This is a genomic window from Bacteroides sp. Marseille-P8574, from assembly GCF_902825465.1.
Lineage (GTDB): Bacteria > Bacteroidota > Bacteroidia > Bacteroidales > Bacteroidaceae > Bacteroides > Bacteroides uniformis.
The window spans coordinates 1-922,746 of record NZ_CADEBE010000001.1 but is presented as its reverse complement, the minus strand read 5'-3'; the positions used below and the strand labels follow the sequence as shown (position 1 = coordinate 922,746).

768 protein-coding genes, 16 tRNA genes, 24 pseudogenes and 3 riboswitches (1 of these 811 only partly in view) are annotated in these 922,746 nt (G+C 45.8%); of the genes and pseudogenes, 398 read left to right on the top strand and 410 right to left on the bottom strand.

What is annotated here, in order from left to right; genetic code table 11:
• Positions 1-459: the 5' portion of a pyruvate:ferredoxin (flavodoxin) oxidoreductase gene (gene nifJ / locus HUX74_RS03995; protein WP_117601443.1), read on the bottom strand. It extends 3,099 nt beyond the left edge of the window; the window shows 459 of its 3,558 coding nt (coding positions 1-459); it begins with the start codon at positions 457-459; its stop codon lies off the left edge, out of view.
• Between the two features lie 41 nt (positions 460-500).
• On the bottom strand, positions 501-1,679 hold the full coding sequence (locus HUX74_RS03990) for an ATP-binding protein (RefSeq protein ID WP_117965112.1): 1,179 nt from the start codon (positions 1,677-1,679) through the stop codon (positions 501-503).
• Between the two features lie 128 nt (positions 1,680-1,807).
• Here HUX74_RS03990 and HUX74_RS03985 point away from each other — a divergent pair, with 128 nt between their 5' ends.
• Positions 1,808-3,016 carry a hypothetical protein gene (locus HUX74_RS03985; RefSeq protein WP_117601445.1) on the top strand — a complete coding sequence of 403 codons (1,209 nt, stop codon included), beginning with the start codon at positions 1,808-1,810 and terminating at the stop codon, positions 3,014-3,016.
• Here HUX74_RS03985 and HUX74_RS03980 read toward each other — a convergent pair.
• A complete protein-coding gene (locus tag HUX74_RS03980) occupies positions 3,000-4,457 on the bottom strand; it encodes a glycoside hydrolase family 10 protein (RefSeq protein WP_254592826.1) in 1,458 nt (485 codons plus the stop codon). The two genes, HUX74_RS03985 and HUX74_RS03980, sit on opposite strands and share 17 nt — an antisense overlap.
• 122 nt (positions 4,458-4,579) lie before the next feature.
• Here HUX74_RS03980 and HUX74_RS03975 point away from each other — a divergent pair, with 122 nt between their 5' ends.
• From HUX74_RS03975 to HUX74_RS03960, 4 genes are all read left to right on the top strand, one after another.
• Positions 4,580-6,010 (top strand): carbon starvation protein A, encoded by a 1,431-nt coding sequence (locus HUX74_RS03975; protein WP_117601447.1) that lies wholly within the window; start codon positions 4,580-4,582, stop codon positions 6,008-6,010.
• The gene (locus HUX74_RS03970; protein WP_005826297.1) at positions 6,010-6,231 is read left to right on the top strand and encodes a hypothetical protein; all 222 of its coding nucleotides are present in this window, start codon (positions 6,010-6,012) and stop codon (positions 6,229-6,231) included. Before HUX74_RS03975 ends, HUX74_RS03970 begins: the two co-directional genes overlap by 1 nt.
• Positions 6,232-6,256: 25 nt before the next feature.
• A complete protein-coding gene (locus HUX74_RS03965; RefSeq protein WP_117601448.1) occupies positions 6,257-6,745 on the top strand; it encodes an outer membrane beta-barrel protein in 489 nt (162 codons plus the stop codon).
• 469 nt (positions 6,746-7,214) lie between these two features.
• Positions 7,215-8,393, top strand: a complete 1,179-nt coding sequence (locus tag HUX74_RS03960; protein ID WP_119961627.1) for an energy transducer TonB — start codon at positions 7,215-7,217, stop codon at positions 8,391-8,393.
• 100 nt (positions 8,394-8,493) lie between these two features.
• Here HUX74_RS03960 and uvrA (HUX74_RS03955) read toward each other — a convergent pair whose 3' ends face one another.
• On the bottom strand, positions 8,494-11,277 hold the full coding sequence (gene uvrA, locus HUX74_RS03955; protein WP_174646241.1) for an excinuclease ABC subunit UvrA: 2,784 nt from the start codon (positions 11,275-11,277) through the stop codon (positions 8,494-8,496).
• A 202-nt stretch (positions 11,278-11,479) separates the two neighbouring features.
• On the opposite strand from uvrA (HUX74_RS03955), the gene HUX74_RS03950 reads away from it, so the two are divergent.
• The gene (locus HUX74_RS03950; protein WP_174646240.1) at positions 11,480-12,994 is read left to right on the top strand and encodes a glycoside hydrolase family 10 protein; all 1,515 of its coding nucleotides are present in this window, start codon (positions 11,480-11,482) and stop codon (positions 12,992-12,994) included.
• 63 nt (positions 12,995-13,057) lie between these two features.
• Here the strand turns inward: HUX74_RS03950 and HUX74_RS03945 are convergent, their stop codons facing one another.
• From HUX74_RS03945 to HUX74_RS03920, 6 genes and pseudogenes are all read right to left on the bottom strand, one after another.
• On the bottom strand, positions 13,058-13,606 hold the full coding sequence (locus HUX74_RS03945; protein WP_117601452.1) for a chromate transporter: 549 nt from the start codon (positions 13,604-13,606) through the stop codon (positions 13,058-13,060).
• Positions 13,607-13,654: 48 nt separating this feature from the next.
• A complete protein-coding gene (locus tag HUX74_RS03940; RefSeq protein ID WP_117601453.1) occupies positions 13,655-14,218 on the bottom strand; it encodes a chromate transporter in 564 nt (187 codons plus the stop codon).
• An 845-nt stretch (positions 14,219-15,063) separates the two neighbouring features.
• Positions 15,064-15,375 (bottom strand): helix-turn-helix domain-containing protein, encoded by a 312-nt coding sequence (locus tag HUX74_RS03935; RefSeq protein WP_004295270.1) that lies wholly within the window; start codon positions 15,373-15,375, stop codon positions 15,064-15,066.
• Positions 15,376-15,383: 8 nt separating this feature from the next.
• Positions 15,384-15,848, bottom strand: coding sequence for an IS5 family transposase (locus tag HUX74_RS21000; RefSeq protein WP_005650024.1), 465 nt, complete (start codon positions 15,846-15,848; stop codon positions 15,384-15,386).
• Positions 15,802-16,173, bottom strand: a complete 372-nt coding sequence (locus HUX74_RS03925) for a transposase family protein (protein ID WP_005641938.1) — start codon at positions 16,171-16,173, stop codon at positions 15,802-15,804. Before HUX74_RS03925 ends, HUX74_RS21000 begins: the two co-directional genes overlap by 47 nt.
• Positions 16,174-16,397: 224 nt before the next feature.
• Positions 16,398-16,714 (bottom strand): annotated as a pseudogene (locus HUX74_RS03920) (helix-turn-helix domain-containing protein).
• Between the two features lie 73 nt (positions 16,715-16,787).
• On the opposite strand from HUX74_RS03920, the pseudogene HUX74_RS03915 reads away from it, so the two are divergent.
• Both HUX74_RS03915 and HUX74_RS03910 read left to right on the top strand, forming a co-directional pair.
• A pseudogene (locus HUX74_RS03915) lies at positions 16,788-16,964 on the top strand (Ppx/GppA family phosphatase); the annotation flags it as partial.
• 128 nt (positions 16,965-17,092) lie between these two features.
• Positions 17,093-17,221: pseudogene (locus HUX74_RS03910) on the top strand (transposase); the annotation flags it as partial.
• 210 nt (positions 17,222-17,431) lie between these two features.
• Here the strand turns inward: HUX74_RS03910 and HUX74_RS03905 are convergent.
• From HUX74_RS03905 to HUX74_RS03845, 15 genes and pseudogenes are all read right to left on the bottom strand, one after another.
• Positions 17,432-17,968: a methylglyoxal synthase gene (locus HUX74_RS03905; protein WP_004295275.1), complete on the bottom strand. Its 537-nt coding sequence runs from the start codon at positions 17,966-17,968 to the stop codon at positions 17,432-17,434.
• Positions 17,969-18,022: 54 nt separating this feature from the next.
• Positions 18,023-18,832 carry an arginase family protein gene (locus tag HUX74_RS03900; protein ID WP_004295276.1) on the bottom strand — a complete coding sequence of 270 codons (810 nt, stop codon included), beginning with the start codon at positions 18,830-18,832 and terminating at the stop codon, positions 18,023-18,025.
• 16 nt (positions 18,833-18,848) lie between these two features.
• Positions 18,849-21,407, bottom strand: a complete 2,559-nt coding sequence (gene glgP / locus HUX74_RS03895) for an alpha-glucan family phosphorylase (RefSeq protein WP_004295277.1) — start codon at positions 21,405-21,407, stop codon at positions 18,849-18,851.
• Positions 21,408-21,428: 21 nt separating this feature from the next.
• Positions 21,429-23,675, bottom strand: coding sequence for a cation:proton antiporter (locus tag HUX74_RS03890; protein ID WP_005835662.1), 2,247 nt, complete (start codon positions 23,673-23,675; stop codon positions 21,429-21,431).
• A gap of 13 nt (positions 23,676-23,688) precedes the next feature.
• Positions 23,689-24,672: a 6-phosphofructokinase gene (gene pfkA / locus HUX74_RS03885; RefSeq protein ID WP_004295279.1), complete on the bottom strand. Its 984-nt coding sequence runs from the start codon at positions 24,670-24,672 to the stop codon at positions 23,689-23,691.
• A 25-nt stretch (positions 24,673-24,697) separates the two neighbouring features.
• Positions 24,698-24,772 (bottom strand): annotated as a pseudogene (locus tag HUX74_RS20650) (RNA polymerase sigma factor); the annotation flags it as partial.
• Complete coding sequence (locus HUX74_RS03880) at positions 24,738-25,193, bottom strand: RNA polymerase sigma factor (RefSeq protein ID WP_005641942.1); 456 nt, start codon at positions 25,191-25,193, stop codon at positions 24,738-24,740. The pseudogene HUX74_RS20650 and the gene HUX74_RS03880, both read right to left, overlap by 35 nt.
• A gap of 85 nt (positions 25,194-25,278) precedes the next feature.
• Entirely contained in the window at positions 25,279-25,707 is a 429-nt protein-coding gene (locus HUX74_RS03875) for an Hsp20/alpha crystallin family protein (RefSeq protein ID WP_004295281.1), read from the bottom strand.
• Between the two features lie 73 nt (positions 25,708-25,780).
• On the bottom strand, positions 25,781-26,530 hold the full coding sequence (gene gpmA / locus HUX74_RS03870; RefSeq protein ID WP_004295282.1) for a 2,3-diphosphoglycerate-dependent phosphoglycerate mutase: 750 nt from the start codon (positions 26,528-26,530) through the stop codon (positions 25,781-25,783).
• Between the two features lie 13 nt (positions 26,531-26,543).
• Positions 26,544-27,593, bottom strand: a complete 1,050-nt coding sequence (locus tag HUX74_RS03865) for a class I fructose-bisphosphate aldolase (RefSeq protein WP_004295283.1) — start codon at positions 27,591-27,593, stop codon at positions 26,544-26,546.
• Positions 27,594-27,621: 28 nt separating this feature from the next.
• On the bottom strand, positions 27,622-28,104 hold the full coding sequence (locus HUX74_RS03860; RefSeq protein WP_004295284.1) for a ferritin: 483 nt from the start codon (positions 28,102-28,104) through the stop codon (positions 27,622-27,624).
• Between the two features lie 50 nt (positions 28,105-28,154).
• Positions 28,155-28,802 carry a MarC family protein gene (locus tag HUX74_RS03855; RefSeq protein WP_174646239.1) on the bottom strand — a complete coding sequence of 216 codons (648 nt, stop codon included), beginning with the start codon at positions 28,800-28,802 and terminating at the stop codon, positions 28,155-28,157.
• Between the two features lie 102 nt (positions 28,803-28,904).
• Positions 28,905-29,357 (bottom strand): ferritin-like domain-containing protein, encoded by a 453-nt coding sequence (locus tag HUX74_RS03850; RefSeq protein WP_005641945.1) that lies wholly within the window; start codon positions 29,355-29,357, stop codon positions 28,905-28,907.
• Between the two features lie 161 nt (positions 29,358-29,518).
• Positions 29,519-29,728 carry a hypothetical protein gene (locus tag HUX74_RS20995; RefSeq protein ID WP_004295287.1) on the bottom strand — a complete coding sequence of 70 codons (210 nt, stop codon included), beginning with the start codon at positions 29,726-29,728 and terminating at the stop codon, positions 29,519-29,521.
• Between the two features lie 446 nt (positions 29,729-30,174).
• Entirely contained in the window at positions 30,175-31,152 is a 978-nt protein-coding gene (locus HUX74_RS03845) for an IS30 family transposase (RefSeq protein WP_117681738.1), read from the bottom strand.
• Positions 31,153-32,258: 1,106 nt separating this feature from the next.
• Here HUX74_RS03845 and HUX74_RS03840 point away from each other — a divergent pair.
• Positions 32,259-33,281 (top strand): annotated as a pseudogene (locus tag HUX74_RS03840) (site-specific integrase); the annotation flags it as partial.
• Positions 33,282-33,349: 68 nt separating this feature from the next.
• On the opposite strand, the gene HUX74_RS03835 reads toward HUX74_RS03840, so the two are convergent.
• The 9 genes from HUX74_RS03835 to HUX74_RS03795 all read right to left on the bottom strand — a co-directional run bounded on the left by HUX74_RS03835 (position 33,350) and on the right by HUX74_RS03795 (position 45,581).
• A complete protein-coding gene (locus HUX74_RS03835) occupies positions 33,350-33,889 on the bottom strand; it encodes a flavodoxin (protein ID WP_004295290.1) in 540 nt (179 codons plus the stop codon).
• 42 nt (positions 33,890-33,931) lie between these two features.
• Positions 33,932-34,963, bottom strand: a complete 1,032-nt coding sequence (locus HUX74_RS03830) for an alpha/beta fold hydrolase (protein WP_005641952.1) — start codon at positions 34,961-34,963, stop codon at positions 33,932-33,934.
• Positions 34,964-34,970: 7 nt separating this feature from the next.
• Positions 34,971-36,143, bottom strand: coding sequence for an aldo/keto reductase (locus tag HUX74_RS03825; RefSeq protein ID WP_004295292.1), 1,173 nt, complete (start codon positions 36,141-36,143; stop codon positions 34,971-34,973).
• Positions 36,144-36,269: 126 nt separating this feature from the next.
• Entirely contained in the window at positions 36,270-36,827 is a 558-nt protein-coding gene (locus HUX74_RS03820; protein ID WP_005641953.1) for a PPC domain-containing DNA-binding protein, read from the bottom strand.
• Positions 36,828-36,924: 97 nt separating this feature from the next.
• The gene (locus tag HUX74_RS03815; protein WP_016270714.1) at positions 36,925-37,290 is read right to left on the bottom strand and encodes a Crp/Fnr family transcriptional regulator; all 366 of its coding nucleotides are present in this window, start codon (positions 37,288-37,290) and stop codon (positions 36,925-36,927) included.
• A 9-nt stretch (positions 37,291-37,299) separates the two neighbouring features.
• Positions 37,300-38,916 carry a RagB/SusD family nutrient uptake outer membrane protein gene (locus HUX74_RS03810; protein WP_005641955.1) on the bottom strand — a complete coding sequence of 539 codons (1,617 nt, stop codon included), beginning with the start codon at positions 38,914-38,916 and terminating at the stop codon, positions 37,300-37,302.
• Positions 38,917-38,928: 12 nt separating this feature from the next.
• Positions 38,929-41,625 (bottom strand): SusC/RagA family TonB-linked outer membrane protein, encoded by a 2,697-nt coding sequence (locus HUX74_RS03805; protein ID WP_016270713.1) that lies wholly within the window; start codon positions 41,623-41,625, stop codon positions 38,929-38,931.
• Positions 41,626-42,794: 1,169 nt separating this feature from the next.
• Positions 42,795-44,402: a carboxymuconolactone decarboxylase family protein gene (locus HUX74_RS03800; RefSeq protein ID WP_008765338.1), complete on the bottom strand. Its 1,608-nt coding sequence runs from the start codon at positions 44,400-44,402 to the stop codon at positions 42,795-42,797.
• A gap of 24 nt (positions 44,403-44,426) precedes the next feature.
• Complete coding sequence (locus HUX74_RS03795; RefSeq protein ID WP_016270711.1) at positions 44,427-45,581, bottom strand: lactonase family protein; 1,155 nt, start codon at positions 45,579-45,581, stop codon at positions 44,427-44,429.
• A 279-nt stretch (positions 45,582-45,860) separates the two neighbouring features.
• On the opposite strand from HUX74_RS03795, the gene HUX74_RS03790 reads away from it, so the two are divergent.
• Entirely contained in the window at positions 45,861-46,781 is a 921-nt protein-coding gene (locus HUX74_RS03790; RefSeq protein WP_128576956.1) for an AraC family transcriptional regulator, read from the top strand.
• Positions 46,782-46,849: 68 nt separating this feature from the next.
• Here HUX74_RS03790 and HUX74_RS03785 read toward each other — a convergent pair whose 3' ends face one another.
• The 5 genes and pseudogenes from HUX74_RS03785 to HUX74_RS03765 all read right to left on the bottom strand — a co-directional run bounded on the left by HUX74_RS03785 (position 46,850) and on the right by HUX74_RS03765 (position 50,592).
• Positions 46,850-47,776, bottom strand: a complete 927-nt coding sequence (locus tag HUX74_RS03785; protein WP_005641960.1) for a site-specific integrase — start codon at positions 47,774-47,776, stop codon at positions 46,850-46,852.
• 7 nt (positions 47,777-47,783) lie between these two features.
• Positions 47,784-48,531, bottom strand: a pseudogene (locus HUX74_RS03780) (hypothetical protein).
• Positions 48,532-48,560: 29 nt separating this feature from the next.
• Positions 48,561-49,481, bottom strand: coding sequence for a relaxase/mobilization nuclease domain-containing protein (locus HUX74_RS03775; RefSeq protein WP_174646238.1), 921 nt, complete (start codon positions 49,479-49,481; stop codon positions 48,561-48,563).
• A 4-nt stretch (positions 49,482-49,485) separates the two neighbouring features.
• Positions 49,486-49,857, bottom strand: coding sequence for a plasmid mobilization relaxosome protein MobC (mobC, locus tag HUX74_RS03770; protein WP_005650044.1), 372 nt, complete (start codon positions 49,855-49,857; stop codon positions 49,486-49,488).
• A 231-nt stretch (positions 49,858-50,088) separates the two neighbouring features.
• Positions 50,089-50,592: a DUF3408 domain-containing protein gene (locus tag HUX74_RS03765; protein WP_004320813.1), complete on the bottom strand. Its 504-nt coding sequence runs from the start codon at positions 50,590-50,592 to the stop codon at positions 50,089-50,091.
• 477 nt (positions 50,593-51,069) lie between these two features.
• Between HUX74_RS03765 and HUX74_RS03760 the strand changes: the two genes are divergently transcribed.
• Both HUX74_RS03760 and HUX74_RS03755 read left to right on the top strand, forming a co-directional pair.
• The gene (locus HUX74_RS03760) at positions 51,070-51,381 is read left to right on the top strand and encodes a DNA-binding protein (RefSeq protein WP_174646237.1); all 312 of its coding nucleotides are present in this window, start codon (positions 51,070-51,072) and stop codon (positions 51,379-51,381) included.
• A gap of 43 nt (positions 51,382-51,424) precedes the next feature.
• Positions 51,425-51,748, top strand: a complete 324-nt coding sequence (locus tag HUX74_RS03755; protein WP_004295308.1) for a helix-turn-helix domain-containing protein — start codon at positions 51,425-51,427, stop codon at positions 51,746-51,748.
• 340 nt (positions 51,749-52,088) lie between these two features.
• Here HUX74_RS03755 and HUX74_RS03750 read toward each other — a convergent pair whose 3' ends face one another.
• From HUX74_RS03750 to HUX74_RS03705, 10 genes are all read right to left on the bottom strand, one after another.
• On the bottom strand, positions 52,089-52,268 hold the full coding sequence (locus HUX74_RS03750) for a hypothetical protein (protein WP_174646236.1): 180 nt from the start codon (positions 52,266-52,268) through the stop codon (positions 52,089-52,091).
• Between the two features lie 4 nt (positions 52,269-52,272).
• On the bottom strand, positions 52,273-52,665 hold the full coding sequence (locus tag HUX74_RS03745; RefSeq protein WP_004295310.1) for a hypothetical protein: 393 nt from the start codon (positions 52,663-52,665) through the stop codon (positions 52,273-52,275).
• Between the two features lie 31 nt (positions 52,666-52,696).
• Positions 52,697-53,257, bottom strand: a complete 561-nt coding sequence (locus tag HUX74_RS03740; protein ID WP_004295311.1) for a sigma-70 family RNA polymerase sigma factor — start codon at positions 53,255-53,257, stop codon at positions 52,697-52,699.
• Positions 53,258-54,202: 945 nt separating this feature from the next.
• The gene (locus HUX74_RS03735) at positions 54,203-54,802 is read right to left on the bottom strand and encodes a GNAT family N-acetyltransferase (RefSeq protein WP_004295313.1); all 600 of its coding nucleotides are present in this window, start codon (positions 54,800-54,802) and stop codon (positions 54,203-54,205) included.
• Positions 54,803-54,807: 5 nt separating this feature from the next.
• Positions 54,808-54,975 (bottom strand): hypothetical protein, encoded by a 168-nt coding sequence (locus HUX74_RS03730; RefSeq protein WP_004295314.1) that lies wholly within the window; start codon positions 54,973-54,975, stop codon positions 54,808-54,810.
• Between the two features lie 33 nt (positions 54,976-55,008).
• Complete coding sequence (locus HUX74_RS03725) at positions 55,009-55,476, bottom strand: hypothetical protein (protein WP_004295315.1); 468 nt, start codon at positions 55,474-55,476, stop codon at positions 55,009-55,011.
• A 4-nt stretch (positions 55,477-55,480) separates the two neighbouring features.
• The gene (locus tag HUX74_RS03720) at positions 55,481-56,728 is read right to left on the bottom strand and encodes a site-specific integrase (protein ID WP_174646235.1); all 1,248 of its coding nucleotides are present in this window, start codon (positions 56,726-56,728) and stop codon (positions 55,481-55,483) included.
• Positions 56,729-56,984: 256 nt separating this feature from the next.
• The gene (locus HUX74_RS03715) at positions 56,985-61,028 is read right to left on the bottom strand and encodes a two-component regulator propeller domain-containing protein (protein WP_174646234.1); all 4,044 of its coding nucleotides are present in this window, start codon (positions 61,026-61,028) and stop codon (positions 56,985-56,987) included.
• 172 nt (positions 61,029-61,200) lie between these two features.
• Positions 61,201-64,905, bottom strand: a complete 3,705-nt coding sequence (gene purL, locus HUX74_RS03710; protein ID WP_174646233.1) for a phosphoribosylformylglycinamidine synthase — start codon at positions 64,903-64,905, stop codon at positions 61,201-61,203.
• Positions 64,906-65,092: 187 nt separating this feature from the next.
• Positions 65,093-67,345, bottom strand: coding sequence for a family 20 glycosylhydrolase (locus HUX74_RS03705; RefSeq protein WP_174646232.1), 2,253 nt, complete (start codon positions 67,343-67,345; stop codon positions 65,093-65,095).
• Between the two features lie 140 nt (positions 67,346-67,485).
• Between HUX74_RS03705 and HUX74_RS03700 the strand changes: the two genes are divergently transcribed.
• The 14 genes and pseudogenes from HUX74_RS03700 (at position 67,486) to HUX74_RS03635 (ending at position 83,884) form a co-directional block, all read left to right on the top strand.
• On the top strand, positions 67,486-68,139 hold the full coding sequence (locus tag HUX74_RS03700; protein WP_035449560.1) for a LysE family translocator: 654 nt from the start codon (positions 67,486-67,488) through the stop codon (positions 68,137-68,139).
• A 69-nt stretch (positions 68,140-68,208) separates the two neighbouring features.
• On the top strand, positions 68,209-68,754 hold the full coding sequence (locus tag HUX74_RS03695; RefSeq protein WP_035449558.1) for a DUF4924 family protein: 546 nt from the start codon (positions 68,209-68,211) through the stop codon (positions 68,752-68,754).
• A gap of 74 nt (positions 68,755-68,828) precedes the next feature.
• Positions 68,829-69,683 carry a dTDP-4-dehydrorhamnose reductase gene (gene rfbD, locus HUX74_RS03690; protein ID WP_174646231.1) on the top strand — a complete coding sequence of 285 codons (855 nt, stop codon included), beginning with the start codon at positions 68,829-68,831 and terminating at the stop codon, positions 69,681-69,683.
• 21 nt (positions 69,684-69,704) lie between these two features.
• Complete coding sequence (locus HUX74_RS03685; protein ID WP_035449555.1) at positions 69,705-71,279, top strand: peptide chain release factor 3; 1,575 nt, start codon at positions 69,705-69,707, stop codon at positions 71,277-71,279.
• Positions 71,280-71,494: 215 nt separating this feature from the next.
• Positions 71,495-72,475, top strand: a complete 981-nt coding sequence (locus HUX74_RS03680) for a hypothetical protein (protein WP_174646230.1) — start codon at positions 71,495-71,497, stop codon at positions 72,473-72,475.
• Between the two features lie 221 nt (positions 72,476-72,696).
• The gene (locus HUX74_RS03675; RefSeq protein ID WP_174646229.1) at positions 72,697-73,023 is read left to right on the top strand and encodes a hypothetical protein; all 327 of its coding nucleotides are present in this window, start codon (positions 72,697-72,699) and stop codon (positions 73,021-73,023) included.
• Positions 73,024-73,686: 663 nt separating this feature from the next.
• Positions 73,687-73,899, top strand: a pseudogene (locus HUX74_RS03670) (type III restriction endonuclease subunit R); the annotation flags it as partial.
• 36 nt (positions 73,900-73,935) lie between these two features.
• A pseudogene (locus HUX74_RS03665) lies at positions 73,936-75,803 on the top strand (site-specific DNA-methyltransferase).
• Between the two features lie 7 nt (positions 75,804-75,810).
• Positions 75,811-76,344: a RhuM family protein gene (rhuM, locus tag HUX74_RS03660; RefSeq protein ID WP_117966268.1), complete on the top strand. Its 534-nt coding sequence runs from the start codon at positions 75,811-75,813 to the stop codon at positions 76,342-76,344.
• Positions 76,341-79,385, top strand: coding sequence for a DEAD/DEAH box helicase family protein (locus HUX74_RS03655; protein ID WP_117945448.1), 3,045 nt, complete (start codon positions 76,341-76,343; stop codon positions 79,383-79,385). Before rhuM (HUX74_RS03660) ends, HUX74_RS03655 begins: the two co-directional genes overlap by 4 nt.
• Before the next feature lie 451 nt (positions 79,386-79,836).
• A complete protein-coding gene (locus HUX74_RS03650; protein WP_035449543.1) occupies positions 79,837-80,319 on the top strand; it encodes an HU family DNA-binding protein in 483 nt (160 codons plus the stop codon).
• A gap of 194 nt (positions 80,320-80,513) precedes the next feature.
• Entirely contained in the window at positions 80,514-80,771 is a 258-nt protein-coding gene (locus HUX74_RS03645; protein WP_035449540.1) for an OadG family protein, read from the top strand.
• A gap of 39 nt (positions 80,772-80,810) precedes the next feature.
• Positions 80,811-82,649 (top strand): biotin/lipoyl-containing protein, encoded by a 1,839-nt coding sequence (locus HUX74_RS03640; RefSeq protein ID WP_117601165.1) that lies wholly within the window; start codon positions 80,811-80,813, stop codon positions 82,647-82,649.
• Positions 82,649-83,884, top strand: a complete 1,236-nt coding sequence (locus tag HUX74_RS03635; protein ID WP_117601166.1) for a sodium ion-translocating decarboxylase subunit beta — start codon at positions 82,649-82,651, stop codon at positions 83,882-83,884. The genes HUX74_RS03640 and HUX74_RS03635 overlap by 1 nt, the downstream gene beginning before the upstream one ends.
• Positions 83,885-83,974: 90 nt before the next feature.
• Here HUX74_RS03635 and HUX74_RS03630 read toward each other — a convergent pair.
• The 6 genes and pseudogenes from HUX74_RS03630 to HUX74_RS03605 all read right to left on the bottom strand — a co-directional run bounded on the left by HUX74_RS03630 (position 83,975) and on the right by HUX74_RS03605 (position 94,417).
• Positions 83,975-85,248 (bottom strand): annotated as a pseudogene (locus tag HUX74_RS03630) (TolC family protein).
• Positions 85,249-85,282: 34 nt separating this feature from the next.
• The gene (locus HUX74_RS03625) at positions 85,283-88,312 is read right to left on the bottom strand and encodes an efflux RND transporter permease subunit (protein ID WP_174646228.1); all 3,030 of its coding nucleotides are present in this window, start codon (positions 88,310-88,312) and stop codon (positions 85,283-85,285) included.
• Between the two features lie 5 nt (positions 88,313-88,317).
• Positions 88,318-89,370: an efflux RND transporter periplasmic adaptor subunit gene (locus HUX74_RS03620; RefSeq protein WP_174646227.1), complete on the bottom strand. Its 1,053-nt coding sequence runs from the start codon at positions 89,368-89,370 to the stop codon at positions 88,318-88,320.
• Between the two features lie 118 nt (positions 89,371-89,488).
• Positions 89,489-91,801: a family 65 glycosyl hydrolase domain-containing protein gene (locus HUX74_RS03615; RefSeq protein ID WP_174646226.1), complete on the bottom strand. Its 2,313-nt coding sequence runs from the start codon at positions 91,799-91,801 to the stop codon at positions 89,489-89,491.
• Positions 91,802-92,019: 218 nt separating this feature from the next.
• Positions 92,020-93,393 carry an MFS transporter gene (locus tag HUX74_RS03610; protein ID WP_174646225.1) on the bottom strand — a complete coding sequence of 458 codons (1,374 nt, stop codon included), beginning with the start codon at positions 93,391-93,393 and terminating at the stop codon, positions 92,020-92,022.
• 19 nt (positions 93,394-93,412) lie between these two features.
• Positions 93,413-94,417 (bottom strand): LacI family DNA-binding transcriptional regulator, encoded by a 1,005-nt coding sequence (locus HUX74_RS03605; protein WP_117601172.1) that lies wholly within the window; start codon positions 94,415-94,417, stop codon positions 93,413-93,415.
• A gap of 215 nt (positions 94,418-94,632) precedes the next feature.
• Between HUX74_RS03605 and HUX74_RS03600 the strand changes: the two genes are divergently transcribed.
• The 10 genes and pseudogenes from HUX74_RS03600 (at position 94,633) to HUX74_RS03555 (ending at position 112,440) form a co-directional block, all read left to right on the top strand.
• Positions 94,633-95,808: a glycosyl hydrolase 53 family protein gene (locus HUX74_RS03600; protein WP_174646224.1), complete on the top strand. Its 1,176-nt coding sequence runs from the start codon at positions 94,633-94,635 to the stop codon at positions 95,806-95,808.
• A gap of 28 nt (positions 95,809-95,836) precedes the next feature.
• Positions 95,837-98,313, top strand: a pseudogene (locus HUX74_RS03595) (glycoside hydrolase family 2 TIM barrel-domain containing protein).
• A gap of 586 nt (positions 98,314-98,899) precedes the next feature.
• Positions 98,900-101,893, top strand: coding sequence for a TonB-dependent receptor (locus HUX74_RS03590; RefSeq protein WP_174646223.1), 2,994 nt, complete (start codon positions 98,900-98,902; stop codon positions 101,891-101,893).
• 20 nt (positions 101,894-101,913) lie between these two features.
• Entirely contained in the window at positions 101,914-103,548 is a 1,635-nt protein-coding gene (locus HUX74_RS03585; protein WP_174646222.1) for a RagB/SusD family nutrient uptake outer membrane protein, read from the top strand.
• Between the two features lie 39 nt (positions 103,549-103,587).
• Positions 103,588-104,700: a SusE domain-containing protein gene (locus tag HUX74_RS03580; RefSeq protein WP_117601176.1), complete on the top strand. Its 1,113-nt coding sequence runs from the start codon at positions 103,588-103,590 to the stop codon at positions 104,698-104,700.
• A 30-nt stretch (positions 104,701-104,730) separates the two neighbouring features.
• A complete protein-coding gene (locus tag HUX74_RS03575) occupies positions 104,731-106,683 on the top strand; it encodes a SusF/SusE family outer membrane protein (RefSeq protein ID WP_174646221.1) in 1,953 nt (650 codons plus the stop codon).
• A gap of 170 nt (positions 106,684-106,853) precedes the next feature.
• A complete protein-coding gene (locus tag HUX74_RS03570) occupies positions 106,854-108,143 on the top strand; it encodes a histidine-type phosphatase (RefSeq protein ID WP_117601178.1) in 1,290 nt (429 codons plus the stop codon).
• Between the two features lie 17 nt (positions 108,144-108,160).
• Positions 108,161-109,066 (top strand): alpha/beta hydrolase, encoded by a 906-nt coding sequence (locus HUX74_RS03565; protein WP_117601179.1) that lies wholly within the window; start codon positions 108,161-108,163, stop codon positions 109,064-109,066.
• Positions 109,067-109,101: 35 nt separating this feature from the next.
• On the top strand, positions 109,102-110,247 hold the full coding sequence (locus tag HUX74_RS03560) for a ChaN family lipoprotein (RefSeq protein ID WP_165853593.1): 1,146 nt from the start codon (positions 109,102-109,104) through the stop codon (positions 110,245-110,247).
• A 120-nt stretch (positions 110,248-110,367) separates the two neighbouring features.
• Entirely contained in the window at positions 110,368-112,440 is a 2,073-nt protein-coding gene (locus HUX74_RS03555; protein ID WP_117601180.1) for an alpha-amylase family glycosyl hydrolase, read from the top strand.
• An 8-nt stretch (positions 112,441-112,448) separates the two neighbouring features.
• On the opposite strand, the gene HUX74_RS03550 is transcribed toward HUX74_RS03555, so the two are convergent.
• Positions 112,449-113,432, bottom strand: a complete 984-nt coding sequence (locus HUX74_RS03550) for a GNAT family N-acetyltransferase (protein WP_117966283.1) — start codon at positions 113,430-113,432, stop codon at positions 112,449-112,451.
• A gap of 102 nt (positions 113,433-113,534) precedes the next feature.
• Here HUX74_RS03550 and HUX74_RS03545 point away from each other — a divergent pair, with 102 nt between their 5' ends.
• The 6 genes from HUX74_RS03545 (at position 113,535) to HUX74_RS03520 (ending at position 117,823) form a co-directional block, all read left to right on the top strand.
• On the top strand, positions 113,535-114,815 hold the full coding sequence (locus HUX74_RS03545; protein ID WP_174646220.1) for a DUF4026 domain-containing protein: 1,281 nt from the start codon (positions 113,535-113,537) through the stop codon (positions 114,813-114,815).
• Between the two features lie 93 nt (positions 114,816-114,908).
• Positions 114,909-115,445 (top strand): nitroreductase family protein, encoded by a 537-nt coding sequence (locus tag HUX74_RS03540; RefSeq protein ID WP_005826354.1) that lies wholly within the window; start codon positions 114,909-114,911, stop codon positions 115,443-115,445.
• Between the two features lie 2 nt (positions 115,446-115,447).
• A complete protein-coding gene (locus HUX74_RS03535; RefSeq protein WP_022401668.1) occupies positions 115,448-115,783 on the top strand; it encodes a hypothetical protein in 336 nt (111 codons plus the stop codon).
• A 4-nt stretch (positions 115,784-115,787) separates the two neighbouring features.
• A complete protein-coding gene (locus HUX74_RS03530; protein WP_174646219.1) occupies positions 115,788-116,585 on the top strand; it encodes a Rossmann-like and DUF2520 domain-containing protein in 798 nt (265 codons plus the stop codon).
• Positions 116,586-116,664: 79 nt separating this feature from the next.
• A complete protein-coding gene (locus HUX74_RS03525) occupies positions 116,665-117,195 on the top strand; it encodes an HAD family hydrolase (protein WP_005826358.1) in 531 nt (176 codons plus the stop codon).
• 46 nt (positions 117,196-117,241) lie between these two features.
• Positions 117,242-117,823: a Maf-like protein gene (locus HUX74_RS03520; protein WP_005835770.1), complete on the top strand. Its 582-nt coding sequence runs from the start codon at positions 117,242-117,244 to the stop codon at positions 117,821-117,823.
• Here the strand turns inward: HUX74_RS03520 and HUX74_RS03515 are convergent.
• From HUX74_RS03515 to pheS, 6 genes are all read right to left on the bottom strand, one after another.
• Positions 117,820-120,012, bottom strand: coding sequence for a tetratricopeptide repeat protein (locus HUX74_RS03515; RefSeq protein ID WP_138344754.1), 2,193 nt, complete (start codon positions 120,010-120,012; stop codon positions 117,820-117,822). The two genes, HUX74_RS03520 and HUX74_RS03515, sit on opposite strands and share 4 nt — an antisense overlap.
• An 81-nt stretch (positions 120,013-120,093) precedes the next feature.
• Positions 120,094-121,119, bottom strand: coding sequence for a porin (locus HUX74_RS03510; RefSeq protein WP_022401664.1), 1,026 nt, complete (start codon positions 121,117-121,119; stop codon positions 120,094-120,096).
• A 76-nt stretch (positions 121,120-121,195) separates the two neighbouring features.
• Entirely contained in the window at positions 121,196-122,455 is a 1,260-nt protein-coding gene (pgk, locus tag HUX74_RS03505; protein ID WP_117601185.1) for a phosphoglycerate kinase, read from the bottom strand.
• Between the two features lie 88 nt (positions 122,456-122,543).
• Entirely contained in the window at positions 122,544-123,218 is a 675-nt protein-coding gene (nth, locus tag HUX74_RS03500) for an endonuclease III (protein WP_174646218.1), read from the bottom strand.
• Positions 123,215-124,411: an MFS transporter gene (locus HUX74_RS03495; RefSeq protein ID WP_005826370.1), complete on the bottom strand. Its 1,197-nt coding sequence runs from the start codon at positions 124,409-124,411 to the stop codon at positions 123,215-123,217. The genes nth and HUX74_RS03495 overlap by 4 nt, the downstream gene beginning before the upstream one ends.
• Before the next feature lie 106 nt (positions 124,412-124,517).
• Positions 124,518-125,552, bottom strand: a complete 1,035-nt coding sequence (gene pheS, locus HUX74_RS03490; RefSeq protein WP_022401660.1) for a phenylalanine--tRNA ligase subunit alpha — start codon at positions 125,550-125,552, stop codon at positions 124,518-124,520.
• Positions 125,553-125,907: 355 nt separating this feature from the next.
• Here pheS and HUX74_RS03485 point away from each other — a divergent pair, with 355 nt between their 5' ends.
• The 11 genes from HUX74_RS03485 to HUX74_RS03435 all read left to right on the top strand — a co-directional run bounded on the left by HUX74_RS03485 (position 125,908) and on the right by HUX74_RS03435 (position 146,757).
• On the top strand, positions 125,908-128,553 hold the full coding sequence (locus HUX74_RS03485) for a zinc-dependent metalloprotease (RefSeq protein WP_117601199.1): 2,646 nt from the start codon (positions 125,908-125,910) through the stop codon (positions 128,551-128,553).
• A gap of 95 nt (positions 128,554-128,648) precedes the next feature.
• Positions 128,649-131,942 carry a SusC/RagA family TonB-linked outer membrane protein gene (locus HUX74_RS03480; RefSeq protein ID WP_117601186.1) on the top strand — a complete coding sequence of 1,098 codons (3,294 nt, stop codon included), beginning with the start codon at positions 128,649-128,651 and terminating at the stop codon, positions 131,940-131,942.
• Between the two features lie 19 nt (positions 131,943-131,961).
• Entirely contained in the window at positions 131,962-133,299 is a 1,338-nt protein-coding gene (locus HUX74_RS03475) for a RagB/SusD family nutrient uptake outer membrane protein (RefSeq protein ID WP_174646217.1), read from the top strand.
• 136 nt (positions 133,300-133,435) lie between these two features.
• The gene (locus HUX74_RS03470; RefSeq protein ID WP_117601188.1) at positions 133,436-134,632 is read left to right on the top strand and encodes an MFS transporter; all 1,197 of its coding nucleotides are present in this window, start codon (positions 133,436-133,438) and stop codon (positions 134,630-134,632) included.
• Positions 134,633-135,771: 1,139 nt separating this feature from the next.
• On the top strand, positions 135,772-136,980 hold the full coding sequence (locus HUX74_RS03465; RefSeq protein ID WP_117966224.1) for a site-specific integrase: 1,209 nt from the start codon (positions 135,772-135,774) through the stop codon (positions 136,978-136,980).
• A gap of 544 nt (positions 136,981-137,524) precedes the next feature.
• Entirely contained in the window at positions 137,525-138,787 is a 1,263-nt protein-coding gene (locus HUX74_RS03460; RefSeq protein WP_138344758.1) for a DUF3575 domain-containing protein, read from the top strand.
• A gap of 14 nt (positions 138,788-138,801) precedes the next feature.
• Entirely contained in the window at positions 138,802-139,788 is a 987-nt protein-coding gene (locus HUX74_RS03455; RefSeq protein ID WP_252195242.1) for a DUF5119 domain-containing protein, read from the top strand.
• 21 nt (positions 139,789-139,809) lie between these two features.
• A complete protein-coding gene (locus HUX74_RS03450) occupies positions 139,810-141,021 on the top strand; it encodes a fimbrillin family protein (RefSeq protein WP_117601192.1) in 1,212 nt (403 codons plus the stop codon).
• 117 nt (positions 141,022-141,138) lie between these two features.
• Positions 141,139-142,101 carry a fimbrillin family protein gene (locus HUX74_RS03445; RefSeq protein ID WP_174646215.1) on the top strand — a complete coding sequence of 321 codons (963 nt, stop codon included), beginning with the start codon at positions 141,139-141,141 and terminating at the stop codon, positions 142,099-142,101.
• A 24-nt stretch (positions 142,102-142,125) separates the two neighbouring features.
• Positions 142,126-143,397, top strand: coding sequence for a FimB/Mfa2 family fimbrial subunit (locus HUX74_RS03440; RefSeq protein WP_117966218.1), 1,272 nt, complete (start codon positions 142,126-142,128; stop codon positions 143,395-143,397).
• 30 nt (positions 143,398-143,427) lie between these two features.
• Complete coding sequence (locus HUX74_RS03435) at positions 143,428-146,757, top strand: DUF4906 domain-containing protein (RefSeq protein WP_226791131.1); 3,330 nt, start codon at positions 143,428-143,430, stop codon at positions 146,755-146,757.
• 1,050 nt (positions 146,758-147,807) lie between these two features.
• Here HUX74_RS03435 and HUX74_RS03430 read toward each other — a convergent pair.
• Both HUX74_RS03430 and HUX74_RS03425 read right to left on the bottom strand, forming a co-directional pair.
• Entirely contained in the window at positions 147,808-148,035 is a 228-nt protein-coding gene (locus tag HUX74_RS03430; RefSeq protein WP_117601196.1) for a hypothetical protein, read from the bottom strand.
• 65 nt (positions 148,036-148,100) lie between these two features.
• Positions 148,101-148,174: transfer RNA gene (locus HUX74_RS03425), tRNA-Ala, on the bottom strand.
• A 103-nt stretch (positions 148,175-148,277) separates the two neighbouring features.
• On the opposite strand from HUX74_RS03425, the gene HUX74_RS03420 reads away from it, so the two are divergent.
• The 7 genes from HUX74_RS03420 (at position 148,278) to HUX74_RS03390 (ending at position 156,157) form a co-directional block, all read left to right on the top strand.
• A complete protein-coding gene (locus tag HUX74_RS03420; RefSeq protein WP_005826379.1) occupies positions 148,278-148,583 on the top strand; it encodes a DUF4286 family protein in 306 nt (101 codons plus the stop codon).
• On the top strand, positions 148,580-149,149 hold the full coding sequence (gene ruvC / locus HUX74_RS03415; protein ID WP_005826381.1) for a crossover junction endodeoxyribonuclease RuvC: 570 nt from the start codon (positions 148,580-148,582) through the stop codon (positions 149,147-149,149). The genes HUX74_RS03420 and ruvC overlap by 4 nt, the downstream gene beginning before the upstream one ends.
• A 34-nt stretch (positions 149,150-149,183) precedes the next feature.
• The gene (pulA, locus tag HUX74_RS03410; RefSeq protein ID WP_174646214.1) at positions 149,184-151,181 is read left to right on the top strand and encodes a type I pullulanase; all 1,998 of its coding nucleotides are present in this window, start codon (positions 149,184-149,186) and stop codon (positions 151,179-151,181) included.
• 10 nt (positions 151,182-151,191) lie between these two features.
• Positions 151,192-152,664, top strand: a complete 1,473-nt coding sequence (locus HUX74_RS03405) for an ATP-binding cassette domain-containing protein (protein ID WP_174646737.1) — start codon at positions 151,192-151,194, stop codon at positions 152,662-152,664.
• A gap of 103 nt (positions 152,665-152,767) precedes the next feature.
• Entirely contained in the window at positions 152,768-153,424 is a 657-nt protein-coding gene (gene fsa / locus HUX74_RS03400) for a fructose-6-phosphate aldolase (protein ID WP_005835793.1), read from the top strand.
• Between the two features lie 115 nt (positions 153,425-153,539).
• The gene (locus HUX74_RS03395; protein WP_005835796.1) at positions 153,540-155,438 is read left to right on the top strand and encodes an LTA synthase family protein; all 1,899 of its coding nucleotides are present in this window, start codon (positions 153,540-153,542) and stop codon (positions 155,436-155,438) included.
• Between the two features lie 32 nt (positions 155,439-155,470).
• Positions 155,471-156,157, top strand: coding sequence for a phosphatase PAP2 family protein (locus tag HUX74_RS03390; protein ID WP_117866962.1), 687 nt, complete (start codon positions 155,471-155,473; stop codon positions 156,155-156,157).
• Here HUX74_RS03390 and HUX74_RS03385 read toward each other — a convergent pair.
• Both HUX74_RS03385 and HUX74_RS03380 read right to left on the bottom strand, forming a co-directional pair.
• Complete coding sequence (locus HUX74_RS03385) at positions 156,148-158,685, bottom strand: carboxypeptidase-like regulatory domain-containing protein (RefSeq protein WP_174646213.1); 2,538 nt, start codon at positions 158,683-158,685, stop codon at positions 156,148-156,150. The genes HUX74_RS03390 and HUX74_RS03385 overlap by 10 nt on opposite strands.
• A 217-nt stretch (positions 158,686-158,902) precedes the next feature.
• Complete coding sequence (locus HUX74_RS03380; RefSeq protein WP_005835802.1) at positions 158,903-159,766, bottom strand: GLPGLI family protein; 864 nt, start codon at positions 159,764-159,766, stop codon at positions 158,903-158,905.
• 215 nt (positions 159,767-159,981) lie between these two features.
• Between HUX74_RS03380 and HUX74_RS03375 the strand changes: the two genes are divergently transcribed.
• From HUX74_RS03375 to HUX74_RS03365, 3 genes are read left to right on the top strand one after another with little or no spacing between them, the layout of a single operon-like run.
• Entirely contained in the window at positions 159,982-161,517 is a 1,536-nt protein-coding gene (locus HUX74_RS03375) for a sensor histidine kinase KdpD (protein ID WP_005835804.1), read from the top strand.
• Between the two features lie 45 nt (positions 161,518-161,562).
• Positions 161,563-162,246: a response regulator transcription factor gene (locus tag HUX74_RS03370; RefSeq protein WP_005835806.1), complete on the top strand. Its 684-nt coding sequence runs from the start codon at positions 161,563-161,565 to the stop codon at positions 162,244-162,246.
• A gap of 58 nt (positions 162,247-162,304) precedes the next feature.
• Positions 162,305-163,474, top strand: coding sequence for a mechanosensitive ion channel family protein (locus tag HUX74_RS03365; protein WP_016273209.1), 1,170 nt, complete (start codon positions 162,305-162,307; stop codon positions 163,472-163,474).
• A gap of 169 nt (positions 163,475-163,643) precedes the next feature.
• On the opposite strand, the gene HUX74_RS03360 is transcribed toward HUX74_RS03365, so the two are convergent.
• Positions 163,644-164,702: an endonuclease/exonuclease/phosphatase family protein gene (locus tag HUX74_RS03360; protein ID WP_174646212.1), complete on the bottom strand. Its 1,059-nt coding sequence runs from the start codon at positions 164,700-164,702 to the stop codon at positions 163,644-163,646.
• 39 nt (positions 164,703-164,741) lie between these two features.
• Positions 164,742-166,199, bottom strand: coding sequence for an aminoacyl-histidine dipeptidase (locus HUX74_RS03355; protein WP_174646211.1), 1,458 nt, complete (start codon positions 166,197-166,199; stop codon positions 164,742-164,744).
• A 238-nt stretch (positions 166,200-166,437) separates the two neighbouring features.
• Between HUX74_RS03355 and HUX74_RS03350 the strand changes: the two genes are divergently transcribed.
• Both HUX74_RS03350 and HUX74_RS03345 read left to right on the top strand, forming a co-directional pair.
• Entirely contained in the window at positions 166,438-166,671 is a 234-nt protein-coding gene (locus HUX74_RS03350; RefSeq protein ID WP_005835814.1) for a hypothetical protein, read from the top strand.
• Positions 166,672-166,696: 25 nt separating this feature from the next.
• Positions 166,697-167,299: an OmpH family outer membrane protein gene (locus HUX74_RS03345; protein WP_005835815.1), complete on the top strand. Its 603-nt coding sequence runs from the start codon at positions 166,697-166,699 to the stop codon at positions 167,297-167,299.
• Positions 167,300-167,374: 75 nt separating this feature from the next.
• Here the strand turns inward: HUX74_RS03345 and HUX74_RS03340 are convergent, their stop codons facing one another.
• From HUX74_RS03340 to HUX74_RS03325, 4 genes are all read right to left on the bottom strand, one after another.
• Entirely contained in the window at positions 167,375-168,145 is a 771-nt protein-coding gene (locus tag HUX74_RS03340; protein ID WP_174646210.1) for a copper homeostasis protein CutC, read from the bottom strand.
• A gap of 85 nt (positions 168,146-168,230) precedes the next feature.
• Complete coding sequence (gene rny, locus HUX74_RS03335) at positions 168,231-169,769, bottom strand: ribonuclease Y (RefSeq protein ID WP_005835816.1); 1,539 nt, start codon at positions 169,767-169,769, stop codon at positions 168,231-168,233.
• 125 nt (positions 169,770-169,894) lie between these two features.
• Complete coding sequence (locus HUX74_RS03330; protein WP_005826408.1) at positions 169,895-170,185, bottom strand: cell division protein ZapA; 291 nt, start codon at positions 170,183-170,185, stop codon at positions 169,895-169,897.
• A 14-nt stretch (positions 170,186-170,199) separates the two neighbouring features.
• On the bottom strand, positions 170,200-170,514 hold the full coding sequence (locus tag HUX74_RS03325; protein ID WP_005835817.1) for a hypothetical protein: 315 nt from the start codon (positions 170,512-170,514) through the stop codon (positions 170,200-170,202).
• A 463-nt stretch (positions 170,515-170,977) separates the two neighbouring features.
• Between HUX74_RS03325 and HUX74_RS03320 the strand changes: the two genes are divergently transcribed.
• Both HUX74_RS03320 and HUX74_RS03315 read left to right on the top strand, forming a co-directional pair.
• On the top strand, positions 170,978-171,352 hold the full coding sequence (locus HUX74_RS03320; protein WP_129643865.1) for a DUF2141 domain-containing protein: 375 nt from the start codon (positions 170,978-170,980) through the stop codon (positions 171,350-171,352).
• A gap of 12 nt (positions 171,353-171,364) precedes the next feature.
• Positions 171,365-171,949, top strand: a complete 585-nt coding sequence (locus tag HUX74_RS03315) for a hypothetical protein (protein WP_005826414.1) — start codon at positions 171,365-171,367, stop codon at positions 171,947-171,949.
• Between the two features lie 185 nt (positions 171,950-172,134).
• Here HUX74_RS03315 and HUX74_RS03310 read toward each other — a convergent pair whose 3' ends face one another.
• Complete coding sequence (locus HUX74_RS03310; protein WP_008657074.1) at positions 172,135-173,196, bottom strand: IS5-like element IS1169 family transposase; 1,062 nt, start codon at positions 173,194-173,196, stop codon at positions 172,135-172,137.
• Positions 173,197-173,283: 87 nt separating this feature from the next.
• Here HUX74_RS03310 and HUX74_RS03305 point away from each other — a divergent pair, with 87 nt between their 5' ends.
• Entirely contained in the window at positions 173,284-173,574 is a 291-nt protein-coding gene (locus HUX74_RS03305) for a transcriptional regulator (RefSeq protein WP_005826416.1), read from the top strand.
• Between the two features lie 158 nt (positions 173,575-173,732).
• Complete coding sequence (locus HUX74_RS03300) at positions 173,733-174,311, top strand: MTA/SAH nucleosidase (RefSeq protein ID WP_005826419.1); 579 nt, start codon at positions 173,733-173,735, stop codon at positions 174,309-174,311.
• A gap of 109 nt (positions 174,312-174,420) precedes the next feature.
• Here the strand turns inward: HUX74_RS03300 and HUX74_RS03295 are convergent, their stop codons facing one another.
• Positions 174,421-174,780: a YbaN family protein gene (locus HUX74_RS03295; protein WP_174646208.1), complete on the bottom strand. Its 360-nt coding sequence runs from the start codon at positions 174,778-174,780 to the stop codon at positions 174,421-174,423.
• A 35-nt stretch (positions 174,781-174,815) separates the two neighbouring features.
• Between HUX74_RS03295 and HUX74_RS03290 the strand changes: the two genes are divergently transcribed.
• The 4 genes from HUX74_RS03290 (at position 174,816) to HUX74_RS03275 (ending at position 177,507) form a co-directional block, all read left to right on the top strand.
• Entirely contained in the window at positions 174,816-175,688 is an 873-nt protein-coding gene (locus tag HUX74_RS03290; RefSeq protein ID WP_005826422.1) for a pyridoxamine kinase, read from the top strand.
• Positions 175,689-175,703: 15 nt separating this feature from the next.
• The gene (locus HUX74_RS03285; RefSeq protein WP_008663824.1) at positions 175,704-176,537 is read left to right on the top strand and encodes a phosphodiester glycosidase family protein; all 834 of its coding nucleotides are present in this window, start codon (positions 175,704-175,706) and stop codon (positions 176,535-176,537) included.
• Between the two features lie 105 nt (positions 176,538-176,642).
• On the top strand, positions 176,643-176,975 hold the full coding sequence (gene queD / locus HUX74_RS03280; RefSeq protein WP_005826426.1) for a 6-carboxytetrahydropterin synthase QueD: 333 nt from the start codon (positions 176,643-176,645) through the stop codon (positions 176,973-176,975).
• Positions 176,962-177,507 (top strand): radical SAM protein, encoded by a 546-nt coding sequence (locus HUX74_RS03275; RefSeq protein WP_117600677.1) that lies wholly within the window; start codon positions 176,962-176,964, stop codon positions 177,505-177,507. Before queD ends, HUX74_RS03275 begins: the two co-directional genes overlap by 14 nt.
• A gap of 57 nt (positions 177,508-177,564) precedes the next feature.
• Here HUX74_RS03275 and HUX74_RS03270 read toward each other — a convergent pair.
• From HUX74_RS03270 to HUX74_RS03245, 6 genes and pseudogenes are all read right to left on the bottom strand, one after another.
• A tRNA-Trp gene (locus tag HUX74_RS03270) sits at positions 177,565-177,637 on the bottom strand.
• Positions 177,638-177,712: 75 nt separating this feature from the next.
• On the bottom strand, positions 177,713-178,288 hold the full coding sequence (locus HUX74_RS03265; protein WP_016273281.1) for a uracil-DNA glycosylase family protein: 576 nt from the start codon (positions 178,286-178,288) through the stop codon (positions 177,713-177,715).
• A 54-nt stretch (positions 178,289-178,342) separates the two neighbouring features.
• A complete protein-coding gene (locus tag HUX74_RS03260; protein ID WP_174646207.1) occupies positions 178,343-180,433 on the bottom strand; it encodes a KamA family radical SAM protein in 2,091 nt (696 codons plus the stop codon).
• A 163-nt stretch (positions 180,434-180,596) separates the two neighbouring features.
• The gene (locus HUX74_RS03255) at positions 180,597-181,223 is read right to left on the bottom strand and encodes a hypothetical protein (RefSeq protein WP_005826441.1); all 627 of its coding nucleotides are present in this window, start codon (positions 181,221-181,223) and stop codon (positions 180,597-180,599) included.
• Between the two features lie 86 nt (positions 181,224-181,309).
• Positions 181,310-181,450, bottom strand: a pseudogene (locus HUX74_RS03250) (sodium:alanine symporter); the annotation flags it as partial.
• A gap of 291 nt (positions 181,451-181,741) precedes the next feature.
• Entirely contained in the window at positions 181,742-182,383 is a 642-nt protein-coding gene (locus tag HUX74_RS03245) for a helix-turn-helix domain-containing protein (protein ID WP_025834754.1), read from the bottom strand.
• Positions 182,384-182,532: 149 nt separating this feature from the next.
• Here HUX74_RS03245 and HUX74_RS03240 point away from each other — a divergent pair, with 149 nt between their 5' ends.
• The 3 genes from HUX74_RS03240 to HUX74_RS03230 all read left to right on the top strand — a co-directional run bounded on the left by HUX74_RS03240 (position 182,533) and on the right by HUX74_RS03230 (position 184,839).
• Positions 182,533-182,709, top strand: a complete 177-nt coding sequence (locus HUX74_RS03240) for a histone H1 (RefSeq protein WP_005826447.1) — start codon at positions 182,533-182,535, stop codon at positions 182,707-182,709.
• Between the two features lie 94 nt (positions 182,710-182,803).
• Positions 182,804-184,069 (top strand): putative DNA modification/repair radical SAM protein, encoded by a 1,266-nt coding sequence (locus tag HUX74_RS03235; protein ID WP_174646206.1) that lies wholly within the window; start codon positions 182,804-182,806, stop codon positions 184,067-184,069.
• Positions 184,066-184,839, top strand: a complete 774-nt coding sequence (locus HUX74_RS03230; RefSeq protein ID WP_117966192.1) for a TIGR03915 family putative DNA repair protein — start codon at positions 184,066-184,068, stop codon at positions 184,837-184,839. Before HUX74_RS03235 ends, HUX74_RS03230 begins: the two co-directional genes overlap by 4 nt.
• A gap of 83 nt (positions 184,840-184,922) precedes the next feature.
• On the opposite strand, the gene HUX74_RS03225 is transcribed toward HUX74_RS03230, so the two are convergent.
• Genes HUX74_RS03225 through HUX74_RS03210 form a run of 4 tightly spaced genes read right to left on the bottom strand, consistent with a single transcriptional unit; the run spans position 184,923 to position 188,990 of the window.
• Positions 184,923-185,903 carry a lytic transglycosylase domain-containing protein gene (locus HUX74_RS03225; RefSeq protein ID WP_174646205.1) on the bottom strand — a complete coding sequence of 327 codons (981 nt, stop codon included), beginning with the start codon at positions 185,901-185,903 and terminating at the stop codon, positions 184,923-184,925.
• Between the two features lie 42 nt (positions 185,904-185,945).
• Positions 185,946-186,671, bottom strand: coding sequence for an SDR family oxidoreductase (locus HUX74_RS03220; protein WP_117966186.1), 726 nt, complete (start codon positions 186,669-186,671; stop codon positions 185,946-185,948).
• A gap of 12 nt (positions 186,672-186,683) precedes the next feature.
• The gene (locus HUX74_RS03215; protein ID WP_117966183.1) at positions 186,684-187,094 is read right to left on the bottom strand and encodes a secondary thiamine-phosphate synthase enzyme YjbQ; all 411 of its coding nucleotides are present in this window, start codon (positions 187,092-187,094) and stop codon (positions 186,684-186,686) included.
• Positions 187,095-187,097: 3 nt separating this feature from the next.
• Complete coding sequence (locus HUX74_RS03210) at positions 187,098-188,990, bottom strand: PAS domain-containing sensor histidine kinase (RefSeq protein WP_119961598.1); 1,893 nt, start codon at positions 188,988-188,990, stop codon at positions 187,098-187,100.
• A gap of 212 nt (positions 188,991-189,202) precedes the next feature.
• On the opposite strand from HUX74_RS03210, the gene HUX74_RS03205 reads away from it, so the two are divergent.
• Genes HUX74_RS03205 through HUX74_RS20645 form a run of 3 tightly spaced genes read left to right on the top strand, consistent with a single transcriptional unit; the run spans position 189,203 to position 190,645 of the window.
• Entirely contained in the window at positions 189,203-189,949 is a 747-nt protein-coding gene (locus tag HUX74_RS03205; RefSeq protein ID WP_117600685.1) for an SGNH/GDSL hydrolase family protein, read from the top strand.
• A gap of 22 nt (positions 189,950-189,971) precedes the next feature.
• The gene (locus tag HUX74_RS03200) at positions 189,972-190,436 is read left to right on the top strand and encodes a MaoC family dehydratase (protein WP_005826461.1); all 465 of its coding nucleotides are present in this window, start codon (positions 189,972-189,974) and stop codon (positions 190,434-190,436) included.
• Between the two features lie 2 nt (positions 190,437-190,438).
• Positions 190,439-190,645, top strand: coding sequence for a hypothetical protein (locus tag HUX74_RS20645; RefSeq protein ID WP_009036627.1), 207 nt, complete (start codon positions 190,439-190,441; stop codon positions 190,643-190,645).
• Here the strand turns inward: HUX74_RS20645 and HUX74_RS03195 are convergent.
• The 3 genes from HUX74_RS03195 to HUX74_RS03185 are packed head-to-tail and all read right to left on the bottom strand — an operon-like array spanning position 190,591 to position 191,723.
• Positions 190,591-190,947: a nitrous oxide-stimulated promoter family protein gene (locus HUX74_RS03195; RefSeq protein WP_117600686.1), complete on the bottom strand. Its 357-nt coding sequence runs from the start codon at positions 190,945-190,947 to the stop codon at positions 190,591-190,593. The genes HUX74_RS20645 and HUX74_RS03195 overlap by 55 nt on opposite strands.
• 2 nt (positions 190,948-190,949) lie before the next feature.
• The gene (locus HUX74_RS03190; RefSeq protein ID WP_174646204.1) at positions 190,950-191,228 is read right to left on the bottom strand and encodes a zinc ribbon domain-containing protein; all 279 of its coding nucleotides are present in this window, start codon (positions 191,226-191,228) and stop codon (positions 190,950-190,952) included.
• A 36-nt stretch (positions 191,229-191,264) separates the two neighbouring features.
• Positions 191,265-191,723, bottom strand: a complete 459-nt coding sequence (locus HUX74_RS03185; RefSeq protein ID WP_005835863.1) for a GNAT family N-acetyltransferase — start codon at positions 191,721-191,723, stop codon at positions 191,265-191,267.
• Positions 191,724-191,868: 145 nt separating this feature from the next.
• Between HUX74_RS03185 and HUX74_RS03180 the strand changes: the two genes are divergently transcribed.
• Genes HUX74_RS03180 through nfo form a run of 3 tightly spaced genes read left to right on the top strand, consistent with a single transcriptional unit; the run spans position 191,869 to position 193,574 of the window.
• On the top strand, positions 191,869-192,351 hold the full coding sequence (locus tag HUX74_RS03180) for a PepSY-like domain-containing protein (protein ID WP_005835865.1): 483 nt from the start codon (positions 191,869-191,871) through the stop codon (positions 192,349-192,351).
• A gap of 58 nt (positions 192,352-192,409) precedes the next feature.
• Positions 192,410-192,727 carry an MGMT family protein gene (locus HUX74_RS03175; protein ID WP_174646203.1) on the top strand — a complete coding sequence of 106 codons (318 nt, stop codon included), beginning with the start codon at positions 192,410-192,412 and terminating at the stop codon, positions 192,725-192,727.
• A gap of 4 nt (positions 192,728-192,731) precedes the next feature.
• On the top strand, positions 192,732-193,574 hold the full coding sequence (gene nfo, locus HUX74_RS03170) for a deoxyribonuclease IV (protein ID WP_005835868.1): 843 nt from the start codon (positions 192,732-192,734) through the stop codon (positions 193,572-193,574).
• Between the two features lie 4 nt (positions 193,575-193,578).
• Here the strand turns inward: nfo and HUX74_RS03165 are convergent, their stop codons facing one another.
• The 10 genes from HUX74_RS03165 to HUX74_RS03120 all read right to left on the bottom strand — a co-directional run bounded on the left by HUX74_RS03165 (position 193,579) and on the right by HUX74_RS03120 (position 203,506).
• Positions 193,579-193,968, bottom strand: coding sequence for a VOC family protein (locus HUX74_RS03165; protein ID WP_117600690.1), 390 nt, complete (start codon positions 193,966-193,968; stop codon positions 193,579-193,581).
• Between the two features lie 71 nt (positions 193,969-194,039).
• On the bottom strand, positions 194,040-195,668 hold the full coding sequence (locus tag HUX74_RS03160; RefSeq protein WP_174646202.1) for an RluA family pseudouridine synthase: 1,629 nt from the start codon (positions 195,666-195,668) through the stop codon (positions 194,040-194,042).
• Between the two features lie 71 nt (positions 195,669-195,739).
• Complete coding sequence (gene aat / locus HUX74_RS03155; protein ID WP_174646201.1) at positions 195,740-196,390, bottom strand: leucyl/phenylalanyl-tRNA--protein transferase; 651 nt, start codon at positions 196,388-196,390, stop codon at positions 195,740-195,742.
• Between the two features lie 4 nt (positions 196,391-196,394).
• Positions 196,395-198,635, bottom strand: coding sequence for an AAA family ATPase (locus tag HUX74_RS03150; protein WP_174646200.1), 2,241 nt, complete (start codon positions 198,633-198,635; stop codon positions 196,395-196,397).
• A 12-nt stretch (positions 198,636-198,647) separates the two neighbouring features.
• On the bottom strand, positions 198,648-198,959 hold the full coding sequence (locus HUX74_RS03145) for an ATP-dependent Clp protease adaptor ClpS (RefSeq protein WP_005826483.1): 312 nt from the start codon (positions 198,957-198,959) through the stop codon (positions 198,648-198,650).
• Positions 198,960-198,991: 32 nt separating this feature from the next.
• Complete coding sequence (locus tag HUX74_RS03140) at positions 198,992-199,681, bottom strand: glycine zipper family protein (RefSeq protein WP_174646199.1); 690 nt, start codon at positions 199,679-199,681, stop codon at positions 198,992-198,994.
• 42 nt (positions 199,682-199,723) lie between these two features.
• A complete protein-coding gene (locus HUX74_RS03135; protein ID WP_005835885.1) occupies positions 199,724-200,581 on the bottom strand; it encodes an SDR family NAD(P)-dependent oxidoreductase in 858 nt (285 codons plus the stop codon).
• Positions 200,582-201,094: 513 nt separating this feature from the next.
• Positions 201,095-201,529, bottom strand: coding sequence for a DUF6078 family protein (locus HUX74_RS03130; RefSeq protein ID WP_174646198.1), 435 nt, complete (start codon positions 201,527-201,529; stop codon positions 201,095-201,097).
• Between the two features lie 160 nt (positions 201,530-201,689).
• Positions 201,690-202,169 carry a copper resistance protein NlpE N-terminal domain-containing protein gene (locus tag HUX74_RS03125; RefSeq protein WP_117600695.1) on the bottom strand — a complete coding sequence of 160 codons (480 nt, stop codon included), beginning with the start codon at positions 202,167-202,169 and terminating at the stop codon, positions 201,690-201,692.
• 44 nt (positions 202,170-202,213) lie between these two features.
• Complete coding sequence (locus HUX74_RS03120; RefSeq protein WP_117600696.1) at positions 202,214-203,506, bottom strand: hemolysin family protein; 1,293 nt, start codon at positions 203,504-203,506, stop codon at positions 202,214-202,216.
• A 94-nt stretch (positions 203,507-203,600) separates the two neighbouring features.
• On the opposite strand from HUX74_RS03120, the gene HUX74_RS03115 reads away from it, so the two are divergent.
• The gene (locus tag HUX74_RS03115) at positions 203,601-204,413 is read left to right on the top strand and encodes an alpha/beta hydrolase family protein (RefSeq protein WP_117600697.1); all 813 of its coding nucleotides are present in this window, start codon (positions 203,601-203,603) and stop codon (positions 204,411-204,413) included.
• An 8-nt stretch (positions 204,414-204,421) separates the two neighbouring features.
• On the opposite strand, the gene HUX74_RS03110 is transcribed toward HUX74_RS03115, so the two are convergent.
• Together HUX74_RS03110 and HUX74_RS03105 are read right to left on the bottom strand one after the other, a co-directional pair.
• Positions 204,422-205,327 carry a DUF4595 domain-containing protein gene (locus tag HUX74_RS03110; RefSeq protein ID WP_174646197.1) on the bottom strand — a complete coding sequence of 302 codons (906 nt, stop codon included), beginning with the start codon at positions 205,325-205,327 and terminating at the stop codon, positions 204,422-204,424.
• 13 nt (positions 205,328-205,340) lie between these two features.
• Positions 205,341-206,762, bottom strand: coding sequence for a S41 family peptidase (locus HUX74_RS03105; RefSeq protein WP_138344794.1), 1,422 nt, complete (start codon positions 206,760-206,762; stop codon positions 205,341-205,343).
• 184 nt (positions 206,763-206,946) lie between these two features.
• Between HUX74_RS03105 and HUX74_RS03100 the strand changes: the two genes are divergently transcribed.
• Both HUX74_RS03100 and mnmA read left to right on the top strand, forming a co-directional pair.
• Positions 206,947-208,233: an O-acetylhomoserine aminocarboxypropyltransferase/cysteine synthase family protein gene (locus tag HUX74_RS03100; protein WP_117966811.1), complete on the top strand. Its 1,287-nt coding sequence runs from the start codon at positions 206,947-206,949 to the stop codon at positions 208,231-208,233.
• A 14-nt stretch (positions 208,234-208,247) separates the two neighbouring features.
• Entirely contained in the window at positions 208,248-209,312 is a 1,065-nt protein-coding gene (gene mnmA / locus HUX74_RS03095) for a tRNA 2-thiouridine(34) synthase MnmA (protein ID WP_117966808.1), read from the top strand.
• On the opposite strand, the gene HUX74_RS03090 is transcribed toward mnmA, so the two are convergent.
• From HUX74_RS03090 to HUX74_RS03075, 4 genes are all read right to left on the bottom strand, one after another.
• The gene (locus tag HUX74_RS03090) at positions 209,303-209,965 is read right to left on the bottom strand and encodes a response regulator transcription factor (RefSeq protein WP_117600701.1); all 663 of its coding nucleotides are present in this window, start codon (positions 209,963-209,965) and stop codon (positions 209,303-209,305) included. The genes mnmA and HUX74_RS03090 overlap by 10 nt on opposite strands.
• 91 nt (positions 209,966-210,056) lie before the next feature.
• Positions 210,057-210,647, bottom strand: a complete 591-nt coding sequence (locus tag HUX74_RS03085; RefSeq protein ID WP_117966805.1) for a DUF4251 domain-containing protein — start codon at positions 210,645-210,647, stop codon at positions 210,057-210,059.
• A gap of 65 nt (positions 210,648-210,712) precedes the next feature.
• On the bottom strand, positions 210,713-212,149 hold the full coding sequence (nhaC, locus tag HUX74_RS03080) for a Na+/H+ antiporter NhaC (RefSeq protein WP_174646196.1): 1,437 nt from the start codon (positions 212,147-212,149) through the stop codon (positions 210,713-210,715).
• A 168-nt stretch (positions 212,150-212,317) separates the two neighbouring features.
• Positions 212,318-213,493 (bottom strand): MFS transporter, encoded by a 1,176-nt coding sequence (locus HUX74_RS03075; protein WP_174646195.1) that lies wholly within the window; start codon positions 213,491-213,493, stop codon positions 212,318-212,320.
• Positions 213,494-214,316: 823 nt separating this feature from the next.
• On the opposite strand from HUX74_RS03075, the gene HUX74_RS20640 reads away from it, so the two are divergent.
• On the top strand, positions 214,317-214,619 hold the full coding sequence (locus HUX74_RS20640) for a hypothetical protein (protein ID WP_226791135.1): 303 nt from the start codon (positions 214,317-214,319) through the stop codon (positions 214,617-214,619).
• Between the two features lie 382 nt (positions 214,620-215,001).
• Positions 215,002-215,268, top strand: coding sequence for a helix-turn-helix domain-containing protein (locus tag HUX74_RS20635; protein WP_226791137.1), 267 nt, complete (start codon positions 215,002-215,004; stop codon positions 215,266-215,268).
• Positions 215,269-215,588: 320 nt separating this feature from the next.
• Here the strand turns inward: HUX74_RS20635 and HUX74_RS03065 are convergent, their stop codons facing one another.
• Complete coding sequence (locus HUX74_RS03065; protein ID WP_117966796.1) at positions 215,589-216,599, bottom strand: kinase; 1,011 nt, start codon at positions 216,597-216,599, stop codon at positions 215,589-215,591.
• An 844-nt stretch (positions 216,600-217,443) separates the two neighbouring features.
• On the opposite strand from HUX74_RS03065, the gene HUX74_RS03060 reads away from it, so the two are divergent.
• The 4 genes from HUX74_RS03060 (at position 217,444) to HUX74_RS03045 (ending at position 219,281) form a co-directional block, all read left to right on the top strand.
• Positions 217,444-217,650 (top strand): helix-turn-helix transcriptional regulator, encoded by a 207-nt coding sequence (locus HUX74_RS03060; RefSeq protein ID WP_018666066.1) that lies wholly within the window; start codon positions 217,444-217,446, stop codon positions 217,648-217,650.
• Positions 217,647-217,985, top strand: coding sequence for a HipA N-terminal domain-containing protein (locus HUX74_RS03055; protein ID WP_118363838.1), 339 nt, complete (start codon positions 217,647-217,649; stop codon positions 217,983-217,985). The genes HUX74_RS03060 and HUX74_RS03055 overlap by 4 nt, the downstream gene beginning before the upstream one ends.
• Positions 217,978-218,928 (top strand): HipA domain-containing protein, encoded by a 951-nt coding sequence (locus tag HUX74_RS03050; RefSeq protein ID WP_174646194.1) that lies wholly within the window; start codon positions 217,978-217,980, stop codon positions 218,926-218,928. The genes HUX74_RS03055 and HUX74_RS03050 overlap by 8 nt, the downstream gene beginning before the upstream one ends.
• A 77-nt stretch (positions 218,929-219,005) precedes the next feature.
• Positions 219,006-219,281, top strand: coding sequence for a hypothetical protein (locus tag HUX74_RS03045; RefSeq protein ID WP_174646193.1), 276 nt, complete (start codon positions 219,006-219,008; stop codon positions 219,279-219,281).
• 78 nt (positions 219,282-219,359) lie between these two features.
• On the opposite strand, the gene HUX74_RS03040 is transcribed toward HUX74_RS03045, so the two are convergent.
• The 3 genes from HUX74_RS03040 to HUX74_RS03030 are packed head-to-tail and all read right to left on the bottom strand — an operon-like array spanning position 219,360 to position 221,747.
• Positions 219,360-219,872, bottom strand: a complete 513-nt coding sequence (locus HUX74_RS03040; RefSeq protein ID WP_174646192.1) for a DUF6155 family protein — start codon at positions 219,870-219,872, stop codon at positions 219,360-219,362.
• Positions 219,873-219,909: 37 nt separating this feature from the next.
• Complete coding sequence (gene rhuM, locus HUX74_RS03035; RefSeq protein WP_174646191.1) at positions 219,910-221,292, bottom strand: RhuM family protein; 1,383 nt, start codon at positions 221,290-221,292, stop codon at positions 219,910-219,912.
• A 29-nt stretch (positions 221,293-221,321) separates the two neighbouring features.
• Positions 221,322-221,747 (bottom strand): YdeI family protein, encoded by a 426-nt coding sequence (locus tag HUX74_RS03030; protein ID WP_174646190.1) that lies wholly within the window; start codon positions 221,745-221,747, stop codon positions 221,322-221,324.
• Positions 221,748-221,908: 161 nt separating this feature from the next.
• On the opposite strand from HUX74_RS03030, the gene HUX74_RS03025 reads away from it, so the two are divergent.
• Entirely contained in the window at positions 221,909-222,112 is a 204-nt protein-coding gene (locus tag HUX74_RS03025; protein ID WP_118363826.1) for a helix-turn-helix domain-containing protein, read from the top strand.
• A gap of 121 nt (positions 222,113-222,233) precedes the next feature.
• Positions 222,234-222,461 (top strand): hypothetical protein, encoded by a 228-nt coding sequence (locus HUX74_RS03020; protein WP_174646189.1) that lies wholly within the window; start codon positions 222,234-222,236, stop codon positions 222,459-222,461.
• A 113-nt stretch (positions 222,462-222,574) separates the two neighbouring features.
• Here HUX74_RS03020 and HUX74_RS03015 read toward each other — a convergent pair whose 3' ends face one another.
• Positions 222,575-223,636: an IS5-like element IS1169 family transposase gene (locus HUX74_RS03015; protein WP_008657074.1), complete on the bottom strand. Its 1,062-nt coding sequence runs from the start codon at positions 223,634-223,636 to the stop codon at positions 222,575-222,577.
• A 237-nt stretch (positions 223,637-223,873) separates the two neighbouring features.
• Here HUX74_RS03015 and HUX74_RS03010 point away from each other — a divergent pair, with 237 nt between their 5' ends.
• Genes HUX74_RS03010 through HUX74_RS02995 form a run of 4 tightly spaced genes read left to right on the top strand, consistent with a single transcriptional unit; the run spans position 223,874 to position 234,878 of the window.
• Positions 223,874-226,498, top strand: coding sequence for a hypothetical protein (locus tag HUX74_RS03010; protein WP_174646188.1), 2,625 nt, complete (start codon positions 223,874-223,876; stop codon positions 226,496-226,498).
• Between the two features lie 14 nt (positions 226,499-226,512).
• Complete coding sequence (locus HUX74_RS03005; protein WP_174646187.1) at positions 226,513-232,671, top strand: DEAD/DEAH box helicase; 6,159 nt, start codon at positions 226,513-226,515, stop codon at positions 232,669-232,671.
• Positions 232,637-233,758, top strand: coding sequence for a PD-(D/E)XK nuclease family protein (locus tag HUX74_RS03000; RefSeq protein ID WP_174646186.1), 1,122 nt, complete (start codon positions 232,637-232,639; stop codon positions 233,756-233,758). Before HUX74_RS03005 ends, HUX74_RS03000 begins: the two co-directional genes overlap by 35 nt.
• Positions 233,745-234,878 (top strand): DNA cytosine methyltransferase, encoded by a 1,134-nt coding sequence (locus tag HUX74_RS02995; protein WP_118363820.1) that lies wholly within the window; start codon positions 233,745-233,747, stop codon positions 234,876-234,878. The genes HUX74_RS03000 and HUX74_RS02995 overlap by 14 nt, the downstream gene beginning before the upstream one ends.
• 104 nt (positions 234,879-234,982) lie before the next feature.
• Here HUX74_RS02995 and HUX74_RS02990 read toward each other — a convergent pair whose 3' ends face one another.
• The 6 genes from HUX74_RS02990 to HUX74_RS02965 all read right to left on the bottom strand — a co-directional run bounded on the left by HUX74_RS02990 (position 234,983) and on the right by HUX74_RS02965 (position 239,704).
• Positions 234,983-235,381, bottom strand: a complete 399-nt coding sequence (locus tag HUX74_RS02990) for a hypothetical protein (protein WP_174646185.1) — start codon at positions 235,379-235,381, stop codon at positions 234,983-234,985.
• A gap of 34 nt (positions 235,382-235,415) precedes the next feature.
• Positions 235,416-236,357: a relaxase/mobilization nuclease domain-containing protein gene (locus HUX74_RS02985; RefSeq protein WP_174646184.1), complete on the bottom strand. Its 942-nt coding sequence runs from the start codon at positions 236,355-236,357 to the stop codon at positions 235,416-235,418.
• Entirely contained in the window at positions 236,347-236,655 is a 309-nt protein-coding gene (locus HUX74_RS02980; protein ID WP_174646183.1) for a MobC family plasmid mobilization relaxosome protein, read from the bottom strand. Before HUX74_RS02980 ends, HUX74_RS02985 begins: the two co-directional genes overlap by 11 nt.
• A 138-nt stretch (positions 236,656-236,793) precedes the next feature.
• Positions 236,794-237,873 (bottom strand): DUF6371 domain-containing protein, encoded by a 1,080-nt coding sequence (locus HUX74_RS02975; RefSeq protein ID WP_174646182.1) that lies wholly within the window; start codon positions 237,871-237,873, stop codon positions 236,794-236,796.
• A gap of 77 nt (positions 237,874-237,950) precedes the next feature.
• A complete protein-coding gene (locus HUX74_RS02970) occupies positions 237,951-239,327 on the bottom strand; it encodes a DUF3987 domain-containing protein (protein WP_174646181.1) in 1,377 nt (458 codons plus the stop codon).
• Positions 239,328-239,338: 11 nt separating this feature from the next.
• Positions 239,339-239,704: a helix-turn-helix domain-containing protein gene (locus tag HUX74_RS02965; RefSeq protein ID WP_174646180.1), complete on the bottom strand. Its 366-nt coding sequence runs from the start codon at positions 239,702-239,704 to the stop codon at positions 239,339-239,341.
• 285 nt (positions 239,705-239,989) lie between these two features.
• On the opposite strand from HUX74_RS02965, the gene HUX74_RS02960 reads away from it, so the two are divergent.
• Complete coding sequence (locus HUX74_RS02960; protein WP_174646179.1) at positions 239,990-240,490, top strand: hypothetical protein; 501 nt, start codon at positions 239,990-239,992, stop codon at positions 240,488-240,490.
• Between the two features lie 19 nt (positions 240,491-240,509).
• Here HUX74_RS02960 and HUX74_RS02955 read toward each other — a convergent pair whose 3' ends face one another.
• The 9 genes from HUX74_RS02955 to HUX74_RS02915 form a co-directional block, all read right to left on the bottom strand.
• Complete coding sequence (locus HUX74_RS02955; RefSeq protein ID WP_174646178.1) at positions 240,510-241,397, bottom strand: mobilization protein; 888 nt, start codon at positions 241,395-241,397, stop codon at positions 240,510-240,512.
• A 182-nt stretch (positions 241,398-241,579) separates the two neighbouring features.
• Positions 241,580-241,942 carry a lipofamily protein gene (locus tag HUX74_RS02950; RefSeq protein ID WP_174646177.1) on the bottom strand — a complete coding sequence of 121 codons (363 nt, stop codon included), beginning with the start codon at positions 241,940-241,942 and terminating at the stop codon, positions 241,580-241,582.
• Between the two features lie 8 nt (positions 241,943-241,950).
• Positions 241,951-243,057 carry a site-specific integrase gene (locus HUX74_RS02945; protein WP_174646176.1) on the bottom strand — a complete coding sequence of 369 codons (1,107 nt, stop codon included), beginning with the start codon at positions 243,055-243,057 and terminating at the stop codon, positions 241,951-241,953.
• Between the two features lie 84 nt (positions 243,058-243,141).
• Positions 243,142-244,047, bottom strand: a complete 906-nt coding sequence (locus tag HUX74_RS02940; RefSeq protein WP_174646175.1) for a helix-turn-helix domain-containing protein — start codon at positions 244,045-244,047, stop codon at positions 243,142-243,144.
• Positions 244,048-244,297: 250 nt separating this feature from the next.
• Complete coding sequence (mnmE, locus tag HUX74_RS02935; RefSeq protein WP_117967084.1) at positions 244,298-245,692, bottom strand: tRNA uridine-5-carboxymethylaminomethyl(34) synthesis GTPase MnmE; 1,395 nt, start codon at positions 245,690-245,692, stop codon at positions 244,298-244,300.
• Between the two features lie 262 nt (positions 245,693-245,954).
• Positions 245,955-246,833, bottom strand: coding sequence for a nucleoside phosphorylase (locus HUX74_RS02930; protein WP_174646174.1), 879 nt, complete (start codon positions 246,831-246,833; stop codon positions 245,955-245,957).
• Positions 246,834-246,927: 94 nt separating this feature from the next.
• Entirely contained in the window at positions 246,928-247,929 is a 1,002-nt protein-coding gene (gene floA / locus HUX74_RS02925) for a flotillin-like protein FloA (RefSeq protein ID WP_005826863.1), read from the bottom strand.
• Between the two features lie 48 nt (positions 247,930-247,977).
• Entirely contained in the window at positions 247,978-248,448 is a 471-nt protein-coding gene (locus tag HUX74_RS02920; protein WP_117600719.1) for an NfeD family protein, read from the bottom strand.
• Between the two features lie 8 nt (positions 248,449-248,456).
• A complete protein-coding gene (locus tag HUX74_RS02915) occupies positions 248,457-249,887 on the bottom strand; it encodes a M48 family metallopeptidase (protein WP_119962060.1) in 1,431 nt (476 codons plus the stop codon).
• 201 nt (positions 249,888-250,088) lie between these two features.
• On the opposite strand from HUX74_RS02915, the gene HUX74_RS02910 reads away from it, so the two are divergent.
• Positions 250,089-250,838, top strand: a complete 750-nt coding sequence (locus HUX74_RS02910; RefSeq protein WP_119962051.1) for an ATP-binding protein — start codon at positions 250,089-250,091, stop codon at positions 250,836-250,838.
• Between the two features lie 21 nt (positions 250,839-250,859).
• Positions 250,860-251,228 carry a DMT family protein gene (locus tag HUX74_RS02905; protein ID WP_005826856.1) on the top strand — a complete coding sequence of 123 codons (369 nt, stop codon included), beginning with the start codon at positions 250,860-250,862 and terminating at the stop codon, positions 251,226-251,228.
• A 21-nt stretch (positions 251,229-251,249) separates the two neighbouring features.
• On the opposite strand, the gene HUX74_RS02900 is transcribed toward HUX74_RS02905, so the two are convergent.
• The 7 genes from HUX74_RS02900 to HUX74_RS02870 all read right to left on the bottom strand — a co-directional run bounded on the left by HUX74_RS02900 (position 251,250) and on the right by HUX74_RS02870 (position 255,878).
• Entirely contained in the window at positions 251,250-252,266 is a 1,017-nt protein-coding gene (locus HUX74_RS02900) for an FAD:protein FMN transferase (RefSeq protein WP_119962050.1), read from the bottom strand.
• Positions 252,267-252,294: 28 nt separating this feature from the next.
• Positions 252,295-252,873 (bottom strand): manganese efflux pump MntP family protein, encoded by a 579-nt coding sequence (locus HUX74_RS02895; RefSeq protein ID WP_174646173.1) that lies wholly within the window; start codon positions 252,871-252,873, stop codon positions 252,295-252,297.
• Positions 252,874-252,880: 7 nt separating this feature from the next.
• On the bottom strand, positions 252,881-253,648 hold the full coding sequence (locus HUX74_RS02890) for a DUF6048 family protein (RefSeq protein ID WP_119962048.1): 768 nt from the start codon (positions 253,646-253,648) through the stop codon (positions 252,881-252,883).
• Entirely contained in the window at positions 253,617-254,102 is a 486-nt protein-coding gene (locus HUX74_RS02885) for a DUF6452 family protein (RefSeq protein WP_057088046.1), read from the bottom strand. Before HUX74_RS02885 ends, HUX74_RS02890 begins: the two co-directional genes overlap by 32 nt.
• Before the next feature lie 2 nt (positions 254,103-254,104).
• Positions 254,105-255,058, bottom strand: coding sequence for a glycosyltransferase family 2 protein (locus tag HUX74_RS02880; protein WP_016273343.1), 954 nt, complete (start codon positions 255,056-255,058; stop codon positions 254,105-254,107).
• 55 nt (positions 255,059-255,113) lie between these two features.
• Positions 255,114-255,659: a DUF4199 domain-containing protein gene (locus HUX74_RS02875; RefSeq protein WP_174646172.1), complete on the bottom strand. Its 546-nt coding sequence runs from the start codon at positions 255,657-255,659 to the stop codon at positions 255,114-255,116.
• Positions 255,660-255,804: 145 nt separating this feature from the next.
• Positions 255,805-255,878: transfer RNA gene (locus HUX74_RS02870), tRNA-Thr, on the bottom strand.
• Positions 255,879-256,415: 537 nt separating this feature from the next.
• Here HUX74_RS02870 and HUX74_RS02865 point away from each other — a divergent pair.
• The 7 genes from HUX74_RS02865 to bglX all read left to right on the top strand — a co-directional run bounded on the left by HUX74_RS02865 (position 256,416) and on the right by bglX (position 270,946).
• Complete coding sequence (locus tag HUX74_RS02865; RefSeq protein ID WP_174646171.1) at positions 256,416-259,307, top strand: triple tyrosine motif-containing protein; 2,892 nt, start codon at positions 256,416-256,418, stop codon at positions 259,305-259,307.
• 291 nt (positions 259,308-259,598) lie between these two features.
• Positions 259,599-262,802, top strand: a complete 3,204-nt coding sequence (locus HUX74_RS02860; protein WP_174646170.1) for a TonB-dependent receptor — start codon at positions 259,599-259,601, stop codon at positions 262,800-262,802.
• Between the two features lie 20 nt (positions 262,803-262,822).
• Positions 262,823-264,412: a RagB/SusD family nutrient uptake outer membrane protein gene (locus HUX74_RS02855; RefSeq protein WP_174646169.1), complete on the top strand. Its 1,590-nt coding sequence runs from the start codon at positions 262,823-262,825 to the stop codon at positions 264,410-264,412.
• Between the two features lie 31 nt (positions 264,413-264,443).
• Entirely contained in the window at positions 264,444-265,817 is a 1,374-nt protein-coding gene (locus HUX74_RS02850; protein WP_117600727.1) for a hypothetical protein, read from the top strand.
• A 137-nt stretch (positions 265,818-265,954) separates the two neighbouring features.
• The gene (locus HUX74_RS02845) at positions 265,955-267,316 is read left to right on the top strand and encodes a family 16 glycosylhydrolase (RefSeq protein ID WP_174646168.1); all 1,362 of its coding nucleotides are present in this window, start codon (positions 265,955-265,957) and stop codon (positions 267,314-267,316) included.
• An 88-nt stretch (positions 267,317-267,404) separates the two neighbouring features.
• The gene (locus HUX74_RS02840; protein WP_174646167.1) at positions 267,405-268,691 is read left to right on the top strand and encodes a glycoside hydrolase family 2 TIM barrel-domain containing protein; all 1,287 of its coding nucleotides are present in this window, start codon (positions 267,405-267,407) and stop codon (positions 268,689-268,691) included.
• Between the two features lie 2 nt (positions 268,692-268,693).
• Positions 268,694-270,946, top strand: coding sequence for a beta-glucosidase BglX (gene bglX / locus HUX74_RS02835; RefSeq protein WP_117600730.1), 2,253 nt, complete (start codon positions 268,694-268,696; stop codon positions 270,944-270,946).
• A 119-nt stretch (positions 270,947-271,065) separates the two neighbouring features.
• Here the strand turns inward: bglX and eno are convergent, their stop codons facing one another.
• Both eno and crcB read right to left on the bottom strand, forming a co-directional pair.
• Entirely contained in the window at positions 271,066-272,355 is a 1,290-nt protein-coding gene (eno, locus tag HUX74_RS02830) for a phosphopyruvate hydratase (protein ID WP_117600731.1), read from the bottom strand.
• Positions 272,356-272,643: 288 nt separating this feature from the next.
• Positions 272,644-273,021, bottom strand: a complete 378-nt coding sequence (crcB, locus tag HUX74_RS02825; protein ID WP_117600732.1) for a fluoride efflux transporter CrcB — start codon at positions 273,019-273,021, stop codon at positions 272,644-272,646.
• A 340-nt stretch (positions 273,022-273,361) separates the two neighbouring features.
• Between crcB and HUX74_RS02820 the strand changes: the two genes are divergently transcribed.
• Both HUX74_RS02820 and HUX74_RS02815 read left to right on the top strand, forming a co-directional pair.
• A complete protein-coding gene (locus HUX74_RS02820) occupies positions 273,362-275,524 on the top strand; it encodes a glycoside hydrolase family 97 protein (RefSeq protein WP_174646166.1) in 2,163 nt (720 codons plus the stop codon).
• A 205-nt stretch (positions 275,525-275,729) separates the two neighbouring features.
• Positions 275,730-276,677 carry an EFR1 family ferrodoxin gene (locus tag HUX74_RS02815; protein ID WP_174646165.1) on the top strand — a complete coding sequence of 316 codons (948 nt, stop codon included), beginning with the start codon at positions 275,730-275,732 and terminating at the stop codon, positions 276,675-276,677.
• On the opposite strand, the gene HUX74_RS02810 is transcribed toward HUX74_RS02815, so the two are convergent.
• Positions 276,674-277,480: a helix-turn-helix domain-containing protein gene (locus tag HUX74_RS02810; protein ID WP_174646164.1), complete on the bottom strand. Its 807-nt coding sequence runs from the start codon at positions 277,478-277,480 to the stop codon at positions 276,674-276,676. The two genes, HUX74_RS02815 and HUX74_RS02810, sit on opposite strands and share 4 nt — an antisense overlap.
• A 171-nt stretch (positions 277,481-277,651) precedes the next feature.
• Here HUX74_RS02810 and HUX74_RS02805 point away from each other — a divergent pair, with 171 nt between their 5' ends.
• The 3 genes from HUX74_RS02805 (at position 277,652) to gcvT (ending at position 281,604) form a co-directional block, all read left to right on the top strand.
• A complete protein-coding gene (locus tag HUX74_RS02805; RefSeq protein ID WP_174646163.1) occupies positions 277,652-279,064 on the top strand; it encodes an amidophosphoribosyltransferase in 1,413 nt (470 codons plus the stop codon).
• A gap of 196 nt (positions 279,065-279,260) precedes the next feature.
• Complete coding sequence (gene pepT / locus HUX74_RS02800; protein ID WP_174646162.1) at positions 279,261-280,484, top strand: peptidase T; 1,224 nt, start codon at positions 279,261-279,263, stop codon at positions 280,482-280,484.
• 31 nt (positions 280,485-280,515) lie between these two features.
• Positions 280,516-281,604 carry a glycine cleavage system aminomethyltransferase GcvT gene (gene gcvT / locus HUX74_RS02795; protein WP_174646161.1) on the top strand — a complete coding sequence of 363 codons (1,089 nt, stop codon included), beginning with the start codon at positions 280,516-280,518 and terminating at the stop codon, positions 281,602-281,604.
• A gap of 91 nt (positions 281,605-281,695) precedes the next feature.
• On the opposite strand, the gene HUX74_RS02790 is transcribed toward gcvT, so the two are convergent.
• Both HUX74_RS02790 and HUX74_RS02785 read right to left on the bottom strand, forming a co-directional pair.
• Entirely contained in the window at positions 281,696-283,222 is a 1,527-nt protein-coding gene (locus HUX74_RS02790; protein WP_174646160.1) for a M48 family metallopeptidase, read from the bottom strand.
• 181 nt (positions 283,223-283,403) lie between these two features.
• Complete coding sequence (locus HUX74_RS02785; protein WP_005835945.1) at positions 283,404-283,655, bottom strand: type B 50S ribosomal protein L31; 252 nt, start codon at positions 283,653-283,655, stop codon at positions 283,404-283,406.
• Positions 283,656-283,843: 188 nt separating this feature from the next.
• Here HUX74_RS02785 and HUX74_RS02780 point away from each other — a divergent pair, with 188 nt between their 5' ends.
• Positions 283,844-284,851 carry an endonuclease gene (locus HUX74_RS02780; RefSeq protein WP_005835947.1) on the top strand — a complete coding sequence of 336 codons (1,008 nt, stop codon included), beginning with the start codon at positions 283,844-283,846 and terminating at the stop codon, positions 284,849-284,851.
• 282 nt (positions 284,852-285,133) lie between these two features.
• Entirely contained in the window at positions 285,134-286,144 is a 1,011-nt protein-coding gene (locus tag HUX74_RS02775; protein ID WP_005826798.1) for a class II fructose-bisphosphate aldolase, read from the top strand.
• Between the two features lie 467 nt (positions 286,145-286,611).
• On the opposite strand, the gene HUX74_RS02770 is transcribed toward HUX74_RS02775, so the two are convergent.
• The 7 genes from HUX74_RS02770 to mce form a co-directional block, all read right to left on the bottom strand.
• Positions 286,612-288,462, bottom strand: coding sequence for a glycoside hydrolase family 13 protein (locus tag HUX74_RS02770; protein ID WP_174646159.1), 1,851 nt, complete (start codon positions 288,460-288,462; stop codon positions 286,612-286,614).
• 110 nt (positions 288,463-288,572) lie between these two features.
• Entirely contained in the window at positions 288,573-289,925 is a 1,353-nt protein-coding gene (locus tag HUX74_RS02765; protein WP_174646158.1) for a lipopolysaccharide assembly protein LapB, read from the bottom strand.
• A 172-nt stretch (positions 289,926-290,097) separates the two neighbouring features.
• Positions 290,098-291,258, bottom strand: coding sequence for a sodium ion-translocating decarboxylase subunit beta (locus tag HUX74_RS02760; RefSeq protein ID WP_005826789.1), 1,161 nt, complete (start codon positions 291,256-291,258; stop codon positions 290,098-290,100).
• Position 291,259: 1 nt separating this feature from the next.
• Positions 291,260-291,694 (bottom strand): biotin/lipoyl-containing protein, encoded by a 435-nt coding sequence (locus HUX74_RS02755; RefSeq protein ID WP_005826788.1) that lies wholly within the window; start codon positions 291,692-291,694, stop codon positions 291,260-291,262.
• A gap of 23 nt (positions 291,695-291,717) precedes the next feature.
• Positions 291,718-292,650: an OadG family transporter subunit gene (locus tag HUX74_RS02750; protein WP_008663742.1), complete on the bottom strand. Its 933-nt coding sequence runs from the start codon at positions 292,648-292,650 to the stop codon at positions 291,718-291,720.
• A 31-nt stretch (positions 292,651-292,681) separates the two neighbouring features.
• Positions 292,682-294,235 carry an acyl-CoA carboxylase subunit beta gene (locus tag HUX74_RS02745; RefSeq protein ID WP_117965501.1) on the bottom strand — a complete coding sequence of 518 codons (1,554 nt, stop codon included), beginning with the start codon at positions 294,233-294,235 and terminating at the stop codon, positions 292,682-292,684.
• Between the two features lie 58 nt (positions 294,236-294,293).
• Positions 294,294-294,710: a methylmalonyl-CoA epimerase gene (gene mce / locus HUX74_RS02740; protein WP_009036790.1), complete on the bottom strand. Its 417-nt coding sequence runs from the start codon at positions 294,708-294,710 to the stop codon at positions 294,294-294,296.
• Positions 294,711-294,999: 289 nt separating this feature from the next.
• Here mce and HUX74_RS02735 point away from each other — a divergent pair, with 289 nt between their 5' ends.
• The 3 genes from HUX74_RS02735 to HUX74_RS02725 all read left to right on the top strand — a co-directional run bounded on the left by HUX74_RS02735 (position 295,000) and on the right by HUX74_RS02725 (position 299,296).
• Entirely contained in the window at positions 295,000-296,487 is a 1,488-nt protein-coding gene (locus tag HUX74_RS02735; RefSeq protein ID WP_138344831.1) for a TolC family protein, read from the top strand.
• Positions 296,488-296,630: 143 nt separating this feature from the next.
• Positions 296,631-297,992: a sigma-54 dependent transcriptional regulator gene (locus tag HUX74_RS02730; protein WP_138344833.1), complete on the top strand. Its 1,362-nt coding sequence runs from the start codon at positions 296,631-296,633 to the stop codon at positions 297,990-297,992.
• On the top strand, positions 297,983-299,296 hold the full coding sequence (locus tag HUX74_RS02725; protein WP_138344835.1) for a PAS domain-containing sensor histidine kinase: 1,314 nt from the start codon (positions 297,983-297,985) through the stop codon (positions 299,294-299,296). Before HUX74_RS02730 ends, HUX74_RS02725 begins: the two co-directional genes overlap by 10 nt.
• A 26-nt stretch (positions 299,297-299,322) precedes the next feature.
• On the opposite strand, the gene aspD is transcribed toward HUX74_RS02725, so the two are convergent.
• Together aspD and aspT are read right to left on the bottom strand one after the other, a co-directional pair.
• Positions 299,323-300,942: an aspartate 4-decarboxylase gene (gene aspD, locus HUX74_RS02720; protein ID WP_119962035.1), complete on the bottom strand. Its 1,620-nt coding sequence runs from the start codon at positions 300,940-300,942 to the stop codon at positions 299,323-299,325.
• Positions 300,943-301,218: 276 nt separating this feature from the next.
• Positions 301,219-302,913, bottom strand: coding sequence for an aspartate-alanine antiporter (gene aspT / locus HUX74_RS02715; protein ID WP_174646157.1), 1,695 nt, complete (start codon positions 302,911-302,913; stop codon positions 301,219-301,221).
• A 188-nt stretch (positions 302,914-303,101) separates the two neighbouring features.
• Between aspT and HUX74_RS02710 the strand changes: the two genes are divergently transcribed.
• The 7 genes from HUX74_RS02710 to HUX74_RS02680 all read left to right on the top strand — a co-directional run bounded on the left by HUX74_RS02710 (position 303,102) and on the right by HUX74_RS02680 (position 310,913).
• On the top strand, positions 303,102-305,639 hold the full coding sequence (locus HUX74_RS02710) for a DUF5686 and carboxypeptidase-like regulatory domain-containing protein (protein ID WP_174646156.1): 2,538 nt from the start codon (positions 303,102-303,104) through the stop codon (positions 305,637-305,639).
• A gap of 107 nt (positions 305,640-305,746) precedes the next feature.
• Positions 305,747-307,036: an inositol-3-phosphate synthase gene (locus HUX74_RS02705; RefSeq protein WP_117965522.1), complete on the top strand. Its 1,290-nt coding sequence runs from the start codon at positions 305,747-305,749 to the stop codon at positions 307,034-307,036.
• A 138-nt stretch (positions 307,037-307,174) separates the two neighbouring features.
• Positions 307,175-307,648 (top strand): phosphatidylglycerophosphatase A, encoded by a 474-nt coding sequence (locus HUX74_RS02700; protein WP_138344839.1) that lies wholly within the window; start codon positions 307,175-307,177, stop codon positions 307,646-307,648.
• On the top strand, positions 307,633-308,160 hold the full coding sequence (locus HUX74_RS02695; protein WP_174646155.1) for a GtrA family protein: 528 nt from the start codon (positions 307,633-307,635) through the stop codon (positions 308,158-308,160). Before HUX74_RS02700 ends, HUX74_RS02695 begins: the two co-directional genes overlap by 16 nt.
• Positions 308,150-308,803, top strand: a complete 654-nt coding sequence (locus HUX74_RS02690; RefSeq protein WP_005826758.1) for a CDP-alcohol phosphatidyltransferase family protein — start codon at positions 308,150-308,152, stop codon at positions 308,801-308,803. Before HUX74_RS02695 ends, HUX74_RS02690 begins: the two co-directional genes overlap by 11 nt.
• Positions 308,800-309,732: a phosphatase PAP2 family protein gene (locus tag HUX74_RS02685; protein ID WP_174646154.1), complete on the top strand. Its 933-nt coding sequence runs from the start codon at positions 308,800-308,802 to the stop codon at positions 309,730-309,732. The genes HUX74_RS02690 and HUX74_RS02685 overlap by 4 nt, the downstream gene beginning before the upstream one ends.
• A gap of 8 nt (positions 309,733-309,740) precedes the next feature.
• Positions 309,741-310,913, top strand: coding sequence for an iron-containing alcohol dehydrogenase (locus tag HUX74_RS02680; protein ID WP_174646153.1), 1,173 nt, complete (start codon positions 309,741-309,743; stop codon positions 310,911-310,913).
• Between the two features lie 80 nt (positions 310,914-310,993).
• Here HUX74_RS02680 and HUX74_RS02675 read toward each other — a convergent pair whose 3' ends face one another.
• Positions 310,994-312,568, bottom strand: coding sequence for an Rne/Rng family ribonuclease (locus HUX74_RS02675; protein ID WP_005826752.1), 1,575 nt, complete (start codon positions 312,566-312,568; stop codon positions 310,994-310,996).
• Positions 312,569-312,803: 235 nt separating this feature from the next.
• Entirely contained in the window at positions 312,804-313,079 is a 276-nt protein-coding gene (locus HUX74_RS02670; protein WP_005826750.1) for an HU family DNA-binding protein, read from the bottom strand.
• 157 nt (positions 313,080-313,236) lie between these two features.
• On the opposite strand from HUX74_RS02670, the gene mutY reads away from it, so the two are divergent.
• The 4 genes from mutY (at position 313,237) to HUX74_RS02650 (ending at position 316,818) form a co-directional block, all read left to right on the top strand.
• Positions 313,237-314,277, top strand: coding sequence for an A/G-specific adenine glycosylase (mutY, locus tag HUX74_RS02665; RefSeq protein ID WP_117867022.1), 1,041 nt, complete (start codon positions 313,237-313,239; stop codon positions 314,275-314,277).
• Positions 314,278-314,349: 72 nt separating this feature from the next.
• Entirely contained in the window at positions 314,350-314,808 is a 459-nt protein-coding gene (locus HUX74_RS02660) for a single-stranded DNA-binding protein (RefSeq protein WP_117965486.1), read from the top strand.
• 23 nt (positions 314,809-314,831) lie between these two features.
• The gene (gene gldE, locus HUX74_RS02655) at positions 314,832-316,178 is read left to right on the top strand and encodes a gliding motility-associated protein GldE (protein ID WP_174646152.1); all 1,347 of its coding nucleotides are present in this window, start codon (positions 314,832-314,834) and stop codon (positions 316,176-316,178) included.
• A gap of 10 nt (positions 316,179-316,188) precedes the next feature.
• Positions 316,189-316,818 carry a 4'-phosphopantetheinyl transferase superfamily protein gene (locus tag HUX74_RS02650; RefSeq protein ID WP_117962593.1) on the top strand — a complete coding sequence of 210 codons (630 nt, stop codon included), beginning with the start codon at positions 316,189-316,191 and terminating at the stop codon, positions 316,816-316,818.
• Positions 316,819-316,823: 5 nt separating this feature from the next.
• Here the strand turns inward: HUX74_RS02650 and HUX74_RS02645 are convergent, their stop codons facing one another.
• The 3 genes from HUX74_RS02645 to HUX74_RS02635 all read right to left on the bottom strand — a co-directional run bounded on the left by HUX74_RS02645 (position 316,824) and on the right by HUX74_RS02635 (position 321,456).
• Complete coding sequence (locus HUX74_RS02645; protein ID WP_117962595.1) at positions 316,824-318,197, bottom strand: tryptophanase; 1,374 nt, start codon at positions 318,195-318,197, stop codon at positions 316,824-316,826.
• A 272-nt stretch (positions 318,198-318,469) separates the two neighbouring features.
• Positions 318,470-318,671: riboswitch (cobalamin riboswitch) on the bottom strand.
• Between the two features lie 327 nt (positions 318,672-318,998).
• Entirely contained in the window at positions 318,999-320,792 is a 1,794-nt protein-coding gene (locus tag HUX74_RS02640) for an ATP-binding protein (protein WP_117965482.1), read from the bottom strand.
• A complete protein-coding gene (locus HUX74_RS02635; protein WP_005826729.1) occupies positions 320,767-321,456 on the bottom strand; it encodes a response regulator transcription factor in 690 nt (229 codons plus the stop codon). Before HUX74_RS02635 ends, HUX74_RS02640 begins: the two co-directional genes overlap by 26 nt.
• Positions 321,457-321,743: 287 nt before the next feature.
• Between HUX74_RS02635 and HUX74_RS02630 the strand changes: the two genes are divergently transcribed.
• The 4 genes from HUX74_RS02630 (at position 321,744) to HUX74_RS02615 (ending at position 327,317) form a co-directional block, all read left to right on the top strand.
• A complete protein-coding gene (locus HUX74_RS02630) occupies positions 321,744-322,940 on the top strand; it encodes a hypothetical protein (protein ID WP_131225972.1) in 1,197 nt (398 codons plus the stop codon).
• Positions 322,941-323,669: 729 nt separating this feature from the next.
• Positions 323,670-324,476 carry a DUF3805 domain-containing protein gene (locus HUX74_RS02625; RefSeq protein WP_174646151.1) on the top strand — a complete coding sequence of 269 codons (807 nt, stop codon included), beginning with the start codon at positions 323,670-323,672 and terminating at the stop codon, positions 324,474-324,476.
• A 63-nt stretch (positions 324,477-324,539) separates the two neighbouring features.
• Positions 324,540-326,429 carry an ABC-F family ATP-binding cassette domain-containing protein gene (locus HUX74_RS02620; RefSeq protein ID WP_117600747.1) on the top strand — a complete coding sequence of 630 codons (1,890 nt, stop codon included), beginning with the start codon at positions 324,540-324,542 and terminating at the stop codon, positions 326,427-326,429.
• Positions 326,430-326,474: 45 nt separating this feature from the next.
• Positions 326,475-327,317, top strand: a complete 843-nt coding sequence (locus HUX74_RS02615) for a histidinol-phosphatase (protein ID WP_174646150.1) — start codon at positions 326,475-326,477, stop codon at positions 327,315-327,317.
• Positions 327,318-327,390: 73 nt separating this feature from the next.
• On the opposite strand, the gene HUX74_RS02610 is transcribed toward HUX74_RS02615, so the two are convergent.
• The 5 genes from HUX74_RS02610 to HUX74_RS02590 all read right to left on the bottom strand — a co-directional run bounded on the left by HUX74_RS02610 (position 327,391) and on the right by HUX74_RS02590 (position 333,949).
• Positions 327,391-327,819: a co-chaperone YbbN gene (locus HUX74_RS02610; RefSeq protein WP_174646149.1), complete on the bottom strand. Its 429-nt coding sequence runs from the start codon at positions 327,817-327,819 to the stop codon at positions 327,391-327,393.
• Between the two features lie 9 nt (positions 327,820-327,828).
• Entirely contained in the window at positions 327,829-328,125 is a 297-nt protein-coding gene (gene trxA / locus HUX74_RS02605; RefSeq protein ID WP_005826711.1) for a thioredoxin, read from the bottom strand.
• A gap of 71 nt (positions 328,126-328,196) precedes the next feature.
• A complete protein-coding gene (locus HUX74_RS02600) occupies positions 328,197-330,356 on the bottom strand; it encodes a S46 family peptidase (RefSeq protein ID WP_174646148.1) in 2,160 nt (719 codons plus the stop codon).
• Positions 330,357-330,495: 139 nt separating this feature from the next.
• Positions 330,496-332,661: a S46 family peptidase gene (locus tag HUX74_RS02595; protein ID WP_174646147.1), complete on the bottom strand. Its 2,166-nt coding sequence runs from the start codon at positions 332,659-332,661 to the stop codon at positions 330,496-330,498.
• Between the two features lie 52 nt (positions 332,662-332,713).
• Positions 332,714-333,949, bottom strand: a complete 1,236-nt coding sequence (locus HUX74_RS02590) for an anaerobic sulfatase-maturation protein (protein ID WP_174646146.1) — start codon at positions 333,947-333,949, stop codon at positions 332,714-332,716.
• A gap of 133 nt (positions 333,950-334,082) precedes the next feature.
• Here HUX74_RS02590 and HUX74_RS02585 point away from each other — a divergent pair, with 133 nt between their 5' ends.
• Positions 334,083-334,832 carry a DUF4369 domain-containing protein gene (locus HUX74_RS02585; protein ID WP_174646145.1) on the top strand — a complete coding sequence of 250 codons (750 nt, stop codon included), beginning with the start codon at positions 334,083-334,085 and terminating at the stop codon, positions 334,830-334,832.
• 83 nt (positions 334,833-334,915) lie between these two features.
• Here HUX74_RS02585 and HUX74_RS02580 read toward each other — a convergent pair whose 3' ends face one another.
• The 7 genes from HUX74_RS02580 to HUX74_RS02550 form a co-directional block, all read right to left on the bottom strand.
• Positions 334,916-335,674 (bottom strand): 1-acyl-sn-glycerol-3-phosphate acyltransferase, encoded by a 759-nt coding sequence (locus HUX74_RS02580; RefSeq protein ID WP_009036804.1) that lies wholly within the window; start codon positions 335,672-335,674, stop codon positions 334,916-334,918.
• 49 nt (positions 335,675-335,723) lie between these two features.
• Positions 335,724-336,899 carry a metallophosphoesterase gene (locus HUX74_RS02575; RefSeq protein ID WP_117600752.1) on the bottom strand — a complete coding sequence of 392 codons (1,176 nt, stop codon included), beginning with the start codon at positions 336,897-336,899 and terminating at the stop codon, positions 335,724-335,726.
• Positions 336,887-337,513, bottom strand: a complete 627-nt coding sequence (locus HUX74_RS02570; RefSeq protein WP_005836003.1) for a hypothetical protein — start codon at positions 337,511-337,513, stop codon at positions 336,887-336,889. The genes HUX74_RS02575 and HUX74_RS02570 overlap by 13 nt, the downstream gene beginning before the upstream one ends.
• A gap of 4 nt (positions 337,514-337,517) precedes the next feature.
• The gene (locus HUX74_RS02565) at positions 337,518-338,003 is read right to left on the bottom strand and encodes an RNA polymerase sigma factor (RefSeq protein WP_057088092.1); all 486 of its coding nucleotides are present in this window, start codon (positions 338,001-338,003) and stop codon (positions 337,518-337,520) included.
• A gap of 213 nt (positions 338,004-338,216) precedes the next feature.
• Positions 338,217-339,143, bottom strand: coding sequence for a vitamin B12 dependent-methionine synthase activation domain-containing protein (locus HUX74_RS02560; protein WP_117887543.1), 927 nt, complete (start codon positions 339,141-339,143; stop codon positions 338,217-338,219).
• Positions 339,144-339,176: 33 nt separating this feature from the next.
• Complete coding sequence (locus HUX74_RS02555; protein ID WP_117887544.1) at positions 339,177-340,523, bottom strand: dihydroorotase; 1,347 nt, start codon at positions 340,521-340,523, stop codon at positions 339,177-339,179.
• Positions 340,524-340,567: 44 nt separating this feature from the next.
• The gene (locus HUX74_RS02550) at positions 340,568-341,323 is read right to left on the bottom strand and encodes a polyprenol monophosphomannose synthase (protein WP_174646144.1); all 756 of its coding nucleotides are present in this window, start codon (positions 341,321-341,323) and stop codon (positions 340,568-340,570) included.
• A gap of 653 nt (positions 341,324-341,976) precedes the next feature.
• On the opposite strand from HUX74_RS02550, the gene mfd reads away from it, so the two are divergent.
• On the top strand, positions 341,977-345,366 hold the full coding sequence (gene mfd, locus HUX74_RS02545; RefSeq protein ID WP_174646143.1) for a transcription-repair coupling factor: 3,390 nt from the start codon (positions 341,977-341,979) through the stop codon (positions 345,364-345,366).
• A gap of 18 nt (positions 345,367-345,384) precedes the next feature.
• Here mfd and HUX74_RS02540 read toward each other — a convergent pair whose 3' ends face one another.
• The 5 genes from HUX74_RS02540 to HUX74_RS02520 all read right to left on the bottom strand — a co-directional run bounded on the left by HUX74_RS02540 (position 345,385) and on the right by HUX74_RS02520 (position 351,474).
• The gene (locus HUX74_RS02540) at positions 345,385-346,026 is read right to left on the bottom strand and encodes a hypothetical protein (RefSeq protein ID WP_117600954.1); all 642 of its coding nucleotides are present in this window, start codon (positions 346,024-346,026) and stop codon (positions 345,385-345,387) included.
• Positions 346,027-346,061: 35 nt separating this feature from the next.
• On the bottom strand, positions 346,062-347,897 hold the full coding sequence (locus HUX74_RS02535; RefSeq protein ID WP_138345731.1) for a YgiQ family radical SAM protein: 1,836 nt from the start codon (positions 347,895-347,897) through the stop codon (positions 346,062-346,064).
• Positions 347,897-348,112 carry a sulfurtransferase TusA family protein gene (locus tag HUX74_RS02530; RefSeq protein ID WP_117600952.1) on the bottom strand — a complete coding sequence of 72 codons (216 nt, stop codon included), beginning with the start codon at positions 348,110-348,112 and terminating at the stop codon, positions 347,897-347,899. Before HUX74_RS02530 ends, HUX74_RS02535 begins: the two co-directional genes overlap by 1 nt.
• Positions 348,113-348,433, bottom strand: a complete 321-nt coding sequence (locus tag HUX74_RS02525; RefSeq protein ID WP_117600951.1) for a hypothetical protein — start codon at positions 348,431-348,433, stop codon at positions 348,113-348,115.
• A gap of 119 nt (positions 348,434-348,552) precedes the next feature.
• The gene (locus HUX74_RS02520) at positions 348,553-351,474 is read right to left on the bottom strand and encodes a xanthan lyase (RefSeq protein WP_174646142.1); all 2,922 of its coding nucleotides are present in this window, start codon (positions 351,472-351,474) and stop codon (positions 348,553-348,555) included.
• A 140-nt stretch (positions 351,475-351,614) separates the two neighbouring features.
• Here HUX74_RS02520 and HUX74_RS02515 point away from each other — a divergent pair, with 140 nt between their 5' ends.
• Positions 351,615-353,426 (top strand): glycoside hydrolase family 2 protein, encoded by a 1,812-nt coding sequence (locus tag HUX74_RS02515; RefSeq protein ID WP_174646141.1) that lies wholly within the window; start codon positions 351,615-351,617, stop codon positions 353,424-353,426.
• 89 nt (positions 353,427-353,515) lie between these two features.
• Here HUX74_RS02515 and HUX74_RS02510 read toward each other — a convergent pair whose 3' ends face one another.
• Positions 353,516-355,507, bottom strand: a complete 1,992-nt coding sequence (locus tag HUX74_RS02510; RefSeq protein WP_117600948.1) for a glucosamine-6-phosphate deaminase — start codon at positions 355,505-355,507, stop codon at positions 353,516-353,518.
• A gap of 498 nt (positions 355,508-356,005) precedes the next feature.
• On the opposite strand from HUX74_RS02510, the gene HUX74_RS02505 reads away from it, so the two are divergent.
• Entirely contained in the window at positions 356,006-356,707 is a 702-nt protein-coding gene (locus HUX74_RS02505; RefSeq protein WP_117600947.1) for an SIMPL domain-containing protein, read from the top strand.
• On the opposite strand, the gene HUX74_RS02500 is transcribed toward HUX74_RS02505, so the two are convergent.
• Genes HUX74_RS02500 through HUX74_RS02490 form a run of 3 tightly spaced genes read right to left on the bottom strand, consistent with a single transcriptional unit; the run spans position 356,679 to position 358,333 of the window.
• Positions 356,679-357,485, bottom strand: a complete 807-nt coding sequence (locus tag HUX74_RS02500) for an amidohydrolase (protein ID WP_117600946.1) — start codon at positions 357,483-357,485, stop codon at positions 356,679-356,681. The two genes, HUX74_RS02505 and HUX74_RS02500, sit on opposite strands and share 29 nt — an antisense overlap.
• Positions 357,486-357,507: 22 nt before the next feature.
• Complete coding sequence (locus tag HUX74_RS02495; RefSeq protein ID WP_117965468.1) at positions 357,508-358,062, bottom strand: 1-acyl-sn-glycerol-3-phosphate acyltransferase; 555 nt, start codon at positions 358,060-358,062, stop codon at positions 357,508-357,510.
• A gap of 1 nt (position 358,063) precedes the next feature.
• Positions 358,064-358,333, bottom strand: coding sequence for a hypothetical protein (locus HUX74_RS02490; protein WP_117600944.1), 270 nt, complete (start codon positions 358,331-358,333; stop codon positions 358,064-358,066).
• Positions 358,334-358,636: 303 nt separating this feature from the next.
• On the opposite strand from HUX74_RS02490, the gene HUX74_RS02485 reads away from it, so the two are divergent.
• From HUX74_RS02485 to HUX74_RS02475, 3 genes are read left to right on the top strand one after another with little or no spacing between them, the layout of a single operon-like run.
• Positions 358,637-359,911 (top strand): efflux RND transporter periplasmic adaptor subunit, encoded by a 1,275-nt coding sequence (locus HUX74_RS02485; protein ID WP_117600943.1) that lies wholly within the window; start codon positions 358,637-358,639, stop codon positions 359,909-359,911.
• A gap of 7 nt (positions 359,912-359,918) precedes the next feature.
• Positions 359,919-363,029 carry an efflux RND transporter permease subunit gene (locus HUX74_RS02480; protein ID WP_117965466.1) on the top strand — a complete coding sequence of 1,037 codons (3,111 nt, stop codon included), beginning with the start codon at positions 359,919-359,921 and terminating at the stop codon, positions 363,027-363,029.
• Positions 363,030-363,046: 17 nt separating this feature from the next.
• Positions 363,047-364,423, top strand: coding sequence for an efflux transporter outer membrane subunit (locus HUX74_RS02475; RefSeq protein ID WP_117600941.1), 1,377 nt, complete (start codon positions 363,047-363,049; stop codon positions 364,421-364,423).
• 81 nt (positions 364,424-364,504) lie between these two features.
• Here HUX74_RS02475 and HUX74_RS02470 read toward each other — a convergent pair whose 3' ends face one another.
• Entirely contained in the window at positions 364,505-365,011 is a 507-nt protein-coding gene (locus tag HUX74_RS02470; RefSeq protein ID WP_119961975.1) for a cold-shock protein, read from the bottom strand.
• A gap of 79 nt (positions 365,012-365,090) precedes the next feature.
• Entirely contained in the window at positions 365,091-365,393 is a 303-nt protein-coding gene (locus tag HUX74_RS02465; protein ID WP_174646140.1) for an RNA-binding protein, read from the bottom strand.
• Between the two features lie 307 nt (positions 365,394-365,700).
• On the opposite strand from HUX74_RS02465, the gene HUX74_RS02460 reads away from it, so the two are divergent.
• Both HUX74_RS02460 and HUX74_RS02455 read left to right on the top strand, forming a co-directional pair.
• A complete protein-coding gene (locus tag HUX74_RS02460; protein ID WP_174646139.1) occupies positions 365,701-367,347 on the top strand; it encodes a diphosphate--fructose-6-phosphate 1-phosphotransferase in 1,647 nt (548 codons plus the stop codon).
• Positions 367,348-367,416: 69 nt separating this feature from the next.
• Positions 367,417-368,289, top strand: a complete 873-nt coding sequence (locus HUX74_RS02455; protein WP_174646138.1) for a glycoside hydrolase family 25 protein — start codon at positions 367,417-367,419, stop codon at positions 368,287-368,289.
• A 54-nt stretch (positions 368,290-368,343) separates the two neighbouring features.
• On the opposite strand, the gene prmA is transcribed toward HUX74_RS02455, so the two are convergent.
• Positions 368,344-369,186 (bottom strand): 50S ribosomal protein L11 methyltransferase, encoded by an 843-nt coding sequence (gene prmA, locus HUX74_RS02450; protein WP_174646137.1) that lies wholly within the window; start codon positions 369,184-369,186, stop codon positions 368,344-368,346.
• Between the two features lie 281 nt (positions 369,187-369,467).
• Here prmA and HUX74_RS02445 point away from each other — a divergent pair, with 281 nt between their 5' ends.
• Both HUX74_RS02445 and HUX74_RS02440 read left to right on the top strand, forming a co-directional pair.
• Positions 369,468-370,841 carry a hypothetical protein gene (locus HUX74_RS02445; protein WP_174646136.1) on the top strand — a complete coding sequence of 458 codons (1,374 nt, stop codon included), beginning with the start codon at positions 369,468-369,470 and terminating at the stop codon, positions 370,839-370,841.
• A gap of 33 nt (positions 370,842-370,874) precedes the next feature.
• Complete coding sequence (locus HUX74_RS02440) at positions 370,875-372,563, top strand: OmpP1/FadL family transporter (RefSeq protein WP_174646135.1); 1,689 nt, start codon at positions 370,875-370,877, stop codon at positions 372,561-372,563.
• Between the two features lie 112 nt (positions 372,564-372,675).
• Here HUX74_RS02440 and HUX74_RS02435 read toward each other — a convergent pair whose 3' ends face one another.
• From HUX74_RS02435 to HUX74_RS02410, 6 genes are all read right to left on the bottom strand, one after another.
• A complete protein-coding gene (locus HUX74_RS02435) occupies positions 372,676-373,581 on the bottom strand; it encodes a hypothetical protein (protein ID WP_118264264.1) in 906 nt (301 codons plus the stop codon).
• Positions 373,582-373,601: 20 nt separating this feature from the next.
• Entirely contained in the window at positions 373,602-374,072 is a 471-nt protein-coding gene (locus tag HUX74_RS02430; protein WP_174646134.1) for a DUF4252 domain-containing protein, read from the bottom strand.
• 12 nt (positions 374,073-374,084) lie between these two features.
• Complete coding sequence (locus tag HUX74_RS02425) at positions 374,085-374,543, bottom strand: hypothetical protein (protein ID WP_117965459.1); 459 nt, start codon at positions 374,541-374,543, stop codon at positions 374,085-374,087.
• Entirely contained in the window at positions 374,540-375,064 is a 525-nt protein-coding gene (locus HUX74_RS02420) for an RNA polymerase sigma factor (RefSeq protein ID WP_117965457.1), read from the bottom strand. The genes HUX74_RS02425 and HUX74_RS02420 overlap by 4 nt, the downstream gene beginning before the upstream one ends.
• A gap of 124 nt (positions 375,065-375,188) precedes the next feature.
• Positions 375,189-375,746, bottom strand: coding sequence for an NADH peroxidase (locus HUX74_RS02415; RefSeq protein ID WP_117887551.1), 558 nt, complete (start codon positions 375,744-375,746; stop codon positions 375,189-375,191).
• A 13-nt stretch (positions 375,747-375,759) separates the two neighbouring features.
• Positions 375,760-376,197, bottom strand: coding sequence for a Fur family transcriptional regulator (locus tag HUX74_RS02410; protein WP_117965455.1), 438 nt, complete (start codon positions 376,195-376,197; stop codon positions 375,760-375,762).
• 296 nt (positions 376,198-376,493) lie between these two features.
• Between HUX74_RS02410 and HUX74_RS02405 the strand changes: the two genes are divergently transcribed.
• A complete protein-coding gene (locus HUX74_RS02405; protein WP_174646133.1) occupies positions 376,494-378,419 on the top strand; it encodes an NAD(+) synthase in 1,926 nt (641 codons plus the stop codon).
• Positions 378,420-378,692: 273 nt separating this feature from the next.
• Here the strand turns inward: HUX74_RS02405 and HUX74_RS02400 are convergent, their stop codons facing one another.
• The 20 genes from HUX74_RS02400 to HUX74_RS02305 all read right to left on the bottom strand — a co-directional run bounded on the left by HUX74_RS02400 (position 378,693) and on the right by HUX74_RS02305 (position 401,115).
• Complete coding sequence (locus HUX74_RS02400; RefSeq protein ID WP_174646132.1) at positions 378,693-379,523, bottom strand: transporter substrate-binding domain-containing protein; 831 nt, start codon at positions 379,521-379,523, stop codon at positions 378,693-378,695.
• Between the two features lie 11 nt (positions 379,524-379,534).
• Positions 379,535-381,745: a putative porin gene (locus HUX74_RS02395; RefSeq protein WP_117878056.1), complete on the bottom strand. Its 2,211-nt coding sequence runs from the start codon at positions 381,743-381,745 to the stop codon at positions 379,535-379,537.
• Between the two features lie 254 nt (positions 381,746-381,999).
• The gene (locus HUX74_RS02390; protein WP_005826606.1) at positions 382,000-382,545 is read right to left on the bottom strand and encodes a 2-oxoacid:acceptor oxidoreductase family protein; all 546 of its coding nucleotides are present in this window, start codon (positions 382,543-382,545) and stop codon (positions 382,000-382,002) included.
• A 22-nt stretch (positions 382,546-382,567) separates the two neighbouring features.
• Positions 382,568-383,329 (bottom strand): thiamine pyrophosphate-dependent enzyme, encoded by a 762-nt coding sequence (locus HUX74_RS02385; protein WP_117600927.1) that lies wholly within the window; start codon positions 383,327-383,329, stop codon positions 382,568-382,570.
• Positions 383,330-383,341: 12 nt separating this feature from the next.
• Positions 383,342-383,515, bottom strand: coding sequence for a hypothetical protein (locus HUX74_RS02380; RefSeq protein WP_005826603.1), 174 nt, complete (start codon positions 383,513-383,515; stop codon positions 383,342-383,344).
• Positions 383,512-384,597 carry a 3-methyl-2-oxobutanoate dehydrogenase subunit VorB gene (locus tag HUX74_RS02375; protein ID WP_117600926.1) on the bottom strand — a complete coding sequence of 362 codons (1,086 nt, stop codon included), beginning with the start codon at positions 384,595-384,597 and terminating at the stop codon, positions 383,512-383,514. The genes HUX74_RS02380 and HUX74_RS02375 overlap by 4 nt, the downstream gene beginning before the upstream one ends.
• Positions 384,598-384,616: 19 nt before the next feature.
• Positions 384,617-384,844, bottom strand: a complete 228-nt coding sequence (locus HUX74_RS02370) for a ferredoxin family protein (RefSeq protein WP_005826600.1) — start codon at positions 384,842-384,844, stop codon at positions 384,617-384,619.
• 16 nt (positions 384,845-384,860) lie between these two features.
• Positions 384,861-385,136 (bottom strand): tetratricopeptide repeat protein, encoded by a 276-nt coding sequence (locus tag HUX74_RS02365; protein WP_005826598.1) that lies wholly within the window; start codon positions 385,134-385,136, stop codon positions 384,861-384,863.
• A 175-nt stretch (positions 385,137-385,311) separates the two neighbouring features.
• Positions 385,312-385,749 (bottom strand): ribose 5-phosphate isomerase B, encoded by a 438-nt coding sequence (gene rpiB / locus HUX74_RS02360; RefSeq protein ID WP_117600925.1) that lies wholly within the window; start codon positions 385,747-385,749, stop codon positions 385,312-385,314.
• Between the two features lie 90 nt (positions 385,750-385,839).
• Positions 385,840-387,849: a transketolase gene (locus HUX74_RS02355; RefSeq protein WP_117600924.1), complete on the bottom strand. Its 2,010-nt coding sequence runs from the start codon at positions 387,847-387,849 to the stop codon at positions 385,840-385,842.
• Between the two features lie 190 nt (positions 387,850-388,039).
• Positions 388,040-389,584, bottom strand: a complete 1,545-nt coding sequence (locus HUX74_RS02350; protein WP_057252641.1) for an alpha-N-arabinofuranosidase — start codon at positions 389,582-389,584, stop codon at positions 388,040-388,042.
• Positions 389,585-389,607: 23 nt separating this feature from the next.
• Positions 389,608-391,206, bottom strand: coding sequence for a xylulokinase (locus tag HUX74_RS02345; protein ID WP_174646131.1), 1,599 nt, complete (start codon positions 391,204-391,206; stop codon positions 389,608-389,610).
• A 110-nt stretch (positions 391,207-391,316) separates the two neighbouring features.
• Complete coding sequence (gene araA / locus HUX74_RS02340; protein ID WP_117600922.1) at positions 391,317-392,825, bottom strand: L-arabinose isomerase; 1,509 nt, start codon at positions 392,823-392,825, stop codon at positions 391,317-391,319.
• A 38-nt stretch (positions 392,826-392,863) separates the two neighbouring features.
• Entirely contained in the window at positions 392,864-393,550 is a 687-nt protein-coding gene (locus HUX74_RS02335) for an L-ribulose-5-phosphate 4-epimerase (protein WP_005826585.1), read from the bottom strand.
• 42 nt (positions 393,551-393,592) lie between these two features.
• Positions 393,593-394,270, bottom strand: a complete 678-nt coding sequence (locus HUX74_RS02330) for an NUDIX domain-containing protein (RefSeq protein WP_117600921.1) — start codon at positions 394,268-394,270, stop codon at positions 393,593-393,595.
• 59 nt (positions 394,271-394,329) lie between these two features.
• On the bottom strand, positions 394,330-396,024 hold the full coding sequence (locus HUX74_RS02325; RefSeq protein ID WP_174646130.1) for a sodium:solute symporter: 1,695 nt from the start codon (positions 396,022-396,024) through the stop codon (positions 394,330-394,332).
• A gap of 27 nt (positions 396,025-396,051) precedes the next feature.
• On the bottom strand, positions 396,052-397,191 hold the full coding sequence (locus HUX74_RS02320; protein ID WP_117965438.1) for an aldose epimerase family protein: 1,140 nt from the start codon (positions 397,189-397,191) through the stop codon (positions 396,052-396,054).
• A gap of 269 nt (positions 397,192-397,460) precedes the next feature.
• Positions 397,461-398,615: a galactokinase gene (gene galK, locus HUX74_RS02315; protein ID WP_174646129.1), complete on the bottom strand. Its 1,155-nt coding sequence runs from the start codon at positions 398,613-398,615 to the stop codon at positions 397,461-397,463.
• Positions 398,616-398,664: 49 nt separating this feature from the next.
• On the bottom strand, positions 398,665-399,975 hold the full coding sequence (locus HUX74_RS02310) for a sugar MFS transporter (RefSeq protein WP_005826573.1): 1,311 nt from the start codon (positions 399,973-399,975) through the stop codon (positions 398,665-398,667).
• A gap of 42 nt (positions 399,976-400,017) precedes the next feature.
• Positions 400,018-401,115 carry an aldose epimerase family protein gene (locus HUX74_RS02305; protein ID WP_174646736.1) on the bottom strand — a complete coding sequence of 366 codons (1,098 nt, stop codon included), beginning with the start codon at positions 401,113-401,115 and terminating at the stop codon, positions 400,018-400,020.
• 197 nt (positions 401,116-401,312) lie between these two features.
• Here HUX74_RS02305 and HUX74_RS02300 point away from each other — a divergent pair, with 197 nt between their 5' ends.
• Positions 401,313-402,284, top strand: a complete 972-nt coding sequence (locus HUX74_RS02300) for a type I phosphomannose isomerase catalytic subunit (protein WP_117965436.1) — start codon at positions 401,313-401,315, stop codon at positions 402,282-402,284.
• A gap of 75 nt (positions 402,285-402,359) precedes the next feature.
• Here the strand turns inward: HUX74_RS02300 and HUX74_RS02295 are convergent, their stop codons facing one another.
• The 4 genes from HUX74_RS02295 to HUX74_RS02280 all read right to left on the bottom strand — a co-directional run bounded on the left by HUX74_RS02295 (position 402,360) and on the right by HUX74_RS02280 (position 404,586).
• The gene (locus HUX74_RS02295) at positions 402,360-402,620 is read right to left on the bottom strand and encodes a hypothetical protein (protein ID WP_005826570.1); all 261 of its coding nucleotides are present in this window, start codon (positions 402,618-402,620) and stop codon (positions 402,360-402,362) included.
• A 12-nt stretch (positions 402,621-402,632) separates the two neighbouring features.
• The gene (locus HUX74_RS02290; RefSeq protein ID WP_005826569.1) at positions 402,633-402,986 is read right to left on the bottom strand and encodes a phage holin family protein; all 354 of its coding nucleotides are present in this window, start codon (positions 402,984-402,986) and stop codon (positions 402,633-402,635) included.
• A gap of 19 nt (positions 402,987-403,005) precedes the next feature.
• Entirely contained in the window at positions 403,006-403,215 is a 210-nt protein-coding gene (locus HUX74_RS02285; RefSeq protein WP_005826568.1) for a YtxH domain-containing protein, read from the bottom strand.
• A gap of 93 nt (positions 403,216-403,308) precedes the next feature.
• Positions 403,309-404,586 (bottom strand): DEAD/DEAH box helicase, encoded by a 1,278-nt coding sequence (locus HUX74_RS02280; RefSeq protein WP_117600916.1) that lies wholly within the window; start codon positions 404,584-404,586, stop codon positions 403,309-403,311.
• 174 nt (positions 404,587-404,760) lie between these two features.
• Here HUX74_RS02280 and HUX74_RS02275 point away from each other — a divergent pair, with 174 nt between their 5' ends.
• From HUX74_RS02275 to HUX74_RS02235, 9 genes are all read left to right on the top strand, one after another.
• The gene (locus tag HUX74_RS02275) at positions 404,761-405,165 is read left to right on the top strand and encodes a lipocalin-like domain-containing protein (RefSeq protein ID WP_174646735.1); all 405 of its coding nucleotides are present in this window, start codon (positions 404,761-404,763) and stop codon (positions 405,163-405,165) included.
• A 47-nt stretch (positions 405,166-405,212) separates the two neighbouring features.
• Positions 405,213-405,713, top strand: a complete 501-nt coding sequence (locus HUX74_RS02270) for an SPOR domain-containing protein (RefSeq protein ID WP_117600914.1) — start codon at positions 405,213-405,215, stop codon at positions 405,711-405,713.
• A 535-nt stretch (positions 405,714-406,248) separates the two neighbouring features.
• Positions 406,249-407,073 carry a 3'(2'),5'-bisphosphate nucleotidase CysQ gene (gene cysQ / locus HUX74_RS02265; protein WP_174646128.1) on the top strand — a complete coding sequence of 275 codons (825 nt, stop codon included), beginning with the start codon at positions 406,249-406,251 and terminating at the stop codon, positions 407,071-407,073.
• 7 nt (positions 407,074-407,080) lie between these two features.
• Positions 407,081-408,634 carry an SLC13 family permease gene (locus tag HUX74_RS02260; RefSeq protein ID WP_117600912.1) on the top strand — a complete coding sequence of 518 codons (1,554 nt, stop codon included), beginning with the start codon at positions 407,081-407,083 and terminating at the stop codon, positions 408,632-408,634.
• Between the two features lie 20 nt (positions 408,635-408,654).
• Complete coding sequence (gene cysC, locus HUX74_RS02255) at positions 408,655-409,260, top strand: adenylyl-sulfate kinase (protein WP_117600911.1); 606 nt, start codon at positions 408,655-408,657, stop codon at positions 409,258-409,260.
• Positions 409,261-409,266: 6 nt separating this feature from the next.
• Positions 409,267-410,178, top strand: coding sequence for a sulfate adenylyltransferase subunit CysD (gene cysD, locus HUX74_RS02250; RefSeq protein WP_005826557.1), 912 nt, complete (start codon positions 409,267-409,269; stop codon positions 410,176-410,178).
• A 39-nt stretch (positions 410,179-410,217) separates the two neighbouring features.
• Positions 410,218-411,681, top strand: coding sequence for a sulfate adenylyltransferase subunit CysN (gene cysN / locus HUX74_RS02245; protein WP_117965428.1), 1,464 nt, complete (start codon positions 410,218-410,220; stop codon positions 411,679-411,681).
• 55 nt (positions 411,682-411,736) lie between these two features.
• Positions 411,737-412,843 carry a sulfotransferase gene (locus HUX74_RS02240; RefSeq protein ID WP_005826550.1) on the top strand — a complete coding sequence of 369 codons (1,107 nt, stop codon included), beginning with the start codon at positions 411,737-411,739 and terminating at the stop codon, positions 412,841-412,843.
• 25 nt (positions 412,844-412,868) lie between these two features.
• Positions 412,869-413,834 carry a PCMD domain-containing protein gene (locus tag HUX74_RS02235; RefSeq protein ID WP_034525516.1) on the top strand — a complete coding sequence of 322 codons (966 nt, stop codon included), beginning with the start codon at positions 412,869-412,871 and terminating at the stop codon, positions 413,832-413,834.
• A 74-nt stretch (positions 413,835-413,908) separates the two neighbouring features.
• On the opposite strand, the gene HUX74_RS02230 is transcribed toward HUX74_RS02235, so the two are convergent.
• From HUX74_RS02230 to HUX74_RS02210, 5 genes and pseudogenes are all read right to left on the bottom strand, one after another.
• Positions 413,909-414,661, bottom strand: a complete 753-nt coding sequence (locus tag HUX74_RS02230; RefSeq protein WP_057256766.1) for a YjbH domain-containing protein — start codon at positions 414,659-414,661, stop codon at positions 413,909-413,911.
• A gap of 127 nt (positions 414,662-414,788) precedes the next feature.
• Complete coding sequence (locus HUX74_RS02225) at positions 414,789-415,913, bottom strand: OmpA family protein (RefSeq protein ID WP_117589371.1); 1,125 nt, start codon at positions 415,911-415,913, stop codon at positions 414,789-414,791.
• A gap of 208 nt (positions 415,914-416,121) precedes the next feature.
• Positions 416,122-417,183 (bottom strand): IS5-like element IS1169 family transposase, encoded by a 1,062-nt coding sequence (locus HUX74_RS02220; protein ID WP_008657074.1) that lies wholly within the window; start codon positions 417,181-417,183, stop codon positions 416,122-416,124.
• A gap of 90 nt (positions 417,184-417,273) precedes the next feature.
• Entirely contained in the window at positions 417,274-418,191 is a 918-nt protein-coding gene (locus tag HUX74_RS02215) for a DUF3869 domain-containing protein (RefSeq protein WP_005827850.1), read from the bottom strand.
• Between the two features lie 13 nt (positions 418,192-418,204).
• Positions 418,205-419,188: pseudogene (locus HUX74_RS02210) on the bottom strand (hypothetical protein); the annotation flags it as partial.
• Positions 419,189-420,052: 864 nt separating this feature from the next.
• On the opposite strand from HUX74_RS02210, the gene HUX74_RS02205 reads away from it, so the two are divergent.
• Positions 420,053-421,093 (top strand): site-specific integrase, encoded by a 1,041-nt coding sequence (locus tag HUX74_RS02205; RefSeq protein WP_254592825.1) that lies wholly within the window; start codon positions 420,053-420,055, stop codon positions 421,091-421,093.
• A 267-nt stretch (positions 421,094-421,360) separates the two neighbouring features.
• Here the strand turns inward: HUX74_RS02205 and HUX74_RS02200 are convergent, their stop codons facing one another.
• From HUX74_RS02200 to HUX74_RS02150, 11 genes are all read right to left on the bottom strand, one after another.
• Positions 421,361-422,116, bottom strand: coding sequence for a S1C family serine protease (locus tag HUX74_RS02200; protein ID WP_011966157.1), 756 nt, complete (start codon positions 422,114-422,116; stop codon positions 421,361-421,363).
• Positions 422,103-422,735 (bottom strand): membrane protein, encoded by a 633-nt coding sequence (locus HUX74_RS02195; RefSeq protein ID WP_011966156.1) that lies wholly within the window; start codon positions 422,733-422,735, stop codon positions 422,103-422,105. The genes HUX74_RS02200 and HUX74_RS02195 overlap by 14 nt, the downstream gene beginning before the upstream one ends.
• Before the next feature lie 2 nt (positions 422,736-422,737).
• Positions 422,738-424,366 carry a hypothetical protein gene (locus tag HUX74_RS02190; protein WP_011966155.1) on the bottom strand — a complete coding sequence of 543 codons (1,629 nt, stop codon included), beginning with the start codon at positions 424,364-424,366 and terminating at the stop codon, positions 422,738-422,740.
• 9 nt (positions 424,367-424,375) lie between these two features.
• Positions 424,376-425,299, bottom strand: a complete 924-nt coding sequence (locus HUX74_RS02185) for a hypothetical protein (protein ID WP_011966154.1) — start codon at positions 425,297-425,299, stop codon at positions 424,376-424,378.
• A gap of 6 nt (positions 425,300-425,305) precedes the next feature.
• Positions 425,306-428,698 carry a cell division protein FtsA gene (locus HUX74_RS02180; RefSeq protein WP_011966153.1) on the bottom strand — a complete coding sequence of 1,131 codons (3,393 nt, stop codon included), beginning with the start codon at positions 428,696-428,698 and terminating at the stop codon, positions 425,306-425,308.
• A 7-nt stretch (positions 428,699-428,705) separates the two neighbouring features.
• A complete protein-coding gene (locus HUX74_RS02175) occupies positions 428,706-430,100 on the bottom strand; it encodes a hypothetical protein (protein ID WP_011966152.1) in 1,395 nt (464 codons plus the stop codon).
• 11 nt (positions 430,101-430,111) lie between these two features.
• The gene (locus tag HUX74_RS02170; RefSeq protein WP_011966151.1) at positions 430,112-430,570 is read right to left on the bottom strand and encodes a hypothetical protein; all 459 of its coding nucleotides are present in this window, start codon (positions 430,568-430,570) and stop codon (positions 430,112-430,114) included.
• Positions 430,571-430,573: 3 nt separating this feature from the next.
• Positions 430,574-431,761, bottom strand: coding sequence for a hypothetical protein (locus HUX74_RS02165; protein WP_174646127.1), 1,188 nt, complete (start codon positions 431,759-431,761; stop codon positions 430,574-430,576).
• Positions 431,762-432,020: 259 nt separating this feature from the next.
• Complete coding sequence (locus HUX74_RS02160; protein ID WP_011966149.1) at positions 432,021-433,229, bottom strand: site-specific integrase; 1,209 nt, start codon at positions 433,227-433,229, stop codon at positions 432,021-432,023.
• 1 nt (position 433,230) lies between these two features.
• Positions 433,231-433,653 carry a conjugal transfer protein MobA gene (gene mobA, locus HUX74_RS02155; RefSeq protein WP_011966148.1) on the bottom strand — a complete coding sequence of 141 codons (423 nt, stop codon included), beginning with the start codon at positions 433,651-433,653 and terminating at the stop codon, positions 433,231-433,233.
• 280 nt (positions 433,654-433,933) lie between these two features.
• Entirely contained in the window at positions 433,934-434,401 is a 468-nt protein-coding gene (locus HUX74_RS02150; protein ID WP_174646126.1) for a DUF3408 domain-containing protein, read from the bottom strand.
• 453 nt (positions 434,402-434,854) lie between these two features.
• Between HUX74_RS02150 and HUX74_RS02145 the strand changes: the two genes are divergently transcribed.
• Complete coding sequence (locus HUX74_RS02145; protein WP_011966145.1) at positions 434,855-435,166, top strand: helix-turn-helix domain-containing protein; 312 nt, start codon at positions 434,855-434,857, stop codon at positions 435,164-435,166.
• A 39-nt stretch (positions 435,167-435,205) separates the two neighbouring features.
• The gene (locus tag HUX74_RS02140) at positions 435,206-435,499 is read left to right on the top strand and encodes a helix-turn-helix domain-containing protein (protein ID WP_011966144.1); all 294 of its coding nucleotides are present in this window, start codon (positions 435,206-435,208) and stop codon (positions 435,497-435,499) included.
• A 232-nt stretch (positions 435,500-435,731) separates the two neighbouring features.
• Here the strand turns inward: HUX74_RS02140 and HUX74_RS02135 are convergent, their stop codons facing one another.
• Genes HUX74_RS02135 through HUX74_RS02125 form a run of 3 tightly spaced genes read right to left on the bottom strand, consistent with a single transcriptional unit; the run spans position 435,732 to position 438,589 of the window.
• Positions 435,732-436,106, bottom strand: coding sequence for a hypothetical protein (locus HUX74_RS02135; protein WP_011966142.1), 375 nt, complete (start codon positions 436,104-436,106; stop codon positions 435,732-435,734).
• A gap of 28 nt (positions 436,107-436,134) precedes the next feature.
• A complete protein-coding gene (locus HUX74_RS02130) occupies positions 436,135-437,346 on the bottom strand; it encodes a site-specific integrase (RefSeq protein ID WP_011966141.1) in 1,212 nt (403 codons plus the stop codon).
• A gap of 13 nt (positions 437,347-437,359) precedes the next feature.
• Entirely contained in the window at positions 437,360-438,589 is a 1,230-nt protein-coding gene (locus HUX74_RS02125) for a site-specific integrase (protein ID WP_174646125.1), read from the bottom strand.
• A 284-nt stretch (positions 438,590-438,873) separates the two neighbouring features.
• Between HUX74_RS02125 and HUX74_RS20630 the strand changes: the two are divergent.
• The 12 genes and pseudogenes from HUX74_RS20630 to rplT all read left to right on the top strand — a co-directional run.
• Positions 438,874-439,044: pseudogene (locus HUX74_RS20630) on the top strand (tyrosine-type recombinase/integrase); the annotation flags it as partial.
• Between the two features lie 342 nt (positions 439,045-439,386).
• Positions 439,387-440,634, top strand: coding sequence for a hypothetical protein (locus HUX74_RS02115; protein ID WP_174646124.1), 1,248 nt, complete (start codon positions 439,387-439,389; stop codon positions 440,632-440,634).
• A gap of 13 nt (positions 440,635-440,647) precedes the next feature.
• The gene (locus tag HUX74_RS02110; RefSeq protein WP_174646123.1) at positions 440,648-441,526 is read left to right on the top strand and encodes a DUF3869 domain-containing protein; all 879 of its coding nucleotides are present in this window, start codon (positions 440,648-440,650) and stop codon (positions 441,524-441,526) included.
• Between the two features lie 40 nt (positions 441,527-441,566).
• Positions 441,567-442,706 carry an OmpA family protein gene (locus tag HUX74_RS02105; protein WP_005836065.1) on the top strand — a complete coding sequence of 380 codons (1,140 nt, stop codon included), beginning with the start codon at positions 441,567-441,569 and terminating at the stop codon, positions 442,704-442,706.
• Between the two features lie 127 nt (positions 442,707-442,833).
• Positions 442,834-443,586 carry a YjbH domain-containing protein gene (locus HUX74_RS02100; RefSeq protein ID WP_174646122.1) on the top strand — a complete coding sequence of 251 codons (753 nt, stop codon included), beginning with the start codon at positions 442,834-442,836 and terminating at the stop codon, positions 443,584-443,586.
• A 116-nt stretch (positions 443,587-443,702) separates the two neighbouring features.
• Positions 443,703-444,128 (top strand): Holliday junction resolvase RuvX, encoded by a 426-nt coding sequence (gene ruvX / locus HUX74_RS02095; protein ID WP_005827870.1) that lies wholly within the window; start codon positions 443,703-443,705, stop codon positions 444,126-444,128.
• Positions 444,129-444,171: 43 nt separating this feature from the next.
• Entirely contained in the window at positions 444,172-444,729 is a 558-nt protein-coding gene (def, locus tag HUX74_RS02090) for a peptide deformylase (RefSeq protein WP_022402114.1), read from the top strand.
• Between the two features lie 116 nt (positions 444,730-444,845).
• Positions 444,846-446,906, top strand: coding sequence for a tetratricopeptide repeat protein (locus HUX74_RS02085; protein WP_117601460.1), 2,061 nt, complete (start codon positions 444,846-444,848; stop codon positions 446,904-446,906).
• Positions 446,907-446,985: 79 nt separating this feature from the next.
• Complete coding sequence (gene thrS / locus HUX74_RS02080; protein ID WP_005836068.1) at positions 446,986-448,926, top strand: threonine--tRNA ligase; 1,941 nt, start codon at positions 446,986-446,988, stop codon at positions 448,924-448,926.
• Between the two features lie 121 nt (positions 448,927-449,047).
• Complete coding sequence (gene infC, locus HUX74_RS02075; protein ID WP_119961672.1) at positions 449,048-449,650, top strand: translation initiation factor IF-3; 603 nt, start codon at positions 449,048-449,050, stop codon at positions 449,648-449,650.
• Between the two features lie 65 nt (positions 449,651-449,715).
• On the top strand, positions 449,716-449,913 hold the full coding sequence (rpmI, locus tag HUX74_RS02070) for a 50S ribosomal protein L35 (RefSeq protein WP_005827880.1): 198 nt from the start codon (positions 449,716-449,718) through the stop codon (positions 449,911-449,913).
• A 100-nt stretch (positions 449,914-450,013) separates the two neighbouring features.
• A complete protein-coding gene (gene rplT, locus HUX74_RS02065; RefSeq protein WP_004289896.1) occupies positions 450,014-450,364 on the top strand; it encodes a 50S ribosomal protein L20 in 351 nt (116 codons plus the stop codon).
• Between the two features lie 546 nt (positions 450,365-450,910).
• On the opposite strand, the gene HUX74_RS02060 is transcribed toward rplT, so the two are convergent.
• The 7 genes from HUX74_RS02060 to HUX74_RS02030 all read right to left on the bottom strand — a co-directional run bounded on the left by HUX74_RS02060 (position 450,911) and on the right by HUX74_RS02030 (position 458,645).
• Entirely contained in the window at positions 450,911-452,218 is a 1,308-nt protein-coding gene (locus HUX74_RS02060; protein ID WP_138346209.1) for a phenylacetate--CoA ligase family protein, read from the bottom strand.
• Positions 452,219-452,248: 30 nt separating this feature from the next.
• Complete coding sequence (locus HUX74_RS02055) at positions 452,249-452,830, bottom strand: indolepyruvate oxidoreductase subunit beta (protein ID WP_117601463.1); 582 nt, start codon at positions 452,828-452,830, stop codon at positions 452,249-452,251.
• Between the two features lie 4 nt (positions 452,831-452,834).
• Positions 452,835-454,427, bottom strand: a complete 1,593-nt coding sequence (locus HUX74_RS02050; protein ID WP_117966620.1) for a thiamine pyrophosphate-dependent enzyme — start codon at positions 454,425-454,427, stop codon at positions 452,835-452,837.
• Positions 454,428-454,503: 76 nt separating this feature from the next.
• Positions 454,504-455,541, bottom strand: coding sequence for an endolytic transglycosylase MltG (mltG, locus tag HUX74_RS02045; protein WP_174646121.1), 1,038 nt, complete (start codon positions 455,539-455,541; stop codon positions 454,504-454,506).
• Between the two features lie 66 nt (positions 455,542-455,607).
• Positions 455,608-456,519, bottom strand: coding sequence for a PD40 domain-containing protein (locus HUX74_RS02040; protein ID WP_174646120.1), 912 nt, complete (start codon positions 456,517-456,519; stop codon positions 455,608-455,610).
• 168 nt (positions 456,520-456,687) lie between these two features.
• On the bottom strand, positions 456,688-458,199 hold the full coding sequence (locus HUX74_RS02035) for a glycoside hydrolase family 43 protein (protein WP_119961675.1): 1,512 nt from the start codon (positions 458,197-458,199) through the stop codon (positions 456,688-456,690).
• A gap of 373 nt (positions 458,200-458,572) precedes the next feature.
• Positions 458,573-458,645, bottom strand: a tRNA-Thr gene (locus tag HUX74_RS02030).
• Positions 458,646-458,843: 198 nt separating this feature from the next.
• On the opposite strand from HUX74_RS02030, the gene HUX74_RS02025 reads away from it, so the two are divergent.
• The 5 genes from HUX74_RS02025 (at position 458,844) to HUX74_RS02005 (ending at position 465,024) form a co-directional block, all read left to right on the top strand.
• The gene (locus tag HUX74_RS02025; RefSeq protein WP_117966615.1) at positions 458,844-460,544 is read left to right on the top strand and encodes an SDR family NAD(P)-dependent oxidoreductase; all 1,701 of its coding nucleotides are present in this window, start codon (positions 458,844-458,846) and stop codon (positions 460,542-460,544) included.
• A gap of 112 nt (positions 460,545-460,656) precedes the next feature.
• Positions 460,657-463,125, top strand: coding sequence for an SLBB domain-containing protein (locus tag HUX74_RS02020; RefSeq protein ID WP_117601469.1), 2,469 nt, complete (start codon positions 460,657-460,659; stop codon positions 463,123-463,125).
• Positions 463,126-463,133: 8 nt separating this feature from the next.
• A complete protein-coding gene (locus HUX74_RS02015) occupies positions 463,134-464,240 on the top strand; it encodes a Wzz/FepE/Etk N-terminal domain-containing protein (protein WP_005836078.1) in 1,107 nt (368 codons plus the stop codon).
• On the top strand, positions 464,219-464,566 hold the full coding sequence (locus HUX74_RS02010; protein ID WP_005836079.1) for a UpxY family transcription antiterminator: 348 nt from the start codon (positions 464,219-464,221) through the stop codon (positions 464,564-464,566). The genes HUX74_RS02015 and HUX74_RS02010 overlap by 22 nt, the downstream gene beginning before the upstream one ends.
• A complete protein-coding gene (locus HUX74_RS02005) occupies positions 464,566-465,024 on the top strand; it encodes a WbuC family cupin fold metalloprotein (protein WP_034523374.1) in 459 nt (152 codons plus the stop codon). The genes HUX74_RS02010 and HUX74_RS02005 overlap by 1 nt, the downstream gene beginning before the upstream one ends.
• A gap of 74 nt (positions 465,025-465,098) precedes the next feature.
• Here the strand turns inward: HUX74_RS02005 and dnaJ are convergent, their stop codons facing one another.
• Positions 465,099-466,271: a molecular chaperone DnaJ gene (gene dnaJ, locus HUX74_RS02000; protein ID WP_117966609.1), complete on the bottom strand. Its 1,173-nt coding sequence runs from the start codon at positions 466,269-466,271 to the stop codon at positions 465,099-465,101.
• A gap of 11 nt (positions 466,272-466,282) precedes the next feature.
• A complete protein-coding gene (locus tag HUX74_RS01995; protein ID WP_117601472.1) occupies positions 466,283-466,915 on the bottom strand; it encodes a nucleotide exchange factor GrpE in 633 nt (210 codons plus the stop codon).
• Positions 466,916-467,136: 221 nt separating this feature from the next.
• Here HUX74_RS01995 and HUX74_RS01990 point away from each other — a divergent pair, with 221 nt between their 5' ends.
• Complete coding sequence (locus HUX74_RS01990) at positions 467,137-468,756, top strand: ABC-F family ATP-binding cassette domain-containing protein (protein ID WP_005827934.1); 1,620 nt, start codon at positions 467,137-467,139, stop codon at positions 468,754-468,756.
• Between the two features lie 280 nt (positions 468,757-469,036).
• On the opposite strand, the gene HUX74_RS01985 is transcribed toward HUX74_RS01990, so the two are convergent.
• On the bottom strand, positions 469,037-470,089 hold the full coding sequence (locus HUX74_RS01985) for a leucine-rich repeat domain-containing protein (protein WP_174646119.1): 1,053 nt from the start codon (positions 470,087-470,089) through the stop codon (positions 469,037-469,039).
• A 113-nt stretch (positions 470,090-470,202) separates the two neighbouring features.
• On the opposite strand from HUX74_RS01985, the gene HUX74_RS01980 reads away from it, so the two are divergent.
• Positions 470,203-471,099: a CPBP family intramembrane glutamic endopeptidase gene (locus HUX74_RS01980; protein ID WP_117601474.1), complete on the top strand. Its 897-nt coding sequence runs from the start codon at positions 470,203-470,205 to the stop codon at positions 471,097-471,099.
• 39 nt (positions 471,100-471,138) lie between these two features.
• Here the strand turns inward: HUX74_RS01980 and HUX74_RS01975 are convergent, their stop codons facing one another.
• Positions 471,139-473,274, bottom strand: a complete 2,136-nt coding sequence (locus tag HUX74_RS01975; RefSeq protein ID WP_117966607.1) for a Tex family protein — start codon at positions 473,272-473,274, stop codon at positions 471,139-471,141.
• Between the two features lie 121 nt (positions 473,275-473,395).
• On the opposite strand from HUX74_RS01975, the gene HUX74_RS01970 reads away from it, so the two are divergent.
• The 6 genes from HUX74_RS01970 to HUX74_RS01945 all read left to right on the top strand — a co-directional run bounded on the left by HUX74_RS01970 (position 473,396) and on the right by HUX74_RS01945 (position 481,714).
• Positions 473,396-475,306 carry a HAMP domain-containing sensor histidine kinase gene (locus tag HUX74_RS01970; protein WP_117601476.1) on the top strand — a complete coding sequence of 637 codons (1,911 nt, stop codon included), beginning with the start codon at positions 473,396-473,398 and terminating at the stop codon, positions 475,304-475,306.
• A 26-nt stretch (positions 475,307-475,332) separates the two neighbouring features.
• Positions 475,333-477,078 (top strand): bifunctional UDP-sugar hydrolase/5'-nucleotidase, encoded by a 1,746-nt coding sequence (locus HUX74_RS01965; RefSeq protein WP_138346217.1) that lies wholly within the window; start codon positions 475,333-475,335, stop codon positions 477,076-477,078.
• A gap of 44 nt (positions 477,079-477,122) precedes the next feature.
• Complete coding sequence (locus tag HUX74_RS01960) at positions 477,123-477,461, top strand: hypothetical protein (RefSeq protein ID WP_174646118.1); 339 nt, start codon at positions 477,123-477,125, stop codon at positions 477,459-477,461.
• 151 nt (positions 477,462-477,612) lie between these two features.
• Entirely contained in the window at positions 477,613-479,937 is a 2,325-nt protein-coding gene (locus tag HUX74_RS01955) for a TonB-dependent receptor (RefSeq protein WP_174646117.1), read from the top strand.
• Positions 479,938-480,011: 74 nt separating this feature from the next.
• The gene (locus HUX74_RS01950) at positions 480,012-480,890 is read left to right on the top strand and encodes an AraC family transcriptional regulator (RefSeq protein ID WP_005827957.1); all 879 of its coding nucleotides are present in this window, start codon (positions 480,012-480,014) and stop codon (positions 480,888-480,890) included.
• 62 nt (positions 480,891-480,952) lie between these two features.
• Entirely contained in the window at positions 480,953-481,714 is a 762-nt protein-coding gene (locus HUX74_RS01945) for a creatininase family protein (protein WP_174646116.1), read from the top strand.
• A 187-nt stretch (positions 481,715-481,901) separates the two neighbouring features.
• Here HUX74_RS01945 and HUX74_RS01940 read toward each other — a convergent pair whose 3' ends face one another.
• The 27 genes and pseudogenes from HUX74_RS01940 to HUX74_RS01810 form a co-directional block, all read right to left on the bottom strand.
• Complete coding sequence (locus HUX74_RS01940; RefSeq protein WP_117601479.1) at positions 481,902-482,324, bottom strand: BT0820 family HAD-type phosphatase; 423 nt, start codon at positions 482,322-482,324, stop codon at positions 481,902-481,904.
• A gap of 39 nt (positions 482,325-482,363) precedes the next feature.
• Positions 482,364-483,668, bottom strand: coding sequence for a carboxypeptidase-like regulatory domain-containing protein (locus tag HUX74_RS01935; RefSeq protein ID WP_174646115.1), 1,305 nt, complete (start codon positions 483,666-483,668; stop codon positions 482,364-482,366).
• Positions 483,669-483,709: 41 nt separating this feature from the next.
• Positions 483,710-484,957, bottom strand: coding sequence for a YjbH domain-containing protein (locus tag HUX74_RS01930; RefSeq protein WP_174646114.1), 1,248 nt, complete (start codon positions 484,955-484,957; stop codon positions 483,710-483,712).
• A 34-nt stretch (positions 484,958-484,991) separates the two neighbouring features.
• Positions 484,992-485,702: a YjbH domain-containing protein gene (locus HUX74_RS01925; protein WP_174646113.1), complete on the bottom strand. Its 711-nt coding sequence runs from the start codon at positions 485,700-485,702 to the stop codon at positions 484,992-484,994.
• Positions 485,696-486,802, bottom strand: a complete 1,107-nt coding sequence (gene gmd / locus HUX74_RS01920) for a GDP-mannose 4,6-dehydratase (protein WP_174646112.1) — start codon at positions 486,800-486,802, stop codon at positions 485,696-485,698. Before gmd (HUX74_RS01920) ends, HUX74_RS01925 begins: the two co-directional genes overlap by 7 nt.
• Positions 486,803-486,834: 32 nt before the next feature.
• Positions 486,835-487,554 carry a WecB/TagA/CpsF family glycosyltransferase gene (locus HUX74_RS01915; protein ID WP_117962887.1) on the bottom strand — a complete coding sequence of 240 codons (720 nt, stop codon included), beginning with the start codon at positions 487,552-487,554 and terminating at the stop codon, positions 486,835-486,837.
• A 153-nt stretch (positions 487,555-487,707) separates the two neighbouring features.
• Positions 487,708-488,808 (bottom strand): GDP-L-fucose synthase, encoded by a 1,101-nt coding sequence (locus HUX74_RS01910; RefSeq protein ID WP_174646111.1) that lies wholly within the window; start codon positions 488,806-488,808, stop codon positions 487,708-487,710.
• Positions 488,809-488,844: 36 nt separating this feature from the next.
• Positions 488,845-489,954, bottom strand: coding sequence for a glycosyltransferase family 4 protein (locus HUX74_RS01905; RefSeq protein ID WP_254592824.1), 1,110 nt, complete (start codon positions 489,952-489,954; stop codon positions 488,845-488,847).
• Positions 489,955-490,079: 125 nt separating this feature from the next.
• The gene (locus tag HUX74_RS01900) at positions 490,080-491,036 is read right to left on the bottom strand and encodes a glycosyltransferase family 2 protein (protein ID WP_174646110.1); all 957 of its coding nucleotides are present in this window, start codon (positions 491,034-491,036) and stop codon (positions 490,080-490,082) included.
• A gap of 6 nt (positions 491,037-491,042) precedes the next feature.
• Positions 491,043-492,167: a polysaccharide pyruvyl transferase family protein gene (locus HUX74_RS01895; RefSeq protein ID WP_035448100.1), complete on the bottom strand. Its 1,125-nt coding sequence runs from the start codon at positions 492,165-492,167 to the stop codon at positions 491,043-491,045.
• A 5-nt stretch (positions 492,168-492,172) separates the two neighbouring features.
• Entirely contained in the window at positions 492,173-493,276 is a 1,104-nt protein-coding gene (locus HUX74_RS01890; protein ID WP_081030710.1) for a Coenzyme F420 hydrogenase/dehydrogenase, beta subunit C-terminal domain, read from the bottom strand.
• A complete protein-coding gene (locus HUX74_RS01885; RefSeq protein ID WP_057281823.1) occupies positions 493,273-494,472 on the bottom strand; it encodes a glycosyltransferase family 4 protein in 1,200 nt (399 codons plus the stop codon). Before HUX74_RS01885 ends, HUX74_RS01890 begins: the two co-directional genes overlap by 4 nt.
• Position 494,473: 1 nt before the next feature.
• The gene (locus HUX74_RS20990) at positions 494,474-495,445 is read right to left on the bottom strand and encodes an acyltransferase family protein (protein ID WP_174646109.1); all 972 of its coding nucleotides are present in this window, start codon (positions 495,443-495,445) and stop codon (positions 494,474-494,476) included.
• On the bottom strand, positions 495,442-496,440 hold the full coding sequence (locus tag HUX74_RS01875) for an acyltransferase (protein WP_035448107.1): 999 nt from the start codon (positions 496,438-496,440) through the stop codon (positions 495,442-495,444). The genes HUX74_RS20990 and HUX74_RS01875 overlap by 4 nt, the downstream gene beginning before the upstream one ends.
• Positions 496,437-497,639 (bottom strand): O-antigen ligase, encoded by a 1,203-nt coding sequence (locus tag HUX74_RS01870; RefSeq protein ID WP_174646108.1) that lies wholly within the window; start codon positions 497,637-497,639, stop codon positions 496,437-496,439. The genes HUX74_RS01875 and HUX74_RS01870 overlap by 4 nt, the downstream gene beginning before the upstream one ends.
• Before the next feature lie 40 nt (positions 497,640-497,679).
• Positions 497,680-498,699 carry a glycosyltransferase family 2 protein gene (locus HUX74_RS01865; RefSeq protein WP_051642913.1) on the bottom strand — a complete coding sequence of 340 codons (1,020 nt, stop codon included), beginning with the start codon at positions 498,697-498,699 and terminating at the stop codon, positions 497,680-497,682.
• Between the two features lie 3 nt (positions 498,700-498,702).
• On the bottom strand, positions 498,703-499,806 hold the full coding sequence (locus HUX74_RS01860) for a polysaccharide pyruvyl transferase family protein (RefSeq protein WP_057281826.1): 1,104 nt from the start codon (positions 499,804-499,806) through the stop codon (positions 498,703-498,705).
• On the bottom strand, positions 499,806-500,960 hold the full coding sequence (locus HUX74_RS01855) for a Coenzyme F420 hydrogenase/dehydrogenase, beta subunit C-terminal domain (protein WP_174646107.1): 1,155 nt from the start codon (positions 500,958-500,960) through the stop codon (positions 499,806-499,808). The genes HUX74_RS01860 and HUX74_RS01855 overlap by 1 nt, the downstream gene beginning before the upstream one ends.
• A 4-nt stretch (positions 500,961-500,964) precedes the next feature.
• The gene (locus tag HUX74_RS01850) at positions 500,965-502,008 is read right to left on the bottom strand and encodes a hypothetical protein (RefSeq protein WP_174646106.1); all 1,044 of its coding nucleotides are present in this window, start codon (positions 502,006-502,008) and stop codon (positions 500,965-500,967) included.
• Complete coding sequence (locus HUX74_RS01845) at positions 501,999-502,847, bottom strand: hypothetical protein (RefSeq protein ID WP_174646105.1); 849 nt, start codon at positions 502,845-502,847, stop codon at positions 501,999-502,001. Before HUX74_RS01845 ends, HUX74_RS01850 begins: the two co-directional genes overlap by 10 nt.
• A gap of 298 nt (positions 502,848-503,145) precedes the next feature.
• The gene (locus HUX74_RS01840) at positions 503,146-504,027 is read right to left on the bottom strand and encodes a hypothetical protein (protein WP_051642915.1); all 882 of its coding nucleotides are present in this window, start codon (positions 504,025-504,027) and stop codon (positions 503,146-503,148) included.
• 196 nt (positions 504,028-504,223) lie between these two features.
• Positions 504,224-506,095, bottom strand: a complete 1,872-nt coding sequence (locus HUX74_RS01835) for a PIG-L family deacetylase (RefSeq protein ID WP_174646104.1) — start codon at positions 506,093-506,095, stop codon at positions 504,224-504,226.
• 3 nt (positions 506,096-506,098) lie between these two features.
• Complete coding sequence (locus tag HUX74_RS01830; RefSeq protein ID WP_174646103.1) at positions 506,099-506,707, bottom strand: acyltransferase; 609 nt, start codon at positions 506,705-506,707, stop codon at positions 506,099-506,101.
• 74 nt (positions 506,708-506,781) lie between these two features.
• Entirely contained in the window at positions 506,782-507,681 is a 900-nt protein-coding gene (locus HUX74_RS01825; protein ID WP_174646102.1) for an acyltransferase, read from the bottom strand.
• Entirely contained in the window at positions 507,681-509,219 is a 1,539-nt protein-coding gene (locus HUX74_RS01820; RefSeq protein ID WP_174646101.1) for a lipopolysaccharide biosynthesis protein, read from the bottom strand. Before HUX74_RS01820 ends, HUX74_RS01825 begins: the two co-directional genes overlap by 1 nt.
• 148 nt (positions 509,220-509,367) lie before the next feature.
• Positions 509,368-510,641 (bottom strand): annotated as a pseudogene (locus HUX74_RS01815) (AAA family ATPase).
• Between the two features lie 397 nt (positions 510,642-511,038).
• The gene (locus tag HUX74_RS01810; protein ID WP_172685026.1) at positions 511,039-511,194 is read right to left on the bottom strand and encodes a hypothetical protein; all 156 of its coding nucleotides are present in this window, start codon (positions 511,192-511,194) and stop codon (positions 511,039-511,041) included.
• Between the two features lie 138 nt (positions 511,195-511,332).
• Here HUX74_RS01810 and HUX74_RS01805 point away from each other — a divergent pair, with 138 nt between their 5' ends.
• Positions 511,333-513,426 carry a BT4734/BF3469 family protein gene (locus HUX74_RS01805; protein ID WP_174646100.1) on the top strand — a complete coding sequence of 698 codons (2,094 nt, stop codon included), beginning with the start codon at positions 511,333-511,335 and terminating at the stop codon, positions 513,424-513,426.
• 58 nt (positions 513,427-513,484) lie between these two features.
• On the opposite strand, the gene HUX74_RS01800 is transcribed toward HUX74_RS01805, so the two are convergent.
• Complete coding sequence (locus HUX74_RS01800) at positions 513,485-513,736, bottom strand: DUF4248 domain-containing protein (RefSeq protein ID WP_057088277.1); 252 nt, start codon at positions 513,734-513,736, stop codon at positions 513,485-513,487.
• A 282-nt stretch (positions 513,737-514,018) separates the two neighbouring features.
• Between HUX74_RS01800 and HUX74_RS01795 the strand changes: the two genes are divergently transcribed.
• From HUX74_RS01795 to HUX74_RS01785, 3 genes are all read left to right on the top strand, one after another.
• Positions 514,019-514,558 carry a DNA-binding protein gene (locus HUX74_RS01795; protein WP_174646099.1) on the top strand — a complete coding sequence of 180 codons (540 nt, stop codon included), beginning with the start codon at positions 514,019-514,021 and terminating at the stop codon, positions 514,556-514,558.
• A gap of 91 nt (positions 514,559-514,649) precedes the next feature.
• Positions 514,650-514,763 carry a smalltalk protein gene (locus HUX74_RS01790; protein ID WP_005828021.1) on the top strand — a complete coding sequence of 38 codons (114 nt, stop codon included), beginning with the start codon at positions 514,650-514,652 and terminating at the stop codon, positions 514,761-514,763.
• 4 nt (positions 514,764-514,767) lie between these two features.
• Positions 514,768-515,217 carry an N-acetylmuramoyl-L-alanine amidase gene (locus HUX74_RS01785; RefSeq protein ID WP_174646098.1) on the top strand — a complete coding sequence of 150 codons (450 nt, stop codon included), beginning with the start codon at positions 514,768-514,770 and terminating at the stop codon, positions 515,215-515,217.
• On the opposite strand, the gene HUX74_RS01780 is transcribed toward HUX74_RS01785, so the two are convergent.
• The 7 genes from HUX74_RS01780 to HUX74_RS01750 all read right to left on the bottom strand — a co-directional run bounded on the left by HUX74_RS01780 (position 515,207) and on the right by HUX74_RS01750 (position 524,229).
• Positions 515,207-515,743: a UpxY family transcription antiterminator gene (locus HUX74_RS01780; protein WP_174646097.1), complete on the bottom strand. Its 537-nt coding sequence runs from the start codon at positions 515,741-515,743 to the stop codon at positions 515,207-515,209. The genes HUX74_RS01785 and HUX74_RS01780 overlap by 11 nt on opposite strands.
• A gap of 190 nt (positions 515,744-515,933) precedes the next feature.
• Positions 515,934-518,327, bottom strand: a complete 2,394-nt coding sequence (locus HUX74_RS01775) for a polysaccharide biosynthesis tyrosine autokinase (protein WP_174646096.1) — start codon at positions 518,325-518,327, stop codon at positions 515,934-515,936.
• Between the two features lie 35 nt (positions 518,328-518,362).
• Positions 518,363-519,187 carry a polysaccharide biosynthesis/export family protein gene (locus HUX74_RS01770; RefSeq protein WP_174646095.1) on the bottom strand — a complete coding sequence of 275 codons (825 nt, stop codon included), beginning with the start codon at positions 519,185-519,187 and terminating at the stop codon, positions 518,363-518,365.
• 53 nt (positions 519,188-519,240) lie between these two features.
• Positions 519,241-520,644 (bottom strand): undecaprenyl-phosphate glucose phosphotransferase, encoded by a 1,404-nt coding sequence (locus HUX74_RS01765; protein WP_174646094.1) that lies wholly within the window; start codon positions 520,642-520,644, stop codon positions 519,241-519,243.
• A 492-nt stretch (positions 520,645-521,136) separates the two neighbouring features.
• Positions 521,137-522,063 carry a site-specific integrase gene (locus tag HUX74_RS01760; RefSeq protein WP_174646093.1) on the bottom strand — a complete coding sequence of 309 codons (927 nt, stop codon included), beginning with the start codon at positions 522,061-522,063 and terminating at the stop codon, positions 521,137-521,139.
• 144 nt (positions 522,064-522,207) lie between these two features.
• Complete coding sequence (locus HUX74_RS01755) at positions 522,208-522,792, bottom strand: Crp/Fnr family transcriptional regulator (protein WP_117966598.1); 585 nt, start codon at positions 522,790-522,792, stop codon at positions 522,208-522,210.
• A gap of 87 nt (positions 522,793-522,879) precedes the next feature.
• Positions 522,880-524,229, bottom strand: a complete 1,350-nt coding sequence (locus HUX74_RS01750; protein ID WP_174646092.1) for an MATE family efflux transporter — start codon at positions 524,227-524,229, stop codon at positions 522,880-522,882.
• A gap of 228 nt (positions 524,230-524,457) precedes the next feature.
• Here HUX74_RS01750 and HUX74_RS01745 point away from each other — a divergent pair.
• The 9 genes from HUX74_RS01745 to HUX74_RS01705 all read left to right on the top strand — a co-directional run bounded on the left by HUX74_RS01745 (position 524,458) and on the right by HUX74_RS01705 (position 531,000).
• Positions 524,458-524,547: transfer RNA gene (locus HUX74_RS01745), tRNA-Ser, on the top strand.
• A 3-nt stretch (positions 524,548-524,550) separates the two neighbouring features.
• Positions 524,551-524,623 (top strand) — tRNA-Lys (locus HUX74_RS01740).
• Between the two features lie 15 nt (positions 524,624-524,638).
• A tRNA-Glu gene (locus tag HUX74_RS01735) sits at positions 524,639-524,710 on the top strand.
• 99 nt (positions 524,711-524,809) lie between these two features.
• The gene (locus tag HUX74_RS01730; RefSeq protein WP_174646091.1) at positions 524,810-525,223 is read left to right on the top strand and encodes a hypothetical protein; all 414 of its coding nucleotides are present in this window, start codon (positions 524,810-524,812) and stop codon (positions 525,221-525,223) included.
• Positions 525,224-525,349: 126 nt separating this feature from the next.
• On the top strand, positions 525,350-525,490 hold the full coding sequence (locus HUX74_RS01725; RefSeq protein ID WP_254592865.1) for a hypothetical protein: 141 nt from the start codon (positions 525,350-525,352) through the stop codon (positions 525,488-525,490).
• Between the two features lie 28 nt (positions 525,491-525,518).
• Positions 525,519-526,166, top strand: a complete 648-nt coding sequence (locus HUX74_RS01720) for a DUF47 domain-containing protein (RefSeq protein ID WP_005828040.1) — start codon at positions 525,519-525,521, stop codon at positions 526,164-526,166.
• A 12-nt stretch (positions 526,167-526,178) separates the two neighbouring features.
• Positions 526,179-527,192, top strand: coding sequence for an inorganic phosphate transporter (locus HUX74_RS01715; protein WP_005828041.1), 1,014 nt, complete (start codon positions 526,179-526,181; stop codon positions 527,190-527,192).
• 93 nt (positions 527,193-527,285) lie between these two features.
• Positions 527,286-528,956, top strand: coding sequence for a putative transporter (locus tag HUX74_RS01710; RefSeq protein WP_174646089.1), 1,671 nt, complete (start codon positions 527,286-527,288; stop codon positions 528,954-528,956).
• A gap of 55 nt (positions 528,957-529,011) precedes the next feature.
• Positions 529,012-531,000, top strand: coding sequence for a fructose-1,6-bisphosphatase (locus HUX74_RS01705; protein WP_005828043.1), 1,989 nt, complete (start codon positions 529,012-529,014; stop codon positions 530,998-531,000).
• Position 531,001: 1 nt separating this feature from the next.
• On the opposite strand, the gene HUX74_RS01700 is transcribed toward HUX74_RS01705, so the two are convergent.
• The 6 genes from HUX74_RS01700 to HUX74_RS01675 form a co-directional block, all read right to left on the bottom strand.
• Positions 531,002-532,288, bottom strand: coding sequence for an LA_2272 family surface repeat-containing protein (locus HUX74_RS01700; RefSeq protein ID WP_174646088.1), 1,287 nt, complete (start codon positions 532,286-532,288; stop codon positions 531,002-531,004).
• A 21-nt stretch (positions 532,289-532,309) separates the two neighbouring features.
• Positions 532,310-533,968 carry a long-chain fatty acid--CoA ligase gene (locus tag HUX74_RS01695; protein ID WP_131226041.1) on the bottom strand — a complete coding sequence of 553 codons (1,659 nt, stop codon included), beginning with the start codon at positions 533,966-533,968 and terminating at the stop codon, positions 532,310-532,312.
• 101 nt (positions 533,969-534,069) lie between these two features.
• Positions 534,070-536,484, bottom strand: a complete 2,415-nt coding sequence (locus HUX74_RS01690) for a TonB-dependent receptor (RefSeq protein WP_174646087.1) — start codon at positions 536,482-536,484, stop codon at positions 534,070-534,072.
• A gap of 20 nt (positions 536,485-536,504) precedes the next feature.
• Complete coding sequence (locus HUX74_RS01685) at positions 536,505-537,581, bottom strand: GDP-L-fucose synthase (RefSeq protein ID WP_131226044.1); 1,077 nt, start codon at positions 537,579-537,581, stop codon at positions 536,505-536,507.
• Positions 537,582-537,607: 26 nt separating this feature from the next.
• Complete coding sequence (gene gmd / locus HUX74_RS01680; RefSeq protein ID WP_131226046.1) at positions 537,608-538,684, bottom strand: GDP-mannose 4,6-dehydratase; 1,077 nt, start codon at positions 538,682-538,684, stop codon at positions 537,608-537,610.
• A 74-nt stretch (positions 538,685-538,758) separates the two neighbouring features.
• On the bottom strand, positions 538,759-539,919 hold the full coding sequence (locus HUX74_RS01675) for a dicarboxylate/amino acid:cation symporter (protein ID WP_174646086.1): 1,161 nt from the start codon (positions 539,917-539,919) through the stop codon (positions 538,759-538,761).
• 128 nt (positions 539,920-540,047) lie between these two features.
• Here HUX74_RS01675 and gnd point away from each other — a divergent pair, with 128 nt between their 5' ends.
• The 3 genes from gnd to pgl are packed head-to-tail and all read left to right on the top strand — an operon-like array spanning position 540,048 to position 543,749.
• The gene (gnd, locus tag HUX74_RS01670; protein WP_131226050.1) at positions 540,048-541,523 is read left to right on the top strand and encodes a decarboxylating NADP(+)-dependent phosphogluconate dehydrogenase; all 1,476 of its coding nucleotides are present in this window, start codon (positions 540,048-540,050) and stop codon (positions 541,521-541,523) included.
• A gap of 16 nt (positions 541,524-541,539) precedes the next feature.
• The gene (zwf, locus tag HUX74_RS01665; RefSeq protein ID WP_131226439.1) at positions 541,540-543,036 is read left to right on the top strand and encodes a glucose-6-phosphate dehydrogenase; all 1,497 of its coding nucleotides are present in this window, start codon (positions 541,540-541,542) and stop codon (positions 543,034-543,036) included.
• Complete coding sequence (gene pgl, locus HUX74_RS01660; RefSeq protein ID WP_117966574.1) at positions 543,033-543,749, top strand: 6-phosphogluconolactonase; 717 nt, start codon at positions 543,033-543,035, stop codon at positions 543,747-543,749. Before zwf ends, pgl begins: the two co-directional genes overlap by 4 nt.
• Here pgl and HUX74_RS01655 read toward each other — a convergent pair.
• The 3 genes from HUX74_RS01655 to HUX74_RS01645 form a co-directional block, all read right to left on the bottom strand.
• Complete coding sequence (locus HUX74_RS01655) at positions 543,742-544,785, bottom strand: DUF2776 family protein (RefSeq protein ID WP_131226051.1); 1,044 nt, start codon at positions 544,783-544,785, stop codon at positions 543,742-543,744. The genes pgl and HUX74_RS01655 overlap by 8 nt on opposite strands.
• 99 nt (positions 544,786-544,884) lie before the next feature.
• Positions 544,885-545,529: a pyridoxamine 5'-phosphate oxidase gene (gene pdxH, locus HUX74_RS01650; protein ID WP_117601492.1), complete on the bottom strand. Its 645-nt coding sequence runs from the start codon at positions 545,527-545,529 to the stop codon at positions 544,885-544,887.
• A 212-nt stretch (positions 545,530-545,741) separates the two neighbouring features.
• Positions 545,742-546,428, bottom strand: a complete 687-nt coding sequence (locus HUX74_RS01645) for an energy transducer TonB (RefSeq protein ID WP_117966565.1) — start codon at positions 546,426-546,428, stop codon at positions 545,742-545,744.
• A 437-nt stretch (positions 546,429-546,865) separates the two neighbouring features.
• Between HUX74_RS01645 and HUX74_RS01640 the strand changes: the two genes are divergently transcribed.
• From HUX74_RS01640 to HUX74_RS01630, 3 genes are all read left to right on the top strand, one after another.
• The gene (locus HUX74_RS01640; RefSeq protein ID WP_117601494.1) at positions 546,866-547,714 is read left to right on the top strand and encodes a mechanosensitive ion channel family protein; all 849 of its coding nucleotides are present in this window, start codon (positions 546,866-546,868) and stop codon (positions 547,712-547,714) included.
• Between the two features lie 313 nt (positions 547,715-548,027).
• Positions 548,028-548,666, top strand: coding sequence for a porin family protein (locus HUX74_RS01635; RefSeq protein WP_117601499.1), 639 nt, complete (start codon positions 548,028-548,030; stop codon positions 548,664-548,666).
• Between the two features lie 110 nt (positions 548,667-548,776).
• On the top strand, positions 548,777-549,292 hold the full coding sequence (locus HUX74_RS01630; protein WP_174646085.1) for a porin family protein: 516 nt from the start codon (positions 548,777-548,779) through the stop codon (positions 549,290-549,292).
• Between the two features lie 107 nt (positions 549,293-549,399).
• Here the strand turns inward: HUX74_RS01630 and HUX74_RS01625 are convergent, their stop codons facing one another.
• Both HUX74_RS01625 and HUX74_RS01620 read right to left on the bottom strand, forming a co-directional pair.
• Positions 549,400-549,939, bottom strand: coding sequence for a hypothetical protein (locus HUX74_RS01625; RefSeq protein WP_174646084.1), 540 nt, complete (start codon positions 549,937-549,939; stop codon positions 549,400-549,402).
• Complete coding sequence (locus HUX74_RS01620) at positions 549,936-550,187, bottom strand: YtxH domain-containing protein (RefSeq protein ID WP_174646083.1); 252 nt, start codon at positions 550,185-550,187, stop codon at positions 549,936-549,938. The genes HUX74_RS01625 and HUX74_RS01620 overlap by 4 nt, the downstream gene beginning before the upstream one ends.
• 1,053 nt (positions 550,188-551,240) lie before the next feature.
• Here HUX74_RS01620 and HUX74_RS01615 point away from each other — a divergent pair.
• From HUX74_RS01615 to HUX74_RS01590, 6 genes are all read left to right on the top strand, one after another.
• Entirely contained in the window at positions 551,241-554,198 is a 2,958-nt protein-coding gene (locus HUX74_RS01615) for an AsmA-like C-terminal region-containing protein (RefSeq protein ID WP_174646082.1), read from the top strand.
• A 23-nt stretch (positions 554,199-554,221) separates the two neighbouring features.
• Positions 554,222-554,359 carry a hypothetical protein gene (locus HUX74_RS01610; RefSeq protein ID WP_158562861.1) on the top strand — a complete coding sequence of 46 codons (138 nt, stop codon included), beginning with the start codon at positions 554,222-554,224 and terminating at the stop codon, positions 554,357-554,359.
• 665 nt (positions 554,360-555,024) lie between these two features.
• Positions 555,025-555,351 (top strand): hypothetical protein, encoded by a 327-nt coding sequence (locus HUX74_RS01605; RefSeq protein WP_117600670.1) that lies wholly within the window; start codon positions 555,025-555,027, stop codon positions 555,349-555,351.
• Between the two features lie 635 nt (positions 555,352-555,986).
• Positions 555,987-556,268, top strand: coding sequence for a hypothetical protein (locus HUX74_RS01600; protein ID WP_117966556.1), 282 nt, complete (start codon positions 555,987-555,989; stop codon positions 556,266-556,268).
• Between the two features lie 1,181 nt (positions 556,269-557,449).
• Entirely contained in the window at positions 557,450-557,632 is a 183-nt protein-coding gene (locus tag HUX74_RS01595; protein ID WP_117600658.1) for a hypothetical protein, read from the top strand.
• Between the two features lie 19 nt (positions 557,633-557,651).
• The gene (locus HUX74_RS01590) at positions 557,652-557,894 is read left to right on the top strand and encodes a hypothetical protein (protein WP_117600657.1); all 243 of its coding nucleotides are present in this window, start codon (positions 557,652-557,654) and stop codon (positions 557,892-557,894) included.
• 732 nt (positions 557,895-558,626) lie between these two features.
• Here the strand turns inward: HUX74_RS01590 and HUX74_RS01585 are convergent.
• From HUX74_RS01585 to HUX74_RS01560, 6 genes are all read right to left on the bottom strand, one after another.
• A complete protein-coding gene (locus tag HUX74_RS01585; RefSeq protein ID WP_117600602.1) occupies positions 558,627-559,328 on the bottom strand; it encodes a LytTR family DNA-binding domain-containing protein in 702 nt (233 codons plus the stop codon).
• Positions 559,325-560,392, bottom strand: coding sequence for a sensor histidine kinase (locus HUX74_RS01580; RefSeq protein WP_138345535.1), 1,068 nt, complete (start codon positions 560,390-560,392; stop codon positions 559,325-559,327). Before HUX74_RS01580 ends, HUX74_RS01585 begins: the two co-directional genes overlap by 4 nt.
• Before the next feature lie 268 nt (positions 560,393-560,660).
• The gene (locus HUX74_RS01575; RefSeq protein ID WP_117966550.1) at positions 560,661-561,881 is read right to left on the bottom strand and encodes an ABC transporter permease; all 1,221 of its coding nucleotides are present in this window, start codon (positions 561,879-561,881) and stop codon (positions 560,661-560,663) included.
• A 53-nt stretch (positions 561,882-561,934) separates the two neighbouring features.
• Entirely contained in the window at positions 561,935-562,681 is a 747-nt protein-coding gene (locus HUX74_RS01570) for an ABC transporter ATP-binding protein (protein ID WP_005828066.1), read from the bottom strand.
• 16 nt (positions 562,682-562,697) lie between these two features.
• Complete coding sequence (locus HUX74_RS01565) at positions 562,698-563,927, bottom strand: efflux RND transporter periplasmic adaptor subunit (RefSeq protein WP_117966547.1); 1,230 nt, start codon at positions 563,925-563,927, stop codon at positions 562,698-562,700.
• Positions 563,928-563,939: 12 nt separating this feature from the next.
• Positions 563,940-565,340, bottom strand: coding sequence for a TolC family protein (locus HUX74_RS01560; RefSeq protein WP_117966544.1), 1,401 nt, complete (start codon positions 565,338-565,340; stop codon positions 563,940-563,942).
• A 210-nt stretch (positions 565,341-565,550) separates the two neighbouring features.
• On the opposite strand from HUX74_RS01560, the gene HUX74_RS01555 reads away from it, so the two are divergent.
• The 3 genes from HUX74_RS01555 to HUX74_RS01545 all read left to right on the top strand — a co-directional run bounded on the left by HUX74_RS01555 (position 565,551) and on the right by HUX74_RS01545 (position 568,726).
• Entirely contained in the window at positions 565,551-565,772 is a 222-nt protein-coding gene (locus tag HUX74_RS01555) for a DUF4492 domain-containing protein (RefSeq protein ID WP_117600597.1), read from the top strand.
• 132 nt (positions 565,773-565,904) lie between these two features.
• Positions 565,905-567,467 carry a cytochrome ubiquinol oxidase subunit I gene (locus HUX74_RS01550; RefSeq protein WP_035449218.1) on the top strand — a complete coding sequence of 521 codons (1,563 nt, stop codon included), beginning with the start codon at positions 565,905-565,907 and terminating at the stop codon, positions 567,465-567,467.
• A 110-nt stretch (positions 567,468-567,577) separates the two neighbouring features.
• Complete coding sequence (locus HUX74_RS01545) at positions 567,578-568,726, top strand: cytochrome d ubiquinol oxidase subunit II (RefSeq protein WP_117600596.1); 1,149 nt, start codon at positions 567,578-567,580, stop codon at positions 568,724-568,726.
• A 109-nt stretch (positions 568,727-568,835) separates the two neighbouring features.
• On the opposite strand, the gene mtgA is transcribed toward HUX74_RS01545, so the two are convergent.
• The 7 genes from mtgA to HUX74_RS01510 form a co-directional block, all read right to left on the bottom strand.
• Positions 568,836-569,540: a monofunctional biosynthetic peptidoglycan transglycosylase gene (mtgA, locus tag HUX74_RS01540; protein WP_117600595.1), complete on the bottom strand. Its 705-nt coding sequence runs from the start codon at positions 569,538-569,540 to the stop codon at positions 568,836-568,838.
• Between the two features lie 97 nt (positions 569,541-569,637).
• Positions 569,638-570,312, bottom strand: a complete 675-nt coding sequence (locus HUX74_RS01535; RefSeq protein WP_117600594.1) for an OmpA family protein — start codon at positions 570,310-570,312, stop codon at positions 569,638-569,640.
• Positions 570,313-570,412: 100 nt separating this feature from the next.
• Positions 570,413-571,741: an MATE family efflux transporter gene (locus HUX74_RS01530; RefSeq protein ID WP_117600593.1), complete on the bottom strand. Its 1,329-nt coding sequence runs from the start codon at positions 571,739-571,741 to the stop codon at positions 570,413-570,415.
• Between the two features lie 32 nt (positions 571,742-571,773).
• On the bottom strand, positions 571,774-573,111 hold the full coding sequence (locus HUX74_RS01525) for an ABC transporter substrate-binding protein (protein WP_171030431.1): 1,338 nt from the start codon (positions 573,109-573,111) through the stop codon (positions 571,774-571,776).
• 44 nt (positions 573,112-573,155) lie between these two features.
• Positions 573,156-573,947, bottom strand: a complete 792-nt coding sequence (locus HUX74_RS01520; RefSeq protein ID WP_005828082.1) for an ABC transporter permease — start codon at positions 573,945-573,947, stop codon at positions 573,156-573,158.
• Complete coding sequence (locus HUX74_RS01515) at positions 573,944-574,717, bottom strand: ABC transporter permease (protein ID WP_117964504.1); 774 nt, start codon at positions 574,715-574,717, stop codon at positions 573,944-573,946. The genes HUX74_RS01520 and HUX74_RS01515 overlap by 4 nt, the downstream gene beginning before the upstream one ends.
• A gap of 122 nt (positions 574,718-574,839) precedes the next feature.
• Positions 574,840-576,219, bottom strand: a complete 1,380-nt coding sequence (locus HUX74_RS01510) for an ABC transporter ATP-binding protein (protein ID WP_174646081.1) — start codon at positions 576,217-576,219, stop codon at positions 574,840-574,842.
• A gap of 343 nt (positions 576,220-576,562) precedes the next feature.
• Here HUX74_RS01510 and HUX74_RS20625 point away from each other — a divergent pair.
• The 5 genes and pseudogenes from HUX74_RS20625 to HUX74_RS01485 form a co-directional block, all read left to right on the top strand.
• Positions 576,563-576,715 (top strand): annotated as a pseudogene (locus HUX74_RS20625) (mobilization protein); the annotation flags it as partial.
• A 274-nt stretch (positions 576,716-576,989) separates the two neighbouring features.
• A complete protein-coding gene (locus tag HUX74_RS01500; protein WP_117600587.1) occupies positions 576,990-577,880 on the top strand; it encodes a DUF4377 domain-containing protein in 891 nt (296 codons plus the stop codon).
• A 99-nt stretch (positions 577,881-577,979) separates the two neighbouring features.
• A complete protein-coding gene (locus tag HUX74_RS01495) occupies positions 577,980-579,110 on the top strand; it encodes a DUF4852 domain-containing protein (RefSeq protein ID WP_229135093.1) in 1,131 nt (376 codons plus the stop codon).
• Positions 579,111-579,492: 382 nt separating this feature from the next.
• Positions 579,493-580,254, top strand: coding sequence for an SDR family oxidoreductase (locus HUX74_RS01490; RefSeq protein ID WP_117600585.1), 762 nt, complete (start codon positions 579,493-579,495; stop codon positions 580,252-580,254).
• 100 nt (positions 580,255-580,354) lie between these two features.
• On the top strand, positions 580,355-582,559 hold the full coding sequence (locus tag HUX74_RS01485; RefSeq protein WP_174646080.1) for an alpha-galactosidase: 2,205 nt from the start codon (positions 580,355-580,357) through the stop codon (positions 582,557-582,559).
• A 324-nt stretch (positions 582,560-582,883) separates the two neighbouring features.
• Here the strand turns inward: HUX74_RS01485 and HUX74_RS01480 are convergent.
• A tRNA-Lys gene (locus tag HUX74_RS01480) sits at positions 582,884-582,956 on the bottom strand.
• A gap of 139 nt (positions 582,957-583,095) precedes the next feature.
• Between HUX74_RS01480 and ettA the strand changes: the two genes are divergently transcribed.
• From ettA to HUX74_RS01420, 12 genes are all read left to right on the top strand, one after another.
• Positions 583,096-584,793 carry an energy-dependent translational throttle protein EttA gene (gene ettA, locus HUX74_RS01475; protein ID WP_005828098.1) on the top strand — a complete coding sequence of 566 codons (1,698 nt, stop codon included), beginning with the start codon at positions 583,096-583,098 and terminating at the stop codon, positions 584,791-584,793.
• Between the two features lie 224 nt (positions 584,794-585,017).
• A complete protein-coding gene (locus HUX74_RS01470; RefSeq protein ID WP_005828100.1) occupies positions 585,018-587,765 on the top strand; it encodes a TonB-dependent receptor in 2,748 nt (915 codons plus the stop codon).
• Between the two features lie 12 nt (positions 587,766-587,777).
• A complete protein-coding gene (locus HUX74_RS01465) occupies positions 587,778-590,270 on the top strand; it encodes a choice-of-anchor J domain-containing protein (protein ID WP_254592823.1) in 2,493 nt (830 codons plus the stop codon).
• A 97-nt stretch (positions 590,271-590,367) separates the two neighbouring features.
• The gene (locus tag HUX74_RS01460) at positions 590,368-591,657 is read left to right on the top strand and encodes a DNA/RNA non-specific endonuclease (protein WP_035448193.1); all 1,290 of its coding nucleotides are present in this window, start codon (positions 590,368-590,370) and stop codon (positions 591,655-591,657) included.
• Positions 591,658-591,813: 156 nt separating this feature from the next.
• Positions 591,814-593,151, top strand: coding sequence for a DEAD/DEAH box helicase (locus HUX74_RS01455; RefSeq protein WP_174646079.1), 1,338 nt, complete (start codon positions 591,814-591,816; stop codon positions 593,149-593,151).
• Positions 593,152-593,425: 274 nt separating this feature from the next.
• Positions 593,426-594,493 (top strand): 3-phosphoserine/phosphohydroxythreonine transaminase, encoded by a 1,068-nt coding sequence (serC, locus tag HUX74_RS01450; protein ID WP_005828105.1) that lies wholly within the window; start codon positions 593,426-593,428, stop codon positions 594,491-594,493.
• Positions 594,494-594,603: 110 nt separating this feature from the next.
• On the top strand, positions 594,604-595,527 hold the full coding sequence (locus HUX74_RS01445) for an NAD(P)-dependent oxidoreductase (RefSeq protein ID WP_117600581.1): 924 nt from the start codon (positions 594,604-594,606) through the stop codon (positions 595,525-595,527).
• 47 nt (positions 595,528-595,574) lie between these two features.
• A complete protein-coding gene (locus tag HUX74_RS01440; RefSeq protein WP_174646078.1) occupies positions 595,575-596,822 on the top strand; it encodes a DUF1015 domain-containing protein in 1,248 nt (415 codons plus the stop codon).
• Between the two features lie 130 nt (positions 596,823-596,952).
• The gene (locus HUX74_RS01435; RefSeq protein WP_174646077.1) at positions 596,953-597,528 is read left to right on the top strand and encodes a flavodoxin family protein; all 576 of its coding nucleotides are present in this window, start codon (positions 596,953-596,955) and stop codon (positions 597,526-597,528) included.
• A gap of 18 nt (positions 597,529-597,546) precedes the next feature.
• The gene (locus tag HUX74_RS01430) at positions 597,547-597,948 is read left to right on the top strand and encodes an FKBP-type peptidyl-prolyl cis-trans isomerase (RefSeq protein ID WP_016273512.1); all 402 of its coding nucleotides are present in this window, start codon (positions 597,547-597,549) and stop codon (positions 597,946-597,948) included.
• Between the two features lie 64 nt (positions 597,949-598,012).
• Positions 598,013-598,195, top strand: a complete 183-nt coding sequence (locus HUX74_RS01425; RefSeq protein WP_005828120.1) for a hypothetical protein — start codon at positions 598,013-598,015, stop codon at positions 598,193-598,195.
• Positions 598,196-598,304: 109 nt separating this feature from the next.
• Positions 598,305-599,654 (top strand): MATE family efflux transporter, encoded by a 1,350-nt coding sequence (locus HUX74_RS01420; protein WP_174646076.1) that lies wholly within the window; start codon positions 598,305-598,307, stop codon positions 599,652-599,654.
• Here HUX74_RS01420 and HUX74_RS01415 read toward each other — a convergent pair.
• Complete coding sequence (locus HUX74_RS01415) at positions 599,644-600,795, bottom strand: glycerate kinase (RefSeq protein ID WP_174646075.1); 1,152 nt, start codon at positions 600,793-600,795, stop codon at positions 599,644-599,646. The genes HUX74_RS01420 and HUX74_RS01415 overlap by 11 nt on opposite strands.
• 130 nt (positions 600,796-600,925) lie before the next feature.
• On the opposite strand from HUX74_RS01415, the gene HUX74_RS01410 reads away from it, so the two are divergent.
• The 3 genes from HUX74_RS01410 to HUX74_RS01400 all read left to right on the top strand — a co-directional run bounded on the left by HUX74_RS01410 (position 600,926) and on the right by HUX74_RS01400 (position 603,435).
• A complete protein-coding gene (locus HUX74_RS01410; protein WP_174646074.1) occupies positions 600,926-601,522 on the top strand; it encodes a YigZ family protein in 597 nt (198 codons plus the stop codon).
• 157 nt (positions 601,523-601,679) lie between these two features.
• Positions 601,680-602,804, top strand: a complete 1,125-nt coding sequence (locus HUX74_RS01405; protein WP_120382018.1) for an HpaII family restriction endonuclease — start codon at positions 601,680-601,682, stop codon at positions 602,802-602,804.
• Between the two features lie 67 nt (positions 602,805-602,871).
• Entirely contained in the window at positions 602,872-603,435 is a 564-nt protein-coding gene (locus HUX74_RS01400; protein ID WP_174646073.1) for a nitroreductase, read from the top strand.
• Between the two features lie 111 nt (positions 603,436-603,546).
• Here the strand turns inward: HUX74_RS01400 and HUX74_RS01395 are convergent, their stop codons facing one another.
• The 9 genes from HUX74_RS01395 to HUX74_RS01355 all read right to left on the bottom strand — a co-directional run bounded on the left by HUX74_RS01395 (position 603,547) and on the right by HUX74_RS01355 (position 613,954).
• A complete protein-coding gene (locus tag HUX74_RS01395; RefSeq protein WP_117600577.1) occupies positions 603,547-605,877 on the bottom strand; it encodes a TonB-dependent receptor in 2,331 nt (776 codons plus the stop codon).
• Positions 605,878-606,107: 230 nt separating this feature from the next.
• Positions 606,108-606,476 (bottom strand): GntR family transcriptional regulator, encoded by a 369-nt coding sequence (locus HUX74_RS01390; protein WP_009036896.1) that lies wholly within the window; start codon positions 606,474-606,476, stop codon positions 606,108-606,110.
• 3 nt (positions 606,477-606,479) lie between these two features.
• Positions 606,480-607,274, bottom strand: a complete 795-nt coding sequence (locus HUX74_RS01385; RefSeq protein WP_081027275.1) for a hypothetical protein — start codon at positions 607,272-607,274, stop codon at positions 606,480-606,482.
• Positions 607,271-608,095, bottom strand: a complete 825-nt coding sequence (locus HUX74_RS01380; RefSeq protein WP_174646072.1) for an ABC transporter ATP-binding protein — start codon at positions 608,093-608,095, stop codon at positions 607,271-607,273. The genes HUX74_RS01385 and HUX74_RS01380 overlap by 4 nt, the downstream gene beginning before the upstream one ends.
• A 117-nt stretch (positions 608,096-608,212) precedes the next feature.
• Positions 608,213-608,896, bottom strand: coding sequence for a hemolysin III family protein (locus HUX74_RS01375; RefSeq protein WP_117600575.1), 684 nt, complete (start codon positions 608,894-608,896; stop codon positions 608,213-608,215).
• Complete coding sequence (gcvP, locus tag HUX74_RS01370) at positions 608,875-611,724, bottom strand: aminomethyl-transferring glycine dehydrogenase (protein ID WP_174646071.1); 2,850 nt, start codon at positions 611,722-611,724, stop codon at positions 608,875-608,877. Before gcvP ends, HUX74_RS01375 begins: the two co-directional genes overlap by 22 nt.
• A 31-nt stretch (positions 611,725-611,755) precedes the next feature.
• Positions 611,756-612,394, bottom strand: coding sequence for an MBL fold metallo-hydrolase (locus tag HUX74_RS01365; RefSeq protein WP_117600573.1), 639 nt, complete (start codon positions 612,392-612,394; stop codon positions 611,756-611,758).
• 35 nt (positions 612,395-612,429) lie between these two features.
• A complete protein-coding gene (gene rsmG / locus HUX74_RS01360; RefSeq protein ID WP_117600572.1) occupies positions 612,430-613,050 on the bottom strand; it encodes a 16S rRNA (guanine(527)-N(7))-methyltransferase RsmG in 621 nt (206 codons plus the stop codon).
• A 37-nt stretch (positions 613,051-613,087) separates the two neighbouring features.
• Positions 613,088-613,954: a DUF3298 and DUF4163 domain-containing protein gene (locus tag HUX74_RS01355; protein ID WP_119992825.1), complete on the bottom strand. Its 867-nt coding sequence runs from the start codon at positions 613,952-613,954 to the stop codon at positions 613,088-613,090.
• A gap of 138 nt (positions 613,955-614,092) precedes the next feature.
• Between HUX74_RS01355 and HUX74_RS01350 the strand changes: the two genes are divergently transcribed.
• The 4 genes from HUX74_RS01350 (at position 614,093) to HUX74_RS01335 (ending at position 618,896) form a co-directional block, all read left to right on the top strand.
• A complete protein-coding gene (locus HUX74_RS01350) occupies positions 614,093-614,491 on the top strand; it encodes a hypothetical protein (protein ID WP_057253292.1) in 399 nt (132 codons plus the stop codon).
• 83 nt (positions 614,492-614,574) lie between these two features.
• Positions 614,575-616,791 (top strand): TonB-dependent receptor domain-containing protein, encoded by a 2,217-nt coding sequence (locus tag HUX74_RS01345; RefSeq protein WP_174646070.1) that lies wholly within the window; start codon positions 614,575-614,577, stop codon positions 616,789-616,791.
• A 28-nt stretch (positions 616,792-616,819) separates the two neighbouring features.
• The gene (locus HUX74_RS01340) at positions 616,820-617,131 is read left to right on the top strand and encodes a heavy-metal-associated domain-containing protein (protein WP_119992822.1); all 312 of its coding nucleotides are present in this window, start codon (positions 616,820-616,822) and stop codon (positions 617,129-617,131) included.
• Positions 617,132-617,201: 70 nt separating this feature from the next.
• Positions 617,202-618,896 carry a heavy metal translocating P-type ATPase gene (locus HUX74_RS01335; protein ID WP_174646069.1) on the top strand — a complete coding sequence of 565 codons (1,695 nt, stop codon included), beginning with the start codon at positions 617,202-617,204 and terminating at the stop codon, positions 618,894-618,896.
• A gap of 5 nt (positions 618,897-618,901) precedes the next feature.
• On the opposite strand, the gene HUX74_RS01330 is transcribed toward HUX74_RS01335, so the two are convergent.
• Positions 618,902-619,735, bottom strand: a complete 834-nt coding sequence (locus tag HUX74_RS01330) for an AraC family transcriptional regulator (protein WP_119961861.1) — start codon at positions 619,733-619,735, stop codon at positions 618,902-618,904.
• A 111-nt stretch (positions 619,736-619,846) separates the two neighbouring features.
• Between HUX74_RS01330 and lipB the strand changes: the two genes are divergently transcribed.
• Both lipB and HUX74_RS01320 read left to right on the top strand, forming a co-directional pair.
• Complete coding sequence (gene lipB / locus HUX74_RS01325; RefSeq protein WP_371808700.1) at positions 619,847-620,518, top strand: lipoyl(octanoyl) transferase LipB; 672 nt, start codon at positions 619,847-619,849, stop codon at positions 620,516-620,518.
• Entirely contained in the window at positions 620,515-621,111 is a 597-nt protein-coding gene (locus HUX74_RS01320; RefSeq protein WP_057097939.1) for an ACP phosphodiesterase, read from the top strand. The genes lipB and HUX74_RS01320 overlap by 4 nt, the downstream gene beginning before the upstream one ends.
• 127 nt (positions 621,112-621,238) lie before the next feature.
• Here the strand turns inward: HUX74_RS01320 and HUX74_RS01315 are convergent, their stop codons facing one another.
• A complete protein-coding gene (locus HUX74_RS01315) occupies positions 621,239-622,063 on the bottom strand; it encodes a DUF4373 domain-containing protein (RefSeq protein WP_174646067.1) in 825 nt (274 codons plus the stop codon).
• A 40-nt stretch (positions 622,064-622,103) separates the two neighbouring features.
• Complete coding sequence (locus tag HUX74_RS01310) at positions 622,104-622,451, bottom strand: SH3 beta-barrel fold-containing protein (RefSeq protein ID WP_022401485.1); 348 nt, start codon at positions 622,449-622,451, stop codon at positions 622,104-622,106.
• 1,162 nt (positions 622,452-623,613) lie between these two features.
• On the opposite strand from HUX74_RS01310, the gene HUX74_RS01305 reads away from it, so the two are divergent.
• The 34 genes and pseudogenes from HUX74_RS01305 to HUX74_RS01135 all read left to right on the top strand — a co-directional run bounded on the left by HUX74_RS01305 (position 623,614) and on the right by HUX74_RS01135 (position 660,583).
• Positions 623,614-624,150, top strand: a complete 537-nt coding sequence (locus HUX74_RS01305; protein ID WP_008663192.1) for a UpxY family transcription antiterminator — start codon at positions 623,614-623,616, stop codon at positions 624,148-624,150.
• Between the two features lie 37 nt (positions 624,151-624,187).
• Positions 624,188-624,676, top strand: coding sequence for a UpxZ family transcription anti-terminator antagonist (locus tag HUX74_RS01300; RefSeq protein WP_120172769.1), 489 nt, complete (start codon positions 624,188-624,190; stop codon positions 624,674-624,676).
• Between the two features lie 35 nt (positions 624,677-624,711).
• A complete protein-coding gene (locus HUX74_RS01295) occupies positions 624,712-625,323 on the top strand; it encodes an N-acetylmuramidase family protein (protein ID WP_254592822.1) in 612 nt (203 codons plus the stop codon).
• A 173-nt stretch (positions 625,324-625,496) separates the two neighbouring features.
• Positions 625,497-626,249: a cytidylyltransferase domain-containing protein gene (locus HUX74_RS01290; protein WP_174646065.1), complete on the top strand. Its 753-nt coding sequence runs from the start codon at positions 625,497-625,499 to the stop codon at positions 626,247-626,249.
• A complete protein-coding gene (locus tag HUX74_RS01285; protein WP_120172768.1) occupies positions 626,249-627,289 on the top strand; it encodes an N-acetylneuraminate synthase family protein in 1,041 nt (346 codons plus the stop codon). Before HUX74_RS01290 ends, HUX74_RS01285 begins: the two co-directional genes overlap by 1 nt.
• 2 nt (positions 627,290-627,291) lie before the next feature.
• Positions 627,292-627,867, top strand: coding sequence for a serine O-acetyltransferase (locus tag HUX74_RS01280; protein ID WP_174646064.1), 576 nt, complete (start codon positions 627,292-627,294; stop codon positions 627,865-627,867).
• The gene (locus tag HUX74_RS01275; RefSeq protein WP_120137058.1) at positions 627,868-628,374 is read left to right on the top strand and encodes an HAD family hydrolase; all 507 of its coding nucleotides are present in this window, start codon (positions 627,868-627,870) and stop codon (positions 628,372-628,374) included. It abuts the gene before it with no gap.
• A 5-nt stretch (positions 628,375-628,379) separates the two neighbouring features.
• Complete coding sequence (locus HUX74_RS01270; RefSeq protein ID WP_174646063.1) at positions 628,380-629,669, top strand: DUF4910 domain-containing protein; 1,290 nt, start codon at positions 628,380-628,382, stop codon at positions 629,667-629,669.
• Positions 629,670-629,835: 166 nt separating this feature from the next.
• Positions 629,836-630,960, top strand: a complete 1,125-nt coding sequence (locus HUX74_RS01265) for a hypothetical protein (protein WP_165852957.1) — start codon at positions 629,836-629,838, stop codon at positions 630,958-630,960.
• Between the two features lie 19 nt (positions 630,961-630,979).
• A complete protein-coding gene (locus HUX74_RS01260; RefSeq protein ID WP_120137061.1) occupies positions 630,980-632,380 on the top strand; it encodes a lipopolysaccharide biosynthesis protein in 1,401 nt (466 codons plus the stop codon).
• 320 nt (positions 632,381-632,700) lie between these two features.
• Positions 632,701-633,225 (top strand): acyltransferase, encoded by a 525-nt coding sequence (locus HUX74_RS01255; protein WP_120137062.1) that lies wholly within the window; start codon positions 632,701-632,703, stop codon positions 633,223-633,225.
• Positions 633,226-633,239: 14 nt separating this feature from the next.
• The gene (locus tag HUX74_RS01250; RefSeq protein WP_174646062.1) at positions 633,240-634,553 is read left to right on the top strand and encodes a UDP-glucose/GDP-mannose dehydrogenase family protein; all 1,314 of its coding nucleotides are present in this window, start codon (positions 633,240-633,242) and stop codon (positions 634,551-634,553) included.
• 926 nt (positions 634,554-635,479) lie between these two features.
• Positions 635,480-636,373, top strand: coding sequence for a glycosyltransferase family 2 protein (locus HUX74_RS01240; RefSeq protein ID WP_120172656.1), 894 nt, complete (start codon positions 635,480-635,482; stop codon positions 636,371-636,373).
• Positions 636,339-637,640 carry a hypothetical protein gene (locus tag HUX74_RS01235; protein WP_174646060.1) on the top strand — a complete coding sequence of 434 codons (1,302 nt, stop codon included), beginning with the start codon at positions 636,339-636,341 and terminating at the stop codon, positions 637,638-637,640. The genes HUX74_RS01240 and HUX74_RS01235 overlap by 35 nt, the downstream gene beginning before the upstream one ends.
• The gene (locus tag HUX74_RS01230) at positions 637,637-638,740 is read left to right on the top strand and encodes a glycosyltransferase (RefSeq protein ID WP_174646059.1); all 1,104 of its coding nucleotides are present in this window, start codon (positions 637,637-637,639) and stop codon (positions 638,738-638,740) included. Before HUX74_RS01235 ends, HUX74_RS01230 begins: the two co-directional genes overlap by 4 nt.
• A pseudogene (locus tag HUX74_RS20985) lies at positions 638,628-639,242 on the top strand (hypothetical protein); the annotation flags it as partial. The gene HUX74_RS01230 and the pseudogene HUX74_RS20985, both read left to right, overlap by 113 nt.
• 57 nt (positions 639,243-639,299) lie before the next feature.
• Positions 639,300-640,394, top strand: coding sequence for a glycosyltransferase (locus HUX74_RS01220; RefSeq protein WP_174646058.1), 1,095 nt, complete (start codon positions 639,300-639,302; stop codon positions 640,392-640,394).
• Positions 640,391-641,542, top strand: coding sequence for a glycosyltransferase (locus HUX74_RS01215; protein WP_174646057.1), 1,152 nt, complete (start codon positions 640,391-640,393; stop codon positions 641,540-641,542). The genes HUX74_RS01220 and HUX74_RS01215 overlap by 4 nt, the downstream gene beginning before the upstream one ends.
• A 2-nt stretch (positions 641,543-641,544) precedes the next feature.
• Positions 641,545-641,820, top strand: a complete 276-nt coding sequence (locus tag HUX74_RS01210) for a hypothetical protein (protein WP_174645966.1) — start codon at positions 641,545-641,547, stop codon at positions 641,818-641,820.
• A gap of 62 nt (positions 641,821-641,882) precedes the next feature.
• Positions 641,883-642,878 carry an NAD-dependent epimerase/dehydratase family protein gene (locus HUX74_RS01205; RefSeq protein WP_174646056.1) on the top strand — a complete coding sequence of 332 codons (996 nt, stop codon included), beginning with the start codon at positions 641,883-641,885 and terminating at the stop codon, positions 642,876-642,878.
• Between the two features lie 23 nt (positions 642,879-642,901).
• Positions 642,902-643,852 (top strand): glycosyltransferase family 4 protein, encoded by a 951-nt coding sequence (locus HUX74_RS01200; RefSeq protein ID WP_174646055.1) that lies wholly within the window; start codon positions 642,902-642,904, stop codon positions 643,850-643,852.
• A gap of 206 nt (positions 643,853-644,058) precedes the next feature.
• On the top strand, positions 644,059-644,559 hold the full coding sequence (locus HUX74_RS01195; RefSeq protein WP_016273556.1) for an HU family DNA-binding protein: 501 nt from the start codon (positions 644,059-644,061) through the stop codon (positions 644,557-644,559).
• A gap of 32 nt (positions 644,560-644,591) precedes the next feature.
• Complete coding sequence (locus HUX74_RS01190; protein WP_005828262.1) at positions 644,592-644,687, top strand: smalltalk protein; 96 nt, start codon at positions 644,592-644,594, stop codon at positions 644,685-644,687.
• 152 nt (positions 644,688-644,839) lie between these two features.
• Positions 644,840-647,302 (top strand): phenylalanine--tRNA ligase subunit beta, encoded by a 2,463-nt coding sequence (gene pheT / locus HUX74_RS01185; protein ID WP_174646054.1) that lies wholly within the window; start codon positions 644,840-644,842, stop codon positions 647,300-647,302.
• 45 nt (positions 647,303-647,347) lie between these two features.
• Entirely contained in the window at positions 647,348-648,085 is a 738-nt protein-coding gene (locus HUX74_RS01180; protein WP_174646053.1) for a YebC/PmpR family DNA-binding transcriptional regulator, read from the top strand.
• Positions 648,085-648,330 carry a TIGR03905 family TSCPD domain-containing protein gene (locus HUX74_RS01175; RefSeq protein WP_005828266.1) on the top strand — a complete coding sequence of 82 codons (246 nt, stop codon included), beginning with the start codon at positions 648,085-648,087 and terminating at the stop codon, positions 648,328-648,330. Before HUX74_RS01180 ends, HUX74_RS01175 begins: the two co-directional genes overlap by 1 nt.
• A gap of 126 nt (positions 648,331-648,456) precedes the next feature.
• Positions 648,457-649,722: an Nramp family divalent metal transporter gene (locus tag HUX74_RS01170; RefSeq protein WP_174646052.1), complete on the top strand. Its 1,266-nt coding sequence runs from the start codon at positions 648,457-648,459 to the stop codon at positions 649,720-649,722.
• Between the two features lie 32 nt (positions 649,723-649,754).
• On the top strand, positions 649,755-650,519 hold the full coding sequence (locus HUX74_RS01165) for an exodeoxyribonuclease III (protein ID WP_005828268.1): 765 nt from the start codon (positions 649,755-649,757) through the stop codon (positions 650,517-650,519).
• Entirely contained in the window at positions 650,519-650,989 is a 471-nt protein-coding gene (locus HUX74_RS01160) for a C-GCAxxG-C-C family protein (protein WP_034532774.1), read from the top strand. The genes HUX74_RS01165 and HUX74_RS01160 overlap by 1 nt, the downstream gene beginning before the upstream one ends.
• Before the next feature lie 150 nt (positions 650,990-651,139).
• On the top strand, positions 651,140-651,340 hold the full coding sequence (locus HUX74_RS01155; RefSeq protein ID WP_005828272.1) for a winged helix-turn-helix domain-containing protein: 201 nt from the start codon (positions 651,140-651,142) through the stop codon (positions 651,338-651,340).
• A gap of 124 nt (positions 651,341-651,464) precedes the next feature.
• Positions 651,465-653,246 carry a translation elongation factor 4 gene (lepA, locus tag HUX74_RS01150; RefSeq protein WP_174646051.1) on the top strand — a complete coding sequence of 594 codons (1,782 nt, stop codon included), beginning with the start codon at positions 651,465-651,467 and terminating at the stop codon, positions 653,244-653,246.
• Positions 653,247-653,285: 39 nt separating this feature from the next.
• Complete coding sequence (gene nhaA, locus HUX74_RS01145) at positions 653,286-654,605, top strand: Na+/H+ antiporter NhaA (protein ID WP_117600557.1); 1,320 nt, start codon at positions 653,286-653,288, stop codon at positions 654,603-654,605.
• Positions 654,606-654,796: 191 nt separating this feature from the next.
• Positions 654,797-657,073 carry a PAS domain-containing sensor histidine kinase gene (locus HUX74_RS01140; RefSeq protein ID WP_174646050.1) on the top strand — a complete coding sequence of 759 codons (2,277 nt, stop codon included), beginning with the start codon at positions 654,797-654,799 and terminating at the stop codon, positions 657,071-657,073.
• Between the two features lie 108 nt (positions 657,074-657,181).
• Positions 657,182-660,583: a TonB-dependent receptor gene (locus HUX74_RS01135; protein ID WP_138345494.1), complete on the top strand. Its 3,402-nt coding sequence runs from the start codon at positions 657,182-657,184 to the stop codon at positions 660,581-660,583.
• Between the two features lie 99 nt (positions 660,584-660,682).
• Here the strand turns inward: HUX74_RS01135 and HUX74_RS01130 are convergent, their stop codons facing one another.
• The 5 genes from HUX74_RS01130 to HUX74_RS01110 all read right to left on the bottom strand — a co-directional run bounded on the left by HUX74_RS01130 (position 660,683) and on the right by HUX74_RS01110 (position 668,162).
• Positions 660,683-661,765 carry an endonuclease/exonuclease/phosphatase family protein gene (locus HUX74_RS01130; protein WP_174646049.1) on the bottom strand — a complete coding sequence of 361 codons (1,083 nt, stop codon included), beginning with the start codon at positions 661,763-661,765 and terminating at the stop codon, positions 660,683-660,685.
• A 100-nt stretch (positions 661,766-661,865) separates the two neighbouring features.
• Complete coding sequence (locus HUX74_RS01125) at positions 661,866-662,822, bottom strand: D-2-hydroxyacid dehydrogenase (RefSeq protein ID WP_117964449.1); 957 nt, start codon at positions 662,820-662,822, stop codon at positions 661,866-661,868.
• Positions 662,823-662,898: 76 nt separating this feature from the next.
• Positions 662,899-664,170, bottom strand: coding sequence for a replication-associated recombination protein A (locus tag HUX74_RS01120; RefSeq protein WP_117600552.1), 1,272 nt, complete (start codon positions 664,168-664,170; stop codon positions 662,899-662,901).
• 12 nt (positions 664,171-664,182) lie between these two features.
• Positions 664,183-666,768 carry a DUF5686 and carboxypeptidase-like regulatory domain-containing protein gene (locus tag HUX74_RS01115; RefSeq protein ID WP_117600551.1) on the bottom strand — a complete coding sequence of 862 codons (2,586 nt, stop codon included), beginning with the start codon at positions 666,766-666,768 and terminating at the stop codon, positions 664,183-664,185.
• Between the two features lie 299 nt (positions 666,769-667,067).
• Positions 667,068-668,162: a UDP-N-acetyl glucosamine 2-epimerase gene (locus HUX74_RS01110; RefSeq protein ID WP_117600550.1), complete on the bottom strand. Its 1,095-nt coding sequence runs from the start codon at positions 668,160-668,162 to the stop codon at positions 667,068-667,070.
• Positions 668,163-668,351: 189 nt separating this feature from the next.
• On the opposite strand from HUX74_RS01110, the gene HUX74_RS01105 reads away from it, so the two are divergent.
• Positions 668,352-668,978 (top strand): trimeric intracellular cation channel family protein, encoded by a 627-nt coding sequence (locus HUX74_RS01105; RefSeq protein ID WP_034528739.1) that lies wholly within the window; start codon positions 668,352-668,354, stop codon positions 668,976-668,978.
• Positions 668,979-669,169: 191 nt separating this feature from the next.
• Here the strand turns inward: HUX74_RS01105 and HUX74_RS01100 are convergent, their stop codons facing one another.
• Entirely contained in the window at positions 669,170-672,073 is a 2,904-nt protein-coding gene (locus tag HUX74_RS01100; RefSeq protein ID WP_117964446.1) for a pitrilysin family protein, read from the bottom strand.
• 271 nt (positions 672,074-672,344) lie between these two features.
• On the opposite strand from HUX74_RS01100, the gene HUX74_RS01095 reads away from it, so the two are divergent.
• Both HUX74_RS01095 and HUX74_RS01090 read left to right on the top strand, forming a co-directional pair.
• The gene (locus tag HUX74_RS01095; RefSeq protein ID WP_117600548.1) at positions 672,345-672,848 is read left to right on the top strand and encodes an RNA polymerase sigma factor; all 504 of its coding nucleotides are present in this window, start codon (positions 672,345-672,347) and stop codon (positions 672,846-672,848) included.
• A gap of 145 nt (positions 672,849-672,993) precedes the next feature.
• Positions 672,994-674,769 (top strand): biotin/lipoyl-binding protein, encoded by a 1,776-nt coding sequence (locus HUX74_RS01090; RefSeq protein ID WP_117600662.1) that lies wholly within the window; start codon positions 672,994-672,996, stop codon positions 674,767-674,769.
• A gap of 89 nt (positions 674,770-674,858) precedes the next feature.
• On the opposite strand, the gene HUX74_RS01085 is transcribed toward HUX74_RS01090, so the two are convergent.
• From HUX74_RS01085 to HUX74_RS01075, 3 genes are all read right to left on the bottom strand, one after another.
• Positions 674,859-677,549: an ATP-binding protein gene (locus HUX74_RS01085; RefSeq protein WP_117964445.1), complete on the bottom strand. Its 2,691-nt coding sequence runs from the start codon at positions 677,547-677,549 to the stop codon at positions 674,859-674,861.
• A 16-nt stretch (positions 677,550-677,565) separates the two neighbouring features.
• On the bottom strand, positions 677,566-678,756 hold the full coding sequence (locus HUX74_RS01080; protein ID WP_174646048.1) for a glycosyltransferase family 2 protein: 1,191 nt from the start codon (positions 678,754-678,756) through the stop codon (positions 677,566-677,568).
• Between the two features lie 204 nt (positions 678,757-678,960).
• Complete coding sequence (locus HUX74_RS01075) at positions 678,961-680,163, bottom strand: BamA/TamA family outer membrane protein (protein ID WP_174646047.1); 1,203 nt, start codon at positions 680,161-680,163, stop codon at positions 678,961-678,963.
• Positions 680,164-680,322: 159 nt separating this feature from the next.
• Here HUX74_RS01075 and HUX74_RS01070 point away from each other — a divergent pair, with 159 nt between their 5' ends.
• The 7 genes from HUX74_RS01070 (at position 680,323) to nqrF (ending at position 687,896) form a co-directional block, all read left to right on the top strand.
• Entirely contained in the window at positions 680,323-681,723 is a 1,401-nt protein-coding gene (locus HUX74_RS01070; protein ID WP_117600544.1) for a C1 family peptidase, read from the top strand.
• A 221-nt stretch (positions 681,724-681,944) separates the two neighbouring features.
• Positions 681,945-683,294 (top strand): Na(+)-translocating NADH-quinone reductase subunit A, encoded by a 1,350-nt coding sequence (locus HUX74_RS01065; protein WP_117600543.1) that lies wholly within the window; start codon positions 681,945-681,947, stop codon positions 683,292-683,294.
• Between the two features lie 53 nt (positions 683,295-683,347).
• The gene (locus tag HUX74_RS01060; protein WP_117600542.1) at positions 683,348-684,517 is read left to right on the top strand and encodes an NADH:ubiquinone reductase (Na(+)-transporting) subunit B; all 1,170 of its coding nucleotides are present in this window, start codon (positions 683,348-683,350) and stop codon (positions 684,515-684,517) included.
• 14 nt (positions 684,518-684,531) lie between these two features.
• Positions 684,532-685,221 (top strand): Na(+)-translocating NADH-quinone reductase subunit C, encoded by a 690-nt coding sequence (locus HUX74_RS01055; protein WP_174646046.1) that lies wholly within the window; start codon positions 684,532-684,534, stop codon positions 685,219-685,221.
• Between the two features lie 4 nt (positions 685,222-685,225).
• Complete coding sequence (locus tag HUX74_RS01050) at positions 685,226-685,864, top strand: NADH:ubiquinone reductase (Na(+)-transporting) subunit D (RefSeq protein WP_117600540.1); 639 nt, start codon at positions 685,226-685,228, stop codon at positions 685,862-685,864.
• Positions 685,865-685,977: 113 nt separating this feature from the next.
• Positions 685,978-686,604, top strand: a complete 627-nt coding sequence (nqrE, locus tag HUX74_RS01045; RefSeq protein ID WP_005828321.1) for an NADH:ubiquinone reductase (Na(+)-transporting) subunit E — start codon at positions 685,978-685,980, stop codon at positions 686,602-686,604.
• 17 nt (positions 686,605-686,621) lie between these two features.
• Positions 686,622-687,896, top strand: a complete 1,275-nt coding sequence (gene nqrF / locus HUX74_RS01040) for an NADH:ubiquinone reductase (Na(+)-transporting) subunit F (protein WP_117600539.1) — start codon at positions 686,622-686,624, stop codon at positions 687,894-687,896.
• Positions 687,897-688,023: 127 nt separating this feature from the next.
• Here the strand turns inward: nqrF and HUX74_RS01035 are convergent, their stop codons facing one another.
• The 7 genes from HUX74_RS01035 to HUX74_RS01005 all read right to left on the bottom strand — a co-directional run bounded on the left by HUX74_RS01035 (position 688,024) and on the right by HUX74_RS01005 (position 697,468).
• Positions 688,024-689,358: a nucleobase:cation symporter-2 family protein gene (locus HUX74_RS01035; protein WP_174646045.1), complete on the bottom strand. Its 1,335-nt coding sequence runs from the start codon at positions 689,356-689,358 to the stop codon at positions 688,024-688,026.
• 12 nt (positions 689,359-689,370) lie between these two features.
• Positions 689,371-689,937, bottom strand: a complete 567-nt coding sequence (xpt, locus tag HUX74_RS01030) for a xanthine phosphoribosyltransferase (RefSeq protein ID WP_117600538.1) — start codon at positions 689,935-689,937, stop codon at positions 689,371-689,373.
• 13 nt (positions 689,938-689,950) lie between these two features.
• Positions 689,951-691,183 carry a DNA recombination protein RmuC gene (locus HUX74_RS01025; protein WP_174646044.1) on the bottom strand — a complete coding sequence of 411 codons (1,233 nt, stop codon included), beginning with the start codon at positions 691,181-691,183 and terminating at the stop codon, positions 689,951-689,953.
• A 21-nt stretch (positions 691,184-691,204) separates the two neighbouring features.
• The gene (map, locus tag HUX74_RS01020; RefSeq protein ID WP_174646043.1) at positions 691,205-692,059 is read right to left on the bottom strand and encodes a type I methionyl aminopeptidase; all 855 of its coding nucleotides are present in this window, start codon (positions 692,057-692,059) and stop codon (positions 691,205-691,207) included.
• Positions 692,060-692,161: 102 nt separating this feature from the next.
• A complete protein-coding gene (locus HUX74_RS01015; RefSeq protein ID WP_174646042.1) occupies positions 692,162-695,584 on the bottom strand; it encodes an AAA family ATPase in 3,423 nt (1,140 codons plus the stop codon).
• A 15-nt stretch (positions 695,585-695,599) separates the two neighbouring features.
• Positions 695,600-696,811 carry an exonuclease SbcCD subunit D C-terminal domain-containing protein gene (locus tag HUX74_RS01010; RefSeq protein WP_174646041.1) on the bottom strand — a complete coding sequence of 404 codons (1,212 nt, stop codon included), beginning with the start codon at positions 696,809-696,811 and terminating at the stop codon, positions 695,600-695,602.
• Positions 696,812-696,838: 27 nt separating this feature from the next.
• The gene (locus HUX74_RS01005; protein ID WP_005836463.1) at positions 696,839-697,468 is read right to left on the bottom strand and encodes an HU family DNA-binding protein; all 630 of its coding nucleotides are present in this window, start codon (positions 697,466-697,468) and stop codon (positions 696,839-696,841) included.
• Between the two features lie 270 nt (positions 697,469-697,738).
• On the opposite strand from HUX74_RS01005, the gene HUX74_RS01000 reads away from it, so the two are divergent.
• The 6 genes from HUX74_RS01000 to HUX74_RS00975 all read left to right on the top strand — a co-directional run bounded on the left by HUX74_RS01000 (position 697,739) and on the right by HUX74_RS00975 (position 702,264).
• Positions 697,739-698,821, top strand: a complete 1,083-nt coding sequence (locus tag HUX74_RS01000) for a hypothetical protein (protein WP_138345474.1) — start codon at positions 697,739-697,741, stop codon at positions 698,819-698,821.
• 93 nt (positions 698,822-698,914) lie between these two features.
• The gene (locus HUX74_RS00995; RefSeq protein WP_119961875.1) at positions 698,915-699,244 is read left to right on the top strand and encodes a PAS domain-containing protein; all 330 of its coding nucleotides are present in this window, start codon (positions 698,915-698,917) and stop codon (positions 699,242-699,244) included.
• Positions 699,245-699,260: 16 nt separating this feature from the next.
• Entirely contained in the window at positions 699,261-700,130 is an 870-nt protein-coding gene (locus HUX74_RS00990; RefSeq protein WP_174646040.1) for an aldose 1-epimerase family protein, read from the top strand.
• A 104-nt stretch (positions 700,131-700,234) separates the two neighbouring features.
• Positions 700,235-701,377: an MFS transporter AraJ gene (gene araJ / locus HUX74_RS00985; RefSeq protein ID WP_119961876.1), complete on the top strand. Its 1,143-nt coding sequence runs from the start codon at positions 700,235-700,237 to the stop codon at positions 701,375-701,377.
• Positions 701,378-701,434: 57 nt separating this feature from the next.
• Positions 701,435-701,854, top strand: coding sequence for a hypothetical protein (locus tag HUX74_RS00980; protein ID WP_174646039.1), 420 nt, complete (start codon positions 701,435-701,437; stop codon positions 701,852-701,854).
• A 5-nt stretch (positions 701,855-701,859) separates the two neighbouring features.
• Complete coding sequence (locus tag HUX74_RS00975) at positions 701,860-702,264, top strand: hypothetical protein (protein WP_131226110.1); 405 nt, start codon at positions 701,860-701,862, stop codon at positions 702,262-702,264.
• Positions 702,265-702,330: 66 nt separating this feature from the next.
• Here HUX74_RS00975 and HUX74_RS00970 read toward each other — a convergent pair whose 3' ends face one another.
• Both HUX74_RS00970 and rlmD read right to left on the bottom strand, forming a co-directional pair.
• Entirely contained in the window at positions 702,331-703,242 is a 912-nt protein-coding gene (locus tag HUX74_RS00970) for an RluA family pseudouridine synthase (protein ID WP_174646038.1), read from the bottom strand.
• 60 nt (positions 703,243-703,302) lie between these two features.
• Positions 703,303-704,724, bottom strand: a complete 1,422-nt coding sequence (rlmD, locus tag HUX74_RS00965; RefSeq protein ID WP_174646037.1) for a 23S rRNA (uracil(1939)-C(5))-methyltransferase RlmD — start codon at positions 704,722-704,724, stop codon at positions 703,303-703,305.
• A gap of 204 nt (positions 704,725-704,928) precedes the next feature.
• Between rlmD and ppdK the strand changes: the two genes are divergently transcribed.
• Together ppdK and HUX74_RS00955 are read left to right on the top strand one after the other, a co-directional pair.
• A complete protein-coding gene (gene ppdK, locus HUX74_RS00960) occupies positions 704,929-707,649 on the top strand; it encodes a pyruvate, phosphate dikinase (RefSeq protein ID WP_117964434.1) in 2,721 nt (906 codons plus the stop codon).
• A 200-nt stretch (positions 707,650-707,849) separates the two neighbouring features.
• A complete protein-coding gene (locus HUX74_RS00955) occupies positions 707,850-708,095 on the top strand; it encodes a hypothetical protein (protein WP_226791151.1) in 246 nt (81 codons plus the stop codon).
• Between the two features lie 186 nt (positions 708,096-708,281).
• Here HUX74_RS00955 and HUX74_RS00950 read toward each other — a convergent pair whose 3' ends face one another.
• The 3 genes from HUX74_RS00950 to HUX74_RS00940 all read right to left on the bottom strand — a co-directional run bounded on the left by HUX74_RS00950 (position 708,282) and on the right by HUX74_RS00940 (position 710,252).
• A complete protein-coding gene (locus HUX74_RS00950) occupies positions 708,282-709,064 on the bottom strand; it encodes a hypothetical protein (RefSeq protein ID WP_117600528.1) in 783 nt (260 codons plus the stop codon).
• A complete protein-coding gene (locus tag HUX74_RS00945; RefSeq protein ID WP_117600527.1) occupies positions 709,037-709,249 on the bottom strand; it encodes a hypothetical protein in 213 nt (70 codons plus the stop codon). The genes HUX74_RS00950 and HUX74_RS00945 overlap by 28 nt, the downstream gene beginning before the upstream one ends.
• A gap of 163 nt (positions 709,250-709,412) precedes the next feature.
• Entirely contained in the window at positions 709,413-710,252 is an 840-nt protein-coding gene (locus HUX74_RS00940; protein WP_174646036.1) for an ADP-ribosylglycohydrolase family protein, read from the bottom strand.
• Positions 710,253-710,986: 734 nt separating this feature from the next.
• Between HUX74_RS00940 and HUX74_RS00935 the strand changes: the two are divergent.
• From HUX74_RS00935 to HUX74_RS00920, 4 genes and pseudogenes are all read left to right on the top strand, one after another.
• Positions 710,987-711,381 (top strand): annotated as a pseudogene (locus tag HUX74_RS00935) (hypothetical protein).
• A gap of 53 nt (positions 711,382-711,434) precedes the next feature.
• Positions 711,435-712,899 (top strand): annotated as a pseudogene (locus HUX74_RS00930) (relaxase/mobilization nuclease domain-containing protein).
• A 209-nt stretch (positions 712,900-713,108) separates the two neighbouring features.
• Positions 713,109-713,401 (top strand): annotated as a pseudogene (locus tag HUX74_RS00925) (AAA family ATPase); the annotation flags it as partial.
• A 57-nt stretch (positions 713,402-713,458) separates the two neighbouring features.
• Entirely contained in the window at positions 713,459-713,923 is a 465-nt protein-coding gene (locus HUX74_RS00920) for a hypothetical protein (protein WP_254592821.1), read from the top strand.
• 166 nt (positions 713,924-714,089) lie between these two features.
• On the opposite strand, the gene brxL is transcribed toward HUX74_RS00920, so the two are convergent.
• From brxL to HUX74_RS00875, 10 genes are all read right to left on the bottom strand, one after another.
• Positions 714,090-716,240: a BREX system Lon protease-like protein BrxL gene (gene brxL / locus HUX74_RS00915; RefSeq protein ID WP_174646035.1), complete on the bottom strand. Its 2,151-nt coding sequence runs from the start codon at positions 716,238-716,240 to the stop codon at positions 714,090-714,092.
• A gap of 3 nt (positions 716,241-716,243) precedes the next feature.
• Positions 716,244-718,724, bottom strand: coding sequence for a PglZ domain-containing protein (locus HUX74_RS00910; RefSeq protein ID WP_174646034.1), 2,481 nt, complete (start codon positions 718,722-718,724; stop codon positions 716,244-716,246).
• Between the two features lie 14 nt (positions 718,725-718,738).
• Positions 718,739-720,748 (bottom strand): BREX-1 system adenine-specific DNA-methyltransferase PglX, encoded by a 2,010-nt coding sequence (locus tag HUX74_RS20620; protein WP_254592820.1) that lies wholly within the window; start codon positions 720,746-720,748, stop codon positions 718,739-718,741.
• A complete protein-coding gene (locus HUX74_RS20615) occupies positions 720,717-722,645 on the bottom strand; it encodes a BREX-1 system adenine-specific DNA-methyltransferase PglX (RefSeq protein WP_254592819.1) in 1,929 nt (642 codons plus the stop codon). The genes HUX74_RS20620 and HUX74_RS20615 overlap by 32 nt, the downstream gene beginning before the upstream one ends.
• A 15-nt stretch (positions 722,646-722,660) precedes the next feature.
• Entirely contained in the window at positions 722,661-726,308 is a 3,648-nt protein-coding gene (brxC, locus tag HUX74_RS00900) for a BREX system P-loop protein BrxC (protein ID WP_174646033.1), read from the bottom strand.
• 3 nt (positions 726,309-726,311) lie between these two features.
• Positions 726,312-726,872 (bottom strand): DUF1788 domain-containing protein, encoded by a 561-nt coding sequence (locus tag HUX74_RS00895; protein WP_117964424.1) that lies wholly within the window; start codon positions 726,870-726,872, stop codon positions 726,312-726,314.
• Complete coding sequence (locus HUX74_RS00890; protein ID WP_117964423.1) at positions 726,859-727,623, bottom strand: BrxA family protein; 765 nt, start codon at positions 727,621-727,623, stop codon at positions 726,859-726,861. The genes HUX74_RS00895 and HUX74_RS00890 overlap by 14 nt, the downstream gene beginning before the upstream one ends.
• A complete protein-coding gene (locus HUX74_RS00885; protein WP_117964422.1) occupies positions 727,623-728,093 on the bottom strand; it encodes a BrxE family protein in 471 nt (156 codons plus the stop codon). Before HUX74_RS00885 ends, HUX74_RS00890 begins: the two co-directional genes overlap by 1 nt.
• A gap of 7 nt (positions 728,094-728,100) precedes the next feature.
• Positions 728,101-728,307 carry a helix-turn-helix transcriptional regulator gene (locus tag HUX74_RS00880; protein ID WP_117964421.1) on the bottom strand — a complete coding sequence of 69 codons (207 nt, stop codon included), beginning with the start codon at positions 728,305-728,307 and terminating at the stop codon, positions 728,101-728,103.
• Between the two features lie 205 nt (positions 728,308-728,512).
• Complete coding sequence (locus HUX74_RS00875) at positions 728,513-728,689, bottom strand: hypothetical protein (RefSeq protein WP_158562828.1); 177 nt, start codon at positions 728,687-728,689, stop codon at positions 728,513-728,515.
• Between the two features lie 420 nt (positions 728,690-729,109).
• Between HUX74_RS00875 and HUX74_RS00870 the strand changes: the two are divergent.
• Both HUX74_RS00870 and HUX74_RS00865 read left to right on the top strand, forming a co-directional pair.
• A pseudogene (locus tag HUX74_RS00870) lies at positions 729,110-729,472 on the top strand (hypothetical protein).
• A 90-nt stretch (positions 729,473-729,562) separates the two neighbouring features.
• Positions 729,563-729,910 carry a hypothetical protein gene (locus tag HUX74_RS00865; RefSeq protein WP_252195245.1) on the top strand — a complete coding sequence of 116 codons (348 nt, stop codon included), beginning with the start codon at positions 729,563-729,565 and terminating at the stop codon, positions 729,908-729,910.
• Here HUX74_RS00865 and HUX74_RS00860 read toward each other — a convergent pair.
• The 4 genes and pseudogenes from HUX74_RS00860 to HUX74_RS20980 form a co-directional block, all read right to left on the bottom strand.
• Positions 729,850-730,086 carry a helix-turn-helix domain-containing protein gene (locus tag HUX74_RS00860; protein ID WP_174646731.1) on the bottom strand — a complete coding sequence of 79 codons (237 nt, stop codon included), beginning with the start codon at positions 730,084-730,086 and terminating at the stop codon, positions 729,850-729,852. The genes HUX74_RS00865 and HUX74_RS00860 overlap by 61 nt on opposite strands.
• A gap of 214 nt (positions 730,087-730,300) precedes the next feature.
• On the bottom strand, positions 730,301-730,549 hold the full coding sequence (locus HUX74_RS00855; RefSeq protein ID WP_118696417.1) for a hypothetical protein: 249 nt from the start codon (positions 730,547-730,549) through the stop codon (positions 730,301-730,303).
• A 42-nt stretch (positions 730,550-730,591) separates the two neighbouring features.
• A pseudogene (locus tag HUX74_RS00850) lies at positions 730,592-732,131 on the bottom strand (toprim domain-containing protein); the annotation flags it as partial.
• Between the two features lie 63 nt (positions 732,132-732,194).
• Positions 732,195-732,383 (bottom strand): annotated as a pseudogene (locus tag HUX74_RS20980) (hypothetical protein); the annotation flags it as partial.
• Positions 732,384-732,389: 6 nt separating this feature from the next.
• Here HUX74_RS20980 and HUX74_RS20975 point away from each other — a divergent pair.
• Positions 732,390-732,683 (top strand): hypothetical protein, encoded by a 294-nt coding sequence (locus tag HUX74_RS20975; protein ID WP_370293226.1) that lies wholly within the window; start codon positions 732,390-732,392, stop codon positions 732,681-732,683.
• 199 nt (positions 732,684-732,882) lie between these two features.
• Here the strand turns inward: HUX74_RS20975 and HUX74_RS00845 are convergent.
• Positions 732,883-733,200: pseudogene (locus HUX74_RS00845) on the bottom strand (hypothetical protein).
• A gap of 16 nt (positions 733,201-733,216) precedes the next feature.
• Complete coding sequence (locus HUX74_RS20610; protein WP_131226126.1) at positions 733,217-733,408, bottom strand: hypothetical protein; 192 nt, start codon at positions 733,406-733,408, stop codon at positions 733,217-733,219.
• A gap of 137 nt (positions 733,409-733,545) precedes the next feature.
• On the opposite strand from HUX74_RS20610, the gene HUX74_RS00840 reads away from it, so the two are divergent.
• Together HUX74_RS00840 and HUX74_RS00835 are read left to right on the top strand one after the other, a co-directional pair.
• Positions 733,546-733,995: a transcriptional regulator gene (locus HUX74_RS00840; RefSeq protein ID WP_131226128.1), complete on the top strand. Its 450-nt coding sequence runs from the start codon at positions 733,546-733,548 to the stop codon at positions 733,993-733,995.
• 434 nt (positions 733,996-734,429) lie between these two features.
• Positions 734,430-735,314 (top strand): sensor histidine kinase KdpD, encoded by an 885-nt coding sequence (locus HUX74_RS00835; RefSeq protein WP_117599467.1) that lies wholly within the window; start codon positions 734,430-734,432, stop codon positions 735,312-735,314.
• Between the two features lie 13 nt (positions 735,315-735,327).
• Here HUX74_RS00835 and HUX74_RS00830 read toward each other — a convergent pair whose 3' ends face one another.
• Both HUX74_RS00830 and HUX74_RS00825 read right to left on the bottom strand, forming a co-directional pair.
• The gene (locus HUX74_RS00830) at positions 735,328-735,936 is read right to left on the bottom strand and encodes a thiamine phosphate synthase (protein ID WP_117599468.1); all 609 of its coding nucleotides are present in this window, start codon (positions 735,934-735,936) and stop codon (positions 735,328-735,330) included.
• Positions 735,937-736,104: 168 nt separating this feature from the next.
• Complete coding sequence (locus HUX74_RS00825; protein WP_117599469.1) at positions 736,105-736,725, bottom strand: superoxide dismutase; 621 nt, start codon at positions 736,723-736,725, stop codon at positions 736,105-736,107.
• 144 nt (positions 736,726-736,869) lie between these two features.
• On the opposite strand from HUX74_RS00825, the gene HUX74_RS00820 reads away from it, so the two are divergent.
• The 8 genes from HUX74_RS00820 (at position 736,870) to HUX74_RS00785 (ending at position 741,233) form a co-directional block, all read left to right on the top strand.
• Positions 736,870-739,224 carry an ATP-dependent helicase gene (locus HUX74_RS00820; protein WP_119961883.1) on the top strand — a complete coding sequence of 785 codons (2,355 nt, stop codon included), beginning with the start codon at positions 736,870-736,872 and terminating at the stop codon, positions 739,222-739,224.
• A 141-nt stretch (positions 739,225-739,365) separates the two neighbouring features.
• Positions 739,366-740,511 (top strand): carboxynorspermidine decarboxylase, encoded by a 1,146-nt coding sequence (gene nspC / locus HUX74_RS00815; RefSeq protein ID WP_035448315.1) that lies wholly within the window; start codon positions 739,366-739,368, stop codon positions 740,509-740,511.
• A gap of 111 nt (positions 740,512-740,622) precedes the next feature.
• Positions 740,623-740,695 (top strand) — tRNA-Gly (locus HUX74_RS00810).
• Positions 740,696-740,723: 28 nt separating this feature from the next.
• Positions 740,724-740,808 (top strand) — tRNA-Leu (locus tag HUX74_RS00805).
• Positions 740,809-740,848: 40 nt separating this feature from the next.
• Positions 740,849-740,932 (top strand) — tRNA-Leu (locus tag HUX74_RS00800).
• Between the two features lie 14 nt (positions 740,933-740,946).
• Positions 740,947-741,019, top strand: a tRNA-Gly gene (locus HUX74_RS00795).
• 27 nt (positions 741,020-741,046) lie between these two features.
• Positions 741,047-741,128 (top strand) — tRNA-Leu (locus tag HUX74_RS00790).
• Positions 741,129-741,160: 32 nt separating this feature from the next.
• Positions 741,161-741,233: transfer RNA gene (locus HUX74_RS00785), tRNA-Gly, on the top strand.
• A gap of 72 nt (positions 741,234-741,305) precedes the next feature.
• Here the strand turns inward: HUX74_RS00785 and HUX74_RS00780 are convergent.
• Both HUX74_RS00780 and yihA read right to left on the bottom strand, forming a co-directional pair.
• Positions 741,306-741,902: a DUF4923 family protein gene (locus HUX74_RS00780; protein ID WP_044468698.1), complete on the bottom strand. Its 597-nt coding sequence runs from the start codon at positions 741,900-741,902 to the stop codon at positions 741,306-741,308.
• Positions 741,903-741,913: 11 nt separating this feature from the next.
• On the bottom strand, positions 741,914-742,522 hold the full coding sequence (gene yihA / locus HUX74_RS00775; RefSeq protein ID WP_009036961.1) for a ribosome biogenesis GTP-binding protein YihA/YsxC: 609 nt from the start codon (positions 742,520-742,522) through the stop codon (positions 741,914-741,916).
• A 175-nt stretch (positions 742,523-742,697) separates the two neighbouring features.
• Here yihA and recR point away from each other — a divergent pair, with 175 nt between their 5' ends.
• Genes recR through HUX74_RS00760 form a run of 3 tightly spaced genes read left to right on the top strand, consistent with a single transcriptional unit; the run spans position 742,698 to position 744,373 of the window.
• Positions 742,698-743,315 carry a recombination mediator RecR gene (gene recR / locus HUX74_RS00770; RefSeq protein WP_035448317.1) on the top strand — a complete coding sequence of 206 codons (618 nt, stop codon included), beginning with the start codon at positions 742,698-742,700 and terminating at the stop codon, positions 743,313-743,315.
• Between the two features lie 49 nt (positions 743,316-743,364).
• On the top strand, positions 743,365-743,823 hold the full coding sequence (locus tag HUX74_RS00765) for a hypothetical protein (protein WP_117599473.1): 459 nt from the start codon (positions 743,365-743,367) through the stop codon (positions 743,821-743,823).
• A 13-nt stretch (positions 743,824-743,836) separates the two neighbouring features.
• Positions 743,837-744,373 (top strand): GNAT family N-acetyltransferase, encoded by a 537-nt coding sequence (locus HUX74_RS00760; protein ID WP_117599474.1) that lies wholly within the window; start codon positions 743,837-743,839, stop codon positions 744,371-744,373.
• Here HUX74_RS00760 and HUX74_RS00755 read toward each other — a convergent pair.
• Entirely contained in the window at positions 744,366-744,959 is a 594-nt protein-coding gene (locus HUX74_RS00755) for a YqgE/AlgH family protein (RefSeq protein WP_165491398.1), read from the bottom strand. The two genes, HUX74_RS00760 and HUX74_RS00755, sit on opposite strands and share 8 nt — an antisense overlap.
• 139 nt (positions 744,960-745,098) lie before the next feature.
• Between HUX74_RS00755 and HUX74_RS00750 the strand changes: the two genes are divergently transcribed.
• The gene (locus HUX74_RS00750; RefSeq protein WP_138346067.1) at positions 745,099-748,206 is read left to right on the top strand and encodes a SusC/RagA family TonB-linked outer membrane protein; all 3,108 of its coding nucleotides are present in this window, start codon (positions 745,099-745,101) and stop codon (positions 748,204-748,206) included.
• A gap of 20 nt (positions 748,207-748,226) precedes the next feature.
• Positions 748,227-749,807 carry a SusD/RagB family nutrient-binding outer membrane lipoprotein gene (locus tag HUX74_RS00745; protein WP_119961884.1) on the top strand — a complete coding sequence of 527 codons (1,581 nt, stop codon included), beginning with the start codon at positions 748,227-748,229 and terminating at the stop codon, positions 749,805-749,807.
• Positions 749,808-749,835: 28 nt separating this feature from the next.
• On the opposite strand, the gene HUX74_RS00740 is transcribed toward HUX74_RS00745, so the two are convergent.
• Positions 749,836-751,152, bottom strand: coding sequence for a pyridoxal phosphate-dependent aminotransferase (locus tag HUX74_RS00740; protein ID WP_117599478.1), 1,317 nt, complete (start codon positions 751,150-751,152; stop codon positions 749,836-749,838).
• A 165-nt stretch (positions 751,153-751,317) separates the two neighbouring features.
• Here HUX74_RS00740 and HUX74_RS00735 point away from each other — a divergent pair.
• The 6 genes from HUX74_RS00735 (at position 751,318) to HUX74_RS00710 (ending at position 756,110) form a co-directional block, all read left to right on the top strand.
• Positions 751,318-751,391, top strand: a tRNA-Asp gene (locus tag HUX74_RS00735).
• A 275-nt stretch (positions 751,392-751,666) separates the two neighbouring features.
• On the top strand, positions 751,667-752,662 hold the full coding sequence (locus HUX74_RS00730) for a flavin reductase (protein ID WP_138346065.1): 996 nt from the start codon (positions 751,667-751,669) through the stop codon (positions 752,660-752,662).
• A gap of 11 nt (positions 752,663-752,673) precedes the next feature.
• Positions 752,674-753,489 carry a carboxymuconolactone decarboxylase family protein gene (locus tag HUX74_RS00725; RefSeq protein WP_117599480.1) on the top strand — a complete coding sequence of 272 codons (816 nt, stop codon included), beginning with the start codon at positions 752,674-752,676 and terminating at the stop codon, positions 753,487-753,489.
• 8 nt (positions 753,490-753,497) lie between these two features.
• Complete coding sequence (locus HUX74_RS00720) at positions 753,498-754,061, top strand: sugar O-acetyltransferase (RefSeq protein ID WP_117964407.1); 564 nt, start codon at positions 753,498-753,500, stop codon at positions 754,059-754,061.
• A 16-nt stretch (positions 754,062-754,077) separates the two neighbouring features.
• Positions 754,078-754,944: a DUF3737 family protein gene (locus HUX74_RS00715; RefSeq protein WP_117964406.1), complete on the top strand. Its 867-nt coding sequence runs from the start codon at positions 754,078-754,080 to the stop codon at positions 754,942-754,944.
• Positions 754,941-756,110 (top strand): MalY/PatB family protein, encoded by a 1,170-nt coding sequence (locus HUX74_RS00710; RefSeq protein WP_117599483.1) that lies wholly within the window; start codon positions 754,941-754,943, stop codon positions 756,108-756,110. Before HUX74_RS00715 ends, HUX74_RS00710 begins: the two co-directional genes overlap by 4 nt.
• Here HUX74_RS00710 and HUX74_RS00705 read toward each other — a convergent pair.
• The gene (locus tag HUX74_RS00705) at positions 756,087-756,506 is read right to left on the bottom strand and encodes a pyridoxamine 5'-phosphate oxidase family protein (RefSeq protein ID WP_117599484.1); all 420 of its coding nucleotides are present in this window, start codon (positions 756,504-756,506) and stop codon (positions 756,087-756,089) included. The genes HUX74_RS00710 and HUX74_RS00705 overlap by 24 nt on opposite strands.
• A gap of 93 nt (positions 756,507-756,599) precedes the next feature.
• Positions 756,600-757,484 carry an AraC family transcriptional regulator gene (locus tag HUX74_RS00700; protein WP_117599485.1) on the bottom strand — a complete coding sequence of 295 codons (885 nt, stop codon included), beginning with the start codon at positions 757,482-757,484 and terminating at the stop codon, positions 756,600-756,602.
• Positions 757,485-757,637: 153 nt separating this feature from the next.
• Here HUX74_RS00700 and HUX74_RS00695 point away from each other — a divergent pair, with 153 nt between their 5' ends.
• Complete coding sequence (locus HUX74_RS00695; protein ID WP_117599486.1) at positions 757,638-758,855, top strand: sugar MFS transporter; 1,218 nt, start codon at positions 757,638-757,640, stop codon at positions 758,853-758,855.
• On the opposite strand, the gene HUX74_RS00690 is transcribed toward HUX74_RS00695, so the two are convergent.
• A complete protein-coding gene (locus tag HUX74_RS00690; protein WP_117599487.1) occupies positions 758,847-759,371 on the bottom strand; it encodes a chromate transporter in 525 nt (174 codons plus the stop codon). The two genes, HUX74_RS00695 and HUX74_RS00690, sit on opposite strands and share 9 nt — an antisense overlap.
• Positions 759,368-759,919, bottom strand: a complete 552-nt coding sequence (locus HUX74_RS00685) for a chromate transporter (RefSeq protein WP_174646032.1) — start codon at positions 759,917-759,919, stop codon at positions 759,368-759,370. Before HUX74_RS00685 ends, HUX74_RS00690 begins: the two co-directional genes overlap by 4 nt.
• Before the next feature lie 167 nt (positions 759,920-760,086).
• Here HUX74_RS00685 and HUX74_RS00680 point away from each other — a divergent pair, with 167 nt between their 5' ends.
• The 6 genes from HUX74_RS00680 (at position 760,087) to HUX74_RS00655 (ending at position 765,917) form a co-directional block, all read left to right on the top strand.
• Positions 760,087-761,148 carry an IS5-like element IS1169 family transposase gene (locus tag HUX74_RS00680; RefSeq protein ID WP_008657074.1) on the top strand — a complete coding sequence of 354 codons (1,062 nt, stop codon included), beginning with the start codon at positions 760,087-760,089 and terminating at the stop codon, positions 761,146-761,148.
• A gap of 284 nt (positions 761,149-761,432) precedes the next feature.
• A complete protein-coding gene (locus HUX74_RS00675; RefSeq protein ID WP_117599489.1) occupies positions 761,433-761,828 on the top strand; it encodes a hypothetical protein in 396 nt (131 codons plus the stop codon).
• A gap of 2 nt (positions 761,829-761,830) precedes the next feature.
• Complete coding sequence (locus HUX74_RS00670; RefSeq protein WP_087332529.1) at positions 761,831-763,120, top strand: DUF3440 domain-containing protein; 1,290 nt, start codon at positions 761,831-761,833, stop codon at positions 763,118-763,120.
• Positions 763,117-763,650, top strand: coding sequence for a ParB/RepB/Spo0J family partition protein (locus tag HUX74_RS00665; RefSeq protein WP_117599490.1), 534 nt, complete (start codon positions 763,117-763,119; stop codon positions 763,648-763,650). The genes HUX74_RS00670 and HUX74_RS00665 overlap by 4 nt, the downstream gene beginning before the upstream one ends.
• Before the next feature lie 165 nt (positions 763,651-763,815).
• Positions 763,816-764,751: a UDP-glucuronic acid decarboxylase family protein gene (locus HUX74_RS00660; protein ID WP_117964401.1), complete on the top strand. Its 936-nt coding sequence runs from the start codon at positions 763,816-763,818 to the stop codon at positions 764,749-764,751.
• Positions 764,752-764,792: 41 nt separating this feature from the next.
• Positions 764,793-765,917 (top strand): response regulator, encoded by a 1,125-nt coding sequence (locus HUX74_RS00655; protein ID WP_117599492.1) that lies wholly within the window; start codon positions 764,793-764,795, stop codon positions 765,915-765,917.
• A 102-nt stretch (positions 765,918-766,019) separates the two neighbouring features.
• Here HUX74_RS00655 and HUX74_RS00650 read toward each other — a convergent pair whose 3' ends face one another.
• The 12 genes from HUX74_RS00650 to HUX74_RS00595 all read right to left on the bottom strand — a co-directional run bounded on the left by HUX74_RS00650 (position 766,020) and on the right by HUX74_RS00595 (position 787,050).
• Complete coding sequence (locus HUX74_RS00650; protein ID WP_174646031.1) at positions 766,020-768,914, bottom strand: PD-(D/E)XK nuclease family protein; 2,895 nt, start codon at positions 768,912-768,914, stop codon at positions 766,020-766,022.
• A 44-nt stretch (positions 768,915-768,958) separates the two neighbouring features.
• Entirely contained in the window at positions 768,959-772,300 is a 3,342-nt protein-coding gene (locus tag HUX74_RS00645) for an exodeoxyribonuclease V subunit beta (RefSeq protein WP_174646030.1), read from the bottom strand.
• 133 nt (positions 772,301-772,433) lie between these two features.
• The gene (locus HUX74_RS00640) at positions 772,434-773,489 is read right to left on the bottom strand and encodes a linear amide C-N hydrolase (protein ID WP_117599726.1); all 1,056 of its coding nucleotides are present in this window, start codon (positions 773,487-773,489) and stop codon (positions 772,434-772,436) included.
• A gap of 86 nt (positions 773,490-773,575) precedes the next feature.
• Positions 773,576-775,636: an excinuclease ABC subunit UvrB gene (uvrB, locus tag HUX74_RS00635; RefSeq protein ID WP_117964397.1), complete on the bottom strand. Its 2,061-nt coding sequence runs from the start codon at positions 775,634-775,636 to the stop codon at positions 773,576-773,578.
• Between the two features lie 316 nt (positions 775,637-775,952).
• Positions 775,953-776,762 (bottom strand): hypothetical protein, encoded by an 810-nt coding sequence (locus HUX74_RS00630; protein WP_117678478.1) that lies wholly within the window; start codon positions 776,760-776,762, stop codon positions 775,953-775,955.
• 1 nt (position 776,763) lies between these two features.
• Positions 776,764-777,924, bottom strand: a complete 1,161-nt coding sequence (locus HUX74_RS00625; RefSeq protein ID WP_018697426.1) for a hypothetical protein — start codon at positions 777,922-777,924, stop codon at positions 776,764-776,766.
• Positions 777,925-777,946: 22 nt separating this feature from the next.
• Positions 777,947-780,832, bottom strand: coding sequence for a PD-(D/E)XK nuclease family protein (locus HUX74_RS00620; protein WP_174646029.1), 2,886 nt, complete (start codon positions 780,830-780,832; stop codon positions 777,947-777,949).
• A 284-nt stretch (positions 780,833-781,116) separates the two neighbouring features.
• On the bottom strand, positions 781,117-782,424 hold the full coding sequence (mobV, locus tag HUX74_RS00615; protein WP_018697421.1) for a MobV family relaxase: 1,308 nt from the start codon (positions 782,422-782,424) through the stop codon (positions 781,117-781,119).
• A 266-nt stretch (positions 782,425-782,690) separates the two neighbouring features.
• Complete coding sequence (locus HUX74_RS00610) at positions 782,691-783,662, bottom strand: toprim domain-containing protein (RefSeq protein ID WP_174646028.1); 972 nt, start codon at positions 783,660-783,662, stop codon at positions 782,691-782,693.
• Between the two features lie 252 nt (positions 783,663-783,914).
• Positions 783,915-785,156, bottom strand: coding sequence for a primase-helicase family protein (locus HUX74_RS00605; RefSeq protein ID WP_174646027.1), 1,242 nt, complete (start codon positions 785,154-785,156; stop codon positions 783,915-783,917).
• Positions 785,157-785,433: 277 nt separating this feature from the next.
• The gene (locus tag HUX74_RS00600) at positions 785,434-785,817 is read right to left on the bottom strand and encodes a hypothetical protein (protein WP_008672343.1); all 384 of its coding nucleotides are present in this window, start codon (positions 785,815-785,817) and stop codon (positions 785,434-785,436) included.
• A 12-nt stretch (positions 785,818-785,829) separates the two neighbouring features.
• Positions 785,830-787,050: a site-specific integrase gene (locus HUX74_RS00595; protein ID WP_174646026.1), complete on the bottom strand. Its 1,221-nt coding sequence runs from the start codon at positions 787,048-787,050 to the stop codon at positions 785,830-785,832.
• 323 nt (positions 787,051-787,373) lie between these two features.
• On the opposite strand from HUX74_RS00595, the gene HUX74_RS00590 reads away from it, so the two are divergent.
• The 5 genes from HUX74_RS00590 to HUX74_RS00570 all read left to right on the top strand — a co-directional run bounded on the left by HUX74_RS00590 (position 787,374) and on the right by HUX74_RS00570 (position 790,978).
• The gene (locus HUX74_RS00590) at positions 787,374-788,672 is read left to right on the top strand and encodes a phenylacetate--CoA ligase family protein (protein ID WP_174646025.1); all 1,299 of its coding nucleotides are present in this window, start codon (positions 787,374-787,376) and stop codon (positions 788,670-788,672) included.
• 44 nt (positions 788,673-788,716) lie between these two features.
• A complete protein-coding gene (locus tag HUX74_RS00585) occupies positions 788,717-789,142 on the top strand; it encodes an amino acid-binding protein (RefSeq protein WP_057098070.1) in 426 nt (141 codons plus the stop codon).
• Positions 789,143-789,338: 196 nt separating this feature from the next.
• A complete protein-coding gene (locus tag HUX74_RS00580; protein ID WP_009038614.1) occupies positions 789,339-790,157 on the top strand; it encodes an outer membrane protein assembly factor BamD in 819 nt (272 codons plus the stop codon).
• 24 nt (positions 790,158-790,181) lie between these two features.
• Positions 790,182-790,517 carry a DNA-directed RNA polymerase subunit omega gene (locus HUX74_RS00575; RefSeq protein WP_005825356.1) on the top strand — a complete coding sequence of 112 codons (336 nt, stop codon included), beginning with the start codon at positions 790,182-790,184 and terminating at the stop codon, positions 790,515-790,517.
• Positions 790,517-790,978 (top strand): DUF4293 domain-containing protein, encoded by a 462-nt coding sequence (locus HUX74_RS00570; protein WP_005825355.1) that lies wholly within the window; start codon positions 790,517-790,519, stop codon positions 790,976-790,978. Before HUX74_RS00575 ends, HUX74_RS00570 begins: the two co-directional genes overlap by 1 nt.
• 169 nt (positions 790,979-791,147) lie before the next feature.
• Here the strand turns inward: HUX74_RS00570 and HUX74_RS00565 are convergent, their stop codons facing one another.
• Both HUX74_RS00565 and HUX74_RS00560 read right to left on the bottom strand, forming a co-directional pair.
• Positions 791,148-791,849, bottom strand: coding sequence for a porin family protein (locus tag HUX74_RS00565; protein WP_008663316.1), 702 nt, complete (start codon positions 791,847-791,849; stop codon positions 791,148-791,150).
• A gap of 73 nt (positions 791,850-791,922) precedes the next feature.
• The gene (locus tag HUX74_RS00560; RefSeq protein ID WP_117599497.1) at positions 791,923-793,713 is read right to left on the bottom strand and encodes a LysM peptidoglycan-binding domain-containing protein; all 1,791 of its coding nucleotides are present in this window, start codon (positions 793,711-793,713) and stop codon (positions 791,923-791,925) included.
• A gap of 189 nt (positions 793,714-793,902) precedes the next feature.
• Here HUX74_RS00560 and uvrA (HUX74_RS00555) point away from each other — a divergent pair, with 189 nt between their 5' ends.
• The 3 genes from uvrA (HUX74_RS00555) to HUX74_RS00545 all read left to right on the top strand — a co-directional run bounded on the left by uvrA (HUX74_RS00555) (position 793,903) and on the right by HUX74_RS00545 (position 798,877).
• Positions 793,903-796,734: an excinuclease ABC subunit UvrA gene (gene uvrA / locus HUX74_RS00555; RefSeq protein ID WP_174646024.1), complete on the top strand. Its 2,832-nt coding sequence runs from the start codon at positions 793,903-793,905 to the stop codon at positions 796,732-796,734.
• 25 nt (positions 796,735-796,759) lie between these two features.
• Positions 796,760-797,239: a Cys-tRNA(Pro) deacylase gene (gene ybaK, locus HUX74_RS00550; protein WP_005825350.1), complete on the top strand. Its 480-nt coding sequence runs from the start codon at positions 796,760-796,762 to the stop codon at positions 797,237-797,239.
• Between the two features lie 117 nt (positions 797,240-797,356).
• Entirely contained in the window at positions 797,357-798,877 is a 1,521-nt protein-coding gene (locus HUX74_RS00545) for a peptide MFS transporter (RefSeq protein WP_005825349.1), read from the top strand.
• Between the two features lie 89 nt (positions 798,878-798,966).
• Here HUX74_RS00545 and HUX74_RS00540 read toward each other — a convergent pair whose 3' ends face one another.
• Positions 798,967-799,464: a GNAT family N-acetyltransferase gene (locus tag HUX74_RS00540; protein ID WP_022400709.1), complete on the bottom strand. Its 498-nt coding sequence runs from the start codon at positions 799,462-799,464 to the stop codon at positions 798,967-798,969.
• Positions 799,465-799,571: 107 nt separating this feature from the next.
• On the opposite strand from HUX74_RS00540, the gene HUX74_RS00535 reads away from it, so the two are divergent.
• The 15 genes from HUX74_RS00535 (at position 799,572) to pseI (ending at position 815,055) form a co-directional block, all read left to right on the top strand.
• Positions 799,572-801,032: a monomeric [FeFe] hydrogenase gene (locus HUX74_RS00535; RefSeq protein ID WP_005825346.1), complete on the top strand. Its 1,461-nt coding sequence runs from the start codon at positions 799,572-799,574 to the stop codon at positions 801,030-801,032.
• Positions 801,033-801,048: 16 nt separating this feature from the next.
• Positions 801,049-802,107: a [FeFe] hydrogenase H-cluster radical SAM maturase HydE gene (gene hydE / locus HUX74_RS00530; protein ID WP_174646023.1), complete on the top strand. Its 1,059-nt coding sequence runs from the start codon at positions 801,049-801,051 to the stop codon at positions 802,105-802,107.
• 52 nt (positions 802,108-802,159) lie between these two features.
• Positions 802,160-803,578, top strand: a complete 1,419-nt coding sequence (gene hydG / locus HUX74_RS00525) for a [FeFe] hydrogenase H-cluster radical SAM maturase HydG (protein WP_174646022.1) — start codon at positions 802,160-802,162, stop codon at positions 803,576-803,578.
• An 11-nt stretch (positions 803,579-803,589) separates the two neighbouring features.
• A complete protein-coding gene (gene hydF / locus HUX74_RS00520) occupies positions 803,590-804,780 on the top strand; it encodes a [FeFe] hydrogenase H-cluster maturation GTPase HydF (protein WP_174646021.1) in 1,191 nt (396 codons plus the stop codon).
• Between the two features lie 215 nt (positions 804,781-804,995).
• Entirely contained in the window at positions 804,996-805,322 is a 327-nt protein-coding gene (locus tag HUX74_RS00515; RefSeq protein WP_005825341.1) for a PadR family transcriptional regulator, read from the top strand.
• 76 nt (positions 805,323-805,398) lie between these two features.
• Positions 805,399-806,508, top strand: a complete 1,110-nt coding sequence (locus HUX74_RS00510; RefSeq protein ID WP_005825340.1) for a PspC domain-containing protein — start codon at positions 805,399-805,401, stop codon at positions 806,506-806,508.
• 542 nt (positions 806,509-807,050) lie between these two features.
• Entirely contained in the window at positions 807,051-807,587 is a 537-nt protein-coding gene (locus HUX74_RS00505; RefSeq protein WP_005825336.1) for a UpxY family transcription antiterminator, read from the top strand.
• Positions 807,588-807,622: 35 nt separating this feature from the next.
• A complete protein-coding gene (locus tag HUX74_RS00500) occupies positions 807,623-808,111 on the top strand; it encodes a UpxZ family transcription anti-terminator antagonist (protein ID WP_005829506.1) in 489 nt (162 codons plus the stop codon).
• A gap of 13 nt (positions 808,112-808,124) precedes the next feature.
• Complete coding sequence (gene pseB, locus HUX74_RS00495; protein WP_005836599.1) at positions 808,125-809,147, top strand: UDP-N-acetylglucosamine 4,6-dehydratase (inverting); 1,023 nt, start codon at positions 808,125-808,127, stop codon at positions 809,145-809,147.
• Entirely contained in the window at positions 809,144-810,307 is a 1,164-nt protein-coding gene (gene pseC / locus HUX74_RS00490) for a UDP-4-amino-4,6-dideoxy-N-acetyl-beta-L-altrosamine transaminase (protein ID WP_005829502.1), read from the top strand. The genes pseB and pseC overlap by 4 nt, the downstream gene beginning before the upstream one ends.
• Positions 810,304-810,987: a pseudaminic acid cytidylyltransferase gene (gene pseF, locus HUX74_RS00485; RefSeq protein WP_005829500.1), complete on the top strand. Its 684-nt coding sequence runs from the start codon at positions 810,304-810,306 to the stop codon at positions 810,985-810,987. The genes pseC and pseF overlap by 4 nt, the downstream gene beginning before the upstream one ends.
• 4 nt (positions 810,988-810,991) lie before the next feature.
• Positions 810,992-811,969: a UDP-2,4-diacetamido-2,4,6-trideoxy-beta-L-altropyranose hydrolase gene (pseG, locus tag HUX74_RS00480; protein ID WP_174646020.1), complete on the top strand. Its 978-nt coding sequence runs from the start codon at positions 810,992-810,994 to the stop codon at positions 811,967-811,969.
• Positions 811,960-812,895, top strand: coding sequence for a hypothetical protein (locus HUX74_RS20605; protein ID WP_254592818.1), 936 nt, complete (start codon positions 811,960-811,962; stop codon positions 812,893-812,895). Before pseG ends, HUX74_RS20605 begins: the two co-directional genes overlap by 10 nt.
• Positions 812,892-814,031, top strand: coding sequence for an ATP-grasp domain-containing protein (locus HUX74_RS00470; protein WP_005829494.1), 1,140 nt, complete (start codon positions 812,892-812,894; stop codon positions 814,029-814,031). The genes HUX74_RS20605 and HUX74_RS00470 overlap by 4 nt, the downstream gene beginning before the upstream one ends.
• Before the next feature lie 7 nt (positions 814,032-814,038).
• The gene (gene pseI, locus HUX74_RS00465) at positions 814,039-815,055 is read left to right on the top strand and encodes a pseudaminic acid synthase (protein ID WP_174646019.1); all 1,017 of its coding nucleotides are present in this window, start codon (positions 814,039-814,041) and stop codon (positions 815,053-815,055) included.
• Positions 815,056-815,192: 137 nt separating this feature from the next.
• On the opposite strand, the gene HUX74_RS00460 is transcribed toward pseI, so the two are convergent.
• The 3 genes from HUX74_RS00460 to HUX74_RS00450 are packed head-to-tail and all read right to left on the bottom strand — an operon-like array spanning position 815,193 to position 816,241.
• Positions 815,193-815,606 (bottom strand): N-acetylmuramoyl-L-alanine amidase, encoded by a 414-nt coding sequence (locus HUX74_RS00460; RefSeq protein WP_034525799.1) that lies wholly within the window; start codon positions 815,604-815,606, stop codon positions 815,193-815,195.
• A 2-nt stretch (positions 815,607-815,608) separates the two neighbouring features.
• Positions 815,609-815,716 (bottom strand): smalltalk protein, encoded by a 108-nt coding sequence (locus HUX74_RS00455; protein WP_005829485.1) that lies wholly within the window; start codon positions 815,714-815,716, stop codon positions 815,609-815,611.
• A gap of 39 nt (positions 815,717-815,755) precedes the next feature.
• The gene (locus tag HUX74_RS00450; protein ID WP_005829481.1) at positions 815,756-816,241 is read right to left on the bottom strand and encodes a DNA-binding protein; all 486 of its coding nucleotides are present in this window, start codon (positions 816,239-816,241) and stop codon (positions 815,756-815,758) included.
• A 208-nt stretch (positions 816,242-816,449) separates the two neighbouring features.
• Between HUX74_RS00450 and HUX74_RS00445 the strand changes: the two genes are divergently transcribed.
• A complete protein-coding gene (locus HUX74_RS00445) occupies positions 816,450-816,668 on the top strand; it encodes a DUF4248 domain-containing protein (protein WP_174646018.1) in 219 nt (72 codons plus the stop codon).
• Positions 816,669-816,792: 124 nt separating this feature from the next.
• Here the strand turns inward: HUX74_RS00445 and HUX74_RS00440 are convergent, their stop codons facing one another.
• Together HUX74_RS00440 and HUX74_RS00435 are read right to left on the bottom strand one after the other, a co-directional pair.
• Positions 816,793-818,568, bottom strand: a complete 1,776-nt coding sequence (locus HUX74_RS00440; protein WP_174646017.1) for a DUF3987 domain-containing protein — start codon at positions 818,566-818,568, stop codon at positions 816,793-816,795.
• Positions 818,569-818,619: 51 nt separating this feature from the next.
• The gene (locus HUX74_RS00435; protein ID WP_174646016.1) at positions 818,620-819,252 is read right to left on the bottom strand and encodes a BT4734/BF3469 family protein; all 633 of its coding nucleotides are present in this window, start codon (positions 819,250-819,252) and stop codon (positions 818,620-818,622) included.
• 289 nt (positions 819,253-819,541) lie between these two features.
• Here HUX74_RS00435 and HUX74_RS20895 point away from each other — a divergent pair, with 289 nt between their 5' ends.
• From HUX74_RS20895 to HUX74_RS00345, 19 genes are all read left to right on the top strand, one after another.
• Positions 819,542-819,664: a hypothetical protein gene (locus tag HUX74_RS20895; protein WP_255343536.1), complete on the top strand. Its 123-nt coding sequence runs from the start codon at positions 819,542-819,544 to the stop codon at positions 819,662-819,664.
• A 321-nt stretch (positions 819,665-819,985) separates the two neighbouring features.
• Entirely contained in the window at positions 819,986-820,183 is a 198-nt protein-coding gene (locus tag HUX74_RS00430; protein ID WP_342673096.1) for a glycosyltransferase family 2 protein, read from the top strand.
• A complete protein-coding gene (locus HUX74_RS00425) occupies positions 820,180-820,425 on the top strand; it encodes a glycosyltransferase (RefSeq protein WP_174646014.1) in 246 nt (81 codons plus the stop codon). The genes HUX74_RS00430 and HUX74_RS00425 overlap by 4 nt, the downstream gene beginning before the upstream one ends.
• Positions 820,426-820,973: 548 nt before the next feature.
• Entirely contained in the window at positions 820,974-821,747 is a 774-nt protein-coding gene (gene rfbF / locus HUX74_RS00420) for a glucose-1-phosphate cytidylyltransferase (RefSeq protein WP_174646729.1), read from the top strand.
• Between the two features lie 18 nt (positions 821,748-821,765).
• Entirely contained in the window at positions 821,766-822,866 is a 1,101-nt protein-coding gene (rfbG, locus tag HUX74_RS00415; protein ID WP_174646013.1) for a CDP-glucose 4,6-dehydratase, read from the top strand.
• Position 822,867: 1 nt separating this feature from the next.
• On the top strand, positions 822,868-823,296 hold the full coding sequence (locus tag HUX74_RS00410) for a dTDP-4-dehydrorhamnose 3,5-epimerase (protein ID WP_174646012.1): 429 nt from the start codon (positions 822,868-822,870) through the stop codon (positions 823,294-823,296).
• A 15-nt stretch (positions 823,297-823,311) separates the two neighbouring features.
• A complete protein-coding gene (locus HUX74_RS00405; RefSeq protein ID WP_174646011.1) occupies positions 823,312-824,220 on the top strand; it encodes an NAD(P)-dependent oxidoreductase in 909 nt (302 codons plus the stop codon).
• A gap of 1 nt (position 824,221) precedes the next feature.
• Entirely contained in the window at positions 824,222-825,469 is a 1,248-nt protein-coding gene (locus tag HUX74_RS00400; protein ID WP_174646010.1) for a hypothetical protein, read from the top strand.
• Complete coding sequence (locus tag HUX74_RS00395; RefSeq protein WP_174646009.1) at positions 825,459-827,003, top strand: hypothetical protein; 1,545 nt, start codon at positions 825,459-825,461, stop codon at positions 827,001-827,003. Before HUX74_RS00400 ends, HUX74_RS00395 begins: the two co-directional genes overlap by 11 nt.
• A gap of 20 nt (positions 827,004-827,023) precedes the next feature.
• The gene (locus tag HUX74_RS00390) at positions 827,024-828,250 is read left to right on the top strand and encodes a glycosyltransferase (protein WP_174646008.1); all 1,227 of its coding nucleotides are present in this window, start codon (positions 827,024-827,026) and stop codon (positions 828,248-828,250) included.
• 7 nt (positions 828,251-828,257) lie between these two features.
• The gene (locus HUX74_RS00385; RefSeq protein WP_174646007.1) at positions 828,258-829,199 is read left to right on the top strand and encodes an NAD-dependent epimerase/dehydratase family protein; all 942 of its coding nucleotides are present in this window, start codon (positions 828,258-828,260) and stop codon (positions 829,197-829,199) included.
• Entirely contained in the window at positions 829,180-830,082 is a 903-nt protein-coding gene (locus HUX74_RS00380) for a glycosyltransferase (RefSeq protein WP_174646006.1), read from the top strand. Before HUX74_RS00385 ends, HUX74_RS00380 begins: the two co-directional genes overlap by 20 nt.
• Positions 830,079-831,266 carry a hypothetical protein gene (locus HUX74_RS00375; RefSeq protein ID WP_174646005.1) on the top strand — a complete coding sequence of 396 codons (1,188 nt, stop codon included), beginning with the start codon at positions 830,079-830,081 and terminating at the stop codon, positions 831,264-831,266. The genes HUX74_RS00380 and HUX74_RS00375 overlap by 4 nt, the downstream gene beginning before the upstream one ends.
• 1,238 nt (positions 831,267-832,504) lie before the next feature.
• Complete coding sequence (locus HUX74_RS00370; RefSeq protein ID WP_174646004.1) at positions 832,505-833,575, top strand: glycosyltransferase; 1,071 nt, start codon at positions 832,505-832,507, stop codon at positions 833,573-833,575.
• A gap of 124 nt (positions 833,576-833,699) precedes the next feature.
• Complete coding sequence (locus tag HUX74_RS00365) at positions 833,700-834,824, top strand: glycosyltransferase family 1 protein (RefSeq protein WP_057255932.1); 1,125 nt, start codon at positions 833,700-833,702, stop codon at positions 834,822-834,824.
• Between the two features lie 310 nt (positions 834,825-835,134).
• Entirely contained in the window at positions 835,135-835,881 is a 747-nt protein-coding gene (locus tag HUX74_RS00360; RefSeq protein ID WP_117713517.1) for a glycosyltransferase, read from the top strand.
• 312 nt (positions 835,882-836,193) lie between these two features.
• On the top strand, positions 836,194-837,180 hold the full coding sequence (locus tag HUX74_RS00355; protein ID WP_174646003.1) for an NAD-dependent epimerase/dehydratase family protein: 987 nt from the start codon (positions 836,194-836,196) through the stop codon (positions 837,178-837,180).
• Between the two features lie 23 nt (positions 837,181-837,203).
• The gene (locus HUX74_RS00350) at positions 837,204-838,154 is read left to right on the top strand and encodes a glycosyltransferase family 4 protein (RefSeq protein WP_174646002.1); all 951 of its coding nucleotides are present in this window, start codon (positions 837,204-837,206) and stop codon (positions 838,152-838,154) included.
• Between the two features lie 128 nt (positions 838,155-838,282).
• On the top strand, positions 838,283-839,845 hold the full coding sequence (locus HUX74_RS00345) for an ATP-binding protein (protein ID WP_120137728.1): 1,563 nt from the start codon (positions 838,283-838,285) through the stop codon (positions 839,843-839,845).
• A 78-nt stretch (positions 839,846-839,923) separates the two neighbouring features.
• Here the strand turns inward: HUX74_RS00345 and HUX74_RS00340 are convergent, their stop codons facing one another.
• The 6 genes from HUX74_RS00340 to HUX74_RS00315 all read right to left on the bottom strand — a co-directional run bounded on the left by HUX74_RS00340 (position 839,924) and on the right by HUX74_RS00315 (position 848,314).
• On the bottom strand, positions 839,924-840,712 hold the full coding sequence (locus HUX74_RS00340; RefSeq protein ID WP_174646001.1) for an N-acetylmuramoyl-L-alanine amidase-like domain-containing protein: 789 nt from the start codon (positions 840,710-840,712) through the stop codon (positions 839,924-839,926).
• A gap of 97 nt (positions 840,713-840,809) precedes the next feature.
• Positions 840,810-844,031, bottom strand: coding sequence for a glycoside hydrolase family 2 TIM barrel-domain containing protein (locus tag HUX74_RS00335; protein WP_174646000.1), 3,222 nt, complete (start codon positions 844,029-844,031; stop codon positions 840,810-840,812).
• Between the two features lie 8 nt (positions 844,032-844,039).
• Positions 844,040-844,927, bottom strand: coding sequence for an alpha/beta hydrolase (locus HUX74_RS00330; protein WP_119961900.1), 888 nt, complete (start codon positions 844,925-844,927; stop codon positions 844,040-844,042).
• Between the two features lie 18 nt (positions 844,928-844,945).
• Complete coding sequence (locus HUX74_RS00325) at positions 844,946-846,937, bottom strand: OPT family oligopeptide transporter (RefSeq protein ID WP_117599522.1); 1,992 nt, start codon at positions 846,935-846,937, stop codon at positions 844,946-844,948.
• 182 nt (positions 846,938-847,119) lie between these two features.
• Positions 847,120-847,515, bottom strand: coding sequence for a DUF1573 domain-containing protein (locus HUX74_RS00320; protein WP_117599729.1), 396 nt, complete (start codon positions 847,513-847,515; stop codon positions 847,120-847,122).
• A 91-nt stretch (positions 847,516-847,606) separates the two neighbouring features.
• Positions 847,607-848,314, bottom strand: a complete 708-nt coding sequence (locus tag HUX74_RS00315; RefSeq protein WP_174645999.1) for a precorrin-2 C(20)-methyltransferase — start codon at positions 848,312-848,314, stop codon at positions 847,607-847,609.
• A 123-nt stretch (positions 848,315-848,437) separates the two neighbouring features.
• Between HUX74_RS00315 and HUX74_RS00310 the strand changes: the two genes are divergently transcribed.
• The 6 genes from HUX74_RS00310 (at position 848,438) to HUX74_RS00285 (ending at position 854,779) form a co-directional block, all read left to right on the top strand.
• The gene (locus HUX74_RS00310; RefSeq protein ID WP_174645998.1) at positions 848,438-849,274 is read left to right on the top strand and encodes a helix-turn-helix domain-containing protein; all 837 of its coding nucleotides are present in this window, start codon (positions 848,438-848,440) and stop codon (positions 849,272-849,274) included.
• A 111-nt stretch (positions 849,275-849,385) separates the two neighbouring features.
• Positions 849,386-849,976 (top strand): DUF417 family protein, encoded by a 591-nt coding sequence (locus HUX74_RS00305; protein ID WP_174645997.1) that lies wholly within the window; start codon positions 849,386-849,388, stop codon positions 849,974-849,976.
• Positions 849,977-850,190: 214 nt separating this feature from the next.
• A complete protein-coding gene (locus tag HUX74_RS00300) occupies positions 850,191-851,360 on the top strand; it encodes an ABC transporter substrate-binding protein (RefSeq protein WP_138346179.1) in 1,170 nt (389 codons plus the stop codon).
• Positions 851,360-852,397, top strand: coding sequence for an iron ABC transporter permease (locus tag HUX74_RS00295; protein ID WP_174646728.1), 1,038 nt, complete (start codon positions 851,360-851,362; stop codon positions 852,395-852,397). The genes HUX74_RS00300 and HUX74_RS00295 overlap by 1 nt, the downstream gene beginning before the upstream one ends.
• Entirely contained in the window at positions 852,390-853,409 is a 1,020-nt protein-coding gene (locus HUX74_RS00290) for an ABC transporter ATP-binding protein (RefSeq protein ID WP_174645996.1), read from the top strand. Before HUX74_RS00295 ends, HUX74_RS00290 begins: the two co-directional genes overlap by 8 nt.
• Positions 853,406-854,779 carry an MATE family efflux transporter gene (locus tag HUX74_RS00285; RefSeq protein WP_174645995.1) on the top strand — a complete coding sequence of 458 codons (1,374 nt, stop codon included), beginning with the start codon at positions 853,406-853,408 and terminating at the stop codon, positions 854,777-854,779. Before HUX74_RS00290 ends, HUX74_RS00285 begins: the two co-directional genes overlap by 4 nt.
• Before the next feature lie 81 nt (positions 854,780-854,860).
• On the opposite strand, the gene HUX74_RS00280 is transcribed toward HUX74_RS00285, so the two are convergent.
• From HUX74_RS00280 to HUX74_RS00205, 16 genes are all read right to left on the bottom strand, one after another.
• On the bottom strand, positions 854,861-855,541 hold the full coding sequence (locus tag HUX74_RS00280; protein ID WP_117599528.1) for an outer membrane beta-barrel protein: 681 nt from the start codon (positions 855,539-855,541) through the stop codon (positions 854,861-854,863).
• Complete coding sequence (gene cbiD, locus HUX74_RS00275; protein WP_174645994.1) at positions 855,538-857,433, bottom strand: cobalt-precorrin-5B (C(1))-methyltransferase CbiD; 1,896 nt, start codon at positions 857,431-857,433, stop codon at positions 855,538-855,540. The genes HUX74_RS00280 and cbiD overlap by 4 nt, the downstream gene beginning before the upstream one ends.
• Before the next feature lie 32 nt (positions 857,434-857,465).
• Positions 857,466-859,319, bottom strand: a complete 1,854-nt coding sequence (gene cobM, locus HUX74_RS00270) for a precorrin-4 C(11)-methyltransferase (RefSeq protein ID WP_174645993.1) — start codon at positions 859,317-859,319, stop codon at positions 857,466-857,468.
• An 11-nt stretch (positions 859,320-859,330) separates the two neighbouring features.
• Positions 859,331-860,599: a precorrin-6y C5,15-methyltransferase (decarboxylating) subunit CbiE gene (cbiE, locus tag HUX74_RS00265; RefSeq protein ID WP_174645992.1), complete on the bottom strand. Its 1,269-nt coding sequence runs from the start codon at positions 860,597-860,599 to the stop codon at positions 859,331-859,333.
• Positions 860,600-860,698: 99 nt separating this feature from the next.
• Entirely contained in the window at positions 860,699-862,108 is a 1,410-nt protein-coding gene (gene cobJ, locus HUX74_RS00260) for a precorrin-3B C(17)-methyltransferase (protein WP_174645991.1), read from the bottom strand.
• Positions 862,109-862,207: 99 nt separating this feature from the next.
• On the bottom strand, positions 862,208-863,107 hold the full coding sequence (locus HUX74_RS00255) for an AraC family transcriptional regulator (RefSeq protein WP_117599531.1): 900 nt from the start codon (positions 863,105-863,107) through the stop codon (positions 862,208-862,210).
• Between the two features lie 209 nt (positions 863,108-863,316).
• Positions 863,317-864,141, bottom strand: a complete 825-nt coding sequence (locus tag HUX74_RS00250) for a sirohydrochlorin cobaltochelatase (protein WP_174645990.1) — start codon at positions 864,139-864,141, stop codon at positions 863,317-863,319.
• Positions 864,142-864,175: 34 nt separating this feature from the next.
• Positions 864,176-866,245: a TonB-dependent siderophore receptor gene (locus HUX74_RS00245; RefSeq protein WP_174645989.1), complete on the bottom strand. Its 2,070-nt coding sequence runs from the start codon at positions 866,243-866,245 to the stop codon at positions 864,176-864,178.
• A 115-nt stretch (positions 866,246-866,360) separates the two neighbouring features.
• The gene (locus HUX74_RS00240; protein ID WP_005836672.1) at positions 866,361-866,693 is read right to left on the bottom strand and encodes a DUF2149 domain-containing protein; all 333 of its coding nucleotides are present in this window, start codon (positions 866,691-866,693) and stop codon (positions 866,361-866,363) included.
• A 21-nt stretch (positions 866,694-866,714) separates the two neighbouring features.
• On the bottom strand, positions 866,715-867,320 hold the full coding sequence (locus HUX74_RS00235; RefSeq protein ID WP_117588807.1) for a MotA/TolQ/ExbB proton channel family protein: 606 nt from the start codon (positions 867,318-867,320) through the stop codon (positions 866,715-866,717).
• 33 nt (positions 867,321-867,353) lie between these two features.
• Positions 867,354-867,911, bottom strand: a complete 558-nt coding sequence (locus HUX74_RS00230) for a hypothetical protein (RefSeq protein ID WP_117599535.1) — start codon at positions 867,909-867,911, stop codon at positions 867,354-867,356.
• 13 nt (positions 867,912-867,924) lie between these two features.
• Positions 867,925-871,836 (bottom strand): cobaltochelatase subunit CobN, encoded by a 3,912-nt coding sequence (locus HUX74_RS00225; RefSeq protein ID WP_174645988.1) that lies wholly within the window; start codon positions 871,834-871,836, stop codon positions 867,925-867,927.
• Positions 871,837-871,851: 15 nt separating this feature from the next.
• Positions 871,852-873,366 (bottom strand): PepSY domain-containing protein, encoded by a 1,515-nt coding sequence (locus HUX74_RS00220; protein ID WP_174645987.1) that lies wholly within the window; start codon positions 873,364-873,366, stop codon positions 871,852-871,854.
• 69 nt (positions 873,367-873,435) lie between these two features.
• Positions 873,436-874,383, bottom strand: a complete 948-nt coding sequence (locus HUX74_RS00215) for a sirohydrochlorin cobaltochelatase (RefSeq protein ID WP_119961912.1) — start codon at positions 874,381-874,383, stop codon at positions 873,436-873,438.
• Between the two features lie 3 nt (positions 874,384-874,386).
• Positions 874,387-875,676 carry a hypothetical protein gene (locus HUX74_RS00210; RefSeq protein ID WP_174645986.1) on the bottom strand — a complete coding sequence of 430 codons (1,290 nt, stop codon included), beginning with the start codon at positions 875,674-875,676 and terminating at the stop codon, positions 874,387-874,389.
• 15 nt (positions 875,677-875,691) lie between these two features.
• A complete protein-coding gene (locus HUX74_RS00205) occupies positions 875,692-878,052 on the bottom strand; it encodes a TonB-dependent receptor (RefSeq protein WP_174645985.1) in 2,361 nt (786 codons plus the stop codon).
• A 123-nt stretch (positions 878,053-878,175) separates the two neighbouring features.
• A riboswitch (cobalamin riboswitch) is annotated at positions 878,176-878,384 on the bottom strand.
• A gap of 42 nt (positions 878,385-878,426) precedes the next feature.
• Positions 878,427-878,632: riboswitch (cobalamin riboswitch) on the top strand.
• A gap of 134 nt (positions 878,633-878,766) precedes the next feature.
• On the opposite strand from HUX74_RS00205, the gene accC reads away from it, so the two are divergent.
• From accC to HUX74_RS00180, 5 genes are all read left to right on the top strand, one after another.
• Positions 878,767-880,278 (top strand): acetyl-CoA carboxylase biotin carboxylase subunit, encoded by a 1,512-nt coding sequence (accC, locus tag HUX74_RS00200; protein WP_117748818.1) that lies wholly within the window; start codon positions 878,767-878,769, stop codon positions 880,276-880,278.
• Between the two features lie 31 nt (positions 880,279-880,309).
• Positions 880,310-880,825: a biotin/lipoyl-containing protein gene (locus HUX74_RS00195; RefSeq protein ID WP_005836686.1), complete on the top strand. Its 516-nt coding sequence runs from the start codon at positions 880,310-880,312 to the stop codon at positions 880,823-880,825.
• Positions 880,826-880,879: 54 nt separating this feature from the next.
• Positions 880,880-882,412 carry an acyl-CoA carboxylase subunit beta gene (locus HUX74_RS00190; RefSeq protein WP_022401007.1) on the top strand — a complete coding sequence of 511 codons (1,533 nt, stop codon included), beginning with the start codon at positions 880,880-880,882 and terminating at the stop codon, positions 882,410-882,412.
• A gap of 222 nt (positions 882,413-882,634) precedes the next feature.
• On the top strand, positions 882,635-883,696 hold the full coding sequence (locus HUX74_RS00185; protein WP_174645984.1) for an IS5-like element IS1169 family transposase: 1,062 nt from the start codon (positions 882,635-882,637) through the stop codon (positions 883,694-883,696).
• A 155-nt stretch (positions 883,697-883,851) separates the two neighbouring features.
• Positions 883,852-885,540 carry a putative transporter gene (locus HUX74_RS00180; RefSeq protein WP_174646727.1) on the top strand — a complete coding sequence of 563 codons (1,689 nt, stop codon included), beginning with the start codon at positions 883,852-883,854 and terminating at the stop codon, positions 885,538-885,540.
• Between the two features lie 107 nt (positions 885,541-885,647).
• Here the strand turns inward: HUX74_RS00180 and HUX74_RS00175 are convergent, their stop codons facing one another.
• Both HUX74_RS00175 and HUX74_RS00170 read right to left on the bottom strand, forming a co-directional pair.
• Complete coding sequence (locus HUX74_RS00175; RefSeq protein WP_174645983.1) at positions 885,648-886,388, bottom strand: nucleotidyltransferase family protein; 741 nt, start codon at positions 886,386-886,388, stop codon at positions 885,648-885,650.
• A 25-nt stretch (positions 886,389-886,413) separates the two neighbouring features.
• Complete coding sequence (locus HUX74_RS00170) at positions 886,414-887,844, bottom strand: phosphotransferase (protein ID WP_174645982.1); 1,431 nt, start codon at positions 887,842-887,844, stop codon at positions 886,414-886,416.
• Between the two features lie 94 nt (positions 887,845-887,938).
• On the opposite strand from HUX74_RS00170, the gene HUX74_RS00165 reads away from it, so the two are divergent.
• Positions 887,939-889,390: a cobyrinate a,c-diamide synthase gene (locus HUX74_RS00165; RefSeq protein ID WP_174645981.1), complete on the top strand. Its 1,452-nt coding sequence runs from the start codon at positions 887,939-887,941 to the stop codon at positions 889,388-889,390.
• Between the two features lie 147 nt (positions 889,391-889,537).
• The gene (locus HUX74_RS00160) at positions 889,538-890,107 is read left to right on the top strand and encodes a cob(I)yrinic acid a,c-diamide adenosyltransferase (RefSeq protein ID WP_022401002.1); all 570 of its coding nucleotides are present in this window, start codon (positions 889,538-889,540) and stop codon (positions 890,105-890,107) included.
• 31 nt (positions 890,108-890,138) lie between these two features.
• Here the strand turns inward: HUX74_RS00160 and pncB are convergent, their stop codons facing one another.
• From pncB to HUX74_RS00140, 4 genes are all read right to left on the bottom strand, one after another.
• Positions 890,139-891,323 carry a nicotinate phosphoribosyltransferase gene (gene pncB / locus HUX74_RS00155; RefSeq protein ID WP_174645980.1) on the bottom strand — a complete coding sequence of 395 codons (1,185 nt, stop codon included), beginning with the start codon at positions 891,321-891,323 and terminating at the stop codon, positions 890,139-890,141.
• A 240-nt stretch (positions 891,324-891,563) separates the two neighbouring features.
• Complete coding sequence (locus HUX74_RS00150; RefSeq protein WP_174645979.1) at positions 891,564-893,954, bottom strand: ABC transporter permease; 2,391 nt, start codon at positions 893,952-893,954, stop codon at positions 891,564-891,566.
• Entirely contained in the window at positions 893,951-894,946 is a 996-nt protein-coding gene (locus HUX74_RS00145; protein ID WP_174645978.1) for an HlyD family secretion protein, read from the bottom strand. The genes HUX74_RS00150 and HUX74_RS00145 overlap by 4 nt, the downstream gene beginning before the upstream one ends.
• Positions 894,947-894,954: 8 nt before the next feature.
• Positions 894,955-896,382, bottom strand: a complete 1,428-nt coding sequence (locus HUX74_RS00140; protein WP_117599550.1) for a TolC family protein — start codon at positions 896,380-896,382, stop codon at positions 894,955-894,957.
• A gap of 177 nt (positions 896,383-896,559) precedes the next feature.
• Here HUX74_RS00140 and HUX74_RS00135 point away from each other — a divergent pair, with 177 nt between their 5' ends.
• The 5 genes from HUX74_RS00135 (at position 896,560) to HUX74_RS00115 (ending at position 904,023) form a co-directional block, all read left to right on the top strand.
• The gene (locus tag HUX74_RS00135; RefSeq protein WP_174645977.1) at positions 896,560-898,077 is read left to right on the top strand and encodes a cobyric acid synthase; all 1,518 of its coding nucleotides are present in this window, start codon (positions 896,560-896,562) and stop codon (positions 898,075-898,077) included.
• Positions 898,070-899,104: a threonine-phosphate decarboxylase gene (locus HUX74_RS00130; RefSeq protein WP_057258550.1), complete on the top strand. Its 1,035-nt coding sequence runs from the start codon at positions 898,070-898,072 to the stop codon at positions 899,102-899,104. The genes HUX74_RS00135 and HUX74_RS00130 overlap by 8 nt, the downstream gene beginning before the upstream one ends.
• Before the next feature lie 3 nt (positions 899,105-899,107).
• Positions 899,108-900,076: an adenosylcobinamide-phosphate synthase CbiB gene (gene cbiB / locus HUX74_RS00125; protein WP_009038530.1), complete on the top strand. Its 969-nt coding sequence runs from the start codon at positions 899,108-899,110 to the stop codon at positions 900,074-900,076.
• 108 nt (positions 900,077-900,184) lie between these two features.
• Entirely contained in the window at positions 900,185-902,065 is a 1,881-nt protein-coding gene (locus tag HUX74_RS00120; RefSeq protein ID WP_119961920.1) for an ATP-binding protein, read from the top strand.
• The gene (locus tag HUX74_RS00115) at positions 902,062-904,023 is read left to right on the top strand and encodes a sensor histidine kinase KdpD (protein ID WP_117599555.1); all 1,962 of its coding nucleotides are present in this window, start codon (positions 902,062-902,064) and stop codon (positions 904,021-904,023) included. The genes HUX74_RS00120 and HUX74_RS00115 overlap by 4 nt, the downstream gene beginning before the upstream one ends.
• On the opposite strand, the gene cobC is transcribed toward HUX74_RS00115, so the two are convergent.
• Genes cobC through cobU form a run of 4 tightly spaced genes read right to left on the bottom strand, consistent with a single transcriptional unit; the run spans position 904,004 to position 906,894 of the window.
• Entirely contained in the window at positions 904,004-904,543 is a 540-nt protein-coding gene (gene cobC / locus HUX74_RS00110) for an alpha-ribazole phosphatase (protein ID WP_057252470.1), read from the bottom strand. The two genes, HUX74_RS00115 and cobC, sit on opposite strands and share 20 nt — an antisense overlap.
• Before the next feature lie 16 nt (positions 904,544-904,559).
• A complete protein-coding gene (gene cobS / locus HUX74_RS00105) occupies positions 904,560-905,303 on the bottom strand; it encodes an adenosylcobinamide-GDP ribazoletransferase (protein ID WP_061412619.1) in 744 nt (247 codons plus the stop codon).
• Between the two features lies 1 nt (position 905,304).
• Positions 905,305-906,342, bottom strand: a complete 1,038-nt coding sequence (gene cobT / locus HUX74_RS00100) for a nicotinate-nucleotide--dimethylbenzimidazole phosphoribosyltransferase (RefSeq protein WP_174645976.1) — start codon at positions 906,340-906,342, stop codon at positions 905,305-905,307.
• Positions 906,343-906,372: 30 nt separating this feature from the next.
• A complete protein-coding gene (gene cobU / locus HUX74_RS00095) occupies positions 906,373-906,894 on the bottom strand; it encodes a bifunctional adenosylcobinamide kinase/adenosylcobinamide-phosphate guanylyltransferase (RefSeq protein WP_174645975.1) in 522 nt (173 codons plus the stop codon).
• Positions 906,895-907,035: 141 nt separating this feature from the next.
• Here cobU and HUX74_RS00090 point away from each other — a divergent pair.
• Positions 907,036-907,108 (top strand) — tRNA-Gly (locus HUX74_RS00090).
• A 115-nt stretch (positions 907,109-907,223) separates the two neighbouring features.
• On the top strand, positions 907,224-908,717 hold the full coding sequence (proS, locus tag HUX74_RS00085) for a proline--tRNA ligase (protein WP_005829226.1): 1,494 nt from the start codon (positions 907,224-907,226) through the stop codon (positions 908,715-908,717).
• Positions 908,718-908,986: 269 nt separating this feature from the next.
• Here proS and HUX74_RS20970 read toward each other — a convergent pair whose 3' ends face one another.
• Positions 908,987-909,220, bottom strand: a complete 234-nt coding sequence (locus HUX74_RS20970; RefSeq protein ID WP_229095583.1) for a type II toxin-antitoxin system RelE/ParE family toxin — start codon at positions 909,218-909,220, stop codon at positions 908,987-908,989.
• Entirely contained in the window at positions 909,211-909,444 is a 234-nt protein-coding gene (locus tag HUX74_RS00080; RefSeq protein WP_174645974.1) for a hypothetical protein, read from the bottom strand. The genes HUX74_RS20970 and HUX74_RS00080 overlap by 10 nt, the downstream gene beginning before the upstream one ends.
• Positions 909,445-909,620: 176 nt before the next feature.
• Here HUX74_RS00080 and HUX74_RS00075 point away from each other — a divergent pair, with 176 nt between their 5' ends.
• Both HUX74_RS00075 and HUX74_RS00070 read left to right on the top strand, forming a co-directional pair.
• Positions 909,621-909,803 carry a hypothetical protein gene (locus HUX74_RS00075; RefSeq protein WP_005829223.1) on the top strand — a complete coding sequence of 61 codons (183 nt, stop codon included), beginning with the start codon at positions 909,621-909,623 and terminating at the stop codon, positions 909,801-909,803.
• Between the two features lie 229 nt (positions 909,804-910,032).
• Positions 910,033-911,163 (top strand): glycosyltransferase family protein, encoded by a 1,131-nt coding sequence (locus tag HUX74_RS00070; protein WP_174645973.1) that lies wholly within the window; start codon positions 910,033-910,035, stop codon positions 911,161-911,163.
• Here HUX74_RS00070 and HUX74_RS00065 read toward each other — a convergent pair.
• Positions 911,160-911,261 (bottom strand): smalltalk protein, encoded by a 102-nt coding sequence (locus HUX74_RS00065; protein WP_005829220.1) that lies wholly within the window; start codon positions 911,259-911,261, stop codon positions 911,160-911,162. The genes HUX74_RS00070 and HUX74_RS00065 overlap by 4 nt on opposite strands.
• Before the next feature lie 54 nt (positions 911,262-911,315).
• The gene (locus HUX74_RS00060; RefSeq protein WP_005829218.1) at positions 911,316-911,825 is read right to left on the bottom strand and encodes an HU family DNA-binding protein; all 510 of its coding nucleotides are present in this window, start codon (positions 911,823-911,825) and stop codon (positions 911,316-911,318) included.
• Positions 911,826-912,100: 275 nt separating this feature from the next.
• On the opposite strand from HUX74_RS00060, the gene HUX74_RS00055 reads away from it, so the two are divergent.
• On the top strand, positions 912,101-912,361 hold the full coding sequence (locus tag HUX74_RS00055) for a DUF4248 domain-containing protein (protein WP_005829216.1): 261 nt from the start codon (positions 912,101-912,103) through the stop codon (positions 912,359-912,361).
• A gap of 129 nt (positions 912,362-912,490) precedes the next feature.
• Here HUX74_RS00055 and HUX74_RS00050 read toward each other — a convergent pair whose 3' ends face one another.
• Complete coding sequence (locus tag HUX74_RS00050; protein WP_138346202.1) at positions 912,491-914,620, bottom strand: VapE domain-containing protein; 2,130 nt, start codon at positions 914,618-914,620, stop codon at positions 912,491-912,493.
• Between the two features lie 106 nt (positions 914,621-914,726).
• Here HUX74_RS00050 and HUX74_RS00045 point away from each other — a divergent pair.
• From HUX74_RS00045 to HUX74_RS00005, 9 genes and pseudogenes are all read left to right on the top strand, one after another.
• Positions 914,727-914,882 (top strand): annotated as a pseudogene (locus HUX74_RS00045) (transcriptional regulator); the annotation flags it as partial.
• 15 nt (positions 914,883-914,897) lie between these two features.
• Entirely contained in the window at positions 914,898-916,343 is a 1,446-nt protein-coding gene (locus HUX74_RS00040; protein ID WP_117713501.1) for a lipopolysaccharide biosynthesis protein, read from the top strand.
• A 26-nt stretch (positions 916,344-916,369) separates the two neighbouring features.
• Positions 916,370-917,479 (top strand): DegT/DnrJ/EryC1/StrS aminotransferase family protein, encoded by a 1,110-nt coding sequence (locus HUX74_RS00035; RefSeq protein ID WP_117713502.1) that lies wholly within the window; start codon positions 916,370-916,372, stop codon positions 917,477-917,479.
• Positions 917,476-918,165, top strand: a complete 690-nt coding sequence (locus HUX74_RS00030; protein WP_016273684.1) for a WbqC family protein — start codon at positions 917,476-917,478, stop codon at positions 918,163-918,165. Before HUX74_RS00035 ends, HUX74_RS00030 begins: the two co-directional genes overlap by 4 nt.
• The gene (locus HUX74_RS00025) at positions 918,162-919,127 is read left to right on the top strand and encodes a hypothetical protein (protein WP_117713503.1); all 966 of its coding nucleotides are present in this window, start codon (positions 918,162-918,164) and stop codon (positions 919,125-919,127) included. Before HUX74_RS00030 ends, HUX74_RS00025 begins: the two co-directional genes overlap by 4 nt.
• On the top strand, positions 919,124-920,119 hold the full coding sequence (locus tag HUX74_RS00020) for an NAD(P)-dependent oxidoreductase (RefSeq protein WP_016273686.1): 996 nt from the start codon (positions 919,124-919,126) through the stop codon (positions 920,117-920,119). The genes HUX74_RS00025 and HUX74_RS00020 overlap by 4 nt, the downstream gene beginning before the upstream one ends.
• The gene (locus tag HUX74_RS00015) at positions 920,120-920,989 is read left to right on the top strand and encodes a glycosyltransferase family 2 protein (RefSeq protein ID WP_174645972.1); all 870 of its coding nucleotides are present in this window, start codon (positions 920,120-920,122) and stop codon (positions 920,987-920,989) included. It abuts the gene before it with no gap.
• Positions 920,990-920,993: 4 nt separating this feature from the next.
• The gene (locus tag HUX74_RS00010; RefSeq protein WP_174645971.1) at positions 920,994-922,163 is read left to right on the top strand and encodes a glycosyltransferase family 4 protein; all 1,170 of its coding nucleotides are present in this window, start codon (positions 920,994-920,996) and stop codon (positions 922,161-922,163) included.
• A 21-nt stretch (positions 922,164-922,184) separates the two neighbouring features.
• On the top strand, positions 922,185-922,746 hold a 562-nt coding region (locus HUX74_RS00005), incomplete at its 3' end, for a hypothetical protein (RefSeq protein ID WP_174645970.1).

The window sequence follows — 922,746 nt, the reverse complement described above, 5'->3', positions numbered from 1 at the left end:
GTCCATAACTTCCTGTACAGAGCCTTCGGCCAACATGGCAAAACCGGTCTGACGGGTAGACATTACGTCCTGGTGGTCACCGAAGATACACAGTGCATGGCTTGCCAATGTACGTGCTGATACGTGGAATACACAAGGCAGGAATTCACCGGCAATCTTGTACATGTTAGGGATCATCAGCAACAGACCTTGTGAAGCTGTGTAAGTGGTAGTCAGCGCACCAGCTTGCAGAGAGCCGTGAACGGCACCTGCAGCACCGCCTTCTGACTGCATTTCCTGTACCAATACTGTTTCGCCGAAGATGTTCTTGCGACCTGCGGCAGCCCATTCGTCTACGTATTCAGCCATCGTAGAAGAGGGGGTGATGGGGTAGATGGCAGCTACTTCGGAGAACATATACGAGATATGTGCAGCAGCCTGGTTACCATCACAAGTAATGAATTTCTTCTGTTTAGTCATAACTAAATTGAATTATTTATTTAAGTGAAAAAATCTCTCTCTTAATACAAGAAACCGAATAACCAGAGAGGTATTTGGTTGCCTCGGCCTATTTCCGCCTTATGCAGTACATAAGTAACTCCCGGATTATTCTTTATCTTTGTTCCTTCCGGACAAATCTTGAAAGGCATCACCTCATCTACCATGAATGAGATGTTCTTGTCGCCCTTGTTCACTTTGTGGTCCTTCCACATTGTGTTGGCAAAGAAAGTGTCCAATACGTCTTGTTCTTCCACCTTGACGGGATAGATGGAATACATCAGATTTGAATTGTGCATCATTATCTTCGACGGCTTCTTGGGGAATTCTTCTCCCTTAGGATAGACCATATTGATGAGCCGTGCGTCTGCCAGATACTTGATGTAATTCATTACTGTGGCGCGGGAGGTCTGTATGTCGTTTGCCAGTTGGCTGACATTCGGCGCTTTCGGCCCGTCCACGGCCAACAAATATAGTAATTTCTTTATCTTCGAAAGGTATTTCAGCTCAATTTGTTTGATAAGCAGGATGTCTACTTCCACCATCATGTTCATCGTCTTGAGCAGATTCTCCGAAAAGTTACGCTTTTCAAGGAAGAATGGGTAGAAGCCGTGGTGCATATAGTCTTGCATGTAGTCCAATGGACGTACTTTGGAGAGGATGCCTTTGGCTATCTGTTCGTGGTTGCTCAGAATTTCTTCCAGCGGATAGGCATGGAACTTCATGCCCGTCTGCAAGTTCAGGTATTCGCGAAAGGAGAAGCCGCGCAGGTTGTAGCTTTTCACAATGTCGCGCAACTCCAGATTCTCTTCTTTCAGGCGCATTACGGAGGAACCGGTGAATACGATTTTCAAGTTGGGGAAACGGTCGTAGCATATGCGCAGCTCCTTGCTCCACTCCGGGTATTTGAATACTTGGTCTATCAACAGCACTTTTCCTCCGCGGCGCTGGAATTCGGCGGCGAACTCCACGATGCCATGTCCGGAGAAGTAGAAGTTGTTCATGTTGATGAAGAGGCAGGAGCGGTCTGTGCCGAATTTCTCTTTGGCATATTGCAGCAAGAAAGTAGTCTTACCTACGCCTCTTGTGCCTTTGATACCGATAAGACGGTCATTCCAGTCTATTTCGTCCATTAGGTCGCGGCGTACGGGGGCATTGGTATGCTCTACGAGATAAGCGTGTGTACGGTAAAATGCTTCCATGCTTTAAATTCGGTTTATCGGGCGACAAATATACGGCTTTTTTATAGATTTGCAAAGTAGAGATGGCAAAATATTATATAACTTTGCACTCTCATACAAAACGTGAGTAATTGGTTAACATTTGAAAGATGAAACTTTATGTGTTCAATCCTGATGCAGATATGGCATTGGGAAATAATGAAGAAAATTATATGGCGCCCGCTACCATCCGCCGTATGGCTGAAGACCTGGCTTTGTTACCGATTTGGTATGCCCGGCCGGGTAGTGGGGTACTGGCCCCTTCCGCCTATAATGCAGATTATCTGAAACAGATGCAACAGTTGTTCCGGCTGGATGTACATTTGGTGACAGAGCCGGAGCTGCCCGATTATGCTGATGTGCGGGTAATGCCTTGGGGATGGAATCCCGCTATCCGTAAACGGATGTTGAAAGGCGGTGTTCTGGAAAGGAATCTTCCTACGCCGGATGCTTTGGATAAATATCGTATGAAGGCTGCCCGTAGTAACGCTTTGGCTTTTCGTGCACTTTTCTATTCCAATAAAATAGATTATACTTGTGGTGACGGTTGTTGCTTGGTGGAGGCTGATGGTGGAACTACGGCTATCTCTCTGGATATTATTGGTCGTTACAAAGAGGGATGTGTGTTTAAATCACTTTGGTCGGGAAGTGGGAAGGGATTGTGTTGGTGCCGTCATGGCTTTACGAAAAATGTTTCCGATTGGTGTAGTAGGGCGCTGAAAGAAAATGGAGGTTTTGTGATGGAGCCTATATTTGATAAGGTGGAAGATTTTGCCATGGAATTTTATTCGGATGGCCGGGGAAAGCTTCTTTTTGTCGGCTATTCCCGTTTTGTTACGGATGACAAGGGGGCTTATCGTGGTAATATCCTTACTTCAGATGGGCAAGTGGAGGAATGGATTCAGCAATATGTGCCCTTTGAAGCATTTGTGCGCATACGCAATATGATGCAGAAGGCATTGGAAACGGGTTATGCTACATCTTATACGGGTTTTTTGGGTGTGGACATGATGGTCTGCCGTCAGAAGGAAGGGCATCCGTATGCCATCAACCCCCATGTCGAAATAAATCTACGGATGAATATGGGAATCGTTTCCCATGTGCTTAGTGATCATTTCATTGTCCCCGGTGGGGAGGGACGTTTCTCCATCGATTGCTTTCCGACCCATGAAGCTTTGATGGAGCGGCATGAGCAGGATGCGCAAAGTTATCCGCTGGTGGTGAAGGACGGCAGGGTTGTTTCCGGCTATCTGCCTCTGGTTCCGGTCACTCCGAAGAGCCGTTACCGGGCTTTTGTCTGTGTCACTGCTGCTGAATAGCTTTGCTTTCGTTTCCGCAACGGTCTATGGCTGTCACGGCAAAATATTTTCGGGCAGTCCACGGGCGGATGGGGGCATAGGTATATTCCGTGCCTTGTACTCGTTGTGCCAGGATATTCTCCGGATTGGAGGTATCTACGGGATAGGTGTCCGAACCGTAGATTACATACATCGGAACATTCCGCTTGTCATTATCCGTGGCGGGTTGCCAGCTTAGTTTCCAATAGCCGTTTTCCGGTGTTTCCACCGTGAGTCCGGCGGGAGGTGTAGGAGCTACATTGTCTATCCACGGCATGGCGGGCTGCAGGGCCGGGGCGGTATAGAAGTCTTCTTCCAGCGCATCATAAAGCCCTTGCGTATTGTCCATCAGATACTTCACGCGGTAGTGTGCCTCGCCCGCCAGACCGTGGGCGCGGATAAAGTGTATCTGCCGTTCAATCTCGTCCAGCGTCCAGTTCCCTTCGCTGGGGTCGAGGAAGTAGATGCCCAGACCGGGAATGATTTGGCGTCCGTTACTTTGTTCCTGCCAGTCAAGGGCAAAGGGATAGAAATGATTGCCACGGAAATAGAGCATCGGATAAATCTGGTCCTGGATGCCCTCGCCCAGCCAACCCTGCACGTCCTGATAGACGGTGTGGAAGGCATTCCAGCCACGGGAAGGGTAGCGGGAAGTGTCTTTGTATTTTCCTACCGGGCAGGTGCTGACTTTTACCCAGGGTTTCATGGCTTTTACACCTTTATATATATAGCGCACTATTTCCGTCAGGTTGTCTCTGCGCCATTGGGCAAGGCTGCGTCCTTTGCTGTATTTGCGGTAGTCGTAGCTGTCGGGAAAACGGGGGGCGTTTTCCGGATAGCGCAGGTAGTCGAAGTGTACCCCGTCTACATCGTAGCGTTCCACCACTTCGCGGACAAGGCTCATCAGGTACTCTTTGGTTTGCGGATGTCCGGGATTCAAGAAGTATTCGCGTTTGTAGGGTACGCAGATGGCGCGTTTCTTTTTGGTGACGGACTCTTTACCGAGGGCGGCCACATGCTTGCGGTTGCCCAGAGGAATGGTCACCATCCAGGCATGGCACTCCATGCCGCGCTTGTGGCATTCGGCTATGGCAAAAGCCAGCGGGTCGTAGCCGGGGTCGCCGCCTACCTTTCCGGTCAGTATGGAGTTGTAGGGCTCGATGCCCGATTTGTAGAGGACATCTCCCCGTGTACGGGTCTGGAACAGTACGGTGTTGAAGTTGGCGGCTTTCAGTCTGTCCAATATTTCAATCAGTTCGGCCTGCTGCTTGCGGATGCTTTCGGGCGAAGTGGCGCGTGTCTGCGGCCAGTCCAGCCCATAGACGGCGGTTATCCAGGCGGCACGTACTTCATGTTTGGGCGGTTGTGCGGCAAGCGGCAGCAAGATGGCTATATATAGTAAAATGGAAATAATTCGTTTCATTTTTCTCTTTTCTTCTTTATTTCTATCATTTTTCTCGGCGAAGATAAGCAAAACACCCGATTATTTTGTGCTGTTTACTTGGAAACTGTTACATTTGCATAGATTAAAGATATTAACACGCCATGATTACATTTACGCTTTGCCTGCTGGCGTTGATAGCCGGCTATTTTATCTATGGACGCTTTATAGAACGCGTCTTCGGTCCCGATGACCGCAAAACACCTGCCCTTACAAGAGCCGATGGTGTGGATTACATTCCACTGCCTACTTGGAAGATTTTCATGATACAGTTTCTTAATATAGCCGGACTGGGACCTATCTTCGGCGCCATCATGGGAGCCAAGTTCGGCACGGCATCCTATCTGTGGATTGTACTTGGCAGTATCTTTGCCGGTGCAGTGCACGACTATCTTGCCGGTATGCTCTCCTTGCGGCATGACGGGGAAAGCCTGCCGGAAATCATCGGACGTTATTTGGGGTTGACCACTAAGCAGGTGATGCGTGGCTTCACCGTTGTCCTGATGATATTGGTGGGAGCTGTCTTTGTGGCAGGCCCTGCCGGACTGCTTGCCAAGCTGACCCCCGACAGCTTGGATACCACTTTCTGGATTATTGTAGTATTTGCTTATTATATTCTGGCTACCTTGTTGCCAGTAGATAAGATTATCGGCAAGATATATCCGTTGTTTGCCATAGCCTTGCTGTTTATGGCTGTCGGTATTTTGGTGATGCTCTATGTCAACCATCCCGAGTTGCCTGAAATATGGAACGGCTTGCAGAATACACATCCCAATGCGGCTTTGTTGCCTATCTTCCCTATTATGTTTGTCAGTATAGCTTGTGGTGCAATCAGTGGCTTTCATGCTACTCAAAGCCCTCTCATGGCACGCTGCATGACAAGTGAACGCCACGGACGTCCCGTCTTCTACGGAGCCATGATAACCGAAGGCATTGTAGCTTTGATTTGGGCTGCCGCCGCCACTTACTTTTTCCATCAGAATGGCATGGAAGAGACGAATGCCTCCATTATTGTAGATGCCATTACAAAAGACTGGCTGGGCGCCGTAGGTGGAGTATTGGCTATTCTGGGTGTCATTGCCGCCCCTATTACCAGTGGTGATACGGCTTTCCGTTCGGCACGTCTTATCGTGGCTGATTTCTTGGGAATGGAACAAAAATCCATGCGTAGTCGTTTATATATCTGCATACCGATGTTCCTGGTGGCCATCGGGTTGTTGCTTTACAGCCTGCGCGACAAGGATGGCTTTGATATGATTTGGCGCTATTTTGCTTGGGCCAACCAGACTTTGTCTGTTTTCACCTTGTGGGCAATTACCGTTTATCTGGTGCGTGAGAAAAAAGGGCATTATTTTTATATCACCTATTTTCCCGCATTGTTCATGACGGCTGTATGCACCACTTATATTTGCATTGCTCCCGAAGGACTCGGACTTCAGCCGCAGTATGCGCTGCCGATAGCTCTTTTGGCTGCTGTATTGGCCGGCTTCTGGTTTAATATCTGGTATTTCAAGACGACTAAAAAACTTTGGTAATGAAAAAAATAAAGAAATCTACCGGGCTTACGTTGGCCCTGCTTATTTACGTTTCTGCTACTGCCGCTTATTTCCTTCCCCGCAATACGGAAATCAGCGATACTGAGAAGTATGTCACTGTAGCTGCCTCGTATCTCATTGTATTTGTGTTGTGGCTGGTACTTCGCAAGAAGGAGGCGCTGCAACGCAAACGATTCGAAGAAGACAATAAACAACATTGATTATTCACTCAAAAAACAGAACAAGATGAAAAAACTGGCATTATTCGTTTGCTTGCTTGTTGTCACAGTGGCAGCTCAGGCACAGTTTGAAAAAGGTAAGTGGATTTTGAATCCGTCCATCACCGGTTTGGAATTCTCTCATGACACGGGAACCGACAAGACAAGTTTCGGGCTTGAAGCCAAAGGAGGTGCTTTCCTGCTCGACAATGTGGCTTTGCTGGTGCATGCCGGAGCTGCTTGGAATTCCGGAGGGTCTGACCTCGATGTCTATACGTTGGGTGTAGGCGGACGTTATTATTTCGACAAGATTGGCGTGTATCTGGGTGCCGATGTCAATGTAGACCGTTGGGACTGGGGACATGATTTGGATGATACCAAGTTCTCTTTCGGTCTGGAAGCCGGTTATGCTTTTTTCCTGACGCGTACGGTGACCATCGAACCTGCCGCTTATTGGAATATTAACGACGACCGTTCTAAATTCGGCCTGAAGGTAGGTTTCGGATTCTATTTCTAATCTCATTTTGCTACTCCTCCACAGAGTTTGTTTTTGCAAAACATCTGTCATGCTATCACGCGAGGGGGGGTATTCGCCTGACTACAAATGGCTTGTCGCGTGATAGATGGGTGTGATAGATAAATATTCTTACAAGTATCTATCACGCCCATTTTCGTTCCCATTCCGATTGTACTGCATACGTCTTTCATTGATGCTATTATCTTAGTTATCAGCTCTTTCTTACTGCAAAGTCCTGCCAACTTTTTGCAATGCCACTGCAAAGGTGTTGCAGTATCACTGCAAAAGGAATGCAGTGACTTTGCAGTGGCGATACAGTGCCGATTTAGCCGTTATCTTTCCTTTTCTCATGCCGCTATTGCATGTATTCCTTCTATAGTCTTACGAAATTAGGAGTTTTCTTTTTGATTGTGATTGCAGGAATGAGTATATTTGTATCTGATGCTATGAACTTGAAATACAAAATGCCATGAACAGAGTTTGTTTTCTCCTATTGCTTTGCTGCTTGTCATCTTGCCGAATGAATAAAACGGAACGTGTGGAAACGCTTGAAGATTCCGTAGGTACAGTAAGGATAGGCCAATGGATGGGAGAAAAAATAGTGAGCGATAGCCTCAAGATAGGGATTGCGGATGATGGTGACTGCTTGCAAAGGCAATTGCTTGCCATTCACGAAGAACTAGGAAAAAGATTGAATAATACACCATATATACACATTCAGAGGAATGTGACCGGATATGGGGTGGGGTTGCATTGCATCGATATAGATTTGATGGTGAATACTCCCGAGCGGCGGAAAGAGTTCCGGGAGAAAATAATGGACTCCCCCGTTTTCTGTTTTCATGGTGTAGAAGTCCCCGTCATCAACGAGAGAGTAGGCAGGAATCATATTCGTGGCATCCATATCCGTCCCGAATATCCGGTCTTTTCAACGAAAGCGACTCAGGCGACATTCATCCTCAGCAATCACAGCGGCGGAGATTTGACCTGCGGCGAGCATTACTACCTGACGTTCGAAGACGAAAAAGGTACCTGGCGGGAATTGCAGATAAACGCTGCCTTTTGGGACATCGCCTATGTGCTGCGGGATGGGGAGGAAAGGGTTATGAAAGCCTCCCTTTATCCGGATGTGCATCCCAACAAGCCGGGACGCTACCGTTACTTTTATGAGATAACCATCAGGAGGAAACCTGTCTTGATGATGGCTGAGTTTAGACTGACGGACAATGAGGAAGAATGGAGAACGGCGGAAAAGACATCTCTTCCTCCTTATGTCTCGGATGCAGGGAAGGGCGGGAGCCCACAATTGATAACGGAAGAGCCAATGGAAGAACCGGTCTATAAAGTAGTGGAAGTGATGCCCGAGTTTCCGGGAGGCATGAAAGCCTTGATGGATTTTATTCAAAAGAATGTCCGTTATCCGGAAGAAGCCCATAAGAATGGCATTCAGGGGAGAGTTATTGTCAGCGTGGTGATTGACGAGAATGGTCGTGTGGTGGACCCCGTTATTATGCGCAGCAGGTATCCTGCCTTGGATGAGGAAGCATTACGGATTGTAGGATTGATGCCACAATGGAAGCCGGGGATGCAGCAAGGTAAAGCCGTGAAGGTGGAATTTACTTTTCCGGTTACTTTTAAATTGGAGTAGTGGCACCCGGTAAGATTAAGCACAAAGACACGGAGGCATGGAGTTTTATTCTTTTTCCTTGAATTTAATATCTCTGTGTCTCCGTGCCTCTGTGTTCTATTTAAGGAAGAGAGGGGTGTAATTTCTCTTGCAAGAACTGCCCCGTATAGCTTGCCGCACACTTCGCCACTTCCTCCGGTGTACCGGTAGCTACGATGTTTCCTCCTTTGTCCCCTCCTTCGGGTCCCAGGTCTATCACATGGTCCGCACATTTCACCACATCCAGATTATGTTCGATGATGACAATGCTGTGCCCGCGGCGTATCAGGGCATCGAAGGCTTCGAGCAGTTTCTTGATGTCATGGAAGTGTAGTCCGGTAGTCGGTTCATCGAAGATGAACATGGTCGGGTCCGCTTTCTCCTGGCTGAGGTAGAAGGCGAGTTTCACGCGCTGGTTCTCTCCACCGGAGAGGGTGGAGGAGGCTTGCCCCAGTTTGATATATCCCAAACCTACATCCTGCAAGGGTTGCAGCTTCTTCACAATCTTTTTCTGTCCGTGTTGCGTAAAGAATTCGATGGCTTGGTTTACGGTCATCTCCAGTACGTCGTAGATATTCATGTTGTGGAACTTCACTTCCAGCGTGTCCGCCTTGAAGCGTTTGCCGTGGCAGGATTCGCATTCCAGTACAAGGTCTGCCATGAATTGCATCTCCACAGTGATGGTGCCTTCACCCTTGCACTCCTCGCAACGGCCACCTTCGCTGTTGAAGCTGAAGTATCCGGCACTGTATCCCATCTGCTTGGCAAGTGGCTGGTCTGCCCATAGTTTACGGATTTCGTCGTAGGCCTTGATGTAGGTCACGGGATTGCTTCGCGATGACTTCCCGATAGGATTCTGGTCTACAAACTCTACATTGCGCAGGTTCTGCAAATCTCCTCCGATGGAGGTGAACTCGCCCGGGCGTTCGCTGCATTCGTCCAGCTCGCGTTTCAGGGCGCGGTAGAAGATGTCGCGCACCAGCGTACTCTTGCCCGAACCGCTGACACCGGTCACCACGGTCATTACATTCAGCGGGAAGCGTGCCTCCACACCTTTCAGGTTGTTTTCGCGGGCCCCCTTTATTTCTATATAGTTGTTCCACGGGCGACGGTGTTCCGGCAGTAGGATTGTCTCTTCCCCCAGCAGATAGCGCACGGTATAACTGTCACTGTTTTTCTGAAGGTCTTTCATGTCTCCCTGATAGACCACCTCTCCTCCCAAGCGGCCTGCCCGGGGACCGATGTCGATGATATAGTCGGCAGCACGGATAATCTCTTCATCGTGTTCCACTACCACTACCGTATTGCCCAACTGTTGCAGCTGGCGGAGCACGTGTATCAGTTTGTCCGTATCGCGGCTATGCAGGCCGATACTCGGTTCGTCAAGAATATACAGGCTGCCCACCAGACTACTTCCCAGCGAGGTGGCTAGGTTGATTCGCTGGCTTTCACCGCCGGAGAGCGAGTTGCTGAGGCGGTTCAGCGTGAGGTATCCCAAACCGACATCCAATAGGAACTGGATGCGGCTGTTGATTTCTGTCAGGATGCGGCGGGCTATGTCGGCGTCATGTGGGTCTAGCTGCAGGTTGTCGAAGAAGAGCTTCAACTCAGTGATGGGCAAATCTACCAGTTCGGAGATGTTGCGTCCTCCCACGCGTACGTAGTTTGCTTCGGGTTTCAGGCGGGTGCCGTGACATTTGGGGCAGAGCGTCTTTCCGCGGTAGCGTGCCAGCATCACACGGTATTGTATCTTGTACTGGTTTTCCTGCACCATCTTGAAGAAGGCGTTGATGCCCTCAAAGTAGGGTGTCCCTTCCCACAGCATCCGGCGTTGCTCGTCGGTCAGTTCATAATAGGGAGTGAAGATGGGGAAGTCGGCTTTCTCGGCTCCGTGTATCACCATATCCCTCCATTCGCCCATCTTTTCGCCCCGCCAGCATACTACAGCGCCGTCATAGACGGACAAGGAGCGGTCGGGTATCACGAGATGCTCGTCGATGCCGATGACTTTCCCGAATCCCTCGCATACGGGGCATGCGCCGATGGGAGAGTTGAAGGAGAACATCTGGTCGTTCGGTTCTTCGAAGGTGATGCCGTCTGCTTCGAACTTGGTGCTGAAACGATAGAGGCAGGTACTCCCGTCAGGCTGGTAGAAACGCAGTAGGCAGGCACCGTCTCCTTCGTACATGGCTGTTTCGGCCGAGTCGGTGAGGCGGCTGACGGAATCCTTTTCTGAAGAGGCTGTCATACGGTCAATCAACAGAAAAACTGTGTCTCCGGCTTTCGGCTTGTATTCGTCGATGCGCATCATTTCACCATTCACTTCCAGACGGGTGAAACCTTGCTTCATGTCTATCTCCAGTTGTTGTTGCAGCGTGCGGTCTTCGCGCAGCAATATCGGGGCGAGTACGGTATATCTGGTTCCTTCCGGATATTCCAGCATGCACTTCACGATGTCTTCCGCCGAGTGCTTCTTCACTTCCAGTCCGCTGACCGGGCTGAAGGTTTTCCCTACGCGTGCGTAGAGCAACCGCAGATATTCGTATATTTCGGTGGAGGTGCCAACGGTGGACCGCGGATTGCGGCTGCTTACTTTCTGCTCAATGGCAATGGCAGGTGGAATCCCTTTGATGAAATCGCATTCAGGCTTGCTCATACGTCCCAGAAACTGGCGGGCATAACTGCTCAAGCTCTCCACGTAGCGGCGTTGCCCTTCGGCATATAATGTATCGAAAGCAAGTGAGGATTTTCCGGAACCGGACAGTCCGGTGATGACTACGAGTTTGTTACGGGGAATCTCTACGTCAATGTTCTTGAGGTTATTGACACGGGCCCCTTTTATGATAATCGATGTATTTTCTGCCATATCTGTAGGTTGGTTCGGTGGTTTACAGAATGCAAAGATAATGTTTGCTATCCGAATTGTAACAATCAGGCAAGGCAAAAGTGGATTTATTGGGGAGGAAAGATACCCTTGGTTAAGATTTGTTATACTTTCCGCTTTTTACCGGTATACTTAGGACAAAAGAATTAATTTCGCTTTTTTAATAAAAGCTATTGACCGGAATATGAGAATAAAATCCATTTTATGCCTATGTCTTTTGTCACTGATGGTGGCAGGAGGGGCATTTGCGCAAGTGCAGACCGGGTCTGCCTATCCTAAACGTGAATTTCGTGCAGCATGGATACAGTCAGTAAACGGACAGTTCCGTGGAATGCCGACCGAAAAGCTAAAGCAGAATCTGATCGGGCAGTTGAATTCCTTGCAGAAGGCAGGAATCAACGCCATAATTTTCCAGGTACGTCCCGAAGCGGATGCTCTGTATGCTCCCAGACTGGAACCGTGGAGTCGTTTCCTTACCGGAGTGCAGGGTAAAGCGCCCGAACCTTATTGGGACCCTATGCAGTTTATGATTGATGAATGCCATAAACGTGGCATGGAGTTTCATGCATGGATTAATCCGTATCGCACGAAGACGACCTTGAAGAGTGAGTTGGCTCCCAATCATGTGTACAATATCCATCCGGAATGGTTTGTCACTTATGGCGACCAGTTGTATTTTGACCCGGCACTGCCTGAGAGCCGCCGACACATCTGCATGGTGGTGAGCGACATTGTTTCCCGTTATGATGTGGATGCTATCCATATGGACGATTACTTTTATCCTTATCCCATTAAGGGAAAGGATTTCCCCGACGATGCAAGTTTTGCACGTTTTGGTGGAGGATTCAGCAATAAAGGAGACTGGCGCCGGAGCAACGTGAATGTGCTGATTAAAAAACTGCATGAAACTATCCGTGAAATCAAGCCGTGGGTGAAGTTCGGGATTTCTCCGTTTGGTATTTACCGGAACGAAAGCAGTGACCCGCTTGGCAGTAAGACCAAAGGCCTGCAAAACTACGATGACCTTTATGCGGATGTACTGCTATGGGCCCGTGAAGGTTGGATAGACTATAATATTCCGCAGATTTATTGGCATATAGGACATCCGGTTGCCGACTATGAGACACTGGTGAAGTGGTGGGCTAGGAATACGGAAAACCGTCCCTTGTTTATCGGTCAGTCCGTAATGAATACAGTGCAGAATGCTGACCCCAAGAACCCCTCAATAAATCAGCTTCCCCGCAAGATGGCCTTGCAGCGAGCTTATCAAACCATCGGTGGCAGTTGCCAGTGGCCCGCCAGTGCAGTGATTGAGAATGCGGGCAAGTATCGCGATGCTTTGATTGCCGAATATCATAAATATCCGGCATTGCCTCCCGTTTTCGATTTTATGGATAACGAAGCTCCAGGAAAGGTGCGTAAGATGAAACCGATATGGACGGAAGACGGATATATTCTTTTTTGGACAGCACCCAAGTATAAAGAGGAGATGAATCGTGCTGTCCAGTATGTAGTTTATCGTTTTGATGCCAAAGAGAAAGTGAATATAGACGATCCTTCCCATATTGTAGCCATCACGCGTGATAATTTCTATAAACTTCCTTATGAAGACGGAAAGACAAAGTACCGCTATGTGGTGACAGCCTTGGACCGTCTGCATAATGAATCGAAATCCGTTGGAAAGAAGATTAAACTTTAAAAAGAAAATTAAGGATTAGGGATTAACGTCTAATCCTTAATCCCTAATCCTTAATTTCCCTCCTTAATAAAGTATCAACCCTGCTATTCCACAGGCTACAATCATTCCTATCGGGTTCAGTTTATATTTTTTGGTGCCTACAAATGCCACGAGGAAAATGAGGCAGCTGATGACGAAGGAATATGTGTCTTCTTTGGGAGAACTGAAGTTTTCCGAATTCATCAATACCAGCGCGGCTGAGGCCAGCAGACCGACCACTGCCGGGCGGAGCCCGCTGAATACCGCTTCCACGGAAGGATGTTTCTGGTATTTCAGAAAGAATTTGCTGATGGTCAGCATCAGTAGGAAAGAGGGGAGCACTACGGCAAAAGTGGCGGTAATAGATCCCCATACACTACCGGTGACAGTAAAACCTACATAGGTTGCCGAATTGATACCTATCGGACCGGGTGTCATTTGGCTGATTGCCACGATATCAGTAAACTCTTGAGGGGAAAGCCAGCCATAACGGGTGACTACTTCGCCTTGTATCATAGACAGCATGGCATATCCGCCGCCAAAGCCGAAAAGGCCGATTTTAAAGAATGTATAGAATAGCTGTAAGAAAATCATGGTTAGTGATTAATGGTTAGTGATTAATGATTAGTGTTATTGCACCTTTCATTTTTTAATTCTTTCATTTTTAATTCTTCGATGTTTCCGACGTCCGAAGGCATATCCCCCTGCACCTGCTGCAATGATAATCCAGATGGGGGAGAAGTCCAGCAGCCAGATGAGCAGTGCTGAAACCACCGGTATCCATATATTGTATCGGTTTATCCGGGCCGATTTGGCCATGCTGAATGTAGGGGCGGCAATCAATGCAACCACTGCCGGGCGGATGCCTTTGAATATACGTTCCACAATGGTGTTGTTCTTGAAGTTGTGAAAGAACAACGCTATGGCGAGGATGATGAGAAACGAAGGAAGTATGGTTCCCAATGCAGTGATTATGCTCCCTCGTATTCCCCGTAGCCGGTACCCTATAAAAATGGATATATTGACGGCAAGAATGCCCGGAGCGGACTGTGATATAGCAAGCAGGTCAATGAAATCTTCTTTGGCTATCCAGTTTCGTTTGGTTACGATTTCGTTTTCTATCAGTGGTACCATGGCATAACCGCCGCCGATGGTAAAGGCTCCTATCTTAAAGAATATGGAGAATGCTTCAAGATATATATTCATATTCAAAATGTTGTAATTTACTTTAAATTCTTATCAATTTGATGGATTAATTTGAAAGACAAACGCTTATGGAAGTTCTGAAAAGTCTAAGGTAACGATTTGGAGATTGTGCTAATTTCAGTACTTTACAGTCTCATACTTATGAACAACTTTTATAGGACAAAGATACTATTTTTTTTGAATAAGAGAATAATTTCACAGGAAAAATAGAAATTTTATGGGGAAGTGTTCTGATAGCATGTCGTTGTAGATTGTAGGGAGGGGATGTAAAACGGCAGGCACATAGAATTTCCGATATTCAGAAAGCCGTATTCCCAAAATAGAGATTATTTTTGAAAGAATCACATAATCCGCTAAGAATAAAAGTTTATGCGGATCATCAAAAAACGAGGTAACGAGTTGGCAACCGTTCTGGTTTCTACATACTTGCATCAATTGCGTTGATGTGCAACTCACTTTATGTAAAGGTACGATTTTTTACGGAACATGCAAAACACCTTTGATTTTTCTTTTTTAGCAACCGTCAAAAACAATCTTTCGGTTTCATATCCCGGTCACAAAGGCGGTACAGTCTCTTTATGAAAAGTAAACAAAGGTCAGGCAGGATTGAAACAGACTGTTACGAGAACAGTCAGAAAAGGATTGCATACAGGAATTACAGTCTGATACCGGGCAGGGGACGACTTTGTGCCAAAGTCCAAAAAGAGGTTCTTTTTCCAGACGGCAAACTCCCTCACCTCTAAAAAACAGTCTGTGGCTGGCGCACGCAAACGTCCAGCCTTTATGCGGACAGTCTTAATGCCCGCAGCCTGTACAAGTGCGTAAAAAACAGGTAAATGGAATCTTCATCCGCTTCCCCGCGCCTTGCCGACACTCCTATATTCCCGTTCCAACACCTGCTCGATCTCGCTCCTCTTGTACAAGACCTTGCCACCAAGTACATAGTAAGGCAGCGTGCCGTTGCTCCGATACTCGCCCAATGTCCTGCGGCTGACTTTCAGCATACACGCCACCTCACTGTCGCACAGGTACACGTCTTCTTTTGGCGGAACCGCGCCATCTCCGAAAATGCCGTCAATCATCGCCGACAGCCGGTCGATACGCTCGTGGATGGACTGCATCCACGCATCGTCTTTCGTTTTCAATTCATTAAACATTATATAGATTAATTTGTTATATGACTCATTTTGTGACTGATTCTGAAGTTGTGTAATCCACAAGCAATAAGAATCACCATATCTTCGAAACCGAATTTATGGCATCTGAATCGTTCTTTGACAATACGGCATTTTTTCATACCACCTATGGCATGCTCCACTTTAATCCTAACTCCGGAAATCCGCTTGTTCTCTTGTTTTTCAACACAAGTAAGCTCTTTCCCTTTAGGTTTCTTTTTGGGCATGCATATTTCAACTCCATCCGGTTTGTGTCCGATGAAACCTGTATCCTGCCAGAGCCTAATACCTTTGGGAAGTAGAAGAGGTTCTTCATCACAAATCTTTTTGTCATGGACATGACCTTTGTATGTGGAGCTCAACCATACAATCCGAAGATTGTTAGTACATAACAGGTTATTCTTTATGCTATGAGTTTTTTTTACCACTATAGCATGCAGACTGCCAGTCTTCATCCAAAGGACGCTGAATAGGTCGCTCGGTTCCGTCCAACAAGACTTCTTCGCACCCTTGAAGAATGTGTATCAGACGTTTGGAGTTACGGTCAGGCAATTCACCAAGCGTTTTCAATGTACGCCGGAGAATCTCAGAAAGAAGGTGAATCCATCTATTGGCCTGGGGCTGGGTCATCTCAAACTGAATAGCATGGAGTTCCTGAAGGGGATTGGTCTTCAGATATACCAATATGAAGAACATTTTGTCCTGAATCAGAGACAACACTGTTGTAAGATATACGTTGGCGCACTTTACCTTCCAAGGTAAAATGGCTGTAATATTCATCCCAATGGTACTTGAAAGTTATTAGCAAAGCGTCAAACTCAGCAGGAGTTAATCCTGTCGCAGCAAGCACTTGGCTATGACGGTGGCGAATCTTGTCGTAATACATCAATTGAACTTTTTAGATCACAAAGATAAATCAAAGAACGCTTTAATCAATTATTCGATATAAACTCTATTATACATACTGCTCATTTGTCTTTTGTTGATACTTCAGTTCAATTCCTTCAAATGGTGTGCCCCCTGTAGCGTGCATCCTTGCGTCTGTCCTCCACTTTCGTGACGATACGCTCCACGTCTTCCGGCAGGTAATAGGTACGGTTGCCTATCTTGGTATAGGCGAGCGTGCCGTTATCCCGCAAGGTCTGCAAGGTGCGCTTGCTGATTTTCAGCTTCAGGCAGACATCCTGGTGGTCGAGCCAGCCAGCCGTCCTCTTCACGCCTTTCAAATCCAGATGGGGATTCCCTCCACCCTATGTATGAACCGTTCGATTTTCATGGCAAATTCCTCGAACGCCTTCCTTTCAAAACATACGGTTTCCATAACAATCCGATTTTATGTTGATACTTCAAATTCATACCATCCGGAGAAACGGTCACTCGTGGTGCCGGTATAACAGCGCATGGAAGAATTTAATCTGAAAACTGACCGTGCAGATGTTATTGTTCCCGCCGCTGAGATATTTCTGATAATTGCAGGTATTGTCAAAGCTGAGTATATCCATGTTCCGGTCATTGGCTTAGCAGATGGTATTATTGACAATTTGTATGCCATATACCTGAAAACGGAATAAAAGGAATTGTGCATAGCTGTTTTAACTAGGGGATATTCAGTAAATCCTATAAAATTAGCCAACTAATTCATACTAAAAGTATTGCGAATTAGTTGGCTTTTTGTATCTTTAGGTATTTCCCCTAAAATTTTGAAGAACGATTGACAAATGCTTCAGCGGAGTCGTTCAATGCTAAAATCAAAGCTCTTCGAAGCCAGTTTAGAGGGGTGGCTGATCTGAAATTCTTCATGTTCAGACTGGCTAGGCTATACGCTTAAAGGAAAGCTTGCCAACCGGAAAAATCCGCTGCCCCTGGAAAAAGCAGCATAGCCAAAAGAAAATATAGCAGAACTGTAAAATATAAAAGAGTTTGTGCCAACGTTTTGACACAAACTTAGCAGATTACTATTCAGCTGATACCTATTCTGAAAGATGTAAACAACTTGTTTCTTAGATAGCCTTATAAATATTCTACTACTTATTACAGTTCATTTAGAAATGTTATTCTCACTTTTATTCCTCCGCTTTTTCACTTGCTCCACTGCTTCAGATATGATTCCCTTGTTTTCAAAACGCTGCGTGTAATTGGTGTAATCCGGGTGAATACGTTCGTAAGTTGGGTCAGTGAATAAGGGACTCGTAATAATGTGGTCCGCAGTCGAACGGTTACAGCAGAAAACAATATTTTCAACTCCAGCCAGTCTGGTCAATGCTTTCACATCCGTATCATGCGGCTGTAGTGTCATCGGATCTGTAAAAAAGAACAGATAGTCTATTTCTCCTTCTACGATCCGCGAACCAATTTGCTGGTCACCTCCTAAAGGACCAGATTTCAGGATTGTGATATCCCATTTGATTTCAGGATGTTTTTCTTCAAGGGCTTTTTTAATTAGTGTACCGGTTGTACCCGTACAATAGAATTTATGTCCTATCAGACGTTCCGAGTTCCAGAGAACCCACTCTATCATGTCTTTTTTCATTGCATCGTGTGCAACAAGTCCAATTCTACGAACAATTGTTTCCATAAAGCTAAATTATTTTATTTTTATATGATAATTATAATAACAAAAAAACTAATTCTATTGAAGGCCGGAGGATGACCGGATAAATCTGAGCAATTCTTTGTTTGCCTGGCTATCCATGACGGTTTCCCGTTTTTCTTCAAAAAGATTGAGTGTTGTGGAGCATTCCCCACAGATGTCAATGCCTACTACCTGTTCTTTCTGAAGAATAACAGCCAGCAGTTTCTCCAATTCCCATAAGCTGAGAGAACCTTGATCCCAGTTTGTTGCTGCCGAAGCCGGATTCAAGACATCCTTGTCTATGGAAATGTAAACCGGTCCGTTGATATGTCCGGAAGAAAAGTTCTGCCAACCCTCTTCGTGCATGAGCGTAGTTTCACTGTAAAACCGAACTTGTCTTTCATATCCTTTCGGCACAGCCTGTATCAGTTTGTCTGAAGAACCTACGATAATTACTTTCTTGCAGTTGTTGTTATGGTCCAATATATCCTTTACCCAACTTCCGCAAGAAAGTATGTTGTCAAACAACGGTGGCTGCATATCGGGATGGTGGTCGAACACAATCAGCGAAAACGGAGTTTCAAGTTTGTCTGTCCAGAATTTAGTCAAATAATGATAATTGCCTGAATCAATGAAATGGACTCCCTCCGCCGGATAATCAGCAATCATCCCCTTCAAAGCCAAAGCCCCCTCCCTGTCACAGTAGCCATCTGTACCATAAAGATGACGACAATCCAGCCATATAAATTTATTGTTCCGGGCAAACGCCTCGTAGTCATACACTCCCGTGAAGTTCATGATGATGATCGGCCATGCTATCCGTTTATCTGTTTTTTGATTTTGCCCGCTCATACGTTGTTTTTGCATATCCTTTTACTGTTCATTAAAACCATCGTACATAACAGAAATCTTGTCGGTGAGGTAACAAAGCATTCTTGGGATACATACGGAAGGCCTGCTTGAAGCTTCCAGCGTTGAAAATGCCGGATGTCGCCTTAAAGGTATATAAATTCCCATTCTTGGAAACCGGCAAAAGGGGAATAACCTCATATATGTGATCCTGACCGTCTTCACGCCTGATAATGACCGATTCTATTCCGATTGCGTCATCCAGGCCTTTCTCATCAACGACAACCGTCACCTCATATTCCTTTCCGGCTTCAACCGTGGCATTCAGCCCATTCCCTGCCTCTATGGATTTGATTTCTATGGCATCCCATCTGCTTCGGACGTTTGCTTTCCAGTCAGCCATCATTTTCGCCTTCGCAAAGTTGTCGGCTGCCAGAATGTGGAAATGCTCTGACAGTTTGTTATAGAACCTGTCATAGTAGTCGTCCAACTGTCTTTTCATGGTAAAATGGGGAGCGATTTGTGCGATTGAGTTCTTGATATACTTGACCCAGTCTTCCGAATAGTTCTTCCCCCCATGCTCGTAATACAGTGGCAGGATGTCATGCTCCAACAAATAATAGATGGCTTCGGCATCCAGCTGGTTTTGGTACTGTTCATTCTGATAAGTCCTTTTATCAGTCAGTGCCCATCCAGCATCCTTACGGTATCCTTCATACCACCAACCGTCCAGCACGGAGAAATTAAGCACACCGTTCATCAATGCCTTCTCGCCCGACGTACCCGAAGCTTCTGCCAACCGCGTAGGGGTGTTCATCCAAATATCCACCCCCGAGATAAGATGGCGTGCCAGGTCCATGTCGTAATTCTCCAAGAATATGATTTTACCTAAAAATTCCGGACGCCGGGATATTTCCACGATTTGCTTGATCAGCCCCTGCCCGGCACCGTCATTGGGATGGGCTTTGCCTGCAAAGATGAACTGTACCGGATATTTCGGATTATTCACAATCCTGGCAAGTCGGTCTATATCCGTGAACAGAAGATGAGCCCTCTTATATGTAGCAAAACGGCGTCCGAAGCCTATTAGAAGAGCATCGGGATTGAATCTCTCAAAAATGGAAACGCTCAATGCCGGATCAATCTGACTCCTGAGCCAGTCCTTGCTGCATTTGCTTTTGATATAGTCCAGCAATTTTGCTTTCTGTTTTAACCGGGTATTCCATATCTCTTCATCCGGGATGCCATAGACGGCCTCCCAGATTTTCTGATTGGACTGGTCGCAGAAAAAATTCTCATCAAAATTGTCCTTGAAAAGCTTTTTCCATTCTGCCGCACACCAGGTAGGCAGATGTACCCCGTTGGTTACATAACCCACATGGTTCTCTTCCGGGAAGTATCCCTTCCAGATCGGCGCAAACATTTGCTGGGATACCGATTTATGCAACTTGCTGACACCGTTTACCTCCTGGCAGGTCTTGCAGGCGAAGACAGACATGCAGAAACGTTCCTCCTTGTCTCCCGGATTGTGACGCCCGAGATCCATCAGGTTATCCCAGGTTATACCCAACTTGCCAGGATATCCCTTCATATATTTATTGAAAAGCCCTTCGTCAAAATAATCATGACCAGCGGGTACGGGAGTATGTACGGTATAAAGTGAGGAAGCACGTACCAGCTCCATGGCCTGCCCGAAATTCAAGCCGCCATTTATGTAATCACAAAGCCGCTGGATATTGATCAGTGCGGCATGCCCCTCATTACAGTGATATACATCTTTCGTTATACCTAAAGCTCTCAGCGTTATCATCCCGCCTATGCCAAGCAGTATTTCCTGTTTTAGCCGATTCTCCCAGTCGCCTCCATACAGATGGTGAGTGATAGGGCGGTCAAACTCGCTGTTGAGTTCATTGTCCGTATCCAGCAGATAAAGGGGAATACGCCCCACACTGGCTTTCCAGACATTGGCATGTACCACAAAACTGTCGGCATAGGGGACGTGGATTACCAGTTGTTTCCCATCCGGTTGCATTACCTTTTCAATCGGGAGCTGCCCGAAATTCTGCGCTTTATAATTGACTGTCTGCTGGCCGTCCATGGAAAGCGACTGGTCAAAATAACCGTAACGGTACAAAAGTCCTATGGCACAAAGGTCCACATTGCTGTCCGACGCCTCTTTCAGGTAATCCCCCGCCAACATTCCCAAACCGCCGGAATATATCTTAAGGACTTCATCCAAGCCGTATTCCATGCTGAAATAAGCTATTGACGGGCGCTGGTGATCCGGTTCCACATCTACGTATTTTTTGAAGGCGGAATAGACGGCATCCATTTTATAGACAAAGTTCTCATCATGTGCCAGCGCTACAAGCTTCTCATAATTTATCCGCTCCAGAAACAATACCGGATTCTGTTCCACCTCTTTCCAAAGTTCCGAATCCAAATCACAATACAGTTTCTTTGCGTCATCATTCCATGTCCACCAGAGATTATGTGCGATTTCTGCAAGTTTTCGCAGTTCTGCAGGAAGATGTGAACCTACTGTAATCTCCCTCCACTGAGGGGTATTTACATTATAACTTGAATATTCCATGACATTTTAATTAAATAAGTCCTAATCTTTATTCAGTCCTTTTATTATTTTTCGTTTACCGACAATCCATACCGTATCATTCTCCTTGAAAATTGTATCAGGGTCTGGATTCATAATATTCACGGTACTCCTCTCTATTCCGATAATGATGCTATCCGATATGTCTGCCTCCCGGATCGTCTTTCCGATCAATGGTGAACCTCCTTCGACAGGAAATTGCCCTATTTCCATCTCATCCTGCGAGGATGTTCCGTTCCCGTTCCTTTCTACCTTCTTTTGCTCCATGGATGTCCGGAAGCTTTCCAACTGTCGGTCCGTACCTACGACCGTAACCTTGTCATATGGATAGAGATGTTCTTCCCCTTGTGGTATATCTAGGCGTTTTTCTCCACGGGTGATTGAAATCACATTTATCTGAAACAAGGTGCGCAAGCTGCTTTCTTTTAATGTTCTGCCCACATATATGGAATCAGGGGATACTGTGAAATCCGCCAAATGTAATTCCTTGAACGGGATATTGCTGCCAAAGGTGGAGCCTGTATCACTTTCTGTAGAAAGTCCATTCCCGTCCGTCCCCTGAAAGTTTGCCATAAATTGTCTCTCTATAGTCAGCGACCGTTTCTTGATCCGCTTGGAAAAATAAATGACGGCAATGATAATGGAAGAGACTACCAACCCGGCTCCCAAGGCAACATTGAAAAGATGGGTAATGATACTCATCATGATAATCGTGCAGATCAGTATTTTGACAAGTACTATTGATACCAAAGGCCCTCTGTTGAACTTGTTGTCCGTCCAGAGTTTACGGAACTCGGTTGAATTGTTCCTTTTCATGATGATGGCCCATAGAAACGGGGATATGACAAGAAAGATGATGATGAAGCCCAACAAGTTCCCTTCCATTCCCGGCAGACTTTTCCTAATCAAAGGATGCACATAGGAAAAATATAAAGTGATGAAAAAAACGCATACGACCAGATAGAGTGTGACAGACACCAGCATAGACCGGATCAGTTTATGCCAAGTACCCTGGTGTTTTACAGTCATTGCCCCGGACGTATAGTGTACGAGATAATCTTTCAGGGATTCAGGCATGTGGATGTCTATAAACCGGTATGCTGGTTCCGAAAGCCGTATCATATAGGGGGTAAGAAAAGTCGTTATGACAGATACTGCCACTATGACCGGATAGAGATACTTGTCCGTAACATTCAGACTGACGCCTAAAGATGCGATGATGAATGCGAATTCACCGACCTGTGTCAGTGAAAAGCCGGACTGTATGGCAATTTTCAACGGCTGGCCGGAAAGCAAGACACCAAAGCTCCCGAACAGTACCTGACCGGACAGTACCAGCAATGTCAGGATGAGAATAGGGACGGCATATTCCCACATCATGGCAGGATCGATCATCATTCCTACCGACACGAAAAATATGGAAGCGAACAGGTCTTTTACCGGCTGTACGATATGTACGATTTTTTCCGCTTCAACGGTCTCTGCCAGCAGGGACCCCATGACAAAGGCTCCCAATGCGGCAGAAAATCCCGCTTTTGTCGCAATCATCACCATTCCCAGGCAAAGTCCCAGAGAGGTTATCAATAAAATCTCGTTGCTGGTGAAACGGCGTATCTTCTTCAGCAGGGTAGGTATCAGATAGATACCCAATGCCGACCAGAAAATCAGGAAAGCGGCCAGCTTCAATATACTTTCCAGCATCTCCTTCCCTTCAAAATGTTTGCCTACCGCCAACGTGGAAAGAACAACCATCATCACTACAGCCACCAGATCTTCGATAACAAGAATCCCCAAGACAATGCCAGTGAATTTCTGTTGGAGAAGTCCCATGTCATTGAAGGCCTTGAATACGATGGCCGTGGACGACATGGACAACATTCCACCCAGAAAAATACTGCTCATGTGGGAGAACCCCATTGCATTCCCCGCTGTATAACCTATGAACATCATGCCACATACAATAGTGACAGTGGCAACGATAGCCGTAATGCCCACATTTATCAATTTCTTGAACGAAAAGTCCAGTCCCATCGCGAACAGCAGAAAAATGACACCGATGTCCGCCCATATTTTGATATTGGCAGGATCGGAAACAGTCGGGACCAGAGAAACGGAAGGACCCGCCATAATACCGGCTACAATGTAGCCCAATATGACCGGTTGCTTCAGCCACTTGAAAATGACGGTTACAATACCGGCAATAATCAGAATTATGGCAAGATCCGATATTAAAGGAGCAACTTCTGACATATTAACGGTTATTTTAGATCGATAATTCGTTAAGGACCCGGATCAGGCTTTTGTCAATAGGCTTGTCCTTTTTGATTGCCTGGACAAAAGGAACATAAACAATCTCGTTGTTCCGTATGCCTATCATAACATTTCGCTGGCCTTCCATTAAGGCCTGGATTGCGGCTTCACCCAGCCGGCTTGCCAGTATACGGTCATTGGCACTCGGAGCACCACCCCGTTGCAGATGGCCCAGGATAGAAACCCTGACATCATACCCGGGATATTCCTTCTTTACCCGGTCGGCGTAATATATGGCACCTCCATTCTTGTTTTCAGGACTTTCGGTCACAATTACGATGCTGCTGTTTTTCGTCTTTCTGAATCCGCGCCCGATGAATGTTTCCAACTGGTCCACGTCCGTCCTGTCCTCCGGGATGATGGCCGCTTCAGCACCGGAAGCTATTGCGCTGTTTTGTGCCAGGAAGCCCGCATCACGCCCCATCACTTCGACAAAGAAGATACGGTCATGGGAGGTTGCCGTGTCCCTGATTTTATCCACGCATTCCACAATGGTGTTCAATGCCGTATCATATCCTATGGTAAAATCGGTACCATATAGGTCATTGTCAATGGTGCCGGGCAATCCTATGCACGTCACATCATACTCCTCCGCAAAGATACGGGCTCCCGTCAGGGAACCGTCTCCACCGATAATTATCAAAGCATTGATGTTCTCTTTCTGTATGACCTTATAAGCTTTCTTGCGTCCTTCGGGAGTGGTGAAAGTCTCGGAGCGAGCTGTTTTCAGTATGGTGCCTCCCCTCTGGATAATGCTACTTACATCTTCCGTCGTGAGTTCTTTCACTTCACCGGCAATCAGCCCCTCGTAACCTCTATAAATTCCTTTCACTTTAAATCCGTTAAAAATGGCGGCGCGGGTCACGGCACGGATAGCCGCGTTCATTCCTGAAGCATCCCCTCCGGAAGTCAGAATTCCAATATACTTGTTATCCATAATTTGTTTTTTATATTTTAATTAATCAGGCAAAATTAGAAAGCAACTGTTTTAGCCTTTTTCTGCTATAAAAGATACGGCTTTTTATCGTACTCAGTGACACTCCTATCTTTGCGGCTATTTCCCGATATTTGACTCCGGTACAACATAAAAACGACATAATGTGCTTTAGGCAATGTTTTAAGGGCTTCCCTTATCTCTTTTGCATCATGCCCGTTATCCACGAAAATGAAAGAGTCGTCCCTTAACAGGAAATGATATTCAGGTTCTGATAATACATATAAATTCCCTCGTATTTTCTTTGTCCGGCAATTATTGATAAATGCATTGCGCATGATGGTATACATCCAGCCTTTAAAATTCGTACCGGAATCAAACTTATCCTTATTATCCAACGTCCTCAACATTGTTTCCTGCAACAAGTTTTCTGCTTCATCCTTGTCAGCAGTCAGTTTATATGCAAAACAATGCAGTTCATTCTGAAGGGCTACCAGCGCTTTATCGAAATCAAATCCTCTCATTATATTTATTTTGGAATTCAAATATCCGGGTGAAGGCATTCCCTGATAATAAGAAATGCCTTCTGTAGAGTCTCATCAAGATATCTTATTTGACATCAATAGTTTTGGTGGTTTCCTGAACCTTCTTATCTACGACTTTGGGAATATCGATAAACAGGACCCCGTGTTCCACTTTGGCCGAAATTTTATCTTTTTCCACATTATCCGGCAGCAGGATACTCTGCTGGAATCGGGAATAGGAGAATTCACGGCGCAAGTATTTTCCGTCTTTCTTCTCCTCCTTTTTCTCGTCCTTTTTTTCCATGCAGATTACCAGATTGTTGCTTTCATCCACACTTACCTTAAAATCATTCTTGGTCATTCCCGGAGCTGCCAGTTCTACCTTGTAGTCCTTTTCATTCTCAATCACATTGATGGCTGGAGCCGTAGCGTTTGCTCTTGCCATCCATTCATTGTCAAAGAAATCGTTAAAAATACTCGGTAACCAATTCTGGTTTGTTTTTACAGGTACCATTTTTACCTCCTCTTTAAATTTAAAAGTTAATAATTAAAACTTAAAAAAAAGCATCTGCTTGATAGACAGATTTTTATTTTTTAGCCATCCCTTGTTTGGCCACAGCTTCTGCCCGTTTCCGTATCTCTTCCGGGTTTCCAAGGTAGTAGTCCTTGACAAGAACCAGCCTGTCGTCAAATTCAAAGACATAAGGAACTGCCGTAGGCAGGTTCAGGTTGGAAATATCCGTATCGGAAATTCCTTTGAGATGCTTGATGATTCCGCGCAGGCTGTTACCATGGGCGACTACCAGCAGGCTGTCCTTATACATCAATGCGGGAAAGATGATGCATTTCCAGTAAGGCATGACACGCCCAATAGTATCTTTCAGGGATTCCGTACGGGGAAGTTCGCTATCTGGTACACCGGCATAGCGGATATCCATGCCCGGATTACGGGGATCATCTTTGCCTACCGGAGCGGGAGCCACGTCATAGCTTCTTCGCCAGATGTGTACTTGTTCTTCACCATATTGGACCGCTGTTTCACTCTTATTCAGTCCCTGAAGCATGCCGTAATGCTTCTCGTTCAGCCGCCAGGTCTTTTCAACCGGAATCCAGTCTTTATCCAGCCGGTCCAAGACACAGTTCAACGTTTTTACGGCACGTTTCAAGTAAGAAGTGTAAGCTGCCTCAAAAGAAAATCCAGCCTCCCGTAATGCATCGCCTGCCTTGCAGGCTTCTTCAACTCCTTTCTCGCTTAAATCCACGTCCGTCCATCCAGTAAAACGGTTTTCTTTGTTCCATAGACTTTCGCCATGACGTAATAACACTATTCTTTTCATGGATACTTCTTCTTTATGCAATGGTTATTGAAGAATCCAGATATACGTCCTGAATGGTGTTCAGAAGTTGAATTCCGTCTTTCATCGGTTTCTGGAAAGCCTTACGACCGCTGATCAGCCCCATACCACCTGCACGCTTATTTACTACTGCCGTTACGACAGCATCATGCAGGTCGGATTCCCCATGGGATTCACCGCCCGAGTTAATCAATCCGACACGTCCCATATAGCCATTCGCCACCTGATAACGGCAAAGGTCTATCGGATGGTCAGTGGTCAGTTCCGAATACATACACTCGTTTGTCTTTCCGAATCCGATAGCCTTGAAACCGCCGTTATTGGATGGAAGCTTCTGCTTCACGATATCGGCTTTAATGGTAACCCCGATATGGTTGGCTTGTCCTGTCAAGTCGGCAGCGGCATGATAGTCGGTACCATCCTTTTTGAAGCTGCTGTTTCTCAAATAGCACCACAGAATAGTAGCCATTCCCAGTTCGTGGGCATATTCAAAAGCCTGTGACACTTCCACTATCTGGCGGCGGCTTTGTTCCGAACCGAAATAAATGGTAGCACCGACAGCTACGGCTCCCATGTTCCATGCCTCTTTCACCGTACCGAACATTACCTGGTCGTAGCTGTTCGGATAAGTCAGCAACTCATTATGGTTCAGCTTGACGATAAAAGGTATCTTGTGTGCATATTTGCGTGCCACGGCGCCCAACACACCGAATGTGGATGCCACGGCATTACACCCTCCTTCAATGGCCAGCTTTATGATGTTTTCGGGATCGAAATAAAGCGGATTGGGGGCGAAAGACGCTCCTGCAGAATGTTCTATGCCCTGGTCTACAGGCAGAATGGATACATAGCCCGTATTGGCCAGACGTCCATGTCCGTATAAAGCCTGCAAACTTTCCAATGTACGGATATTCCTGTCGGAATTCATCCATACCTTATCTATCATATCCGGTCCCGGAATATGGATAAGTTGTTTGTCTATCGTCTTACATGTATGGTTCAGGTAGTACTCAGCCTTTCCTCCCAATAAATCTACTATTTTCATTTTATTTATTTTTATTGATTATTCTGGTTTATGACTCCCGTTCACCCAGTTTTGCATCCATAAAAAGGATAGCACAGTCTCCGGCTTTCCTCAGATGACTAACAATATTGAGTACATTCGCTTCATCTTCTACTTGCTCACGAACAAATTGCCACAAGAAGTCCTGAGTGGCATTGTCTTTCTCTTCGGATGCTACCTGTACCAACTCATCAATCAGTTTGGAAACATGTTTTTCATGCTCCAAAGCATGCTCGAATACTTCAACAGGGTTACCCCAACCTTGTGGAACCACATCGACCTTGTCTACTTTCGGGGTTGCCTCACGCTTAATCATGTACCCGGCAATGGCATATGCATGCCCGGTCTCTTCTGCAGACTGTTTCTGCATCCAGCGAGCCATTCCGGAAAAGCCCTCTCTTTCCAGATAAAAAGACATTGATAAATACAGGTTGGCAGACCATAATTCTGCTGTGATTTGCTCATTCAGAGCATTTTGCAATTTTTCAGTCATGATGAATCAAACTTTTAATGTTAATAATAAATCCAAATTATCTCTCTTCTTTAAGAACAAGCATGGGCTTGTTTCAAGATTTCAATTAATACCGGACGTATCCCGCTGATAAAACATTCCACGGCGATCACCATTAGAATAAGTCCCATCAGTCTCATCATCACATTGTTTCCCGTCTCTCCCAAGATTTTTAAAAGCTGGGTGGACGCGCACAGAATAAAGAAGGAAAGAATGCAGACCAAAGCGATTACGCCAAGCAATACTATTTTGAAAGTATATTCCGAAGCATCTTCCATCAATGTTATTCCACTGGAAATCGCTCCCGGACCGCATAACATCGGAATGGCAAGAGGTGTGATGGTTATATCTTTGGAATATTCTTTTCGTTCAGTTTCATTCAGTTTCACATGGGTAAAATGTGCCTGCAACATATCATATCCGATTTTAAAGATGATGATACCTCCCACAATCCGGAATCCGTTTGTTGAGATGCCGAAAAAATGAAACAGAAACCTGCCCGATAATGTAAAAAGGACTAATATGATAAATGCAATGGTACATGCTTTCAAGGCGATATATCTGCGTTCTTTCGTATCCATTCCATTAGTCATTTGCAGGAATACCGGCATCACTCCAAGAGGGTCCATCAAGGTGAATAGCGAAGTGAAACACAATGTTAAATATACAAATATATCCATGATGACATATAGTTTATTATCGATTATTATATCGCAAAAAACATACCAGATAGCATTCTGCAATATTAAATTTTGCATAACATCAATCTTAAATCCATACCGTCAAAAATAAGGTAGTTTCCGTTCGTTTTCCTTGGCGAGGATACGTAACAATTCCATAAATGCCGTACTTACATATATACGGTCTGCATACAGCCCGCTGATGAAAGAATGGAAGGACATGCTTACATTCCAGCATAATATGAGAAATGTGTTTACCTGACGTGATATGTACTGCTCATGTTCAAGCAATTCATTCAAGGCATTCAATGGCGTTGTCCATTCATGTGTATCCCGTTTCATTTCATTGATTACAACACATCCTCCATCATGGCATATCCGATTCATCATCTGATAAACCTTGTTCATATTGTCCTGTGCTTGGGAGTTCAGCCAGGAGCTAAGTATTGGAAGCCGTTCATCTTCAAAATAAACCTGCAATGACAGGTATAAACCGGTTGACCATATTTCTGTATTGATCAACTCATTCATGGCGTTTTCTATTCGTTTATCCATTATCACTCTGAATATTGAAAATCCATTACTAATATCATGTGTTATTCTCAGTATATAAAAATTCCATTCGATTGTGGGTAACCCATAAAACGGAATTCTTAAACGAGGCTTAAATAATAGGATAACTTATCGGCGTAGACAAATTGTCATAAAAAATAGCACTATGATGTCTTTTTGTCTTGCCTCCCTTGCAGAATATCCAATAAGACATCCAGTTCTCTTTCTATTCCTTCAATCTTATCGGAAATACAGTCCAAAGTATTATGGTGCAGACTAGCTTTACACTCCTGCAACTCTCTTGACAGAGAAAGTATCTGTAACCAAAGTTCTTCCTCTATGTGATAGGGGGAGTTACTATTATCTAGTACCATAGCAGGAGAAGGCAGAAAAGTGCTTTGGCATGTAATTTGTATGATAATGAACGGTATGTTCCGAAAGAGACAGGAATGGAAATGAAAGGATAGAATATTCCACAAAAGACAGTAACAAACAAAGGGGGAAAGTCGTTGGAGACAGTTGTCTCGCTTTTAAAACAAGTTGCTTTCATAATGTTTATTATAAGCCAACCCTGTTCCCTGGAGTTGTGTTTATATAAAGTTAAGCGTGGGAACTTTGGTATTACCGTTCAGAAGTATCCCCATACTCAACAACATATAATACACAAAGCCCCACGCCTATATATAACAAAAATCCATATAGATAGAACGTGGAGCGTCCAATGTATTATCCAATTGTTGTTTCGAAATTGGGGATTTCCTGAACTTGGATAATGCCTTAACGCTTTACTATAAATCTTCTATTTTCAAAAGAGCTGAATTCAACTTGCAAATGCAACTGAATTCTGGTTAATAATTTGTTTAAATTTTTCATTTGGTGTGAGGTATCCAAGTCTTTTACGAGGTCGATTATTGAGGATATTTTCTATCCTTTTAATCTGCTTATTGGTTATCTCACTAAAGTCCGTACCCTTTGGAATGTATTGCCTAATTAGTCCGTTAGTATTCTCATTAGCACCTCTCTCCCAAGAATGATATGGCTTACAAAAGTAGAAATCTAGTTCTAACTTTTGTGCTATTTCCTCGTGTTTTGCAAATTCTTTTCCATTATCAGCCGTAATAGTATAAATTAAGTTCTTTACTTTTCGTAGAGCCCAAGCGGTTACTTTAGCTACTGGGATGGCTTCTTTCCCTTGTAGTTTTCGTATCCAAACCCTACCTGTTAGTCTATCATTAATGGTAAGAATTGCACCCTTGTGATTCTTACCTATTATTGTATCTATCTCTAAATCTCCAAATCTCTCTTTGTTATCAACCACATTTGGACGCTCATCAATATCTACTCTGTTAGGGATAAATCCACGTCCTGCGTTCTTTGAGCCACGTTTAGCATACTTACGTCCCTGCCGCCTTAGATACTTGTGTAACGTGCCACCTTTTCGCTTCTCCTCCCATATCCAGCGATAAATAGTTTCGTGAGAGACCATTGGCTTATCCTCATTCTTGCTCCTACCTGCAATCTGTTCAGGGCTAAAACCTCTTTTTAAGAGCTTCTTAACCCTACGCTGCATCTGTAAGGTAAATAGCTCTTTACGTCTCTTATCTGCCTTGCGTTTATCTGCTTTGCGCTGTGCTAAATCCATAATATACTTACCACTACGCATATCACAATTACGCCTTAACTCTCGGCTTACAGTACTTTTATCTACTTCGATAGTCTTTGCTATCTCTATTTGTGTATAACCTATTTGCAACATCGCAAAAATGGTATATCTTTGTTCTACGGTTAAATGTTTCATATCTGCAACTAAATCTTTGGACGGACACAGGCGAAGATAGTAATATTTATCCATTCAGCAAAGCGAAGGAGAGTAACTCTCTCTTTCCTCTCTGAAAAAATATTGTATCTATTCCTATGCAACAATCATAAATTAAAAGTTGCATTTACAAGTTGAACTCAAGAGACTAATACAAATGTAATAAAAGAAATGAATTCTTTGAAAGGAAATATCTCTTTTTTTTAAGGGGTGGCTTAATTTTTCTTTATTTAAAGTCTTAGAATTACTGCCCACCAAAGCCCGTCACGAATGTTTTGAAATCCTCAAGCTGTACATTAAGCTCTATATAGTATAGCAGAATAGCAGAAAAACAGACCATGATACCGCAGGTATATAGGTCATAACCCACTCTTCCGTAAGTATCTTATCTATTTGACAATAATAAAAATGTAAAGGAGGATAATGACATGGACAATATTCGTATCCCAATACATATAGGTTAACATATAAGGGAGAATGGTCACGGAGTCCACAAACCATAGAATGAAAAAATATATTTCCATCGTGTACGGTTTATGTCTCTATCCGGATATTTGACCGGTGCCGCAAATGCGCAATGCATACTCCACAAAAAAACACCAGGGAGGAAAAATAAGTCATACTGAATAACGCCTGTCTGTAATGGGCCATGGATACAAATGAACTACAGATAATAGCTGCAATAGATATAACGATACAAGCACAAAATAATGTACGAACGTGTCCATCAGTTGCATTTGGATGAAACAGTACCACTTTATGCAATGTTTGGTTAGATTGAGTCTGAACATAGGACCTTAAAAATTAGACGGATATAAATTTACTAAAAATCTGTGGAAAAGAGGAATAGAAAGGCGGAAATGTTTTTAAAACGGCTATGAATAAAGCGTTTGTGAGGACAAATGAGGACAAAGGCATAAAACGAGGTAACGCAAAAAAAAGTAAATTTATGAAGTAGAAAGGTTGCTAAATCATTACCCCGTGAAAGGTGGTTTTTGATACTCCGTGCTGAATTTTTCTCCGTATGGCTTCGGTTGGTTTACAAGGCATAACTCATTGATACTTAATTTTAAACTTAAAAAACGAGTATGGCAAGAAGTACATTCAAAGTGCTGTTCTACGTGAACGGCAACAAGGAGAAAAACGATATTGTCCGCATCATAGGACGGGTAACGATTAACGGGATTGTGACGCAGTTCAGCTATAAGTAGAGTATCCCGAAAACGCTTTGGGACGTGAAAGGGAACAGGGCGAAAGGCAAGAGTGCGGAAGTACGTGATATCAACCTTGCCCTTGACAACATCAAGGCTCAAATCATCAAGCACTACCTGCGTATATTCGACCGTGAAGCGTTCGTGACGGCTGAAATGGTGAGCAATGCTTATCAGGGTATCGGCAGTGAGTATGAGACACTGCTCAAAGCGTCCGGACGTGAGAACGAAGTATTCAAGAAGCGTGTCGGAAAAGACAGGGTAATGGCAACCACCGTTCACGGGTGGTGGCAAGAAACCATGTGGCAGCGTTCATCAAGTCTTTTTACAGACGGACGGATATGTTCATGCTGGAGATTAAGCCCGACTTCATCAAGGGGTTTGCAGCCTACCTATCAACGAAAGCGGGACTTCACAACGGGACGATATGGGAAAAATGCATGTGGCTGAAAGGCGTTGTCATGTGTGTGCACTTTAACGGACTAATACCGAAAAAAACGTTTGCCCAATTCCACATCAGCCCTAATGTGACGGAACGTGAGTTCCTGACGGAAGATGAACTGAAAACGTTGATGACGCACGAGTTGGGGATGTCCAACTGTTCTATATTCGTGACATTTTTGTTTTCGCCAGCTTCACTGCCCTCTCTTTCGTGGACATCAAGGAACTAACCAATAGCAACATCGTAGAAGTGAATGGTGAGAAGTGGATATTGTCCAAACGGTACAAGACAAAAGTGCCGTTCCAAGTGAAACTGTTGGATACTCCTTTGCAGATTATCGAGCGTTACCGACCCTGTCAGGAAGACAATCTCATATTCCCTAATCTCAACTACTGGTCTATCTGCAAATCTCTGAAAAAGGGGATGAAAGAGTGCGGATAACAAAGGATATTTCATTTCAGTATTAAAACTATTAAACGGGCGTAATTTAATTCGACAGAAAATCCGGCTTCTGACAGCCATTTTTTCACTTCATTCCGAGAGTTTGCAGTTTGACTGCCATAAACAGCAATATTTCAGCATGGGGACATAGTTTGCGGATATTATCCACACTTTGTGCTGTTCCGCTTCCTCCATGTGTACAGAATGGGAGTATCTTTTTCCCGGACAAATCATAACCGGACAGGAAACTTTTTACAGGAGAAGACAGAAGACCACCCCAAATAGGACTACCGATAATCAATGTATCATAATCATCCATATTCTCTACTTTTGTACGCAGAGCTGGAAGAATATGATTGTCTCTTTCATTTTTGAAACGGTCAACCACTTCATTATATTCATCAGAATAGGGTTCTTCCGGTTCAATCTCCACCATGTCGCATCCAATAAGTTCATGGATAATGTTGGCTACAGTTTGCGTATGTCCGCTCCATGAGAAATAGACTATCAATGTTTTCCCCGGCTCTGAGTGAGGCAACGAATCTATCTTATCTTCAACAGCCGGAGTGTTGCTGCACGAAAGGAAGGTTAAGAGCAGCATTGCCAATAAGCACTTCAGTTTCATAACTATTTTTATTTAGGTTTTGGGGTTATCCTCTGTTAATTTCTATCTGTCCAGCTGTTTCTCATACAGCCACTTCGACAGCAGGTCAGCTACTTCCACATTGTTCAAATCCGACATCGGGAAGTGCGTATTCCCATGCAGACCGACATCGGGCAGATGAATGACCGTCACGTCACCGCCCAGCTTATTGAGCATTTCGGCCCACTTGCGCATGAGATGCAGACGGCGTGTCCATTCGTAAAGTTCCGGATGTTCGTCTGTTTCGGGCAGGTTATCCCCATAGTAAATGATGATGGGAATTTCCATGTATCTCTTGAAAACTGCCATAGGGACTTCTATTCCTTCTGTTTTTTTAGACCGTGTCAAGACTTTGCCTTCTTCGGGAACTTGACCGGTTGGGAAGGGTACACTTCCACCGGGTTCGTATGCTACAATGGCTTTGATGTTCTTCGTTTTGAGCAAAGTAAACCAACCCACCGGACCGCCTTGTGAATGAGTGACAAATATGGCCGGACCGATTTTGTCAAAAAGAGCAGCATAGGCATCGGAATAGACATCGAAGTCCAAAGGTCCGATGGTCGGCGTCATCTGCCGGAAGTACTGGTTTAAGGCTTCCCGGTCGCGACTGAACTGTACACCCTCGAAATAATCAGGATAGATTCCCACACGGAAACGGTTGAACCATTCTTCTTCATCGAATACCGGTTCCAGTGTGACAGCTTCCGTACTCCGTCCGGCATTTCCCCGGCGAGGCTGGTCGACAAGATAGGTGGAGAAACCTTTGCGAAGAAATATATTCTGAAACCCTTCGCGTCCGTCAGGAGTGGTCTCCCATGTTTTGGAAAACTGGCCGACACCATGTGCAAAAACAAGCGGATATTTCCGTGCATCAACCGGTTTCTGATAAAATACATAAGCATGGTCGCCGTGGTATTTGTGTCCCAATGAATCGGTCAGTACGGTGCCACCTACGGCAAAACTGCCTTGTTCCTCTATTTGCAGAATATTCCCTTTGTAACAATTACAGCCCGACAGTAAAGCGATGAACGTCATGTAAAATATCTGTTTCTTCATACACGGATTATTTTGGGATTTTAGACTCCTGCAAGGCATCGTAGCGGCTACCCACCACAGGAATGGCAGCTACGGCTGTTTCCAGTTCTTCTATCTCTTCTGCCGTGAAACGGATGTCGCAGGCACGAAGGTTCTCTTCCAGATGAGAGAGTTTGGTGGTGCCCGGAATAGGCACGATAAAAGGCTTCTTGTTCATCAGCCAGGCCAAAGCTATCTGTGCCGGGGTAATGCCTCTTGTACGGCCGAAAGCGTTAAGAACTTCCACAATACGATAGTTGGCGCGTATGGCTTCGGGCTGGAAGCGTGGCAAGGTCTGCCGGTTGTCGTTGGTAACATCAAACTTGGTATATTCATTGATCATACCGCCCAAAAAACCACGGTTCAGCGGACTGTATGGAACGAAACCGATGCCCAAATCCTCGCACAGCTCCAACACTCCGTTCGTCTCTACCATGCGGTGCATCAAGTGATATTCGCTTTGGATTGCCGTAACCGGACATATCTTGTGCGCACGGCGGATGGTATCAACGTTTACTTCACACATGCCCCAATGCAGGATTTTACCTTCCTTGATGAGTTTGCTGCATGTTTCAGCCACCGCTTCAATCGGTGTGTTCGGGTCTATGCGGTGCTGGTAGAACATGCCCAATGTTTCAACTCCGAGATTGCGCAACGAGTTTTCACAAACCCGGCGGATGTTGGCCGGAGTGCTGTCCTCTTCGGTTTTAATCTGCACACCGTTTACAAACTTATGTCCGAACTTCGATGACACAAATACCCGGTCGGTATATCCTTTCAAGGCTTCGCCGACCAATTTTTCATTGATGTGGTAGCCGTAGCTTTCGGCTGTATCGAAAAGGGTCACCCCACGTTCAACAGCTTCATGCACCAGGGCGATTTCTTTTTCCCTGCTCGGGTACTGGCTGCGGTTATGGTTCAAGCCCATACAGCCATATCCCATTGCAGAAACAGTGAATGCCGTATTTCCGTGTCCCAATGTTCGCCGAGTGCGCACCGCCGCCATGCCTGCAGGGATGTTGTTTGCAACTTGTTGTTTCCCCATCCATACCCGTTCTGCTGCCGTTACCTTGTTCAAGGTAGGCCCGACACACATGGCAGCTCCTGTCAATGCCGCCATTTTAAGGAATCTCCGGCGGCTCATATCCTTGTCTTTATCCATATTTGATAGTCTTTAAATTATTTCTGTTGCAAAGTTAACGTGACAGAATTGATAAACTTTTTTTGATATATATCATCTAAGCTGAATGATGTATTATCCTGTATTCCAAGCGATATTTATAGGCAACTATCTTTCAAAATCGTATATATTCAGTCCTAAATCCGGATTATATGTGCGACTTATCCGCTCGCTATAATCTTCCACCACGAACTCCCCTGCACCATTCTGTATTGCGGAAAGTAGATGTCCGGCTAAAGCGGAATAGTCGCTCCTGCCGACGGTTATATGCAAATGAAGATATACCTGCTCATTCATAGATGATATATTCCCTGTAAGGTTGGATATTTCCATTTGCTCCCGGAATGTCTTATCATCATATGCTTTTGTCTTGGGATTGAAGAAACGGAGGGTCAGCTCTCCGATAGCACCAATCCCGTTGATAGAACCCGACAGAATTCCTTTCTCCTTGCAGAAAGCATTCAGGGCTTTCACAATTTCAGTATGATTGTTAATGCTGACAATATACTTGTTGCCAATTTTCTTGTACGAATACATATTCTTTTCGTTTTGTGCGTTTGCCGGAGCAATCAGTACCCCGACAAACAGCAAGATAAACAATAATTTCTTTATAAAATGCCCCATCAGTACACTTATGACTGTCTCTGTTTTGATTAATCTTACCATAATAGATAAAATTATCCCACATCAGTGCTTTCCACTTTTGTTTTTAATCTGCACACCGTTTACGAACGTTACCTTGTTCAAAGTTGGCTCTTCCTTCTTATTTTCCATATTCTTCCATTATATCACGCGGAATTTCCCATAAAACACTGTTTTCTACAGCATCCATCATAAGATGTGTTGGCTCTCGGTTAAAATAGCTGTCAATACACCAGACAACATCTTTTTCACATGCTAAATGTTCTATCACATCCTTATCATGCTTTAGGTAGTGCTGTCTAATAAATCCCTTTTCTATATAAAATAGGCAATTACAGATATCACCTTCATTTAGAATTATATCACCTTTTTGATATTTCTTAGGCTGAATAATATCTGCAAAAAGGCGAATATTCTCCAACTTAAGTTTGCGATTAGGGCATGTTTCAGCTATAATCTGTTTTGCAATGTCAAATTGAATACTCATAGGCTAAAGTTATTTATATCCAACATTTTGTTTCAATTTTGGGTTCAAGTCTATACTTTTTTGTGGAATAGGAAAAACTGTGGTATACCCATTTTTCTCATCAGCCAGTTGGACTCGCTGATCGTATGATTTGTGATAAACTCCAAAACGCACCATATCTTGTCGTCGCCAGCCTTCCCATACTAACTCCAACAAACGCTCTTTCAATATGTTCTCAAGCGTAGCTTCTCGATATGGCATACCAACACGACCTCGGACTTCGTTCAACTCCAACGAGCCATCCTCACCATTACGTACCTTTGCCTCGGACTTCATCAGGAGAGCATCGGCATAGCGGAATAGCACGATGTCGTTATCCGGTTGTCTACCGTCGGAATGTGAGGTCCTATCAACCTCATATTTTGCCATACGAGCACCAGCTGTCTTGACATAGGAGCTTCCCGTAAGATTCAACTTTAGCTCCAATGGGAAATACTCCAACTGCTGTCCATTGTCCATCATTACAGGCTTTCCATCAACCTCTACGATGCCGGCATAGAAGTTCTTTTCAAAGCGAGCATCTACATCATCTGTGCCGTATCCGTTGGCTAAGACTGTTGAGATATTGGCACTGGTACCATTTTCCGATGAGCCACCCAACGCACCGCCATGGTTGTAGTGTCGTGATCGGAAGAGATACCAGAACTGCGCAGCATAGAGGTTCTTATCCAACGGAATGGTGAATATGTTTTCGTTGGAGTTCTCGTTATGCACAGAGAAATTATAGCTATAATCGTCCTCCAACCGATAACCTACCTCGGCAAGTTTATTGCAATATTTGATACAGGTCTGCCAAGCGTTGAGTTTCTCACCATCGACGGTGAAAAATATCTCTTTACCGTTCCGTGGAACGCCATCAGTCCAATTATCATCACAATATATCTCGGCATTAAGAGCCAACTTAGCCAAAAGGAAATTAGCTACAGGTGTTGTTATACGACCATAGTAGTTACCCATCTTATTACTACGCTCATTTGGCAACAACTCGGCAACCTCCTGCAACTCATTCACGATAAAACGGAAAACCTCGCTACGCTCGCTCTGCACAACTTCATCCTGCGGTTGTTCATAGGATGTTACGATGGGCACTCTGCCATACATATCCATAATGTAGTAGTAGAAAAGTGCTCTCAGAGCTCGCACCTCAGCTTCGTAGGCCACTCTCTGCTCCTCAGATAGGTTATGGCTATACTTATCGATGATATGCAGAGATTTGTTCGATAACACAACAACCTTGTAGAGGTATTTCCAAGTATTGTAGAGTGGTAAATCATTAGGACTCCACTTATGCTGATACATATTCGTCCACAAACCTCCATCGTACCAGTCGCCACCACGAATAGGTATCATGGCTTCGTCTGTAGTAAGTGTGTTATAGTCATAAATCCCACGACAGGTCCCCTGTAAACCCTCACTGTCTGCACTGCCACCAATGTAATTGTAGAGCACAGCCACTGCATTAATATATATGTTGTTGGCATTGTTGTAAATGTCTTCTTCATAAAGTTGATCTCTAGGGTCTTCAGTAAGACAAGAGGTCATCATCGTTGCCAAAGCAACCATCAATATGTTTATATATCTTTTCATAACTGTAAGCGGTTAGAATTGAATACTAAGACCTAACGAATAGGTACGATATAAAGGATAGGTGCGTTTGTCGTCAATGCCCAAAGTGTTGCTTACTACATAACTGTTTATCATTGGAGTAAGACCGCTATAGCCTGTGATTGTTGCAAGGTTGCTAATGCCTGCCGAAAGACGCAATGACTTCACAGCCTTGGATTTCATTGGAATATTGTAGCCTATGGTAATATGTTCAATATTTACATAGTCACCTTTTTCCAACCAATAGTCTGAAACATTCTGATCAATAATATTTTTTTCAGGAGCACCCTTCAATACATTGTAGTCAGGGAATATAGACATATTGGTATAAGCCAAGCCCGTGCCATTGAATATCTTATGACCGAAAGCACCATTTATCTGCATGGCAATATCAAAGGACTTGTAACGGAAACTGATGTTTGATCCAATAGTTACCTTGGGGGTTGCCTGACCTGCTATATACCTGTCTCCGCCATCGCTAAAATCAATCTCGCCATCATCATTCAAATCTTCAATATCGTAACTGTAGCCACCAAGTTCATTTTCTTTAAGCCCTTTGCAGTGAGGTAGATAGAATACCCCCAATGGCTGACCTACAATCTGATATACTACATTATTGTCTCCACCGTTCTGACCTGCACCATAAAGCGAGCCAATCGGAGTAATATCTGAAGCTGTCATATGCATACCATTATACTCTCCACTAAGCGAAAGTAACTTATTCTTCTGGTAGGACATATTGAAGTTGATATTCATCTCCATATCCTTTCGTTGAATGGGAACTACCGAGATTCCTAGTTCGACACCCTGGTTAGACATCGAGCCGATATTTGCCATCAGTTTATCGAACGCAAAGGTCGGAACGGGAACATCATACTCATAGAGCATATCCGTTGTCTTTGAGTAATATAATTCCGAGGTAAGCATCAACCGATTATCCCATATACCTAAGTCAAAACCGATATTAAATGTTGAACGAGTCTCCCACTTAAGGTCCGGATTCGTGTTGCGTATACTTCCCATTGTTACGGTAGGTGCACCGTTGATGGATACGATACCATTCTCCTTTACGGTATTAAGTGTTGTATAGGATGTTATACCTCCAAGATTTCCTGACCGACCATATCCGGTTCTTAGTTTCAACATTGTTATAAAGTCAGTATCAGAGAGGAAGCCTTCTTTTTTTACATCCCAACCCAGTGATACTGATGGGAAGAATCCGAAAGTATTGTTATCGCTTACCATTGAAGAGCCATCTCCACGGAGTGCTGCCGCAATAGAATATCTATCCTTGTAACTATATGTGACACTACCCATTATTGAAGCAAGTGACGGGTCTTCATAGCTACTGCTCGTACCACCGAAAGGACGCGATGATGTTGCTCCGATGTTATTATAGGAGAAATCATTTGTTGTTATTCCTTTTGCCTGCACCCATAAACCAGTCCTTACCTGTTTAAGATATTCTGCGCCAACAACAGCATCAAGGTGTGAGTCTCCCCAAGCATTGTTATATGAGAGGGACACATTTGTAAAGTAGTCTTCACCCTTGAACTCTCCACGATAAACATTGCCTTGCGCCCACACCCATGTAGGACAAAATTGAGCATTTCCCGTAGATGAATATGAATAAGAGCCGAAAGCCGACAATATCAAATTGTCAAGGATATTAAATTTCAGCCCCAAATGTGTATTGAAATTCCGTTCTTCGGAGTCATTTTTCTCATAGAGGAGTGCTCCGGGGTGGTTGATGTGTGATGCAGCCGAGTTCTTCACCCAGTTGCCATTAACATCAGTTCCTGCTGGATATGTAGGATTCTGTGCAGCTGCCGAGTAAAACAGTATTCGTGTATCGAAAATGTCGTGTATCTTTGACGAGTAGCCATATACACCAAAATCGCCAACTAAGCGACCATCGAAAGCCTTTTGTGTAGCATCAAGTTTTACCACTAAATTTCGGTAATCGTTAACTTTGACAATTGTATTATGATCCATAAAACCGAACGATGCTCGATAGTTTGAGTTTTCCGAACCACCGCTAAAAGCCAAGTGATGCTGATGTATCAAGCCCGTACGAGTAATTACATCGTGAAAATTGGTGTTGTAGCCACCATTATTGTAATCTAATCCAAGTGCCTCTGCTGTAGCTATATACTCCGGGCCGTTGAGCATTTGCAGATGTTTATACATTGACTCGAATCCGTAGTTGCCATCATATGATATTTCGAAACCTCGCCCCGTTCCTTTCTTGGTCTTAATCTCAATTACACCTGAAGCACCACGGGAACCGTACATTGCCGTTTCGGTAGCATTCTTCAAAATAGTGAAACTCTCGATGTCTGCGGGATATATGGTAGATAGCGTAGCGATGTCAGATGTCACTCCGTCAATAATTACTAACGGGTCATTGCCACCCATAATGGATGTGGTACCACGCACACGGATACTATTCAGCATAGCGAGCCTGTCAGTCCCATTAGTGGTGACGTTCACACCGGCAGACTGACCACTCAATACATCCAAAGCATTATTCAATGGTCCCTTCTTGATATTCTCGGGCCTGATATGCTCTAATGATTTAGTCGCCGAAATGGTATCTTGTTTCTCTCTGATATTCTGTACTTGTGCATCAATTTTTTGAGCACTACAGATGAAGAACATTATGACAAGACAAAGACTGACTCTTCCCATCTTGATTCGTTAAATCTCTGTAGATTCCCCAGACCAGACAGTTAATAAATCTTATACGCAATGTATTATAAAGAGGGGGATTGGGAATCTGTACTATTTCCCTGCCTGTCCGTCCGCTTAGCCATTGTATATTTTTTTTTGTTATTTCATATCAGTGATGCTGATAATCCAAACAAGAACAGAGTAAACATCTACCTCTTTTATACATAAATCCTTTCCAAGGACTTTATAAGCGCAACCATTAACTACATTACATTACAAATGTAACAATAATTTGTCATTTGAAGAAATTTAGAAAAAAGAAAAAGTCATTATGCGTGATATTTTTTATTTAATTACGACATTTATCAAATACAAAAAATCATAGAAGGACAAAAATCTTTAAATGATTTGATTATAAACAAACTTTAAATAGTTAAATTGCAATAATACTATACCATGGTTGTTCTTTACCTTAATGTAATACTACTGTTATATATCTGGTCATTTATCTCCTTTTGTCGGATGCAAAGGTTGCCAAACCTCTTTTAGAAAACGAAAAGTTCAAGCGGTAAACCATTTGGAGCAGTTTCGTCCTCCGTTGGAGAGTAAACAGCTCCAAAACCTTTTCTTATTCATCGGCTTGGCTGAAAACTGCATCCGGCAACGGAGATAAACGACTGACGAAATAATAGCATAAAACAGCATAGCCCCCCCTTAATAAGGCAATTTTATCAATGCTGTTTTCATTCTTTTCAGAGGACTATTATTTTCGACAGAGAGAAATTTGGCAAGCGGCAGATTTCACTCCCTCAAAAATAATAGATTTGAATTGCTGTCCTCTTGCCTTTATTGGAAATTGTAGTACCTTTGTAGTGGCTTGTGCGAACGAGCCAAGCAATGTGGAAAGATGGGAACATCGAACCATCAATAAAGTACCGAAAAGAGGGAAAATACCCTCTACCACCGCTCTTTGAGTGTTAAGAAATAATAAAAAGGTTAAATCTTCACCTTTTAGAATGTACCCCTAAAGGTTATGCCCATATTTCTGACTTATAACTCACAAAATATTGAGTAATAACTGGTTGCAAATACTATAATCTTTAAATTGTTTCTGTTGCAAAGTTACCCTCCTGCGTATTCGCTTTGCTGTATCATAATCACGGATAGCATTACCATTTTCATCTGAATTACCGCAAAGCATACCAGAAGAATTCCGAAATTTTTTCGAACGGTATCTTATCCATCCGGTCATACAAGTCTACATGATTGGCTCCGGGAACGATATACAGTTCTTTCGGTTCGCTGGCTTCTTGATAGGCATCCTCACTGAAATAGCGCGAATGTGCATGCTCGCCTGCAATGAATAGCACGGGGCGTGGTGAAATCTCTTTAATCATGGCAAACGGATAGAAGTTCATCAATGCCGCCTGACTGGTAAAGCGTATACCTTGATAGCGCGGATGATAGCCACGCAAGGGGTTGCGATAGTAATCGAAAAACTCCTTCTGCACGGCATTGGCATTTCCCAGCAGTTTCTCCGGTGTGCCAAAGCGGATACGTGCTTCTCCCGTTTCTGCTTCCTTCCAACGTTGTTCGGCAACTTCATCCAACAGTTTGCGTCTTTGTTCATCCGTCATCGAATCCCCCAAACCGTTACGGGTGGCACGCCCCATATCATACATGCTCACGGTTGCCAATGCCTTGATGCGGGGGTCGAGAGAAGCCGCACAGACAGAGAACCCGCCGCTTCCGCAGATGCCAATCACACCGATACGGTTGCGGTCAATAAACGGTTGTAGTCCGAGCCAGTCTACAGAAGCACTGAAGTCTTCCACCAATGCGTCGGGCGATACCGTGTGACGCGGTTCTCCTCCACTTTCGCCTTGATAGGAAGCATCAAAAGCCAGAGTCACGTAGCCTCGCCGTGCCATTTCCTGTGCATAGAGTCCGCTACACTGTTCTTTCACAGCCCCGAACGGGTGTCCGATGATGAGGGCTGCATAGTGTTGCGCTTCATTGAAATCCTTCGGGAGGTACATTTCGGCGCAAAGCATGATATCATACCTGTTTTTATAAAAGACCTTACGGACAGTAATTGTCGGATCTGTTTGAAAAGTCTTTGCCGGTTCATCGGATTCAGAAAGCACCATTCCGTTCCGACAGCGTGCCGCCATGATAAGTACTTCGTCTATCTGAGCCTGTGTCACGCCGTTGTGCTTGGCATGGGCAATGTGAGTATTCAACTCATTCTTCACGCCGTCCAACACCGACAAGGCAGCCACAGTAGACAGTTCACGGGTACGCCAGTCGAGATTGTCACGGCTGAATATGTCACCGAACAGATGAGCTTTCAGAAATTGGTCCAATGCCGGAGCAAATGTCAGCACTTCTCCTAGTGCCGGACGACCGAACAGTTTCAGCTGGTTTTGTCCACCGACAACAAACATATCCGAACTCTTTACCGGAGAAGGCTCCCGTCCGGCTTCATCCTTTATGCCTTGTGCTGCACGCTCTTTGGTGAGATTCATCAGCGTAACCAATGCACCCATGCTGCGTGGAAAGCCGCAATAGGCATAGAGCTGGGTAAGTACTTCTTTTTCTTCGCTCACGGTCAGCCCACAGTCAAGTCCTCTGGCAAGGATCACTTTGAGGCTGTCCTGATTGCCACGTGCGGCATACATACTGATGGCGGCAATACTTTGTTCTTTCTTGCTTAACATATTGTTCTTGTTTTGTGCCTGCGTATAAACGATACAGCATATCAGGCAGGCGATGGTTGTAATTAACTTGTTCATATTGCTTTCTGTTTAGTGATGAATTTATAAGAACTTGACAAACGCCGGTCTTTCCAGTCGGATATTTTTTCCCGTATTCTTCAGTAACCCCGTATTTCGGTTTCTTTCGAATATCTGTATGCAGTTGGCATCCCTGCAAACCACTGCCAAATAGCAACCATCCGGAGAGATGGCAAAACTTCGCGGATAAAGACCTGTTGGCTGAAATCCTATTTGAACCAATGTTCCTTTTTGGGAATCAATGGAATAAACAATTATGCCATCTTCTTTCAAGTGCTTGGAAGCATAGAGGAATTTGCCATCGGATGAAACATGGATATCTGCATTTCCCTCTGCAACGAAAGGGTCGCAGACAATTGTTTGTAAACGTTCCAACTTGCCTTCATTATAGGAGAATACAGTTATTTTACCCGAGAGTTCACTGATGAGATAAGCAAATCTGCCATTCGGGTGAAAACATATATGTCGAGGTCCTGAGCCGGAATCCATCTGTATGCGGACTACTCTTGATTCATCCAACAGAGAATGAGCCTTACCTGCTTCCGGTCGTTTGCCTATCGGAAACAGATAGATACAATCTGTTCCCAAATCGGTAGCAAGAAGGAATTTGCCATCAGGTGTAAAGGTCACGCAATGCAGATGCGATTGTTCCTGCCTTTTTTTATTCGGCCCATTTCCAGCAAAACGAATTATTTTTGTATCACGTTGCAACTTTCCTTTCTTATCCTGTGAGAATACCGTGATGCTGCCACCCTTATAATTTGCTGTCAGAACAAAGTATTCCTTTGGACTGAGAGTAATATAAATAGGAAGTTCACCGTCTGTAGATTGCGAGTTAAGCAGAGACAGCAGACCACTTTCCTTATCAAAAAGCAAAGCATTGGCAGTCGAACTTTTCCCTTCATCATCGCCTATGGCATAAATTCGATTACCAGTGCTATCAGATGTAAGGAAAGCAGGATTTGAAATCCCTCTCAGCCCACACGGATAGTCGACATCGGCAGTTTGTCCGTCAAACCGGTACATTCTGACACCTTCTTCGTCTGACTTCATATAACATCCTACCAACAGAAATTTTGCATAAGTTCCCTTATCCGGGACATCTTCGGTTGACCGCGCTTGAATCGTAGTGAAGCTAAGCCATAAGATTAACATGACAAATAAAGCTTTTGGTTTCATCTTATTTACCTTTTTGGTTTCACTTGCAAAATTACAGCATTCACATACTGAAGATTAGACCTCAATCACTGATAAAATTACCACTTTCATCGGGCTTGGACCGGGTTAAATGTTATCTGTGAAAATGGTAAGACAGTCTGTGATTAGGGTTATATGTTCGTTGATTGAATGAACTAACTTTGTCGTCATGGAATAAAATAAATAAGGGATAGAAAAGAAACAGCTGTTCCTCAGACAGCAATGTCAATATAAATACTTATTTTTGTAAAAAACAAAAGGATGGTTATGGGAGATATAACAAGAATAGATACAGTTCAGCAGTACTGCGACCTTTTCGAAGTCGAAGCTCTGCACCCGTTGGTCAGCGTTGTGAATTGTTACGAGGTGCAGCCCATCAGACACTCAAAGAAACTGTACAACATTTATGCTGTGTTGCTGAAAGATACTGACTGCGGTACGATGAATTATGGACGGAGCCTCTATGACTATGAAAAAGGCTCCATGCTGTTTATCGCTCCGGGGCAGGTAATGGGTTCTGACGATGATGGCAGTCTGCACCAGCCGGCCGGATGGGCCCTGATGTTCCATCCCGAACTATTGCGCGGTACTTCCCTTGCACATATAATAAAAGAGTATTCTTATTTCTCATATAATGCCAACGAAGCACTGCACCTGTCAGAACAGGAGCGCAAAGTAGTCATTGAATGTATAAACAATGTAGCAGAAGAATTGAGGCATCCTATTGACAAGCACAGCCGTTCTTTGATTATTGATACCATGAAGCTTCTCTTTGACCGCTGCATCCGCTTTTATGACCGCCAGTTCATTACAAGGGAAAATGCCAACAACGATTTGTTGGCGCGTTTTGAATTGTTGCTCAATAATTACTATCATTCTGCCTTGCCAACGAGTAAAGGTATTCCGACGGTACAGTATTGCGCTGACCAACTGTGTCTTTCCACCAATTATTTCAGTGACCTGGTAAAAAAGGAAACCGGTATGTCAGCAATCAAGCATATCCAGCAAAAAATTATGGATATAGCCAAAGAGCGCATCATGAACACGCAAAAAAGTATCAGTCAAATCTCAGATGAAATGGGTTTCCAATACCCGCAACATTTCACACGTTGGTTCAAGAAGATGGAAGGTTGCACACCGAACGAATATCGCAATGAAATTATAAAACAAGCGATAAACTAACTGGTCTTATCATCATTTATTCGTAGAGTCTCTTACAAATAATACTCTGGATATAACCAACAAAGCAATTAATGAACAACTTTGAAATCTTGAACCGATAAACAAAAAAGTTTGATGATCTCCTGCATACACTTTTCCCATCGGATGAACAGCTGTTGTCCGGTCTTTTTCCTGCGGTAAGTCAGGATTCCGTTCGCAATGTCTCCCTTTTTCAGATAAGCCATGTCCACAAAGGACATCCCCCGTGTGTAAAAGCAGAACAGGAACATGTCACGTGCGAAATCAAGGTGGGGTTTCAGGGACAAGTCCAGTCTTTTGATACGCCTGATATCATTTAAATGAATGGCCCGTTTCAAGGTCTTTTCCACACCTGTATAAACAGACTTGAACAGGTTCCGCTGTCCGGTCAGTCCGTTCTCCACCGCACGGTTGTAGACCGCTTTCAGAATGCGCATGTAGAACGAGATTGTATTGGGTGAGTTCCCCCTGTTTTTCAGATAAGCCTCGTATTCCATGAGCAAGTCAGAGCTAAGTTCGCCAAACAGTATATCGCTACCTTTCATAAAACTGCTGAAACTTTTGAGCGCGGCTGTATAGGTTTCAGAGGTCCGTATCTTTCCCAAACGTTTCAGCCTTACTATCTGTTGCCGGATATAGTCGTTAAACGAAGGTTCTTGTCCGCTGTCATGGAAACGTATGACGATATCATCCGCTGTAAACGGACCGGATTGGCTTAATGTCCTGATAGCCTTTTCCAGTCGGATTTTGTCCCGTCTTATCCGTTCCCCTACCGATAGAAGATAATTGTCCCGTTCCATCCCTGCAGGATGTTGACAGGGAATGACCGCTTCGGAACGTTGGTCCCATTCCGAAGCGAAAAGTTTGTATCCGGTACTGATCTGCCTGACCACACGGTTATGAATCACCTGATAATACAGTGCGCCCTCCCTGCCTTCCGCGGACGAGGACCTGAATTTGGTTCTGATTGTTGCCATAGTGCAGTCATTTTGAATTGGGATTGTCCAGTTGCTTCCTGATTTCCTGTGCCTCCCTGAACAGCCGGTGCGCCAGACTGTCCTTGTAGGCTGCCATTTCATGGTTACGGATGCGGTTCCTGACCGAGTCCTCAAAAGCGGTCACCAGCCTTTCCACACGCCGGATCTTTTCCTCGTCCCGCTTGATGGTGAAATGCTTCTCAAGGAAGGCGATGTCGGGATCATCCCCCGGCAGGCAGATCCTGATGGCTCGGTATTTCAAATCGGCATCTTTCAAAAGCCGGTTCGTGCGGTACTGGTTGCAGTTGGTCCAGACGGAAATGATCAGTGCCAGGATCAGTGCTGAAGCTGTCGTTACCACTGCCTTGGATGCGCTTTCCAGACGGTAGGTCACCAGTCTGCGCTCCGGTTCCTTTTTCAGCAGGACCATTCTCTCATCCAGCCTTTACAGCTTGGCAGTCTTGACTCAGGCAGTATCTAATCTTTTCCATCTCCCCGGCAAACGTTTCGGCAGACAACGGCCAGCCTTCCGACAACCGGACGGTATGGTTACGTACCGCTGCTATTTCCAAGCCGTTTTTCTCCACCGCGGATTGCAGGCGTTCCAGACGGATTTTCAGTTCCGCAATCCCTTCCGGGGAACTGGTCCGGTTTCCAACTGCGGGGCTTGTGCCTTCCACGGGCAGCGTCTCCACTTTCTTCTCGATCCTTTCAAGGCATCCGTAGATGCCTTCCAGATAATTTTCCTCTTTCATCTTTCAAAGTTTTTTGTTATACATATGGTTCACAAACTCCTTCCTTTCCTGCGCTTCTTCTTTCTCCGCAGGCGTTCCGCCTCTTTCTCGTCCTCCGTCGGTGCCACCGACGGCATGAACACGCCACCCGTACCGGTGACTTCGACCAGGTTATCAATAACAGAACCATGACTTTGTTCATGGTACGGTTGCTTTTGGGAAACGTCATTTTCCAGGGACGTGACATGGTTATGGTCCAATGCCGCATCCAGCCTTGACCAGCTGAAACTGCGGTCAATCCCACTTCCCTTGAATGACAGACCGTTCTTTATAAAGCGGATGCCCTGCACTTCATTAGTGTTTTCCTTGTACTTGAATTCCATTTCCACGCCCATTTTTAAGAGCTTATTTTGAAATTCTTTCCATGTATCTGCACTCCTCAAAGCTTCCTTGACCGCACGGTATATTTCGTATTTCACCTTTTCGGAAGCATGCAGCTTTTCCGTTTTAACGGACTGTTTGCCTTCGGAATAGGTGAGCGAATACTTGTCCTTAAGCATTTTTGTCACTTTCTCGTTGCGCTTGAAATCGTTGCTGTCGGAAATCACCTTCCCGTCGAAGTTCACCCGGTTGAAGACGATGTGGCAGTGCGGGTTGTCCGTCCCGTGATGCCTCACCACGATGACCTGCGTGTTCCGTATCCCCATCAGCTCCAGGTATTCCTCCGCCAGCCTTGCCATGAACGCGTCGGTCAGCCTCGGTGCGTCCTCCGGCTTGAAGCTGAGCGCAATGTGCCCCACCGGTTTCGCCACGTCCGGATTCAGCAGGCATTGCCACCGGAAACTGCGTGCCGTCTCCTCCACCGTTCCCAGCAGCACGCCTTCCGAGGCGATGATTTTTGCGTCGTCCTTCTGCGTCACGTAGCGTATGCAGCCGCTGAACGAGCGGCCTTTCCTGATCTTCCCTATCATGAGGCTATCCTCCTTTCGGCCTGTAATCATCCATGATCCGCTTCAGCTTTCCCAGCAGCCCCTCTATCAGCAGCCTTGTCCTGTAAAAGCCGGTCTGGTGCGAGAGCTTTGTCAGCTGGTTCAGGTTGTTCGCCATTCCCGCCAGGCTGCGCAACAGTGCGTTCTCCTCCGGTGTATGCCTTGCCGTAACGGTGGCCGCCAGTGCTGCCTCCCTGATATAGACCGCCAGACTCCGGCCGGACTTCCCTGCCCTGAACCTGAGAGCCTCGTAGCTGACGGGGGAGAACTTCACCGTCACGCCTCTGGTCAATTTACGCGTCCTGCCCAGTGCCGGACGGCCACATTTTTTCTTCATCCCATTCACATCGTTTGTCATATGTTTTTTCTTTTTCGTCCGTACTTCTTTCATTCCAAAATCTGCGACCGGCGGGAGCGGATTTGCCCTCCCAGCAACCGCCGGGCGCGGGGAGCAAGGGTTTTCGGGAATCCGGAAACATACCCTTGCTCCCCCCACAGAAAAATCCCCCCCCCCGCATTTTCCACATTGAAGCGGGTATACAGGGAACAGTGCATACATCGGGTATACTCCACGCCCGGTAACAGGCTGTCAGATTTTTCTCCACTGCTCGATGTCCCCACGGTAGGCGGCAAGATGCTCCCTGGCAAGGTTCTCCAGCAGTCCGGAAACGCTCATGCCACGCCCGCCGAGCCTGCGGACGACGGCGTCCAGTTCGTCCCTCACATCCTCACTGACGAACACCGTCTTGCGGTTCCTGATCTTCGGGACGGTGAGGTACGTTTCCCGGTACTCCTCCAGCGAGGCCCTGCGTTGCCTGCCGCTCGTTCTTCTTCTCACGGGGTCTTCCGGTTCCGGCGGGGTGTCCTTTCTTCTCGCCTCCCCGGATACCTCCTCCGCAACGAGCCCGGATGGAATCATCGATTCCGTCACGGAAGCATCCGTACCGGCGGATTCCCCCGGACCGGGTTCCATCATGAGTCTTTCCCACCACTCGTCGTGGCCGGCTCCGGGACTACGGCCGTTCTTTCTGTCTGCGGTTTCGGATACCGCCATTTTCTTCCCTTTCGTTTTTTCAGTCGGTTCACTTTTCATTGTACATGGATTTTAGATGGTTGATACTGTGGGCACGGTCTACCCGTTTGCCCGATTGTCGGAAGCAAATAAAACGATAATAACAAGTGCTGTGAAACGGACGGGTCCGATTGGCGGGGTTTGCCGTGTTATTCATATTGTTGGATCAGTCTGACGGTGATGACTTCACAAATATACGCACCGGAAATTTCCCACTCTTCGGGAACGGATCTGAACGTCTGTTTACTAAAAGCAAATGAATATTAAAATCCGATTTCCATGACATCTGATGACATATAATGACATCTGATGAAGGGGCGGAACCATATCCGGGAACAATCATTTACTTTGCAGATGAAACAAGTACGCATATGGTGTCAAAGGTAGTCATCCTGTCTTGAAATTCAGGACGTTCCGCCGGGATTCACTAAATTGCGGAACGGAATCCGGATCCGAAAAGAGAATGAAACAGATGTCAAACCTGAAATTACAGTGATTATGGAAATAGTGAACATTGAGGCAAGGACCTTCGAGGCGATGCTCTCGGCCTTCCGGACGTTTGCGGACCGGCTGGACACCCTCTGCCGGCTGTACGGCGACATGGAGGAGAAGAAATGGCTGGACAACCAGGAGGTGTGCCTGCTGCTGAAGGTCAGCCCGAGACCCCGGCAGACCCTCCGTGACACCGGCACGCTGGCATACACACAGAGCTGCCACAAGACATATTACAAGCCCGGTGACGTGGAAAGTATCATCCGGATAGTGGAGGAGCGCCGCAAGCGGGCTGAAAGTATGGGAAGGTCGATCTGAAAGGCCATGAAAAACGAATGTCGAACAAAAAAAAGATCAAGTCATGATGAATACCGATAACCGTCTGCTCACCCGTGAGAGCAGCGAGCATATAAGAGAGTTCTTCTCCACCGTCGAACGTCTCTCCGTTTCCATGGAGCGTCTCTTTGCCGGCAGGTCACCGGCGATGGCGGGCGAGAACTTCTATACGGACCGCGAACTGGCTGAAAAGCTGAAAGTGAGCCGCCGCAGCCTGCAACAGTACCGTGACAGCGGTCTGCTTGCCTTCACCCGGCTGGGCGGCAAGATACTGTACCGTTCTTCCGACATCGAGAAGCTGCTTGACGGCTGCTACCGGGAGGCGAGAACCAGGCCGGAGGAACTTTAGAAAAGTTCCGTACGGGATCGTGAATGAAGGGGCGGTCGGTTGTCATACCGGTCGCTCCTTCATTTTCTTTCCACCGGATGAACGACTTTAATTTGCTCGTAAAATACTTATACACAGAGTGTTTTTTTCTTTATGAATTATGATCCGGTGACAACATTGGCATAACATGGCGGGACATGGAAACATTTTTCCGATATGGCAATAAGATACGGGGATTCCATTATAAAAAAAGACTCTTATTTTATTATGTCATTATGTTATTCTGAAATTGGGGCGGGCCGTTCGTGTACCGGTGGGACGATCCGTTTCCGTAATGGCGGCACATTCCGTACTGGTATCATTATCCTCCGGCAATGCCGTTTCCCGGTCTTTTCGGAGTGACCTTATGCCGGCCGGTGACAACCGCATGTCCGTGTGTAAACATGGTGGCGCATAAAAACAGGCACATCCTCCGGGCTCCTGTCCCGTCGGATGCACCTGTCTCCGTCATGTCATATACAGCCGGACTCCTCCGGCCCATGCCTCTATCTGAGTATCGGATTCGAGAGCAGTATCTTGTAATAGGCCACTCCGCCAATCTCTACCGGCATCCTCGCCATCATGAACTGCACGCTCTTCCTCTCCACCTTCGCCTGCCGCATGAGTCTCTGCACGATAAACCCCGCCGAGAACCTTGCGCATCTTTTATCCTTCCAGACAATGAACCCCTCGCTGTCATCGGCCCGGCAGATGTACCAGTCATCCGTCTCGTCGTCGTGGGCGAAGTTCACCCGTCCGCCACCGAGGATTCCCAATTCGATTGACATCGTCTTTGACAGATAGACGGTCCCCCTGCTGTCAAGGTTGATGGTCCGCTTTCCCTTGTATGTGACTTCCTGCGGACGGGAGTTTTCCCTGTTGTATACTATCAGTGCCATAACTTTCTTACTTTTCCGTTAAACAATTTTTTCAATACATGAAGCTTTCCACCGCCAGCATCTGACTTCTCCATGCGAAACCGCTGTGGGTACGTACCGCGTCCACTATCCTGCATACTTTCTGCGATATGGCCGATGCCGAGATACCCATGCATTCCGCCAGTGCCTTGAACGAGAACTGCGCCTCATAGAACCTGAGCATGAACATCCGGTACTCCTCGTAGGAGAACTTCTGCCTTACGAAACGCAGTATGTCTCTTACCAGCCGCTCGCACCCGTTCAGGTCGTCCTCGGAAAGGAATTTTGCCTCTTCGCCACATCGGAGGAAGAAATCATCTTCAGGGTGTGCATACCGATTCTCCCTTTTAATCTTTACCAGGGCCGCCTTTTTGTAGCATCCGATGAAATACGCGTCATAGTCCGTTATGTCCTTTCCGGGAACCAGCACCTGCCTTCTTACAAAAAGGTAGGTGTCATGGAAATTGTCCTCGTCCAGCATTCCGTACCGGCGTAACGTCCCTCTCAACCTGTCATAGGATGCAGTGAACCACTCGTTGAACAGTCTTTCCTTTTCTGCGCTCTTGTCTGCCATAGCTTTATATTTTTTTGAGTTATACATGGCCTACACGGGTAGGCATTCTTATTTCTTGTGCTTCCTCCAGTTTGTTTTTCGGCGGTCTCCGGCAAGGCTTGCCGTGAAAAAATACGCTCACGCGAAGCGTGAGGAAGATTTTTTCACGTGCAACCAGCCCGAAGGGCCGCCTTGCGGGACCGGCCTGAAAAACAACTATTTTTGCCGCAAGAAATGAGGATGATGGATTCCTTCCTTCTATCTATTGTCTGTCCGGTGAGAATTTAGATTCCATGCAGCTTTTCTGTCTTTGGTATGTTTGGAGAAATATTCAAGGATATGAAATGAGAACGGCAATACGTGATGTTGCGGAAGGAGCAGATATGGGATTGGAAACAGGAAGCGTGCCCGGGCTTTCATGCAGTTTATACGGCGGTGTTGATTTTGGGGAGGATTACAGGGAAGTGACAGGAAAGTCGGCCGTTCCGGAGAAATTGTATGTGTACGTTGTTCCTTCCGAAATACGGAGTCTTTTAAAATCATGGAAGACCTCATTCGGGAGTGTGTCTCGATATTTGCCTGAGACAAAATTATAAGTCGCCTATTCATGGATAAGTATTTGGAATATATCAACGACATGCTACGATGCAATAAAGAGAATCGGAACGGCAGACTGAAACTCGCAATCTGCTGATAATGCGGACTATTCTAAAACAAGTGTGGAAAACTTGAAGACATCCGACGGAAAACCTTGGAAAAAGAAGAACCGGACAAAGTCTCCGCCTTCAAAATAATGCTCTATTATGCCACAGGTGCGGCATTACTTGTCATTCCGGATTGGCTTCCCATGAAATCCACCGCCCGCCATCAAGAAAACGGCCGGTGCCATATGGCAGGTAATCGTAGCGACAGCCTGTCTTTGGAACCCGTTGTCACCCTAAAGGATTTTACTGATATATTATTATGTCAGTCCTTTTTCAAATCAAAATACAGCAAACGGGTTTTCAAAGGTTCATCTTGCGGAATATCATAATATTGCTTTTCTATCACGTCTGTTTTATAGAGTGGAACGAAACCGTTTCTTTCATAATACCTGAGAATCTTTTCCTCATTGTATGCATCCACCACGATAAAACGGCATCCTGTCTTGTTGTCCTCATGACGGAACCAGTCTTTTATGAAAGCCATCAGTTGCCGTCCTACGTGGCTTGATGTACCCTGATATTCCAGGTTGACCCCCAGTCTTCCTATCAGCACGGCCGGATAGCTGCGTCCACGTTTAGGATTTACAATATTGCGTTGCAGCCTGTTTTTATCATTGGGGGATATTAATCTGGTCTTGATACTGTCATTGGACAAGGTAAACAAGGCCACAATACGATGCGGGATTTCAGTCGTCACCCAACAATATGTTTTCCCAAGGAGTTCATCCGCATACAGATCGGCATCATTGAGAAAAAAATCATCAAGGTCATTCTCGCCACAAGTGAAAGGAAGGCAATTCCTCCGTACTTCCTTGTTATAGGCAAGCATGACACAATCATCATATAAAGAAATACCGTCCATTGCTGTTAATTGAACCGGAATGAACGGGATTTCTCCAATACTTTTCGCAACCGTTTCTTTGCCTCCACTGATAACCGGGGTGTTACCTTTGCGGCGTTCTTGTCTGCACTGCGTACGAAATCTTCCGCCGTAACGCCCTCCAAAACCGGAATGTTCTTGATAGTTATAGCCATAATATTATTTTTTGCAAAAATACAACTTTGTTGTTATACAGCCAAATAATAGCCCGTCTTCCACTCTTTTTTCCGGAATGTTCCTCCATATCCGGAAAAGTCTGTGTCACGCCACCCGTTGCGGTAAGCCGTTTTTCTCAAGGAAAGGGCAGGCAATACCGGCGGACGTGGATATGGGCAAAACAACCCGCATATGCAATGCAGAGGGAGCAGGAGAGCCTTCACCACAGCCGGAGAGAAAAGTGGTTTCATGCCGGGGTACGGCATGAAAAGGGGCTCCCGGACAGTTCTTTTCCTTGTCGCACATGCACTACGTCGGTCGCAGTTTTCGCCTTCTGAATCCCTCTTACGTCCGTCCCTGCGCTTTCGGAGCGTTTTTCCGGCAGAAAATTTCGCCGTACGGAAATTTTCTGCCGGAAACCGAAGGGAAAACGCGGAGTCCCGCAGGGACGGACGAACTTTGATGAGGAAGGGGAAAATCATCCGTTTCATAAATACCATTTCCTCAGATGGCATCGCATATTTCCTTCTCCATCTTTTCCAGCTTATGGGACAGGATTTCCATGTCGCTGCTGATCTTCTGGTTGGTTATCCGGGCATATATCTGGGTGGTTTTCAAATCCGTATGCCCCAAAAGACGGCTTACGGTCTCGATGGGTACACCGTGCGAGAGCAGCACGGTGGTGGCGTTCGTATGCCGGGCCACATGATAGGTCAGCCGTATCTTGAAACCGCACTGCCTGCCAAGTTCCTTCAATATGGTGTTGCATCTGCCGTTGCTCGGTACCGGAAATACATGACCGTCCTTGGACAGTCCCTTATACTTCTCTATGATGCGCTTGGGCACGTCCAGCAGGCGGATGTTGGACTCGGTGTTTGTCTTGCGACGGCGGGTGATGATCCAGAGGTTGCCGTCGAAGAAGGTCTGGAGCCGGTCGGTCGTCAGTGCCTTCACGTCCGCGTATGCCAGTCCGGTGAACACAGAGAAGATGAAGAGGTCGCGTACCAGTTCGCAGGTCCCGCTTTTCACCGGGGTCTCCATCAACGTCTGTATCTCACGCTCCGTCAGGTAGCCTCGGTCAACGCTCTCGGGGGAATTGATGTACCCGGCGAAGGGGTTGAAGGGAAGCGCACCGCTGTTGCGGGCGATGGAGATGACGTGCTTGAGCCCGATCATGTAACCCCATACGGTATTGGGGCGGCATTTCTTCTCCGTACGCAGGAAATACTCGAAGTTGTTGATGAAGGTCAGGTTGAGTTCCTTCAGGGGGATGTCGTCACGGCGGTATATTTTCGGGACGTACTCGCAAAGGTGCCTGTTTATTGTACGGTAGCGGTTGTATGTTCCCTGCACGCGGCTGTGTCCCACTTTCTTGATGAACTCCTCGTTGTGCTGCTCGAAGAGCTTCAGCAGCGTCTCGCGTTTCACGCCCAGCCCGAGGCAGGCGTCCCTCAGCCTGGCGGCGGTGACATAGCCGTCGGACTGCATCAGTTCCTGGTAACGGCGGTTCACGTCCACGCGTATCCGGTCAACCGCCGCATTGATTTTCTGCGCCTCGGCGCTCTTGCCCGTGGCACGTGCCGTTTTCACGTCCCAAAGTTTCGGGGGCACGTCCAGCTTGCAGCTGAACTGCTTGATTTCGCCGTCTACCGTAAGACGGCACATCCGGGGGAGATAGCCGTTGGCTCTCTCGCTGCCCTTCTTCACGTAGAAGAGGATTTTGAAGGTCGATCTGCTCATACTCGTTTTCATACTTTTTTGATCGTTACAAAGTTAATATCAAGCGAGTTGTCCTCAGGTATGAAAAACTGTGCAAATTACTGAAATAGAATCTGTTGTGCCGTTTCTTGTTCCTGTTATATCAGTAACGATATGGGAACTGAAGTCTTTCGCAGCTTTTATCGGACCTCCTTTTTCAGCTTATGCAGTATTATGAGTTAAACACCTAACCACTTAATAGACTGCATTTTTGCTGTATTATCATCAACCTTGCTTTTTCTTTCTGCGTTTACTTTATTTCTTTATCATCTTTCCCTTCTTTCCCTCTCTTGGCATATTGGCTTGGGCTCATATCGAAATGTTTCTTGAATACTTCACGGAAATATTTCGCATCACTGAAACCGGTCAGCTCTGAAATCTCGGTGATGGTATGCTTTTGTTCTTTCAGAAGTTGGGCGGCATGTTTCAGTCGAATCAGCCGGATGTAGTCAGCCGGAGCTTGGTCGGTCAGTGCCTTTATCTTGTTGTAGAAGCTGGTTCTACTCATATTCAGCAGGTTGCAGAGCACGTCGACGTTGAAGCTTGGGTTGTCCATATTGTCTTCGACACTCTTTTTGACGGTTGCAATGAATTTCCAGTCCAAGTCGTTGGAGCAGTTGATGCAATCCGTATTGTTTTTCTCGTCGTTCAGGTCCAGGCTGGCATATTTGTGGCGCAACAGTGTCCGGTTAGTCAGTAAGTTGGCAATGTTTGCCCGCAATATACCGATATTGAAGGGTTTCACAATATATTCATCTGCTCCGCTTTGCAGTCCCTCGATGATATTCTTGTCGGTATTCAGTGCTGTGAGCAGGATGATGGGGATATGTGATGTCTCGATGTCGTTCTTCAGGATATGGCACAACTCGTCTCCTCTCATTTCCGGCATCATGATGTCTGAAATGACTAGGTTAGGCATATACTCCTTGACAATGATCAGTGCCTCTTTTCCATTGGAGCATACTTGTATGTTGTACTGTTCAGACAATGTTCTGCGCAGATATTCCCTTAATTCGTCATTGTCCTCTACAATAAGAATTTTCTGGTGGCTACTGTTGTTTTGCGACTGTTGCTGCGTCTTGTCGTAGATGCCGCTGGAAGCAGGGGACGGTGTGGCGGAGGCATTGATGGGCACTCCGGAAGCCGAATAAACAATCCGTTCGTTTTGGGGTTGAGGGCGTTGGATTGCCTTGCGGAAATGCTTGTTCCCTTTGGGGAACGTGATTTTGATGCAAGAGCCTTTTCCTTCCATACTGCTGAAGTTGAGCTTTCCTTTATGTAAGCGTACAAGTTTCCCAACCAAGAGTAGTCCGATGCCGCTGCCGGTAACTTTGGAATTGATAGCATTGCTGCCGCGGAAATGCATCTTGAACAGCTTTTTTTGTTCCGAGGCCGGAATTCCGATACCGGTATCTTTCACCTCAATACTCCAGGTATCTTCCGTCTCGGAAGTAAAGACATGTACATTGCCGCCGTCCGGTGTATATTTCAATGCGTTGGATATGATATTCTTCAAAATGGAATCCATCTTGTCCTTGTCCAACCATACGTTCAGATAACGGAAACTGCTTTCGTAGGTCAGGTTGATGTGTTTTATGTTTGCGTATGGACGGAATGCATCGATTGTCTCCTCCATATATGTGCTCAGTTCGTATTCGGATACGTATAGACTTCCGGAATAGGTGTCTGCTCGTTCGAAATTAATAAGATTGGTGGTCAGGCGCAACAAGGCATTTACGTTTCGCAGAGCTGTGTTGATGTTGCTCTGTCCGCTGGAAGTCAGTTGTTCGCGTTCGGTGATTTCTTCCAAGGGTGCTTTGATGAGCGTCAGTGGAGTACGTATATCATGTGCCGTGTTGACGAAAAAGCGTATTTTCTCGTCGGATTCTTTCCGCTGTTTTCTCAAGGCTATGATTCGCAGGGCGATGCTTGCAATGGATATGATAATCACTGCATAGAGTATTAATGCCCAAAAACTGAGCCAGATGGGTTGTTCGATAGTGATGTTCATACTACGTTCCTCCAGGACAATACGGCGGTCTTCGTTGGGGATGGCACGTACGCGGAGGGTATAGTTACCCGGACTCAGATTGGTAAAACGAATGACATTTTCCTGTCCCGGGCGGCTCCAGCCCTCATAGAATCCTTCCAGCTTCCAAGAGTACAGAATCAGGGAAGGGTAGTCATAGTTTATATCGGAAACTTGCAATGAGAAGATGTTCTGGTTGTACTTCAAACGCAAGGTTTCTGTCTCGTCTATATCCTGAATAAGTGGGGAACCTTCATCTTTGGGATAAACGGTCTGATAGAAAACCCGCAGGTCGCTGAATACCATTTTGAATTTATAGTCACGTGGCAGGACCATGTCCTTATCGAACTCTATGGCTCCGTCCGTACTGCCGAAAATGAAATTGCCGTTTCCTCTTAAGGTGCCTGAAGCTGCATTGAAATGATCTGACTTCAGTCCTTGTTCTTTGGTCCAGTTATGGAATGTCTCTTCGGCAGGATAGAAGGTGGACAGACCGTGTTCTGTACTCAGAAAGATATTTCCTTTTCCATCAGACAATAGTGTATAGATATTATTGGAAATCAAGGCACAGTTGTCTCTATGATAGTGTCTGAATGTATTTTTGGCCGTATCATATACCAGTAAACCGGCATTGTTGGTACCGATGTACAACATTCCGTCAGAGGTCTGGCATAGAGAGTAGATATAGTATGATTCTACTGGCATTCGGATATAGGTGTACTTGCCGGTTGCTTTTTCTAATAAGTATAGGCCGGTTGCAGTGCCTATCCACATATGTGTGGAGTCTTTTTCTATAATGGCGGTAATGCCGTTCAGACCGGGGAAATGCCGTATGCTTTTGCTGGAATAGTCTATTTCCTTCAAGTTATAATACCCTCCGGACCAGATGTTTCCTGAAGAGTCTTTCATGATAGAACGGATATACTTGTCCGGCCGGATATTGAGGTTGCTGAATAAGGATGGAGTGAAGAAATCTACGGACTGTTGCTTCTTGTTTATCTGATAGATGCCTGAACTGTAACCTCCGGCCCAGATGATACCAGGCTCAACCTCGCATAGTGAGATAAAGGTGTGGTTTTTACTGTGGCTTGCAGGATCGAAGGTACTGAGAAAAGAATGCCATTGGTTTGTTTTACTATTATAAAGGCTGATGCCGTTGTTGGTGGCAAACCATAAATCTCCGTCATGATCTTCGATGATGGCATTTACTTGGTCATTGATGAGTGACTGTTTATTACCGATAGAGTGTTTTATCCATTGGTAATCGGCATATCGGTTGTCGCGTACGGTGATACCGATGGGATAATTGGCTATCCAGATGCGTTGTTCGCTGTCAATGTAGATGTCGTTGATGGTATTCCCGTTCATAGAGTTGTGCCGGTTGTAGTCGGCAACAATGTATGGTACGGACTCATAAGTAGCAGCGTTCATTTTGTAGATGCCGGCTCCGTCTGTTGCAATGAGAATTTCATTGTCAGTGTAGGCACGGATGCAGTTGATGCTGACATCCATCAGGCCGGACGGTATATGCATGACTTTATGTTTGTTCAAGTCATAGACAAATATTCCTCGTTGAAAAGTACCGATAAAAACCTTACGGGACGGTTTGTGATAGTATAATTCGTTGATTTGTACCTTTAAGGTATCCAATTGGTCGCAGGGACTCAAGGTGAGTACATTGTTTTCCAATTCGGCATAATGTATGCCGATGTCGGTTCCGATAAAGAAATGAGTTGAGTCAATCTGTACGATGTCCGTGATTCGTTCTTTTATTTCATTTTGAATGAAGGTCACTTTTTGAGTATTACTGTCGTACAGATATAGGGCATCTTCATTGCAAAGCCATATTACGCTGTTGGCATCCACAAAACCATAGCTGATGGGAGTAGGACGTCCTTTTACTTCATTTTCGGGTAGCTTGTATACTAAGACAAAACGGTCGTGTCTTGTGTCGTAGCGGAACACACGTCCTTTTTTGCCTATTTCCCATATGGTTCCTTTAGGATCCACATAGAGCCAGTTCAGATTCATCATGGAATTTACTTCTTCATCTCCGTCCATCAGTTTGTAAGACTTGAAATCTTTTCCGCTATATCGGTCGATGCCGTCGTGGGTGAGAAACCACATGTAACCTTTGGGGCCCTTTTGAATGGCATATACCCGTCTGTTGCTCAAACCGTCTTCCACATCGATGTACTTGTATGTTTGCGCAATGCCTATAATTGGCAATAATAGTAGTATGTAGAAAAAGAAGTACTTTTTCATAATTGTCGAACGGTTTTTGAATGTTGTACTGAGGGAGAGTTGAAAATAAACACAAAAGTAGTGCTTTTGTTCGAGAAAAGCAAAAGGAAGGCAAAGAATGGAAAAAATGAACAAGCGCGGATTTATTTGTCAACCCGCGCTTGTCACATTTCTATTAAGAAGGAAGTTCTGTTTATTTTTTATTGGCTTCCACCCACTTGCGTGCATTGACAAACGCTTCTATCCAAGGAGTGATTTGGTCGCTGTTTACGCGGTCTGCGGGGTAGCAACCATTTTGCCAGGGGAAGATAGCACGTTCCAAGTGGGGCATCATGGCCAGATGACGTCCGTCGGCACTTGCCAATCCGGCTATGGAATAATTCGAACCGTTGGGGTTGGCAGGGTATTCGTCGTATGAGTATTTCAGCACAACGTTGTATTTGTCCTCATCGTACGGCAAAGAGAATTTGCCTTCGCCGTGGGCCACCCAGATACCCAGTTTACTGCCGCTCAAAGACCCGAGCATTACACTGCGGTTAGTGGGAACGGTAACACCGAGGTATCTGGATTCGAATTTGTGGGAATCGTTGTGCAACATCTTGCCTTTCTTTTCAAGCTCGGGATTGATAAGGTTGAGTTCCATCATAAGCTGGCAACCGTTGCAGACGCCTAGCGAAAGCGTATCCTTGCGTGCATAGTACTTATCGAGCGCTTCTTTGGCTTTCGGATTGAAAAGGAAGGCACCGGCCCAACCCTTAGCAGAACCAAGCACGTCGGAATTGGAGAAACCACCGCAGTAAACAATCATGTTTACATCTTCCAGCGTCTCGCGGCCGCTGATAAGGTCGGTCATTGTAACATCTTTCACATCGAAGCCTGCCAAATAGAGCGAGTAGGCCATTTCGCGTTCGCCGTTAGTCCCTTTTTCACGGATGATTGCAGCGCGTATACCGGAAGGTGTGCGGCGGTCCGGGGTAATGCCGTATTGTGAGAACTTGCCTTTGAAGTCCGGCATGAAGGCGAATTCCACCGGTTGCATCTTGTAGTTCTCGAAACGCTTCTTGGCACAGCCGTTCATGGACTGTTTACGATCAAGGAGATAAGAAGTGGAGTACCATACATCACGCATATAGTCGATGCCGAACTGATAAGTAGCATCGCCTTTTGATACAAGAATATGGCGTTCGTCTGTCGGTTTACCGAGTTTCACATAACCTACGCCTGCATCTTCCAGGATTTGCTTTACTGTTTCCTTATGCTTGTCACTCACCTGAATAACGATACCCGGATTCTCTGCAAACAGAATCTTGATAAGGTCTTGCTCCTTGATTTTATCCAGGTTGATTTCCATACCGCCCTCCACATTGGCAAAGCACATTTCAAGCAGTGTAGTGATAAGGCCACCGGCAGAAATATCATGTCCGGCAAGAATCAGTCCCTTGTTGACCAGCTCCTGCACGGCAAGGAAAGCATCGCGGAAGTATTCGGCATCCTGCACGCTGGGAACTTCGTCACCCACTTTGCCCAGGGTTTGGGCGAAGGCGGAACCACCGAGTTTCAGGTTGTCGAAACTGAAGTCTATATGATAAATGGTAGTTTTTTCATTGTTGACCAGCACTGGAGAAACGACCTTCTTGACATCGGAAACTTCTCCACCGGCAGAAACAATTACCGTGCCCGGAGAAATGACTTTGCTGCCGTCGGGGTATTTCTGTGTCATGGAAAGAGAGTCTTTACCAGTCGGTACATTGATTTGCAGGGAACAGCAGAAGTCGCTCAATGCCTTTACTGCCGTGTACAGACGGGCATCTTCACCTTCTTGCGAACGACAAGGCCACATCCAGTTGGCAGAAAGGGAAACGCTGTCCAGACCTTCGGCAAGCGGTGCCCAAACCAAGTTGGTCAAGGCTTCGCTGACGGAAAGAACGGAGCCGGCTGCCGGGTCGGCAAGTGCCGCCTGGGGAGCATGGCCCAGAGAGGTTGCGATACCCTTTTCGCCGCGATAGTCCAAAGCTACCACACCACAATCGCTCAGAGGCAACTGCAATTCACCCTGGCACTGCTGGCGAGCAATCTTGCCTGTTACAGAACGGTCTACCTTGTTTGTCAACCAGTCTTTACAAGCCACAGCTTCCAGTTGGAGCACATTGGTGAGGTATTCATGTAGTTGGGAAAGTTCGTATTGGGGCATTTTGTAATGACGTTCCACGGTCTTGTCCACCATATAGGTCTTGGGGGAAGAGCCGAACATCTGTTCTACGGCGAGGTCGAACGGACGTACACCGTCAGCTTGCTGGAAGGCAAAGCGATGGTCACCGGTGGTTTCACCTACTACGTACATCGGAGCGCGTTCGCGTTCGGCTACCTTGCGTACATGTTCGATGGCCTCTTCCTGAATCAGCAAGCCCATGCGTTCCTGGCTTTCGTTGGCTATGATTTCCTTGGCAGACAGCGTGGTGTCACCGATGGGTAACTTGCTCATGTCAATCAGGCCGCCGCATTCCTCTACCAATTCAGACAGACAGTTAACATGTCCGGCAGAGCCGTGGTCGTGGATGGAGACAACCGGATTGGTCTCTTCCTCACAAAGTGCGCGTACCACGTTGTAGGCACGTTTTTGCATTTCGGCGTTGGCGCGTTGCACGGCATTCAGCTCGATGCCACTGCTGTAGCGTCCGGTATCTACGGAAGATACGGAGCCGCCGCCCAGACCGATGCGGTAATTGTCTCCACCGATAACAACCACTTTGTTTCCGGCTTCCGGTGTACCTTTCAAACAGTCGCGTTGGGTACCGTAGCCTACGCCTCCAGCAAGCATAATCACTTTGTCGTAACCATAGACTTCATCATTTTCCTTATGTTCGAAAGTGAGCACGGAACCGCAGATTAGCGGTTGACCGAATTTGTTTCCGAAATCACTGGCACCATTGGAGGCCTTGATCAGTATTTGTTCGGGAGTCTGATACAGCCATTTGCGTACCGGCAGAATCTCTTCCCAAGGACGTCCTTCTTCCGTACGGGGGTAGGAGGTCATATAGACGGCTGTTCCGGCAATCGGCCAAGAGCCCTTACCGCCGCCCATACGGTCGCGGATTTCACCGCCCGTACCGGTAGATGCACCGTTGAACGGTTCTACGGTAGTGGGAAAGTTATGTGTTTCCGCTTTCAGGGAGATGACACTCTTGATGTCTTTTACTTGGAAATAGTCGGGCTTGGAGTGGTCTGCCGGAGCAAACTGTTCGATAACCGGACCTTCGGCAAAGGCCACATTGTCTTTGTAGGCAGAGATAATCTTATTGGGATTCTCTTGTGTGGTCTTCTTTATCATTTGGAAGAGTGAAGATTCCTGTTCTACTCCATCGATGATGAATGTCCCGCCGAAGATTTTGTGACGGCAGTGCTCGGAGTTGATTTGCGCAAAACCGAATACTTCGGAGTCCGTCAGAGGGCGCCCAAGATCTTTTTCTACCTTCTTGAGGTAGTCCATTTCCTCTTTGGAAAGTGCCAGCCCTTCCTTCTCATTGTATTCCTCCAGGTCTTCGATGTGTACAATCGGTTCCGGTTGCCGGTTGGTTGTAAATACATTCTGGTCCAGCCCCTTGTACATACGTTGCAGCATCGGGTCATGGTCTGCATTCTCATCTTTTACGGGGAAATACTCCTCGATGCGGATAATGCCGTCCAGTCCCATGTTCTGGGTGATTTCTACGGCGTTTGTACTCCACGGAGTAATCATCTCGCGGCGCGGGCCGACGAAATGTCCTTTCAGGTTGTCTTCACTTTCGGGGGTGGCTTCTCCAAAAAGCCAGCAGAGTTTGTCGCTGTCTGCCTGGGGGAGTTCATGATTACATTCTACGGCAATCACACTCTTGGATGGTGTTCTGAAAAAAAGAATCATAGTTATATTTACGATTTTACGATTTACGATTTTACGATTGAAGTTACTTCTTTGAATATCTTCATCTTTTCTTCTTGGGGACAAAGATACGCAAAATCGGTGGGGAGGAGAAAAAAAGGAAAACAAAAAACGCATGCAATTTTACTTGTATGCGTTTTTTATTCTGTTTTATAAAGCCGGATGTATATTATTGTATGACGATTTCATCCGTAAATAAGAATTGTTTCTTCCCTTGTATGGCGTGGAAGCGTACATACCGTGCTTTAGTAGGGGTGCCGGTCCATCCGAAATTTCTGAAAATCACGTCTTTTCCGGCATCCTCCTCGCTGCAAGTATCACTGCCCAGCAGGGAGAATTCTTTGCCGTCCACTGATGCCCACACTTCTACTTTGGCTGGAAGAAAAACCTGCGGGGTACGGATTTGCATGAAGTTGGCCATGACCCGCTGTATAGCGGTCACTTCGCCCAAGTCGATGGTGGCATCCAAATCATTGGGGCAGAATCCCTGCCAACGCCCGTCCATGTAGCTTTTACCGCCGCGAAGTCCGTCGAGGAGACCGGTGTCACCGCCGCCTTTGTATACTTCTTTATGCTGATAGTATCCGCCGCCCGGTGCATAGGTTATCTTTTTGCCTATGCCTTTGTGATAGTCGGTGCGCAGGTGAAGGCTTTTTCCGATAGGCTTTTCTCCATCGAAAAGACGTGCGGTCAGCAATATGGAGTCTTTTACGGCAAACGGTTTCTTGTATAACTTGGAAGACGCAGTCGGTTCGGAACCGTCCGTTGTGTAGCGGATGTCAATCGGATGTTTTTCGGAGGTGAGGGACAGCATGATTCTTTTCTTGGCATAGTCAACGGTCTGGCTGGTCTGCACTAGTTCCGACAAGGTGAACGGGTTGTAGCCTATTGCTTTGATATGGCGTATTTCGTTGTTGATACGTCTCTTGAAACTTTCCGGATGCTTGTTCTTCATGGGAGTCCATCCTACTTCTGCCAGAGCGATGATGCGCGGGTATATCATATATTCGGCATGTTCGTAAGTGGGCAGATATTCGGCCCATACATTGCCTTGCACGCCTAATATGTATTTGCAGATATCACTTTCCAATGAGTCGGGAGCCGGGTCGTAGGAGTAGGTCTGTCCGATGGGGACGCAGGCGCCGAACGCCAGCGGCTGTGTCTCGGGGTCATCCTGGTAGTGGTCCAGATAACAGTGGCTCTCCGGTGTCATGATGGCGTAATGCCCCATGCGGGCGGCGGCAATGCCACCTTCCGTACCCCGCCACGACATGACGGTTGCGTTGGGGGCCAGGCCTCCGTCCAGTATCTCATCCCAGCCGATGATTTCACGCCCTTTGTCGTTGAGGTACTTCTCTATGCGGGCTATCATATAGCTTTGCAACTCACTTTCATCTTTGAGCCCTTCTTCCTTCATGCGCTTCTGGCATTTGGGGCATGCCTTCCAGTGGCGTCTGCTGGCTTCATCACCTCCAATATGGATATACCGGGAAGGGAACAGCCGTATCACTTCATCCAGCACATCTTCGAAGAACTTGAAGGTCTCTTCGTTTCCGATACAGACTTCACCGGATGTATAAGGCTTGCCGGTACAGGACAGCTGTGGATAGGCTGCCAGTACTTCTCCCGAGTGTCCCGGCATTTCTATTTCGGGGATAACGGTGACATGCCTCAAGCGGGCATATTCCAGAACCTCACGTACATCCGCTTCCGTATAGTAGCCTCCATAGGCTCCTTCTTCATCCTTCTCGCAGAAGTGATGGTCATATTTCCCCCAATCCTGCAGATTGGCGGCTTTTCTCCAGGCTGCGAATTCTGTCAGGCGGGGATAGCCCGGAATCTCCAGCCGCCATCCGGCACCGTCGGTCAGATGCCAATGCAGGCGGTTAATTTTGTAGGTGGCTACCAGGTCTATTTGTTTCTTGACATAGTTCGTGTTAAAGAAGTGCCTTGAAACATCCAGGTGCAGCCCACGGTAGGGGAATCTGGGTTCGTCCTTGATGGTCGTGACTGGCAGTTCCTTCCCGTTACGGGCAAGTTGTGCCAAGGTTTGCAGTCCATAGAAGGCACCTGCTGCGGAGGAGGCCTGAATATTTACACCTTGTTTGCTGACTGTCAGGTTGTAGCCTTCGGCGGCGATTGGATTGTCCGTCTCGTCCGTTATTTTTATCGTTACAAAAGGATTCTTGTCGACAAGCTTCATGGGGATGGCAAAGTCCGGCAGATAGGCCAGCAAGTCATTCATGTCGGATTTCGCCAGATTGGTCGAGAAGGTTACCGTAGATGGCAGTTCGACTGTTTTTGACGTAGTTTGGGCATACTGCGGATATGGAATCACACCGAGTTCCTTGGGAGCTTCGCATGCCGTCAGTAGTAAGACGGTCATGGAAACGAGTGCTAGAGTTTTTTTTATTCGTTTCATTAGGGGGTATTGTTAAGTTCGGAGGTAAATATACGGAATAATATGTAAAATGGATAATCTTTACTTCTTAAAATCCTTTTCCGTCGAAAAAACGTTAACACTATTCGTTCGTCTCATAAAAAAGTCCGATATTTGCAACCATGATTCAGATAGAGACCATATTTGACATATTGTGGAAGGGGTTCATTATCGGCGTCATTGTGTCCGCGCCATTGGGTCCTGTAGGAGTATTGTGTATTCAGCGTACTTTGAATAAAGGACGGTGGTATGGTTTCGTAACGGGGATAGGAGCTTCGCTGAGCGATATTGCATATGCCTTGCTGACGGGCTACGGGATGAGTTTCGTTTTTGATTATGTCAACAAGAACATCTTTTACCTGCAGCTTTTCGGAAGCATTCTTCTGTTGGCATTTGGCATTTATACGTTCCGCAGCAATCCGGTACAGTCCATCCGGCCGGTATCCACCAATAAGGGTTCCTATTTCCATAACTTCATAACGGCGTTTGCCGTTACACTTTCCAATCCACTGATTATTTTCCTTTTTGTAGGCCTTTTCGCCCGCTTCGCTTTTGTAAGTGAGGGCGTGCTGGTGTTTGAGGCTGTCACCGGATACCTGGCCATCGCATTGGGTGCTTTGGCTTGGTGGTTTGGCATAACCTTTTTTGTCAATAAGGTCCGTACACAATTCAACCTGCGAGGTATCTGGATACTGAACCGTATTATCGGGAGCATTGTCATTGTGGTGTCTGTGATGGGACTGGTGTTTACGCTGATGGGTGAATCGCTGTATTAATGGATAATCGATAGTGGATAAATTGATAATGAAGTCATAAATCTAAGGTTATAAATCATACATTTTATCGTGAAGATTGCGCAACAACTGAAAGAGAAGAATATAGCCGAATACCTTATATATATGTGGCAGGTGGAGGACTTGCTCCGTGCCAACGGCTGTGACATAGACCGGATACGCCAGAACATCATCTTGCGCTATCCGGAGGAGGAACGGCCTGCGCTGGAAGAATGGTATGGAAACCTGGCAGATATGATGCGTGCGGAAGGCGTAACGGAAAAAGGGCATCTGCAAATCAACCGTAATGTCATTCTGAATCTGACGGAACTGCATGGCGAATTGCTGGCTTCTACGAAATATCCGTTCTATAATGCGGCTTATTTCAAGGCACTGCCTTTTATCGTGGAACTGCGTCAGAAGAACGGCCGGAAAGAGGAGTCTGAGGTAGACACTTGTTTCGAGGCGCTTTATGGAGTGTTGCTGTTACGCTTGCAGAAGAAGGAAATCAGTCAGGGCACGGCAAAGGCTATGGAGGCCATCAGTGGTTTCATCTCGTTGCTTGCCAACTATTATGACAAGGAGAAGCGGGGAGAACTGGAGTTGATGGATAATTGATAGTGGATGATTGATAATTATGAAGGAAAATATTGTTCATCGTAACATTCTATATATAAGTGTAACTTTATTAAATGAATATTCTGATAACCGGTGCCAACGGTCAACTTGGCAATGAAATGCGAGTGTTGTCGAAAGAAAACGGACAACATGTTTATTTTTTCACTGATGTGCAGGAATTGGACATTTGCGACGAACAAGCTGTGCACAGGTTTGTGAAGGGTAACCGGATAGATGTGATTGTGAATTGCGCTGCTTATACGGCGGTGGACAAGGCGGAGGACAATCAGGAACTTTGCGACAAGCTGAACCATGTCGCTCCTGGCTATCTGGCTGCCGCTGCCGAAGCTTGCGGTGCTGCCTTGATACAAGTGTCCACCGATTATGTTTTCGACGGAACCGGACACACTCCTTATACGGAAGAGGCGGCCACTTGCCCCAATTCGGTATATGGCTCTACTAAACTGGCAGGTGAGCAGGCGGTGATGAAGCATTGCAGCCGTGCCATGATTATCCGTACAGCATGGCTCTATTCCATTTACGGGAATAATTTTGTGAAGACGATGCTTCGTCTGGGGCGTGAGCGAGAGACGCTGGGGGTTGTCTTCGACCAGATAGGTACGCCGACATATGCCAATGATTTGGCACGTGCCATTTTTGCGGCTGTCAACCGGGGGATTGTTCCCGGTATCTATCATTTCAGCAACGAGGGTGTGTGCTCGTGGTATGATTTCACGTTGGCTATCCATCGCCTGGCCGGCATAAAGACCTGCAAAGTAAACCCACTACATACGGACGAATTCCCTGCCAAGGCGCCGCGTCCGCATTATTCCGTACTGGACAAGACAAAGATAAAGAAGACATTCGGCATCGATATACCCCATTGGGAGGAGAGCCTTGCTGTCTGCATGAAGAATTTGGAAGAGTGATTATTACTGACTAATTGATATATGGCCAATAACAACGAAATAGAAAGACGGAGAACGTTTGCGATTATCGCGCATCCGGATGCCGGTAAGACGTCATTGACCGAGAAGCTGTTGCTTTTTGGTGGACAAATCCAGGTGGCGGGTGCCGTAAAGAGCAATAAGATAAAGAAGACGGCAACGTCGGACTGGATGGATATTGAAAAACAGCGTGGTATTTCCGTCACCACTTCTGTAATGGAGTTTGACTACCATGACTACAAGGTCAACATCCTCGATACTCCGGGTCACCAGGATTTTGCCGAAGATACCTACCGCACGCTGACGGCTGTGGACAGCGTTATTATCGTGGTGGACGGTGCGAAAGGTGTGGAAACGCAGACACGCAAGCTGATGGAGGTCTGCCGTATGCGTAATACGCCGGTGATTATCTTCATCAACAAGATGGACCGTGAAGCCAAAGACCCGTTCGACCTGCTGGACGAGCTGGAGGAGGAACTGCACATCCACGTGCGCCCTTTGACGTGGCCTATCGAGAGCGGTGTCCGTTTCAAGGGTGTCTACAACATCTACGAGCATAATCTTAACCTCTACCAGCCCAGCAAGCAGGTGGTGACAGAGAAGGTGGAAGTGGACATCCATACCGAGGAGCTGGACAACCGGATTGGTGCCCAGCTGGCCGACAAGCTGCGCGGAGAATTGGAACTGATAGACGGTGTTTACCCCGAATTTGATAAGGAGGAATATTTGAAAGGGGAGCTTGCTCCCGTATTCTTCGGTTCGGCACTGAATAATTTCGGTGTGCAGGAACTGCTGGATTGCTTTGTGGAGATTGCTCCCAGTCCCCGTCCCGTGAAGGCGGAAGAACGTGAGGTGGAGCCGGAAGAGCCTAAATTTACCGGATTCATCTTCAAGATAACCGCCAACATCGACCCGAATCACCGTTCATGTATCGCTTTCTGCAAAATCTGCTCCGGGAAGTTTGTACGCAATGCCCCGTACTTGCACGTACGTCATGGTAAGACGATGCGTTTCTCGTCACCTACGCAGTTCATGGCACAGCGCAAGACGACTGTCGATGAGGCTTGGGCGGGAGATATTATCGGTCTGCCGGATAATGGTACGTTCAAGATTGGCGATACGCTGACCGAAGGCGAGGTGCTCCACTTCAAGGGACTTCCAAGTTTCTCGCCGGAGATGTTCAAGTACATTGAGAATGCCGACCCGATGAAGCAGAAACAGCTTGCCAAGGGTATCGACCAGTTGATGGACGAAGGTGTGGCTCAGTTGTTCGTCAACCAGTTTAACGGGCGTAAGATTATCGGTACGGTGGGGCAGTTGCAGTTCGAGGTCATCCAGTATCGTCTGGAGAACGAATACAGTGCGAAGTGCCGTTGGGAGCCGCTCAGTCTGTATAAGGCCTGCTGGATTGAGAGCGATGATGCGGCGGAGCTGGAAGCCTTCAAGAAGCGCAAATACCAGTACATGGCCAAAGACCGCGAGGGTAGGGATGTGTTCCTGGCCGACAGCGGATATGTGTTGCAGATGGCGCAGATGGACTTCAAGCATATCAAGTTCCACTTTACGAGTGAGTTCTAAGCTATACGATTTTTGCTGACTCACGGCTGTAAATGATGCAGGTTGAAGAAAAAGAGGAGGTACAAAGTAATAAAAAACTTTGTACCTCTTTATTTATTGTGGGAAGAAAGTGTTACCTTTGTTTCTATTAATATGCATTGATTATGAAGACACTTGAAGTAAGCTCGTTCCTTACCGACTTTACACCTTACTTATTATAAACACAAAATTTCAAGATGAAACATACCTTCCTTTTTCTCCTGCTGACCTTCCTTTTAGGGCTGACAGCCTGCTCGAAACCTGCCGGTAGAACTTTGATGAACTACGAACAGGCCCTTTCTCATGCTGACTCGTTGGTGCAATGCGGTGCTGTCGACAGTGCCCGGGCCGTCCGCCTGATTTCCGGTTTGCACCGTGAATACAGTCAGATAAAGGAGCTTTCCGATGGCAGGCATGTGCGGCTGAAGCCGGTCAGTGGTTACGAACGTTTTTTCTGGGGAGTGTTTTCTGTGATTATGTTCAGCATTTCCGGTGCTATGCTGTTCAGCCTTGTCCGGTTCAAGAAAGAGCGCCACCACCGCAACTACCTTATCACCTTGAGCGAAAACGAACAGCGCTTGCGCAACAATGAACGCGAGCGCGAGGAACTGGAAGAATGCCTGAAGGAGATGTCGCTGACCGACGAAGAGCGCGAAGAAGTGCATAGCTCGCTGACGAACCTCATGGAACATGGCAGCCGTCTGGATAAGGAAAACGAGTCACTCCGCGCCCGTCTCAAGGAGTATGAAGACAACCCCGTGCCCCGCGAACTGGAACTGTTGAGGAAAGAGGGCGAGCGTGTCCGGATGCTCGACGGGCAGGTGCAGGCGCTTGCTTCCGCCATGATAGACGCAGACGAAGTGGTGAAGCAGTTGCGCATCCAGCCCAAATTCCTTGCGGACAGCCAGTGGGACTACTTGCAGAAACTTACTGACAGAGTATATAAGGGCGCTTCCAAACGCCTTGTCATGCGCTTTCCCCAGCTTACGCCTGCCGACAGCCAGCTTTGCATGCTTATCCGCTTGCATTTCAGCAATGCACAGATTGCCACGCTCATTGCCGTGTCTCCCGCTTCCGTGTCCCAGCAGAAATTCCGCCTGAAGAAGCGGATGATGCAGGCGGATGGTGGACTGTTTGCTGATGGAGAGACGCTGGATACAGTAGTGTGCCATGTCTGAAATTTCGGATTGCAAGACAACAGTGACAAGGGTATGAAACTATTAGGTGGCATTAAGATAAATTAGGCCCGTAATTTCTTTACGGAAATCCTTTTCCGTATCTTCAAGTGGGATTTGTCAAGTCCGGCTAATTATGAGTTCATAAAAACGCTATCAAAGACGGTATCATAAAAAATGGTATTGTATATGGACCGAACGGATCGGGTAAAACAAACTTCAGTTTGGCCTTATTCGATATTGAGAACCATTTGTCGCCCAAATGGAAGAAGATAGATTATTATGTGAATTTTATTTATGCTGTAAAGAAAGAGGGAGTAGTCGGGTTCGAATATACATTTAGGTTTGAGAACGGGACAGTTGTCTATGCCTATTCTAAAAATGCCGGTGGTATATTAGTGTCCGAATCGCTTCGGGTGGACGATAATTTGGTTTTTGAACGGAAGAATGGTTCTTTTTGCATAAACAAGCAACAGTTTCCTATGGAAGAAACCATAGAGAATAACCTCGGAAGTAATGCAAATAACGGGTCGATAGTCAATTTCTTATAGACTTCCTACCCGTTGGGCAAAGAACACTGCTTGATTCCGATATTTTTATATGATTATTTTAGGGATATAGCCAATTTGTGTTGATTTATTAGGACAAAAAGTCGGTGATTTCCCTTGTTCTCAATCTGTTTTGCTACTAATATAACCTCGGTCTTATACTGAACCCTATTCAGTCGTATACTGAATGCCATTCAGTCTTATATTGAATCCTATTTAGTCGTATACTGAATTACCCCCACTTCAGAAGGTGTTCTGGGAGGGGATGGACTGTGACGGTTTGATGGCTTGAAACGGATGCTTTTGGGATTTGAAATGTTGTTACAAAATGAAATAAGAAACTGATTGGTGACTTAAAAAATATTGTTATTCCTTGTTATTTCAATAGTTCGCTTTCTATTGGACTGCTAAAGTGTTGAATTGATTACGGATGAGAGCATAGAATCAAATTGCTCCATAATTAAAAATATCCCTCCAAAAGAAGTGAGTTTACCGGATTTTATGCTTATTTTTGTCATGCTTGTTGAGGATTTCTTGTGCTTTTTTTGCAGCACTAATTTAAGTGAATCTTCTGACATGGCAAAGTACTGGGCAATATTTTATTGCTCAGTATTTTAAATAATTGTTTTGTAAAGTGCCGCGGAACTAAGGTCTGATAGAACGAGGATGAAACATTCCAAATTAATAAACAATATAAACGAACGTGTAGTGGATGACATCAAAGGACGGTTATCCAAAGGTACTTTTGTGTCTATTGCTGCGGCTTCATTCTCCATCTATGCCTACGAAGCATTGAAAGAAGAATTGGAGCAAGTGGAACAATTGCGTTTCATTTTCACGTCTCCTACTTTCATCAAGGACAAATCAAAGAAAGAGAAACTTAAAACATTAGAAAACAATTAAGAAACAAGATATATGACTGACATATTAAAACATTTGGATTTGAACTCCGCAGACGGAACGCAACTCAATCTTGATGCGCTCTATCAGATAGCACCTTCGGCATTTACCGAAGTACGTGATGACAAGACTGGTGAAATCTCCCGAAAGGTAAACTTCGAGGTGCTTCGCCGGTTGCTTGGCGACTATGTCACAGACGGCGATGGCGAGATGTATCAGTTTACATGGGTAGGTAAGAATGCCGCTCGTGCGGAGGCTGCCAAACCAACCGATAAGACATTACGCCCGGTGGTGGAAGATTCCGTGGATTGGGACAATACGAAGAATATCTATATCGAAGGTGATAACCTGGAAGTGCTCAAACTCTTGCAACGCTCATATATGGGTAAGGTGAAGATGATTTATATCGACCCACCCTATAATACTGGCAATGACTTTGTGTATCATGACGATTTGCTCTCACTGCTGCCGAAGAGGATTTCAAAGCCGGCAATGTGGACGAGTTGGGCTATCGCTTCAGGAAGAATTCCGATACGAATGGTAAGTTTCATTCGGATTGGTGCAGTATGATTTATAGTCGTCTGCTGGTGGCTCGTTCTCTGCTCACGGAGGATGGAGTTATCTTTATTTCGATAGGTGATGATGAGAATGCAAATCTCATCAAAATATGTGATGAAGTCTTTGGCGAGCATAATTTCATTGCTGATATTTGCCATAAGCATAGAGCCTCTGTTTCTAATGATAGAATAATATCTGAAAATCACAATCACATTGCGTTTTATGCCAAAGAAATAAATGAGGTGTTTGCTCAACAAAAGAATATAGGAGAAGACCCAGTATTAGACGGATTTGATCGAGAAGACGATAAGGGAAAATATAAATTGGCACCTGTAGATGGTCCTGGTGGAGCAAAGAAAGGTAATCCTTTTTACGAATTTATGGGTGTTGAAGGATATTGGAGATATTCAAAAGAGACCATGCAGAAACTGTATGATAATGGACTGCTTATTGTCACAGAGAACAATCTCCAGAAGAAGTATTACGAAGAACAGGCTCGACAATCAAGAAAAAAAGTTACGACTTGGTGGGATACAGATTTCTTAACTTCTTCCGCAACTTCATATCTTCAGAAATTAATGGGCTGCAAAGCATTCGACAATCCCAAAAGTATAAATCTCTTGATAAGGATGCTCAAGATGATGACTCATTTTGATAAAGATGCACTTATTCTCGATTTCTTCTCAGGCTCTGCCACCACTGCCCATGCTGTAATGCAACTCAACGCCGAAGACGGAGGTAACAGAAAATATATCTGCGTTCAGCTTCCCGAAAAAACACCAGAAGATAGCGAAGCACGTAAGGCAGGCTACGCCACTATCCCTGAGATAGCCAAAGAACGCATCCGTCGTTCCGGTGCAAAAATAAAAGCAGATTCCTCGCTTACTACCCAAAACCTCGACACTGGTTTCCGTGTCTACCGCCTTGACGAAAGCAACTACGAGAAAGTATCACTTTCACCCAAGGAATACAAGCAAGACCAGCTTGACCTCTTTGCCTATAATATCAAGCGCGATCGTACTGACCTTGACCTACTCTATGGTTCGATGTTGGCATGGGGTGTTCGCTTGGATTTGCCCTTGCAGACAGAAACCATGGACGGTTGTACCATCTATACTGTCAACGAAGGTGAACTTGTGGCTTGCTTTTCCGAGGGCATTACCGATAAGGTAGTAACTGCGATGGCCGACAAGAGTCCCTTGCGTGTACTTTTCCGTGATGCCTGCTTCAAGGAAGATGCTCAGAAAATCAATATTTATGAGCAGTTCAAGCAATCCTTGGATTGGTCGGATAATGATGCGTTTAATAATATCAGAGTAATTTGACGTGTCCATGGAAGAGAACAACAAAATACTAATCTATACAGACAATGGCGGTCTGACAAAGATAGATGTGAAACTTGAGGAAGATCCTTTATGGCTTACTCAAGCGCAGATGTGCGAGCTGTATCATACGAGTAAATCAAATGTAAGTGAGCATATTAAGCACATTTTCGAAGAAGGCGAACTACAAGAGGACTCAGTTGTTCGGAAATGCCGAACAACTGCCACAGATGGTAAGTCATACATGACAACCTTCTATAATCTTGATATGATTATCGCTTTACTTGATTTCGCAGAAAGCCAAGCCGAGAAAGAGCAACCCATGACCATGAACGATTGGGCAAACTATCTGGATCGCATACTCACCTCAACTGGAGAACAACTCCTACTGGATGGAGGCCTAGTATCCCATCAAGAAGCGATGGATCATGCCGCTACTGAGTATCGTAAATATAAACAGCGCACACTCAGCGATGTGGAGCAAGATTATTTGAACGCTATCAAGGCGATTAGTGACAAAAGTAAGAAAGGAGGCAAAAAGTGAAAATAAGATATAAACATCAACGCTTTCAAGCGGAAGCCGCCAAATGCGTGAGCGATGTGTTTCAGGGGCAACCCAAACACGATGGCAGCCGCACCTTCTTGAACAAGTTTGGTGCGCTCAACTTCGACGGTTTCGGCAATTTTCCCCTTGTACTTGACAATGAAAGCATTTGCGAGAATGTGCGTGGCATACAGATGGCAGAAGGATTGAATCCCGTGGAGCATCTGGAGGGAGACGGACGTACCTTTACCATCGAGATGGAAACAGGTACGGGTAAGACCTATACCTACATCAAGACCATGTATGAGCTGAACGCCCGCTATGGTTGGTCGAAATTTGTGATTGTAGTGCCCAGTATTGCCATCCGCGAAGGCGTGTTCAAGAGTTTTGAGAGTATGGCAGAGCACTTTGCTGGAGAATATGGTAAGCGCATGCAATACTTCATCTACAACTCGAAGCAGCTCGCTAAGATTGATGCCTTTGCTTCGGATAACGGCATTCATGCAATGATTATCAATACGCAGGCTTTCAATGCTTCGCTTAACGAGGATAAAAACAAGGAAGGTCGCGCAGGTGATTCCGCAGCCCGTATCATCTTCTCACGTCGTGATGAGTTCGGTTCGCGAAAGCCTATTGACATCTTGGCAAAAACGAATCCCATCCTAATTATTGACGAGCCGCAAAGCGTGTTGGGAACGGATAAAAGTAATGCCACACGAAAAGGTATCAAACTGTTTAACCCGCTCTTTACCTTACTTTATAGTGCCACGCACCGTGAAATATTCAACCAAGTATATCGCCTCGATGCCATCGACGCTTACAACAAGAAGCTGGTGAAAAAAATAGAGGTACGCAGTGTGCATCAAGTGGGTTCTACAGCTACCAATAGCTATGTCTATCTGGATGAAATCGTCATTAGCAAAGGCAATCCACAAGCTCGATTGGGCTTCGATGTCAAGACTGCCAATGGCACACGCCAGACCATTCGCTTGGTCGGCGAAGGGTTCGATCTTAAAGAGCAAAGCGGTGGTTTGCAGGAGTATGCCAATAACTTTAAAGTGGAATGTATAGACGGATTGACCAATACCGTGCATTTCCTCAACGGACTGACGCTTCATCCCGGTGAGGTGGTGGGCAGCGTGAATGAGGATATTCTCCGTCGCCACCAGATACGTGAAACCATCAAGACTCATTTGGAACGTGAACGCCAACTTTTTGCTCGCGGCATCAAGGTGCTTTCGCTCTTCTTTATCGATCATGTGGATAGTTACCGCATCTACGGTAAGGACACGGCAGAGAAGGGGAAATTTGCACGGATGTTTGAAGAGGAATACCAACGTGCCTTGCAAGAGCTTATGTCTACCTTTAAGGATACCGCCTACACTCGCTTCCTTTCCAATCCGAAGAATGCGCCCGAAAACATTCACGATGGTTACTTTTCTATTGATAAAAAAGGGAAGAACGTGGAATCGAAGAATAAGGAAGGCGAAAACGAAGAACGTGGTTTCGACCTTATCATGAAGGATAAGGAACGCTTACTTAGCCAAAGTTGCCCCATTCGCTTCATCTTCTCTCACTCGGCCTTGAAGGAAGGTTGGGACAATCCTAATGTGTTCCAGATTTGTACGTTGAAAGATACCTCCAACGAAATCAAGAAACGTCAGGAGGTGGGTCGTGGTATGCGCCTATGCGTCAACGATAAGGGCGAACGTCAAGATGCCGACGTATTGGGTGACCATGTGTTCGACACCAATATCCTGACCGTTATTGCCAGCGAGAGCTATGACGACTTTGCCAAGAAGCTGCAAACCGATATGGCAGAAGCCTGTGCCAGCCGTCCGGTAGTGGTGACAGCCACACTGTTTGCCGACCAACTGGCACAGACACAAGATGGACACAGCATAAAGATTACGACCGAACAGGCCGTGGAAATCCACGAAGAACTGATAGTCCAAGGTTACATCAAGAAGGGCAAGCTCACGCAAAAGTACTTTGACGAAAAGAAAGCCGATTCGCTCCAGTTTGGTGAGGTGGAAAATCTACATTCGTTTATCATCAAACAGTTGGATAAAGTGTTCAATCCCGATGCCTTCAAACCAGCCAATGGACGTAATAAAACGGAGGCTCACTTAGTGAAAGACAACTTCAACAAAAAAGAGTGGCAAGAGTTGTGGCGGCGCATCAATACACGTACCTACTATAACGTGAGTTTTGAAACGTCAAAACTCATCAAGAGTGCCATTGATGCACTCGACAAGCACCTGAATGTGACAGAAATCCGTATTGTAGTGGAGAGTGGCGGTATGGAAAGCATCCGTGACCGCGAAGAATTGGAAGCCGGAGCAGCCATGAGTGCCGCTACAGTGAAAACCATTCGGGTAACGGAAGTTATTGGAGCAGAAGTAACTTACGACTTGGTAGGTGAACTCGTGCAATCCACCGGTCTAACTCGCCGCACCATTGTAGAAATGCTGAAAGGCGTTAATCATGCGACTTTCCATCAGTTCAAGCTGAATCCAGAAGAGTTCATCATCAAAGCCGGTCGCATCATCAACGATTGTAAGGCTATCTCGCTCATCCAACACATCCAGTATGAGAAATGTGCTGGAACTTTTGGTACTGGCATCTTTGAGGAAGCTACGCTGCGTGGTACACTTGGCAAGAATGCTATCGAAAGTACCAAGTCGCTTTACGATCTTGTAGTGGTAGATAGTGAAGGTATCGAAAAGAGTTTTGCCGAGTCGCTGGAAGCTGAGGATGATGTGGTGGTATATAGCAAACTGCCCGGTGGATTCTACATCAACACTCCGATGGGCAAATATAATCCCGACTGGGCTGTAGCTTTTCGAGAAGATTCCGTGAAGCACGTCTATTTCGTGGCAGAAACCAAAGGCAACGACATCGAAGTATCACAACTTCGCCGTGCCGAGGATGCCAAGATAGAGTGCGCCCGTCGCCACTTTGCAGCTATCAGCACTGGCGATGTGGCGTATAGTGTGGTGAAAACCTACCAGGATTTGTATAATGCAGTAACAAAGTAAAATCAGCCAAACACGTAGAGAGGCACATTCTCTCTATGTGTGCATTCTTTCTTTTCACTGGCATAAACTCTAAATGATGTCATATTGCAAAGAATAGCTTATAGTAACTATCTTGTAGAGACCGGAAGATATAGGTGCCTTCATTATCAGAAGTTTGCGTGTATAGCTTGTAGAGATTATCACCTTATTCTTCTTATTTCAGCTTTATTTCCCCCTTCTTCTTGTAGAGATGTTATTTTTGTAATTGTTTGTATTTGAGTGATTTATGAAAATTGGTTGTAGATGCCATTTTCTTGTTTTCCCTTGTTTCCCGCCCTAACTTTGCAACATCGAATTTGAGAAAAGCAGACGGCTGAATCGTTGAGGCCTCACGATGAAAACTTCTGCTTCTCGGGTGAGACAAGAGAAACCGGATATACATTATTAATTAATCATTTAAAACATTACGATTATGGCATTTTTTAAAAGAGTTCAGAAAAAAGTAAACGATTTGTGGTATCCTCAATCAGTAACCTGGGGCAAGGCGGTTACTACCCGTGAAGTGGCAGACGAGCTGTCTGTTCTTTCTACCGTGACCCGTGGTGACACGTATGCGGTGATGGAGAACTTGGGGCGTGTATTGAGCAATTTCATGGGGCAGGGACGTACTGTGAAGATAAACGGTGTCGGCACCTTCTACTATACTGCCACCTCTACTAAAAGAGGAGTGTCGACGGCTGCGGAGGTAAGCGCTTCGCTGATTAACGGAGTACGTGTCCGTTTTTTGCCCGAAGTGGAGCGTAATAGTGGCCGTCAGGTGATTACCCGCAGCATGGTGAATACGAAGATTGTTTGGGAAGAGTGGGGCAAGCTTCCTTCTTCTGACAGTGGCAATCAAGGTGGCAGCAACCAGGGCGGCAACGACGGCGATCAGGGAGAGAACCCGCTGGGCTGATTTTTCCCATCCCGCCAATTGCCTCTTTTCTTGACATAAATGGGGTATTATACACTTCCCGTACCACCTCTCCGGTAGTGCGGGAAGTGACGTTTTAGCATCTTTTATTATTTTTTACCACCTTTCTTTAACGGATAATCGCTAATTTCGAACGATTTTTTTTAAATCCTACGGAATAACTAATAATTTATAATATGGAAAACTTGAACATAGCACTTCTGCTAATGGTGGTAGGTATGGCAACAGTCTTTGCTATCCTGCTGATTGTTATCTACTTAGGAAAATGTCTCATTGCACTTGTGAACAAATATGCACCCGAAGAAGTGGTACCGGCCAAAGCTGCAGCAAATGGTCCTGCACCTGTCCCCGGTAATATTCTGGCAGCTATCAGTGCAGCCGTAACAGTAGTGACACAAGGTAAGGGTAAAGTTGCTAAGGTAGAAAAAATCTGAAATAATAATCTTATATAAAAACACACCGAATAATTTAGTATGAAAAAGGAAATTAAGTTCAGCTTGGTATTCAGGGACATGTGGCAGAGTGCCGGAAAATATGTACCCCGTGTTGACCAGCTGGTGAAAGTAGCTCCCGCTATCATTGAGATGGGTTGTTTTGCGCGCGTGGAAACCAATGGCGGAGGTTTTGAACAAGTAAATCTGCTGTTTGGGGAGAATCCGAATAAAGCCGTGCGCGAATGGACGAAGCCGTTCCACGAAGCCGGTATCCAGACTCACATGTTGGACCGTGCCTTGAATGGCCTCCGCATGAGTCCCGTGCCCGCCGATGTACGCAAGCTGTTCTATAAGGTGAAGAAAGCGCAAGGTACGGACATCACGCGTACTTTTTGCGGTCTGAACGATACTCGCAATATCATTCCTTCCATTGGTTATGCACACGATGCCGGAATGATTTCCCAATGTTCGCTCTGCATCACCCATTCACCTATCCATACCGTAGAATACTACACGAACATGGCTTTGAAGCTTATCAAGGCTGGTGCCGATGAAATTTGCATCAAGGATATGGCAGGCATCGGACGTCCGGTTTCCCTGGGTAAGATTGTGGCCAATATCAAGGCGGCACATCCCGATATTCCTATCCAGTACCATAGTCATGCGGGGCCCGGCTTCAATATGGCAAGCATTCTTGAAGTGTGCGAGGCAGGTTGCGACTATATTGATGTAGGTATGGAACCGCTTTCATGGGGTACAGGACATGCAGACCTGCTCAGCGTGCAGGCTATGCTGAAAGATGCAGGCTTCCAGGTGCCCGAAATCAACATGGAGGCATATATGAAGGTACGTGCCCTCATCCAGGAATTTATGGATGATTTCCTTGGCTTGTACATCAGCCCGCGTAACCGTTTGATGAACTCCCTGCTGATTGGTCCTGGACTTCCGGGCGGCATGATGGGCAGTTTGATGGCAGACCTGGAGTCCAATTTGGAATCCATTAACAAATATAAGGCAAAACGCAACCTGCCCTTCATGAAGCAGGATGAATTGCTCATCAAGTTGTTCAACGAAGTGGCATACGTCTGGCCGCGTGTAGGTTATCCGCCATTGGTGACTCCGTTTAGCCAGTATGTCAAGAATCTCTCCATGATGAACGTCATTGCTATGGAGAAGGGCAAGGAACGTTGGGGCATGATTGCCGATGATATTTGGGATATGCTGCTGGGCAAAGCCGGTAAGTTGCCGGGTGAATTGGCTCCTGAGCTTATTGAGAAAGCAGAGCGCGAAGGACGTAAATTCTTCACCGGCAATCCGCAAGACAACTATCCCGATGCTTTGGACAAGTACCGCAAGCTGATGAAGGAAAACAAATGGGAATTGGGCGAGGACGACGAAGAGCTTTTCGAATACGCCATGCACCCGGCTCAATACGAGGCTTACAAGAGTGGCAAGGCCAAGCAGGACTTCCTGGAGGATGTGGAGAAACGCCGTGCTGAACGTGACAAATCTCCGCTGGACGATGCCAAACCCAAGACGCTCACCGTGCAGGTGGACGGTCAGGCCTACCGCGTAACGGTGGCTTATGGTGACATTGACCTGCCCGCTTCGGCTACCGAGAAGGTGACTGCTCCTCCCGTAGGCGAAGGTCAGGATATTCCGGCTCCGCTCGAAGGCAAGTTCTTCTTGACGAAGAATGCACAAGAAACCCCGTTGAAAGTGGGTGACAAGGTGAAGAGTGGCGATCTTCTCTGCTATATCGAAGCTATGAAGACATACAATGCCATCCGTGCAGACTTTGATGGAACGGTTGTTGCCATCTGTGTCAATCCGGGTGACTCTGTTTCTGAAGATGATGTATTAATGAAGATAGGATAATGGAAGATATATTTGCAAAACTCTATGATATGACGGCCTTCAGCAATATCATTGCTGATCCGTCGTTCCTCGTGATGTATGCCATCGCTTTTATCCTGCTTTATTTGGGCATCAAGAAGCACTATGAACCATTGTTGCTGGTACCCATCGCTTTCGGTGTACTCATCGCCAACTTTCCTGGCGGCGAGATGGGTGTGATTCAGGCGGATGAAAACGGAATGGTCATGGTAGGCGGGGTGATGAAGAATATCTGGGAGATGCCGTTGCACGAAATAGCGCACGACCTTGGACTGATGAACTTCATCTATTATATGCTGATTAAGACCGGATTCCTGCCACCTGTCATCTTTATGGGGGTGGGTGCGCTGACGGACTTCGGTCCGATGCTCCGTAACTTGCGTCTCTCCATATTCGGTGCGGCTGCGCAGTTAGGTATTTTCACCGTACTGCTTTGTGCTGTGATGATAGGGTTCACTCCGCAGGAAGCGGGTGCGTTGGGCATTATCGGTGGTGCCGATGGCCCTACGGCTATCTTTACTACCATCAAGCTGGCTCCCCATCTGTTGGGACCGATTGCCATTGCTGCTTATTCTTATATGGCGCTGGTACCGGTCATCATTCCGATGGTGGTGAAGTTGTTCTGTACCAAGAAGGAATTGATGATTAACATGAAGGAGCAGGAGAAGCTGTATCCTTCGAAAATCGAGATTAAGAATCTGCGTGTATTGAAGATTATCTTCCCGATTGCAGTGACTACGATTGTTGCTTTATTTGTGCCTACGGCAGTACCTTTGATTGGTATGTTGATGTTCGGTAATTTGATTAAGGAAATCGGTTCTGATACAAGCCGCTTGTTCGACGCTGCTGCTAATAGTATCATGAATGCAGCTACCATCTTTTTAGGATTGAGCGTTGGCGCCACGATGACTAGTGAGGCATTCCTGAATTGGACAACCATCGGTATTGTGATTGGCGGTTTCCTGGCATTTGCATTGTCCATTACGGGAGGTATTTTCTTTGTGAAGCTGTTCAACCTATTCAGCAAGAAGAAGATCAATCCACTGATTGGTGCTACCGGCCTGAGTGCCGTGCCCATGGCAAGCCGCGTCTGCAATGAGATTGCAACGAAATATGACCCGAAAAACCATGTGCTGAATTACTGTATGTCCAGTAATATCTCCGGTGTAATCGGGTCGGCTGTTGCGGCTGGTGTATTGATTTCATTCTTGGGATAAACCTGGTCAGTAGGGGAAAGATAAAGAAACTCCGGCATGGCTTTACAAAGCCATGCCGGAGTTTCTTTATCTTTTTCGTTGAGGGGCATTTCATTCGCTGACCACTTTCCAATATTCAGCTACCGCCATCTTTTCCGCGAGATACGCATCAATCAGGTTGGTGTGTGCTTGTGTCCATGAGAGTTGTGCGGACAGTACATCTACCATGCTGGCTTTTCCTTCATTATAAGAGAAGGTGACAAGGTCTAGATTCTCTTCGGCAAGTGTCATATTCTCCCGGGCCGTCTTGACTTGCTGTTCAGTTTCCGTTAGCTTTGTGGTGGCTGCGGAGAGCTCTTCCAGAATATTGTCCGTTACATAGCTTTGTTGCAGCTTCTGTATGCCGATATAGGCTTTCTGTTGGCGGTTTGTCTTGAAGCGGGCTCCCCAACGGAAGATGGGGATGCTGACGTTGACCCCTGCGACGGGAGTATGAGGTACATTCTGCCCCATATAGGCGATTCCCGTATCCCAACCGGTAGCGAGAAACATGCTGGCTTGTGGATTGTAGCGGCTGAGGGCGGCATGCCGTTGCGCTTCACTGCGGGCGATGTTCACGGAGGTACTGGCATATTCTGCCCGGCGGGGCAGCACATCATCCAGGCCCAAAGGGATGATGGGGGCAGTCGGTATATCTATTTCGGCTATGCTGTCTATGGGAGCGTCCGGTTCCGAGCCCATAAGGATATTCAGTTTTTGCAGGGCAAGGGTATGTTTTGGCGTGCCTTGATGTACTGTAATTCGGCCTCCTTACGCCGGGTGGAAATCATCAGCAAGTCTGTGCGGCTGATGGCGCCGTCATCGAAGCGGTCTTGGATGATGTCGTACTGCTGTTGTACAATATCCTGAAAGGTAGCCGCGGCTTTCAGACCGGCACGGGCGGCAGAGGCATTCCAATAGACGGCGTCACTTTGATAGTGTATCTGGTCGAGGGTCAGTTCTGTGGTTAGTTGCTCCAGTGCCTCTTCGGTTTGCGCCACTTTCTTTTGGGCTATTAGGGAACCTCCGGTATAAAGCGGCTGCGTCAAGGTGGCAAGTGCCTGATAGGTATAAGGGCGGTAGTCTCCTTTCGGACTGTTCCATTGGTCCAGATGATTGAGATTGGCGGTACCCTCGGCGATGATGTCAATCTGGGGCAGGAAACCGGTGGAGGCAATCTTGCGTGCCTCGGTACTGGCGAATGTTTTCAGATGCTGTTGTTTTAGAATCTGGCTGTATGCTTCTACCTTGTCGCGGTATTCTTCGCGGCTCAGATATGCTTGTTGTGCCCCGGCATTCAGTCCGGAGCACAGTAATGATAGAATAAGTATCTTTGTTTTCATCATTCAATTGGTAAACTGTAAATTGTTGAATGTTCTCTCACTTGATTTTATGAATGGCGCAATAAGCCACCGGCAGCACGAATAGCGTCAATACCGAGGCCACCAGCAAACCACCCATGATGGTTGCCGCCATGCCGCCGAACATGGCATCGAACAATAACGGCAACATTCCCAGGATAGTGGTACCCGATGCCATGGCCACCGGGACAATACGGGTGGTCGTTGCACCGATAACGGCTTCACGCGGTGCTTTTCCGGCAGCGGTTTCCGTATCAATCTGGTCCACCAGCACGATGGCATTCTTGATATTCATTCCAATCAGCCCCAGCAAGCCGAGGATGGAGAAAAAGTCAAATGATTTCCCCAATACCACCAGTCCCAGTACAATACCTATAAAGATAAGCGGCAGCATCAGCAGGATAACAATCGGCTTCCGGTAGCTGCGGAACAGAAACAGCAAGGTGACGAACATAAGGAAGAATGTCAACGGCAGGTTGGCTGCCAGTGCGGCATTGCTTTCTGCCTGGCTTTCCTGCTCTCCGAAGTATTTCATGGTGTAACCTTCGGGTACTTCAATCTCCTCTTGCACTTGCTTCCATATGCGGTTGAAGGCGGCAATGGCATTCACACCGCGGCGTGGGTCGGCCTGTGCCATCATCACCATCTGCCGGTTGTAGTCTTTCACATTGGAGAACTTGTACTGGAAGTCGAACCGACTGATGACTTGTTCCAGAGTGGTTGTTTCGCGTGCAGTGCCGAATACGGGGAGTGTACGCAAGTCGTTGATGCGGAAAGAGTCGATGGTTTTATCCTTCAACAGAACGGGAAGTACCTGGTCTCCTTCCCTGTATTCTCCAAGTGCCATGCCGTTCGTACCGATCTGGATACTCTGTGCCATGCTTTGCCGGGAGATACCCAACGGTTGTGCGCGCTCCTGACTGTAAACGGGATGCCATACCGGTATCTTATTGCCCCAGGAGTTGCGCACGTTGATAAGTTCACCGTCACGGTGCATAATGTCCAGAGCCTTGTTGGTCAGCATGACCAGCGTATCTGTATTATTGCCGATGAACCCGATTTCGATGGCTGCATCTACGGCAGGAGAGAGCTTGAACAACATGGTACGGGTGATGGCATTGGGATAGTTGGCCTTCATGTAGGCATCGAGGTTCTCTTCCTGCTCCTTGGTATATTTGCTGTCCGTTACTTCTACCAGGATATTGGCGAAGTTCGGTTTGGGGCCGACGGAAGTGGAGGCCAGATAGTAACGCAACGGCGTGCTGCCGAATGTGACGGATACCCGTTTCACTTCCGGCTGCTGCATCAGATGCGCTTCCACCTTTTTCATTTCGGTTTCTACTTCACGGATGCTGTACCCGTCCGGATAGAATACATCTGCCCGAAAGTAGGGTTTGTCCAAAGAAGGGAAGAAGTTCTGGGGCATCAGTCCCATGACGATAAGGGAGAGGATGAACAGTGCTGTAATGCTTCCAAGGGTCAACGCCTTCTTGCGTATCAGTGTGCCGAGGATGAAGGCGAATTTATGGTAGAAAGGCTTGTCGTATGGGTCCTTACCACCATCTTTAGCCTTTGCTTTCAGTATGAAGTTGCCGAATGTAGTGGTTTGTGTCAACGCCAGCACCCAACTTAATCCCAAGGAAATGGCCAGCACTACGAATAGTGGTTTCACGATTTCGGCTACAGAAGAGGGAGCCAGATACAGTGGCAGGAACGAACAGATGGCAATGAACGTTGCTCCCAGTAATCCCCATTGGGGACCGGTGGCACCGTCTATCAGCGCTTTCCGGCGGTCGATGCCGCGGGCAATGGCAATCTGGGCATTATCTGTCACCACGATGGCATTGTCCACCAGCATTCCCATGGCTATGATGAATCCGGCGAGGGAGGTCCGGTTCAGACCTACGCCAAGAAACGACATAATGAGCAGTGTGCCTCCGATAGAGAATATAAGGGAAGAGCCAATCAGTACTCCTGCACGCATGCCCATCACCAGCATGATGATTACAATCACAATCAGGATGGATTCTATCAGATTGATGATGAACCCGTTGTTGGCTTCTTGGGCAATCACGTTTTCGGGATACAGACTTTCCAGTTCCAGTCCCACGGGGATGAGGGGCATGAGTTCGGTAAGCCTCCGGTCTACCAGTTCACCGGTTTTTACCACATCCTTTGTAGGGTCGGTGGAGATGCCGATACCGATGGCGCGCTTTCCGTTGACGTGCATGATATTGCCGGGAGGTTCCATGTATCCCTTTTCAATGATGGCGATGTCGCCCAGCTTGACTTGTCCGCCGGAGGTAGTGATAACCTGGTTGCGGATATCATCGACAGTCGTGTAGGTACCGTTGGCCACGATGCGTAACTGTTGTTCTGCAGCACTGATTTCACCCGTATTGATAATCTGGTTCTGCGATTGCAGCAGGCTGGCCAGTTGCTTGGGGTCGATACCCATTCCTGCCAGCTTGTTTACGGAGATGAATATATGGATGACCTCTGTCTGTGTACCGAAAAGGGCTACCTTCATCACACCGTCTGCCGTGATGACTTGTGTCTTGATTCGTTCCGCCCAGTTTCTCATTTCTTCATAAGAGAAACCGTCGTCACCCACCAGGCCGTAATAGATGCCGAAAACGTCTCCAAAATCATCCGAGACGGTCGGCACAGAAGAGCCTGTGGGCAGTTGGGGCTGTATGTTGAGCACTTTGCGCCGCAGTTCGTCCCACTTCTGCGGAATGGATGCGGCAGAGAGTGACGGTTGCAGTTCGAAGGTTATCTTGGAGAGTCCGTACATAGACTCTGACTTTATCTTGTAGACGCCGCTCATCGACTGTATTTCTCGGGAGATGGGTTCGGTGACGAGCCGTTCCACTTCTGCCGGCTCCGCTCCCGGGTAGCGTGTCATGATGACTGCCGACTTGATGACGAAAGGTGCGTCTTCCTTCTTTCCCAACCTGCCGAATGACAGTATGCCGCCGATAAGCAGCACAGCCAGAAAGAAGTAGACTATCTTCGTGTTGTCTAATGAATATTTGGCTAGATTCATGTTGTTTAATTATCAATTTTTACCTTTTCTCCTTCTGTCAGCTGGTATACTCCGGCCGTCACAACGGTTTCTCCCGGTTCCAGCCCTTTAGAGATAAGCAGGTTTGCCTCTCCCGTTGGAGAATAAACGCTCACTTCGCGACGGCTGACTTTATTACCTTCCACCACCCATACATACGTTTTCTGGTTTTCACTGTTACCGAATACGGCACTTAACGGTACATTCATCAGCTTTTCTTCCAGGAAGGGAGTGACATCCGATGCCAGCTTTATTTTGCATGTGAATCCCGGTTTTACGTCATAACGTGCACGGTCAAAGTGCGGGTCGTCAATTGTTATTGTCACCGGAATACCCGTTCCTGCTGTGGAGATGTCAAGATACTCTTCCATTCTGGCATCGAAAGCCTCTGCGGGGTAGCTATCGAACACCACCTTGAACTTTACGTCCTTGGCACGGAGCAGATAGAGATAATCATCCGGTACGGTGAACTTGACTCGTAGTTTCTGTGTATTTACCAGTAGTACAACCCCTTCTCCCGCATTGACACGCTGATAGTTCTCTACCAGCCGTTTTTCGATGGAACCTTCGAAAGGGGCTGTCAGCCGCGTATCCCGCATATTGTTGCCGGACAACTCATAAGCGGATTTTGCTTTCTGATAGTTGGCTACGCTGATTTCGTATTCCTGCACAGAGATAGCCTGGCGGCCAAGCAGCCGTTTATTACGTTCCACTTGTGCGGCAGCTGTTTCGTAGGCAGCTTTGTCGGCTGCATATTGCAGGGAGATGTCGCGTGGGTCGATGGCGGCAATCAGTTGCCCCTTCTTTACCCGCTGTCCCTCTACAACCGGGAGACTGATGATTTGTCCGCTGACGCGGAAGGCAAGTCTCACATATTCCACGGCTTCCACCATTCCGGAGAAGTCTTTGCGGATAACCGACTGTGAACTGACTTGCGAAGTCTTCACCGGTCGGATAAGGGTATTGTTACCCTTTTGTTTTTGCCCGCACGACGTGATGAGCAACGCCATGACCAGGGCGAAAAGAAACATTTTTTTCATTGGTAAACAAGTATATAGTTATTCGTTCAGGTATATATAAAAACATAAAACCGGGAAAACAACCAAATGTTCTCCCGGTTATAGGATAAATGATGATTTAATGTGCCAATATGGTTAATTACATGAGCACATTAATTTTTAATTCCGTCCCCCGTTCCAGCGTATATGGGTGTCCGTAGACTTGTATGTCCACTTTGCTGCCTGCTGTAAGCGAGATTTCGATTTCTTTTCCTACCCGTATGTGAAGTGTGTTTTTCAGATAATTCACCTTGAATGAATAGCTGTCCCATTTTTGCGGTATGACGGGGGAGAAACACAATGTCTCCTTCAGCACCTGCATACCTGCAAATCCGCGTACAATGGCCAGCCAGCTGCCGGGCATACTGGTTATGTGCAGACCTTGGTCCGCTTCGTTGTTGTAGTCGTCCAGGTCAAGCCGCGTGGCATGCAGGAAAAGCTGGTAAGCTTTTTCCACTTTGCCGATGCGTGCAGCCAGGATGGAATGGATGTGGGGAGAAAGGGAGGATTCGTGTACGGTCATCGGCTCATAGAACTCGAAATTGCGGCGGACGGTTTCCGTGTCGAAATAGAAATAATAAAGGTAAAGTCCGAGCAACACGTCGCTTTGCTTGATGTAGCAAGAGCGCAGAATGCGGTCCCATGACCAATGTTGGTTGATGGGGCGTTCTTCGGCAGGAATGTTATCTGTACTTTCCAGTACTTTATCCATATAGCCGTCATTCTGGATAAAAATTCCCCGTTCCTTGTCTTCCGGCAGATACATGTGTTCGATGATGTCTCTCCACCGGGCGCTTTCCTTTACTTGGTCGAGATTGGTGATGCGGCGTATGCGGGCATATTCGTCCGGATATTGCTGTGCTATCATTTCCAGAAAACGGAGGGTCATCTTGAGGCATTGTATGCAGGAATAGTTGGTGTACCAGTTGTTGTCCACATTGTTTTCGTATTCATCCGGGCCGGTAACTCCCAGTATGACATATTTCTGTTTGGGTTGGGAGAAGGATACCCGTTGGCTCCAGAAGCGGCTGACGGCAATCATAACTTCCAGGCCATATTGGGCGATATAGTCCATATTACCCGTCAGTACTGCATGCTGAACGATGGCATAAACAATGATATTGTTGCGATGGATTTCCTCGAAGGTTATTTCCCATTCGCTGTGGCATTCCTCTCCGTTGTTGGTTACCTGCGGAAACAACGCTGCACCGTCCTTGAAACCCAGTTTGCGGGCGTTTTCTATGGCCTTGGGAAGCTGGTTGTGCCGGTATGCCAGCAAGTTCTTTGCAATCTCTTTGGGAGTGGAGAGCAGAAAAAACGGTACACAACACAATTCCGTGTTCCAATAGGTATTGCCGCCATATTTTTCTCCGGTGAATCCTTTGGGGCCGATGTTCAGGCGCGGGTCATCTCCCCGGTAAGTCTGATACAGCTGGAATATGTTGTACCGGATACCTTGCTGTGCTTCCGGGTCCCCTTCGATGACGACATCCGTTTCGTCCCAGATTTCCTGCCAGGCCCTTCGATGCTCTTCTACCAGCGTATTCCAGCCTATGTTCTTGGCTTCGCGTGCCTCGGTCATGGAGTGCTCCACCAATTCACTCCGTTCGTGGTAAAGAGAAGAAGCGATGGCGGTGTATTTGATGAGTGTCACGTTGTCTCCGGGTTTTACGTCGGCACCTACGCTGAAACCGGTCTGCTTTTCCTTTTCTATCCGTATGGGATTGGCAGTGGTTTCCTTGTTGTTTTTGAAGAATTGGTAAGTCATGGCGTAGCACACTTGTGCATCTTCCCGGCGGGTCTGTGTCCAGAGGTAGGCACAGTCGCTGGTAGAACCGGAACGCAGGATGTTCCATATTTTCAGGTTCGGCAGGTCGGCATCGTCCACGATATTCCCGTCAAGGATGGGCACGAGTGAGATTCTACCGGTATAGTTGATGGAGGACACACTGTACTTGATGAGACAGAGGTTGGGTCTTGCCATATCCGTGATGTGCTCTATATGGATGCGGAGCTGGTTTCCCCGGGGAGAGGTCACCTCCATGTCCCGGTAGGAGATACCCTCTTTCATGTCGAGGCGGCGGTTGAAGCTGTCGACATCCCAGCCTGCCAAATCGAGTTCCTCATCGATGAGGCGCAGGTTGATACGGCTCCAGTCGGCAGCCTTGGGTATGCGGGTGTAATATGAGGGAAATCCGTTCTTCCACCATCCTACGCGGGTTTTGTCCAGGAAAGTGATGCCGGCCACAAATGAACCACGGTAACTGTCACTGCTGTAAGGCTCCTCAAAATACCCCCGTTGCCCGAAACGTCCGTTTCCGAGACTGAATATACTTTCCGACATCCGTTGACGGTCGGGGTGGAATTGGTCTTCGATGATATTCCATTCATCGGTCTTGAGGTATTTCTTCATGACGACGTGTTTTCTGTAGTTATCGCCGTAAAGTTAAGCAATATGCGGAAATAAAGAAGAAAAGTAAGGACAAAAATAAAGAAAGGCAAGGAAAGACATCAAAAAGACACCGGGAAAGTATCGTTCCTTGGTACCGAACGATGCTTTCCCCGGTGTCAGGTGGAATGTTGCCCGGTGTCGGTCAATATTTCCGTCTCAGAGTACTTCGGGGGTGATTCTTAGTTTGCTTTCTCTCCTTTGGTCTCTTTGATTAAATATACACAGAAAGCACCGATTATCAGCATGACTCCTGCTAACACAAGCATATTGATTTCAGGAGGCAGTCCTCCTTTGGGAGTAAACAAGGCAAGGATGATGCCGCCCAAAGCTGCCGCAATAATCTGCGGAATACAGATGGTACCATTGAAAAGACCTAAGTAGGTACCCATATGTCCTCCGCTCAGTGCATTGGTCAAGATGGTGAACGGCAGTGCCAGCATGGCAGCCCATGCACAACCTATCAGCAGGAAGGAAATGAACAACATATACGGATTGTGCATAAAGTAGGTGGAAATGAAACCTATACCTCCCAGAACAAGGCTGAGTGAGTAGACGCAGCGGCGGTCCTTGAACATCGGTATGCAGATGGCCCAAAGCACAGAGCCGATGGCTTGCACGGCAAACAGTACGCCTACCCAGTCGGCGGCATTCTGATATTGCAGGCTCTTGGTGTCGAGTACTATTTTGGTCACACCATCTACCAGGTGCTCTACTGTAGGAGCGTCGAAAGCATTGGCAGCGATGCTGCCGTTGGTATAAGTCCACATGAACATAAAGGCAAACCAGCAGAAGAACTGTACCAGTCCGATAGTCCAGAATGCTTTCGGAGCGTTGATGAGCAGCTTCAGCATGTTGGTCTTTTCATGTTCCTCTTCTTCGGTGATGCCGTGATACTCTGCATATTCGGCAGGCGGCATCTCTTTTACTTTGATCGAAGTGTAGATGACGCAGAAGATAAGGATGGCCGCTCCGATGTAGAATGAGTAAATAACCGAGGCGGGGATTACTCCTTGGGGAGCTGTATTGCTGATGCCAATCCATGCAAAGATGAACGGGAAGAGATAACCCACCAGGCTACCTGCATTGCATAGAAAACTCTGGATGGAGTAGGCGAGTCCTTTTTGTTTCTCATTCACCATGTCGCCCACCATCATTTTGAAGGGCTGCATGGCCATATTGATGGAGGTATCAAGGAACATCAGCGATACCAGACCGAAAATCATGGCTGTACTTACTGCCATGCCGAAGCTTCCGGCATTGGGTAGCAGGCACATGACGAGTACGGCCACCAACGAACCTATAAACAGATAAGGAATGCGCCGTCCGAAGCGTGTCCAGGTCTTGTCACTGGCGGCTCCCACAATGGGTTGTACAATGATACCTGCCAACGGCGGCAGGATCCAGAAATAACTCAAATTATGCGGGTCTGCACCCAAAGTGGAAAAGATACGGCTGATGTTTGCACTCTGCAAAGCATATGCAATCTGCACGCCGAAAAAACCAAAGCTGATGTTCCACAGCTTCCAGAAACTTAAATCGGGTTTTACTTTCATGATGGTTCAATATGTTTTATTATTTCGTTGTTCCTCTTATCACCAGATTGGTACGTACTATCTTGTTGTTGCTTTTCTCTTCTCCCTCCAGCTTTCCGATTAGAATGCTGAAAGCGCTTTTACCTACTTCCTCGCCATGTTGCTCCACAGTAGTCAGCTTCGGGTCGGTGCTTTGGGCAATGGCTCCGTCGGTGAATCCGCAGATGGATACTTCATCGGGAACTTTTATGCCGACCAGTTTGCAGGCATACAGTATGCCTGAAGCTGTCTCGTCGTTGATGGCGAAGAAACCGTCAGGGCGGTTTTCGCTTTCCAATAGGTCGGGAGTGATGGAGATGGCGCGTTCACGGGTGTCGCACAACAGAATCATGCTGTCATCCACTGGAATTTTATACTTCTTCATGGCATCCAGGTAGCCGTTCCGGCGATTCTTGGTAATCTCCAGGTGGGGAGCCGCACTATAGAAAAGAATACGCTTGCATCCGGTCTGTATCATGTATTCCACGGCCGCAAAGGAGCCGGCATAGTCGTCCACCACCACTCGCTCGGTTTTCAACCCCGTACATATACGGTCGTAAAAGACGATGGGAATGTCGTTGTTCAGCAGCTCCTGATAATGGTCGTATTTGGAAGTATCCTTGGCAAGTGAAGCGATGACTCCGCAGACACGGGCGGCAAGGAAAGAATGCACAATCTTCACTTCCTGCTCGTACGATTCGCTGCTCTGCGCCACTATGATATTATATCCGGCATCCGCCGCTGCTTTCTCAATTCCACTCAATACGCAGGAAAAGAAGTGGTGTACCAGTTGGGGAACAATGACGCCGATGGTATTGCTGCGGCTTGCGCGGAGGTTTACAGCCAGTACATTGGGCTTATAGCTATGTTCGCGCGCATAGGCATGGACAAGATCACGAGTTTCCTTGCTGATGTCCGGATTGTCTTTCAGCGCTCTTGACACGGTAGAAGGGGAGACATTCAGCGCCCGGGCAATATCCTTGATGGTAATCTGCGGTTTATTCATGGTATAGTTTTGAGGACAAAGATAAGGTAAACTTCCCTAATCCGATTGCAAAAATAACGTAATATGGTAAATTGGGCTTATTCGTTGAGGTTTATCGGGTTGTAAGTTTGTGCAAACGATTGCAGACACCCGTATTTTGACAAATAGAGGTGATATATAGTTCTATATTCCCTAAATGCTTATATTTGCAGTATGCAATTAATGATGATAACGCCATGAAACACATGAAGTTCTTGACTTTCTTTTTTTGTATTGCCTTTGCCGTATTTGCATGCAGCAGCAATAATGAGACAGACCCCAACGCCGGTGGACTTCCCGATAAGGAGGAACCTCTGGTTACGGACTTTGCTAAAGGTGCCGACATCAGTTGGGTGACGGAGATGGAACATAAGGGTATGAAATTTTACAATACCTCCGGTGTGGAGACCGATTGTTTCCAGCTGATGAAGGATTTGGGCCTGAATGCGGTTCGACTCAGAGTATGGGTCGACCCCAAAGAACACGATAACTGGTGCAATATGGCCGATTTGGTGACGAAAGCCAAACGTGCCGCAGAGCTGGGCATGGACGTAATGGTAGACTTCCATTACAGTGACTGGTGGGCCGACCCTGGACAGCAGCATAAGCCTGCTGCATGGAAAGGACTGAACTTGGCCGACTTGAAGAAAGCCATCGCCGACCATACTGCCGATGTACTTAATGCGCTGAAAGCGGCAGGAGTTACTCCCAAGTGGGTTCAGGTAGGTAATGAAATCCGTCCGGGGATGCTTTGGGATGAAGATGCTGCGTTGAGCGGTGCGTCCTATGATGTGAGGGAATGTGATGTAAAGGGTTCCAACAGCACTTCCGAGAAAGTGAAATACCGTGAGAACTTTGCCAACCTGGCTGCTTTTATCAATGTAGGATACGATGCGGTAAAGTCCGTCTTCGACGATGCCATTGTCATCGTCCATCTGGACAATGGATATGACAACGAATTGTATACCTGGTTCTTTAATGAACTGAAAACCAATGGCGGTAAGTGGGATATGATAGGCATGTCGCTCTATCCTTACTGGACGATGCTCGAGCACAAGGAATATACAGTTGATAGAACTATTACCGAGTGCATTGCCAATATTAATAGTGTAGCCCGGAAATACAACTGTGACGTGATGGTGGTGGAAACCGGCATGGAGTGTGCCGACGACAAAGGGAATCTGGCAAGTGCTTCCGTGCTGGCAGAAGGGAAACGCCAACTGGCCCGTGTCCTGAAAGAGTGCAAGGAGAATACCGGCGGACGTTGCAAGGGCGTGTTCTACTGGGAACCGGAATGCAGGCCGAACCAATATCGGCTGGGGGCATTCACTGAAGATGGTCGCCCCACTGTGATAATGGATGCTTTTAAATAATTATATTAACAAAATCTTTTAAAGAAGAATGAGAAAGACAATACTTATCTTTTCCTGCTGCGCCAGTTTTGCCTTGGCGGCAATGGCGCAGCGTACAGAAGCATTGTTGGAAAAGAACTGGAAGTTCACCAAGGGAGATGTTCCCGAAGCAACACAAACAAATTTCGACGACAGTAAGTGGGAAACAGTGACCATTCCTCATGATTGGGCCATCTTTGGTCCGTTCGACCGCAACAACGATTTGCAGGAGGTAGCGGTTACGCAAGACCTTGAAAAGCAAGCTTCCGTAAAGACCGGGCGTACCGGAGGGTTGCCTTATGTGGGTGTCGGTTGGTATCGTACGGCTTTTGATGCTCCTGCCGACAAGCAGGTCACTCTGGTTTTCGACGGTGCTATGAGTGAGGCTCGGGTCTATGTCAATGGGAAAGAAGCTTGTTTCTGGCCTTTCGGATATAACTCTTTTCATTGCGATGTTACCGGTTTGCTGAATGCCGACGGTAAAGACAATGTGCTGGCTGTCCGTCTGGAAAACAGACCCCAGTCCTCCCGTTGGTATCCGGGGGCGGGATTGTATCGCAATGTCCGCCTGGTTACTACGGAACGTGTCCATGTTCCGGTTTGGGGTACACAGCTCACCACACCGCATGTTTCTGCTGAATACGCTTCCGTGCGTCTGCGTACTACAATACGGAATGCCGGTGATGCGGATGTTCGTATTTCTACTGATATTATTGCGCCGGACGGTAAGATAGTATCCCGTAAGGATAATAGCCGGAAAATTAATCACGGACAGCCATTTGAGCAGAATTTTCTGATAAATGCTCCGTCTCTGTGGTCCCCTGAGACACCTTTTTATATAAGGCAGTATCTAAGATTTATGTAGATGGCAAACAGACTGACGAATATACCACGCGTTTTGGTATCCGCAGCATTGAGATTATAGCTGATAAGGGATTCTTCCTGAATGGTAAGCACCGTAAATTCCAGGGGGTATGCAATCACCACGATTTGGGCCCGTTGGGTGCGGCTGTCAATGTGGCTGCTCTTCGCCGTCAGTTGACATTATTGAAGGATATGGGATGTGATGCAGTCCGTACCTCCCACAATATGCCTGCCCCCGAATTGGTGGAACTCTGTGACGAGATGGGCTTCATGATGATGTTGGAACCTTTCGATGAATGGGATATTGCCAAATGTGAGAATGGATATCACCGCTATTTCAACGAATGGGCAGAAAAGGATATGATAAATATGCTGCATCAGTATCGGAACAATCCTTGTGTGGTAATGTGGAGTATAGGAAATGAGGTTCCTACCCAATGTAGTCCCGAGGGCTACAAAGTGGCTTCTTTCCTGCAGGATATTTGCCATCGCGAAGACCCTACACGCCCCGTTACTTGCGGTATGGACCAAGTGACGTGTGTGCTTGCCAACGGGTTTGCGGCAATGATTGATGTACCCGGCCTTAATTATCGGGCTCACCGCTATGTGGAGTCTTATGAGACTCTTCCACAGAATATTGTGCTCGGTTCGGAGACGGCTTCCACTGTAAGTTCCCGTGGTGTCTATAAATTTCCCGTACAGAAGGGAGCCAGTGTGATGTACGATGACCATCAGTGCTCCGGTTATGATGTGGAGTGTTGTTCCTGGTCGAATCTTCCCGATGAGGATTTTGCTTTGGCTGATGATTATGACTGGACAATCGGACAGTTCGTCTGGACAGGTTTTGATTATTTGGGTGAACCTTCTCCTTATAGTACGGATTCCTGGCCCAGCCACAGCTCCGTTTTCGGTATCATAGACTTGGCAAGTCTCCCCAAAGACCGTTTCTATCTGTACCGCAGCCTATGGAACAAGCAGGCAAATACCTTGCATGTCCTTCCGCACTGGACGTGGCCGGGCAGGGAAGGGGAGAATACTCCGGTTTTTGTTTACACCAGCTATCCCAGTGCCGAACTGTTCGTCAACGGAAAGAGTTATGGCAAACAGCGGAAACTTACTGCTGATGAAAGCCGTGCTTTGGAAGGTCAGGACTCCCTTGCTTTGCAGCGTCGCTATCGCTTGATGTGGATGGATGTTCCTTATGAACCGGGCGAAGTGAAAGTGGTAGCTTATGATGCTTCCGGTAAGCCTGCAGAAGAAAAGGTGATTCGTACCGCTGGCAAGCCCCATCATCTGGAGCTGGTTGCCGACCGCACCCGCTTGTCTGCCGATGGTAAGGACCTGGCATATATCACAGTCCGTGTCGTGGATAAGGACGGTAATCTTTGTCCGGCAGACAGCCGCATGGTAAGCTTCTCGGTGAAGGGTGCTGGAAAATATCGCGCTGCTGCCAATGGAGATGCTACCAGCCTCGATTTGTTCCATTTGCCCAAGATGCCGGCTTTCAGCGGTCAGCTGACGGCTATTGTGCAGAGTGGCGAGCAAGCCGGTGAGATTGTGTTTGAGGCAAGGGCTAAAGGATTGAAGTCCGGAAAGCTGGTACTTTATACTTCAGAGAAATAAATAGCACTATTTGCTTCCACTCTACCACACCTGCTCTGTAACCCTTTGTTCATCGGTGTTTGAGGTGCGGTGGAAGCAACAGAAAAAGGTGGAAGCAAAATTTGCTTCCACCTCTGTTTTTAGGGCTGATATGATGTTAACTTATTGAAAAGCTTTGTGTTTCTTTTGTTTTGTCTTGATGTTGTGTAGTGCTTAACGGTCGTAAAGCGATTTGTTGACGGCCGTAAAGCGATCTGCCAACGGCCATCAACAAATCGCCTAACGGTCGTTAGGCGGTGAAAATATCTGTAGTTCAGTAGAATAATCATATATGTTATGTGCAAGAATGCTACATGTGTAGTGGAAAGAAACGCTGTATTATGATATATCAAGTGATTTCCCTATCTTGTGCAACCGCATGCAATCGTTTGCACTGTTCGTTTCTCACATTTTGCTCTTTCTTTATACTTTACTAAATTAATAAAGCATATTTTTGTTGCGTCATGCTTTAGGTACTTGAAAGACGTTAGAAAACAAAAGTACGAAAATTATTTTTCGAATAATATATATAGGTAATTAATATTGTTAACTTTAATTTATTAAATGCATGAAGCAAGTTAATCTTAGAATCTGTCAAACGATTCTTACCCTAATGTTGGGGTTGTTCTTGTCAATTGGCGCTTATGCACAGAACATTACCGTGAAAGGGCATGTGAAAGATGCCACGGGATTGGAAGTGATTGGTGCAAATGTCGTAGAAAAAGGTAATACTACGAATGGTACAATTACTGATTTAGATGGTAATTTTACGTTGACTGTTCCTAAAGGCACTACATTGACTGTATCTTTTATTGGTTATAAAACTCAGGATGTGGTGGTTGACTCTCCTACTATTATGGTAACACTGCAGGATGATGCAGAATTATTAAGTGAAGTTGTAGTTATTGGTTATGGTTCTGTTAAAAAGAATGACTTAACAGGTTCTGTAACTGCCATTAAAGCAGAAGAAATTAATCGTGGTGCGATTACTTCTCCTGACCAAATGTTGCAAGGTAAGGTTCCGGGGTTGTTAGTGACTCCCGCGTCTGGTGACCCTACGGGAGGTGCTACAATCCGCATTCGTGGTGCAGCTTCTTTGTATGCTAGCAATGACCCGCTGATTGTTATTGATGGTGTTCCTATTACTCCGGAAGGTGGTGCAGGTATGGCGAATCCATTGGCATCGGTAAATCCCAATGATATTGAATCTTACACCGTCTTGAAAGATGCATCAGCTACGGCAATTTATGGTTCACGTGCTTCCAATGGTGTAATTATTATTACTACTAAAAAAGGTAGTGGCGATAAAATGAAGATCAGTTATAATTCGAGTTATAGTTTGAAACAAAACACTTCTACATTGGATGTGATGACTGGAGACCAGTACCGTAATTATGTAAATGAAGTTTATGCAGGCACTGACCGTTTGGCTAATATACAATCCATGATGGGAACCGCTAATACAGATTGGCAGGACTTGATTTATCGTACAGCTTTTTCTACCGATCAGAATGTCAGCCTTTATGGTAGTGTGAAGGAGAAACTTCCATACCGTGTAAGCTTGGGATATACTTATGATGAAGCCACATTGAAAGTTGGTGATAACCAACGTGCCAACATGTCCATAAGCTTGACTCCGAAGTTCTTCCAGGATCATTTGTCTGTAAATCTTAATGCAAAAGGCATATATAATCGTGCCAATTATCCTAATTCAGGAGCTATTGGTGACGCTATTAGTTTTACCCCGACTGTTGCTCCTAAAATGGAAGATGGCAGCTATTTCAATTGGTATGCATCTGATGGTTCTGCTAATACAATGGCAAGTATTAATCCTTTGTCGCAGATATATGATCCTTACAATGTGAATGATACATGGCGTTCTATGGGAAATATGCAGTTGGATTATAAAATTCATGGTTTTGAGGATCTTCGTTTGAACTTGAATCTGGGATATGACTTTTCACGTACAACTGGTACCACTTACAATGAATTAGGCTCAATTCTTTCCAAAAGAGCTGGTGCAGCCGACTATTATAAAGAGTATGCCAATCAGAACTCCAATACACTTTTGGAATTTTACGGTAATTATAATAAGGAGTTTGGTATTCACCACTTGGATGTAATGGCAGGTTATTCTTGGCAGCATAATTATGTGAAGTATAATCAAACTGAGTATTATAATAATGACCGTTCTAAAGTTTATCTGCAAAAGCCGACTGATAGACGGGAGTATTACTTGCTTTCCTTCTTTGGGCGTATTAATTATTCTATTAATTCCAAATATTTGTTCACTTTCTCATTGCGCGATGATGCGTCTTCACGCTTTTCCAAAGATAATCGTTGGGGACTTTTCCCTTCTGCGGCTTTTGCATGGAATGTGGCAGAAGAAGGTTTCCTAAAAGACAATAATTTCTTCTCAAGTATGAAACTTCGTTTGGGGTGGGGTAAAACTGGGCAGCAAGATATAGGTATGGACCGTTGCTATGCTTATCAAGCAAAATATACCGAATCTTCCGCTCTGACTACTCAAATACCTTGGGGCAATGGATACATTTACACATTGGCATCAAATGCATATAATCCCAATATTAAGTGGGAGACTACTGAAACTTATAATGTTGGTTTAGACTTTGGAATTTTTGGTGGCCGTATTAATGGTAATATTGATGCTTATTTGCGTAAAACATATGATTTGCTGAATGATATCAATACTCCGATGGGCTCTAACTTCTCTAATAAAGTTATTTCCAATGTTGGTGATATGAAGAATATGGGATTAGAGTTTAACTTGAACTTCATTCCTATTGAAAAGAAGGATATGCGCTGGACTATTAATGTGAACGGAACTTGGCAGAAGACAGAGATTACAAAACTGACGAATACAGGCGGTGATGACTATCTGGGGGTTCAGGTTGGTGCAGGTATGAGTAGTATTGGTGGTTATACTTCTCTGTATCGTGTGGGGTATACTCCTTATACTTATTATCTGTTCCAGCAGGCTTATGATGAAAATGGAAAAGCCATTGAAAATACGTTAGTGGACCGTAACGGTGATGGACAGATTACAGAAGATGACCGTTATGTGACTGGTAAGAGTATTTTGCCGAAATTCTTCTTCGGTATCGGTTCTCAGTTCACTTATAAAAAATGGGACTTTGGTTTTAATGCTCACGGATCTTTAGGGGGGTATGCGCTGAATAAGGTTGCTAAGAATAATTCGACTTCATACTCGGACGACCATAGTAAAGGATATATCAATAACTTGTCTACTTATTGCTTGAAGACTGGATGGACTGAAGCCTTGACTGAGTACCAGCAAGTTTCAGATATGTTCCTGGAGAATGCTTCTTTCTTCCGTCTGGATGATATTAATGTAGGTTATACTTTTGATAAGTTTGCTCATTGGAATGGAAAAATCCGTGTAGGAGCTTCTGTACAAAATGTATTTACCATCACTAAATATAGTGGGCTTGATCCTGAGCTTACAGCAGCAGATGGTGTAGATAACAATTTGATTCCACGTCCTCGTCTCTACACCGTGCGTCTGAATATTAATTTCTAAACTAGAGAATGTACATGATTATGAAAAAGATTATATATAGCTTGGCAATTGTAGCGTCTATGTTGACGTTGAATGCTTGTATCGGAGATTTGGATACATTGCCGTTAAATGAAACGGATAAGACTGCTGGGCAGGCTTATCAAACATTGGAGGATTTTGAAAAAGGATTAGCATATATCTATGGTTCTTACTCTTTGGTTAGCCAGAATGATCCGGGTAGTTCTGACATAGCGGTAGAAGATGCCGGTCAGAGCGAATTGATACGCCAGTATGTTGTATTAAATGAGATGTCTTGTGATGTTCTGAAGTGTACATGGGGGGATAGTTATATTACTGATACACAGAATAACTCATGGACTTCTACTCCTAATGCTGCTACGATAGCGGTGTATACACGCTGCATGGTGACTGTGACCCGTGCCAATGAATTCTTGCTTCAAAGTAAAGGTTCTTCTGTAGAAGGAGTTGCCGGTCTTCGTGCAGAAGCGCGTTTTTTGCGTGCGTATGCCTATTATATGCTGATGGACTTGTATGGTAATCCTCCTTTTGCCCTTGAAGAAAATATTGGTGGAGAACTGCCTTCGCAGATAGGACGCACAGCCTTGTTCCAATGGATTGAAAGTGAATTATTGGATTTGGTTTCCGGTAGTGATATGCCGGCTGTTGGTACTGTTGGTTATCCACGTGTAACGAAAGGTACAGCCCAGGCTTTGTTGGCGCGTATGTATCTAAATGCTGAAGTATATACAGGCACAGCTCGTTGGGCAGATGCTCGTTCAGCGGCTGAGGCTACTATTGGTATGGGATACCAACTATGTAATAATTATGAAGAACTCTTTATGCAGGATAACAGTGAAAACGCTAATGCTCAAAAAGAGATGATTTTTGCAATTGGTTACGATCGTGATAGAACTCAGAGTTGGGGGGGGACAACACATTTGGTTTCCGGTAGTTTGGATGATGCCAATAGTGAAGCTATTGCAAAAGAACTGGGATATCCGGAAGGAAGCCATATCGCTCGTGAAAGATGGAACGGGTATCATGTCCCGAATGAATTTGTTGAATATTTTGAATTATCTGGCGTTGAGTGGGGTGGTTCTGGTATAGGATATGATAGAGCTGCCAGTGATAAACGTGCATTCTTCTCTAACATAGGTTGTGTAGAGGCATTTGATAAGTCAAAAGCAGAAACAGGATGGAGATGCTGGAAATTTTCAAGTCGTGACTCTCAAGGAAACATTTACTCAAGTGATAGCTATGAGAAGTTCTCTTCCATTGATTTCCCGATGATTCGTCTGGCTGAAATGTATCTGATTTATGCAGAGGCACAAGCTCGTCTGGATGGCGGAATAACAACAGATTCTAAAGCATTGGGATATGTTAAGGCTTTACGTGATCGTGCGGGAGTTTCTATGCCTTCGTCCATTGATTTGGATTTTATCTTGAAAGAGCGCGCTCGCGAACTGATGTTGGAAGGACATCGTCGTACAGACTTGATCCGTTATGGGTATTTTACTTCCATGTCATTCCCTTGGCCTTATAAGGGTGGTGTACCTGACGGAAGAACTGCTTTACCATCATATCGTACAATTTATCCGATTTTGAGTACCGATTTGACCGAGAATCCTAATTTGGTTCAGAATCCTGGTTATTAATACATCAATAAGAAACTGTAATGATAAAACTTTAGCAATATGAGACTATTTAAAAATATAATGCTGTTTGCAGCAGTTGCGACAGCTCTATTCACTTCGTGTGAAACGGATGTGGATACACCTCAAATCAGTACTCCTGAGAGCTTTGTTGCTCCTGTGATCGGGCAGTGCAGTGATGTAATTGTAAATGCTGATAATTCAGCGAATGAGAATGTGATTTTTACTTGGACAGCAGCGGATTTCGGGCTTCCGGTCCAGATTCTTTATTCTGTATACTTGACTTCCGGTGAGAACTCTGCTTTATTGGGAACTTCTTCTACAACTTCCTATGCAATATCTAAGGGAGACTTAAATGGAGTTGTTATAAATAGTTTGGGGGTTGCTGCTAATGAAACAGCCACTGTGTCTGCTTATGTAACAGCTAAAATGTACGGAACAGATAATTATGAGCCTATTGCTTCTGCTGTTTCCAATAATTTTAGTGTAACGACTTATTCTGCACCATTGACTTCCCTCTATTTATGTGGTGAGTTTAGTGGAAGTTGGGATATTAACAACGCTCCGATTTTCTGGGAAACAACTGGTGGTTCCAATACTTATGTCTGTATGGCAGACTTCTCGAAGACTGCGGCAGGAGATGATGCCACACGCTCTTTCTTTAAGGTTGTAGCGCAGCAGGCTTGGAGTGGAGACAATTGGGGATATAATGATTTGAAACCTTCTTGGAATTGTCCGGAACAGGCTGATGCTAACTTGTCGTTACCACTTTCTGAAGGTAATATTTTTGAGATAACTGTAAATAAGACTGTGATGACGATTGATAAGAAAGCTATTGGCAATAAATTAGGTCTGACAGGTGATTTCAATAATTGGGGTGAGGGTAATCCTGATGCAATCTTTACTTATGACTATTTAAGTAGCAGTTGGAAGACTGAGCCTATTGCATTGGAAGCTGGTAAATCCATAAAAGTGCGTGTTGATGGTGCTTGGACCACAAATTGGGGGGCAACTGGCACAATGAGTACTGCTGTTGCCGGTGGATATGAACTAGAAGCAGGAAAAGATAATATCAGTGTACCGGAAACTGGTACTTATATAGTTGTGTTCCACGGTAACCGTACTCCTTATGTACTGGAACTTGTGAAGCAATAATAAAGTTTTAATCTTCAAAAATAAAGAGATATGATAAAATATTTAAAATATATGTTCATGGCAGCTATCATTATGATAGCTGCTACGGGATGTCAGGAAGATATTGAGGATACTTTTTCCAAGGAACCGGCAGCTCCTGAACTTGTGAATAATGGTACTATTCTGATGACCAAGAACACAATGTCAGAATCTATTACATGGGCATGGTCGGCTGCTCGTTTTATGAAAGGCGAAACCAGCTACACACTTTATGCGCAGTATGGTGATGCAACTCCAGTACAAGTAGGTTCTTCTACTAAAGGATTGTCTTTGACCTTGACAAAGAATGAATTCCAGACATTGTTAGGAGGTGTTCAAGGCATTCCGGAAAATGCATCTTTTGATTTGTCTTTCTATGTAGAGGCTACAGATGAGAATGGTGGATATAAATCAGCAGCACAATTGATGACTGTTTACTCGTATGGTGATGCTGTTTCTGCGGTGCTTACAGCAAATGCGGCTGATGTAATTCTTGACATCACAGCTCCTGCGGAAGAATTGCAGTTACTGACGTGGGAAGCTGCGCGTTTAGAGTATGGCGAGGCAATCACTTATAATGTTTATATCACCTATAATGGCGGTGAATTGACTGAAGTTGCAACAGGGTTAACCGAAACAGCTTGTTCTAAAACGGTGGATGAATGGAATGAATTGGTGGTAGCTTCAGGTGCGCCTGAAGCACAAGCCGCTGATGTGGAATTTATAGTAAAAGCTTATTCCGAAACTTATCCGGAAGGTATTCCTTCAGCTCCCTTGAGCATTAGTATTACTACTTATAAGGCTACTTATCCAGCATATCTGTTAATAAGTGGAACAGATAAGAAGCTCCCTCATAGTACAGTAACTAAGGGACTGTTTGACTGTTTTGTTAATTTGGAAAGTGGTGTCTCGTTTAAGTTTATTGACCAAGATACACAAACAGAATATGGTAGTGATGATGTTGAGACTACTACTGATGATAAGGGAAATGTTGTAACATCAGGTACTATTGGTAGTGGAGTTATAACAATCCCTGCTGGTTTATATCGTATCAGTGCGGATATCAAATTTGGTACTCTTCAGATTGTTAAAATTAATTCTATGGGAATGATAGGTGCTGCCACACCTAATGGATGGAATGCTGAACTGCCGATGGAATATGATGCAACCGCAAATACTTATTCTGTTGTTACAACATTGACTCAAGATGGAGAATATAAGTTCCGTGCGAATGACAATTGGGGATTTGCCATTGATAAGAATGGTGACTTCCGTGATGGCGGCGATAATATGGTATTTGAAAAGGAAACCGGTGAATATAATGTTGTACTTGACGTGAATAGCCATCCTTATACAGCGAAAATATTAAGTACCTCATTCCCGGAAAAACTGTATCTTCCTGGAGCTCAAAACTGGAATGTACCCTTTACGTTATATTTAGGGGGTAATGGTGAAGGTAAATTTGAAGGTGGCGTCAATATGACAAGCAATGAGTGGAAGTTCTCTCCGGTTACAGATTGGGGACAAGACTTTGCTGGTACGATCGAATTGAATGAGGCTGGTTATGGGAAGGGAGTATATGGTGGCTCTGGTAATATTAATACTCCGGCGGGCTATTATTATATCCAAGTGGATATGACTACCGGTACTTTTGAAATGCAGCGCATTGATAAGGTTGGCTTGATTGGTTCTTTCAATGATTGGAAAGATGATGCAGTCTTTGTATATGATGCAGAAAAGAATGTATGGACGTTGTCAGATGTGACTCTTACAACTACCGATGAGTTTAAAATTCGTTTTAATGCTGCCTGGGATATGAACCGTGGTTGTGAGGTGGCCCTTACTCCTGGTACTAAAATACCAGTCAATCAAGATGGAAATAACATGAAGGTGGCTGAAGATGGTAACTATACTATAACAGTAGATATGTCAACTAATCCTAATACAATTACGGTTGTAAAATAAAGAATTTATACTGAGAGATATGAATTGAATCGGCTGTCTGAACACTACAATTAGGAATGTCATTTTGTCGAATATGTTATTATTCAAGATAGAGCAAGATGAACGTCGTAATGGAGTGATTAGACAGCCGATTCTGTGTTTATGGGTGTATTTTATTAAAATGAATTTGCATGAAAATGAGATTTGTCCTTGTCTGTGGATTGATATTGTCGGTTGTAACAAGTAAAGCCCAGACAGCCTTTGAAGAAATAAGTGCTGATCCCAATAAAAGCGCCAGTGTATATTATGCCTATCCTGAAATAAGTGAACAATATACTCTTCCTCCTGAAGGATATACCCCTTTTTATATTTCTCATTATGGGCGGCATGGATCTCGCTATCTTATTTCTGATTCTGAATACCAAACAGTAATGGAAATATTGGATAAAGCAGATGCTGTAGGTTTTCTGACAGATAAAGGGAAGAGTGTTCGTAGTAGGCTTGAAGTGGTTTGGAGAGATGCAGAGGGGTTGGGAGGGCAGCTTACTCCTTTGGGATATCGACAGCATCGTAGTATTTCTGAACGTATGTTTTATAATTTTCCGGATGTATTTAAAGGTAAACGGAAAATAAGTGCTTGCTCCACTGTTGTAATTCGTTGCGCATTGAGTATGGCTACTTTTTGTGAGACCCTTAAGGGGTTGAATCCTGAGTTACAATTTACTTATGGTTCAGGTGAACGCTATATGCGCTATTTGAATTATTGGAATGAGAATGCTCGTGAGTTTACTTCGGATGAGTCTGATTGGAGGAAAGATTATCATGAGTTTTGTAGAGAGCATATTCATCCGGAAAGATTGATGAGACTTTTGTTTTCAAACCAAAATTATGTGCAACAGCATGTCAATCAGGAGCAGTTGATGATGGGATTATATTGGATTGCATCAGATATTCAGAATACGGAATTAGACTTGTCCTTTTATGATATTTTTGAAAAAGAAGAGTTGTTTGATATCTGGCAGGTAAATAATTATAAGCATTATGTTTGTAATGGAACTTGTCCTTGGGGAAAGGAGATTGTACAAAGAACTTTTATTCCTTTACTTGAAAATATATTGGATTCTGCAAATGAAGCCATACAAAATGATGAAATGGCTGCTACATTGAGATTTGGACATGATGGAAATGTTATGCCATTGACCGGTCTTCTTCATTTGGAAGGGTGTTATGGAGAAGAAACCAATTCTGAAAACTTCTATAGAGTATGGAGTGATTATAAAATTGTTCCTATGGCTGCTAATGTACAAATTATTTTTTATCGAAAAAGAGGTACGGATGAAATAATTGTCAAGTTTATGTTGAATGAAAAAGAAACAACCATTCCAATAAAGAGTGAAATAGCTCCATTTTATTTTTGGAAAGATGTTGAAAAATTCTATCGTGATTATATTGGTTACTTATATAGAGATATAAAAAAATAGATTATATATCGTAGGTCATGAAAATAAGAACTTTATTTGTTTTATTCAGTTTTTTATTGTGTCAATGGAGTGTTGCACAACAAACTGTTTCATCTGGAAAACTCGTGGAGTATCCTCTGTTCAAATCGGCCATTGTAGCTCCTCGTGATGTTTTTGTTTGGCTTCCTTCAGATTATTCTCCAGAAAACAGATACGATGTCATTTATATGCATGACGGACAAATGCTTTTTGATGCTGCTTCCACTTGGAATAAAGTAGAATGGGGAGTGGATGAGGTTTTGGGAGAACTGTTGGAAGAGAAAAAGATAAGGCCATGTATTGTGGTTGGTATTGCTAATATCGCTCAAAGCAGGTATGAAGATTATTTCCCACAAAAAGCTTTGAAATATCTGCCTAATGGAAACATACCTGAAAACATTCACTTTAATGCGGACAATTATCTCCGTTTTTTAGTAGAGGAAGTCAAACCCTTTATTGATAAGGAGTATTCAACTAATAAGGGAGTAGAGCATACGTTTGTAATGGGTTCCAGTATGGGTGGGTTGATTTCTCTGTATGCAATATGTGAATATCCTGAGATTTTTGGTGGAGCAGCTTGCTTGTCTACCCATCTCACCATGATTATCAGTAGTACACAGCCTACTAAGGAGCAGACTGATTTGTGGTTTTCTGCTTTTGAAAGTTATCTTGCCGATCATTTGCCGAAAGCTAATAGCAGACTGATTTATATGGATAGGGGAGACGCGACATTGGATGCTTTTTATCCTCCTTATCAAGACAAATTGGATAAGCTGATGAAAGAAAAAGGATGGACCAAGCCTATGTGGATATCCAAGGTCTTTCCGGGAGCTGCGCATATAGAAACGGATTGGATGAAGCGTTTGGAATATCCGGTGAAATTTTTGATAGGAACTGAGAGATGATGATGAAAGGAATGTATTGTTTTTGATTTATAAGTATGATTCGTAAAGTTTTTAATTGTATTTTGTTTTGCCTGTTGTTTCTTTTGTTGCCATTGAGTGCGCAGGATAAAATTCAGGAGGTTGCCCTCGCCTATTTGCATGATGAGGCGATGTCGCCTGATGACTATCTGGTAGCCAAATTCCGGAAGGCAGATATTGTGTTATTAGCAGAAGACCATGGGGTGAAAGAAAATCTGGACTTTGTTTGTAATTTGATACCTAAGTTATACGAGAATAATATTGTACTGGGTATGGAGTTTGGGGCATACGAAGATCAGCGACGGTTGGATTCTCTAATCAATGCTCCGAAGTATGATGAGCAAGTGGCTCGCGAACTGATGTTCAATTATAATACCCGATGGGCGATTACTGAATATATGGAAATTTATAGGGCTGCATGGAAATGGAACCGTTCACTGCCCAAAGATGCAAGGAAATTCCGGATATTGAATATCAGTTATCATTATAACTGGCAGAAATTCTCCGGAGTTAGAACTCCGGAAAATATGCATGAGGTATTTCCATTGGGAAATACAGAAGACTTTCGGTGTGGATTGCTGGAACGGGAAGTTCTGGCGTCAGGACAGAAGATATTAGTATTGACCGGAACTCCCCATGCTTTTACTTTTTATCATTTTCCCTACTATGATTATACGTCTCCGGGTTATGTACGTTACGAACAGAATTTTCTTGGAAATTTGTTGTACTCTAAATATGGATCGAAAGTAGTTGCAATAGCTTTGCATCAACCTTTCCCGAACCGTTTAAACCGTCAGCCGGCATTACTTTCTCCTGCTTTAGGTAGATTGGAGGCCATAATGGGGAGGATGGACAATAAACCTATAGGGTTTGATTTAAAAGGTACACCTTTAGGTAAGTTGGATGATGATAGCTATTACTCAATGGGATATAATGATTTTACGTTGGCAGACTTATTTGACGGATATATATTCCTTAAGCCGATTAGTGGATTGTCCTCTTGTAGTATAGACTATAAGTTTATGGATGATACTAATTGGAATGAGGCTGTCAGCAATAATCCGGATCCGGATTGGCATCCTCGTCCCCAAACCAGGGAACAATATTGGGAGATGATAAAAGATTTCGTGGATATCAGAAGACGGTATACAGATGTTCAATAGATGTGTTTGGGAACTATGCAAACGTTTTCGTCCTTTAACTCCACTTTTTCATTATAGTCTGTCTATCAGCTATTTTATCTTCCTTATCTTTGAATCATAATAATTTGAAAATCTAATGATATGAAGACAATAAAGCTTCTTTCTTTTTTTTTATTTTGTGTGTTATCATTCTGCTTGGTAGCTTGCAGTGATGATAATGGTACTACACCAACGCCGGAACCGGAGCCGGAGCCAACGCCGTCAGAATGGACTGTGATAACTGCAACTCCTACAGATTGGGATGGGGAGAAACGTGCGGACATCTCTTATCAGTTACTGGTCTACTCCTTTTCCGATGGCGATGGTGACGGTTATGGCGATATTAATGGCTTAATTTCTAAACTGGATTATATAGATGCTTTGGGTGTGAAGGCTATTTGGCTTTCTCCTATTCATCCATCTCCTTCGTATCATGGCTATGATGTGACAGATTATACGAGGGTGAATCAGAAGTTCGGCACGGAAAGTGATTTTGACCGATTGGTTGCCGAGGCTCATAATCGGGGCATTAAAATTTATCTGGATTATGTCTTGAACCATACGAGTGTGGAGCATCCGTGGTTTTTGGCTGCAAAATCTTCTACTGACAGTGAATATCGCAATTACTACATATTCTCTCAAGACCCGGAAGCTGACATCAAGGCGGGAAAAATTGATATGATTTCCAGTGAAGGGGGAAACGGATATAATTCGGGAGAATGGTATTCTACGACAGCTTCAACAGATGTCGTAAGCGGATGTTATAAATTTGTACTCGATTGGTCGAATGCTTCAAAACCTACGGTGACGGTGAGCGTTGCAGAAAAGGCGGATACGGATAATACAGACCAGACAACTACTGGTGCCAAGTATCTTTATTATGGTGACCCTGCTGTTTGTAAGAAATTTTATGATAAGGGAAATGGTATTTATGAATTGACAGTGGACTTCTCTTCACCTTGGGGATTCTTGATTCGTACCAGCAATACAGATTGGGGCAACCATAAATATGGTGCTGCCTCTACCAGTACTCGTCTGAAATATGGCGAACCTTTTGCTTTAAAGCAAGGTGAGGATGCAGAAGATATTATGTTTGAGTCTATGAACCTATGGTATTATCACTCTCATTTCTATACAGCCTCCTTTGCCGACCTTAATTACGGTAAATTGTCTGATTTGAAAAGTTCTCCGGCATTCAAGGCTGTGGTCGCAGCAGCTAAGGGATGGATAGACCGTGGAGTAGATGGATTCCGTCTTGATGCAGTGAAACATATCTATCATAATGCTGGAGGTTCAGAAAATCCGACTTTCTTGAGAACTTTCTATGATGAACTGAATGCTTATTATAAACAGAAGGGTAAGACGGAAGACCTTTACATCGTGGGTGAAGTTCTTTCGGGTGCTAGTGAAGTAGCCCCTTATTATCAAGGGCTTCCCGCACTGTTTGAGTTTGACTTTTGGTATCGTTTGGAGTGGGCCATTAATAACAGTACGGGTTGTTACTTTGTAAAAGATATCATGAGCTATCAACAGCTTTATGCTGCTAACCGGACAGATTACATAGAAGCTACCAAACTTTCGAACCATGATGAAGATCGTACTGCTTCCAAACTGGGTAAATCCATTGATAAGGAGAAACTGGCGGCAGCTGTCTTACTGACCGGTCCGGGCGAACCTTATATCTATTATGGTGAAGAACTGGGACTCTATGGAATGAAGGACAATGGTGACGAGTATGTGCGCGGTCCGATGTTGTGGGGAGATAATACGGTGACTGCCTATACGGATAAGATAGACAAGGGGGTAGCTTCCAGCATAAAGTCTGTGGTGGAACAGCAGAATGATGAAAGTTCTCTGTTGAATGTTTATATTCGGTTTGCCAAACTACGTAATACTTATCCTTCATTGGCTGAAGGAAAGATGTCAAAACATGGCATTTACAATGAAAATAATACCACTGCCGGTAAGACTATTGCTGCTTGGTATATGACGAAGGATACAGAGAAAATGTTGGTAATACATAACTTTGGTGTCTCTGCCACTGAAATTACACTGACGGATAAGATAGAGAAAGCCGTCGGAGTAAATGGGGATATTCAGCAGAAGAAGGACGGTGATGACATTATGGTAAAAATGGGCGCATATAGCACTGTCGTATTTAAAATATCCCAATAAAGCCGTTTTTATTCATACATCTTTATCAGCACCCGATTCAGCCAGTTCCAACGGAAACGGAACCAGCGTCGGGTGCTGCTTTGTTTTCCTCCAAAGCGGAGAACGAACTCACGGTAGCCATGTTTACGGAAGGGAAGTCCCACATCCATGAACTCTAAGTGGCGGTATCCGCGTTGTTTGGCATCATCCAGTGCTTTCCATACAGCAAGAATACCCGGATATTGCAGGGCATAAGTCTTGCGCATGCCACCGGAGAACCACAGGTAGGCGCTATCATCTGAATAAATGCATGCACTGCCACCGATAATCTTCTCTTTATAAGTGACGATGAAGATTTTGCTTTGTTGCCCTTTTGTCAATTGGTTTTCGAGATGCTGAAAGAACTTGATGCTGGGGAAGTGGCGCCGTATCTTGGAAGAATATACGTGGCGCAACATCTGGGCAAAACAGAGAATCTCCTCTTTGGTACGTGCTTCCCGCACTTGGGCACCGTTTTTGAGGCCTTTCTTTATTTGCCGGATACGTGACGGGCTGAAACGCTCTTCCACCTTTTCGACGCTGTGCAGTGAGTTGCGCACCCGTAGCCAATTGATGGCGATGTATTGGTTGGCCCGGAAAGATTTGTATCCGAACATGGCATTTTCCAGGTTGCGGAACTCGATGAGAAAAGAATCGCGCAATGCTTCATTGGTAAGCCTTTGCAACATGTCACTGAAGATAGCCTCTTTGTCTGCCTCGTTGTCGAAATATTCTCCCATACCGTACACCTCACATCTTTTGATGATGCCGGGGGGAAACATGCGGATACTTTTACGTATGGCGGCAAGCAGTTTCGCAACGGGCTTGTCATCTTCAGATGCCACAATGAGTATGGGGGTATACCCCGGAGTTTCCTCGTAGATTCGGAACAACTCCGTGGAATGGAAGGTGTTGGTCCCCGGTAGGTCAGGAACCTTGCTCCCACGGTAATATGTAGTGAGTTTGAGGGGCATTGCTTGCAAACTTAACAAAAAAACTGAAATTTCGGTTGGCATGGGTAGGCTTTTTTATTAAATTTGTCACTATAGCTGAAGTCTTACATAAAAAGAATGGATATGATTTTTAAGAAAAAGAAAACGGTTCTCGAAGAACAGCCGCTGTGCTACTGGGAAGAGTCCTCTTATATGATGGCAGTGCCTAAGGAGGGTGGAATGGATTTGTCGGTACGGCTTTTTGAGCGCGTGGCTGCTATCTCTGGAGTGGAATTGTTGAAAAAACGTTTGCCTGATGAAGACGAACCGGGATATATGGAAGTAGGATATGATGGCGAAGTGTATGAAATAGGCTTCTATGAAGGTGATTTTTCAATGCCTGATATGTTTAATCGTCGGGATTATTATTTCACTGACGAAGAACTATATGCTATTGGCAGAGCCGATAGGGCACTTACGGTGTTCATGAAGTTCGGCGTTGACGGGCAGAAGTCCTACCATCTGCAACTGAAGATTGCTGTAGCTATGGTGCCCGACCTGCTTGCCATTGTGGACGAAAGTGCCGAGAAACTGGTTTGTGCTCGGTGGGCCACTCTAGCTGCCGACTCGGCGGTAGTTCCCGGAACGAGTGTTTTGTTTACGGTACATGCTGTGACTGATGAAGGAGGCGAGGTGTGGTTGCATACGCACGGATTGAACCGTTGCGGTTTGTATGAACTTGAGATTCTGAAATCAGACAAGGAGAATTACAACAACCATTATTACTTGATTTCCACCCTTGCCAGTCATCTGCTCGATAAAGACGATAGGACTCCCGAACCAGGTGCTGGCGTATATATCGGAATGTTGAATGACCGTTTGCCGATAGTGGCCACCTACGTTTCGTGGACAAAGGCGCTGGATGAGTACCGAAGCCTCGCTCTTGGCAGTGCGGACGACCGTGAGGAAGGACACAACGGCCGCACGGCACCCGTGTTCATCTATACGAGTGAGGACGACGAGAAAAAGGGCAGACTGCGGAAGGTGTCCGAATACGATAGCATGTGGGGTGAGAATCCACTATTCTTTATTAGTACCCGTGGGACCAATCGCATGAGTGCGTTGGCTCGCGAGCGTTTCGGTCTTGTGAAATACATGGCAAAGAAGGACGAAAGCTCTATCTTGCTTAAAATTGGCTTGAAGACAGACAGTGCCGAGCAGGCTGACGACCGCGAACATATTTGGTTTAAGCTGTTGGAGTTTGATGGAGAGCGCTTCAAGGGACAGCTTATACAAGAACCTTACGACGTCAGCCACATGCACGAGGGTGATGAAGCGTGGTTTACGGTAGAGGATGTGACCGACTGGATAATCTATTTAGAGGAATTTTCGGTTGCTCCGGATACCGCCTATCTGCTTGTCTGATACAAAAGGAAGCGGGGAGAAGATTGTAAGGGCTTTTATTCGCCATTCCCGGATATTTTATCTAAATTTGCCTTCGCTAAACACGAATATGTTATGGAAAGTTTCAGTGAATTGATAAAAGCCCGCCGCAGCATGCGGAAGTTTACAGAAGAAGAATTGACACAAGAACAAGTCGTTACTTTGATGAAAGCTGCTTTGATGGCACCCACGTCGAAGCGTAGCAATGCATGGCAGTTTATAGTGGTAGACGAGAAGGATAAATTGAAGGAATTGTCCTATTGCAAGGAGCAGGCATCGCAGTTTATTGCCGATGCGGCATTGGCAGTAGTGGTTGTTGCCGACCCGTTGGCAAGCGATGTGTGGATAGAGGATGCCTCCATTGCCTCCATTTACCTGCAACTTCAGGCCGAAGATATGGGACTGGGAAGCTGCTGGGTGCAGGTGCGCGAACGTTTTACGGCTTCCGGTATGCCTTCAGGCGAGTATGTGCACGAGGTGCTGGATATTCCTTTGCAGCTGCAGGTGCTCAGTGTTATTGCTATCGGTCATAAGGGGATGGAGCGTAAGCCTTTCAATGAAGACAATCTGCAGTGGGAAAAGATACATATCAATAAATACGGAGGAAAGTAACAGTGAGTGCAGCAAAAGCAAACAATAACCGTGATACGTATAAGGCCACTGCCATCACACTGATTGTATTCGGTATTCTTTATTTGGTAGACAAATTGGTGCATTTCTCTGCAATCGGCTTGCCGTGGGTGATGAATAAGGATAATTTTCTGCTGTATACCGCAGTGATTTTTTTGCTGTTCAAGCATGACAAGTCGGTGGGATTGGTATTGATAGGCTTATGGCTGATATTGAACTTCGGATTGATAACGGCTTTGCTCGGTACGATGTCGGCTTATCTGTTGCCACTGGCATTGCTGGTATTAGGGGCTATTCTGTATTGGTTGGCAACAAGATAAGTGTATGGCGGGAAGAAGTATAGAAGATACGTCTATTGCCTTTATCGGTGCCGGAAATCTGGCTACTAATCTGGCAAAGGCTCTTTATCGGAAAGGGTTCCGTATTGTGCAGGTCTACAGCCGTACAAAAGAATCGGCGCAGGACTTGGCACAGATGGTGGAGGCGGTATATACCACGGATCTGCAGGCGGTTACGAAGGAGGCGCAGCTTTATATCGTTTCGCTGAAGGACGCGGCTTTTGTGGAATTATTACCCCAGATTGTTTCTGGAAAGGAGAATGCTTTATGGGTGCATACAGCCGGCAGTATTCCTATGAATATTTGGCAGGGGCATGTTGCGCGTCATGGAGTGCTTTATCCGATGCAGACTTTCAGTAAGCAGCGTGAAGTGGATTTTGGACAGATACCGTTTTTTGTGGAAGGCAACTCGGAAGAGGATGTGCGGCTTCTGAAGGATATTGCCTCAGCCCTATCGGAAAAAGTGTATGAAGCAAGTTCTGAGCAGCGCAAAAGTTTGCATCTGGCGGCTGTGTTTACGTGCAATTTTACCAATCACATGTATGTGTTGGCTGCTGAACTGCTGAAAAAGTACGGGTTGCCGTTCGAGGCAATGCTCCCCTTGATAGACGAGACGGCCCGTAAGGTGCATGAGCTGGAACCGCTTGCCGCACAGACAGGACCGGCTGTGCGCTATGATGAGAATGTCATTGACGAGCATCTGCGGATGCTTGCCGATGAGCCGCAAATGCTGGAACTATATCGGGAGATTAGCGAGAATATACATCGGTTGGCAATAAGATAACCGGACGCCGATGCTTGCCTCTTTTGAACGAATGTTTTGCTGTATATAGGTATATTATAATGAACAAGAAAAAAGTGCAATGAGTACCATAAACTATGATTTGAAAAAGATAAAAGCCCTTGTTTTTGATGTGGACGGTGTGCTGAGTGCCAATGTTATCCCTATGAGTTCAGAGGGTGAACCTCTGCGTACGGTCAACATAAAGGATGGTTATTCCCTGCATTTAGCTGCTAAGCAAGGGGTGTTGCTGGGTATAATTACGGGTGGACGTACAGAAGCGGTCCGCAAGCGTTTTACTTCTTTAGGTTTTGAGGATGGAAATATCTATATGGGTTCTTCTGTTAAAATCCATGATTACCATGACTTCCGTGACCGTCATGGCTTGAAGGACGAGGAAATATTGTATGTAGGTGATGATATTCCCGACTTGGAGGTGATGCGTGAGTGTGGTTTGCCGTGTTGTCCTAAGGATGCTGTGCCTGAGGTAAAGGCTGTGGCTCGCTATATTTCGTATGCAGAAGGCGGTTATGGCTGTGGTCGCGACATTGTGGAACAGGTATTGAAAGTGCAAGGGCTTTGGATGGCAGATGAAAAAGCTTTCGGTTGGTAGTTGTTTCAATCGTTAAATTGTAAATCGTCAAATCGTAAATGATATGATGTTAGATAATCTGAAGAAATATAAGGTGATTCTCGCCTCCAATTCTCCGCGAAGGAAAGAATTGCTGGCTGGTTTGGGAGTGGAATATGAAGTAAGAACTTTGCCCGATGTGGATGAATCTTATCCCGAGACATTGCGGGGAGCGGATATTCCTCTCTACATATCCAGGGAAAAGGCAGATGCCTACCGTGATATGATGCATCCGGACGAATTGATGATTACGGCAGATACCATTGTCTGGCTGGATGGACAAGTTCTCGGAAAGCCCAAGAATAGGGAAGAAGCCATGCAGATGTTGCGCGACATGTCCGGACGTACCCATGAAGTGTTTACCGGTGTGTGCATCACTACTACTGAGTGGCAACGCAGTTTTGCAGCGGCAACAGAAGTGCGTTTTGCTAAACTGAGCGAAGAGGAAATTGCCTATTATGTGGACAAATACCAACCCATGGATAAAGCCGGAGCTTATGGTGTACAAGAGTGGATTGGATTCATTGGGGTGGAAAACATATCCGGGAGTTACTATAATATAATGGGGCTCCCCGTACAGAGACTGTACAGGGAGTTGTTGGAGATCTAAACCAGATCCATCATTAGAGGGATATCTTTTTCACTGATTCCTTGTCTGACAAGTGTTTCTTTGTCTTTACCGAACATTTCTCTAAAAATCTCCTGCCCGCCATATTCCAAAGCTGCTTTACTGTAAAGTTCTGCAGCTTTTTCTATTTTGCCCGTTCTCCAAGCAACATGTCCGGCATTGAGATAGTCTGCCGCGAGTGGTTTGGAGGTGAGTATCTTTTCGTAATACTTCATTGCTTGCTCATACTTGCCGTTGACAAACGAACACCAGCCTATAGCACGCCATGCTTTGATACAATTGCTTTCGATGAAATCAAGCTTGAAGAAATATTGCAGAGCCTCTTCATATCTTTCCAGTTCGGCAAGGCAGCTTCCGGCGTAGAAAAGGACATTATGGCTTTCCGGCTGGATTGCCTCCACTTTCTTATAGTATTCCAGTGCAGAGGCAAAGTCCCTTATCTGCCGGTAGCACGTAGCGAGATGGCGGATTGTCCAGACATGGTCGGGCTTTAGTACATCGGCTTTCAGGTAGGCGTCTATCGCTTCCTTATACCTCTTTTCCTTTTGCAGGCAATAGCCAGCCTTTTGGAAAATGTCTGCATTTGCATGGTTCAAGGCTATCAATTCCTTATAAAGCTCCAATGCTTCTGCCGGGTGTTCTTTGCGGAAGTGGAAGTCGGCGATGGTAATCAGCAGCTCGGGTTTGCACAGAATCTCTTTGAGTGCCGGGATACGGTGCAGGGCAATCTCTTCCTTGAAGATGTCACGGAACTCGTGTCTGCGCTGGCTTAATTTGAAGAAACGGTATAAGTCGTGGACATACTGGTTGCTGATGACATCCGGTCGTTCGGCATACTGCCGCAAAGCGGAGGATTTGCTTTCGTCCATGAGTGCATCCAGATCCTGAGAAGTCATCTGGCTGAGCATCATCGTACGCTGTGACTGTGGTATATGTGCCATTGTAAAGCAAAGGGAATATTTGTCACTATTGCAGAAGAAACCGGATTGGAGGATAAGGGAGAGGATGGCATTGTCTCCGGTAGGCTTGAATCCGAATTCCTTGATGATGCTGGAGTGATGCATGTCGAACGGATAGAACCAGTTGTACGGTTCCTTAAAGAACGGATAAGTCTTGAGTTGTGCAAACGTACTCATATAGACGTCAGCGCCTTCCAGCTGTAATTCGTTCATCTCTCGTATCTTGTCTCCCAGTCCGGAACTTTCAAAAGCTTTCTCCCAATCTGGATTAAGATCGTTTTCCTCAGGGTTCTCTTCAAAACCGAATTTCATGTTGCGCATGATGTTCACATTCCTCATCATTTCCGGAATGATTTCTTCACGCATCTTCTTGTCTATCTTTTCCGTTTCCTGGCTACGGAGCAGCTCGATATAAATACGGTTCAGTTGCTTGCCGAAACTGCTGTCTTCATTGAGCAGGGAAAGGCGGGCTGTCAATTCGGGATAAAGCGACAGACGGGTGGGATGAAAAAGAAGTGCGAAAGCGATACCTACCAAAGCCCGTTGGTTTACTTGCGTATTTGCATGCGTTACGGCGTCCAGCAACCATGAGAATTTACGGGTATCAAAGCACTCCATCAGACTGAGCATGACGGCACTGGTGAACAGGCACAAATCATTGACGGGAAGCATTTCTGATTCCAGTAATCCTTTAGCTTGCTGTTCGTCTTCTGTAGACCAGTCGCTGTTGCTCCATGTGGAAAGAAAAAGGACCTGGGCGGTTTGTTCGTGCCGTTGAAGTAGGGCGTCCAGACCTTGGTTGTCCGGCATCAGCTGACAAACGGCCAAGTCATCAGGGAAAGATTCCAATACCTTCTGTAGTGCGGCAATATTGTATTCTTTGGGGAGGCGTTCCCGGTTATTGCGCAGGGAATGGTAATAGTGCGTGGAAACTCCGTCAAGGAGAGACAGACGTGCCTGGTCAGCGACTTCCCAAGTTTCGGTCAGAATTTGACGATATAGTTTCTGACGTTCAGGATCGTCGATTCCTTGGCGCATGTATTGCAGCATATACTGATAGGATGTTTGTGCTTGTTCCAAACGGTTACGGAGTGGCCAGTCACCGCTGTTCCAAAGAAAGGCTTCCAGTTGGGATTGCGCTTCCTTCAGCCGTTGCTGCTTGAGTAGAGCGACAATATGCTGATATTGCTCTTGTATGGCTTGTTCGTTCATAAATCAGTATCTTTTGAGGTATGTATTCTACAAAACTACAAAAAGAATGCCAAAAAGTTCGGAATTTCTCATTTTTCATTTTTAGAAACGAACTTGCAACTGGGCTTGAAGCAGGTTTGAATTCTCTCCTTTATGGCGGTTACAGTATGTGTATTGGGCTTGCAGACGGCATTTGGGATAGAACCAATACTGTACACCTGCTACATAATTGGTCTGTTTATCGGAAATAGTTTTATTTTTGTTGAAATAGTCATAAGAGGCTATTACGTCAAATTTGGGAAGCACATGGGCAGATACGGTTGCATAGTAACCATCACTTTTAACGTGTCCGTCTTTTCCAGCCAAGTATTCTGTACGTACATCTACGGATTTTGTTTTGATGGTAGCACCTGCCGACCAGCGGTTTCGGGCGTAATTCTCTCCTATGGCTATATCCGGATTAATGGAAGAAACGGCTACGGCGCATCCTTTTCCTTTAACAAAAGAACCGCCGACGGACAACCATTTCAATGGATGTACCATAAGGCTGCCTACAATGTCTTTTTGATTGTTTTTGTCTTTTAGGTTGATGCCTTGTCCGTTCATGATGGCAAGGTTATAAGTCATCAAAGAGTTAAACAAGTCTCCATAAATTAGTAATCCCATATCACGACCGCTTGCAGAGCCATACAAGGGATCACTGCCATTGATACCGGCCAGGTAATTGACAGCTTGAGAATAACAGTTTATTAATTCGACAAAGCAGGGAGACATTGGGTTCTCAATGGTATACATGGTTTTGAACTGTCCGATACGTGCTGTGAGTTGAGGGAGAAAACGGTATTCCGTGTAGGCTTCCAAGATTTTCCCGGTATTGGCAAAGCTGTACATGAAGTAAGCCGACCATTTATCGGTGATTTTACCGCGTGCCATAAAGATAACTCTCTTTATATCAAAAGTATTGCTGGTACCTTCGCCCGCATCATCGTATGTATATCCCACTTGGGCATAGCCGGAGAGGGAAATGCGGTCTTTTAAAGTGTTGACTACATCATTCAGACAAGCATTTTGTGCTTTCAGGATGCATGTGGCTGATAAAAGGATGCAGGATAGTAGAATTCGTCTCATTATTAGGGATAAGGATAGTATAAAAAAGGCAACCCTTTTTTCAAAGAGCTGCCTTTGGATGTTATTTTACTTGTTTTTATTCGTTGATAGCAGCGATACCCGGAAGAATCTTTCCTTCGATTGCCTCAAGCAATGCACCACCACCGGTAGATACGTAAGACACGCCGCTTGCCAAGCCGAACTTGTTGACACAAGCTACAGAGTCACCGCCACCTACGAGTGAGAAAGCACCGTTCTTGGTAGCTTCTACGATAGCTTCGCCTACAGCACGTGAACCGTGAGTGAAGTTCTCGAATTCGAATACACCCGTCGGACCGTTCCAAAGGATAGTCTTGGAGTTCTTGATGACATCTGCAAAGATCTTTTCAGTCTCAGGACCGATATCAAGACCTTCCCAACCGTCAGGAATTTCGTCAACCGGGCAGAACTTGGTGTTGGCATCGTTGGAGAAAGAATCTGCAATCTTGGCATCAACAGCTAAAACAAGGTTTACGCCTTTTTCTTTTGCTTTCTTCATCAGGTCAAGAGCCAAATCCAGTTTGTCATCTTCGCAGATAGAAATACCGATTTTGCCGCCCATAGCTTTAGTGAAAGTATAAGTCATACCGCCGGCAATAATCAGGTTGTCTACCTTGTTCAGCAGGTTTTCAATGATCTCAATCTTAGAAGAAACCTTGGAACCACCCATGATGGCGGTAAACGGACGTTGGATATCGTTCAAAACTTTATCAACAGCCTTTACTTCTTTTTCCATCAGGTAACCGAACATCTTGTTGTCCTTGTCGAAATATTTAGCGATCAATGCAGTAGAAGCGTGTGCACGGTGAGCGGTACCGAAAGCGTCGTTTACATAGCAATCTGCATAAGAAGCCAATTTCTTGGTGAATTCTTTCTGGCTTTCCTTAACAGCAGCTTTGGCAGCCTTCTTTTCTTCGTCTGTAGCATCTTCAGCCAAACCGCGGGGTTTGCCTTCCTCTTCAGCGTAGAAACGGAGGTTCTCGAGCAACAACACTTCACCCGGTTGCAGAGCGGCAGCCTTTACGGCAGCTTCTTCGCCCATGCAGTCGTTAGCAAATTGCACCTCAACACCCAACAACTCTTCGAGATGCTTCAGAATGTGCTTCAAAGAGAACTTGTCAGCCGGGCCTTTCGGACGACCGAGGTGAGAACCGATAATTACACTGCCGCCATCGGCCAAAATCTTCTTCAGTGTAGGAAGAGCGGCACGCATACGGGTATCATCTGTAATGTTGAAGTTTTCGTCCAAGGGTACGTTGAAGTCCACACGAACGAATGCCTTTTTTCCGGCAAAGTTAAATTGATCAATTGTCATAATACTCTATTTTATTTAAAAGTGTTATTAAATTCTTTTTAGTGAGCGCAAAGTTAGCATTTATTTCTTTTTTTTGCTATGAAACCGTTGTTTATTCTTTGTCTTTGCCGTTCTCTTTGCTAACTTTATATTTCTGGCAGTAATATTTGCACATTAATTGCAAACCGCAGGTATCACATTGTGGAGTACGTGCCTGGCATACATAGCGACCGTGCAGGATAAGCCAGTGGTGAGCTATGGGGATATCTGCTTCCGGTATATGTTTTACCAATTCTTTTTCGACACTGAACGGAGTTGTACATTTATCTGATACCAGGCCCAGGCGATGGCTGACGCGGAACACGTGTGTGTCTACCGCCATAGCCGCTTTATTGAAAACAACGGATTGGATGACATTGGCTGTTTTGCGGCCTACGCCGGGCAGTTTTACCAGTTCTTCAAGGGTATCGGGTACCTCACTGTTGAATTCTTTCACCAACATCTGTGCCATGCCTACAAGATGTTTGGTTTTGTTGTTGGGATAGGAGACGCTGCGGATATATTCGTATACCACGTCGGGAGTAGCAGCGGCGAGTGCTTCGGGAGTAGGGAAGTCCCGGTAAAGGGCGGGGGTAATCATATTGACGCGTTTGTCCGTACATTGTGCAGAGAGAATAACTGCTATCAACAGCTCGAACGGATTGTCATAATGCAACTCTGTTTCGGCTACGGGAACGTTCTCCCTAAACCAAGCAAGGATTTTTTCATAACGCTCTTTCTTTCTCATCTTAATTTGTTTTTATGATAGTGAGGAGATACTTTCAGATTGAAATAGAAGATGGAGATAACCGTGAGGCAGGCTCCGAAAAAATATGCCATATCGAATGAGGTAATCTGTGCGATATAACCTCCTGCTGTCAGACCTATACCAATGCCTACATCCCATGAAGTCAGGTAGGTAGAGGTGGCTGTTCCGCGCTGGTTGTTGGGGGCCAGGTTTACGAACAGCGTATTGAAGGCGGGGAACATCGTCCCGAAGCCTACTCCCAATAGGAGGGCAACCATAAAAAACAATATGTTTGTCAGTTCCGGGACGGTCTTCATCAGTAGTCCGCAAGCGGATAATATGAAGAAACAGCTACATACCAGATATAGTCCTAAAGTTATGACTTGGGTGATACGTCCTTTATCCACTTGTTTGCCGGAGAACATACGGGACACTGCCATGCCGACGGCCATAAAAGTAAAAAACAATCCGGAATTCAAGGTAATTCCTATTTCTTTGGCATACATGGCTACATAAGTGCTTGTCATGCCATATGGTATGGAGAGCAGTAGCAGTGCGATTCCTGCCGGGATACCTTTCAGCAGCACAAAGCGGTCCAATGAGATAGGTTCTCGTTTGACAGGTTGTTTGGGTGGGGTCTTGACGAGGCATGCGGCAACAAAACCGATAGTTCCTGATATGAGCGAGCAGGCAAAAATCGTTTCAAAGGAATATATGTCATGCATGAAAAGACCAATCATCGGGCCGAAGCTCATGGCTGTATTGTTCATCAGTCCATAATATCCTACGGCTTCGCCGCGACGGGACGAAGGGGTAATGTCAATCACAATTGTATTTCCCGCTACGGTCACCATTCCAAATGCAAGGCCGTGGACAACCCGCAACATGATGAATAAAGATAGGACTCCCGCTAACATGTAACCTGCGAAAATGGTGATAAAGATGAAGTATGCCACCAGATAAAGAGGCTTGCGGGCTAGCGTGTCGAGCAGGTATCCCGAGAACGGGCGTATGCAGAGCGAGGCAATGGTGTAGCATGACAAGATGACACCCACTGCTGCATTTCCGGTATGGAATACCTCAGTCAGGTAGAATGGAAGAACCGGTAGTATCAGATAAAAGGCAAAATACAAAAGGAAATTGGCAGCCAGGATAAGGCAATAGCCGGAAGTTACAAGTTTGTCTTTTGCCATAGCGAAAAATAGTGGTTAGCGATGAGTGGTTAGTGATGAGTGATTAATGATATGCTGAAAATGCGCAACTTATTAATCACTAATCACTAGCCGTTATTCACTATATTTAGTAAGCGCTCTCGAATTCTTTCAGAAAGCGTGTGTCATTTTCAGAGAACATACGAAGGTCTTTCACCTGGTATTTCAAGTTGGTGATGCGTTCTATACCCATACCCAGGGCATATCCGCTATACACTTTGCTGTCTATTCCGTTCAGCTCCAATACATTCGGATCTACCATACCGCATCCCAGAATTTCTACCCAACCCGTATGCTTGCAGAAAGGACAGCCCTTGCCGCCGCAGATATTACAGCTGATGTCCATTTCGGCACTCGGCTCGGTGAAGGGGAAGTAGGAAGGACGCAGACGAATCTTGGTGTTACTGCCGAACATCTCTTGAGCAAAGAGCAGTAAGGCCTGCTTCAAGTCAGTGAAAGACACATTGCGGTCTACGTATAAGGCTTCTACCTGATGGAAGAATGCGTGTGCACGGTAGCTGATGGCCTCATTACGGTATACACGTCCCGGACAAAGTACGCGGATAGGAGGCTGCGTGGTCTCCATAACACGGCTTTGCACGCTGGATGTGTGTGTGCGAAGAATGATGCTGTGCGATACGTTTTCTGTATCATTTTCGATGAAGAATGTATCCTGCATGTCGCGTGCCGGATGGTCTTCGGCAAAATTCATGGAGGAGAATACGTGCCAGTCGTCTTCCATTTCCGGTCCATCGGCGATATTGAATCCCATACGGGCAAATATATCGATGATTTCGTTTCTCACGATGGAAAGCGGATGGCGGGTTCCTAATTCTATCGGGTAGGCTGAACGAGTCAAGTCAATATCGTCACAACCAGTATCCTGGCTTTCGAACTGTTCCTTCAAGGCGGCAATCTTTTCTTGTGCTTTGTTTTTCAGTTCGTTCAAGCGCATACCCACTTCTTTTTTCTGTTCGGCGGCTACATTGCGGAAATCTGCCATCAAGTCATTGATGGCTCCTTTTTTGCTGAGGTATTTGATGCGGAGTGCCTCTAATTCCTCGGGGTTAGCGGCTTTCAGTGCCTCTACTTCCTGCAGAAGCTGATTGATTTTAGCTATCATATCGTTGTTATCTTATTTATTTTCTAAGTTAAAAACGGTGCAAAGATACAATATTATCATTGTTTTGCCGCCAATTGGGGAAGATTATTTGGTGTCAGTGGTACAAAATTTCATGTGAAGAAGCAATGATAAAGGATTGGAGAAAAAATAATAATATATAAAAGTCTTCATATTGTTTATGGAAAAAACATAAATGAGCGTTGTTTAGTGACTTTTAAAATATACTTTTTGTATCTTTGCGCCCCGTTTACCGTTCTATGGAGGTAGAACAAACTGGCGGTTGGTATTTATTAACATACGTCAAAGAGAGAGAGTTAACGGAGTAATTGTTGCATTAAAGTTAGAGTTTGAATTGATGAAATTGAAGACAATCCTGCCAGTCGTGGCAGTTGCGGGAGTACTCATGTGTGAGCCTGCCGTATTGTTGCATGCCGGTACATCTGATTTTGCTTCTTCCGAAGCTATGGGATGGTTCCGTAAGAAAAAGAAGAGTGAAGCCAAGGACAGCGTTCAATCCAAGAGCGACTACGAGAAATTGACGGGTTCAGGTGCTATTGCCTGCAAGGGAATGTTCAATGTTTACCAGAAGAAGAGCGATTATTACTTTGAAGTGCCGGCAAGGCTGCTGGGACGTGATATGCTGGTAGTAAATAAATTACAGCGTGTTCCTTCCGAACTGAATGAGGCGGGTGTGAACCGTGGTACGAATTACGAAAATCAGATGGTGCGTTTTGAATTGGACAAGGCTGCCAACAAGCTGTTGGTACGTCAGAGCCGTCCTCTTCCATTGGCGCCGGATGAGGATGCCATACGGCAGTCCGTATTGGATAATTATATTTCTCCGCTGATAGCCGGTTTCAAGATAGAAGCATTCAATAATGACTCTACCATGATAGTGGTCAAGGTCAACGATATTTATGATGGTACGGAGACGAGCATCAATAATGTCTTTACAAATATCAACCTGGGAACTTCGGCCATCAAAAATCTCTCCCGCATTTTATCTATCAAAGCTTTTGAGAACAATGTGGTAGCTACTTCCGAGTTGACAACTAAGGTGACTGAGGGAACAACGACTGTGTTTGTTACGGTCGAAGTCAGTTCCTCTCTGTTGCTGTTGCCGGAGAAACCGATGATGGGACGTCTGGATAGTCCGCGTGTAGGTTACTTTACCAATCCGTTATTGAATTACAGTGACGGTCAGCAGCGTGTAGACAAGAAACCCTTCATCACCCGCTGGCGTCTGGAACCGAAACCGGAAGACCGGGAGCGTTATCTTCGTGGTGAATTGGTGGAACCGGTCAAACCAATCGTGTTCTATATCGAGAACTCCACTCCCCGTCGTTGGCGGAAATATATCAAGCAGGGAATTGAGGATTGGCAGGCTGCTTTTGAACGTGCCGGATTCAAGAATGCCATCGTCGCAAGGGAGTTAACGGACAGTATGAATGTGGATAAGGATGACGTGAACTACTCTGTGCTGACCTATGCGGCCTCCACCAAAGCCAATGCCATGGGACCTTCTATCCTTGACCCACGTTCTGGCGAGATATTGGAAGCGGACATCATGTGGTGGCATAATGTGCTGGGTATGCTCCAGGAATGGATTACAGTGCAAACCGGTGTCGTACGTCCTGAAGCAAGAGGAGTAAAGCTGCCGGATGAACTGATGGGTGATGCCATGCGTTTTGTGGCATGCCATGAGGTGGGGCACTCGTTGGGTTTGCGTCACAATATGATTGCTTCCTGGACTTTTCCGACAGATTCCCTGCGTTCCAAAACATTTACGGATTGTATGAATACCACTTCTTCCTCTATCATGGACTATGCACGTTTCAACTATGTGGCACAGCCGGGTGACGGTGTTACGGCGCTTTCTCCCCATATCGGTCCGTATGATATGTTTGCCATAGAATACGGCTATCGTTGGTATGGTAAAGAAACCCCAGAGGCGGAGAAGGATTTGCTTGCCGACTTCCTGAGCCGTCATGCAGACCGTTTATATAAATATAGTGAGGCGCAGGATGTGCGTGATGCCGTAGACCCGCGTGCACAGAATGAAGATTTGGGCGATGATGCTGTCCGCTCATCTCTGCTGGGTATTGAGAACTTGAAGCGTATTGTTCCTCAAATCATCCAATGGACTACCACTGGCGAGAAAGGACAGACTTATGAAGAAGCTTCCCGCCTATACTATGCGGTTATCAACCAATGGAACAATTACCTCTATCATGTATTGGCAAACATCGGTGGTATCTATATAGAAAACACCGTTGTGGGCGACGGACAGAAAACCTATACCTTCGTAGAAAAAGAAAAGCAGCAAGCAGCCTTGAAGTTCCTGCTGGACGAAGTGCTGACCTATCCCAAATGGCTGTTCGACACGGAAGTGGGAGAGTACACCTACTTGCTGCGCAACACTCCGCTGGGCGTAGTGGAGAATGCACCGACACAGGTGTTGAAGAATGCCCAATCCTATATCCTTTGGGATTTGCTGGGCAACAACCGCCTGATGCGTATGTTGGAGAACGAATCGGTGAACGGCAAAAAGGCTTTCACGGTGGTAGAGCTGATGGATGGCCTGCATCGCAACATCTTTGCCACTACGGAACGCGGTGCTTTGCCGGACGTCATGACACGCGCCTTGCAGAAGAATTTCGTAGATGCGCTGATTACGGCAGCTGCCGAAAGCGAAGGAGTGAAAATAAACAAAAAACTGATGGACAACCACTTCTTGCTGGACCACCAGACTGCCCTTTGCAGTTGTGACGAGCATGTTGGTAAGACTTTGGATGCCGACCGTATGGGGGCCCACCGCGAACTGAACTTCTACGGTTCGCAGATAAACCGCGTATCTGATGTCATTTCAGTGAAGCGTGGTGAGTTGCTCCGCATCAAGGAACTGCTTCAGAGCCGTTTAGGTACATCGGATATAGCCACTAGATATCATTATAAGGATTTGATTTTGCGTATCAATACAGCATTAGGAATGAAGAATTAGGGATTAGCGATTAAGGGTTAGGGATAAGTCGTTAGTAACTAACCGCTAATCCTTAATCCCTAATTTGAGTATTAATTTAATTTTATATGTAACGCATGGAAAAACGTGTATTAATCGTTTTGCTATGCCTTGTGGGAGTTTTGTCATCTGCTTTTGCTGCAGAGAAAAAAGTCCAGGGCGTAGTAATATCTTCAGAGGATAACCTACCGCTTATCGGTGCTTCCATCTATGTGACTCCGGAAGACTTGAAAAAGGCGGGAAGTGCTCAGACTACAATGGGGGTTATTACTGATGTGGATGGTCAGTTCTCTATAGCTATACCTGCCGGGATAACCCGTTTCTTTTGTAGCTACGTGGGGTATGACGTATTGGAAGTAAAGCTTGTTCCGGGGAAGGAATTTTATGAAATAACACTTCATGTATCTTCCCAAATGCTCGATGCCGTTGTTGTGACGGGTTATCAGACGGTGGAGCGTCGCAAGCTGACGGCAGCGGTGTCCAAATTGGATATATCGGATGAGACTATTGGTGCAGTAAAAAGTATTGATCAGGCACTTGCCGGACAAATTGCCGGACTTTCTGTCAGCCCGACTTCAGGTGCTCCGGGTGCTCCGGCAAAGATACGCATTCGCGGTACCGCTTCGTTGAATGGTACACAAGACCCTTTATGGGTGCTGGACGGCATTCCTTTGGAGGGGACGGATGTTCCTGAACCGGATGAACTGAATGACATCACCAACATGAAACAATCTTCCATTGCGGGCTTGAATCCGGCGGATATTGAGAATATCACCATTCTGAAGGATGCGGCAGCCACAGCCATCTATGGTGCGCGTGCAGCCAATGGCGTCATTGTGATTACGACAAAGAAAGGGAAGGTCGGTAAACCGGTTATCAGTTTCTCATCCCGATTTACCTATACTCCTACATTGAGCCTTGACCGGTTGAACTTGCTGAACTCAGCGGAGAAAGTAGGATTGGAAATGGATATGATCCGTAACAACTATTCTCCGGACAATCATAAAGGAGGTGTATATAATATTCTTTCCAATTACAATGAGTTGTCTGCCTTTCAGAATGGAGGATGGGATGCTCTGAGCAGTGAGACGCAAGCTGCTATCAACCGTTTGAAGAATATAAATACAGACTGGGGAGATGTTCTTTTCCGTGATGCTTTCAGCCAGGAATATAATCTGAGTCTTTCCGGCGGTACGGAAAGAGTTACTTATTATACCTCTTTCGGCTATTACAAAGAAGATGGAAATGTGGACGGTGTGAGTATGGACCGTTTTAACCTGGTAGGAAAGACGTCTTACAAAGTAAACAATATATTAAAGGTGGGTGCCTCCATGTTTGCCAATCGTCGTAAAAATACCAATTATCTGACAGATGCATATGGCATGTCCAATCCCGTGTTCTATTCGCGCAAGGCTAATCCGTATTTCGAGCTTTACGATGAAAATGGAAACTATAATTACGATTATGATATTCAGAATAATACCGATAAGGATTTAGGGTTTAATATCTTTGAGGAACGTCGGAACACGTCCAATGAAAGCGTAGTGAATTCTTTTTCGTCCATATTTGATGCGGAACTTCGTTTTAATGACAAATGGAAGCTGACTTCCCAGTTCGGTTATCAGTTGGAAAAGACTTCCAGAGAAGAGATAGCAGACTGGGAAAGTTATGCCATGCGTTATTATTACAAGTTGAGCGAATACTCTCAGGATGGGGAAACGAAGCATTTTCTACCCGAAGGGGGGATGCAGAAGTCATACGAGAATTCCAATTCACAAATTACCTGGAAGGCGATGGGAGAATATCGTGACAGTTTCAATGATATTCACGAGTTGGAAGTGATGGCGGGTACCGAACTACGCAAGACTTGGTATGAAACCTTGTTCTCGGCAGGGTATGGCTTCGACCGCAAGACGTTGACGACCAAACCGGTGATTTTCCCCAACGAAAGTTACGCCACGTCTTTCCCGCTCCATCAGACAACGTATAAGGAGAATGCTTATGTATCTTTCTACTCTACGGCCTCTTACTCTTTGTTGAACCGCTACACGGTGGGAGGAAGTATCCGTTTTGACGGTTCCGACCTTTTCGGTGTGGATAAGAAGTACCGTTATCTTCCTCTTTATTCTGTCAGTGCATTGTGGCGTCTGTCACAAGAACCGTTTATGCAGCAGGCCAAGTGGGTGGACAACCTGGTGTTCCGTGCATCCTACGGTCTGCAGGGAAATATTGATAAGAATACCTCTCCGTTCCTGCTGGGTACTTACCGATCGGAAAGTATTCTGCCCGGTGTGTCGGAAGATATGATTGTTATTAATTCCGCTCCCAATAAGAAGTTGCGTTGGGAAAAGACGCAATCAGTCAATGCAGGCTTTGATTTTTCTGTATTGAACCAGGCTATCAATCTGAGTGTGGACTATTATTACCGTAAGGGTACCGATTTAATAGCTTTGCGCATGCTTCCTTTGGAGACGGGTTTTACTTCTATGAACGTCAACTGGGCAAGTATGGAGAACAAAGGTGTGGAAATCAGCTTGTCTACCCGTAACATAACGACGAAGAATTTCTCTTGGTATACAAATTTCAATTTTGCTTATAACGGTAATAAGGTGCTGCAAGAAAATATTCCCGAACAGCAGACCACTCCGGGGCGTGAAGGCTATCCAGTAGGAGCAATTTTCGCACTGAAGACTGCGGGTGTAGATAAGGAAACAGGTAACATGATGTTCTATAATCCGGAGGGAGAGAAAGTGACCTTGAAGGAACTCTACCGCCTGAAAGATGAGTGGGGGATAGGTATTGCCTCTTCCGATGTAACTGCAGCCGAAGAGAGGACCTTCTATTCGTATATCGGGAGTAGCGATGCTCCTTATACGGGAGGTTTGATTAATACCTTCAGCTATAAAAACTGGGAGTTGAATGTCAATTTCTCTTTGACGTTTGGTGGGTACGTACGTACGCAGCCCTCTTATGACATCATCAATCCGGATTATGGCAAGAACTATAATGCTGATGTGCTGAACCGCTGGACTCCGGAAAACCCGAATGCGGAGCTTCCGGCATTTATGCTGAGTGCTTCCAACCCGGAAGAGTACTCTTGGTATGATTCTAAAACCATCTGGAGAGATTTGGATATCTGGGTGAAGAAGCTGAACTACGTACGTTTGCAGAATCTGCGTCTGGGTTACCGTATCCCTGAACTCCTGACAAAGCGTTTGGGAATGAACTCGGCAACGGTATCTGTTGAAGGACGCAATCTCTTCGTGTTTGGTTCGGGATATAATAACTACATGGATCCGGAGTCGATGTACAATCCTTATGCAACTCCCGTACCCAAGTCGGTTACATTCAGTTTGAACTTGAATTTCTAACTTCAAAAGCAGAAAGAAAATGAAGAAAACAATAAGTCTGATGATAATGGCCTGCATGCTTCTGCTTGCGGCATGCGACAACTATCTGGATATACAGCCTACCGGTAGTGTCATTCCTAATTCTTTGGCTGAGTATAGGGCGTTGCTTGCCCGTTCTTATAAGGACGTGAGTAAATTCAGTGACCGGGGAATGGCTTGTTTCCGTTCCGACGAGATGCAGGTTCGGGATAATGAATATGATCAAAATTATTATATGGATATAGAGCGCTGGAACGATCTTGCCCCCAATGCCTATACCTCATCGTTTGAATGGGCCAAGTATTATAATGTGCTTTTTATTGCCAATCATGTTATAGAGAGCAAGAGTGATATCAAAGAAGGTACTGAAGAAGAGATAAATCAGCTTGTAGGAGAAGCGTATATGCTCCGTGCTTATGTACATTTCTTATTGGTAAATCTTTATGGACAGCCCTATACTAAGGAGGGAGCTTTGGATACCAAATCGGTGCCGCTGAAACTGGATACTGATTTGGAGAAAGTCCTGAAACGCAATACAGTGAAAGAAGTTTATGCTTCCATCCAAGAAGATATTGATGAGGCGCGCAAACTGGTTACGGAGGCAGAATGGGAGCAGAGATATTCATATCGTTTCAATACAGCTTCGGTAGAGGCGTTTCAGTCGCGTGTATCCCTTTACAAGGGTGAGTGGCAAGCAGCTTGGAATGCTGCTGAAGCAGTGCTTGCCGTGAAGTCTGTATTGGTAGATTTGAATGATGACGCTGCAACTCTTCCTAACAATTATAATTCCGTAGAGAATATCACTCCGCTGGAGACACCTTTGAGTAGTACAGTCAATGGGGCTGCTCTGGCTACTCCGGTTTTTCTCTCCCTTTATGCTGAGAACGACCTTCGGCTGGATAAATATTTTGCTGAAGCGGATGAAAAAGGTTTCAGGAAGAACAAGAAGGCGGGAAGTAACAACTATTTGTGTACTTTCCGTGTAGGTGAAATATATCTGACGGCTGCTGAGGCTGCTGCTCAACTAGGACAACTGCCTCAGGCACGTACCCGCCTGCTGGAATTGATGCGGAAACGTTATGCACCGGAGGCTTACGAAGCAAAATCTATTGCTGTCAACGCTATGGATAAGGAAGCGTTGGTACAGGAAATATTGGATGAGCGTGCCCGTGAACTTGCTTTTGAAGGACATCGTTGGTTTGACCTTCGTCGTTCCACTCGTCCACGTTTGGAGAAAGTGCTTGGTGGTACGCGTTATGTACTCGAAGAAGATGATGCCCGTTATACATTGTCCATTCCGAAAGAAGCCATAGAAGCCAATCCGGGATTGCTGAACTGATAAAGATGACCGGTAAAGATTAAACTCCCCGATTCTCGGCTGAACAGCGCAGGGAATCGGGGAGTTTTGTCTTAATGTGGATTGGATATATGTTTTTTACGTACCTTTGCACCGTTTTTGTAATAGACAATATAAGATGATACAGAATCAGAGACCTCCTATCCGTAGAATTGCTTTTCCAATTCTTATAGCATTGAGTATTTCGCATTGCTTGAACGATATGCTGCAATCGGTCATTTCGGCGATATACCCTTTGTTCAAGGAGGATTTATCCTTGAGTTTTGCCCAGATTGGTCTGATTACGTTGGTGTATCAGATGTCGGCGTCCGTGTTTCAGCCTCTAATGGGATTGTTCTTTGATAAGCGCCCCATTGCCTGGTCATTGCCAATAGGTATGTGCTTTACTTTGGTCGGCATTATGAATCTGGCTTTTGCAACTAATCTGTATTGGCTGCTGGCTTCGGTATTCATTGTGGGTATCGGTTCATCTGTACTCCATCCAGAGGCGTCGCGCATTGCCTTTCTGGCTTCTGGCGGAAAACGCGGACTGGCGCAGTCTCTGTTTCAAGTGGGTGGGAATTTGGGAGGCTCGCTTGGACCATTGCTGGTGGCTTTACTGGTAGCTCCTTATGGGAGGCGACATATTGCTTTTTTCACGGCTTTTGCCTTGATTGCCATCGTGGTGATGATTCCTATATGCCGTTGGTTCCGTTCCTACTTGAACCACATCAAGAAAAGCCCGATGCTCGTGGCAGGAAAGATAGAACGTCCCCTTTCTTCAAGGATGACGGTGTTTGCCATAAGTATTCTGCTGATACTTATCTTCTCCAAATATATCTATATGGCAAGTCTGACGAGTTACTATACATTCTATCTGATCCATAAATTTGGTGTCACTGTTCAGGACTCACAGCTCTTTTTGTTTGTCTTCCTGGTAGCCACTGCCATCGGAACATTGGTGGGAGGCCCTGTAGGTGATAGAGCTGGGCGTAAGTATGTTATCTGGGCTTCCATTCTTGGAACGGCTCCATTCAGTATGATGATGCCTCATGTAGGGCTTGCATGGACGGTAGTGCTGAGTTTCTGTGTCGGTCTGATGCTTTCTTCCGCTTTTCCTGCCATATTGCTGTATGCACAGGAATTGCTGCCTAATAAGTTGGGTTTGATTTCCGGGTTGTTCTTTGGTTTCGCTTTTGGAATTGCCGGTATCGCTTCGGCTATATTGGGAGGTATGGCAGATAAGTATGGTATAGAGGCTGTTTATAATGTATGTGCCTTTATGCCTTTGTTGGGGTTGGTGGCTTGCTTTCTGCCTAATTTGAAAAAGAGATAGAGGTTTTGTATTCCCATTGTCAGCCATGCAGAGAGAACGAAAGGTGCAGTCAATGTAGTGAGTCCTCAGTTAGTTCCTACAATTTACAAGGCTACAGAGAGTAAAACGAAATACACTGCCCATATTCAGCTCATCCAATTTTGGTCTTCTAGAGCAATGGTACACAAGATAGGAGAGGAATAACTCCCCCAATATATGGTATATATTGCTGCATTCCGGGAATTTACGAGGGTGCCTGCAAGGAAAAATAGTCTGGTCATAATGTTTCCTTGAAACATCACCTGGTTTATATCCATACTGAAACATTGTAAGTAATCGATGTAGGAAGTAGAAATGAATAGCATGTTAGGCATCAGCTAACTGCACAATCCTAGCAGTAGCTATACAGAAAGGATAAAAGGAACAGTGAACCCGGGTAACACGCGTTGCATGTTGAAAAAAACGTGTATGTAGATAGATATAGATGCGTACGAGGCAATAGTTATCAGCATCAAGGATCCATTTGCATGAATGGCAGAATGTGCTTTGCTCCCCCTCCTTTTTGTGTGGCAACTCAAACGTAACTAAAGGGCTGATATCTCAAAAGAGATACCAGTTCTATTTTTGTATTAGCAAAAAGTTTTAGCGGACAGTCATGTTTAATAAATTATCTTTATTGATATTGGTTACAGTGCAGTTTGTCATTTCTCTGTTAAGCGGTAAATTGGTTTCCTCAACAAAAGACAAGACGGTATCTTTACCTTCAGTTGATTTTGCTCCCGATATCGAACTTGGCACTAAACGTACAGTCTAGTGATAGTCACCGAAGGATATTCAGATTATCGGTCTATTCTTTCAACCGGCACGAATATGCAATCCAAATTCTTAATTGCCATTGATCTTTGTCCTTGCAATTTTTATATGAAGAATCTTTTGGAAAAATGTTTTGAAGCTTGTTTTTTCGTTATCTTTGAGCACAGAAAGCTTTTGATTTGCACGAATATACACTTTATAATTACGCCATTAAAGCGACGTTTTTTTAGATAAAGCATCTTTTATCAGTCAAGAATAGTTTAGCAGGAAGTATACATAACAGTTTGAAGTATTTTGAATTGCTTCTTGTTTTTATAATTCTGTATTAAACTAATAATTGATTGTTTATGACTAGTGTAAAAGTAAAATTCAGCCCTTCATCCATTATCCTCAAAGAGGGAACGCTTCATTATCAAATAATCCATCATCGTAAGGTACGACATATCCGTACCGGTTACAAACTGTTTTCAAGTGAGTGGATTTCTGCTTCCGGTGAAATCGATGTCTCGGCAGGAAGTGGAGAAGATCGAAAAAACTATCTTATTGCGTTAAAAAAGCAAATTGATAAAGACCTTGTTAAAATAGAGAAATGCATCAACCGTTTGGTTCAGGAAGATGCTCCTTTCACTGTGGAACGCATCATAGAGCTTTACACTGTTCCTGAAGGAAATTACACTTTCCTTTTATACGGAAAAGAACTGCTGGTTGAATTGAGGAAAATAGGCAAGGTACGTACAGCGGGTACCTATCAGAGTGCCTTGAATAGCTTTGAACGTTACTTGAATAACCGTGGTGATGTCTCGTTGGATGCACTGGACTCCAATCAGATGATAGCTTATGAAAGCTGGCTCAAAGGGAATGGCATTTGTCCGAACACCAGTTCCTATTATATGCGTAATCTCAGAGCTATCTATAATCGTGCGGTAGAACAAGGTTTTGTTGCCCAACAAAATCCTTTTAAGCATGTATATACTGGCATTGATAAAACAAGGAAACGTGCTGTATCCTTAGATGTGGTTAGGGAAATACGAGACTTAAATTTGACGAAAAAATCACTGGTCTTTGCCAGGGATATCTTTTTATTCAGCTTTTATACACGTGGAATGTCCTTTGTGGATATGGCATTCTTGAAAAAGAAAGACCTGCAAAATGGGATCCTTACTTACCGGAGACATAAAACCGGTCAGCAATTGTTTATCAAATGGGAAAAACCCATGCAGGAACTCATTGATAAATACGACACCTCTGATATTCCCTACCTACTACCGATTATTCGAAATAATGGTATGGACGAATGGCATCAATACCAAAATGAAGCGCACCGTATCAACAGAAATTTGAAACACATTGGCAAACAGATGGGTTTGGGTATTCCACTTACTACTTATGTTGCCCGCCATGCATGGGCCAGTATTGCTCAAAGTAAAAATGTCTCTTTATCTGTTATCAGTGAAGCATTGGGACATGATTCGGAGCAAACCACCCGAATTTATCTTGCCTCTTTAGATGCATCTATTGTAGACACGGCAAATAGTCTCATTTTGATGTCTATATGAATAAAGTGATTTATATAATAATCATTAACGAATATGACAAAAGAATATCAAAGCCATTCAAAAAGATACATATCTTCATAAGAGATGTACATCTTTAGTTATAAAACTTGAAATAGAGTAACCATCGTAACTTTATCTTCATAAGAGATGTATATTTCGTTTGCAAAGATACAAAAAAACTAAAAAATAAAGTAAAAAATAAACTTTTTTTGTGGCTTTCTTATGATTTGTTTCCCAAAATGTTCAACATAGTGTGTAAAATAAAAAACAATCACTCTAATATACACTCCTGAATGGTTTTAGTAATCAGTCAATTACTATTTATGTATTCGGAAGACGTACCTCTCTTATGAAGAGAGGTCTATTTACCATGGAGAATTGGTGGAGTAAATATGCCTAAGTCATGAGAAAACAGCTTGTAAAAAGCGAAGGTGTTTTGGTAAAATGTCATAAGCACTTCAAAGTATATGCCCTCCACAAAATAAACAGTGATGCTTTTCTCCTAGAGGTGTATTGGTAATGTGTACACAAATATGGAATCAATATGAAAGCGAATAAAATCTTACTTGTATTCCTGATATTTTATGTAGGCCATATCCAGGCACAAGAGATACAGGATTCGGTAAAAATCTATTTCAGACAAGGATATTCTGTATTGGAACCATCCCATAGAAACAACAGAGAAGCGTTGGACCGGATAGCAGACAGTCTGCGGACAAGCTATGCGGACTCTGTTTACCAACTGAAACGTATCCAGGTAGTGGGTGGAGCATCACCGGAAGGCAGCATTCTCCTAAACAGACGTTTATCTGTAAAGCGAGCCAATGTGCTGTTTGACTATCTTTCACGTTATGGAGAACTACCCGACTCCTTGAAAACGAACGTGTTCCTCGGGAGAGACTGGAACGGTCTAATCCGTTTGGTGAGTGATGACTGGGAACTACCCTACCGGAAAGAAACGCTACATTTATTGCATGAATTGGCAGAGGATGCGGCAAATGACAATCTTACAAAAGGTGACCATCTGCGACGGATACAGCAACTGCATGGTGGGGCACCTTATCGGTATATGTATAAAAAATATTTTCCGGAGTTGCGCGCCTCCCGGTTATATCTATGGTATGAGAAAGTATGGAATCCTATTGCCCCCATGCCAATGCCTCCCTTCAAGCTTCCTATACCCGAACCAAAACCGACAGAACCTCTCCCCCTTGTCCCATACATACCTACGCAGCCACGTAAGCTGTATCTTGCCGTAAAGACAAATATGCTGTACGACGCATTGCTCGTACCGAATATCGGTGTGGAATTTTATCTTGGCAAAGACTGGAGTATGAGTGCTAACTGGATGTATGCCTGGTGGAAAACAGACCGGCGGCACTGGTACTGGAGAACTTATGGCGGTGACATAGCCATTCGGAAATGGTTCGGTAAGGCCGCCAAGGAAAAGCCTCTTACGGGACATCATGTGGGACTCTACGGGCAGATTTTTACTTATGATTTTGAAACAGGGGGAAAAGGCTATATGGGTGGAAAACCCGGAGGAACACTCTGGGACAAAATGAACTATTCCACAGGTGTGGAATACGGCTACTCGTTGCCGGTGGCATACAGACTGAATATTGACTTCACTATCGCTGTCGGGTATTGGGGGGGGACCTATTATGAATATACCCCCATAGACAACTGCTACGTATGGCAGGCTACCAAGGAGCGGCACTGGTTCGGCCCTACTAAGGCGGAAATATCGCTGGTATGGCTGATTGGCAGGGGAAACTTCAACAAAGGGAAAGGAGGCAGACGATGAAAACCGGAATACGAATGACTGTTTACACACTGCTGACCATGATTCTTTTCTCATGCGAGCACAAGGAACTCTGTTTCCATCATCCGCATGTGGCTACGGTCAGAGTGGATTTTGATTGGAAGAACGCTCCGCAGGCCAATCCTGAGGGAATGTGCGTGTATTTCTATCCTGAAGAAGGCGGATATCCGGTCCGGTTCGATTTTGCAGGGAAAGACGGAGGACCGGTAGAGATTAAAGTAGGAAGGTACCGGATGCTCTGTTACAATAATGACACGGAGTCTTTACTGTTCAGAGGTATGGAAGGATTTGACACCCATGAGGGATATACGCGGAACGGTAACGTTTTTGAGAGTATTTACGGTAACGGTGCCCATTATGCGCCTCCGGCCAAAGGTTCGGAAGACGAGCGTGTCGTCATCTGCCCTGACATGATGTGGGGAAGTAACGCCCGAAATGTGGAAATCACCGAATCAGGGCTAAGTTATGAATGTGTTCCCTTTACAGACAAAGACAAGGTCGAATGGATAGAAAGTAGCGAGCATGTCATCACGCTTTATCCTGCCGAACTGATATGTACCTACACCTATGAGGTCCGTAATGTCAAGAACATGGAGTATATGACGCAGGCTTGCGGGTCATTGTCGAGCATGGCTCCCTCCATGCTGTTTGCCAACGAGGAACTGGACAGGGAGTGTGTCACAGTCCCCTTCGAAACAGAACTCCACCCCGAGAGTTCGAAAATGACCGGTAAGTTTTATACGTTCGGTCATCATGAAGAGAATGCCCGTCCGCACAAAATGATGTTTTATGTATGGTATTCCAATAAGGAGAAATTCTATACAACCTTTGATGTGACTGACCAAGTACATAAAGCACCGGACAGGAAGCATGTGCACATCATCATTGATAATGCGGACTTTCCGGAACCGCTTCCGGACGAGGGGGGATTTGATGTGGAGGTTGATGATTGGGTGGAAGTCGAAAACGATATCATTATGTAGTTTTTTATATCTTTTAATGTTATGCAGACGAAATCAATTCTGATGGCACTATCGGCCATGGCATTGGTAACGGCATGTACCAATGATGAAACGATAGAAATGAATCAAGGTGACGGCATTACCTTTAATACCGTGGCAGGAAAAGCTACCCGTGCAGGAAGTGAAGCTACTACGACAAACAGTATCAAGGACTTCCACGTGTATGCCTTTACACAAGGACTGGAGTATATGAATCATGATGTGACGAAAGCAGACAACACATGGACATACGGTGATACCAAATTCTGGCCGGAATCAACTGTGGATTTCTATTCTTATAGTCCGATGGATACGAAGAATGGTAATGTTGACATTACAGTAGATGGCGACAAGAAAATTACCGGCTATGAGGTACCCGGCGATGAGGACCTGCTTTATGCCTTGAACCTGGCTGAAAAGAAAGCCGAACATGAGGGCAAACAACCGGTTACGGTCAACTTCCGCCATGCCCTGTCACAGATTGTATTCAGAATCAAGAACACCAGTTCCAACCTGACAGTGTTCGTAGACGCAGTGAAAGTGGAGGGAATAGAGAAACAGGGTACATTCTCCTGGCCGACTTTGAGCACTACTACCCGATGGCAGGGAACTGAACAAGATACGGAAACTGACAACTCATGGGGAACATGGGATATCGCATATAACAAAGAGAACGCAAAACAGAACCACTATGACGCTGAGATTACTCCGATTATGGAACCAGGCTTTACAGGTTCTGAAGAAGCACCTCTACGGGACTTGACCGTTAAAATAGGTAAAGACTACAAAGGACTGCTCCTTTTGCCGCAGACATTGAATCCCTGGATTACGAAGACCGGTGGAACAGATGAAAATCCGGAGTACAAAATCACGGGGACAGCACGTGTGCTTGTTAAATGCAAGCTGGTAGATACGGCATCTGATGTACAATTGTGGCCAGACAAGGACTCACAAGAGGAAACCGCATGGGTGGGCGTCTCCCTGGTAGGAGAACCTAAGGACATAAGCGGAAAAAACGAACAAGTCTGGAAGCAGGGCAAGCGTTATGTTTATACCCTTATCTTTGGTGAGGGCGGCGGCTTTAACCCTGATCCCGAAAATCCGGATCCTGAACCTGTTTTGGTTCCTATCACATTCGACGTAACTGTGGATAACTTTGTTGAATATCCTCAGGACCTCGATGTAAGCGTTCCTGATTCAAACCCCGGAAAATAAACTGAACCACCGCAAACCTGTCTTTTCCATCCGTCGGGTTGCGGAAATATAACAGACCGGGCGGGGTTGAATGTTCCCCTCCCGGTCACTACTTATTCAAATAAAAAATAAATGCCTATGCGACTTAATTTTAAAAAGGATTTTCTTCTTGTTACGGCCATGTTGGTCGCTGCCGGCTGTTCCGATAGCATGACGGGAGAAAACAATCCGGAACAACAGGTGCCGATTGCCTTTGGCACACAAGTTGCCACCCGCGCCGTGGTGGAAAGTGACAAGGAGGGCATGGATAATTTCACACTGTGGGGATGGGTACGGGAAAGCGACGGGCCGAAACTGTTTTTCGATGCCGCTTCGGTTACTCCGTCGGGAAACTATGGCGAGAAACGTTTCTGGGCTGTAGGCAGGCCTTATGACTTTTATGCGGTGCATCCGGAAGAAATGAAAGAGATTGGTGTCGCTACCGAAGTTTCCTGCAACGACAAGGGCGAACTCAGGGTTACGGGTTTTGATTCTTCCGGAATGGGGAAGGATGCAGTGGATTTGATGACGGCAACAGAGACAGACGTGACTTATGAGGGTGGCGGAACGATGGCGCCCGTGCTTCTGGCATTCAAACATGAACTGGCACAGGTGAAATTAACTGTCCGTACCGGAGAGAAGCAGGCGGAAGTGTCGGACATCAGACTTTTCGGTGTGGACTATAAAGGTGACTTGCTGTGGACGCCGGAAAACTCGACATGGCAAAACCGGGTGAAATGTACGGAAGAGAAAACTCCTTTCGTACGCAGCGGGAGCGTGCGGATAGAAGCCGGAAGCAGCGCTACCGTGCTGGATGGCGTATTGCTGTTGCCGCAGCCGGTGACGGAGGATGTGGCGGTAACCTTTAAGTATGCCTATGCCGGCAAACCGCTGTCGGAGGCAAAAGAAGCGATGGTATACCTGGATGCGGCCCTGACAACGGAATGGATAAAGTCGAACACTTACCATTATAAAATAACGCTGCCTGCTGCCGATGTCGACATTACTGTCAAAGTGAACGTGGGCGATTGGGACAGCAAGGATATTTCGGCAGATTGGTAATCTCATAAACAGGAAGGAGAAGATATGAAAATCCTGAAATACTCATATATATGTATGTTTTCCGCAACGGCGGGGATAATGACGGCTTGTGCACCGGACGGGCAGGAAGGGATGTTTCCCGGAAAGGGAGAACCGGTGACGGTGAAATTTTCAATCGATACAAGGGCGGCAGAAACGGATGATTTCGACTCGCAGGTGAAGACGCTCAGGGTGTATGCTTTCCAGAATGGCAGCCCGGTGGGGTATTATTATGGCGGGGAGGATGTGCCGGCTCATACTTTTAAATGGAAATTGCCGAAAGGAGAAGTCTGGTTTTATGCAGTGGCCAACGAGCAGGAGGCCGGAGAACTGCTTTGCGAAAACAAGGGAGACATTTTTGTACTGCCCGGTGAGACTGTCGGGGGAGTACATCCGGTCGAAGGCTTGGAAGTAGTGCCGGACAGACTGGAGTCTTTGACTTTCAGCCGGCTGCCGGAAGCGGAATATGTGTCGGGCGGAACGGCAACAGACAAGGATGAAACGGGAAAAAAATACCGCTCTGCCATTGTGCCAATGACCTGTAAGTATCGTGGAACAGTTACGCACGATAATCAGGAGATAAACCTGGAACTGAAACGCAGCATAGCGAAGCTACAGCTTTACTTTGCCAAGGCGGATGTGGCAGACGCCGGAGAGGGGCAGCTCTATATGGGGCGCGGGTTGTATCTCTACAATATGCCGGAATACGGGTATCTGTTTCCGAAAGAGAAGTACGAATATACGGGAGATTTCAATTTTCTGGAGGGAGCCGGTGAAAATTCCGACTCGAAGAATCAGAAGAACGGCAAGGTAATTCTGAGTGCGGGATGGCCGGAGGAACCGGAAATCGCTCCGCAAGAAGGGACACCGGAATATGAGGAGTATGAAAAGAACTTGCAGGAGAAGACCCATATCAACGAGATTAAGGCTTTGGCACATGCCGGGAATACAGACACGAAAAACTTTCAGTGGATGCCAGCCAAACCGATTTATCTGTTTGCCAACTCCAATGAAATTGCAGACCGTTATCCTGAGAATCCGTCAGCTGAGAGTTCAAGGGGATATTATCTGAAAATACTGTCGCATGAACATAAAGTGGGAAGTGACGGTACGGAAGGACATGAGGCTGATATGCAATATGTAGCTTTGCCCGAAGTGGAAGCCAACATGAACCTGCGGCTGTTTTCCGTTATTTCCATGCACGGACACGTGGCTATGACAGCACATTGGATGATTGTTCCGTGGGAAACCGGAGGCGGAGATGTGGAATTTAATTAGGCAGACGAATAACAGACAAAAATATACAGCATGATGAAAAAAACAGTGAATCATATTCTAGTGGCGGGACTGTTGGCGCTCCTGTCGCTTGCATCTTGCACCGATGAGTTCATCGAAGGAAACTACTTGCAGGGAGTAGACCGTGACAAGCGGGTGGAGGTGAGGCTTCCGTTCGGTGTGGGACGTGGCATCACTACCACGATTACAACCCGTGCGGCAGGTGGAGAGATTGATTATGACTCCCAGCTTTCGGGCGTGATGGCTTTTGTATATGAAGCGAAGAGCGACAATCCGGAAGAAAATGAGTTGTTGGCCTATCATCTGTTCTCCAATCCGTCCAATAAGCCGCTGGAAGGTGCTACCGGCGGATGGATCGCCGATAATGACGACCCTACATGCGGTGAAATCAAGTTCTATGTTCCGGTGGGTGATGTATACATCTATCTGTTGGGCAATGCGCAAAGTTCGTTCCTTAATTTCTTTCCGGGAGTATCGGGTGGGGATGCGCTGGGCACTCAGGCGGAGTTTTTTGAAAAAGCAACCCCGAAGTGGAACGGAAATATACACAGCGTAGACGGTTATCTGCCGCTTACGGGTATGGTGAACAACAATACAGGATTATGTCATGTGAACGAACAGGGACAAATCAGTTATACGGATGAAGAGGGAAAAACTCATATACTGTTGCCGGACGGTAAACACGATGAAGACAACTCGTTTGTGCTGAAACGCCTGATGAGCAAGATTACAATGAATATCAGGGAAGGTAAAGGAGTGAAGTTTACGGCGCGAGATTACACGGTTCGCCATATACCTCATTATGTGTCGCCCACCGCACAGGCGTGGACGGAAGAAGAGCGGGACCGTATCCTGGTGGAAGATGCCAAGCCGGTGAATTTCGGTTTACTGGATTCTCTCACTTTTACTATATACCTGCCGGAGAACATACGCAAGGTAAGATCCGGCGTGGAGATTACCGAATACAGGCAGCGGGATAAGGTGGTGAAGACTGCCGACAATAAAAATACGGAAGAGACCGCTCCCGATGATTTTCATGCTGATAATGCCGATAATCACAAAGGGCACTACAAGTTTGAGTTTGCTCCGAAAGCTTCTACTTATATTGAACTGACCGGATGGTTTGAAAATGCAGACAAGACGGTTGCTGCCGATGTCCGTTATTATATCCATTTGGGTAATTTCGGGAAAGACCTCAATCACTTCAGCGTGGAGCGCGACCATCACTATACGTATAATGTAACCATCAACGGAGTGGATGATATAGTGGTGGAAGTGGAAGATGAGAACGAAAAGACTCCGGGAGCGGAAGGAGTGGTGTTCAAGCATGAGGCTTTCGCACATATCGATGCCCATTTTGACCAGGTGGAGATGAAATTCATGCGGAAAGACATTGAGAATGGTGTCTATCTGTATACCGACACACCTTTCGGGGTCATGGGGGTGATGTATTATCCTAAAGGTACCCCCGACGGAGGTGCGGAAGGCAAATGTGTATCCGTGAGCAGTTTCGGTATTACCAAAGATGTGGCACAAGGCTATCTGGCGTGGCTGGAGTTTGCGAGAGAGAAGACACCGGATAACTATTTCTATAATGGAACAAAACCGGATAAAGAAAGCCCCTATCTCCTGGAATACTATCATCCTGACAAGGTGAAAAGTGTGTTCGATGCGCTCGATGAGTTTTATGCAAGCAAGGAGGATTCGGCGTACTACACCTGCTTTGTGGATGAGAACTTTTATGAGAAACATCCCGACCCGCGTATTACGGCATCGGTGCATCTGAAAGATTTTATCAACTGCAAGGACCGTATCTTCTCGCTTGCTACGGACCTCAAGTTCAGCCAAGATGGTAAGAGCGCGGTGTCGCAGTCGGTTTATACGCTGAAACAACGTTCCATTGCCTGCTTCTATGATATGAACGATGAGACTCTCAATAAATTCGGCTTGGAGTCGGTGGAAGAGCAGACGGCCATCCTGTATGAGCCAGAATCGGACCAGAGGGAAGTTTGGGACGGCAGAAAGAATACTTGGCAAAAGCTGGATGGTCAGGTTGGAAATTGTAATATACATGGTATGGAATGGGGGCTTAAAACATCACCTTTCCTATCCGGTTTTATACTGAGGAAAGATGGAAGTCTGAAGGAATCCCGACCGATTAGCGGACAGGCCGACGATCCGGTTATCATGCTGATACGTAACCGTGATTTGAACGGCAACGGCTATCTGGACGAGGAAGAACTGCGCTGGTATGTACCTGCCATAGGGCAATTGGTGGGTATGTGGCTGGGAGAGCCTGCCATGGCAAAAGAAGCCGCCTTGTGGAAAGCGTCTTTCGATATATATATAGGAGCGGAAGGGAAAGAGATAACCGACAATCCCGTACAGGGATATACGGCCAGTACACACGGTTCTTATTCCACAATATGGTCGGAACTGGGAGGATACATAAGTCATACGTATCTGAGACACATGATTAGTGTGAGGAGCTTGGGAAGCGGAGTCGTGAGTGGCAGGATGGACAGGGAAGTTTCGTCTCCTTATTACAAATACGATGAAGCAAGCCGTACGCTGGAAGTCTTTTTGGCGGACGAAGCCATGCGCTCGTTCAGTTACCGGGAGCTTCAGCCCCATAACGAACGCGATACGCAGAACCGTCTGTACAAGAAATTCCAGCTGGCACAAGAACCCATGCTGATGGATACGATTGCGGAATTTGAGTGCACTGACCCGAGTCACCTGAGATTTGATAAAGATACTCCCAGTAAGGTAACATGGACAGGTACGACATTGAAACTTATTGAGATAGACAATGCCAAACGAGATAAGTTTACCATAGCCCAAGACTATCACGAAGCAGGAGACGGAGTGACCCCCGCCGGAGCGTGGCGCTTGCCCAATGAACGCGAACTGACATTGATTCAGCTGGCATTCAACTTCTTCCAGGATGAGGACAACCTGCCTTTCTCGCCCATGGTGAAGCCGGGAGACGAGGATGCCGTAGGTGATGCTTACGGCTGGTACAACCCACTCAGTCTGACATGCGATTTAAGTGATAAAAGGAATCATAACTTTAAGCACCGGCTTTGCGCCGTGTTCCATTGCCGTACGGCGTATTCTTACAGCCGCTATTATCCCGGTAGACACGAATATACGCCTACCGGCTACATACTGAACTATTGGAAGACCGATTCGGAAGGGGAGTTGCTGAAAATTCGCCGGGTAGAAATGCATATGATGCGCTACTATTCAGATGAGAGAGGCATGGTGGAGGAAGACAAGGAAGAACGGAAAAAATACGGCAGAGCCGGTGTGTTCTGTGTGCGCGATGTGAGATACTGATCTGTAGGAATAATCGGATAGTTTTCCTTCAAAGAATCTATTCGAAAATGCCAGAGATTGTCAAATTGCATATTTGGTAAAAGATTGTGGGTTTAAGTATGCCGATGAAACATTCCATCATCGGCATACTCATTTTTTAAAAGCATACTTTTTAGCATGATTAATTTGTAAAGTATCAATAGATACGCTACACTTTTTCTTTTCGTAGGCAAATCTTAATCCGTATCTTCGTAGCATGAAAGAAGATATACGGAAAATACGGATGCGCCAAAAATGGCTTGAGCTATATGGTTAAACGGGTTCTATGACAAAGACTGCCCTTCGGCGAGGGATTCCTGTTTCACGTTATACCCTTGGATAAATCGTGAGAAAGAACAAGGCAAGTCGGATTTGTCCGATAAGTCTAAACGTCCATCAAGACTTGCCAATGTGAAGATAACACCTGAAATTGAAACCACTATCCTTAATCTGCGTGAGACGAGAAGATGGGGGAGCGCAACGGATTGCCAACTATCTGCTTAGGAAGAGAATAAAGCTCTCAGCCATGACGGTGTGGTATGTGTTAAAAAAGCATCAAGTCAAGACTGTTGTGAAACGACGTAAAAAGTCAGCCTGTACACGATACAGTAAAGAAATTCTAGGAGAGAGGGCTCAGCTGGATGTAATGAAAGTACGAAACGGGGCATACCAGTTCACAGCCATAGATGGTTGCACCCCTTTGAGAACTATTCGTGTATATCCCAATAAAAAAGCAGAAAGTACAATTCATTTTTAAATTCATAAAACATAGAAACAAGAAAACTCTTATTCAATAAGCTGTGAACAATCAAAATATATTGCGGATTGTTTTACGCTTTTAAATTCATCGGTCGGGGAACGGCCAGCGCTCTTGTCGGGACCACCCGTCCCGACAAGAATAAAAATTCGCTAATGTAGCAAATCTGTTGTTATGGCACAGATAAAACTTACATCAATGATATTTTGATTTGGTTATTAAGGATCATATTATTATTTGATTCTAGTTTAGGAAGCAGTTTACTTACTTTGGCTTTATTCTTCTCCCATTGATTGGGGTACCTTACATCTTGTAGATGTACGCACTTGTTCGTTTTTGATTTTTACTATGAAGTAAAACATTATTGATTTTGTCTCTTTAGGTTTTACTAGGTTATGGTAGGGGGGTATCTTTTGGACAAAACATTGTTTGATTTCATTGTTTGAAATCATTGTTTCAGCTTTCTTAATAGAATCATTATTTGATGTTTCAGAATGTGCCATAATAGGGTGTTCTAGGCATATAGGCATAAAATAAGACACACAACTATTGCTGTATGTCTTACTCGTGGAGCGTATGAGACTCGAACTCATCACCTCGACACTGCCAGTGTCGCGCTCTAGCCAGATGAGCTAACGCCCCGTTGCCAACGTTTGCAGGCTTGCTTTCGTTTTTGATGGTGCAAATATAATGCATTATTCTGAAATAATTGCTATGTTTGCGAAAGAATTTGAAAAAATAAGTTATGCTGATATATAATACCACTTATCATGTAGAGGAAGGAGAAGACAAAAACTTCCTGATATGGATGCAGGAACACTATCTTCCCGAGGTAGAAAAGAACGGAACATTGTATGCTCCACGTATAGCCCGTATCTTGAGTCATATTGAAGAAGGAAGCATCTGCTATTCTGTTCAGTTTGAGGTGGAAAACTCTGCCAAACTGCATCGTTGGCATCAAGAGCAAGGAGTGAAACTGAACGAGGAATTACTGAATATCTTTAAAGATAAAGTGATTGGCTTTCCTACATTGATGGAGGTAATAGTGTGATACAACCGGTCAAAGAGAAAATAATATTGGGTATAGACCCTGGTACCACCATTATGGGGTATGGAGTATTGCGTGTGGCAGGTGTCAAGCCGGAAATGATAGCCATGGGAATTATCGACCTCCGCAAATTTGGAGACCACTATCTGAAGTTACGCCATATTCATGAACGGGTACTGAGTATCATAGAGAGTTATTTGCCTGACGAGCTCGCTATTGAGGCCCCTTTCTTCGGAAAGAATGTACAGTCCATGTTGAAGTTGGGGCGTGCGCAAGGCGTAGCAATGGCAGCTGCTTTGAGTAGGGATATTCCCATTACGGAATATGCTCCTTTAAAAATAAAGATGGCCATCACCGGAAACGGACAGGCATCCAAGGAACAGGTGGCGGACATGTTGCAGCGTATGCTGCATTTTCCTAAAGAGGATATGCCTACTTTTATGGATGCAACGGACGGGCTTGCTGCTGCCTATTGTCACTTTCTGCAGATGGGGCGTCCCACGGTGGAGAAAGGCTATCATGGCTGGAAAGACTTTATTGCCAAAAATCCGGATAAGGTGAAGAAGTGATAAGAATTGAAATGTAGAATCTAAAAATAATATCATGAAATTGAATGAACTTGCTATCATTGGAGTGGCTGCAACGACGGTTGTAAGCTGCACTCCCGCGAAGACGGAGTATGCTTCGTACGAACTTTACCCTGTCCGTTCGGGTAGTCTGACAGAGATGGAATATACACCTGCTGCCACGCAATTCACATTGTGGGCACCTACGGCGGATGAAGTTCGCCTGATGTTGTTCGAAGCAGGAGACGGAGGGCATGCCTATGAAACTATTTCAATGGAATCCTCTGAAGAAGGAACTTGGAAAACTAAAGTTGAAAAGGACTTGATAGGTAAATTCTACACATTCAATGTGAAAATCAATGATAAGTGGTTGGGGGACACTCCGGGTATCAATGCCAAAGCTGTAGGGGTGAATGGAAAGCGTGCCGCCATCATCGACATGAAATCCACGGACCCCGAAGGATGGGCAGATGATAAACGTCCGGCATTGGCCTCTCCTGCCGATGTGATTCTTTATGAAATGCACCATCGTGATATGTCCATCGACCCGTCGTCGGGTATTGAGCATAAAGGAAAGTTCCTGGCATTGACAGAACAAGGAACGGTAAGTCCCGACAAGCTGGCAACCGGCATTGACCATCTGAAAGAATTGGGAGTGACACATGTACATCTCCTTCCGTCTTATGACTATGCCTCCGTTGATGAGACAAGGCTGGACGAGAACAAGTATAATTGGGGATATGATCCGCAGAACTACAATGTGCCTGACGGCTCTTATTCTACCGACCCCTACAAACCGGATGTTCGTATCCGGGAATTCAAGCAGATGGTGCAGGCTTTGCACAAAGCAGGTATCCGTGTTGTTCTGGATGTGGTGTATAACCATACTTTCAATACATCCGACAGTAATTTTGAACGTACAGTGCCGGGATACTTTTACCGTCAGCGACCGGACGGAACGTATGCAGACGGTTCGGCTTGTGGCAATGAAACTGCCAGCAACCGTCCGATGATGCGTAAATACATGATAGAGTCTGTATTACATTGGATTAATGAATATCACATTGACGGATTCCGTTTTGACTTGATGGGTATCCATGACATCGAGACAATGAACGAAATCCGTAAGGCGGCAGCGTCTGTAGATCCGACCATATTTATATATGGTGAAGGATGGGCGGCATCGGCTCCACAGATGGCGGAAGATTCTCTGGCAATGAAAGCCAATACTTATAAGATGCCGGGTGTTGCTGCTTTCTCTGACGAAATGCGTGATGCTTTGCGCGGTCCGTTCAATGACAATCATCAAGGTGCTTTCCTTGCCGGATTGCCGGGAGGAGAGGAGAGCATAAAGTTTGGTATTGTAGGAGCCATCAGGCATCCGCAAGTAAATAATGACTCTGTGAATTATAGTAAGGCTCCGTGGGCGGAACAACCTACACAGATGATCAGCTATGTTTCCTGTCACGATGATATGTGCTTGGTGGATAGGCTGAAAGCAAGTATCCCGGGTATTACTCCCGTAGAATTGGCAAAGCTTGACAAACTGGCGCAAACAGCTGTATTCACTTCACAGGGTGTACCGTTTATTTATGCCGGTGAGGAAGTGATGCGTGACAAGAAGGGAGTGCACAATAGTTTTGAGAGTCCCGATTCCATCAATGCGATTGATTGGAGACGAAAGGCGGAGCATGCAGATGTATTTGCTTATTATAAAGGTTTGATACAGCTTCGTAAGAAGCATCCGGCTTTCCGTATGGGTGATGCGGATTTGGTGCGTAAGCATTTGGAATTTCTACCGGTTGACGGCAGCAATGTGGTGGTTTACCGTCTGAAAGAAAATGCCAACGGTGATGCATGGGGAGATATTATAGTAGTCTTGAATGCCCGTAAGGAGCCTGCCAAACTTACCGTACCCGAAGGTAAATATACAGTGGTCTGCAAGGATGGCTTTATCAATGAACAAGGTTTGGGCACACTGTACGGCCCCGAAGTTGTTGTTCCGGCCCAATCGGCACTGATTATGTATAAATGATGATTGGATGATGCAGCAACATACAATACACATAGCGGGGGGCGTAGTACGCAACCCGCTTGTTCGTTTGACAGAGCCTGTCACCCTTGATTTTCTGGCAGGAGAACACATTGCTATTGTAGGACCGAACGGAGCCGGAAAGAGCCTCCTGGTGGATATGCTGACGGGAAAGTATCCTTTGCGTGATGGTGAGCTTACCTATGATTTCTCTCCCTCCCTCACGAAAACTGCCTATGACAATATCAGATACATTGCCTTCCGTGATACTTACGGTTCTGCCGATGCCAATTATTACTATCAACAGCGTTGGAATGCCCACGACCAAGAGGATGCTCCGCTAGTACGCGAAGTGCTGGGAGAGGTAAAAGACGATGCCTTGAGACGGCAGCTATTTGAACTTTTCAGCATAGAGCCGATGCTTGACAAGAAAATCATTCTTCTCAGCAGTGGGGAGCTGCGCAAGTTTCAGTTGACTAAAGCTTTGCTGACTGCTCCCCGAATTCTTATCATGGACAATCCTTTCATAGGGCTGGATGCGCCTACCCGTGAACTGCTTTTAAATTTGCTGGAGCGGCTTACCCGGCTAGGCAAGTTGCAGATTGTTCTTGTGCTTTCCATGTTGGATGACATACCTTCATTTGTTACACACGTTGTGCCGGTAGAGGACATGAAGGTGGGCGAGAAGATGGAACGTGAGGAGTATGTGCAGGCATTCCGTGCGGGCAATCAGATGCGTATTCAAGAAGAGGCCGGAGCGTTGGAGGAATTGCAGCGGCGTATTCTCGATTTGCCCTACGAACATGCGAATTTCACTTCGGACGAAGTGGTGAAATTGAACGGGGTTAGCATCCGTTACGATGACCGTACCATTCTGAAGGAGCTGGATTGGACAGTGATGCGTGGTGAGAAGTGGGCGCTGAGTGGCGAGAACGGTGCCGGCAAGTCTACCTTGCTTAGTTTGGTTTGTGCGGATAATCCGCAGTCATACGCCTGCGATATCAGTCTTTTCGGACGGAAGCGCGGAACGGGGGAGAGTATTTGGGAAATCAAGAAACACATCGGTTATGTCAGTCCGGAAATGCATCGTGCTTATCTGAAGAATCTGCCTGCCATAGAGATTGTCGCTTCCGGTCTGCACGACAGCATCGGATTGTATAAACGTCCTCATGCCGAACAGATGTCGGTATGTGAGTGGTGGATGGAGATTTTCGGTATTGCCGCCTTGAAAGACAGTCCTTTTCTGCAACTCTCCAGCGGGGAACAGCGTCTGGCATTATTGGCACGTGCTTTTGTCAAGGACCCGGAACTGCTGATATTGGATGAACCGCTTCATGGACTCGATACATACAACCGCCGTCGGGTCAAGAAGATTATAGAGGCATTCTGCCATCGTCGGGATAAAACGATGATTATGGTAACCCACTATGAGAATGAATTGCCGCAAACAATTACTAACCGTTTATTCTTGAAGCGAAACCGCTGACCGGATAATAATTACGTCAAGCAAAGATAATAAAGGACTGGCGGGAACCATTTATGGTGTAAATCGTTATATTTGTAATATCAACCATCTAAACATTTATATCATGAAGTTTTTTATTGATACGGCAAATTTGGAACAGATTCGGGAGGCCTATGACTTGGGCGTACTCGACGGAGTTACCACTAATCCTTCGCTTATGGCAAAAGAAGGTATCAAAGGAGTGGAGAACCAGCGTAAGCACTATGTGGACATCTGTAATATTGTGCAAGGCGATGTGAGTGCCGAGGTGATAGCTACCGACTATGAAGGCATGATTAAAGAGGGTGAAGAATTGGCAGCCTTGAATCCGCATATCGTAGTGAAGGTGCCTTGCATTGCAGAAGGTATCAAGGCCGTTAAATACTTCTCGGGCAAAGGTATCCGTACAAATTGTACTCTGGTATTTTCTGTCGGTCAGGCATTGCTTGCAGCCAAGGCAGGTGCAACGTATGTTTCTCCGTTTGTGGGGCGTCTCGATGATATCTGTGAGGATGGCATTGCATTGGTTGCGAAGATTGTAGAGATGTACCGTTATTATGGATATACCACCCAGGTACTTGCCGCCTCTATCCGTCATACGGCACATATCATGCAGTGTATAGAGGTGGGTGCTGATGTGGCTACTTGTCCGCTTTCGGCCATTAAGGGTTTACTTAATCATCCGCTGACCGATTCCGGTCTGAGGAAGTTCCTTGAAGATTACAAACGCGTGAACGGATAAACTTAAAATATCCTATAAGCCTATCTTTCAATGTAATTATTGACTAATATTGGTGAGAAATAGAATAAAAAGATTTATTTTTGCGCCTTATATTTAGATATACAATAAGGCACCGATGAAAGATAGGCTCATAGGATTTATTAAGACATACTGCTTGTTTGTCTGCATTTTTGTGTTGCAGAAACCACTGTTTATGCTGTTTTACAAATCGCTGTACCCGGATGCCTCGTGTGCGGACTGGTTCAGTGTCATTTGGCATGGGTTACCTTTAGACCTATCTCTGGCTGGTTATCTGACAGCTATTCCCGGTTTTCTTTTCATAACCTCTGTATGGACACTTTCTAAATCCCTTTATCGCATCTGGTGCAGCTATTTCCTCTTCATTTCAGTACTTATCTCCATAATTTTTACTGTCGATTTAGGATTATACGAGTATTGGGGGTTCCGTTTGGATGCTACTCCGTTATTCTATTTCTTTTCCTCCCCTAAAGACGCAGTGGCCAGTGTCAGCATTTGGATGGTGCTGGGGGGAATTGTGGCAATGGCTGTTTATGCTGTCGTGCTGTATGCTGTTTTCTACGGCATCTTGCTGCAGAAGAACCTGTTGCTGCGGATGAAACTGCCTTATCGTCGCCTGAAGGTGTCAGGTATATTGTTGCTGATGACGGGGCTGCTGTTTATTCCTATCCGTGGAGGCTTTACAGTATCTACCATGAATGTGGGGAAAGTCTATTTCAGTGCCGAGCAGCGTCTGAACCATGCAGCTATCAACCCTGCATTCAGTCTGATGGAATCTCTTGCCAAGCAGAAGGACTTTAGCAAGCAATACCGTTTTATGGAAGCTGCGGAGGCCGACCGGCTTTTTAAAGACATGCTTGAACCCGCAGTTGCCGGTGGTCAAACGGAAGAGACGGATTCTGTGCGGCAATCTGCCGATTCGCTGCATACTTTATTCAATACTCAGCGTCCCGATGTACTCTTTGTGATTCTTGAGAGTTTTTCCTCTAGGTTGATGACAGCTTTGGGAGGTGAGCCGAATATTGCCATCCATCTGGATAGCTTGAGTAAGGAAGGGGTGCTCTTTACGAACTTCTACGCCAACAGTTTTCGTACGGACCGTGGACTGGTGGCTATCTTGAGTGGCTATCCTGCCCAGCCCACTACGAGTATTATGAAGTATCCCCGTAAAACGCAGTCCATTCCTGCCATTGCAGGCAGCTTGCGGAAGGCGGGTTATGGTACCAAGTATTATTATGGCGGTGATGCCGACTTTACCAATATGCGTTCCTACCTGATGTCATCGGGCTTTGAAGATATTGTTTCCGACCAGGACTTTCCCGTAACGGAACGTTTAAGTAAGTGGGGGGCGCACGACCATCTCGTATTCAACCGTCTGCTGGAAGACTTGAAAACCGAAGCTGCCGAAGGAACTGCAGAAGAGAAAACTCCTTATTTCCGTGTCTTGCAGACCTCCAGCAGCCACGAGCCTTTTGAAGTACCTTTCCGTCGTCTGGAGAATGACCGGCTGAACGCCTTTGCCTATACGGATAGTTGTGCAGGCGATTTTGTAAGACAGTTCCGTGAGCTCCCCCAGTGGAAGAATACGGTGATTGTGTTTGTTCCAGACCACTTGGGAGCTTATCCCGAACATATCGACAATTTGTCGGTAGAACGCTACCGGATACCTCTGTTGATGGTGGGCGGTGCCATCCGAGAGCCGAGGCGCATTGACGTCTATGGCTCGCAACATGACATTGCAGCCACGTTGCTGGCCCAATTGGCGCTGCCCCATGAAGAGTTTGTTTTCAGTAAAGATATGCTTAATCCCGCTTCCCCTCATTTCGCGTTCTTTACCGTACCCGATGCTTTCGGTATGGTGACAGCGGACAACCAGGTGATATTCAATTGCCAGGCAGGTGCTGTGGTAGTGGATGAGGGCACGGCAAAGGGAAAGAACTTGCCGTTGGGCAAAGCCTATCTGCAGAAATTGTATGACGATATAGCAAAAAGATAAAGGAAGATAATTAAAGTATAAGAGTATAAAGTATGACAGCACTTATGGATGTCTTGCAAGGGGCGATAGATATAGACACAAACATATTCCTTTTCATCAATGGGATGCACAACACCTTTTTCGATTACTTTATGAGTGCCTACAGCGGTAAGTGGGTCTGGGTGCCGATGTATGCTGCCATTTGGTATGTGATGCTGCGCAACTTCCATTGGAAAGTGACTTTGTTCTGCATGGTCGGTCTGGCACTCGTAATTACCATTGCCGACCAGACGGGGGCAACATTGATACGCCCGTATGTGGAACGCCTTCGTCCCGCCAATCTGGAAAATCCCATATCCGACATGGTGCATATCGTAAACGGACATCGAGGAGGGCGTTATGGATTCCCCTCCTGTCATGCTGCCAATACTTTTGGCCTGGCATTCTTTGTCTGGTTTCTTTTCCGTAAACGATGGCTCACTGTGTTTATGATGGGATGGGCGTTGCTGACCTGCTATTCACGTATCTACTTGGGAGTGCATTATCCGGGCGATCTCATCGCGGGAACATTGGTTGGATTGATTGCCGCATACATTGTATATCGCCTTTTCTTGAAAGTCAGCGGGTATAAGACCATGAAGAAAGTCCCCCATATTTATGCTCCCATATTGGTGGGCGGATTGACGATAGTTGGGATATTGATATATTCCACGGTGATGATATTGCAGGCTCAGAACTGATGATTTATCGTCACCATTGCTTCCCTCGGACGTATATTTAGTCGTGAAGTGTAGCTTTGCGTGGTGGAATACGTTGTGTAAGCATACTCTTTTTTGTTGAACAGGTTGTTGAGGCTTGCTTCCAATCTCCATTTTTTTCTTTTATAGATAAGGGATGCATCTGCGAACACGGTGTTGAGATGTGCGTCCCCTCCTAAGTCATTCCGGTAATGCTCGCCGGATAGCCGTAGGTCTACCTGCCCGATACTGAATGTGAGATGTAGCCGTTGTACGAAGTCCAGTAACGGGGTGAGACGGGTATCACTTCCTATCTTACTGCCGCCATAGCCTAATGTGGCATGATATTCCGCTTCAAAAATATCTGCGGGAGACCAGATTATTTTAGGCTCTGCTTTCAGATAATCATAACGATAGGTCTGCAGAAGACTTTGCCGGTTACCCTCGCTGTCAGCCAGGCGGGTAAGCTGTTCGCCACTGCTGCGACTGAGTAGTAGGGTGAGTGAGGTTTTCAAATGCCAGTCGTATATACCTTTGGACAAAGTACTGCTGAGATTCCAGCTATCGTTATGGTTCGGTAGTTCACGACGAGTGTAGACAATGGCATTTTCGGAAACACTCTGTTCGAAAAGAGTATTCCGGTTGCTGCGGCTGTAGGTTAGTGCGGCAGTGATGAAAAATTCCTGTACAGTGTTTTTGTACTCTCCGTAGAGATTGTAGGTTTGCGTGAGGCTGGTAGGGAAAAGTCCGTTGCCGTCTCGCCAGGTGCGGTAATCAGTTTGGTAGAGTCCCGGATACAAGTCGGAGAAGTCTCCTGCCGAGCGTTTCAGACTGCCATAAAGGGAGAACGTCCAATGATAATCCAGTTTATAGCGCAAATACATGGACGGATTGAAGAACAGGAACGAACGCTGTTGTGAGAAATACCGATCTGCTTTCAGAGGAAGCGAAAGTGTAGCCAGCCATTTTCCACGTTCCAGCTGGAAGTAGGGGGTAATATACAATGACAGATGCGAAGCATTGAAATCATTGGGCTGTCTTGTCGGAGTATATTTCAGGGTAGCCCGTTCTCCTTGTATTCCTGCCTTATATTGTTGGGTAAATCCATCATACTTTCGTAGATATGCGGCACTGTTATCTGTGTAGAAGTTGTGCTGGTTGAATTTACTTTTTCCTTCTTCGAGTAGTAAGGATGCAGGCTGGTAAGCATACTGTGTCGTCGAACGAAATTCCCAGGTTCCGCTTTCCCGGTTTCGGATAAGATTGAAGTAGTTTCCGGCACTTAGCTGTGACGTTTGCAGAGTTTGTCCCAGTTCCTCCGAACGTCCGCGATTTATTTCTCCGTCTACGGTGAAGCGGTTGGATATATAATTCCGGCTGCTGTTATCTTCATAACGCAGTTCCAGATTAGCGATGTCACTTCTCAGACGATAATGGTAGGTTTCGTCTATTTGTATGGTATCTGTCGGTTGATAATAGATTTGGGTATTTCCCCGTTGCTGTCGGATTAGCTCATGAGTATATCCGGCTTGCAGGCGTAAGCTGCGGTCATCATTCCATTTGTACATACGGTTGCCGTTCAGGGTGTGGGTTTCATTGAATAATAAGCGATTCTTGTCTAATGGTGCGCTGATGCCCGGCTGGGAGAGAAAACCGGAAAGCGGAACTTGTTGCTGGCCATTTCCGGTCAGTTTGGTTTGCTCGTTGCTGAGGTCCTTGCCATTGTTATTCGTCTTGTAATTATAGACACTCTGTTTTCCTTTACCCAGTTGAAGGGCATTCAGTCTGCCTTCCCACAGGATTTTGTTGTTGTCACTCCATCCGGTTCCCAGAGTACCGTTTGCTATCCATTGATCGCGTGCTTTCGGGTCGAGTTTCAGGTTTAATGCCACTTCGTCGGAATTGATTTTTCCTTTCAAGGCCTTTACTGACTGATAGTTCTCCATGATTTCCGCACTCTTTACGGCTTTGGCGCTCAGATTGTTGTTGATTTGGTTATAACGTCCGCCTGTCACGTCCATTCCTTCCACAAAGTAGTGGTCGATGGCTTTCCCTTTATACTTAACCTGTCCGTTTTCATCTACATCCACGCCCGGAAGTTTCTTCAATACATCCTTTATGTGCACATCTTTAGATGAAGCAAACTGTGCCAAGTCATATCTCACCGTATCTTTTCGGGTATTGATACGTCCGGGACGTATTTGTACTTCTTTTAATACGATGGCTTCCGGTTGTAGGCTGAGATTCAGGATTCCTGCCGCATTGATATTCCGCATTTCTCTCTTATAGCCTAACAAAGAAATATTGAGTTGCAGCATTCCGCTATGCTTCCACGGCAAAGAAAATTGTCCTTTGGCATCGGTCAATGCATAGTCTATCGTTGTGTGTCCGCGTAATACACTAATCATTACAGCTTCCAGCGGTTGATTGGTTTCTGCATCTGTTATCTTGCCGCTCAACGTCTGGGCGTAGGTAGGCGACAAGAAACTAAAGAGAAACAGGAAAAATAGAATGATAGTTTTTTTATTCATACACTGCAATAATTGATTGTTTGGCAATTGAAGTTTGTTGAAATTTTTATACGATTATGACAATTTCGTAATTTATTGATTATCAATGTGTAAAAAGAAAATATTTAAGTATACGACTGAATGGCATTCACTATACGACTGAATAGGGTTCAGTATACGACTGAAATGCATTCAGTATGCGATAGATTTCACGAATGCTTACGGGTGTGGAGAAATATTATCGTTCCAGTGGATTATAAGGAATGTTTTTCGGGTTCTTGGTTGCATTGCCGTGTTCATCACTAACCTTAACGGTGACGTTCGGCATGCTTCCGGTGATAAATCCTACCGGATCGGCATAATAACGTTCGTGCACTTTGTTGTATGCTTTGCGGTTCATCGGTTCGTGCTTCTTTCCGTCGAAAAGTATCGGCCGATATGTGTGGCATTGCTCTACACCTGTGGCAGTGAATGAATAATGCCCTTCACTGTCTTCGGCTTTCAGTATCAGTCCGGGCAGTCCGCAAAGCTTCCATGGACCTTCGCTTATGGGTATTTCTGCAGTAAACCATGCCGTCCATGTACGGCCTTTTAATTGACATTCGGCTTTGCTGCAAAGGTAGGAGAGGACACTATCGTTTTCTGCCAGTATCTTCCACTGCGGACGTTCATCCGTTTCTTCGCAACGCAGGCGCGTCATGCCTGCCACTTCATCGAGAGTCGTTACTTTTCCGGCAGGATAACCTCTGAAGGTTCGTTCGCTCAGTTTGCTTGTTCCGTATTGTTTCAGATGTTCATTAATCGTTTCCTGCGAGGCTTTATTGGCGAAGTCTACTGCCAGTACAGAGTCGCAAACATACTTGGTGTAACTGTAGAACTTAGAGAGATTTTTACCGACTTCCAGCATCATGGTTTCTTCCGTAACATTTTCCGGCTTTTCCGTATTACTGATACAGCGCGTTTCATATTGCACAAGGATTTGTGCTTCACCGATGGTATCATTCTGTATTTTCGTTCCATCAGAAACGATGATTTGTGCCTTCGCTTGTGATGCGAACAATATAGCGAGACACAGATTGAGGAAAATAATTCTTGCACTCATAGTTTTTACATTTTTAGAGGTTTTACATATTGCTTCCAGCGATTATTGTACTGCAAAACTATGCGGATTTTGCTTCAGAAGAGGCTGAAAGTTATTACTGAAATATTACTCAATACATAATATCTGCCTCGCACGTACCTATATTTGCAAGCTAACTTCTACCTTTGCCGGTACTAAATGAAAGTCTTTCTAAGTGAGACTAAAAAAGAACAATTATGGAACAACGGATTAAGATCGTTTGGATATTCTCCATCGCATCGATACTGCTTATTACCTGCGGACAGGTCTACTGGTTGCGTAATCAGTATCAGTATATGAATGATGAACAAATCAATGGTATTTATGATTGCATCTTGCAGACCACCCAACAGTATGACTCTATCCGTACTCCCCAACCCAAAAAGGTGCTTAGCAATACCAATATGTTCTTCTATCACCTGAGCAAATCCATTGATTTGGAAAAGCGGACCACTATCGACGAATTAATTTTGGGTGTTCTGAAAGGGCGGGACTTGGAGAGCTTGGGCCAAAAGAATATAGAAACTCTCAAAATAGAGCAGCAGGACTCTGCCAGTACAGATGATAAAGAGAGAGAGGCAAAGCGTAGGAAATGGGCATTGGCGTTAGACACCCTTTTGCCGGAAGAGCGGCTCATTGCGAAGGATTCATTCAAAATCAATATGTCCGATAAAGATGCTCCTAATTTGAACTCTATTATTAATCTTTATCGTTTGGAGTTGGATGTGCCTTTTGCGTTGCAGCAATTTGATTCCTTGCTTGCCATACGTTTGGACGAACAAACGTTTACTACGCATCTGGTGGTTTCCGAAGATTCCATTTACCAGTGGAATGCGGAACTGAAACGGCAAGGTACATTGTTCAATCCATATATAGAAGTAATGTATCCTTATAATCCCCTGAAACGCCAGTTTGTGCTTGTTTCCGTGAAAGTTTCACCTCATGTGGTACTTGTGCGTATGGGTTGGCAGTTAGTGGGCAGTACATGTCTGATATTTCTGCTGGGGCTTTGTCTGCTGTTTCAGATAAAAACCATCTTGAAGCAACGGCGGATAGACGAACTGCGAAAAAGCTTTGTAAACACTATGATACATGAACTGAAACGTCCCGTCCAGGCTCTGAAAATGTGTATAGCCTTTCTCAATGACAAGTCTATGCGAACAGATGAGAAAGCGATGGATGAAGTGATTCACGATTCCATGTCCGAGCTGGATAACTTGTCGGCCTATCTTTCAAAACTACGTGATATGACGCGTGCCGATGATGAACACACGCAGCTTTCCGTCCGTACATTTGATATAAAGACGAGTTTGGAAAAGCTTGTCCGGCTTTACCATGTTCCTGAGGATAAGGATGTTGCTATTGAAACCCATTTCAGTTCGGAGACTCTGGTAACGGCAGACCCGGTGCATGTTTCTAATATTATCAGTAATTTGATAGAGAACGCCGTAAAGTATTCGGGCAAGTCTGTGCATATTGTTGTAGATTGCCTTTTGCAGGATCACCAATTGACGATACGGGTGTCTGATGATGGCATCGGCATTCCGGTTTCCGAACAGAACCGTGTATTCGATAAGTTCTATCGGGGCAGTAATCTTCCCGACCGTTCGTTGCCCGGCATTGGTCTGGGGTTGAGCTATGTAAAGTTGCTGGTAGAGGCGCATCATGGAAGCATTTCTTTAAATAGTCAGGCTGGCAAGGGAACAATGATTGAAATTAATATTCCTCAATAAGTCCGTGCTAACCCGCATAATCCCTACTCTAAAATAACCAATGATATGAAAGCCTTGAAAATACTTTTTGCCGATGATGATTTGAAATATTCAATGCTGCTGAAGCGCTTTCTTGAGAAGGAAGGCTATGAAGTGACTTATGCCGGAAACGGGAAAATTGCTCTGGAACAATTTCCGCTCATAAAGCCTGATTTGGTATTGCTCGATATCAATATGCCCGGTTACAATGGCTTTGAAGTGGCTGAACGCATCCGCGAGATGGATAAACACGTCCTGATCTTTTTCCTTTCCGACCGTAGCGATAAGGCCGACCGCCTGCAAGGATTCCAACTGAAGGCGAACGATTATCTTGCCAAACCTTTCTATCCGGAAGAGCTGACAGCGCGTATCCGCGAGCGTTTCACTTCGCAGTTGTCCGGCGTGGCGGAGGATGAGATGTATGCTTTCGGCCATTCCGTATTCAATTACAGTACGAACGAGATTCGTACGGGAAATAGTAAGGTGCTGATTACTTCCCGTCAAGCCGATATCCTTCGCTTGCTTGCGCTGAATGTGAATAAGACTGTCAGTCGCGATACGTTGCTGGATGCTGTGTGGGGCACTGCCTCGTATGCCAACTCCCTTGCCTTGAATGTACAGATGTCCTATCTGCGGCGGTCGCTAAAAAACGACCCGAGCGTGAGGATTGAGTCGTTGATGAAAAAAGGGTATATGCTTGCCGTTCTTTGAAAACATCTTTATCTTTGGATTGTTATACAAACAAGACACTTCAAAAAAAAGAGAGCTTATGATGAGTTTAGGAGGATGGATGAATAAAGTCTTGATAGGTTGGGGGATAGACCCGAAGTTTGCCGATATGTTTGACGAGACGATTATTGCACTGCTGATGGTGGGGCTTTCGATAGGGCTGGACTATTTGTGCCAGGCAATCTTCGTTGGCGGTATGAAGCATTATACCCGGCGCTCTCCCCATCAGTGGAATACGTTGCTGATGAAACGCAGGGTGATACACCATTTGATACATATTCTGCCGGGAATCCTCATCTACTACCTGCTGCCCATGGCCTTTGTGCGTGGAAAGGAGATGCTTGAGTTCTCACAAAAGGTGTGTGCTGTCTATATCATTGTGGCGGTGCTGCTTACTATCAACGGCTTGTTGCTGGTGATGCTCGATGTTTATAACATGAAGGACAAGCAGAAGAACCGTCCGCTGAAAGGCTTCGTGCAGGTATTGCAAGTGCTACTGTTTTTTATCGGAGGCATCATAGTGGTTTCAGTGCTGATAGGCAAGTCTCCTATGACCTTGTTTGCCGGTCTGGGCGCATCTGCGGCTGTACTGATGCTGGTATTTAAGGACAGCATTCTGGGGTTTGTAGCCGGCGTGCAGCTCTCTGCTAACGACATGTTGCGGATAGGGGACTGGATAGCGCTGCCGGGTGGCGTTGCCAATGGAGTTGTAGAGGAGATTACGCTGAACACGGTCAAGATACGCAACTGGGACGAAACCATCTCGACCGTACCGCCGTATACCCTGGTGAACAACTCCTTCCAGAACTGGCGCGGCATGCAGGAAAGTGGCGGGCGACGGGTAAACAAGAATATCTTTCTGGATATGACTACCCTGAAGTTCTGCACTCCGGAAATGCTGGATAATATCCGCAAGGAAGTCCCCTTGATGGCCGACTATCAGCCTGCAGAAGGAGAGGTGCCAACCAATGCGCAGCTCTATCGTATCTACATTGAACGCTATTTGTGCAGCCTGCCGGTGGTGAACCAGGAGATGGACTTGATTATCAGCCAGAAGGAACCCACGACGTATGGGGTACCCATCCAGGTATATTTCTTCTCTCGCAACAAGGTATGGAAAGAGTACGAGCGCATTCAGTCCGACATCTTCGACCACTTGCTGGTGATGGTACAGAAGTTTGACTTGAAGCTGTATCAGTATTCCGACTAAGAGCCTGTTTAAATTTTGTTCTGCATTATTTTGAGAGTTCTTTTTGAGGATGTTTTTCTGTTTTTACGAGGAGCATAGCGGGCTATGTGACGAGTAAAAAGAGGAAAACAGACCGAAAAGAAACTCAAAAGAAGCTGAAAAAACTTTTTGAGCAAAATTTAAACAGGCTCTAATATGTCAACCGGAACTCCGCATATACGGGCAGGTGGTCGCTGTACCCGCCTTGATACTTCATTCCGTAGTAGGTGCGGAAAGGTTGCTGCCCTCCGTATTTCTTGTCCCTTGTCAGTAGGAAGGGCGGGCAGAATACATCTGCTTTCGCTTCCTCCGTATGTAGCGATGAGTGTTCTTGCAGTAGCGTACCCGATACGATGATGTGGTCCAGCAGTCCCCATTCTCCTTGATACTTGTAGCTGCCGAAGTGCTTGCGTGTCTTGGCTTTTCTTGCCAGTAGATGGTAAAGTTTTTGTGGATGTAGAGAGTCTTGCAATGTTGACGGTGCTTCTGCCTCCAACACCTCCTTTACCGATTTATTCTCCGGATAATCGTTGAAATCCCCTAAAAGGACAATTTGCGGATGTCGGCGTATCGCGTATAGGCTGTCTATGGCATGCTTCACCTTTCGGGCAGCCAGTAGCCGGTAAGGTTCAGATTCTCTTGCCCCTCCCGAACGGGATGGGAAGTGAGCTACCAGTACATCAAGCGTATCCCGGTTCAGCAACAATCCGCTGACGTGAAGAATGTCCCGTGTGGGACGGCTATTCTTCCGGGGCTTGTCTACGGGGAGGCTCTGATAGGAAAGCAGTTTGAAAAGATTACGTTGATAAAGCAGCGCTACGTCGATGCCGCGTTCGTCGGGAGATTGTGTCATCACATACCGGTAGTCTGCTTCGCGCAAGGCAGAGTAGCGGGTAAGGTCGCGCATCACACTGTCATTCTCCACCTCACACAAGGCAACAAGGGCAGGAGGCGTCCATCCTCCGGTGGCGATGATGATGCGGGCTATATTATCCAGTTTCTTTCTGTATTTAGAGTAGTTCCAATGCCGGGTGGCATCCGGCAGGAACTCGTAGTCATTCTTTAGTGTGTCATGTCGGGAGTCGAATAGGTTTTCTACATTGTAGCTTACTATCCGAAACGTGAGGGTATCTTTTCCTTCTTGCCCGTACAGACTGATGTACGGGCAGAGAAGGAAGAGTATAACTCCTATCTTATGGATAACGTTCATACAAACTATTCCCGTTCCCCTTTAAGGAACGCGGGATATTTATTTCACCGGAATGTGCTTCAGTATATCCAGCAGATGGTCCCAGAACTTCTGTACGGTAGGAATCAGCATCCGTTCGTCGGGAGAGTGCACACCCTGCAGGGTAGGTCCGAAGGAAATCATGTCCAGTGCCGGGTATTTGTCAAGGAACAGTCCGCATTCCAGACCTGCATGGATAGCTTTTACCTTGGCATCTACACCGAACAAACGTTTATAGGACTCAACAGCCACTTCCAGGATTTCTGAATGCGGGTTGGGCTTCCATCCGGGATAACCGTCACCGAAGGACACGGCCGCACCACCCATCTCGAATACAGTGCGCACCATATTGGCAATGTCTTGTTTGGAGGAGGCGGTAGAGCTGCGCTGGCTGGTCTCGATACGGATGATATGGCCGGGCTTCATCTTTACGGAGGCCAGATTGGTGGAGGTTTCCACCAGCCCCGGAATGTCTTGGCTCATGGCATACACACCGTGGGGTGCGGCATAGATGGTTTGCAACAATCGCTTGGCGGTATCTTTGTCAATGGCTTTGGGACGGGCTGCTTCCGATTCGAGCACGAATTGGAGGTCTGGGTCAACGACGGCATATTCTGCCTCCACTTCGGCGGCAAAGACATTCAAGTCTGTACGCAGGGCATGCTTGTCGGCATCGGGTATGGCAATTACCGCGTGTGCTTCGCGGGCAATGGCGTTGCGCAGGTTGCCACCGTCTATTTCGCAAAGGTACATGTCGTACTTCTGGGATGCCTGGCTCAGGAAGCGGTTCAGCAGTTTGTTGGCATTGCCGCGCCCCAGGTGTATGTCGCCGCCGGAGTGTCCGCCTTTCAGCCCCTTTACCTGCACTTTGCAGCAGAAATACCCTGTCGGTACGTTCACTTCCCGGTAGGTGAATTCGGCAACGGAATCTATACCTCCTGCACAGCCGATGAAGAGCTCGCCTTCATCCTCGGAATCGAGGTTCAGCAGGATGTCTCCGTTCATGAAGCCTTCTTTCAGGGCGAAGGCACCGGTCAGTCCGGTCTCCTCGTCCACGGTGAAGAGGCATTCGACAGGACCGTGCTCGATGCTGTCGTCGGCAAGGATAGCCAGTTCGGTGGCTACACCGATGCCGTTGTCGGCTCCCAAGGTTGTACCTTTGGCTTTCAGCCATTCACCGTCAATTTCGGTTTCGATAGGGTCGGTCAGGAAGTCGTGCTTCACGTCGTTGTTCTTTTCACATACCATGTCGATGTGCGATTGAAGTACGACAGTCTTGCGGTTTTCCATACCCGGAGTAGCGGGTTTCTTTATCAGAACGTTTCCGGCTTCGTCCACCTTCGTTTCCAACTTATGTTTTTCTCCGAATGCTTTTAAGTAAGCAATGATTTTCTCTTCCTTCTTCGAAGGGCGCGGCACTTGGCAGATTTCCTCGAAATAGTGAAATACACCAGCCGGTTTCAAGTCTTTTTTTTCCATAATTATCTGAATTAGCGGCTGCCTTACATGTGTTTATGCAGCCTTCATTATCGATTGTCAAATATCAATTCTCCATTAAATTAACCACTTATTGCTAAATATGGTTAAATTGATTGACTATTTTATTCCCCTTTCTCTTTTTTTAGAGTAAAAAAGGCGAGTTAGTCCAACCAAAGCCCTATATTTGCACCCACAAAAATAGTAAAAACACTATTTTCATGTAACAAAATTAATGGAAATGCTTGATACAATATTGATAACTCTGTTAATAGTTGCTATTTGCATTGTTTTATTGGGTGTGAAGGTCTTTTTTGTGAAAGGCGGGAGATTCCCTAACGGGCATGTCAGTGGCAATAAGGCAATGCGCGATAGAGGTATCGGTTGCGTGCAGTCGCAGGATAGGGAAGCGCAACGCAAGTCCCGTTTTTCCATTGATGAATTGGAAAAAGCCTTAAACGATAGTATGAACTAATTTTAAAAAACAATATTTATCAATTATGAAGAGATTAAACTACCTCATGAACGGTCTGGCAGCTCTCGCACTGATCGTTTTATTTGCTCAATGTGCCGGCAATACTGATAAACAGACAACAAGCGCTCCTGCACAAGCCGGCGGATTATCGGAAATGAAAATTGCTTATGTTGAAATAGATACGCTTTTGGCAAAATACAACTATTGCATAGACTTGAATGAGGCTATGGTGAAGAAGGGCGAGAATGTCCGTCTGACATTGAACCAGAAAGCCAGCGAACTGGAGAAGCAGAAGCAGGAATTCCAGACAAAGTATCAGAACAACGCTTATCTTTCTCAGGAGAGAGCGCAGCAGGAATACAACCGCATCGCAAAGTTGGAGCAGGATTTGCAGAACCTGAGCAACAAGCTGCAGTCTGAACTGATGAGTGAGAATGAAAAGAATAGCCTGCAACTGCGTGATTCTATCAACGCTTTCCTGAAGGAGTACAATAAGACAAAAGGTTACAGCATGATTATCAGCAATACGGGTTTTGACAATCTGCTCTATGCAGACAGTGTCTACAACATCACTCGTGAGATTCTGGATGGTCTGAATGCAAGATACTCTTCTCCGGTGAAGAAATAATATTTATCCTATGATATAAAAAAGGATGTACCGAAAGTACATCCTTTTTTTATAGGTCTCTCCCCCGACCCCTCCCTACGGGGGAGGGGCTAGGGGAGAGGCTTTTAATGCTCCGATTGTACGCTTTACCCGCTCCGCAGTAGTGACGGTATGTGTATATTCATCAATATGTACCGTTCCTCCCATAGAGACGGCGGAATTATGATAGAGCATGGAGCTCTCGATATTTTCCCTGGCGGAGAAATGAAATTCGCGGATGCCGGTTTCTCGGGCAATGTGGGCTATGTTGGCTTCATTCACCCCACAGCCTGCCAATAGAATGATTCGGTCTGATGCTTGTTGTTGGAGCTCTTTCAGAAGGGGAATGCCTCGCTCTGCTGTAGGTTGCTGTCCGGAAGTTAGGATGCGGTTGCATCCTAATTCGATAATATCTTCTATCGCTTTTCGTGGATTTCTGCATACATCGAAAGCACGGTGGAAGGTGACGGACATCCCTTGTGAGGCTTCCATAAGCTGCTCCATCAATGGAATGTCTACATCTCCCTCTGCCGTCAAGCAACCGAACACGACTCCGTCAGCGCCTAGACGGCGGGCATTCTCTATGTCTTTCAGCATGATGCGCTGTTCGGTGGAGGAGTAAAGGAAGTCTCCTCCACGGGGACGGACAATGATATGCAATTTGGTCTGCTGCAATACTTCCCGTGCGATGAGGATATCGCCGTATGAGGGGGTTGTCCCTCCTTCGGGGATGCCTGCGCACAATTCTACCCGGTCTGCTCCGCCGGCTTGTGCGGCAATACAACTCTCTACGGAGTTGGCACAAACTTCAAACTGATAATCTTTCATTTTATAAAGTTATGGTTGTGGTGCAAAAATAAGAAAAGGGTGAATCCATATTCACCCTTTCCTACATTTATTTTCTTTTCTGATGTTACTTTGCGTAGCTCACCGCACGTGTCTCACGGATAACGGTAATCTTCACTTGACCCGGATAAGTCATTTCGTCCTGAATCTTCTTGGCGATTTCACCGGAAAGGTTCTCCGTCTGCTTGTCGTCAATCTTGTCTGCACCGACAATGACACGCAGCTCACGGCCTGCCTGGATGGCATATGTCTTTGTCACTCCCGGATAGGACATGGCCAGTTGCTCAAGGTCGTTCAGGCGCTTGATGTATGCTTCTACAATTTCGCGGCGTGCTCCCGGGCGTGCTCCTGAAATGGCATCGCATACTTGTACGATGGGGGCCAGCAGGCTGGTCATTTCCACTTCGTCGTGGTGGGCACCGATGGCGTTGCAGATGTCTGGCTTTTCCTTGAACTTTTCTGCCAGCTTCATACCATAGAGTGCATGCGGCAATTCCGGTTCCTCATCGGGCACCTTGCCTATATCATGCAGCAGTCCGGCACGTTTTGCTTTCTTCGGGTTGAGTCCCAGCTCTGATGCCATCACAGCGCAAAGATTTGCTGTCTCGCGTGCATGCTGCAAAAGGTTCTGGCCGTATGAAGAACGGTATTTCATCTTACCGATAATGCGGATAAGTTCCGGATGCAGACCGTGGATGCCCAGGTCGATAGTAGTGCGTTTACCGGTTTCGATGATTTCCTCTTCTACCTGCTTGCGTACTTTGGCAACTACCTCTTCGATACGTGCCGGGTGGATACGTCCGTCTGTTACCAACTGGTGCAATGCCAGACGTGCAATCTCACGGCGAACCGGGTCGAAAGCTGACAATACGATAGCTTCCGGAGTATCGTCTACCACAATTTCCACACCGGTGGCAGCTTCCAGGGCGCGGATGTTGCGGCCTTCGCGACCGATGATACGTCCCTTTATTTCATCTGATTCGATGTGGAATACGGTTACTGAGTTTTCAATGGCTGTTTCCGTAGCCACGCGCTGGATGCTCTGTATCACGATGCGCTTGGCCTCTTTGCTTGCTGTCAGTTTGGCGTCGTCCATGATGTCGTTAATGTAGGACTGGGCCTGCGTTTTGGCTTCTTCCTTCAAGGATTCCACCATGCGCTCTTTGGCTTCTTCGGCAGAAAGTCCGGAAATGGCTTCCAGCTTTTCTATTTCCTGGCGTTGCATGTGCTCCAGTTCTTCTTTCTTCTTGTCCACGATGGACAGCTGGGCTTCCAGATTTTCTTTCACGGCTTCTGCTTCCATCTTCTTGCGCTGGATTTCTTCCTGGCGCTGGTTCAGTACCAATTCACGTTGTTTCAGCTTGTTTTCTGCCTGTTGTATCTTTTGGTTACGTTGGGCCACTTCTTTTTCCAAGTCCGCCTTCTTGTTCAGGAACTTTTCCTTTACTTCCAGCAACTTATTTTTCTTAATCACTTCCGCTTCCGCTTCCGCATCTCTCAAGATACCGTCGTATTTGTTTTTCAGCCCGTGCTTGAAGAACAAGTACGAGGCAAACCCTCCGACAATGAAGCAGGCAATGGATAATACTATTGTAACTACTGTCATTTTATTAATTTGTTTTTAGTGTATAAATAAAAAAGCACTGCATAAAAGCTTGCTTTGATGAAGGGCAAACTTTTGTACAGTGCGCGAATTTCTCTCTTTTACCGACCCGACGGAGGGATTGTAGCTTATTGTTCCTTGAAATAAGTCTCCAATACCTCTGTCAGTTCCTTTATTTTAGCGGTATAGGGTTCAGTATCATTACGGTCCTTCAACTGAAGGTTTTCTAAAGCGAACTGATAGGCCACCATGGCTATAATTCTCTCTAGAGACACATTCTGATAATGCTCCCGATACGCATTGAGCCTGATATCTACCTGCTTGGCGGCTTCTCTTACCATTTCCTCGTCCTCACGGTTGATTGTGAGAGGGTAGGAGGCTCCTGCCATCTGCAGGTTTATCTTTATCTTATCGTTCATACATCCTCTTCTCTTTATTCATTCAACAAAGCGATGCATTTATCGACTTCACGCACTAATTTGGACAATCGCAGTTTCGTCTCTTTCACGTCACTGCCGTTAAGGCTGATTGTCGTAGCTGTTTTTAGGTTCGTGTAGTTAAGTTCCAGTTCCCGGTATTCAGCTTGTACCTTCCCGTATTCCTCCTCTTTGGCTTCAAGAAGTTGCTTTAGCTCAGCATTTTCGCGTTTTAATTCATCGTGCAGATAGATTAAATGCCGCAGTCTGGCTTCAAAGGTACTTAATAGCTTCTTTTCTTCGTCTGTCATCACTACACCAAAATTGTACACAAAAATACGATTTACTTGGAGATTACAAAAACTTTTCGGAGAAAATATGCTGTAGAAGTGCCGAAATAACCGAAGTGGCCTATGAAGTACTGGTTTTGAGGGATTGAAAAAGGGTGGTGGAGGCTGGCTTTTCAAGAGATGTGGATAGGTATGGAACAATTTGCTTTTTAGAAGGATTTTATTTCTTGCTTTTCGAAAGCTTAGTATCTCCGTTACTAAATAGTAATCGTCCGACGCTTGTTGGACGATTACTGTTTAGTAAGGCCGAAATTACTTTTTGCTGTTTTAGGCACTACTCTTTAGGTGCGGTTGGAATAGTATGTAGTAAAGGAGGGAGGAGATGCTAAGAAATAAATAAAATAATTTATATAATAATTTAGTTTATAAAATAAACCTTCTATCTTTGTATCGGAGTTCGAACCCGAAATGTGATTTTGGTATGTATAACTTAAGGAGAATGATTATGAAAACGATTGTTTGTAGAAGTATGGCGGCAGCTCTTCTTTGTGTATTTGCATTGGGGGTGTCTGCGCAAGATGTTCTGAAAGTGAAGGTGATGAACATACCTTCTGCTGTGGGAAAGATAATGATTGCCACTGACAAGGGGCAGTATGGTATGGTAGATGCCAAGGGCACGGAGGCGGTACTGGAACTGAAAGATGTGACACTGGGTAAATATAAGCTTTATGTCTATCATGATGAAAACAACAATTATCAGTTGGATAGGGAAGACGGAATTCCATCTGAGTATTGCGCGATAGCGGATGTGGAGGTGAGCGCCGACACGAAGCAGGTGGAGATAGCACTTAAGCGGGTATTAAAAGGAAGCAACAAATAAGGCGGCAGGAAAATGGAAGAAAGAAAATTGAATGAGAAAGAGAGTTTAGAACTCATCACTCGGATGATACAGAACACGAAGGACAGAATGGCGGAAAATTCAGGGACACCTTTTTTGCTGTGGGGATATGTAACGGTAATTATCTCGTTGCTGGTTTGGTTTCTATTGAAGGAAACGGGCAATAACAATTGGCAATTCCTATGGTTCCTGCTTCCAGTCATAGCCTTTCCTGCTACGTTGTGGAGTCAGCGGAAGGCTCGGAAAATGTTGAAGACCTACATAGACCGTGTTGTGGATTATGTGTGGACGGTATTTGGACTGGGTGCTTTCTTGGTATCGTGTACCGCCATATTTGTATGGAAGATTCCTATTCTGTTTGTCATTTTGCTGATGATGGGGATGGGAACTGCCCTGACGGGACTGATTGTGAACACGAAAGTGGTTACGATAGGGGGAGTGCTGGGAGCCTTGCTCTCGTTGGGATGTTTCTATATGCCCGGCATAGACCAGATACTGTTTTTTGCATTGGCGTTCGTCTTTATGATGGTGATTCCCGGACATTACATGAACAGTGTGGCGAAGCGTCACAAACAATAAAAGAAGAGGATGATATATGGTGAGTTCTATCAATTCAATTTATCCTCTTGTATCAGACAGCAGAACTCTTTAACTGCCCAATTTGTGAGCTTTAGTCTTTCAAATTTAGCGAATATTTTCTACCCCCCCAATTTTTACAATAATTAACTTGTGTTTGTTGTAAAAATTGGATGTGCAGGCATAATTCACCCCAACAACTCAGGTTTCAGCCTGATTATTTGCGTGTAACGACTGATGTTATACACAAGACTGGTGAGTGCTACATTGGCTTTAGCACGAATAAGCCCTACTGTACGCACCACAAGTCCACGCATGGTTTGTTCCTCAAACCCGAATACATGCTCGACAAGGCAACGTGTCTTGGATTTTTTCCTATTGTCTGATTTCTGCTCCTTGGTAAGCGGACGGTTACGGTAGCCCTTTTCGCAAATTATCGGATTCATCTTATGCTGTTTTACAATCTCCTCTTGTCCGACATAACCGGCGTCCAAATACAAGTCCTTGCCTTCGTCTTTTTCATCCAGCAGTCCTTCAAAGCCTTTGGAATCATGCACTTCTGCCGACGTGGTATCATAAGAAAGTATGATCTTATTGCGTTTCTCAACTTTAGTATGCTGCTTGTAGCCGTAAAAAGTCTCATCACGCTTCTTTGTCCAGCGGGCATCTACATCCTTGTGGCACTTCTTGTGGGGATTGTCATTCCACAACTTATTACCCGCTCCCTGTTTTATCTGCTCATTTTCATCACGGGTGTTACGTTGGCGAGGGGCAATAACAAAACTGGCATCAATGATGCGACCCTCATTGAATTGCAGACCCTTACTTTCCATGAAACTATGAAATTCCGAAAAAAGCTTGTCATAAACGCCTGTATTTGTCAGGAGTTCGCGATACTTCCACACCGTCTTCTCGTCAGGAACATCGTCAACACATTCAATACCAAGAAACTTGCGGAAACTCGTACGGTCAACTATCTGATACTCTATCTGATGGTCACTCAAACCATAATAACGCTGAAGAAACAAGACCTTGAACATCAGCACACAGTCTATCGGCGGACGACCGGCATTACTTTTGCGCTCTCCGGTAAAAAGGGCTGATTCAAGAGTAGGACGAAAGATCTCAAAATCAACATACTGAGACAACACTTCAAGAGGATTGCCCATTTCATTCAAACGCAATTCACGATTCTCTGACTCAAATAGTTGATTATAACGAAGCTTACGGTATCGGGATAACTTGTTCATTATAAAATTCTTATTTTCTGCAAATTTACGCTCTTGGAACCATATAAACAACTGTACTACAATATTTTAATTTATAGAACTCCTCATATGTTTAAAGAACTGAACCCTTTGCTCCATAGCGAACTGCGGCTTGCGGTGATGTCGTTGCTTATTAGTGTCGAGGAGGCGGACTTTGTCTATATCCGCCAGCAGACCAAAGCTACGGCAGGAAACCTGAGCGTGCAGATAGACAAACTCAGCAAGGCGGGATATGTGGAGGTGACAAAGACTTTTAAAGGAAAGATGCCTTGTACGATTTGTAAGATCACTCCGCAAGGAGTAGACGCATTTGAGGAATATGTAGAGTCATTGAAATCTTATCTGGCAGGGAGGTTGTGAGTGTGGGTGACTTTACATTTATGGGGCAAAGATGGAAATCTTCTGAAAAAGGTTTCTATCTTTGCCTTTTTCATGAGAAGGAGGAGGGTGTGTCATCAACCGTTTTGCCACCCTCATGCCGGACAAAATTTAAACAGACTCTAAAAAGATAGAATGATATGAGAATTTTAGTCACTTATGCCGTACAAGGCGAATTTACGGAATTGAAATTTCCCGGACTGATAGGGGAGGAAGAGGTGCAGATAGGCTATCTCCGTACCGGTGTGGGAAAGGTGAAATCGGCTTTTTATCTTTCTGAAGCGATAAGCCATGCGCAACCGGACTTGGTGGTCAATGTAGGTACGGCAGGGACTATCCGTCATCGGGTAGGAGATATTTTCGTATGCCGTCATTTTGTGGACCGTGATATGCAGAAGCTGGTGGAGCTTGGTATGGAGTATGAGATTGATTCAATGGATTTGTTGTCCCAAAAAGGATATTGTTTACACTGGCCGGCAGGCGGTGTATGCAATACGGGGGATACTTTCTTGACAGAACTCTCGGATGTGTCCGGTGATGTTGTGGATATGGAAGCCTATGCCCAGGCTTTGGTATGCCGTGCCAAGAATGTTCCTTTCATTTCGGTGAAGTACGTGACGGATATTATCGGACAGAACTCCGTGAAACATTGGGAAGACAAGCTTGCCGATGCTCGGAAGGGGTTGGGAGAATTCTTCGAAAAATTGGGAGGAGTTTGATTAATGTGCTAATATGCCAATGTGCTAATTGGCTGCGCTATGTGTATATTAGACTCTCACACCGCAGGTCATTGGCACATTAGCACATTAACCACATTAGCACATTCATTTATCTCAACGTCTTGAATGACAGTATATGCCAAGTCACCCCCACAGCGACAAGGAACAATACTGTCTTTATTTCTGTTAGTGGAATCAGGAAGAAGATGCAGTAAACCATTGTTCCCCACATCAGCAGTAGGGAGTTGATTTTGGCACGTAGTGGGATGGCTTTGTTCTCGCGGAAGCTGCGGATGTAGGGACCGAGGCATTTGTGGTTCAGCAACCATTGGTACAGTCTGGGTGAGCCTCTGAAGTAGAGTGCTGCCGTGAGCAGCAGGAAAGGCGTAGTGGGCAGCAACGGCAGGAAGATGCCGATGATGCCGAGTGCCAAAGAAACTGTTCCCAAAATGATGCAGACGGTTTTCATGCGGCAAATGTAGGAAAAATAATAATATAGATAATATGTATGCGAATAAAGTAAAGAAGGTTGTTGCCGTCCACGACTTGTCGGGAGTCGGACGGGTGTCTCTGACGGTGGTCATTCCCATCCTTTCGTCTATGGGTTTCCAGGTGTGTCCGTTGCCTACAGCCGTATTGTCGAGCCATACCCAGTATCCGGAGTTCTCTTTTCTGGACTTGACGGATGAAATGCCGAAGATTATTTCCGAGTGGAAGAAGCTGGAAGTACAGTTTGATGCCTTTTATACCGGCTATCTGGGTTCTCCGCGGCAGATACATATTGTTTCTGACTTTATTGATGACTTCCGCCGACCGGACGGTCTGGTTGTGGTAGACCCGGTGTTGGGCGATAACGGACGGCTTTATGCGAACTTCCACGAGTCCATGATTGATGAAATGAAACATCTCATCACCAAGGCCGATGTCGTTACTCCCAATTTGACGGAGCTGTTCTATCTGCTGGGTATTCCTTATAAGGAGATGAATACGGATGAGGAATTGAAGTCATACCTTCGCCAGCTTTCCGATTGTGGTCCCGAAGTGGTGATTATTACCAGTGTGCCCGTACGGGATGATAAGCATAAGACGTCCGTGTATGCCTATAACCGGAACGGTAACCGCTACTGGAAGGTTACGTGTCCTTACCTGCCGGCCCATTATCCCGGAACGGGGGATACGTTTACCAGTGTCATCACCGGGGCACTGTTGCAAGGCGACAGTTTGCCCATTGCCCTGGACCGTGCCACGCAGTTCATTCTGCAAGGTATCCGTGCTACTTTCGGATACGAGTACGACAACCGTGAAGGTATACAGCTTGAAAAGGTGTTGCATAATCTCGACATGCCGATTCAAATCTGTAGCTATGAATTAATTTAAACCAATCCCATCTATATGAAAAAGAAAATATTCCTGGCAGTGTTTCTCTGTTGCGGCATGTTTGCAGCAATGGCGCAGACTGCTGCCGACTCTCTTGCCATCGTTTCTGCCGATTGGCAGACTGAGCCCCTGCAGAAAGGGATGCTTTATAAAAAGGCAGTATTCAGTTCTTTGTATGGAGTTCCTCAGGAAGTGTCTATTTTTGAAATATCCCCGAAGCGCTACCGTTTCGATGTGCTCGTCCACAATCCCAAGGAGGAGACCAGTATAGCCGCCCGGCATGCAGGTGCGGTGGCGGCCATCAATGGCTCCTATTTTGATATGAAAGCCGGAAATTCCGTCTGCTATCTGCGTAAGGACGGGGTGGTGATAGATACTACCTCTACTGGGGTTCTGGCAACAGTGTCCAATGGAGCTGTACTTATAAAGAAGGGCAGGCTGGAACTGATTCCCTGGAGCAAGCAGGAAGAAAAGGCATGTACTTTGAAAAAAGGCACTGTGCTGGCTTCCGGTCCTTTGATGCTGAAGGACGGGCAAGTGTGCGACTTGTCCGGGACTAACCGGAATTTTGTAGATACCAAGCATCCCCGCAGTGCTGTGGCGCTGACAAGAGAAGGAAAAATCCTGCTTATTGTCGTTGACGGACGTCGGAAGGGAAAAGCGGAAGGCATCAATATACCCGAGCTTGCCCATATGATTCGTGTATTGGGTGGGGAAGATGCGTTGAATCTGGACGGTGGCGGTTCTTCTACGCTGTGGAGTGGGGAGTTGCCGGATAAGGGAATAGCCAATACCCCGAGTGGCAGCGCAGAGCGTAAGGTTGCCAATTCTCTTTGTGTGTACGAATAAGTTAGGGAAGTGAATGGATAAATCTTAAGTTTTTTGTAATTTTGCCGTCGCATCGAGGTGACATTAGATGCGGCAACTTATTATATTAATTAGCGTATTAACAATATGTACACAGTCATCAAACGCATGGAAGTGTCGGCTGCCCATAGCCTGAAACTTTCTTATCGCAGCAAGTGTGAGAATCTGCACGGTCACAACTGGATTATCACTGTCTATTGCCGTTCCAAAGAGCTGAATGCGGACGGAATGGTGGTAGACTTCAGTCACATCAAGCAGGTGGTAAAGGAACAGCTGGACCACCATAATCTTAATGAAGTGCTGTCCTTCAATCCCACAGCCGAGAACATAGCCCGTTGGATATGCGACCAGATACCCACTTGCTTCAAGGTAGAGGTGCAGGAGTCGGAATCAAACATTGCCGTCTATGAGGAAGATTAATGAGATATTCTACAGTTTGCAGGGAGAAGGATACCATACGGGTACCCCGGCTGTCTTTATCCGTTTTTCCGGTTGCAACCTGAAGTGCTCCTTCTGTGATACGCAGCATGAGGACGGCATACTGATGTCCGATGAAGATATCGTAACAGAAGTCAGTAAATACCCTGCCGCTACCGTGATATTGACCGGTGGAGAACCCTCCCTTTGGATTGACCGTGAATTTGTGGATTGTCTGCACCAGGCGGGAAAGTATGTCTGCATTGAAACAAACGGTACCCGTCCGCTGCCGGATAATATAGATTGGGTGACCTGTTCTCCCAAGCAGGGGGCAAAGCTGGAAATTACGCGTATGAATGAAGTGAAGGTAGTGTATGAAGGGCAGGATATTACTGTTTATGAGCAGCTGCCCGCCGGGCATTTCTTTCTTCAGCCTTGCTCTTGCAGCAATACGGCCGAAACGGTGGATTGCGTGATGAAGCATCCTAAGTGGAGGCTTAGTTTGCAGACACATAAGCTGATAGATATCCGGTAGGCATTTATAAAACGAATAATGGCTGTAAGCAATACTTACAGCCATTATTCGTTCATGCACGGGAGGAGAGGCTCGAACTCCCGACACCCGGTTTTGGAGACCGGTGCTCTACCAACTGAGCTACTCCCGTGTTTGCGGCTGCAAAGGTAATGCAAACTTTCAAATATGCAAGTAACGGACGTACTTATTTTCTAAAGAAAGTTGCTTACAACATCTGTAAGTCCTGATACATAATGCGATACGCTGCTGCTTTTTTTTCCAGTGCCAGCGGGTAGGCTCTTGAGGAAGAAGGCATCCGGTAGAGGCGCATCGGATGGTTTTCGAAAAGAAACTCCGTGAAGTCGCCTACTTTGGGCTTGTCGATGGAGAACTGCGTGCACAGTGTGTCCGTAGCCTTCTCGCCGGTAGTGACGATAGCCTTGCATTGCGGTATCCGGTGTAGCAGGGCAGGGACGTCCGTGGGTTGCACCACTTCCAGAAACTTATCCGAGGCGTTGTCCTGCAGGCGCCGTATGGCAGAGGCTGTGTCGAACAAGGCAATACCCTTTTCCTGCAGGAAACTGATGAGACGTTCTTTGCAGAAAGCCTTCTTCGTTTTGTCTACAAAATAATCCTTGTCATTGAAGAAAAGGAACCCGGTAATCCTCCACATGTCATTGTTCCAGTTGGGGTAGTAAAACTCCATGGACCACCGCTTTTTCTGCGGAGGAAAGCTTCCCAGCATCAGCAGACGGGCGTTGCCGGGAAGGAAGGGTTCTAAAGGGTGTTGTTCTATTTCCATACTTTCCAATTTCATTGTTCTGCCTGCAAAAGTACGGAATATATCTTGGATATGCTATCCTGCAATGTCCTGATTGCTCATTCTGTCGGTGATTTGGAAGGGGAAATCAGGATATTCGTAGAGGCTGAACCGGGATTCCGTCTTGCCTTCCGTATAGTTCCAGATGGTGGCATATTCTTCGGCGTCTTCTCCCATGGCTTGCAGCTGACGGAGGTAGGAGGCTATGGACTTGTTTTCTACGATATATATTTGTCCCAGCTGGTCTATTATAGGGCTGTGGCGCCGGGTGCCGTCATGGTCGAACCGTAGGATGCGCTTGCCTTCGGGGGTGATGCCTACCATGTTGAAGGTCATGCTCTTGCCGATGGCGGGCAGGTTGAGCACATTGCGGTCGGTGGCGAGGAAAGGCAGGTGGTGCGTTTTCAGGAAACGCCGGATGCAGGCTGCCGGGTCATGGACGGTTCCAAGCAGTACGGACAGATTATGGGCATCTTCCTTGGTCAGCTTCCCGAAGCGCTTTTCTTCCCGTTGCTCTTGTACGGAACGGCTGTTGGGAGTAAACACGGCATTGTTTTCTTCAAAACCTTTCACGGAGAAGGTGTAGTAGCAAACCACTCCCAACTGATTGAGCACTTGGCGCAGGCGGGTGGTATGCCCCCGGCGGGATGCAGCTACGTTGTATACCAGTTGGTTGTCAATGAGCCAGCCTGCCGCCAGCAGTTTGCGTATTCTTTCGGCAGCTTCCGGAGTGACTTCGAGCGGGGTTTGGAAATGTGTCTGGATAATGAACTGGCGGATGCCGATGGTAGACGCCTTTTCCTTGAATTCCCTTAGAATCTCCACCAGCCCGTCATTGATGCGCATGGGCAGGTAGGCGGGGAGGCGTGAGCCGAGGCGTACGCGTTGCAGCTCTGCATACTTTTCTCCTTCGGGCCGTTCCTGATTGGCTTTCCGCTTGCGGACTGCCATGCGGTAGACGGCATCCAGAATATTGCCCAGCGTCTTGTTTTGGCTCATCAGTGCGTCACCGCCGGTGATGAGAATGTCCCGCAGTTGCGTGTCTTCCTCAAAATAGGCCATCAGCCGACGCAGCTTCTTTTCCCATGTTTCCTTGGGACGCAGGGTGTCAAACTCAAAATTGAGCCGTTTGCTTTGAAAGTCGTACATACGCTGACAAGATGCGCAGAGTCCTCCGCAGGCGCGTCCCATGGTGTCGGGGATGAGGATGGCCACTTCCGGATAACGGCGGTGGATGTTATGCCCGTCGGGCAGCAGCCAGCCGGCGGCATTGGGTTTACCTGGTTCTACGATATCCTCCCGTTCCCAGGCACGTATCTGTCCGTAGGTTTCCACCAGTTGGGGTGAATAGAGTATATAGCTGCGCAGGGCCTCGTCGTCGTATCCGCTGCCGGTGCAGTTCAGCAGTGACAGATAATAGGGGGTGGCGAAGAAAGGCATTCCCTTCTTGCGGGCTTTTGAGAGCAGGTACATGGTTTCGGCAGAAAGGGAGTTGCCGAGAAGACGGTTTAGCTCCGTAGGGCTTTTGACGGCCATGGCAAGATGGAAACGGAAGTCATTCCACCATTCGCTGACGAGGTTGAACTTCTCCTCGTAGCTGAGTCCCTCTTCGAAATGGAAGCGGGAAGCCGGGTTCTTGCGGTGCTCAATCTTCTGCACTAGTGCATGCAGGATGCGTTCCTTGTTCTTTGCACGGATATGCTGCACGTCTTCATCCAGTCCGCTGGGCCAGCGTTCGGTCAGGGTTTTGATTTTCTGTGCGGAGGGCAGAGCGGGGGCGGGTTGGTGGAGGCGTTTGAACTGCTGGAACAAGTCGATGAACAGGTCCGTTTCCTCTTCCCATTGTCCCGTGAGGAAGGAATGCAGCATTGATAAAGTTGATATGGGCAGCTGTTCTCCGATGGAGAGCTCGTGTACTTCCTGCCCGTCAAATTCAATCAAGAGTCGAATTTGCTTACCGGCCTCGCTGTCCACTTCCGGATGTCCGGCAATGTACTCCGCCAGGTTGGCTTTGAAGGCTTCCGCATCGTCGCTTTGAACGGCGATGCTGACCAGTTCAGGGAGTTCGTGCCGATAAAGTTGTTCCAGTTGTGAGAGAGTGAGTGCAAGCATTTTCTTTTGTTTCATAAGCGGTTGTTTTTTTGAAGTTAATATTTATGATGGTTGACGCGGGGTGCGTCCTTGTGTTCCGTGAGGGGAAAATGATTTCATTTGCTAAAAATAACAAAAAAAAGCGGGAAATTTCTTTCCCGCCTTCTTGTTTCTAAAGTTCTTTAGAATTCTTTTTCTTTTATTTCTCTTCGTTGGCTTTCTGTTTCGGTTCCTTTTTGGCCAGCATCACTACGTTGTAAACGTACTCGGTCATCCATTGTTCCGAATATCCCAGACGCTCTTTGTACTGGCGTACTGCCGCTGCCGTTTTGTGTACATCGTCCTTTTTCCATACGGTTTTTGTACAGACGTCGTGTACGGTTTTTTCGGTCATGCTGCGCAGTGCTCCCTTGAAGATGGAAGGCATGCGGAATTTCCACTGCATCAGGTTTCCCATCAGCATCATCAAGTCATTGGAGAAGCCTTGATACATAAAGAGATAACCTTGTACGTCGTTCTGCGTACGGCAGTGCTTCTTGACGGAAGTATCAATTTCCTTGAAGAAGTTTTCACTGATGCCGTAGTCCTGCATCAGCATCTTGCGCGAAGCGGCCTTTTCCGCTTGTCCCAGGCGGCCTCCCTGCGTGGGGATTTTGAACAGACGCTTGAAGTTGGCTACATCCGGCACAAAGCGGATATTGGTGATGCCCAGGTTGGCGGCTATTACAGACTGGAAGTAGACGCGTGTCAGTGACACGAAGTCTTCCACATTCTTCGAAGATACTTCTCCGGTATTCTTGTTGAATAGTTTGGCAAATAAACTCATATCAAATTACGAATTACTGATTACAAATTACAAGACCGCGGGTCATCCGGCGGTTCCGGCTGCAAAAGTACGAAATAAGTTGGTTATCACCAGCACTCTATGTCTTTTTCTACCTCTTTCAGGCGGTTCTTGGTGAAAACGGGGTCTTTGATACCGGCGCTTTTCTTTGTGCGGTAGTCTTCAAGCAGCCTGAAAGCGTATTTTCCGAGCAGGCTGATGGCAATAAGATATACTTTTCCTTGGCATCGCCTTTCCCGTCTGAGTCACCCAGCAGACGTACCATTTCCTTTATCATCCGGAACTGTACAAAGCGGGTTCTCAACGTAAACCATACGGTGCATCCCAATTTAGTAAAAAACTCACATAAAAAAAGTGCTATCCTCTGTCGTTATTCAAGGCTACCTCTGTCGTTAACTGAGATAGATACCTTGCAAGTTGATGATAACAACGTAGTATGAACTCGCATGCTGCAATTTGTACCATGGACAAATCTGGAAAACCTGACGGAATCTCCTTGCCTATTTCAGCCTGAAGTGAAATTTGTGTCCTTCAAACACCGGTTCCACTATGTCGTAACGAACAAACTTTGCCAGCAGATGTTCGGCGGCGCGTCGGGAAAGATGCGCCAGGCGGCAGTAACGGTTCAGTGAAAGGCGGTCGTTTTCTTCCAGCAGATTGAGCAACAGTTGTTCCCGTTCGGTATATTCTATCAGTTCTCCTTTCGGACTTCCGCTTTGCTGCCAGACGCGCAGATGGACGGGAGTAGCCAGGATGTTTTCATCCTTGATGCGGAGATAGGCCAAGTATTTTCCTGTTTCGTCCTTGGCATATACCGGCTTCCGGTCACTTTCCTCGATTTGTACCACCAGCACACTGCGGCCTTCCACCAGATAGGTCTGCATGGTGTAGTTCACTTCGGGGCTGCAATAAAGTCCGGCAGCCGCTTCTATCATATATTGTTCTTCGTCCGAACGGACACCGGCAATTTTCCCGTTATCTTTCACTCCGATGAGCAGTTTTCCACCGTCTGTATTGGCAAAGGCTGAAAGGGTTTTGGCTATCTTGCGGGCGTCGGATATTTCGAACTTGAAATCCTGCTGTTGGTGCTCTCCTTCGGCTATGAGAGCGTGTATATATTCGGTGTCAGTAAGCGTTTTCATGCTTGCAAAAGTAGATAAAAAACGCGTAAGAGCCCCTTTTTGCGGCGATTTTACCGAATATTTCAAAAAAAATATCGTTTTTCTGCATTTATTTCAAGAAAGAATGTATTTTTGCCAGACATTATTAACGAAGTAATTTAAAAAGGATTATGAAAGAATTAGTTGAAAAAGTAGCTGCATTGTATGCAGACTTCTCAAAAGATGCAAATGCTCAGTTGGAAAACGGTAACAAGGCAGCAGGAACTCGCGCTCGTAAGGCTTCTTTGGAAATCGAAAAAGCTATGAAGGAATTCCGCAAAGCATCTTTGGAAGCTTCTAAGAAGTAAGAAAAAAAGCATATTTGATGCTGCGAAAGACTGCCACTGCTGGCGGTCTTTTTTGTTTTTGAAAAGTATTATTGCTACTTTTGACGCAGGTATTATGGATGAAAACGTTCTCAATAAATTGAAGATACTGGCAGAGTCGGCAAAGTATGACGTCTCTTGTTCCTCCAGTGGTACGGTGCGCTCCGGCAAGGCGGGTATGCTAGGGAACACTGTGGGTGGTTGGGGTATCTGTCACAGCTTTGCCGAGGACGGCCGTTGCATTTCCCTGCTCAAAGTGATGCTTACCAATTATTGCATCTACGACTGCGCCTACTGCATCAACCGCCGCAGCAACGACCTGCCGCGTGCCACGCTGTCGGTGACCGAGCTTGTGAACCTCACCATGGAGTTTTATCGCCGCAACTACATCGAAGGGCTTTTCCTGAGCAGTGGGGTGGTGCGCAATCCCGATTACACGATGGAGCGTCTGGTGCGTGTCGTCAAGGACCTCCGTACTATCCATCGTTTCAACGGATATATCCATCTAAAAAGCATTCCCGGCGCCAGCCGCGAACTGGTGAACGAGGCGGGGCTTTATGCCGACCGTCTCAGCGTCAATGTAGAAATACCGAAAGAGGAGAATCTGAAACTGCTTGCGCCGGAGAAAGACCATAAGAGTGTATATGCGCCGATGCGCTACATCCAGCAAGGGGTGCTGGAAAGTTCGGAAGAACGCAAGAAACACCGCCACGCTCCCCGTTTCGCTCCTGCCGGACAAAGCACACAGATGATAGTAGGCGCTACCGCCGAGACGGACAAGGATATTCTGTATCTTTCGTCAGCTCTCTACAAGGGGCCTACGATGCGGCGTGTCTACTATTCGGGCTATATTTCCGTCAATACCTACGATAAGCGCCTGCCGGCATTGAAACAGCCCCCTTTGGTGCGCGAAAACCGCCTTTACCAAGCTGACTGGCTGATGCGCTTCTATCAGTTCAAGGTGGAGGAAATAGTGGATGATGCCTATCCTGACCTTGATTTGGAGGTTGACCCCAAGCTGTCCTGGGCTTTGCGCCATCCCGAGCAGTTTCCGATTGATGTGAACAAGGCGGATTATGAGATGTTGCTCCGCGTGCCGGGCATCGGCGTGAAGTCTGCACGGCTGATAGTGGCTTCCCGGCGTTTCTCCAAGATAGGTTTCTACCAATTGAAGAAGATAGGGGTGGTGATGAAGAAGGCACAGTATTTCATTACCTGCTGTGAGTTGCCTATGCACACGGTCAACGAACTGACCCCACAGGGGGTACGCAGTCTGCTGCTGCCCAAGCCTGACCGTAAGAAGGTGGATGAGAGACAGTTGGTACTTAATTTTGAGGAATGAATATTTTTCTGTATGACCATACGTTTGAGGGATTGCTGACTTCCGTGTTCGAAGCCTATTCCCGCCGTACCTTTCCCGATGCGCTGCTTCAGGAAGGAGAGCCGCTTCCTTTGTTCTACGACGGGCTGTTTACCGTGGTGACCGATGAGGAGAAGGCTGGTCGTGTCTGGCGGGGATTGCAGAAGAAGCTGTCGTCTACGGCACTTGCTTGTCTGGCCCAGTGCTGGCTGGCCGAGGAGCCGGAAACTCCCATGCTCCTTTTCCGCTATATTCGCAAGGCAATAGATGCTCCTCGTTCCATTGAAACAAACTTTGCCGACCTTGATGTGCTGGAGTTCTCCCGTATGTGGAAGCGGGTGGATTGGGAGCGTATACGCCTGCTTCAGTTTGTCCGTTTCCAGAAAGCTGCAGACGGTACTTTCTTTGCGGCTGTCGAGCCCGAGAAGAATGCCCTTCCCCTGGTGACGGAGCATTTCAAGGACCGTTTTTCCGACCAGCGTTGGCTGATTTATGACATCAAACGCGCCTATGGATACTATTACGACTTGAAGGAGGTGCGCCAAGTGACTTTTGGTGAGGACAGCCGCGAAGGGCATCTTGTCACCGGCATGCTCGACGAAAGTCTGATGGACAAAGACGAACGGCTTTTCCAATCTCTCTGGAAAACCTATTTTAAGGCAATCTGCATCAAGGAACGCCTCAATCCCCGGAAGCACAAGCAGGACATGCCCGTGCGCTATTGGAAATATCTGACGGAGAAACAAGTTTAATGAAGAATAAGGAATGAAGAATGAAGAAATTAGCCGCGCTGTGGTACCGAATGGTAATTCTTCATTCCTCATCCTTCATCCTTTTAGTTGATAACCCAGTGCTTGTCGTGGGGTACTGTTTTCTTGGGGTCGTAATGCATTCCGTCCTGCGTAGGTATCTTCAGTGTATAAGTACGTCCGCTTTTATTCATCAGCGAGGTGTCTCGCAGCCAGGGGTTGGCATCTTTCAGTTGGGCATAGGTGATGCCTTTCCCTTTGGCGAACTGTGCCAGGTTGGCAATGCCCGTTGTGACGGTCACTTCCGTGTAGGGGATGGGCGGATAAAGATGTTCCCGTTTCAACAGAAAACCGTACTGTTGCGGATTGCTGATGACGGCTTTGGCTGCCAGCAGGCGAAACATGTAGCGCGAAGTCTCTTCTACCAGCCATAAGTCGACAGCCTGGTCCACCATTTGCTTCTGCAGTTGTGTGGAGATGCGTCCTTGCCCGGCATTGTAGGCAGCGGCTACGCACAGCCAGTTCCCGTATTTCTGATAAGCATCTTTCAGGTACTTGCAGGCTGCTTTGGTCTCTTTCTCGATATGGTATCGTTCGTCGATGTTGCTGTTCACCTCCAGTCCGAATTCGCGTCCGGTGGCAGGCATGAACTGCCATAGGCCGGCGGCACCCGCAGGCGATTTGGCAAGCGGGTTCAGGTTGCTTTCTATCACAGCGAGGTACTTGAAGTCATCGGGAAGGCCGTTGGCTTTTAGTATAGGCTCTATGACGGGGAAGTAGCGGTTGGCACGCTTCACCATGAACATGGTGGTGGAGTGCATGTAGGTGAAGGACATCAGTTCGCGGTCCATACGTTCGCGGTGGTCGTAGCGAAGCAGGTCAATAGCTTGTCCGGCAAAAGTGATCTTGTCCGGTACGCTGGGGGAGGTTACGCAGTAGGGAACTTCGGATTTCACGGAATCGCGTTCGGGATTCAGCGTACTGCTGCCTGCGAGGAAGGGGAGGCTGGAACCAGCGCACAGTGCAATGGCAGCGGTAAGCACGATATATTTTGAGTTTTTCTTCATGTCTGTATGCCTATTTCTGTTTGGAGACGTGAAGATACGAAATCAATTCGTTATAGGCAACCTTTCCCATAGCCATCGTGGAATCATACGCCAAAAAAACACCACTACCCGGTAGCGTCCGTCAATGACAACTACCCGTCTCTTTTCTCTTAAAGCCTTGATTATGTGCTGTGCTACACGGTCTGCTTTCATCAGCATCGGGTATTTTCCGCTTTTCAGTAAATCGGTGGCAACAAATCCCGGACGGATGTCGGTGAAGTGTATATCAAGATGCTGCATCCGGGCAAGTTGTGCCAGCGCTTCGATATAGGTATTCTGGAAGCGTTTGGTGGCAGAGTAGGCCGGTGCAACGCCCAGTCCTTTGGTACCTGCAATGGAGCTGATGACGGCAATATGCCCGGAGCCTCTTGTCTTGAAATAGTTGAAGGCGGCAGTCACCATGCGGGTAAATCCCTCTACATTGGTACGTGCCGTGTTCAGTTCGATGTCCGGTTGTAAGTCCCGGTTTTGATGTCCCACGCCGGAACTGAGGAAAAACAAGTCCATGCCTCCCAGCTTTTCTATCAGGTTATGGAGGTGTAGGGGCGCGGTCTCTTCCGTAACGTCCAGTTGTTCCGTGACTATCCGGTCGGGTGCGGTGGCTTGCAGAGCATGCAATGCCTCTTTCCTTCTGCCGGCAATGCCTATATGCCAGCCTTGCTGTACAAGTATCCTGGCTACTTCTTGTCCGATGCCTGAAGTGGCACCGATGATGATGGCTTTCTGCATGATGATAGGGGATTATCCGATGACGGTTGCTACAATTCTTCTTCCTCCGCCCCGATTGCGGAACTCGCAGAGATAGATGCCTTGCCAGATACCCATGTTCAGACGCCCATTGGTGATGGGGATGGTGAGGCTGGTTCCGCTGAGGGTTGCCTTGGCATGGGCGGGCATATCGTCATCGCCTTCGCATGTATGTTGGTAATAAGGTTCTCGTTCTTTTACGAGGCGGTTGAAGATGGCTTCCATATCTGTCTGTACGTCAGGGTCTGCATTCTCGTTGATGGTGAGGCCTGCGCTTGTATGCTTGATGAACAGATGCAGGATTCCGGCAGGCGGAAGCGGCGGAAGGTTGCGTATAATCTCCTCTGTCACCAGGTGAAAGCCACGTCGGCGAGGGGTCAGGGTAAATTCTTTCTGTGTGGTCATAAATCATTGTTTTTTGTTTGTTGTTAGGAATGGCCTTGTCCGGCAGGGCAGTTCCACGGTGAATGTGCTTCCCACTCTCATTGTCGAATTTACGGTAATCACTCCGTTCATTTTCTCAACGATGGATTTGCAGATGGAGAGTCCTAATCCGGCACCTTGGGCAAAGGAGTCCACCTTTTCGAACCGTTCGAATATCATTCCCAGTTTGTCGGGGGGAATACCGCATCCAGTATCGGAAACACTGATTCTTATGCCGTCTGTGTCCGTTTCGTAGTACACTTCGATATGTCCCTGCACGGTGTTTTTTAGTGCATTCGATATGAAGTTGTTCAGTATCTGTTTGATGCGCATAGGGTCGTGCTCTATCTGGCCGGGGGCTGTCGGATGCCTGGCAAAGAGTTTCACTTTTGCCGGAACGTTCCGTTCGTACTCGGTAATACTTTCCTCGATGAGTTCTGCCGGATTGAACCATTCGGAATGGAGCTCTATATGTCCGGCCTCTATCTTGGAAAGGTCCAGAACGTCGTTGATTAGTTTGAGCAACAGTTGGTTGTTGTGGTTTATCAAAGAGATGTACTGTTCCCTTTCCTGCTCGTTTTCCACATAGTGCAGCAGGCTGGAGAAACCGATAATCGCATTTAGCGGCGTGCGGATTTCATGGCTCATATTGGCAAGGAAAGCGGATTTCAGCCGGTCTGCCTCTTCGGCCTTTTCCTTGGCTTGTATCAGCATTGCTTCCGTCTTCTTTAATTGGGTGATGTCATAATTGATGCAGATAATCTCTATGATGTTCTGTTCAGGCATGTAGCGTTCTACAATGATGTTGACGTGGGTCCACATGAAAGAACCGTCTTCTTTAAGAACACGTACTTCCCGGCTGAGCTTGTGTGCCAGTCCTCTCTTTACGTTCTGTAGGAAGTCAAGCATGATAGTACGGTCGTCTGGGTGGAGATGATTGTAGGTTCCGATGATTTCGGACAACGGTGTTTCTGTTTTCTCACCCAAGTTCTTGTACCAGCTGCGTTGGGCATAGCCTTGCTCATTAAGAAGGTCATAATTGGCATATCCCACTTTGGCATAGTCACCTATAAGCTCAAAGTGGCTCTCGAACTCTTGTATTTTGTTGTAAGCGACGGTCGTTTCCGTTTTGTCTGCGTTGATTAGCAGATAGTTGGTCAGGTTGTGATTATCGTCGTAAAGGCTTGTGACTTTGGTTACAAGGTCTATGGTGCCCGTCTTCTTCTGTGTCTTGTAGTAATTGCCTATTTTAGAGAAGTCATACCGGAAAGTGAAGTCTGCATTTTCATGTTTTCTTAACTTACTTTTCATCTCTTCCGGGAAAATCGGATTCTCGAAAATATTGATTCCAAGTAGATCTTCTTTCTGTTTGAGATGGAACATTTCCTGCTCTTTGTCATTCATATCTATCAATATTCCCTCTCGGTTATAGAGCTCAATTCCTACCGGAAGATATTTATAAATATTATGGAGGAGACGGTTACGCTCTTGTAAGGCTTGGGATGCCGATGACATGTCGGGACCGTCTTGTGTTTCGGCAATGCCGTAGATTTTGACATTATCGTTTTCGTCGGTTCTCTGTAGGCATACCTTGCTTCTTATCCACGTTGGACCCTCTACTGTGTTGAGCAGATATACAGTCTCTTGTGCCTGCCGGATATTGTTGAAGGAATGTGTGGTAGTATGCCGTTGTTCCTCTTTCAAAATACGTTTGTTGAAATCTTTAAAGCTGATGGTTCCATTCTCATCCAGTCCCAGCAACCGGGAGATATATCCGGAGCAAATGTAGCTTTCGGTCTTTAAATCAGCTTCCCACCATCCCATATTGGCATTGGTCATCATTGCTGACAGTAAGTCATAATCAAATTTAGAATTCATACCGGAATCTTTAATAGTGGTGTTTTTGTTCTGTCACAACAATTAAGATATTGACAAAGATACATTATTTCCAAATTAATATGTGATGAACGGAAATAAAAATAAGGGTTATATGTGTTTTGGGGAAATGGGAAAAAGGTACCCGAGTTTTTGTACTTGCCGGAATAAGACGTATATTTGTTGCAATTTTTACATCTTAACAAGAAAATGCCATGAAGCGTATTGGACTCTTTGTAATAGTTTTTTTCTGCATATCACTCTTACTCCATGCAAGCGGCCCGCGTGTCTTGTTTATCGGAGATTCTATCACGGACGGTAACTGGGGGAATGCCTGTGGGATGCCCAAACCGACTGCGGAGCGAAGTCTTTGGGATATGAACCATATTTATGGTAGCGGCTATATGTATTTGTGTGCGAGTCATTATCAAGGAGATTTCCCGGAAAAGGAATATGCTTTTTTTAATCGTGGCATCAGTGGAAACACTCTCAGGGATTTGGAGAAACGCTGGGAAGAGGATGTCATTGGAATGAAACCGGATGTGCTTTCCGTCTTGGTGGGGACAAACGATGTACATTACTATCTGCAGGGTGACAAAAAAGAGCCTTTTGATTTTGAAGGATGGGAGAAATGTTACCGTTCCTTGCTTGACCGTTCTTTGCAGGTCAATCCGGAATTGAAGATAGTGCTGGGCGCTCCTTTTGTTGCCAATGTCGGCAATATGCGCAAGAGTGGGGATTTTGCAGAACGTGACAGTCTGGTACGTCGCTGTGCCGCCATCGTAGAGAGGATAGCGAAAGACTATCAGACGGTATTTCTTCCTTATAATGCGATGTTCGATGAAATTCTCGGCACTGCTCCGGCTTCTCAAGACACCTATTGGATTTGGGACGGTATCCACCCCACTCCTGCAGGGCATAAACGAATGGCTGATATGTGGATAAAGCGCGTGAATTTATAATTTATCAATAAAATAGAGAGTAATGGAAAAAGTGATTATCAACTCGTACGAGGATTTTGAAAAGCTGGTAGGCCAGCAAATCGGTGTTTCGGAATATGTAGAGCTTCCTCAGGAGCGTATCAATCTGTTTGCTGATGCGACATTGGACCATCAATGGATACATGTCGATACGGAACGTGCCAAAGTGGAAAGCCCTTTTAAGAGCACCATTGCACATGGGTATCTCACCTTGTCCATGTTGCCATATCTGTGGAATCAGATTATTGAAGTGAACAACCTGAAGATGATGATTAATTATGGTATGGACAAGATGAAGTTCGGTCAGGCGGTATTGTCCGGACAGAGCATCCGGCTGGTTGCCCATTTACAATCTCTGTCGAATCTGCGCGGCGTGGCAAAGGCGGAAATAAAGTTTGCCATCGAGATACAAGGTGAAAAGAAGAAGGCACTGGAAGGGGTAGCTATATTTTTGTATTATTTCAATTGACTATGCGTAAGATGGTATGCCCTCAATGCAAAGTGGGGGCATTTTTTGTGATGAATGGACAAGGTGAGCGCCTGCCGGTCTATATCTCTGACAAAGGCGAGATTGTGCCTAAAGACAGCACCTCTTCATTGGAAGGATACGACCTGGATACGGTTTATTGTTTGTGCTGTTCCTGGCGCGGGACTCCGAAGCGTTTGGTGAGATACTGATGGACATACTCCTGCCACAAATGGCAGAGTGCCGCTACGGGATGATATAACAGCATCCGTGGTCCGGCATACCGCATGACTTCACGCATCCGTTCTTTCATTTTGGGCTTGTAGCAGTGAATGCTGCATTGCCTGCAGGTGGATTTATTCTCACCGAAAGGACAGCGTGAAAGACGAGTGCGGGCATACCCCAGCAGTTCCTCGCATTGGGGACACAATTGCTTGTTACCTTCCTTTTTCCGGCAGTAGAGGCGGACCATCCGTTCTACTGTCCGTTTTTCCTGCTCGATACGGGACGGCATGTTTATTGTTTGGACTGCCAGCGTTTCAAGGTCGGGAAGAATTCTTTCATACCGGCAATGGCTTCCTCTTTACTGAAATTCATTCCGGAATTCTTGTTGAATTCGTCGGTGAACTGTGCACAGTGTTCTATCATTTCGTCCATAGTGCAGTCTTGTGCAAAATTGCCGTGCTGGTAGCAATAGGTGCAATATTCCTCGTTGAGGCTACCGTCGGCATTGGTTCCGAGTACTTCTGCAGATGACAAGGGCATTCCGCAGCTTTGGCAAAGTTTAGCTTCCATAATGTGTGGAGTTAAGTGATATGCAAATATAGGATATTATTTTGGTTGAAGCGTCCTTTTCAGATAAATCATGTCTTTCAGTTGCTTGCCTCCTTCAAATATGGGGTGGTCGTAATTATCGATAAAGAAATCGGGTACCCGGTGTGAGTATGCAAATCCGCAGCTTTCATAGAAGGGGATGGTTAGCGGACTGTCTCCAGTGCCGACAAGCATAGTATGGCACCGGTCTTTATAATGTTCAAGAACGAATGCTATCAGTTGTCTTCCATATCCCTGGCGCTGGTATTCCGGATAGACAGCTATGCTCTTTATTTCGTAGATTCCTTTATCCTCGCAGGTGATTACACAAGACGCTTTGACTGTATCATTATCGGATAGGATGAACATCTCTCCCCGTTCCAGATAACGGTCAATCATGGACTCTTGTTCGTCGGCAAGCAGCAGCAGGTCAAGATATTGCTTTTTGTTGCCGGATATGGGATGTATTCTTATCATATTTCTGAATTTCTGGTGTGAAGTTAGTCATTTTCTATTGAATTACAATGGATATCTCTTTTTAACTGTTGAATGGTTGAGAGTTGCCGGTGAACAAAATCTGCCATACGCCGTTCTTCTCATAATATGATAATCTGATGAAGTTATGAGTAAGTTGAAATTCTCTTTTCTGGTTTTGATGCTGATGGTATCAGTCTCGGCTTCTGCCGATTGGGCACCTGCTGATGTACAAGCTGCACTGAAGAAAATGTATCCTACGGCAGATGATGTTGCCTGGTCGCATGATGAATCTTATTATGTGGCAGATTTCCTGATGAACGGTTTTGATACGAAAGTCTGGTTTGACGGGCAGGCGCAATGGGTAATGCAACAGACGGACTGGGAGACAATGGACGAAGTGCCCCCTGCCGTTTACAATGCTTTTGCCGCCAGTGAATATTCCGGAGGGATGGTGCAGAATGTCACTTGGGTACAGTTTCCCAAATGGCAGTCCATCGTGGCGGTAGAGGTAGGGATGGCAAATCTCCAGACGAAATATCAGATATTGTTTACCCCGACGGGCGAAATCATCCGTGCCCGTAATGTCACCTATACATACAATCCGCTCGGCGCAGCCACTTTCTTGTAACGTCTGTTCGCATACCTGCTGAATTTATCATATCTTTGCCTTCCCAAACCAGACTTTTATGGACAAAGACACTTTTCAGCAGGAGGTTTATTATGTAGTGGCCGCAATCCCTCCGGGGCGGGTGGTGACGTACGGACAGATAGCCTATCTTGTCGGAAGACCTCAATGTTCGCGCATGGTGGGACATGCTATGCACGATGTGCCCGACGGCATGTGTTTGCCCTGCCATCGGGTAGTGAACAGCCAGGGCAGGCTGGCACCGTGCTGGGCGGAACAGCGGGTTTTGCTGGAGGCAGAGGGCGTGACGTTCAGAAAGAATGGGTGTGTGGACATGAAAAAATGCCAGTGGGAATTCATGAAAGAGCAAATACAATAAGATTATGAAATTTATAGGTGCACATGTATCGGCCAGTGGGGGAGTGGAAGCGGCTCCCGTCAATGCCAGTGAGATAGGGGCAAATGCTTTTGCCTTGTTTACCAAGAACCAGCGTCAGTGGGTGGCAAGGCCGCTGACGGAGGAGAGTATCAGGGTGTTTAAGGAAAATTGCGGGAAGCTTGGCTTCGATTCCCGCTATATCCTGCCTCACGACAGTTATCTGATAAATTTAGGGCATCCCGAAGAAGAAGGGTTACAGAAAAGCCGTGCCGCTTTTCTGGATGAGATGCAGCGCTGCGAACAATTAGGGCTGAAGTTACTGAATTTTCATCCGGGCAGCCATCTGAATAAGATTTCCGTGGAAGAGTGTCTGGACAAGGTCGCTGAATCCATTAATCTTATATTGGGCAAGACGCACGATGTGGTGGCTGTCATAGAGAACACAGCCGGGCAGGGTAGCAATGTGGGAAACGAGTTCTGGCAGCTGGGACATATCATTGACCGGGTGGATGACAAGTCTCGCGTTGGAGTTTGCCTTGATACCTGCCACACGTATACAGCAGGCTATGATATAGTGAATGAGTATGACAAGGTGTTTGAGGAGTTTGACACAGCGGTAGGTTTCGGCTATCTGCGCGGTATACACCTGAATGACTCCAAGAAAGCACTCGGCTCCAGAGTAGACCGTCACGACAGCATCGGCAAGGGGCTGATAGGTATGGATTTCTTCCGGCGCTTTATGCAAGATGTGCGTTTTGACGGTATACCTATTATTTTGGAGACGCCCGATGAATCGCTTTGGGCAGAGGAGATAAAACTGTTGAGAAGCTTTGTCTCCTCTGATTGAGAGACTATGCCCTGAATACACATTCTATACGGTTGCCGTCCGGGTCGAGGACGACACTTTCAAAATATCCGTCGCCGGAGGTACGGGGCTCTCCTGCGATGGTATATCCCGCTGTGCGTAGCCGTTCTGTCTGTCGGAGGACAGCTTTCTGGCTGTCGAAGGCAAAGGCAAAGTGGGTCAGTCCCAGTCTGTTTTCCTCAATAGGGGTATTCTGTATGTCTGTACGGCTCATCAGTTCCAAATCCGTTCCTTCATCGAAGTGAAGGAAATAAGATTCGAATCCTTTTTGGGGGTTGATGTACTTTTCATTGCTGCTCCCGTTGAAGTAACAGGTGTAGAACTCTTTCATCTCTTCCAGTCGGAAGGTCCAGATGGCGATATGATGTATTCTCATGAGTCTGATTATTATGGTTTATAGGATCATCATTTATTGTATTACTTTGCTGATTATAAATCAGCAGACGGTCAGAATTCGGCTTCTTTGGTAATCTTTAGGGTTTCTCCCGTGATAGGATGGGTAAATTCCAAATACTCGGCATGCAGATAAAGCCGTTCTGCTTTCTTCCCGTAAAGTTCATCACCGATGATGGGGCAGTGCAAGCCAAGCGGGTGTGCTGCATGTATACGTAGCTGATGGGTTCTTCCCGTGCGCGGATAGAAAGCGATACGGGTCCGCTTTCCGTCCAGACGTTCCAGAACTTGATAATCGGTGATGGCGGGCTTCCCGTGTTCGGTGTGTACCATTTGCCGTGGGCGGTCAAGTGGATTTAGGCAAAGCGGGAGGTCGACCGTACCTTTGTCCTCTGGGACGATACCTTCGAGCAGTGCGACATAACGTTTCCTGACCAGGCGGTTCTTGAATTGGGCTTGAAGGTTCTGGTGTACGCGCTTGCTCTTGGCAATGAGCATTAAACCGGAAGTGCCCATGTCGAGACGATGTACCGTCAGGGGACCGTCAGCTTCGGGATATTGCCTGCGCATCAGGCTATAGACGGAGACTGCATCTTCCTTGCCGGGAACAGACAGCATTCCTGCCGGTTTGTTGATGACCGAAAGCCATGGGTCCTCATAAACAATCTCCAAATTTTGGGAGGGTACCTGCATTCTTTTCAACATGGGGTTTTCCTCTACTTGTAGACCTTGCAGCATGTGTTGCAGTATAGGTTCGCACTTTCCTTTGCAAGCCGGATAATAGTGGCCGTGATGGCGTATCTCTGTCTTGGGGGAATCACCCCACCAGAACTCGGCCATGGCAATAGGTTTCCATCCGTGCAGATAAGCTTGTTGCAGCAGTTTGGGGGCTGCGCATTCACCCGCACCGGCAGGAGGTGTCTTGTGCACGGTCTGCCCGAATATCTCACAGAGATTCTTGACTTCTCCCCGGTAGTTCAGCATCCCGAACTGTTCGAATAGCTTTTGCTGCAATGCTGCAGAGCGGGTTTTACGTTCAGACTTCAATGCTGAAATCCGTCTTTCCCAGTCTTCTGTCTGCGTTTGTAGTGTGGTAATCCTTGCTTTCCATGAACGTTCCAGACGTTTATATTCCGCCTTTTGGAACTGGCTTTCCCGTATCAGTTCGGCTTCTTCCTGCGCATTGAGTTCTTTTTCTTTTCTGCGCTGTTCTCTGGCTGTTTTGGCTTCTTTCAACTGTGCTTTGGCTGTTGCCAGTATGTCTTCTGCCGACCGGATGGTTCGGGCAAGCTCTGCTGATAAGGCAGCATATGCTTTGTCATTTTCCAGTTGCCGGATGTTGCGGTTGATGGAAGATATGTTCTCTTCTTCTATCTTGAAAAAGCCTTGTGGCTGTAGCAAGTCATATACGGGAGGAACAAAAAAGGGGTGTAGGTTCTTTCCGGCCAATATGCCTGAGAATGCGGCTAAATATCCGGTTTCTCCATGCTCGGTCTGTACAATCAGCACCCCGAACATTTTGCCTTGGCGCAGTTCGTCCTTCCATGCAGTTTGTCGGGTAAGATAGCTTTGTACTTCTTTGGCTGCCAATATACATAATGGGTGCGGAGTATAGCAGAAAGGATAGGTGAACCTTTCCGGAAGCGGAATGTCGGTTATGGAAGTAGTAAAACGGTGCAACATGATGTTGCAAAGATACTACTTTTCTCTTATAACGGCCGTTTGTACTGTAAATCTTTCTTTCGTTATTATTTTTAGAAGCGGTAGTCTTGTTCGATGTATGTCATATATTCGTCGTAACTGATGTGCCTGCCTCCCATTGTCTTGAGGTGAGGAGTTTCGAACTGGCAATCTATCATGACGCCTCCATGTTCCCTGAAGAATTGGGCAAGATGGATGAGGGCCAGCTTCGAGGCGCTGGGAACGAGTGAGAACATACTCTCTCCAAAGAAGCAACGTCCCAGGGTCACTCCGTACAGCCCACCGACCAATTGCTCTTCTTCCCACACTTCCACGCTGGCGGCGAAGCCTTGTTCGTGCAGGTGCGTATAGGCTTCCATCATCTTCCTTCCGAGCCAGGCCCCTTCTTGTTCCATCCGCAATTCTCCGCAGGTTTGTATGACGTCTTCGAAAGCCTCGTTAAAGGTGATCTCGTACTTTCCTTTGTTGATGAGCGTACGCATGGAGTGGGAGATATGGATTTCGTCCGGAAAGATGACAAAGCGGTCCATCGGGCACCACCATTGTATCAATTCTTCTCGAAATGCGTACCAGGGGAATATACCGTTGGAGTACGCCAGGATGAGGCGGTCGATAGAGAGGTCACCGCCCACGGCGAGCAACCCGTCGGGATCACCGTAGTGAGGGTCGGGGAAAGCAAGTCTATCCGTCAGTTGAAAGACCATATCGTTATTCGGTTGTGGGTTGTAGTTTCAATGCTCCGTTTTCCACTTGTACGGATACTTTTCCTCTCGCCTTCAGTGTGCCGAACAGAATTTCTCGCATCAATAGAGGCTTCAAGTGCGAGGCTATCACGCGGTCCATCTCCCGGGCGCCGTATTCGGGGATAAAGCCCCGTTGGAGCAGCCATTCGTGTGCTTCCTGGCTCAATTCCATTTCCACCTGACGGGAGGACAGTTTGCTGCCCAGTTCTCCGAGTTTCTTGTCAAGGATAAGTGATGCCATCGGGCGGTCCATGTCATGGAAGACCACCGTGGCAGAGAGGCGGTTGATGAATTCGGGCTTAAAGGTTTTCTTGACTTGTTTCAGCATGGCTTCTCCGGCGGTGACCTGACTGTTGAAGCCGATGGACGCTTGGCGGGCATATTGTGCTCCGGCATTGGAGGTCATGATGAGGACCACGTGTCGGCAGTCGGCTTTCCGTCCTTTGTTGTCGGTCAGTACGGCATAGTCCATTACTTGCAGCAGGATGTTGAATACGTCGGGATGCGCCTTTTCTATCTCATCGAGCAGTAGCACGCAGTTTGGGGTCTTGCGTATGGCGTCGGTCAGCAGGCCGCCGTCCTCGTAACCCACGTAGCCGGCAGGCGAGCCAATCAGTTTGGCTACGGTATGCTTTTCGGTATATTCACTCATGTCGAAACGTTGCAGGGCGATGCCCAGCTCGGCGGCGAGCACTTTGGCAACCTCGGTCTTTCCTACTCCGGTGGGGCCTACAAAGAGCAGGCTTGCCATCGGTTTGTTTTCGTCCAGCAGCCCGGCTTTGGACATTTGCACAGCTTCCACCACCTGACGGACGGCTTCTTCCTGCCCGTAGATGCGGGAGCTGATGCGTTCGTGCAGGCTTTCCAAGGCGGTGGTGTCCTCCTCTTTCATGGCGAGGGCATTGACTTTGCAGGTACGTGCCAGTATGTCGGTTATCAGTGCCTTGTCCACGGTCTGTTCTCCGGAGTCTGCGGGATGTATTTCCCGGTAAGCTCCTGCTTCGTCCACCAGGTCGATGGCTTTGTCGGGCAGGAAACGGTCGCTGATGTAGCGGGCGCTTGCCTTTACGGCGTAGGGGATGACGTCGGGCTCGTAGGTGACGCCGTGGTAGGTTTCGTATTTCTCTTTCAGGCCTTCTACGATATGTATGGCTTCTTCAATGCTCGGTTCCAGTATGTCTATCTGCTGGAAGCGGCGTACCAGTCCCTTGCTGCGTGCGAAGTAGCGGTTGTACTCGTCGTAGGTGGTGGAACCGATGAAACGTATTGCCCCGGTTTCCAGATAGGGTTTCAGCATGTTGGAGGCATCCATGGAGCCTTCACCCGTGCGTCCGGCGCCTATCAGGTTGTGTATCTCGTCGATGTAGACGATGGCGTGTCCTTCACGGCCTATGCCCTCCATGATGGTTTTCAACCGCTTCTCGAAATCGCCGCGATATTGCGTGCCTGCCAGCAGATTGCCCAAGTCCAGCTCGTAGATGCGGCAACCGGCAAGCCGTTCGGGGACGTTGCCCGCTTCGATACGGGCGGCAAGCCCATAGGCAAGGGCTGTTTTGCCTACGCCGGGTTCGCCCACATGCAACGGGTTGTTCTTTTCTTTGCGGCAGAGCACTTGTATGGTTCGCTCCAACTCCATCTCCCTGCCGATAAGCGGGTTGTGGTCTGCCAGGCGGTCGTTGAGGCAGGTCACGTAGTTACGCCATGGTTCTGTTTTCTCTTGTTCGTCGGGGGATTGTACACCGCCTGCTTCTTCTGCCAGCTCCGCTTCTTCGTAGTGGGTAATGAGCAGACTGAGGAATTCGGGCAGGTCGCCGCCGACTGCTTCCTTTAGAAAATGGCATGCCCAGGAATCTTCCAGTTGCAGCAAGCCTTGTATCAGATGGGGAACACCCAGCTCTTCGGCGCTGGAATACTCTGTCACCATATAGGCATGTTGCAGGAGTGAACTGAGCTGGACGGAAAGTCCCAACTCGTATTCCACATTGTCGGGGATAGTTTCCACTTCTTCCGTCAGATAGTTTTCCAGTGAGATGCTGAGCTCCACATAATTGTAGAAGGTATCTTGCAGGGTGTTGATAAAGGGTTCCTGTTCCAGAATGGCGCTCAGCAGATGTTCGGGCATGATGAACTCGTGCCGGTAAGACTCGGCTTTTCTTTGTGCGGAAGCGAATGCTTGGTTTACGAATATCGTATTTTTTATATCCATATTGTTTCTTTCTTATTCTTCTTCCTCCGGGGTGACGGTGAGCCGGAGGGGGAAACCTTCATTGCGTGCCATGCGGGTGGCTTTCTGTACTTTGGAGTGGGCGATGTCGTATGAGTAGATGCCCACTACCGCGGAGTTGCTCTTGTGCACCTGCAGCATCAGTGTTTCCGCTTCTGCCGATGATTTGTAAAAGACGGTGGTGAGTACTTTTACCACAAACTCCATGGTGGTGAAGTCATCATTGTAGATGGTGACTTTGAAGCGTCGGGGTTCCCGTAATTCTATGCGTTCTTTTTCTTTGAAAGAAGATTGCTGTTGTTCCATTTCTTTTTAAAAACTACTGTTAAGACATTGTTCTACCGTTGTGTGGGCAACGAAAACTCCTGCCAGTCATATTCGTCCCCATACTCGTCGGCTATGGCTATGCGTATGGTGACGTTACCCGTCTTTATCCGTTCTCCGGCACTGATGTTGGCGGTGTATTTCACACCGTTGTGCGGAGTTATTTGCTCTATCATGACCGACGGTGATATGTAAATGCGCTTCATGCCCGTGGTTTCCGCCACCACCGGCACTACGTTGTAGGCTGTTTTGTTTCCTTCGTTCATGATTTCAAAAATCACTTTACAGTTTTCGCTCGAATTGATGACGTGGTCGCGGCTGTTGTCAATGAAACGTATATTCCGTATCCTCAAGTGGTCGATGGCCGATGCTTGCGGCTGTCTTCCGGATTGCGGGGGATAGGGCTGTGTCCTTTCTATCCGGTAGCTGTACTCCTCCTGCTTTTGGGGGGCTGTGGCTGCATTGGCAATGGCAGCTCCCGCAATGGTCCCTATGATGGTGCCGATGGCAGAACCCCGGTATCCTCCTCGCCAGCCTCCGTTACTGTCACCTATCAGCCCGCCGATGGCACCGCCTACATTGCTTCCGATGGCAGCTCCTGCAAGCACTGCGTTAGGGTCGCCTGCAGCCATCTGGCTTGTGCCGCATCCGCTGAGGATGATGGTTGCTGCCAGGATTCCTATAAAAGACTTTTTCATGTTCATATCCTATAATTATTATGTTGGGCAGATTGTTTTATAAAAGGGCTATTCCCAGTAAATCATCTTTTTGGTCATGCCTCCGTCAATGGTTATGTTTTCGCCATTGATGAAGTCGTTTTCGTCTTGGCATAGGAATACGCACATACGGGCAATATCTTCCGGTTTGCCAACCCGTCCGGAGGGGTGTTGCGAATGGTCTTCTGCTCGTAATTGTTCATAATCGTGTGTCTGAATCCAGCCCGGAGAGATGGAGTTGACCGTGATGTGCCACTCTGCAAGCGATAAAGCCAACGCATGCGTCAATGAATAGATACCTCCTTTGGAAGCTGCATATCCTTCACTGCCCGGTTCACTCATCAGATAGCGGGTAGAACAGAGATTAATGATTCTTCCGTAGGTATTCGTGCTGTTTTGACTTTTGCGGTGTACTGCCAACGCATGTGAAGTAATGAACACCGGACGTAAATTCACAGACAATATTTTATCGAACGTCTCCACACTCGTTTCTGTGATGGGAGAGAATTCACTAATGCCGGCATTGTTTATAATGATGTCAATATCCCCCCATTCTTTGAAAATATTTTGCAAGCACAGTTCCAATGCTTCTTTGCTGTTTAGGTCGACGGGATAGAATTGTGCTCCGGTGGCTTGGGCGGTTTGCTGCCCTTTCATTTCATTCTTGTCACAAAAGGCTACTTGGTAATTAAGCTTGCAGAAGGCTTCTACAATGGCTTTGCCAATACCCCCGGCACCTCCGGTAACGAAAACTTTCTTTCCGCCTTTTTTGAGGGGAAGTGTCGGCTTATGTAGCGTTTGTACCTTGCCGGATTTTTTCGCTTTCTCCCAAGCTGCTTTGCGTGCCTGGTATTGCTCGTACTGATTTTCAAGATAATTATCGGCCATATATGTTTCCGGTTTTATTGTTTAACTACGGCGTGTGTCACTTCGTACCCGATGACTACTGCCAGTCCGTTCTGTTTCTTCATGTCATTTTTATTTTATCGGGTTTTCTGATACAAAGGTAGGGAAAGTATTGGATATGTTATTCTATTTTTCCTAACTTCTTCAGTTGGAAGAGGATAGAGCCAGTGTTTCTTCGTCACACAATGCATTGTTTCCTTCTGCACCCTCTTCGACCTCATTCTATGTATCTGCAATATCCTCTCGAACGCGTTTAAGTGGTTTTCCTAAGGAGAACTGTTTGTTTCAATATGGAGAACAGTTTGTTCCATTATGGCAAACAGTTTGTTCCGTTAAAGAAAACAGTTCGTTTTATTGAGTGCGAACATTCTGTTTTATAGTATGTGAACACTTTGTTTCTTACTGTTGTAGCAAAGTGTTCACCGTTGTGAACTAAAGTGTTATCTATATTTTCAGTGATAAAATGACATGAAAAGGGGGCTGAAGATTACCTTTCTACCATTTGTATTCCTCGCTGTAAGAGTCGAAAGCCGGTTCTCCCGGAATGTTGTATTGGTGGAAAGTTCTGCGGATATAGTTCTGGTCTTCGGGGGAAAGGTAAGATTCTTCCCGGTAGAAGCGGTAGTATTTTCCGCGGCCGAAATGGGCTATCAACTGGCTTTTCAGAGGTTGGAGATTCTTGTAGGGAACTTCATCGAGCAAGTGGCTGATTCCCCATGCAACATGTATCTTTTGTGTCGATTGGAAATAGGCGCATTGACTGCTCTCCTCTGGAATGCACAGTGGATTGATGATGCGGATGGACGGGTACTCGGGGGTATCGCGAAGGGCAGCTAAGCGATGCAGGCAGTTGTCGGCTTTCGGGCATTGGTTGTTGAAACAGCGTGAGTAGTTGGCAGGTGCTAAAGGTTTTTCGGAAGAATGTTTCATGTTTATATATACTTTGATGAAGCTACAAAGATAATACTAACTTTTTGATATAGCCTTCTGTTCTCTTGTTTGAAATGCCTCTTCATTGAAAAAACAGTAGCCGGAACCACTGAATCCAGTAATTCCGGCTATACCGTTCTTTCTTATAAGCAAGGATGGACTATTTCACCTGGATGATGTCATAATTCAAGTCACTCACCGCCTCTTGCAGGCTGTCGTTGACAAGGCGCAAGGTAGTGTCGTTCACTACTACGAAGTACACCGGAGTGTCGCCGTCGTCTGGAGTCAGTTTAATGGCTGTTTTCTTCTTGTTATTGACGTCTTTCTGGATAACTTCTTTCTTTCCTTTGGAAGTAAAGCTTTTGTTCTTTCCGGGGCCTTCGGCATCCAAATAAGTTGTTACCAACGTATAACCGCTTTCTCCATCAGGACCTACGCTGTCCACGCTCAATACATACTGGATGCCCGGACCGTCGGCAGCAGGAAGAATTCCCTCGTATACGGCTACGGCAGACGAGTCATTGCCGGCAACTGCCATTACCCCTTCGTCCACGGCAACAGCATCATTGTTCTGGGTTCCTTTTGATTGGCAGGATACCAATGCAGCGGCAAAGGCTGCAATCATCATTACTTTTTTCATTGCTTTAATGGTTTAAATTAATTATAAAGACGCAATAGCGTTCGTTATTCATCTTCTTCTTTCTTGATGACAAGCAGTTTGTCCACTCGTCCGCGGTCCATATCCACTACTTCGAAGTCCAGGTTTTTGTAGCTGAACAAGTCTCCGGCTTTCGGCACCCGTCCTATCAAGAACATGGCAAGACCGCTCAAGGTGGTGAAGTCTTCTTCTTTCAGGTCATCATAGTTCATAATGTCCATTGCCTCCATAAAGTCATCCAGATTCATGGAAGCCTCCACCAGCATGGAACCGTCTTGACGGACAACGATTTCCTCTTCTTCCGTTTCATTCTCTTCGAGGATGTCTCCGAAGATACTTTCCGTCAAATCGTGCAGGGTGATAATCCCTTCTGTATTTCCATACTCGTCTACAACAACTCCGAACTTGTTTTTGTTCTTCTTAAACAGCTCTAAAACTTTCTTTGCATACAAACTTTCCGGAATAAATAGGGCAGGGCGGGCAATATTGCGTAAGTTGAAGGGGTGTTCGCCGCCCATCATCAAGATGATGTCCTTTACGGAAACCACGCCGATAATCTCATCTTTCCCCCGTTCCACCAGAAGATATTTGCTGAAGTGTTCTTCATGGATGATACGCAGCACCTCTTCCGGTGTGTCTGTGGGGTGGAGCACAACGATGTCGCGGCGATAGGTCATCAGGTCATTCGCTCTTTTGTCCGAGAAGCGGAACACGTCACGCAACATTTCTGTCTCGTCTTTGTCGATGACGCCTTGTTCCGAGCTTTGGTGGAGGATCATCTTCAGTTCGTCTTGTGTCATTTGGCGTTCCTCGCCGCTGTTCAGTCCGATGAGTTTGTTCATCAGTTTGGTGGAAGCGCTCAGCAGGCATACAAACGGATAGGAGATCTTGGTCAGCACAATCATGAAAGGGCTGAGCATGGTGGCCCATCGTTCTGGGTTATTCAAGGCGATGGATTTGGGTACCAGTTCACCTATGATGAGTGACAGATAGGTGATGATGGCTACTACGGTAATCATGGCAAGAGTCTTGGCATAGGCGGCTGCTCCCGGAATGATGGCGAACAGCGGTTCTACGTCATCAGCGATGGTGGCACCGCCATAGGCACCGGATACGATACCGATAAGAGTAATACCGATTTGGATGGTGGAGAGGAACTTTTCGGGTTCTTCCAGTTGTTTCAATACTCCTTTGGCTCTTTTGTTCCCTTTTCCGACAAGAGTTTCAAGGCGTGCTTTACTTGAGGAGACTAAGGCGATTTCATACATGGCAAAAATACCGTTCAGGATAAGTAAAAGTAGAATGATAATAAATTCCATAGTGGATTTTGAATAGTTTGTGAGGCAAAGATAATGATTTTTCAGTATTTATTGTTAATATTGCCATCCGTTAGAAAAAATAAACAATAAATAGATGAAAAAAAGAATTACTGCCTTGGGGCTTTTGTGGTGTCTGTCTGCCGTGATGTTGCAGGCGGCACGTGTAGACACGGTGCTGGTGAGAAGTGTAGCCATGAATAAGGATGTAAAAGTTGTGTATGTATTGCCTGATAAGGCTATCGGCAAGCAGGCTTGTCCGGTGGTTTATCTGTTGCACGGTTATGGCGGCAATGCGCGGAGCTGGATGCAGCTGAAGCCGGAATTGCCGCAGATGGCGGATGAGAAAGGAATCATATTTGTATGTCCGGACGGCAAGAACAGTTGGTATTGGGACAGTCCGGAGAATCCTGCCTACCGTTATGAGACTTTTGTCACCTCGGAATTGGTGAAGTATACAGACGGGAACTATGCTACCATTCCCGATAGAAAGGCGCGTGCCATCAGTGGATTGAGTATGGGCGGTCACGGTGCTTTGTGGAGTGCTATCCGCCATAAGGATGTGTTCGGTGCGGCGGGCAGTATGAGTGGAGGAGTGGATATACGGCCGTTCCCCCAGAATTGGGAAATGAGCAAGCAGTTGGGAGAGTTTGCTGCCAACAAGGCATCTTGGGATGCACATACGGTGGTCAATCAGTTGGATAAGATTGTAAATGGAGACTTGGCGCTAATCATCGACTGCGGTGAGGCCGATTTCTTTCTTGAAGTGAACAAGGACCTGCACAACCGGCTGCTGGCAAGGAAGATAGACCATGACTTTATCACCCGTCCCGGTGGACATACCGGAACGTATTGGAATAACTCCATAGACTATCACGTCCTTTTCTTCGACAAGTTCTTTAAGAAGTAAGTAACTTGTTATTCGATGGTATAGTTCACGGTGCGTGTGTAGTCCTGCTCGTAGCCGTTCCTTATATGCCTGACGACTGCATGGCAGGAAGTGACGATACCCCGGTTATCCAACGTATAAGTATAGGTGGTGGTCTCTTCACTTTCTCCGTTGCTGTCCGGGATGAGTTGGGTAATCAGGTAGTTTGCAGGTTCTCCCAATATCTTCCCGTATATGGCAACCGCATGCATGGAAAGCGGATACATGTCCGTAATGAATAGGCTTGGTATTTCGGAGATATTTGCAATTTCATCGCCTGAGGGTGTGGTAGCCGTACTGTTGTGCTCAAAAGCATCTACCTTTTGCTGTATGCGTAATGCCCGGAAGTTGTTGTAGTCTATTGTAATGGATGAGTATTCTTTTCCGTTGTCCAGCCTTTCTGTGATGTTTTCCAGATAGTATTTGTCTTCGGTGTTGATGAGGTAGGAGAAGGTGTAAGTACGGGTATTTCCTGCCATATCCTGACTGGTACAAGTGGTGGCATAACCTTTGTCATTCAGCGTGTAGGTTGATATTGTACCTGCTTCGTCGGTTATCACGGCTTGATGGTCCTTGTATTCGACGGTAGTGGTATTCTCTATCTCGAAGAGTTCGTCTCCTGCCGTAAAGCTCTGTTTGCCGGTGTAGCCGGTCAGCCTGCCTGCACTGTTGTAAAGGTAGGTGTGGGTGGCAGTAACCGGTTGCGCATCGCTCTCTATCACTTCTTTGAGTTCGATTTTGGAGAAAGGAGTGGTGGGGTAGGTTGACGGCTCCGGTTCTGGCGTATCACTGCCATTGTTATCATCGCTGCAAGCTGCCAGTCCGCCGAGCAACAGCAGGCTGAGCATGATTCCCGAAAATCGGGTGATGATTGTAACTCTTCTGTTTAGTTTCATCCTATTTGTCTTTTTATTTGATACGTACGGCATGGCTTGCCCGACGTTCAATGGAGTTTGCGAGAGTGGTCACTCTTAAAGAACGGGTATCTTCTTGTGCGGGCGGTTGTATGCTTCCGTCGATGGCGCCGAGTGCAGTGCTCAATAAGGCTTCGTTGGTATCTCCAAAGGGCAGGAAACGTGACATGTCGCTCATCTCATTCACTACATATCCCGAGTAGGCCGGTTGGAATCCGGATTCATAATCAGATTTCCCTTCCGAATTGTATATCTTGCAGACGATGGGATTCATCGTTATCATCAGTTCGGGGCTGGAGAAATTCCTGGAACCTACATTCTTGCCTACGGTAGTACCGCCGATGATGACAACATCCATATACGGGTCGAGGCAGTTAATCACCATTTCGGAGGCGGAAGCAGTCTGGCTGCTGGTAAGTACGTAGAGAGTATTCAGGTTTAGGTTTGCTCCGTTTCCGATGAGTCCGGAGTTCAGGGTGAACGGTACTATCTGCGGATTGAAGCGGTTGTTGAATTCCAGGTACCCCAACTCTTGTCCCAAGGCGGAGGAAGGGGCAAGCATGGTACACAGCAATTCTGCGCAACTCAGTAATCCGCCGTTGTTGTAGCGTAAGTCAAGGATGAATTCGTTGACTTGCTGTGATGCGAAATATTGGAATGCGCTGCGCAGGTCGTTGTCATATTCATTGCTGTTGTCCGTGGGGCCGGAACTGAAGTGGTTGTAGACCAGATAACCTATTTTCTTGCTGCCTGATGTATATACATTCTTATAGTGCACCGGGTTGTCGTTGACGGGACGCGCCGATGCTATCTGCCTGGGTTTGTCGTAAGCAACAATGGCATTTTTCTCCACGTCGTAATAACCTACTGTCAGCTCCATGGCACTACTTCCATACAGTTTCTTATAATTCTGTTCGGTAATAAAGTTCCCGTCCATCTTCATAATCCAGTCACCCCGTTTCAGCCCGATTTCTGAGGCCGGGCTTCCGTCGGCAACGTAAAGAATCTGTGCAACAATGGCATTATCTTCTCCTTCTACTTCTATCTGATTGGTAGTGAACTGGAATCCGTAGCTGTAATCCGTATAGGGGATGCTGCGGGTAGTGGTGACGCTGACCAGACTGTCGATGGTGGAGAATTTGTCCTCTTCGGATTTGAGCGAGGCAAAGAAAGTGAAAGGGGCTTGGAAATAGTTCAGGTCGTTGGTATGGGGGATAGCGTCTACCCAATAGTACCACACACGCATGGTGTCGTCAATCCAGCGGTCTGTCTGGGTCTGTCCGGCATACTCTTTCCAGCGGTCCACTCCGCAGGAAGTCAGATAAATGGGAAGAATCAGGGTTCCCAATATGAGTATCAGTATATTTTTTGCTTTCATGGGGGCAAAGATAGTGCAAATTGAGTGCAGAACTTTCATGCTTGCATGAAAAAGTTTTGCCGAAATGCAGCTTATCTTATCTAAAGATAGAAAATAGCTTGCTTATCTACCACAATTGTGGTATAAAATTCCCTAACCTGTGTCATTGTCTGCCCCAGCTTATCGCTCTATCTTTGCAACATCCGAATGAAAAACGATTTATTTACCTAAAATACGAACGACAATGGAAACAAAGAAATTGCACTTTGAGACTCTACAACTTCACGTTGGACAAGAACAACCTGACCCGGCCACTGATGCCCGCGCCGTACCTATCTATCAGACAACTTCGTATGTATTCCATAATTCGGCCCATGCGGCAGCCCGCTTTGGCCTGCAGGACCCGGGGAATATTTACGGGCGGTTGACGAATTCCACACAGGATGTGTTTGAGAAACGTGTGGCTGCTCTGGAAGGCGGTGTTGCCGGATTGGCCGTAGCCTCGGGTGCGGCAGCCATCACTTATGCCTTTGAAAATATCACCCGTGTAGGAGACCATATCGTGGCGGCTAAGACCATCTACGGCGGAACGTATAATCTGCTGGCCCACACATTGCCTGCCTATGGGGTTACCACTACTTTTGTAGACCCGGACCATCCTGACAATTTCGAGAAAGCGATTCAGGAGAATACCAAGGCGGTATTCATTGAAACGCTGGGCAATCCGAATTGCAACATCATTGACATCGATGCCGTTGCTGAAATAGCACACCGTCATCGGATTCCTCTGATTATAGATAATACCTTCGGTACTCCTTACCTGATTCGTCCTATAGAGCATGGGGCAGACATTGTAGTCCATTCGGCAACGAAGTTTATCGGAGGGCATGGTACGTCCTTGGGGGGGATTATTGTAGATAGCGGCAAGTTCGACTGGGTGGCTTCGGGGAAGTTTCCTCAACTGACGGAACCGGACCCGAGTTATCATGGAGTACGTTTTGTCGACGCTGCCGGTCCTGCTGCCTATGCCATCCGTATCCGTGCCGTATTGTTGCGTGATACCGGTGCTGCAATCAGTCCTTTCAATGCTTTTATTCTGTTGCAAGGGCTTGAGACGTTGTCACTTCGTGTGGAACGTCATGTGGAGAATGCTTTGAAAGTGGTTGAATTTCTGCAGAAGCATCCCAAAGTGGCTGCCGTGAATCACCCGTCTCTGCCCGAGCATCCTGACCATGCACTTTACGGGAAATATTTCCCGAACGGAGGTGGTTCTATCTTTACGTTTGAGGTGCGGGGCGGTGTGAAGGAAGCGCAGACGTTTATTGACAGTTTGCAGATATTTTCGTTACTTGCCAATGTGGCTGATGTGAAATCTCTGGTTATTCATCCTGCCACCACTACCCACTCCCAATTAAGTGCACGGGAATTGGAGGAACAAGGCATCAAACCAGGTACGGTCCGTCTCTCCATCGGGACAGAACATATCGATGATTTGCTGGAGGACTTGTCTCAGGCGTTTGACAGAATTTAAAAGGATAACATTAAATGAATATTGCCGTATTACTGTCGGGAGGTGTGGATAGTTCCGTTGTCGTGCATCTCCTTTGTGAACAAGGTTATCGTCCTTCTCTTTTTTACATCAAGATAGGGAGGGATGATGCCGATTATATGGACTGCTCTGCGGAAGAGGATATGGAGATGGCTTCTGCCATTGCCCGTCGCTATGGATTGTCATTGGAAGTAGTGGACCTGCACCGGGAGTATTGGGACCGGGTGGTGGCTTATGCCATTGATAAAATAAAACGTGGCTTGACTCCCAATCCGGATGTGATGTGCAACAAGCTGATAAAGTTCGGATGCTTCGAGCAACGTGTGGGAAAGGGGTTTGATTTTACGGCAACTGGGCACTATGCCACTACGGTGTTGAAGGATGGAAGGACATGGCTCGGTACCGCCGCCGATTCCGTGAAAGACCAGACCGACTTTCTGGCACAAATAGATTATCTGCAAGTTTCCAAACTGATGTTTCCATTGGGCGGGCTGATGAAGCATGAGGTTCGTGACATAGCCCTGCGTGCCGGATTGCCCAGTGCCAAACGTCGTGACAGTCAGGGTATATGCTTTTTGGGGAAGATTGATTATAATGATTTTGTACGTCGTTTTCTTGGCGAAAGGGAAGGGGATATTGTGGAGTTGGAAACGGGCAGGAAGTTGGGCAGGCATCGGGGCTATTGGTTTCATACCATTGGCCAGCGCAAAGGATTGGGATTGAGTGGAGGACCGTGGTTTGTTGTTCGCAAGGATATTGAAGGGAATGTGATTTATGTATCACGAGGATACCATACGGCGTTGCAATACGGCAATGAATTCCATATGCACGATTTCCATTTCATCACGGATAACCCCTGGAAGGAAGCAGAGAGAGAGGCGGAGGTGACTTTCAAGATACGCCATACGCCGGAGTTCGTCAAAGGCAGGCTGCAAAAGAAGGCGGAGGGCTACTGCATAATATCGGAAGAGAAGCTGCAAGGCATTGCTCCGGGCCAGTTCGGAGTGGTGTATGATGCCGCTGCCCGGTTGTGTATCGGGAGTGGGGAGATTTATATATAATATTCCACCAAGTCCACGATGCCTGCCTTCATGGCATATTTGGTAGCCTCGTGCGCATTGTTTACACCCAGTTTCCGGAAGATATTCTTTCTGTGGCTGTTTACCGTATGGAAGCTGAGGTTTCTTTCGGCGGCTATTTCTTTGGTTGTTTTCCCCAGGGCTATCTCTTTCAGGATGCTCCGTTCGGCAGTAGTCAGTAAATCGTCTTTGATGGCAGGATGGGTGGGGGAGGAGGAACCGTTGCCCGCAAGTAGCAGGTTGCTGACGTGATTACAGATGAATCGTTCTTTGCGTGAAGCGCATTGTAGTGCGGTCAGTATCTCTTCTTTGGAATTATCCTTCAGCACTACGCCGAATGCCATGCTGCTGAACAATACCTGGCGCAGGAACGGTAGGCTCAATTCGTCGGAAAAGAGTAACCAATCGGCTTCCTTGAAGCGTTCGTGAAGTACCATTAGCTCTTCGGCTCCCGAAAAATCAAAAAGGGTATAGTCCAGAATGACAACGGCGGTGGGATGCAGGCGTAGTTGCTGTATCAGTTCTGCCTTGTTGTCGGCTTCCAGCAGCAGGGAGGTGTCTTTCTGTCTGCCCAATAGGAACATCATGCCTGCTTTGGTGATATCTTGATTGTCTGCAATGATAAATTCTCTCATGACATTTGGTATATAAAAAACTCCGCTACAAATGTACACTTTTTAGTGTGATTTGTGGCGGAGTGGGAATATATATATTTATATAAGGGTTTTACCAGGAACGTCCCTTGAATATGTTGGATTGTTCCAGCGGAACCAGGTTCCCGCTCAAAGTCATGGTGTTGGAGTTGAAGTTCGGGCTGATGGTTACAGTTGCGTTGTTCCCGCCATTGGTCAGCGTAAGGAATATCTGGGCGGAAATGCCGATACCCTGGATGCTGAAGTTGCAATTCACGTTGCCCCGTTTGTCGGTAGTCATCTGGATGTCTGATACAGTTCCGTCCACTGTTACACCGCCAATGCCATTAGGACCCGGGTATGCGGTGTTGAAGGCTACCTGCACGGTGCCGCGTCCTTGGTTTACCAATACGAAGTTGGTGTTGGAGTTTACAAATGCGGTCTGTCCGTTGCGGAACATCACCTGGTCTGCCTCCATTACGAACTGGTGAGCTTTCAAGGCCGCCATTGCGTCATCATATGAAATGGCATCCTGTGCTTGTTCTTCAGCTTTCAGGCGTGCACGTTCTGCGTCTCTCTGGGCTTTACGGTCTGCGCGCTTTTCAGCTCTACTCTCTTGTGCATACATGGTCGTTGCTGCCATGCTTACCAATACTACTGCTGCTAATGCAATAAACTTTTTCATAATCGAATTTTTTTTGTTTAGGTTTAAATAAATTGTTCGTTATAAGTTTATTGCAAGAACAATGCCTATCCAGGATTGTTCACCGGTTTTTTAATTATTTTATATCCGATAGCAGCAATAAAGATACTCATTACCGGACTGATAAGGTTGAAGAAGCAATAGGGAAGGTAGGTCAGTGTGGGTACACTCAAAATGGTAGCTTGCGTCATGCCGCAGGTGTTCCATGGGATAAGCGGGGAGGTAACGGTAACGGCATCTTCCGTGGTACGGCTAAGTAGCCGGCTTTCGTAGCCTTTCTTTGCGTAAACGTTGCTGAACATGTTTCCGGTGAGGATAATGCTGATGTACTGGTCTGCCGTGGCAAGGTTCAGGAACAATCCGGAACATACGGTGGATGCTACCATGCTGGCTGTATTCTTCATGAAGCGGACGAATAGGGAAGTGATGCTTCCCAGCATGCCGCTTGCCGTCATGGCTCCGCCGAAACACATGGCGCAGATGATGAGCCAGATGGTATTCATCATTCCTGCCATACCTCGTGTGGCAATCAATTCTGTCAACATGTCACTGTCAGTTTGTAGACTGGTACTGCCATAGAATGTCATCATTATCCCTTTGAACATATTTCCACCTTCCGCTATCTCATTCAGTAGTCCCGGTTGGAAGATGAAGGCGAATATCCCTGCCAGCAGAGTGGAGAGAAAGAGTGTGATGATGGAAGGCACTCTCCGGGCAATCAGTATTCCCATAATCACGGGAACAGTCAGTAACCAGAAAGTAATGTGGAATTTGGCGTCCAGTGCTGCCGTAAATTCCGCGATCTGTTGTGTATTGTTTGTTTCGTGTGTGAGCCCCATTACTGTAAAGATGACAAGGGTGATAAGGAGAGAAGGGACGGTGGTAATCATCATATAGCGGATATGGCTGAATAGCGGTGTGTCCGTTACGGATGAGGCAAGGACTGTGGTATCCGATAACGGTGAAATTTTGTCTCCGAAATAAGCTCCTGAAATGATGGCACCGGCTATCCATCCCTCTTCAAAACCTTGTGCCTTACCTATGCCCAAAAGGGCGATACCGATGGTGGCGATAGTGGTCCATGAACTTCCCGTCATTACTGATACCAATGCACAAATAATGCAGGTAGAAGCAAGGAAGAAATTCGGATGGATAATTTGCATACCATAATATATAAGGGTAGGTACCACCCCACTTATCATCCATGTGCCGCTCAAAGCACCGATAATCAATAGAATAATGATAGCTGTGGCAACACCTGAAATGTTGTTGGTGATGGCAAGTTCATAATCTTTCCAAGGGATGCGGTAGAAAGCCATGCCGATAAAGACACACATGCCAGTGGTGGCAAGCAGGGAAATCTGGCTTCCTCCACTCAAGGCGTCACTTCCGAAAGTATGGATGGTGGCAAACAGCATTCCTACGAGAAAAGCGATGGGAAATAGAGAAACGAGTGGAGAGGGTATTTTCTTTGCTGAATTCATTGGGTTGTTTTTGACTATGCTTGGTTGACAAATCTATTATCAATCTGCCGTTTATAGTTTGATGCGGCAAAGGTATAACAATTCTGTTTAATATCTTTCTTATCCTCTGTATGACAAATAAAAATTATCAAATCTTTGCGTTTGCTTGGAAAAATGATAGTATCCTTGTTATTTCTTGCTGTAAAGGGTGATGGACAACGATATTATTGTCAAAATAATGCCGGTGCCGACCACGCCACTCCATCCCCAAGTCTGCCAACTACTTCCTGCAAGGAAGGTACCCAAAGAGCCGCCGATAAAGTAAGTGGTCATGAAAATCGTATTTACCCGATTGGAGGCAGATGGGCAGATGTCGAAAATACTGGTCTGGTTGCTGAGTTGGATACATTGCATGCCTATGTCTATAAGAATGACACCGGTAATGATACCTGCATAGTTGTTTCCGCAGAAAAAGAGCGAGCCCCATGCAAGCAGAATCATTCCGCAACCGATAAAGTTGAAATTGCGTATGCCTACCTTTTTTACATATTTTCCTACAAAAGATGCGGTTAAGGCTCCGGCAATACCGCAGAGCCCTAGTATGCCGATGACGTCGCTGGATGCATGGAACGGGGCTTCTCCCATTTTGAATGCAAGGCAGGACCACATGGCAAGGAATGAGCCAAAGGCCAGTCCCGCACGTATCGAGTAGATTCGTAGAGAGGGGTATTCTCTTACTAATGAGAAAAGAGACTTCATCAGCCCGGAATATTTGCCTTGGAAAGTCGGTTGTATGTCTGGTAGTACCTTTAATACAATGATGGCGCATAGTAACATCATTCCGGCGGCGATGAAGTACATTTCACGCCAGCCAAGCACTTCACCCACAAATCCGCTGACAACACGTGATGCAAGTATTCCAGTCAGTAATCCTGAGATGACGACACCTACATTCCGTCCCTTGTTTTCGGGGCGTGAGAATTGCGAGGCAATCGGTACAAATATTTGGGGTATCATGGAGCAGATGCCGGTGATGAGTGATGCTGCCCAGATGATGTAGATGTTCGGTGCCAGGGCAATGGCTAGAAGGGAAAATATGAGTAGGAAGAAATTCGTCAGGATGATATTCTTGCGTCTATAGAGGTCTCCTAATGGAACGATGAACAATAATCCCAGCGCATATCCGATTTGTGTAACCATGGCAATGAGGTTCGTTTTGAATTCAGAAACTCTCAATTCATGCCGCATGATATTAAGCAGGGGTTGGTTGTAATATAAGTTGGCTACGGACACGCCAGCTACGATGGCAAGTGTCCAGAGTATATGTGCCGGTAATCCTCCGTTTTCTTTCAAGTCTCGTTTCATGCTGCAAAGATAATGTCTTTCTGTTTCATGGGCAAGATATGTGAGTATGATAAGAATATGTGTGAAGTGGTATCATCTTTTTAATCTTTCCGTTTGTTATACTATTATTTTGTTTGAAAATAATTGATTGGGGTTATCTTGGATAAGCAGAATATTGTATTGGTACTTAAAAATACGTTGGGTATGGAAAATGAATGGTTTAGAGAGTTGCTGGGTATGAAATGCAGGTGGACGGAATGTAGGCTCTGCTAGCAAACGAGGGTTGGTAAGGTGAATTTGATGATTCAAGGAGCCTGCCGTTCCCCCATTAGACCGCCTCCTGATGACATACTTGGGATTATCCTGCTATTGACTGAAAACTCGGGTATATATTAGTAGGAATCATTATTACTTAAATTTATAATAGTATGAAACATTTATCGATAATAATAATAGTAGTGTCATTATTCATTTTCCTGCTGTCCATCGGCGTATATCATAAGGTTCCCTGGTCTGTTCTGCCAATAGTGGCTAGTGGAATCTGTATATTATGTTGGCTTTTGTTCCATTTGCTCTGTATCAGTGAAGAAAGAGATTTACTGAAAGAGGGAAATCAGTATTTCATTGATACCTTTCAAAACATACGTAATCCCATTTCTTTGATTAAGACACCGTTAGAGGCAGTTACGAAGGAGACTGTCCGGAAGAAATAAAGAAGGAACTGGCTGTTGCACTTCATCATATAGGCGGGTTGGAGCAGCACTTGATAGCGTTAATGGAGTTGAAACGACTATTTGGCAATTCTAGTAGCCTGGTAGTTGCAGAACATGAAATCGGCGCATTTATGAGGAAGAAAGTGTCTTTTTTACAGTCTCATGTGGCCGGGTTGCAGATGAAGCTGGATTTGGTTCCGGATTTTGACTATGCAAGCGCTTGGTTTGATCCGGGAAAGATATCTCCGGTTGACCGGTTTGTATTGAGTGCCATCGAGTGTTCTCTGCCGGAAACGCACCTCTCGATGCAGGTTTTGTTGAAGGGGGATTACTGGGCAATCAAGATTAAGGACACAGGCAACAAGCGATTTTTGAAATGTTGCAGATGGTACTCGTCGCGGCTTCCTATTCTGCGACCTCTGCATGGCAAGTAGTATGGCATGGGCGGTGTGTTTTTTGACAAGTTGATGAATATGTGTGACGGGAAAATACTGACTTTGGAAAAGGAGGCTCTGTTTCGATTTCCCATAAGATGTTCGTGTGCGGTTTCGGGGGTGTATACATTCTTAAATATTCCGGACACTTTTCAGGTGAATGAGTCGGAAATGGTTTTCCATGGTTTCTCGAAGAAAAAAATATGGATTAGACCTTTAGTGATACTTGCGGATAATGACAAGGGATTCAGGGATTATCTTGAGAAACGTTTATCGGAATGTTTTGTAGTGAGGAGCTTTGATGACGGTCAGGAAGCATTGGAGGTAATATGTGAAGAGTATCTGGATTTGGTGATTTTTGAATGAAGTGAAGCTTTACATTATGGAGAATATGGATAAAGAGGATTTGACAGTAGATGATATTGCCTCCAGGATGTGCATGAGCCGGATAACCTTTTATAATAAGTGGAAGTTGTTGATGGGAGAAGCACCCAAATATTTGATTTCGAGAATCAGGATGGAGAAGGCACGGGAACTTTTGGAAAGCGGAAAATTTTCTGTGACCGTGGTTGCTGAAATGGTGGGTATGCGAAATCTGAAAAACTTCAGTATAAGGAGTATTTTGGAAAAACACCGAAGGAGTTTATGAAAAAAGTATGATATTTACTTGAAAAAAACTTTCATAGAAAGGCTGTCACATATTAGATAATGGACAGCCTTTGTTTTGAAATGGGAGATAGGAAAACTGGACATCCTAAGCTAGCTATAAAGGAAAATCTCTCATCGTTTTCGCTTTGGGGATAACTGGGTATATATGATTAGCTTTACTTGCTGATGCAAAATTTGAAAATTAAATAGTCATATTGTTGTATGATAGATAGTTATTACATAAAATACACTCTTTTAAGCAACAAACAAGCAACAAAACTTCTCTAAATTGCATAGATGATATTTTGTTTCTGAAGATATTCATTGCCTTCTCAATCTTTTATCAACTAAAGCCAGATATTTTAACCCCGTTTGATCTATTATATTTTCAGGTTTTTCAATTTTACATGCTGAATGGATAGCATTTAGGAAGCCGGGGATACCTAAAACAGGACTGGCTAGTAATCCTATTCCTGCGGAAATAGTTCCACATATTGTTCCAAAAATGATATCACCTATATGGCTTTCATTCATCCTTGCGGATAGTTCTTCTTTAGCCATTTTCATATCCTCAAGAGTTATTTTGAATAATGGTGATTCCGGAGTAATTGTTGGATTTAGAACTAATAGTTCTACTTTGTTACTGAATGCTTTTAATAAATCACGGTACTTATCTTTAAATTTTCTAAGATTGATCAAATCTATTTGTTTAGGATATGGTATCAGATTCTTGAGTATCAAATCTCTCTTATATTGTCTTGTTCGTAATTCAATATCTTGGTTTCGTATGTATGTTGTAGCGAAGCTATAGTCAATTTTGTCTGTAGTTGGCTGGAAATCAATTTTATTGGCAATTACTGAGGTCAAAAAAGTCATAAGTTCATTGGCAGTTTTCTTTTCTACATTATACCAATTGTTATCTATCCTTTCTGCCAATCCCATTTGAGTGAGCTCATGAAAAATCTCAAAATCAAACTTATCTACGTGTAATTTATTACCATTTTTTTTCAATGAAAATTTCTCAGGATGAATATGGCTAGTCCCGAATTTGTTATGTGAAAATCTTCGTCTTTGTATGATATCTCGGTTCTGAGTTAAATATTCCATAAACATTTTTGAAACTTCCCAAGGATGTTCAAGAACATCCATAGGATTAATTGGGTGGATTAGTTCATTTTGAATTACCTCCCGCATAAAAGGCTCATATTGTTCTGGTTCATAGAAATATTGAGTCGGTACTATAGAACTAATATTGTCATAGTAAAGCAGAGCTCGTATAGCCCAATCAGTGTTAGGCAGATTTATGTATGGATAGTATAACAGATTGTTCATGGTTTTCAGAATTATTTATGTACAAATATAACAAAATATGATAATTAGTTTACTTTTTTACAATGCGATTACATTTGTTTTGTTGCTCAAATATTTCTAAGTAACAAAATAAGATTGTATATTATTGTTGTTTGGCGTTAATTAGTCGATTTATACCTATTTATACTCCTGGATGGTTTTGATTTTAAAAGGTGTAAGTGGTCGATTGTTAGTGTATTATGTAGCTTATTTACCGATGCAGCATATTTACATCACTGATTATCAGTGACAATTCATTTTAATCGGTACAACCTCTGTTTTGACAAATACACAGAATGTAGGGACAAATGCAAACCGTTGTATTTCATCGTTTTGCATATACGTGTTGTACCGCTTCTTTTCAGCCCTTTTGTGGAATGTCCGCTATCAGATACAAGGTACTGAATGATAGGGCATTTCCGCTGGTATGTTACAGAACGCTTGCTGAATACAAAGGTAGTGGTTTTCTTGGGATTTCTGTGGTTTGCGGTGTAGTTTTTATTTGCCAAAGGGGGATTTATAGTAGGGAATTGGGCATAGAACCAGAAAACTCTTGTAGGATACACATCGATTCGCTTGAAAAAGTGTAGAGTAATGGGCGATATTCGTTGGAAAAAGTGTAACGAATCAGATTTATTCGCTTGGAAAAGTGTAAAACCATATGCGTTGTACTTGTTTTTAGCCTTAATATTAACGCCTCAATCCTCCTTGTATTATACCCATACTGATATAATTTCAGTGGCAAAACAATAAATTATACCTATACTGATATAATATCGAATATTTGTGCTAACTTTGTACCCGAAAAGGTATAAAGTATGATGCTATGAATAATCTTTCTACTACGGTCAAAATGTTGCGAAAGCAATATAATCTGACGCAAGAAGAACTTTCGTTGAAATCGGGAGTAGGATTGCGCTTTGTGCGAGACCTTGAACAAGGAAAGGAAACGCTACGCCTCGATAAAGTGAATCAGCTCCTAGACTTTTTCAATTATGAAATGGTTGCCACTCAAAAAAACAGTAATCAATGAGACAAGCCCGTATATTTTACAAGGATCAATTGGCTGGTGTTCTGATAGAAAACGATGCCGGATATGAATTCCGCTATTTGCCGGAATACCTCTCTCTAGAAACGGCAAAGGCGGTTAGTATGACATTGCCTTTACAGGAGGAAGCATATACAAGTCCTGTGCTATTCCCTTTTTTTGATGGTTTGATTCCTGAAGGATGGCTGTTGGATGTTGCATTGCGGAATACAGACATCAGTATTCTTGACCGGATGTCGCTCTTACTGACATGCTGCAAAGATTGTATTGGAGCAGTAAGCGTCATTCCTTCGGTAGAAAAGGAGGGAAGCCATGTGTAATTGCTTATATTGTTATCGTCCGCTCTTAAAAGGGGAAAAGGACATGCACACGGTTTGCATAAAGAAGTTCTTCGGAACAGCAACATTGCCTGTTCTTGATTATACGACAGAACAACTTGATCAGCTTGCTCTGCAAATCATTCAAGACCAAACCTCTTTGACCGGTGTTCAGCCTAAACTATCCTTGCATTTGAATGAGCATGAGGGCAGCAAACGATTGACTATTGTCGGTCTATGGGGCGGTTATATTTGTAAGCCACAGACCTCGCAATATGAAATGATGCCTGAGGTCGAGGATTTAACCATGCACCTTGCAGAGGTGGCACGTATTGAGGTTGTTCCTCATACACTGATGCGGATGGCAGATGATACGCTATGCTATCTTACCCGTCGAATTGACAGGACTTCTGCCGGAGAGAAGATAGCGATGGAAGATATGTGTCAACTGACCGAAAGGCAAACAGAGCACAAATACAAAAGTAGTTATGAACGTATCGGCAAGGCTGTTTTGAAATACTCGTCTTTACCTAAAATGGATGTTACCAATTTCTTTGAGTTGGTGCTTTTCTCTTGGTTGACAGGGAATAACGATATGCACTTGAAAAACTTCTCTTTGTATGAGGTGGCGGATAAGATACGTTTAACCCCTGCTTATGATTTGCTAAATGCGGCTATCATCAATCCCAAGGATGACGAAGAGTTGGCATTGACCTTGAATGGTCGGAAGAAAAAACTTCAAAGAGAGGATTTTATCAGGTCAGCAGCTACGTTGGGTATAGAGAATGTGATTGTAGAGCGATTGATAAATAAGTATGTCAAACTATTGCCCAAGTTTGAGGCTGTTATTCAAAACTCTTTTTTGAATGATGAATTAAAGAAAAAGTATGGCGAATTGTTGAAGGAGCGTCTTGCGAGGCTTTCCACAAAGGCTGTAAAACGATAAAATACACAATGCTATGGATATATTAAGTCTCACCCAAATAACATCATTGTTCATCCTAACTTTAATAGAAAGAGACGATGGACAAAAGAAACAAATTTTGGAGACGCCAACAAATGGCTCGTGTATTTAAGGCTCGAATGATTCTTTATGCCGCTTATGGGCATTGTATCATTCGTAAGGATGGAAGCTATTATGAACATCCTCATTGGTTTGAGTTGGCTAAAGACAAATGGGCACAAGTTTACAAAACTACAGGTACTCCGTGTAGCTGTTGGATGTGCCGAGGATTTGAATATGACCGCAAGGAGTATAAGAAAGAAACTTGGCGGATTATTCGGGAATCAATGGAGTGATTTAAAGGGATAGGAACTAAATCTGTGCATTATGTGTATAGGCTTAGTTCCTTGCTTTTCGTGTAGGATTAAGAACCACTACCGATATTCAGAATAAATATCTTGCAATGTATCATAAAATCCCCAGCCACAATCCGATACGCTATCAATAAGCTTTTCAATCCGTTCGTAATAATTGGCTAACAATCCGTTGAGAAAGATAAAGCGCATAGCCTTGTCGAAATTTCCCTCCAGTGTTGTATAGAACTGTTCCCACATATCGCCAAATTCAAGTGTGTATTCGCATCCTTGTTCGATATAGAACAACATTAAATCGGCAACAAAGGTCGGCTCTGGTTTTAGCTTTTGAAAATCGGAAATGACTTTTCTACATTTGGCAAATGACGGTTTTTCGGAAAATCCACGAGTTGGGAAGAACTCGTTTCGGATAGCTTTCTTGCTCTTTTCCAATTCAGCATTGCAATCTGGGGCAAGATAAAACTCCAGATAATCTTTTACCTCTTTACGTGCATCATATAGTTCAAGAACAATGTCGGTTATCTGTTCTTTTGTAAGTGACAACAAGTGTCTTTTTAGCTTTGCTTTTGACATAAATTGATTTTCAGTTGATTGTGTATTTACATTTCTGCTAATTACCAAAAAATCCTTTCTCTTTCCATACTTTGATTTCTTTATCAAAATCTGAAAGGAACTCCTTATCTTGAATCAAGCGGAATTTATCATATTCAGCGTATGCCTTTTCTTTCGCTTGTTCGGCGGAAATGGTGTCAGCCTCATTATATTTATCATACTCATATAGAGTCAGAAAATCATCCAATTGTTTTTTCCAATCTGCCATTGTGGAGATGATTTGCCGTTCGGCACGAAGTTCAGCCAAATCAAGTAAAGCGGTTGATAGACGATTGAAAGCAGAGACTTCTTTGTCTGATAAGTAATTCAGGGCGATAATTGTATCCGACTTTTGGACTCTGCCGTCAGGAGCGTTTTTCCACGTGGTAAGTCCCATGTGGGGCTTTTGGGCATCTGCTCTTGAATAGATGATTTCGGTTGCCGTTTGGTGGGAAGTAGCCCAATACATCATATCTTGCACCCTCTTGAAGAATTGTAGGGTGGTCTCAGCCTTAGGGTCATAATCGGCACTACATTCGGCATAAACATCGGTGATTTTCTGATAATACCGACGTTCTGAAGCTCGTATCTCTCGGATACGTTCTAATAGGTCGTCAAAATAATCTTTGCCAAAATGTTTGCCCTGTTTCAAGCGTTCATCATCCAATACAAATCCTTTTATGATCATTTCTTTTAGAACCGATGTGGCCCACATCCGGAATTGGTTCGCTTGATAACTGCCCACACGAAACCCAACGGCAATAACCGCATCCAAATTGTAGAACAATGTATCATCGTTCTTGCCATCAAGTTCAGTTGTTCGAATTTTTCGAATAACTGAACTTTCCTCCAATTCTCCGCTCTTGAATATCTCTTTCAGATGGTTGTTGATCGTATTCGTTTCAATACCAAACAAATCGGCCATTCGCTTTTGCGACATCCAAAATGCTTCATTATTGAAGATGACCTCTATACGACTTTCTCCTTGTTTTGTCTTATATAGCAATATATTGGATGATAAGCTATTGTCGATTAATTCAGGAGTTGATATTTCTTGTTTGAAATATTCTCTTGCCATCTGCACTTGTGGCTTCTTGCTATCGGCATTTTCAGCAATCATCAAACAAGCGATTCGTGATAGATGTATATTCTCCACCTTACGAAAAGAACCGGAATTTAGTTTGACCATCTCAAACGTAGGATTAAAATGCTCGGTAGTGTTACAACCTTTCTTATTGGCAATGGCGATAGCTTTGTTTAGAGTACGATTGAATTTTTGGTATGTGCTATAGCCTAATGCGGTGCACAACTCACGAGAAGTCCAAGACTCCGAACCTTTTGCGTCTTGCTTTTTAATCCGTTCAAAGTCTGATTGAATAGAGGATATGTTGTTCTCGTTCATCGTCTTGATATATCTTATAATAACAAGAGTTACTTGTATAATCCCGGTCTTAATTCCTTATTATGCTTCATGATTCTTTCTTCCATAAGAGAACCATTAGGGACTATTTCGTAGGAATAGGCTTTCTCAAAGGCTTGGCGTCCGGCATCTGTCATAAGCCCTCGGTCTTCAAGATTGATACAACGTTCTTTGTTTAACTCAGTCCAATGACTTCCCTTGCGACGAGGTGAAAGCCGCTGGGCAAGGCGTCCGTCTGGCAATTTCTTTAGAGTTGAATCAATCCACCCGAAACACAATGCTTCTTCAACAACCTCAATGTATGGAATACATTCGTATGTGGGCTGTTTAGAGCGTGAGGTCACAACCCAACACGATTTCGCCTGGTTATGATTGACCTTCAGCCATTCTCTCAACTCGATGCGGTTGGTGAAGTCTAGTAGATTGAGAATTTCCATATTTGTCTTTTACATGTAATTCAATAGGTATAGTTATTAATCCAACAGTTTTTTGATTATTATGAAGTATAACTTATTTGAGTTCTACCTTTTCTTAATGCAAATATACACCATTATTGAATATAATTCACTATATTTGTACTATAAAATCATATTAAAGAATGAAACTGAATAGAATAAAGACTGTTTTATCTGAAAAAGGTATTTCTCAAACGTGGTTAGCTAAACAGCTAGATAAGAGTTTCAGTATGGTAAATGCCTATGCCTGTAATCGGATTCAGCCTAATTTGGAGACCTTGCAACAGATTGCGGAGATATTGCAAGTGGATTTAAAGGATTTAATAACTGATAAAAAAGATAGGTGATATGAAATAATTTTCGGGAAGTGACATGTAAATAGATTGTTGCAATGATTTGTTTATATGTATTTTAAATTAGTTAAATCGGTATTGCAATTTATTAGAAAACTCTACAATAGAGGTAGGTATGAATTATAATTCTTGGAATGATCTTATATATAGGTATTACTTTGGATGTCAAACAGGTACTAAAGTGATGCTTCATATTACTTTGCAAGATTTGATTGATTTTGCAAAGGCTGAAAATGTGGAAATTGCTAAAGGCAAATATGCTTCTGAGTTTAGTGATGACTTTATTAAGGTGAGTTCTATCAATTCAATTTATCCTCTTGTATCAGACAGCAGAACTCTTTAACTGCCCAATTTGTGAGCTTTAGTCTTTCAAATTTAGCGAATATTTTCTACCCCCCCCAATTTTTACAATAATTAACTTGTGTTTGTTGTAAAAATTGGATGTGCAGGCATAATTCACCCCAACAACTCAGGTTTCAGCCTGATTATTTGCGTGTAACGACTGATGTTATACACAAGACTGGTGAGTGCTACATTGGCTTTAGCACGAATAAGCCCTACTGTACGCACCACAAGTCCACGCATGGTTTGTTCCTCAAACCCGAATACATGCTCGACAAGGCAACGTGTCTTGGATTTTTTCCTATTGTCTGATTTCTGCTCCTTGGTAAGCGGACGGTTACGGTAGCCCTTTTCGCAAATTATCGGATTCATCTTATGCTGTTTTACAATCTCCTCTTGTCCGACATAACCGGCGTCCAAATACAAGTCCTTGCCTTCGTCTTTTTCATCCAGCAGTCCTTCAAAGCCTTTGGAATCATGCACTTCTGCCGACGTGGTATCATAAGAAAGTATGATCTTATTGCGTTTCTCAACTTTAGTATGCTGCTTGTAGCCGTAAAAAGTCTCATCACGCTTCTTTGTCCAGCGGGCATCTACATCCTTGTGGCACTTCTTGTGGGGATTGTCATTCCACAACTTATTACCCGCTCCCTGTTTTATCTGCTCATTTTCATCACGGGTGTTACGTTGGCGAGGGGCAATAACAAAACTGGCATCAATGATGCGACCCTCATTGAATTGCAGACCCTTACTTTCCATGAAACTATGAAATTCCGAAAAAAGCTTGTCATAAACGCCTGTATTTGTCAGGAGTTCGCGATACTTCCACACCGTCTTCTCGTCAGGAACATCGTCAACACATTCAATACCAAGAAACTTGCGGAAACTCGTACGGTCAACTATCTGATACTCTATCTGATGGTCACTCAAACCATAATAACGCTGAAGAAACAAGACCTTGAACATCAGCACACAGTCTATCGGCGGACGACCGGCATTACTTTTGCGCTCTCCGGTAAAAAGGGCTGATTCAAGAGTAGGACGAAAGATCTCAAAATCAACATACTGAGACAACACTTCAAGAGGATTGCCCATTTCATTCAAACGCAATTCACGATTCTCTGACTCAAATAGTTGATTATAACGAAGCTTACGGTATCGGGATAACTTGTTCATTATAAAATTCTTATTTTCTGCAAATTTACGCTCTTGGAACCATATAAACAACTGTACTACAATATTTTAATTTATAGAACTCCTCTTAAACGAGATTTTGTTTGCAAATTTTGGTGCTCGATAAAGGATGGCAATCCAACTATTAAGGATTTCGAAAATAGAATTATAGAACTGAAGCGACAATCTATAACTGAACAGAATTACAAATGTCTGCTTGCTATAGTTGCGGTACTTATTATGCCTATCTGTGAAAATGATGACCTAGAACTACATGGAAACGAATATTATGGACATTTACTGCCATTTCTTTTCCACAACAAGTTTATTAATAGAAAGGGCCAAAGTGTCGGCCAATTGTTGAATAATATCAAACTTGATGAAATTTGGAAATATATTAATAATTGGGCTGAATCGGAGGGCTTGCCATTCAAATCCTGTGACGTGATTACAGAAAGTGGAGTAAAACATTATGTGCGTTCGCTGATGAAAGAAAGCCTTCTATCGCCATCTCGTCTTCAGAAGTTTTGTATTTTATTTGATAAAGGTGGACTGGTGCCAAAAGTAAATATCGAAAATGATAGACTACTTTCAGCATTTTGTAATCATTATCAGTATATAGGTCTTTCTCTGCATAAATTTAAGCAACTCATTAGTAAAGACTTTAAAGAGTATCTTGTTAACGTCCTTCGCCAAGAGTATGATAACTGGGATGGCACAACTAAGATAAAGGAGAGAGACAGGAAGACAGGCAAAGTGAAAATAGAATCTGGGAATACGTACTATCCATTATTCTTATTATTGGATTATGATTGGAATTCCCAAACTGCAAAATTTGGACTTCAATTGTATTGTTCTGAGATAGATGAAATGGATGACATGACTTTTGTTACAGACGATACTGAAGAGTCTTTATCGTCCGTATACATTAAAAATGATGGATATGCCAACAAACCATTCTGTATAGAAGAAAATAACTTAAATCTTATTTTAAAGAAAGAGAATGGAGTGTTTAGTATTCATGAGGAGAGTTCGCAGAGCATAAAAGCAAGATTTGTTGTTACTGATTATTATTTGCTTAAGGTGTATAAGAATAAATATGTAGCAACGAATGAGTTTGTAAAAGGAGAATACTACCTTTTTCTTCTACGTAATAGTGCTGAAGGATTGTTTGCAAATTGGCTTGAAGAAAATTTTGCAATTTGTATTTCAAGAGGCTTGTTGGGAGAGTGCTATAATCTTTATGAAATAAGAAGTGTCTCAACAGAAATGCCTCAATGTAATAATCTCCACTTCAAATCGGAGATTCGATGCAAGTCTGTAGGTAACATTGAGGTAAAAATGGGTGTTCAGGAGGATGTCGTTTTATTGTCAGAGTTATTTGCTGCACAATTTAAAATTAGTGGCGTTGATGTGGTAAATGATAAGATTTATGCTGTTTCAGTCAATAGTGAACACCGAAGTTCTACTGAATTGACATACAATCATGAAAAAGGACTCTGGATTCTTAAACCGTTTAAAAATATTTTCCAGTTAAATAAAGAGTTTCAATTGTATTGTAATGAAAGTCCTATTCCTTATGGTAAAACATATAAATTTAGTGATTTTGTGTTACCTGAAAACTTTAAGGAAGTAGGATTGGATACATGGGGGGGAATGACAGATAATTCATCGATTTTAGGACTTTCTCTACCAGACGATATTATGCAGAGGAATTTGATAAACTGGAATACGCTCCAATTGCAGATGAAGAATGCAGATAGACAGGAAATAGGAATTTCTACATACGAAAAGACCGATTATATGCTCTATGCACTTACATCCGCATCCTATCAAACGGATCGTTGGGTAATAACAATGGAATGGATTAGGGAAATTAGAGATCGTATTGCTTCAGAATACGAAAATGTTGAATTATCTATTGAATCAAATAAGTTTGTACTTCAAAATACTCTTGCAGATTACTTTCGAATGGGTTATATTAATTATGTATATACAGATAAAGGACTATGTTTAACTGCAAATCATCCAACACTGATACTCTTATCTCCAGATTATCAGAGGAATGTTATTTCAAGTATGCAAGGTAAAAATATTGTAAGCAAGAAATGTACAGAACGATATTACAAATGTCTTCTCTCTGGAGGTAGAACACCATCGCTTATACAGGAAATTGCAAAGTATCAGTCAATACTTGGATATAAGATGGAAGTAATTAGTGATGATAATTTGCTGATGCCTCAAACGATCTTTATTCATGCTAAAGAGAGAGGAGTCTTTTCAGAAATAGCGAAGAAATTGAACTTAAAGTATCAAGATAATATTTATGCAAACGCTTTGCTAGAGATGCTGCCTTCTGTTAGTGATTATCTTACATATATAAATAATGGACAGGAACGGGATTTTTGGGGAGTTCCCCATTTTCGTGCTATTGATTACAATAGAATGTCTGAAATTTATTCCGAAAGATGTAGCGAAGGCAGATCTATATCAAATCAGGAAATAAATAAAAAAGATTTCGACAAAGCCAACGATTTTGTCACCTTCTTTCCTGGTACAAGGGAAGAAGTATCTGTGGTAATAAAGGATGGATGTATGTTTGAGGTGGACAAATATTGGGGACATTTCATAGGAATGAGTTTGTCTGATGCTAAAGTTCTTATCCATGATGAGGATAAAGCCCAAATTAGTATGCCACAGCAAATTCGCCTGCCGCTACTTTATGCTAGGGCTCTGACCCTATTAACAGGACAAACGCCAACATCGACATTTGGCAGCAGGACATATAGTATTGGCGTGAACCCTTGCACATATGCAAGTGCCAGTAGCCCTGATACAATATTAGGAAAATTAGGACAAATATAATCAGTAATAATATAATGGCAAAATATCTTATTAATCCGATTTACGCGTATAAAGAGATAAAGGATAATTTTATTCTCTATGTAAAGACTGCTTTCGGCACTCGTTATGAAAGCATTGAAAAAGAACGAGAAGAACTGCTTCGTACAGATCAAGTTGCAGCTCGTGAACCTTGGATAGAATCATTGCCCGCTTATAACAATGTTGAGTTGGAAAATAGAAGCAAGTTGCGCATCTCAACTTTAAGGCCTGAGGATCTTCCAACGATGAACCCTGAAGCATCTGCAATTTTTAAGGAATTTATCTGCAAAGGACTGATAAGCGGTGATTATCCTATTTATCAACATCAGGCAGAGATGCTTCGCAAGGTACTTGAAGGCAAGAACTGCATTATCACTTCCGGCACTGGTTCAGGTAAAACAGAATCATTCTTATTGCCAATGCTTGCAGATATAATCAAAGAGGCGGAACGGGAATGGAAAAAGCCAGAATCGTATTCCCCTAATAGATGGTGGACTGCCAATAATGGATTCCCTCTTTCAAGAAATGACATTTTTGAATTCCCACAAGGGGCTGTCCCTGGCACTCCGGGAAAGTTAGCTGCACGTGCAATGCAACGTCCAAATGAACAACGAGATGCTGCTGTTCGTGCACTCATTATATATCCGATGAATGCCTTGGTGGAAGATCAGATGACGCGCTTGCGCGATGCGTTAGATAATGATGAGATACAGAAATGGATGACTGAACGTCTAAAAGGTAATCGTATCTTTTTCGGTCGTTACAATGGAACGACACCAACTTCTGGTTATCCCAAATCAGGGAATACTGCGAACAATGATAGAATATATCAAAGTCTATTAACATCAATGAGAGAGTTAGATGCAATGACTGATGACACATTGAAGTTGTTAGATTCTGATTTGCCAATGGAGGAACAAATGAAAAGTCGGGAGAAATATAGTGTGCGTCGCACTATATCACAGATGATATGTGGTAAGGACGGTATTGCTTCTTCTGAGATGCGTTCACGTTTTGATATGCAACAAACCCCTCCGGATATTCTTATTACCAACTATTCAATGTTGGCAATGATGCTGATGCGTGAGGTAGATAATCCTATCATAGAGAAGACTCGTCAATGGCTTAAAAAAGATTCATCTCACATATTTCACCTGATTATTGATGAGTTGCATTTAAATCGTGGAACATCGGGTACAGAAACAGCATATCTTATTCGTTTGTTACTTAACAGATTGGGTCTGACACCTAATAGTCCACAGCTTCGCATTCTCTCATCTTCGGCATCTCTTGAAGTGACTGGGGAGAAAAGAGAAGAAAGTTTGAAGTTTTTAAAAGATTTCTTTGGTGTGGAGTTTACAGCGGAAAATGTTGTGGAGGGGCATTATGTACAGCCCGATCAGAATTATGACAGCAAACTTCCCGTTGAGCCATTCTGCAACATTTGTGATTTATTCTATGAGAATCCTTTGTGTTTTGAGGAGTATCAAAGCAATATGCAAACTAAGGCGTTAGTGGATAAAGTGTGTTCAGAAGCTGCACAGGCTTTAGCATGTTATGCAGGCTATACATTGCCTGAAACTGATGGATTGTTACAGCTACTTCATATTTTTGCATCGGATGAGTTGGCTATCTCCAAACGTCTGTCGGATACATTTGATTTAAACGAATTTGGGCATAATAGAGCCATTCCTTTTTCACGCGGAAAAGGTGAGTCAGAATCAGCAAATGTATTAGGTCGGTATTTTGCGGATTTTCTTTTTGGCGGTCAAACTGAAAATGAGACAAAAGCAGCCGAAGGACTTGTAATCATTCGTGGACTATATGATATATTCGACAATAAGACATTTGGTGTAGATTGCGGTTCGATGCAACGTTTCCGTTTTCATTTGTTTTATCGAAATATTGATGGTTTATGGGCTACCTTGGAGGAATATAATGAAAACAATAATAGACCCGTAGGTAGACTTCATGCTCATTCCTGTGATATAGATGGTGAAAAGCGTGTGCTAGAGTTACTTTATTGCGAGCAATGCGGAACGATATTTTATGGAGGAAAGCGGCATGCCTACGGGGAGCATGGAATGTGGCAGACCGATATTTTGCCTACAAGTTCCAATCTTGAGGAACTGCCAGAACACCAAAGTCAGGTTATGGTAGAAAAACGTAACTATAATGAGTTTGCGATATTCTATCCCGTGCCATCAAGTGTAAAAGATGGGGAAATAGATAGGCGTTTGCGAGATGCAGAAATAGATCTATCGCACAAAGATGGTTTCGGTGACAGTGCGCATAATCTTGATTGTACTTGGCAACTTGCATTCCTTGATAAGAAAACAGGGCATGTCATAATTGCCCAAGAGGGAGAAACACATCCTGGTATTAGGGGCTTTTTATATACTGTGCCTGCTCTTGACGGAAATGCAAATCGTGAGGCTGCTTCCGCAGCACCAGCATTACCATGTCACTGTCCTCATTGTACTAGCAATAGGTCAGGTAAATCATTTCGTTCACCCTTGAGAGGTTTTCGTACAGGTTTCAATAAAATAACCCAACTATATGCACGTGAATTGTTCTATCAATTACCCACTCTGCATAATCGCAAACTTGTGACATTTGCAGATAGCCGACAGGATGCAGCTGTGGTAGCGAATAGTATTGAACGCAATCAATATACAGATTTGATGCGTGATATCATTGTGGAGAAGTGTACACTTGATCCAAGTATCGATTATACAAAAAAAGAAAAAGAACTTGCCGAACTTTTAGAAGACAAGCAAGATGCAAGTTTTAAAATGAAGGATTCAAATGCAACTCCTCGTGAAAAGCGGAATGCTCAGCGCATACTTGATACAATAGATAGTGATATTGCGCAGGTAAAAAACGTATTGGCAAAGACTATTTCTATAGAGGATTTAATAAAGACAGATAACTGTATAGAGTCACCTATATATAAGGCTTTCCATAATTTGTATACAAATCCTGCCGGTTGCGATTCTGCAAATCAGCATTTTGAGGAGACTTCAACAGCAGACCCTGTGATGTGGTATGAGGTTGGAGATAATGCTTCTGACAAGTTGAAAGAAAATGTGAACGAGAAGGTTGGGAAGACAATTATTCAAAATGTTATGCGTGTCCTTTTTGGCCGTCTACATTATAATGCAGAAAGTGCAGGTATAGGTTGGGTTACAGTATCAAAGGATGATAATCTGATTCATACCGTCCTTACTTCAGCTCATACCAATAATGCAACTCAGCCGAATCTGACTTTATATATTTCCAATGAAATGTTCATGGAGATAGTTGATTCCGTCATTAGATTGATAGGTAATTCGCATCGTTATGCGAATAATCCTTATTCTGATCATATTTTCCCTAGAGATAATGATGCGGATTTTCAAAATTTAAAAGTTAGACATCCTGTTAGGATGTTTATCTATGCTTGTTGCACTAAGTATAACATTCCATACGAAACACAAAATGGGAGACAGAGGAAGGTTTCGAATATTTTAGGTCAGGCGGTCTTGGATTATCTTAAATCAATAGGTAACAGCAAGATGTTTTTGCAACCTCATACACTTAAGATTCGTTGTGTTTCAAATAATGAGTTCGGTTACGTTTGTCCTTATTGTGGTCGTATTCATTTGAACAAGTCGGTAGGAATTTGTACAGGTTGCTATCAAAGATTGGATGAAAACCATATTATCACAGTTGACGAACTTAGAAAACGCACAGATTTAATGATTAATGTGGTAAAACATCGTCCTGCCTGTAGATTGCACAGTGAGGAACTTTCTGGTCAGACAGATAATCAAAGTGAACGCCAGTTGGAGTTCCGTGATATAGTTAGGATAAATAGTCAAGATAATAATGCAGAATATCTAGAGAAAGCACGTTCCATCGACATTTTAAGTGTGACAACTACTATGGAGGTTGGTGTGGATATAGGTCCTTTGCAAGGAGTGATGCTAACTAATATGCCTCCTCAACGATTCAACTATCAGCAGCGTGTTGGACGAGGTGGTCGTCGTGGACAGGCCTATTCTATGATCCTCACACTTTGTCGTGGTCGCAGCCATGACGAGCATTATTTTTTGAATCCTCATCAAATAACCGGTGATCAACCACCCACACCGTTCTTATCTATGGATCAACTTGAAATTTTGCAGCGGCTTTATGCGAAAGAGATTCTCTATTATGCATTTAAGTCTTTTGCATCGGAAAATCATATACGGTTAGATGGCAATACTCATGGAGAATTTGGCACTCGACAAGAGTGGGAAGACAATACGAATGGTATAAAAGTTTATGTGCAAAGGTGGTTGTCTGATACTGCAAATCAAAAGCTGAAAGATATTGCTTCATTGTTAACTGAAAACCAGGAATGCATAGACAGGCTTGTAGTCTATGCATCGGATGCGAACGGTTTAATCGCACAGATGGATAAAGCTGTAGCGGATGATTCTATTGTTGTTGATTCTTTGGCAGAATGTTTGGCAGAGGGAGGTGTACTACCAATGTATGGAATGCCAACGAGAGATAGAGTCTTATATCATAGTTTACAATATACTAATGGTAATGGGGTTAAAGAGGAAATCTCATCAGTGTCTCGTCCTATAGATCAGGCTATTACTGCATTTGCTCCAGGTGCTTCTGTTACTAAAGACAAACATATTCTTACAGCCATAGGATTTTCACAATCATCGCTTGTGTATGGTGTTGGAGCAAGAGGAAATTATTGTGTTAAGACCAAGGGAAATGCTGCTGCTCCAATTTTTCCATTAAGAATGACTTTTTGGGAGTGTAGCAATAAAAGTTGTAAATGTATCGTGACAGATAATCGTGACCCTAATACCACGGATGTTAATTGTGATTTTTGTGGATCTCCAATGATAGCTCGGACTATCTGTACACCAGCTGCGTTTGTTACGGCTCTTTCAAAGGGATTTGATCAAAGAGATGATTCCGATATTTCGGTTAAGCGAAATGGTATTCGAATGGAAAACACCGAACATCCTATAGAACAGTGTCATGCAAATGGAATGAATATCACTCTTACATTACGTAAAGACGGTAAAACTTGGCGTATTAGTGACAAGGAAATCGAGGGTTGTGAATGCGGTATTAGATATTCTCTTAATGGTATGCATTTCAGTTCAGCGAAGAGTCAATGGATAGCTAATCCTGTATATAACGGAGCACAAGGACCATATAACCTTGCGGATAGTCCATTTTTATCTTCAGGTGACAACAAAGACGTGAAAACGACAATTACTCCTAATGGAACGATGGAGAAAATTCATCTAGCAGCACAGAAAATTACCAATGTGATAACATTGTCACCGACAAATAGAGTTGATGGGTTGATTCTTGAACCATTTCATTGTGATGTAAATAATGAACTAGATTTCCGTACTCAAGGTGTAAGGGCTGCATATTATACATTATCATTTATTATTCAAAGAGCAATAGCATCTAAACTGGATGTGGATCCAACAGAAATAGATGTTGTGGAAATTCTTTCAAAAGCTGGCAATTTAGGAGAAGTGTGTCTTGCTGATGAAAAAATCAATGGCTCTGGTTTTGTCGCAGATTTCTTTGATAACTTCAATAATTATCGGGACAGAATACTCAATGGCCAAGATTGGTACTTTAAACAAATGCTGAGTGATGACCATATTAAGGAATGTAACTCTTCATGCTACAAATGTTTGAAATCTTACCTCAATATGCCATATCATGGTTTACTTGATTGGCGTTTAGGTATTGCTTTATTCCGTGTAATGTGTGACTCAACATATAAAGCAGGAGCTGATGGCAATTTCAATACACCAGAGCTTCAAGGGTGGACGGATTTAGCTACAACCTTATTAGAATCACTGAATGACGGTTTTTATAGTACAAGACCATACCAAATAGCTCAAACCAGTCATGGCATCCCATATATGTATGATCCTAATGGAAGAAGGAAGCCAATATTTGTATCACATCCTTTGTGGGAAGGAGTGGCTGAAACACAAATTCTCGCAGATGCTGTATTTGAAGCTAACCCTCAATGGGATAGTACAAATGTGATAACAATTGATACATTTAACTTGTTGAGACGTACAAGTAACTGCTATGAATATATTCAGAGGCAGCAGAATAATAATTAATATGAGATTTGTCCAAATACCAAATATAGATAAGACTTGGGGCAAGGTTGAGATAAAAACCTTGTCCCCAAGTTCTTTTTCGTGGATTTGCAATGGATGTGCATATCAAGTGTTACTTCAGAAAGTATTGTCAAAAATGGGGAATAAATCTTGTTTATTACCAGCACATAAAAATACGATACTTGGTACAATTATACACAAAATCTACGAATTGACATCCAAAAGGTTGATAACTACCCCCAAAGAAATGATGGGTATATGGGAAACTCTCGTTGAAAAACAGGTAAAAATGCTTACTGAAACATATCCAACATTACGCAATCCGAAAATCAATGACTACGATAAACGGAATAAAACTATTAGATATGCGATTTCGTTGTTGCAAAAGGATAATAACTATTTGGAAACTGCATCATCCAATATTAAGGTAAACTTAGAAATGAGGTTGTCCTGTGAAGATATAGGTCTATATGGTATTGCAGACAAAGTAATCATTGACTCTGGTAATGTTGATATAGTTGATTACAAATCAGGGCATATAAAAGATTTGAGTGGAAACATCAAACAAGAATACATTATTCAATTGCATTTGTATGCTACAATGTGTGAGCATTTGGCAGTGGGTAATATTAGATCATTAAAATTGATAGACATTGATGGAACTACTCATATCGTGGAATATAATTCAGAACTTAGTAATAGGCTTCTGAACGAAGTTGAAGATAAAATCTATGTTTTAAATAATGCAATTTCTACACTTAATTTCCAAAATTTGGTAAAGCCCGAAAAGGATAGATGTAGCAATTGTTCTTGCAGACATGTTTGCAATTATATGATTCAGTATGACGATGCTGTGTATAAAACTATATTTGGATACGTAGAGAGAATTCATAGTGCAAATATGTATGTTTTGGTATATGAAAATGTGCGATATTATATCTCTGGTATCGATTTTTATAAAATAACTGCCCCAGAGTATTATATAAATAAGAAACTAGTATTTCTTAATGTTATTCGCTCATCTCAAATGTCAAATGATTATACTTATAAAATAACAGAAAATACAATTGTTTATGAACTTCTATAATAAGGTAAAGCAGATTCCTGTTATATCACTTTTCTCAGGTGGTGGGTTCATGGATATGGGCTTTATTAACGCGGGATTTGACATTGTATTCGCTAATGAATATGATAAGACTTTTGCAAAGTTACATGATGAAGGTCTTGCTTCTTGGACTAAAGGACATGAAAAAAAGTATTGTCCAATTAGTTCAACTAAATCATTAGCAGATATGAATCCTGAGGATATATTGCATCAAGCGTTTCCTTGTGGAACTCCAGCGTTATGGGGAATTATTGGCGGCCCTCCGTGTCAAGATTTTACAATGAATGGAAATGGAAAGGGGTTTGGTGGAGAACGCGGTAAAATGACACATGTTTTCTATAACCGAATACGTAAGATGAAACCTTCATTCTTTGTTATGGAAAATGTTCCTGGATTACTAATGAGAAAAGAACAGAAACAGATATTGGACACTTTGTTATTAAATAATATATGTGAAGATTATTATATTGATAGGAAGATACTTAATGCACTTGATTTTGGTGTTCCCCAATATCGAAAAAGAGTATTTATTGTTGGACTTCGAAAAGATAGTTTTACGCCAACACTAAAACGTGAACCGTCTCTTAGTGATGTGACATCAATGGATTTTCCATGGCCTAAAGCAAAATATCCAAATGCTGAAAAAAAATATAATTGGCCTAGTATGACGCCTTTTGGAGCAATTGACATTTCAAAACCAGATCATATACCATATTGTTTGTGTGTTGAAAGTTGTTTAGAAGGTGCAAAGGAACTACCAAACGGTAATGAGTATTTTGCGTTCACTAAAGATGTCGAAAAAAGAAAGGAAATTCAAGAAGGTGATACTAAGCGCAGGTCATTTAAAAGATTACATCGTTATCGTTATAGTCCTACTACATGTTTTGGTAATAATGAGATTTTTCTTCACCCATACGAAAATAGACGGTTGACAGTTCGTGAAGCGTTGAGACTACAAGGTGTAGATGATAAATATTGTTTGGGGCCAGGTAGACTTTCATCTAAATTTAAAATTATTAGTAATGGAGTTCCTACTCCTTTAGCAAATGTAGTTGCGAATTCGTTATATGAATGTCTATTTGAGCTCATTAATGAACACTAAATTAAAAAATGGGAACATTTATTGATACGTTATAAAGGACTGATATTCGTCAGAATTAGAGTTAAGGAGAGGATTTTTCCCCTCCTTAACTCTAAAACCATGTATCAGACATTTAAATCCTTCAGTGCTAGTGCATAATTGGGACAAAAACCGTCCATTATACACTTTAAACCAAGTGTCTGATAATACATGTAGTCATCGTCCTCGGTACAGAGGTATTTGTAACCATAGCGTGGCATGTACTCCTTGAAGAAGCGAGCCAAATCTTTCAGGCTTTCTTCTTGGTTCTTCTTGAAGTTGCTGCGCACAATAATGATAGACCAGTCGGGGAAGTTGCCTCTTCCACAGCTATACTTCCAGAAGCGGATATAGCAGTCTAAGTCACGTTCACGAATGTCCACACAAAAGCCGTTGGCATTTTGCATCACGCTACAGCTTTCTCTGTAGCCAAACTTCTCACATAAGTAGAGATTGAAATCAAGAATTAAATCTTTTTGTAACATAAATAATTGAATTTAAGATGTTAATAAAAATAGATTATAAATGAAAGCCTCGCTTGCGCTTAGTCTTTTTCTTTTTCATCAGCCGATTGAACTCTGCTTCTTCTGCGGCAGTGGCATCGTAGGATGAGCTTCCGTTTAGCAAACCGAGACTGAAGCCAAAGCTATCATCGGAATGAGAAACGTTTTGTTGCACCTCTTCTTTCTGCTGTTCGGGTTCCTGTTTGGCAGACTCTAACAAGGATGCACAAGCATTCTCTTCCAATCGGTTGTTGATATTAAGGTAGCTGAACTCTCGACTTATTTTTGAACCGGAGAAAGAAAATCCGTTGTGCTCAAACTTGACACCTTGTATTTCCCGTGTAGTCCTACTGACTTTGAATTTCATATCAATGTCTCGGTCGGCAAGCGCATCTTTCAAGTCTTCCCAACTATGAGCTTTGGGCAGTTCTTCTTTCAATGCCTTGTATATCTCATGTTTTGCCTTATCATAGGGGCGCAAGCGTTCTTCTTTGATATGGTCTTTACCATTAGCAAAGTGCAAGCGATATTTAGCGGTCAGCATTTTGCAGACTTTCTCATTCTTTCGGAAGTCATTCTTGTCGCTAATCGTCTTGCCATCATTGTCCACTCGGTTGAAAACGATATGGCAATGCGGATGCTCACGGTCGATATGCCGTGCAATGATGTATTGCGTATTTTCAATACCCATCAGTCTCATATAGTTGTGCGCTATGTTCAGCATCAAGGCATCATCGGACTTTAGTCTTGCGCTGTCTTCCGGTGAGAAGTTGAGCGAAGTGTGTCCGACAATATTCTTTACCTTATCGTTGAGTAATGCTTGTAACTCAAATTGCTCTGCTATCTGTTCGGGTGTACCTTCTACTCCGACTGCTTCCAATAGCTTGGATTTTTCCTCTTTGAGAACATAGCGGACGCAACCACCGAATGACGTTCCTTTAGTCTGTTTACCTATCATCTTTCAGTCGTTTTATAAGTTGATTAATGTGTTGAGCCATTTCCTCGCATCTGTCCGCAACGACAAAGAAACCGTAGGTGTTTGCCTGTCTTGCCAACTGGTTAAGATTGGTACTTTCGCCAATCAGTTGCCGGATGATGTGGATATGCTCTTGCGTGATTCGTTCACGTACCGAACCGTTCTCGATGAGTGAACGGATGACTTCGCTTTGAGTTTGCTTGCTCCGTCTGCAAAGCGCACCAAGCCATGCGTGTTGTTGATATGACAGACGGAGTGTTATTGTATATTTCTTTTCCATGTGAATTGTTTTTAGTGAATAATTTGTGACCATCGGGAGTCACCTCCTCAGACTTTTTGAGGAGCAAGTGGTCGGGAAATGTAATACACCGACATTAACTTGCTACAGTAAAAAAAGTCTCGATTTCTTTCCCTAAGTTCAAAGTCTGAATCCTCGTTTCTTAGGTGGTGAAACCTTCGGTTGCGGAGTGTCTTGTTGTATGCTGATGAGCTTCAAATCGAATGTTTCTATCAGTGTTTTCAAGACAGGATTCTTCCTTATCATCTGTTGGAGGATAGCTTCATCAGGCTTCACTTTGAGCAGATAATCAGCTATGTCGTACCCCTCCTTGCGTTCGTCTTCGGTAGCGTTGGCTTCCAAATAATCGAACATTTGTACTTCAATTCCGCAGCTTTTCATCTGGCTGATTTTGCTCTGCCAATAGCCGGTTGCACCTAAATCAGGGAATAATACAACGCTTCTTCCTGCCAGAACGGATAGGCTGTTGGCATTGAAACAACCGTTCTTTCCTCCAGATGCAATCCATAGGAATTGGGGTAGGTAGTAGGAAGCAATGATTGCCGTTTTCTCGCTTTCGACCAGTGCAACAGGACGGCTTTTGTCTTCAGGAAGCAGATGCTCTCCGAAGAAACATTGCTTCAGATTATAATCGCCTTTGTGCAGTACGGAGTGTACCCATGTGACATGATTGTATGGCTCTTTTATCCGCTTGCCAGTTTCGGAATTGTAAAGCATTATCTTACCCGTGCGGACTTTATTCTGATTGTCCGTCTGCCAGAATACGGTTGCACCGTCCCAATATTTGGATGTACCAACCTTGTATTTCTTCATGAGTATTAATGTCTCTGTTTCTCCGAACTGAGCCGATAGAAATTGAAACAACTTGTTCGCCGGATAGCCACGTAATGATTGGTTGACTATATCCAAATCAATGTGGGATGTGGCTATAGGTTGCATTTCCTTAATAGGTGCATAGCTTCTGAAACTATTCTCCGCAAATTTTTCTTTTTCTGACGGATTCTGCTCAAAGTAATCACGAGGCGTGAAGTGATAACCGCATTTCTGCTCATGATCACAACGTCCCACATACTTTGGGAACTGGATTTGCTTCTCAGTATCGATGTACTTTGAAAAGCATCTTGGGCGGTGACAGTTCGGGCAAGTATGCCGAGTGTTGACACCTTTGTAGGGTTCTAATATAAATCTATGTGTACTCATTGTATGTTTCTTTTGGGTGTGTCACTTTTGTCGTTATTGTCGTTTTCGGTAGGAAAGTGTCAAAACCGACAAAAATGTCACGGGTTAATCTTTGAATATTCTCCATGTTTCTCTTTGCGGAACAATGTCCCGATACTGTCATTGAGAAAGCGTTGAAACGTGCGCTCCTTCATTCCGTTCTGCTCGGCTATTTGTATAGCTTGGGCAGTTGTAAAGGCTGGAGGAAGCAGATTGACTATCGCTTGTTGTTGGCTGTTGAGCGCATTTTCATTGAGTATGTTTTGAACGCTCGATGCGGATTCCTTGAAATACTCCGTCAGTTTGATGGCTCGTTCTACAGTCAACAGATCGATATATGTTTTATCACACTCTCCACAAGTCCATCGGGCTAATTGGATAATCAGGCAGAAGCGGATGATGTATATCTCCAACTTACAATAGATACTCACGATAGTGTCGTTTGTCTCTCGGTCGCATAACTCTGAAAAATGGTGTTGCCATTCGTAAAGCCGTTTCTTGGCATCTTCCGTGAAAAGAAGAATATGCGGTTCTATCTCTCCATACTCATTGAGTGTGTACTCCTGTTGTATCAGCTTATCAATAATGGCATTCCACTCTTGTTCTATGTTCTCCGGCAATTCCTTGTCATTCCAACGTGCTTTCTGTTGCAGATTGGGCATTACAAATAGAATACGGTCGATGAATCCGTTACTGGAGCGTTCTCCTTTTGCCAACTCACTAAGAATCTTCTTTTGGATAGTGCCGATAACAGAGATATATGGTCGCTTGATGAAGATGGAACTCTTAGCGTTCTTACGGTCAGATATAGGGGTCTTGGCACTGAACACTGACAGCCAGAACTGTTCTTCCGAACCGTTGTTATAGCGGTTGAAGTTCTTGAACCAAGCGGACAACTCGTCAGCCCACAAGCATAAACCACGTTTGTTTTGCGCATGGATAAGGCTTAACCCTTCGGGCGTTACATCCGAAATCAAGAAGCGTTTACGAATTGGTTCTTGTGGAAATTGCTCTTCTCCGCTATCCGTGCGTTCTTTACGACTCATGCTCCTCAGTTCATCATACTTGGCAAGAGCCTTTTCAAAGACCTGATTCTGCTGGTAGTCATAATCAAGAAACGGTTTCATTGCAAAACTAAGCGGATGGCTTTTGTTTGCTCCCGGTCTTCCTATTAATGCCATATACAGAATAGGACTCTCTACCCAGCCTTGTTTGATTTGTGCAAGATGCGTGTTACCTATGCCAACTGCAATCGCTGTAAGAATTGCAGAAGCAATGTAGTCGGTAGGGTAGTTATGGCATTCGTGTACTTCGCTGATGATGTGTTGGATTTTTGATGGGAATATGCTGATTGGAAAATCAGTACCCGTCAGTCGCATACTTAAATCAACCGCTTCGTCAATGATGGATGCCGGATTAATAGAAGATGTATCCATAGCCACACCCATTAAAGTTTTATAGATGATTTGGGCTTATGACGGACACCACCTTGCATATAGGCAAGCATTTCTTCGTATGTTTGTTCCGCACTTTTTCTTCGTCCGTTCTCAATCCAAGCCAGAAGTTCGTCCTCGTAGAAATAGAGTTTCTTACCTTTTTTATAGGCAGGAAGTAGTCCTTTGCGTACCAATGTATAAATGGTAGGCTTGGCTTTTTTGATGATACGGCAAGCATCCTCAATTTCAACCAATACGTGCTTGTCTGATGTGGGAGGTTGAAGTTCCGACACCATTCTTTTCAACTCAATGACCTGTTCGGTCAGATAACCTACCGCTTCGGGTAGCTTATCAAATGTTACTGTTTCTTTTTGCATACGCCAATCGATTTTAATTGTTCGACGGCAAAGGAAACAGGTGTTTCAATGGTGGAATCATTCACCAAAACATAACTGATGAATAACTTTTGGATGGTGATTTGTAGTGATAGTTTGTTGATAATGAATAGATTTTCAGCGATTAGCAATATCAATTATGATAGTTATAGCTTAGAAAGAAGAGTTCTTAGTAGAAAAATGTGGAATATAATGATGAATATTAGGTTGTAAACATCCTAATTGGTAGTTTTTCCGTATTTTTGTAAATAAACAAAGTTTGCCATTATGGATAATGTCATTTATAAAATAGGGAATATTAAATATTTATTGGTATTCTCACTCTTACTCTTTCTATCATCGTGTAGTGCAGAAATAGAATCGGCTTCTGCAAATTCGGCATCAGCCATTTTAGCAGTATGTGGTGAATATATACTAGCGATATTCTCTCTAATAGTCCTTTTGCTTATTCATTGCATAAGGATTACTGGAGTTGCTATATCTACGTTGGCAATATATATGATTTATAATAATATAAGGATATGGCAATTTGATTCTACCTCGTTCCTATTTATAGGTATTATATTAATCGTTTTTTCTCTTTGGACTCCTGTTAGATTCCATACCCCGAAAGTCGTGATTTCTAAAAATATAGCAAAAATTGCAAAGCAAGAATCTTCCTCTGATGATTATCGAAAATGTTTGATTTCAGAGATTGTCGTAGGAATTTTAATAGGAATTATTCTGATGATAATTGAACAAAATATAGACCTTACTTTTGTTAAATGATATTTATATAGGGTTATATTTATGCAATCTTTTTATCCAGTTTAATCCTGCACTCTGATTCAGTGTGCGACATTTTACGCTCAATGGTAGATATTTCTGAATCACGAAGAGTGTGAGCGAATACTCTCTTTATAAATGTAGCAGTCTGTAAGCGTGGTTTGCCGAAAGCCTTACCAATATTCCAACCAAAGTGCATGATGTCAATGGTTTTTAATTGAGCATTAACCTTTATCTGCTCTACTTTTGGTAAAGAATCAGAGAAGTAGTATTCCGTAATATATCCACATAAGCGATTAAGGTCAGTTTCACTCAGATAGAGAACCAAGTTCTGTTTCGTATATGTGAGAACCTTATCTAACTTTTCTTGTGATGCTCGTTCCTTCTCAGCCATAGCGTTGGCACGGAATAGATTGTATTCTGATGGCTGATTAGATTCTTCGATAGATGTATTGTTGATGGTAGAAGGTGTGGCTTCTTCCTTTGGAAGTTCTGTCACATCTTCATTGAGTTCAGAACACGAAGGGGGAGAAACTTCTTCTGTTGTGTCAGATTTAGTTTCGATTTCAATTTCGGGTTCAGGTTCAGAAATGATAGATTCTGAAATAATGGTATTTTCGGCAAGCTCAGCGTGTACAATTGGAGTTTCAACTACCACAGCCTTATTGCGGTAGCACTCAAATTTCATAAAGTACTTCTCTATTGTTGGAGAAAGGAGTTGTTCGAATACCATTTGCATATTGAGATAGATTGCTCCCATGACAATGGAGCATACCACCAAAATAAGGTAGCTGCTGAACTCGTCCCAACCATAGTGTAGTGCGGTCTGACGGGCTAAAACACCAATGATGACGATTGTTCCGAAAACAATCAGATTCAAAGTAATATGTTCTGTCTTTTTCAGCTCCATAATGATATATGTTAATCGTTTGTGTGCAAATATATATCATTTGCAAGATGTGTAGATACATTCCCCAGGAAGTGGCAGCTTTTGGCACCGGTAGGTAGCATTTTTCTATGCCGCCTGTGCCACAATAGCAAAGGAAAGTCCGACATGGGACCAACCTACATCGGACTTTTGAGTTGTGGGTATCAGCAATTGCAAGTGTTAGCTGACCTCATTGGAATAAATAGTGATATGTCCTTCTGCTTGGAAGCTACTTTATTGATAAGCCATTTTCTGAATTCAGCGGAATGTCCAGTATTTATTTGATAGGATAGAGCAATAATCATGTTGAGATTATACACATCGGCGCTACTTTCATTCTCGAACCTTACACATTGGCAAACTTCATACTCCTTTAAGATATTGGCTTTCAATATCGCTTTTATGCGAGAGGTGATAGCTCCAACCGTTGTATAAAATAAGTCGGCAATCTCCCAAGCGGTCATCCATACTTCGCCATCAGAGATATGAATGCCTTGTCCGTTGTTTGTTATGATTCCTCGTTTCATGGTTGTGTTTATTTCAGTGAAATTTTATTGGCTGTCTCTCGTTTCTTCACATTTACCAAATCTGCATAGATTTGAGTTGTGGAAACGTTCTTGTGAGTTAGCATCTTTGAAACCGTGTAAATATCTGTACCTAAAGAGATTTGTATGACTGCATAGCTATGCCTGAATCCGTGAAAGGTTATCGGCTTCGTTATTCCAGCCTTTTTGAGCCAGTTTTTCAGCGGATAGTTAATCATACTCCGCTTCAATCCCTTGAATACCTTGCCTATATCGGGCGTACCACACAGTTCATAGGCTTCATAACTGATGGGGAGTGTCGCTTCCGTTTGAGTTTTCTGGGTTCTGATGCGCAAACAGTAGCCTTGATCAGGAGCAATGGCAAAATCTTCCCATTGAAGATTGAGAATATCGCTGATGCGTAAACCTGTCAGACAAGCAAACAAAGAAGCTGCTTTCAGAACAGGTATGTCGCAAGGTGTGGCGGCAAGTTGCTTCACTTCGTCCAGTGTCAGATACTCTTTCTTCACATCTTGTGGTTCAATTTTATCAAGGTAGTCATTGATGTTTTCTCGAAGCCATTTATCTCGATAAGCAATCTTCAATAAACCTCTGAATGTGGAGTAGTAACCGGATGCTGAATTGAGGGATATGGGGCGGTTGCTATGTTTGAGCTGTTTGGCGTTCAACAGATACTCACGGAACTTCTTGCACAAATCCACATTCACCTCGCCAAAGGTACATTGCCCTTTGACAAAGTTGTAGAAGTGCTGATAGACAAATGTCCATTTCTGGTCTTTACTTCGGCACATCTTTTTGAAGTAGGCGAGAAAGTCGGCTTTCTGTTTGGTCTTGTCTAAGAAACCGAACTCTTCATTGATGAGCGACTGCACTCTGATGCAACGGATAGCCTCTGCCTTGTTCAACATATCGTTGTTGAACTCCCGTTCCATTTCGTTTTTCGGGTGTGCATAGATGTAGATGCCGAGATATTCCCGACGACTCATCTGCATAGTCTCATGGTTGCGGACTGCCGGATAATAATCCAGATACAAGGAGATGCGATTGTTCCGAATCGCTCTCTGACGAACTGTTACTTTTGTACACGTGTGTGTCATACTGTTTAATATTTAGAGTTTTACATTTGTTTGGTGCAAAGGAATAAGGTGATTCAATGGTGGGGACATTCACCGATAAATAACTTATTCAATCTTTGGGGCTGCAAGTAGCTTATCTAATTCAGGTTTGGAAATAAGCGTGTATTTGCCCTTTTTGACCTTTGGGATATTATGATACTTCGCATAATGATAGAGTTGGTCACGGGTGAGATTGAACTTCTCCATTGCTTCGGCTACCGTATAATACTGCGGTTCTTCGGGTGTAGCCATGCCTTTGGCTATATCCACGTGCTTCTTGGAATAGTACACTATGATACCCTCTTTCTTTTTTGGGATGGCGTTCTTGGAAACAAACGTGTAGATGGCGGATAAGGTCATGCCGAATTTATCCTGCATTTCTTGGGTACTATACCATTCGGTAATGTCGGGATTCGGGGCTTTCTTGGCAAAGTAAGCGTCCATGTGCTTCTTGCTCCAGTAGGTTTTGCCACGATTGAAAGTCCGAGGAATGTTGTTCTTCTTGGCTACCACAAATATCCATGATTCATTTACATGGTATTTCTCCTTCACTTCGGCTGTGGTATAGAAATCGGTGATGGGAGCTTTCTCTTTTGTTGGAGTATGGAACTCTGTCGGATTATTGAATAACTCATCAATATCCTCTTTCTTCAAAAGGTATTTGAAGCCTAATCGAGTGACTTTTAATTCACCTCGTTTTATGTAACCGTAAACGGTTGGTCGGGTTACTCCGAGATAGATTGCGGTCTCGGTAATAGTGAGAAATGGTTTGTCTTTGATTCTTTCAATAGGCTTTTCATCAATCTTTTTATTCACGAATTGATTGTTAGCCTTGATTGCTTCATCACGCTTCTTCTTTTTATAAAGAGAGTTAGCGCATTGTTTGGAACAACAAGCCGTTGTTGTTTTCTGGGCGATAAACTCTTTACCGCACCAAGCGCAAATTCGCTTAATTTTTAGGTTACTGCTCATTTTAATTCATCTTTATTTCTCCGTTATTACTGTAAATTCCCGTAAAACCGTGTAAAATGGCGTATAGTTTCTCTACTACCTTTCTACAGGATTTTCAGTCTTTAACAAGCGAGCAACAAATACGGTACAAAAATGAGCTAAAAAAGCCCTATAAACGATAACCATCGCTTATAAGGCTAAAAAGAAAGGCGCTCAAAATGAACGCCTTAATAATCGTTGATGATATATGCTAATCGTTGGTAATCACCACCTACTTTCCGATGCAAAAATGTTCAAAAATATTCCCAAGTACCATGTCGTTCGTAACTTCCCCCGCAATATCGCTTAGATGGAAAATACATTCGCGGATATCTTGTGAAACAAAATCTCCGGATAGATTTTCTGCTATCCCTTGTTGGACCCGGTGGATGGCTTCCAAGGCATGGGTCAAAGCCTCGTAGTGGCGTATATTCGTGACAATGACATCGTTTTGGGTAACCGTGGGCAGGTTAGCGGCAGAGATTAGCATTTGCTGAAGCTTGTCGAGGTTGGTACGCCCTTTGGCAGAGATGGAGATGCATTGCACATTAGTAGCGGCCAGGGTGAAACTGGGGGTGAGGATGGTTGAGGCATCCTGCACCAGATCGGCCTTGTTGAATACGAGAATGAGCCGTTTCCCTTCGCAACGGGGAAGTATCTGGGCAGTTAGTTGTGGTATCCGTGAGACGGCATTCGTGGCATCAACTACCCAGAGCACGATTTCCGCCTGCTCCAATTTCTGGAAGGTTCGCTCAATTCCTAGGCTCTCGATGGTGTCGCTCGTTTCGCGTATGCCTGCCGTATCAATAAACCGGAAAGTTATCCCGCCAAGATTGACTGTGTCTTCTATCACATCTCGGGTTGTCCCGTGTATGTCGCTTACAATGGCTCGTTCCTCGTTTAGTAGTGCATTCAGCAGGGTGGATTTACCAGCATTCGTTTCGCCGATGATGGCTACGGGCACACCGTTCTTGATGGCATTGCCTACACTGAAGGATTGCACTAGACGGGAAATTACTTGCTCTATGCCGTCTGCCAGGAGACATAGCTCGGAGCGGTCGGCAAATTCCAGTTCTTCATGGTCGCTGAAGTCCAGTTCCAGTTCTATAAGTGATGTGAAGTGCAACAATTGGTTGCGTAGTGAGGTCAGCTCTTTACTGAACCCGCCGCGCATCTGGCTCATGGCGAGGCGGTGAGTGGCGGCAGAGGTGGAGGCGATGAGGTCGGCCACGGCTTCGGCTTGGCTTAGGTCCATTTTGCCACCCAAGAAGGCTCGTTGCGTGTACTCACCGGGAGCGGCCAGGCGGCAACCATTGCCGATGAGCAGTTGCAACACCTTCTGAAGAATATAGCTCGAACCGTGGCACATGATTTCTGTGCTATCCTCGCCTGTATACGAGTGGGGGGCACGGAATAAGCTGACAAGTACTTCGTCTATGATGTTTTCTTCTTCATGGATATGACCGAAGGTAAGTGTATATGGCTTGGCATCCTTCAGCTTCTTCCCCTTCCGGGCAGGGGTAAATATGCGGGATGTTATCTCTATGGCATCCGGTCCGGAGACACGGATGCATCCTATGGCTCCCCCTTGGGCGGTGGCTATGGCACAAATGGTATCTTGGTTCATTTTATCCGGCTTATTTTTATTCAGCAAAGATAATGGTTTCTTTACAAAAAAGAGAGATGACGATTCAACTTATGGGCTTTTATTGTAACTTTGTACAAATCGATAATGGATAGATGCTTATAAAGCCTAATCCGTCTCTGTGCCCATTGTGGTCATAGCAGAACATTGCTGCTATACAGACCAGCAACGGGCACGTCAAGCAGGATGTGATGAAGTCTTTGCTAAACCTTACTCCCTGGACTGGCTGAAAGAGAGGGGGAACTTAGATACGGTCGAGTACTGTTTTGATAAGAGTATCTATCGTATTCTTGTATCCCGTGTTCGCTTCTTTTATCAGGCGGTTGGCAATGACCATGCATACTGTCATGGCCTTGTGCCCCATCAGACGGCTCAAGCCTGCCAGGGCAGAACTTTCCATCTCGAAGTTGGTGATGCGGTAGCCGTTGTATTCAAATTTTTCAATCTTTTCATTCTGATGCGGGTCGGCAAGCGGCACGCGTAACTCGCGTCCTTGAGGTCCGAAGAAGCCCCCGGCGGCAATCGTTACGCCACGTACCATGTCGTCTTGTGCGATGCGGTCTATCAGTTCAGCACTTGCATCAATGACGTAGGGGGCAGGGGCACACATGTTGCCGGACCATCCCATATGGTTGAGGAAGGCACGTTCCATGGGCAGGTCGCACACGGAGTTACGTCCTGCATAGAAGTTGAGCAGACCGTCGAAACCAATGGATTTTTCAGAACATACGAATGTACCCACCGGAGTGTAGGGTTGCAAGCCTCCGCAGGTGCCGATACGTACCAGCTCAAGGCTACGTAGGCAGGGCTTTTCTTCGCGCGTCTCGAAGTCGATGTTTGCCAGGGCATCCAGTTCATTCATCACGATATCGATGTTGTCACATCCGATACCGGTGGAAACCACCGTAATACGTTTCCCTCGGTAAGTACCGGTGATAGTCTTGAACTCGCGGCTTTCCACTTCACATTCCTTGTTCTCGAAATGGGAGGCAACCAGTGCCACCCGTCCGGGGTCGCCTACCAAGATGACTTTGTCTGCCAGCCATTCGGGCTTTACGTGAAGATGAAATACAGAACCGTCTTCATTGATGATCAGTTCGGAAGAGGCGAAATATTTTTTCATTTGATAGAGTTTTTAATCTTTTGTTTATAAATAGAAACGCCGGGAGCCGATTCTTGTTCACCGGTTTCGGCGTTTCTGTCAGTTACTTTTCGAGTTATTTGCTCAACGGCTGGCTGGTATTGCCTGTCGTCGGTTTGGCAATGTTTTCGCGCATGGAAGTGTCAGCTTCTATATTCTTCATCCGGTAATAGTCCATGATACCCAGATTGCCGTTGCGGAATGCTTCGGCCATGGCTTTGGGTACTTCCGCTTCTGCCTCGATAACTTTGGCACGGGCTTCCTGGGCCTTTGCCTTCATTTCCTGCTCTGTGGCTACGGCCATGGCGCGGCGTTCCTCTGCCTTGGCTTGAGCAATGTTCTTGTCGGCATTGGCTTGGTCTATCTGCAGGGCAGCACCGATATTCTTACCTATGTCAATATCAGCAATGTCAATGGACAGAATTTCGAATGCCGTTCCGGCATCCAACCCCTTGCGTAATACCAGTTTGGAGATAGAATCCGGATTCTCTAATACAGACTTATGGTTCTCTGACGAACCGATGGAGGAGACAATGCCTTCGCCTACACGGGCCAGAATCGTGTCTTCTCCGGCACCTCCCACCAATTGGCGGATATTGGCGCGCACCGTTACACGGGCTTTGGCAATCAGCTGGATACCGTCTTTGGCAACAGCTGTCACAGGAGGGGTGTCGATTACTTTGGGGTTAACGGACATCTGTACGGCTTCGAATACGTCACGACCGGCAAGGTCGATGGCGGTTGCCATCTGGAACGGCAACTCGATATTGGCTTTAGAGGCAGATACCAATGCGTGTACCACCCGTTCTACGTGGCCTCCGGCAAGGTAGTGCGCTTCCAGTTCGTCACGTGTGATGTTTTGCAATCCTGCTTTGTGAGCTTCAATCATGCCGGGCACAATGATATAAGGAGGAACATTACGGATGCGCATCAGGAAAAGTTGTACCAGCGAGATGTTTACTCCCGATACTTTGGCGGACAGCCACAAGAAGAACGGTACATAATGGAAGAAAAGTACCAGGAAGATAATGCCTCCTATAATGAGGAAGGCGGTTAAATACATTGTGCTTGGATCCATGAGATTAAATATTAATTGTTAGTTATAAATAGGTTGATTTCAGAAATTTCACTGCTTGAGCCGCTCCACTAAGAGGACTCCGTCCGCAATACGGTCTACGATAATCGGAGTCTTTTCGTTTAGGAAGCCGTCTGATGACTTTACTTCCACGATGTCTCCGTTGATTTCGGCATAGCCGATGAGGGCCAGGCGGGTAGTGGTGATGCCTACATCGCCTACCTTGACTTTTTCCTCTGCACTACGGTCTACTTTGGAGGTGATGTTTTTTTTCAATGCAATTTTGTCGAGTGTCTTGGAGCGCATGAACCATACCAACGAGCCGATACAAGCCAGGGCAGATATGATAAGCGTAATGACACCTGCCGTGGTGCCCATATAGGCAAAGGCATAGTAGTTGGCAAAGATGATGCAACCTCCTGCCAGAAAACCGGCAATACTGATGCCCGGAATTACGAATAATTCCACTAAGAACAAGATTATTGCTCCTATAATCAATGAGGCGATAATGAGTATATCCATAGTTGTCTTTATTTGGTGGCTTGCTTTTCCTGGTTGCGCACTTGAATGGCAGTCTGCTCCATCTCAGTGGACAATTGCCGTACACGTTGCTCCAGGTCGAGGATGGCGGCGGACATCTTGTCCTTTTCCTGCTTGTTGGCTCGGGAGTATTCCGAACGCATATCTTCCAGTTTCTCCTGCAGTTGTTTGTAGCTCTGCTCCAGCTGATTGTATTTGCCATACGAGGCTTTGGCCTGCGGGGAGCGGAAATCGTCCAGCTGGTAGTAGGTGGAGTGGTCGTCAATGACGAATTGAAAATCGTGCTTCTTGGTAGTCCGCGGCTTTGCGTTGGCAGCGGTCCGAAGTCTTTCTCGGGCGGCCTCTACAGCATCGGTGTCCGTCCATGTGTCCTTGATAGAGTGAAGTTGCGCCAATGATATCATCTTGTCCGGGTCCATCCCTTCGTAGTTGTACACTTGTTTGGATGAGTTGGGAATGAATACATAGATGCACACTTTGCCTTCGGGCTGGTAACGGTCGGAGGCAAACCATCCCAAGTCGTTGAATTCGTCGATGACGTACATATAGTCGTTGTAGGGCGAATTGAACGGCATGCCCACATTTTCCGGCATCAGATAGGAGTCGGTATTCGTATTGTAACGGGTGACGAAAATGTCATATTCTCCCATCGAGCCAGGGCCATCCGAAGCATAGTAGATAGTGATACCGTCTGTAAGTACATAGGGATAGTCTGCATTCATGGCCTCGTTGATGCTTCCGGGCAACAAGCTGCCATCGCTCCATTTGTCCAGCAACTTGTTGCGCGAAAGGATACTGAGGGTGCTGTCCGGTTGCATTTCGCTATAATATAGCTTGTTGCCCAGCTCCGTTTCGTATACCGTTCCGCCTTCCTTACCGGAATCTTTGAAATAGGCGTCGTACATGAACAGCTTGCCCGATTCGGGGCTGATTTTGTATGCATCCAGGAAATTTTCCTTGTCTACCACAAAGCTGTCGATGAAGCAAACCTCTTCCACACCTTTCAGCATGCGCAAGTTGGATTTGCTTTTTTCCAATAATTGTTCGGCCTCTTCGGTGGAGCGTTTTCTCTTTCTCAGGTCGGAAATGTAGGTCTCATAAGTTTCGATGGCATCTTCGAACCGATATAAATCATTGTATGCCCGGGCCAAATAGAGTTGCCCGCTGGGGACACGTCTTTTGACGGCGTTTTCCAGGTGTTTCAAGGCTTCTGCGGGGTCGCCGGTTTCCAAGCAACATACACCGTACCATAGGTTGTAATTTCCATTGCCAGGTTGTGTCTTGACGAACTTTTTGAAGGCGGGCTTGGCCTCTTCGTATTCTCCCTTCTCGTACAAGGCTTTGGCTTCTGCCAGGCTTTGTGCAGAAATTGTTATGCTTAAAAGGCTGAATAGAAAGAAAAGGATATATTTTTTATTCATATTGATACATGTTTTATTCATATTGATACATGTTTTATTCATATTGATACATGCTGATTTGTTCAGAAGGTCAAAAATACAAATTTATCGTGAATAAAGCTGGTTTCCGTAATTCTATTTTGTTAATTCTTCTTTAAATCGTTCTTTTGCCTTACTTTTGCAGCCGGAAGAGCTATAACTTATAACTCATAACTCGTATCAATGGCACAATTTACTGAAGAAGAAAAGATGTTGCGCCGCATAGACAAGCGGTTTAGCAAAGGTGTGGTGGAATATGGACTGATAGAGGACGGCGATAAGATTCTTATCGGGCTTTCGGGAGGCAAGGACTCTTTGGCGCTGGTGGAGTTGTTGGCACGGCGTGCCCGTATCTATAAACCCCGTTTTTCCATTGTCGCCGTACATGTAGTGATGAAGAATATACCTTATCAGAGCGATGTAGACTATCTGAGGGAGTATGTAGAGTCGTGGGGAGTGCCTTTTGTTCTCTTTGAAACGGAGTTTGATGCCACGACAGATACCCGCAAGTCTCCTTGTTTTCTTTGCTCTTGGAATAGGCGGAAGGCATTGTTTACCGTAGCCAAGGAGCAGGGATGTAATAAAATTGCGTTAGGCCATCACATGGATGATATTCTGGAAACTTTGCTGATGAATATCACCTATCAGGGAGCGTTCAGCTCCATGCCTCCCCGATTGGTGATGAAGAAGTTTGATATGACGATTATCCGTCCGATGTGTCTGGTACATGAGGCGGATTTGATGGAGTTGGCGCAAGTGAGGGGGTATCGTAAGCAGGTGAAGAATTGTCCGTATGAGTCACAATCCAGCCGTAGTACAATGAAAGGCATTCTGAAACAATTGGAGGAAATGAATCCTGAGGCACGCTATAGTCTATGGGGGAGTATGACGAATGTGCAGGAGGAATTGCTGCCTGCAATCATAAAACATTAACCATTAATTATTAAAAAATATATGAAAGCATTTTATACCATTTTGCTATTGATTGTATCTAATATTTTCATGACGTTTGCCTGGTATGGGCATCTGAAGCTACAAGAGACAAAAGTCATCTCCAACTGGCCGTTGTATGCCGTGGTGCTGTTTTCTTGGGTAATAGCTCTGGCTGAGTATTCTTGTCAGGTTCCGGCCAATCGGATAGGCTTTTTAGGCAATGGAGGCCCGTTCTCATTGATGCAACTCAAAGTGATTCAGGAAGTAATCACTTTGATAATCTTTACGGTGTTCACAACAGTTCTTTTCAAGGGAGAAACGCTGCATTGGAATCATTTTGCCGCTTTTGTATGTCTGGTACTGGCGGTATATTTTGTATTTTATAAATGATGGGTTAATCGCATTTGCGCATTATTTCATATACTTCTCCATCCCTTTTGTTAAGAACGTTTGAAGCTTTCCTTCTTCATCCGTATAAATGAAGCAGGCGTCGATATCCGGATGTGCATCCGCCACGCGTTCTGCTTCTTCCAGCCCCATCACCATGAATGCCGTGGCATAGGCGTCTGCACTCATGCAATCTTTGGCGATGACGGTGGCGGACAAGATGCTGTGCTGTACCGGATAGCCGGTACGCGGGTCGATGGTATGCGCATATTTCTTTCCGTCTTTATAGTAGTAGTTGCGATAATTGCCCGATGTAGCCATGCCTAAATCTGTGACTTGCAGCACTGCTTGCAATTCTTGGTTCACTGCCAGTGAGTCGTCTATCGGCTTGTTCAAACCGATGCGCCAAAGTCCATTTTGAGGGTTTTGCCCGTGAACAACTACTTCTCCGCCTATATCGACCATGAAGTTGCGGATACCTTTCTTCTTCAGAAGTTGGGCTATGACATCTACTGCATATCCTTTTGCCACAGCGCTGCATGAGAGCATTATACGCGGATCTGTTTTCACCACTTTCCCTTCATCGGACAATTCTACTTTTTCGTATCCTGTCATCTCCAGCAGACTGTCTATCATGGCAGAGTCGGGGAAGTTACCCTTCTTGAAGCCAAATCCCCAGGCATTGGCAAGAGGGGCAATGGTGATATCGAAGGCACCATCGGTCTCTTTGGAGATTTCCATACTTCGGTGGAAGACATTGGTAAAGAAAGAGTCGGGCACAATGTCCTCGTTGCGGTTAATGCGCGTAATGGTTGCCGTATCATTGAAAGGGGACAAGGAACCGTCGAAACGTTTGAGTTCCGCTTCTATTTCCTCTTTCAGATTCTGGTCACATTGATAAGTCACTTTATATACTGTACCGAATATCAGTCCGTTGTCCGTCTGATAAGGAGTGACTTGATTGTGGCGGGCAAGTATCCATATGGTACCCAGTACTAGTAGGGCAATCCATAAAAAATTCCGTTGTACTTTCTTTTCCATATCCTATATCTGAGTTTTTACTTTTTAATTAAAAGAAGAGATGCTCTATCAATATCTTGGTACCGATGATGACGAGGATAACCCCTCCCCAGAGTTCGGCGCGCAGTCTGCGGGCTATGCCACATCCGAAACGGATGCCGAACATCAGGCCGACCATCGACAAGGCGAATGATACAAAACCGATAATCCCGATGGGGGAAAGAATAGCCAAGAATTGCTTGATGCCGAGGAATGCAAACGAAACACCTACCGCTAATGCATCGATGCTGGTTGCCACGGCCAGAGCGAGCACCACCTTCAGGCTGGTAGGGTCATACTCGTGCTTGCAACCTTCGTCCTTGAAGGATTCCATTATCATACGTCCACCCAGGAAGGCAAGGATACCGAATGCAATCCAATGGTCGATACTTTCTATCAGGTGGCTGAAAAAACTGGCACCTATCCATCCCAGCAGAGGCATCAAAGCCTGGAAAAAGCCGAAGCTGACGGCCATCACCAGCATAGGGCGCAGCCGGACGCGTTTCAATATAATTCCGCTGGCTATAGAAACGGCGAAACAATCCATCGCAAGTCCTACGGCCAGTAGCCAAATCTCTAACCCTGTCATAAGTTGCTTAAAGAGGTAGTTTATAAGTTATCGTATAGGTTACTCCTATCGTGTTGGAGCCATATTTCCCAAAACCGGGCACATACCACGGGTCACCGTATTCATCGGCCGAGGCAGACAATTTGAACTTGAAGCGTAGTGACCAGCCCATGTACAATGCCTTCCAGACGTGCGCCCGGATACCGACACAAAATTCCGCCCATTGCATGGAGCCTTTCATTCCTTTATGGTTATAGGGCAGGCTGCCTCCCCATATCTCGTCGTCCAGATTCGGATTGCCTACGATGCCACCATATATCGGGTCGTCCAGTCCCAAGGCGTCTACATCATACTTGAAGCTACTAACACCGTAACGCAAGCCTACGAGTAGCATGTGTCCGTGCTGCTTCTTGTATAGCGTGTTATAGTCCATTCCTATGCGGAAGTAGGGGGCATTGCTTTTGTAGTGTATGCCTTTGTCACTCCAGGTGTCCGTGGAGCCATATCCCAGTTCGGCAATAGGGAAGAAGCGGTTCTTGAGGTTTACGTCCACGGCCACTTCGGAACTCAGGAAATCTCCTCCAAATACGGAGCTTCCGATTCCCCACAAGTCCAAGCCGACGGACATGCCGTTGTATAACGGATAGTGCACTTCTTCTTTCGCGTCCTTCTTCTCCTTCTTGGGAGGTGCTCCCTGGGGGGGAGCGGTAGGATTCCCGTTCTGCGCCCGTAGGGGGAGGAACATCAGCAGGCAGAGTGCCAGACTAATAGAATAACTTAAGATTTTCCTTTCCATAGATGCCTGCTTCATTGTCTTTGATGTATATCGAGTCCAGAGAGATGCGGGTGCACGTTACGTCTGTGATGGCCTGCTTCATCTGATAGCCGCAATCCATCGATAGGAAATAGGGGGTGTTGGTGTGGCGTATCACCATCGTGTCACTCTTGGTCCGGCTGTACTTGAATATCAGCTTGGTGGAATCCTCCGTATAGCGCAGTGGCAGGGAGATGTCGTGTACCTTCTTCTGGTTGTTGATGATGATGGAGTCGGTGCCGTATGCTGTCACGGTGAGCGAGTCGAGCGTGTCGTTCTCCACGTATTGGGTTTCGGGGTCTACTCTATAAAGAATGCAATTCACCATGGAGCGTGCTGTCATGGAACAGTCGGCCTCTTCCGAGCAGGAGATAGCTATGCTTACTATCGGACAAAGGATAGCTCCGAGTATGACAAGTCTGACTAATTTTTTCATCGTTAAATGGTTTTCTCTATTTGATATTTGTTTCGTTCCGGGGCATTACGTGAAATCAGCTCTCCGAGGAATCCTGCCACGAATAGTTGTGTGCCGATAATCATGGAGGTCAACGAGAGGTAGAAGTAGGGAGAGTCCGTTACAAGACGGTAGGGCATGCCATGGTGCATGTAGTACAACTTGCTGACACCTACTATGACCACGGCTATGAAGCCGAAGATGAACATCAATGAACCCAGCAATCCGAAAAAATGCATGGGCTTGATGCCGAACCGGGAAAGGAACCAAAGGGAAAGCAAGTCCAGATACCCGTTTACAAATCGGTTCAGCCCGAACTTGGTCTTTCCGTATTTGCGTGCCTGGTGGTGCACCACTTTCTCGCCGATTTTCTTGAAGCCGGCGTTCTTGGCCAGGTAGGGGATGTAGCGGTGCATTTCGCCGTATACCTCTATATTCTTGACAACCTCTTTGCGATATGCCTTCAGTCCGCAATTAAAGTCGTGCAGGTTTTTGATGCCCGATACTTTGCGGGCGGTGGCATTGAACAATTTGGTGGGGAGGGTCTTCGACAACGGGTCGTAACGTTTCTGCTTCCAGCCCGATACGAGGTCGTAGCCCTCCTGGGTAATCATGCGGTAGAGTTCGGGTATTTCGTCGGGACTGTCCTGCAGGTCGGCGTCCATGGTTATCACGACGTCGCCTTGTGCTTGTTCGAAACCACAGAACAATGCCGGCGACTTCCCGTAGTTGCGGCGGAACTTAATGCCCCGTACTTTGTCCGGAGCTTGTGCCTGCAATTGCTCGATAACCTGCCACGAACGGTCGGTACTTCCGTCGTTAACGAAAATCACTTCGTATGAAAAGCCGTTGGCATTCATCACCCGCTCAATCCATGCGAACAATTCGGGGAGTGATTCTTCTTCATTATATAGTGGTACGACAACTGAAATATCCATTGATGTATGATTTTTCTATTTTACAATTGAAATAACAATTCTTTTTGCTGTTCCGTCACTCTGCCGGAGCGTCGTCTTTCTTGCGTCTCATCACGAACAAGGCGGTGGGGAAAGCCAGTATCGAACCCCAAAATACATTGGACGATATCATCTGTAGCGTAATGTCGATAGGGCTGAGTAGTAGGGCTGTCTCCAAAGCTTCCTGATAGGTGGCGATGTACGAATCCATTCCCGGCATGTTGCTTTGGGCAAGCGTGTCTACCATCGTTTCGCACGTGTTTATCACATATCCGTGGTCTATGAACCTGAAGTAGATGTAGTGTGCCACGGCGGCAAGCAGCGCGGCAAACATATACATGAAAACGGTGAATATCCATGCATGCAGGAAGCTGATGCCGCCTCCGCATAACTGATTACGATACATCCGTGCATAATAATATCCCATAAAAGGTACGCATAGCGTGAGTCCCATGAAAAGGAAAAGTAAAAAAGGAACCGACAGCCCCACAGGAAAGAGTATGAACTTCAATATCCAGAAACCTCCCATATAGGTACCGAACAGCATTGCGTATTGTTGCATGTAACCTCTATTTTCTGCCATCTTTCTTAGAAATAATGTGCAAAGGTACAAATATAGTTGGATTCAAGGGCAAGCCGATGTGTAGATTTTAAATAAATTAGAGGATTCTTTGCGGGGCAAAAAGAAAAAAGCAGGTAACACTTTCGTATCATCTGCTTTTCTTTCGAGCCTCTTGTCGGATTCGAACCAACGACCCCGAGATTACAAATCACGTGCTCTGGCCAACTGAGCTAAAGAGGCGGGTGGGTAAGCTTGCTATATCGCGCCGCTACAACCAACTACCTTTGCTGCGATCAAGCCCTGGAGGATTCGAAGGGAGCTGGCCGTATAGGACTTACCCGTTTTCGTTTTGCGGTTGCAAAGGTAGGCATTATTTTGAAATCTGCAATAGCTTGCGGCGATTTTTTTATTTATTTTTTTAGATTCTCTATTCTATCCCTCTTCACGGCTCCTTATACAGACACTTTGGAGGGGAGGTACGGATTCTTTCCGGCATTACGATGGACAAATATTCCTTTTACTAAAAAGTATTCGTCCGACATGTGTAACCTTATCGTCCGACAGTTGTTGAATTATCGTCCGACAGCTGTCGGACGATAATTCAACAACTGTCGGACGAATACTTCTTAGTATACCGGAATCTAAAGTATAGTAATGCAAAAGATTGCCATTCGAGAAGAAAATAATAATCGGGGACGAAAAAACTGATAGGCTATTGTGCGCTACCTTGAAAATAAGCATTATTTTTGTGCAACTAACTATATAGTCATTATACACATGAACAAACACATATTGTCATTCTACTTTTTTTTCTGCCTTTTTCTTTTTCTCCCTTTGGTCGAAGCAATTGCCGGCTGGAATAGCTTTATCGTCAATTTTGATAAAAGTGTTTATGGCAAGGGGACCCAGACTTGGCAGATAGCACCCTATGATGACAAGTGGGTATATTTCGCCAACAAGAACGGTATGGTGCAATTTGATGGCAATGTCTGGAATGTATTTCCATTGAACAATGCTTCCGATGTGCGTTCCGTTCTGGCTTCTGCTACCCAAAAAAGAATTTATGTGGGGGGCATCAATGAGTTCGGCTATTATGAACCGGATGCGGACGGTTCTTTGGCCTATCATTGCATGTCCGATACTTTGGAGAGTTCCGTTCGTTTTCTTGGAAACGTGTGGGGCATCCATGAGACTGACAATATTTTGTATTTCCAAGGGGACGGGTGTGTGGTGAAGTACCTGAACGGAAAATATACCGCCATTGAAATGAATGCCAAGATAGATTGTTCCAATATGGTCAATGGTATTCTTTACATCGGTACGGACAGAGGTGTATGGCTTTTGGTTGGAAACACTTTTTTCCCTCTTCAGGGTGCCGATGCGTTAGCTTCCAAACGTATTCGTGGCATTATACCTTATAAGAAAGGTGTTCTGGTGGTGACTGCATACAACGGACTTTACTATTGTGACGGGCGTACGATGGAACCGTTCATCACCGGTGCCGAAGAGTTTATGCGTGAGAATGAAGTCTTTTGCGTGGCCAAAAAGGATGATAAGATTGCCTTGGGAACCATTCATAAAGGATTGGTACTGGTGGATTGCAGCACCATGCAACTGAAATATTTCAATGAGAACAACGGCTTGCGTAACAATACGGTGCTTTCTGTCTCCTTCGATACGACCGGAAACCTCTGGGCCGGTCTGGATAGCGGCATTGACTACGTCTGTCTGAGTTCTCCTTTTACGAATCTCTATTCCTATCCCTATTCCTACGGCACGGGATATACGGCGGCCGTAGAAGGCGGCTATCTTTATTTAGGTACCAATCGTGGTTTGTATTACACCTCTTATCCGGTACAGATGAATGGCGATTTGCCGGATATCCGTCCGATGCCCCAATCCAGCGGACAGGTCTGGAACCTTTGCCGTATAGGTGATGAACTCTTCTGTCTGCACGACCGTGGTATTTTCCTTATCAATGGCACTTCCGTAAAACGCGTGACGGATATTGCCGGCGCCTGGTGTTGCCAACTTGTGGCAGGACGTACGGACCTTATGTATGTTGGGGTATATAACGGTATTTATTTGGTTGGGAAAAAGAATGGAGAATGGCAGGTGGTTGGCAAGATTGAGGGTATGAACGATTCTTGCCGTCTTTTTGAGCAGGAAAGCGATAAGGTGATTTGGGTGTACAATACAGATCATGTTACCCGTGTGGATTTGGATAATGATTTGACAAAAGCTGTCCGTATAAAGGAATATAGCGCGAAGGATGGTTTCCCGGTAGGGCGTGATATGTATATAGCGAAGATAGAAGACCGGGGGTATTTTGCCACTCCCCGGGGAATCTATAAGCATAATCCTCATAAAGATGTCATGGAGCCTTGTCCGGATATGAACAACCTTTTGAATGGCACCGCGGCCTATTCGCGTATCTTGGAGTATCACGATAAGTTGATTAGTTTGAGCCCTCACGAAATCTGTATTGCCAATCTGGGTACCTATAAGCGGGGGGCGAATACAAGCATTAATCCCATCCAGCAATCGCTGATTGAACTGGTACCCGGTTTTGAAACGATTATTCCTCTTTCAGATTCGCTGATGGTGGTTCCTAATGAAGGAGGTTTCGCTTTATTCAGTATCCCGGCCGTAAGAGAGCGTCAAGATCGTAGCCACTCCTTATATATAAGGAACATGTATCTGTCTTATCCCAAGGATTCATTGGTATATACCGCAAACTTTTTAGGAGAGAAGCCGGTTCCGGTGATAGCTTATTCCATGAATTCCGTTCGTTTTGACTATGCCCTTTCTTTTTTTTCGGTAGGGGATGATATCCGTTTTCAATATCGTTTGAATAAGGGAGGCTGGTCCGATTTCACAACGGTACGCACCAAGGAGTATAGCAGCTTGTCGGAAGGGGAATATACGTTTGAAGTTAAAGCGGTCTTTCCTGACGGTACGACATCATCGGATACAATCGCCTTCCGTATACTTCCACCGTGGTATCGCAGTGCTGTTGCATACGTTTGTTATATCATCTTGGCTTTGCTTGCCTTATGGTATGTCTATCGCTGGGATGATGTCCGTGTGAAGCGGAAGAAACAGCAGGCGGTGGTCGAGAAGGACAAGGAGTTGCACGATATGGAAAGGGAGTACGAAGAGGAGAAGGCTCGTCAGGAAAAGCAGATTATGCAGCTGGAGAAAGAAAAATTGGAATACGATTTGCAACATAAGAGCCAGGAAATGGCCAATCTGATGATAAACTTTGTCCGTAAGAATGAAATGCTGACTGAAATCAAGTCGGAGATACTTAAAGTATCCGCCTTGCTGAAGGGTGAGGGGGCTCGTGAAGGGAAACAGCAACTTATACTTATCAATAATAAAATAGACGGTAATATACAGAGTGATGAGGTCTTGAAGCGTATTGAAGACCAGTTTGACTTGATACATAACAATTTTATGAAACGTCTTCATGCCAAGCATCCGGAACTTTCCCACAACGAACGCATGATGTGCGCTTATCTAAAGATGAATCTTTCCACGAAAGAAATAGCTCCTCTGTTGAATATTTCGGTTCGTGGAGTTGAAACAATCCGTTATCGTCTTCGTAAGAAGTTCGCTTTAGAGAGAGAGGATAGTTTGACGGATTATTTAAGCAATAAACTGTAGCCTTTAGATATTAACTTCCTTTAAAAGAAGGAAGTGCATGGAAGGGAGGAATGTTAAATTTCTCCCTTTTGTGTTCTATAACATGTTGTGACGTAATACTTGAAAGTATATATTAACTATTGATTATTAATAAGTTATTTATTAATGACGTATTGATAACGTATTTGAATTTTGTATTTGACGTATTTAAGAATGATTGTTTCTTGTTTGTTTTATTGCCTTTTACTCTATGTTTGCACTGTTCGATTGAGGACAAAACCGAGAAACGTTAATCTTAATTTAGTAAAACTTATGAAAAAGTTATTATCAGTTTTATTTCTGTTAAGCTTTACCTTGGCTTCTGTATATGCCCAAAATATACAGGTAAAAGGTACAGTGGTAAGCGGTTCGGATAATGAACCGTTGCCTGGAGTAAATGTGGTAGTTAAAGGTACTACCAATGGTGGAATTACTGATTTGGACGGTAATTTTACATTGTCGGTTCCTGCCGACGCAACACTTTCTGTTACTTATATTGGTTTTAAATCGCAAGAAGTTGCGATAAATGGAAAAACTTCCTTGAAAATAGTTCTTCAGGAAGATTCAGAAACGCTGGACGAAGTAGTAGTGGTGGGATATGGTGTTCAGAAAAAAAGTGTGGTAACAGCATCTATTGCCAAAGTTAGTAGTGAGGACTTGGAAAACAAATCTCCGGTGCGTATGGATAATGCATTGAAAGGTTTGGCTGCAGGTGTGGATGTAACTTCTGCTTCTGGTCAGCCGGGTGATTCTCCTCGTGTACGTGTACGTGGTATTGGTACTATTAACAATAGTGATCCCCTTTACATTGTAGACGGTATGCCTATTGGTGGTGGTCTTGATTTTGTAAATCCTAATGATATCGAGTCTATCGAAGTCTTGAAAGATGCTGCTTCTGGTGCTATCTATGGTGCGCGTGCTGCTAATGGCGTTATTCTAGTAACTACCAAGAAAGGTAAGATGGGTAAGGCACAGATTAATTACAATTTTTCTTATGGTTGGCAGAGCGCATGGAAGAAACGTGATGTAACTAGTGCGACAGACTATGCTATCCTTCAGAATGAAGCCAATGTGAATGGTGGTCAGGCTCCAATTTATGCAGATCCTTATAATTTGATTGATGCTAATGGAAATTCTATCAAAGGGTTTGGCACTGATTGGCAAGATCTTGTTTTCTATGACAATGCTCCGGTAGTGAATCATGATGTGACAGTTAGTGGTGCATCAGAAAAAGTAAATTATTATTTATCTTTGGGGTATTATTCACAAGATGGTATTGTTGGTGGTAATCACGGACATTCTAATTATGACCGTTTGACTGTTCGTTCCAATACTCAATATAATCTAATTGATGCATCTAAAGAACGCGGTTTCCTTAATAAATTGGATTTAGGTGTAAATTTGGCTTATATGCGTACGCATTCAACAGGTGTTGGCACTAACTCTGAATTTGGTTCAATTTTGGGTTCGGCTCTTTATCTGTCTCCTATTTTGACCCCTACATTGACTGGTGATGCAGCTGAAAAGATGATTGAAACTTATAAAGATTTTGATTTGCCTCGTGATGCAAATGGTGATCCTTATACAGTACCTGGCTACGGAGGAGCTTATCAGGAAATGAATAATCCGCTGGCTATGATGACGTTGACTCCTACAAAGAATTGGTCACATAAGTTTGTTCCAAAGTTTTCTATTGATCTCCAATTGTGGGATAATTTGAAGTATCACTTCAATTATAGTGCTGATATGGGATTTTGGGGTAATGAAGGGGCTACCAAGAGTAAGTATTACCTCTCTGCTAATAATAAGGCAACACATACTAGTGCATCTTCATTCAAGGCACAGAATGTGACATGGCAGATTGAAAATACATTGACTTATGATAAAACTATTGGCAAACATACATTTGGTGTTGTATTGGGACAGTCTGCCCTTAAATATAAAGGAGACCAACTTGGTGGTAACCGCTGGAATCTGGTGAATCCTAATAAACCTTCTATTGATTATGCTACAGGGAATGTTGAATATACAAAGGATGAAAATGGTAATATTACTGGCGTTACAGTTCAGTATGGCGTTTATGGAGGTCCTTATACAGAACATAGAATGTCGTCTATGTTTGCTCGTTTGAGTTATAACTATAATGAACGCTATATGATTCAGGCTACAATCCGTCGTGATGGTTCAAGTCGTTTTGGTATTAATAATAAATATGGTACATTCCCTTCAGTATCTGTGGGATGGAATGTGACAAATGAAGAATTTATGGCTGATACGCGAGAATGGTTGTCTAACTTAAAGGTTCGTGCTAGTTGGGGTAAGAATGGTAATGATAACATAGCCGAATTTGGTTATACTTCATTGACAGCCATGGGTAATAATGTTCTTTTGGGTAAAGATGCCATCAAATGGAATGGTTCTAAAGCACAACGTTTGGCAAATCCTGATTTGAAATGGGAAGAGAGTGAGCAAACTGACTTAGGTATTGATTTGGGATTCTTTAATAATGCTTTAACGTTCAGTGCCGACTATTACATAAAGAAAACCAATGGTATGATTATTACGATGCCTATCCCGAGTTATGTAGGTGAAACTAAACCTCTTGGTAACGTAGGTGATATGGAAAATAGTGGCTTTGAGTTTGAACTTGGCTATAAATGGAATATTGCTGATGCTAAATTTGCAGTAAAGGGAAATGCTACTTATCTTAAAAATGAATTGAAGAATTTGGGTAATGATACTGGCTATATGGATTTAGATGGTATTCAAGGATTCTCTGGCGGCGGTACACGCGGCTCTAACGGACAACCTTTCCCCTATTTCTATGGTTACAAGACTGACGGTGTTTTCCAGAATATGGATGAAGTTCGTGCTTATGTCAATAAAGATGGTAAAATGATTATGCCGGATGCGGTTCCTGGTGATACACGTTTTGTGGATGTAAATGGTGATGGCAGCATCTCGGCAGATGACCGTACTAACATTGGTAATGGTACTCCGGATTGGACTTATGGTTTGAATCTCAATGCTGATTGGAAAGGCTTTGATTTTAATATTTTCTTCCAAGGTGTGGCTGGTGCTGATGTGTTTGATGGCACTTATCGTACAGATGTTGCTTCTGGTAACTATCCTTCTTGGATGTTGGGACGTTGGACTGGTGAAGGTACTTCTAATAAGTATCCTCGTCTGGCTGTCGGTAATGCAACGAACTGGATGGTATCTGATCTTTATGTTTGTGATGGTTCATATCTTCGTCTTAAGAATATTACTTTGGGATATACATTGCCTAAGACTCTTACTCGCAAACTCACTATTGAACGTCTGCGCGTATATGTACAAGCTGAAAATCTTGTGACTTGGACCAAATATTGGGGATTTGATCCTGAAATTTCTTCAGGTGCAACTTCTCTTGGTGTTGACCGTGGTATTTATCCGCAGGCTCGTACATATACAGTAGGTGTAAATGTTTCTTTCTAATTTAAAAACATAAGAATTATATGAAAACAAATAAAATATTAGCAATAGGCTTACTTGCTGCCGCTACAGTGTTGACTACCGGTTGCAGTGACAGTTTTCTTGAGGTGGAAAATCCGACAGGTGAACCATTGGAAGATTATTATACTACGGACGAGCATATTCAGGAAGCTCTGATTGCCGCCTATGACCCTCTCCATTGGCCAGATTGGGGATTGGGACAGTACAATGCCTTGAATATTGACGGTGAAATTATGGGCGATAATTTTTGGGTAGGTGGTGCAACCAAGACCGATATGCAGAATTGGCATATGTTATTTAATTATGAAGCTAATGAAAATAATACACTTGGCTCTCTTTGGACTGTGGATTATTCTGGCATCAAACGTTGTAATGACTTACTGAAATATCTTGATTGGGGTACTGATGTTACTGAGGCCAATCGTAAACTCTATGAGATGCAAGCCCGTTTACTACGTGTTTTCTATTATAATATGTTGTGGCATTATTTTGGTAATGTACCTTTCTATTTGGAGAATCTTTCCGAACCTCCTTATACGGCTCCGCAATATACTGCCGATCAGGTTTATGCTGAGTTGATTGTGGAACTTGAAGCTGTAATTGACTCTAAGGTGCTACCTTTGAAATATTATAAAACAATCAAAGATGGTAAAGAAGTTGATGACGAAGGTCAGTTGGGACGTGTCACTCAAGCTATGGCTTATATGATATATGCTGAAATGGTAATGTATCAGAATGATGAAAGTCGTTTTTCAAAAGCTTTAGGTTATATGAAGGAGCTTATTGATAGTCCTAGCTTTAGATTGAATCCTAGTTTTGCCAACATCTGGGAAACGGAAGGTGAATGGTGTGACGAATCTATCTGGGAAATTAATTATGAGCAAACTAATAACGAACGTGGCTGGGGAAGTCCGTTAGCTGTTGGTGGCACAGTGCTTCCTACTTTGATTTCTCCTAACTCTTTCCCTGGTGATGATGGTTGGTCAAAGGGTAATGATGGTTGGGGATTTATGCCCATGCGTCTTGAAACTTATCAAATGTTTAGTGAACAAGACAAACGTCGTGATGCAACTTGCTGGGTGATTGCCGAAGATGTAGAATATACGAAACGTTATCAAGATACTCATATTTGGTTGCAAAAATATCGTCCGTATGATAAGAACTTCAAGCAGTCTTCCGGTGACCAGAATTTGAACTATAATAACAACTATCGTTATTATCGTTATGCTGAAACATTGCTCAATGCTGCAGAACTTTCTCTTCGTACAGGTGGAAGTAGTACTGGGGAGGCTAAGACATGGTTGAACGAAGTTCGTACCCGTGCCGGTTTGGCTGAACTTGCGAGTGTCACAGTTGACGATGTCCTCACAGAGCGTCATTTGGAATTTGTTGGCGAAGGTAAACGCTATTTTGATTTGGTACGTGCTGAAGGAATTAGTGGAGCATCATCTAAAAACAAGGCTACTACTGCACTTGTCCCAGATGAATATGGCTACCGTACCAATTCTTGGACTGCCAAGAAGAAATACATTCCTATTGCACAAAGTGAGTTGGATTCTGACCCTGCTTTGGTTCAGAATGCTTATAAATAGTTTACCATAACTCCATTAACAAATAATTGATATGAAAAATATATTTAAATATATAGCAGGCGTGTTGGTTGCTGGTTTTGCAATGACTTCATGTTCGCCTGAAGATTTTACGGGAGCCAATGGCAATATCCCACAAGCATCGGATTATACTGATAACTTTAAAGTTACTGTAGATCAGACAACCAATTATGCAAACTTTGAATTTACTTCTGCTCCTGGAGTGTCTCCGATTTGGATAATTGACGGCGCTTATCAAGCCTCATATGGCTTTTCTAAATATTATCGTAAAAAAGGTTCATATACAGTAGAATGTAAAGTAAAGAACGCAAATGGCATCAGTGATGGTTCGATAACTAAAACCTTTGAAATAGAGAAGACTATTATGAACGGTTTTGGTGGTTTTGTGGAAGATAGTGAATTTAACATGTTTAAGGGAGTAACTTTCAATGTGGCATCTTTCTACTATGCTCCAGGATGGGGGCAGATTGCAGATCCAAAATATACTTATCAGAATGGTGCATTTGTTGTTTCCTTACCGGAAGCTACTACCGATCAGTGGCAAGCTCAGATGCATGTGGAATTGGATAAGGCAATTGCTTTGTCTGTGGATAAAACCTATGATTTTTCAGTGATAATTACTTCTACTACCAAACATCCGGGCGTGACGGTTAAAGTACAGCAGAAGGGTGATGACAATACGTTTATCAATATGCAGCGTGTGGCTTTAGATGCTAATGAGCCCAAATGTATATGGTTCAGTAACGTACCCGGTGTGAATATTACCGACTTGAAGTTTGCACTTGATTTTGGTGGTAATGAAGCTAATACGGATATTACTTTGGAAAGCTTTGTCTTGAAAGACCATGCTAATGATGACGGTACGGAAATTCCTGAAGTACAAGAGCCTGAACCTTCTTGGGTAAAGGTGGATAGTGAAGACAATCTTTGGAACGGGGCAACCTTTACCAATACTTTCTTCTATGCAAACCCGGATTGGAGTGCTAGACCTAATCCTGATTTGGTGGTGGATGGAAATGCTTATACACTCACTTTCCCTGATGCTACTGAAGCACAATGGCAGAACCAGTTCTCGTTTGTTACAGATTTGTCAGCCGATACAGAAACTGCCTATGATTTCTGTGTCACTCTAAATCCTAGTACTGATTTGAAGGGAGTGACAGTAAAACTGGTTCAGACTGATGAACCTGATGTCAAACATGATGACAATTTCTTCTTTGCAGAACAGACGGATTTGTTGGGTAATGAAGATAATAAATTTTGGGTTGCAAATAAAAAGGCGCCTAAAGATATGCATGCTATATCTTTAGTCTTGGATTTTGGTGGAAATCCTGCTGACACAAAAGTGACTATTAAGGATATTATTTTCCAGACTCATAGAGATTGAAGACTAGTATTGGATAGGATATTGGTCTACTAAAAAACAGTGAATTATAAAAGGGGGGGAAGGATGTGTGTTATCTTGGCAATTGCTGGAATTTCATCCTTTCCCTTTTTCTCTACTTATGTTATAAAGAAATATATATGAAATACTATTGTCTATTATCTATTCTTTTGTTTTCGTTGATTGCTTGTGGCAGTAACGATGACAAGGAACCGCAATCCGAGGATGTTACCATTAAATGTTCTCCTGAAAAGATAGAGGCTGTTGCACAAGCTAGCCAATATGTGGTGAATGTGGTTTGTTCCGGTAAAGAGTGGACAGCTTTTGCCTCTGATGATTGCAGTTCATGGGTCAAAGTAAATGTAATAGGTTCTTCTTCTAGCCAAGGCACAGCGACAGTTATAGTCAGTGCTCATACGGGTACTACTTCTCGTACTGGTACAGTGGTGGTTAAATCTGGTGCTACTCGTGTATCTATTCCTCTTACGCAAGCGGCTCCTTTATCAGTGTCACAGACTGAGTTGTATTCTAATTCTGTAGGAGAAAATTTTGTCTTATCTGTTATTGCTTCTGGCGAATGGAATGTGAAATCCAATGATAGTTGGATTAGCGCAGAAAAAAACGGTGAGGAGATTGTTGTGACCACTTTAGCTAATGATGCAAAGATTTCCCGTACGGGCACAGTTGAGGTTGTGGCTGGTGCAGAGAAAGCAACGGTAACAGTTATTCAAGAATCGGCTGAAGATCTGGATATCAATATTCCTGAGGGGTATCGGTTGGTTTGGCATGATGAATTTAATGAGGGTATATCTCTCGGCAATGACTGGACACACGAAGTTCAAGGAGCAGGGTGGGTAAACAATGAACTTCAGAATTACGTTAATGGTTCCGCTGACGGAAAGCGTGTGACAGAACTTGTGGACGGTAAGTTGAATATAAATTGTTTCAAAGGCTCCGATGGTAAAATTTACTCTGGTCGTGTGTATGCTAAAGTGAATACTGGTTGGAAATACGGTTACTTTGAAGCACGTATCATGTTGCCTGAAGGCAAGGGGACGTGGCCGGCTTTTTGGATGATGCCAGTTGATAATGACTGGAATACTAATCCATGGCCCATGTGTGGTGAAATAGACATTATGGAGGAAGTGGGAGTCGTGCCCAACGAAGTCTCTTCGTCTATCCATACGCAAGATTATAATCATACTATAGGTACGCAGAAAACACATGCCATGACTATAGAACAGGCAGAAGGAGAATTTCATCTCTATGCTTTAGAGTGGACAGAAGATGCCATCACTACATACGTGGATGGCAAGGTACAGTTGGCTGTTACCAAACAACAATTGGGAGCTGGTCATAATCAATGGCCTTTCCATTATGCTTTCTATCCCATTCTGAATCTGGCTTGGGGCGGTGATTGGGGTGGAATGAACGGTGTGGATGAGTCTGCTCTTCCTGTAACGATGAAGGTGGATTATGTACGTGTATTTCAGAAGAAGTAGAACTGTTTTTTTATGAAGTTTGAAAATGAAGGTTAAATGCTTTTTTTATTTATAACATAGCATACCTTATGCTTTAGAACAATTGATAATGAAAAAAGAAAAAATATTTATTTTTATCTGTTTAGTTTTGTTGTCTGCCTGTTCTTCTTCTTTAGACGGCATTGTAATAGAGAAAGCGGCAGACGGTTATAAACTTTCCATTGACGGAAGAGAAACCTATATTAAAGGCGTAGGCGGCACATATCGGTTAGACATTGCCGCCCAGAGTGGTGCCAATGCCTTCAGAACCTGGAGAGGTAATGTGGAGGAGATAAAGAAAAACCTGGCATTGGCTTCAGAGCACAACATGTACGTAATGCAGGGAATAGGCATGACCAAAGACTCCATACGCTATTACGATGATGAATATAAGAACAAGATGCGCGAAGAAGTCCGCTTGTTGGCAGAAACGTTCAAGAATGATACGAGTTTGCTGGCTTGGGGTATTGGCAATGAAATTGAGTTGGGAAATGCCAATATAGCTGCCGCATGGAATTTTGTGGAAGAACTGGCACAGCTGATTAAGTCGATAGACAAGCGTCATCTGGTTTCGACAGTGATTTCCTACAATCCGTCGGCATTGGACTCTGTGGCAAAGTATGCTCCGTCTCTCGATTATGTGGGCATCAATGTATATGGTCCGATGGGAGAGGTGCAGGCTGTTGTTGACCGGTCGGACTACAAGGGTGCATTTATGATTACCGAGTGGGGACCGACCGGTTGGTGGGAAACAGCGTCAACCGAGTGGAAGGCACCCATAGAGCAGACCAGTGAAGAAAAACGACAGGTATACGAAGAGCGTTATACGCAATATATTTCTGCCAATACCCGTTGCTTGGGCTCTTTTGTATTCTTGTGGGGACAAAAAGAAGAACGTACGCCTACTTGGTTCAGTATGTTTGTAGAAGACACGGTGGATATGCTGCCTCTGAAAGGAGAAAAGACTCCTATGGTGGAGGCTATGCAAAGAGTGTGGACCGGCAAGGAATTGGATGAAACGGCTCCGATAGTTCGGGGCATGACTATCAATGGTAAAAGTGCCATTGATAATGTCCGTATCAAAGCAGGTACTTTATTTAAAGCGGAGGTTTCCGTCACAGATAAGGAGAATGATTCTTTGACTTATGTGTGGGAAGTACTGAAAGAGGCTACAGTCTTGGGTTTTGGAGGTTCTTATGAACCACGTCCGGAAAGAATGGGTGACGTGGCCGTGTCAGACAAGAATGTGTATGAGACTATGATTAAAGTTCCCGGGGAATATCGTTTGTACGTATATATACTTGATAATACGGGTTTTGTCTCTACAGCAAATGTTCCATTTCAAGTAATAGATTAAAGATGAAAACAATGAAAATGCTCTCTGCTTGTTTATTGCTGCTTCCTTTTATATCTTGTACTCAAGTGCAGGATACAAAAAATGACGCAGTCATCGAGCAGAAAATAGAAGCGCTGTTGTCCCGTATGACATTGGAAGAAAAAATTGGGCAGATGAACCAGATTTCTTCTTATGGTAACATAGAGGATATGAGCGGATTGATAAAGAAAGGTGAAGTCGGGTCTATCCTGAATGAAGTAGATCCGGTGCGTGTCAATGCCTTGCAGCGTGTGGCAATGGAGGAGTCCCGCTTGGGCATCCCCTTGCTGATGGCGCGTGATGTGATCCATGGTTTCAAGACCATATTTCCTATTCCCTTGGGACAAGCGGCATCTTTCAACCCGCAGGTGGCTAAGGATGGTGCACGGGTAGCGGCTGTGGAGGCTTCTGCCGTGGGTATCCGCTGGACATTTGCACCGATGATAGATGTGGCTCGCGATCCCCGTTGGGGGCGTATGGCCGAAGGATGTGGCGAAGATACTTATTTGACTTCAGTGATGGGTGTTGCTATGGTCGAAGGTTTCCAGGGAGATTCGCTGAACAGTCCGACTTCCATAGCCGCATGTCCTAAACATTTTGTAGGTTATGGTGCTGCCGAGGGCGGGCGTGATTATAATTCCACTTTCATTCCGGAGCGTCGTTTGAGGGATGTATACCTTCCTCCTTTTGAAGCTGTAGCCAAGGCAGGAGCAGCTACTTTCATGACTTCGTTCAATGACAATGATGGAGCACCGTCTACCGGAAACACTTTTATTTTGAAAGATGTGCTTCGTGGTGAATGGGGATTTGATGGAATAGTAGTGTCAGACTGGGCTTCGGTAGCCGAAATGATGGCACATGGCTTTGCTGCCGATTTTAAAGAGGCAGCAATGAAGGCGGTGAATGCCGGTGTGGATATGGAGATGGTCAGCTATACGTTTGTCAAGGAACTGCCGGAGTTGATAAAAGAAGGAAAAGTCAAGGAATCTGCTATAGATGATGCAGTGCGGAATATTCTGCGCGTCAAGTACCGTTTAGGATTGTTTGATAACCCTTATGTAGATGAGAAACGTATAGAGGAACTTTATGCTCCTTCTCATCTGGAGGCTGCCAAGAAAGCTGCTGTGGAATCGGCCATCTTGCTGAAGAACGAAAAGGAGACATTGCCTCTGCAATCTTCGGTAAAGACGGTTGCTGTGGTAGGTCCGATGGCAAATGCACCTTATGACCAATTGGGTACCTGGATATTTGATGGTGACAAGACAAAAACCGTGACACCGTTGAAGGCTATCAAGGAACTGGTGGGGGACAAAGTGCAGGTGATATACGAGCCCGGTCTGACTTATAGCCGTGACAAGAATATGGCAGGTGTTGCCAAAGCCGCTGCTGCCGCTGCACGTGCTGATGTTATTTTGGCGTTTGTAGGCGAAGAGGCTATTCTTTCAGGAGAGGCGCATTGTCTGGCCGACTTGAACCTGCAAGGTGCGCAAAGCGAACTGATTGCCGCTTTGGCGAAAACAGGAAAACCGGTGGTTACTGTCGTAATGGCAGGGCGTCCGTTGACCATAGGAAAGGAAGTCGAACTCTCGTCTGCTGTACTTTATTCGTTCCATCCCGGAACTATGGGAGGACCGGCATTGGCCGACTTGTTGTGGGGCAAGGCTGTGCCAAGTGGCAAGACTCCGGTGACGTTCCCGAAGATGGTAGGACAAATACCGGTTTATTATGCTCATAACAGTTCCGGACGTCCGGCTACGCGGAATGAGGTTTTGCTGAATGACATTCCGTTGGAAGCGGGGCAGACTTCGTTGGGATGTACCTCTTTCTATATGGATGCTGGTTTCGATCCGCTGTATCCTTTTGGCTACGGTCTGTCGTATACGACGTTCAAATATGATAATGTGAAACTCTCGTCAGCCAATCTGAAGAAGGAAGATGTGCTGACTGTGACTTTCGACCTTGAGAATACCGGAAAGTATGAAGGTACTGAGGTAGCCCAGCTTTACGTGCAGGACAAGTTCGCTTCGGTGACCCGTCCGGTGAGGGAGCTGAAACGCTTTGCTCGCATCACATTGAAGCCGGGCGAGAAGAAAAATGTATCGTTTGAACTTCCGATAAGTGAACTTGCTTTCTGGAATATAGATATGGTGAAGACGGTGGAAGTCGGAGACTTTGCTCTTTGGGTGGCACCGGATAGCCAAAGTGGAGAAGCAGTTTTCTTTAAGGTAGTAGATTGATTGTTGATTTAAGGTTAAAAAGAGAAGGGGCGGACTGTGACGGTTCGCCCCTTCTTACATTTAATAAATGCTTTTTTCTTTATAAGCTCTGTCTTCCGGTAAAGAAAGACACCGGCAAATCACTCATCACCTATCACTTTCTTATATCCATACACCGCATTGCTTCCCAGCTCTTCTTCGATACGAAGAAGTTGGTTGTATTTTGCCATACGGTCTGAACGGCTCAGTGAACCGGTCTTGATTTGTCCACTGTTGGTAGCTACGGCTATGTCTGCGATAGTCGAATCTTCCGTTTCACCGGAACGATGGGAAGTTACGGTAGTATATCCGTGGCGGTGTGCCATTTCGATGGCGTTCAGTGTTTCGGTCAACGAACCTATCTGGTTTACTTTAATCAATATGGAGTTGGCGCAACCTTTTTCGATACCCATTGCAAGGAAGTCCACATTGGTGACGAACAAATCGTCTCCTACCAACTGGCAACGGTTACCGATACGGTCGGTCAGTTTTTTCCAGCCGTCCCAGTCGTTTTCGCTCATGCCGTCTTCGATAGAGTCGATGGGATACTTGTTGATTAACTCTTCCAGATAGTCAATCTGTTCGTCGGCTGTACGCTTCTTTCCTTTTTCGCCTTCGAATTTAGTATAATCGTAGATGCCGTCATGGTAGAACTCGGAAGAAGCGCAGTCCATGGCAATCATTACATCTTTGCCCGGTTCGTATCCGGCAGCCTTGATGGCGGCAATGATGGAGTTCAAGGCATCTTCTGTACCCTCCAGATTAGGAGCAAAACCTCCTTCATCGCCTACTGCTGTGCTGAGGCCACGGTCTTTCAGGACTTTCTTCAGTGCATGGAACACTTCGGCACCCATACGCAGACCTTCGCGGAAGGAAGTAGCACCTACGGGGCGTATCATGAATTCCTGGAAAGCAATGGGAGCGTCACTGTGCGAACCGCCGTTGATGATGTTCATCATCGGTACGGGCATCACATAGGTATTTGTACCACCGATATATCGGTAGAGTGGGATGTCGAGGTAAGCGGCGGCAGCCTTGGCCACGGCAAGAGATACGCCGAGGATGGCATTGGCACCCAGATTGGCTTTCGTTTTGGTTCCGTCCAGTGCAAGCATGGCATGGTCGATACCCATCTGGTCGAGGGCGGACATACCGATGAGCTTGGGAGCAATGATATTATTGATATTGTTCACGGCTTTCAGGACACCTTTGCCTCCGTAACGTTTTTTGTCACCGTCACGCAGTTCCAATGCTTCGTGTTCTCCCGTGGATGCTCCTGACGGGACAGATGCACGGCCTATGAAGCCGGATTCCAAGGTTACGTCTACTTCTACAGTTGGGTTACCTCTTGAATCGAGGATTTCACGTCCGATAATCTTCTCTATTTTCATATTCAGTCAATTTTAATTATAAACTATCTTACTAACAATTGAAAATAGGGAATTGTTTTTCGTTTTTAATCCTTTATTGTAATGCTGAGAAGTGCAGTCAGGTCCATGGTTTGGGAAGTATTGGCGATGGTTCCCCGTATGTCAAGTAGATTAAGGCGTATACCTCTTATGTGAGAGTCGCTTAGGTCGATACCTCTTAGGGGGCTTTTGTCCCTCTAAGGTAGGAGGAATGATGCGTACGGGAGGCATGACAAAAGGTTTACTGGGTTTCATAGGGGGTGTTTGGAGTTATATACAGCGTCCGAAGGTACCGCCGGCGAAAGCAGCAAGGACTCCTAATGTGATACTTAACAAGGTATATAAGGCAAACATTCCGTAGAATCCTTGCTTTATCAGAATCAGTCCGTCATTGCTGAAAGTGGAGAAGGTGGTGAATCCTCCGCACAGACCTGTAGTCAGCAACAGCCGTATTTCGGTAGAAAGGTTGAAACGGGCAGATAAGGTATAAAATAGCCCGATGAGGAAACTTCCGAGGATATTGACTGTGAACGTAGCCCATGGGAAAGAGTAGGGGACGATGCGCTCGTGGAGCATCATCTGTACGCAGTAGCGCAGTACGCTGCCGGTACCGCCGCCAAGGAATATAGCTATCAGTATTTTGTCCATAGGATGTATAGGTATGGTTTTTGATTGCAAAGGTAATCACTTTTTGTATGCCAGGCTATATGGTAAAGTCTGTCTTTTGTATCTATGGCACCGAAATTTGTTGTTCGCGTTCTATATCTTGCATCTTGAAATATGGGTGGGCTGGAGGCAACCCGGAAAATTCAGGAGTTCAATGGTGTTATTTCGGTTGTAGCGCTTACGGCTAATGTTTTTGTTCAAGGGAAACTGGCTTTCATGCAAACGTTTGCCGACAAATCATCATAATTTTAATTTAATTGCGTCAGAGCGTATTTCTTTCCTGCTTATATTTGCATTTGGAACATAATTTTATAAATATAGCATGAGAAACATGAAAGCAATCTGTACAAAATTAGCCTGCTTCCTGCTCGTTTTGTTGGTGAGCGGCGTAGCAATGGCAGAGAGTATTACCTCTCCCAACGGACAACTTCAATTGAATTTTTCGGTAAATGCGCAAGGCGAACCCGTTTACGAACTTTCTTACAAAGGAAAGCCGGTGATTAACCCTTCTAAATTAGGACTCGAACTGAAGAACGACCCCGGTCTGATGAATGGCTTTACGCTGGCGGATGCAAAGACTTCCACTTTCGACGAGACTTGGGAACCGGTATGGGGGGAAGTAAAGCAAATCCGTAACCACTACAATGAGCTGGCTGTGACGCTCAACCAAAAGGCGCAGGATAGGAACATCATTATCCGCTTCCGTTTGTTCGACGATGGTATGGGCTTCCGCTATGAATTCCCTTTGCAGAAGAATCTGAACTATTTCGTGATTAAGGAGGAGCGTACTCAGTTTGCCATGACTGGCGACCACACAGCCTTCTGGATTCCGGGCGACTACGATACGCAGGAATATGATTACACAGAATCCAAACTTTCTGAAATTCGCGGGTTGATGAAAGGGGCCATTACGCCTAACTCTTCACAAACCCCGTTTTCGCCCACCGGTGTTCAGACTTCTTTGCAGATGAAGACTGCTGATGGCTTGTACATCAACTTGCACGAAGCTGCTTTGGTGGATTACTCTTGCATGCACTTGAACCTGGATGATAAGAATTTTGTTTTTGAATCTTGGCTTACTCCCGATGCAGTAGGCGATAAAGGTTATCTGCAAGCTCCCTGCACGTCACCGTGGCGTACGGTTATCGTAAGCGACGATGCTCGTGACATCCTTGCCTCTAAAATCACGCTGAACTTGAACGAACCTTGTGCTTACGAGGACGTTTCCTGGATTAAGCCCGTGAAATACGTAGGTGTATGGTGGGAAATGATTGCAGGTAAGAGCACCTGGGCATATACAGACGACCTTCCCTCCATCAAACTGGGTGAAGTGGACTACTCCAAAATGAAGCCCAATGGCCGTCACGGTGCCACTAACGAAAATGTAAAAAAGTACATCGACTTCGCAGCCGAGCACGGTCTGGACCAAGTATTGGTAGAAGGCTGGAATGAAGGCTGGGAAGACTGGTTTGGCAAATCCAAGGATTATGTATTCGACTTCGTAACTCCTTATCCCGATTTCGACGTGAAGATGCTGAATGAATATGCCAAGAGCAAAGGCGTGAAGTTGATGATGCATCATGAGACATCCGGTTCGGTGCGCAACTACGAACGTCACATGGACAAGGCCTATCAGTTTATGGTGGATAATGGCTACAATGCCGTGAAGAGCGGATATGTAGGTAATATGATTCCCCGTGGTGAACATCATTATGGACAATGGCTGAATAACCACTACCTCTATGCCGTGAAGAAGGCAGCCGACTACAAAATTTGTGTAAATGCGCACGAAGCTGTACGCCCTACCGGTTTGTGCCGTACTTATCCTAACTTGATTGGCAACGAATCTGCACGAGGAACTGAATATGAGGCATTCGGCGGCAGCAAACCGTTCCATACCACATTGCTTCCATTCAACCGCTTGATTGGCGGTCCGATGGATTATACACCGGGTATCTTCGATACCAAACTTGACTTTATGGGCGATTTGCCCCACGGACAAGTGCAGACTACACTTGCCAAGCAACTCGCTCTGTATGTAACTTTATACAGCCCGTTGCAGATGGCTGCCGACTTGGTTGAGAACTACGAAAAGCACATGGATGCTTTCCAATTCATCAAGGATGTGGCAGTAGACTGGGACGACAGCAACTACATTGAAGCAGAACCGGGTGATTACATTACCGTGGTCCGTAAGGCAAAAGGAACCGGCAACTGGTTTGTTGGAGGTATTACAGACGAGAATGCACGTACAGCCAACTTTACGCTCGACTTCCTTGAACCGGGCAAGCAATACGTAGCCACTCTCTATGCCGACGGTAAAGATGCTGATTACAAGGAGAACCCTACTTCTTATCAGATAAAGAAGGGTATCGTAACCAGCAAGACCAAAATGTCCGTGAAGGAAGCGCGTAGCGGTGGTTTTGCATTGAGCTTGATTGAAGCGACTCCGGCTGACAAGAAAGTTGTGAAGAAGTGGAGATAATTTAGGGTAGAAAGAGTTTTTATTAGGCATTAGTGAGGCCCCGCAGAAGTCCAATCTTTGCGGGGCTTTTTTTGTGTTAGGGTAAGCTCATTCTTATACCGTAAAAATAGCATCAAGACCCGAGTTTTTGGTAAGTCCGTTCTTTGGGGAAACCTTTATTTTTGCACTCAGATAACAGATTGCATAATCATTAAAAATCAGAGATATGAATACGGATAAGAAAATCAGTCGTCGGGAGGCTTTAAAGCGTATGGGATTTGCCGTGATGAGCGGTGCTATCACATCTTCCGGCCTACTCTCGTTGGCATCCTGCGAAACAAAGAGGAGTAAGCGTATCATCTTTTATTTTACCGGAACGGGTAACAGTCTTTACATCGCCCGTCAATTAGCTGGAGAGAACGCAGAATTGTTGAGTATCCCTCAGATGGTGAAACGGGGGAAATATGAATTTGAGGCAGATGAAATCGGCATCGTTTATCCCATCTACGGTCATATGCCTCCCTATATGGTACGGCAGTTCATTCAGAAAGCAAAACTGAAGGCAGAATACAAGTTTGCTGTCCTCACCTATGGTGCAAGGAAGTGCAATGCGGTAGAGATTTGGGACCGTATATCCTGTAAAGCCGACAATGCGTTTGACTATATCAACACTATCATCATGGTGGATAACTGGCTACCCAACTTCGACATGAACGAGCAACTCAAGATAGACAAGCACATTCCTGAGAACTTACAGAAGATAACGGCAGATATCAACAGTCGGCAGCATTGGCACGAACCGGTGACGGAGGAGGAACGGCAACAGCACCAAGGTTTTATGCAGCGGAGTGGACTCGACCCCGAGGTGGGCTTCCTGATGAAAAGCGAGAAGTTCTTTACCGTGACCGATGCTTGTATTGACTGTGGCATCTGCACCTACGTTTGTCCGCGTGGTAACTATGAGCTGACGTCGAGAGGAGTGAAGACGTCCGGTGACTGTGAGTTCTGTTTTGCCTGCATACAGAATTGTCCGCAGAAGGCTATTCAGTTCATAAAGCAGGAAGATGGCTCTTTTCCTGACGGAACGGAGAAGAACCCCAATGCCCGCTATCGTAATGAGCATATTTCGCTAATAGATCTGAAACGGGCAAACAATCAAAACTATAATCATTAACTTCTGTATTCTGTCGGATTTACACCCAGATGTTGTTGTACGTAACGGCTAAAATAAGCAAGAGAGGAAAAACCGAACATATCGGAAATACGGACGAACGTTAGTGATTTGTCGCGCAGCAAACGCGAGATGTCGAGTGTGGTATAGCGGTTTATCCAGTAGTTTGCTGTATAACCGCTTACTTTCTTGGAAACTTCCGAAAGATATTTGGAAGTGACACATAGGCAGTCGGCATAATAGGTCACTTCACGATGCTCGCGGAAAGTTCCGTTTTCCAGCATGTTGAGGAAACGGTTCATGATGGAAGCATTTTGTACAGAGATATTGTTCTCGCCATATAGATGGGAGTGGAAATCGAAGAAGTCGAGTATCAACATCTGTGTGGAGGCGATAAGCATATCGCGATGGAAATGATGGTCTGTATTCCGGAGTCTGTATTCCACTTGTTCAAAATCCCGGAGACATAGCTCTTGCTGTTCGGTAGTCAGGGACATGATAGGATTGAGAAATAGGGAAAGTTGCCCTTTCATGCCGTAGTTGTTCTGCGGTGTACTCAGCACCACAAAGCCCGATGCGATATAGATGACCTTTACACGAAAATCTTCTGAAGGTTGAATTTTCTCTACCAGTTTTCCTTTGCGGACAATCATCAGATCGCCGGCACGTAACTCACGCTCCTCTCCATTGTACTTCAACCGGCAGATTCCTGACAGACAGAGGGCATGTGCAAGATAGCCACTGTATGCGTCCGTCCCCAGACCTTGAATAGTATCGGCTATTATAATATTTGCGGTTTCTCCCATTATACAGTTGTTTGGTTTCAATCACAAAAGTATATGTTTCCAATAATATAACTTCTATTGTGGGCAAGAAATATATTGCCTTTTTTATTCATTTCAAATCTGCCCGAATTTCGCAAATTCTTCATACCTTTGCATCCGTTAATTTTAGAAACCAATAACAAAACAGAACTTATGGGAGGTTTTTTCGGAACAGTCGCCAAGGCAACAAGCTGTGTGGCAGATTTGTTTTACGGCACAGATTATAATTCACATTTAGGGACAAAACGTGGTGGGTTGGCTACATACGATGCAGAAACGGAGCAGTTTACCCGTTCCATTCACAATCTGGAAAGCACTTATTTCCGCACGAAGTTTGAGGGTGAACTGGACAAGTTCAAAGGAAATTCCGGAATAGGAATCATCAGCGACACAGACCCTCAACCCCTTATCCTCAACTCCCACCTTGGCCGCTTTGCCCTTGTAACGGTAGCCAAAATCGTGAATCTGCAAGAACTGGAAGCAGAACTGTTGGCTCAGAACATGCACTTCGCCGAACTTAGTTCGGGCAAGACCAATCAGACGGAACTTATCGCCCTCCTTATTATACAAGGAAAGACATTTGTCGAAGGAATTGAAAATGTGTATAAGCATATCAAAGGTTCCTGCTCCATGCTGCTTCTTACAGAGGATGGTATCATCGCTGCTCGTGACCGGTGGGGACGTACTCCGATTGTTATCGGAAAAAAGGATGGGGCGTATGCAGCGACAAGCGAGTCGAGCAGCTTCCCGAATCTCGGTTATGAGATAGACCGTTATTTGGGACCCGGAGAGATTGTTCGCCTGCGTGCCAATGGGGTGGAACAGATGCGCAAGCCTGATGAGGGAATGCAGATTTGTTCCTTCCTATGGGTATATTACGGTTTCCCCACTTCCTGCTACGAAGGTAAGAATGTGGAGGAAGTGCGTTTTGCCTCCGGTTTCAAGATGGCACAGACAGATAAGTCAGAGGTGGATTGTGCCTGCGGCATTCCTGATTCGGGTGTAGGTATGGCGCTTGGGTATGCCGAAGGTAAAGGAGTTCCTTATCATCGTGCCATTTCCAAATATACTCCGACTTGGCCTCGTAGTTTTACTCCCAGCAAGCAAGAATTGCGTTCGCTGGTGGCAAAGATGAAGCTGATTCCCAATCGTGCCATGCTCGAGGGCAAGCGCTTGCTGTTCTGTGATGATTCTATTGTCCGGGGTACCCAGTTGCACGACAATGTGAAGGTGCTGTATGAGTATGGTGCCAAGGAGGTGCATATCCGGATTGCTTGTCCTCCATTGATATATAGCTGCCCGTTTGTAGGATTCACGGCTTCCAAAAGCGACATGGAGCTGATTACCCGTCGTGTCATCAAGGAGCTGGAGGGTGATGAGAATAAGAATCTCGATAAGTATGCCACTACCGGTTCACCCGAATATGAAAAGATGGTGGACGTTATCCGTGAGCGTTTCGGACTTTCATCCTTGAAGTTCAATACGTTGGAAACTCTGGTTGAGGCTATCGGATTGCCTAAATGTAAGATATGTACGCACTGTTTCGATGGTAGCAGCCATTTTTGATTGACAATTTGTCCTTAAGGAATAAAAAAGGGGCGTGAATTGCTTGGCAGTTCACGCCCCTTTTTTTATCTTTACAGCACAAAATAGTGATTAATGATTAGTGATTAATGATTAATGCCATTCGGATAATGCTTTTCGCCAATTACTAATCACTGACCATTAATCACTGACCATTAATCACTAATCATTATTCATCATGACTTTAGTAGAACGTTTTTTAAAGTACGTAAGCTTCGATACTCAGTCCAGTGAAGAGACTGGGGTTACTCCGAGTACTCCGGGACAAATGGTGTTTGCCCGGTATCTGAAAGAAGAATTGGAAACTTTGGGTCTGAAAGAAATCACGTTGGACGAAAATGGTTATCTGTTCGCCACTCTTCCTGCCAATACAGACAAGCCGTTGCCCGTCATCGGCTTTATTGCCCACATGGATACAAGCCCCGATATGAGTGGCAAGAACGTTTCTCCGCGTATCGTGCAGAATTATGACGGTAAGGACATCGTTCTTTGCGCCGAAGAGAATGTGGTTCTTTCTCCTGTCCGGTTCCCCGAACTGCTCGACCATCAAGGGGAAGATTTGATTGTGACCGACGGCAAGACCTTGCTTGGTGCCGATGATAAAGCCGGTATTGCCGAAATTGTATCGGCGGTGGTATATCTGAAGGAGCACCCCGAAATCAAGCACGGTAAAATTCGTATCGGCTTTAATCCGGATGAGGAAATCGGTTTGGGCGCCCATAAGTTCAATGTAGCGCAGTTCGGTTGCGAATGGGCCTATACCATGGATGGCGGAGAAGTGGGTGAACTTGAATTCGAGAACTTCAATGCGGCCTTTGCCAAGATAAGTTTCAAGGGACGGAATGTGCATCCGGGCTATGCCAAGAATAAGATGATTAACTCTATCCGCGTTGCCAACCGTTTCATGTCCATGCTTCCGGCTGACGAGGCCCCGGAGCATACCGAAGGTTACGAAGGTTTCTATCATCTGATAGGCATTACCGGTGAGGTGGAGCAGACAACAGTCTCTTACATTATCCGTGACCACGACCGCGCCCGCTTTGAAGAGCGCAAGAAGGAGATGGAACGTCTTGTGGCAAAAATCAATGAAGAATACGGTCCGGGTACCGCTACTCTGGAACTTCGCGACCAATACTACAATATGCGTGAACAGATTGAACCGGTGATGCATATCATCGACACCGCTTTTGCCGCCATGAAGGCAGTAGGTGTAGAGCCTCGTGTAAAAGCCATTCGCGGAGGTACGGACGGTGCCCAGCTCTCTTTCAAGGGCCTGCCTTGTCCCAATATCTTTGCCGGTGGCTTGAACTTCCACGGCCGCTATGAGTTCGTGCCTATCCAGAACATGGAGAAAGCCATGAACGTCATCGTCAAGATTGCCGAGCTCGTAGCAAGCAAATAGATAATTCATAACTCATAACTCTAATAGTTCCATGAAAACCACTCCGTTTACCGAAAAACACATCTCGCTGGGTGCCAAGATGCACGAGTTTGCGGGATATAATATGCCTATCGAGTATTCCGGCATCATTGACGAGCATCTTACAGTATGTCAGGGTGTCGGTGTATTCGACGTCTCACACATGGGAGAATTTTGGGTGAAAGGTCCCCATGCTTTGGACTTTCTGCAGAAAGTGACTTCCAATAACGTAGCTGCCCTCACACCGGGGAAAGTACAGTATACCTGCTTCCCAAATGAAAATGGAGGCATTGTGGACGACCTTCTGGTCTATCATTATGAGCCGGAGAAATACCTGCTTGTCGTGAATGCGTCGAACATTGAGAAAGACTGGAACTGGTGTGTGTCTCATAACACGGAAGGCGCAGAATTGGAAAATGCTTCCGAGCACATGGCACAGCTTGCTGTGCAAGGACCGAAGGCTATTCAGGCTTTGCAGAAGCTGACTTCCATTAATCTTTCCGACCTTCCTTACTATACTTTTACCCATGGTGAGTTTGCCGGAGAAAAGGATGTCATTATCTCCAATACCGGATATACCGGTGCGGGTGGTTTTGAGCTTTACTTCTATCCGGAGGCTGCCATGAAGATTTGGGATGCCGTGTTCGAGGCAGGCGCGGAGTTCGGCATTAAGCCAGTTGGTCTGGGTGCGCGCGATACGCTTCGTCTGGAAATGGGCTTCTGTTTGTATGGCAATGATTTGGATGACACCACTTCGCCCATTGAAGCGGGTTTAGGATGGATTACCAAGTTTGTGGAGGGAAAGAACTTCACCAATCGCCCGATGCTGGAAAAACAGAAAGCGGAAGGCACTACCCGTAAGTTGGTGGAATTTGAAATGATAGACCGCGGTATCCCCCGTCATGGTTACGAGCTGTATAGTACAGACGGTACTGCCATCGGTGTGGTTACCTCCGGAACTATGTCGCCTACCCGCAAGATTGGTATCGGAATGGGGTATATCAGACCCGAATACAGCAAGGTCGGTACGGAAATCTGCATTGACATGCGAGGACGTAAGCTGAAAGCTGTGGTTGTGAAGCCGCCGTTCCGCAAACAGTAATTTGAATGAATAACTAAAATAAGAAGAATGAAGAATTTGTCATGCGGCATCATCGTGCAGTCAAATTCTTCATTCTTAGTTATTCCTTTCTCTATATTCTGCTTATCCTGTCCAGCATTTGGTTTGCCCAACCTATCTCTTTATTGGTCCATTCCTTTTCGGTTCCTTCTATGCCTTGGCCTTCGTAGTCCGAAAGCAAGGTGATGTATTCTTTCAGTATATCGGCGGCTTGGGCTTGTTTGTTCATGCGCATCAATAATAGTATTTTTTGTTTATATATGTCCAGATTGGGGCTTGTTCCTGCCATCTCCTGGGCTTTATCAAGCATGGCGAGGCAGCGGTTGTTCACTTCTTCCGTATTAGACAGTGCCATTTCCGCTTTTACCAGGATGATGTAGTCATTGTCCGTGGCTAGTCTGTTGTCAATGTTCTTGCGTATCAGCCGGGCAGTTTCCTTATAGCGCTTGTTGGCGTAGTTCATACTTGCGTTGAAAAAAACGACATCGCTGGTGGTCCGTAGGTAGGGGCGGGCACTCAGGCTATGGGATTCACCGGCCTTTTCTATACGCTTTTGCAGGTTGCCGATGCTGCCGTAGCGAGGAATGTCCTTGTTGCGTTGGTGCAGGTTGTAATACCCTATAATTTTACCGAGGGCCGATGCGATTCCGTCGGGATTATATCCCTTGAATGCCAGAAGTTGGCGCGCAAGGCGGTCTGAAGAGATTTCCTGGGAAGTTTTGTATTTCATCCCCAACCGGTCCGTTGCCGGAATGCTCAAAAGGGAAGCGATGGCTCCGATATCTGCCACCAGACTGACGGCATAAGCATCTTCATTATCGTCCCAGTAGGCCACATCGAGGGCTGCGCTGGCGGTAGTGGCAAAGACATCTGCCCAAAAAGCTGCACGCTTGGCACGCCGCTCGGCACGGTAAATGTTGTTTACCTGATGGTCGAGGACGAAATGTCCCAGCTCACATGCGATGACGGCGGCCAGTTCGTCTTCGGAATCAAGAGTGCAGAGGAGGCCCGTACTGATAACCATGGAGCCGTTGGGAAGCATGAAGGCATCTGGTTCGGGCGACTGGATGATACGTATGTTCAGACTCTCCCCGCGATTGCTGTCAATGGTGGTGGCGTTCAACTTGGAGAACACTCCCTGCACGTACGAAACGATGTAATCTTCCTGATAGGCTATCTCATTCAGTTTGTCGAGATACTCCAGGCACTCTTCGTCGATTTCCTGGCGCAGTTTGTGCTTGTAGCCGCGGTCGCTGAAATATTCGTAAAGATGGTTTTTCAAGTATATCTGCTGCCAGAATTCCCGGTCGGTTTGCGGAGCGGATATGGCAATGTGCCCCATCTCATTCAAAGGAATGGTCTCTTGTATGCCGTTCATTTCGACAGCATAGCAAATGTTGTTGCTGCTTTCACCGGGATTCTTCATTTTGACAACCCGGCGGATAATGACCGGTGTACCGGCGGGAGATTGCCGGTACTCTTTTGTCAATTCTCCTTTGACAGCGATGTTTCCGCTTAAATCTTTGTACTTTTTGGGCTTGGCAAATCCTGCCGTTGCGACAAGGATTGTTAGGATGAATAGGGTGGCGAGTCGTTTCATGATTAGTATATGTTTTCGGTTTTGATGATACAAAAATAGGGAAGTGTTTTTCTCCTTTCTCGTTTTTTTCCCTATTCTGTGATAGGAGATTCCCTATTTATCGGTCCTGCAGTGGGAGGCGGAAACAAAAAAGGGAACCTTTCAGTGAAAGACTCCCTTTTTTCAGTTTGCTTGAAACTGATTATTTCTTACGGTTACCGTAACGGCTCATGAACTTATCAACACGACCGGCAGTGTCAACCAGCTTAGACTTACCTGTGTAGAACGGGTGAGAAGTGCTGGAGATTTCCAGCTTTACCAGCGGATAAGTTTCACCTTCGAATTCGATAGTCTCTTTCGTGTTGCAAGTGGAACGAGACAAGAATACATCACCATTTGACATATCTTTAAATACTACCGGACGGTAATTTTCAGGATGAATACCTTTTTTCATTTTGATATTTTCTTTTAAAAATTTATATTCTGTTACTATTTTGGTAATAAATAGTGTAATGGTCTTCTTTTCAGAGCGCAAAGATAGTGCAAGTTGGAGACTCTACAAAATAAATTCAGATTTATTTTTATTTAGTAGGTTTATCGCATTTTATTTCTGATTTTTGCAGGACTTAATCTTGTGAATTTATGAGGAAACTACTTGTCTTATGCTCTTTCTGGCTGTGCGTGGCAACGCTGGGGGCACAAAATGCGGAACGGAAACTGTATAGTGTTGCGTTCTACAATCTTGAGAACTTGTTTGATACGATTCATGATGCAGGTAAGAATGACTATGAGTTCCTGCCCGACGGCAGTTACCAATGGACGGCAAAGAAGTATGAGTCCAAGCTGCAGAACCTTTCCAAAGTGTTGGGTTCCCTTTCGCGTGATTTAGTGCCGGAAGGTCCGGCATTCATCGGTGTGGCAGAGGCGGAGAACAGCCGGGTGCTGGAAGACCTCGTGAAGCAGCCGGCCATTTCCAATTATGAGTTCGTGCATTATGAAGGACCGGACAGACGGGGTATAGACTGTGCCTTGCTGTACGACCCGAAGCAGTTCAGCGTTACCCACTCAAAGTTGGTGCTTTCTACTCCTTTTGAGGGGGATACGGTGCACTTGACGCGCGGCTTCCTGATTGTGGACGGACAACTGGCGGGAGAGCGTGTCTGCGTGATAGTGAACCACTGGCCCTCCCGTGGGGCAAAGTCACCGGTGCGTGTGCATGCAGCCAGGCAGGTAAAGGCCTTGAAGGACTCTCTGATGCGTAGCGACAAGAAGCTGAAACTCATCGTGATGGGGGATATGAATGACGACCCGATGGATGAAAGCATGGAGGTGCTGGGTGCACGCAAATATCCGAAGCAGGTGAAGAAAGGCGAATTCTACAATCCCTGGTGGGAGACACTGGAAGACAAGGGAGTGGGGACATTGCTCTATCGGGGCAAGTGGAACTTGTTTGACCAGATTGTCATTTCGAAACCGTTGCTGAAGGCTAAGAAAGGGTTGCGCTATGATCACAATGAAGTTTTCATCCGCGATTATCTGATTCAGCAGGATGGCAAATACAAAGGTTCCCCCTTGCGTACGCATGGAGGCAGGACTTGGCTGAACGGCTACAGTGACCATTTGCCGACCATCATCTATCTGAAAAATTAGTATTACATAATAATGTGTAAACAGATGCCGGAGAGCAAACATGTTCTCCGGCTTTTTTGTTGATAGAAGTATAGATGGCAAAAGTATGGCTGGCAGAGATAAATGCAAAGAGTTTGTAATATAGAGATTACAATAATCTGTTAAATGAAGCCAATAGCTTTAAAATAGAATGGATTTGGTAGGATGAGCCGGATATTTTATTCCTCTCAAGTTCTTTACTTTAAAGGATAATGATTACTTTTGCGTAGAATTTTAATTCACTAACAATAAAATTTAAACAAAATGGTTAATTACAAAGATTTAGGACTGGTAAACACAAGAGAGATGTTTGCTAAGGCTATCAAAGGTGGATATGCTATTCCGGCATTCAACTTCAACAATATGGAACAGATGCAGGCTATCATCAAGGCTGCAGTTGAAACAAAGTCTCCGGTTATTCTTCAGGTATCTAAGGGTGCCCGTCAGTATGCCAACGCTACGCTGTTGCGTTACATGGCTCAGGGTGCTGTTGAGTACGCTAAGGAATTGGGTTGCAAACATCCTGAAATTGTTCTTCACCTCGACCACGGAGATACATTCGAAACTTGCAAGAGCTGTATCGACTCTGGTTTCTCTTCAGTAATGATTGACGGTTCACACCTTCCGTACGAAGAAAACGTTGCACTGACTAAGAAGGTAGTTGATTATGCTCATCAGTTCGACGTAACTGTAGAAGGCGAACTCGGTGTATTGGCCGGTGTAGAAGATGAAGTTTCTGCAGAACACCATACATATACTAATCCTGAAGAAGTTATTGACTTCGCTACCCGTACAGGTTGCGATTCACTGGCTATCTCAATCGGTACTTCTCATGGTGCATACAAGTTCAAACCCGAACAATGCCACGTTGACCCTGCTACCGGTCGTCTGGTTCCTCCTCCTCTGGAATTTGCCGTTCTGGATGCTGTAATGGAGAAACTTCCGGGATTCCCCATCGTTCTTCACGGTTCTTCTTCTGTTCCTCAGGAAGAAGTTGATACTATCAACAAGTATGGTGGTAAGCTGGAAGCTGCTATCGGTATCCCCGAAGAGCAGTTGCGTAAGGCTGCCAAGTCTGCTGTTTGCAAAATCAACATCGACTCTGACTCACGTCTGGCTATGACAGCTGCTATCCGCAAGACATTTGCTGAAAAACCGGCAGAATTCGACCCGCGTAAGTATCTGGGCCCGGCTCGTGACAATATGGAAAAACTGTACAAGCATAAAATCATCAACGTGCTTGGTTCAGAGAACAAATTGGCTCAACTGGACTAATCGAAAGATAATCCGAATATAGTGTCAGCCCTTGCAATATTGATGTTGCAAGGGCTGATTTATATATAGGCCGGTGTTGTGGGATGGTTAAGTTCACCGGTTATTTCAGAAGCGGATGTTTCAACGTGTACAACAGTCTGTTTCCTTTAACAAAACAGTCTGTTTCCCTTAACTGAACAGTTTGTTTCAATAAAGAGAACACTTTGTTCCAATATGCAAAAACACTTCGTTCCAATACGTAAGAACACTTTGTTTCTACATATCCGAACACTTTGTTTCTCTATACTGGAACAAGGTGTTCACCGTTATGAACTAACAGATTAGCTATATTTGAGACCGGTGAAAAGCATATCCCCGTGACACCTATTCCATACTAAAAATCCCTTGCAGATGGCTGGCAGGAGAAGTGTCTGCCAGCTATCTGCAAGGGAGATTTGCAAGAATGAGCTCTCTGTGTGGAGTACGCGTTATAATTCTATCACTAATGATTCTCTGGGGCCCATCTTCAGCTCTTCACCGAAGGTGATGGCTTTGCCGCTAAGAATATCTTTTCCCTGCTTGCTGTCTTTCAGGATTTCCTTGTAGAATTTCAAAGGAACGGTGGTCTCTGCATCTGTACCGTTCAGCATCACGAATACCGTCTTGCCTTCGTACTGGCGTGCGTAGGCATAAACACCATTCTGTACCATGAACTGCACCATGCTGCCTTTGGCAATCACATCGTTTCCTTTGCGCCAGTTCAGGATGGTCTTGTAGAAGTCGTAGCACTCGTTCTGTATTTTGGTACGTCCGGCTGGGGTCAGTGCGTTTGTTGCGTCACCGGTCCATCCGCCGGGGAAGTCCTTGCGGACATAGCCGTCGCTCTTGCTCTTCACGCCATTCATCATGACTTCCATTCCGTAGTAGAGTTGCGGAATGCGGCGGGTGGTAAGCAGCAGGGTAGAGGCTTGCTTCAGCATCGGAAGGTTGTCGCCTTCGCCCAGGAAGCGGTCGGTGTCGTGGTTTTCGATGAATGCCAGTACGGAAGCGGGGTTGGGGTAGAGGAAGTCGTATACGAAGTTATTGTATATGCGGTCCAGTCCCTTGAACCAAGTCTCGGTCTGTTCATTCTTGGCGGTGTTTATCTTGTCAAAGAAGCTGAAGTCCATGACGGTCTTGAGGTTACTGTTCTTGGGGGCTGATAGCTTGGAATCCTTCTGCCACCAGGCGGTGTAGGCGGGTTCGGTAACCCAGGTCTCGCCCACGGTGTTGTAGTTGGGATATTCTTCGTTGAGCTCTTTCATCCAGTTGCTCATGGCATCATAGTCGGCATACGGGTAAGTGTCCATGCGGATGCCGTCGATGTTGGCGAATTCAATCCACCAGAAACTGTTCTGTACCAGGTAGCGGTAAACGTGAGGGTTCTTCTGGTTGAGGTCGGGCATGGAAGGTACGAACCAGCCGTCGTTCATCTGGTCGGCATCGTACTGGGAAGTATAAGGGTCTACGTGCGGGGTCAGTTTGAAGGAGGTCTGCACGAAGTTGTTTTCGTGGTCGGGGTTGTTGAACCAGTCTTTGGAGGGCATGTCCTTAATCCATACATGCTCTACGCCGCAGTGGTTGAAAATCATGTCCATTACGATTTTGATGCCGCGTGCATGGGCTTTTTCAATCAGTTGCTTGTATTCTTCGTTGGTACCGAAGCGCGGGTCCACCTTGTAGTAGTCTGTGGTGGCATAGCCGTGATAGGAACCGCCGGTCATGTTGTTTTCCAGTACCGGAGTAAACCAGAGGGCTGTGACGCCGAGGTCGGAGAAGTAGTCCAGGTGTTGTTCGATGCCGGCAAGGTCACCGCCGTGGCGTGCATTGGGGTCTTTGCGGTCTATCTTGTACTCGGCCATGCCCGCAATCTGGTCATTGTCCGGGTTGCCATTGGCAAAGCGGTCGGGCATCAGCAGGTACAGTGCGTCGGAGGCGTCGAAACCTTTATGTTCGCAACCTTTCTTGTTGCGTGCCTTCAGTTCATATTCCTTTACGAGTTTCTTTTTTCCTTCAGTGAAGGTGAGGTTGAATTTGCCGGGTTTTACATCCTTGTCCAGTTTCAGATAGACCAGGAGGTAGTTGTTGCTTTCCAGCTTGACGGTGCTGCTCAATGAGACGCCGGGATAATTGACGGATACTGCCGCGTTGCCGATGCCTTCGCCATAGACCATCAGCTGGAGTTCCGGGTTCTGCATGCCGGTGTACCAAAACGGAGGGTCGATTTTGTTCACATTCATAGCTGCATACGTACTGAGGGAGAGTAAGAGTGTTCCCAAGATTAAGAATACTTTTTTCATGATAGTAACTTTACGGTTAATTTTTGCGCTAATTTAAAACAAATAACGGAGAAAGTTAATCTTTCTCCGTTACTGTACCTTATTATATTATGCAAACGTTTTCATTGGGGCTATTTGATGGGGGTTACGCTGGCGGTATCGACCTTTCCCTTGAAGAAGTCCTCTTTCTTGCGCTTTTCTCTGATGTCCTTCAGCCAGTTTTCGGCGGCATTGTATCGGTTGTCTTCTCCGATGATGGGAACTCCGTCTGCATCTACTTCCTGCACTTTGTCCTTGCTGTTTTTCGGACGGGTTTTCAGGTAGGCCGTTAGGTATCTCTCTGCTTTGGACACATCTTTCAGATAGTAATAATAGACAAAGGCTGCGTCGTAGAGCAGTTTGTGTTTCTGCCGGTCGTATTTTTCGTATTGCGTCAGAAGGGTATTCACCTGGTCGGTGTATTGAAATGCCATCTTGTAGCAGTCCGCAAGCCCCACATATAGGCGGGACATGACACTGTCGCTGGGCATGGCGAGGCTTACGGCAGTTTCCAGATAAGTCACTCCATCCTCTTTCCATGATGTCTTGGAGCAGGCGCGTCCCAGATAATAGAGAACGTTGATGTTGGTATTGTCATCTTTGAGAGCTCTTTCCAGCAGGTCGTGTGCAGGGTAGAAGTCTTCGAGGGCATAGTAGCTGATTCCGGCGTAGAAGCAGGTTTGGAAGGAGCTGTCCTTTTCCTGCAACAGTTGTTCATATCTCTCTATTGCTTTGGGGTAATCTTTGTTCAGGCAATAGGCTTGGGCATTGATGCGGTTCACAAGGACGTTGGTGGAGTCTATGGAACGGTATTTCTCCGTTATGTTTATGGCGTTTTCATACTGATGGCCTGCTACATAGATGTTGCCGAGTTTGGCAGCAGACAGGTAATCATTGGGATACCTTTTCTGTATGTCCAGGTAGGCATCTATCACATGCATGATTTCTGTGTTGTCATAGACTTGCCCCATACTTTCGGCTCTAAGGTGTAGTACATAGGCGGAACTGTCCCTTTCTGCCAGCAGGTTGCTTTCCTTTAGAGACTCACGGTATCTCTTCATGTTCATCAGCAGACTGATATACTGGATGCGTGTGTATTTATTGTCCGGGTTTATGTGGAGCGCATTCTGGTAGTAATCCAGCGCCTCGCTATATTTGGCTAGTGATTTGCAGCATTCGGCAGCTTCAATGTATGCCCGGGGATTGAGAGAATCCTGAGTTACGACTTCCTGAAATACGCTCAGAGCTTCAAGGTTATTGCCCAGCCCTTTCAGCGCTTTCCCTTTTTGGTAGAGTAGGGGGACGGTCGGGGTTTCTTGATCGATCAGCATCAAGGCTGTTTCATAATCGTAGTTGGCCATCGCCTCTTGAATGGGGTTTGTGGTCTGTGCCGCCAGAAGTGAACAGCATGCACTGAAACATAAGGAGATAAAAAGCTTTCGCATACAGTATATCATTTATATGAGGTTAAACTGACTGCAAGTTACTAAAAAGAATGTATTTACGAAATAATCGTAATCTGTTTTAGATAGATTAACGAAAAAGCCCCTCCAAAAATGATGGAGGGGCTTTAAAATAGTTCGGAATTCAATCCGGATAACGGAATGAATAAATGTATTACATTAAGAATCCCAGCAGGATACCTGCTGCTACAGCGGAACCGATTACACCGGCAACGTTCGGGCCCATGGCATGCATCAGCAGATAGTTGGTAGGATCGTATTCCAGACCTACTACTTGGGAGATACGTGCAGAGTCGGGTACGGCAGATACACCGGCATTACCGATCAACGGATTAATCTTGTTGCCTTTCTTCAGGAAGAGGTTGAAAATCTTCACGAAGATGACACCGGATGCTGTGGCAATGACAAATGATAAGGCGCCCAGACCGAATATCTTGATTGAATCAAGGGTTAAGAACTCGGATGCTTGCGTAGAAGCACCTACTGTCAAACCAAGCAGAATAGTAATGGTATCAATCAGCGGACCACTGGCTGTGTTTGCCAGACGACGTGTAACTCCACTTTCTTTCAGTAAATTACCGAAGAACAGCATACCCAGCAAAGGCAGACCGGATGGTACAAGGAATGTGGTCAGTAACAAACCGATAATCGGGAACATTACTTTTTCCGTATGTGAAACCACACGGGGAGGTTTCATACGGATAAGACGTTCATTTTTACTGGTCAGCCAACGCATAATAGGCGGCTGTATCACCGGTACTAATGCCATATATGAATAGGCTGATACCGCAATGGCACCCATTAAGTTAGGAGCCAGTTTGGAAGAGAGGAAGATGGCAGTCGGACCATCGGCACCACCAATGATACCGATTGCACCAGCCTGCATTGGGTCAAATCCTATGGCAAGGGCAATCATATAAGCACCGAATATACCGAATTGGGCTGCTGCACCAACCAACATTAATTTGGGGTTCGATATCAAAGCGGAGAAATCCGTCATGGCACCGATACCCAGGAATATGAGTGGCGGGTACCAACCGGAGGTTACTCCCTGGTATAGAATATTAAGTACGGAACCTTCTTCATAGATACCGACTTTCAATCCGGCTTCCATATTGAAAGGTATATTACCAATCAGCATACCGAAACCGATAGGAATTAATAGCATCGGCTCAAATTCCTTGGCTACAGCCAAGTATATGAAAAACAAACCTACCAGAAGCATTACCACATGTCCTACCGTTGCATTGGCAAAACCTGTATAAGTCCAGAAGTCGGCAAGGTTGTTTCCTAAAAATGTGATAAATTCTCCCATATTATTCAATAATTACGAGGTCAGTACCTTCGAGAACAGAGTCCCCTTTGTTTACATTGATGGCTGTAATCTTACCGTCTTTATCAGCATTGATATTGTTTTCCATCTTCATGGCTTCCAGAATGATGATAACTTGTCCCTTCTTTACTGTATCGCCGACATTTACTTTGATATCGAGGATTACACCGGGAAGCGGAGATTTTACACCTGACTTGCCGGTAGAAGCAGCGGCCGGTTTTACTACCGGAGTAGCAGGAGCAGCAGGGGCGGATGTGGCTGCCGGACGTGCTACCGGTTTAACGACTACCTTCGGTGCTTTTTCCATTTCAACTTTGTAGGGAGTACCGTTCACTTCTACGTGAGCGATGTTGTCTTCAATATCTCCAATGGCAACTTTATATACGTTACCGTTAATTTTATATTTATATTCTTTCATCGTTTTATTTTATTATGGGTGACTTACTTTTTGTGAGGAGTCTCACGCAACGTATAAATCTTTGAACTCCACGGTGAGTAACTGCGTTTTACACGGGTAATGGTAAGTATCGTGTCTTCCACATCGTGTACATCGCTTTGGAATTCGTGCATGGCCATTGAAATGGCAGCAAAAACTTCTCCCGGAGCCTGCCCCAGTTGTTTCTCTTTTGCTTCTTGTTTATCAGTAATACCTTTAGCTTTCATGGCATTGCGTTTGCTGAGGTTAACTGATATTTTACCTATAATCTTGAAGGAGATGTAGAGTAATATCAGCCCGCAGAATACAACGCTCATGGCAGAAATAGCCATACCGATACCTACGCTGTCATGCTCTTCGAATTTTTCCATTTTGGCATTGCTGTCGATAGTCTTGTTGTTGGTACTCGGAGTGACATATTTATCTTCGCTTCCACCCTTTACTTCCCATTGGTCGGCTGCATCACTGACACGGGCATAGGATTGGTTGGCTTTTAAAGTACCGGCAGGCACTATGACTTGATCAAGCAATTTCTTGCCAGAATCATACAACCCAATCCAGTTGGCATTTGTGGCATCCAGTTTGAAGTTCGTATGAAATGTACCGCGTCTTGGCTCTCCATCAGCCCAGAAAAGTGCATGCTGACGTGGTTTTATGAGTGTCAGAACGTCACCTTTGGGAATGAAATAACTGGCAGTATCACCCGGCTGGCTGCTGAATTTCAGATAGCAACCTGCAAGGTCGGCGCTGCCGTATGATCTGTTGAATATTTCAATCCATGCGCTGTGCACACCGTAGTCATCCTGATAGTTGCTCTCGTTGTTGACCAGCACTTCATTCAGTAACAGTTTGTTGTTCGATTTCTGTTCTTTGCAAGAAGAGCAAAAGCCCAACACCAGCATCAATGAAAGGAATATTCCGATTTTTGTTTTATTCATAATCGTTCTTGTTTTAGTGTGAAAAGCTTGATTACAAGGGAATATTACCATGCTTCTTAGCCGGGTTAGTCAATTTCTTGGTTTGCAACTGTTGCAGGGCACGGATGATGCGGAAACGTGTGTTACGCGGTTCGATAACATCATCGATGTAACCATATTTAGCTGCATTATAAGGATTGGCAAACAACTTGGTGTATTCAGCCTCTTTTTCAGCCAGGAATTGAGCCGGATTTTCCTGCTCTTTGGCTTCGCGGGCATATAATACTTCTACAGCACCTGCACCACCCATTACAGCGATTTCAGCAGTAGGCCAAGCATAATTCATGTCGCCACGCAGCTGCTTACAGCTCATCACGATGTGCGAACCACCGTAGGATTTACGCAGTGTAATGGTAACCTTGGGTACAGTAGCTTCACCGTATGCATACAGCAGTTTGGCACCGTGCAGGATGACGCCGTTGTACTCCTGGCCGGTTCCCGGAAGGAATCCCGGTACGTCTACCAATGATACGATAGGAATATTGAAGGCGTCGCAGAAACGGACGAAGCGTGCGCCCTTGCGGGATGCGTTGCTGTCGAGCACACCTGCCAGATACTTCGGCTGGTTGGCAACGATACCTACGGACTGTCCGTTGAAACGTGCGAAACCGATAATGATATTCTTTGAATAATCTTTTTGGATTTCGAGGAACTCACCATTATCTATGATAGCGCCAATTACCTCGTACATATCGTACGGCTTGTTCGGGTTATCAGGAATGATGTCGTTCAGGGAATCTTCCAGACGGTCGATAGGGTCTGTACAGTCTACATAGGGAGCTTCTTCCAGGTTGTTCTGGGGAATGTAGCTCAACAGTTTGCGGATAAGAGCCAAACCTTCTTCTTCTGTCTGTGCAGTAAAATGAGTAACACCAGATTTGGTGGAGTGAACGCTCGCGCCACCCAGGTTTTCCTGGCTTACGTCTTCTCCGGTTACAGTCTTTACTACCTTCGGACCGGTAAGGAACATGTAGGATGTACCTTCCATCATCAAAGTAAAGTCTGTCAAGGCAGGAGAGTAAACGGCGCCACCGGCACAAGGACCGAAAATACCGGAAATCTGCGGAATGACACCCGAAGCAAGTATGTTACGTTGGAAGATTTCAGCGTAGCCAGCCAAGGCATTGATACCTTCCTGAATACGTGCACCGCCCGAGTCGTTGATACCGATACACGGAGCACCCATTTTCATGGCTTGGTCCATAATCTTACAGATTTTCAGAGACATGGTTTCGGACAGTGAACCGGCAGAAACTGTGAAGTCCTGTGCGAAGACATAAACCAGACGGCCCTCGATTGTACCGCAACCGGTTACCACACCGTCACCGGGGTAGTGTTTCTTTTCCATGCCGAAGTTCGTACATCTATGTTCTACGAACATGTCCATTTCTTCGAAACTGCCTTCGTCGAGAAGCATGGCTATACGCTCACGAGCTGTATATTTACCCTTCTCGTGTTGCTTTGCAATCGCTTTTTCACCACCACCGAGACGTGCTGCAGCGCGGCGGTCTATAAGCTCTTTAATCTTTTCAAGTTGATTACTCATGAATTTATATTCTTTAAATGTTTATACAATTTATGATTTGATGATTTTACAGTCTTGCTTATTCCGGTTTCTCGCAAAGCTCGGTCAGGACACCGAGAGTTGACTTCGGATGCAGGAATGCAATGTTCAGACCTTCTGCACCTTTGCGGGGAGCTTTGTCTATAAGGCGGATACCTTTTTCTTCGACTTCTGCAAGCGCACCGGCCACTCCGTCTTCAACGGCAAATGCCAGATGATGCATGCCGCCGTTGCCGTTGTTCTTCTCAATGAATTTGGCAATTGTGCTTTCGGGAGAAGTAGGTTCCAACAATTCGATCTTTACATCGCCCACTTTCAGGAAAGCGGTTCTAACTTTCTGATCTTCCACGGTTTCGATGTTGTAGCATTTCAAACCTAAAACGTTTTCGTAGTACGGAAGGGCTTCTTCAATGCTCTTAACGGCAATGCCCAGATGCTCAATGTGTGAAATCTTCATAACTATATAAATTAATGTTAGTATTGTATCCTTTTTAATAAAGGTATAAAGCAGCACAAAGAAAGAGAATTCTTCCTTAATAAAGAAATTTTTCATCAATTAATTCATGGATAATTGAACTTTAGAAGGATTTTTTCAGACTTTAGATAGAGACCGGTTGTTTTCCTGATATCGTCCGCTAACGGACATCCCCACTGTCCGAAAATGAACACTTACCCCTCTATGGAACCTTCCCGGCCACTTGGCACACTCTTTGCTTTTCTGTTTGCGACAATTTTAAAGATTGAACATGAAAAAGAATATTTTACTTGCAGTTTGTTTTTTGATGCCGTTGGCAACCATGGCGCAGAATGATACTTTGGGACATGAACGCAATATTACGCTGTCGGAGGCCATTGTACTGGCCCGTACGCAGTCTGTGGATGCTGCTGTGGCATTGAATGAATTGAAAACTGCGTATTGGGAATACCGTACATTCCGTGCGGACTTGTTGCCGGAAGTGAATTTCACCGGTACACTACCCAACTATAACAAGTCCTACAGTACCTACCAGAATTCCGACGGCTCCTATAGCTTTGTCCGCAACAATACACTGGGGCTGTCCGGCCAGCTTTCGGTAGACCAGAACATTTGGTTTACGGGGGGTAAGCTGTCACTGACTTCTTCGCTGGATTATCTCAAACAACTGGGTTCCGGAGGAGCGAAGCAGTTCATGTCAGTCCCCGTGAGTCTGGAGTTGACGCAACCGGTCTTCGGAGTGAATACCTTGAAGTGGAACCGCCGTATAGAGCCCGTACGCTATGCCGAGGCAAAGGCCGAGTTCATTTCAGCTACGGAAGAGGTGACGATGAAAACCATCACTTATTTCTTTGAGTTGCTGCTGGCCAAAGAATCGCTCGCTACCGCCATGCAGAACAAGACGAATGCCGACCGCCTTTATGAAGTGGCCATAGCCAAACGTAAGATGGGACAGATATCCGAGAATGATTTGCTGCAGCTTAAACTGAATTCATTGCAGGGCAAGGCCGACGTGACTGAGGCAGAGAGCAACCTGAATGCAAAAATGTTCCAGCTCCGTTCTTTCCTCGGGGTGTCCGAGCAGGAAAGCCTGAACCCGGTGTTGCCCGCCACTGTTCCTGATATAAAGATGGACTATGACCGCGTGCTGAACAAGGCACTGGAACGCAACTCCTTTGCACAGAACATCCGCCGCCGCCAGCTCGAAGCTGATTATGAAGTGGCAACGGCACGCGGAAACCTGCGTAGCATCGATCTCTTTGCCAGTGTGGGCTATACGGGGCAAAACCATGAATTCTCTTCAGCCTACCGGGACTTGCTTGATAATCAGATTGTGCAGGTGGGCGTCAAGATTCCTATCCTTGACTGGGGCAAACGCCGCGGCAAGGTAAGGGTGGCAAAGAGCAACCGTGAAGTGGTTTTATCCAAAATCCGCCAGGAACAGATGGACTTTAATCAGGACATCTTTTTGCTGGTGGCTAACTTCAACAACCAGGCGCAACAGCTGGACATAGCCGAAGAGGCGGATGTCATTGCTGAGAAGCGTTACAAGACCAGTGTAGAGACCTTTATGATAGGTAAAATCAGCACCCTGGACCTGAACGATGCACAGAACTCTAAAGACGAAGCCCGTCAAAAGCATATTTCAGAGCTGTACTACTATTGGTATTACTTCTATCAGCTCCGCAGCTTGACCCTTTGGGATTTTGAACGCGATACGGAATTGGAAGCTGATTTTGAAGAGGTGGTAAGAGGATAAGTCGACGGGTTGCAAGTGATAAGTTATGAGTTATTTGCCGGTAAAAGTACCGTATATGCGATATTATAGGTAAATAACTTATAACTTATCATTCATAACTCTGCTTTTTTACTTATTTTTGCGGGAAACAAACTACAATTTTTATGATACTGATAATAGACGACGATAGTGCTGTGCGCTCTTCCCTCAGCTTTATGCTGAAGCGTGCCGGATATGAGGTGAAAACGGCTCCGGGCCCTCGCGAAGCTATGGATATAGTTAGGGCCGAAGCTCCCGCCTTGATTTTGATGGATATGAACTTCACTCTTTCCACTACCGGAGAAGAGGGACTTACCTTATTGAAGCAGGTAAAGGTGTTCCGTCCCGATGTGCCCGTTATTTTGATGACGGCATGGGGAAGTATCCAGCTTGCCGTGCAGGGTATGCAGGCCGGCGCATTCGATTTCATAACCAAGCCTTGGAACAATGCTGCTCTTTTGCAGCGCATCGAGACGGCCCTTGAGCTTACGGCCGCCCCGAAAGAGGTGCCGGAAGAACAGACTACCGCATTGAATCGCAGCCATATTATAGGTAAGTCCAAAGGGCTGATGGAAGTATTGAACACAGTGGCCCGCATAGCCCGTACCAATGCTTCGGTGCTGATTACGGGCGAAAGCGGAACGGGCAAGGAGCTGATTGCCGAAGCCATCCATGTCAACAGCCAACGTGTGAAGCAGCCTTTTGTCAAGGTGAATCTCGGCGGCATCTCGCAGAGCTTGTTCGAGAGTGAGATGTTCGGCCATAAGAAAGGGGCGTTTACCGATGCCAGCGCTGACCGTATAGGGCGTTTCGAAATGGCAAACAAGGGAACCATCTTCCTCGACGAGATTGGTGACCTCGACCCTTCCTGCCAGGTGAAACTGCTGCGTGTGCTTCAGGACCAGACATTCGAAGTGCTGGGCGATAGCCGTCCCCGCAAAGTCGATGTACGCGTCGTGTCCGCTACTAATGCAGACCTCCGTAAGATGGTGTCCGAACGTACTTTCCGCGAAGACCTTTTTTACCGTATCAACCTGATTACCGTAAAACTGCCCTCCTTGCGGGAGCGCCGTGAAGATATTCCTTTGCTGGCACGTCACTTTGCCGACCGTCAGGCAGAGGTGAACGGCTTGCCGCGTACGGATTTCTCGGCCGACGCTCTGAATTTCCTTTCCCGCCTGCCTTATCCGGGCAACATTCGTGAGTTGAAGAATCTGGTGGAGCGTACCATTCTGGTCAGCGGCAAGCCGGTGCTGGATGCCGCGGATTTCGATGCCCAATATCTGCGTCACGACGAACCGGCCAAAGCTGCCGAAGGTACTTCTTTTGCAGGTATGACTTTGGATGAAATAGAGCGGCAGACTATTTTGCAGGCGTTGGAACAGCATAAAGGGAATCTCAGTCAGGTGGCAGTGTCATTAGGCATCAGCCGCGCTGCGCTTTACAGACGTTTGGAAAAATATAATATTCAATTCCCGTGCGCATAAAATTCTTTTTCTTCATACTTGTCCTTTTTCTGCTCGGTCTGGGTGGAACGCTGGTATATCTGCTGAGTGGAAAGCCGTCTTTGTACCTATACGTGTTGGAGGGGCTCATCGGGTTTATCCTTATCTATCTGATAGTATTCTATAATAAGATAGTGAAGCCGATGAATACCATCGGCAGCGGTATGGAGTTGCTGCGCGAGCAGGATTTCAGTAGCCGTCTCAGTCGGGTAGGGCAGTACGAGGCAGACCGCATTGTGAATATCTTTAACCGAATGATGGAGCAGCTCAAGAATGAACGGTTGCGCATGCGCGAGCAGAATCACTTCTTGGATTTGTTGATTCAGGCATCTCCAATGGGGGTTATTATCCTGACAATGGACGATGAAGTGTCGCAATTGAATCCGATGGCGGTAAAGATGCTCGGTGTCCGTATGGAGGAGGCGATGGCAAAGCGGCTGGACCAGATGGACTCCCCGTTGGCTGCCGAACTTTCGTCCATTCCCAAAGACGAGACGGCAGTGGTCCGTCTCAATGATGCGAATATTTATAAATGCACCCATTCTTCTTTTATTGACAGAGGGTTCAAACATCCTTTTTTCTTGATAGAGCGTATGACGGAAGAAGTGATGCGTGCCGAGAAGCGTGCCTATGAAAAGGTAATCCGCATGATAGCTCATGAAGTGAACAATACCACTGCGGGCATCACTTCCACACTTGATACAGTGGAGCAGGCACTTTCTACAGAAGATGATATGGAGGACATCTGCGACGTGATGCGCGTCTGTACGGAGCGTTGTTTCTCGATGAGCCGTTTCATTACCCGTTTTGCAGATGTGGTAAAGATACCTGAACCTACCCTGGTGCCCGTCCAACTGAATGAGTTGGTGTCCATGTGCAAGCGTTTCATGGAAGGAATGTGCAATGACCGCAATATAGGGCTACGTCTGGAATGCGACCCGGAGGTGGGAATGGTGCGTATGGATGCTTCTCTTTTTGAGCAGGTGCTTGTGAATATCATCAAGAATGCTGCCGAAAGTATAGAGGGGGATGCCGGAGAAAACGGACAGCAAGGTGAGATAATAGTAAGGACCACTGCCCCCGCTTCTGTGGAAGTCGTTGACAATGGTCCGGGGATAAGTAAAGAGACCGAAGCTAAACTCTTCAGTCCCTTCTTTTCCACCAAGCCGAACGGGCAGGGAATTGGCCTGGTGTTTATCCGGGAAGTTTTGAGCCGTCATGGTTGCACGTTCTCCCTACGTACCTACAACGATGGATTGACCCGCTTCCGTATACTATTTAATTGAAATTTGAAAGTTTTACCTTTCACCTTTCAATTTCTGCTTTTAAAGAATTCTTTTGCATATTCGTCCAATATCCTTTTAATGCCTTGGCCGATGGTCGCATAGTCTTTCTCGTCCAGATTGGCGAGTGAGGCGCGCACGCTCCATTCGGGGCCGTCAAAACCACCGCCGTTCAGCAACACCAGAGAGGTTTCCTTGGCAAGGCGGAAAACTACGTTCAGCGGGCTGTAGGTACGTTTCAGATATTCTACAAAGTCGTCCCCATAGAACTTCTTTGCCCAAACCAGCATGTCGATTTCTGTATAATAACCTACGCGCAACGGGTCTTCCGTCAGCGTGAAACCGGTATTTTCCCAAAGGGCATGCAATCGGCGGCGGATAATCTCCTGCATCTTTTGCTTGTATTTGTTTTCCTTGTCCAGAAGGGCAAAGGCGGCGAAAAGGCCCATCTGCATCTGTTGTGGCAATGACAGTCCGGCGGTATGGTTCAGTGCCACCTGGCGACTGTCGGCAACCATACGGTCGATAAACTTCAGTTTTTCAGGTTCCAGAGTGAGGGTGGAGTAGCGGCGGTGCAGAATCTCCCGTTTCTCTTTCGGCAGTTTGGCTATCAGCTTGTCGAACAGATTGAATTCGTGCAGGGCAATGACCGCATTGCGCCATCCGGTGGCACCGAAGTATTTGGAGAATGAATAGACGCAAAGCGTATTGTAGGGAATTTCTGCCATGAACGAACGGAAGTGCGGACTGAATGTACCGTATACGTCGTCTGTAATAATCATCAGATTAGGGTTGTCATTTCTGACGATGCTCACGATGCGCGCCATTGTATCCGGACTGAGTGTGTAGCTGGGCGGATTACTGGGATTAGTGACAAAGAGGGCCTTGATTTTAGGGCTTTTCAAGCGGTCTATGTCTTCGTCGCTGTACTGCCAGAGGTGCATCCCTTCGCTATTCATGCGGTTGGCATGTATTTTGGTCACTCGAAACTGGTAGCGGCTGAGTTGTGGAATTTCAATATAGGGGGTAAAGGCAGGAACCATGAGGACGATGCCGTCCCCTTTGTTCAGCAGGAAGTTTTCCTGCAGGGAGTCGAATATATAGCACATGGCGGCTGTTCCACCTTCGGTGGCAAACAAATCATAGGCACCCCGGGGAGGACGGTTGTCGCACATCTCTTGCGAGAGATAGTCTTGCACAAGGATTTCTGTAAAATGAAGGATGCGGTCGGGCACGGGATACTGGTCGCCTACAATGCTTTCGGTCCATTCGTGTACAAGGCTGTCGGGGTCGGCGGCATGCTGCATCAGCAGGTAGTTGTAGGTTTGTTCCAGCAATTTGGCACCCGGTGCGTTATTGTTCTTTTTCAGGAAGGCTTCGAAGCGGGAGGCAATGCCTTTTTTTTCGGGGATGCCTGCAATGTCCTCGGGCAAATCCATGATGCGACGGCACTCTTCCAAGCCGAAGCTTCCCAATAGGAAAAAGGCCTCGCGTGGAGCGGTTGCAATCCAGTTGGGGTTGCCGCGCCCTGCGTTCAGCATGGTACGGGCGGTTTTCTTCAGACTTTCGTCTGCCATGTCTATCAGGCGGTTCTTCAGTTCGAAAGGACTGATAGATTCCATTTTCTTTTCTAAAAGTTTTGTATCCATAAGCTCAAGTTTAGGTTCGTTATTTATTGTTTTCAGTCATTCGGTGAATAATCTCTGTTCATGTGGCGGACTATTTCTTTCCTTGCTTGAAATTAATCGTCCGATATATGTTTCCTTTTCGTCCGACAGTTGTTGAATCATCGTCCGACAACTGTTGAATTATCGTCCGACAGCTGTCGGACGAATAGCTATTAGTGAATGGGTATATAGTCGCTTGCATTTCCGGCAATAATTCTTTGAATGCTTCGGATTAGTAAGCATTGACACAAAATCGTCTTATAGTAGCAAAACGATGACTACACCCCATATTATTAATAAGGTATTGCCCACGGCATAGGTCACGGTGTATCCCAGAGCAGGCGTTTCGCTCTCAACGGCATCCTGCACCGCGCCTAAAGCGGCCGTAGTGGTACGTGCCCCTGCGCAGACGCCCAAAGCCAGTGCCGGATGGAACTTGAAAACATACCTTGCCAGCAGCAAGCCGATAATCAGCGGCAGGGTGGTGGCTGCTGCTCCCACCAGAAACAGGCTGATACCTACGTCGTGGAAGCCCTGCACGAAACTGGGACCTGCCGAAATGCCCACTACCGCGATGAACATGTTCAGACCGACATTGTTCAACACCCATTGTGAAGGTTCGGGAATGCGCCCGAAGGTGGGGTGCTTACTGCGGAGCCAGCCGAAGAACAAGCCCGCAATCAATGCGCCGCCGCTTGTGCTCAAGCTGATGGGGATGCCGCCGATATGGACGGAAAGTGCTCCGAACAAACCTCCGATAAGGATACCCAGGCCTACGAATATCATATCCGTCTGGTTGGTAGGACGGTCTATATACCCCAGACGTTTGGCTGCTGCTTCCACTTCCTGCCTGGTACCTACCACTTCGATGACGTCGCCGGCATCTACTACCGTTTGTGCCAGCACGGGAATGGATATTCCGGCGCGCTTGATGCTCCGGATACTGACACCGTGCATGAACTTTTCCCTTCGGATAGCTGCAACCGTCTTGCCGGCAACCGTCTTGCGTGTGATTGTAACCGGTAACTTTTCCGCAGGAAAATCCAGGAGCTGGGCATCTTGTACTTCCGGCCCTATCCAGCTTTCTTCGCCTATGATATATTCACGGCATCCGCTTAGCACTACTTCGTCTCCCGGCTCTATCCGTAGGTTCATGCTGACTTCCACCACAATTCCGGATTTGCGGAGGCGTTCCACAAATAGACGTTTGTCGTGCTGCCGGAAGTAGACTTCCAGGTCAATCACCCGCTTTCCATTCTTGAACCATTCGTTTTCGACCCGGTAGGCACGGAAAGTGACGGGGCGTGCCGCCGGCATGAATCCCGGTTCGTCAGCCAGAGAGCTGCCCATCTTCGCCTCCAGTTCCTTGCAGGCGGCTTTCACCTTTTCCAGCCCGCCCAGCATCTTGGGACCGATGGATGATAGGACCCATGCCGAGCCTGCAGTACCGAAAATGTAGGTGACGGCGTAGGATACGGGAATGATGTTGACGTAACTTTGTCGTTGGGCCTCGTCCAGTCCCATATTGGCCATGGTGTCTTCTGCCACTCCGATGACGGCGGAGATGGTTTGCGAACCGGCCAGCAGTCCGGCAGCTTCACCGGCATTGTAGCCCATCATCAGGGCCAGCAGCCAGGTCACTAACAGTACGGATATACACATCAGTACGGCAAAGCCCACTTGGGGCAATCCGTCCTTTTTCAGTCCGCGGAAGAACTGGGGACCCACTTTATAGCCCACGGCAAAAAGGAAAAGCAGAAAAAATACCGACTTTATCGGACCCGGTACGGCTATATTCAGTTGCCCTACCAGTACGCCTACAAGCAGTACACTGGTCACTGTGCCCAGCGTAAACTTACCGATACGCAGTTTCCCCAGCCAGAATCCCAGGAATATAGTGAGGAAAATGGCAAGTTCGGGGCGTTCCCTGAGCTGGTTGAAAATCCATTCCATAATCAAGTTGTTTAGGTTATATATTGGTTGTTCCGATGCTTTCTGGAGCGTCGTTTCGCTATACAACGGCTTTTAACGGGAAGTGTTTTATACAAAAGGAGTTTTTTAGAACATTTATTCCGTAAAACCGAACTTTAAGAAAAAGTTTTCTTCCGTACCTTTGTCATCCAAATTAGGTAAAACAAGGTATGAAGTTGTTTTTTAGGGTATTTCTGCTTATCCAGCTGGTTACTCTTCCATTGAGGGCACAATATATGGTGCAAGGCGTTGTCACCGATTCGTTGACGAAGGAGCCATTGCCTTATACGTCAGTTTATCTGAAAGGAACTACGGAGGGAGGGATGACGGACAATAACGGCCGTTTTTCCTTCAAGACCTATCGCCCGGAGGCCACGCTGGTCATTTCGGCCGTGGGATATAATGAATATGTCCGGTTGATTCATCCCGCAAAGTCGTCTAAGTTCAATATAGTCCTTTCGCCAGCCACTTATGCACTGGATGAAGTGGTGGTGAAGCCGAAGCGTGAACGGTATAAGAAAAAGGATAATCCCGCAGTGGAGTTTGTACGCAAGATGATAGAGCATCGGGATGACTATTCGCCCGACGAACGCGACTTCTGGAAACGTGACCGCTATGAAAAGATGACTTTTGCCATCAATAACTTCGACAGCTTGAAGCAACAGAAGTGGCTTTACCGTAAGTTCAAGTTTCTGACGGATTATGTCGATACCTCTGCCGTTACCGGCAGGCCGGTACTGGCCATTTCCAACCGTGAGTTGCTTGCCACAGATTATTACCGCAAGTCTCCGCATAGCCGGAAACAGTGGGTCACCGCCCGCAGGCAGGCAGGAGTGGACGAAATGCTTTCCCAGCAGGGTATGGAGCAGGCTATCAGTGTCACCATGACCGATGTAGACCTTTATGAGAACAACATCACCTTGTTCACCAATAAGTTTGTCAGCCCGCTTTCCTCCCTTGGGCCGTCTTTCTACAAATATTATCTGATGGATACGCTTACCGTTGCCGGAAAGCCTTGTGTTGACTTGACATTTGTTCCTTTCAACTCCGAGTCGTTCGGTTTTACGGGACATTTGTACGTCATGCTGGACAGCACCTATTTTGTAAGGCGTGCCGTCATGAACTTTCCTCAGAAAATCAATCTGAACTTTGTGGACTACATGAAGATTGAACAGAATTTTGACCGCGCGGAGGACGGTACGAGGCAGTTGCTCAATGAGAGTATCACTACGGAATTCAAGTTGGTGGACAATAGTGACGGTATTTATGCCAAGCGGGATGTGTATTACAGAAACTATCAGTATGAACCGGATGACAAGGCTCTGCAGGCTTTCCGAAAACCGGAAAAGGTGATTGAAGAGGCATCGGCTTCCGGCTATTCGGAAGCATATTGGGATGCCAACCGCCAGGTGGAGGTCAGCAAGAAAGAGACTTCGGTGGACAAGATGATGGCCCAGTTGCGCAGCTATCCCGTTTATTTCTGGACGGAGAAAGTGCTGAAGGTGCTGTTCACGGGGTATATTCCCGCTCCGAAGGAAAAAGAACCTTTGTTCTATATCGGTATGATGAATACCACCATCAGCGGAAATACACTGGAAGGAGTGCGCTTGCGTGCCGGCGGTATGACGACGGCATGGCTCAATCCGCATCTGTTCGGCAGGGGGTATATGGCATACGGTTTTCGCGACCATCGTGTAAAAGGACTTGCCGAACTGGAATATTCTTTTCATAAGAAGAAGGAATATGCCAATGAATTTCCTATACATTCGTTGAAGCTCCGTTACTTGTCAGATGTCAATCAATATGGACAACACTATCTTTATACCAGTCAGGATAATGTTTTTCTTGCCTTGAAACGTCAGAAGGATGACCGTATCGGTTATCAGCGGAAAGCGGAGCTGACCTATACCAATGAGTTCCATTCCGGCTTTTCCGTACAGATGACGGCGCGCCTGCGTAAAGATGAATCATCCCGTCTGATTCCTTTCATCAAGCAGGATGACCGTAATACGTATGTAAAAAGTATTTCGACCAGTGAGCTGGAATTGAAGCTGCGCTATGCTCCCAACGAAAAATTCTTCCAGACCCAATGGAACCGCTTCCCTGTTTCGCTGGATGCTCCGGTCTTTTCGCTTACGCATACCATGGCTGCCAAAGGGGTACTGGGAGGAGACTATACCTATCACTATACGGAAGCGGGTTTTCAAAAGCGTTTCTGGTTCTCGGCATTCGGTTATACGGATGTTATCCTGAAAGCCGGAAAAGTCTGGAATAAGGTTCCTTTTCCTCTGCTTATCATTCCCAATGCGAACTTGTCCTATACCATACAACCTGAGTCTTATTCATTGATGAATGCCATGGAATTCATGAATGATGAATACGCTTCCTGGGATGTGACCTATTACTTGAACGGCTGGCTCTTCAACCGTATTCCTTTGTTGAAAAAGTTGAAATGGCGTGAAGTTCTTTCCTGCCGCGGTTTGTATGGGAATTTGAGCGATAAGAATAATCCGGCTTTTCAGCAGGATTTGTTCCGTTTTCCTGCCGGGAGTACCACCATGGGGCATACGCCCTACGTAGAGGCAGGCGTAGGCATTGAAAATATTTTCAAGGTGTTGCGTGTCGATTATGTATGGCGTCTGACTTACCGAAATTTACCGGATATAGACAAATCCGGGCTCAGAATCAGTCTGCACATGACATTTTAACTTAAATCTTACTAATAGGACATTAAATCGGATAAAATGACTAATCCCAATTGAGTAAAATACCCTAAATTTGAGCAATTTTTTAAACTCTAAATAATACAATGGCAATGAAAGAAAACATTAAGCCGGCAACCGGACGCCTGGGCGTGCTGGTAGTCGGAGTAGGTGGTGCGGTTGCAACCACCATGATTACCGGTACATTAGCTGCTCGCAAGGGCTTGGCAAAAGCTATAGGCTCAATCACACAAATGGCTGCTATGCGCATGCAGGATGGCAAAGAAAAACTTATCAAAGACATAGTGCCTTTGGCTGATTTGAATGATATCGTTTTCGGAGGTTGGGATATTTTCCCGGACAACGCCTACGAAGCTGCTATGTATGCTGAGGTTTTGAAAGAGAAGGACTTGAATCTGGTAAAAGATGAACTGCAAGCCATCAAGCCGATGCCTGCTGCATTCGACCACAATTTCGCAAAACGTTTGAACGGTACGCACATTAAGAAGGCAGCTACCCGCTGGGAAATGACAGAGCAGTTGCGCGAGGATATCCGTAACTTCAAGGCAGCCAATAACTGCGAGCGTATTGTTGTGCTGTGGGCTGCAAGTACCGAAATATATATTCCGCTGTCCAAGGAGCACGAATCTCTCGCTGCTTTGGAACAGGCAATGAAGGAAAACAATACTGAAGTAATCTCTCCGAGTATGTGCTATGCATACGCTGCCATTGCAGAAGGCGCTCCGTTTATTATGGGTGCTCCTAATCTGTGTGTGGATACTCCGGCTATGTGGGAATTCTCCAAGAAAATGAATGTGCCCATTTCCGGTAAGGACTTCAAGAGTGGCCAGACTTTGATGAAGACGGTGCTTGCTCCGATGTTCAAGACCCGTATGTTGGGTGTAAGTGGCTGGTTCTCTACGAATATTCTGGGTAACCGTGACGGCGAGGTACTCGACCAACCGGAGAACTTCAAGACAAAAGAGGTCAGCAAGCTGTCTGTTATCGACAATATCTTCGAGCCGGAGAAATATCCTGACTTGTACGGTGATGTTTATCATAAGGTACGCATCAACTACTATCCTCCCCGTAAGGATAACAAGGAAGCATGGGACAACATCGATATTTTCGGCTGGATGGGCTATCCGATGGAAATCAAGGTCAACTTCTTGTGCCGTGACTCCATTCTTGCTGCTCCCATCGCGCTCGACTTGGTTATTTTCAGTGATTTGGCATTGCGTGCAGGCATGTGCGGCATTCAGACGTGGCTGTCCTTCTTCTGCAAGAGCCCGATGCACGATTTCGAGCATGAGCCGGTACACGATTTGTTCCAGCAATGGCGCATGGTGAAAGAGACTCTCCGCAATATGGTGGGTGAGACAGCACCGAGTTATCTGGACTAAAAAAACAGTGATAAGGTGATAAAAATAAGGTGGTAAGGTGATAGAGTGATAGCACTTTACCACTTTATCACTTTTATTACTTTATTGCATTTATCATTTTACCGTTTTTATCGCATTTATCACCTCATTACTTTTTTGATGAAGAAACCCTCCCTCCTCCCAGTTATTATCGGTACGGGCTTTGGCTCGGGCTTTTCTCCTTTTGCACCCGGCACTGCGGGAGCTTTGCTGGCTACGCTTATCTGGTTCGGGTTGTCTTATCTGGTTTCAAGTGTCTGCCTTTTGTGGCTGACAGTAGCATTGATTTTGGTATTTACGCTTGCCGGTATCTGGGCTGCCAACCGCCTGGAGGCATCTTGGGGCGAAGACCCTTCGCGCGTGGTGGTCGATGAAATGGTCGGCGTGTGGATTGCCTTGCTTGCGGCGCCCGCCGGACATGTATGGTATACATTGGGAGCATTTGTCTTGTTCCGTTTGTTTGATATATTCAAGCCCTTGGGCATCCGCCGTATGGAAAGTCTGCCGGGTGGAATAGGGGTAATGATGGACGATATTCTGTCCGGAGTCTACGGATTTATAATTTTGATTGTGGCAAGATGGATAATCAGTTGAAATCAAATGGCAAAGGTATGTCGTGGCGCCATTCTGTCTGGATCTTCTTCAAGGCCCAGATTTCGGCGCAATTCGCAAGCTTTGTCGATTTTCTGGTGACTATCCTTCTGGTGAAGGCTTTTGCTGTTTTTTATCTTTATGCCACATTCACGGGTTCCGTAGTAGGAGGCATTGTAAACTGTGCCATTAATTACGGATGGGTGTTCCATGCCGAAGACTGCAAGAAAACGCATGTTGCCGTCAAGTACCTCTTTGTCTGGGGAGGCAGCATTATACTGAATGCTTGGGGTACTTTTGCATTGACCGAGTGGCTTACCGGCATGACATGGGTCAATAGATTGTTGGGATATTATATCGACAATGTATTTATTCTGTCAAAGATAATTGTAGCAGTGCTGGTAGCTTTTTTTTGGAACTACCATCTGCAACGTTTTTTCGTTTATCGTAATCACAATATAAAAGGCTTTCTGAAACATTATTTAGAGAACAAAAAAGACGAATATGAATTATAGAGATTGGTTGCAGCAGGTGATATACAAGATTATCAACCCTGTGGTGCATGGTATGATTAGAATTGGCATTACGCCTAACTTTATTACGACTACGGGGCTGGTACTGAATATCGTGGCGGCTGCCTTGTTTGTGTATGCAGGAGTGTACAAGAGTGGTGAACTGGCCTATGTAGGCTGGGGAGGCGGTATTGTGCTCTTTGCCGGGTTGTTTGATATGATGGACGGACGCGTGGCACGCGTGGGTAAAATGAGTTCTACTTTCGGTGCGCTCTACGACTCCGTACTCGACCGTTACAGCGAGCTCGTGACATTGTTCGGCATCTTCTATTACCTGATGCTGCAAGGCTATTTGTGGGGCTCCATCATTACATTCATTGCGCTGATAGGTTCGCTGATGGTGAGTTACGTGCGTGCCCGTGCCGAAGGCTTGGGGCTGGAGTGTAAAGTCGGTTTCATGCAGCGTCCTGAACGCGTTGTGCTGACTGCCCTCGGTGCCATGTTCTGCGGTATCTTTGGTGATTGTACCTTGTTCGACCCGATGCTGATACTGATTGTGCCTATGGCGGTGATTGCCATATTGGCGAATTTGACGGCATTTGCCCGCTTGGCGCATTGCTATAAACTACTGAAAGACAAGGAATGAAAAATAGTTTGTTTCCCTCTGTGAGAGAGGCAGTGCTGGTGATTGTCATCACAGCGTTTTTCTTGATTCTGACAGCGGTCTGTATCGGGCTTCGTCCGGAACATTTCCTGATGACAGGTGTATTTCTGTTATTGTTCTTTGCCGGACAGACAACCCGTAAGTTGGCAGTGGCGCTGTTGCCGTTTTTCATATTCGGCATTTCGTATGACTGGATGCGCGTATATCCCAATTACCTGGTGAATCCCATTGATGTAAAAGGACTTTATGAGGCAGAAAAATCCCTTTTTGGCTTGTCTGTAGACGGTGCTGTCCTTATCCCTTGTGAATATTTTGCTTTGAACCATTGTCCGGTTGCCGATTTCTTTGCCGGGATATTCTATCTCTGTTGGGTACCGGTTCCCATTGCATTCGGGTTGTGGCTCTATCTGAAGGGTGACCGTAAGGTATATCTTCGTTTTGCGATGGTGTTCCTGCTGGTGAATCTCATCGGTTTTGCCGGCTATTATATCCATCCCGCTGCTCCGCCCTGGTATGCCATGAATTATGGTTTCGAGCCGATACTCGACACTCCGGGCAATGTGGCAGGCTTAGGGCGCTTTGACGAATTGCTGGGATGCTCCATCTTCAACTCCATTTACGGAAGGAATGCCAATGTATTTGCAGCAGTGCCCTCGCTCCATGCCGCCTATATGGTGGTGGCTTTGGCCTACGCGGTTATGGACCGCAGCAAAAAGTGGTTGATAGCGTTGTTTGCGGTGATTATGGTCGGTATTTGGTGGACGGCTGTCTATTCGGGACACCATTATCTGATTGATGTGATGCTGGGCATCTCTTGTGCATTGCTGGGTATTTTTGTTTTTGAGAAAGGACTGATGAAGTGGGGAGCGTTCGGACGCTTCTTTGAAAGATACAGTCGATACATTAAATAAGGTATACAATGAATAATTTTGTTTTTTATAGTCCTACAGAGTTTGTCTTTGGCAAGAATACTGAAGTGCAAGTCGGTGCATTGGCGCGTAAGTATGGTGCACAAAAAGTGATGATAGTATATGGAGGCGGTTCTGTTGTACGGAGTGGTCTGCTGGATAGAGTGAAGCAATCCTTGCAGGAAGCCGGTGTGGCTTATTGCGAAATGGGAGGTGTCCAGCCCAATCCCATTGACGGGAAGGTATACGAAGGTATTCAGCTTTGCTGTCGTGAGCAGGTGGATATGATGCTTCCTGTGGGAGGTGGTTCGGTCATAGATACGGCAAAGGCCATTGCTGCCGGAGTCCTCTATGATGGTGACTTTTGGGATTTCTTTATCGGTCGTGCCAAGGTGGAGAAAGCGTTGAAAGTAGCCGTGGTGCTGACTATCCCGGCTGCCGGAAGCGAAGGTTCGGGCAATACGGTAATTACCAAGACAGAGACACTCCAAAAACTGGGGCTCTGTGCCCCCGAGCATTTGCGTCCCGTATTTTCCATCATGAATCCTGAACTGACCTACACTCTCCCAGCTTATCAGACGGCTTGTGGTATTGCCGACATGATGGCTCACATCATGGAGCGTTATTTCACAAATACACCGGATGTGGAAATCAGCGACCGGCTTTGCGAAGGCACCTTGACAGCTATCATTAAAGAAGCTTACCGGGTGAAACAGCAACCGGACAACTATGCCGCGCGTGCCAACATTATGTGGTGTGGCACTGTGGCGCATAACGGAACTTGTGGGGTAGGGCGTGAGGAAGACTGGGCATCCCATGCACTGGAACATGAAATCAGTGCTATCTATAATGTAGCCCACGGTGCCGGCTTAGCTGTAATCTTCCCTGCCTGGATGGCTTTTATGGCAGAACATAATCCGGCAAAGATAGCCCAGTTTGCCCACCGCGTTTTTGATATACCCAAGTCCGAAGATTTGGAAGAGATGGCTTTGGCTGGTACCGCCCGCCTGAAACACTTTTTCCGTTACATGGGCTTGCCGGTTAGCTTTAAGGAGTTGGGCATCGAGCATCCCGATATAGACCGTATGCTCGTCAGTCTGCAGCGCAATAAAGGCGAACTGCTTGGCAACTACGTGAAGCTGACCATGACTGATTGCAGGGAAATCTATCGTTTGGCTTTATAGCGGAAGGCATGTTTGGGGAGAGCTCCCCCAAAGCAAGAGATAAAAAAGACGGCGAAGATAAATACCCTTCGCCGTCTTTTTTATTTGATTTCGATTTCTTCCTTCATGTCTATCTCTTCCCCTTGCAGGTCGTAGAATACATATTCCAGGAATGCTAATTTCTGGTTTGGAATAATCTTGATACCGAATCCGTACTTCATCTGCCACTTCCGTTTCAGGGAGACGAGTCCCTGATTGACGTAGGCTGCGATGTACGGGTGGATGTGTAACGAGAATTTCTTTATCTTCAATTTGTTGACCAGGTAGTCAATCTTACTCTCTAAGGTGTCCGTAAAGAGGATGGACGATTTGATGGTGCCTTTACCGAAGCAGGTGGGGCAGGTTTCCGTCGTATTTACATCCATAGCCGGGCGTACACGCTGGCGTGTAATCTGCATCAGTCCGAATTTACTGAGCGGCAGGATGTTGTGACGTGCTCTGTCTTTCTGCATGTTGGCACACATACGTTCGTAAAGCTTCTGTCGGTTTTCGGCTTCATTCATGTCGATGAAGTCCACCACGATGATACCACCCATATCCCTTAGTCTGAGCTGGCGTGCCAGTTCGTCGGCTGCACCCAGATTCACTTCCAGTGCGTTGGCCTCCTGCCCGTTGGCATTCTTGGTGCGGTTACCGCTGTTCACGTCTACTACGTGAAGCGCCTCAGTATGCTCAATAATCAGGTAGGCACCACTTTTGTATGAAATGGTCTTGCCGAATGACGACTTGATTTGTTTGGTGATACCAAAATTGTCGTAAATGGGGAGTTGACCTTTGTACAGCTTCACGATTCCTGCCCGTTCAGGGGCGATGAGGGTTACGTAATCCTTGATTTCGTGGTACACAGCCTCGTTGTTCACGTGGATGTTTTCGAAGGAAGGATTGAACAAGTCGCGCAACAGTCCTACGGCACGGCTGGTTTCTTCGTAAATCAGTGTCGGAAATTTGGTGGCCTTCTGTACTTTTGTAATGGCATCTTCCCAATGTTTCAGTAATACTTTAAGCTCTCCGTCGAGTTCGGCAACACGTTTTCCTTCGGCTACGGTGCGGACGATGACGCCGAAGTTTTTCGGCTTGATACTCATCAGCAGTTGCTTGAGGCGTGCGCGCTCTTCGCTCGATTTAATTTTTTGTGATACGGAAACCTTGTCATTGAAGGGAATCAGCACGAGGTATCTTCCGGCAAAGGAAAGTTCGGAAGTCAGTCGCGGCCCTTTGGTAGAGATAGGTTCCTTGACAATTTGCACCACTACTTCTTGTCCCACCTTGAGTGTGTTGGAAACCGTTCCGTCCTTTTCAAGGTCGGGAAGTATGGTTGCTTTGGTAATGGGATTCAGCTTCTTCTTGTCGCTTAAAGTTTGCTTTACGTACTTCTCTAACGAGTTAAATTGAGGACCTAGGTCCAGATAATGAAGAAAAGCATCTTTCTCGTAACCCACGTCCACGAAGCAGGCATTCAGGCCGGGCATCAATTTTTTGACGCGTCCCAAATACATGTTGCCCACCGAGAAGGAGATGTTTCTTCCTTCGCTCTGGAGTTCCACCAGCTGCTTGTCTTCAAGCAGTGCAATGGATACCTCTTTGGGCTGTACGTCTACAACGAGTTCGCTTGTCACAATAATTGGCTTTTAAATGATTCTATTTACTACTTAAACAAAGAACAAACCCGCGAGACATTTTGCTTCACAAGTTTGTTCTTTATTTTGTCCTTCAGACTAAAAATTACTTTTTGCTTTTATGTCTGTTCTTTCTTAGTCTTTTTTTACGCTTGTGCGTAGACATTTTATGTCTTTTTTTCTTCTTTCCGCTTGGCATAGCTTCAAAATTTTTATGGGTTAATACTATTGTTTATTATTTCTTCACTGAGAGGGTGAACGTTTTTGCAGGCTTAAATGCCGGAATGTTATGTTCCGGAATGATTATTGTAGTGTTCTTGGAGATGTTGCGTGCAGTTTTCTGAGCTCTTTTCTTCACTACAAAACTACCAAACCCGCGGAGGTAAACATTTTCATCTTTGGATAAAGATGCCTTTACTGCGTCCATGAATGCTTCAACGGTTGTAAGTACGGTTGTCTTATCAATTCCGGTGTTCTTTGTAATTTCGTTTACAATATCAGCTTTAGTCATTTTTCTTTAAAAAAAATATTATTACTATAGTTTTCCTAATTTTTTGGACTGCAAATATATAGCTTTTCCGTGGCTCTAAAAAATATATTTCGGACAATTTTCTAAAAAAGTCTTGGCATTAAGCTTTGTTAGGCTGAAAATGAAGTATTTTTGCAGCATGAATATTTTTAGCGGAACATTGTTGGATTGGTATGCGGAGAACAAACGCGACCTTCCGTGGCGAAATACCACGGACCCTTATCTGATATGGATTTCTGAAATCATCTTACAACAGACAAGAGTGGCGCAGGGTTATGAGTACTTTTTGCGTTTCATAAAACGCTTCCCGGATGTGGCGTCGCTGGCTGCTGCGTCCGAGGACGAAGTGATGAAATATTGGCAGGGCCTGGGGTACTATTCCCGTGCCCGCAACCTGCATGCCGCAGCCAAAAGCATGAAGGGTACATTTCCAAAAAACTATGCAGAGGTGCGTGCTTTGAAGGGGGTAGGGGATTATACGGCAGCGGCCATCTGTTCTTTTGCCTATGACATGCCTTATGCGGTGGTAGACGGGAATGTATATCGGGTGCTTTCCCGCTATTTCGGCATTGATATTCCCATTGATTCTACCGAAGGGAAAAAAACTTTTACTGCTTTGGCGAGAGAGATGCTCGATAAATCCCGACCGGCAGATTATAACCAAGCGATTATGGACTTCGGAGCCGTGCAGTGTATGCCGCAGTCGCCCAACTGTCTGTTCTGTCCTTTGTCTGGTAGCTGCAGAGCCTTGTTGGAAGGCAAAGTGCAGCAACTGCCCGTGAAGCAGCACAGAACAAAGACTACCAACCGCTATTTTAATTATATATATGTACGTATGGGTGCGCATACTTTGATACATAAGAGGACGGAGAACGATATCTGGAAAAATCTCTTTGAATTGCCTCTAATCGAAACGGAAAAAGATTTATCCGAAGAGGAGTTCCTGGCATGTCCGCAGTTTCATGCACTGTTTGCAGAGGGAGAGGTGCGGATGGTCCGTACACTACTTCGGGGAGTGAAGCATGTATTGTCCCACAGAGTGATTTATACCAATTTCTATGAGGTCACTCTACCCGATAATTCGGGTTCTTTTTCAGGTTACCAGCAGGTTGCGGTCGAAGATTTGGACCGTTATGCGGTGCCTCGGCTGATACATGCTTTCTTGGAGAAATATATATAAAAGTTGTCTGTATTCTTGCATGGTGTGGATATTCTCGTTAATTTTGGCAGCAAATTAATAAAATAGAAGCTTATGTCAGTAAACAAGGTGATATTGTTAGGAAATGTGGGCAGAGACCCGGAAGTGAGATACCTTGACAGTGGGGTGGCGGTAGCTACTTTTTCTTTGGCTACTACAGAAAGAGGATACACTTTGCAGAATGGAACCCAGGTTCCCGACCGCACTGAGTGGCATAATATTGTGCTTTGGCGTGGACTGGCAGAAACTGCCGAAAAATATGTGCATAAAGGAGATAAACTTTACATTGAAGGCAAAATTCGCACTCGCTCGTATGATGACCAGACAGGAGCTAAGCGCTATGTGACTGAAGTTTTTGCAGATACAATGGAAATGTTGACACCTAAAAGTGCATCGGCATCGGGCAATGCGCCGTTTGCGCCGCAAGCCGGAGCGACAGCCCAGCCGCAACAACCGGTACAACCGCAGGCTGCCCCTGCACAAGATAACCCGACGGACGATCTACCGTTCTGATTGTTTAACTAAAACCAAAATCTTTGGACCCAGACGCTTATTTATGCCAGTTGGCAGATGTTTTTAACGGTATATCCGTACAGACTCCTTCTATTTCGGCCATTGTAGCCATTGTGTTGGCAGGTTTGCTTTTGCTCGTTTCCGGCTTTGCATCAGCTTCCGAAATAGCCTTTTTTTCTCTTTCTCCGTCAGACTTAAATGTAATAGCGGAGAGAAAGCATCCTTCGGATGAGAAAATCAGTAATTTGCTGGATAACAGTGAACGTTTGTTGGCGACGATTCTGATTACAAACAACTTCGTGAATGTAACCATAATCATGCTCTGTAACTTCTTTTTTATGAATATGTTCCAATTTCATTCTCCCATTGCAGAGTTCCTCATTCTGACAGTAGTCCTTACGTTTTTGCTGTTGCTTTTCGGTGAAATCATGCCTAAGATATATTCGGCTCAGAAAACGCTGGTTTTCTGCCGTTTTGCTGCTCCCGGCATCACGTTTTGCCGTTCCGTATTCTATCCGATGGCATCTATGCTGGTACGTTCCACTTCTTTCCTGAACAAGCATGTGGTCCGCAAGAACCATAATATATCGGTCGATGAACTTTCACATGCACTAGAATTGACCGATAAGGCGGAACTTTCGGAGGAGAACAATATTCTGGAAGGTATCATCCGCTTTGGTGGAGAGACAGCCAAGGAGGTTATGACTTCCCGCCTCGATGTGGTGGATCTGGATATTCGTACCCCTTTCAAGGATGTGGTGAAGTGCATTGTAGAGAATGTCTACTCCCGTATTCCCATCTATGCGGATAACCGTGACAATATCAAGGGGGTGCTTTATATCAAGGATTTGCTTCCCCATCTGAACAAAGGGGATAATTTCCGCTGGCAGTCGCTTATCCGGCCCGCCTATTTTGTGCCCGAAACCAAGATGATTGATGATTTGCTGCGCGATTTTCAGGCAAACAAGATTCATATAGCCATTGTGGTCGATGAGTTCGGCGGTACGTCGGGCATTGTCACCATGGAGGACATTATTGAGGAGATTGTGGGCGAAATTCATGACGAATACGATGATGAAGAACGTACATATGCCGTACTGAATGACCACACTTGGGTATTTGAAGCCAAGACCCAGCTGACCGATTTCTATAAAATAACGAAGATAGACGAGGAAACGTTCGATGAGGTGGCAGGGGATGCCGATACGCTTGCCGGACTTCTGCTGGAGCTGAAGGGGGAATTTCCTGCTCTCCATGAAAAGGTGACCTACGGCCGTTATGAGTTTGAGGTGCTGGAGATGGACAACCGCCGTATCCTGAAAGTGAAGTTTACAGTAAATGCCTCAACTCCTCTAATCCCTAATCCTTAATCCTTGCCTCATGCCCCTCTTCTTACAACATACCGCTCTTCCCTGCCGATGGGGAATTTGGAAAACGGAGGAATCTCCGGAGGAATTGCTGGCCATGCTTCCTCATCAGGAAGTATACCGGGAAGGTATGCGGCGTTTCACCGCAGCACACCGCCGTCTGGAGTGGCTGGCTGTCCGTGTATTGCTTTACACGCTGTCGGGAGAAGAGAAAGAGATTGCCTATCATCCCAGTGGGAAACCTTATTTGGCAGATGCTTCCGCCTCTCTCAGTATTTCGCATACGAAAGGTTATGTGGCTGTTGTTTTGGGATTGCCGGGTCGGGAAGTGGGCATTGACATTGAGCAGTATGGTGAACGGGTAAGGAAGGTGGCGCATAAATTCATGCGCGAAGATGAACAGCCATCCGTGTTTCGCGGAACCGACACTTGGTCACTGTTGCTGCACTGGTCGGCCAAGGAGACCATGTTTAAATGCCTGAATGCTTCCGAGGTTGATTTTCGTGGGCACATGCGCATTCTGCCTTTTGCTGTAAATGAAAGCGGCGTATTCTCCGCCGAAGAGTATCGTACGGTGGAGAAACGCCGGTTCACTATTCATTATTATTTGTTTCCGGATTTTGTCTTGACATTGAGTCTGTAAATTTCTTACAGCCTTTCCAGTTGTACCGTAAAATGTCTCATCAACGGAGCTTCCCAAGTGATGCGAACTCCGCGGGTAATACTTTCCCGCTTGTCATATACATTTTTTAAAGCGGCTGCTACCACATCCATGTGGTTGTCGGTGTACACGCGGCGAGGGATGGCAAGCCGGAGCAAATCCAAGCCGTTGAAGCGGTTTTCGCGGGTCACCGGGTCGCGGTCTGCCAGCAGATAGCCGATTTCACAACCGCGTATGCCTGCTTCTAGATAGAGTTCGGCGGTCAGTGTCTGTGCCGGAAACTCTTCTTTGGGCACGTGTGTCAGCACTTTGGGGGCATCCACAAATATGGCATGGCCGCCTGCGGGACGTTGGTAAGGTATCCCGTACTCATCCAGTTTCATGGCTAGATAGCCCACCTGGTGAATGCGGGTTTCCAGATTGTCAAATTCAGTATTTTCATCCAGGCCGATGGCAAGGGCGTTCATGTCACGTCCGTTCATGCCGCCGTAAGTGAGGTAGCCTTCGAATTGCACGCAGAAGCCTTTGGCACCTTCATACCAGTCTTTCCGGCGGGTGGCTATGAATCCGCCCATGTTGACAATACCGTCTTTTTTGGCACTCATCGTCATGCCGTCGGCAAGGTCAAACATCTCGCGGGTAATTTCCTTTATGCTCTTGTTGCGGTAACCTTCTTCTCTCATTTTGATGAAGTAGGCATTTTCCGCAAAGCGTGCCGAGTCAAAGAGAACGGGCTTGCCGTACTTGTCGGCAATGGCGCGGACTTCGCGCAGGTTCTGCATGGAAACCGGCTGGCCGCCTGCGGTGTTGTTGGTTATGGTGACGATGACGAACGGTATCCGTTCGCTATGTTCCTGTAATGCTTTTTCCAGTTTTTTAGGGTCTACATTGCCTTTGAAGGGAATTTCCAGCTGTGTCTGTTTGGCTTCGTCTATGGTGCAGTCCAGAGCCAGTGCCCGGCGTCCCTCGATATGTCCTTTGGTGGTGTCGAAATGGGAGTTTCCCGGCACAATGTCGCCCTCGTGCACCAGGTAGGAGAAGAGTACATTTTCGGCAGCGCGTCCCTGGTGGGTGGGGATAATGTATCCAAATCCGGTGAGGCGGGTGATGACTTCCTTCAGTCTGAAGAATGAGGTGGCTCCGGCATAGCTTTCGTCGCCCAGCATCATGCCTGCCCATTGGCGGTCGCTCATGGCGCCGGTGCCCGAGTCGGTGATGAGGTCGATATAAACTTGTTCCGATTTGAGTTGGAATACGTTGTAGTGGGCTTCTTTCAGCCATTGTTCGCGTTCCTGGCGGGTACTTTTACGGATAGGTTCCACCATTTTGATTTTCCATGCTTCGGCAAATGGTAATTCCATAGACTCTGTATCTTTAATAATTTGACAATAGGTTAACGGATAAACCGATTATTTCGGTTTAATGTGCCGAATTTAGGTAAAATCTATGTAATAATCAATTTAAATATGACTTTTTGTAATGTAAATGTCCGGACGAAATCACTTCGGCCGGACATCATCAAATAAACTTGGCAGAGTTTATTACCTTCTTTACTTTCTCTGAATTAGGTTTGATGAATGAAATGATGGACGGTTTGTCCGGCTCATTAGACTCAACGCTTTTTCCTCGAAAGCAATGATAAAGTATGCATGGCAGGTCTTCTGACTTGTTTCTGTTGCAGGCGCCTTCCCGGAAGAATATTCCAGTGGCATAGAGTAATTGTCTGCAACGTTGCACGAAACTTACAGCAGCGGGACTGTCCAGGATTTACACCTGATTCCCTTTTAATCGCTTTCCCAGAAGAGGGGGAGCGAACCAATGCATGACAAAGATACGGATTCTTTTTGAGAAAACAATTCTATGAGTGATAAATTTTCTTCCCCGCTCTCTTTCTTTTTGCCGACAAATTGGCAAGGTTTTGCCATCCTCTTGGCAAGACTTTGTCACCGCGTTGGCAAAACTTTGCCATAGGCATGGCAAAAGTTTGCCAAAAGCATGGCAATAGGTTGGCAAAATTACTCTCTGATTGATAGTGACTTAAGGCGATTTAAGCAATCCGTCATGTCGGTAAGGTGAAAAGATACCAATACAAGCCACACTTGCCACAAGAACCTTCTCCAGAGGTATGCAAAGCATTTTGTTTGGTGTGGTAAAACGGGCTGTTATCTCTCTTTTGCCAGTGTGAATACAAACTCCAGCCCTCCGCCTTGGTTGTTTTTGGCAGAGATGGTGCCTCCGTGAATAAGGACTGCATTCTTCACTATGGCGAGCCCCAAGCCGGTGCCGCCCAACTTGCGCGAGCGTCCTTTGTCTACACGGTAGAAGCGTTCGAACAAACGGTTCAGATGTTCGGGAGAAACGCCGATGCCGGTATCGGCAAAACTGAAATAGTAGTAATTCTCGTCTTCGCGGAAACAACTGATGTTGATGTGTATGTTGGTGCCGGCATAAGCGATGGCGTTGTCCATGAGATTGCGGAAGATGGAGTAGAGTAGAGAGTAGTTGCCCCGCAACTGTATCTTCGATTTTAGGGAATTGACAACGGTGATTTGCTTCTGTTCCAGTTCCAGGGACACTTCGTTGACGATGTTTGAAACCAGCATGCTGATGTCCACCTTTTCCATATCGATCATGTTGGCGGCTTCGTCCATGCGGGTCAGTACGGATATGTCGCGCAGCAGGCGGCTCAGGCGGTTGCTTTGCGCGTAGCAGCGTTCCATGAAGATTTGCATCTTTTCGGGCGCGATGTTCTCGTTGTTCACGATGGTTTCCAGATAGCCTTGTATGCTGCTTACGGGGGTTTTCAGCTCATGGGCGATGTTTTGGGTCAATTGCCGTTTTAGCTGTATCTGCTCCTCTTCCTGGGTGATGTCGTTGATGGAAATCTCAAAGCTGAGGTCTTGGAAGATGATGCACTCCACGATGAAGATGCGTCCGTTCTTGTTGATGTGAACGGACATTCTTCGTTCTTCGTTATAGGAAGGGCGTTTCTGTGCCTTGTTGATGAAATCTGTTATCTTCTGGAATTCGCAGATGGAGAATATTTCTTCGGTAGTCTGCAGGTTGGAGTCTGAAATCAGATTGCCGTATTGGGTGAACAGATTGTTTACCAGTATCTCCTTTTTGTCTCTGTTGAATACGCCCAGTCCTTCGCGGGAGGTCTGCAAATGGGTGATGAGTTTTTCGCGCTCAATGTAAAGCGCCTCTTTGGTTTCGCGCAGGCGCTTATATATTTGTATGATGTGCTGCGAAATCTCTCCAAGTTCATTGTGCGGGAAGGCGGTTTGTATGTCCATGTCTATGGGTTCGTTCTTGTCGGCTCTTTTGGCAAACTCACGCAGGTGGTTGATGGCACTGCCAAGTTTGGAGGTGAATTTATAAAAGATGAATATCAGCAGCAGTGATACAATGACCGTGAACCAGATGTAATGTGGGTCGGCAGCCAGATTGTTCATCAGGTTGACGTTGTAGGGGAGAGCTGAGCGGATGATGCAGTCTTTGTAGACGGTGGCAGAATAGAAATAGGTTCTGCCGGTGGTTTCGGAGATGCGCCGCAGGTCGTAGCCTTTGCCGGCTTTCAGTGCCTTCTGCACTTCGGGGCGCTTGATGTGGTTATCCAGTTCATGGCTGCCGTTCTGGGAACTGTCGAACAATACGTTACCTTGAAGGTCTACCACGGTGACGCGCAGTTCCTTGTTTACATGCTTGGAGATATAGCTGTCCAGCATGGAAGTCCATAGGCTGTCGGGGAGATAACGAAGTTCCTGGTGTAGTCTGTCATTATAGTCTTGCAGCTGCGTGTCCAGTAGCTCCACTTTATATTCCTTTTCCCGCTGATACTGGTAGGCGATGAAGCATGCGGCGAATATGAGGAACAGTGAAATGACCGAAAGGAAAAGCTTCCGGCTGAAGGACAGAAAGTGTCTGTCGTTATTCGGCTTCGAAACAATATCCATATCCCAAGCGTGTTACGATGCATTTGCCATAAACTCCGATTTTCTTGCGTAGGCGTGTGATGTTTACGTCGATGGTACGGTCCAGCACATATACTTCATCACTCCAGATGCGGTTCAGTATATCCTCGCGCGAGAATACGCGTCCTTTATTCTGCAAAAGCAGCAATAAGATTTCAAACTCTTTTTTGGTGAGCGGTGCCTCTTCACCGTCAATGCAGACTTTCTTCTTGATGACGTTCAGCACCAGCGTCTTGTAGACAATCTGTTCCGGTGCATGCTCTGTCTCTCCTTGCTGGGTGCGTCTCAGTACGGCTTTGACACGTGCCGCTACTTCGCGCAGCGAGAAGGGTTTGGATATATAGTCGTCCGCTCCCAGGTTGAAGCCAGTCACGGTGTCATTTTCCGTATCTTTGGCGGTAATGAAGATGATGGGTATCTGGGCCGTCTTCTTGTCCTTCTTCAGCATACTTGCCATTTTGAAGCCGGAAATTTCTCCCATCATCACGTCCAGCAGTAGTAGGTTGTAGCTGCCAATGTCCATTCTCAGAGCTTCTTCGGCAGAGTTCGCCGTGTCCACTTCGTAGCCTTCGTTTTCGAGGTTGAACTTCAGAATTTCACATAAGTCTTCTTCATCGTCCACTACTAAAATCCGGTAATTGTTCATTGCTTTGTTGTTTATGTATGACAGGAATAAAACAATTTTCTTGTCACAAAGTTAAACTTTATTTCTTTTTATCGGCAAAAATAGTGCAAACCGAATGCAGAATTTTCATGTTTACATGAAAAGTTGTGCCGAGATGCAGGCCATTTCTGCTTTCTGGGTACAAAAGTGAGGCTAATTTGTTACGGAATGATGAAACAAGTGTTACATTTGGGTTACATTAAATTCCCGTTTATCTAAAAGCCCCGTCACATTAAAATATTATCTTTGCTTCGTAAATACTGAATTGTATGAAAGAACTTATGTATATCAGGAGTTTCTCTAAGAGACATTTGTCGGTTATTATGGGAACTCTACTTTTAGTGATAATCGGCTCTGTCTGGCTGAATACGGCTCCTTTCCGCTCGGGATTTGAGATTACGGATGAACTGGGCGGTAATATATTCCCTTCCAGTATCCTTTCGGTGGCTACTACCGATGCTCAGGTCATAGTGCCGGTAGACTCCATGTATGTAGGTAATCCGAAGTCCTGCATCGCTGTCCGTGTCCGTTCGAGGAATGCTTATAGCCGGGTGCGGGTAGAGGTTGCAGAGACTCCGTTCTTTTCCCGTTCCGTGTCGGAGTTTGTGCTGGCAAAACCGCGTACGGAGTATATTATCTATCCTGATATCATATGGAATTACGAGGCTCTGAAGAATAACAACCAAGCGGAACCCATCAGTGTGGCCGTTATGGTAGAGATGAACGGTAAGGATTTGGGGCAGAGGGTGCGTACTTTTTCCGTTCGCAGCATTAATGAATGTCTGTTGGGGTATGTCACGAATGGTACAAAGTTCCATGATACCGGCATCTTTTTTGCAGCTTATGTGAATGAGGAGAATCCTATGATTGACAAGCTGTTGCGTGAAGCGCTGGATACGCGTATCGTCAACCGGTTTTTGGGTTATCAGGGAGGTGCCGAAGTGGTGGACAAGCAGGTTTATGCCTTGTGGAATGTGTTGCAAAAGCGCAAGTTCCGTTATAGTTCGGTGTCCAATACGAGCCTTTCCAGCAACGTGGTTTTTTCACAGCGTGTGCGCACGTTCGATGATGCTTTGGAGTCCTCGCAAATCAACTGTGTGGATGGGAGTGTCCTTTTTGCTTCTTTACTCCGTGCCATAAATATAGAACCTATATTGGTACGCACTCCAGGACATATGTTTGTAGGATACTACACAGATTCTAGTCATAAAGACATGAATTTCCTTGAAACGACCATGATTGGTGATGTGAATTTGGATGATTTCTTTCCGGACGAACAGTTGGATTCGACAATGGTGGGAAAGTCGCAGAACCAGATGTCGCGTATTACCTTTGACAAGTCCAAGGAGTATGCCAATAAGAAGTATACCCAAAATAAAGAAGGTATTCATTCCGGTAAACTGAACTATATGTTTCTGGAAATATCCAAAGAGGTGAGGAGGAGAATACAACCGATAGGGAAATGAGGCGGTAGTTTAGGACTGTTGAGGCGTTATAATTGGCTTAATGTGAGGGGGACTTTGGGGGCATTAAGTACTTTGGGAATTTCTAGTTTATTGCAATGCTTTATTCTACAGTGAATTGGAATGATATGCGTCATCATGATTATCAAAACGATATGGGATGGGGGATATCCAAAGAGTATTACTCTAATGCTAAAGCTTTGTTGGCTATTAAGCTGTGGAGCCGTATTAGACAATGCTCTCATGAGATTAATTATAATGCGGTTCAGTTGGGGGCTCTAACGGTCTTCATTCATAGATGATGATTGAAACAGTCAGCTTATGAGAATCGGCTATTTTTCATCTATAAAATCCCCTTGTTTATAGAATGTTAATTTAATATTCTTAAAATCTTAGGATTGTATGTATTCCATTGATTATCTTTGCATCCGAATTGGAAATTTAATGGATTTCATTTTGACTTTAGTTTAATTGAATAAAGATATTGAAGGCTCTAATGGTCTTCATTCATAGATGATGATTGGAACAGCCGGTTCGTGAGAATCGGCTGTTTTTTGTTTCGTTTGTTTGCATATCAACGGCGGTAATGTTACTTTTGCTCTAAAAGCGAAGATAGGCTGCACCTCAGCATAAAAAATGAACAAGTTCATTTTATTTTGCATTCGGTTTGCACTATCTTTGCGAAAAATAGCTAAGATGGTATGAGCTGTCTTTGCAAAGATTAGTCTATATATGGAACAAAGCAAGAAATTTATCTCTCCGGGAGCATGGTTTTCCATGACTTACCCGGCAGACTGGAATGAATTCGAAGATGGGGAAGGTTCTTTCCTTTTCTATAATCCCAATGAGTGGACCGGTAATTTTCGCATTTCGGCTTTCAAAGGGAATGCTACATATGGCAAGGACTCCGTGAAGCAAGAGTTGCGGGAAAATTCCGCTGCCACTCCGGTCAGGATAGGCCGGATGGAATGTGCATATAGTAAGGAGATGTTCGAGGAAGAAGGTGCGTACTATACTTCTCATTTATGGATAACGGGTGCGGATGAAGTTGCCTTTGAATGTTCGTTTACGGTGAAGAAGGGAGAGCCGGTTGCAGAAGCGGAGAAGATTATCGCTTCGCTGGAAACGCGTAAGGATGGGATGAAGTATCCGGCGGAGATAATTCCGGTGCGGCTTTCGGAAATCTATCAGATTAACGAAGCATACGAGTGGGTGGATACTACTGTAAAGGAGTTACTGAAGAAGGATTTTCAAGGAGCGGAGGAAGACATTGCCAAGATGCAGCAGATGATGGAAGAAAGCAACATCAGCCCTAAAAAGAAAGATGCGTGGCTGGCTTTTGGCATTGTGCTTTGTGTTATTTTCGCCAATGAAGTGGATGGTATGGAATGGCGTACCTTGGTGGATGGAAACCGGGAAGCGCCCATATTGCTGAATACGTCTACCGGTGAATGGATAGACCCCATGAAGCTGGTTTGGAGCAAAGTAAAGGCAGGGGGTAAAGTGAATCTGCCGGAGGTATACAGCTCCTTGTTCTAAGGTCCGGTCATCTTGGTACTGTGAGTTTCAACTTTCAATTTTCATTTTTCAACTATTAAAGCATTGGCAGCAGTAAATTCAATTCTTCAGGTGGAAAACCTGACCAAGTCGTTCGGTGACTTGGTACTATTCGAAAATATCTCTTTGGGCTTGTCCGAGGGACAGCGTGTCGGACTGATAGCCAAGAACGGCAGTGGCAAGACAACGTTGCTCAATATCCTTTCTGGCAAGGAAGGGTATGACAGTGGCACCATTTCCTTCCGTCGTGACTTGCGTGTGGGTTATCTGGAACAAGACCCGCAGTACCCAGAAGAGCTGACCGTGCTCGAAGCGTGCTTTCATCATGGCAACAGTACTGTCGAGTTAATCAAGGAGTATGAACGTTGCATGGAGACGGAGGGGCATCCCGGTTTGGACGAAATTCTGGTGCGTATGGACCATGAAAAGGCTTGGGAGTATGAACAGAAGGCAAAGCAGATTCTATCCCAACTCAAGATACGTGATTTCAGTCAGCACGTAAAATACCTGTCCGGTGGGCAGTTGAAGCGTGTGGCACTTGCCAATACTCTTATCACTGAACCCGATTTGTTGATATTGGACGAGCCTACCAACCACCTCGACCTCGATATGACGGAGTGGTTGGAGGAATATCTCCGCCGGAACAACCTCAGCTTGCTGATGGTGACGCATGACCGTTATTTCCTCGACCGTGTATGTTCCGAAATCGTAGAGATAGACAACCGGCAGATTTATCAGTATAAAGGCAATTACAGCTATTATCTGGAGAAGCGCCAAGAGCGTATCGAGGCAAAGACTGTGGAGATAGAGCGTGCCAACAACCTCTACCGCACAGAGTTGGAATGGATGCGCCGCATGCCGCAAGCCCGCGGACACAAGGCGCGTTATCGGGAGGATGCCTTTTACGAGTTGGAGAAGGTGGCTAAGCAGCGTTTCAACAACGACAACGTCAAACTGGATGTCAAGGCTTCTTACATAGGCAGCAAGATATTCGAAGCAGACCATCTGTACAAATCCTTTGGTGACTTGAAGATTCTGGATGATTTCTCCTACATCTTCTCCCGTTACGAAAAAATGGGTATCGTTGGGAACAATGGTACGGGCAAGTCGACCTTCATCAAGATACTGATGGGGTTGGAGCAGGCAGACAGCGGCACGCTGGATATTGGCGAGACAGTCCGTTTCGGTTACTACTCGCAGGACGGCTTGCAGTTTGACGAACAGATGAAAGTGATTGATGTAGTGCAGGACATTGCCGAAGTCATAGAACTGGGTAACGGCAAGAAGCTGACGGCATCGCAATTCTTGCAACATTTCCTATTTACTCCCGAGACACAGCACAGCTATGTCTACAAGTTGAGTGGGGGAGAACGCCGTCGCCTCTATCTGTGTACGGTCCTGATGCGTAATCCTAACTTCCTGGTGCTGGATGAGCCGACCAATGACCTTGATATTGTGACACTGAATGTGCTGGAGGAGTATTTGCAGAACTTCAAAGGGTGTGTGATGGTGGTGAGCCACGACCGCTATTTCATGGATAAAGTGGTAGACCATCTGTTGGTGTTCAACGGACAAGGAGACATCCGGGACTTCCCTGGCAACTATACACAATACCGCGACTGGAAAGATGCGAAAGCTCATCAGGAGAAGGAGAAAGAGAAGGAAGTTACCAAGGCTCAGGAGGATAAGACGGCGAAGGTGCGTCTGAACGATAAGCGTCGTATGTCTTTCAAGGAAAAGCGCGAGTTTGAGCAATTGGAACAGGAGATAGCCGATCTGGAAACTGAAAAGAAAGTGATTGAAGAAGCTCTGTGCAGCGGCACCTTGTCTGTGGACGAACTGACGGAGAAGTCGAAGCGTTTGCCGGAACTGTCGGACTTGATTGACGAAAAGACATTGCGCTGGCTGGAGTTGAGCGAGATAGAATCGAACTGAAGTCCGGAATTAAAAATTAAGAATTGAAATTATAGAATTAGGAAAGTGGGAAATCTGACGAACTATCATAGCCATAGCCTTTTTTGTGACGGACGTGCCGGCATGGAGGACTTTGTGCGTTTTGCATTGAGTGAAGGTTTTACATCTTATGGCTTTTCATCGCATGCTCCATTGCCTTTTTCTACGGCATGGACTATGGAGTGGGATAGGATGGACGATTATCTGTCTGAATTCCACCGTCTGAAGGAGAAGTATGCCGGACGTATCGAACTGTATATCGGTTTGGAGATTGATTATCTGAATGAAGCGAGCAATCCGTCCATCGCCCGTTTCAGGGAGTTGCCGTTGGACTACCGTATCGGTTCTGTACATCTTCTCTACAATGACAAAGGGGAAGTGGTGGATGTAGATGTATCTGCGGATACCTTTAAGACCATTGTAGACGGACATTTTTGCGGTGATTTGGAGCATGTGGTCCGTCTCTATTACGGCCGGTTGACGAGGATGCTCGAGCTGGGTGGTTTTGATATTGTGGGCCATGCCGATAAGATGCACTACAATGCAGCATGCTATCGCCCGGGATTGCTGGACGAGCCTTGGTATGATGAGCTGGTTAGGGCGTATTTCGCAGATATTGCCCGTCGCGGCTATCAGGTAGAGGTCAATACCAAATCCTGTCATGACCTGGGTACTTTTTACCCCAATGAGCGGTATTTCTCCTACCTGCATGATTTGGGTGTACGTGTGCAGGTAAACAGTGATTCACACTATCCGGAACGGATAAGCAACGGACGTCCCGAGGCTTTGCGTGCCTTGAGGAAAGCTGGATATGAATCGGTGATGGAACTACACGGAGGAGAATGGAAAGAGATGCCTATCGTGTTTTGAGTGAATAGGATACAAAAACTCCTGACTTGCCTTTTTGTAAAGGTAGTCAGGAGTTTTTTCTTTCTATTATGAACTATTCTGTTTTCAGTAAAAAGTCGTCAATCGCCTTTTTGTAGGTAGCCTTATCGGCTGCTCCGCGGAAGAGCTGAGGCTCTCCACTCATAGGGATGAATACAAAAAGAGGAATGCTTGTTGCATTGAACAACGCTGCCAGTTCCTTTTCCTTATCCACATTGACTTTGTAGACAACGATTTTATCGGCATACTCTTTGGCCAGTTCCTTCATAATGGGAGCCACCATGCGGCAAGGTCCGCACCAGTCGGCATATAAGTCTATGATGGCAGGCTTGCTTCCCTTGTATTTCCAGTCCTGGGATTTCTCATAGTCGAACACATCCTTGATGAACATGGCTTTGTTCATGACGATAACTTCTCCGTTTGTTTGAGCATAGGCCAGCATGCAAGAAAACACGAGGGCAACCATTGCTATAATCTTCTTCATTTCTTCTTGTTAAGAGTTTTGTTCTATAACGGCTTTCAAATCCTTACCGCTGATGACACCCGAATGGCGCCATACGGCTTCACCTTTCTTAAATACGATAAATGTCGGTACTGCTTGTATGCGGTAGCGGGCAGCAAGCTCTTCGTGCTGGTCTACATCTATTTTGGCGATACGGGCAGCATCTCCTATTTCGTTTTTGAGTTCCTCCAGTACCGGATGCATGGCCTTGCACGGGCCACACCAGGTTGCAAAGAAATCAACTAAAACGGGCTTTTCTGATTGTATCAATTCTTCAAACTTTTCCATAATTTTTTCCTTTCTGTTTTTATTTATTTGTAATGATAACAAAATAGGAGGAGGATTTGTTCGCTAAATCATTATTTAATCGTCATCTCTTCAATGAGATGCGAAGCTCCCGCGTATTTGTCGATGATGAACAAGGTGTAGCGGATGTCTACACATGCTGCTCGTTGGGAGGACGGACGGAAGGCAATGTCGCCAGTCAGACCTTCGTAATTGCGGTCAAAGCCGGTACCTATCAGTTCTCCTTTGGCATTGAACACTGGGCTGCCGGAGTTTCCACCGGTATTGTCTGTGTTGACAATGAAGCAGATGGGCATTTCGCCGTTCGGCATGGCATAACGTCCGAAATCCTTTGCCTGATACAGCTGTTTCAGTTTGGTGGGGACTACAAACTCCCAATTGTCGGGATCTTCCTTTTCCATAGCTCCTTTCAGAGTGGTGTAGTAATCATATTTCACACCGTCTGCCGGAGCGTAGGGGAGTACTTGACCGTAGGTCAGGCGCAAGGTGGAGTTGGCATCCGGATAGATGGGCTGACCATTGGCAAGTTTCATGTCCATCATGCCCTTTACCCATACCTTGTGGGCGGCATTGTAGTTTTTATTGGCATCCATCATGGCAATGGAGGTCTGAAGCAGGCCGTCCGTGATGGAATATTTCAGCAAGACCATCCAGTCTGTATTAATCTTGTAGAGGCTGGGCTTGCGGATGAACTTGGCAAAGTTCTCCTTGTTGCCGAAGATGGAATGTTCAAAGCAGGCGTCGATGAAAGCGTCGCTGTTGCCCTTGAAACGCTTGTCTATGATTTGGAAAATACCGATGCGTTGTTCGGCAGGGATATACTTCATGTAGGTTTTCAGCATTTCCTTGCCAACAATACGTTCCACTTCGGGGAAGGGGACAGAGGCGAAGTAGCGGTCGGCTGCCTTCTGAAGACTGTCTTTAGCTGTTGCAATCTGTTCCTTGTCCTTGTTCTTCAAGGCAGATACCAGTCCTGCGGTGCTGGGGATACGCATGAAATCGAGTCCCGTCACCAGCGCTTCCTGAATGGCTTGCTGGTGGTAGAGGGCTGGACGGCGTTGCTTTACGATGGCGCGTATCTGGTCGAATGCCTGCTGATAGCTATTGTCGTTCAGCGAGCGTCCGCGTGCCAGGAGTGCCTCTTGTTGTGCACGTTTGGTGTCCAATACTTTCAGACGGACGAGACCCTCGTTCATACCGATGGCATTTTTCCAGTAGTTGGCAGAAGATGCATACTTGCTGGCATAGTGGATGCGTACGGCATCGTCTTGCAGCATCTGCTTCATCAGAGCTTTCTGGCGTACGTCACGCACGTGGTGGCGCATGAAGTTGGTGGTTTGCATGCGTTCCTCTACTTCGTCGGAAATCATGTAGCGCCAGTTGCGTCCGGGGAAGCCCATGACGAAGGTAAAGTCGCCCTCGCGATAGCCGTCGAGGCTGATGGTGAGGTGTTTCTTCACTTTCAGGGGGACGTTGTCTTTGCTGTAAGCGGCGGGTTTCCCGTCTTTGTCGGCATAGATGCGGAAGATGGAGAAATCTCCCGTGTGGCGGGGCCACATCCAGTTGTCGGTGTCTGCACCGAACTTGCCGATGGAAGAGGGGGGAGCACCTACCATGCGGATGTCGCTATAGGTGGTTTTTACGAATAGATAGTATCTGTTTCCACCGTAGAAGGCTTTCAGTTCCAGTTTGCGGCCGGGTGTTAGGGCGATGCCTTCGGACTTGGCGAAGCGGTCGGCTACTGTTTTTAGGTATTTGGGAGACAGATAATTGGTGCCGTTCGGGTCGTCGTCGGTTTTCAGTTGTTCGTTTACGTAGTCTGTCACGTCCAGTATCCGGTCGATGTAGGTGACGGTGAGTCCCTTGCAGGGAAGCTCCTCTTCGCGGGACATGGCCCAGAAACCGTCGGTCAGGTAGTCGTGTTCCACCGAGCTATGTTGCTGTATGGCGCCATAACCGCAGTGGTGGTTGGTCAGCACCAGCCCTTCGGCAGAGATGACTTCGCCGGTACAGCCGCCGCCGAAATGAACCACGGCATCCTTCAGGGCAATGCCGTCGGGATTGTAGATTTGGTTGGCGGGGATGAGCAGGCCGAGTTCCGTCATGGCTACTTCGTTCTGCTTTTGCAGGTCGGTGAGCATCCACATCCCTTCGTCGGCGTGAACCGTGGCAAAGGCAGATGTAATGAATAATGATAATAGGATTCTTTTCATGATGATATGCGTTAGAAGAGCATCTGAGAGGGGGGCTATTCAGTCGTATACTGAATAGGGTTAAGTATACTACTGAATGGCATTCAGTCGTATAGTGAATGCCATTCAGTATGGGAAGTAATTTCTCAGAGGCTTTTATTTATTCTACGATGTTCATTTCGTTTATCAAATGTCCGCAGTTGCCCAGCTTGTCGAGGATGAAGAGCACGTAGCGGATGTCCAGTGCAATGCAACGCTGCAGGTCATTGTTGAAGTTGATGTCACCGCTCAATGACTCCCAATTACCGTCGAAAGCAGTACCGATGAGCTGTCCTTCGCCATTGATGACGGGGCTGCCGGAGTTGCCGCCGGTGATGTCGTTCGTCGTGAGGAAGCAAACCGGCATGGTGCCGTCTGCCATGGCGTAGCGTCCGAAGTCTTTCTTCTGAATCAGTTCTTTCAGCTTGGCGGGTACTACGAATTCACGGTCTTCGGGATTCTCTTTTTCAAGGATACCGTCGGTAGTGGTATAGTAGTCGTAGTGTACGGCATCGCGCGGGCTGTATGATTTTACATTACCATAGGTCAGACGCATGGTGAAGTTGGCATCCGGATAGGAGGGGATGGGCTGTTTCATTTCACCCAAGCCACGGATGTAGGCCTTGTGGAGCAGTTCCATTCCGCTTTCCAGTTTCATGTATTGCTTTCCGAGTTCCTGCAGCTTTTCGTTCTTGGAGCGCGAGTAAGCCGTAGCAGGGTCTTTCTCGATGGCTTTCACGGTGGGCTTTGCCAGGAATTTATCCAGGTTCTTGCGGTTGGAGAGGATGGAGTTGTCGTAAATGTTGTCTACGTATGCGTTGTAGTCGCCCTTGAACTCTCCGTTGATGGTTTGGTAGAAGGAGGGCAGCTCGTTGGCGTTCAGTGCCTTGGCAAGGGCGGGCAGGATGGCTTTGGCTACGGCGCGGTCCACTTCGTGGTCGTAGTCTTTATTGTGGATGCCATCGTATGCATTTTCCAACTGCTTCTTCGAAGCTTGCAGCAATGAGTCGTTCTTCTCTTCGAGCGCTTTCTTTATGTTATCCATAATAAGGTAGGTACTGCCGAATTCGATAGCACCGCGCAATGCTTCGTTGGTATAGTAGAGCTGGCGCAGCGTGGGGGTGCTTTTCTCGATGATGGCATCAATTTTCTCTACCACACCCTCGTATTCGGGTTTTCCTTGGGCAAAGGAGGCATACTTTTTCTCGATTTCGGCTTTGGCGCCCAACACGTCATTGTCGATGATTGCCTTGTTCATACCAATGGAGTTCTTCCAGTAGTTACTGCTTCCGGCAAACTTGCTGGCATACTGGATGCGGGTCTTGTCACTGGCATCCATATACTTGCGCAGTACTTCGAGGCGTACGCCGCGCATGTCAATCATTGCCTGGTTCACAGCGTTCATGCGTTGCTTCACTTCGCTCTGGGTGAGGTAACGTTCTGTGCTGCCGGGAAAGCCCATAATCATGGCGTAGTCACCCTCGTTCAGGCCTTTGATGGAGATGGGCAGGAACTTCGGCGTTTTCAGGGGTACATTGCTTTCACTGTATTCTGCAGGCTCTCCGTTGGCATCGGCATAGATGCGGAACATGGAGAAGTCGCCCGTGTGGCGCGGCCACATCCAGTTGTCGGTTTCACCGCCAAACTTACCTACCGAGGAGGGAGGAGCGGCAACCATACGCACGTCGCTGTATACCTTATAATAGAACATATAGAATTTGTTTCCTGCATAGAAGGGGAGTGCGCGTACTTCAATGCCCGGTTTACCCTTCAAATCGCTCTTTTCCAGTTCTTCCTTTGCCAGTTTGCTGAGGAACGGGGAAGTCAGTGCATCGATTTCCGTCACTTCGCCTGCCTTTATTTTAGCGTTGACAAGGTCGGTGATGTCTACAATGCGGTGTACGAAACGGAATTTCAATCCCGGGGTGGGCAGTTCTTCACTGCGGTTCATGGCCCAGAAACCATCTGTCAGATAATCGTGTTCCACGCTGCTGTGCTGCTGTATGGCACCGTATCCGCAATGGTGATTGGTCAGAATCAGTCCTTCCGGAGAGATGATTTCGCCGGTACAGCCACCGCCAAAGATACCTACGGCATCTTTCAGTGACACACCGTTGGGATTGTAAAGGTCGTCAGCCTCCAGCTTCAGTCCTTGTTTCTTCATCATATCGATGGAGTTCTGCTGTTTCATCAGTTGCAGTAACCACATTCCTTCGTCTGCACGCGCAGAGCAGACTGTCAGTGCGGCAATGGCCGCAAGCAAACCTTTCTTAAATGTAATCTTCATATAATCAATTATTAAGTAATGTCTTTGAATTTCATTGTCATCGCTTGTGGGCTTATGGCTTGATGGCATTGTTTCTTATTGCTTCCATAATGTTTGCAGGCGGACGCCGGTTCATCAGTTCGTTCTTCATAAAGTCCATGTATGGGGCTACGTGACTGAAGAACTTATGATATCCTGCACAAAGGTAATTCAGTCCCGGCTCCCCGTCGGCTGTACATGCAAAACGGTTCTTTGGGCATTCGCCGTTGCAGGCAAACAGCCATTCACACTCCCTGCATTGGGTGGGGAGCGATTGTTGCTTCATCAGTCCGAAGGCTTGTTGCCGTTCGCCGTACATCATCTCCACCAGTGTATTCTGATGGATGTTGCCCAGTTTATATTCGGGGAAAACAAAATGGTCGCAGGTATATACGTCTCCGTTGAACTCCATGACACCTGCATGGCCGCACGTCTTTGCCATGGAACATACACCCGACTGTTCGCCTATCCAGTTGGCAAGGGTAGAGTCGAATAACTGTATGTAGTAAGTACCCACGTCCTGCTTTACCCATTCGTCGAACAAGGCGCATAGGAAGTCTCCCCATTGTTCCGGTGTGACGGAAAAGTCTGCCAGTTGCGTGCTCTTTTCCTTGTCTGCCAGGGAGGCAAGATGGCGTCCGTCCCCATGAGGGGCAATGCGCTCCACGATGGGGGCAAACTGGATGTAATGGCATCCTATCTCCTTGAAGAAATTATAGAAGTCCAGCGGATAGTCGGCGTTGTAGTCATTGACCACTGCCATTCCGTTCCATTCCACACCGTGCTTTTTCAGCAGGTTGATGCCTTGCATCACCTTGACAAAAGAGGGCTTGCCCTGCTTGTTCTTCCGGTATTCGTCATGGAACTCTTGCGGTCCGTCTATGGAGACGCCCACCAACCAGTTGTTTTCTTTGAAAAACCGGCACCATTCATCGGTGAGCAACGTGCCGTTGGTCTGTATGCAGTTGTCGATGGTGCGTCCGTTGGCATATTTCCTTTGCAGCTCCATGGTCCGTTTGTAGAAAGACAGCGGACGCATCAGTGTCTCTCCGCCATGCCAGGTGAATAGAACCTGGGGCATGGTCTGCGAGTTGATGTACTCCTCGATAAACTTTTCCAGAAGTTCATCACTCATTACATGCTTGGGATTATCTCTATATAGTTTGGATTTCTCCAGATAATAGCAATAATCGCATGCCAGATTGCATACCGCACCTACCGGTTTCAGCATTACATAGAGCGGTTTGGCAAAAGGTGCATAGGTTGACATGTATATTTTCTCTATTTTTATAATTTATAATTGTGCAAAAATACGTAAACCGAATGAAAAATCCTTTCTTTCTATCCGGTTTATAAGGAATATTAATACCTTTGCTGGGTGTAATTCAAAAATCGTTTCTTGCATGATTAGAATGAGTGTGAACCGCATTTTACCCTTTTTGCTCCTGCTTGTGCTCTTTACTTCTTGCAACCGCAAGTATAAGATAGAGGGCAGTTCTTCGGTAACCAGCCTTGACGGAAAGATGTTGTTTCTCAAGACGCTTCGGGACGGACAATGGGTGAACGTTGACTCGGCAGAGGTTATCCATGGGCATTTCAAGATGAAAGGCCGGGCCGATTCCGTGATGATGGTGACTCTTTATATGGACCAGGAAGGCATTATGCCTTTGGTGCTGGAAGATGGCAAAATCGTGGTTTCCATCTCCAATACCCAGTTGATTGTCAAAGGAACCTCTTTGAATGACAAGTTGTACGAGTTTATAGACAAACGCAATTCCCTAGAGGTAAAGATAGAGGAGCTGGAACGTAAAGAGGCGCGTATGGTGCTGGACGGTGCCAATCTGGATGATGTGCATGGACAGTTGGCAAAGGAAGGCGAAACACTTGTGAAGGAGATGAACGACTACGTCCGTCAGTTCATTGTAGATAACTTTGAGAACGTGCTGGGTCCCAGTGTATTCATGATGATGTGCAGCACACTGCCCTATCCGGTGATGACTCCGCAGATTGAGGACATCATGAGAACTGCTCCCTTGTCTTTTAAAGAGAATACTTTGGTGAAAGATTTCCTTACAAAGGCGAAGGAGAACATGCAGCTGATTGAAGAGCAGAAGCGCATGAAGCAAAATGCTTCTGTAGGAGGACAGAAATAAATAGGAATGAGTTGATAATGATAAACGGGAATGCCTGAATATCTTGATAGGATATTCAGGCATTCCCGTTTATCATTATGTCTTTATCTGTCTTGGTCTTCGTTCTTCACCATCCCTTTATACTTTTCCGGCAATGCACTCTCCACTGCCGCATAAGCCTCGTTCATACTTGCTTTGATGTTTTCTGCCCCTTTCCCTTTGGGAGGAATAGGTTCATGGATGGTCAGTATCATCCGGTGGCGGTGTATCCACTTTCCGGTGCGTGGAAGAATCTCGAACGAGCCGTCTATCGTGACGGGTACCACTTCCAGTTGCAGTTCATCCGCCAGCTGGAAAGCACCTCTCTTGAAGTAGCCCATGTGTCCCGTGAAGGTACGTGCTCCTTCGGGAAATACTACCAGTGATACGCCGTCTTTCAAAGATGATTCTGCCTGCCGCATGGTGGCAAGCACCTTCTTGGGACTGGAACGGTCGACGAAGATATGTCCTGCGCTTTCGCATGCCTTACCGACAAACGGGATTTTGCGCAGGCTCTTCTTCATCATCCATTTGAAGTTCCGTCCCAGGAATCCGTATATCAGGAATATGTCGAAGGCGCCTTGGTGATTGGGCACAAACACGTAAGAAGTACGTTTGTGTATTTTCTCCCTTCCATGCACCTCCACCGGAATAAGCAGTATATAGCAGATGAGCTGTGACCAGATTTTACCGGGATAGTACCCCCAGGTATGCGCCCCCCCTATCAGCGAACCGATAATGGTGACCAATGCTGTAAGGATAGTCAGTACCAATAAAATAGGCAACGCAAAGCAAACCTGATAAGTGATATAAAGTATCTTCATAGGTGTCGGATTTTTTATTGCTACAAAGATATACCTTTTTCTTATTTCGTCACTCTTTCTCTCTTACTAATTTTAGTACTGTAATTTCCGGCCATGCCCCGAACCGGAACGGCAGTCCCACATAGCCGATGCCAATATTTACGTACAAAGCCCTTTTGCCTTCGTAGTACATTCCTCTCCATTCCGGATAGATAAGTTCGGCAAGGGAGTGTCCGAACAAGATGCCTTGCATGGCGTGGGTATGTCCTGCAAGCATCAGTGAAATATCCGATTGGGGCAGTACCTCGCGCCTCCAGTGGGTAGGGTTATGGCTGAGCAATATTTGGAACATCCCTTCCGTACCCTGCATGGCTTGCGGTAAGTCTGCAAATTGGGAGAAAGGAGGCTCGCCATCGTTTTCCACACCGATGAGGGCTATGCTGTCACCTTTGTGATAAAGGATGTCATGCTCATTGTTCAGCAGTTTCCATCCCATTGCTTTCTGCTGCCGGATTAAATAGTCCAGATTGGCGATTTCTGCTTTCGGGCTTTGCCAGTGATAGTATGAGCCATAGTCATGGTTACCGAGGATGGAGTATACTCCGTCCGGTGCGTACAGTTGGGAGAGTATTTCTTGGAAACCATCCAGTTCATGGCTCTGCTGGTTCACGAGGTCACCGGTGAAGACAATCAGGTCCGGCTTCTGTCCGTTGACTGAATCGACCAATTGTTTGATGGGTTCCGGATTGCCCTGCCAACTGCCGATGTGTATGTCCGATATCTGCACGATGCGGTAGCCGTCGAAACCTTCCGGAATATTGGCAGAACGATATTCTACTTCTTTCGTATCGAAACGGGTGATGCCTGCAAAAGTTCCGTAGAGGATATTGAAGAAGCTGACGACAGCTAAAACCAGTCCTATAGCGGTGAACGGGCTGCGGGGACAACGACGGATGATGAAGTGCGCCAGTACTCCCACCAGAGAGCAAAGCATGAATATGGTTTTTGGAAAGACAAACAGCATGATGGTAATTGCCAGTCTGCCTATAGCCTGCGTATGGTTTGACATCGCATTGTCGCCCGTAAGGAACATGAAGTAAACATAGCCTGCCGCCAGCAATAAGGTGGGAAGCCAATAGAGGCTGCGTAGAAATGTCTTTCTGGTTTTTCTTACTACATAAACCAAGTAAATGTAAAGGTCGGGGATGAGAAGGAAAAGGATGAAAACAAGAGTTACTCGGTGCATATATCTTTCAATTCTTCAATGTTCTTTTTAATATTGTCCAGATGTTTATAAATCACTTTTTTGTAGAGAATATAGATAATCAACGCATCAAATACTACAAAGAGGGTAATCAGTATGGCTTGCACGCCAACGGACATCAGATGATATTCCATCACCCAATAATTGAGGATATTGAAAAGGATAATCCAGATGGAGATGCCCATCACCTCATATTTGGTCCATTGGCGGAAAGTGGTCATACGGCGGCTGACTTCGGCAACACTCATTTCTTCAATATGTGTATTCTTATTCCAACGGTATGTTTTCCAGTCCCACCACATGCCTGCGAGAATGCTGATGGCAATGAACCCTAAAAAGGGAACAATCTTTTCTTGTAGTTGTTCGTTGAAACCGAAGGTGGGCAGTAGCAGCCATATAAGAAGAAGGGTAGCCAGACATATCGTTCCTATTCCGATAGAGAAGCGTTGTATGACTACGAGGCGTCCCAGACTTTTGCGGGTATTTGCCTTGTAGCCGGCAATCAGTTCTGTAATCTGCTGTTCATCAGCAATCGGTTCTTTCTGCAACTGTTCATTCAGTGCGTTCCATGATTTCTTCAGTTCATCCAGTTCCATATATCTATTCCTCCTTATTCATTCTTTTCAATTTGTCTTTGATGCGGCTGAGCTTGGTGGCAACGTTTGTCAAAGTCAGCCCGGTGATTTCGGCAATTTCTTCGTAGCTTTTCTCTTCCAGATAGAGCAGGATGATGGATTTTTCCAATTGTCCCAGCCGGTTTATCATCCGGTAGAGTTGCCGTAGCATGGCTTGTGTCTCGTCGGTTTCTTCAGTCCGGTCGGCTTCTTGGTTGAGGGTAACGATTTCGGGGATGTTCTTTTCTTTGCGGATAAAGCTGATGCACGTGTTCAGTGCGATGCGGTAAATCCATGTTGAAATCTTGCACTCCCGCCGGAACTTGGGAAATGCTTTCCATAAGTTGAGTACCACTTCCTGATATAAGTCGTTGAGGGTAGCGTTGGGCGTGGTGTACAGATAGCACACCTTATATATCACGCGCTCATACTCTCGTACCACGGATACAAACTCTTGTTCTGCATTTTCCATCTTTTTGCTTCTTTCGAGTTGCTTTGCACTGTTAGTCGCGGAAAGGGGCGATAAATCACAGTTCAAAAGGATTATTTTTTATGGCACATAGGTGACACAGATTAAACAGATGACCACAGATGAGAAATTCATGATGAACAAAATTATCAGTGAAAATCTGTTTAATCTGTGTCGTCTGTGTAACTCCTTTTTTAATGTACCGAATTATCAGCATTATGATACGCTTTCTATATTTCCTGCCAGAAACTTCCGCATATTCCCTATTGGCATTCCCCGGCGGCGGGCGTAGTCTTCCAGCTGGTCCTCTCCAATCTTGCCCACTGCAAAGTATCGGGATGCGGGATGTGCCAGCATCATGCCGCAGACGGAGGAGTGAGGGTGCATGGCTCCATGTTCAGTCAGCGTGATGCCTATCTGTTTCATGCCGAGCAGTTCGTCCAGCAAGAAATTCACGGATTGGTCGGGTAGGGAGGGGTATCCCACAGCGGGGCGGATGCCTTGGTACTTCTCGACCAGCAAATCCGGAATGGACAAGGATTCGTCGGGGGCATAGCCCCAAGCCTCCTTGCGGACATATTCGTGCATCTTTTCTGTGGCGGCTTCGGCGAGGCGGTCGTTCAAGGTTTGTACAAGGAGATGTTTGTAAGGGTCGTTCTTGTAAGTCTCTTCGGCCTCTTCACTGATGGTAGAGGCGAAAAGCCCTACGATGTCGGGTGTGTCCGAAGAGAGGGGACGTACAAAATCACTCAGACAGAGAAATGGACCGCCATCGGGTTGTGGTGTCTGCTGTCGGAGCAGAGGGAAGGTTGTTCCTTCTATCAAGAGGTTATCTCCATCTGCATTTGCCTGGCAAAGCCTGAAGATGCAATGGATGGAGATTGTTTCGTCCAGTCGGTCGAGCATTCTATTGGCTTCCTTGAAGAGCTGCATGGCTTCGGAAGCTTTGGTACGTTCCTCCTCGGGAAAGGTCGTCAGCCAAAGTGCACGGCAGGAATCGCAGCCATGGATGTTGGCAATAGCCGCAAAGCGAGGCTGGAAGCCCCAGGCATGGAAGAAATAAATCCAGTTGATGTAAGGGGTTACTTCATGAATCCGATACGAAAGCAATTCATGCCCCGGTGCCAGTATTGTCCTTTTCATCCCATTTAATCCCTAATCCTTAATTCCTAGCCTTCACTCCCCAAATCTCAGTTCCTCGCCACGATAAGCGTCGTCCACCATACCGTCAGTATAAACGGGATGTCCGTTGGCAAAAGTCCTTTCCACTTTCCAGTTGAAGGTATGTCCTTCCAATGGGCTCCAGCCGCATTTGCTCAAAACTTTGTCGGCTGTCACTTCCCACGGGGTATCGGGGCGTACCAGCACAAGGTCTGCCCGGTAACCTTCACGGATATAGCCGCGCTCGTTGATGTGGTAGATTTGTGCGGGAGCATGGCACATTTTTTCAACGATGGTCTCGAGAGTGAATATTCCCTCATCTACCAGTTGCAGCATGCTGACAAGCGAAAACTGTATCATCGGCATGCCGGACATGGCTTTCAAAGCACCCCCTTCTTTCTCGGCGAGCAGATGGGGGGCATGGTCGGTGGCTATTACGTCTATCAGGCCGGAGTTGACGGCTGCACGCAGGGCATCGCGGTCGGCTTGCTTCTTAATGGCAGGATTACACTTGATACGTGTACCCAACGTGCGATAGTCACTGAGCGTGAAGAGGAGATGGGCAACGCATGCTTCGGCGGTGATATGCTTCTCGGAAAGTGAATAGTCATTGAATAATTGCAGTTCCTTAGCTGTGGACACATGCAGGATATGCAACCGTGCTCCGGCAATTCTTGCCAGCCGTACTGCCAGTTCAGAGGATGCATAGCATGCTGCCGAAGAGCGGATGTAGGGATGCTTGCCTATGGGAATATCATTCTCTCCGGCAAACATTTCCTTATACTTGGCAATATTGTTCTTGATGGTTTCCTGGTCTTCGCAGTGGGCGGCAATCAGCATGTCTGTACCATTGAAAATATTTAGCAGGCTGTTCATCTTGTCTACCAGCATGTTTCCGGTACTGGAACCCATGAATAGCTTGATACCGCAGACACGGTGCTTGTCCAGCTTGCCGAATTCGCTGTAGTTGTTGTTTGTTGCACCGAAGTAGCAGGAATGGTTTACGATACACTTTTCGTTCAGTAAATCGAGCTTGGCGTTCAAAGCATCCAGTGTAGTGGTCACTGGATTTGTATTGGGCATATCCATGATGGAGGTCACACCACCTGCGGCAGCCGCACGGCTTTCGGTGAGGATGTCCGCTTTGTGGGTTAGCCCGGGATCGCGAAAATGTACATGGTCATCGATGATGCCCGGCAACAGATAGCATCCGGTGGCATCTATGGTTTCATCACAAGGGGCAGAGAGAGGTTTCCAGTTGGTCAGTACCTCTGCAATGCGCCCGTCTTCTATCACTACGGAACCTTTCACGGATTGTCCTTCGTTGACAATCGTAGCGTTATGTATCAATGTTCTTTTCATATCTTCCTAATATTTATAGTAAACCCCTATCACTCTATCACCCATCACTTCATCTCCTTATCTACAGTAGGATATTTATGAAACCAACTGTTCCATTTCAACCGAATCACTCCGAATACGGCTTCACCAAAAATACTGCTGTTCATTTTGGAAGTGCCCAGTTCGCGATTGATGAAGATGACAGGCACTTCCTTTACCTTGAAGCCGCATTTGTAGGCGGTGAATTTCATTTCTATCTGGAAGGCGTATCCTTTGAAGCGGATACCGTCCAGATTGATAGTCTCCAATACCCGGCGGCGGTAACATACAAATCCGGCTGTAGTATCGTGGATGGGCAGCCCCGTGATGAAGCGTACATATTTGGAGGCAAAATAAGACATCAGTACACGTCCCATGGGCCAGTTCACTACGTTCACACCACTCACATAACGTGAACCGATGGCTACATCGGCACCCTCTTCGGAGCAGGCCCGGTAGAGACGGGGCAGGTCTTGGGGATTGTGGCTGAAGTCGGCATCCATTTCGAATACATACTCATAGTCTCGTTGCAATGCCCACTTAAAGCCGGCTATATAGGCTGTTCCCAATCCCAGCTTTCCTTTGCGCTCCACCATGAAGAGGCGTTTGGGGAACTCTTTCTGTAAGGTTCTGACGATATCTGCCGTTCCGTCGGGCGAACCGTCTTCAATGACAAGGATGTGAAAACCATGTTTCAGAGCAAAAACGGCACGGATGATATTTTCTATATTCTCCCGTTCATTGTAGGTGGGGATGATGACAATGCTGTCTGATGTTTGCATACTTATAGGTAATGGGGGTTATAACTGGGAACAAATGTAATACATTTCTTTTTTATCTGGCAGCATTTTCACACAAATCTTGATTTTGCAAAGTTCTGGCGCCACGACTCTTTCATTTATGTAGTTCCTTCTAACTCCTGACTATGAGGAATGCAGGTTAAATCAAAGAACCGTATGCTTGACTTTGAACTTTAGCCTCAATCTTTAGCTATTCCCGTTTCAATCATTAACAGAAAACATTCAAACTATTAAAGAAAAACTTTCGAAGTATAAAGGATAAAGTGGGTAGATATAGGGAGAAAAAGTGCTCTTCAGTCTTGGTCTGTCTATCCCAAGCCTTGGGATAGACAGACCAACCCCTGGGATACATGTCCGCAGGCTGGGGATAAACTTTGTGTAACATAACTCCTGAATAGGGATTGTGCAGGCTGTGTTATTCATAATTGGAGGAAAAGAAGTTTCATTGCCTTCCCCGATAAATAGGGCGATACAGAAAAAAGGTGAAGGATGTGCAGGCTGACAGCAGAAAGATTATTTCAGAGAACATAGTTGCCGACAGGTCAAAGCTAAAGATTATTTGTGTATTTTTGCACCGAATTTATTTCGGTAGGATACCTTATGAGAGGCAATACCGGGGGAAAAAGCGCAAAGCAATGAATATAACTGAACTGCAACAATCTTATGCTTCCCATCCCAATGTAGAGGGGGTGTGCAGGCTTCTGAAAGATAACTCTGTCCGTCACCTATATTGCGGAGGTTTATATGCCTCTGCCGCTTCTTTGTTTTCGTCTGTATTGGTTCAGCGGGCTACTTGTCCGCTCGTTTTCATTCTGGGCGATATGGAGGAAGCCGGTTATTTCTATCATGATTTGACGCAGATATTGGGGACGGAGCAGGTATTGTTTTTTCCTTCTTCGTTCCGTCGCGCCATCAAGTACGGGCAGAAGGATGCGGCAAACGAAATTCTCCGTACAGAAGTGCTGAGTCGCCTGCAAAAAGGAGAAGAGGGGCTTTGCGTGGTGACCTATCCGGATGCGCTGGCCGAAAAGGTGGTCTCTCGTAAGGAACTGGGGGAGAATACACTGAAACTGCATGCAGGCGAGAGGGGGGATATGGACTTTGTGACGGACGTATTGCGCAGCTACGGTTTCGAATATGTGGATTACGTTTACGAGCCGGGGCAGTATGCCGTTCGTGGCAGTATTATCGACGTCTTTTCCTTCTCTTCCGAATATCCCTTCCGTATAGACTTCTTCGGCGATGAGGTGGAAAGCATCCGTACCTTCGAGGTGGAAACACAGCTCTCGAAGGAGAGGAAAGAAAGCATCGTGATAGTTCCCGACTTGAGCCATAGCCTGGAAAAAAGGGGAAGCGGCGGCATGGTGTCGTTCCTCGATTTCCTTCCGTCGGACAGCTTGCTTGCCATGCGCGATTTCCTCTGGCTACGCGAACGCATCCAGACCGTGCACGACGAATCGCTCACCCCACAGGCCATCGCTGCCCGTGAGTCGGAGGAGAATGGAGCCATCACGCTGGAAGGCAAGCTGATTGATGGTGGCGAGTTCACCCTGCGCGCCCTCGATTTCCGCCGGATGGAGTTTGGCAACAAGCCCACCGGAACACCGGATGCCACCGTCTCGTTCCATACTACGGTACAGCCTATCTTCCATAAAAACTTCGACATGGTGGCGGAGAGTTTCCGCGAATACCTCTCCCGTCACTACACCATCTACATATGCAGCGACAGCCTGAAACAGACCGACCGCATCCGTGCCATCTTTGAGGACCGTGGAGACAACATATCCTTTACCGCCGTAGAACGGACACTGCACGAAGGCTTTGCCGACGACACTTTACGTATCTGTATCTTTACCGATCATCAGCTGTTCGACCGCTTTCACAAGTATAACTTGAAGAGCGACAAGGCGCGCAGCGGCAAGGTGGCCTTGAGCCTGAAGGAGCTGAACCAATTCACCCCCGGCGACTATGTGGTGCATACCGACCACGGTGTGGGGCGTTTTGCCGGACTGGTACGTATCCCCAACGGTGACACCACGCAGGAGGTGATGAAGATTGTCTATCAGAACGAAGATGTGGTGTTTGTCTCCATCCACTCTCTGCACAAGGTTTCCAAGTACAAGGGAAAGGAGGGTGAAGCGCCCCACCTCAACAAGCTCGGCACCGGAGCCTGGGAGAAGCTGAAAGACCGCACCAAGACGAAGATAAAGGATATTGCCCGCGACTTGATAAAACTCTACTCGCAACGCCGCGAGGAGAAGGGTTTCCAATACAGTCCCGACAGCTTCCTGCAACGGGAGTTAGAAGCCTCCTTCATCTATGAGGATACCCCCGACCAAAGCAAGGCTACTTCCGACGTGAAGGCTGACATGGAGAGTGCCCTCCCGATGGACCGCCTTGTGTGCGGTGACGTGGGTTTCGGCAAGACGGAGGTGGCTGTTCGTGCCGCTTTCAAGGCTGTGGCGGACAATAAGCAAGTGGCTGTACTAGTGCCCACTACCGTACTTGCCTATCAGCATTTCCAGACCTTCAAGGAGCGATTGAAAGGCTTGCCTTGCCGGGTGGAGTATCTGAGTCGTGCCCGCACCGCTGCTCAGGCAAAGGCTGTAGTGAAAGGGCTTGCCGAAGGGGAAGTGAATATTCTTATCGGTACCCACCGTATCCTGGGAAAAGACGTTAAGTTCAAAGACCTTGGTTTGTTGATTATTGATGAGGAGCAGAAGTTCGGCGTCTCCGTCAAGGAGAAACTTCGCCAATTGAAGGTGAATGTGGATACGCTGACCATGACGGCTACACCCATTCCCCGTACCTTGCAGTTTTCGCTGATGGGTGCGCGCGACTTGAGCGTCATCCAGACACCGCCACCCAACCGTTATCCCATCCAGACGGAAGTGCACACCTTCAACGAGGAAATCATTGCCGACGCCGTCAATTTCGAGATGAGCCGTAACGGGCAGGTATTCTTCGTGAATAACCGTATTTCCAATCTGTTTGAGTTGAAGGCCATGATAGAGCGGCACATTCCCGATTGCCGTGTCTGTATCGGACACGGACAGATGGAGCCTGCCGAACTGGAGAAGATAATCTTTGATTTCGTCAATTACGATTACGATGTGCTGCTTGCCACTACCATCATCGAAAGTGGCATCGACATACCCAATGCCAATACCATTATCATCAACCAGGCGCAGAACTTCGGCCTCAGTGATTTGCACCAGATGCGCGGACGTGTGGGGCGGAGCAATAAAAAAGCTTTCTGTTACCTGCTGGCACCACCTTTGTCCTCCCTTACTCCCGAGGCAAAGCGGCGTCTGCAAGCCATCGAAAACTTCTCCGACCTGGGCAGTGGCATCCACATTGCCATGCAAGACCTTGACATCCGTGGTGCAGGCAATATGCTCGGTGCCGAACAGAGCGGTTTCATTGCTGACTTGGGCTACGAGACTTATCAAAAGATTCTCTCCGAAGCTGTGCATGAACTGAAGACCGACGAGTTTGCCGACCTTTATGCCGAAGAACTGAAAGCAGACGGAGGCGTCATCAGTGGAGAACAGTTTGTCGACGAATGCCAGGTGGAAAGCGACCTTGAACTTCTGTTGCCTGCCGATTACGTGACTGGCAGCAGCGAGCGTATGTTGCTCTACCGCGAGTTGGACGGATTGACACTCGACAAGGATGTGGATGCTTTCCGTTCCCGCCTCGAAGACCGCTTCGGCCCGATTCCTCCCGAAACGGAAGAACTGCTGCGCATCGTTCCCTTGCGACGCCTGGCTGCCCGCCTCGGCGTGGAGAAAGTCTTTCTGAAAGGTGGGCGCATGTCCCTGTTCTTCGTCTCCAATCCGGACAGCCCGTACTATCAGAGCCAGGCTTTCGGTAAGGTCATTGCCTACATGATGAAATATACCCGTCGTTGCGACCTGCGCGAGCAGAACAACAAACGGAGTATGCTGGTGAAGGATGTCAGGACGGTGGAAGAAGCTGTCTGTGTGTTGCAGGAGGTAGTGGCAATGCAGGTGGAGGAGTAACTGTTGCCACTCCTGCCACTAACGTCCGAACTGCAAGGAGAATCCCAAATTGAAGAAAGTGATGTTGTTTTTGAACCAGCTATGATCTACTCCGTCATCATAGCCGTCCGTGTTGTAAAGTCGTGCATCGGGGTTGGCAAACCAGTCTGCTGTTAGGAAATCACAGCGAATCATACCCGAGAGTTTACAGCTGATGCGGAACTCATAGCCTGCAGCGAAAGTTATTCCACAATATCCTTTATGGAAAAGGTGTCCGTTCCGTTCACCGCGTTTATATGTCCGTTCTTGATAGTTCATATACCCGATGCCGAATGATAGGAACAGTCCTTGATTACCGTTGCTCCACAAGGGACGGTATGTGATGTTGGGGCGTATGCAGTGCAGATGTGCCTTATCCGGCAGGCGGGCCATGCGCAGATAGTCATATTGAAGTCCCATGGCAAATAGGGGCGTGATGTAGTAGCGGCCTTCTGTCATGAGGTCATATCCCACCCGGTTGCCGTTCTTGCTGAAGAAGTCGTTGCGGTTTCCTTCTACATGGGGCAAGGAAACACCGCCACCAAGGATGATGCTGTAATTTTGCGGTAGGCATTCGCTTTGTGCCAGCATCCCTGTCACTCCGATGGAGAGTAGGGATAGACAGAGGAGGAATCGTTTCATGCAGTTGCTGTGAGTTTCTTGGAAATATCGTATTTTTATCGTTTCCCGTATAGCTTGTCTATCAAATCCGTCCGTCCTATCCGGCGCAGTTCGTTTATGATGTTCCTGCGCTCTTCGGGTTTGTACCAGAAGAAGAATTGGCGTTGAGCCAGTTTCTCGCGCTGCGTTTTGGCACTGAATACCGGTTCCAACGTATAAGGATGGAAGCCCGTGTACCATGCTTCGGTGGCAACGGTCATGGGAGTAGGGGTAAAGTCTTGCACTTGCTCCAGATGGAAGTCCAGTCGCTTGGTGATGACGGCAAGTTCTGCCATATCTTCCTCCTTGCATCCGGGATGGCTGCTGATGAAATAAGGAATAAGCTGCTGGCGTAGTCCTTCTTCACGGTTAATTCTGTCGAATATCTTCTTGAACTCACCGAACTGGCTGAACGGAGGCTTGCGCATGATGTTGAGCACGCGGTCTGACGTATGCTCCGGTGCTACCTTCAGGCGACCGCTGACATGGCGGGCAATGAGCTCGCGGGTATATTCCTGCGTACTTTTGTTAGTGTTCGGGTCCTTGCTCTGGTGCAGCAGCAGGTCATAGCGTACACCGCTGCCAATGAAGGACTTCTTGATGCCGGGCAGGGCATCTACGGCATGATAGATGTCGAGTAGCGGTCGATGGTCCGTATTCAGGTTGGGACATACTTTGGGGTAGATGCACGACGGGCGTTTGCATTTCCTGCAAACAGCCTCATCCCGTCCCTTCATCCGGTACATATTGGCCGACGGGCCTCCCAAGTCACTTAAGTAACCCTTAAAGTCGGGCAGCTCCATGATAGCTTTCACCTCTTTCAGAACGCTTTCCTTGCTACGGCTTACGATGAACTTGCCCTGATGCGCGGAGATGGTGCAGAAGGCACACCCTCCGAAACATCCGCGATGCAGGTTGACGGAGAACTTTATCATGTCGTATGCCGGAATACGTTTTCCCTTGTACTTGGGGTGGGGCAGGCGCGTATAAGGCAAGTCGAAAGAATGGTCGAGCTCTGCCTCCGTCAGGGGAGGATAGGGGGGATTGACTACCACTGTCTGTTTGCCGACCTTTTGTAACATGCGGGATGCTGTATACTTGTTGCTTTCCTCCTCGATATGACGGAAGTTGGCAGCTTCTTTCTTTTTATCCTTCAGACATTCTTCGTGGGAAAAGAGGGTGATATCCCCTTCTTCTGCCGCTACCTCCTTGTCGAGATAGACCATTTGCGGAATATCGGCAATGAGCTGTTTGAAGCCTTTGGTGTCCATTATTTGTTGGCATTTCAGCCTATTCGCAAGTTCCACCACCGGTTTCTCTCCCATGCCGTAGATGAGTGAATCGGCACCGCTGTCGAGGAGGATACTGGGGCGTACACGGTCTTGCCAATAGTCGTAGTGCGTCAAACGGCGCATACTTGCCTCGATACCACCCAGTATGACGGGGACATCGGGAAATAGTTGTTTCAATATCCGGGTATATACAATGGAAGGATATTCGGGGCGCATATCCGGACGTGCGTCCGGTGTATATGCGTCATCACTGCGCAAGCGTTTGTTGGCAGTGTATTTATTGACCATCGAATCCATGCAGCCGGGACTGATGCCGAAAAATAGACGGGGGCGTCCCAGTTTCTTGAAGTCGCGTAAGTCGTCGCGCCAGTTAGGTTGGGGGACAATGGCTACGCGTAATCCTTCAGCTTCGAGGATACGACCTATGACGGCGGCTCCAAAAGACGGATGGTCCACGTAGGCATCACCGCTGAAAAGTATTACATCTAATTCGTCCCAACCACGCAGTTCCACTTCTTTCTTGGTGGTGGGAAGCCAGTCTGTAAGGCGATATTCTTTCATTAATACATTGTAAACTGTAATGTCATTCGTTCTCCGTCGTAAATCTCACGGAAACCTATCTGCTGCTCGGAAAGATACTCTTTCATGTCATTGAAGGCAGTGGCGTTGTCCATGATGATTTCCAGCTTCTCGCCTTTCCCGGCCTTGCACATGGCTTTTATGGCAGGGATTAGAGGGCTGTAATGCTGTTGTCCGCAGGTATCGATGGTTTTCATTTATTCTTCTTCTATTTCTATAGTGCCTTGTTGGGAAAGCCATTGCAGATAGAGCTTAATGAGTTGCTGCAGTCCGAAGGCCTTCATGTTGTTGTGATAGATAACGTCGATGCAGAGGTCGAGTAGGTCTTTGCTATCTTCCTCTTGTGCGGCGATGAGGGAGCGAATGTTCAGTTTCAACTTGTCGAGCACTGTTTCGTCTACAATGCCGTTGCTGTCGATGAGATGGCGGAAGAGTCCGTACTTCTCAATGGTGGCAAGGTTTTCTTCTGAAACTTCTAAGCTGCGGGTTCCGCTGGGGTTGGCTTGTATGGTGTACATGATGTTTAATGTTTAGTGTTTAATGATTAATAGAAGCAAAGATAGTTTTTTCACCACAGATTACACAGATTTCTACAGATTATTTATAGGGATTGCTGTTTTTCTCTGTGTTGCTCTGCCTAATCTGTGGTGAGAAAGCGAAGTATCGAGGCCATAATTGCATTTCTGGACGTTTCTTCCCTGATACTTTCAAAAGGGAATCCCATGATGAAGGTGCGGTAATCGCTGCCTTGATAGGCCACGGCGGCAGATGCGTTGCCGGTGGCATAGGTCATGACTGGAAAAGCGGGAGACATGGGCAGGATGCAATCAGGGGAAGTGACCGGATAGTCCTGCTCATTCGGCAGTCGGGGAAGGGTGAAAGTACGCCCCAGCCCTTGGACAGCGATTTTATCCCCGTCTGTTTTCAAGGAATTTCCATACCGGTACTTCAGAATATTCTGGATAAAATCCCTATTACCCTGCGAATTGTCCATGTCGCTGCCCACGTAGGCACCGCTGACTAGGAGATTGCCTCCCGACCGGCAATACGAAGCCAATATGCGCTGCATGGATGAGGAGAATGTCTTGTAGTATGTATTGCGTGCCGGATTGCTGGAATTGTCTTCTTTTTCCAGCCCGAGGATATAGTCTACTATCGGATAGTCCTCTAAAGAGAGGATGCCTTTTTCCACAGCCTCATCGCTGCATGAGACGAAGCTGTAGTTACCGGCGGCTTGTATGGCCTTGCCGTGTATAAAGGGGTAATCGAAAGTATTTCCGATAATTTTCATACCTTCGTATTCCTCTCTACTCTCTCCCAGGCGTTTTCCCGCTTCCTTCCGGTTGAAGTTCTGCTGGGTACCGCAGAGGGAGATGTCATAGAGATAGGGAACGCCGGGATCTTGCGATAGGTCGAAACCTACAGTCTCGGGAGTGTCTATGACGGCCGGCCCACTGATACGGTCGAATCCGTTGACGATAAGTATCTGTCCTTTTTCCCGTTTGGCTTTATAGGCAGCAAGGATTTCCGAAGGGAAGCTTTCGCCGCCCCGATTCACGGCGGTTACTTTGAAGGAATAGACGATGCCCGGTTCTATTTTTACGGTATGGAACGGAGAACTGACACGTACGCCATTGTCAAATCCTCCACGTCCGATACGTGTATATACAATGTATTCGCGTGGTTTGGCAGTCGGTTCCAACGGGTCTTCCTTGCCTTGCCAGGAGAGCTCTAAAGTATTTTTCTTTTTACCGAAGCGGATGGCAAAGTGGCTGACGGGAAGCGGCTGGACCATGTACTCTTTCCCGTGCTGGTTGCATATATATTGCAGAATGGCTTTATAGAGTGCACGTCCGACGGTGAACTTGAAGTTGGGGTCATGCCCCAGACGCATATCTGCGAAGTTCTGGTGAGACAACAGTTCTACGATGGTGGAAGGAACGGCGGGCAGGCGCGTTTCACTATAGTTGCGGTTCCATAGGCTGCGACGTGTCCAGTCTACGTTGAAGGTGGAGCGGATGTCACGCTGCAACTGCGTCAGTAGGACGTCCGAGAGGTCGCGGGAGGCATGGCGGTCTGTACCGGCATTCAGCCTGCCGTTGTTGAAGTTGGTGGTATAAATGCCGAGAGTGCCTATAATCTCATCTTCCTTACTGAAACCGGCATCGCTATGCAGGGCCATACTCATTTCAAAGGGGATGCCCAAACCTTCTTCCGTCGGGTTGAATAGTGATTTTCCTGCAAGGTAATTCACTGTACGTGAACGTACGTTGATGTCGTCGTTCATATCATTCTTCCCCTCGTAGCCTCCATAAACTGAGTAAGGCATGCCTGCCCATTGGGCAGAGTAGCGTGCGCCTTCCAGGTATCTGGGCAAGCCGCTGGTTTGTCCACCGCGGGCAATGTTTCCCATGCCTCCTCCAAAGCGGACGGCATCGGCACAGACCACGCCTTTCTCCTTGCTTTCGTTGCTCAATACCACCATGCCATAGTCGTTCCGGCCTTTGTCGAAAGTGAATGTGCCGAGGTACACCCATGTGCCGCCTCCTATTTGCTGGTTCACCTTGAATTCTGTGACGCCTCCGTTGTGGAATACAAGGTATTTGGCATCGCTTACGCTGCCCGGCAGAGTCTGATAAGATACGTATACGGCATATTCTCCCGTTTCCGGAATATCGGGCACCCATTCGGCAAAAGCCTTGTCTTTCTTCTTTTCAGTTTTGGCAAAGCGTGCCGTACCGGTGAGGAAAGGGTTTTCATTGTCCTGATAGATTCGTTTCCGTTGGGCAAATCCGGGTAGTGAGGTCTGTTCCCAACGTGCTTTCCGGCTTTTCACGTCCAGATAGAGGGAACCTTGTCCTCCATCTCTGCTCAGGCTACCGTCATTGTCTACGATGACTTCCCGCTTTTGTGTGTCCCTTTCGCGGGGAGTGAATACATTGACTCCTGCATTCTCCAGCATGGGCAGGAGGTAGGGCAGGATGAACGACTGGGTGAACTGGTCTTCCGTGGTGCAGAACAGCCTCGGGCGTTGCCATCCCCATTTGTCCTTGTCATTGATGTAATATTTCCCGTGACTTTGCCAAAGGGCGATGTGCTTTCCTTCCAGTCCTCGGGTGATTTCGTAGGGGCGTGAGGTACGGGTTACCCAGGGTGTACCTTTGTATTCCAGGTGACTGAACAGACGTGCCTTGTCCTTCTTCCCTTTCCGGTAGAGGTTGGGGATAAGCTCTTCGATACTTTTCCCGTCGGCAAAGACGGTGAGGTCGAAGTAGTTCACCGGTCCCGGCAGGATTTGTCCCAGATGGCGGTATATGGCATCGACGGTTTCTGGTCGTAGAGGCTGGTAGGCAAAGCGCTCGCTTGCATAGACAAGCAATCTCTTTTTCCGGAAGTCAATGCGGAAACTGTCCAGCTTGCAGGTGCCGATGTTGGTCGTATGGGTGGTGTATTCCTTAAAGAATGTCTGGAGGCGTTCTTCCACATTCTGCTCTAGTTCTTGTGCCGGAAGGAGGATTCCATATAAGAGCCATATGCCGGTTAGGATAAGTTTTTTCATATTGATGAAATAATGAAGTTGTCAATATCTGCTTTTATCAGACAGTGATGCGTGCAAAAGTACATAAAAGAAAGCTTCGTTGACGATTGCGGTTATTTTCTTTTTATTATTTTTGCAGACATATATAATATGTAAACCTTATGAAGACACTTTTGAAAAGCAGTATTGCCTTCCTTTTGCTTCTGGTACCGGTTTTGGCCTTCGGGCAGCAGGTTCTCCAAATCATGAATGTCGGTGCACGCCAGACAACGTCCCTTGACGGACAATGGAAAACGATTGTAGATCCCTTTGAAAACGGTTATTATGACTATCGTTTGAAGCCTTATGACGGCGGTTATGCCCAAGACAAGACTTATTCTGATAAGACCCAACTTCAAGAGTATGATTTTGAAACGGATAAACTGCTGTTTGTTCCCGGTGACTGGAATACACAACGGCCTCAGTTGTACTATTATGAAGGCACTGTGTGGTATCGAAAGCATTTTGAATACTCCCTGCAACCGGGCAAACGTCTTTTCCTCAACTTTGGAGCTGTTAATTATGAAGCCATTGTATGGCTGAACGGCAAACGTCTGGGCAGGCATCTCGGTGGCTTTACTCCTTTTAATTTTGAAATTACCGGCCTTTTGAGGGAAGGTACCAATAGCCTCGTGGTGAAAGTCGATAACAAACGCCATCCCGAAGCTGTGCCTACGGTCAATGCCGACTGGTGGAATTTCGGTGGCATCACCCGGCCGGTTACCTTGATTGAAACGCCTTCGACTTACATACGTGATTATTACGTACAATTGAAGAAGAATGATAAAGATACGGTTGAAGGCTGGGTACAACTGGATGGTTCTGCCAAAGAGCAAAAGATAGTGCTGGATATTCCGGAACTGAAAGTGAAGAAAGAGGTTGTAACGGACTCCAACGGTTATGCTTCGTTCCAGGTAAAGGCCAAACCGGTCTTGTGGACTCCGGAAAAACCTAAGCTGTATGTGGTGAATCTGTCTTCCGAAACAGATAAAGTCTCTGATGAGATCGGCTTCCGGACTATCCGTACAGAGGGAACTAAAATACTGTTGAACGATGAAGAGATATTCTGCAGAGGTATCAGTATCCACGAGGAGACTCCCTACTATAGCGGGCGTGCCTATTCAAGAGACCATGCCCGTACTTTACTGAGTTGGGCAAAGGAGCTTGGATGCAATTTTGTCCGCCTGGCCCATTATCCCCACAATGAAGAGATGGTGCGTGAAGCAGAGCGCATGGGATTTCTGGTATGGTCGGAGATTCCGGTGTATTGGACTATTCATTGGGAGAATAAGGATACCTATCAGAATGCGGAACAGCAGTTGTGTGATATGATTGCACGTGACAAGAATCGATGTAACGTTATCATCTGGTCTATAGCCAATGAAACGCCTCTTAGTGAACCGCGCCTGGCATTCCTTACCAAGCTGGCAAACAAGGTCAGGAGTTTGGATAATGTCCGCTTGGTTGGTGCGGCGATGGAGAAGGAAGAAGTTCGTCCGGGCGTTATGACTGTGAATGACCCGTTGGGAGAACTCCTTGACATTATCAGCTTTAATGAATATGTGGGTTGGTATGACGGCGATTCGGAAAAATGTGACCGTGTGAACTGGGTGTTCGATGCCCGGAAACCGGTCTTTATCAGCGAACTTGGAGGAGGTGCTTTGTATGGACGGCACGGTTCCAGGAAAGAACGGTTTACGGAGGAGTATCAGGAGGATTTGTATATCCGCCACGTGAATATGTTGAAGCGTATTCCGGGACTGGCCGGTACTACACCGTGGATACTGAAGGATTTCCGCTCTCCGAGGCGTCATGTACCCGAAATACAAGATGATTTTAATCGCAAAGGGCTGGTGTCTGATAAAGGACAGAAGAAAAAAGCTTTCTTTGTTTTGCAGAAATGGTACAGAGAATTGGAAGAGAGTTATAAATAGGATTTGTCCGATACATATTAAAAAAAGAGGCTGTCTCCATAATGAAAATTTGGAGACAGTCTCTTTTTATTTTTTTATATTTCATCCGTTTATAGCGGAATGTATTCCACGAAGGCCTCCATCGCTTCATAGGAAGCAAGTCCGAGGCTGTCGTACAAGGCGGCTGTTCCGCGGTTGCGGTCTTCACTGCGTTGCCAGAACAGACGTTCGTCATTGCCCAGGAACGGTGCACTTTCCATTTGTGACTGATGCTTCAGGATAGAGTTACGCTTGGCACGCAGTTCCTCCGGGCTGATGGGCACAGCCATTTCGATATTTTCGATTTCCCATTCTGCCCATGCACCGCGGTACATCCAGATGCGGCATTCCTTCAACCATTTGGCACCTTCTTCTTTTTCCAGGTCGATGGCGGCAAATACGGCATCCGTACAAACACGGTGTGTTCCGTGCGGGTCGGCTAGGTCACCGGCAACGAAAATCTGATGGGGTTTCACTTCACGCAACAAGTTGCGTACGATTTCCACGTCTGCTTCGCTGATAGGATTCTTCTGTATCTTGCCCGTTTCGTAGAACGGCAGGTCGAGGAAGTGGCAGTGATCCAAAGGTATGTTATTGTATGTACATGCGGTACGTGCTTCGCCACGACGAATCAGCCCTTTGATGGTCAGGATGTCGCGTGTATCCATGTCACCGTCTTTCTTCTCCTTCAGATACTTGCGGATTTCGGCATATTTGTCGTTGATAACCTGGTCCTCGCTGTTGTTGAAGATTTGGTTGAACCCGTTGATGAAGTGCAGGAAACGGATAACTTCTTCATCGCCTACGGCAATGTTACCGGAAGTTTCGTAAGCCACATGCACGTCATGTTTCTGTTCTACCAGACGACGGATGGTACCTCCCATAGAGATAACGTCGTCATCGGGATGCGGAGAGAATACGACCACGCGTTTGGGATAGGGCTTTGCACGTTCGGGGCGATAGGTGTCGTCTGCGTTCGGCTTGCCGCCCGGCCATCCGGTGATGGTATGCTGCAGGTCATTGAATATCTTGATGTTCACGTTATAGGCTGAGCCGAACAATGCCAGCAGTTCACTCAAACCGTTTTCATTGTAGTCCTTGTTGGTCAGCTTCAGAATGGGTTTTCCGGTGAGTTGGCATAGCCAGACGATGGCGCTGCGGATGAGCTTGTCGTTCCATTCGCAGGAAGTTACCAGCCAGGGGCGTTGGATACGTGTCAAGTTGGCGGCGGCAGACAAGTCGATAGCTACATGTGCATTGTTGTGGGTCTGTAGATAAGATGCAGGGATAGTATCTGTTACCGGACCTTCAACGCATTCTTTCACCTTTTGTGCTTTCTCCTCACCCCATGCCAGTAGATATATTTTCTTTGCCGAGAGGATGGTGGCTACTCCCATGGTGATGGAGCTGATGGGGGTATTTTCAATGCTACCGAACATTTTGGAAGCTTCATTGCGGGAATCGCTGTCCAGCAATATCAGACGGGTGGTAGAGTTCTGGCGTGAACCCGGTTCGTTGAAACCGATGTTACCTACACGACCAATGCCCAGCAAAGCGATATCTAAGCCACCGAAACTTTCAATGCGCTGCTCGTAAAGACGGCAATATTCAAAGATGGTGTCTTTGGCGATGGTGCTGTCGGGGGTGAAAACATTCTGTTTGTCAATGTCCACATGGTCTATCAGCATTTCCTTCAATGCGTTGAAGTTACTGTTGATGGCATTGGGAGCTAATGGATAATATTCGTAGAGGTTGAATATGACTACGTTGCGGAAACTTAATCCCTCTTCCTGGTGCATACGTACCAAGTTTGCATATACATTGCGCGGAGAGTTACCGCCTGCTAGTGCCAAGACACAGAAACGTCCCGCCTTTTGCTTGTCACGGATTAACTGTGCAATGTCAAGGGCAATTTGGTTGGCGCCTTCTTCTGCAGACTCATAAATATCTGTAGGGATTTTTTCCAGTCGGGTCAATACCGACCGTTCAAATGCATTCTCAGGTCTGTAGTACCTGGGGGAGACTCTGTTGAGAGTGATTTGAGAGCTTAGATTGGTTTTCATAAAATTTATTATTAATAAATGATTAAGTATTGTACTGTTCTTTCAATCAACAAATATACGAAAAACAATGTTCATCCGCATATTGCTGAAGATTAATTAAGAAATACTGTTCGTCCCATATCTCATATGGGGTTTGACAGCCGTACGGAAAGTGTCTTCGGTACATTCCATAAAGTCATGGCCAATCGCCACCGTGAGTATGGATTTTACGTTGGGTCAACATAGGATTTAGGGGTTAGAATTATTAAATTAATCATGTTGTCGCTTTGACATTGTTTCGAAGGACAAAAATAGGTACTTTTTGGAGAAGATGTACTCTTTCTTTGGGGTATTTTCATTAAATACTCTAAAAAAGCGGATTGGGTGCATTTTGTATAATGTCTCGTTCGTTTGGGGTATAAGTGAGGATAATCATATAAAAATAGACCATTCATTGCACTTTTTGTCGTTTGGGTTTGTTATATTTGTGTGTGTTTATAAACTCTAAAATATTAATGTATGAAAAGCTGGAAAGTAGAAGCAGCCATCATAGCTGTGGGGTTGCTTTTGTTGGGAATCATGGTAAAAGGCGGTATCAACAATTTTGTGAATAAGGATCGTGTAGTCAGTGTGAAAGGGTTGGCTGAGATGGAAGTACCTGCCGACAAAGTAGTCTGGCCTCTTGTCTACAAAGACATAGGTAATGATCCTGCACTGCTTTATGCCAATATGGAGAAGAAAAACGCTGCCATCGTGGGTTTCCTTGAAAACAACGGCATTGAGAAGGAGGAAATAAGTATTGCACCACCCGAAGTGATTGACATGCAGGCCGAACGTTATGTTGACCGCAACGTGGCTTATCGTTATAATGCCACGTCTGTCATCACTGTCACTTCCAAGAATGTGGATAGGGTACGTAAACTCATGTCCGGGCAAGCAGAACTCTTGAAGCAGGGCATTGCCATCACGGGAGGGGATTATAAATATAACGTGTCTTATGAATTTACCGGTCTCAATGAAGTGAAACCCAAAATGATAGAAGAAGCTACCAAAAATGCCCGTGCCGCAGCCGAGAAATTTGCTAAGGATTCGGACAGTGAACTGGGAAAAATCCGCAATGCCTCGCAAGGGCAGTTTTCCATCAGTGACCGCGATGCTTATACTCCTTATATAAAAAGCGTACGTGTAGTGACTACTGTGAACTATTATTTGAAGAAATAACGAACTCGTCCGCATCTTTCCAAGCGGGAAACTTTAACCTGAACTCCTGCAGGGAGGAAAGGCTGAGGGAGGCGGTGGCAGTTGTCTCTTCGTTGTCGGGTACAGTGGCAAGCACTTCCCCCTTCGGAGAGTAGACCACACTGCCTCCGCTGTGTGGAATGTCTCTGCCGTCTCTGCCGATACGGTTGACACCGCAGACATAACTGATATTTTCCAAAGCACGTGCTTGCAACAGAATGTCCCAGACTTTCCGGCGGGAAACGGGCCAGTTGGCAACATAAATAAGAAGGTCGTATTCGCTGTGCTTATTGCGGCTCCAAACTGGGAAGCGGAGGTCATAACATACAAGCAACAGTATGTTCCAGCCGCGATACTGGATAATGGGACGTTGGCAGCCGGAAGTGAAATGCTCTGTTTCGTGTCCCATCCGGAAGAGGTGTCGTTTGTCGTAATAGTAGGCATTGCCTTCGGGCGTAAGGAAGAATGCACGGTTGTAGTAGGAGGGATTTCCTCCTTTCGAGGCTGTTTCGCAGGCAATATAGCTGCCTGTAAGAGCGAGTTGGTATTCTTCAGACCATCGGCGCAGAGTCGTGATGGTTTCTCCCGTTGTAGGTTCGGCCAAGCTGCTGGTGTCCATACTGAAGCCAGTGGAGAATGTTTCCGGTAAAACAACAATCTCCGTTGTTCCACGAAGAGTTTCTAACTTCTCGCGGAGACGACGGAGATTTTCTTGTTTATTTTCCCAGACAATGTCTGTTTGCAGAATGCTTATTCGCATGACATTAATGCTTAATACCTGATTAGATATTTCCTAAATCAAAATTTTCGGGATTTTTTCCTTTAAAGTTCTTGAAGTACAGTTTTATCTCGCGCATATCCTTTTCTATGTCTCCGGTAGGCATGACAGCTTTGGTAGAGGAGATGGTCTTGGAAGGATAATCAATCCCGATAAGCATAATGGGTACTTGTGCTTTCAGTGCTATGTAATAAAAGCCTTTCTTCCAGTTTGGATTGGCTTTACGGGTTCCTTCGGGAGTGATGGCCAGATGGAAATGCTTACTGGCGGCAAACCTTTCTGTCATTTGGTCTACCAAGGAAGACTTGCGCCCCCGGTTCACCGGAATGCCGCCAACGGCTTTGAATATCACTCCAAGAGGAAAAAAGAACCATTCCTTTTTCATCATGAAGCTGGTTTTACGGCCGATGGCACCATAAAACAATTTACCGATAAATAAGTCCCAATTGGAAGTATGGGGTGCCGCACAAATTACACATTTGTCGTAGTTGGGCACCGTCACATTTGTCTTCCAGCCCAGCAGACGATAATAAATGAAGCTATAAAAGGCTTTCTTCATCTTATTTCAGTTTGCCCATTGCATTAATAATCTCGTCTACTTTTGCATTGAAGTCAGTACGAAGTTTTTTGTAGAAACCTTTTACATTTCCTGGTTCGGTATGGCTGATGCGGCTTATGAATTCATCTTGCATTTTTAGAATTTCAGCCATCAGTGTATCGGCTTTTTGTTTGTCTGTTCCAGGTACATATAAGCTATTTACAAGACACTCTGTGAATAATTCACCCGCAATATAGTTTATATTCTTTTTTAGTTCTTTTCTACTTGCCATAATCTTTACGTTTAAAATGAATAATCTGAGTTATTTTCGGTAAAGATAATGTTTTTCTTTGTTAGTGTAGAGGAAAAAAGGGTTTTTATGTGTTTTTAATTTATTACTTTTGTGGAATAATTCTACAAACTGTGGATGTATTCCACAAGGTAAAATGGAAGATGCCCCCATGAATAAAGAATTACTATCTTATCTTCTGTCTGATATATAGCTTATTAGATGTAACGGATAAGATAGTGGTGGATTGGCATCGAATTTGCTTTGATAGAAGGAAATAGGGTTAAATTTAATAGACAAACAAGCATGAAACAGTTTTTTACGAAAAAAGAATTAAAGCTGAAGAAGAAGAGGTTACTGATGATGGTTGCCTGCATGACGGTATTGTTGGCTGGTTATTTTATTCTAACTTGGCCTAAGAAGGTTGAACCGGAAGCTCCTACCGTAATCGTAGAATCTGCAGAAAAAGGAGATGTAGAGATATATGGTGAGTACGTGGGACGTATTCGTGCCCAGCAGTTTGTAGAGGTACGTGCGCGTGTGGAAGGGTATTTGGAGAATATGCTTTTTGCAGAAGGAACATATGTCACCAAGAACCAGGTGCTTTTTGTAATAAACCAGGACCAGTATAGGGCAAAGGCTGACAAAGTCCGTGCACAGTTAAAGAAGGATGAAGCGCAGGCATTGAAGGCAAAACGTGATTTGGAGCGTATCCGCCCCCTTTATGCGCAGAACGCTGCCAGCCAGCTGGATTTAGACAATGCCCAGGCTGCTTATGAGACTGCAGAGGCCTCGGTAGCGATGAGCCAGGCCGATTTGGATCAAGCTGAATTGGAATTGGGGTATACATTGGTCCGTTCTCCGCTATCGGGACATATCAGTGAAAGAAATGTGGATTTGGGAACATTGGTCGGACCGGGAGGCAAGTCCTTGCTGGCTACGATTGTGAAAAGCGATACAGTTCTGGTAGACTTCAGTATGACGGCATTGGATTACCTGAAAAGCAAGGAACGGAATATCGATATAGGGCGTCAGGACTCGACGCGTTCCTGGCAGCCGAACATTACGATTACTTTGGCGGATAATACTATTTATCCTTATAAGGGGTATGTGGACTTTGCCGAACCTCAGGTGGACCCGCAGACGGGAACATTCTCCGTACGTGCAGAAATGCCGAATCCTGACAGAGTGTTGTTGCCGGGGCAGTTTACAAAGGTGAAGCTGTTGCTGGATGTACGTGAGGGTGCTGTCGCCGTTCCTCAAAAGGCAGTTACCATTGAGAAAGGTGGTGCATATATTTTTGTGATGCGCCGGGACTCTACGGTTGAAAAGCGTTTCATTGAGTTGGGACCTGAATTTGGCAACAATTGGGTGGTTGAACGTGGTCTGGCTGCCGGAGAACAAATTGTGACGGAAGGTTTCCACAAGCTGACTCCGGGTATGAAAGTACGTGCCCAGGTTGCCGTTCCTAAAAAGGAGGAAGAACAGACGAGTGATTCTCTGAACAAGCAGGTTGTTTCCGAAACGAAGCAGACTACTCCGACTGAGAATAAATCAAAGGACAACAACCCTTCAAAGTAATGATGTTATGAAAGTAAGTTTCTTTATAGACCGCCCGGTATTCTCGGCGGTGATATCGATTGTGATTGTAATTGTCGGTATCATTGGCCTGACCATGCTGCCGGTAGACCAATATCCACAGATAACGCCTCCAGTAGTGAAAATCAGTGCTTCCTATCCGGGAGCTAGTGCATTGACTGTTTCGCAGGCGGTGGCAACCCCTATCGAGCAGGAGATAAACGGTACTCCCGGCATGCTATATATGGAGTCCAACAGTTCCAATTCTGGAGGATTTTCGGCTACGGTCACTTTCGACGTGTCTGCCGATCCGGATTTGGCTGCCGTAGAAATACAGAATCGTGTGAAACTGGCGGAGAGCCGTTTGCCGGCCGAAGTGATTCAAAACGGTATTTCTGTGGAAAAGCAGGCTCCCAGCCAGTTGATGACCATCTGTCTGACTTCCAGTGACCCGAAGTTCGACGAAATTTATTTGAGTAACTTTGCTACTATCAATGTACTCGACTTGTTGCGCCGTATCCCCGGTGTTGGACGTGTTTCCAACATTGGCAGTCGCTACTATGCCATGCAGATATGGGCGTTGCCCGACAAACTTGCCAACTTCGGACTGACGGTGCAGGATTTGCAGAATGCCCTGAAGGACCAGAACCGTGAGTCTGCTGCGGGTGTTTTAGGACAACAGCCGGTGAATGGGCTCGACATTACTATCCCTATCACTACCCAGGGACGCTTAAGTTCGGTAAAGCAGTTTGAGGATATTGTGGTCCGTGCCAATGCCAACGGTTCCATTATTCGTCTGCGCGATGTGGCTCGTGTTTCATTGGAAGCATCTTCATATAGTACGGAGAGTGGAATCAACGGTGAGAATGCTGCTGTTCTCGGTATTTATATGCTTCCCGGGGCCAATGCAATGGAAGTTGCAAAAAGCGTGAAGGCTGCTATGGAGGAAATCAGTGCAAATTTCCCTGAGGGGATGAGTTATGAGATTCCCTTCGACATGACGACTTATATTTCCGAATCCATTCACGAGGTATACAAGACGTTGTTCGAAGCGCTGATTCTGGTGGTACTGGTCGTATTTCTTTCCTTGCAAAGTTGGCGTGCGACGGTGATACCGATTGTTGCGGTACCTATTTCCCTGATTGGTACCTTCGGTTTCATGCTTATTTTCGGTTTCTCTCTGAACATACTGACTTTGCTTGGATTGATTCTCGCTATCGGTATTGTGGTGGATGATGCCATTGTGGTGGTGGAGAACGTAGAGCATCTTATGGAGACGGAGAAATTGAGCCCGTATGAAGCTACCAAAAAGGCGATGAACGGATTGGCAAGTGCCTTGATTGCTACATCATTGGTGCTCTGTGCCGTATTTGTACCGGTAAGTTTCTTGAGTGGAATCACCGGACAGTTATACCGTCAGTTTACCATTACTATCGCCGTTTCTGTGTTGCTTTCTACGGTAGTGGCCCTGACACTTAGTCCCGTCATGTGCTCGCTCATATTGAAACCCGACAATGGAAAGAAAAAGAACATAGTTTTCCGCAAAATCAATGAATGGCTGAACTTGGGCAATCACAAATATGTGGCTGTCATTAATCGGGTCATCAAGAATCCCCGCCGCTTAATGAGTGCGTTCGGGCTGGTACTGGTTGCTATTTTCATTATCCACCGGTTGGTGCCTACCAGCTTCCTGCCGGTAGAAGACCAGGGCTATTTTAAGATAGAGTTGGAGTTGCCGGAAGGTGCTACTTTGGAGCGAACCCGTGTGGTGACGGATCGTGCTGTGCAATACTTGGAGAAGAATCCCTATGTGGCCTATGTGCAGAACGTGACAGGTAGCAGTCCCCGTGTGGGTAGTAACCAGGCGCGCAGTGAGCTGACGGTTATCCTGAAACCGTGGGAAGAACGTAAGGGAATTTCCATCGATAAGATAATGGAGAATGTGGAGAAGGATTTGAAGGAATATCCCGAATGCAGGGTTTATCTTTCCACGCCTCCGGTCATTCCGGGATTGGGTACTTCGGGAGGTTTCGAAATGCAGCTTGAGGCGCGTGGAGAAGCAACGTTTGACAACCTGGTGCAGGCGGCAGATACACTGATGTATTATGCCCAGAAACATAAGGAGCTGACGGGGCTTTCATCATCCTTGCAGTCTGAAATACCGCAGCTTTATTTTGATGTGGACCGTGATAAGGTGAAAATGCTGGGTGTGCCCCTGGCGGATGTATTCTCTACCATGAAGGCTTATACCGGTTCTGTATATGTGAATGACTTCAATATGTTCAACCGTATATATAAGGTGTATATTCAGGCTGAGGCTCCTTATCGTGAGCATAAGGATAATATCAACTTGTTCTTTGTAAAGGCAAAGGACGGAGCGATGGTGCCGCTTACTTCCTTGGGAAATGCCTCTTATACCACCGGTCCGGGCAGTATCAAGCGTTTCAATATGTTTACTACTGCCGTCATCCGCGGTTCTGCGGCACAAGGTTACAGTTCCGGTCAGGCAATGGAGATTATGGAGCAGATTGCGCGTGACCACTTGCCGGACAATATTGGTCTGGAGTGGAGTGGCCTTTCCTATCAGGAAAAGAAAGCGGGAGGACAGACGGGCCTTGTGCTTACGCTGGTATTCCTTTTCGTATTCCTCTTTTTGGCTGCGCAATATGAAAGTTGGACGGTGCCTATCGCTGTATTGCTTTCACTGCCGGTTGCCGCTTTGGGTGCCTATCTGGGCGTTGTGATATGCGGATTGGAGAATGATATTTATTTTCAGATTGGCTTGGTGATGCTGGTGGGACTTGCGGCAAAGAATGCCATTTTGATTGTGGAGTTTGCCAAGGTGCAGGTCGACAAGGGAGGAGACTTGATACAGTCTGCCATCCATGCTGCCCAACTCCGTTTCCGCCCTATTCTGATGACTTCCCTCGCTTTTGTATTGGGAATGCTTCCTATGGTATTGGCAAGCGGACCTGGCTCGGCAAGCCGTCAGGCCATCGGTACGGGTGTTTTCTTCGGAATGATATTTGCCATTGTATTCGGTATTGTGCTTGTACCGTTCTTCTTTGTCCTGGTATACAAGACAAAAGCAAAAGTGCAGCATAAGATTAAGAAAGACTGATTTTAAAGACAACATTTATGAAAAGAAAGAACATATATATTATTTTGTTGCTGAGTATGTTTGCCCTTACCTCATGCAAGGTGGGCAAGAGCTATGTGCGTCCGGAGATGGCATTGCCAGATAGCCTGGCACAGCAGCAGGATAGCATGAGCATAGCCGATGAACAGTGGCAGGCGGTTTATACGGACAGCACGCTGCGTGGTTTGATAGACCGTGCTCTGGAATATAACAAAGACATGCTGATCGCAGCTTCCCGTGTCAAGGAGATGGCTGCCCAAAAACGTATCAGTGTTGCCAACCTTCTGCCGCAGCTCACCGGAAAAGTGGAGGCTGAGCGTGAGGTGGAGAATTACGGTGGTCATAGCCGTGATGTAGGCAATTCTTACGAAGCCAAGGCATTGCTCTCTTGGGAACTGGACCTTTGGGGAAACTTGAGATGGAAGAAGGTGGCTGCTGTGGCCGAATATCTGCAAAGTGTGGAGGCGCAGCGTGCGTTGCGCATGACTATCGTTGCGGAAGTGGCGCAGGCGTATTATGAGCTGGTAGCCCTTGATACGGAACTGGAGATTGTACGCCAGACACAAAAGGCGCGCGAAGAGGGAGTGCGCTTGGCCCGTATTCGTTTTGAAGGCGGGCTGACCTCGGAGACCTCTTATCAGCAGGCTCAAGTGGAGTTAGCCCGTACGGCTACGCTTGTTCCGGATTTGGAGCGCCGTATCTCTCTGAAAGAAAATGATATCTCTTTCCTTGTGGGGGAATTTCCTACCCGTATCAAGCGTGTCAATTTTCTGCAGGAACTGGATGTGCCGGAGTCCTTACCGGTAGGTCTGCCTTCGGATTTGTTGGAACGTCGCCCCGATGTCCGTGCGGCAGAGCAGCAGTTGAAGGCTGAACATGCCAAAGTGAAAGTTGCTTATACCAATATGTTCCCCCGTCTGGCCCTGACCGGACAATTTGGATTGGAAAGTGATGTGTTGTCCAATTTTCTGGAATCCCCCTATTCCTTATTGAATGGGGCGGTCTTGGCACCGCTTTTCGGTTGGGGAAAGAACCGTGCTGCACTGAAAGCGCAGAAGGCTTCTTTTGAAGCCGAAGTGCATAGTTATGAAAAGACTGTGCTGAATGCTTTTAAGGAAGCGAAGAATGCCATTGTGGATTTCAATAAGATAAAGGAGGTCTACCAACTGCGTGCCAAACTTGAACGCTCTGCCAAGGGATATGTGGATTTGGCACAGTTGCAATACATCAACGGCGTCATCAATTATATGGATGTGCTCGACGCCCAGCGTGGTTATTTTGATGCCCAAATAGGGGTAAGCAATGCCATCCGCGACGAACTTATTGCCATGGTAAATGTCTATAAGGCATTGGGGGGCGGCTGGCAAACCGAATGACGTGTGATTAAAGAAAACTGTAAGGGCGTGTATATACTATCAAATATTTCGGTACATACACGCCCTTTTTCTATAATTGGCTTATTTCATCTGGGATTCTGTATTTAGAGTCTCCTTGTCTTCTTTCTTTTTCTTTGCCTTTTCTACTTCAAGAGCTACGTTTACGGCATTCATGCCTTTAAGGCCACGTTCAAGGTCGAACGTCACAATATTGCCTTCTGTTATATCTGTCAGCACATTATTAATGTGGAAAAAGTATTTTTCGACTCCGGATAAGTCCTTGATGAAGCCGAAGCCTTTCGATTCATTGAAAAATTCGATACGTCCTCTGCGGATGACCGGTTCTTCCTTGTCTTTTTTGGGAGTTGATATGACGATTTCTTCCAGCTTTATTTCTTCTTTAGGAGTGTTTTCTGCCGGAGGAGTAGAGGTTATCATGCCATTTTCGTCAACATAGGCAATCATATCTTCAAAGCTGCTCGCTTTGTTGGATAGCTTTTTTTCTTCTTTCTTTTTCTGTTTTTCAGCCCGTCGGGCGAGTCTTTTCTTCTCATTTTCACGCTTGTCTGCGGAGATGGATTTGGCCATGTATTTTTATTTTTTTAGTTATAAAAAAAGCAGGGGGCATTGCTACAACACCTCCTGCTTCTGTCAGTAGTTAAGAATATTAATATCTTCTAGAGTTGTAACCGCCTCTTCTGTCGCGATTGCCGCCATTGGAACTTTCTTCGCGGGGGCGTGCCACGTTTACCGAGATTTGTTTGTGGTCAAATTCAGCACCGTTCAATTCGTCAATGGCTTTTTGGCCTGCTGTATCGTCCGGCATTTCTACGAAACCGAAACCTCTGGATCTTCTTGTTTCTCTGTCTGTAATGATTCTTGCAGAAGAAACTTCTCCGTACTCTGAAAATAAATCGTTTAAGTCAGCGTCTGTTGTGCTGAAATTTAAACCTGAAATGTAAATGTTCATTTGAAATTTTAATTAATTGTAATTATTAAATTGGAGTATGGAGAATAATTATGGAAGAGACCGCCTAATAATAGATGTATATTAAAAGAAGAACAATGCGATAACGACTCGTAACTCAAACTTTGCGACAAAGATAACACAATAAATCAGTTAATTGCTTTCTTCTCCTTTTTATTTTAGGATAAAAAACGATAAATGTCATTTTATACATTATTTCGGCTTCTCGTTTGCATATCTTACGAAAAAAAACGAAATTTGCGACGCTTTTAAACGGAACTTTACTAACACCTTTAAATAATTAAGAGAAATGACTAAAAGTGCATTGCAAATTGCAAGGGCTGCCTATCAGCCCAAACTTCCGAAAGCGCTGAAAGGAACTGTTAAGGCTGCAGAAGGCGCAGCTACTCAGTCTGTTGCTGACCAGGAAGAAATCAAGAAATTGTTCCCCAACACGTACGGAATGCCTTTGATTAAGTTTGAAACTACCGATGAGGCGGTTAACTTCCCCGCAATGAACGTGGGTGTTATCCTTTCCGGTGGACAGGCTCCCGGCGGCCACAATGTGATTTCCGGTATTTTCGACGGTATCAAGAAGCTGAACAAAGACAGCAAATTGTATGGCTTTATTCTGGGTCCTGGCGGCTTGGTTGACCATAATTATATGGAACTGACTGCTGACATCATTGATGAATACCGCAATACGGGTGGTTTTGACATCATCGGTTCGGGCCGTACAAAGCTGGAAAAGGAAGAACAGTTTGAGAAAGGTTATGAAATCCTGAAGGAACTCGGCATCAAGGCACTGGTAATCATCGGTGGCGATGACTCCAACACCAATGCTTGCGTACTGGCTGAATACTATGCTGCCAAGAATTATGGTGTGCAGGTAATCGGTTGTCCCAAGACCATCGACGGTGACTTGAAGAATGATATGATTGAAACTTCTTTCGGTTTCGATACAGCTTGCAAGACTTACTCTGAAGTAATCGGCAACATCCAACGTGACTGTAACTCTGCCCGTAAATACTGGCACTTTATCAAGTTGATGGGACGTTCTGCTTCTCATATTGCTTTGGAATGTGCATTGCAGGTACAGCCCAATATGTGTATCATCTCTGAAGAGGTTGAAGCGAAGGATATGTCTTTGGACGATATTGTGACCAACATTGCCAAGGTCGTTGCCGAACGTGCAGCCCAGGGTAACAACTTCGGTACGGTTCTTATCCCCGAAGGATTGGTTGAATTCATCCCGGCCATGAAGCGTCTGATTGCTGAGTTGAACGACTTCCTTGCTGCCAATGCAGAAGAGTTTGCTCAAATTAAGAAATCTCACCAACGCGATTATATCATCCGTAAACTTTCTCCGGAGAATGCGGCCATCTACGCAAGCTTGCCCGAAGGCGTGGCTCGCCAGTTGTCTCTGGACCGCGACCCGCACGGAAACGTACAGGTATCTCTGATTGAAACAGAAAAGTTGCTGTCCGAAATGGTTGGCACTAAGCTGGCTCAGTGGAAAGAAGAGGGCAAGTTCGTAGGCAAGTTTGCTGCACAGCACCACTTCTTCGGTTACGAAGGACGTTGCGCTGCTCCGTCTAACTTCGACGCTGACTACTGCTACTCTTTGGGTTATGCAGCATCTGCATTGATTGCTAACGGAAAGACCGGTTACATGTCTTCTGTACGCAACACGACTGCTCCTGCCGAAGAATGGATTGCAGGCGGTGTGCCCATCACTATGATGATGAACATGGAACGTCGCCACGGTGAAATGAAGCCGGTTATCCAGAAGGCTCTGGTGAAGCTGGACGGTGCTCCGTTCAAGGCATTCGCGGCTCAGCGCGACCGTTGGGCTATGGAAACAGACTATGTTTATCCGGGTCCTATCCAGTACTTCGGTCCGACAGAAGTTTGCGACCAGGCTACGAAAACTTTGCAGCTGGAGCAGGCTAAATAAGTTGACGCATCAACAAGTTGACAATAAAACGGAGGGGCGGTTCATTCCGCCCTTTCTTTTCATTTACTCATGGCAACCAAGACCTCCACAAATACCCGGCGTAAAACTACTGCCGCACGTCGTTCTTCCTCTCCGCGGAGCAAGAAGAAAACGCAGCCGCGTACCATGCCCGTATGGTTGCGCAATCTTTTGGCGGTCTGTATCATTCTTGTTTTTTCTACCGGCTTTTACTGGTTTTTCATTCGTCCTTATGCTTATCGCTGGAAGCCTTGTTATGGCCAGAAAGGTTACGGTGTATGTATGCCTTGCAACTATGAAGTGCATGGCATAGACATATCCCACTATCAGGGAAAGATAGATTGGGAACTCCTGACACATAATAGAGAAGCCAAATTTCCCATTCACTTTATTTTTCTGAAAGCTACCGAAGGCGGCGATCATGGTGACGATACGTTTACGCAGAACTTCGGCCAAGCGCGTAAATACGGTTTTATCCGTGGTGCCTATCATTATTTTATCCCTAAGACCGATGCCCACAAGCAAGCCGATTTCTTTATCCGTACCGTGCAGCTGGCAAAGGGAGACCTGCCTCCCGTACTCGATGTGGAGACTACCGGCAAGCAGTCACCGCAGGAACTTAAAACGGCGGTCAAGACTTGGCTGGATAGGGTAGAGGCGCATTACGGCGTAAAGCCTATTCTTTATACTTCCTATAAATTCAAGAAACGCTATCTCAGCGATTCCATTTTCAATGCTTATCCTTATTGGATAGCTCATTATTATGTAGATTCCGTGCGCTATGAGGGCAAGTGGCACTTTTGGCAGCACACGGATGTAGGCACTGTGCCCGGTATCGAAGAAGAGGTGGATTTGAACGTCTTTAATGGTACAATGGAGGAACTTTTGGAGCTTACGTTGAAAACTCCTTGTATAGAGCGCTAAAGGTCAACTTTAGCTTCCTGATATTGACCTTTAGCTTCTTAGTATAGACCTTTATTATTTCTGGAATTTCACCGCTGCCCATCGGTTCTTCTCACGGTGGTGGACAAAGTGCAGCCCGTTGCGTTCGGCTTCTTCGCGGATGACGGGAATGTCATCTATGTAGAAACCGCTCATCAACAGCTCCGCACCGGGATTCATGCGGGCTATGTAGTGCTTCATATCTGCCAGGAGGATATTGCGGTTGATGTTGGCGATAACCATATCAAACGGACCTTTGCTTTCCAGAGAGGAGGTATCACCTTGGGATACGGCAATGTTATCCACTCCATTCAATTCTATATTTTCGAGGGAGTTGCGCACGCACCATTCATCTATGTCGATAGCTGTACAAGGAGAGGCTCCACGCATGCGTGCCAATATGGCAAGGATGGAAGTTCCGCAACCCATATCGAGCAGTGATTTGCCTTGCAGGTCACTGTCCAGCAGTTCGCCGATGATGAGGCTGGTGGTCTCGTGGTGTCCCGTGCCGAATGCCATCTGCGGATTGATGACGATGTCATATTCAGCCTGGGGAACATCATTGTGGAAAGTGCTGTGGATGACACAGCGGTCTCCGATGACGATGGGCTGGAAGAAGTTCTTTTCCCATTCTTCGTTCCAGTCTTTATCTTCGGCTTCCACATAACTGTATTCTATTTGTGTGTCGGGCAGGGGAAAGTCGGCAAGTGCCTCTTTGAGGGCGGTTTCGCTATAAAGTTCTTTCTGTATGTAAGCGGTGATGCCGTCGGTCTGCTCGACAAAACTTTCAAAGCCGGCTTCACCCAAGACGCCGGAAAGCACATCGTTGACTATTTCTGTACACGGAACGGTGCGGAATGTAAATTCTAAATATTTCATCGGAATATGATTGTTTGTTAAATACAGAATATGATTCTTAGAAGCAAACCTGTTTCTGCGTATATTTGTTTATCTTTTTGCAAAGATAATGCAAACCGGGGGTAGAATAAAACGGACGTGCTCTTTTTTTATCCGGCAGGGCCTTTGATTTATTGAATGATAGGGTATTTAGGGAATTCCCTATAAATCTTTGGGGAAAATCTGCTGTATGGGATAAAATCCGGCGTTATCTTTGTGACGTGAAGAAATAGATAAACGTAAAATCCATAAACCAAACTAATATGAAAAAGATTGTTTTTTTATCGCTTTTTGCCTTGTGCCTCCCATGGACACTGGTGGCACAAAGTATAGATGACGACCTGTACTACACTCCTTCCAAGAATAAGGAAGAGAAAAAAGAAGAAGTGAAGCGGGAGAAGAAAGTAGCTGCTCCCGTAGAAGAGATTGTAGTAAAGTCGAATGCGCCGACCACTATTTATTCATCGCCGGGAAGCACTACTGTTGTAGTAAAAGACCGTAAGGGGAAAATCCGCGATGTGGACGAATATAACCGTCGTTACGATTCCCGCGACAATGATTTCGTGATGGAGAACGATACCCTTTACATCAATGAAAAAGAAGATGACGGCCTGGACGGCGAATGGGTGAACGGTGAGTTCGAGGGTTCGCAGGATGATTATGAGTATGCTACCCGTATTATCCGTTTCCGCAATCCCCGTTATGCCATCAGCATCAGCAGCCCATTGTATTGGGATGTGGTCTATGGCTTGAATTCCTGGGATTGGAACGTGTACACCGATGGTCTGTATGCATACGCTTTCCCGACATTTACCAATCGTTTGTGGTGGGACTGGCGCTATAACTCTTATGGTTGGGGCGGCTATCCTTACTATGGCTGGGGATGGAACAGCTGGTACGGTCCGAGTTGGAGTTTCAGCTGGGGCGGCTGGTACGGCGGTGGTTGGTGGGGACACCATCATCATTACCACCACCACCACTATTATCCTGGATGGTATCATGGAGGCGGTGGCCATTGGGGAAATGCATATACCAATAGACGTTCATTTGGAAGTTCTCGTGGAAATAGGGTCTCTGCCTATGGAGGAAGTACAACAACTAGACGTTCTTCTTATGTGAATGGTGGGCAAACAGTGCGTCGCAGTGGGGCTGCTGCAACGGGACAAGTTAGACGTGGAAGTACCGACACTAATCGCAGAGTAGTAGGGACAAGGTCATCTGCTGCTACACGTTCCAGCGCTACTCGCTCCAGTGCTACGCGTTCGGATGCCGCTACGAGTAGACGCTCTACTTATACTCGTCCAAGTAGTACACGTAGTAGTTCTTATGGGAGTAGTCGTTCTACTGTAGAGGGAGTGCGACGTAATACTTCTACAGCAGGCGGTCGTTCCTCGGTAGGGACATCTTCGCGAAGTACTACCCGTAGCTCGGCAACTTATAATCGTGGCTCAAGTACTGCTCCTGCACGTAGTAATTTCAATAATAATCGCAGTAGTCGTTCTTATAATAATAGTGGCAGTAATAGTCGTTCCTCTTCCAGCTTTTCTTCTGGAGGTGGCTCTCGTTCTTCGGGTGGAAGTTATTCAACTGGTGGAGGATCTTCTCGTTCAAGTGGTGGAAGTTCCAGAAGGAGATAAAGAACTTACTGATTAATTCTAAAAAGTGGATTTATGAAAAAAAATATAATGATGATGGCACTTGCTATGTTTACAGCTGTGAGTGTCAGTGCACAGACTATTTATAATGCAGCTAATATTGCAAATAAAGATTTGAATGGGACTGCTCGTTTTGTAGGAATGGGAGGTGCTATGGGAGCATTGGGAGGAGATATTACCACTATGGGAACCAATCCTGCGGGCATAGGTATATATCGTAGTAATGATGCTGCTGTTTCTTTTGGATTTTCTTCATATGGAACTGAAAGTAACTATATGGGTAATAAAATGAGTTCGGATAAGACACGGGCAGATTTCAATAATGCAGGTTTTGTGTTTTCCACAAAGGTAGGAAATGTAACTCCTTTGCGATACGTGAACTTTGGATTCAACTACCAGCGTGTAAAATCTTTTTATAATAACATGCAGATGGAAGGTAATCTTGGTGATTTCTCTCAAACTATTTATATGGCTAATCAGGCATCAGGTGCAGGTGGTATTAAAGATTGGCCTGATAATCCTTATCGGGATAATAATATAGGTTGGCTTTCTGCTATGGGGTATAATGGCTATTTGATTACAGACTTGATTTCGCAAGGAGATTTAGATAAATTGTTGGCCTCAAACCCGAATTATTCTAACTATGTACCTTATATGAAAGATGGTGTACAAGTGCAAAATGTGGATGGAGAATTGATGTACCGCACTCCGGGCGAATATGTAGGTATGTATACCGGAGCAGATGCTAAGTTTCATTCTGAGGAACGTGGAGGAATTGATCAGTTTGACTTTAATGTTGCTTTTAACTTTAACGACCGTATCTATTTTGGATTAACTGTTGGAGCTTATGCATTGGATTATAGCAAATATTGTTTCTATGATGAAAATTATGGTGGAGGTGAAGGCTATAATTTGCAGACATGGAGTAAAATCAATGGAGCGGGATTTGATGTGAAGTTGGGAGCTATCGTACGTCCGTTTGAGTATTCTCCATTACGTATAGGGTTCTCGGTACACACACCGGTATTCTATAGCTTGGATTATAAAACCAATGCACGTTTGGAGTCTGATGTATGGAATGATTTGAATGTGACGAATGAAGTGGGTACTCCGAGCAATGAGATAGGACATTATGATGAAGATACTTATGATATTCTTAATGGCGACATGGTGAGCAAATTTCAACTTCGTACTCCGTGGACTTATAATCTCAGTTTAGGATATACTGTCGGTAATAATTTAGCGTTGGGAGCTGAATATGAATATAAGGATTATTCCTCTATTCAGTTCAGAGATGATGCCGGTTATGCAGACTCTTTCGATTATGAGAATTCTACTACAGATATGTTAAAAGGTGTCAGTACCATTCGTTTGGGAGCCGAGTATAAGGTGATTCCTCAGTTTGCTTTGCGCGCTGGTTATAATTATCAGTCTTCTATTTTCAAGGATGACGCTTTTAAGAATCTCCCACTAAACTCCATTCAGACGGATACTGACTTTGTTAACAGTGAATCGTTGAGTAACTATACATTGGGTATGGGTTATCGCGGTTCTATGTTCTATGCTGATTTAGCTTATAAGTATACTACTTATGATGCGAAGTTCTATCCATTTGATACATTTGATGGGAATAGTTTGGTACAAGCAACCAAAGTAACCAATACCCGTAGCCAAGTGCTCCTCACTCTAGGCATACGTTTTTAGAAGAATAATTTTTCATTGCAGATAACCTTTCATTGTCAATACCTTAGGGTATAAAAGAACTCCCCGGAATGTACAAATACATTTCGGGGAGTCTTGTGTTATAGGGGAGGGATTACAGATACCATGCCACGCCAAATGAATAGGGAGATACTTCCGGTCCCTTGTCTTTCTGGAATAATCCGTATGTGGAATAGCGCAGGTAAATGCCGATATTACCGTAACCGGCTTGTGCCAGCAGATTTATGCCGACGGGCTGTGCATACATACCTTTTCCTACGGTTTTCTTCTTGCCTCCATTGATGTGTGAGAATGACTTCACGCCGTGGCGTATCTCAAATTCGGGACCGGCATTGAAGAACACTTTGTGTCTTCCTACTCTTTGTTGCCATTCCATCAATAAGGGTACGCGGAAGAAGAAATGGCGCAGACGGCTTTTGCTGTAGCTGGTCTCTTCATTCCCTGCGGTGAAAATACTGGTTCCATTTTCCTTTAGTAAAGCATAGTTACCGTCGATATTGAAAGAACGGTATCCCCAGCTGACTCCCAGGTTGATTCCCCAATGCGGGTTCTTCTTGAAGTTGTGATATACGGAGAGGATGTTGAAGCCGAATTCCCATGATTTGGACAAGTCGAGTCCCATCTTGTCACTTGCTCCGAAGGAGAGGAAGTCGTTAGCCAGCCGGCTGTAGCCAATATACAGACCGGAACAGTGCGGTTCGTAAGCATTGTACCTTCTCTTTTTGGGGATGAATGGCAGGGCATCGAGGAAAGTACGCTTGTCTGCATCCACCTTCTCGAGATAGACTCCTTCATAAATTTGCACTTCTTTTTTCTCGCCGTCTTCCAGCTGCTCTTCGTACACCTTGATGCGCATGTCTCCTTTTCCTTTCAGGATGATGATGGAGTCTCCTTGTGTCTGTACAGTAGCTTTCTGTTCAAGGTCAGTCTGTTGTTGTGCTGCCATGCGGCCGGCCGGCACAGCAAGCAGGCAGGCCAAAATCATAATTCTGGTTTTCATATCGTATATTGTTTTTAGTGTTATTCCGATTTGTAGAGCATATCCATCATTTCCTTTTCACTGAGCAGGCCCTCTATGTAAATCAAAGTGCCCATGGAGTCTTTTCCTATCTTGAAAATGAGGTAGCGGTTCAGTTTCTTTCCATTGCGTTCCACCTCTTTCAGTTGGTAATAGGCACTGCGCAGCACACCGCTTTCCATTACCTCCTGCGCCTTCTTTGCGTTGTCTTGCTTGTCGTGTACAATGGCCTGCTGAATTTCCCGGCGATAGGGGGATACATTCTTGAACACAAGGCTCTTGTAGGTAGTCATGCAGTAAGATTTCAGGATGCTTCCGTTCAGCTCTACCCTGGTCACGTCCTTTTGTTCGCCATACTTGTTGAACAGGTCGGCTATTTGCAGTCCCTCTTGTGCATGTACAAAGGCTGGCAGGCAAATCAGCAGGAAAAAGAGGCACAGACTACGTATGCAAATCAGTGTAGATGTTTTCATAACCTTGTAATATTAGTGTTGAAACAGTAAGTTGCTTAAATCTTCATCCGTGAAGCTGGCATTCTGCAGGGCTTCCAGTGCTTTGGCTTCCACCAGTTTCTCGTCTGTATACCGCTGGCCGTCGATGACGACATAATTTTCGGGAACACCGGAAAGCGGAAATATAATCTTGGCTACCCCGAGAAGCAGGAGCAATCCGGCGGCAATGCCGCTGACAGCATAGAATGTGCGATAGAGACGGGAAGGCTTCCGCTGTGCGGGTACTTCCTTTGCCGATTCTGTTGTTACGGATTTTTCCTCTGTCGGTTCCGCCATTGAAGTTGCTTCCCGGTTCAGATAAGCGAATAGGGGGCGGTACATTTGCAGGTGCTCCGGCACTTCCTCTTCTGTAAAGAAACGGCGCAGTTCACGTTCTTCTTCGCAGGAAGTTTCCCCTTCGAAATATTTATCCAGCAGTTCATCTATCTTCATGGTTCCTTTCTCCTTTCTTTTCTTTTTTGTATGGTTCGCAGGTAAACGTCTCTCACTTTCTTCCGGGCTCTTGACAGATTGCTGCGGATGGCTTCCGGTCCGCATCCCGTGATTTCGGCGATTTCGTCCGTTTCGTATCCTTCGATGTCCTTCATCTGCATGATGGTGCGTTGAAGATTGGGCAGCGAGTGGATGATTTCGTGCATCAAGCGGATTTCATCTTTGATTTCCAACAGCCGTTCCGGTGTTCCGGTGGGGGATGCCGCCTGCACAATGTCGAGAGATAGGTTGTCGTTGCATTTGCAGCGCCACATATCTATACAGATGTTGTGCGTCAACGTCATGGCAAATGCTTCGATGTTCCGGTATTGCTCCAATTCAAGCCTTTTGTTCCATAGCCTGAGCAGCACCTCCTGGACAGCATCTTCTGCATCCTCCGGTTCGTCGGTCAACTTCCGTGCGTAGTTCAGTAGCTTGGCACGGAGGGGAAGAACGGTTATTTTGAATTCTTTGAGTTCCATTTACACAGATAAGACGAATGGGAATTACAAACGTGACATTGAAAAGTGAAAAAAGTTAGAATAAAAAAAGGGACTTACTAAAATTAGCAGTCCCTTTTCATCACATTACTATAAAAGTATCGGATTATTTCTTGAAATAGCGGTTGTACAGACCTTCGAAACCTTTACCGTGACGGGCTTCGTCCTTAGCCATTTCGTGAACGGTATCATGGATAGCGTCGAGGTTCAAAGCCTTAGCGCGAGTGGCGATACGCTTCTTGTCTTCGCAAGCACCAGATTCAGCGTTCATTCTCTTTTCGAGGTTAGTCTTGGTGTCCCATACGCAGTCACCCAGCAATTCAGCGAATTTAGCAGCGTGTTCTGCTTCTTCCCATGCGTAGCGCTTGAAAGCGTCAGCAACTTCGGGATAACCTTCACGGTCTGCCTGGCGGCTCATTGCCAAATACATACCAACTTCTGTACATTCGCCCATGAAGTGGTTGTTCAGGTCCTTAATCATTTCGTCATCGCAACCTTTGGCTACACCGATTACGTGTTCGTCGGCAAATACCAAGGGGCCGTCAGCTGTTGCTTCTTCAACTTCTACGAACTTGCTTGCAGGAGCTTTACACAATGGGCACTTTTCGGGAGCTGCATCTCCTTCGTATACGTAACCGCATACAGTACATCTAAACTTTTTCATTTTCTCTCAGATTTTAATTAGTTGAATTAGTTATTCTTAAATGTTCTTTTTCCATGCAATGTTTACAGATTCCTTTGTAATAGTAGTGAATTTCCTGTACATCATGTCCGTCCATATCCATGTCGACTACCTTCTTGATGCTATTATTGCACATCAAGTCATAAATCTTTCCACAACGTTTACACAAAAAGTGACCGTGCGGACTGGTATCGGCGTCATAACACGTATTGCGCTCGTCAATGGTCAGAGTCAGTGCGGCACCTTGCTCGCTTAGTAGTTTCAAGGTATTGTATACCGTTGTCTTCGACAGTGTCGGTATGGAGGGAGACAATGCCGTATATATTTCATCCACCGTGGGATGCGTACGATGCTCCATCAGGTAGTTCATAATGGCTATGCGCTGCACTGAAGGCTTAATGTTATGATTCTGCAATCGTTTTACTACATCCATGCCAACTTGATATTCAAACTTGTAATTATTACATTTTTAATTCTTTTGCAAAGGTAAGAAGTTCCTATAATTCTCCAAAAGATTTCCGGAAAATTTTTAGTTGCGGTCATTAAAATTGTTTATATGTGTTCCTCTTCTTGTAGGTAGGTTGCCGTATTTTTGTCATAAAAGCGAAGATAGGATGCACCCGGCTTTAGTCAGTTTCTCGTGCCGATATAGAGAAAACGTTTTTCTCTTATCTCTCTTAATCAGAATTTTGCCGTATCTTTGCATCGAATAAATAATATAACATCCTTATGAATTACGGATATGTAAAAGTAGCGGCGGCTGTGCCCCGTGTCAAGGTGGCTGACTGTAAGTTCAATGCCTCAGAGATTGAAAAAGAGATTATTATAGCCGACGGGAAAGGTGTGCAAATCATAGCTTTTCCGGAGTTATGCATTACCGGATATACCTGTGGCGACCTCTTTGCCCAGCAACTTCTGCTCGAAGAGGCGGAAATGGGGCTGATACAGATTCTGAACAATACGCGCCAGATGGATATTATTTCGATATTGGGCATGCCCGTTGCACTGAACGGTGTGTTGCTGAATGCGGCGGTTGTCATTCAGAAGGGGAAAGTGCTGGGCATTGTTCCGAAGACTTATCTTCCCAATTATAAGGAATTTTATGAGAAACGCTGGTTTACTTCCGCTTGTGATGTGGCGGAAAACAGTGTGCGCCTTTGCGGGCAGATTGTTCCGATGGGGAGAAACCTGCTGTTCGAAACAGCGGATACCACTTTCGGAGTGGAGATATGCGAGGATTTGTGGGCGCCCATACCGCCTAGCTCGACGCTGGCACTGCAAGGTGCGGAAATCTTGTTCAATCTTTCGGCTGACAATGAAGGCATTGGCAAGCACAATTATTTGCGCTCGCTCATCAGCCAGCAGTCAGCACGTTGCATTGCCGGTTATGTGTTCAGCTCATGCGGTTTCGGAGAATCCACTACGGATGTGGTGTTTGCCGGTAACGGGTTGATTTATGAGAACGGGACTCTGCTGGCGGCAAACGAACGTTTTTCTTTCGACGGGCAGGTGGTTGTCAGCGAAATTGACGTGGAACACTTGCGCATGGAGCGCCGGGTGAATACGACTTTTGCCGCCTGCCATGCAAATTGTGCTTCGGAGCTTCCGGTACGAATCTCTACGGAGTATGTCAACAGCAAGGATTTGAATCTGACGCGTACTTTTGAACCGCATCCGTTTGTCCCACAGGGGGCGGCGCTGGACGAGCGTTGTGAAGAGATATTTTCCATTCAGGTGTCCGGACTGGCGCAGCGGCTGGTGCATACCAAGGCGAAGAGTGCCGTTATCGGCATCTCGGGCGGACTGGACTCTACGCTGGCGTTGCTGGTTTGCGTAAAGACTTTCGATAAGTTGGGATGGTCCCGCCAGGGCATCATCGGCATCACTATGCCGGGCTTCGGGACGACCGACCGCACTCATACGAATGCCATTGACTTGATGAATTCCCTCGGTGTGACCGTCCGCGAAGTCAGTATCAAGGAGGCCTGCGTACAGCATTTCAAGGATATAGACCATGACATCCATGTGCACGACGTGGTTTACGAGAACGCGCAGGCACGGGAGCGTACCCAAATCCTGATGGATATTGCCAACCAGACCTGGGGAATGGTTGTCGGTACGGGCGACCTTTCGGAACTTGCTTTAGGATGGGCCACTTACAACGGCGATCACATGTCGATGTACGGTGTGAATGCCAGCGTCCCCAAGACTCTGGTGAAGCACTTGGTGAAATGGGTGGCGGAGCATGATATGGACGATGCTTCACGTGCTACCTTACTCGACATTGTGGATACTCCCATCAGCCCGGAACTGATTCCGGCAGATGAGAACGGTAATATCCAGCAGATTACCGAGGACTTGGTGGGTCCGTATGAGCTTCACGACTTCTTCCTTTATTACTTCCTGCGTTGCGGTTTCCGTCCTTCCAAGATATTTTTCCTGGCAGCACGCACATTCAAGGGGATGTATGATGAAGAAACCATCAAAAAATGGTTGCAGACTTTCTGCCGTCGTTTCTTCAACCAGCAGTTCAAGCGCTCCTGCTTGCCGGATGGTCCGAAGGTGGGCAGTATCTCTCTGAGCCCGCGCGGCGATTGGAGAATGCCGAGCGATGCTTCGTCGGAGATGTGGCTAAGGGAGGTGGAAGGACTCTAATTCTTTACTTCGGGTATGCCGTAATATCGATATGGGTATTTGATGACTGCATCTTGTTTGCATTCTTGCTGCATGTGTTTTGCAGTGCGACTGCAAACGTGTTGCAGTATCACTGCATAACTGTTGCAGTCGTACTGCATATCGGTGTGCAGCGCCACTGCAACGGCTTTGCAGTATCACTGCAAAATGTATGCAGAATTTTGCAGTAATAAGCTGTTGATTAATAAGTAGTTGTAAAAGTAGGGATATGCTGCGTGTATGGAAAAGTGCAGCTTAGTTTCGTTTCCCGTAGTATCGTTTGTAGATTTTCTTGTATTCCTTTCCCTTTTTGAAACTATCCAGCCATGTGTTGAGGCTGTCCAGCAGGATAGGGGACTGTTTGCTTACCCCCCAGGAATAGAATTGCGTGAAGCTGATGGCGGTATTGATGTCTATTTGAGGAATACTGTCGGCTGCGGTACGGGCAATGCTTTCGTCGCATACGGCATAGTCGATGTCTCCGTGGGCTACCAAGGCAATCAGTTGTTCGGGACCGTACTTTTCTATCTCCTCAACGTAGATGGTGTCGCCTATTTCATTTCCCAGGTTGCGGATGCGTAGTATGGAAGGGGAGCCTTTCACTACGTGCAGTGTCTTGCCCGCCAGGTCCAGTTGGCTTTTGATGAACAGTGATGAGTCGGGAACATTCTCGAGCTTGCGCTGCACCAGCACTTGCTTGTTCAATACGATGGGGGTGGTAAGCAGTAAGGAGTCTTTCAGCTCGCTGGTGGCAAGGATGCCGTAGGCAATCACGTCATATTTCCCATCGGCCAGGCCTTCCAGCCGCTTGTTGAAGCTCATTTCCGGTGATATGGCAGCCTGCAGTCCGTGGTCGCGTGCAAAAGCTTCTATCAGCTCGTAGTGGAAACCGGACAAGGTGTCATCATCCACATAGAAGCTGATGGAGTTGTATTCCGTCGAAGCATGTATGATGCCTTCGGCAGCTATTTCGGCATAGTCGCGCGGATGACCTTTCGGCTTTTCTTCTTTCTTGATGAGATAGTGGGCTATGAGAGCCGCTGTAATCCCCAGAAATGCGTATTTGAGCAGTCTGCTTTTCGTCATACGCCCATCTGTTAGTCATAGAAGTTCCATGAGACACCAATCTTGAACAGGCGCGGATTGATGGGGTAGTGCGGCACCAGGAAGGAATTGGCACTTCCCATACCTGCGTTGACATGATACATCATGGCAAAGATACGCGTCCGCTTCAAGTGCAGGTTGGCATATACGTTTACGATGGGGTAACCGCCTATTTCCACCAAGTCGTCCGTAGGTTGCAGATGGAATTGCTGGACGCCGGGTGCATAGGCGGGTGCGTTGTACTTGGTGAAGTAACGGACATCGGCACCCAACTGAACGGTCAGCACCTTCTTGGCGAGTTTGGCCAGTATGTAGAAGTTATGGTAGAGCGAGAGTTGGGGCAATGGAAGTACTGTTTCATTGCTCGTCTTCTGCCAGGTCACTTCGTTGTCCAGGTGGAAGATACCGAGGCGGAAGTCTTGTTTCAGCGTAGCAGACAGCACTTGTATGTTGCCTCCGTTCTGTTCGGGCAGGGCGCTTTGGTTGAAGTAGGTGTAGTTCTTGATATTCTCTACACCGGCACGGAGATTGGTTCCCCAACGAGAAATGTTCAGTTCGCCTTCCACACGCGTGCGGAATTCTTTGTCCATGTTGTCATTGTCCCAGTTGTAGTGGTTGGAGTGATAATGGCGCATATAGAAGGAAGGAAGCGTGTTGCTCACATAACCGCGGGCGTAGAAGTTCACCGTATCTTTCCATAGACGGAAGTTCAGGTCCAGATTGGCGTTGACACGGAACTGCCCGATGGCTTTGTCTACCAAGCCCACTTCACCGTTTACGTTGTAGTGTAGCAGTTTGCCTTCGCGCTTGGCGAGTTCGCCACCCAGAAAGATTTCCTGCTCGGTGTAGCGGATGCGGCGCATGTCGGTAAGCGTGTCCGTGTTCATCAGGTCGTACCGGCTAAACTTGTGGGAGATATAAGCCGTAAGTCCGGCTTTGGCATATTTGTTGAAGCCCTCCAGCAAGGCTATTCCGAACACGTTCTTTACACTGAATGCAGTGGTAGAGTCGTTACTGTAATTCTTGTAAAGTTTGTAGTCTTCCGGGAAGAATCCTTCGGGCTCGCTTCCCGAACGGAATTGGTGCCGCGACCGTTCTACTTTCAGGGTATGGATAAAGCTGGTGACGGGGACGAACTCTTCTTCGAAAAGTGAGTCGTTGTCTGCGGTAGAAACAGACGGCAAGCTGTCATTGACGGCTGCAAGTGTGCCGACCGATTTTGATGCTATGCTGTCGTTTGGCAATGCTATGTCGTTGTTCGAAGCGGATATTTTGGCTTCGGAGGACGGGGAGGAAGAAGCTTGGGGTGCGGATTCCGTCGGTTTGCCTTCCTGTGTGCTCCGTACTTTCCGCGTAAAACCAAGACGATAGCGCTGTGTCAGATAGATATAAAAATCCTTGTTGCGGTTGGAACTCCGTTCCAATTTGACCGGTATAGTGGTGGATTCATACTCTTTCTTTCCTCCAGACATGTTTTCGGGACGGGTGATATATTGGTCGTCTGCAATACCGCCGTTTTCGTTCATTTTCAGGAAGAAATTGTTGTAGACTGCTTGTACCTGATATTTTTCACCGATATAGCTACCGAACAGACCTGCATTGAAGTGCGAGGTGGACTGGTTCTGGTAATAACCGCGCCCGTACAGATAGTCGATGTTAAAGCCAAATGCCAGCTGTTTGTTGACGTTGACGGAGAAGTAGGACTTGAAGCGTTCTTCACCGTTCACTTTGTTGCCGGCCTTGTAGTAGGTAAGATTGGTGTAAGGCACGTTGCTGTTAGTGAAAAGCACCTGGTCGGGACGTATGAAAAAACTCGAAAAGGGAGCCATGAAGATGGTGGGTTCGCTTTCCTCTCGTTCGAAGAACAGACGTGAGAGGCGTGGAGAACCTAAATTCCCCAAGTAATTGTAGTGGCCGAACATTCCTTCCACCAGATTGGTGCTCTGGAAGTTGAGGCTGGCTGTATCGGCAGGTATGATGGTACGGTTGCCTAGTGTCTCACTTAGTTTCCACATGTAAAGCTTTGGCGGAAGACTTTGAATCTCAGTATTGGTACTGTCTTCCAGATTGTCCGGCTGGGTATTCGGGTCAATCTGGTTACCGAACCGGTCGCGATTGTTCATTGGGTTTAAGGTGTTTTGCGCCATAGCCCCCCATATCCCTATAACGGACAGAAATATATATGTCAGTACAATTCGTCTCATAATTAGGCGCAAAGATACAATAAAAAATTATTTGCTTACTGAATTCAGCCTTTTTTGCTTCTTTTAAAATGTCTTGTTTTCTGTTTTGCCCTATACTGCTTCCGGTTCTCTGCCCTTGAATCCATGCTTTGGGGGCTTGAAATGAAATAAGCCCTTGCAATAAATCAATATCACAAGGGCTTATCCGCTTTCCTTTATCTCTTATTCTGGCGTAAAGTTTCTCCTCTTATGGGGGAGTGGCTTTACACAGCCTTTCATTTCATTTCCTGAATAAGTTCCATTCCTTTCTTGATAGCTTCTTCGTTCATCGGTATCAAGTGATGGTGGCGTTCGGGCAGTGTCTTCTTCAATCCTCTGAGTACACTGTCCAGTGTAACCATCGGCTTGATTTTCAATAATCCACCCAATACAATCATGTTGAACGCCTTGGCATTGTTCATTTCATTGGCGGCATCCATGGCGTTGATGCGGTAAACGTGGATGTCCTTGCGCGTCGGCGGGTTGATGATGCCGTAACCGTCGTAGATGAGTACGCCTCCGGGTTTTACCTTGCTTTCGAATTTCTCCAGTGACGGCTGGTTCAGGATGATGGCAGCATCGTACTTGCTCAAGATGGGTGAGGATATTTTCTCGTCACTCACGATGACTGTTACGTTGGCTGTACCACCACGTTGTTCCGGTCCGTAAGCCGGCATCCAAGTCACCTCTTTGCCTTCCATCAATCCGGAATATGCCAAAATCTTTCCCATGGACAATACACCTTGTCCACCGAAGCCTGCTATAATGATTTCTTCTTTCATTGTTCTTCTGTCTTTAGCATGATTATTTATCTTTCAGGTCGCCCAGCGGATAGAAGGGGAACATGTTCTCTACCATCCATTCATTGGATTTCGCAGGAGACATCTTCCAGCCGGAGTTACAGGTGGAGACGATTTCCACAAGGTTGGAACCTTTGCCTGCCATAGAGTTCTCGAATGCTTTGCGGATGGCCTTTTTCGCTTTGCGGATGGCAGGAACAGACTGTACGCTTTGGCGTGTCACATAAGCGGTGCCTTCCAGTTGTGCAGCAATATCGGCCATCTTCAGCGGATAGCCGTGCAGATGCACGTCGCGTCCGTAGGGGCAGGTAGCAGTCTTCATGCCTACAAGGGTAGTGGGAGCCATTTGTCCCCCGGTCATACCATAGATGGCATTGTTGATGAAGATGATGGTGATGTTTTCGCCGCGGTTCAAGGCGTGGATGGTTTCGGCAGTACCGATACAAGCCAAGTCGCCGTCTCCTTGGTAAGTGAACACCAGGCGGTCCGGCCAAAGGCGCTTGATGGCAGTGGCAAGTGCGGGCGCACGTCCGTGGGCGGCTTCCTGCCAGTCGATGTCTATATAATTATAGATGAACACGGCACATCCCACGGGGGAGATACCTATTGCTTTGTCTTCCAGTCCCATTTCTTCGATAACCTCGGCTACGAGTTTATGAACTACGCCGTGGCTGCATCCCGGGCAGTAGTGCATGGGATTGTCGTTCATCAGAGTCGGTTTCTTGGCAACCAGATTCTCGGGCTTTATAATATCTTCTTTTGTCATAATCACTTCTCCTTATCTGTTGGTGAACCGTATGAAAAACTCCATCAGCTTGACGAATATCGCCGCGCCGCAGACGTAGATGAACAGCTTGAAGTCATCTTTTGCAGCAAAATATATAATGATAGCTGCTAGGGCGAGTACCATGAAGAGAATGTTCAGTACGTTTCTTATTTTATCAGGATTCATTTCTTAATCAGTTTTTCTTTCAATGCATCTACTATCTCATCCGGATCGGGAACAATGCCGCCGAGACGTCCGAAATGTTCCACTTTCACTTTACCGTTCACGGCAAGGCGGACATCTTCTACCATCTGTCCGGCATTCAATTCTGTAACGAGCATGCCTTTCACCTTGTCGGCGTACGCGGCAATGGCTTTGGTCGGGAACGGCCACAACGTGATGGGGCGGAGCATACCTACCTTGATTCCTTCTTCGCGCGCCAGCTCCATTGCTTTCTGTCCGATGCGTGCCATGGAGCCGAAGGCTACAATCAGGTAGTCGGCATCATCGCAATGAATTTCCTCGAAGCGAACCTCATTTTCTTCTATCTGCTTGTATTTGGCCTGGAAACGGATGTTGTTCTTTTCCATTTCTTCCGGTTTCAGTTCCAATGAGGTGATGATGTTGGGCTTGCGGCCGTTGGTTCTGCCGGTAGTGGCCCATGGGCATTGTTCGATGACTTCCGCATCGGTGCGGCGTGGCTTTTGTGCCGGGAGCACCACTTTTTCCATCATCTGGCCGATGACACCGTCGGCAAGGATGATTGCCGGGTTGCGGTATTTGAAGGCAAGTTCGAATGCCAGTCCTACGAAATCTGCCATTTCCTGTACGGAAGCCGGAGCAAGGGCAATCAGACGATAGTCACCGTGGCCGCCTCCTTTTACTGTCTGGAAATAGTCGGCCTGGCTCGGTTGGATGGTTCCCAGACCGGGACCGCCGCGCATAACGTTTACAATCAAGCAAGGCAGCTCGGCACCTGCCAGATAAGAGATACCTTCCTGCTTCAGGCTGACACCGGGGCTGGAGGAGGAGGTCATGACCATTTTACCACTTCCGGCACCGCCGTACACCATATTGATAGCTGCCACTTCACTTTCTGCCTGAAGAACCACCATGCCGGTCGTTTCCCAAGGTTTCAGTTCGGCAAGAGTTTCCAATACCTCCGATTGCGGAGTAATGGGATATCCGAAGTAACCGTCTGCACCGCAACGGATGGCTGCGTGGGCGATGGCTTCGTTTCCTTTCATTAATACAACTTCTTCTGCCATATTCTACTGATTTACAGATTTATTCTACTTTTATTTTATATACTGAGATACATCCGTCCGGACATACTGTGGCGCACGAGGCGCAGCCGTTACAAGTATCTTCCAATATCTGGTGGGCATAGTTATACCCTTTCACATTCACCTCCTTGGTGAGGGCTATTACGTTGAGCGGACATGCTACCACACACAAGTTGCAGCCTTTGCAACGTTCGGTGTCTACTACGATTGCTCCTTTGATTTTTGCCATAATTTACGTTCTTTATTTATTGATTGTACATATCCTTGTTGTAGAAGTTCAGGATGTCCATAGCCATTTGATAGGCATGCTGTGCCGGGCTTTCGGGGTTCAGGTCGATGGCATACTGATAGTTGTTCAGCGCTTGTTGCCAGTTGCCTTGTTTCCGATAGGCATTTCCCCGCAGGTAGTAAGCTTCGTCTTTGCCGGGAAAGTCTGTTTGCAGTATTTCGTCAAGCTGCTGAATGGCTTGTTCTACATTTCCCTGGTTGATAAGCTCTTTTATGGTATTCAGTCGTTCCATATCTAAAAAATATCCGGGTTATCGAACCACAAAGATAGTTTTTATTTGAAGATAATGAGCATCTTCATTGTGAAAAATAAGAAAAAGGGGCAAATAAAAAGCCCGAAGTTTCTCACGATTCTATCAGAATGTCAGAACTTCGGGCAGATATCATAAAGAATATGGTTCTACTGCTTTACAAGTGTACCGGTATCTTGTCCACTCTTCGTTGGTGGCGTCCGCCTTCGAATGGTGTACTGAAGAATTCCTTCATAATCATGTCGGCTTCTTCGGTACTGATGAATCGCCCTGGCATGACGAGTACATTGGCATCGTTGTGCTGGCGTGCCAAATGGGCTATTTCTGCCGTCCAGCAGAGAGCGGCGCGGATACCCTGATGCTTGTTCAGCGTCATACTGATACCTTCACCGCTTCCGCAGATGGCAATTCCCGGATAGCACTCTCCGGCTTCAACGGCCAGTGCCAACGGATGTGCAAAGTCGGGATAGTCGCAACTCTCGGTTGAGTAGGTCCCGAAGTCCTTGTAAGCCCAGCCTTTGGCTTCCAACCAGCCGCGGACATATTCCTTCAATTCGAAGCCTGCATGGTCGGAACAGATTCCTATTGTTTTCATGATGGTCAGTTAATATACCGATGTGCCAATGTGCTGATGCCTGCAGTTGTGGGGCGCGGGCAATCAGCACATCAGCACATCGGATAATGATTATAACATTGCTTTTACTTGCTTGTAAACGTTCTCTGCGGTGAAACCGAGCTTTTCGTCCAGCACTTTATAAGGTGCCGAGAATCCGAATGATTCCAATCCCCATACTTTACCGCGGGGACCTACCAGCCCTTGCAGTGTGACGGGCAGACCGGCTGTCAGGCCGAATACCTTGGCACCACACGGGATAATGCCTTCCTGATATCCCGGAGCTTGGCTACGGAACAGGCCTTCGGAAGGGACGGACACGATACGCACCTTGATGCCATCCTTGCGCAGCAATTCAGCGCCGGCTACCAATGTGGCAACTTCCGAGCCTGAAGCAACGAGGATTACATTCGGATTTTCATCGGAGCCGGCTACGATATAAGCGCCTTTGGCAGCTTGTTCGTAATCGTTGCCTTCGGGCAGGTTGGCGATGTTCTGGCGGGAGAAAATCAAACCGGTTGGGGTTTTGGTATTTTCCATTGCCAGCTTCCATGCTACAGTTGTTTCTTCTGCATCTGCCGGGCGGAGCACCAACATGGAATTGTGTCCCTTGTGGTTTTTCAGCTTTTCCATCAGGCGGATTTGAGCTTCCTGTTCTACCGGTTCGTGGGTAGGGCCGTCTTCACCTACACGGAAGGCATCGTGCGTCCAGATGAACTTCACGGGAACTTCCATCAGGGCTGCCATACGTATGGCAGGTTTCATGTAGTCTGAGAATACGAAGAATGTTCCGCAAGCGGGGATTACACCGCCGTGCAGTGCCATACCGATACAGCAGCAAGCCATAGTCAGCTCGGCAACACCGGCCTGGAAGAATGCACCGCTGAAGTCACCTTTCTTGAAGGCATGTGTTTTCTTGAGGAATCCGTCTGTCTTGTCGGAATTGGAAAGGTCGGCAGAAGCAACAATCATATTTTCTACTTGAGTGGCGAGAGCACCGAGTACAGTGGCGGATGCTGCGCGGGTGGCAACGCCTGCTTTCTGTTCGATGGCGGCCCAATTCACTTCGGGAGTCTTGCTGGAGAAGAACATTTCCAGTTTGGCAGCCTTTTCCGGATTGGCTTTTGCCCATGCGGCTTTGGCTGCATATTTTTCAGTCATGATTTTCTTCAGCTCAGCTGCACGCTTGGCATATAGTTCGGCCACTTCGGGGAAGATGACAAACGGATTTGTCGGGTCACCACCTAAATTCTTGATGGTGTTTACATAAGCGTCGCCGCCCAGAGGAGCACCGTGTGTGGCACAATCGGCCTCGTAGCTGCTGCCGTCTGCCTTGCGGGCACCTTTACCCATTACGGTATGGCCGATAATCAGCGTCGGACGCTCTTTCTCAGCTTTGGCTTCGTTCAGTGCACCGCGGATGGCATCGGGATCGTTACCATTGATTTTAATGACTTTCCAGCCCCAAGCTTCGTATTTCTTGCCGGTATCTTCGATGGTCACATCCTTTGTTTCGGTAGAAAGCTGAATGTCGTTGGCATCATAGAACATGATGAGATTATCCAACCCTAATGCTCCGGCGATACGGCCTGAGCCTTGGGAGATTTCTTCCTGGATGCCACCGTCAGAAATATAAGCGTAGATGGTCTGTGGCATTACTTCTTCGAAACGTGCCTTCATGAACTTAGCTGCGATGGCTGCACCGACTGCAAATGTGTGTCCCTGGCCGAGCGGTCCGGAAGTGTTTTCGATGCCGCGCATGATGTCACGTTCGGGATGTCCCGGAGTAGGGCTTCCCCATTGACGGAATTCTTTCAGTTCGTCCAGCGTGAACTTGCCGGTCAGGGCCAATGTAGAGTAAAGCATCGGTGACATGTGTCCCGGGTCGAGGAAGAAACGGTCACGACCTTCCCAAGCCGGATTTTCAGGGTCATATACCAGGAACTCTGAGAAGAGTACATTTACAAAGTCAGCACCACCCATGGCACCGCCCGGATGCCCGGAGTTGGCTTTCTCAACCATGGATGCAGCAAGGATACGGATATTGTCCGCCGCACGGTTCATAAGTTTGTTGTCGTTCATATTGAATCTAATTAATTTTGAATATTATCAATGGGTTATTGGGGCCTTGTAGGTTTTCCAAGGGCAAAGATAACTCTTTATGCGTAATTCACAACACTCGAAGAGTGTCTTTTTTATCAGTATTACTGCCTTTTTGCTGCTAAAATGATACTAAACGTATTTAGCTGATTTTGTGCGGTGCACGGTAGTTTTACTGTAATTCAATAGTAACGATTGATTTGGCCGGAAGTTTAATCTTGAGAATATCTTTATTAATTTTTACCTCTTTGAACGGAACGGGTTTCACATTGTCGGGATTTTCAAATGAATTGTAGTCCGTCAGATTGGTGGAAGTCAATATTTCACCAACTGCTTTCTTGGCTTTCGTTCCAGACAGATTGATGGTCACTTCCTGTGCATTGTCTGCATCTACGTTGGACATGGAAATGTGTATCTTGCCGTTTTGGTCTTTGGAGGCGGTAGCACTGACCATTGGTATTCTGCGGTTGTCGCGTACATCCATCATGTCGCAGTTCAGCTCAAGAGGAATGTAGGTAGCATCCTGGTGTACATTGTACATTTTGAATACATAATAAGTGGGGGTGAGTACCATGTTTTTTCCGCTGGTCAGAATCATGGATTGCAATACATTGACGATTTGGGCAATGTTTGCCATTTTCAGACGGTCGGTATATTTATGGAAGATGTCGAAACTGAGGGAGGCGACAAAAGCATCACGCAATGTATTCTGCTGGTACAGATGTCCGGGATTGGTACCCGGTTCAGTATCCCACCAGGTTCCCCATTCGTCAAGCATAAGAGCCACGTTCTTTTGAGGGTCGTATTCATCCATAATGGTGCAATGCTTCTTGATGACATCTTCTATTTCGCGGCATTTGCCCAGTGTCCAGTAATAGTCGTCTTTATTGAATCGGGTGGCGGCGCCTTTACTGCCGTTCCATCCGCTGACGGTATAGTAGTGCAAGGAAAGACCGTGCATACGGCCGCCTACGCAGTCCATCAGCACTTTGGTCCAGTTATAGTCGTAGTCGCTGGCACCGCTGGCTATCTTGAAAAGACTATTGCCGTCATAGTTGCGGCAGTAGGTGGAATAGCGGCGGTAGAGGTCGGCATAATATTCGGGACGCATGCTTCCACCGCAACCCCAGCTTTCGTTACCCACGCCGAGGTATTTTACTTTCCAGGCTTTGTCGCGACCGTTCTGGCGGCGCAGGCGTGCCATGGGGGAGTCTCCTTCGGAGGTCATGTATTCCACCCATTTGGCAAGTTCTTCTACGGTACCACTGCCTACGTTTCCGCTGATATAGGGTTCACAACCCAGCATTTCGCAGAGATTGAGGAACTCATGGGTTCCGAAACTGTTGTCTTCGATAGTGCCTCCCCAGTTGTTGTTCACCATTTTGGGGCGGTTTTCTTTAGGGCCGATACCGTCCATCCAGTGGTATTCATCGGCAAAACAGCCGCCCGGCCAGCGGAGGACGGGTACACGGAGCTCCTTCAGTGCATTGAATACGTCGGTGCGATAACCGTTGATGTTGGGAATATCGGAGTTTTCACCTACCCAAAGTCCGCCATAGATACAAGTTCCCAAATGCTCTGCAAATTGGCCGTAGATTTCTTTAGGAATGATTTGCCCGCTCTGGTCTGTGTGTAAAGTGATAGTGGCACTTTTCTGTGCGAAGAGTGACAACGAGGTGGAGAGAAATATGCTACTGATAAATAACTTTGTGTTCATAGTTTTTTAGTGTTATTAAATACTTAGTTCTTGAATCTTACTGCTGCTTCTTCGATGGGCAAACCAGCTTTATAGCTTTCGATGTAGGTGTTGAATCCGCTTACATCTTCGGCTGTCGGTGAGATTTCAATACCGGCATTTCCGGTGAATACATGCTTGTCCAGGAAGTCGGCAAGGGATTGGTCGTTTCCGTTGTTTGCAAGGTAGGAAGCGAGGAGGGCAATACCCCAGGCACCACCTTCGCCGGCTGTTTCCATAACGGAAATGGGTGAATTGATGGCAGCTGCCAGTATTCTCTGGCCTACTCCTTTGGTTTTGAAGAGTCCTCCGTGACCGGTGATTCTGTCTACTCTGATTTTCTCTTCATTGAAAAGGATGTCGTTGCCGATTTTGAGAACTCCCACTGAAGCATACAGATGGGTGCGCATGAAGTTGGCAAGGTTGAACTTGTCGTTTGCCGAACGTACAAACAGTGGACGTCCGTCTGCCAGTCCCGTTATAGGTTCGCCTGATATGTAGTTGTATGAGATGAGGCCTCCGCAGTCTGCATTGCCTGTCAGGGCGTGGTTATAGAGCTTTCCGTAGATTTCGTCCATATCTACGGGGATACCCATCAGTTCCTGGTATTCTTTGAAAATATTGATCCAGGCATTGAGGTCGGAAGTGCAGTTGTTGCAATGCACCATAGCTACGAGGCTTCCGTCGGGGGTGGTTACCATGTCAATCATTTCGTAGGGCTTGGACAATTCTTTCTCCAATACAATCATTGAGAAAGAGGAGGTGCCTGCCGATACGTTTCCAGTGCGCTGCTTTACGGCGTTGGTGGCAACCATGCCGGTTCCTGCGTCACCTTCGGGCGGACAGACGGGAATTCCTGCTTTCAGATGTCCTGATATGTCGAGGCGACCGGCTCCTTCGGGAGTAAGGAAGCCTGCGTTTTCACCGGCCGACAATACCTTCGGCAGAATATCCCGAAGCTTCCAGTCGTATCCTTTCGGAGCAATAAGTCTGTTGAACTTATCCACCATTTCAGAAGAATAGTTTTTGGTGATGGGATCGATGGGGAGCATACCGGAGGCATCTCCTATGCCCAGTACCTTTTGACCGGTTATTTGCCAGTGGACAAAACCTGCAAGGGTGGTCAGGTAATTGATGGATGGAACGTGTTCTTCATTATCCAGGATGGCTTGGTAGAGGTGGGAAATGCTCCAACGCAGAGGGATGTTGTAGACAAATAATTCGGATAGGGCTGCGGCAGCCTGGCCGGTATTGGTATTTCTCCAGGTACGAAAGGGTACAAGGATTTCTTCTTTTTCGTTGAATGCCATATAGCCGTGCATCATGGCACTGACACCGATGGCTGCCAGGGTTTCTATCTCTGTATCGTAAAGGCTCTTTACATTAGCACGAAGGTCTGCGTAGCAATCCTGCAACCCATACCAGACAGCTTCGACGCTATATGTCCACAGTCCGTCGACTAACTGATTCTCCCAAGTATGGCTTCCCTGGGCGATGGGTTTGTTTTCCTGGTCAATCAAAACCGCCTTGATTCGTGTGGAACCGAGTTCTATGCCAAGGATGGCCTTACCTGCCTCAATGGTTGATTTTGCATCTAATTTCATGGTATTAATGATAAATTACGGATTTATAGTACGATTATAAACTACGGATTACTGATTGCAAACTACTGGTTACGTTTGTGGTACGCGTAATTAGTAATCCGTAATGATTATCAGCAAAGTGCCTTGTTCAGCATATAGTAGACTTCATTCATGCGCAGTTCTTTTTTGAACTCGCTGATGGTGGTATTTTCATCGATGACCACCATTTCGATGCCGGCCATTTCGGCAAAGTCTTCCCAATATTCCACCGTCAGGTCGTAGGAGAAGCTGGTATGATGTGTACCTCCGGCCAGAATCCAGGCTGCAGCGCCCACCTCGAGGTTGGGCATTGGAATCCACAGTGCGCTGGCAACGGGCAACTTGGGCAGAGGCTTGCTCTTGATGCATTCTACTTTGTTCACAATGAGGCGGAAGCGATTGCCCAGGTCTACGATGGTAGCGGCTACACCTTCACCTTGCTTGCTGGTAAATACCAGGCGGGCTGTTTCGCTGTCGATACCGATGCTCAGACGGTGCACTTCCAGTTTCGGCTTCTGTTCGGCAATCAGTGGACAGACTTCCAACATGTGTGCCTGCAGGATGGCGCTCTTTTCTCCGTCGAAGTTCAGCGTATAGTCTTCGAGGAAGGAGCACCCCTTCGGCATGCCTTGACTCATCACCCAAGTGGTACGGTATAGTGCCGCAGTTTTCCAGTCGCCTTCGGCACCGAAGCCGTAACCTTCCGCCATCAGTCGCTGTGAGGCCAGTCCGGGGATTTGGTCAAAGTCGCCCAAATCGTTGAAGTTGGTGGTGAAGCCTTTGGCACCCGTGTCTTTCAGCACGCGGCGAATGGCGATTTCGGCCTTGGCGGAGTTCCATACTTTGGTGTAGGCTTCCGTACGTGCGTCTTCCAGTTCGGGAGCGTGGTCGTAGAGCTTGAAGTATTCTGCTACGAGTGCCTTCACGTCCTCGTCGCTGACAGCATTGTAGTATGTCATCACATCATTGATGGGATAGTAGTCCACATGATAGCCCAATACTTGTTCGGCGCTGACCTTGTCACCGTCTGTCACAGCCACGTTGTTCATCTGGTCGCCGAAGCGGATGATGAGCATATCCTGCGCATCAGCCCATGCGGCAGCTACGCGCATCCATGCGGCAATCTGTTTTTGGGCTTTTTCGTCCTGCCAGTGGCCTACTACCACTTTGCGGTTCTTTCGCATGCGTGTCACGATGTGTCCGAACTCGCGGTCGCCGTGAGCCGATTGGTTCAGGTTCATAAAATCCATGTCCATCGTCTCCCAGGGAATTTCCTTGTTGAACTGTGTATGGAAGTGTAGTAATGGCTTCTTCAGTTCCTGCAAACCGTGAATCCACATTTTGGCAGGAGAGAAGGTGTGCATCCAGGTGATGACTCCGATACACTTATCGTCGTTGTTGGCGGCTTTGAAGGTAGCGGTTACTTCTTTGGATGAATTGACCGTACCTTTATATACTACCTTTACGGGCAGTTTCCCGGAATCATTCAGACCTTTCACCATTTCATTACTATGTGCGTCTACTGCGATAACTGCGTCACCTCCGTACAAGAGCTGTGCTCCGGTTACGAACCATACTTCATATTGTTCAAATGCGTTCATACGATTTATTTTTATAGTTTATATTTAAAGAATGATAGTTATTTCTGTCCATAATAAGCGTTAGGACCGTGCTTGCGGCTGAAATGTTTTTCTATCAGCAGCGGATTCATGGTCAGATTGGGGTTCACGGCATAGGCTATACTTGCCATTTTTGCCACCTGTTCCATCACTACGGCATTATGTACCGCCTCGTGTGCGTCTTTTCCCCACGAGAAAGGACCGTGGTTCTTTACCAATACTCCGGGAGTATGTACCGGGTTCAGCCCCTCAAAGCGTTTTACGATGACATTTCCCGTTTCCAGTTCATACGCTCCTTCCACTTCCTCCTTCGTCATGTCTGCTGTGCAGGGTATGGCGTCGTGGAAGTAATCGGCATGTGTAGTCCCGATATTCGGTATGTCACATCCGGCTTGTGCCCAGGCTGTGGCGTAAGTAGAGTGCGTGTGCACCACACCGCCGATTTCGGGGAATGCTTTATAGAGAACCAGGTGGGTCGGCGTGTCTGAAGAGGGCTTTAACCGTCCTTCCACGACCTTGCCGTCAAGATTCACTACCACCATATCCTCTGCCTTCATTTCATCGTAACTCACCCCACTGGGCTTGATAACTACCAGACCGGATTCGCGGTCAATGCCCGATACATTGCCCCATGTGAAGATAACCAATCCGTGCTTCACCAGTTCAAGGTTAGCATGGAATACTTTGTCTTTCAGTGCTTCCAGCATATTATTTAAATTACTAATTACAAGTTGTTGAATATTAGGTTTTCAGAGCTTAAATTTCGGAGCTTTGCGGTATGCCTTCTCATTAAACTGATATAAAGCAGCTCCACGTTTGGACCCCGTTTTGTCTATTTTGTCAGTTTTTTCTATATAGTCCATTTCTGCTATGCGTTTTCGGAAGTTTCGTTTGTCAATGCTCTCGCCGTATATAGCTTCGTATAAGCTTTGCAGTTGTGACAGCGTGAACAGTTTAGGTAGTAGATTAAAGCCGATTGGTTCGGTGGACGCTTTTTGTTGCATCAACTTCCGAGCTTTCTCCACCATTTGCGGATGATCAAAGATTAGCGCTGGCAGTTCATTGATATTTACCCAGAAAGCATTGTGTTGCTGTACGGATTCTTTGTCGTATTCGTTGATGTTGATGAGCGCATAGTAAGCAATGGAGACTACGCGTTCTCCTGGGTCACGATCTATGGCTCCGAAAGCTTGGACTTGTTCCATATATACATCTTCCAGTCCGGTTAGTTCATTCAGGACTCGTTTGGCTGCATCATCCACGCTTTCGTCTTCCTGCACGAATCCACCCATCAGCGACCATTCGCCCATTGCCGGTTCAAAGTTACGCTTCAGCAACAGCAGGTTCAATTCTCCTTCATTGAAACCGAAAATAATGCAGTCGATACTTACATAAAGTTTCGGATTTGAACTATAGTAATTACTCATATCTTAATTTTTGTTTAAGGGGTATGCTGCATGGATATATATCATGGCAACATACCGATTTACCAGAAATACCAATAAAAAGCAGCAGTAATACCCAGGATGATAAGGGTATGAATGATATCCCATTTATTCCAACTCGCACGTGTAGCTGCTTTTTGTTCGGGAGTTGAAGTTCCGAATACCAGCCCTTGAATCTTTTCAGCGCTTGGGGCAGCTGTAAACATGCTGACTGCGATAACCACTACGATGCAGAACAAGAACATCCATCCGCAGAAAAACAGCCAGTTCATATCATAGAACAGATACTTGAAGGTACTGCTTGACACATCTCCTACATTGCTGTAATATACTTTTGCCCCCAGACGGGTTAAACCGATAATCATTCCGGCAATCAGTCCCCACATACCGCCTTGTGCAGAGGTGCGTTTCCAGCAGATCCCCAAGAGGAAGGCTGCGGCAATGCCTGGTGCTAATACAGATTGTACATCTTGTAAGTAGGTGTAAAGGACATCGCCTACACTGCGCATAATGGGAATCCAGAGTATACCCAATATCACAATCGCAACAGTTGCCATCTGTCCAATTCCTACCAGCTTTTTCTCAGAAGTGTTCGGCTTGAAACGTTTGTAGAAGTCAATGGTGAAAAGCATAGCAGATGAGTTGAACAAAGATGCGAGAGAACTCATCAATGCTGCAAGAATACCGCAAACAACCAAACCTTTGACTCCTGCAGGAAGTAATTTTGCTACTAGAGTTGGGAAAGCAGCATCTGCATTGGCATTTCCGTTTGCCAGCATAGGTAGAAAACCTTCTCCCCCGGTTCCGAGATATTTTTGGTGTAATGCGAAAGCAATCATGCCTGGGATAAGGAATAAGGATACGGGCAATAATTTCAGGTAAGCTCCGAAGATGGTACCGCGCCGTGCTTCCTTTTCATTCTTTCCGGAAAGTACGCGTTGCACGATGAACTGGTCTGTACACCAATACCAGAATCCGATAATGGCTGAACCAATCAGTGCACCCAACCAAGGGAAGTTAGGGTCGTTATTACTGCGTATAAGTTCTGTCATTGTGTTGCCATAATCGTTCACTGTGGCTGCACCGCAGATTCTCATCATCTCATCCCAGCCTCCCAATTCTTTGAAGCCGAGTACCAGGATTATCAGTGAACCTAACAGCAAGATGGGGGTCTGCAGGATGGAGGTATAAAGTACCGACTTCATTCCTCCGAAGATTGTGTAGAGCGCAGTCAGTATAACCAGACCGATGGCGGCAATCCAAAAGAAGTCGATCCCCCAAAGTTCTTTTATACCGAATACTTGTTGGAATACCAATCCTCCTGCATAAACCGTCACGGCAACTTTTGTCAGTACATAGCTGATTAAAGATATTACAGACAATATTGTACGTGATTGTGGATTATAGCGGCGTTCTAGGAATTCAGGCATCGTGAATACCATGCTTCGCGAATAGAACGGTACGAATACCCAGCCTAAGATAAGGATCATCCAACCTTGTATTTCCCAATGTGCCATCGCCATACCGCTGGAAGCACCGGCACCGGCTAGTCCGATTAAATGTTCGGAACCGATGTTGGATGCAAAGATAGATGCACCGATAGCAAGCCATGTGGCATCACGACCGCCTAAAAAATAGTCTGCTGAGTCATTCTGTTTCTGTTTGACAACCCAGACAATAATTCCAATTAAAGCCAGGAAAAAGATTCCAATGACTAGCCAATCTAATGTTTCCACGATAATAAATGATTTATAAGGTTACTGTTATTTTTCTACGGAAAATTTGAAGACACATTCACTGTTGTAAATTTGTCCGGGTTCCAGTACGACAGAAGGCCATTGGGCTTTGTTGGGGCTATCCGGATAATGTTGTGTCTCGAGGCATACGGAAGCGCGTTGGTTGTAAGTAATGCCTTTTTTACCTTTTACGGTGCCGTCCAGGAAATTCCCGGTATATACTTGTATGCCTGGCTCATTGGTATAAACTTCCAGAGTGATGCCGCTTATAGGCGATGTCAGTTTAGCTGCCACTTGGGATAGGTCACCTTTAGTATTCAGTACCCAATTATGGTCATATCCGTTTCCGTTCTTTATTTGTTCAAAGTCCGTCCGGTTGATGTCTTGTGCTACACTCTTGGGAGTGGTAAAGTCCATTGGTGTTTCTTTGACGGAGATGATGTCACCCGTTGTCATGAAAGTACTGTCTACCGGAGTATAGTTGTCTGCATTGATGTATAAGATGTGGTCTGTTGCTGCCTTTGAAGGATCACCAGATAAATTGAAGTAAGAATGGTTAGTCATATTGATGACCGTCTTTTGGTCTGTTGTTGCACTGTATTTTATATCAATGGCATTGTCATCCGTTAACTTGAAAAGTACTTTTGCCGTAACGTTGCCCGGGAAATTCTCGTCTCCATCCGGTGAAATGCGGGTGAGCTCCAGAGTTGTGCTGTCAATGGGATTGGCACTGTATACTTGGTACTGCCATCCTTTGGGACCACCGTGCAGGCAATGTCCGAAATTGTTCTGTGCTAACTGTATGGTATCTCCATCAAGAACGATTTTCCCTTGATTAATCCGGTTGGCGTAGCGGCCGATAGAAGCACCAAAGTCACTTGGAATGTTGATGTAATCGGCAATGCTGTCAAAGCCCAATACTACATCTTGCATAGCTCCGTTTTTGTCGGGCACCATAATGGATACAATACGTCCTCCAAAGTTTGTGATGCATACTTCCATGCCCGCTTTATTCTTCAGCGTATAAAGATGTGTTTGGGCGTCATTGACCGTTGTTTGGAATTTTACTGGATCAAGACCGGACAGCGTAAGCGTTGTTTCTGTCTTTTGATTGCACGCAGCTAGCATCATTGCGGCAATTCCTGCAAGTAGAACATGTCTTTTCATGGTTTTGTATTTAATGTAAATGAGATGATTATCTTCTTTTGGTGTAAAAATAACACTTTTCTTTAGTGTAGGCTGTACACTTTTATATGTTATGCAACATAAGTGTCAAAAAACATATCTGTGTCAACTGGCTGTACAGATAGGCACGTCTGGAATAAACTTCTCGGATGATTTTGTTTTTTTAGAGTGGAAAACGGTGGAATAGGGGGGGGAAGAAAAAGGCGCTTCCCATTGCTGGGAAACGCCTTTTATTTGAATACTGATGTCTGTTATTCTAATCTACGGGCACCGTCGCTGATGACTACATCATATACTTTCGGGCTTCTGCCGAACTTCTTCTTGAATTCATCTTTTGCTTTTTCGATGAATGTGCTGTACAATTCATCCTTTACCAGATTGATTGTACATCCACCGAATCCACCGCCCATGACACGTGAACCGGTAACTCCACAATCGAATGCAAGGTCATTCAGAAAATCGAGTTCTTCGCAGCTTACTTCGTACAACTTACTCATGCCCTGATGTGTTTCATACATCTTTTGGCCTACAGTTTCATAGTCGCCTTTTTCCAGGGCATCGCAAACGTCAAGTACGCGTTGAATCTCTTCGATGACATATTCTGCACGCATATAGTCTTCTGCGCTGATGTCGGCTTTGGCTTCTTCCAGCATGCCTATGGTAACGTCGCGCAGGAACTCTACGTGTGGATGCTTCTTCTGGACAGCAGCAACAGCGGCTTCGCAGCTTTGACGGCGTTTGTTGTATGCTGAAGATGCAAGTTCGTGTTTCACTACAGAATCTACAAGAACCAGACGATAGCCTTGCGGGTCGAATGGAAAATACTGATATTCCAGTGAACGGCAATCCAGGCGGATGAGGCTTCCTTTCTTTCCGAATACGGAAGCAAATTGGTCCATAATACCACAGTTTACGCCACAATAGTTGTGTTCTGTAGATTGTCCCACTTTTGCCAATTCAAATTTGTCTATTTTGTTGTCACCGAACAAGTCGTTCAAAGCATAGGCATAGGTACTTTCCAAAGCTGCTGAAGAGGACATTCCTGCACCTAGGGGCACATCGCCTGCAAAAGCAGTATTGAAGCCTTTTACATCTACACCGCGTTTCATCATTTCCCGGCACACGCCAAAGATATATCTTGCCCAGCTTGCGCGGGGGGCATCTTCTTCATTCAAACCAAATTCCACATAATCTTTCAGGTCGATGGAATAAGCTTTTACTGTGTTTGTGCCGTTGGGTTTTATTTCTGCAATCATTCCTTTGTCGATTGCTCCGGGGAATACAAAACCACCGTTATAGTCTGTATGCTCACCGATAAGGTTGATGCGCCCCGGAGAAGCATAAACAGCTCCCGTTGTTCCGTCAAAGTGCTTGATGAAACGGCTTCTTACGTATTCTATATCCATGATATTTATATTTTATAAGGTGAATAAATAAATTACCTATATTTTCTTGTTAATCAACCTTGATGTCCTTATTAACATTTTTGCAGCCTACCAAACCGTAGAACAACAGATAGCCAAGGGCTGCGATGATAACCCAGTAACTCGGCATGAAACCTGCAATGTCGGCCACCAAACCTTGGATAACGGGCAAGATACCGCCGCCGCATACCAATACCATGAACAGACCGGAAGCGGCTGCCAGATATTTACCCAATCCTTCTACGGCCAGATTAAAGATGCCACCCCACATGATGGAAGTACACAGACCTACCAGTACCAGATACATTGCATTGATAGGTACTTCTGCAAATCCGAAAGAGAGACCTCCCGTAGCGCTTTGTTGGAGTACTGGCAGATTGACAAGCGAACCGGTAGATGAGAAGATGGCAAGGAATACCAAAAGTAAACCTAATGCGGAAGTAAAGGTAAGCATTGCCTTACTGGAGATTTTTGCACCCAATGAAGCACCGGCCAGACGTCCAATCAGCATGAGGAACCAATATGTACCTACAACAAAACCGGAAATAGTGGAAGAAATGCCGGCTCCTCCCTTTTCAATAGGGTCGGTTAAGAACAAATTCAAGGTGCCCGGTACACCAACTTCAACACCTACATATACAAAGATTGCTATAGCTCCCAAAATGAAGTGGCGGAATTTTAAAGCGCCTGACATCAACTTACCGATAGGTTCTGTTGAAGTTGCAGCATTGGGTTCCGGTATGGGCACAATCAGAAGAACGAAGAACGCGATGGCAAATACAGCCATTGCCGTGTACATTACAGGGAATATCTGAGAGATGGTAGCTTTTTCAATGGAACCGGCAATCAGGATACCTACGAACATCGGAGTAATGGTGGCCATTACGGAGTTGAAAGAGCCGCCCACTTGGATAAGCTGGTTTCCTTTGTTACCTTCACCGCCGAGCTTGTTCAGCATCGGGTTGACCACTGTATTAAGCAAACACATGGAGAAACCGGCGATGAAAGCGCCAATCAAATATACGGCAAAAGCCATATCAGGGCTTGAATGACCGGATAAATATTGGATACCTACACCGATAAAGCCTACAGCTACTGCTATCAATGCCGTTTTTTTATACCCTACCCGTTGTAGTAAGATGCCGCTTGGTATTCCCATCACTGCATATGCAATAAAGTTACCAAAGTTACCCAACATTCCTAAAGCGTTGGATACTGAAAACTGATTTTTCAGTACGATTCCCATAGGGGCAGCAAGGTTGGTAACAAATGAAATCATACCAAAAAGGAAGATCATCGTGATAATTGCGATGAGTTTACCATTCTGTTTTTGTTGTGTCATGGTTTTGTAAAATTAATAAGTTTATAAATTGGATTAGTTATTTCATTCTTGTACACCAAACTTGTAGATTGTCACTTGCTGGTACTCATCACCCGGTAGCAATACTGCCGACGGAAAATGGGGCTTGTTGGGTGTATCGGGAAAACACTGGGCCTCAAAGCAGACTGCACTTCTTGCAGGGAAAGTGGCTCCATGTGCACCTTCAAAGCCTCCGAGCCAGTTTCCAGTGTAGAGCTGGACGCCATTTTCAGTGGTATATACTTCCATGGTTCGTCCGCTGTTGGGCTCCATGCAGGTGGCTGCAAGGCTCAACTCTCCACTTTCAGTCTTGTTCAGTACATAGCAATGGTCATATCCTGCGCCATTCACAATTTGTGTATGCTTCTCATCAATTCGTTCACCAAGAGTATGGGGAGTACGGAAATCCATTGGAGTACCTTCTACTTTCAATATCTCTCCGGTAGGAATGGATACTTCATTGATGGGTACATAAAAATCTGCGTTGATGGTAACGATATTGTTTAAGACTGTAGGAGAGGGATTGGCTATACCGGCAAGATTGAAGAAACCGTGATTGGTCAGATTGACGATGGTGGCTTTATCGGTAGTAGCCCGGTATTCGATGACCAGAGCATTGGTCTCATCCTCCAGGCGATAAGTCATTTCTACTTCGAGATTTCCGGGGAAGCCCTCTTCGCCGTCAGCGGATGTGTAGTTGAAGATGACTGTTGATTGCTCTGGCTGGACGGCATCCCATACACGGGTATGGAAGCCAGTCGGACCACCGTGCAATGAATTGGGACCGTTGTTGATTGCCAATTGGTGCTCTTCGCCGTATAAAGTAAACTTTCCTTTGGCTATCCGGTTGCCGTAGCGTCCGATGGTAGTGTTTAGAAAAGGTTCCGGACTGTTGATTACATGTTCAATACTGTCGTGTCCTAATACAACATTGGCATATTTGCCATTTTTGTTGGGTACCATGATGGAAAGTATTGCACAACCGTAATTAGTAACTGCAACTTCCATTCCCTGGGCATTCTTCAGGATAAACAAATCTGTCTTTTTGTTATTTATATCCTTTTGAAAGTTTTTTGGGCTTAAACCGGACAAATTACTTTCTGTTGGAGTAGTGTTTATCATATCCATGGTATTAATTAAATTTCTTGCAAATAAAAAGAAATTCTTTTGTTCCCCCAAGCAATTGGAAGGAAATGTGGAGAACATTTTAGGAAAGTTTAGCGTTTAACAAATGGAATACAAATTGATATTTTTTGTATGTTTGCTCCCGAAATCTAAAAAATCACATCATTAACAGAAAGTTCTAATAAAAACAACGAATGTATCCTCTAAAATTTGAGCCTATTCTGAAGCAGACGCTTTGGGGAGGCGACAAGATTATTCCATTCAAACATTTGAATGATACCCTTGCTAATGTAGGCGAGAGTTGGGAAGTGTCGGCAGTAGAAGGTAGTGAGTCTATAGTGGCCAATGGTGCTGACAAAGGATTAACGCTGCCGGATATGGTCAGAAAGTATAAGGAAGACCTGGTAGGAGAAGCTAACTATGCACGTTTCGGAAATAAGTTTCCTTTGTTGATAAAGTTTATTGATGCCAAGTTGGACTTGTCGATTCAGGTACACCCGGGTGACGAGTTGGCTAAGAAACGTCATAACAGTTTTGGTAAAAATGAAATGTGGTATGTTGTTGCTGCTGACCAGGGTGCCAAGCTGATTTCCGGTTTTGCAGAGCAGATTACTCCGAAAGAATATAAGGAACGAGTGTATAATGGTACGTTTGCGGATGTTCTGCAGACTTGTGCCATCAAACCGGGCGATGTGTTTTATGTGCCTGCAGGTCGTGTACATGGAATCGGTGCGGGAGCTTTTGTAGCAGAAATACAGCAAACGTCGGATATCACTTACCGTATTTTTGATTACAATCGTAAGGATAAGGACGGTAAATCAAGAGAACTGCATACAAGCCAGGCTATTGATGCCATTAATTTTGCAGATGTGCAGGACGATTTTCGTACGGAATACGATCAGGTGCAGAATGAACCGGTAGAAATGGTGGCAAGCCCGTATTTCACGACTTCAATCTATGACATGACGGAAGAAATCACTTGTGACTATTCTGAACTGGATTCTTTTGTTATCTTTATTTGTGTGGAGGGCGCATGTCGCATAATAGATAATGAAAAGAATGAAGTTGCCGTACGGGCGGGGGAGACGGTATTGCTTCCGGCTGCAACCCAAGAAGTGACGATTATACCTGAAGGAGCAGTGAAGTTGCTTGAAACGTACGTATAAAAGTGCTCAGACTATATCGGATAAAAAAAGAGGGGATGACTGTTATGGTCATCCCCTCTTTTTTTATCCGATATTCTATCTCTTTCTTCCAAATATTTTTCTGAATTTCTTCATCACCTTTACCCCCAATACTATACCGTCAAAAACAGCCATACCGGTGTTGAATGCTCTCATCATGGCATTTGCCTTGTTGGTAGCTGGTTCCAGCGGAGCAAAAATTTCTTGTGTAAGCCCAGTCATGATTTCTTTCTGGAGTCGTATTTCTTGTAGCAGCATGGCTTTTTTCTGGGCGATGCTTTCTAAAGTGACGGGAGTGGTATTGGTCGTATTATCCATGAATATTTCGAATTAATTGTCTAAGAATAATTCTGCGATAAGTTTTACTGTCGGATCAATAATGAGTTTTTTGCGGAATAGGACAAGCAGAACGATGAGTAGGATATGGAAGCACGTGATAAGTGCAAAACTCATCATTAGCCCACCTACCAGCGGAGCTAAGATATAGACCAGCGTAAACGACAGATGAAACAGAACCACTACGCCGAGTATAACGACCAATAGCACCAATAAAAGCGTAGAAAGCAGTTTGGACAGTTTTTCGGTGACTTCCAGTTTGGTGTATTCTTTTTGCAGCTCCAGGTATTTCTTGAATTCAATGAAGAGCTGCTGCATATTTTCTATACTTTTGTCGTCTGCAAACATAGTGGTTCTGCTTTTTACCTTATTCCGTTACCTCGCCTTTGATTTCCGCAGCAATTTCATCTACCAAGTCTTCCATTTCGCTTCGGTTCAAACGAATCCCTTTCTTACGGAGAATTTCTGCGATTTTGTTACGGGTGTCTTCTCCTTTTTCAGGAGCAAATAAGATACCGAGGGCTGCACCTACTGCGGCGCCACCCAGGAAAGCTGCTAAAACATTTAATCCTTTCATAATGATATTCCTTTCTTTTTTGAGGTTCGTACGACAAAACTAACAATTTTTTTTGAAACTTTGTTCGGAATATCAGTTTTTTTATGATTGTCCTTATCTTCCAACTCCTTTTTGGGTGTTGTTTTGCGAGGTTTGCTTTTTTCTTCTCCAAAAGTCTCCATTCGTACGGCTCCCGCGATAGATTTTGTTTTCCTTGGTTTTAGCTTTAATTTCTTCAGTCTTGATTTCTTGGGCTTTTAAGCCATCGGCGGTGACAAAAGGGTGTTCTTTTATTACTGGGATGCTTTTCCCTATCAATTTTTGGATATCTTTCAGGTAAGGCAGTTCTTCCGATTCGCAAAAAGAGAGAGCAATACCGTCGTGGCCGGCACGTCCGGTTCGTCCGATACGGTGTACGTATGTTTCCGGAATGTTGGGCAACTCGTAGTTGATGACGTGTGATAGTTGGTCCACGTCGATGCCTCGTGCTGCAATATCGGTTGCTATCAGTACGCGCAGTTCATGGTTCTTAAAGCCGGTCAGTGCTCGCTGTCGGGCATTCTGCGACTTGTTTCCATGTATGGCTTCGGCTCTTATTCCGGACTTGCTGAGGATACGTGCAAGTTTGTCTGCTCCATATTTAGTTCTGGTGAAGATAAGTACGGATTCGATAGCCGGATTCTTCAGCAGATGAATGAGTAAGTCTTTTTTCTCTTTTTTCTCAACGAAATAGACTGATTGGGAGATTGTGTCAACCGTAGACGATGCAGGGGTGACTTCCACTTTCTCGGGGTGCGTCAGCATGGAGTTTGCCAAGGTCTCTATTTCCGGAGGCATTGTGGCCGAAAAGAAGAGAGTCTGCCGTTTTGCGGGCAATAACTTTAATATGCGCCGGATATCATGTATGAATCCCATGTCCAGCATCCGGTCTGCTTCGTCCAATACGAAGAACTCGAGCGCTTTTAGGTTAATGAAACCTTGGTTGACCAGGTCTTGCAGTCGTCCGGGAGTTGCAACCAGTATTTGTACTCCACGTTTCAGTTCATCTGTCTGTGGCTTTTGTCCTACACCGCCGAAGATGACGGCATGTCTCAATCCGGTATACTTACCATATGCACTGAAGCATTCTCCTATCTGTATGGCCAGCTCGCGGGTCGGCGTCAGAATGAGTGCTTTGATACTTTTGCGGTTATCCGTTTTATATAACTTTTGCAAGATAGGGATGGAAAATGCGGCGGTTTTGCCTGTTCCGGTTTGAGCACATCCTAATAAGTCTTTTCCTTGAAGTAATATAGGGATCGATTTTTCCTGGATTGGGGTAGGGGTGGAATACCCCTCTTCTTGAAGAGCCTTCAATATAGGTTCTATCAAATTCAAATTTTCAAATGTCATGTAATCAATTAAGTGAGCCTCATGCTCTGTTTATATTTGGCAAATATACGTCAAGTCTTCCGGGAAATCTCTTTTTATGGAGTGGTTTAATTATATTTAACTAAGGATGCTGAGGTATAATCGCATGTTATGGTGTACTTTTGTTCCATATTTAGATAGTGGCATGGAAAAATGATGAAATTGCATTTAAAATACCTTTGGATTGTATTGGTGACTTGTACCTTGACTGCTTGCATGAATGGTGGGGGTGACTTGGCGGGTAAGTGGCAGTTGCGTCAGTACCAATATGACGACGGTACATCAGAGAAAGTGGACAGTGTATTTTATAATTTTCAAAAAGGAAGTTTTTCTGCCATATGTTTGTTGAAAGATGGGGGGGCGACTACGTTTTTTGGAAATTATTCTTTGAAAGGTGCTGAAATTTCCATTATTTTGTTGCCTGAAAGTGTTAACGATAAAAACTATGATACTTATTTCGGGTGGCCGGAAGGAAAACGTATCTTTAAAGTAGAAGATTTATCCTACTCTTCATTGCGTTTGGAATATGAGGGTACGAAATCTGTATTTCGGAAATTTTGAGATAAAGATAAGAATAGACGATTTTACTAATAAAAACAATAGAAAAGATGAAAAAATTAGCCGTATTGGGAATGGGAGTATGTATAGCTCTGGCATTCTCTTCTTGTAAATCAAGTGAAAGTGCTTATAAGAAAGCATATGAAAAGGCAAAACAGCAGGAATTGGCCGAGCCGCAGACAACTGCCCCTGTTGAAGAGGTGGCTCCAGTAGTTACCGCTCCGGTAGAAGTAAAGGTAGTGGAAAGTGCACCTGCCGACATGCGTCAGGAAAAGGTGACTGTGGTATCAGGTGGTACCAGCTTGAAAACCTTTAGTGTAGTTTGCGGAGCTTATAGCGTGAAAGCTAATGCGGAAGGTGTGAAGCAGACATTGGTGAATGAAGGTTATACTGCAATGGTGGTTTACAATGCAGAAAGAAATCTGTATCGTGTAGTTATCGGTACATTCGATGACAGAGCATCCGCCGAGAATCTGCGTGACTCTTTCAAAGCTAAACATCCTTCGAATGATGACTTCCAGAAGGCATGGTTGCTGTACAGCATCAATTAATAGAATTCTTTTTGGTAATTCATAACAGAAAGGAATGTATGTTTCCTTTCAAGATGAGGCAGTAACTGCGAAGTTACTGCCTTTTTCATGATATGCCGAAAGAATGTGAAGGCTGGCGCTGTCATGTGTTTGGTTTGGCAAAACAAAGTGTTTCCTTTAACGGAACAGTTTGTTTCATTAAAGAGAACACTTTGTTTCTCTTAACAAAACATCTCGTCCTATTGCATAAAAACAAAATGTTTTTATATACTGAAACAACTTGTTTTCCTATGCTGAAACAAAGTGTTCAGTGCTGTGAACTAATGAACTAACTGAGGAAAGGCTCTGATAAACTCATGTTGTCACAGTTTCTTTATTTCCTTCTCCTTCGTGAATACTTCACTCTATTTTTCTGCTCCGGATTGATTTTCCTGATTGTGAAAAGTGCTTATAATATTCTCTCTTTCGTTTAAAAGAAGTTATAAAACAAGAGGTGGAAACTTTTGGACCTAAAAAAGTTTTTAATTTTGTGCTTTATCTTTGAGAAGAATATAGTATGGAACGACGATATATACTGAATGCGATTGATGCCGCTTTGCAGGCTGGCGAGAAAATTCTTTCCATTTACGATGATCCGGCATCGGATTTTCAGGTAGAAAAAAAAGCGGATAATTCTCCTCTTACTATTGCCGACCGTAAAGCTCATGAAACTATCTGCCGTTTTTTGGCTGATACACCTTTCCCTCTGCTAAGCGAGGAAGGTAAACATTTGCCTTTTTCAGAGCGTAGAAATTGGGAAACCTTATGGATTGTAGACCCTTTGGACGGTACGAAGGAGTTCATCAAGAGGAACGGTGAGTTTACGGTGAATATAGCTTTGGTGCATCACTCGGTACCGGTAATGGGAGTTATTTATGTGCCGGTAAAAAAGGAGCTCTATTTTGGAGTGCATGATTCGGGTGCTTATAAGCTATCCGGTATTACTGCGCGTAATGGAATGTCCTGGGATGAATTGATTGCGAAAGCTGTCCGGCTGCCGGAAACAGGTATGCACGAACGATTTGTCATTGTGGCTTCCCGTTCGCATCTGACGCCCGAGACAGAAGATTATATCGAGAAGATGAAATGCAGCCATGCGGAAGTTGAGTTTATATCAAGTGGAAGTTCCATCAAGATTTGTCTGGTAGCTGAAGGTAAGGCTGATGTATATCCTCGTTTTGCCCCTACGATGGAATGGGATACGGCGGCTGGGCATGCTATTGCACGTGCTGCCGGAATGGAAATTTATCAGGTGGGGAAGGAAGAACCTTTGCAATATAATAAGGAGGATTTGCTGAATCCGTGGTTTATCGTAGAGCCCAAGCATACTGAAATAAAATAACGACTGTATGACATTTGAGATATTGTTTGTACTATTGGCATTGTTGGGTATGGTGATTGCCTTGGTTCTGGATAAAATGCGTCCGGGCATGGTGCTCTTTTCTGTCGTAGTATTGTTCTTGTGTGCAGGCATCCTTACTCCTAAGGAGATGTTGGAAGGGTTCAGTAATAAGGGGATGATGACTGTTGCCATGCTGTTTCTTGTCAGTGAAGGCATCAGGCAGTCGGGTGCTTTGGGGCAAATAATCAAGAAGCTGCTTCCGCAGGGTAAGACTACAGTCTTTAAAGCGCAGTTCCGCATGTTGCCCACCATTGCCTTCATTTCAGCTTTTCTAAACAATACTCCGGTGGTTGTTATCTTTGCTCCCATTATCAAGCGTTGGGCTGAATCGGTAAAATTGCCTGCTACCAAGTTTCTTATACCTCTTTCATACGTTACAATACTTGGTGGTATCTGTACATTAATAGGCACATCAACCAATCTGGTGGTGCATGGCATGATATTGGAAGCCGGATATGAAGGTTTCACTATGTTCGAGTTGGGCAAAGTAGGAATTTTCGTCGCGATTGCGGGTATCCTTTATCTGTTCGCTTTCTCCTCAAGGCTTTTGCCGGATGTTCGTACGGATGCGGTAAAGCTGGATGAGGAGCCGGAGGAGCATGGAGATTTGCATCGGGTGGAGGCTGTACTCGGCGCCCGTTTTCCCGGTATCAACAAGAAACTTGGTGATTTTAACTTCAAGCGGCATTATGGGGCCGAAGTGAAGGAGATTAAGCGTAGCGGTCAGAGCATTGCCGGAAATCTGGAAAATGAATATCTCCGCGAAGGAGACACGCTGGTGGTGATGGCTGATGACTCTTTTATAAAGACCTGGGGGGAATCTTCGGTGTTCGTGTTGCTGGCCAATGGCAAGGATACGGAGCCGGTGCCCGGAAAGGGAAAGCGCTGGTTTGCCTTGGCTTTGCTGATATTGATGATAGTGGGGGCAACGGTCGGTGAACTTCCGGCTGTCAAGGAAGCTTTCCCGGAAATCAAGCTGGATATGTTTTTCTTCGTTTCCATTACTACTATCATTATGGCCTGGACAAAGATATTCCCGGCCCGCAAGTATACCAAATATATATCTTGGGATATTCTGATAACGATTGCTTGTGCTTTTGCTATCAGCAAGGCGATGGTGAATTCCGGAGTGGCAGACGCTGTGGCGCATTTCATTATAGGGATGAGCCATCATTATGGCCCCCACGTGTTACTGGCTGCTATGTTTATCATAACGAACCTGTTTACGGAACTGATTACGAATAATGCGGCTGCGGCACTCGCTTTTCCATTGGCACTTTCCATCTCTTCACAGATGGGAGTCAGCCCGATGCCTTTCTTCGTTGTAATTTGTATGGCGGCTTCCGCCAGTTTCTCTACTCCTATAGGGTATCAGACTAATTTGATTGTACAAGGTATCGGTAACTATAAGTTCACGGATTTTGTACGCATCGGGTTACCTTTGAATATCATTACTTTCCTGATATCCATTTTCTTGATTCCTTTAATTTGGCCATTTTAAAAAAGAAGAAATAATAACATATGGAAGAAAACAACCACATATATCCGATATTCGACAGAATGCTGATGCGGAAGGACAAAGAAGACTTGTTGAAGCAGCACGGCGTGATGATTTGGTTTACCGGCTTGAGCGGCTCCGGCAAAAGTACGATAGCCATTGCCTTGGAGCGCGAACTTCATAAAAGGGGATTGCTTTGCCGTATCCTGGATGGTGACAACATCCGCAGTGGCATCAACAGTAACCTCGGCTTTACGGAGGCCGACCGTGTGGAGAATATCCGGCGTATAGCCGAAGTTTCCAAACTCTTTCTTGATACGGGGGTTATAACAATCGCGGCTTTTATCAGTCCTAATAACGATATTCGTGAAATGGCAGCTGATATTATCGGACAAGACGATTTTCTGGAAGTTTATGTCAGCACCCCGCTTGAAGAGTGTGAGCGCCGTGACGTGAAGGGGCTTTATGCCAAGGCACGTAAGGGAGAAATTAAAAATTTTACGGGCATTTCCGCTCCTTTTGAGGAACCGGCTCATCCGGCTCTGACGTTGGACACCTCTGTTCTCAGCCTGGAAGAATCGGTCAATAAATTGTTGGAACTCATTTTACCAAGAATTCAGAAGAAATAAGATATAATGAAAGAAGAATATAAATTGAGCCATTTGAAGGAACTCGAAGCAGAGTCCATTCATATTATCCGTGAAGTGGCAGCGGAGTTTGAGAATCCGGTGATGCTGTATAGTATCGGCAAGGATTCTTCGGTTATGGTGCGCTTGGCCGAAAAGGCGTTTGCTCCCGGCAAAGTGCCGTTCCCGTTGATGCACATCGATTCCAAGTGGAAGTTTAAGGAGATGATACAGTTCCGTGACGAGTATGCCAAGAAGTATGGTTGGAACCTGATAGTGGAAAGCAATATGGAAGCTTTCAATGCAGGTGTCGGACCTTTTACGCATGGCAGCAAGGTGCATACGGACCTGATGAAAACGCAGGCTTTGCTCCACGCATTGGATAAGTATAAGTTTGATGCGGCATTCGGTGGCGCTCGCCGCGACGAGGAGAAGTCACGCGCCAAAGAGCGTATTTTCTCCTTCCGTGACAAGTTCCATCAATGGGACCCCAAAAACCAGCGTCCCGAATTGTGGGATATTTATAATGCCCGGGTACATAAAGGAGAGAGTATCCGAGTATTTCCGTTAAGTAATTGGACGGAGCTGGACATCTGGCAATATATACGTTTGGAAAATATTCCTATTGTGCCGTTGTATTTTGCCAAGGAACGTCCTTGTGTGGAGATTGACGGAAATCTGATAATGGCGGATGACGACCGCTTGCCTGAACAGTACCGCGACCAGATAAAGATGCGTATGGTGCGTTTCCGTACGCTGGGTTGCTGGCCGTTGACCGGTGCTGTGGAAAGCGATGCCGATACCATCGAGAAGATTGTCGAGGAAATGATGACCACCACCAAGAGTGAACGGACGACCCGTGTCATTGACTTCGACCAAGACGCAAGCATGGAGCAGAAGAAGCGCGAGGGATACTTCTAAAGGAATTAAAATTAAGAATTAAAAATTAAATCATTAAGGATGAACGATTCTACACTTGATATAAAGGCTTTTCTTGATAAGGATGAGCAGAAAGACTTATTGCGCTTACTGACTGCCGGTTCTGTGGATGACGGAAAATCCACATTGATAGGCCGTCTGTTGTTCGACAGCAAGAAACTATATGAGGATCAGCTGGACGCACTGGAACGCGACAGCAAGCGCATGGGAAATGCCGGCGACCACATTGACTACGCCCTTTTGCTGGACGGCTTGAAGGCAGAGCGCGAACAAGGCATCACCATCGACGTGGCATACCGCTACTTCTCGACCAACAACCGTAAGTTTATCATTGCCGACACTCCGGGACACGAGCAGTACACACGCAACATGATTACCGGAGGCTCTACGGCTAACCTGGCAATTATTCTGGTGGATGCACGTATGGGTGTCATTACGCAGACGCGCCGGCATACTTTCCTAGTGTCGTTGCTTGGCATCAAGCATGTGGTGCTTGCTGTCAATAAGATGGATCTGGTGGATTTCTCCGAAGAACGTTTTAATGAGATAGTCGATGAATATCGGAAGTTTATAGCTCCATTGGGTATTCCTGACGTAAACTGCATTCCGCTGTCAGCTTTGGACGGGGACAATGTAGTGGAGAAATCGGAACGTACTCCTTGGTATGAGGGTATTTCACTTCTTGACTTCCTGGAGACGGTACATATTGACAACGATCATAATTTGAAGGATTTTCGTTTCCCGGTTCAATACGTCTTGCGCCCCAATCTTGATTTCCGTGGTTTTTGCGGCAAGGTGGCTTCGGGTATTGTTCGTAAGGGAGATGAAGTGATGGCATTGCCTTCCGGTAAGAAGTCGCATATCAAGAGTATAGTTACATACGATGGAGAGTTGGATTACGCCTTTCCGCCCCAGTCCGTCACCTTGACTTTGGAGGACGAAATAGATGTGTCGAGAGGGGAAATGCTGGTACATCCGGATAACCTGCCCGTCATGGACCGCAATTTTGAAACGATGCTGGTTTGGATGGATGAAGAGCCGATGGATATCAACAAATCATTCTTCATCAAACAGACCACCAATATAAGCCGTACCCGCATCGACAGCATCAAGTATAAAGTGGATGTCAATACGATGGAGCATCTTTCCATTGACAACGGAAAGTTGAGCAAGGAAACATTGCCGATGCAGCTCAATCAGATTGCGCGCGTGGTGCTGACCACTGCCAAAGAGCTTTTCTTTGACCCTTATCGGCAGAATAAGGCTACCGGTTCGTTCATCCTGATAGACCCGATAACCAACAATACCAGTGCTGTAGGTATGATTATCGATAGGGTGGAGGATAAGGAGATGCACTTGTCCGAAGACCTGCCTATACTGAATTTGCCTAAGCTGGGTATAGCTCCCGAACATTACGAAGCCATAGAAAAGGCTGTGAAGGAGTTGGAGCGCCAAGGCATTGCAGTGGTTGTGGAAAAAGAATGAACAGCTTTTTGATAGAGTGGGAGAGAAACTGTAATATATTAATATATAGACTATAATGGGACTATTAGAATTCAACAAGCTTCCTATAAACACATTGGTAGGCGCAGATTGGAAAACATTCAAGGATATAACGGGCGGTCGTGACATCGGTGCTGCCTACAAAGGCAAGTATCGGCTGACAAAAGCTGTCTGCCGCCTGCTGTCCACTTTGGCTCCTCTGCAGGACAGACGTTATGAAAAGCTCCTGGCAGATAAGCCCCTGGAGCATGATCCGGTATTCATTTTGGGACATTGGCGTAGCGGGACTACGTTTGTGCATAATGTTTTCTCCTGCGACAAGCATTTCGGTTACAACACGACATACCAGACTGTATTTCCGCATCTCATGATGTGGGGGCAGCCTTTCTTTAAGAAGAACATGAGCTGGCTGATGCCGGACAAACGCCCCACGGACAATATGGAGCTTGCCGTCGACCTTCCGCAAGAAGAGGAGTTTGCTTTGGCAAATATGATGCCCTACACCTATTATAATTTCTGGTTCCTGCCCGAATATCAGCAAGAGTATGCCGATAAATATCTGCTGTTTGATGATATTACAGAGAAAGAACTGAAAGTGTTTGAGGAGACTTTCGTCAAATTGATAAAAATCTCTCTTTGGAATACGAAGGGAACTCAGTTTCTTAGTAAGAATCCGCCTCATACGGGACGTGTGAAAGAGCTTGTCAAGATGTTCCCCAATGCTAAGTTTATCTATCTGATGCGTAATCCTTATACTGTTTTCGAAAGCACACGTAGTTTCTTTACTAACACCATTCAGCCGTTGAAGTTGCAGGATATCAGTAATGAGGAGCTTGAGAAGAATATTTTGTCCATTTATGCCAAACTGTATCATAAGTACGAAGCGGACAAGACATGCATTCCTAAAGGAAACTTGATAGAGGTGAAGTTTGAGGACTTCGAAGCGGATGCAATGGGAATGACTGAACATATCTACAAGGCTTTGTCCATTCCGGGCTTTGCAGAGGCACGTGCCGATATTGAAAAGTATGTAGGCGGAAAGAAAGGATATAAGAAGAATAAATACAAGTATGATGAGCGTACAGTGCAGTTGGTTCAGGATAACTGGAATTTTGCGCTGGAACAGTGGAAGTACGATTTATAATGATTGTCAATTATTAATGAGAGAAATGATTCAAAAGAAAGTTCGTATATTGGGAATGCTGTCTGCCATGCTCTGTTGCGGAGCAGTTTCTGCACAGCAGCACGAGGTAGAGATGATTCCTTTCGGAAATATGGATCAATGGATTGACCGCCAAATCAAGGAATCCGGTATTATTGGCGGTGCCACGAAGAATGTATATGCCATCGGGCCTACTGCTACTGTCACCGAGACCAAGGCATACAAGAATATGGGAGGTTCGCCGTGGGCGACATCCAATGTGATGGCCCGGGTAGCCGGTATCACGAAAACCAATACTTCTGTTTTCCCGGAAAAGCGAGGGGATGGTTTCTGTGCCCGTATGGACACCCGTATGGAGAGTGTGAAGGTTTTTGGAATAGTGGATATCACGGTGCTGGCTGCCGGCTCCATGTTTCTGGGTGAGGTGCACGAACCTATCAAGGGGACCAAGAATCCGCAGAAAATGCTGAATTCCGGCATACCGTTTACAAAGAAACCTATCGCCATACAGTTTGATTATAAAGTAAAGATGTCCGACCGCGAGAAGCGTATCCGTGCAACGGGCTTTAGCCGTATCACAGATGTTGAGGGAAAGGACTTCCCGGAAGTGAATCTGTTTCTGCAAAAGCGTTGGGAAGATGAGAAGGGAAATATCTATGCCAAGCGTGTAGGAACGATGGTCGTACGATATTATACTACTACCGATTGGCATAATAATGCCACTTATTCCATCATGTACGGTGATATCACCGGTGACCCTGCATACAAGGCCCACATGATGCGTCTTCAGGTTGAAGAACGCTATGCAGTTAACAGTAAAGGAGAGAGTGTGCCTATTAAGGAGGTTGCCTGGGGGACGAAGGACGATGTGCCCACTCATTTGCTGTTGCAATTCACCTCTAGTCATGGTGGTGCTTATATAGGTTCTCCTGGCAATTCGCTATGGATTGACAATGTAAAATTGGTCTATTAGAATAAAAGCAGTTAAAGTTGATGTCATACTTTAGCTGCTTTTTTTATGGAGTCAACGAGACTTTGACTTACTTCTTATTTCAAATGAATTTTGTATGTCAGCCCTCCCGTGAAATATTTCATCCTCTGCATTTCGACCTGCACATGCAGATGCTTGAACAGCAGATAAGTGGCTCCCAAAGCAAAGTCCTTGGAGTCGTACTCCGCTATCACCCTCAACTGCGGATGGAAGGTGGGATTGTAGGTGACACCCAGTGCAAAGCCATTCAGTTTGTACTCCTTGCGGTTGTTGTAAAGGTAGGAAAGATGGACACCGATCTCCTCCTTACCCACAACGGGTATATGCTTGGAGGCGGCAATATAGAAACGGCTGTAATAGCCGTTACCTTCCGTGGTGCCTACCTGGCCGCCGCCGGAGGAAGTGAACGGGTCGGACGTCCCCAGCACGACAGCCGGCATGTATTTCCAGAACTGCCCCTCCTTCAACACACGCAGACGGGCGGAAAAGTAGCGGTCCTGGTTCGTGAACCCGCTATACCCGTATGGCTTCAATCCCAACGCCTCCGCCTTGAAGAGCGTACACGTGTAGGCCACTTCCAGAAAGGGGAAGATGGTGACGTTCAGGAAATAGTTGTAGGTATGATAGTACCAGGTGGGCGGTGTGAGCTCCTTGTTCAGGAAGTTGCCGCCGACCATGAAAGTCTTGTCGCGCTGCATCTCAGCAGAGGGCGCATGCAACAGCCCGGTTGTACCATACGTCAACTGGGAAAAGGCCGAAAGGGAAAGGCTGCAAAACAGAACGATAAAGAATAGCTTAAACTTCATCATCACATATAAATTCAGTCGCTGATAAAAAATGGGTTGCTTTATAACGTGCATCGGACATAGTACCAAAAAAAGGCGTCTGAGTCCCAGACGCCTTCATTTTTAGAGTCTATTTGTCACTTGGAGTGTATTATTCCAGGATAACTACGCGGTTCAGGAAGTTCTTGCCGAACATGTTTTCAGTACCACCGAATCCTACGAGTTCAAGCTGGTCCTTGTCAACACCCTGAGCAATCAAAGCGTCGTAAACAACCTGGGCACGCTTTTCGGACAGCTTCTGGTTCCAAGAAGCGCTACCGGTAGCCTTGTCAGCATAACCTGCAACTTTGTACTTCTTGTCCGGATTAGCCTTCAGAATCTTGGCAGCCAGTTCGATGTTAACCTTGCCATAGTCGTCCAGACGGGCGCTGCCAATCTTGAAGAAGATGGCACGCGGACCGGCAACTTCAACTTCCTTGGTCACTTCCTTAACTTCAGGTTTAGCGTTGGCCAGTGCATTCTTGCAGTTAGCCAGGTCAGCCTGAGCCTGAGCCAGTTCACTTCTATATCTGTTGATTTCCGCATTGACTGCGTCTTCGTCAATCTTAGAAACCGGAACGAACTTCTTACCGCCGAAGATGTAGCTAACACCTGCGGTCAGCATACCTGTACCTTCAGCCTTGCGATGGCTGCTGATATTACCGAAAATGGACGGAGCGATGGCACCGCGAGCTTCTACGTCAATGGTCCACTTGGTGTTGATATTGAACTTCAAGCCCAAACCGGCAGAAGCGCCTACACGTGCTCTAGCCTTTTCATCTCCATCAGGAATCATTGTTCCATCGTTTTGAATCAGCACATTTGCTGACTTTGCAACAGTTACTTGAGGACCCAAGAATCCATAAACTTCAAAGAAACGGTTAGGATTAACGCCTGCGAACAATGTAGAAAGATTGATCATTGCATCAATGTTACCACCAAAGTACGTCTTATTGTGTTCCCAATATGAGTTATCCAGACACAAGTGCTGAGTAACGCCATTGAACTGGGCACGTACACCCCATGTCGGAGTAATCAACTTACCAACTGATACGCTGAAATGCGGAGCCAATTTATTGAAACCATCATTGTTGATAGCGTGGACACCACCACCTACACTCACGAAAATATTATCGCTCCATTTCGGAGTGTAGTAGTTCGTTTTTTCTTGTGCATTCAGATTTGCTGCACAAGCGCCTGCTAATAATAAGGAGGCTATTACTAATTTACTTTTCATTATTCCTTTAGTTTAAAATTAAAATAATAACTAAAACTATTGGTGAGTTCTATCAATTCAATTTATCCTCTTGTATCAGACAGCAGAACTCTTTAACTGCCCAATTTGTGAGCTTTAGTCTTTCAAATTTAGCGAATATTTTCTACCCCCCCAATTTTTACAATAATTAACTTGTGTTTGTTGTAAAAATTGGATGTGCAGGCATAATTCACCCCAACAACTCAGGTTTCAGCCTGATTATTTGCGTGTAACGACTGATGTTATACACAAGACTGGTGAGTGCTACATTGGCTTTAGCACGAATAAGCCCTACTGTACGCACCACAAGTCCACGCATGGTTTGTTCCTCAAACCCGAATACATGCTCGACAAGGCAACGTGTCTTGGATTTTTTCCTATTGTCTGATTTCTGCTCCTTGGTAAGCGGACGGTTACGGTAGCCCTTTTCGCAAATTATCGGATTCATCTTATGCTGTTTTACAATCTCCTCTTGTCCGACATAACCGGCGTCCAAATACAAGTCCTTGCCTTCGTCTTTTTCATCCAGCAGTCCTTCAAAGCCTTTGGAATCATGCACTTCTGCCGACGTGGTATCATAAGAAAGTATGATCTTATTGCGTTTCTCAACTTTAGTATGCTGCTTGTAGCCGTAAAAAGTCTCATCACGCTTCTTTGTCCAGCGGGCATCTACATCCTTGTGGCACTTCTTGTGGGGATTGTCATTCCACAACTTATTACCCGCTCCCTGTTTTATCTGCTCATTTTCATCACGGGTGTTACGTTGGCGAGGGGCAATAACAAAACTGGCATCAATGATGCGACCCTCATTGAATTGCAGACCCTTACTTTCCATGAAACTATGAAATTCCGAAAAAAGCTTGTCATAAACGCCTGTATTTGTCAGGAGTTCGCGATACTTCCACACCGTCTTCTCGTCAGGAACATCGTCAACACATTCAATACCAAGAAACTTGCGGAAACTCGTACGGTCAACTATCTGATACTCTATCTGATGGTCACTCAAACCATAATAACGCTGAAGAAACAAGACCTTGAACATCAGCACACAGTCTATCGGCGGACGACCGGCATTACTTTTGCGCTCTCCGGTAAAAAGGGCTGATTCAAGAGTAGGACGAAAGATCTCAAAATCAACATACTGAGACAACACTTCAAGAGGATTGCCCATTTCATTCAAACGCAATTCACGATTCTCTGACTCAAATAGTTGATTATAACGAAGCTTACGGTATCGGGATAACTTGTTCATTATAAAATTCTTATTTTCTGCAAATTTACGCTCTTGGAACCATATAAACAACTGTACTACAATATTTTAATTTATAGAACTCCTCTATTATTATTCAGCAGCACCGTCACCACCACCGGCATTGTTACCATTGCCATGACCGTGACCATGACCATGTTCAGTTGAAGTAAAGACTGGATCTACAACAGTCTTAACTACCTTCTTAATCTTTACATTAGGAATAGTGTACAGTTTGCCATCCACCACTGTAGAGATTGTATTATCAGAAGTTTCGTATTCTGTAGTAGTCTTCAAAGTTACAATAGTATAAGCAGGAACTGTTACTTTCTTAGTATAAGTTACATCTGTGATACCCGGGCTATATGATTTAACCAATGCTTTCAACACCTTTTTTACTTCATCATCAGACAATCCTCTAGTTATAGGCATAGCATCAATCGATGCATTTACAGCAGCAATATTAGTAACTTCTTGTCCAACTTTTGCTGTATATGGCAGATCCATTTCTTTTTCTTTACTACTTGTATTTTCACCACCTTTTTGTTCTCCTCCAACTTCACTAGGGGTAATAGTTTCCTCATCCTGATCAACAACAACATCTTCAGCAGCATTCAGTTCTTGTTGCAAGAAAATACTTACCGGAATCAAAGCAAATTGTCCTTTATTCAAAGCAGGAACAGTAGCTTGGCCTTCTCCAGACAGATACTCGTCTTTTGTAGCTGCAAAAGTTCTTGTTGCAGCAGCAATCTTTCCATCTGAACCAGCTTCAATTACGAAAGGATTGCTAGTAATAGCAGCACCATTTTCTGTAATGCTTGCACCATTTATGATAGAACCATCTGATAAATCATATACAGTAATAGCAACAGTAGCACTTGCAGGGTCCAATTCTACAGGCGCAACATTGAATTCTTCTTTTTCGCAGCTTGTGAACATCACACTTGTCAAAGCCACTGCCGCCAATGCTAATTTAGCATTTACGCCACTTAAAAAAATTTTCTTTTTCATCTCAATTAATTAATTAAAAATTTAACAATTCTGACTTAATAAAATATGGGTTAAAACTATTTCTTTCCATTATATTATCACTTGCTTCTGCCTTATAGTCCTTATAATAATACCTTTCATTACCCGCATTATAAGCAATGCCCATGTTAGTAGAAGTATTCACACGTGGGATATGCCCCCTTCTTTTATATTTGTATGGAGGCAATGCCACTTGAAACCGAAATCCTCCATTTGCTTTGGCATGCTCCGCCTTCATCGCATAAAAGCCTATCGAACAATAGCGGAAATGACGGATCATTTCAAACCGAACCCCCTTTTCCTTCAACAAATACTGTTCAGCCTTCAGTGTGAACAGTGTATTAAATCGTGGCCAATAGAAATTTCCACCCAAAGACCACGTCATACGCCATAATGAAGGATCATATTGGAACCTAAATCCGTCCCAACGTCCAGCTCCCGTATATCCTATTCTTGCCAACAAGGAAAAACGTTCATCTTTAAAGGGGCGAAAGAAATCTACATCAGCACCATATCGGTTACCACTAAAATAGCCTACAGAGAATTTACCAAAAACATTATAAGGCAACCTGAAACGTTGTGAAAGAGTTAGGAAACCCGGATGAACCTTTCCTTCCCGAGCTCCATATCCATCATTATAAACCGGTATCTTCACTTGTGCTGTGGCTTTCATCCCCTTCCATAACGAAATTTCTATTGCAGGGCTCAAATCAAATAGAATTTGATAAATCTGCGTAATAATCACGTTCTTGAAAGAGAATTCCGGATACACCAATACATCAATCTTGAACAAAGAACTATTTTTCAACTTTATTTTTCGTGCATTTTTCCAAGTATCACCCAATTCATAGCTTACATTCCAGTCATCACGTTCTGCTTGGAGCACCGAATCTCCCTTTATGGGATGATAATAAAGAGAAATCTGGGGTACATTATTATCCAGAACTATTATGCGGCATGACTTTTCTCCCGGTACACCTGCTAATAAATGGGCTTTCTATCTAAAACACAGACAATCCTTGGCTTCTCTCTCTTTGTTTGTCTGCTGTTGCATAGGGGATTAATGACGCCTAACGGCCATGAACAACTCTGCTAATGGTCGTCAAGCGATTGCTTTATGGCCGTAAGCAGGGTTGTTCATGACTGTTAGGCGTCACTAACCCCAAGACTTTTCGGATGAAGTACGTAGCCTACATCTATTGTGGATAGGGCGCAAATGTATTGTACAACAACTTAAAGGACATTAGACGGCATTATTCATAGCCATGAGTTAGAAATCATCCGCTTGAATGGCTCACTCTACCGGTACCTTTCATAGTCCCTGCGGAATGATGCGTCCTACCGCCCAACTCGATATCCACCGATTTCGTAGAAGAGCAAGCTCGAAAATGCAGGAAAAACGAACTGATTGATTTATGTAGCTCTTACGTAATATTATGCTAGTAAACAGGTGGTTACTGCAAAACCTCGGCGTTTCAGGCAGGTGGAAGCAAAATTTGCTTCCACCTTTTCGGCTTGCTTCCACCGCAGGGCAAATGCCGATGGATAGGGGAATGCAGAAGGTGGGTGGAAGTGTAGAAGCAAAGTGATGGAAAATAAATTTCCAGAGAAAGTTTCCGCCGCCATAGCAATAGCCACACTCTTGATAGTTTAATTGTTACTGGCTTATTATTATATTTGTTCTTTCAGTAACGCTGTGCCCTATACTGTAAATATTTGATAGTTAATAAGGTAATTATAAAAAAAGACAAGAGTGATAGAACATGAAAGCAATTTGTAGGATTGATTTTTGTTACTGCTTTGTTACTACTAATAATAAACTGTATGTTTTTATTTAAAGAATATGAAAAAGCAATTGAATTTAAAAGAGCCAATAAAGGTGAGAACAAAAAAATTGGTTAATGGATGCCAATCCATATATCTGGATATTTATATGAATGGAAGGCGGCAATACGAATTCTTAAAGTTGTATATTATCCCTGAACATAATCAAGCTGATAAAAAAAGAAATGTCGAGACGCTAAATTTGGCAAATGCGATAAAGGCTCAGAAGATTTTGGAAATATATAATCAAACTTACGGATTTAATCATAACAGATTGTCCAATATGAAGCTGACTGGCTATATGAAATTAATAGCAGAACAAAGTGTGAACAATAGAGTACGGAAAAGTGCCATACATGCCGTTGTATGCCATTTGGAAAGATATACTCCGAATGGAATATTGCTAAGGAAGGTGGACAAGACTTATTTGTTGGGTTTTATAGATTACTTGAAGAAAACAAAACAAGAACATTGTAAGAAGGAAAAGACATTGCATGTTAACACCCAATTCTATTATTTGAAAACGCTGCGCTACTGCTTGAATAGGGCCGTCTCTGAAGATTATATAACTGTTAATCCGATGAATAAGATAAAGAACGAGGACAAACCAAAACGTAATCGAACAGAAAGGGATTATCTTACTATAAAGGAATTGACCAGATTGGTTCATACTCCTTTTTATAATACCTTATTAAGGAAAGCATTTTTATTCAGCTGTTTTTGTGGGTTGAGGCATTGTGATATTATTGCATTGAGATGGGAAGATATACGCTATGATGAAAATGGCAATGCACTATTGAGTATTATTCAGAAGAAGACGAAAGAAGCCATATCGCTTCCACTCTGTTCGGAAGCCATAAAACATCTGCCAGACAGAGGAAATGCACCAGAAACGGAAAAGGTGTTTGCCGGATTGGTCTCACTGGGGAGAAGTAATGTAATTTTACACAAATGGGTTGAACAAGCTGGGATATCAAAGCATGTAACATTTCATACAGCAAGGCATAGCGATTTTTCTTTCTTGCTAAGATACAATGTATTACAATATATTTCGGCTTGATAGGTAACGATTTAGGAACCAGCGAAATTCCGTGTTTTACCTCGTTTTGCAGTAATTCAAAAGAACGCTTTTTCTAAATGCAAAGGTAATATTATTATTTTGAATAATCCACTGTGTTATCATAGAACTGAGCAAACCACATCACTTTCTTAGATTATATAATCAAGCTAAATGACAATCACCTATATCGAACAAGAGTCGCAATCAAAAAAAGCAATTACTGTTATTATTAATATGAGAACTCTAATCAATGCCTACAAGCCTGCATTATTTGTTTTTTACATATGGTTTTATCACATCAATGCTCCATGCATAATTTAGATTGGCTTGTGAGCCGTCTGCAAACGAACCGGATGTGATACCGACTACTTCTCCGTATTCATTTATCAATGCGCCACCACTGCTACCGTGATCAATTAAAGCAGAAATTTGCATTAAATTTTTGTCACGCCATTGCGATACCTCTCCTGAAGAAAAGGTATTTTCAAGTCCACGGGGGCTACCAATAGCATAGACTTTTTCACCCACATTCGGTTTGTATTTGGCAACGGGAATAAAATCTGTATTGGAAACATCTACACGGAATAGAATAAAATCTTCATTTTCACTGCTCATGATCACTTCCTCTACTTTGTACACCTTATCGCTTCCAGCTAATTTAATCCCTTCCTCACCAATGCCAGTTCCTTTGAACACATGATAATTGCTGACAGCCAAACCATCTTTGTTGATAAAGAATCCAGAACCTTGGTACATATTGTAGCCATCCGAAGTAAACACCATAAAAACTGACGTATTATATTTCGAAAAAATTTGAGAACCATCAAGCTTATTTTTATCACCACGATTATTTACAACTGATATTGTGACGTTCCTTGCTTTTTTATTAGGAGACACTAGTACTGACTGTGACTGTTGTGAAGTTACAATCTTATCATTCCTTTCACCATGTCCTGATTTATGAGCGCATGAATACAGACATATAATAGAAACTGTTGATATTATGAAATTATTTATTTTCATTGTTTTCAAAAATGTTTTTTGGCAATATATGAATAAGGAAACGCTGATTCTCTCTTTCGTCATTTGTTTCTCGCATAGAATGAGTATCAAGTTTGCCATCTCCACTGCCAGATATTAGAATTTCGCAATTACTCCCAAATGTAATACGTGAATCTTCAATCCAAAAACGCATAAGTGCTAATGCCCGTTGGTAACTTAATTCATAATTATAAAGGAAGTTGTCTTTTGACGCTTGCCCCTCTATTATAAGAATATATTGATTCTCACTATGGTTTTTTAAGAAATCTCGTATTTCGCGTCCTGCCGCAGCCAATTGACGTAATTGGGCTTCTTTATCCGTAGATACAATATCATTCAAGTCAGACTTTCCGGCAGGATAGCGAACTTGAATTGTTAGAACATATTTTTTGTAATCTGAACGATATTGAAAATAATCTCGACTTAAATCTTTTGTTGATTGCTCAACCTTTTTAATCTCTTGTAACTGAGCTTCTGTTGCCTCCATACGCTTATGTAGAAGAACAATTACAAGAATGAATAATACTAACATGACAAAAAACAAACTTGTCATCAAGTCTGAGTAACTTGTCCAAAAAAACGATTCCTTTTTCTGAGCCATAATTACTTTTTATTATTATCTTTAATAGAATCTGTTGTATTTAAGACCGCATCAGTAGTATTTTCTGCTTGTTTATTAACTATTTGCATCGGCAACTCTGTTGGCTGAATATGGATTTGTTGTGGCTGGCTCTTATCCTTTTTAACGGGGAAAAACATAAACACGATATTTAAAATGCAGGTAATGGCAATGATTACTAATGCAGCCCATCCTGAGACTTTCATCCACGCTGGTATGGAATCACCAACACGAACACTATCATTTGTATCAAGTATTTTATTTACCTTTGTGGTCATCAAGGTTTGTTTGATAGACTGGGATATGTCATTCGCTAAACGGATGTTTGACATTTCTATTTTTTCAATCAGCTTGTCAAGTCTGACAGGAATTGCTGAAATTTCTTCCAATTGTTCAGACAATTGTGGCATTTGTGTCATTTGGGCACTAAATTGAGCCTTTAAATCATTTGTAAATTGTTCAAATGACTCTCGTTCAGATTTAAGAATTTCTTTGAATGACTCACTTTGTTCAATAAACCTTTTGTGCAGTTCTTCGACATTTGATGATGTAGATTCCTTTATATTTTGGAGAGACTCTTGAAGTGTCCTGTCTGCATCAGCTGTTGTTTTAGCTATTTCTCCTTTATGACGTCCAAAGAAATCTCTTATTTCTTCAAGTATGTGGATTCGATTTGCTTGTTCATTATACAATGATTCAAATCTATGTATAGCTTCGGTGTATCCTTCAATATCATTGAGATATTGATTAAATACTTCCAATTTGTCTGTGCATTGTTGTAATTCTTCAAGAACACGCACATTAGCTTTTGCCATTTTCATAACATCCATGTCATGAACCGCTTTTATTATATCCGCTTGTATTGCATAGGACTGATTAACGGCATTTAGCGTATTCCCAAGATTTGATGTGTTTTGTGCGAATGTATTGTTGAATTTATTGAGATTTCTTACGAGATTGTTAAGTGCCTCGGATGTATCAGATGGTAATTCAGGAAGAAGTTCTGATTGCATCCAAGCAAAAAAAGAATTTTTCCCGTCTTCCTCATTAAGTTTGCATCTTTTGAAGAGAAGAGAATTGACTGTCGTAAGCAGAATACCACAAATAGAAGCCAGCATTGCCCATGCGACACCACTTAAAAGAGAATTAATTCCAGAAGCGGCACTCTGTGAAGCATTATCGATAACTCCGCCACCGCTGCTCATAAGAGTCATTATTGCATTAGACTGTAACAAATCCCACAATCCCATAATAACACCAGCCATTGTACCAGCCAATCCCCAATAAAGTGGAATAGGTGTCTGTGTAGCTATGTCATTTTCTACAGAATCACAGTGACGGTCAACCGCATCTTTCAGAAGACCAAAATCAATAACTGAACCGGAGTTATTTCCAAGATATTTATTGATGGATGTAATAATGCCGATAAATATTTTGTTACCATCCCCATATATGCCATCCACAAGAGAGGTTTCTGCATTACGTCTTATTCGCCATGAAGTTGTACCAGTAAAGATGTTACTGAATTGGCGCATACGCAAAAAGTTCTTCACAAAGAAAAACAATTGCATAAATATGATAATAATAATTATTATAGGTACTATTGAATGCATAATAGTTGATTATTTTTTTAAAGTTATAACTGCTTTTTTTACAATAATCCATTTATCTCCTATTTGTTGAGCCAGTCCTTTGTAATGAACGGACATATCAGTTGCCTCATTTTTAGATACCCCTTCAAATTCTACAGCCAAGTCCATATAGTCGCTGGATTTGATAGAGGAAAGAGATGCTATAGGCTCAAAATTAGCTGAACCATCAATAATTTGTGCTGAAAATCTTGCATCACTATCTTTTGATTCAAGTACTTTTTTAAAATACCCTGTGCCGTTTTCACCACTTATAGCTGTTCCAAAGTAACCTATTCTAGTTGGTTTTATCGGTGGGGTAATTGTAGATGGAGTCGGTGTTCCATGAACAAGAGTAGTCTTTTGTATTTTTAAAAGTTCATTCTCTAAATGTTGTATTTTTCGAGACAAATCAGAGATTTCATTATTGGGTATCGATGACGAGGCTGAATAATTTGTACGTTTAGTACCAGTAACATTTGGTTCAAATCGACGCTCATTTAATAGCTGTCTCAGTGATTCGATTTCTTCACGATGACGACTTAATCTATTATTACATTTCCCTGTTTTTCCAAATGCAAAAATTGATACTATCAAACCAAGCAATCCAATACCTCCACCAATAAGAATATACCATTTATTCGTTGCTTTTTCATCATTGATTTTCTTATTGTCCATTTTTACTTCGCTTAATTCCTGATAAACCTTTTCATATTTTTCGGTTAAATCCATTATTTTTTCTCGTAGATTGTTGATAGAATCAGTTATCGCTTTTTTATGCTTCTCATCAGATTGCGTTATGGAACTCTTTTTATGCATCTCTTCTAGAGAAGTGTTGGCAGCCACATCATTGCCACAACTACACAAGCAGATGTCCGCCAAGGCTAATGTGAGTAATGAGATTATAATTTGTTTCATGTGCTCTTATGATTGTTGTAATTCGTTATATATTTCTGCTGAAATTGCATTTAACACCCCTTTTATGGGATAATAGAAGAATGTTTCCTCTATCATATCTTCCGCCTCAGTTTCTTCACAACGCTGACTTATTCCTTTTTCAAGGAACGTGAGAAGATCTTTCTTTGCCATTTCTTGTGCGATACGAATAGATGATGGTTTAACTCCGAAATTTTTATCAAAATTGAATGCAGAATTCATATCAACAAGTACGAACTTGAAGAAATCCTCAACTGCGGTAACTGTACGCCTCTTGTAATCATCTTTAATGTTGGCATAGGTATCTTTTGGTGTCACTAATCCTGTACAATCACTCTTGAAAACAATAGTCTTATCTCTGTTGTCTTCATCTTCCGTACCGATAATGCCACCCTTACAAGTTGATTCTTTAGGGTTAGAGTCTTTTTCAAGACCCAGCAAATCCAATTCCTTACCATACGGTTTTCCGAGCAGTTTTTCAAATACCATTTTGGTATATCGCGCGAGTAATTTGGAGTCGGTTGTAATAACACGTATTACCTTGCTGCCATTGCCACTAAAAGAGATATGACGAGGAACTTCAAGGTTAAGTGACTTAACAATTTGCGCTATGTGATATACTATTGCCGTATAGAAAATAATAAATACAATCTTAAAATCTTCATCTTCTTGGAGTATATAATTAAAATCAATAGCTTTGACATTAACTCCGGCTCTTTGGGGAATAGTGTTGTCTTTAAGACCGAATAGGAATGATGCCATATTAGCAGGTTTGGTGTTATTCGGGCTATTGAACACGCGAATAAGATCCATTAAATTCTTCTCTTCAAGAAGTTTCAGAATTTCATTCTTATGCCAGTCAACTATACCGTTATCTTCATCAAGTTCTGAAAATGAATTTTCAAACAGAGTATTTGATGCAAACCGAAATGATGTCACATGACTTATATTCTTATCTTTCGCAAACGCAATATCAGTAGTGCCTCCACCAATGTCAACATTGATTAAATCCGTAGCCGTTGAATATCTCTTGAAGAAATATTGAATTGGTGCGGAAGATTCCGTCATATATCCAGTAACACCATTTCCAAAATATTTTTGGTAAGCATCATCCCATGTAGATTTCAATCTACGCAATCGCTTAGGTGCCATACTTATAGGATAAAACCATGTGATTTTAGTATGCTGCAAATCGCCATTATTAAGAAGGACCTTATTCCTAATGATAAGCATAAGGCATCTGACATACGACTCCATCACACAAAGATCATCACCATTACCCCATTTGATGTTACATCTGAAATTGTTGTAAGACAACTCACTGCGCTTATCATAAGTAAATGGAAGATTCACAAGCGTAAATGGTTCGACTACATTTGTCCAATCTATTGTCTTTGCGCAGGAAAGCACAGTCCGAGTTGGAAAATGAAAATCGGACAAGCCGATTTCTGAAGGAATAAAATCTTTCTCTATAAGTTCGGTTTCTTCAATCAAATCTTCAATTGAACCATATTCATTCTTTATAGGGATGAACATCTCACATAACTGTCTATCCTTAGCCGTGAAAGTAAAAACCTCTGGTTTTTCATTTCCTTTGCGGAACTCTATGTGGGTATTAGATGTACCTAAATCTATAGCGAACTCAAACCGTTCAACATTCCTTTGCTGTTTGAAAATCGGCAGCAAAATACCACAATATCCATGTGTGTTACGAACTTGAACGAAATCAAAATTCCTTTTTTCCAACAAATAATTATCAGCCTTAACCATAATCTGTTGGTCTTCATTACGACAAGTGCAGCTTTTTGGTAGGATTTTTTCACCATCACTAAAAAAACGGAATTCGTTTCTTCCTGTTGCAGACTGAACACATGATACAGTATAAATAGCGTCCTGTTCATTGTTGAATCTAACTTGCGGCATAATGAATCCTGTGAACTTAAATTCAGTCATTCCACCCTCATTATTCTGTACATCTGCACATCTATTATTATAGTAAAGCCGTATGTATTCAACGTATCTGATATTTCCAGCTCCTTTAATGGGTACACGGAGTGTAACCTTTACACCTGAATTACCTGCAAGTGTTTGCATCTCAAACATTGGTTTTCCATCCATCATATTTCCTCTTATCTCTTCCGGGGTGAAATATTCAAACAACAGAGGTTTTAAAGGAAGCAGATATGACAATTCTTTTTCTTCTAGTTTCAAATTTCCATCAAAATAATTTTCAACATTCAGACTATGAGGAACTCGAATAATTGTATCTTCCAATAAGTCACTAATTGTCAGATATGGATTAAGAGAACCATCAAACGGAAGTGTTCTTTTCATTAAATCCAATTCCGAATCAATATACGGAGCAACATTAGTCTTCCCCCATTTGCTTGTGGTATACTGAAGGTCGCCATAGCGGTTTCCCGCCTCTATTGGGAGAACTAATGGAGAGAACTCACATTCTTTCGTGGTTTTTATGGTAAAATCACTAGTTGTCGTTACAGGGCGAGAAGTTTTTTTGTATAGTGGATAGCCCAAAACTTCTACAATGTCATTTTGTTGTACATCAACGACAGAGATTGAAGACAACTGATCAAGTACAGTTGATGTTATAGAAAGTAACTCGTTCTTCTTTCTTTGGTCTGTGATTGCTGAAAATGTTTTTGTGAGATAGGTGTCAAATTCAGGGAACAATCCTGCAAAATTGGGTATGTTCTTTCTTAACGCAAAGAAATATTTAACAAATTCAAAATCTCGTCTGTACAATGGTTGGTAGTTAGAATCAAATGGTTTATCCTCTCCAAAGAATATATCATTAACATATCCTAAATCATTGGCATTGCTAAAAAATAACGTAGCTGGTGATGTAGCACCGATAATATTTAATTCATCTGGCCCTTCTACATAATTTAATAAATATATGTTTCTCAGTGCTTCGAAGTTGTACGTTTTGGAGTCTGAGGACATATACTTACGGAGTGCATCTGCAAAATAACGATGACCAGAAATGCCAGATTGGTCAAGTTCAGTAAGCATAATTGACCAATCCCATTTAATGATTTCTACTTTACCATTGAATTTATCGATATTGAAAAATATTTCCGCAACATCAAGAGTATCAGATACCATCTTATGAAAAATGGTATTGCCATCAAGATTGGACAAATTATTTTTCCCTGATTTACAAACTTCCTTAAAGGCGGCTTTTATCAAATCAATCCGGGCGAATGGAGATGGTATTGAAGTTATTTCATGGCAGGCTGATGCTCCATCAGGATCCTCAATGGTATCACGACTTGCTGAATTATATGGGAACGCAGGACTATTGTTCCAGTCTTCATAAGTTGTTGTTCCCTCTTTATATAATCTGAATACTTTTGACATAGTGAAATTAGTTACTTAATTTTTCTGATACAAGTTTTTCCGTTCCGAGAAAGAACATTTCAAGGAACTTATCTTCAACACCTTTACTCTTGCAATTTTTTACAGCACTATTTAAGCGGTCTGTCATCAAGTTGTAATCTGAAAATTTGCTAAAAATCCGCTTAGGTTTTACACCTGTTACTAAGTCAAAAGGCTTATTTCCACAAGCAAGATTGAACAAATCAAGAGAACGCTTATTATCTTTCATCTCCCTTAACCATTCCTGATACTTTTTCAAAAATGTCGCTAAGTCACTGAAAAAAACTCCAGAATAAAAGTTCTCAAAATTACCCTTATTTGCGTTAAAACCACTGGAACGATAAACATCAAGTTTCTGAGTCAACGCATTAGCTGTCATCGTAAATTGAACCAACGGGTAGTAAAGCATTTCATACATCTTACGATAGAATGAATCAAATGATACAGCTCCAGATGTCTCTTTTATCCCAAGTTCCATATTTGCCGGGGTATCAAACTTTGATTTAGAGAAATCAACGATAGCCGTAGCTCCCAAAAATTCGATTAAGTGAGCTGCGTTTTGTTGGGCTGAACCTCCTTCGTGATTATCGTATGTACTTACCACATCGTCAGCAAGATAATATAAAGCATCAATACTTCCATTTTTACTTATGTTATTCTCGTAATACGCTAATGCTGACTTTGTTTTAGAAATAAAGGTTGACGAATCTATTTCACTTTCATCATTCGGCTTTAGCTTAAAATATGGAAGTATAGTTACAGCACCTATTGTGGCTTTGTTGATGAGGTCATAATTGGGAAAATGTTTCCCCTCACGTAGTGTTTTTAAAAGTAATGGAAATCCGCTCGCACCAGTTCCTCCAAAGATAGAACTTATGATGAATATCCTATCTCCGTCGCTAAAAGAATTAGCGAAATCATTAAAATCTGCTGAATGGGCTATTTGATTTAACACCACACTCCCAATATTAGGATTACCTTTGAATCCCACTTCCATTGATGATTCAAGATTTTTGTCTGAAAACAGCATCTTGGTCATTGCTTTATTAGGCTTTGACATTGAGGCGTATTCGATAAACTGTTGAAACGACTTATCATCGGTGTCGTTAATACGGAGAGTGTAATTAGGTAAAATTCTTTCTATTTCAGTATGAAAGAACCTACTTCTATTGTCGTTACTAAATTGCAATTTTTCTCTGATTGCAGTATAATTATTTAATAATGATACAGTTCTAGTAAGGTCTGCGTTTGCAACATCTGGGTCAATTATTATGGGTACAATTTCATTGGCTCCGAACTTTACTCCAGAGGCTAACATCATGGCAAGAGAGCGAAGGATTCTTGAACCCGTCCCCCCTATTCCGAAAACAAATATTTTAGACATAACTTCTACGATTAGAATGGTGCACCAGAGCAGTTGGGACTCCACCATTTGAATATAAATGTGAAAACTATAAAAGCTAAGACAGAGAGAAACATATTGGAAACTCCAAAACAAATTATCTCTGCTCCACCAATATTGAGAGGAATTTGTAAATCTGTTGCTGGATCAATTGTTACCATCTTTCCTCCATAATAGTCTTTAAGCACCAATTGCCAGCCCACAATAAAGTTTATTAGAGCATTTACCATAAGGAAAATCCCCCATCCCCACCAATGGTTCAAGCGAGGGTGATTGATTGCATAATAAAATATTAAAACTATTGCCAAGCTTATGCCAAGCATTGTCCAACCAATTCCTATATAAGAGTTAGTCTGAGATAATGGAGAGGACTGTCCCCAAAGATAGTTCGCTAGTTCTATTCCAAAGAATTCTTCAAACCAGCAATAAATACTTCCAAATAATTCGCCCATAATTTATTTTCGTTTAACAGTGAATTTAAGCGTAGTTAATACATTATCTTTTTTATAAGCATCAGAGACTCCTCCGATTAAATATTTTATACCTGTCGTTTTATCGAGATTACCCTTTACATTTTCCCCAGATTCATCGTTCGATTCAAGAACCCAACTTGGCATATTCGGAGCCTTCAGTATCAAGTAATCTTCTGCAATATTTACTCCTTTGGGTATTGTAATATTAATAAAATGAGAATATTCTCTCTCAGTCGCTATTATCGGTTTAATATTTTCTATTATGAGGTTCTGATTATTAAAAGAATAATTATCAAGATTCAGCAGAACATCTTCTGATTGTAATGTTGTACAAAAGTCGGCACGAATAGTTGCATTATAATCACCTTTGATGGGATTAATTGTCTTGCTTATTAAAGCTCTGTTTGTTATATCATATGGTATAGAGTTTTTTGGGCAATATGAGATAATATTATCATATCCATATTTTTCCAATCCCTTGAAAAGTACTTCCGTATTTAATTTAGCCAGTACGTTGCTATTACCAAAAATCCAAATATAATATGGTCTTTTTACGTTGGTCAGAACTTCACTTCCTCCATTCTGATAAAAATACTTACCATTAAAATCAGATTTCATCTTCAATATTTCAACGCCAAGAAGAGGAATATTTTTTCTGCCTTTATTTATAGTATTCTTAATTGATATTTGACAAGTACTTAGAAATCTCTGTGCATCAGAGACAGGAAGATCTAAGATGCAATCCGACACAAATATACTCACTGTAGAATCAGTCATCGCGTCCAATACTGTACTTAACATTTTACTTAAATCCGAATTGGATCGGTTGCCACCAGCCTTTTGGAATGTTATTGGATTCATTGTCTTAATATATTGCTCCAAATCAGCATGATATGGTATAACACGATTGTTTATATAATATAATTGAGTCGTATCTACACAAGTGCTCAAATCACTTACATAATCAAAAATGGCATCTTTCAATTGAGACCCATCGCACATATAACCATCCATACTTCCAGAGTTTTCAATATAAACCTTGAGTATAGGTTTTATATCACTAATTTGATTTGGATTATTATCCGAATTGACTATAATTTCATCTCCACTACAACTAAGCAGTAGTATAAGAGTACTTATAGCAGTGATTGCAAATATTTTGTTGTTCATTTAATGTAATTATATAAAGTTTATATATAGTCTCTTGCCAAGAGACGGATATTACAATGCAAAGTTACGCAAAATAATGATTTTTAAGTTATAAAACGCTGAAAATCTTATCTATTATGTTCTTTTTGTTTTGCGAAAAATATCAGATGTTTTGCGAAGTTATCTTTGCAAAAGTAAAATATTACTCATTATCAACGAGATAAAGATGCTTATCCGTCTCTTGGCAAGCGTTGGACAGATTCGCTAAACATCCACTGCCTCACAGCAGATCCAGTATTTTCTTATTGGCTTTATCTACCACGGTGGTATCCAACGATGCAAGATAAATCTGCGTAGTGTTCTCAGAATCATGCCCCATACCTTCGCTGATGACAGAGATAGGCACATTACGGCTCTTGGCAATACTTGCCCATGAATGCCGACCGACATACATCGTCAAGGGTATTGGCAAATCCAGCAGTTTCCCGATTTTCTTCAACAGATGGTTTACCCGATGAAGTTCGTTGGTGTATTGTTTCCGATAATCTTCATCATGTTTTGTAATGATAGGCAAGAGGTATTCCGTTTCGTTTATTGGATATTTATCAACAATCTCCTGCATACATTTTTCCCATTTGATGAACAGTTGTTGTCCTGTCTTGCGTCTACGATAGGAAAGAGTGCCATTCAGCAAGTCTTTCTTTCTCAGATAAGCCATGTCAATGAACGACATTCCCCTTGTATAGAAACAGAACAGGAACATATCGCAGGCATAGTCAAGATTGGGCTTCAATGACAAGTCCAGTCCTTTGATACGTCTGATGTCATTGAGTGATAAGGCTCGCTTCATGGTTTTCTCCACTCCCGTGTAGACAGACTTGAACGGATGCCGTTGCTCCGTCAGTCCATTTTCCACCGCACGGTTATAGACGGCTTTCAGAATTCGCATATAGAATGATATGGTGTTGGGCGTATTTCCCCTGCCTTTCAAATAAGCCTCGTACTCCGCAAACAAATCCGCATTAAGTTGGTCAAATAAAACCTCTGTGTCATTCATAAAACTGCTGAAACTTCTGAGTGCGGCTGTATAAGTCTCCGAGGTGCGTATCTTCCCTAAACGTTTCAGTCTCGCTACCTGCTGGCTGATGTAAGCGTTGAATGACAGTTCTTGCCTGTTTTCATGAAAGCGCATGACTACATCATCCGTTACGAATGTGCCGGATTGAGATAACGTGTGTATAATCTTATTCAACCTCTCCTTGTCCCATCTGATACGGGAACCTATCGAAAGCAGATAGTTGTTTCGCTCTTGTTCGTTCGGAGTACAATGCATGGCAACCGCTTCGGAATGTATATCCCATTCCGAAGCGAAAAGCTTATAGTCGGTATATATCTGTCTGACCACGCGGTTGTGAATCACCTGATAGTAAAGTGTACCCTCCTTGCCGACTATGGTAGAAGGGCGAAACTTGACTTTTACCGATGCCATATCAGTCGGATTTTGATTGGTAACACTTCTCCATATTCCTTGAAAGTTCTATAATCTTCCGACTTAACTTCACAAGTTCAATGGTACATCTTTCCAACTTATAAAGCAAAGCCATCGCTTTCTTCTCAGAAAAATGACAACGCAGCTCTTTTACGGCTTGATTATAATTCGTGCCGATGGCACGGAACTGGGCGTGGAAATCGGACAGCTTGGTTGTGTAGTCCACCATTGCCTTGTCTACCTTCAACACCTTGAACTTCTGCCCGAAGAAGTGCGCCTTCAGAAAGACAGCTTTCGCGTACACCTGTGATTCCTCATACATCGTGAGAAATTTGTTCCATTCCTCATCATCGAAGCGCACCATCACGCAGTGCGTCTTCGGGTTCAACTTGGGATTTCTCCCGTACTTGTTGTTCTTTTTCATGCTTCTTATTCTTTCAATTTTATAGTTTATCCTTTGTTTAATCTTTGATTAAGGAACCCCGAAATTATCCGACTTCGGAGGATAATTCTGCCCACGGCGGTGCAAGGGTTTTTAGTTACTCCGGAACATCCGAGTAACTGAAAACATACCTTGCTGTGTCTTTGAGGACACAAAAATCCTCCGCCTGTCGGATTGATTTCCGAGTGTAATAACTCACTTTGTGTATCGGTCGAACCGATGGAGTGCATCCAACGGCTCAACCTGTTCCACCGTAATCCCGTCAGAGTTTGCGCCACTGCTCGATGTCATTCCGGTAGGCATCGAGGTGCAGGCGGACAAGGTTCTCTATAAGTCCGGATGCGCTCATGCCCTTCCCTCCGAGGTAGCGGACAACCCTGTCCAGCTCGTCACGCACCGTCTCACTGACGAACACGGGCTTGCGGTTGATAATTTTGGGAACTTTGAGATAAGTAGTGCGGTACTCATCCAAAGACAGCCTGCGCTGTTTGCTGCTGATGCGCTTCTGCGGCATTGCCGTTTCCCCTGTTGCCGCACCTGACGGTTCATCCGCCATAGGGATTTCTGCTTCTTCCGTGACGGTCTTGCCGAGCTGTTCCGGCTCCTCCGGTTCCAGACCGATACTCCTGTAGAAGTCGTCTATCGACTTGGAGGTGTAGGGTTCCCTGCGCCCCATTTTTTCCACGATTTCACGAGCCTGCTGCTCTGTAATGTTTGGTTCTTTTTTCATTGTAAAAACAAATTGATTAAGTTATTGAATGTGGTCTTGGTCTATACCTCGACCGATTATCGGGAGCGAAGTAAGGTGCTTTAATGCAGTCAGTCAAGTACTTGGATTTTCTTAGGCATTTTTGTACGGTTTTGCTTTATGGAGACTGACAAATCGGTGCGGACTTCACCGATTTACCGGATATGAATAGCTGAAAGGACAAAGGTACGATTGGGGGCTATTTTAAATTAAGCCCTTATTTTGGCTGTGGCTTCCTTATAAAAAATGGGAATTAAAGGCTGAACGGAAATCGTATTCCACCGGCTTGCTCACAGATAACCGGCAAGCAGTACCCCGGACAATGACTACCGTATCGGCGCAACACGCTGCCACTTTTTGAAAATCCATTGCATGACAGCAGATAATGTATTTCTTTGTGGCAAAAGAAACAGTAACAATTAAAAGAAAGGCAATATGGAAATTGTATCAATCGAAAGAAAGACCTTTGAGGCAATGGTCGCCAAGTTCGACCGTTTCGTCAGCCGTATGGATGCCATCTGCCATCGGCACGGGGAAAAGAAAATGAGCGAATGGATGGATAATCAGGACGTGTGCCGTATGCTCAACATCAGCCCTCGCACGTTACAGACGCTTCGGGATAACGGCACGCTGGCTTATTCACAGATAAACCACAAGACATATTACCGTCCCGAAGACGTGGAGTTCATTGTCTCCGTTGTGGAGGATAGAAGAAAGGAAGCGAAGTTCAAAGGAAAGACTATATGAATTAAATATAATGACAACACCCACTAAATCCAGAGTAATATGAATGAGTTGATTAACAAGGACAACAAGTGGATAATCCACTTTATGGGCAGTCTTGACCGACTGCTTGATAATGTAGAGCATCTGACCGCCAATTACCGCCCGACATTGGGCGGTGAGCGTTTCTTCACTGACAAGGAGGTGTCGGCACGGCTGAAGGTGAGCCGCCGGACACTTCAGGACTACCGCAATGAAGGGCATATAGCCTATATCCAGTTGGGCGGTAAAATTCTCTACCGTGAATCCGACATCGAACGGATGCTGAATGACGGCTACCGCTCCGCCTACCGATAGAGGATAACTTGATTTTTCTTGAAGGAGTGTAGTTTGCCGTATGCCCTGTATTGCGGCAGCAATAGACTTTCGACAAAAAGAAAAAAGGAACGGCTTACGGATGAAGTGTCAATACTGCGCTTCGTCTGTAAGCCGTTCCTTTTCTGCTCTTTACCCATCAGTTGCTTATTTTTCGTTGCCGGATGCCTTTCAAACGTGTGGCAACGGAAACAAGTGGCTGACGGGATGAACCTCAACTATACCATCGGTTATTACTCCTGCCACAGGAAACAAACAACGTAACAGGCGTTTCTCTTTTGGTGGTGCTGATTTCATTTATTATAAACCGTCTGAACAAAGCACTTTCTTTACTGCATATCCTGAATGCAATGGCTATAACCATTTCAAGGTTGTAAACGTCATAACTGATACCATCCGGTTGCCTGATATATCGCATCGTATCGGCTTCATTCAGTTCATTGTTCTTATAGATTGCCCGTATCGTCTTGCGGACATCGCACGAGAACACCCCGAACAGGTCGGCAATCTCAAATTGCATCATCCATACGGGTGCGGTCGGCATAGTGACTGCACCCGTTTCACTGATTGTTATTATGCCTCTGCTCATAATTCCTTTATTTTATGATGATTATTTGCTATTTCTTCTTTTCGCCAGCCGATATTTCCTTTCTTCGCTCCATCAGTTTGTCCATATCTTTGGAAATTTTATCATCGGTTATCCGTGCATATCCCTGTGTCGTCCTGATATTGGAGTGTCCCATCATCTTGGCGATACTCTCAATCGGTATGTCCGCCGAAATCAAAAAAGTGCCGAAGCTGTGCCGACTTTGGTGATAGGTCAAGTTTTCCTCTTTCCCTATGGTTATTCCCAATTCATGAACCTCAAACCATAAGGCATCACGGTTGGGAAGAGGAAACACGGGCTTCTCGTCATCGGTCGTGTTATACAGCGACAATATCCGCTCCGCTATGGGATGTAAGGGTATGAATGCCTCTACCTTTGTCTTTTTCCGGTTGATGCGGATGTACCGTCTGCCATCAGCGTTTGTTCCGATATGGTGGGGATGAAGAAGTTTGATGTCCACATACGCCAGTCCCGTCAGGGTGGAAAATATGAAAGCCCGTCTTGCCAGTTCCATACGCTTGTCATACATCGGTGTGGAAAGTATCTTCTTGAACTCCTCACGGCTGATGTACCTGTGCCTTGCTTCCGGCTTTGTCTCATACTCCAAGTCCTCACAGGGATTTACACGAAGAATCTCCTTATCGACTGCCAGATACAACAGGCGGTTCAACCAACGCAGGCAATGGTTGGTCTGGGAAACCCCGAAGTTCTTGCATTTCTTCAAGTGGGCTTTATAGGACTTGCCGAAATCCTCCGTCACTTCTTCAAGGGGAATGTCCTTTTTACCGATGGACGTAAGAAAATCCGTCAGGTACTTCTGATAATACATTGAACTTCGATAGGAAGAAGTCGAGTCTATTTCTTCGGAATGTTTCTTCAACCGCTCACGTTCCCATTCACCCATCTGTAGAAGAGTGGTCGGATGGATGTTGTTCAAGGATATGTGGTTCTTCAAAATCTCGGCACTGACCACGCCTTGCGATTTCAGTATCTCATTGTAGGCTTCCTCTGTCAGTCGTAAATATTCTCGTAAACGGTTATTTTCCCTTACGGATTTAATCTCGTTTTTCTTGCTGTTCCATTCTTCCGGTCGGCAATAAATCCCCGTACTGATGGCAGTCTGTTTGCCGTCAATGGTTATGCGGCAGAGTATGGCAGTCGTACCGTCAGCCTTTACTTTGCTGCGGTTAATGTAGGGTAAAAGTGAAAATGTACTTCGCATATCGTTTTCTGTATTAAAGAATTAATTGAAAATCTTTGGTGGCTTCTATGAACTTGTCCATGTCCTCGAAAAGTTTCTTCGGGCTGACACGGGCATAGACCTGTGTTGTAGAAATGTCGGAATGTCCCAGCATCCTGCTGATGGTTTCTATCGGCACACCTGCTTCAAGCGTAATCAGCGAGGCGAAGCTGTGCCTCGCCTGATGATAGCACAAATCATCCTTGATGCCTGCCAGTGCCGCCAACGCTTTCATGTGTCGTCTGAGATTTGACCAATGCAGCAAAGGGAACAGGGTGTCCCTATCCCCACTATGATATTTTTCAATCAGCGCAATCGCTTCCGGTAACAGTTTCACACTGGCACGAAGTTCGTTTTTCTTTCTTCGATACTTCAACCACAAAGCACCGTCCTCATCCGTATATAGGTTCTCGTGGGTAATCGAGACAACATCCGCATAACAGACCCCGGTGTAGCACCCGAAGAGAAACATATCCCTTGCCAGTATATGGGATTTGCGGTAAGCGGGTATTTCCACATCACGGATTCTCTCAAACGATTCACGACTCAATGCCCGTGGTGTCGTTTCTGTCTTCTTTGGTAAGGTAAAATGCTGGAAGTGGATTCTGTCGGCATATCCCTCCTTATACGCCAGACGGCATATCTTCTTCAGGATGGCAAGATGATGGCGGACGGTATCAATCGCATAACCCTTATTACCGGTGGCAAATGCCTGATAGTCGTGGATGAACTGCTCTGTCAGTTGTCCAAATGCCAAATCTTTCACCTTGTACTTGGTCTTGATGAACTCCCCGATTGTCAGGCGCATATAGTGATAACCGGGATAAGTCCCTTTTGCCCTGTCTATGCCGATACGGGCTTTGAGGTCATCGCAGACAACATCCGTCATTCGCATGAGCGTCATTTGTGTTTCCATGCTGCCCTGAAAAAGGTCTTTCACATCGGTAGCATCAAAATCAACCTTACGATTCACAAGGTTGTCAAAGGCATTGTTTACCGCTAACAGTAACTTTTCAATCTTGACATTGATCTCAACCGCTTCCTTGCTTTTGCCGTTCAGACGGCTTTCACGTGGATTCCATAATTCGGGAGTGCAGGACAGTTTGCATCCGAACTGTGCCATTGTCCTGTTTACCGTGATGCGTCCCATGATGGGAGCTTTTCCCGACTTATCCGGTCCGCTCTTTTTGAGGTAGAGCAACACCTTGAATTTTTCTACTTTCATACGCTTATATTTTTAGTGCAAAGTTACTTGCCATATAAGCGCTCTTTGATACGCAAAACACTGTGTATGAGCGCAAACAAAACGGTGAGGTTTTCTTTTCATCGCTTTGTGTTACCTATTCCCGTTTCGGTAACTGCTCGGCTAACGGTTTGGTAACTGAACAACCTCAATATTCCGTTGTCATTTGCATTTTCCACATTTTGCAGAATACAGAAATACAGCTCATTTCAAACGACTTACGTTTAATCTTTACCTATTCACTATTACTTGCATCACCTTGTATATTCCATTGTGCGCGCCACACACATGCAACAATGATGCTGACACTGGGAGTAGATTTATATACGGTCTCCAAACTATTGGGACATACCAATATACAAACAACACAAATTTATGCAAAGCTTGTAGATGAAAGTAAAAAGAAAGCTATTGATTTAATTCCTAATATATCATAGGGGTTGGTTAAATGCGAAGTGCAATTTGTCATTCTCTTTAATTCTTGCAGATATTTCTTCTATTTATCCTTTTTCAGAGAAAAGTGAATTAGCAAAAACATCTGAAAAATGACTATTTGGCACAAAAAACAACATTCTGTATAGTAATTATGCACAGCTATATTAAGGATTTTAAGATAGCTAATATACTTCATATAAACATTCTGAGTATTTGTTGGGGGCTTTTGAAGAAAAAACAACATTATTTCATTTTTTCATATAAAAATCTTTGGTATTATTAAAAATGTGTCTATTTTTGCAGCATATTTTGTGTTATACGAACACAAAAAATGGTTGAAAAAGATGAGGTATAAAAACTCTAACATAAGAAAGTGCCTAAATACTAAAACAATAGCACTGTGTGCAGCGTTCTTTTTATACTGTTTGCTCCCTTTAAAAGGGATTTGCCAAACGGGGGAAAGTACTGTAGATGCTTTAGTGGAAATGGGATTTGAAAATGTTGGATGGACAGAAGATGGCAATGAACGTGTGTATGTTCTGCAGAACTCTGCATATCGTTTGCAAGGCGTAGGCATAGGCAAAGCGGTGGATGTTATTCAAAAGATGGGTTTACCGGGAGAAAAGTCATGCCGGATAATAGTTCTGGACAATAATGTACCTCAGATTTCTCTTTATTATCATCCCATAAAGGGGGATTCGGTGCTCCAAGCAGAACGTGATGACTGGAATGTAAGCTATGAATTGGGTGATACTTGGAAAAATGCACGGAAAATAAAGTTGAAAAATAGTTCTTTGTTCAAGATTGATGTATTGGTGTATCCTCAATTAGCTTTCAAGAATCTGGTGATTACACAGATTTACCAGGTCTTGTTTGATTTGAGTCCTGCGATAGAAGTTTCGTTATGGAAAGGTATGAAATTAACGGCACAGTTGAAAATACCGGTTTATAATGATGGGTATGGAAGGTTTGAAGATAAAGTTCATCCAGGACATATTACAATTTCACAGCGTTTTAGATTACCGTATAATGTGTTTGGTAAAGTGACTGTGGGATGTTTTAGTGCTGACCAATATGGAGTGGACGCCGAATTTTATCGCCCTTTTAAGGATGAACGCTTTTCCTTAATGGCTCGGATTGGGTATACAGGAATGGGATATTGGAGCGGATTTCGCTATGTATATGATCCTTCGACAGCACTTGTTACTTGGTCTTTGGGCGGTAGCTTTTATTGGCCGCAATTTAACACTCAGTTTAATCTGAAAGCAGAACAGTATTTATTGAAGGAGAAAGGTGTTAAATTTGAAATGATTCGTCATTTTCGCTATTGTTCGATTGGTTTCTATGCAATGAAAGCAGAACATGCAAAGATGAATGGAGGCTTCCGATTTCAAGTGGCATTACCTCCTTATAAATATAAAAGGAAAGGATATATACCTCGTGTGAATACCTCTGCTAATATGGGCATTGTTTATAATGCAGGTAATGAAAGGTACTATTATAGACAGTATAAAGCGGAAGTTAGTGACAATATAATGGAAGAAAATAGTTTTAACCCATATTTTATTAAGTCAGAATTGTTAAATTTTTAATTAATTAATTGAGATGAAAAAGATTAAATTCTTAAACGGCATAAGTGCAGTATTTGCGTTAGCCGTAGTAGCTTTAGCTACAACTTTAACTTCTTGTGAGAAGGAAGAGTTCAACGTTAATGTAACTCCTACTAATGCACAAGCTGTTATTAGTCCGATTGTGCTTGCTATAGAGGATGGTGTTACTACAGATGTAACTGGCCAAGCCACTATCGCACCTGCAGAGTTGACATTTACTGGTAATCCTACTCTGGCTCCTAAGAGTGTTGATGTTACAGCTTCTTATAATGGTTTGAGTGCAACTGTTACAGTTAAGGTTCCTGCTTTGCAAGCTGGGCAATTTGCTACTCTGACTCCGACTATCATTCTTCAGGAAGAAGATGCTGAGACTAAGATTGTAGCAGTACCCACTACATCTACAGATGAAAAAACAAAAGAAAAAGTATGGGATAATCCTGAACTTTATTGGTATTCTATCCCTTCATTTACTTATGTAGAAAAGAGCGGTGCCAAAGTTGTAGAAGGTTCAAAAAAGATCAACACAGACGATCTTATTGAACGTGCTGCTATTGAATCTTTCTTCAATACGCTTGAAAATACCTATACGGAACATGTTGCATCAACAAAAGATGGTGAGTATTCTGTTTATGCTAACTCAAGAACAACGGCTTCTATAACTTATACAATTGTAACGACTGAGTATAATGTTGTGAAACAAGCTGTGACTAAGGCTGATGCTGATGCTTTGGGTTCTATTAAGGTTGATGATTATACTACTTCTAAATTGAGTGTCACTGAAAATCAGGATATTCCTGGTCACGGTCATAGCCACGGTCATGGTCATGGTCATGGTGAAGGCAATGCCGGTGGTGGTGTTGGTGAACTTGATTAATAGAGGTTTTAGTTGTTATTTATCTTAAACTCAAGAGAAAATGAAAAGTAAATTAATGATAGCCTCCTTACTATTGGCAGGCGCTTGTGCAGCAAATCTGAATGCACAGGAAAAAACGAACTACTACACTCCGAAATGGAGCGATAATATTTTTGTCAGTGTAGGTGGTGGTATCCACGCCATCAACAATGACGGTTTCAATAAGATTGCTCCGCATTTCAGCGTGTCAGTTGGTAAGCTGATTACTCCGACTTGGGGGGTACGTGCTCAGGTAAACGGTATTACTCAGCATTTGTGTTTGGATGATGCATACTGGGAACACAACAAGACTTATGTAGGTGGTAACATTGATGCAATGATCAATCTTTCTACATTGTTTGCCGGTGCTAATCCTAACCGTTTCTTCGAAGTTTACGGTTTCTTGGGACCTCAAATTTCTGTAGCAAAATCTCAAAATGTGGATGTTACAATTAGTGCTGATGGTACTTCGCAGTCTATGGCTCCTGCCGGTGAAGCAGAAATGCGTGCACGTATCGGCGCTTCTGCCGGTTTGGGCTTGAAGTTCAATATCAACACCAAGTGGGCCATTGACGTAGAAGCTCGCGGTGCCATCGCTCCGTCCATTTTCGGTAATATCAGCAGCCATCGCAAGGCTGAAGGTACAGGTATGCTGACCGCAGGTGTTAGCTACATCTTCGGCGGTAAGAAGTTCGTTCCGGTTTCTAAGATTGACGAAGACGCAGTCAATGCGGAAATCAACAGATATAGAAGTGAACTGGCTCAGGCTCAGGCTGACCTGGCTAACTGCAAGAATGCACTGGCCAACGCTAAACCTGAAGTTAAGGAAGTGACCAAGGAAGTTGAAGTTGCCGGTCCGCGTGCCATCTTCTTCAAGATTGGCAGCGCCCGTCTGGACGACTATGGCAAGGTTAACATCGAACTGGCTGCCAAGATTCTGAAGGCTAATCCGGACAAGAAGTACAAAGTTGCAGGTTATGCTGACAAGGCTACCGGTAGCGCTTCTTGGAACCAGAAGCTGTCCGAAAAGCGTGCCCAGGTTGTTTACGACGCTTTGATTGCTCAGGGTGTTGACAAGGACCAGCTTGAACTCGTAGGATTCGGTGGTACTGAAAACATGTTCGGCAAGAACTTCCTGAACCGCGTAGTTATCCTGGAATAATACACTCCAAGTGACAAATAGACTCTAAAAATGAAGGCGTCTGGGACTCAGACGCCTTTTTTTGGTACTATGTCCGATGTATGTTATAAAGCAACCCATTTTTTATCAGCGACTGAATTTATATGTGATGATGAAGTTTAAGCTATTCTTTATCGTTCTGTGTTGCAGCCTTTCCCTTTCGGCCTTTTCCCAGTTGACGTATGGTACAACCGGGCTGTTGCATGCGCCCTCTGCTGAGATGCAGCGCGACAAGACTTTCATGGTCGGCGGCAACTTCCTGAACAAGGAGCTCACACCGCCCACCTGGTACTATCATACCTACAACTATTTCCTGAACGTCACCATCTTCCCCTTTCTGGAAGTGGCCTACACGTGTACGCTCTTCAAGGCGGAGGCGTTGGGATTGAAGCCATACGGGTATAGCGGGTTCACGAACCAGGACCGCTACTTTTCCGCCCGTCTGCGTGTGTTGAAGGAGGGGCAGTTCTGGAAATACATGCCGGCTGTCGTGCTGGGGACGTCCGACCCGTTCACTTCCTCCGGTGGTGGCCAGGTAGGCACCACGGAAGGTAACGGCTATTACAGCCGTTTCTATATTGCCGCCTCCAAGCATATACCCGTTGTGGGTAAGGAGGAGATCGGTGTCCATCTTTCCTACCTTTACAACAACCGCAAGGAGTACAAACTGAATGGCTTTGCACTGGGTGTCACCTACAATCCCTCCTTCCATCCGCAGTTGAGGGTGATAGCGGAGTACGACTCCAAGGACTTTGCTTTGGGAGCCACTTATCTGCTGTTCAAGCATCTGCATGTGCAGGTCGAAATGCAGAGGATGAAATATTTCACGGGAGGGCTGACATACAAAATTCATTTGAAATAATTAATGAAAAAATCAGCGGAGGGATGTTTGATACTATCAGACATCCCTTTTTTCTGTATTATATATGTAAGATTAACGGCGGAATTCAAATTTTAATCGTAATTTTGTAGCCCATTATGAGTAGAATAATAGCCATAGACTACGGTCGAAAACGTACGGGAATAGCCGTGAGTGATACATTGCAGATGATTGCGAATGGACTGACAACTGTGCCTACACACCAATTGTTGCAGTTTCTTCTTGATTATGTGGCTAAGGAGCCGGTAGAGCGTATCTTGGTAGGCCTTCCTAAGCAGATGAATAATGAGGCTTCGGAAAACATGAAGAATATCGAACCTTTTGTCCGTTCGCTGAAGAAGAAACTGCCTGACATGCCGGTTGAATATGTAGACGAGCGTTTTACTTCTGTTCTGGCTCATCGGACGATGCTTGAGGCTGGATTGAAAAAGAAAGACCGCCAAAATAAAGCACTGGTGGATGAAATCAGTGCAACTATTATTCTGCAAACTTATTTGGAGAACAAACGTTTCTCCTTTTTATAATGTATAGAAAATAATTTGTAATTAGTAATTTGTAGTAAAGGAAATGATTTTACCCATTTATGTGTACGGTCAGCCCGTATTGAGAAAGGTAGCAGAGGATATTGCCCCGGACTATCCGAATTTGAAAGAGCTTATTGAGAATATGTTTGAAACGATGGACCATGCCGAAGGCGTAGGACTTGCAGCACCGCAGATTGGGCTTCCCATCCGCGTGGTGGTAATCGATTTGGATGTACTTTCCGAAGATATGCCAGAATATAAAGATTTCCGCAAGGCGTATATCAATGCCCATATTTTGGAGGTGTCCGGTGAGGAGGTTTCTATGGACGAGGGGTGCTTGAGCCTTCCCGGTATTCATGAGTCGGTGAAGCGTGGCAACAAAATACGTGTGCAGTACCTGGACGAGAATCTGGAACCGCACGATGAGATTATCGAAGGCTACCTGGCACGCGTGATGCAGCACGAGTTCGACCATCTGGAAGGAAAGATGTTCATCGACCATTTGTCTCCGTTGCGCAAGCAGATGATTAAAGGAAAACTGAATGCCATGTTGAAGGGCAAGGCACACTGCACTTATAAGGTGAAAACCGTAAAGAAATAAGTCAACCATATAATATGGTATAAAAGGCTCAAAAAATATAAAAAGTGTTCCGCTAATCCCGACAAGTAAACGAAAAACGTTACTTTTGTTTCGTTTACAAGCATTTATAAAACAAGATGATAAGAAAAATACTGACAGCTATTTTGCTGTTACCCACATTGTTGTATGCGCAAATCAATACGGAACGGGTGATGACCATTGCTCGGAATGCATTGTATTTTGAGGATTACGTGCTTTCTATCCAATATTTTAATCAGGTAATCAACGCGAAACCTTATTTATATGAGCCTTATTTCTTCCGTGGACTGGCAAAAATCAATTTGGATGACTATCAGGGAGCGGAGAGTGATTGTGATGCTGCGATTCAAAGAAATCCTTTTGTGGTAGGTGCTTACCAGATCAGAGGATTGGCACGTATCCGTCAGAACAAGTTTGACGAGGCGATTGAAGATTATAAAACCGCTATCAAATACGATCCGGAGAATGTGGTGCTTTGGCATAATCTTTCTCTTTGCCATATTCAGAAAGAAGATTATGAGGCAGCTAAGGAAGATTTGGGTACGCTTCTGACAATTGCCCCCAAATATACGCGTGCCTATCTGATGCGCGGGGAAGTCTCCCTGAAACAGAACGATACGATACAAGCTTTGCGTGATTTTGACAAAGCTATTGATATGGACCGTTATGACCCGGACGGATGGGGGGCAAGAGCCATTGTACGTCTCCAGCAGGGAAAGTATAAAGAGGCTGAAGCTGATTTGGACCAGTCTATCCATCTGAGTGCAAAGAATGCCGGTAACTATATCAACCGTGCCTTGGCGCGTTTCCATCAGAATAATTTGAGAGGCGCCATGAGTGACTATGATTTGGCTTTGGATATTGATCCGAATAATTTTCTCGGGCACTACAACCGCGGTCTGCTGCGTGCCCAGGTAGGCGATGACAACCGGGCGATAGAGGATTTTGATTTTGTGTTGAAGATGGAACCGGATAATATGATGGCCACTTTCAATCGTGGTTTGTTACGTGCGCAGACGGGGGATTACCGGGGAGCTATCAGTGACTATTCCAAAGTGATTGCAGAATATCCTAACTTTATGGCCGGCTATTATCAGCGTGCCGAAGCCCGTAAAAAGATTGGCGACCGTAAAGGAGCCGAGCAGGATGAGTTCAAAATCATGAAGATGCAGATAGACAAGCGTAACGGTGTTTCTTCCGGTGACAAAAAGGAAGGTGGCGACAGTAAGGATGTTGCGGATAATTCTTCGGGGAACTCCAATGGAGATGGCGGGAAGACCCGTAAGAAATCCGACAAGAATATGGAAAATTATCGGAAAATTGTAATAGCGGACGATTCGGAAGTTGACCAGCGTTATAAGAGCGATTATCGTGGACGTGTACAAGACCGGAATGTGACCATTAAGCTTGAGCCGATGTATGCTTTGACTTATTATGAGAAACTGAGCGATGTGAAGCGTATCGTACATTATCATAAGTATATTGAGGAACTGAACCATTCGAAACTGTTCCCGAAGCCACTGCGCATCACCAATATGGAAGCTCCGCTGACGGAGGAACAAGTACGCTTCCACTTTGCTTTGATAGACGCTCATACGTCTGATGTGGTGGCTGACGAGAAGAACGCCAAGAAACGTTTCATGAGAGGTCTGGACTTCTATCTGGTTCAGGATTTTGCCAGTTCCATAGATGACTTTACAAAGAGTATCTTGTTGGACGACACTTTCTTTCCGGCATACTTTATGCGTGCTTTGGTGCGTTATAAGCAACTGGAATATAAAAAGGCCGAAGCCACAATGAGTGAAGGCGCCACTTCGGGTACAACGGAAATGAAGAAGCCTGAAGTGACGGCCATCGATTATGAAGTTGTGAAGAATGACCTGGACCACGTTATCCAATTGGCTCCTGATTTTGTTTATGGCTATTATAACCGTGGCAATGTGTCTTCGTTGCTGAAGGATTACCGTGCCGCCTTGGCGGATTATGACAAGGCGATTGAGCTGAGCCCCGATTTTGCTGAAGCATACTTTAACCGTGGGTTGACGCACATCTTCCTGGGGAATAACAAACAAGGTATTGCTGATTTGAGTAAAGCCGGAGAGTTGGGCATTGTGTCGGCCTATAATATCATAAAGAGGTTTACAGATACACGGGAATAACATTTTTTTGCTAAAAAATAGAATATCAAAAAGAATTAGCTATTTTTGCGTTCTGAAAAATGAAATATACATATAAACTATGATAAAGATAACATTTCCAGACGGCTCTGTTCGTGAATATAACGAAGGAGTAACGGGACTGCAGATTGCAGAAAGCATCAGTTCGCGATTGGCACAAGACGTGCTGGCTTGTGGCGTGAACGGAGAAATTTATGATTTGGGGCGTCCTATCATGCAAGACGCTGAAGTGGTTCTTTATAAATGGGAGGATGAGCAGGGTAAGCATGCCTTTTGGCATACCAGTGCCCACCTGCTGGCCGAAGCTTTGCAGGAACTCTATCCGGGCATCCAGTTCGGTATAGGTCCTGCTATCGAAAACGGTTTCTACTATGATGTGGACCCGGGTGAAACGACTATCAAGGAAGCTGACCTGCCGGCCATTGAGAAAAAAATGGCTGAACTGGTGGCTAAGAAAGAAGCGGTTGTCAGACAAGACATTGCCAAGGCAGATGCTTTGAAGATGTTTGGTGACCGTGGAGAAACTTATAAATGCGAGCTGATTTCCGAATTGGAAGACGGTCACATCACAACTTATACGCAGGGTGCATTTACTGATTTGTGCCGTGGCCCTCACTTGATGACCACAGCTCCTATCAAGGCTATTAAGCTGACTTCCGTCGCCGGTGCTTATTGGCGTGGACAAGAAGACCGTAAGATGATGACCCGTATCTATGGTATCACCTTCCCGAAGAAGAAGATGCTGGATGAGTATCTTGTTCTGCTGGAAGAGGCAAAGAAGCGCGATCACCGTAAAATCGGTAAGGAGATGGACTTGTTCATGTTCTCCGACACCGTAGGTAAGGGACTCCCGATGTGGCTGCCCAAAGGTACTGCACTGCGTATCCGCTTGCAGGACTTCTTACGTCGCATCCAGGCCCGTTACGATTATCAGGAAGTAATGTGTCCGCCCATCGGCAACAAATTGCTTTACATCACTTCCGGACACTATGCAAAATATGGTAAGGACTCCTTTCAGCCCATACATACACCGGAAGAAGGGGAAGAGTACTTCTTGAAACCGATGAACTGCCCTCACCACTGTATGATTTACAAGAACTCACCCCGTTCTTACAAAGACCTGCCTTTGCGTTTGGCAGAGTTCGGTACGGTTTGCCGTTACGAGCAGAGTGGTGAGCTGCACGGGCTGACACGTGTACGTAGCTTTACGCAGGATGATGCGCACATCTTCTGTCGTCCGGACCAGGTGAAGGATGAGTTCCTCCGTGTAATGGACATTATCTCCATCGTGTTCGAATCTATGGACTTCGAGAACTTCGAGGCACAGATTTCCTTGCGCGACAAGGTGAACCGCGAAAAATATATCGGTAGTGACGAGAACTGGGAAAAAGCAGAACGTGCCATTATCGAAGCTTGTGAAGAAAAGGGGTTGAAGGCAAAAATAGAATATGGAGAAGCTGCTTTCTATGGTCCTAAACTGGATTTCATGGTGAAGGATGCCATTGGTCGCCGTTGGCAGCTGGGTACCATCCAGGTGGACTACAACCTGCCGGAACGTTTCCAACTGGAATATACCGGTGCCGACAATCAGAAGCACCGTCCCGTAATGGTTCACCGTGCTCCGTTCGGCTCCATGGAACGTTTCGTGGCTGTGCTTATTGAGCATACAGCTGGTAAATTCCCGTTGTGGCTGACTCCTGATCAGGTCGCTATTCTGCCTATCAGCGAGAAGTTCAACGACTATGCGCATGAAGTGAAACAATACTTGAAGCGATATGACATCCGTGCCATTGTGGATGAACGCAATGAAAAGATTGGTCGTAAGATTCGTGACAATGAGATGAAGCGTATTCCGTACATGCTGGTTGTAGGTGAAAAGGAGGCTGAAAACAAGGAAGTTGCTGTCCGCAAGCAGGGAGAAGGTGATAAGGGAACCATGAAATTTGAAGAATTTGCCAAAAAAATGAACGAAGAAGTTCAGAATATGATAAATAAATGGTAACTTTGCGCCCAATTGTAGAAGCATAGCATATATTAGATGTTCTAAAGATCGCTTTTACTTAACATAAAACATTAATTTGGGAATAGTAAATAAGAAACAAACTGGAAGTAAACGTTATTTAATGAAGAATGACAGCTTAAAAGGGCAACATCGGATTAACGAACAAATCCGGGCCAAAGAAGTCCGCATAGTGGGCGATGAAGTAGAACCAAAAGTGTATCCGATAGCGCAGGCTTTAAGACTTGCTGAAGAACATGAAGCGGATCTCGTGGAGATTTCTCCAAATGCACAACCCCCTGTTTGTCGTATTATTGATTATTCTAAATTTCTTTATCAGTTAAAGAAGCGTCAGAAAGAGCAAAAGGCAAAGCAGGTGAAGGTAAACGTGAAGGAAATACGTTTTGGACCTCAGACTGATGACCATGACTATAATTTCAAGTTGAAGCATGCCAAAGGCTTTTTGGAAGATGGCGATAAGGTGAAAGCCTACGTATTCTTTAAAGGTCGTTCTATCTTGTTCAAAGAGCAAGGAGAAGTGCTGCTGCTCCGTTTTGCCAATGACTTGGAAGATTATGCGAAGGTAGACCAGATGCCGGTTCTGGAAGGAAAGAGAATGACAATCCAGCTCTCTCCGAAGAAAGCGGCGGCATCGAAGAAGAACGTGGCTCCCAAGCCTGCAGAAGATGCGCCAAAGGCCGCGTCGGCTGAAACCGAAGGAGAATAAAGAATGAGTAACGCCATAGGTATAGTGCGTTGCCATATAATTTAATAATTAAAAAGTTAAAAAAGATGCCAAAGATGAAGACTAACTCCGGTTCTAAAAAGAGATTTACTCTTACCGGAACAGGTAAAATCAAAAGAAAGCACGCTTTTCATAGTCACATCCTGACTAAGAAAACTAAGAAGCAGAAAAGAAACTTGTGCTACTCTACACTTGTAAGTACAACAGATGTAAGCCAGGTGAAAGAGCTTTTAGCAATGAAGTAATTGAAAAGCGTACAAAAGTATTAAAGTTATTAACCGAATGCATTAGCTTTAAGTCCGCTGCGTGAAGTAACGGCGCTAACATTCAAAAACAAGTAAAACTATGCCAAGATCAGTAAATCATGTTGCTTCTAAAGCAAGAAGAAAGAAAATTTTGAAATTGACCAGAGGTTACTTTGGTGCAAGAAAGAACGTTTGGACCGTTGCCAAGAATACTTGGGAGAAAGGTTTGACTTATGCGTTCCGTGACCGTAAGAACAAGAAGAGAAACTTCCGTGCTTTGTGGATTCAGCGTATCAATGCTGCCGCTCGTCTGGAAGGTATGTCTTACTCTAAGCTGATGGGCGCTTTGCACAAAGCCGGTATCGAAATCAACCGCAAGGTGTTGGCTGATTTAGCGATGAACCATCCGGAAGCTTTCAAGGCTATCGTTGCTAAAGCAAAGGCTGCATAAAAACAGTTAGCAGATAAACTACGAGGTGCTGATTACTCTTTTGGTAGTCAGCACTTTTTGTTTTCTGATAGTCTTGGGAGGGGTTAAAACATTAAAAGGGCTTGAAACAATTTGCTGATTTTACTTGTTTCTTTCATAGAAACTCATTACCTTTGTTATAGAAAAAATAGCCGCATTGATTGGATCGGGAAACTCATCAATTTTTATGAAATACCGAGACAAGCTTCGCTTCTCAATGGCGGGCCACGCCCTTCGGGGTAACTCTTGAGTCGGTGGATTACAAAGAGGAGGAGCACTCAAATCATGTCATACGGAGTTTCATCACATCATCGGTGCGGCTTTCTATAAAAGAGGAACGGTAATCTGTCTGGATAACCCGTTCCTCTTTCTTTTTATGCGGATGTGGGTGATTGTGAAACAAATGATACGTGATGCTGAAACAGATGATGTATCAAGGGAAGATAGATGATACGTTTATACAAAACAGACCATCTGTATAGGGTGAACAGGAACAGATGGTCTGTTTTGAACAGAGGTTTTTACGGTTTATTTGTTGTTCCTCAGGTCTTTTACCCTGACGGCTTTTCCTTCGCTCTGCGGTAGGGAGCCTTTCTTCACCAACCGCAATTTCGGGGTTACTAGAATCTCGTCTTTCAACTGACGGGTGATTGCTTTGCGAATCTTCTCCAGCTCGATATAGTTATCGGTAGAGAGGTCGCTGAGTTCAACTTCTACAATCATTTCATCTTGATTATTAACCGTTTCAAGTGTGATGAGGTAATTACTGCCCAATTCGGGGAATTGTACCAGCACCTTTTCCACCTGCATGGGGAAGATGTTGACTCCCTTGATGATGAACATGTCGTCACTACGGCCTTTGATGCGGTCTATACGGATGTGGGTACGTCCGCAAGGGCACTTGCCAGGCAGAATGCGGGTAAGGTCGCGCGTGCGATAACGGATAAGCGGCATCATTTCTCTGTCTAAGGTTGTCAGTACCAGTTCGCCGATTTCACCTTCCGGTACGGGGTCGCCGGTTTCCGGATTAATGATTTCGACCAGGTAGCAATCTTCCCAGAAGTGCATGCCGTCTTGTTCGGTACATTCGAAGGCTACGCCGGGACCGTTCATTTCAGTCATACCGAAGCTGTTGTAGGCTTTGACACCAAGCATGCGCTCAATCTTTCTACGTTGCTCGTCTGTGTGGGGTTCGGCACCGATAACAAGCGTTTTCAAGCTTGTACTGGTAGGGTCTATACCTTCTTCCTGGAATACTTCGGCCAGACGGATGGCATAGCTGGGAATGGCATGTAGGGCAGTAGTCTTGAAATCGGTGATGAACTTAATCTGGCGCTTGCTGTTGCCGGCAGCGGCAGGAACAGTCAGTGCACCCAGACGTTCGGCTCCATACTGAAAGCCCAGTCCTCCGGTGAACATACCGTAGCCGGAGCTGTTTTGGAAAACATCCGTCTTACGGATGCCTACCATATAGAGGCAGCGTGCCACTAAGTTTGCCCAAGAGTCCAAATCGTGTTGGGAGTGTACGATGACCGTCGGCGTGCCCGTAGTGCCACTGGAAGAATGGATACGTACTCCGTCCTCACGCATATCGCCTGCTACTAATCCAAAAGGATAATTGGCGCGCATATCAGCCTTGGTGGTAAACGGTATCTTACGTATGTCTTCTATAGACCGGATGCTGCCGGCAGTGATGCCATGCTCTTGGAATACTTTTTTATAGTAGGGAGAGTTGGCGGCAATGCTGACAGTCTTTTTTAACCGTTGCAGTTGTAGTTCGCGCAACTGCTCACGGGGCATCGTTTCAATCTCTTCTTCCCAGTATTTGTTATTCATGGTATGTTGAAATTTAGAGTCAATTATAGTTTACATCAGTTTTTCAGCAATCTCTTTGCCGGCAGCCAACGCTTTGAGGTTCAACTCTACAATGGCGTCTCCCTTGCGTTGGAAGATTTCGCGGATGCTGTCTTGCACCTTTGCATAGTCAATGCCGAGAAAGGGGATGGTGGCGCCCAGCAGTACGATGTTCGCTACGCGGGGAGAGCCGACTTCTTTTGCCACCTCGTTTACGTTCAGCATGATTTTATGCGGCAGCTTGTTGATTTCGGCCTTGATGTCTTCTTCTGCCGGATAGTTGGGAATGTTGATGAAGGGAGCTTCATTGGTCACCAGCCAACCCTCAGGGCTGAGGAAGGGGAGGTAGCGCAACGCCTCCATCGGTTCCAAGGAGATGATGAGGTCGCATTTTCCTGTGGGGATAAGGTCCGAGGCGATGGGTTGGTCGCTGATGCGCAAGTTGGACTGCACGTCACCGCCTCGCTGGCTCATGCCGTGTACTTCTGCCTGCTTCATGTAGAGTCCGCCCTTGAGGGCTGCTTTGCCGATTACGGTGGCGATGGAGAGGATACCTTGTCCTCCTACGCCGGAAAGTATGATGTCTTTTTTCATGGCTTTACTTGTTTCTTTTTTTGCGTGCTAATGTTTGGATACATTCTCTGCGGGGGATGATGACGGATACGCCGTGGTATTCGATTTCTTCCCGGATGATTTGCTTCATCTCTTCGTAGTTCTTCTTCAAAGGAACTACGACGCGGATGTGTTCGGGAGCTACACCGATGCCGGCGCAGATGGCTTCCAAACGTCCGGTGCCGGCAGAGTCTTGTCCTCCGGTCATGGCGGTGGTTTCGTTGTCGGAGATGACGATGGTGACGTCGGCGTTTTCGTTGACGCAATCCAGCAGTCCTGTCATGCCCGAGTGGGTGAAGGTGGAGTCGCCGATAACGGCTACGGCAGGATGCAGACCGGCATCCGAAGCACCCTTCGCCATGGTGATGGAGGCGCCCATATCCACGCAAGAGTTAATGGCGTTGAACGGAGCGTTGGCTCCCAGCGTGTAGCAACCAATGTCGCTGAACACCTTATAAGTGGGATATTCTTCTTTCAATACTTGGGTCAGCACCGTGTACATGTCGCGATGGCCGCAACCCTCGCACAAAGCGGGCGGGCGCATCTCTACCAGAGAAGGAACGCTGAATTCAGCCTTGTTCTCTTTGCCTACGGCATGTGCCACGCTGTCCGGGTTCAGCTCTCCGTCTTGTGAAAGAGTGCCGTCCAAACGGCCTTTTACTTTGATGCCGATGCCCAGATAGCCTTTCAGCTGTTTTTCTACGAACGGTTGTCCGTCTTCCAGTACCAGAATCTCGTCACATGCTTCTACCAGCTGCATCAGCTGTTTCTTGGGCAACGGGTATTGTCCGATTTTCAGTACCGGATATTCGCAGCCTTCGGGATAGTTTTCCATCAGGTAGTTGTAGCCGATGCCGCATGCCACGATACCCAGCTTTTTGTTGGGACCGTCGGTATATTTGTTGTAAGCGGAGTTTTCAGAAGCTTTGATAAATTCGTCCTGGCGTTGCAGCAATGCTTTGTAACGTTTGCGTGCATTACCCGGCAGGAGGATGAACTGCCGTGGGTCTTCGCTGAAGGAAATCTCATTCTGCGGTTGTTGCTCCTTGCGCTCTACACCGGAACGGGAGTGTGCCAGGCGCGTAACCATGCGCATCAGGATGGGTTCGCCGGTCTGTTCGGAGAAGCTGAATCCGTTGTATACCATGTCGTATGCTTCCTGCTGGTTGCTTGGTTCGTACATCGGGATGAGGGAGAAGTCGCCATAGAAACGGCTGTCCTGCTCGTTCTGCGAGGAATGCATGCTGGGATCGTCGGCAGCTATGACTATCAGACCACCTTTTACGCCGGTAATGGCAGAGTTGATGAAACAGTCGGCAGCCACGTTCATACCCACGTGCTTCATGCACACTAGTGAACGCTTGCCTGCAAAGGACATGCCCAGGGCAGCCTCCATCGCAGTTTTTTCGTTAGAGCACCAGCGGTTATGAATGTTCTTTTCAGCAGTAACCGGTGCCATCTGAATATATTCGGTGATTTCCGTAGAAGGAGTGCCGGGATAGGCATATACGCCCGAAAGTCCGGCATCTAATGCAGCTTGTGCAATGGCTTCATCGCCAAGTAAGAGTTGCTTGCTCATATCTGAATATTTAAGTGTTAGTCATGGATTAATATTTGACGCAAATATAGGATTTTGCTTTTATTTTATCAGCAGATTACTTGAAAATCTTTCTTTCGTTTAATGCATCCCAATATCTTCTTGCATTTTTTATGTGCTCGGCATAATTGGATGCAAAGTTATGGGTGCCCGAGAAGTCCTCTTTGGCACACATGTAGAGGTAGTTGTGTTTCGTATAATTCAGCACGGCATCCAGCCCGCTGGGTGAGGGGATGCGTATGGGGCCGGGAGGCAATCCGGTATTGAGGTAGGTGTTGTAGGGGGATTCTACCGCCAGATGGCCATTCGTAATTCTCCGCAAGCCGAAGGCCTGCAAGGCAAATTTGATGGTAGGGTCGGCTTGCAGGGGCATGCCGGCGTGCAGGCGGTTGATATATAACCCTGCTACCATCGGTTTTTCAGGATTGTTGTTTGTCTCTTCCTCGACGATGGAGGCAAGGGTGCAGATTTCCGTCGGGGTCATTCCGATGGCGGTGGCTTTGCCTAGGCGTTCCTGGTTCCAGAACCTTTGGTGCTCTTTCTGCATTCTTTCGAAGAACTCTTCCACACTCATGTCCCAATAGACTTGGTAGGTTTCGGGGATGAAGAGGCAGGGCAAGGTCTCTTTGGTGTATCCCAGTTTTTGTTGGAATGCGGAGTCGTTCATCAGTCCGGCTATTTCGGCGGAGTCTATCATGAGCTGTTTGCTTATGCTGCGTGCCAGGCGGTCCAGCGTGCGTACGCTGCCGACGGTGAGGTTCATAGGTTCTTGATATCCGCGGTACAGACGGCTGAATACGTGATATACGTTTTCTCCCGGCCGGATAGCGTAGCGTCCGGTGTGTATGTTTTCGGAATATTTCTTGTATTGGGCCATCCAGCGGAAGCCGGTGAAGCTTCGGGGATGGCCTTGTTGTTTCACCTTATTATATATGGAGTCAGCGGTGTCGTCGCGGTCTATATAGATATAGACTGTCTTTTGCGGATGGAATTGCGGGGCAAACAGATAGTAGTATACTGTTCCTGCACAAGCTGCTCCAATAAGAATTAGTGTAACGAATGTTCCGATAATGATTTTCTTCTTTTTCTTTTCCATTTTGTTTTACTGCATCTTTAGTCGGGCAAAGTTAGTAAAAAATGGAGTGAAAATCATCAAGTCATATCAGTTAATTCGATAGCTGACAAAGGCTATGCGTTTGCTGTCCGGTGCCCATGAGTTGACATTGATGGTGCCTTGTCCGCCGAAAATCTTTAACAAAGTTTTGGGTTCTCCACCGTTTGCGGGCATTAGGCGTAGTTCTACGTTCTTGTTTGCCAGATGCTCTCCCGGTTCCAGGTCACCTTTGTAGTAGGTGATGAATACAACGGATTTTCCGTCAGGAGAGATGTGGGGGAACCAGGAGTTGCGGGTTTCGTCAAAGGTCATCTGGGTCTGTTCGGAGCCGTCTGCCTTCATGCGCCAGACTTGCATGAGTCCGGTGCGTACGGAGTTGAACCAGATGTATTGTCCGCAGGGGGAATATTCCGGTCCGTCATCCAGACCCTCGGCAGTGGTCAGGCGGGTTTCTTCACCTCCTTCCACGGGGATGGTATAAATATCATAGTTGCCGTTTCGTTCGGCGCAATAGGCAAGTTCTTTACCGTCGGGACTCCAACCGTGGAGGTAGCTGGGAGCCATAGGCGTTATTAAACGGGGAGTGCCGCCCGTGATGGGAAGTGTATAAATGCGCGATTTATAGTCCTCTTTCGTCCCGTGGCTGATGGCTATCTGCTGTCCGTCGGCCGAGAGGACGTGGTCGTTGTTGCAGTTTTGGGCAAATCCGGTGTTTATCAGTTCCGGTTCGGCAGACGAGGTGGGGGAAAGGCGGTAAAGCTTTCCTTCGCTGTTGTATAGCAGCCATTGCCCGTCGGGCGTCCAATTGGGGGCTTCAATCCGGTAGGGAAATTCTTTGACGACGGTCCGGTTACCATTGGTTACATCCAGTATTTCGAGGACGCTGGTAATCTCGTTTTTTTGTTGAGCGGTTGCGGTCAGTGCAACAGTTGCAAAGAAGGGGATTAAATAGGGTTTCATGTTTATATCGTATTTAATAAATCTCCGCAAGATACATTTTTTATTGGAAACTACATAGTCGGAGCATTTTTTTTATTAAAATCTGTAGTGCTGACCGAATGCGTAGTGCTTATCATATAAATAATTATTGCAATGAATATTTTTGAGGGCTACGGTAGATTATGCTTTTCAAAATCTCTCAAATATCCATTCATCTACCTTCAGTTCTTTGCCTTTAAATACGAAATAAAGGTTGTGAATACCGTCTTTGTCTGTGTTTATCTTTGTAGAGACAGTCTGTAAAGAGTCTGAATTGAAGGAGGTGGAGGCCAGTACTTCACCATCGGGGCGGTCAAGGTGCACTTCCAGAGTGCCGTGTCCTACTGCTGTGGCACGGAATAGAGAGGGAAAGCCGGAGAAGAATACGCCACGTACGGATATAACTGATTTCTTTTGTTCACTGCCCACTGCAAGCATGTTGCCGGGTGTGGCTGTAGGCTCAAAGTGTATGCCTAGCGTAGCGGCTGTTGTTTCTGCTTGCTGATGAATGAACGGGTTCACTGGCTTTATCTGGTCCACACCCTTCAGTGTGGCTTCTCCCATTTCCAGCTTCACGTTTTTTTCGTCTACCTTCAGCTTGTTGACGCAAAGGCTGCGGAAACCGCCATTGGTGCCTTTGTGTTCTTGCAAGCACATGTTGTGATAAAATAGGTAATAGTCTCCTTTGTATTTTTGCAGATGGGTATGATTGTTGCTGAACCCCATACCATAGTCTCCGGGATTCTTGAAATAATTGTCCACATACTTCCAGCTGTCGGTGTCGAGAGGCGTGTGTGAAGTCATGTACGACATGCAGCAGATGCTGGGTTTGTCCACTCCCTCGTGGGGCCATTCGGTGCGCTTGTTCCAGTCGGTATTGTAGGTATAAATCCATGTGCCGTTCCAGTAGTTCAGCTCATTGGCTTCGAAGTGATAGGGAGCTTTTATCTCTACTATCTCGCTGTCCAGACTAATCAGGTCTTTGCCCAAGCGGACAATGCGGGCATCTCCAGGCATGTAGTCGGTGCCGACTTCCCCCTTTCCGCCTCCACCGAATGATAACCATCCTATACCTTCGTCATCTATCACGGCACCCGGGTCGAAGGGAGCTTTGCAGTGGCCTAATCCTTGGGTGAACTGGCTCACCAGCATACGCCCCAGCGGGTCGGTCCACGGGCCTACGGGAGAGGTGGAGGTTAGTACGCCTACGCCCGCACCGCTGTTGGAGTAGTAGAGGTAGAAGTGGGTTTTACCGTCCGATTCTATCCGCGATACAATGGATGGAGCCCATGAGGCTATACCCCATGGTGAGAGGGCCTTTACGTCAATCAGTCCGTGATAAGTCCAGTTTACCATGTCATCGGTAGACAACATAACCAGCGAATGGATGTATTGGTATGTGTTTTTGCCATCTTTCCCCACACTGTCCAGTTGCTGGGTGTCATTGGTTCCATATACATAGAGCCTTCCGTTGTATTCCATCGATGTCGGGTCGGCCACAAAAATGAAATCCGACAGTGGGTTGGCGTTTCCACTGAAGAATTTGGGTGATTCTACCGGATGCGTGTCTTTCTTTCCTGAAGTGGAAAGCGCCCACATATCGTTTCCTGCGGACATAGCCGCCAGCAGCAAAGCTGCTGTAAATAACTTGATTCTTTTCATTTTCTTATAGTATATTATAGAAATCTATGGTAACCTTTTGATTTTAGCTTGTGTTTTTTCGTCATCTCAATACTTCATTTAAGATTGAAAAATTTGGTTATTGAAAAGTTGCCACAAATATTGGGAATTACTATATATAATATAGGTGTATTATGTTTTTAATAGTGTATCTATATGTTTCAAGTTATCATTTTAGACTGTGGATGTAATCAGATGGTGCTGTTTTAAACCTATTTTGAGATAATCATGCGGCTATAGATTAAACTGTTTGAAAGGGCATTGTGTTTTATGCAAATATACTCGTAGAAGAGCGTTTTTTATTTTAGAAAAGAAAAAGCACTGATTATCTGGAATAATCAGTGCTTTAATATTGAGCCGCTAGCCAGACTTGAACTGGCGACCTACGCGTTACGAATGCGTTGCTCTACCAACTGAGCTATAGCGGCAATAAACTTTTGTTTACGGGGTGCAAAGGTACATCTTTATTTGAAAAGGCAAAAAGAATCCTTGTTTTTTTTAGAAATATTTTAGTAGAATAATTTTCTGTTTGAATGTTCTGAACTTTATTGCCTTAAAAATTGGATAATAAAACGAAAAGAAGCATCTTTGTCGTAGGTCCTATAGCAAAAAGTCTGATACTGATTATGAATTTTAGAACATATTATAAATATCTTTCTTCACGCATAGCGTCCAAATGGGTGGTGTTGTCGGTAGATGTAATTATCGTTGTGATTTCCATACTTTCTGCATGTTTTTTGCAATATAGGCTTTCGTCCGTATCTTATGAAATTTCTTTGTATGTATGGCTGACCATTTGGGCTGTATTGTGTAATGTCTGTTTCTTTCATATTTTCCGTACTTATGTAGGTGTCATCCGTTTTTCTTCTTTTGTAGATATTTATCGTGTGTTTTGGAGCCTTACGATAAGCTATGTTGTACTGTTTTTGGGGAATTTCTGTTGGTCTGTTTTGGGGCTTGAAGAAACTTTGCCGAACAGCATTCTGTTTATGGCATATATGTTTACTTTCTCTCTGATGGTTTGTATGCGCATTGCTGTGAAGATGCTTTATGAAGCTATTGCTTTTGATGCACGTCATTGCGTGAATGTTTTTATTTATGGATTCCATGGGACTGGAGTCGATGTTGCAAAATCCTTGAGAGTTAGTCGTAATAATCATTATCGCCTGCGTGGCTTTATTTCGGACGAACTTGATATGATAGGTAAACATACGATGGGATGCAGGGTATATCCCAATGATGAACAGCTGTTTGATCGTCTAAAGAAAAAGAAAGTGGATACAATCATTATCTCTCCAAGCAAGGTATCGGATTTGGAAAATTCCGGAATGCTGGATAAACTGTTCTCTCATGATATTCATGTAATGACCGTTCCTCCCTTAAGCGATTGTATGGATGATGGACTGATCAAGGACATTCAAATAGAAGATTGGCTTCGTGGAGAACCGGTACAAGTTGACATGCGTAAAATTGCGGCCCATATTGAGGGGCGTAGAGTAATGGTTACGGGAGCAGCGGGAGCTGTAGGAAGGGAAATCGTCCGCCAGTTGGCTACACTGAATCCTTATCAGTTGATTCTGGTAGATCAGGCAGAGTCCCCATTGTATGATGTACAGTTGGAATTGTCTGATCATTGGAAGAATCTGGAGGTCCGCGTATTGGTTGCAGATGTTGCTAACCGTACGCGTATGGAGGCTATATTTGAAGGAACACGTCCTCAACTTGTTTTTCATTCTGCTGCTTATAAACATGTACAACTGATGGATGATTTTGTGTCAGAGGCAATTCAAACGAATATATCGGGAACAGTGAATATTGCGGACCTGGCGGTAAAGTATAGAGTGTCCCGTATGGTTATGATGTCTGTAACTAATGCACGTCATCCGGAGAATGCTATGGAATATAGTAAGCGTGTGGCGGAAATGTATGTGCAGTCATCTTATTGCAGGTTGAAACGCGACAAAGGGGAAACTGATATGTTCATAGTACGTTTGAGTGAGATGTATCCGATGAATGCGCATTGTTTGATGACCTTGTCTGAAGCTTGTATGCTCACCCTGGAAGTGGGAGTCATGGGGGATGGAGGAGAAGTGTACATTGTAGGAGGGCCTGGGGATGGGCTTTTGGATTCTGTAATCAGTGAAAAGATAAAGCGTGAAAAGGCATCTGTTGATGATTATGAACATGTGCGGGAAGAAGTGCTGGCCTTGGTGCAACATAGTTATACCGAAAAAAAGGCTATTTTGATTGGACTAATGAAAAAAATAGTGCCAATTTTCTCACTTTCTTCTACCCAAGGAAAAGACGTGAAAATGACAGCTTTTTAATGCTTTTTCTGAAACTTAGAAGTGGAATAAATGTATATTATAAAATAATATATTACCTTTGTGCCCGATTTATATTTATTACAAGAACTCAAAAGATTAATCAGAATATTTTATGCGTAGATTAATAACACTATTCTTTTTGGTATTTACTTTGTCAGGAGTAGCTTTTGCTCAGCAGATGTCAGATGATCAGGTTGTTCAGTATGTAAAAAGCGCTCAGCAGATGGGTAAAAATCAAAAGCAGATTACTACTGAATTAATGCGGCGGGGAGTGACAAGGGAACAAGTTGAAAGAATTCAGAAAAAGTATGAAAATTCTAAATCTGGAAGTCCGCAGAGCAATACCCAAGATGAGAAACGTTCTCGTCAACGTGGTGAAATGAGTGGCGTAGTCAAAGGGTTGCGTACAACTTCGGAAACGTATTCTGCCAGGCAAACGGATGTTGCAGGGGATTCTTTACAAATGATGGATAATCGTTCCTTGTCTCAAGAGAAAGGGGCGGGGGATCCGACTTCGCAAATTTATGGTCATAATATTTTTACTAACGATAATTTGACTTTCGAACCTAATGTGAATGTTGCTACTCCCGAGAATTATCGTCTGGGACCTGGTGATGAGGTGATTATTGATGTGTGGGGAGCTTCTGAAACAACAATCCGACAAACAATATCTCCGGAAGGAAGTATTCTTGTGAATAATTTAGGACCGGTTTATCTGAGTGGTAAAACAGTAAGTGAAGCCAATAATTATTTGAAACAAGAATTTGCCAGAATATATTCTGGAGTAACTGGAAATGTTCCCTCTACCCAAGTTAAATTGACATTAGGAGAAATACGTTCTATTCAAGTAAACGTTATGGGTGAAGTTATGGTGCCCGGAACTTATACCCTCTCATCATTTGCTTCCGTATTCCATGCTTTATATCGTGCAGGTGGTGTGAATCCGATTGGTAGTTTACGCAGTATTAAAGTGATTCGCAATGGAAATACAATAGCAGATTTGGATGTTTACGATTTACTTATGAAAGGAAAAATGAAGGATGACATCCGTCTGCAGGATGGTGATGTAATTCTTGTGGATCCTTACCAGTCATTGGTACAGATATTGGGTAAGGTAAAACGTCCGATGTTTTATGAAATGAAACCCACTGAAACCGTAGGCACATTATTGAAGTATTCAGGTGGTTTTACGGGTGATGCTTATAAAAAAGCATTACGTATAATCCGTAAAAGTGGACGTGAGCATCAAATTTATAATGTGGATGAGATGGATTATTCTGTATTCCGCGTAGATGACGGTGATAAGATAACGGTTGATTCCGTTTTACAACGTTTTGAGAATCGTGTGGAAGTCCGCGGTGCTGTATATCGTGAAGGCTTGTATCAGTTGGACGGTACGATGAATACAGTGAAACAGCTGATTAAGAAAGCAGAAGGACTTCGCGGAGATGCATTCTTAAACCGTGCTATAATCGATCGTGAGCTTGAAGACTTGTCGCATGAGATTATACAAGTAGATGTGAAAGGTTTGCTGAACGGGACGGCTGCAGATATTCCTTTGCAGAAGAATGATATTTTATATATCCCAAGTATTCATGATTTGAAGGAAGAAGCTACACTTACCATCCATGGTGAAGTTGCCAATCCGGGTACATATCTCTATTCTGATAAAATGACAGTAGAGGATTTGGTGTTGCAGGCTGGTGGCTTGTTGGAGGCAGCGGCTACGACGAAAGTTGAAGTGGCACGGCGTATGAAAGATACGAAGAGTACATCTTTCAGTACTACAGTAGGCCAGAATTTCTCTTTTGATTTGAAAGATGGCTTATTGGTGGGAGAAGGAAGCCAGGATTTCCATCTTGAACCTTTTGATGAAGTTTATATTCGTAAGAGTCCGTCTTATTTTAAACAACAGAATGTTATGGTGGGAGGAGAAGTTCTTTTTAGCGGTAATTATGCACTATCGAAAAAAAATGAACGTTTGAGTGACTTGATAGCTAAGGCTGGTGGAGTGACTCCCGATGCTTATGTAAAAGGAGCGCGTCTTATTCGTAGGATGACCGAAGAAGAATTTCGCCGTAAAGAAGATGCCCTGCGTATGGCGCAAGCGGGAGGTGGAGATTCCATATCTGTAAAAAAATTGGATTTGTCTGATACCTATTCTGTAGGTATAAATCTGGGAGAGGCTTTGAAGAATCCCGGTTCAGATGCTGATATGGTGCTTCGTGAGGGAGATGTGTTATTTGTTCCGGAGTACGTAAGTACAGTGAAAATCAACGGTGCTGTAATGTATCCGAATACAGTTTTATATAAAAAGGGTGAAAGCTTGAAATATTACATCAATCAAGCTGGTGGTTTTGGTAATGATGCCAAGAAACGTAAGGTCTATGTAATATACATGAATGGTACAGTTTCTCGTTTAAAAGCAGGGAACAAGAAAGCCATTGAACCTGGTTGTGAAATAATTGTTCCAAGTAAAGAACAGAAAAAGAAGATGACTACTGCTGAAATTCTGGGAATGGGAAGTACGACAGCTTCTATTGCAGCGATGATTGCGACTATGGTTAATCTCTTTAAGTAATTTGAATTATGAGCGAAGAAAGAATACAAAACATAACCTCTCCACAACCTGAGGAACAAGAAATAGATTTGATAGAACTGGCCCAGAAAGTATGGGCTAGTCGCAAATTGGTTTTTAAGGCGTGTGGTATCGCTGCTCTTGTAGGACTGGTTGTTGCATTTAGTATTCCTAAGGAGTACTCTACAAGTGTGACATTGGCTCCGGAGAGTGGTGGCAAATCTGGTGGTGGAAGTATGGGAGCCCTTGCAGCCATGGCGGGTATCAATTTGGGCACTTCTTCTGGTGAGGATGCTTTGTCACCCGAACTTTATCCTGATATTGTAAGTTCTACTCCTTTTCTGATTGAACTGTTCGATGTTAAAGTCAAGGATCAGAAAGCAAAAGTAGACACGACTTTATATGCTTATTTGAAAGAAGAACAGCGTTCTCCTTGGTGGAGTGCAATTTTCTCCGCTCCTTTTAAAGTGTTAGGATGGACATTGTCTTTGTTTAAGGATGAACCGGAAGAGGGGGACGCAAAGCTGGATCCTTTTCGTCTTACTAGAGATGAGTCTGCCATTGCAGATGCTTTAAGTAAACGTATCTCTGTTTCCGTAGACAAAAAGACAGGTGTGACAACCTTGTCTGTTACTATGCAGGATCCTTTGATATCTGCTTCGCTGACGGATACCGTGATGCATTGCCTGCAGAACTACATCACAGATTATCGGACTAATAAGGCTCGTCATGATTTGGCATTTACCGAAAAACTTTATGGAGAAGCAAAGGCCAGTTATGAGGATGCCCAGAAGAAATACGCAAATTTTGTAGATGCAAACCAGAATATAATATTACTGAGTTATCGCGCAGAGCAAGAGCGTTTACAGAATGAAATGAATTTAGCCTATCAAGTATATACACAAGTGTCTCAACAATTGCAGATGGCAAGAGCTAAGGTGCAGGAGATTACACCGGTATATACGGTTGTCCAGCCGGCTACGGTACCTTTGAAGCCTGCAAAGCCCAATAAATTGATGATTTTGATCGGCTTCATGTTCTTGGCAGGTGTCGGCAGTGTGGGATGGATATTATTTGTAAAAGATTTATTAAAGGGATGGAAAAAGCAAACAATATGATGACGGATAATGATATGATGTGCTGGCATGCATTGTACACAGCACCTAAGTCTGAACATAAGTTGATGCAGCGTTTGAATGCTGCGGGATATACTACATATTGCCCGATGCAGGCTGTGTTTGTAAAATGGAAAGGGCATACCCGGAAGGTGATTACCCCTCTTTTTTCCGGATGCTTGTTTGTTGCTGGTAATGTGGCGGAAGTTGCCTCATTGGCTTCCTCGCAGAAGGCTGCTATATTACTAGATAAAGAAGGAAAAAGTTTGTCTATTGAAGCGGGTAAAGCAGAACTTCCTGCCAAGTTTGCTCAATTGCTGAGGTTATGATGAAGCTGATAACAGAAGAGCTGCTGGATACCGTTACTTCACAAGCCAAGGAGAATTCCCGTTTACGTATGAATTATAATTTTCATGCGTCTATGGATGCCCCTATTCATCGGTTGCTGAATGCTTTGGAACCAGGAACTTATCTTCCTCCTCACCGTCATACAGATAAGGAAGAAACTTATCTGGTTTTGCGTGGAAGTCTGCTGGCATTTTTTTATGATGATGCCGGTAATGTAACAGATAAGGTATGCCTCAATCCTTCGGAAGGTAAATATGGTCTGGAGATTCCTTCTAATACGTGGCATAGTATTATTGCCTTGGAGTCAGGCACCGTTATTTTTGAAATTAAAAAAGGCCCATATCAGCCTCTACCCTCAGAGGATTTGGCTTCATGGGCTCCTCAGACTTCTGATGTGGAGGGAATAAAGGCTTTTATGAAGCGGATGTTGGAACTTTAATATTTTTTTGATAAAACAAAGAAGCCTCCCGATATTTTATTGTATATCGGGAGGCTTCTTTATGTACCATGTTATTAGTCAAACAGGCTCTTGAACTTCTTGAATATTTTCTCCTTAATCGAAGTGTTTGGCTTGAAGTTATCAGATTCTTCCATTTCCTCCAATGTTTTCTTCTCATCCTTGCTCAGCGTTTCGGGTACATATACGCTGACATTTACTAGCAAATCTCCCGTGCCGTATCCATTCACGTTGGGCAAACCTTTGCCGCGCAGGCGGAGTACTTTTCCCGGTTGCGTACCTGAGTCAATTTTTACTTTCACCTTTCCATCAATCGTGGGAATTTCTACTGCACCACCCAAGGCTGCTGTCGGGAAGCTGAGGAGCAGGTTGTAAATCAAGTCATTTTCGTCGCGTATCAGGTTCGGGTCTTGTTCTTCTTCTACAAGAATCAGCAGGTCTCCCGGCATACCGTTGTGCTTGCCTGCATTTCCTTTTCCTCCCATAGAGAGCTGCATACCTTCTGCGACACCTTTCGGGATTTTTACGGTTACTACTTCTTCACCGTATACAATACCTTCACCGGCACATTCCTTACACTTGTTTTTGATGATTTTGCCTTCACCGCCACAAGTTGGGCAAGTGGTTCTTGTTTGCATGGTGCCGAGTATGGTTTGCTGGTTACGGATTACCGTGCCGCTACCGTTACAGGTCGGGCAGGTTTCGGCGCCGCCGTCGCCTTCGGCTCCCGTGCCATGACAGTGGGTACAAGGCACGTATTTCTTCAGCTTGAATTTCTTTTCCACACCGGTAGAGATCTCCTTGAGGTTCAGTTTTACCTTGACGCGCAAGTCCGAACCACGGTAACGGCGTTGTTGTGTGCCGCCACTTCCGCCGAAACCTCCAAAACCGCCAAAACCTCCTCCACTGTGTCCACCAAAGATATCACCGAACATGGAGAAGATGTCGTCCATGGACATGCCTCCACTGAAGCCGCCGAACGGACCACCATTACCGGCGGCACCACCCAGTCCGGCATGGCCAAACTGATCGTAGCGGGCACGCTTGTCCGGATTGCTTAGTACGTCGTATGCCTCTGCCGCTTCCTTGAATTTCTCTTCGGCTGTTTTGTCGCCCGGATTCTTGTCCGGATGATATTGGATGGCTTTTTTGCGATAGGCTTTCTTTATTTCTTCTACCGTTGCTGTCTTTTCGACTTCCAATACTTCGTAGTAATCTCTTTTTTCCATACAGTTTTATGTTATTCTCCGACTACCACTTTGGCATGACGGATCACTTTGTCGTTTAGGATGTAACCGGTTTGTACGCAGTCCAGAATTTTGCCTTTCAGTGCTTCATTGGGTGCCGGAATCACGGCGATGGCTTCGTGATAGTCTGTGTCGAGCGGTTGTTCCTTTGTCTCTATCACCTTAACGCCGTTTTGTCCCAATACAGACATGAATTTGTTGTAGATAAGTTCAACGCCTTCTTTTACGGCAGCTACATCGGTAGCTGTCTCCATGTTTTTGAGGGCGCGTTCAAAGTCATCCACAATGGGTAGGATACTGCTGATACTCTTTTCACCACCGTTCAGGATGAGTTCTGCCTTCTCCTTCATGGTACGTTTGCGGTAATTGTCAAACTCGGCAGACAAGCGCAGATATTTGTCTTTCTGCTCTTCAATCTGTTCATTGGCCTTTTCCAGTTCCTGAGCGAGCTTTTCTTCTTCTGTTAGGGGAGCTTCGTTTTCTTGTGAAACTTCTTGTCCTACGGTTTCTTCGTCACATTCGTTAGGAGTAGCTTGAGTTTTCAGCTCCTCTTCCTGGTTGTTTTCTTTTTCTTTCGGATTCATATTGTTATGCTTATTATTCTTGTAAAATGATTTTGCTTTCATTGCTGTTAAGGGTTTAAGTTAATACGATATCAGTGCTCCAGCAAAAACTTTGCCAAAACGGATGTTTTTGCCGAAAACGCTGCAAAGGTAATACTTTTATGTCAGATTGACAGCGCTTCTCTGTGTCTATTCATGGAAAAATAACTATCTTTGCACTCGCAATTCGCAGACTAATAGGTATTAAATAGTAAATTGTAAATAAATAAATCGTAAATATAAAGATGATTACAGTCTCTAATGTCTCAGTACAGTTTGGTAAAAGAGTGTTGTTCAATGACGTAAACCTGAAGTTTACAAGTGGTAACTGTTACGGTATCATCGGTGCCAACGGTGCCGGAAAATCTACTTTCCTGAAAACGATTTCCGGGGAGCTGGACCCTACGACGGGTTCCATCATGCTGGCTCCGGGAGAGCGTCTTTCCGTTTTGAGCCAGGACCACTTTAAGTGGGATGCTTTTACGGTAATGGACACGGTGATGATGGGACACACGGTGTTGTGGGACATCATGAAGCAGCGTGAAGTGCTGTATGCCAAAGAGGATTTCACAGACGAGGATGGACTGAAGGTTTCCGAATTGGAAGAGAAATTTGCCGAGCTGGACGGCTGGAATGCCGAAAGCGATGCTGCCGCCTTGTTGAGTGGTTTGGGTATCAAGGAGGACAAGCATTATCTGTTGATGGGTGAGTTGAACAACAAGGAAAAGGTGCGTGTCATGCTGGCGCAAGCTCTCTATGGAAATCCTGATAACTTGCTGCTGGACGAGCCTACCAATGACTTGGATATGGAGACCGTGACTTGGCTGGAAGAGTACCTCTCCAACTTTGAGCATACGGTGCTGGTGGTAAGCCACGACCGTCACTTCCTCGACTCCGTTTGTACGCATACGGTGGACATCGACTACGGAAAGATTAACCTCTTTGCCGGTAACTATAGCTTCTGGTACGAGTCCAGCCAGCTGGCGCTCCGTCAGCAGCAGAACCAGAAGGCAAAGGCCGAGGAGAAGAAGAAAGAGCTGGAAGAGTTTATCCGCCGATTCAGTGCCAATGTGGCAAAGAGCAAGCAGACTACCAGCCGCAAGAAGATGTTGGAGAAACTGAATGTAGAAGAAATCAAGCCGTCATCACGTAAGTATCCGGGCATTATCTTTACGCCCGAACGCGAACCGGGTAATCAGATTCTGGAAGTTTCCGGTTTGACGAAAACGCTGGAAGATGGTACGGTGCTGTTCCGCGACGTCAACTTCAATGTAGAGAAGGGAGACAAGATTGTATTCCTTTCGCACGACCCGCGTGCCATGACCGCCCTGTTCGAGATTATCAACGAGAATATGAAACCGGATGCGGGTACCTTCAACTGGGGTGTGACTATCACCACCGCTTACCTGCCGCTGGACAATACTGCATTCTTTAATACAGACCTGAATCTGGTGGACTGGTTGAGCCAGTTCGGCGAAGGCAATGAAGTCTACATGAAGAGTTTTCTGGGACGTATGCTGTTCTCCGGTGAGGAGGTGCTGAAGAAAGCAAGCGTATTGTCGGGAGGTGAGAAGATGCGTTGCATGATTGCACGTATGCAGCTGCGCAATGCCAATTGCTTGATTCTGGATACACCTACCAATCACCTCGACTTGGAGTCTATCCAGGCATTCAACAATAATCTAAAGACCTATAAGGGCAATATCCTTTTCTCATCCCACGACCACGAGTTCATTCAGACGGTTGCCAACCGTATCATCGAATTGACTCCGAACGGTATTATCGACAAGATGATGGAGTATGACGAATACATCACTTCAGACCACATCAAGGAGTTGCGTGCACGTATGTACGCAACAAAGTGATAACGGAAGCTAAGGACTAAATAAGCATATTTTAAATCGTTCCATCATGAGGAAAAAATCGTTCCACCATGGTGGAACGATTTTTTCACCACGGTGGAACAATATTTCTGCCATGATGGAACGATTCTTCTTTCATATCTTTTTTGTTTAATAAAGGCTTGTGCGATATTGAAAAAAAGAAGAAGGTGTGTTAGAATGATTTTTAGCTATCATTCTGACACACCTTCTTTTGCTATTAAAAGAGTCTCTTTGTTCTTATTAAGGCGGGGAATAGTCTGGGTTATTGTTTCTCCTTATATATAATTTTGCCTTGGCTTTCGCCGAAAAGGTTGTCGCCCAGCGTGGTAATCTTATTCCCCGTGGCAAGCACATAGCGCAGGTTGTCGCATCCCATAAATGCTCCGTACTCAATGGCGGTTACACTAGCAGGAAGCACCAGCGTGCCGCACAAACGACCGCAGCCACTGAATGCACGCTGTCCGATGCTTCTAAGCTCTTGCGGGAGCCGTACGTTCAGCAGATACTTCTTTTGGGTGAAAGTATAGTCGGGAATTGCAGTGGCATTACTGTTGGTCATGTCGATGGAAACCAGATTGGGCATATAGTCGCGTATCAATGTGAAGTCGGCTTCGTCCATTTTACCTTCAACGGTCAGAAAGTTAACGTCTTTGGGCTGAAATCCGGCTCTTAGCAGTTCGCTGGCAAGGCTGCCCATTTTACCAATCTGCACATTTACTGTCAGTGGTTCTCCTTCAATGAATGCAAAGGTCTCCCATTTCTTTTTGGTACGGTAGGAGTCACTGCATCCCAATGGAACAAATATGGCTGTAACGCTATCAGCCAATGCTTCGGACAACAGATTGGGAGCCGTTTTCTTCCGTATCTGGCATATCTTGAGATTTTTGCATCCCTTAAAGGCAGCATCTTCGATGTTCTTGGTCTTGTCGGAAAGGATAACCCTAGTCAGTGTCTCCTTGCCAATGAAGGTACTGTCGTCCATTTGCTGGCAGAAGGCATATGCCGGAATGCAATTGGCAGGATATACGTAAAAACGGTTTGGATAAGTTCCGTTCTTGCCTGCATACGTGCTGATAGATGCGTTCGAGATGTCCAACTGCTGCAGATTCTTGAATTCATCTCTTAGATGCCTGAAGTCTATGGCATTCAGTTTGCCCTGCAGGGTTAGTTGGGTAATTTCATTAGCTTCCGCTTCAGTCATCAGCTCCACCAAGGTACCGGGTTTGGCTACGTAGTATCTTTTGGATTTTTGTGCCGAGGCATTCAGCATTAACGCCAGTCCGGCAATGGCTAAAAGTATTTTTCTTAGTTTCATGTTTATTGATTCTAGATTGATTTTTCAAATATAGGAAGAAAACGGCAGGAATACATGAGGTTTTTTCTTTTTATTATTATTTTTGTCGGATATTAATCAATATTGAGATACAAATGGAGACAGAAGAGACGGTAAAGGAAGGGCTTGTTACAGCAAGTAAAGCAAAAAGTATTTGGTTGGCATTCGTTGATATAGTACTGTTTGCTGTACTTTCAATGATTTTTCTGTTTTTGTTTGCCATACCTTTTGCATTAGTTTTTCCGGAGTTGAAGACGGAAGTTGGTGAAACAAACATTTACTTTCAGATGCTGAATGAAGTCTTGATGCTGGTCAGTGGGCTGATTGCCGCTTGTATGGTGTTGGGCTTTAGGAAGCTTCCTTTTTCGGGTTTGGGCTTGTCTTTGAAGGGATGGGGCAGGAGCCTGCTGAGAGGAGCTTTGTTTGTCGTGTTCTTGTATGTAGTCGGTTTTGGCTTGTCTTTGCTGTTAGGGGCAGTGGAGGTGGTAGGGTTCTTGTTTTCTCCCATATCTCTGCTGGTCAGTCTTTTGCTTTATTTTTTTGTGGCGGTTACGGAAGAAGTTATCGGACGCGGTTTTATTTTAGGGCGTATGCTGGATGGAGGCATCAATAAGTTTGTGGCATTGTTTATTTCTGCGGTGTTATTTTCGTTGATGCACCTTTTCAATCCTAACTTTGCCTTTGTCCCGTTTCTGAATATCATGCTGGCAGGTTGTTTCTTGGGGGCTTCCTATATATATACGCGTAACCTCTGTTTCCCCATTGCCTTGCATTGGTTCTGGAACTGGATTCAAGGTTCCGTTTTGGGATATAAAGTCAGTGGAAATGAATTCAGCAATGAGAATCTGCTGATTCTTCACTTTCCGGAAGAAAATTTGATAAATGGAGGAACCTTCGGGTTCGAAGGCTCCATTCTGTGTTCACTACTTTTAGTGCTTGGTACAGTAATTATCTTAAGACACTATTATAAGGGATTAGAGATTAAGGATTAATACGGAAACCATTAACCATTAATCCCTAATCCTTAATCCCTAATTCTGTTCCACTCCTTTCATTGTCAGCTGTATGCGTTTCCGGTCCATATCTATGCTGAGTACCTTTACGCGTATATGCTGGTGAATGGACACTACTTCATTAGGGTCTGATATGAATCTGTCGGCGAGTTGGGAGAGGTGTACCAGTCCGTTTTCCTTGATGCCTATATCGACAAATGCGCCGAAGTTGGTGATGTTTCCTACGATGCCGGGCAGTTCCATGCCTTCGCGCAGGTCGTTGATGGTGCGCACGTTCTTATCAAATTCAAATATCTTTATCGGTCCGCGCGGGTCACGTCCGGGCTTGTCCAGCTCTTGCAGGATGTCTTTCAGTGTCGGCATGCCCACGGTGGGGGAGAGGTAGCGTTCCGGATTAATCTTCAGACGCAGCTCCCGGCTGGCTATCAGTTCGGCTACGCTGCAATCCAAGTCCTTTGCCATCTGTTCTACGATGCAATAGCTTTCCGGGTGCACGGCAGTGTTGTCCAGCGGGTTCTTTGCCTGCGGAATGCGTAGGAAGCCGGCACATTGCTCAAATGCCTTGGCGCCCATGCGCGGCACTTTCATCAATTCTTTACGGGAGGTGAAGGCACCGTTTTCGGCGCGATAGTTCACAATGTTCTGTGCCAGTTGAGGACCCAATCCCGAGATATAGGTCAGCAGGTGGCTGCTTGCGGTGTTTAGGTTGACACCTACCAGGTTTACGCAGTTCTCTACAGTTTGGTCCAGCGACTTTTTCAGTTTTGTCTGGTCCACGTCATGCTGGTATTGCCCCACACCAATAGATTTCGGGTCAATCTTTACCAACTCTGCCAGTGGGTCCATCAGTCGTCTGCCTATGGACACGGCACCACGCACGGTGACGTCGTAGTCGGGAAACTCGTCCCGTGCAATTTTAGAGGCCGAATAGATGGAAGCTCCCTGCTCGCTGACGATAAATATCTGCACATCGCGGTTGAAGCGCTGATGCTTCAAGAACTCTTCCGTCTCGCGGCTGGCAGTTCCGTTACCTATGGCTACGGCATCTATTTTATAGGACTCCATCATCATTTGCAGTTTGGCGAATGCCTCCTTCTGCTTGCTGACTGGAGGGTGGGGGTAGATGTTCTCATTATGGAGTAGATTTCCTTGTGCATCGAGGCACACAACTTTACAACCAGTACGAAATCCGGGGTCTATACCCATCACACGCTTTTGCCCCAATGGTGAGGCCAGTAGCAATTGACGAAGATTTTCCGCAAACACTTTGATGGCTTCCTCGTCGGCGCGCTCCTTGCTTTGGGTCGCGAATTCCGTTTCTATGGACGGTTTTAACAGGCGTTTGTAAGCATCTTGCACAGCTTCTGCTACTTGCTGTCCACAGGCGTTGTTGCTCCGTACGAACTGCCGTTCTAGGCGCTCCGCACACTCTTCGTCATTGGGGCTGATGCTGACTTTCAGCAAACCTTCCGCTTCAGCGCGCCGGATGGCGAGCAGACGGTGGGAACTGCATCGCCGCAAGGATTCGGAGTAGTCGAAATAGTCGCGATATTTGGCCGCTTCTTCTTCTTTGCCTTTCACCACCTTGGCGGTCAGTGTGCCTTGGCGGACAAAGGAACTCCGGACGCTGTTTCTAGCCCGTTCATCTTCACTTACATGCTCGGCTATGATGTCACGGGCACCTTTCAGTGCATCTTCCACGTTCTTCACGTCTCCTTTCACATAACCGGCGGCGCGTTCCTCCGGATGGGGCTCACGTTGCAGCATCAGCAGGGTGGCGAGGGGTTCCAGTCCTTTTTGGCGGGCTGCTTCGGCACGTGTTTTCCGTTTGGGTTTGTAGGGAAGGTAGATATCCTCCAGTAGGGTGTTCTCCCAGGTCTCCTCGATACGCTTCTGAAGTTCGGCGGTCAGTTTGCCTTGTTCTTGAATGGTGCTGAGGATGGTTTCTTTACGTTTGGCGGTTTCGCTCAGCTTTTCGTAGTGGGTCTTTATGGATTCAATCTGCACTTCGTCCAGTCCTCCCGTCACTTCCTTTCGGTAGCGGCTGATGAAAGGGATTGTCGCTCCGTTTTCCAGCAAGCCGAGGGTCTGGCTTATTTGTTTTTCTGATATGCCGAGAACGGCAGATATCATTCGATGAAAATCTTGTATCATTTTGTATCTCATTTTATAAATAGGGGGTAAAAGTACAAAAAAACAATTGTTGTTTTTTCTTTAGGTTCCAACTTTTATCTATATTTGTCAAAGCTATGGAGCAATTAAACGAATCAATCAATTGAAACACATATATCGTACAATATTACCATGCGTGGTAGCGCTTTTCTGCTGCCTTTTGCCTGTTTTCTCAATTACGGGAGAGCATCCGGTATTGATTATCAGCTCCTATAATCCGGATGCCGGTCGGACTTCCAGCAATATCTCTGACTTTATGGAGGAATTCCAACGTTTAGGAGGGACAAATACCGTTGCATTGGAAAACATGAATTGCAAAAGTTTTTCCGAAGCTCCTTTTTGGGAAAAGAGAATGGCAGGGCTATTATCCAAATACCAGAATGATAAAAGTCCGGCATTGATTGTTCTTATTGGGCAGGAAGCTTGGGCTGCCTACCTTTCTTTGGAAGACTCTGTACGCGGCAATACTCCAGTAGTGAGTGCGCTATCCAGCCGGAACGCCATATTGTTGCCGGGAGATACCATCGATTTGAAAACTTGGATGCCTGAATCCGTAGATTTTTTCACGGATTTTCCGGATTCGCCTATCAAGGCCGGTTTCGTTTATGAGTATGATGTGGAGGCGAATATTAACATGGTAAAGCAGATGTATCCTGACACCGAGAATATCGCTTTTATATCAGACAACAGTTATGGTGGTGTTGCTATGCAAGCCTATGTAGTGAAGGAAATGAAGAAATTTCCCGAATTGGATCTGATACTGCTTGACGGACGTGTCAATACAATATATACTATTTGTGATAGGTTACATGAACTGCCGGAACATACGGCAGTATTAATGGGGACGTGGCGCGTGGATATGAATGATGGTTATTTTATGCGTAATGCTACTTATGCCATGATGGAAGCTGCTCCAGCCTTGCCCACATTCTCTTTGAGTTCTGCAGGTTTGGGATACTGGGCTGTGGCAGGCATCGTTCCTGCCTACCGTGCTTTGGGCAAGGAGATGGCAAGGCAATCTTATCGTCTGCTGACTGACCCGCAGGATGGGAATACTCATATGGAAGTCATTCCGAATGAGACCATACTGGACGGCAAGCTCGTGAAGGAAAAGGAACTGAATATTGCCAACCTTCCGGAACCGGTAAAGATGCTGAATGTAACCCCTTCTTTCTATGAACAGTACAAGTATCATATCTGGTCTGTCTGTGCTGTGCTATTGGTGCTGTTGGGCGGTTTGTTCGTTTCCCTTTATTTTTATTATCATACAAAGAAGTTGAAGGATGAACTGGAGGTATCCGAAGGTGCTTTGCGAGAGGCAAAGGACCGTGCTGAAGAATCCAGCCGCCTGAAGAGTGCTTTCCTTGCCAATATGAGCCACGAAATCCGTACGCCATTGAATGCGATTGTGGGCTTCTCGGACGTGCTGTCTGCCGGAGGAGCCTCGGAAGAAGAACAGCGTGGCTATTTTGAAATTATCAGGACCAACTCTGATTTGCTGCTTCGGCTGATTAATGACATATTGGATGTGTCCCGTTTGGAGGCCGACCGCGTCATCCTTTCTTTGGAGAGCTGCAATGTAGTGCAGATATGCCAGCAGGTAGTAGCTTCCGTGGCCCAGGCACGTAGGTCGACCAATCAATTCCTATTTGAGTGTGAACGTGAGGTGGTGGAGATGCGGACGGACGTGCAGCGTTTACAGCAGGTTGTGATAAATCTGCTTTCCAATGCGGACAAGTTTACAAAGGAAGGTACGATAACCTTGAAGCTGGAACTGGATACAGCAGGGAATGTAGCAGTATTTTCGGTGACTGACACCGGTTGCGGCATTCCTTTGGACAAACAGAAACGGGTGTTCGAACGTTTCGAGAAGCTGAACGAATATGTGCAGGGAACCGGCTTGGGCTTGTCCATCTGTAAGCTGACCGTTGAGAAGTGGGGCGGTGAAATTTGGATAGATCCTGCCTATACGGATGGAGCGCGGTTTGTATTTACCCATCCCATGAATTTATAAGGACTGACAAGAAATAAGGAAATATAATGAAAAGATTTAGTTGTTTTTTTATCTGGATTTTTGTCCTGACAAGCATACTGCCTGCGCAGGAAAGAGAGGTGAAACTGAAAGTCGTACAGACCAGTGATATACACGGAAACTACTATCCCTACGACTTTATACGCCGCCGGGAGGCAACCGGCAGTCTGGCACGCGTGCATGCTTTGGTGCAAAAAGAGCGTGAGACTTATGGCGAAAACCTGATTCTCTTGGACAATGGCGACATTCTGCAGGGACAGCCCACTGCCTACTACTATAATTACATAGATACTGTTGCTCCCCATCTGACTGCAGAGATGATGAATTTCATGGGGTATGATGCCGGTAATATGGGTAACCATGATGTAGAGACCGGTCGTGCCGTTTTCGACCGTTGGGCAGGTGATTGCCGTTTTCCGATATTGGGTGCCAATATTGTGGATATTGCTACCGGAGAAACCCATTTCAAACCCTATGAGGTGCTGGAACGTGACGGAGTGAAAATTGTGGTTCTCGGTATGATAACTCCTGCCATTCCCGTATGGCTTTCAGAGAATCTGTGGAAAGGGTTGCGTTTCGACGATATGGAGGAGACTGCCCGCAAATGGATGAAGATTATCCGTGAGCAGGAAAAGCCGGATTTGGTTATCGGTATGTTCCATGCCGGTCAGGATGCCCAGCTGATGGGAGGCAAGTATCGCGAAAACGCTTCGGTGGAAGTGGCATGCAATGTGCCGGGATTCGATATTGTCCTGATGGGCCATGACCATGCTCGCGAATGCAAGAGGGTGTGCAACATAGTTGGTGACTCGGTACTGGTGATGGACCCTGCCAGCAACGGTGTCGTTGTAAGTAATGTGGATATAACCTTGAAATTGCGTGACGGCAAGGTTGTTGGCAAGAAGATAGACGGCATACTGTCCGATACGAAAGACTACGGTGTCAGCGAAGAGTTCATGCAGCGCTTTGCCCCCGAATATGCAGCTGTGCAGAATTTTGTTTCCAAGAAAATAGGTTCTTTTACCGAGGCCATCTCCACACGTCCTGCCTATTTCGGTTCTTCCGCTTTTATAGACCTTATTCATGAGTTGCAGTTGGCAATCAGCGGAGCGGATATTTCTTTTGCGGCTCCTTTGTCCTATGATACGGAAATCCGTAAAGGAGACATTTTTGTGAACGATATGTTCAATCTGTATAAGTATGAAAATATGCTTTACACCATGCGTCTGACGGGAAAGGAGATACGCGATGCCTTGGAGATGTCGTATGATTTGTGGACCAATCGGATGAAGTCTCCGGACGACCATATCCTTCTCTTCCGTGAGAAGCGCCGCGAAGGTGCTACGGATAGGGCCTCATTCAAGAATTTCAGCTTCAACTTCGATTCTGCGGCGGGTATTATCTACACGGTGGATGTGACCAAGCCGGATGGCGAGAAGGTAGCCATTCTCAGTATGGCAGACGGTACTCCGTTCGATATGGATAAAATGTATAAGGTAGCGGTGAATTCTTATCGCGGAAACGGTGGCGGCGAATTGCTGACAAAGGGGGCCGGCATCTCGCAGGATGAATTGAAGGAGCGCATCATCCACTCTACGGATAAGGACTTACGCTATTATCTGATGCAGTACATTGAGCAGAAGAAGGTGATTGAACCGCGTGCGCTGAATCAGTGGAAGTTTATTCCCGAAGAGTGGGCGGCTCCGGCTTCCAAGCGTGATTATGAGTTCTTGTTTGGCAAAGTTAAAGAATAATTCACTATCTTTGCGGCTCAAAATCTATAGTATAAGTTTTGGGCGTGAAGCAGAAGAAAAAAATTATAGGTGCATTGAGCTTGCTGGTACTGTTTATCATGTACCAGGCAAGTATCACTGCGTTCACTCACGTCCATTATGTGAATGGGGTGATGATAACGCACTCGCACCCTTTTCATGGCACACACTCTCACTCTCAGACTTCCCTTCTGGTTATCGGGCATCTGTCGGTATTCCACTCTTCCGGGGTGGATGTGTATGAGGTTCAGCACCCGATGCGTCCTTTGCTGGCCATGCTCAGAGCCAAACCGGCAACACCTACTGTAAAGGGGGAAGTTATACGTACCCTTTCCCTTCGCGCTCCTCCCGCTCTTTTTTCATAGTCATTAGGTTTAAAAACGCCTGGATTTTTTTGCATGTAGATACCAGGTGTTTTAGTCTCGAATGTCCGGTATTTCAGTGAACGAAGTGCGGCATTTCGGATTATTATCTTTTTCAGACTTGAATTATTTTTTTATTTAGAGCGCTAATTTGATGAAACAATACATTTTGGCGTTGGTACTTGCAGTGGTAAGTGCCAGCGTAGCTTTTGCCGTAAATCCTATAAAGGAAGGCAATATGATTTCCGGCCATGTGATAGTGAAAGGTACGGAGGAAAATATACCGTATGCCACGGTTTTGATTATTGGCAGCGGTCAGGGAACGGTTTCCAATGAAGAAGGACAATTTGAGTTCCGCAAGCTTCCGACGGGAAAATACAAGCTCCGTGTGTCTGCCGTGGGCTATAAGACCCAAGAGAAGGAAGTGACGGTGAGCAAGGACTTTACTGCCGTCATACATTTCCCGATGGAAGAGGAGAGTTTCATGACCGATGAAGTGGTGGTATCTGCCAACCGCAACGAGGTAAGTCGCAAGGCAGCTCCGGTAGTCGTGAATGTGATGAGTACCAAATTGTTCGAGATGGTCAACTCCACCGACCTTGCCAAGACACTGAACTACCAGTCGGGCTTGCGTGTGGAGAACAACTGCCAGAACTGTGGTTTCCCCCAGGTGCGCATCAATGGCTTGGAAGGTCCGTATTCGCAGATATTGATAAACAGCCGTCCCATCATCAGTGCATTAAGCGGTGTGTACGGATTGGAGCAAATCCCCGTGAACATGATTGAACGGGTAGAAGTGGTGCGTGGCGGAGGCTCTGCCTTGTTTGGAGCTAATGCTGTGGGAGGCACCATCAACATTATAACCAAAGATCCCATCAACAATTCCTTCCAGGTATCGAGTATGTTCTCCAATATGGACGGCAAGTCCTGGGAGCAATATATGGGTGGCAATGTATCGCTGGTTGCCAAAGATAACTCCTACGGCATTGCCCTTTACGAGAGTTACCGCAACCGTAACCCCTACGACCGCGATGGCGATGGCTTTTCCGAGCTGGGCAAGCTGAACATGAATACCTTCGGTTTCCGTGCCTATTACCGTCCTACGCATTTCAGCCGCATCAATCTGGAATACCATACTACTAACGAACTTCGTCGCGGAGGTAATAAATTTGATTTGCAGCCGCATGAGACGGACATTACCGAGCAGACCAAGCATATCATCAATAGCGGAGGCGTGAGCTATGATTTGTTCTGGAAAGAGTACAAACATAAGATTTCAGCTTACACCTCCATCCAGCACACTGACCGCAACAGTTACTATGGTGCCCAAAAGGACATGAATGCTTACGGCAAGACGAAAGACCTGACTTGGGTTGCTGGTGGCATGTATGTGGGCAATATGGACAACTGTCTCTTTGCTCCCGCCACCTTCACCGGCGGGCTGGAATATCAGAACAACTCCCTGCACGACATCATGACCGGCTATCATCGTGACATGGAGCAGGATGTCCGCATTGCCAGCGCTTTCGTGCAGAATGAGTGGAAAATGAATGTACTGACCATGCTGGTCGGCGCCCGTCTGGACAAGCACAACCTGATTGACAAGCTTATTTTCAGTCCTCGCGTCAACCTGCTCTACAAGCCGACAGATGATTTTCAGGCACGCTTGACTTATTCTACCGGTTTCCGTGCTCCGCAGGCATACGATGAGGACTTGCACGTAACGGCAGTAGGTGGCGAGGGTGTCCAAATTAAACTGTCCGACAATCTGCGTGAAGAGCGTTCCAACAGTTATAGCGGTTCGGTAGACTGGACTGCCCATCTGGGGCACTGGCAGGCAAACATCCTGGTGGAAGGTTTCTATACAGACCTGCGCCATGTCTTTGTGCTCGAAGATATCGGCAAGAACGAAGTTGGGGATGTCATCAAGGAGCGCCGCAACGGAAACGGTGCACGTGTATATGGTGCCAATCTGGATGCGAGGATTGCCCATGGCAAGGAGGCGCAGTTCCAACTCGGATTTACGGCACAGCGTAGCCGCTATACCCATGAGGAAGCTTGGACAAAGGTGGACGGAAAAGACCTTACCACCAAGCGCATGCCCCGTACACCGGATTATTACGGGTACTTCACTTTCTCTTCCGCACCGGTAAAGAATTTTGATTTCTCTCTTTCCGGTACCTATACGGGAAAGATGATTGTTCCGCACTACGCACCGGAAGATGCTCCCGAGGGTGCCTTCTGTAATATCACTTCAGACCGCATGGAGCATACTCCCCAATTTCTGGACCTGAATGTGAAGTTGAACTATACGTTTGTGCTTCACGACCATATCAAGCTTCAGTTGAATACGGGTGTACAGAATATCTTTAACAGTTTCCAGAAAGACCTGGATAAAGGGGAATTCCGCGATGCGGGTTATTTCTACGGACCGACGCAGCCGAGAACCTTTTTTATCGGTTTCAAGATAATGAACTAAAAGTTTCCATTTAAGAATTTTTAGAGCTAAATTCCGCAAAATAGTCCTACATTTGTCGCCAAAGCACAAAAACCATGGATACTAAGAGAATACGGAATGTAGACATTTCCCAGATACATCATTTGCCGATGATTGATTTCATCGGCAATGATTTTGCTATTTTTAATGACATCAAGGACATGCCTTTGAGCTCTTATCCCACCCGTTTGAATGCTGCTTGCTTGACTGTCTGCTTGAAAGGGTGGTGCAAACTGGAACTCAACCTGCAGCAATGTGAAATGCGGGAAGGTATGTTGGGCATTATTCTTCCCGACCAGATTGTTCTGCAACGGGAACGCTCCGAAGATTTTTCCGGACTTTTCATTGCCGTTTCAAAGGACTTTATGGATATGGTAATACCTACCATGCAGCAGCTTTTCCCCATGTTCTTTATGATTAAGGAACGGCCTTTTGTCCACATCACTCCGGAGGAATCCCAATCATTTCAGGAGTATCACTCTTTTCTTTGGAGCAAGGTGAAGCTGAAAGACAACCCTTTCCGTAAGGAAATCACCCAGGGGTTGCTGTTGGCCCTTTTTTATGAGATATATAACATTTATCAAGGGCATGTCGTTCAGGAACGCATTCCCAAAAGCAGGAAGGAAGACTTGTTCGAGCGCTTTATCCGTGCCGTTTCAGAGTCTTATAAAGAAGAGCGAAGTGTGTCCTATTATGCCGATAAGATGTTCCTCACCGCCAAGCACCTTTCCACCGTAGTGAAAGAAATCAGCGGAAAGACGGCAGGCGAATGGATTGACAGTCTCGTAGTTTTGGAAGCCAAAGCCTTGTTGAAGTCTTCCGAAATGAGCATTCAGGAAATTGCAGACGAGCTGCATTTTGCCAACCAGTCCTTCTTTGGTAAGTATTTCAAGCATCACACTGGCATGTCACCTAAAGAATATCGCCGGCAATAGGTTCAATGTGACGGAATAATGTTTATTTTTGCGGTAAAGATTTACCCCCAAAATAAACTATCATGGAAAAAAGAGAAATTGACCTTACTGTTTCCTGCTATGGAAAGGTGAAAGGAGTGAAGTATGACGTTGTCATCTTGCCGTGGGGAGCTACGGAGCCCCACAATCTGCATCTGCCTTATCTCACTGATTGTATTTTGCCGCATGACATTGCTGTAGACGCGGCTGCGCTGGCTTTGCAGAATTCCGGTGTACGCTGCATGGTGATGCCTCCCGTACCTTTCGGTGCACACAATCCGGGGCAGCGCGAACTTCCGTTCTGCATTCATACGCGCTACTCCACCCAGCAGGCCATTTTGGAAGACATAGTTGCCTCTCTCTATGCACAAGGTATGCGCAAGCTGATTATTCTCAGCGGTCATGGCGGCAACAACTTCAAGGGAATGATTCGTGACCTGGCGTTTGTATATCCCGATTTTCTGATTATCGCTGCCGACTGGTTCAGCATCGTCCCTCCCAAAGACTACTTTGAGGCTGCTGTCGACGACCATGCCGGCGAGTCTGAGACTTCCGTCATGATGCATTACCATCCCGAGCTGGTAAATCTGGCTGAGGCCGGTGACGGAGAATCCAAACCGTTTGCTATTCCTTCCTTGAATGAAAAGGTTGGCTGGGCTCCCCGCCATTGGGATAAGGCTACAGTCGACAGCGGGGTAGGGAACCCCCAAAAAGCTTCTGCCGAGAAAGGAGAACGTTATATGAAGCCGGTGGTGGAGAAGTTGGCGAAGCTCTTTACGGAAGTCGGTCAGGGAAGTTTGTATTGATATACTTGGCTTCCGGCTATATATAAAAATAGGCAATAACCGTTGTGGATATTGCCTATTTTTTAAGTGCACCCTAAAAACTAATCTCTTTACTCTTATAAAAACTAATCTTTCTCTATTTCGAGTACAAAATTAGAAGGTTTTTACGGGTTATGAATTGACATAAGTCAAAAATCTCCTTTGGATATTATTTTTTCAAACGTGCCCAAAAGCCTTTCTTTTTCTGCCGGACCGGTTCACTGTTTTCGCGGAACAGTTCTTCGTAGGTCAGTCGGTCATGTATCATGCGGTAAATGCTTCCCCAGTCAGGCAGTCCGCCTAGGTTGCGGTCATCGATAAAGAGATCGGCTTTTACTTTGCGTGAAAAACCGGTGTGTGCGATGTCTTCTTCCGGATAGTCCCGGTTGACGGCATAGAATTCTACACCCCGTTCCCTGCACCATTCCACAGCTTCCTCCAGGAGCTTCCCTTCACGTACCGACCATAAAATCAGCCGGTGACGCTCGTTTATCAGCATCTTCAGCGTAGCGGTGGCAAAGGGAATTTCTTCTCCTATCCGGGGGTAGCGGTGTTCTACAATGGTACCGTCAAAATCAACGGCTATGGTCATAAATGAATAGCTTTTATTGGTTTCAGACTGTGGAGAAAATTATCCTTGACCGCCTGTGGTGCCGCCGGAGTGCTGGCTGACCGGATTGTTTGAATATTCTTCCTGATGTCCCGTGTAGCTTTTCAGCTCTACTTTTACGTCTTTGCTCTGGTTGCCTACTATTATTTTAAAGGTATATGTTTTCACGCGTACCATGCGTTTGCTGCCATATAGCAGTACATGGTTGCCACTGATACTTGTAGTCAGCTTTTGTTCAATTTCATAAGAACCGTTCGTACCTCCCTCTTCAGTTTCAATGTAGTTGTTGATGTATGTGGCCAGTGCATCGGATGCTCCTGCAGCTTTCAGCGCTTCAGCCGGAGAAACGGTATAGTCCCATCCGTTCTTGATTTTAAGGGTCAGGGTGATGTTTTCCAGCGCATCGTAATCTCTGTTTTCAATCTTGATAACCTCGGCTTTTCCATTCACTTCGTTGTAGCCGTCTGCTACACTGGCGGCAGCTTGTTTGGTGAATTTCACTCTAGGTGAATATTTGCCGGCTATCTTCTCGCCTTGCGGAATGGTGATGATGTAATTGTTATTGTTGAATCCTACGGTTTTAGCAGCGGCTCTGGTTGCAGGCGCCTCGCTGGATTCCACTTCCATGTTTTCCGGATTAAAATAGCCCAGGTTGGCATCAGTCGACGGATTGGGAATGGCAATGATGATATCTTCCTTGGCAACAGCGTCAGCCGGCTCTGTCTTGATGGCTACGTTATTTACAGAAGCCTTTGATGCTTCCGGTTGTGTGGAAGTTGCCGGATTGGCCTCACGTGCCTCTTCAAACACGACGGCTGCAATCTTGGTGTTTTCTTCCGTACCTCCGGTGGGTATATTGATGGTGGCGGCATTCTCTTTTTCCGGATTTTCTATTTTCGGAGCCTCAATGGTGCTTCCATCAGCCTCCTGCATCTCGCCGAATTCTATGGTTGTTGACATTTTTACATTTACCACCATCAGGCTGTGGTTGGCTGTTCCGTCTGTAAATTCTGCTGTGGTCTCGTAGTCATCATGTCCTTCAGCTGTTACGGTGAGCGTATAGATGCCGGTTTTGTTCACAGTCAGTGAGTATACGCCTTTTGCATCGGTTGTGGCAGAGTACTCGCCGCTTTTTACGGTGGCTCCTGCCAATGGACCGTTGGCATCGGTAATGGAACCTGCAATGTAGTAGGCTGTTTGACTTCTCAGCGGATCTTCCACTTCTTCATATTTCTTGTCGTCATCGTGGCAAGAGGTAAGGACTGTTGTGCTGAAGGTCATTGCAAGCACCAATGCACCTCCTAAAAATAAACTTTTCTTTTTCATAATTTTCGTCATTTGATAAAACTAATCTGTTTAAATTATACTTATTCCGATTTTTCTTTTTGTTGCTCCTTTATGAGGAAATAGCGTATATAGTCCGGCTGGTAGAAGTTGCTGCTCCGGTTTTCGTTAGGGCGTGTACTGTAACTTTTGCCCAGTTGTTTTTCTATGTACTCTCCATCTGCTACCATGCCGTATGCCCATGCAAAGTAGTCAGCCGGTTTTACTCTGAAGAATCCTTTTCTACTCCATTTCTTTCCCGGCAGGGGGATGGCAAAATGAAATCCTCCGTTTATCTCTCCGTTTGTACAAAGGGCATACAAGCCGATGGCATATTCTCCGAAGTGCCGCGTACAGTCTCCTCTCACTCCATAATCACCGTAAATATATCTTCCTGCTTTCAAGTCGAACTGCAAGTTGAGGCGTGGTTCGTAGTACGAAGCATTCAGCGAGGCATTGATACGCTGTTTTCTGCCTATATACCAGCCGTCTTCCCGGGTGATGGCAGAGAAACCGGTGGAGCCTGCCGTTCCACCCAGTTCCCAGCGTCCGTTGTTGGTGCGGTATTTTATTTCCAGTTGTGCACCATATCTGTTGTTGGTGAAGTTACCCACTGTCATTTTCCCGAAGATGTTGTGTCTGAAGCGTACATCCTGCGATAGAGCTATGATTCCCGGTCTTATCCGTTTCATTTCTCCACTCAGGTTGGTGGCTACGGGCAGTATCACTTGTGCAGTCATTTTTCCGCCTTTCCACAAAGCCATTTCCACTGCCGGATTCAGGTTGATGGCATACGTATACAGTTCGTCAAACGTATTGTTCTCTAAAAACAAATCGGGATATATCACCAAATCCATCTTCCTGGCAGACGGCGCTTCTTCCTGACCGGCATTTTTCAATGCCTTCATGGCCGCATCCGTATCTACCGTAATTCCCATTTGCTGATATACTTGTGTCAGGCTGATTTCTCCGTTTCTGTATGCTGCCGTCAGTGTATCCGGCAGATTGATGCAAAGCCTGGGAATCCGGTTTTCCAGTACCACCAATTGCAAATCGCCCTTCGTCTTGCTTCCCAAGCAGGCATCTATGGCTTTGCCCACTCCGGTGTAGGTACTTCTATATACATTGTTCTCAAAACTTACAGTGGTTACCCCTGGGGTCTGTGCACATCGTATATTTTCCATACCGATGGCTTTCAGGCTCTCTGTCACTTGGGCATCTGCTATTGCAGAAATACCACAGAACCATACTGCCAGTATCCACTTCAAACCGCTTTTTCTCTTGTTTTTCATCCTACTCTTTAATCCTTAATCCTTCATCCCTCTCTTAGTGCAACAGCCTGCATTCATACCGTATCCCTCCCGATATGCTGTTGAATTCTCTGGTAAACACATGGATGGAGAGATGCCTCCATAATCTGGCGGCAGCTCCCACATTGAAACCTTCCGAATCATATTCGGCCATGACAGTCATTTCCCGGCAGAAAGCAGGGGAGTAGCTGATACCTCCGAAAGGACCGTCCTTTATGCTATGGTCGTTCAGTGGGAAATAGTAACCGGCAGTCAGTGCAAGTCTATCTCCTTTTGCAATAGAGAACCCTTTAGTTAATGCACCATATACAGTAGCAAAATAGTTTATTCCCGTATTTTTGAAAGGATCATCTACACCAAGTAATAAGCTTGGATGAAATTTACCTTCTTTAAGTGGACGTACACGTGCAGTCATAGATCGATCCTGATGGAAATATCCTTCTTTCCCATCGTAACGTTTAGCTTTTTGTAGCGTACACCGATAACTCAACTCCAGAAAAGATAAGAATGTGATGTTGACGAAGTAATTTCCGGTGTTGAAGTTAAACGGTGTCATGCCGTTCGGAAGATAATTGCCGCCTCCCATAAAAGTACCGGCCTCCTGCATATCTGCTGTCGGGATGTTCAGCAGCCCGGTGTTGCCCATGGAATATTGGGCCTGTACTCCCATGCTGCAACCAAGCAGCAGTAGGAGCAGGCACCATTTTCTCATTTTCGTTTTCAGCATGTCTGGGAAGTGTTTTTACCATTCATTTGTGCCCTCATATAGAGTTTCTTCACAAATGCCATGTCGTGTGTCACCATGATTTTCACCAGTTCTTCAAAAGAAGTCTTGCGTGGATTCCAGCCCAGCAATGTTCTGGCTTTGGTCGGGTCACCCAGCAGTTGTTCCACTTCGGCAGGACGGAAGTATTTGGGATCCACTTCCACCAGCACTTTACCGGTTTTGGTATCAATGCCCTTTTCATTCACGCCTTCTCCTTCCCAACGCAGTTCCACACCGGTTTCCTTGAAGGCAAGTGTAGTGAAATCACGTACGGTATGATATTCTCCGGTAGCTATGACAAAATCCTCCGGAGTGTCGTGCTGCAGAATCAGCCACATGCACTCCACGTAATCTTTGGCATATCCCCAGTCGCGCAGCGAATTCAAGTTACCCAGATATAACTTGTCTTGATATCCTTGGGCTATACGTGCTGCCGCTAGTGTAATTTTGCGTGTCACGAAGGTTTCTCCGCGCCGTTCGCTTTCGTGGTTGAAGAGAATGCCGTTTACGGCGAACATGCCGTAGCTTTCCCGGTAATTCTTCGTAATCCAGAAGCCGTATTGTTTGGCCACACCATACGGACTGCGTGGGTAGAACGGGGTTGTCTCTTTCTGTGGTACCTCCTGCACCAGACCGAACAGTTCGGAAGTCGAAGCCTGATAGATTTTCGTCTTTTTCTCCAACCCCAGGATACGTACTGCTTCCAGCATGCGCAGTGTACCTACAGCATCTGCTTCCGCAGTATACTCCGGCACATCGAATGATACTTTCACATGGCTTTGTGCCGCCAGGTTATAGATTTCGTCCGGCTGCACCTGCTGTATGATGCGGATAAGCGAGCTGCTGTCCGTCATGTCCCCGTAGTGCAGGTTTACGAGACGGTTCTTCTTCATGTCACGCACCCATTCATCCAGGTAAAGATGCTCTATGCGTCCGGTGTTGAACGATGACGAACGGCGCAGAATGCCGTGTACTTCATATCCTTTTTCAATTAGGAACTCGGCCAGGAATGAACCGTCCTGACCGGTGATGCCTGAAATCAATGCTATTTTCTTATCCATGATTCGGGTTTTAAAATCAGTTTTTATTTATGTTATGATGTAAATTTCTCTTTTGTGATATTCCATAAGAATAAGCAGTTCCCGATGATATATCTTCTCCACATTCTTTTGGGTTCCTTTATCAGCCGGTACAGCCATTCCAACCCGTGTTCCTGCCACCATACGGGAGCACGTTGCACGTTTTCGGCAAAGAAGTCGAACACAGCGCCAATAGTACCGATGGGACCGTTTACCTCCAGTTCTTTTAGGTGTGCATAAGCCCATTTCTCTTGTTTGGGAGCGGTCATGCCCACCCAGAGCAAATCCGGCTGTGCCCGGTTTACGGCGGCTATCATGGCTTGATTGTCTTCTTGGGTGAATTCCGGCTTGTAGGGTGGGGAATAGGTTTCTACCCGGATATTGGGATATAACCGGACAGCTTTTACCTTTATTTTCCTCAGGGTGTCTTCGCTACTTCCCAGGAAGAAGCAGGTTCCTCCTTTCCGGTTCAGCTTATCCATTTCGTACAGAAACAAGTCCCATCCCGCTGTGCGCTCTATCTTCTCATGTCTTAGGAGTTTGAACGCCAGTACAATGCTTGCTCCGTCTGGAATCAATGCGTCTCCCCTCAGCAAAGCTTCTGCAAAGGCAGGATCTTTCAATGCTGTGTTATACGAGTGCGCATTGATGGTGTTAATCAGCAGTTTGCCTTCGGGCAATGCGTCAAGCTCACTTCTGTGTTCCAGAAGCGAAATCGTCTTTAACTTCAACATGTAAAAAGGAGTATAATTTTCCGCAGAGTACGCTACGCTGTCGCCCGTCACATGGAAAGGTATTTTTGAACGGAACGATGCAATATGTCCGAAAACTGCGGCAAATGTAAAGATTATGTGTGTAATATACAAGAGGAATGTGAAAAATGTAATTTAGTTGGTCTGGTGGTTGATGCAGATACCTTTCAGATACCATTCGTACAAACGGCGTATTCCTTCGTCTATTTCTATTTTATGATGCCATCCCAGGTTATGCAGTTTGGTCACATCCGTCAGTTTGCGCAGTGTGCCGTCCGGTTTCGAGTCATCCCATCGCAGCTCACCTTTGAATCCTATTTCGGCTATAATCTTTTCAGCCACTTCCTTTATGCTGAGTTCCTTTCCGGTGCCCACATTGATGTGGCAGTTGCGTATTTCTTTACTGTCCGGAGCATATGTGTCTTTAAAGTCCACATTCAGCAGTACATGTACACTGGCATCCGCCATTTCTTCGCTCCATAGGAATTCACGCAACGGTTTGCCGGTTCCCCACAAGGTGACCGCTTCCGGGGTTATTCCGAAGTTGGCAAGCTCTGCCAGAATCTCTTCGTTGCCATAGCTGCCGTTTATCCCTTTCACCGGACGCAGGTCGATGTCTTTGCGTACAGCATCCCAATCCCCTTCGTTGAGGCATTTGGCAAGGTAAATCTTGCGGATCATGGCAGGCAGTACATGGCTGTTTTCCAGGTGGAAGTTGTCGTTCGGTCCATATAGGTTGGTAGGCATCACGGCTATGTAGTTGGTGCCGTATTGCAGGTTGAAGCTTTCACACATCTTCAGCCCGGCTATTTTGGCTATGGCATACGGCTCGTTGGTGTATTCCAGCGGAGAGGTCAGCAGCACTTCTTCCTTCATGGGCTGCGGAGCTTCACGTGGGTAGATGCAGGTGCTTCCCAAGAAGAGCAGCTTCTTTACTCCGTGACGGAAACTCTCGCCGATTACGTTCTGCTGGATTTGCAGATTCTGGTAGATAAAGTCCGCCCGGTATTGCAGGTTTGCCATAATGCCACCCACATGGGCGGCAGCCAGTACCACCGCTTCCGGTCGTTCTTCATCGAAGAATTTCTTTACGGCGGTTCCGTCCAGCAAATCCAATTCTTTGTGTGAGCGTCCTACTAAGTTTGTGTAACCTCTTTGTTGCAGGTTGTTCCAGATGGCGGAACCTACTAAACCACGATGCCCCGCTATAAAAATCTTTGCATTTTTTTCTAACATGACTAATACCCTAGTTATAAAATTAATTTTTTCTATTTACTTCTTGTATGAAGCTATACATTCTTTTAAAATATCTTTCATCCGGTTCTCAAACTTTTCCAAAGTGAATTCCCTTTGAAATTTTTCTTTACCGGCTTTACCCATTTCAGCACATATCATGGGATGGTCTATTAAATATTCTATCTTTTCTGCCAGCTGTTGCGGACTATGTTTTTCCACGATAAATCCGGTTTTGCCTTCCTCTATGATATCGGGTATTCCTCCCTCGTTTGTGCTGATGCAGGGTAGTCCCTGTTCCATAGCCTCAAGAAGTACTAATGGGAAACATTCATTATGATAATAAGTGGGAAATATAAATAAGTCTGCTTGTTTAAGAAACAATTCTTTTTCTTCTCTATATTTGGCTCCGTGTGCCTGTATATACTTGTCTAGATTTTTGTGTTTTACCTTTTGGTTGAATTCACTTTCCGCAATGTCACTCCATTTTCCAATGTAATCACAATGAAATGAATAACCATCGTTCTTTACGATGTTTAGTGCATCTATCAAATCCCATACCCCCTTTTCCCTTAACATGTTGCTGAGGAATAATAATTTGAAAGGGTTGTTTCTTTTCTTGGAAAAATCATAGGTTACGTTTTGTGGAATGCCATTGGGACAGTATACCACCTGTTCTGGTTTTACAAATTTTTGGATATCATTGTAGAGTGGGGGAGCCAGCAGTATTATCTGTATATTCTTGAAAAAGGCTTTGTATAACCATTTGTCCGGCCATCGTCCTTCTCTTGATTTCACACCTTTGTTATGAAAATGTATTATGATTTTCTGTCCCAAACATTTTAGCAGGAATAGGGTACAAAAATCTTTGTAGAAAGCCCCACCTTTGGTATTGGGAGTCAAATAGCATAATTGTGACTTTATTCTCTTAACGGTTTTTGCTATTTGTATCTGTTTTTTTAAGTAAACAATAAGTTTCCTTATTCCTCCTTTTCCTATGTCATTGATATCTTTGGCAAGAGTTAAGTTAAGATAATGGCAGTCAAAAGCTTCGTTTATCACTTTGCTGTCATGGATATATTCCCCCATCATGGATGCACCGTGTACGGGTGGGGGCATGTGCATTATAAAAAGAACTCTTGGTTTCATGTTTCGTTTAATCAAATTCAAAGTATAGACTTCAACCAGTGTGCTATGGCGAGGTTACCATTATCAGTTTGATACCTTTCTCGTGGCATATATTGATGATGTACCTATTGTTTATGTGAACTTTACTACTTCCGGTGATACTCCCTGTATTGCAGCAACTTCGCCAACATCCACCAAGTAATAGGAGTATGTTTCGTCATATTCATGAGTTTACCAATGGGGTCCTTCACAAAATATCTGCCATATTTCAAAGCCTCTTGACGGCTCAATGTCAAACGACCGGAGAGAAGTTGGCAATAAGTGAGGTTGCGTGAAATACGGCCACGGGCTTTTAAATAACCTGCAGGTAGTTCATTGGGCAGGCGTGTAACAATGCGCTTTTCCCAATCAGCAATACTGGGCGCGTTGCTCCAGCGTATCATCATTTTGTTTAACCAGCCTTGACTACGGGTCACGTCTCCACCATCGCTTACAAAAAGAATTTCCGGGATAAATCCCCATTGTCCATAGGTAGATACCATAGCCCAAAACTCCAAATCTTCAGTGATGCGAAGGTCTTTACGTTGTCCTCCAATTATATTAATCACTTCTTTGCGGATTAAGACACTTCCTGTACAGACATGCATGTGCTTTGCCCAGAAAGTGAAAAAATCTTCTAAGATGAAAGCTTCTTTATACTCTTGGTAGCAACTGGGGATTTCAAATGAACCGGAGACAGTGAGGTGACGTTGCGCAACATTTACTGCCACACAATCAGGATGGTTGTCCAAAAATGAAACAGTTTTTTCGATAAAACCTTGTTCCCAATAATCGTCTGCATCCAAATAAGCGCAATAGCGACCTTGTGCTGTCTTAATCCCATTGTTACGGGCAGCAGAAGGTCCTTCGTTTTTTTGTCGTAACAATGTGATGTTGGCTTCTTTTCGGGTTTTGATAATCTCTATGGAGTTATCTTTGCTCCCATCATCAATGAGAATAACCTCTATAGCGTAAGATGTTTGCTGGTTGAAAATAGAATCTAATGTGCGGTTAATGGATGGGGCGGCATTATAAACCGGTATGATTACAGATAAATCTATCATAGCATTTTATGGATGTGTACATATGTTTAACAAATTATCCAAGTAGGCTTTCGACTTAATCAATTCGCGTTGCTTGGTGTGATTGATCTGTTCGTAATTGAAAGGGTAATAATAAGCTTTTTCCCATTTTTCGGGGTTGTCCAATATACATTGGTTTATTCCGAAGAGGGTCATCAAGCTTTCCATACGTGAATTCACTTTATGTCGATGTCTGTTAAATACGAAGACAGGTTTGTTGAACATAATGGAGAATGCCGTGCCATGAAACGAATTGGATATAAATGCTTTGCAGTGATAAATCATCGAAACAAACTCACGAGGACCTGCTTTCATGAAGTTTCTGTCGGCATAAAGCAACGGGTAAGTATCTGCTATGACATAAATCTTCAGGTGATGACGGCGTGCATACTCCTTAGCAAAACGTTTCAACTCTTTATTTCCTTCAAAGTCGTAAATCAACAGATAATCTTCTTTGGAGATGTTTGTTACCATCAATTGTTTCCATTGTTCTATAGGGAGTAAGAATACGGGGTCGAGTACCCATTCCCCCGGAATGTTCATCTCCCTGAGCAACTGCAATCCATGACTCTCCCTTACAGACACAGCATCAAACGTCCGCAGGCATTCGGCAATTTTTTTTTTCTCCTTCTGGGGAATATCCACGTAAGAGAAGCTGGCAGCGTATGATGCTTTTCTGCCCTTTGTTACGAATTCGAGATAGAAAGCCGGATCGCGTCCCGCTTCGTAAAACACGTTCCATATTTGGTCGCTCCCTACCACGTAGAGGTCGGCTTCCGGTGGATTCTGGCACAGCTTTTCGAGCGTGCGGTATTCTCGTGTCTGCTTCAGATACGAGTCGATGAAACGGTCGAACTGCCGTTTGCGGCCCATGGTGGTTTGCCGTTGCAGGTACTTCATCACGCGATATGCTATGCGTGTCACGGCATACCGGCTCAGTTTCGATTCCGGGTTCACCCATCGGTAGTCATACTTTCGTGTCAGATATTCCGGTTGGTAGTTTATTAGCACCGCATCGTGTCCCATACATTGCAGATAGGTCTGCAAGGCGTATGCCTGTAGTGCTGCACCGTAGTTATAAACATTGTATGTAGTAAGGGTAAGTATTTTCATATAGGTTATTTTCTTATAATCATATTCTTGAGAACAATGTCAGGCATAGAACAAACAGCTGAGCATTTGAACCCACAAATAGGATACAATGTCTTAAATATTTTAGATCGCCATGTCTTCTTCATAGGGAATCTCAGTTGCTTGTTGCCGGCAATGGCTTCCTCCATCGGTCTTTCCACCATGTTCACCTCTGAAACTATATTCCGGAGCATGGCATGACCTTTCTCTGAGTTGACTAACGCAAGTGATAATCCGTAGTCAGTATTCGTATGTATTTGGGATTTGTCCACTCCCCAGAAATCCCCGATGGTCAGGTCACTGACTCTCTCACTTCGGGTATATTTGCATTCGTGGCAACTGTCTCTGCAAAAAATAGCTTTAAAAAATCCCTTCATGTATAAGTCGATATGTAATTCTCTTTTATAAATTATTTTTCCAGACTTATATATTTTTAATCTGTAAGCAGTGTCGTCACGGAAAGTTAATTTGTCAATGTTGCATTCTACGATATCAGTAGGCAAACTTGATTTGAACAGTTGTATGGATGGAACTCCGTGGCAAATTACGTCCACAGTAAACAGATTGGTTCCAAACTTTTTAGTATACAGAGCCACTGTGGCTACTTGACATGGTGTACCGATGAATAATACTTTTTTCCCATTCTTCAAATCATTTGCTATTTGCGAGTGGATACCTGCCAAGTTACTCTGTACATATTTTGAGCTTTTCAGCTTTTCCAATTCATCCGCAGATGAGCAACGGATATGCTTTATAGAAAAAGGTTTCTCGAAAGCGCATCCGTAAACGATACCTCCTTCTGCTATCATCCGTTCGGACAATACCGCAGCCAATCCACCTGAAGAACTCTGCCGCCTTAGCGTATCGTCCTTTCTCCACAAAGCATACGCCTTATCCGGTTTTCTATAATCGGGTTTCTGTATAGCGGGGCAACTTTTTACACACAAGCCACAGTTGATGCACTGTGTCTCTTCTGCATGCGTATGTATATGTCCCAAAGAATCATTGGATATATGAATGCAATGTTTCGGGCATCTGTCAACGCACGATAGACATCCAACACAATTGTGTACATTGTTGATATTGTTCATTTACCAGTTTTTTTATCTAAACTACGAATAATAGCATCGTATTCGCGTTGTGCACAATTTTCCGTATTGAATGGTTTTTCAAGTTCAATCGATGCCTGTCCCATGGCTTTCAAGTCGTGATGGTGAAAGTATTCTAAAGCTTTCAGCATAGAATCATTTTTTAGTGGATCGAAAATAGTGCCATTGACATCCTCTTTTATCAACTCAGAATAACAGCCGTTGTAAATGGATGTTGCAACAGGCAACCCACATGCCATAGCCTCTGGGATGACAAGGCTCCAGTTGTCTTGCAAAGTCGGCAGAATGAATACATCTGCAATTGCATAATATTTGTATACATATTGGTAGGCAATAAATCCGAGGAAATGTATGCTGTCATATGTTGCATATTTATCTTTCAAATAATCGTATTCCTCTCCTTTACCTATAAGTACAAGCTGGTCTTTGGGATTTTTTTTTATATGAGTTTCCCATGCCAGCAAAAGATGTGGAACTCCTTTTGGGGTATGTATCTGACCGGAAAACAGATATATCAGCCCTTTTTTCTCTTGCTTTATGTTTAACAATGATTTTATAAATTCATTGTCTTCGTTTTGAGGGTTGTAATTTTTTACGGCTTCCGCAAGCCCTTTACCATCGGCACTCATCCCTCCAATGTGTATTTTTTTAGATTTTATTCCTATGCTTTCAAGGTATTTTTGAGTTTCTTTTCCATTAACAAGATAACCTTTGATGAATAGATTGAAAAATTTGCGCTGCCAAGTTATAATCCGCTTTGCATTTCTCTCAGTGTGTGGCGTACGTTCGTAACCAATAAATAAAGGTGTAAGGGTTAGAATAGAATATAACAACACTAAGGGAGTCCATTGGAAAAATCCTTCGCTTATCAATACATCCGGTTTGATTTTCTTTATGGATCTAATCAATCCTTTTGTGATGGGTATTCTTTTCCCTTGCCTTCCATTGTATTTTTTGAAAGACATTTCATAAGTATTGAAGAGTTTTTCATTTTCAAAAGGCAAGGCATTTCTACCCAAAACTTCCGGAATTTGTTTAAGCAAATGTTCATTATGTCTTAATTTATAACGAACAGTGGAATACATGACATAGAAATTGCCGTCAAACAATTCGTTCAGTCTTTTATAAAAGGGTAGTCTATAATCCAGAAATATCGGGTTGCAATATAATACTTTCATACTATTTTGTGTTAAAGCAGTTTTTTATATCCTTAATGCTACTTGGAAACAGAATTCGTTTTAAGAACATTCTTTTATTGATACATCTAGAAATAAATAGCGATAAACAGACAGATGCAATAAATATAAATACACCGGTAATCAAGTTGTTGGGTAAGAGCGCACATAAGATGTTTATGATGAACATATTTAACAAATATATTCCCAGGGAATTCTCTCCTATTGTTTTTAACCACTTGAAATGAAGGTGTGGCAACAATGCCAATAGAAGCAGAAAGAATGTCGGTACAAGCAAGGTGTTTCCCATAGGTACACGTATATCCATAAACTGTAATATGTTTATTACAACAAACACAACAGCTCCTGCATATTTCATATAGGCAGATAGGCTGTTTAAAGCAGATGCCATCCAGCCGTATGCAAAATATCCTATTGCCAGTCCGATGCCTAAGGGCATTGTATTCTTGAACCAATAAAATTCTTCCCAAGTACATCCCCATGTGACAACAGACAATATTATCATTATCCCATAGAGCCACTTGTGTTTCAACGACAGAAGGTACAAGATAAAGAACGAACAATAGGTGGGCAGAAACCAAGGGAATACAAAATTGTAGTATTTGCTCAAATGTGTCTGTGTACCCAAAAGAATGGCTGATAGGTGTCCCCATTCCAGCCCGATTTTATGGAAATAAATGCAACTTGTAAGGTAACAAGCTGACAAAATCCATAAATAAGGCACCCAGTTCCTGACAATGATATCTCTCAGGTGCTCCCAACTCGTGTCAGCTTTCATTTTATAGAAGAATGGCAATATGAAGAATTCGATTACGTGGAATTTGTATAATTGGATTTGTAGTCTCACATATTCTCCATCCATAAGAAAGTGATTATGTCCCAATACTATTAGCAGGATAAGAATCCCCTTTATTATATTGCTCTCATCGCGAGTAAGATATATCGTTTCTTTCATATCCTGTTTCCTATTGCTAAAGAATAAGTTTTTGGGGACAATTTAATCCAGCCTTGTCCTATAAGTATTATTAAGTACGAAATCATAATTGGCAGTAATATGTATGTGATCGTTGCGATGATATCGTTGCCATAGAAGATGTGTGCGATGCCTTGTTTGAATAATTTCATAGGATAGAAATGCATCACATAGATGAGAAATGAGAAAGTCGAAAGATGCAGCATTTTTTGCCGCCACGTTTCCGGTATATGGTTCAGCAGTTGCCAGAACGCTACTATGCCTGTCATATCTGTCAGCTTGTGTATCCATTCGTTGAAAGTCATAAAGCCGGTAAAGCAGGCTGCAAACCAGATGGCTGAGATGGCAAGAGTTGGTGCAAGGCGCATCCTGACAGATAGCATTTCCGGGTGTTTGCCTATCAATCCTCCCAATACAAAAAATACTAAACATTCAGAGGACAAGACTGAGCAATCTATAGGTTTCCATAGATAGAACAATACGGTCACAGTTATCCATATCGGCAACGATGATTTTATGCGGAACAGCCATCCATATATAGGATATAACATCATCACAACCATCAAATCCCTGACATACCACAACGGACCGTACCAATGGCTGTTGAACAGATTCTGAATCACCGAGAATATATCCGTGCCAACGGCTTTTTTGTCAAAAGGCAATAAGCACAAGGCTCCTGTTACATTCCAAATTACGAATGGAATGAACAACGTATGTATTTTTTTGATGATCATTTGTCTATAGCTTTGCGGTTCATAATAGTTCTTTCCTAAAAAGAAAAAACCGGATACCATAAAAAAATAAGGAACTGCTATTTGAGTAAGACGCATGCAAGAGTCTTCCACTATTCCGTTCAATCCTTGTGGACTCCACGAATGGAAGAATGCAAGGTAGTTGAGTGAATGCCTATATACTACCATTAGAGTACAGATAAAACCCGCAATGCTGATTTTTACACTTAAATCTTTATTCATCTTCGTATCAATTGTTCAAGACGTTGCGCTCTTTTAAAATGATAACCGGCAACTATTATGGCAAAGTAAGCAATTGTGATGACGCATGCCTTGCCCGAAAGGAAACCGTAGGAATATCCGTTGACCAAAGCCACCACCATGGCACACATAAGTCCCAAGTAGCCGCGCTTCAAGCTGTTTTTGAAAAATGAAAAAAGCGAGGTCACGAAATGCAGAGCTGCCAGTACGCAACCCGCATACCCTAAGCTGCCGTAGAAACCTATGTAGTTGTTATGAGCATCGGGTGAAAGCACGGTGCCTTTGACCGATACCACGCGTTCGGCACAAGCAAAGCCCCATCCGAACATGGGTTTTTGGGCTGCAAAATACAATATCTGTTCCCACAATCGGTCGCGCCCAGTGGCACTTTCAATAGTTGCTTTTGTTTTACCTGGCATGATGAGCAACAATAAGTCCATAAGTTGGTCTTGGTAGATAAATGCAAAAATGCCAATACATGCCATTAAAGCTCCCCACATGGCATGACCGCTGAACAGCATGGCTGTGCCTATGCCGGCGACACAAGATGCATTGGCACCGCTTGATGTACTCGTAACAAGCAATACGAAACTTATCAGCATGACCATTCTGAAAAACCTCAGGCGTTTCTTGTCTTTTTTTTCCTTTATCCATTCTGCAAAGCAATAGGCAAAACACATGGCAGAACAAGTACCCGTTTGCAGCAAATGAATGAAGATAGGCCATCCTACATTGTATCTTCCACCGATAGCACTGAAAAAGGCCATTGCCATAATGAGATATACCAAACTCTTTTCCACACCGTCAAATGTTTTTGGCATGCTTAGCAGCCAAAAAGTCAAAGCCATTAGTATAAAATTCTGTATGCTCAAGAATGCGGAGAATGCAGGCATGAACGCCCATGTGGCACTCAACAACGCATAGAAATATAATAGTAGCAATGTGCGTATCGGTGGATTCGATATTCTGAATATTCCCACAACTTTCCTTTGCCAATGAGAATATACAATAAATAACATACTGAAAAGGGATATTATTTGCAAGGCTTGTGCAAAGCCTCCATCTCCTGCTGGCATAAATATGGTCCTATATATCCACAATAGGAAGAAAGCCGTTATCCAACGGAACTTTTTCCCCCAGCTTGTTTTAATGTCTTTGTAGAGTTGCTTTAAACTGTTCATTTACCAATATGATGAATGATTACTTCTTGTATTTTGCTTATTATGTGGTGGAAAAATTATAAAGCACACTTCTTTTGCGGCCGTGTAATTTTATACCTTGAAACAATATTCTATAAACGAAAGTGTATAGTCTGAAGATGGTTCTGCTTCTTATGAATTCAAGGAATTTTTTATCATTGTTTTGCAGTAGTGCTTTTAAATTATTGTCATTCTTCACATATTCATAAATGACGTTATACCAAGTGTTATCCCAACCTATTTCCGGTGTAAAGAAACATTTTATATGCACCATTATTCTGTTACGTTCAATGGTCTGCATGATTTTTGAAGATGCTCCCGTTGCAATTTGCAGCATCATTTTTCCGAAAGATTCATGATACTCATGTGAAAGGACTCGTGTCTGCATCATTGAACTGCTATTAATATAGTATGCGCATACAACATTGTCTATAGCTGCGTATCTTTTAACGCCACGCCAAATGGACTGGTTGGTTATCCAGTCTTCTCCGATGGATATGTTTGTCGCAGACTTGAATATTTCTTCAGAAAATAATGTCTTTCTGTAAATGCCCCCCCATAAATAAGGCAATATGTGATAAGACAACAGAGCAAACAGATAGTTCTCCTCCCCAACGATTTCTTTTCCTGACAAGATTGGTGTTTCAATACTTGATGTACCATTATTCCGCACTCTCAGGTTAGCCCCTTTTACTATATCGTATTTACTTTCTATAGCTTTGGCATATAATGAACTTAAGGCTTTAGGTAAGAGATAATCATCTGGATCCAAAAACACCAAATATTCCCCTTTGGCATGTTCAAATCCGGCCTTTCGTGCCGCATGTGCCCCTCTATTTTCTTGATGTATCACTTTTATCCGTGTGTCCTTTGCCGTAAACGCATCGCACATCTGCGGACAACGGTCAGGGCTGCCGTCGTCAACAAGTATCATTTCCCAATTCGTGAAGTCCTGCGCAAGTACGGAGTCCACGCAACGTTGGAGATATTTTTCCACGTTATAAACGGGAACCAATATGGAAATCTTAGGAGTATTCATCATTTACTATGAATTTAAAGCCTTATTTAAAAACAACAACGACGATTCACGCAAATCACGAAAACGTGTCTCAACCTCTGCCGTATAATCGGTAGCCGACACAATCATATCGTTATCACCTGCTTTGCTCAAACGTTCCACATCTCCCCATAAGGATTCCGCCAATTCACGGTTACGTGCGTCAATTAAACCGTCCGCCATTTGGAATTCCTTTCGGAATAATAAAGAAAACACGCAAAGATGGAACGATCTGCCTATGCAATATTTAGCATATTTCACAAAATTCAGAAATTCCAAAGGCCCTGCATCCAAACGGTAATCGAATGTTCGGGTATCTTTTTGGAAAATCATATAGATGTTACTCGACACGATACGGTAACCATGCTCCACGGCATATTCCCGAGCCGCATTCTTACCAACTTCATGGTCAAACGGATCGTAATAGAATACATACTCGCCTTTGATCAAAGGCGAGTCACCCGCAAGTTTATTCCATTCTTCTACATCAAGCAGCATAGTCGGGTCGAGAACCACGGGCAGATTTGAATCAAAGAAAGCCGCCGTTCCACTGTCTCTCACTGCCACAGCCTGATAGGTTTTCACTTCTCTTCGCACACGCTCGGCAAGATGTGCCGGTATGGTTTTCCGTCCGTTCGGTCCCATGCTGGGAGCATAAGCGATCTTCTTTCCGTTCCGTACAAAATCGAGGTAATAATACCATTCAAACTCAAAGCATCCGGTATTCCAAATCTGGTCGCCTCCGGCTATATAATAGTCGAAAGTGCCACATTCTTCATTGATTTTAGATGGGTCGCAACAATAGGGTGTCAGGCGCATATAGTCGTGCGCAAACGACTTAAATTTGTCCACCTTTCGCTTCATCTGTTTATTGTATGGAAGCCAACAAAGTGATTCTATCCAACGTTTCACCGGATGACGGCTTACCAAAATCGGCAAGCGATAGCCATCTACCTGCTTTTGCGGCTGGTAATTGATGATGCTGCAATCATATCCCATATCGCTTACCACCCGTTGCAAGGCATAAGCCAATAGGGCGGAACCGTAATTGGTCGCGGCATGAAAATCCACTATTCCTACTGTACCTTTCATTATTTTCTGATTATTTTTTTGATGCAATACTTCATTTTACTTTTCAGAATTCTGTCCATCCATGTGATGCGAAAGGCTGCTTCAAAAGAGCAATACCGGGCTAAGAACCTGAAGCAACGGGTTCGTCCCGTACGGCGAGTGGGCGCGTTGAGTTGCGCATTGCCCGCGATGGCATCTTCTACTGGTTGCCGATGGCTATGCACGTCTGCTTGCATCAACGCATAAAATGCCGTTCCTTTGTCCGTATTCACCAAAACGACCGAAATGCCGTTATCGGCCTCACGATGTACTTTTTCATCTTTCAATCCCCAAAAGTCGCCGATAGATATATCCGATATGCGCTGCCGATAGGCATAGCGGCATTGATAGCAACTGTTACGATAAGAATTTCCAAAAAAGAAAGCTGGATAATAGGAATTGGAATAATCTATTCCTCGTTCAAAGATGAAAGGCTTGCCATCTTTTTTAAAGCCTCGACATTCTAAACAAAAATCTCCTTTTGCATGATTACGAAAAGACAAATAAGTTACCTTGGTAGGCTCTATATCACGTATGGCATGACGCAGAGATGCGTGCAAACTTTGCTGTGAGGGAACGCCATGGCATATCAAATCAACAGTCAACAAGTTGTCATATTCTTGCCTTAAATAATTTTTTACGCCGGCTACTTGGCAGGGAGTCCCGATAAAGAGCACTGTCAGACCTTCAAGAACATCTTTCTTTAACGCTTGATAAAGGTCTCCCATCTCGCTTTGCACATATTTGAAGCCTTTCAGTTTCTCCACGTCCTCCATAGTGGCACAGCGCATATGTTTCACCTGAAGTCCATGGGCTGCGCATCCATATACAACACCACCTTTACTGATGACGGATTTACTTATGGCGGTGGCCATCCCTCCACTGGTAGCAGACATATAATCCGTCTCATTTTTCGTCCATGCGGCATAGCAATCCATAGGTGGATACATCGGCAACGGATTCAACGATGGACATATCTTGTCACAAAGTTCGCAATCGACACACTTGTCTTCGTCAATTGCAGGTAAAATCTCACCCAAGAATCCTTCGGTCACACCAATGGCATGTTTGGGACAAACATTCAAACATGCCAAACAGCCTGTACATTCTGGGACAGCACACAAATGTTTCTTCATCTTTTCAGCATTCTTTCACTTCAAAAGGTTTATTGTGTACCATGGCGGCAGTTTGCGCGAAAGCGCTTTTATACATCTTGCCGCTTTTACACAGATACACGGCTTCCGCATCCGCGATAAGCAGAAAGTCGAGGAATGTCTTCATATTGACGTCATCATCATTATCGTAATCAATATGCCCCACCTTACCGGGAATCACATATACATGAGACAAAGCGGCAGCTTGCGCTAAAAAAGTGGAACTGTCCGCCGTTACCAAGATTCTGTCATGCGAAGGTGCGGTTTTCGCTATTTGTGAAATGGCATGCAGGCATTTTTCAATCAGTGGCTGACGCTCGGTTACCGGAAGTGCCGCTCCCGTACAATCAGTAAAATCTCCCAATAAAGTGGTAAAACGAAATGAGATGGAAATATATTTCCCTCCTATCTGTTCCTTGTGGTAATCTATCAAATTCTGTAAACGAGGAGCCGGTTTGAACAACTTGCCGAATAGTTCTGCAAATCGGCTGTTGCCATATCGCATATTGGTATATACGTGCAACTGGGCATTTGTTTGTACTAAATGCTCATCCAGCCACTCGCCAAGCAGTTCCGGTAATCTTGGCTGTACCGTAGGTACTGCCAAGACAGGAGCTATGAGGCATTGTTTGACAGCTACCTCACAAGGATTATACGAAATATCCTCATCGGCAATCTGCCAATCGTATTCGTTGGGTATCAGGTAATTCTGCAACCGGAACGGATGGCAGAAATTTATCTTGAACGGTTTGGAGTGGTCGCTACACCAGGCGTAAAGCGACACAATGCCTTTTAACCTGTCAGCCAGTCCGCCATGCCAAGTGTATCCGTTGGCCATATAAATGACGGTAGACCGCTTGTTTCCGCAGATTTTGTCCGTTGATTGGTAATGAATCTTCGTCAGTTTGCGCTCACCGCTATATTGCCGTTTCAAGAAAAACTTCCATGCTCCGATAATTTCTATCTGGAGGTCATACCACTTCATTTTTACCGGATGAAGAAACCTGCTTTTGATATATGTTAATCCCATAATGTTCTGTATTCTTTTACATCTTCTTCCGTGACACAGCCGAGTTTAAAGATATAAGTGTCTTTAAACTTGTTGGGCATACACAACACGGCGTTTGTGCCGCTCACAACTCCGGCGACAAGACAGTCACATTGTGAAACAATATACATGGAGCGATAATATTGCTTTGTGATTTCAAGAATGTCACGTTTCTCTTCTCTATTTATTTGCATCAACAGCTTACCATGGTTGTCCCTGTATTTTTCCTGGGTATTGGGTATCAGTTTCTCGCCAAACTCTTTTTCGAACATCCGGTATATGCGTTCGTCTTCCGTAGCGCAATAAACCATGTTGCAGTTATGTTTCTTCATCATGCATCTTACTTGCTCGATCGCCATTTGTGGAGTGGGTTGTTTTTCAATTCCAATCAAAGGTGTGTCAAAATAGTCAGTTCCACGGCATATACATGCAACAATGCGGTTGTTTCCGTTAAAAGCATCAGGCAGCCCTTTTAAAAAATACTCCTTTAATGCTTTTGTGGGCCGGATATATTCCGTTGTGACGGATTTGAGTTTTTCTTTTGTGGCTTTGTCGGCAGATGAAACATCCCATATCGTATATTTGCGATTAGGGAAAGGACTATCTGTGCTGAATTTAGCATGTCTTGAGCCGTACACGTCATTTAGCGTATACCCGCAGGGTTGCTCAAAAAAGTATTCCCATGGGTTTGTGCCATCGTTGCGCAAGTATGGATTCGGGAAATCCCTCCAATTGACAACTGGTGTCAGGCCATTGTCAAGTGCATACATTATATGTGCTCTTGTTTTGTTTGCCATACTGAAGAAGCCTTCGTTTTTCATTGTAATACCGATTACATAGAAATACAGGTTCTTGTTTTTACCCCCCCCCCCATATGCTGTATAATTGTCTGTATTTTAGTGATTTAATGGTATGCTTTATTCGAAAAGCCAATCGCCATACACGACCACCTGGTCCAAAAAGTCTAAGTTTCATGAATTCCTTGAATTTTAAATGTCCTTTTATAATTTAATCCGAAATGCTACAAAGGTATGATGTGAACCTACCATTCTACAATCTGTAGTATACACCCGATCTTCTTCGGCAAGTTAAGTGAGCGTAGGTTGCAGTGTACTGGTGTCATATACCTAAACCAGAAGGTTCGCGTCTCAATATTCCGGCTTTTATCAAGAGTTTCTTGATCCTGCGGTAGATACCATAATGTCCTAAGCATAATTGCCATAGGCGATAGCGTTGGAAATATGTCTTCTTGTATTCTGCTGCATCGGCCCGCCGGAACGACAGCACCACTACGGGATAATCGCTCCGCCGCTCGTCTTTCCCCAAGGGCTGCCAGAAATAGCTGCGCAGACCGTAGTCCGACGGGTCGCGATAGGGGCGTATGCCGTGTTTGCGAACAACGATGTCAAGTAACGACTGATCGTCACGATGCACTTTAAAAATCGGGTCATTAGGTATTGTCTCATCAAAACGTTCACATGCAATGTACTTTTCCACTATACATAAGTTAAGCCATTCTTGAATCAAGGCGACGGTTTTGGTATTCTTTTTCATAAAGATGAATCCACTTAACACCTGCGGCAAATCGGGATTCTCCACATAAAGCCACCTAATGACTTCCGCTTTTGTGTACTCTCGTGTGGTAGCCCAAAGCAGTTGGAACACCATAAAGTCTTCACCATCTGTTATTGCATGGTCTGTCAACTTATGTACATCGTCTATAATCTCTGCACCGCAGTCACAATAAAACAGCCAATCACCGTCTTTGATATTGTCAAGTGCCTTTAAAATGATATAAGGCTTCCAAGAATGCATGCCTGCTCCGAATTTGTATTTAAACAAATCAGGATGAGCTTCAATGAATTCGGGGATGCTTGCTGAACCATATTCAAACACTTCATCCACTTTTCCAAATTTTTTGAGTGAATCGGTATTTACTTTGCGACGGAATTCGTATGCTGGATCAGCGTAGTTTACTGCGTATAATTTGTAGCTATTCATTCGTTGATTTTTTTACTTTTTGTAAACAGAAAAGTTCCTTCTTTGATACTATATGATAGTAGTGTGATAATAAACACAATGATTGCTCCACAATAGTCATAAATTGGGTTTATGAATGTATTGTCTTTTATCAATCGTGTGATGAAAAATATTACTGACACGTGCATAATGTAGATTAATAGAGTGTAATCTTGACCTATTTTTGAATAAAACATAGGTGACTCTTTATCATCGACAAGATGGAGAGAGAAGTCGCTTTTCTATGTGTATCTCCGATGAAAATACCGTAATATATAGCTTCCGTTTTTTGTCCAATAGCACAGCGGAGGCGTTTCATCTTGTTGGGGTTGGAAAGTATGACGGTGTCTGAATACAGTGAGTTTACGGATGTTACTATTAAGCGAGTCTGTTCACCTTTAGGACAGTAAACTTTTATTTCAGCCCCTATAATAAAAGCTTTGCATTTGGGATTGTCCACACTAATGGAATAATCTGCTGCGGAAAGAGGCAAGGCATCACCCTTGGCATAAAGTAAGAAAGATTCCTCTCCCGATGTATTTATCCAATAATCGTAAACGAAATCTTCCGATGTATTCATCAATTTAATCAGGCTGAATGGTTGCTCTTCTTTACATTCAAATGCTTCCACTTCTGTGAGGCCGGCATTTGCGCCCCTGCTGTTTATAATGCGTATGGTGAAAAAATCCACATCTTCTTTTCTTACATGTATGCGTGTTGGATAACCGTCTGTCCTTAAAGAATATTGGGTAGGTTTCTCATTGTTAAATGAGATAGATACTTTCTCCACCACATTGCTGTTCCAAGTATTCTGATAAAGCAGAAGATATTCAATACGTGATGGATTTGCCAAGGTAAAAGTAACTTTCTTTTCTTTATCCGTTTCTTCCGGTATCCATGCTCCCTCGGTGGGGAAGCTGTCACGATTCAACATAAAGGTCTCACTTTTATCATAGAGTAAGAAGTCGTTCAATTTGCTTCCCTTGCCGGATGAAACCTGAATGGTAGCCTGTAGTAGTAAAGAGTCTGAACGTCGTTGCCATGCCACTTTATCGGCATTGAAATTGATAGCTCGCATTGCAGCTCCCTGTGACTTGAAGGTTTTATATTGCCGGAAAATATCTGAACGGAGTAGACTTCTGTTCAATAGGTGTGCTGCTATGGGCAGACGCAACCGTTCTTCCCACGGATAGGTTTCCACCGTAGCTTTCTTGTAAAGTGTAGAACGGATATTATTTTTGTAATAATCTGGATAAGATTCCCATGTAGTTCGGTAAGCATAGCTCTTCATCACCATAGGACGATACTTTGACTTTGATTTTAGCACTTTTCCCAAAGCCTCATCAATGGCAATAGTTACAAGATGATGTTCTTCATGGTAATCGTAATCACTACCAAAAATAATATCTGGTTTTTGCAGCAATATAATCTCTTTTAGGTCGTTCACCATATTTTCTCTTGTTAAGGCTTGACCTTCTTTATATGCAGGAACATTCTGCGTACCTTTAGTTACGGTAGGTATGTTCGCCTTTTTACTATGTATAAATCCATATCCAAGGAATGTGACATTAGAGTCCGGAATGCCAATGTGTTTGCACAAATTTAATGCTTCAGTATATCTAAAACCTTGTATTGTTCCGTTTGTTATGGCATATACGATGTGTACAGTGCTACCATATTTGATAAACTCTTCAAAAATACCGCCCAGCACATTGATTTCATCGTCTTGATGGGGTACTATCAGCAATACTTTTTTGTTGCCATAACATGTTGTTTTCCCATTATCAACATCTTCAAAATCGTGTGAGGTTTTTGCGAATGGAAGCCACAGAAGATACATTACCCAAGGAATAAGGAACAGTGTGGCAGCTAATGTAAAAAGCAATATGTTGGGAGTATCCGAACAAAATGCTAATAGTATGAATTGTGATAGCAATGATATACCATATAGGCTTAATTTGAAATGTATGCCCTTTAACACCATGGCAAAATCAATGATGATGATGGTTTCTATGCTTAGTATCAAAGAAAGTATCAGATGTAGTATCATTTTTTATATATTAATATGTCCTAAATGCCAGTCTGTTCCGGTCCTTACCACCTTTGCCGGACTACCTGCCGCGATGCAATGAGGTGGGAGGTCTTTTGTTACGATGCTTCCTAAGCCTACGGTTGTATGTTCTCCTATTGTTACGCCTTTCATCACGTTTACCCCTTTGCCGAGCCATACATGCTTGCCTATGACGACCGGTTTCGAGGGGTTTAACGGATTGCCTTGCAGGTCTGTGATAAGGTGGGTATCTGATGCCCAAATCTCAACCTTCTCTGCAAACATACACTCTTCACCGATTTCCACACGGTTGCCCTGTCCCATTAGTACTATACTTGTGCTCTCGTCTATCAGAGAACCTCTTCCGACTGTAATTTTGCATCCATTTCCCTTCATAAATACATTAATCATAGCTTTACAACCATCATACACTACCTCATTGTCATTTCCTATAATCTTTATCCCTCCGAAGAACATCTTTGCCCCGTTGCGCACGATGATGCGGTTGTTTTTACCCGTAATATTAATAGATGTGTGAGTGACGGTACTGTTTTCAACTTTGATGCAGTTGTTGTCTTGCGGATCTCCTATATTGTAGGTTATCCATTTCATATTGGCTTTTTTTAGAGAAAACTGCCGGTTGAATCTACATGTAATAGTGTCTGTGATATAATGAAAATATTTTCTTACCATAAATCTTGTAGTTGTGAATTAAGTTTCCAAAGCAATAGGGACAGGCCTATAGTCATCATTATGTCGATGGAAATTTTGTCAAACACATTCATTTCGGGAGAGAAAATCAGCTCGGCTATTACCGCTGCTATAGTATTGCCAACATATATATCCAAAGTGTGTGTACCAATCCAATTGAATAGTTTGTTCTTTAAGACTCCCCATTTATCAATGAGTATATTTGCTATTTGGATGGCGAGGAGCACAGCACATGCGGAAAATAGGTAGTGATGTCCTTGAAAAAAGAAAGCAACACTTAATAGAAACAAAGGAATGGTGACCTTATAAGGCAAATCTTCTTTGTTACTGAGGGCACACTGCATACCCAGCAGATAAAGAGGGAAACGGGCGACCGCATTATCATACTGCCATCTTCCGGTTCCTAAAAATTCCTCTTCCAAGACAACAACCAAACTGATGAGTATCACTAACCCCCAACTACCTTTTTCCAAAAGCATTTTTAGTAACGGGCTGACAGCATAGAATAGGAGCAAGGTGGAAAGATACCATTCGGGCAGCAAGTCAGGGTTGTAATAGAATGAAAGTGATGTGATATTGAGCAGGAATATATCTAAACCAAGATTTCCCACTCCTAATATTAAATTTATTATACATACAGAGCTTATCATGATAATCCACAATGGAAGGATTCGCCGGAGCCTATGTATATAGAATTGTTTTATGGAATTGTGGGCAAGCGACTTGGCAATGCCATATCCGCTCAGCAACATGAAGACATCTGTTCCAGCATATCCTACATTCAACCGACCGATGTGTATGCCACGTAGGCACAGATGATAGCAAATGACGCCCAGGATAGAGAGGCACATTAATGTAGTTCTGTTTCTGAACATTAGTTTTGTTTTATGGCGTAAATTTTCTTTCTGATAAAAGCGCTTGTTTTCTCTCTCTCACCTTTCGTTAAGGCAAAAAACCATGAAGTAATCGCTATTGTTAGGGTGGATACGATACTTGTCCCGAACAAACGAATCCAACCTTGTTCCATACCGGATAGGAATGCAAAGCATACAAGAGTTGAGATACAGGTTACAATCAAGACTCCTCTTAACGTATGTTTGAAAAAATATCCGAATGTTATTCCGATAAAGGGTTTGTTTACTGTAATGCGTGGAATGAAAATCAACAGATAAATGACATTTGTAACTGCTACAGTCAAAATGGAATTGCCTGTTATCTCAAGTACTATGTAGGAAGCAATGAGAATTAGCAGTTGGGCCACACTGATGATAATCTGGAATTTGCGGATTTTTCCGGAAGCTCTGTTTAACGTCTCATTTGAGTTTAGTAGTGTTTCAACTAAGGTGTTGAGAAATGTCAACTGGACAAAAATACCAGCGTAAGTAGGCACTTCTGTCAGCCATTTGGAAAGAAAAAAATCAACTTCGAACATGCATGGAAGTGCGATGAAGAGAAATAGCAGGTATGAGAATTTTGCTCCTCTGCAAACCAGTTTTGTTGTATATGCTATATCTCCGGTTGCATACGATTTTGTTATCTGTGGATTTAATGCTGTAGTGAAATTTCGAGAGAAAGCACCTACTGTCCCATTGATTTGAGAAGCTATACCACGGGCTGCATTGATTGCCGTACCAAAGTGCATGTTAAGCATGATGCCCACTCCTTGACTGCTTAGCATGGAAGTGCAGGTTGTCAGAAAGTTCCATCCTGCAAAAACGAACATGTCTTTGAACAAGACTTTGTCAATATGTGTAGAGTATTGGCATTCGGGGAAATTCTTCTTACAATATATCCAGTACATCAATTGAATGGAGACAGATACAGCAAGTACAAGAATCCCATAGAACACCAGTTTGTCAATGGGGCTGGCAGCAAGCGATAGGGATATGCCAAACGTCAAAAAGACCTTGGCTATGGTAACGAAAGCAAATGCTCCCATTTTCTCGTGCGAGATAACCGAAGCACTATAAGGCACGCTAATCATCTCAAGAACAAAAGAGAGAAGGGAGAACTGATAAATCCAATTTGCAACAGTCATACGGTCTGGTTCGATATTCAGCTTTGTATTGACAAACCATAAGCCTATGGTCTCGCTCAACAGCACTACTAACAGAGCAAGAAGAAGAAGAATATTTAGGGATGTGGAGAATGTTTGCTGCAACTTTTTCGGATCATTCCTGCCTAATTCAAATGTAAGGAAACGGCTCACTGCCTGTGTCATGGTGGCTGTCACCATATAAAACATGGACACAAAGCCTCCTATAACATTATAGACACCATAATCTGATACTCCCAAATTGGCGAGTATCAAACGGGTAGAATAGAAACTGATGCCTACAGTGAACAGCATGCGGGCATATAGAATCAATGTGTTTTTGGCTAATCGTTTGTTATTTTGTGATTGAATCGACATGTTTTGCATATACTTTGAACTTTTGCAAATAGCGCAAAGCATAATGTTACATTATGACTTTTTTGTTTGCAACATTTATATAATGATATTCACAAAAATGGTGATTATATTTTGGAATATGCAAACATTATTGTTTTTGTGTAAATATTTAGTTGTTTTTGACGATCCACCTCTCTATGTTCCTCATCTTATTGCTGAAATTGATTCCAATCTTGAACAACTTCCGTGAATCCGTCTCGAAGGGGCGGGCGTAATGCTTTTCTTCTATCTGGGCGATGGCCTCTTCGGCGGTGCCTTCCAACTTGAACTCCATTACGTAGATGTTTTTACAATTTCTGTATCTCGAAGGGTACTTCTATCTTCGAGAAACGGGTATAGAACGGTATCAGGAACTTGATGAACCCTTCTTCCACTTCCCGGTTGGGAAATCCGAGGCGGTATAAGCCAAATTCTTTGTCATATTCCTTGATGGTGAGATAACCGCTCTGGAAGATGACCGGTATGGGCTCTTCGTCACCGTAGATGCTGTTCAGCACGTCGGCATCAGTTTCCTCGTGCGCCATGCGCTCCAGGTCGTAATGGTTGTTTTTGAGCAGCTCTACCAGATAGGTGGGGATGCCGGTTTCGAACCAGTAGTTGTCGAACTTTTTGTACTTAAAGGTGTTGCAGGCTGAAAGGGTTGTAGATGCCTTCCGTGTTTTCTACAAAGTGGTAGCCCTCGTAACAAGATTTCAGTTCTTGGTATGCCTCCTGGTATGTCATTTTCTGTGCGGCTGCCAATTCGTAGATTTCTTCTTTGAAGTTGTCGTGGATTTTGACCTTTCCGAATTTCGTGACTCCTGTAAGCAGGGCGAACTTGATGCAGCCGTCTATGGTTTTTAATACCCCGTAGAAGGGTTTCAGCGTGTTGCGGAATTCGCGTTGCAGGTAGTGGTTGCCGATGGCTTGCAGCAAGGGCCTGTCGTACTCGTCGATGAGGATGGCCACTCGCTTGCCCGTCTGCTTGTAAGCGTGTTCAAGGATACTTTTGAAGCGTAGCGCCAAGGTGGTTTCCGCTATCCCCGTGCTGTAGATTGCTTCCCATTGCGAGAGGGCATTGTCTAGAATCTTGTCCAGGCTGTCCGGTGTGTCATATCTTCCAATGTTCAGGTCCAAGTGTAGCACGGGGCGTTTCACCCAGTTTTTTTCCAGCTTTTCCATTGCCAGTCCTTCGAAAAGCTCTCGCTTGCCTTGGAAGTAGGCTCCCAGGGTAGATATGAGCAGACTCTTGCCGAAGCGGCGCGGGCGGCTCAGGAAGTAGTAACTGCCGCTGTTCACTAACTTGTGAATAAGGGCCATCTTGTCTATGTAGACCTAGCCGTCGTTGCATATTTTTTCGAAGTTCTGTACTCCAATCGGATATATTCGTTGCTGCGATTCCATATTATCGTTTTTGCACGGTTCTACTTGCAAAAAAAACAAATTCCCTTCCGCTTTTCCTAATTTTCACATCGTTGTTTCAAAGTCAAGTTGACACCTGTGTCACCCCTTAAACATAAATACATGTTACGCGCGCGAGGCAAATTATCAATATGCACAAACTTGTATTGTTTGTGTGTGATAAATATCAGCCTATAGAAAGTATTGGAAAAAGGGTGCCACAAGTGTCATCGCTTTGGGTGAAGTTAAGGTTTCAGGACTCCTGTATGGATTCTGTAATGCCTTAAATCACTTTCCAGGCAATCGGCTACTTCTTGCTCGAACCTTTCCCTTTCCGAATTTGTTTTCTGAAAAGACCTCCAGAAATGCGTTATGGCATGTATCTGGTTGATGTTGTTACTCAGCCCTTTTTTAAAAGGTTGTAAGTTTTGGTACTCATCATCGTCTCTTGGGCGATGGTTGCGTTGGTCAGACGTCTGCCGTTAACCAACTGCTCACTCTGGAGTTTGCAGAGAAAAGCTCCGAATGCCGGTGCGACCGGCTCTTTCTTTGTCATGTTGACTCTTTTAATTGTTAAACAATAATAAAAACAAGCGGAATCATTTCCATATAGTGGAAATGGTAAAGCTTGTATATCCGGGTTCTTATGTGTTCCTTCGCATCGCAATTTTAATTATAAACAGAATCAGCAGATATGGAAAAACATCATGTCAGCCTTTTCAGAGGCTATTCGGACACAGAACCGATAGAAACTTCTCTTGAAGAAGTGGTCAATATCATCAAATGCGACGCAGCCTTGCGAGACCGCACCGAAAAACATCGCTACTACCTGCAACAGGAACTGAAACGGGATGCCGACCGGGAGAAATCCGGTTGTCCCTGCTTTGCAGTCGCCGTCAGCTTTGAGGGTGGGAAGACCCGCGAAAATATCCGTACCTGGACGGGATATACTTTGGTAGACCTGGATCACGTCACTCCCGAACAGATGTCTGCCACACTGGCATTGATTTGTGCTGACGAGCATACATTGCTGGCCTATACCACCATCAGCGGTCATGGCATCCGTATCATCTGCCACATCGAGGACCTGAACGGAATGGAAAGCGGGAAGGCTTTCAGACAATATACCAAGTGTTTCAATGCTGCCAATGAGTATTATTCCCGTTTGGTGGACTTCAAAAGCGACAGACAGTGCAAGAATGCCACCCGCATCAGCGGACTGGCTTCTGACCCCAATGTGTATTATAATCCGGATGCCGATTCCCTTGTGGTGCAGAGCACTCCGAAAGCGCCCCGTCCGCGGGATGGCGGTGCCGGAGCCGTGCCGGTCAAGCGCAACAAGCGCCTGGAAAAGGCTGTGAAAGCTGCCGGAAGCCTCCTGGAAGAGGAGGGGGTGAGCTACTGCGAACATCATCGTAACGAATACGTGATGCGGATGGGATATCTGCTCAACCAATACGGAGTGGCGCAGAAGACAGCGGCAGCCTGGGCGCTGGAACGCTTTCCCGATTACGACGGGGATGTGGTTGCCGTTATCGCTTCCTGCTACGCGAATACCGGAGAGCATGGCACCCGCTCCCTTGTCCGCAGGGGAGAGGGCGATGAAAAGTTTGCCACGGTGGCGGATATCGAGCAGTTCCTTTCCGGACAGGCAAGATTCCGCAAGAATACGGTGAGCGGCAAGTTCGAAGTCCTGATGGCCGATGGCGGAGAGGAGTATGCGGAGCTGACCGACCGCTACGTCAACACGTTGTGGAGCCGCATGAACAAGGCAGGGATGCTTGCCCGCATTGCGGACATACGTTCCGTGCTCGATTCGGAGTACACACCGCTTTTCAATCCCTTTGTCTCCTATATGGAGGGGCTTCCTGCCTGGGACGGTGCTACCGACCCTATTGCCCGTCTGGCTGCCGGCGTACACGTGAAGGATGACCAGGAGCTTTTCGGTGTCTACTTCAAGAAGTGGCTGGTGGCCACCATTGCTTCGCTGCTCGACACTAAGGTGGTGAATCATGAGATTCTGGTATTCATCGACAAGCAGGGCATCTACAAGACCACTTGGATGCAGCGCCTGCTTCCCACTGAGCTGCAGCGTTATTTCTATGTAAAAAGCAACAATCAGCGCGTCAGTAAGGACGACCTCTTCACGCTGACTGAGTTTGCCTTGGTATGTCTGGAGGAGCTGGAGGAAATGACCTCCGCGCAGGTCAGCCAGCTGAAGGCCATCACCGCCATGAAGGTGGTGAACGAACGTGCCGCCTACGGACACTTCAAGGAGAGTCGTCCGCACATTGCCAGCTTTTGCGGAACAAGCAATAATGTCACTTTCCTCAATGACCTCAGCGGTAACCGCTGTTGGCTTCCCTTTGAGGTAGAGGCCATTGACAATCCCTTTGACTGCCCCATAGACTATGCCGGGGTATATGCGCAAGGATATGCCCTCTGGAAGAGTGGTTTCCATTATTGGTTTGAACCGGAGGAGATTGCTGCCATTAATCTTCATAACCGTAATTTCGAGGTGCCCTGCCTGGAACGTGAACTGGTGCAAGTATATTATCGTCATCCCAATCCGGGCGAGCGTTGCGTATTCCTCACCAATGCCCAGATGCTGGGGCGTATCAACATGGGTATCCGTCAGACTTTGAGTGCCACGCGCCTCGGCATGGTGATGAAGCAGGAAGGCTACGAAGCCGTGCGCTACAAAGGATGCCGCGGTTACCGCGTGGTGGAGCTGAAGGGGGAAGAGATTGCCAATGAGCAATACCTGAAGGGAAGAGCGACAGAATAGAGTTTAGGGATTAGTGATTAATCGCTAATCCCTCATCGCTTATCCCTAATCCCTATTCCTACGGTCTTCCCAAATATCTGAATATAAGTTCCACCTGCAAGGAGGTGAATATTTTCTGGGAGCCTTTGTAGCCGGTATGCCGCAGGGCTTCGTCCAGCTCCAAATTCAGCTTCATCCATTTGGACAAGCGGTTGAGTGCGGATGCCGGTGAAATGGTGGGGGCGTATGCCTCTGCCAGTTCACGTTTGTAATAGGGGCGGACGGGCCACTCTTTGCCGGGGATATTTTCGTAGTCTTCAACGTACTTCATAAACAATGTTTTAACAGGTTATTACACTGTAAATGTACGGAATTTTTTCTGTATATCCATTGCCGGAATCCGGTATAATCTTACCTAATCTCACATTTTCCCACATCCCTTCATATCACTTCACCGCATCTCTTATTCTGCCCGGAGGTACGTCGTATCTTTGTTCTGTCAGACGATGAGGGGTGAAGATTAGTAATCGTGACGCGCGAAGATTAGTAATCGTAAGCCCCTGGGATTAGTATCGTCGTTTTATGTTTAATTTTTAACTTGTAATTTTGATTTATGATTAACTACAGTATCGTGATGCGTGGCAATCCTACCGATAAGACGGTTGCCAAAAAAGCGTACGCAAGTGCGCAGTATTCGGAAGTGATGGACATCAACCGCTTTGCCGAGCATATAGCCAGTCATGGCTGCGTGTACAAGCGTTCGGACATCGTTGCCATCCTCACCATGTCCGTGGATTGTATGCGGGAGCAGTTGCTGGCCGGACAAAAAATCCAGTTGGGCGACCTGGGGAGTTTCTACATCAGCATCAACAGCATCGGCGCGGCTTCTGCCAAAGAGTTCAATCCTGCCATCCATATCCGTAGGCTGAATGTGAACTGGACCTGCGGCCAGCGTTTCGGAGAGCTGCTGGATGAGGCGGAATTCAATCTGGTGGCAACCCGAAGTGCAGCCCGTGCCGTGGTGAAAGCCTTGAAGGCCGGAAAGACTACCGTGGACCTGACCGGAGCCACTGGCGGGGGTGAAGATGCCGGTGGAGGCAGCAACCCGGGAGGTGGTTCGGATGGAGACCAGGGGGAAAATCCGTTAGGATGAAACGAAAAGACAAAAGAGAGAAAATAAATATGTTCTTCTGTCTAAAAAATGCAGCTAACCATAGTATTTAATTCCTTAATTGCAAATTGTTATGAGTGAGAAAACAAAATCAAAATCTGTATGGGGCATTGTCCTCAAAGTGATTATTACCGTGGCCACTACCTTGGCCGGAGTGTTTGGCCTGACTTCCTGTATCAACCGTTAGCCGGATGAAAGCAGGCAGTTTCTATCAGAACTATCGGGAGGTAACCCTCCTGGTAGTTCATTGTAGCGCTACGCGCTGTGACCGTCACTTCTCGGTGGAGGCGCTTCGCCGCAGTCATCTGGCACGGGGCTTTGCCGATATCGGTTATCATTTCTACATCACCCGTGACGGCGAGGTGCATATTTGTCGTCCGGTTCATCAGATTGGAGCCCATGCCACCGGCTGGAACGACAAGAGCATCGGTATCTGCTATGAGGGTGGGCTCAACGAGAAAGGTGTCCCTGCCGATACACGTACCTATGCGCAGAAATGCTCTTTGCTCGACTTGCTTCGGCAGCTGAAGACCGACTATCCCAATGCCCGTATTTCAGGGCATCGGCAACTCAGTTCCTCTATCCATAAGGCTTGTCCTTGTTTTGACGCCAAAAGCGAATACGAGACAATTAAAAATTAATTCTCTCCACGTATCCTATCGGCATGTCCACATGTGCGCAGCCCAGCATATCCAGCCGGACTGCCACTTTGCTTTTTCCTCCTATCATGACCAGTTCTCCCTCCAGTCCGGCAAGAGGACCTTTGATGACTTTCACGGCATCACCCGCAGCCAGGGGGGTGCTACAAATCTCTACTGTTTCCGGACTGTAATCCAGCATGAAGCGGAAACGTTCCATCTGTTCCTCCGGGATGACGGCGGGACGGCTCTCGCCGCGCAACACCATGTACCGGCTGACGGCTTGCAATGTCAGCGGCAGGGGACGCTCCTGCAGAGAGACGTGTACGAAAATCATCATCGGGATGACCAGACGGTCCACTTTCTTGCGCCGGTCGCTCCATTGGCGTATTTCGCTCTGTACGGGTAGGTAGCATTCCACTCCCATGGCTTTCAGCCGTTCGGCAGTCTTCTTTTCCAGACAAGACTGTACGTATGCCACCAGCCATTGACGACGGGGAGTAGGGGATGTTGTATCTTCTCGGTTCATTCTGATTTTCTTGATTTGTAAGATGTTTTTCTGCAAAATGCTGCTGCGACCAGCAGAGGTCCGGGCGCGCTACGCGGTCGCCTGTCACATTGGGGAGGTGATGGGCGAGACTGATTATGAATTTAAAATTATAAATTAAAAATTAGACACTCAATTATTTACTCTCAACTCTTAATCGTTTATCTCTGGCTCAACTGTATCCGTATTTCTTGCCGTAACCGTAATACTTTCCGTATTTGCCGTATCCGTAATAATAACCGTATTTTTTCTTCTTCATGTCGATTCCGTTGACCACTGTGCATAAGTTGGGGAGACGATGGTGTTCCTGAAGCTCGTTGATGAGCTGGTAATCGGTCTTATGCGTATAGTCTGCACGGCAGACGTAGATGCTGGCGTCTGCTACGCGCGAAAGGATGAGCGTGTCGGTCACCATGCCGATAGGAGCCGTGTCCAACACTATGTAATCGTATTCTTGGCGTAGCGTATGGATGGCGTCTTCCAGCGACTGGCGTGCCAACAGTTCCGTAGGGTTGGGTGGTATGGGTCCACCTGGCAGCAGGCTGAGGCTGGACGTGATGCCGGAAGGCTGTATCAGCGCATGAAGGTCTGTGGATTTGGGGGCGGCAAGGTATTGGGTGATTCCTTTTTCTTTGTGTGAAAGATGGAACAACTTGTTCAATCCCGGTTTGCGTATATCCAGTCCTATCAGGATAACCTTCTTGCCGAGCAGCGCCAGACTGAGGGCGAGGTTGGAAGCTATGAAAGTTTTGCCTTCACCGCTTATGGTGGAGGTGATCAGGACGACTTTCTTATCCGGATCGCCCATCATGAAGAGCAGGTTGGTGCGCAGGCTGCGGAAGGTTTCCGTCATGATGTCGTTATCGTTTTCGCGTACGGCAATGGCAGACTCTTCGTGCTTGCTTGAGCCGGTAAGGGGGATGTCGCCGATAATGGGAACCTTTGTGAGCTTTTCCACATCGGTATGCCCTTCAATGCGGAAACGGAGCTGGTTCAGCAGGAAAATGATGCCCAAGGGAATGCCGATGCCGATGACAAAGGCAATCATATAGATTTTTTTGCCTTGGGGAGAAACGATGCCGGCAGGCATGGGTTCTTCGATAATGCGTCCATTGTTGGCGGTTGCAGCCAGTGTGATGGCGTTTTCCTCGCGTTTCTGCAGCAGCATGATGTAGAGGGTGGCCTTGATTTCCTGCTGGCGTGCGATACTCATGAACTCCTGCTCCTGCTTGGGGGCGTTGCTGATGCGGCTTTCGTACTTGCGCGACTGCCGGTCGATGTTGCTCCGGGTGATTTGCAGGCCTTTCAAAACACTGTTTACGGTGGTTTTCACATTGTGGCGCATGGCCTCGATCCCCGTGTTCAGATTGATGATGGCGGGATTGCTTTCGGAGGAGGTACGTAGCAGGCGCTTACGCTCCACGATGAGATTGTTGTACTTGTCTATGGCGGAGGTCAGGTTCATGTCGCTCAGTCCTACGTTGGCGGGGATGATCTCGTCGTTGTTTGCAGGATTGTTGATGTAGTCGCGCAGATAGTTCACGAGGTTGATTTGGGTGGCGTTCTCTGCATATTGCTGTTCATACTTGGAACTTTCCTGAAGGGCAAGCTGCGCGTCGCTGCTGATGTCGGTCAGTCCGGCGCGTTGCTTGAATTCCGCCAGTTCGGTTTCGGTGGTGCCCAGTTCGTGGTTGATGATGCTGATACGTTCCTCGATGAAGTCGGCGCTTTTCTGGGCCACTTCATTCTTTTCGGTGTTGGTATCCTGGTTGTAGAGTGCTATCAGCTCTTGGGTAAAATCGGAAGCCCGCTGTATGTTGGTATTTTGTACACTGATGGCGGCGATGGTACTGGTGTTTGATATGGGAGCTACGCTCAGACCGGCCCTATAGCCTGCTGCTGTGGCGGTAGGGGGACTGATGACGGCTTTCAGCTTGACCGGTTCTTGGAGAGCCGGCAGTGAATCATTGTGCGATATGGTGATGACACCTGCAGGGAGCGGCAGGATGGCAGGCAGCTTATCGAAGGATTTGGCCGTTTCCTGCTCGGAGCCGTTCTGCACGTAGGAGGCTGTTACGGTGAGTTGGCCGGTGGGGGCATATGCCAGTTGCAGCCGGATGTTCCCCTCCAGCTTGTCGGCTTCCTCGGCGGTCATGAATACGTCGAGAGGAGCATTTTTATAGAGGGGGATGTCATAACCGAAAGATTGTTCCCTGGTGATACTGGTGTAAAGGTTCAGGCGGGACACCACCTTCTTGATGAGTGTCCGTGACTTCAGGATTTCCAGCTCGTTGTCGAAATTGCTGGTCATGGAAAGCATGCCGAAGTCCTGCATGGCAGACAAGGCATTGTTGCCGCCTTTCTTGTCGTCTTCTTTAATCAGGATGGAAGAGGAGACTTCGTAGACTGGAACTTGGTAGCGCAGATAGGCAAAGGCCAATCCGGCGCATATCAGTACGCTTGCCACAAACCAGGGCCAGTGGATGACGTATTTGAAAAAGATGGCCTGAAAGTCCGTCTTTTCTTCTTTTTCGTCCCAAAAATCATCGTATAAATCTTCTTTCATAGTGTTTTGCCTCTTGATGTTAGTTCTTTAATTCCTTATCTTACAATGTTGACAATCAGACTTGCGAGCGAGACGAGAGAGGTGACCACGGATATCCAGATGGTGGTACTGTTACTGACGCTTGCGTTCTTAGCCTTGGTCTTGTTCGGGGCTACATAAAGAATATCATTCTGTTGCATGTAGTAGTAAGGGGAATGGAGGATGTTCTGCTCGTTCAGGTTCAGGCTGATGACATCTCTCCGGCCATTGTTGTCTTCGCGGATGAGCTTGACGTTGTTGCGTATGCCGTAGATGGTCATGTCGCCTGCCATGGCAAGAGCCTCGAATATATTCACTTTCTCGTTGCTGATGGTGAAAGTGCCGGGGCTGTTCACTTCGCCTAGGACGGATATCTTGTAGTTTGGCATACGTACGGTGACAATGGGTGTTTCCTTGAGGTAGGGACGCAGCTTTTCACGGATGAGGTCTTCGGCTGCGTTCTTGGTCAGTCCGCCTACTTTCAGCCTGCCTATGACGGGAAAGTCTATCTCGCCGGCATTGTCTACCAGATATTGTTGCAGGGCAGGCTGCGATGTGGTGGACGTACCGGTCTGGGCCATGTTGCTGTAGGTCTGCATGGTCAGGTTGAACGGTGCGGCGGCTTGCGGGTCAGTGGTGTTGATGGTAATGTTCAGCAAGTCTTTCGGCTGGATGCGTGCGTCGTAGAGTGTATCTTGTTGGCTCACTTCATTGATGACGATTTCCTTGTAACTCTTGTCGGTGAGCGATTCGTAGCTCTGCAGATAAGGCACTTTCTTGTAGGATTGGCAGCCCGCCAATGCAAGTGCCGCCATCAGGATAACTATACTTTTCTTTTTCATGCTTTCGTATATGATTGACAATTATTTTCCTTTTTCAATTCTTGATTCTCAATTTAATAAGCTTTCTTCTCGCCTTGGATGGCATTCTTCACCGTCTTGTATATGATGTATAAGTCCAGCAGGAAAGTCCAGTGCTCCAGATACCATACATCGCGCTCCACGCGCCCTTCCATCTGCCATAGCTCTTTGGTCTCGCCCCGATAACCGGTGACTTGTGCCCAGCCGGTGATGCCGGGCTTTACCAGATGGCGGACCATGTATTTGTCGATAAGGCGTGAATACTCTTCGGTATGCTTCAGCATGTGGGGGCGCGGACCCACAACGGACATTTGTCCCAGCAATACATTGATGAATTGGGGAAGTTCGTCAATGCTGGTACGCCGTATGAAATTTCCGATTTTAGTTTTGCGCGGGTCATTGGCTGTGGCTTGCAGTTTGTCGCTGTCTACATTGACATGCATCGAACGGAATTTATAGCACCAGAACTCTTTTCCGTTTTCTCCGCTCCGCTTCTGTTTAAAGATAACGGGACCCCGGGAAGACAGTTTGACGGCTATACCTATAATGATATAGACAAAAGGAAACACGGTGCAGAGAAAGAGGAAGGAGAAAAGGAGGTCGAAGGCTCTTTTCTGCAGACGGTTCTCTATTTGCGCCAAAGGTTCCTCGCGGATAGTGAGTACGGGAACATTGCCGAACATCTCGAAGTGCATGCGGCGGTGCAGGTAGTTGCGGATATTGGGCACACTGTAGAAACGGATCAGGTGATTCTCGCAATAGTTGATAATCGGGATTATCTCGTGGCTACACGCAGAAGGCAGGCAGCAGTACACTTGCTCTATATGGTGTTGCTGTAAATAAGCGACCGCTTCTTTGGGGTGACCCAGGTAAGGGACATTTGGGGGGAATTCGTCAGAGGGTGAATCACAGAAATAACCGACAATGCGGAAGCCGGTGGCAGGATCTCCTGCCATTTCTTGATAGAGCTCCGTCATGTTTTTGTTGCTTCCGATTAGGATGACAGTACGTGAATTTCCCCCGTGTAGCCGGTATTTTTTCAGGAAATATCGGAACAGAAGTCGATATATAGTGAGGCAGATGAAAAAAACACTATAAAAGCAGACGAAAAATCGGAGTGAGCTGGTACCTATGTCTGCTAAGGTAGCCAAACTGATGAATAGTGCGGCGTGGAGAGTTGTATTACGGAGAGCCCGGTGTACAATGCGCTCCGGACGTACGATGCGTTTGTACAGTACAACGCCGTTAGAATAGTTGCACAGCAAATAGACAAGATTCAGCAATACCAATAGCTGGGACAATGAATGAGTAAATTCATTGCCCAGGGTTTGGTAGTCAAAAATATGATATAGTGAGATGAAAATAATATTCAGTAGACACAAATCGCCACAGATAATGACGAATTTGATCGCTTTATTGAAGTACAGAACTTGTTTCATTATTCACACTCATTCAAAGCTTGTCACCTCCTAAACATAGCATGGAAAGAGAAAAGCTCGCCCGTTTTAATTTGTTTAATTATTCTCTTACTTACAAGGTAAGAGAACACAAATTTCGGATGCAAAGATACAAAAAAAGATTATAATAATTGCGAAAAATAAATTTATATTTTATTTCTATATATCTGTCTTAAACTGGTATATGCCTTTATTGGAGGATCTTATATAATTACATTTGAAGAATTGCTCCTAGAGGTGGAAACAATTGCAAATACAAGATGAAAATAGCATCTTGTATTTTAATTACATATAGAGAGCTTTAATGTAAAATACCTTTTAATGCTTGATTAAGAAGATATTTGTAATAAATACAATTATCTCTTACCTTGTAAGTAAGAGAGCGATACTTTCCATTACCTTGTAAGTAAGAGAATACTACTACCTAATAAAAGTATTCCCATGTCTATGAGAATACTTTTACAAAATAGGTTCTTATGACTTGTCGTTTTTGTTTGGATGAATTGTTGCGATTACTTTTTTATTTGCTTTACTCATTGCATTATTATCAAAAGAGGCGAGGTAAACGTGGGTCACTTTTTCAGAAGTATGTCCTAAACTTTCGCTGATGACAGAAATGGCAATCCCTTCGTCTTTGGCAGTGGTGGCCCAGCTGTGTCGGGCGACATAAGAGGTTAATGGAGTATTTAGCCGTAGCATTTTCGAAAGTGTATGTAAATGTTGGTTGTAGAGTCGTAAGGCACTTTTGTATTGTTTATAGCCATCTTCCCCGGTCAATGATAATATCGGTAGTAAATAGGGAGAGGAAGTGGTTTTGTTCTTATACCTGTTTATTATCTGCGCTGCATAAGATTCTATGTGTACGGACAACTGCTGACGGGTCTTATGCCGGTAATAATAAATAGTGTTGTGTCTGACGTCCGTTTGGCGTAGATGTGCAAGGTCTACGAAAGGGATGCCTCGTAAATAGAAACTTAGCAGAAACAAGTCGCGGCTGAAACGTAACGCCGGCCTTTTCTCTAAATCAAGGTTCATCAGGCGGCGGATGAGTAGAGGGGAGATGGCACGTTTGACAGTAGGTTCGTAGCCCGTAAATACATAGGCAAACAAATCGTCCACATTGTGTTTGAAAGGAATGCCTTGCTCGGCAGCTTGGTGGGAGATGGAACGGAGCATGCGCATATAGGTTGATATGGTGTTGTGGCGCCGCCCTTCGCCGAGCAATCGGTCTTCGTATTGCTTGATGAGGTTGGGGGTAAGTTCTTCAAAGGTGATGGAACGGTTGCCGGTGAAGCGGAGAAAACTGTTCAGTGTACTGGTGTATATGCCGGAGGTGCTATAGCGTCCGGTTTGCCTTATGCTTCGTATCAGTGAACTCGTAAATGTATATATAGAAGTCATAATCTGAATTTTAAGTTTTAGAATTGCATATAAACGCTTCCGGGACTGAAAAGATTTCGTCCCGGTGGAACTTTTCTTCAGGAAGAAAAGAGGGGTTTCCGTATAAAACTCAGATATGTGGCCTTCGGGCAGACAGGAGGAGGGTTACAGTATGCCCGAACGTACCCGGCTCAGTGTTTCGGGGGTCATCAGCAGATAGGACGCAATATGCGACAAAGGAGCCCGCTTGATGACCTCGGGCTGTTGTTCCATGAGTTGGGTGTAGCGTTCGCGTGCAGTCTCAAATCGCCAGGAATCAGCCTTTATTTGTGAGACAATCAGAGAATATTCCAGAATCTTTCGGTAGAACATGTTTATTTCCCATGAAATTTCGGTGAGCGTCAACAGCTTGTTGTACGGCAACAGATATACGACGCTCGGCTCAAGCGCCTCAATCATGAGATGGGTGGGTTCCTGCTTCAGAGTACTTTCGATGCAGATGATGATGCAGCCTTCATAGGAAAAGTGCTCGGTGACGTCTTTGCCATTCTTATAATAGAATTGGCGCAGCATACCTTTTCCTACAAGTACGATATTATGGCTTACCTGCCCTTCATTGAGTAACAATGCGCCTTTCTCGACTTCCTTGCGGATGAGGATTTTCTCTATCAGCTTTCTTCCTTCGGGGGCCATACTCGGATAACGGGAATTGACAGTGGCGTCTACGGTTTCTTTCAATAATGCATCCATAAGACCATGATTTATTTGTTCGGTAAGCAAGACCGGTAAAGTTCGGTCCGCTTCTGCTTTCGGGGAGCAAAGATAGGACTTTTGGAATTAAAAACAATTTCGGATGAAGCTTTTGTTTACCCATTTCATGCCATACCAACGGCGGACGAAAATGAATCCACGGATATTCTCGTCCAATAGGAAGGCTACCCACATGCCGCAGATGCCCCATCCGAGGGGGATTCCGAAAAGGTAGCCCACTCCTACAGCCACGCTCCACTGCACTACCAGGCCTACATAGAAAGGATAGTTGACGTCGCCTGCCGCACGAAGGGCGTTGGTGGCGAAAATGTTGATGGGGCGTCCAATTTCGAGGAGGATATCTATAATAAGGATGGTGGCCCCCATGCGTATGATGTCGGGATTGGAAGTGAGCCAGCCAAAGATGGCATGCCCCGAAAGGGCGAGGATGCAGGACAGCATGACGGTTATCATGACGGATTTCTTCATGACGTATTTCCCCATAAGGAAGGCTGCGTGAGGTTTCTTCTCGCCTATCAGATGCCCGATACAGATGGCGCCGCCTTGTGCCATGGAGATGCTGAACAGATAAGCGAACATGATGATGTTGACACAATAGGTACGGGTGGCGAGCGCTTCCACTCCCAGCATGTTGATGAAGTAGGTGATGACGACTTGCGACGAGCTGTACGACAATTGTTCGCCGGCAGAGGGCAGGCCTACCTTCATCAGGTTCTTTAGTTCTATCCACGGAAAAGGGCGGAAGTATGCCGGTGGGAAACGGTGGATGTGCTTGCGGAACAGTATGACGAACAGTATAATCATGGAGACACCCCGGCTGAAGGCTGTGGAGATGGCGGCGCCTTCCACGCCCAGTTCCGGAAAGCCGAAGCGGCCGAAGATGAGGGAGTAGTTGCCGATGATATTGAGGATATTGACTACGACGGTGACCATCATCGGGTAGATGGCCTTGTTGGCACTGCGCAGGGAGGCGGAGAGGGTGAGGGATAGTGCCTGGAAGAAGGCGAAAGCGCCTACGATACGCATATAGTCCATGCCGTCCTGCATCAGTTCAGCGGTGAGCCCCATCAGCCGGAGGATGGGATGGGCGCAGGAGAACAGTACCAGGCTGACCGTGATACCTACCGCCAGGTTGACGAGGATGGATACGCCGACTACTTGCACTACTTTCTTGTGTAGTTTCGCACCGAGATACTGGGAACACAGAACGGACGTTCCGAGGTTGATGACTTCGAAAACGAGGAAAGTGAGCATGATAATTTGGTTGACTACCCCTACGGCGGCAACACTGTTGTCCGAGTGGCGGCTCAGCATGATGGTGTCCACCGCACCGAGCATCATGATGAGAAGTGTCTCTATAAAAATGGGGGCGGCCAGCTTGGCAAGCCGCTTTTTTAGGCTTTCTTGTTGTATCATTGTCCGTGTATGTGCACTATACTTTAAAAATCGCGCAAAGATAAGGAAAGGTTGAAAAGGACGGTTTGATATGTATCAAATTTTTTTTCTTGTTTTAGGGTTTGAGTGTTAACGTGTTATCTCAAATTGTATGAAAACGGTGAAAAAAATATGTAGGAAAGATTTGCACAGTCCAAAAGTTTGCCCTACATTTGCACCGCATTTGAAAAGAATGCTGGTTATAAAAAAGGAAGTTTGGGTGAGTGGCTGAAACCACCAGTTTGCTAAACTGACGTACGGGTAACCGTACCGGGGGTTCGAATCCCCCAGCTTCCGCCAGATGCACTCTTAGCTCAGTTGGTAGAGCAACTGACTCTTAATCAGTGGGTCCAGGGTTCGAATCCCTGAGGGTGTACAAGACAAATGCGAGGGTGGGTTCATCTAACGGTTAGGATACATGCCTCTCACGCATGGTATACGAGTTCGATTCTCGTACCCACTACAAAAACAAGAAAGCGGTTGACTGATGAAACGGTTAACCGCTTTTTGTTTTTCATTTTTCTGTTGTAATCCGAAAATAGTTTCTATATTTGCACCCGCTATGGCGAAATGTATATTCTATATCTTGTTAGGGTTGTTCCTCATATCGAAGTTCACTTCCGTTTCTGATGATATGGAGGGATGTAAGACACTCCCTACCGCGGATGTGCATTATTTCTCCGGAACCCGGTACAACTTGTCGGGGGCAGATGGCAGACAGTGCCAGGAAAAAGGGGAGGACGCGAATTACAATTGCCTGGCAGATGCCGGTTGCATAGGAAATACCTTCTCATTGCGGCATGTCTCTTGCTCGAAATTATTGAGGCTTAATCCTGACTTCATTGCTGTCAAGGTCGCGAGAACCTTGAAAACTCTGCTTCCAGAAGAAAAGACAACTTCTTTCCCTTTTACTTTCCATCCTCATAAGATTTCATATAGATATTATGTATATACGCTGAGGCGTATTCTTATTTAGTACTTTTCCCCCTCTCTTTCGGGAGCCGGAGGTCTCCCCATGCCGAGTTTTTCTCTATTTTTAAGTGCTGATAATCAATATATAATGGAATTTCTATTGGATTTTATTCTCCATATTGATCAGTATATGATTGATATAGTGCAGGAATATCATATGTGGGCGTATGTCATATTGTTTCTGCTGATTGTGGTCATTATTATGGTTTCCATACTGCCGGCCGTGGTAGAAGTGCTGCGTGCAAGACTGAAACAACGAAAACAAAAATAAATTAATATACTTAGTACATTTATCCATTATGAAGAATTCTTTTTTTAGCCGGTTCACACCGAAAGAACCGAAATTCTTTCCTTTGCTGAAGCAATTGTCTGAGATTTTATTGTCCTCGTCGGCTCTGTTGATAGAAATATTGGGCCATGACTCGCCTGAGAAGAGGGCGGAAGATTATAAACGAATCAAAGATTTGGAGCGCGAGGGCGATAAGCTGACCAATCTGATTCTGGATGAACTGGGCACTACTTTCATTACTCCTTTTGACCGGGAGGATATCCATGACCTGGCTTCGGGCATGGATGATGTGATTGATGGAATAAACAGCTGTGCCAAGCGTATCACTATCTATAATCCGCATCCTATTTCGGACAAGGGGAAAGAGCTGGGACATATGGTTCAACAAGAAGCGGCCCTCATCGGCCAGGCCATGGATGAACTGGAGGCATTTCGCAAGAGTCCGGATAAGCTGCGCGCATATTGCAACCAGCTGCATGACATAGAAAACCGGGCAGATGATATTTATGAATTTTTCATCACCAGGCTTTTTGAAGAAGAGAAGGACTGCATTGAACTCATCAAAATCAAGGAGATTATGTATGAGTTGGAAAAAACGACGGACGCAGCCGAACACGTGGGCAAGATTTTGAGGAGCCTGATTGTGAAATACGCATAAACGAACGGACGCATGGAACTATTAGTGATTATCATTGTACTGGCTCTGATATTCGATTATATCAACGGTTTTCATGATGCGGCCAATTCTATTGCCACCATTGTGTCTACCAAAGTGCTTACACCGTTTCAGGCGGTGATATGGGCGGCTTTCTTCAATTTTGTGGCCTTTTTCATCGCCAAGTGTGTCATCGGCGGTTTCGGCATTGCCAACACCGTATCGAAAACGGTGATGGAGCCTTACATTACTTTGCCTATCATTCTGGCCGGCGTGATTGCGGCTATTGCCTGGAATCTGTTCACTTGGTGGAAGGGAATCCCTTCCTCTTCTTCGCACACGCTTATCGGAGGTTTTGCCGGAGCTGCCATCATGGCACACGGTTTTGAGGCCATCCAGTTGAGTATCATTCTGAAGATTGCGGCATTCATTTTTCTGGCTCCCTTGATTGGTATGGTGGTGGCATTCGGTTTTACGTTGTTGGTCTTGTACATTTGCCGCAGGGCGCATCCCCATACGGCCGAGGTGTGGTTCAAGAAACTGCAGCTGGTGTCTTCGGCTTTGTTCAGCATCGGGCACGGTCTGAATGATTCACAGAAGGTAATGGGTATCATTGCTGCGGCTATGATAGCCGGACATTCGGAAGGACTGGGAATGGGGATAAACAGTATTGATGACCTGCCGGACTGGGTGGCATTCTCTTGTTTTACGGCCATTTCACTCGGTACCATGTCCGGCGGGTGGAAGATTGTGAAGACCATGGGGACTAAGATTACGAAGGTGACGCCACTGGAAGGGGTGATTGCGGAAACTGCCGGTGCGTTTACGCTTTATCTGACGGAGTATCTGAAGATTCCGGTAAGTACGACACACACCATTACGGGAGCTATTATCGGAGTAGGGGCCACGAAGCGGCTTTCGGCTGTGCGTTGGGGAGTTACGAAGAGTCTGATGACCGCTTGGGTGCTGACTATCCCCGTCAGTGCTTTGCTGGCAGCAGGGATTTATTGTATCGTATCCCTTTTTTAGAAGTGCTGCCGCATAAAAAATAGACGGGTTCGTTTTATTTTGCATGAGGTTTGCACTATCTTTGCAGCCTGAAACTGTAAAATAGAATGCACATTGGACTGGCTATATAGTTTATTCGTCGAGCACTCCGCCTTGCAGGCGGTTGTGGTACTCTCACTGATTTCCGCTATCGGATTGGGATTGGGGAAGATACATGTTTGCGGCATTTCATTGGGAGTGACGTTTGTATTCTTTGCCGGCATCATTGCCGGGCATTTCGGGTTGTCCATAGACCCGCAGATGCTGAATTATGCGGAAAGCTTCGGGCTGGTGATATTTGTGTATGCTTTGGGTTTGCAGGTGGGACCGGGTTTTTTCAGCTCTTTCCGTAAAGGAGGGGTACAACTGAATATGCTCGCCACGGGTGTAGTGCTTATCGGCACCCTGCTGACTGTACTGGGCAGCTATGGGTTGGGAGTATCCCTGCCGGATATGGTGGGCATACTTTGCGGTGCCACGACAAACACACCGGCACTCGGTGCGGCACAGCAGACATTGAAACAGATGGGATTGGAGTCCAGTACCCCTGCTTTGGGGTGTGCGGTGGCATATCCGCTGGGGGTGGTAGGGGTCATTCTGGCCGTACTGTTCATCCGTAAGACGCTGGCGCATAAGGAAGACCTGGAATTGAAAGAGAAGGATGACGTGAACAAGCCTTACATTGTTGCGTTCCAGGTGCACAATCCTGCCATCTTCAACAAGAGTATCAAGGAAATAGGCGGGCTGAACAGCTATCCGAAGTTCGTGATTTCCCGCTTGTGGCGGGATGGGAATGTGAGTATTCCTACCTCGGAAAAGATTATAAAGGAAGGTGACCGCCTGCTGGTGATTACCTCGGAGAAAAATACGCCGGCTCTGACTGTGCTTTTCGGCGAGCAGGAGCATACTGATTGGAACAAGGAAGATATAGACTGGAATGCCATAGACAGCCAGTTGATTTCGCAACGTATCGTAGTGACGCGCCCGGAGTTGAACGGCAAGAAGCTGGGTTCTCTCCATCTGCGTAATCATTACGGTATCAATATCAGCCGGGTTTATCGCAGTGGCGTGCAGTTGTTGGCCACAGCGGAACTGACCTTGCAATTGGGTGACCGCCTGACCGTAGTGGGCGAAGCCGCTGCCATACAAAATGTGGAGAAGGTGCTGGGCAATGCAGTGAAAAGCCTGAAGGAACCGAACCTGGTGGCGGTATTTATCGGCATTGTCATCGGTCTGGCTTTGGGAGCGATTCCTATTTCCATTCCCGGCATCAGCGCTCCCGTACGGCTCGGATTGGCAGGAGGTCCTATCATCGTAGGTATTCTTATCGGGACATTCGGTCCGAGGATGCACATGGTGACTTATACTACGCGCAGTGCGAACCTGATGCTCCGCGCATTGGGGTTGTCTCTTTATCTGGCTTGCCTGGGACTGGATGCGGGTGCCCATTTCTTCGATACGGTATTCCGGCCGGAAGGACTGTTATGGATTGCCATAGGTTTTGCGCTGACTGTGGTTCCGGTATTGATTATGGGTATCGTTACCTTCAAGTGGCTGAAGATAGATTTCGGAACAATGGCAGGTATGCTGTGCGGAAGCATGGCAAACCCCATGGCGCTGAACTACGCCAACGACACCATCCCGGGAGACAATCCGTCTGTAGCGTACGCTACGGTCTATCCGCTGTGTATGTTTCTACGGGTAATCATAGCCCAAGTGCTGCTCATGTTCTTCATTAATGGATAATGGGGAATGGAGGGCACTATTAATTATCAACTATCAATTATTCAATTAAATAACTATGGGAAATATAACTCCGGAAAGTATTGTCAATGACTTGCGTTATTTGCAATTATTATCACGCAGTTTTCCTACCATTGCTGATGCCAGTACGGAAATCATCAATCTGGAGGCTATTCTAAATCTGCCGAAAGGTACAGAGCATTTTCTGACGGATATTCATGGCGAGTATGAGGCTTTTCAGCATGTGCTGAAGAATGCATCGGGGGCAGTGAAACGTAAGGTGAACGAAATATTCGGGCATACGCTGCGCGAAAGTGAGAAGAAGGAAATCTGTACGTTAATTTATTATCCGGAAGAGAAGCTGCAACTTATCAAGGAGCAGGAAACGGACCTGGATGACTGGTATTTGATAACACTGAACCAGTTGGTAAAAGTATGCCAGAACGTTTCGTCCAAATATACCCGTTCGAAAGTACGCAAGGCACTTCCGGCAGAGTTCTCGTATATCATTCAAGAGCTGTTGCACGAATCGAGCATCGAACCCAACAAACATGCCTATATCAATGTCATAATCAGTACCATTATCTCTACGAAGCGTGCGGATGACTTTATTGTGGCGATGTGCAACCTTATCCAGCGTCTGACCATCGACTCGCTGCATATCGTGGGCGATATATACGACCGCGGACCGGGTGCGCATATTATCATGGATACTCTCTGCGATTATCATAATTTCGACATCCAATGGGGTAACCACGATATTCTGTGGATGGGTGCCGCATCGGGTAATGATGCTTGTATAGCCAACGTAATCCGTATGTCGATGCGCTATGCCAATTTAGCAACACTGGAGGATGGTTATGGCATCAATCTGTTGCCGCTTGCGACGTTTGCCATGGATACCTATGCGGATGATCCTTGCACTATCTTTGCGCCGAAAATGAACTTTGCCGATGCGGAATACAATGAGAAGACCTTGCGGCTGATTACACAGATGCACAAGGCGATTACGGTTATCCAGTTGAAACTGGAGGCGGAAATCATCAGCCGTCGTCCAGAGTTCGGTATGGAGAACCGGAAACTGCTGCATCTGGTGGATTTCGAACGTGGTGTGTTTGTATACGAAGGTAAGGAATATCCTTTGCGCGATGTGAATTTTCCCACCGTAGACCCGGCGGACCCGTATCGTCTGTCGGACGAAGAGCGTGAATTGATGCATCGGATTCATTCTTCTTTCATGAACAGCGAGAAGATGAAGAAGCACATGCGCTGTTTGTTTACGTATGGCGGCATGTATCTGGTGTGCAACAGTAACCTGCTTTATCATGCTTCCGTGCCTCTGAATGCGGACGGCAGTTTCAAACATGTCCGCATCGGCCAAAAGGAATACTGGGGACGTAAGTTGCTGAAAAAGACCGACCAGCTGATACGTACCGCTTACTTTGACGAGGACGGTTCGGACGAGAAACAGTTTGCACTGGATTATGTCTGGTACATGTGGTGCGGACCGGATGCCCCTTCCTTCGATAAAGACAAGATGGCTACTTTTGAACGCTATTTTGTGGCCGACAAAACATTGCATAAGGAGACGAAAGGGCATTATTATGCTTTGCGCAACGAGGCTGAGGTGTGTGACCGCATTCTTGAAGAGTTCGGCGTGAAGCCGGGGCCACATTCGCATATCATCAACGGACATGTACCGGTAAAGACCATTAAAGGTGAGAAACCCATCAAAGCGGATGGTAAGCTGCTGGTGATTGACGGTGGTTTTTCAAAAGCCTATCAGCCGGAAACGGGAATTGCGGGATATACGCTGGTATATCATTCCCATGGCTTGCAACTGGTACAGCATGAGCCGTTCCAGAGCCGTCAGAAAGCCATTGAAGAAGGGCAAGACATCAAGTCTACAACCCTGGTTGTCGAATTCAATTCGCAGCGTATGATGGTGAAGGATACGGACAAAGGAAGTGAACTCGTTACGCAGATTCAGGATTTGATGAAACTGCTGGTGGCGTATAGGACGGGGCTGATTAAGGAGAAACAATAATTTATAATTTCAGTATCGTCACTCCGCCCTCTACAATGATGCCTTTGTCATAGGTTTTCCCTTGGGTGTAGTAGCGGCTGCCGCCATAACCGCCGGTGAGGAATATGCCAAAGCGCTCGGTCAGGTGGTATTCCAGATTGACACGTGCCTGGAGGGCATAGAGACGTGCCGGAATGCCGTAGTCCTTGTTCTTGAAGGTTTCTATATGTTGGTATCCCAGATCTCCGCTGATAAACAGCTGTTTGTAGAGTGGTAATTCAAGACCGGCACGGTAGAAGAGGGCAGCGGAAAACTTATCGCCAAAATCCAGATAATGGGTACCGCCACCGAGGATGGTATAGAAGAACCGGTTCTTGAAACGGGCACCTACATTCAGCTTGGTGGCATTACTACCGAAAAACATCAGTTGAACTTTTGTTTGGGGATTGGCATTGACTAATCCCAACTGGAAACCGTCTAATTTTTCTTTGTAGTAGTTGAATAGACCTATTTGAAGCCCTTTGGCGCGTATAGCCATATTGGCAGCACCTATTTGTAATCCTCGGGCTGTACCACCCACCACATTGCCCAGGCCGGAAACCTGAACACCGGTCATATCTCCGGCAGTGATGTTGGCAAGGGCGGACATCTGCATGCCATTCAAGTCTTCACCGATTACGCTTAGCAGGCCGGCTCCTGAAAAACCTTTGAAATTTCCACCGGAAATATTGGCGAGTCCGGCAAAGTGTATGCCGGAAGCACCTTCTCCGCTGATATTCAACAAGCCGCCTATGGAAGCGCCACGATTATAGTCTCCACTGATGTTTGCCAGACCGGAAATAATGATGCCTTGCGCATGATTTCCGTTGATACCTACCAGTCCCGAAACGGATACTCCGATAAGGTTGTTACCATTGATGTTGGTAATTCCTGCTATCTGCACGCCTCGCATGCTTCCCCCCACCATATTTGACAGACCTGCCATCTGTACACCGTTCACATCCCTGCCGGTTACACTGCCAAGAATATTCATGCCGAGACCATTCAGACGGTTCATGGAGGAGAACACACCCAGATTGAAGCAGGTGCTTCCTACGGTGTCAGTCCGCTGTGTGGAGATGTTTTTCCATAAGGAGATATTGATACCTACCGGGCCATGGTCTGTTCGTGGAGAGTGTTGTTTCCGGAAAGTATTTTCGGAGGATTTCTGAATCGTGTCCGGCTGTACGCTGCCCGGATTATGTTCTTGGGCAAGAGTTGTCCCTGCAATGAGCAGGGATGTAAAGAAGAATAAAAGGAGTTGTTTCATATTGGTTGAACCCTATTGGCTTTATCCTTTGGCCTCCTGATACAAGAAGCGCTTGATAGATTTCTTCGGCGTTTTTTCAAATTCTTCAGGATAGATTTTCATTTTGAATATCTGGCTGTATGCGGGCAGTTCTGCATTCAGTGCCACACGGTTTTCCTCCATGACGCGTTCGATGTCGTCATTGTTCAGCCCATGGGCAAAGGCATCATCGAAGTCGGGATAAACCAGACCTACCAGTTTCTCGTTCTGCTGCACGATGATGCTTTCGGCTACGTACGGCATATTGTTCAGTTTGTCTTCTATCTCTTCCGGGTAGATATTCTGACCGCTCGGGCCGAGTAGCATGTTCTTGCTGCGTCCCTTGATGCTAACGTTGCCTTCGGCATCCATCAGGGCAAGGTCTCCGGTGTGCAGCCAGCCGTCTTTGTCGAGTACCTGCACGGTGGCTTCATCGTTCTTGTAGTAACCCAGCATGATATTGGGACCACGGCAGACAATCTCTCCCGGAATGTTTTCGGGATCGGATGATAGGATTTTCACCTCCATACGCGGTGCGGCCTTTCCGCAAGAACCGGGTTTGAAGCGGGTCCAATCCTCGTAACAGATGATGGGGCCGCATTCCGTCATTCCATAGCCTACCGTATAGGGGAAATCTATCATCTTTAAGAACTGCTCCACTTCCTGGTTGAAGGCAGCTCCTCCTACAATGATTTCTGTAAAGTTTCCGCCAAAGGCTTGAATCATCTGGTCGCGTACGGTCGCTTTTATCTTGTCGTTAATGATGGGTACTTTCAGCAACAGCTTCATGGCGGGAGTTTCCAGCTTGGGCAGTACGCTCTTCTTTATAATCTTTTCGATAATGAGCGGAACAGCCACAATCAGGTTAGGCTTCACTTCGGTGAAAGCCTGGAAAATGATTTTGGGGCTGGGCATGCGAGTGAGGAAGAATATGTGGCAACCTACGGCGAATTCATACAGAAACTCGAATGCAAGTCCGTACATATGTGCCATTGGCAGCATGGAGACAATCTTGTCACCGGCTTTCAGCGGCAATACTTCGAAAGCAAAAGTGGTGTTTGACCAAAGGCTGCGGTAGGGCAGCATCACTCCTTTGGAGTAACTGGTGGTGCCGGATGTATAGTTGATGACCGCCAGTTCGTCGGGCTGGTCTTTGTGATAACTGACATGTTCCTTGCGGAAGTTCTTGGGGTATTTCTTACCGAACATTTCGTTGAGATGTTCGCGGGCATAGTCCAACTTTTCGCTGCGGGAGACAAGAATGTAGAAGTCTGCCATCATCATGATGCCCTCCAGCAGCGGCATGGCACTTTCGTTGAGGTTTTCCCAAACCTGGTCGCCTACGAAAAGCAGTTTGGCTTCGGAATGGTTCACGATGTTGTGTACATTGTCTGCCTTGAACTCGTGAAGGATGGGGACGATTACCGCACCGTAGGTCAATGTCGCGAGGAATGTTACGCCCCAGTGGGAACTGTTGCGGCCACAGACGGCAATCTTATCGCCTTTCTTGATGCCGCTTGCCTCGAAAATGATATGCAACTTTTCTATTTTGCGGGCTACGTCCTTATATTGTAGGGTTGCTCCCTTGTAGTCGGTCAGAGCGTCTAAATCCCAATTTTCCTTTATGCTATTCTCTATATAGGCGATAAAACTTTGTTCCATGATATTTAATTGCACATTTGATTGAAAATTGTGCAAATATAAGGGTTTATATATAGAAAGCAAACTTTTATAAGGAAAATAGTTTTTATGGCGGCTATTTGCTAAAACTCGACAGTTATACCTAAAGTAGGCAGGATAGTGCCGCTTTCCTGCTTGAGGTATTTCATTTTATAGCGCTGTTCGGCAACAGGAGCGGACGGATTTTCGATGATGCCCGTACTCATTATCACATCCGGCTGTTTCAGTTTGTTGCCGGTGATATTCTGTATGTCCAGGTAGATTCCTATCATGCAGTGATGGAAGTAGAAGGACTTGTCCACACGCAAGTCTAACTGGGCAAAGTTGGGCAGCCGCCCGGTATTATAGTACGCATAGTCGTAGTAGGGCTGTCCTTTGGCATCCCATGCTTCTACGAGTGATGATTTGTCTTCATCATAGGGAGTGTAGGGGCTGCCGCCTATATAGCTTAGCTTGCCTCCTATGCTCCAGCGCCGGGGCAGGTTGTATGTACCGCTCATGTTGAGTATGAAACGGTTGTCCCAGGCAGATGGAATGAAGTCTTCATTTGAACGGTTGCGGTATTCGCTGCGGTATAAGGTGAAGGAGGATACGAGATTGAACTTGCCGGATGCCTGCCAGCGGAACATGGTTTCCAGTCCGTAGGCCCTGCCGCTGGCTGTAGGGACGAGTGCTTCATTGCCGGTGACACCGTAATCGTTTCCTTTGCATGCCAACGGAATGTTGTCTTGAAGGGAAAGTGGCATACGGCTGTAACGCTTGAAGAAACCTTCTGCAGAAACCATGAACCGGTCTTGCAGGTGCCAGTCCAGACCGAGGCTACTTTCAAAGACCTGCATGTACTTCAGGCCTTTGTTGAGATATTGCTCTTCATTGTCTTTATATCCCAAAGCGGTGTAGGGAGGCAATTGGTGGTAGAGGCCGGTACTTCCGCTCAGGGTCCATTGTTCCGAGAGTTTGTAGGATGCAGAGAGGCGTGGGGAGAACTGTTTCCATAGCTGCCGCATCTTTCGGTTGTAAGTGTTGCCGTCCATACGGATACCGGCGGAAAGGGCGAGACGCTTGTCGGCGGTGGTATAGTCGGAAGAGAAGAAAGCACCCCAGCCGAAGATGTTGAGTGAGGTTTCGTAGATGGAAAGCGTACCCGAATGACTGCCGTATAGTCTTTGCCGGCTGTGGTTTGTATAGATGGAGTTGTTCAGTTCTGCTCCTTCTTTTAGGGTCCATGCTCCCAAGCGCGTCTGGTTTTCAAAACGCAGGGTGGTCTTTTGCTCTGTGGAGCGTAGGCGCAGGGTCAGGTTGTCTTCGGAAGAGTCATCGTTGTTGCGGTATTTCAGATTGCGGTTGTTCAGGTAGTTATGGCTCAGTATAAGGGATTGCACGTGTCTTCCATTGTAGTGTCTGTAAGAGGCTCCGAGAGTGAATGTTTCCTGATGGATGGTGGGGAGATAGCTGAGCAGATATTCGGCATCTTCTCCTTTTTCATCGGTATTCAGTTTCATCTTGTCAATGCCTACGAGACCAAGCAGGGTCAGCTCGCTGTGCTTGTTGAAACGGGTTTTTGTTTTGAATTGTCCGTCAATGAAATTGGGCAGGAAGGGCAGTCCCAAAGCCTTGAACAAAAGTTGCAGGTAGGACTGGCGTGCAGAGAACAGATAAGTGGTGCGTTGTCCCAGGTGTCCTGCTCCGCTGAGCGAGACTTCTGATGCACCGATGGTGGCTTTGAACGCCTGCTTGTCCGGATTGCCGTCCTTGAGGCGGAAGTCGAGGACGGAACTCAAGGCTCCGGAGCGGTTGGCGGGGAAGGCGCCCGTATAAAATGCAATCTCGCGTATCAGGTCGGCATTGACAATGCTTACCGGTCCTCCGGATGCACCTTGAGTGGCAAAGTGGTTGATGTTGGGGATTTCGATGCCATCCATATAAAAGCGGTTTTCGGAAGGAGAACCGCCCCGAACAATCAAGTCGTTTCGATAGCCGATGGGAGAGAAAGAGACACCGGGATAGGAGCGTACGATGCGCGAGACATCCCGGTTGGCTCCGGGACTTTTCTCTATTTCCTGCAGGCCGATGATACGCATGCTGACCGGGCTTTCGATACTTCGCCGGAAGGGGGAAGGCATCACCACTACTGTGTTCAGCAGATTGGCATCCTCTTCCATCTCTATCTCAATGAACGGAGTTGAGGCTGAAACGATATATTCGGGGGTGGAAACAGTCTGGTATCCTATGCAGGATGCCTCAAGGCTATAAATGCCTGGAGGCACCTGCTCTATCTTGAATGTGCCGAGTGAATCGGTGGAAGCCCCTTTCCCGGGGATACCGGCAACGAAAACGTTGGCGTAGGCCACGGGTTGTCTGGACTGTCTGTCGATGACTTTGCCGCGAACGGAATAGGTCACGGGAACCATCATGGCATGTACGGTTGGGCTGATACCTGATAAAAGTATCAGCAATATAAACAATACAGCTCCCACCTTGTGCCGCATGACATTCATGGCTAATCAGACGTCACTAATTACTTTCCCAAGTACCATCGGTACATGCGTTGCACACCTTCCTCGATATCAATCTTATGATGCCATCCCAATGCATGTAACTTGCCGGGATCGGTCAGTTTGCGCATGGTGCCGTCGGGTTTGGAAGTGTCGAAGGTCAGCCGGCCTTGATAACCTACGGTGTTGACAATCAGTTCTGCCAACTGGCGGATAGTGATTTCCTTGCCCGTACCGATATTGATGTGGCAGTTGCGGATTTCCTTGTCGTCCGGCTTGAAGGTATCTTTGAAGTCGACGTGTTCCATGACGAAGACGCTGGCATCTGCCATCTCCTCGCTCCAGAGGAATTCGCGCAAGGGGGTGCCGGTACCCCATAATCTCACTTCTTCTTCTCTGATGCCGTATTTCCGGAGGATATTCAGAATGTCCTCTTTGCTGCTGTCGCCGTTGATGCCTTCTACCGGACGCAGGTTCATGTCGTGGCGTACGGCATTCCAGTCGCCTTGTTTCAGGCAGTGGGCAAGGTGTATCTTGCGTATCATGGCGGGGAGCACGTGGCTGCGTTCCAGGTCGAAGTTGTCGTTGGGGCCGTAAAGGTTGGTGGGCATCACGGCAATGTAGTTCGTACCATATTGAAGATTGAAGCTTTCGCACATTTTCAATCCGGCTATTTTGGCGATGGCATAGGGCTCGTTAGTGTATTCCAGCGGAGAAGTGAGGAGTGCATCTTCTTTCATCGGTTGTTCGGCATCACGGGGATAGATGCAGGTACTGCCAAGAAAGAGAAGCTTTTTCACTCCGTGGCGGAAGCTTTCGCCGATAACGTTCTGCTGTATCTGCAGGTTCTTGTAGATGAAATCGGCACGGTAGATACTGTTGGCCATAATGCCACCCACAAAAGCGGCGGCAAGGAATACATATTCAGGCTGCTCCTCATCGAAGAAGCGGCGTACAGCAACTCCGTCGAGCAGATCGAGTTCTTTGTGGGTCTTGCCGATGAGATTGGTGTATCCTTTCTCCTGAAGATTTTTCCAGATGGCAGAACCTACCAGTCCCCGGTGGCCTGCTACATATATTTTGGCATTTTTGTCTAACATTATTGTCTGAAAGTTTAATAGTTCATTCAAAGCTCTTTGCTTCTTAAATACAGTTTCTTCACAAATTTCATGTCGTGCTCTGCCATGATGCGTACCAACTCTTCAAAACTGGTCTGTCTCGGATTCCATCCCAGCAGTGTTTTTGCTTTGGTGGGGTCGCCCAGCAATTGTTCCACTTCGGCAGGCCGGAAATATTTGGGGTCGACTTCCACGAGGACTTTTCCGGTCTGTGTGTCGATACCCTTCTCATCCACTCCCTGGCCTTCCCAGCGCAGAGTGATGCCTACCTCCCGGAATGCCAGTGTCGCAAATTCGCGTACGGTATGCATTTCTCCGGTGGCAATGACGAAGTCTTCGGGGGTGTCGTGCTGCAGAATGAGCCACATGCACTCGATGTAGTCTTTGGCATATCCCCAGTCGCGCCGGGCATTCAGATTGCCCAGATACAGCTTGTCCTGGAAGCCTTGGGCGATGCGGGCGGCCGCCAGTGTGATTTTTCTTGTCACGAAGGTTTCACCTCGGCGTTCGCTCTCGTGGTTGAAGAGTATGCCGTTTACGGCAAACATGCCATAGCTTTCGCGGTAGTTCTTTGTAATCCAAAAGCCATACTGTTTGGCTACGCCATAGGGGCTGCGGGGATAGAACGGGGTTGTCTCGCTTTGCGGCACTTCCTGCACTTTTCCGAAGAGCTCGGAAGTGGAGGCCTGGTAAATGCGTGTCTTCTTTTCCATACCGAGAATGCGTACGGCTTCGAGCATGCGCAGGGTGCCTACGGCATCGGTTTCGGCGGTATATTCGGGCACGTCGAAGGATACTTTGACATGGCTTTGGGCGGCAAGGTTATATATTTCGTCCGGCTGCACACTCTGGATGATACGGATGAGAGAGCTGGAGTCTGTCATGTCTCCATAGTGCAGGTTAATGGTACGTTTCTGTTTCATGTCGCGTACCCACTCATCGAAGTAGAGGTGTTCGATGCGGCCGGTGTTGAAAGAGGAAGAGCGACGCAGGATACCGTGCACTTCATATCCTTTCTGCAGGAGGAATTCGGCAAGGAACGAGCCGTCCTGCCCGGTAATGCCGGAGATAAGGGCTTTCTTCATAATGTATGCTTTTTGTTATTATGTCTTTTCGGACTGCAATATTCGTTATTTTCCACGAGATGGCAAAATATAAACTATTTCTTTCCCATCACTTTGTCGATAATCAGTGCGATTGCCCCGTCGCCCGTCACATTGCAGGCAGTGCCGAAGCTGTCCATCGCTATGTATAGTGCGATCATCAGCGCTTGTGCCGACTCGTCGAAGCCCAGCATGGATTGCAGGATGCCCAGTGATGCCATGATGGCGCCTCCCGATACCCCGGGAGCGGCCACCATAGTGATGCCCAGCATGAAGATGAATCCTGCAAATAGAGGGAAATCATGGGGCATGCCTTGCATTATCATCAGTGCCAGGGCGCATGCCACAATCTTCAATGTGCTGCCCGACAGATGGATGGTGGCGCAAAGTGGGATGACGAATCCGGCAATATCGGCAGAGACGCCGTTCTTCCGACTCTGCTCCAATGTTACGGGGATAGTGGCGGCACTGGATTGAGTGCCCAAAGCCGTGAAGTAGGCAGGTATCATCCGTCCCAGTAGTTTGAGAGGGTTCTTGCGGACAAACAGTGCCGCAATGCTGTATTGGAATACCAGGAGAAAGATGTGAAGCAGGAAGATTACACCGATAATCTTAATAAAGACCATCAAGATGCCGAATACTTGTCCACTGTGCGTCATGTTGAGGAAAATGCCGAAAATATAGATGGGAAGCAGCGGCAATATCACTGCACTGATCATGCGGATGACAATCTCTTGAAAATCGCGTGCCGCATTTTTCAGTACCTCACTTTTCAGATGAGCCAGACCCAGCCCCAGTGTGAAGGCAAGTACGAGTGCGGTCATAACATTCATCAAGGGCGGGATGCCCACGGAAAAATAGGGAAGAATGCCTTGAGATTCACTGACTTTTTCTAACGGTACCCCGGTTTCTATGAGGGAAGGAAATACCGCCATACCGGTGAAGTAGGAGAGAAAGCCGGAGAATAGGGTAGCTCCGTAAGCAATGAGTGCCGTAACGACCAGCATCCGTCCTGCTCCTTTGCCGATGTCAGCAATGGCAATCGTGACAAGTCCCACAATGATGAGGGGGATGGAGAAGTTCAGGAATTCACTGAAAATGGCATTGAATGTTACGAACAGCCGTACCAGCGAAGCCGGTAGGAAATTTCCGAAAAGTATACCTAAGATAATGGCAATGATGATGCGTGGCAATAATCCGATGTGGAAGTTCTTCATGAGCATTGGTTTTCTTTCTGGTTGAAAAATAGGCTTTCGCTGACAAAAGTACTATTTTATTTTCGTAATTCATACGAACAAATGCTGTTAGCATTTTGTTTCCATATAAAGACAAAATTTACATGAATATGAAGAATTTAAATAAAACAGACATTGGACTTATCGGTCTGGCAGTTATGGGCGAGAATTTGGCCCTCAATATGGCAGATAAGGGATGGAATGTTTCGGTATATAATCGTACGGTTCCGGGAGTGGAAGAAGGGGTGGTGGAACGTTTTGTGAACGGCCGCGCCAAAGGGAAAAAAATTGAAGGCTATACAGATATAGCCGAATTTGTAACTTCCATTGCCATACCCCGCAAAATAATGATGATGGTTCGTGCTGGCAGTGCGGTGGATGAGCTGATGGAACAGCTGTTTCCCCATTTGTCCGAAGGGGATATCCTGATTGACGGTGGCAATTCCAATTATGAGGACACCAACCGGCGTGTGGCATTGGCCGAAAAGAAAGGCTTCCGTTTTGTGGGAGCCGGAGTTTCCGGTGGAGAGGAAGGAGCACTGAACGGCGCGTCTATCATGCCCGGAGGCTCTGAAAGTGCCTGGCCTGAGGTGAAGCCTATCCTGCAGAGTATTGCGGCAAAAGCATCTGACGGTACTCCGTGCTGCCAGTGGATTGGTCCTGCCGGTTCCGGTCATTTCGTCAAGATGATACATAACGGTATCGAATATGGAGATATGCAGCTTATTGCCGAAGCTTATTGGGTGATGAAGAATCTGCTGGGTCTGGACAATGGACAGATGGCGGAAATCTTTGCTGATTGGAATGAGGGCAAGTTGCGTAGCTATCTCATTGAAATTACCGTCAACATACTGCGTCATAAGGACAAATCAGAAGGTTACCTGATAGATAAGATATTGGATACTGCCGGACAGAAAGGTACGGGCAAGTGGTCCGTTATCAATGCGATGGAGCTGGGCATGCCGCTGGGGTTGATTGCTACGGCTGTGTTCGAACGTAGTTTGTCGGCACAGAAGGGCTTGCGTGAAACGGCTTCCAAGCAATTTGTATGCCGACGCTCGCAGGCAGTGTACAACAAGTCGGAGATGGTGAAGGATATCTATTCCGCACTCTATGCTTCCAAATTAGTGTCATATGCTCAGGGATTCGCTGTGTTGCAGCGTGCATCCGACGCTTTTGCCTGGAACCTCGATTTGGCATCCATCGCCCGCATGTGGCGGGGTGGCTGCATCATCCGTAGTATTTTCCTGAACGACATAGCTACGGCTTTCGAGGCTAAAGACAAGCCCAAACATCTGCTGTTGGCACCTTATTTCAAAAATGAAATGCAGCTGCTGCTTTCCGGCTGGAAACATCTGGTGGCACAATCCATGAAAGAGGAACTTCCGGTACCTGCATTCTCGTCCGCCTTGAATTATTTCTATTCGCTGGTGTCTGCCAAGTTGCCTGCCAATATGATTCAGGCGCAACGTGACTATTTTGGTGCGCATACCTTTGAAAGGACAGACGAGTTGCGTGGACAGTTTTTCCATGAAAATTGGACGGGACACGGAGGAGATACGAAATCGGGTACATACAATGTGTGAGAAAGGGGAGAAGATGATGAAGAAATTAGTGATTGTTATATTCGGTGCTTCGGGTGACTTGACGAAGCGCAAACTGATGCCGGCGCTCTATACTTTATATAGTGGCGGGCGGTTGCCGGAAGGATTCTCCATTCTGGGGATAGGACGCACCGAGTATACGGATGCCCGTTACCAAGAATATATAATGGGTGAATTGGGTAAGTTTGTAGCTTCCAAAGAGCAGGTGGAAGATAAAATGGAGGATTTTTGCAGCCATCTGCATTACCAGACTTTGGACCCTGCCGAGGTTGAAGGCTATCATCTGCTGGACGGACGTTTACAAGAGTTTACCGGTGAGAAGAAACCGGACAACCTGCTGTTCTATCTGGCTACTCCACCTTCCTTGTACGGTGTCATTCCCTTGCACTTGAAGGCGGCCGGTCTGAACCGTCCTGATACGCGTATCATCGTTGAAAAGCCGTTCGGTTACGATTTGGAGTCGGCCAGAAAGCTGAATAGCATTTATGCTTCCGTTTTCAAGGAGCATCAGATTTACCGCATCGACCATTTTCTGGGTAAGGAAACGGCGCAGAACATTCTCGCTTTCCGTTTTGCCAATGGAATCTTCGAACCGCTATGGAACCGTAATTATATAGACTATGTGGAGATTACAGCCGTAGAGAATCTGGGTATCGAAGGACGTGGCGGATTCTATGAAGGTGCCGGAGCCCTGCGCGATATGGTACAAAACCACCTCATACAGCTTGTGGCGCTCACTGCATTGGAACCGCCTGCCGTTTTCAATGCCGATAATTTCCGCAACGAGGTGGTGAAGGTCTATGAGTCATTGGCCCCCTTGAAAGAGGAGGATTTGGAGGAACACATTGTCCGCGGACAATATACGGCTTCGGGCTCGAAAGCCGGGTATAGGGAAGAGAAGAACGTGGCACCTGATTCGCGTACCGAAACGTATATTGCCATGAAAATCGGTATTAACAACTGGCGGTGGAAGGGTGTTCCTTTCTATATCCGTACCGGCAAACAAATGCCGACAAAGGTGACTGAGATTGTTGTACATTTCCGTGAGACGCCCCATCAGATGTTCCGTTGCGAGGGTGGACATTGTCCCCGCGCGAATAAGCTGATTCTCCGCTTGCAACCTAATGAAGGCATTGTGCTGAAATTCGGCATGAAGACTCCCGGACCGGGATTTGACGTGAAGCAGGTGATGATGGACTTCAGTTATGACCAGTTGGGCGGGTTGCCTACCGGCGATGCCTATGCCCGTCTGATAGAGGACTGCATACAAGGTGATCCTACACTCTTTACCCGCAGCGACGCGGTAGAGGCTTCATGGCGCTTTTTCGATCCCGTGTTGCGTTATTGGAAAGAGCATACGGATGCTCCTTTATATGGGTATCCCGTAGGTACGTGGGGACCTTTGGAAAGTGAAGCAATGATGCACGAACATGGTGCTGAGTGGACCAATCCGTGTAAGAATTTGACTAATACAGATGAATATTGCGAGTTATGAAAAGTTATGTTTACCATTCGGCTACAGCTACGGCGCATGCGTTGATTGAACATTTGATTGCGATGATGGAGCGTGAACCGGAAAAGACCTTTTATTTTGCATTCAGTGGGGGAAGTACTCCTTCGCTGATGTTTGACATTTGGGCTAACGAATACAAGGAGGTGACTCCTTGGATGCGGATGCGGATTTATTGGGTGGACGAACGGTGTGTGCCGGCAGAGGATTATGAGAGCAATTATGGTACCATGCGCCGTTTGCTGTTGGATGAAGTAGGCATGCCCGATGAATACGTTTACCCTATTTATGGAGTGAACCGCCCGGAGATTGAAGCAAAGAACTATTCGACGCTGGTTTGCCGCACGGTTCCGCTTTGGGGTGGCTTCCCGGCCTTCGATGTCGTTTTGCTCGGTGCTGGAGACGACGGGCATACCTCCTCTATCTTTCCGGGGCAGGAGTATCTGCTTTCTTCCTTTCATCCTTATGAGGTGAGTGTCAATCCCTATAATGGGCAGAAACGCATAGCCATGACCGGCTGCCTTTTGTTTGCTGCGAAGAATCTTATTTTCTTTGTTACCGGCAAGAATAAGGCGGATGTGGTCCGCGATATTCTTGATTCCGGGGATACCGGTCCGGCAGCTTATGTGGCCCACCATGCCGAGCGTGTGGAATTGTTCCTCGATGCTCAGGCCAATGGCGGGAAAATGTTTACTTAGATGTGCCGCTCTCCAGAATGCTTACGATGGAGAATAATGTAAAGCAGATGCCTCCCAAACCAGCCAGTACACGTGCAGGTACAAAATAGGCATTGTGCAGGTTTGCCATCTCAAACAGAAAGGCGGAGAGAAACAGACAAGCCAGGGCCGTGAAGACCGGAATCAGCGGGATGCGGTTGGCCAGCTTGAAAGTGTTCCGCCAGATGGCGGCAAGCAGGATGACTTTGCTGGAAATGCTGTAGCATACCAGTCCCAGACCTATCATAATATATCCTGTGGAGGAGAGTGCCGGATTGCTGTTGGCTAAGACCAGAAGTCCCCAGAGAATGCTGATGCTGCCCATTATCAAAACAAGGGCCGGCCACCGTTTCCGCTCAGCCTTTGTATAGTTGTTGCGTATCTGGCGGACGATGGTTGCAACCAGCGCCACCAGGCTGGAACAGATACAAGCAAGTCCTGCCATGACATGGCCTGCTACATAATATGCATTGTGCCCGCTGCTTTTTGACAATAGCCAGAAGGCCCATATCCATGCCATTACTGCCATAAGGGTGGCAACTGCTATTAGGATATATCCCTGGGAGGAATTGAATGCATCGGCAGGTTGTAGCTGGTCGGTACGTTCCGAGTTGGCGGGAATGAGGGTGAAGCGGGTGGAGGCTGTGGCTGTGGTAGCTACACAAGCTGTGATGAAACCGACTCCGCAAATCACGTGTCCTGCTACGAAATTGCTTGCCGTGGCAGCTTCGTGCATATAATTCCAACCATAGATTACTGTGAGTACGGCTGCCAGGTAACCGATAACCGGAAGTGCGTATCTGACTATCGGATTGTAGGTATGAATAATTTGTCTAATGATTGTTGCCGCTGTGGCGAACAAGGTAATGCAAATCATCCCTAAGGAAAATACTACCGGACCGGCCACAAATTTTGCCGAGTCCACTCCTTCGTGGAGCACAAAGGCTCCGTAGCCGAAACAGAAAAGGGCCATCAACAAGGGTATGGCCCTGAAAAGAATACTGATACCGTAATTCATAACTGTTGTTTTTAGAGTTTCCCCTTCAAACAGCGTTTCTGCGGCTTTGTTCCTCCTTTTAAGATTTATTTGTGATGAGAAGTGCTTGTCTGTCCGTATTTAGGGAGCCAGCCTCTCCTTTTTCCAGCTGCCATCCGCTTGTTGGGAATAGAGGAAACGGTCGTGTAGCCTGCTTTCCCGTCCTTGCCAGAATTCAAAACGGAAAGGGGTGACGGCAAAACCTCCCCAGTTGTCGGGACGTTTGATACTTTGCCCTACCCATGTTGCCGCTTCGCGGACGAACGCGCGCATTATCTCCATACGGCTGCCAATGACGTGACTTTGGGGTGAAATCCTCGCCCCGATTTTACTTTTGTAAGGTCTGCTTGCAAAATAGGTGTCAGAATCGGCAGGAGCGCATCTTTCAGCTTTTCCTTCAATGTGTATTTGCCTTTCCAGTTTGTGCCATACGAAAGATAAGGATATATACGGATTTGCAGTCAGTTGCCGGCCTTTCCTGCTTTCGTAGTTGGTGAAGAAGATGAACCGGCCATTTTCCACCCCTTTCAGCAACACTGTGCGTGTAGAGGGATGCCCGTCTGTCGAGGCTGTAGCTACCGTCATGGCGGTGGGCTCGTACTCATCACTATGGATAGCATCGTTCAGCCAATGGTCGAATTGCTCAAGGGGATTGTCGTTGAGGTTACCCGGCGTCAGTCTGCCTTTCTTATATTCTCTTCTGATGTCAAAGAGTTGTGATTTCATTATCGTGTGGTTTTATCAAGAATGATGTTTTTCTATGTAACAGTCTGAGAGGGCTGAATGTTTTTGTTTCTCTGCGGAAAGAAAATATGGAAGAAGGAAATGGTTGTGTTGATACTTAAAAAAATGGCATCCCGATTGTGGTGGCTATCGGGATGCCGGATATTGGAGATTACTTTATGGAGACAAGTGGGAAGTGGACACTGGCATGTCTGCTATTGTAATTTAAACATTACGGGAACTGTGAATTTACAACGGACCGGTTTGCCTCGTTGCTCACCGGGTTTCCATTTGGGCATGGTGGAAATCACACGGATAGCTTCTTTATCCAGGTAGGGATCTACGCCTCTTACTACTTTTACATCTACGATGCTGCCGTCTTTGTTGACAACGAATTGTACTATTACGCGCCCTTGGGTTCCGGTTTCTTGTGCAATAGTCGGGTATTTTATGCTCTTACCCAGATATTGCATCAGACTCATGCCATTATAAGAAAACTCAGGATTCTTCTCTACAACTTCAAAAATCTCGTCCTCTACCGGAATCTCTTCATCTACGGTTGGAGATATGGGTTTGATGATTACAGCTTCACCGATTTCTTCGGAAGAGGCAATGGCTGTTTCTTTCACATTGTCATTATCATCCACAATTGTCAATACCTCGGCAATTGCAGGAGCTTGAGGGGGTGGCGGAGCTGCTAATTCGGGTTGCTCCGTGATAGGAATTTCAATTTCCTGCTCAAATACGTTCTCGGTAATAGCACCGCTCATGTCAATCCTAACATCACGCTTCGACCATTCAAATGCAACGAACATGAAGACCAGCACAATTACATAACCTACAAGTAGCCAATTTGACTTCTTGTTTTCCAGGCTTGCTTTGGATGTTTTCTTGATTTCCATAATTTATAAGATTATTACTGTATAATGGTTGTCGCGAAACTAATATTATACAGATGTGATTAGTAAAATCATAAAACATGCGTGCCCACTTGTTTCTGCATTAAAGATAAGAAAATGAATGTTATGTTGTTGTTTGATATATGGTTATATATAGTTTTTTAAATTTGCTTTGATAATTTTTCCGCTTATGAATTAAATAGTGTTGAGGTGCAAAAAAGCGCTTCCAATGTTCGCTTATGGAGAAAGGCTTCACACAAAAACAAATTGTATTTATAGTATTGAAATGCGGTTATAGCTTTTGTATCAATTCTTTAGTATGTTGGTTGGAATCAGATGCTGGCAATAAATATAGATTATATATGATAGCCATTTGAATTTGACTATCTTTGTACGCTGAATTTAACCCTATTTTATAATCTTATTTTATTTATACGGAAATGATTTTGTTTTTATTGAACACGTCTGCCGCTGGAGGTAAACTTGAACAGGCATTGGAAAAATTGGTGGATTTTGGTATGGATGCCGGTAAGGATATATTAATCGCTATTTTAATCTATGTAATCGGGCGTTTCATCATCAAACAGATAAGTGCATTAGTAGCTAGGATACTTGAAAAACGGAAGATTGAAACCAGTGTACAGACTTTTTTGAAGAGTCTGATAAAGATACTGCTGAACATGATTCTTGCTTTTGCCATAATCGGCAAACTCGGTGTGGAGACCACCAGTTTTGCGGCGTTACTCGCATCTGCCGGTGTAGCTGTGGGTATGGCGCTGTCCGGTAATCTCTCAAATTTTGCCGGTGGACTGATTATACTTATTTTCAAACCGTTTAAAGTAGGTGACTACATAGACGGTCCGGGAGTAAGTGGTACGATAAAGGAAATACAGATATTTCACACTATACTTTCCACTCTTGATAACCGCATGATTTATGTACCTAATGGAAGTCTCAGTGGTAATGCCGTCACTAATTACAGTAAGCAGGACAAGCGTCGTGTTGAATGGGTATTCGGTGTTGAATACGGTGAGGATGTAAAGAGAGTCAGAGCCGTTTTACAGCGCATAATCAATGCAGACAGCCGTATATTGGATACACCGGCTCCCCTTATTGTCTTAGGTTCATTGAGTGCAAGCAGCATCGATATTACAGTCCGTGTCTGGGTAAAAAGTGTGGACTACTGGAATGTGCTGTATGATATCAATGAAATAGTTTATACTACATTTAATGAAGAAGGAATAGGATTTCCCTTCCCGCAGCTCACTCTACATCACGCAAAAGATTGAGCTTATTATCTATAACAGTTTCCATTTATCAAGAATTTGAAGCTTTATGTTTGCTCTGAAAAGTATGCTATACTGTTCATTAATTCCGAAAAAGAAATCATAAACTCCTTTTGTTTGCTTTTAAACATTATCGGTTGCTAATTTATTGAAGCTTTATATATAGATTTGCAAGTATTTCTTAATTAGGATATGATATAAAAAGATTATTTTAACTGTTTCAGCTTTTATAGCTGTTAGTGGTGTTTATGACAAAAAAGCGGTAGAAGGTTTTGACAAGAATAACAACCTAATATTTTTTTAATTTGTAATTATGATGAAAAAAAGTTTCTTGACTGTTCTATTTGCGCTGTTCTGCACGATGGGATTTGCGCAATTGTCTTTCAATGTAAAGGCCGGTCTTAATCTCAGCAGTTACATCGGTGAAAACTCTGACCATTCCAAATTTAAACCAGGAGCACGCATTGGAGTGGGAATGGAATACCAATTCAGCGACCTTGTTTCCTTACAGCCCTCGCTATTCTTCTCACAGAAAGGTGCGAAATATTCAAGTGGATATAGCGGTAGCGTCGTAGATGCGGATGCAGATGTGAAGATCAACCAGCTTTATTTGGAATTGCCCATCAATGTACAATTCCGTTTCAATATTGCAGACAATACTAACCTGGTCATTGCGACAGGGCCGTATCTTGCCTGTGGGGTAGGTGGTAAAGCCAAGTTCGATGGCAAGGCATCTGTTGGAGGTATCAATATCAATGGAGATGAGAAAGTCGATACATTCAGTGATGACGGCTTGAATTACAATAGGTTCGATGCCGGTTGGAACATCGGTCTTGGGGTAGAGTTTGGCCGAATTCTTGTGGGGGTTGACACACAGCTTGGCTTCTGCAAGATTATGGATGGGGATGCTCCGCACAATGCGAATATCGGTATTACTCTGGGGTATAAATTTTAAATAGTTCCCTTACGATCCCTTGATTGAGTATATTTTTATTAATAGTTTAACTTTTTTATTGTAGACAATCTATAAATTATTTTATCTGTTTTAAAATAAAACGGTGTAGTATGAAAAAATTATTCATTTTATTAGGAACTCTTTTTTTGTTGTCAGTAGGTGCTTATGCGCAGAAAGGGAAACAAGCCATAGGTTTCGGTCTTGGTTATGGTACAGAAATTGAAAGTATCGGATTGGGAATCAAGTATCAGTATAATATAACCAATCCTATACGTATCGAGCCCTCTCTTAATTATTTTTTTGAAAATGACAATGTAAGCATGCTGGATGTGAACGTGAATTTTCATTATCTGTGTCCGGTAGCTAGCAATGTCAAGCTTTATCCACTGTTTGGGTTGACTTTGTCCAACTGGATGTTTGATATGTATGATGTTGACTGGGATGGGGATCATGTTCATGTGGATGGCGATGGGAATCATAATGAATGTCGTTTCGGTGTAAACTTGGGAGTTGGAGCCGAATTTGCATTGAGCCGTAATTGGGCCATGAATCTTGAATTTAAGTACCAGTTGGTCAGTGATTTTGATCAGGGTATCATCAACATCGGGGCTGCGTACAGATTTTGAAGAAAATATCGGAACAGAAATCTCATTGATATAAAAGAGGGGATAGGCATAGTTTAATGCTTATCCCCTCTTTTTTAGTGTTTCAATGCTTGGATTTCAAAGCCAAATCAATCGTCATCATCATCATCATCGTCATCATCATCGTCATCATCATCGTAATATCGATAGTGCTTCTTGTGGTGTCTCTTCGGTTTTTTATATTTGTGTTTCTTATGGTGAAATTTATCATGGCGCTCACAGTATGAATTATAGTATTCATGCCAGCAGTCACTATGGTGATGGACTCTGTCATAGAAAGGGGTATAATATACACTTCCCGGATTTATGCCAATCTCCACAAGAATACGGTTCCATCCGTAACGTTGATATCGGTTGTAATAATCGCATACATCATGCATCTTTTTTCCGGAAGTTCTGGCTACCTCAAGTGCAATCCCCACATTTCCCCAGTCTTTTCCACAGCGTTTGTAGTAATCGTCCAAGGAACGGCTTGAAATGTTGTATTCCAGACATAGCCGTTTCTTATAATCAGAAAGCTCCACGGCTGCGTAGCGGTTGGCTCTGCCAATAAAGATGGAAATACCATCCTGGGCAGACAAGGTGCAGGCTAATAGGAGGAAAAGCAGTAGTAAATTAATTTTTTTCATAATGTTTCTAAGTTAAATGGGTTCTTGTCTTTTGCTTTTTCAATTTCATCTCCAGCTTCATTCAGAGCCTTCTTTACATCATCTGTCTTTTCTTCAATCTGTTTCTGTGTCTTTTCAAGGTTTTCTTCGACGGATTCCTTTACATTTTCCAGATGCTCTTTAACTTTGTCTTTAGCCTTTTTCTCTCTGCATGATGCAAAGACAAGTGTAGCTGTACATGCCAACATGACAAATAATAACTTTTTCATATCCTTATATTTAGTGATACTATATAATTGGTTAAAATTCAAATGTAGAAATAAATATTGTTTTTAGCAAATTAGGGAAAAGCTTTTGAACATAATGTTGGGGTAAAATATCTTGTTTGTTAATGTATCCTATACTGGAAGTCTTTTCAAATCATCGGATGAATTAGAGATAAACCTGACTTTGAAATGTTGTTTGTGAATATATACAAAAAAGGCTATCTATCCCAGACAGCCAATCTTAGTTTAACCTTATATCTAATACTATGAAAAACACATTGCAAATGTACGGAATTGCAAGGACTGTGCAAATTTTCAACCTTTTCATTGCCATCTTATAACAAGGTTTAGCTGGTAAATATATTCGTTAACGATTTAATAGTGCAAATGTTAAATTTAAGCTCCAGATACGTTAAGGTATTGCTTTCTCAATTGCGGAACTGTAGAGCGATTCTGCAATATTGTGGAATATTCCGCACAATTCCACACTGGAGTAAAAAATAAAATTGTTTTATGTTGTTGAAAATGAGAATAATGTCGATGCGCTGATATTTTGGCATCAATTTTGTACTATGATTTATGTCCTAAAATTTATCAGTAACTTATAGTTGTTATGGTTAGACAATAGGTATTAGTTGCATTAAGGTTTAAAGCTATTTTGTTCATATTGATTTTCATTCGGAAACTCTCTTTGTTTAGTATTGCATCCCGGTCTGTGAAGCATCGGGATGTTTTTCATTTTGGAGGATTACAGTTTTCGACTGAATGCTGCAATCTTGTATAGTTAGTCAATACTGCTTTCATTATTCTTTGGGGGAATAATGAAAGCAGGCTTAGTCTATGAGGATTGGATACACTTTATTTAAAGGCTTTATATTTCTAATGAGGCAAGATATAAAAAATCAATCTGTGTTTATCTACTCTGAGAAGTATGCAGTACTGTTCATTAATTCCGAAAAAAAAATCATAAACTCTTTTTATTTGCTTTTAGACATTGTCGGCTGCTGATTTATCGATGCTTTATATGTAGATTTGCAAGTGTCTTTTTATCAAGATATGGAAAAACAAACTAGAAAAATTTTAAAAATATCCGGCATTATATCAGGAGGGCTGATTATAGCCGCCTTTATAGTAATTGCAATTGCTCTGAATTTTGTGTTTACTTCTGAAAAGTTAACTCCGGTGGTATTGAAAACTGCCAATCAGAATTTGAATGCAAAATTGGATATAAAAGATGTAGAACTTACTTTCTTTTCCACCTTTCCACGGCTCGGATTGAAACTGAAAGACGGAACATTGGTTTCAAAGGTTATCCGTGACACCATGTGGCAAAGGACTGACACATTATTGTCTTTCAAGAAAGCCGTATTGGTAATTGATGTAATGGATTATTTGCAACAGCAAAAGGTAAATATCCATCAGCTTGCCTTAGATAGTGCCAATATCTATGCATACAAGGACGGGACTGGAGCTGCAAATTGGGACATTTTGTTCCCCGACACGACAAATATAGCTTCATCATCAACAGATACGGCCAGGCATGTGAATGAACTTAATGTCGAACAGGTTGCCATAAAACATGCTACGGTAACCATGGATGACCGAGACACACATATCTTTGCCAATCTATGGGACATGAATCTGGACTTGAAGGCAAACATGAAAAAGGAACATTCTGTATTGGCTTTGGATTTCAAGAACAAGAATGTCCTTTTCTGGCAAAATGGGCAACTGATAACTAATCGTGTCGGCATTCATCTGAGGACTGACATTGAACTGGATGCCGTTCATCGCACTCTCCTTCTGCGTGACGCTCTAATCAATATAAACGGTACTAAATTAGGGGTAAAGGGAACATTGCGTCATGATGCAATAGCCCAAACCCTTGATTTAGACCTGCAATATGGGTTGCACGCTCCTTCGTTGGAAACCGTATTGCACATGATTCCAGAAAGTATTCTGCAAAAGAAAGAGGTATCTGTCAAAGGAGAGGTTGCTTTCAAAGGAGAGCTGAAAGGAACCTATGGAAAACAAAAATTACCATTGGCCACATTGGACATCAAAATTAAGGATGCCTCTGCCCGGTATGCCGGATTGCCTTATGGCATAGACAAATTAGAAGCCGATTTTTTTGCTCAAATAGATCTGATGCACGATAGCCCCTCCTATCTGAATCTGAAGGCATTCCATTTTAAAGGGGCAAATACCAGCATACAGGCTGATATGAAAGTAGAGAATCTGTTGGCTGATCCCGATATCACTTTCCATGCTGAATCAACCATAGACCTGAATGCGCTGAAGCATGCTTTTCCATTACAAGAAAGCATCAGTATGGAAGGGGAAATGGAAACCGATTTGGGAGTACGCTGCCGTATGTCCTCTATAAAGAAGCGGGATTGGGGACGTATCACGGCTGAAGGAAAACTCAAGACTGATAAATTCATGCTACGTGATACTCAGAGGAATTTTGAGTTCATAAGTAACGCATCTTTGGCCTTTGCCGGCAATGAATGGTTAGGGGGGCATGCCCAAATCAAGGATATGATTCTCCGTTCTCCTCAATTAGACTCTGATATGAAAAGTCTTGTGGCTACCGTCAGGACCATTCCTTCCAAAGACACAACCCGAATGGCTCAGGTAGAATGTAAAATGGAAATGCACAAGCTAAAAGTTGCTTTAGGGGATTCTCTTGGTTTGTTTTGCGGAAAATCCTCTGCTACATTGAAAGTACAGCCGGGGGAACATAATCCAAGCAAGCCCCAAATAGGACTTGTTATGGAGACAGACACCTTGTTTTGTCGCATGGGAGGAGTCAAAGCTGGAATGAACAAAGCAGGTATAGGAATCACCGCAGAAAAAATACGTGATTCATTGTGGATGCCCGATGGCATCGTGGGGTTTAATCATATGGCTGTCTGTATTCCGGAATGTGCACTTCCCATACATATGCAAAAAACCGCTGTAACAGTGGGAAACCGTACTGTCACCTTACGTAACGCTACCATGCGTATAGGTAGATCTGACATTACGGCAAGTGGGGTAATCCATGATTTGTATGGAGCTGCGAAACATCACAAAGTTTTACGTGCCAAGCTGAATGTTTCGTCAGAGCATTTAGACTGCAACCAGCTGATACATTCAATATCCTTTCCCTCGGATACAATTATGGCAGAAACAGATACAATTTCTACGAATCTCAAATTGTTTGTCATACCACCGAAGTTAGACTTTGAATTGCAAACCCATTTCCGACAAGTATTTTATGAAAAAGTGATCTTCAATGATGTCCACGGGGCCGTAGATATTCGTAACCAATCTGTGTACCTGAAGGAGCTTAGCATGAAGGGTATGGGTTCGGAAATGAACACTACGCTTGTTTATCAGGCAAAACGTCCGGAACAAGGATTTGCGGGTTTTGATTTCCGCTTGCATAACATTAACATAGGAAAGTTGGTCGACCTTGCACCCTCTTTGGATACAATCGTGCCCATGTTACGTTCATTCGAAGGAACTGTGGATTTCAATATGGCGGCAGCTGCGGCATTAGATTCCAACCTTAACATCAAGATACCGACCTTGCGCTCGGCCATTCATGTAAAAGGGGACAGTCTTGTACTGATGGACGGTGAGACTTTCGCTGAAATCTCAAAGAAATTCTTTTTCAAGAACAAAAAGAAGAATTTAATCGATAGTATTTCAGCAAATATTAGTATCAGAGACGGTAAAGTGACAATCTATCCTTTTGAAGTTTCGATGGACCGTTACAAAGCGGCGGTAGGGGGTACGCAAGGATTGGATATGAACTTTGACTATCATATTTCCATCTTGAAATCACCGGTACCGTTCAAATTAGGTTTGAACATATCGGGGACTTTGGACGACATGAAATTCAAGTTGGGCAAAGCCAGATACAAGGACGCTGTTACACCGGCAGAAATACATAAGGTGGATAGTGCTATAGTAAACATGGGACGACAAATTGAAATTGATTTCAAGAAAATAATGAAAAGATAACATAGACAAATTATCAAGTGGATATGGCGGTAATATCATTGATGTGGATGGCGAGGAGTTCAAGGCGGGAGTGCAACATGTTCATTCAGAAGTGGGTTTCAGAGAAGAAATGGCGATTTGTGAAACAGCTTGAACGGCTTCGTAAGGCGCAGGATGAATAATTGATGTTGAAAAAACTAATCCGGATTTAAAAATGGAGTTGGAGCTGAAACAGTGAGAGAAGAAGAAGCGTAGTGACAAAGAATCGCAAGATGGGTAATGATACGTGGAAAGGGATTGAAAAAAACACCTTCCTCTTGCGCTCAAAAGGAAGGTGGCCTTAAACGAAACATACAAAGCTTAAAAAAATGCGTTTTTTTGAAACTGCTACAGATAAAGGTGCTTTGATATGAAATTTTAGGCTAAAGTAGCTCTCTTTTTTCTTTTTCTCAAATATAGGCATAGAAAAATTGTTTTAATGTCCGTTTTATGTATCTTATTGTCTCTTTTTTGTAATTTTGTTCAGTCTTATGGAGGGAATAAGGCATAAGAAAGTTCCTTTTCCTTAGTCCAGACTTTCCCAAGTACGGACTTTATTGTTATCCAAGGTTTATGTAACTTTTAATGTCATCTCTCATTTCAGGAAATTAAAGCTATTCTACTGTGGTATTATTCCCCTTATGTGGTATTCTGTTCTACACATTTCTACACATGATAATTCCTTGCTTCTTTATTAAAACCCTATTTAATAGGTTATTATATTCTCATTTCTGTTTTGGCATTTGTTTTGTTCTATAATTACTGTAATGAAAGGCATAAAATTAATATCCATTTAAAAATTACGATTATGAAAAAAGTATTAGTAGCATTAGCAGTGGTTGTGGGATTAGGTAGTTCAGTAGCATTCGCTCACGTTACATCAGAAGTACAGTCTGTAATTCAGGCTTTGCAAGATCCCCAAGATGAATTTACAAAAATCGAAGTGAAAGATCTTCCCCAGGCTGTAGTAAACACATTGGCAAAGGACTATGAGAGGGCTACAATAAAAGAAGTGTTTGTTGCAGAGAAAGAAATCGGCAAGGTTTATAAAGTCGTATTGGTTCTTACTAAAGATGACCAGTCCGCTGAAGAGGTAACGGTTCTTCTGAACGAAAAAGGTGAATCTGTTGAATGACAATTTTCTTTTTCCCTATTGGGGAAAATTACATAATTGATGGAAATGAATGTCAATAAGTAATTGATATGAAAAATCGGTACCATTCATAAGATTGTGTAAATGATAACTCGGATATAAGATATCCGAGTTATCATTTACCTTTATAATTGAAAAAACGATGGATACTGGGTTAAAGAACACAAAGCTGTTTCTGCAGAACTATTGAGTAAAGAGTTTTAAGCCAGTTTAAGACTGAGTAGGAAGGCAGGCTATTGTCATAAATATTTGCAAGTCAGATATGTTAGAGAAGATGTTTGAGGGAAAGTTGGATGCTTATCTTGGTTACTTTCAGCCATTATTGTGTGCTTTAATTGATTGTATATATTGAAAGGACACATGCTGGACCTCAGCTTTTGTGTGGCTGAGGTTTTGTCGGAGATAAGAGAGCGTTGTTAAACGTGCGATAGTAGATATATGTTTTACTGATGATTAGTGGATATTTGTTGACTGTTTATGGAAAAGGCGACTGAATAGTCACTCTTTGGGTTTATAATTGTAATAATAGTTTGTTTCTTATTTGTCAGATATTTCTGTTATAGAGGGGTGTCTTATATAAATAATGTTTATATTTGTATTCTAATCTCTATTATGTTATGAATGACAAACAACGACTTCTAATTGATTGTATTTCCCTTCTTCCCGTTATAGGCATTCTGGTTTTGATAACTGTTGCCAATGACCAGTTTGTTACTATGGTTGCTGCCTATGTGCTTTGCGGAGAACTCTTATGTGTATTGGTTAGCAGGATATTAAATTTGTATTATATTGATGTGGCTTTTGTTTGGTTGGGTGGAGTTATGCTTTGGTTGTGGTATTGGTTCTGGTTGGAGTCAAGCCATGTAGTGATGGAAATTGTGGAAAAGACAGTTGGATGAATTGCTTCTTTTCATTGAAAAATCCCCGTAGCTTTCTGCATGTATTTGTTTATAATTTCTTTGGTTTACAGTGGGATAGAGAGTGCGGTTTTACTTTCACCGCTTTTGTTTCAAAGAAACAAATCTCATACAAGACATGCTGAGAAATAGAAAGTCAATGGCTTGTTTGAATTCTCTTGTAACCCGTCCAAGCCGTCACGGATAGAACGGGTAAAATACTTTTTGTCAATGCTGTCCGTTCATGGGGCAGACAACATAAAACCTAAACACTTAACTGGAATAATTGGCGGCATTACCCACCAAAAGCATCCGACCCTCACAGGCTGAGAATACTTTCATTATTCCAAAGAATAAAATAGTATTATATCGGCTAACTATACAAAGTTATAGTATTTAGTCGAAAACCGCAATCCTCCAAGGTAAAAACATCCCGATACTTCACAGACCGGGATGCAATACTAAACAAAGAGAGTTTCCGAATGAAAATCAATATGAACAAAATAACTTTAAACCTTAATGAAACTAATACCTATTGTCTAACCATAACAACTATAAGTTACTGATAAATTTTAGGACATAAACCATAGTACAAAATTGATGCCAAAATGGCAATGTAACAATGTTGCATTCATTTTCAGCAATATAAAGCAAACTCTTTTTTACTTCCTTGTGGAATATCGTGGCGCATTCCACAGTATTGTAGAATAACTCCACAGTTTTAAGTAAGAGCTACTGACTCCCATTCGCTCCAAGTAAACGCACGAAAGTTCTTATACCTCCGTTTCCTCCCATTGTACTCATAATTTGAGTTATCCAAGCAGGGGAATAACTGGTTGTCGCTATGAAGCTATATCCATTTGGAATTGGGCATTTAACAAGTTTATGACAAATGCGGTATTTTTTTATTGTATAGTGTGCCTCGGCTTATGTCGAGGCTTTTTGTTTCATAATGAAAGCCTTCTCTTCTTTAGATTGAGGAGGGAAGGCTTTATACAGCTAAACAAGAATCATAAGCCTCACGGCTTCATGTGTACAAATATAATGCCTGCTTTTATCTTTTTAAAGGATGAGTGTTCTGAATTTATAGTCAAGTCCTCTGTTTTTTTACTATGGAAATCACACTGATATTTTTTTATATTCCGAATCTCCTTACCTTTGTGTAATTATATCTGCTTATTTCAATGAAAACTGAATTGATAGAGAATATAGCTTTTACAAAGGAAGACTATATTCAAAAGACAACGAATGAGAGCATGCCTTCCTTTGATGAGCTCTTGGATACCATAGTCGCATTTGTGGAGGAGAACGGCGGTAGTCTGGAGGATGCCGTTGATATGGCGAACGATACGTATTTTCAATTATAAATGATTAGATAAAGCAATTATGGCAGAAGAGAGTAAATATGCATACGACGAGGAATCCGTCAAGGTAATAATTGAATGGGCACAAACAGCCCAATTACCCAAAAAGGTGATGCTAAGTGAGGCGGAACATATCTTTGACACCTCTCTGTATGTTAATGCGAATATCTGCGATATTAAGCAACATTATCCGGATGCATTCTATAATCCGGCCATTGATAGATTGTGTCGGTTGAAGGAAATAATAGAAGGAGCGGCTAAATAGTCGCTCTTTTCATATCTTAAGTATAATAAAAGTCATCCTCTCTTTTCGCTAAAAGAGAGGATGATACAAACAAAACAAACATTTTTTGTGTCTTCACAGACACAAAAGAATAAAAATGTAAAATGTTCAGGAGAACATTTATATATGCAAAAGTATGACATGTTTTTTTATAAAACAGGACAAAATATATAAAAGTCTACAAATAATATTTAAGGAAGGTAGAACTGTGCATAGATTTTATTGCTTTTGAATAAATTATACAATTTATCAGCCTGATGTGCTACATTGAGAGATGGCCATTATGGATAACTGGGAGCTGATATTGGGTAATTGATATAAAAATCCCAGGTACGCTCGAATGGTCTAATTCCACTTCTGCAAATCGCCCTCATACTTTACAAATGTTTTTGATGCAGGTCTATATAGCTTTTCTGATTTATTTTTGTTTTTGCAATTTTTCGGCAATTATTTAGTCCCAAAAGTGAAACTATTTTTAATTTGCTTGTTTTTCGTAAGTACTTGTTGCACCTAAAAAAGCACTTCCAACGTTCGCTTACGGAGGAAGTGCTTCACACAAAAACTAAACTAGACTTAACTAAACTATTCTATTGGGGGAGTTTCACAACTCCTATCTGTTCAGTGCAAAGATAAAAAAACATATTTTAATCTGCAAAAGGATTCTATAATAAATCGACGGCTTTTCCGATTTTATCGACGGATTGGTCGATTTTTTTAGCTTCTTTGGTCTAAAAATTCTTGAAAAGCTTGTTTGTAGCTGTCGCTTATCGGGATGTAATTCTTTCCGAATACGATGCGACCACGGTCTATAATACGTATTTTATCCTTTTGGACAATGTAGGAACGGTGAACGCGCATGAAACGCGAGGTGGGCAGGAGTTCCTCCATAGCCTTCATGCTCATTAAAGACAAGATGGGCTTGGGGGAATCTTCCTCGTAGATTTTAAGATAGTCTTTCAGCCCCTCTATGTACAGAATTTTACTTAGTTCGATTTGTACCAGCTTATACTCGCTCTTTACGAAAATACTCTGAATTTCTTCCTTTGGCTGTTGCAGCAGTTCGAACCATTGTACAGCCTTGTTGGCAGCCTGCAGAAAGTCGATGTAGGAGATGGGTTTCAGCAAGTAGTCCAGCGCATTGACTTTGTAACCGTCTATGGCGTATTGGTCGAAGGCGGTGGTGAAGACTATGCGGGTATTGAAATCGACCATCTTTGAAAATTCGAGTCCGTTCAGTTCGGGCATCTGGATGTCGAGGAAAAGCAGGTCGATGTGCTTTTCGGGCAACTCCTTGATGGCTTGCACGGCACTGGAGTATTTACCGGCCAACTCCAGAAACGGGGTTTTGTTGACGTAGCTTTCCAGAAGCCCCAAAGCAAGGGGCTCGTCGTCTACAATGGCACACTTCAGATTCATATCTTTATGATTAAAACAGATTTATACTCTTTCATGTTTTCGCTCACTCCTTGCTTCCAGTCATAATGACCGGGATAGGTCAGCTCCAGGCGTTTGCGCACTTGCTCCAGACCGATGCCGCTTCCGCTTTTGTCCGCCATGCTTTTGGGATGGTAACTGTTGGTTATTTCACAGTATATCTCTCCGGGGCTTTCACTGAAATGGATGCGGATAAAGCTGGGCTCGGTGGGAGAGATGCCATGTTTGAAGGCATTCTCTATGAGGGAAATAAAGATGAGCGGAGCTATTTCGGTACGGCTGTCCGGTCGGACGTCTATCTTCGTTTCCACACGGACGTTGGCGGAGAGGCGGATGCGCATCAGTTCGATGTAGTTGCGGATGAAGTCCATCTCCTTGTCTAGGGTAACGAAGTTCTGCTGATTGTCATACAGCACATGGCGTAGCAACCGGCTCAGTTCCTGCACGGCAGTCTGTGCCTTGTCAGTGTCAAAGGCGATGAGGGCGTAGATGTTGTTCAGCGTATTGAGCAGAAAATGCGGGTTGAGCTGGTTGCGCAGGTTCTTCAACTCGGCTTCCGTGCGGCTTTTCTCGGCTTCGCGGCGGGCGGCGTCCATCTGCGCCCAGCGGCGGCTCAGCTTGATGGCAGCGCTGAGGCCGGCGGTGAGAATCATGGTCGATACATCGCGCAAGATGAATATCCATTTGGGAGGACCCATGTGCTGACCGTCATCATCGCCGCGCAGATGGTTCTGGAATGTGTATTCTTGCCAAAGGTGGGCGCCGGTGGTAATGCAGATGATGAGCAGTGTGTTCAGCAGGAGGTACTGCCGGATGCGTCCTTCGAACAAGTAGCGGGGAATGAGGAGACAGTAGTTGATGTAGAATACAAGGAAGAACGAGAGGGTACTGCTGCTACCGTGGCGCAGATAGTCCGCAAGGCTGATGTTGAAGCCACTGCGTGTCATCATCAGAAAGGGGAAACCGATGACGATACCCCAGACGATGATGTGTATCAGGATTTCGATGCCGCGGTGGCGTGGGTTAGGGAGCTGTTGTTTCATCATAATACAAAGATACGGATTTTAGATGGATATTGGAAATATCCACCGCCTGCGAAGCAAATCTCTGTTCGCAGGTTGCGGATAAGCGTTTCCAGGTTGCGGATATGTATCCCAAGCTTGCGGATGTCTATCCCAAAGCTTGGGATAGACATTATCCTTAATTCGGCATAACTTTTCTCTTTATTGGCAGAAAGTTTTTTCTTAATACTTAGAAAGTTTTTCTTTAATACTTAGGACGTGTTTTGATAACTTCTGGCAAGAGAGAGATAGGTTATTCGTAGCGTATGGCCTCTATCGGGTCGAGGTCGGCAGCTTTCTTGGCGGGATACCAACCGAAGAACACTCCGGTGACGGTACATACGGCGAAGGAGAGGAATACGCTCCACGGCTGGATGAAGATGGGCCAGTGGGCAACGCTCTTCACTATCCAGCTGGCTCCGCATCCTATGATGACGCCGATGATGCCTCCGGTGATGCTGATAAGGATGGCTTCGATAAGGAACTGGCTCAAGATGTCGACACCGCGTGCGCCTACACTCATGCGCAGACCGATTTCGCGTGTACGCTCCGTCACCGATACGTACATGATGTTCATAATGCCGATGCCGCCCACTACGAGCGATATGCCGGCGATGCAGGCAAGCAGCGTGGTCATCAGGTCGGTAGTGGAGTTCAGCATGGTGCTGAGCTCCTGCTGGCTGCGGATAGTGAAGTCGTCATCGTCACTCTCCTTCAGCTTGTGGTTGCGGCGCAGTATCTCGGTGATTTCGTCGGTGGCATTGTCCGTCATGTCCTCGGTGAGGGCGGAGGCGAAGATGCCGCTAAGGTAGGTCTGTGCCAGCAGGCGTTTCATCACGGTGCTGTAAGGGGCAAGTACGACGTCATCCTGGTCCATGCCCATGGAGTTGTAGCCTTTAGATTTCAGTACGCCCACCACGCGGAAAGGAATTTGGTTGAAACGTATGATACGTCCTACGGGGTCTTCTCCACCGGGGAAAAGGTTGTCTTGGATGGTCTTTCCGATGACACACACCTTGGCGGAGGTCTGTATGTCGGTTTCGGTAAACATCTCGCCGTTCTCCACGCTGAGCTGCCGGATTTCGAGATAGTCCGTGCCCACGCCGCTCACGGAGGAGGGGTAGTTGTTGTTGCCTGCGATGAGCTGTCCGCTGGAGGAGACATTGGGGCTGACGGCAGCCAGGAAGTTGGTTTCATTACGCAAAGCTTCATAGTCGGTCAGCTTCAGTGTCTGCATGGCGCTGGGGTCTTGGCGGACACCGCCGCGCATGTCGGCACCGGGGTGAATCATAATCATGTTGGAGCCCATCTCGGAGATTTGCGCTTGGATGCTTTTCTTCGAACCTTGTCCGATGGCAAGCATCGTGATGACGGACGCCACACCGATGATGATGCCCAGCATGGTGAGGAATGCGCGCAGCTTGTTGTTGTTCAAGGCTCGCAAGGCTATTTTGAAAAGGTTTGTTCCGTTCATATCGTTTTAATGGAAAGTTTAAAATTAATCCCTAATCCTTAATCCCTTATCCCTCATTCCTCCTCTTGTTTAGGCAATGCTGCCAGGGCTTCGGCTGCATTCTGGATTTGGGTGTTGATGGTATCGTCCTTGATTTGTCCGTCGCGCAGCACGATGTTGCGGCTGCTGTACTGGGCTATTTCGGGGTTGTGGGTGACGAAGATGATGGTGCGTCCTTCGGCATGCAGCTTTTGGAACAGTACCAGAATCTCGAAAGAGGTGCGGGTGTCCAGGTTACCCGTGGCTTCGTCTGCCAGGATAACGGCGGGATTGTTCACCAAGGCGCGGGCGATGGCTACGCGTTGCATCTGACCGCCGGACATTTGATTGGATTTATGTTCCAGCCGGTCTCCCAGCCCCACGGCTTGCAGGGCTTCGATGGCACGTCTCCGCCTTTCGGAAGCCGAGACGGAGGAGTTGTACATCAGCGGTAGCTCTACATTCTCCACGGCAGTGGTTTTAGGCAACAGGTTGTAGCTCTGGAATACGAACCCGATTTTACGGTTGCGCAATACGGCACGTTGAGGCTTGCTCATGGTGCGTACGGAGATGCCGTCCAGCAGGTACTCTCCGCTGGTGGGCGTGTCCAGGCAGCCGAGCGTATTCAGCAAGGTCGACTTCCCGGAGCCCGATGTACCCATGATGGTGACAAACTCACCTTCACGGATGGTGAACGAGACGCCGCGTAGGGCATGTACAGTTTCGTCCCCCACCTGGAAGTTGCGTTTGATATTTTGAAGTTCAATGACTGCTTTATTCATAATTCTTTTCTTTGTATTATTTTCCGTTCTTCTTCTTACTTCCCGGAGGGCCAGGCATGAACGGACTCTTCTCGCCGCCGGGAGCTTCCTGACTCATGTCCGGAGCGCCGCTGCCGGGCATGCTGCCGATGGTGGCTTCGGTCACCACTACGGTACCTTCGTTAATGCCGCTGATGATTTCCGTGTTGACTCCGTTGGAGATACCGATTTTCACCGGATGGGCGGTAAAGGTGTTGCCTTCGCGGGTCCAGAGTTTATGCTCCCCTTCGCAATCCTTCACAATATCGTTGTCTCCGATAAGCGGTTTTTCGGGGTTGAAGCGCAGGGCACGGGCAGGAGCGCACAGTACGTCTTTGCGGTCGAGGGTGAAGATGGTGACGTTAGCTGTCAGGCGTGGTTTCAGTTTCAGGTCCGGGTTGTGGGCGGAGATGACTACTTCGTAGGTCACAACCGTGCTGGTGCTGGCGCTCGACGTGCTGCTTGAGCTGGCATCTCCTAGACGGATTTGTGTGACCACTCCTTCGAACACGTCATTCGGGTAGGCGTCTACGGTAAACGTGGCGCGCTGTCCCTCTTCCACACCGCCTATGTCGGCTTCATCCACGTCGGCCACAACCTGCATCTGCGTCAGGTCGGCAGCGATGGTGAACAGTGTCGGCGTCTCGAAGCCGGAAGCTACGGTCTGTCCTGCTTCCACGTCGCGGCTGATGACCACGCCGTCGATGGGAGAGGTGATAGTGGCGTAGGAGAGGTTGCGTTCCGCCTTTGCCAAAGATGCCTGGCTGCTTTCGTAGTTGCTCTTGGCCTTCTCATAATTATAGACGGACTGCTCATAGTCCGTGGCGGCGATGAGCTGCTTTTCGTTCAGCGTCTTGTTGCGTTCGTAGAGTTTCTTCTGGTACTCGTATTCGGCCTTTGCACCGTTGTAGGCGGCGCGTTGCGAAGCGAGTTCGCTTTGCAGTGTCACGCGGTCCATCTCGGCAATGAGCTGGCCTTTGGTTACTACAGAATTGTAGTCTACATGAATCTTGTCAATGATACCGCTCACCTGGGTACCCACTTCCACTTCCGTCACCGGTTCGATGGTTCCCGTGGCGGTTACGGATTCGGAAATCTCGCCTTTATGGATGGTTGCTGTGGCGTAGGTCACCTTGTGCTTGGCCTTGGCACCACCGAAGAGCCATACGCCGCCGCCCACTATGACAACGGCAGCTATGGCAATGAGGATGATTCTTTTTTTGTTCATATATATAAGGTATTATAATTCGATTTTTTCTCCTTGATAGAATTTCAGCAGTTGCATGTTCAGTATCGCCATGTATTTGGCTTGCAGTGTCTCCTGCTGTGCGCTGAGCAGATTGCTTTTTTCCGTCAGCAGTTCTACGGTATTCTTCATGCCCAGGTTGAACTGCTCCTGAATCAGTTCATAGCTGGTTTGTGTGCTTTTCAGCTTCTCCGTGGCAGCGGCGTAGCGCTGCTGGGCGCTGTTGGCATCGAGCCAGAGGGTTTCAATGGTCTTGTACAGCGTTTTTTGGTCGTCCAGCAGGTCCAGTTCGCTGGTCTGTTTCTGAATCTTGGCTTTCTCTACGGCACTCTTGGTCTGCCGGTTGCTGAAGATGGGCACGCTTACGGTGAAGCCCAGCGAGTTGTTCCAGTTCTGTTTGACTTGCTCGCTGAAGGTGAAGTCATTACCGTTGGCATGGCTGGTTCCGATACCAGCACTGAGGCTCAGTGTGGGCAGATAGCCAGCACGGGCAATTTTGATGTCGAGGTCGGATGTCTGTATGTTCAGCTTGCCGGCTTCTATTTCCGGACGGAGCACGAGAGCGGATCGGTAAACGTCCGTTTTGGTGGGCAGGGGTGCCAGTACATTTTCCGTGCCGAGGGCGGGGATGTAGAGGTTCATCTCGGATTCGCCGTCCAGTTCCAGGAGTTGTTTCAGTTGCAGTTTGTAATCTTGTAGGGTGGCTTGCGCTGTCACCAGTTGGTACTTGTCGGTGCTTACCTGCGCTTCCAGTTGTGCCAGGTCGCTTTTGGCGATGCTTCCTGCTTCAAGAAGTTGGCGGGCACGTTCGCATTCGGCCTGGCTCACTTCCAGAGTCGATTCATTCACTTTCACGGCTTCGGAGGCATAGAGTATCTGTACGTAGGTCTGTGCGATGCTTTCCTCAATGCTGTTTTCGCTTTGGGCCACGTTGAGCTCGGCAACGCGGTTGTTCAGTTGCTGCTGTTTGATGGTGTTGAGGCGCTTTCCGCCGTTGTAGAGGGTCCAATTGGCATCGATGCCGTAGCTGCCGTTGTAGGAAGTCTTGCTCTGGCTGCTGGTGATGTTGTCGCCGTCAATGATGGTGTTTGTCTTGCTCTTCGGGCGATTTACGACACGCTGGCTCACACTGGCTGAAAGATTGGGGAAGAGGGCGGCTCGGGCGGTCTTTACATCTACCTGGGCACTTTCCGCGCTGAGGCGGTTCTTGCGGATGGTGATGTTTTGTTGCAAAGCATAGTCGATGCAGGTCTGCAAATCCCATTGGGCGGGCAGGCCGTCGGCAAGCTGCCCGGAGCTGCCGGGCGTTTGCGCGGAAGTGTCGTTTTGGGCGGCCACTCCCATGCAGCTTGCCACACATAGCGCTATCACTGTCAATCTCTTTACGTTCGTCATATCTTCGTTATTCTATGGTTTTACATTGGCAAATGTAGTGGGGGGGAGAGAGGATTGCAAAAGTGATAGACGTTGGGGGAATTTTCCTCGCCTAAAATCTTTTTTGTACCGATGAATGGGAGAAGTCTTTTTTCTGTTCAACTTTTCACCTTTTTATTTGTTCTTTATATAAAAGTATTTTATATTTGTAATCATTATAATTTTATCAGCATGAAACGAACTGCGGTAAACATTTGGCGTTTTTATTTGGAAGGTTTTCGAAGTATGACGTTAGGGCGTACTTTGTGGCTTATCATCCTTGTGAAGTTATTCATCATGTTTTTTATTCTCCGTCTTTTCTTTTTCCCACGGTTTCTGAATACTCCCGTGGTGGGTGACGACAAAGAAGGCTATGTTAGTAATGAACTTATCCACCGGAGCCTGGGTGACTAAATACGGAGACACAGAGCCGCAGAGTTTATGTCCTTGCCTTTATAAATTCTCCGTGTCTCTGTGTTCTTACTTGACAACCCAATAACTTAGTAACTCAATAACTCATAACTTATAACTCATAACTTGATTCTTATGCTTGGACACATTGACACTTCTCTGATTGACTGGTCGAGAGCCCAATTTGCCTTGACCGCCATCTATCACTGGATTTTTGTGCCGCTGACACTTGGACTGGCGGTAATTATGGGCATCATGGAAACGGCGTACTACCGTACGGGTGACGAATTTTGGAAACGTACTGCTAAATTCTGGATGAAGATTTTCGGTATCAACTTTGCCATTGGTGTAGCAACCGGTATCATTCTGGAATTTGAATTCGGTACGAACTGGAGTAATTACAGTTGGTTTGTGGGCGATATCTTTGGTGCACCGCTTGCCATCGAGGGTATTTTGGCTTTCTTTATGGAAGCAACGTTTATCGCCGTCATGTTCTTCGGCTGGGATAAGGTGAGTAAGCGTTTCCACCTGGCATCTACCTGGCTTACGGGGCTGGGCGCCACGATTTCCGCCTGGTGGATTCTGGTTGCCAATGCGTGGATGCAGAATCCCGTAGGCATGGAGTTCAATCCCGATACGGCACGCAACGAGATGGTGGACTTCTGGGCTGTGGCCACTTCGCCGATGGCTGTCAACAAGTTCTTCCACAGTGTGCTGTCCGGCTGGGTACTGGCTGCCGTGTTTGTAGTGGGGGTGAGCTGCTGGTATCTGTGGAAGAAGCGCGAGAAGAAATTTGCGCTGGCAAGTGTAAAGATTGCCGCATGGGTAGGTCTGTGTGCCGCCGTGCTGTCTGCCTGGACGGGCGATGGCTCCGGCTATCAAGTGGCGCAAAAGCAGCCGATGAAGTTGGCTGCTATGGAAGGTTATTATGAAGGGCGGCAAGGTGCCGGATTGGTAGCGTTCGGGCTGCTGAATCCTGCCAAGCAGACGCCGCAAGACGGAGTAGACCCATTCCTTTTCCGTGTGGAAATCCCTAAGATGTTGTCGTTGCTTGCCGAACGGAAGACGGATGCCTTTGTTCCCGGCATCAATGACCTGCTGAAAGGCGGATACCCGTTGAAGGACGGTACTGTGGCGCTTTCGGCAGAAGAGAAAATAGAAAAAGGGAAAACGGCCATCAGTGCGTTTGCCGCCTATCGTGCAGCCAAGGCTGCGGGCAATGAGGCAGATGCAGAGGTGGCTGCCAAAGTGTTGAAAGATAATGTAGCCTATTTCGGTTACGGTTATATCAAGGATGTGAACGAATTGGTGCCGAATGTGCCTCTTACGTTCTACATGTTCCGTGTGATGGTGATGTTGGGTGGATATTTCATCCTCTTCTTTATCGTGGTGCTGTTCCTGGCCTATAAGAAAGACTTGTCGCGGATGCCGTGGATGCATTGGGTGGCCATGCTCACCATTCCGCTGGGCTATCTGGCCGGACAAGCCGGATGGGTGGTTGCCGAATGTGGTCGCCAGCCGTGGGCCATCCAAGACATGCTGCCCACAAGTGCCGCCATTTCCAAGTTGGATGTCGGTTCCGTGCAGACCACGTTCTTTATCTTTCTGGTACTTTTCACTGTCATGCTGATTGCCGAGGTGGGAATTATGCTGAAGGCCATTCGCAAAGGCCCGGAAACAGAAACGCATAATTCATAACATAACTCATAACTTATAATTCATAACATAACTCATAACTTATAATTCATAACATAACTCATAACTTATAATTCATAACATAACTCATAACTTATAATTCATAATTCACAATGAATACCTATATTTTTCTTCAACACTATTGGTGGTTCGTAGTCTCCTTGCTGGGAGCACTGCTGGTATTCCTGCTGTTTGTGCAGGGAGGTAATTCGCTTCTGTTCTGTCTGGGGAAGACGGAGGAGCAAAAGAAGATGATGATTAATTCTACGGGACGGAAATGGGAGTTTACGTTTACAACGCTCGTCACGTTTGGAGGCGCGTTCTTTGCTTCGTTTCCGTTGTTCTATAGTACGAGTTTCGGAGGAGCCTATTGGTTGTGGATGATTATTCTGTTCAGCTTTGTGTTGCAGGCTGTCAGCTACGAGTTCCAGTCGAAGGCGGGAAATCTGCTGGGCAAGACAACGTATCGCACGTTCCTGGTGATAAACGGAGTGGTAGGTCCGGTATTGCTGGGTGGGGCAGTGGCCACGTTCTTCACGGGGTCCGAATTTTACATCAATAAAGGGAATATGGCAGATACGGTGATGCCGGTCATCAGTCAGTGGGCCAATGCAGGACACGGGCTGGATGCGCTGCTCAATCCGTGGAATGTGGTGCTCGGGCTGGCTGTGTTCTTCCTGGCGCGCATCTTGGGGGCGCTCTATTTTATTAATAACATCAATGAGGACGACTTGGTGAGACGCTGCCGCCGGGCACTCTGGGGAAATACGGCATTGTTTCTGGTGTTCTTCCTGGCCTTCGTCATCCGTACACTGGTGGCCGACGGCTACGCTGTCCGTCCGGAAACGGGAGAGGTGTTCATGGAACCTTACAAGTATCTGACGAACTTCCTGCAGATGCCGGTAGTGCTGTTTGTATTCCTGATTGGTGTGGTGGCTGTGCTTTGGGGCATCATCCGTACGCTGTGGAAGCCGACGTTCGACAAGGGAATCTGGTTTGCCGGTGCAGGAACGGTGCTTGCGGTATTGGCATTGCTGCTTGTGGCAGGCTATAACAATACAGCCTATTATCCTTCCACCCACGACTTACAAAGCTCGCTGACGTTGGCAAACAGTTGTTCGAGCCAGTTCACACTGAAGGTTATGGCTTATGTCTCTATCCTTGTTCCTTTCGTTCTTGCCTATATCTTCTATGCATGGCGCAGCATTGATAATCGTAAGATTGATGCGAAGGAGATGGGAGAGGGAGGCCATGCGTATTAATTAAAAATTAAAGGGGATGTATCAACCCCCTTTGAACGCTTTTTTTTAGGCGCGGATTACGCAGAATAACATTATGAAAGTGCTCATGTACTTTGGGCACGTCCTCTTTTTATTCTTTTGTCTGTTTCTCATTTAGCTGGAATTTGGGTATCAGTTTCATCAATCGTAGAATCTGTCCTTGCCTTTTCTTTATGTAAGGGGAGGGGTGTGCTGAGTCGAAGCGTATGGGGTTGGGTAGTGTGGCTGCTATCAGTGCACATTGTCCGGCAGAGAGTTTGGCTGCTGTAGTCTTGAACTTGTATTTGGCGGCGGCTTGTGCGCCATAGATGCCTTTCCCCATTTCGATGGAGTTGAGATAGACCTCCATGATACGTTCTTTGGACCAGAAGAATTCTATCAGTACGGTGAAGTAGGCTTCCAGTCCTTTGCGTACCCAGGAAGATTGGGGCCATAGGAATACATTCTTTGCCGTCTGCTGGCTGATAGTACTGGCGCCCCGTTTCCGTTTTCTTGTTTCATTCTCCTTTATCGCTTTCTGTATCTCAATGAAATCGAACCCGTTGTGTGTGGCAAACCGGTTGTCTTCCGAAGCAATGACGGCCATCGGCAGGTGAGGGGATATCTTGTCGGAAGATACCCAAGTATGGTGCCAACGGGGACTTTCGCCCTTGAAGACTTGCTGCACGCTGCGGATAACCATCAATGGCGTGATGTAGACGGGTACAAAACGATAAACCACTACCGCCAGGATAGTGGAAATAAAGAAGAATAATATGATGTTGCGGAGGAACCGCAAAGGTTTCGGGAGTTTCATGGAGAGAGTGCCAGTGTGATTAATGTACTAATATGTCAATGTGATTAATGTGTCAATATGCCAATTAGCACATTGGCACATTGATCACATTAGCACATTAATTATTCGCCTCCGCATTCTTAATCATCTGTTCGCTGGCATACATATATACCTCTACGCGTCGGTTCTGGTCGGCAGACAGACTTTCATCGTATTCGTTGTATCCCACGCCTTCCACTTTCTTGAACTGGGCAGGAGATACACCGCAATCCTGCAAATAGTTTTCTACAGCATAGGCGCGGTTCTTGGAAACCTTCATGTTGGCTTCGTAGGTACCCACCTTGTCGGTATGGCCGATGATGGCAATGTCCGTTGTCGGGTCTTCCTTCAGAATCTGTGCAAGTTCGCGCAGGGAGGCCTTTGCCTCGTTGCTCAGTGCTGCGGAGTTGAAGCCGAACAGAATACCTGCCGCAAAGGATACTTTGACAGCCGGCAAGCCGTTGGCATCCGTTACCTGCTCCACTTGGGCACCTTCAATCTTGGCAGCTTCGGCAGCCTTCTTGTCCATTTTGTGTCCGATGGCAACACCGGCACCTGTACCTACTGCCGCGCCTACTGCCGCGCCAATGGCTGCCCCCTTGCCTTTACCTATCAGTCCGCCGATAATGGCACCTGCCGCTGCGCCGGAACCACCACCGATTATTCCACCTTTTGCCTTGTTGTTCATGGTGCCGCAACTGCCCAGCAGCAATGCACTGCATAAAAACAATACTGTAAATTTCATTTTCTTCATAACTCTTTTTTCTTTAAAAGTTGATCTTATCTTTAATGTTGCAAATTTATGTATATATAACCATATTTCTCTTCCTAAAGTTCGTCAGTTCTGTTCTTTTTTAGAGAATTTTCCTTTTGATGGATATGAACCAGGCTGTCAGTATCAGACCTTTGGCAATGGTGGTTCCACTCACTGCCCACCAGATGGCGTCCACTCCCATACCCATATGTACCAGTAGCAATGCTACCGGAATGCGCATATAGTTGCATCCGATACTGACAATAGCAGGCGGTACCGTTCGTCCCAGTCCGTAGAACACACCTTGCATGGTGATTTCCATCATCATGAACATTTGTGAATAACCGTCGATGCGGAGAAAGTCACCTCCCACACGGTAGGCTTCGGCTTCGGGCACGAAGATAGAGAACACTTCACTGCCAAAGAAGATAAAGAGCAGTGAGCAGAGACTTCCGAATACGCCCGTCATCCATAGGGTGGTGTGCCATGCCTGCTTCACGCGCGACTTTTGTCCGGCAGCATAGTTCTGTGCAATGAATGTACTCAGTCCTGTAGAGAATCCTTGTGAAGTGTTCCAGGTGATGGCCTCGATTTGTCCTCCGGTAGTGAATGCCATCAGTCCGATGTGCCCTCCCTGCTCCGAAGCGGTGCGCGAGAGGAACATGTTGACGAAAGCAAAGAGTGTGTTCAGTGTGGCCACGGGCAGGCCGAGCTTGAAGATACGCCGGGTGTACTTCTTCTTCAGACGGACGAGGAAGGAGAATCCGCCGAGTACAGCGCTTTTCCCCCGGAGTTTGTAGACGAAGATGCCGAAGACCATGGCTTCGGACAGCCAGGTGGCAAGTGCAGCCCCTACCGTCCCCCAGCCAAAGCCGAAGATGAAAAGAGGGTCGAGGAGGATATTCATAACCAGTCCCGTTCCGCTGATGTAGAACGGAATCTTGCTACGTCCTGCCGCGTTGTAGATGCCCGTGAAGGCAGCGGAGAGAAAGACGAACGGCAGTCCCGTCGACACGATGCGCAGATAGGTCACGGCGGCGTCTGTGATATGCTGTTTCAGTTCGAAGATGTTCAGGATGGGGCGGGCGAAAAGAAACAGCAGTCCTCCCCAGCAGACGGAGATGAGCAGGGCAATTGTAATGTTGTGTGAAGCAAAACTGCGTGCATCCTCTTCGCTGCGTGCACCGATGGACTGGCCTACGCTGACTTCGGCACCTACCTTGTTCAACAAGGCGATGGAACCGGACATCCACGTCAGTATGCCTACCGCACCTACTGCAGCCACGGACTCACTGCCCAGACGTCCTACCCATGCCATGTCTGTCAGGCTGTAGGCCATTTGGATGAATGAGGTGGCCATGATGGGCATTGCCAGCGTGAATAGCTGGCGGTTGATGGGGCCTTGTGTCAAATTCTTAGTTCCTTGCACGTTGACGTTTTTTTAGATAAACAATGTATTAATCATCTCCTTTTTCGCTTTCTGCGGAGGCGGTGGCGGCGTTTCTGCTTGTACTTTCGTATCTTGGTATATACCAGCCAGATGAAGAGCAGACCGAAGACGGCGAAGATGAGCAGTACGATGCCCGTATTGAGATTGTCACCTTTCACGCGGCTCCACATTTCGAGCACCAGTTCCGTGCGGTCGCCGAAGTCGCGTATCATGGCGCAGCGCTCCACTACGCGGCGGTCGGGGTACTGGACCGGGTCTATCTGTAGGCTGTCGGCTCCGGACAAGGGACCGAAGAAGTAGCTGAGGTCGGAATGCACGTCAAGCGTGGTGTCGGTCTTCGCCTCCATGATTTCCGGTGTGGCGACGGCGCTGACGTAACCGATGGCATCCATGTTGCGCAGCGCCACGGAGGGCTGGCAGAGGTAGTTGATGAAATAGCTTGCTGCCTTCACGTTGCGGGCGTAGCGGGGGATTACCCAGCCGTCATACCAGATGTTGCTGCCTTCGCGGGGGACGGTGTAGTCCAGTTCCACACCCACGGCATCGGCCTCCTCGATGGCCCAGACGGCGTCGCCGCTCCAGGTGAAGTTGATCCACGCCTTGTTCTTGGTCATCATTTCCTTGCCGAAGTCGGCTTCCCAGCCGGCGATGTTGGGTTTCATCTCCTTGAGGTATTTCTCGGCAAGGGCGATGGCCTGCGGGGAGTTGTCGTTCATCAGTTGCTCTACGGTGACGGTGCTGTCGGCAAGTTCCCGGGCATGGGCGTAAATGATGGCAGTGCCGTAGGCGTCGCGGTAGCTGTCCTTCATCAGTATCTTGCTACGGTTTTTGGGAGTCCAGAGGATATTCCACGTGCCCGCCTCTTCGGGAGTAATGAACTTCTTGTTGAAGAGGATGCCGGCGGTGCCCCACATATAGGGCACGGCATAGTCCTCGGTCTGGCGTTCAGGTTGCGAGGTCTTGTTCAGCTCGTGGCGGATGTAGGGCGACACGTTGGGGATGTAGTCCGGTGTGCGGCCGAAGTTGCGGTCGATGGGTAGCAGGAGGTCTTTGCGAAGCATACGTTCGATGATGTACTCCGAGGGGCATACGACGTCGAAGTCCTCGTGCCCGCGCTCAATTTTGGTGAGCATGATTTCGTTGATATCGAACACCTGGTAGATGATACGGAGGTCTTCGCCCGTCTGCTGCTTGTACCAGTCGGGAAATTCGGCAAGCACATCTTCATCGATGTAGTCTGCCCAGTTGTATATCTTCAGTACACGGCTGCGCTCTTCTGTAGAGTTTCCACAAGAGGAGAGGGATGCGATACAGCACAGTAGAATCAGTATGTTTATTATCCTTTTCATCATCTTGTTTTTGACAATTGATAACTTATAACTCATCACTCACATCAATCGTTTTTTGTCCGTTCGGCCCGCTTGTTGATTACAATCAGCAACACCAGCACCGTCACGAAGATGATGGTGGAGAGTGGCCGCAGTTCCGGCGTCAGTCCACCCTTGCGCGCATCGGCGTAGATGTAGGTGGAGAGCGTTTCCAGCCCCTGGTTGCCGATGGTGAAGATGGTCACGGCAAAGTCGTCGATGGAGAGCGTGAAGGCAAGGATGAAGCCGCTTATCATACCCGGAAATATCTCCGGAAGAATAACCTTGCGCAGTGCTTGGAACGGTGTGGCGCCCAGGTCGAGTGCCGCCTCGTAGACATTCTGGTTCATCTTCTTGAGCCGGGGCATTACGCTGAGCACCACGTAGGGTGTGCAGAAGGTGATGTGTGCCAGTACCACTGTGGTAAATCCTTGCGATATGCCGAAGCTGACGAACAGCAGGAACAGCGACACACCGGTGATAATGTCTGCATTCATCATCGGGATGGCATTGGCGAAGTTCATTACCTGCCGTGTGCGCGAGCGCAGGTTGAAGATGCCGATGGCTGCAATGCTGCCCAGTGCCGTGCTGGCGGTGGCGGCAAGCAGGGCAATGGCGAATGTGTTCCAGATAGCGTTCATCAACGAGTGGTGCATCCCGCCCGTGAACAGCGAGCTGTACAGCTTGGTGGAGAACCCCGTCCAGTTGCCCAGCACCTTTGCTTCGGTGAAGGAGAATATCATGATTATCAGGATAGGCGAATAGAGCAACGCCAACAGCAGCCACAAGTAGCCGCGGGTCAAGATTCGTGTCATCATATCACACCTCCGCTTTCATTCGATGCGCCGTCTTCCTCGTTGGTGAAGAGGACGGTGATGCCTATCAGCAGCAGCATGATGAGCGAGAGGGCGGCACCGTAGTTCCACATTCCATTGTAGATATTCTCTTGTACCGTGGTACCGAAAAGCTTGATGTTGTTCATCGTCAGCAGCTCGGCGATGGCGAAGGTGGACACCGTAGGCATAAACACCATTACTATACCACTCATCACACCCGGCATGGACAGCGGTAGAATCACCTTGCCGAATACGTGCGTGGGGGAGGCTCCCAAGTCTTGCGCAGCCTCAATCAAATTGTGGTCCATCTTCTGAAGGGTGTTGTAAATGGGGTATATCATGAACGGCAGGAAGTTGTAGACCATACCGAACACAAGTGCGCCTTCACCCAGCGGCAGGTTCAGGAAGTCGAACAGTGCTACTGTGGCAAGCGTACGTATCAAGATGTTCACCCACATGGGCAGGATGAACAGCACCACCATGGTGCGCGAGGTGTTGAATTGCTTCTGACTCAGGATATACGCCGCCGGATAGCCTAGCAGCAGGCAGACCAGCGTAGTGATAACGGCTATTCCGATGGAGTAGACAAACGTGTTCATCGCTTCGGGGTGCATCATGAACTTGCGGAAGTTGGCAAGCGTGAACGCTCCTCCGTCGTCCGTAAAGGCGTAGAGCACGATGAGCAGCAGCGGTACTATAACAAATACAAGCAGAAATAGCGCGTAGGGTACCGTCCAGTTGCGCCGACGCATAAAGAAAGTTATCATCTTTATTAAGGATTAAGGGATTAGGGATTAAGGATTAGGGATTAGGGATTAAGGGTGGAGGATAAAGAATTTATAATAGCTAACCCTTAATCCCTAATCCCTAATCCTTAATCCCTTATTCTCACGTTTTCGGGTGCGATGATGATACCTACACGGTCGCCGTCGTCCCACACGTCGTTGGTGTCGACAAAGATGTCTTCGTCCCAGTCTGTAAACACGGTCAGGTGGTAATGGTTTCCTTTGTAGAGGATGAATTTCACTTCACCCGTCAGACGGCCGTCCTCTTCGTTGTCTTCGAGGATGACGTCCTGGAAGTCCACTTCCACTTGCACGCTGCTGCCCGGTTCGATGCCTTGCACGGGCAGGCATTCGAAGTTACAGCCCAGGAATTCTACGTGCGTTTTGTCCACCAGTTTTCCTTCGAAGGTGTTGCAGGTGCGTTCTTTCTTCATCACATGGATGTCGAAGGGTTTTACCAGCAGACCGACTTCGCGTCCTGCCTCGAAGGCATGGTAGTCCTGCACCATCAGCTCGTAGCCTTCGCGCGTTTGCACCAGCATTTCATAGTGTACGCCTTTGAAGATACAGCTGGTTACGGTGCCCGTCAGCTGTGCGGCGTCGGATACATCGAAGATGTAGATGTCTTCGGGGCGAATTACTACGTCCACCTGCATCTGTTCACCAAATCCTGTGTCCACGCATTCAAATTCGTGCCCGCAGAAGGTAACGGCCTTATCTTTTATCATGACTCCGTTCAAAATGTTGCTTTCGCCGATGAAGTCGGCTACAAAGGAGTTGATGGGCTCGTTGTAGATGTCCGTAGGCACACCTATCTGCTGGATGCGTCCTTCGCTCATCACAACGATGGTGTCGCTCAGGGTGAGTGCCTCTTCCTGGTCGTGGGTCACGTATACGAAGGTGATACCCAGCTTCTGGTGCATTTCCTTCAGTTCCATCTGCATGTCTTTGCGCATTTTGAGGTCCAAGGCAGCGAGAGGCTCGTCCAGCAGCAGCACTTCGGGTTCGTTGACGATAGCTCGGGCGATGGCTACGCGCTGTTGCTGTCCGCCGGAGAGGGAGTCCACGTCGCGGTCCTCATAGTCTGTCATGCCCACCATGCGCAGGGCTTGTTTCACTTTCTTCTCGATAGTGGCACCGGGCAGCTTCTTCAGCTTCAGCCCGAAGGCTATGTTGTTGAATACGTTGAGGTGGGGGAAGAGGGCGTACTTCTGGAACACGGTGTTCACCGGACGCTTGTGCGGCGGTGTCTGTGTGATGTCCTTTCCGGCAATGGTTATCACTCCTTCCGAGGCTGTCTGAAAGCCTGCAATGAGGCGTAACAGTGTTGTCTTTCCGCAGCCGGACGGTCCTAGTATTGTTACAAACTCGCCCTTACGGACAGACAAATTCACATCATTCAGCACGGCCTTGTCTCCGAAGAATTTCGATACATGTTCCACACCGATGATGCAATCGGACTTTTGCATAAGCGTCTTTTACTTTATCCAAACGAATTAAACGAATTTCGGGCTTTCAAAAAAGCGAGTGCAAAGTTACATAATTTATCGGGAATTTTCGCTTTACTCTAAAATTCATTATCCCTATGAAGTTAAAATAAACACATAGCGAAAAAGTAATTTTTGGTAAAGTGTAGATAATCAGCTGATATATCGTTTGTTACTTCCGAGCCGCAATACTCCGTATCGCTGAAAATTCTCCAATAGGGCAAGGGGCAAGCCCCTCTGCACACCCCGTCGAGGACGGTATTTCGCCGCCCTCAAAGATAGTTAGATTTATTGTTTCACAAGCCAAAAAAGAAAGGAAGGATATATGGGTTTCGTAGTTTTACACATGGAAAAGGCGCACGGCAGCGACAGCGGAACGACCGCACATATCGAGCGTTTCATCATTCCGAAGAACGCCGACCCCACATGTACCCACCTAAACCGCAGTCTCATCGAATACCCCGACGGGGTGAAAGACCCCACGGACGGGACGAGACTGGTTCTTGCCATTGACCGAAAGCCCATTGTCGAGTGGTTCAAAGAGCAATTCGACAAGCTACGGCAGAGCATACACCGACCTATACAGCCGCAAAGGAAAGGCAGGGGAATGAAGATATAACCGTTTTATCTTGCTGGAAAACAATAAAAAGTGCTGTTCATAATGCCTTATGAATGGCACTTTTTATATATTTGCACACAAAATAAGGATAGAGCAAATAAAAGTAAATACAGAATCGTAAAATTTGACAGATATGAAAACACAAAAATTAGAAATACTGATATTATTCCTCTGTATATTCGGCTTTATAGGCTGTGATAACAAAGATGAAGAGGGTGAGAAAGTGACAGACTACAAGGAATATTCTCTAACCATTGCATCAAAGAAGATACCCGGTGTTTGTTGGTCAGACGGATTTAATTATTTATCTGATGTATATGCTGTAAAGAAAGAAAATGCCCAAGAATGGGAGAGCCTTGGAGTCATTGATAAATTTGAGTTTGAGAAAGGATATGAATATAAGGTAAAAATCAGTGAAACAAATTATTTGGATTATAGCATGGAAAATCCCGCATGGACGGAATATGAACTACTTGAAATAATATCTAAAAATAGGAAAGATTCAGAAAATTTGCCTTTACATTTTATCCCTAAATCATACTACGAGAATGTACAGCTTCCTAAATACAAATATGTAGTAGATGCAGATAATAATCAAAAACTTATTGAAGAAGAATTGGAAAAAGAATCTCTTATTCCTTTGGATTTTCACTATATATTTTGGCGGAGCGAAGACAAATTCCTAAGATGTATTGCAATAAAAGACGATAATAATACACTGGGACCGTGTATTATAAAAAACGAAAACAAAGCTCCGGAAGAAATGCCAGAATCTTACAAATTACTTCCTCCAGAGGGAAATGTGTTTGGTTATGGAAAATGGACTTTTTCAGATGAACAGGGAAATGAAACGAATTATCTTTCATTTGATGTGTTTATGGGTCGTTCTGCTAAATCAAGAAACGTAGATTTAACTCCCGATGTAGCTTATCTTTATAAAGACCTTTCTGAATACTACAAAAATAAATATCCGCAAGCCGGAGTAAAAACAGTTGTGGTTTCTTATGCCGTTTCTATTAAATAACATAAAATCCTCAGCGAGCATCAATTATCCTAATTATCATTGCAACTATTATAAGAATCTATTAATATGAGAACTATAGAATTAAGCATAAAAAAACGTATGAAAAGAATGAATTTGACCGCTTTATTGTTAAGCAGTGTCTGTTTGTTATGCCAACCCCTTCAAGCCCAACAGAGCATTGATGCTTGTGACGGTCGTACTTATAAAGTAGGCGACACGCTCCGTATTGGCGAACCATTGCCTTCGGGCTATCTATTTATTAGGCAGCTAAACGCTAATAATCAATTCGACAGTCTGGATCCGAAAAACTCAACCGGACGGACTGCCGTCATTACCGACATACCTACTTACCAGCCCGAACTCTATCAACAGTTCGGCATTTACCAACAGCCGGAAACGCCCCAAATAGTCTTTGCCGAACAAGGGGATTTCAAGATCGGCGTATATCTAAACATGGCTTTAAGCAAAGGAAACATCATGTCCGGACATCATGTTTCCCTTATGAATGGAGCTGTTGACCTTACCCCAGCTATCTTGTTCGCCTACGCACATAAGCTTTACGGCAAACCTATCGACACAACATCAGTTGAAACCTATGCCTCTCTCCGTGCTCCCAAACAATATGCAGAAGCAGCCAATGACCCGTTTGTACTGGAAGAACTCCGTACAACATACCGGAAAGAACTGGAACAAGCTGTAGCAAAGGCAGATTTCAATAAAGTGTTCCGCATCAAATGTTTCTCGGAACTCCAAATGTATGACATTAATCAACAGCATTTTCCGATTTCGGGCTTAACGTGTGTCGATGTGGAAACCAAGCAGAACAGAGAATTATCCCAACAAGGTTATTGCTTATGGGGAACTTGTGCCTTTCATTTCACTAACGCTCCGTCATTTACCACCCTGCCTTGCAAAAAAAACATTGCCCAAGGCATCTATACCATGCGTAAAATGACCTCGGCGACCTTGCCACCAACAGCTACCCTATATGTATATGTGCGCATCCTCCAACAGCCAGTATCACTTCCTGATAAACGTACCATGGTGATGCGTCCCGGAACCTCATTCGATTTCGAGTGGTCAACACTCCGTAAAGCATACGGTCAAAAAGCTTTGAACATGGAAATTGTACAAACAGACGGTTATTATAATGTCTTCCCTTATAACATACAAGAAGTGACATACAATTATCTTGGTACACAAACGTTACCTGAAAAGAACAATAAATAGTAATATGAAACTAAAAAATATCATTCTGACTACATTGGTAACAATCGCCCTGACATCATGTTATACATCCAGTCGAATAAGTAAATTCAGCTCTGAAAATATAAAATTGGTATAGATAAAATCTTTTCATAAAAAGATATGGAAAGCCTTTTAATAAGGAAATATCCTATATACAAGACAATCAAGAGAAAGAAAAACTCTTCTATAAAGAAGAATTAAACAAAGGTACATGGTATATTATAACAACAGCTTTTACTTTTATTGATGATAAACTTATAAAGCAAGAGGTTGTAAAAGAAGAAAGGACTTTTCAAAAATGTGATTGTAATAAATAATAAGTAATACCTTTGCTGACAGTATTGATATAAAAAACTATTACACGATGGAAAAGAAAATTGTACTCATCACCGGAGCCTCCTCCGGAATAGGGGAAGGCTGTGCTCGCAAGTTTGCCATGAACGGTTACCGGCTTATACTCAATGGCCGTAATGTGGAGAAATTGAATGCTGTAAAGAAAGAATTGGAAGAAAAATTCGGAGCCGATGTGTATCTGCTTCCTTTTGATGTCCGCGATAGGCAGGCTGCTTGTGCCGCCCTCGAATCCCTTCCGGTGGAGTGGAAAGCGATAGATATACTGATTAACAATGCCGGACTCGTCATCGGAGTAGACAAGGAGCACGAGGGTAATCTCGACGAATGGGATGTGGTGATTGATACAGACGTGAAAGCGCTTCTCGCTATGACCCGCCTCGTAGTTCCCGGCATGGTGGAGCGCGGACGCGGTCATGTCATCAACATGGGGTCTATTGCCGGAGACTACGCTTATCCGGGCGGCAGTGTGTACTGTGCCTGCAAAGCCGCCGTCAAGGCCCTTTCCGACGGACTCCGCATCGACTTGGTGGATACTCCGGTACGCGTGACGAACGTCAAGCCCGGACTGGTGGAAACCAATTTCTCTGTCATCCGTTTCCGTGGCGACCGGGAGGCGGCTGACAATGTATATAAAGGTATACGCCCGCTAACCGGTGACGATATAGCCGAAGTGGTTTATTTTGCCGCTGCCGTCCCCGAGCATATCCAGATTGCAGAAGTGCTGGTGATGCCTGCCAACCAGGCTACCGGGACAATTGTCAGCCGGAAATAGAATTTGTATAAGAATATGATAAAATGATACTATTTTATCTTCGGGGAAACGTCTACATTTGCCCACAGCTAAATGATTATAGAATCTAAACAAGAAAAGCATGAATTTTAAGAAACGAACAAATTTCCTTTTTGGAGCACTGCTGCTGACCGGCAGTTTGTTGGCTCAAAACGTATGTGTATCCACTCCGAAAACTTCTTTGGTGCTTTCGGCTCCTGAAGGCGGTACACTGAGACACTTGTATTATGGTAACAGACTTTCTGAAACCGATTTGCTGAATATTGCCACGGCAGAAGCAGGCCACACGGCCTATCCCGAATATGGATTGAATACCCCTGTGGAGACGGCTCTTGCTGTGAAGCATGCTGACGGTAACATGACCCTCCAGCTTGAAGTGCTGAATGTGACTACCGAGAAGGAAGGAAATGCCGTGACGACTGTCGTGGCGCTGAAAGACAAAGTGTATCCCTTTTTTGTCAATGTCTGCTACCGAGCCTGGCAAGATGCCGACGTGATAGAATCCTGGACTGAAATTTCTCATCAGGAGAAGAAGCCGGTAGTGCTCAATCAGTTTGCCTCCGGCTATCTGCCCATCCGCCGCGGTGATGTGTGGCTCTCCCATCTCTCCGGTTCCTGGGCCAATGAGGGCTTTTTGACGCAGGAACCTCTCACTCCGGGCATGAAGGTTATCAAGAATAAGGACGGTGTGCGAAATTCTCATACCGACCATGCAGAAGTGATGTTCTCCCTTGACGGCCGTCCGCAGGAGAACACGGGCAACGTGATTGGCGCAGCCCTCTGTTACAGTGGTAACTACAAACTCCGCATCGAGACGCATGATGATGAATATCACCATTTCTTTGCCGGAATCAACGAAGAGAACTCTGCTTATTCCTTGAAGAAAGACGAGCTTTTCCGCACTCCCGAACTTGCCCTGACCTATAGTAACGAGGGATTGAGTGGCAGCAGCCGTAACTTCCACCGCTGGGCGCGTCTGCACAAGTTGGCGCACGGCACTACTCCCCGTAAGATTTTATTGAACAGTTGGGAAGGCGTGTATTTCGACATCAACCAGCAGGGTATGGACCAAATGATGGCGGACATCGCCTCCATGGGCGGCGAATTGTTCGTGATGGACGATGGCTGGTTTGGCGACAAATATCCCCGTAAGAACGACAGTTCATCACTCGGCGACTGGGTGGTGGACAAGAACAAGCTTCCGGACGGTGTCAAAGGGCTGTTGAGTGATGCCAAAAAGCGCGGCATCAAGTTCGGTATCTGGATTGAGCCGGAGATGGCAAACACCACTAGCGAACTTTACGAACAACATCCGGATTGGGTGCTCAAAGCTCCCGAACGCGACCTCGTACTGGGACGCGGCGGTACGCAGGTGGTGCTCGACCTTGCCAATCCTGCCGTACAGGACTTCGTGTTCGGTGTTGTTGACAATCTGATGACTTCTTATCCTGAGATAGACTATATCAAATGGGATGCCAATATGGCTGTCATGAACCACGGTTCCCAATACCTGACCAAAGAAAATCAGAGCCACATGTATATAGAGTATCATCGCGGCTTTGAGAAGGTGTGCCAGCGCATCCGTGCCAAATACCCCGACCTTACCATCCAGGCATGTGCCAGTGGCGGTGGCCGTGCCAACTACGGAGTGCTGCCTTACTTCGACGAGTTCTGGGTGAGCGACAATACCGATGCCCTGCAACGTGTCTATATGCAGTGGGGAACTTCCTATTTCTTCCCCGCCATAGCCATGGCATCGCACATCAGTGCCGCCCCTAACCATCAGACATTCCGTACCATCCCTCTGAAGTACCGCATCGATGTGGCTATGAGTGGCCGTCTGGGTATGGAAATCCAACCCAAGAACATGACAGAAGAGGAAAAGGCGCTTTGCAAGAATGCCATTGCCGAGTACAAGACCATTCGTCCCGTGGTACAATTGGGAGATATCTACCGCTTGATATCCCCTTATGACAAGCAGGGTGTGGCTTCATTAATGTACGTGGCTCCAGAGAAGGATAGGGCAGTCTTCTATTGGTGGAAGACGGAACACTTCTGTAACCAGCATCTGCCGCGTGTGAAGATGGCCGGTCTCTGTGCCGACAAGCAATACCGAGTACATGAGCTGAACCGCATAGATAATGTTTCCTTGAACTACGAAGGAAAGGTCTTCAGTGGTGCCTACCTTATGGCAAACGGGCTGGAGATTCCATACAACCATAGGGTGGACTACCACAAGCAGAACGACTATTCGAGCCGTGTGCTTTATCTGGAAGAGGTGAAATGACGTGAACAAAGGTGAGGTTTAGTCGCGTAAAGGTGAACTTGAGCAGTGTAAAGGTGAGGTTGATGGGTACAGTTGGTACAGTGGGTACAGCGGTCCTTTTGCCTCACACACGCATGTATATAAATAATGTACGCGTTATAAAGCAATGTACATAAGCGCATGTGTGTGAAGCAGAAGAGACGCTGTACCTACTGTACCAATTGTACCACTGTTTGGATGTCCAATCTTTTCTTTTCGTGGTAAGATGGAAACATAAAAAAGTCCTACAATACGTTGATATTGTAGGACTTTTTTATGTTTGTAGCCTTCTGGCTTTTTTCTCTGTGAACCGCTTGGGGCTCGAACCCAAGACCCCAACATTAAAAGTGTTGTGCTCTACCTGCTGAGCTAGCGATTCAATCCTTTAGTGCTGTTAAGCGGGTGCAAAGATAGATACTTTTTTGAAATTTGCAAAATAATACCATCTTTTTTCTTATCTTTGTCCCCATTAACCCTTGATATTAATCATTAATCACTGAACGTTAATCATTAAATACATGGCAACAGTAGACGATAAAAAGATTATCTTTTCTATGGTTGGGCTGAATAAAACCATTCAGCAGAACAACAAGCAGGTACTGAAGAACATTTACCTCTCGTTCTTCTACGGGGCAAAAATCGGTATCATCGGTCTGAACGGTTCGGGTAAATCGACCCTGCTGAAGATTATCGCCGGATTGGATAAGTCCTATCAGGGCGAAGTGGTGTTCTCGCCGGGATATTCTGTGGGATATCTGGCTCAGGAACCGTACCTCGACCCCACCAAGACCGTGAAGGAAATTGTTATGGAAGGTGTGCAACCCATTGTGGATGCGCTGGCAGAATACGAGGAAATCAACCAGAAGTTCGGCTTGCCCGAATATTATGAGGATCAGGACAAGATGGACAAGCTTTTCTCCCGCCAGGCCGAATTGCAGGACATCATCGACGCGACCGATGCCTGGAACCTCGACAGCAAGCTGGAGCGCGCCATGGACGCCCTTCGTTGTCCGCCCGAAGATCAGTCCGTAGAACATCTTTCCGGTGGTGAGCGTCGCCGTGTGGCCCTTTGCCGCCTATTGTTGCAGAAGCCCGACGTGCTTCTCCTCGACGAGCCCACCAATCACCTCGATGCCGAATCCATTGACTGGCTGGAACAACACTTGCAGCAGTACGAGGGTACGGTGATTGCCGTAACGCACGACCGCTACTTCCTCGACCACGTTGCCGGCTGGATTCTTGAGCTGGACCGTGGCGAAGGTATTCCCTGGAAAGGTAACTACTCCAGCTGGCTGGAACAGAAGACCAAGCGTATGGAGCAGGAGGAAAAGACTGCCAGCAAGCGCCGCAAGACGCTGGAACGTGAGTTGGAGTGGGTGCGCATGGCTCCCAAGGCCCGCCAGGCAAAGGGGAAGGCACGTCTGAACTCCTACGACAAATTGCTGAATGAGGACGTGAAGGAGAAGGAAGAGAAGCTGGAAATCTTTATCCCGAACGGTCCCCGTCTGGGTAATAAAGTGATTGAAGCCAAGCATGTGGCAAAGGCGTTTGGCGACAAACTGCTGTTTGATGATCTCAACTTCATGCTTCCGCCCAACGGAATCGTGGGTATCATCGGCCCTAACGGTGCCGGTAAGACCACGCTTTTCCGCCTTATCATGGGGCTGGAAAAGGCAGATAAAGGCGAGTTTGAGGTAGGGGAGACCGTAAAGGTGGCCTACGTGGACCAGCAGCATAAGGATATCGACCCCAACAAGAGCGTGTATCAGGTCATTTCCGGCGGAAACGATTTGATCCGCATGGGTGGACGCGACATCAATGCACGCGCCTATCTGTCCCGTTTCAACTTTTCCGGTGCCGACCAGGAGAAGCTCTGCGGAGTGCTTTCCGGTGGTGAGCGCAACCGTCTGCATCTGGCGCTCTGCCTGAAGGAAGAAGGTAATGTGCTGTTGCTGGACGAACCCACCAACGACATTGATGTGAACACGCTCCGTGCTCTCGAAGAAGGTCTGGAAGACTTTGCCGGATGTGCCGTGGTCATCAGTCACGACCGTTGGTTCCTCGACCGTATCTGTACGCATATCCTCGCTTTTGAAGGAGACTCCAATGTGTTCTTCTTTGAGGGCTCTTATTCCGAATATGAGGAAAATAAACAGAAACGTCTTGGGAAAGAAGAACCCACCCGTGTACGTTATAGAAAGCTTATGAATGACTGATTTCGGTGCGAATTTGAAAGTATATTCTTTTACTTGTTGACAATACGAAAGCTCTGCTGTAGAATGCAGGGCTTTTTTTGTTTAAAAATATCTCAAAAAAGCCTTTCTACCTTCAAAAAATGTAACATAAATATAACATTAATCTCGTTTTTATTAGTTATATTTGCGACTTAAAACATAAATTAATGTTTAATTAACACTATCTATTAACAAAAAACAGAATTATGAGAAAACATCTAATTCAATTCCTGTTGGTTGCAGTGTTGTCGGTATTTAGTGCCGCTGCATTTGCTCAGACTACAGTGAGAGGTCAGCTTGTTGATTCAGAAACAGGTGAACCGTTAGTGGGTGCTGCCGTCATGGTGGAAGGTACTACACAAGGATCGGTGACCGACATTGATGGCTATTTCAAGCAAAGCGTTGCTTCGAATGCGACATTACTATTCAAGTACGTGGGTTATAAAGACCAGAAGAAGAAGATCACGCAGAAGGGCGCTTCTGTGGATTTGGGTGCTATCCCAATGGAACCGGATGCTGTGATGCTGAAGGACGTAGTGATTACATCGTCTATTGCTGTGGCACGCAAGACTCCGGTTGCTGTATCTACTGTCGACCCCGTATTTATTGAAGATAAGATAGGTTCTCAGGAGTTACCGCAAATCTTGAAATCTACTCCGGGTGTTTATGCTTCTAATGAGGGAGGTGGCTTTGGTGATTCCAACATAAAGATTCGTGGTTTTAAGTCAGAATATGTGGCTATGATGATTAACGGTGTACCCATGAACGGAATGGAAAACCAGAAAGTATACATGAGTAACTGGGGTGGTTTGATTGATGTGGCCAGCAGTATTCAGGTACAACGTGGACTTGGTGCCAGCAAGGTGTCAACTCCTTCAGTAGGTGGCTCACAAAACATTATAACCAAGACTACTGATGCCAAGAAAGGCGGCTTCATCTCTTACGGCATGGGTAATGACGGCTACAGTAAAGTGATGTTCAGTGTCTCTTCCGGTCTGACAAAAGATGGTTGGGCCTTTACTTTATTGGGTGCCAGAGATAAACGCGACGGTTATATTCAAGGTACGGAATCAGAGGCCTACACTTGGTTCATGAGTATTGCAAAACGTATCAATGACAACCATCAACTTTCATTTACAGCTTTTGGAGCACCTCAGTGGCATAATCAGCGTAATATGGCAAATGGTTTGAATATCAAGGAGTATCAGCGTGTAAAACAATGGATGGGTGAGGAAAGTCCCTATCGTTACAATTCTACTTTCGGTTATCGCAATGGACAAGTGATGAACTCTTCACGTAACGAATACCATAAGCCCCAGATGTCTCTTAATCATTTGTGGCAAATCAACCATAAGTCAAGCCTCAGTACAGCAGCTTATATGTCTATCGGTACTGGTGCGGGCTATAGTGGTACGGGGGTAACGGGGTACACCAGCTCTTGGTACGGTACGGCCAGTGATGGTACGGTGAACACTCAGTTCCGTTGTCCTGATGGTACTTTTGATTATGATGCTGTGGATAAGCTCAATGCAGATAACTATACTAATCCGGTGAATGTGAGTGGAATGCCCGGTTATAAAGGTTCGCTGATGATTATGAACAAAGCCTCGAACGACCATTTCTGGACAGGATTGATTTCTACTTATACCACTAAGTTTGGTGATTACTTTGATTTCTATGGTGGTATTGACTTCCGCTATTATAAAGGTTTGCACAAGAATGTCATTACCGATCTTTTTGGAGGGCAGTATTATGTAGACTCTTATAACCGTAAGAGTGTATTGGCTGAGAATAGTGTGAATGGTGGAGTCACCTCCTGGGTAAACCAGAAGTTGGGAGTAGGAGATGTGATTCGTCGTGACTACGACGGTTTTGTGATGTACGAAGGTGGTTTTGCCCAATTGGAGTATAATAAAGATAAAGTGAGTGCATTTGTTTCAGGTGGTCTTACAAATACCAGTTATTGGCGTAAAGACCGTTTCTATTATAGTGGTGACAAACAGCTGTCTTCGAAGAAGCATTATTTGGGAGGCAATGTGAAAGCTGGTTTGAACTACAACCTTGATGATTACAATAACGTATTCTTCAATACCGGATTTATCAGCCGTGCTCCTATTTTTGATAATACCTTTATCAATTCTCAGAGTTCACATGAGCGTAATCCTGATGCTAAGAATGAGAAAGTTTACTCTTTCGAATTAGGTTATGGATATCGTAGCCAGTATTTCTCAGCCAATGTAAACGCCTATTATACTATGTGGAAAGACAAGGCTTTATATGATACCGGATCCTATGAAGACGTAAACGGGGCTTCTCAGCGTTGGACAATGAATATGACCGGTGCGCAGGCTAACCACATGGGTATAGAGCTTGACTTTATTGCCAAGCCTTTCCGCTGGATGGAAGTTAACGGTATGTTCTCTTGGGGAGACTGGCGCTGGAATGGGACAGCGAAAGGCTTCATGATGAATACTGAAGGCCAAATTATGGCGAATAGCCGTGGTGAAGTGGTGACAGATATGAGTAATGTAGACCAGTACAAGTATACCATTGAAATGGATAATGTACAGGTGGGCGGTTCTGCTCAGACTACAGCTGCTTTGGGAGTGACATTCCGCCCAATGAAAGGCTTGCGTCTTAATGCAGACTGGAACTTCTTTGCACGCAATTATGCCGATTATGACATTGATGCGAGCCAAGCCACTCAAAAAGAGGCTTACGTGGTGGAAAAACCTTGGGAGATTCCCTCATGGAGCACATTTGATGTAAGTGCAGGATATACCTTTGACTTCGGTAAGATTCGTGCTACACTGAGCGGCAATGTGAACAACTTGTTCAACCAAGAGTATATAGCCGATGCACGCGACGGAAGTAACCATGACTGGGAGACGGCCACACGTGTTATCTATGGTTGGGGACGTACTTATACTGTAAGATTGAAGTTGAATTTCTAAGCGAACATATTTATGAAAAAACATATATTATTAGGAACCGCATTGGCTTCGCTGTTTGCACTCGGGGCCTGCGATTATAACGAGGATAATTTCCCCGGATTTGATGAAAAAGAAACCATCACGGATGTCAGTACCGATACCCTCGTATTGGCTGATGCCCATTATGGCAAAATAGCTTCTATGCCGAAGAACCAAGGGATAGCTCTCGCCAAGGATCCCGAGGGGCAGACTTATCTTACGGCATTGAACCAGCTGGGTAAAACCAAGATGTTTACTGATATGGTAGCTCCCGAAGACTATCTGCCTGCATTTGTCGATTCGCTCTACGCATATCTGTCAGATGGTTCCAAGGTGCTGGTACAGTACAATATCGGCAAGGAGCAACCTGAATATCTCTCGAAGATAAACGAAGCTCAGACTTTCGAACTTACTTCTGACAATTACGCTACAGTATGGGGGGAAAGCATGGTAGTAAAATATCTCACCCCTTCTACGTTGAAGAAGCTTCCTGCTTTGTTGAAGGAAGGTATCAAGAACCCGAAGACGGGAGATGTGTGCCAAGTGAATTACGCTTGGTCGGAGACCGAGCCCAGTACAGGCGGCGGTGCAGTGAAAATGGTATATCAGAAAGTAACTTCTATTGATGCCGAAGGAGGTAATTATGTCATTGTGGCTCCGACGAAGGATAATACTTGGATTCCTTTCGGTCAGTTCAAAGACCCGGATAAGACGTATGGTTATATGGAGGGTGAACCGGTAGAGATTGCGGATGGTTTCATCACCAGCGATGTGTCCAATCATATCATGACACTTACTCCTACGGAAAAAGGTTTCACTATGCAACGCCCGGATGGCAAGTTCATCTATCAGAGTGGTACGTTTAACAGCTTCAACATCGGTACTTCCATACCCGAGGGTGGGGATTGGAGCTTTGCTTATAACTATGACCGTAAGGCATTTGATGTGAAAAATGTGGAAAAGGACAAAATCATCAAGCTGAATTTCTATGAAAAAGAAAGCTCTTATTCATACGGTTCTTATCCGAATGCTACGTTGGGCATTTATATGAATGAGTCGTTCAATGGAAACGAGGGCGGTTTCACTACTCAGAATGTGAAACTTACCGGCACGTTGACCAATGTATGGAAGGTGGATGGCAAATATGGTTGGAAGGGTAGTGCCCATGTGGGAGATAGCGATTTTGAATCGGAAGCATGGGTGGTTTCTCCTATTATAGATTTAGCAAAAGCGAAGGCTCCTCTTCTTAAGGTAGATATTGCCATTAATTTCTTGAATGGTAACAATCGTGCTGATTTTATTGAACTGCTGGCTTCGGAAGATTATGTGGATGATGTGGCTGCTGCTGAATGGAAGGCTCTGAATGTACCTCAATGGCCGGAAGGCAAGAATTGGAATTATGTAAATTCCGGTGATATTGACCTGAGTGCTTACGAGGGCAAGAAGATAACCATTGCTTTCCGTTATAAGAGTACTACAGAGTGTGCGCCTACTGTAGAGTTTAAGAATATGTCACTTACAAGTACCGTATCAGGGTATTATGAGGGTGTGGATATTTATAAGGAGATTCCTGAATCAGAAGCTGAAATGCCTGCTCGTGCCGTTACCCGTGCATCAGACGTGAAGCCAAATGCTTCTGCTCTCTATCAGTATGACGGTTCGGCTTGGACTGCCTACGAAGAAAGCGCAAGTATCGGTATCCGTGTGATGCAACCTGCCGATTATGTTTCTACCGGTTCGGACTATTTGAGCGATGCTGATGCCGTATTGCCCGTTTATCTGAAGAATGCATTCCCTTACGCACAGAGCGGGGATGTCAAGGCAGTAGTTTATTTCGGAAATAAGGAGTATGATGTGATGGCCGATGAATATGGCTTCGATGGCACTGCATGGGTGAAGAAGAATACCGAAACGGAAACTGCAGAAATGGCATTCCTGAAAACTGACGGCAAATGGATGGAAGCAAAAGAGTATTATAGCAATGACTTTGCTGGTGAACTTCATAACGATGCTCAGATTGTGAATGTGAAGCTTGATGGCATGAATTATGTATGGAGTGCAGGTGCAGGTTATACCCGTATCAAGGCAAGCGGTTATTATCAGCGTAACCGAGATACGGAGGCATGGCTTGTAACCGGTGAGGTAGACCTTACCGAAGCTATTGCCCCACAGATGGTATTCACTGCTTCGGCAGACTATTTGTATGGAGGTAAGATTGAGGATGCAGTGTCTGTACATGTATCCGAAAATTATATTCCTGCAGCTTCTACTGCTACTAATGAAGAGAAGATTGCAGCATTGCAAGGAGCGGCTTGGAGTGATCCGTTGTCGTTCGAGTGGCCTACAAGCTCTAAAGAGATCGAAATGCGTACTTCCATGGCCGACTATGTGGGCAAGAAAGTATATGTGGCATTCCGTTATGCAAGTAATACTGACCCTGGATTTGCTCCTACATTCTACATGAGTAACTTTGTGGTGAAGGAATAATTCCTGAGGTTGTGCAATAGACAATGTGGTAATGGACAGTAAAGTCCATTACCACATTTGCATTCTTAGTATCGTAAAATCAAATTTAGAAACATAGATGAAAAAACTGTCTTACTTATTTCTTTTGCTGGTCGGAATTTGGCTGGCTGGATGTGATGATTCTTCAGAGGCTTCGCTCATTCCCGAGATAATACCTACCGAGCAAGGTTCGGATACTTACGTGATGAAGGGCTATGAGTCGAGCGACAATGGTTTCAACGTGTATAAGCCCAAGGCTATCGGCACCCCTTTCTATATCCAATCCAAAGCTTTTACCGGGCGTAATTACGCATTTGCTCCTGTTAATAGTGAGTCGCTGGAAGGGCTTACTGCCGTCCCGTCTGCCGATGCTTTCAGCGAAAGCGTTGAGGTGAAACCCTCTACGTGCTATTGGGTGCGTTTCAACCGCTACAATCATTATCAGATGGGCAAGCTCCGCGTGGCCTATATTCACGGTAATGAAGTGGGCATAGAGTATGTGGCTTCTGAGGATATAGATGTGAAAAATGCCAATATTGCTGATAACAATAAAGCAGACAATCTTGAAATCCCAGCTCTCAATGCAACCAATCAATATATTGAATACTATGCAGGCGTGTCTGATGAGGAAGGTGCCGGGCAGGTACTCAATTTCTCCTTGGAATACATCGCTTCCAAGAAGCATTCGGCTTGGGTGGCATTCAGTTTCGACCCGATTACTGCGCAAGACAACGTGAAGCGTGCCAACGAGTGGAATCAGGACGACCCCAATATTGACAACAGTGTGGAGGTGACTGAATCCATGCATAAGAGCGATGGGTACGACAAGGGGCATCTTTGTGCCAGCGAAGACCGTGTGTACAGTAAAAGTGCCAATAAGCAGACCTTCTACTACAGTAATATCTCGCCACAGATAGGGAGTTTCAATCAAAAGTATTGGGCGGCTCTTGAGAAGCAGGTGCAGACTTGGGGACGTTCCACCATCAATGGCACATACGACAAGCTTTATGTCGTGAAAGGTGGTACTACTGACCGTTTGCTTACCAATTTCACTGGTGTGAAGAAAGCCAACGACGGGCTTTATCCCACCACCAATGCCGACGGGCTGACACTTGGCGGACTCATTTGCCCCAGCTATTATTACATGGCTCTGTTGAGCGAGAAGGCAGGGGTTTATCATACTATCGCTTTTTTAGTCCCTCATTCTGAATTATTACCGGAAAAACCTGGAAAAGATGAATTTATGGTTTATGCCGTTTCTATTAAAAATTTGGAGTACGAAACCGGTATCGACTTCTTCTGTAACCTGCCTAATGAGATAGAGAAGACTGTAGAAGCTACTTATAGTGCTGACGATTGGGCTTGGTAAAAGCTTCAGAAAACTATATTGTAAAAGGGGAGTCTCCCCTTTTAGTATGACGGGACATGCCATGATTTAGGTAGCTTTCTTAAAAGCTGTTTTCGTTTTGATGGAAACTGACTTCTTATCTGTATCTTTGCACATTGATTAAAAAAAGAGATATTCATGGAACTTTCGGATATACTTCATAACTTGAAGATACAGGAACTCACTCCGATGCAGGAGGCGGCTAAAGAAGCCTATCAATCAGCCAAAGATTTAGTGCTTCTTTCGCCCACCGGTTCGGGTAAGACACTGGCTTTTCTCCTTCCGCTGGTACAGACTTTGAAAGCGGAAATACAAGGTGTGCAGGCTCTTGTACTGGTACCTTCCCGCGAACTGGCTTTGCAGATAGAAACTGTGTTCAAGTCCATGGGAACTCCCTTTAAGGCCATGAGTTGTTATGGCGGACGTCCTGCCATGGAAGAACACCGGACAATGAAAGGCATTCATCCTGCCGTCATTATCGGTACTCCGGGACGTATGAACGACCATTTGAGGAAAGAGAATTTCAATGCCGCCACTGTTGTCACTTTGGTGATAGATGAGTTCGACAAGTGTCTTGAGTTTGGTTTTCATGACGAGATGGCGGAGGTTATCGGACAGCTTCCCTCACTGAAAAAACGTGTGCTTCTCTCGGCCACCGATGCAGAGGAAATACCGCAATTTGCCGGAGTAGGAGGTGATTCCCCGTCTTCCGTCTCCCGGTTCATGAAGCTTGATTTTCTTGCTCCGGAAGCTCTTGCTCCGCGTTTGCGGCTGCACAAGGTTATTTCTCCGGAGAAGGACAAGCTGGAGACCCTCTATAACCTGCTTTGTACTCTCGGCTATCATTCCACCTTGGTATTCTGCAATTATCGTGAAAGCGTGGAGCGTGTTGTTGGGTACCTGAACGCCAGGAAGTTCCCTTGCGACATGTTTCATGGCGGTATGGAGCAACCCGACCGCGAACGTGCGCTTTACAAGTTCCGCAATGGCAGTTGCGCCGTACTGATATCCACCGACCTTGCCGCCCGCGGACTTGACATCCCGGGTATAGACAATGTGGTGCATTACCATCTGCCCATAAACGAGGAAGCTTATACACACCGTAATGGACGTACCGCCCGCTGGGAGGCATCGGGAAATGCGTATCTTGTCCTGCATGCCGAGGAGCGGGTACCCGAGTATATCTCTGAAGACATCGCAATGTACGAGTTTCCGGAGGCGCTTCCCAAACCGGCCAAGCCCCGATGGGCTACCTTATATATAGGTAAAGGGAAAAAGGATAAGTTGAACAAGATAGATATTGTCGGCTTCTTGTATAAAAAAGGAGGGATGGCGCGTGAAGATGTCGGGCAGGTGGACGTAAAGGAACACTATGCCTTTGTAGCCGTGCGCCGCAGTAAAATGAAACAATTGTTGACGCTGGTACGCGGTGAAAAAATCAAGGGAATGAAAACTGTTATAGAGGAAGCAAAGTGATTTATCTTATAAATATTCATTTTATTTGCGCTTATTCTTTTGAATATGAAGTAATGAAACCGCCTTGCTTTTAGTTTCTCTAAAAGTATTATCCTTGATAAGTAAAGATAACAAAATGGTGCATATATCTTGTATAAACCATTAAAAAGTAAGCTAAATGCGGCTTAAAAATAGAATTTCATCAGGAAAGGTTTGTTTTGAAGAAATATTTCCGTAATTTCGCAAAGTCGAAAGACATTAATGAACGAAATTGTATAACCAAAACAAACTTCAAATGAAAAAGCATAATTTCAATGCAGGACCTTCTATCCTTCCTCGTGAGGTGATTGAGAATACGGCACAAGCTATTCTTGATTTCAATGGCTCAGGCCTCTCACTGATGGAAATCAGCCACCGTGCCAAAGACTTCCAACCCGTTGTGGACGAAGCTGTGGCATTATTCAAAGAATTGCTCAATATCCCCGAAGGATATTCGGTACTGTTCTTGGGCGGTGGTGCCAGTTTGGAATTCTGCATGGTACCCTTCAACTTCCTTGAAAAGAAAGCTGCTTACCTGAATACGGGTGTATGGGCCAAAAAAGCCATGAAAGAAGCTAAGGCATTCGGTGAAGTAGTTGAAGTCGCTTCTTCCGCTGAATCTACTTATACCTATATTCCGAAGGACTATACAGTGCCTGCCGATGCAGACTATTTCCACATCACTACCAACAATACAATCTACGGTACGGAACTGAAAGAGGATTTGGACGTAAACGTTCCGATGGTGGCCGATATGTCTTCTGATATTTTCTCCCGTCCCATCGACGTATCCAAATATATCTGTATCTATGGTGGTGCACAGAAGAATCTGGCTCCTTCCGGTGTTACATTCGTCATCGTGAAGAATGACGCTCTGGGTAAGGTATCCCGCTATATTCCGACCATGCTGAACTATCAGACGCATGTGGATAGCGGCTCTATGTTCAATACTCCTCCCGTTGTCCCCATCTATGCAGCCCTGCAGACATTGCGCTGGATTAAGGCAGAGGGTGGCGTGAAGGAAATGGAACGCCGTGCCATCGAAAAGGCCGATATGCTGTATGCCGAAATTGACCGTAACAAAATGTTTGTGGGTACGGCTGCCAAAGAAGACCGTTCACGCATGAACATCTGCTTTGTGATGGCTCCCGAATACAAGGAACTGGAAGCTGACTTCCTGAAGTTCGCTACCGAAAGAGGTATGGTAGGTATCAAGGGACACCGTTCTGTAGGCGGATTCCGTGCATCCTGCTACAATGCCATGCCGAAGGAAAGTGTGCAGGCTTTGATTGACTGCATGCAGGAATTTGAGAAACTTCATTAATAATATTGTTTTTCACCACAGATTACGCAGATTTGCACAGATTGTTTTTATGATTAAACTCTGTGATAATCTGTGTCATCTGTGGTGAGTCTTTTTAATATCATGAAATTATGAAAGTATTAGTTGCAACAGACAAACCGTTTGCCAAAGTGGCAGTAGACGGTATCCGTAAAGAAATAGAAGCAGCAGGTTACGAACTCGTGCTGCTGGAAAAATATGGTGAGAAAGCCAAGCTGCTGGAGGCTGTGAAAGATGCAAACGCTATCATTATCCGCAGTGACATCATTGATGCTGAAGTGCTGGATGCCGCCAAGGAACTGAAGATTGTGGTGCGTGCCGGTGCCGGTTATGACAATGTGGACCTGGAAGCAGCTACTGCCCACAATGTATGTGTAATGAATACTCCGGGACAGAACTCCAATGCTGTGGCCGAGTTGGCTTTCGGCTTGATGGTGATGGCTGTCCGTAATATGTATAACGGTACTTCCGGTACTGAACTGATGGGCAAGAAACTGGGTATCCACGCTTATGGTAACGTGGGTCGCAACGTAGCCCGTATTGCCAAAGGCTTCGGTATGGAGATTTATGCGTTCGACGCTTTCTGCCCGAAAGAAGTAATCGAGAAGGATGGAGTGAAGGCTGTGGGTTCTGCCGAAGAGCTTTACTCTACTTGCGATGTCGTTTCCCTGCATATTCCTGCAACTGCCGAAACGAAGAATTCCATCAATTATGCATTGGTGAACAAAATGCCGAAAGGCGGACTGCTGGTGAACACAGCCCGTAAGGAAGTCATCAATGAAGCCGAGCTTATCCAGCTGATGGAAGAGCGTACCGACTTGAAATACATGACCGACATTATGCCTGCTGCCAATGAAACATTTGCAGCCAAGTTTGCCGGACGTTATTTCTCTACACCGAAAAAGATGGGGGCCCAGACTGCCGAAGCCAATATCAACGCAGGTATTGCCGCTGCCAAGCAGATTGTAGGCTTCCTGAAAGACGGTTGCGAGAAGTTCCGCGTAAACAAGAAATGAGATGAATAGTAAGACTATTCTCAATAATCCATATAAAACACACCCTTATGGCTATAATAAAACCCTTTAAGGGGATTCGTCCCCCTCAGGATTTGGTGGAACAAGTAGCGTCCCGTCCTTACGACGTATTGAATTCTGCAGAAGCACGTGCAGAAGCGGAAGGTAATGAGAAGTCCCTATATCATATCATCAAGCCGGAAATAGATTTTCCCGTCGGTACGGATGAACATGACGAACGTGTTTATCGGAAAGCTGCAGAGAACTTTCGTATGTTCCAAGAGAAAGGCTGGCTGGTGCAAGATGATAAAGAAAACTATTACGTCTATGCCCAGACCATGAACGGCAAGACACAGTACGGTCTTGTTGTTGGTGCCTATGTTCCCGATTATATGAACGGTGTTATCAAGAAGCACGAGTTGACTCGTCGTGACAAAGAAGAGGACCGTATGAAACATGTTCGGGTGAACAATGCCAATATTGAACCCGTGTTCTTTGCCTATCCCGATAATGCTGCGCTGGATGCCATCATTTCCCGTTATACAGCCGGGAAACCGGTATACGACTTTATCGCTCCGGGTGACGGTTTCGGTCATACCTTCTGGATTATAGACAAGCAGGAGGATATTGATGCCATAACCAAGGAGTTTGCCAAGATGCCCGCCCTCTACATTGCCGATGGGCATCATCGCAGTGCCGCTGCCGCTTTGGTGGGTGCAGAGAAAGCCAAGCAAAATCCCAATCACCGTGGTGACGAAGAGTACAATTACTTCATGGCCGTGTGCTTCCCTGCCAACCAGTTGACTATTATTGACTATAACCGGGTGGTGAAGGACTTGAACGGCATGACTCCCGAAGAGTTCCTGGCTGCTGTGGGCAAGAATTTCATCGTGGAGGAGAAAGGTGAGGACATCTATAAGCCGTCCGGACTGCATAACTTCTCCCTCTATCTGGACGGAAAGTGGTACAGCCTTACTGCCAAACCGGGTACTTATAATGATAACGACCCCATTGGTGTACTGGATGTAACCATCTCCTCCAATCTGATACTGGATGAAGTGCTTGGCATCAAAGACCTCCGTTCCGACAAGCGTATCGACTTTGTAGGTGGCATCCGTGGTTTGGAAGAGTTGAAGAAGCGGGTGGACAGCGGTGAGATGAAAGTGGCATTGGCCCTCTATCCCGTATCCATGAAGCAACTGATGGATATTGCCGATACGGGCAACATCATGCCTCCCAAGACAACTTGGTTTGAGCCGAAGTTGCGTTCGGGACTGGTGATTCATAAACTGGACTAAATGAATTGATATAAACTGAAACGGGGATGTCTTCCACTAAAAGACATCCCCGTTTTTTTCGGATTAAAACAGAATAATAAGGTTATTATGTAGAAAATGCCGACCTTTGCCGAAAAATTGAGAGTATACAATGAAGGTATTGATTCTTAACGGTAGTCCTCGCCGTCATGGCAACATGTCGAAAATGTTGGAGCTGATGAAGCAGGAACTTGAAGGTTGCGGAGCTGAGACTGTTTATATAGACGTTCCGCGGTTGCAGGTGCATCCCTGCATCGGTTGCATGAAGTGCCGCAGTTCATTGAAGTGTTGTCTGCCCGAGGATGGCGCACAGAGAGTGTTGCAGTCTATGAAAGAAGCAGATGCATTGATAATCGGTGCTCCTTGCTATTGGGGAAACATGCCGGGAGAAGTGAAAGTGCTTTTCGACCGTATGGTTTACGGTATGATGGGGGAGAACTCCTGGGGAATGCCCCTTCCGCTTCATAAGGGTAAGAAAGCGATTGTGGTAAGCACTTGTACTACCCCTTATCCTTTCAATATTCTCTATAATCAGACGCACGGTGTGGTGAAAGCTTTCAGGGAGATTCTGAAATGGAGTGGTTTCAAGATTGTGAAAACCATTGAGAGGGGAGGTACTAAGAAGCATCCTGAGCTGACGGAAAAGGATATGCGGAACTGCAAGAAAGCAGTGCACAAATTATTGTAAAGTATTGAAAAAGTCAATATGGGTAGAAAAGAAGAATATAAATTGCAGAACGAACAGTTTCTGGAGCAGTTGCGTACGGCAGAAGGAATCAAGGAATTGCCTTGCGGCATACTTTATCGGGTATTGGAGGAAGGCAGAGACGGTCCGACACCACGTCTCAACAGTGTAGTATCTGTGCATTATAAAGGCACGCTTATCAATGGGCGTGAGTTCGATAATTCGTGGAAACGGAATTGTCCGGAGGCTTTTCGTCTGAATGAAGTGATTGAGGGCTGGCAGATTGCCTTGCTACGAATGCATCCCGGAAGTCGTTGGATTGTATATATCCCTTACACCATGGGATACGGTACACGTACCAGTGGACCCATTCCGGCGTATTCCACACTGATATTTGAAGTGGAATTACTAAATATCTCGTGACACTGCTGAACAATTTGCTTTTTTATCTTGTTCTCATATAAGAATTTAGAAAAACTCAATAGGTATGAATATAGATAAGAAAGCAGGGCATATTGACCCGAAAGTAGCATTGTCCCAGGCAGAACATGAAAAGGGAACAGTACCCGGACAACAGATTGGCCTTTACGGTAATGCAGACAAGAGAGATGTTCGTCAGGTCGTAAAGATTCTGAATCCTGACAAAAACAGTATGGAGAGCAGAGGTTAACCCTCTGCTTTTTTTATTACATGCCTCTTTCTTCGTCGAGTCCAGATGATTTGTTGGAGGGTTTTGTATCTTTGTACCCGGAAATGAAACTCTTAAAAACAAAAGCAGGATGCTACGGAAAGGAGACCTCACTCAAGGAGGCATAACCGGTACTTTATTACGTTTTACCCTACCCATGATGGTAGGGTCTTTTTTGCAGCAATGCTACAACATTGCAGATACGCTCATTGTAGGCCAATGCATTGGTGCAGGGGCGTTGGCGGCGGTCGGTTCGGCATACACATTGATGGTTTTCCTTATATCCGTTTTGCTGGGACTGGCGATGGGCAGTGGCACTGTGTTCTCTTTACATTATGGTGCCGGAAACCATGTAGCACTGCGTCGTAGCATATTCAGTTCGTTTGTACTGATAGGTATCGTGACACTGATACTGAATGTAGCCGTTTTTATCTGGCTCGATCCTATTCTCCGGCTGTTGCAGGTTCCGCAAGACATATACGGCATGATGCGCAGCTACTTGTGGATAATCTTCTGCGGTATAGTTTTCACTTTTATCTATAACTTCTACGCATCTCTGCTGCGTGCAGTAGGGGATTCTGTCACTCCGCTTTGGTTTCTGGCAGTTTCTGTCGTTCTGAATATAGCGCTCGACTTGTTTTTTATCCTACAACTGGATTGGGGAATTCAGGGTGCGGCTGCGGCCACTGTCCTCGCTCAAGGAGTAGCTGCTCTGGGTATCATCATTTATACTTACAGAAGGCGTCCGGAACTGCGATGGCATCATGAAGACATGTGTTTTGACCGTACTTGCTTGAAGGAAATAGCTTCCTTCTCTACACTGACTTGCATCCAACAGTCGGTGATGAATCTGGGAATCCTGATGGTACAGGGACTTGTCAACAGCTTTGGAACAGCGGTAATGGCAGCTTTTGCGGCAGCTGTGAAGATTGACTCTTTCGCCTATATGCCCGTGCAGGAATTTGGGAACGCCTTTTCCACCTTTATTGCACAGAACTTTGGGGCAGCACGTTACGACCGTATCCGCCGGGGTGTTTGCAGTGCATTTGTCACAGCGGTTGTTTTCTCACTCCTCGTGTCCGTGCTGGTTTTCGTGTTTGCCGAGCCACTGATGCTTATCTTTGTCCGTCCGGACGAGACGGAGATTATTGCGGTGGGAGTGGCGTACCTACGCATCGAAGGGGCTTTCTACTGTGGCATCGGCATCTTATTTTTGCTGTACGGATACTACCGGGCCATCCGTATGCCGGGCATGTCTGTTGTGCTGACTGTGCTGTCGCTGGGTACCCGTGTCGTTCTTTCCTACTGGCTGGCCTCGATGCCCGAGGTTGGGGTGACGGGCATCTGGTGGTCCATCCCCATCGGCTGGCTGATTGCCGACGTGGTCGGCATCTGGTACTATCGGTACAAGAAGTTCCGTTTTCAGGAATCTAAGGCATGATGCGGCAAATTTGCTCCACTGTCCTTCGGATATTTTCTTGAGCAAATTCAGGCTGCATGGCCTGCTCTAAAGAGATGGGAGAGGGGGGAATGGAGAATACGCCCCGGAATCCGGCTGCATTCAGTATCCCGGCATCCTCTATCGCTCCTGCCAGCAGGATGACGGGAATATGTTGCCTCCTTGCTTCCTGCAAGATGCCCGAAGGTACTTTCCCCATAAGAGTCTGCCGGTCCGATTTCCCTTCTCCGGTGATGAGGAGGTCGGCATCCTTAATCTTTTCTGCAAAGTCCAGAGTTTCCAAAAGAAGCTCTATGCCGGGTTTCAACTGTGCATCCAGAAATGCGTGGAGACCGCCCCCCATACCGCCTGCCGCACCAGCACCGGGATGCAAGGATACGTCTTTGCCGGTAGTGCGGAATATGACGTCCGAAAGATGCTGCATAGCAACATCCAGTTCCTTCACCATATCCGCGTCTGCTCCTTTTTGGGGAGCGAATACGTGGGCTGCTCCATTGGGACCGAAGAAAGGATTGCGTACATCACACGCCGCCGTGAAACATGCCTTTTTCAGTGTGGGATGGGCAGAAGAGCTGTCTATGGAGCTGATTTCCGATAGAAGGGCACCGCATAGGGCGATGCCTTTTTCCATGCTTCCCACTTCGTGTCCTTCTTTATCGAAGAAACGGAATCCCAATGCTTGCAGCATTCCCAGACCGGCATCGTTCGTGGCGCTCCCTCCAAGTCCGATGACGAAACGGAGGCATCCCCGTTTCAAGGCATCGCGTATCAGTTCGCCCGTTCCGAAGGTGGTGGTTTTCATCGGATTCCTTTTGTCGGCAGGAACCAGTGGCAGGCCGCTGATGGCAGCCATTTCTACGAATGCGGTATTGCCGTCTCCGGAGATGCCGTAACTGGCATCGCACGGTTGCATCAACGGGTCGTGGGCACGGACGGTGATACGTTTTCCGTTACTGGCTGCAAGTAGGACGTCGAGCATGCCTTCTCCACCGTCGGCCACGGGGAGCACGATGGTCTGGCATTCGGGACATGCGGCATGTACCCCTTGGGCGGCAGCTTCTCCGGCTTCTGCCGAGGTGAGGCATCCTTTGAAGGAATCAAGGGCAATTACTATCTTTTTCATAAATACGTTTTTTATAGTTTCGTCATGCTTCGGATGACAAGTTGTACAATTACAAAGGTATATACAAAATTTCATTTCTTTTTCATGCAAGCATGAAAGTTCTCTCTTCAGTTTGCATTATCTTTGCAGCATGAGCGAAGATACGTATAAAACCATCGTTGCCCTTTCCGAGGGCATTTACACTGAAAAGCGCAGCAAGTTCATTGCTATTGCCCTGCCGGTGCGTACAGTAGAGGAGGTGAAGGCGCATCTGGAAACTTACCAGAAGAAATACTACGACGCCCGCCACGTGTGCTATGCCTACATGCTGGGCCATGAGCGGAAGGACTTCCGTGCCAACGACAACGGGGAGCCTTCGGGCACGGCAGGCAAGCCGATTCTGGGACAAATCAATTCCAACGAACTGACGGATATTCTCGTCATCGTAGTGCGCTACTTCGGCGGTATCAAGTTGGGTACGAGTGGACTGATTGTAGCTTATAAGGCTGCTGCCGCCGAAGCCATTGCCGCTGCCACCATCGTTGAAAAGACGGTAGATGAGGCGGTGACTTTCCTCTTCGAATACCCCTTCATGAACGATGTGATGCGGGTGGTGAAGGAGGAGGAGCCGGAAATTCTGGAACAGTCGTATGATATGGACTGTCGCATGACGCTCCGCATCCGTCAGTCCATGATGCCGAAGTTGCGGGCACGGTTGGAGAAAGTAGAAACATTAAGGTTTGAATAATACAACAAATGGGATAAGAGCCCCTTTTAATAGGGAAATTGTTCGTTTCCTTTAACGGAACAAGTTGTTTTGTCCTTCGGAACAGACTGTTTTCTTTGCGGAAACGGCATCACTCCTTATGAAAGGCTGACTCCCTCCTTTAAACAAAAGAAAATTTATGGCATTTAGTGCAACAAAAAGAGAACTGGGTGAGCTCTACACCTTCTTTCGCCTGCTGGCGGATGGAGCCGTGTCATTGGGTACACCGAAAGCTGAAAAAGACGAAACTCTGCGCTGGCCCGTTGCCTTGATACAGAGGGAAGAGCATGACGGTACGCGCCGTTACTATATCGAAGCGCAGGAAGTGCGCATTGTCAGCGGAACTACCGGGAAGGACGGTTCGTTTGTTCCGGGCGAGAAGGAGGAACTGCGTTTCCCCCGCGAAGACTTTGGTGATGCGGCAGAGTTGGTTCTGCATCTGTTGAAGAACGTTTCGGGCGAGGAAGTGGAAGTATCCGAAGGTTTGGAAGCCTTTTTGGATGCTGTCAACATCTTCGACCTGGAAGCAAAGACGGAGGACCGTACCGACTTCTCCGTTGCCTTCTGGCATCCCGAAGCACCTCTGACGGGCTTCAATGTCCGTTGTCGTCTCGCCCCGATGAATCCGTTGCTGGACGGAGGACGTACGGCAAATCTGAAGCTGGAGCAAAGCGGTGTCAAGTTTGCCGTGCCCACGGTGAACAAGGTGAATGCCTTGCCGGAATCTCCTACGGAAGTGGCAGAACGCATGATGATGATTGAGCGACTGGGCGGCGTGCTGAAGTATGCCGACGTTGCCGACCGCGTATTCCGCTGCAACCTGCTGATGATAGACCTCCACTTCCCCCGCATGCTTGCCGAGATGGTGCGCTTGATGCACTTGGACGGCATTACCCGCATCAGCGAATTGACGGAGCGCATCAAGGAGATGAATCCGCTGAAGATAAAAGACGAGTTGATAAACAAGCACCGCTTCTACGAGTTCAAGATGAAGCAGTTCCTGCTGGCACTTGCCCTCGGCATGCGCCCTGCCAAAATTTATAACGGTACGGACTCTGCCGTCGAAGGCATCTTCTTGACGGACGGTAGCGGGCAGGTACTTTGCTACCACAAATCCCGTCCGCAGGTCTTTGCAGATTTCCTTTATCAGAACACGCGTTTGGAGAAAGGTGCCGTAGAGAAAGATAAATACGGCTTCTTGGAGCGCGAGAACGGCGTCTGGTACTTCAAGCTGAATGTAAAGATTGGGTTGGTGAAACGGTGAAACAGCCCCACTGAACACGTACTGATGTGCATTATCAATTATCAACTATCAATTCTCAAATAAATAAATGAACGAGACATTACAAACCATCAAGGCACGCCGCAGCGTCCGTGCCTATACGGAACAGCAAGTTTCTGCAGAAGATTTGAACCTTATTCTTGAGGCGGCTACTTATGCCCCCAACGGTATGCATTTGGAGACGTGGCACTTTACCGCCATCCAGAATAAGGAGGTGCTGGAAGAGCTGAACGATAAAATCAAAGGTGTCTTTGCCAAGAATGACGACCTCCATACACGGGAGCGTGGACACAGCCAGACTTATTGTTGCTACTATCATGCCCCCACGTTGGTCATTGTCTCCAATGAGCCGGACAAGTGGTGGGCCGGTATGGATTGTGCCTGCGCCTTGGAGAACATTTTCCTTGCAGCCAAGTCCCTCGGCATCGGTTCCTGCTGGATTAACCAGTTGGGGCAGACCTGCGACGACCCCGATGTCCGCGCTTTCTTGACAAAGCTGGGTGTACCCGAGAGCCATAAGGTATATGGCTGCGCAGCCCTGGGATATGCTCCCGCCGATGCTCCGGTGAAGGAGAAAAAGGTGAAGGAAGGTACGGTGACCATCATCCGCTAAACAGAGATACCCGCAGGAGAGGTGGCAGTTAGGTAATTAATCATACATGAAGCAAAATAACGTATAATTCCGTCACTCTCCGTTGGGCTTCCTCTTCATAGAGGAAATGGGTTATCGCTGCATATTAATGATGCCGCTGTCCGTATCACTGTTGTTCAGCCCCTTGTTGCCTGCCTTGTGCTTGCGTCCGAACTCGAATGTATAGCCCATGCGCAGTACGACCATCTGTCCCGTCTCCCTGACGAATGTTTCGGAACGGAAAGGAGCCACTTCACTGATTCTTTCTTTTCCCACCTTATAGTTATTGGTGAAAGGAAACATAATACCGATTCCTGCTTGAAGGTTACGCCGGGTGTACATTGCCATGAATGCCGTCTGGTTTTCGTTCTTCTTGATGGTTTCGCCGAAGAAATTGTTCTGCACTTTCCGGAACTGCCCGAGTAGCGAGAAGTCTTTATATTGCACTTGCGCCATCACGCTGTAATAGAATTCATCGTACATATGGCTATAGTTCAAACCTTCCGACCAACTGCGCGTATATCCTCCCGAAGCATAAAGCGTCAGGAAATCTTTCAGTCCGAACAGTGTAGCGCCATTTATGCCGGCCATCAGTTCCGTATTCAGGCTTTGGAACGACCGCTGGTTTTCATCCTTCAGTATCAGTTTGCCGTCCTCCACGAAGATGCTTTCCATGATGGGATTGTCATAATACTGGTGGCGCACGCTCAGATTGGCGTTGAACTGTTTCTTCGAATAGCTGTAAGACAAGGAGTTCGTGAACTGTTGATACGTTTTCAGCAACGGGTTGCCGCGGACTATCTGTATCGTATCCATCGCCTGCTCCACATCCGTCAGCGAACCGAGTGACGGTATGGCAGGACTGATGTTGAACCGGTAGCGCAGGAATCCCGCCTTCTTCAGATTATAGCTCAACCGCACGGTGGGCGTGAAGGTATAGTAGGCATGGTCTTCCTCACTCTCCTTGAACCAGGCGCGCGTCATGCCTACGCTGCCCGCATAGCTGAAGTCCTTTACCTTGCCCTGCACCTCGAAGAAAGCGGATGTCTGCGACTGGTCCATCTTCGAAGTGGTAGGGTTGGAACCTTTATACTCATTCTCTGTCCGCATCTGATAGTGGCGGGCACCGCCGCTCAGCTTCACCTCCTTGAAGCTCTTTTCATAAATGGCTTCGCCGATGACGGAGCGCTTGTCGCCGTCCACTAATGTCTGAATATCTGCCAGCGGTACGTTCTCGTCCTTGTACTCTTTGTATTTCCGGTTGTTCTTGGTATGGATGAGCGTTCCCGTCACATTCATCTGGATGCTCTGCTGATGGGGCAGGGTATGCTGGAAGTAAAGGTCGAGCGCCGGAGAGTAGCTGGATGTGTGGTTGTTGACGTACGAATAGATGGACTCCGTGCTGCCCACTGCCCACATCTTGTTCAGTTCATTTTGGTAGGGGGCATTGCTGAGGTTGTTACGGAAGATGGCATTGAATACATATTTGTCCGCTTTCGTCAGATTGTACGTCAGATTCAGGTTGTTGATGAAGCTCAGAGAGGGCGACTCGTCTTCGATGCCTTCCTTGATGCGGTCGATGGTGCGGTCGCCCAGATAGAAGGTTTCGTGGGATTCGAGGCGGCTGTGATACTTGCCGTTCTTGTTGAAGTAGTCGATGCCCCATTCGGAGTTCTTGTAATTGAACTTCGCGCTCAGGAAATTCTCTCCCCATAGGGTGTGGGGCGAATCGGAGAGTTGGAAGTTCACAACACCGCCCGTTTCGCGGCGGCGCAGGATAATGTTGACTACGGCGCCCAGTTCATCGTCTCCGTACTGCTTGCCGGGGTCTTCGATGAACTCCACACGCAGTACGTCTTTGGCTCTGACGGCCGCTATCTCCTTGTCTGTCACTTTAATGCCGTTGATACGGGTTTGTACGGCCCCACCACCGCTGACGCTCATGCTGTTGCTCAGATTGTCCACTTGCAGACGGGCAATGCCGAGATTGTTCAGCAGGTCGTAGGCACCGAACGAGCGTTTCAGCTGGCTTTCGGAAGGCAGGATAATTTGCCGGTCTACCCGCTGCAGCACATTGCTGGCGGATACCGTCACTTCACCGAGGCTCACAGCATCTTCCTGCAACTGTACATCGCCCAGGTCGAGGCTTTTATTCAGTTTCAGCAGTATGTTTTCACTTTGGAGGCCGATGAAGGAGATGGAAAGGCGGTAATCGCCTGCCTTGATTTTATGGAGGGCGAACTTGCCTTGTGCATCCGAGGTTACTCCGGTCACCAAAGTAGAGTCTATGGTCCATAATGACACATTGGCGGCTATAACTGCCTCTTGCGAGGCGTCCGTGACGCGTCCTTTGATGGAGAGGCTCTGTGCCTGCGTACGGAGTACGGAGAGGGCAAGCAATAGTAAAAAAAGTTGGTTTTTCATAATCGTTTGTATTAGTCTGTTACTGTTGGATAGGGATGCAAAAGCCACTCCTTTCGTTAAGGAAAGATGTTGAGGCTTGTATATCAGTTGTTTATACTTTCCTCGTCTGTCCGATGAAAGTTAGGAATGCATGAAGGAATAAATCTCGTACATCAGTGTCGAAACTTTGACAATCGTAAGTCCGAAGAGGAGTCCGAAGGTAATCCATAATGCAGTCTTTGCGTATCTCTTCATGAACCGTCTTTTTTAAGTTTGTTATATCGTTCTGTTATTTCTTCTATACTGATGCCGAGTAGCTCCATGCTGCGGAACATGTCGGCAAGCTGGTTGTCAAAAAACTCTTTCTTCTGTATTCGCATCACTTTCTTCACCGCATCTTTGGAGAGGTAGAACCCCATTCCCCGTTCCGGGTAGATGATGTCCTCCGTCTGGAGGTATTCATAGGCCTTCAACACGGTGCGCGAGTTCACTGCCAGTTGTGTGGAGAGCTCCCTCACGGATACCACCCGCTCTTCCGCCCGCCATTCGCGGGTGAGAATCTTGCTGAAACAGAAGTCTACAATCTGCTGGTATATCGGCTTGTTGGTCTTGAAGTCCATAGGCTACAGTTGTTTTTCTTTGAGCAGGAAGTAGCTCGATACCCATGAACCGAGCAGCACACTGATGGGAGCCGCATAATTGCAGAAAGTCACAATGGCTTGTGCACCGGCCGACAACGGATAGTTGGTGTGGGGCCATGTGGCAATGTTATCCATCCAGTATCCGTCCGCTCTGGCTTCGGGCATGAGGGAGGCCACAAAAGTTACAATTCCTATGCAGACGGCAATGGAGCCTACAAAGATGGTGAAACTTTTCAGCAGGACTTGCCGACTGAAGGCGAAGTAGCCGATGAAGGCGGAAGCATGCAGGATTACATAGGTCAGTATCTGGGTGTTGTGTATCCGGAACATCGTGATGTGCGTTGCGAAATACTGCAGGAACTCGCTGCCGCTTAAGGACAGCAGACCTTTGAGGCAGGCTATCAGCAGGCTGCAGAATAGGGGAAGCAGCAGCAGGTATTTTATCCAGATATGCAGGAACTTCTCGAATGCCGATGCCGGCAGCAGTATATCGAGAGTGGAGCTGCGTTTGCTGAATTTTGTTTCCAGCAGGCAGGGGGCCATGAGGATAAAACATAGTACGTAGCGGGAGAATTCGGTGGCAGAGGTATGTTTGCCGTAGTAACTTCCACCGCGGTTTATGTCGTAGAGAATGCACAGGATGCAGATGAACGATACGACGGCTGCTGACCAAAGCAGGTGCCTGCCGGTCTCATTCCTTTTATATTGTTCCAGTAGCAGGAAGCGTTTCAGATTAAAAGTTGCGTTCATAGTTCTGTTTGTATGATGGATTTTCATTGAAACATGCTCTGTATCTTTTCCGGTTGTTGCAGCACCGCTTTATACAGCAGCTCGATGTCCGGTGTGTTCTCTTCTCCGTCCTCGTTGGGAATGATGGAGAAATAACCCGATAGATTCTCTTCGCTGTAGATGCTTTCTTCCGGCAGAATGCTTGTCCGGGCAAAGAGAAGCCGGTTACTGATTTCGTCCAGCGAACGGTTCAGTAATATTTCGCCTTTGCCAAGGATGATGAGGTGGTCCAGCAGGTTCTCGAAATCGTGTGCCTGATGGGTGGAGATGAGCAGCGTGCTTTCATCGTCCATGCTGCGGCTGATGATACGCTTCAAGGCTTGGCGAGAAGTGATGTCCAGCCCGTTTGTCGGTTCGTCGAGTAGTATGTATGGAGTATGCAGGGCAAAGGCGTATGCCAGCATTGCCTTCTTCTGTTGTCCGTAGGAGATGGAAGAGAATTTTTGTTTCCGGTCGATTTTCAGTTCTTCCAGGTTCAGCTCGAATTCTTCTTGATTGAAATGTGGATAGAATACGGAATGGCGTGCAGCGAAGCTGGCGATACTCTCGGTTGGCATCTGCAACTCTTCGGGCAGGAAGAAGTAACGGTTCAACCCTTCGGGCTGTCTCTCCGCCGTGTTTCTTCCGTCTATACTGCACTTTCCGTTTTTGGGGAAGAGTAGTCCGCAGATGAGATGCATCAGCGTCGTTTTGCCTACACCGTTTTCCCCCAGAAGTCCATATATACCGTTTCCTATTTCCAAAGATATATTGTTGAAAATAAGTGGATTGGACTTGTAACCGTAGCTTGTGTTCTCTATCGTTATCATAACTTTATTGGTGTTGTACTGATGTACAACACTGCAAACGTAGGGTAAGTTATGGAGAAAAGCAAGGGGGAGAGATGCTTATTAACTTCTTTTAGCGGTTGTGCGCTTGCCGTTTGCTTACAGCATCTTCACCAGTATGTCCCATACAGCCACCATGTGGCAGGCTGAACCGCCCAATACAAAGAAATGGAAAACCGAATGCATGTACCGTGCCTTGCGCAAGGAGTAGAAGGCAGCTCCCGTGATGTAGCATACCCCCTCGGCAATAATCCAGTAGCAGGCTGTGGGGGAGAGGGCGAAAAGCTGCTTGAATACTACCAGTACGGACAGCCCCATCAAGATGTAGCACACTGTTTCCACGTAACTGTGCTCCTCCATCTTGCGGAAGCTGACAACAGTGCCGATAATGGCGCATAGCCAGACGAAGCCGAACAGTCCCCAGCCCCAACCGCCGTCCTCTCTCAATGCAATGAGTGTGATGGGGGAATAACTGCCTGCAATGTGCCAATAGATGGCTGCATGGTCCCAATGCCGCAAGCGTCGTTTCCACGGATTATGATGTTTCAGGGAGTGGTAGAGTGTGGAGGCAAGATAGGAGCCGCCCATACCGAACAGATAGAGCCATACACCGAATGCTGCCCAAAGATTCTGTGCTTGGTAGCATTTTATCAGGAATAGTGTACTTACAATTACTCCCATGGCAATGCCGATGCCATGGGAGATGGAATTGATGGTTTCTTCTTTTTTACTATAAAATAGTCCGTTACGCTTTCTTTTCATCAGTCGAAGCATCCATAGCATGTGGGCAACAGTTTACGGTCTCCCAACGTGTTGTCTACACGTGCCACGTTCACCCAGAACTTGTTTTCGCGCACGCTTTCTATCGGGTAGGCTGCCTTTTGGCGGGTATAGCTGTGCTCCCACGTGTCGGCTACCACTTCGTATTCGGGATGTGGGGCATTCACCAGCACGTTGTCCGTCTTGTCGGCTTCGCCGTTCTTTACCTCTTGAATCTCGTCCCAGATGGTCAGCATCACCTGCACGAAGTTATCCAGTTCGGCAAGGCTTTCGCTTTCCGTCGGTTCAATCATCAGTGTGCCGTGTACCGGGAAGGAGAGGGTGGGGGCATGATAGCCGTAGTCCATCAGACGTTTGGCGATGTCGTTTTCACTGATGCCCGTCTCTTCGTGCACCTTGCGGCATTCCAATATCATTTCGTGTCCCACGAAGCCGGTAGCACCGCGATAAACAATGCCGTACGTATCCTTGAGGCAGGCTGCCAGGTAGTTGGCGCTGAGGATAGCTATCTTCGTGGCACGCGTCAGTCCTTCCGTTCCCATCATGTGGATGTAGCCATAAGTGATGGGCAGGATACCTGCGCTGCCGAAGGGAGCTCCGGACACCTGGTTGGCTGCATTGCCGAACAATTTGTGTCCCGGAAGGAACGGAACCAGATGCTCTGCCACGCAGATGGGGCCTACGCCCGGTCCGCCGCCGCCGTGAGGAGAGGCGAACGTTTTGTGCAGATTCAAGTGGCAGACGTCCGCACCGATAAAGCCGGGATTCGTCAAGCCTACTTGGGCATTCATATTGGCGCCGTCCATATATACCTGCGCACCGCAGGCATGTATGATGTGGCAGATTTCCACAATTTCCGTTTCAAAGATACCGTGTGTGGAAGGGTAGGTAATCATCAGGGCGGCGAGGTCATCCTTGTTTTCTTCCGCTTTGGCACGCAAGTCGGCCATATCCACATTGCCTTGTGCGTCGCAGGCGCAGGTCACAGTGGTAAAGCCTGCCTGGATGGCAGAAGCCGGGTTGGTGCCGTGTGCGGATGCCGGTATCAGCACCTTATTGCGGTGTCCTTGCCCGATGCTTTCCAGATAGGCGCGGATGACGCGGAGTCCGGCATATTCGCCTGCCGCACCGGAGTTGGGTTGCAGGCTGACGCCGGCAAAGCCGGTAATTATCTTCAGTTCTTCACTGAGGTTGCTTATCAGTTCGCGGTAACCTTTGGCCTGGTCTTCGGGCACCAGGGGATGCATGTTCATGAATTCCGGACGGCTGAGCGGAAGCATCTCTGCGGCAGCGTTCAGCTTCATGGTGCACGAGCCGAGGGAAATCATGGAGTGTGCCAGTGAGATGTCCTTGCGGTCGAGACGCTTGATATAGCGCATCATCTCCGTTTCCGTATGGTATTTGTTGAATACTTCGTGTGTCAGATAGGCGCTTTGGCGTTTCATCTCCGCGCTGATGCTGCTTGCCATGGGTACATCGCTTGCCTTTTCCCAATCCCTTCCGGCGGCAATGGCAAAGATGGAGAGCAGTACGTTGACGGCAGTGATGTCCGTAGTCTCATCGATGCTCATACCTACGTCCCCATTCTTGAAATAACGCAGGTTCACTTCCTTGCTCAAGGCGATGGTACGTATCTGCTGTGCCGAAATGGTGTCGGGCAGTGCAAAGCGGAGCGTGTCGAAATATTGTGCATTGACCTGCTTGTACCCCAGTCTGTTGATACTTTCTTCCAGAAATACGGCAATGCTGTGGATGCGTTCTGCAATGGTGCGGATGCCTTCCGGACCATGATATACGGCATAGAAGCCTGCCATTGTAGCCAGCAGTGCCTGTGCGGTACAGATGTTGGAAGTCGCCTTTTCACGCTTGATGTGTTGCTCGCGGGTTTGCAGCGCCATGCGGTAGCACAACTTGCCGTATTTGTCTTTCGACCAGCCGATGATGCGTCCCGGCATATTGCGCTTGTACTCGTCGCGGGTGGCAAAGTAGGCTGCCGACGGCCCTCCATAGAACATCGGGGTACCGAGCCGTTGTGTGGTTCCGAAGACGATGTCAGCTCCCCATTCTCCCGGAGGGGTGAGCAGGGCGAGGCTCAGAATGTCGGCGGCAACGGCCACTTTGCAGTTGGCTGCATGGGCTTTTTCCACGAAGGCGCGATAATCTTCCACGTTGCCGGCGGCGTTGGGATATTGCAGTACGCAGGCGAAGATGTCTGGTGTGAATTCCATTTCATGGTATTTTCCTATACGCAGCTCGATACCTTGCGGAATGGCGCGGGTAGTCATTACTGCCAGTGTCTGCGGGAAGACGGCTTCGTCTACAAATACCACGTTGGCGCCCGATTTCTGTATGTCGCGCGGACGCAGGGCATACATCATCGTCACGGCTTCGGCTGCGGCAGTCGCTTCGTCCAGCAGGGAGCAGTTGGCAAGGGGCATGCCGGTGAGGTCGCATACGGCAGTCTGGAAGTTCATCAAGGCTTCCAGGCGTCCTTGTGAGACTTCGGTCTGATAGGGGGTATAGGAAGTGTACCAAACGGGGTTCTCGAATACATTCCGTTGGATAACGGCAGGAGTGATGGTGTTGTACCATCCCATACCGATATAGGTTGTGTAAAGTTTGTTTTTGGCAGCCAGCCCTGCAATATGTTGTCCGAATTCGTACTCTGTCATTGTCTTGGGCAGAGCCAGCGGTTCTTTCAAGCGGATGTTGGCAGGAATGGTTTTATCAATCAGCTCGTCCAGGCTTTTCACTCCTATTTTTTGGAGCATCTTCTCCTCGTCTTTTTCGCTGATGCCGATGTGGCGGTAGGCCAATAGGTCGTTTTTCATGGCTGTAATGATTTAAAAGTTTGCTGTATATTTACCGAAAGAACGGATTCTCCGCTTTCTCTATTCCTATGGTAGTCGGCGCTCCGTGTCCGGGATAGACAATCGTGTCGTTGGGCAGGATGAACAGACGGCTGCAAATATGTTCTATCAGTTCGTCGAAGTTGCCACCGGTGAGGTCGGCACGGCCGATGCTGCCTTGAAACAACACATCCCCCGAGAACATGCAGTGGTCTGCCGCGCAATAATACACCAGACTGCCCGGTGAGTGTCCCGGTACATGGATGGCTTCCAGTTTCGTATTGCCGAAGGTGATGATGTCTCCGTCGTGCAGATAAGTGCCCAGGGGCACGGGGGCTTCCTGCAGCTGGAAGCCGAACATGCGGCTTTGTTTCGGCGCTTCGTCAATCCAGAACTCATCGGCCTGGTTGGCTTCGGCCTTCAGACCGAACTCTTTCAGCATGAAAGGATTGCCGAAGATATGGTCCAGATGCAGATGGGTATTCAGCAGATGTTTCACATTCAGCCCATTCTTGGTAATGAAGTTTTTCAAGGCCTGCTTTTCTTCCTCATAAAAGCAGCCCGGGTCAATGACGACCGCTTCATTGGTTTCGTCCCAAAGCACATAACAGTTCTCCGGGAACATATTAAATTCGAATCTCTTTATTTTCATATTATGTATTTAGATTTCTAAACCTCAACTATCTCTCAACACCCTACGTACACTACTTTTTTTGTCTCGAAGAACTCCTCTTCAAAGAACTCCTTCAGGTCCCACAACGTGGTCTTGTTCTTGACGGGCATGGTTTCGTTCCCCAATTCGCCCCCCTTGAGGCAAATCAGTCCGTTGGGCAATGCGTTCTGCTGTTTTGGGGAGATGTTCTTACGGATAATCTTCAGCAGGTCTGTCAGCGGCATCACGGCACGGCTCACCACAAAGTCGAACTTCCCTTTTTCCTCTTCTGCACGGGCATGACGGAAGGTGGCGTTTTTCAGCCCGATGCTGTTGGCTATTTCGGAGGCTACGCGTACTTTCTTTCCGATGCTGTCCACCAGATGGAATTGTACTTCGGGGAAAAGGATGGCCAGCGGGATTCCCGGAAAGCCTCCTCCCGTGCCGAGGTCCATAATCTGTGTCCCCGGTCTGAAGCGGATTACCTTGGCTATGCCCAGAGAATGCAGCACATGGTGTTCGTACAAGTTCTCTATATCTTTGCGTGAAATGACATTAATCTTAGAGTTCCAGTCCATGTAGAGGTCGTAGAGGGCGGCAAACTGCCGTTTCTGTTCTTCCGTCAGGTCCGGGAAATATTTGAGTATTAAATCCATTGTGAATTTTATGTTGATAGACAATTGATTACGGTTCCTATTGGTCGCCTGCTTTTATCGTATTGCTCAAGGTGACGAATTCGCTGTTCATCAGATGGGTTATGTCCTCATAAGACAACGTGATTTTGGTTGCTCCCATTACGTATGGGGCAATTTCATATACATTATAATAGAAGGTGATTCCCGTTGGGTCCAGATAGAAATTCTCGATAGGCTCCAGGTCACCGGTGGTGGCGTAGCCCATGTCCTCCAGCTCTTGGCGGGTGCTGACGTTGTTGTCTGCCATCAGCTGTTTCCAAAGCAAGTCGGTCAGCGCTTCCTTATAGTCGCCTTCAAAGAGGTCGCCTAGGTGGATGGGGCTTAAGGTCTTTAGGTCGAGGTTGAGGAAGGTGGACATATAGATGCCGTGTGCGCCGCCGGTATATTCGTTGTAATCTATACGGTAGGTCAGTATTAAGGTATTGCACAACTGCACATGGCTTTCGATTCCTTTATAATAGGAATACCAGGCTCCTATGCTCTGCTCGTCCTGTTTGTCCTCCTCGTCTTTCTTGTACATCGGCTCCAGGTCATTGCGGTAGTCGCCGACATATTTCTCCGTATATTTCTTGACAGCTTCTTCGGGTGTCATCGCCATGTACTTGTCGCCGAAGCAGGCAGATAGGAAGAAGGTGTTCAGACTGTCTTTCAGCCTTACGTCGGATGACTGGCTGGCATAGGCAACGTTGAGGATGAGGTTGCAGGCCGGCTTGGCTGTGTCTCCGAAGAGATGTACGGTTTCGTTTACTTGTATACTGTCGAACTCCAACGCGTATGCGTTTTTGTTCACGGTGTTACCGCAGGAAAAGAAAAGGCCGCTTGCCGCAAGCAGAAGGACAAGTAGGCTGACAGTTTGCTTTTTCATATTGAGTTTCGTTTATAAATCAACATATCAATCAAAAAACTTTATCGACAAATATAGAACTTATTAACGAACTGCAGGCATAAAAAAGGAAAAATTAATTCCGGCAAACGGTTAAAACTTTCTATCTTTGCAGCGCTTATGAAGGAACTCCGTTACATACTGGCTGTACTCTTTTCCTCTCTTATCATTATAAGCGGAGTGGGGATTTCTGTAGTTCAGTATTGCTGTGCCGGATGCGAGACGACACAAAGTTGCTGCACCTCCGGCTGTTCCAAATGCCATCATGCACATCGTGGTTCACAAAAAACGTGCAAGGATACCGGTTGTACAGCCGTCTACTACAAGGTGGATTTCGTGAAACATGCACACGAGTCTGCTTCGTTCGTGCCATCCCTTACACTGTTTTGTGAGCAACTGCCGCTGTTTGATTACTCCTTGCCGCAAGTGGCCTGCACTCCGGAAGTGCATTTCGGGGCACCGCCATATGTCGTCGGCTCGCGTCATTATCTGGCGCTCTATTCCACGCTTCTCATTTAGTGTTGTTTTATACGGGGCAATGACATGAATTGTCCGGAGGGAATTGTTTGTTTTTTAATCACTTCTTTAAGTATAAAACAGAAATGAAATATAGTTTGATAGCCATCCTTCTGTTCTCTTTCATCCCCTTGCAGGCGCAGGTAAAGGGAACGGTAAAGGATAATTTGGGCGACCCGATTGCGGGTGCCAACCTCTTCTGGCAGGGAACCACTCAAGGAACCACCACTTCGGCAGACGGTACCTTCTCCTTGTCCAAACCCAATGACAAGCATATGCTTGTAGTCAGCTTTATCGGTTTTGAGAATGATACGATACACGTCAGTAACCGCAATGAGACGCTCGACATTGTCTTGCGCGAAGGGGTGGAACTGAGCGAGGTGAATGTGGTCAGCCGTAAGTTGGGCACCATGAAGTTGCGCAACAGTGTGATGAACGAAGATATGATAAGCAGCGCCGAGCTGAGCCGTGCTGCCTGCTGTAACCTGGGAGAAAGTTTTGTGACCAATCCTTCGGTGGACGTCACTTACTCTGACGCCGCCACCGGTGCCAAGCAAATCAAGCTTCTGGGCTTGTCCGGTACGTATGTGCAGATGATGACGGAGAATGTCCCCAACTACCGCGGCTCTGCCGCCCCCTACGGCTTGGGCTATGTCCCTGGGCCGTGGATGCAGAGCATTCAGGTGAGCAAGGGCAGTTCGTCCGTGAAGAACGGCTATGAGGCCATCACGGGACAAATCAATGTGGAATTCAAGAAACCCCAGTTGCCCGAAGCGGACTGGTTTTCGGCCAACCTTTTTGCCAGCAGCACCAACCGTTATGAAGCCAATGCCGATGCCACGGTGAAACTCTCCAAACGCTGGAGCACCTCTTTGCTGGCACATTACGAGAATGAGACCAAAGCTCACGACAGCAACGACGACGGCTTTGCCGACATCCCCCGCGTGGAGCAGTACAACCTCTGGAACCGCTGGGCATACATGGGCGACCGCTACGTTTTCCAAGCAGGCATCAAAGTGCTTACGGAAGACCGCAACAGCGGACAAGTCGGTCATGGCAAAATGCCTCTGACAGACCCTTATAAGATAAGTATAGGCACCGACCGCTACGAAGCTTTCACCAAGAACGCCTATATATTCAACAAGGAGAAGAACACTAACCTGGCATTGATCCTCTCCGGCTCCCTGCATAAGCAGGATGCCTTGTACGGACGGAAAATCTACGACGTAGACCAGCACAATGCTTATGCCTCCTTGTTGTTCGAGACGGAACTGACCAAGCGTCAAAGCCTTTCTGCCGGACTGAGCTTCAACTATGACTCCTATGACCAGCGCTACCGCCTGGACAATGACGCCGCACAGCCTTTGACGAAGAAATTCACCAAAGAAGCCGTCCCCGGCGCCTACGTGCAGTACACCTACAACTGGGACGATAAACTGGTGCTGATGGGTGGCATCCGCGGCGACCATAGCAACGAGTACGGCTATTTCGTCACCCCGCGTTTCCATGTGAAGTACAATCCCAACGAGTATGTACATTTCCGTCTTTCGGCAGGAAAAGGATACCGCACGAACCATGTGCTGGCCGAGAATAACTACCTGCTGGCAAGTAGCCGCCGGATAGACATCGCCAAACGTCTTGACCAGGATGAGGCCTGGAACTATGGCGCAAGCACTTCCGCCTATATTCCCTTGTTCGGCAAAACCTTGAACCTGAATGCGGAATACTATTACACGGATTTCAGCAAGCAGGTGGTGGTAGACATGGATACGGACCCGCATGCCGTTCTGTTTTACAACCTTCACGGCCGTTCCTATTCGCAGGTAGTGCAGGTGGAGGCAAGCTATCCGTTCTTCCCGGGTTTCACCTTTACCGCGGCTTACCGTTGGACGGATGCCAAGACGAATTACAACGGAGAGCTGATGGAGAAACCCCTTACCAGCAAATATAAAGGTTTGCTGACGGCTTCTTATCAGACACCTTTGGGATTGTGGCAGTTTGATGTAACTTTGCAACTGAACGGTGGCGGGCGCATGCCGGCTCCATACGAACTGACAGACGGCAATTGGTCGTGGGAAAGGCGCTATGGCGGCTTCGAGCAGTTGAGCGCACAGGTGACGCGCTATTTCCGTCGCTGGTCTATATACATCGGTGGCGAGAATCTGACAAACTTCAAACAGAAGAATCCTATCATCGATGCCTCCGATCCCTGGGGAAGCAACTTTGATGCTACGATGGTGTGGGGACCGATGCATGGAGCAAAAGCCTATGTAGGTGTCCGTTTTAACTTGCCGAGAATATAATATTATTTATTAAATCAATAGCGAAACAATGAAAACAAGAAGATTTTTAATGACTTTGGCAGTTGTACTCTTCTGGGCATCTGCCGCAATGGCAAAAGACATCCGTACAGCCGTGTTCAAGGTGGCACAGATGAAGTGTGAGAACTGTGTAAGGAAGATAAACAATAACATCCGTTTTGAGAAGGGACTGAAGGACTTCCACACAGACTTGAAGACAAAGACGGTAACCATCACGTATGATGCCGACAAGACCAATGTGGAAAAGTTGAAAAAAGGTTTCCAAAAGTTCCATTATGAAGCGGAGTTTGTCAAGGAAACCAAGCAGGACGATAAGAAGTAATTGAACAAACTGCTCATTCCGGTTGTTGCTTTATTAAAGCGGAACAACAATCATCTAAAAAATAAATCGAATGAGCAATATAATTACTAAGGCGCATCCCGTGCTGGATATGCACAGCACGGAATTGCGTGTCGTCGGCGCATGGCTTTTTGCCATCGTGCTGATACTGTTTTCTACAGTCTTTGTGCATATACCCTATACCCGTGAAATACAGATGGTACTGGCAATTCCGGTACTGCTGTTTTTCGGCTTTCCTTTTTATGCCGGTGCCTGGAAGGGAACCCGGTCGGGCCGCAACAATATAGACCGTCTGGTGGCACTTACCACCTCTGTGGCTTTTCTGTTCAGTGTGTTCAATACTTTCTTTCCGGATTATTGGCTGGGCATCGGGCTGGAACCGCATGTCTATTATGGGGTTGCCGCCGTCATCATCGCCTTTTCCCTGACTGGCGAGTTTATGGAGGAACGTGCCCGGAGAACTGTGTCGGCGGCTATCCGCCGGTTGGGAGGCTGGCAGCATAACGCAGCCCGCGTACTGCCGGAGAAGCAACGCATTGACGACCGCGTCGCTGGTTTTTTTGTCCCGGTCATTCTCATCGTTTCCCTGCTGACCTTTTTTATATGGGTGTTCTTCGGAGGCATAGGTGTAGTGTCACACGGTCTGTTTGCCGCTTTGTCCGTGTTGGTGGTGGCTTGTCCGTGTGTGATAGGGCTGGCCACTCCCGTAGCTTTGGCGGCTGGCCTCAATAAAGCCGCCCGCAATCATATCCTGATCAGGGATACTTCCGCTTTAGAGCAGATGCGCAATGTGGATGTGGTGGTATTCGATAAGACCGGGACCCTGACAGAAGGGCATCCTACGGTAATAGGCTGGCTGTGGGCGCAAGGGCAGGAGGATCATTATAAAGATGTACTGCTTGCTGCCGAGTCTACTTCGGACCATCCTCTGGCGGAAGCTATCGTTACGGCCCTGGAAGGGGAAGAGCAGGTTATCCCTGCCCATCTGGACGGTTTCGAAAGCATTGCCGGAAAAGGTGTCAGAGTGGCCTATCAAGGTGCGGAATATTGGGTAGGAAGCCATAAACTGCTGAAAGATTATCAGGCCAATTTGTCGGATATCCTGGCCGATATGCTGACGCAATATGAATCGTACGGAAACAGTATTGTCTACTTTGGGCGTGAGAACGATTTACTTGCCGTTATTGCCATCAAGGACCAGTTGCGGGTGACTTCTATGGAAGCTATCCGGGAACTGCGTACCCAGGACATCGAGATATGCATGCTTACGGGAGATGGTGAGCGTACAGCTTCTTCCGTGGCCGGCAGTTTGGGTATCATGCGTTTTGTGGCCGATGCTATGCCCGATGACAAAGAGGATTTCATCCATAAGCTACAGCTTCAGGGTAAAACGGTCGCCATGGTAGGTGATGGCGTGAACGATGCGCAAGCCTTGAGCTGTGCTGATGTAAGCATTGCCATGGGAAAGGGGACCGATACGTTGATGGACACCGCCATGATTACTCTCAGGACTTCAGACCTGCTGCTGTTGCCCAAAGTTTTCCGGTTGTCTCACCAGACTGTGGGCCTCATGTACCGGAATCTGTTTTGGGCTTTCATCTATAATACAGTGGGTATCTTTGTCGCAGCCGGAGTACTCTATCCCGTCTATGACATCCTGCTGAGCCCTGCGCTGGCAGGTGCTGCCATGGCTCTTTCCTGTGTATCCGTGGCTTTGAGCAGCCTTCGTCTGAGTTCCAGGTTCTGATGTTCTCAGCTGTTCCTATACTCTAGCGGACTCATGCCCATGTGCCTCTTGAAGTATTTTCCAAAGAAGGAAGCACTGGGGAAATTCAGGGAATAGGCAATTTCCTGAATGGTCATATTGGTTGATTTCAGTTTGGCTTTCACGTCTACGATGACGACGTGGGCGATGATGTCCAATACATTTCTGCCGGTCACCTGCCTCACGGTGGTGCTGAGGTGTTGCAGGGAGATGCCCAGTTTGTCGGCATAGAATTGCGCGCGGCGTTCGCGGGTATAGTTTTCGATGACGAGCTGCACCAGTTCGTGGCATATTTCCTCTTTCCGGCTCTTGTTCCCTTTTTGCATTTGCGGACGGTGGCAATACATCTTGTCCACCCCACTGAGGAGCATGCTTAGAGCGCTCTGTGCCATTTTGGTGTCAGGAGGGTAGGGGCCGGTCGTGATGCGTGCCCATAAGGCAAAATAGTCCTTGAAATAGGAGGCGACGGTAGGGTTGACAGCCAGTACCGGATACTCCAGTATGTTGGAGAAAGAGCTCAATGTAGACTGGATGAGGTTGACCCCATTGAGGCAATGGGAGGAAAACCCCACGAATCCCAGGCATACTTTTTCCTTTTGTTCGTAAAACTGTATGATGGTTCCGGGAAGCAGGGTAATGAAGTCCCCTTGCTTGATTTCCGTATCCATCAGGTTGATGGATACGGTGATGGAACCTTCTATGCATAGCGCAAAGATGCATGCTTTCAGACGGCACGACTGTTTGTATATGTTTAGAATGTCTTCCGTTACTTCAGTCCATGCAATCATGTCTACTGGCAGGTCGACTTGGGGAAATTCCATACGCTTTGTCGTTTAGAGTTCGCACAAAGGTAATTCTTTTCCGGGAAAAAAGTAACGGAAGACATTCTGTTTTTAAAATGAAATATTCTTTTTAGAATTCAAAAAAGTGCTATATTTGCTTGCATGAAACTGGAAATATCAGATTGGAACATGATCCCTTATGCCGGAGCATGGAGCCGGCAGACGGAATGGTTTGACGCACTTGTACATGCCAAGCAGGCAGGAGAGTGCTATGTCAATCATATTGTGCTCTGCGAGCATCCCCATGTCTATACATTGGGGCGTAGCGGAAAAGAAAGGAATATGCTGCTGGGAGAAGAACAACTGCGCAGGATAGGGGCTACGCTCTATCATATTGACCGTGGCGGAGACATTACGTATCATGGTCCGGGACAGTTGGTCTGCTATCCTATTCTGAACCTTGACGACTTTTCTTTGGGGTTGAAGGAATATGTGCATCTGCTGGAAGAGGCGGTAATCCGTGTTTGTGCTTCGTTTGGCATCGCGGCCGGACGCATGGAGAAGGCAACGGGCGTATGGCTGGAGGGCGATACTCCCCGTGCCCGTAAGATTTGTGCCATCGGCGTGCGTAGCAGCCATTTTGTCACCATGCATGGATTGGCACTGAATGTGAATACCGATTTACGTTATTTCAGCTATATCAATCCCTGCGGATTCATAGACAAGGGTGTCACTTCTTTGCAGAAAGAGCTGGGACACGAGGTGCCGATGGAGGAGGTGAAGGAGCGTCTTTGCAAGGAGCTGGTAAATCTTTTGTCATGAACTATCTGGCACATATATTCCTTTCCGGTTCGAACAGAAAAGTACAGTTGGGCAATTTTGTAGGCGATGCCGTAAAGGGAAGCTCCTATAAGAATTATCCGCCGGATATAGCCAAGGGTATTCAGCTTCACCGCGCTATTGACGACTATACCGACCGTCATCCGGCTGTCTGCGAGGTGGTGCATAGGCTTCAACCAGAATTCGGACGGTATTCGGGGGTATTGCTGGATATTTATTTCGATTATTTGCTGGCTTCCCGTTTCGAGTCGTTCTCCGGGGTTTCCTTGAGGAGGTATACCCGGACTTTCTATCTTTCCCTCCTCATCAATTACCGCTATCTTCCGGTACGGTTCAAACGTTTCATCTGGCATTTTATCCTGACCGACCGTTTGCGGAAATACGCCACTCTGAACGGAATAAGAGAGTCTTTGAACATCATGGTGGAATATCATCATATTGATATATCCGTAGACAAGGCTATTCGTTACCTTGAAGAGCACGATGAGGAACTGTTTGCTGTGTTCCAGCCATTTTTTATTGAATTGCAGAGGTTTTGCACTGAATACCGGCATAATTATAAGGTACAGTTTTAAGGACGAAGAAGAAATTCATATCGTGTCGGCAAGGAATTAATTTCCTGCCGGCACGATATTTGTTTTTTGTATCACACGTTATTGATTTCCTGCATGACATGTTATTGATAGCTTGTGCCCTGTGGAATCAACTTCCCGTACTCCGCTTCTCTCTTGCCAGTACCGAGATGATGTACCCTCCCTTGCTGTTCACCTTGCTCCAGTTCGTCCCATTGAATATTTTCCAGACGTAGTTTCCCAGCCTGCCGTAGTCCGATAACTTCAGAATCTTCCTGATTTCCTCCCGGTCGGTGATGTAGAGCTTTTCCAGATTCAGCATGAGGCATTCCAGGTTGTGCGTATTCCTGTTGTAGGCATATCCGGGAATGTCCAGCTCAGGATTCCCCTGCGCTCCTCCGCTTTCCCCCGGGGGAGTAAGAGGGGGAAGTGCTTTACTTTCTTTTGCTTTGTTTTCTTTGCTTTGTTTGGAATTGCATGCATTTTCGGGGAAAATGTCCGCATCCTGCGTGCAATTTTCCCGTTTTTGCGTACAAGTCTTGTCCTTGTCCGGTTTATCTTCCTCCGTCTCTACCAGCAGATAGGGCAGGGTGGTGAGGTCCCTTTTTCTTCGTTTGGTGGCTTCCAGCCATACCTTCTGTATCTCGGTAGAGGTCAGTACCCCTTGCTCCTTATAGGTTTTGGGGTCGAAAAAAGCTTTCTCCACCAGAATGTCCACGATTCCCTGCATCTCCTGCTCGTTGATGTCCTTTCCCGCCTTGTTTGTGAACAGTGTGCATTGCTCCGTGTTCCATTTCAGGTAATATCCGTTTTCCTTGTGTATCTTGCACAGCAGTTTCATTACCGCCGCCGTTCCTTTCAGTCCGAACCTGGCTTCCACCAGTTCCACTGCTATCTCTTCGAATAGATTTACTTTGAGGGGGAAGTATAGCATTCCCCCGTACATCATGGCCATTGTTTTTAGTGTTTAATGATTAGTGATTAATGGTTAATGGTTAGCATATGGGGCTCCATTCGAGGAAGTTCTCCAGCTGGAAAGTTTTCCATGCTTGCAGTTCCACATCCCAGAAGGCTATGGTGCTTGTCACTCTTGTGATGTCATAATCTCTTCTGAAGTCAGCCTTGTAGGGCAGTAAGGTGGCTTTCGCCAGCCTGAATGTCCCGTCCTGCTTGTGGTAGGCTATGAGTGCGTGTCCGTATTGCATGTGGTCTATCAGGCTTTCTATCCGTCGGGCCATCCATGTGGCGCATGTTTCCGTGTAGTTCTTTTCCAGCATGATACGTATTTTCCATAGGTTTCTCAGTGCTTCGTGAAGTGAAGCGTTCTTTGTCGACTTTCTCATCTTGTTGTCTTTAAAATTAATAATTGTATTAGTTTGGCAGGAGGTACGCTTATATATAAAAAAGATGCCGCATTCGTTGAGAAAGCGGCATCTATAGGCGGTGTGGCTTCATCCTTACCAAAGTGGCGGCAAAGATAAAGGGTTTATTCCTTAAGTTGTTTATATTTAATTATTGTCAATAAGTTTCGTGGTTTCTGCCCTTTTTTGTTTTATTCCCTATATTTCTCCTGCTACCTTCATTTCCCGCCACACTTCACCGAACTCTTGTATTATAGTGTTTTCTGACAGTCTTTTATAGTCTGGCGTTCTGAAGTCGAAATGTGAGTATGCCCATTGTGCCAATGCCTTGTTGCTTGTCGGCTTTTCTTCTATAAAGTATCTTGATTTTTTCCATAGGATGATGTCTTTAATGACTTCTTTCCTATATTGTGGCAGTATTCCTATAACCTCCCCGCTTGAGGGACGTCCTACTCCTGCTTTAGGAGCTGATATGCCGTGCTTTACATCCGTTTTAAGGGTGTCTCTTTTTGTTTTTTTTCCTTACTTTGGAGTGTCTCTTTTGCCTTCATTTTCTAATGTTTTTGGGTTAATAATTAAAATTACTGTAGTTTGTAAAATAAATGCAAAGGTATATCAAGTTTTTTGTTTTTGCAGAGTAAGGATGGAGATAAAAAGCTGGGTTTTATCTTTATGATGGGTTAATGCGTTGATATATAAATGGAAATGACTTTGACTTGGAAGTGTTTTTTAAACGTTCGTTTAATGGACATCAAATTTCAGGAAATGAAATAGGGAATGAGTTAATAAAAGGGAATGGAAATTTTAAATATTAAATAAGATACTTAATATATTGAATTACTGTAGATTAAACTGAGATACGATGGGTTTTCCAAAATATTTTTATTAAACATTTTGAGGATATAAAAAACAGTCTTATCTTTGCGTCCATTAAACGAACGTTTAAAAAACGCTTTTTGTTTGTAATCCGTTCGTTTATAGTCTCTTACCAGAAGGTAATGACGAACTGCAAAAAAACTGTTGGCAAGAAGGGCACAATGCTTGCTGTATTTTACATAATGTGCTCGCAAATGATTGGATACCAGGTATATACCGAGGGTTCAAAGCCCCAGAGGAACACTCTTTTGTGAACAAAACAACGAAAATGGAAACGGATAACGAGGTTGAAGTCTGGCATGCCATGCGTGCCACATACCGCAGGGAGCTTGATGCGGTGCATCTTCTTGAGAAGGAGAACCTCGGCTGTTTTGTCCCCATGCAATATAAGGTAAGTATCCGTAAGGGTAAGAAAGTTCGTACTTTGGTTCCCGTCATCCGTAATCTGGTTTTTGTCCATGCACGTCCTTCCGACGTACAGCGTGTTAAGTCTCAAATTACTTATTTGCAATATATAACCGATACTCGCAGTGGTCAGAAGATAATTATTCCCGACCATGAGATGCAGCGCTTCATCGCCGTTGCCGGAACCTATAACGACCATTTGCTTTATTTCCAGCCCGAAGAGTTGAATCTGTCGAAAGGAACTAGAGTCCGTATTACGGGTGGTGACTTTGCAGGGCAGGAGGGTATTTTTCTGAAAGTAAAGGGGGCACGTGACCGCCGTGTGGTTATAGAGATACAAGGTGTCATTGCTGTTGCCATGGCCACCATTCATCCGGACCTCATCGAAGTAATCCGCTAATCTTTAATTTTTAATTTATAATTTTTAATTATTACTCATGTCTCTTTTAGAAGAAGCACTTCTCCTTCAGCGTGCCGCGCACGATCTGATGTATTTGGGTATGGACGGGAGTCCTATTTATAGTGATGACTTGTCGCGTCGTAATGGTGAGGTTTATCACCAGACTGCAGTTCTGTATAGTTCGGGTACCTGGGGTGCTACGATGGAGGAGCAGGCGAATGTCTGCCTTGCCCTCCTGATGGGTTACAACGCTTCGTTCATTGACCATGGCGAGAAACAGCAGCATGTACAGGAAGTTCTGAACCGTTGCTGGGGTGTTCTGGATACTCTTCCCGCATCTTTGCTGAAGCTCCGTCTGCTTACTGCCTGCTATGGGGAGGTGTTCGATGAGGCTTTGGCGGATGAAGCTCACTCCATCATTGCCTCTTGGGATGCTGCATTGCTGACTGCCGAACAACGGGAGGCCGTTGATGAGTTTCAGAATGTGGTGGATAATCCTTATCCTTGGGAATATATTGACGAATAAAATCCATAAAATGGATTTTATAAATATAAATGTGTATGAGTATCATTGAAAAATCAAATAGTGGGCGTCTGATAGATGAGGATTTCACCCAAGTAGCCGAACTGTTGGGCTGTGAACCTGCAGCATTGAAGGCTGTTCAGCAAGTGGAAACCGGCGGTAGGGGAGGTTTTTTTTCTCCCGGAAGGCCTGCCATTCTTTTTGAGGGGCATATTTTTTGGACCCAGTTGAAGAAAAGGGGGCGTAATCCTGAAGATTATGTGAAAGGTAATGGGAATATCCTTTATCCTAAATGGGAAAAAGGACACTATAAAGGTGGTATTGGCGAATATGACCGCTTGGAGCAAGCCCGTAAGATAAATCGTGAAGCGGCAGATGCTTCCGCCAGTTGGGGTATGTTCCAGATTATGGGCTTTAACTATGCGGCTTGTGGAGAAGAAAGCATAGAAAGTTTTGTACGTAGCATGTGCGAGAGCGAATTCAAACAGCTATTACTTACTGCTAATTTTCTTAAGAAGAATAGCCAGATGCTTCAGGCTTTGCAGGCTAGGGATTGGGCAGTGTTTGCTAAATGCTATAACGGACCGGCGTATGCGCAGAATCGTTATGACGTGAAGTTGGAGGCAGCTTATCAGAAATACAGCTTGTAAAATAATACGTCTAAATTGAATGTTGACCAATAATTGGTTTAGTCGTTATACTCAAAATGATTATACTTCGCATGATAAAGGTTACTATCACCGCATTCTTGAGTACAGCTCCCGTGTTCAAGTGAGTATTATATTCGTAAGAACAATTCTCAATATAATAAATATAGTGTAAAATGCAATTCGCTTTTTTTATCCAAGCCCGATTAGGCTCGTCTCGCTTACCTAGGAAAATTTTGCTTCCTTTTTATCAAGGAGAAACAATACTTGACCTTTTAATTAAGAAGCTTTTGCATATTCATGCAAATGTGGTATTAGCAACATCTATTGATTTAAAAAACAAAGAATTAGAGATGGTTGCCCAAAAATATGGTATAACTTGTTTTCGAGGGGCAGAGAATGATGTTCTCCAACGTTTTATAGATGCTGCTGAATATTTAGGTGTAGAGCACTTGATTCGTGTTTGTTCTGATAATCCTTTTTTGGAATTAGATTCTATCGAAAATCTTATTCAATATGTTTCATCTGTCTCAGAAGAATATGACTATGTAAGTTTTAAGATTTCAGGTTCGCCTTCGATTAAAACTCATTATGGCTTTTGGACTGAATATGTCCGGCTGGATGCACTAAAGAAAATAAGCGCAATTACGACAGAAAAATTATATCATGAGCATGTTACCAATTATATTTATACCCATCCCGAATCTTTCAGAATTGGTTGGATTGAAGGGCCTGAATATTTGCAAAACCATCCTAACATACGTCTAACAATAGACACGAAAGAAGATTTTGACAATGCCGCAAAGATCTATGGTGATTTGTGTATGACTAATCCCTATCCCAAAATCTCTGAGATAATCAACTACTTAGATAATCATGTGACTTATTATGATGACATGAAGAATCAAATCGAAAAAAACAGCAAATAATGAAAGATACCTATATTATTGGCGAAATCGGCCAAAATCACAACGGCTCAGTGGATATTGCGAAATTAATTGTCGAGTTGATTGCTCGTCCGGTAAGGGAAGACGATTTTAATATTGAACTTAAGCCAATGAATGCGGTCAAGTTGACCAAAAGAGATTTAAACGAAGAATTAACAACTTCACAGATGAATCGCATCTACGATACACCTAATTCTTTTGGGCGTACTTATGGAGAACATCGTGCTTTCCTTGAATTATCAGATGAGGAGCATTATGAAGTATATAAGTATGCAAAAGAAAAGGGGCTTGATTTTGTAGAAACATTGTGTGCAAAAGGCTGTATGTCTCTTCTCAAACTTTTTACTCCAGATTATTTAAAGGTAGCAAGTCGAGATTTGACAAATCTTCCTCTTTTGGAGGTAATGGCCGAAACAGAAATTCCCATTATTCTTTCTACGGGAATGGCTGGAAAGAAAGAACTGGATGATGCTTTGGAAGTGATTACCAAGTATCATTCACAGATATCAATTTTACATTGTGTTTCTCAGTACCCTACGCATCCAGACAATCTAAATCTTCGTACAATTGAATACTTAAAAAAGCATTATGGACAATACCGAATAGGATTCTCGGACCATACGGTTGGCATCTCAGCTCCTATAGTAGCAGTGGGGATGGGTGCGGAAATCATTGAGAAACATATTACTATCGACCGCCATATGAAAGGTACAGATCAAGCTGGTTCATTGGGTCCTGATGGAGTAAATCGCATGGTTCGTGATATTAGAATAGCTGAACGTTGGTTGGGAGAGGAAAAGCTCTATATTGATAAGAGTGTAATTAATTCTAAAATAAAATTAGAACGTTCTATTGCGAGTAAACGGCACATTAAGAAAGGTGAGATAATAAAAAAGGAAGACCTCCATATGTTAAGTCCTGGAGATGGTTTTAAATGGAACCAACTAAATGAAGTGGTGGGAAAAACGGCTCGTGAAGACATTCCTGTAAATGAGATTATTTACTTTAAGTATATTCAATAATAATGAAATCAATTCAAGTCATTCAACTTATCAATCAATGGAAGAGTAATTGTTATTTATCCAATTACTCTTTCGATTGTCCGGCACATCTAATAGACGATGCTTTGGCTAAGTTTCAATCGGACTATAATAGATGGTATGAAGGGGTGATTGACATTAAGAGGTTGTCTCTTACGCCACAGTTGCAAACAGTTCTTTGTTATCGAATAGCGAATAATATTTACAAAAGCGGGGCGGCGGACTTATATTCTCTGTTAGGCCGAGTGATTGGACAGATAGAAATTTATTATTCTTCTGAGATAGGAGAAGGATTTAGAATTAATCATGGAGTTGGCACAGTCATAGGAGCAAGAGCACATATTGGAGACAACTTTACTATCCATCAAAATTGTACAATTGGAGACAAAAATGGAGGACGTCCTACGATTGGTAACAATGTTACCATGTATGCCGGTTCTTTAATTCTTGGTTCAATTCATATTGGCGATAATTCTGTTATAGGGGCTAATGCATTGGTTATGTCTGATTTTCCATCCAATGCCATACTTGTAGGTACTCCGGCAATAAATAAAAGATAAATGTTACCCAAGCTGATACTAACTGATATAGATGGCGTTTGGACGGATGGCGGCATGTATTATAATCGTACAGACGATGAATGGAAGAAATTTAATACCTATGATAGCGCAGGTGTTTTGTTTGCTCATGCATGTAATATCTCGGTTGGCATTATTACTGGTGAGAATACGGAAATAGTAAAACGCCGAGCGGATAAATTGAAAGTTGATTACTGCTTTCTTGGAGTTAAAAACAAAATGCAGATTGTTAATCAGCTTATTTCTGATTTAGGGATTTCACTATCTGAAGTGGCCTATATTGGGGATGATATCAACGATTTGGCTGTTCTTAGAAGTGTGGGTACCAGTGGAGTACCTTCCTCGGCACCATTTTATATGAAGTCATATGGAAATATTACGCTATCCAAAAAAGGCGGTGAAGGTGTGTTTCGTGAGTTTGTTGAGGCTATTTTGGGGGAGGAAAAAATCCTTTCAATCATAGATAATGTAGTATTAGCAAATCAATAGGTGCAATGGATGTTAATGAAATAGAATCCTATTTTGACCGTTTATGGCCGTTGAACAGAAGCCTTACAGGTGAAGGTAATCGACAGACAATAAAAATACTGTCTGAGTTAGTACCATTCAATGTTACGGAAGTGCCTGCAGGAACCTCTTGTTATGACTGGAAAGTACCTGCAGAGTGGAATGTCAAAGAGGCTTGGATTAAAGATACCAAAGGAAATATTATTATAGATTTCTCAAATAATAATTTGCACCTGATGGGTTATTCAATAGCTTGTCATGAACTTCTTTCTTATGATAATCTGATTAAGCATCTGTATTATATTCAAGCCCAGCCTGAAGCTATACCTTATAGAACTTCCTATTATACTAAAAGATGGGGGTTCTGCTTGAGCTACAATCAATTCCTTTCTTTAAACCCCAAAGAACAATATGAAGTATTTATAGACTCATGTCATAACGAAGAGGGATCAATGACTGTCGCAGAAGCAGTGATAGAAGGAGAATCAAAGGAAGAAATAGTTTTTTCCAGTTATATTTGTCATCCGTCATTGGCCAACAATGAACTTTCTGGTCCATTGGTATTATGTTATTTATATGGTCTCATAAGGCAGAAACTTGTAAAGCCCCGATATACATATCGCTTTTTATTGATGCCTGAGACTATAGGTAGTATTTGGTATATTTCTCATCATTTTGAGCACCTGCAGAAATATGTAAAAGGTGGAATGATATTGACTTGTATTGGCGATGCTGCCCCCTATTCACTCAAGAAGTCCAGACGCGGGGATAGCTTGCTTGAAGCTGCAACTGAATATATTGCTAAAAGTAGATATCCAAACACTTGTGTGATTGATTTTTTTCCATTGGGTAGTGATGAAAGACAATACTGCTCTCCAGGTGTTAATCTTCCATTTTGCTCATTAATGCATAGCGTTTATGGAACATTCAAAGAGTATCACACTTCATTAGACAACAAGAGTTATATTTCATTTGAGGTAATACAACAATCGACAGAAGATTTATATGATGTAATTCGTATTCTAGAGAATGATGGAAGGTATTTTAATCAAATGCCTATGTGTGAACCACAATTGGGGAAAAGAGGACTATATCCTACTATAAGTGCCCCTAATGCACGGAGTAAAGTTACTGATGCAATGATGTGGATACTCAACTATTCTGATGGAAAGCATACTCTATTCGACATATTGAAGAAAGCACAACTCCCCATTGGTTCCTTTTTGGAAGCAAAAGATGTATTAATCAAAAATGGCATATTGAAATATGAAGAATAATGTGGATTTTTTCTTTCATTTTTCAGATTTCACTTTGAATGAAAACTTATATCCCCTTAAAAGGCATTCATCCTTTTACTATATAGTGCGGGGAGTATATTATTTCACACGCAGTTTTGTCTATTCTTTGATATATGGAAATTATAAGTATAAAGAGATTAATTCAGTGAAAGGAAAAATTTTGTTTTTCTGTTTGTCACTCAATAATCGAAGGGCTTTAAGTTCTGTGATGGACAAATTCGATAAACAGGATTATCATCTTCTTCTTGACGTTGAAGTTCCTGAATTGACATTAAAGAGGGTTTATATAAAATCTTTAATTTATATAATACCAATTTTGATACGATTTCTGAAATATAAAGGGAAAGAAAAAAGAATCTATGGTTATGGATTACCATTGATATTACGAAGTCCAGGTTACTTTTTTACTATAGGTGATTTTATTAAAAAAATGTCGCCTAAATGTGTCTTCTTTTCTAATGACCATGTGGATTGTGCAAGAATGGCACTTTGGCATTGTAATAATTTGAATATAAAATCATTATATATTCAGCATGCATCTGTGGCCAATTACTATCCAGCACTTCAATTTAGTTATGCCTTTTTGGATGGAGTCGAAAGTTTTCATAAATACACAGATATTCATAAAGACGGAACATCGAAAACAGTGATTTTAGGTGCATGTCGCTTTGATTATATGAAACCAAAAATCATTAATCAAAAAGAGGCTTTTATAAATACGATTGGAGTGGCTGTCAATATGATTGATGATTATAATCATATAGAGGCATTATGCAAGTTCATATTAAATATTAATCCTGCCTATAAGATCGTTATTCGCACACACCCGGGAATGCTGCATTTTGAGCACTTTAAATTTGAAAATGCTAATATCGAATATACTTCTGCCTATGATGAAACTCCTTTTGATTTTCTTAATCGAATTGGTATATTGATAGCAAATGATTCCTCAATACATTTAGATGCCTTGATGGCTCGTGTGCCAAGTATTATGTATTCATTGTCTAAGAGCGGATTTTCCGATCAATATAGTTATGTAGCACAAGGATTGGTTAAGTATGCAAAAGACGAAGATGAGTTGAAGTGTATGCTGTCTGGTCATTCTCTTAAAATGGTCTCTACAGATATTGCACAGTTCTTTAATGCTGCATACGATAAAGAATATGAAGGAAATTGTTCTACTATTGTTGCCAACTTTTTAAAGAGGGGCTTTGATGAAGAATATCTTCAATCCTTGGGACTTGACATCAAATCTGCAAAGCTCGTATAATTGCATATAGGAATAAAGCATGCTACGTAAGCTTCTGACTAATTCTCTGCTTTTTGGTATTTCACCTTATATACCACAGGTAATAAACGTATTCTTGCTGCCTATAATGACACAATACCTAACTGCAACAGATTATGGTATTGCTGGTACGATTAATGCATATACACAAGCACTCACAGCTTTATCCACTTTAGGATTTAATTCTGTTCTGGGAGTTATTTTTTATAAATGTAGTTTTCAATACAAGATCTTGTGGCGTGAGATATATGGTTTTCTCAATATTTGGATGATATTCTTTGCATTTCTTCAAGGCTTACTTTTGTATTTCATCATTCCTGAGGAGGCGGCAGAATATAAATGGCTGATTATTGCTTTAACTAATTTTTCTAATGTATTCTTTGGTCCTACTGCTACAATTGGCAATTATTATTATGTTAATAGTATGAAGCCAATCCCAATAGTGTGGAGGAGTATCTTGTCTGGTATAGTTACTCTTCTAGCCAATTATATTCTAGTCGTACATTATCGACTTGGCTACTTGGGTTGGTATGTAGGTGGCTTTTTAGGAGTATTTCTAATGAACGCTTCTTATTGGTATGCAGTTAATGTTGAATTAAAGCTATCACCAATCTATAATTTTAAGAGAAAAACTATACTTAAATACCTTCGTGTTTCACTCCCTACAGTGCCTCACTACTATTGTGGTTTCTTATTGAACTCCTCCAGTAAAGTGATCATGGATTTTTATTCCACCCCTCTTCCGGTATTTGGACGTGCTAACATAATGATTCAGATTAGTTCGCTGATGGAGAATTGGGTGAATGCTATAAATCAGGCTATCTATCCCATGTGTATGGAATCAATTAAGAAACGTGATGAAGTCAGGGCTAAAGCATTAATTTATGTCTATTTGGGCATTACCTATTTTTGCACTTTTATTTTTTCTTTGTGGAGTCGTGAAGTTTTCAATATTTTGATTTCCAATAAAGAGTTGGCATCAACCTATCCGTATGCTGTCATATTTGTAATGGCTTTTAATTATCGACCGATGTACGTAGGTGCGAGTAATATATTTTTTTATCATGAAAAGACAACCTCCCTTTTAAGATTAACTTTCTGTTCTGGTATCATTGCTTTTGTGTTGTATTGTATTTTAATTCCCTTCTTATCTATTTGGGGAATAGTTATTGCGTATTTCATCGCATCTTTCTATATGGGTTACGCAGGCTTTTATATGAAGGTATTTAAAGATAATTCTAAGATTACATATCCTATACTTAAAATAGCTGCCATTCATTTGTTTCTAACAGCAATGGCTTTATTTTTTGTTGATTCCGATCTTAACATTAAGATAGTTATTACAATTGTCTTTATTGCTTGTTTAGTAATAAAATCGTGGTTACAATTTAAAAAGACGTAATATTATTATATAGCTCGTAATTATAATTATTATGGAATAAGTAATATCTTTAATTGGGGAGTTTAATGAATATTTTAGAATGGAGCCATTCTGGATGGTAGTTTTATGTCTAAGAAGTTTAAACAAAACATGGAATGGATTAGTAAGTCTGCTATTTTCTTGAATGTTTTCAAAGTAGAAGGGCTTAACTAAAGTGGACAAGATATAAAGAATTTGATAGGCCTTGGAAACAAAAGTGGATGTTATTTTGACATTTTTGTGTTATTGAATGGTAAAAATATTACATATTACAAGGTGAAAAACATAGGCTTTTAATTACAATGAAAAAAATTCTATTCCCTTATCACTTGCTGGTTAGGATGCGGTTCAAGTTTCGTCGTTGGTGGGCCATGTATCACGCAAAGCGTCAAATTACGTCCTATGGTGTGGGGTTGTGTGTCAATGCCCCCTGTGTATTTGGAGGTAAAGTAATTTTAGGTGATAATTGTAACTTTAACGGGATGCAAATTTTAGGCGATGGTAGTGTTACAATTGGCAGTAACTTTCATTCGGGTACAGAATGCATGATAATTACCCAAAACCATAATTATGAGGGTACTTGTATCCCTTATGATGCAACGTATGTGCTGAAACACATCGTAATTGGCGACAATGTGTGGTTTGGTAATCGGGTGATAGTGACTGGTAGCATTACTATTGGAGAAGGTGCTATAATTGCGGCAGGTTCAGTGGTGTGTAAGGATGTGCCTCCATTGGCTATTGTGGGTGGAAATCCAGCCAAAGTTATCAAATACCGAAATAAAGAGCATTATTTCGATTTGAAAGTAAAAGGGATGTTTCATTAATAAAAATCAATGGTATGAATATTGCAATAGTAGGCACTGGCTATGTGGGTTTAGTGTCAGGTACTTGTTTTGCAGAAATGGGTGTTCATGTCATTTGTGTGGATGTGAACGAAGAAAAGATTAATGCGCTTATCAGTGGGCAAATTCCCATCTATGAGCCGGGACTTGATGAAATGGTCTTGCGTAATTATCGGGAGAGGCGTTTGAACTTTACTACAGATTTGACTTCAGTGCTTGATGATGTGGATATTGTCTTTAGTGCCGTAGGTACACCTCCGGATGAGGATGGTAGTGCTGACCTTCAATATGTACTTGCTGTAGCACGTCAGTTCGGACAAAATATAAAAAAATATACGGTATTGGTAACTAAGTCTACGGTTCCGGTTGGTACTGCTAAAAAGGTGAAAGCTGTTATTGAAGAAGAGCTGCAGCAACGAGGAGTAGAGATACCTTTTGATGTGGCAAGTAATCCGGAATTTTTGAAAGAAGGTGCTGCAATCAAGGATTTTATGAGTCCTGACCGTGTAGTGGTAGGCGTAGAGAGCGAAAAGGCAAAAGAAATGATGACTAGACTTTACCGTCCTTTTCTGCTCAATAACTTTCGTGTCATTTTTACCGATATTCCTTCTGCGGAAATGATAAAGTATGCGGCTAATTCTATGCTTGCTACCCGTATCAGCTTCATGAACGACATCGCCAATCTTTGTGAGTTGGTGGGTGCCGACGTGAATATGGTTCGTAAGGGTATAGGTAGTGATAGCCGTATTGGCAGCAAATTCCTTTATCCGGGTTGTGGGTATGGTGGCAGTTGCTTTCCCAAGGATGTAAAAGCGCTTATAAAGACGGCAGAACAAAATAGATACGAGATGAAAGTGCTGAAGGCTGTAGAAGAGGTGAATGAAAAGCAAAAGTCTGTACTTTTTAATAAACTTCGTGGCTTTTATCAAGGTGACTTGCAAGGTCGTACCATTGCCTTATGGGGGCTTGCTTTCAAACCTGAGACAGATGATATGCGTGAGGCTACTTCTTTGGTAACAATTAAGCTGTTATTGGAGGCGGGTTGCAAGGTTAGAGTCTATGATCCAGTTGCTATGGATGAATGTAGACGCCGTATGGGTAATGTGGTAACTTATGCTAATGATATGTATGATGCGGTACTTGATGCGGATGCATTATTGCTGTTAACGGAGTGGAAACAATTTCGTTTGCCTTCTTGGAGGGTGATTGCTCGTAGTATGCTCAAACCGTTGGTGATTGATGGGCGTAATATTTATGATGCTGAGGAGATGAAGGAAGTGGGAGTTGAATATTTTTGTATCGGACAGTAAGGATTAAGATAAGAATGCAATATGAAACACGCCTTTTTAATCATGGCATATAATGAACCGGAGATTCTGAATTTATTGCTTTCTAAACTGTATCACGAAAACAATGTTTGTTTTGTGCACATTGACAAAAAGGTGTCTTATGGTATAAAATAAAAATGTACAAAATAGTCGAAAAATATGAAGGGGTAATTATAGACAAACCAATAAATGTAAAGTGGGGTAATTATTCACAGATTAAGTGTGAAATGTTGTTGTTTAAGGAAGCATTTGAATATCCCGTTAATTTTGACTATTATCATTTGCTGTCTGGTGTTGACTTACCTCTTTATCTTATCCGATTCAATACGTACATCGTTTTTTCGAATTGCATAAAGGTGCTTTTTTGTTATTATTAATGAGGATAGTATAGACGAAAAGGCTGGATTTGAACGAATTAATTATTACCATCTTTATACTTGCTTCGGAAGGAGATTCACGAATATTTTGCTACGAACAGGATTTGCTACATTTAGTATTAAGATACAAAAAATGATAGGAGTATCAAGGTGTAAATCAGATATTAATTTCGGTGTTTATAAAGGCAGTAATTGGTGTAGTGTTACATATAATGCTGTTGAATTTCTACTCTCAAAGAAGAAAGACATATTTCGACGATTCAAATATACTATGTGTGCAGATGAAGTGTATAAACAAACCGTCTTTATGAATTCTCTATTTGCAAAATGCGATATATAACCTCGGAAGATGATAGGATGAAATCTAATCTACGTGAAATAGACTGGTCGCGTGGTAACCTTTATACGTGGAAAAAAGAAGATATAGTTTTATTGTCCCATAGTCCCAATCTATTTGCGAGAAAATTTTCCATACATCATCGCTCTGTTATTGATTATATCCGTGAGCATATATAATAATAAAACCATATAATGTCGAGTATTACGAAAAAATACAGTGTGATTATTCCGCATAAAAATACCCCTGAACTTTTGCAACGATGTTTAGCTTCTATTCCAAAGCGTGTTGATATTCAGGTTATTGTAGTAGATGATAATAGCGATTTAGACAAAGTGGACTTTTATCATTTTCCTGGTATGGATGATGAATGTGTGGAAGTGTACTTAACGAAAGATGGTAAAGGAGCCGGTTATGCAAGAAATGTTGGATTGAAACATGCCAAAGGTAAATGGTTGCTGTTTGCTGATGCAGATGATTATTATGTGGACGGTACATTTGATGTATTGGATAAGGAATTGAATGAAGATTTAGATGTTTTGTATTTTAATGTGACATCAAACTCGACGCGAAAGGAAGCTAGGGCATCTTGTATTGCTGGTAAGTATGAGGACTATTTTAAGACGAAAGATGATACACTTGTGAAATTTGGTATTTGGTCTCCATGGAATAAATGTATATTTTCGAAATTAGTATTTGATTATGGTTTAGTCTTCGATGAGGTTCCGGTTGGTAATGATGCTATGTTCAATTTGAAAATGTCTGGGTATGCACGCAAATATAAAATTATATCAGAGCGTTTGTATTGTCTGACTGATACAGAAGGATCTATAACTTTTAGACAACAAACTTATGATAGAATGTTTAACTACATGAAAGTGGGTATAAGTATTAATCAATTTTTATATGAGAGAAAATTATATAATTTATCTACTCCTATAATTTCACCTTATATTATAAGGAAAATAATCCATGACTATGGATTAAAAAAGTTATGTAATTATATTTTATATATCCATCGAAAATGGAGTTTGATTAAGGCTATAAGAATGTATGCAGGTTATCTTGAAGCAAAAAAGAAAATATGATATTATTTGTTGTAAAAAAAAAAGACTAATAGACGCTAAATTACGATTTTTCTATAGTATACTGACATTTTTTTTAGTTTTTGCATTTCCATTATTGCCGGGTTTGAGTAGTGCCAAATTGGTAATGGTAGGACTATGTTTATATTTAGCTTTAAAAAGAGATAGTTGGCTAAAGCTTAACAAAATCAATGTCAATTTTAAAAAGGCAATACGTAGTTATCTATCGGTTCACTATTTCTTGTTTTTTTGGACTTTTTTCCTTACTATTTACTATAGAGAATTTGACTTTTCATTAACAAGCATGTGGCTGTCCAGCCTAATTCTGTATTATGTATCTTTTGTCTTTTACACCAAAGCTTCTAATTACATAAATATTCCCAAAACTATCGTTTATTGTTTCATATTTCAATGTTTGCTGATTTTACTATCAATGTTCTGTGACACATTTTATAATATATCTAGTATTTTCAGAGGAGATGTTGATAAAATTGAAGTATATGGGAGGCTTAGAGGTACTGCAATCTGTGGTTATCAGTTCTTTGGTCTTGCTACTATGTACTCTTTTGTTTTACTTTATTATATTCTTCATATAAAACTGTTTAAGAGAAAAATTCTCTACTTTATATTCTTGACTGTTTTCGCTCTTTTGAATGGACGTTTTTCGATTGTTGCATTAATTACTGGAATTGCATTTTATTTTATTCGTGAAATTTTAAATGGACAGCTAAAAAAAGCCATATCATTCATAGTGATTATGATTGTCTTTATCATCAGCTTAATCGTCCTATTATATTATTATGTGGATATGATTTCAGATCCATTTTTATATAAAGTAGTATATAATTATCTTGTACAACCATTAGATTCCATATTTATTGATGGAGAATTTCGAACCCCGTCAACAGATTATTTGCAGGATATGTACGAAAGCAAGTATATACAACAGTTTTTTATTTGGGGATCTGGTCGATTCATGGATGAAGCTGGAGGATATTTTGGAAGTGTGGATGCAGGATACTTGAGAATATTAGGGTATTATGGTATAATAGGATTTATATTTGTCTTTTTTTCGCTGTTTTACTTGATTTTTCTGACTCGAAGCAATCTTGATATATTTACTAAGATTGCATTTTTCTGTTTATTCTTAGCTTTCAACTATAAGGGGGATGTACAAGTATATCACAATAACATAATACCACTTATGGTAGCATTCTTATTTTTCAATAAAGCTACAGATTGCGATAGGTCTTTAGGGATAGTAAAATGAATAAACCTATCTATTTTCTTCTTCAGCACCTTAAAATAGGAGGTGTTGAAATTTGTATTACGAATATTGCCAATGTATTAGTTCAAAGAGGATACAAAGTTTTTTTGGTGCTTACATTGCAAGACATTGAATTGTCAAATATCGATTCCCGCATAAGAATTATTCATCTGACAAAGCTTCATCATGGTGATAAATCAATATTCTACAAATTATATAGGAGAGGTGTCTCTTATGTGGCAATCCGTAGATTTATTCATAAATTGAATAATACGATTATTGTGTCGACGCGCAATGAATATAATATAATGCTCTCAAAATATTCTAATAATACCAATATCCGTATTGCTCAGCTTCATCATGATTATGTCGGTCATAAGGGTATCGAGAACGATTTCAAATTGCGGTATCTCAATATTGACAATTTCCTTATTCTTACAGATGATGTTAAAGAAGAAATACGGAAAATGGTTACTCCTTATAATAAGCATACAAAACTGATTACAGTTCCCAATTTTATTTCTTCGATAAATATGGAATGCAATAGTATAAAACCGAGAGATAATATTGCTATTGCAGTTGGAAGACTATCGTCTGAAAAAGGATTTCTAAGGTTACTTGATATTTGGAAGGTCGCTCTTTCATTGTCTGATTGTAATATTAAACTTTTCATAGTGGGCGAAGGGCCTGAAAGAAATAACTTGGAAAAAAGAATTATCGAGTTAGGTATTGGTAGTTCTGTAACACTGTTAGGACAAAAATCAAGCCAAGAAGTCTTGCACCTTATGTATAGATCAAAAGTATATTGTATGTCCAGTTTTACAGAGGCTTTTCCGACAGTACTATTAGAAGCTATGTCGTGTCGGCTACCACAGATAGCTTTTGATGTCCGTGTTGGTCCTCGCAACATTATCCTTAATGATAACACGGGCTATTTAGTACGAGATAATGATATAACGACTTATGCGAATCATATAATCCGTTTAATGAATGATAATATTGAATGGCAAAGATTTTCGTTCAATTCATATAAAAGGGCTAAAGATTTTTCTGTGGATAATGTCATTAATAGATGGGAGTCAATTTTTAAAGGTGAAATATAGGGCTGGTTTTAATTTTAAATACATGAAAAACTTTATATCGGACATATATCATATGTTTCTTACTATAGTTATGATTATTCCTCTTCATCGATTCAGAATCTTTGTATTAAGATGTTTCAGGATGAAAATAGGCAAACATTGTGCCATCTGTAGAAATGTCGATATACGTTCACCGTATCGGATTGAAATTGGGGAGCATTGTACAGTGAATAAAAGAGTCGTTTTAGATGGAAGAGGTGGCGTGAAAATAGGAAAAAATGTGGATATTGCTCAAGATGTGAATATATGGTCTCTTCAACACGACTATAATTCTCCAACTTATTCTACGAATAGTGGAATTGTAGTTATAGAAGACTATGTATGGCTTGCATCACGAGTGACTGTTTTGCCAGGAGTGACCATTGGCAGGGGGGCGGTTATTGGTACTTGTAGTGTGGTAACCAAGGATATTCCACCAATGAGTATAGCTGTAGGTAATCCTGCTAAAGTCATAGGCAGGCGAGATGATTGTTTGGAATATGAATTAGGTCATCGTGGTTGGTTTAAATAGCTTTTATTTATGAGACTTTTATATATAGCCCCCAAATTTGAATCAAATTCTTTTGGAGGTGATTATGTGTGTAAACGGAATTTACGTTTTTTGAAGTCCATATTGGGTGAAGAAAACGTAATAGAATATCATCTTAAAAAATCTTCTTTGAAGAGGGCAATTATTTCATCTTTTTCAGCATGTAGCTATGGAATGAGTAGAGATGAAGAAAAACGTATAATAAAAATGGCGTTAGCTAACGATTGCAGGATAGCTTTTATTGAACTTTCACTAAGAGGTAATTTAGCCCAATTACTCCTCCGGAATTCTATCAGAACTATAACGTTTGCTCATAATGTAGAATCTCAATTATATAAGCATCGTCATATTCATGCCAAAACTTTGATCTCTTATTTTCAATATCGTATTATTCGTTGGAATGAACGAAAAGCAATCAATAATACAACCAAACTGATTACATTAACCGAACGCGATAGCTTGGAGATGAGAAAGGCTTATAATAGGGATGCAGATATGATAATTCCTATTAGTACTTCCATAAAAAAAGATCTTTTTGCCACATCACATAATGATGATTATTTCCTATTTGTTGGTTCTGACTTTTTTCCAAATGTTGAAGGAATAGTTTGGTTTATCAAGAACGTAGCACCATACATTAATCATGAAATATGGGTTGTGGGTTCATGCTGTTATAATAATGCGATAAAGAAATTGCCTTTGACTTCAAATGTTCGTTTAAAAGGATACATTCCTGATTTAGATATGTGTTATAGAAACGCATTGGCTGTTATTGCACCTATCTTTTCGGGCTCAGGAATGAAAACTAAAACAATTGAAGCACTCAGTTACGGAAAGAGTATATTCGGAACAACTGAAGCATTTGTTGGAATAGAAACAGATTTTGCGAGGATTGGGGGAGAATGTAATAATGCTGCTGAATTTATAGAAAAAATGAATTCATTGGCCTACGAAAGAATAAATTCATATTCTATTCAATTATTCCTTAAATATTTTTCAGACATTATAGCTAAAAAACATTTTGACAACCTTATTGCTTCCCTTAATAATTCAATAATGATTAATACGAGCTTCATTAAAAAATGAAAAAACTACTGTTCATATCTTCTCGTCCTATTTACCCAATTGTCGGTGGTGATCAAATTCGTACAGCACAATGTCTTGAATTTCTTCGTTTATATTTTGATGTACATGTTATCATAATAGGAAGTGACGAAAACTTATCTAAGCCTGATAATTATGGCTCTTATAAATATTTTCAAAATAGCAAATTGCAACATCTATTCCAAGCTCTGAATTTTGTTCTAAACGATCTTCCAATTCAAGTAAATTATTATTATAATAAAAAAGTTCAAAAGTATATTGATTCAATCATCCATTCATTTGATGTCGCTTTTTGTAACAACTTACGAACTGCTCAATATGTTCGTAAGTATAAATCTGTTATCAGGGTGATAGATTTTGTAGATGCAATCTCTATGAATTATGATAAAGCGCGGAAGTATGCAAGGTTTCCAATGAAATGGATTTATACAATTGATTGGAAACGATGTAAAATTTATGAATCCACATTGCTAGACGAATTTGATCGTGCATGTGTTATCTCAGAAGTTGATAAAGCTTTTATTTTGGATAATTCTAATTGTAATAAGAAACTCTCTGTTATAGGTAATATGGCAAATGTTTCTGATATAGTGTTTCCTGAAGAAAATGGTGCTATTGTTTTTGTCGGTAAAATGAATTATGCTCCTAATATATTGGCTGTAAAGAACTTTGTAAGTAATATTTTTCCCTTTGTAGTAGCATCAATACCGACTGTAAAGTTTTATGTAGTTGGAACACATCCGACTCGGGAAATTCAGAATCTAGATAATAGCAAGAATATCTTTGTTACAGGATATGTTGAGGATACAAATGAATATCTTGATAGGGCTTCGGTCGTTATAGCTCCGATGATATCAGGAGCTGGCATCCAAAACAAGATTATTCAAGCTATGGGGCGGGGTAGATGTGTGGTTACTACTAAAATAGGATCCGAAGGTCTATCAATTGAAAAAGGGGAAATAGGAATAGCAAATTCAAATTTAGAACTGGCTAATCTATTAGTTTCACTTTTAAATGACCCGGCACAACGAGTTAAAATGGGTAAACTCGCAAAAGGTTATATAATGGAACGGCTTTCAAGAGAGACCATCGGCAAAGAATTTCAAGAATTTATACAAGGTGCTTACTGAGTATGTCGGTAAAAAAGTATTTTTTTTATTTTCAGCCTTTACGTACATTGTTGGCTTACATATCTTTTCATAACCTAAGAGTGATTGAATCCGTGAACAAACCATATAAAGAACAAGAACAGATGGTGCCGAATGTTGCTGAACCGGTAGTTGTAAATGTGGGTAATAAGAATAATCCTGATATCATTACGGAAGGACGTGATGATATTAGGCGTGGCATTTCCGGTGAAGAATTATTGGATAGGCTTTGCTTTCGTATAAAAGCTTTGTTTGAATGAAAGTTGTATTTGAGTTTATCAAATACATACGTTTCTAGTCAGTATAATTTTAGCATATTTCAATGAACATACTTATCACGGGAATCCACGGCTTTGTGGGTTCCAATCTTGTTGTTGCTTTAAAGGAACATCATAGCCTTTACGGACTGGATATTGTCGCTCCTGAAAAGGCGGGGGTGATAAAGACTTTTTTCTGGAAAGATATTGAACCGGCTTCTTTTCCGATGCGGAATCTTCCTGAATTCGATGCCATTATTCATCTGGCTGGTAAAGCCCATGATACGAAGAACCAGTCTGCTGCCCAAGCCTATTTTGATATCAATACGGGATTGACCCAAAAGATATTTGATTTCTTTCTGGAATCGTCTGCGAAGAAGTTCGTATTCTTCAGTTCTGTGAAAGCCGCTGCAGACAGTGTGGTGGGTGATATGCTGACTGAAGATGTGGTGCCTGCTCCGGTAGGGCCTTATGGGGAAAGTAAGATAGCTGCCGAGAATTACATCCTTGACAAGTTGAAGGTTGAGAATGGGAAATTGAAAGCTAATCCTTATGATGACAAGCAGGTTTATATCCTGCGTCCCTGCATGATTCATGGTCCCGGTAACAAAGGCAATCTGAATCTTCTTTATAATGTGGTGAGGAAAGGTGTTCCCTGGCCTTTGGGGGCTTTTGAGAACAGAAGGTCTTTTACTTCGATAGACAATCTCTGCTATGTGGTGGAAGGTCTTTTGACCAAGGAGGTAGCGAGTGGTATCTACCACATGGGAGATGACGAAGCCTTGTCCACGAATAAGCTGATAGCTTTGATGTGTCGGGCTTTGGAGCGCAAGCCGCATATCTGGAAGATAAACAGAGGACTGATGGAATTCTGTGCCCGGCTTGGGACTCTGCTCCATTTGCCTTTAAATGAAGAGCGTCTGCACAAGTTGACTGAGAATTATGTGGTGAGTAATGCGAAGATAAAGGCTGCCCTGGGTATTGACAGAATGCCGGTGAGGGCAGAGGAGGGGATAGTGAGAACGATAAAATCGTTCTCAAATATAAAAGTAAACAATTAAAAATTAAAGAGGAAAATACTGTTATGTATTATCTGATTATATTGGTTCTGCTGTTTTTGGCAGAACTTTTTTATTTTAGAGTGGCTGATAGGTGCAATATCATCGACAAGCCCAATGAGCGGAGTTCCCATACGAAAGTGACTTTACGCGGTGGTGGGATTATTTTCTATTTCGGGGCGTTTGCCTATTTCCTGACGAGTGGCTTTGAATATCCCTGGTTCCTGCTTGCCTTGACACTGGTGACGTTCATCAGCTTCGTGGACGATATAAAATCCACCGGACAGATGACAAGACTGCTTTTTCATTTCTCTGCTATGGCTATGATGTTTTATCAGTGGGGGCTGTTCTCTTTGTCCTGGTGGTGGATAGTCATAGCCTTGATAGTCTGTACGGGCATCATCAATGCCTACAACTTTATGGATGGCATTAACGGCATAACCGGCGGTTATTCTCTGGTTATTCTTGCTGCGTTGGCTTATGTCAATAAGGAGGTGGTTACTTTTGTGGAAGCGGATTTCATCTATACCGTTATCTGTTCTGTTCTTGTCTTCTGTTTCTTCAATTTCCGCAAGAAAGCCAAATGCTTTGCGGGTGATGTGGGTTCGGTGAGCATTGCCTTCATCCTTCTTTTCTTGATAGGCAGTCTCATCATTGAAACAGAAGATTTCAGTTGGATAGTCCTTTTATCCGTTTATGGTGTGGATAGTGTGCTGACTATCATTCACCGCCTGATGCTTCATGAGGATATCGGACTACCGCATCGTAAACATCTGTATCAGATTATGGCGAATGAGCTGAAGATTCCTCATGTAATGGTTTCTTCTATTTACATGGCAGTACAGGCAATCATCATCATAGGATATATAATGTGTTTGGATTCAGGCTACTGGTATCTGCTATGTACCATCCTCTTGTTAAGTCTTATTTATGTCTGTTTCATGAAGAGGTATTTTGGATTACATCAATCAATTTGAAATAAGCTTTCCTTTTCTTGATTAAGTTGGCTTGCCTAATCTGTCGACTTGTAAATCAATACTTTATAAACTTATCTCAGAAAACAGCTTCAGCGAGGCTGTTTTCTTTGTTTGCAGGCAAATATATCCTCACCTTTGCATTGTTGATCAACAAAACGAGATTAAAAACCATGTTGAATTAAAAATGTAAAAAGGAGAAAGATAGTATGCCTTTATTTTATTATGCAAGACAGTCGTCTCTGGCGACGAAAGAAGGTGCCAAACTTTGGCATCTGAGTTTGAAGAAAGTGGGAAGGGCCGTGGATGCGCAACAGCTGGCTGAGGTGATTGCCGAGAAGTCTTCATTGACTCCGGGTGACGTACATAATGTAATCCGTAACCTGATGACGGTAATGAGGAGCCAGTTGCTGAACAGCCGTACGGTGCGTCTGGATGGCTTAGGCACATTCACCATGAAGGCCCGTACGCGAGGTAAGGGAGTGGCCAAATCTGAAGACGTGAATCCCAATCAGGTGACTGCTTTGCGCTGCCAGTTTACTCCGGAATACACGCGCCCGGCTGCCATAGGCACTACGCGTGCCCTGCTCCAGGGTGTGGAGTTTGAGAAATGGACGGGAGTGGTTACTGATGGTAAGGATGATGCTGGTGATGGTGGTAATTCCGGTGGCGGTTCCGACGGTGACCAGGGAGAGAACCCATTAGGATAAGATGGATTTACTAATTTTGAAAGATTAAGACTATGAAAAAGAACGTTTGGGACAAGATTTTGAAGGTAGTGATAGCTGTTGCTTCCGCCATATTGGGAGCTTTAGGCGCCAATGCAATGAATGTATAAATTGTAGATTTATATAGAATATTAGGAGAAAGGCGGTGAAGGAAAAGCACTTCATCGCCTTTTTGTTATTTTCTTCATTTATAATTCCCTGCCAACCAAAAAATCTTATTACCTTTGCAAGTCACTTTTGGAAACAATAAAAATATAATGATATGAATATCTCTTATAATTGGTTGAAAGAGTATGTCGATTTCGATTTGACACCGGATGAAGTTGCTGCGGCACTGACCTCCATCGGACTGGAAACGGGAAGTGTGGAAGAGGTGCAAACCATTAAAGGCGGACTGGAAGGACTGGTCATCGGCGAAGTGTTGACATGCGAAGCTCATCCTAACTCAGACCATATGCACGTCACTACGGTGAACCTGGGACAAGGTGAACCCGTGCAGATTGTATGCGGCGCTCCGAATGTAGCTGCCGGACAGAAAGTGGTAGTAGCCACGTTGGGTACAAAACTGTATGACGGTGACGAATGCTTTACCATCAAGAAATCAAAACTTCGTGGCGTGGAATCTGTCGGCATGATTTGTGCTGAGGATGAAATCGGTATCGGTACAGACCACGCAGGTATCATCGTACTGCCGGAGACTGCTGTTCCGGGTACGCTTGCCAAGGACTACTATAACATCAAGAGCGATTACGTGCTGGAAGTGGACATCACTCCCAACCGTGCCGATGCTTGCTCACATTATGGGGTGGCACGCGACTTGTATGCCTACTTGATACAGAACGGTAAGCCGGCTACTTTAAAGAAACCTTCGGTAGACGCTTTTGCGGTAGAAAATCACGACTTGGATATTAAAGTAACTGTAGAGAACAGCGAGGCATGTCCCCGATATGCCGGCGTTACGGTGAAAGGGGTTACAGTGAAAGAAAGCCCCGAATGGTTGCAGAACAAGTTGCGTATTATCGGTCTGCGTCCTATCAATAATGTGGTGGATATTACCAACTATATCGTCCATGCTTTCGGCCAGCCGCTGCACTGCTTCGATGCAGATAAGATTAAAGGCGGTGAGGTGATTGTAAAGACCATGCCGGAAGGTACTCCGTTTGTAACTCTTGATGGCGTGGAACGTAAATTGAACGAACGCGATCTGATGATTTGCAACAAGGAAGAGGCGATGTGTATTGCCGGTGTGTTCGGCGGTCTGGATTCCGGTTCTACGGAAACCACCAAGGATGTGTTCCTTGAAAGTGCCTACTTCCATCCGACATGGGTACGCAAGACAGCCCGTCGTCATGGATTGAACACAGATGCTTCTTTCCGTTTTGAAAGAGGTATTGACCCGAATGCCACTATTTACTGCCTGAAGCTGGCTGCTTTGATGGTAAAGGAACTTGCCGGAGGTACCATTTCTTCTGAAATAAAAGATGTGTGCGCCGCTCCTGCCAAGGATTTCCGTGTGGAACTTGCCTATGAGAAAGTGAACTCACTGATTGGTAAAGTTATTCCGGTGGATACCATCAAGAGCATCGTGACAAGTCTGGAAATGAAGATTGTAGACGAGACAGCCGAAGGGCTTACACTGGATGTTCCTCCTTACCGTGTGGACGTGCAGCGCGATTGCGATGTAATAGAGGATATCCTGCGTATCTACGGATATAATAATGTGGAGATTCCGACTACCTTGAAGTCTTGTCTGACTACCAAGGGTGAATATGATAAATCCAACAAACTGCAGAACCTGGTTGCCGAGCAGCTGGTGGGCTGTGGTTTTAATGAGATTCTGAACAACTCGTTGACCCGTGCCGCTTACTATGACAACCTGGAGTCTTATCCGTCAAAGAATCTGGTAATGTTGCTGAATCCGTTGAGTGCAGACTTGAATGCCATGCGTCAGACACTGCTTTTCGGTGGATTGGAAAGCATCTCGCACAACGCCAACCGTAAGAATGCAGACCTGAAATTCTTTGAATTCGGTAATTGTTATCACTTCAACGAGGAAAAGAAGAATCCGGAGAAAGTGCTTGCCGCTTATTCCGAAGACTATCATCTTGGTTTGTGGGTGACTGGCAAGAGGGTGACCAACTCATGGGCTCATCCGGATGAGAACAGCTCGGTATATGAGCTGAAGGCATACGTTGAGAATGTCTTTGCCAGATTGGGGCTGCACATGCATGATTTGGTTGTCGGCAATCTGACTGATGACATCTATGCTGCCGGTTTATCCGTACAGACAAGGGGGGGAAAGCGGTTGGCTACTTTCGGTATTGTAACAAAGAAGCTGCTGAAGGCATTCGATATTGACAACGAGGTTTACTATGCCGATTTCAACTGGAAAGAATTGCTGAAGGCCATCCGCAATGTGAAGGTGAGCTATACGGAAATCTCCAAGTTCCCTGCCGTGAAACGTGACTTGGCGTTACTGCTCGACAAGAAAGTGCAATTTGCGGAAATCGAGAAGATTGCCTACGAGACGGAGAAAAAGCTGCTGAAGGAGGTTTCTCTCTTCGACGTTTACGAGGGTAAGAATCTGGAAGCCGGTAAGAAGAGTTACGCGGTGAGCTTCCTGCTGCAGGATGAGAATGCCACGTTGAACGATAAGCAGATTGACAAGATTATGTCCAAACTAGTGAAGAACCTGGAGGACAAGTTGAATGCCAAACTGCGTTGATTCATTATTCAGAATTTATAATTCATAATTTAAAATACAGTTCCAATGGGAAGAGCGTTTGAATATAGAAAAGCTGCCAAATTGAAAAGATGGGGTCACATGGCAAAGACCTTTACAAGACTGGGTAAACAAATTGCTATTGCGGTGAAGGTCGGTGGTCCGGAGCCGGAAAACAACCCGACACTGCGTTCGGTAATCGCTACTTGTAAGCGTGAAAACATGCCGAAGGATAATATTGAACGTGCTATCAAGAATGCGATGGGTAAGGACCAGAGCGACTATAAGGGGATGACTTATGAAGGATACGGTCCTCACGGTGTAGCTGTTTTTGTGGATACGCTGACTGATAATACTACCCGTACAGTAGCCGATGTGCGTTCCGTGTTCAACAAGTTCGGCGGTAACTTGGGAACAATGGGTTCACTGGCTTTCTTGTTTGATCACAAGTGCGTGTTCACTTTCAAGAAGAAAGACGGTATCGATATGGAGGAACTCATTCTTGACTTGATAGACTATGACGTAGAGGAAGACTACGAAGAGGATGAAGAAGAAGGTACTATCACTATTTATGGTGATCCGAAAAGCTATGCAGCTATCCAGAAACATTTGGAAGAGTGCGGTTTTGAAGATGTCGGCGGTGAGTTTACCTATATCCCGAACGATATGAAGGATGTGACTCCCGAGCAACGCGAAACCATCGACAAGATGATAGAGCGTCTCGAAGAGTTTGATGATGTACAGACGGTTTATACTAACATGAAACCGGAAGAAGGCGGAGAATAATGACATATACATACAAGACGCAAGGTACGTGTAGCAGTAACATCGAACTGGATGTGGAAGATGGTATTGTGAAAGAAGTGGCATTTTGGGGTGGATGTAATGGAAACCTGCAAGGACTTTCACGTTTGGTGAAAGGCATGCCGGTAGATGCGGTGATTGCTCGTTTGGAAGGAATTCGCTGCGGAAGACGTTCCACTTCCTGCCCCGACCAATTGTGCAAGGCATTGCACGAGATGGGGTATTGAGCCTCCTGCCTGAAAGAATGGATGAGAGCCCCTGACATTGAAAGATGCCAGGGGCTTTTTTTGAACCTAACATGGAGGTATTTGTTATTATTTGAGTATTTTTACGCTCTTAATTGAACAGACACAATGAAGAATATTTTTAAAGACTTGAAACGGAGAGACCACAAACGCTATCTGGGCGGTCTGGACGTTTTTAAATATATAGGTCCCGGACTGCTGGTGACTGTGGGCTTTATTGACCCGGGGAATTGGGCATCTAATTTTGCGGCAGGGTCTGAATTTGGCTATTCATTGCTGTGGGTCGTGACTTTATCCACTATCATGCTGATTGTATTGCAGCATAATGTGGCGCATCTTGGCATTGTAACCGGCTTGTGCTTGTCCGAAGCCGCTACCAAATATACTCCTTCCTGGGTGTCGCGTCCCATATTGGGTACAGCAGTGCTGGCTTCCATCTCGACTTCGCTGGCAGAGATATTGGGAGGTGCCATCGCTTTGCAGATGCTGTTTGACATTCCCATCATATGGGGCTCTATCTTGACTGCCGTATTTGTAGTCGTCATGCTTTTCACTAATTCCTACAAGAAGATAGAACGTTCCATCATTGCTTTTGTTTCGGTCATCGGGCTCTCCTTTATCTATGAGCTGTTTCTGGTGAAGATAGATTGGCCGCTGGCTGCACAAGGGTGGGTGATACCTTCGTTCCCGCATGGGAGTATGCTGATTATCATGAGTGTACTCGGTGCGGTGGTGATGCCGCATAATCTGTTTCTGCATTCGGAAGTGATACAGAGCCATGAATATAATAAGAAAGATGATGCGTCCATCCGTAAGGTGTTGAAATATGAATTGTTCGACACGCTGTTCTCTATGATTGTGGGATGGGCCATCAACAGTGCCATGATACTGCTGGCAGCGGCAACTTTCTTTAAAAGCGGTATTCAGGTGGAAGAGTTGCAGCAGGCCAAATCCTTGCTGGAGCCGTTGCTGGGGAGCAGTGCTGCCGTGGTTTTTGCATTGGCATTACTGATGGCGGGTATATCTTCTACGATAACCAGCGGTATGGCGGCAGGTTCTATCTTTGCCGGTATTTTCGGAGAATCCTATCATATCAAAGATAGTCACTCGCAGGTGGGTGTGATTCTGTCGCTGGGCATTGCACTGCTGCTGATTTTCTTTATCGGAGACCCGTTCAAAGGACTGCTGATTTCACAGATGATACTGAGCATCCAGCTGCCGTTCACGGTTTTCCTGCAAGTAGGATTGACTTCTTCGCGCAAAGTGATGGGGCAGTATGTAAACAGCAAATGGAGTACATTTGTACTTTATGCCATTGCTGTGGTGGTCACTGTGCTGAATATCATGCTGCTGGTATCCGAGTTGACATCTTGAATAATTCATTTTTAAGAAATCAAATAAGTAGTATGAAGATTATTACATATAACGTAAATGGGCTGAGGGCTGCCGTGACAAAAGGTTTTCCCGAGTGGCTGGCACAAGAGCAGCCGGATGTGCTTTGTTTGCAGGAAACAAAGCTGCAACCGGAACAGTATCCGGCAGAGGCGCTGGATGCTTTGGGGTATAAGCATTACCTATATTCTGCACAGAAGAAGGGGTATAGCGGAGTCGCTATTCTGAGCAAGCAAGAACCGGACCATGTGGAATATGGTATGGGTATTGAAGAATACGATAACGAAGGGCGCTTTATCCGTGCCGACTTCGGCGATGTGTCCGTTGTGAGTGTTTATCATCCTTCCGGTACCAGCGGTGATGAACGCCAGGCCTTTAAGATGGTCTGGTTGGAGAAATTCCAGGAATATGTATTGGAGCTGGAACGTACGCGTCCTAAACTCATTCTTTGCGGCGATTATAATATCTGCCATGAGGCAATAGACATTCACGACCCTATCAGGAATGCCACCAACAGTGGCTTCCTGCCTGAAGAGCGGGAGTGGATGACGCGCTTTCTCAATGCGGGATTCATAGATTCCTTCCGTTGGCTTCATCCCGACAAGCAGGAATATACGTGGTGGAGCTATCGCTTTAATTCACGTGCCAAGAACAAAGGGTGGCGCATTGATTATTGCATGGTGAGTGAACCGGTGCGCCCGATGTTGAAGGAGGCGAGAATATTGGGTGACGTTGTTCATTCGGACCATTGTCCGATGTTGTTGGAAATTACAGAATAATGATGATGGAAACAAAAGACAGAATCGAAAAAGCTGTGGAGCTTTTCAAGAGTGGCTATAACTGTTCGCAATCGGTAGTGGGAGCTTTTGCAGATATGTATGGTTTTACAGAAGAGCAGGCTTTCCGGATGTCCGCCTCTTTTGGTGGTGGCATAGGTCGTATGAGGCAGACATGCGGTGCTGCATGCGGCATGTTCCTATTGGCCGGATTGGAAAAAGGAGCTGTGGAAGGCAAGGACCGTGAAGGTAAGGCGGCAAACTATGCGTTGGTGCAGGAGCTGGCTGCTGAATTCAAGAAACGAAATGGCTCTTTGATATGTGCTGAATTGTTGGGGTTGAGAAAACCGGAAGGTTCGTCCGTTCCGGAAGCCCGTACCGAGCAGTATTATGCTAAACGCCCGTGTGCCAGGATGGTAGAGGTAGCTGCCCAAATTTGGACCGAATACCTGGAAAAAACGTCCTCAAAGTAAGAAAAAAGAACTTTTTTACCCCTTAGTAAGAAAAAAAGTGCCTAATAACGTGTTGTATAACATAAATATACCTATCTTTGCAGCGATATAAAAACACCGACATCTCTATCTTTGGAGATGAGGATAACGTTTAACTAAAAGCAAATAGAAATGTTAAAAGAAAAAGCTGGTAATGTTGCAGGACAGATTTGGACTGCACTGAATGGCACAGATGGCTTGACTCACAAGCAAATCAAGAAAGCAACTAAACTGATCGACAAGGACTTCTTCCTGGGATTGGGCTGGTTGTTAAGAGAAGACAAGGTCTCTACTTCTGAAGTGGAAGGCGAATTGTTTGTAAAGCTGAACTAAGCAAGGAATTGATTGGAATGTTATAAAAAGATGCGTTGGTACATGAATATGTTATCAACGCATTTTTTTTATTTGCTCTGTTTTCACTATCTTTGCGCACCCAATTAATAGATAGTTATTGACAATGAAGAATATACGAAATTTTTGCATTATTGCCCATATCGACCACGGTAAATCAACTTTGGCAGACCGTCTGCTGGAATTTACCAATACTATACAAGTAACTAACGGACAGATGCTGGATGACATGGACCTTGAGAAGGAAAGAGGTATCACCATCAAGAGCCATGCCATACAAATGGAGTATACATATAAAGGCGAAAAGTATATTCTGAACTTGATAGACACTCCGGGACACGTTGACTTCTCGTACGAGGTGTCACGTTCCATCGCCGCTTGTGAAGGAGCCTTGCTTATTGTAGATGCTTCGCAAGGAGTGCAGGCGCAGACCATTTCAAACCTCTATATGGCGATTGAGCATGATTTGGAGATTATTCCCGTCATCAACAAATGTGACATGGCAAGCGCCATGCCCGAGGAAGTGGAGGATGAGATCGTCGAACTGTTGGGCTGCAAGCGTGATGAGATTATCCGTGCTTCCGGCAAAACAGGCATGGGAGTGGAAGAGATTCTGGCTGCGGTCATTGAGCGTATCCCTCATCCGGAGGGTGACGAGGAAGCTCCGTTGCAGGCGTTGATTTTCGATTCTGTCTTCAATTCTTTCCGTGGTATCATTGCATATTTCAAGATAGTGAACGGTGTGATTCGTAAAGGGGATAAAGTGAAATTCTTCAATACAGGCAAGGAATATGATGCGGATGAAATCGGAGTGCTCAAAATGGAAATGATGCCACGTCCGGAGTTGTGTACGGGGGATGTGGGCTATATCATCTCGGGTATCAAAACCTCTAAGGAAGTGAAAGTAGGCGATACGATTACGCATATTGCCCGTCCTTGCGAAGAGGCCATCGCCGGTTTTGAGGAGGTGAAGCCGATGGTTTTTGCCGGTGTGTACCCCATCGAGGCAGAAGATTTCGAGGACTTGCGTTCTTCTTTGGAGAAGTTGCAGTTGAATGATGCTTCGCTGACTTTCCAGCCTGAGTCTTCATTAGCTTTGGGCTTTGGTTTCCGTTGCGGTTTCCTTGGGCTGCTCCATATGGAGATTGTGCAGGAACGCCTTGACCGTGAATTTGACATGAACGTTATCACCACCGTGCCCAACGTTTCCTACAATATCTATGACAAGCAGGGAAATATGACTGAAGTGCATAACCCCGGCAGCATGCCCGACCCTACCATGATAGACCGTATTGAGGAGCCCTATATCCGTGCCTCGGTGATTACCGCCACTGATTACATCGGCCCTATCATGACTCTTTGTCTGGGCAAGCGTGGCGAGCTGGTGAAGCAGGAATATATTTCAGGTAACCGTGTAGAAATATACTATGACATGCCTCTTGGCGAAATAGTTATCGATTTCTATGATAAATTGAAGAGTATCTCTAAGGGATATGCCTCTTTTGACTATCATCCCAACGGTTTTCGTCCTTCCAAACTGGTGAAGCTGGATATTTTGCTGAACGGTGAGCCGGTGGATGCTCTTTCTACCTTGACACACTTTGACAATGCCTACGAATTGGGACGCCGGATGTGCGAAAAGTTGAAAGACCTGATTCCGAGACAGCAGTTCGATATCGCCATTCAGGCTGCTATCGGTGCCAAGATTATTTCCCGGGAAACGATTAAGGCTGTGCGTAAGGACGTAACGGCCAAATGTTATGGAGGTGACGTGAGCCGTAAACGAAAATTGCTTGAGAAACAGAAGAGAGGTAAGAAGCGTATGAAACAGATTGGTAATGTGGAAGTACCTCAGAAAGCGTTCCTTGCAGTCTTGAAGCTGGATTGATGTCGAAAGGATGAAATCTTAAATCAAATATACTTCTTTATGATTATTTTGCGTACTGTGAAAAACTTCTCGTCGCTGAATATAGCGGCGAGCATCTTGCTGTTTTTGATGGCTATTTTGGCGGCTGTTATTGCTAATTCGCCGATGGCTCCGCTGTATCAGGGCTTTCTTTTGCAGGAACTGCATCTGCGTATCGGAGACTTCAACTTGTTCTCCCATGGCGGTCATCCGTTGAAAATGATTGAGTTTATAAACGACTGCCTGATGACTGTTTTCTTTCTGGCTGTGGGGTTGGAGATAAAGCGGGAACTGCTGGTGGGTGAACTTTCTTCCTTTCGTAAAGCCTCTTTACCTTTTGTAGCGGCGTGTGGCGGTATGCTGGTGCCGGTCATTGTCTATTCACTTCTGGTCGTTCAGGGCACTCCGGAAACGCGCGGCATGGCTATACCGATGGCTACGGATATTGCTTTTTCATTGGGGGTACTCAGTCTGCTGGGTAAGCGGGTGCCTCTGAGTCTGAAAATTTTTCTGACGGCATTTGCAGTAGTTGATGATATTGGCGGTATTTTGGTTATTGCTATTTTCTATAGCTCCGAAGTGGCTTACGGATACCTAATTGTAGCCGCTGTCCTTTATTTCTTCCTTTACTATATGGGGAAATTCGGTATGACACAGAAGATATTTTTCCTACTTATCGGGCTGATTATTTGGTATTTGTTCCTTCAGTCGGGCATTCATAGCACTATTTCCGGAGTGATACTGGCTTTTGTGATACCGGCTCGTCCCCGTTTGGATGCCGGGAAATACATTAAGCGTATCCGCGATATCATCGGTGATTTTCCGGTTTCCAAATCGGATAATATTATATTGACCAATGAGCAGATTGCCACTCTAAAACAAGTAGAACGCGCTTCTGATTATGTGATTAGTCCTTTGCAATCCTTGGAAGACAATTTGCATGGTACGGTAAACTTTGTGATACTGCCGCTTTTTGCTTTTGCCAATGCTGGTGTGGTGTTCAGTGGAGGCGGTGGCGTTGTTGGAGCTGTTAGTATAGCGGTGGCTGCAGGATTGCTTCTTGGTAAGTTTATCGGTATTTTTCTGTTTACCTGGCTGGCGGTCAAGAGTGGTTTGTCCTCGATGCCTCCGGGAATGAATTGGAGAAGTGTTGCCGGAGTATCCTTGTTGGGGGGGATTGGTTTTACGGTATCTTTATTTATTGCCAACCTTTCTTTTGCAGGAGAATATCCGGATCTGCTGAACCAGGCGAAGTTTGGTGTATTGCTGGGAACGATTGTTGCCGGTATGTTGGGATATATGGTACTGAATGCGGTGTTGCCGAAGGTTAATAACAAATAGATCTCTACTTTGGATACTGGACGAAGAATCGGTTCTCCAGGGATATTCAGTAAATCCTTTGAAAGATAAGTTGGCATGTGTCAATGATTTAAGAAAACGTATTCTTTGTTACAGAAACAGAAGGAATAGTCCGTTATTCTTAAAAAACATTCGTATCTTTGCTGATACAAGTCGAAAAGGACCTTCCGGATATGAAGCACATAAAGGCAGTTGCCGGATACATATTGATTCTTTCTCTCTGCCTCGTGTGTGCACACCCTGCCCATGCGGAGACGCGGCGTATTGCGCTGATACACTCTTTCGAGCCGGGCTATCCACCTGCTGCGAAGGCTTTGGAACTGTTGCAAAGAGAGTTCAGTCTTCTCGGCTTGGACTGCGATGTACGCGAATACTATCTGGATTGCGACCGCTACATGGAGGAGGCAGAAAACCTCCGTATGGCTGGTTTCGTGGACGACCTCTCTGCCTGGGGAGCCGAGTTGATAGCCGTGCTCGACGACCAGGCTGCCTATGCGCTGATGGCATGCAGACACCCGTTGGCGCATGAAATACCCGTTGTGTTCAGCGGTGTGAACTATCCCAACATATCCCTGCTCCTGCAATACCCCAACATCACGGGCTATGCCGACACGCCCGATTACTTGCGTACCATACGTATGATAGAGAGTATCATGGGCAAGTCGCGCATCTGCCTGATGAACGGACAAGTGTTTCTGGACCGCAAGATATGGCATGCGTTGAATGAGCAGTGTCGTGGGCAGGGGTTCGCCATCGTGACCTCTACAGAGGGTGCTTACTTTGCCGGTTCCTCCTATCACCGTGTGCGCGAGAGGGAGACTATCAGCCCTATACTGAAACGGCAGAACATAGACGTGTTGCTGGACACCACGAAGATTGTGCGCATGACGAGCGACTCCATAGCGATACGCCATCTGATGTGGTTGGGACGCGGCGACAATACGTTGCTGCTCTACACCAAGCGAGACTATACCACCAAACGTGTGGGCATGCTTTTCGACAATCCCACGTTTCAGACCATCAACGAGGGCTTCGGCTTTGCCGACTACTTGCTGGGAGGATATTTCACTCCACTGGAAAGCCAGATAAGATACATGGCTACCGGTATCAAGGAACGTCTTGAAGGACGGATGCCCCGGCAGCAGGTGACGGAATGCGCCAAGCAGTACGTGCTGAACTGGCATGTGCTGCAGAAGTATGGTATCCCGCTCGAGAGTATCCCGGTGGAGTACACTGTGATGTATATTCCTTTTTCGGAGCGCTACCGCTATCCTATACTTATCGGTTCCATCTTGGGCGCAGTCTTCGTGCTGACGGTAATAGTCTTGCTCTCCTTCAGCCTGCTGCGCGAACGCAGGCGCAAGCGTGAGGCACTGCGAAACCTCCTCTACGAGCATGAGACCCTCTGCCTGGCCATTGAAGGAAATTCTACCTACGCCTGGCGACTGGAGGGAGATTCCGTGTCCTGCGATTCTCAGTTTTGCGAGCTTATTCATCATCGCCCCGGCCGTCTTCTGCTCGATGAAATCACTCCCTACATTCATCCCGACGACTTACCCGCCTTCCGCAAGAACATAGCGGCAAGGCATGAACACACGCACCACAAGGGGCAGTATCGCTGTAACTTCACCGGTGAGTTCCAGTGGTGGGAGTTCAGCTACAATACCATCCACACCCCCGGACACGCACCCATCATAGCCGGATTGCTGCAGAATATCCAAGAACTGAAAGACCACGAGCAGGAGCTGATAGAATCCCGCGAGCTGGCAGAGCAGGCCGAATTGAAACAGTCGTTCCTCAACAACATGAGCCACGAGATCCGCACTCCACTCAATGCCATTGTCGGCTTCTCGGATATGCTGGCCAATGAGCCGGAGTTTTCAGACGAAGAGCGGCAGGAGTTTGTGGACATCATCAATACCAATACCAAACTGCTACTGAAGCTGGTGGGCGATGTGCTGGAACTGTCGCGCATCGAGTCGGGTAACCTCTTGTTCACCTTTCAGCGGGAGAGTGTGCGCCGGCTGCTCGATGACGTCTATCAGACGCATAGCCTGCTTATCCAGCCGTCGTTGCAGTTCCTCAAGGATTTCCCTCCCGAAGATGTGCAGGTGAATGTAGACCCCATGCGACTGACACAGGTACTCACCAACTTTCTGAACAATGCCAACAAGTTTACGAAAAAAGGCAGCATCCGGCTCGGGTATTGCTGTCCGTCCGGTATGAGCGAGGTACATCTCTATGTGGAAGATACCGGCATAGGCATTCCGCACAGCGAGCAGAAGATGATTTTCGAGCGTTTCTACAAGCGTAGCGAGTTTTCCCAAGGCGTCGGGTTGGGCTTGTCCATCTGTGTGCTCATCGTCGAAAAGATGGGAGGACGCATCGAACTCCAGTCCGAGGAAGGCCGTGGGAGCCGTTTCACAGTGATACTGCCTTGTATTGAATAAATGCTTAAAAAATGTAATCGTGTTGTAACAACTTTATATATAATTTTGCGTATCTTTGCCAATGTTTTAAGAAATATAACGTTTTAAGAAACTAATTTAAAAGACATTATGTTAAAGAGAGTAAGAATTATACTGACGGTGCTGCTGTTACTGGCCGCCGTAGGTCTAGATGCGCAGGTCACCACAGCTTCTATGGCGGGTAAGGTGACGGATGCAAGTAATGAGCCCATTATCGGCGCTACTGTTCAGGCGGTGCACCAGCCTTCCGGTTCGCGCTACGGAACTGTGACCAATGTCGATGGACGCTATTCCATCCAGGGTATGCGCACCGGTGGTCCCTATCGGGTGGAGATTTCCTATATCGGCTATCAGACAGTTATTTATAAGGACATCACTCTCCAACTGGGCGAGGTGTATAACCTGAACGTAGAGATGAGCGAATCTTCTGAGCTGCTGAACGAAGTGATTGTGACGGCGGCCAAGACCAAGTTCACCGCCGAAAAGACAGGTGCCACTACCAACATCTCTTCTGCACAGATAACGCAGCTCCCTACCGTGAACCGTAGTATCAGCGACATCGCCCGCCTTTCTCCCTACGCCAATGGCATGAGCTTTGCCGGAGGTGACGGACGTTCCACGAACTTCACCATCGACGGTGCCAACTTCAACAACAACTTTGGACTGAGTTCCAACCTTCCCGGCGGCGGCAATCCCATCTCGATGGATGCCATCGAAGAAGTGCAGGTAGTTGTCGCCCCGTTCGACGTACGCCAGACGAACTTCATCGGCGGTGGCATCAATGCCATCACCAAGAGCGGTACGAACACATTCAGAGGTACTGCCTATACCTATTACCGCAACCAGGACATGCGTGGTAACCGCATCAACGGCGAGGATCTGGGAGCACGTTCCGATGAGTCCAAGACCACCTACGGCTTTACGCTGGGTGGTCCCATCATCAAGAACAAGTTGTTCTTCTTTGTGAACTACGAAAAAGAGAAGACTCCGGGAGAGGTTATAAAGTATCGCGCGCGCGAGGACGGCGAAGATGCGAAAGGTATGGTGTCCCGTACACTGAAGTCGGACATGGAGAAGGTGTACAACCATCTGAAGGACAAATACGGCTATGATGCAGGCTCCTACACCAATTTCCCTGCCGACGAGGAGAACACCAAGCTGCTGGCCCGCATCGACTGGAACATTACGGACCGCCATCGCTTGAGTCTCCGCTACAACAATACGAAGAATACGGCTTGGAATGCCCCGAACGGTAACTCTTCCGATACGGGATATCGTTTGAACAATACTTACCGCGTAGGTACGCAGTCTATGGCGTTTGCCAACAGCATGTATTCTATGGACAACAAGGTGCAGTCTTGGGCGGCAGATTTGAATAGTCGTTTCACCGATAAGATTTCCAATCAGTTGCTGTTTACCTACACCAATATTGAGGACATGCGCGGCACCAATTCTTCTCCTTTCCCCTTCATTGACATCATGGCGGGCAAGGACGAGAATGGAAACCAGATTCTGGAACCGTATATGAGCGCCGGTTACGAGCTGTTCACTTACAACAATGGTGTGAAGAACAAGATTACGAACATTACCGATAACTTCACTTTCTTCACCGGTAACCACAAGCTGACGGCAGGCCTTAGCTACGAGCACCAGTTTGCCAATAACGCCTATATGCGTAACGGTACGGGATACTATCGCTACAACAGTCTGGAAGATTTCCTGAGTGGCGCAGCTCCCGAATCATTCGCTTTGACTTATGGTTTCAACGGTGTGGCCAACCCCAATGCCCAGGTTACCTTCAACCAGCTTGGCTTCTATGCCCAAGATGAATGGAATCTCGGCAACAGTCTGAAACTGACCTACGGTATCCGTTTCGACAACTTGATGTTCGACAACGACGACCTCCAGAGAAACGATGCCATCTATGAGCTTGACTTCGACGGGCAGCACATCGACACCGGCAAGTGGCCGGATTCCAGATGGCAGATTTCTCCCCGTGTAGGTTTCGTTTGGGATGTGTTCAAGGACAAGTCGCTGAAAGTACGTGGAGGTACGGGTGTGTTTACGGGACGTCTGCCGTTGGTTTTCTTCACCAATATGCCGACCAATGCTTCTATGGTACAGAACTCCGTTACCTTTAAGACCCAATATGACAATGGAAAAGTGGTGGGCCACGATTCCCGTCTGGATCAGTTGGCAGGTGGCATGATTACGGACATGAACCAGATAATCGACAAGTTCAACCTCCCCACCACGATTGAGAAACACGTGGCGGGGAGTAAGATTTCGGGTGTGGCCAAGGACTTCAAGATGCCACAGGTGTGGAAGTCGTCTATTGCGGTGGATTATCAGGTACCCGTATCTTTCCCCTTGACCGTGACGGGAGAGTTCATGTTTACAAAGAATGTGAATGCCGTTACCATCAACAATATCAATATCAAGAACCCCGACGAATGGAAATACAATAAGCTGACCACCGTCAAGGGCGCTGATGGAAAAGAGGTGACAACTACGGAACTGCTGCATACAGGTATGCAACGTTTCAATGGTGCGGATAACCGCATGGTGTACTCTTATTCTCTTTATGACAACCCCGATAAGAATGTGAAATATGCAGGCGACTTCGTGCATTACAATGGCAAGAATGCCGTGGTGCTCGACAATACATCCAAAGGCTACGGCTATACGGCAAACATCACGGTGAATGCCCAGCCGTTGGACGACCTGATGCTGATGCTGGCCTATACGCACACGGAGTCCAAAGAAGTTTCCGGTCTTCCGGGCAGCGACCCCATCTCTACCTGGCAGGGACTGAACACGATTGACGGTTCCAATTATGTGGATGCACAACGTTCACAGTATGTGGTTCCCGACAAGGTGATTGCTTCCGTGGGCTACTACATTCCCTTCAGACACAAAGGCCTGCTTCGCGGCACACACCTGAATCTGTTCTATTCCGGTTATTCTTCCGGCGGTTACAGCTTCTGCTACACCAATGACATGAATGGTGACGGCATCAACAACGACCTGATGTACATTCCGAAGGACGATAGTGAAATCAACTTCAAGACAGAGGAAGACCGCGTTGCTTTCTGGAAATTCGTAGAGCAGGATTCGTACCTGAAGAATCACAAAGGACAGTATGCCGAGGCTTATGCTGCCCGTGCTCCGTGGGTGCACCGCTTTGACTTCCGTCTGCTGGAGGATTTTGAATTCAAGATTGGCAAGACCAAGCATTGCTTCCAGTTGAGTTTCGACATCATGAACGTGGGTAATCTTATCAACTCCAAATGGGGTATCTCCAAGACCAACACCGTTTCCAACAGCAACCGAATCCTGAAGTATGAAGGGGTGAAGAGCGTCACTGATCTGACTCCGGTATTCTCCATGTATAAGGTGAACGGTGAATATCCTACCAAGACTTACGACACCTATCAGAACTACAGCGAATGCTGGAAGTTGCAAGTCGGCATCCGTTACGTGTTCAACTAACCGGATGCAGACAACCTCCGCTGAATGGCGGAATATGATAAGGCAAGGGCTGTCCCGGAAATCCCGGGATAGCCCTTGCTGTTTTGGGCTTTCTTTACTTTATTGTATTTCAACCTCCATAATCACTGGATTGTGGTCGCTGCACAAATCCAGGTCCGGAGAGTAGTATGCAATACCCTTCAGACTGGGGGAGTGGAAGATGTAGTCAATACGCAACATGCGTTTGGCATAGCGGTAGGTGTACATGTATCCGTTTCCGGCAGTGCGGAATCCGTCTTTGAGGGTTTTCCTCAAATGGTGGTAGGTGTAGGAGGAAGGTATCGAGTTGAAGTCACCGCATAACAGCACGGGATAGGGGCTGGCCTTGGCGTAGTGGCTGATGACGTAAGCCTGTGTGGCCCGTTTCACGAAGTTTTCGTGCAGGGTGCCTGCGGCATCTTTGGCTGCCTGGACTTCGCGGCGGGTGTCGTCGGTGGCCAGCTCGCGTTCCCACTTCCTGCGCTTCTGGCTGACGCTGGTGGTCTGCAGGTGGTTGTTTATCAGACGTATGGTATCCGTATCCATCGCTACATCGCACATCATGCTACAGTTGGAGCTGCGCTGGTAAGTGATGAAACGGTGGTTCGCCAATGGATAGCGGCTGAATACGGCGATAGGCAGTACGCCCTTGGAGTCTTCGGAAGGGATGAGCGCGTGTGACCAATGCGAGAGTATGCGCCGTATGCTGTCCGTGGGGAAGTCGCTGTTGTCTCCGAACTCCTGGAAGCACAGCACATCCACGCCCTCCTGCTGCATGTACCGGGCTATCTCCTTGCAGGAATAACCGGTAATCTCACCTCCAAAGTTGTGTATGTTGTAGGTGGCTATCTTCAGATACTTGCCTGCCGGGGTTTTGTCTTTCGGCAGGTGGAGCTGGAAGACAGACGTCAGATATCCCCAGTTGCAGAAGAATGCCGCCAGCGGAACCAGTGCCCAGCGCTTATGGGCCAATGCCCAGCAGAGTGCCGTTATCAGATTGACAATCAGGAGTACGGGCACTGCCAGCCCCAGTAATGGCATGATGGCGGAATCGACCGGAGCCACGTTTCCTGAGAAGGCTGCCACTATGGTGATGGTGGCCAAAACGAATGTTGCTGCTATCAGGCAGATGTAGAACAGACCTTTTACGGCGGACTTTCCCATGTTGTTTGCTTGTTTGTTTTGTTATGGTACCCTGCCATACAGAGCTTGTTACAGCATCTCTTCCACCGGGATATACAGCGAAGAGATGCTGTAATGTCTGTTATTTATTCACTACGTTCACCGGCTTGCCGTCTTGGTAGGCTTTGATGTTTTCGAGCATAATCAGCATGAGGCGTTCGCGTGCGGCCGTGCTTGCCCAGGCAATGTGCGGAGTGATGTAGCAGTTACGGGCAGAGAGCAATGGATTGTCGGCACGGGGAGGCTCCTGCGAGAGTACGTCTACGCCGGCGGCATAGATGGTGCCGTTGTTAAGTGCATTGGCAAGGTCTTGTTCGTTGATGAGCGGGCCGCGTCCGGTATTGATGAGGATGGCGGTGGGCTTCATCAGCCGGAGCCGTTCTGCATTCACCATCTCGCGGGTGGAGTCGGTGAGGGGACAGTGCAGGCTGATGATGTCACATTCGCGGAACAACTCGTCCAGCTCCATCTTGCGGATTTCGGGAGGAAGCTGGAAGTTGGTCTTGGAGGTGTAGGCACATACCTTCATACCGAAGCCGATGGCGATGCGGGCGGTGGTGAAGCCGGTGTGCCCCAGGCCTACGATTCCGAGCTTTTTTTCGCGCAGTTCGATGAGCGGCGTGTCCCAGAAGCAGAAGTCCTTGCTTGCTGTCCAGCGGCCTCGGTGCACCTCTTCAGAGTGGTGTTGCACTTGCTGGGTGATGTTCAGAATATGGGCAAAGACCATCTGGGCAACGGAGTCGGTGCTGTAGGCGGGAATATTGGTGACAATGATGCCGCGTTCTTTGGCAGCGGCGGTGTCTACGATGTTGTATCCGGTAGCCAGCACACCGATGTATTTCAGTTCGGGCAGTGCCGCCATGTGCTCAGCGGTGAGCACGGTTTTGTTGGTCAGCAGGATTTCTGCACCAGCGGCGCGTTCCAATACTTCCGCAGGGGCGGTGCGGTCGTAGATGGTGCACTCGCCCAAGGCTTGCAATTCGTCCCAGCAAAGGTCGCCGGGGTTGGCGGCATAGCCGTCTAATACTACTATATTCATGGAGTTATAAGTTATTTGTTGTGGGGATTTTCTGTATCCGAGTTTTAATCTCTAACTTTTAATTTTAATTGATAGTTTACCATTTCTTTTCCTCTCCCCAGAGTTGCTGCATCCGTTCCTTGTGCTTCTGCTCGGCAGGGTTGAGTTGTGGCTCCCAGATACGGCGGTCTTTCAATTCGTCGGGCAGGAATTGCTGCTTGACGAAGTTGCCGGGGTAGTCGTGAGCGTACTTGTACTTCTCGCCGTAGCCCAACTGCTTCATCAGCTTGGTAGGGGCGTTGCGCAGGTGCAGAGGGACGGGGAGGTTGCCCGTTTCACGTACCAGTTCCAGGGCATTGTTGATGGCCATATAGGCGGAGTTGCTCTTGGGGCTGGTGGCAAGGTATATGGTGGCTTCTGCCAGTGGGATACGTCCTTCGGGCCATCCCACTTTCATCAGCGTGTCGAAGCAGGCGTTGGCAAGCAGCAGTGCGTTGGGGTTGGCCAGTCCGATGTCTTCGGAGGCGGAGATGACGAGGCGGCGGGCTATGAAGGCAGGGTCTTCACCTCCTTCGACCATGCGCGCCAGCCAGTAGATGGCGCCATCCGGGTCGCTGCCGCGAATGGATTTGATAAAGGCGGAGATGATGTCGTAGTGCATCTCGCCGTCCTTATCGTAGGCAAGAGGGTTCTGTTGCAGGCGTTCGGTCACCATGTCGTCGGTGATGAGGACAGGGTCTGCGGCTTCGGAGTCTACCACCAGTTCGAGGATGTTGAGCAGCTTGCGGGCGTCTCCTCCGCTGAAGCGGAGCATGGCGGTGGTTTCTTCCAGTTCTATCTTCCGTTCCTTCAGCACGGTGTCTGTGGTGATGGCACGTTGCAGCAGTTCCAGCAGGTCGTCCTTCTCCAGTGACTTCAAGGTATAGAGCTGGCAGCGGGACAGCAGCGGGCGGATGACCTCGAACGAAGGGTTCTCCGTGGTGGCGCCTATCAGCGTCACGGTGCCTTGCTCCACGGCTCCCAGCAGTGAGTCTTGCTGCGATTTGCTGAAGCGGTGTATCTCGTCAATGAAGAGGATGGGACTGGCTTGCGAGAAGAAACGGTTGCTCTTGGCGCGCTCTATCACGTCGCGCACGTCCTTCACGCCGCTGGTCACGGCACTGAGCGTATAGAAAGGAGTTTCCAGCTTGTTGGCGATAATCTGCGCCAAGGTTGTCTTTCCCACTCCCGGAGGACCCCATAGGATAAACGAAGAGATACGTCCTGCATCAATCATCTTACGCAGCACTGCACCTGGTCCCACTAAATGTTTCTGACCGATATATTCATCTAATGTTCTTGGTCTAAGCCGTTCTGCTAATGGTTGCATAGTATGTAACTCTTAAAATATCATTAATATCATGAAGCGTATACCGCCCTTCTTCACTCCCGGTATGTCCGTATAGGTCAGCCTACGTACATATTCTATGTGGAGCAGTTTGAAGATATTGTAGATACCTACGCTGGCTTCCACATAGGGAGTCTTGCCCATGACGTGGCTGGTGGGTACACCGTCGCGCATGGGGAAGAGGAATAAGTCGGGATTGTTGCTCTTGTACGGGTTGTTCTTGTCCGTCAGCGTGCCCCACAAGCCACGGATGCGGAACATCTCGCGCCACTTCAGCTTCTTGATGAGCGGGATGCGGTTGAAGAGTTTTCCGTTCATGTCGTAGCTTAGGTTGAGGGAGGCGTAGCGGTCGTTCAGGAACTCCATGTTGTTGATGAGGTTGAAGGACTCGTTGTTCTGCGTGATGTACGAGAGGTTCGCCATCGGCAGGTTCAGCAGGGGGAAGGGAACGGTGTTCCATTGCGCACCGGCACGTGCCGTTACGTCCAGCTTGCCCCACGAGCCGAGCCAGAAGCGCTTGCGGATGCTGGCTTCCGTCAGGTTGAAGTTATACTCTCCACCCAGCACGCCCTTGAATCCGGCGGTGTGGGAGAGGGTGAAGGTGGGCGCATCCAACGATACGGGCACGCGGCGTTGCTTGGTGTTGACGAAGGTCTCACCGGGAGCGTAACGCAAAGTCACACCCAGCTCGGTGGTGGTGATGTCGTGCACCAACGTATTTTTTTCGTCCCATTGTCCGGGTGTCCCTCCGTTGTTCTTCCAGTATTGCAATTGTCCGGCAGGCTGGTCGTTACGATGGCGCGCCATGGCCTGTACGGAGAAGCCGGTATTGGTCTCCAGCTCGTAAGTCAGCGTGGCGTCGCGCATGTAGGACATCTGGTCCACCGTCGTCCATTTCCAGCCGACAAACAAGTTGTCCTTGTCCGTGGCGAGATACTTGTCCATGGGAGACATCACGTCGTAGGTGTACTTGAAGGCGATATAGTGTTTCGGGAACTCCCACAATACGTATTCGCGCTTGTTGAAGGAGTAGGCCACCTGTCCGGAGTAGAACCATTTCTTGTCCTTGGTTCCGTAGGCACCGTAGCCGCTCAGGCTCCAATGCGGGTCAAGGTTACCTGTTGTCATACCGCTCAGACGGAAGCGCGTGCCGTTGACGTAGTTGCTGGTTATCATCGTGTTGATGGGACCGAAGTCGAACTTGCTGGGATGCTTCTTGCCACCCGTCTCCACGAAGTTCTCAATCAAGGCTTTCGCCCCGAAGATAACGTACTTGAAGCCGGGAATCTGCTCGATGCGGTTCATGAATACGTCCATCGTGCTCTCTTTCTTGGTGAGGGGTACTTGGCGGACTTTCGCCCAGTATTCGTCGCTCTTGGCAAGCATGTTCGCTTCCTTGATGACGTTTCCTTTCAGACGGAAGAGGCGGGGCTCTATTTCCGTGAATTGATAGTCGCTGTATTTGGTGGTCCGTTGCACTTCCAGGCCTTGGATACCTTTCACGAAGTGTAGTTCCACGGTCATGTCGTCGTCGGTCAACACCCAGTTGCTGTCGGGCAGTTGTTCGAACTGCTGCACGATGTCGAGGTTTTCCACGAAGTTGACACCCGTCTTCTTGGGTAGGTTCATGGTACATTTCTTCACGGCATAGGTGGAGTCCTTCACCACGTAAAGGTGCCCCGTGAAACCGAAGTCCTGCGGGTTCTGCGGAACGAAAGTCAGATGGACGCACTCCTGCTTGTCCACCATGAGTGTGTCCATCAGATAGTACTTATAGAAGCTGATGGCTCCGCGACCGATGGGGCTGACGAAGCGGCGTTGCAGCAGCCGGATGTCGTCGTCGTAGATGTTGATGTCGGAGAATACGTCCGTAAGGATGGTCCCCAGCATGTCTCCGGTGTTGAAGAACTCTTCGATACCAGTGGAGTTCATGCCTTCGATGATGGTCTTTTCGCTCTTGGGGCTTTTACGGAAAATGGTCTTGCTCGCCGTCTCCTTGATGGAGATGGGTAGAATCATCTTGTTGGTCTTGGGCGATACCTCCACCTGGTCTTTGAAGAAGGAGAATTTCTTGTAAATACCTTTCTCCATTTTGTCGGGGGTAACGTCGTTGAGCGACATCTTCATCTTTTCATATTTCTGATACTGATAGTAGTCGTTCTCTTCCAGTTTCAAGGCCTTCTTGTTCTCGATGACCTTCTTCATAAACTCCACGGCGGGGTTGTTCTTGCGGGAATATTTCTCCTTCTTGGGTTTCACGACGACCTCGGAGAGCATGATGTCGTCCGGTTGCAACTTGACGTTCAGCACCCGGGTACCGGGATTCAGTTTCACTTTCTTGGTGATATAACCTACAGCGGAGAATGTCAGCTCATCCCAGCCTTTGTGGGTTTCAACCTGGTATTCACCGTTTGCGTTGGAGATGCCGCCTACACCTTTCCCTTCATACTGTACGGTGATATACATCAGCGGTTCGTTCGTGAGAGAGTCTGTGATGACACCCTTAATTTGGGCGGATGCGCTGATGGAGACAAACAGTGACAGCAGGAAAAGGGCATAAATTATATATCTTTGCTTCATAAGTTACAGATAATTCGGGCACAAAGTTAACAAATTAAGGTTAATCAAGAAGCAAATATAGACTAAAGAAACGGGAGATATGGTTAAATGAACGTGAAAGTCGTATGTCTTGTTTGCTGGATACAGATAAAAAATGTACGGAATCCTTGTAGAGAAGTTGCCGGATATAAAGGATAAAGTTGCGCAATGTATGGAGAAAGCTCTATCCCAAGCCTTGGGATAGAAAGACCCAAGCTTGGGATAAGCGTCCGTAGGTTTGGGATAGACGTTTGCAAGCTTGGGATAGAATTTATGGAGGATTATGAATTGTTGCCGTTCAGTAGTGTCTGTACGATGCGTTCCGCCGTCCGTCCGTCCCAGCGGTCGGGTAGGATGGCGTGCTTCCATTCTCCGTGCAGCAGCTTGTCGAGCGAGGCGGAGAGGGCGAAGGAGTTTTCGCCGACCAGCTCGTTGGTACCGATACGCCAGGTTTCGGGATGCTCGGCGTAGGTGTTGAGGGTGATGCAGGGGACGTCAAGGAAGGTGGCTTCTTCGGCAATGTTGCCCGAGTCGGTGACGATGCCCCGTGCCTGATTGATGAGGAACCCGAAGTGCAGGTAGCTCTGTGGAGGCAGGATGTGCAGGTTAGGGGCATCCAGTCCCAGTGACTTCACTGCCTTTTGTACGTAGGGGTGCAGAGGGGCGACGATAGGCATGCCGTCGGCTTTTTCGATGACGGTTTGGAGCAGGGAGTGCAGCACGGCCTTCTTTGCCAGCAGGTCACGGCGGTTGAGGGTTAGTAGCAAGTAGTTTCCTTTCCGCAGGCCGAGGCTGGAGAACCACATGGGCTGCACCAGGCGGTGGCGGTTGAAGCGGATGGTGTCAATCAGTATGTTGCCCACGTAGTGGATATAGTCGGGTATCATACCCTCTTGGTTGAGATTGCGGTTGGCCACCATGCCGGCAGTGAAGAGATAGTCGGAGATGGCGTCCACGATGGTTCGGTTCACTTCGCGGGGCATGTTCATGTCGAAGGAGCGCGTGCCTGCTATGACGTGCGCCACCTTCAGCCCGCGCTTCTTGGCGACGATGGAGCAACTCATGGTGGCGGTCATGTCATCTACCACCAGTACGACTTGTGCTGGGTGCCCGTCCAACTCGCGCTCGAAGGCAAGCATGATGGAGGCTGCCACCTGCGAGTGGTCATGTCCGGTGACGCCGAGGCAGGCATCCGGTTTCCTCATAGAGAGGTCGGAGAAGAGCGAGGCATCCAGGCTGGTGTCATCCTGCGGACCGGTGTAGACGATGCGGTAGGAGATGTTCTTTCCTGCCTCTCTGGCGGCGTCGATGGCGCGGCAGATGGGGGCTATTTTCATGAAGTTGGGGCGTGCGCCCGATACGATTGTTATTTTCATTGTCGTAATTGGTAAAAAAATGTCGATACAAAAATACGCTTTCTTAGGGAAATTATTTGTTACTTTGCCTATTATTTTCAGAGTGTCTGTTGAAATATGTATTATCTTTTTCGGTTTTGGATACTCGGATTTAATTTTGGATACTCGAAGCACTTGTTTAATTTTTAATTTTTAATTCTCAAAGTGATAATGCCAACATTTGTTCAGATACTCGATTTCATTGGCACATTTGCCTTTGCCATTAGTGGCATACGTCTGGCCTCGGCCAAGCGGTTCGACTGGTTTGGAGCGTATGTGGTGGGTTTTGTGACGGCCATCGGAGGCGGTACGATACGCGACCTGCTGCTGGACGTCACCCCGGGTTGGATGACGGACCCTATTTATTTGATTTGTACCGGACTGGCCTTGTTGTGGGTCATCCTCTTCGGTAAGCATCTCATCCATCTGCACAATACATTCTTCATATTCGACAGTATCGGCCTGGCACTGTTCACGGTCGTTGGTGTGGGCAAGAGCATCGCGCTGGGCTATCCCTTCTGGGTGGCCATCATCATGGGCAGCATTACCGGGGCTGCGGGAGGTGTGATACGTGACGTATTCATCAACGAAATTCCGCTGATATTCCGGAAGGAGATTTATGCGATGGCTTGTGTGGTGGGAGGAACCTTCTACTGGATGTGCCACCTTCTGGGGATGGAGTCTTTCGTGTGCCAGATTGTGGGTGGTGTGACGGTGTTCGTTACCCGTATACTGGCAGTAAAGTATAGGATTTGCCTTCCTATCCTTTCGGGTAATGAAGAGGAGCAGGAAATGTAGTCCGTTGTTTGCAGTCTGAAAACCTCAGGGATTTTCCGGTGAAACTCGGACATTCCGGAGAAGCACTTCCCAGATGTTTTAAAATAAGATTCCCCGGCATTTTCAAACCGAAATGTCGGGGAATTTTTCATATGTCTCGTTCCCCTTATTAAAGGGAGCGAGGATAGGATTGCTAAAGAGATAAGACTAGGTTAGAACAATGCATCCTTCGTGTTGAAGAGCTTGCGTTCGTTCAGTTTCACTACCTTGCCGAATTTCTCCAGCCGCTTCAGGTCGATGTCCTTCGGGTTGCCCATGATGGAGATGCAGTAAGGTTTGCCTTTGATGTTCTCTTCGTAGAACTTCACGATGTCGTCAAAGGTCAGTGCATCTACTTTCGGCAGGTTTTCTTTGGCTGGGTCGTCCGTGTAGCCTCTGTAGCCCAAGTCTACCAGTTCCATAGCTTTGTTGCGGAAGCTGGGGTGGCTGGTCAGCATGGCTTGGCGGAGGTAGCTCTTGATGTTGCCGATACGTTCCGGATTCTTCGGCATGTCATTGACGAGACTCATCAGTACGTCCAATGCATCGTTTGCCTTGTCGTTCTGGGTACCGATGTAGCCGCGCAGGTAGCTTGCTTTTCCGGCTATGCCTTGCGTGCCGACGAATGCGTAGGCTGTATAGGCCATGGAGCGTTTTTCGCGTATTTCGTTCAGAACGATGCCGGTGAAGTCGAGACCGAAGTACTGGTTGAATGCGCTACGCAGCACGTCGTCCTTCTTGTCAGCCTTCTGCATCGGGATGTAGAGGTGGATTTGGGCTTGTTCTGCATCGTTGTTAGGCAGGAAGTAGACGGTGTTTTCGGTTACCGGCATCATCTCCTTTGCCTGCGGGGAGTTGGACGGGCGTTCGTTGGCTACCAACGGGAGGTTCTTGCTCAGGATGTCGTATACTTGGTCGAAGGGGAGTGTTCCGGTAAAGAATACCTTTGCCTCGTAGTTGGAGGCACGGTTGATGTCGCCCGTCAGTTCTGAAATCTGCAATTCGTAAATCTCCTTGTCGGTCAGCTCCTTGATGTAGTCTGATTTCTCTCCGTAGAGCATGTACTGGCGCAGCGCTTCGTTCAGGATGCTGACGTTGTCTTTACGCTGCTGGCGCATACCCATTGCCGAACCTTTCAGACGTGCCAGTTGCTTTTCGTCCAATTTCGGCATCAGAATCTGGCGTGAAAGTAGCTGGCAGGCTTGCGGCAGGGTGGCTTCGTAGCCCTCCATGATGATGTAGAGGTTGTCTTCATCGGCTGTCACGTGGCAGGTTGCGTTCAGCTTGCTGAGTTCTTCTTTCAGCTCTTGCGGTTCGTAGGCTCCCATGATACCTGCGTTGTTCATCAGTTGGGCGGCATAGCCCAGTTTCGGGAATTCGCGTTCACCGGCTCCGTATTGTACAATCAGCTGGAATACGTTGTTCTCCTTGTTGGGCGTGTAGTACATCTTGGAACGGTCGTTCAGCTGCTTGATTTGCACTTCGCCGTAGTCTGCGAATTTCTCTTCCATCTGTCCGATGGGCAGGTTCTTGAATTGCGTTGCATAAAGCGATTCCTTGCCTACCGGAGGTTCTACGGGTTTGTACCCCGGCTTCTCAATCTTGGCGTTTTTGTCAGGTTTCCCTTTTTCGATATATAGGGCCAGGTAGTTGTCCGACAGGTATTTCTTGGCTACCCGCTTGATGTCGTCAGTAGTGATGGCCATAATCTTGTCCTTGTAGTTGAGTATGTCGCCCAAATCCTGCTCGTTGTAGAAGGCGTTCATCAGTATCATGGCCTTGTCCTCGTTCGACTCCATTTCCAGGTCGAACTGGCGGCATTTCTCGGCTTTGATGGCATCAATTTTCCAATCCTCGAATTCTCCGTTGGCGATTTGCTGGATGGCTTTCAAGGCTTTCTTTTCGGCGCTCTTGGTAGACTCGAAACGGCGCTGGTTTTCGTCGTAGAGGGGAATGGCCGCTACGATGGCGCGTCCTTGTTCGCGGAAAGTACGGGTGTAGGCTCCGGCGCTGGTCAGTTCACCGTCCAGTACCAGCTTGTCCATGGTTCCGGTCTGACTGTTGTTGTTCAGCAGTGCCAGGGCGATGTCCAGAGCGTCTTCGTCGGGATGTCCGGCAGGTACTCCATTGAATACCATTGCCACTTGCGGGTAGAATCCCACTTTAGCCGAATACTGTTTGCGGCCCTTTATTTCGAGGTTCTGGTAGACCTTGCGCTCGGGTGCGGGCTTAGCAGCCAGACGTCCGAAGGCAGCATTGATGCGTCCGCTGATTTGTTGGGCTTTGATGTTTCCTACGAGTACCAGTACCATGTTTTCGGGTACATACCATTGTTCGTAGAATTCAATCAGCTTGCTCAGGCGGGGATTCTTCAGATGTTCGGGCAGGCCGATGATGGAACGGGAGTAAGGATGTCCCTCAAAAGCTTTCTCCATCACGAACTGGTTCTGTGCACGTCCCTGGTCATCTTGTGAACGGTTATATTCTTCGTACACGTTTTCCAGCTCCGACTGGAAGGAACGGAATACGGGATGCAGGAAACGTTGTGAGGAAATCTCCAGCCATTTGTTTATCTGATAGGCAGGGAAGGAGCTGTGATAGAAGGTCCAGTCATAGTAGGTTCCTGCATTTACCCCTTTGGCGCCCATGCTTTCCATCAGGTTGGAGTATTCATTGGGAAGCCCCAGCTTTCCGGCCTTGACGGTCAGCTCATTGATTTCCTTGCTGATGGCTTCTTTTTTTACCGGGTCGGCTTCTTCGGCCATCTGGTCGTACTTGGCGATGATTTCCTTGTAGATCGGTTCTTCTTCCGTCCAGTTCAGCGCGCCTATCTTGTCTGTTCCTTTAAACATGACGTGCTCCAGGTAGTGTGCAAGTCCCGTGTACTCTTCGGGGTCGTTGATGGAACCGGCACGTACGCCTACCAGTCCGAATACGTCCGATTTGGATTCGTCTTCCCATATATATACGGAAAGACCGTTCTTCAGCTTGAACGCTTTCAGTCCTTGTCCAAAGGAGGGCAGGGAGATGATGACGGCAGCCAGCAGAAGAAGTGACTTTAATTGAAATGATTTCATAAAATAAAGTGTTTTTATGTAATAAAAGTGTTTCCCTATATGTAGGCAAAGCTATAAAAAAATCACGTAACATTTACGAAATCTTCGGAAAAATGATGATTTTCAGTACATGATATCACCCGTAAACTATCATAGAGGGGGTGGAAACTGTCAAATGATAGTTTTTACCCCTAATAAAAACCGTATTCCGTCCCCCGGAGCTTCAAATCTTCCTTATACTTGCAACCGTAAAACCTAAACCATTATTAACTATTTAAAAATTGAGCAAAGTATGAATACTTACAGTTTTAGAAAAGATTTACTTGCAGTGCAAGAAGAACTGCTTCGCTTTGCATACAAGTTGACAGCCGACCGGGAAGAAGCGAATGATTTGTTGCAAGAGACGTCTCTCAAGGCTTTGGATAACGAAGACAAATTTGAACCCGACACCAATTTCAAAGGTTGGATGTATACCATTATGCGCAACATCTTTATCAATAATTACCGGAAAATAGTTCGCGAACAGACTTTTGTAGACCAGACGGACAATCAGTATCACCTCAGCATGCCCCAGGACTCTGGTTTTGCCAGTACCGAAGGTGCCTACGACCTAAAAGAAATGCACCGCATCGTCAATGCCCTTCCACGCGACTATAAAGTCCCTTTCTCCATGCACGTGTCTGGTTTCAAGTACCGTGAGATTGCCGAACGTCTCGGTCTTCCACTCGGAACAGTGAAAAGCCGCATCTTCTTTACACGTCAGAAGTTGCAGGATGAACTGAAAGATTTCATCTGATAATAGTTTGGTAGTAGCAATATGATATATAACATATTGATTGCGATGAATTTTTAAGGATTATTCTTGACTATATGTCAGAATAATCCTTTATATTTGTATATGTTAAGTTAACCGAAGAAAAAATCTCTTATTACTGACTATGATGAAAAAGGAAATTAAATTCAGTCTTGTTTACCGGGACATGTGGCAGTCGTCCGGTAAGTATCAACCCCGGGTAGACCAGTTGGTACGCATTGCTCCGTTGATAGTAGAAATGGGCTGTTTTGCACGTGTCGAAACGAACGGAGGAGCTTTTGAGCAGGTAAACCTTCTGTACGGCGAAAATCCCAATAAGGCTGTACGCGCCTTTACCGCGCCTTTCAGGGAAGCAGGTATACAGACGCATATGCTTGATCGCGGGCTGAATGCACTGCGCATGTATCCCGTTCCGGCAGATGTGCGCCGGCTGATGTACAAGGTGAAGCATGCCCAGGGTGTGGACATTACCCGTATCTTCTGCGGACTGAACGAGACGCGGAACATAATTCCTTCTATCAAATATGCCCTGGAAGCGGGCATGATACCGCAGGCTACGCTCTGTATCACCTATTCTCCTGTCCATACGGTGGAATACTATGCCGGTATTGCCGACCGGTTGATTGAAGCCGGGGCACCCGAAATCTGCTTGAAGGATATGGCTGGCATCGGACGTCCGGGTATGCTGGGACAGCTTGTCAGAACCATTAAGGAGAAGCATCCCGATGTGCTGATACAATACCACGGGCATAGCGGTCCCGGACTTTCCATGGCTTCCATTCTCGAAGTCTGCGAGAACGGTGCCGACATCATCGATGTGGCGATGGAACCCATGTCGTGGGGCAAGGTTCATCCGGACATCATCTCCGTGCAGGCCATGCTGAAAGATCTGGGTTTCCAGGTGCCCGACATAAACATGAAAGCCTACATGAAAGCCCGTGCCATGACGCAGGAGTTCATTGACGATTTCTTGGGCTATTTCATGGATCCCACCAATAAACATATGTCCTCACTCTTGCTGAAGTGCGGTTTGCCGGGTGGCATGATGGGCTCCATGATGGCCGACTTGAAGGGAGTGCATTCCGGCATCAACATGATACTGCGCGGCAAGAATGAGCCGGAACTCAGTCTGGACGACTTACTCGTCATGCTGTTCGACGAAGTGGAATATGTATGGCCCAAACTGGGCTATCCTCCTTTGGTGACTCCTTTCAGCCAGTATGTGAAGAATGTGGCTCTGATGAACCTCATGCAGCAAGTAAAGGGAGAGGAGCGCTGGACGATGATAGACAACCATACGTGGGACATGATTCTGGGCAAGAGCGGACGCCTGCCCGGTACTTTGGCGCCCGAGATAGTGGAACTGGCCAAGTCCAAGGGTTTTGAGTTCGTGGATACGGACCCGCAGCTGAACTACCCGGATGCTCTGGATACATACCGGAAAGAGATGGACGAAAACGGTTGGGAATATGGCGATGATGACGAGGAACTCTTCGAGCTTGCCATGCACGACCGGCAGTATCGCGACTATAAATCCGGCGTTGCCAAGAAACGTTTTGAGGATGACCTGCAGCGTGCCAAGGATGCGGCGATGGCCAAAAACGGATACTCGGAAGAGGAAATCAAGAAGCTGAAGCGTGCAAAGGCAGACCCGATAATCGCGCCTTCCAAAGGGCAAGTGCTTTGGGAGGTTTCTGTCGAAGGTCCTTCTTCTGCTCCTTTCATTGGACGCAAGTACCAGCATGATGAGGTGTTCTGCTACATCTCTACGCCGTGGGGTGAATACGAGAAGATATGGACCGGATTTACCGGACGTGTGGTGGAAGTCTGTGCCAAGCAAGGGGATGTGGTCAATAAAGGCGATGTGATAGCCTATATCCAGCGGAGTGATATCTTTGCATAAATGAGAACTTGAAAAAGTGGAATTTCACTGAAAGTTGATAACGTAGTAGGGTGATAATGCGATAGTTTATCACCCTACAGTCCTTTCAGTCATCCTTTATTGTCCAACCATTTCTTGATGGTTTCCTTCAGTACTTCTTGGGTGAAGGGTTTGGTAAGGAAGTCGTTGCAACCTGCTTCCAGGGCAGCCTGCTTGTCGTGTTCGTAGGCATAGGCTGTAAGGGCGATGATGGGGATGTCCGGCGCCAGTTCACGGATGATGCGTGTGGCGTCGATTCCGTCAAGGTTGGGCATTTTCATGTCCATCAGGATGAGGTCGGGATGGACTTCCTCGAACATAGTTACGGCTTCCATGCCGTCTTTGGCATGTTTCAACCGATAGAGCCGGCCTAAAATGGCGTTAATTAGGATGAAATTGCTTTCTGTATCTTCGGCAATCAGGATGGTTTTGGAAGGAGGGGTAGGGAGTGTTCCGGCTTCTTCATTCTTCGGGGAAGTTCCGGGGGCTGTATTTCTGCTCCTCTGCTCTGTGGAATGTGCCTTTGCTGTCGTTTCCCGGTTGTTCTCTTCCTTCTTTTCCATCTCTGTTTTGCTGGAGGATTCCAGTGGGAGGACAAAAATAAATGTGGTGCCTTTACCCACTTCCGAAGTGACGGATATGTTGCCGCCCAGGCGTTCGATGATAGTCTTGCAGATGGAAAGTCCCAATCCGGTGCCTTGGGCAAAGTTGTTCACCTTGACAAAACGTTCGAATATCCGGTCCACTTTGTCCGGTGCAATTCCCATACCCGTATCGGTGACGTGGAATGCTACATACTTGCCTTCCCGGTGATACCCGTAACTGATGTACCCGGCGGGGGTGAACTTGAAGGCATTGCCTATCAGATTGGAAATGACCTGGAAAATCCGGTTCTTGTCTCCGTCAATCACGATATTCTCGTCAGAGGGTTCGTATATCAGCTCCACTCCTTTGGGACAGCGGAAAATATGTGCGTCGTGTATCTCCTTGCAGAGCGGATGGAGGCGTACGGGCGTGATGGTGAACTCCACGATACCCGATTCGATTTTTGATAAGTCGAGAATTTCGTTAATGAGCTGGAGCAGGCGCTCGTTGTTCGATTCTACTATTTCGTAATAGCCTAGCCGTTCCTTCTCGTCGGTGCTTTCGGCAATGATGCGCGAGAAGCCTACAATGGCATTGAGCGGTGTGCGTATCTCATGGCTCATGTTGGCGAGGAAAGCGGATTTGAGCTGGTCGGAAGTCTCGGCTTTCTCCTTGGCTACGAGCAATTCCCGTTTCATCTGTTCCATTTCCGTGATGTCCCATTCGATGTTCAGCAGGATGGGGGAGAAGTCGTTGCTTTCAATCTTCATCTTTCGCTTGTCCAGATAGATGGGGGTTCCGTTTCCGTCGCGTTCTTCCGCAATCCAGTGCATCTCTTTGCCGGTCCTGGCTATTTCAATGTCTTGTGCTCTTTTTTCCTGGGCAGTCTCCAGGGGATAAAAGTCGAAGTCGTCTTTCCCCAATGCCTCTTGTATGGGGATTTCGCGGTTGTACGATTCGCGGTTGCGGTAGAGGTACTTGAAGTTGTTGTTGATGTCCTTCACGACAATGCCTGCCGGGAGGTTTTCGATGATTTTGTCCAGAATCAGGTTGAACTGTTTGATTTGTTGCTCATGCCGGATGCGTGTGGATACATCCCTTCCGAAAGTCCAGACCGTCCCTTCGCCTTTGTCACTCGTCACCCAATAGGCGTTTCCTTCTATGGCGAGTACTTCCGGACGCAGTGGCAACGGATTGTGAACAATATAGCCTTGGGAGGTTTCTCCGCGTTTGACACATTCTGCAAATTCTTTCCACGATTTTTTGTCTCTTCCATACGAAGGCAAGTCGTATATTTTCAGTTTCGTGATGTCTTGGGTATTGCCGATGCCATGTCGCTCCTTGAAGCAGCGGTTGCCGAATATCAGTGTACCGTCTTCGTGTGCCGAGTAAATATCTTCGGTGGAGTTGTTGATGGCATGTGTCAGCAAGTTGATATCGTTGCGCCGTTGCTGAATGTCGGTGATATTCTGTATATATCCTTCCAGAATGGTATTTTTGTCTTTATGATATTCGCGTGCAAAGGCCTTGAGCCGTATATAGAAAATCTTTTCCTGAAGCAAGATGCGGTAGTCCACACTGTTTTCCATTTTCCCTTTTAGGTTTTCTTTCAGCCAGTTGGTGAAAGATTTCCGGTCTTCGGGAAGTATCAGTTTCAGATAGTCGTTCAGATTGATTTCTTGTGTCTCCTCTGTGCATAGGATATCGGTGTGTCCGGCATATTTGAAGCTTTGGGTGTCTGAATCGTATTGCCAGTTTCCGATAAGCGCAGCTTTTTGGATTTCATTCAACTCTTGGTTTTTTCTTTCGAGTTCCAGCTTGCGCTGGCTACGTTCCGTGATGTCGCGGTATTGGCAGAGCACCATTCCGTCAAAGGGGGACATGATACACTTGAAGAAATAAGTGGTGCCGTTCAAGGCCATTTCGTAATTATGGGTAGAGCGTATTTTGTGCGTCAGTACTCTTTTAAAGTCCGGATAGATTTGGTTATAAGTGGATAAGGGAATTAGTTGGAACAGATTCTTGCCCAGTAACCGGTCTTCCTTCAAGAACCAGAGATTGATGTTGTAAACTGCAATGTCCACACAAATACCGTCTTTGTCCAGAAGAATCATGGTGTCGGATGTCAGCTTTAACAGTCTTTCGGCGTTTTCAGCTTGTTTTAAAATGTTTTTCATTCTTATAGTATTAGTTTCATGCCCTTCTGGCCTTCTCCCATGCGCCGCTTGCATTATCTTTACGTTTGCGCAGGTAGTTGAATCCTCGTATGACGTTGACGTTCATGAAGAGGAAATAGTAGGGGATGAAAAGTATCTTGTTCTTTATATGCTTCGTTGAAAGGTAGTACCCCCAACTTCCCATGAGATAGAAAAAAGCTTGTAACAGCCAGATGATGGCATACAGTAATGGCGTGCTTGTCGTAAAGATGAGAATTGTGTTGAGGGGAAGCAATAGAAACAATAGGATAGGAGTGAGCGACCAGCGCAGCACCCGGTGGGAAATATATTGGAAACAGAATGTGCCGTAACGGAACGGGTTGAGCAGCGGACGTAGCCGCCAGATAGACTGCAAGCCACCGGCAGCGATGCGCACCTTGCGCTTTTCTTCCTCGCGCATATCTGCCGAGCCGCTTTCTACGGCATAGGCATTGGCACAATAGGCAATGGTGTGTCCCTGCATGACGATGTGCAGGGAGAGTGTGAAGTCGTCGAGCAACGTGTCTGTTTGCATTTCTTCGAACAGATTGCGGCGCACGGCAAACAACTCACCCGCTGCTCCTACTGCTGAATAGAGGCGTGCGTCGAGCGCTTTGAGGGTGGATTCGTATTTCCAGTACAACCCTTCTCCCCCAGAGGCAGCATTGTCCTTACTTTGCACAGCAATACGTTTTTCGCCTGCCACGCATCCCACTTTAGGGTCGGTGAAGGCGTGCACTATCTCCCGTAGGGCTTTTCGGTTGAGGTGCGTATTGGCATCGGTGAATACGACAAGGGGCGTTCCTATGAAATGTATACCGCGGTTCAGGGCGGCTGTCTTGCCTTGGCGTTGGGGTTGGTGGAGGACGGTGGCTTGCGGCCAGCGGGAGAGGCGTTCGTTGGTACGGTCGTTGCTGCCGTCGGTCACCCAAAGAATGCGTAGCTTGTCGGCAGGATAGTCCAGCTCCAGACAGTTGCGCATTTTTTCGTCCACTACATCTTCTTCATTATAGGCGGCGATAAACAGAGTCAATGGGGGCAATGCGTTGTCGGTGGGCATAGGCCAGAGGGTAGGTGTGTGGAAGCACTCTTTTATCTTGACCAGAATATATAATAATATACCATAGCCTATATAGGTATAGAACACTGTGAATAAACTTATCCAGAAGAGTATCTCAAGAACTTTCATGCTTCTGTTTTGTTTGCTATCTTTTTGAGGAAAAAGAAATGTGATTGCCAAAAGTATGGATAATCTTTTACCGATGCAAGAAAAAGAAAAGAAAAATGAAATGTTTGTGTCTCAAGAGGTAAAGTTTGGTTTTCAGGGCATTTTGATGTTATAATCATTCTCCATAGGAGGGAGACGGGCAGATACGGCAAGGTAAGGCGTTACTCAAAACGCTTCTGTCATATTGAAGTAAAACAGCATCTGGTTGTTCACCGTATTTTTGCCTAAATCCAGGCGGACGTTCATGCGTGGCTGCACTTCGATGCGCAGTCCTACACCGTAGTTGGGCAGTACGCCCTCTATTTTGCCAGGAGTGGGGCCCATGAAGCCGCACCCGGTCCAGGCTACAAACCCTATGTGGTTGAGCATCCGCTTCAGCCAGGTGCTGCGGTCGGTATTGAGCATCTGCCGGTATTCTGCCATGACCACGTGCGAGGACTTGTCGCGATACTGCCCCATGTAGTAGCCGCGCAGGTCGAAAGGCGTTCCGGTGAGGGCATATTGCGTCAGTGGGACGTCGCCGAACACGTTCTTGGTCTGTGCCGTCCACGCAAGCACCCTGCGCTTGCCCAGTGACTTGTATTGGCGGTAGTCTATCTCCAGGCGGTAGAAGGTCTGGTCGCTTCCGATGAATTTGGTGTACATCATGCCGCGGAAATCCAGATACATGCCGCGGTAGGCGTTGGCGGGAACGTCACGGCTGTCGTATGTCAGCAGGAAGCCGAGGCCGGAGTTGAAGTTGTTGTAGCCGTTGGCCGTACCGCCTGCCTCTTTGTACGAAGGTTCGTCCACCAAGAACTTGCCGGGCTCTGTCAAGTGGTCATAATTGATGTCTATTTGAGGTCCGGCAAAGATATTGCTGTTGCCCAGCCGGAAGAGGAACCAGGGATTGATTTGCACGCCGCTGTATCGGTATTTGCTGGTACTGTCGCTGCGTACGTAATCTTTATTGGTATTATAGCCGATGCCGTAAAAGTTTTCTTCCGTATTTTTATAGCTAAACTTTCCGAAGATACGGAAACGGTCACCCTTGAAGAAGAGTTGAGGCTTGGAGAAAAGATTGATGCCACCGTTGAACATGAAGGCGATGGCCATGGGCACTACGGAGCGCAGCTGCGTGGTGTCGCTGGGGTTTATGCGGAAGGTCATCAGGGCGCTTCCTCCCAGCACGGCACCGAAGTCGGGAGTGTAGCTGGGTCCACCCAGAATATTGTAATGCAGATTCCGGCGCGCTACCTTTTGCTTGCGTAGTTCTTTTTTTGTCAGTGCGGGAACGCTGTCGTTTGTGGCGGCCGCAGTCTGTTCCTGGGCATAAAGGGTGGTGGCGAACAGCACCAGTGCGATAATGCTTAGTATATATCTTTTCATGTCGTACGAAATGTGGGTGCAAAGGAAACTATTTTATTCCGAATAGTTTTCACTGTAATAGATAATAAATCTAAAGATGTCACTAAAATTATCAAAAAAGACATTACTTTTGTCTGCTTCACGAAGCAAGACATCAATAACTAAAAACACATAATCTGAATGAAGAAACGATTTTTATCTGTAATTGTTCTGAGTGCCGCACTGCTTTCTGTGCAGGCACAAGAAGGAAAAGGCGGCATCAGCCCCGAAATGCTTGGGCAAATCAAGCAAAGTTATCAAGGCACGGCTGCCGACAAGGCTCTCCGCAATGCCATAGGCAATAATGACATCCGTAAACTGGTACTCAACCAGGAGAATATGCAGGGCATGGATACCCACTTCTCCGTCAAGGTAGAGTCCAGAGGCATCACCGACCAGAAGTCGTCCGGCCGTTGCTGGTTGTTCACCGGGCTCAACGTGATGCGGGCCAAGACCCTTGCCGAATACGGTTTCCAGTCTTTTGAGTTCTCCGAAGTCTATCCTTTCTTCTGGGACCAGTTGGAGAAGGCAAACCTCTTCTTGCAAGGCATCATCGACACCTCCAAGAGTCCCCTGACTGATAAAACCGTAGAATGGCTCTTCCAGCATCCGCTGAGCGATGGGGGTACCTTTACCGGTGTGGCCGACATTGTTTCCAAATACGGCCTTGTTCCTAAAGATGCCATGCCTGAAACAAACAGCAGTGAAAATACCTCCCGCATGGCCAACCTCATCTCTCTGAAGCTGAAAGAGTATGGTCTGCAACTACGTGATATGGCTGCCGCCGGTGCCAAGCCCGCAGCTCTGGAGAAGGAGAAAACCACAATGCTCGGAACCATCTACCGCATGTTGGTGCTGAACCTTGGTGTACCTCCCACGGAGTTCGACTATGTCTGCCACGATGCTAAGGGTAATCCCGTGGAGATAGAGCATCACACTCCCATGTCTTTCCTTGAGAAGTATGGAGACAAACAACTGCTGACCAACTACGTAATGCTGATGAACGATCCCAGTCGTGAGTATTATAAGTGCTATGAAATAGACTACGACCGTCACCGTTACGACGGTAAAAACTGGACTTATGTCAACCTGCCCGTAGAGGATATTAAGGAGATGGCCATCGCCTCCTTGAAGGACAGCACCATGATGTACTTCTCTTGCGATGTGGGCAAGTTCCTGAACTCTGAACGCGGTCTGCTTGATGTGAAAAATTATGACTACGAGTCACTGATGGGTACTACCTTCGGAATGGATAAAAAACAACGCATTCAGACCTTCTCCAGCGGCTCGTCCCACGCCATGACCTTGATGGCTGTTGACTTGAACAAAGACGGAAAGCCCGTAAAATGGATGGTAGAGAATAGCTGGGGAGCTGCTTCCGGTTACCAGGGACATCTCATCATGACCGACGAGTGGTTCAATGAATACATGTTCCGCTTGGTGGTGGAGACAAAGTATGTTCCTGCCAAAGTGATGGAATTGTTCAAACAAAAACCTATCCGCCTGCCGGCATGGGACCCGATGTTTGCTGAAGAAAAGTGATGATAAGGATTAGAGGTTAAGGATTAGTGATTAGTGGGGCTGCGCTATGATTCCGCAGGGTATTAATCCCTAATCCTTAACCCCTAATCCTTGTTCTCGTGTTCGTTAACGAAAGGAATTACGGAAATTTCTCCGTAATTCCTTTCTTTTTTGCTCTTTATTCACGTTCTTTTTTGCTACTTTTGCGGCAAATTAATGAAACCATTATTTTAAATAAACGCATGGCAAATGTAATTAAGTTACGTAGAGGCCTTGACATCAACCTGAAAGGCGCTGCTGCCCAGGAACTTGTGTCTGTTAAGGAACCAGGATTTTATTCGCTGATTCCCGATGACTATACAGGCATCACTCCGAAAGTGGTGGTCAAAGAGCAGGAATATGTGATGGCCGGGGGACCCTTGTTTATCGACAAGAATCATCCTGAATTGAAATTTGTTTCGCCCGTCAGTGGCGTAGTGACAAGCGTGGAGCGTGGTGCGCGCCGTAAGGTGCTGAACATCGTTGTAGAGGCTGCCACTGAACAAGACTATGAGGAATTTGGCAAGATGGACCCGTCCAAGATGAGCGGCCAGCAGGTAAAAGAAGCTCTTTTGCAGGCAGGTATGTTCGCTTTCATCCGCCAACGTCCGTACGACGTTATCGCTGACCCGACGGTGACTCCGAAAGCTATTTTCATTTCGGCTTTCGACAGTAATCCTCTGGCTCCCGATTTCGAATTCGCTCTGAAAGGAGAAGAAGCAAACTTCCAGACGGGACTCGACGCTTTGTCAAAGATGGCAAAGACGTATCTGGGTATTAGTGTAAAACAAAAGGCTGCTGCCCTTGTGCAGGCAAAGAACGTTACCGTAACAGCTTTCGACGGACCGCATCCGGCAGGCAACGTGGGTGTACAGATTAACCACATCTCTCCGGTAGTGAAAGGTGAAACGGTCTGGACTATCAGTGCCGAAGCCGTACTTTTCATCGGACGTCTGATGAATACCGGTCATGTAGACTTGACCCGTACGGTAGCTGTAACGGGTTCCGAAGTGTTGAAACCCGCTTATTGCAAGCTGAAAGTCGGCGCTCTGCTGACGAACGTTTTCAAAGGTAACGTGACTACCGACAAGGACCTCCGCTACATCAGCGGTAACGTGCTGACCGGTAAGAAAATTTCTCCGAACGGCTTCCTCGGCTCTTTCGACAGCCAGCTGACCGTTATTCCCGAAGGAGATGAAATCCATGAAATGTTGGGTTGGATTATGCCGCGCTTTAATCAGTTCAGCGTCAACCGCTCTTACTTCAGCTGGCTGATGGGCAAGAAGGAATATGTGATAGATGCCCGTATCAAGGGTGGCGAACGTCACATGATTATGTCCAACGAATACGACCGCGTATTTCCAATGGACATCTTCCCCGAATATCTGGTGAAAGCAATCATTGCAGGTGATATTGACCGTATGGAGGCTCTGGGTATCTACGAAGTAGCTCCTGAAGATTTCGCTCTCTGCGAATTCGTATGTTCTTCCAAAGTGGAAGTGCAGCGCATCGTACGTGCAGGACTCGATATGCTTCGTGCCGAAATGGCATAATCGGGGCGTATGGCAAATCGTAAATTGTAAATCGTAAAATCGTAAATATATTAATGAAAGCGTTAAGAAATTATCTCGACAAGATAAAGCCGAACTTTGAAGAAGGCGGCAAATTCCACGCATTTCGTTCGGTGTTCGACGGCTTCGAAACATTCTTGTTCGTGCCTAATGCCACTTCGAAATCGGGAACGCATATTCACGACTCCATTGACAGCAAACGCATCATGTCGATGGTGGTTATTGCGTTAGTACCGGCACTGCTGTTCGGTATGTATAACGTAGGTTACCAGCATTTCCATGCTACCGGTGCCACCGGCGGCTTCTGGGAAATGTTCATCTACGGTTTCTTGGCTGTATTGCCAAAAATCATTGTATCTTATGTAGTAGGTCTCGGCATTGAGTTCGTAGTGGCTCAGTGGAAGAAGGAGGAGATTCAGGAAGGCTTCCTGGTTTCCGGTATCTTGATTCCGATGATTGTTCCGGTAGACTGCCCGTTGTGGATTCTAGCGGTGGCTACTGCATTCTCTGTAATTTTTGCTAAGGAAGTATTCGGTGGTACGGGTATGAACGTGTTCAACGTAGCTTTGATTACCCGTGCATTCTTGTTCTTTGCTTATCCTACGAAGATGTCCGGTGATGCCGTTTGGGTATCGGGCGACAGCATCTTTGGTCTGGGGCAGTCGGTAGACGGACTGACGGTAGCTACTCCGCTGGGTGCAGCCGCTACTTCGGGCGCCGTTCCGGAATTCTCTTGGGACATGGTGACCGGCCTTATTCCGGGTTCTATCGGTGAGACAAGCGTAATTGCCATCGCTCTGGGTGCCATTTTGCTGTTGTGGACGGGCATTGCAAGCTGGAAGACGATGTTTTCCGTATTCGTAGGTGGCGCCTTCATGGCATGGGTATTCAATACAATCGGTCCCGACACCCCGATGGCACAGATGCCTTGGTACGAACACCTCGTGCTGGGTGGTTTCTGCTTCGGTGCCGTGTTCATGGCTACCGACCCCGTTACATCGGCACGTACAGAGACCGGTAAGTATATCTTCGGATTCCTGATTGGTGTCATGGCTATCATTATCCGTGTGCTCAACCCTGGTTATCCCGAAGGTATGATGCTTGCCATTCTGCTGATGAATATCTTCGCTCCGCTGATTGACTATTGTGTGGTACAGGGCAACATCAGCCGTCGCGAGAAACGTGCAATCAAGTCTAACAATTAAATACCGGAAAAGAAATGAATACCAATAGTAATAGTTATACTATCATTTATGCTTCGGTAATGGTTGTTATCGTTGCATTCCTGCTGGCATTTGTAAGTTCTTCCTTGCGCGAGACGCAGAACAAGAACGTGGAACTTGACACGAAGAAGCAGATTCTTGCTGCACTCAACATCAAGGACGTAAAGGATGCCGAAGCTGAATATAATAAATATGTAAAGGGCGATATGCTGATGAACGTTGACGGTACGCTGACTGAGAATACCGGTGCATTTGCTACCGCTTACGAGAAGGAAGCCAAAGAAAATAACCGTCTGCATGTATTCGTGGCAGAAGTTAACGGCGAGAAGAAATATGTATTCCCCGTTTACGGTGCCGGTCTTTGGGGTGCTATCTGGGGATATGTTGCACTAAACAGCGACAAGGATACCGTTTACGGTGTTTACTTCTCCCATGCCAGTGAGACTCCGGGTCTGGGTGCCGAAATTGCAACTCCCCAGTTTCAGGGTGAATTCACTGGAAAGAAAACATTGGAGAACGGCGAGGTGGCCCTCGGTGTTGTGAAGAACGGCAAGGTAGAGAAACCTGACTATCAGGTTGACGGCATTTCCGGTGGTACCATCACTTCTGTTGGTGTGGATGCTATGTTGAAGGCTTGTCTGAGCAGCTACAAGAACTTTTTAACTAATAATAATGAGGAGGAATAAGAATATGGGACAATTGTTTTCAAAGAAGAATAAAGAAATATTCTCTACTCCGCTGGGACTGAACAATCCTGTTACCGTGCAGGTATTGGGTATCTGTTCTGCTTTGGCTGTTACTGCCAAGCTGGAGCCCGCCATTGTGATGGGGCTTTCAGTGACGGTGATTACGGCATTCTCCAATGTAGTGATTTCACTGCTGCGCAAGACGATACCCAACCGTATCCGTATCATCGTTCAGCTGGTGGTTGTTGCTGCGTTGGTAACTATTGTAAGTGAGATTCTGAAAGCTTTTGCTTACGACGTAAGTGTGCAGCTTTCTGTATATGTAGGTCTGATTATTACCAACTGTATCCTGATGGGACGCTTGGAAGCATTTGCCATGCAGAACGGTCCCTGGGAGTCTTTCCTTGACGGTGTGGGTAATGGTTTGGGATATGCCAAGATTCTGGTAATCGTAGCTTTCTTCCGCGAGCTTCTGGGTTCGGGAACGTTGCTCGGTTTCAACATCTTGAACTATGAACCTCTGCAGAAGTTGGGCTATGTGAACAACGGCTTGATGCTGATGCCGCCAATGGCATTGATTCTTTGCGCTTGCATCATCTGGTATCAGCGTGCACGTCACAAAGAATTGCAGGAAAAGCAGTAATAAATAAATGAAGAATGAAAAATGAAAGAATGAAAAATGGGCTGCTCTGCTGCAGTACAAGTTCTCATTGCTTTAATTCTTTAATTCTTTAATTCTTAATTTATCGAAGAGATATGGAACATTTAATAAGTTTATTCGTCCGCTCTATCTTTGTGGACAACATGATATTCGCGTTCTTCCTCGGTATGTGTTCTTACCTTGCCGTATCGAAGAATGTGAAGACTGCCGTGGGACTGGGTATCGCCGTAACTTTCGTGTTGGTAGTTACGCTTCCGGTCAACTATTTATTGCAGACAAAGGTGCTGGCTGCCAACGCAATCATTGAAGGCGTTGACCTCAGCTTCCTGAGCTTTATTCTTTTCATTGCTGTAATCGCAGCTATCGTTCAGTTGGTGGAAATGATTGTAGAGCGTTTCAGCCCTTCGCTGTATGCTTCACTCGGTATCTTCCTGCCGTTGATTGCTGTAAACTGTGCCATCATGGGTGCTTCTCTTTTCATGCAGCAGCGCATCACGCTGGGTGAGAGCGACCCGAAATTCATCGGTGGCATTGCTGATGCTGTCTCTTATGCGTTGGGCTCCGGTATCGGTTGGTTGCTGGCTATCGTAGGCTTGGCTGCCATCCGTGAAAAAATGGCCTATTCTGACGTTCCGGCTCCACTGAAAGGACTGGGCATCACGTTTATCACTGTAGGTCTGATGGCAATGGCATTTATGTGTTTCTCTGGTTTGAACATCTAAAAGAAAGGAATAAAACAATGGATATGAATATGATATTAGCAAGCATTGGAGTATTCCTCGTGGTTGTCATCCTGCTTGTTGTTATCCTGCTGGTTGCCAAGAATTTCTTGGTGCCTTCGGGTAATGTAAAACTGACTATCAATGGTGATAAGGAACTGGACGTAGCTTCCGGTTCTACATTGCTGAATACGCTGTCTGTAAACGGTGTGTTCCTTTCCTCCGCTTGTGGTGGTAAAGGTTCCTGCGGACAGTGCAAATGCCAGGTAATGGAAGGTGGGGGTGAAATCTTGCCTTCTGAGACTCCGCACTTCAGCCGTAAGCAAATACAAGATCACTGGCGTCTGGGTTGCCAGGTGAAGGTAAAAGGCGATATGGCTATCAAGGTTCCCGAAAGCGTACTGGGCGTAAAAGAGTGGGAGTGCGAGGTTATCTCCAACAAGAATGTGGCTACGTTCATCAAAGAGTTCATCGTTGCTTTGCCCAAAGGCGAGCACATGGATTTCGTTCCGGGTTCTTATGCGCAGATTAAGATTCCTAAATATTCGATGGATTATGATAAGGACATCGATAAGGAACTTATCGGTAAGGAATACTTGCCTGCATGGGAGAAATTCGGTCTGTTGGGCTTGAAGTGCCGCAATGACGAAGAAACCATCCGTGCTTACTCCATGGCCAACTATCCTGCCGAAGGCGACCGCATCATGCTGACGGTACGTATCGCTACGCCTCCGTTTAAGCCGAAAGACCAGGGACCGGGCTTCATGGATGTAATGCCGGGTATCGCTTCTTCTTATATCTTTACCCTGAAACCGGGTGATAAGGTGACCATGAGTGGTCCTTACGGAGACTTCCATCCGATATTCGACTCTAAGAAGGAGATGATGTGGATCGGTGGTGGTGCCGGTATGGCTCCGTTGCGTGCACAGATTATGCATATGACGAAGACACTGCACACTACAGATCGCGTGATGAATTACTTCTACGGTGCACGTGCATTGAATGAAGTGTTCTATCTGGAAGACTTCCTGCAGATTGAAAAGGATTTCCCCAACTTCAAGTTCCATCTTGCACTGGACCGTCCCGATCCGGCAGCCGATGCAGCGGGCGTGAAGTACACTCCGGGTTTCGTACACAATGTAATTTACGAGACTTATTTGAAAGACCACGAAGCTCCCGAAGACATCGAATACTACATGTGCGGTCCCGGCCCGATGTCGAAGGCTGTTGAGAAGATGCTCGACGACCTCGGCGTTCCGGCTCAGAACCTGATGTTCGATAACTTTGGCGGATAACCTTCCTTATCCGTCTTGAGATAAAAAACTCCGGCTTGGCCTTCAGGGTCTTGCCGGAGTTTTTTTGTTCGAGGTATTTTCCTCTCTAATGAAAGAAAGTGGAGTGGATTCTTCGCAGTTTTTTCTTTTATTCCTTGATATGAATCAGTGCATTTGCCAGAATGGCTGTTACTCCTCCGGTGGTAATTCCCGAAGAGAAGATATTTCTTAGTATTTCGGGAAGTTGGCATAATATTTCCGGAACCAGTTCTACGCTTAGTCCCAAAGAGAAACTGATAGCCATGACTAATGTTGCCTTACGGTTGATTTCCTGTGCGGCGATGATGCGTATGCCTGCCGCTGCCACTGTTCCGAACATAAGCAGAGTAGCGCCGCCCAATACCGGTTCCGGCATCAATGAAAACACCAGTCCTACGGCGGGGAAAAGCCCGAGTATTACCAGGAATCCTGCTATATAGTAACCTACATAACGGCTTGCCACTCCCGTCAGTTGTATCATCCCGTTGTTTTGGGCAAATACGGAGTTGGGAAAAGAGTTGAGCATACCTGCCAGCATGGAGTTGAAGCCGTCGGCAAGGATGCCGCCCGAAGCGCGTTTTACGAATGTTTCTCCTTCCACCGGTTCGCCGGATATGAGCGAATTGGCTGTGATGTCACCGTATGCTTCGATAGCGGTAATCATGAAAATAAGTCCTAAGGCAATGATGGTTGAGATGCTGAAGTCCAATCCGTAACGGAACGGCATCGGGAGATTGAAACCGCCATAACTTTGTATGGATGTAAAATCTACTATCCCCATGAACCATGCCACGATATAGCCTATAACCAATCCGATGACAATGGAACTCATCCTCATATACCGGTTGGAACTACGGTTGAAGGCAATGATGAGTAGCAACACCAGGGCCGCCAGTCCCACATGGCGCAGACTGCCGAAACTGCCGTCCGCTTGCGCTGCCGCACCGCCTCCGCAAGCAGTAATTCCCACTTTTATCAGACTCATTCCAATGAGAGTGACAACGATTCCCGAAATGAGGGGCGTAATGATTCTCTTGGTATATTTCAAGATTCGGCTGATGAACATTTCCACGGTAGATGCTGCGATGCAAGAACCGAAGATAAGCGGAAGCCCGCCCATCGTTCCGGCAGCAATAATGGGTCCGATAAAGGAAAAACTGGTTCCTTGGATGCATAGCAGCCCCGTACCCAATCCTCCGAACCTGCGGCACTGGATGAACGTTGAAATGCCCGAAGCGAACAATGCCATGGATACCAGATAACCGGTGGTCTCGGCATCGAGTTTCAGTGCTCCGGCAATAATGAGGGGAGGTGTGATGATGGCAACGAATATGGCAAGCAGATGTTGCAGGGCGGCGAAGAATGCTTCCTTGAAAGGTGGCTTGTCATTCAGTCTGTATATCAGTCCGTTTTTTAACTTTTCTCCTTCTTGATTGTCCTCCATGTGTGCAGCGGTTTATCTGATTTTAATCTCACAATTGTCCAGACTCTCGATGATGGCAAGTGATTCCACATGGATGCCTTGTTCGCGCAATTCGTCGCCACCATGCTGGAAAGCCTTCTCGATGATGAATCCCATACCGGCCAGTTCGGCACCTGCCTGCTTCACAAGGTCAATCATGCCTTTGGCTGCATTGCCATTGGCCAGAAAGTCGTCAATGAACAGTACCTTGTCACCCGGACAAAGGAAGTCCTTGCTGACACAGACCTCGTACGAACGGTTCTTAGTGAAGGAAAATACGGTGGTGGTCAGCATGTTTTCCATGGTACTCGGTTTCTTCTTCTTGGCAAATACTACGGGCAGTTCCAGCAGATAACCTACCATGATGGCAGGGGCAATTCCGCTCGCCTCTACTGTAATGACCTTGTTGATGGAGGTGGAAGCGAACCGTCTGACAAATTCCACGCCGATGGATTTCATTAGGATGGGGTCCATTTGGTGATTAATGAAGTTGTCTACTTTCAGAATGCCTCCGGGGAAGCATTTTCCGTCTTTGAGAATGCGGTCTTTCAGAGTTTTCATGTTGGATGATGTTTTATTGAATGTTATCGTTTTCCTCTTCTGTTTCTTCTTGAATGGTATCTTTGGGCAGCAATCTTGGAGAAATGCGTTTCTTGGGAGTGAGGCTCATGCCTTTCAGCATTTCGGCCTGGCGCACTACGCTGCCGTTACCGTCCGAGAGCTGGTTGAAGGCTTTGTCGTAATCCCTTTGCAGGCTGGCCAGTCGGTCGCCGATACCGAGGAAGGTGTCGGTAAAGCCTGCAATCTTTTCATATAAGATGGTGCCGCGCTTGATGATGGCCTGCACATTCTTTACCTGGTTCTCCTTCTTCCAAAGGTCGAGCGAGAGGCGCAGGGCGCTAATCAGGTTGGTGGGGCTCATCAGTACCACCTTTTTGTTGTAGGCATATTCCCAGAGGTGGGCATCGCTTTGGATGGCGAGGAGGTAGGCACCTTCGGTGGGGATGAACATCATGACGAAATCCGGCGATTGGGCGTCATAATGCGAGTAGTCTTTATGGCTGAGCTCGTCGATGTGGGAGCGGACAGATTGCAGGTGTGCTTTCAGGAAGTGTGCCTGCTCCTCCTTGCTTTCGGCAGAGGTGTAGGCAGCATAGGCAGTCAGCGACACTTTGGAGTCGATAATCATTTCCCGTTCGTCGGGGTATTTCACGATGATGTCGGGCTGCATCTTCTGCCCGCTTTCCTCGTTGATGATGGCTTCGCCCCGTTCGTCTTTTAGAAACTCCTGGCGGAAGTAGTGTTCGCCTTCAATCAGTCCGGAGGCTTGCAACAGACGTTCCAGAATCATTTCGCCCCAGTTGCCTTGCATCTTGGAGTCTCCTTTCAAGGCACGAGTCAGGTTGTTGGCATCTTCGCTGAGGCGGTTGTTCAGCTCCACCAGTTCCTTGATGCGTTCACCCAGCGAGAAACGTTCTTTGGCTTCGGTGCTGTATACTTGTTCCACCTTTTGGCGGAAGTCCTTCAGGTTATCACCCAGCGGACGGAGCAGATTGCCCAGGTGTTCGGCATTCAGCTTGGTAAAGTCTTCGGCTTTGCTTTGGAAGATACGGTTGGAGAGATTCTCGAACTCGATATTCATGCGCTTGTGCAATGCTTCGGCTTCTTCCTTCTGCAACTTCAATAATTCTATTTCCTTCTTTGTCCCGCTGATTTCGGCCTTCAATGCGGCAGACTTGCGGTCTGCCGCCAGATAGCCGACTACGGTTCCAATGATTATCCCTATAATCAGTAATAATATTTCCATAGATGTTTTGAAGTGTCCGCCTTATTGTGTCAATATTTCGTTTCCGTCTTCAGTAATCAGGATTTGGCTTTCCCATTGGGCAGAAGGCAGTCCGTCGTCTGTGCAGACGGTCCATCCGTCGGCTTCGTCGATAAAGACTTCGTAGCTTCCCATGTTAATCATCGGTTCGATGGTGAACGTCATGCCCGGCACTATCAGCATGCCCGTACCACGTTTGCCGAAGTGTTCCACATCCGGTTCTTCGTGGAACTTGACGCCGCAGCCATGTCCGCAGAGGTCGCGTACCACGCTGTATCCGTTCTTTTCTGCATGTTCCTGGATGGCGGCGCCTACGTCACCGAGGCGTGCCCAGGGCTGTGCGGTCTGTATGCCTATGTCACGGCATTCTTTGGTGACTTGCACCAGCCTCTGTATGTCGGGGCTGACTTCGCCAATCATGAACATGCGTGATGCGTCGGCAAAGTAACCTTTGTAAATGGTGGATACATCGACATTTACAATGTCACCGCTTTTCAAGAATTCCCTGGTGCTGGGAATGCCGTGGCACACTACATCGTTGATGCTGGTGCACACACTTTTGGGGAAGCCTTCGTACATGAAGGGGGCGGGGATGGCGTCGTGGTCTGTGGTGAAGCAATACACCATGTGGTCAATTTCGGCTGTGGACATGCCTTCGCGAATGTTCTCGGAGAGATAATCCAGCAGGGCTGTGTTGATTTTGGCGCTTGCACGGATACCGGCCAACTGCTCCTCGGTACGGAGTGCGCTTCGCATCGGCAGTTTATATCCTTCTTTCTTATAATGTTGAATTTTGGCTTCTACTTCGTCGGAATAGTTTTTAGGAGTAAACCGGACTCCTTTCATGAACTTTTTCATTGTCTTTTCTTTTTTTATGAGACTGCAAAAATACACAATAATGCAGGTGCTTGTACTATCAAGAGCCGAAAAAACATTCGTTTTCTTTATCCCGATACCGGCTTAGAGGGTATTCACTACTTCTATTTCGCTTCTTGAACTGTCTATTCTCCGTACTTGTATCTGGGTCTTTATACGCTCTTTCAGTCCTTCCACGTGGCTGATGATGCCTACCTTCTTGCCACCCATCCGGTGCAGTTTTTCCAATGTGTCCATCACGGTGTTCAGGTAGTCGCTGCTCAGTGTGCCGAAACCTTCGTCGATGAACAGTGTGTCTACCGAGAGGCTTTGGCGGCTGAGGGAAGAAAGCCCGAGGGCAAGCGACAGAGATACCAGGAAGCTTTCGCCGCCCGATAAGGTGCATGCCGGACGTGCCGAGCCTCCTTGATGGAAGTCGCGCAGCAGGATGGTGAGCGAACCGGCCTGGCACTCCAGTTCGTAGCGGTCGGTCAAGCGTTGCAGATAGAAATTGGCGCCTGCCAGCAGTTCTTTCAAGACGAAGCTCTGGGCTATGTTGCGGAAGTTCTTTCCCCGTTCGTCACCGAAGTGGCGGCAGAGGCGGTCCCACTTCAGATACTCTTCGCGCAGCCGGTCGGCACGTTCCTTTTCTTCCTTTATCCGGTCGATGTTGCGGGTGTTTTCTTCCAGGCGTAACTTCTGCTGGCCGATGGATTGGTTGCCGGCGGTTATCTTTTCTTCGAGATTCGCGATGAGTGCATCCAGGGTTTCGAGGTTTTCGTTTTCTTCTATTTCGGGCTTCCGGCCGATGTGCTCTTCCACTTGTCCGGTGGCCAGATGAAAGGCGGTCGATGCAGCTACTTCTTCCTCTTTAAGTGTCTGCAATGAGGCACGCAATGCTTCTATCCGGGAGCCGGACCAAGCGGATAGGACGGTGATACGCTCCTCGTCGAGAGTGGGGTTGGCGGCATAGAACCCGGTTAAATCCTTTTGCAGCCTTGCCATTTGTTCTGCGGTGGAGGATATGCTTTGTTTCAGTCCGCTTGCTTGTGTATTCAGATTATTCCAGGCAATCCCCAGGTCCTTGATTTCTATTTCCTGTGTTGCTGCAGGTGCGTTGCGCCAGTCGGGGAATGCGGCATCGATGCTTTCCTTGTTGATGTTTATCCCTTCCAGCTCTTTGTAGATAAGGGCAATGGTGGATTTCAGTTCTCTTTGTTTTTCCTGCGCCAGCTGGTAGTTGCGCGTAGCTTGCGTTAGGCGGTCAATGAAGGAGAGGGGGGAGTTCTCCCATTCCGTGTTCCATCCTTCCCAGAGGATGTGGGGAGTGACGTGGTCCATGGTGGCACGTATGTTCTCTTTTTCGTTGGCGGTGAGCGACTCGTAATTGACGATGCTGTTTTTCAGCTCATTCAGCACTCTGTCGGCAGAGTTGAAGGCTTGGCGTGCAGCGTCCACATGTTTCTGGCATTCGTCCTTTTGCCGTTGCAGAGCTATGATTTGTGTGCTGAGCATTTGAACTTCCGTGAGCTTTTCGTTCAGTTTGTCTGCTTCCAGCTTGTTCTCTTCCAGTAGCTTCTTCAGGGTTTCGCCGGTGGTTGTGGAGAGGCCGATGCCGTTGCATCGGGTGCATTGGGCTTGTGCGTCAGCGTGGGCAAGGTTGTAGCTCCGGAGCGCTCTTGCTGTGGACTGACGGGCATTCTCTGCCAGCGTTCCGTAGGTCTTGGATTCTGTCCGGTTGTTGTTCAATGCCTGCTCGGCTTCCTTGTATTCTTTCTCTTTTGTTTCCAGGGAGGTGCGTATGGGAGCAAGGACAGACTGGAAATCTTCATCTTTGCAAAGCAATTTTATTTCTTGTCCGCACACGGGGCAAGTATCCCCGACGGCAAGCCGGGAACGTGCTTCCTTTGCCCACTCTTCTACGGCTTCCTTTTGCTTGTCGTAGAGGGTGCGGATGTCATCATAACTTGTTTTCTTGCTGTCGAATGCCGTTTGCAGGAGGACGTATTGCTTTTGGCACGCCTCCACTTTGGCGTTCAAAGCCTTTTCGTTTTCCTTTGCCTCGTTCAGTGTCCTTTCCGTTTCAGCCAGTAAAGACAAGGCGCTCAAGGCTTGCAGCAGGTTCTCCCGTCCGGCATCGAGTTTGTTTTTCTTGTCTTGCAGGGCAGGGCGGTCCATGGTTTCAAGCTGCTTGTTCCGGAGGTTTATTTCGTTTTGCAATGTATGGTTCTCTTGTTCTTTCCGGGTGAGGGCAGCTTCCTTGTCGGTACGCTCCTTGACTTTTACGGGTTGTTGCGCGGCAAGTCTTTCAAGGTGCGCGTTGTAGGTGTCGATGCGTGTTTGGGCATCGAGTGCGGATTTTAGGCCGGTAATGATGGATTGGCTTTGCTCGAACATGGGCAGTAAGGGCGAATGCTCTTGCAAGTACTTCTCGGCACGATGCAGCTTGTCTTCTTGCTCTTTCAGGAAACCGCATAGCCACTTGCTTCCTCCGTCCAGCCGGGTAAAGGATGCTCTTAACATTCCGGCTTGTGCATAGTTCTGTTGTTGTTGCTGTTGCTGCTGTTTCAAGGTAGAGAGCCAGTTGCGGGCATCGGCGGTGGCGTTCCATTCCTTAATCAGCAGTTCTTTCTGTTTGAATTCGTCCGATTGCAGTTGCGCTTGCTTCCCTTCCCACATCTTCTTCTGCTGTTCACGGGTGAGGAGGAGTTCGGAGTATTTCTTCAGCCAGTCCCTTTTTGCGAGGGCGATGGTTTTCTGCTCATTGGCTTCCTTGACTCCGGCATTTTGCGTGGCTATGGCTTCCTTGATTGTGGCGACTTCTTCTTCTGCCAGGATGTGGATGCCTTCCAGCTTCCGGTTCTGGTTTTCGTATTCCGTCCGTCTTTCCTTGGTGGCGGCATATATTTCGGCACCTATTTCGGAGTAGATACTTGTACCGGTCAGCTTTTCCAGAATATCCGATTTTTCGCTTTCCTTGCTTTGCAGGAACTTGGTGAAGTCGCCTTGTGCCAGCATGGTGGTGCGGCAGAATTGTTCGAAGGTCAACCCCACTGCAGCTTGTATTTCCGTCTTTATCTCATTCTTTTTGTTGAGCTGTATGCCGCTTTTATTGTTTTCCAGTGTCCAGCGCACATCCTGCACGGCTCCTGAAATCTTGCGGTGTGCCCGCGCCACGTACCATCGGGCGGTGTAGGGTATTTCGTTTGAGCCGGTAAACTCCAGCTCCGTCCATGCTTCACTGGTGTTACGGCGCATCAGTTGCCGGCTGTCGTTGATGGCAACATCTTCCTTTTTGGCAGAGAAAGTCTGGCTCAGGTCTTTGTATTTTTCGTTCTCGGCATGGTCCATGCGGGGCGTTTCGTTGTAGAGTGCCAGGCAGATGGCGTCGAGAATGGTTGTCTTCCCTGCACCCGTTTCGCCGCAGATAAGGAAAAGGGATTCCTCGCTTAGCGGTCCGTTCTCAAAGTCGATGACGGCATCTTCTATGGAGGCAAGGTTCTTTATGGTCAGTTTCTGGAGTTTCATGGTTCGGACAAATGATTAGGAGTTGTTCTTGCTTTTCACTTTTTGCACGACAGTCTCCATCAGCTGGCAAAGTTCTGGGTCCATCTCTTCTCCTTCGGTTTCGCGGTAGTAGAGTCTGGCTATTTCCAGGGGAGACATTTCCTGCATCTCTTGGATGGAGATATGCTTGCTCTCGTCAGTGTCGGCCTGCCGCTCTCGGGTAGTCTTGATGTAGCAATATTTGCATGCCTTGCCTTTGGCGGCGTTCGAGGCTTTTTCGTTGCAGTCGGGTGGCAGGTAGCCGTTTGTCAGCACGTTCAGACGGAGGTATGCAGGTTTCTCTTCCGGATATTCTTCCAGCAGTTTCAAGGCGTCCTCGAAAGGTGTCGGGTCATGGGGAAGTGTGACGAGCGGAATCGGATTTTCAATTTCCCTTGTACTGATTTGTGGCTCTGCCCCTTTCTCCAACTCGATGATGGAGACGGAGTGCGGATAGGTTTCGTCGAAGCTGACGGAGAGGGGAGTGCCGCAATAGCGTGCGTGGTGATGACTGCCTTTGATGTCCTGAGGGCAATGGATGTGTCCGAGTGCCAGGTAGTCGTACCCTTCTCCCATAGCGCTGAGGGGAACATACTCTATTCCGCCAATACTCTCATCGTGCCCGCTACGGTCGCTGCCTTCAATGGAGAGATGGGCCATGAGGACGACGGGAAGCTGTGCTATATTTTTCTTTTTTACTTCGTCCAGCAGTGTTTGGAAGAAGCGTGCCTGCCGTTGGTCGCGCGGTGTTTCAGTGTCCAGCAGGGGGAAGTTTTGCGGATAGACGTGGGGCACGGCAATGACGTAACCTTTTGTTTCTTGTCCGTTTTTTACCTCTATGATGTGCTTGTCCAGGTTCACTTCTTCGGTTGTACGTTCGATGTTCCCCACGACGTTCAGACCGAAGTGCTGCCAGAGGCTGCTGTCTATCTCCAGTTTCGAGCTGCTGTCATGGTTTCCGGCGGTGACTACGATGGTCATTCCGGGGCAGGCTTCGTGAATATTTAGCATGGCGTCGGTGTACATCTTCTGCGTGACGGCAGCGGGAGAGGAGTAGTGGTAGATATCTCCGCTTACCACCATGGCGTCGGGCTGCTCTTCGGTTACTATGCGGGTGAGTTGCCGTAGGAAGGCCTGCTGTTCGGCGGTACGGTCGTAGTTGTAGAGGGTGTGTCCCAGGTGCCAGTCGCTGGTGTGTAGTATCTTCATTGTTTTTATGGTTTCAATGGATGTGGGTTATGGTTTCCTTAGAATATAAATCTTGTGTGTTCCTCGTCCTTTGTAGTCGATGCCCGATTCGGGATTGGCTATCCATTCGCGCAACTCGCGGGAGGCGGCGGACTTCAATAAGCCGGTCAGTTGGCAATAGTCGGCTTGGGTCATGAAGCTGTTCTTTTCCAGGTATTTTTTTGCCCGTTCCAGCCGTTCCTGCGGAGAAAACACTTGTGAGGAGCGTTGGAATTTGTCGGTGGAACGTTTCAGGTGGCAATGGCGAGCGGTACGGTACAGTAGTTCTTTGTCCACCTTGAAATGTATGTCCTTTAGGCAGATGCTGACGGCGTTTCGCTTGGTGTCTCCTTCTTCGCCCGTCTCCCGTTCACGGTCTTGCCGCAGACCGAGGGCAGGGGTGAATACTCCTAAGTTGTCAATCTTCACGGAGTAACCTTGCCCCATTTGGTAGGCTATTTCGTCGGTGATGGCTTGCACCAGTCCGATGATGTCTCCTCGTGTGAAGGATGAGGCGTATGCTATCTTTTCGGTGATGGTTTCCAAGTCCACCTGCCCGTATAGTTTCATTCGTGGGTAGAGAATGCGTTTGCCGTCTTCTCCCGGCAGGTTCAGTTCCTGCATGTTGTATTCTGCCATGATGGTAGCGTTGTTATGAGGTTCGTTTGTTTATTGGGGCTTACAGAGTTTGTCCCAAGGTTGCGGATGTGTATGCCAAGGTTGGGGATTTCTATCCCAAGGCTTGGGATAGACAAACCAAGGGCGAAGGTAATTCTTTATCTCTATACTTGCAAACTTTACTATTAGTAGTTAGGAAGTTTTTTATTGGTAGTCGGGAAGTTTTTTGTTATAGGTTTGAGAGAGGAATTGAAAAAAACGTTATCTTTGTTACATAAGAGAAGTGCATGAATGATGAACAAAACTAAAATTAAGCGATATATGAAACATTATCCGGACTTATTATTGTTGTTTACCTTATTGTCCGTTACCACAATGATTAAAGCACAAATATCGATAAGACCTTATAGCGAATGGGAAGCAACCCAGTTTGTTGCAGTGAACGGACATCAGCCCGAAGACTATGTAACGCCAGATAATAATTGGGAAATACTATACAATTTACGGACTCCACGTACTCAAGCCGAACTTCGTGAAATGGGTATTAAATGCTCTGATAGCCAATTATTGTTATTGGAAGTAGGTGGACTTGTCAGTAAAACAAAAGAGAAATGGGAAACTACTATACCCATTCTCGACAAAGAACAGACCAATTCTCTAAGAAGCTTAAGTAAGGAGATTGCTGAATCCATGTATGTCAAAACAAAGGCAGACTTTATATCATTGGCACAAACTATCAGTGAAATGGGATTCAAGAACAATGTACTCTCACTTGTTTTTTCATACCTTCTGGATGGAAAAATGTGGACAAAGTTAGTCTTGTTTGAGGATGTTGACAATTATACAAGCTGGAGTGGCTGTTACTGGGTATTATACGAATCAAGAAATGGCTTTGCATGCGGTACGAATGGTTTCGGAGAACAGAATTTGATTTTGACTTACATCAATAGCGGCATTGCTCCTGACAACGACATTATGGACCATTGTGCTGATGAAATAGCACAATTTGGAAAAGTAACAGATGCCAAACTCGTTTCTCAGTTAAAACCTTATGGGCTGGTAGATGATAATGGAGATGTATTATTTCCTATTATAAAGAAACGGCAAGACCGCTTTCATCAAATAACTGAAAAATTGGTAAACTCTATCAGTGCGGAACTAAAGAATAATTGTGGCTCCTTAGCAAGCCAATATGGTATTGACAATGAAAAAGTGGCAATGGTGATGCTGTACCATGAAGTCATGTGGGATTTGGTAGATAATCTGATTCAAGATAGGATAATCTTCACTCCAGCTATTTTTAAAGATGAAGAATCGAATAAAGAACGATTGAATGAAGTCGTTTTCTTCATAGAAGGAGGATTAATGCAATAATAATTCGATAGAGAAAAGGACATTTGGCTTTGAAGAGTTTTCTGTAAATGTATTTCAAGTGCATAGAAAATAGCCAATTAAAAATAAAGAATTATGTACGAATGGGTCAATGAAATGAACTGTGCCGTAACTGTATGCGACACAAAGGGAATCATCCTATATATGAACGAGAAAGCATGCCGTACGTTTGCCAAACACGGTGACTTGATAGGCAAGAATCTCTTTGATTGCCACAACCCGCAATCGCAAGCCAAGATACGCGAACTGCTGGAAACGGGGGGAGTGAATGCCTACACCATTGAGAAGAACGGCGTTAAGAAAATGATTTATCAGACAGCATGGAAGCAGGACGGAGTGGTCGGTGGTCTGGTGGAGATTTCGATGGAAATACCCGGAGAGATGCCACACTATATGAGAAAATAACAAAATGATATATGATATGAAAACACTTTCTAATTCAGAACTGACAATTAAAGTCTCCCCGCATGGGGCCGAGTTATGCAGTATCTTGCGTGATGGAAAAGAATATCTTTGGCAGGCAGACCCTGCTTTCTGGAAACGGCATTCTCCGGTGCTTTTTCCCATTGTAGGCAGCGTTTGGGAGAATGAATATCGCCACGAAGGTGTTTCCTATGCATTGACGCAACACGGTTTTGCCCGCGATATGGATTTTGAATTGATATTTGAACAGGAAGATGAGGTACGCTATCGACTGGTTGACAGTGAGGAAACACGCAAGAAATATCCTTTCCCGTTTTGCCTTGAGATAGGCTATCGGATAGAGGGAAAGAAGATTGAGGTGCTTTGGAAAGTCATCAATACCGGAACATGCGAAATGCACTTCCAGATAGGAGCCCATCCGGCTTTCTATTACCCGGACTATGATACGGAGACAACGGACCGTGGATATTTCGGCTTTGATAAGACGGAAGGTTTGCACTATATCCTTATCTCCGAGAAAGGATGTGCCGCTCCGGATAAGGAATATTTGCTTGAGTTGACAGATGGCCTGCTGCCTTTGGACATACACTCCTTTGATAATGATGCCCTGATTCTGGAAAACAGTCAAGTGAAAGAAGTTACATTATATAATAAGGAGAAGAAACCCTATCTCAGTCTGTATTTCGACACTCCGGTGGTGGGGTTGTGGTCGCCTCCGGCCAAGAATGCTCCGTTTGTCTGCATCGAGCCGTGGTACGGGCGTTGTGACCGTGCCCATTATAAGGATGAATATAAGGATAAGGACTGGATGCAGCACTTGGCGCCGGGAGAAGTCTTTAATGGTGGGTATACAATTGATATAAGATAAAAAATGAAGAAGGATACTGAAAATAATTCGGTATCCTTTTTATTTGGAGAATGCAATGTCATTATCTTTGCGCCCGGTAAAAAATATAGGTTGTTTTTTAAGGTATGAAGAAGAGTCTTATTGCATTGGCGTTCGGTACATTGGGGCTGGGGATTGCCGAATTTACGATGATGGGTATTTTGCCCTATGTGGCTACTGATTTGGGAATCAGCATTCCCGTGGCCGGTCATTTCATTTCTGCGTATGCGTTGGGTGTTTGTTTTGGTGCGCCCATGCTGCTCCTGGCCCGTAAACGCCCGTTGAAGCAGATTCTGCTGGTCTTGATGGCATTAATGATTGTGGGTAATATTTGTGCGTCTATGGCACCCAATTATTGGGTCTTGCTGTTGGGACGTTTTGTTTCCGGGCTTCCTCATGGCGCTTATTTTGGAGTAGCTTCCATTGTTGCGGGAAAATTGGCTGATAAAGGGAGAAGCTCGGAGGCGGTTTCAATTATGATAGCGGGAATGACTGTGGCCAATCTGTTTGGGGTGCCGTTGGGTACTTCGTTGAGCCATACACTGTCTTGGCGTGCCACGTTTCTGCTGGTAGGTGCCTGGGGATTGATAACATTGTACTACATTTGGCGTTGGGTACCGCAGGTCGAAGGACTGAAAGACACGGGATTTAAAGGACAGTTCCGTTTTTTGAAGAAGCCGGCGCCGTGGCTCATATTGGGAGCTACGGCTTTGGGTAACGGTGGCGTATTCTGCTGGTATAGCTACATCACCCCGTTGCTGACCGAGGTTTCCGGTTTTAGTGCGGACAGCATTACGGCACTGATGGTACTGGCAGGATTCGGAATGGTTGTCGGTAATCTGGTCAGTGGGCGCATGTCCGACCGGTACACTCCGGGGAAGGTCGGTACGGTGGTGCAAGGGATGATATGTGTTATTTTATTATTGATATTTTTACTCTCGCCCCATCCGTGGTGTTCGGCAATATTGATGACACTCTGTACGGCAGGTTTGTTTGCCGTCTCCAGTCCGGAGCAGGTGTTGATGATTCGTGTGGCCCCTGGAGGAGAAATGTTGGGAGGCGCTTGTGTGCAGATGGCCTTCAATTTGGGGAATGCTATCGGAGCCTATATCGGAGGTCTTGCCTTGAGTGGAGGATACCGTTATCCCGCATTGGCAGGCGTACCGTTTGCACTGATGGGATTTATTTTATTCCTTGTCTTCTACAAGAAATTCCAGGCTAAGTATTAAGTGTTTCATTTTTTTTGTGTATGTTTGTCCACAAGTATTAACTAAACTCGATAACTTATGAAGACTTTGAATTATGTGAAGATATTGCTGTTGTGTGTATTTACGATTGGACTGGCGTCTTGTGGGGATGATGTGTATTATACTATGCAGAATAGTGACGACAAATTGTGTGAAAGAACATGGGTTGAAGATTACGAAAGTGATGGTGTTGTGACTGGTGCGTATCAACTAAGATTTTATAAGAAAGATAACAAGGGGCAGGAAGTATCCACAACTTACACTACGGACGGTAAAGTGACTTATGATCGGGAGTTTAATTGGTGTTGGACAGATGATAGCAAAGAGACTTTGAAGTTGACTTTTGCAGATGGTAAAGTGAAATACTTTGAGAATGTATGGGTGCGTGACCATTATCTTTCCGGTAAGATAGAAGGAAAAGTTGTGATGTTGACAGATGCAAATTATATAAATAAATGAAGGTTATGAAGTTTTTGGTGCAGTTGTTCTTGCTGTCTGTCCTATGTATAGGCTTGTCTTCTTGTGAAGACGATCAAGATGTAGTGGATTCTACTATTATCGGTCGTTCATGGACAGGCGATGTAGGCATGTTGGATGACTTTGGTATGTCGGTGATTAGTACATTTTCTTTCGGGGCAGATGGTTTCGGAGAAGAAGTTCAACGTTATCGCAATGGGGAATATTGTGATTCATTCCGTTTTCAATGGTGGTGGGAAGATAGTTATAGTAGAAACCTTGTATTAGATTATGGCAGATATGGTGGCATTTCTTATATGGATGATGTCAGAGTCAGTGGTAATCAGCTATGGGGTACATTCTTCTTTTCGGATGATTCTCCGGGTTTTAATTTCACATTATATATGGAATAAAAAAATAGGATTATTTGTATGTTCCCTATACTCATTGTATAGGGAACATTTTTTATAAGAAATCTTCTACTTATTCTTCAAGACCAGCTTCTTGAACTCTCCCGGATAAGGTGTTTCAAACCGCATCAGTTCTCCCGTGACGGGATGATAGAAACAGAGTTTGAAAGCATGCAGAGCCAAGCGTCCGATAGGATTTACGTCTTCCAGTCCATAGCGTCCGTCGCCGATAATGGGATGCCCCAAATCCTGCATGTGTACACGTATCTGGTTTTTTCGTCCCGTTTCCAGGTTCAGTTCAACGAGAGAGTATCCATTGGCTCGTTTGATGGTACGGTAATGCGTAATGGATTCTTGTCCCCCGTCATCTGTCGGACTTGAATATACATACAACTTGCGGTCCGTCAACCAAGAAACCACGGTTCCTGCATCTTTTTCCATCTCGCCGACCACTACGGCTACGTATCGCCGGTCTGTTACAATGTCATGCCAGTTATCGCGTAGTGTACGTTGGGTCTTCTCGTCTTTGGCAAACATCATCAAGCCGGAGGTGTCACGGTCCAGGCGGTGCACGATGTGTACACGGTGCTGCTTGCCCGAGCGTCGCACGTATTCATTCAAGATGGTATAGGCGGTACGTTCCTTTTGCCGGTCAGTGTTGACGGACAGCAAACCCTGCATCTTCTCTATCACGATGATATAGGCATCTTCGTATACAATCTTCATCAGTTTATGGTTGAACTCTTTACGTCCCTTCTCACGGCTGATTTGTACTTTCATACCCGGTTTCAGGGGAAAATTGTATTGTGTAGTGATAACGCTGTCCACATATATAATGCGTTTGCTCAGCAATGATTTCAGCTTGGTGCGGCTGGCATCCGGCATTTTAGCTGCCAGAAACTCCATGAGCTCCATCGGTTCCTTCACCATGTAGTCCGTATATTGTGCACGGGCCCTTGCTGTAATTTTTTCTTTTGCCACGACTGGTTTTTATTTACGATTAGACAATTTACAATTTAGGATTGAAAACGACTTGGACTTTCAATCTTTTAATTCCAATAATACTACGTTTTCCACATGGTGGGTGTGCGGGAACATATCTACCGGTTGAACGGCCTTTACTTTATATTTCGCATCGAGCAGTTGCAGGTCGCGCGCCTGCGTAGCCGGATTACAACTGACATATACGATGCGTTTGGGCTCGGCAAACAGAATGACATCCACTACATCCTGGTGCATTCCGGCACGGGGAGGGTCGGTGATGATGACATCGGGACGGCCGTATTGGTTGATGAAGTCTTGTGTCAGCATGTCTTTCATATCTCCGGCAAAGAACAATGTATTTTTAATTCCGTTAATCTCGGCATTGACCTTGGCGTCTTCAATGGCTTCGGGCACATATTCTATGCCGATTACCTGGCGTGCGTGCTTGGATACGAAATTGGCAATGGTACCCGTGCCGGTATAAAGGTCATAAACAAGCTCGTTACCGGTCAGTCCGGCAAAGTTGCGCGCTACTTTGTAGAGGTTGTAGGCTTGTTCGGAGTTGGTCTGATAGAAAGATTTGGGACCTACCTTGAAGCGCAGTCCCTCCATTTCCTCGAAGATGTGGTCTTTTCCCTTGAAGGTGTGTACCTCGAGGTCGGTGATGGTATCGTTGCACTTATTATTAATAATGTATAGCAGGGAAGTGATTTCGGGGAATGTATCTGCTATGTATTGCAGCATTTGCTTGAACAGAGCCATTTCCTCCTCTTTCTCTATCTTGCAGATGAGGATTACCATCAGTTCGCCGGTGGTAGAGGTACGCACAATCATATTGCGTAGCATTCCTTCGTGCATGCGCAGGTTGATAAAGGAATAGTTGTGCTGGTAGGCATAGTCGCGTACTGCATTGCGGATGCGGTTGGATATATCGTCCTGCAGCCAGCACTTCTCTATGGCAAGCACTTTATCGAAAGCATTGGGAATATGGAAGCCTACGGCATTCATCTGTTCGTACACTACATTCTGCTGAACCTCTTCTGTCGTCAGCCAACGTTTGTTGGAAAAAGTGTACTCCAGTTTATTCCGGTAGAACTGAGTTTTTTCTGAACCTAATATCGGAGAAATTTCCGGTAATTCTATTTTGCCGATGCGGGTGAGGTTGTCCGTTACTTGTTTTTGCTTATACTTGATTTGCTCGGAATAGGGGAGAACCTGCCATTTACAACCGCCGCATACACCATAATGTTGGCAGAATGGAACTGCCCGTACTGCCGAATATTCATGGAATTTCACAGCTTCGGCTTCAGCATAATGATGCTTTTTTCTCTTAATTTGCAGGTCAACTACATCGCCGGGGACGACATATGGTACGAAAATCACCAAATCATTGACTTTTGCGATGGCTTTTCCTTCGGCAGCCACATCCGTAATTGTCACCTTCTCCAGTAGGGGAAGTTCTTTTCTCTTTCTTGCCACTTTTACACCAATCTAATAAATTCTTCGGCAAAAATAGACATTTTTTCGGGATTTCTCTCTATGAAATGAAATATTAAAGATTGCAATGTCGAAATTGCATTTTAGCATAAAGTTTTTTCTGAAAAAGTTTTCTAGTCTGCGAAATATACTTAGATTTGCGAACAGAAAAGAGAAAATCACTATCAAAAACTTTAAATTTATATTATGGACAAAAAAAGAGTTTATACCTTTGGTAACGGTCAGGCAGAAGGAAAGGCCGATATGAGAAACCTTTTGGGTGGGAAAGGTGCCAACCTTGCAGAAATGAACCTTATAGGAGTTCCGGTTCCTCCGGGCTTTACAATAACGACAGAAGTTTGTACGGAATATTATGAAATGGGGCAGGATAAAGTCGTTGCTCTGTTGAAGAACGAAGTTGAACAAGCCATCGCTCATGTGGAAACACTGATGCGTTCCAAATTCGGTGATGTGGAGAATCCGTTGCTGGTTTCCGTTCGTTCGGGTGCACGCGCTTCCATGCCGGGCATGATGGACACTATCCTGAATCTTGGCTTGAATGACGAAGTGGTGGAAGGCTTGACGCGCAAGACGGGCAATGCACGCTTTGCATGGGACTCTTACCGTCGTTTCGTGCAGATGTATGGCGACGTGGTGCTGGGTATGAAGCCGGTGAACAAGGAAGATGTAGACCCGTTCGAGGCTATTATAGAAGATGTGAAACATGCTAAAGGCGTGAAGCTGGACAACGAGCTTGAGGTGGAAGACCTTAAGGAACTCGTGAAGAAGTTCAAGGCTGCCGTAAAAGAACAAACAGGGAAAGACTTCCCGACTTGTGCTTACGAGCAGTTGTGGGGTGCCGTTTGTGCCGTATTCAACTCTTGGATGAACGAACGCGCCATCTTGTATCGTAAGATGGAAGGAATTCCTGACGAATGGGGTACTGCCGTAAGCGTTCAGGCTATGGTATTCGGTAATATGGGCGAGAGCTCTGCCACGGGTGTTTGCTTTAGCCGAGATGCTGCTACCGGTGAAGACCTTTTCAACGGTGAGTATTTGATTAATGCACAAGGCGAAGACGTGGTTGCCGGTATCCGTACTCCGCAACAGATTACAAAAATCGGTTCTCAACGTTGGGCTGAATTGGCCGGTGTAAGCGAAGAAGAACGTGTCAGCAAATATCCTTCCATGGAGGAGGCTATGCCGGAAATCTATAAGGAGTTGGATGCTTTGCAGACGAAGCTCGAAAATCACTACCGTGATATGCAGGATATGGAGTTCACTGTACAAGAGGGTAAACTCTGGTTCCTCCAGACCCGTAACGGTAAGCGTACCGGAGCCGCTATGGTGAAGATTGCCATGGATTTGCTCCATCAAGGTATGATTGACGAAAAGACTGCATTGATGCGTTGTGAGCCCAATAAGTTGGACGAACTGCTCCACCCGGTATTTGACAAGACAGCTCTGAAGCAAGCCAAGGTATTGACCCGTGGTCTTCCCGCTTCTCCGGGTGCCGCTACGGGACAAATCGTATTCTTTGCCGATGATGCTGCCGAATGGCATGCTGCCGGCAAGCGTGTGGTGATGGTACGTATTGAGACTTCTCCGGAAGATTTGGCAGGTATGACAGTTGCCGAAGGTATCCTGACTGCCCGCGGCGGTATGACTTCTCATGCGGCAGTGGTTGCTCGTGGTATGGGTAAGTGCTGTGTATCCGGTGCCGGTGCCTTGAACATAGACTACAAGGCGCGTACAGTGGAAGTGGATGGTGTACTGTTGAAAGAAGGTGACTATATCTCCTTGAACGGAAGCACCGGTGAAGTATATAAAGACAAGGTGGAAACAAAAGCGGCTGAGCTGTCCGGTGACTTTGCGGAATTGATGGATTTGGCAGACAAATATACGAAGCTGCAGGTTCGTACCAATGCGGATACTCCTCACGATGCAGAAGTGGCACGCAATTTTGGTGCGGTGGGTATCGGCCTTTGCCGTACGGAACACATGTTCTTCGAAGGCGAGAAGATTAAAGCCATGCGCGAGATGATTCTGGCAGAAAACGCCGAAGGACGTCGCAAGGCTTTGGCTAAGATTCTACCTTACCAGCAAGCTGACTTCAAGGGTATCTTCAAGGCAATGGCTGGTTGTCCGGTGACTGTACGTCTGCTCGACCCTCCTTTGCATGAGTTTGTTCCCCATGACTTGAAGGGACAGCAGGAAATGGCAGATACGATGGGTGTAAGCCTCCAGTATATCCAGCAACGTGTTGAGGCGCTTTGTGAGCATAATCCGATGTTGGGACATCGTGGTTGCCGTTTGGGAAATACATATCCTGAAATTACGCAGATGCAGACGCGTGCTATCCTGGGCGCTGCTTTGGAATTGAAGAAAGAAGGCGTTGAAACCCATCCTGAAATCATGGTGCCTCTGACCGGCATCTTGTATGAGTTCAAGCAGCAGGAAGAAGTGATTCGTGCTGAGGCTGCCCAGTTGTTTGAAGAAGTGGGTGACAGCATCGACTTCAAAGTAGGTACAATGATTGAGATTCCGCGTGCCGCCTTGACTGCCGACCGCATTGCTTCCTCTGCCGAGTTCTTCTCATTTGGTACGAACGACTTGACTCAGATGACATTTGGTTATTCACGCGACGATATCGCTTCCTTCCTCCCGATTTATCTGGAGAAGAAGATTCTGAAAGTAGACCCGTTCCAGGTACTCGACCAGAATGGTGTAGGACAGTTGGTGCGTATGGCTACTGAAAAGGGACGTGCTATCCGTCCGGACTTGAAGTGCGGTATTTGCGGCGAGCATGGAGGTGAACCTTCTTCTGTGAAGTTCTGCCATAGAGTCGGCTTGAATTATGTCAGCTGTTCTCCGTTCCGTGTGCCCATTGCACGTCTGGCTGCGGCACAGGCGGCTGTTGAGGAATAATTCCAAATTGGCTTAATTAAAATAATAGGCTGTAACTCATTGAAATACATGAGTTACAGCCTATGTTGTTCTTATACGGTTCGTACACTTGACAATGGAAACCGCGCCAAATGTACGTACTCGCTTACTCACTGCTTACACTAAAACTGATGTTGCTTACACCATCAAAAAAGCCTATGGCAGCGTAAAATTAAAAGCTTATGACAACTACATTAAAAGCAATCGTAAGGAAGCTGAGAACAGACGGCCTTTATGCAGTGTACACTCGCATCGTACACAACAGAAAACCGGGTTACATCAAGACCAACAAGATTGTTGATGCGAATTATATCTCTAAAGAGAATGAACCGACCGACCCTGTCGTTAATGAGTATTGCTCAATGCTCGTTCGACAATATACAGACCGACTGAACAGAACCAACACTGCCCATAGCACAGAACGTTAGAACTCTTTAAATGTTAATTTTCAGTGCTTTCAACTCATGGTTTTGGGAGATTTTGTTTCGTGAGAATGCGCTATATTCATTACGATTGGAGATGAATGTTTATTATTACATTTGTGAGCGAATGGGCTAAAAAACTCGCCTTGGTCTTGTGGGGTTCCACTTGACCAAGGCGAGTTACTTATGCTATTAAAGTTCATCTTCTGCCTGGATGCGCTGTTTCCAAAGTTTTAATTCATTACGCATTGCATTTCTAATCTCTTTCAAAGGTTTGTTTGGAAACTCATGAATGATAAGATTATGAAGAAAGAGAAATACGGATATGAAATATTTGCTCACCAACCAATCAGTAGCCGATGGATGTAAAATGCTTACTGCTGGAATGCCAAAAAATGTGCCAACTTCCCATTTCAAGTTATCAAAGACTTGAACAGATTGGATAGCATCTGACTCAGACTCATCCATATTCTTTCTGAGCGTATCAAAAGCATTTGTTTCCATGAAAACAATCCTTTTTGGTTTGAGTATGTTTATTAGCTCTATAGTGCTTTTAATACCTTCAGCCAACAGCTCTTTCTTCAAGTTACTTACACCTTTAGATGACTCAAACGGAGAAAGATTTGTCCATACCACCTTCTTGTCATCATCAATCTGGCTGTCCGGGTATTTGGAACCATACCCAAGGAACAATCGTCCGTTGGCAAGAAAACGGGAATCTTTCAATTCCTTGTCGAACCGCTTGCTCCACCATTCTTTGTTTCCCTCCAAGTAACCATCAACTGTATGGGTAGAGGTACATTTCCCGTTTCCTTTGGGATTTATTCCTACTACCATCAGTTCAATGTCAGTTTCAATTACGTTGAGAGGTGATTGGGTATAATACGGAGTGTTATACTTCTGTGAGAGTTCATTAAATTTCGGTATCCACAGTTCACTCCATTCTTTCAGTAATTCTTGTTTGGTCTTTTCCATTGTATCAAGTTTTTAATCGGTTTCGTACATTTTCCATAAGTCTTTTGTCCACTTGTGCATTGGGCGGTGGCATAAGTGCCAAGCAACCACCGATTCAGCGTTCCGTTCTTCAAACTCTCCGGATTGGCAATGTAATAGCGAAAGCTATCCTTCCAGTTGCATTCAATCAGCACTCCTAACGACATAAGGATGTTGCCTTTCCACCGGTCAAAGGTCTGTCTGGGGATTGGTTTGCCATTACTGGATCTTCATTGAGGAGCCATTTCTCGTTGAGCTCCTTCAAAGAAAGTCCCTTCTCTCCAGCGTGGGAAAGCGTATTGACCACCCAAATGTATTTTTCCAGGAAAGTCATCTTCCTTCTGTTTTACGCAGTCCACTTCCGTATTTCGCTTCAAACTCAGTAACCAGTTTCTGGAAGTTCTCGGGCAGATAGGTCATCGCTTTTTCACACATGTTCGCAGGCACCCCATAAAGAGCTTCAGCAATGGAACCGGTGATGCAGCCGATGGTATCGGAATCGCCACCGATACTGATGGCATTACGGACAGCATCTTCAAAATCCGTAGCCTGCAGCGCACATTGAATGGCTTGCGGAACGCTGTCCTGACAGATGCCGCCATTGCCTTCCCTATCAACTCCATTCCAGGAATAACGTTTTTGCAGTTCGGCAATGGTGAGCGGGAAACGATAGCCGAATTCCTGCTCCATACATTGCTGAATTTCATCCTTCGATGCTCCCTTACGGGCCAGGAAGATACACATGGCTGTAGCCTGTGCACCCTTGATGCCCTCCGGATGGTTATGCGTTCCTTCCGCTGAAACCTTGGCGGCATTCATGGTGTCATTTTTCGTATCGAATGCCCAACCCACCGGACCTACACGCATGGCCGATCCGTTGCCGCAGCTGTTGTATGCCGGAGCATATCCGGTTCTTGTCTTCTGGATGACCCAATTCTGGAAACAGTTTCCATATCCTCCCATCGGAGAGGGATAAGCTTCCGCATACCGGACATAGTAATCCGCCACCAGTGAAAGGCGTCCGGCCAGAATCGCATCCGCTGTAGCCAACGTCAGGATGCTGTCGTCTGTGTATTCCACGTAGCGACCGAAGAACTCAAAGTCCTTGGTTCGTATGTTACTGAACTCGTAGATACTGCCTACGATGTCCCCAATGATACTTCCAATCATATTCTTCCTGTTTTAGTGATTCTACTTACTCAAAGCTGTTGCCACCAGTAATGTCCGTAAATATACTCATTTTGTATCTCATACAGAGCCAACCGATGGACTTTAATGCAAAGTTACCACGATACTCCCTCAAAAAGTGAGACACTCTCTATGTTTTAGGTCATAAGTACCATGATATTTGCTGTTGATACTTTTATACGGCCGCATTTCCATACGCTTCCACACTTCTTTTTCACTTCTGTTCTGAGTCCATACGCAGTAATGCCCTTTTGCCCTTGAAGTCATTGTCTATAGAACATTGAAGTATGTATAGCCTTTGCAACCTTGGAATATGGGACGGATGAACCATTAGTTCAAGGCAATAGCCCAGCTTGGCAACAAGTGATTTCTATACAGACGTATGCCGTTCCAAAGATGCAGAAAACTACGGATAAAGAAATTTGGAACACTTGATAATCAGGCTAATATTACCGAATATTTTTCCCAAGAATGATGTTGTGAATTTTTGCGTTTCGCCGTTTTTTGTGCTTCTTTGAGGTCTCTAAAGCTACCGGGAAGACATCGAACTGCGTTGCAGGATTTGTCAAGCAAGTTGTACTCTTGTCATTACAAAACGGAGTTTTGTCCTCACAAGAGTCACTTGCCGATTACTGCCGCAACGGAGCGATAAATCGCTGTTTCGCTATGCGAAATAGGTGTCCGGAGAACCCAGCTAACAAGTAATCAAAGGAAGTATGAAACAGAAAACCAAAGTATTCCAGTTACGGCTTATCCCGAGGAAGCCCAACTGTTGAAGGAAAAATCAGGCTTATTCCACTCTGTGAGCCACTATATCCTGTCTGCAGTGCAGGAATTTTCCAATGTGGATGTGAAGGAACGCATCGAGTTGATCCGAGAACTCGGAGAATTTTACCGAAAGAATCAGAACGAACTGTCCTGGGCAGGCGGAAACCTAAATCAGGTGGTCAAACGAGCCAATGAGCTGGCGGTAGCCTGGTTACTCGCACCCAGCTATAGCCAAGAGATTGTGCTTCCAACCATTCGGGAAACACAGGAAACGATGAACCGCATCAAACGGGATTTGGAATTGATTACACTCAAGTGTATAAAAAACAAAACACTGAAGTAATGTTTGTGCGGTATATACTTTAACCGTTGAACCCAACTAATCCGAATATTCAGATGATTGCAACCATTTTACCCGGAAGTTCGAACTTCCATGCCGTAGATTATAATGAACGGAAGGTGGCGAAAGGTGTAGCCCGGTTACTGGAGATAAAAAACTTCGGAGCACTCGGTGAAGTGCGCAAGCCAACCCCTGAAGAGCTGGCTCAGTTTCTCATGGAATATTCCTCCATGAATCCCAGAATCCAGAAAGCCCAGTTCCATGCAGCCATCTCCTGCAAGGGCTACGAGATGTCAGAAGCCCAGTTGCTTGATTTCGCGCACCAGTATCTTCAAGAAATGGGCTATGCCGAACCCGGACAACCCTGGCTCATTTATTCCCACAACGATACAGACAATGCACACCTACACATTGTTACTTCGAGAGTGGCGCCCGACGGTCGCAAGATACAGCATAACCATGAACGCAGACGCTCATTGACAAGATACTCGGTATGGACCGGCAGCAGAAAACAGACAAGGACATCGAGGCCGTCAAACAGTACAGCTTTTCTTCCTTCACCCAGTTCAAGGCCGTGATAGGAACCATGGGCTATGAAGTCTTTCAGAAAGACGGGAACGTCTTCGTCAAGCAAGGAGGCAGAATCCAAAAGAAAATTCCTCTGGCAGAGATTGAAGCCCTGTTCAAGAAAGGCTATCAGGATAAGGCACGCAATCGCCAGTTGAGAGCCTACCTGAAGAAATACCGGGATGTATGCGCCAACAAGGAAGAACTGCAGAAGGAAATAAAGAAGAACTTCGGAGTGGATGTGGTTTTCTTCGGCAAGAAAGACAAGCCCTACGGCTATATGCTGATAGACCATGCCAACAAGACCGTCATTCATGGTGCCCGGGTCCTTGCCGTAGAAGAACTGCTCGACTTTGCTACCCCGAACAACGCTTTGACCGGATAGAAGCATTCATAGACCAGTTGCTGACCCTCAATCCTAAGGCCACGCAGGGAGAAATCTTCCAGAAATTCAAGAAACAGCATGCCTATATAAAGAAAGGTGTCATCTACTACGATGGCCAGAGCAGACCCTTGCCGCCTTTCATGGCCAAGGCCATAGACCGTAATAATCGCATCAGTTTCATTGAGAAATTCCGCCTGCAGAACGAAGCCGAAGTGGAAATACTGTGCAAGGCATTCAAGGTGGACCGTCCGGACCTGGTGGACATTTCTACAGAACGTCCTCCCAAGTATGCTGATGCTGTGGACAAATTGCGTGATATATTCCAGAATCCCGAAGTGAAGTCCCCCCGCAGCGCTATGTATCAAGAAGGTTTTGATGTGGAACGGGTGAAGAAGAAGCCCAAGAAGAATACACTCAATCCAATCAAAAGTTTACAGCGGAAGTCCCATCAAGGATTGGGTAAACTCCGGAAAGAAGGAGTCGGCAGTCACAGTGCTAACCGCGAATGGGAAGTTGGCAAGAAAACGAACTACGACGAGGTGGACGATGGACGCTCGTTGAAGATTTAGTATTGATGTTTAATGATTTAAGTTACAACAGAAAGTCAAATGGGGACTTTTAGTTGTAACTTTTTGGGCTAATTTTTCTCAGATTCCCTTGTTCCGAAGTCCATTCACCCCCCGGTTTCAGCAACCGAAAGCACATTGATGTTGTACATTTAGGTTTTCCCTGTTCCAGCATTTACTTTTGCTTGCGAATTTAATAAACGGAAAACAACATGATACAGACCCCGGTCATAGTCACCTTTGCCAACCAGAAAGGAGGAGTCGGAAAGACCATCCTTTGCGTCACCTTTGCCAACTACTTAGTGGCAAAAGGCGTCCGGGTGGTTATTATCGACTGCGACTTCCAACACTTGATCATGAAATGCCGCAAGGCAGACATCAAGAAGTATGAGAGGAACAACTACCCTATGAAGTCTGGTCATACGAACCCAACAACAAAGTGGATAGGACCTCGCTGGTGGAGAAACTGCACAATGACCCAGAGATAGATGTGGTACTCATCGACTAACCTGAGGAGGATGTAGACATATCGGACGAAGCACAGTCCTTCCGACCTCATAAGGTGAGCAGGGAGGAACCGAAGAAGGAAGAGGAAAAGAAAGAGGAATCCGAAGCACAATCGGATGCCGATGCTTCACAGGAAGGGAAAGAAGAATCCGACGATGAAAAGGAGCAATCAGACAACTCAGAAGAAACATCCAATGAAGCTGAATTGGACACCGAACAGGACGAAACTTCTTCTCAATCTTCGGATGATGAAACGACCGAGGGACCTGCTAAAGAAGCAGAGTCTGAAAAACCTTCTGATGAACAAGCATCCGAAGAAAGCAACGATGATGCCTATGATGAAGAACACTCTGAAAGTAACGACCACCCCTTCTGCTCACCGAGCTACCGCGAAGCCATCATGACGGACGGCATCCTGGTGGATGACATCTTCAAAGTCATCGACCAGCTGGCTGAAACCGGTGAATATGACCTGGACACCATAATCTATCACTGCGAAAGCATGCGATATGCCGGGTGAATGCACCCTATACCAACTGGACGAAAGTCCACCGTTCCTTTAGCGACCTCTGATACTTGAATGACCTCTGTTCCTTTGGCGATGAAATCCATTATCTTTTTAAGCAAGTCTGCATGAACCTGATAACCAAGTAAATCTTGCGTTGTTTCATTATCTGACCACATATTTATTCAACTTTAGTATATACAATTTTTGTTTCCAAGCAAGGGCGTAAATCCAAGTCATAATAGCCGATAAGATAGAAGTTGCGACCAATGTTTTGATAGATATGCAAGCCGCGGTCAAGGGAGATATTCCATCCGTTGTCGGTGATGATGTACCTTGCATGAATTAAATCTGAGAATGTGAATTCAAAATCAATCCCAGTATCTTGCAGAGCCGCCTTTAGTTGTTCCAGCCCATCTTGAATCTTTTGTGTTTCATCAATGGATTCACCCATTTTGGTGGTAAGTATAATCTTCTTACAATCACCTATTTTTACAATGGATTCAATAAAGCGAGTTAGATTTTGCATTTGATATCCATGTGATAGGTAGGGCTCTTGCAGTTCGATAACCTTTGCCCCTTCCAAGTAATCAGCAAATAGCTTATCGTAGCTGTAGCCTGTATCTCCATACCGAATAGCAAGCGATTTGGGCTTTGGATCATTGTCTATTATTGTATTAGGTGCAGTTGTCGCTTGTACAGGTGTAAATTCTTGCAAACATTCTTTCTGGCATACCGCTTCTTTTTCTGTGCTCTTAGATTTATGAGGATTAAAGGCTGCTGGTTGTTTTTCAATAACAATTTCTACATCCCCAGTCTTTCTAGGATCCTGTGTAGCCATTGAATCTTTACTTTCCGGACACCATACCACAACTTTTTCTCCATCTTTGTTGATATACGACATATTGATGCGAGCGTATTCTTCATCAGGCTTACGCTTATTCAATTGTTCTTTTACACGTCGACGACCTTCTAGAGCATACGCTACAATCTCATCAAACTCCTTAGGCGTAGGTTCACCTATGGGGTAAATGAGTTTTAAGAAGCCAAGTACAGTTTTTTGAAGCGCACGACTATCACGGCCTTCTACATTGTCACCTACTTTGAGATATTTATTCAATATGGGCAGATAGTCACTGTTGTGGTCAAAGAGGTAGTGCATGACTTCCGACAGGTAGTCAGAAATCATGCCATAGTTGTTATTGTAGGCAGAATCGTCAATCTTGGGTATTTCCCAGCCTGGTATATAATTGTAGAACCGATCGATAACAGCAAAGTCGAATGCCTTGGGTAAAGTGGCCAATAAGTCATGATCATAGCTGTTGACTATAGTGGGTATGTTCAAGTCAAAGTTACCGACAAAAGCAAAACTAGCCTGTCCGGTCACTTCCTGTCCTCGGCTGAAGCGTCCATTTGCCATATAATCCTTCATGATTTGAATGGTATCGGCATCTTTAATCTTCATGTTGGCTACTTCGTCAAAAGCCACATTGTCCCAAAATCCCACTGCACCAACTTGTTTACGCTGATTATTGTACAGCAATGTCGCAGTACTGGCTTGCCCACCGGACAGCAAGGTGGAATAGGGAGAGAACTCCGAGTAAAAGTACGACTTACCGGTACTTCTACCTCCCAGTTCTATGCTGTTATAATTGTTTTGTACCAATGGGATGAATCTCGACAAGATATGGAATTTCAGTCGTTTGCCATCTTTGTCTCCCTTTAGAGAGCGGCTACGTTCTGCCAACCAGTCCGGATTGATACCGATACTGCGTATCAAAACATTTATCCACTCATCCGTAGTGAATCCTTTACGGCCTTCAAACAGTTTTTGTTCATCAAAACGTGCTATTTGGATGGGGCGCAAATCTTCTACATAGAAGGCATAGTCATCCTCTTGCACTTCATTGTAAGCCAATGTGACTTCAGCCCAGATACCACTTTCAAGCAGTTTTTCGTTTTTCTGATAAAACTGCGGATTGATGGCGATACGTTTGGAACCGAAATTTTCCATTTCGGCCCAATAACGTTTTTCTCGCTCCACATATTTCACATGGATCTTATCAATAAACTTGTGGCGCTTCTTTTGTTCCACAATAGCCTGAGCCTTATTGCTTTCATCGGGCTTTACGTAGTTCTTCTCGATGATTTGCAACACTGCTTTTTTACCTTCCTCAATTTCATCTGGGTCGTCCGAGGCACAATAACGTGACAAAAGAAATTCCAGTACGAATGAAGGCACATTTACAGTCTGTTTGATTTCATGCAGTAAATCCTTTCGTACGACCTTTCCAGGGAAGTATTCGTTGAGCTTTATATCTAGTCTGTCCATTGTTTAAAAATCAAATTCAGTTTGTAATTGAATAGAAGCTAATGTCACATTGGTATCTGGATCAAGGGCCATCACAATGATATCACCTTCTACGCCTTCGTTAATTTCTATGGGTTGCTTACACTTGTCGCATTCACTTGGAATTGCAATCAAGTCTGTTGTCTCATTATAGAATGTCGATTCAACCACACGACCCACTTCTTTTCCGGATGCATCGGTTACTACCATCTTGACAATGCACAGTTCAGGGCGGAAAAGTGAATCCACACCGCTAAAGTTTAATTCGATGAGCGGACGATTAACACGTACAATGCCACTGTTCTTTCCTTTATAAGTCAGCTCAAGACGGAAAGCATCTTTTTTGCGCTCTTCTGTCAATTGAACAGTCAGGATGGGAACGATGTTTTCCTGCAGCGACAAACCTTCATGGAAATAGATCTTATTCTTTTCATAGATGCCATATTGCTTGGCAAATGCAAAACGATAGACTTGGCTATGCACACCGATTTGCTCAGGAGTATAGAGCCATGAATTTTCGTTTCCATTCAGATCACCTGCTTGACTACGGCGTTCGTTCATTACGCTGGTACCAACAGGCTTGCTCATATTGTCTCCAGCCTGGTATTTGGGCTGTACCATATAACCATGGTCGGCCATAATGACGACATTGTCGAAACCTGAATTTTTGCAAGCACGGATACACTTGGTAAACAGTCGCATTTCACTTTCCATTTCAGAATAGCCTACACTGTTTAGATTCTCTCCCGCAGCATCGATTGATTGGCTGCGAATGATAAGCAAATTCACATCCGAGGTGACGTTAGCTGAGAGGAAATCCTCGGATCGTACATCCATCAGCTTAACATGCGCAGGCACTTTACTTTCAATATAGCTGATTCGATCTGCCGGTAAATCTACCTTTTTCCCTTCAAGATAAGGCTGCAGTTTACCATCTTCAACAGCCAACTGCAACTTTGATTCTGCGTCAGGAAGTAAGGCAGCCATGCCAAATCTGGTTACCGTAGGGACGTAAGCGGCCGAAGGCTGTATGCTGACGGTATAACTGTTTTCCAGGCTTTGAGCCAATTCCTTACCCATCTCAAAACGGAAAGCATCGGCATAGATGATGGCTACTCGTTTGTGGGCATTTAGGAGGGGTGTAATTCCCTTGTTCCAAGCTTGTATATTCCAGTTGATGCCTGCAATTGGATAGCCTTCTTCTTCAATGAGTTTCTGATAACGACTCTGTATTTGTTCGGTAAAGTTTCGATAGTTACGATATACAAACTGCGCTAATTCATTTATCTGTGGTGTGTCAACATCCGAACCGGTCAGAATGGTCTGAAAACGGCGGAAGGCATAATCAACCTTATAGCCTTCTTCGCTGTACCACAGGACAAAATCCTTCAAGCTATCCAAATCGCCCAAAGGCTGGCGAATGCACTGCATCATTCGTTCACATTGGTCGGTTAAATTCCAGAATAATGCCACACCGGCATTAGCCTGATACCAAACGCTCTTTTTGTTTTTTGCTACCAATAACGTGGCTTCCGTGTATTCACCTTTGTGCAGATGGTCCAAATAGATATTGAACTCCACCTTGTTTTCAAAGGCAAATGTTACTATTTTACCTAAATCAATCGCATCAGCAAACAAACTATCCAGATGTAAACGACTGGTAATAGCCTGAGCCTGTTCTACATATTCGTCACGAAGATCGGTACGGTTGCGGATGCTTTGACAGAGGTTGTTTATGCTCTCCATGTTCTCTTTCGGGCATTTAGCCACGGTGTTGAGTTCCGCAGGCAAAATTCCGGGCAGGTCGTGCACGAATTCGCTGAAGAGCAAGTATTGCCATAGCTTTTGCTTGACATCCTTCAACGTAATTCCATTACTGTCTAATCCGGGCAAATGGTTTTCACCGAAGCTCTTCCATTCACTCATCCATGCAGTGCTGTTTATCTCATTTAAAGCCAAGAGATTCAAGGTAATCTCTACCATGCTTTTACCACCGGTAAGCGTCTCCAGCTCCGGATAATTTACACCCTCTTGCAGGGCATTGATGTTGGCAAAGCTGGCTGTGCCATTCTTAAACAATTCATCAATAGCCTCTGTTTTTCCGTGAAGGAAGTTTTTGCACAGGTTGATATAGGAGTCATTGGGACCGATGGGAAAGCGGGCACCAATTTGCGTCATTCCGATAAAGGGGTCATACACCCGTTTTTTATCTTTGGGGACAGCTGATTTGCGATAGATCAGCAGGCGCGCATCTTCGTTTTGAGCCAACTCGTTCATCCAATAGTCACAAGCCGCTTCTCTATGATGAATCAATTCTCGGGTGGTGTCGATTACCTGTACACCTCGCTCTGCCACCAAAGGCAAAAGCGAATAGTATTTGCCCTCGGGGTCATAAATGGTTATAATGGGATGTTCCTTGCTGGTTTTACCAATCCAAACATCTATGATATGTCCTTGTATATCCATATAGATAGAAGTGTTTATAAGTCAAACAATTGCATCGTTGGTCCTTCGCTGCATTTTTTTCTTGGTTTCTTTTCCTTGGGCTTGTTTTCGCACAATTCCTCAAGACCATGGGTCAAGGCCATGCACCAATCCTTTTTCGCTTTGTCTCGGATGCGAGCCGGATAGAGAGCATAAGCCAAATGGCTCCAGTCATATTCACCCTTTTGTAGATTCTCCCAATTGCTCAGGCATTCCTTTTTCCATGCGTTGTGGCGGAACACATTGCGCAATGGTGCTGCTGTTACCGGAACACCATCATCATGATTGGGCTTATATGGCAAATCATTCAATTGTTGGAGTTCTGCCTCCAATGTGCGTATATCGCCCATTAGGTTGAGCAAGGCTGCCTCTCGTTTCTTATCGTTAGCCAGTTGAGCTGCTGTCAAATCGCTTTGTGCAGCGGTATGTTCTTTGCTCAACAACAAGAGTAAGTGAGGCAGTGTTTGACTACTCAGTTGGGGATAATACACCCAAAGGGTAATTTCGCCCTCCGGTGATGAAACCGGCCAATAGATAGGTGCTTTTCTGCGGCTCTTGGTATAGCGCTTAAAATGGTAATCGAAGAAACCATTAGGCGATTCCAAATAAGTTTGCAAACTATCTACACCTATTAACTGGCAGAGTTCGCTTTCCATTTCATCTGCATCATTTTTCCAGAGACTGTGCATCACTTCCTGCACGCGCTTTACTAAACTGTCAGGATGCTGATCATCACCTATCAGAATGCCGTCAGTCGGTAGTGTAAGCGGATATAGCTGCGCTTCTTCAGACTGGAACGATACTACTGGCATAAAGGGCAAGGCGTCGAATACATCGCCAAAGGGAGGAATGGTTTCGGGCTGGGCTGCATAGCGGATATTCCATCTGCCGAAAGCCATGCCAACCAACTCCATGACGATTTCTTGCGCCATCACTTGTTTATTGATGACATTCCCATTGCTGGCACCATCGATGGAGAGTAGTTCTTCATAAGGACGGCAACTCTTATAGGCATTGAGCGTGGCTCTGAAGTCACTGTCTACTTCAATCTCTGCCAAGTCCATCCATAAGTCGTCGTTTTCTTTCACTAACTCTTGGTAGCGGGTATAATCAGCAGTAAGTTTTTCTTGCAGTTGATCTAAACTTTCTCCTAAATGGTGACCATGCATAATCTGTGCAATCAAGCCATGATATTCCAGGTTGGTTTCATCTAAACTGAACCACCAGCGTTTGATGTCAATGATTTCAGTAATAATGCGCTCAATATCAGCCTGACGATCGGCATAGTCGGGCATGGGGAGAAGATTCATATAGCCAGAAGGCTTATGTTGACCAGTATATTGATTTATTGCATATTGCGATACAATAGAATTGATATATGATAGCATTGTAAAAGAGCTTTCTTTATTTAAGCGGGGAATAGTTTGCCCTTCTACCGTAAAATAGAGGTTTCTTTTAAGAATATGTGCATCTAGAATATCTCCACGTTTACCATAGCAGAGGCCTGAACTTCCAACCGAATCAATACCTGTTGGCCTAAAGTTGGGATAGGTCTTAGCAATATCACCATTTCTTTCCCAGATCATAAAGTCTCTATATTGAGTATAAAAGAGAGTGTATCCGCTTCCTTCGTATATATGACGCACGTTTAGTAGCTGTTTGTTGCTTTCGTAAAATAATCTAAAGTGCACATCTGCAACAAGTGCCATTCCTCGTTGTGCAGGCATTCCTCTCTGTTCGATATTCTTGCAATTAAATAGATTTAGTAGTTTTCCGTCAAATTTATAACCAATTACAGTATTAGGAAGATTTGAATAATCAATAGACTTAGACCAATAAACGTCTGAGATAGAATCAGAATTCTTTATAGCGTTTTCAAGTTTACTTTCCTTGTTGTCCGTATCCAATAAGTCTATAAAAACTCCTTCCTTGTTTGAACTTATTTTACTGATTACTAGCGTTGATGTTTCTACATTAGCATCTAAAACATTCCATCCTGTCTGCACAAGCTGAAATATAACCGCAAATATTTTTCTTGCGGAATGGTTCGTAAGAGGATTTGATGAGCACAGTACGGTCAAAGATAGCCCCAACGAGTCCATCGTTGACCAATAATTCTTGCATGCGATCGAAGAAAGCGCAAACAAGGTTTTTGCACCAACAGGAATAATGGGTATCTAAATAGTCAATCGTACTTTCTGATCCTTCTCCAAAAGGCGGATTCATCAAAATTACATCGTATCGCTTCTGACACAGTTCAATGAAAGCAAACCCGCGTACCGCATCATTGGCAAACAAGGTATTTTCGTAGCCTTCTTCTTCCGACAGACGAGAAGAAACCGTGTGCAATGCCTCTTGCAACTTCTCTACAACTGTAGCGAAGAAAGCTTCCTTGGCTTCCTTCTTATTGATAAGAACATGAAGCTTTTTGTTTACAGCGCCAATTTCTTTTATCTTTTCCTCCGAATCAAATAAACTGGCATCTACATATTTATTTACTTCACTCCAATTCTTGCGTAAATCTTCAATTTCAGCTTCTATTTCCTGCTCCATCTTAATGAGCAAGCCCGCTTCGCCTGCATACTTCATCTTGTCCCATATCTTTATCAGCAAGCGTTGCATGGGTTTGTCCAATTGTTCGGTCAATAATTTGAGCATACGCTTATTGCCCGGCATCGGCTCAGCCAATACCAGGTGTGAACGCTCAATTACCGGACGCTCCTCGCGAGGAATGCCCAAATTACTCCACGATTGTTGAGCACGGAGCCACAGCGAAAGAGCGGCAATCTGCAGAGCACGAGGATCTATCTCCGCACCATAAATGTTGTTTTCCAAAATAAGTTTGGGAACCAAGCGAGCAAAAGATTCTCGGGTCTCCGTGTAGCGATATTGTGACAACAATTCGGGCTGATTGTCCCAGGCATCCATATAGATGGCTTCCATAACATCGAAGATATATAGCCCAAAATGCATAGAGCCACAAGCAGGATCAAGCATGGACAATTCGGTCGGCTCCTTAATAGGGCGTGGCGTCAGTACCTCGTCAGGCCGATGAATCATATACTGGCATAAATCTGTAATAGAGGTCTTACCACCGGTCATTTCATACCAAATACGGCCCAGAGAATTGTCCGTGAGAAAACGCACGACATAATCAGGCGTAAAAAACTGGTTACGCACCGCCATTTCTCGACTATTGCGCGGACGATTGCTTTCATCACGCATCTTGCGACGTTCCTCCAATGAATTATAGTACTGGAAAATCCAGCCCAAAGTTTCGTCTTCCCTCCAGAAGTCTACCGTCTCGCCAGTCTGGTCATCATAGAAAGCCGTAAGATTTTCATTGTTGATTAAGTCAAAGAGTTTGGTCAATGTCGTTTCATCCGGCCACATCAATCCATAAGGAGAATAGCGGTCGAAAACCGATGGAAGTTCGATAGACAATTCATCGTAGAGTGACTGGATATACCAGCAGTAGCGTTCGTAACGGGAGCCCACGCTGCCCTGTCCGGTTACCATATCATAACTGACGAAGCCGGCAGAATCGTAGCCATCACCGATAGAGGGCATAATCAATTCACGTTCTTCACACATGCGTACAGCACAAAAACGATTCAATATGGTGAACGCTTGTTCGGCTGTAAGCTGTTGCACTGCTTTTTTGTCGATATCTGTACTATCTGCAGGAAGGCTGTTTTTGATGTATTGCAAACGGCCACGAAGCATGCGAGCACGATAAATAATATCCGCATTACTTGTAGTTAGTTGGCTGACAGGAATAACCCGGCCGTCAGCCCAAATACCATAATGTTGCTGCAGAGAAGATATGATGTTGTTTGTGAGCAACGTCTTGACGTCGCTCACAAACTGCATTAATATTTTGCGTCCTGATGTAGAAATCATAACTAGAAGTTTTGATTAGTCAATAAAAGAAAGATCAATGGATACGCCCTCATCCATTTGAGGCAATAGACGAGTCAACTCATTAATAAGCGACTCAACATCCTTTCGCTGAGTGAGGCGGCGCTTAATCTGACGACGAACGACTGTTGGTGTAGGTTCGTTAGCTCCTGAAGCATTTTCGGCATCAGTTTCGTCACTGCTTTCATTGGGGCGATTGGTATCATCGTCCTCAGCAGGCGTTGTAACAGCCGGTTTGTTGGCTGCTACAAAATCCTTCACTTTTCGCTCAAGACTATCGAATAGACCTAGAGGAGCGTAGAAAGCAGTAAATTGATTGCACATTTCCTGCAAAAGTTCGAGCGTTTTACCCTCTTGAATAGCAATTTTACTCATCAAGACTTCGATGCTCTGCTTCTGTTCCTCTTTCAATGAACAGAAATCTTCCGAACCACGAATTTCGCTGTTCTTCTGATTGATGAAGAGAGTAGCCTCCGTATAGAAGTGCATGCAAGCCTGCTCAATTTCATTGTCAATGCGTGAAGCCAAATCCGCATATTCTGCAGTGTGATTAAAACAGATTGGATCGAGCATAATATCGTTGAAGGCCTGTTCATCTTCTCCCAATTGATTCTTCAATATTTCCAGAGTGGGGAGTTGCGGCAAGCGTTGGGCATCATTCAGTCGTTTTTGGATTTTCTTGATAGAAGTGATAACCTTCCCTTGTTCCTCCGCTTTGAACACCAGGTTGACAAACCTTAATGCATCAGCACAAGCTTTGTCTTTGGCAAAGAGATAAGGTGCTTCGGCACCTTCTGATTCGATAATCTTAACCAAATAATTCACCGCTTGACTAACAGTAGATGTTCCAGCCATTTTCAGTTTTTCAAAAGTGTCTTTTAATTGTTCCACTTTTGTTCGACGTTGCGTGGCGATTTTTAATGATATTTTGGCTATGCTGGCTGGAATAGGAGATAATCCTTGCGGGTTGTACAATTCCTTCAGGGTAGTCATAGCCATCATCATTTCTGCCGGCTTTAAGTGAGCATCTGTATTAAGAGACAGCCCAAGGTGGCTGAACGATGTATTATTCTTCATGGCTTCAGCAGCATTCTTGGTGAACATTTTAAATGACTGAGCACCACTTCTTACCACGATAATGCCGGCCTTCAACATCAATGCTACTAAATAGCGGATGGTATCTTTGCTCCAGCCATACTGAGCACGGCTGAAGTGGTCGGATAGTTGTCCACCATTAGCATCATTGTTTGAGGCGATATAATCCTTTATTTCAGCAAACGCAGCATGACCAGTTTCTATAACACCATTATCGCCTACAATGCCAAATGGATTGAGCGACTCGGGCAGCTTGGTAGAATCTTCATAAGCCAATAAATCACTAACAACAGAAGCTGACATGCTACGCGAAGCCAAAGGATATTTGTTGTAAACCTGTTCGGCAAAACTCTTCAAGGCTTGCGTCTTGTAAGTTTCTCCATTTACAGATGTAGGCGAACCCTTGCAGATGGTTTCGCTGTTGTTTTGTGATTGACGTAAAATGCGTGTGATTTCCTGACGATTCTTATCGGCATCTGCTTGTTGCGCTCGCAGGTAATCTTGGATTTCCTTATTAGTATCATGCCGATGATTGTTGCAAATGGTTTCGTCTCTCACCACATCAATTAGCAAGAGCTCTATATCTTGCGGCAAGGTGCAAACCCAAAACATGGTCTGCTTATTTTCCACTTTTGTACTTTCAGTCAGGAGCGCATTATGCACTTTCTCAAAGTCGCTGGCGTCCACGAAGCGAACGTTCAGTTTGATGTCACCTCCCGGAATCAACACGGGATTCTGTCTGCCACGGCATAATTCCACCGTTGCACTAATTGTCTTAGAGCCATAAATGCTAACAGATGGAGCCGGGGATAGAATATCGTGCACCAACTCTTTCATGACTTTGAATTTATCAGAGTCAGTTGCATTTATTCTGGAACGTTCATCTTGGACGCTAAGAATGGCATTGGTCATGAATCTGAAACGTCCATCAATTTCTTGGAGTGTAACGCCGGCTGTGTCTTTTATTTCATCCAGTAAAGCACGGAGTTCCGGTTTGCTCAATGGATGGCCAATCTGTTGGAATAGCAAGGAGCAGAGATTGTCGAACGACAAACAAAAGTCGTCCAACAATTGCATAATGGCTATCGTCTTGCATACTTTCACAGCCAATGGGTTGCTACTATAAAGTTCGATGGCTTTTTTGGCGGAAATGACAATTTCGCGGAAGTCTTGATTCTTCTCCATATACGGATGAAGAGCATCATAGAACAAATCCGGCGTAGCCATCTTGCCTAAAGGGCATTCTGCCAAATGGCCATCTACCAATAAGTCTCTAATCAATCGGATGACTGAACGAAGACCGGAGCCGCCACTTCGGCTTGCCAGCTTTTGAAGTAAAGCCAGCAAGATATCAATATGAACGGGTAAGAATGGATAGAGATTGGCAAACAATTCGCTGGTCAATGGCTTCATATACAGCGAACGTTCCATATTTGTCAATCGCGTTTCCAACTTAATGGACGCTTCATTGCGATTGAACAGAGCAGTCAATACTTCTTTTCCCTGTGGTGACTTTCCCAACAGTCGTTTTGTGATGATTTCCTTGATATCATCAGCTTCTATATCAACCTTGATGGGGAAACGGTCATTGAGTTTAAAGAGTTTATCTGAGTTAACTTGTGCTTGAGGATTATCTTCTGTCAAGGTTTGTTGAGCAGTACCGATGAGCCAAACATTTCCTTTAAATTGAGATTTTAGGATTTGCATGGTTCCCTGCATACTGCGAATCAAATCTTCACTGCCTCCTACGTATTGACCAATTTCGTCGAGTACATAGATAATGCGTTCTTTGCCATATTTTTGTTTAACTAATGAACAGAGTCGTTTGAAGCGATCAGTTTCATTCTCAACAGATTCAACTTTGATAGCGTTATACTCTTCGGAAGAGGAGAAATATTCAGGCAATATGATTGGTGCAAATTTGGCAGCATATTTATTGGCTATCAACTTCTTTGATTGAATAACCTCCCAGTCTTTCCCCTCTGCTTTTACCATTTCGCAGAACTGATCATATTTCCCCTCTTCTTGAAGAATGGAAATAAAATCCATTAGTTTAGGGTCGGTAGCTTTGATGCCAATGAGCTTCAACGTTTCGTAATACATTATATCGCTCACTGTCGATGTAATACCAGCTGTAGCTTCAGTGGTAAGGTCAATCATAATAACCAGGGGATCATACTTTTGGATAACCGCACGATGCAAGGTCTTGAGTGCATTATCTTCAATACGATTCATCAATTTTTCCCCAAAGCTGATACCATCCACCTTTAATGACTGCTGGAAAGAATATCCCAAATATTTGGCAAATGAACTCTTACCAGAGCCATAGAATCCAGATACCCAAACACCTACTTCGTTGGAAGAATCACGGAATGCAGACTCCAGTTCTTCGATAACCTTTTCATAGTTATCGTGCAACTTGTCGGTTACTACATATTCATTGATTTCGTTTTTTAGATTCTCCTCGCTATTATCTGCAAAAGTGACAACACTTTCAATTCGGCGATTGATGTCCTTGGACGAATCAAATAGTTCTTTTATGGTATTCATGTCTTAGAAGTTTTTTGAACGATAGCTACCGTCCATGGGATAAATATTTAAAAATGTTTTGGCAATACCTTGAGCGCTGCCGGGGTAGAGAATTAAGATAGGAAGGTCAATCTTGTTGTATATCAACTGTTCGATGCGACCAATCTTATCATAAGGATGAAGAAGCTCAAGATCCTTGAGGATGAGCAAAGGGTGAGCTGTGGCCATCATCTCTTGTTGAACAGCAAGAATAGAATTGGCAACAACCGAATTGTCTTGTATTTCTTGCCGAATACTTTCATAAAGATCAAATTCATTGTCTTCATCTACCCATACTTCATCATAATATTCATGGTTGTGAATATACTCTTGCAGAACTTTGCCAATAGAAAGTATTTTTACATCGGCGAAGCCATGAAACTTAGCTTTGGGAATCAAATGAAGGGGAATCATACGATATACCTCCATAGCATCCTCTACATCATAATTCACATAGCAGATGGGGCGGTCGCCTGTTGGATTAAGTATATCAGGACGACTTAAATAAGCAAGTGCTTCCTCAAATTTTTGTTCATAAAGTTGCATTAATAAACTCCTCCATTGATTTGTAATTCCATGAAATAGTAAGCAATTCACCAGATGTCTGAGCCATATAGGCACCTTTGAGACTAAGGTTCATTATTCTATCCAACACTTGATGACGAGTCAGGTTAAAGAGGCGCCATTCTTCCATTTCCCAAATAGCCATATCTGACATTCCTGCAAAATGCTGTTCATGCATAAAATAAAGAATTGTAAAGTCGTTCACTTCATAAGGTAGGATTTCGCCTTTACGGTTAATCATTTCATAATCGATAAAACATGAACGGACATAAGAGGCGTTACGCTTCTGTACAGACTCGCTCCATTTTGCTCTGCCTTCTTTTACTAGGTTTTCAACGTATTTTGTGAAGGCATCCCTATCAACAATATGCAGGTCTTCATTTTTGCATGAATTCAAAATTTTTGTGACGGCATCGAAAAATACAGCGTTTTCGCGAGCACAATAGACCATGAGAAGTTGAGTAAAATGCTTCAATGACAATCCACACTCACGAATGAGTTTAAGCCAAAGAGGCACATTGGGATTTACTTTCATAAATCTCTGGAAAAAGACATCATAGATAATATGAACCAGTCTATTTTCCGTTTTGCATGACAGGCAATCATTTTCTTTCACACACTTAATGAGCGCATCCTTGTCCATGCCTTCCTGATAAATAGAGAGCAGAGACAGTGTTTCATTAATCATGCCGGTGCCATGAGTTAACTGAGTTGTGTATTTAGGATTCCTCATCAATTGAAATATGGATAACAGCAATAACTGTTGGTGAATAAATTTGTGTAATGATAGGCCATCACTCTTAGAGAATTGTCTATATCATCTGACAGCTTTCCAATATTTATAGCTTCAAAACAAGGATCACATGCCACTGTAGCCATGGAACTGATGAAATCAAGTGGCTCCATGCCTAAGTTTACGTCATCGTCCAAATGATGTTTAAGATAGACATAAGTTTCCTCTTCTATTTGTATCGGACATTTGAAAAGGCTATACATATCTTTAGGTATAAAATTCTCATGGGTCTTTTGGACGATATTAATCATCAAATTATAAAAGGCCAATTTGGAAGACTTAGGAAAAAGGTAATTCATATATTCCTTTGCTGCATTATCTTCCAAGCATGGCCAAAGTCCCTTGCCGCATCCTGCTTTGTAAACAGCAAAACGCAATTTAAGTAGATTGACTATATCCGAATTTTTCATGTTGCTCTTATTGTTTATTGGTAGGTATTAGCAATTCTCGAATGTCGGCTTCTAACAATTTGGCCACCTCTGCCAGAGTTTCTATAGATGGCTGTGATGTGTTAGTACACCATTTGCTTATCGTAGCAGGGTCTTTACCCATTTTATCTGCTAACCATCTGGCTGTTTTCTTTTTCTCAACGAGAACCACTTTTAGCCTATTTAATTCTGCCATAATGATAAATTGATTGTAGTAATACGCAAAGATAAAACATTAGAATGACAATATACAATATTTGTTTGATTATTTGATTGATTTTTCTATGAAAATTACACGATAACTCTACCGAACGCAGGCTGGCGCTTGCGGAAGTAGAGCCATTGAATGGTTTTGGCAGTTGGCTCACAGATGTTGGCCGCCACTTCCGACTTATCGTATTTCATGCGATGTCGGAAGTGACGACCTTTTGGGGACGATGCGCCATCCGGTTTGCTCCGTGTCTGCGACACCAAGCAAAGCTCGGCTGATTGGCTTTTGCTACGAATGGAGGACTCCAGTCCGTTGCCATAGAGAGAACCTGCAAGGCTCCACTTCGCTTCACTTTATAGGTTCTCACAACGGCAACGGTTTTCGGGAAGCATATCTTCAAGATGGATGGGTTATTGGGTTGCGCAAGCTTTCATGAGGAATTTATCTAGGATAACCTGTTAGAGCTAATTCTTTCCCTTGGAGTCATGTTCAGGAAAGTCTTGGAACCATTGGAGCTTCTTGGTCCAACTCGTTTTGTACGTGCAAAGGTACTGCGGACGGGAGAAACGTCAAGTGCCGCTGACGCTTTCGGACGGAGGACTTTCCAGCAGCCTTCTACAATTTGTGCCAAATTGGGTATTCCGTAAAGTCCTCTGTCCTCCCACTTGCTTTATTCTCCCTGGTGTCCGCAGTGAGGGGATGCATGTAAAACGGTTTTCCCAACCAAGAAGCTCTAAAGGGCTTCACAAGAGGGATCGGAAACGTAACCAACTTAAATGATATAATTATGTGCAGACTCATGATAACACAGTTGGAGGAAGCCTTGAAAGGTTTTCCTCTCTATTCCCAGGACGGTAAGGGAAAGGACGCTATTTGCCGTGCCATCTTTGCGCTCGGTGGCGTGTAGTGGCTCATTCTTGAAGGTGAAAAGGAAGGAAACGACACCATCCTCTTCGGTATCGTCATCGGGCTGATGGAGGACGAATACGGCTACATTTTCTTGAATGAGCTGTCGGACATTGAGTTGGACTTGACCAAACAAGGCTTCGGCAAACTACAAGTAAGGCAGCAGGAGAACTTCCATCCGGTGCCGCTGAAGAAGTTGTGTGACAGCTGGTTGCAGGAGTTCTTTGCAAGAATGGGTGAATGAGTGTGAGAACGAAGTGAAAGTAACAACAAAATGACCTGCCTTATCCGTCACGGACCGGGAAGGTCTCAAACAGTAGGTTTAGTCTGAGATATGAGGAATGGAAATATATTCAGTATCGCAGCCCAACTCGGTTGGACTGCTTCCGCTCAGTACAAGGAAGGCAGGCTCTTCTTTGACTTCCATCGGAAGACCTTGAGCGGTGTGCCGTTTACCTTTACGGCAGAAATGAAGGACGGCAAGGTCAGTAACCTGGTGAAGGAGATTGAGTCCTTCGTGGATGCCAGCTTGCCGAGGCAGACGGCAAATCCGTTTTGGCTGGTCTGCCCTGGAGCCAGTGGAACTGAGTTCCGCTGCCCGGCAAGTCCAAAGGCAGCCTTCTATTCACGAGGGCTGTCCTTGAACTTGCGCTCTCTTCTTGGAAGACCCGCTTCCTTGTAGGCAATGAGGTCACTTCCCTGGAAGAGGATGCCCCTTTTATCGGTGTAGATCCGGATAAAAGGCAAAGGTCGCTCGGGATTGTTGATGTAGTCGTAGATGGTACATCGGTGCACCCCGAGGTAAAGGCAGGCTTCCTTGATCATTATCAATGGAATATGTTGCTTCTTGGCTGCCATGCACAGCGTGAACAGGAGGGAGTATAATCCGTTTACTGCCACTGGAGAGTTGACGAATGCTGGTGGCAGAAACATTGTGTACTTCTTTGATGCGTACGTCATATAGTTTGCTTTGTCCGTCTGCCAATGTAATAGCTTCTGCTGAAAACTTACTAATGCCGGATATCAACTGCTTGAGACCATCGGTTAGGATGTCATAATTTTCTTCATCCGTCTATTTCAGGTAATACAGATATTCACTCAAGGTGCGTCTGCCCAAAATGGAAATGCCTTTATTTTCCTCGGCAGAAAAATAGCTTTGCGGATTGTCTAAGGTTTCTATATTGGGGATGGTGATGGCATATATCTGTTTGGCAATGTCGTTAAAGAACACATGGTTGGTGGCTGCTATGGTAGAGAGGGCCAACTGTAAGGAGGTTACCTCATACTGTTGTAACCATTCTTCCTGTATTTCGCCCAGCAAACGCAAATATTTTCGCGTTTAGACGTTCCTTACTCTTCATATCTGTTTTAACCCGAGAAAGGCCGGATGAGATTTCAGGTAAGAGAGGATGGTGGACCACGACGAGCGGTTGGCCGTGATGTTCTGGGTGGATTTCCGGCTGCTGAACAACGAGGAGATGGCAGCCATGTTCAGGTAGAGAATGGGGTGGGCTTCCTTGAACTCGATGTCCGTGTTTGTCAGCATCGGACGGAATTTCGTGAGGTAACGGATGTTGAAGTGTACCTTCTCCACACATTTGCCGATGGTTTGCCAGCCCTGGAGCATGTTCCAGAAATCTACCACCTCGGAGCTCTCCTTCGCCAGTTCATTCTGATTGTGCATGCCACTGATGCAGGTCTCCAGCATCTGGGTGTAGTTGAACGATAGGTTCAGCACGGTTTCCAGCGTGCGGAAAGCAGCCAGCGGAATCACCCAGTTACCGAAGATACGGTCATGGATCTGTTCATCCTCTATCCGGATGGCCAGCTCGTTCTTGGTGATGCCGTACAGGGTTGGAGGTTCTTCTTAAAGAGGTCACGGTATTTGAGAATTTCCAAGGTCAAATGGGTCAAGCCCAGATTGCAGATGGCCTGCAGCTCTTCGTAGTGCTTCTTTTCCAGGATGCTGAAGCTGGTCTTGGAGTATTCCAGAAATAGCACACGGGTATAGAGCGCCATGTCCTGAGTAGGCTTCTCCTGACCGCAGATGACCATTCCGGTCGTGACAATGGTTTGTGTGGCCATGCCGTCCGTTTGGGTGTTCTTCTTGGTCTGTTCACCGCCACCCCAAAGTCCTTTGAGAAAGGCGATCTTCCGGATGTCGAGGTCGTTCTTATATTCGTTAAACACGACAAGAATGTTTACAGCCTGGGAACCCCGGTCGTTCATGGCCGGAACGGAAGCCACACCCATGTTGGGCGGTTCCACATCGTGAAGGAAGAAAGCCTCCAGACTGGTGGCCAGCGTGGTCTTACCTGTACCTTTCTCACCAAACAGGTTCAAGATGGGGAAATGGCGGGGCTTCCGGTACACGATGTCACGGAATAGGGTAGCAAGCAGATAGCCAAAAGTCACCTGGGCATTGTTCCCGAAGACAGTGGTCAGCTTTTTTCCTGCTTTCGGTCCATCGTTGTTGAGGAAGGACTTTTCTTGGAATTGTTCCGTATCTGCTCCACGGCACTCCGCCACAGTCGGGTCTTGCCGTGAATCTTTCCCAACTGCTCGATGCACTGGGTATAGACCATCTGGTCTTTGACATAGCGCAGCAGCCCAGCGATCAGGCTGACGCATTGCCCCTCTTTGACAAGTGAATCTACTTGGGCAAACAGTTCCTTCGCCATGACCGCCTTGAAACCAGGGCCGTAGGGACTGCCCTTGGCCAGGTCCGTATCGGGAATGAAACAAAGCGAGTTGGTGTAGTGCTTCAGGATCTCAAACTGGTTCTCGTTCCAGGCCGTGCCGAGTGTGGCCACTGTATTCTCCAGTCCGATGGACTGCAGGCGTAGCACATCCGGCGCTCCTTCCACGATGATGAAGTTGGCCGCGTCACGCAGACGGAAAGCCCAGTCAATGCCGAACAATGTTTCTCCCTTGGTGTAGAGCAGACTGGTGATGGAGTTGATGTATTTGGGCGCTTTGGGGGTGGTGCCGATATACCGGGCCGTATAAGCGATGATGCGTCCCCATTTGTTCCGGATTGGAATCATAATCCGTTTACGGAACATCGGATAGAGCTTTTCGTCTTCATTTTTCCGGAGTATCCCCAACTCTATCAGCAGCTCTTCCTGTAGTCCCTGCTGTCGGCAAAAGTCCATGAACGCATGGATTTCCCGTGGCGCATAACCGATACCTGCTTCTGCACAGAAGTCCTCCGGCTATCGGTTGTAGGCATATTCCCGGGCATGACGGCTGTCATCATTGGCAGAAACGCGCAGATTGTCTGTAAAGAAGGTCTGGACTTTTTCCAGTACGGCATACAAGGAATCCTTGTGTGCCTGCTTTACCTTGTCGGCTGTAGCCGTTCATCCGGTATTTACGCAATGTCTTGTAGCAGACGCCCAGTTCTGCACAAGCTCTTTTTACTGAACTCCCAAAGGATCTACTATTGGCTTTGATTCTATCATATCTTTAAACTTTTTGGATATACCAATGGTCTATGAGAATGGGGTACACCAGATTTGTGTGGTATTCTCATTACATATTCAAATTGATAAAAACCAGTTCCTACTATTATGGTTTGTCTCCCAATAATGAATTAAGTGGCTATACTCTGGGAGTATGACGAGGTTAAGTATAGTCGCTGTCGTTTTTAATCTAGTCTTTTTTATCTTGCTTACGTACTCTTTTAGTTCTTACTTGAACTTTTTTGAAGTAGTTTTGAGTGGTCCGCTGGAGAAGTCTTAGGTCTGCAGTTCTGTATTCTAACTTGCCTGGTCGTTTGCACGGCTCAACCTTTCCTTCCTTCCGCCAGCGTTCAACATTACGTCTGCCAAATAATCTTCAGGCCTTGTTTTGACTGATGTATTCAGGGTTGTCATGGGTGGATTGAATCATGTTGGCAATTCTAGCTGCTAAGTCATTGGCGAACTCTTCGTATGGAATCATTTGGTCCGAGAATTCTAGAACATTCATAGGACTCAGGTTTAGTCTACGAAACTCGTGTAACCATAATTGTGTGGGTCTCCCGATTCGTTCTGGTTTTGAACTGTCGGTTGAGAATCATTCCTAGTTTGGAAGCTTGTGTTCGAACACTTTTCATCTTTTCGATGGGGAACTCCATGCTTTCGCCTACTTCAAGAGAAACGAGCGCAGGACGGATTTTTGTAGAAATTTCATTCATAAAACTTTGGTGTTTAATGTTTAACCATGCCCCATGGTTATGGGTTTGTACGCCCCAAATTAAATGATTTATGTTTATAATAGCCAATAAATGTTTGATGTCTTTTTGAGCTTCAATTAAAATTTTGTTCGTATGCTATGAGTATAGGAATAAAGCATGTTCATATTGGCAGGGAGATTGATAAACGACGTCTAGAGCTAGGTATCAGTAAATCAGAGCTTGGACGGTGCATTCATGTGCCCCAGCAGCACATCAACTGTATTCTGGAGAAAGAAACCATCGACACAGGCAAACTTATAGATATAAGTGTGGCCTTGGAGAAGAATTTCTTTGATCTGTATGCTTCTGATATGCACAACGTATCTGCATATCTGGCAGCAGTATCCATTCATGGAGATGCCAATAATATGATTGGCGATTCAGAAGTTGCGACTGAGCTGTCCCAAACGAAAGTTGTTTTGGAGGAAAAAGACAAGACCATTCAGGTTCTAACTGACGAAATCAAGCGTCTGGAGGAATCACTTGAGGATAAGACACTCATCATATCCTTCTATAAGGAGAAGGTGGGTGAACCAATAAAGAAATAACCATAGTTGCCTAGTCTGGAGAGATTGGTAGAGGTTGTGGTGAGTACAAGATTTTAGTGAAGTAATAGATATGAGTTGCAGGCTCAGAGCTTACCAGCATAGTGTAAGCATCTGATAGTTAAGCCAGCTTTTCAACGATGCCTTTAAGTCATGATGGAAAATCCATCAAACTTTAAACTTTAAATAAACATTCGCTTACACAGGAAGTGTTTGCAATTGATTTTCATAGCTATATTAGAGTGGCACAGGCTGCCATTGAAGGCTGATACCAATAATACTGAATAATGAATTTATGGACTGCATGCTTTACTTGGTAATGGCATGCGGCCCATTTTGTTGGAAAAAAACTGTAGTTTCTATTAATTTATTTGTATTTTCTTTAGTATATTTGCTTCCTATAATTTTATAGTTTTCCAATAAGCAAGCAATAAACGATGATGCTAACAATTACGGCAGCATATGATGTCTGGACCAGCGGCCTCTATCAGAAGGATGAAGCATTGATATACAGTTTTGGCATGATTGTCATTCTGCTTTTGGTCATCATGATAATCATTTCCATCAGTAAAAGCAAAAGGTTGAAGACGTTGCAGCGCATTAATGAGGTTGCCGAAGAATCCAACCAGCTGAAGGATGCTTTCATAGCTAATATGACTCACGAAATTCGTACTCCTTTGAATGCTATTGTAGGCTTTACAACTATGCTTGCCGAAATGGATGATCTGGACAGAGAAACCCGTATGGCTTTCCTGAAAGAGATTAATGATAACAAGGACTCGCTGCTGCAACTGGTCAATGACTTGCTGGACTATTCAAAGATTGAGGCAAAGACCCTGGAATATAATGATGGAGAAGCGGATGTGAACGCGCTGATTGATGAAGTCTGCACGACAGAGAATATGCGCTCGCATCCCACAGGTATTCAGGTGGAGTTTGTAGAACGGCTGCCTCAATGCCGTTTGGTGGTAGATCGCGTGCGCTTTGCCCAAGTTATAGGTAACTTGGTGAGGAACGCCTTGAAGTTTACGGAGATGGGCAGTGTGAAAATCGGTTGTAGGAGATTGAGTAATCATAACTTCTATTTTTATGTGGCAGATACAGGCTGTGGCATTGATGAAGTGGGAAGACATGCCATCTTTGAACGGTTTGTGAAGATGAACTACAATATTAAAGGTACGGGGTTGGGGCTTTCCATCACTAAATCCATTGTGGAACACTATGGGGGAGGTATAGGTGTGGAGTCCAAGAAAGGGGAAGGCTCCACTTTCTATTTTACGTTGCCTGCCGGTATTGAATACAAAGAGTACGGTAAATTTTGATTTACCTGCGCTCTCAATCAGCCATTTCCTTCAGCTTCTTGAAGTGGCGGATTACTTCCAGATAATCGCGGTCGGTGCAGGCGTTGAATTTATTCCATAAGTCACCCATTATAACGGCACCACCGAATCCGTAATCCTTTATCTCCAGGATGTTATCGGAGGTAATGCCTCCCAAAGCCATGACTTTGCTGTCTATAATTTTACTTTTTTCTGCTTGTCGTAGTTCTTCGGCTGTAAAGCCTGATGTAACTCCGGTCTTTGTGATGCAATTATATATCGGACTCAAGAATAGATAGTCATAAAAATGTTTCTTGTTCCGCACTTCGTCCAGCGAGTGGCAGGTACAGCTGATGTGTCCTGAATAATCGTGCGGTTCTTTGGGGTTGCGGGTGTTTAGATGAATCCCCATCAGGCTGAATTCTTCCTGTAGGTAGAAGTGTTCATGAGTAATGATGCGCTTATGGTATTTTTGGGGTATCAGCGTTAAAAGTCGTTCTGAATACATGGCGGGAGTTTCCGGCTTCCTCAGATGTAGAATATCCAGCCCCTCTTCGAATAGTGCCGTGATAATCTTGTCTTCTTCCACAAAAAATGTGGGTGCTGTTACTACGATGAGTTTCATTTCTTTCGTTTAACTTTTAAGTTTAGCAAAGTTAATGAATACTTATGGTAGAAGCCAAGGAATTTCTTTAAAATATGTTAGATGGCTGCTTTAAACAAGAAAACGCCTTCTTGCGTCTTTATAACTCAAGAAGGCGTCCTTCACATGGCTTTGTGGGACCTCGTTGGTCTATTTGAATCTTTTACTTACCGCATCCCAATCAACGATGCTCCACAATTCGTTTACGTGATCGGCACGGCGGTTCTGGTAATCAAGATAGTAGGCATGTTCCCACACGTCGAATCCGAGTAGCGGAACAAGACCGGCGCGTACCGGATTGCTACCGTTGGCTTCTTTGGTGATGTGGAGTTTGCCGTTCTTGTCGGCAGACAACCAAGCCCATCCGGAGCCGAACAAGCCGACAGCTGCCGCGTTGAATTCCTTCTTAAAATTCTCAAAGCTGCCGAAGTCGCGTTTGATGGCTTCTGCCAGCTTGCCGGTAGGCTCGCTGTGGGCAGGCTTCGGGGCAAGCTGTAAGAAGTATAATGTGTGGTTCAACACTTGTCCTGCATTGTTGAAGATGGCACCGTCCGGTGCTGTGGCAACAATGGTTACCAGGTCTTTGCCTTCAAATTCCGTTCCCGGAACGAGGTTGTTGAGGTTGTTCACGTAGGTTTGCAGATGTTTACCGTAGTGGTAATCTATGGTTTGCTGACTGATTACAGGTTCCAGTGCATTGTTAGTGTAGGGAAGTTTTGGCATTTCGTAAGTCATAACTGTTATCATTAAAATCGTTAATATTGTATTCATAAGTTTCAATTATTTAATTTTGGAACTTTACTATATAAACACTATAACCTATAGAAATGTTCGTACGTCTCCGAAGCTTTTTTTATCTTTGCCTCCGTAAAAACAAAGGAAGGAAAAATATCATCATTTTAAGATTATACGGATATGCCCGATTATATAGAGGAACTGAACGAAGGACAACGGAACGCGGTGTTATACAATGACGGTCCGTCACTGGTGATAGCCGGTGCCGGTTCGGGAAAGACGCGCGTGCTGACCTACAAGATTGCTTATCTGCTGGAGAATGGCTACCAGCCTTGGAACATTCTGGCATTGACCTTTACCAACAAGGCGGCGCGCGAAATGAAGGAGCGTATAGCCCGTCAGATGGGGCCGGAGAGGGCGCGCCATCTGTGGATGGGAACCTTTCACTCCATATTCCTGCGCATTCTGCATGTCGAGGCCGGGCATATCGGCTTCACTTCGCAGTTTACCATTTACGATACGGCGGACAGTAAAAGCCTGATACGTTCCATTATCAAGGAAATGGGGCTGGATGAGAAAGTGTACAAGCCGGGGATGGTGCAGGCGCGTATCTCGAATGCCAAGAATCATCTGGTTTCTCCGGCAGGCTATGCCAACAACAAGGAGGCTTACGAAGGAGACCGTGCTGCCAAGGTTCCGGCGCTTCGCGACATCTACCAGAGATATTGGGAGCGTTGCCGGCAGGCGGATGCGATGGACTTCGACGATTTGCTGTTCTACACATTCCTGCTGTTCCGGGACCACCCCGAGGTGTTGGCGCGTTATCAAGACCAGTTCCGTTACATTCTGGTGGATGAGTATCAGGATACCAATTTTGCACAGCACAGCATCGTGCTGCAACTTGCCAAGAACCATCAGCATGTCTGTGTGGTGGGGGATGATGCACAGAGTATCTACTCCTTCCGTGGTGCCGATATTGACAATATTCTCTATTTTACGAAAGTATATCCCGATACGAAGGTCTTCAAGCTGGAGCAGAATTACCGTTCCACCCAGACCATTGTCCGCGCGGCCAACAGCCTGATAGAAAAGAACCAGTGGCAGATACGCAAGGAAGTGTTCTCGGAAAAGGAGAAGGGAGAGGCCATCGGTGTGTACCAGGCATACAGTGACGTGGAAGAAGGGGATATTGTGGTGAATAAGATAGCTGAACTGCGGCGTGAAAAGCGCTATGCCTACTCTGATTTTGCGATACTCTACCGTACCAATGCGCAGAGCCGTATTTTTGAGGAAGCCATGCGCAAACGCAGTATGCCTTACCGTATTTACGGAGGTTTGTCGTTCTATCAACGCAAGGAAATCAAAGATGTTATCGCTTACTTCCGTCTGATAGTGAATCCCAATGATGAAGAGGCTTTCAAACGTATTATCAATTATCCTGCACGGGGTATCGGAGATACGACAGTGGGAAAAATCATTGCTGCCGCCACCGGGCACAATGTCAGTTTGTGGACCGTGCTTTGTGAGCCGTTGGCGTATGGCTTGAACTTCAATAAAGGTACGGTGGGAAAGTTGCAGGCATTCCGCGAACTTATATCTGCCTTTATCACAGATGCTGCGGAGAAGAATGCCTACGAGATTGGTGCTGACATTATTCGCCAATCGGGCATCATCAATGATGTGTGTCAAGACAACTCTCCCGAGAATCTGAGCCGTAAGGAGAATATAGAGGAGCTGGTGAACGGTATGAGTGATTTTTGCGCCCAACGGCAGGAGGAAGGAAACTCTAACGTGTTGTTGGGTGACTTCCTTTCGGAAGTTTCCCTTCTTACCGACCAGGATTCGGATAAGGATGGGGACGATGAGAAGATAACCCTGATGACTGTACATTCGGCCAAGGGATTGGAGTTCAAGAATGTGTTTGTAGTGGGGATGGAGGAGAATCTTTTTCCCAGCAGCATGGTGGGTGACTCTCCCCGGGCATTGGAGGAAGAACGGCGGCTGTTCTATGTAGCCATCACACGTGCCGAAGAACACTGTTTCCTATCGTATGCAAAGACGCGTTTCCGGTACGGCAAGATGGAGTTTGGCAGTCCCAGCCGTTTTCTGAAGGATATAGACGTACGGTTCCTGCGCCTGCCTCAGGATGCGGGAATGTTCCGCAGGGTAGAGGAGGAAGCTGCCGTTTTCCGCAGGGAGAACGCCAGAGGCTTTGCGCCTGATAGGGAAGATGCTCCGTATGGAGGAAAAGAGCGTGTGTCTGTACGGCCGAAGCAGCAGATTATTGCGCCGACCGTTCCACGTAACCTGAAACGGGTGGCGCCTTCTGCAAATACGGCAAGTACATCGCCTTCTGCCGGCGCGTCTGCCAACCGTGTACAGCAGGGACAACTGATAGAGCACGAACGTTTCGGCCTGGGTGAAGTTTTGAAAGTGGAGGGCGAAGGAGACAATGCGAAAGCCACCATCCGCTTCAAGAATGCGGGAGACAAACAACTTTTGCTGCGCTTCGCGCGTTTCAAAGTGCTGTCATAGGATAGTACGCATCTTTTGTCTCACACAGAGGCGGGATACTTGTAAGAGGATGATGGCATGAGTGTAGGACTGTGGTATCTTAAAAAAGACAGTTAGAACGATACATACGGACAATTTAGAATAGTAAATATAGATAGAAGAATGACAAATAAAGACTTTTCCCTTTTCCCTTCTCCCTGCTATATTATGGAAGAAGGATTGCTGAGAAAGAACCTCGCACTGATAAAAAGTGTGGCCGACCGCGCAGGTGTGGAGATAATCCTCGCTTTCAAATCATTTGCCATGTGGCGTTCCTTTCCCATTTTCAGGGAGTATATAGACCACTCTACGGCAAGTTCTGTCTACGAAGCCCGTCTGGCATTGGAGGAGTTCGGAAGTAAGGCACATACGTACTCGCCTGCCTATACCGAGGCCGATTTTCCGGAGATAATGCGGTGCAGCAGCCATATTACTTTCAATTCGCTTTCGCAGTTCCACCGCTTTTATCCGGTAGTGGTGGCGGAGGGAAGCGGCATTTCCTGCGGTATCCGTATCAATCCTGAATACTCTGAGGTGGAAACGGAGCTTTATAATCCCTGCGCACCCGGTACCCGCTTCGGTGTAATGGCCGACCAGCTTCCCGAAGAACTTCCGGCGGGTATTGAAGGTTTTCACTGTCATTGTCACTGCGAGTCTTCTTCCTACGAGCTGGAACACACATTGGAGCACTTGGAAGGAAAATTCTCCCGCTGGTTCTCACAGATTAAGTGGTTGAATTTAGGAGGCGGGCATCTGATGACGCGTAAGGATTATGATGTAGAGCATCTTGTCCGTCTGTTGCAGGGCTTGAAGGGGCGCTATCCACATCTTCAAATCATTCTTGAGCCCGGTTCCGCTTTTACTTGGCAGACCGGTGTGCTGAGCTCGGAGATAGTGGACATTGTGGAAAACCGCGGCATTCGTACCGCCATTCTCAACGTTAGCTTTACGTGCCACATGCCGGATTGTCTGGAGATGCCCTATCAGCCTGCAGTGCGTGGAGCGGAGATGGGCGATGCGGGCCCTTACGTCTATCGCCTTGGAGGAAACTCCTGCTTGAGCGGCGACTATATGGGACTGTGGAGTTTCGACCATGAGCTGCAGATAGGGGAGAGAATCGTCTTTGAGGACATGATACATTACACCACTGTAAAGACGAATATGTTCAATGGAATTCACCATCCGGCCATTGCAATGTGGACAAAAGAAGGAAAAGCTGAAGTTTTCAAGCAATTTTCTTATGAAGATTATCGTGGGCGAATGAGTTGATAATCAAAAGTCTGCTTGTATGCCTGGCGAAAATGTACACTTTTCTGTGTGAAAAAAGTCTGCAGAATGTTTGCAGGTTTAAGGAAAATATCTACCTTTGCATCCGCAATCGCGGAAATAGCTCAGTTGGTAGAGCATAACCTTGCCAAGGTTAGGGTCGCGAGTTCGAGTCTCGTTTTCCGCTCAACGCAGTTTAGATTGCAATTACCTATGCCCAGGTGGCGGAATTGGTAGACGCGCACGTTTCAGGTGCGTGTGTCGAGAGGCATGCAGGTTCGAGTCCTGTTCTGGGCACCAAGGTAAAGCAGTCGGTTCTTTGAATTGTTGAAAGTAAGTTGGAGAGGTGGCGGAATTGGTAGACGCGCTACTTTGAGGGGGTAGTGACAATTATGTCGTGGGAGTTCGAGTCTCCTTCTCTTCACGCTTTTATACATTGCGGAAATAGCTCAGTTGGTAGAGCATAACCTTGCCAAGGTTAGGGTCGCGAGTTCGAGTCTCGTTTTCCGCTCTTTCAGATGTATTGAAGATGACTTATGCCCAGGTGGCGGAATTGGTAGACGCGCACGTTTCAGGTGCGTGTGTCGAGAGGCATGCAGGTTCGAGTCCTGTTCTGGGCACTTTACTCCTCAAAAAAGGAGAGTCATCCAATGCGGAAATAGCTCAGTTGGTAGAGCATAACCTTGCCAAGGTTAGGGTCGCGAGTTCGAGTCTCGTTTTCCGCTCTTTTCAGATAAAAAAATCCCGCAAGCATTGTTCGGTGCTTGCGGGATTTTTTTGTTGTATGGAAGTTGTTGTTACAGTTTCTGTAATGAGAATCCGAGCATCATTCCGTCGTAGCTGTTGGCCAGCGAGCCGATACTCTTCAGAGTGGAGTTGCTGCTTTTGCTGGAGAGGAAGGTTATCAGTTTCAGTAGCTTGTCCGATTCGAACAGCAGGTCCATAGTTGTGGAGGTAGCGTTGACCTTGGCATTCATACCTATCAGCTTGGCGAATTTCAAGTTGACCTTTTGGGTGGATGCATTGTAGGAGTAGCTTCCCTTCATGCTCTTTTGCCCTACTTTGGCGCTGAATGTGCTGTCGGCGTTGAATGTGAATGACATTTGCCCGGCTTTGATGCCTACTTTGGCAAGCTGTTCGTCCAGTTTCTTTTCTGCGGCTGTGGCGGCAACGGCACCGCCGGCTTTCTGCAGCAGGTTGTCCGATTCGAATTCAATGGCGGAGCCGGTATACGACCAAGTGCCGGTCATATCCGCTGTTGACTTGCCGGTCACGGCATTTACCGCCTTCTCTATATTTTCTTTGTTGAACAAATCCTTGATGGATTGTGCGTGACTATTGCCGGTCAGCAGTAGTGCGGCAACAAACAGTTGCCAAAAAACTAATCTTTTCATTTTACTTATGTCTATTGTTTGCTATTCAGGCTTTTGTTGATACTTTCGATATAGTCCAGCAGCTCTTTCCGTCCCATGCGGTTTTCAGAAGAGGTGATGAAGTAGGGAGGCAGCTCTTCCCACTGTTCCTTCAACTGTTCCAGGTATTCGTTGATGTGGGTGTTCAGTCTGCCGCCTTTCAGTTTGTCGGCCTTTGTGAAGACGATGGCAAAGGGTACGCCGTTCTCGCCCAGCCATTCCGTAAACTCGAGGTCGATGGCTTGGGGAGCCAGCCGGCTATCTATAAGAACAAACAGACAAGTCATCTGTTCGCGTTGCAGTATATAACTTTCTATAATACGTTTGATTTGTTCCTGACCTTTCTGTCCCCGTTTGGCGTAGCCATATCCCGGAAGGTCTACAATGTACCAGCTCTTGTTGATTAGGAAATGGTTGATAAGCATGGTCTTTCCCGGTGTGGCAGAGGTCATGGCGAGTCCTTTCCTTCCGGTCAGCATATTGATAAGACTGGATTTTCCTACGTTGGAGCGTCCGATGAAAGCATATTCGGGAAATGTACCGGCGGGGCATTTCCGCACGTCTGTGTTACTGATGACGAATTCGGCGTTTGTAATATCCATTTTGTTGCCTTTTTGGGGTTTTACGTGTGGCAAAGGTAGCACTAATTTCATAAGTTTGCACTATCTTTGCCCAGAAAGCGAAGATAGGCTGCACCTCAGCATAAAAAATGAACGAGTTCATTTTATTCTGCATTCGGTTTGCACTATCTTTGTGGCCAATAGGAAAATTTTAAGTATGAATGGACAGTTTCCCTCGACATTATTGGAGAAGGCGGTAAATGAGTTTGCCAAGTTGCCCGGAGTGGGACGTAAGACGGCTATGAGGCTGGTTCTTCACCTGCTCCGCCAGGATACGGCAGTGGTGGAAGCGTTCGGCAATGCCATTGTGACGCTGAAGCATGAAGTGAAATATTGCAAGGTATGCCATAATATATCAGATACGGAGACGTGCCGCATCTGTTCCAGTCCGCAACGGGACGCTTCCGTGGTCTGTGTGGTAGAGAATATCCGTGATGTGATGGCTGTGGAAGCCACACAACAGTTCCGTGGTTTGTATCACGTGTTGGGAGGCGTCATCTCGCCGATGGATGGCATTGGTCCCGGAGACTTGCAGATAGAAAGCCTTGTGCAGCGGGTAGCCGCCGGTGGCATCAATGAAGTGATTCTTGCCCTGAGCACGACGATGGAGGGAGATACGACAAACTTTTATATCTACCGCAAGCTGGAAAAACTGGGTGTGAAGCTCTCCGTCATAGCCCGTGGCATTTCCATCGGCGACGAATTGGAGTATACGGATGAAGTGACTCTGGGACGCAGTATCGTGAACCGCACTCCATTTTCCGGAACTGCCTGATCGTGTTGGGCTTCTATCAATTATTCATTATCCACTATCAATTCACTAAATGGAAGAACAAATAAAGAAGACTGCATTGCGTGTCCGAACAACTTTTGCTTATTTCTGGATGCTCCCCATCCTACTCGTCCTGCTTGGAGAAACCGGAGGCGAATGGGTAGGTATGTATGCCGGAGATGTACGTGCTATCTATATGGCTGAGACGATAACCATTCTGCTGGCTGCCTCTTGCGTGCCCGTATCCCTGAAACTCTTTTCATGGGTATTAATCCGGAAAATAGATGTAGTGACGCTTCCCGAAGCCCTCCGCCTTTATGCGTTGTGGAGTGGCGTGCGGCTGGCATTGCTTGCCATACCAGTGCTTGCAGGTTTTTTCACCTATTATATAATGTTGAGCAGTACGGGTGTACTGTGTGCACTGATAGGACTGACGGCTTCTCTGTTCTGCCTGCCGGGTGATGGACGCCTGCGTAAAGAACTGCATATCAATAAAGAAGAAGAAATGTAACCGACTGGAAGATATGAATAAATCTTATTTCTGTAGTGAAAGGGTGCGTCTACGTGCTATGGAGCCGGAAGACTTGGAAGTGATGTATGCTATGGAGAATGATTCCCGGACTTGGGATGTGACGAACTTCACCGTGCCCTATTCCAGATTTGTCTTGAAACAATATATTGAGAATTCCGAATGCGATATGTTTGCCGACCGCCAGCTGCGTATGATGATTGTACGTGTAGAGGATGATGCGGTGATAGGCACCATTGATATTACAGAGTTTTCTCCCATGCATGCCCGGGGAGAGGTGGGCATTGCTATACGGAAGGAGTATCAGGGCAATGGTTATGCCAAGGAAGCGTTGCGTTTGCTGTGCGACTATGTTTTCAGTTTCCTATATCTGAAGCAGTTGATAGTCCATATTTCGGTGGATAATGAGGCAAGTATCCGCCTTTTTGAATCCTGCGGTTTTGTGCGTTGCGGGCTTTTGAGGGAGTGGTGGCGCGTAGGAGGGTGCTATAAGGATGTCGTATTGTTGCAACTTCTCCGCAACACTAATTGAACGTTGGAATCTGGGGGAAACGCGACCATATTTCATATTTTGCTCCCAGCTTGCACAATGCCTTCTTCCAGAGTGTGCCGCTGGCTGCCTCGTCCATTAGCGAGCTGATGTTTTCTTTGCCTACCAGCCAAGTGTTTTCTTCAATTTCCCGGTCCAGCTGTTCGTACTCCCAGCCGGAGTATCCCAAAAAAAATCTGATTCTGCCTTTAACGGAATTTCCCTGCATGATGTAGTTTTTAATGGCTTCAAAGTCACCGTTCAGGTAGAAGCCTTTGCCGATGGGCAATGCTCCGGTAATGCCCTTGAGCGTGTGCAAATAGAACAACGTATCTGTACTGAGCGGTCCTCCTTTATAGATAGGTATGTTTTCCGGGCAGTTGAAGTCTTTCAGCACATCATTCAAGAATAGGGGGAGAGGTTTGTTCATAACCAGTCCCATTGTGCCGTCATGTGTATGGTCCACCAGTAGAATGACGGATCGCCCAAACATGTGGTCACACAAAAAGGGTTCGGAAATCAAGACCTTTCCCCGGGCAGGAACCACATGGTTTGTTTCTATCTTGAATAGATCTATATTGCTATACATGCCCCTAATATACATAATATTCCACAATAAACAAAAGTTCTTCGCTGTTTTTCATTTTAAAAGTTTCTTTTCTCAGATTTTATGGTTTTTTTATTCGAAGAAAATGCTTAAATTTGCAAGTAATTGGCAATTTAATACAATGAAGTATACTACACTATATATGTTAATTTTAGGGCTGTTTTCTATAGGATGGACGGATTGCCCGGAGGGATTTTGGGAGCGTATGCAACGTCCGGGGCATTCCGAAATACAGCTTTCCAAAGTGACGGTAAGTGGCTGTGTGCTGGATGAAGGTGGGTTTCCGCTGGCCGGTGCCACTATTCAGGAGAAAGAAACGGCCAATGGTGCGATAGCGGATTCGGAAGGAAAATTCACGCTGGTGGTTGCCGATAATGCAGTGCTCCGTGTTTCATTTATCGGCTACATTTCCCAGGATATTGAGGTGGAAGGACGTTCGACCTTTCATATCACACTAAGAGAAAATATGATAGAGCTGGATAATGTCATTGTTACCGCTTTGGGTATCGAAAAGAAAGAAAATTCTCTTTCTTATGCCACAGATTTAATAAAAAACGAGGAATTGACTCGAGTAAAAATGCCCAACTTAATCACTTCGTTGACCGGCAAGTCAGCTGGTGTGCGTGTTAACCAGGTTTCTTCCGGTCTGGGAGCTTCAGCCAAAGTCAGTATCCGTGGAGTCCGTTCGGTGGCGAGTGACAACCAACCTCTGTACGTGATAGACGGTGTTCCCATTCTGAACTCCACCTCCGAGCAAGCATACTCTGCCATAGGCGGGACGGCCAATGCTGGCAACCGTGACGGAGGGGACGGCATTTCCAATCTGAATCCTGAAGATATAGAGAGCATCAGTATCCTGAAAGGAGCTCCCGCGGCAGCTTTGTATGGTAGCCAGGCTGCCAATGGGGTGATACTGATTACTACAAAGAAGGGGCAGTCGTACGGGCAGCGCGGTGTTTCTTTCTCGACGAGCCTGATGTTCGACAATGCTTTTGCGCTACCCAAGATGCAGAACCGCTATGGAGTAAGTGACGGTGTAGACAGTTGGGGAGAACGGGCAAACCTTCCCGAATACGATAATCTGAGAGACTTCTTCTCTACTGGTGTCACCTCCATAACTTCCATCTCCTTGAGTCACGGCAATGAGAAGTTGCAGAACTATTTCTCCTATGCCAATACTACGGGGCATGGCATCATTGGGAAACATAACCTTTCGAAGCACAACCTCACTTTCAGAGAGACTTCCGTTCTATTGAATTCCCGTCTGAAGTTAGATGGCAGTATGAACCTGATGCGCCAGGTGGTGAAGAACAAGCCTACCGTGGGTGGTTTCTACATGAATCCTTTGGTGGGGCTCTACCGTTTTCCACGGGGTGAGGATATTGCTTATTATAAGGAGAACTTCGAGGTTTATGATGAGGGTAGAAACTTGAACATACAGAATTGGCATACCTCCTACGAGGATTTTGAGCAGAATCCCTACTGGATTACCAATCGCATATTGAGCAAGGAGAACCGCATGCATGTCATAGTCTCCTTATCCGCCAATCTGAAGATAAACGATTGGTTAAGCCTGCAGACCCGTGGCAATGTAGACTATATTAACGACAAGGTGCGCCAGCAGTTCTATGCCTCTACCGCTCCGGCGTTAGCGGGAGCCAATGGGCGTTATATTGAGATGGACTATCAGGAAACCCAATATTACGGAGACGCCATACTGATGATGAAAAAGCAGTGGGATGCATTCTCTCTCAACGCGGTGCTCGGTGCCAGTATCAATGATAAGACAGTGAACTCCACCCGCTATGACTCTAAAACAGCTTCGCTGAAATATGCCAATGTGTTCAATCTGGCCAATATCATCATGAATGGTTCTGCCGGGCTGGACCAGAAGATTGATGTGCGGCGCCAATTGCAGTCCTTGTTTGCGACGGCACAACTGGGCTACAACGAGTTTGTCTATCTTGATTTGTCGGCCCGTAATGACTGGTCCTCCACGCTGGCTTATACATCTCATGAGAAAAGCGGGTTCTTCTATCCCTCCGTGGGATTTTCGCTGATATTCAATAAGCTGATGACTTTACCCCGATGGGTGTCACTGGCAAAGATAAGGGGGGCATACAGCATGGTGGGCAATGATATTCCCATGTTCATCACAAATCCTTCCTCGCATATCACGGCAGGCGGAGAGTTCTTGGCAAGTGATGCCGCGCCGTTCAAGGATATGGAACCGGAGATGACGCACTCCTTTGAGGCGGGTATAGAAGCGCGTTTTTTGAAGAATCGCATTGGCTTGAATGCCACTTTCTATAAGACGAATACCCGGAACCAGTTCTTCAAGCTTCCTACTCTGTCGGGCGATAAATATGCCTACCGTTATGTCAATGCGGGTAATATACAGAATGTGGGGTGGGAGGTTTCACTGGATGCCGTTCCTTTGCTGACGAACCATTTCAAGTGGAAAACAGAGGTGAACTTTTCCACCAACCGCAACAAGATAATTTCACTGCACGAAGCGCTGAAGGAGTTTCTTTACGGTCCTACCAGCTTCTCGTCCAGTTATGCCATGAAATTGGTGAAAGGGGGCTCTATCGGTGACATCTACGGAAAAGCTTTTGTACGTGACGATGCGGGCGATATCGTTTACGGCACGGAAGGAGACAATACCGGGATGCCTTTGGTGGAAGGTGATGGCAATACGGTGAAAGTGGGCAATGCCAATCCAAAACTGATGCTTGGCTGGAATCATATGCTGTCTTACAAGAATTTTTCTTTCTATTTTCTGGTGGATTGTCGCTTTGGAGGCGATATTTTGTCTCAGACGCAGGCGGATATGGATATGTATGGCGTTTCTGAAGTCACGGCCCGGGCCAGGGACAAAGGTTATGTAATGCTTGAAGGTAACCGGATAGATAATGTGAAAGGATTTTATAAGAATGTTGTAGGCGGACGGGCCGGGGTGACGGAATATTATATGTATGATGCCACGAACATCAGGCTGCGTGAGCTGTCCGTGGGCTACCAACTGCCTGCTGCCTGGATGGAAAAGACCAAAGTCCTCAAGCGGGCACAACTGTCCTTTTCGGGACGCAACTTGTTCTTCTTCTACAAAAAGGCGCCTTTCGACCCTGACCTGGTACTCTCTACGGGCAACGATAACCAGGGAATTGAAGTCTACGGTATGCCTACCACGCGTAGTTGGGGATTTTCTTTGAAGTGTGAATTTTAAGAGGGGGAGGGAGACTTGATATGAAGAGGATTATAGTACTGATTGGCATGGTTTTCGTGTTTCTGGCTTGTACGCGGGACTTTAAGGAAATCAATACGGACAAGTCCGGCGTGACGGACGAGGACTTGCAGGCCGACTATAACGAACATGGCATCCGTCTTGGAATCATCCAGCAAGGCATCTATTTCAATTACGACTACGGAAAGGGGAAGAACTGGCCTTTTCAATTGACCCAGAATTTGAATGCCGACATGTTCAGCGGTTACATGCACGATGCCAAGCCTCTGAATGGAGGTTCGCACAATTCGGACTACAACTTGCAGGATGGATGGAACAGCGCCATGTGGGGACATACCTATGAGTATGTTTTCCCGCAGATATATCAGTCGGAGAATGCCACACGTGACCGTATGCCTGCCTTTTTCGGCATTACCAAGATACTGAAGGTGGAAGTGATGCACCGTGTCACGGACTATTACGGCCCTATTGTGTATAGTCATTTTGCCGATCCCGAAGCCCGTTATATGCCTGACACGCAGAAAGAGGTCTATAATGCCTTTTTCTGTGAACTCGATACGGCTGTTGCTGTACTTTCCGATTATATTGTCGAGCATCCGAGAGCTTCGGAGTTTGCGCGTTTCGATATGTTGTTGGACGGTGATTATGACTCTTGGATAAAGTTTGCCAACTCGTTGAGGATGCGGCTTGCCATGCGCATCGCGGTAGCCAGTCCGGAGAAGGCAAAAACGGAATTCCGTAAGGCGATGGATAATGAATACGGAGTCATTCGGGAGGCGGACGAGTCGGTGGCGGTTTCCACAGCGAGTGGATATACCAATCCGTTGGGCGAGATAAACCTTGTTTGGAATGAAGCTTATATGGGAGCGCCGATGGAGTCCATACTGAACGGATATGAAGATCCCCGTCGTGAAATCTATTTTGCCACTTGCCAGAATGAACAGTTTGCAGGCGAGTATCGCGGCATTCGTCAGGGTACATGCTTTGCACATAACTATTATAATACACTCTCAAAATTGAAAGTTACCCAGCAGACTGATGCAGTGTTGATGCCGGCAGCAGAAGTCTGGTTCCTGCGTGCCGAGGCTGCCCTACGGGGATGGACTGATGAGTCGGCGAAAATCTGCTATGAAGAAGGGGTAATGGCTTCTTTCCGTCAGTATGGCATCTTGCAGTCCGACGCTTATCTGGAGAGCAACTTGTTGCCTGCCGATTTTGTGGATACCTACGATATGGAGAATGATATTACCGCCCGTTGTCAGGTTTCGCCACGCTGGCTGGAGTCAGCGGATAGGGATACGAAACTGGAGAAGATTATTACCCAAAAATGGATTGCCATGTTTCCCGAAGGGTGTGAAGCTTGGGCTGAACAGCGCCGTACGGGGTATCCCCGGCTATTCCCCGTACGCTTTAATCACAGTAAAGACGGGTGCATAGATACTGAGACAATGATTCGCCGTCTGAACTTTCCCGGCGGACTGAAGACGGAGAATGCCGAGCAGTATGCCGCTTTGGTAGAGGTACTGGGTGGAGATGACAATGCCGGTACCCGATTGTGGTGGGATACCGGCATCAACTGGTAGAAACACCTTATTTATATAGGGATATTTTTTATTGGATGGGGTGATTCTCGGCAAAAATTGCCATACGTTCGTCCAACTGGTCGTACTGATGGTCTTGGATAAAGGAAGTGCAGGCACGTAATCCTTCCTGATGGCTTCCGGTGGTCACCAGCGAAATGGCGCTTACACCGTAGTACATTAGTTCCCGCGCAAGTTCTCCGCTACTCATGCCCGGGTAACCGATGGTGAAGTAGAAACCGTCGGCAACGGGATCACCCAAATCATTGTCGTATACCAAGTGGAAACCGTGGCGCAAGAAGATTTCTTTCAGGCGGCGGGCACGTTCACCGTATACTTTCACTTCATCAAGGAAGTTGTATTGACCTTCATTGGCTGCTTTAAGCATGGCGGCAAGAGCATACTGCGCAGAGTGGCTGGTGCCGGAAGAGAGCGCATAGAGTACGCGGTGGATGAATACTGTGCCGAAGGTGCCGCCGCCGTAGCGTTGTGTCAACCCGGGATAGGCCCGATGATACAGTTTGTCCGAAATGCAGCTGACACCGATACGTTGACCGGCATAGCTGAAAGCTTTGGAACCGGAAATGAGCAGCACGTAAAGGTCCGTATAGTGTGCCACAGAAGGTTGGTAAGGCGCTTGGAACGGTTTGCTCAAGTCTTGGCGGAAGTCCATGGCAAAGTAGGCGAGGTCTTCCAGCACAATGACGTCATATTTGGTTGCCAGTTCGCCGATGATGCGCAATTCTTCTTCTTTTAGGCAAATCCAGCTGGGATTGTTGGGATTGGAATAGACGATGGCAGAGATATTTCCTTTGCTGAGGTAACTTTCCAACTTCGCTTTCAACTTGTTGCCACGGTAGTCATATACGTCAAAGGTTTCATATTTCTGTCCCATCACGACCAACTGCTGCTTCTGTACCGGGAAACCGGGATCGATGAAGAGAATGGTATCCTTTTTCTCATCGCACTGGCTGCATGTGAGGAATGAAGCAAAAGTTCCTTGCATGGAACCGGTAACTGGTACGCAACCTTCGGGGGCTACATCTACATTGATAAAGGCTTTGATGAAACGGGATGCTTCCTGCTTCAAGGCGGGGAGTCCGTTGATGTCCGGGTAGAGGCTGGCAATACCATTCTGCAATGCCTCCACCTCTGCCTTTACGCCGACGGCTGAGGGGGGGAGTCCGGGTACACCCATTTCCATTTTTATGAATTCCACACCCGATGCCGCTTCGGCATTGGCTGCAATGGCTTTGACTTCACGGATAGTTGCTTTGGCAAAGTCTGTGATATGAAAATCTGCGATAGTTTCATCTATCAACTTACGTTCAATAGGAGTATTTCTCATGATTTCAATATTAATTTAGTTTTGCAAAGGTAACATAAATCTCTTATAATCAAGCTATGTTAAAAAAAAGATGATTTTTTTTCTTTCAAGCTATTGCAGATATAAGAATTTTGTCTACCTTTGCAACCGCAATCGAGAGAGATAGCAACGAAAGAATGAAATAATGGTGCGTTAGTTCAGTTGGTTAGAATACATGCCTGTCACGCATGGGGTCACGGGTTCGAGTCCCGTACGCACCGCGAAAGCAAATATCAAATTAAAGCAAAGCTCTGAAATTCAAGGATTTCAGAGCTTTTTTTCTGTATCGGCAAGAATAACGATTAAAAAATCATGCATGGGATTATTCGTGGGATTTCTGCCAGTCTTACTATACTCATCTGATGAACTTGAACTTTCTTGCGGTATAATCGGGAATTCGGGTACAAATATCCGTAAATCATATACACCTTCGCTTGTGCTATCGCGGTACCTTTGTCATCAGAAGTTTAACAAGAAAAATAGAGTAATATAGCGTATGGCAAAAATAATTTTAGGAGTTCTGTCACTACTTGTCATAATGTCGTGCAGTATCCCAGTGAAGGAGAACACCGTTCAACCCAATATAATGGAAACGAACAAGAAAAATCTCGGAAATCTGTTGGCTCTCTATCCCAAGCCGATGACGGTTGTCGGGGCGGAGGTTGAAGGGAAAGTAAACTGGCTAGTGGTAGGCCATACGGGTGTTATTGGACATGACCGGATACTCATCAGCATGAGTAAAAGCCATTACACTAATCAAGGGATAAAGGCCTCAAAACGACTTTCCGTCAATCTAGTGAGTCGTGAAATATTGCCGAAAGCTGACTATGTGGGAAGTGTAAGCGGTGCGACGGTCGATAAGTCGGAGGTGTTTGCCTACCATATTGGCGAAAACGGTACCCCTGTTATAGACGCATCACCCCTCACCATGGAGTGTGAGGTGGTAGACATCTATGAAACTGAAGGTTTCGACAATTTCATTTGTGCGATAGTCAATACATACGCTGCTCCTGAAGTGCTTGATAATAACGGGAAACTTGACTATACGAAGCTGAAACCCGTATTGTTTGAATTTCCGACCTATTCCTACCTTGCCACGGGAGAGATTATCGGCAAATGCCTGAATCTGGATAAGCAGCCGGGTATGTGCGCTAAAGAGCCGATGAGTGCTGACGGTATCGTGCGGTTGTCGAAAATCGAAGTTTATCCGCAGTATCTCGACGAATATATGAAATACGCAACCGAAGTAGGCGAAATCTCTCTGCGCATCGAATCAGGCGTGCTGACTATGTATGCGGTCGGCGAGAAGGAGAATCCCTGCAAGGTGACTATTCTCGAAACCTATGCGAGCCGTGCGGCTTATGAAAAACATATTGCATCAGAACACTTTCAGAAATACAAGCAAGGAACGTTGCACATGGTCAAATCATTGGTCTTGTCTGACCAGACGCCACTTAATCCGGCTAACAAGCTCAATAACTTCATGCAATAAATAGAACGACTATGAACAAGATTTTTTTAATTTCAGTATTCAGCATTTTAACACTCAATATTATGGCACAAGAAAAGATAGTACAGACAGCAGGACGTACCCAGTTGGGTGAGTTTGCTCCTAAATTTGCGGAACTAAACGACGATGTCCTCTTTGGCGAGGTCTGGAGCCGCACCGACAAACTCGGTCTGCGTGACCGTAGTTTGGTAACTATAACTTCTCTTATCAGTCAAGGAATCACGGATAATTCGCTCGTGTTCCACCTTCAGTCGGCAAAAAAGAACGGCATCACCCGTACGGAGATTGCTGAAATCATCACCCATATCGGTTTCTATGCCGGTTGGCCCAAAGCGTGGGCAGCGTTTAATCTGGCCAAAGGCGTATGGGCAGAGGACACTGCCGGTGAAGATACCAAAGCCGCGTTCCAGCGTGAAATGATTTTCCCCATTGGAGAACCGAACACAGCATACGCACAGTACTTCATAGGTAACAGCTATCTTGCTCCCGTTTCACGTGAGCAGGTTTCCGTCTCTAACGTCACTTTCGAGCCTCGTTGCCGCAATAACTGGCACATACACCGTGCTACTAAAGGCGGTGGACAGATGCTTATCGGTGTTGCCGGTCGTGGGTGGTATCAAGAAGAGGGCAAGCCGGCAGTAGAGATTCTACCCGGTACGGTTATCCATATCCCTGCAAATGTGAAGCATTGGCACGGTGCTGCTTCTGATGGTTGGTTTGCCCATCTTGCTTTCGAAGTTCCCGGTGAGGATACTTCTAATGAATGGCTAGAACCGGTGACGGATGAAGAATACGATAAACTTAAATAGGAGAAACTATGACTACGAACGAATTCAAAGAATATGTAAAGACGCGTCAAGCGCTTAATACGGAGGAGATACACCGTTTTATGGACGAAATGAGCAGTGAAGCCAGGCGTATCACTTTCCGGCTGAACACCGCATACTATACGCCGGACGAAGTACGTGAGTTGCTATCCGAATTGTTCGGTTATCAAGTTCCGTCATCGTTCCGAGTATTTCCGCCGTTTTATGCCGATTTCGGGAAGAATATAACAGTGGGCGAAGGCGTATTTATTAATGCCTGCTGTCATTTTCAAGACCATGGTGGTGTGATAATCGGCGACGGATGCCAAATTGGGCATAATGTAGTCTTTGCAACGCTCAATCATGGTTTGCCTCCGGCTGAACGCCAAACTACCTATCCGGCACCAATTGTACTGGGCAAGAATGTCTGGGTAGGTTCTAATGCAACAATTCTTCAAGGAGTGACAATTGGTGACAATGCTGTGGTGGGAGCTGGAGCGGTCGTGACGAAAGATGTGGAAGCAAATACAATAGTAGGTGGTGTCCCCGCAAAATTGATAAAGAGAATAGAATAATAAAATTGAAAACAAGGTGAAAATAATATCAAATACAGCATTTGGCGGAGAAAGACCTTTGTTCGAATCGCATGACTTACGTTTGGAGAATGTAGTTATCCGTGCTGGAGAATCAGCCATCAAGGAATGCAGCAACATCGAAGCTGTTGATTGTCGGTTCGAAGGAAATTATCCCTTCTGGCATGTTCACGGATTTGTTATCGACCGTTGTTTTTTCGATGTCGGCGGGCGTTCGGCACTGTGGTATTCCGACCATCTGAAAATGACTGATACGCGTATCGATGCACCCAAAATGTTTCGCGAGATGCACGACATCGAAATAGAGAATGTAGAGATAAACGATGCCGATGAGGTGTTCTGGCGTTGTAAAAAACTGAATATCAAAAATCTGAAACTGCATGGAGGAACTTATCCGTTCATGTTCAGCAGCGACATCCGCATAGACGGATTGGAAAGCGACAGCAAGTACGTTTTCCAGTATGTGAAGAATGTGGAGTTGCGCAATGCCAAAATCACTACGAAGGATGCCTTCTGGGAGGTGGAGAATGTGACAATCTACGATTCTGAACTCAGCGGCGAATATCTCGGCTGGCATTCGCACAATCTCCGGTTGGTGAATTGCCATATAACCGGTGAGCAACCGCTCTGCTATGCCCACGACCTCGTACTGGAGAATTGCACCTTTGGTCCCGACTGCGACCGGGCTTTTGAATATAGTTCGGTGCAGGCAACCATCAAAGGAACAATAGGCGGGGTGAAGAATCCACGGACAGGCTGTATCACTGCCGAAAGCTATGGGGAAATCATTCTCGACGAAAATATAAAGGCGCCTGCCGATTGTGAGTTGAGGCTTTGGGATGGTAACTGGATTTATAAATTATGAAATACGATTTCGATACAATCATCTCGCGTCGCGGGACGAATTCTTATAAATGGGATATTCCCGAAGAGGAGAATGTACTGCCCATGTGGGTGGCGGATATGGATTTTCGTACAGCACCCGCTATTATCGATGCCTTACAAAAGCGGGTGGCGCACGGTATTTTCGGTTATACAAAAGTACCCGAAGCCTATTATGATGCGGTTGTCCGGTGGTTCGATGACCGGCATCGCTGGCAGGTTGATTCCCGGTGGATTATCTATACGAGTGGTCTCGTGCCGGCTCTGTCAGCCATTATCAAAGCCTTGGCCATGCCGGGTGATAAAGTCATCGTTCAGACTCCTGCCTATAATTGTTTCTATTCATCTATCCGTAATGACGGATGCGAGTTGTTTGCCAATAATCTCATTTATCAGGATGGCCGCTACGTAATCGACTTTGCCGATCTTGAAAGGAAAGCTTCCGATCCGAAAGCAAAAATCCTGCTGCTGTGCAATCCTCACAATCCGGTCGGACGGGTCTGGACTCCGGAAGAACTGCAGCATATAGGTGATATTTGTTTACGGAATGAGGTGTTTGTCGTGGCGGATGAGATTCATTGTGAACTGACTTACGAAGGATATGACTACACACCCTTTGCCTCCTTGTCTGAACGCTTTTTGCAAAATTCCGTTACTTGCGTTTCGCCGAGCAAGGCGTTCAACCTTGCCGGGTTGCAAATCGCCAATATCATCGCAGCCGATGAAGAGGTGCGCCGCCGTATTGACAGAGCCATCAATATCAACGAGGTATGCGACGTCAATCCGTTCGGCGTAATCGCCACAATGGCAGCTTATAACGAAGGTGGGGAATGGCTCGATGCCTTGCGGAAATATCTGCGGGGGAATTACGAATACCTCTGCCGCTTTTTCAAGGAACGGTTACCACAATATCCCGTGTTGCCACTCGAAGGAACTTATTTGGTTTGGATAGACTGCAGTGCCTCTGGTATCAACTCAGATGCTGTCGCCTTGCGTTTGCAAGAACAACAGCACTTGATGGTCAATTCCGGTACGATGTACGGTCCCGGTGGAGAGGGCTTTATCCGGCTGAATATCGCTTGCCCCCGGGCTCTGCTTGCTGATGGACTGGAACGGATGGCCCGTTTATTCTATCGTGAAGTCTTCTGATTTAAATCCGCTGTAATACCTACCGGCGAAGGCGGTGAACTTCAGGACACAATAATCGGGATCAGTCACTCCTTCGGGGTAGTACATAGTGTCGCCTTCCTGCCATATCATTTCCTTACTGGTGCTGTCCGTCAGTATCTCCATCGTGCCGCGCAGCATTACGCCCTTGAAGAAGCGTGTGTTGCAGACGTAAAGGCATGCCCGGTTATTTTTGAGAAATTGCGAAACGCGCATCGACGAGGTGTTCGTTGATAGGTAAATGTGTTTGATCCCTTCCCTTTTGCGGGTTTGCAACATGGCCTTGATGTTGGGAAAGCCTTCGGCATCCATCGAACCGACAAAGATGGTTTTTTCCTTGTCAATCATGTTTCCTACTGTTTTTTCTGCATTTCTCATTGTTTGTTTTTTTATGGGTTATTGTTTCAAGGGCAAAGATAGCCGGTAAGTGGAACTTTTGTACAATAAAAAAGAAGGAGGATATGTCACTTTTCACGGTTTCTCCATTTTCCGGTAGGCGAGGGGAGTATACCCTATACATTGTCGGAAACTACGTACAAAGTAGGAGACGGTTGAGAAATGAAGTTCAGAGGCTATTTCTGAAATGGGGAGGTCGGTGTAGGTGAGCAGACGCTGGGCTTCGTCTGTAATCTTGTTGAGTATGTACTGCTTGGCATTGATGTTTATGGCCGAAGAGAGGATTTCGTTCAGATAGTTGGGAGTGATGCATAGTTTATCGGCATAGAATTGTACAGAATGCTGCTCCCGGAAGTGCTCCCCAACCAATTCGAAGAATCGGCTGAGGTGGAAGCTGCTGATATCTTTATGTGGCTCCTTACCCGTCTCCGGAGGGATAGAGGTGCGGTAGGCACGGTTGAGTAGCATGAGGACTTCGTAAAGTAAGGCGCGTAATATGCCCGTATCGTGTGGGTGGAAAGAGTCGATTTCGACCTTTATGTCGTGCAGAAGTTGGAGTATCCGTGCATAGAGCCCGTTCGGCAGTTGGAGTTTGTCTGCCGTTTTTCCCATTCGGAAGAACGGGAGGTGCTGCACGAATAGTGGGTCTTTGAAGAAAGAGGTCAAAAAGGTATCCTCAAAAATTAGAGCATGACCGTTGCCGATACGGTCTGTGTCCCAACTGCGCACCTCACCTGGTTTGGAGAAGAATACATCACCGGGAGCTGCCAAGTGTGTCCGGTTACCGATAGTGAATTCTCCTTCTCCTTCTGTGATGAAGGTGATGTCATAGTAGGTCAGAATATGTACTTTTCCCTGGGTCAAGAATTTCCGGGTATACTGCAAATCAACGACATCTATCAGAAGTTCGCTTCCGTACTTAGTTTTGTAGAAATTGTATCGTGGGATGGCATTTTTCATGGCTTAACATTGTATGATGGCAGTAAAGTTAGAGAAAAAGCTGCTCCGTACAATAGCGAATAGGAAAATGTTGGGTAAAGACCGGGAGTTTTGTTTATCTTTGCACCCGCAATTATCAATCGCCTTGCAACGATTGTCTGGAATTATCATATTATGAAACAGAAACGAATACCATTGGTGGGCAGACAATACCTTGTGCCCTTCATTTTGATTACCTCTCTTTTCTTTTTGTGGGGATTTGCCCATGCCATTCTGAATGTACTGAACAAGCACTTTCAAGAGATACTGGATATCACGAAGACACATTCGGCCTTTATACAGATGACGATGTATATGGGATACTTCATTATGGCCATTCCTGCAGGACTTTTCATCAGTCGCTTCGGATACCGCCGGGGTGTGGTATTCGGTCTGTTGCTCTACGGCATCGGTTCGCTGCTCTTTATCCCCGGGCAGCATTATCTGTCTTTTAATCTTTTCTTGTTTGCATTGTTCGTGATAGGCTGCGGACTGACATTTCTTGAAACTGCCGCCAATCCTTATGCCACAGAATTGGGCGCAAAGGAAACTGCTGCCAGCCGACTGAATTTCGCACAATCCTTCAATGGTCTGGGATGTATCTGTGCGCCGGTACTGGCTGGACTGCTACTCTTCTCGAAGGATGGGCAGACGGGCTCGGGTAATGTCGCATTGCCCTATATCTGCATGGGGGTAATTGTGTTGCTGGTAGCGCTGGTCTTTTCAAGAATCAAGTTGCCCGAGATTGAACATAGTGTGGAGGTGGACGAAGCTGGTAATAAGGTCGGATTGTGGTCACACCGGCTTTTCATTTTCGGGCTGATAGCCTTGTTTGCCTATGAGGTCGGCGAGATTTCCATCAACAGCTTCTTCATCAATTACGTGGTGGAGCAGAATTGGATGAATGCCCGCGAAGCTTCCGTAGTGCTTTCTTTCGGTGGACTGGGATTATTTATGTTGGGACGTTTTGCCGGTAGCTGGATTATGGGACGTGTGCGTGCCGAGAAAATGTTGCTGGTGTGTGCTACGGGGACAGTAGTGACTACTTCGTTGGTACTGCTGGATGTAGGGATGATATCGCTTGCAGCTCTGTTGTGCGGATATGCGTTTGAGGCTATTATGTTTCCCACGATTTTTGCCCTTTCCTTGCGCGGGCTGGGCAACCATACCAAGAGGGCTTCCTCTTTCCTGATGATGTCTCCCGTGGGAGGCGTGGTAGGTCCGCTGTTGATGGGACTGGTGGCAGACCATACGACGATGGTGTGGGCGTTCATTGTACCGCTGGTTGCCTATTGCGTGGTATGGGCATATGCTCGCAAGATGGTGTCCGTCTCTACCGCTTCCTCAATATAGAAGGAATCCTGCGATTCCAGCAAGGATTATCAGTAAGATAGGGTGAAGGTGCCACTTCCACGTCACGCCGAAAGCGGCTGCAAAGATAAGTATGCTTTTGTAATCTATGAAATTTTCCTTGTTCATCAGCAATAGGGCAGCAGCAGCTATCAATGATACGGACATGGGCAGTAGTCCAGACATTGCCGCCTTGATGTATTTGTTGTCTTTGCATTTCACGAAGAAGTAAGAGATGAGCAATACCAGGATGAACGAGGGAAGGCATACTGCAACGGTGGCCACGACAGCTCCCCACACGCTTTGAGTAACTGCATAGCCCACATAGGTGGCACTGTTGATGCCTATCGGACCGGGCGTCATCTGCGAGATGGCCACCACGTCCGTGAATTGTTGCAGGGTGAGCCAGTGATGGTGGTCCACCACCTCGTATTGGATGAGGGACAACATGGCGTAACCGCCTCCGAAACCGAACATTCCGATTTTCAGATATACCAATATCAGCTGCCAATAAATCATATCTGTAATTTTCTCAGTTTATCTTTTAACCATAATGTATAGAGCATTCCTCCTGCAATTCCTGCAAGGACAATGTATACGGGGGATAGCCCGAATTGCCAGATGAGTATGGTGGCGATGGCTGGAAGCACCAGTTGCCAATACTTCAGCTTCAGCGCCCGTGCAGCCGAAATGCAGGGTATCACAATCAGTGCGACTACTGCCGGACGGATGCCATTAAAGATGCGTATCATTACCTGGTTGTCCTGAAAATGAGCGAAGGACATGGCTATCAGCATCATGATGACAAAAGAGGGGAGGATTGTGGCAAGTGCACACACCAGGCTGCCTTTTACTTTATGCAGCTTGTAGCCGACGAATATGGATATATTGACAGCAAAAACACCGGGAAGTGACTGGGTCAGTGCAAATATTTCCATGAAATCTTCTTTACTCATCCATCTCTTTTTTACGATTTCCCGTTCAATGAGAGGTATCATAGCGTATCCACCACCGATAGTGAACATTCCTATCTTGGCAAAGGTCATAAAAAGCAGTAAATATTTCATTATTTCTCTTCGGGTGACGTTCTTTTGCAAAGAAACCCAAATTAATCAACATATACAAATTAGGGGGTATAATATTTATTTAGAGGAGTTCTATAAATTAAAATATTGTAGTACAGTTGTTTATATGGTTCCAAGAGCGTAAATTTGCAGAAAATAAGAATTTTATAATGAACAAGTTATCCCGATACCGTAAGCTTCGTTATAATCAACTATTTGAGTCAGAGAATCGTGAATTGCGTTTGAATGAAATGGGCAATCCTCTTGAAGTGTTGTCTCAGTATGTTGATTTTGAGATCTTTCGTCCTACTCTTGAATCAGCCCTTTTTACCGGAGAGCGCAAAAGTAATGCCGGTCGTCCGCCGATAGACTGTGTGCTGATGTTCAAGGTCTTGTTTCTTCAGCGTTATTATGGTTTGAGTGACCATCAGATAGAGTATCAGATAGTTGACCGTACGAGTTTCCGCAAGTTTCTTGGTATTGAATGTGTTGACGATGTTCCTGACGAGAAGACGGTGTGGAAGTATCGCGAACTCCTGACAAATACAGGCGTTTATGACAAGCTTTTTTCGGAATTTCATAGTTTCATGGAAAGTAAGGGTCTGCAATTCAATGAGGGTCGCATCATTGATGCCAGTTTTGTTATTGCCCCTCGCCAACGTAACACCCGTGATGAAAATGAGCAGATAAAACAGGGAGCGGGTAATAAGTTGTGGAATGACAATCCCCACAAGAAGTGCCACAAGGATGTAGATGCCCGCTGGACAAAGAAGCGTGATGAGACTTTTTACGGCTACAAGCAGCATACTAAAGTTGAGAAACGCAATAAGATCATACTTTCTTATGATACCACGTCGGCAGAAGTGCATGATTCCAAAGGCTTTGAAGGACTGCTGGATGAAAAAGACGAAGGCAAGGACTTGTATTTGGACGCCGGTTATGTCGGACAAGAGGAGATTGTAAAACAGCATAAGATGAATCCGATAATTTGCGAAAAGGGCTACCGTAACCGTCCGCTTACCAAGGAGCAGAAATCAGACAATAGGAAAAAATCCAAGACACGTTGCCTTGTCGAGCATGTATTCGGGTTTGAGGAACAAACCATGCGTGGACTTGTGGTGCGTACAGTAGGGCTTATTCGTGCTAAAGCCAATGTAGCACTCACCAGTCTTGTGTATAACATCAGTCGTTACACGCAAATAATCAGGCTGAAACCTGAGTTGTTGGGGTGAATTATGCCTGCACATCCAATTTTTACAACAAACACAAGTTAATTATTGTAAAAATTGGGGGGGGTAGAAAATATTCGCTAAATTTGAAAGACTAAAGCTCACAAATTGGGCAGTTAAAGAGTTCTGCTGTCTGATACAAGAGGATAAATTGAATTGATAGAACTCACCTTTATTGATATTTTATATTGTAGGGCTATATTCTTAAATCTATTTAAAAGGAGGATATTCCGTCGTAAATAAGCTTTATCTTTAACACGTAATTACAAATAATATAAAATGTAGGTATGATACAGATAGTGCAATTACATGGTACGGATAAGAAGCTGTATGAGCTTGTAGCCCCTTTGGTTATGAGTCCGGAAGTACTGAAACAGAACTACAATTATCCTTTCAGGACAGCGGAAGAGTACGAGTGGTTTGTTGCTTTGGATAATAAACATGTTGTAGGTTTTGTGCCAGTGGAGCACAAGAAGTATGAATGTGTCATCAACAACTATTATATTAAGGAAAGGAATGTTGACACTCTGAAATTGCTTCTGGAAAAGGTACTTGAGAAGCAGGGCAAGGAGAGTAGCCTGACGGCTGTTAGCTTTGTCGAAGATAGGGATGTCTTCAGCGAGCTGGGCTTTTTGGAAGACAAGGTATGGACCCGTTATGTGAAAATGAAGAAAAACAAATAATTATGGCTGCACCCAAAAATGTGTATGAACTGGCGCAAGAACGTCTTGATGTGATTTTTAGGGAGTTTGACACGATATGCGTCTCTTTTTCGGGAGGGAAAGATAGTGGAGTGTTGCTGAATTTATGCATAGACTATATCCGCCGGAACCGGTTGAACCGTAAACTGTGTGTATTCCATATGGACTATGAAATACAGTACAGCATGACCATTGATTATGTGGACCGGGTATTGGAGGCGAATAAGGATATATTGGAGGTGTACCGTGTTTGCGTGCCTTTCCGTGTAACGACTTGTACGTCGATGTACCAGAGCTACTGGCGTCCGTGGCAGGAGGATTTGGAGGACATTTGGGTGAGGAAAATGCCGAAAGGCTGCCTCACTAAAGAGACGTTTCCTTTCTACACTCCCGAAATGTGGGATTATGAGTTCCAGATGCACTTTGCCAAATGGCTGCATGAGAAGAAGGACGGAGTGCGTGCCTGCTTTCTCATAGGCATCCGTACGCAAGAGAGTTTTAACCGCTGGCGCAGCATTCATCTGAACCGGAAGTATCAGATGTACCACAATTACCGCTGGACCTCGAAGATAGGCAATGACATTTTCAATGCTTATCCCATTTATGATTGGAAGACGACGGATATCTGGACAGCCAATGGTAAATTCGGCTTTGACTATAACCATTTGTATGACCTATATTATAAAGCCGGGGTCAATATCGAACGCCAGCGTGTGGCAAGCCCTTTTCTCTGTGAGGCACAAGAGAGCTTGAAGCTGTATCGCGTCATCGACCCGAATACTTGGGGAAGAATGATAGGGCGGGTCAACGGGGTGAACTTTACCGGTATTTACGGAGGGACGCGCGCTATGGGGTGGCAGACGGTCCGACTGCCCGAAGGGTATACATGGAAAGGCTTTATGCAGTTCCTGCTTTCCACCTTGCCGGAAGAGACCCGGAGGAATTACTTGAAAAAGCTTACCGTCAGCATTGAATTCTGGCGTACAAAAGGGGGCTGTCTGGCTGACGAGACCATCCAGAAGCTGAGGGATGCAGGAGTGTCCATTGAAGTGATAAATACCACGAATTACAAGACAAACAAGAAGCCGGTGCGCATGGACTATCTGGATGATATTGACATCGCGGAATTCCGGGAAATCCCCACTTATAAGCGGATGTGCATATGCATCCTGAAGAACGACCATGCCTGCAAGTACATGGGGTTTGCCTTGAACAAGGAAGAGGCATACAAAAGAGACAAGATAATGGAACAATTCAAAAATATGATGTTATGAGCGTAGATAAAAGTCCGGTATATAATGTAAAGGCAATTCCAATAGAGAAGATACAAGCAAACGATTACAATCCGAATGTAGTGGCACCGCCCGAAATGAAGCTTTTGGAGCTTTCCATTTGGGAAGATGGTTTCACCATGCCTTGTGTCTGTTACTATGATGAGGAAGCGGATAATTACATCCTGGTGGACGGCTACCACCGTTATCAGGTGTTGAAGACATCCAAGAGGATTTATCAGCGTGAAAACGGGTTGCTTCCCGTGGTAGTGATTGACAAGGAACTTTCCAACCGTATGGCATCCACTATCCGTCACAATCGTGCCCGTGGCACGCACAACATCGAGTTGATGTGCCATATTGTTGCGGAATTGGACAGAGCCGGCATGTCGGATGAATGGATAATGAAGAATATCGGAATGGATCGCGACGAAGTATTGCGTTTAAAGCAAATTTCGGGTTTGGCAGACTTATTTGCGAACAAGGACTTCAGCATTCCGGATAAGAAAGAAGAGTATATGTTGGATAAATAAATGAATGTTTCAGGGGTGGATTTTTTAATCTGCCTCTTTATATTCATTAATAAGTGAAATATTTCGTTGCAAACTTGCATAATTTAGTCAAATCGCCTACATTTGTCAGCATCAAAACAAACAGAATAGGTCTTATGTGCTTTAAGGCACTATAAAAAACATTACATGAAGAAAATTTTGGTTAGTGGTGGTGCTGGTTTTATAGGTTCTCACCTTTGTACCCGATTGATAAACGATGGGCATCAGGTGATTTGTCTGGATAATCTTTTCACCGGTTCGGAAGGAAATATCACTCATCTGAAGAGCAATCCCCGCTTTGAGTTTGTACTGCATGATGTGGAAACCCCTTATGATGCAGATGTGGACGAAATCTATAATCTTGCTTGTCCCGCTTCTCCCATCCACTACCAATATGACGCCATTAAAACTATCAAGACTTCTGTATTGGGCGCCATCAATATGCTGGAACTGGCCAAAAAGACGAATGCCAAGATATTGCAGGCCTCTACCAGCGAAGTGTACGGTGACCCCGTTATTCATCCCCAAGTGGAAAGTTATTGGGGAAATGTAAATCCAATCGGCCTCCGTTCTTGTTATGATGAAGGGAAGCGTTGTGCCGAGACATTGTTTATGGACTATCACCGCCAGAATGGAGTGCGGATCAAGATTATCCGTATATTCAATACGTACGGTCCTCGGATGCTGCCGAATGACGGACGGGTGGTTTCCAATTTCGTGGTTCAGGCATTGCAGAACCAGGATATTACGATATACGGTTCGGGCAATCAGACACGGAGTTTCCAGTATGTAGATGACTGTATAGAAGGTATGGTACGGATGATGAATACGGAGGACGATTTTATCGGTCCGGTAAACTTGGGAAATCCGAATGAATTCTCCATATTGGAACTGGCGGAAAAGGTCATCAGGTTGACGAATTCCAAATCGAAACTGATTTTCAAACCATTGCCTCATGATGATCCCAAACAGCGTCAGCCGGACATCACTCTGGCAAAGGAAAAGTTGGGCTGGGAACCGACTATAGAGTTGGAAGAGGGTTTACAGTATATAATAGAGTATTTTAAGGAATATCGTTCCTAACTAAATAGTGATTTTGATAACGGGAAAAACAATATAGAAAGATGAACATGGAAATAAATCCTTCCGAATACAAGATCCTCATCGTTGACGATGTGATGTCAAATGTTTTATTGTTGAAAGTGCTTTTGACAAACGAGAAATTCGCAATTGCTACTGCGAGTAACGGGCGGCAGGCATTGGAGCAGGTGGAAAAGGAAAATCCTGACTTGGTTTTGCTTGATGTAATGATGCCGGACATGAGTGGTTTTGAAGTAGCCCAACATTTAAAGTCAAATCCGCAGACTGCTGAAATTCCGATCATCTTTCTGACCGCACTGAATAGTACGGCAGATATTGTGAAAGGCTTTCAGGTAGGAGCGAATGACTTCATCTCTAAACCTTTCAATAAGGAGGAACTGATTATCCGTGTTACCCACCAAATATCTTTGGTAGCTGCCAAGCGGCTGATTTTGAGTAAGACGGAAGAACTGCAACGTACCATTGCCGGGCGTGACAAGCTCTATTCGGTGATTGCCCATGACCTGCGTTCTCCGATGGGATCCATCAAGATGGTGCTGAATATGCTGATATTGAACTTGCCATTTGAGAAAATAGGTGCTGAAATGTACGAGCTTCTGACGATGGCTAATCAGACAACGGAGGATGTGTTCTCATTGCTGGATAACTTGCTGAAATGGACAAAGAGTCAAATCGGTAAGTTGAATGTGGTTTATCAGGATGTGGATCTCGTCGAAGTGACAGACGGTGTCATTGAGATTTTTAGTATGGTGGCAAGTCTGAAAAAGATAAGAATCCGCGAGATGAAACCGGAGAGAATGATGGTTAACGCTGATATTGACATGCTGAAGACGGTAGTCCGCAACTTGTTGAGCAATGCCATCAAGTTCAGCAAGGAGAATTCCGAAATATTGGTGAAGATGGAGGAAGTGAATGGTATGGCAGTTGTCAGTGTTCAAGATCATGGCTGTGGCATCAGCGAGGAAGGGCAGAAGAAATTGTTGCATGCTGATACGCATTTCAGCACGTTCGGTACGAACAACGAAGAAGGCTCGGGACTGGGCTTGTTGCTGTGCAAGGATTTTGTCGTGAAGAATGGCGGTAAACTGTGGTTTACTTCCAAGGAAGGCGAAGGCTCCATATTCAGCTTCTCTATTCCGGTGAAGTAATGATAACGAAGAAAATAGAACGGATGGTCCGTTGAAGTAAAACAGACCATCCGTCAGACTCAAATAGACCGTCTGTTTCTTATGAACAGATGGTCTGTTTTTTTATCTCTTACACAGACTGCGGAAATCGCAATATTCACATTTCCGGGTATCCTCTGTTTGGCTGAATGTTTCTTCTTGGCTGAATATCTCCTGCAGGAGTCCGTGCAGCCGTTCGCGAAACTCGTCTTCGAAGAAAGCGAAGTTGTTGACCGGTACCTTGGGTTGTCGTGGCGCTCCCATTTCGATGATCGGGGAGTAGCTTTCGGAAGCTGCCCGGTGGATGTAGAGCAGGGAAGGGGCTACCTTCAGCGATTGCTTGCGGCAGAGGATAGCGGCGTACAGAAACGTCTGGAAAATATAGTTGGGACGGTTGTCGGCGGGAGTAAACAGTTGTTCTATATTTTCTGGAGTCTTGGGAGTACCGCCTGTCTTGTAGTCCACAATACGTAGCGTGTCTCCTTTGCTGTCCAGGCGGTCGATGGTACCGCCTATCTGTAAGGCAAGCTTTCCTTGCGGAGTATCTATTTCCATCGTTTCTCTGACGTCCTGTTCCATGCCCTCCATACGGAACGGGGCATATTGCAGGTCATTGCGCAGGAGCTGGCGCAGGTAAGAGGCGATGACTTTGGAATGGATGAGCTGCGTACCGTTATACTCCGGTTGCTCCGTAAGGGGCACATGGAAGAACTTTTCTTTGAAAGCATTGTCCACATAGGCTTGCAGGCGAATATCGTCTTTCAGTAATTGTTCCAGGTCATCTTTACGTATCTCCCGTCCGTTGGCTATCAGTTCGTTGTACACCAGTTCGGCAGAACGGTGGAAGATGGTGCCGAAGAGGGCGGAGTCTATCTCGGCGCTTACTTCATCGGGAGCTTTCAGGCCGGCTACGTATCGGTAGTAGAATTTCAGCCGGCAGTCCAGATAGGCATTGAGGGCAGAGGGGGAGAAGAACGCTTGGGGACGTCGGTGGATGTCGTAGGCATCAAACATCTGTTGCAACATCTCCGGTGTCTTGTGAATCTCAATTTCCCGGGCTTGCTGGGGGGATTGTCCGGCTTCAAGGTACTCAAGGGAGATGTTGTGTGGCGATTCTACCAGGAATTGCAGCATGAAGCGGGACATTTCCCCGCGGTTCAGTCCGTCCGAAGAGGTGTTATATAATAAGGTGACGTTTTCTGCCCGCTGGATGAGGCGGTAAAAGTAGTAGGCATAGACGGCATTTTTGTGCTCTATGGTGGTCATGCCGAAGGCTTTCCTTAGGTTGTAGGGGATGAAGGAGGACTCGCCTCCGGCTTTGGGCAATTGCCCTTCGTTGAGGGAGAGCATGATGAGATTGCGGAAGTCGAGGTTACGCGTTTCCAGCACACCCATTACTTGCATGCCGATGGCGGGCTCTCCGTGGAAGGGGATGTTGGCAGAGGTAAGCAGCCGGTTCAGCAGTCGCTTCAGCGTGTCTGTGCGCAGGCTACTCACTTCCCCGGTCTCTATCAGATTGAGCAGGCGATTGACGAGAGTGTAACTTTTGAACAGAGACTCACGGTACAGCTGGTTGAAGATGTCTTCCACGTCTTTTTCCTGGCGGTAGAGGACGGCTACTTCGCGAAGCAGTTCGGTGAGGTAGCTGCATAGGGCGGCGATGCCGTTCTGTGGTGTAAAGACTTGTTCAAGGAATGCGTCCTGCTTCAGCTCCGAGGGAAGAGGATAGAAGCGGTTGTCCTGCGTAAGCCGTCTTTCCAGTACTTCGGCATGGGAGGAAAGCTGCCGGGTATAAGGATGTTTCAGCAGGGTGAGTACGGTCTCGTAAGTATATCGTCCGGTACCTGTGTGGTAGCCGGTAGTCTGTAGTTCTACAAGGGCGTTGATGAAGCTGTATACCGGAGTTTGGGCAAGGGGGAATCCCATTGTGATGTTGACGTTCTTTACCTCTGCCGGAATGGAGTGGAGGACGGGAAGCAGCAGGGATTCGTTGCAGAGGACGACGGCAGTATCCTTTAATGAAGATTCTTCATTTCTCTGTTTTTCGTTCTCCCTAATCCATTGAGGCAAGTAACGGGCTTGTGCATTTTCCGTAGAAGCGGAGATAAAGCGTACATTCTTGGGTTTCCGCAGTACATCAAAGGATTTTTCGGGGAGCTGGTTGGGGAACAGCTTTAGGTTGCGGAGGATGAATTCGCCTGCTTCGTGGGTATAGGGTGGTTTTTGTTCGCGTGGGAGGCGGGTGTAGAATACGTCATAGTCCCAATAGAACATCGCTTTTCCGGCATTCTGCAAGAGCTGAAAGAAACGGGTTTCTACTCTATTCAGCACGTTGAAGCCGACAAATACATAGCGGTCGTAGCGTAGTCGGTCGGTGTTGAGTTGCTCCATGACATTGCGGTACATCATGCCTTCGTAGGCGATGCCAAGTTCCGTGAGGTTTCGGCGGTAGTGGCGGTAGATGTCGCCCAACTTATCCCAGAGGGAGATGAATTTTGCTTTCAGCTCCGTGCGCTTTTCTATGGAGAAATTTTGGAAGAATTGGCGGATGGCTTCTTCCTGCTCTTGGTCAAGGAAGTCGTAGCCGTCCATGATGTTCTTCAGTTCCTGCAGATTGCTGAAGAGCTTGTCGGCATCTACGAGGTTTTTGTCCACGTCGTCGAAGTCGCTGATGAGCAGTTCTCCCCAGAAGTAGAAGTCATCCAGAGTCTCTTCACTGTGGGTCTCTTCGCGGAACACCTTATACAGTTCGCATACCAGGCGGATGGGGTCACCGGACTTTAGTGGCGAGAGTTGCCGGAATAGTTCGCTGATGCTGACGTAGGCGGGCGACCACAAGGGGCGGTCCGTTTCGGCTGCCAGGTATTCGTTGAAGAACAGACTGGCACGTTTGTTGGGGAAAACGATGGCGGTGCGCGAGAGGTCGTTTCCTATTTTGGCGTAAAGGTCGTGGGCGACCAGTTGGAGAAATGTTTTCATAATTCAGTTGATAATTGATAGTTGATAGTGGATGGAGAGTGAGTTTATACCGGTTCTATGTTGTTCTCCTCTACATACCACAAGTAGCCCCGTATATTTTCTGCGGCATACCCCATGCGGACCAGCAGTTGCATGTATCTCTGTACTTGCTTGTTGTACTTCTTATTCGGCTTTCCGAACTTGAAGTCTACCACTACGATTTCTTCACCACGCATCATCACACGGTCCGGGCGGCGTGTCCGCAGTTCGCCGTTTTCCTGCCAGATGATGTCGCATTCATTGAACAGCCGCCACGTCCCCGAATACCAGTCCTTGACTTGGGGCAGGGAGAAGGCGCGTTCGGTGAGGTCGCGTATTTCTTCTTCCGTCTCACTTCGTCCAATTACTCCTTCAAAGACGAGCTGGCTGATGGCATTGTCAATATCTTCTTCGGTTTCGATAGCAGAGAATAAGGTATGCAGCAAACGTCCCCGGTTGATGAAACGCTGGCTGGATTCTGCTTCGTCCACTCCTGCTATGAAGTCTGCCGAACGGTTGGATTGCCGGAACTCGATGTCGTGGAGCATACTCTCCATGTGGACGGGCAGTTTGACCGGCTTTTGCGAAAGTCTGTTGACCGGTTGCTGTTCATAAACCTCAGGTTTACGTTCGCAGTATAGAGGTTTCTGTTCGTAGCATAGAGGTTTGGCTTCGTCATCAGTAGGGTTGTCTGCGTCGTGCTGTGAGACGGGGATGGAGGAGGGACAAATCTTGCCGTTCTCGTATATGGCAGCTTCTTCGTCCCAACTGCCTGCTCCGTCTTTGGCTATGCGGGGCAAGGTGTTGGCAAGGAGTTCGGACATGGTTCCCTTCTGTTCCTTCCGGCTCCAGAGGATGAGGTTCTTGCCGGCACGGGTAAAGGCCACGTACAGCAGATTCAGATTGTCCACCCATAGCTGAAGCCGTTCGTGCAGATAGTCCTGCCGGTATATGGATTCCGCCATGGTGGTGGAATAGTTCACCGGCACTAAGCTGATGGCATTATAGGGCTCTTCCGGTGGGATGCACCACACCAGCTGGTTGTTGGTTTCGTTCTCCAGCTTCCAGTCGCAGAAGGGAATCAGTACGGAATGGAATTCCAGTCCTTTGGACTTGTGGATGGAGAGGATACGTATACCGTCCATCTCACCGCTGGGGATGGTCTTGCTGCAAAGGGTTTCGTCCCAGTAGCGGATGAAGCTGTCCAGCTCGGAAGAATTGCTTTGCAGATACTCCGTCACAGCATCGAAAAAGGAGAAGAGGTAGGCATCCTGCTTTTCAATGCAGCTCATGGTGAAGATGCTGAACAGTTCTTCCAGTAACTCATACAAAGGCATCAGGCGCAGCGTTTCCCGTCGGGAGGTAAAGGCTTCGGGAAGGGGAGTGGCTGTTGTGAATTCCGGTTGCTCGTCATTTGTCATTTGTAATTTGTAATTCTCCATCAGTGCAGCCTCCGCAATCTTGTTCTCCGGATTCGACAGGCAGCGCAGGGCATCCATCAGCATGCAGATGGCAAGGGAGGCATCCAGACGGAAAGCTTCGTCGGACACGACAGAGAGATGCAGTTCTTTGTCAAAATAGTCGGCTATCGGCGGGATATTCTTGTTCTTGCGGACAAGGATGGTGATATCATTCAGTGTTACGCCCTCTTCCAGCAGCCGTTGCACCTCTTCTCCTAAAGCGAGAAGGGTCTGCTCTGTATAGTTGTGTTCATCGTCCGGTTCCAGGAAGGTGGCTTTTACGTAGCCGTACTCCGTGTTCTTGGGCGATTCCTGCACTACGTCGGCATAAGCGCGTTTCAGGGGTAGGCAATCCTCTTTCAGTTCGTTCAGGTGTAGCGTATTGAGGTAGTCTATGGCAGCGGTAAATACTTGGTTGTTGAAACGGATAATGTTGGTTTCGCTACGTCGGTTTGTTTTTAGGGTTTCCACACGGACGGGGAAGTTGTTTAATGGAGAACTTGATTCTCTATTCTCCATTTTCAATTCTTCATTGCCTAAACTATTCAGTATTCCCCAGTCCCCGTTCCGCCAGCGGTAGATGGACTGCTTCACATCTCCCACAATCAGACTGTCGGCTCCTTGCGAAAGTCCTTCGAGCAGCAGTAGGCGGAAGTTGTCCCATTGCATGCGGCTGGTGTCCTGGAACTCGTCAATCATGACGTTGCGTATGTTGGCGCCGATTTTCTCGAAGACGAACGAAGAGTCACCCTCGCGCACCAGTTTGTGCAGTAGGGCGTTGGTATCCGAGAGCAGAAAGCGGTTGTGCTCCCGGTTTAGCGTGCGTACCTCTTCGTCGATATGATTGAGAAGTTGCAGTTTGTTGAGGTGCTGGAGCGAGAGGCGGCAACTGTTCAGGGTACGGTTGCGTTGCGGACGCATTCTTTCGGCTTCCTGCAGTAGAGGCATCAGACTGGTTTCTGCCAGACGGATGATGTCGTCCTTTCGTGAGGATGTTTTCGTTGCCCAGTTTTTTGCATCTGTCAGGCTGTTTTGCAGGGTGGCGTTCAGCACATCCTTGTCAGAAAGTCTGCCATCGCGCAGCTTGCGGAAGTAACTGCCGATACCTCGGGCACCTCCTTTCAAGTCTTCGGGAGTAAGGGCATGCCCTTCCAGTTCGCCCTCAAACTGGTCGTAGAAGCTTTTCATCTGTTCCAGAGCCTCGGTTTCCATATCGCGCAGCACATCCCGGTAGAGTTTCAGCGTATTCGGAGTACGCAGGCATTGCCGTAGTTTTTCACCGCGTTCTATGTAGCTTTCATCGAAGATATTTCGTCCGAAACTTTTCACCTCGTTCGATACGTTCCAGCGTTTGTCGTCGCGGATACGCTCGTCGATGTAGTCCAGTAGCCACGCCAGCACGGGAGAAGTGGGGGTAAGTTTTTCGATGAGGCTGTCTACGGCATCACTCAGCACTTCACTGTTGTTCAGCTCTATGCTTAGGTTAGGACTTAGTTCCAGTTCGCGGGCAAGGTTGCGCATCACGGATTGGAAGAAGGAGTCGATGGTTTCCACTCGGAAACGGCTGTAGTCGTGCAGCATGTATTGCAGTGCCATGCCGGCCCGTTGGCGGATGTCTTCGTCCGTCAACAGCCGATTGTTTCCGTTTCCCGCCTTTTCATCTTTTATCCTTAACCCTCCATCCTTAATCCTTTCCAAATACGCTTTCGATGCGGGTTCTCCCTTCCAGATGCCGTAAAGCTGTGTCAGTATGCGCTCCTTCATCTCTGCCGTGGCCTTGTTAGTGAAGGTTACGGCAAGTATCTGCCGGTAGGCGCGTGGATTGATTATCAAATGCTTGATGTATTCCACAGCCAGCGTAAAGGTCTTGCCGGAGCCGGCGGAGGCTTTGTATACTAATAATTCCATGTAAGTTGCTGCATTGAGTATATATCTGCAAACGTACATAAAAATAATGAAAAAATGAATGCTTCCCTGCTTTCTCTTAATAGAAATAAGTGGGGAAGCATCCGTTATCAAGAGGCTATACGTATGGTCTATACTACATTACCGGTGTCTGGAATAGGAATACAAATCCCTTGCTGTCTTTCAAATCTTTTACGGCATCTCCTGCATAGATTTCTCCGTTCGTCAGCGAAAGCTTCTTGATGCTTGCATTCGGACTGAAATCAATTTTATTCAGGTCGAGCCAGAACAAGTTGGGAGTCATGGTAGATTCAAAATAATATACTTTGTTTTTCTGGTCGGATACAGAACGCCAACGGGTGGAGGAGATATGAGGCTTGTCTGGTGTGGTGATACCGAACGGTACAGAAACATTGCGCATTACGCTCAATACACTGGGTACGGCAATCTTTGCATCTGCTGTTTGCGGAATGGCATTGATGTAGAATGATGCGCGTACAAAGCGGTCGCTGGAGCGGTTGGTTCCCGGTAACATATTCAGTCCGCCTACCTCTTTCCAATAGTCGTTGATACCCAGCTGGAGTTCATATTTGGGAGAGTTGGTCATTACTTGATATTGCTTTCCTTCATGTATCTCAAGGTTTCCGTCTATGTATTCCAAGACAGCCGTGTTTCCGGTTTCATCTGTGATGGCCAGATGCAGGGTGGAAGCGGCACCGTTGGGCAGGTCCGGTGCATCAATGCGGAAGGATTCTTTTTTCAGTTCATCTACAGCTTCGCGTACGGTTGCAAAATTGTCGAGTACGTATTGCGTCCAGATACTGATGCCCATAATCGGGCGGTTGTCTCCCGGTCGATGGTAAACGGACTCTGGAAGGAAGAGCAGGCTGGCAACCAGACCTTTCTCGTTCATACCGTCGCAGGTTCCTATGTCATAACCGGTGGCAATGACACTGCCGTACCTGGAAGTCCAGTTCACCGTATTTCCTTTGTTGTAACCTGCCCTTTGCATGCCTCGTGGGAATACATAGATGTTACTCATAAGGTCTTCTTTCCAGTCCATCGTACGTCCCGTAATGACTGTATTGTCAGGACCGATGTAGGTGGCGCGGGTACACGCTTCTGTTTGTTGTACACTCATGGCGGCTATGGCAGCCAGTGCAACAGCTATTGTCTTTATTGGTTTATTCATCTCGCTTTTGTTTTTATGATTAATACTCTGTTTCATAGAGTAACAAAAGGAGAGGAGTATAGTTTGAGGAAAAGAGGTGAAATTCCTTACTCGTCTTTTTCTTTCAGCAATTCTTCCATTTTCAGTACTTCGTCACGGTACTGGGCGGCTTCGATAAAGTCGAGCTTCTTGGCGGCTTCCTGCATAAGCTTCTTGGTACGTTCGATACTCTTTTCCAGTTGCTTGCGGCTCATGTACTGCACTATCGGGTCGGCAGCCAGCGTAGATGTACTTTCTTGTTCCACATAGGGACGGGGGGCACTGGAAGTGAACTTCTCGCCGCTGAGGACGGCTTCGCCGGCAGCCTCGTTGGTGGCAAACACATTGAGGTTCTTCGCTTTCTTGATTTGCTGGGGCGTGATGCCGTGCTCTTCGTTGTACTTCAACTGTTTCTCGCGACGGCGGTTGGTTTCGTCGATGGTCAGTTGCATGCTGTCCGTTATCTTGTCGGCATACATGATGACCATGCCGTTCACGTTACGGGCGGCACGCCCGGCAGTCTGTGTCAGTGAGCGATGGGAACGGAGGAAACCTTCCTTGTCTGCATCGAGGATGGCAACGAGAGAGACTTCGGGCAGGTCGAGGCCTTCACGCAGCAGATTGACGCCGACAAGTACATCGTAAACGCCTTCGCGCAAGTCACCCATAATCTTTACACGCTCCAAAGTATCTACGTCGCTGTGGATGTAATTACACTTCACGTTGTTGTTCAGCAGATATTCCGTCAGTTCTTCCGCCATTCGTTTGGTGAGGGTGGTGACGAGGGTACGCTCGTTCTTCTCGATGCGCAGCTGTATCTCTTCCATTAGGTCATCTATCTGGTTGTGGCTGGGACGTACCTGGATGATAGGATCCAAGAGTCCGGTCGGGCGGATGACCTGCTCTACTACGATGCCTTCGGATTTCATCAGCTCGTAATCTGCCGGTGTGGCGCTGACATAAATCACTTGCTTGGCCATCTCCTCGAATTCATCGAACTTCAGCGGGCGGTTATCCATGGCAGCCGGCAAGCGGAACCCGTACTCCACCAGGTTTATCTTGCGGGCACGGTCACCTCCATACATGGCACGTATCTGCGGAACGCTGACATGGCTTTCGTCAATGACTATCAGGAAATCTTCGGGGAAGAAGTCCAGCAGGCAGTAGGGGCGGGTACCGGCAGCACGTCCGTCAAAGTAGCGCGAATAATTCTCAATGCCGGAGCAATGCCCCAATTCGCGTATCATTTCCATATCGTAGGTCACCCGTTCCTGCAAGCGTTTGGCTTCGAATGGGCGGCCTTCGTTTTCAAACCATTGTACCTGCTTGTGAAGGTCGTCCTCTATTTCGTGGATGGCACGTAATGTGGCTTCTTTGGTGGTCATGAAGAGGTTGGCGGGATAAATCTTATAAGCGTCGAACTTGGCAACAGTTACGCCGCTCAGAGGGTCTACCTCTTCAATGCTATCCACCTCGTCTCCCCAAAAGGTGACGCGCAGCAGGTTGTCGGCGTAAGCCAGATAAATGTCCACCGTATCGCCTTTCACGCGGAAGTTGCCACGGTTCAGGTCAATGTCGTTGCGTACATAAAGACTGTCCACCAAGCGTCGCAGGAAGACATTGCGACTGAAATTCTTGCCTTGCTGCACTTCGATGACGTTGTTATAGAAGTCTGCCGGGTTCCCCATGCCGTAGATGCACGAAACGGAGGATACCACCACTACGTCTTTTCTGCCCGAAAGCAGGGCCGAGGTGGCGGCAAGGCGCAACTTGTCTATCTCGTCGTTGATGGCAAGGTCTTTTTCTATATAAGTGTCCGAAGAGGGCAGATAGGCTTCGGGCTGGTAATAGTCGTAGTAGGACACATAGTATTCCACAGCATTGTTCGGGAAGAATCCTTTGAACTCGCTGTACAACTGGGCGGCCAGCGTCTTGTTGTGGCTCAATATCAGCGTTGGTTTGTTGATGTTGGCAATGACGTTGGCTATGGTGAATGTCTTTCCGGACCCGGTGACACCAAGTAATGTCTGTGCGGGAAGCCCCTCGCGCACGCCTTCGGTCAGCTGTGCGATGGCCTCCGGTTGGTCACCGGTGGGCTGGTAAGCGGATGTCAGTTCGAATTTGTTCATTTTCTCTTCTTAGAAGCGGCAATATTCGGTAAAATCTTTGAGATAAACAAAATTTTTTTGTAATTCTGGAAAACTTTCGTTAGTGCCTTATACAAAGGACTTTGGGAGAATTACCCATTTTTGAGGTAATGACTTGGCAACTGTGCAATCTGCTGCGTTCTACCTTGAATTGCTTACAAGGAACTCTTATTTTGTTGCAAAGATACGAATTTTACTTATATATAAAAAGCACTGTACTATTTATTATGTCCCTTAGATAGTACAGCACTTGAATATTTGTCTAATTTCTTTTGATATAGAAAAAATGTTTTAAAGGCTATTCTTTGTGATAAGAAACCATATCTCCCTTATCATTTCGATACATCTCTATATAATCCAAACAACTTGGCTTTAATGCGCCATTAAAGTGGAAAACAAATGTTCTTCTTCCATCATTTGATTCACAACGTAGAGTTGATTCATCTTGTTTTGTTACACGTCCTACAACAAGAGGATTGTATGGTGGTATCATAAATTCAAACGTGCCCTTGCTAAATTTGTAGTAGATGTCTCGTTGGGTTGGACTATCTATAGTTTTTTCTCCATTTCTCCATAAACAGTTTCTTGGTGAACTAAAGTGATTATAATCTTGCCCTGAACCGATTTTATGTGCTCTTATAAAATAGCTCTTCACATAACTACCATAATCAGAACACATTTGAATATTCATTTTATAACCATTAATACCATAATCCCGTTCTTCTACTCCATAGTGTCCTTCTCCATATTTTACCATGTATGAAAACACCTTATCAGCAACATTGAAGTTTCTTGATGGGATCTTATCAATAAGACCTTCCGAGAAGTAATCTAATTCAAAGTCAATCTGATAAGAACCTTTCAGATAAAGATATGCTGCAAGATAAATAGCTTCTGCTTCAAGGTCTTTTGTATTAAGAGGCATGTGTTTTTTCAGGTCTGTTACACTTTCCTTTACATATTGTTCTATAGGGTCCATAGATGGAGCTTCTGATTGCAGAACTGACTTTATCGTAGATTCAGACTTACAATTGTTTACACTTGAAGATGATTGTGAACTCACATTTTTATCTTCCTTTTTACCGAATAAAAATTCAAAAAAATCCATGTTATTTGTATGATTTAAAGTTTAACACTCTTTTTCTTGTTTCTTTGTAATTGTACCTACATTCATATTGTAATATCTTAAATAAAGATTCAATATTACGACTTGTTAATTTGCCATCCTCCGCACAGATTCCTGTATAAAACAACAAAGCTATTGATTTTGCCTGCTCGTGTTTTGCTGATACAATTTCATTATATGTTTTTTCTTCAATATCAACATATCCTCCCGTATCATTAGGTTTAATAGATGCGTGTTGATAATAGGTAAGTGATTTCATATTATACTTCCATCCCGAAGATATTGATATTTGGGTTGCTAATTCATTACAATAATGCGCATAGTACATATCAGAAATGTACAACAAGTCAGGATTGATATTTATTGGAATTATATACCTTGCCATAGAATCCATAGCAATAGATGCCCTATTTACATAAGCTTCCTGTTGAAAGATTTCATCATTTGTTGTACAGGCTAATTTTGTCAAATATAGATAATCATATGAATAAATCTTTCTATATAGTTCCATATGGTTTTTAGGGCACATCAATAGTAATAATCTAAAAGTATTTGCTGCCCCAGCTAATCCATAATCACTATTCCAATATCGATTCGGGAACATTGCAAGTTGATTTATACTTCGATAAAGATAATTTAGCCCTTCTTCGAACTTTTGCCCATACATATACATACCTGCTATATCAGCAAGTATATATGGATGCTCTGTATCTTTAAATTCAAATATGATAGAATTTAATACAAAAGTAGGAATTTCATATAATGCTAATGAAATTCCCCTTGTACGCCAAGGAGAATTTAAATCTTTGAATTTAGGCTTGTCATTTTGTGCATTTTGAACTTTGAGGACATAATTATCCACAAACGAATCATCTATGCACAAACTTCTATCAATCATAGTAATTTCAGACATTTCATAATTCTTACATTTATTGTGTAGATACAGTCCCAACTCTTTAAGTAAAGATATGATATACTCATTGTGTATTTTATTCACATAAAAATCAAACATCATAGGAAAGAGCCAATTGCCCTTTTTCTCTTGAAAACAAATGGGATGTTCATGTGCAAATTGACTGAACGATTTTGGGTCAGCAGACTCAATTTTCTCAAGGAGAGTTTTGATGTAATAATTATCTTCCATACAAAAAACTTAATTATCAATGTTATGATAGATTTTCTCCCTGTAATGTTATCAACCGCTTCTTAACAGTCCCGTTCTTACAGGATTTTACTATAGAAATTATGACTTCATCCATACGTGGCACTTCCAATTTTCTGTATTCATTTGTATCATCACAGAAAACCACAAGATACATCTTTTCGATAATTATGTCATAATTTCTTTCGAGAATATAGCGATATAGGTTCTGTTGAATACAATAATGCCAATATGGCGTATCCTCAATTTGATTGAGTTCACCTAACCCTTTCTCGCCATAGTTGTTTACCGCAATCGGTTTACCCCAAAAATCGACAATGCGATGACTACGTTTCCAATCATATATGTCAAAAACATCTCCACGTTTATGTATCATATCTATTGTACCAGCAATTTTTAGTTCGTCATCATATATAGCCCATTCTGTTCTAAACGGTTTAAATTTGTGGTTTTCGAGAAACTCTATGAATTGCATATATTCAAGTTCAAGAGAAATTTGTTCTTCTATGTGAACATATTTTCCGTCATATTTGAAAGAGAATTCTTGTTGATATGGAAGTCCCTTATAATAGTTTTCTATTTGTTGGTGCATAAAAGTTCCGACATCACGTGAACACGCACCTTTTGAATCCCATTCTTCAAGAATCTGTCCTTGTGATATATTTCGTTGATTAGCTTTATATTCTGACCAATAGTATGAATCAAATGGCTTAAAGAAACAAGATATCACACTGCTGACAGGAATAAATTGTTCCTGTCCATCATATAGATAAATATGTTCTTGTGGATAGAATTGAATATGAACGTCTTTTTCGCAAAAAACAGGTTCTCCTATTTTATAGTTTACTTTTCTATTTGAAGAAAACACCAATGGTTTCATTCTCTTGGCACAAACCCTTTCTTTTTCCGTTTGTGTTATGTCTGCAATTTCAAGTTTCTCATTGTCAACAATACCAAATTCATGGTTCAAGTATTTCTCGCGAGTATTTTCACTTGCCATAACTTTGGCTTCGATTTCTGTCCATCGTTCAATTTCCTTTGGAGTAGAACATGAGAGAAAATCGATTGGTAAAACCATAGAGGGTTGTATATAATGAAGAACTTGTGCTATAAAAGCCGCACATCCCTTAGGATTGGAAAAAACTTGATATTCAGTAAAACGAATAACAATCCATCCGATATTATTCAGAAGTGCATCACGAAAATCATCTCCACATCCTATATAATGTATAGGTTTTCGTGTAAATGCAGCATATGGTTCGTCTATTTCAATGTCTATTCTTATAGATGGGTGCTTTTTGCATATAATCGCTATATCTGGTTCAAAAGGCCTGTTATCTTCTACAGGAAGTATATTGCAATCACTGAGTATAAGTAAATCACATCCCCTGAAAGTATCTTGTAGATAATTTTGGAATTTAGCTTCACTGAACCCTCTTCTTGCTATAGCTTTTCTTCTGTATGGAAAAACAATACAGCCATCTTCAGGATATTTAGTTACTGGATATTTCCAGTTACTCTTATCTTGGACAACTGATGGCATCAAATAATCAACATATTGAACATCAAAATCATCAACCACTCCAACAGCATAATCACTTTCTATTTTTTTCTCTGTTTTGCAAATGACATCTATCAATTCTTTATCTACGCTTTTAGACAAAGCAAAATCTTTAACCTTCTTGACTTTTTCTTTTGCCGTCTCAATATCAGCAGACTTTAATGCATTAGAAATAGAATTGATTTCATCTTTTATTTGTTTTTGTTGCTGCACTTCTATGTTCTTTTTATCAATGAGTTTTTGCATCTCTTCCCGAGAAAACTCTTTCATTAAAGAAATATAAACAATACAGGGCTTTTGATGCTTAAATTTCTGTATTACAGATTCGCATCTTTTTACAAACAAGTCTTGTGTTGTTACTCCATCAATAATAACAACATAGTTTGAAGATAATTCATCTATATGATGGAGAGCACATGATTGAAATCCAAGTACAGCCAAATCAAGAGTTAAAAACTGAACTTGAAGATTTTCATCGAATTCAGCCCCATATGCGATTACTTGCACAGGGACACCCAATGATTTTATAAAGTTACTAATCTCTATGTTGATATAAGAAGGGGTATTTATTTTTCCCTCCTTATATTTATCTATATTAATGTTATTCTCTTGCGTCTGTTTAAAATGAGTGTAATCTAAATCGGTTGCAGTGCAAAAACTTGAAAAAAAGAATTGCCATATGCGATATTCTCCTTGTATGATATTTCCTTTATAGTCGGTTTTTTGAAAATTCATGTTATAAAAATAGCAACCAGAATGTGGCGTTGTAGATTTTTTGCTACGACATAACTTACTAAAAGCTATTTGTGCCTTTTCCCATTCTTCGGTACTTAAAAACTCTTTTTGCCGCCTATCGAAATCTATTATTTCCGTAATATTACTTATTATTATTGATTTGTTTGCAGAAGGATGTTCTTTTTGCCAACAAGTAAGTCCATCTGAATAGTTGGCTTTAATCATATTATATTCAGTTGATACCTGCTTTTCTCGTTGTATTCTTTCCAATTCGAGCTTTTCTCTCTTTTCCCATTCAACTTTAGGGAATGAGAGGAATTTATTTATATCTTGTTTTGTAAGATTGTTTTCAGACTGGAATATTCGTAATTCTTTTCGAAAGAAAGAGTATGCATTAGGATATATATCTTTTTGATGCTTAAATTTCTTTATTAAACGCTTGGTTGATAAATTTGATATAAATATAAAAGCTATAAGAATGGCTATTAAAATTCCTATAATTATGCATACGACTTTAAAACCTTGAGTAAGTCCCCAAGTTATAAGTGCTAGTAGGGCATATCCAATACAACCCCATTTTTTTTCTGAATCCATAATTCTTACTTATAAATATATAAAGCGTGAACTGCACAGCCACGTCTTTATTTGGAGGTCGTAGGAAACCTTGCATACAGATGTAGTAATAGCAGCCCACGCTATAGCGTGAGAACCACTATGCCATCTGAGTATGCAATTTGAAAATTTCCTACGTTTCCAAATACTTGATGCGCATAACGCTTCTTTCTTATCTAATATGTTTTGGAAAGAGTTACCTCAATCCGATACAAAGGTAAGAAAAATCCGTGATCTGCCATTCAAACATCACGGATTTTTTTGATTTACAGTTTCATACTCCTATTCTGTCTTGGTTTCGGTATTCCGATAGCTTCTCTAAACTCATTCATTTTCTTTCTGAACCAGTTCACGTGTGAAACCCCGTCTATCTTGAAATCGAATCTACCGTTTTCGTCCTGTCTGATGGAACAGACGGAGTGTCGGGTATCAAAACTTCGGTTAAATTCGGAAGAATAGAGTTCGCCTTTTATCCCGACCTCCTTGAACTCGCACAGTCTTCTGATTATTCCGTCATTGAACCCCAATCGGTCACGCAGGAAGTTTATTACAGGCATCAGCTTCTCCACATACGGGAAATAGCGTCTGACAAAATCCGTAAACTCCGACAGCTTGCGGTGCTGTTGCTCGTAAGCGTTTCTTATCTCCTGTATCTGTTCGGCTTGTTGCCGTTCCCGTTGTCGGGCTTCGTCTTCAAGTTCAAGGATGCGGTCTTGCAAGTCCTCGTTCCTGCGTTCCAACGATTTCATTCTTCCACTTCCGAAAAGAGAACCCACACTGCTTGCAAGGGCGGTTGCCGTATCGGTGGCTGCGCTTTTGAGCTTGTCGGTGCGGATTTCCGCTTTTACCTGTTTCAGTTCCTCCTGCGCCTCGGCTTTCTTCTCCTGTAACAGTCTGGTTTCGGTTTCAAGGGTTTCATTTTTCTTTTTCAAGTCCCGATAATACTGCATGGTGGTAGTGTGCCGTGCTTCCGAGCCCCGTACCCCACGTTGCAATCCGTATTTCGTCATCACCCTTGCGTAATTGTCGTGGTAGGCAATCAGGGTCTGGCGGTTGAACAGGTCATCGGCACACAAACGGACGGAATTTGTTTTCTTGCGGTACTTGCGCTTACCGTCCGTCTGTTCTTTCTTGGCTTTGCGCCTTTCACCCGTCACGATAGGAACAACGGCTGCGTGGATGTGCGGAGTCTTCTCGTCCATGTGCAGATGGGCGGCAACCACATTGTCTTTGCCGAATGTGGCTTGCAGCCATTGGATGCTGTCGTTGCACCATTCGTCGAGCTTTCCTTTTTCCTGTATGTTCATCATGTCCTCGTGCGTACCCGACAAAACCACCCGGACAACGCGGACTTGGTCGTGCGTGATTTTCCGTCTGATGCCTGCCGTGTTCAGCCTGTGGGCAATCGCTTCATCCCTGCCGTGAACGCCATCAGGGTATTCGACAAGCACCCTGTTCAGATGTGTTCTTGTCGGGTCTGCGTTTTTAGGTATTATCTTTCTCTCTATATGGTCGGACTGCGTGGTGTCCGATGTACCCTTTGCCTTCTTAATGTCCAATGAAAAATATCCCATATCATTACTGTTTTTGCGGTTATCGTTATGTTTCTTCTCTCTGCCTGCGGCATCGGCTCACAGGGTTTATTATGCAAATGAACCATTGCAGCACTCGGCATAATCCAAACGAGTTTGGCTTCTGCTCTCGTTTGCACAGGGTTTCCAAAGGGATTTCCCTTTGGCTCGATAGGGTGTTTTTAGCGTTACGGAGTAATGCGTGAAGAAAACGCCCTATTGAGCTATGGTATTTCTGTCTAAATACCTTGGGAGAGCGGACGTGCATATTACAGATGAAATCCCCCTTTCTTTTTCGGTGGCTGCATCATCCGCCTTGCGGATTGGACTTGTTTCTTCTCCTTTATCGGCTCTGCCGATTGGGACAAGGGCTTACCGCACAGATAGTCGTTCAAGTCCTTATAATCACGATAGTACATTGACTTGTCAAGCATCCGTTCCCCGAACTTCTCTTTCAGCTTCTTGCAGGTGCTCCGTCCAGCCGTGTCGTTGTCAAGGAAACAGCCGATTCGGGTGTAGGTTTCCAATAAGCTTTCCGCTTTCGCAAGATTGGAAACGGAGTTCAGTATGACATAGTCCTGTGTGTCCAATCGCGGGTGTTGCGGATTGTTTCTTACTCGGATGGTAAGGAATGAGAGGTAATCCATGAACCCCTCGAACAGGTAACACATACATCGTTGTCCGTCCTGCTGTCGGATATGGGTGATGTCTTTCGGGGCGACACATCCCTTGAAGTATCTGTTGCGCACTTCATATCCTCCTGCCATGTTCGGAAAGCCGATGGCAAAATAGGGTTTGTCGGCATTCATAAACCGAAGCTCCCTGCATTCCCTTTTGGCAAGTCCGATGTTTATTCCCCTTTCTTGCAGATAGGCTATAAGAGCAGGAGAGGACAACTCACCAACCCTTAATCCCTGATAAGGCTGATTGTCGGAATGCTGTCTGCCAAAAGAGAACGATGCAGGGCGGATGTATGCTGTCCGCTCCTCTATGCGTTTCAGCAGATAGGCTACATCTTCCGAATGGTAGAGTTCCGCTGCCAATGCAATGATATTACCGCCTTTGCCGATGCCGAAGTCGTACCATTTTTCAAGCTCGGTGTTTACCTTGAACGATGCGTCCGTTTCTTCCCGTAACGGTGATTTGTACCACAGGTTCTTGCCTTGTTGCTTTACAGGCGTATAGCCCAGACTTTGCAGATAGTCTGCCAGTTTGATTTGCTTTACATCTTGGATTGTCATATTACATACGGTTTTGAAGTTGATGAAAATTTGTTGATTTGATGAATTGTCAATGTAATATGTTTATATACAGCCTCGTAACCTCTCAACATCTTCTCAACAAACCGCTCACCAAAAGAGAAATCCACAAACGGCTGTCGGCGGTTTCTCAACTTCTCTTTTGGCTTGTTGAGATTTTGCTGAAAATGTATATCGTTTATTATCAGTGTATTTATACCTATATTCAACAATTCAACAGAAAAAATGATAGTGTTACAAGGATTCGAGTTGTTCCCTTGTGACGGTGTAGAAGCGTCCCACTCTCTTTATCGGCTCATACCGACACTCCCGATTGCAGTTGAATTGGTAAGTGGTATAAGTCAGTCCGTTGGATGCAGGTGTAAGTTTCCAACATTCCTGCAACACTTTTCGGACTTGGTGTTTCTCCACCTTCACCTGTGAGTGTACCAGCAAAAGAAGAATGTCGCTGTAACAGAAAGAGAATGTATCCGTGCCGACACTGTCCATGATGTCAAGGACAAGTTCGTGCATCTCTATCTCCAACCGGTTGCGGTTGCTGCGGATAATCTTCTGCAAGGCTTCTGTATGCAGCAATGTGGGGTTGAACCACATCCGGCTTTCCTTTTCGGTGGACAGTTTTCTGTGTTGCAGGAAATGGAGAAAGGCGGGTATCTCCGCTTTCAGCTTTTGCAGGAAGTCGGTATCATCGGACTGCAAGCGGTCTATCTTGCGCACCCAATAGCGTGTTTCCCCTGCGTCTATGATTACGGGCAGATGCTCGTTGTTGGAACACAGCACGAATTTGGCGAAGAACGCAATCTCGTCACGGTCTTTGCCTTTGGCTTCCACCTTGTAGGATAAGGTAGTGCTAAGATTCTTCAACCGCTCGCTATCCTCCCTGCGGTTGAGCAGCACCTCATCCACCACGATAAGCAACTTGCCAGCCCAGTCGGAATTGAACTGGCTGCGGAAATCCTCGTTGGTGTTGAAAGTCACATTGTTCTGAAAAAGGGCTTTCAGAAAGTTCAGGAAGGTGCTTTTGCCCGTGTTGCGTTCTTCCGACACCAACAGCAGGATAGGCAACTTCTGAATCGGTTGCAGGTAGAGCAGTTGCAGATAGTCCATCCCCAACTCGTACTGTTCCCCGAAGATGTGCCGTACTAAAGATTGGATATGCGATAAATCGCCCTCCTGCGGTCGGTGGTCTATCGGTTCGTAGAGGTTAAGGAACTTGCCGACCACGGAACGGTAGCCGATGTGTTCGGGTACGGTGCAGAAGCCGTCATACTTGGGAACGCTGCCGATGTAATCCTTGCCGTAATCCTGTCGCAGGGTCTCGTTGTTCCATGCGATGCGTTTCTTCACATACCCTCCGTTCAGTCTCGGTTGCTCCACAATCTTGTAGAGCGTTGTCCCGACACGGATAAATTCTTCCTTTGCCATGCCGCCATCCGATGGCGGTCTGTGGCTGTCCTGTTGTTCGATAGCTGACATAATCAAATGGTTTTAAGTTTGAAAATTACCAGCTACAAAAATATAATCAATTATCGGATAGGTTGTTATGCAAAACACAGCAGAATGGTGACAAATAGCCCCCGAAACAAAAACTTTCGATGGCTTGGGGCAGGAAACAGGTTCTGCAAACGGAAAAACTCCCGAAAAGCGAATGTCGGATTACGCTTTTCGGGAGAAAAAATCAGAGCGTCTGTCGTTCTGTCGTACTGACTTAATGAATTACTGACTTACCGAGTGAATAATGTCAGGCATTCAGCTACGAGAAGTATTCGGATTTGGATATACCATTGGTATTCAGCGAGAAAAAGATGCTTGTTTTCTCTTTTCGCAGGTACAGTCTTTCAAGAACGGCATTGCGTACCCGTTCCGCTCCGAATGTGCCGATATGGAAAGCAAGGGCTACTATCGCTTCAAGGTTGTAAACCTCCATACAGCAATTATCGGATACCCGTATGCTTCGCCTTATCCCGTATTCCCTTAAAATTCCGCTCTTGCAAAGAGCTTTCAGCCCTGCACGGAATGTCGGGGCGGTTACTCCGAACAGGTCGCAAAGTTCCCATTCGCTCATGGCGGTTGCGCTAATGTCGGTCGGCAAGGTGATGTTGCCGTTGCCGTCCGTTGTGATGATGCTTCGTTTCATGGCTATGCTTGGTTATGGGGTTACACTTCCGAACGATGCGTTCAGCTTGTTGCCGAACATCGTCAGGTCATTGTCAAGTTTCTGTGTGGTTATCTTCGCATAGATTTGAGTCGTGACAATGTTCGTATGTCCCAAAACACGGCTCACGCTTTCAATGGGCATCCCCTTGCTAAGAGCCAGTGTTCCAAACGTATGACGTGCACAGTGGTAGGAGATTTGCTTCTCTATTCCGCATTCCGCCATTACCTTTTTCAGTTGTTTGCACATCGTCCAATAGTTGATTTTCCCGAAAACCAGCTTGTCTTCCGACAGATACTTGTACCGTTCGATTATCTGCAAGGGAATATCCAGCAGCTTCACTTGGAACGGGACATTTGTCTTGTGCCGTTTCGACAATATCCATTTCTCACCGTTCACCTCCACTATTTCGTCTGTTGTGAGTTCTTTCATATCTACAAAAGACAAGGCGGTGAAGCAGGCGAAAATGAACAGATCCCGCACCAATGTGAGGGTGGGGTTGTCAAACTCGTGCGCCATGATTCTTTTGATTTCGTCCTCTGTCAGATATTCCCGTTCCTTAACATTCGGGCTGATATGGAACTGCGCAAACGGATTTCTCGGTATCAGTCCGTTATAGTGCGCACGCATCACCACTCCTTTTAGCCACATGCAGTTCAGCCAGATGGTGGCGTTTTTCAGTCCCCGTTCAGCCGTAAGATAAGCCGCAAATTCCTTGATGAAGTCGGGTGTAAGTTCCAGCATGGACATATCCGTCCGTCTGTAGAATGACTTGATAAAGGCTGCGACATAGTTCCTTGCCCTTACCATGACCTTGTATGTGCCGATGCTGCGGTCTTTGCCGACACGTTTCAGGAAGTTGGCGCAATCCTTGTCAAAAGCCTTTATCAGTGTCTCATACTCGCTTCCTACCCCTTGGTAGGCATTGCGCACCATTTCAGCCGTTACGTATGCCTCTCGGTCGGATATGCGCTGATAGTGCTTGATGATTTGCGCCTTGATGTTGTCCAATGCCAGATTGATGTTCCGTGCTTCGGCGCTCTTGCCTTTGGCTCGGTTGCCTTTCGCATCCCAAAGGGTTTTCGGGATGGTCTGCTTGCAACTGAACTGCGCCACAGTACCGTTGATTGTCACTCGTCCCATGATGGGGACAATACCGTCTTTCTCCTTGCTGCCGTTCACGTAGAACAGCACTTTGAATGTACTTCTTGCCATACTCGTTTTTTTTGTTTGCAAAGTTAAATATCAACGAGTTAGACCTTGATACGCAAATCGGTGACAAACGGTGCAATAGCATCTCTCATATGTTAAATCTTACTCTTTCACGGGTAATGATTTGCAAACCATTCTTCTTCTTAAATCCGCTTTTCTTTGCGTTTTCCGATTTTTCGGCTTGTCATCATTTGACACCGTAACAGCTCTGATATTAAGTCGTTTAGCGTCATTTCTCCCGTTTTTCGAGGTTATTCCAGAGATTTTATGTTTACTTTGCAGCTATATTGATAATAACCATTAATAATTGTAATACAACGAAAAACATGATTTGGAATGAAAGCATCGAATGCATGGACCGCGAAAGCCTTCGTAAAATCCAGAGCATTCGTCTCAAAAAGACTGTGGAACGTGTGTATCATGACACTCCTTTTTACCGTAAGAAAATGCAGGAACTGGGAATTACTCCCGATGACATAAACAGTATAGATGATATTGTAAAACTGCCTTTTACCACCAAGTATGACTTGCGGGACAATTATCCCTTTGGCCTCTGTGCCGTACCTATGAGCCAGATTGTGCGTATTCATGCCTCTTCCGGCACTACTGGAAAGCCCACTGTAGTAGGCTATACCCGGAAAGACCTTTCAGTATGGTCCGAATGCCTTTCACGGGCCTTTACCGCCTATGGTGCCGGTAGTTCGGATATTTTCCAGGTGTCCTACGGTTACGGACTTTTCACCGGCGGACTGGGTGCGCATGCCGGTGCCGAGAATATCGGAGCTTCTGTCATCCCGATGTCCAGCGGTAATACAGAGAAGCAGATTACACTGATGCATGATTTCGGTTCTACCGTGCTTTGCTGCACACCCTCATACGCCCTCTATCTGGCAGATGCCATCAAGGACTCCGGCCTTCCCCGAGAAGATTTCAAGTTGAAAATAGGAGCCTTTGGCGCCGAGCCATGGACCGAAAATATGCGTCGGGATATTGAAACAAAGCTGGGAATCAAGGCTTTTGATATTTATGGACTTAGCGAGATTGCCGGTCCCGGTGTAGGTTACGAGTGCGAGTGCCAGCACGGCACTCACCTCAACGAAGACCATTATTTCCCCGAGATTGTAGATCCGAAGACCCTCGAGCCGGTTGCTCCCGGCCAGACCGGCGAATTGGTGTTCACTCACCTTACCAAAGAGGGTATGCCGCTGTTGCGCTATCGTACCAAGGACCTCACGGCCTTGCACTACGATAAGTGCTCCTGTGGACGCACACTGGTCCGTATGGACCGCATTTTGGGACGTAGCGATGACATGCTGATTATCCGTGGTGTCAATGTATTCCCCACCCAGATCGAGTCTGTCATTCTCGAAATGCCGGAGTTCGAACCTCACTACCTCTTACTGGTAGATCGCAAGAACAATACCGATACCATGGAGTTGCAGGTTGAAGTTCGTCCCGAATACTATTCCGACGAAATCAACAAGATGCTGGCTTTGAAGAAGAAGCTCGTAGCCCGCCTGCAGAGCGTACTCGGTCTCGGTGTAGATGTCCGTCTGGTAGAACCACGCAGTATTGAGCGCAGCGTAGGCAAAGCCAAGCGCGTCATCGACAACCGCAAATTGTAATTGCCAAATTGTAAATTGTAAATTGTCAAATAGTAAATGAACCTATGGTAGCAAAACAACTTTCCATTTTTCTGGAGAACAAGTCCGGCCGCCTCACAGAGGTGACTGAAGTTCTTGCAAAAGAAGGTGTCAACCTTTCTGCTCTATGTATTGCAGAGAATGCCGATTTCGGTATCCTTCGTGGTATTGTTTCTGAACCGGATAAAGCATATAAAGCTTTGAAAGATAATCACTTCGCTGTGAATGTAACGGATGTGGTAGGCATCAGTTGTCCCAATATTCCCGGCTCATTGGCGAAAGTGCTCCGCTTCCTCTCCGATGAAGGTGTCTTCATCGAGTACATGTATTCCTTTGCCAACGGTGAAACGGCCAATGTCATCATCCGTCCTAACGACATGGATAACTGCATCCGTGTATTGACAGAAAAAAAGGTTGATTTGCTGGCGGCAAGCGATTTGTATAAGCTGTAAAATGTAAAAATAGTGATTAGCGATTAGTGGTTGGTGGTTGCGCTATTACTCCGCATGGCACTAACCGCTAATCCCTAATTCCTAACCATTAATCCTTATTTCCTGCCCGTTCGTCTGGTTTTTGAAAAATTAAGGCTCGTATCGTTGCTTTATTCGATGCGAACCCCTATCTTTGCGCATTATTTGAACAAAAGTAATGAAGAAGAACATCCTAATAACTCTGCTTGCAGCATTGCTGCTCTCCTCGTGTGGAGAATACAACAAATTGCTGAAAAGCACAGATTACGAATACAAGTACGAAGCGGCAAAAAATTACTTCGCAAAAGGTCAGTATAACCGTGCTGCCACTTTGCTCAACGAATTGATTGCTATTCTCAAAGGTACTGATAAGGCAGAGGAATCCCTCTATATGCTGGGCATGAGTTACTATAACCAGAAGGATTATCAGACTGCTGCGCAGACTTTCATTCAATACTACAACGTTTATCCCCGCGGTACATTCACAGAACTGGCACGTTTCCACGCCGGTAAAGCTTTGTATCTGGATACTCCGGAGCCGCGTTTGGACCAATCCGGCACGTATAGCGCCATCCAGCAGTTGCAGATGTTTATGGAATACTTCCCGCAAAGTTCCAAGAAAGAGGAGGCGCAGAACATGATATTTGCCTTGCAGGACAAGCTGGTGATGAAGGAGTATCTGTCTGCAAAACTTTATTATAATATGGGTAATTATCTGGGTAACAACTATCAGGCTTGCGTTATCACTGCGCAGAATGCTTTGAAGGATTATCCCTATACCAACCTGCGTGAAGATTTATCCATTCTTATCTTGCGTGCCAAGTATGAGTTGGCTGTATACAGTGTGGAAGACAAAAGGGCAGAACGTTACCGCGAAGCTGTGGATGAATGTTATGCCTTTAAAAATGAGTTCCCCGAAAGTAAGTATATGAAGGAAGTCGACCGAATCTTTAAGGAAGCACAGAAAATGCTGGGAGAAGGAAGTGAAGAGCAATAATATAATAATACAATAGATAAATTTATGGATTACAGAAAGACAAATGCTCCTACTACTACGGTGACCCGTGATATGATGGAGTTGTGTGAGGATACCGGTAATGTATACGAAAGCGTAGCGATTATCGGAAAACGTGCCAACCAGATTAGTGTGGAAATCAAGAATGACCTTTCCAAAAAGCTTGCTGAGTTTGCCTCTTACAATGATAATTTGGAAGAAGTGTTCGAAAACCGGGAACAGATTGAGATTTCCCGCTATTACGAAAAACTGCCGAAGCCGACATTGATTGCAACACAAGAGTATGTGGAGGGTAAGATTTACTATCGTAACCCGGCTAAGGAAAAAGAAAAATTACAGTAATGATACAACGTATTCAATCTGTTTATTTGTTGTTGGTAACTATCCTGTTGGTTGTGGCAATTTGCATGCCTGTAGGACAGTTCATCGGAGCGGACGGAGTGACGGCGCATGTTTTCAAACCTCTGGGAGTGGCTTTGGCCGACGGAGGATTTCAGTCTACTTGGGGCTTGTTCGGGATATTGTTGCTCAGTGCACTTGTTGCCTTCTGTACGATATTCCTTTTCCGTAACCGTATGTTGCAAATACGCATGACGATTTTCAGCAGCATTCTGCTGATAGGCTACTACATAGCCTTCTGTGTATTTATGTTTATTTTGAAGGGTGATTTGGATGCAATGACTTTCCAGTTAGGATGGGCGCTTTGCCTTCCGGTGGTAGCCATCATCCTTAACTATCTGGCCTTCCGTGCCATCTACAAAGATGAGGTGATGGTGAAGGCGGCAGACCGTTTAAGAAGATAAGAAGGTTTATCTACTTGATAATAACAAAAGGCAGACCACGTATTTCATTCGGAATACGTGGTCTGCCTTTTGTATCGTTTCCGCTTGAGGTTACAGCCGTTCCATTATACTGTTCCCATTAGAGGAAATTGTCGTTCCTATATGTGGAAACGGGTGTCTCCTATAAGCATTACTTCTTCAAGTCGAAGAGATAAGTTATCTTGGCCGTAATGACTCCGTGTGCGGAGCGTGAGAAAAAGTCTTTCTTGGTGCTGCCATAGAAATCGGATAAAGCATAGTAGTATCTTCCTTCTACGATGAAATTGCCTGCCTTGGTGCGCAGCTCTATGCCTGCTCCGCCTGCAATGCCGTAGTCGAATTTGTTGTCTATGGCCTTGCCGTGCTGTTCCACGGTGATGTTGGTGTAGGATTCTGCTACAGTGCCGTCCCAGTCGCCGTCTATTTTTTCGCTGTCGCCAAGCAGGAAACCTATCTGCGGACCGGCATGGATGAAGAATTGCAAACCGCGGTCCTTGCCGAATGCCAGATGTGCCAGGAACGGTATTTCCACATAGTTCATGGTGCGGGTGTAGCTCAGTGTGGGATAGTCCTCGTAATACTCGTCCCAACCGTGTTGTGAGAAGTTCAGCTCGATTTGTGCACCGCAAATCATACTGAAGTATTTTTCGGAAATGTATCGGGCTGTTACACCGCCGTTGATACCCATCAGATTCTTCTGCTTGACAGAGGGAGAGAAGCTTACGCTATTCAGATTGATGCCTCCATTGACGCCCACAGCGAAGTTGTGGCGTTGCTCGCCCACCTGCGCATGCAGGGGCAATATACATGCACACACCAGCAGGGCGAATATGATGATTGTTCTCAGGTTCATGTTATAAGTTATAAGTTACAAGCTACAAGTTAATAGTTATATAGTGGATTATCAGATTATTAATCCTTAATCCCTAATCAAAGTCCAACTTCACCAACTCAAAGTTCTTGGTGAAGTGCACGAAGAACACCTTCTTGTTGATGAAGCCTCCCCAGTTGTTTACCCGTTGGAACTTGAAGCCGGTCTGGATGGGAATCAAATCCAGTCCCTGCATGTTCTTCTCGAAAGAAGAGCCATAGCGCGCAAGTCCTTTCAGGAAGAAATAACCGGTATCGAAGCCCAGCATTCCGAATTTGGGATAGCGCTCGTCCATCTCCTTGCCATACCATCTGCGGTAGTTTTTGGTAAAGTTGATGGCGGCAGGCAGCAGGTTGTTGGTATAGAAAGAGGAATAGAAATAGGTGTCCAGTTCAAAGAAGGCTTCCAAGTGGTCTTTGGTGTAGGTCTGCCATTCCGGATAGCCGAACAGATGGATACGGCTTTCGGGTTGTTCGCGCACCAATAAGGTCAATTGGGGAAGTATCTTAATCAATGTCAGGTTACTGCCGGATGTGGGGATAAAGATATTCTCACGGTCCGTGCGTAATACTGTTTTCAGGGATTCTACGGTGACATCCTCTTTCAGGCTCTTCATCGGGATGGAACGGTTGCGCAGTTCATCTTTCAGTCCCTTGATGAATTCTGCCTTGTCCTTGGTGCCCTGGCTGGCTTCAATGAAGATGACGTTGGCATTGGGGAACTGGCGCACAAAGTGGTCGTACACCTCGGAGTACAGATAGGATTGGGGGGTATTTATCTGATAGACCGCCGGATTCTGGAATACCGTGTTGTCTTTCGATGTGAATGGTATCACCAGGCGTGTGTCTTGTTTCTTGGCAAACTCGGCCAGAGGTTTGATGTGCTGTTGGTACAGAGGCCCGAAGATGATGTCCATGTCTTTCATCTCGCTTTTGCCCAGGATGGAGTTCAGCGAGGCACTTTCGGGACCAGAATTGTAAGTGTACAAGTCAATGGAAGTGCCAGTACGTTTCAAGCTGTCTACGGCCATCAGCAGGCCTTCGTAGTATTCCACCATACGGGAAGACTCGCTCTTTGATACCCCGTCCAGGAAGGGAAGGATGACGGCAGCCTTGATGGTGCTGAAGCGTTCTGTCTTTTTCCGGTTTTCACGGAACAGCTCGCTGTCGGTAGGTATTGCCTGCGACTGGATATTTTGCTCCGTCTGTGCTTTGGGATAGGGAATGCAGAGGAAGGTTCCCTTCTTTATTTTGTTTTCGCCTTTTAATTCCGGGTTGGCGGCTATCAGTTCGGCTTCGCTGATGCCGTATTCACGGCTGATGCTGAATACGGTTTCTTTCCGCTTCACTTTATGCATGTCACGGCATCGTGACTCTACGGGGCCGAGAATATTGTTGTTGGCAACCACAGTGCTGCTTTGTGTCTCAACCGGGACCATGGTTTGGGGCTCGGTTGTGGAAGGGATACGGATTACTTGTCCGATACGGAAATTCTCGGCGCTCAGTCCCGGGTTGGCGTCACAGATGGCTTTGGCAGATACATTGTATTTCACGGTCAGTCGGTAAAGGGTCTCACCGGTTTCGATGGTATGGTATGTTTCTTTTTGTATGTTGGCAGCGCTGCGTGGAATACGCAATGTGCGTCCGATGAATATTTTCTCGTCACTGCCGGGGTTCAGTTTGATGATGTCCGACTGGCTGACGCCGTACATGCTGGCGATGGAGTAGAGACTTTGTCCTTTTTCGATAGTATGCAGAAAATAAGATTGATTCTCTTGTGCTATTGCACCGATACTGCATGCACTGGCAAGCAGCAGGGAGCAGATAATGCGGTTAATCGTTTTCATTCAGTAATCGTTGGTTTATGTTTACAATTTCCCAAAGTAGCTGCAAAGGTACGAATATTGTGGCATTCAAACCAAAGGATTGCGTTAAGAAATAATATTGTGCATTTCAAAACTGAAAAATAGCGCTTTTCGGCTGATATTCGGGGGGAAACAGTTATTTTTGCAGTTAAAACGATAGGATAAATCAACATGCAAGAAGAAACAGAATATATCAATGTATATGGTGCGCGCGTGCACAACCTCAAGAATATCGATGCCGAGATTCCCCGTAACAGCCTGACTGTGATTACAGGCCTGAGCGGAAGCGGCAAGTCCTCTTTGGCATTCGATACTATTTTTGCCGAAGGGCAGCGCCGCTATATCGAGACCTTTTCAGCCTATGCCCGTAACTTCCTGGGAAATTTGGAACGTCCGGACGTGGATAAGATAACGGGACTGAGTCCGGTTATCTCCATCGAGCAGAAAACCACGAATAAGAATCCACGTTCCACGGTGGGTACAACGACAGAGGTTTATGATTACCTTCGTTTGTTGTATGCCCGTGCAGGAGAGGCTTATTCTTATCTCTCCGGCGAGAAGATGGTGAAGTATACCGAGGAACAGATACTCGATCTTATCCTGAAGGATTACAAAGGAAAACGCATTTATATCCTTGCTCCACTGGTGCGCAGCCGTAAGGGGCATTACAAGGAGCTCTTCGAGCAGGTGCGCAAGAAAGGCTATCTCTACGTACGTGTGGATGGTGAGGTGTGCGAAGCCTTGCCAGGCATGAAGCTGGACCGCTATAAGAACCATGATGTGGAGGTGGTGATAGACAAGCTGGTGGTGACGGACAAGGATGACACACGCCTGAAGAACAGCGTGGCCACTGCCATGCGCCAAGGTGACGGATTGCTGATGATACTCGATGTGCAGACGGATAGCGTGCGCCATTACAGCAAACGGCTGATGTGTCCCGTGACGGGGTTGTCCTATCGGGAACCGGCGCCGCACAACTTTTCCTTCAATTCGCCGCAAGGTGCATGTCCTAAATGCAAAGGGTTGGGGGTGGTCAGCCAGATTGATATTGACAAGGTGATTCCCGACCGTGAGCTCTCCATTGCCGGAGGTGCCATCGCACCGTTGGGGAAAGCCAAGAACAGCATGATTTTCTGGCAGATTACCGCCTTGCTGGAGAAATATGAAGCAACGCTGAAAACACCGGTCAAAGACTTACCGGAGGATGCCATCGACGAGATTCTCTATGGCTCGGACGAGCGTATCAAGATAAAGAGTTCACTGATAGGCACCTCTTCTGATTATTTTGTGACGTTTGAGGGGGTTGTAAAGTATATCCAGATGCTGCAGGAGAAGGATGCTTCTGCCACGGTACAGAAGTGGGCGGACCAGTTTGCCAAGACTGCCGTTTGTCCGGAGTGTCATGGCGCCAAGTTGAATAAGGAAGCGCTTTCATTCCGCATTCACGACAAGAACATCTACGAATTGTCTACGATGGACATCAATGAACTGTATGACTGGCTGGTAAACGTAGACCCGTATCTTAGTAGCAAGCAACAGCAGATTGCCGGTGAAATCCTGAAGGAAATCCGTACACGGCTCAAATTTCTGCTTGATGTAGGTCTGGATTATCTTTCGCTGAACCGTAGTTCCGTCAGCCTTTCCGGTGGTGAAAGCCAGCGTATCCGCCTGGCTACGCAGATAGGTTCACAGCTGGTGAATGTGCTGTATATATTGGATGAGCCGAGTATCGGCCTGCACCAACGCGACAACCAGCGCTTGATACACTCTTTGAAGGAACTGCGTGACATTGGCAACTCCGTCATTGTGGTGGAGCATGACAAGGATATGATGCTCGCCGCCGATTATGTCATTGATATGGGGCCGAAAGCCGGTAGGCTGGGAGGGGATGTTGTCTTTGCCGGTACTCCCCGTGAAATGCTACGGACGCATACGCTGACTTCCCAATACTTGAATGGTGAGCGTGCCATTGAGGTGCCTGCCAAGCGTCGCGAGGGCAATGGACACAGTCTGTGGCTGCGTGGCGCCAAGGGTAATAATCTGAAGGATGTGGATGTGGAGTTCCCGCTGGGCAAGCTGATTTGCGTTACCGGTGTTTCCGGCAGTGGCAAGTCCACGCTTATCAACGAGACGTTGCAGCCTATTCTTTCGCAGAAGTTCTATCGTTCACTGCAGGATCCTTTGGACTATGATAGTATTGAAGGGCTGGAATATATAGACAAGGTGGTGAATGTGGACCAGTCTCCTTTGGGACGAACGCCGCGTTCCAATCCTGCCACTTATACCGGTGTGTTTTCCGATATCCGCAATCTGTTTGTCGGCTTGCCCGAAGCGAAGATACGTGGATATAAGGCGGGACGCTTCTCCTTCAACGTCAGTGGCGGACGCTGCGAAGCTTGCCAAGGCAATGGGTACAAGTGCATTGAGATGAATTTCCTGCCGGATGTGTATGTGCCTTGCGAGGTATGTCACGGCAAGCGTTACAACCGAGAGACGCTGGAAGTGCGTTTTAAGGGAAAATCCATTGCCGATGTGCTGGATATGACCATCAACCGTGCGGTGGAGTTTTTCGAGAATGTGCCTCAGATATTGAACAAAATTAAGGTTATCCAGGAAGTGGGATTGGGTTATATCAAGTTGGGCCAGTCTTCCACCACGCTCTCCGGAGGTGAGAGCCAGCGCGTGAAGTTGGCTACGGAACTTTCCAAACGTGATACGGGCAAGACTCTGTATATCCTTGACGAACCTACTACCGGACTTCATTTCGAAGATATCCGCGTTTTGATGAACGTGTTGAACAAACTTGTAGACAAAGGGAATACCGTCATCGTCATAGAGCATAATCTCGATGTCATCAAGATGGCGGACTATATCATCGATATGGGGCCAGAAGGCGGTAAGGGAGGGGGAGAACTCCTTTCCTGCGGAACCCCGGAAGAGGTTGCTAAAAGCAAGAAAGGCTATACGCCTAAGTTCCTGCGTGAAGAATTGAATATCAAGTGATAATTATCTCATCATAGAGAATATTATGAAAATCAATAAGACGAATGCAGCAAGGCTTCTCGACAAGGCCAAGATTGCGTATGAGCTCATTCCCTACGAGGTGGATGAGAACGACTTAAGTGCAGTGCATGTAGCTGCCAGTTTGGGTGAGGACATCAATTGCGTGTTCAAGACGCTGATTCTTCACGGTGATAAATCCGGTTATTTTGTCTGTGTCATCCCGGGTGAGCACGAAGTGGATTTGAAGCTGGCGGCAAAAGCGTCAGGAAACAAAAAATGTGACCTTATCCCGGTTAAGGAACTTTTACCTCTGACTGGCTATATCCGGGGTGGGTGTTCACCCATCGGCATGAAGAAACCTTTCCCTACCTATATCCATGAAACGTGCCTGCGGTTTCCGTATATCTATATCAGTGCCGGACAACGCGGTTTGCAGCTTAAGTTGGATCCGAAGGATTTGGTAAGGGAAGTGCATGCAGAGGTTTGTATTCTTTTTAATGAATAAATCTTCTATTTCTGCCGAGATATTTTAATTTTATAAGGAAATCTTCAATAGAATTTATATATTTGCAGGAATTATTCAAGAAATCAATCCAATTACTAATTCTAAAAACTAATTTTTATGTTCAACAAACACCCTAAAGGTCTGATTGCCGCATCTTTTGCTAATTTGGGCGAGCGTTTCGGCTTTTATACAATGATGGCCATTCTTGTACTTTTTCTGCAAGCCAAGTTCGGACTGGATGGAAAAGAGGCAGGTTTGATCTACTCAACATTTTATTTTTCTATTTACATTCTAGCATTGATAGGTGGTATTATTGCCGACAGAACCCGTAATTACAAAGGTACCATCTTTGCCGGTATTGTTTTGATGGCGGTAGGTTACTTGATGCTGGCCATCCCGTCTCCTACACCGGTTGCCAATAAGACCTTGTTTCTGGTGATTACTTGTGCAGCCTTGTTTGTCATTGCTTTCGGAAATGGTCTTTTCAAGGGAAATCTTCAAGCGCTGGTAGGGCAGATGTACGACAATCCTCAGTACTCCAGCATGCGCGATTCCGGTTTCTCCTTATTCTATATGTTCATCAATGTAGGTGCCATCTTTGCCCCGTTTGCCGCAGTAGGCGTGCGTAACTGGTGGTTGTCCACATTCGGCTACAATTATGATGCCGACCTGCCTGCCCTTTGCCACGGACATCTGGCAGGAACGCTGACTCCCGAGGCTGTGGACACTTATAGCGCATTGGCAGCCAAAGCCACTATTTCCGGAACACCCGTAACGGATATGACGGTATTTGCCAATGAATATCTGAACGTGTTTACCACCGGTTTCCATTATGCATTCGGTGTAGCTATCTTGGCTATGGTTCTCTCTTTGGTAATTTTCGTCATCAACAGAAAGAAATTCCCCGATCCCAGCAAGAAGGTTGCTGCAAAAGCGGGCGATGCCACTGCAGTGGAGATGAATGCACAAGAGGTAAGACAGCGCATGTATGCATTGTTTGCCGTATTCGGTGTGGTAATTTTCTTCTGGTTCTCGTTCCATCAGAATGGATTGACACTGACTTATTTTGCCAAGGAATATACAGATTTGAATTTGTTCGGCATGGCTATTTCAGCTGAGCTGTTCCAGTCTTTGAACCCGATTTTCGTTGTGTCTCTCACTCCGGTCATCATGGCTGTCTTTGCAGCACAGCGTGCCAAGGGTAAAGAGCCTTCCACTCCGCGGAAGATTGCCATTGGTATGGGTATTGCTGCCACCGGCTTCCTTATAATGGCTATCGGTTCTTATGTAAGCAACTTGCCGATGCACAAGGATATTATCGCTTTGGGTACCTCTCCGGTGAAGGTGACTCCGCTGTTGCTGATGGTTACCTATCTGATATTGACTGTTGCCGAGTTGTACATTTCTCCGTTGGGCATTTCATTCGTATCCAAGGTGGCTCCTCCCAAATATCAGGGTATCATGCAGGGCGGTTGGCTCGGTGCTACTGCCATTGGTAATCAGTTGCTCGTTATCGGTGCTATCCTCTACGAAAGTATTCCTATCTGGATGACGTGGACGGTATTTGTAGTAGCGTGCTGCATTTCCATGTTCACCATGCTGTTCATGCTGAAATGGCTTGAAAAGGTGGCGAAGTAATCGGAAACGAAAGATAAAACTAAAGGCTGCGCAATGTTCGTAATGAACTGCGCAGCCTTTAGTTTTTGGAGGGCTTTTAATGCCGGGACTCAGATTTCCAGTCCCATGATGTAGTCATTCATGTAATATCCGTTTCCTATCGGGAAATCCCCTTCACGGAGTTTCCGCATTCCCATATGTTCGTAAAACTGCAGTGCCTTGTTGGTGCGGTTCACATTCAATTCCATCAGACAAGGGCCGGGATGCACTTCCTTGATGTACTTGATGGCTTCGCGAAAGAGGAAACTGCCGCAATGTGCACCCTGGTAATAGGGGAGCACATAAATCTTTTGCAGGTGGAATAAATCTTCTCCTTGCTGCTGTACGGACACATAGCCCGCCGCTTCACATTCTTCGTAGGCCAGGAAGTAGACGTGGCCTTCCTCTTCCATTTGCTTGCGGATATTGTCCAATGAATACATCCATTCCATCATGTAGTCGGTCTGTTCGGGAGTAAGGATATCCTTATACGTGACGGGGAATATTTGCTGCGCAAGTTTCTGAATCAGTGCGCAGTCTGCTGTCGTTGCTTTTCTTATGGTAAACATATCGGTTGTATTTATACTGTTTGGGGTGTAAAGTTAAGCCTTTTTTGTGAAACAATCGTTATCTTTGCAGACCGTTACCGAACTAACTAATTTTGATTTTAAAAATTATGGCATTTACGAGCAACATTATGATTGTCCGCCACAGATTACTGAAGGAACTGGTAAAGCTGTGGAATAACAACGAACTTGTGGATAAAATAGACCGGCTGCCCATCGAGCTGAGTCCGAAGAGGTCCAAGCACGCGGGACGCTGCTGTGTGCACAAAGAGCGCGCGGTGTGGAAGTACAAGTCATTGCCGCTTCTGGGACTCGATATGGAGGACGAGACGGATGAGCTGACCCCCTTGTCGGAGTACGCTGCCCGTGCACTGGACAGAGCGGAAAATGGCAGGCCGAAAGACAACATCATGTGTGTGATTGACGAAGCTTGTTCGGCATGTGTGCAGATTAACTACGAGATTACGAACCTCTGCCGCGGATGTACGGCACGCAGTTGCCAGGTGAATTGTCCCAAGAAGGCAGTGCATGTCAAGGAGAGCGGTCAGGCATGGATTGACCATGATGCATGTATCAGTTGCGGCATCTGCCATAAGAGTTGTCCCTACCATGCCATTGTTTATATTCCCGTACCTTGTGAGGAAGCTTGTCCCGTGAAAGCCATCAGTAAGGATGAGAAGGGGATAGAGCATATTGACGAAAGCAAATGTATCTATTGCGGAAAGTGTCTCAATGCATGTCCATTCGGAGCAATTTTCGAAATATCGCAGGTGTTCGACGTGTTGCACAGAATCCGCAAGGGTGAGCAGGTGGTGGCTATCGTGGCTCCGTCCATCCTGGGGCAGTTCAAGACGACTATTGAACAAGTATATGGCGCATTGAAACAAGTCGGTTTTACGGATGTCATCGAGGTGGCTCAGGGAGCGATGGATACCGTCAGCAACGAGGCGCACGAGCTGATTGAGAAGCTGGAGGAGGGTCAGAAGTTTATGACGACTTCCTGCTGTCCGTCTTATATAGAGTTGGTGAACAAGCATATTCCTGCCATGAAGCCTTACGTGTCGGGCACCGGTTCGCCAATGTATTATGCTGCCCGCATTGCTAAAGAGAAGTATCCGGATGCGAAGGTGGTCTTCATAGGTCCTTGCGTTGCCAAGCGCAAAGAGGCGCAGCGCGACGAGGCGGTGGACTTTATCATGACTTTCGAGGAGGTGGCTTCCGTGCTTGCCGGGCTGGATATTCAGATGGAGCAGGCAAAGCCCTATTCCATGAGTTTCACTTCCGTGCGCGAGGCGCATGGTTTTGCGCAGGCAGGAGGCGTGATGGGTGCCGTGAAAGCCTATCTGAAGGAAGAGGCAGATAAAATCAATGCCGTACAAGTGGCTAATCTGGATAAGAAGGCTATCGGTGCGTTGCGTGCTTACGCCAAGTCGGGCAAGGCTCCGGGGCAATTTATTGAAGTGATGGCTTGCGAGGGCGGTTGTATTACCGGGCCATGTTCGCACAATGAAATAACTGCCGGAAAGCGCCAGCTGACGCAGGAGTTGGCAAAGAGGAAAGAGACGTATTAGCCCTTTGTCCGTTTATATGAAGCATTTGATTGACAAACTGCGGAGCAACCGCAGGCTGGATGCCGAAGAGTATAAAGCCATGCTTCTTTGCCGGGACACAGAACTTGCAGCCTACCTGCAGGAGCTTGCTCGGGAAGAAGCGCTTGCCCGCTTTGGCAATAAAATCTTCATTCGCGGACTGATTGAGATAACCAACCGTTGCCGCAATAACTGCTACTATTGCGGCATACGGAAGGAGAACCGGAACATAACCCGTTATGAGCTGACGCAGGAGGAGATTCTTTCGTGTTGCCATGAAGGCTATCGGTTGGGCTTCCGTACCTTTGTGCTGCAAGGGGGCGAAGCGCCGGCGGTGAAGGATGAGGGGATGGTGGAGGCAGTTGCCGCTATCCGGCAATCCTTCCCGGATTGTGCCATTACCTTATCCTTGGGCGAGAAATCGCGGGAAGCTTACGAACGTTTCTTCCTGGCAGGTGCCAACCGCTATCTGTTGCGGCACGAAACCTGCAACGAAGGGCATTATCACCGGCTTCATCCTGCGGAGATGTCCCTTTCCCATCGGTTGCAATGCTTGGACTGGCTGAAAGAGATAGGCTATCAAGTGGGAACCGGAATCATGGTGGGCAGTCCTTACCAGACGGTGGACCATTTGGTAGAAGACATTCTCTTCATCGAACGGTTTCAGCCGGAGATGATAGGCATGGGACCTTTTCTTCCACATCACGATACTCAGTTTTCCTCTTTTCCGTCGGGAGATATGGAGTTGACGTTGAAGTTGCTTTCTATCTTCCGGTTGATGCATCCCGCGGCACTGATACCTGCTACCACTGCCCTGGCCACACTTGCTCCGGACGGACGGGAACGGGGAATATTGGCTGGCGCCAATGTCGTGATGCCTAATCTTTCGCCTTCTCATCAGCGGGCGAAGTACTCCCTCTATGATAACAAAGCTTCTGCGGGTGCCGAAGCGGCAGAAGGTTTGCTAAAATTGGAGGAACAACTGAAAGGGATAGGCTATGAGGTATCAAGAGAGAGAGGAGATTATGAGAATGGAGAATTGACCGTTGATAATTGATAATTTTCAAATCTTCATTCTTTATTTTAATTACCAATTATCAATTTACGAAGTGTATAACATAAAGTCAAGACAAGCGGAAGAATTCATCAATCACCAGGAGATATTGGATACATTGGAGTATGCGCAGGCAAACCGCAACAACCGTCCGCTCATCGAAAGTTTGATTGACAAGGCTGCTTTGTGCCAGGGACTTTCCCATCGGGAGGCGGCCCTGCTGCTGGAATGTGACGAGCCGGAACTGGTGCAGCGCATCTATCGTCTGGCACGTGAAATCAAACGGAAATTCTATGGCAACCGCATTGTGATGTTTGCCCCGCTTTACCTTTCCAACTATTGCGTGAACGGTTGCGTCTATTGCCCGTATCATGCCAAGAACCGTACCATCCCCCGCAAGAAACTCTCGCAAGAGGAGATACGCCGCGAGGTTATCGCCTTGCAGGACATGGGACATAAACGCCTGGCGCTGGAAGCCGGAGAAGACCCTCGAAACAACCCTATCGACTATATCTTAGAGTCTATCCGCACCATCTACAGCATCCACCACAAGAACGGGGCCATCCGCCGGGTGAATGTCAACATAGCCGCCACTACAGTGGAAAACTATCGGTTGCTGAAAGAGGCAGGCATCGGCACTTATATCCTTTTTCAGGAGACTTACAGCAAAGAGCATTACGAAGCCTTGCATCCCACGGGACCAAAAAGTAATTATGCCTACCACACCGAAGCGATGGACCGTGCTATGGAGGGTGGCATCGACGACGTAGGTATCGGCGTATTGTTCGGTCTGAACACCTATCGCTACGACTTTGTAGGATTGCTGATGCATGCCGAACATCTGGAAGCTACCTTTGGCGTGGGTCCGCATACCATCAGCGTGCCGCGTATCTGTCCGGCAGATGATATTTCGACCGAGGATTTTCCCGATGCCATCTCGGATGAGATGTTCTGCCGTATTGTGGCGGTTACCCGCATTGCGGTGCCTTATACGGGAATGATTATTTCCACCCGTGAGTCGGAAGCCGTACGCCGTCGGGTGCTCGAACTGGGCGTTTCGCAGATAAGCGGCGGTTCGCGCACCAGCGTGGGAGGCTATGCCGTGCCGGAAGCCAAAGAGGAAGATTCCTCCCAATTCGATGTGAGCGACCGGCGCACGCTGGATGAAGTGGTGAGTTGGCTGCTCGACCTGGGGCATATCCCCAGCTTCTGCACCGCCTGCTATCGCGAGGGACGTACCGGAGACCGCTTCATGTCGCTCGTCAAGCGCGGACAGATAGCAAACTGCTGCCAGCCCAATGCACTGATGACATTAAAAGAATATCTGGAGGACTATGCCTCCTCCGAAACCAAGGAGAAGGGCATACTGCTGATTCGTGAGGAGATGGAGCATATCCCGAACCCCAAGATACGGGCGATAGCCGAACGTAATCTTCAGGAGATAGGGGAGGGGAAAAGAGACTTTAGATTTTAGATTTCGGATTTATGAATAATACACCTCGTTCCAACCGCCTGCACATTGCCGTCTTTGGACGACGGAACAGCGGAAAGTCCAGACTTGTCAATGCCTTGACCGGGCAAGACACGGCATTGGTATCCGCAACGCCCGGCACTACTACCGACCCCGTGACCAAAGCCATGGAAGTATATCCTTTGGGCCCGTGCCTCTTTATCGATACCCCCGGTTTTGATGACGACGAAGGCGAACTGGGCGGTATGCGCGTGGAGCGTACCTTAAAGACGGTGGAGAAAGCAGACATCGCCCTCTTGCTTTATGAAGCTGACGGAACGCTGGAACAGCAATGGCTAAAGCTGCTGGCAGCGCGCGAAATCCCCGTGATACTGATACTGAATAAAGCCGATTCCCGTCAAGACACCGCTTCCGTGGTTCTTCGGATTGAAAAGGAGTGCGGGCAGGCTCCCGTTGTGGTCAGTGCCAAAGAGGGTACCGGCATTCAAGGCATTTTCGATGCTATCCTCGAAAAGCTTCCCGAGAATTTTGGTGAGCAGACTATCACGGGCGATTTGGTACGTGAAGGAGATGTCGTCCTGCTGGTGATGCCCCAGGATATACAAGCCCCCAAAGGTCGTCTCATTCTTCCGCAAGTGCAGACCATCCGCGAACTGTTGGATAAAAAGTGCTTAGTGATGAGCTGCACCACCGACAAGCTGCAAGCCTCCCTGCAAGCCCTTGTCCGTCCGCCTAAGCTGATAATCACCGATTCACAAGTATTCCCCATCGTCTATCAACAAAAGCCTGCCGAAAGTAGTCTTACTTCCTTCTCGGTTCTTTTTGCCGGTTACAAAGGAGACATCAATGCCTTTGTAGAGGGAGCTGCCGCTATTCATAGTCTGACACCCCAATCGCGTGTACTGATAGCCGAAGCCTGCACCCACGCCCCGCTGACCGAGGACATCGGCACCGTCAAAATTCCCCGCCTGTTACGAAAGCGCATCGGCGAGGAATTGCAGATAGACTTTGTATCTGGAAATGACTTTCCCAAAGACTTGTCCCGATATGATTTAATTATCCATTGCGGCGCTTGCATGTTCAACCGGAAGTACGTTCTCAATCGTATAGCCCATGCTTGCGCACAGCACATCCCCATAACCAACTACGGAGTAGCAATTGCGAGTCTGACCGGTATATTGGATAAAATTGTTATCCATCGGTAAATATCCCTCTTCCTCTCTGTTCACGTTACTGATGTTATAGAGTAGCGTGAACTACTTTTCTTGTTAATAATGTTTAATATAAAGTACTTTGCAATGCAAGGTACTAGTATAATACATATATTTGTGCCATACAAGGAACAACAATAGAATTAATAAGGACACTCCTTACTCTATTGCGCAGCCAAATAGTAAATTGTCAAATAGTAAATACCATTATGGATGTAAACAATGTAAAGTCGCAAATGCGCAAGGGCATGCTTGAATATTGCATCATGCTGCTGCTTCACAAAGAGCCGGCTTATGCTTCGGATATCATTCAGAAGTTGAAAGAAGCCAGACTGATTGTGGTGGAAGGTACACTTTATCCGTTGCTCACCCGTTTGAAGAACGACGACCTTTTGGGGTATGAATGGATTGAGTCTACACAAGGGCCTCCCCGTAAATATTACCGGTTGACGGAAAAAGGAGAAGTCTTTCTCGGTGAACTGGAAACATCCTGGAAAGAGTTGAACGAGACGGTGAATCACATCAGCAATTCTTGAAATAGCCGAAGAGAATATACCGTAATTCGCCGGATGGTAAATCGTAAATAGTAAAATTGTAAATAAATAATGTGTTATGAAAAAGACATTAACTGTAAATTTAGGTGGAACCGTTTTCAATATTGATGATGACGCATACCGTCTTTTGGATAATTATCTGAGTAATCTCAAGATGCACTTCCGCAAGGAAGCCGGTGCCGACGAGATTGTAGATGATATTGAACGCCGTATTTCCGAACTCTTTGCCGAGAAATTGTCGGCCGGTTCACAAGTAATCACGATAGCCGACGTGGAAGAGGTGATTGCCCGCATGGGAAAGCCGGAAGATATGGAGGCAGAAGGAGAGAGTGCTAGTGCCGATTCCGGCAGCACGAGTGCCGGGGGCGGCTATGGTGCCGGTGCTTGGAACAGCAATACCGCTTATGGCACTACACGCCGTCGTCTATACCGCAATCCGGATGACAAAATGCTGGGTGGTGTCATCAGTGGAATGGCTGCCTACCTGGGATGGGATGTAACTTTACTTCGACTGTTACTGCTTGTCATCTTGATTTGTGGGGTAGGGACATTGATACCGGTCTATATCGTGTGTTGGCTGGTTATACCGGAAGCCCGCACAGCAGCCGAGAAGTTGAGTATGCGTGGCGAGGCCGTTACGGTAGAGAATATCGGAAAGACGGTGACGGACGGTTTTGAGAAGGTTGCCAATGGGGTGAATGATTATATGAGGTCGGACAAACCCCGTACTTTCTTGCAGAAGTTGGGAGATGCATTGGTGATGATTGTCGGCTGGTTCTTGAAAATCTGTCTGGTGATATTTGCCATTATCTGCAGTCCGGTACTGTTTGTATTTGGAGTGGTATTTGTGGCGTTGTTGTTTGCTGCGATAGCGGTGGCTGTTGGTGGCGGTGCGGCTCTCATTTCCTTTTTCCCGATGGCTGATGTGGTACTGCCTACTTCTCCGTTGTCTGCCATTGTGATGTACATTGCAGGAATCTTGCTGGTAGGAATTCCTTTGGTCAGTCTTGTATGGGCCATCTTCAGTCAGATATTCAAATGGCAGCCGATGAATTCCGGTTTGAAGTGGACGCTGGTTATTCTTTGGATTGTAAGTGCGGCTTGCTTCGGAATCTGTTTTGCAGTGCAAGGGGCTACTTTCCCGGAATTGGGTATCTTTAACTTCTGAGAATAGTAATTTCTTTTTTAATTGATGTCGTGTTTGTAGGAATCTGATTTCTATAAACACGATATTTTTTATTTCAATGTAATTATTTGTTATACAGTGGAATATTTCGTTTGGAAAAGGTGTTTTTTAAACGTTCGTTTAATGAACGCAAAGATAACGTGTATTTTTGAATCTCGCAAAATGTTTAATAAAAATATTCTATAAATTTCTTTTTAGTGAGTATAATACTTTGTCAGTAAGCCTATTGCATTGTATTTCTCTAACTTCTTCCTTTTACTAATTTTTAAGTAATCTTCCCTCTTTAGTTTTCTTAAATATTGACGTTCAAAAAACGAACGTCTATTGAACGCTTTTTGCTTGCAATAGATTCGTTTACAGCATTTTACCTGACAGGTAATGAATGACTGCAAAAAATCTGTTGACAAGAAGGGCATAAAGCTTGTCGTATTCTACATAAAGTGTCCGCAAGTAATTGAATTTCAAGTGTATGCAAGAGGTTCAAAGCCCCAGGAGAACACCCTTGTCTGAACAAAAGCATAAAAATGGGAATAGAGAAAGAGGTCGAAATCTGGTATGCTATGCGTGCCACCTACCGCAGAGAACCGGATGCCATGCATCTGCTCAAGAAAGAAAATTTGGGCTGTTTCATTCCTATGCAATACAAGATATGTATAAAAAAAGGGAAAAAAGTCCGTGCTCTGGTTCCGGTCGTTCATAATCTGCTTTTTGTCCATGCCCGTCCTTCCGATGTGCAGCGTGTAAAATCTCAAGTCACTTATCTGCAATATATCACCGATACCCGCAGTGGGCAGAAGATTATTGTCCCAGACGGTCAGATGCAGCGTTTCATTGCCGTATCCGGCACTTACGATGATCATCTTCTTTATTTTCAACCGGATGAATTGAACTTGTCCAAAGGCACCAAAGTCCGGATTACCGGCGGTGAATTTGAGGGGCAAGAGGGTGTGTTTCTGAAGGTGAAAGGCGCACGTGACCGTCGCGTGGTTATCGAAATACAAGGTGTCATAGCTGTTGCCATGGCCACTATCCATCCCGATCTTATAGAAGTAATCGGCTGAACTTTAATTTTTAATTCTTAATTCTATAATTGCTTATGTCTCTTTCCGAAGAAGCAATCACTCTTCAGCGTGCTGCGCACGAACTGATGTATTTGGGTATGGACGGCAGTCCCGTCTATAGCGATGACTTGTCACGGCGGAACGGTGAGGTCTACCGTCTTACCATGGCTTTATACCGGTCGGGTGTAAAAGGCACTACCATCGAAGAGCAGGCAAATGTCTGTCTTGCCCTTCTTATGGGTTACAGCGCCTCTTTTGTGGACCATGGCGAAAAGCAGCAGCATGTCCAGGAAGTGCTGGACTGTTGTTGGGATGTGCTCGACGCCCTTCCCGCTTCCTTACTGAAGCTCCGTCTGCTTACCGCCTGCTACGGTGAAGTGTTCGACGAGTCTTTGGCCGACGAAGGCCGTTCCATCATCGCCTCCTGGGATTCCTTATCACTTACTCCCGAACAGCAGGAAGCGGTTGATGAATTTCAGAATGTGACAGACAATCCCTATCCATGGGAATATATCGATGAATAAAACTTTTCATATAATGCTTAACAATAAATCCGTATTGATTACCGGAGGAACGGGTTCCTTCGGAAAGAAGTTTGTGGAAACCATTCTCCGTGATTATCCGCAAGTAAAGAAAATTATTATTTACTCCCGCGATGAGCTGAAGCAATTTGAGCTGAAACAGAAATATCCCGGTCATAAGTATCCGCAACTGCGTTTCTTTATCGGTGATGTCCGTGACCTCGAACGCCTGACGCGGGCTTGCGAAGGAGTGGACGTGATTATCCATGCAGCCGCCATCAAGCAGGTGGATACCGCTGAATACAATCCCGAAGAGTGCATCAAAACCAATGTACACGGTGCGCAGAATGTGATAAAGGCTGCTCTTGCCACCGGTGTACAGCATGTGGTGGCCCTTTCTACTGACAAGGCTTGTGCCCCCATTAATCTTTATGGCGCCACCAAGCTCACTTCCGACAAGCTGTTTACTGCCGCCAACAATATCAGCGGTTCCAAGGACATCAGGTTCTCCGTAGTCCGTTATGGCAATGTGATGGGTTCCCGCGGTTCCGTAATCCCTTTCTTTATCAACAAGCGTGACAACGGGGCGAAGGAACTTCCCATAACCGATATGCGCATGACCCGTTTCAACATTTCACTGGAAGCCGGTGTCGCTTTGGTCATGTATGCCATCGGACATCACCTGGGTGGTGAAATCTTTATTCCTAAGATTCCTTCCTATCATATCCAGGACGTGGCTACCGCCATTGCACCCAATCTGCCGCAGGTGGAAGTGGGCATCCGTCCGGGAGAGAAACTGCACGAGGAGATGATTACTGTAACCGATGCTCTTGATACAATCGATTTGGGCAGATATTATGTCATTCTTCCTTCCGTATCTTTCAAGCACAGTCGCGAAGAGTTCATCAGACATCACAATGCAGTACCCGTTCCCGACGGTTTCCACTACAGCAGTGACAACAATACGGAGTGGGAGACAGTAGAGACTATGCGCGAGAATATCAAGAAATACGTTGACCCTAATTTCGAGGTGAAATGATAAGCAAGCCTATTCCATACGGTCGTCAGCATATCACAGATGAGGACATCCGGGCAGTCATCGATACCCTGAAAAGCGATTACCTGACACAAGGTCCCAAAATCAGGGAATTTGAAACGAAATTTGCCGAATATGTAGGTGCACAATATGCCGTAGCGGTGAACAATGCTACTTCGGGGCTTCATCTTGCAGCTACCGCACTGAATGTAAAGCCGGGTGACAAGGTGATTGTCACTCCCATGACCTTTGCTGCCAGTGCCAACTGCATTCGCTATTGTGGCGGCGAGGTGGTATTCTGTGATATTGACAAGGATACTTACCTCATGGATATCCGTAAACTCGAAGCCATGCTTAAAGCTTCTCCTCGCGGTACTTACAAAGGTATTGTTCCGGTTGATTTTGCAGGCTATCCTTTGGATCTGGAAGAGTTCAGAAAGCTTGCCGACGAGTACGGTTTGTGGATTATCGAGGATGCCTGCCATGCTCCCGGCGGCTATTTCATGGACAGTAAAGGCAAGAAACAACATTGTGGTAACGGTTGTTTTGCCGACTGTGCCGTATTCTCTTTCCATCCCGTGAAACATATCGCTACGGGTGAGGGAGGCATGGTGACCACCAACAGCAAGGAGCTCTATGACAAGCTTTGTCTTTACCGTACGCATGGCATTACGAAAGACCCTGCTTTATTGCACGAGCATCATGGTGGCTGGTATTACGAGATGCAGGAGTTAGGGTATAATTACCGTCTGACTGATTTTCAGGCTGCCTTGGGTATTTCTCAGCTGGAGCGTGCGAAAGCAGGTCTTGAACGTCGTCATGAAATCGTAAGACGCTATAATGAAGCGTTTTCCGGAATAGATGGTATCAAGACTCCGTTCAATACTGCCGATGTCTATCATGCTTATCACCTTTATATCATTCAAGTAGCTGACCGCTTGGGTCTTTATAATTATCTGCACGAGAACAATGTCTATGCGCAGGTTCATTATGCTCCGCTTCATCTGATGCCTTACTATCAGCAGTGGGGCAATAGGAAAGGCGATTTACCTATAGTAGAAGAGTATTACGAACATTGTCTGAGTCTTCCGATGTATCCCACGCTGACGGACGAGGAACAGGAGTATGTGATTGAAAAGGTTATAGAATTTGTAGCGAAATGAAAAATATAGCAATCATTCCTGCACGTGGCGGCAGTAAACGTATTCCGCGTAAGAATATCAAGCCCTTTATGGGTAAACCTATCATTGCATATTCCATAGAGGCAGCTTTACAAAGCGGTCTTTTTGAGGAGGTGATGGTTTCTACCGATGATGAGGAGATTGCCGGAATAGCTTGTAAGTATGGTGCCAAAGTTCCTTTTATGCGGAGTGCCGAGATGTCAAATGACTATGCCGGTACTGATGATGTAATTCTTGAAGTACTGAGGAAGTATAAAGAGCAAGGCAGGGAGTTTGAAACGGTTTGTTGCATTTACTCAACGGCTCCTTTTGTCACTCCCGAAAGACTCCGGGAAGCATACGGAAAAATGAATTCGGAGATAGATTCCGTTTTCACTTGTGTGGCTTATTCCTATCCTATACAGCGCAGCCTTCACATCGTGGATGGAAAAATTAGTATGGTTTATCCCGAATACAAAAATGCACGTTCCCAAGATTTAGAACCGATTTATCACGATGCCGGTCAGTTCTATTTCTCTCGCACTGCTCCCTTTGTGGAGAGCCGGACTTTTTGGGGTGAGAATACAGCCGGGTTGGTGCTTTCCGAACTTGAAGTGCAGGACCTTGATACACAGACTGACTGGGCATTGGCAGAGATGAAGTATGAGTTGCTTCATAAATGATGTAATGCAGAAAATCTATCTCCGTGCCGATGCAAGTGCTGCCATCGGCTACGGTCACTTTATTCGTACTCTGGCTTTGGCCGATATGCTGAAGGACGATTTTGATTGTACCTTCTTTACTTGCCATCCTACCCCTTATCAGGTGAGTGAGATGGAGAAGGTATGTCCTTTCATCCCCTTACAGGAAGAATCACATTATGATGAGTTCCTTTCCCTTTTGCAAGGTGACGAAATTGTGGTACTTGACAACTATTTCTTTACTACTGATTACCAGCGTGCCATCAAGCAAAAAGGTTGCTGTCTGGTGTGTGTGGATGATATGCACGACAAGCACTATGTGGCTGATCTTATAGTCAATCAGGGATTGGGTTACACGCGTGATGACTATTCGTGCGAACCATATACTCAATTTGCCTTTGGGCTTCAATTTTCATTGTTGAGGAGGCCTTTCTTCAATGTTGCGCTGCAGAATAAACGGAACAATTATTCAGGAGGTTTATATGTATTGGTGGCTTTTGGTGGTTCTGATTTCTTGAATTTGACGTATCAGACCATTCATGCAATTAAAGCTAAAGACAATGTGAAGAAGATAACGGCAATTGTCGGTGATTCGTATGCAGCCGAGAATATGGTTGATGACCCCAAAGTAACCTATCAGAAGAATTTGTCTGCCGGTTCCATTGCAGACTTGTTTAGTACTGTAGATGTCGCCATATTGCCTGCCTCTACGATGATGAATGAGGCATTGGCCTGTGGAACTCCTGTTATAGGAGGGTATTATGTTGATAATCAGGAGCGCGACTATTATATGTTTTTGCGTGAAGGGCTGATTCAGGGGGCGGGTGATTATACCGATGCCGCTGCCTTTACTCTTGTTGCTGAGAATTTGGATAAGATGGCCATTCGTAAAAGACATGCCATCACTCCGGATATTCCCAAACGGTTTGTCAATTCGTTTAAAAGTCTGTTGATATGCAAGTAACTTCACAAAGAGCTTCGGCCATATTGTATAATTATCTGTCTGGCAACCATTTTGATAAACCGTTCTTATTGCCGGCAAATGTGTGTCCTGTAGTGCCCCTGTCGTTTATAAAAGCAGGTGTCGGTTTTGAGTTTATAGACATAGATGAAAGCCATGCCATGTCAACCGAGAAATGTTTGACAGCTATAGAGGCGGGAAAATATTCCGGTCTTGTATTTGTGCATGCCTACGGGAAAAAGTATGACAACAAAGAATTTTACCGGGCAGTGAAAAGTCTCGATCCAAATCTTTGTATCATTGATGATTGTTGCTTGTGCATTCCCGAATTGGCAGATTCCTTGCCTGAAAATGTGGATCTCTGCCTTTACAGTACCGGATATGCCAAATTCATAGAACTTTCCTATGGTGGCTATGCAAGTTTTAGGGGGGGGTACGAAGTTGTTGATTATCAGTATGATAGCATTAGTGAACAAAAGCATTCGGTATATATAAGGAAATGTCTCCTGGAGAATGTCAGATATATGCTTCCGGCTGACTATCCTTGGCTGGACGCCTCAAATTTGCAAATGACCGATGAGGAATATTTTGACATCATTGAAAGAAAGCTCCCAAAAGTGATTGCGGAAAAAGAGAAAATAAACAAGATATACAGGAATCTGCTTCCTGAATCGATTCAGATGGGAGATGATTTCCAGAACTGGAGGTTCATGATTGTCATTGAGAACCGGCAGAAGGTTCTTGACGCAATATTCAAGGCCGGTCTGTTTGCCGGGACTAATTTCCCTTCGGTTTCATACATGTTCAAAGGTGTTTCTTCTCCTGTTGCGGAAGTGGAGGCGAAGCATATCGTCAATTTGTTTAATGATTTCCGGTTCAGTGAAGCACAGGCAAGAAAGATCTGTGATGTGATAAATTCGGTTATATGAATAAAAGATTATTGATACTGGGCGCAGGTGAAATGCAGGTTCCTGTCATCCGAAAGGCGAACGATATGGGATTGCATACCATAGTCGCAGATATGGATGCGAATGCTCCGGGAATGGGGTACGCCTCGGAACCGGTTCTTGTCAGCACGATGGATAAGGAAGGTGTTTTGGAATGTGCCAAACGTCACTCTGTTGACGGCATACTTACTACAAGTGACGCGCCTGTAAATGTGGTTTCCTATGTCGGGGAACAGCTGGGGCTTCCGTCCATGTCCACTGAGGTCGCAAAAATCTGTACAAACAAATACTTGCAGAGGGAAATGTTTGCGGCCAACGGGATTGATGTACCATTTTTCATGCTTTGTGATAAAGATACGGACTTGGGCACATTGCAAGATTATCCATATATTGTCAAACCGGTAGATTCCTCTGCAAGCCGCGGAGTAAAAAAGGTTACAAATCATAAAGAACTTGTACTTGCTTTTTCCGAAGCTCTCGGTTATTCCCGTACCGGAAAGGCCATTGTCGAGGGCTTTATAACAGGCCGTGAATTCAGTGTTGAAACATATACGCAAAACAATAAAACTACCGTTGTCACTATTACGGAGAAACTTTGTATCGGTGAGGCAGAAGGCTTCTTTGTTGAAGATACGCACATTGAACCGGCGCGTATAACGAAACAGGAGTGGGAGCTGGTTTCGGAGACCGTATCAAAAGCACTTTGCCTGATTGGACTTAATAATTGCCCCTCGCATACAGAAATAAAGCTGAATGAATCGGGCGCTTATATCATAGAAATTGCTTGCCGGCTTGGAGGAGATTATATAACCTCTGATTTGGTTCCATTGTCAACCGGGATAGATATGCTGAGAAATCTGGTGAACTGTTCTCTTGGTTTGCCCGTTGATGTCCTTCGCAAACATGAAAAATGCTCAGCGGTACAGTTCCTTAATCCGCTCAACTATCAGCGTTGTGTGGATTTTCTAAGCTCTTCCCGGTCATCGGCTGTTTTTCGGTCTGAAATAAGACCTTATTCTGAAAAAAAAATAAAAAACTCTTTAGACCGTTTAGGGTATATCATACTTCAGACTGATAGTATGGAAGAGCTTGAAAGTATTCTAAGGACGATTAAATAGTAAAGACATGAGAGATAAGTGTATGATTGTGGCTGAGATGTCTGCCAACCATAACGGTAAGAAAGAAACAGCCATTGAAACCGTCAGGGCTGCAAAACGTGCCGGAGCCGATGCCGTCAAGTTGCAGACCTATCGGGCTGATACCATTACGCTTCGCTGTGACAAGCCTGATTTTATAATTAATGAAGGCTCTATATGGGACGGGCAATATTTTTATGATTTGTATGAACAGGCTTATACTCCTTGGGAGTGGCATGAAGAGTTGTTCCATGTGGCCAAGGAAGAAGGACTGATCTGTTTTTCTTCTCCTTTTGATAAGACAGCCGTCGATATGCTTGAGGCTTTGGACTGTCCCGTTTTTAAGATAGCTTCTTTCGAAATTACGGATATTCCATTGATAGAATACGCGGCTTCGAAGCATAAGCCGATGGTACTTGCTACAGGCATAGCCACCGAAGAAGATATTCAATTGGCTGTTGAAGCTTGCCGCAGAATGGGAAATAATGATATTACGGTTCTTAAGTGTACCTCTTCTTATCCGGCTCCAGTTGAGGAAGCCAATCTTTGTATGATTCGTGATTTGGCAGAACGTTTCCAGGTAAAAAGTGGACTTTCCGACCATACCCTGGGGAGTGTCTCTCCCATTGTGGCGGTTACTCAAGGTGCGAGTATGATAGAAAAGCACTTTATTTTGAATCGTTCCATCGGTGGTCCGGATTGTTCTTTTTCTATGGAAGAGAAAGATTTTGCCCAAATGGTAAAAGATGTGCGCATGGCTGAGTTATCTTTGGGGAAAACGACTTACGAATTGACGGAGAAAATGAGAGGTAGCCGTTCCGCATCACGTTCTCTCTATGTGGCTGAGGATATGAAGGCCGGAGAAGTGATTACGGAGCGGAACGTTCGCTCCGTCCGTCCGGGCTTCGGCCTGCACCCCAAATATCTGAAAGATATATTGGGAAAGAACGTGAACCGGGATTTGGAGAAAGGGACGAGGTTTGCATTGGAGTACGTGAATGGTTAGCCTGATAAAAATAAGAAGATAAAATAGAGGTCTGGAATTTATTTTTCTATCTTTGTTCGTAGGTAATGGATATGGAAAAGTTGATTACTTTAGGTTTTGAAATATAAAGACTCAAATAAAGGATTATAGGGAGCCTTTTACAGCCCCCTATACTCCTTTTCCGCATCGAAGCACGGACACGCTTTCGTCGGATTCAAGTCATGGTGCCCCACAATCAGCGCCCGTGGAAAGATACGCTTCAACTCACGTAGCAGTGCCAGTAACGAAGCCTTCTGTTCCAATGTACGGGTATCGGCAGGAAAACTTGCAGCATCCAGTCCTCCTTCATAACAGATGCCGATAGAATGGCGGTTGTGATTGAGGCAATGCGCACCTATTTTTTCCAACGGGCGGCCGCGGTGTATTTCGCCGTTGCGGGTCAGATAGAAATGATAGCCGATGTCACGGAAGCCGCGGTGGTGGATGTGGTCGCGGCGGCAATCCTCAAAGCCCAGGGCCACGCCTTGAGGCGTGGCTGAGCAATGAACAATGAGCAGGGTAATCGTACGCATGGTTATTTGCAAGCGCCCAGACCTAAAGCTCCCGCTATGGCGGTAGCTACGGTGATGATTACTTTGAGGACAATGCCCCACACGGATTTTGACTTTTTGTCTTCACTCATGATGATTGGTAATTGATAATTAGTAATTTGTAATTATTCTCATCCTAACGGATTCTCGCCCTGATTGCCGTCACTTCCTCCGGAACCGCCGTCGGAACCACTGCCATCAGGAGCTTTTCCGCCTACGGTGTACAGGGAAGATTCTTTCAGCTGTCCATCCAGGTTGATTTGGGCATTACTCAGTTCGCCGGTGGCACGGGCGCGGAGCTTCAGCCCCTTCACGTTGTTGGCCAGCGAGAAGTCGGCAGCGGATTGCGCCCCTTTCTTGCTGACGATTCCTACGGAGAAGATGGCAAGGTCATCCAGTTTCACGTTCTTGCCGTCCAGAATCAATTCTTTGGTGCAGGAAACCATGTCTGCCAGTACCCCCTTGATGACACCACTCGAATAGGGGGTGTTGTGATTGGACATGTGCTTGGCCAATTTTTCGATGTCGAAGGTTTCTTCGATTACGGGGCGTGCATACCAGAGGCCTTTCAGTGGGCTGTCTTCGCCCGTCACTTGATACTTTTTGTAACGAATCATACAATTAAAATTTAGAAGTTAAAGGATAAAAACATTTGCTGTGTTGAACTCAACGATGCAAAGATAAGGCTGTGGATACGGGCGTTTGCCGGTTTTTGCAGGTTCTCGTCTGTTTGGGTCTGTTTTAGTCGGTTATTTACGCTTGTAAGTTTGATAATGTCGTGATTTATAGTTACTTTTGATGAAATATAAATCGTAACTGTCAACTATGGATTCTTTTGTCATACGTACATACGGGCGTACCGAATTGGCCCAAATCTATTGTCCCAATCTTTGTCCGGAGGCTGCCTTCCGCAAACTGAAACACTGGATAGACCTTTGTCCCGATTTGCGTGACGGACTTTCCGCTTTGGGCGGTTCTTCCCGTTCCCGCTCTTATACGCCTGCCCAAGTGCGGCTGATAGTGGCTACACTTGGAGAGCCTTAAACCTGAGGTTGGATGGCGTAAAGGTCAGGTCGGGAATCGTAAAGGTGAGGTTGGTACACTTGGTACAGAGGTTCATCCATCCTTTCGCCTCACACACATACGTGTGCGTGAAGCGAAGTGAATGTCAGACTTTTGGTTTCCGGTAGTTTCCCTTGCCATCTACATTTTCCACCAGCCCGTGTTTCTGCATACGTTTGAGCCAGGTGGAGGCGGTTTCCGATTTGATGCCCATCTCTCCGGCTTTCTGCAGGAAAGAGGCCCGTGTGAATTCTTCTTCCATGCTGTCTACCAGCGCATCCCGGTCGGCATTGCCGCGGCTTGTCACTTCGGTGTTGGGCAGGAAGGAGAGGATATGGGTGGTATGCCGGTAAAGGCTTTCGGCCAGTGAGAGTACGGCATGAAAGTCATCGGAGGCAATGAGGAGATTCCATCGGCTGACAATGTGGTCTTTCAGATTGTCTGTGGCTGTGTGAGGGTCGGGCGACACGTAAGGCGAGGCGGTGATTTCCCCTTGTTCCATTGCGCGGAGCATGGCCACCACTTCCATGATGCGGCAGATGTTGATGGCCAGACGTGCCACGCTGCTTGACATCTCGTTTCCGTTGGCCAGTCCGGAGCGTATGAAAAGCCGGGAGAAGAGCCGGTTGAATTCATCTTTCTGTCCGTCCGTAAGGTGAAGGGTGAATATTCCGTTCATGACAATGGTTTTCAGTTTGTCCTTCCATTCTATGCCCAGCGCCTTGAAGGTATCTTCAAGATTGCTGTCATTGCGGTCGAACTGGTTTTGCCAATGATGTATGGCAGGCATGTAGTAGAATACCTGGCGGGAAAAGAGCCCGTTCTCAGCAGTGGGAATCAGGGGTTTCACTTGTGAGGGGGTGCCTGACAGAAGTACGGAAAGATAAGTTTTCTTTACCTCTCGGTATTCGTGGTCGGTGCGCCGGTTGTAGGACAGTCGGTCGTGGTCGAAGGCTTTGCGCATGGTGTCGCTCCAGTGTCCGTATTCCGAACCGATGGCGGTGGAGATGGTGTCGGCTTCGCTTTCGCATATCAGTTCGGTACCGTCGGAGTCCATCAGGTTTTGCAGGATGCCGGTTCCGGTGTTGTTGCCCGAGATGAGGAACATCTTGTTGAGAGGCATTACGGGAGTCTCCGTTTTTCCACGTTCCTTGCCCAGTGTGTCGTATTTTGCTTTTTCACGGCGGTAACATGCCATGCTTTCGTCTACCTGCCCACGTATTTCATCGTGAATGGGCTCGGCAAGCAGGCGTACCAAGGAGAGCACTCCTTTGCCGGATGCAGGTAGGGCTACTACAAAGGTTTGCAGGCAGGGGGACATCATTTTTCCTCCGTAGGAACATCGGACGTGTTTTCCCATACTGGCACCCAATACGGTGATGGCACCCAGTAGCAGTACATCGTATTGGGCGGGGGAGGTTCCGCAGCTCATGATGTGATTCAGGGGATAAGGCCAGTGGAGGTGTTCGTCGAAAGTGGGTAATGGAGACAGTGGTTCAATGCCCGATGCGGACTCTTCCTCGCGTGCGCGTGTGTGTGAGGTAGAAGAGAGGGGTGAACTTTGTGTACCAAGTGTACCAATGGCGGGTGCGGCTTCATGCTGAATCTTCACGCCGCAAAGCTCGGCCAGATGAAAGGCGGTTCCCAGATGCACGTCGTTACGGCCGGTCTTCAAGGCATTGCTGAAGAGCTTGTCGGCTGCCCGTCGGTCGTACTTGGACGACAGGCTGCACAGACTTAAAAAATCATGCCGTCCTGCTTCTCCGCAGTCGGTGGCAATGGCAAATGCCAGTTGTATATATTCTTGATAGGTTGGAGCAATGTCTGCTCCTGCATTTCTGACTGCTTCGGCCAGAAGGTGCAATGAAGATAGTGGTTCCATCGGATTTGGTAATTTATAATTAGTAATTTGTAGTCGGTGATTTGCAATGACTCATAATTCGAAGTTCACAACTTTTCTGAGCAGTGCTTTCGGGTCATGGCAGAGGAAACAGGCGCGTACGAGGTCTTTCCCCGAAGTGTCCACTCCTTTTCCGGGTTGTGTGTTTTCGGCGTCATACATGCAGTGGACGTAATTCATGGCCCATTGTATTCCTTCTGCAGGATTCTGTCCGTGAAGATAGGGAACAAACGCTTTTACGCCCCGTCCGGTGGGGCTGATGAACACCAGCGCAGGGCATAAATAGGGGTCATCGAATAGTTGTTGTCGTAAGTTTTCCGTTTCTTCTGCGGATTCAAGGTGGTCGATATCGACTACAACCAGGCCGGAGGATTCCGTGAGGGAGTCGCTTCGTCGTCGGGTGAATACGCCGCAGGGAGTGACGTAGGGTAGTGTCTGTTGTTTGAGGAATCGTGCGGTAGTTTCGTCTCCTTGTGCTGCGGCATTTCTTATGGCGAGTGTCAGTTCGGCAAGTCTCTGGTCGGAGGTGATAAGACGGTGTACTTCGTCAATGCTCATTGTCCTGAATGGGGTGAGTGTGGCACTTTTTACGGTTTTTCCGGTATTTTCGTCTTTTATCGGCGATATGGGCGGCATGAAAAGTGACATTTTGAATAGATTTTCCATTTTGTTGTTTTAAAGATTTTGTGCGAAGTTAGGGCTCTTTTCTCATTAAATATTTTCTGTATATGGAAAATATTTTAAACGTGAGAAACCTAAAATAACGTTTAATAACATGTACTTTTTTAATTCTGATAACATAATACAAGACGACGATGAATGTAAACAGTGACCACCCTATACTGGGTGCTTTATTTGAGAAATGGCGTAAAGAGAAAGACTTGAATATTAATACTCTTGCCAAAGAAGCCCATATTTGTACAACTACGTATGGAAAAATAAAAAAGGGCTGGATGTGAGATTAAGTGCTTATCAGTCACTTTTTTATTACTACTCCATGGATTTGGAGGATGATGAAATCAGGCAGATGGTGAATGAGTGGCTGGAGGAATGGCTGAAGGTGAGAAAGAGGGAGTAAGAGAAGGCGCTCTGATTTGAATACTAAAAAGGTAAATACAAGAATAACATTCAAATATGAATATTGAGATGTTCGTTTTTCAACAACTCAAAAGAAATTTGAAGCGTGAGGCTTCCTAGTTTTCAGTCTCTTTTATATTGGTATTTGGAGTATTTTGATGAAGGCAATATCAAAAGCATTATGCTTCGTGAATGGCTGGATGTGTTGCTGATGATCCGGAAAAAAGATTTGGCGAATGGATGAATGAGCGTTGTATTGATAATAGGATAGAGGAGTTTTTCTTTAAATAAATTATAGAATTAATCTGTTTATTATACGTAAATGATTATGCCCAAAATAAGTTTTATATTACCTGTATACAATGTGGAGAATTATCTTCGCAAATGTATGGAGCCAATAGTTCAGCAACCCCTCGCAGATATTGAGATAATCTGCGTGGATGATTGCTCAACTGATAATTCTCTTGCTATCCTGCGCGAATATGAGGCGAATGACAAGCGGGTGAAAGTAATTGCTTGAGTGAAAATATCAAACAAGGAGGAGCCAGAAATCGGGCATTGGATATTGATGTCGGTGAATTTCTCTCATTTGTAGATAGTGATGACTTTGTAGACATACATCTGGCTGAAGATATGTATCAGTTAGTGATAGAGACTAATGCTGATATGGTAAGAGGCAAATTTTCAAGATGTTATAGCGATGATGAGCAATATATAAAAGAGGATAACTTTTCAATGCTTACTCTTGAACGTGATGAGTAGCAAAAAAGATTTATCGTTGATGGAACTCGTTTGTGGGGAGGAATAGTCAGAAGGTCTATCTTGGAAAAGAACAGAATTAGATTTCCAGAAGGTATTGTATATGAGGATAATGCTATTGGTACTTTGACTTTGTTGCATAGTAAGACTATAAAATCTATAGTCCGGGTCTACTACTATTAATCGTTGTAGCCATCAAAGTTCTACCAGAGTCAGCGATTTAAAGAAGCTGTCTGACTGTTTAGAAACTTCAGCCATGTTTCTTTCATGGCTTCTATAATGACTATAAACCAGAATGTGATTATCGCTATATTTTTCTTGCATACTATTCCACCACTCAGATGGCATTTCAATATTTTACCTCACCTGCATATCAGTATATAAAAAGGGGATATTGTGAGCTCTGCAAGCTGGTTCCGGATTTTTCTAAAAATCCTTATTTATTGAAGAAATTATCCCTTAAATATAGGCTTATCTACTTTACAATTATTCCCATCAATGCTTTAACTAAAAGAAGTCTTCTTAGATATAAAACAAATAATAAAATCAATATGAAAGTTGTTATTCTTGCTGGCGGATTCGGTACTCGAATATCTGAAGAGTCTGTTTACAAGCCTAAGCCTATGATAGAAATAGGTGGGATGCCTATTTTGTGGCATTTGATGAAAGTATATTCATACTATGGAGTTAATGAGTTTATAATCTGTGCCGGATATAAGCAGCATAAGATTAAAGAATGGTTTTCTGACTACTTCCTTCATACATCGGATATTACTTTTGATTTTACAAATGGCAATGAAGTGATTGTGCATCAAAAGCATATTGAGCCGTGGAAGGTAACGGTTATTGATACGGGGCTTGGCACAATGACCGGTGGAAGAATCAAGAGAGTAAAAGACTATGTGGGAAATGAGTCCTTCATGCTTAATTACGGAGATGCAGTGGGCGATGTAAACCTTAAGGAGTTGCTGGATTTTCATAAGAGTCATGGTAAATTAGCCACTGTTTCGGTATATAATTTCGGTCAAAATAAAGGTGTATTAGATATAAAAGATGGAACAGTCAAAGCTTTCAGAGAAAAGTCTGATTTAGATGGCAATCTGATTAATATTGGTTTTTTCGTATTAGAACCTTCAGTGTTTGAATATATTGAAGGAGATAACACGGTGTTTGAGCAAGAACCTCTGAAGCAATTAGTCTCCGAATCGGAATTAAAGGCTTTTGTTCATCATGGCTTTTGGCAATGTATGGACACTCTGCGCGAGAAACAACATTTAGAGAAACTTTGGTCCACGGGAAATGCACCTTGGAAAATCTGGAAATAATTAGTAACGATTAATAATATGGCATTTAATAATGTATATAAAGGTAAGAAAGTCCTTGTGACCGGTAATACAGGTTTCAAAGGTAGTTGGCTCTCTGCATGGTTGCTCATGGTGGGTGCTGAGGTTTATGGCTACTCTAACGACGTACCTACCAGCCCCTCGATGTTTGAAACACTGGGATTGGACAAAAAAATTCATCACCATTTTGGTGATATTCGCAATCGTGAGGAGATGAACGATTATGTGCAGTGGGTAAAACCAGACTTTCTTTTCCATTTGGCTGCACAAGCTATCGTCTCTACTTCTTATAAAGAGCCTTTCGATACCATTACAACCAATGTAGTAGGTACTGCTTCCGTGCTTGAAGCCATCCGTAATATTACTTGGGAGTGTACTTGTGTACTTCTTACCAGTGATAAGGCTTACGACAATGTAGAATGGATATGGGGTTATCGTGAGACCGATGCAGTAGGTGGTAAGGATGTATATTCAGGTTCTAAAGGAGCAGCTGAACTCACCATCAAATGTTATTGGAATTCATTTATTCAGTCTATGCCTAATATTAAATTGGGTGTTGCCCGTGCAGGCAACGTGATAGGTGGTGGCGATTGGGCCAAAGACCGTATTATTGTAGATTGTGTAAAAGCTTTCTCGAATCAAGAAACTGTGGAAATCCGGAGTCCGAAGGCAACTCGTCCTTGGCAGCATGTATTGGAGCCCTTGAGTGGCTATTTAAATCTGGGCCAGTATCTTTATGAAGGTAAGGTAGAGAACGGCGAGCCTTTCAACTTTGGTCCCCGTGCAGAGCAAACCAAGACTGTATTTGAATTGGTACAGGATTTGGCTACATTGTGGGGGTTGGATAAAGATCAAGCTGCTAAGTTGACAGGTAATGTCCCTTTTAAAGAAGCTACTCTACTTAAACTTAACTGTGATAAAGCTCTTGTTTATCTCAATTGGCATTCTACCCTCCATTATGAAGAGTGTGTAAAGTTTATTGCTGATTGGTACAAGGCTTTCTATATTGACTGTTACGAAGATATGTATGCTCTTACTGTAAAGCAGATTGAGGCATACGTAGATTCTGCAAAAAAGCAGGGACTTAATTGGGCGGAATAGTATGGAAGGCGTAACATTGCACCCCTTAAAACATATCACGGTGCCTAAAGGCGATATTTACCATGCCATGAAGTTTACTGACGAAGGATATTGTGGCTTTGGTGAAGCATACTTTTCTCAAATTGAGCAAGGGCAGGCTAAAGGTTGGAAACGCCACAATCGTATGACACTGAATCTTATTGTTCCTATAGGTGCGGTTAAGTTCGTAGTTTATGATGATCGTGAAGGTAGTACAACGAAAGGTAGGTTTAAAGAAATCATTCTATCTCCAGAATTCAACTACCAACGCCTGACAGTGGCTCCGGGTCTTTGGATGGCATTCTACGGAGTAGGCAAAGGTGTTTCCATGCTTATGGATATTATTCCCGAACCTCACGACCCTGAGGAAGCCAGTCGCGTAGCTCTCTGCGATATCCCTTATAATTTCTAATCCCTCTCAATTATTATGAAGATTCTTATCACCGGTGCTACGGGCTTTATCGGTCAGAACCTATTACCGCAGCTTTGTTCTGCTTGTCCGGATGTTGAAGTTCTGACACTGAATCGTTCTGTAGAAAAGGCTGAGTTATTGTTTCCTCAGGATAGGTTTACTAACTTTGTACATACGTCTGCGGACAATTGGGACATGGTAAGGGCTTTTAATCCTAATATAGTGATTCATTTGGCAGCATTGAGCACTGCCGACAATGACATCCGGATAATAGATTCCTTAATTGCTTCAAATATTACTTATGGAGTTCAGTTACTGTCTGTACTGTCTAATTGTCCTTCGCTAAAATTGTTTGTAAACACCGGTTCTTTTGCTGAATATAGATTAGGGGTGCAGCAGTTTGATAGTGCATACCTTTATTCGGCTACAAAGACTGCATTCCGAACTTTCTTGAATTATTATGCCGGATTATATGCATTCAAATATATTACAGCAGTACCCTATACTGTGTATGGAGGCAATTCTACAGTGAAGCGTTTGATGGATTACATCATTGAATCACTGGATGCACCCGCGGCAATAGAGATGACGGCAGGAGAACAAATCCTTGATTTTATTCATGTGGATGATATTTCTCGATTCCTTATCTATGTAATTCTGAATCATAGTTCTTTTTGTATGTTAGAGAAAAACGGAGAAGACTTTCATCTTGGCACAGGTCGGGGTACAACTGTCAGGGAGGTTGCAAAGATTATTGAATCGGTGTCCAAACGCCGTTGTAATATCAATTGGGGGGCTAGAGCCTATCGAGATAGAGACACAATGTATGCAGTAGCTCCTATAGCCAAGAATATAGAATTAATCCAATGGAAAGCGCAGATTGAGCTGAAAGTAGGAATAGAACGCTATTTGAACAAACGATAGTATGGCACATACTTATATAGATACATTATTCGAGGTGTATCCAAATCGAACCGAATATCTCGATTGGATACAATACGAGTTGGATGCACGTGTTTATTACTTTGGTAATCACTTTAAAACGCCATTTGGACACAAACGACAGTTGAAATATCGCATCCGTAATTATTTGGCTTCATTCAAGCGGAAAGTTAGCAATATTAATTTTGATGGAGCTATCTTATCAGAAGCTTACGCAAACTGGGGAATCAATGACAAACTAACGGAAGATGGTTATAAGGTGTGTATGCTTCCTTGGCATGCTGATCCGGGGTTCAGACTAAGCACTGAATATGCTGCGGTGGCAAATGGGTTTGATTATGGTGACTTTAATTTTTTATTAAGCGAACATTTCATAGATAGAGTTTACAATTTCCGTTCATTTTTTGAGAATTTTCTTCAACGTTATCATATAAAACTTGTGATTTTTGCAAATGATATGACTGCAATAAATAGAATTGCGATATCTGCCTGCAAAAATGTGGGTGTTAAATCAATGATATATCTGCATGGACTGCCTGCCGGTTCTTACAATGCTATAGATAATAATAGAGCAGATTATTTATGTGTATGGGGTAACAGGATGAAAGAATTGTGTGTTAATGCCGGAGTTAATGCAAATAAAGTGATTGTAATGGGCAATGCAAAATATTCTGGCAGAAAATTTCCAGACATTCATCCTGCTTCTTTTGATAATGTGTTGGTTCTAAGTCGCGCAATTCCCGGTGCGCCAAGTGACAGCGTAAAACGTCCGATTGAGAATAGAGGTTTTTCGATTGATTATATTTATATGGTAGAAGAAGCGCTCAAGCGAGTAGGTGTTAATAAAGCTGTGCTGAGACTTCATCCGTCGGAAAACGGAGAGTGGTATAAAAAGTTTGTTGATTTTGACTTTTATACATTAGATGACAAGTCTTTGATGGATTGCTTGTCAGATAAAACGGCCATCGTATCTCCTGCTTCCACAGTCATGTTCGACGCCTTCCTATGCGGTATTCCTTTTTTTGCTTTTGAGCCCCATATAATTATGGGATATGATACCGCTCCTCCCTTTGATGGTAGTGAAGAAGAAATGCCCATTGCGAAATCGGTGAGTGAATTGGTGGAGCATTTGCAGCATAACATTGTAGCATCACATGCACTGATTGATAAATATATTAATTCGGTTGTTGATATGTCCAAAATAAAAGAACTACTGCCCAATGGAAAATAGCTATTCCTTGAAATACTTGAAGATATATATGTGGCAGGCGATTTCTTTTGTGCTTAGTTTTGTTTCTCTTTTTATAGTTGTTCCATCATTAAGCTCCATGCCGGACGTTTATGGCGTTTATAGTTTATGTGTGGGTATGACTATCTTTTTGTCATATGCTGATTTGGGCTTTATAAATGCTGGTACTAAATTTGCGTCGGAGTGTTTTGTAAGTGGAAAAATCGAAGAAGAAAAGTCGTATGTAGGGCAGGCTACTTTTGTTTATTCTTTTATAGCATCTGTGATGCTTTTGCTCTTTCTTTGCTTTTCTTATAATCCATGCATCATTCTGTCAGGAATAAATCCTGGTTCTGAGGAATTTTATATTGCCCAAAAGCTGCTTTTAATTTTATCACTGAGTATCCCGGTTTATGTTGTCCAGAAATATGTATTTCTAATATATAATGTCAGACTATTGGACTATAAAGTCCAAAAGGTACAAATATTGGGGGCATTGGTAAGAATAGCGTCTGTTCCTCTTGTCTTTTTCAATGGTAGATATGATATAGTAGGATACTATGGGTTTTCACAGATCGTCTTGTGCTGCGCGGCTGTGTATATGCTTTGGAAATCTAAAGAATTTTCTTATGGATTCATATCTATTTTTCGTGTTTGCAGATATAACAAAGTTGTTTTCAGAAAGATGAAGAGTTTAGCTTTCAGTGGAATTTTAGCTTGTGTGTCATGGATTTTATATTATGAGTTAGACTCTTTGGCTATCGGTAAATTCTTAGGCGTCCAGGCTGTGGCATATTATGCAATTGCTTTCTCAATAGCCTCATTCATTCGATCTGCTTTTGCAATCTTCTTTTCTCCCTATAATGTGAGATTCAACTATTTCGTTGGCGAATCTGACTTTCAGGGGTTGGCTTCATTTTGTAAAACTTTGATTTCGTTTTCTTCAGTTTTGTTTATTCCTCCTTTAATAGCACTTATGTGTTTAGCTAAGCCTTTTGTATTTGCATGGGTGGGGGATGATTATACTTCTTCTGTTTTGGTGTTTCAGTTATTGGTTGGATGCTTTTTACTTGCTTATATTACCTATCCATTATCATTCTTGCAAACGGCATTGAAACAAGTTAAAGCAATATCAATTGTAAGTATGATTGTACCAGTGGTATACTGGATCGTAATTTATTTATTGATAGATACTTATGGGCTTCGTTCATTTGCGTTCAGTAAATTGCTGTCATTTGTTATCTCAGCTTTTGTATGTATATTGTTTTCACTGTCAAATATTCAGATTGGCTTTTGGAAGTATATGAATATACTTTTTCTATGGCCTGTCATATATAGTGCTATTCCAGCTTTAATACTTTCATTAATCGCTTATCATTGTATTCCATTTGGAGCAGCCAGAATTGATTTATTGTTCGTAATGGTATGCGTAATGGGTATCTCTGCTGCTGTGTGGGGACTGAATCTATTGATAAATAGATTGTTTAGAGAACGTGTTTTTGCAGTCAGTGCTTCTGTTATGAAGCGCAATAAATAGTTTTTTGATTTCGCAATGTCATGGAAAGGTTAGTAGTATTTCTAGATAACGAGATTTATGGTGGCAGTGAGAGGCTGATGTATACTGTGCTTACGAGTAAACTTATTAGAGATAACTATATCGTGAGTGCTCTTTATGGATATAATAAACCGATGCATGACGGTTTAGTCAGAGATTATGGTGATCAATATGATTCCATATTTACTTCGGCACCTATATATTGTAATGAGCTATATATTCGAATACATATGTCACAGCTTCCAAAGCTATTAAAGATGACATTTAAATTTCCATTTTGGCTATTTAAGAAGACAGGATTAAAGATTGTCTATAACTTTATAGTTCTTTTGATCTATGTAATCAGAATGAGACCTGATTTAATTCATATCAATAATGGAGGTTATCCTGCAAGTGTCAATTGCCGTATCATGGTATTCATAGCTTCACTTTTACATAGGAAATGCGTGATGCATGTGAATAATCAGGCTGTAAAACAGCGTTTCTTCGAACCATACGTAGATCGATTCATCAGTCAAAAGGTATCTTGCTTTATTGTTGCCTCAAAGCTGGCCAAGCATAGTTTGCTTGTAAACAGGCACTTTGATAATAATAAAATATCGATTGTGCCTAATGCAGTGAAAGAAGAGTCCATAAAGATTAGTAGGGAGGAATTATTGTCGAGCTATGGAATATCTAGTGACAAAATAGTAGTTCTCGAACTTGCCTTTTTGCAGTATAGAAAAGGACAGCGTTTTCTTATTGAGGCGATTGAAAAAATTAAAGAAGAGACTTCTTTATTGGGCTCCAAACTTCATCTGATTTTATCTGGCTCTGGCGAGGATGAACAGGTTCTGAAGGAGATGGTAAAGAGTAAGAATATGGGGGGGATGGTAACTTTCACGGGCTATTGTAACAACCCGATAGATTTCATCAATGCTGCTGACATATTCGCATTACCATCAGTTGCCAATGAAGATATGCCATTGGTAATATTATCTGCGATGAAACTAGGTAAGCCCATTGTTGCTACTAACTTTGCTGGTATTCAAGAGGAAATTGAGTCGGGAGTTTCAGGTATCCTTATTGAGCCTAACGAGCAGACTATTGTTGACAATCTCGTCCATGTTTTGATAGAGATGAGCCATTGCAACAACATCTGGGGCAAAAATGCACAAGTAAGATACGAAGAGTTTTTTTCTCCGAAAATTTACGAACGGAAGCTCTTGGAAATATATTCAAAAAGCTAAAATAAAAATGAAACATATACTTTTATTAGGCGGTTATGGCTTTATAGGGACTAATATTATTAAGCATGTAGATAACCATCTAAAAGATAAATATCGTTTTATTGTTTTTGACCGGTTGCCTACCCATATGTACGGCATATCATTCGAATCGATCGAGAAGACTTATACCGGAGATTTTTCTTCAAGAGCGGATATGGAAAAAATATTTTCTGAAAATCAGATTGATATCGTCATACATTCATTATCATCTACAGTTCCTTCCACATCACTTGACCCTAAATTTGATGTAGAGTCCAATCTTCTGCCAACGATACAATTTTTAGAATTGCAAGGGAAATACAAAGTACCGTCGATTATTTATTTATCATCGGGTGGGGCCATATACGGAAACGATAGCTTGTGCACATTTTCCGAAGACCATTTCTCCAATCCAATCAGTTCATATGGAATTACTAAACTTGCTATAGAGAAGTATCTTTATCTTTATCACATGCAATATGGATTCAATTATCTGATTTTGAGACTTTCTAATCCATATGGTCCCTATCATTATTCGCAAAAACAAGGTGTGATTAATATTGCACTTGAAAGAGCTATGAAGGGTGATTCGTTCTCTGTTTGGGGTAATGGTGAAGGCGCCAAAGACTATATTTATATAGAAGATTTTTGTAATATCTTGTTTGAACTGCTTGATAGTAAAGTTTATAATAAAGTACTGAATGTAGGATCGGGTGAAACCGTCTCGCTGAATACAATCCTTCGTATAATTAAATCGTATTATCCGAATTTTGAATGGATAAATATTTCTTCATACCCCAATGATATTGCTAATTTCTCTTTGAATATTAATCGATTGAAAACATTTATTCCGGACATTCGGTTTACTGATATAAATCAGGGAATCAATAAAACTTTAAATTGGCTTCTTCATGGGAAAGATTCTATTTAGCATCATCATACCGTCTTACAATAGCGCATTATTTATACGTCGCTGTTTGGACTCAATTCTTAAACAGACTTATTCAAACTGGGAGGCCATAGTGATTGATAATCATTCTACTGATGACACTGTTTCTATTGTCAAAAGTTATGGAGATAGTCGTATTCAATGCTATTTAATACATAACGAAGGGGTGATTGCCAAGTCTCGAAACTATGGAATCACTTTTGCAAAGGGAGATTATGTTTGCTTTTTGGATTCGGATGATTGGTGGAAAGAAAATAAACTCAATAAGTGTCTTCTTTATTGCAATCTTAATGAGGAAGTATTTATTTATCATCAGTTTGAATTATATAGAGAGGAGCAGAGGAGGCTTCACACTAACAAATCTCAATATAGAGAATTGCCAAACAGCAACAGAGTACGTAACCTACTTTGTAATGGAAATACGATAGGAACTTCAAGCGTTTGTCTATCTCGCTCTATTCTTATGCGGTACCAATTTAACGAAAGCCCTTTGCTTGCTGGAGTGGAAGATTTTGATTTATGGATCCGTGTTTTAAATAATGACACAGTTAAGACATTCTTTATAGACCAAACGTTAGGATTCTATTATGTAGGTAATACGTTTTCTGCATCTGCCAAACAGCTGACAAAGCTTCGCTTCTTGATTGCTCAATATATAGGATGTTTTGATAAGGCTACCCGTAGAGAAATAATTAAATCATGGTACTTCCAAAAGGCAGTGTATCATTATGTGAACTTCAAATTTCCCGAAGCCATTAAATTCTTTCTTATCTCTGTAACATCTAAATCGAAAGAAATTCGCTGCATATCTATACAAGCTATTGCTAAAAGTAATTTTTTGAGAATATATAATATTTTGAAATGAACATAACGAAATCTTCATTCTTAGTAGGATGGCTATGTCTATTTTGCCTATTTTATATTCCTTTAAATTTTTCATCATGGATGTTTAATGCTTTGCCATTAGTGTCAGTAAGATTAATATTAACATTGGTGCTGGTTTTGGTTTTATTTTCTCGTAAAATTATAGTTACGAAGTCCGAATTTGCATTCTTGTTATTATCTGTAGCTTATTGCACTGCTGAATGGCTATATAATCCAGTGTATAATAAAAATTTCATAAACGATTTGATATTTTTTATGTTTTGCATATCTTTTTATATCATACAAAAAGATATGCAAAATTTGAAAGTTAAAGTTATAAAGGTGTGGGTTGGTATCGTTTCATTAGCCTCTATATCATCAGTGCTTTCGTGTGCTTTATATGCTTTTTTTCCTTCGACTTTTTTTCCTGCTGGATATGATGGATATGTTACGGTAATTAACCCTTTGGGATTCATTCATTTAGAAACAGGTGGATTTCGGCCTAGTTGGTTCTTTGCAGAACCAAGTTATTTAGGATTCTATTTAGGGGCCAATTTACTGTTTATTTGTCGTTATTATAAAACAAGATTATCCAAAAGTGCATTTAAACTATTTATGATGATTTATCTATTGAGTTGTTTCACAGTTCAATCAGGTACGATAGTCGTTAGTCTTGCATTCTCTTTTTTTATTTCAATTTTCTATAAGTTTGCATTTAAGTCAACCACTACTTTGTATTGGCTGTTAGTGGCTCTTATGATTGTAGTTCTGATAGTTGTATTAGAACTGGATTTAATGGAGATTTACACATCTTATAATCTTCTTTCTTCATTGGGTGATCGACAATCGAGAATGATTTCATCAGCCGAAATCTATCAGGATATGTCAGTATGGGAATATCTTTTAGGCAAAGGAAGTGGTTATGTTACTCTTCTTACCGGTAGAGGTGAGTCGAATACTTACTATAAAATATTTATTGAGCAAGGAACTGTACCGCTTGTATTATTTTTGATTTATATTAAATTCTTTCTAAAGGAATCAGTCTTTGCCTTGGCTTTTGTTCTTATTGCTTTTAATTCTACTATTTGTCATTTCAGTCCTATGACATTTTTCTATTTTATCGCTTTATATAATTTCTATGGGAGGCAGCATATGGAAGAATCTCGCACGAATAATAGGCAATAAGGTTGTGCCATTGTGTTAAAACTAAGATTGTAGGTATACGTTTCAATTTTCTTAATAACTTCACTTCAAACTTATCAAATATTTATATATCTAAATTTGGAGGTGAGTTTGAAGCTATATCATACTTGAGATCCCCTCTTATTGTATGTATTGGAAGTAATGATTCATTCTAAATTTGACAGAGTTGTAGTTAATGGAGTTAATTTGATGCACGAAGGTAGTATTCCTTGCTATTCTACAATATTTATCCTCGTTTCAAACATTATTGCGAGTATAGCAATTTCTTTGTTTTATTTCATTTTGGGATTCTTGTTTTTTTTCAAAACCACATTTTTATAGTATTGATGTATATTGTAGCAAAATTAAAAAAAGAGCAAAGGTCATACTTGTTCCTTATTTATATTAGAATTTATTTGTTATTCTGCTATTGCTAGTTGCAGAAAGTGTTTTCTCGGGATTATTATCAGGAAAGAATAAGCTTGTGGTAGATTAGATTATACACTTACAGATTGGCTATGGTCTTTCTACGGCACTTCGCATATTAATCCAACTGTAGAAAGTGCTTTCCCTGTATGTTATCAGTTTTGGTTCTTGCGTGACTTAAAATGGTTACTATGGTTTTCTTTCCTATCGTTTATCTTGGAGTTAGGTATTTGCAAGTATTATGTATACTATGCTTGGGCATTTTATGACTTATTAATTTTTGGTCTGCTATTTCTGGTTTTAGTTTAGCTGTTATGTTTTATTTTTCATTTAGTATTCAAAAAAAAGATTTTGTTGCAACAATGCGACCATTATTGCCTTTATCATTGTTAGCATATCTTATAGGTTAGTGTTCGATTCATACTTGGTTGTATGAATGCATGGTACATTGAATACGTACATCATTTGAGCATTATACTGGGTATATTATGTATGTATTACGTCATACTTGCTTTGTATGGGAAAGATAAGAAGTCATCATTTTCTGACTAATAGCAGTTTCTTTATCTATGCTTTTCATACAATGCCATTGGTGTTAATTATTAAGTTGTTATTCAAAACTATTCAGCCTCAGTCGGATTTTAAATCTGCATGTTATATTTTTTATGTCCAGCAATTACAATTGTGGCAGGTCTTGGCTTATATAAATCATTAGTAATTCTTTTTCTTAAATTTACCGCAATGATTACTGGTGGAAGAAAATAATCAAATTCAAGGTCAACAAACATTAATTGTTTTCTGATAATCTTTAATTTATGAAGAGTAAAATATCATTTTTTCTTCCCTCATTTAATATAGGGGGAGTAGAACGTGTATTTATTAATTATGCTAATGCACTTTCTGACAAGGGATATAATGTTGATTTTGTGGTTTGCAAAGCTGAAGGTGTGCTTTTAGATTTGGTTTCTTCTTCTGTGAAAGTTGTGTCGTTAGGTAACATTCAGCTTCGCTATTCCTTTTTTAAGCTTAGGAAGTATATCAAGAAGCGTCAGCCGGATTCTGTTATTTCAGGTGGAGACTTTCCGAATATAATGCTGATATTGGCAGCTTCTTTTCTATCAAAACGTCCTCAAATAATAATCTCACAGCATAACTATTATAACATTGAGGTGAAAAATCTAGGATTGTGGGCTCGATGTACAACCTTCTTAATGAGACAAATATATCCGTGGTCTGATGTGGTTATTGCTGTTTCAAAAGGAATCATGACTGATGTATCAAACAAAATTAGGTTAAGTTCCAAGCAGCTACTTTATTTGCCTAATCCTATTGATATCGATAAAACTGTGCAATTAGGCAACTTACCGGTATCATCATTACCAGATAATTTTATCGTTTTTATTGGACGGCTTAGCAAGGTGAAAAACCTCAAATTACTATTGAACGCTTTTCAACATATAAAGCATCAAGATTACGAACTGCTTATAGTGGGAGATGGACAAGAACGGAGTGAACTTGAAGATTGCGCAAATAATTTAGAGCGAAGTTCTAAAATTCATTTTATTGGAGCTGTTCCAAATTCAATGCCTTATTTAAAGCGTGCTAAAGTGTTGGCTTTACCTTCTTTTTCCGAAGCACTGCCAACAGTATTACTTGAAGCTTTGTCTTTCAGCATTCCTATAGTTACAACGCCTAATGCGGGAGCTGTGGAGATATTACAAGATGCTAAAAATGCATTTATCTCAGAATCATTTGATAATGTAGAGGAATTTGCCAGTTTGTTGGATAGTGCCATAGTGCATTGCGCTGAAGATGATAGGTTATTATTAAGTAAATATTACATGTTGAACATCCTACCACAACTAGAACTCATATTACAGTCATGATTTATATTTATTTGTATAAACATTGGTTAGATTCTTATCTATTATCTTTTTATGAAAGCAGGATATTTTAAGTGAGTTGGATTACAAAGATATTGTTTTTTTGAGTGAAATTCAATAGAGAATTATGAATATATTGATAGACTTTACACAAATTCCCATACAAAAGGTTGGGGTTGGAGTTTATGCAAGAGAAACGTTTTTTGAGTTATTACGTGACACAAATAATAAGTATTGCTGTTTAGTTCAAGATGATGATAAAGATATGTTGAATACCTTAAAGTCAAGTAAAATAATCTTTGTCAAATCTAAGTGGTTTAGATTTTTTTTCTTTAGATTTTTCTTAGAGCAATTCTATATACCATGGATTTGTTATAAATATAAAATTAATATTGTCCATAGTTTGCATTACAGTTTTCCTTTAATTCCATTGAGGGCTAAGAAAGTTGTTACCATTCATGATTTAACCTTTTTTATATATCCAAAAGCGCATACAATCTTTAAGAGGTATTATTTCAGATTTTTTATTCGGTTTGCATGTCGATTTGCAGACGAAATTATATGTGTTTCTAACTCAACATTAAATGATTTAAATCTACACATAAAACCAATTAAATCTAAAACTCAAGTTATTCCCTTAGCTTGCGAGCAACCAAAAGTTTTTGATCTTGAATCGATAAATAATACAAAGGCGAAGTTTGGCTTGCATAGAAAATATTTATTATTTATCGGAACACTGGAGCCACGAAAAAATATAGTCAACTTATTGATTGCTTTTGAAAAAATAGTAAAAAATGACAGTTGCATTGACTTGGTAATTGTTGGCAAAAAAGGCTGGTTTTATAACGATACTTTAACTAAGGTTCAAGAGCTTAACATAGCCAATCGTGTGATTTTTACAGGCTTTGTTACTACTGAAGAAAAGTTCATTATATTGTCAGGTGCGTATGCTTTCATTTATCCTTCTATTTATGAGGGATTTGGTCTTCCTGTTTTGGAGTCTATTACGTACAAAATCCCTACAGTAACAAGTAATATCTCTTCATTACCAGAAGTGGTTGGACAAGCAGCAATATTGATGAATCCCAATAATATTGATAGTATATACAATGCTCTTAAAGAAGTATTATATAATGAAAATACAAGATTGATATTAGTTGAAAGATGTTCTAAGCAAGCCAAAAAGTTCTCATGGGAAATCACTGCTAAAATGACAGAAAATGTGTATGATAAATATCAAGTTGTTAAATGAGAACTGTGAAAGCTTTATATTATCAATGCATATTAAAAGCATTTACATATCTGGGAGAAATAAAAGAAAGCAGTAGGTAGATTTCGAAAAGAGTATCTCGATGTTTTTTAGTAGTGCTTTATCATAGAGAGTTTTACTATCCTATTACAGTTGATAATTGGGGCTTAGTGTGTGTACTTTAGAATGATTCCCCCCCTTTTTCTATCCAGCTATCTTTTTTATTTAATCGTTTGATTTTTTCACTCAAACGAAAGATACTGTAGTTTTTTTGTATAATGAAGTTTTCCCCTTTTTGAAGAAAATAAATGTTATGAAACTTTCTTTTGTCATTGTTGAATACCATTCAGTGGAGGATATTTTGGCTTGTTCTTCATCCATACAAGAGAATATGGAAAAGACATCTTATCAATTTGAGATAATAGTATCCTCTAATTCATTGTATAATTCCGAAAAGCGGAAACAATTACTTGCTGTACATTCTCTATGTAAATGGATTTTTAATGCTGAAAATGGTGGCTTTGCTTATGCAATGAACCAAGGATTAAAAGTGGCTACCGGAGATATTTTGGTGATTATGAATCCTGATGTAAGATTGAAGTCAGGGATTGGAGAGATGGTTGAATATTTCGCAGCCCATGAAAAAATTGGACTGATAGCTCCTATGATTAGAAATACATTGGGTGACATACAAGATAGCTATCGTCATTTTATTACACCATGGCGTTTCTTGGTTAGACATTTGGTTAGAGTTATTGGGCAAAAAAAATTAAAGAAGTATGATAATCCGGTGAATATGGATTGGGTCTGTGGAGCATTTATGATGATGTCTCGTGCATCGTATACCTTTGCAAAAGGTCTGGATGATGGTTATTTCCTTTACTGTGAAGATATGGACTTATGCAAGAGAATGTGGTTGGGAGGTTATAAGGTAATTTATTATCCGATGGCTGAAATAGAGTACGAAGGAACACGTTCTGCAAGATACTCACTGAAGTATGCTCTTGTATTTCTCAAATCTTTATTAAGATATTGGAGGAAGTTTGGCTGTATTGGTTAAAGATTAAGAGTTCTTAATTTTGCATCTGAAGTTGAGACGATTTATATGGGCTGATTAAGGTGCTTGTAGAAAAGGGTAGTTAGGGATTTATCATTTGGCTATATCTATAGCTGATATACAACAAGATATTCATTCTAAATTGAGAAAGATAGCTCCTGCTTTTTTGAGCGATATGGTGAGGATATGTACTATATTCAACTCAATCCTAATGCATGTGGCATTTCTTTTGAAAAAAATATTGAAAAGGTTTACTTTTTCAAGTGTATCACTAACAGCCATGTTCTCGGTTAATATCTTTTATAGAATATTTTCATGAATATACTTATTACCGGAATCCACGGTTTTGTGGGTTCCAATCTTGTTGTGGCTTTGAAGGAAAGCCATACCCTTTATGGGTTGGATATCATTACTCCCGAAAAGGAGGGTGTGACAAAGACTTTTTCTTGGAAGGATATTGAAACTATTTCTTTCCCAATGCAGAATCTTCCTAAATTTGATGCCATTATTCATCTGGCAGGCAAGGCGCATGATACGAAGAATCAGTCTGCCGCTCAGGTATATTTTGATATCAATACTGGATTGACTCAGAAGATATTTGATTTCTTTCTGGAATCGTCTGCAAAGAAGTTTGTATTCTTCAGTTCGGTGAAAGCTGCTGCTGATAGTGTATCTGGAGACATACTGACGGAGGACGTAATACCGGCTCCGGTAGGGCCTTATGGAGAAAGTAAGATAAGGGCAGAAGAATACATTTTTTTGGAACTAAAAAGAAGGGAAGAATTGAAGGTGGCTGATGGTAAGCAGGTGTACATCTTGCGTCCCTGCATGATTCATGGTCCTGGCAATAAGGGAAACTTGAATCTGCTTTACAATGTAGTGAAGAAAGGTATTCCTTGGCCGTTGGGAAGTTTTGAGAACAGACGCTCATTTACTTCGATTGATAATCTTTGCTATGTGGTGGAAGGGTTGCTGGTGAAAAACGTGGCGAGTGGCATTTATCATATAGGGGATGATGAAGCCTTGTCTACAAATGAGCTGATATCTTTGATGTGTGTGGTTTTGGGGCGCAAGTCGCATATATGGAGGATGAATAAGCGGATGATGAAGTTTTGTGCCCGGCTTGGGACTCTGCTCCATTTGCCTTTGAATGCAGAGCGCCTGCGCAAGTTGACTGAGAATTATGTGGTGAGTAATGCGAAGATAAAGGCTGCCCTGGGTATTGACAGAATGCCGGTGAGGGCAGAGGAGGGGATAGTGAGAACGATAAAATCGTTCTCAAATATAAAAGTAAACAATTAAAAATTAAAGAGGAAAATACTGTTATGTATTATCTGATTATATTGGTTCTGCTGTTTTTAGCAGAACTTTTTTATTTTAGAATAGCTGATAGGTGCAATATCATCGACAAGCCCAATGAGCGGAGTTCCCATACGAAAGTGACTTTACGCGGTGGTGGGATTATTTTCTATTTCGGGGCGTTTGCCTATTTCCTGACGAGTGGCTTTGAATATCCCTGGTTCCTGCTTGCCTTGACACTGGTGACGTTCATCAGCTTCGTGGACGATATAAAATCCACCGGACAGATGACAAGACTGCTTTTTCATTTCTCTGCTATGGCTATGATGTTTTATCAGTGGGGGCTGTTCTCCTTGTCCTGGTGGTGGATAGTCATAGCCTTGATAGTCTGTACGGGCATCATCAATGCCTACAATTTTATGGATGGGATTAATGGGATAACGGGAGGTTATTCTCTGGTTATTCTTGCTGCGTTGGCCTATATCAATAAGGAGGTGGTTACTTTTGTAGAAGCGGATTTCATCTATACCGTTATCTGTTCCGTTCTAGTCTTCTGCTTCTTCAATTTCCGCAAGCGTGCCAAATGCTTTGCGGGTGATGTGGGTTCTGTGAGCATTGCCTTCATCCTTCTTTTTTTGATAGGAAGACTTATCATTAGAACGGGTGATTTCAGCTGGATAGTTCTTTTGTCCGTTTATGGGGTAGACAGTGTATTGACTATCATTCACCGCCTGATGCTTCATGAGAATATCGGGCTACCGCATCGCAAGCATCTGTATCAGATTATGGCGAATGAGCTGAAGATTCCCCATATAATGGTTTCTTCTATTTACATGGCAGTACAGGCAATCATTATCGTAGGATATATAATGTGTTTAGGTTACGGTTATTGGTATTTGACAGGTATAATTCTTTTGCTTTGTTTTTCTTATACCTGCTTTATGAAGAAGTATTTCGGATTGCACCAGTCTACGTGAGTAATACTGAAATGATGATTAGTAAAATAATGAAAGGCGATGGAGACTAAAATCTCCATCGCCTTTCGTCTTATTTTTGAAATATAAATCGTACCTTTGTCATATACCAATCAGGTTATAATAATAACATGGAACAGATGCGTAAACTGCCGATTGGCATACAGACTTTTGAGGAAATACGTAGGGATGGTTATCTCTATGTAGATAAGACGGCTATGGTTTATCAAATTGCAAATGTAGGTAAACCTTATTTCTTGAGCCGTCCCCGTCGTTTTGGCAAGAGTCTGCTTCTTTCTACCTTTGAAGCCTACTTTCAAGGACGCAAGGATCTGTTTCAAGGTTTGGCCATCGAACAGCTGGAAAAGGAATGGGAAGAATACCCGGTTTTGCACTTGGATTTGAATGCCCGGAAATATGAAGCTGCTGCTGACTTGACGGCTATGCTTAATCAGTATCTGGAGAAATGGGAGCTGCTCTATGGTCAGGAGAAGAAAGACCGTAGTCCGGAAGAGCGTTTTGCTTACGTGATAGAGCAGGCATGCATGCAGACAGGAAAGCAGGTTGTTGTCCTGATTGATGAGTATGACAAGCCATTGCTTCAAGCGGTCTTGGATGAGAACTTGCTGGATGAGTATCGGAAAACATTGAAAGCATTCTACGGTGTCTTGAAGAGCGCTGACCGTTATCTTCGTTTTGTTTTCCTGACCGGAGTGACCAAGTTTGCGCAAGTAAGTGTGTTCAGTGACTTGAACCAGCTGAATGATATCAGCATGAAGTCTCCTTACGCTGCTTTGTGTGGTATTACCAAAGAGGAGTTGGTGAAAACCTTTCTGCCGGAACTTGAGAGACTGGCTAAACGAAGAGGGATATCTTTACAAGAAGTGATTGATTTGATGGAACGTCAATATGATGGTTACCATTTTCATCCGGAAGGTGTAGGAATGTTCAATCCGTTCAGTGTATTGAATGCTTTTGATGCAGAAGAGATGGGGTACTATTGGTTTCAGACCGGCACACCTACTTACTTGGTTGACTTGCTGAAGCAGAGTGATTACGATATACGTCTATTGATAGATGGAGTGGAAGTGCTGGCTTCCGCTTTCTCTGAATATCGTGCGGAAAAAAATAATCCTCTTCCGATGATTTATCAAAGTGGTTATTTGACCATAAAAGGGTATGATGATGATGTGAAGCTATACACTTTAGGCTTTCCGAATGATGAGATACGTTACGGCTTTCTGAATTTTCTGGTTCCTTTTTATACTAAAGTTACTGATGATGAGACTGGTTTCCACATCGCTAAATTCATGCGTGAATTGAAGAGTGGGGATGTGGAGGCGTTTATGGAGCGTCTTAAGATATTCTTCTCCGGTATTCCGTACGAGTTGAGTGATGATACGGAACGTCATTATCAGGTTATTTTTCATGTAGTGTTTACTTTGCTGGGACAGTTCATCCGGTCTGAGGTTCGCAGCAGCCGCGGCCGTGCGGACGCGGTAGTTCATACCCCTACCGCTATTTATGTTTTTGAGTTCAAACTGGACGGTACAGCCGACGCAGCTCTGAAGCAAATAGATGAGAAGGGGTATCTGATTCCTTATACCTTGGATGGCAGGAAATTAGTGAAAGTAGGTGTGAACTTCAGTAAAGAAACACGGAATATTGATGAATATATTGTCGTAGAGGAATAGGAACGAACAATCCTATATATGGAAAAGGCGATGGAGATTCTATTCTCCATCGCCTTTTCCGTATTATAGTATTTCACCTTATTTCTTCATTCTCAGCACCCGTATTCCTGTCCATTTATTATTGTCTTTCAGCATTTGGGACAAGGGGACTTTGGGAACAACCACTTTCTTGTCGGTAGAAGAAGCGTGTACCAACAGGAGTTTGCCATCTGCATAGAAAGCGATTCCCATGTGGGCTACATCCAGCCCCGGAGTGTTGGTGGTGATGGCTATGATATCGCCGTCTTTAATCCACGGGAGACCATCGGCGGGAAGTTTGGCTTTGGGAAGATAGTGAACTTCCTTGCCGGACAAGGATTGTTCAATCTTCTTCATTTTGGCTATGTTCTCCGGAGAATTTGCCAGCTGCTTGTAGAGTTGGGGGTGGGAAGACATGTAGGAGATGGATAACTGTTCGGTGTCGGGACTCATGGCGTCCGTTACATCCTGAAGGAAGCCGTTGCGTACGCCATTGTTTATCCAGTCGGCAATATAATGCAGGCGGGAAGTGTACCCGTCGATTTTACCGTCACGGTAACGAATTTTTTGCAGGTTATCGGCGAAAGCGCTTTCCGAGATGTCTCCGTCGGCCAATTTGGGGGTAAGCGTCTCTGCCAGTACATATTCCACCAGCGTGGTACAGTCTACCTCATCGCAGTTGATGACGAGTTCCTCGGGACCATCTGCCTCCAGCGTATGGGCTACGTATGGCACATCCAGATACTTTATTCCATTGCTCAACATATCTTTCCCTCCCTGGGCAGAAACGGAAGTTACCAGGGCTGCGGCGCAGAGGGCGCTGAACATAAATTTAGTCATTGTTTTCATTTTTCTCTCTTTTGATTATTATTGTTCTTAAACGTAAAAAGGATGCAGCAAATTTACTACATCCTTTTTATAAAAGCTTAATCCGGAGGGATTAAATTCAATATTGCCGGATTAAATATTTATAATCTTCCTTTTTATCGAACGGAACAAGGGTAAAACCGTATTCGATGGCATTCTCCTTGCCCGGACGGATCAGATAGGGTTCATGGGCGGTTGCGCCCCAACTGTCGTCTCCACCGACACCCATCATGCGGTAGTCAATGAACAAATCGACCATCTTTTCCGGCAGAGGGTCGGTGAGGTGGCGGTGATTGGTCTTTTCGGTACGCGGGGCACCGTTGTCAATCGTATCGCCGCTATCCATGCTTTCCAGGGGATAGTTGGAGGCGTTCAGCTCAAAGGTGCGGTCGGCGATGAGCAGCAAACCACGTTGCGTCTTATCGGTAAGAGCGCACCAATAGATATCCGTGCGATGGTTGTTCTCCTGTGGGCGGACATACGGCTCGTACATATCCTTGACCGGGATGGCGTACTCTCCGATGAACTGGGAGGTACGGCGGTCTCGGTAATTCTCTTTCGGACCGCGACCGTAGTAGGTCAAGTTTGTAAAGCTTTCCGGCAGCTGCATCCGCAGGCCCACACGCGGTATCATCGGAGCTTGGTCTCCTTCGGCCATGAAGCGGTTGTCTACCTTGATGGTTCCGCTGGCATATATCTTATAGGTGATGTCCCAACGGGCCTCTGTCTGCGGAAAACGGTAGGTCACCTTTACTGTCGTGGCATTGCTGCCCGGAGTCACTTGGAAGCTTTCGGCTTTCGGTTCCTGGTAGCTTGCCTCTTTCCAGGCTTTGAGGCGGACGGGGAGGTTGGCTCCATAATCATTGTCCGTCGGTGCACGCCAGAAGAATGGGTGGGGACCCTGACCGTTCAGTATGTACTCGTGCTTCTTGTACAAATAGGAGGTGAGTAGGCCGCTTTGCTTGTCGAAGGTGGCTTTGAAGTCGGGACCGAAGAACGCCACCAAATTTCCTTCTTCCTTAGAAGTGGCGGGCTTCTGTGCCGTAGCCTCTTTCTTGTAGAAGGTATGGACGTAGGTCTGTTCGCGTGCAATGACCGTGCCGGCCGGGAGGAAAGGTTCTGCCGTCTTGATGGCTGCATAGAACTCGATGCGTACATCTCCCGTTGTCTGTTTCTCTTTGGGTATGCCGTTCAGAAAGCCGGTGGTTACTGTCTTGCCCGGTGCAGCATGGATATTTTCAATCTTGCCACGGTAGACTTCCTTTCCATGGTCGCGGATGATGTAGTAGAAGTCGTACTTGTCGAGATTGGTGAAAGAGAAATCATTGCGGATTTTCACGGTGGAAGTTTGCTTGTCGAAGTCGAGGAACTTGATGTTCTGGTAGACCTTCCCCATCTCTTCCGTCTGCGGTTTGACACTGCGGTCGGGGTATACCACGCCGTTGATGCAGAAATTGCCGTCGGAGGGAGTGCCGTTCTCGCCATAATCGCCGCCATAGGTCCAGTATTTACGGCCGTCGTCTGTCTTGGCGGCAAAGCCTTGGTCTACCCAGTCCCAGATACAGCCGCCCTGGAGGATGGGATATTTTTCGATGATATCCCAGTAGTCCTGGAAGTTGCCGAGACTGTTGCCCATGGCATGGGCATACTCGCAAAGAATGAGGGGACGCGTCATCTCCTTGTTCCGGGCATACTTCTCCAGATAGGAAGGGGGAGCATACATCGGGCAGTAGATGTCCGTATTCCATTCCAACAGTGCACGTTCATACTGGATGGGACGGCTGTCGAGTGTCTTCAAGGTGTTGTAAGTGACGTAGAAATTCAATCCGTTCCCGGCTTCGTTGCCCAGCGACCAGATGATGACTGACGGATGGTTCTTGTCCCGCTCGTACATATTCATGGTGCGGTCGAGATGGGCATTCATGAAGAGCGGATTGTTTCCCAGCGTACCGCCTACCCGCAAGTCGTAACCCATGCCGTGACTTTCGATATTGGCTTCGTCGATGACGTAGATACCATATTCATCGCAGAGTTCGTAGAAACGTTCCTGCTGGGGATAGTGGCAAGTGCGTACGGTATTGACATTGTATCTCTTCCAAAGCTCGAAATCTTTCTTCATCAGTTCTTCGGAGACATAGTGACCGGTATTCTCGTTGTGTTCGTGATAGTTCACGCCTTTCACGAGGATAGGTTGTCCGTTTACCAACAGTTGCTTGTCCTTGATTTCCACTGTACGGAAACCTACTTTGCAGCTTGTCGCTTCAATCACATCTCCGTTCGGGCGCTTCAAGCTGACGACGAGGGTATAGAGGTTGGGCGTTTCGGCTGTCCATTGCAGGGGTTCCTGGATGGTCTTCTTGGTGAATTCCACTTCCGTTTGGTCACCGCTGACCTGAGTAGAGGACTGGGCTATCTGCTGGTCGTTCTTGTCCAGCAGGCGGTAACCAACGACAAATGGGGCGTTTTGTCCGCTTTCATTGGTAAACTGCACCTTTACCTTGAGGATACCGTTCCGGTAGTTGTCGTCCAGAGGAGCTTCCACCTTGAAGTCTGTGAGATGGATTTGAGGCTGGGCATATAAGTAAATGTCCCGTTCGATACCACTGATGCGCCAGAAGTCCTGGCATTCCAGATAGTTGGCATCGGAAAAGCGGTGTATCTGAATGGCAATGACATTCTTCCCTTTCTTGGCAATGGCGCTGACGTTGAAACGCGCCGGAGTCTTTGCATCTTTACTCATGCCTACAAACTTGCCGTTAAGGTAGTAGAAGGCTGCCCCGCGTACACCGTCGGCACTCAGGAAAATCTCCTTATCGTCCCAGTCTCCCGGAAGGGTGAACTCGCGGCGATAGGTGCCGGTGGGATTCCATTCCTTGGGAACGTACGGAGGGTTGGGCTTGTCCCAATAAGGAGGATAGCCCGAAGAACAGAACTCATAGGGATGGTTCACGTAGATGGGCGTGCCGAATCCTTGCAACTCCCAGTTTCCGGGTACATTGATGTCCGGCCAGCGGCTGGCGTCCACACGGTCCATCATGAAGTCCGTGGGGCGGTCGGCGAAGTTTTCCACATAATGGAATTTCCATTTCCCGTTAAGGGACAAGCGGAAGGTTCCGTTCTTGCGGTCATTGATGACGGCATCGGCCTCCGTGACGTAGGAGGTGAACGTGCTGCGGGCAGGCTCCCGGTTGATGCTTGTCAGCTTGGGGTTGGTAATCTCTTCGTAGCGATTGTTCTCCTGAGCAGTCAGGGCAAAGGGAAAAGCTGCGAGGCAAGTGAGTAAAAAATACTTTTTATTCATAATTGCTTTTATTTCTTTGTGGTAGGTTCAGAGACCGGGAATACGAGCCCTTCACGCAACCACTTCTCCAGTTCTTCCGTCCATTGACGCTTGTAGGTGAAGTTGTCCCGGAATCCCCAGCCATGTCCGCCGGTAGGGTAGGCATGCAGGCTGGCAGGCACTTTGTGGTCACGCAAGGCGAGGAAATAGCCAATGCCGTTGATGGGTGGCACTGCGTCGTCGTCCGAAGAAAGCATGATAAAAGCCTGCGGAGTGCGTGGGGACACTTGTCTTTCGAGGGAGTATTTTTGTTCCAGCTCCTGAGATGGATTTTCTCCGATAAGGTTCTGGCGGGAACCTCCATGGGTAACGCCTTTCTGCATGGAAATCACCGGATAGAACAAGATCTGGAAGTCGGGACGGGTTTTGTCACTGCTGTATAGTGTGGCAAGCGAAGCTGCCAGATGGCCGCCGGCAGAAGCGCCCATGATGCCTACGCGCTGAGGATTGACACCCCATTCAGCGGCATGTTTGCGTACCATGCGGATGGCTTGTTCGGCATCGGAAAGGGGCACTTCATGGTGCCCGTTGGGCATACGGTATTTCAGTACTGCATAGGTGATGCCTTGTGTGTTGAACCAGGGAGCCATGTCGTGTCCCTCGTGCTTCATGGCCAGCCCTCCGTAGCCACCTCCCGGACACATGATGATGGCCATGCCGTTGGGGTGGGAGGCAGGATACACCGTAAGGGTAGGGGTGGTGACATCGGACACCCATTCGTTGTTATGGTTCTGTCCGGAATTGGTCAGTTCGTTGTTATTGGGGGCACCGTTGGGCCATAGGGGCAGCTCAACGGGCTTTTGTGCAGATAACATGGTCGTTGCAAATAGAAAAGATAAAAGTAGAATCTTTTTCATGTTCTTGGTATTTAAAGGTTATTTGGTTTTCATGGAAGCTTTGATGAGGTAGAATATCAGAATGGCATAAGCACCCAGCGCCAGCACTTCAGACCAAGTGTTTTGCAACCATGCATCGTTCACGAGGTTGATTCCTCCGAAGCGCATGGCAGCGCTTACCACGCCCATCAATGCACCGCCGGCAATGAAACCGGAGGCAAGCAGTGTGCCTTTTTCCCCGCGTTCGGCATTGAGAGCGGCATCCTTGCTGCGGCTGGTCACGTACCAGTTGACGGCACCGCCCACTACTAACGGGACATTCAGTTCCAATGGGATGAACATACCCAATGCAAATGCCAGTGCGGGAATCTTGCAGAAGTTGAGGATGACGGCCAGCACTGCACCGATGCCGTAGAGCAGCCAAGGAGCACCCACACCGTTCATCAGAGGTTCGATAACGGCTGCCATGGCATTGGCCTGCGGAGCGGCCAGTTGTCCGCTGGTGAAACCGTATGTCTTGTTCAGGATAATCATTACACCACCTACGGTAGCGGCAGAAACGATGGTTCCGAGGAACTTCCAGGTCTCCTGCTTGGCAGGCGTGCTACCCAGCCAGTAACCGATTTTCAAGTCTGTGATGAAGCCTCCCGCCATGGACAGTGCCGTACATACAACACCACCCATCACCAGTGCCGCAACCATTCCTCCGGGACCTTTCAACCCTACGGCTACCATGACTACGGATGCCAGAATCAATGTCATCAGCGTCATTCCGGATACGGGATTTGTGCCCACAATCGCAATGGCATTGGCTGCCACGGTGGTGAACAGGAAAGCGATACCTGCTACCAGCAGGATGGCTACAATGGTATGTGTCAGGTCACCTTGCATCACATCGAAGTAGAAGAACAGAACAACCAGCAGCAATGTGATGATGGAGCCGATGGCGATAATCTTCATGGAGATGTCTCGTTGCGTGCGCTTCACGCTGGTCTCTACATTGGATTTACCGCCCATTTCCTTGGCAGCCAGCCCTACGGCGCTCTTAATGATGCCCCAGGACTTGATAATGCCGATGATACCTGCCATGGCTATACCACCGATACCGATGCTCTTGGCATAGTATTTGAAAATATCTTCCGGAGCCATAGCGCCTACGGTTGCTGTGATTTCGGGGTTCCATTGGTTCAGTACGGAGTCTCCCCAAATCATGGACATACCGGGGATGATAATCCACCATACGGCCAGCGAACCGGCACAGATGATGGACGCGTATTTCAGTCCCACGATATAGCCCAGACCGAGCACAGCAGCACCCGTATTAACCTTGAATACCAGCTTGGCTTTCTCGGCCAGCATTTCGCCGAGGCCGCATACGCGGGTAGTGAAATTCTCGTTCCACCAGCCGAAGGTTGCCACGATGAAGTCGTATAGACCACCGATGATACCTGCCATGAGTAATGGTTTTGCCTGGCTGCCGCCCTTTTCACCGGAGACGAGCACTTGTGTGGTGGCTGTTGCTTCGGGGAAGGGATACTTGCCGTGCATGTCGCTCACGAAATATTTACGGAAGGGGATAAGGAAGAGAATACCCAGCACACCTCCCAGCAGAGAGCTGATAAAGACTTGTGCAAAGGTAACAGTGATTTCTTTCGGATAGGTTTCCTGAAGGATATAAAGCGCCGGAAGGGTGAAGATGGCACCTGCCACGATGACGCCAGAACTGGCACCGATAGACTGGATAATGACGTTTTCGCCCAATGCGTTCTTGCGTTTGGCGGCACCTGATACGCCGACGGCAATGATGGCGATGGGGATGGCGGCTTCGAATACTTGCCCCACCTTTAGCCCCAGATAGGCGGCTGCGGCCGAAAAGAGAATGGCCATCAGAATACCCCATGTCACCGACCAGGCATTTACTTCTGAATACTTCTTGTCCGGGCTCATCAGAGGGTTGTACACTTCTCCCGGTTTCAGTTCACGGAACGCATTTTCCGGCAAGCCGGTGATTGGTTCTTCTTCTTGTTTCATAGGTTTTGTAGTTTTATGTTTTTCTTTAATAGACTTCAAAGATAGTGCAAACCGAATGCTGGATAAAATGAGCAAGCTCATTATTATTCTGCTGAGGTGCAGCCTATCTTCGCATTTTAGGCAAAGAAAGCAAAAAAAAAGGAGATTTAAAAAAATCTCCTTAATTCTGTATGGTAAAATGCTTATTTGGCATCTTTAGCGGTCATGTCCCCTTCGATAAACAATCGCATGATTTCCGTTTTGGCATTGGTGCGCAGGGTGATGGATTTCTTGAAGTGTCCGGGGTATCTTCCGGTTCCATTATAGGTTACTTTCACTGTTCCTGTCTTTCCCGGTGCTATCGGTTCTTGTGAATATTCGGGAACGGTACATCCGCAGGAAGCTACAGCTTGATGGATGACAAGCGGAGCATCGCCTACGTTCGTAAACTTAAAGGTGTAGCTGACTACCGGACTGTTTTCGGAGAATGTGCCGAAGTTGTGGGTGGTCTGTTCGAATTTGATGTCTGCCTTTCCTTGTGCATAGGCATAACCGATGCTCATAACCAGCATCATCATATAAAAAACGACTTTCTTCATGTTCTTATCTTTTTTATATTTCAACGGCGCAAAGGTAACCCATTTTCATTAAAATAATGCCTATGGTGTGCGAAATTGTATTAAATCGGGCTCAAAAGGTCTCTGTACGAATGATAAGCAGGGAAAAATAGGGGAAGCGGATGGTCGCTATCCGCTTGCTGTCATTGATATACTTCTCTTCCGGAGTGCCTACATTCTCAAAATAGTGATACCGGTATTCGGGATGCAGGCGGATGCAGCGGTGAATCTCATCGGTGCATCTGGACAGCTTCATGATGACAACCGCACTGTTTTCGCTTGTCAGTCTTTCTATCTCTTCTGTCGTGACGATGCCGGGTATCACCGTCAGCCGCTCTTCCTGGCTGGCTACATGGAGCCCGCCCAGTGCGCCGGCGGCAATGAAGGCGGGGATACCGGGGATGTGCTTCACGGGGATGCCGTCTGCCTGCAATTTGTCATATACATAGTGTATGGAAGAGTAGAATCCGGCATCTCCTTCGGCAACGATACAGACCTTCTTTCCTTGTTGCCGGAGGGTGGAGCTCTCCATATAGACCTCGTCGTAGGCGCTCAGGGCTTTTTCGCGCTGTTTGCTCATGGGGAGTGGAAAGCGGTGCACCGTGTTTTCCGGAATGTCGAGTTGCAATAGGATGTCGGCTGCGCGTGAAACTCTGTTTCCATCTTTGGCCAGTGTCTCGGGACAGAATATACAGTCGGCTGTCTGCAGGGCTTTCAAGCCTTTTACGGTAATCAGTTCCGGTTCGCCGGGACCGAGAGATACAAATATGACGGGGAACATTTGCATGAAGACATTAAAGGTTAAAAATTAAAGAACAGCAAAACGGCTACAAAAGTGGGGAAATAATCAGTAGCAAACAAGATATTCGCTATCTTTGTTATTTACTAAAACAATCTGTTTTTTATGGATTATCAACTGAACACCCGCTTGAATGGCAACATAGCCATGACTTCCAGCTACCATGAGCGTGCGTCGCTGCAACGTGACAAGACTCTGTATAAATTCATTTGGGTACAGAGCGGTACGCTCACTCTGGAAATAGACCATATCTCCATGCGCTTGGAAAAGGACGAAATCGTGACCTTGACCCCGTTGCATCACCTGGAGGTAAAAGAGGTGGACGGTGAATACCTGACGTTTGTATTCAACAGCAATTTTTATTGCATCTATGGACATGACAACGAGGTCTCTTGCAACGGATTCCTTTTTTATGGCTCTTCCAAGGTGATGAGACTGGCGCTTTCTGCCGGGCAGTCTTCCAACCTGCATGACATAGTCCGCATTTTCCGGCAGGAATCGGTCATTCATGACAATCTGCAGGAGGAGATGCTGCGCATTGTCTTGAAACGTTTCATCATTACCTGCACACGCATTGCGCGCCAGCTTTTCGGGGTGGGGCAGGAGAAGGAAAAGACGTTTGACATCATCCGACAGTATTATGTGCTGGTGGACCGGCATTTCAAGGAGAAGAAGCAGGTGCAGGATTATGCCGATATTCTTTGCCGTTCTCCCAAGACACTTTCCAATCTGTTCTTGGCCTGCGGGTTGCCTTCCCCGTTGCGGGTGATTCATGAGCGCATTGAGGCGGAAGCCATGAGACTGCTGTTGTATACCCGCAAGAGCGCCAAAGAAATCAGCTCCATTCTGGGCTTTGAAGACTTGCCCGCGTTCAGCCGTTTTTTCAAGAAAATGACCGGCGAGAGTGTCTCGGACTACCGGAAAAGAGTGAAACGGGAATAATTGCCAACTGTTGCGGAATAATTGCCATTTCGTACGTGGTGGAAAACAAGGAACTTTGCAAAAACAAAAATCAAGTCATATTACTGAAACCATTTAAAAAGTAGAACAAAGATGAAAACGAAATTGCAAAACTTGTTTATGGCTGCGTTGACGCTGGCCGCTTCCACTCAAAAGTTGGGTGTTAATTTGATCCGTGTAGCTATCCTGGTTATTTTCGTATGGATTGGTGGATTGAAATTCTGGAATTATGAGGCTGAAGGGATTGTTCCTTTTGTGGCGAACAGCCCGTTCATGAGCTTCTTTTATACAAAGAATGCCCCGGAGTACAAGGAGTATAAGCTGAAAGAGGGTGAGTTCAATGAGGTGAAACATCAGTGGCACGTGGAGAACAATACGTATGGTTTCTCTCACGGTCTGGGCATTCTGATTATGACCATCGGCATTCTGACATTTCTGGGGATATTCTCTCCGAAAATCGGACTGGCGGGAGCCGCACTTGCCATTGTCATGACGATGGGTACCCTCTCTTTCCTGGTGACAACTCCTGAGGTGTGGGTGCCCGACTTGGGAAGCGGGGAGCACGGCTTTCCGTTGCTGACGGGGGCAGGGCGCTTGGTCATCAAGGATACGGCCATTCTTGCCGGTGCCATTGTCGTACTGTCTGACAGTGCAAAAAGAGTATTGAACCAATTAAGGAAATAGATGTATGAAACCGGAAGCACGCAAGAAGGGATTGAATATAAGAGGCAACAAACTGCCGGTCTTTACACATCCCAGCATGAGTGAAGCACTGAATGACCTGATGGGCTTTTAAAGATTATTTAGGCACAATATCCGTCAATTTGCAGGAAGAGCATTTGCGTATCTCCCCAAAAATGACGAATATTGTGCCCGAATTCTATAAACCCTGATAATCATGACCCGGATATCTGCCATAGGCATTGCACTGCTGTGCGCTTTATGCGTAACCTCTTGCAGTTCAAAATCAAAACAGACTTCTACAGCATCCTCTTCAGAAAAGAGTCATTTGCCAGTTGCGGCAGATACGGCGGCTGCCATTGTCCCGCTTTATGCTAAAGGCTATACGGTGAAGTACTTGCCGGACCATGTCCGCCTAGTGGATATACACGACCCTCAGAAAGAAAATGGCAACACCTTTCATTACGCACTGGTACCGAAAGGCATAAAACCCGCCGGTGTACCAGATGATTATACGGTGATAGAAACGCCGGTGGAGCACGTCATGTGTATGACATCTCTGCAACTTTCCAACTTCATCCGTCTGGATGCCTGCGATTGTGTGGTGGGTATCACCAGTACGCGCCATCTCTTCAACAAGGAGATGAACGACCGTTTGAAGTCCGGCGAGACTGTGAAGATTGGTATCGAAGGGAACTTTGATAATGAAGTGATAATGAGCATGAATCCGGATGTTATCTTTATCTCTCCTTTCAAGCGGGGCGGGTATGATGCCATGCGGGAAATAGGCATCCCACTGGTTCCCCATTTGGGGTACAAGGAGATGACCCCGTTGGGGCAGGCCGAATGGATAAAATTCATCGGCATGTTCATTGGCCGGGAAGTGGAGGCGAATGAAAAGTTTGCTGCGATAGAGAAGCGCTATAACGAATTGAAGGAACTGGCTGCCAATGTGAAGAAGCGTCCGGTGGTATTCAGCGGCGAGATACGGGGTGGCAACTGGTATGCAGTGGGAGGAAAGAGCTTTCTTGCCGAACTGTTCCGTGATGCCGGTGCGGATTATTTCTTGAAAGACGACCCCCGTTCGGGAGGTGTTACGCTGGACTTTGAAACCGTATACAGCCAGGCAGAGAGTGCCGACTACTGGCGCATTGTCAACAGCTACGACGGGACATTCACGTATGATGCCTTGAAGTCCCTCGATCCGCGTTATGCTGACTTCCGTGCGTTCCGCGAGAAGGGAGTGGTATACTGCAATATGCGCGAGAAACCCTTCTACGAAAGTATGCCCATGCAGCCCGAAATTGTATTGGAAGACCTGATACATGCTTTCCATCCCGATTTGTTGCCCGACTATAAACCGACTTACTACGAACTGCTGAAATGATAAAAAGACCCGTACTTCCGTTGATGTTGCTGACACTGGCATCTATCTTTCTTTTTTTCCTGCTGAACCTGCTTTTGGGGTCGGTTCACATTCCTCTGCGCTCTGTGTGGAATATATTGTGGGGAAATACGGATGAATCCGTTATTTGGCAGAATATCATCTGGAAGTCCCGCGTGCCCCAGGCGTTGACGGCATTGGTGGCGGGAGCAGGGCTGTCAGTCAGCGGTCTGCAGATGCAGACGGTGTTCCGCAATCCGCTGGCAGGGCCTTCGGTATTGGGCATCAGTTCAGGTGCCAGCCTGGGTGTGGCTTGTGTGGTGTTGCTGTCCGGGGCGATGGGCGGTGTGGCGTTGAGCCGTTTGGGGTATATGGGCGAGGTTGCCTTGTCGGTTGCCGCCATTATCGGTGCGCTGGCTGTGATGGCACTCATTGTCTACGTCTCCCAGAAGGTGAAGGGTAACGTGACGCTGCTGATAATCGGTGTGATGATAGGCTATGTGGCAAGTGCCGTCATCGGCGTATTGAAATATTTCAGTGTGGAGGAAGATATACGTGCATATGTCATTTGGGGATTGGGTAGCTTTGCCCGTGTCTCGGGCGACCAGATGGTGCTGTTTGTCTGCATCATGGCTGTGCTGCTTCCGTTGTCCTTCCTGCTGATAAAGACGATGAATCTGTTGCTGCTGGGCGATGGCTATGCACGCAATCTGGGACTGAACATCAAGCGGGCACGCCTGCTGGTTATTTCATACTCCGGTGTGCTGGTGGCGATTGTAACGGCCTATTGCGGTCCGATAATGTTTATCGGATTGGCGGTTCCTCATTTGTGTCGTGCCATCTTCCACTCTTCGGACCATCGGGTGCTGATGCCTGCCACATTGCTGGTAGGCGCTTCCCTGGCATTGGTCTGCAATCTGATAGCCCGTATGCCCGGCTTCGAGGGAGCTTTGCCGGTAAACTCGGTGACGGCACTGGTAGGTGCGCCGGTAGTGGCTTCTGTACTTTTTAGAAAACGGAAAGGAGAATTGAATGAATAAGGAAACCATACATATAGAGAATCTTTCCATCGGTTACCCCGGTAAGGGGGATGTGAAAGTGGTGGCAGACGGCATTTGCGCCGGAATCAACAGTGGTGAGCTGACTTGCTTGTTGGGAGCTAATGGAGTGGGGAAGTCCACGCTGCTCCGTACGTTGTCCGCCTTCCAGCCTAAACTTGGAGGAAACATATTTATTGAAGGAAAAGAGATAGGGGACTATACCGACAAGCAGCTTTCGCGCGTCATCAGTGTGGTGCTGACAGAGAAGTGCGATATACGCAATATGTCCGTCGTAGAACTGATAGGTCTGGGGCGCAGCCCCTACACCGGTTTCTGGGGAACTCTTTCGAAAGAGGACAAGACTGTGGTGGACAAATCCATCGCCCTGGTAGGCATTCCCCATCTGGCACACCGCATGGTGCATACGCTGAGTGACGGTGAACGGCAGAAGGTGATGATAGCCAAGGCGCTCGCCCAGGAAACTCCCGTCATCTATCTGGATGAACCGACAGCTTTCCTCGATTTTCCCAGTAAAGTAGAGATGATGCAACTGCTTCACCAGCTCAGCCGGCAAACGGACAAGACGATTTTTCTTTCTACCCATGACCTGGAACTGGCCCTGCAGATAGCGGACAAAATATGGTTGATGGACAAGGCGAACGGAGTGACCATCGGCACGCCCGAAGACCTATCGCTAAACGGCAGCTTGAGCAATTTCTTTGCCCGTAAGGGTATTGCCTTTGATTTGGAAACGGGACTGTTCAGGGTAGCCAATGAATATACCTCCCAGATACGCTTGGCGGGTCACGGACAGAAGTATGCCATGGTGCGCAAGGCATTCCAGAGAAACGGGATTCTGGCAAACCGGAATGTTGAATCGGAGATCTATATCGAAACCGGAGATTTGAAGGGAGACGGCAGCTTCGTGTTCCATCGGCCGGGTAAGGAGCCGGTAACGGTGTACTCCATTGAGGAATTGCTTCAAATAGTTTTGTCATTCCATTCACTATGATACATCATTCTACAAAAGATAATTATGTCCACTTGACGACGGCTCCGGTCCCCCGGCTGATTACGTCATTGGCTGTGCCAACCATCATCAGCATGCTGGTGACGTCCTTCTACAACATGGCAGATACCTATTTTGTGGGTAAAATAAATACCCAGTCTACGGCTGCCGTAGGTATCGTGTTTTCTGTGATGTCCATTATCCAGGCTGTGGGATTTTTCTTCGGTCATGGTTCGGGGAACTACATCTCCCGTAAGTTGGGGGCGCAGGAAACGGTGGATGCCGAGAAGATGGCATCCACCGGCTTCTTTTTTGCCTTGTTTGTCGGGGCGGCTCTGGCTGTGTTGGGATTGCTGTTCCTTACACCGCTTTCCCTTGCTTTGGGGTCAACGCATACCATTCTTCCGTATACGGAGCGCTATTTGGAAATCATTCTGCTGGGGACTCCTTTTATGACCGCCTCATTGGTGCTGAATAACCAAATACGCTTTCAAGGTAATGCGGCGTATGCCATGGTGGGGATTGTGAGTGGAGCGGTCATTAACGTGGTGCTCGATCCTATCCTGATTTTTGTATGCGATATGGGCATATCCGGTGCCGCACTTGCCACGGTAATCAGCCAGATATGCAGTTTCATCCTTCTTTTATGTATGGGGCGCAGAGGAGGGAATATACGTATACGTTACAGAAACTTTACGCCTACACTGGCTTTCATCAAGGAAATTATCGGGGGTGGAACTCCGTCACTCACCCGCCAGGGACTGGCAAGCGTGGCAACCATTTTGCTGAACGTGGCGGCCGGTGCATATGGTGACGCAGCTATTGCAGGGATGTCCATTGTGACGCGTATCTCTATGTTCATCAATGCTTTCCTGATTGGTTTCGGGCAAGGCTTCCAACCGGTATGCGGATTCAATTATGGTGCCGGGCTGTATGCTAGAGTGCGCCAGGGATTCTGGTTCTGTGTGAAGGTAGGCTTTTTCTTTTTGTTGGTTTGTGCGGTGGCAGGTATGGGATATGCCGAGGAGATTGTCTCTATCTTCCGCAAGGGAGACCCTGCTGTTGTAGCTACCGGTGCGGCAGCATTGCGCTGGCAGTTCATCACTTATCCGTTGGGTGCATGGATTGTGGTCAGCAACATGATGCTGCAGACGATCCGCAAGCCCGTACGCGCTACGATACTTTCCTCTGCCCGTCAAGGGCTGTTCTTCATCCCCCTCATCTTCATTCTTCCTTATTTCTTAGGACTGAAAGGGGTGGAAATGTGCCAGGCGGTGTCGGACATGCTGACCTTCTTCCTCGCCATTCCATTGACCTGCGGGGTGCTGGCGGAGATGAAGAGGAAGGAGGCGGAACAACTGCAACAGCGGTAGTCTTGAGTATCTTATTCAATGCTTACGGGACTATCAGTTGCCGCTTTACTTTATCGAGGGGAGCTGCATGGTATTCGATGCCTACGGATACCAGAACCGGTACCCCAGCGTGAAGAATGCGGCGAAGTTCTTGGGGAAATATCCTCCTTCTTCCGAATAGTCTATCATCTGGTTTATCTGCTCATTGATTTTTACCAGTCCCACCTGCATCTCTGTACCGATGATGAATCTTCTGTATTCAAAAGTAAGTCCCAGGGCAATACCTGCATCGAAACGGTTGTTACCCATTTTCCCGTCTACCATGCTGCCGAAAGTGTCTATCTTGAACTGGTATCCTCCCTGCATACTACTGCTGCTATAATCGTAGGTCTCGCCGGAGGTCTTGCCTGCCACGCCTATGGCCGCATAAGGGCCGACGCTCAGCGAGGCATGATAATCCCTGCCCAGATGGAGGCGGGCCCCTATCATGAGGGGGATTTGCAGATACAGTTCATGCATTTTGGCCTTGCCGATTTGGCTTATCTCGTCTTTACCGCCGATGGACACGAACTCCAATGCGGATTGCAGCACCAAGGTCTTGTTGAGGACATATTCTGCACCGACACCAGCTTTGTAAGCTATTTGGGTGTCACTGCTGGAGTGTTTCCCATGAAAATGGGAGGTACCGATTCCAGCTTTTGCATGAAAGGACAGCGGGCTTTGTGCCAGACCGGTCAGTACGGTCATTGCCATACAGACGGTAATGATTATCTTCTTCTTCATGAGTAAATTTTTCCGTTTTCGGTTATGAGTAATACTGTTAGTTCGCCATTGGGCAGCAAGGGGTCACAGTGCCGGTGACAGAGCTCAATCAGTGCCTTGCCAAACTTTTCCAGCAGCTCTTCGGGAATGATGTCCCAGAGTTCGCGGGCCAGGTTCATCTGTCCGATGGCGGCAAGCGTTTCTTCGCTGCATCCCGTCTGGCGTGCCAGGTCTTGGATGAATTCCTTGTTCATGGTCACTTTCTTGCTGTGGGTATCCAGATTGCCTTCGGCCAGTTTCACGGCCTTTCCCATCATCACGCCGAGGGTGACGTGCGGTACTTGCTCTTCGGCTGCTATTTTCAAGGTTTCGCCGATAAAGTTGCCGTAATGTACGAAAGCCTGGGCAGGGAGGTCGGGATAATACGCCTTGATGAAACGTTCGCTCTTTGCGCCGGAGCTGATGACGATACGAGGGCTCCGGGTCGCCTTTGCCACTTCCATGGACTTCCGGATGGAATTGACGAAGGCTTCCGAGGAGAATGGCTTCACGATGCCGGAGGTCCCGATAATGGAAATGCCTCCTTCGATACCGAGGCGGGGATTGAAGGTGCGTTTGGCTATCTCTTTTCCACCGGGGATGGAGATGGTAATGAGAATAGGACTGGGCTGTTTGGCAATATGGAGGCGTTCAAGACATAGCTTGACGTTCTTCTTTATCATTTCGCGTGGGGTGTCGTTGATGGCAGAGCTACCGAGCTCAAGTCCCAGACCGGGCATGGTGACGACACCTACGCCTTCGCCGCCGCAGACGATGATGTTGTAGTCATCCTGGGGAGTGTCTTCCGGCAGCGGGTCGTCTGTGCGGAAAGGTATGGCTATATTGGCCACAACTTTCATCCCGTTGGTGATGTCCGGGTCGTCGCCGGCATCCTTGATGACGGTAGCGCTTGTCTCGAACATGCCGTCACCGTTTTCCAGAAGGTCGGAGTGGGGAATATGGTGCTGAGGCTCTACGGAAACCTGGATGGTTTCTCCGTTGGGAAGAACTACCGGAAATTCCGTAGGACGCTTTTTGAAGTAGATATTGAATACATCCCAGGTGGCGGCTACGGCGGCAGCGGCGGCACATGTTCCGGTGGTCAGTCCGCTGCGCAGGGGGAAGAAGTCGGGTAAATGTTTCTCGACTATGCGGCGCAGACCGTGCTCACCGTTTACACAGATAAACTTGCCGGATGTCTTGGGGCGGCAGATGGCAAAGATGCGTATACCCAGTTGCCGGGCAGCTTCCACCTTCTCGCAGAATCCGCCGGACATTCCGCTCTCTTTGAGGAGGATGGCTTCGGGATGAAGCTGTTTCATCAGGACTTGCTCGTCTTCTCCGGGCGTGTAGTAGTAAAGGTTCTTCTCGGAGAAGCCCTGTTCCCGGGCGAGCTTGCGCGAGCTGTCGCGGTCAAGGATGCGGAAGTAACAGCAGGCATTCTGCCACAAAGGTTTCAGTTTGCCTATGGTCTGTACGCCGGTCAGTGCAAGTAAGATGAAAATCTTTTCTTTCTGTATCTTCTCGATGGCATCGTCATAATCCCTGCACCAGATGATGTGTTCCTCATCGCGTTCCGGGAAGATACGCTCGAAACGGATGACGGGGATATTCGATTCCACAGAGACTTGTTCCAGAGTCTCATGCAGCTGTGTGGCAAAGGGGTGCGCGGCGTCTATCAGCAGCTTTATGTGATGCTGTGCACAGAATGTTTCTATTTCTATTGCATCCATCGCGCCTTGCAGGCGGATGCCATTATGCAGAAGTACGTCCTGCTCATCCCCTTTGGTAGAATAGTAGAAAGTTTTTCCGGCTTCTTCAAGGGTTTGGATGGCTATGCGTCCTTCGGTGGTTCCGCCAAATATTAATATCATGTTTGAATGTTTATGGGTGATTAATCGTTGATTTATTTCCGGTACAGATGTTTGAACTCGTGTGCATAGAGCCGTGACAGACCTTCACGGTTGCCGATGGCTTCGCCTACGACAATCATGGTTGTCAAGGTGAGGTTATTTTCCTTCACTATCCTGGCAAGGTCTTTGAGTTCCCCCCTGAATATTTGTTCGTCTTTCCATGTCAAGTGATAGCAGACAGCTACAGGGGTAGTTTCCGGATACTCCTGCAACAGTTCTTCCTGCACCTGCTCTGCAATGCTTGCACTGAGGAAGATGCACATGGTACTTTGTGAGCGTGCCATGAGATGTAGCTTTTCGCGTTCGGGCATGGGCGTGCGTCCTTCTCCGCGTGTTAGGATGATGCTTTGCACTTTTTCCGGAATGGTGAACTGCGACTTCAAGGCAGCTGCCGCCGCCTGGAAGGAGGATATGCCGGGGGTGATGTGGTAGCTCATATCGTGCCGGTCAAAGTAGTTCATCTGTTCCTGAATGGCACCATAGATACATGGGTCACCCGTATGCAGGCGTACGATGAATTTTCCCTTGTCATAGAACTTCTTCATCACTTCAAATTGTTCTTCCAAATCCATGGAAGCGGAGCTGAGTACGGTAGCCTCGGCCTTGGCACAGAGAGTCAGCTCCCTGGGAACGAGACTGCCGGCATACAGAATGAGGTCGGCGCGTTCCAGCATTTGGCGTCCGCGTACGGAAACCAGGTCCGGGTCGCCCGGGCCGGCACCCACTATTTCGATGTGGCCCTGGCGCACAGTTCTTATGTCGAGGGCGGCGGCCACGGTATAGTTCTCTCCTTTCTTCTTGGGCACCAGCAGCCGGGAGTTGTTTGCACTCAGCAAGGCGGCGGCTTCGCTGACGCTGGGGGTGCCCATGTGCTTCATGACGGTTTTGCTGGGATGAGGCACCTCTATCTCTGCCAGTTCCTCGGCTGTATAGAAGTAGACCGGGAACTTCTTTTGGAGCGCTTTCACTACCGGTTCGTCACTTTTGGCTTTAATCGTGGAGATGGAGGCGATGCTTTGGGGCATGATACCGTATTCCTTCAGCGTGTTCATAATCTCTTTCTCCACTTTCCGCACAGGGCCTGCCAGCCGGGCAAGGCCGATGCCGAGGTGTACGACACAAGGCACGTAGCATATCATAGGCATTTCCGGGAAGTTGGGGACTTGGGGAGATACGCACAGAATCAGTTTGAAGCGTGAAGGGTTGATGTCCTGCACCCGGTAGAATACTTCTACATGAGGCGGCAGGTGCGCCTCCATCCAGTCCGTACCTTCATTGCGCACCGTGAGCAACAGGGCGGTGGGCTTGCCGGAAACGAAGAGGCTGATATGCTCGTTCATGCATACTCTTTTTTTCTCTTCGGGCGTCTTGGCAAGTTCTGCCAGCAGGAGGGTGGAGGGTTCGGCGTTGATGACCGGAAACCACCCGAAACGTTGCGGCAGGGTATCGAGTCCCCATAGACCGGTGCAGTCGCTTTGCGTGGTGACTACCGGTTCGGCCCCGAGGATATTCGCTACCTGGTGGGTCAGTTCGTTGGCTCCTCCGATGTGTCCGGAAAGTACGGAGATGGCAAATTTACCGGTACTGTCCACGCAAACCACGGCAGGGTCGGTATATTTGTTCTTCACGCAAGGAGCGATGGTGCGGACACAGATTCCCATGGCGCCAATGAAGACAAAGGCATCATAGCGGTTGAAGTTTTCCGCTGTGAATTTGCCGGCAGATTCTATATGTGTGCATCCCTCTTCGTGCCTGAGGGTGAAGATTTCGGAGTCGGGAAGTTCGTTGAGCAGTGATTGGGCTATGCTCAAACCGGCTTCGGAGATTAGAATAATAGCTGTTTTCATAATGGGTATGTTTAAGAAAGCGTGGCTTTCATAATTTCAATGGGGTTATATTCGTTCAAGGCGATGTGGGTGGAAGGGTGGAGCACCATTCCGTTCCGCTCGATTCCTCGGAGGAACGCCTCCTTGCTTTCTGCCGATACGGAGTTGAAGACGATGCAGCCTTCGGGGTGTAGCACTTGTTTCACTTTCTCTATCATTTCCCTCAGATGTCCGCCGTGTCCACCGATGAAGACGGCATCGGGGCGGGTAAAGGGAGTGAGGTCGGTGTGCAGGAAATCTCCGGTTATCGCCGTAATGCCCGGCGCGCCGAAGCGGCGGGAGTTGGTGTCCATCAACTCTTTTCCTTCGGGGCGTATCTCGAAGGAGATGACGGCGAGATGGGGGAATTGCAGGCGGGCTTCGATGGAGACGGAACCGGTACAGAAACCGATGTCCCAGAAGACACGGCGGCGGTTCAGTTCCAATGCCTGCAGGGTGAGCAGGCGGATGGGGGCCTTGGTTATCATGCGGGCGCGTCCGTCAAGATGGGCAAACTCTTCATCGGGAATGCCGAAAGGACGGACTGGAAGGTCCGGGGCTTGTACGTTGCCGTGCAGGGAGTTTGTGCGGCATTGTCCGGGATGGCTGACAAGCAGCAGGCAGTTGGGATGTTCGAAGTCACCGGCAACCGCTTCCTGGGGTGTCATCCGGCGTATGCGTTCCTTTTCGGGATTGCCGAGATGCTCGCCGATGTATAGCGTGTAATGGGAGTACCCGTATTCCAGCATGCGGGCGGCAATGGTGACCGGGGTATGTTCGCGGTCGGTGAGGATGCCTATTTTGGGGGCACGCTCTATGAGGGCACGGTCGAACTCCTGCCACGGGCGTCCTGTCAGGGAGACGGTGCGCATGTCGTCATACGGCATGACGAGGCGGTGTGCCAATGTCTGCAAGGAATTGAAAGCGGGATAGAGCAGAATGTCTGCTTCGGGAAGCTTGCGCTTTATGGTATTGGCAAAACCGAAGAACAACGGGTCGCCGGACGCGAATACAATGATGGAGTCGTCCGTAGCAGCCTCTTCGAAGCGGGTAAATATTTCTTCATAATGGGAAAAGACGCGGTCCAGCGGTACGGTGATGGAAATCCATTCGGCCCCGGCAGGCAGCAGAGGACCGACAATCTCCTTATGCCGTATGCCACCGGAGAAGACCTTCCCCTTCCGTATCTGTGCCAGTGCTTCCGGTGGAAAGAAGGGGGAACGGTTGTCATCCATTCCTATGATTATAAATCTGTGTTTCATTCAATGAGTAATCTTATGAAAATATCAAGTAATGTAAGGGGGCATAACAAGTAATGTTATCGGTCGTAACAAGTAATGTTATGGAATGTCTCTTTTCACTTACACATCCCTGCCCGGGCGCAACTGCTCCGCATCGTTGTAGCACAACACGGAGTTCACCAGCGTGGCAGCCAGGTTGCTGCCTCCCTTACGTCCTTCTACGATAATCTTGGGTATTTCCGTAAAGGGTTTCACCATGTGTTTGGACTCCTGCACATGCACGAAGCCTACCGGTGCGGCAACAATGCCCGCCGGATGTGCCTTGCCCTTACGTATCAGGTCGCAGAGTTCCATAAGTGCCGTAGGTGCATTGCCGAATACAAAGAATGCATCGGGATGCTCCTCCACAGCCAGGCGGATGCCTGCCTGGGTACGGGTAATGCCTTTCTCTGCAGCCATCGTCGCCGTACGCGGGTCGCCGAGGTAGCATTTCACCTCTATGCCCAACCGTTGCAGCGCTCCTTTGCGGATGCCGCTGGCTGCCATCGTGACGTCTGTGACAATCGTCTTGATTCCGCCTTTCTCGATGGCTTGATACAAGGAAGCCACGGCACCTTCGTCCGTATACAGCAAATGCTCCATTTCAAAATCGGCGGTGGTATGTATGGCATGGAGTAAAGCCCATTTATGGTCGAGGGGAATATGCTTGTTCTTCAGTTCCTTTTCGATGGTACGGAAACTACGAATCATGATGTCTTGCCCGATGCCCGTGGCTTCGGTATTCGTGTCCCGGTAATAGCCGCGCGGAGTGATGAAGGCTCCGTTCCATTCGTAGGACTGTGAGTTGCCTATCAATACGACTGTAAACATATCCACCTCTTCGGGATTGAAATCTCCCAGCGTGGTGATGTGTACCGCTTGTTCCGGGCGTCCTGCCTGGCGTACATATCCCACGGGCGTTTCCGGTGAGCGTCCTTCCTGCAGAAAGAGTTCTTTCAAGCGGTAAAGCTGCCAGTAGCGTCCTTCACTTTTGGGGTTGTAGACTGCCGTCACGAAGTCGGCGGCAGCGGCTGCGATGATACGCCTTTCAATACGCTCCCAGGGAGTCATCAGGTCTGAAAGGGAGATGACACAGAAGTCATGTCCTACGGGAGCTCCCAGCAGTGAGGCTGCCTTTTGGAAAGCGCTGATGCCCGGCAGCGAAACGATTTCCACGTCGCTGTTCCTTTCCCGCTTCATCTCGTAGACAAGCGGCGTCATACCATAAATGCCCGCATCCCCGGAACTGATGACGCAGACCGTCTTTCCCTGCTCTGCCAGCTCGAAAGCCTGCTCGGCACGGGCGCGCTCACGCTTCATGCCGGTATCTATGCATGCTGTTGAGGGGTGGAGATAAGGGGTTACAAATTGGAAATAGTACTTATATCCCACCACTACATCTGATTCTTGCAAAGCGGAAATTACGGCGGGAGTTATATCCGATTCATTGCCCGGTCCGATGCCGGCAACAATTATTTTGGGGTGTTTCATATCCATATGTTCTATTGGCATACAAAGATAGAACTTATATTTGATGAAACCGAAAAAACTCTGCGCTAATCGGCGTAATCTGTGGTGAAACTTTATTGTCTAAACCTGCAAGTGCCGGTATTCGCTCGGAGTATAGCCTACGTTTTTCTTGAACACGCGGTTGAAGTGCTGCGAATACTGGTATCCCAGTTCATAGGCAATCTGGCTGACTGTCTTCCCGCTTCCTATAATCATTTCTTTGGCCAGGTCGATGATTTTGTTCTGGATATATTCCTGCGCTGTCTTTCCGGTTTCCTTCTTCACCAAATCTCCGAAATAGTTAGAAGAGAGGAACACTTTGTCTGCGAAGTATTTCACGGAAGGCAGTCCTTCGGTCTGCGGTTTGTCGCTCTGGAAATAGTCGTCTATCAGTGCTTCAAATTTCATCAGGATGTCTTTGTTGGCTGCCGAGCGGGTGATGAACTGGCGTTCGTAGAAACGCATGCAGTAGTCCAGCAGTAGCTCGATGTTGCGCGCAATCAGACCCTTGCTGTGCTTGTCGATGGGGCGTTGGATTTCCATCTTAATCTTCTTCAGACAGTCGAGGAAGATTTCTTTCTCGTCTTCGGACAAATGCAGTGCCTCGGTAGAGGAATAGGAAAAGAAGGAATACTGCTTTATTCCTTGTCCCAGCGAGGTGCCTTTTATCAAGTCGGGGTGGAACAGCAGGCCGGAGGCGCTGGGCTGCATACCTTCCGGCATGTTGACCTCGGTCACCTGGCCCGGGGCGAAGCTGGTTACCGTGCCTTCCTGGTAATCGTAAAACTGTTTTCCATAGCGTATGTCTCCGCATTTGGTGTTTTTGAGGAAAAGGGCGTATACGCCATAGTTCAACGTGAAATGTCTGGGGTATCCGGTGGCTTCGGACAAGTCGACTACGCTGACCAGCGGGTGCAGGGTTTCGAGACCGAACATCTTGTTGTATTGGTCTACTGCATTGAGCTTGATTACTTCTTCCATAAACGTTCCTGTTAGTTTTGTACAAATGTAGAGAATAATCCGGAAAGTTCCATATCGCAGGAGGAGGAATCCGTAATATGGTTACAAATGTCCGTAATCTGTGTACATTGAAAAGAGCTACACCCTTTGTCCGGGATGGTGTAGCCATCCGGAGCAAAGGGTGTAGCCTTGGTATGTAAAAGGTGTATCCCTTTTACGCTTGCTGGTTATCAATCTTTTAGCATGGCTTTGATGTGTTCCATATAGAGCTGGCGGATGGCTTTGTTTTCGCCCAGTCCCTGCATACGTACATTCACTTGATAGCCTTGCTTTTCAAGTTCCGTCTTCCACACGCCGGCAATGTCTTCCTTGGTATGGTTGCCGCATACCAACAGCAACGGAACCAATGTCACGCTCTTGGGGCGTGTCTCTTTCAGTTGCAGCAGAGTTGCGTCCAGGGTAGGGTATCCTTCAATGGTGCTGACGTGGAAGTTCTTCAGTCCATGGGCTTTCATCATGAAGTCGAGCATGGCGTAAGTAGCCGTGCTGGGTAGCTGGTTGCCGTGCCCCACATAGACAATGTCTTCTTTCTTTCCCGGCTGTTCGGCGGTCAGTATACCGATTACCTTCTCGCAATCTTCGACGGAGTAGAGCAGGGGATTCCCCACTTTTATCTCCTTGAAGAAGGGACGGAGCTTGTCTGCATCCCTGCGGACGGAGGTCATCTCACTGCCTTCTATCAAGGTGGTGCTCTGGACGTAGATGGTCCGGTAGCCTTCGGCGCGAAGTTTCAGCAGTGCATCCGTAGGGCTGTCTTTGTACACACCCTCCTTGGCAAGTCTTTTTCGTACAATCGGCGAGATGTATGCTTCGCGCACTGTAAACTGCGGAAAGGCTTCTTGTGCCTCACGGGTCACGACGTCGAGCGTCAAGGCACGTGTCTGAGGGTCCGAACTGCCATAATGGGTGATGAGCAGAGCCGCCTTCTCCTCTTGTTGTGCGGAGGAGAAGAGGCTGATGCCGAGTAAATAGAGAGTGATGAAAAAATGTTTCATAATTGTTGTTGTTTCTAAAAGCGTTATGGAGAAATTATTTTAGTCTGAGTGCCAGGCTGACTACTACCGAACGTCCCGGAGAATACAAGGCGAAGTTCTTGTTCAGCGGGCGGTTGTCTTTCTTGTTGAAGATATTGTCTATGCCGATGCCCGGTTCGATGACAAAGTTGCGGAAGCCGTCGAAGGTATGGCGGGTATTGAGGTTCCAGATGCCGTAGCCCGGAGCATTGCCGTCCGCGTCGCCTGGATAGTAGACTTTGCTTTGCAGACGACCGTTCAGGTTGAGGTTCAAGGTATAGTCGCTCCAGCTGTGTGTATAGTTTCCGGTGATGGTGGCTGTATGGCGTATGCTGCGTTCGATGTTTTGCCATTCGCCTCCTTCGTTCAGACCGCGTCCATAGGCGTAGGTATAGTTTCCGGCCAGGGTGAAGCCCGGGAACAGATTGCCGTTCAAGTTCACTTCAAAGCCTTTGACGGTAGCTTTCTCGAAATTGAAGTAGTTCTTGACACTTAGGTTTTTCGTAGATGAAAGGTCACCGATTTCGGGGAACTCTTCACGCAACTGGTTCTGCTCTGCTTCCGGTAGGTCATCGAATTTAGTGGATTTGGAAGTTACCATGTTCTTTACATAGTTCAGGTAACCGGTGACGGAAGCACTGAAACGGTTGGTGCGGTATTCCATGTTGATGGAGTAATAGTTGCTGCGTTCGGGGTCGAGGTTCTCGTCACCCAATGAGATGGTGGCTCGTGTACCCATTGTCTTCTTGAACATGTGGTAGTAGAGCTCGTCAATTCCCGGAGCGCGGAATCCGGCAGCATAGGTGGCACGTACATTGAAGTTGCCTATGTTGTACATGGCTGCCACTTTGGGGGTGAAGCGTCCGCCCGTCTGTTCGTGATGGTCGTAGCGTACACCCAAAACACCGGTCAGATGGTTCCATAGCTTCACTTCATGCTGGCCGTAGGCTGATGCCGTATAGACACTTTTGTCCAAATCGGAGTCGGGACGGCGGAGTACTTCACGGCGATAGTCTACACCGAACACCGTAGTGCTGTTGGTTGTAAAACCGAAGATACCTTTCAACTCGGCATCATGGAATTTCTGAAGCTTGGTAAGCGCATACTGTCCGGGCAGGTATCCGCTGTTTTCTATCAGGTATTTATAGCGTGATGCGTAATTGTTTCCTGAATAGTCAAATTGGATAACGTTGCGTTTACTCAGTTTGTATTTGACGCCTGCCCCCCAGTTGTAACCTTCGTAGGCAGTGTTGTACTTGCTTCCGCCGGTGATATCCTCGCGTTCTACCGGACGTTCGAGTCCGCGGTTGTAGTATCCGCCGTTGGCATAGAAGGAAAGCTGTTCCGTAGCATCATAGGTAAACTTCTGCGAAAAGTTATTCGAGCTGTAGCCCAGGGAGAGCGGGGCAATCGTTTCGATGATGTCTTCTCCGTCTTCTGTCAGACGGCTGTTTTGCCAACCGTCGGAGTGGTCGTATTTATAGGAAGTATAGGACCCTATTTTTCCTTGGGCGATGTCCAGATTCAAGCCTTGGGAGAATTGATTCTTTCTCGTATAGCTGCTATTGCTGCTGAAGGCTACCACATCTTTAGGCTCGTTGGTAATGATATTGATTACACCGCCGATGGCATCCGAACCATAAAGGGAAGAAGCGGCTCCGTTCAGCACCTCGATGCGCTTGACGCGGGTCATGTCTATTTGGTTGAGGTCGATATTACCGGTGATGTCTCCCGTGACCTTACGTCCGTTCACCAATATCAGTACGTGTTTGTTGGAGAGTCCGTTCATCATCAGATAGGACCCCATCGCGTTCGGACGGAAGGAGAGCGAGGGTACCATCATGGTCAAGGCCTGCTGGAAGTCGGTGATACCGGCACGCTTTATTTCGTTGGCAGTGATAACCGATACGGGAGACGGGGTATTCTTCAGTCGCTGATGTGTACCTGTACCCGTTACTACAACCGGGTTCAACTCGTGAGTTTTCTTGGTCATATCGTCGCTGTCACCTTTTTCTGCTTGTGCATAGGCACCGGTGGCGATGATTCCTCCCATAAGGAGAACTGTGAGAAGTCTTTTCTTTATCATATATTGTTTTATTTTATATAACGCTGCAAAGGTACATACCATTATCGGAGGGTGAAATACTTAATAGTTGTTATACTGCGATGGCCAAATAGCTATTAATAGGTACTGTATTCCCTTATTCCGGCACATAGATAATCTCTCCATTTTCAAGCTGATAGGCAACTCCCACTTTCTTTCCTCTTTTACCGGAGGTCTTTGGGTCTTCGCTGGGAGTGTATTTCTTGATTTCCTGCCCTTCTTTGGTAATGATTTCCATATTTTCCTTTCCGGGATTCTTCACCATAGTGAAGTCTTCTTTGGAAAACATCTCCGTCATATTGAAGCGGGAGACGAGAGCCACCATCAAGGCTACGGCAAAGACCATTGCTACGTCAAAAAGATTGGCTACCGTACCCATGGGGTCGGAGTCCGAATCGCTGTGCAGTAATCTGTTTCTCTTACTCTTCATTGTTTTCGTATCGTTAGTCCGTTATTCCTTTTCGGCCGTTTGGCGGCTTATCACTTTGTACAGATATTCCAAGTCGTTCATTTCGCGGGCATACCAGCGTTGTTTCACTTGCAGGGTGATGATGCCGACAGCAGCAATGACCAGTCCTACCACTGTAGTGGCAAAAGCCACCTGCATATTGTAGGCCATGGAGGAGATGTCTCCTTGTGCCAAACCTACCAGTGCGGGACCCATCGGGATGAGGGTACCCATCAGTCCCAACATAGGACCCAGCTTGATGAAAGTACGCGAACGTCCCAACTCCTTCTCGGCTTCCACTTCATAATTGGCAAGCAGGTGTTCGCAGTAGGCGTCGTCGTCCCGGTGTGCGGACAGTTTGGACAAGCTGCGGAGGAGAGGGGAGTTACCTGCCGACGGGAGTTGCTGCAGCAGTCCGTCTATATTCTCTGGGGTGATGTTCTCCAGTGTTTCAGCGAATTGCTTCTGTAATTTCATCCGTTGATAGAACTCCCCGAAGAAACCTCCCGCAAGGAGAATGGCACGTAGAAAGAGTAGCAGCAGCAGGACTATGACGGGAACCAGCAGCCCGTTCGAAATCCAGAACAGTGTGTTTGAGATTGTTTCCATATATCTTTTTAGTTTTTAATTCTTTAATTCGTTTCAATAGCCCGTGGCAATGATGCTCAATATAACAATGAAAATATTGACAATGAACAATACTTCCAAGCGCAGCGGCTTGTCACCGATAGCATATCGCAGCAAACGGCTACCGGCACCGACTGCAAGGAAAGTAACACCGGCTGCTATCCATGAGAGACTGCCGAAATCAAGACCGGGAAAAGAGAAAAGCAGTAGCGCCAGGACGTAGCAGATTACTCCGCCTATCAGTATGCCGGGGTATAGCTTCAGCAAGAGGGTGACCGCTTGTTTGAAGGCCGTGTTGCGGGTACGCATTTCTGCGAAACAGTCGAAACAGAAAGCTATCATTACGGCAGCTTCCAGGGTGACACATACCGACAAGTTCAACATCTGCGGGCGGGAAGCAAAAAAAGATGCCACCACGGTCTTGGACTGTTCCGTCATCCACGGAGTCACCAGCCACGCAAAAAAGGCACAGCCTGCGGCAACCGTCCACATTCCCCAGCGGGGATAGAACCCCACCTTCAATAGAAAATTGAGGGCGATGAATAGGGCTAACAGATGAATGACGTATTCCATAATACTCTGTTTCTTATTCTTTTTTCCTTCTCTTCAACAGTACGACCAATCCGATGAAGCCTATGATGACAAGAGTGCCTGCAATCACTCCGTTCACTCTGTTCTTACGTACCGTTTGTTCGGAAGCCAGTTTGTGTTCTTTCAGTACGACATTCTTGTCATTGGTTACGGATGCTTCGTGTACCTCCTGCATGTTTCGGGTATAGGTCTGCTTCTCACTATTGTTCAACCGGTCGGCAACGAACGATTGGAGCCTGGTATTGTCACAAACGAACTCTGTGCAGGCGGCACCCTTCTCGCGTGTGATTTGTGCATGCAAGGAGGCGGTGGTTTTCAGTTGCTCATCAGATGCTTTCCAGTAACCTTTGCGGGCACTTTCCAGCATGACGGCTGTCATGGCCTGGAATGCGGCGGGATTGACACGGAGGAAGTATTCGTGAATGCCCAGCTTATTCTCATCCTTTATATATATTCTATATAAGTCATTGAACAGTTCCTTGTCTATGGCCGACGGACGCATAACGTGCCAGCCGAAGATGTTGCGGAAGATTTCGCCGAACATCTGCGCCGAACCTTCCCCGCCTTTCATCCGCTCTTGTATAAAGGTAGGGTTCAAGACGGTGGAACGTGTCTCTACGGCAATGGCCTCTTTGGCATCCTGCATGCGGCGGTTGGTCCGGTTGCGGTAGTCTGCCATATAGGCATCCGGTTCCTTGCCGGTCACGGTTTTGACGGTGAGCGAGAGTCCGCCCGTAAATTCATATACATGGTCCAGAGAGATGGGGCCCCATGTGTTACTTTGACGGGGCTGGATGACAACATCCGTTTCGGACAGTGCTGAGGCAAACAAACCTTCCTGGACGTCTCCCCAATTTTCGTCGTCCCCATAAGAGGCACCCATATTGTTGAGATATCCTTCCGCTATTTCCTTTTCGCTTTCCCACGAACCGCTGTGCTCGGTATAGGCCATCATACCGGTACTGTATCCGCTGTTGACCGGTCCGAATACACGCATCACAGACATTTCACGGGCACGTTTGGGGGAAGTTCCCTTTTCTACCAGTAATTTTTCCTGCAACAATGTACCTGATGCCACGTAGTTGGAATAGGTCTCATTCCCGGCTTCCGATGCCAGACGTATGGCATCGGTCAGTAGTTTCAGGCGGGAACCGGCGATGTCGCGCAGTTGCCCGGAGACTTGCACCAGCACATTGATGCGCGGACGTCCCAGTTCTTCGCTGGGCACCAGTTTCAAGTCGACCACTCTGCCTTGGTCATCGCGTACGGGTTCTACTCCCAACATCCAGAATACTTGAGCGAGTGTGGCTCCTTCCGTATTGATGAATTCGCCTGCCCAGAAGGTATAGCTTACTTTCCGGGGATATTTGCCGTGCTTGCTGATGTACTGTTTTAAAGTCGCTTCTGCCAATCGCTTCCCATCTTCCCAAGCCCTTGGGTTGGGAGTATTCTCGGCGTTGATGCTGTACATGTTGCGTCCGGTGGGCAGAACGTTCGGGTTCAGTACGGGGTCACCTCCCGGAGCGGGAAATACGGTCCCCCCGCTGAGTGCACGCACCATGGCATTTTGCTCGTTGGCGGTGGAGGCCAGCAACTGTTCGCGATAGAGCAGGGCGGGGCGAAGCTCCGGTGCTACAGATGCAGTATCTTTGGGTGGATTCTGGAGTAAGGCAGTCAGTCTTTTCCTGGCAGCAGGCAAGTAGTGGTGGGCTATATAGGTAAAGTCTTGCAACTGCTTTGTGGTGATTTTACCTTTATCGCGGTCCTTGCGGGCCGTTTCGTATGCCAGCGGGTCGGCAGCGACGGCGAGAGTGGTAGTCAGCAGGTCGCGGTCAGAATAAGGCTCGTTCATGGTGTAGTACGCACCCAGTATCTTTTCGTTGGCTATCTCTTCGGTGAAGGCATCCAGACGTTCCAACTCCTCGGCTGTATAGGGTTCGCCGGATATGGAATCCAGATTGAGGTCGCGGTGCAGCCCCAGGCGCATGGCCTCTTTTTTGATGTTCATTCCCAGAGCCCGGTGTTTGGCAGTCCCTTCGTCCAGCACTTTGTGAATATCTTCCAGCAAGGCCGAATAGCGTTGGCGCATACCGCTCTCCACGTAGGGCGGAGTGAGATGGGTGACCAGTACAGCATGTGTTCGGCGTTTAGCAATGATACCCTCGCCTACGTTTCCGGTGGTATAGAAGTAGAAGTGGGGGAGGTTACCAATCAGTACATCCGACCAGTCGGCCTGCGACTGTGCCACATTCTTTCCGGGAGTATATTCCAGGTTGCCGTGGGTGCCGAAGTGAATCACCGCATCTGCTTTGAAACCTTTTTGCATATACAGATAAGGAGCCAGATAACTGTGGGGCGGCGCCACCGGCATACCGTGCACCAGTTTGAACTCATCATCTCCCAATGCCGGGCGGGGCTGGGGGAAGAGCAGGATATTGCCGAATTGCAGGCAGGCAATGGCGATACTATCTTCTGTTGCCAGCAGATTGCCGGGCGCATCTCCATATCTGTCCGTCACTTCCTGATATTTCTCGGGAAGGAGTACTTCGTGTGCCCATTGTTCGTATTGCTCGGTAGACAACCATACCGGGTGTGCTGTTTTCAAAAACTGTTCTTGCGCTCCTTTGGCATACGAACCCATGACGGCACCGTCACGATGTATCCGCTTGCCGAACTCCTCTACAGTGGCAGGCAGTCCGCCGACGTCGTACCCTTCCGAGCGCAGGCGTTTCAAGAAGTTGTAGAGTGAAGGAATCACTTCCATTCCGCTTGCCAGCAGAGCGTCTTTTCCCGGAGTCTTGAAGTAGCAGATGGCAACACGCTTTTCTTTGTTGGACATGTTTCTCAGGGACATATATTTGGTAATATGGTCCACTACAGCATCTATCCGTTCATTCTCGGCGGTGTACAGATAATATCCCTGCTTGTTTTTGTTTTGGGTGGCGATGCAGAGGGGCAGCATGCCTCCGTCTATCTCCGGCACCACTATACGGGCAGTCAGCGTACCGCCGCTGACGGGGGTATTGGGGTTCAGCCATTCCTCGTGGGGCTGAATCAGCGGGAAAGGCATGAATAAAGGAATGTTTTCCTGGTGCAGCCAGTTGATGAGTGAGTCATTGCCCAGCCGTCCCATAGGTAGGTAGACTACTGCATCGGGATGGAGGGTACGTATCATATCGGCACGCGGTTGGCCTCCGGCAGTGAAAGGGTAGACATTGAAGCCTGCTTGTGTCAGGCGTGTGATGAGGGAATCTACGTGGGCACGGTTTCCTTCCATCGGAAAGTTGAGTCCGGAAATCAGGGCAAGGTTGCGTCCGTCCTCATGGTAGAGATTTTTTTCTTTCAGATAGGCAGTTACCTCTTGCGGAGTACTGAAGTAGCAGCCGTATTCGCGGTGGTAGAACATGTTCTCTAGCAATGGGATGGGAGGCTCGTAATCTTGGTGTCCCCACCGGTGGGGAGTGGCAATGTGGCGCAGGTAGAGTAAGGCATTCCGGTAGTTGTGTTTGTTGCCGTTCTTGAGGTACTCCCGCAACGTGTGCTGTTGCTCGTTGGTGATGTTATAGTTGATGGAGAAAGCGGAGTTTCGTAACGTATTGGTAAAGACCGGTACTCCGCCGGCACCCACCCGTTCCACTTCGGCAACTTGGCTGTCATCGAGATACAAGCCCCTGCTGTACATCACGATGGCGTCATAGCCGGAAAGGTCCTTCACATCTTCTTTTTTGATGCAGTTGACTTCTATCCGGGCACAGTCATTGTTCAGGGCAATGTCGGCAGCTTGTGCCAGGGTTGCGTTGATAATAAGTATACGTGTAGGAGCCAGCCAGTATTGATAGGCCGCAAAGCTGCAGACAATCAATAGGGCTATGCTGCCGAGGAATATTCCAAGTCTTTTCTTATTCATACAAGTTTATTCTCGTTAATAGAGTTTTTGTCTTTTGCAACATTTTCTTCTTATATAATTCACACTTAACGCCACACCCGTGATGCAAACGGCTGTACCTCCAAGCAGCAATACCCAAAGCACAGTCTTGCGCAGGGTGGCATTGGAGTTCAGACCGGGCAGACGCATGCGGTGCAGGGCTGTATAGCTCCAGTATTTCCAGCGGGAGGAAGTGTCTGTATGGCGGATGATTCCCGTTTCCGGGTGAATGTAATAGACGCTCCGGTCCGGGTCGTCCACCGTAATCTTCCACACGGGAAGCTGGGGGCGTCCGCGATACATATTGCTCATGTCGCGATAGTAGGTCTCGAAATGTTCGAGCCGGGAGATGCGTATGCCGGGGATATGTTGTGAAGAATCACGCCGGGAGGCATAAATGCTTTCCACGCCTTTCAGGATTTCTTCTTCGGAGAGTTGCAACGGACGCGGCAGGCTGTCGGTGGCATCGATGTAATATTCGTTTTTGCTGTCTTTTACGATGTAGTAGGGATGTTCGCGGAAGTTGCGCCACTCTATCTGTAAAGCTTGGGGATAGGCGGCTATGACACGGCGGTAGTCCAGGGGGTAATCCTCCGGTTGTGGGGCACGGGCATGGAGCGTGCGTGTGGCGCTGCCTTTCTTCAGTGCCGGTTTATGAATCCATTCGGGAATGTCTGCCAAAGACATCATGCCGCTGAAGGTGAAGGTCAGTACGAAGATGCCGAAAAATATTCCGCTGACGTAGTGCCAGTGATACCATCTTTTTCGGTAGGGAGAGAATTTGGAGTGACGGTTGCGGTGTGTCTTGCGCCATACATCCACAGTTACCCAGATGCCGGCAATAACCATGAGGCAGCCCAGAGCTGTGAGCCAGATGACGGTTTTAGTCCAAAGGGCGGTGTCCTGCCGCAGCCAGGTGAAGTACACCCAGTGGGGGATGGCTCCCAGCCATGCCCAGAAGCGTTCGCTTTTGTTGGAGAACTGCAAGACTTCGCCGTTTTGCGAGCCGAGATAGAGTTGTGTCCCGGCATCGTCAGCAAAGTATATTTTATAGACGGGCATTTCCTTTTTCAGTTCAGCGAAGGGAATCCATTGGTCCAGAGAGTGGAGGGTGTCGATGCGGGTAATGGGAGAAGAACACCACAAAGCTGCTGTTCGGTGCAGGTGCTCGCTGTCCAAAGAGGGTCGTGAGATGGTGGAATCGGCAAGGAAATGAAACGTGCCTTTTGTGGTACTAAAGCTGAACTCGGGGTGTCCGGCATTGAGGTTCAGTATCGTAGACCTGACCTTTACGCCACGGGGCAGGCGGGCTGTGACGGAGGAGATGTCCGGAAGTGAGTCTCCGGCTTGGGAGAGCATTTCCAGCTTTTGCATTTTTTCCTTGGCGCTGACACGGGGAAAGCGGTGGTACATCATCACGAAGGCGGAGAGGAACCACATGAGAAATAGGATACAGAGCAAAGTGCCCAGTATCCTATGAATAGAGTACATCAGTTTGGTGATAACATTCATTGTCGTTCGCGTTTTTCTTGCAAAAGTACAAGATGATTCAAGAACACTAAATACCCACTAATGGGTATATTATTCAGTGTCTTTTCCGGCAGCATAGGCCGCCTTCTTCGTCATGATGTCCAGCATGCGGTGCTTCAGTCCGAAACGGATATGGTCAATGAATATTTCTTGAATTTCCGGAATTTGTCCCAGTCCTTCCAGTTGTGCACTGACGGTGAAGCCTTCTTTCTCGAGCATCTCCTTCCACTCTCCGGCAATGTCGTTTTTGGCATGGTCTCCGGCAACAAACATGAAGGGGATGAGGGTCACACGTTTGGCTTTCCCGGCTTTCAGTTGTGCCAGCATGGTGTCAAAGGTAGGATAACCTTCGATGGTGCCCACATGGAAATTGGCCAGTCCGCCTGCTTTCAGCATATAGTCCATCTGACTGTAGATGGCGGTACTAGGGGTATAGGTACCGTGCCCCACAAGGACGAAGTGTTCTTTGGAAACTTTCTTGCCTTGTGCCGGGGCGTTGTAGCGGTTGCCCAGAATATCTGCCACCTTCTCTGCATCTTCTATAGAGTAGAGCAGGGGAGTACCTACACGTATTTCCTTGAAGAAGGGCAGTGCACTTTCCACATCCCTGCGGAGTGATTCCATTTCTACTCCGTCAATGATGTTGGTGCTCTGCACGATGAGGTGTGTGTAACCTTCGCTGCGCAGTTTCAGCATGGCATCCAGTGGAGTCAGCTTCGTGGTGCCGCGCTCTTTCAAGCGGCGGATAATGATGCGCGACGTATAGGCTTCTTGGAACTTCAACTCCGGGAAGGCAGCTTGTGCCTTGGCGTTGATGGCATCAATGGTGAGGGCACGGGTATCGTCATGCGTAGTGCCGAAGTGCACCATGAGCAGGGCGGCCTTGTCACCGGGTTTCATACTTGCAAGCATATCGCTGTGCTCGTAATTGCCTCCCCCGTGCGCATGGCAAAGGAGGGAGGTGCTTAGTAAAAGTAATAAAGAAAGAATCTTGTTCATAGATTATTTATCGTTTTCAATCACTCTAAGCATATCGAAATAATAACCTTCGGCAATTTCTGCGCCTTTTTCTACTTTACCGGTTGCTATGTCATAGATGTAGATACAAGGATTGGCTTTTTCTGTATTTACGCCGATGTATGCCTTACCGTCTATAATAACGGAGCGTTGTGCAAATCGTCCGCCACTGTAAGGTATTTCTTGTCCGTTATAACTCAAGCGTTCTTGTGTTCCGGTATTGATGTTGATGATAGAATAATAGTGGCTGTAACTGTCGATGGCAGTACCGGCTGCATCATTACGTGCATACACGAGGGCTTTACCGTTACCCAGGTTTTGGATGGTGAGCAGTTTACCGTCGGCGTTGGGATATCCCTCATAGCTTGCATCGAAGTCTGTTTCACCTTTCTTGATGCGGAGCAGATGGCCTTGTTCTATGTCATTGGCATCAGTGAATGCAGCCAAGTAGAGGTTACCGTCTGCATCATACATCACGCAACTTTGCATCAGTTCTCCGTAAGCGCTTCCCGCCATTTCTCCGGCAAGGGTATTGACCTTGTTACTTTCCACTTTCATGTCCGAGGGATTGATAACTGCTGTCAGGAAGTTTGAGGTTGCCTTTCCACCTCTGCCTGATTTGTCTTTACCGAAGTAGAAGTAATATAATTTACCGGCCTTTTCGTTGTAGGTCAGAATGCCGGAAGCTGTGAATACTTTTGCTCCTTCTGGCAAAGGAAGGTCCAGTGTTCCTTCGGTAAGGATACGCATGTCGTCAGCATTCAGCTTGGTCCAGATAACTTTGTCCGCATTACCATTGGCTGCCATGATAATCAGGGTATGGTCATCCAGCCAGGCATGTGTGTAGCCGCGTACTTTGAAGGTATTCTGTACAAATGTTTGTTCTTGGACTATTTTGATGGAATTACCGGTTACCTGCAATTTAGTAAATCGGTCGTTTGAGTTTGGCACTTGATAATAGTATTTCCCTTTGACAATGGCTTCCATGGAATAAGTGTTGTTTTCACTTCTGAACTCAACACCGTCATTCTTTATGTCAATGACTTCCATATCTGCCGTAAGGCTGTTTACACTTTTTACAATGGTACCGTCACCCTGGTTCATACCACCGTGTTTGCCGATAGTCATAAAAATATCAAAGTGATAATCGGAAAGTTCCGGTTGCGGGTCTGGATCCGGGGTGGGGTCTGGATCATTGTTGTCAGAACATGCACTGAATGATAAGGTCATGGCTATGGCCATAAGAATACCAGATAAAAGATTTAGTCGTTTCATTTTAAATAAAATTAGTTAGTTGATGAATAATCTGAATTTGGCGAAGAATGCTCGTCCGGGCTTTTGCAGTTTATAGTTATCATAGGCCAATTTGTCGAGTAGGTTCGAGCATTCCAGCGAAATATTGTATCGTCCTCGTTTCCATGAATAGGTGATGTCGGCATTGCAAATGTGTTGTGCCGGGATGCGTGCCTTGCTTTCGCGAGAGCCATAGGCCTCCCATGTCAGGAAAAACCAGTGCACCCACTGATAACTGCAACTCAGCCGTAATTTGCTTTCGGGCAGAACCACATTGTGGAAAAGATAGCTTGCTTCTGCACTTCCGAAGAGCCAGGGGCGGTTGGGTACCCGGTTGTTGTAAGTTGCCGAAGGCTTCCCGTCAGTCTTGTATCTGTTCTGGTCGCGTGCCTCTTGAAAACTGACATTGGTGGCAAGCTGTAACTTGCTTTGCCAGTCGTAACGTACTTCTCCTTCTATGCCCTTGATATGTACAGCCGGAACATTCTTATATTGCATCATACCTTCTTTGGTTTCTACGGTGGCTTGGATATAGTCGTCCACATAGCGCAGGAAACCGTTTGCTTCATAATAAAGTGTATGGCCGGGGGCAGGATGCCATGTGCCGAAGATACCCAGATTGATGTTGTCGCTGCTTTCGGGTTTCAAGGCTACATTGGCATATATGGTGGTACCGTTTCCCAATAATTCGCGGGCAAGGGGCAGCCGGACGCTGTGCTCATAGGAAATTTTAATGGATAAAGGTTCTATGACTGTGTAGCGTGAACCGATACCGTAGCCCCAATACTTTTTGGTTATTGTCCCTTTTACATCCTTCGATCCGGTGATGCTGGATAAATCTGTTTGCCGGATATTCAGGTGGTTGATGTAGTTCTTTACAAAAAAGGTATTGCTCATTTTTTCTTCGAGAAGGGATTGATTGTAGGAGAAGCCTGTCACATGTTTTGCCAGAATATCATTGGAGGCTTCAAAATCAGTATCCGCTTCATCATAGCGGTCATTGCCGATGCGGCTTAATAGATAGTTTAGGTTGAGGGAGTGATGGTTGTTCAACCGATAGTCCAGATTGGCGCGGCCAATGGTCAGGGGACGTTTGTAATGGCGCATCGAACGGCCCCGTCCTGTGATTTCGTTACGTGAACTTACGATATAATCTCCGTTCCAGTCATACTTACGGTAGGCTGTATCTGTGGTCAATGAATGGTCCCAAGTGTGCGAGAGTGCGGTATTCAGCTGCATGTTCTTCCAAATGAAATTATGCTTTTGATAGCGGGCTGAAATGTTCCAGGCATCGGAGCCTCTTTCTGCCATTCCATATACCTTACTCTGTACAGAGCCTGTTTGCAACTCCTTGTCTACTTTGGAGTAAGAGGCGGAAACAAAAAAAGCATCTGCCCAGGACTTATTGGCAAAGCCGATTTCCATTTGTCCGAACAGTGAAAAATAGTCATCATGGAAGCGTCTACGGTCAGTCAGAATGTATTTGCGGCTGTCTTCATCCCAGACTTCGACATCTCTCATCATATAATCGTTTTTGGAGTAATTGACCCCAAAGGTGGGTTTAATGATCAGTCCGGTTCGAGGCTCTACAAACTGGGCATTCAAGTCTGCCTTGTGAGTATGGAAGGAACCGATACCGTAAGAGACATCCAGATAATTCTTCTTCTCTTGTTTTGTAATGATATTGATGGCGCCTCCCAATGCATCTGTACCCAGACTGGCAGGTACTACTCCTTTATAAATTTCAATCCGGTCGATGATATTGACCGGCAGATTTGCCAATGAAACGCCGCTGCCTTTTGTGTCCAATGGTATTCCGTCTAAGAAATAACGTATGGAATTACCAGACATTCCGTTGATGGAGAGGTCGAAGTCCGAGCCAACTCCGCCTTCCTCTCTCACCTTGATGCCCGTTGTACGGTTCACCAGGTCGTTGAGGTTATTCAGTGAGTTTACTATCGGCTTGATGTCGAGTGCATTGACAGCAAAGGCCCCTTCCTTCACTTTCTGCGTTTGGGTCTTTCCGTAAACCTCGACAGAGCTCAGTGTTACGGCACTTTCCTGCAATGTAAAGTTCTGTTTTTTATCCTGCCGGATGTCGAGGGATTGTTTCACGGTTTGGTAGCCCAGGAAGGAGACGACGAAGGTATGTTTGCCCGGAGCGACTTGCAGTGAATATTGCCCACGGTCGTCCGTATAAGTGCCGGAGGTGGTGTTTTCCACTGCGATGGTGGCTTGGGCTACCGGTGTCCCGTGCTGGTCTATGACTTTTCCGGATAAGGTGACCTTATTCTGTGCCATACTACCTGCAGGAAGCAGGCAAATAAATGTAAATAGCAGTCCTGTGATGAATCTCATTTCAGTTCCTTATAAGCGTTCGTAACTTGCCCTCAAGGAAAAAAATGAACAAAGAGAAAGATTCCTTTATATGGATAAAGAATGCCCCGACTCAATGTTTTGTTGCTTTATTCCCCGAAAGCACTAAAACTATGTTGTCTTGGCAGGTCTTCTGACTTATCCCTCTTTGAATGCCTTCCCATCCGCCAGGCGGACAGTGGCTTGTAGAATATTCAAAGATTTTGGAAGGACTTACAGCAGCGGGTCTGTTCAGGATTTGCACCTGATTCCCTTTTTCATCACTCATCTCCAACAGAACCGGGAGAGGTGAAACCAAAACTGGGACAAAGATAACAAAAACTATTAGGTTTGCGAATACTCCTGATAATTTTTCTTATCTTTGCCCGCGAATTGGTTCCGGATGCATGTTTCCATCATCTGGATTAAAAGGGAATCGGGTGTAAATCCCGGACAGTCCCGCTGCTGTGAAGCTCCGTTTATATCATGAAAAACACCTTTGCCACTGATATGCATTGAAATATCGGGAAGGCTTCAGGATTAGGAGTCAGTCAGAAGACCTGCCATTCATTAAAGGCTGCCTTTGCTCGTGGGTTAGGAAGACAGTACGAAGATATTAGTTGAACATTTAAACAAGAAATGGAATGCCTTTGTTGAAGGTATGTCCGAATTGTGGTGTGACTATATATATCCTTTATATATTAAAGAAAAAGTAAAATGATTAAGAAAGTATTGATTGCCAACAGAGGTGAGATTGCCTTGCGCGTCATGCGTTCGTGCCGGGAGATGGGACTGCTTACGGTTGCGGTCTTCTCCGAGGCCGACCGCACCTCTCATCATGTGGCATATGCCGATGAGGCTTATCCGATAGGACCGGCCGTGGCAAAAGAGAGTTATCTGAATATTGAAAAAGTGATTGCCACGGCAAAGCGATGCGGTGCCGATGCCATCCATCCGGGTTACGGCTTTTTGTCGGAGAACTCGGAGTTTGCACGCCGTTGCAAGGAGGAAGGGATTATCTTTATCGGTCCCGCCGCCGAGACGATGGAGGCGATGGGCGACAAGATAGCTGCCCGCAAGCGAATGATTGCGGCAGGCGTACCCGTGGTTCCCGGAACGGAACAACCTTTGCAGAGTGCCGAAGAAGCCGTGCGTATCTGCAACGAGATAGGCTACCCCGTGATGCTGAAGGCGTCTATGGGTGGCGGTGGTAAAGGTATGCGCCTTATCCATAACGAGAGCGAAGTGGTGGAAGCCTACAACACGGCACGCTCCGAGTCCATGTCCTCCTTTGGAGACGACACGGTCTATCTGGAGAAGTTCGTGGAAGAACCGCATCACATCGAGTTCCAGATATTGGGCGACAACCACGGCAACGTTATCCACCTTTTCGACCGCGAATGCTCCGTGCAACGCCGCAACCAGAAGGTGGTAGAAGAAAGCCCGTCACCCTTCCTTACGCCGGAATTGCGCCGGGAAATGGGAGAGAAGGCGGTTGCTGCAGCAAAGGCAGTGAACTACTCCGGTGCAGGTACCATCGAGTTTCTGGTAGACAAGAACCGCCGTTTCTATTTCCTCGAAATGAATACGCGCCTGCAAGTGGAGCACCCCATCACGGAAGAGGTGGTAGGCGTAGACCTGGTGAAAGAGCAAATCCGTATTGCCAACGACGAGGTGTTGCACCTCAAGCAGGAGGACCTGTTCCAGCGCGGTCATGCCATAGAGTGCCGCATCTGTGCCGAAGATACGGAAAACAACTTCATGCCGTCTCCCGGTGTCATCAAGCAACTGACGGAACCGAACGGAATCGGTGTGCGCATAGACAGCTATGTGTACGACGGCTATGAGATTCCCATCTACTACGACCCCATGATAGGTAAGCTCATCGTATGGGCAACCACCCGCCAGTATGCCATCGAGCGTATGCGCCGTGTGCTCTATGAGTACAAGATTACGGGCGTAAAGACCAACCTTGCCTATCTGAAGCGCATCATGCACGTGCCCGACTTTGTGAAGGGAGAGTACAACACCCTCTTTATCGAGAAGAACGCCCGCATGCTGGTACGCACCAATACCACCAACGAAGAGTTGGAGAACATTGCCATGATAGCCGCCTATATGGACTATCTGGTTAATCTGGAGGAGAACGTTTCGGCACAGCTGTCCGATGGCCGCCCCATCAGCCGTTGGAGGGAATTCGGCTTGCAGAAGGGAGTGCTTAGGATTTAAGGAATGGAAAATTGATAATGGAAATTTAATAATGGAAATACATATAGGAGACCGTATAGCAGACATTACCCTGGTGGGTAAGGAAGGGAATAAGGTTCAGCTTACCATTGACGGAAAGCCCTACGAAGTGGACATTGTGATGGCAGAGAACGGAAGTTGCTCCATCCTGCACAACGGAAACTCGTTCAATGCAGGCCTTGTGCGCGGCGAGGGAGGAAAGAGCTATGACATCAGCATGCTCCAGCGTTCCTTCCACGTAGACATTGTAGACACGCAAGCCAAGTATCTGCACATGAAGAAAGGAGCCGACGAGAAGCAGGGCGACAAGATTCTGGCGCCGATGCCGGGCAAGGTAGTGAGCATCCCCGTCAAGGTGGGCGACCGACTGGCTGCCGGAGACATTGCCGTGGTGCTGGAAGCCATGAAGATGCAGAGTAACTATAAGGTAAATGCCGACTGCATCGTCCGCAACATCCTCGTGAGCGAGGGCGAACCGGTGAATGCCAACCAGGTATTGATTGAATTGGAGTTGATAAAGGAGGAATAATCCCGAGTCGCATTCAGTCCGTATATTATAAATCACTAAATTGTAAATGCAAATATGAACAGAGAAGAAATATATCGCCAGTTTGAGGAACTGGATAAACGTGCCTCGCTGGGTGGGGGCGTAGACAAGATAGAGAAACAACACGCCTCCGGCCGCATGACTGCCCGCGAACGTATTGACATGCTGCTGGACAAAGGCTCGTTCAATGAGCTGGACAAGTTCGTGAACCACCGTTGCACCAACTTCGGCATGGAGAAGAAACAGATTGCCGGAGACGGCATGGTGTCCGGTTACGGAAAGATAGACGGCCGCCTTGTATTTGTCTATGCCTACGACTTCACGGCGCACGGCGGTTCGCTCAGCGAGACGAATGCCGCAAAGATTGTGAAGGTGCAGCAGCTTGCCCTGAAGAACGGCGCTCCCGTCATTGCCCTCAACGATTCGGGCGGCGCACGCATCCAGGAAGGTGTGAACAGCTTGGCAGGCTATGCCTCCATCTTCTATCAGAATACCATTGCGTCGGGTGTCATTCCGCAGATATCCGCTATTCTGGGTCCGTGTGCCGGTGGGGCATGCTACTCTCCGGCGCTTACCGACTTTATCTTCATGGTAAAGGAGCAGAGCCACATGTTCATCACCGGTCCGGACGTGGTAAAGACCGTGACCCACGAGGAGGTGGACAAGGAGGAACTGGGCGGTGCCTATACGCATAGCAGCAAGAGCGGCGTTACTCACTTCATGTGCAATACGGAGGAGGAGACACTGATGAGCATCCGCGAGCTGCTGAGCTTCCTGCCGTCCAACAATATGGAAGATGCTCCCTTCACTCCCTGTTCCGACGATATCCATCGCCGGGTAGAGACGCTTCAGACCGTCATCCCCGAAGACCCGAACATGCCCTATGACATCAAGGATATTATAGAACCGGTGCTGGACAACCAGTACTTCTTCGAAGTGATGCCTCACTTTGCCAAGAACGTCGTTATCGGTTTCGGTCGTCTGAACGGGCGTTCGGTAGGTATCGTGGCAAACCAACCTGCCTATTTGGCGGGTGTGCTCGATATTGATGCCAGCGACAAGGCGGCACGTTTCATTCGTTTCTGCGACTGCTTCAACATCCCGCTGATAACCTTCGAAGATGTTCCCGGCTTCTTGCCCGGAACGATGCAGGAGCACAACGGCATCATCCGTCACGGCGCCAAGATTGTCTATGCCTACGCTGAGGCTACCGTGCCCAAGATAACGCTGATTACCCGCAAGGCATACGGCGGCGCCTACATCGTGATGTCCAGCAAGCCGACGGGTGCCGACGTGAACCTGGCTTATCCGCAGGCGGAAATCGCCGTGATGGGTGCCGAGGGTGCAGTGAACATCCTCTACCGCAAGTCCTCTGCCGAAGAGAAGCAGGAGATTATCAAGGAGTATGAAGACAAGTTCTCCAACCCTTACCGTGCCGCCGAGCGTGGCCTCATAGATGAGGTCATCATGCCGCGTGACACCCGCTACAAGCTGGTGCAGGCATTGGAGATGGCACACAACAAGAATCAGAGCAATCCACCGAAAAAGCACGGCAACATGCCTTTATAATAGTAGTTATTTTTTATGTGTGAAATGCGTATCCCCGGAGAAGTGATTTCTGTGGGGATATACTTTTTAAATAGAGAATTAAGAATTAAACAGTAATAAAAAGTAAAAACTAAAGATAGAAACTATGGAACTATTAAGAGGAGTTCTATAAATTAAAATATTGTAGTACAGTTGTTTATATGGTTCCAAGAGCGTAAATTTGCAGAAAATAAGAATTTTATAATGAACAAGTTATCCCGATACCGTAAGCTTCGTTATAATCAACTATTTGAGTCAGAGAATCGTGAATTGCGTTTGAATGAAATGGGCAATCCTCTTGAAGTGTTGTCTCAGTATGTTGATTTTGAGATCTTTCGTCCTACTCTTGAATCAGCCCTTTTTACCGGAGAGCGCAAAAGTAATGCCGGTCGTCCGCCGATAGACTGTGTGCTGATGTTCAAGGTCTTGTTTCTTCAGCGTTATTATGGTTTGAGTGACCATCAGATAGAGTATCAGATAGTTGAACGTACGAGGTTCCGCAAGTTTCTTGGTATTGAATGTGTTGACGATGTTCCTGACGAGAAGACGGTGTGGAAGTATCGCGAACTCCTGACAAATACAGGCGTTTATGACAAGCTTTTTTCGGAATTTCATAGTTTCATGGAAAGTAAGGGTCTGCAATTCAATGAGGGTCGCATCATTGATGCCAGTTTTGTTATTGCCCCTCGCCAACGTAACACCCGTGATGAAAATGAGCAGATAAAACAGGGAGCGGGTAATAAGTTGTGGAATGACAATCCCCACAAGAAGTGCCACAAGGATGTAGATGCCCGCTGGACAAAGAAGCGTGATGAGACTTTTTACGGCTACAAGCAGCATACTAAAGTTGAGAAACGCAATAAGATCATACTTTCTTATGATACCACGTCGGCAGAAGTGCATGATTCCAAAGGCTTTGAAGGACTGCTGGATGAAAAAGACGAAGGCAAGGACTTGTATTTGGACGCCGGTTATGTCGGACAAGAGGAGATTGTAAAACAGCATAAGATGAATCCGATAATTTGCGAAAAGGGCTACCGTAACCGTCCGCTTACCAAGGAGCAGAAATCAGACAATAGGAAAAAATCCAAGACACGTTGCCTTGTCGAGCATGTATTCGGGTTTGAGGAACAAACCATGCGTGGACTTGTGGTGCGTACAGTAGGGCTTATTCGTGCTAAAGCCAATGTAGCACTCACCAGTCTTGTGTATAACATCAGTCGTTACACGCAAATAATCAGGCTGAAACCTGAGTTGTTGGGGTGAATTATGCCTGCACATCCAATTTTTACAACAAACACAAGTTAATTATTGTAAAAATTGGGGGGGTAGAAAATATTCGCTAAATTTGAAAGACTAAAGCTCACAAATTGGGCAGTTAAAGAGTTCTGCTGTCTGATACAAGAGGATAAATTGAATTGATAGAACTCACCTTAAGAAACCTCTTTGAGGGTTATCCCAATCTTTGGGGCGGAGGAGTGGCACACTCTGTCCTGATTCTGTCCCTGGTCATCACCTTCGGTATCATGCTGGGCAAGTTGAAAGTGGCAGGCATCTCGCTGGGTGTCACCTGGATTTTGTTTGTGGGCATTGTCTTCGGACATTTCGACATGAACCTCGACGAACATCTGCTGCACTTCCTGAAGGAGTTCGGCTTGATACTGTTTGTCTATTCCATCGGTCTGCAAGTGGGACCGGGATTCTTCTCCGCTTTCAAGAAGGGCGGACTTACGCTGAACATGGTAGCAATGCTTTCCGTCTTCCTCAGCGTGGTTATCACCATTGTGTTGCACTTTGCCACCGGAATCCCCATTACTACGATGGTGGGTATCTTGTCCGGAGCCGTGACCAATACCCCCGGTCTGGGTGCTGCCCAGCAGGCAAACAGTGACCTCAACGGGGTGGATGCTCCGGAAATCGCACTCGGATATGCCGTTGCCTATCCGCTGGGTGTGGTGGGCTGCATCCTGGCGCTGCTAGCCTTGAAGATTTTCATGCGGATTAACACCCAAAAAGAAGAGGAGGATGCCGAGCACGGGCTGGGTCATCTGCAGGAGCTGACCGTGCGTCCCATATCGGTAGAGATACGCAATGAGGCAATAGACGGCAAGCGGATCAGAGATGTGAAACCATTGTTGAACCGTGCGTTTGTCATCTCCCGCATCCGGCACACCGGCAGTCAGGAAACAGAACTGGCGAATGCCGATACGGTGCTGCACATGCAGGATGAAATTCTGTTCATTGCCAACCCGAAAGATGTGGAGGCCATTGTTGCCTTCTTCGGAAGAAAAATTTCGGTGGAGTGGGAACGGGAGGACAAGAACTTGATTTCACGCCGCATCCTCATCACCAAGCCGGAACTGAACGGCAAGTCTCTGTCTCAGCTCAAGATACGTAACAACTTCGGTGCCTGCATCACCCGTATCAACCGTTCGGGCGTGGATCTGGTGGCAACTCCCCACTTGCAGTTGCAGATGGGAGACCGTGTGACGATTGTAGGCAGCGAGCTTGCCGTGAGTCATGCGGAGAAGGTGCTGGGTAACTCGCTGAAGCGTCTCAACCATCCCAACTTGATTCCTATCTTCCTGGGTATTGCCCTGGGATGTATCTTGGGCAGTCTGCCGTTCATGTTCCCCGGCATTCCCCAACCCGTGAAACTGGGATTGGCCGGCGGACCGTTGGTGGTTTCCATCCTCATCAGCCGTTTCGGGCCTCAATATAAGCTGATAACCTACACGACGATGAGTGCCAATCTGATGATACGCGAAATCGGTATCGCCTTGTTCCTGGCCTGCGTGGGGTTGGGTGCAGGAAAGGGATTCATCGATACCATTATCTACGAAGGCGGCTATGTGTGGATTGGCTATGGGGCCATCATCACGGTTATCCCGTTGCTGGTGACAGGATTCATGGGGCGCTATTTCTGGAAGCTGAACTACTATACGCTGATAGGTGTGCTGTCCGGAGCTAACACCAATCCACCTGCATTGGCCTATTCCTCGGACTTGACATCCTGCGATGCCCCTGCGGTGGGATACGCCACGGTCTATCCGTTGGCTATGTTCCTGCGGGTGCTGACGGCTCAGTTGCTGATACTGGCGTTGGCGTAGGGGTTCACCATGGATAATCTGTGTCAATCTGTGGTGCACGGATTGATTTGATAACAAGTAATGTAAAGGGAGCTAACAAGTAATGTCAGGCTGCTTTACATTACTTGTTATTTTTGTTTGTAGTATTCCTCCGCTTGTGCCAGTGTCTCCGGTTTGCCGATGTCGAACCAGCGGAATCCTTGCAGCGGATAGCCTTGTATGTGCACCTTTGTGCAGGCGGACAAGTAGAAAGGAATGATGGAGAACTTGCCGTTCCACTGCCCATCGTCCATCAGGTGGAAGAGGAAGGGGGAGATGATGTGGATACCTCCGAAGGCGAGTTCCCGGTACTTCGTTTCCCGGTAGTCGAAGCCTGCCGGTTTCACCTCTCCGGTGGACTTGTTTATCCAGCCGTGCAGGTGGTAGTCGTCGTCAAAAAGGAGATAGCGGGAAGTCTTGCGCTCGCTCACGAGCAGGGTAGACTCCGCATCGCTCTCCAGATGGTGGCGGTAGAGGCCTGCAAGGTCGATGTCCGTCAGAATATCCGCGTTGTGCACCAGGAAAGGTTCTTGTCCGTCCAGAAAGGAGCGTGCCTTTTTGATGCCTCCTCCGGTGTCGAGCAGCATGCCGCGTTCGTCGCTGATGTGAATCTCCGTGCCGAAGTTGTCGTGGGCACGGAGGAAGTCGATAATCTGCTCCCCGAAGTGGTGGATATTGACCGTTATCTCGTTGAATCCTGCTTCCTTCAACCGCAGTATCACCCGTTCCAGCATGGGCTTTCCTGCTACGGGAACGAGGGCCTTGGGCATGTGGTCCGTCAAGGGGCGCAACCGGGTGCCCAGGCCGGCGGCGAAAATCATGGCTTTCATATTGGCATATTCTCACATTAGCACATTAAACTTTGGCCTTAAACGTCTGTTCAATATTCTGTTCTCTATGTATCAGGTTCACTTGCACGCCGAACTTCTTGTGCAGATGTTCCGCCAGGTGTTGTGCCGAATATACGGAGCGGTGCTGTCCGCCGGTGCAGCCGAAGCAGACAGACAGATTGGTGAAGCCGCGTTCCATGTAGCGCTTTACGGAAGCGTCGACAAGGGCGTAGGCATGCTCCAGGAATACGGCTATCTCGCCGTCGTCTTCCAGGAAGCGGATAACGGGTTCGTCCAGTCCCGTGAAGGGTTTGTAACGCTCGTACTTGCCGGGGTTGTTCACGGCGCGGCAGTCAAAGACGAAACCTCCTCCATTGCCCGTGGAATCTTCGGGGATGCCTTTCTTGTAGGCAAAGCTGGTGACTTTCACCACGAGGCGGCGCTTTTGCAGGTCGTCTGTAAACTGTTTCAGTTCGGTGAGCTCGCGCAGAATCCGGCAGAGGTAAGGATATTCGGGGTAAGGCTCCTGGAGCAGCTGGCGCAGGTTCTCGATGGCGAAGGGGACACTTTGTATGAAGTGGGGCTTCTTCTCGAAGTAACCGCGGAAACCGTAGGCACCCAGCACCTGCATGGTGCGGAACAATACGAAGTGGCGAAGCTGGGCATAGAAATAAGCCTCGTCCACGGGCTGGTACTTGCGCAGGGCGTCGATGTATTCCTTCAGCAACTCTTGGCGCAGGCTGTCGGGATAGTTTGCTTTGGCCTGCCACAAGAAGGAGGCAACGTCGTAGTAGACCGGACCTTTGCGTCCGCCCTGGAAGTCGATGAGCCATGGTTCGTCGTCCTTTATCATGACGTTACGGCTCTGGAAGTCGCGGTACATGAAGGTGGCGGAGCTGCTACGGAGCAACACGTCTGCCATCTTCTGGAAGTCGTCCTCCAGCCGGTCTTCCTGAAAGTCCATCCCCGTAGCCTTGAGGAAGCAGTATTTAAAGTAGTTCAGGTCCCACAGAATGCTGCGGCTGTTGAACTCTGCCTGCGGGTAGCAGTAGGAGAAGTCCATGCCGTCGGCTCCGGCAAACTGCACGGCGGGCAGCAGACGGATGGTCTTGCGCAGTAACCGCTTCTCATCCTCGCCGAATACGCTGGTCTTGCGGCCTTTCTCGATGGCATTGAATAGGAGCGAGTCGCCCAGGTCTTCTTGCAGATAATAGATATCATCTTCGGAGCGGATGAACACTTGCGGTACGGGCAGTCCTTTCTGGCGGAAATGTTCTGCCATGTAGAGGAAGGCGCGGTTCTCCTCCACAGACTCTCCGCTGACGCCGATAAGTGTAGGACTTCCGATGAGGCGGAAGTAACGGCGGTTGGAGCCGGAGGAGGGGAGTTCGTCAATCTGTTCCGGTTCGTGTCCGGTATGTGCGATGTAGAGTTTCTTAAGTTCTTCGGTTATCATGGTGGTATGTTTTATTTTCGCAGCTAAGATAAAACTTTTGTCGGAGATATGCTTACCTTTGCAGGAGGAAAATATTTAATTTGATAGCTTCATAATGGATTCCATTCCTCAGTTTCTCATAGCCGCCCCTACATCGGGCAGTGGAAAGACCACCGTCAGTCGTGGACTGATGGCATTGTTTGTGAAGAAAGGTCTGAAGGTGCAGCCTTTCAAGTGCGGTCCCGATTATATAGATACCAAGTATCACGAGGCGGTATGCGGCCGTCCTTCCATCAATCTGGATACTTTCATGGCATCTCAGGAGCACGTAAGCAGTCTGTATGCACGCTATTCGGCAGATGCTGATGTTGCCGTGGTCGAGGGGATGATGGGGATGTACGACGGGTACGACCGCGACCGGGGCTCGTCGGCAGAAGTGGCACGGCTCTTGGGTATTCCTGTGGTGCTGGTGGTCGATGCCAAGTCGGCTGCCTATTCCATGGCTCCTTTGTTGTCGGGGTTCATCAATTTCCGTCCGGATATACGTATTGCGGGAGTTATCTTCAATCGTGTCGGCTCACCCCACCACTACCGGATGCTGCAGGAGGTCTGTGAAGACTTGAACGTGACTTGTCTGGGCTATCTGCCCAAACGGAAGGAACTGGAGCAGGAGTCACGCCATCTGGGGCTGGATTTCAGCCGTTCTAAGGAGACGGAGGGGCTGGACATGCTGGCAGGCTTGCTGGAGGAACATGTGGACTGGGAACTGCTGCTCTCGATAATCGGGCTTCCATTGCCTGCGGCGGCTGTGGAGGAGAAGTCGGTACTATCAGAGCCGGGGAAGCTGCATATCTCGGTAGCGCGCAACGAAGAGTCCTTTTCCTTCCTCTATGCGGAGCATCTGGATATTCTGCGCCGTATGGGCACGGTCACTTTCTTCAATCCGGAGCAGGACCGGGCTATTCCGCAAGAGACGGATTTGCTCTATCTGCCCGGCGGCTATCCCGAGAACCGTCTGGAGGAACTTGCCGGGGCAAGGCTTGCCAGGGAGTCTATCCGCAGCTATATAGAGGCTGGTGGCAGGACGCTGGCAGAATGCGGGGGGATGATATATCTTTCGCAGTCCGTTCTTTCTGATGGGGATACGGACGGGGGAAGTATTGATACCGATGGAAGAATCGCCGGAGATGGCGGGAGAAGCAGCGGAAGCGATGGAAGAAACGCCGGGAGCAGTGTAGGCAATATCAGAAATGAGATGGTAGGAGTATTACCTTTCAGCGTTACAAACGAGCGTAAACGCAGGAAACTGACATTGGGATACCGCCGGTTCGACTATAACGGATGGCGGCTTAAAGGACACGAATTCCATTATACGCAGTTTGCCGTGCCCGAAACTGATGGAAAAGAAGGTGGTGCGTGCAGTCTTCCTCCCTCGATAGCGCAGGTTTACAATGCCAAAGGAGAGAAGGTAACCACTCCCGTCTTTCGCTATAAGAACCTGATAGCCAGTTATACGCATCTGTATTGGGGCGAGGTGGATGTGATGGCTTTGTTCGGTGAACTCTAAAATAGCGCATTGATATTTTATGTAATTTCGTTTGTGTTCTTGAAATAGTGGAGTATCTTTGTTTTCATTTAAATATATTATGATTATGAAACTGAATACTTATCGCTTGTCTTCTTTGGAAGACCCTACTGATTTATCAAATAGAGTATGAAAAGAGTCTATACCAAAACTGGAGACAAAGGAACAACGGGTATTCATGGTGGCGCGCGTGTGCCGAAAGATGACATCCGTATCGAGGCAAACGGATGCCTTGATGAATTGAATGCCGTGATTGGTATCGTGCGCTCCATGCTGGCGGCAGAAGATGGTTGGCAGGAGTTGCTGCATGCTGTCCAGCGGGAACTGATGGTGGTGATGAGCCATGTGGCCACTCCCTCGGGAGTGGTGAACCCTAATCCGCTTTCTGCCGCAGAGCTCACGCTGCGCTGTGAGCAGGAGATGGATGCCATGACCGTCCTGCTGACGGACAACGGCTACTTCCTTTTGCCCGGTGGCACTCCCATATCAGCCCAACTGCAGTTTGCCCGTACCGTGGCCCGCCGTGCCGAACGCCGTTTGTGGACACTCCATCGCCAAGACCCCGTGAACGAGGATATCCTGCGCTTCATCAACCGCCTTTCGGACTTGTTCTTCGTCATGGCCCGCATGGAGATGCAGCGGCAGGACTGGCCGGAGGAGAAATGGCAGGAGTTTGCCTACAAAAGGAAAAGACAGTAAGCGCTTATCGCTAACTGCCGGGAAGCTGTTTTCAGCAGAGAGTTCCTGCTTGCTGTCCGAGCCTTAAATCATACAGACATGCCCGTACTTCCGCTTCACTGCCGATATGCTTTCCTGCATCGTCGGACAGTTTCACGCATTCGCGCCATTCCTGGTTGACGTTCATCTTGCACTGCGTCAGTTTCATTACGATGTTGGAGGGCTTGAAACCGGTATCATTCGTCAGATTGGTGCCGATGCCGAAGGAGCAGCGGATTTTGCCCCTGCAATGCTCCTGGATGTCGAGTGCCTTGCCAAAGTCGAGCGCATTGCTGAAGACGATGGTTTTAGTGGTAGGGTCGATGCCCAGTTCGCGGTAGCGGGCAACGAGCTTGTCGGTGAAATCGAATTCATCGCCGGAGTCGCAGCGTACACCGTCGAATAGTTTGGCCTGCTTGCGGCTCAGGTTACTTAGGAAAATGCCGGAGGTATAGGTATCGGACAGTGCGATGCCCAAGTCGCCGTCGTACACGTTCACCCAGTTTTCCAAGGCCATGTAGTTGGCGTGTTTGTAGCCGAACTGTGCGCCGTGGAACATGAACCATTCATGCGGATGCGTCCCCATAGGCTTCATGCCGTATTTCATGGCGAAGTGGCAGTTGGAAGTCCCGGTACAGTATTCGGCGGTTTCCTTCAGACGGCCTATGACTTTGTCCTGCACTTCGAACGAGAAGCGTCTCCGGGTGCCGAACTCCGAAAAATACAGCTGGCGCCGGTTGGAGAGTGCCACCTTTTCGGAAAGTTTGCAGAGTATGCCGTCCATGTCGGCCACGTTTCCCAAAGAACGGTTCTTTATTTCGGATACGATGGCAAGCAGAGGGACTTCGTAAAGGGTGGCCTTGTACAGATAGTCCGTGATTTCAATGTTCAGGTGCCGGTCCTCGTCCAGATGGATGCTTACCTTCTCCGGCTGGAAGCGGAAGGAGGAGAGCCACTCCCAATAGACCCTCGGCAGGAAACGGCAGTGGCAGGTCATGTACTCCAGCTCTTCGGCAGTGAGTACGGTTTGTGTCAGGCTGTCCACCGCCTCTTGCAGTTCCTTCAGAAACGTGTCCGTATAGGCGGTGTCGTCTCTGTCCTTAAAACTGAAAGTACCCATGGCATAGGGAAACAATTTGATGTAGGCATACGAGGTGGTGAATTTGTAAAGGTCTGTATCGAGTATGGTATGAATCATGGCAGAATATTCTTTGGTTATGATGTTCGATTTTGGGGATGAAGATAGTGAAAATTTCTTATTTGACCAGCCTCTATCTGTTAACAACGGCATATTCCTATTAAACCATGTTATAAATAAGGCTGTTATGGGCGGAAATTTTGGAGAATTCGGAGAAGTCCGTATATTTGTAATGTGTTTTTCATAGTATTAGATTTAAGGTTAACAAAAGATTGGCTGTCTGGGATAGATAGCCTTTTTTTATGCCTTCACTTTTCCTTCTCCGTAGAGGTGGCGTGTAGTGCAGAGCGCCAAAGTTCCATAGACCAATACTTGTATCCACATCGTCAGCATCTGCGGCCATACGTCGGCCAGCGTTCCACCCATTGAATTCAGTTTTACAAAAGCAAGTACGGCAGGACCTGCCGGAAACAGATAGTGGGCTGCCTGCCAATACCACGGCATCAGTTCCAGCGGATAAGACACGCCCGAAAGGAAGATATAGCCCACAGAGAAGAAGGCTATCATCAGCAACGGCGCTTCGGAGTCTGTAAACCAGCGGGAGACGGCCAGGGCAAGGAAACTCGTGCCCAGCAGGAAGGGTATCATCATTGTGACGATGTCTCCTCCGCTGCCGATGTGGGGGATGCTGAACAGATGCGGCAGCAGTCCCAGCAGGAATAGGGAGAACACCACATACAGCATGAAGTATACGAAGGTCCTGCCCCCGACAATCCGCCATACATCCTTTAGCGAGCCGGCATGCATCAGCTGTATTCCCTTTCTTTGGGCTTCCGCTTCCTCGCCCGTCAGCATGGCAATCACCATCAGCATCGTCTGGAAGATGATGACAATTAGGACGGCTGGAATCAGATACGAACCGTACCCCTCCCTATAGTTGTAGAGCGCCGTGCCGGACACGCTGACGGGAGCGGACGAAGCCACTGCCAGCACTCCTTGCGGAGGTAGGAATACGGTGCCCTCCATGCGGTGGGCATCGTTCACGGCAAGCATGACGCGCGCACTGGATTCTTGCAGTCCTTTGAAGTTGAGGAAAGTGTCCGTGGCGGCATAGAGTACGAAGACCGAAGTCTCGCCCCGTGCCACACGTGCCTCGAAGTCGGCAGGCAGGTAAAGGATGCCTGCCACGTCGCCCTGCTTCATCCATTGGCGGGCTTCGAGGATGTTGGGTGTCTGGCCGTAGACGGCGGTCTGGGGAGTGGCGTCGAGCAGTCGGATGTATTCGCGGCTGAGGGCGGAGTGGGAGAGGTCTACCACTGCGACGGGAGCCTTGCGCACCAGGTTGGGGGCGTACATGTAGTTGTAGAGCAGTCCGTAGAGGAAGATACCGCCTGCCAGCACGAGCAGGATGGCGGGATTGGTGGCGATGGCATGCCATTCGTGGCGGATGACGGAAGCTGTTGACAATGCGGTAGGTGTGCAAGGTGATGGGGAGGTGGGGATTGCTTCTTCCCTCGTTTCCTTTTTTATCCACCATTTCAGCAACGGCAGTATCAGTAGTGCTGCCAGCAAGAAGATGAAGAGTGTAGCTACCGACTGCCAGAAGTAGGCAAACCCTGCATCGAAGTAAATCATGGCTTGTGCCGCCTCCGTGAAGTGCCGCACGGGGAAGAGGTAGGAGGCCGCATGCACGGGCGCATACATGGCTGTAACGGGAAACGTGACTCCGGACAGCGTAGCCCCCAACGACCCCACCATGGATACTACACTGATGATATAGGCAATCTTGGGAAAGACAGAATAGATAAAGACCGCCAATGCCTGGGTAGCGATGATGAAGAGCACGGTCATTGCATTCATCAGCCACAGACTGCCAGCGAAGGGGATATGTAGCGGGCCGAACAGTACATAGTTTGCCAGGATACCGATGGACGAGAAGATGAGGGTATAGGGCAGCAGTTTCCCTGCTACGGCAGTGAGGATATTGCCTCGTGCCGTCTCCAGCCATTCGCCGACGCTGCCGAATTTCAGTTCGCTGCCTATGGAGTAGACGGTGGTGAGCAGGATGAGTATCTGGAACAGTACGAAAAAGAAAGGCTGGCTCAGGTAGATGGAGTAGTCCATGTCCGGATTGTAGAGGGGATGGGTACTGGCTTCTACGGGGAGCAGAAAGGTCTGTATCTGTTCTCCGCTTACTCCCAGTGCTTCGGCCTGCATCACGATGGGCGAGAGCGCCACGGAGGCAAGCGTATTCTCGAACGCCGCCATCAGCTCGCTGCCTACCGAGAGGAGGGCATAGTGGTAATAATAGGTGAGCGTTGCGCCAGCTCCCGTCACCGCCTTCTGTTCGAAGCGGGGCGGGATGACGAGGTAGCCGTATATGTCCTTCTGTTGCAATGCCCGGCGGGCGTCGGCTTCGTCGGTGAAGTGCTCCATCACACGGAAGGTGGGGGCGGCAGAGATGCGTCGGGAGATATTGCGCGAAGTGGCAGTGTTGTCCAGGTCGACGATACCCACGGGGATGTTCTCCATCTGTCCGTTTCCGAAGATGGTGGCCATGAAGAACAGACAGAACAAAGGCAGCACGAGGCAGACGCCGAGGTATAGACGGCGGGAGGTCATGCGGTGCCATTCGCGACGGATAACCATGCGGAGCGCTTTCATTGCGTAGCCAAATTCTTTATCTTTCATTTTTTATTCTTCATTTTTAAGAGTACGGACATCCCCGGTCTCAATCCCTCTACCTGCTGTGTGGGACGTGCGTGTATCTCGAACGTCTGCATGTCATAGCTGCCCGTCTGTTTGGTGGATTTCCAGGTGGCGAAGCTGCCCAGCGGACTGATGTAATAGATGCGGAATTCAATGTCCTTGCCGTCGATGGCGGGGACATCGGCACGGAAAGTGCCTCCTATCTTGAATTGCGGCATCAGGTCCTCGCGTATGTTCAGTACCACGTGTGCATCGTCCATCACGACGAGGCTCATGATGGGAGTTCCGGGAGCCACCAGTTCTCCGCGTTTGGGGAAGATGGTGGCTATCTGGCCGTCTTCGGGAGCGGTGAGACGGGAGTCGACGAGGAGGGAGGAGACTTCATCGACGGTGCTTCGCGCCGCTTCCACCAGGCTGCGGGCCGAGGCGCGGTCCTCGCTCTGCGCTCCGTCTACGGCCATCTGGTATTGCTCGTAGGCGGCACGTTCGGCGGCTTGGGCAGCTTTGTACATGGCTTCCACCTCGTCACGCCGCTGGGAGGTGACGACACTGTCCTTATAAAGCGTTACAATGCGCTGGTAAGTGGTCTTGGCGAGGGCAAGGTCGCTCTGCGTCTTGTTCCAGAGTTGCCGGGCGGTGGCCACAATCTGGCGGCGGGTGCCGGCGTCTATCTTCTTGTTCTGCTCCTGGGCCACCTGCTCCAGGGCATTCACCTGGCGGTATTTGGCTTCGATGGTGGGGCTGTTGATGACGACAAGCGTATCGCCTGCCTTCACCCAGTCGCCCTCTTGTACGAGGAAGGAGTCCACACGTCCGGGCAGCTTTCCGCTGATACGTATTTCCGTTGCTTCCACTTGTCCTTGCAGGACCAGGGGCTGCCGGCTCATGAGTAACATGCCGGCAAGCGAAATGATGACCGTTGCGGCCAGGATAATGACGAATGCAATGCTGATGCTTTTATTATTGATTTTCATAATAGGTTTTAATAAGTTGTCTCGAAATATTTCTCGAACCGTTCCGGCGTTCCGCAGATAGCCAGCAGGTTCATCAGTGCCACATCATATTCGTAGTAGGCTGCCAGACGCGCCACGCGGACGGTTGCCAGCATCGTTTCCGCATCTACGACCTCGGTACTGGTTGCCATGCCTTCGGCAAAGGATTTCTTGCGGATTCGCACCAGCTCTTCGCTCAGCTCGATGGTGGTATTCAAGGCGCGTACGTTGTCTTGTGCCTTTTGCAGTTGGGTGTAGAGCTTGTCGATGCCTACGCTCAGGTCTTCTTTGGCTTTTTCTTGTCCCAGGGCAAGGGTCTGCTGGGCTATCTTCGACTGGCGGATGCGCTTCTCACGTGCCAGTCCGTCGAACAGGTTCCAGGTGAATCCCACGCCTACGATGGTGCGAGGGAGAAGATTGCTTTGTATGCCGTGGGCATAGAGGGTCTGCTTGCCGAATACGGCGATGTCCGGCAGGTAGCCGCTCTGGTCGATGCGGAGCTGCTGGCGGGCAATCTGTGACTGCAGTTGCAGTTGGTTCACGGTGTAGTTCTCCACCCGCATGGCTTGCAGGAACTCCTCTTTGGCGGGTAGTTGGTCGTTGATGAAAAGCTCCGAGGTAGGATGGATGCTGCATGTGTCTTGCAGGTTGAGCAGGGTGCGTAGGGCACTTTGCACGACGGAGGCCTCCTTCCGGGCAGCCTCCAGTGAGCGGGAGGCTTCGTCCATATTCACTTGGGCAAAGAGCCGGCCTGCCTTGTCTATCATGCCGGCAGCTTCCAGTTTAAGGGCATTCTGGTAATGGCGTTGCAGGCTGTTGTAAGTCTCCTGCCGCACGCGTACCACTTCTTGGGCAAGTTTCAGCCCGAAGTAGCTTTCTGCCAGCAGGGTGCGTTGCGTGGCATCGGTCTGTCCCCGGTTTTCGCGGGCAATGTCTATCATGGTGTTGCCTATCTTCGAGGCCCGGATGCGCTTGCCGCCGGAGAATACGACCCATTCAGCGGTCAGGCCGACGGAAGTCAGGTTGCGTGGAGCCAGTGGAAAGGCAAGGGTATGGGAGCCTATCTGGTCGAGTATGCTGCTGATGAATTGGTCGTCCGGCACGATGTTGTGCACAAAGTCCTTTGCCGGGTCGGTGAACTGAGAAAGGGGCTGTTTTACCTCTATCTTTTCGGAAAGATGCACGAACGTACCGGCACCTTGCAGGGAGGGGTACCAGAGGGCATTCAGTTTGTCACGTTCCGCACGGGCGGCTTCAATTCCCTTGTCAGCTATTTTCAGGCTGCGGTTGCCGTTTTGCATCTGCCTTAGGGCATCACCGAAGCTAAGGGGAAGGGAGGTTTGTGCGGCCACTCCACCGATGGCAAGCAGCATGCAGGCAGCAGCCGGAAAAAATCTCCGGCATAATAGATTATTCATAAGTTCGTTCGGTTTAGGGGTTCTTGTTTCTCTAAACAAGAGGAGGTGGGAATTGTTCAGTAGTCATCTTTTTGAATAGAACGTTACAAATATAACGAATAGTTTCCGAAGATATGGCTTATGAATGGGAGAGATATTCGGATTTGCACTATCTTTGCATTCGCTAAAATGGAATTTATGGAGAAACTTCATCCGATTATGTTTGCCGGGACGGGCAGTGATGTGGGAAAGAGCATCATTGCTGCCGCCTTCTGCCGCATCTTCAAGCAGGACGGCTATCAGCCCGCACCGTTCAAGGCACAGAATATGGCGCTCAATTCATTTGCCACTCCCGAAGGGCTGGAGATAGGCCGTGCCCAGGCTGTGCAGGCAGAAGCCGCCGGAGTGCCTTGCCACACGGACATGAATCCGCTGCTGCTGAAACCGCAGTCGGACCACACCTCGCAGGTTGTCCTCAACGGGCGTCCTATCGGCAACCGCAATGCTTATGAGTATTTCCGCAAGGAAGGACGCGACGAGCTGCGCCGGGAGGTTTGTGCTGCCTACGACCGCCTTGCCGCTCGCTATAATCCCGTTGTGCTGGAAGGCGCGGGAAGCATCTCCGAAATCAATCTGCGGGATACCGACCTTGTCAATCTGCCGATGGCCCTGCATGCCGGAGCCGATGTAATCCTTGTGGGGGACATTGACCGTGGCGGTGTGTTTGCCAGTGTCTATGGTTCGCTGATGTTGCTTCGTCCCCATGAGCGGGAACGCATTAAAGGAATTCTTATCAACAAGTTCCGGGGGGATATACGTCTCTTCGAGTCGGGCATTACGATGCTGGAGGAGCTTTGCGGCATTCCCGTTGTCGGGGTAGTACCTTACTACCGTGATATCTACATTGAAGAAGAAGACTCCGTGGCGCTTGCCGCAAAGTCTGTCCGTGCCGAGAAGGGAAAGGTGAACATCGCCGTCATTCTGCTGCGCCACCTCAGTAACTTCACCGATTTTAATGTCCTGGAACGTGACCCGCGCGTACATCTCTTCTATACCAACAATGTGGATGAGTTGGCAAAGGGCGACGTCATCCTGCTGCCCGGTTCCAAGAGCACGCTTGATGATCTTTACGAATTGCGCCGTAACGGTGTGGCGGCTGCCATCATCCGTGCCCATCGTGAAGGTGCCACCGTGATGGGTATCTGCGGCGGCTATCAGATGATGGGGCAGGAGGTGCTCGACCCTGAGCATGTGGAGGGGGACATCGAACGCCTGCCCGGACTGGGGCTGTTGCCCATCAGTACCCGCATGTCGGGAGAGAAGGTGACCCGCCAGGTGAAGTTCGGTCTGTGCAATCCCCATTCTCCATCTTCCACTCTCCATTCTCCATTCATGCAGGGCTATGAAATCCATATGGGAGTGACCACCCCTGTGGAAGGTACTCCCGATTCTCCCTTGAATCTTCTGGAGAACGGCTCTACCGATGGTTACTACGTGGACTCCACCTGCATGGGGACTTATATTCATGGCATTCTCGACAATCCGGAATTCATAGATTTCCTGCTTGCGCCTTTTGCAGACAAACTGTCCGGGAATGCCGGCGCTTTCGATTACCATACATTCAAAGAAGAACAATACGATAGGCTTGCCGAGCACGTGCGCCGCCACGTCAACCTGCCGCTTATCTACCAAATATTGACAAAGAACCATGATTGAAGGACACGGAGACGATTCCTATAAATACAGCCGTCCCATTACGGCAAACTTCAGCTCGAACGTTTACAGCAGGGTAGACCTCTCTGCCTTGAAGGCGCATCTGTGTGCCCGGATTGACGGCATCGGCAACTATCCCGAACCGGAGCCTTACACGCTTGAGGCCTGCCTTGCCCGCCGCCACCGTCTTCCTGCCGAGGCAGTGTGCGTGACGAACGGAGCTACCGAAGCCATTTATCTCACCGCGCAGACTTTCCGCGGGACAAACACCGCCATTGTGCAGCCCACTTTCAGTGAATATGCCGATGCCTGCCGCATGCACGGCCATCGGGTCACTTCCCTCTATCGGCTTCCTGCGGAGAGCGAGGGGTATCGCTTGCCGGAAGAGGTGCGCATGCTGTGGCTGTGCAATCCCAATAACCCTACCGGAACGGTCGTGGAGAAGGAATATCTGGCAACACTTATCAGTCATAATCCGCAGGTATGTTTCGTCATCGACCAGTCTTACGAGTTTTTCACCTTGCGTCCGCTTTTCTCTGCTGCCGAGGCGGCGGAATTTCCCAACGTTCTGCTGCTGCACTCCATGACCAAGCGTTATGCCGTTCCCGGTCTGCGACTGGGATATGTCACCGGCGCTCCCCACCTGCTGCATCGCCTGCGTACCAACCGTATGCCCTGGTCGGTCAACCAGCTTGCCATTGAGGCGGGGCTCCATCTGCTGGAACATGATGTTCCCAATCCGCTGGATGTGGCGTCTTACTTGCAAGAGGCTGCCCGCCTGCGCAGTGCGCTCGAGGCATTGGGAGGACTGGAAGTATGGGCCACCGAAACCCATTTCATGCTGGTGTGCCTCCGTATGGGTAGGGCTTCCGCCTTGAAAGACTATCTGGCAGGGGAGCATGGCATCTTGATTCGGGACGCCTCCAACTTTGACGGGCTGAATGAGCACTTCTTCCGCATAGCCGCCCAGAGCCGGGAGGAGAATGACAGGCTTGTAAAAGCAATAGGACAATGGCTTGAGGAGGAATAACCGATGGAAGAAGATGTACTTATACTTTTGGGTGTCGCCTTCAACTTGAACCTGCCGCTTCTCACAGCCTGGCTGCTCGACCACTGGCTGGGCGACCCGGCGTGGCTACCCCATCCGGTGGTGGCTTTCGGCAAAGCCATTTCTTTCTGTGAGCACCGGTTGAACCGGGGCGATTCGCGTTTCCTGAAAGGAGCGCTTATGACGGTGCTCCTCGTGGCAGGTGTGTATTTCGTCACGCTTCTGCTACTCCGCTTGGCTGCACTCTTTTCTCCGGGCATGCTGCTGACGGTGCAGATACTGCTGATATTCTATTGCTTGGCGGGCACTACGCTGGTTCGCGAGGTGCGTATGGTGTTCAAGGCGGTGGACCGTTCCTTGGAGGAAGGGAGGATGCAAGTGGCACGTATCGTTGGGCGTGATACGTCTGCGCTCTCGGCGCAGGAGGTACGAACCGCGGCATTGGAGACTTTGGCGGAGAATCTGAGTGACGGGGTCGTTGCTCCCTTATTCTGGTATCTGCTGTTGGGAGTTCCGGGCATGCTTGCCTATAAGATGGTGAACACGCTGGATTCCATGGTCGGCTACAAGAATGAACGCTATCGTCGGTTCGGCTGTTTTGCTGCCCGTTTGGATGATGTTGCCAATTATATTCCTGCTCGTCTGACAGCCTTTCTGATGGTACTGGTTTCCGGTCGCCTTTCCTTGTTTGCTTTTGTGGGCAGATATGGCAGCCAGCATGCCAGTCCCAATTCCGGTTATCCGGAAGCCGCCCTTGCCGGTATTTTGAATTGCCGTTTCGGGGGTCCGCACAACTATTTCGGCGAGGAGGTATGGAAACCTTATATCGGTTCTAATGAACGGCCTCTGAAGACAGAAGATATGCGTGTGGCTGTCCGCATCAACCGGCGTGTGGAGTGGTGGATGGTAGTTGCCGTAATAGTGACATCGACCTTGGCTTCCTTTTGTTTTTAAAATGTTGTTATTTTAACTGATTCTTTGTCCGTTCCAAAAAGATATAATATCTTTGCAAGACCGCGTTGCATTAAAAATGTAACTTTTAAAGCAGACAAAGTCTTATAAATGAGGATAAAGCAACTATATATATTCCTTTTCTTTATTTGGTTCGGGAGCACAATAATTGCATCGGCAACAGATAAAGCGGATTCTTGGACTAAAGAAAAGGAAAGTATAGTCCATGAGGTCATCTCCACTTTTCACAACAGCCTCGGTTTCGACTATCTGACCCGGGAGGAGTGTGACTCGCTGAATGCCGACGGCCTTTTGTCCCAATTGGATGAATCCCAGCGCTATTACACCTATTTCGAACTGGAAAGGATACTTATAAAATCCTCCCTTTTCCGTGGAGAAATCCGTATGGCCATTGCCCAGAGCGACCAGATGTACTCCAAAGCCCGCGCGCTTGCCTACCCCTTCGGCAATGCCCTTGCGCTGAATGCCATGGGAGAGGTGTATAGCTATACCGGCAGGCTTCGGGAAGCCGGTGCCGCTTACGAAGAGTCTTTGAGACTGCTGGATGGGATGGACGGGGAGGATGTGCATATCCGCATGCTACTGGTGGAACTGATAGATTATAACCTGCGCATACGGAATGTAAACGGTGCCTCGCGTTATCTTGCACGTCTGAACCTCTATCCAGAAGACCGGCTTTCTCCGCTGGAGCTGGCCATGCGTCACATCTCCAATGCTTCCTGCCAATTATTCAAGGGTGACTTGAAGGCCGCCAGCCATCATCTGGTACAGATAGGCCAGCTTGAAGCGCAACTGATTCCGGAGATACGGCAATACCTTCTGATTATAGATGCCCGTTATCTGGTGGCCACCGGAGAGCATGAGGCAGCCTTGACCGCCTACAATGATTTCCTTCAAACCGAATATGCCCGGATAAACCATAACATCTACAAGGAAGCTCTGCTCGAAAAGGCGGATTTACTGGTGAAGATGGGGAACAAGGAAGAAGCCTACGGACAGTACGGCAAGGTCTTTTCGTATATCAAGACTTCGTTCGAGAAGAACTATCCCAAGGAGATAGACCGGCTCTGTACCCGTTTCCAGGCCGACCAACTGGCCTACCAGAACGAACGCGACCGCATTGTATCCATGCGTTTCTATCTGGCAGGCATCATTGTGTCCGTACTGTTTCTGATATTCCTCCTGGTGCTGGGCTGGAAGAAGATATTCCGTTTGAAGCGTTCCCAGATGCGGCAGGAGGCGATGAAGGAGAAAGCGGTGCAAGCCATACAACGGAAGAATATGTTTCTTTCGAACATGAGCCATGAGGTACGTACGCCGCTGAATGCCATTGTCGGATTCTCGGCGGTACTGACGGATGAGGACGAGTCATTCGATGACGAATCGCGCCGGGAATTCTCCGAAATTATCAAGGTGAATTCCTTTCAGTTGCTGAAACTTATCAATGACATTCTGGATTTCTCGGATTTCGAGAATGACAATATAACCTTCAACATCCGTACGCATGATGCCGTGAAGTTGTGTAATGAGGTCGTGGAGACCGTGATGGCCTCGCGCAAGCTGGAGGTTGAAATGCGTTTTGACACGGATTTGTCCGTCCTGATGCTGGATACGGACGATGCGCGCCTCCGCCAGGTCTTGATAAACCTGCTGGTGAATGCCGCCAAGTTTACGGAACAAGGCTCCATCGTGCTGGAACTGAAGATGGCTGATGCCGGTACGGCACTTTTCTCCGTGACGGATACCGGATGCGGCATTCCACCGGAAAAGCAGCACTTGATTTTTGAACGCTTTGAAAAGCTGAATGATTTTGTGCAGGGAAGCGGACTGGGCCTTTCCATCTGCCAACTGATTGTGAAATATATGAACGGCAAGCTGTGGGTGGACAGTGGGTACACCCGTGGCGCGCGTTTCTGTTTTACGCATCCTTTGAAGTATAATCCCGCATTACACGGAGGAACGGCGCAATGAAACGAATACTGATTCTCATCCATGTTTTGTTTTGCGGATATATCTGTCCGCTGCTGGCAGAAGACACGGGGGCTGTCCGGTATCAGGACAGCATCCTGAAGGTTGCCGATACCCTGCCGGCCACCCTTGTCCGGCTGACGTATCTCCGTGACATGGCCTACAAGCACCAGTATGCTCCCTATAACATGACTTTTTCCACCCGTCTGTACGAGGAGGCGCGGCGGCAGAAGAACGCTTTCTATGAGAATATGGGCGCTTACTATCTGGCGGCATGTTATGACAAGAAACACGACCCGGACAGTCTGTCGTATTGGGTGGATGTGCTGAAGGATTTTGTCCCTCAGGTAGGCACTTACGATTATTATCTGGAGCAGAAGGCTGCCATCAGCCGCGCCCTGGCTTCCAAGAGACAGATAGAGAAAGCGGTGTATGTGGCTAAGGAGACGTTGGAGGAATCAAAACTCCGCCATAGCAATAACGGGATGATAGCGGCGTATAACAGCTTGGGGTGTGCCTACGGAGTGTCCAGCCGTCCGAATGAGGCACTGGACGCTTTCTTGGAGGCTTACCGGAATTTCTCTCCCCAGACAAAGACCAGCCTGAAAGTGGATATACTGTCGCGTATTGCCCAGGTATACGGCAATGGCGGTAAAGACAGCTTGAAGCTGCCCTATTTGCATGAAATGGACATGACGTTGCAGACGGTTATTTCCAAAGAACCCGAGACAAGGAAGAACTGGAGCAATTTCGAGATTGACTGCGAAGTGAAGTATATCCTGCACTACATGAACCGGAAGAACTTTACAGTGGCACACGAGCATATTGAGAAAGTGAAGAAACTGCTTGAGCCGCATGTAGATCCCGTCTTCTGGCTGAATGTCCAGTTGATACAGCTTCAATACTATGCCAAGACCGATGAGTATGACAAAAGCATCGCATTGATAGACGAGGTGACCCCTACGGTACTGAACAACTACGTTTCCACCTTTGCCACTTTGATAAACTACAAGGCGAGTACGCAATATGACAAGGGGGACATTGACGGGGCCATCGAGACCCGGCGCTACCTCATACGCAAGCAGGATTCGCTGAACAATGCCTTCTCGGCCAACCAGTTGAAGCAGGTCAAGGAGATTTACCACATTGACGAGCTGCTGTTGGAGAAGCAGAAGATTCAGGACATGAATTACCGTATAGGATTTATATTCCTGGGCGTTTGCCTGCTGCTGATGCTGCTTTTCTACTTGTATACGCGCTATGTCTCCGGAAAGATTGCTGTCGTAGAGAAGAAGACGGCCGAAGCCGCCTTGCAGGCAGAGACGGACAACATCGCGAAGGAGCGTCTGAAATCGGAAATCAGCCATGATATACGTACCCCGCTGAATGTGGTGGTGGGCTTTGCCGAATTGCTGACCGGGAAAGAGGAGCTGGATAAAGAGACTAAGAGGGAGTACGGGCAGATGATTCAGACCAATGCGGAAAGTCTGCTGAATTATGTCAACAGCATTCTGGAGTTGTCCCGCTTGGAGTCCGGCAAGATTCAGTATGAGGACGAGGAGTGTGACATTATTCAGTTGTGCAGTGAGGTGCTGGATAAAGTGAACGGCCGTGAGGAGAGCACTGTGTCTGTCAGCCTGCAGACCGACCTCAAGGAACAGTTTGCGAGGACAGACCGGAGGTGGTTCGATACATTGCTTGTCAGCATGCTGACTCCGTCAGAGAATGACACTGCCCGTTATGAGGCGATTATCCGCATCAGACGGGACCGCACTAGGTCGGCCCTCTATTTCGATGTGGTCAACGCCCCGTTTGCAAAGGTACATTTTGAGAATAAAACGAGCTTGATTCGCCATGAAATCAATGCCCATTTTATTCATTATTTTGGAGGTATCTACAAGGTGCAAACCGAAGCGGAGGAAGGCCCTACTATTTCGTTCACTATTCCTTGTCGAGATTGATGCGGACGATGCCGCCGTAGGGCGTCAATGCGTCGAAGGCTTCTTCGGCTTTAAGGATTCCGGCATAGAGTTGTGCGCAGATTAATACGCCTCCGTGTGCGAAGATGGCAACGCGTGTATAGGGCTTCTTCTTTAATTCGTCCAAAAACTGGCTGACACGCCGGTATTGCATGGTAAAAGATTCTCCACCGGTAGCTGCCACGTTCATGTAGTCGGCATACCATTCCTGCAAGCGTGGGTCTTCATTCTGCTCGAACGGCTTCATCTCCCAGTCGCCAAAGTTGATTTCCATAATCCGTTTGTCCCGTTCTGCATCGGGATAGCCGCAATAGGTGGCGAGGCGCACGCAGCGGGTCAGGGGACTGGTGTAGACGTGGTCGAACGGAAGGTATGCCTTCAGGTTTTCTGCTGTCACGGCGGCTTCCGCTTCAAATGTGGGTTTCAGGGGAACATCGGTCTGTCCGTAGCATACGCCCGGAGGAACATCTACCGAAGTGTGTCGAATGAGTATTACTTCCATCTTTAATTTTCAGTTGTTAATTTATAATTAGAATAAGGCTTCCCAAGTAGAAGGACAGTTCGCATAGCAGGAAAGTGGCCCCGCAGCAGTCACCCGTATATCCTTGTAGGCGCCGCTTCATCAATCGGTAGAGCAGGAAGAAGGTGAGCAGTGGGAAGAGGGTGGCAATCCACAGCTTTATAGGCAGCAGCAGTACGAAAGGAAGCAGGCCGCAAAGAAATCCGGCCAGTAACTCGTGCCAGCTCATGCGGTTGTAGACGGTCTTGCTTTTGCTGTCTTCCTCTTTCCGGGCATAGGGCAGATAGTTGACAATCTGGGAGGCACAGAACTTGGACCAGCAGTCACCGCAGAGCACAAGGATGCAGAGAAGTCCCAGTGGCAGGTGATGAAGTTGGAGCAACAGCAGGAAATAGCATATCAATCCGATGACACCGTAGCTTCCGATGTGGGAATCCTTCATGATGGCAAGAGTCCGTTCTCGGGTGGTACCGCCACCGAAACCGTCGAAAAAGTCTGCCAGTCCGTCTTCGTGCAGGCATCCGGTGACAATTAGGCGTGCGATGAGGGCAAGAATCCATGCCAATGACACCGGCATAATCTGTCCGGCAAGCCACAGCACTGCCGCCATCACGCCTCCCGTCAGCCAGCCTACAAGCGGCCAATAGGGAACCACATGCTTGAAACACTCTGCCGGTACTTCCTTGATTTTCCAGAAGGGCAGTCGGGTGAGCATTATGAATGCAGCCAAGACATTGTTCATGTTAAAAGTATTTAGTGATGGAGGCATGTGCAAAGTTATCCATTTCATTGAGCATCCGCACGGCCGAGTCGACAATGGGATATGCACAGATGGCCCCTGTTCCTTCTCCCAAACGCAGCCCCAGATTCAGCAGCGGACGGGCATGCAGGGCGTCGAGCACCAGTTTGTGGCCCGACTCGTCTCCGCAGTGTCCGAAGATGGCGTAATCCGTCACTTCCGGGTAGAGCCTGGCGGCGGCAAGCAGGCAGTTGGTCATGATGAATCCGTCAACAAGGATAATCATCCTCAGCTCGGCAGCTTGCAGCATGGCGCCTATGGCCATTACCATTTCCAGTCCACCAAAGTAGCGGATGATGTTCCGGGGAGAGCCGTCGCCTTTGTAATTCTCCATAGACTGTTTCAGCACTTCGTATTTGTGGCGGATGCCCGCGCTGTCGAGTCCGCTGCCTGCGCCGACACATTGTTCCAGAGGAATGCCGGTAAAGCAGGTCATCCACAGGGAGGATGAAGAGGTGTTTCCGATACCCATTTCACCGAAGCTGAGGACATTACTGCCTTCTTCGTGGCATTGGCGCACCACCTCGGCACCCCGTTCCAGGCACATCTCCATTTCCTCTTCCGTCATGGCTGCCTCGTGCAGATAACTCCGGGTGCTTTTGCGCACTTTCATATTGATGATGCCTTTCTCGTAGGGGAGGTCGTAGTCTACTCCTGCATCTACTATTTTCAGGGTAAAGCCGTGCTGCCGGCAGAGGAAATTGACACCTGCCCCTCCATGAAGGAAGTTGCTGATTTGCTGCCAGGTGATTTCCTTTGGAGACAGACTGACACCTTCTTCTACAATGCCGTGGTCGGCGGCGAAGATAATGTTTTGCGGATGTTTCAAGGCGGGGGATAATGTCTGTTGTATGAGTCCGATTTGGAGTGCCAGTTCTTCTAAAATGCCCAATGAACCTTTGGGTTTGGTCAGGTTGTTGATTTTGTCAATCAATGCAGGACGGATTGAGTCGTCCGGGTGGGTGATATGAAATGTTTTCATCAGTCTGTTGAATTTTAGTTGTTTGTTGTTTTATGAATGAGTGTTTTTTACGGTAAGTGGGATGCCGGATACCATCAGTATCACTTCGTCGGCACGGGCGGCTACATATTGGTTCATCCAGCCTTGCATGTCCGTGAACTTTCGTTGCAGTTCGTTCTCGGAAGTTCCTCCCATACCTATTTCATTGGTTACAAAGATGAAGGTTGCGTCTTGTGCCGTGAAGCGGTCGAATTCCGCCTTGGCAGCGGCAAGTGTCCGGTCGGTATCAGACTCGAGGTCGAAGAAGAAATTGGTACACCACAGGGTGATGCAGTCTATCAGGACGACCCGCCCCTCCAGCCGGTGGCGGCTGAGTTCTTTCTCCTCTTCGATGTTTGTCCATTCCGGCCCTCGGCGTTCCTGATGCCGGATTACCCTCTGGCGGAATTCTTCGTCCCAGATGCGTGCTGTGGCAAGATAAACGGGAGTGGGAGAGAGCTCGAGTGCCAGCTTTTCCGCATAGGTGCTTTTGCCGGAACGTGCTCCTCCGGTGATGAGTATGATTCGTTTCATTGGTATTTAGTCTGTATTTTGAAAGAATATCTTTGTTTTCCCGAGCAAAAATAAGAAATATTTGACGAAACGTTTGTTTTTTTAGGAAGTAATTTATTAACTTTGCCACCGTTTTTAAGGCATGACCTTGGAAATGTTTATGCGGCAGTAGCTCAGTTGGTAGAGCATCAGCTTCCCAAGCTGAGGGTCACGAGTTCGAGTCTCGCTTGCCGCTCCTCCATTTAGAGTTAGGCAGTTGCATCACAGCGGCTGCCTTTTTTTAAATATCGAGGAAAATGTTCGGGTCAAGCCATTTTAAACGTAGGAAAAACTTTAAAAAACGAAATAGAATGGCAGTAGAATTGAAAGACCTTACCAAACGTAGTGAGAACTATTCTCAGTGGTACAACGAGTTGGTGGTAAAAGCCGATTTGGCAGAACAATCGGCTGTACGCGGCTGTATGGTGATCAAGCCCTACGGATACGCTATCTGGGAGAAGATGCAACGTCAGTTGGACGATATGTTCAAGGAAACGGGACACGTCAACGCTTATTTCCCCTTGCTTATTCCGAAATCATTCCTCAGCCGCGAGGCGGAACATGTGGAAGGCTTTGCCAAAGAGTGTGCCGTTGTTACGCACTATCGTTTGAAGAACGATCCGAATGGCGGCGGTGTGGTGGTAGACCCTGCTGCAAAACTGGAAGAAGAGTTGATTATCCGCCCCACTTCCGAAACCATCATCTGGAACACCTACAAGAACTGGATCAATTCATACCGCGACCTGCCTATCTTGTGCAACCAGTGGGCAAACGTGTTCCGTTGGGAAATGCGTACCCGTCTGTTCCTCCGTACCGCCGAATTCCTCTGGCAGGAAGGACACACGGCACATGCCACCCGCGAGGAAGCCGAAGAAGAAGCGGTAAAGATGCTGAATGTATATGCCGAGTTTGCCGAAAAATACATGGCGGTGCCCGTGGTAAAGGGCGTGAAGTCTGCCAACGAGCGTTTTGCCGGTGCCCTCAACACCTACACCATCGAAGCGATGATGCAGGACGGAAAGGCTTTGCAGAGCGGTACTTCCCACTTCTTGGGACAGAACTTCGCCAAGGCGTTCGATGTGCAGTTCGTCAATAAGGAGAACAAGCTGGAGTATGTTTGGGCTACTTCCTGGGGTGTTTCCACCCGTCTGATGGGAGCGCTTATCATGACGCATTCCGATGACAACGGTCTGGTACTTCCTCCGCACCTGGCTCCGATACAAGTCGTTATCGTACCTATCTACAAGAATGCGGAGATGCTGGCTAAGATTGACGAGAAAGTGGCAGGCATTGTTGCCAAGCTGAAATCGATGGGCATTTCCGTGAAGTACGACAATGCCGACAACAAACGTCCGGGCTTCAAGTTTGCCGACTATGAGGTGAAGGGGGTTCCCGTCCGTCTGGTGATGGGTGGCCGCGACCTGGAGAACAATACAATGGAAATCATGCGTCGCGATACACTGGAGAAGGAGACGCGTTCCTGCGAGGGTATCGAAGAGTACGTGAAGGATTTGCTCGAGGACATTCAGGCAAATGTCTACAAGAAAGCGCTCGATTACCGTAACAGCCGCATCACCAGCGTGGACAGCTACGAGGAATTCAAGGAAAAGATTGAAGAAGGCGGCTTCATTCTGGCTCATTGGGACGGGACTACCGAAACCGAAGAGAAAATCAAGGAAGAGACCAAAGCAACCATCCGTTGTATTCCTTTCGATTCATTTGTTCCGGGTGACAAGGAACCGGGCAAGTGTATGGTTACCGGCAAGCCTTCTGCCTGCCGCGTGATTTTCGCACGTTCCTATTAATAATACCCACCCCGGATTACGCGGATTAACACAGATGATTTTAGGAGTTCTGATAATCAGAAACTTTTATCTGTGTCAATCCGCGTAATCTGGGGTGATTGTATATCTTGATACGTCCTCTCGGTTTTAAATTTATAGAGTTATCTCTCATCATGAATTGATGAACAGCTATTTATATTGCTTCAGAAATTCTGAGATTGTTTTGCGTACAGTTTCCGGAGATTGTTTTGAATGAAGCATTGCTGCAATGACAATCCTATTCTCATCAATCAATAATATATCACGTTAGGGGAAAGTTTTAAATGACGGACAGTAATGTTGTTAAATAGAGTAGAAAAATCACTGTCTATAATTCCTATATACGGATGTTTTGCTAAAAGATTTACTTTGTCTTGTATCTTTTGACGTGTTTTCTGTGCCGTCAACATGCCAAAATTATTCTCTACATAAATAAGTATCTCTAAAAAGTGCTCATAAGCCAACTTAGACCAGACTATTTCCATCCCATGCGTTCATTTATCATACTCTCTATTTGGGAGTTTGATATACAGTGTCCTGCTTTATTCTCTTCTAAGGCAAATAGAAGGGCTTCAGCCAAAGCATCTCGGGGAATACTGTTGATAAAGTCGTCCATCGGTATGGCTGATTGATGATAAGTTGCCATCATCGGTTCTTGTGTCGTTTGTTTGGGAGAGTCCTGCTCTTTATATGGTTTAATTTTACCCATTGCTTTTATTTTTAATCAAAGGTAAACTGAATAAATGAAAACTCCTAATATTCAATCCATTTATTTTCCACTGCATCAAAGCCAACCAATCTACATACTATTGTAACCTCCTTCACATCTCCTCGTAACAACTTTCCCTCATTTTTGCAGCGTAAAAAAAGAAAGGAGGCCCGAATATGAAACTGAACAGAAATGACTATACCGTAGAGGCGGCAGCCGGCGGTGGTTTTTACGCTTATTTTATGAATAATGTGTTGTGCAGCGCCTACGGTGAAACGCCTGACGAAGCCTGCGAAAACCTGGAACAGATTGTTGACGATTTTGTCAGTGATATGTATATGGTCGAGGAATTTGTCTGATATTCCGGCATCATATGCCGACCGAATTATCCTTTTTACGTATTTATTCCATAAATTCTCTTGAAGTCATGTCTGCGCGATGCCGGTGTGACTTTTGTCATTTATAACCGAATTGTCACATTCTTCACATTCTGCCGTAACACGGAGGTGCGATATTTGCATCAACTAAATGCAACGTCATGTGCTGCATGTGTTTCAACATTAATTTGTAAATCATCAAGTCGTCCCAATGAAAGTCCTTTTTATCGTTCAAGGAGAAGGCCGCGGGCATCTGACCCAAGCCATTACAATGGAAGAGCTGCTGCGCCGCAACGGTCACGAAGTAGTGGAAGTGTTGGTGGGCAAAAGCAATTCGCGCTGTCTGCCCGGTTTCTTCAACCGCAGCATCCAAGCTCCGGTGAAACGTTTTCTCAGTCCCAATTTCCTGCCTACGCCTGCCAACAAGCGGGCAAGTCTTGCGCGTAGTGTGGCCTATAATCTCACCCGTCTGCCCGTCTATCTGAAAAGCATGCACTATATACACCGCCGCATCGAGGAGAGTGGCGCCGAACTGGTCATCAACTTCTACGAACTGCTCACGGGGCTGGCCTATCTCTTCTTCCGTCCTTCCGTCCCTCAAATAAGCGTCGGGCACCAGTACCTGTTCCTGCACCGCGATTTCGAGTTTCCCGGTAAGAACGGCTTCCATCTGTGGCTGCTCCGCCTTTTCACCCGTCTCACGTGCATAGGTGCCCGCGAAAAGCTCGCCCTTTCCTTCCGCGAGATGGAGGATGACGAAGAAGCGCATATCCGCGTGGTTCCGCCATTGCTGCGGAGGGAGGTGCTGTCGTGCGAAGGTACGGAAGGGGATTATCTCCACGGATACATGGTAAACTCCGGTTTTGGCGAGAATATCCTCCACTGGCACAGTGCCCATCCGGAAATACCCCTCCACTTCTTCTGGGACAAGCAGGACGAAGCCGAGGTGTGCCGTGTGGACGACACCTTGAGTTTCCATCAGCTCGATGACGTCAAGTTCCTGCGCTACATGGCAGGCTGCAAGGCCTATGCCACCACTGCCGGCTTCGAGTCGGTCTGCGAGGCGATGTATCTGGGCAAGCCTTTGCTGATGGTTCCGGCGCATATCGAGCAGGACTGTAACGCCTACGATGCATTCCGTAGCGGTGCCGGTGTCATCTCCGAGGAGTTCGATTTGGAACGTCTGCTGGACTTCTCGGAGCATTTCCACCCAAACACGGCTTTCCGCTATTGGGTGCGTAGCTGCGACTGGCGTATCCTGCGCTGTATAGAGAGGGAAGAGAAAGAGGAAACCTTTTTCGGGGTTTCCTCTTCCTGCCGTCCTTTCTTTCCGGCGACTTAAATGCTCACGTTCATCGCATTGGCTCCCAATGCCCCTAAGATGGCGGAGGCTACTGCAATTACGACTTTCAGAATTTTATCCCAGATACTTTTTTTCATGCTATATACGTTTTAAAAGTTGAACATACGAATCGGTAGTAAAATCAGTCATATTTATCCCAACGGATTTTCGCCCTGGTCTCCGTCTGAACCGCCTCCGTCTCCCGAGCCGGAACCGCCGCCGGAGCTTCCTCCTTCACCGTCTCCCTTGTTCACCAATGCTTCCAGGTCGTAGAAGTCAATCTTCTGCCCGGCACGCGTGGCGGCGATGTCCGGTCTTACGGTACTGGAAGGCCGGAAATTGATTTTCACCGCCTTGATGTTCTTGGCGGTGCACTCCTTTACATCCAGTACGCCTGCCGTACGCGCCGACAGGCTGAATACGCCGAAGTTCTTGATATTCACTGACTGGCCGCTGTAGAGGGTTGTTATCATAGCCTCCACAAAATTGGTCAATACACTCTGGATGTCTCCCAGTGTCAGCGAACTCTTCTCCTTCATCACGTACGCAATGTCGTCCAGCGTCGCATTGTCGCCCAGTGTCACCAGCTGCGGGTAGAACTTTGCCACCGCATCTGCCTTTCGAGGATCTTTCCTCGCAATTTTCTTGAATGGTACTCCCATAAACAATTAAATAATTAAAAATTAACAATTAGAAATTAAAGTCCCGTATTGCAATACTTTGCTCTTTCTCCTTTAGGGGGGAAGAGGGGTGCTGCAAAAGTACTCCTCCGGCTTTTTCTGCTCATGGTTTTCTTCGGGTTACGCCGTCTCTTTCCCGTTTCCTTTCTGTTCAGGAAAAGTTCTTCGTCCGATGCCCGTTTATGTCTGCATATGCTTGGTCATATCACTGATATTCAGTATCTTTATGGTGTAATAATCAACCAATAACATAAAGAATGAAAACAGAAAAAGAAAAGAGGGAAGAGGAGGAGGAAGACCTTCGTCCGTTCCGCATCCACGCCTATTCGAAGGAGGAGCTTGCCATGCTCTACAACCCGACTTACTGCATCAGCAATGCCATCTATACTTTGGCGGCATGGATACGCCACAACAAGGCGCTGAAGGGTGAGCTGGAGAAGGTGGGCTACAACAAATACCGACGCACCTTCACTCCGCTGGAAGTGAAAGTGCTGGTGAAGTATCTGGGAGAACCCTGACAGGATGCCGGCCGGAAATAGGGAAGCCGTGTAAGGAAAACGCCAATATATGTAAAGCCCCGTAACAATATATGTTGTCATGCACAACAATATATGTTACGGGGCTTCTCTCTTCTCCTCGAATGCCGGTTACTGATATAGCTGGATGTCCACTACCTCATATTCGGTCGTCTCCTGCTCGTTGGTCCGTGTACCGAATCCGTACTTTTCCAGTGCCTGCACCAGTACCAGCTGGGTGTGCGGGTTCACCTGCACCTTTCCGAATATGCTGAGCTTGGTCAGTATGACGCTGGCAGGGAGCCATTTTATCTGCAGGTCCTCGGGCAGCGGTTTGCGGAAGAAGACGAAGAGGTTCTCCTCCACGGGGTCTTTCATGCGGTGCCGTTCGTTGTGCTTGTTCAGCTGTTCTATCTCCTCGCCCTCGTACCAGTATCTGAAACCGTCTTTCAGCAAGGCGAGCGCCTGGGCGTAGATGCCGGGATGGTTCACCGGGGTGTGGTAGTCTATGCCGGTGACGGTGATGGGGAGGAAACGCCGGTTTCCACCGATGTCCTGCAGGCACTGCCGGTTGTTGGTGCTCGCGATGAAGGAGCAGTGGCGGGGCAGGGTGAAGGCTTCGATGTCGTAGGCCTTGCGCTGCGTCACGTTGTCCTGCGCGATGATTCGCTTCAATGCTGCCAGCTCGCCGGGCTTCACGCCTTCGAACTCCTCCATGTTGATGATGATTCGCGTGGCGAGCAGGCGGGCATCGTCCTTGTTGCTCGGGTCTATTATGCCGTTGTAGAAGTACTCTTTCCACTCGGGCGGCAGCAGGCGCCGAATCCAGCTGCTCTTTCCCTTTCCCTGCTCGCTGTAGAGGATGATGACGAGTTGGTTCATGTCCTCGTCGCTCAGTGCGCAGGCCACCAGGCCCACTATCCACCGTTTGAAGCCCTTCTGCCATAGCTCCCGGTTCTCGGTCGTCAGGGTGTCGGCAAGTTGGGCGATGTAGTCCGTCCCGTCCCAGGGGGGAAGCGCGTACAGATAGTCGGTGTAGGGGTTGAACTCCTTGGCGTAGTTGGAGTCTATCACGGCTCTGAGGAAATTCTGGTAGCAGGAGATGCCGGCCATCTGCAGGTCTACGAATATGGTGTTGTAGTCCTTTCCGCGCATGGGGCGGTAACCTTTTCCGGCATCTGCCGACAGGGCATAGGGCATGAATTCGAGGCGGTCCAGGATGAGGTTCCTGCGGATGCCGTAGTGCTCTTCCAGAAAGCTCATCACTTGGTTGATGACGGGCTTTTTCTCTTCCTTCTTTGTGGCGGCTTCGCTGGTCTTGTCGGTATAGATGTAGGCATTGTGCAGGGGAGATTCCACGTCGGGATACTCTTGTCCGAACTCGTTTTTCGCCAGTCTGATGGCTGTCTGCTCGTCCAGGCCCTTGCTGTAGCATTTGTTGCCCAGGGCGAAGAGGAAGTTGTCGCGGTTGCCTGCCCGGAACCTGGTGGTGCGCTTCACGGCAGTCACGGCTTGGGAGAATATCAGCTTCTCCCAAGGCTTTGCGTCCTGCGGTGTGGCGGCAGAGGAGGCGGGGAGGGGGTGTACCGTTTCGACGGGCGTCTTTTTGGGGCTGTTCTCCTTCTTCGCAGGCGGGATGATGCGTGCCGGCAACGGGGAAATCTGTTCCAGCAGTGCGGCATTGATATAGGCATGCGGGTCGAAGGACATGAAGTATCCTCGCGAGATGTCCTTTCCGCTTCCATCCACCTCTACTCCGAGAAGGGCCTCGTAGTACTCTTTGGCGGCGCTGTACAGCTTCAGGTGTATCTCCTCGAGCGTGGCGTAGGTCACCTCGCCCTGTCGGAGACGGTCATACAGACGCCGGGTGTATTCCGTCTGCATGAAGACGAACAGCTTGTAGCCGTGCCTTTTGGGGGAGAGGAAACTCCCCAGGGTGTGCGGGTCTTCGTTGATGAGGGTCCGGGTCTGCTCCAACTGTCTCTCTTCCAGGTCGTCGATGTCGAGCGTGATGACGGGGTTGTAGCGGGTGATGCTCGGTGCGAGCCTTCTTTCCCGGTAGTTGGCCGTGAGGGTCCTGAAGGGAAGCTGCTTCTTGACGTGGTTGGCTTCCTCCACCTTTCCCTGCGCCACGAGGCTGGCGATTTTGATGATTAACTTGGCATGCTTGCCGTTTCTTATGTCAGCCATGTCCTGCGTGAAGGTTGTCTCCCCGCTGACGGCGCTGAAACCACGGTAGGTGGTAACTGGAATGTTTTCCATTCTACTTGTATTAAGTTTGCCTTATTGGCGGCGCAAAGATGCCGTTTATTTCCTTAGGAAGCAAAAACGGCCATCCGCAGTGGGACAGCCGTTTTTTTACAATTTGGGAACCCGGGTACGCATCACCGGCGGCATCTTCGAAGGAGTGGAAGGGGTGTTTGTGCGTGTGCGCCATGACCGGAGGGTGGTGGTAAACATCGAGGGGGTGATGGCGGTGGCGACGACGTTTGTGCATGCGTCGCTGGTGGAGGAGATCGAATAATAATTTGTAACAATATTGCCCGAATCTTTGAAAAATAAAGCTGTCCATGGTGCGAAGTGGAGCTTTATCGATAACATATCCAATTCCGGTGTTACCTTTTTGGTAGGCCTGATATTGGCCCGTCTCTTGACTCCTGCCGAATATGGCATTATGGCCATGATAGCTATCTTCATAGCGGTGTCCAACTCCATTGTCGACAGTGGTTTCTCTAATGCACTGATACGGAAAGTACATATTGAAAAGGTAGACTACAATACGGTTTTCTTGTTTAACTTGATAGTCAGTATTGTTTTATACATCCTTTTATATGTAGCTGCTCCCGCTATCAGTCTGTTTTTTAAAGAACTGGTTTTGATAGATGTGTTAAGGGTAATAGGGCTGATTCTGATTGTTAATGCATTGGGTATCATTCCCCGTACCATATTAGTAAGAGGTATTGATTTTAAGACACAGACCAAAGTATCCATAATCTCTTCTGTTTCAGGTGGATTGGTTGGCGTAGGCATGGCTATAGTGGGCTTTGGAGTATGGAGTTTGGTGTGGCAACAGCTTTCCCGGCAGATTCTGAATTCTCTGTTTCTTTGGATATTCTGTAAATGGATGCCCCAATGGGAATTCTCCGTAAAAAGCTTCAAGGAAATGTTCGGTTTTGGCTATAAGCTCTTGTTGTCCGGATTATTGGATACTCTTTACAAGAATGTTTATTATGTGGTTATAGGCCGTTGTTACAGTTCTGCACAGTTGGGGCAATATACTCGTGCAGAGCAGTTCAATACGATATTTTCCAGTAATCTGACCAGTATTGTCCAGCGTGTCAGTTATCCGGTGCTTAGTTCCATTCAAGAAGAACCGGAGCGCTTGCGCGAAGCTTATCGGCAGATAATAAAGACTACAATGCTTGTGACATTCGCTTGCATGCTGGGACTTGCAGCTGTGGCTAGACCTTTGATTATAATTCTGATCGGTGAGAAATGGTTGACTGCTGTTTCCTTTCTGCAGATCATTTGTTTCAGTGGTATGCTTTATCCGCTTCATGCCATCAATCTGAATATCTTGCAGGTGAAAGGACGTTCGGACTTGTGTTTGAAGTTAGAAATTATAAAAAAAATTATAGCTATTGGCCCTATAGTAGTCGGCATCTTTTATGGCATCGAATATATGCTGTGGGGCAGTGTCTTAATCTCTTTCATAGCCTATTTCTTAAATAGCCATTATTCTGCCGACTTGATACACTATTCTACCATGGAACAAATCAAGGACGTGTTTCCGGTTTTTACAGTTTCTTTGATAGTTTCTACTGTCATGTGGCTTTTTTCCTTATTGGATATATCCGTTTATATTCAGTTACCCATCCAGATTATAGTTGGTTTGACATTGGCTTTTGCTGTTTACGAAAGGTTAAGATTACCAGAGTATCTTGAGGTAAAACGGCTTGGGTTGTCGGCTCTTCACAAAAAATAGAAATCAGTATATATTTTTATAGTAAAATGGAAAATAAAGTGATTACAGTTACTTCTCCATTACTTCCTTCGCTTGACGATTTCATTCCTTATTTGCAGGATATCTGGAATCGTAAGTGGCTGACCAATAACGGTCATTATCATCAGGAACTGGAGAAAGCTTTGTGTGAATATTTGAAGGTGCCTTATATCAGTCTTTTCACCAACGGCACACTGCCGTTGATGTGTGCTCTGCAAGCATTACGAATTACCGGCGAAGTAATAACCACTCCATATAGTTTTGTAGCTACCACCCATGCTTTGTGGTGGAATGGAATCAAGCCGGTATTCGTGGATATTGACCCTGAAACTTGTAACATTGACCCGGACAAAATAGAAGCGGCAATAACCCCCAAGACAACGGCGATTATGCCGGTACATGTTTATGGCAAGCCTTGTGATACAGAGCGTATCCAGGCAATAGCGGACAAATACGGTTTGAAGGTCATTTATGATGCTGCCCATGCTTTTGGGGTAGAGGTGAATGGAAAGTCGGTATTGAATGCCGGAGATATGTCGACGCTTAGTTTTCATGCCACTAAGGTATATAATACCGTGGAGGGCGGAGCATTGATTTGCCACGATGAAAAGACCAAAAAGCGTATTGATTATCTGAAGAATTTTGGTTTTGCAGGAGAGACAGAGATTGTGGCTCCTGGTATTAATGGTAAGATGGATGAAGTTCGTGCAGCATTTGGCTTGCTCAACCTGAAGCAAGTGGATGTTGCGATAGAAGCCCGTCGTCAAGTGGCTATTCGTTATCGTGATGCTTTGCGGGAAGTGCCCGGCATCAGTTTTATGGAAGATATGCTTGGTGTACGTCACAACTACTCTTATTTTCCAATATTTGTGGATGCCGAGAAATATGGCATGACTCGGGATGAACTCTATTTTAAGATGAAGGAACAAGGTGTGCTGGGACGGAGATATTTCTATCCGCTTATCAGCGAGTTCTCTACATATAGGGGATTGGAGTCTGCAAAATTGGAAAGCCTTCCAGTAGCTACTAAAATGGCAAAAAGTGTAATCTGCTTGCCAATGTATTGTGGATTGTCGAATGAAGATGTTGAAAGAATTTTAAATCTGATATTGAAATGAAATTAGGTATAATGCAACCTTATTTTATGCCTTATATAGGTTATTTCCAGCTAATTAAGGCTGTTGATAAATACGTTGTATACGATGATGTTAATTATATTAAAGGAGGGTGGGTGAATCGTAACAATATATTGGTAAATGGTGAAAAGAAAATGTTTACTATCACTTTGAAGGGGGCTAGTGCCTATAAACATTTCAATGAAATAGAGATAGGAGATGATTTTCGTAAATTTATGAAAACATTGGAATTGAATTACTCTAAAGCTCCTTTCTATCATGAAACAATGGAATTGTTGTATAGGATAATTATGTTTCCAAATAGACAGTTGGCTCTCTTCTTGGCTAATAGTTTTAAAGAAATTTTAGATTATCTAAATATTCAGACTGAAATATTGCTATCTTCAGATTTACCTAAAGATTGCTCTTTAAAAGGAAAGGATAAAGTTCTTCATATTTGTAAGTTACTATCGGCAGATACTTATTATAATGCTATAGGTGGAAAACAAATCTATAATAAGGAAGACTTTATGCAAAATGGTATTAATTTGAAATTTGTAGATACGATAATAAAAAGGTATCCCCAGCAATCTAAAGAATTTGTTCCATATTTATCAATAATAGATGTACTAATGAATAATTCTAAAGAAGAAACTTGTATGTTATTAGATTCATTTAGTTTACAATGATGTCAATAGGTGGCTATTTTGAACTGGAAATACGTGAAGGAAAACATTTTCATCAAGGTGCAATAAAACTGAGTACTGCTCGTCAATGCTTTGAGTATATATTAAAAGCTAGACGGTATACAAAAGTGTATATTCCATATTACACTTGTGATGTGATAATAGAACCTCTCATGAAATTAAATGTAAAGTATGAATATTATCATATAAATAGTTTACTGGATCCTGTGTTTGATAAAAAAATAGAAAGCTCAGAGGCTTTTCTATATACTAATTATTTCGGCTTAAAACAAGATACTGTTCTTTATTTATCTCGGTTTTATCCTAACTTAATAGTTGATAATGCACAAGCTTTTTTTGCAAAACCAATTGAAGGGGTAGATACATTTTATTCTGCCCGTAAATTTTTTGGAGTTCCAGATGGCGCTTATTTGTACACAACTGCGTTACTGGATATTGATTTCCCGATTTATAATCCTATTGATAATATTAACTACTTGATAGGGCGTATAACTGACTCTGCAGAGGGGTATTATAAAGATTTTCAAGAATCTGAAAAAAGGATGTCAAATCAAGAGATACATAGAATGTCTGTATTGTCTGATAAAATTTTGTCTTCTTTGGATTACGTCTCAATAATTGAAAGGCGTCGTTTTAATTATCATCTTCTCTACAGTGCATTAACTGCATTTAATAAATTTGATTTTAGTATTTCTGAAAATCAAAATGTCCCGTTGATATATCCTTTTTATACGAGCAAAGCTGGGCTTCGCCAACAATTAATATTAGAGCACGTATATGTACCTCAATATTGGCAAAACGTAGTGAATAAGATAGACGCTAAATGTCTGGAATACTCAATCGCGAATAATATGATTGCATTGCCTATAGATCAGAGATATGATGAAAAAACAATGAATATATTAATTGAAAAAATATCTAACTTAAATAACCATTTATCATGAAAAAGAAAATTATTATTTTTGGAGCAACCGGTAATACAGGGTCTTATTTGTTAGAATACGCATTAAATTTCTTTAATAAGGAAGAGTATGAAATAATAGCTTCAGGACGTCGCGAAACTACTTTTTTTTCCAAAAGGGGAATACCATATTATTCTGTGGACATTACGAAGGAAGAAGATTTTGATAAGCTTCCAATGGAAAATATACATGCAGTTATGCTACTCTCTGCTCAAATACCTTCTTATATGGATACTTATTGCCCCATAAAGTATTTAGATTCTATTGTAATAGGAGGATTTAATGTATTAGAGTATTGCCGCAAATGTCATGTAGATAGGATAATTTATACTCAAACCGTTTTTGATATTTCATTGTATTCTCATGATACTATTTTAAAACCCGATATGAAACCAAATTTTAGCTATACGGGTGATCATGCTATATATGTAATTTCCAAAAATACTGCTTTAGACTTGATAGAGCATTATTATCAAGAATACGGTTTGAAAAAATTCATTTTTAGGCTTCCAACAATATATAGCTATAGCCCTTATCCGTACTACTTTCCTAATGGAGTCAAGACGAAGCGACCTATTTACCAAATGATTGAAAATGCTCAGAAAGGACTACCTATAGAGATATGGGGAGATCCTCATTATGCAAAGGATATGGTTCATGTTAACGATTTTAGTCAAATGTTGTGTAAAGCTGTTGAGGTGGAACAAGAAAGTGGCTTTTATAATGTGGGTACAGGAATGCCAATTACATTAGAAGAACAAATTCGCACTATTATTAGTGTTTTTTCGCCTAAGGAGTCACCATCTGAAGTTATATATAGACCAGACAAAGTTTGTGGTGGTGGGTACATAATGAACATTGAAAATGCAAAGAAAGAATTAGGATATGTGCCTCAATATGATTGTCGTAAGTTGTTTGAGGATTATAAAAGTGAAATGGAAATAAAGCGTTTTGCTGAATTAAGATTAAAATAAATGAACGGTTCAATGACAGTTAGCATATGTTGCTTGACGTATAATCATGAAGAATATATAAGGCAGTGTTTAGATGGCCTTATAATGCAAAAAACAGAATTTGATTTTGAAATTCTTGTTCATGATGATGCGTCTTCTGATGCTACTCAGAGTATTATTAATGAATATGTTGTGGCATATCCTAATCTTATTAAACCAATTCTTCAGATTCGAAACCAGTATTCTCAAGGTATTTCTCCGTTACGTCAAATATTATTTCCTTTAGTAAAAGGTAAATATGTTGCGCTTTGTGAGGGGGATGATTATTGGACTGATCCGTTGAAGTTACAAAAGCAAGTAGATTTTTTAGAAAATCATCCAGATTATTCTCTTTGTTGTCATATGGTAAGGCGTATTAATCAACAGACTGGTGAGGAACTTAAGTCAGATTATATATCATATGATATGGATTTGAGTAATAATGAAATAATTCTTGCACACGGCTATTTGACACCAACATTATCTCTTGTTTTTCCTAGGTTATATCTTGATAAAAGGCCTAGCTATTTGAAAAAATCTCCTATTGGAGATCTTCCACTTACTTTTTTTTTAATGATTAATGGAAAAGTTCATTGCTTTTCTTCTATGATGGGAGTATATAGGGCTTATGTTCCTATAGCATGGACTGCTTCTTATGCAAAACGATCTTTTATGAAACGATTCCATTTTCGATTAAAATATAATGCATTTATTTTGGAATTTAATAAACTGACATGTGGTGAGTATTATGAGGATTTGAAAAATGAGCATTTGCAATATGGCAATAATTTGAAAGGTCTTTTTGTATATATCTTAAGCAAATTTTATCACTTTATCACTTATTATAATTAGTGTCATGAGAAAAATAGCGATTATATTGCCTGGAGATAAATTACCTTTGCCGTCAGTAAAAGGAGGAGCCGTAGAATCTTTGGTACAATGTTTATTGGATTATAATGAGAAATATCACACTTATAATTTTGTCGTTTTTTCAGTTTATAATGAAGAAGCTGCTCTCAAGTCTCGTTCTTATAAGCATACAGATTTTAAATATATCAACACTGACTCTTTAAATTATAAATTAAAGCAAGTTTTCCGATGGATATATAATCGTTTTTTCCCTTATATTGGGAATCAATTTATAAATTCTGTCATGAATGGAATGGATACAGATTATGATTATGTTCTTATTGAAAATGCTCCTTGGTTTGTTATACCATTGAAAAGAAAAATGAATATGAGTATGGTACAACATTTGCATAATAATTATCTGGGAATCACATCTTCATTTAACCAACAAATTATAGATAATTCTGATTTTGTATTAGCTGTCAGTAAATTTATTAAAAATGAAATTCTTTCTCATCTCAATTGTACTCCAGAACTCATTTCTGTTTTATATAATGGCATATCCTTAGAAAGATTTGGAAAGTCAGAATGTTTATGGTCATTACGTGAACAGCTTGGCATTAGTCATGATGACTTTGTATTTGTTTTTTCAGGTCGATTAGTTCCGAAAAAAGGAATAAAAGAATTGTTATTAGCTATAAAGCAAATTCAACATCTCAATTTTAAGTTATTAATTATAGGTAGTTCTTTTTTTTCATCTGATCGAAAGACTTCTTTTATTGAAGAATTACAGAACCTATCGTCTGAATTGCCTAATGTGATTTTTACAGGATATATACCTTATCAAAAAATTCAAGATTATTATCATTTGGCTAACGTTGCTATAGTTCCATCTATTGGGGATGAGGCATGTCCATTATCATGTATTGAGTTTATGGCTTCTTCACTTCCGCTTATTGTTACTGATTCAGGTGGTATGGTTGAATTGGTCGATGAAGATTGTGCTATTATAATTAAACGCAATGAAAATATTATAACGCAATTAAAAGATGCAATGATCAATTTGTTAAATAATAAACGAAAATGCCAGTTGATGGGAGAAGCTGCAAGAAAACGAAGTACGTTATTCTCTGATTTGGTTTATTCTAAGAAGTTTATGGATCTTATTGATAATTAATTAATTAATTAATTAATTAATGTGGATTTATTATATCCTTTAACGTTTTGCATTTGCCTATTATATAACTTGAAAGGGAAAGGGCTTAATGCTTCTTCATTTATACTTTTATTATATTTTCTATCTTCAATCTGTGGTGTGTGTTTACATCTATATCATCCAGATTATATAAAAATAGAAATTTCTTTGCAAGCAGTTGTCCATCACCTATCTTGTCTGTTTTTGATTCTTTATCCTATCTTACAATACGGAAATACTTTAAGTTTTGATTTACTTTATAATAAACAATCTTTCAAGAGGATTGCTATAATAATAAGCTTATTTTCTTTATTAGGGATAATTTCTGATATACCTAATTATTATTTAGCCTTTTCTCAACCTTTGGCTGCAGTTAGAGCTATGAATGTAGAAGGAGGACTGGTTAATACGCAAGTTGGATTAAAGTCGTATTTGATAGCTATTGGCCATTCGGCTGGTCCATTTTGTCTTTTCTTGTTTTTTTATTTTAGGACCTTTTTAAAAGTAAAGTATTATCTACTATTACTATTTATTGCATCTTTAACAAATTTATCATCTAATATAC

Bases quoted from the DNA above. Each gene is read 5' to 3' on its own strand.
- nspC (WP_035448315.1), top strand. From the start codon at position 739,366: ATGACAAATAAAGACTTTTCCCTTTTCCCTTCTCCCTGCTATATTATG.
- HUX74_RS00030 (WP_016273684.1), top strand. From the start codon at position 917,476: ATGAAATTAGGTATAATGCAACCTTATTTTATGCCTTATATAGGTTAT.
- HUX74_RS02960 (WP_174646179.1), top strand. From the start codon at position 239,990: ATGGATAATGTCATTTATAAAATAGGGAATATTAAATATTTATTGGTA.
- HUX74_RS00460 (WP_034525799.1), bottom strand. From the start codon at position 815,606: ATGCGTACGATTACCCTGCTCATTGTTCATTGCTCAGCCACGCCTCAA.
- pseB (WP_005836599.1), top strand. From the start codon at position 808,125: ATGCTTAACAATAAATCCGTATTGATTACCGGAGGAACGGGTTCCTTC.
- nqrF (WP_117600539.1), top strand. From the start codon at position 686,622: ATGGATATGAATATGATATTAGCAAGCATTGGAGTATTCCTCGTGGTT.
- HUX74_RS20610 (WP_131226126.1), bottom strand. From the start codon at position 733,408: ATGAATGAAATTTCTACAAAAATCCGTCCTGCGCTCGTTTCTCTTGAA.
- araA (WP_117600922.1), bottom strand. From the start codon at position 392,825: ATGAACGCATTTGAACAATATGAAGTATGGTTCGTAACCGGAGCACAG.
- HUX74_RS01905 (WP_254592824.1), bottom strand. From the start codon at position 489,954: ATGAAACCAAGAGTTCTTTTTATAATGCACATGCCCCCACCCGTACAC.
- HUX74_RS01840 (WP_051642915.1), bottom strand. From the start codon at position 504,027: ATGAATAGCTACAAATTATACGCAGTAAACTACGCTGATCCAGCATAC.
- cobJ (WP_174645991.1), bottom strand. From the start codon at position 862,108: ATGAAACACCCCAAAATAATTGTTGCCGGCATCGGACCGGGCAATGAA.
- HUX74_RS00355 (WP_174646003.1), top strand. From the start codon at position 836,194: ATGAATATACTTATTACCGGAATCCACGGTTTTGTGGGTTCCAATCTT.
- HUX74_RS02680 (WP_174646153.1), top strand. From the start codon at position 309,741: ATGAATAATTTTGTTTTTTATAGTCCTACAGAGTTTGTCTTTGGCAAG.
- HUX74_RS02220 (WP_008657074.1), bottom strand. From the start codon at position 417,183: ATGAACAAGTTATCCCGATACCGTAAGCTTCGTTATAATCAACTATTT.
- HUX74_RS00435 (WP_174646016.1), bottom strand. From the start codon at position 819,252: ATGGAAAATCTATTCAAAATGTCACTTTTCATGCCGCCCATATCGCCG.
- HUX74_RS03390 (WP_117866962.1), top strand. From the start codon at position 155,471: ATGACAGCACTTATGGATGTCTTGCAAGGGGCGATAGATATAGACACA.
- HUX74_RS02685 (WP_174646154.1), top strand. From the start codon at position 308,800: ATGAAAAATAGTTTGTTTCCCTCTGTGAGAGAGGCAGTGCTGGTGATT.
- HUX74_RS01125 (WP_117964449.1), bottom strand. From the start codon at position 662,822: ATGAATATAGTAGTATTAGACGGCTATGCCGCCAACCCCGGCGACCTT.
- HUX74_RS03435 (WP_226791131.1), top strand. From the start codon at position 143,428: ATGATGAAAAAAACAGTGAATCATATTCTAGTGGCGGGACTGTTGGCG.
- HUX74_RS02130 (WP_011966141.1), bottom strand. From the start codon at position 437,346: ATGCGAAGTACATTTTCACTTTTACCCTACATTAACCGCAGCAAAGTA.
- HUX74_RS03420 (WP_005826379.1), top strand. From the start codon at position 148,278: ATGCTGATATATAATACCACTTATCATGTAGAGGAAGGAGAAGACAAA.
- HUX74_RS01830 (WP_174646103.1), bottom strand. From the start codon at position 506,707: ATGAAATGGATAACCTACAATATAGGAGATCCGCAAGACAACAACTGC.
- HUX74_RS02280 (WP_117600916.1), bottom strand. From the start codon at position 404,586: ATGACATTTGAAAATTTGAATTTGATAGAACCTATATTGAAGGCTCTT.
- HUX74_RS00680 (WP_008657074.1), top strand. From the start codon at position 760,087: ATGAACAAGTTATCCCGATACCGTAAGCTTCGTTATAATCAACTATTT.
- HUX74_RS02135 (WP_011966142.1), bottom strand. From the start codon at position 436,106: ATGAGCAGAGGCATAATAACAATCAGTGAAACGGGTGCAGTCACTATG.
- HUX74_RS03515 (WP_138344754.1), bottom strand. From the start codon at position 120,012: ATGAACGAACAAGCCATACAAGAGCAATATCAGCATATTGTCGCTCTA.
- HUX74_RS02695 (WP_174646155.1), top strand. From the start codon at position 307,633: ATGGATAATCAGTTGAAATCAAATGGCAAAGGTATGTCGTGGCGCCAT.
- infC (WP_119961672.1), top strand. From the start codon at position 449,048: ATGAAGAATGACAGCTTAAAAGGGCAACATCGGATTAACGAACAAATC.
- HUX74_RS03620 (WP_174646227.1), bottom strand. From the start codon at position 89,370: ATGAAAAAAATGTTTCTTTTCGCCCTGGTCATGGCGTTGCTCATCACG.
- HUX74_RS00625 (WP_018697426.1), bottom strand. From the start codon at position 777,924: ATGGAAGATAATTATTACATCAAAACTCTCCTTGAGAAAATTGAGTCT.
- HUX74_RS02880 (WP_016273343.1), bottom strand. From the start codon at position 255,058: ATGGATATTTCAGTTGTCGTACCACTATATAATGAAGAAGAATCACTC.
- HUX74_RS03565 (WP_117601179.1), top strand. From the start codon at position 108,161: ATGAAAATAAGAACTTTATTTGTTTTATTCAGTTTTTTATTGTGTCAA.
- HUX74_RS00940 (WP_174646036.1), bottom strand. From the start codon at position 710,252: ATGATTGGAAGTATCATTGGGGACATCGTAGGCAGTATCTACGAGTTC.
- HUX74_RS00730 (WP_138346065.1), top strand. From the start codon at position 751,667: ATGGCAAAAATAATTTTAGGAGTTCTGTCACTACTTGTCATAATGTCG.
- brxC (WP_174646033.1), bottom strand. From the start codon at position 726,308: ATGAATACCATAAAAGAACTATTTGATTCGTCCAAGGACATCAATCGC.
- HUX74_RS03395 (WP_005835796.1), top strand. From the start codon at position 153,540: ATGAAAGATAGGCTCATAGGATTTATTAAGACATACTGCTTGTTTGTC.
- HUX74_RS01425 (WP_005828120.1), top strand. From the start codon at position 598,013: ATGAATATAGATAAGAAAGCAGGGCATATTGACCCGAAAGTAGCATTG.
- HUX74_RS00170 (WP_174645982.1), bottom strand. From the start codon at position 887,844: ATGATAACCGAAGAACTTAAGAAACTCTACATCGCACATACCGGACAC.
- HUX74_RS02995 (WP_118363820.1), top strand. From the start codon at position 233,745: ATGAACTTCTATAATAAGGTAAAGCAGATTCCTGTTATATCACTTTTC.
- HUX74_RS03290 (WP_005826422.1), top strand. From the start codon at position 174,816: ATGTATGCGAATAAAGTAAAGAAGGTTGTTGCCGTCCACGACTTGTCG.
- HUX74_RS02635 (WP_005826729.1), bottom strand. From the start codon at position 321,456: ATGAACAATTACCGGATTTTAGTAGTGGACGATGAAGAAGACTTATGT.
- HUX74_RS03015 (WP_008657074.1), bottom strand. From the start codon at position 223,636: ATGAACAAGTTATCCCGATACCGTAAGCTTCGTTATAATCAACTATTT.
- HUX74_RS03465 (WP_117966224.1), top strand. From the start codon at position 135,772: ATGACTAGTGTAAAAGTAAAATTCAGCCCTTCATCCATTATCCTCAAA.
- HUX74_RS02355 (WP_117600924.1), bottom strand. From the start codon at position 387,849: ATGAACGACAACAAACTTATGAACCGTGCGGCGGACAATATCCGTATC.
- HUX74_RS00580 (WP_009038614.1), top strand. From the start codon at position 789,339: ATGAAGAAGAACATCCTAATAACTCTGCTTGCAGCATTGCTGCTCTCC.
- HUX74_RS01355 (WP_119992825.1), bottom strand. From the start codon at position 613,954: ATGAAAAAGCAAACTGTCAGCCTACTTGTCCTTCTGCTTGCGGCAAGC.
- HUX74_RS01845 (WP_174646105.1), bottom strand. From the start codon at position 502,847: ATGAAAAACGAAGGCTTCTTCAGTATGGCAAACAAAACAAGAGCACAT.
- HUX74_RS01175 (WP_005828266.1), top strand. From the start codon at position 648,085: ATGACATATACATACAAGACGCAAGGTACGTGTAGCAGTAACATCGAA.
- HUX74_RS03105 (WP_138344794.1), bottom strand. From the start codon at position 206,762: ATGAAAGTTCTGCACTCAATTTGCACTATCTTTGCCCCCATGAAAGCA.
- HUX74_RS01690 (WP_174646087.1), bottom strand. From the start codon at position 536,484: ATGAATGTCATGCGGCACAAGGTGGGAGCTGTATTGTTTATATTGCTG.
- HUX74_RS01375 (WP_117600575.1), bottom strand. From the start codon at position 608,896: ATGCTATGGATGCTTCGACTGATGAAAAGAAAGCGTAACGGACTATTT.
- HUX74_RS20635 (WP_226791137.1), top strand. From the start codon at position 215,002: ATGGAGAATATGGATAAAGAGGATTTGACAGTAGATGATATTGCCTCC.
- HUX74_RS03850 (WP_005641945.1), bottom strand. From the start codon at position 29,357: ATGGATAAACGAATAGAAAACGCCATGAATGAGTTGATCAATACAGAA.
- HUX74_RS01935 (WP_174646115.1), bottom strand. From the start codon at position 483,668: ATGAAAAAGAAAAGTTTATTTTTAGGAGGTGCATTGGTGCTTGCAATG.
- pseI (WP_174646019.1), top strand. From the start codon at position 814,039: ATGAGAGATAAGTGTATGATTGTGGCTGAGATGTCTGCCAACCATAAC.
- HUX74_RS01280 (WP_174646064.1), top strand. From the start codon at position 627,292: ATGAAATCAATTCAAGTCATTCAACTTATCAATCAATGGAAGAGTAAT.
- HUX74_RS01335 (WP_174646069.1), top strand. From the start codon at position 617,202: ATGAGCAATATAATTACTAAGGCGCATCCCGTGCTGGATATGCACAGC.
- HUX74_RS03740 (WP_004295311.1), bottom strand. From the start codon at position 53,257: ATGGCAGACAAGAGCGCAGAAAAGGAAAGACTGTTCAACGAGTGGTTC.
- nhaC (WP_174646196.1), bottom strand. From the start codon at position 212,149: ATGAATTCAGCAAAGAAAATACCCTCTCCACTCGTTTCTCTATTTCCC.
- HUX74_RS00150 (WP_174645979.1), bottom strand. From the start codon at position 893,954: ATGAAAGATAAAGAATTTGGCTACGCAATGAAAGCGCTCCGCATGGTT.
- HUX74_RS01170 (WP_174646052.1), top strand. From the start codon at position 648,457: ATGAAGAATATTTTTAAAGACTTGAAACGGAGAGACCACAAACGCTAT.
- HUX74_RS01300 (WP_120172769.1), top strand. From the start codon at position 624,188: ATGTCTCTTTTAGAAGAAGCACTTCTCCTTCAGCGTGCCGCGCACGAT.
- eno (WP_117600731.1), bottom strand. From the start codon at position 272,355: ATGAAAATAGAGAAGATTATCGGACGTGAAATCCTCGATTCAAGAGGT.
- HUX74_RS01645 (WP_117966565.1), bottom strand. From the start codon at position 546,428: ATGGAAATCAAGAAAACATCCAAAGCAAGCCTGGAAAACAAGAAGTCA.
- HUX74_RS03820 (WP_005641953.1), bottom strand. From the start codon at position 36,827: ATGGTAAGATTAATCAAAACAGAGACAGTCATAAGTGTACTGATGGGG.
- HUX74_RS00380 (WP_174646006.1), top strand. From the start codon at position 829,180: ATGGGAAAGATTCTATTTAGCATCATCATACCGTCTTACAATAGCGCA.
- HUX74_RS03450 (WP_117601192.1), top strand. From the start codon at position 139,810: ATGCAGACGAAATCAATTCTGATGGCACTATCGGCCATGGCATTGGTA.
- HUX74_RS02200 (WP_011966157.1), bottom strand. From the start codon at position 422,116: ATGAAAATAAATAATTTCATAATATCAACAGTTTCTATTATATGTCTG.
- HUX74_RS01220 (WP_174646058.1), top strand. From the start codon at position 639,300: ATGAGACTTTTATATATAGCCCCCAAATTTGAATCAAATTCTTTTGGA.
- HUX74_RS02705 (WP_117965522.1), top strand. From the start codon at position 305,747: ATGAAAGAAAACATTAAGCCGGCAACCGGACGCCTGGGCGTGCTGGTA.
- HUX74_RS02920 (WP_117600719.1), bottom strand. From the start codon at position 248,448: ATGGATATACTCATTATCGCCTCATTGATTATAGGAGCAATAATCTTG.
- HUX74_RS02270 (WP_117600914.1), top strand. From the start codon at position 405,213: ATGAAAAAATTAGCCGTATTGGGAATGGGAGTATGTATAGCTCTGGCA.
- HUX74_RS00395 (WP_174646009.1), top strand. From the start codon at position 825,459: ATGGAAAATAGCTATTCCTTGAAATACTTGAAGATATATATGTGGCAG.
- HUX74_RS00545 (WP_005825349.1), top strand. From the start codon at position 797,357: ATGTTCAACAAACACCCTAAAGGTCTGATTGCCGCATCTTTTGCTAAT.
- HUX74_RS00120 (WP_119961920.1), top strand. From the start codon at position 900,185: ATGAGGATAAAGCAACTATATATATTCCTTTTCTTTATTTGGTTCGGG.
- HUX74_RS03985 (WP_117601445.1), top strand. From the start codon at position 1,808: ATGAAACTTTATGTGTTCAATCCTGATGCAGATATGGCATTGGGAAAT.
- HUX74_RS02915 (WP_119962060.1), bottom strand. From the start codon at position 249,887: ATGAATAAAAAATATATCCTTTTCTTTCTATTCAGCCTTTTAAGCATA.
- HUX74_RS02860 (WP_174646170.1), top strand. From the start codon at position 259,599: ATGAAAAAGTTATTATCAGTTTTATTTCTGTTAAGCTTTACCTTGGCT.
- HUX74_RS03205 (WP_117600685.1), top strand. From the start codon at position 189,203: ATGAAGCGTATTGGACTCTTTGTAATAGTTTTTTTCTGCATATCACTC.
- HUX74_RS03275 (WP_117600677.1), top strand. From the start codon at position 176,962: ATGAGGAAGATTAATGAGATATTCTACAGTTTGCAGGGAGAAGGATAC.
- HUX74_RS02115 (WP_174646124.1), top strand. From the start codon at position 439,387: ATGAGGTATAAAAACTCTAACATAAGAAAGTGCCTAAATACTAAAACA.
- HUX74_RS00765 (WP_117599473.1), top strand. From the start codon at position 743,365: ATGGAAGAACAAATAAAGAAGACTGCATTGCGTGTCCGAACAACTTTT.
- HUX74_RS03310 (WP_008657074.1), bottom strand. From the start codon at position 173,196: ATGAACAAGTTATCCCGATACCGTAAGCTTCGTTATAATCAACTATTT.
- HUX74_RS02555 (WP_117887544.1), bottom strand. From the start codon at position 340,523: ATGAAAAGAACATTGATACATAACGCTACGATTGTCAACGAAGGACAA.
- HUX74_RS02300 (WP_117965436.1), top strand. From the start codon at position 401,313: ATGTATCCTCTAAAATTTGAGCCTATTCTGAAGCAGACGCTTTGGGGA.
- HUX74_RS00750 (WP_138346067.1), top strand. From the start codon at position 745,099: ATGAAGTATACTACACTATATATGTTAATTTTAGGGCTGTTTTCTATA.
- HUX74_RS01345 (WP_174646070.1), top strand. From the start codon at position 614,575: ATGAAATATAGTTTGATAGCCATCCTTCTGTTCTCTTTCATCCCCTTG.
- HUX74_RS02430 (WP_174646134.1), bottom strand. From the start codon at position 374,072: ATGAAAACATCTACACTGATTTGCATACGTAGTCTGTGCCTCTTTTTC.
- HUX74_RS01705 (WP_005828043.1), top strand. From the start codon at position 529,012: ATGGGAAATATAACTCCGGAAAGTATTGTCAATGACTTGCGTTATTTG.
- HUX74_RS01800 (WP_057088277.1), bottom strand. From the start codon at position 513,736: ATGAAGTACGTTGAAGACTACGAAAATATCCCCGGCAAAGAGTGGCCC.
- HUX74_RS02785 (WP_005835945.1), bottom strand. From the start codon at position 283,655: ATGAAAAAAGGTATTCATCCTGAAAATTACCGTCCGGTAGTATTTAAA.
- HUX74_RS00385 (WP_174646007.1), top strand. From the start codon at position 828,258: ATGAAACATATACTTTTATTAGGCGGTTATGGCTTTATAGGGACTAAT.
- HUX74_RS01955 (WP_174646117.1), top strand. From the start codon at position 477,613: ATGAAACAATACATTTTGGCGTTGGTACTTGCAGTGGTAAGTGCCAGC.
- HUX74_RS02260 (WP_117600912.1), top strand. From the start codon at position 407,081: ATGACATTTGAGATATTGTTTGTACTATTGGCATTGTTGGGTATGGTG.
- HUX74_RS03615 (WP_174646226.1), bottom strand. From the start codon at position 91,801: ATGAAGAAATACCTCAAGACCGATGAATGGAATATCATCGAAGACCAA.
- HUX74_RS02230 (WP_057256766.1), bottom strand. From the start codon at position 414,661: ATGATGAAGTTTAAGCTATTCTTTATCGTTCTGTTTTGCAGCCTTTCC.
- HUX74_RS01655 (WP_131226051.1), bottom strand. From the start codon at position 544,785: ATGAATTACGGTATCAGTATTCTTTTCAGGGCCATACCCTTGTTGATG.
- HUX74_RS01595 (WP_117600658.1), top strand. From the start codon at position 557,450: ATGAAAACTGAATTGATAGAGAATATAGCTTTTACAAAGGAAGACTAT.
- HUX74_RS00215 (WP_119961912.1), bottom strand. From the start codon at position 874,383: ATGAACAAGATTCTTTCTTTATTACTTTTACTAAGCACCTCCCTCCTT.
- HUX74_RS03495 (WP_005826370.1), bottom strand. From the start codon at position 124,411: ATGGCAAAAGACAAACTTGTAACTTCCGGCTATTGCCTTATCCTGGCT.
- HUX74_RS00455 (WP_005829485.1), bottom strand. From the start codon at position 815,716: ATGAGTGAAGACAAAAAGTCAAAATCCGTGTGGGGCATTGTCCTCAAA.
- rhuM (WP_117966268.1), top strand. From the start codon at position 75,811: ATGGAAGAGAACAACAAAATACTAATCTATACAGACAATGGCGGTCTG.
- HUX74_RS00220 (WP_174645987.1), bottom strand. From the start codon at position 873,366: ATGAATGTTATCACCAAACTGATGTACTCTATTCATAGGATACTGGGC.
- ppdK (WP_117964434.1), top strand. From the start codon at position 704,929: ATGGACAAAAAAAGAGTTTATACCTTTGGTAACGGTCAGGCAGAAGGA.
- hydE (WP_174646023.1), top strand. From the start codon at position 801,049: ATGAAGCATTTGATTGACAAACTGCGGAGCAACCGCAGGCTGGATGCC.
- HUX74_RS03900 (WP_004295276.1), bottom strand. From the start codon at position 18,832: ATGCAAAAACAACGTATGAGCGGGCAAAATCAAAAAACAGATAAACGG.
- HUX74_RS02415 (WP_117887551.1), bottom strand. From the start codon at position 375,746: ATGAAAAAGTTTAGATGTACTGTATGCGGTTACGTATACGAAGGAGAT.
- HUX74_RS03755 (WP_004295308.1), top strand. From the start codon at position 51,425: ATGATGAATACCGATAACCGTCTGCTCACCCGTGAGAGCAGCGAGCAT.
- HUX74_RS02550 (WP_174646144.1), bottom strand. From the start codon at position 341,323: ATGCAAACATCAGACAGCATTGTCATCATCCCCACCTACAATGAACGG.
- HUX74_RS02840 (WP_174646167.1), top strand. From the start codon at position 267,405: ATGAAAAAAGAAAAAATATTTATTTTTATCTGTTTAGTTTTGTTGTCT.
- HUX74_RS00015 (WP_174645972.1), top strand. From the start codon at position 920,120: ATGAACGGTTCAATGACAGTTAGCATATGTTGCTTGACGTATAATCAT.
- HUX74_RS00510 (WP_005825340.1), top strand. From the start codon at position 805,399: ATGAAAAAGACATTAACTGTAAATTTAGGTGGAACCGTTTTCAATATT.
- HUX74_RS02565 (WP_057088092.1), bottom strand. From the start codon at position 338,003: ATGGAAAATGCAGAACAAGAGTTTGTATCCGTGGTACGAGAGTATGAG.
- pseC (WP_005829502.1), top strand. From the start codon at position 809,144: ATGATAAGCAAGCCTATTCCATACGGTCGTCAGCATATCACAGATGAG.
- HUX74_RS00470 (WP_005829494.1), top strand. From the start codon at position 812,892: ATGAATAAAAGATTATTGATACTGGGCGCAGGTGAAATGCAGGTTCCT.
- HUX74_RS00660 (WP_117964401.1), top strand. From the start codon at position 763,816: ATGAAGAAAATTTTGGTTAGTGGTGGTGCTGGTTTTATAGGTTCTCAC.
- HUX74_RS02520 (WP_174646142.1), bottom strand. From the start codon at position 351,474: ATGAAAAAACTTATCCTAACCGGCATATGGCTCTTATATGGAATCCTC.
- HUX74_RS01495 (WP_229135093.1), top strand. From the start codon at position 577,980: ATGAAAAGAATGAATTTGACCGCTTTATTGTTAAGCAGTGTCTGTTTG.
- HUX74_RS02805 (WP_174646163.1), top strand. From the start codon at position 277,652: ATGGGAGGTTTTTTCGGAACAGTCGCCAAGGCAACAAGCTGTGTGGCA.
- HUX74_RS00325 (WP_117599522.1), bottom strand. From the start codon at position 846,937: ATGAAACAAGAAGAAGAACCAATCACCGGCTTGCCGGAAAATGCGTTC.
- HUX74_RS20615 (WP_254592819.1), bottom strand. From the start codon at position 722,645: ATGATTTCTACATCAGGACGCAAAATATTAATGCAGTTTGTGAGCGAC.
- HUX74_RS02510 (WP_117600948.1), bottom strand. From the start codon at position 355,507: ATGAAAACCAATCTAAGCTCTCAAATCACTCTCAACAGAGTCTCCCCC.
- HUX74_RS03580 (WP_117601176.1), top strand. From the start codon at position 103,588: ATGAGACTATTTAAAAATATAATGCTGTTTGCAGCAGTTGCGACAGCT.
- HUX74_RS02215 (WP_005827850.1), bottom strand. From the start codon at position 418,191: ATGAAAAAGAAAATTTTTTTAAGTGGCGTAAATGCTAAATTAGCATTG.
- HUX74_RS02460 (WP_174646139.1), top strand. From the start codon at position 365,701: ATGACTAAAAGTGCATTGCAAATTGCAAGGGCTGCCTATCAGCCCAAA.
- HUX74_RS01890 (WP_081030710.1), bottom strand. From the start codon at position 493,276: ATGAACAATATCAACAATGTACACAATTGTGTTGGATGTCTATCGTGC.
- HUX74_RS00060 (WP_005829218.1), bottom strand. From the start codon at position 911,825: ATGGGAGTACCATTCAAGAAAATTGCGAGGAAAGATCCTCGAAAGGCA.
- HUX74_RS03185 (WP_005835863.1), bottom strand. From the start codon at position 191,723: ATGATAAGAATACATCCCATATCCGGCAACAAAAAGCAATATCTTGAC.
- HUX74_RS03830 (WP_005641952.1), bottom strand. From the start codon at position 34,963: ATGAAGAAACAGATATTTTACATGACGTTCATCGCTTTACTGTCGGGC.
- HUX74_RS03750 (WP_174646236.1), bottom strand. From the start codon at position 52,268: ATGGGCCGGAGGAGTCCGGCTGTATATGACATGACGGAGACAGGTGCA.
- HUX74_RS00980 (WP_174646039.1), top strand. From the start codon at position 701,435: ATGAAGACTTTGAATTATGTGAAGATATTGCTGTTGTGTGTATTTACG.
- HUX74_RS01255 (WP_120137062.1), top strand. From the start codon at position 632,701: ATGAAAAAAATTCTATTCCCTTATCACTTGCTGGTTAGGATGCGGTTC.
- HUX74_RS03300 (WP_005826419.1), top strand. From the start codon at position 173,733: ATGAGAATTTTAGTCACTTATGCCGTACAAGGCGAATTTACGGAATTG.
- HUX74_RS02650 (WP_117962593.1), top strand. From the start codon at position 316,189: ATGCCCCTCTTCTTACAACATACCGCTCTTCCCTGCCGATGGGGAATT.
- HUX74_RS03050 (WP_174646194.1), top strand. From the start codon at position 217,978: ATGTGTAATTGCTTATATTGTTATCGTCCGCTCTTAAAAGGGGAAAAG.
- HUX74_RS01460 (WP_035448193.1), top strand. From the start codon at position 590,368: ATGAAAAAACTGTCTTACTTATTTCTTTTGCTGGTCGGAATTTGGCTG.
- HUX74_RS00885 (WP_117964422.1), bottom strand. From the start codon at position 728,093: ATGAAAAATTCGGATATAGTCAATCTACTTAAATTGCGTTTTGCTGTT.
- HUX74_RS03295 (WP_174646208.1), bottom strand. From the start codon at position 174,780: ATGAAAACCGTCTGCATCATTTTGGGAACAGTTTCTTTGGCACTCGGC.
- HUX74_RS02500 (WP_117600946.1), bottom strand. From the start codon at position 357,485: ATGCGAATAAGCATTCTGCAAACAGACATTGTCTGGGAAAATAAACAA.
- HUX74_RS00820 (WP_119961883.1), top strand. From the start codon at position 736,870: ATGCCCGATTATATAGAGGAACTGAACGAAGGACAACGGAACGCGGTG.
- HUX74_RS02010 (WP_005836079.1), top strand. From the start codon at position 464,219: ATGGAAAAAGCAAACAATATGATGACGGATAATGATATGATGTGCTGG.
- HUX74_RS03430 (WP_117601196.1), bottom strand. From the start codon at position 148,035: ATGGCACATTCTGAAACATCAAATAATGATTCTATTAAGAAAGCTGAA.
- HUX74_RS03805 (WP_016270713.1), bottom strand. From the start codon at position 41,625: ATGGGAAGAGTCAGTCTTTGTCTTGTCATAATGTTCTTCATCTGTAGT.
- HUX74_RS01825 (WP_174646102.1), bottom strand. From the start codon at position 507,681: ATGTTCAGAAACAGAACTACATTAATGTGCCTCTCTATCCTGGGCGTC.
- HUX74_RS02305 (WP_174646736.1), bottom strand. From the start codon at position 401,115: ATGATAAACACTACTCCAACAGAAAGTAATTTGTCCGGTTTAAGCCCA.
- HUX74_RS03860 (WP_004295284.1), bottom strand. From the start codon at position 28,104: ATGACTGAAAAATTGCAAAATGCTCTGAATGAGCAAATCACAGCAGAA.
- HUX74_RS01930 (WP_174646114.1), bottom strand. From the start codon at position 484,957: ATGAAAAACAAGAGAAAAAGCGGTTTGAAGTGGATACTGGCAGTATGG.
- HUX74_RS03470 (WP_117601188.1), top strand. From the start codon at position 133,436: ATGATACAGAATCAGAGACCTCCTATCCGTAGAATTGCTTTTCCAATT.
- HUX74_RS00210 (WP_174645986.1), bottom strand. From the start codon at position 875,676: ATGAAACGACTAAATCTTTTATCTGGTATTCTTATGGCCATAGCCATG.
- HUX74_RS02435 (WP_118264264.1), bottom strand. From the start codon at position 373,581: ATGAAAACCAGAATTATGATTTTGGCCTGCCTGCTTGCTGTGCCGGCC.
- HUX74_RS02005 (WP_034523374.1), top strand. From the start codon at position 464,566: ATGAAGCTGATAACAGAAGAGCTGCTGGATACCGTTACTTCACAAGCC.
- mtgA (WP_117600595.1), bottom strand. From the start codon at position 569,540: ATGAAACTCCCGAAACCTTTGCGGTTCCTCCGCAACATCATATTATTC.
- HUX74_RS00225 (WP_174645988.1), bottom strand. From the start codon at position 871,836: ATGAATAAGAAAAGACTTGGAATATTCCTCGGCAGCATAGCCCTATTG.
- HUX74_RS01535 (WP_117600594.1), bottom strand. From the start codon at position 570,312: ATGAAGAAAATGAAATTTACAGTATTGTTTTTATGCAGTGCATTGCTG.
- trxA (WP_005826711.1), bottom strand. From the start codon at position 328,125: ATGGAAAAGTTTGAAGAATTGATACAATCAGAAAAGCCCGTTTTAGTT.
- HUX74_RS02370 (WP_005826600.1), bottom strand. From the start codon at position 384,844: ATGGCAAAAATCAAAGGAGCAATCGTAGTAGACACCGAACGTTGCAAA.
- HUX74_RS02310 (WP_005826573.1), bottom strand. From the start codon at position 399,975: ATGACACAACAAAAACAGAATGGTAAACTCATCGCAATTATCACGATG.
- HUX74_RS03075 (WP_174646195.1), bottom strand. From the start codon at position 213,493: ATGAAACGAGACTTGAAAGAAAACGGAGGATTACCGGCACATATACTC.
- HUX74_RS03720 (WP_174646235.1), bottom strand. From the start codon at position 56,728: ATGAAAACGAGTATGAGCAGATCGACCTTCAAAATCCTCTTCTACGTG.
- yihA (WP_009036961.1), bottom strand. From the start codon at position 742,522: ATGGATATTACAAACGCCGAATTCGTCATCAGTAACACAGACGTGCGG.
- HUX74_RS02145 (WP_011966145.1), top strand. From the start codon at position 434,855: ATGGAAATTGTATCAATCGAAAGAAAGACCTTTGAGGCAATGGTCGCC.
- HUX74_RS02585 (WP_174646145.1), top strand. From the start codon at position 334,083: ATGATTAGAATGAGTGTGAACCGCATTTTACCCTTTTTGCTCCTGCTT.
- HUX74_RS03215 (WP_117966183.1), bottom strand. From the start codon at position 187,094: ATGACCACACAGAAAGAATTTACCCTGACCCCTCGCCGACGTGGCTTT.
- cbiB (WP_009038530.1), top strand. From the start codon at position 899,108: ATGGAAGAAGATGTACTTATACTTTTGGGTGTCGCCTTCAACTTGAAC.
- HUX74_RS02965 (WP_174646180.1), bottom strand. From the start codon at position 239,704: ATGCAAAAAGAAACAGTAACATTTGATAAGCTACCCGAAGCGGTAGGT.
- HUX74_RS03715 (WP_174646234.1), bottom strand. From the start codon at position 61,028: ATGAAAAAGTACTTCTTTTTCTACATACTACTATTATTGCCAATTATA.
- HUX74_RS03210 (WP_119961598.1), bottom strand. From the start codon at position 188,990: ATGAATTCTAAATTTGATTATGACTTACTGTCAGCAATGATGACCAAT.
- HUX74_RS02775 (WP_005826798.1), top strand. From the start codon at position 285,134: ATGGTTAATTACAAAGATTTAGGACTGGTAAACACAAGAGAGATGTTT.
- HUX74_RS20975 (WP_370293226.1), top strand. From the start codon at position 732,390: ATGGATTTCCCGTGGCGCATAACCGATACCTGCTTCTGCACAGAAGTC.
- HUX74_RS03925 (WP_005641938.1), bottom strand. From the start codon at position 16,173: ATGAATATTACAGCCATTTTACCTTGGAAGGTAAAGTGCGCCAACGTA.
- HUX74_RS02055 (WP_117601463.1), bottom strand. From the start codon at position 452,830: ATGAAAAAAGACATCATACTTTCCGGCGTAGGAGGACAAGGTATCCTC.
- HUX74_RS02940 (WP_174646175.1), bottom strand. From the start codon at position 244,047: ATGAGCAGTAACCTAAAAATTAAGCGAATTTGCGCTTGGTGCGGTAAA.
- HUX74_RS02815 (WP_174646165.1), top strand. From the start codon at position 275,730: ATGAATACGGATAAGAAAATCAGTCGTCGGGAGGCTTTAAAGCGTATG.
- HUX74_RS01260 (WP_120137061.1), top strand. From the start codon at position 630,980: ATGCTACGTAAGCTTCTGACTAATTCTCTGCTTTTTGGTATTTCACCT.
- HUX74_RS01070 (WP_117600544.1), top strand. From the start codon at position 680,323: ATGAAGAAACGATTTTTATCTGTAATTGTTCTGAGTGCCGCACTGCTT.
- recR (WP_035448317.1), top strand. From the start codon at position 742,698: ATGAATGGACAGTTTCCCTCGACATTATTGGAGAAGGCGGTAAATGAG.
- HUX74_RS01065 (WP_117600543.1), top strand. From the start codon at position 681,945: ATGGCAAATGTAATTAAGTTACGTAGAGGCCTTGACATCAACCTGAAA.
- HUX74_RS03340 (WP_174646210.1), bottom strand. From the start codon at position 168,145: ATGAAAGATTATCAGTTTGAAGTTTGTGCCAACTCCGTAGAGAGTTGT.
- HUX74_RS02845 (WP_174646168.1), top strand. From the start codon at position 265,955: ATGAAATACTATTGTCTATTATCTATTCTTTTGTTTTCGTTGATTGCT.
- HUX74_RS02670 (WP_005826750.1), bottom strand. From the start codon at position 313,079: ATGACTAAAGCTGATATTGTAAACGAAATTACAAAGAACACCGGAATT.
- HUX74_RS03635 (WP_117601166.1), top strand. From the start codon at position 82,649: ATGGAAGATATATTTGCAAAACTCTATGATATGACGGCCTTCAGCAAT.
- HUX74_RS01320 (WP_057097939.1), top strand. From the start codon at position 620,515: ATGAACTATCTGGCACATATATTCCTTTCCGGTTCGAACAGAAAAGTA.
- HUX74_RS02295 (WP_005826570.1), bottom strand. From the start codon at position 402,620: ATGGATAATACGACCAATACCACTCCCGTCACTTTAGAAAGCATCGCC.
- HUX74_RS03590 (WP_174646223.1), top strand. From the start codon at position 98,900: ATGAAGCAAGTTAATCTTAGAATCTGTCAAACGATTCTTACCCTAATG.
- HUX74_RS01700 (WP_174646088.1), bottom strand. From the start codon at position 532,288: ATGAAACAACTCCTTTTATTCTTCTTTACATCCCTGCTCATTGCAGGG.
- HUX74_RS01975 (WP_117966607.1), bottom strand. From the start codon at position 473,274: ATGATACAAGATTTTCATCGAATGATATCTGCCGTTCTCGGCATATCA.
- HUX74_RS02735 (WP_138344831.1), top strand. From the start codon at position 295,000: ATGAAAAAGAATATTTTACTTGCAGTTTGTTTTTTGATGCCGTTGGCA.
- HUX74_RS01945 (WP_174646116.1), top strand. From the start codon at position 480,953: ATGGAAAAAAGAGAAATTGACCTTACTGTTTCCTGCTATGGAAAGGTG.
- HUX74_RS01385 (WP_081027275.1), bottom strand. From the start codon at position 607,274: ATGAAAATCCATCATACAAACAGAACTATGAACGCAACTTTTAATCTG.
- HUX74_RS02465 (WP_174646140.1), bottom strand. From the start codon at position 365,393: ATGAACATTTACATTTCAGGTTTAAATTTCAGCACAACAGACGCTGAC.
- HUX74_RS01135 (WP_138345494.1), top strand. From the start codon at position 657,182: ATGTTAAAGAGAGTAAGAATTATACTGACGGTGCTGCTGTTACTGGCC.
- HUX74_RS02150 (WP_174646126.1), bottom strand. From the start codon at position 434,401: ATGAAAAAAGAACCAAACATTACAGAGCAGCAGGCTCGTGAAATCGTG.
- HUX74_RS00440 (WP_174646017.1), bottom strand. From the start codon at position 818,568: ATGGAACCACTATCTTCATTGCACCTTCTGGCCGAAGCAGTCAGAAAT.
- HUX74_RS01455 (WP_174646079.1), top strand. From the start codon at position 591,814: ATGGAACTTTCGGATATACTTCATAACTTGAAGATACAGGAACTCACT.
- HUX74_RS00135 (WP_174645977.1), top strand. From the start codon at position 896,560: ATGGAGAAACTTCATCCGATTATGTTTGCCGGGACGGGCAGTGATGTG.
- HUX74_RS01415 (WP_174646075.1), bottom strand. From the start codon at position 600,795: ATGAAAAAGATAGTAATTGCCCTTGATTCCTTCAAAGGATGCCTCACC.
- HUX74_RS02330 (WP_117600921.1), bottom strand. From the start codon at position 394,270: ATGAGTAATTACTATAGTTCAAATCCGAAACTTTATGTAAGTATCGAC.
- HUX74_RS01590 (WP_117600657.1), top strand. From the start codon at position 557,652: ATGGCAGAAGAGAGTAAATATGCATACGACGAGGAATCCGTCAAGGTA.
- dnaJ (WP_117966609.1), bottom strand. From the start codon at position 466,271: ATGGAAAAAAGAGATTACTACGAAGTATTGGAAGTCGAAAAGACAGCA.
- HUX74_RS01110 (WP_117600550.1), bottom strand. From the start codon at position 668,162: ATGAAAATAACAATCGTATCGGGCGCACGCCCCAACTTCATGAAAATA.
- HUX74_RS03330 (WP_005826408.1), bottom strand. From the start codon at position 170,185: ATGAACGATAAGATAAAGATAAACCTGCAGATGGCAGGAGCCTCCTAC.
- HUX74_RS03175 (WP_174646203.1), top strand. From the start codon at position 192,410: ATGGACAAAGACACTTTTCAGCAGGAGGTTTATTATGTAGTGGCCGCA.
- HUX74_RS03585 (WP_174646222.1), top strand. From the start codon at position 101,914: ATGAAAAAGATTATATATAGCTTGGCAATTGTAGCGTCTATGTTGACG.
- HUX74_RS01785 (WP_174646098.1), top strand. From the start codon at position 514,768: ATGAAAGCAGGCAGTTTCTATCAGAACTATCGGGAGGTAACCCTCCTG.
- HUX74_RS01240 (WP_120172656.1), top strand. From the start codon at position 635,480: ATGTCGAGTATTACGAAAAAATACAGTGTGATTATTCCGCATAAAAAT.
- HUX74_RS01865 (WP_051642913.1), bottom strand. From the start codon at position 498,699: ATGATGAATACTCCTAAGATTTCCATATTGGTTCCCGTTTATAACGTG.
- HUX74_RS03835 (WP_004295290.1), bottom strand. From the start codon at position 33,889: ATGAAACTGAAGTGCTTATTGGCAATGCTGCTCTTAACCTTCCTTTCG.
- HUX74_RS01190 (WP_005828262.1), top strand. From the start codon at position 644,592: ATGAAAAAGAACGTTTGGGACAAGATTTTGAAGGTAGTGATAGCTGTT.
- HUX74_RS00240 (WP_005836672.1), bottom strand. From the start codon at position 866,693: ATGAAGAGTAAGAGAAACAGATTACTGCACAGCGATTCGGACTCCGAC.
- HUX74_RS00690 (WP_117599487.1), bottom strand. From the start codon at position 759,371: ATGATTTATTGGCAGCTGATATTGGTATATCTGAAAATCGGAATGTTC.
- HUX74_RS01630 (WP_174646085.1), top strand. From the start codon at position 548,777: ATGAAAAAATTATTCATTTTATTAGGAACTCTTTTTTTGTTGTCAGTA.
- rsmG (WP_117600572.1), bottom strand. From the start codon at position 613,050: ATGGATTTAATACTCAAATATTTCCCGGACCTGACGGAAGAACAGAAA.
- HUX74_RS02140 (WP_011966144.1), top strand. From the start codon at position 435,206: ATGAATGAGTTGATTAACAAGGACAACAAGTGGATAATCCACTTTATG.
- HUX74_RS00500 (WP_005829506.1), top strand. From the start codon at position 807,623: ATGTCTCTTTCCGAAGAAGCAATCACTCTTCAGCGTGCTGCGCACGAA.
- HUX74_RS02755 (WP_005826788.1), bottom strand. From the start codon at position 291,694: ATGAAAGAATATAAATATAAAATTAACGGTAACGTATATAAAGTTGCC.
- HUX74_RS03980 (WP_254592826.1), bottom strand. From the start codon at position 4,457: ATGAAACGAATTATTTCCATTTTACTATATATAGCCATCTTGCTGCCG.
- HUX74_RS02690 (WP_005826758.1), top strand. From the start codon at position 308,150: ATGAATTATAGAGATTGGTTGCAGCAGGTGATATACAAGATTATCAAC.
- HUX74_RS03645 (WP_035449540.1), top strand. From the start codon at position 80,514: ATGGAAAACTTGAACATAGCACTTCTGCTAATGGTGGTAGGTATGGCA.
- HUX74_RS02365 (WP_005826598.1), bottom strand. From the start codon at position 385,136: ATGGAACGACTGAATACCATAAAAGAGCTTATCAACCAGGGAAATGTA.
- HUX74_RS01435 (WP_174646077.1), top strand. From the start codon at position 596,953: ATGAAGGTATTGATTCTTAACGGTAGTCCTCGCCGTCATGGCAACATG.
- HUX74_RS02390 (WP_005826606.1), bottom strand. From the start codon at position 382,545: ATGAAAGAAGAAATCATTATAGCAGGCTTCGGTGGACAAGGTGTATTG.
- def (WP_022402114.1), top strand. From the start codon at position 444,172: ATGATTTTACCCATTTATGTGTACGGTCAGCCCGTATTGAGAAAGGTA.
- HUX74_RS00140 (WP_117599550.1), bottom strand. From the start codon at position 896,382: ATGAATAATCTATTATGCCGGAGATTTTTTCCGGCTGCTGCCTGCATG.
- HUX74_RS02400 (WP_174646132.1), bottom strand. From the start codon at position 379,523: ATGACGAAAAGCAGACTGCTCAAATACGCATTTCTGGGGATTACAGCG.
- mobA (WP_011966148.1), bottom strand. From the start codon at position 433,653: ATGAAAAAGAACAACAAGTACGGGAGAAATCCCAAGTTGAACCCGAAG.
- HUX74_RS00065 (WP_005829220.1), bottom strand. From the start codon at position 911,261: ATGAAAAAAAGTATCTGGGATAAAATTCTGAAAGTCGTAATTGCAGTA.
- HUX74_RS03785 (WP_005641960.1), bottom strand. From the start codon at position 47,776: ATGGCAACAATCAGAACCAAATTCAGGTCCTCGTCCGCGGAAGGCAGG.
- HUX74_RS01775 (WP_174646096.1), bottom strand. From the start codon at position 518,327: ATGAAAGAAGATTTATACGATGATTTTTGGGACGAAAAAGAAGAAAAG.
- HUX74_RS01120 (WP_117600552.1), bottom strand. From the start codon at position 664,170: ATGCAACCATTAGCAGAACGGCTTAGACCAAGAACATTAGATGAATAT.
- HUX74_RS01250 (WP_174646062.1), top strand. From the start codon at position 633,240: ATGAATATTGCAATAGTAGGCACTGGCTATGTGGGTTTAGTGTCAGGT.
- pheS (WP_022401660.1), bottom strand. From the start codon at position 125,552: ATGATAGCTAAAATCAATCAGCTTCTGCAGGAAGTAGAGGCACTGAAA.
- HUX74_RS00640 (WP_117599726.1), bottom strand. From the start codon at position 773,489: ATGAATAAACCAATAAAGACAATAGCTGTTGCACTGGCTGCCATAGCC.
- HUX74_RS01610 (WP_158562861.1), top strand. From the start codon at position 554,222: ATGGCGGTAATATCATTGATGTGGATGGCGAGGAGTTCAAGGCGGGAG.
- HUX74_RS03090 (WP_117600701.1), bottom strand. From the start codon at position 209,965: ATGAGAGAATTTATCATTGCAGACAATCAAGATATCACCAAAGCAGGC.
- HUX74_RS00705 (WP_117599484.1), bottom strand. From the start codon at position 756,506: ATGAGAAATGCAGAAAAAACAGTAGGAAACATGATTGACAAGGAAAAA.
- HUX74_RS00560 (WP_117599497.1), bottom strand. From the start codon at position 793,713: ATGAAAACGATTAACCGCATTATCTGCTCCCTGCTGCTTGCCAGTGCA.
- HUX74_RS02910 (WP_119962051.1), top strand. From the start codon at position 250,089: ATGGCACAATTTACTGAAGAAGAAAAGATGTTGCGCCGCATAGACAAG.
- HUX74_RS03485 (WP_117601199.1), top strand. From the start codon at position 125,908: ATGAAATTGAAGACAATCCTGCCAGTCGTGGCAGTTGCGGGAGTACTC.
- aspT (WP_174646157.1), bottom strand. From the start codon at position 302,913: ATGGAATGGATTTTCAACCAGCTCAGGGAACGCCCCGAACTTGCCATT.
- HUX74_RS00255 (WP_117599531.1), bottom strand. From the start codon at position 863,107: ATGGAAGAAGTAATCAAGCTCAATGCAGTAGACCAATACAACAAGATG.
- HUX74_RS02395 (WP_117878056.1), bottom strand. From the start codon at position 381,745: ATGAGACGAATTGTACTGACATATATATTTCTGTCCGTTATAGGGATA.
- HUX74_RS02240 (WP_005826550.1), top strand. From the start codon at position 411,737: ATGGGACTATTAGAATTCAACAAGCTTCCTATAAACACATTGGTAGGC.
- HUX74_RS02180 (WP_011966153.1), bottom strand. From the start codon at position 428,698: ATGTCAAAAGTATTCAGATTATATAAAGAGGGAACAACAACTTATGAA.
- HUX74_RS00610 (WP_174646028.1), bottom strand. From the start codon at position 783,662: ATGACAATCCAAGATGTAAAGCAAATCAAACTGGCAGACTATCTGCAA.
- HUX74_RS00410 (WP_174646012.1), top strand. From the start codon at position 822,868: ATGGAAGGCGTAACATTGCACCCCTTAAAACATATCACGGTGCCTAAA.
- HUX74_RS00945 (WP_117600527.1), bottom strand. From the start codon at position 709,249: ATGTCGTTAGGAGTGCTGATTGAATGCAACTGGAAGGATAGCTTTCGC.
- HUX74_RS03085 (WP_117966805.1), bottom strand. From the start codon at position 210,647: ATGAAAAAGTTTATTGCATTAGCAGCAGTAGTATTGGTAAGCATGGCA.
- HUX74_RS02610 (WP_174646149.1), bottom strand. From the start codon at position 327,819: ATGAAGAAGATTATAGCAATGGTTGCCCTCGTGTTTTCTTGCATGCTG.
- HUX74_RS02165 (WP_174646127.1), bottom strand. From the start codon at position 431,761: ATGAACAACAAAATATTTGCAATCACTGCTATAAGTACTCTTATACTA.
- uvrA (WP_174646024.1), top strand. From the start codon at position 793,903: ATGCAAGAAGAAACAGAATATATCAATGTATATGGTGCGCGCGTGCAC.
- HUX74_RS03725 (WP_004295315.1), bottom strand. From the start codon at position 55,476: ATGGTATTTATGAAACGGATGATTTTCCCCTTCCTCATCAAAGTTCGT.
- HUX74_RS03030 (WP_174646190.1), bottom strand. From the start codon at position 221,747: ATGGAAATTCTCAATCTACTAGACTTCACCAACCGCATCGAGTTGAGA.
- HUX74_RS02580 (WP_009036804.1), bottom strand. From the start codon at position 335,674: ATGAAGATACTTTATATCACTTATCAGGTTTGCTTTGCGTTGCCTATT.
- HUX74_RS03010 (WP_174646188.1), top strand. From the start codon at position 223,874: ATGCCTATCTGTGAAAATGATGACCTAGAACTACATGGAAACGAATAT.
- HUX74_RS00760 (WP_117599474.1), top strand. From the start codon at position 743,837: ATGAATAAATCTTATTTCTGTAGTGAAAGGGTGCGTCTACGTGCTATG.
- HUX74_RS02765 (WP_174646158.1), bottom strand. From the start codon at position 289,925: ATGCGAAAGCTTTTTATCTCCTTATGTTTCAGTGCATGCTGTTCACTT.
- HUX74_RS00535 (WP_005825346.1), top strand. From the start codon at position 799,572: ATGGCATTTACGAGCAACATTATGATTGTCCGCCACAGATTACTGAAG.
- HUX74_RS00070 (WP_174645973.1), top strand. From the start codon at position 910,033: ATGAAAGTCCTTTTTATCGTTCAAGGAGAAGGCCGCGGGCATCTGACC.
- HUX74_RS20645 (WP_009036627.1), top strand. From the start codon at position 190,439: ATGCGTAAGATGGTATGCCCTCAATGCAAAGTGGGGGCATTTTTTGTG.
- HUX74_RS03125 (WP_117600695.1), bottom strand. From the start codon at position 202,169: ATGAAAAAAGTAATGATGATTGCAGCCTTTGCCGCTGCATTGGTATCC.
- HUX74_RS00145 (WP_174645978.1), bottom strand. From the start codon at position 894,946: ATGAAAATCAATAATAAAAGCATCAGCATTGCATTCGTCATTATCCTG.
- brxL (WP_174646035.1), bottom strand. From the start codon at position 716,240: ATGGACAGACTAGATATAAAGCTCAACGAATACTTCCCTGGAAAGGTC.
- HUX74_RS00650 (WP_174646031.1), bottom strand. From the start codon at position 768,914: ATGAAAACATTTCTCCAACTGGTCGCCCACGACCTTTACGCCAAAATA.
- HUX74_RS02025 (WP_117966615.1), top strand. From the start codon at position 458,844: ATGAATTTTAGAACATATTATAAATATCTTTCTTCACGCATAGCGTCC.
- mutY (WP_117867022.1), top strand. From the start codon at position 313,237: ATGAATATTTTTAGCGGAACATTGTTGGATTGGTATGCGGAGAACAAA.
- HUX74_RS00860 (WP_174646731.1), bottom strand. From the start codon at position 730,086: ATGGCAGCCAAGAAGCAACATATTCCATTGATAATGATCAAGGAAGCC.
- HUX74_RS02530 (WP_117600952.1), bottom strand. From the start codon at position 348,112: ATGAAAACCATCGATACCTGCGGACAACAGCATTACAGCCCTCTAATC.
- HUX74_RS03230 (WP_117966192.1), top strand. From the start codon at position 184,066: ATGAATATTTTTCTGTATGACCATACGTTTGAGGGATTGCTGACTTCC.
- pepT (WP_174646162.1), top strand. From the start codon at position 279,261: ATGACTTTAGTAGAACGTTTTTTAAAGTACGTAAGCTTCGATACTCAG.
- HUX74_RS00340 (WP_174646001.1), bottom strand. From the start codon at position 840,712: ATGAAAACAATGACTAAATTTATGTTCAGCGCCCTCTGCGCCGCAGCC.
- pgl (WP_117966574.1), top strand. From the start codon at position 543,033: ATGAAAAGTTATGTTTACCATTCGGCTACAGCTACGGCGCATGCGTTG.
- HUX74_RS00540 (WP_022400709.1), bottom strand. From the start codon at position 799,464: ATGTTTACCATAAGAAAAGCAACGACAGCAGACTGCGCACTGATTCAG.
- nth (WP_174646218.1), bottom strand. From the start codon at position 123,218: ATGAGAAAGAAAGAGCGTTATGAAAAAATCCTTGCTTGGTTTAGGGAG.
- HUX74_RS03135 (WP_005835885.1), bottom strand. From the start codon at position 200,581: ATGGCCGATAATTATCTTGAAAATCAGTACGAGCAATACCAGGCACGC.
- HUX74_RS01275 (WP_120137058.1), top strand. From the start codon at position 627,868: ATGTTACCCAAGCTGATACTAACTGATATAGATGGCGTTTGGACGGAT.
- HUX74_RS03625 (WP_174646228.1), bottom strand. From the start codon at position 88,312: ATGAATCTAGCCAAATATTCATTAGACAACACGAAGATAGTCTACTTC.
- HUX74_RS03705 (WP_174646232.1), bottom strand. From the start codon at position 67,345: ATGAAACGAATAAAAAAAACTCTAGCACTCGTTTCCATGACCGTCTTA.
- HUX74_RS03305 (WP_005826416.1), top strand. From the start codon at position 173,284: ATGTTTAAAGAACTGAACCCTTTGCTCCATAGCGAACTGCGGCTTGCG.
- hydF (WP_174646021.1), top strand. From the start codon at position 803,590: ATGAATAATACACCTCGTTCCAACCGCCTGCACATTGCCGTCTTTGGA.
- HUX74_RS03880 (WP_005641942.1), bottom strand. From the start codon at position 25,193: ATGAGAGGATTTGATTTCGATAAAGCGCTGGTAGCCCTTCAGAATGAA.
- HUX74_RS03255 (WP_005826441.1), bottom strand. From the start codon at position 181,223: ATGAGTTTATTTGCCAAACTATTCAACAAGAATACCGGAGAAGTATCT.
- HUX74_RS01330 (WP_119961861.1), bottom strand. From the start codon at position 619,735: ATGGAATTTCCCCAAGTCGACCTGCCAGTAGACATGATTGCATGGACT.
- HUX74_RS01625 (WP_174646084.1), bottom strand. From the start codon at position 549,939: ATGAAAAAAATTAATTTACTACTGCTTTTCCTCCTATTAGCCTGCACC.
- HUX74_RS03120 (WP_117600696.1), bottom strand. From the start codon at position 203,506: ATGGAATTTATTATCATTCTACTTTTACTTATCCTGAACGGTATTTTT.
- HUX74_RS02050 (WP_117966620.1), bottom strand. From the start codon at position 454,427: ATGAGCAAGCAACTCTTACTTGGCGATGAAGCCATTGCACAAGCTGCA.
- HUX74_RS03150 (WP_174646200.1), bottom strand. From the start codon at position 198,635: ATGGATATAAAAAATACGATATTCGTAAACCAAGCATTCGCTTCCGCA.
- HUX74_RS00995 (WP_119961875.1), top strand. From the start codon at position 698,915: ATGTACGAATGGGTCAATGAAATGAACTGTGCCGTAACTGTATGCGAC.
- pdxH (WP_117601492.1), bottom strand. From the start codon at position 545,529: ATGAAATCACAACTCTTTGACATCAGAAGAGAATATAAGAAAGGCAGA.
- HUX74_RS02600 (WP_174646148.1), bottom strand. From the start codon at position 330,356: ATGAAAAGAATCCTATTATCATTATTCATTACATCTGCCTTTGCCACG.
- HUX74_RS00010 (WP_174645971.1), top strand. From the start codon at position 920,994: ATGAGAAAAATAGCGATTATATTGCCTGGAGATAAATTACCTTTGCCG.
- HUX74_RS00115 (WP_117599555.1), top strand. From the start codon at position 902,062: ATGAAACGAATACTGATTCTCATCCATGTTTTGTTTTGCGGATATATC.
- HUX74_RS01445 (WP_117600581.1), top strand. From the start codon at position 594,604: ATGAAAGTATTAGTTGCAACAGACAAACCGTTTGCCAAAGTGGCAGTA.
- HUX74_RS03040 (WP_174646192.1), bottom strand. From the start codon at position 219,872: ATGTCAAAAGCAAAGCTAAAAAGACACTTGTTGTCACTTACAAAAGAA.
- HUX74_RS03530 (WP_174646219.1), top strand. From the start codon at position 115,788: ATGGCGGGAAGAAGTATAGAAGATACGTCTATTGCCTTTATCGGTGCC.
- HUX74_RS01765 (WP_174646094.1), bottom strand. From the start codon at position 520,644: ATGAAACAAGTTCTGTACTTCAATAAAGCGATCAAATTCGTCATTATC.
- HUX74_RS01875 (WP_035448107.1), bottom strand. From the start codon at position 496,440: ATGAATAAAGATTTAAGTGTAAAAATCAGCATTGCGGGTTTTATCTGT.
- HUX74_RS00190 (WP_022401007.1), top strand. From the start codon at position 880,880: ATGAACAGAGAAGAAATATATCGCCAGTTTGAGGAACTGGATAAACGT.
- proS (WP_005829226.1), top strand. From the start codon at position 907,224: ATGGCAGTAGAATTGAAAGACCTTACCAAACGTAGTGAGAACTATTCT.
- HUX74_RS03355 (WP_174646211.1), bottom strand. From the start codon at position 166,199: ATGGAAAAAAAAGACTTGAAACCGGCTGGTGTATTTCACTATTTCGAG.
- HUX74_RS03940 (WP_117601453.1), bottom strand. From the start codon at position 14,218: ATGAATATATATCTTGAAGCATTCTCCATATTCTTTAAGATAGGAGCC.
- HUX74_RS03865 (WP_004295283.1), bottom strand. From the start codon at position 27,593: ATGAAAATAGTAGATTTATTGGGAGGAAAGGCTGAGTACTACCTGAAC.
- HUX74_RS03225 (WP_174646205.1), bottom strand. From the start codon at position 185,903: ATGAAGAAAAACTCAAAATATATCGTGCTTACCGCTGCCATTGCACTG.
- HUX74_RS00445 (WP_174646018.1), top strand. From the start codon at position 816,450: ATGGATTCTTTTGTCATACGTACATACGGGCGTACCGAATTGGCCCAA.
- HUX74_RS01570 (WP_005828066.1), bottom strand. From the start codon at position 562,681: ATGAATAAAGCAGTCATTGAACTTCAAAATATCAAACGCAACTTCCAG.
- gnd (WP_131226050.1), top strand. From the start codon at position 540,048: ATGAAGAATTTAAATAAAACAGACATTGGACTTATCGGTCTGGCAGTT.
- HUX74_RS01090 (WP_117600662.1), top strand. From the start codon at position 672,994: ATGAAAAAGGAAATTAAATTCAGTCTTGTTTACCGGGACATGTGGCAG.
- HUX74_RS03380 (WP_005835802.1), bottom strand. From the start codon at position 159,766: ATGAGTGCAAGAATTATTTTCCTCAATCTGTGTCTCGCTATATTGTTC.
- floA (WP_005826863.1), bottom strand. From the start codon at position 247,929: ATGGATCCAAGCACAATGTATTTAACCGCCTTCCTCATTATAGGAGGC.
- HUX74_RS01000 (WP_138345474.1), top strand. From the start codon at position 697,739: ATGATGAACAAAACTAAAATTAAGCGATATATGAAACATTATCCGGAC.
- HUX74_RS00910 (WP_174646034.1), bottom strand. From the start codon at position 718,724: ATGGATATACAAGGACATATCATAGATGTTTGGATTGGTAAAACCAGC.
- HUX74_RS02470 (WP_119961975.1), bottom strand. From the start codon at position 365,011: ATGGCCAAATCCATCTCCGCAGACAAGCGTGAAAATGAGAAGAAAAGA.
- HUX74_RS02905 (WP_005826856.1), top strand. From the start codon at position 250,860: ATGAAAGCATTTTATACCATTTTGCTATTGATTGTATCTAATATTTTC.
- HUX74_RS02535 (WP_138345731.1), bottom strand. From the start codon at position 347,897: ATGAAAGAATATCGCCTTACAGACTGGCTTCCCACCACCAAGAAAGAA.
- HUX74_RS00585 (WP_057098070.1), top strand. From the start codon at position 788,717: ATGGTAGCAAAACAACTTTCCATTTTTCTGGAGAACAAGTCCGGCCGC.
- HUX74_RS01060 (WP_117600542.1), top strand. From the start codon at position 683,348: ATGAAAGCGTTAAGAAATTATCTCGACAAGATAAAGCCGAACTTTGAA.
- HUX74_RS01075 (WP_174646047.1), bottom strand. From the start codon at position 680,163: ATGAAAAGATATATACTAAGCATTATCGCACTGGTGCTGTTCGCCACC.
- HUX74_RS01210 (WP_174645966.1), top strand. From the start codon at position 641,545: ATGTCGGTAAAAAAGTATTTTTTTTATTTTCAGCCTTTACGTACATTG.
- HUX74_RS00605 (WP_174646027.1), bottom strand. From the start codon at position 785,156: ATGTCAGCTATCGAACAACAGGACAGCCACAGACCGCCATCGGATGGC.
- HUX74_RS00515 (WP_005825341.1), top strand. From the start codon at position 804,996: ATGGATGTAAACAATGTAAAGTCGCAAATGCGCAAGGGCATGCTTGAA.
- HUX74_RS03045 (WP_174646193.1), top strand. From the start codon at position 219,006: ATGGACAAAAGAAACAAATTTTGGAGACGCCAACAAATGGCTCGTGTA.
- HUX74_RS03145 (WP_005826483.1), bottom strand. From the start codon at position 198,959: ATGGAACAACAGCAATCTTCTTTCAAAGAAAAAGAACGCATAGAATTA.
- HUX74_RS03680 (WP_174646230.1), top strand. From the start codon at position 71,495: ATGAAACATACCTTCCTTTTTCTCCTGCTGACCTTCCTTTTAGGGCTG.
- rfbD (WP_174646231.1), top strand. From the start codon at position 68,829: ATGAATATTCTGATAACCGGTGCCAACGGTCAACTTGGCAATGAAATG.
- HUX74_RS01980 (WP_117601474.1), top strand. From the start codon at position 470,203: ATGGAGACAGAAGAGACGGTAAAGGAAGGGCTTGTTACAGCAAGTAAA.
- HUX74_RS01055 (WP_174646046.1), top strand. From the start codon at position 684,532: ATGAATACCAATAGTAATAGTTATACTATCATTTATGCTTCGGTAATG.
- HUX74_RS03795 (WP_016270711.1), bottom strand. From the start codon at position 45,581: ATGAAACCAAAAGCTTTATTTGTCATGTTAATCTTATGGCTTAGCTTC.
- HUX74_RS03345 (WP_005835815.1), top strand. From the start codon at position 166,697: ATGAAGAGATTAAACTACCTCATGAACGGTCTGGCAGCTCTCGCACTG.
- HUX74_RS01510 (WP_174646081.1), bottom strand. From the start codon at position 576,219: ATGCAAAAGTCCGATTGCATCATCGGTGTGGAACATGTATCGAAATTC.
- HUX74_RS00710 (WP_117599483.1), top strand. From the start codon at position 754,941: ATGAAATACGATTTCGATACAATCATCTCGCGTCGCGGGACGAATTCT.
- HUX74_RS00310 (WP_174645998.1), top strand. From the start codon at position 848,438: ATGGATTATCAACTGAACACCCGCTTGAATGGCAACATAGCCATGACT.
- HUX74_RS00235 (WP_117588807.1), bottom strand. From the start codon at position 867,320: ATGGAAACAATCTCAAACACACTGTTCTGGATTTCGAACGGGCTGCTG.
- HUX74_RS02980 (WP_174646183.1), bottom strand. From the start codon at position 236,655: ATGGAAAAGAAATATACAATAACACTCCGTCTGTCATATCAACAACAC.
- HUX74_RS01895 (WP_035448100.1), bottom strand. From the start codon at position 492,167: ATGAAAATACTTACCCTTACTACATACAATGTTTATAACTACGGTGCA.
- HUX74_RS01900 (WP_174646110.1), bottom strand. From the start codon at position 491,036: ATGATAGATTTATCTGTAATCATACCGGTTTATAATGCCGCCCCATCC.
- HUX74_RS03815 (WP_016270714.1), bottom strand. From the start codon at position 37,290: ATGAGTATTCAATTTGACATTGCAAAACAGATTATAGCTGAAACATGC.
- HUX74_RS01350 (WP_057253292.1), top strand. From the start codon at position 614,093: ATGAAGGAACTCCGTTACATACTGGCTGTACTCTTTTCCTCTCTTATC.
- HUX74_RS00645 (WP_174646030.1), bottom strand. From the start codon at position 772,300: ATGGAATTATTAGTATACAAAGCCTCCGCCGGCTCCGGCAAGACCTTT.
- mobC (WP_005650044.1), bottom strand. From the start codon at position 49,857: ATGACAAACGATGTGAATGGGATGAAGAAAAAATGTGGCCGTCCGGCA.
- HUX74_RS01810 (WP_172685026.1), bottom strand. From the start codon at position 511,194: ATGACAAAGAAAGAGCCGGTCGCACCGGCATTCGGAGCTTTTCTCTGC.
- gcvT (WP_174646161.1), top strand. From the start codon at position 280,516: ATGAAAACCACTCCGTTTACCGAAAAACACATCTCGCTGGGTGCCAAG.
- HUX74_RS02425 (WP_117965459.1), bottom strand. From the start codon at position 374,543: ATGAAGATAGATGAACTGCTGGATAAATATTTCGAAGGGGAAACTTCC.
- mce (WP_009036790.1), bottom strand. From the start codon at position 294,710: ATGAAGATTTCACACATTGAGCATCTGGGCATTGCCGTTAAGAGCATT.
- HUX74_RS01545 (WP_117600596.1), top strand. From the start codon at position 567,578: ATGAATACCTATATTTTTCTTCAACACTATTGGTGGTTCGTAGTCTCC.
- HUX74_RS00865 (WP_252195245.1), top strand. From the start codon at position 729,563: ATGAGGAATGGAAATATATTCAGTATCGCAGCCCAACTCGGTTGGACT.
- HUX74_RS00205 (WP_174645985.1), bottom strand. From the start codon at position 878,052: ATGAGATTCATCACAGGACTGCTATTTACATTTATTTGCCTGCTTCCT.
- HUX74_RS01885 (WP_057281823.1), bottom strand. From the start codon at position 494,472: ATGAAAGTATTATATTGCAACCCGATATTTCTGGATTATAGACTACCC.
- HUX74_RS02895 (WP_174646173.1), bottom strand. From the start codon at position 252,873: ATGACAGGGTTAGAGATTTGGCTACTGGCCGTAGGACTTGCGATGGAT.
- HUX74_RS00450 (WP_005829481.1), bottom strand. From the start codon at position 816,241: ATGATTCGTTACAAAAAGTATCAAGTGACGGGCGAAGACAGCCCACTG.
- HUX74_RS01580 (WP_138345535.1), bottom strand. From the start codon at position 560,392: ATGATGAAACAACAGCTCCCTAACCCACGCCACCGCGGCATCGAAATC.
- HUX74_RS02185 (WP_011966154.1), bottom strand. From the start codon at position 425,299: ATGAAACAAATTATAATCTCATTACTCACATTAGCCTTGGCGGACATC.
- HUX74_RS02225 (WP_117589371.1), bottom strand. From the start codon at position 415,913: ATGAAAAGTAAATTAGTAATAGCCTCCTTATTATTAGCAGGCGCTTGT.
- HUX74_RS03000 (WP_174646186.1), top strand. From the start codon at position 232,637: ATGAATATATTCAGAGGCAGCAGAATAATAATTAATATGAGATTTGTC.
- cobT (WP_174645976.1), bottom strand. From the start codon at position 906,342: ATGAAAACATTTCATATCACCCACCCGGACGACTCAATCCGTCCTGCA.
- HUX74_RS00740 (WP_117599478.1), bottom strand. From the start codon at position 751,152: ATGAGAAATACTCCTATTGAACGTAAGTTGATAGATGAAACTATCGCA.
- gcvP (WP_174646071.1), bottom strand. From the start codon at position 611,724: ATGAAAAACGACCTATTGGCCTACCGCCACATCGGCATCAGCGAAAAA.
- HUX74_RS01485 (WP_174646080.1), top strand. From the start codon at position 580,355: ATGAATTTTAAGAAACGAACAAATTTCCTTTTTGGAGCACTGCTGCTG.
- HUX74_RS00080 (WP_174645974.1), bottom strand. From the start codon at position 909,444: ATGGGTAAAATTAAACCATATAAAGAGCAGGACTCTCCCAAACAAACG.
- HUX74_RS00575 (WP_005825356.1), top strand. From the start codon at position 790,182: ATGGATTACAGAAAGACAAATGCTCCTACTACTACGGTGACCCGTGAT.
- HUX74_RS01050 (WP_117600540.1), top strand. From the start codon at position 685,226: ATGGGACAATTGTTTTCAAAGAAGAATAAAGAAATATTCTCTACTCCG.
- HUX74_RS01215 (WP_174646057.1), top strand. From the start codon at position 640,391: ATGAAAAAACTACTGTTCATATCTTCTCGTCCTATTTACCCAATTGTC.
- HUX74_RS00130 (WP_057258550.1), top strand. From the start codon at position 898,070: ATGATTGAAGGACACGGAGACGATTCCTATAAATACAGCCGTCCCATT.
- HUX74_RS00670 (WP_087332529.1), top strand. From the start codon at position 761,831: ATGGCTGCACCCAAAAATGTGTATGAACTGGCGCAAGAACGTCTTGAT.
- nhaA (WP_117600557.1), top strand. From the start codon at position 653,286: ATGATTATTTTGCGTACTGTGAAAAACTTCTCGTCGCTGAATATAGCG.
- aat (WP_174646201.1), bottom strand. From the start codon at position 196,390: ATGGTCTTTCAACTGACGGATAGACTTGCTTTCCCCGACCCTCACTAC.
- HUX74_RS01805 (WP_174646100.1), top strand. From the start codon at position 511,333: ATGGAAAAACATCATGTCAGCCTTTTCAGAGGCTATTCGGACACAGAA.
- HUX74_RS02405 (WP_174646133.1), top strand. From the start codon at position 376,494: ATGAATTACGGATATGTAAAAGTAGCGGCGGCTGTGCCCCGTGTCAAG.
- HUX74_RS02850 (WP_117600727.1), top strand. From the start codon at position 264,444: ATGAAAAATATATTTAAATATATAGCAGGCGTGTTGGTTGCTGGTTTT.
- HUX74_RS03945 (WP_117601452.1), bottom strand. From the start codon at position 13,606: ATGATTTTCTTACAGCTATTCTATACATTCTTTAAAATCGGCCTTTTC.
- HUX74_RS03455 (WP_252195242.1), top strand. From the start codon at position 138,802: ATGACTGTTTACACACTGCTGACCATGATTCTTTTCTCATGCGAGCAC.
- HUX74_RS03790 (WP_128576956.1), top strand. From the start codon at position 45,861: ATGGTTATGGGAGATATAACAAGAATAGATACAGTTCAGCAGTACTGC.
- HUX74_RS03365 (WP_016273209.1), top strand. From the start codon at position 162,305: ATGATGAGTTTAGGAGGATGGATGAATAAAGTCTTGATAGGTTGGGGG.
- HUX74_RS00175 (WP_174645983.1), bottom strand. From the start codon at position 886,388: ATGAAAGCCATGATTTTCGCCGCCGGCCTGGGCACCCGGTTGCGCCCC.
- HUX74_RS00830 (WP_117599468.1), bottom strand. From the start codon at position 735,936: ATGAAACTCATCGTAGTAACAGCACCCACATTTTTTGTGGAAGAAGAC.
- HUX74_RS03685 (WP_035449555.1), top strand. From the start codon at position 69,705: ATGGCCAATAACAACGAAATAGAAAGACGGAGAACGTTTGCGATTATC.
- HUX74_RS02885 (WP_057088046.1), bottom strand. From the start codon at position 254,102: ATGAAAAAATTAGTCAGACTTGTCATACTCGGAGCTATCCTTTGTCCG.
- HUX74_RS03240 (WP_005826447.1), top strand. From the start codon at position 182,533: ATGAAAGAATTAGTTGAAAAAGTAGCTGCATTGTATGCAGACTTCTCA.
- HUX74_RS01695 (WP_131226041.1), bottom strand. From the start codon at position 533,968: ATGGAACAAAGTTTTATCGCCTATATAGAGAATAGCATAAAGGAAAAT.
- HUX74_RS02170 (WP_011966151.1), bottom strand. From the start codon at position 430,570: ATGGGCGAATTATTTGGAAGTATTTATTGCTGGTTTGAAGAATTCTTT.
- HUX74_RS02290 (WP_005826569.1), bottom strand. From the start codon at position 402,986: ATGTTTGCAGACGACAAAAGTATAGAAAATATGCAGCAGCTCTTCATT.
- cobM (WP_174645993.1), bottom strand. From the start codon at position 859,319: ATGAAAACAGCTATTATTCTAATCTCCGAAGCCGGTTTGAGCATAGCC.
- HUX74_RS00075 (WP_005829223.1), top strand. From the start codon at position 909,621: ATGAAACTGAACAGAAATGACTATACCGTAGAGGCGGCAGCCGGCGGT.
- HUX74_RS03575 (WP_174646221.1), top strand. From the start codon at position 104,731: ATGATAAAATATTTAAAATATATGTTCATGGCAGCTATCATTATGATA.
- HUX74_RS01310 (WP_022401485.1), bottom strand. From the start codon at position 622,451: ATGAGAAAGTCGACAAAGAACGCTTCACTTCACGAAGCACTGAGAAAC.
- HUX74_RS02345 (WP_174646131.1), bottom strand. From the start codon at position 391,206: ATGAAATTAGATGCAAAATCAACCATTGAGGCAGGTAAGGCCATCCTT.
- cobS (WP_061412619.1), bottom strand. From the start codon at position 905,303: ATGAACAATGTCTTGGCTGCATTCATAATGCTCACCCGACTGCCCTTC.
- HUX74_RS01230 (WP_174646059.1), top strand. From the start codon at position 637,637: ATGAATAAACCTATCTATTTTCTTCTTCAGCACCTTAAAATAGGAGGT.
- HUX74_RS01130 (WP_174646049.1), bottom strand. From the start codon at position 661,765: ATGGGAAAGTCCGCCGTAAAAGGTCTGTTCTACATCTGCCTGATAGCA.
- HUX74_RS01605 (WP_117600670.1), top strand. From the start codon at position 555,025: ATGAAAAAAGTATTAGTAGCATTAGCAGTGGTTGTGGGATTAGGTAGT.
- HUX74_RS01180 (WP_174646053.1), top strand. From the start codon at position 647,348: ATGGGAAGAGCGTTTGAATATAGAAAAGCTGCCAAATTGAAAAGATGG.
- HUX74_RS03970 (WP_005826297.1), top strand. From the start codon at position 6,010: ATGAAAAAAATAAAGAAATCTACCGGGCTTACGTTGGCCCTGCTTATT.
- HUX74_RS01760 (WP_174646093.1), bottom strand. From the start codon at position 522,063: ATGACTTCTATATATACATTTACGAGTTCACTGATACGAAGCATAAGG.
- pfkA (WP_004295279.1), bottom strand. From the start codon at position 24,672: ATGGATAACAAGTATATTGGAATTCTGACTTCCGGAGGGGATGCTTCA.
- HUX74_RS03875 (WP_004295281.1), bottom strand. From the start codon at position 25,707: ATGGTACCTGTAAAAACAAACCAGAATTGGTTACCGAGTATTTTTAAC.
- crcB (WP_117600732.1), bottom strand. From the start codon at position 273,021: ATGGACAAAATACTGATAGCTATATTCCTTGGCGGCGGTACCGGCAGC.
- cbiE (WP_174645992.1), bottom strand. From the start codon at position 860,599: ATGAAACACAGATTTATAATCATAGGAATGGATGACAACCGTTCCCCC.
- HUX74_RS01010 (WP_174646041.1), bottom strand. From the start codon at position 696,811: ATGAAGATACTACACACCAGCGACTGGCACCTGGGACACACCCTCTAC.
- HUX74_RS02645 (WP_117962595.1), bottom strand. From the start codon at position 318,197: ATGGAATTACCATTTGCCGAAGCATGGAAAATCAAAATGGTGGAACCT.
- HUX74_RS01470 (WP_005828100.1), top strand. From the start codon at position 585,018: ATGAGAAAACATCTAATTCAATTCCTGTTGGTTGCAGTGTTGTCGGTA.
- HUX74_RS02970 (WP_174646181.1), bottom strand. From the start codon at position 239,327: ATGGATACATCTTCTATTAATCCGGCATCCATCATTGACGAAGCGGTT.
- HUX74_RS00055 (WP_005829216.1), top strand. From the start codon at position 912,101: ATGAAAACAGAAAAAGAAAAGAGGGAAGAGGAGGAGGAAGACCTTCGT.
- HUX74_RS00600 (WP_008672343.1), bottom strand. From the start codon at position 785,817: ATGAAACGAAGCATCATCACAACGGACGGCAACGGCAACATCACCTTG.
- HUX74_RS01585 (WP_117600602.1), bottom strand. From the start codon at position 559,328: ATGAATCTGAAGTGTGCCATTGTAGACGACGAGCCCCTTGCTTTGGGG.
- HUX74_RS00250 (WP_174645990.1), bottom strand. From the start codon at position 864,141: ATGAAACATTTTTTCATCACTCTCTATTTACTCGGCATCAGCCTCTTC.
- HUX74_RS00375 (WP_174646005.1), top strand. From the start codon at position 830,079: ATGAACATAACGAAATCTTCATTCTTAGTAGGATGGCTATGTCTATTT.
- HUX74_RS02790 (WP_174646160.1), bottom strand. From the start codon at position 283,222: ATGAAACGACTCGCCACCCTATTCATCCTAACAATCCTTGTCGCAACG.
- HUX74_RS02595 (WP_174646147.1), bottom strand. From the start codon at position 332,661: ATGAAGATTACATTTAAGAAAGGTTTGCTTGCGGCCATTGCCGCACTG.
- HUX74_RS03730 (WP_004295314.1), bottom strand. From the start codon at position 54,975: ATGGCTATAACTATCAAGAACATTCCGGTTTTGGAGGGCGTTACGGCG.
- HUX74_RS02160 (WP_011966149.1), bottom strand. From the start codon at position 433,229: ATGGCATCGGTAAAAGTCAAGTTTCGCCCTTCTACCATAGTCGGCAAG.
- HUX74_RS01600 (WP_117966556.1), top strand. From the start codon at position 555,987: ATGAATGACAAACAACGACTTCTAATTGATTGTATTTCCCTTCTTCCC.
- HUX74_RS00655 (WP_117599492.1), top strand. From the start codon at position 764,793: ATGAACATGGAAATAAATCCTTCCGAATACAAGATCCTCATCGTTGAC.
- zwf (WP_131226439.1), top strand. From the start codon at position 541,540: ATGAAGAAATTAGTGATTGTTATATTCGGTGCTTCGGGTGACTTGACG.
- HUX74_RS03935 (WP_004295270.1), bottom strand. From the start codon at position 15,375: ATGTTTAATGAATTGAAAACGAAAGACGATGCGTGGATGCAGTCCATC.
- HUX74_RS01105 (WP_034528739.1), top strand. From the start codon at position 668,352: ATGCCAACATTTGTTCAGATACTCGATTTCATTGGCACATTTGCCTTT.
- HUX74_RS02710 (WP_174646156.1), top strand. From the start codon at position 303,102: ATGAAGTTGTTTTTTAGGGTATTTCTGCTTATCCAGCTGGTTACTCTT.
- gmd (WP_131226046.1), bottom strand. From the start codon at position 538,684: ATGAAGAAAGCCCTTATCTCCGGCATTACCGGGCAGGACGGCTCGTTC.
- HUX74_RS01725 (WP_254592865.1), top strand. From the start codon at position 525,350: ATGATTGATATAGTGCAGGAATATCATATGTGGGCGTATGTCATATTG.
- HUX74_RS00565 (WP_008663316.1), bottom strand. From the start codon at position 791,849: ATGAACCTGAGAACAATCATCATATTCGCCCTGCTGGTGTGTGCATGT.
- HUX74_RS00290 (WP_174645996.1), top strand. From the start codon at position 852,390: ATGAATAAGGAAACCATACATATAGAGAATCTTTCCATCGGTTACCCC.
- HUX74_RS03235 (WP_174646206.1), top strand. From the start codon at position 182,804: ATGGATGAAAACGTTCTCAATAAATTGAAGATACTGGCAGAGTCGGCA.
- HUX74_RS00880 (WP_117964421.1), bottom strand. From the start codon at position 728,307: ATGGCAGAATTAAATAGGCTAAAAGTGGTTCTCGTTGAGAAAAAGAAA.
- HUX74_RS01640 (WP_117601494.1), top strand. From the start codon at position 546,866: ATGATTTTGTTTTTATTGAACACGTCTGCCGCTGGAGGTAAACTTGAA.
- rfbG (WP_174646013.1), top strand. From the start codon at position 821,766: ATGGCATTTAATAATGTATATAAAGGTAAGAAAGTCCTTGTGACCGGT.
- HUX74_RS01405 (WP_120382018.1), top strand. From the start codon at position 601,680: ATGGCATTTAGTGCAACAAAAAGAGAACTGGGTGAGCTCTACACCTTC.
- HUX74_RS03905 (WP_004295275.1), bottom strand. From the start codon at position 17,968: ATGGAAACAATTGTTCGTAGAATTGGACTTGTTGCACACGATGCAATG.
- HUX74_RS03130 (WP_174646198.1), bottom strand. From the start codon at position 201,529: ATGAAACATTCTTCCGAAAAACCTTTAGCACCTGCCAACTACTCACGC.
- HUX74_RS00595 (WP_174646026.1), bottom strand. From the start codon at position 787,050: ATGGCAAGAAGTACATTCAAAGTGCTGTTCTACGTGAACGGCAGCAAG.
- HUX74_RS03020 (WP_174646189.1), top strand. From the start codon at position 222,234: ATGAATTATAATTCTTGGAATGATCTTATATATAGGTATTACTTTGGA.
- cobU (WP_174645975.1), bottom strand. From the start codon at position 906,894: ATGAAACGAATCATACTCATCACCGGAGGAGCACGTTCCGGCAAAAGC.
- HUX74_RS03370 (WP_005835806.1), top strand. From the start codon at position 161,563: ATGAAAGCCTTGAAAATACTTTTTGCCGATGATGATTTGAAATATTCA.
- HUX74_RS01420 (WP_174646076.1), top strand. From the start codon at position 598,305: ATGCTACGGAAAGGAGACCTCACTCAAGGAGGCATAACCGGTACTTTA.
- HUX74_RS02750 (WP_008663742.1), bottom strand. From the start codon at position 292,650: ATGAATAAAACAAAAATCGGAATATTCCTTTCATTGATGCTGGTGTTG.
- HUX74_RS01750 (WP_174646092.1), bottom strand. From the start codon at position 524,229: ATGATACAACAAGAAAGCCTAAAAAAGCGGCTTGCCAAGCTGGCCGCC.
- HUX74_RS02525 (WP_117600951.1), bottom strand. From the start codon at position 348,433: ATGTACACCATACAAGCCAACCCCAGCGGAACCCGCAGCTTAGAAGTT.
- HUX74_RS03520 (WP_005835770.1), top strand. From the start codon at position 117,242: ATGTTAGATAATCTGAAGAAATATAAGGTGATTCTCGCCTCCAATTCT.
- HUX74_RS03525 (WP_005826358.1), top strand. From the start codon at position 116,665: ATGAGTACCATAAACTATGATTTGAAAAAGATAAAAGCCCTTGTTTTT.
- pulA (WP_174646214.1), top strand. From the start codon at position 149,184: ATGAAATTGAATGAACTTGCTATCATTGGAGTGGCTGCAACGACGGTT.
- HUX74_RS03260 (WP_174646207.1), bottom strand. From the start codon at position 180,433: ATGAAACAAAAGAAAATGCTTGCACTCACTCTCTCACAACTGGAACAA.
- HUX74_RS03320 (WP_129643865.1), top strand. From the start codon at position 170,978: ATGAAAACGATTGTTTGTAGAAGTATGGCGGCAGCTCTTCTTTGTGTA.
- rfbF (WP_174646729.1), top strand. From the start codon at position 820,974: ATGAAAGTTGTTATTCTTGCTGGCGGATTCGGTACTCGAATATCTGAA.
- HUX74_RS00360 (WP_117713517.1), top strand. From the start codon at position 835,135: ATGAAACTTTCTTTTGTCATTGTTGAATACCATTCAGTGGAGGATATT.
- HUX74_RS01290 (WP_174646065.1), top strand. From the start codon at position 625,497: ATGCAATTCGCTTTTTTTATCCAAGCCCGATTAGGCTCGTCTCGCTTA.
- HUX74_RS01795 (WP_174646099.1), top strand. From the start codon at position 514,019: ATGATTAACTACAGTATCGTGATGCGTGGCAATCCTACCGATAAGACG.
- HUX74_RS01365 (WP_117600573.1), bottom strand. From the start codon at position 612,394: ATGAAAATAAAGAGATTCGAATTTAATATGTTCCCGGAGAACTGTTAT.
- HUX74_RS01155 (WP_005828272.1), top strand. From the start codon at position 651,140: ATGTTAAAAGAAAAAGCTGGTAATGTTGCAGGACAGATTTGGACTGCA.
- HUX74_RS02930 (WP_174646174.1), bottom strand. From the start codon at position 246,833: ATGAAAAAATATTTCGCCTCTTCCGAACTGATCATCAATGAAGACGGT.
- HUX74_RS00955 (WP_226791151.1), top strand. From the start codon at position 707,850: ATGACAACTACATTAAAAGCAATCGTAAGGAAGCTGAGAACAGACGGC.
- HUX74_RS00590 (WP_174646025.1), top strand. From the start codon at position 787,374: ATGATTTGGAATGAAAGCATCGAATGCATGGACCGCGAAAGCCTTCGT.
- HUX74_RS03350 (WP_005835814.1), top strand. From the start codon at position 166,438: ATGCTTGATACAATATTGATAACTCTGTTAATAGTTGCTATTTGCATT.
- HUX74_RS02335 (WP_005826585.1), bottom strand. From the start codon at position 393,550: ATGCTGGAAGCACTGAAAGACAAAGTATTCCATGCTAACCTTGAACTG.
- HUX74_RS00350 (WP_174646002.1), top strand. From the start codon at position 837,204: ATGTATTATCTGATTATATTGGTTCTGCTGTTTTTAGCAGAACTTTTT.
- HUX74_RS03510 (WP_022401664.1), bottom strand. From the start codon at position 121,119: ATGAGACGAATTCTACTATCCTGCATCCTTTTATCAGCCACATGCATC.
- HUX74_RS02480 (WP_117965466.1), top strand. From the start codon at position 359,919: ATGAAAGTAAGTTTCTTTATAGACCGCCCGGTATTCTCGGCGGTGATA.
- HUX74_RS03765 (WP_004320813.1), bottom strand. From the start codon at position 50,592: ATGAAAAGTGAACCGACTGAAAAAACGAAAGGGAAGAAAATGGCGGTA.
- HUX74_RS02865 (WP_174646171.1), top strand. From the start codon at position 256,416: ATGAACAAACACATATTGTCATTCTACTTTTTTTTCTGCCTTTTTCTT.
- HUX74_RS03845 (WP_117681738.1), bottom strand. From the start codon at position 31,152: ATGAAACATTTAACCGTAGAACAAAGATATACCATTTTTGCGATGTTG.
- HUX74_RS03165 (WP_117600690.1), bottom strand. From the start codon at position 193,968: ATGAGAATACATCATATCGCCATCTGGACCTTCCGACTGGAAGAGATG.
- HUX74_RS01910 (WP_174646111.1), bottom strand. From the start codon at position 488,808: ATGTTAGAAAAAAATGCAAAGATTTTTATAGCGGGGCATCGTGGTTTA.
- HUX74_RS01115 (WP_117600551.1), bottom strand. From the start codon at position 666,768: ATGAAGCAAAGATATATAATTTATGCCCTTTTCCTGCTGTCACTGTTT.
- HUX74_RS02630 (WP_131225972.1), top strand. From the start codon at position 321,744: ATGAAAGAACTTATGTATATCAGGAGTTTCTCTAAGAGACATTTGTCG.
- HUX74_RS01950 (WP_005827957.1), top strand. From the start codon at position 480,012: ATGGATACTAAGAGAATACGGAATGTAGACATTTCCCAGATACATCAT.
- HUX74_RS00305 (WP_174645997.1), top strand. From the start codon at position 849,386: ATGAAAACGAAATTGCAAAACTTGTTTATGGCTGCGTTGACGCTGGCC.
- HUX74_RS01870 (WP_174646108.1), bottom strand. From the start codon at position 497,639: ATGAACAGTTTAAAGCAACTCTACAAAGACATTAAAACAAGCTGGGGG.
- HUX74_RS02495 (WP_117965468.1), bottom strand. From the start codon at position 358,062: ATGAAGAAAGCCTTTTATAGCTTCATTTATTATCGTCTGCTGGGCTGG.
- HUX74_RS03610 (WP_174646225.1), bottom strand. From the start codon at position 93,393: ATGAAAGTAAAACCCGATTTAAGTTTCTGGAAGCTGTGGAACATCAGC.
- HUX74_RS02875 (WP_174646172.1), bottom strand. From the start codon at position 255,659: ATGGCAGAAAATAGAGGTTACATGCAACAATACGCAATGCTGTTCGGT.
- HUX74_RS01295 (WP_254592822.1), top strand. From the start codon at position 624,712: ATGAGTATCATTGAAAAATCAAATAGTGGGCGTCTGATAGATGAGGAT.
- HUX74_RS02700 (WP_138344839.1), top strand. From the start codon at position 307,175: ATGAAGAAACCCTCCCTCCTCCCAGTTATTATCGGTACGGGCTTTGGC.
- HUX74_RS03375 (WP_005835804.1), top strand. From the start codon at position 159,982: ATGGAACAACGGATTAAGATCGTTTGGATATTCTCCATCGCATCGATA.
- HUX74_RS01790 (WP_005828021.1), top strand. From the start codon at position 514,650: ATGAGTGAGAAAACAAAATCAAAATCTGTATGGGGCATTGTCCTCAAA.
- HUX74_RS02195 (WP_011966156.1), bottom strand. From the start codon at position 422,735: ATGGCTCAGAAAAAGGAATCGTTTTTTTGGACAAGTTACTCAGACTTG.
- prmA (WP_174646137.1), bottom strand. From the start codon at position 369,186: ATGAAATATTTAGAATTTACATTCCGCACCGTTCCGTGTACAGAAATA.
- purL (WP_174646233.1), bottom strand. From the start codon at position 64,905: ATGATTCTTTTTTTCAGAACACCATCCAAGAGTGTGATTGCCGTAGAA.
- HUX74_RS02985 (WP_174646184.1), bottom strand. From the start codon at position 236,357: ATGATAGGTAAACAGACTAAAGGAACGTCATTCGGTGGTTGCGTCCGC.
- HUX74_RS00185 (WP_174645984.1), top strand. From the start codon at position 882,635: ATGAACAAGTTATCCCGATACCGTAAGCTTCGTTATAATCAACTATTT.
- HUX74_RS01205 (WP_174646056.1), top strand. From the start codon at position 641,883: ATGAACATACTTATCACGGGAATCCACGGCTTTGTGGGTTCCAATCTT.
- gmd (WP_174646112.1), bottom strand. From the start codon at position 486,802: ATGGATAAGAAAATAGCATTGATTTCAGGCATCACCGGTCAGGACGGT.
- map (WP_174646043.1), bottom strand. From the start codon at position 692,059: ATGAAAAAGTTCATGAAAGGAGTCCGGTTTACTCCTAAAAACTATTCC.
- HUX74_RS02820 (WP_174646166.1), top strand. From the start codon at position 273,362: ATGAGAAACATGAAAGCAATCTGTACAAAATTAGCCTGCTTCCTGCTC.
- HUX74_RS03600 (WP_174646224.1), top strand. From the start codon at position 94,633: ATGAAACACATGAAGTTCTTGACTTTCTTTTTTTGTATTGCCTTTGCC.
- HUX74_RS03735 (WP_004295313.1), bottom strand. From the start codon at position 54,802: ATGGACGGTATTTCTTTATATGATGATTGTGTCATGCTTGCCTATAAC.
- HUX74_RS01410 (WP_174646074.1), top strand. From the start codon at position 600,926: ATGAGCGAAGATACGTATAAAACCATCGTTGCCCTTTCCGAGGGCATT.
- HUX74_RS00020 (WP_016273686.1), top strand. From the start codon at position 919,124: ATGAAAAAGAAAATTATTATTTTTGGAGCAACCGGTAATACAGGGTCT.
- HUX74_RS01430 (WP_016273512.1), top strand. From the start codon at position 597,547: ATGGGTAGAAAAGAAGAATATAAATTGCAGAACGAACAGTTTCTGGAG.
- HUX74_RS20970 (WP_229095583.1), bottom strand. From the start codon at position 909,220: ATGGAAATAGTCTGGTCTAAGTTGGCTTATGAGCACTTTTTAGAGATA.
- HUX74_RS03265 (WP_016273281.1), bottom strand. From the start codon at position 178,288: ATGGAAATAGAACAACACCCTTTAGAACCCTTCCTTCCCGGCAACGCC.
- HUX74_RS02945 (WP_174646176.1), bottom strand. From the start codon at position 243,057: ATGACACACACGTGTACAAAAGTAACAGTTCGTCAGAGAGCGATTCGG.
- HUX74_RS03640 (WP_117601165.1), top strand. From the start codon at position 80,811: ATGAAAAAGGAAATTAAGTTCAGCTTGGTATTCAGGGACATGTGGCAG.
- HUX74_RS00405 (WP_174646011.1), top strand. From the start codon at position 823,312: ATGAAGATTCTTATCACCGGTGCTACGGGCTTTATCGGTCAGAACCTA.
- HUX74_RS01200 (WP_174646055.1), top strand. From the start codon at position 642,902: ATGTATTATCTGATTATATTGGTTCTGCTGTTTTTGGCAGAACTTTTT.
- HUX74_RS00195 (WP_005836686.1), top strand. From the start codon at position 880,310: ATGGAAATACATATAGGAGACCGTATAGCAGACATTACCCTGGTGGGT.
- HUX74_RS02540 (WP_117600954.1), bottom strand. From the start codon at position 346,026: ATGAAACGATTCCTCCTCTGTCTATCCCTACTCTCCATCGGAGTGACA.
- ybaK (WP_005825350.1), top strand. From the start codon at position 796,760: ATGAAAATCAATAAGACGAATGCAGCAAGGCTTCTCGACAAGGCCAAG.
- HUX74_RS03570 (WP_117601178.1), top strand. From the start codon at position 106,854: ATGAAAATGAGATTTGTCCTTGTCTGTGGATTGATATTGTCGGTTGTA.
- HUX74_RS01615 (WP_174646082.1), top strand. From the start codon at position 551,241: ATGGAAAAACAAACTAGAAAAATTTTAAAAATATCCGGCATTATATCA.
- HUX74_RS02975 (WP_174646182.1), bottom strand. From the start codon at position 237,873: ATGAGTACACATAGATTTATATTAGAACCCTACAAAGGTGTCAACACT.
- HUX74_RS00725 (WP_117599480.1), top strand. From the start codon at position 752,674: ATGAACAAGATTTTTTTAATTTCAGTATTCAGCATTTTAACACTCAAT.
- HUX74_RS03855 (WP_174646239.1), bottom strand. From the start codon at position 28,802: ATGGATATATTTGTATATTTAACATTGTGTTTCACTTCGCTATTCACC.
- HUX74_RS02125 (WP_174646125.1), bottom strand. From the start codon at position 438,589: ATGAAAGTAGAAAAATTCAAGGTGTTGCTCTACCTCAAAAAGAGCGGA.
- HUX74_RS02190 (WP_011966155.1), bottom strand. From the start codon at position 424,366: ATGCATTCAATAGTACCTATAATAATTATTATTATCATATTTATGCAA.
- HUX74_RS02515 (WP_174646141.1), top strand. From the start codon at position 351,615: ATGAAGACACTTTTGAAAAGCAGTATTGCCTTCCTTTTGCTTCTGGTA.
- HUX74_RS03060 (WP_018666066.1), top strand. From the start codon at position 217,444: ATGAATAATCTTTCTACTACGGTCAAAATGTTGCGAAAGCAATATAAT.
- HUX74_RS00700 (WP_117599485.1), bottom strand. From the start codon at position 757,484: ATGAAAAATGCCATCCCACGATACAATTTCTACAAAACTAAGTACGGA.
- HUX74_RS02420 (WP_117965457.1), bottom strand. From the start codon at position 375,064: ATGGAACTCAAAGAATTCAAAATAACCGTTCTTCCCCTCCGTGCCAAG.
- HUX74_RS03555 (WP_117601180.1), top strand. From the start codon at position 110,368: ATGAAGACAATAAAGCTTCTTTCTTTTTTTTTATTTTGTGTGTTATCA.
- HUX74_RS00840 (WP_131226128.1), top strand. From the start codon at position 733,546: ATGAGTATAGGAATAAAGCATGTTCATATTGGCAGGGAGATTGATAAA.
- HUX74_RS03800 (WP_008765338.1), bottom strand. From the start codon at position 44,402: ATGAACAAGTTAATTACAACCATCGCCTGCCTGATATGCTGTATCGTT.
- HUX74_RS02375 (WP_117600926.1), bottom strand. From the start codon at position 384,597: ATGGCAGAAGAAGTTGTATTAATGAAAGGAAACGAAGCCATCGCCCAC.
- cysC (WP_117600911.1), top strand. From the start codon at position 408,655: ATGGAAGAAAACAACCACATATATCCGATATTCGACAGAATGCTGATG.
- HUX74_RS02380 (WP_005826603.1), bottom strand. From the start codon at position 383,515: ATGAATCCTGATAAAATAAGAAACGTACTGAACATTCTCTTCATGGTA.
- HUX74_RS03480 (WP_117601186.1), top strand. From the start codon at position 128,649: ATGGAAAAACGTGTATTAATCGTTTTGCTATGCCTTGTGGGAGTTTTG.
- ettA (WP_005828098.1), top strand. From the start codon at position 583,096: ATGGCAACAGTAGACGATAAAAAGATTATCTTTTCTATGGTTGGGCTG.
- HUX74_RS02890 (WP_119962048.1), bottom strand. From the start codon at position 253,648: ATGGAAAGGAAAATCTTAAGTTATTCTATTAGTCTGGCACTCTGCCTG.
- HUX74_RS00365 (WP_057255932.1), top strand. From the start codon at position 833,700: ATGAATATATTGATAGACTTTACACAAATTCCCATACAAAAGGTTGGG.
- HUX74_RS00950 (WP_117600528.1), bottom strand. From the start codon at position 709,064: ATGGAAAAGACCAAACAAGAATTACTGAAAGAATGGAGTGAACTGTGG.
- HUX74_RS01520 (WP_005828082.1), bottom strand. From the start codon at position 573,947: ATGATGACACGAATCTTGACCCGCGGCTACTTGTGGCTGCTGTTGGCG.
- HUX74_RS03445 (WP_174646215.1), top strand. From the start codon at position 141,139: ATGCGACTTAATTTTAAAAAGGATTTTCTTCTTGTTACGGCCATGTTG.
- HUX74_RS01860 (WP_057281826.1), bottom strand. From the start codon at position 499,806: ATGAAAGGTACAGTAGGAATAGTGGATTTTCATGCCGCGACCAATTAC.
- HUX74_RS00745 (WP_119961884.1), top strand. From the start codon at position 748,227: ATGAAGAGGATTATAGTACTGATTGGCATGGTTTTCGTGTTTCTGGCT.
- HUX74_RS03005 (WP_174646187.1), top strand. From the start codon at position 226,513: ATGGCAAAATATCTTATTAATCCGATTTACGCGTATAAAGAGATAAAG.
- HUX74_RS03440 (WP_117966218.1), top strand. From the start codon at position 142,126: ATGAAAATCCTGAAATACTCATATATATGTATGTTTTCCGCAACGGCG.
- HUX74_RS01755 (WP_117966598.1), bottom strand. From the start codon at position 522,792: ATGGATGCATTATTGAAAGAAACCGTAGACGCCACTGTCAATTCCCGT.
- HUX74_RS01855 (WP_174646107.1), bottom strand. From the start codon at position 500,960: ATGAAGAAACATTTGTGTGCTGTCCCAGAATGTACAGGCTGTTTGGCA.
- rhuM (WP_174646191.1), bottom strand. From the start codon at position 221,292: ATGAACGAGAACAACATATCCTCTATTCAATCAGACTTTGAACGGATT.
- HUX74_RS20995 (WP_004295287.1), bottom strand. From the start codon at position 29,728: ATGGTACTAGATAATAGTAACTCCCCCTATCACATAGAGGAAGAACTT.
- HUX74_RS02625 (WP_174646151.1), top strand. From the start codon at position 323,670: ATGGAACAAAGCAAGAAATTTATCTCTCCGGGAGCATGGTTTTCCATG.
- HUX74_RS01620 (WP_174646083.1), bottom strand. From the start codon at position 550,187: ATGAAAAAGTTATTATTTGTCATGTTGGCATGTACAGCTACACTTGTC.
- HUX74_RS01560 (WP_117966544.1), bottom strand. From the start codon at position 565,340: ATGACGAACGTAAAGAGATTGACAGTGATAGCGCTATGTGTGGCAAGC.
- HUX74_RS01720 (WP_005828040.1), top strand. From the start codon at position 525,519: ATGAAGAATTCTTTTTTTAGCCGGTTCACACCGAAAGAACCGAAATTC.
- HUX74_RS00975 (WP_131226110.1), top strand. From the start codon at position 701,860: ATGAAGTTTTTGGTGCAGTTGTTCTTGCTGTCTGTCCTATGTATAGGC.
- mltG (WP_174646121.1), bottom strand. From the start codon at position 455,541: ATGGAAAAGAAAAAGAAGAAAATCATTATCGGAACATTCGTTACACTA.
- HUX74_RS03115 (WP_117600697.1), top strand. From the start codon at position 203,601: ATGAAAAAAAGAATTACTGCCTTGGGGCTTTTGTGGTGTCTGTCTGCC.
- HUX74_RS03990 (WP_117965112.1), bottom strand. From the start codon at position 1,679: ATGGAAGCATTTTACCGTACACACGCTTATCTCGTAGAGCATACCAAT.
- xpt (WP_117600538.1), bottom strand. From the start codon at position 689,937: ATGAAAACTCTGAAAGACCGCATTCTCAAAGACGGAAAATGCTTCCCC.
- lepA (WP_174646051.1), top strand. From the start codon at position 651,465: ATGAAGAATATACGAAATTTTTGCATTATTGCCCATATCGACCACGGT.
- HUX74_RS01195 (WP_016273556.1), top strand. From the start codon at position 644,059: ATGCCTTTATTTTATTATGCAAGACAGTCGTCTCTGGCGACGAAAGAA.
- HUX74_RS01140 (WP_174646050.1), top strand. From the start codon at position 654,797: ATGAAGCACATAAAGGCAGTTGCCGGATACATATTGATTCTTTCTCTC.
- cysD (WP_005826557.1), top strand. From the start codon at position 409,267: ATGAAAGAAGAATATAAATTGAGCCATTTGAAGGAACTCGAAGCAGAG.
- HUX74_RS03195 (WP_117600686.1), bottom strand. From the start codon at position 190,947: ATGCCGTCCCGTATCGAGCAGGAAAAACGGACAGTAGAACGGATGGTC.
- HUX74_RS00835 (WP_117599467.1), top strand. From the start codon at position 734,430: ATGATGCTAACAATTACGGCAGCATATGATGTCTGGACCAGCGGCCTC.
- HUX74_RS03245 (WP_025834754.1), bottom strand. From the start codon at position 182,383: ATGAAAACGCTTACTGACACCGAATATATACACGCTCTCATAGCCGAA.
- HUX74_RS00315 (WP_174645999.1), bottom strand. From the start codon at position 848,314: ATGTTCCCCGTCATATTTGTATCTCTCGGTCCCGGCGAACCGGAACTG.
- HUX74_RS03960 (WP_119961627.1), top strand. From the start codon at position 7,215: ATGAACAGAGTTTGTTTTCTCCTATTGCTTTGCTGCTTGTCATCTTGC.
- HUX74_RS00890 (WP_117964423.1), bottom strand. From the start codon at position 727,623: ATGAGGAATCCTAAATACACAACTCAGTTAACTCATGGCACCGGCATG.
- HUX74_RS03605 (WP_117601172.1), bottom strand. From the start codon at position 94,417: ATGAATAAACCGCAGATTACCATCAAGGATATTGCCCGGGCGCTGAAT.
- HUX74_RS00245 (WP_174645989.1), bottom strand. From the start codon at position 866,245: ATGATAAAGAAAAGACTTCTCACAGTTCTCCTTATGGGAGGAATCATC.
- HUX74_RS01575 (WP_117966550.1), bottom strand. From the start codon at position 561,881: ATGAACGGAACAAACCTTTTCAAAATAGCCTTGCGAGCCTTGAACAAC.
- HUX74_RS01555 (WP_117600597.1), top strand. From the start codon at position 565,551: ATGAAACGAACTGCGGTAAACATTTGGCGTTTTTATTTGGAAGGTTTT.
- HUX74_RS03890 (WP_005835662.1), bottom strand. From the start codon at position 23,675: ATGTCAGAAGTTGCTCCTTTAATATCGGATCTTGCCATAATTCTGATT.
- HUX74_RS02040 (WP_174646120.1), bottom strand. From the start codon at position 456,519: ATGAAACCCTATTTAATCCCCTTCTTTGCAACTGTTGCACTGACCGCA.
- HUX74_RS01270 (WP_174646063.1), top strand. From the start codon at position 628,380: ATGGATGTTAATGAAATAGAATCCTATTTTGACCGTTTATGGCCGTTG.
- HUX74_RS01500 (WP_117600587.1), top strand. From the start codon at position 576,990: ATGAAAACACAAAAATTAGAAATACTGATATTATTCCTCTGTATATTC.
- HUX74_RS02660 (WP_117965486.1), top strand. From the start codon at position 314,350: ATGTCAGTAAACAAGGTGATATTGTTAGGAAATGTGGGCAGAGACCCG.
- HUX74_RS01315 (WP_174646067.1), bottom strand. From the start codon at position 622,063: ATGGCCATGATGTACGGGGGAATGCTATACTTCCCCCTCAAAGTAAAT.
- HUX74_RS02445 (WP_174646136.1), top strand. From the start codon at position 369,468: ATGAAAAAGATTGTTTTTTTATCGCTTTTTGCCTTGTGCCTCCCATGG.
- HUX74_RS03460 (WP_138344758.1), top strand. From the start codon at position 137,525: ATGAAAGCGAATAAAATCTTACTTGTATTCCTGATATTTTATGTAGGC.
- HUX74_RS01160 (WP_034532774.1), top strand. From the start codon at position 650,519: ATGATGATGGAAACAAAAGACAGAATCGAAAAAGCTGTGGAGCTTTTC.
- HUX74_RS02730 (WP_138344833.1), top strand. From the start codon at position 296,631: ATGATACTGATAATAGACGACGATAGTGCTGTGCGCTCTTCCCTCAGC.
- HUX74_RS02745 (WP_117965501.1), bottom strand. From the start codon at position 294,235: ATGAGTAATCAACTTGAAAAGATTAAAGAGCTTATAGACCGCCGCGCT.
- HUX74_RS01165 (WP_005828268.1), top strand. From the start codon at position 649,755: ATGAAGATTATTACATATAACGTAAATGGGCTGAGGGCTGCCGTGACA.
- thrS (WP_005836068.1), top strand. From the start codon at position 446,986: ATGATAAAGATAACATTTCCAGACGGCTCTGTTCGTGAATATAACGAA.
- HUX74_RS01925 (WP_174646113.1), bottom strand. From the start codon at position 485,702: ATGCTGAAAACGAAAATGAGAAAATGGTGCCTGCTCCTACTGCTGCTT.
- HUX74_RS00825 (WP_117599469.1), bottom strand. From the start codon at position 736,725: ATGAATACAATATTAACGATTTTAATGATAACAGTTATGACTTACGAA.
- HUX74_RS02455 (WP_174646138.1), top strand. From the start codon at position 367,417: ATGGCAACCAAGACCTCCACAAATACCCGGCGTAAAACTACTGCCGCA.
- HUX74_RS01085 (WP_117964445.1), bottom strand. From the start codon at position 677,549: ATGAAAAACATTTTAAAACAAGCTGAAAACGCCGAAAGACTGTTAAAG.
- HUX74_RS01730 (WP_174646091.1), top strand. From the start codon at position 524,810: ATGGCGAAATGTATATTCTATATCTTGTTAGGGTTGTTCCTCATATCG.
- HUX74_RS02085 (WP_117601460.1), top strand. From the start codon at position 444,846: ATGATAAGAAAAATACTGACAGCTATTTTGCTGTTACCCACATTGTTG.
- cysQ (WP_174646128.1), top strand. From the start codon at position 406,249: ATGGAACGACGATATATACTGAATGCGATTGATGCCGCTTTGCAGGCT.
- HUX74_RS01985 (WP_174646119.1), bottom strand. From the start codon at position 470,089: ATGAAACTAAGAAAAATACTTTTAGCCATTGCCGGACTGGCGTTAATG.
- HUX74_RS00620 (WP_174646029.1), bottom strand. From the start codon at position 780,832: ATGGATTCAGAAAAAAAATGGGGTTGTATTGGATATGCCCTACTAGCA.
- HUX74_RS02320 (WP_117965438.1), bottom strand. From the start codon at position 397,191: ATGAAAAGACATGTTCTACTTGCAGGAATTGCCGCAATGATGCTAGCT.
- HUX74_RS02640 (WP_117965482.1), bottom strand. From the start codon at position 320,792: ATGGATATTGTTTCGAAGCCGAATAACGACAGACACTTTCTGTCCTTC.
- HUX74_RS01015 (WP_174646042.1), bottom strand. From the start codon at position 695,584: ATGAAACTCCAGAAACTGACCATAAAGAACCTTGCCTCCATAGAAGAT.
- HUX74_RS01390 (WP_009036896.1), bottom strand. From the start codon at position 606,476: ATGGACTTCAAGACCAACAAGCCGATATACCAGCAGATTGTAGACTTC.
- serC (WP_005828105.1), top strand. From the start codon at position 593,426: ATGAAAAAGCATAATTTCAATGCAGGACCTTCTATCCTTCCTCGTGAG.
- HUX74_RS00675 (WP_117599489.1), top strand. From the start codon at position 761,433: ATGATACAGATAGTGCAATTACATGGTACGGATAAGAAGCTGTATGAG.
- HUX74_RS00345 (WP_120137728.1), top strand. From the start codon at position 838,283: ATGGAACAGATGCGTAAACTGCCGATTGGCATACAGACTTTTGAGGAA.
- HUX74_RS01490 (WP_117600585.1), top strand. From the start codon at position 579,493: ATGGAAAAGAAAATTGTACTCATCACCGGAGCCTCCTCCGGAATAGGG.
- HUX74_RS03825 (WP_004295292.1), bottom strand. From the start codon at position 36,143: ATGGATAAAGACAAGGATATGAGCCGCCGGAGATTCCTTAAAATGGCG.
- HUX74_RS03160 (WP_174646202.1), bottom strand. From the start codon at position 195,668: ATGTTGCACCGTTTTACTACTTCCATAACCGACATTCCGCTTCCGGAA.
- HUX74_RS02590 (WP_174646146.1), bottom strand. From the start codon at position 333,949: ATGTCAACCTATGCACCTTTTGCCAAACCGCTCTATGTAATGCTGAAA.
- cbiD (WP_174645994.1), bottom strand. From the start codon at position 857,433: ATGATATTAATATTTGGCGGAACCACCGAAGGACGCATAGCCATCCAA.
- HUX74_RS01035 (WP_174646045.1), bottom strand. From the start codon at position 689,358: ATGGAGGACAATCAAGAAGGAGAAAAGTTAAAAAACGGACTGATATAC.
- HUX74_RS01005 (WP_005836463.1), bottom strand. From the start codon at position 697,468: ATGGCAGAATACAACATGCAGGAACTGAACCTGCCGGGAGAAGACGGC.
- HUX74_RS02060 (WP_138346209.1), bottom strand. From the start codon at position 452,218: ATGAATAACAAATACTGGGAAGAAGAGATTGAAACGATGCCCCGTGAG.
- HUX74_RS03650 (WP_035449543.1), top strand. From the start codon at position 79,837: ATGGCATTTTTTAAAAGAGTTCAGAAAAAAGTAAACGATTTGTGGTAT.
- HUX74_RS03975 (WP_117601447.1), top strand. From the start codon at position 4,580: ATGATTACATTTACGCTTTGCCTGCTGGCGTTGATAGCCGGCTATTTT.
- HUX74_RS02855 (WP_174646169.1), top strand. From the start codon at position 262,823: ATGAAAACAAATAAAATATTAGCAATAGGCTTACTTGCTGCCGCTACA.
- HUX74_RS00505 (WP_005825336.1), top strand. From the start codon at position 807,051: ATGGGAATAGAGAAAGAGGTCGAAATCTGGTATGCTATGCGTGCCACC.
- HUX74_RS01850 (WP_174646106.1), bottom strand. From the start codon at position 502,008: ATGGGATTAACATATATCAAAAGCAGGTTTCTTCATCCGGTAAAAATG.
- HUX74_RS01635 (WP_117601499.1), top strand. From the start codon at position 548,028: ATGAAAAAAAGTTTCTTGACTGTTCTATTTGCGCTGTTCTGCACGATG.
- HUX74_RS03140 (WP_174646199.1), bottom strand. From the start codon at position 199,681: ATGAACATGAAAAAGTCTTTTATAGGAATCCTGGCAGCAACCATCATC.
- pheT (WP_174646054.1), top strand. From the start codon at position 644,840: ATGAATATCTCTTATAATTGGTTGAAAGAGTATGTCGATTTCGATTTG.
- HUX74_RS00035 (WP_117713502.1), top strand. From the start codon at position 916,370: ATGGAAAATAAAGTGATTACAGTTACTTCTCCATTACTTCCTTCGCTT.
- mnmE (WP_117967084.1), bottom strand. From the start codon at position 245,692: ATGAACCAAGATACCATTTGTGCCATAGCCACCGCCCAAGGGGGAGCC.
- HUX74_RS03545 (WP_174646220.1), top strand. From the start codon at position 113,535: ATGATTTTTAAGAAAAAGAAAACGGTTCTCGAAGAACAGCCGCTGTGC.
- HUX74_RS00695 (WP_117599486.1), top strand. From the start codon at position 757,638: ATGAAACAGAAACGAATACCATTGGTGGGCAGACAATACCTTGTGCCC.
- HUX74_RS02175 (WP_011966152.1), bottom strand. From the start codon at position 430,100: ATGTCTAAAATATTTGTTTTCGGAATAGGGGGGACGGGTTCAAGAATC.
- araJ (WP_119961876.1), top strand. From the start codon at position 700,235: ATGAAGAAGAGTCTTATTGCATTGGCGTTCGGTACATTGGGGCTGGGG.
- HUX74_RS03110 (WP_174646197.1), bottom strand. From the start codon at position 205,327: ATGAAACTAAACAGAAGAGTTACAATCATCACCCGATTTTCGGGAATC.
- HUX74_RS00685 (WP_174646032.1), bottom strand. From the start codon at position 759,919: ATGAAATATTTACTGCTTTTTATGACCTTTGCCAAGATAGGAATGTTC.
- HUX74_RS02810 (WP_174646164.1), bottom strand. From the start codon at position 277,480: ATGGGAGAAACCGCAAATATTATAATAGCCGATACTATTCAAGGTCTG.
- HUX74_RS01305 (WP_008663192.1), top strand. From the start codon at position 623,614: ATGGAAACGGATAACGAGGTTGAAGTCTGGCATGCCATGCGTGCCACA.
- HUX74_RS03100 (WP_117966811.1), top strand. From the start codon at position 206,947: ATGGAAACAAAGAAATTGCACTTTGAGACTCTACAACTTCACGTTGGA.
- HUX74_RS01400 (WP_174646073.1), top strand. From the start codon at position 602,872: ATGAACGAGACATTACAAACCATCAAGGCACGCCGCAGCGTCCGTGCC.
- HUX74_RS03700 (WP_035449560.1), top strand. From the start codon at position 67,486: ATGATTCAGATAGAGACCATATTTGACATATTGTGGAAGGGGTTCATT.
- HUX74_RS02990 (WP_174646185.1), bottom strand. From the start codon at position 235,381: ATGTTACAAAAAGATTTAATTCTTGATTTCAATCTCTACTTATGTGAG.
- pseG (WP_174646020.1), top strand. From the start codon at position 810,992: ATGCAGAAAATCTATCTCCGTGCCGATGCAAGTGCTGCCATCGGCTAC.
- HUX74_RS03560 (WP_165853593.1), top strand. From the start codon at position 109,102: ATGATTCGTAAAGTTTTTAATTGTATTTTGTTTTGCCTGTTGTTTCTT.
- HUX74_RS00230 (WP_117599535.1), bottom strand. From the start codon at position 867,911: ATGGAATACGTCATTCATCTGTTAGCCCTATTCATCGCCCTCAATTTT.
- HUX74_RS03385 (WP_174646213.1), bottom strand. From the start codon at position 158,685: ATGAATAAAAAAACTATCATTCTATTTTTCCTGTTTCTCTTTAGTTTC.
- HUX74_RS03285 (WP_008663824.1), top strand. From the start codon at position 175,704: ATGAAAAAGAAAATATTCCTGGCAGTGTTTCTCTGTTGCGGCATGTTT.
- HUX74_RS02780 (WP_005835947.1), top strand. From the start codon at position 283,844: ATGAGGAAACTACTTGTCTTATGCTCTTTCTGGCTGTGCGTGGCAACG.
- HUX74_RS00720 (WP_117964407.1), top strand. From the start codon at position 753,498: ATGACTACGAACGAATTCAAAGAATATGTAAAGACGCGTCAAGCGCTT.
- uvrA (WP_174646241.1), bottom strand. From the start codon at position 11,277: ATGGCAGAAAATACATCGATTATCATAAAAGGGGCCCGTGTCAATAAC.
- HUX74_RS02285 (WP_005826568.1), bottom strand. From the start codon at position 403,215: ATGAAAGGATTAAATGTTTTAGCAGCTTTCCTGGGTGGCGCCGCAGTA.
- HUX74_RS03760 (WP_174646237.1), top strand. From the start codon at position 51,070: ATGGAAATAGTGAACATTGAGGCAAGGACCTTCGAGGCGATGCTCTCG.
- HUX74_RS01940 (WP_117601479.1), bottom strand. From the start codon at position 482,324: ATGACCATAGCCGTTGATTTTGACGGTACCATTGTAGAACACCGCTAC.
- HUX74_RS02760 (WP_005826789.1), bottom strand. From the start codon at position 291,258: ATGGGAGAATTTATCACATTTTTAGGAAACAACCTTGCCGACTTCTGG.
- HUX74_RS00630 (WP_117678478.1), bottom strand. From the start codon at position 776,762: ATGGATTTTTTTGAATTTTTATTCGGTAAAAAGGAAGATAAAAATGTG.
- nfo (WP_005835868.1), top strand. From the start codon at position 192,732: ATGAAATTTATAGGTGCACATGTATCGGCCAGTGGGGGAGTGGAAGCG.
- mnmA (WP_117966808.1), top strand. From the start codon at position 208,248: ATGAATATTGCCGTATTACTGTCGGGAGGTGTGGATAGTTCCGTTGTC.
- HUX74_RS00280 (WP_117599528.1), bottom strand. From the start codon at position 855,541: ATGAAGAAGAAGATAATCATTACCGTCTGTATGGCAATGACCGTACTG.
- HUX74_RS02575 (WP_117600752.1), bottom strand. From the start codon at position 336,899: ATGCACCGAGTAACTCTTGTTTTCATCCTTTTCCTTCTCATCCCCGAC.
- HUX74_RS01565 (WP_117966547.1), bottom strand. From the start codon at position 563,927: ATGAACAAAAAAAGAATCATCCTCATTGCCATAGCTGCCGTTGTCATA.
- HUX74_RS00285 (WP_174645995.1), top strand. From the start codon at position 853,406: ATGATACATCATTCTACAAAAGATAATTATGTCCACTTGACGACGGCT.
- HUX74_RS21000 (WP_005650024.1), bottom strand. From the start codon at position 15,848: ATGAAGACTGGCAGTCTGCATGCTATAGTGGTAAAAAAAACTCATAGC.
- rpiB (WP_117600925.1), bottom strand. From the start codon at position 385,749: ATGAAAACAATAGGAATCTGTTCCGACCATGCAGGCTTCGAATTGAAG.
- HUX74_RS00755 (WP_165491398.1), bottom strand. From the start codon at position 744,959: ATGTATAGCAATATAGATCTATTCAAGATAGAAACAAACCATGTGGTT.
- HUX74_RS03190 (WP_174646204.1), bottom strand. From the start codon at position 191,228: ATGGAAGCTAAACTTTGCCAAAGCTGCGGAATGCCCTTGTCATCTGCA.
- HUX74_RS00990 (WP_174646040.1), top strand. From the start codon at position 699,261: ATGAAAACACTTTCTAATTCAGAACTGACAATTAAAGTCTCCCCGCAT.
- HUX74_RS01440 (WP_174646078.1), top strand. From the start codon at position 595,575: ATGGCTATAATAAAACCCTTTAAGGGGATTCGTCCCCCTCAGGATTTG.
- HUX74_RS02475 (WP_117600941.1), top strand. From the start codon at position 363,047: ATGAAAAGAAAGAACATATATATTATTTTGTTGCTGAGTATGTTTGCC.
- bglX (WP_117600730.1), top strand. From the start codon at position 268,694: ATGAAAACAATGAAAATGCTCTCTGCTTGTTTATTGCTGCTTCCTTTT.
- HUX74_RS01235 (WP_174646060.1), top strand. From the start codon at position 636,339: ATGCAGGTTATCTTGAAGCAAAAAAGAAAATATGATATTATTTGTTGT.
- HUX74_RS02770 (WP_174646159.1), bottom strand. From the start codon at position 288,462: ATGAAAAAAGTATTCTTAATCTTGGGAACACTCTTACTCTCCCTCAGT.
- HUX74_RS03550 (WP_117966283.1), bottom strand. From the start codon at position 113,432: ATGCCCCTCAAACTCACTACATATTACCGTGGGAGCAAGGTTCCTGAC.
- mobV (WP_018697421.1), bottom strand. From the start codon at position 782,424: ATGGGATATTTTTCATTGGACATTAAGAAGGCAAAGGGTACATCGGAC.
- HUX74_RS01025 (WP_174646044.1), bottom strand. From the start codon at position 691,183: ATGGAAATATTATTACTGATTATAGGGATAATCATTGGAACCGTAGTC.
- HUX74_RS03180 (WP_005835865.1), top strand. From the start codon at position 191,869: ATGAGTAAGTTGAAATTCTCTTTTCTGGTTTTGATGCTGATGGTATCA.
- HUX74_RS02440 (WP_174646135.1), top strand. From the start codon at position 370,875: ATGAAAAAAAATATAATGATGATGGCACTTGCTATGTTTACAGCTGTG.
- HUX74_RS03540 (WP_005826354.1), top strand. From the start codon at position 114,909: ATGGAAAGTTTCAGTGAATTGATAAAAGCCCGCCGCAGCATGCGGAAG.
- cobC (WP_057252470.1), bottom strand. From the start codon at position 904,543: ATGGAAGTAATACTCATTCGACACACTTCGGTAGATGTTCCTCCGGGC.
- HUX74_RS01995 (WP_117601472.1), bottom strand. From the start codon at position 466,915: ATGAAAGCAAAATCATTTTACAAGAATAATAAGCATAACAATATGAAT.
- HUX74_RS01380 (WP_174646072.1), bottom strand. From the start codon at position 608,095: ATGATAACGATAGAGAACACAAGCTACGGTTACAAGTCCAATCCACTT.
- HUX74_RS02275 (WP_174646735.1), top strand. From the start codon at position 404,761: ATGAAATTGCATTTAAAATACCTTTGGATTGTATTGGTGACTTGTACC.
- fsa (WP_005835793.1), top strand. From the start codon at position 152,768: ATGAAGTTTTTTATTGATACGGCAAATTTGGAACAGATTCGGGAGGCC.
- HUX74_RS02410 (WP_117965455.1), bottom strand. From the start codon at position 376,197: ATGGATGTAGTAAAACGATTGCAGAATCATAACATTAAGCCTTCAGTG.
- HUX74_RS01100 (WP_117964446.1), bottom strand. From the start codon at position 672,073: ATGAAATCATTTCAATTAAAGTCACTTCTTCTGCTGGCTGCCGTCATC.
- pncB (WP_174645980.1), bottom strand. From the start codon at position 891,323: ATGATTCATACCATACTCGATACAGACCTTTACAAATTCACCACCTCG.
- ruvX (WP_005827870.1), top strand. From the start codon at position 443,703: ATGAGTAGAATAATAGCCATAGACTACGGTCGAAAACGTACGGGAATA.
- HUX74_RS03360 (WP_174646212.1), bottom strand. From the start codon at position 164,702: ATGAACGTTATCCATAAGATAGGAGTTATACTCTTCCTTCTCTGCCCG.
- HUX74_RS00320 (WP_117599729.1), bottom strand. From the start codon at position 847,515: ATGAAGAAAGTCGTTTTTTATATGATGATGCTGGTTATGAGCATCGGT.
- pseF (WP_005829500.1), top strand. From the start codon at position 810,304: ATGAAAAATATAGCAATCATTCCTGCACGTGGCGGCAGTAAACGTATT.
- HUX74_RS00390 (WP_174646008.1), top strand. From the start codon at position 827,024: ATGGAAAGGTTAGTAGTATTTCTAGATAACGAGATTTATGGTGGCAGT.
- HUX74_RS02490 (WP_117600944.1), bottom strand. From the start codon at position 358,333: ATGGCAAGTAGAAAAGAACTAAAAAAGAATATAAACTATATTGCGGGT.
- HUX74_RS00400 (WP_174646010.1), top strand. From the start codon at position 824,222: ATGGCACATACTTATATAGATACATTATTCGAGGTGTATCCAAATCGA.
- HUX74_RS01770 (WP_174646095.1), bottom strand. From the start codon at position 519,187: ATGAAAAAGAAAAGTATAGTTATCCTGATGGCGGCACTTGCATTGGCG.
- HUX74_RS03475 (WP_174646217.1), top strand. From the start codon at position 131,962: ATGAAGAAAACAATAAGTCTGATGATAATGGCCTGCATGCTTCTGCTT.
- HUX74_RS02205 (WP_254592825.1), top strand. From the start codon at position 420,053: ATGAAAAAGCAATTGAATTTAAAAGAGCCAATAAAGGTGAGAACAAAA.
- HUX74_RS00570 (WP_005825355.1), top strand. From the start codon at position 790,517: ATGATACAACGTATTCAATCTGTTTATTTGTTGTTGGTAACTATCCTG.
- mfd (WP_174646143.1), top strand. From the start codon at position 341,977: ATGAATATAACTGAACTGCAACAATCTTATGCTTCCCATCCCAATGTA.
- HUX74_RS03055 (WP_118363838.1), top strand. From the start codon at position 217,647: ATGAGACAAGCCCGTATATTTTACAAGGATCAATTGGCTGGTGTTCTG.
- galK (WP_174646129.1), bottom strand. From the start codon at position 398,615: ATGGATATAGAATACGTAAGAAGCCGTTTCATCAAGCACTTTGACGGA.
- HUX74_RS02385 (WP_117600927.1), bottom strand. From the start codon at position 383,329: ATGACAAAAGAAGATATTATAAAGCCCGAGAATCTGGTTGCCAAGAAA.
- HUX74_RS02100 (WP_174646122.1), top strand. From the start codon at position 442,834: ATGATGAAGTTTAAGCTATTCTTTATCGTTCTGTGTTGCAGCCTTTCC.
- HUX74_RS01835 (WP_174646104.1), bottom strand. From the start codon at position 506,095: ATGATACTACATCTGATACTTTCTTTGATACTAAGCATAGAAACCATC.
- HUX74_RS02485 (WP_117600943.1), top strand. From the start codon at position 358,637: ATGAAACAGTTTTTTACGAAAAAAGAATTAAAGCTGAAGAAGAAGAGG.
- HUX74_RS02950 (WP_174646177.1), bottom strand. From the start codon at position 241,942: ATGAAACGAGGAATCATAACAAACAACGGACAAGGCATTCATATCTCT.
- rpmI (WP_005827880.1), top strand. From the start codon at position 449,716: ATGCCAAAGATGAAGACTAACTCCGGTTCTAAAAAGAGATTTACTCTT.
- HUX74_RS01550 (WP_035449218.1), top strand. From the start codon at position 565,905: ATGCTTGGACACATTGACACTTCTCTGATTGACTGGTCGAGAGCCCAA.
- HUX74_RS01395 (WP_117600577.1), bottom strand. From the start codon at position 605,877: ATGAAAAACCAACTTTTTTTACTATTGCTTGCCCTCTCCGTACTCCGT.
- HUX74_RS03810 (WP_005641955.1), bottom strand. From the start codon at position 38,916: ATGAAAAGATATATAAACATATTGATGGTTGCTTTGGCAACGATGATG.
- HUX74_RS02350 (WP_057252641.1), bottom strand. From the start codon at position 389,584: ATGAACACAAAGTTATTTATCAGTAGCATATTTCTCTCCACCTCGTTG.
- HUX74_RS20640 (WP_226791135.1), top strand. From the start codon at position 214,317: ATGAGGAAGAAAGTGTCTTTTTTACAGTCTCATGTGGCCGGGTTGCAG.
- cysN (WP_117965428.1), top strand. From the start codon at position 410,218: ATGAACGATTCTACACTTGATATAAAGGCTTTTCTTGATAAGGATGAG.
- HUX74_RS01820 (WP_174646101.1), bottom strand. From the start codon at position 509,219: ATGTCGATTCAATCACAAAATAACAAACGATTAGCCAAAAACACATTG.
- HUX74_RS01340 (WP_119992822.1), top strand. From the start codon at position 616,820: ATGAAAACAAGAAGATTTTTAATGACTTTGGCAGTTGTACTCTTCTGG.
- HUX74_RS20990 (WP_174646109.1), bottom strand. From the start codon at position 495,445: ATGAAAGAAACGATATATCTTACTCGCGATGAGAGCAATATAATAAAG.
- HUX74_RS02560 (WP_117887543.1), bottom strand. From the start codon at position 339,143: ATGAAAAGGACAATACTGGCACCGGGGCATGAATTGCTTTCGTATCGG.
- HUX74_RS01780 (WP_174646097.1), bottom strand. From the start codon at position 515,743: ATGAACCGAGAAGATACAACATCCCCTACTCCCCGTCGTCAATGGCTG.
- uvrB (WP_117964397.1), bottom strand. From the start codon at position 775,636: ATGAACAAATTCGAACTGACATCCGCTTACCAGCCCACCGGTGACCAA.
- HUX74_RS03065 (WP_117966796.1), bottom strand. From the start codon at position 216,599: ATGAACAATCTGTTATACTATCCATACATAAATCTGCCTAACACTGAT.
- nqrE (WP_005828321.1), top strand. From the start codon at position 685,978: ATGGAACATTTAATAAGTTTATTCGTCCGCTCTATCTTTGTGGACAAC.
- rny (WP_005835816.1), bottom strand. From the start codon at position 169,769: ATGACAGTAGTTACAATAGTATTATCCATTGCCTGCTTCATTGTCGGA.
- accC (WP_117748818.1), top strand. From the start codon at position 878,767: ATGATTAAGAAAGTATTGATTGCCAACAGAGGTGAGATTGCCTTGCGC.
- HUX74_RS00025 (WP_117713503.1), top strand. From the start codon at position 918,162: ATGATGTCAATAGGTGGCTATTTTGAACTGGAAATACGTGAAGGAAAA.
- HUX74_RS00330 (WP_119961900.1), bottom strand. From the start codon at position 844,927: ATGAAAAAGATTCTACTTTTATCTTTTCTATTTGCAACGACCATGTTA.
- HUX74_RS03315 (WP_005826414.1), top strand. From the start codon at position 171,365: ATGGAAGAAAGAAAATTGAATGAGAAAGAGAGTTTAGAACTCATCACT.
- HUX74_RS03745 (WP_004295310.1), bottom strand. From the start codon at position 52,665: ATGGCACTGATAGTATACAACAGGGAAAACTCCCGTCCGCAGGAAGTC.
- HUX74_RS01965 (WP_138346217.1), top strand. From the start codon at position 475,333: ATGAAAAGATTTAGTTGTTTTTTTATCTGGATTTTTGTCCTGACAAGC.
- HUX74_RS02955 (WP_174646178.1), bottom strand. From the start codon at position 241,397: ATGGAGCTGAAAAAGACAGAACATATTACTTTGAATCTGATTGTTTTC.
- HUX74_RS20605 (WP_254592818.1), top strand. From the start codon at position 811,960: ATGCAAGTAACTTCACAAAGAGCTTCGGCCATATTGTATAATTATCTG.
- HUX74_RS00895 (WP_117964424.1), bottom strand. From the start codon at position 726,872: ATGCAACTTTATGAACAAAAATTTGAGGAAGCACTTGCTTATTTAAGT.
- HUX74_RS02110 (WP_174646123.1), top strand. From the start codon at position 440,648: ATGAAAAAGATTAAATTCTTAAACGGCATAAGTGCAGTATTTGCGTTA.
- HUX74_RS00665 (WP_117599490.1), top strand. From the start codon at position 763,117: ATGAGCGTAGATAAAAGTCCGGTATATAATGTAAAGGCAATTCCAATA.
- aspD (WP_119962035.1), bottom strand. From the start codon at position 300,942: ATGGATACAAAACTTTTAGAAAAGAAAATGGAATCTATCAGTCCTTTC.
- HUX74_RS01675 (WP_174646086.1), bottom strand. From the start codon at position 539,919: ATGAAGAACTTCCACATCGGATTATTGCCACGCATCATCATTGCCATT.
- HUX74_RS02235 (WP_034525516.1), top strand. From the start codon at position 412,869: ATGATTCAAAAGAAAGTTCGTATATTGGGAATGCTGTCTGCCATGCTC.
- HUX74_RS02570 (WP_005836003.1), bottom strand. From the start codon at position 337,513: ATGGAACTGGATGAACTGAAGAAATCATGGAACGCACTGAATGAACAG.
- HUX74_RS03025 (WP_118363826.1), top strand. From the start codon at position 221,909: ATGAAACTGAATAGAATAAAGACTGTTTTATCTGAAAAAGGTATTTCT.
- HUX74_RS03775 (WP_174646238.1), bottom strand. From the start codon at position 49,481: ATGATAGGGAAGATCAGGAAAGGCCGCTCGTTCAGCGGCTGCATACGC.
- HUX74_RS03965 (WP_117601448.1), top strand. From the start codon at position 6,257: ATGAAAAAACTGGCATTATTCGTTTGCTTGCTTGTTGTCACAGTGGCA.
- HUX74_RS01515 (WP_117964504.1), bottom strand. From the start codon at position 574,717: ATGCGTCGGCGCAACTGGACGGTACCCTACGCGCTATTTCTGCTTGTA.
- HUX74_RS00335 (WP_174646000.1), bottom strand. From the start codon at position 844,031: ATGAATAAAAAGTATTTTTTACTCACTTGCCTCGCAGCTTTTCCCTTT.
- HUX74_RS02505 (WP_117600947.1), top strand. From the start codon at position 356,006: ATGAAAAGCTGGAAAGTAGAAGCAGCCATCATAGCTGTGGGGTTGCTT.
- HUX74_RS00780 (WP_044468698.1), bottom strand. From the start codon at position 741,902: ATGAAAAGATTAGTTTTTTGGCAACTGTTTGTTGCCGCACTACTGCTG.
- HUX74_RS02105 (WP_005836065.1), top strand. From the start codon at position 441,567: ATGAAAAGTAAATTAATGATAGCCTCCTTACTATTGGCAGGCGCTTGT.
- gpmA (WP_004295282.1), bottom strand. From the start codon at position 26,530: ATGAAAAGAATAGTGTTATTACGTCATGGCGAAAGTCTATGGAACAAA.
- rplT (WP_004289896.1), top strand. From the start codon at position 450,014: ATGCCAAGATCAGTAAATCATGTTGCTTCTAAAGCAAGAAGAAAGAAA.
- HUX74_RS01080 (WP_174646048.1), bottom strand. From the start codon at position 678,756: ATGAAAGTTCTTGAGATACTCTTCTGGATAAGTTTATTCACAGTGTTC.
- HUX74_RS01990 (WP_005827934.1), top strand. From the start codon at position 467,137: ATGATTACAGTCTCTAATGTCTCAGTACAGTTTGGTAAAAGAGTGTTG.
- HUX74_RS03950 (WP_174646240.1), top strand. From the start codon at position 11,480: ATGAGAATAAAATCCATTTTATGCCTATGTCTTTTGTCACTGATGGTG.
- HUX74_RS02015 (WP_005836078.1), top strand. From the start codon at position 463,134: ATGAGCGAAGAAAGAATACAAAACATAACCTCTCCACAACCTGAGGAA.
- queD (WP_005826426.1), top strand. From the start codon at position 176,643: ATGTACACAGTCATCAAACGCATGGAAGTGTCGGCTGCCCATAGCCTG.
- HUX74_RS01715 (WP_005828041.1), top strand. From the start codon at position 526,179: ATGGAACTATTAGTGATTATCATTGTACTGGCTCTGATATTCGATTAT.
- HUX74_RS02035 (WP_119961675.1), bottom strand. From the start codon at position 458,199: ATGAAAAGAATCAAGTTATTTACAGCAGCTTTGCTGCTGGCGGCTATG.
- HUX74_RS03405 (WP_174646737.1), top strand. From the start codon at position 151,192: ATGCAGCAACATACAATACACATAGCGGGGGGCGTAGTACGCAACCCG.
- HUX74_RS01095 (WP_117600548.1), top strand. From the start codon at position 672,345: ATGAATACTTACAGTTTTAGAAAAGATTTACTTGCAGTGCAAGAAGAA.
- HUX74_RS02020 (WP_117601469.1), top strand. From the start codon at position 460,657: ATGCGTAGATTAATAACACTATTCTTTTTGGTATTTACTTTGTCAGGA.
- HUX74_RS00050 (WP_138346202.1), bottom strand. From the start codon at position 914,620: ATGGAAAACATTCCAGTTACCACCTACCGTGGTTTCAGCGCCGTCAGC.
- HUX74_RS01685 (WP_131226044.1), bottom strand. From the start codon at position 537,581: ATGTTAGACAAAAATGCCAAAATATATGTAGCAGGCCACCGGGGACTG.
- HUX74_RS02900 (WP_119962050.1), bottom strand. From the start codon at position 252,266: ATGGAAAAGAAAGTACAACGGAATTTTTTATGGATTGCCCTACTAGTA.
- HUX74_RS00370 (WP_174646004.1), top strand. From the start codon at position 832,505: ATGAAGAGTAAAATATCATTTTTTCTTCCCTCATTTAATATAGGGGGA.
- HUX74_RS01465 (WP_254592823.1), top strand. From the start codon at position 587,778: ATGAAAAAACATATATTATTAGGAACCGCATTGGCTTCGCTGTTTGCA.
- HUX74_RS00430 (WP_342673096.1), top strand. From the start codon at position 819,986: ATGATTATGCCCAAAATAAGTTTTATATTACCTGTATACAATGTGGAG.
- HUX74_RS01915 (WP_117962887.1), bottom strand. From the start codon at position 487,554: ATGTTGAAGTTAAAGACGATTTCGCTTCTGGAACACAGAAGTGAGCTT.
- HUX74_RS00160 (WP_022401002.1), top strand. From the start codon at position 889,538: ATGAAAAGAGTCTATACCAAAACTGGAGACAAAGGAACAACGGGTATT.
- glgP (WP_004295277.1), bottom strand. From the start codon at position 21,407: ATGGAATATTCAAGTTATAATGTAAATACCCCTCAGTGGAGGGAGATT.
- HUX74_RS01285 (WP_120172768.1), top strand. From the start codon at position 626,249: ATGAAAGATACCTATATTATTGGCGAAATCGGCCAAAATCACAACGGC.
- HUX74_RS00165 (WP_174645981.1), top strand. From the start codon at position 887,939: ATGGATTCCATTCCTCAGTTTCTCATAGCCGCCCCTACATCGGGCAGT.
- HUX74_RS03200 (WP_005826461.1), top strand. From the start codon at position 189,972: ATGGAAAAAGTGATTATCAACTCGTACGAGGATTTTGAAAAGCTGGTA.
- HUX74_RS00300 (WP_138346179.1), top strand. From the start codon at position 850,191: ATGACCCGGATATCTGCCATAGGCATTGCACTGCTGTGCGCTTTATGC.
- HUX74_RS01525 (WP_171030431.1), bottom strand. From the start codon at position 573,111: ATGAAAAGGATAATAAACATACTGATTCTACTGTGCTGTATCGCATCC.
- HUX74_RS03220 (WP_117966186.1), bottom strand. From the start codon at position 186,671: ATGCAGAAAGCCATCATCATCGGTGCCACTTCAGGCATCGGACAAGAA.